The sequence below is a fragment of the Microbacterium thalli genome (assembly GCF_028737325.1).
Classification (GTDB): domain Bacteria; phylum Actinomycetota; class Actinomycetes; order Actinomycetales; family Microbacteriaceae; genus Microbacterium; species Microbacterium thalli.
On sequence record NZ_JAQZCH010000001.1, the window covers coordinates 354,732 to 1,265,421 of the forward strand.

Below are 910,690 nucleotides of genomic sequence, written 5' to 3' on the forward strand. Positions count from 1 at the left end.
CCGTGACCGCACCGATCGACCTCGACGGCACCGCCGTCTCCGTCATCGGCGACGCCAACAGCGACACCACCACCGGCGGCAACACCGGCAACACCGGCGGCACCACCGGCGCCCCGACCACCGACGGCACCGACGGAATCGGATCCGGCACCCAGGTCATCGCACCCGTGACCGCACCGATCGACCTCGACGGCACCGCCGTCTCCGTCATCGGCGACGCCAACAGCGACACCACCACCGGCAGCAACACCGGCACCACGGGCGGCACCACCGCTCCGGTGACCGGCGGCTCGGGCGGTATCGGCAGCGGCACCCAGATCGTGCTCCCCATCACGGCGCCGATCTCGGTGGGCGGCACGGCCGTCACGGTGATCGGCGACGCCAACACCGGCACCACCCCCGGCACGACGCCCGGCACCACCCCCGGCACGACGCCCGGCACCACCCCCGGCACCACGCCCGGCACCACCCCCGGCACGACGCCCGGCACCACCCCCGGCACCACCCCTGGCACGACGCCCGGCACCACCCCCGGCACGACGCCCGGCACCACCCCGGGAACCAGCACGCCGGGCACCACACCCCGCACCACGCCGACGGTCTCGACGGGTAGCCCCGCAGCGACCGCCGTCCGCAGCGAGGCTGCGAGCGTCGTCGCGGCTCCGGCGGCCGGTTCGACGGCCCGCCCGCTGATGCTCGCCAAGACCGGCGGTGAGCTGCCGGCGGCTCTCGGCCTCGGCGCGCTGACCCTGGTGCTGGCCGGCCTGGTCCTCGTCGGACTGCGCCGCCGCGCCACGGTCTGAACCGAGGAGCATCACCAACCGGAACAGCGGATGCCGCAGGCCGTCGGGTCTGCGGCATCCGCTCCGGCCTGCGCGAGGGCAGAAACGACGGATGCCGCGAACCCGAAGGTCCGCGGCATCCGTACTCGTGCGCCAGGTATTACTTGGCGGCGACCACCTGCAGGGTGATCACGGCGGTGAGGTCGTCACGCAGGCGAATGGTCGCCTCGTGCTCGCCCACGGCCTTGATCGGCGCGGTGATGTGGATCTTGCGCTTGTCGAGCTCGCCCAGACCAGCGGTCTTGACGGCGTCAGCCACGTCGGCGGGCTTGACCGCACCGAACAGACGGCCTTCGGCGCCGGCCTTGACCGACAGCTTGACCTTGTTCGACTCGAGGTTGTTCTTGAGGGCCACGGCCTCTTCGTGATCGTGGATCGCGCGGGCGTCACGGGCGGCGCGGATGGACGCCACCTGCTTCTCGCCACCGCGGGTCCAGGCCACAGCGAAGCCCTGGGGGATGAGGTAGTTACGGGCGTACCCGTTCTTGACCTCGATGACGTCACCGGCGCTTCCGAGCCCGGCGACCTCGTTCGTGAGAATCAGCTTTGCCATGTCGGTGCTCCTTACCGGCCAGCGCCGGCGTAAGGCAGGAGCGCCATTTCGCGCGCGTTCTTGATCGCCTTGGCGATCAGACGCTGCTCCTGCACCGAGACACCGGTGATACGACGGGCGCGGATCTTCCCACGCTCCGAGATGAACTTGCGGAGCGTCGAAACGTCCTTGTAGTCGATGACGCCGACGCGGATCGCCTTCGCGGGGGCCGCGTTCTTCGCACCCTTCCGCGGCTTGCGGCGGTCGCCGGTTGCCTTTCCAGCCATTGTTTTTCCTTACGAGAGTGATGATCGGATGCCGCTGCGGGCAGCACCCGGAATCCGATTCAGAACGGGGTGTCGTCGCCGTAGGAGGCGCCGCTGGTTCCCGGTGCGCTCCATGCATCCGGTGCGGAGGACCCCGGGGTCGCCCACGGCTCTTCCTGCACCTGCTGCTGCGGGCGCGACTGCTGACCGCCGCCGAAGTTTCCGCCACCGCCACCGCCGCCGGATGCCGCGCGCGTGACCTGTGCGGTCGCGTAGCGCAGCGAGGGGCCGATCTCGTCGACCTCCAGCTCGATCGCGGTGCGGTTCTGGCCCTCACGGTCCTGGTAGGAGCGCTGACGCAGGCGGCCGGTCGCGACGACCCGCATGCCCTTGGTCAGCGACCCCGCCACGTGCTCGGCGAATTCGCGCCACACGGACGCGCGGAGGAACAGCGCTTCGCCGTCCTTCCACTCGTTCGCCTGGCGGTCGAAGGTGCGAGGAGTCGAGGCGATCGTGAAGTTCGCCACCGGCAGGCCGTTCTGCGTGTAACGCAGCTCGGGGTCTGCCGTGAGGTTGCCCACGACGGTGATGACGGTCTCGCCGGCCATGTGCCTTAGGCCTTCGCAGCCTTAGCGGGGGCAGCAGCCTTGCGGGCGGCCTTCGCCTCGGAGCGCGCCTTCTCGGCGGCGACCTGTGCGATGGCCTCCTCGGCGCGCAGGACCTTGGTGCGCATGATCGACTCGCTCAGCTTCAGCTGGCGGTCGAGCTCCTGCGTGGTCTCGCTCGTCGCGGTGAAGTTGACGACGGCGTAGATGCCTTCGTTCTTCTTCTGGATCTCGTACGCCAGGCGGCGGCGGCCCCAGATGTCGACGTTCTCGATGGTTCCGCCGTCATTCGTGATGACCTTGAGGAACTTGTCAAGGTTGGGAGCAACCTGACGCTCATCGATCTCGGGCTGGAGAATCACCATGAGCTCGTACTGGTACGTGTGCGTCACTGACCCACCTCCTTCGGACTAGAACGGCTCCCGGGCATTTCCCGGAAGCAGGAGGGTGTGTAGCACGTGCCCGACCGAGGTCGGACAACCACAACAGCCTACCTGATCGCGCGTCCCCCCGCCGACGCGTCACCGATAGCGTGGGCGCATGGAGTGGACGGCGGACGTCTCGGTCGGCGATTGGCTGCGCGAACGGGTCGACGACCCCTGGCGGGGGACGTTTCATGACGTGGTGCCGCGGGGCTTCGAGGCGTACGCGCGGATCCTGCATCCGGCATCCGTCCAGTCCCGTCCGAACGGCGCCCCGCTTCCGCCCTCCGATGAGTGGGTCGGGATGACATGGCAGCAATCGCAGCGGTTGGTGGCGGACCTCGTCACCCATCCCGCCACATGGGCGGAGACCGCCGCCGCGTTCGGGACGACGCTCCACCCGCTCGCCCAGTGGGACGCGCTTGTGCGCTCGCCCGAGTTCGGCTCGAACCAGATGACCTCGCCCGACGGCCGCTGGTTCACGGCTCCGGTGGCGGGCGAACTCGACCCGCAGCTGCTGCCCTCCCTCGTCCGCCTGCTCACCGCGCACACATCGGCGCCGGATGACGTGGTCGCTGGCCTGTGGGAGGGCCGGGGCGGTCTGCTCGGTCATCTCGGACGGCATCCCTCGCGGACCTTCTTCCAGGCAGGCGACCCCGCGGACGCCGACCTGGCTCGACACAACCTCATGCTCGGGTCGTCGTTCTCCGACCGTTTCAACAGCGTGTTCCGCAAGCCCAGCTGGCAGGAGGGCATCCTCTCCCGCGAGATCTCCGAGGGCCCCCGGCTCGCTCTACCCGAACGCGCCTTCGTCCTCTTCCGCGGCCGTGCCGCCGAGTTCACCGTCGACGATTGGCAGACGCGGATGCCGTGGCGCGACCGACCCGCCGAGGCGATGGGCTTCGAGCCGGGGGCGCAGAGCCCGAGTCTGTTCTGGCCGGCGGATCGCGCCTGGGTGATGGTCTCGGAGGTCGACTTCGACTCGACGATCGTCGGCGGGTCGCGCGAGCTGATCGATGCGATCTGCCGCTCCCCCGACCTCGAAGCCCTGCGCCTGCCGGCCGACGCGTCCCTGTCGTGGGGCGCGGACGAGGTGAACCGGTGAGCGTCCCCTTCGATCCCCGCCCCCTGCACGAGCCGGTCTCGCCCGCAACCGCCCGCGCGTTCCGCACGCACCTCGCCGAGACCGGGCGCCTTCCGGGTGGGTCGGGCACCGCCGGGGTCATCATCGCGATCGTCGTGGTGGGCTTCGTCGTGCTCGTCTTCGGCGGCATCCTCACCACGGTCATCGGCGGCCTCGTCCTCGCGGCCGGGACGCGGTCGGGCACCGGCGCTGCACTGTCGTTGACGACGGTCATCCCCCTCGTCATCCTCGTCGCACTCGCCACCCTCATCCCGTTCTTCGTCCGTCGTCAGCGCGCGGCGCAAGCGGCCGTCTGGTACCGGCTCGACCGCTTCGCGCGAGCCAACGGCATGACCTTCGAGCCTCAGCGCCCGCAGCCCCCGCTGCCGGGCATGATCTTCGCGCAGGGCTCGAGCCGGATGGCATCGAACCTCGTCCGCGGCGACCGGCCGCGGTTCGTCGAGTTCGGGAACTACCGCTACACGACCGGGTCGGGCAAGAACCAGCAGACGCACACGTGGGGGTACGTCGCGGTGCACCTGTCGACGCCCCTGCCGCACATCGTGCTGGATGCCGTCGGCAACAACGGCCTGTTCGGCTCGAACCTGCCGGTGGCCTTCGACCGCGACCAGCACCTGAGCCTCGAGGGCGACTTCGACCGCTACTTCCGCCTGTACTGCCCGCGCGGCTACGAACGCGATGCCCTGTACCTGTTCACGCCCGACATCATGGCGCGCTTCGTCGACAACGCCGCCGCACTCGACGTCGAGATCGTCGACGACTGGCTCTTCTTCTACGGCAAGCGCGACTTCTCGACCCTCGACCCTGCGACCTGGTCATGGCTGTTCGGTGCGGTCGGGGCGATGATCGACAAACTCGCGCAGTGGGAGCGCTGGCGCGACGACCGACTCGCGGCGCCGGCTGTGACAGCTCCACCCGCGGCGAGCGCGGCATCCGCTCTGCCGGTTTCACCTCCGCCGGGTCTGCTGCGCCCCCCGGCGGGCGTGGCCGTGCCGGGTCAGCGCTTGAAGAAGACGGTGCCGTGGGTCGCGGTGATCATCGTCCTGGCGGTGGTCGCCGTCGGCGCGGTCGGGCCGGTGATCGCCTTCATCGGCGGAGTGCTCTCAGCCACGCGCTGAGGAAGCACCGGCGAGGTATGCGGAACGTATCGACGGACGCATACGGCACCGCAACAGCGACATCCCTTGACTGATGATCGCGCTTCACCCCGAAGCGCCCATCGAAGGGATTCCCCGTGCTCGGTACTCGAACCACCCGTTCATTCCTCGCCCTGGCCGCCGCGGCCGTGCTCGCGACGTCGCTCGCGGCGTGCTCGCCCGCCGCCGCGCCGAACACCGGCGCGGACCGCAACGCGTCCACCGGACAGGGGGGCGGAAGCTCGTCCGTGTCGGCGGAACGCGACGCGTACGACCTCGAGCTCGCGCAGTGCCTGCGCGACAGGGGTCTCGACGTGAAGGACCCGCAGCCGGGTCAGGGCATCCAAGAGAACAGCACCGAGGTCCGCAACGCCGTACCGGCCTGCATGGACGAAATCGGACAGCCGCCGGTCGCCGAGGGGTACGACGAGGCGGAGGTGCTCGAGGTCTGGCTCGCCGAGGCGACGTGCTTCCGTGAGCTCGGATACGACGTCGAAGAACCGGCGCTGGGTAAGGCGTACACGGTTCCCGCGGACGCCTCCGAGGCCGAGGTCGCCGAGTGCATCTCGGTGACGCCGTGACCGGCGGTCGACGGCCGTCGAGGGCCGCGCGCGGAATGATCGCCGCCGGCGCGGCGGTGGTCCTCGCCGCCGGCACCACCGGCTGGGCGGTGTGGTCGAACGCGCAGCTGCAGCCCGATGCGGCGACCACCCCCGCGCAGACGACGGTCGAGGTGGTCTCGGGCGACATGGTCGCCGAGACCCTCGCATCCGGGAAGCTGCAGTACTCCTTCACCCTCCCGGTGATCGCCGGCACGGGGGGCACCGTCACCGAGGTGCCCCCCGTCGGGGCGACGGTCGCCGCCGGCGGCATCCTGTATCGCATCGACACGCGTCCGGTGATCCTGATGCGCGGTGCCGCGCCCGCCTGGCGCGACTTCTCGGCCGACATGACGCGCGGCGAGGATGTCCGGCAGCTCGAGGCCAACCTGAAGGGCTTCGGCTTCTTCGCGGGCGAGCCCGACGACCGGTTCGCCCGTGACACCTCCGCCGCAGTCCGGGCGTGGCAGAAGTCCCTCGGCGTCGAGCAGACGGGCACCGTCAGCCGATCGACGCTGCTGTTCTCCGACCGTGACCTGCGGGTGTCCGCCCTCGACACGCGCGTGGGAGCGCAGGTCGGCGAGGGCACACCGCTCTACTCCGCGACCGGCACAGAGCAGACGGTGCTGCTCAACATGAAGTCCACCGATCGCGGCCTGGCCGTTCCGGGCACGACCGTCACCGTCGCCCTCCCCACCGGCACGGATGTCGAGGGTGTCGTGGGCACGGTCGACGACCCGGTCGAGCAGCCAGCGGCAGACGGGACGGGCACGAGTGTCGTCATCCCCGTCCGCATCGATCTGCTGTCCCAGGAGGCTCTCGGCGGACTCGCGCTGTCGACCGTCACGGTCCGGTTCGCCAGCATGCTGCAAGAGGACGCCCTGACCGTTCCGATCAATGCGCTCCTCCCCCTCGACGACGACACCTTCGCGGTCGAGTTGCCGGGCCGGGCAGCGGACGGCGGGCGGGCGCTGGTCCCGGTGACGGTCGGCGCGTTCGCGTCGGGAAACGTCGCGATCAGCGGCGACGGCATCGAGGTCGGCACCGACGTCGTGGTTCCGCGGCGATGACGGCTCTTCTGCGCCTCGATGAGGTCACCCGCGCGTACGGGACGCCGCCCATCGCCGCGCTCGCGGGCGTCAGCCTGCGGATCGACGCCGGCGAGTTCGTCGCGATCGTCGGGGCGAGCGGTTCGGGCAAGTCGACACTGATGAACATCATCGGCACCCTCGACCGCCCGACCTCCGGCAGCGTGCACGTCGGCGGCGTCGACACCGCGACGCTCGCCGACGCGGACCTCTCCGCCCTGCGCGCTCGGCTCATCGGTTTCGTCTTCCAGCAGTTCCACTTGCGCGAAGGGGTCACCGCGACCGACAACGTCGCCGACGGACTGCTGTACACCGGCATCCCGCGGGCCGAGCGGCGCCGTCGGGCGGAGGAGGCGCTGAGCCGGGTGGGTCTCGCCCACCGCCGCTCGCACCTGCCCAACCAGATGTCCGGCGGTGAGCGTCAACGCGTCGCGATCGCCCGCGCCGTCGTGGGCGACCCACCGATCCTGCTCGCGGACGAACCGACGGGCAACCTCGACTCACGCTCGGGCTCGGGGATCGTCGACCTGCTCCACGAGCTCAACGCCGCCGGGACGAGCATCGTCGTGATCACCCACGACCCGGGCCTGGCTGCACGACTTCCCCGCCGTATCGCCATCGGCGACGGCCTCCTCCGATCCGACTCAGGAGTACCCGCATGACCGTGCCGTCCTCGTCCCGCTCACGCCTGCGCGCCGCCGATCTCGTGCGCCTGGGGTCCGAGGGCATCCGTTCGAAGCCGCTCCGCGCCGTGCTGTCGGCGCTCGGCATTGCGATCGGCGTCGCCGCGATGGTCGCTGTGCTCGGCATCTCGGCCTCCAGCCAGGCGCGGCTGAACGCGAGCCTGGCCGAGCTCGGGACGAACCTCCTCACGACCACGAGCGAGCCTCCTGCGGTGGGCGATCCCGTCCCGCTTCCGGTCAACGCGGATGCCCGCCTCGCGCGCCTCCCGGGCATCGAGACGGTCAGCTCGCTCGCCACGCTCGCCGACGTCCACGTGTACCGCAGCTCGCTGATCGACCCGGCACGCACCGGCGGACTCCTGGTCGCCGCCGCCGGTCCCGAACTGCCCGGCGTCGTGGCGGCCGACCTGGCGAGCGGACGGTGGTTCGATCCGGTGACGGCCGCCTTCCCCACCACGGTCCTCGGGGCCACGGCGGCCGAGCGCCTGGGTATCACCGAACCGGGCGGCCTCGTCTGGCTGGGCGGCGTGAACACCACGGTGATCGGCATCCTCGACCCCGTCGCGCTCGCCCCGGAGATCGACATCACGGCGCTCGTCGGGATGCCGCTGGCGTATCGGTCGCTCGACTTCTCGGGCGAACCGACGACGCTCTATCAACGGGTCGACGACGAGGCGATCGCGAGCATCCGGCCGCGCATCGCCCGCGTCATCCATCCCGACGCCCCCAGCACGGTCGCCGTCTCGCGCCCCTCCGATGCCCTCGCCGCCGTGAACGCGGTCGACGACGCGTTCACGGGGATGCTCCTCGGCCTCGGCGGGATCGCGCTGCTGGTGGGCGCCATCGGCGTCGCGAACACCATGGTGATCTCGGTCATCGAACGCCGGCGCGAGATCGGACTCCGCCGCGCGCTCGGCGCGACGCGGCGGCACATCCGTCTGCAGTTCCTCACCGAGGCGCTCGTGCTCTCGGCCCTCGGCGGCGGCGCAGGTGCGGTCATCGGATTCGCCGTGACCACCCTCGTCGCGACGATCAACGGGTGGCCCACCGTACTTCTCGTGGCGGTCCCGATCGTCGGCGTCGCGTCGACGCTGGTGGTCGGCGCCGTGGCCGGCCTCTACCCCGCCGTCCGAGCCGCGCGGACACCGCCCCATGCCGCCCTCAGCAGCTGACAGGATGCGGCGTCCGTCAGCGCAGGAGCCGGCTCACGCCTCGTTGCACGACGCCGGTCAGGAACATGACGAAGAGGGCGAGGTATCCGATCGCGGGCACGGCGATCGCAATGACGAGGGCGAGCGCGAACAGCACGATCATCGACACGTCGATCGACATGCCGACGCGCAGATCGGCGCGCGCCGACGAGTGCAGCTCGGGGCGCCGCAGGAGATGGATGCGGGTGGCCAGCAGGATTCCGGTGGTGGCGATGAGACTGCCGATGTAGATCGCCTTCTGCAGCGGGTCGTCGTCGACCTGGCCGGTGAGCGCGGTGACGACCGGCATCCACACGATCGTGAGCATCCACCCCACGGTGATCCAGAACAGGGCGGCGGAGACGCGCATGACGGAGACGAACAGCCGGTGGTGCAGCATCCAGAACATCGCGATGAGCACGAAGCTGATCAAGAAGCTCTGCAGCTGATCACGCTCGGCGATGAGCCACTCCGCCGTCGTGTGGTTTCGCGCAGCACTGTCGTTGACGCTGTCCATCAGGGGGAGAATGAGCAGCGTCATCGCGATCGCGACGACGGCATCGACGAAGGCCTTGGTCCGCTCGGCCTTCAGCCCCGGGGCTGCCGAGGCAGTGCCGGCGTCCTCACTCATGCCGAGGATGCTAGCGGGTGGTCGTCGCGCCCGACACACGCGAGGAGCGCATCAGTGAAGCTGCACATCGAGACGACGGGGTCCGGCCCGAAGCGCATCGCATTCGTTCACGGTCTCGGCAACGACGGAACGGTGTGGAACGACCTGATCCGATGCGCCGCCACGTCGGGCGCGTACACCCTCGTCACGGTCGACCTGCGGGGCCATGGCCGCTCGGACCGGGCCTCGTCGTACCGGCTCGACGACTTTGCCGACGACCTGGTCGAGTCGCTGCCCACGGGGCTCGACGGCATCGTGTCGCATTCGCTGGGCGGAGCCGTCGTGGTCCGGGCCATCGACCGCCTCGTCCCGGCGAGCGCGGTGTATCTCGACCCGGGTTTCAAGCTCGCGCTCCCCGACGCGGGTCTCGGCGGCTTCCTCGTGCGTCGCGTCCGCTGGTCGATCCCGGTGTTCGCGGCAGCGGCGCGGCGGGGCGTGCGCACTCCCGCGCTGACGCCGGAGCGCGCCGCGATCGAGCGTGCCTCGCAGGCACGGTGGGACCGGAGAATGGCGCTGTCGGTCCTGCAGGATGTCGCGACGCACCCGTACCTGGTGCCGGTGCCGGTGCCGCGGTCGACGGTCGTCCTGTCGGGCGATGCGCCCTACGTCGTTCCGGATCCTCTGCCCGCGGCCCTGGAAGCCGCCGGGTGGCGCGTGATCCACGAGAACTCCGTCGGGCACGCGATGTTCCTCGAGAACCCCGAACTCGTCTGGCGGCTCATCGAGCCGACCCTCTGACGCCGGCAGTCAGCGCCGCGCGCGGCGCAGCACGTAGCCTTCCGCCTGCTTCGACTCGTGCGCGACGCGGACGCCGTAGCGGTAGGCGAGTTTGCCGCCGAGCCACCCCGACAGACTGAGAACCAGCAGGCTCACCGCACTGAAGATGACACCGGCGATCGGGATGTCGTCGGTCGAGGTGCGCAGGAAGAGCTGGAACAGATAGGCACCGCACACGACGAAATTCAGGCCCATGTGGATGGTCGCGGTGCTCGAGGACCGCGTCCGATCGGGGATGCGCATGTAGTCGAGGATGCCGAGGCCGATCGCGAGCACGCTGCCGATCAGGCCGATACCGATCAGCACACGCGATCCGACGGCGTACGGCGTCGGATCGGCGACGATCAGGCCGATGATGTCGAACACGAAGCTCGCGATCCACGCCCCGATCGGAATGGTCACCGCGATCGGGTGGAAGGGGTGTCCGTACGGACCCGCCAGCGGGGTGAGCGGCCGCTTGTCCGGTCGCGTCTCCTGGTCGGTCATCGTGTCTCCTTCGCCTGTCGTCGTGTCATTCGTGCGCAGCTGCGTGAGCTCAGGGCAGCGGCTCGAGGCCCTCGGCCTGAGTGGTCTCGGTCGCGACGCGTACGCCGTAGGTGTGCGCGAGCTTGCCACCGAGCCATCCCGACACCGAGAGCAGCGCGAGCCCGATGAAGCTGGCGATCATCGCCAGCGTGGGAACGACGTCGGTGTCGAGGCGCAGCACCAGGCTTCCGGTGTAGATGGCCATCGCGATGAAGTTGATCACCATGTGCGTCGACCCGGTCGCACGCGCCGCGGTCCCCTTCGGGATCGAGCTCCAGTCGATGAGGCCGAGGATGGCCGCCACCACGGCGCCGAGCAGACCGACGGCGATCAGGATGCGCGCGCCGAGGGCGAAGGCGGAGCCATCGTCTGCGGTGAGGAACAGCACGTCGAACACCGACGCCGACACCCACGCCCCGATGGGCAGGATGATCGCGATCGCGTGGAATGGATGTCCGTAGGGTCCCGCGATCAGCGACCGGGGGTATTTGGCCTTCGTGAGCGGCGCAGTCGCGTCCATGGCGTCTCCTCTCGTCCGACTCTTGACCGTAGGCGCGACCGGGGGGCCGGGCAGTAGCGGCTTGACAAGGTCGGCGCGGCCTGGATCGTGATACCGATCACTCGTCTCCGCGCAGGCTCCGCTCCACCGCCTCGACGAGCGAGCGGAACCGCGGCGACTCGGCGAGGTCGTCGAGCAGCACCGCCTTCCGGTTCGCATCCGCGAGGGGCACCTGCCAGTTCGGATACTCGTCATCCGTCCCCGGCTGGTTCTGCACCCGCTTCTCCCCCACCGCATCGACGAGCGAGACCCCGAGCAGGCGCGACGGCGAGGCGGCGAGGAACACATGCAACGCCTCGACGACCTGCTGCTCGCTCGCGTCGTCGTCGATCAGGCCCTGCGACCGCAGCACGCCGAGCATGCGGTCGCGCTCCGCCTCGAAGTCGGCCCACTCGTCCTCGACGGAGCGGGTGAGCAGCTGGAGACGCGCCCGCAGCGCGACGTGCTCGCCGTCGAGGTAGCCGGCCGTCGGCGGCAGATCGTGCGTGTTGACGGTCGCGAGCACGTCGGTGCGGTACTTCTCGGGCGGTAGCGGACCGCCGTCCTCGTCGCGCTCGAACCACAGCACGGACGTGCCGAGGATGCCGCGTTCGCCCAGGTAGTCGCGCACCCACGGCTCGACGAGCCCGAGGTCTTCGCCGATGATCACCGCTCCCGCGCGCTGCGCCTCGAGAGCCAGGACCCCGATCATCGCCTCGTGGTCGTACCGCACGTAGGTGCCCTCGCCCGGGCCGCTGCCCTCGGGGATCCACCACAGCCGGAAGAAGCCCAGGATGTGGTCGATGCGCAGGGCCCCGGCGTGGCGCAGCAGGCTGCGCACCATGTCGCGCAGCGGCGCGTACGCCGTTTCGGCGAGCGCGCTCGGTAGCCAGGGCGGCTGGTTCCACGCCTGACCCTGCTGGTTGTACATGTCGGGCGGTGCGCCAACGATGACGCCGGGAGCGTAGAGGGCACGCATCGACCAGGCATCCGACCCCTCGGTCGACACACCGACGGCGAGGTCGTGCATGATCCCGATCCGCATGCCGGCGGACGAGGCCGCCTGCGCGGCATCCGCGAGCTGATCGTCGACGTTCCACTGCAGCCAGCTGTGGAACGCGATCCGGTCGGCGAGGCGCTCCCGTAGCTCGGTGACTGCCGGGTCGTCGATCGCCGTGCCGGCGGGCAGCGGCTCGTTGCCGGCGGCCTCGTGCTCGCGCAGGGCGCACCAGAGCGCGAAGTCGGCGAGTGCGCGACCCTCACGACGAACGAACGCGTCGAAGCCGGTCCGCCTCGCGGGCGAGGGCTCGACCGCGAAGAGCATCTCCAGAACCTCGTGCTTGGCGGTCCACACCCGGTCGCGGTCCAGACGCGCCGCGTCGGAGTTGGATGCCGCCGCCTCAGCGTGCAGCTCATCGAAGCGGGTCCGCTGGGCGTCGGAGAGGTATGCCGCCTCGGGAATGAGCTCGGGGCGCACGTACAACGGCGCGAGGAATCGGCGCGACGAGGGCAGGTAGGGCGAGGGCTCGATCGGCTCGGTGACCTCGGCGGCGTGCACGGGGTTGATGAGCAGGTAGTCGGCGCCGGACTCCCCCGCGATGGCGGCGAGGTCAGCGAGGTCAGCGAAATCCCCGAGCCCCCACGACCGATGGGAGCGCACCGAGTACAGCTGGGCCATGAGCCCCCAGGAGCGCTCGCCCTCCCCCGCCGGCGGCAGGGTGAGTCGCCGCGGGGTGACGATCAAGGCGCCGGTCTCGATGATGTCGTCGGTGGCGCCCGACTGCCGCGCGTTGACGGTATGCCAGCCCAGAGGCAGGTCGGCCGGCAGTGGCACCCGAACGCGCCAGCGCGTCGCGCCGTCGATCGAGCGGGCGACGGGCTGCTGCGCGGGGATGGCGATCGGGCGGATCGAGCCGTCCTCGAGCACGACGACGACCTCGACGTCGTGACCGTCCGCGACGTGCAGGTCGAGCTCGCCCGATCCCGCGCGCACCACGGTCGACGGCGGCACCAGGCGGCGCCACGGCGCGGCTTCGGCGTCGCTCAGCGCCGCGTCCACGCTCGCGTCGTCATCGCCGACGGCGACACCCATCGCCGCCAACAGGGCGCGCAGAGTCGCCGCGGGGACGGTGACCTGCTGACCGAAGAAAGAGTCGTACTCCGTCGCGATGCCGTACGCCCGCGCGAGCGCCGTGAGCGCGGAGGAGGGGACGTCGTCGATCCCGTCGGTGCTGTCAGTCATGGCGAGAACCTCTGTCGTCGGTGCGTCGGGCGGTCATGATCCGGTGACCCGTTCGAACAGGCCGGGGTAGCTCAGGACGAAGCCGTCCCCGTCGACGGTGAGGGTGCGGCGGAATCCCCCATCGGCCGATTCGTAGCAATATGCCCGCGGACCGACACGCGTGTAGCGCTGGGCCGCGAGCCGCACGTCGAGCTCGGGTACCGCCACCCACGCCACCTGGATCTCGGCGCGACCGCCGACCGGCAGACCGAGTCGGCGGATGGGCAGCGTGTTGGTCGCGGGGGTCGCGACGATGTCGATGTCGGTGGCGTCCGCGAGGTCGGGTCGCGCGACGCCGTCGACGCGCCACCCCTGCGGCGTGCGTTCGATCGCGACCTCGCGTTCGCCCGCCGTGATCGCCGCGTGATCGAACACGCCGTTCTCGTCGAGCCGCAGCGCATACCGGCACGGATGATCGCCGCCCTCGACCTCGCCGACGATGCGGATGCCGTCATCGGAATGTTCGACCGTGCACCGTTCGATGGACTCCGTCGCGCCCACGCTCGTCCACGAGATACGTGCGGTCCTCATGCGCTGCCTCCCTCGAAATCGGGGGTTGCGGCGGCGACGGGTCATCGCGATGTTTCACGTGCAACATCCCCGCCGCCATCCTGTCAGCGGGCAGCGGACAGGGGAACGCCCATCGTGGGGGGTTGCCGAGCGCCCTGCGGCGTGCGACCATGCCCGCCGCGTCTCAGGAGCGCGAAGCCCACCAGTCGCGCAGCCGCTGCTCCGCGGCATCCGGTCCGATCATGCCCTCGTCGAGCCGGATGTCGAGCAGGAACCGGTACGCCTCGCCCACCTCGCGTCCCGGACCGATGCCCAGGATCTCCTGGATGCGGTTGCCGTCGAGCTCCGGCCGCATGGCGCCGAGCTCTTCGGCCGCGGCGAGCTCGTCGATGCGGCGCTCGATGTCGTCGTAGGCGGTCTTGAGGCGTGCAGCCTTGCGCTTGTTCCGCGTCGTGACGTCGGCGCGAGTGAGGATGTGCAGCCGCTCGAGCTCGTCGCCGGCGTCGCGGACATAGCGGCGCACCGCGGAATCGGTCCAGGCGCCCTCGGAGTAGCCGAAGAACCGCAGGTGCAGCTCGACCAACCGGCTGACCGACGAGATCGTGTCGGAATCGAACCGCAGCGCCTGCAGGCGCTTACGGCTCATCCGCGCGCCCTTGATGTCGTGGTGGTAGAAGCTCACGCCGCCGCCAGGCTCGAGCTTGCGCGTCGCGGGCTTGCCGATGTCGTGCAGCAGGGCGGCCAGGCGCAGCACGACGTCGGGCTCGGCGCCGGGATGCCGCTCGTGCTCGAGGTCGATCGCCTGACGCAGCACCGTCAGCGAGTGCTCGTAGACGTCCTTGTGGTGGTGGTGCTCGTCGATCTCGAGGCGCAAGGCCGGCACCTCGGGCAGCACGAGCTCCATGAGTCCGGTCTCGACCAGCCGACGGATGCCGCGATCGGGGTCGTCCGCGCGCAGCAGCTTGACGAGCTCGCCCTGCACGCGCTCGGGGCTGACGATCGCCAGGGTGTCGCGCAGGTCGGCCATCGCGCGCTCGGTCGCCGGCTCGACCGTGAAGCCCAGCTGCGACGCGAAGCGGGCGGCGCGCAGCATCCGCAACGGGTCGTCGCCGAAGCTCACGCCGGGGTCGCTCGGGGTGCGCAGCGTCCGGGCGACGAGATCCTCGACGCCTCCCATCGGGTCGACCAGCGCGGGGCCGGGCACGCGCAGCGCCATCGCGTTGACGGTGAAGTCGCGCCGAGCGAGATCCTGGTCGAGCGTGTCGCCGAACTCGACCGTCGGCTTGCGCGTCACGCCGTCGTAGCTGTCGGCGCGGTAGGTCGTGATCTCGACCTGCTCGCCCCGCACCTTCGCTCCGATGGTCCCGAAAACGCGGCCGATGTCCCACGTCGCCGTGGCGAGGGGCTCGACGACGCGGAGGATGTCGTCGGGCCGGGCATCGGTCGTGAAGTCCAGGTCGTTGGTCGCCCGCCCCAACAGCGCGTCGCGCACGGGTCCGCCGACGATCGCGAGCTCGAAGCCCGCCGCGGCGAAGGCGTCGGCGAGCGCCGACACGACGGGGGATGCCGCCAGGGCGCCCAGGCGCGCGACACCCTCGGCCATGTTCAGCATGCCTCCGAGCCTACCGGCGACGCGCCGGCAGCCCGAGCCGGTCGCAGCCCGCGGTCCGGTCAGTCGGCGAAGCCGAGGAACCCCGTGAACACCAGCTCGCGCACGCGCGGCAACAGGTCGGCGCGCAGCGCGGCGGCATCCACCTCGAGCAGATCGGCGATCGCCGCGACGAGCACGCCGACGGGCAGGTCGCCGTCGCACGCGCCGACGAGTGCAGCCAGAGCCGGGTCGACGTCGAGCACGCGCGCGAAGCCGGCGCCCTGGCGCAGCTCGATGACCTGGGGTGCCTCGGCGCCGGGCATGTGGTGGCGAGCCTCGGTGACATCCGCCGCGACGCGGAGCACGGCGGCATCCACGTCGGCGTCGGTCATCGGTGCCAGACGGCTCCAGGCGGCGAGCGCGTCGTCCAGGTGCGGGCCGAGGGCGCCCGAGACGCTCCCCGTCACGCGTTCGAACCGCGCCAGCGTCGGGATGACGTGCGCGCGCTGCAGCGTGACGTACCCGAAGCCGACCGCCGTCACGCCACGGGCGGCGAAGTCGTCGAGCCAGGCCTGCACCAGCGGTGCGTACGCGGGAGAGCCCGGCGCCGTGCCCCCGTCGCGCACCCACAGCTCGGCGTACGCGAGCGGGTCGAGCTGCTCGCGCTCGATCACCCAGGCGTCGAGCGGCACCGGCGACGCCGACACCCACGAGCGGACGCGGTCGAGCCCGTCCTCGCCGTCGCGGTACTCCCAGTTGCCGAGCAGCTGGGCCGTGCCGCCGGGGGCGAGCACCGCGCCTACTCCGCGGATGAACGCGGCGACGAGGTCGTCGCCCGCCATACCGCCGTCGCGATACTCGTAGGCGGGCACTCCTTCCGTGCGCGGCGTGATGACGAACGGGGGGTTCGAGACGACGCGGTCGAACTCCTCGCCGGCGACCGGGTCGAAAAGACTGCCGGCGCGCGTCTCGATGCCATCGACGTCGTTGAGCAGCGCGTTCAGTCGGGTGAAGGCGAGAGCGCGCTGCGACACGTCCGTCGCCACGACGACATCCGCCGCGCGACGGGCCCGCAGGGCCTGGATGCCGCAGCCCGTGCCGATGTCGAGCACACGGGCCGCCGGGGTCGTCAGCTGCAGCCCGGCGAGCGTGAGCGAGGCGCCGCCGACGCCCAGCACGTGCCCCGTCGGCAGCGGACCGCCCACGGCCGCCTCGTCGAGGTCGCTGGCGATCCACCAGTGCCCCTCCCCCGCGGCATCCGCGATGTCCTGCGGGCGCACGAGCGCATCGGGCACGATCAGGCCGCCATCGAGGTGGGCGAGGCCCAGGTCGACGAGCCCGTCGACGCCGAGCGTCGGCAGCGCCGCCTCCGCCGCGGTGCGCGGGGTCGGTGTCCCGAGGAACAGCAGTCCCGCCAGCACGGCGAGCGGATCGGTGCGGCCCGCAAGCGCCCGATGGGCCGGTTCGGTCAGCCCGTGACCCACCGCGCGGTCGACCATCCCACCCCACAGCTCGCGCACGGCGTCGGCGCGGTAGCCGGCGGCATCCAGATCGGCTCGGAGCGCCGCGCAGCGGCCGGGGTCGGGATTCAGGGTCACCCGACCATTCAACCCCGTCGCAAGACCTCGATGTCCCGCGAATAGCCCGCGGGTGCGGCCCGCCTCGGATGACGCACAGCAGGGCCCCCCTAGACTCTGTGCGACCCTGCGGTGGGTATCGCACCGGGTCGAGATTCCGCCATGACCGTGATTCCGCCTGCCCCCGCCCGCGCCCGTCGCGGCCGTCGTGGTGCGCGCGCCCTCGGCTGGGTCGCCGCACTCGCGATCGCCGTGGGCCCGCTGCTGGCTCCGACAGCGGTCTTCGCCGACGAGTCGCCGACGCCGACGCCGACGTCCACGCCCGCGGGAACCGCGACCCTCACCGCCGCCCCGGCCGGGGCGGGGCTCGTCGTGACCGGATCGGATGCCGCCTTCTCGGTCACTCAGCGCAACGACAGCGCCCGGCCCGTCGCCGCCGGCGCCGTCACGGTATCGCTCTCGCGCAGCCCGCTGACCTCGCAGCGGGCCGTCGACGAGTGGCTGCGGCCCGCCGACGCCGCGCTCGAGGCGCCGCAGCCGACCCTCGACGAGGTCGCCCGCGCCGACGTTCCCGAGCTCGCCCCCGGCGCCGAGCAGAGCACGACCGTGACGGTGTCGGCACCCGAGAACGACCTCGCCGGGCTCGCGCCGGGCGTCTACCCCGTGTCGGTCTCGGGTCCCGGCGGCCGCTCGCGCACCGTCATCACCGTGCCGCGTCCGGATGCCGCCCCACGTGCCACCGCCGTGATCGTGCCGATCACCGCCGGACCCCGCACCACCGGCATCATCCCCTCGAGCGAGCTCGCCGAGCTGACGGCCGAGGAGGGAGCGCTGACCGCGGCGCTCGAGGCCGTGACCGGTACCTCGGCGATCCTCGCCGTCGACCCCGCCATCACCGCCTCGATCCGTGTCCTCGGGTCTTCGGCCCCGGCCACGGCGACGACCTGGCTCACCGAGCTGACCGAGCTGCCCAACGAGCGGTTCGCGCTGCAGTTCGGTGACGCCGACCTCGCGACGCAGGTGCACGCCGGCCTGCCCGCTCCGCTGCAGCCCACGACGCTCGAGCCCTACGCCGACATCGACGACTTCGCGGCATCCGGCCCCTCGGCCTCGGCCACGATCCCCGACCTCGCCGAGCTCACCGCCGTCGGCACCGCCGACAACACCGTCGCGCCCGTCCTCTGGCCAGCCAGCGGGACCGCGGGTGCCGATGTCGTCGGAGCCCTCGACGCCCAGGCCGAGGCGGATCCGGCGGGCGGGGATGCCGCTGCCCTGACGCTCGTGCCGTCCGACACCGTCGCGGGCGCGCCGGGAGCCCCGCGCGCCGTCGCGGGCGACGCCGATCTTCTCGTCTACGACGCCGCCTCGTCGTCCGAGCTCGCCCGCGCCGCGGCATCCGACGACACGGCGACGCGGGCCGCGGCGATTGCGGGAGCCACGGCGAAGATGACACTCGCCGGTGACGGCCCCCTCGTCACGGCGGTCGACCGTCCCCAAGCCGCCAGCCGCGCGAGTCTGCGTGCCGCGATCACGGCGGTTTCGGCACTGCCCGGGGCGACCCCGGCGTCGCTCACCGAGCTCATCGCCGCCGCGCCCGCCGCCGTTCAGGTCGCCGAGATCGCGGCATCCGACGACCGCGTGGCGGCGCTGCAGCGCTTCCTCGCCGACGAGGACCGGCTGGCGACCTTCGCGACGGCCCTCGTCGAGCCCGTGCAGCTCACCGCCCGCGAGCGCACGTCGATCCTGCAGTTGCTGGGCAATGCGTGGCTCGCCGACGCCGCGGCCTGGCAGACCGCTGTCGCCGCGCACGAGCAGGCGACGGCCGACACCTTCGACGCCGTCGGCATCGCCAACCCGGGCACCATCAACTTCCTGGCCACGAGCGCCCCCATCTCGGTGACGGTGCGCAACGACCTCCCCTGGCCCGTGTCTGTCGTGCTGTTCGCCGAGACCGGCGACCCCCGCCTCATCGTGCAGGAATCGACGCTCGTCGAGGCCGGTGCGCGTCAGAACACCCGCGTCGACGTTCCCGTCGAGGCCCGGGTCGGCAGCGGCGAGACCGCGCTGGACCTGCAGCTGCGCAGCGCCTCGGCCGTGCCGATCGGGTCGCCCGAGACGATCGCGCTCACGGTCCGCGCCGAATGGGAGTCTGTCGGCATCACCGCGGTCATCGCGATCGTCGTGCTGCTGTTCGCCGGCGGCGTCGTGCGAACGGTGCTCAAGCTGCGCCGACGCCGTGACGGTGGCGACGAGACCACGAAACAGGAGAACGAGTGAGCGGTATCGGCCGAGCCGGAGCAGTCGTCGCCGCGGGAACCCTCACCTCCCGCATCACCGGACTCGTCCGCAACATCGTGCTGGCGGCTGCGCTCCCGGTCATCGCCACCAGCGCGACCGGCGGTGCGGCCGACGCGTTCGCGATCGCCAACCAGTTGCCGAACAACATCTACGCGATCATCTCCTCCGGGCTGTTGGCCGGCGTGATCGTCCCGCAGATCATCCAGGCCGCGAAGCACCGCGACGGCGGCAGCGCGTTCGTGTCGAAGCTGCTCACGCTCGGCATCACCGCTTTGTTCATCACGACGGTCATCGCCGTCGTCGCGGCGCCGCTGCTGGTCGTCGCGTTCGGCTCGCGGCTGGGACCCGAGGCATCCGCCCTGACCCTCGCCTTCGCCTACTGGTGCCTGCCCCAGCTGCTCTTCTACGGCATGTACGCGCTCCTCGGCGAGATCCTCAACGCGCGCGGGGTGTTCGGACCGTTCGCATGGTCGCCGATCGTGAACAACATCGTGTCGATCGTCGGCTTCGTGGTCTTCATCTGGCTCTTCGGCGTTCAAGAAGACGTGGTCGGCTGGACGCCCACGATGGTCGCCGTCATCGCCGGCACCGCCACGGCGGGCATCGTGGCCCAGGCGGGCGTCCTGCTGCTGTTCTGGCGCCGCGCCGGCCTGCACGTCCGTCCCGACTTCCGGTGGCGGGGCATCGGCCTGCGTCACATCGGACGCCTCGCGGGCTGGACGTTCCTCATGGTCGTCGTCGGCCAGCTCGCCGGCCTCGTCCAGACGACACTCGTCAGCGCTGCATCCAGCGCCGGCGCCTCGGTGGCCGCGATGTCGTACGCGTGGCTGGTGTTCATGCTGCCTTTCTCGGTCATCGTGCTGTCGATCGGAACGCCCTACTTCACCCGACTGAGCGAGCACGTGGCCACCGGGCGCCCGGACGCGCTGCGCGCCGACCTGGATGCCGCGACGCGAACTATCGGGATCTTCATGGTCGGCGCGCTTGCGGCGATCGTCGCGGCGATCCTGCCGATCTCGCGTGTCTTCACCACCGGTCCGCAGACAGCGGCGACCTTCGCCTGGGTGCTCGCTGCCTACCTCGTCGCCCTGCTGCCCCTGTCGTTCCAGTTCGTGCTCCAGCGCACGTTCTACGCCCACCAGGACACCCGCACGCCCTTCATCTTCACGCTGGTGCAGGCGGTCCTGGTCGCCGCGACAGCCGTCACCGCGTACCTCGTCCTGCCCGTCGAATACCTCGCCGTCGGCATCGCGCTGGGGCAGTCGCTCGCGAACGTCGTGCAGCTGGTGCTCGCGGTCGTGCTGCTGCGGCGCAAGATCGGCCCCCTCGGCCTCGGCGGCGCCGTGCGCGGCGTCCTGCGCTTCATGGTCGCCGGCATACCGGCCTGCGCCGCAGGGTGGGGCGTCTCGCTGCTCCTCGCCCGCGTGTGGGGCTGGACGATCGAAACGGTCGCCGCGGCTCTCCTCGGCGGGGCGATCATCGGTCTCGCGACCCTCGTCGTCTACGTTCTCCTCCTCGCCGCCCTGCGCGCCCCCGAGCTCGGCACCGCGGTCCGCGCGGTGCGGCGCATTCTCGGCCGCTGACCTCGGCCCGTGGGAATGCCCCGCGGCTAGCATGGGTTGGACGTGTCGGGGTCTCCGCGACGCGGATTCCAGACCCTAGAAAGGGATGTCGACGTGCGACAGGTCATCATCATCGGTTCCGGTCCGGCCGGCTACACCGCCGCGATCTACGCGGCCCGGGCCAACCTGAAGCCGCTCCTCATCGCGAGCTCCGTCGAGGCCGGCGGTGAGCTCATGAACACCACCGAGGTGGAGAACTTCCCCGGGTTCCCCGAAGGCATCATGGGCCCCGACCTCATGACGAAGATGCAGGAGCAGGCCGAGAAGTTCGGCACCGAGGTCCTTTACGACGACGTCGTCGAGCTCGACATCGCCGGCCCCGTCAAGAAGGTCACCCTTGGCAGCGGCGCCACGCACGAAGCCGACAGCCTGGTCTTCGCGACCGGCTCCGCTCCCCGCAAGATCGGCATCGAGGGCGAGAGCCGCCTGTCGGGCCGCGGTGTGTCGTACTGCGCCACCTGCGACGGGTTCTTCTTCCGCGAGCGCACGATCGCCGTCGTCGGCGGTGGCGACTCGGCCATGGAGGAGGCGACGTTCCTCACGAAGTTCGCGTCGAAGGTCTACGTGATCCACCGCCGCGACGAGCTGCGCGCGTCGAAGATCATGCAGAACCGCGCGATGAACAACGACAAGATCGAGTTCGTCTGGAACAGCGAGGTCGCCGACATCCTGGGTGAGGATGCGGTCACCGGCGTCGTCCTGCGCGACACCGTCGACGGATCGACGCGTGAGCTCGCGCTCGACGGCATCTTCGTCGCGATCGGTTATGACCCGCGCACGCACCTGGTGCACGGCGCGCTCGACCTGACCGAGCACGGCACCGTCTGGGTCGACGGCCGCTCGTCGCGCACCTCGGTGCCCGGTGTCTTCGCCGCCGGTGACGTGATCGACCCGACGTACCGCCAGGCGGTCACGGCCGCCGGCAGCGGCACCGTCGCTGCGTTGGATGTCGAGCACTACCTCGCCGCTCTCGGCGAAGGTTCCGAGCCGGCGCCCGACGCCTCGCCCCTGCTCGGGCGCCCCGACGAGGGCCTCGAGTCGCTCGTCGCCGAGACCGAGACGGCCGGCGGCGTCGCCTGAGCGGCGCACGGAACAATTCCCCCGCCCGCGTCGTTGACGTAGGCGACACCCTTTCGAAGGAGATCCACATGACCGCCAAGGCCACGACCGAGAGCACCTGGCAGCAGGACGTTCTCGACGCAGACGGACCCGTCCTCGTCGACTTCTGGGCTGCGTGGTGCGGTCCGTGTCGCATGGTCGGTCCGATCCTCGACGAGATCGCGACCGAGCACCCCGAGAAGATCACGGTGCTGAAGCTCAACGTCGACGAGAACCCCAACCTCGCCATGCAGTACCAGATCACGTCGATCCCGGCGATGAAGGTCTTCAACAAGGGCGAGGTCGAGAAGACGATCATCGGCGCGAAGCCGAAGTTCGCTCTCGAGCAGGACCTCGCCAGCTACATCGGCTGACACAGACATCGGGAAGACCCGGTCGGATTTCACATCCGATCGGGTCTTTTCTGTTGCTCCGGAGCGATATCAGGACGCGTCGGCGCGCGTGGCGGCATCCCACCGGCGGTGCGGCTCGCTGCCCAGGAGGCGCCACACCGCACGCGTGAGCTCGGGGTGATCCATGGCGATCTGACGCAGCACCCGGTAGTTGCGCGCGTTGCTGGGTCGACCGCCGCCGTACGCCGCGATGTTCTCGGCGCGCAGCATCAGCACGACGAGCTCGTCGACGGAGGGAAGCTCCTCCATGAACTCCCAGGGGTCCTCCCCCGCACGCAGCCGCTCTTCGACGAGAACCGAGAGCTCATCAGCCGCCTCCGCACGCAGCAGTTCGACGCTGGCGCGCCTCGGGGTCGGTTCCTCACTCACCGAACAAGCCTACGTCGCACCGCCGACAGCGGCTCAGCGTGCGCCGTACGCGTCCTCACCGAGTTCGGCGAGGATGCGGTTGAGGTCCTGGATCGTCGCGAAGTCGACGACGATCTGCCCCTTGCGCGCGCCGAGCGAGATCTTCACCTTCGTGTCGAGACGGTCTCCGAGGCGTCCCGCGACGTCGTCGAGGTGCGCACGCACTCCCCCGGGCTTCGGAGCCGGCGTCCGCGTTCCTGCGGCCTCGATGGTCTTGGCGGCGGCCTCCGCCGCACGGACGGAGAGATCCTCGTTGACAATCTTGTCGGCGAGGCGCTGCATGCCTTCCGGACTCTCGACCGAGAGGATGGCGCGAGCGTGACCCGCGCTCAGCACACCGGCTGCGACGCGCTGCTGCACGGGCATCGGCAGGCGCAGCAGACGGATCGTGTTGCTGATCTGCGGTCGTGACCGACCGATACGCGTCGCGAGCTCCTCCTGCGTGATCCCGAAGTCCTCGAGCAGCTGCTGGTAGGCCGATGCCTCTTCGAGCGGGTTCAGCTGCGAACGGTGGAGGTTCTCGAGCAGGGCGTCGCGCAGCAGGTTCTCGTCGGAGGTGTCACGCAAGACCGCGGGGATCGTCGCGAGGCCGGCCTCACGGGCGGCGCGTGTACGCCGCTCGCCCATGATCAGCTCGTACTTGCCGTCCTCGTTCGTCCGCACGACAACGGGCTGCAGCACGCCGAACTCCCGCACGCTGTGTACGAGCTCTGCAAGGTCGTCGTTATCGAAGTGCGTGCGCGGCTGGCGCGGGTTGGGAACGATATCGTTCGGGTCGACCTGAATGAGGGCCGTTCCGGGGATGGAGACGAGCTCAGCGGCCTCCGGCTCGGGCGCGGACGACCCGGTCGTGTCGTCGGCGACCGCTGCAGACTTGGCTCCCGGGAAGAACACGTCGACGGGACGGGCCTCCGACTGGTCCGACGTGGGAATGAGTGCGCCGATACCTCGGCCGAGTCCCGTGCGCTTCGCCATCAGGCTTCTCCCTTGTTCTCGTGCGTCGCCGCGGAGGCGCGCTGTGCGATCTCGACGGCTGCCTCGCGGTACGCGACCGCGCCGGCCGACTGACCATCGTATGCGATCACCGTCTGGCCGAAACTCGGCGCTTCCGACACCCGGACCGAGCGCGGGATGACGGTCCGCAGCACTTCCCGCGGGAAATGCTGCCGCACCTCGTCCGCGACCTGCTGTGCGAGGCGCGTGCGGCCGTCGTACATCGTGAGCAGGATCGTCGACAGGTGGAGGCGCTCGTTCAGGTGCTTCTGGATCATGGAGACACTGCCGAGCAGCTGGCTGAGGCCCTCGAGCGCGTAGTACTCGCACTGAATCGGGATGAGCAGCTCGTGGGCAGCCGTGAAAGCGTTGATCGTCAGCAATCCGAGCGACGGCGGGCAGTCGATCAGAACGAAGTCGATCCGATCCGTTGCTGACGCCAGGTACTCCTCGACCGCGGTGCGCAGGCGATGCTCGCGTGCGACCTGCGACACGAGCTCGATCTCGGCGCCCGCGAGGTGGATGGTGCTCGGCGCACACAAGAGATTCGGTGACTCCGGACTGACCTGCACGATGTCAGCGAGAGGGAACTGGTCGATCAGGACGTCATAGACGCTCGGCACGTCCGCGCTATGGGGAACCCCGAGCGCCGTCGATGCGTTGCCCTGCGGATCCAGATCGATGACCAGGACGCGGGCGCCCAGCGATGCCAGGGACGCGGCGAGATTGACGGTTGTCGTCGTCTTGCCGACGCCACCCTTCTGATTCGAGACCGTGAGTACCCGCGGTTCGCCGGTGAAGTCGATGCGCACGGTGTCGAGCGCGCGGCGCCGCGAGGAGAGGTCGGCGATCTCGCGCGCCAGTGGTGAATCGAACGTCAGCGACGCTCGTCCCGATTCGGACTCTGCCATTCGTTCAACTCCTCGATGTCGATCTCAACTGTACGGAAGGGTGCCGACGTCCGTTTCACGTGAAACACGCACGGGGACCTGCGACGGTGTTTCACGTGAAACGGGAGCACCTCGGCCCATGTTTCACGTGAAACGTCAGCGAACCCGTGCGCGGATGACTCGGGTCGGCTCGGGGATGACGCCCTCGCCGACGACCTGCACCGACACGTCACTCAGGCGGAAACGACGGATTGCCTTCTCCGCGGCATCGATTTCCGCCTGAGCATTAGCGCCCTTGAGCAGGATGACCTCGCCCCCGTCGCGAACGAGCGGGGCCGTGAGAGGGATCAGCGTGCGGAAGGCACTGACAGCGCGCGCGGTGACCGCGTCGAGCGTGGGACCGCGGTTCCATTCCTCGGCGCGCGTCCGGACCACCTCGACATTGTCGAGACCGAGAGAGTCGACCTGCTCCGTCAACCACGTGACGCGACGCTCCATCGTCTCGATCAGCACCCACTCGACGTCGGGGCGAGCGATAGCCAAGACGAGGCCGGGCAGGCCAGCGCCCGAACCGACGTCGCCCACCCGTCCATCGAAAAGCGGAGCGGCGGCGGCGCAATTGAGGATGTGACGCGACCAGAGGCGAGGCAGTTCGAGAGGCCCGATCAGACCGCGTTCCTCGCCATGCTGGGCGAGTGCGTCCGTGTACTGGCGCGCAAGGTCTGCGCGAGCCCCGAAGACGGCGTCGACGACGCCGTCGGGTTCCGCCTCGACGAGAGGCGTTTCACGTGAAACATCAGCCATGGCGGATGACCGTGTGACGGTCTGCGCCTTCGCCGTAAGACTCTGAGATCACGCCACGCTCTGCGGCGATGTCGTGGACCAGCTTGCGCTCGTAGCTCGACATCGCCGGCAGCGATGCCTGCGACGCTCCCTCTGCGAGCCGCGACACCGCGCGGTCCACGAGGCTCTCCAGCTCGCGACGGCGAGCATCGCGCGAACCGCCGATGTCGAGGATGAGGCGGGAGAAACGACCCGTCTTCGTCTGGACGGCGATCCGCGTCAGCTCCTGGACCGCCTGGACGACATCCGGCTCCGCCAGCACCCGCAGAGCACGAGCCTCGTCGGCCTCGACCGAGACGTATGCACGGCCCGCGCGAACGTCGAGGTTGAGGTCTCCGTCGATGTCCGCGATGTCGAGGAGCCCTTCGAGGTAGTCCGCGGCGATGTCGCCCTCACGCTCGAGCTCTTCGACGGTCGCTTCCGTGCGCTCGACGGCCGGGGATTCGGTGGGGTTGCTCATGGTGTCCTCGGGATGATCGAGTCGGTTGCCGTCAAGGGGTCGCGGGTCAGCCCTGCGACCCACCCTTGTTGTTGGACTGCTTCTTCGCGCGCTGCTTGCCCATGGGCTGCTGACGCTTCGGCTGAGCCGCGCGGGCACGCTCGGCCTCTTCGACCAGGCGCTGCTGCTCGGCCTGGTACTTCTCCATCGTGATGACGCGACCCTTGGCGTCGAGCGCCTTGCCCTTGCGTGCCAGGCGCTCCTCGCGTGCCTTCGCCGCCTCGGACCCGGGGGTCGGAAGGTTGCGGATGACGATGAACTGCTGCGCCATGGTCCAGATGTTCGAGGTGAACCAGTACATGACGACACCGAGCGGGAAGAAGACACCCGAGAAGATGAACGCCAGCGGCAGGACGTAGAGCATGATCTTCTGCATCTGATACGCCTGGCCGGTCTTGGCCTCGGGCGACAGGTTCTTCGAGATGATCTGCAGCTGCGTGATGAACTGCGACGCGATCATGAGCACGACGAGGATCACCAGGATGATGACGGTCGCCGTCTGACCGAGATTGATCGCCTCGATCATGTTGGTGTGCAGGGGCGCGACGTCGAACAGCTGCGCGTCGTAGAACTGTTTCGTCAGCTCGGTGTTGAGCAGGCCCACGCCGCCCACGCCCCATTCGGCGTGCTTCTTGACGTCGCTGAGCGTGTAGAACATGCCCAGGAGGATCGGCATCTGCACCAGCAACGGCAGACAGCTCGACACCGGCGTCGTCCCGTGCTTCTTGTACAGCGCCATCGTCTCGCGGCTCATCGCCTCACGCGAGAGCTGATCGCGCTTACCGCGGTACTTCTCCTGGATCTTGCGCATGTCGGGCGCGAGCTCCATCATCTTGCGCTGGCTCTTGATCTGCCGCACGAACAGCGGGATCAGCGCCGAGCGCACCACGATGACCAGGCCGATGATCGACAGCACCCAGGTGGCACCGGCGGCAGCCGGCATGCCCACGGCGGTGAGGACCCAGTGCCAGAAGACCAGGATCGCCTCGACGAGGAACTTGAACGGCCACATGATCGTGCTGAAGAAGTCAGCACCGCCGGGAGGAGGAGTCGTCGGGGTCGGCACGACGGGAGTCGGCGTGGCGAGGAAGAGATCCAGCACGGGATCAGTCCTTTCTCGGCGGCACGACGAAGCCGTGCCTGGTCAGGGTGTGGCGGAAGTCCCGGTGAGCGGGGACGTCGTCGACGCCTCCGGCGGCCCACGGGTGGCAACGGGCGAGGCGCGCCGCTGCAAGAGCGGAGCCCTTCACGAGGCCGTGCTGCTGCACGGCGCCGACGGCATAGGCCGAGCAGCTCGGGTAGTACTTGCAGACATCGCCGTACAGCGGCGATACGACCGATCGATAGGCGTGCAACACCGCGATCCCGGCATTCCGGGGCATGAGCGGCACGGATCGGACGAAGGATGCCGCCGTGATGCGGCCCTCGCCGGTGGACGCGATGGGCAACGTGGACCAGCTCATGATGCTGCTCGTCGCCGAAGACACCGCGTCACCTCGTCGCGCAGTTGGGAGAAGTCCGATCCGGCGGCCGAGGGCAGCGCGCGGATCACGATGTCCGAGCCGTCGCGCAGTTCGGGCAGAGCCTGCGCGCACACGGCTTTCAGCCGCCGGCGCACGCTATTGCGCACGACGGCTGATCCGACTTGCTTGCTGACGATGAAACCGAACCGAGGCGATCTGTTCGTCCCGGTGGAGACCACGTAGGTCACGGTATGCGCTGCGGCACACCGAGCACCCCCGCGGACGACGGCCTTGTAATCCGCCCCGCGCGTGATCCGGTTTCCGCGCGCCAGCACTGAAGAGGCTGTATCAGGCCGACAGCTCGGTGCGGCCCTTGCCGCGGCGTGCCGACAGGATGGCGCGGCCGGCGCGGGTGCGCATGCGGGCGCGGAAGCCGTGCTTCTTGGCGCGGCGGCGGTTGTTGGGCTGGAACGTGCGCTTGCTCATGAGGATCACTCCGGATCGGCGGTCACCCGAACACTTGCAGACCGGGGACACTGGGTACAGGACTGCCCGTGCGGGCATAAGTCAACCGGCTAAGGCTACGTCGTGATCCCTGGTAATTCAAACCGGCGCCTCGGGAACCGGTAATTATCCACCGCTGTGCACAGGCGCTGGCGACGACACGCGGGCCGGAACTACAGTGGATTTTGCGCTGTCGTGGCGGCATGACTAGCGTGTCACGGTCAGTTATCCACAACTATCCCCAGTTATGGGCCCGAAGCTGTGGACAAGTATCGATCACCGCGGGAGAAGACGTGGCTCAGCATGACCTCCCGGACGTCCCGGTATGGACGGCGGTCCTCGACCTCCTCGCTGATGACGACCGGGTGACCCCGCAGATGCAGGGCTTCCTCAGCCTCGCGGTCGCGCAGGGAGTCATGGGCGGCACGCTCTACCTCGACGTCCCGAACGACCTGACCGCTGCGCAGCTGAACAAGCGCCTGCGCCAGCCGATCATGGAGGCGCTCGCGCACGTCCACGTCGAGCCCGGCGCATCGAGCTATCGCGTCGTGGTCAATCCCGAGCTCGCCGATGCGCATCTCACGGCGCCGATCCCGGTGCAGTCGGCATCGGCACCCGCGCCGCTGCGCCCCGCCGGCGAGGAGTACGTCGAGACCCCGGTCTCCACGTCGCGCCACGACACCCGCCTGAACCCCAAGTACACGTTCGACAACTTCGTCATCGGGCAGTCCAATCGTTTCGCGCATGCCGCGGCCGTCGCCGTGGCCGAAGCGCCCGCCAAGGCTTACAACCCGCTCTTCATCTACGGCGACTCGGGTCTCGGGAAGACGCACCTCCTCCACGCCATCGGCGACTACGCGCTGAACCTCTACACGGGGATCCGCGTCCGGTACGTCTCGAGCGAGGAGTTCACGAACGACTTCATCAACTCGATCGCCAACAACCGCGGATCCGCCTTCCAGGCGCGCTACCGCGAGGTCGACATCCTGCTCATCGACGACATCCAGTTCCTGCAGGGTCGCGCCGAGACACAGGAGGCGTTCTTCCACACGTTCAACACGCTGCACGACCACGACAAGCAGGTCGTGATCACCAGCGACGTGCCCCCGCGTCACCTCACCGGGTTCGAAGACCGCATGCGCAGCCGCTTCGAGTGGGGTCTGATCACCGACGTCCAGGCGCCCGACCTCGAGACGCGCATCGCGATCCTGCGTAAGAAGGCGCAGTCCGAGCGACTGCTCGTGCCCGACGACGTGCTCGAGTACATCGCGACGAAGGTGTCGAGCAACATCCGCGAGCTCGAGGGGGCGCTCATCCGCGTCTCGGCGTTCGCGAGCCTCAACCGCTCGAACCTCGACATCTCGCTCGCCCAGACGGTTCTGCGCGACATCGTCGACCAGGATGACGCGAACGTCATCTCCCCCACCGACATCATCACCGCGACGGCGCAGTACTTCCGCCTGTCGGTCGACGACCTGTACGGTTCGAGCCGCTCGCAGGCCGTCGCGACCGCACGCCAGATCGCGATGTACCTGTGTCGTGAGCGCACGAGTCTGTCGCTGCCGAAGATCGGTCAGCTGTTCGGCAACCGCGATCACACGACGGTGATGTACGCCTACAAGAAGATCAGCGAGCTCATGAAGGAGCGCCGCTCGATCTACAACCAGGTCTCCGAGATCACCGCACAGCTCGGTCGCCGCTGACGCCACGCCGGGGCGTCACGCTCGGCTTGACACTCCGCAGCGGAGGTCTCATCATGCGGTTCTTCACAGTGTGGAAAACCTGTGGATAACTCGGATTCGTCGTCGAACAGATGTGAACGAATCACATCCGCTCTGTGGAATCCCGTCCGACGGACGCGTCTGGGTGCCCATCCCGTTCCCGCATCCATCCGCAGCCGGCTCACAAGTTACAAGCGTGTGGTTCCCGTCTCCTGACAGCGATCCACCGACTTATCCACAGTTTCCACAGCGGAGATGAAGAAGACAGAGATATCTAGAGAGAAATGGGATTCGATCACCTCGACGGCGAGGGACCCCGGTCGAACCCCGCTTCGGGAACCGCTGCACGTGGGCACTAGCATGGGAGAGCTTTCAACCTCGACAAGGGAGCACCAGTGAAGTTCCAGGTCAATCGCGACGTCTTCAGCGAGGCTGTGTCGTTCGTCGTGAAGCTCCTTCCGCAGCGGAATCCTCAGCCGATCCTCGCGGGTGTGCTGATCGAAGCCACCGACGCGGGTCTCTCGCTGTCGGCTTTCGACTACGAAGCGTCTGCTCGCACGACGATCGAAGCGACGATCGACGACCCGGGCACGATCCTCGTGCACGGACGTCTGCTGTCCGAGATCGCCAGCCGACTGCCGAATGCTCCGATCCAGATCGCGGTCGACGATGACGGCATCGTGCTCACGTGCGGCTCCGCGCGCTTCACGCTCGCGTCCATGCCGGTGCAGGAATACCCCGCGATCCCCGAGGTCACCGGTGATTCCGGTGTCGTTCCCGCCGACGACTTCGCGACCGCCATCGCCCAGGTCGCCTTCGCCGCCTCTCGCGATGACGTCACCCCCGTGCTCACCGGTGTGCAGCTTGAGGTGACGGGCACGCAGCTCAGCCTGGTCGCGACCGACCGCTACCGCGTGGCTCTCCGCGACATCCCGTTCGACAGCGGCATCGCTGCCGACGAGAACACCACGACGGCGCTGGTTCCCGCCCGCACGTTGACCGAGGTCGGCAAGACGTTCGCCCACTCGGGTGACATCACCGTGTCGTTCTCCGGCTCCGGTGACCGCGAGATCATCGCCTTCACCGCCGGCAACAAGACGGTCACGTCGCTGCTCATCAAGGGCAACTTCCCGCCCGTGCGGCGCCTGTTCCCCGAAGCGACCGACCACCACGCGGTCGTCAACACCGGTGAGCTGATCGAGGCCGTGCGCCGTGTCGCGCTCGTGCTCGACCGCTCGGCGCCGCTGCGTTTCACGTTCGGAGCCGACGGCGTCTCGATGGATGCATCCGGTACCGAGCAGGCGCGCGCGACGGAATCGGTCGACGCGACCCTGACCGGCGACGAGGTCGTCATCGGGCTGAACCCGCAGTACCTGCTCGAGGCGCTCGCGGCCGTCAAGAGCGAGTTCACGCGCGTGACCTTCACCTCGAGCGAGAACGCGAACAAGCTCAGCCCGATCCTCATCACCCCGCAGACCTCGGGCGGCGTCGAGTCGTTCAAGTACCTGCTGCAGCCCAACCTCCTCCTGCGCTGATCCTCTGCGCCGGGACGTCGCCGGCGCCGGGCATGTCAGGACCGAGAACTAGGGTGATCCGATGATCGTGGAGCAGCTGAGCCTGGTGGACTTCCGCAACTATGCGGCTGCCGAGCTCACCCTCGCTCCCGGAGCGAACGTGTTCGTCGGGCGCAACGGCCAGGGCAAGACGAATCTGGCCGAAGCGATCGGGTACTTCGCGACCCTGGGATCGCACCGGGTATCGCAGGATGCGCCGATGGTGCGCGACGGCGCGGATGCCGCCTTCGTGCGGGCGCGGCTCGCGCACCGCGAACGCCGGGTGCAGCTCGAGGCGCAGCTCAACCGCTCGGGATCCAACAAAGCGCGGGTCAACGGCTCCCCCGTCCGCACCGCGGAACTCCCCCGCTACGCGCAGGTCGTGCTGTTCGCGCCCGAAGACCTGCAGATCGTCCGCGGCGACCCCTCCGCTCGGCGCCGATTCGCCGACCAGCTGCTCATCCAGCGGGCGCCGCGCCTCGCCGGCGTGCTCGCCGACTACGACCGGGTCCTCAAGCAGCGCAACGCTCTGCTCAAGTCCGCGCGTTCCCGGGGTGTCCGTGGCGACTCTCTGTCGACCCTCGATGTCTGGGACGACAAACTCGTGACCCTGGGCACCGACGTCATCCGGGCGCGGCTGCGCCTCGCCGCCGAACTCGCGCGGCCCCTCGCCACCGCCTACACCGCGATCGCCGGTGCCGATCATCGGCCGCAACTGCAGTGGGCGCTGTCGGTCGGCGGCTCCGATCCCGAAGAGGACGACTCCCCCGCCGAGGCGGCGGTGGCGGATGCCGCAGCCATCGAGCAGCTCTTCCGCGCCGCCCTCGCGGAGCGGCGCACCGCCGAGCTCGATCGCGGCATCACGCTCGTCGGACCGCACCGCGACGACCTCGTGCTGCGCATCCGCGACCTGCCGGTGAAGGGCTACGCGTCGCACGGTGAATCGTGGTCGGTCGCGCTGTCGTTGCGGCTCGCGTCCGCCGAGCTCCTGCGGGCCGAGTCGACGCTGGGTGATCCCATCGTCATCCTCGACGACGTCTTCGCCGAGCTCGACGCTGACCGGCGTGCGCGGCTCGCGGGCATCGTCGCCGACTACCAGCAGGTGATCGTCACGGCCGCGGTCGCCGAAGACGTGCCGGTGGAGCTGCGCGCGCGCACTGTCCGCGTTGAGGCCGGCACCCTCCATGAGGTCGACGATGCCGAATCCTGACCAGCTGCCCGAGACGATCGCCACGTATCTGCGGCTCCGCGGGCTCGAGCCGTCCGGCCGGTGGAAGAAGCGCCGGCGCACCCGGACCGACGACGACGAGAACCAGCCCTTCACCTCGGGGCGCGACCCGAAGGGTCTCGGCGACGTGATCGCCGACCTCACGCGGCAGGCCGGGTGGGATGCGCAGCTCTCGCGAGAGGACCTGGTGCTGCGTTGGGCCGAGGTCGCCGGCGAGGAGACCGCGCGGCACGCCTCTCCCGTCGCCCTGTCGGACGGCGTGCTCACCGTGCAATGCGACTCGACGGCGTGGGCGAAGAACCTCCACCTCATGCGCGCCGCGATCACGACGCAGCTGGTGAGAGCGTTCCCGCAATCGGGCGTCGAGACGGTCCGTTTCGTGGGGCCGGACGTCCCCTCCTGGAAATGGGGTCCCAGAGCCGTTCCAGGGCGGGGCCCTCGCGATACCTACGGTTGAGCCACGTCCCCAGTCGTCGAATCCGCGTTTCGTTCGCCATACGGGCGCTGAGCGCCGCGGGGCGAGAGCAAAACCGGTAGACTGGGCGGGACCGACCGAACCGATGTGGAGCGCTCGAAACCTATGACGTCTCAGAATTCCGACAGCGTTCCCGAAGACCCCGAGATCCCCGCCGAGGCGGCCGCCGAGACCTCCTCGAAGGTCACGAACGAGTACGGCGCTGATGCCATTCAGGTGCTCGAAGGTCTCGAGGCGGTCCGGAAGCGTCCGGGAATGTACATCGGATCCACGGGCGAGCGCGGCCTGCACCACCTCGTCTACGAGATCGTCGACAACGCGGTCGACGAAGCCCTGGCCGGCTACTGCGACACGATTCACGTGACGATCCTCGAAGACGGCGGCCTTCGGGTGGTCGACAACGGCCGCGGCATCCCGGTGGACCCGCATGCCTCGGACCCGACCAAGTCCACGGTCGAGGTCGTCCTCACGGTGCTGCACGCCGGCGGCAAGTTCGGCGGAGGCGGGTACGCCGTGTCCGGCGGTCTGCACGGCGTGGGATCCTCGGTCGTCAACGCGCTGTCGACGCGGTTCGACGTCGAGATCAAGCGTCAGGGATCGGTCTGGCGTCAGACGTTCGCCGACGGCGGCAAGCCGCAGGCTTCCCTCGCGAAGGGCGAGGACAGTGAAGAGACGGGGACGACGGTCACCTTCTGGCCCGACGGCGACATCTTCGAGACCGTCTCGTTCGACTACGACACCCTTCGCACCCGTTTCCAGCAGACGGCGTTCCTCAACAAGGGGCTGCGCATCACGCTGACCGACGAGCGTGCCGAAGCAGCTGTCGTCGTCGACCTCGACGAAGGCGGCTCGGAGTCGCAGCAGCGTCACGACGACTTCCTCTACGAGCGCGGCCTCGTCGACTACGTCGAGTACCTCAACAAGCTGCGAAAGACCGAAGTGGTCAACGACGAGATCATCGAGATCGAGTCCGAAGACACGGTCCGCCACATCTCGCTCGAGCTCGCGATGCAGTGGACGACGAGCTACACCGAGAACGTGTTCACCTTCGCCAACACGATCAACACCCACGAGGGTGGAACGCACGAAGAAGGCTTCCGCGCCGCTCTGACGACGAAGGTCAACGCTTACGCGCGCGAGAAGGGCCTGCTCAAAGAGAAGGACGACAACCTCACCGGCGACGACATCCGTGAAGGCCTGACGGCGGTCATCTCGGTCAAGCTCTCCGAGCCGCAGTTCGAGGGGCAGACCAAGACGAAGCTCGGGAACACCGAGGCGAAGGCCTTCGTCCAGAAGATCGTGGGCGACCAGCTCACCGACTGGCTCGACCGCAATCCCGCCCAGGCCAAGCGCGTCATCATGAAGGCCGTGGATGCCGCGTCCGCGCGTCTCGCGGCGCGCAAGGCGCGCGAGACCGCACGCCGCAAGAGCGTGTTCGAGTCGGCCTCGATGCCCGACAAGCTGAAGGACTGCACGAGCAAAGACCCGTCGATCTCGGAGATCTTCCTCGTCGAGGGAGACTCGGCCGGTGGTTCGGCGGTGCGCGGCCGCGACCCCGAGACGCAGGCGATCCTGTCGCTGCGCGGCAAGGTGCTCAACGTCGAGAAGGCACGGCTCGACCGTGCCCTCGGCAACAACGAGATCCAGGCGATCATCTCGGCCTTCGGCACGGGCATCGGCGAGGACTTCTCGGTCGAGAAGGCGCGGTACCACAAGATCGTGCTGATGGCCGACGCCGACGTCGACGGCCAGCACATCACGACGCTGCTGCTGACGCTGCTCTTCCGCTACATGCGCGGGCTGATCGAGGCGGGCTTCGTCTACCTCGCGATGCCGCCCCTGTACCGCCTGAAGTGGACCAACGCCGAGCACGAGTACGTCTTCAGCGACAAGGAGCGCGATGCGCTGCTGGCCGACGGGCTCGCGAACGGCAAGCGGATCCCCAAGGAGTCCGGCATCCAGCGCTACAAGGGTCTCGGTGAGATGAACCCGAAGGAGCTGTGGGAGACGACGATGGACCACAGCACCCGCACACTTCGCCAGGTGACGATCGACGACGCTGCGGCGGCCGACGAGATCTTCTCGGTGCTCATGGGCGAGGACGTCGAGTCCCGCCGCACCTTCATCCAGCGCAACGCCAAGGACGTCCGCTTCCTCGACATCTGATCGAGAGAGCGACATCGAGAAACTGAGAACGCATGTCTGACGAAGAACGTCCCGACCTCACGCCTGCCCACAACCACGGCAACATCGACCAGGTCGACCTCCAGGTCGAGATGCAGCGCAGCTACCTCGACTACGCGATGAGCGTGATCGTCGGGCGTGCGCTGCCTCGTGTCGAGGACGGGCTCAAGCCCGTGCACCGCCGCGTGATCTACGGCATGTACGACGGCGGTTACCGTCCCGACAAGAGCTACTCGAAGTGCGCCCGCGTCGTCGGCGAGGTGATGGGTCAGTACCACCCGCACGGTGACAGCGCGATCTACGACGCGCTCGTGCGTCTCGTCCAGCCGTGGTCGCTGCGCTACCCGCTCGCCGACGGTCAGGGCAACTTCGGCTCGCCCGGCAACCAGGGCGCCGCGGCCCCCCGGTACACCGAGACGAAGATGGCGCAGCTGGCCATGGAGATGGTCCGCGACATCGACGAGGACACCGTCGACTTCGAGGACAACTACGACGGCAAGACGCAGGAGCCGGTCGTCCTGCCCGCGCGCTTCCCGAACCTGCTCGTCAACGGCTCGGTCGGCATCGCCGTCGGCATGGCGACGAACATCCCGCCGCACAACCTGCGTGAAGTCGCCGAAGGCGCGCTGTGGTCGCTCGAGAACCCGGATGCCTCGCGCGAAGAGCTGCTCGAGGCGCTCATGTCGCGCATCCACGGCCCCGACTTCCCCACCGGTGCGCAGATCCTCGGCACCAAGGGCATCCGCGAGGCCTACCGCACGGGCCGCGGCTCGATCACGATGCGCGCCGTCATCGAGGTCGAAGAGATCCAGGGCCGCAACTGCCTCGTGATCACGGAGCTGCCCTACCAGGTCAACCCCGACAACGTCGCGCTCAAGATCCGCGACCTCGCCCGCGACGGCAAGATCACCGGCATCGCCGACATCCGCGACGAGACGAGCGACCGCACCGGTCAGCGCCTCGTGATCGTGCTCAAGCGCGACGCCGTCGCGAAGGTCGTGCTGAACAACCTGTACAAGCACACGCAGCTGCAGGAGAACTTCGGCGCCAACATGCTGGCGATCGTCGACGGCGTGCCGCGCACGCTCCCCCTCGACGGCTTCATCTCGTACTGGATCGAACACCAGATCGAGGTCATCGTCCGTCGCACGCGCTACCGGCTCAACGAGGCCGAGAAGCGCATGCACATCCTGCGCGGCTACCTCAAGGCGCTCGACGCCCTCGACGAGGTCATCGCGCTGATCCGCCGCTCCCCGACGGTCGACGAAGCGCGCGAGGGCCTGAAGAGCCTGCTCGACATCGACGACATCCAGGCGGACGCGATCCTGTCGATGCAGCTGCGCCGCCTGGCCGCACTGGAGCGTCAGAAGATCATCGACGAGGCGACCGAGCTCGAGCTCAAGATCGCCGACCTCAACGACATCCTCGCCACCCCGAGTCGGCAGCGCACGATCATCGCCGAGGAGCTGACGGCGATCGTCGACAAGTACGGCGACGAGCGTCGTACCCACATCCTGCACGGCTTCGACGGCGACATGTCGATGGAAGACCTCATCCCCGAAGAGGAGATGGTCGTCACTGTCACGCGCGAGGGCTACATCAAGCGCACGCGCAGCGACAACTACCGCTCGCAGCACCGCGGCGGCAAGGGCATCAAGGGCGCTCAGCTGCGCGCCGACGACGTCGTCGAGCACTTCTTCGTCACGACGACCCACCACTGGCTGCTGTTCTTCACCACCAAGGGGCGCGTCTACCGTTCCAAGGCGTACGAACTGCCCGAGGCCGGCCGCGATGCCAAGGGCCAGCACGTCGCCAACCTGCTCGCGCTGCAGCCGGGCGAGGAGATCGCGCAGATCCTCGACATCCGCGACTACTCCGCCGCGCAGTACCTGGTGCTCGCGACCCGTGACGGCAAGATCAAGAAGACGGCGCTGTCGGAGTACGACACCAACCGCCAGGGCGGCGTCATCGCGATCCGCCTGCGCGGTCAGGAGGAAGAGACCGGCGGCGACGAGCTGGTCAGCGCCCTCCTGGTCGACGAGGGCGACGACATCCTCCTCATCACCCGCAAGGGGATGTCGCTGCGCTTCTCGGCCACCGACGACGCGCTGCGTCCGATGGGCCGATCGACCGAGGGCGTGAAGGGCATCTCGTTCCGCGAGGACGACAGCCTGCTCTCGGCATCGGTGGCGCGCGGCGAAGGTTACGTGTTCGTCGTCACCGACGGCGGCTACGCCAAGCGCACCGCTGTCGACCAGTACCGCACGCAGAGCCGAGGCGGCTTGGGCATCAAGGTGGCCAAGCTGAACGACGATCGGGGCGTCCTCGCGGGCGGCTTGATCGTGTCGGAGAGCGACGAGGTCCTCGTGGTTCTTGCCAGCGGCAAGGTGGTACGCTCCTCCGTGGCCGAGGTCCCGGCCAAGGGTCGCGACACCATGGGCGTCGTTTTCGCCCGGCCCGGTGACGACGACCGGATCCTCGCGATCGCCCGGAACGGCGAGCGAGGCCTGACCGAAGAAGCGGCATCCGAGGATGCCTCCGCCGAGGATGCACCCCCGTCCGCGGAAACCGAAGAGAGTAGTTCTGACGCATGAGCACGGTCGCCGACAAACTCGCGAAGAAGTCCACGAGCAAGACCAGTGCCAAGCAGGTGCGCCTGCGCCTGGTGTACGTCGACTTCTGGTCCGCGGTGAAGCTGTCGTTCCTGGCGGCGGTGGCGTTGGCGATCGTCACGGTGGTGGCGACGTTCCTCGTCTACATGGTGCTGAGCACGACCGGTCTGATCGACCGGGTCGATGAGCTGTTCGTCGCGTTCTCGAACGGCGACTTCTCGATCAAGCAGTTCCTGAACCTGCCGCAGGTCATGGCGTTCTCGGCCATCGTGGCCATCCTGAACCTCATTGTCATCACCGTGCTCGGTGCCGTCGTCGCCGGCATCTACAACGTGATGGTGAAGGTCACGGGCGGTCTGCTGGTCGGATTCACCTCCAATTAGTGAAATCCCGGTTCGTCCGGTAAAGTCTTGGAGGTTGCCGACGCAGGAATGCGTCGGAACGGGGCTATAGCTCAGGCGGTTAGAGCGCTTCACTGATAATGAAGAGGTCCCAGGTTCAAGTCCTGGTAGCCCCACCCCGAACCCCCACGGGGCCTTAGCTCAGCTGGTAGAGCGCCTGCTTTGCAAGCAGGATGTCAGGAGTTCGAATCTCCTAGGCTCCACAAACATCGAACGCCGGAATCCTTGCGATTCCGGCGTTTCGTCGTCTACGGCCAGGTGGCCAGCCGGCGGGGGAGTCAGCGCGGGCGCTGCTCGGTGATATCCGCCACCGTCGCGCCGTAAGCCGCGATGAGGGCGTCTGCGTCGACGAAGAGGCTGTATCCGTGCGCACCGGCGCCCATGGCGATACGGCGACCCACGATCGACGCGTCGGCGAAGACGGGCCAGTCGGTCGTGCTGCCGATCGGCACGATCGTGCCGCGCTCGTATCCGGTCGCGGCGAGGGCGAGCTCGGGCTCGGGCAGCCGCAGCTTGTTCACGCCCACGACCGCTCGGAGCTTGGGCCACGAGATGACGCGGTCTCCGGGGACGAGCGCGAACAGGTAGGTGTCGTCACTGCGCTTGACGACGAGCGTCTTGACGATGTCGTCGGGCTCGAGGCCCAGCAGCGCGGCCGCCTCGTCGAGGCTGCCGGCGTCGGGACGCGCACGCACGACGACATCGAGCCCACGCTCGGCCGCTGCGAGGCGGACGCGAGACGTGGGCTCGATGTCGTCGGTCATTCGATTCAGGCGTCGGGAGCGCGCAGCGGGTCGTCCGCCACCCACAGCTCGTCGTCGGCACGAAGCGTCTGCCAGGCGGCGTAGAGCACACCGGCGGCGGCTGCGACACCGAGGACGAGCGCGATGACGCCGCCGGCGCCGCGCTTCTTCTTGGGCTCGGGAAGGGCGGCACGCGACTGGAACGTCTTGGTCGCCTTCTTGCCGTACTTCGCGGCGTTCTTCTTGACCGAGGACAGGTCGAGGTTCACACCGCGCCCGTGCGCGATGCGCTCACGGGTGTCGTTGGCGGCGTCCCAGACGGAGAGTGCTCCGCCGACGACGGCACCGGCCGCCGGGATCAGCGCGCCGTTGTACACCTTGCGCGTCGCGCGGACGCTCTTGTCGACGTACGGCGCGGCGTACTGCGCGTACGAGTGCTGCACAGCCGGCTGGACGTGCTCGCGGCTGTAGTTGCCGAGCTGGTTGCCGGCTTCACGAGCGACCTTGGCGGCCTCGCCAACCAGGACCTGCTGCGACTCCCACAGGGTGTTCGCCTGCTTCTGGAGCTTGCGGAGTTGCTTCTTGCGCTTGCGGCTGAGGCTCACGTGGGCCCTCCCTGCATCGTGGGACGTTTTCCCTCATCTTGCCAGAGAGCGCCCACGCCAGCAGGGCATTGACAGGTGCGAGAATGGCAGACATGCCTCAGCACACTGCAGTAGCGACGATTCACACCAATCACGGCGACATCGTCGTCAACCTCTTCGGCGATCAGGCGCCTCGCACGGTGAAGAACTTCACCGGTCTCGCCGACGGCTCCGGCGAGTGGACCGACCCCGCCACGGGCAAGCCCGGCCAGGGCCCGCTGTACACGGACGTCATCTTCCACCGCATCATCCCGAACTTCATGATCCAGGGCGGCGACCCGCTCGGTCAGGGCATCGGCGGCCCGGGCTACAATTTCGACGACGAGATCAGCCCCGAGCTCGACTTCCAGAAGCCCTACATCCTCGCCATGGCCAACGCCGGTCTGCGTCGCAACGCGATCACGGGCAAGGCCGAGGGCACCAACGGCTCGCAGTTCTTCATCACCACCGACCCCACCCCGTGGCTGCAGGGCAAGCACACGATCTTCGGCGAGGTCGCGGATGACGCGTCGCGCCAGGTCGTCGACGCGATCGCCGCGGTGAAGACCGGTGCCGGCGACCGCCCGATCGAGCCCGTCGTCATGTCGTCGATCGACGTCACCGCGGTCTGAGCGGTTCGTGAGCGCGTCCGAGCTTCGGAGCAACCCCGACAACTTCTGCTACCGGCATCCCGATCGGCAGAGCTTCGTGCTCTGCCAGCGCTGCTTGCGCACGATCTGCGCGGAATGCCAGACGCCGATGCCCGTCGGGGTGATCTGCCCCGAGTGCCTGCGTGAGCAGCAGAAGAGCTCGGGCGCGCCACGACCCCGGCGCGCACCCCGTGTCCTGCGTGCGGTGCGCGCCGATGACTCCCGGCCCCTGGTGACCTACGGCATCATCGGCCTGACGTTCTTCGTGTTCGTCATCACGCTCATCCCGGGAGTCGGGCTGATGGCGCGGCAGGCACTCGCGCTCATCCCCCCGTTGCTCTACCCGTCGTTCACCGGATCGTTCGAGCCGTGGCGACTGTTCACGGTGCTGCTCGTCCACAGTGGCTTTTGGCACGTCGCCCTCAACATGCTGGCCCTCTGGATGCTCGGGCGCAGCCTCGAGCCGATGCTCGGCCGGCTGCGCTTCCTCTGGCTCTACCTGTTGAGCGGGCTCGGCGGTTCGGTCGCCGTCGTGCTGCTCGGGTTCACGACGCCGGTCGTCGGCGCCTCGGGAGCGATCTTCGGGCTCTTCGGCGCATTGCTCGTGATCGGTCGCCATATCGGCGCGAACATCACCGGAATCGCGGTGGTCCTGGGGATCAACCTCGTCCTGACGTTCCTCCCCCTGCTGACCGGGGCCCTCGGGGGAGCGGCGATTCCCCAGGTGTCGTGGCAGGCCCACATCGGGGGCCTGATCGTCGGCGTCCTCGTCGGAACGATCTACGCGCGCACGCGCGCCATCCGCAAGCAGAGGCTGCAGTCGCTGCTGCTCGGGGCGACGGCCGTGGGTCTGATCGCGCTGCTCGCGGTGCCGCTGGCGATCTACGGCTGAAAGTTATCCACAGGTCTATCCCCAGGTGGGGATGGAATCACACCGGTGTAACTCACCTGTGGACAGAGTGGTCTCAGCGCCAGCGCGTCGTCATGAGGAACCCGATGAACGCGATGCCGAAGCCGATCACGAGGTTCCAGCCGCCGATACCGGGCACGGGCAGCGTGGAGTTGCTGAGGTAGAACACGAGCACCCACACGAGTCCGATGAGCATCAGTCCCAGCATGATCGGCTTGAACCAGACCGGGTTAGGTGCGTCATCTGCGGGGCGTCGCTCCACGGTCGGGTCGTCGTGGTCGCTCGAAGATGCCATGGAATGAATCCTAACTGTCAGCCGCGCGATAACCTGGGCGGCTAAACTTCCCGATCGTGGAGACCGAACCGCACACGCGCCGCTCGCGACGCCCCGCGCGACCACGACCGTCGCGCCCGCGTCGACGCACGAGCGTCGTCGGCGTGCTGGGGGAGTTGCTCCTGACTGCCGGCGTCGTGATGTTGCTGTTCGTCAGCTGGCAGATGTGGTTCGGTGACATGATCATCAGCTCGCAGAAGCAGGCCGAGGCCTCCGCTCTGGCGCAGCAGTGGGCGGATGCCGCCCAGTCGGCGCCTCCGTCCGAAACTCCCGAACCGGCCGAGACCTCCGAGGCTCCCGCCGAACCCGCACCGCCCGTCGTTCCCGTGCTCGACGAGCCCGGCCACGGCGCCGAGTTCGGGATCATGTACATCCCGCGCTTCGGTCCGGACTGGCAGTTCAAGATCGCGAGCGGCACGGCGAAGAAGTCGATCCTGGATGCCGGTTACATCGGCCACTACGAGGGATCTGCGATGCCGGGCGCAGAAGGCAACATGGCCGTCGCGGCGCACCGGTGGACGTCGGGCGCTCCGTTCGATCCCGTCGATCGTCTGGTCATCGGCGACGCCGTCGTCATCCAGACCCAGGACGGCTGGTACACCTATCGCTTCCGCAACGTCGAGTACGTGCAGGACACCGCCATCGAGGTCCTCAACCCCGTGCCGCAGCAGGTCGACCTCGCCGCGAACGGCCGGTACCTCACTCTCACGAGCTGCGCGCCGAAGCTGAACATGCTCGAGCGCATCATCTCGTACGCGGTGTTCGAGGAGTTCACGCCGACCAGCGCCGGTCCGCCGGCATCCCTCTCCCAAGGAGCGCCTGCCTGATGTATGCCGCACTCTGGCGCGTCTTGCCCGGTCCGTGGTGGATCCGCGTGATCATCCTGCTGATCCTCGCCGCCGCCATCGTCTATGCGCTGTTCTTCTACGTCTTTCCCGAGATCGCGCCTCTCTTCGCACCCGCCGAGGAGTCGACGGTCGGGTGACGCGCGTCCTCGTCGTCGACAATCACGACAGCTTCGTCCACACCCTCGTCGGCTATCTGCACGAGCTCGGCGCGACGACGGCGCTGGTCGAGGCCGACGCCGTGACCGATCCGGCCGGGTCGATCGTCGGGTTCGACGGTGTTCTCGTCTCGCCGGGACCCGGAACGCCCGAGGATGCCGGTGCCTCGATCCCGATCGTCGCGGCCGCGGCATCCGCGCGCACGCCGGTGCTGGGGGTGTGCCTCGGTCATCAGGCGATCGCGGTCGCGTTCGGCGGCCGTGTGGGGGAGGCCCCGGAGCTCATGCACGGGATGACCTCGGACGTGCTGCACGACGCGTCGGCGCTGTACCGGGGGATGCGGCATCCGTTCGTCGCCGGCCGGTATCACTCGCTCGCGGTGGATGACGGGCACCTGCCGGACGAGCTCGCGGTGACCGCGCGCACACCCGAGGGCACCGTGATGGGGATCGCCCACCGCTCGCTGCCGATCCAGGGCGTGCAGTTCCACCCCGAGTCGGTCCTCACCGAGGGTGGTTACCGGCTGCTCGGCAACTGGCTCGCCTCGATCGGACTCGACGGAGCCGACCGCGCGGGCGCGGGTCTGCAACCGCACCGCGCGTACGCGCCGCGCTGACAGCCGAAAGACCGCAGCGCGGCGACGATCAGGCGCCGGTGCAGACGGTGAGGGCGACCGTCGATCCGATCGGCACCTCGCCCGGCGTCAGCGACTGAGCGGCGACCGTCTGGCCGCCGGGGGTTGCGGGGCAGGCCGGGTCTTCGACGACCTCGGGGATCAGCTGAAGCGCCTCCTGCTGCAGCTCGCGCTGTGCGGCCTCGACGGTGTAGCCGGTGAGGTCGACGAGTGTGACGGTGCCGCTCGCGACGACGAGGTTCACCGTGCTGCCCATCGCCAGCTCGGAGCCGGCGGGGGCTGAGGCCTCGATCACGGTTCCGGCACCCAGGGTCGGATGGTTGCGCGATCGTACGGAACCCAGCTGCAGTCCGGCATTGGTCAGCGCCGCGGTGGCCTCGTCGCGGGAGAGGTTCTCGAGCGTGGGGACGACCGCCATCTCCTGGCCGGTCGAGACGTACACGGTGACGCGCTGACCGGGCGAGACGGTCGTTCCTTCGCCGGGCTCGGTGCCGATGACGTCACCCGCGGGAACGGTGCCGTCGCTGCGGTCCGAGCGCACCGGCGTCAGCTCGGCCTCGGTCAACAGGTTCTCGGCAAGATCCCACGACTTGCCCGAGACCTCGGGCACCACGCGCGAGGTCGGGGGGACGGTCTGCGTCGGCTGGAACGCCAGCACCCAGATCAGCACCGCGATCAGCAGGGCGGCGAGCACGGCGACACCCGCCCAGATCCAGCTCACCGGGGGACCGGACTGCGTCCGGCGCATCGAGGTGTCGGTGCTCAGCTGACGCAGAGAGCGGGCGGTCTCGGCGGCGTTACGCGGATCGGGTCCGTAGAGCTCGCTGCTGAGCGCGCCCATCTGCCGCTTCGACGGCTGCTTGCCGCCGATCGCCTGCTGCAGAGCGGTGCGGAACTCGGTCGCATCCTGGAACCGCTGGAACGGGCTCTTCGCGAGCGCGCGCAGCACGATGGCATCGAGCGCGCGGGGCACGTCTTCGACAACCTCGGACGGCGGGAGCGGCGCTTCGCTGACGTGCTGGTACGCCACGGCGACCGGCGTCTCGCCGCGGAACGGCGCGCGACCGGTCAACAGCTCGTAGAGGACGACGCCCGCCGAGTACAGGTCGGCGCGGGCGTCCACCGGCTCGCCTTTGGCCTGCTCGGGCGAGAAGTACGCGGCAGTGCCGATGATCGCGGTCGTCTCGGCGACCGTCGATGACGAGTCCGACACCGCGCGGGCGATGCCGAAATCCATGACCTTCACGGCGTCGCCGTCGGTGACCATGACGTTGCCCGGCTTGATGTCGCGGTGCACGACGCCGGCGCGGTGCGAGTACTCGAGCGCCTCGAGGATGCCGTCGACGTAGCGCACCGCGTCGGCCTCCGTCAGCGGGCCGGCGTCGATCATGTCCTTCAGCAGACGGCCGGACACCAGCTCCATGACGATGTAGGGCACGGAGTGCCGGCTGCCGTCCGGGTCGGTCTCGACGTCCTCGCCCGCGTCGAAGACCCGCACGATCGAGGGGTGCGACATGCGCGACGCCGACTGTGCTTCGAGGCGGAACCGGGTGCGGAAAGCCGGGTCGTCGGCCAGTTCCCGCTTGAGGATCTTGATCGCGACCTCGCGGCCGAGCGTCAGGTCGTATCCCCGGTAGACGCTGGCCATGCCGCCGCGGCCGATCGGCTCGTCGACGCGGTAGCGCTCTGACAGCACACGTTGCTCTGCCGACACGTCACTCCCTGCGTTCGATGGTTTCTCCGATGGTGGCCGCATGATGCTCGCGGTGGTCAGCCTTCGTTGTCGTCGTCGCCACCACTGTTGCCGCCGCCGTTACCGCCGCCGTTGCCGTTCCCGGTCGACGGCGCGGGCTGGATGGTGGCCGCAGCCTCGGACGATGCGGGTGAGGTACGGTCGCCGCCCTCGCCGGAGCACGTCACGGTGTACGTGACCGACACGACGCCGGAGTCGCCGACTCGCAGGGTGGCGGGGCGCTGGTTGGCGCTGAAGCTCGCGGTGGACTGCGAGTTGGCTTCGAACAGGCCGCCGCTGGCGGTGAGCGTGTACGAGGATGCGGTCAGCCCGGCCGGGCAGGTGAATCCCGGCCACATGACCTGCACCGTCGATCCGGCCGTGACGCTCGACACAGTCTGGCCGTTCGACTGGATCATCGGCGCCGCCGGGCTGTCGAGGGGGCTCAGGTCGGAGTACGCGGTGAGGGTCACCGTGTCGCCGGGCTGCACGTTGCCGAGCGGCACGACGCTGTAGACGCGGCCCACCTCGTCCTCGTTCGACGCGGGGTCGCCGGGGGAGCAGGTGACGTTCTCGAGACCGGCCTGCTCGGCCACCGCGAGGGCGTCCTCGCAGGTGCGTCCGGTCAGACCCAGACCGTCGATGTTGATCGACGAGGGAGTCGACGGTGTCGGTTCGCTCGACGGGGTGTCGACCGGGGTCGACGGTGCCGACGGTGAGGGCGTCGTCGGCGCGGGCGCGGGGGTGTCGTCGCCGCTCAGCAGCGCGAACAGCGTGCTGCCCAGCACGATCACCAGCAGCGCGATGAGCGCGACCAGCGGCCAGGTCCAGCGGCTGCGCTTGCGCTTGCGCGCGTCGGTCGGCTCGCCCTCGGCGGCTGCGGGGTCGGCATCGAGCAGCGACGTCGTCCCGAGGCCGGCCGCGCCGAGGCCGGCTGCCGCGGCGCCCGCGGGCATCAGCAGGGTGGCGGTGTCGCCGCCACCCGAGGTCAGCAGCTGCGTGACATCGCTCGTGCCGGCGCCGGCGAAGACGGCGGGAACGGCCGCGTGCGCGGCGGCGAGGTCGCCACGGCGCAGCGCGGACGCGGCACGGGCGACGGCGCTCGCGGAGGCCGGACGGTCTTCGGGCTTCTTCGCGATCATCGCGAGGATGAGCTTCTGCACCGGGTCCGAGACCGTCGCGGGCAGCGGCGGGGGCTGCTCGTTGATCTGCGCCATGGCGATCGCGACCTGCGACTCGCCCGTGAACGGCCGCTTTCCGGCGACGGACTCGTACGCGACGATTCCGAGCGAGTAGATGTCGGTCGCGGGGGATGCCGCGTGCCCCGACGCCTGCTCGGGCGAGAGGTACTGGACGGTTCCCATGACCTGACCGGTGGCCGTCAGCGGTACCTGGTCGGCGATGCGTGCGATGCCGAAGTCGGTGATCTTCACACGGCCGTCGGGCGTGATGAGCAGGTTTCCGGGCTTGATGTCGCGGTGGACGAGCCCGGCCGCGTGCGCGGCCTGCAACGCCGAGGCCGTCTGAGCCACGATGTCGAGCGTCTTGTCGGACGACAGGGCACCGTCGCGCTCGAGGATCGTCGACAGCGCCTCGCCCGGGACGAGCTCCATGACGAGGAAGGCGCTGCCGTTCTCCTCGCCGTAGTCGAAGACGCTGGCGATGCCCTCGTGGTTCACGAGTGCCGCGTGCCGGGCCTCGGCGCGGAAGCGCTCGAGGAACCCGGGGTCGCCCATGTACTCGTCTTTGAGGATCTTGATCGCGACGGTGCGGCCGATGACGTGGTCAGTGGCTTCCCACACCTCGCCCATACCGCCGATCGCGATCCGCGAATCCAGTTCGTAACGCCCGCCGAAGCTCACGCCTTGCATCGGTCTCATCTGTTCAGCACCGCCTCGATAACCTTCTTCGCAATGGGGGCTGCGATCCCGCTGCTCGTTCCGGCCTGCCCCTGGCCGCCCCCGTTCTCGACCATCACCGTGACGGCGATCTGGGGGTCGTCCGCCGGCGCGAAACCGGTGAACCACAACGTGTACGGATCGCCTGGACCGTGCTCCGCAGTGCCCGTCTTACCGGCGACATCGACGCCGTCTATTCTTGCACCGCTCGCTGCACCGTCACGGACATTGGCGACCATGAGGGTGCGCATCTGCTCGGCGACATCCTCGGTCACGGCCCGGCCGAACTCGCTCGGTCCGAACGTCTCCTGCACCGTGAGATCGGGCGCGACGACGGAGTCGAGCAGCTGCGGCTTCATGACCATGCCGCCGTTGGCAATGCCCGCCGATACCTGGTTGATCGCCAGTGGCGTGGCCGTGACGTCACCCTGACCGAAGCCCGACAGTGCCGTGCGAGCATCGTTCAGGCCGCGCGGGTAGTCGGACGCCGACACCGGCAGCGGCATCTCCATCTCGGCGTTGAACCCGAACTTCTCGGCCTCGGCTCGGATCGCGTCGTCGCCGAGCTCGACGGCCAGCTCGGCCATCGGGATGTTGCAACTGAGCCGCAGGGCGGTCGCGAGGGTGACCGTCTCACCGGGGCCGCACGTGCCCAGGTCGAAGTTGTGCAACGTGTTGCTCGTCCCGGGGATCGTCCACGTCGCGGGGTTCGGGAACGTCGACTCGGGCGTGTAGTTGCCCGACGACAGCGCGGCCGAGGCCACGACGAGCTTGAACGTCGAGCCGGGCGGGTTCAGGTCGCCGCCGATCGCGCGGTTGAACAGGGGCTTCAGCGGATCCGCGGCGAGCTCGTCGTACGCGGCGTTCACGCTGGCGGAGTCGTGCGAGGCGAGCAGGTTCGTGTCGAAGCTCGGACTCGACACCATCGCGAGGATGCGGCCGGTCGACGGCTCGCTCGCGATGACCGCGCCCTCGTAGCCCTGCAGGGCGTCGTAGGCCGCCCGCTGGATGGTCGGGTCGACCGTGAGCAGCACGTTCGACCCGCGTGCCGGCGCACCCGAGATGATCTGTTCGAGCCGGGCGAGGAACTGGGTGTCGTCGGTGCCCGACAGCGACTGGTTCATGATCTGCTCGATGCCCGACGACGACACCAGCACCGGGTTGATCCAGCCCGTAATGGGCGCCCACATCGCGGCATCCGTGTACTGGCGCTGCCACGAGTAGATGTCATCACTGGGGACGGATGCCGCCACGACCGAGCCGCCCGCGATGATCGAGCCGCGCTGCACCTCGAACGAGTCGTAGAGCGTGCGCCGGTTACCGGGGTTCTCGTTCAGGGTCTGCGCCTGAACCACCTGGATCCAACTGGTCGAGACGAAGAGGGCGAGGAACATCGCGAGCATCACGAAGCTCAGGCGTCGCAGTTCCTTGGTCATCCGATCACCACCCGGGGTCGAGAGCGCACCGCGTCCGAGATACGCAGCAGCAGCGCGACGATGATCCAGTTCGCCACGAGCGACGAACCGCCCGCCGCGAGGAAGGGAGTCGTGAGTCCGGTCAGCGGGATGACGCGGGTCACGCCGCCGACCATGATGAACACCTGCAGGGCGATCGTGAACGACAGGCCCGTCGCGAGCAGCTTGCCGAAGTCGTCCTGGCCGGCGAGACCGATGCGGACACCCCGGCTGGTGAAGACCATGTACAGGCACAGCAGCGCGAAGACACCGATGAGCCCGATCTCTTCGCCGAGGCTGGGGAAGATGTAGTCGCTCTGCGACAGCGGGGTCATCCACGGGCGGCCCTGGCCGAGGCCCGTGCCCATGAAGCCGCCCTTGGCCAGGCCGTAGAGGCCGTTGACGAGCTGGAAACTGCCGCCGGCGGCGTCGATGTTGGCCGGATCGAACGGGTTGAGCCAGTTCTGGAAGCGTCCCTTGACGTACGGCAGGACCTGCGAGGCGATCGCGCCGCCGGCCACCACGAGGGTCAGACCGATCATCACCCAGCTGGTCTTGCCCGTCGCGACGTAGAGCATCGCGATGAACATGCCGAAGATGAGCGTGCCGGTGCCGAGGTCGCGCTGCAGGACGATGATGGCCAGCGACACGCCCCAGATGACGAGCACCGGGCCCAGTTCGCGGGCCCGCGGCCACGTGATGCCGAGGAAGCGCGTACCGACCGACGCGAGCGATTCGCGGGTGCGCACGAGGTAGCCGGCGAAGAAGATCGCGAGGGCGAGCTTGGCGAGCTCACCGGGCTGGAACGACACGATGCCACCGATCGAGACCCAGACGTCGGCACCCGCCTCGACGCCGAGCCCGGGGACGAACGGCAGCAGCAGCAGGCCGATGCCGACGAAACCGAAGATGTAGGTGTACCGGAACAGCACGCGGTAGTTGCGCAGGCCGATGACGACCGCGAGAGCGGCCGCGAGCGCGATCGCGCACCAGACGAGCTGACGGACGGCGAGCATGTCCCAGCCCTGCGACGTGCCCTCGAGGTCGATGCGGTAGATCATCGCAATGCCGACGCCCGACAGGAGGGTCGCGATGGGGACGACGAAGGGGTCGGCGTCGCGGGCGCGCAGGCGCAGCACGAGGTGGATCGCGAGCGCCAGGATGTCGAGCGCCGAGCAGTAGATCAGGAACGATGAGTCGATCGCGCCCTTCGTACCGAGCTGCACGAGCGCCAGCGCGGAGGCGTTGATGAGGAACGCGAACAGCAGCAGGCCGAGCTCTCGGTTGCGCTGCGTCTGCGGCACACGCAGTTTGCGCAGCGCCTTGATGACCGAGGTGTCGGCCGCGACGGGAGCACTGGTCATGAGCCGCTTCCTCCGTCCACGCGTAGGTTCTCGACGATGGCGCGGGCGTCGGCGAGCGAATCGGCCGCGATGGTCTGCTGCACCGCCTGCAGCTGGTACGCCGGCAGGTCGTCGAGAGCGATCCCGGTGTCCTCCTCCGGCGATGACAGCGAGATGGGGCCGATGCTCGGCGGGATGCCGCGGTAGATGACGACCGTGTCGGCGTCGACCCCGACGAAGTAGCGGGTCTGCGTCCAGCTGTACGCCGCGAACAGCACGATGCCGATCGCGGCGAGGATCACGACGAAGCCGCCGAACCAGGTCGCACGACGGCGCCGCGCCCGGCGGCGATCCTCCTCGATGAGCTCCTCGAGGAACTCGGCGGCGGGCTCGAAGTGCGTGGGCTCGTTCGCCGCCTGGCGCGCCGGGTGCAGCCAGCTGCGCGGCTGCGGGCGGGCGGCAGGCACCTCGATGCCCAGCGGGTGCGAGGCCGATCCGACGACGGTCGGGGGACCACTGAAGAGCGGGTGCTGGCCGCCCACGTCGACGATGACGATCGTGACGTTGTCGGGGGCGCCGCCGTCGAGCGCCTGCTTCAGCAGGGAGTCGGCGGTGCGGCCGGGGGCCCAGCCCTGGCTCAGGGCCTTGGCGGTGTGGGTGTCGTCGACGACGCCCGAGAGTCCGTCGGAGCACAGCAGCCAGCGGTCGCCGGGCTGCGTCGGCATGATGAACGTGTCGATCTCGGGATCGGGGTCCATGTCGCCGAGCACGCGCATGAGCACCGAGCGCCGCGGGTGGTAGCGCGCCTCTTCGGGGGTGATGCGGCCCGAGTCGACCAGTCGCTGCACGAACGTGTGGTCGGTGGTGATCTGGGTCAGCGTGTCGTCGCGGTACAGGTACAGGCGCGAGTCGCCGATGTGGGCGATGACGGCGTACTCGTCGACCATCACCAGCGCGCTGACGGTCGTTCCCATCCCGGCCAGCTCGGGGCGCACCTTCACGGTGCTGATGAGCTCCGCGGCGGTGTCGGCGAGGGCGTCGCGCAGGGCCGCTTCGGCCTCGGTCGTCGTCGAGAAGGCGTGATCGAGGCTCTCGAGCCGGCGCACCGCCAGGCTCGACGCCACGTCGCCGCCCGCGTGACCGCCCATGCCGTCGGCGACGACGAAGAGGTTCGAGCCGCAGAAGCCCGAGTCCTGGTTGTTGGAGCGGACCTTCCCGGTATGCGAGATGGCAGCGCTGGAACCCTGGAAGACCATAGAGGCGGACTACTTCCGCAGTTCGAACGTCGTCGCGCCGACCTTGATCGGCGCACCCACGATCACGGGCACCGGCGATGCCACGCGCGTGCCGTCGTGCCACGTGCCGTTGGTCGAGTCGAGGTCCTGGATCATCCACTGGTTGCCCCACAGCACGAGGCGCGCGTGGTGGCTCGACGTGTAGTCGTCGCGGATGACGAGGCCCGACTCGCTCGAGCGTCCGATCGTCAGCGGCTCGGAGCCCAGCGGCAGCTCGAGTCCGGCCTTCGGCCCGCTCGTGATGACGATGCGCGAGACTGCATCGGTCGTGGCCTTGCCGCCCGCGACGGCGGGCCGGCCGACCGCGCCGACGGCTGCGGTCGCGGCATCCGGTCCGGACGTGGGGGCACGCGTGACCGAGGGAGCGGCGGGTGCGGCGCCGGCGGCGGCCGGCTCGGGGAGCTTGCGCACCTTCACCCCGAACAGGTCGGCGCGCAGCGAGTAGACGACGGCGAAGACGAAGAACCACAGCAGGACGAGGAAGCCGATCTGCAGCAGCAGCAGGGTGAGTGGACTCATCGTGCACCCCCTCGCGTGTCGAACATGCGGGTCGCGTCGTCGGCCGACATGCGGGGACGAGCGGGCGCCTGCGCCTGGGGCACCACGTGGAAGACGATGTCGGTACGACCGATGCGCACGACGCCGTCGACGGGGAGTGCCGCTTCGCCCACGCGCGAGCCGTTGAGCTGCGTGCCGTTGGTCGAGCCGAGGTCGCGGACCATCGCGCGCTCGCCGTCCCACAGGATCTCGACGTGCTTGCGGCTGGTGCCGGCATCGGGGATGGTGATGTCGGCGTCGCTGCCGCGGCCGATGACGGTACGCGAGGCGACGAGGGGATGCCGCTGCCCGTCGATCTCGAGCACGGCCTGCCACGACACGCGGGCGCCGGCATCCGAGTTCGAGTCGACTCGGACCGTGCCGGTGGACAGTTGCGGGTCGGAGATGAGGGCGATGCTCACGGCGCCGGAGAACGAGTAGCCCTGAGCCTTCGCGTGCTTCTCGACGAGCGTCCGCAGCTCATCGGTCAGAGCGCTGCCGAGAGCGTCCATCCGCTCGGCGTCGCCGGGGGCCAGACGAACCGTGAGCGCGTTCGGCACCAGGATGCGGTCGCGGCTGACGACGGCGGCCTTCTTGTCGAGTTCGCTGCGGAGCGCGGATGCGATCTCCACCGGCTGGACACCGCTGCGGAAGGTCTTGGCGAATGCGCCGTTGACGGCACGTTCGAGACCCTTCTCGAAGCTGTCAAGTAGTCCCACGGGGCTCCTCAGGCAGGCGGATGGTGGCTTCATCGTAGTCAGGCAGGCTGAACGCTCGTCGCATTCGGGCGCGGTTCGGGCCCCCCTGAGGCCAGGATCGTGGACTTTCGCGGCCGAAAAGTCGTGATATCCTCGGGAAGTTGGGTTCGTGGAAACACGTTCTCGCGCGAGTGGCGGAATAGGCAGACGCGCTGGCTTCAGGTGCCAGTGCCCGAAAGGGCGTGGGGGTTCAACTCCCCCCTCGCGCACAGCAGGCCCTCTCACTTCGGTGAGGGGGCCTTTTGCGTTCCCGGATGCCGTTGGGCACCGCGCATCCCGTCGAGGTCGAGTCACCTCCGGGTCGCGCGCCGCCGCTTGACTCGTCCATGGTGCGCACTCATACTCCATCTAGTGAACTCTTAGTTCGCCAGACGTACCCCACTCAATGGAGAGAAGTTATGGGCTTGGCAGTTTGGGCGTTGATCGCCTACATCGGCGTGATCGTCGTCTGGAGCGTCGTGGTGAAACGCGGCATCGGCGAGGCGATGATCGTCGGCTTCGTCGTGGTCTGCGCCTTCGGTGGTCCGCAGTTCCTCGAGATGGTCTCGGTGGGCCTGCAGGCGGCATTCGACCAGGAGATCGTGTTCGCGGCCCTCGCCTTCACGTTCATCGGGTTCCTGTTGGCCTCGACGGGCGTGATCGACCGACAGGTCGACATCCTCAATTCCCTGCTCGGTCGCCTGCGGGGCGGAGCGGGCTACGTGGCGACGGTCGGGTCGGCCCTCTTCGGCGCGGTCGCTCACTCGGGCTCGGCGAACGCCGCGACCATGGGCTCCGTCGCGATCCCCTGGATGAAGCGCTCGAACTGGCCGCCGCACGTGGCGGCGACGGTCGTGGCGGGCAACGCCGGCAACGGCACGGTGATCCCGCCGAGCGCGTCGTTCTTCATCCTCATCGGCACCGCGACCGTGGCGCCCTTCGTCGTGCTCGACGAGCTGCTGCTGGCGATGTTCGCCGCGGCCGGTTGGTGCGTGCTGTGGCGCCTCATCGTGATCTTCGTCTTCGTGCGTCGACACAAGATCGGTCGCGTCGACGCAGCCGACATCCTTCCTTTCGGCCGTTCGTTCCGCAGCGGCTGGACGTCGCTGCTGGTCTTCCTCGGCATCCTCATCCCCGTTCTGGTCACCCTGGGACCCTCGGGCGAGGCGATCGGCGGCGTGATCGGCGCGGACGCGATGGAGGCCATCAGCCTCATCGTGTGGATGCCGGTGCTGCTGCTGATCTTCGCGGTGGTCCTCGGCTGGCGCCGCCTGCCGCGGGGTGGACGCGCGTGGTACGCGTTCGTGGCGAAGACGGCCCCGCGCTACCGCGACATCGGTGCGACGCTCGTTTTCGCCTTCGCCGGGGGAGCGGTGCTCACCGAGCTCGGGCTCGCTGACCAGCTCTCGGCGGTGCTCAACGGTCTGAACGCCTCGCCCGTGGTGATGTCGATCATCGTCGCCGTCATGGTCGTGCTCGTCGCCGGTCCCCTGAGCTCGACCGCCACGATTGCGACGATCGGCGGCATCGGCTTCAGCGTGCTGATGGTGTCGGGCGTGGACCCGATCCTCGCCGCCTGCGTCGTGCTCGTCGCCGCGTCGACCGAGGGCGCCTCGCCTCCCGGCGCGTCGGCCATCTATATCGCGACGGGCATCGCCCAGGTGAACCCGGTGAAGACGTTCGTGCCGCTCGTCGTCTGGTACGTGCTCCCCATCCTCGCGATCGCCGCGCTCATCGGTCCGGGCTGGCTGCCCGTCCCCCACTGACCTTCCGCCGACACCCAAGAAGCCGACACCCAAGAAGAGGACACACGACATGTCGGAAGAGACTTCCCCCGCCGATTCCGGACACGGTCCCGTGCGCCGCCGCGCGATCACGATCATGACGCCGGTCTTCGTCGGTCTGCTCGTCGCGATGCTGGTGCTGGGCACCACCCTCGTGCTGCTGCAGATCGCCGGCCTGCTCATCGTCAATCCGGGCGTCATCATCGGTACCGCCGAGGCACTGAGCCCGTGGGCCTTCGGCGTCGGCGGCGCGCTCGGGATCTGGACGCTGTTGCTGTCGTACGCCCATGGCTGGAAGCCGGCCGACTGAGGTCGGCCGCCCGAACGAAAGACACCCCTGATGACCACTTCCCCTGCTCCCGTCGACGCCGCCGTCATCGCCGGCCTGGCCGCGCTGCCCGTGGCGAACGTCGGCGACGCGATGGACCGACTCGGCGTCGTCGACTCCGGCATCCACGCGATGTGGGCCGGCGCCGCGCTCGCCGGCCCCGCCTTCACGGTCGAGGTCGCCGGCGGCGACAACGCCGGCATCCACGCCGCGATCGCGGCGATTCCTGCCGGTGCGATCCTCGTCGTCAACGGTCACGGCGTGACCGATCGCGCCCTCATCGGCGAGCTCATCGCCGAGCGGCTGCGGAAGGTCGGGTGCGCCGGCATCGTCATCGACGGTGCGATGCGCGACATCGGCGATCTCGAAGAGCTGCGGTTCCCGGCCTTCGCGCGTGCGAGCAGCCCCGCTGGACCGTACAAGCACGGGCCGTTCCGGCTCGGGGTGCCGATCGCACTGGGCGGCGTCGTCGTCCAGCCCGGCGACATCATCATCGGCGACCGTGACGGGCTCGCGGTGGTTCCAGCGTCGGATGCCGCGGAGGTGCTGATCCGTGCCGAGCAGAAGAACCGCGACGAGACCGACACCCGTCGCCGGATCCTCGAGTCTTGAGCGATCCGACAGACTGGGTGGATGAGCACGGCTCGCGATGAATCACAGCCCACGGTGCGCAGCGTCGAACGCGCGCTCGACCTGCTCGAAATCCTGGAACGCGACGGCGGGGCGTTGCGCCTGGTCGACCTCAGCCGGGGCACCGGCCTCTCGTCGGCCACGGTCCTGCGGCTGCTCGCGGTGCTGCAGCGGCGCGGACTCGTCTCGGCTCAGAACGGCGAGTATCGACTCGGGGTGGCCTCGCTCGGAATGGCCCACGGCTACCTGTCGTCCGATCCGCTCAGCAACCGGGCGCGACCGCACCTGCAGCAGCTCGCCGACACGACGAAGCTCACGACCTCTCTCTACGTGCGCACCGGCGCGGAGCGCATCCTCGCCGTCCGCGTCGACGGCGCCGAACCGTTCCGGTACCAGCTGCCGCTCGGTCGTCGCCTGCCCATGCACCTCGGCGCCGGCAAAGCGATCCTCGCGTTCCTCCCGGACGACGACATGGCCGGCATCCTCGAGCAGGTCGGTGAGTCCCGCACCGCCGACGGCCGTGTCGTGGGCGCGGAGCAGCTCGCGGCCGAGCTCGACGGCATCCGGTCCCGCGGGTTCCATGTGTCCGTCGCTGAGCGTGATGTCGCCGTCGCGGCGGTCAGCGTGCCCGTCCGCGCTGCGAACGACGAGGTGGTCGCTTCGCTCTCGGCGTCGGGACCGGCAGAATCCACCGACCCCGCGATCCTGGAGCGCTGGGTCCCCGAACTCCGACGAGCCGCGGCGGCCGTCGGCCGATAGCGCGAGTCCCGGCTCGCGTGCTCTGAAGGAGACGACATGCGAGTAGTGGGACTGATCGGACTCGGCGAGGCCGGATCTCTGTATGCGGCGGGCGCCGTCGCGGCGGGCTACGAAGTGCGGGGTTTCGACCCGGCGCCCACGCCGACGCCGGACGGTGTCGTGCGTGACGCCTCGCTCGACGACCTCGTTGCCGCCAGCGACCTCGTGATCGTCCTCACCGGAGCGGTGCTCAGCCTGCGTATCGCGCAGCAGGCGGCGGCGCACATCCGCCGAGATGCGATCTACGCCGACTTCACCACCGCCTCACCCGAGGTCATGGTCGAGGTCGCGAACCTCATCGAGAGCGTCGGCGCGCGGTTCGCGGACGTCGCCATCCTCGGTCCGGTGCCGACGAAGGGCGCCGCGACCGAGACGATCGTCAGCGGCTCGGCCGCGACCGAGGTGGCCGAGGTGCTGGAGCGTTTCGGCGCCGATGTCGAACGCATCGACGGGGGCGCCGGTGAGGCGACATCCCGCAAACTGCTCCGCAGCGTGCTGATGAAAAGCCTCGCCGCAATCGTCATGGAGGCTCTCGCCGCGGGTCGGGCGGCGGGCTGCGAGCCCTGGGTGCGCGCTCAGATCGCCGCGCAGCTGTCGGGCGACGCCGAGGCGAAGATGGATCGCTACGAGTCGGGCAGCCGCAAGCACGCCGTGCGTCGCGCGCACGAGATGGAGTCCGTCGTGGACTACCTGGGTACGCTCGGCGTCGAGTCGGAGATGTCGGAGGCCGCCGCCGCGGTGCTCACCCGGCTGGGGCGAGCGCAGCAGGCCTGACGGCGCGTGCCGTCGGTCACCAACGGAGGTGGCGGGCGGCGATGTCGACGACGCGATCGGCGGCGTCGTCGGGATGGATGCCGGGGGCAGCGGGTATCCGCCCGGCGCGCACGGCGTTCGCGAGGCGCTGCACGCTGTTGCGCTTGACGGCGCCGGGCTCGTCCTCGAGCACGATGCGCACCGCCTCCTCGGCGCGATGGACGTCGGCGAGCACGGCCGACATGCGGTCGATGAGGTCGGCGGCAGCGGCATCCTGCAGGAGCGGGGGAGTCGTTCCGGGTGCGCCGTGCCCCGGCGCGAGCCCGAGCGCGCCGTCGACGACGAGCGCGAGGGCGGCGGCTGAGACGGTGAGGCCCTCGCTCGAGGGATGGGCGACCGCGCGCAGGTCGAGAGCGATGTCGAGCACGCGGTTGCGGACGCTTTCGTCGACCGAGCGCAGCAGGGGCGGGGGCACGACGCTCGACTCGCCGCACAAGCGCATGAGGGCGATGCGCGGGTCGATGCCGCCGGCGATGCGTGCACGGTACCGGTCGACGGCCCCCGATGCGTCGACCTCATCGCCGGAACGCCGGTCGACCAGATCCGCTGTCTGCGACACCTCGGCCAACGGACCGCGCAGCTCGACCGTGACGGTGGCCGAGGCGGGATCGCTCGCGCCCTCGACCGGCAGCGCGAAGGGGCCGCGGTATGTCGGCAGGCGGTGTTCCGGCAGGTATCCGGTCAGCTCGGCGCGGGCCCATGACCGGAGCTCGGGTGAGCCGAGATCCTGCGCGAGGGTCTGCACAAGACGCAGCAGGTCGGGGGTCGACACCGTTCGCGAGGAGGCGCCGGACACGACGTCATCGAGCATGTCCATGTGAGAAGTATGCGCCCGTGTCGCGGCGGGACCGTGTCAGATGCCGTCGAGTGTGGGCGGCAGCGCGAAGACGAGCTCCTCGATCTCGGTGCCGCGCGCGGGGGCGAAGGCCGGCCCGTGCTCGATCTCGCTGAAACCGGTGCTGCGCAGCACCTCGACGGCGGCGGTGTTGTCGGCGGCGACGCGGGCGTAGAGCGGTCGTTCGGCCTCGTGGGCGATGAGCAGACGCAGCGCGGCGGAGGCGACGCGGCGTTCGCGGGCGTTGCGCGCGATCCACACCGTGACCTCTCGGTCGTCGTCGACGGTGAACGCGGCCGCGATGCCCGCGAAGCCGCCGTCGTCGGTCACGACGCGCAGGTTGACGCGATCGTCGGAGCGGTGGCGCTCGAGCCACGCGTCGAACGCCGCCCGGTCGGACGGGTCATCCGCGGTGAAGGCCGCCTGGGTGACGGCATCCGGGTCTTGCAGCATCTCGAAGACGGCGTCGGCGTCGGCATCCTCGAACGGGCGCAGGTCTACGTGGCTCACACCGGCACGGTACCCAAATGAAATGCGTCTCATCTGCGGGTATCGGTCGCGACCGAAGATCAGTACAGTTGACCCCGTCACGCACTGCGTGACGTATCCGGGGGGATCCGTCGACGCCCGGGCGCTGCATTTCTGGCACGCAGCCCGGGCGTCGTATGGGGAGCCGACCGCTGATCAGCCGTTCGGCAGCAGCAGCGCTCGCAGCTGATCGATGTCGTCCGCGACGCCGATGGATCCGTCGGCCTCGTCGGGCGTGCTGAAGCCCCACGACACGAAGATGACGGGCACGTCGTGCTCGGCGGCGCCCTCGACGTCGTGATGCCGGTCGCCGATGAGGACGGGCCGCGACAGGTCGACGCCGTCGGCCGTCAGGCGGCGCAGCGCCTCGCCGACGACATCCGCCTTCGAGCTCAGCGTCTTCTCGTCACTGGTGGCGCCGACGATCTCGCGCAGGCGCGGCGCGAGGGCGAAGTGCTCCATGAGCGCGCGCACCTGCACCTCGGGCTTCGAGCTCGCCGTCGACTGCGGCACACCGGACTCGTCGAGCTCGACGATCAGGTTGGCGACACCGGGATACAGCCGTGCGCCGGTGGTGTAACCATCGGCCTTGCCGAGCACGCGGTAGAACGACACCGCCTCGGTGGCTTTCTCGGGCGTCATCCCGAGGTTGTTCTGGAACGATTCGTGCATGGGCGGCCCGATCCAGTCGATGAGCTGGTCGTGCGTGGGCGCCGGGTAGCCGAAGTGCTCGAGCGTCACAGTGAGGCGGCGGAGGATGCCCTCGGAGGCGTCGACGACGGTGCCGTCGATGTCCCACAGGACGCAGGAGAACGGCGATCGGGTCATGCTTCCACCCTATGGGCCGCTTCACACGCGCCCGATCGCGAGCGGTCGGGGAATGTCTGACCGCCCGTGAGCGCTCACCTCTGGCATGACGACTTCGAGCACGTCCCCCGCCCAGTCCTCCGGAATCTTCCGCATCGGCGGCGATCTCGAGGTGAACCGCCTCGGCTACGGCACGATGCAGCTCACCGGCCCCGGTGTCTGGGGTCCGCCGAAGGACCACGACGAAGCGATCCGCGTTCTCAAGCGCGCGGTCGAGCTCGGCGTGAACTTCTTCGACACCGCCGACTCCTACGGTCCGTACGTGGCCGAGGAGCTCCTCAAAGAAGCACTCCACCCGTATGGCGACGACGTCGTCATCGCGACCAAGGCCGGTCTGACGCGTACCGGGCCCAACGCATGGCCGCCGGTCGGTCGACCCGAGTACCTGCGCCAGCAGGCCGAGATGAGCCTGCGCCGGCTCGGTCTCGAGCGCATCGATCTGTTCCAGCTGCACCGCATCGACCCGAAGGTGCCGCTCGAAGACCAGGTCGGTGAACTGAAGAAGCTGCAGGATGAGGGCAAGATCCGCCACATCGGCCTGTCCGAGGTCACGGTGGACGAGGTCACGGCCGCGCAGCAGATCGCGACGATCGTGACGGTGCAGAACCTCTACAACCTGCAGAAGCGGGATGCCGAGGAGCTGCTGGACTGGTCCGAGGAGCAGGGCATCGGCTTCATCCCCTGGTTCCCCCTCGCCACGGGCGGCCTGACCGGATCGGACTCGCCGCTGAGCGAGGTCGCCGAGCGCAAGCAGGCCACCCCGGCGCAGATCGCTCTCGCCTGGCTGCTCAAGCGCTCGCCGGTCATGCTGCCCATCCCCGGTACCTCGAGCGTCGCGCACCTCGAAGACAACCTGCAGGGCGCCACGATCGAGCTCACCGACGACGAGTTCGCCGAGCTGTCGAAGCTCGGCAGCTGACGGTGCGGGCGCGCCGTGTCAGAACAGGCGCGGCGCGCCCGACTCGATGCCTTTCATGGCGTCGTAGTCGAGCGTGACGCAGCGGATGCCGCGGTCTGCCGCGAGCACCTTCGCCTGCGGCTTGATCTCCTGCGCCGCGAAGACGCCCGTGACGGGAGCGAGGTGCGGGTCGCGCCCCAGCAGCTCGAGGTAACGGGTCAACTGCTCGACACCGTCGATGTCGCCGCGCCGTTTCACCTCGACGGCGATGGTGCCTCCGGCCGGATCGCGCAGCAGCAGGTCGACGGGCCCGATCGCGGTCGGGAATTCGCGGCGAACGAGGGTCAGGTCGTCGCCGATGACCTCAACCTGCTCGGCGAGCAGGCGCTGCAGGTCGGCCTCGACGCCGTCCTTGACGAGGCCGGGGTCGACGCCCAGTTCGTGCGACGAGTCATGCAGCACCTCGTAAAGGCGCACGACGAGCGTGTCGCCGCTCTTGGCGTGGACGACGCGCCACTGCTCGACGACCTGCTCTTCGACATCCGGATCGTCCTCGGGCGTCTCGACCGTCAGCGAGCAGGGCGGGCTCATCCAGTTCAGCGGCTTGTACGACCCGCCGTCGGAGTGCACGAGCAGGCTGCCGTCGCCCTTGTGCACCAGCAGCCGGGTCGCCAGCGGAAGGTGAGCATTGAGGCGCCCCGTGTATTGGACGGAGCAGCGGGCGATGACCAGACGCACCCGACGAGCCTACGCGGTCGGCGGGTGATCAGTGGCGGCCGGCGCCGACCTTCGAGCCCGGCAGCGGCTTGGCGGCGGACGAGGCGAGACCGGATGCCGCAACGAGGGCGACCAGGATGAACAGCGTGTTCAGCAGGCCGATGTGGTCGCTGATGAAGCCCAGCACGGGCGGGCCGCAGAGGAACGCGACGTAGCCGATCGTGGCGGCAGCGCTCACGCGGGCCGCGGCTCGCGCGGGGTCGTCGGCCGCTGCCGACATGCCGAGCGGGAAGCCCAGCGATGCGCCGATGCCCCACAGCGCTGCGCCCACGAAGACGAGCGGCAGGGTGGGGGCGAGGATGAACAGCAGGATGCCGGCCGTCGCGGCCACGGCGAGCACGCGCAGCGTCGCGACGCGGCCGAAGCGGTCGACGAGCGGTCCACCGAAGACGCGCACCACGGTCATCGACACGCTGAAGACGGTGAGGGCCGCGGCGCCGAGCGCGGCCGTGCCGCCCTCGTGCTCGACGACACCGAGCGCGAGCCAGTCGTTCGCGCCACCCTCGGCGAAGGCCATGCCGAGCATGATGATGCCGAGCGTGTAGGTGCGCGGCTCGCGCCAAGCCGACAGCGACACCGCGAGGCGCGCGCGCCAGCCGGGCTGTGCACCGTCCGTGCCGGCGTCGTCCGCCCCCTCGCGCGCCGTGACGGCATCGACGACGTCACGCCGCGGAACGTTCGCGATCGCGACGATGGCCAGCACCACGATGAGGGAAGCCATCGCGACGGCGTGGATCGCGACGCCGATCCGCAAGAGGGCGGCGATCGCGCCGAGCCCCGCGCCGATGACGGTGCCGAAGCTGAAGAAGGCGTGGAACAGCGGCAGGATCGTCTTGCCCGACAGGGTCTCGATGTGCGCGCCGTCGACGTTCATCATCACGTCGAGGCATCCGTTCCCGAACCCGAACAACGCCAACCCGACGATGAGCATGGCGTAGGAGTGGAAGAACCCGCTGCCCAGCCCGAGGATCGCCAGGCCGATCGACAGGGTCACGAGCATGGCGAACATCCCGCTGCGGGTACCGAAGCGCGCGATCACCACCGAGCTCGTCGACAGGCCGATGATCGACGCGATCCCCATGGCCAGCAGCGCCAGCCCGATCTCCCGGTTCTCGATGCCGAGATCGGCTTTGATCGAGGGCACGCGCGCGGCCCACGTCGCGATGCTCAGGCCGCTCGCGGCGAAGATCGCGAACACGGCGTTGCGCCAGCGCACGGTTGCGGGACGGGAGATCGCTTCAGTCACCGCCTCAGGCTACCGAATCGATTCGACCTCGCAGAAGAGAAGGGTACGATCGGCCCGTGAACGCACGCCGGCCCACCATCAGCGACGTGGCCCGCACGGCCGGCGTTGCGCCCTCGACGGCGTCGGTGGTGTTCAGCGGGAAGACGCCGGTGAGCGAGGCCACCCGCGCGAAGGTGCTGGCGGCAGCGAACGAGCTCGGCTACCTCGGCCCCGACCCGCGCGCGGCCTCGTTGCGGCGCGGCCGCAGCGGCATCGTGGGCGTCGTGAGCGGCGGACGTTTGGGCAGCGTGTTCGGCGACCCCGTCATGCGCATCACGATGGATGCGCTCGCCGATGCGGTCGCCCCCATCGGTGCCGGACTGCTGCTGCTGCGCGAGGGCAGCGTGGTCGCCGGCGGTCCGACGCTGATGACCGCCCCGATCGATGCGGCGGTGCTGATCGGATGCAGCGGTCTGCTGCGCGAGCATCTGGCGGGTGTGCGCGGCCGCGGCATCCCGGTCGTCGTGATCGAGGGCGACGGTGGCGCTGATGTGCCGCGCATCGCGCTCGACAACCGCGAGGCCCAGCGCCTCGCCGCCGAACATGTGCGCGACCTCGGTCACACCCGCGTCGTCGCGGTGACGATGCCGTTCCGGTGGGGCTCGGATCCCGGGTGGCTCTCGCCGGACGACGAGCGGGCGACGTCTGTCGATGTCGTCGCGGATCGCCTGGCCGGGTTCCGCGACGTGTTCCCCGACGCGGCCGCGTACGCCGCGGTCGACAGCTCGATCGATGCCGGCGCCGCGGTCGGCCGCGCCCTGTTCGGGGGGGACGGTCCGCGACCGACGGCGGTTGTCGCGCAGAGCGACCTGCTCGCCGTCGGTGTGCTCCGGGCGGCCGAGGAAGCCGGGCTGCGGGTACCCGAGGACGTCAGCATCACAGGGTTCGACGGGATCGTCGTCGACGGTCTCGCACCGTACGAGTTGACGACCCTGGTGCAGCCGGCGTGGGAGAAGGGACGTGCCGCGGGGGAGACCGTCGTGGCGCTCCTGGAGGGCGACACGCCCGACTCGCAGTGGTTCACGAGTACGTTCCGCCGGGGGAACACAACGGCATCCGTCGCCTCGGACTCCTGACATCCCGGCCTTCGGGGCCGATCGTGTCGGTAGGATGGATGACACGACCCCCCATGCTTCGAGGAGGCCTTTTTGCTGATCTTCCTCGGTGCGTTCGCGGTTCTGCCGCTGGTTCTGCCGTGGTTGGTCAAGCGGATCGGTGCTCGCGCCTTCTCTGTCGCAGCCCTTCTGTCCATCGCGGCCTTCATCGATGCGGCCCTGCGCGCGCCCGTCGTTCTCAGCGGCGGTATTCCGTTCGAGTCATACGCGTGGATCCCGCGGCTCGACATCGCGCTCTCGATGCGGATGGACACGCTCGCGTGGATCATGACGCTCATCGTCACCGGCGTCGGTGCGCTCGTGATGATCTACTGCCGCTGGTACTTCGACGGCAAGAAGGTCGGCGTCGGCCAGTTCGCCGCAGTGCTGCTGGCGTTCGCCGGCGCGATGTACGGCCTCGTGCTCACCGACGACATCGTCGTGCTCGTGATGTTCTGGGAGGTCACGAGCGTCCTGTCTTACCTGCTGATCGGCTTCTACAACGGCCGCGGCGCGAGCCGGCGCGCGGCTCTGCAGGCCCTGCTCGTCACGACGCTCGGCGGCCTCGTCATGCTGATCGGCGTCGTGATGCTCGTGGTCCTCTACGGCACGACGAGCCTCAGCACGATCGTCAGCGCGCCCGCCCCGCAGGGCGTCCTGCTCAACATCGCGATCGTGCTCATGCTGGTCGGCGCCCTGAGCAAATCGGCGATCTTCCCCTTCCACTTCTGGCTGCCCGGTGCCATGGCGGCGCCGACACCGGTGAGCGCCTACCTGCACGCCGCCGCGATGGTGAAGGCGGGCATCTACCTGATCGCGCGGCTGGCCCCCGCCTTCGCGCACGAAGAGCCGTGGCGCCCCATCGTGATCGGACTCGGCGTCTTCACGATGCTTCTCGGCGGCCTGCAGGCCCTGCGCGAGAACGACCTCAAGCGCATCCTCGCCTTCGGCACCGTCAGCCAGCTCGGCATGCTGACCGTCGTCCTCGGCTACGGAGAGCGCAACTCGGCGCTCGCCGGCCTGGCCCTGCTCGTCGGTCACGCCCTCTTCAAGTCGTCGCTCTTCCTCGTCGTCGGTGTCATCGACCGGCAGCTGTCCACCCGCGACATCCGTGAACTGTCGGGCGTCGGCCGGCAAGCCCCGACCCTCGCGGTGTTCTCGATCATCGCGATCGGCTCGATGGTCGGCCTCGCGCCCACGATCGGCTTCGTCGCGAAAGAGGCGGCACTGTCGTCGCTGCTCGAGGCCGGCACCGACCCGGTCGCGCTCGCTCCGCTCATCGGCATCGTCCTGGGCTCGCTGCTGACGACGGCGTACGGCGCCCGGTTCGTCTGGGGCGCGTTCTGGACGAAGAAGGATGCCGCCGGTGCGGCCGTCGAGCGCACGCCGTGGCCCGACCCGCCGATCGGTTTCCTCGCCGCGCCGGTGCTGCTGAGCGGGCTGACGGTCGTCGGCGGCTTCGGGGCGCCCCTGCTCGACACCGCCCTGAGCGGCTACGCCGACACCATGCCCGAAGTCGCCGGTTCGAGCGGCTACGAGTATCACCTGGCGCTCTGGCACGGCCTCGAGCCGGCCCTGTTCCTGTCGGTCGGCAGCATCCTCGCCGGTCTCGCGCTCTTCTGGGTCGTCGGTCGTCGAGACGGAACGCAGCGCCGCTGGCTGCCGTTCACCGCGGTCGATGCGTACAACGGCACGATCCGTGCGATCGTGCGGACCGCCGTGTGGGTCACCTCGCTGACGCAGCGCGGTTCGCTGCCGGTGTACGTCGGCACGATCTTCGTCGTCTTCGTCGCCGCCGAGGGCACCGCGCTCATCGCGCACACCGGGTGGCAGGCCGACCTGGCCGGCTGGCACACCCCGATGCAGATCCTCGTCGCGCCGGTCATGATCATCGCCGGAATCATCGCGGTGCGTGCGCGCAAGCGCTACACCGGGGTCGTGCTCGTCTCGGTGACCGGTCTCGGCATGGTCGCGCTGTTCGCCTCGGCCGGAGCGCCCGACCTCGCGCTCACGCAGATCCTCGTGGAGACCGTCACTCTCATCGCGTTCGCGCTGGTGCTGCGCCGCATCCCCGCACGCATGGGCGACCACAACGCCTCGGTTTGGCCCATCGGACGCGCCCTGCTCGGCATCGGCGTGGGCGTCACCATGGCGCTGATCGCCGTCGTTGCGACGGGTGCACGCGTCGCCGAGCCGATCTCGATCGCCTTCCCCGACCTGGCGTACGAGATCGGGCACGGCAAGAACGTCGTCAACGTCACGCTCGTCGACCTGCGCGGGTGGGACACGATGGGCGAGCTGTCGGTGCTGATCCTCGCCGCGACGGGCGTCGCCTCGCTCGTGTTCGTCACCCACCGCTCCGACACTCTGTCGCGTGCCATCTCGTCGCTGCCGACGGGAGCGCTGCGCACGCGGCGGCCGCTCGTCGAGACGGCTGAGGGGCCTCGGCCGCGCGCCGGTTCGGGCTCATCGCGTCAGGCGTGGCTCGTCGGCGGGCAGAAGCTGCGGCCCGAGACCCGGTCGATCATGCTGGAGGTCATCGTCCGCATCCTCTTCCACACGATCATCGTCGTGTCGATCTACCTGCTGTTCGCCGGCCACAACCTGCCCGGCGGTGGCTTCGCGGGCGGCCTCGTCGCCGGCATGGCGCTGGTCATGCGCTACGTCGCCGGTGGTCCGTACGAGCTCGGCGCCGCGGCTCCGACCGATGCGGGACGCCTGCTCGGCGTGGGGATGACGCTGGCGGTCGCCACCGCGATCGTGCCGCTGTTCTTCGGGGCGCCGGCGCTGACGAGCACCTTCTGGGAGGCGGAGCTGCCCATCCTCGGCCATGTCGAGTTCGTCACCTCGACGATCTTCGACGTGGGCGTGTACCTCGTGGTCATCGGTCTCGTGCTCGATGTCCTGCGGTCGCTCGGTGCCGAGGTCGACCGTCAGCGCAAGGAGCGAGAGGAGCTCGCCCGATGAACGTCTCGCTCACCCTGATCATCATCATGGCCGTGCTCTTCGCCGCGGGCGTCTACGCGATGCTCGAGCGCAGCCTGACGCGCGTGCTGATCGGCTTCCTGCTGCTCGGCAACGCCGCGAACCTGTTCCTGCTCGTCGTCATGGGCGCACCCGGAGTCGCCCCGTTCTACGGATCGGCCGAGGATGCCGCCGACTACAGCGACCCGCTGCCGCAGGCACTGACGCTCACCGCCATCGTCATCACCTTCGCGGTGTCGGCGTTCCTGCTGGCGCTGATCTACCGGTCCTGGCAGCTCGGTCAAGCCGACACGGTCGAGGACGACGAGGCCGACCTGGCCGTGCGCGGTCGCGGCGCCGTGGACGAGGAGGCGATGGAGCAGGAGATCACCGACGAGGACGACGACGCCACGACCGACTTCGTCGGCGACCTGACCTCGCCCATCACCGTGCTGCAGTCGCGCGACTTCGACGCGCTGCGTGACGACGCGCCCACCGATCGCCCCGGAGGAGACCGATGAGCGCCCTGGTTCCCCTTCTCGTCACGCTGCCGCTGCTCGGCGCGGCCGTCGCACTGATCTTCGGTCGGCGTCGCCGCATCCAGGTCGGCATCTCGATCGTCACGCTCACCGCCACTCTCGTGATCGCTGCGGTGCTGCTGAGCGCGATCAACGGGACGGGCGTACCCATCGCCGTGTCGGTGGGCGGGTGGCCGATCCCGTTCGGCATCGTGCTCTACGTCGACCGACTCGCCGCTCTGCTCGTCGTGGTGTCGAGCGTGGTGCTGCTCGCGGTCCTGTTGTTCTCGGTCGGACAGGGCGCGGCGGACGGCGACGACGAGACGCCGGTGTCGATCTTCCACCCGTCGTACCTGATCCTCTCGGCGGGCATCTTCAACGCCTTCATCGCGGGCGATCTGTTCAACCTGTACGTCGGGTTCGAAATCCTGCTCGTCGCGTCGTACGTGCTCATCACGCTCGGCTCGACCGAGTCGCGCATCCGCACCGGCGTCGTCTACATCGTCGTGTCGCTGGTGTCGTCGATCCTGTTCCTCTCGGCGATCGCCGCCATCTACGGCGCCCTCGGCACCGTGAACATGGTGCAGCTGTCGCAGCGGATGACCGAGCTGCCGCAAGAGACGCAGCTCGTGCTGCACCTCATGCTGCTGCTGGCCTTCAGCATCAAGGCGGCCGTGTTCCCGCTGTCGTTCTGGCTGCCCGACTCGTACCCGACCGCTCCGGCCCCCGTGACGGCGGTGTTCGCGGGCCTGCTGACGAAGGTCGGCGTCTACGCGATCATCCGCACCGAGACCGAGATCTTCCAGGACAACGACGTCAACACGCTGCTGCTGATCGTCGCGCTCGCGACGATGATCGTCGGCGTGCTCGGTGCCGTCGCGCAGGCAGAGCTCAAACGGATCCTGTCGTTCACGCTCGTCAGCCATATCGGCTACATGATCTTCGGGCTGGCCGTGGCCACACCGGCATCGGTCGGGGCGACGATCTACTACATCGTCCACCACATCGTCGTGCAGACGACGCTGTTCCTCGCGGTCGGTCTCGTGGAACGCCGGGCCGGGTCGACCTCGATACTCAAGGTGCGCGGGCTCATGCGTGCCGCACCACTGCTGGCCGTGCTGTACTTCATCCCCGCGATCAACCTCGGCGGGCTGCCGCCCTTCTCGGGCTTCATCGGCAAGTACGCGCTGTTCGACGCCGCGGCCGCTGAGGGCACGCCGCTCATGTACGCGCTGATCGTGGCCGGCATCGTGACCTCGCTGCTCACCCTGTACGCGCTCATGCGGGCCTGGAACCTGGCGTTCTGGCGCGAGAAGGAGGAAGCGGGTGAGGGCGAGAGCGAGACGGATGCCCGCATCGCCTACCTCGGCGACGCGGAGGGTGCGGATGTGCAGACCGAGAAGCGCGTCATCCCGCGCATCATGACCACCGCGACGGCGGGGATGGTCGCCGTCACGGTCGCCCTCACCGTGTTCGCCGGACCGCTGTACGAGCTGTGCGCCGACATCGGTGAATCGCTGCTGCAGCCGGTCACCATCTCGCAGCTCGAGCAGGAGGTGCAGTGATGATGCGTGAGCGTAGGCGCGCCGCCAAGCGCAACGCCGCCACCGCGTTGTGGCGTCAGCTGCCGTTCTTCGTCTGGCTCGTGGCGCTGTGGATGCTGCTGTGGGGTCAGTTCACGGTGCTCGCCGCCCTCACCGGCATCGTCGTCGCCCTGTTCGTCACGCGCATCTTCCGGCTGCCGCCCGTCGAGCTCTCGGGGCGCGTGAACATCTGGTGGGGCGTGGTGTTCTTCCTCGAGTTCCTGCTCTCGCTCGTGAAGGGCTCGCTCCTCGTCGCGTGGCAGGTCGTCGACCCGCGGCGCCAGCCGGGAGCCGCGATCATCGCGGTGCCGCTGCGCACCGACGACGACCTGATCATGACGCACGTCGCGGTGACGGCATCCCTCATCCCGGGATCGCTGATCGTCGACATCGATCGCGATCGCCGCATCCTGTACGTCCACGCGATCGGCGTGCGCAACCAGGAGCAGCTCGATCACCAGCGCCGGTCCATCCAGCACTGGGAGGAGCGGATCGTGCGCGCCGTGGGCTCGAAGGAGCAGGCGCACCAGTTGTCGGACCTGCGGAGGGGGCGCTCATGACCTGGCTCATCGTCGTGATCTCGGTCGTCTTCGCCGTCTCGGCGCTGCTGACCCTGTGGCGAATCATCACCGGCCCGTCGATCCTCGACCGCGCCGTGGCCTCGGACGTTCTGCTCACGCTCGTGATCTGCGCGCTCGGTGCCGAGATGGCGATCAACCACCACACGCGTACGCTGCCGGTTCTGCTGATCGTCGCGGCCGTCGGGGTCTTCGGGTCGATCTCGATCGCCCGCTTCGTCGCACGGAAGGACAACGTCGACCGATGAGCATCACCGACGTCATCGCCCTCGTGCTCGTGCTGATCGGCGCCCTGCTGTGTCTGACTGCCGCGATCGGGCTGCTGCGTTTCCGCGATGTGCCGACCCGGCTGCATGCCGCCACCAAGCCGCAGGTGCTCGGCTTCATCCTCATCTGCATCGCCGTGGGCGTCTCGCTGCAGTCGTGGCCGGTCGTCGCGTTCCTCGTACCGGTCGCGCTCATCCAGCTCGCGACCGCGCCGCTGTCGGCTCACATGGTCGGGCGCCAGGCGTACCGCAACAAGACGCTCGACAGCGACTCGCTGTTCGTCGACGAGCTCGCCGACGCACCCGCACCCAGCGACACCCGCGACTGAGGCCGCGAACCGCGAGGAAGGAGGACTCGATGATGTGTCGCTCTGATCTGAGACGCCCGGCGCGAACAGCAGTCCTGGCCGCGTTCATCGCTCTCATGGGGATATCCCTCGGCGCATGCGCGTCGATGACTCCGGGCGCGGATGCCGCCGACGCGAGCTCGATCGCCGAGCGGGCGCGCGCTGTCGGCGTCGCGCCCGACCTCGTGTACACCACCGAGGTGGACGGATACGAGCTCGCACCGCAGTCGGTCGGACCGGGGGCGGCGGATGGGATGTCCGCCACCTGGTTCAACAGCACCACGGGCGCGATGCTGACCATCCGAACCGACCGCGGTGAACTCACGGAAGCGTCGTGTGCTGCGACGCCCCTCGGGGACGCTCCCGATGACGCGGTGACGTGCACCAACGAGGACGGCGTCTGGCATCGTCACGGCGGCGACATCCATGAGTACGTCGCCGTGCGCGACGGTGCGCTGATCCGGGTGACGGGCGCGAACGCAGCTCTGCCGGGGGACCTGCTGCAGGCCGCGGAGAACGTTCACGTGCCGACGGATGCCGAACTCGACGCGCTCTTCGCCGACGTGCCTGAGACGCCGGCCGAACCGGTCGAGCGCGGAGACCTCCCCGAGAACGGCGACGGCGCACCGATCGATCCGGTCGGCCCGGGCGGCTGACGTGCGGCCCGTGCCGGTGCGGATCGGTGCACCTCGGGGCCGGGGTGGGATGCTGGCCGCATGAGCCTTTCGCATCGCGACGAATGGAACGCCCGGCCGGGCGGCTTCCGCCGGTTCGAGAGAACCGTTCCCGTGGGCTCGGGCGACGCCGTATGGCAGCGGGCGCGAGCCGATCTGCTGGCCTGGCGGATCAAGACGCGCAGCGGATTCCGCGTGGTGCCGGACCGGTCGGCGGCAGTCGGGGGACGGCACTGGCTCGAGGTCGGGTGGGGCCCGTTCACGCTCCGCGAGCCGGTCGAGGTCGTCGCGTTCGTGCGGACGCGCTATCTCAGTGCCCTCCGGCGTGACGATCACCCACGGGAAGCGGTGAGCCCTCATGCGCTATGACGCTGTCGTCTTCGACCTTCTGACCGCGCTCGTCGACTCGTGGAGTCTGTGGGACTCCGCCGCAGGAAGCCAGGAGCAGGGGCGTCGCTGGCGCGGTCGCTACCTCCAGCTCACCTACGGCGCCGAGACGTACCGGCCCTACGAAGATCTCGTGATGGAGGCGGCTCAACTCGAAGACGTTGCGGCGGACAGTGTCGAGACTCTGGTGCGCCGTCGGGATTCGCTGAGCGCATGGCCCGAAGCGCCCGCAGTCCTTCGACGGTTGCAGGGAAAGGTCAGGACGGCGGTCGTGACCAACTGTTCGGAGGAGCTGGGCATGCGCGCCGCCATATCGTTGCGACACGAGTTCGACGTGTTCGTCACGTCGGAGCGAGCCGGCTATTACAAGCCCAGGCCTGAGCCGTACCGACTCGCCCTATCTGAACTGGGTATAGCGCCGGAACGGACGCTGTTCGTCGCGGGATCTCGCTACGACATCCCGGGTGCCGGGGGAGTGGGTATGCCGGTTTGGTGGCACAACCGCATCGGGATGGATCGAGGAGATCTTCCGGCACCGCTCTTCGAAAGCAGCACGCTCGAATCCCTCCCGGCCGCCGCCCTGAGCTGATCGCAGGCGCTGACCGACGCTCGGCGCGGGATCACTAGTTGTGGTTCACTAGTACCGTGTCACGCATACAGGCCCGACAGGACGCTCAGCTCACTCGCGCTGCGCTTCCTCTGCTTGTGCTGCACCTCATCCAACGGCGCGAGTCGTATGGCTATGAGCTGGTCGAGCGCCTGAACGCGCTCGGGCTCGAGGCAACCACCGGGCTCGTCTACCCCGTGCTCAACCGTCTCGAGCGAGACGCACTCGTCTCCACCTCCTCTCGGCCGTCCCCCAGCGGCCCGCCGCGAAAGTACTTCTCCCTCACCGACGCGGGCGTCGCGGCGCTGGCCATCGCGATGTCGCAGTGGCAACAAATGGCCAGTGCTGTATCCGGAACACTCGAGTCCGCAGAGGAATGACCATGCCACACGCAGCTGTCGCGACACGTCCGCTCGGTATGCGGGAATCGATGTACTTGGCGCGTCTGGACTGGCATCTCGAAGGCGCCGTCTCCGCGGCCGAACGCAGGCGCATCCTTCGGTCGCTCCGTGAAGAAATCGCCGCCGACCCGAGACCCGCGGAAGTCGTGCTCGCTGATCTCGGCTCGCCGCGCGCCTTGGCTCTCCGTTATGGCGAGGGCGAAAGGCCGCGCCCGCTCTGGCAGATCGGGATACTCACCGCAGCAGCAGCGCTCCTGGCGTATTGGGTGCTGTTCGGCGCGTTCACCGGGGGAATGCTCGCCGCGGTCGACAGCGCCGCGCCGATGAGAGCCGACGCGACCTTCCTCTTCGTGCCTGTCATGGCCTTCTCGGACGACGAAGGCATCGGCATCGGATGGTCCGGCGGCTGGGAATGGCTCATCGTGCCATTCGTCATCGTCACCCTCGCGCTGTTGCTCGGTGCGCGCGTTTGGCGGCTCTTCCGTCGGGATTCGAACCCGATGCCCTGACCACGGTTACGCCGGTATCGACTCCGGTTCAGTACACGCGGTTGCGCACGAGCTCGAGCGCGGCGGCTTCGTACCAGCTGCCGGCGGCCGGACCGCCGTTGCAGACGCCATCGCTCTCGCCGGGGCGCTTGATCCACAGCAGCGCGTCGAGGGCGGTGCCGTCGGTGATCGCACGCGGCGTGGTGCCGAGGCCCACGTTGCTGGGGTTGCACCAGTCGCCCTGCCAGCCGCGACCGTTGCGCGACGTGTCGATGACGTAGCGCGGGCCGCCGCCCAGCAGCATCCGCACGCGTTCGGCGTAGTCGCGCTCGACCGCGGTGGGCGAGAAGTTCGACACGTTGGTCGCGAAGCCTCGCGCCTCGAGCACGCCGGCCTCGTACAGCCGCTGCGCCATCGTCTCGGGCGGGATCCAGTTGCCGTTGCCCGCGTCGATGTAGGCGGGGATGCCGGCGGCGGTGAGTGCCCGCACGGCGTCGCGGATGTACGTGGTGCGGGCTCCCTGGCCCTCGCATTCGCCGAGCATCGAGAGCGCGTCGGGCTCGACGATGACGGCGGATGCCGTTCCGCGCAGCGTCTCGGCGATGAGCCGGGTCCACGGTCCGTACCGTTCCGGAGTCAGACCGCCCTGCGAATGTGCGGTGCAGTCGCGCGCCGGGATGGCGTACAGGACGAAGGTCGCGACGCGGTTCTGCTGCGCCGCCGCCTGCGTCTCGGCGCGGAGCACGCGCACGAGGTCGGCGTCGCTGTACCACTCGCCGAGCCAGGTCGCTGTGGGGGTCTGCGCGATGACGTCGAACGAGGCGGCGACGTCGAAGCGCCCCTGGGCGCGCGCGTCGGCCGCGGCCTGGGCCGCCGCGGAGTAGGTCGGCAGAGCGGCGCCGCGCGCGAGCGGGTTCGGCGCGGCCGCGGTTGCCGCCGCGGGTGCCGCGCCCGCGGCATCGGGGACGGCGTCCTCGGCCCCGGCGGCCGCGCCGGTGGCATGGACGAGCCCGAGGGCGACGGCCAGGGAGACGATGGCCGCAACGGCAGGCGGCATCCGGAGACTGCGTGGCATGGGGGATCCTCGCTCGAGACGTGACCCGAGGATACAAGGCGCTCCCGCGAAACAGGCGGGAATTACCCGATCAGGCTCGGTTGCAGGTCGCGCAGCGTCCGGGCGTGCGTCATCCGGATCACGCCGATCGCCGCCAGCGCCAGTGCGCCGAGCATCCAGGCGAACAGCACCGCGAGGTCGAGGCTCACCCGCCCGAGGTCGCCGCCGTACATCCACTGGCGCATGCCGTCGACGACGTATCCCATCGGCAGCACGTGATGCAGGGCGGCGAGCGGTGCCGGCAGCGTCTGCCACGGGAACGTACCGCCGGCGGTGACGAGCTGCACGACCATCAGCACGAGACCGAGGAACTGCCCCACCGATCCGAGCCAGACGTTGAGAGCGAGGATGATCGCGGCGTACGTGAACGATGCGGTCAGCAGCATCCCGAGGGTTCCGGCGGGGCTCGAGAAACGGAACCCCAGTGCGAGCGAGAGCACACCGAAGAGCACGACCATTCCGACGCTGCCGAGCAGGGCGGGGGTGAGCCATCCGGCGACGGTGACGCGGACGGGGGAGCGCAGCGCCGTCACCGCTCGCCGTGAGATCGGCTTGACGATGAGGAAGAGCGCGTAGATGCCGATCCAGCCCGCGAGGGCGGCGAAGAAGGGCGCGAGTCCTGCGCCGTAGTCGCCGGCGCTGGCGAGGTTGCCCGAGTCGACCGACACCGGGTCGGAGATCGTCGCGGCCTGCTGGTCGCGCAGGTCGGCCGATGCGTCGGGCAGCTGCGCGACGCCCGCCTCGAGCCCGTCGCGCAACGTGACCAGACCGGCGTTGAGTGTGCCGAGCCCCGACGCGAGCTCGTGCGCGCCGCCGTCGAGCTGTGCGGCACCGGTGGCGGCGTCGCCCGTCGCCGCGGCGAGCTGCCCGGCACCCTGCGAGACGGATGCCGCGCCGTCGGCGGCCTGCGATGCTCCGGACGACAGCTGGTTCGCGCCCGCGCTGACCTGTGCCGCACCGGCGGCGAGCCGGTCGACCTGGGCGACAGCGTCGTCGACGCGGGCGGCGCCGGTCTGCAGCCGCTCGCCGATCGGGTCGAGCCGGCTGAGCACGTCGGCGATCTGCGTCTGGTCGAGGCCGCGCTCGCCGAGCACGCGAGCGATGTCGTCGCGCACCTGCGGCAGCTGACCGATCGCCTCGTCGACGGCGCTGCCCGCGCGGTCGGCGTAGCTCGCGATCTGCGCCGTGCCGTCGGACACCTGGGCGGCGCCGGTCGCGAGGTCGGCCGACCCGTCGGCGACCGCGCGCGTGCCGGTCGCGAGCTGGGCCGAGCCGTCGGCGAGGGTCGCGGCACCGTCGCGCAGCTGCGTCGCGCCGGCCGCGAGCTGCGCGGTGCCGTCGGCGAGCGTGGTCGCACCGGTGGTGGCCTGGTCGGCGCCGTCGACGAGCTGCGTCGCGCCGTCGGCGGCGGTGACGAGCTGGCCGCGGATGTCCGAGATGCCGGTGAGCAGCCGCGACGCGGCTTCGCGGCCCACCAGCTGCGCCACCGAGGTGCGGATGCGCTCGACTGCTTGCGAGCCGATGGATGAGGCGAGGTAGTTGTTGGCGTCGTTCGTCGCCAGTGCGAGGGTGGCCTGGTGCGGGCTCGAGCCGGCGGCACTGGTGAGCGCGGCCGAGAAATCGGCGGGCAGGGTCACCGAGAAGTCGACGTCGCCGGTGCGCAGCGCTTCGCGCGCCTCGGCGGCATCCATCCGCTGCCACGCGAACGAGCCGTCCTCGATCAGCTGATCGGCGACCTGCGAGCCGTAGTCGACGGTGTCGCCGCCGTCCGGCTGCGCACCCGCGTCGAGGTCGACCAATGCGACCGGGATCTCGGCGAACTTGCCGTACGGGTCCTGGTTGGCCCACAGGTACAGGCCGCCGTACAGCACGGGCACGAGCATCAGTGCGATGAGGGCGACCACCGACATCCGGGTCGCCGTCAGGCGGCGCAGTTCGGCGGAGATGAGGGCGGGGATCTTCAACGGACGGCCTTCGGACGGGGACCGCGCAGACGGATGCCGCTGGGGTGCGGCCGTCGACGCGGCGAGGAGGGTTCTGCGGAGTCGGCGAGCAGGCTCGCGGCGGCCTGGCCGGCGATCACGAGCACGGCGTACCCGCGGCCCGCGAACTCGTGCGCGAGCTGCCACCACGCGCGGGGATCGCCGCCGTGCCGGTCGGGCGAGACGAGCACGAGGCCCTCGATGCCGGGCCGCAGTACGGCGAGCTCGAGCATCAGCCGCACGCGGTCGGTCGCGGGGACGTCGCCGATCGGGACGCGCGCGAGCCCTCGCAGGTCGTGCTCGTCGAGCCAGCGGCGGGCCGACAGCGGGTCGGCGAGACGGCCGGCGAACATCAGCTCCTCGCCGACCATCCCCGCGGTCGACACGTTCGGCGGCGGGTCGCTGACGTCGGGGGCGTCGATCAGCGCGGTGCGGCGTCGCAGTGCGCGCGAGGCCCGCGCCCCGTCGAGACGGACCGTGCCGGCGTCGGCGCGCATGCGTCCGCTCGCGATCAGACCGAGCACGGTGGGGCGCTGCTCGGTCTCGGCGATCGCGAGCGTCGCGCGGCCGGAGCGGTAGACGAGGCTGGTCGCGGGAAGGGCGAGGTCGCGACGACCCTTGGCGACGTCGGTCAGCTCGACGCGCATCAGGCCTCGGCCACGACGTCGGGGTGTGCCGCGATGACGGTCTCGGCCTCGCGCCACGACAGGCCCGCGATCGACAGCACCGAGCGCACGACGAGCGACCGGGCCTCGGGAGATGAGGCATCGAGGCGCACGAGGACGGTGCGCGCGGTCTCTTCGATCAGTCGCGCGAGGGTCGGTGCCGCGACATCCGTGCGCAGGGTGCCGTCGTCCTGGCCGCGGCTGACGAGGCTCATGAGCGCGCGGCGCAGGGGCGCGAGGGCGGCGGCCGACTCCTCGACGTGCCGCTCATCGAGCGCGATGGCTGCGGCGACCTGCACATGGGATGCCTCACCCCACAGGCGTCCGGTGAGACGGGCGAGCACGACCGGGGCAGGGCCCGACGCGAGGTCGAGGTCGTCGGCGATGGCGTTGAAGCGCTGCGCGCCCGACGCGATCAGCTCGCGCAGCAGGGCGTCGCGGTCGTCGAAGTGCCCGTAGAGGGCGCGGCGGCTCAGGCCTGCGGCGCGGGCGATGGCATCGACCGAGGCGCCCGGGTCGACGGCGAGCGTGCGCGCGGCGGCCACGAGCAGGCCGGCGCGGTTGGCGGCGGCATCCTTTCGTGGGCGGCGCACGGGAACGGTGTCAGTCACCCGACGATGATACGAACATGCACACTATTGTGCAAGTTTCGCGATCGGCGCCGGGATGGCATGCGAATGAGCGATTGGAAAACGAGCGGTCAGCCCCTAGGCTATCCATTTGTAAGTACAAAGTCGGAGCCCGGCGGAGATCGTCGCTCGTTCCGTCCTGTCCGATCGAAGAGGATCGCCCCCGACATGAGTCCCCCCGCTGTCCCCGCACCGCTCGACGTCCTCGCCATCGGCCGCGCGGGCGTGGATCTCTATCCGCTGCAGGACGGCGTCGGGCTGGAGGACGTGTCCACCTTCGGCAAGTATCTCGGGGGCTCCGCGGCCAATGTCGCGGTGGCCGCGGCGCGCTACGGCCGCAGCGCCGCGCTCATCAGCCGCACGGGTGCCGACCCGTTCGGGCGCTACGTCAGCCGCGAGCTGCAGCGTCTCGGGGTGTCCGACCGCTTCGTCGGGGTCGTCGCGCACCTGAACACCCCGGTCACCTTCTGCGAGATCTTCCCGCCCGACCACTTCCCGCTCTACTTCTACCGCGATCCGATCGCGCCCGACCTCGTGATCGCCCCCGACGAGCTCGACCTCGACGCGGTGCGCAATGCCCGCCTCTACTGGTCCACCGTCACCGGCCTCAGTCGCGAGCCGAGTCGCTCCGCCCACTTCGCGGCGTGGCGGGCTCGCGGACGGCGGCCGCTGACGGTGCTCGACCTGGACTACCGGCCCATGTTCTGGGGCGGAGCGGACGAGGCCCGCGCGCAGGTCTCGCTCGCGCTCGACCATGTGACCGTCGCGGTCGGCAATGGCGAGGAGTGCGAGATCGCGGTCGGCGAGACCGACCCCGACCGCGCCGCCGACGCTCTTCTGGACCGCGGTGTCGAGCTGGCGATCGTGAAGCAGGGGCCGAAGGGCGTGCTCGCGAAGACCCGCGACACGCGCGTCGAGGTGGCGCCGTTCGCCGTGGACGTCGTCAACGGCCTGGGGGCGGGCGACGCGTTCGGCGGTGCGCTGTGCCACGGCCTGCTCGCCGGGTGGGACCTCGAGCAGACGGTGCGGTGGGCGAACGCCGCCGGCGCGATCGTCGCCGGCCGGCGGGAGTGCTCCACCGCCATGCCCGACGCCGCAGAGGTCGAGCGGCTCGTAGCCGAGGCGGCGGCGCATGTTTGACCTCGACGAGCTGCGCCGCATCCGCGCGGAAGAACCCGGTCGCGTCGTGCAGGCGATGCGCGCCCGGTCGCGGCGGTCGCTGCTCGACGGCGACGGGCGGCTGTTCATCGTCGCGGCCGATCACCCGGCACGCGGTGCGCTCGGCGTCGGGGGACGCAAGACCGCCATGGCGAGCCGCGTCGAGCTGCTCGAACGTCTCGTCGTGGCGCTGGGGCGACCCGGCGTCGACGGTGTGCTCGGCACCCCCGACGTCATCGAGGACCTGGCCCTGCTGGGCGCGCTCGACGGCAAGATCGTCGTCGGGTCGATGAACCGCGGCGGGCTGCAGGGCGCGGCCTTCGAGATGGACGACCGCTTCACCGCGTACGACGTGCCGGGTCTGGCCCGCGACGGGATCGACCTCGGCAAGCTCCTCGTGCGCATCAACCTCGACGATCCGGCGACGGCGCCGACGCTCGAGGCCAGCGCCGCCGCGGTGACCGCGGCCGCCCATGCGCGCATCCCGATCATGCTCGAGCCGTTCATGAGCTACCGCGAGGGGGGCCGGGTCTGCAGCGACCTGACCGCCGACGCGGTGATCAAATCGGTCGCCATCGCCACCGGACTCGGCAACACGTCGGCGTACAGCTGGCTGAAGCTGCCCGTCGTCCCCGAGATGGAACGGGTCGCCGAGGCATCCACGCTGCCCACCCTGCTGCTCGGGGGAGACCCGGCCACCGGTCAGGACGAGACGTTCGCGTCCTGGCAGGACGCTCTCGCGCTGCCGGGCATGCGCGGACTCGTGGTCGGACGCACGCTGCTCTACCCGAACGACGACGACGTCGTCGCCGCCGTCGACATCGCCGCGGGGCTCGTCCACCAGGGCGCCGTCGTGCAGCATCCGTGAAGACTTCGAAGGAGAGACCATGACGACCACGACCGAGACGGTGGACACCAGCGCCACCGACGCCCACCCCGACACCCTCGACGTCGTCCCCCACTGGATCGCCGGCGCCGCCGTCCGCGGGTCGTCGACGCGCACCGCAGAGGTCTTCGACCCGGCGCGCGGCGCGGTGACCAAGCGCGTCGCGTTGGCCGACGACGCCGACGTCGCCGCGGCGGTCGCTGCGGCGACCGCCGCCTTCCCCGCCTGGCGCGATCTGTCGCTCGCTCGCCGACAGGCGGTCATGTTCCGCTTCCGTGAGCTGCTCGACGCCCGCAAGGGCGAGCTCGCCGAGATCATCACCTCCGAGCACGGGAAGGTGCTGTCGGACGCGCTCGGCGAGATCAGCCGGGGCCAGGAGGTCGTCGAGTTCGCCACCGGGCTCGCCCACCACCTCAAGGGCGAGTTCTCCGAGAACGTGTCGACCGGCGTCGACGTCTACTCGCTGCGGCAGCCCCTCGGCGTCGTCGGCGTGATCTCGCCGTTCAACTTCCCCGCGATGGTGCCGATGTGGTTCTTCCCGATCGCCATCGCGGCGGGGAACACCGTCGTACTCAAGCCGAGCGAGAAGGACCCGTCGGCGGCGGTCTGGATCGGCGAGCTCTTCCGCGAGGCGGGCCTGCCCGACGGCGTGTTCAACGTGCTGCAGGGCGACAAGGTCGCCGTCGACGGGCTGCTCGAGCACCCCGAGGTCCGGTCGATCTCGTTCGTCGGGTCGACCCCGATCGCCCAATACATCTACGAGACCGCGGCGAAGCACGGCAAGCGCGTGCAAGCCCTCGGCGGGGCGAAGAACCACATGCTGGTGCTGCCCGACGCCGATCTCGACCTCGTCGCCGACTCGGCCGTCAACGCCGGCTTCGGGTCGGCGGGCGAGCGGTGCATGGCGATCTCGGTCGTGGTCGCCGTGGAGCCCGTGGCCGACGCCCTCATCGCCCGGGTGGCGCAGCGCATCGCCGGCCTCACCATCGGCGACGGTCGCCGCTCGTGCGACATGGGGCCGCTGGTGACGAGACAGCACCGCGACAAGGTCGCCTCGTACATCGACATCGCTCTCGCCGACGGCGCGGATGTGGTGGTCGACGGCCGCGACGTGCGCCCCGACGGCGACCCGGACGGCTTCTGGCTCGGCCCGACCCTCATCGACCGGGTGCCCACCTCGTCTCGCGTGTACACCGAGGAGATCTTCGGTCCGGTGCTCTCGGTCGTCCGCGTGGCGTCGTATGAGGAGGGCGTCGCCCTGATCAACGCGGGCGAGTTCGGCAACGGCACCGCGATCTTCACCAACGACGGCGGAGCCGCGCGGCGGTTCCAGAACGAGGTGCAGGTCGGCATGATCGGTGTCAACGTGCCGATCCCGGTGCCGGTCGCGACCTTCTCGTTCGGCGGGTGGGGCCACTCGCTGTTCGGCGACACGAAGGCGCACGGCGCCGAGGGAGTGAAGTTCTTCACGCAGCAGAAGGCCGTCACCGCCCGTTGGCTCGACCCCAGCCACGGCGGCGTCGACCTGGGCTTCCCCCAGAACTGACCGACGAGGACCTCTCGAGATGACGACGAACGCGTGGCTGTTCCCCCGAGGCACCCTGGCCGAGGGGCCGTGGCAGAGCGTCGTCGGCGACGCCGTGCCCGGTTGGGCGCACACGGGCCTGCGGGTGGCCGAGCTCGACGGTGAACTCCAGCTGCCGGCGGGCCCGGTCGAGCGCATGGTCGTGCCTCTCGCGGGCTCGTTCGCGGTCAGCGCGGGCGCCGACCGGTGGCAGCTCGCGGGGCGGGCCTCCGTCTTCGATGGGCCGACCGACGCGTGCTACGTCGGCGTCGGCACGCCGCTCCGCATCGCCGGGACGGGACGCGTCGCCATCGCCGAGGCGCCGGCGACCGCATCGCTGCCGGGCTCCTACCTGAGCCGGGATGACGTCGCGGTCGAGATCCGCGGCGCCGGCCGGTCGACGCGCCAGGTGCACAACTTCGGGGTTCCGGGGGTGGCCGCCGCGCTCGCCGCGCAGAAGCTCATCGTGTGCGAGGTCATCACCCCCGCCGAGAACTGGTCGTCGTATCCGCCGCACAAGCACGACGTGCAGACCGCGCACGAGAGCGAGCTCGAGGAGATCTACTACTTCGAGTCCGCTGCGGCACGCGGTGCGGACGCCCCCGCCGGCGTGCGTCCGTTCGGCATGTTCGCGGCCTACGCGTCGGACGTGCGACCCATCGACACATCCGCCCGCGTCGAGACCGGCGACATCGCCCTCGTGCCCTACGGCTACCACGGGCCCGCCGTGGCCGCCCCCGGCTACGACCTCTACTACCTCAACGTCATGGCGGGGCCGGGCACCGAACGCGCCTGGCGCATCACCGACGACCCCGCCCACGCGTGGGTCCGCTCGTCGTGGGACGCCCAGGCCCCCGACACCCGCCTGCCGTATCCGGCCAAGGAGACCTCCGCATGATCCCCGACCCTGCCACCTCGCCGTCCGGCACCCCGCGCACGCAGAGGATGACGGTCGCGCAAGCGCTCATGACCTTCCTCGCGAACCAATGGACCGTCGACGGCGACATCCGGGAGCGCACCATCGCGGGGACGTTCGGCATCTTCGGCCACGGCAACGTCGCCGGCATCGGGCAGGCGCTCCTGCAGCTGCAGACCGAGCAGCCGGGCCTCATGCCCTACCACCAGGCGCGCAACGAGCAGGCGATGGTGCACCAGGCCGTCGGCTACGCCCGGATGCACCGACGCCGCGCCACGTTCGCCGCGGCCGCTTCGGTGGGTCCCGGCGCCGCCAACATGCTCACCGGGGCCGCCCTCGCGACCGCGAACCGGCTGCCCGTGCTGCTGCTGCCGGCCGACACCTTCGCGACGCGGGTCGCCGATCCGGTCCTCCAGCAGCTCGAGCACCCGCATGACACGGGCCTGCAGGTCACCGACGCCTTCCGGCCGGTCTCGCGTTTCTTCGACCGCGTGCAACGACCCGAGCAGCTCTTCTCGATCGCCCTCGCCGCCATGCGCGTGCTGACCGACCCCGCCGAGACGGGTGCGGTGACCATCGCGCTGCCCGAGGACGTGCAGGCCGAGGCGATCGACGTCCCCGTCGAGTTCCTGCAGCCGCGCGAGTGGCACGTGCGTCGGCCGCTGCCCGAACCCGAAGAGCTCGCGCGGGCGGTCGCCGCGATCCGCGGCGCGCAGTCGCCGTTCATCGTGGCCGGGGGAGGCGTGCTCTATTCCGGCGCGGAGCGATCGCTCCGCAGGCTCGTCGAGCAGACCGGCATCCCCGTCGGGGCGACCCAGGCGGGCGTCGGCTCCCTCGTCTGGGACCACCCGCGGTACCTCGGCGGTGTGGGTGCGACCGGGTCGACGGCATCGAACCGCATCGCGGCCGAGGCCGACGTCGTCATCGGCATCGGCACGCGGTACAGCGACTTCACCACGGCGAGCCGCAGCGCGTTCCAGAACGCGGGCGTGCGCTTCGTCAACATCAACGTCGCCGCCTTCGATGCGTACAAGCACGGCAGTCAGCTGCCGGTCGTGGCCGACGCGCGTCGCACCCTCGACGCTCTCGCCGACGCTCTCGCGGGCTATACCGTCGAAGCGGAGTACGCGGACCGCATCGCGACGGAGAAGGCTGCGTGGGATGCCGTCGTCGAGACCGCACTCGCGCCCACGGGAGCACCGCTGCTCGGCCAGGCCGAGATCATCGGCGCGGTGAACGCCGCGAGCGACCCCACGGATGTCCTCGTGCAGGCGGCAGGGTCGCTGCCGGGCGATCTGCACAAGCTGTGGCGGGTGCGCGACGCGCTCGGCTATCACGTCGAGTACGCCTTCTCGACGATGGGCTACGAGATCGCCGGCGGCCTGGGCGTGCGACGCGGCGCCCCCGACCGCGACGTGCTGGTCATGGTCGGGGACGGTTCGTACCTGATGCTGCACACCGAGCTCGTCACCGCGGTGGCGGAAGGGCTCAAGATCATCGTCATCCTGGTGCAGAACCACGGGTACGCCTCGATCGGACACCTGTCCGAGACGGTGGGCTCGGACCGGTTCGGAACGGCCTATCGCATGGCCGATGCGTCGGCGCCCGACACCGCCGCCGCGCCGTACGTGCCGATCGATCTCGCCGCGAATGCGCGGTCGTACGGTGTCGACGTCATCGAGGTGGCCCCCGGTCCCGATGCGGCCGCGGAGCTGGATGCCGCTGTGCGTGCGGCGAAGGCGTCGTCGACCACGACGCTGATCCATGTCGACGCCGACCCACTGCGCTACGCGCCCGACGGCGACGGCTGGTGGGACGTGCCGGTCGCCGCGCACGCGACCCTCGAGTCGACCGTCCGCGCCCGCGCCGAATACGAGCTCGCGCGCCGCCGGCAGCGGCCGCTTCTGGGCTGAGCGCCGCCGCTCCGGCTGCCGCGGGTCGGGGTCAGCGCGACCCCGACCCGCGCCGGTTCACGGCTTCGAGCGCGATTCGCCGGAGATGATGGACCGCAGCACCTCGAGGGGGAGCTTGGGCACCCGGTTCTCGAAGGCGAGACCGTTCGCCTCCTGCATCGTGTCGGTGATCTGGGTGTAGCAGAAGCCCGAGAGCACGGTGCTGTCGAGCAGTGCGCCGAACAGTCCGCGCAGGTGGGCCTCGAGCTCTTCCGTCGTCGCGCTCGTCGAGTAGCCCCACGCGGGCGCCGACGCCTGCGCCTCGTACTTGATGCCGCCGAACTCGCTCACCATGACGGGGAGGTTGACCGTGTCGGCCTCGCCTTCGGCCATCATCATCCGATGCGAGGGTCCGTAGCCCGCGAAGAGCGTCGCGAGCGCCGCGTGGTCGGCGTAGCGCTGCGCGAAGGTCTCCGGGTCGCCGTCGTAGTCATGGACCGTGAGGATGTCGGACTGGGTGTGCTCCCATCCGTCGTTGGAGACCACGGGGCGGGTGGGGTCGAGCGCGCGGGTGAGGTCGGCGATCCCGCGCGAGAAGGCACGCTGTGGGGCGTCCGTGAGGATGTCGCGCACGCCCCAGCTCTCGTTGAGGGGAACCCACGTCACGATCGAGGGGTGCGAGCGATCCCGGCGTACGAGCTCCACCCATTCACGCGTGAGGTCGGTCATCGCGCTGGGGGTGAACTCGTAGGCGGCCGGCGCCTCGCCCCACAGCAGCAGACCCAGCCGGTCGGCCCAGTAGAGGAAGCGGGGGTCCTCGGCCTTCTGGTGGATGCGGGCGGCGTTGAAGCCCATGTCCTTGATCAGCTGGACCTCCGCGCGCAGCGCGTCCGCGCTGGGTGCGGCGAGGTGCGACTCGGGCCAGAACCCCTGCTCGAGCACCGACCGGACGAAGTACGGCCGGTCGTTGAGCAGGAAGCGACCGGCGGCGGTGCCGACGGTGCGCAGGCCGAGGTACGACGCGACGGCGTCGACGGAGTCGCCGTCGGTCACCGTGACGACGGCGTCGATCAGGCGGGGGTTCTCGGGGGTCCAGGTGAGGTTCTCGTAGTGCTGACCGTTGCGCTGGTCGCGCAGGGGGATGTCGATGATCGGAGCGCCCGAGGCGGGCCAGGCCGCGGAAACGTGTCCGAGCGGCGCGCCCTCGTAGCTCAACCGCACGTCGATGCGGGCGTCGTCGCCGAGCGGCCGGTTGCAGAGCACCTCGAGGACGACGCTGTCGGTGCCACGGGTGGTACGCCACGCGAGTTCAGTGACGTGGGTCGCCGGCACCTGCTCGATCCAGACCGGCTGCCAGATGCCGGTCGTGCGGTGGTACCAGATCGAATGCGGCTCGGTGAGCCATTCCTGCTTGCCGCGCGGCTGCCCGATGTCGAGCGGGCGATCGATCGCGCGGACCACCACGAGGTCGTCGCCGCCCTCGGCGAGGTAGTCGGTGATGTCGGCCGTGAACGGCGAGTGACCGCCGGCGTGGGTCGCGACCATGCTGCCGTTCACCCACACGGTCGCCGCGTAGTCGACGGCGCCGAACTGGAGCAGGATGCGCGCATCGGCGTCGTCCCGCGCGACCTCGGCCGCGGAGAGCGTGCGGGCGTACCAGACGACGGGGTGGTACGACGTGTCGCCGATGCCGGACAGCGGCGACTCCGGCGGGTAGGGCACGACGATCCGCTGGGCGAAGTCGCCGGTGCGGAACCACCCCTCCCGGGCGCCGACCTCGGAGTCGTCGTAGGCGCAGCGCCACTCGCCGTCGAGGCTGCGCCAGTCCGTGCGGCGCAGCTGCGGGCGCGGGTACGTGCCCGCGAGGTCGGATGCGAACGCTGTCAGTGGTTCCATGCGGAACACTGTGGCTTAGTTTTTCCAGCGCTGCAAATCAGCTCGCCGTGCTGCCCCGGACGACGAGATCGAAGCCGACGAGTTCATGCCGACCGGGCTGGTCGGCGCCGTCCATGCGCTCGCGCAGCATGCGGAACGCCGTGCGGGTCAACGCCGCCTTGTCGGGGCGCACCGTCGTCAGACCCGGGCTGGTGAACTGCGACATGAGGATGTCGTCCCACCCGACCACGCCGACGTCGTCGGGAACGATCCGACCCGACCGCGCCAACGCCTTCATCGCGCCGATCGCCGCGAGGTCGTCGAAGCACACGAGTCCGTCGAAGCGTCGGCCCGCCTCGAGCGCGTCGATGACGGCCGCCTCGGCGGCGAAGGCGCCGAAGCCGGCCATCGGGATGAGGAGGTCGTCGTCGCGGTGAGCGCCGAACTCCTCGAGCGCCGAGACGTAGCCCTGCGCTCGCAGCCCGGCGGTGGCGTGTCCGCCCGCGGGCACGTGGCCCAGGAAGGCGATGCGGGTGCGCCCGGAATGCAGCAGGTGGAAGGTCGCGGCGCGCGCGGCGGCGATGTTGTCGACCATCACGTGATCGACCGTGGGCGGCGCGGCGATCTCGCCGAGCAGGACGAGGGGGGTCGAGCCGCGGAGGTGCTCGATGGCCTCGGCGTCGAGCACCGTCGGCTGGAAGATGAGTCCATCGATCAGCCCCTGCTCGCGGCCGCGCAGCACCGCCCGTTCGTCGTCGAGGCTGCCCGCGGTCTGTTCGATGAGCAGGCGGTAGTCGAACCCTCCGATCTCGGTCGAGACGACGGCGGCCAGTTCGGCGAAGTACGGCGTCTCGATCGCCGGGAGCGCGAACGCGATCATGCCCGTCCTGCCGGTGGCCAGGCGGCGCGCGAGGCTGTGCGGCACGTAGCCGAGCTCGTCGATGGCGGCCTGCACGCGGGCCCGGGTGGACGGCCGGACGTGCTGATACTCGCGCACGACGTTCGACACCGTCTTGATGGAGACGCCGGCGAGAGCCGCCACGTCCTGGAGAGTCGCCGACATGGGATTCCTCACCGATCGACGAGGGTCATCTCGAAGCCGTACAGATCGGGCCGGTAGCAGTGGTGCCCGTACTCGACGGCGGCACCGTCGGCGTCGTAGGCGGTGCGGTCCATCGTGAGCACGGGGGCGCCCCGCCCGATGTCGAGCAGCAGGCCCTCGTCGACGCTCGCCCGCCGCGCGCCGATCCGCTGGCGCGCGACCCGCAGCGTCACGCCGCGCTCTCGCAGTTCGGAGTACAGGCCCACCTCTGCGAGCCTCTCGGCCGTGATGTCGGCGAACGCCTCGGGCAGATAGTTCTCGAGCACCGCGATCGGCACGGCATCCGCGTATCGCACCCGGCGGATCTTGAGGACGCGCGAGGCGGGATCGACGCCCAGCTGGGTGGCGATCTCGGAGCCGACGCGGGCGAAGGTGACATCGAGGACGCGCGTCGAAGGGACGCGCCCCGACCGCTCGAGGTCGTCGTGGAGGCTCGTCAGATCGATCTGCCGCGCGACCGAGCCGTGCACGACCTGCGTGCCGACGCCGCGACGACGCACGAGCAGGCCCTTGTCGACGAGTTCCTGGATGGCCCGCCGCACCGTCGGGCGCGAGAGCGACAGGCGTTCGCTCATGGACACCTCGTTCTCGAGGCGGGCACCCGGGACGAGGGCTCCGGACGCGATCGCGCCCTCGAGGCCGCGAGAAAGTCGGATCCACAGCGGGGAGGCCTGTGTCGAGGGGTGCAGCAGCTGTTCGGCCGGCAGGACGACCGGCTGTTCCCCCTCGAGCATGCGTCCCACTCCTCGCCGACCTGACAAATCTCTCCTATGTCATGTTAATACAAAATCGCCGGGAATGATTGACGAGCCCGTTTTGAATGTCCTAACATTCAGAACGGATGACCCGACAGATCGGCAAAGCAGCCGACGGGGTGAGTCCAGGAGAGGCATCGCAATGAAGCGCAAGTATGTCATCGCTGCGTTCACGGCCACCGTGGTCACCGCGGCGGGACTCACCGGCTGCTCCGCCGGAGAAAGCACGGGCGGTGACGGTACCGACGGTCCCGTGACGATCACCATCCTGGAGAGCAAGCAGACCAACATCGACGCGATCTCGAAGGAGATCCCGGGCTTCGAAGCGGCGATGAAGGAGCAGGGCAAGGACATCACGGTCGAGTTGATCCCCGACCTCCTCACCGACGAGCAGCTGAAGACCAAGCTCACGCAGCAGCTCATCGCGGGTCAGGCGCCCGACGTCCTCGACATCGGCGAGAACATGGCCATCGCATGGTCGTCCGCCGGCTACCTCGCGCCGCTCGACGAGTACCTCGAGGACTGGGATGGCTGGAGCCACTACTACCCGGCCGTCAAAGAGGCCATGACCCGCCAGGACGGTCAGATCTACAGCCTGCCCTCGGGTGCCGGCGTGCTGAACCTGTTCTACCGCAAGGACATCCTCGAGCAGGTCGGCGTCGACACCTCGCAGCCCGAGACGTGGGATGACCTCATCGGTCGCCTCGAGCAGGTCAAGGAAGCGACGGGCGACACCCCGATCGTCATCCCGGCCGGCACGGCGTGGGGCGGCGGCACGTGGGGCGAGGGCTTCCAGCCCCTGCTCGGCGGCACCGACACGGGCTACTACGACAGCGAGACCGCGACCTGGGACCTCGAGAGCCCCGGATGGCTCGCGGTGTTCGAGCTCTACGCCGACCTCGTCGAGAAGGGTCTGATGCCGGTTCAGGACCTGCAGAACCCGAACCCGTGGGAGCCGACGAAGTACGTGAAGTTCCCCGAGGGCGACATCCAGGTTGCCGCGCAGGGCACGTGGGGCTGGAAGTTCGACTGGGGCCCCGACGGCGCGACGCCGATCGAGGGTCTGACCGAGAAGGTGTCGACCTGGCAGTGGCCGGGTCTGCGTGACGGCGACGAGCCTTACGGCTGGAGCAGCACCGGTGGCGGCTACGCCATCTCGGAGGACTCCGAGCACAAGGAAGCCGCGTTCGAGTTCATCAAGTACCTCTCGAGCGGCAAGCCCCTCGCCGAGCAGCTCGTGGCGTCGGGTGCCGCATCGGCTCGCGATGACCTCGACGACGTGGCGCCGTACTCCGGTGAGCCGCAGCTGCTGCAGGCCGGCGAGGATCTGTCCAACAGCGTGTTCGTCGTGACCGGCGACGGCGCGGACCAGATCAGCCAGGCGGTCGCCACCGCCACCGAGCTCATCCTCAGCGGCTCGGCCGACGGGCAGCAGGCCTACGAGGCGTTCGTGAAGGATGCCACCGAGTTGCTCGGACCCTCCCTGGTGAAGGAATGACGTCGATCGCCGACGTTCCCGCCGCGGTGCAGACGGCCGTCCGGCCGCCTGCGCCGCGGCGCCGGCGTGCCCGGACCGGACCGCTGGTCCTGCTGCTGCTCGGCCCCTCGGCCGTGCTCATCTTCCTGTTCATCGTGCTGCCGGCCGTCTACGGCATCTGGCTGAGCCTCACGAACACGCAGTTGACCGGCTTCGCCGCGCGAGACCCGAAGTTCGTCGGGCTCGACAACTACACGTACCTGCTCGCGAGCAGCGACTTCCTCAGCTCGCTCGGGCAGACCGGCACCTTCCTGTTCTGGTCGGCGATCGTGGGGCAGACCGTGCTCGGCATGGTCGCGGCGGTCCTGCTCAGCCGGCCGTGGATCCGCGGCAAGGGCTTCTTCGGCGCCGCCCTGCTCATGCCGATGGTCGTGCCCGAGGTCGTCGCCTCGCTCACCTGGGCGAGCGTGCTGGCCACGAGCACCGAGGGCACGCTGAACCGGCTGACCGGCCTGTTCGGCGCTGAGCCGACGGCCTGGCTGCAGAGCGCGCCGATGCTCGCCATCATCCTCGTGAACATCTGGCGCGGGCTCGCTTTCGCCATGATCATGTTCCAGGCCGCTCTCGAGGACGTGCCGGCCGAGCTGATCGAGGCCGCGCGGGTGGACGGCGCGAGCGCCCTGCAGGTGTTCCGCCACGTCACGCTGCCGCTCATCCGCGGCCCGGTGTTCCTCTACCTGCTCCTGACGACCATCAGCACCGTCGGTGTGTTCGGACTCGTCTACTTCCTGACGCGCGGCGGCCCCGGCGGGCAGACCCGCCTGGCCGCGATCTACATCTACGAGCGGGCGCTGCAGTTCTCGCAGATCGGCATCGGCAGCGCCGCGTCGATCATCCTGCTCATCATCGTGGTCGTGCTGGGCCTGACCTACGTCCGCCTGGCGAAGATCGAGGTATGACATGACCGTCGTCCAGAGCCGCCCCGCGGCATCCGCCCCGCCCGTGCTGGTCGCGCGCCGGCGCCATCTGCGGCCCGTCGACCTCGCCCAGCGGGTCATCGGCTACGCGCTGATCGTGCTGCTCGCCCTCTTCTGCCTCGTCCCGTTCGCCTGGGTCGTGTTCAGCTCCGTCGACGCGAACGCCGGCGCGACCGTGCAGCTGCCCACCTTCTCGTTCGAGAACTTCGTGCGCTTCTTCACCGCCTCGGGCACGCCGCTGCTGCTGATGAACAGCCTCATCATCGCCATCGCGTCCACCGCGCTGAACCTGGTGCTCGGGATCGCGGGCGGCTACGCGCTCTCGCGGTTCGCGTTCCGCGGGCGACGCTTCTTCATGTTCAGCATCCTGCTGATCCGCGTCATCCCGGCGCCGGCGACGATCGTCGCGCTGTACCTGATCATGGTCAACCTCGGACTCGCGAACACCTTGCACGGGCTGATCATCGTCCAGGCGGTGAGCGGCCTGCCGGTCACGCTGTGGCTGATGAAGGGCACGATCGACGCCGTTCCGATCGAGCTCGAAGAGGCCGCGTGGACCGACGGCAACACGCGCCTGCAGGCGGCGCGGCGCATCGTGCTGCCGCTCATCGGACCGGGGCTCGGCGCCGCGGCGATGCTGATGTTCATGGGATCGTGGGGCGACTTCCTGACCCCGCTCGTGCTGTTGCAGGACCAGGACCTCTACCCGCTCGCCATCGGCCTGTTCCGGGCGTTCAGCGAGCGGAACGTGGTCGACTGGGGCCTGCTCGCGGCCAGTGCGGTCGTCTACGTGCTGCCTCCCGCCGTGCTCTACATGCTCGTGCGCAAGAACCTGCTGAAGTCGAGCCTCGGTGGAGCGTTGAAGGGATGACGGGGATGCCTGATCAGGAACGGCTGCCCGTGGTCGTCGTCGGTGCCGGCGCGATGGGCGGCGAGTGGCTGCGGATGCTGGCGCGCTCGCCGCACGCCGAGACGGTCGGTGTCGTCGACCTCGACGTCGACCTGGCGCGGGCGACCGTCGCGGGGATCGGCCTCGATGTCGTCGTCGGGTCGTCGCTCAGCGAGGTCGCGGCGGCGTCGGGCGCCCGGGCGGTGATCAATGTGACCGTGCCGCAGGCGCACCGTGTCGTGAACGAAGAGGCGATGCGCGCCGGGTACCCGGTGCTCTGCGAGAAGCCGCTGGCCCCGACCGTCGCCGAGGCGCTGCGCCAGGTGGCGCTGGCCGACCTGACCGGGCAACTGCTCATGGTGAGCCAGTCGCGGCGCTACTTCGACCACCTGGCCGCGTTCCGCGGCGTGGCCGGCGACCTCGGCCCGCTCGGCGTCGTGCACGCGCAGTTCTTCCACGAGGACCACGAGCCGGGCTTCCGCGAGCAGATGGCCCATCCGCTGCTGGTCGACATGTCGGTGCATCACTTCGACATGCTGCGCTACCTCACCGACGACGAGCCGATCAGCGTGCGCTGCGACTCGTGGAACCCGTCATGGAGCTGGTTCGCCGGCCACGCGGCGGCCACCGCCACGTTCGAGCTGAGCTCCGGTGCGCGGTTCGTCTATCAGGGCAGCCGGGCGACCCCGGGACTGCAGACCTCGTGGAACGGCGACTGGCACGTCTACGCCGAGCGGGGCGCGGCGCACTGGGACGGCGACGACGTCGTCGAATCCGACGCCGCCGGTGCCGCCGTCGAGGTGACGCCGGCGAGTGAGGGCATCGAGGGCTCACTCGAGGAGTTCGTCGCGTCGCTGCGCTCGGGTGCGACCCCGCAGAACGAGGTGCGGACGAACGTCCTCACCCTCGCCATGGTCGAAGGGGCGATCCGCAGCAGCGAACGCGGCGGCGAGAAGGTCGTTCTCGCCGAGCTGCTGGAGGAGTCGCTCGCCCAGGCGATCGCCGACGAGCAGCGCGCCGACATCCGCGAGCTGCTGCTCTCGTGGTCCAGCGCCGCCGACGGCATCACCACACCCGCCTGGGGATCGTCCCGGGCAGCGATCGCGTCAGGAGGCGCCCGATGACCACGTCCGCCACACCGAAGAAAGCCATCCGCGTCGTCGTCTGGGGTGAGAATCGCCACGAGCAGATCAACGAGGTTGTCCGCGGGATCTACCCCGAGGGGATGCACAGCACGATCGCGGGCGGCATCACCGCGCTGCTGGGCGACGAGGTCACCGTGACCACCCGCGTGCTCGACGACGCCGAGCACGGCATGACCGAGGACCTGCTCGCCGAGACCGACGTGCTGCTGTGGTGGGGGCACACCGCGCACGAGGAGGTGACCGACGAGGTCGTCGACCGCATCCAGAAGCACGTGCTCGAGGGCATGGGCATCATCGTGCTGCATTCGGGCCACCACTCGAAGATCTTCCGTCGCCTCATGGGGACGACGTGCAGCCTGCGCTGGCGCAACGACGGCAGCGACCGCGAGCTCGTGTGGACGGTCTCGCCGCGGCATCCGATCGCTGAGGGCGTGCCGCAGCCGCTCGTCATCCCGGGGCAGGAGATGTACGGCGAGTTCTTCGACATCCCCGAACCCGACGAACTGATCTTCATCAGCAGCTTCTCGGGCGGCGAGGTGTTCCGCAGCGGCATCACCTACCGCCGCGGGTACGGCAAGGTGTTCTACTTCAGCCCCGGCGACGAGATCTATCCCGTCTACCACCACCCCGATGTGCAGCGCGTGATCGCGAACGGCGTGAAGTGGGCGCACTCGGAGCGCGAGCGCGAGTCGTACCTCGTGACGCCGATGTACCTTCCCGGCCAGTTCGACCGTCCCGTGCTGGGATCGCCCGACGGCCTCGTCGACTACTACACGCGCGAGCTCATCGAGCCGCGAGAGAACGCGGAATGACGCAGGAGCAGAATCCGAACGGGCGCGTACGGCTCGACGCCGAGACCCTCGCGATGCAGCGGGTGCGTCGATTCACCCGCTTCCGCATCGCACCCGCGGTCTATCGCGAGGCGCGGCCGGTCGACATCACGGCGTGGCAGGTGAACGGCGAGCCCGTGCCGTTCGCGACGGCGGTGGAGCAGGAGTTCGCGCCGGTCTTGTTGGGCACTCCGTGGGGGCGGCCGTGGGACACCGTGTGGTTCGACGTGCGCGGGGAGGTGCCCGCGGAGTGGCCGGTCGACGAGACCGAGCTGCTCGTCGACCTGGGTTTCGTCGACGAGCAGCCGGGCTTCCAGGCCGAAGCGACGGCCTACCGTCCGGACGGCACCATCGTGAAGGCGATCGAGCCTCGGAACGCGTGGGTCCCCCTCGCTCAGCCGGGCCCGTTCCGGCTGCTGCTCGAGGCGGCGGCGAACCCGACGATCCAGGTGCCCTACGAGTACGAACCGACGACGCTCGGCGATCCCGCGACCGCCGGCGACGAGGCGCACTACCGGGTCGTCCGACTCGAGGTCGCCCGCCGCGATGTGGTCGTGTGGGAGCTGCTGCAGGACGTCCTGGCCCTCGACGGCCTCGTCGCCACGCTGCCCCCCGACACCGCTCGCCGCGCCGACATCGTGCACGCGCTGGAGCGCATGGTCGACCTCATGGACCCCGACGACATCTCGGGCACGGCGCAGCGCGGCCGCGACGCCCTCGCACCCGCCCTCGCGATGACCGCGCCGGGCAGCGCGCTGCGGGTGACGGCGGTCGGCCACGCGCACATCGACTCGGCCTGGCTCTGGCCGACGCGCGAGACCGTGCGCAAGGTCGCCCGCACCTTCGCGAACGTCGTCGATCTCATCGAACGCGACCCCGACTTCGTCTTCGCGGCATCGTCGGCCCAGCAGTACCTGTGGCTCAAGGAGAGCCAGCCCGAGCTGTTCGAGCGGGTGCGCGCTGCGGTGGCGGCGGGACGCTTCCGTCCCGTCGGCGGCATGTGGGTCGAGTCCGACACGAACATGCCGAGCGGCGAAGCGCTCGTGCGTCAGTTCGTGCAGGGCAAGACGTTCTTCCGTGACGAGTTCGGCGTCGACAGCGAGGAGGTGTGGCTGCCGGACTCGTTCGGGTACAGCGCCGCCCTGCCGCAGATCGCCCGCGCCGCGGGAGCGCGCTACTTCGTGACGCAGAAGCCCTCGTGGAACGAGACCAACCGCATCCCGTACTCGACCTTCCACTGGGAGGGCATCGACGGGTCGCGCCTGTTCACCCACCTCCCCCCGGCCGAGACCTACAACTCCGACCTCGGCGCCGACGACCTGGCCCGCACCGAGCGCGTCTTCAGCGAGAAGGGTGCCGCCCGCGAGGTGCTGGGGCTGTTCGGCTGGGGCGACGGCGGGGGCGGACCTACACGAGAGATGCTCGCGCAGGCCGCGCGCAAGCGCGACCTCGAAGGGTCGCCGCGCGTGGCGCTCGGCGACCCGCACTCGTTCTTCGTGGCGGCCGAGGCCGAGCTGGCCGCGCCGCCCGTGTGGGTCGGCGAGATGTATCTCGAGCTGCACCGCGGCACGCTGGTGTCGCAGCAGAAGACGAAACGGGGCAACCGTCACAGCGAAGCCCTGCTGCGCCAGGCCGAGCTGTGGGCGGCGACCGCTGCCGTCCTGCGCGGTGTGGACTACCCTGCGGCCCGGTTGCAGGAGGCATGGCGCACGGTGCTGCTGCTGCAGTTCCACGACATCCTTCCGGGCACGTCCATCGCGTGGGTGCATCAGGAGGCGGAGGCCTCGTACGCTCGCGTCGCCGCGGTGCTCGAGGACATCATCGCTGCCTCGCTCGCCGCGCTGGCGGGCGAGGGCGAGACCCCGCTGAGCGCGAACGCCGGTCCCTACGCGCAGGGCGGTGTCGCCGCGATGTCGATCGGGCCGGCCCTCGAGCCGCGTGTCGCCGTGCCCGCGAGCCGCGACGACGTGTTCGTCCTGGAGGACGACGCTCTGCGCGTCGTCGTCGACCGTCGCGGGGCATTCGTCTCGGTCCGCGACCTCGTGGCCGACCGCGAGGTGCTTCCCGACGGGATGCCGGGCGGCGTGCTGCACGTGCTGCGAGACACCCCGCGCGAGTGGGATGCCTGGGACATCAACGAGGAGGACCAGCGGTCGGGGCGCGCGCTGCTCGAGCCCGTCTCGGTGCGCATGGACGGCGACGCCGTCGCGATCCGGCACGAGTTCGGAGCCTCGTCGATCGAGGTGCGGATCCGCGTCCGCGCCGGGCGGGTCGACCTCGCGTTCGACATCGACTGGCACGAATCGCAGAAGCTGCTCAAGCTGCTCTTCCCGCTCGACCTGCGGGCCGACCGTGCGGCGTCGGAGATCCAGTTCGGGCACCTGCACCGCGCGATCCACCGCAACACGTCGTGGGATTCGGCGCGCTTCGAGACCGTCGCACACCGATGGGTGCAGGTCGGCGAGCCCTCGTGGGGCGTCGCGATCGCGAACGACGTCGTCTACGGCCACGACATCCGGACGCTCCACGCGCCCTCGGGGCAGCCCATGGTGATGGCGCGCTTGTCGCTGCTGCGAGCCCCGAAGTACCCCGATCCCGGGGCGGACCAGGGGCATCACACCTTCACGGTGTGCCTGCGCCCCGGCGGCATCCCGGAAGCGGTCGTCGACGGCTATCGGCAGAGCCTGCCGCCGCGGGTGACGCGCGGCACCGCGGTGCCGTCGATGATCGCGGTGTCCCATCCGGCCGTCGTCGTCGAAGCGGTGAAGCTCGCCGAGGACGGCAGCGGCGACCTCGTGGTGCGGCTGTACGAGGCGCACGGCGACCGTGCCACCGCGGCCCTGACCACGACGATCGAGTGGGATGCAGTCGAGACCACCGACCTGCTCGAGCGACCGGTGTCGAGCACAGCCATGTCCTCCGTGTCCGCTCGTGCGGTCGACCTCGTGCTGCGGCCCTTCGAGCTGGTGACGCTGCGCTTCCGGTCGCCGCGTCCCGTCGCGTGACGGGGGCGGGGATGAGCGACACGGATCACTACCTGCACGACATCGGGCCGGGGCGGGGACTCCGCCGCGCGCCGCGGTCGTGGCTGCACTCGGATGCCCCGACGCTGACGCTCGCCGGAGACTGGCGGTTCCGCCTGCTCGCGGGAGCCCCGGGCGTTCCCGGCAGCGCCGCGGTGCTCCCCGCGGGTGAGGCGCCCGATGCGATGTCGGCGCCCGACTACGACGACGCCGGATGGGACCTCCTTCCGGTGCCGAGCCACTGGGTGCTCCACGGCGGCGGCCGGTGCGGCACGCCGCTGTACACGAATGTCTCGCTGCCGTTCCCGCAGGACCCGCCGTTCGCTCCCGACGAGAACCCGACCGGCGACCACCGCCGCGTGTTCTCGCTGCCCGCGCATTGGCTCGACGCCGATGCGTACGAGGCCGTCGTGCTGCGCTTCGACGGGGTCGAGTCGCGCTACCGCGTGTGGATCAACGGCGCCGAGATCGGTGTCGGCACCGGGTCGCGGCTGGCGCAGGAGTTCGACGTCACCGCCGCGGTGCGCGCGGGCGAGAACACCATCGCCGTCCGCGTGCACCAGTGGTCGGCCTCCACGTACGTCGAGGACCAGGACCAGTGGTGGCTGCCCGGGATCTTCCGCGATGTCACGCTGCAGGCCAGACCCGTCGGCGGCATCGAGGACGTGTGGGTCCGCGCCGGGTTCGACCACTTCACCGGTCGCGGCACGCTCGACACCGAGCTGGTCGCATCTGCGGCGTCGTTCCCGGTACGGCTCGAGGTTCCCGACCTGGGGGTCTCGGTCGAGTGGGAGCGAGCATCGGATGTCGCCGCGATCGCGGTCGCCGTCGTCGAGCCGTGGACGGCCGAGAGCCCCCGGCTCTACGACGCGACGGTCACCAGCGCCGGCGGGGCCGAGCGGATTTCGCTGCGCGTGGGATTCCGCACCGTCGAGATCGTCGGTGACCGGTTCCTGGTGAACGGGCGCCGGGTCGTCCTGCACGGGATGAACCGGCACGACACGCATCCGGATCTCGGGCGGGGATTCGACGAGGAGTTCGTCCGGCGCGACTTCGAGCTGATGAAGCGTCACAACGTCAACGCCATCCGCACCGCCCACTATCCGCCGCACCCCCGGGTGCTCGATCTGGCCGACGAGTACGGGCTGTGGGTCATGCTCGAGTGCGACATCGAGACGCACCTGTTCCATCACGGCGTCGACATGTTCTCGTCGGGCGTCGACGAGTGGCGCGACAACCCCAGTGAAGACCCGCGGTGGCGCGCCACCTTCCTCGATCGCATCCAGCGCACGGTCGAGCGCGACAAGAACCACCCGAGCATCGTCATGTGGTCGCTGGGCAACGAGTCGGGCACCGGGGCGAACCTCGCGGCCATGTCGGCGTGGGTGCACGAGCGCGACCCCGAACGCCCGGTGCACTATGAGGGTGATCGCGCCGGCGCGTACACCGACGTCTACTCGCGGATGTATCCCTCGATCGCCGAGGTGACCGCTATCGGCAGCGACTCGACGGCGCTGCTCCTGGATGCCTCGGGCGCCGAGTCCGCGCGGCTGCGCACCAAGCCGTTCGTGCTGTGCGAGTACGTGCACGCGATGGGCAACGGCCCGGGCGGGATCGACCGCTACGAGGAGCTCGTCGACGCCTATCCGCGGCTGCACGGCGGCTTCGTCTGGGAATGGCGCGATCACGGCATCCGCACCGCCACGGCGGACGGCGTCGAGTTCTTCGGCTACGGCGGCGACTTCGGCGAGACGGCGCCGCACGACGCGCATTCCTGCATGGACGGCATGGTCCTCTCGGACGGCGCCCCCACCCCGGGGCTGGTCGAGTTCGCTGCGGTGACCGCTCCGCTGCGCTTCACCGCCCGGGCCAGCGCAGACGGTGTCGTCGTCGAGGTGCGCAACGCCCGCCACTCGGCGCACACGGGTGATCTCGCCTTCCCCTGGCGGGTCGAACGCGACGGCATCGAGATCCTCTCGGGATCGCTGGAGGTCACCGCGGCCGACGGTGGGCCGGTGCCCGCCGGCGCATCCGTCATCGCGCGGCTGCCCCTCGCGGTCGACTCCCTCGCGGCCGGGGGCGGTGAGGTGTGGTTCACGGTCTCGGCGGCGCTCGCCGCCGGCACGTCGTGGGCGGCGGCGGGGCATGTCGTGGCGGCGCACCAGATCCCGCTCGTGACGCCGCGCCCAGCGGCATCCGGCCGGCGGCGAACCCGCCCCGAGGGCGACCCGGACCGCGCGCTCGACCCGGCCGAGACCTTCGAGCTCGGGCCCGCGCGGTTCACGGACGGGCGACTGGCCGCGCTGGCGGAAGCATCGGTGGCGGGTCCGCGCTTGGAGCTGTGGCGCGCACCGACCGACAACGACGCGGGATCCCACCTGGGCAGCTACGACGTCAGCGATCCGATGGTCGGACGCGGGCTCGGCGTGCCGGGTCCGTCGTACGCGGCGCTCTGGCGCGCGGCCGGCCTCGACCGGCTGCGGCATCGCACGCTCGAGGTCCGCCGCACCCGCTCGACCTTCCGGCGCCGGACCCGATGGGGTGCCGCCGACGCGCGGGAGGCGATGGTGCTCGACGAGCGGTGGGAGGCCGGCGAGGACGGCGTGACCCTGCGCATCGACATCCTCCCCACCACGGGGTGGGACCTCGTGCTGCCGAGGATCGGGGTGCGGTTCGATCTGGCCCCCGACGTCGACGAAGCGGAGTGGTTCGGCACCGGCCCCGGTGAGTCGTACCCGGACTCGCGGCACGGTGCGCTCGTCGGGCGGTATCGGGCGCGCACCGCGGACCTGACGTTCCCGTACGCCCGCCCGCAGGAGAGCGGTCACCGGGCCGCGGTGCGCCGGCTCGAGCTCGCCTCGGCGGGGGAGCGCTGGCTGCGGATCGACGCCGACGCGGATGGTGCCGGGCGCCGCCCGGGCTTCACCCTGGCGCGTCATACGGCGCAGCAGGTCGACGCAGCGTCGCATCAGCACGAGCTGCCGCCCTCGGAGGCGACGTACCTGTATCTGGATGCCGGGCAGAACGGCCTCGGGTCGCGGGCCTGCGGTCCCGACGTCTGGCCCGACGAGCTGCTTCGAGCCGAGGCGCGATCGCTCGTCTTCCACCTCACGGCCCTCTAGCCCCACCCGCGCGGAGGCCACCCGACCCAGGAGAACTCATGCCCGACAGTGCGCCGATTCCGGTTCCCGTGCCCACCGATGCCTACCTGCACCTGGCTGCGGGCGGCGTCAGCGTCGTCCTCGATGCGACGCAGGGGCGGCTGCCCGCGATCGTCCACTGGGGCGCCGGCCTCGGGTCGCTGAGCGAGGCCGAGGTGCAGGCTCTGGCCCTCGCCGCGGTCGAGCCGACGCCGGGCAACGTGGTCGATCAGCCGGTGCGCGTCGCGATCCTTCCCGAGCATCACGCCGGCTGGGAGGGCAAGCCGGGCGTCGTCGGGCATCGCGACGGCGCCGACTGGTCGCCGCGCTTTGCCGTGGACACCGTCGCCGTCCGCGGGGCTGCGGCGGAGGCGACGCGGGTAGACGGGCGCCTCGTCGAGACGGGTGCCGCCGTCGTCACCGTCGCGGCGACCGATGCGATCGCCGGCCTGCACGTGCTGCTCGAGATCGAGCTGCTGGACAGCGGCCTGCTGCGCGCCCGTGCGACACTGCGCAACGTCGGCCCGGGCGTGTACTCCGTCGGCGACGTCACGCTCGCGCTGCCGATTCCGGTGCGCGCGCGCGAGATCCTCGATTTCAGCGGGCGGTGGAGCCGCGAGCGCGTGCCGCAGCGCCGCGACCTCGTCGTGGGCATCCACGAGCGCGAGGGGCGCAAGGGCCGGACCGGGCCCGACGCGGCGACCGTGCTGAGCGTCGGCACACCCGGGTTCGGGTTCCAGTCGGGCGAAGTGTGGGGTGTGCACGTCGGCTTCAGCGGCAACCACCGCCACTACGCCGAGCAGTTGTCGGCCGGAGCCCAGGTCATCGGAGGCGGCGAGCTGCTGCTGCCCGGAGAGGTGCGCCTCGCCGAGGAGGAGACCTACCGGTCGCCGTGGCTCTACGGCGCCTACGGCGACGGGCTCGACGACCAGGCGCACCGCTTCCACCGCTTCCTGCGCAGCCGCGACACGCACCCAGCCACGCCGCGGCCGGTCACGCTCAACGTGTGGGAGGCGGTCTACTTCGACCACGACGCCGACCGACTCATCGACCTCGCCGAGCGCGCCGCGGCGCTGGGTGTCGAGCGCTACGTCCTCGACGACGGCTGGTTCACGGGACGTCGCGACGATCACCGCGGGCTCGGGGATTGGACCGTCGACCTGGGTGTCTGGCCGGGCGGGCTGCACAAGCTCGTCGACCGGGTGACGTCGCTCGGGATGCAGTTCGGCCTGTGGTTCGAGCCCGAGATGGTCAACGAGGACAGTGACCTCGCGCGCGAGCATCCGGAGTGGATCATGCAGACCGGGGGCCGACTGCCGGTCCGTGGCCGCGACCAGCAGGTGCTCAATCTCGGCATCCCGGATGCCTACCGGTTCGTGCTCGATGCGATGACCGCCGTCCTCACCGAGTACGACGTCTCCTACATCAAATGGGATCACAACCGCGATCTCATCGACGCGGGCACCGCGCCCGGCGGTGAGGCGGGCGTGCATGCGCAGACCCTCGCCGCCTACCGGCTCATGGATGAGCTGAAACGTCGTTTCCCCGGCATCGAGATCGAGTCGTGCTCGTCGGGCGGCGCCCGGGTCGACCTCGGCGTCATCGAGCGCACCGACCGCGTGTGGGTGAGCGACTGCATCGACCCGCTCGAACGGCAGCAGATGATGCGGTGGACGATGCAGCTCATGCCGGCCGAGCTGTTGGGTTCGCACATCGGCTCGGCGGTGAACCACACGACCGGTCGCGCGCACGCCCTGTCGTTCCGAGCGGGCACCGCCGTGTTCGGCCATTTCGGCATCGAGTGGGACCTCACTCAGGCCACCGCGCAAGAGAACGCCGACCTCGTCGAGTGGATCCGGTTCTACAAGGAGCACCGCGCTCTTCTGCATGCGGGCGACATGATGCGGGCCGACGAGATCGATCCGGCCTTCCAGGTCTCCGGCGCCATCGCAGCGGACCGGTCGGCCGCGCTGATCTTCGTCGCCTTCCTGACGCGCCCGACGGTGTCGCCGCGCGGTCGGTTCACGGTGCCGGGCCTCGACCCAGACAAGCGGTACCGCGTCGCTCCCGTGACCGTCGGCACCGCCGACCCCGGACGAGCCGACCCGCCCTGGTACGCCGACGGCGCGGGCGTCGTCCTGAGCGGCCGGATGCTGGCCACGGCGGGACTGCATCTGCCGGGTTCGTTCCCCGAACGGGTCGTGCTGCTGACGGTCACCGAGCAGCCTGCCCGCTGACCGGTGGGGTCGGTCCGACGCTGTCCCGGAGGGATTCCTCGGTGAACCTCGCGGTGATCTTGCGCTGATCTTCAGGAACGTCCGCTCTTCGCCGATCGACGGCGGCGCGGATGGTGGACAGTCCTCGCGGTTTGCTCACGCGGCACCGGCGGATTCGTTGTGGGAGCGGTCTCAAGCTTGAACCATCACGACGAGCAGCCCGAAAGATCGGCAGCCGGCGCAGAGACAACTCCCCACCGCTGCGGCCCCGAGCCGCGAAAGGACCACATCATGAAGAAGATCGTCAAGGCCACCATCGCCGCCGCCGCCGGCGCCACGCTCCTCCTCGGCGGTGCGGGCACGTTCGCCACGTGGAACGCGTCGGCGACCACGCAGGGCACGAGCATCTCCTCCGGAAACCTCGTCGTCGAGGACTCGGGCGCCGCCGGCGTGTGGACGGCCAACGGCTCGAGCACGCCGATCTCGCTCGCCGGCTACACCATCGCCCCGGGCGACACCCTGACCTACACGAAGACGATGTCGATCGCCGCAGAGGGCGACAACATCTCGGCGACCCTGGGTCTCACCCCGGCCTCGATCGCCGCCGCCGACGCGACGGACGCGAACGACCAGGCCCTCGCCAGCTACCTCAGCGCGAACGCCGTCCTCACCGCGACCGGCACGGGCATCACCGGCGCCGGCCCGACCTTCACCGTGACCCCCGGTGCCGCGGGCATCGCGCAGGACGTCACCGTCTCGGTCACCATCACGTTCCCCTACGGCGACACCGCCGGCGGCAACAACGCCGCCATGTCGGGAATGGTCAACCTCAGCGACCTCACCGTCACGCTGACGCAGAAGACCGCCTGACCCCGAACACCCGACCCGCGAGGATCCTCCGATGTCCGCACCCACGCGTCGCTCCGCGCGTCTCGAGAAGCAGGCCCGCCGCCGTTCCACGCCGGCTCGACTGCTCCTCGGGGCGGCGGCAGCCGCGGGCGCGGTCATCCTGGGGGTCCTCGCGGGAGGCGGCACCTTCGCGGTCTGGAACTCAGCCGCATCCGCCGCCTCGGCCGCGACGCTCCGCGCCGGATCGTCGAGCCTGACCGTGACGCCGCTCACGCTGGCGGCGACCGGTCTCTACCCGGGGCGCACCGTATTCGCGCCGAGCACCGTGCGCAACAGCGGCACCACCCCCCTCGCACTCACCCTCGACACCGTGACCGGCCCGCGGACGGCCACCCCCTTCACCGCGGCGGTCGTCGTCTCGGTCGGCACGGCGAGCTCGGCGGCCGACTGCACCGCCGGTCGCCTGACCTCCGCCGTCTCGACGAACGTCGGCGCGACGCCCCGCGCCGGCCTGGCGGCCACCGTCGCCCCGGGCGCGACCGCCATCGTCTGCGTCGGGCTCGGGCTGCCGACGAACGCCCCCGCCGCTGCCGCCGGCGGAGCCGCGTCTCCCGTGACGCTCGCCATCTCCGGAACGCAGGTGCGGCCGTGATGCGTCGCCGCTCGATCGCCGCGATCGCCGCGGTGACGACCGTATTGCTGCTGGCCGGCGGCGGGACCGCCGCCGCCTTCTGGAACGCCACCGCGTCGGTCTCGGCGACCGCCTCGTCGACCACGGTCGCCACGGCCCTGGCGCAGAGCGGCGAGCTCAACACGACCTACCGGTACGGCGGCAGCACCTCGACGACCGCGACCGGCGCGCTCACCATCACCAACAACGGCGGCGCCCCGCTCACGTACACGCTCGCGAATCAGGTCACCGGCAGCGCGACCCTCGCGCAGAAGACGGCGCTGATCCTGTGGACCGGGACGTGCGGGGCGACGATCCCGGCGAGCGGCGCCGTGTTCACCACGCTCGCCGACCGCGCGCCGGCTCTGCCCGCCGCGGCCCGTTCGCTCGCGCCGGGGGCGAGTGTGACGGTCTGCGTGGCGACGCGCATCAGCGGAACGGATGCCGCCAGCACCAACGCAGCGCTGCAGGGTCAGAGCGTGACCAGCGCCTTCGCGGTCACCGGCGCGGTCGGCACGAGCTGGACCGCGACCGCGAGCACCGCCGCCATCACCCAGAACGTCTACCGGCTCGAAGCGGCGACGAACGTGACCTGCACGGACGGTTACCGCTCCGCGGTGCTCAGCTGGAGCGCACCGGCGAACCGGCCCGCCGGTGCCGCGGTGGCCTACCGCGTGTACGACACGGCGACCGGTGCCACCGTCGCGTCGGTCTCGAGCTCCAACGCCACCGCGTCGGTCACGCTCGACGGCTACAGCTTCGGCCGCAACGGCACGTACACCCTCGCGATCGAGGCCAAGGACAGCACCTCCGGCACGACCGCGCCCGCCAGCACGGCGATCCCGGTGCTGCGGACCACCAAGCTCCTCTTCTTCCCGAGTCTGGAATGCGCATGACCACCGCAACGACCCCCGCTCTGGACACGGGCACCGTGTCGACGGCCTCTCGGCGCGTGCGACGCGTCGCCGCCGCCCGCGCCGCCACCGGCGAGAGCCTGCTGCATTACCTCGCGGTCTCGCTCAGCGCCGCCCTGCTCGTGCTGATCCTCGCCATCGCGGCCGCGGTCATCGGTGTCCCTGCCCTCGTCGGCGGCACCGCGATGACCGTGCTCACGCAGTCGATGGAACCGAACCTGCCCCCGGGCACCCTGGTCGTCATCCGCCCCACTCCGGTCGACGAGATCGAGGTGGGCGATGTCATCACCTACCAGATCCGCTCCGGCGAGGCCGCGGTCGTCAGCCACCGGGTCATCTCGAAGACGTATGCCGACGGCGAGCTCACCTTCCTCACGAAGGGCGACAACAACGACGCCGCCGACCCCGACCCCGTGCAGCCGCTGCAGATCCGCGGCACCCTCTGGTACGCCCTTCCGCTGCTCGGCTGGGTCAACAACGTGCTCAACGGCGCCAATCGCCCGATCGTGATCGGGGTCGCCGCGGGCGCCCTGTTCGTGTACGCGGCGGGCATGGTGTTCGCGGCCGGTCGCGATCGCCGTCGAACGTCCGCCTCGACGGATGCCGCCTCGACGGATATCGCTCCCTCGGACGTCGCTCCCTCGGATGTCGCTGCGTCCTGATCGACGCGCCACGAGCGGCCGATCGGGTGGGCTAGGCTAGGCAAGCCTTACCTGGGTCCGGCGCCTGCACTTCTCGCCGCGCGATCGTCCGGGAGGCCGCACCCACCGAAACCGGAGACCTCCATGTTCCCTCGTCGCACCGCGGCTGCCGCCGCGACGACCCTCGTCGCCGCCCTCGCTCTCACCGCCTGCGGCGGCACCGGCTCACCGAGCGGCTCGTCCACTCCCGAAGGTGAAGCCGGCAGCGCCGGATACCCCATCGTCATCGAGCACGCGCTCGGCACGACCACGATCCCCGAGAAGCCCGAGCGCGTGGCGACGGTCCAGTGGGCGAACCACGAGGTTCCGCTGGCGCTCGGCGTCGTCCCCGTCGGCATGGCCGCCGCGAACTTCGGCGATGACGACGGCAACGGCCTGCTGCCCTGGGTCGAGGACAAGCTCGAGGAGCTCGGCGGCGAGACCCCCGTGCTCTTCGACGAGACCGACGGCATCGACTTCGAGGCCGTCGCCAGCACCGAGCCCGACGTCATCCTCGCCGCCTACTCGGGCCTCACGCAGGAGGACTACGACACGCTGAGCGAGATCGCTCCCGTCGTGGCCTACCCGGAGTCGGCGTGGGCCACCTCGTGGCGCGACGTGATCGAGTTCAACGCCATGGGCATGGGCATGGCGGAGGAGGGCGAAGAGCTCGTCTCGACGCTCGAGGACGAGATCGAGGCCGCCGCGTCGAAGCACCCCGAGCTCGCCGGCACGTCGGCGATGTTCATGACGCACGTCGACCCGTCCGACCTCAGCACGGTGAACTTCTACACCTCGCACGACACGCGTGCCGCGTTCTTCGAGGACCTCGGCCTGTCGACGCCCACGAGCGTCGAGGAGGCGTCGAGTGACAGCGAGAAGTTCTCGGGCAGCGTGAGCTCGGAGCAGGTCGACGTGTTCGCCGACGTCGACATCATCGTCACGTACGGCGACGAGGAGCTCGTCCGCACGCTCGAGGGCGACCCGCTGCTGTCGCAGATGCCCGCCGTCGCGAACGGCGCGATCGTCTCGCTCGACGGCGCCGGCCCGCTCGGCACCGCGGCGAACCCCACGCCGCTGTCGATCTCGTACATCCTCGACGAGTACCTCGCTCTGCTCGCGGAGGCCGCTGGAAAGTCCCAGTGACACCAGTTCTTCCTGCCGGTTCGGGCGTCGCCGTCGTGCGGCGCCCGAACCGCGTTCGCGCCGCCTGGCTGATCGCGCTCGTCGCCGTGACCGTCGGGCTGTGCGGGCTGTCGTTCGCCGTCGGCTCGCGCACGGTGCCGTGGGACGAGATCGTCGCCGCGCTCGGCGGCGCCCAAGAGAACCTCGACCAGGCGGCGGTCGGCCAGCGCATTCCCCGCACCGCGCTCGCGCTGCTCGTCGGCGCTGCGCTCGGTGTCGCCGGTGGCGTGATGCAGGGCGTCACGCGCAATCCCCTCGCCGATCCCGGCATCCTCGGCGTCAACATGGGTGCCTCGCTCGCGATCGTCATCGGGATCGCCTGGTTCGGCCTCGCCTCGGCGAGCGGATACATCTGGGTCGCCATCCTCGGCGCCGGGATCGCGGCGGCCTTCGTCTACGCCGTCGGCTCCCTCGGCCGCGGGGGAGCGACCCCCCTCAAGCTCGCCCTCGCCGGCGCGGCGACCTCGGCCGCCCTGGTGTCGTTCGTCACCGCCATCTACCTGCCGCGCGGCGACATCGCCGACAACGTGCGCTCGTGGCTCATCGGCGGTGTGGGCGGCGCGACGTGGCCGTCGGTGTCGCTCGTCGTGCCCTTCCTGCTCGTCGGCTTCGCGGTCAGTCTGCTCTCGGCCCGCAGCCTCAACACCCTGGCGCTCGGCGACGACCTCGCCGCGGGCCTCGGCGAGCGGGTGGCCGTCGCGCGAGCCGTCGCCGCACTCGGCGCCGTCCTGCTCTGCGGCGCTGCGACCGCCATCGCCGGACCCATCGCGTTCGTCGGCCTCCTCGTGCCGCATGCCTGTCGCCTGCTGGTCGGCGTCGACCATCGCTGGCTGCTGCCCTTCTCCGCCGTCGCCGGCGCCGCACTCGTCGTCGCCTCGGATGTCGTCGGCCGGGTCGTCGCGCGTCCCGCCGAGATCGACGTGGGCATCATCACCGCGCTCGTGGGTGGGCCGTTCTTCGTCGCGATCGTCCGTCGCCAGAAGGTGAAGTCGCTGTGACCGCCGTATCCGCCGAAACCCCCGTCGCCGTCGTCGCAGACCTGCGGCGTCGGCGCGGCCGTCGTCGTCGCGCCGTCATCGTCGGCCTCGCGATCGCGGTCGTGGCCGCGCTCGCGCTGAACGTCATGGTCGGTCAGACCTTCTCCTCACCGGCCGAGGTGATGGCGGTCGTCCTCGGACAGGATGCCGGGGGCGCCACCTTCACGATCGGGCGGCTGCGTCTGCCGCGCGCGCTGCTCGGCGCCATCGTCGGCCTCAGCTTCGGGCTCGCCGGCGTCGCCTTCCAGACCATGCTGCGCAATCCGCTCGCGAGCCCCGACATCATCGGCATCAGCGCCGGGTCGAGCGCGGCAGCCGCGTTCGCGATCGTCATGCTGGGCCTCAGCGGGCTCGCCGTCTCGGTTTTCGCCATCGTGGCGGGGCTCGTCGTCGCGCTGCTGATCTACCTGCTGTCGTCGCGATCGGGATCGGCCGGCACCCGCCTCATCCTGATCGGCATCGGCTTCGCCGCGATGCTCGACGCGCTGACGCAGTACGTGCTCTCGCAGGCCGGTCAGTGGGACCTGCAAGAGGCGCTCCGCTGGCTGAACGGCAGCCTGAACGGCGCCACCTGGAGCGACGTCGTCACGGCCGGCGCCGCGCTTCTCGTGCTGGCCCCGCTGCTGCTCTCCCGCTCGCGTGACCTCGCGGCACTGCAGCTCGGCGACGACACCGCCGCGGCCATCGGCACGCGTGTCGCGCGTACGAGACTGATCGTCGTGGTCGCCGCGGTCAGCCTCATCGCCTTCGCCACCGCGACGACGGGACCCATCGCGTTCGTCGCGTTCCTCGCCGGACCGATCGCGGCGCGCGTCATCGGCCCGCGCGGCTCGCTCCTGGTGCCGAGCGCCCTGATCGGTGCGCTGCTCGTACTGGTGGCCGACTTCGTGGGTCAGTACGCCCTCGGCATCCGCTACCCCGTCGGCATCGTGACCGGCGTGCTCGGCGCGCCGTACCTGCTGTACCTCATCATCCGCACCAATCGCGCCGGAGGTTCCCTGTGACCGACGATCACACCCTGCTCGCCGAGGATCTGACCGTCGGCTACGGCGACCGCACCATCATCGAGGGTCTCAGCCTGCGCATCCCGTCGGGTCGCATCACCGCCATCGTCGGACCGAACGCGTGCGGCAAGTCCACGCTGCTGCGCTCGATGTCGCGTCTGCTGACGCCCCGGGCCGGACACGTCCTGCTCGACGGCGCCGCCGTACACCGGATGCCGGCGAAGGAGCTCGCCCGCACGCTCGGGCTGTTGCCCCAGTCGCCGACGGCACCCGAGGGCATCACCGTCTCCGACCTCGTCGGGCGCGGACGCAACCCGCATCACGGCATCTTCTCGCGGTGGACGACGGCCGACGACGAGGCGGTGGCCGAGGCGCTCGCCGCGACCGAGACCCTCGAGCTCGCCGACCGCGCGGTCGACGAGCTGTCGGGCGGGCAGCGGCAGCGCGTGTGGATCGCTATGGCGCTGGCGCAGCGCACCGATCTGCTGCTGCTCGACGAGCCGACGACGTTCCTCGACGTGAGCCACCAGATCGAGGTGCTCGACCTGCTCACCGACCTCAACCGGAACCGCGGCGTCACCGTCGTCATGGTGCTGCACGACCTCAACCTCGCGGCCCGCTACGCCGACCACCTCGTCGCCATGCGCGAGGGCAGCATCGTCACCGCCGGGCCGGCCGAGCAGGTGCTCACCGCTGAGACGGTCGAAGCGGTGTTCGGCATCCGCAACGAGGTGATCACCGATCCGCGGTCCGGCAAGCCGCTGATGCTGCCCCTCGGGCGGTACCACGTCGACACGGCCTGACGCGCACGCGGCCGGGCGGGGGATCGCTCGCCGCGGTGGCCGATCATCGGGCCTCCGGCGCCGATCGCGAAGAACGCCGTCGAACGAGCAACGCGCCGGAGCCGACAGCTGCCAGGCCCGCGAGCGCGATCGCCGCCGTGCGTCCCGGCGTCGCGCCGGACGGCGGAAGAGCGTCCACCACCGCCGGGTGCGGCACGATCGTGCCGGCCGGGGGATCGTCCGGGGACCAGGGCGCGGCCGTCAGACGGATGGATGCCTCGCCGGACAGGTCCTGGATGCGATCGCGCTCGTCTCGGCGGACGACGCCGGAGATGTCGATGCTGGAACCCGGATCGACGCGACCGACCGAGATGGTCTCGTCGAGACCGGCGACCGACCGGGGGCCGGCCACGATGTCGCTGTCCCGTCGCACCTCGAGAGTCGGTGTCTCGGTCGCATCCGTCGTCCGTGTCGACAGGGTCGCGTAGACCGTCAGCTCGCGCTCGGCGTGGTTCGTGAGCCGGGTCGTCCACGCGGTCTCTTCGCCCGGCGCGGGCATCATGGCCGAGATGCGGTCGGGGTCGGCGCTCATGCCCGATGCGGGCGACTCGACGGGCACCGCGACGGGAACGTGATACCCGCCTGGGTCCGCGTCGGTGCTCTCGCGTAGCTCGAGGGCCTCGTGCAGCGGCTCGGGCCACGAGGCGACCGCCGCCGCGATGAGCGCGACGAGCGCGAGGTGCCCGAGGTCGCGGCCCCGCGGTCGAGCGTGCGCGGCTCGCGGACGCGTCGTCGTGCCGGCGCCCGCAACGGCGACGGCGACGAGGCCGAAGGTGAGCGATCCGGCGCTCAGCTCGTCCCGCGCCTCGTGCTCGACTCTCGCGCAGGTCGCACAGAGCGCACGGTGCCGGCGGTACTCGCGAAGCTGGCGGGTGCCCGCCGTGCCGACGATCACGCGAGCGAGGACGTCGGAGGACACCCCGCAGGACAGGTCGCTCAACTCGATGAAGCACCGGATGTACCCCACCTGCAGGTGACTGCGGGCGCGGTGCGCGATGGTCGACACGTGCGAGGCGGTCAACCCGAGTTCGCTGCCGACCTCGCGTGCGGGTCGGCGATCGATCAGCACCGCGATCGCGACACGGCGGGTCGTCTCGTCGAGCGAGTCGAGCGCGCGGCGGGCGAGGTCGATCGAGCCGTCGAGGGCGAACGGGGCTTCCGGGTCGACGGGGACCCGCTCGAGCACATCATCGGGCACGGCGGTGGTCCGCCGGCTGTCTCGGTGGTGACGATCGACCATGTTCCGCACGGTCGTGAACAGGTACGCGCGCAGGTTGTCGATCTCCGCGATGCGCGGCGACCCCAGGGTGGCGACGACGAGGAACGCCTCGGCCACGGCGTCGCCCGCGGCCTCGGGATCGGCGCCGCGGGCGATGGCGAAGCGGCGCAGTGAATCGGCGTCGTTCGCGTAGACGCCCGCCAGGCGCTCGGCGGCGGTCTTCGTCAGACGGTCATGCCAATTGTGGCGAACGGTGTGATCGATTGCCATATAGCTACTCAAACACATGACGCCGCGCTTCGACACCCGGTCGCAGACGCGCGTCAGACCATGCCCCGAACGAAAGAACTGGTTATGACTGCAACCGAATCCACTCGTGGCTCCAAGCGTTTCCTCGTCGCCGGAGGTTCCCTCCTGGCGGTCGCGGGCATGCTCACGGCAGCCGCTTTCACCGACTTCGCCAACCTGAACCTGGGCGGTGACTCGGGTATCGGCGGTGACAACACGCGCTTCAACATCCAGGTGGTGGGCACCGACCCCGAGACGAACGAGCCGATCCCCGGCACCTGGCAGGAGGCCAACACGGCCGAGGGTGTGGCGATCGCGGTTCCGGGCGCCGACCTCATCACCCCCGGCGACACCGTCTCGGTCGAGATCCCGTTCCGCAACGAGAGCCCCGCCCTGGGTGCTGACCTCGCCTTCACGCTGCAGGACCGCGCCGGCTTCGTCTCCGACGCCGAGTTCGCGCAGGCCGTGCGTTACACGATCGCGCTCGACGGCACCGAGATCGTCGCGAACGCCACGCAGGAGGCCGTGGCCGACCTCGACCTCGGCGTCTACGCCGCGGGCGAGGAAGGCGTGCTCTCGGTGAGCATCACGCTGCCCGACCAGGGGTCGGTCGAGGCGAACAACGCCCTCCAGGGCAAGACCACGTACGTGCAGGCGCACTTCGACGCCAGCTCGGTCCAGCCCTGACCCCTGCCCGGGGGTGCGGTTCACCGCACCCCCGGGTTCCCCGACCCGAGATGGAACGAGACCGATGATCCCCCACCGCAGCGCTCGCCTCAGGCTCAGCCTCGCCGCCGGTGCCCTCCTCAGCGTCGGCGCGCTCTTCACCGCCGCCACCTTCACCGACGCCGCCGACGTGCACGTCTTCCTCGACGGCTCGCAGAACACGTTCGAGATCCGAACCGCCGGCTCCGTCCGCGACGGGTGGGTACCCTCCGAGGACCAGTGGCAGCCCGGCCGCCCCGCCCCGTACGAGATCGCCCTCGAGGAGGGAACGGTGCTCGCTCCCGGCGGCTCGATCTCGCTTCGTATCGCCGCTCAGAACGCGAGCCCGCGCCTCGCCGGCACCCTGTCGCTGTCGATCGTCGATCCCGACCCTCGCGGCGACGAGATCGATCCCGACACCGGCCGCTTCGTCGAGCTCTTCGACCAGCTGCAGTTCACGGTGCGCGACGGCGACCGCACCCTCATGGACCGCGTGCCCGCGCCCGAGCTGACGACCTACACGTGGGACGACGCGTTCGAAGCGGGCGAGCACCGCCTGCTCGACGTGCGCATCGATCTGCCCGACACCGTGGACAACCGCTGGCGAGGCGCCGGCACCGGCGTCCAGTTCCAGTTCGAAGGAGAGAACCGATGAGGCGCACGATACGCGTGGCCGAGCCGGTGAAGCTCGTGCTGGCCGGGGGCCTCGCGCTCGGTCTTCTCGTCGGCGCGACGAGCGCAGCTTTCAGTGATCAGGCCGACGTGTCGTTCGCCCCCATCGGCGCAACCTACGATCTCGGCTTCGTCGCCGCCGACGGGTCGGTCGCACAAGGCAATCCGGAGCCGTGGCCCATCGACACGGGCGAGATCGGCCCCATCCCCCGGATCGGCGAGGGCGATCCCGCCCGAGTGGAGGTGAAAGTCAAGAACGCGGGCACGGTGGATGCCGGCGACGTCACGTTCTCGCTCGCCTCGCTGCTCCCGCCGGTCCCCGACGGCGACGGTGTCGTGCGCGACGCGCTCGACGTCACGCTCGCATCGATCTGGGTCGACGGCGTCGAGGTCGCGACGCGCGTTCCGGCGGCCGAAGCGGTCGCCACGATTCCCGACTGGCCCGCGGGCGGCATCCGCACGGTCGTCGTCGAGCTCGTGTATCTCGATCAGATCCCCAGCCCGTACTACTACGGCCGCGATGTGCTTCTCGGCCTCACCGCGACGGGAGCGGCCTGACGCCCCGGCCATCATCCCCGACCCGTCCCTCGACCCAAGGAGCTGGAATGACGCACTCCGTCAGAACGCGACGCCGTGCTCGGTACGGCGCGCTCGCCGCACTCGGGGCACTCGCGGTCTCCGCGGCCGTCGCGGCGCCCGCGCCCACCGAGGCCCGCTACACGGATACGGCCACCGCGGCCGCCGAGACCTACACGATGCCCGCGTCGTACCAGGCGGTGTCGAGCCAGTTCACCTCGACCTCGGCGGCACTCTCGGACGGGTGGGTCTGGGTCTGGGGCTTCAAGGGCCAGGGAATGGGGGGCAACGGCGTGCAGAACGACAACGATCGTTCCCCTCAGCCCGTACACGGCCTCAACAACGTCGTGAAGGTCGTCGGCGCGTCGGACATCAGCGAGACGCCCGGAACCTTCGGCGCGCTGACGGCCGACGGCGAGGTGTACACCTGGGGCCTGAACAAGCTCGGGCGCCTCGGCATCGGCACGACGTCGGGGAACAACGACTTCCGGGCGACGCCGCAGAAGGTCGAGTTCCCCGATGACGAGAAGGTCATCGACCTGGGGTCCATGCGCGCGACGATGGCGGCTCTCACCGAGAGCGGCAAGGTCTACACGTGGGGCTCGGGTCAGTACGGCCAGGCCGGCAACGGGTCCACCGTCGAGAACCGCGGGCCGCACTCGCCGTACCTCGTGATCGACAACGTGCACTCCATGCACGTCGGCCAGCGCCTCACCTGGGTCATCACGCGAGAGAACCGCGTCTTCTGGTGGGGCCGCGCCGTGTCCGGTGAGGCCGGCAACGGCACGACCGCGACCGTGAACAATCCGAACCCCTTGGAGCTGCCGCAACTGAACGCGCTCGTCGAGGGCTGCGAGGGCCCCGCCGTGCCGGTGCATTCGCCGGAAGACACCTGCTCCGTCGTCGAGATCACATCGTCGCGGCAGGCGGGCGCCGCTCTGACGCGCGACGGCGTGGTGCACACGTTCGGGCAGACCGCGAACGGTCAGATTGGCCGCATCGCGACGGCGCAGACACGCGTCCAGGTGCATCCGATCAACATCGACGAACCCGTCGCGCGCCTGTCCGCCGGCAACTACCACTTCACCGCGCTCACGAAGTCCGGTGGGGTATGGGGCTGGGGAAGCAACGCCAGCTGGGCTGCCACCGGGAACATCCGACCCGACGGCAGCACGGGTCAGGGCACGACCAACGCCACGACCCCGGTCCGCCTGCCACTCACCGACATCGTGATGATCGGCGGCTCGCGCGACACGAGCTACGCGACCCAGTCCGACTCCGTCCTGATCGGATGGGGTGATGGGCGCCAGGGTGCGATCCCGGGGAACGAGACGAACAGGCGCACGTTCACGCCGCTCGCCCTGCCCGGCATCCGTGTGGAGGTGACCGAGTGAACATCCGCAAGGTGACGGCGGCACTGTGGGCGACGGTCGTCGCGAGCGGTCTCGTCGCGGCCTCCGCCACGCCGGCGGTCGCCACCCAGGAGCTCATCGAGGCGACGCCCGCGACGACGACGATCGTCGCTCCCGCCCCCGGCCATTCCCAGGACTGGCAGGTGGACGTCCGGAACACCACGACGCAGACGCTGCCGGTGGTGCTGACGATCGAAGGGGACTCCGCGCAGCTGTTCGGCGGCTCGCATCCGATCCACGTCGAGATCGTCGACGACTCCGGCGAGGTGGTGGTGTCCGGCGCCGCACCTTCCGTGCTCGGTGCGACGGTCGAGCTCGACGCGCTCGGCGCGCACGAGGAGCGTCGATACACCGCCCGCGTGGCGCTTCCGCGCAGCGCCGGCAACGAATACCAGGGCGCGAGCGGCACGCTCGACCTGAGCTTCGTCGCCTCGGCTGAGGCGACGACTCCCGAGACCGGCCCGAGCCCCGACGACGCTCTCGCCCACACCGGTGGCTCCGGGACGACGCTGGCTCTCATCGCGGCGACCGCGCTCGGCATGCTCACGCTCGGCGCCGTGCTGGCTGCACGCCGACGGAAGGAACACGCATGACTCAGACACGACACGCCTTGCGCGCACAGCGTGCTCGGCGACGAAGCACCCGGGGCGCCGCTCTGAGGCTCGCGGCGGCGGCCGGCATGCTCGCCTTCGGCGCGATCTCGATCAGCGCAGCCGCGCTCGCCGACTCGGCGACGCTGGGGCTCGGCGCGAACGGCATCGGATTCGAGGGCCGGTTCGCGATCGGAACGGTCTCGCTCGACGGCACCGTCGAGCAGGTCATCGCGGACGGCCCCGCGGAGCGGCCGATCCCCGAAGCGGCACTGCTGGTCCCGGGTGGTTCGATCTCGATCGAGATCCCGGTGTTCAACAACACCGAGCGCCTCGCAGCCGACACGACGGTGACGGTGGTCGCCGCTGGAGGAGACGGCGCCGTGGCGGACGTCCCCAACATCACGCCCTACCTGCGCTTCACCGCCGTCGACCCGGCCGGGAACGAGGTGTTCTCGGGAGCCACATGGGACGAGGCGACGGGCTCGCTCGGGGTGCTCGCGCCGCGCGGCGATCTGCCCCTCACCGACGGCGACGCGTTCGCGCCGGGCGCCGAGGGCAGCGCGCAGACCGTGGTGCTGACGATCGACTATCTCGATGAGCCGGGCACGGAGGAGCTCAACGGCGGCCTGTCCGCTCTCTCCGTCCGGTTCGACGCGACGTCGGTGAGGCCGTGACCACTCGGCGCGCTTCGCGTCGGCCCAGTGTCGCCGATCGTTCGGCGCCGCTGGGCTGGCGCGTCTTCGGGATGCTGCGATCCGGCATCCTCTCGCTGGCAGCGGTCATCGGCGCCGTGTGCATCGTCGCGTTCGTCGCCGCGCTCGCCTTCAACGTCCGTCCCGTCGCCGTGATCTCCGGGTCGATGGAGCCGCAGATCCCGGTCGGGGCGATGGTGTTCACCCGCACCGTGCCGGCGGGCGATGTCTCGCCCGGCGACATCGTCACCGTGCAGCGTCCGCGCAACCTCGGCCTTGTGACCCACCGGCTCGTCTCATCGGTGGAGCGCGAGCCGGGGGTCTACGAGTTCGTGCTGCGCGGTGACGCGAACGACACCGACGATCCCCAGCCGTACGCCGTCTCGACGGTCGGGCAGTACGTCCTCCACGTGCCCCTGCTGGGGTACCTCACGATCGGTCTGCAGAGCTCGAGCGGGCTGTTCATCGCGGGCGGCATCGCGCTCGTGCTCGTCGCCCTGTTCCTCCTCGACCCGGCGCGGCTTCGGGGCTCCGCGCAGACGCGTGAGACGGAGGAGGAGTCCGCCTAGCGCGGCAACCCGCCTCACGCCGTCGACCCGCCGCATCCGAGGAGTTCGGGCGCGGCGGGTCGATGCGTTGAGCGGAGAGTGCGCGCGATCAGTCGGCGCCGAAGTCGAACGAGGCCGACTCGCCGGCGGCATCCACCGCTTCGGCCAGGGCCGGGTCGAGCTGCGCGTTCTCGGTGATCTCCGCCGCCCCGCCGCGCTCGAGGTCGCCGACGAGCTCGGCGGTGGGGCCGCCGATGAGGCCGAGTCCCGCGTAGTGCTCGAGGCGGGCGCGCGAGTCGGCGATGTCGAGGTTGCGCATCGTCAGCTGTCCGATGCGGTCGGTGGGGCCGAAGGCGGAGTCGCCGACACGTTCCATCGAGAGCTTCTCGGGCGAGTACGACAGGTTGCGGCTCTCGGTGTTCAGGATCGTGTAGTCCTCACCGCGGCGCAGGCGTAGCGTGACCGTGCCGCTGATGGCGGAGCCGACCCAGCGCTGGATCGACTCGCGCAGCATGAACGACTGCGGCTCGAGCCAGCGGCCCTCGTACATGAGGCGACCCAGGCGGCGGCCCTGCTCGTGGTACGTCGCGAGGGTGTCTTCGTTGAGGATGCCGTTGACGAGGCGCTCGTACGCGATGAACAGCAGTGCCATGCCCGGGGCCTCGTAGATGCCGCGGCTCTTGGCCTCGATGATCCGGTTCTCGATCTGGTCGCTCATGCCCAGGCCGTGGCGACCGCCGATGGCGTTCGCCTGCATCACGAGCTCGACGATGTCGGAGTACTCGACGCCGTTGACGGCGACCGGACGACCGGCCTCGAAGGTGACCGAGACGTCCTCGGGCTCGATCTCGACCGCGGGGTCCCAGAAGCGCACACCCATGATCGGTTCGACGATCTCGAGTGAGACGTCGAGGTGCTCGAGGGTCTTGGCCTCGTGCGTCGCACCCCAGATGTTCGCATCGGTCGAGTAGGCCTTCTCAACGGAGTCCCGGTAGGGGAAGCCGTGCGCGACGAGCCATTCGCTCATCTCGGTGCGGCCACCCAGCTCGGTGACGAAGTCGGCGTCGAGCCACGGCTTGTAGATGCGCAGCGACGGGTTCGCGAGCAGGCCGTAACGGTAGAACCGCTCGATGTCGTTGCCCTTGTAGGTGGAGCCGTCGCCCCAGATGTCGACGCCGTCCTCCTTCATCGCGCGGACGAGCATCGTGCCGGTGACGGCGCGGCCGATCGGCGTCGTGTTGAAGTAGGTGCGGCCGCCCGAGCGGATGTGGAACGCACCGCAGGCGAGGGCGACCAGGCCCTCTTCGACCATCATCGGCTTGCAGTCGATCAGGCGCGACCCCTCGGCGCCGTACTGGAGGGCGCGGCCCGGGATCGACGCGATGTCGTCTTCGTCGTACTGGCCGAGGTCGCCGGTGTAGGTGAAGGGCACGGCACCCTTGTCGCGCATCCACGCGACCGCGACGGAGGTGTCGAGACCCCCCGAGAAGGCGATGCCGACGCGCTCGCCGACGGGCAGGGACTGGAGGACCTTCGACATGCGCTCAATCATACGGAGCGGGGGAGGCCGCCGAAGCCGCGGTCTCGCGCCGCGGCGGGCTCAGCCGAGCGAGACGCCGGTGATGGTGACGGCTGTCGCGGGAGCGCCGTCGCCGGCGCCGCTGTCGGTTCCCGCAGCGGCCACCTCGCGCACGACGGCGAGGCCGGCCTCGTCGAGCTGTCCGAACACGGTGTACGACGGGGGCAGCGGGGTGTCCTCGTAGACGAGGAAGAACTGCGAGCCGTTGGTGTCGGGACCGGCGTTCGCCATGGCGACAGTGCCCGCAGGGTAGGTCTCGCTGCCGTCGAGCTCATCGGCGTAGCGGTAACCGGGGCCGCCGCGGCCGGTGCCCGAGGGATCGCCGCACTGCAGCACGAAGATGCCCTCGGTCGTGAGCCGGTGGCACGGGGCGTCGTCGTAGTAGCCCTGCTCGGCGAGCGAGACGAAGCTGCCCACGGTGCACGGGGTGCGGTCGGCGGTCAGGGTCATCGGGATGTCGCCCGCCGACGTCTGCAGCACCGCCGCGACGTCACCCGAGACCTCGGCCTCGGCGGGAGGCGCGGTCACCTCGCGGACGCCACCGGCGGCCTCGACGTACGCGCAGGCGCCGTCGGGAACGGCATCCGCCGTCGGCATCGTGTCGGGAGCCTCGGATGCCGGTGACGACGAGCACCCGGCCAGGGCGAGAGCCGACAGGACGAGCAGAGTTGCTCCGAAACGCGCGCGCATGCCATGAGCCTAAGCGGGCGCAGCGACGGTCCCTGTCCGCAACGCCCCCGAGGTGGCACGATCGGATCGTGACGCCCGGTCGCGGGCGCGGGAAGGGGGCGGCGATGGCCGAGAAGACGAGTCGTGGCGCAGGGTTCTCCGACGAGGAGAAGGCCGCGATGAAGCAGCGCGCCGACGAGCTGCGCGCGACGAAGGGGCTGAAGGGCGCGGCGAAGCTCGCAAAGGAGCTCGAGGCCTGCGTCACGACGATCGACGAGCTCGACGGCATCGACGGCGAGGTGGCCCGGATGACGCATCGCATCGTCTCGGAAGAAGCGCCCGATCTCGCGCCGAAGACCTTCTACGGCTTCCCGGCGTACGCCCGCGATGGCAAGGTCGTCATCTTCGTGCAGCCGAAGTCGAAGTTCGACACCCGCTACCCGACGCTGAACTTCGACGAGACGGCGACCCTCGACGACGGCTCGATGTGGCCGACGTCGTTCGCGATCGTCGAGGTCACTCCCGAGGTCGAGGCTCGCGTGCGCGAGCTCGTGCGCAGCGCCGTCGACTGAGCCGCCCGATCAGGCGAGCAGGTTCTCGGCACGCACCGTGAGGGCGATCGCGACGAGCGTGGAGAGCAGGCCCGCCGCGAGCAGCAGCCCCGGGTGAGCGAGACCGATCACGATCTGCCGGGTGCGCGGCGCCTCCGAGAGGAAGCGCTCGGGGATGCGGTGGCGCGTCGGCACCGCCGACCAGCCGCGCAGCCGGGCCAGGTAGCCCGCGTACCGGACGATCAGCACGCAGTAGAGCAGCACGGTCACCGGCGGCACGATCATCGCGAAGAGCCGGGCGGCCAGCACCCACGCCGTCTCGATGTCGGTCCCGCTCTCGTCGGTCAGCTGCACGGCGATCGCGCCGCCGATGACGACCGACCCGAGCCAGAAGATGAACGCGCTGAACAGGGCGAGGAAGCGCGCGAAGAAGTGGGTCAGGATCGACGGCTCGTACTCGAGGTGCGAGCGCGGCGTCTGCGACAGCACCGCGAACGTCGCTACCAGCGGAGGAAGAGCCGCCGTCAGCGCGAGCGAGGCTCGCAGCCACCCCGGCCCACCCGCGAGGTCGCAGACCACGAGGAGCGCGACGACGCCCGCCATCCACGCCAGCCCGAGCGCGGTCGGGTGCGACGTGAGGAAGTGGGGATGATGCGGTTCGAGCCGCGCGCCCGCACCCTCGACGAATCGCCGGCCCCGATCGTTGGTCATCGAGGCCAGCGTAGGCATGTTCGGCGCAGCGCGATACTGAAGCATCCGGGACTCGCGGGGGAGCGTATGTCGAGAGCGAAGGCGTGGATCGCGATATCGATCGTGGCCGTCGCGGCCATCGTCGTGCTGATTCTCGTCGCCGCGCTGCGCTACTCGGCGGCGCCCGTCTACCCGGCGCTTCCGGCACCGGACTACGCGCTGCAGGAAGCGATCGCGTACGGGGGCGTCGTCGCCGTGGGCGCGGTGGGGGTCTTCGCGGGCCTCGTGGCGCAGCGTGATGATGAGCGGCGGACCCGCGTCGTGGTCATCGGCATCGCGGGCGTCGTCGCGCTCTGCGTCGTGGCGGTCGTTGCGGCGCTTGTCGTTCCCGCCGCGTAGGGCGGCGCGGGTAGCGGAGCGGTCGGGATGCCGCGGCGCGATGCCGACGAGGCTCGTCTGTCACTGCGAGGCGGCTGACCCCACTATTCTCAACCGAGTAGGGATCCTTTGGGGGGAACAGTGGAGTTTCAGGACCGTCTTTCAGCGCTCGCCGCGAAGGTCGTCAACCAGGCCGCGGTTATCGGTACGGAGGAAGCGACCAAGAACGCCTTCGTCATGCCTTTCATCTCGACGATTTTGGGCTACGACGTTTTCGACCCGCTCGAAGTGGTGCCCGAGTTCACCGCGGACGTCGGGATCAAGCGAGGCGAGAAGGTCGACTACGCCATCATGCGTGACGGCGAGGTGCAGATCCTGATCGAGTGCAAGGCTTCGACGGGCGCGCCGAAGATCGAGCATGCCTCGCAGCTGTTTCGATACTTCTCGACGACGAACGCGCGTATTGCCGCATTGACGAACGGCGTGATCTGGCAGTTCTTCACTGACCTCGATGCGCCGAATCGAATGGACGCGAAGCCGTTCCTGGTGCTGGATCTCCTCGACATCGACGAGACCCTCATCCCTGAGGTTCAGAAGCTCAGCAAGGACAGCTTCGATCTGGAGTCGATCATCAGCGCCGCTGAGGAGCTGAAGTATGTCGGTGCGCTCAAGCGGGAGATCGCGTCGCAATTCCGGGAGCCGAGTGATGAGTGGATCAAGTTCTTCACTCAGCGCGTATACGACGGCGCCTACACGGCGCGCGTCCGCGAACAGTTCACGACGCTCGTCACGAAGGCCTCGCGCCAGTTCCTGACCGAGAGCGTGAACGACCGGCTCAAGACCGCGCTGGGTGCCAACATCGCTGTGCGACCTGTGGCTGAAGCTATCGTGCCCATTTCGAGCGAAGCCGAAGTGGAGAAGGACCTCGAGCGTGATACCGAGATTGAAACAACGCTGGAGGAGCTCGAGGGCTATCAGATCGTGAAGGCCATTGCCTGCGGGGAGATCAAGCCGCAGCGCGTGACTCACCGGGATGCGAAAAGCTACTTCGCGGTGCTTCTCGACGACAACAACCGAAAGCCGATCGCTCGGCTCCATTTCAACTCTCGACAGAAGTACCTCGGTCTGTTGGATGAGAACAAGGTCGAGACTCGCCATGCGCTCGAGGGGCTGGACGAGATCTATGAGCACGCGGACGCTATCCGAGAAGCTGTGGTGCGATACCGGTAGCGCGGTTCGGCGCAGCGCGGGGGACCGGTGCCGCGGCGCGATGCTGGAGGAGTACCCTGGCCGGGTGAGTACCGTCCGTCTGCCGATGCCCTCCGGGCGTGAGGGGGTCTCCGGCGCGCACAGCGCCGGCGGCACAGGCGCGGCATCCTTCGTCCTTCTCGCCGGTTGATCCGGCGCGCGCCACGTCGACTCGTGTCCGTGGTGTGCCTCTCCCGGTCCCGGGCGGTGTCGACCGTCCCGGGATGATTCGCTCGCGCTGCTCGCGTCGCGGCCTCGTCGCCGCGCCGATGCCGCGCGTGCACGCGTACTCAGACAGGACTTCCCATGTTCGCTCTCACCGACAAGACCATCCGCGCCTCTTTCATCAACGTGTCGCTCCGCGAGCGGAACTCGCTCGTCGTACCCGCCGACCTCGCCGAGGTCGACTGGAGCGCTCGCGACTACTACGGCTGGCGCGACCCCAAGACGCCGCTGCTCGGCTTCATCGTCGCCGAGCTCGACGGTGCGGCCGTCGGGCTGCAGTTGCGCCAAGCGGAGCAGCCGACCCGGTCGCGACCGCAGTGCTCCTGGTGCTGCGACGTGACGCTGCCGAACGACGTCGTGCTCTTCTCCGCACGCCGCGCGGGAAAGGCCGGCCGTGCGGGTGACACCGTCGGCACGCTGCTGTGCGCCCGGTTCGAGTGCTCGCGCAACGTGCGCCGGCTCGACCCGCCGCCCTACCTCGGCTTCGACGCGGGCGCCGCACGCGACCGGCGCATCGACGTCCTGCGCACCCACGTCGACGGATTCTTCCGCGACCTGCGCGACGGCGTCTGACGTCGGCGGGCGGCACCGCTCCTCGCGACCGAGGGGTGGTGCCGCCCGAGTCGCTGCTTGACGCGGCGACGTCAGGCGACGCGCGATTCGGTGATCGGCGCGGCGTCCGGGGTGTGGTCGCGCGCGCGGCGCCGCGTCACCCAGACGCAGAACGCCCCCACCGCGACGAACACGATCGCGATCCCGACGATGTACGCGATGACCAGGGGCCATCCGCCGGGAAGGTTCGCGTTGAGGAACGGGTACGGGTACCAGAACGGCTCGCCCGTCACCGCGTTCGACACGAGCGGCCCCCGGATCAGCGTGTAGGCGATCCAGAACAGCGGGAACGACAGGATGACGCCGACCGTGCGCCACGGCAGCGCTCGCCGTCTCGGCCCGACCAGCAGGTCGAGAAGCAGGACGATCGGAGCGATCGTGTGCATGATCTCGTTCGACCAGGGGACGGGCTCGGACCCCTGGGGCAGGGTGATGCCGCGCAGCAGTGCGTTGTAGACGATGCCGGTGATCGCCATGTAGGTCGTAGCGCACGCCAGGGCGGTGGAGAGGCCGCGGGACGCTCGTGCCCGCGCCGGGTCCATCAGAGTCGCGACGGCCGCCCACGCCAGGACGGCGGCGGCGATCAGGTTCGAGAGGATCGTGAAGAAGCTGAAGTAGTTCGCCACCACGCGAGCGACGTCGCCGCCCGCCTCGACCGTGCGCGTCACTGACACGGCCAGCTGCACGCCGACCGCGGCGACGATGGCGACGGCGGTGACGAGGCGGAGGAGCGACCAGATCGTCGCGGCGGGGCGAGAGTTCACGAGGGCACGATACGGCGGGTGCCCTCGGATGAACGAATGTGGCGCCGTCGTTTCGGGCATGGATTCCGCGTCGGCGATGTTGTGTGTGCGGGTATGTTCGCGCGAGCCGTCGCGGACTGCCGGAGAGGACCACCCATGACCATGACGATCGAGGACGTGCGCGACAACGCCGCCTGGCACTCGCTGACCGGCGCACACGCGCACCTCGCCATCGGCGACGACCTCGTTCGGCGCTACCCCGACGACGTCGCCGGCTTCGTCGGGGTCCGCACCTGGGACGACCCGGCCGTGTGGGACTCCCTCGTGCAGGTGGTGGGCTCCGGCGGCGAGTTCAGCATCAGCCTGAGCTCCGGCGCGCCCGAGCCCGAGCTTCCGGCCGGATGGTCCGAGACGTTCCGCGGCGCCGGCGTGCAGCTCGTCGAGACCGATCGTTTGCGCCCGCGTCCCGACGACGAAGCGGTCGTCCTGGGTGCGGCGGATGTGCCCGACATGCTTGCCCTCGTCGAGCGAAACCGGCCCGGGCCCTTCCGCCCGCGCACGCATCTGCTCGGCCGGTACATCGGCATCCGCCGGGGAGACCGCCTCATCGCTATGGCGGGTGAAAGGCTGAAGCCCGGCGGTTGGACCGAGATCAGCGCCGTCGCGACCGATCCCGAGTACCGCCGACAGGGCATCGCCTCGCGCCTCGTGCTCGATGTCGCGTTCCACATCCAGCAGCGGGGCGGCCTCGCGCTCATGCATGCTGCGGCCTCGAACGTGAACGCGATCGCCGGTTACGAGAAGCTCGGATTCGAGCTGCGCCGCACGACGAACTTCGTCGGGGTGCGCATCCCCTGAGGGCGGTGGTGAGAGCGGTGTGACCGATGCGATTCCTGCACTTCGGCGGGTTTCAATGAGTTGTCCCCAGGGGTACATATCTTCGAAAGTGATGTCGGAGGTGTGCGGCATCATAGACATATGGCAACGACGGGCGGCGACGACGAGGTGGGATTGAGTCCCCACGCCGGTGCGCTCGGTGCGTTCGCCGAGGCGCTGGATGCTGCGCACACGGGGGATGTCGCGCTCGTTCGGGCATTGGCTGAGGTGGGGCGGTCGGCGTTGCGCGTCGCACACGTCGAAGGTGTGCGGGGCATGGCGTCCGACATGGAGCTGCGGTCTGTCGCGGCCGAGGCCGCGGGGCTTGCCGGTCGGTCGGACCGGCGGTTGCAGCACGACATCGACCACGCGATGACGATCGTCGACGACTACCCGGCGGTGTTCGCGGCATGGGAGACCCGGCGGATCACCCGTGATCACGTGGAGGTGATCGTCAAGGCCGGGAGCGTGGTGCCGGCGGAGGTTCGACCCGCGTTCGAGGAAGCCGCGATCGCCGTGTGCGAGCGGGACATCGCGGTGCGCGTGCGAGAGCCGCTGAGAGCGTTGGCGGAGCGGATGCACCCGCGGGAGTTCACCGACCGCCACCGGGACGCCGCCGCGGGCCGGTGTGTTCGGGTGCTCCCGGGGGCGGACGGGATGTCGGACCTGATCGCGACACTGCCCGCCGTGATCGCCGCGGGGATGCTCGACCGGCTCACGCAGATGGGCCAGTCCGTGAAGGACGCCCAAGCAGCGGGAACGGATGCCGCGGGGGCTGACACCGCGCGGACGGATGCTGCGGGGGCTGGCACCGGGAACGCAACCGAGCCCGACGCCCGCACGATGGATCAGCTCCGCGCCGACGCGCTCGCTGACCTCGTGCTCGGCGGCGCTCCGGCGGTGGATCCGACGTACGGCACCGACGCGCCAGGCCCCCTGGGAGCGATCCGTGCGCGGGTGCAGGTCGTCGTCACCGCAGACACCCTCACCGGAACCGACTCCGGGCCCGCCGAAGCCGTCGGCACCGGACTCATCGACGCCGACACCGCCCGCGAACTCGCCGGGCAGACGTCAGTGTGGGCCCGGCTGTTCATCGACCCGATCACCCGCACTCCAGTCGAAACCGACACCTACCGGCCCACCGCCTCGATGCGACGTCTCCTCCAAGCCCGCGACCAGCACTGCCGGTTCCCCGGATGCCGTCGCGCTGCGATCCGCTGCGAACTCGACCACACCATCGACCACGCCCTCGGCGGGCACACCCACATCTACAACCTCGCCCACCTGTGCCAACGACACCACTCGATGAAGCAATTCACCAACTGGAACGTCACACAACTCGGAGGCGGGGTCCTCGAATGGACCTCACCGAGCGGCCGGACCTACCGCGAAGACGTACCCATCCCCGCCGTCTGCTTCACACCCGAACCCGGCCCACCGCCGGGAGCGGGAACGGGCGACCCGTTCGACGACCCGCCACCCTTCTGACCTTCCGGGCCAACTGTTCGGGTTGGCCCGGAACATCCGGTCGTCGTCGTCGTCGTCGCCGGCCAGAGTCGGCCAGCTCAAGCGCCCTGATGCGCGCAGAGCCACTGCCGCCCGCGACGCTCGCCGCCACCCGGCCGCGCTTCTCGCTCGCCGCCGCCCGGCGCGCTTCTCGCTCGCGCTACGCCGCACCGGCAGACGCCCGGCTCACGAGGCCCCCTCGGCCCACGGGCCGCGCGATGTTACGCCGTATCTCCGCTCATGTCGGCGTGTGAGGAGACGCCGCGACGGCGGCATCCGATGCCCCTTACTGTCGGGCGATCGCCGGGAACCACCCACCCGCCGATCCCACCGCACCGACCGAGGAGATTCGCATGACCGACACCGTCCCGCGCGTCGACCGAGACCCGCGCGCCGAACGAAGCCTCCCGGCAGAACCCGCACCCACCGCAGCAGGCCCAACCGGAAGCCGACGCGTCGACTTCAGCGACATCCCGGTCGTCCGCACCAAGCACTGGTTCCGGTGGGCGATCGCCGCCATCGTCGTGTTCGTCCTCGCGCAGTTCCTGTGGTCGCTCGTCACGAACGAGAACTACGAGTGGGACTACTTCGCGCACTACTTCTTGTCCGAGCCGGTGCTGCAGGGCCTCGGGCTGACGCTCGTCTACACCGCGGTCTCGGCGACCCTGGGCTTCCTGTTCGGCACCCTCCTCGCGCTCGCCCGGCTGGCGAAGTCACCGCTGCTGAATGCCGCCGCCTGGAGCTTCATCTGGTTCTTCCGCTCCGTCCCCCTCGTCGTGCAACTGGTGGTCTGGTACAACCTCGGCTACCTCTACCCGACGCTCGGACTCGGCACTCCCTTCACGACGGACTTCTGGATCGTCGAGTTCCCCACGGTCCAGCTCATCAGCGCCTTCGCCGCGGGCGTGCTCGGGCTGAGCCTGCACCAGGCGGCGTACTCGGCCGAGATCATCCGCGGCGGGCTGCTGTCGGTCGATCAGGGTCAGCTCGAAGCCGCCGCCGCGCTCGGCATCCCGCCACGTCGCCGCCTCAGCCGCATCGTGCTGCCGCAGGCGATGCGCTCGATCATCCCCAACGCGACCAACGAGGTCATCGGACTCGTCAAGGGCACCTCGGTCCTCTTCGTCATCGCCGTCCCCGAGCTCTTCTACGCGGTGCAGGTCATCTACAACCGCAACAGCCGCGTCATCCCGCTGCTGCTGGTCGCGGTGGTCTGGTACACGATCATCACGACCATCCTCAGCGTCCTGCAGTACTACATCGAGCGCCACTACGCCCGCGGGTCGGTGCGCGTGCTGCCGCCCACTCCGCTGCAGCGGGCCCGGCACGCGATCGCTCGGCAATGGGCCCGCCTCGGCGACGAACCGACGCCCCCTCCCGCCCTCGCGGGAGCAGACGCGCCGCCGGTCGACCGGGCGACGCGCCACGCAGCCCCCGGCGACAGTCGATTCACCTCGGGAGGAGAGTCATGACCACCACGGATGTCGCCACCCGCGGCCTCGTCGAGATCCACAACGTCCACAAGAGCTACGGCGGCATCGAGGTGCTCGGCGGCATCGACCTGACCGTGCAGCCGGGCGAGGTCGTCGCGATCCTCGGCGCGAGCGGGTCGGGCAAGTCGACGCTGCTGCGCACGATCAACCACCTCGAGACCGTCGATCGCGGATCGGTAACCGTCGACGGCGAGCTGATCGGGTACGAGCAGCGCGGCGGCAAGCTGTACGAGCTGCGCGAGAAGGACGTGCTGGCACGGCGCACGCAGATCGGGATCGTCTTCCAGAACTTCAACCTGTTCCCGCACCTGACCGCGCTCGAGAACGTCACCGAGGCCCCCATCGCCCTCGGCCGCCTCTCGAAAGAGGATGCTCGCGACCTCGGGCGCCGTCTGCTGCACCGCGTCGGGCTCGCCGACAAGGCGGGGCACTATCCCCGGCAGTTGTCGGGCGGGCAGCAGCAGCGCGTCGCGATCGCCCGCGCCCTCGCCCTCACGCCGAAGGTGATCCTCTTCGACGAGCCCACGAGCGCGCTCGACCCCGAACTGGTGGGCGAGGTGCTCGACGTCATCCGCGACCTCGCCCAGCTGGGCACGACGCTGATCATCGTCACCCACGAGATCGGCTTCGCCCGCGAGGTCGCCGACCGCGTCGTCTTCCTCGACGGCGGCCGGATCATCGAGCAGGGTCCGCCCCGCGAGGTGCTCGTCGCGCCGCGGCATCCGCGCGTCCAGGAGTTCCTCGCCAAGGTGCTCGCCTGACCTCCCCTCCCATCCGTCACCCCACTTTCCACCCGAGACAAGGACCCACACCATGGCAATCAGCAAGAAGCAGGGCGTCGCCGCCGGCATCGGCGTCGTGGCCGTCGCCGCGATCGTCGGCGGCATCGTCGCGGCGGTCAGCCTGAACCGACCCGCCGAGGCCGAGGCCGCCGCGCCGGCCACGACCGAGGCGAACGTCACCACCGATGACATCCGGTGGGTGCACCTCGACGAACCCGTCGCCGAAGCCGTCGCCGCCCTCGAGGCGAGCGGCTTCACCCCGGTCGAGGACGGCAAGCTCACCGTCGCCCACTCGGCCTACCTGCCGCCGCTGGGCTACATCCCCGAGGGCGAGACCGAGGCGGCCGGCACCGAGCCGAACATCGGCTCGCTCATCGCCGAAGCACTCGGCCTCGAGTACAACCCCGTCGTCGTCGCGTGGGCCGACTGGCCGCTCGGCATCCAGTCGGGCAAGTACGACCTCATCACCTCGAACGTCACCGTCACCGAAGAGCGCAAAGAGCTCTACGACTTCGCGAGCTACCGCGAAGACCTGCTCGGCTTCTCCGTCCAGGCCGACAGCGACATCGAGAAGATCGAGGAAGCCGCTGACATCTCGGGGCTGAAGATCGTCGTCGGCTCGGGCACCAACCAGGAGCAGGTCCTGCTCGCTTGGAACGAGGAGCTCGAAGCCGCGGGGAAGGCCCCCGCCGAGCTGCAGTACTACGACGACAACGCCGCCGCCGTCCTCGCGCTGCAGTCTGGCCGCGTCGACGCCACGTTCGGCCCCAACGCCACCTCGGCCTGGTCGGCGCGCGAGACCGGAGACACCAAGCTCGTCGGCCTCGTGCCGGGCGGCTGGCCGCAGACGGCGAACATCGCCGCCGCGACGGCGAAGGGCAACGGCCTCATCGAGCCCGTCCACATCGCGCTGAACGCGCTGATCGAGGGCGGCCAGTACGACGAGGTTCTCCAGACCTGGGGCCTCGAGACCGAAGGCATCGACGCCAGCGAGATCAACCCGCCGGGACTCCCGCGGTCCTGACCGCGCGCACCACGACCACGGCTGAGGGGTAGCGTCGGACGGTGACCACGATCGCGACGACCGTCACCATCCGCCTCGTTCGCACCGAAGAGTACGAGCGAGCCGGAGAGGTGACGGTGCGGGCTTACGCCCACGACTACGGCGACCTGTCCGACGGCTACCTCTCCTCCCTGAGCGACGTCGCCGCCCGCGTCCGCCGCGGCGACGTGTGGGTGGCGGTCGACCCCGACGGTGCCCTCCTCGGTACCGTCTGGGTGTCGCGCCCGAACCGCGCGCTCGCCGATGTCGCCCGACCCGGCGAGACCGACTTCCGGCAGCTTGCGGTCGCGCCCGAGGCCCGCGGACGCGGTATCGGCGAAGCGCTCACCCGCCACGTGCTCGACCTCGCCCGCGAGCGCGGCTCGCACCGGGTCGTCATGAACAGCGGTCCCGAGATGACCGGCGCCCACGCCCTGTACCGCAAGCTCGGCTTCCACCGCCTCACCGAACGCGAGGGCAGCATCGAGGTCGAGCCCGGGCGCGTCATCGACCTGCTCGCCTTCGGCTACGACGTCGCACCCGCACCCGCGCCGGCCCCCGCGGCCGCCACCACCGCCCGGCCGACCTGGTCCTTCGAGCACGTCGCCTACGACGACCCCCGCGCCGCCGCCCTGCGCACCGAGATGGACCGCGAGATCGGTCCCCGGTACGCCGACCGCTTCGAGCAGGTCGACCCCGACGAAGCGGAACGCTCGGCCCGCGCGTTCGCCGTCGACCCGGCATCCATCGTCGCGACGGTGCTCGTGATGGATGCCGCCGGCGAACCGGTCGCGCACGGCGCGCTGCGAGACCTCGCGCACGACGGCATCCGCGACCTCGAGATCAAGCGCGTGTACGTGCACCCACGCGCTCGCGGCGTCGGTGCCAGCCGGGCGCTGCTCGACGAGCTCGAGCGCCTGGCTCGTGAGCGCGGGGCGGGCCGGGTGATCCTCCAGACCGGCGACCGGCAGCAGGATGCCGTCGCCCTGTACGAGAAGCTCGGCTACACCCCGATCGCGATCTACGAGCCCTACACCGCGTACGCCTTCTCGCACTGTCTCGAGAAGCACCTCTGACCGCGGATTTCCATCCGTTGCCGCCTCGGCACCGAACACATTAAGCACGGTAGGAGTGATCTGCCGATCGAGAGGCGACAGCAATGGCCAAGACAACCGCACCCGAGAAGCGCGACCGTTCGCGCAAGCGGGGCATCTGGTGGCTGTGGAGCGCCCTCGCCGGCATCGTCAGCGCCGCGGCGTTCCTCGCCGTCGCCGAGCTCATCGCCCTGATCGTCGCCCGGGAGAGCAGCCCGATCCTCGCGGTCGGCGCGTTCGTCATCGACATCGTCCCGCAGCCGCTGAAGGAGTTCGCGATCGCGACCTTCGGCGCCGCCGACAAGATCGTTCTGCTCGGCAGCCTCGGCCTCGCCGTGCTCGTGGCCGCGGCGATCGCCGGCATCCTGCAGTTCTTCGCGCGACCGTTCGGCCTCGTCGTGATCGCGCTCGCCGGCGTGCTGTCGACCGCCGCGATCGTCACCCGCGCCGGAGCCAGCCCGCTCGCTTTCGTGCCCCCCGTCATCGGGACCCTCGTCGGTGCCGCTGTGCTGGTGCTGCTCATCACGCGCCTGCGTCGCTGGGCCGACGGCACGGCGCCGGCTGGGGAGCACGGACGACCGGATGCCGTGGCGCCCGCTGCTCCCGCGCAGCGCGGCGTCGGACGCCGCTCCTTCCTCCTGACCACGGCCGGCGTCGGCGCCGCCGCCGTCATCGTCGGCATCGGGTCGCGCCTGCTCAACGCCACGACCGGGTCGATCGACGCCCTCCGCCGCGAGCTGCGCCTGCCCGAGCCCCGCTCGACCGTCACCATCCCCGCGGGCGCCGAGCTCGACGTCGAGGGCATTTCACCGCTCATCACGCCGAACGCCGACTTCTACCGCGTCGACACCGCCCTCACCGTGCCGTCGGTCGACCCGACGACCTGGCGGCTCGTCATCGACGGCATGGTCGACCAGCGCGTCGAGTTGAGCTTCGACGACCTCGTCGGCATGGGCCTCGACGAGTACGCCGTCACCCTCACGTGCGTCTCGAACGAGGTCGGCGGCGGTCTCGTGGGCAACGCGATCTGGCAGGGCGTCCCGATCCGCGACATCCTGCGCATGGCGGGGCCGAAGTCCGGCGCCGACATGGTGCTCTCGCGCAGCGTCGACGGCTACACCGCCTCGACGCCGCTCGATGCGCTGACCGACGAGTCGCGCGACGCGATCTTCGCGGTGGCCATGAACGGCGAGCCGCTGCCGCTCGAGCACGGCTTCCCGGTGCGGATGGTCGTGCCCGGGCTCTACGGCTACGTCTCGGCGACGAAGTGGGTCACGGAACTGAAGGTCACGACCTTCGAGGCCGACGAGGCCTACTGGACGCCGCGTGGCTACGCCGCCGAGGCCCCCATCAAGTTCTCGTCGCGGATCGACACGCCGCGCACCGGCACCCCGGTCGCGGCTGGCACCGTCGCGGTCGCCGGTATGGCGTGGGCTCAGACCGTCGGCATCGAACGGGTCGAGGTGCGCATCGACGACGGCGACTGGCAGGCCGCCACGCTGTCGACCCCGATCAACTCCGACACCTGGGTGCAGTGGGTGCTCGAGTGGCAGGCCGAGGCCGGCACGCACTACGTCGAGGTCCGCGCGGTCAACAAGAACGGCGACACGCAGGTCGAGGAGCGCGCGGCCATCGCCCCCGACGGTTCGAGCGGCTGGCAGCGCGTCCTGGTGACCGTCAGCGCCTGACCCTCACCGCCCGACCGTCAGCGCCTGACCCTCACCGCCCGACCGTCAGCGCGGGGATCGCGGCGAGGACGGCGCCGGCCGTGCGGTCGGTCTGCCGCAGCGACAGGGCGTTCGCGTGCGGCCGGGTGAACGCACCGCCCTCCGTCAGCGAGGTGAACGGACCGAGCGCGAAGAGGGATGCCGCTGGCACACCGTCGCGCGACAGGATGCGTCCGTCGTCGTCGGTGTGCACGCGACCCAGCGATCCCGTGAAGTCCGCGTCTGCGACGCGCAGCTCCGCGCCGTGTCGTGTCGCCAGGTCGCGCAGCGCCGGGTTGTCGCTGACAGCGGCCCCCGAGCCGGGCAGCCACGCGTCGACGAGGGCGCGCGCCACCGTCTCTCCGGGCACCCGCGGGCTCGCGGCGACGAAGCCGCGGCCGGGGGCGACGGCCACCGTCGTATCGGGCCCGAGGAAGCGGACGACGCCGGCATCGGCCAGCGCCAGCAGCTCCTCGAGCCGATGCGCCGGCGGGCCGCTGGCGACGTAGCTGAAGAAGGTGTGCCATCGCACCGGCAGCGAGACCGCTCGCGAGCGCGCGTTCCACCGCTCCGTCGGGATCTCCGCGAGCGCGAGGAACGACAGCAGTGCCGCGAAGAAGACGCCTTGCGCGGCGCTGCGTTCCGGGGCGGTCCGCAGGTGCAGGTCGGTGGCGATGTGATCGCACACGGCGCGATGCGCGTCATCGCCCCTCGAGAAGGTCCGGCCCGCCAGTGGCCGATCCAGCGAGGCGATGTCGAACCGGTCGAGCGGGTCCGGCACGACAGCCGCGATCGCGTCGAGCAGGGCGGGGTCGTCCCACGCGTGGGCCTGCAGCACCGCGCGGAACGCCGGCCAGTCGCCGGCGACGCGATCGGGATGCGCGGTGAACAGCTCGCGGTAATGCCCGTGCAGCAGCTCGCCGGCGATCAGCGGCCAGATGTCGGTGTCGAAGTCGACCTGCTGCGGCCGGGCGAGCAGCGTCGCGATGCGACCCGCCGTCAGCACCTCGCGCTGCGGTGGCGCGCCCTGGATCGCCGACGACACCTTCGAGCGGTAGGGGACGCCGCGCCGCGATCCCAGGTGCAGGCGGGGCTCCCGCCCCGACGCGACATAGCGCAGGCGCTCGCCGTCGCGCGTGAACCGGCCGCCCCGTCCCTGCGTCAGCAGCACGACGAGGTCGATCGCCGCGAGGCCCATACCGCGGACGATGACGTCGTCGCCGGCGGTGAGACCCGACAGGTCGGCGTCCGCGGTGAACGCGGGCGGCACGTAGACCAGCCGCTCACGCCGCGCCGCCGCGATGAGGTCGGCCGTCGCGGCATCCGGTTCGCGTCCGTTGTGTCCGACCGCGTAGACGATGACGTCGCCGCGCAGCTCCAGCCCGCTCGCCAGCGCGACGGTGTCGGGCTCGCGCACGCCGACGACGGTGTCGGCCCGCCAGCGCACGGTGACCCCCGGCGGTGCCTGCGCCACCGTTCGCGCGAAGAACCAGGCGAGGTACTGGCTGTGCAGGCGGCGGGTCGGAAAGCTGTCGCCCCGCAGCCCCCGCGCCTCGGCGGCCACGACCTCGTCGTCGATCTCGGCGTCGGGCCCGACGGTGCCGAGCCGGCCGTCGCGCCACAGCTCCGCCCATTCGATGAGCGACGGCCCCGGGCGGATCGGGCCCGCGATCGTGCAGCTGTCATCGGTGAAGACCGTGACGTCCCGCGCCATCGAGTTGAGCTTCAGCAAGGGCGACTGGGCCCGCCGCCAGATGCGTCCCCCGCCCGGGGGATGCGGGTCGATCAGCTCGACGTGCAAGCGTGGCGCACCGACATCCCGGGCATCGCCACCGCCCGCCTCCGCACCGAAGCGCGCGATGATGCGCTCGAGCAGCATGATGGCCCGCGGGCCGGCGCCGATGAGCACGACCCGTCGGGCGTTCACGCGCGCGCCCCGGTCACCGCGCCGCGGCGTCGGGCAGCAGCGCACGCGCCGGTGCCGGCAGCCCGAGCAGATCGCGCAGCGTCGCGCCCTCGTCGTAGCTGCGCCGGTACGAGCCGCGCTCCTGCAGCAGCGGCACGACCCGCGTCGCGAAGTCGTCGAGACCGTGCGGCGTGAGGTGGCCGACCACCGTGAAACCGTCGGTCGCGCGCTCCTGCACGTACCGGTCGATCTCGCTCGCGATGTGCTCGGGCGTTCCGACGAACGTGTGCTTCGCGGTCAGCCGGATCACGAGCTCGCGGATGCTCAGCCCTTCGGCCTGCGACAGCTCGCGCAACGACGCGATGCGCGCCTGCACCGCGGCATGTCGGTTCGCCCAGCCCCGCGCCGTCTCGGCGCCGGTGTCGGGTTCGACGTCGGGCAGCGGCCCGTCGGGGTCGTAGCCGCTGAGGTCGCGGCCCCACACCTGCTCGAGGTAGGTGAGGGCCTGCTCGGGGCGCACCTGCTGCAACGCGATCTCGCGCGAACGCTCGCGCGCCTCGGCATCCGTGTCGCCAAGCACGAAGGTGGCGGCGGGCAGGATCTTCAACGAGTCCTCGTCGCGGCCCCACGCCGCGAGCCGGCCCTTGACGTCGTCGTAGAACACCCGCGCCGCCGCGAAGTCCTGGTGCAGCGAGAAGATGACCTCGGCGTGCTCCGCCCCGAAGTCCCGACCGTCGGCGGAGTCGCCGGCCTGCACGATCACCGGGCGCCCCTGCGGCGACCGCGGCACGTCGAACAGTGCGTCGACGTCGAACTGCGCGCCGGCGTGACGGATGCGGCGTGGCAGTGCCTCGTCCTCGTCCCACGAGTCCCAGAGCTTCTTCGACAGCGCCGCGAACTCCTTCGCCCGCTCGTAGCGGTCGGCATGGGCGAGGAAGCCGCCGCGCCGGAAGTTCGCCCCGTGGAACGCGTCCGAGCTGGTCACCGCGTTCCACCCGGCGCGGCCACCGGAGAGGTGGTCGAGGGTCGCGAGCTGACGGGCGAGCTCGTACGGCTCGTTGAAGGTCGTGCTGAGCGTGCCGACGAGGCCGACGTGGTCGGTCACCGCGCTCAGCGCGGCCAGCACGGCGAGCGTGTTCGGGCGGCCCAGCACGTCGAGCTCCTGCACGCGCCCCTTGTGCTCGCGCAGCCGCAGCCCCTCGGCGAGGAAGACGTAGTCGAAGAAGCCGCGCTCGGCGGTGCGGGCGAAGTACTCGAAGGCGGCGAAGTCGATCTGACTGCCCGAGGCGGCGTCGGTCCACACCGTCGTGCTGTTGACGCCGGGGAAGTGGGCGGCCAGGTGGATCTGGCGGGGCGAGCGGCTCACGGGGCGACCTTCTCTCGTGCCGAAGCGGGGCGGTGATCTCGGGCCGGGCTGCCGGCGTAGCGGCTCGGCGGACGCGGCAGCCCGAGCCGGCCGCGCAGGGTGGCGGCGTCGTCGTCGCGCAGCACCCGTGTGGCGCGCAGCAGCGGCGCGAGGCGGTCGGCGATCGCGACGACGTCGTCGGGCTGGCGCGCCGGCCGCAGCCGCACACCGTCGACGCCCGTCTCGGCCAGGGCGCGGATGTGATCGGCGACCTCGGTCGGCGTGCCCGCGACGACGGCGGCATCCGATCGGAACGCGCCCCCGTCCAACTCGTCGAGTCGGGCGAGCGCATCCCGGGCGCGTCCGGGAACGTCGTCGATCAGCACGACGAGATCCGCGAACACGCGCAGACGCTCGGCGGACCGCCGCAGCTCCGCCGCTGCACCGTCGAGCTCGGCGAGGATGCCGGTGGCCGCGGCGGGGCCGTGCGGCGTGACGAACACGACATCGGCGTGCTCGGCCGCCAGGCGATAGGGCGTGCTCTCGTGGGCGAGCACCGCGACGATCGGGCGGCCCTGCGGGGAGCGCGGAACGATCGAGGCGCCCGTGATCGAGAAGAACTCGCCCGCGACGTCGACGTTGTGGATGCGGTCGGCGTCGACGAAGCGCCCGGTCGCGGCATCCCGGATGATCGCGTCGTCCTGCCACGAGTCCCAGAGCCGGCCCAGGGCGTCGGCGACCTCGCCCGCCTCGCGGAACCCGGCGTCGGCGTCGAGCTCGTCGCGGCGCCCGAAGTTCGCGCGCTCCGCCGCCGACCCGCCGACGACGAGACGCACGCCGGCGCGGCCCCGGCTGGCGAAGTCGACCGTCTGGATGCCGGTGGCGACGTGGAACGGCTCGGTATGGGTCGTCGTGACCGTGGGGATGAGGCCGATGCGGTGCGTCAGCGGCGCGAGCGCCGAGGCGAGCAGCACCGCGTCGAGGCGACCGCGCACGCGACCGGGGGTCGGGTCGTCGGGATCCTCGAAGCGATCGGTGAGGGCCAGGGCGTCCTCGATCGTCGCGAACACCACTCCGGCGCGGTCGAGCGCCCGGATCTGATCGGCCCACGGTTTCGGCGTGACGAGATCGCGGGGCCGAACCCCCGCTGCGCGCCCGGCGGCGGGATGCCAGCCGGCCCGCTCGAGGGCGACGGCGAGATGGATGCGGTGCGACATGCCCCCACTGTCGACCGCTGCCGACGAGCGGACCAAGGCCGCACGTCACGCGGCGACACCTGTCGTAACGGGGCTTCGTTCAGGACCGCTTCGGTCAGACGGGGGAGACCACCCGGTAGCGGGTGGCGACGGCGCCCGACCGGAACGGCGTCCGCGTGACCTCCGTCAGGGTGATCGGCCGCGCCAGCCCCGCGAGCAGCATCGGCCCGTGCCCCGCGATGATCGGGTGCACGAGGAACTCGAACTCGTCGACCAGGCCCATCTCGGCGAGGGCGGTGGGAAGCGCCACCCCGCCCACCCACAGGCCGTTGCCGGGCTCGCGCTTGAGTCGTTCGACCGTCCCGCGCAGATCGTCGCGCACGAGCTCGGCGTTCCAGTCCACCGTCTCGAGCGTGCGCGACACGACGTACTTCTTCGCCCGGTCGATGCTCTCGGCGAAGGCGATCTCACCCGCATCCATCCATTCCGGCCAGGCACCGGTCGCGGGCCGGCGCCACGCGGACTCCATCATCTCGTAGGTCACCCGGCCGAGCAGCAGCGCGTCCGCGTCCGCCATCTGCGCGGCCCAGAACCGCATCGACTCCTCGTCGGGCGGCAGCCCTTCGGCGTGGTCGCAGCACCCGTCGAGGGTCACGTTGATCGCGTACCGCAGCGGTCTCATGGCGTCACCGCGACCCGTCCGGCGCCGGGGTGACCGGCACCACCTCGGGCAGCTCCGTCACCGGGACGAGGACGATGTCCTGCACCTTCCAGTCCAGCTCGACGCAGCCGGCGCGCGCCGCCTCGAGGCGCTCGAGGGTCAGCTCGTCGTCGCCGGTCGGGACGATGAACGCCTCGATATGGAAGACGTGCCCCTCGTCGCGCACCCGGCTGCCCACGGACGAGACCCATGGCAGGCCGGCGAGATAGGCGTCGACCCGACCGGCGAGCGGGTGCGGCTGCGCGTCGTCGAACGTCGTGGCGCGGGCATCCATGAGGTCGACGATCGCGGCACGCAGGTTCTTCAGGCCGTCGCGCAGGATGCTCGACGCGATGAACAATGCGGCAGCGGCATCCAGCCACCAGATGCCCAGGCCGATGCCGGTCACACCGACGATCGAGCCGACGGCCGTCATCCAGTCGGCCTTGTTCATGTCGGCGTCGGCGTACAGCACCTTGTTGTGCAGCTCGCGCGCGAGGCGGATCTTCGCGTGCCCGAGCAGCACCGGCGGTACGGCCGTCAGCGCCATGACGCCGATCATGAGCCAGCCGAGCCAGATCGACGCCCCGAACAGCTCGACCGTGCCGATCGTGGGGTGCTCGCCGCTGAACAGCCCGATCGCCGAGTCGACGATGAGATAGGTGCCCATCGTCGTCAGCGCGACGGCGGCGACGAGATGGCCGACCCCGACCGACCGGTGATAGCCGTACGGATGCTGGAGCGTCGGCGACTTCCGGTTGACGCGGATCGCGATGAGGAACGCCAGCGGCGGGATGAACGACAGCAGGTCCTCGATCCACGCGGCCTTCATCGCCTGCGAGTTGCCGAGAACGAGGAAGACGAGGAGGACGGTGACGGCGAGGAAGCCGATCGTCAGCCACTCGAGCCGCACGGCCCGCCGCAGCGCCGCGACCTGACGGTCGGGCAGCGTCGCCCGCCCGAAGGTGACCTGTTCCGGGCTCACAGTGCGCCCGCCTTCGCACGCTCCGACAGGAAGGTCTCGAGTCGCGAGAGGAAGGCGTTCTCGCCGAGCGGCACGAGCATGACGAGCTTGAGCGTTGAACCGTCCTGTGCCGTGACCTCGGCATACGGCCGCGTCATCCCGGCCTTGTTCGTCCACGGCGTCTGGTCGGTCAGCCCGCCCGCGATGAGGTCGAGCCCCCCGTTCTCGAGCTCGCGCACGAGCGCTTCCTCCGACCCGATCGTCCACTCCACGTCCGCATCGAGCGAGTCCGCGAACGCGCGGATCGCATCCGCCTCGCTGCCGCTGGGCTCGTCGTCGCTGACGTCCATCAGCCGGCCGTTCGGAGTGACTCCGGCGCGCAGGGTGCCGCCGGTGACGGCATCCAGCGTCCCCGACGGATCGGCGGGGATGGCCGCGCCGCATCCCGCGAGCGACAGGGACGTCAGGGTGACCAGCGTCACGACGGCGACGCGCATCCGTGCGGACAGGCGCATGCGGCTCCTCTTCGGTCGGGTGATGCGGACGGCCCAGAATGTACTCCGCCGCCCCGCCCCGCGGCAGGGGGGTTGCGTCGGAGGCCTATCGATAGGATGGGGTGCAATCCCTCCTCGACAGAAAGGGAGATCCGCATGCCGGGAATCGTCATCGTCGGCGTCCAGTGGGGCGACGAGGGCAAGGGCAAGGCCACCGACCTGCTCGGTGATCGCACCGATTGGGTCGTCAAGTTCAACGGCGGCAACAACGCCGGGCACACCGTCGTCATCGGCAACGAGAAGTACGCCCTGCACCTGCTGCCCAGCGGCATCCTGTCGCCCGGCGTCAACGCCGTCATCGGCAACGGCGTCGTCGTCGACCTCGAGGTCCTCTTCGCCGAGCTCGAAGCGCTCTCGGCGCGCGGCCTCGACATCTCGCGCCTCAAGGTGAGCGCGAACGCCCACCTCATCACGCAGTACCACCGCACGCTCGACAAGGTCAGCGAGCGGTTCCTCGGCAAGCGGCAGATCGGCACGACCGGCCGCGGCATCGGTCCGGCCTACGCCGACAAGATCAACCGCGTCGGCATCCGCGTGCAGGACCTGTTCGACGAGAACATCCTGCGGCAGAAGGTCGAGGGCGCCCTCGATCAGAAGAACCACCTGCTGGTGAAGGTCTTCAACCGCCGGTCGATCACCGCCGACGAGATCGTCGACGACCTGCTCTCGTACGCCGAGCGCCTGCGCCCGATGGTGTGCGACACCGGTCTGCTGCTGAACGACGCCCTCGACGCGGGCGACGTCGTCGTCTTCGAGGGTGGCCAGGCCACGATGCTCGACGTCGACCACGGCACGTACCCGTTCGTGACCTCGTCGTCGGCGACGGCGGGCGGCGCGGCCACCGGTTCCGGCGTCGGCCCGAACCGTCTCGACCGCATCGTCGGCATCGTCAAGGCCTACACGACGCGTGTGGGCTCGGGTCCGTTCCCCACCGAGCTGTTCGACGAGAACGGCGACTTCCTGCGCTCGCGCGGGTTCGAGTTCGGCACCACGACCGGCCGCCCGCGCCGCGTCGGCTGGTACGACGCCCCGATCACGCGGTACGCGACGCGCATCAACGGCATCACCGACCTCGTGCTCACCAAGCTCGACATCCTCACCGGACTCGACCAGATCCCTGTCTGCGTCGCCTACGACGTCGACGGCGAGCGGTTCGACGAGGTGCCGGTCAACCAGTCGGACTTCCACCACGCCAAGCCGATCCTCGAGTACTTCCCCGGCTGGAAGCAGGACATCTCGACGGCGCGGACCTTCGACGACCTGCCGATCGAGGCGCAGGACTACGTCCTCGCCCTGGAAGAGATGAGCGGCACGCGCATCTCGGTGATCGGCGTCGGTCCCTCGCGCGACGCGGTGATCGTCCGCCACGACCTCGTCGACTGACGTGCGGCTGCTGCTGGGCGGCTACACCGCCGACATGGGCGGCGAGGCGCGCGGCATCGGCCTCATCCACGCGGACGACCCCGACGCGGCGACCGCTGGTGGCCAGCTCGCGCTGCGCCCCGAAGTGGTCGCCGCGTCGTCGCCGTCGTGGGTGGCGCGGCATCCGACGCTCGACGTCATCTACGCGGCGCTCGAGTACCGCGGCGTCGTGCAGGCCTACCGGCGCACCGGTCCCGACGCGTGGACGCCGCTCGGTGCCGCTGTGCCCGCGGGCGAGGCGGTGTGCCACGTCGCCGTCGCCCCCGACGGCGGATCGCTCGTGGCGAGCTGCTGGAGCGACGGCCGCGTCGTCCGGATGAGGCTGGATGCCGCGGGCGCGATCTCGGCGCCGGTCATCGCGCCCGCCGCGATCGACCCGTACGGACCGGATGCCGCCGACCCGGCCGTCGCCGCGGCATCCGCCTCCGCCGGCGACATCGACCTCGCCGCGGCGGCCCGCGCCCTGCGCGAGGCCGCCGGTCCCGAGTTCGCGCACCTCGTGCCCGGCTACGACGAGCCGGTGCCGGCAGCGCCCCCGACGCAGAGCGACGCCGATCCCACGACACGTCCCTCGCGGGCCCACCAGGCGCGCTACCTGCCCCGCGGCCTCATCGTCACGACCGACATGGGCCTCGACCTCGTCCGGTTCTGGCGCGACTCCGCCGCGGGGCTGCGTCCGGTGCAGGAGGTTGCCCTCCCGCTCGGCAGCGGCCCGCGCCACACGCTGTGGCATCCGAGCGGCCACCTGTACGTGCTGACCGAGCTGTCACGAGAAGTGTTCGTGCTGGGCGCCGACCGCGAGGGGACGTGGCGGATGCTGTCCGCGACCCCGCTCGCGGGCGTCCTCGCCGACGACACCGCCGCCGAGATCGCCATGACCCCGGACGGCGAGACCGTCTACGCCGGCGTCCGCGGCAGCGACACGCTCGGCGTGCTGCGGGTGCGCGACGCCGGTGACCGGCTGCAGCAGCTCGCGCTCGTCGACGCCGGCGTCCGGTGGCCGCGTCACCACGTCGTCGTCCGCGACACCCTGCTCGTAGCGGGGCAGCTGTCGGACGAGGTCGTCTCGATGACGCGCGATCCGCGCACCGGGGTGCCGGGGCGACCGCGCCACCGGGTCACGGCGCCGAGCCCGACCTGCGTGCTTCCGCTGCCCTGACGCTGCCCTGACGCTGCTCTCGCGCAAGAGCGCCAGACGCCGGATCGTCAGACGCCGCGCTTCTTCGCATCCTGTCGCGGGATGATGATCTGGTTGACGATCAGCAGGATCGACGCGGTGACCGGGATGGCCACGAGCGCACCGAGCAGCCCGAGAAGCGTGCCGCCGACCAGCGCACCGATCACGACGAGCGAGCCCGGCACCGCCACGGTGCGGTTCATGACCCGCGGTGTCAGCAGGTATGCCTCGATCTGCATGTAGACGAGGTACACCCCCGCGAAGACGATCGCGGTGACGGGAGCCGTCGGGTCGGTGAGGAACGTCACGACCGTCGCACCGACCCAGAACAGCACCGATCCGACGAGGGGGATGAGCGTGATGGCGAACGCGAGCACCGCCAGCAGGGCGGCGAACGGGACGCCGAGGATCGTCAGCAGGATGAAGGCGAAGATCGCGTTCATGGCCGCGAGGACGACCATCCCGGCGAGGTAGCCACCGACCGACTCGGTGATCTGGCGCGTCATCTCGGCGACGGTCTCGCGCGAGCGCGCGGGCGAGAGGCGCACGAGGGCGTTCTTCATCTTGGGCAGCGACGCCAGGAAGTACAGGCTCAGCACGAGCACGATGATCCCGCCCGAGATCGCGGTGACGACGTTGACGCCCACCTGCAGCAGGCCCCCGCCGATGGCGGCGATGTTCGAGGGGTTGGTGACGAAGCTCTGGATCTCGTCGAAGACGTCGCTCAGGCTGTCGCCGAACGTGCTCTCGAGCCAGAGGACCGCCTCGCTGCGCAGGATGTCGTCGACGATCGACGGCACATCGCGGACGAACTGCTCGACCTGCCGGACGACCGGCGGAAGCACGATCCACAGCATCCCGGCGATCACCGCCGCGAGCGCCGCGAACGTGACGACGATGCCCCACGCGCGCTTGATGCCGCGCCGCACGAGGAAGCGCACGAGCGGGTCGAGCGCGAGCGCGACGAACAGCGCGATCGCGATGTAGATGAGCACCGTCGACAGGCTCGAGATCGCCAGACCCAGGACGATCGCGGTGAGCGCCCCGAGCGTCAGGAAGAACCCGGCGGCGAAGGGCCGGGCCAGGCCACCCCACACGGGTCGGTCGCGTGTCGCGAGCGCGGTCTCGGTCGATGCCGACGACTCGGCCGCGCCGATGCTGCTGATGCGAGGCTTCGTCATGGTCACACTCTAGGACGCGTGACCGGATGCAGCCGGGCCCGCGTCACCGAGTGGGTGACGCCCCGACGCGGGCGGTAGGGTCGGCGGGGAAGGAGCCGCCATGACCGACGCCACGACCGAACTCCAGCGCCTGCGCGCGAGCATCGACAACATCGACGCCGCGCTCGTCTTCATGCTGGCCGAGCGCTTCCGCTGCACGAAGCAGGTCGGCGAGCTGAAGGCCGCGCACGGGATGCCGGCATCCGACCCCGGCCGCGAGGAAAGGCAGATCGCCCGCCTGCGCCGCCTTGCCGAAGAGGCCGACCTCGACCCCGAGTTCGCGCAGAAGTGGTTCGGCTTCGTGGTGGCGGAGGTCATCCGCCACCACCGCATCGCCGCCGAGGACGCGTCGGACTGAGGCTCCGCGCTCAGGGCGTCGCGCGCCGCAGCACCGGGAACGACACCGCGGCGAGCAGGGCCGAGAGGGCGATGACCCCGGCCGTCAGACCTGTCGGCCCGGCATCCGCAATCCTCGTGAACACGACCTCCCAGGCATCGAGGCTGCCGATCAGCCACATCGCTACGACGCCGAGAGCGACGATCCCCAGCGAGACGATGGTGAGTACGGCGGTGCCGAAGCGCTTGTACACCGTCGCGCCGGCGAATCCCACGAGGAAGAACAGCATCGACAGGCCGAGGTAGAACAGCCCCGCCACGAGCGGCCCGGCCGCCCAGAGCCAGTCGAGCCGGAAGAAGTAGCCGTTCATGCCCCAGCCTCCCGTCGCGTCCTCGATCAGACCGCCCAGGACGAACACGATCGCCATCGCAGCGGAAGTGACCAACGCCACCAGCAACGTGCCCGCGAAGAACTCGCGTCGCGACACGCTCATCGCCTGCGAGAACGGGAACGTGAACGTCAGGGCCTGAGCCCCGATGACGGCGAAGTACCACAGCGGAGCTTGCGCGCCGCCGCCGTACATCGGAGTGTCATCCGGGACCCCCGAGCTGCGCAGGATCGCATACACGGCGAGGTTGATCACGAGTGCACCGCCGAGCACGAGCGCCGGCACCCAGACGAAGGTCTGCTTGTTGACGAGCTGCATGCGGGCGACATTGAACGTACGGTTCATCGCCGGACTCCTTCCGAGGATGCCGCGGGGCTCGCGGCGGACTGCTGGGTGAGGCGGACGACGAGCTGCTGCAGCGAGACCGCCGAGGTTTCCAGGCCCGCGGTCTGCAGTGCGGCTCGGTCGGCGGGGCTGAGAGCCCCCAGGACGGTGACGCTCGCGACACGTCCCAGGCCCTCGCGGTGCAGGACCTCGCGGCCCGTGACGAAGGCGTCGACCGCGGCGGCATCCCCCACGATCGTCGTGGCGCGGTCGCGGACGGCATCGGTGTCGTCATCGAGGAGGATCGCTCCGCGATCGATGAGGATGACGCGTTCGATGAGGTTCGCGACCTCGTCGATGAGGTGGCTCGACAGCACCACTGTGCGCGGGTGCTCGGCGTAGTCGGCGAGCAACCGGTCGTAGAAGATCTGACGAGCGGTGGCGTCCAAGCCGAGGTAGGGCTCGTCGAAGAACGTGAGTTCGGCCCGTGAGGCGAGCCCGATGATGACGCCGACCATCGACAGCTGGCCGCGCGACAGCTTCTTGATCGTCCGCTTCATCGGCAGCTGGAACTGATCGACGAGCTCGTCGGCGAGGTCTTGATCCCACCGCGGGAAGAACAGCCGCGCCATGCGCAGTGCGTGGCGCGGGGTCGCGTCATCGGGGTACTTCTGGCTTTCGCGCACGAAGCACATGCGGCTGAGCACCGCCGGATTCTCGAAGGGGTCCTGCCCGAAGACACGCACGCGCCCGCTCGTGGCGAAGTTCTGCGCGGTCAGGATCGACATGAGCGTCGTCTTGCCGGCGCCGTTGCGGCCGAGGAGACCGTAGATCGTGTTCTCGGCAAGGGTCAGGTTCACCCCGTCGAGGGCGAGGGTGTCGCGGTAGCGCTTGGTGAGATCGCTCACCTCGATGACGGTCATCGGTCGTTCCTCTCGGTCGTCGGGCCTGTCGTGGGCGCGCTGTCGCTGCGGCCGTCGCGGGCTGCGGCCGCCCGGTCGCGGACGAGCTGCGCGAGCTCGTCGGGGGTCAAGCCGAGGGTGCGGGCCTCGGCGAGAAGGGGTTGGATGAAGCGGTCGGCGAAGGCGGCGCGACGTTCGGCCCGGAGCTGATGGCGCGCGCCTTCGGCGACGAACATGCCGATGCCGCGGCGCTTCACGAGTACGCCCTTGTCGACGAGCATGGTGATTCCCTTCGCGGCAGTCGCCGGGTTGATGCGGTAGAACGCGGCCAGTTCGTTCGTCGACGGCGCGCGGGTGTCTTCCGCGAGGCTGCCGTCGACGATGGAGTCCTCGACTCGCTCGGCGATCTGCAGGAAGAGGGGCTTCCCTTCGTCGATCACGATGCGTCTCGGGTCTGTCGGTTAGTCACTCAAGTAATGAACCACAGAAGAGGGGCTGGCGTCAAGACGTGGTGCCCAAACGCGCGCGTGATACCGGAATGGCCGGTCGAGGGGCAAATCGCTGACCGATTTGCACGGCTCCAGCGAACGTGAAACGTTGGATGAGGCCCATGATGGGCCGACCCGACCAGTCCGCGGTCGCTGGTGGTGGCCTCCCTCGGCCGCCAGACCGGTGAGCGTATGGTCGGCGGCCCGTGCCCGTGGATCCGACATCCACCCGCCGTGGCGCTGTCGTGAGACGTGCGCCGGGAGGTCGCCACCCGGGCGTGACCGATGCAGCCCTGCACCGGCTGCCGAGGTGACCAGTGACCATTCCGCCTGCTCCGGGGGAGACGACAGCAGTCCCCGCGCTCGAGGCGAAGAACCTGTACAAGGTCTTCGGCCGCAACCCCAAGTCCGTCGTCGAGAAGCTCCGCCGCGGCGCTCAGCGCAGCGAGATCCCCGACGCCGGCACCGCCGCCGTCATCGACGCGTCCTTCACCGTCCAGCCCGGCGAGATCTTCGTGATCATGGGCCTGTCGGGCTCGGGCAAGTCGACGCTCATCCGCATGCTCAACGGGCTGCACGACGCGACCGCCGGCTCCATCACGGTGAAGGGCGACTCGATCACCGACGTCGCTCCCGCGCGGCTGCGCACCATCCGCCGCGAACGCATCGCGATGGTGTTCCAGCACTTCGCCCTGCTGCCGCACCGTACCGTCGCCGCGAACGTCGCCTATCCGCTCGAACTGCGCGGCGTGAGCAAGAGCGAGCGGCTCGCGAAGGCCGAGGAGATCCTCGCGCTCGTCGGCCTGCAGGGCTGGGGCGACAAGCTGCCCTCGGCGCTCTCGGGCGGGATGCAGCAGCGCGTCGGCATCGCCCGCGCGCTCGCCGCCGACAGCGACATCCTGCTGATGGACGAGGCGTTCAGCGCGCTCGACCCGCTCATCCGCCGCGAGATGCAGGAACAGTTGCTCGAACTGCAGCAGAAGCTGCAGAAGACGATCATCTTCATCACGCACGACCTCAACGAGGCGATGTTCCTCGGCGATCGCATCGCCGTCATGCGAGACGGACGTATCGTTCAGATCGGCACCCCCGAAGACATCCTCACCGACCCGGCGAACGACTACGTCGAGCAGTTCGTGCAGGATGTCGACCGGGCACGCGTGCTCACCGCCGCCAACGTCATGGAGCGCCCGCGACCTGTCGTGGCCGAATCGGCCGGGCCGCGCGTCGCCCTCAAGCAGATGCGCGACGCGTTCATGTCGGCCGCCTACGTCGTGGGGCGCGACCGCACGCTGCTCGGCGTCGTCACCGACCGCGATGCCGTCAAGCTCGTGCGTCGTGGCGAATCGTCGCTCGGCTCCATCATCAAGACCGCGCCGCAGACGGTGCGTCAGGACGAGGTGCTGATGAACCTGTTCGTGCCCGCCGTCGAGTCGCCGCTGCCGCTGGCCGTGACCGACGACGACGGCCGCCTCGTCGGCGTCATCCCGCGTATCACCCTGCTCGCCGCGCTCGGTCCCGGACCCGGCGCGACCGAGGAGATCACGATCCCGCTGCAGCCCATGCCGCAGGCCACGATCGACCAGGTTCTGGCCGAGGCGTCCGCCGTCGATGCGCGCGCCAACGAGAACGAGGGGGTGCGCTGATGGACGGGTTCCGCATCCCGCTCGGCGAATGGGCCGAGGTGGCCGTCGCCGCGATCCGCGACAACCTCTCGTGGCTGCTGCGCGGCATCTCCGAGGCGGTCGGCTGGCTCGTCGGTTCGCTCGCCGACCTGCTGCTGAACGCCCCCATCGTGCTGGTCATCATCGTGGCGGCGCTGCTGGGCTGGGCGCTGCGCTCGTGGAAGTTCGCCCTCGGCACCGCGATCTCGTTCGCGGTCATCCTCGGGGTCGGCCAGTGGGTCACGGCGATGCAGACGCTCGCCCTCGTGCTCATCGCGACGGTCATCGCCGTCGTCGTCGCGGTGCCGCTCGGCATCCTCGCCGCCCGAAGCGACCGCTTCAGCGCGATCCTCAAGCCGGTGCTCGACCTCATGCAGGCGATGCCGGGCTTCGTCTACCTGATCCCCGCGATCGTGTTCTTCAGCATCGGGTTCGTGCCCGGGCTCGTCGCGACCGTCATCTTCGCGCTGCCCCCGGGCGTCCGACTCACCGAGCTCGGCATCCGCGGCGTCGACGCCGAGACGGTCGAGGCTGGGCACGCGTTCGGTGCGACGCCCGGACAGATCCTGCGCGGCGTGCAGCTGCCGCTGGCGATGCCCACGATCATGACCGGCGTCAACCAGGTCATCATGCTCGCCCTGTCGATGGCCGTCATCGCCGGTATCGCCGGCGCCCCCGGCCTGGGCAAGGAGATCGTGCAGGCCATGTCGACGGTGAACATCGGCACCGGCGTCGAGGCGGGCCTGAGCGTCGTCATCCTCGCGATCTACCTTGACCGCCTCACGTCGGCGCTCGGCGACCTGCGCGGGCAGCGGTCCTCGCTGCTCGGCCTCGTGGGCCGTCGTCGTGCCGCCGCCACCCGGCGCGCACTCGTCCCTGCGGCCTGACCGCCGCGGCATCCCTGCACCCATACGGAACGTACGACGTCATACGGAAGGCACACCATGAACAAGCGACACCTCACCGGAATCGTGGCGCTCGGCGCCGCGGCATCCCTCGTCCTCACCGGCTGCGCGAGCGGCAACCAGGCCGACGGCGGCTCGCAGGAGGACGGCGGCGGCGACGGCGGCGGCACGATCACGCTCGGCTACCTGCCCTCGTGGACGGATGGCCTGAGCACGGCGTACCTGCTCGAGGACCAGCTCGAGAAGCTCGGCTACGACGTCGAGATGCAGGAGCTCACCGAGGCCGGCCCGCTCTACGCCGGTCTCGCGCAGGGCGACGTCGACATCTACCCGTCGGCGTGGCCCGAGCTCACGCACGCCACCTACATGGAGACCTACGGCGAGCAGATCGACGACCTGGGCGCGTACTACGACAACGCCAAGCTCACGATCGCCGTGCCCGAGTACGTCGACATCACCTCGATCGACGAGCTCGCCGCGAACGCCGACCGGTTCGACGGCAAGATCTACGGCATCGAGCCGGGCGCCGGTCTGACCTCGCAGACGCAGACCTCGATGATGCCGGAGTACGGCCTCGACGGCACGTACGAGCTCGTCACCTCGTCGACCGCGGCGATGCTCACCGAGCTCGACACCGCCATCGCCGCCGAGCGCGACATCGTCGTGACCTCGTGGCGGCCGTTCTGGGCCAATGAGCGCTACGGCCTGAAGGACCTCGAAGACCCGCGCGGCGCCATGGGCGAGGCCGAAGCGCTGCACTTCCTCGCCACCGCCGGCTTCGCCGACGAGCACCCCGAGGCCGCCGAGCTGATCGGTCAGATCGTCCTCGACGACGAGCAGTACGCCGCCCTCGAGGACATGGTCGTCAACCAGTACGGCGAGGGCAGGGAAGCCGAGGCGATCAAGGCTTGGCTGGCCGAGTACGGCACGCAGGTCGACGGTCTGCAGGTCGACTGACCGCGCTCAGGATGCCGCGGGCGGCGCTGTCGGCGGAAGCTGCAGCGCCGCCCGCTGCGCGAGGCGGTCCATCGCGGCATCCGACACCGCGATGAGTCCGTCGAGCTCTGCGCGCACCCGCTCGTAGGCTGTGCGCCGCTCGGCCGGGGTCGCGGCGTCGTCGACGGCGACATTGAGCAGCTGCTTCGCGGTGTCGAGGCGGCGGCGCTCGACCTCGCTGAACGAGTGGTCGCGCTGCCGACGGGCGTCGCGCTCGGCGAGGTCGAACGCGACCTCGGCATCGGTCACGGCGTCGCGGTAGGCGGCGAGGTCGCTCGCGGTGACCCGGGCGTCGGCGGACGGCGGACGCAGACCGTCGGCGATCTTCTTCGCCCGCAGGAATGCCGCGGTCAGCGGCTGCCGCCCGTCGCTCATGGCGGGGAAGGCGATGAGCTTGGCGACATCGAGCTCGTACTCGAGCCAGCGGTGCGTCAGGTCGTCGTGCGCGGCGAACAGCCGCTCGATTCGCGTGCGCACCGACGCATCCGCATCATCGGCGTCCGTGGCCGAGGGGGATGCCGAGCCGGACGCCGTTGAGCCGTCGCGTGCCGTGAGGTCGCCAACCGTCGGGCGGACGACGATGCCCTTCGCCTCGGCCTTCGCGCGGATGATCTCGAGTCGGCGCTCGTGACGGCGCTTCGCGGAGCGCTCGATGGCCTTCGCGACACCACCGGCGGCCGGACCCACGAAGAAGATCAGCCACCAGTACGCGGTCGCGAAGTCCCACAGGCCACCCCAGAACTCACCCACGCGCTCATGCTATCGGCGCGCGACGGTCGGATCAGCCCCGGTCGCCGCGCCGTTCATCGCGGCGTTCGTCGCGCCGGTCGCGGTCGCGGCGGACCCGGTTCCACATCTCGCTCGATCGCGCGATCGCGCGCTGCGCGTTGTCGAGCAGATCCTGCGCGACCTCAGCCCAATCGTTCGAGCGCTCGTCCGGCTCGGGGATCTCGCGGGGAGTGCCCCGGCGCGCGGCGCGCTCCGCGGCGTCGAAGGCGTGGGTCGCACGACGGACGGCTTCGCGGTACGCGCTGTAGTCGGCAGGAGCCATCCGCACGTCACGGGCGGACGGTCGCAACCACGAGGCCTGCTGATACTCGCGCAGGAACAGCTCGAGCGGGGGCCAGCGGGCGTCGGACATCATCGGGAAGCCGATCGCCTTGGCGGCATCCGTCTCGTAGTCGATCCACCGCGCCGTGAGCTCGTCGTGCTCGGCCATGAGCCGAGCGAGCGGCATCTGCTCGATCGCGCCGCGCGGCGTCGGCATCGTGGCGCGCGCCGCCTGCACGCCCGCGCGTCGGGCTTTCAGATCCGCGACGGCGGCCCGCGCCTGACGCTCGGCGAGCTGCAGCCGACGGCGCGCCTCGGGCACGGCTCCCGCCGTCGCGCGCGGCGTGGACTTCTCGGCCTGCGCGCGCAGCAGCTCGGCGCGCGCGACCTTGAGCTGCGCGCGCGACTGCGTGACCGCCTCTTGTGCTCGGCGCACATCCAGCAGTGCGGCGTCGAGCTCGAGCCGCCGCTGACCGGGGCGCACGCGGCGCAGGCCGGCCCACCCGAGGGCGCTCGCCCCGGCACCAGCCGGCGCGATCCACCACCACTCGGTCACGAGCACGAGGATCGGATCCACCCCCTCAGCCTACGCATCGCGCCGGCTCGCGTCTCGGGCCGGCGGGTGTATCAGCCGAACAGCAGGGCGAACACGGTCGAGCCGCCGCCGACGAGAATGAGCGAGACGATCGCGACCCACGCCGTCACGCGCATACGACGCGAACGCCCCCGGGCGAACCCGGCGTACTCGTCGTCCTCACCCGGTGGCGTCAGGTCGCGGCCGCTCATGCGGTCGGCACCTCGTCGACGATCGCGCCGAACGCGGCGGGCAGCGTCGCGCGCGACGTGGAGCGGATCTCGGCGACCGGCACCGAGAACAGGCCCTGCACGTCGAGCACCGACTCGACGCCCTCGGCTGCATCCGTCACACCGATCCGGAGTACGGGGTAGTCGCGTCCCTCGCAGAGGCCGCGGAACTTCACGTCCTCCTCGCGGGGCACCGAGACGATGACGCGGCCCGTCGACTCGCTGAACAGCGCGGTCGCGGCGTCGACCCCGTCGCGCTCGACGATCTCGCTCAGCCACACGCGGGCGCCGACGCCGAAGCGCGTCGTCGCCTCGGCGAGGGCCTGGCCCAGGCCGCCGGTCGACAGGTCGTGCGCGGCCGAGATGAGGCCCTCGCGCGACGCGGCCTGGATGAGGCCGGCGAGGCGCTTCTCGGCGGCGAGATCGACCTTCGGCGGGCGGCCGCCGAGGTGGCCGTGCACGGTGTCGGCCCAGGCCGAGCCGTCGAGCTCCTCGTCGGTGGTGCCGAGCAGGTAGATGTTCTCGCCGGCATCCTGCCAGCCCGACGGGATGCGGCGGGCGACGTCGTCGACGATGCCGAGCACACCCACCACGGGGGTGGGGAAGATCGGCTGGTCGCCGGTCTGGTTGTAGAACGAGACGTTGCCGCCCGTGACGGGGACGCCGAGTTCGAGGCACGCGTCCGACAGGCCGTCGACGGCCTGGCCGAACTGCCACATGACCTCGGGATTCTCGGGGCTGCCGAAGTTGAGGCAGTCGGTCACCGCGGTGGGCACGGCGCCGGTGACGGCGACGTTGCGGTACGCCTCGGCGAGGGCGAGCTGCGCGCCCGCGTACGGGTCGAGCTGGCAGTAGCGGCCGTTGCAGTCGGTCGCGATCGCGAAGCCCAGGCCCGACTCCTCGTCGACGCGGATCATGCCGGCGTCGTCGGGGAAGCTCAGCGCGGTGTTGCCGAGCACGTAGTAGTCGTACTGGTTCGTGATCCAGCTGGTGTCGGCGAGGTTCGGGCTCGCGACGAGCTGCAGGAACTGCTCGCGCAGCGTCTCGGCGTCGTTCGCGCGGGGAAGGGATGCCGCCGAGTCGGCCTGCAGCCCGTCGATCCACGTCGGGTACGCGACGGGGCGGTCGTAGACGGGTCCATCGACGGCGACGGTCGAGGGGTCGACGTCGACGATCTGCTCGCCGTGCCAGAAGATCTGCAGGCGGCCGTCACCGGTGACCTCACCGAGGACACTCGTCTCGACATCCCACTTGCCGACGACCGCGAGGAACGCGTCGAGCTTCTCAGGAGCCACGATCGCCATCATGCGCTCCTGGCTCTCGCTCATGAGGATCTCCTCGGGCGTGAGCGAGGGGTCGCGCAGCAGCACGTTCTCGAGGTCGACGCGCATGCCCGAGCCGCCGTTGGCGGCGAGCTCGCTCGTCGCACATGAGATGCCGGCGGCGCCGAGGTCCTGGATCGCTTCGACGAGCTCGCCCGCGTAGAGCTCGAGGCAGCACTCGATGAGCACCTTCTCGGCGAACGGGTCGCCGACCTGCACCGCGGGGCGCTTGGTGGGTCCGCCGTCGGCGAAGGTGTCGGAGGCGAGGATCGACGCGCCGCCGATGCCGTCGCCACCGGTGCGGGCGCCGAAGAGCACGACCTTGTTGCCGGCGCCGGTGGCGTTGGCGAGCTTGATGTCCTCGTGCCGCATGACGCCCACCGCGAGGGCGTTCACGAGCGGGTTGCCCTGGTACACCGAGTCGAAGACGGTCTCGCCGCCGATGTTCGGCAGGCCGAGGCAGTTGCCGTAGAACGAGATGCCGCTGACGACACCGTGCACGACGCGGGCGGTGTCGGGGTGGTCGATGGCGCCGAAGCGCAGCTGGTCCATGACCGCGACGGGGCGCGCGCCCATCGAGATGATGTCGCGGACGATGCCGCCGACGCCGGTCGCGGCACCCTGGAACGGCTCGATGTAGCTCGGGTGGTTATGCGACTCGACCTTGAAGGTCACCGCCCAGCCCTCGCCGACGTCGACGACGCCCGCGTTCTGACCCATGCCCACCATGAGGCGGGTCTTCATCTCGTCCGAGACCTTCTGGCCGAAGCGGCGCAGGTAGTTCTTGCTCGACTTGTAGGAGCAGTGCTCGCTCCACATCACCGAGTACATCGCCAGCTCGCCCGAGGTGGGGCGGCGGCCGAGGATCTCGCGGATCTTCGCGTACTCGTCGGGCTTGAGGCCCAGGGCGCCGTAGGGCTGATCACGCTCCGGAGTAGCGGTGGCGTTCTCGACGGTATCTGCGACAGGGGTGCTCACGCGGCTGGACTCCAGGACTCGGGATGCCGGACGCGATCAGTCTAGTTGGCGCCGCCCCGCCCCCCGCTCCCTTCCGCCCCGGCCGGTCGGGCAACCGCCGAGAGAGGCCGGCGTGAGGATCGGGGGCGGGGGTGCATGGGAAGCGTGAGGGGCTCTCGCCGGGCGGGACGGGCGGGCGTAGACCTGAGCGCATGACCTTGACCTCGATCCTCCCGACGCTTCGGCGCAGCATCCCCAGCCCGCTCTCGCGCGACGCCTGGCCCGCGCGCACCGTGCCGACGTGCGACGACATCGTCGTCGGCGGCATCTCCGTGACCCGGTACGTCGCGCTCTGCGGGCTGCCCGCCGTCATGACGGCGCCCGCGGTGATCCCCCTCTCGGGCGGGATGCCGTCGACGACGGCCTCGACGACGGTGCTGATCCTCGAGGTCAGCGTCGCGCGCCCCGCCGACGAGGTCCCCGCGCTCGTGCTGGCCGCCGCGCTCGACGATGCCGTGCACCCCGTGTGGAGTGAGGCCCGACTGCTGGCCCGCGTCTCGAGCGCGCCCGACCACCGTTTCGCGGTCTGCGGCGATGACGGCACGCGTCTTCCCGGCGTGGCGCTCGTGCTGCCGGCGGACGTGCGACCGGGCGACCTCGTCGCGGTGCCCTGCCCCGGCGCCGTCGGCGTCGGCGACATCCGTCCGCGCCCCGCCGCTGCGCCGGCCGATGCTCGCCCCGACGCCGAGCGGATCGCGTGATGGTGTTCGCGACGGTGCTGTGGGCGAGCCGCTGCGCCCGTTACGAGGCGATGATCGCGTCGGCGCAAGCCGCCGACGACGAGGCCCGCGCGACGGCCACCGATCCCGCTGCGCCGATGCCGGTACGGGGAGCCCGGTCGTGAGCGAGGCGATCACGAGCCGGTTCGACGCCGGGCTGCTGGTCGACGGCGACGCCGTCGCGCCCTGGCTCGACGCACGCGGCGGTCTCGACGGCTGTGCCCCGCGCACGCTCGTGCACGGCATGGACCTGCGCGGCCGTCGCACCCCGGCGGCGCTGCGATCCCTGGTCCGCCAGCGGATGACCGGGCTGCGCGTCACGCTGCTGGCGGGCTCGCGCATCCGGCGGGCGCTCGCGCTCGCGATCGTCGACGACGACGCCGTGCAGGACCGGGTGTGCCCCGGCTTCGCCGGCGCCGCCGAGTCGATGCACCGGCGCCTGGAGATGATGCGCGGCGGCCCGCTCGCCCTCGCGGTGATGGTCGTCCCCGCGTCGGCGCCCGGCGGTGCCGTGCGGCGGTGCATCGAGACGGGGGCGCCGCAGCTGCCCGACGGTGCCGCGGTCGTGACGTGGGACGAGGCCGACGGATGGGGCCTGCGCGCGGCGGTCGCGCTTCAGCTCGTCTGACCCGCTCGCCGCCGGCGGCTCAGGGCGACTCGGCGGGCGGGGTCGGGGTGCGCGACGGGGTGGGGGACGGGGCGGGCGTGTCGTAGGCGCCGAAGAGGCCGGTGCCGTGTTCGACGAGCGTGTCGTAGGCCTCGCCGTAGGTCGCCGGCAGGCGCGTGCCCGGAGCGAACCGCGCCGCGAGCAGACCGAGCAGTCCGCGCGCAGGCGGTGTCAACGGCCGTTTGTGGTGCTTCTCATCGGCGGACTTTCCCGCCCCCTTCTCGGGGTTCGGCGGGGCGTAGAGCGACTGCGGCTGCGGCCAGGCGTACGGCTGGCGCGGCGAATCGAGGTTCACGGCGTTGAAGATCGGGTTCGCAGTGTCGTCCCGCGCGGTGAGCGGCCGCAAGCCGTGCAACCGGCAGAGGGTGTTCGTTATCGACCCGTGGTGCATCTCGTCGTGGACGACGGTCCCGGCCGCCGTGTAGGCGCTGACGACGATCGCCGGCACGCGCAGACCCAGCCGGTCGAAGGTGAAGCCCATCTCGCCGGGCCCGCTCGCGTCGGGCGGCGTCGCGGCCGGCGGTGCCACGTGGTCGAACGTGCCGCCGTGCTCGTCGAAGGTGATGACGAGTGCCGTGTTCATCGCGTTCGACCCGGATGCCGTCGCACTCGTGCGGATCGCGTCGTACACGTCCTGCGCCAGCCGGTCGCCGGCGCGAACGTCCGAGTCCGCGCTGTTGGCGATGTGGATGCGACTGCCGTCCGGCAGCTCGAGCTCACCGTCGCGGGTGGCACCCCACGGCGGGTGCATGTCGTTGTGGTTGAACACCATGCGCGGCTCGATGAACGCGTAGTCGGGAAGGTTGCCGTCAGCGGCATCCTGGAAGAACTGGTCCATCACGCGGAAGTTCGTCTTCCAGTACCGCTCGAGCACCGGCGCGTGCAGCATCCCGGTGAGCGACACGAGCTGCGTCGCGTCGTAGTAGACGCGCCAGGTGAGGCCCGCTTCTTCGAGTCGGTTGAAGATCGTCGGCGCGGGCGGGGCGTCGATCCACTTGTCGTAGCCGCCCCCGGCCTGATTGACGACGAAGCCGTGCGAGGTCGACGCGTGGAAGAAGCTGCGGTTGCAGAACGTCTGCGACGGCACGCCCGCGAACCAGCGGTCGTAGACGGCGAACTCGCGCGCGAGGGTCGAGACCACCGGCAGCATCTCGGGCGAGAACCCGCCCATGACGGTCGCATACTCCTCGACGGCCGGCTCGCGCTTCTTCGCCGCGCGATAGTTCACGATGTAGTCCCGCACGAAGCCGTCGTTGCCCGGGCGGGCGCCCGCGGCCGGTGCGTTGTACGGCGGCTGCAGCCCGTTCCGGTCGATGTCGGCGTTCCCGGGCGGATCGATCGTGCCGAACAGCTGCGTGTTGACGTGCGGGTAGGTCTCACCGGGGTCGGGCTGCGGCTGCTGCATGATGTGGTCGGTGGCGCCGGTGTAGACGTGCGCGGGCACCACCGTGCCGTCGGGGGCGGCGTTGGCGTAGTCGCCCTGCAACACCCCGTCGAACTCGGCGGCGGACTTCTCGTCGGCGGAGTAGAGGTGGCCGAGCAGGTTGTCGAAGCTGCGGTTCTCGAACATGAGCACCACGACGTGATCGAAGCCCGGCACGCGACGAGCCGCGAGCGGGGCGAACTCGGGCGGATGCGCGGTGACCGCCGCGGTCACCGCTGCGCCGGCGGCCCCGCCCACCGCGATGCCGGCGGCGCCGAGGCCCGCGCGTCGCAGGAAGTCGCGCCGTGACGGCTTACGGCGGGCCCACGCGGCATCCGAGTCCTCGTCCGGAGCGCTCGACGGAGGCGACTCGGCCATACGGTGCCGCCTTCCGCGTCGATCGGTGTTGCTGGCGATCATAGGCCCGCGCCGACGCGTCTGGTCAGTCCCCGGTCAGTCCTCGGCGTGCAGTGCGGCGTCGGCGGCGGTGCGCCGCCACGACAGGAACCGCACCGTCAGCCCCGCCCGGGTCGGCGCGCAACAGAACGGACCGGCCGAGACGGATGCCGCCGGGTCGAGCGGCGCGACCCGCACCAAGCGCCAGTCCTCGTCGTCCACGCGCGCGCGAATGGTCACCGCGTCGCCCGAGCGGCTTGCCCGCACCGTCACGACGCGGCCGGTCCACCCGGGAACGGGCGAGAGGGACCAGTCCGACATCCCGCGGGTGACGACGGCGCCGAGGCTCTCCGCGCCGTCGCTGCGTTCGACGCCCGCCTTGATCCAGGTCTCGTCGTCGACGCGCAGGAAGACGCCGGCCTGGTCGAACTGCGCCGCGAGATCGAGCCGGAACGCGACCTCGACGGCGGTCTCGGGCGGCATCGGCGCCAGGAGCGCGTGCTCGTCGTCGTGCACGAATCCGTACGAGGTCACGCGCCAGGCGTCGCTGCCCTCGCGTGCGGTGACGAGCAGGTCGGCGCCGTCGGCTTCGACCCGCTCGGGCTCGTTCGTCCACGACCCGCTCGACCAGGCGATCTCTTCCGCGCGTTCCGTCATGTGCTCATGCTGTCAGCTGCGCGAGCAACTCCGCGCGATCGGTCGTCCCGGCGAACTCGACGATGCGCCCGTTCGCGACCCGGTAGAAGCCGAACTCCGCGATGTTGACGTGCCGGCGCGTGGGACGCACGCCGCGGAACGCCCCGGTGTGCGTCCCGCTCGTGCGCAGGTGGGCGGCGACGCGGTCGTCTTCGACGACGAGCTGGATGCGGCGCACCTGCCAGTCGGCGAAACCGTCGAGCAGCTCGACGACGTCGGCCATCCAGGCATCCGCGCCGCCCGGAAGGTGCGCTCGCCGCACGTCGGGGTCGATGAACGAGCGGATGGCGCCGAGGTCGTGGCGGTTGCAGGCGTCGATGTACTCGCCGAACCACTCCCGCAACTCCCACGGCTCCATCCGCCCATTATCGGCGGCGTGGCGCGGCTGGGCTCAGCGCGCGGCCGTCGTGTTCTCGTAAGCCCGCATCGCCGCGTCCTGCGCGTCGGCGAGGGCCTCCTCGGCTGTCTTGTCGCCGAGCAGGGCCGCAGTGACGGCGTTGTTCAGCTCGTTCTGGATGTCCTGACCGGCCGGCGATGAGCCGAACGACGTGCCGTACTCGACGACGTCGTAGTACGTCGCGACGACCTGGTCGAAGCCGGCGTTGCCGGACGGGGTGACCCACTTCTCGCGGATCTCCTGGTCGGGCTGGGGAGAGCCGGTGAACAGCCCGGTGTTGATGCCGCCCTCGGCCGTACGGGTCGCGGCGCGGGCCTCGCCCGCCGCGTTCCACGCCTCGCCGCTGGTGAGCTCGGACACCCAAGCGCAGGCTGCCGCCGGGTTCTTCGCGTTCATCGGGATGACGAAGGCCTGACCGCCCGAGACCGAGAACGGCTCGCCCTCGCTGTCGCGGAAGGGCACCGCCTCGATGTCGATCTGGTCCATGTAGGGAGAGAGCACGTTGGGATACCACTGGGCGTTGACCTGAGCGCCGACCTGGTTCGAGACGAACTGGTTCGCGTCGCCGAACGTGTCGAACGCGTCGGTGAAGCTCTTCACCTGGGCGAAGCCGCCCTGGGCGTCGTTGATCCGCTGCAGCAGCTCCATGCCCGCGAGGTTGCTCGGGTCATCGAGCGTCGGCACGCCCTCGTCGTCGGTCAGCTGACCGCCCGAGCCGAGGATCCACAGGGCGGACTGCCCCGTCGAGACCGGGTCGAGCCCCAGGCGGGTGGGGACGCCGCCCGACTCCTGGTACATCTTCTCGATCGCTGCGACGAGGACGTCGGGCTTCGAGGTGTCGATCTCATCGGCGGTCACGCCCGCCTCGTTCATCACGGTCTTGTTCAGGATGATCGCCGGCGGCTGGTAGAACTGCGGCGCGCCCCAGACCTGGTCGTCGAACTCGACGTCCTCGACGACGGACTCGTACCAGCGCTCGTCCGGGTCGACCCCCTGCGCCTCGAAACAGTCGTCCAGCGGCATGATCAGGTTCTGCGCCGCGTACTGGGTGACGTACCGGCGGTCCATCTGGACGACGTCGGGCACGTCTCCGCTCGCGATGCGGGTGGTGAACTTCTGCGAGTCGAACGCCGTCGCGTCCAGCTCGACCTCGACGTCGGACAGCTGCTGCTCGGCGTAGTCGAGGCGGGCGGTGCCGACGTCGTCGGCGTTCTCGAAGCCCCACGCCGCGAGCGTGCCGCTGGGGGTCGCGCCGAAGTCGACGTCGGCGGCGGGATCGGCGTCGCCGCCGCTGCATCCCGAAAGGACGACGGCCGATGCCGCGGCCACCGCGGCGGCCGCGATCAGTCGATTGCGCATGTGTTCCTCCTGTCGTCGTCCGCGCGGTCCGCGCGGGTCATCCCTTGCGTCCCTGCGTCGCCACACCTTCGATGAAGTAGCGCTGGCCGAACGCGAAGAGGATGAGCATGGGCAGCGTGACGAGCAGCGAGGCCACCATCACGTACTGGTAGTCGCCCTGGCCGCCGGCTGTGGGGCTGTACTTCGTCATCGCGTAGGCGATGCCGAGGGGCGCGGTGAACTCGTCGACCGTGCCGGCGTTGAGGTAGATCAGCGCCGCCTGCAGGTTGTTCCAGCTGGCCTGGAACTCGAACAGGAACACGATGACAAACGAGGGCACCGACAGTGGCATCGCGATGCGCCAGAACAGCCCCCAGGCGCTCGCCCCGTCGATGCGCGCCGCCTCGAACAGCTCGCGGGGCAGGCCCAGGAAGAACTGCCGCTGCAAGAAGATGTAGAACGCCGAGCCGAAGAGGTTGGCCCCCCACAGCGGCACCCACGTGCCGAGCAGACCGGTCTCTTTCCAGATCAGGTAGACGGGGATCATCGTCACCGCCCCGGGCAGCATCATCGTGGCCAGCACCAGCCCGAACAGCAGCTTGCGTCCCGGGAACGAGAAGTAGGCGAAGCCGAAGGCGACGATGGAGCTCGAGATCGACACCGCCGTCGCCGCCAGCAGGGCGATCGCGACGCTGTTGAACATCCAGCTCAGCAGCGGCAGCTGGTTCCAGACCTCGACGTAGTTCTCGGGGACGAACGTCTGCGGGATGAGGCGGTTGTCGAACACCTCGCCGCGGGGCTTGAAGCTCGCCGCGAGCAGCCACGCGAACGGGTACAGGAACAGCAGCGCGAACCCGGTCGAGATGGCGGCGAGGGTGACGCGACCGGCGACGGTCTTCGGTGTGCCGATGCGTCGTCGCCGTTGAGGGGCGGGCTGGGTCTCGGGCAGGACCGTCGCCGCAAGTTCGGGCGTCGGACGTCCCACGCCGGGGGTCTGTTGCGAGATGGCCATCAGCGGTCCCCCTCGTAGTAGACGAAGCGGTTCCCGAACTTCACCTGGATGACGGTGACGGCCATGATGATGACGAACAGCAGCCACGCCATCGCGGCGGCGAACCCGAAGTTGAACTGGCGGAACGCTTGCTGGAAGAGGTAGATCGCGTAGAACAGCGACGCTTCGGGCGATGAGTTGCTCTGATCGCGCCAGAACAGCAGGTACGCCTGGTCGAAGACCTGGAACGCGGCGATCGAGAGCACGATGACGTTGAAGAACATGGCGCCCGAGATCATCGGCAGCGTGATGGAGAAGAACTTCCGGATCGGGCCCGCGCCGTCGAGCGAGGCGACCTCGTACAGCTCGACGGGCACGTTCTTGAGCGCGGCGAGGAAGATCACCATCGTGCCGCTCACGGTCCACAGCGCCATGATGACGATGCTGGGCTTCACCCAGTCGGGGTCGACGAGCCATTGCGGCCCCGGGATGCCGATGGCGGCGAGGCCCTGGTTGATCGCGCCGGAGTTGCCGTTGAGCAGCAGGAAGAACACGGCCGCCGTCGCCACGGCGGGCGTCATCTTCGGCAGGTAGTACAGCGTGCGGAAGACGCCGGCGCCCCGGCCCATCCGGTTCAGCAGCAGCGCGAGCACGAGGGCGAAGGCGATCTCGAGCGGCACGGCCATGACCGCGTAGAACAGCGTGTTGGCCAGCGAGACGCCCACCCGCGGGTCTTCGAAGAGGCGGGCGTAGTTGTCGAACCCGATCGGCCGCGCCGAGTTCGTCGCGAGGTTGTAGCTGCTGAACGAGATGTACAGGCTGTAGACCATCGCCCCGACGGTGAACACCAGGAAGCCGATGATCCACGGCGTCAGGAAGAGGTAGCCCGCGAGAGCCTCGCGCTTGTTGTACTTCTGTCGCGCCCGGCGCTGGGGCGAAGCGCGGACTGCCGTCGGCCGCGCAGGGGTCGTGCTGGCTATGTCGTCCTCCGGATGCCTCGAGACGGGCGAATCGCTCGCGCGATCCTTCTCGGAAGCTAGGACGGGGTGGCGGCGCTTCCTAGAGCCTTGACACCGGTGCGACTCTCGGGCATGTGCTCGGCGAGGAAGGCGACCGACTTCGTCTGCAGGAACGCGCACAGCGCCGAGAGCATCGCCAGCTCGGTCGACAGCTCGAGCGCGCGGCCCGCGGCGAGGGTGACGTCCAGCTCGCGGGCCTCGAAGGTCACCGCCCAGTGCGTCGAGCCGATGGGCTCGGGCTGCAGATAGGTCACGGTTCCGGCGTTGATGAGGTCGAGGCCGATGAGGCCGGTGTCGTGGCCGTCGCTGCCGTCCTGCGGCATGACCCGCAGCCGGTCGCTGAGGGGGTAGCCGAGCTCGGCGAACTCGACCAGCCAGGCCTCCAGGGTTTCCTTCGTCCGAAACGGCATGCGCTCCTCCAGATGGCCGCGGCGAGGCGCCCTCGCGTGATGACCAGCGATCATTATGGCGCGGCCGTCACGACGCGACGAGCCGATATCCCATTCCCGCTTCCGTGAGCAGGTGCTCGGGGTGCGCCGGGTCGGCCTCGAGTTTCTTGCGCAGCTGCGAGACGTACAGGCGCAGGTAGCCGGTGTCGTTGACCTGCTCGGTGCCCCACAGCTCCTTGAGCAGGTCGTGCCGCGTCACGAGGGCGCCGGGGCTGCGCGCGAGGAAGTCCAGCATCCGCCACTCGGTGGGGGTCAGATGCACGCGCTCGCCGGCGCGCGTGACGGTTTTCGCGGCCCGGTCGATCTCGACGTCGCCGAGCCGGACGAGGGGCACGGATGCCGCACCGCCGGTGCGCCGGGTCAGCGCGCGCAATCGCGCGAGCAGCTCGTCGATCTGGAAGGGCTTCGTGACGTAGTCGTCGGCCCCGGCGTCGAGGGCGGTCACCTTGTCGGCCGACCCGGTGCGGCCCGACACGACGATGATCGGGACGTCGCTCCACCCGCGGACGGCCTCGATGACGGCGACGCCGTCGAGGCGCGGCATCCCGAGGTCGAGGACGATCACGTCGGGGTGCTCGGAGGCGGCCGAGGCGATCGCGGCGGCGCCGTCGGCGGCCGTGACGACGTCGTAGCCGTGGGCACCGAGCGTGATGCGCAGGGCGCGGACGAGCTGGGGGTCGTCGTCGGCCAGGAGGATCTTCACGCGTCGATCCTCTCCCCTCGGCGGGCCGGCGGCGCCGCGGTCGGCAGCTCGACGACCATCGTGAGTCCGCCACCGGGCGTCTGTTCGGGGGTCAGCGTGCCCTGCATGCCCTCGGTGAACCCCTTCGACAGGGCCAGTCCGAGCCCGAGGCCCGTCGTGTTGTCGGCGTCGCCGAGACGTTGGAACGGCGCGAAGACATCGGCGTGACGCTCGACCGGGATGCCGGGGCCGTGGTCGATGACGCGGATCTGCGCGCGTCCGCCGAGGGCGCTCGTCGCGATGCGCACAGCACCGCCGGCAGGGGCGTGCCGGTGCGCGTTGGCGAGCACGTTGACGACGACGCGCTGGAGCAGCACGGGGTCGGCGACGATCGGGGGCAGGTCTTCGTCGAGCGCGAGTTCGACGTCGCCGGGACCGAGCGCCAGCTCGTCGACGGCGGCGAGGACGACGTCGGCGGCATCCACCGGGCGCAGCGCGACGGCGAGGGCGCCGGCCTCGATGCGGCTGACGTCGAGCAGATCGGTCACGAGCGTCGTCAGCGCGTCGAGGCTCTCGCCGGCGGTGTCGAGCAGCTCCGCCCGGTCGGCCTCGCTCAGGGCCGGGCCGGCGGCGCGCAGCCCGCCCAGCGCCGCGACGGCCGCGGCCAGCGGGCGGCGCAGGTCGTGGCTGGCGGCCGAGAGCAGCGCGCTGCGCACGCGGTCGGTCTCGGCCAGCACCGTCGCCGTGCGCGCCGACTGCTGCAGATCGACCTGTTCGAGCGACGCCGCGAGCTGCGCCACGACGACGTCGAGCAGGCGGCGCTCCGACCCGCCCAGCTCGCCGCCGTGCAGCTCGAGCACGGCCCGGTCCGACACGGGCACGCGCAGGTGCCGGTCGTCGCGCACCGGCTCGCCGTCGGCGGCGAGCACGGCTCCGTCGGTCGCGACGAGTCGGGCTCCCGACATCCCGAAGGCTTCGCGCGCCCGCGACACGAGCGCCGGGATCGACCCGTCGCCGCGCAGCACGCTGCCGGCCACGGCGGCGAGGAGCTCGGCCTCGGCGGTCGCGCGGCGGGCGGCCCGGGTGCCCTTCGCCGCCTGATCGACGATGACGCTGACGAGCAGCGCGATCACGACGTACAGTACGAGCGCCCACGCGTGCAGGGGGTCCGAGATCGTGACGGTGAACAGCGGCGCGACGAAGAAGAAGTCGAGGGTCACGCCCGACATCACGGCCGCGAAGACCGCGGGCCACAGTCCGCCCACGAGCGCGACGACGACGACGAGCAGCTGATATGCCAGCACGTCGCTCGTGATCGATTCGGGGCTGCGCAGCGCGACCAGCAGCCAGGTCAGCAGCGGCCCGCCGGTCAGGGCCACGACGAAACCCAGGACGCGGCGACGTACGCTCAACGCCCCGCCGGCGATGCGCGGCAGGGCGAAGCGTCCGCCCGCGGCGGCGTGGGTGACGACGTGCACGTCGATGTCGCCGGACTCGCGGATGACCGTCGCGCCGATCCCGGGACCGGTGAGGGCGGCGGCCAGGCGGCCACGACGGCTGACGCCGACGACGAGCTGCGACGCGTTGACCGAGCGCGCGAACTCGACGAGCGCGGCCGGGATGTCGTCGCCGACCACCTGGTGGTAGGTGCCCCCGAGCGACTCGACGAGAGCGCGCTGATCGGCCAGAGCCGCGGGATCGGCCGTCCGCAGCCCGTCCTGCCCCGAGACGTGGACGGCCAACAGCTCGCCGCCCGCCGACCGATCGACGATGCGTGCCCCGCGGCGGATCAACGTCTCGCCCTCGGGACCGCCGGTGAGGGCGACCACGACGCGCTCGCGCGCCTGCCACGTGCCCCGGATGCCGTGCTCGGCGCGGTAGTCCTTGAGGGCGCTGTCGACCTCGTCGGCCAGCCACAGCAGCGCGAGTTCGCGCAGCGCCGTGAGGTTGCCGAGGCGGAAGTAATTCGACAGCGCGGCGTCGATGCGCTCGGCGGGGTACACGAGGCCGGCGGCGAGCCGGTCGCGCAGCGACGGCGGCGCGAGGTCGACCAGCTCGATCGGATCGGCCGAGCGCACGACGGCATCCGGCACCGTCTCGCGCTGCGCGATACCCGTGATCTGCTCGACGACGTCTCCGAGCGACTCGATGTGCTGCACATTGACGGTCGTGATGACGTCGATGCCCGCGTCGCGCAGCTCTTCGACGTCCTGCCAGCGCTTGTCGTTTCGCGACCCGCCGACGTTGGTGTGGGCGAGCTCGTCGACGAGGGCGACCCGCGGCGCCCGCGCGAGCACCGCCTCGAGGTCCATCTCGTCGAGCGCGACCCCCCGATGCTCGATGCGGCGCCGCGGGATCAGGGGGAGACCCACGGTCAACGCCGCGGTGGCGGCGCGCCCGTGGGTCTCGACCACGGCGATGACGACGTCGACGCCGGCATCCTGCAGCCGGCGGCCCTCTTCGAGCATCTCGTAGGTCTTGCCGACGCCCGGGGCCGCGCCCAGCAGCACCCGGAGCTTCCCGCGCTTCACGGGATCACCCTAGTTCCCGCCCGCGTCCGGAGCGACGCCATCGAGAGCGAGGTTCAGCTCGACGACGTTCACCCGCGGCTCGCCGAGGAACCCCAGGTCTCGTCCCGCCGTGTGCGCGGCGACGAGCTCGCGCACCTCGGCCTCCGGCAGGCCGCGCTCGGCGGCGACGCGAGCCACCTGCAGTTCGGCGTAGGCGGGCGAGATGTGCGGGTCGAGGCCCGAGCCCGACGCGGTCACGGCATCGGCCGGCACCGCGTCGACCGCGACACCCTCGAGCGCGGCGACGGCTTCGCGCCGCTCCGCGACCGCGGCGACGAGGTCGGCGTTGTTCGGGCCCAGGTTCGAGCCGCTCGAGGCTGCCGCGTCGTAGCCGTCGCCGGCGGCCGAGGGACGGGACTGGAAGTACTGCGGCAGGGCCGCGCCGTCGGCATCCGTGAAGGACTGCCCGATGAGCGCCGAGCCGACGACCTCGCCGTCGGCGTCGCGCAGCAGCGAGCCGTTCGCCTGCGCGGGCATTGCGAGCCCGACCGCGGTGATGACGAGCGTGTAGCCGAGCCCGAGGACGAGGGTGAAGACGAGCATCGCGCGGACGGCGACCCCGGTCGTGCGGACGGCGGTGCGTGCGGTGGACATGACGTGACTCCAGACGCGGGCTCAGAAGCCCGGGATGACGCTGACGACGAGGTCGATCAGCTTGATGCCGAGGAACGGGGCGACGACGCCGCCCACCCCGTACACGACGAGGTTGCGGCTGAGGATCGACGACGCGCTCGCCGCCCGGTACTTCACGCCCCGCAGGGCGAGGGGGATGAGCACGACGATGACGATCGCGTTGAAGACGATCGCGCTCGTGACGGCCGAGGCCGGCGACGACAGCTGCATGATGTTCAGGGCCGCGAGGCCCGGGAACACGCCCATGAACATCGCCGGGATGATCGCGAAGTACTTGGCGATGTCGTTGGCGAGCGAGAACGTCGTCAGCGCGCCGCGGGTGATGAGCAGCTGCTTGCCGATGCGCACGATGTCGATGAGCTTGGTCGGGTCGGAGTCGAGGTCGACCATGTTGCCGGCCTCCTTCGCGGCCGACGTGCCGGTGTTCATCGCGACGCCGACATCGGCCTGGGCCAGCGCCGGGGCGTCGTTCGTGCCGTCGCCGGTCATCGCGACGAGGTGTCCGCCCTCCTGCTCCTTGCGGATCAGCGCGAGCTTGTCTTCGGGGGTCGCCTCGGCGAGGTAGTCGTCGACGCCCGCCTCCTTCGCGATGGCCGCGGCGGTCAGCGGGTTGTCGCCCGTGATCATGACGGTGCGGATGCCCATCGAGCGCAGCTCCGCGAAGCGCTCGCGCAGCCCGTCCTTGACGACATCCTTCAGGTGGATGACGCCGAGCAGCCGGCCCGTCCCGTCCGCGTCGAGCGTCGCGACGGCGAGGGGCGTCCCACCCGACTGCGCGATCTCGTCGGCGATGCGCGACAGCTCGGCGCGCGGGTCACCGGCCGCGGACGGCCCCGACGTCTCGAGCCACGCGAGCACCGACCCCGCGGCGCCCTTGCGCACCTGCGTGCCGTCCGGCAGGTCGACGCCGCTCATGCGGGTCTGTGCCGTGAACGCCACGGCGACGGCGTCGCGCGGCAGCTCCGCGACGATGTGCTGCGTCGCGGCGAGTTCGACCACCGAGGTGCCCTCGGGCGTCGGGTCGGACAGGGACGACAGGGATGCCGCGCGCGCAAGCTCCGCGCCCTCGACACCGGGCATCGCGACGAACTCCGAGGCGCGGCGGTTGCCGTAGGTGATGGTGCCGGTCTTGTCGAGCAGGAGCGTCGTGACGTCTCCCGCTGCCTCGACGGCGCGGCCCGACATCGCCAGGACGTTGCGCTGCACGAGGCGGTCCATGCCCGCGATGCCGATCGCCGAGAGCAGGGCCCCGATCGTCGTGGGGATGAGGCAGACGAGCAAGGCGACCAGCACCGGGATGCTCACGGGCGACGCGGCGTACGAGGCGATCGGGTTCATCGCGAGCACGACGACGACGAACACGATCGACAGGCTCGCCAGCAGGATGTTCAGCGCGATCTCGTTGGGCGTTCGCTGCCGGGCGGCGCCCTCGACGAGGGCGATCATCCGGTCGACGAACGTCTCGCCGGGCTTCGAGGTGATCTTCACGACGATGCGGTCCGACAGCACGCGGGTGCCGCCCGTGACGGCGCTGCGGTCGCCGCCGGACTCGCGAACGACGGGAGCCGACTCGCCCGTGATGGCCGACTCGTCGACCGTCGCGATGCCGTGCACGATGTCGCCGTCGCCGGGGATCAGCTCGCCCGTCTCGACCACGACGACGTCGCCCAGGCGAAGATCCGCCGACGGGACGTCCTGCGTCGCGGTCGTTCGCGCTGCGGCATCCTGTCGCTCGTCGTACGCGGTCACCCGGCGGGCGGTCGTCGTCGTGCGGGTCTGGCGCAGCGTCGCCGCCTGCGCCTTGCCGCGTCCCTCGGCGACCGATTCGGCCACGTTCGCGAAGAACACCGTCAGCCAGAGCCAGACGGCGATGCCCCACGTGAAGCCGGTCGGCACAGCCGTGCCGCCCGAGGCTTCGGGGCCGCCGAGGAACGGCTCCGCGATCGCGATCGCGGTGGTCAGCGCGGCGCCGACCCAGACGAGGAACATGACGGGGTTGCGCCACTGCGCGGCCGGGTTCAGCTTGCGCGCGGCACCGGGAAGCGCCGCGACGAGCTGCTCGGCGCTGAAGGCCCGCCGGTTGCGGGGCGCACCCGAGGCCGGCGACGGTTCCGTCGACGCGGGGCGGGAATCGGTCAGGGAGACAGACATCAGGAGAGTCCTTCGGCGAGAGGTCCGAGGGTGAGGACCGGGAAGTAGGTGAGCGCGGTGATGATGACGACCACGCCGGCGAGCAGGCCCGCGAACTGCGGGCGGTGCGTCGGCAGGGTGCCGGCGCTCGAGGGCACCTTGTCCTGCGCGGCGAGGGACCCGGCCAGGGCGAGCACGAGCACGATCGGGATGAAGCGGCCGAGCAGCATCGCGACACCCAGGGCCGTGTTGAACCACGGGGTGTTGGCGGTGATGCCCGCGAAGGCCGAGCCGTTGTTGTTGGCCGCCGAGGTGAACGCGTAGAGCACTTCGCTCAGGCCGTGGACGCCGGGGTTCCAGATCGAGGTGCCCTCGACGTCCTCGCGGACGGCGGGGATCGCGAAGCTCAGCGCCGTGCCCGCGAGCACGAGCGTCGGGGTCACGAGGATGTACAGGCTCGCGAGCTTGATCTCGCGCGGGCCGATCTTCTTGCCGAGGTACTCGGGCGTCCGGCCGATGAGCAGGCCGCCGACGAACACCGCGATGACCGCGAGCACCAGCATCCCGTACAGGCCCGAGCCGACGCCGCCCGGGGCGATCTCGCCGAGCATCATGTTGAGCATCGGCAGCATGCCGCCCAGCGGCGTGTAGCTGTCGAGCATCGAGTTCACCGCGCCCGTCGAGGTGAGGGTGGAGGTCGCGTTGAACAGCGCCGACGCGGCGATGCCGAAGCGCGCTTCCTTGCCCTCCATCGCCGCACCGGCGAGCTGCGTGGCCGTGCCGCCGCCGGCGACCTCGGCCCACGTGCCGAGCGCCAGCGACGCGACGAACAGTCCCGCCATGACCGCGACGATCGCGTAGCCCTGTCGGTCGTCGCCGACGATGCGGCCGAACGCCCGCGGCATGGCGAACGGGATGACCAGCATCAGGAAGACCTCGAAGAGGTTCGTCCACGGCGTGGGGTTCTCGAACGGGTGCGCCGAGTTCGCGTTGAAGAACCCGCCGCCGTTCGTGCCGAGCAGCTTGATGGCCTCCTGGCTCGCCACCGGGCCGCCGGGGATCGACTGCGTCGCGCCGGCGACGGTCTGCACGTCGGCGAACCCGGCGACGTTCTGGACGACGCCGCCCGCGAGCAGCACGACGGCCGCGATGACCGCCATCGGCAGCAGGATGCGGGTGAGCCCGCGGACGAGGTCGACCCAGAAGTTGCCGATGGTGCCCGAGCGGCGGTACGCGAAACCGCGCACCAGGGCGATCGCGACGGCCATGCCGACGGCGGCCGAGACGAAATTCTGCACGGCGAGGCCGGCGAACTGCACCGTGTAGCCGAGCGTGACGTCAGGCGAGTACGACTGCCAGTTCGTGTTGGCCACGAACGAGATGGCGGTGTTGAACGAGAGGTGCTCGCTCGGCGCGGGCAGCCCGAGGCTGAACGGCAGCAGCGGCTGGACGCGCTGCAGCGCGTAGACGAGCACGACGCCCACGAGCGAGAACAGCAGCACGCCGCGGGCGTACGCCTGCCAGGTCTGCTCGGCCCGCGGGTCGACCCCGATCAGGCGGTAGGTGCCGCGCTCGAGGGCGAGGTCGCGCGGCGACGTGTAGACGCGGGCGATGTAGTCGCCGAGCGGGCGGTACAGCAGGACGAGGATGAGGGCGAGGGTCGCGATCTGAAGCGATGCGAACCCGATCTGCGCGGCATCCACGTCAGAACCGCTCGGGACGCACGAGAGCGACGACGAGGTAGACGATGGCGCCGATCGCGAGCCCGGCCGCCAGGAGGGAGAAGAACATCACAGCTTCTCGACCCCCCGGGCGACGAGGCCGACGACGGCGAAGAGCGCGAGGATCGCGGCGAGGTAGATGACATCGAGCACGAGATCCGATGCAACACCCGGCCGGACGCCGCGGCCGCGATCCTCACGCTATCCATACGCCCCCGCCGTCGCTCCTCACGCACCCCTCACGGTCGGGCGCGGGGCGACGGCCGGCGCCGGCTCAGCCGAGGGGCGAGGCCTCGTCGTCGATGACGCCGATGCCGACGGCGTGGTGGCTCGGCTCCTCGTCCTTCTTCTCGGGTGCTTTGGGCTCTTCGCCCGGCTCCTTCGCGACGCTGGGCTCCTGGAGCTCCTCGGTCGACGGGTTCTCCTCGGGGGAGTGCTGAGCGCCCTCGTCGGTGTGCTCGGCTTCGTTGTCGTGGTGATCGGTCATGTCGTTCTCCCTTCCGCGTCCAGCCTGCGCCCGCGCGGGCCGCGGTGTCACCGGCTTGACGTAGGGTCGCGGGATGGATCCGAAAGCGCGCCTCGACGAGCGTGCGCGCGAGCTCACGGCGTTGCTCGCGCGGCTGAGCGCCGACGACGACAGCCTGCGCCACGACCGCGCGGATGCCACCGCCGACGACGAGCACGACCCCGAGGGGTCGACGCTGTCGGGCGAGTGGCAGCGGGTCGAGGCGCTGCAGCGCGGTGCGCGCGCCGAGCTCGCCGAGGTCGAGGCCTCGCTCGCCCGCGTCGCCGCCGGCACCTATGGCGTGTGCGAGAGCTGCGGCCGCGGCATCCCGGTCGAGCGCCTCGAGGTGCGGCCCCACGCGACGATGTGCGTCGACTGCGCCTCCCGCTGAGCCGGAGCGCTGAGCTGCACGGGGGCCGGAGCGCCGATGCCGGTCGGACTGTTGACACCGCCCGCTCGCGGTCCTAACGTACAACCAAATGGTTGCACGAAATGATCCCCGGCCGAGTGAGCGGAGCGAGCTGAGCGATGACGACATCGACCGCCTGTTCCACGCCCTCGCGACCGCGACGCGGCGCGACATCCTGCGGCGCACGATCGAGCGCGAGCAGTCGGTGTCGGCCCTCGCGGTCGACTACGACATGTCGTTCGCGGCGGTGCAGAAGCATGTCGGCGTGCTCGAGACCGCCGGCCTCATCGTCAAGCGGGCCGAGGGGCGCGAGCGCCTCGTGCGCGCGGATCCGGCGATGATCGCCCGCGCCCGGGCCCTGCTCGCCCGCTACGAAGACCTCTGGCGGGCCCGCGTCGACCGCCTCGACGCGCTGCTCGCCGAGCCCGAAGACTGACCTGACCCCACCCACCTCGCCGTATTCGTTCGAAGGAGAATCCGATGCCCGTCACCGACATCACCACCGATGCCGAGAACCTCACCATGACCCTCGTCGCCGACGTCGCCGCGCCCGTCGACCGGCTGTGGCGCGCGTTCACGCAGCCGGCGCAGCTCGAGCGCTTCTGGGGCCCTCCGGGCTGGCCGGCGACGTTCACCCGCTTCGACTTCGTCGCCGGCGGCCGCGCCCAGTACGCCATGACAAGCCCGCAGGGCGAGAAGTCGCGCGGCACGTGGGAGTTCATCGCGATCGACGAAGGCCGCAGCTTCGAGGTGCTCGACGCGTTCGCCGACGAGAACGGCGACCCGATGGAGCAGTTCCCCGCGATGCGGATGATCTTCTCGTTCGACGAGACCGACGCCGGCTCGCGCCTGACGAACGTGACCTACTTCACGTCGGCCGAGGGTCTCGAGCAGGTCATCGCGATGGGTGCGATCGAGGGCTCGCGCCTGGCGATGGGACAGCTGGATGCCGTCGTGCAAGACCTGCGCTCGTTCGCGCAGGGCCGCGGCACGAGCACCGAGCTGCTCGACGACACGCACGTGCGCATCACCCGGCTGATCGACGGCCCGCGCGACCTCGTCTGGCGGGCGCACCATGAGACCGAGCTGCTGAAGAAGTGGATGCTCGGCCCCGACGGCTGGTCGATGACGGTCGCCGAGCCCGCCACCGAGGTGGGTGCCAGCTACCGCTACGGGTGGGAGCAGGACGGCGCCCCCGAGACGGCGTTCGGTTTCGAGGGCGAGTTGCTCCAGCTCGACGCGCCTCGACGCGAGGTCACCACCGAGCGGATGTCGGGCACCGAAGGCCCCGCCACGATCAACGACCTGCAGCTGTACGAAGAGGACGGCGCCACGCTCCTGACGCTGCTGATCGAGTACCCCGACAAGGACACCCGCGACATGATCCTCGCCACCGGGATGGCCGACGGCATGGAGGCCTCGTACGCGCGTCTCGAATCGGCGGTGGTCGGCGCCTGACGCCGCGCTCACCGTCGGCACCCGCGCGGGCCGCCGCGCTGCCAGGATGATCTGGTGACCGAACCCGTGCGCGCACTGCAGAACCATCCCGGCGACGTGGAGTTCCCGGTGCGCGCGAGATGGCGGTACGCGCGGGTGCTCGAGGCGCGGCGCAAGGCCGACCCCAAAGCTCGGGGGCGCCGCGCTCTGCCGGTCACGGCGATCGCGGCGCCCGTCGGCATCCTGGGGTTCGTCCTGTCGTACGTCTGGGCCGGGACGGCGGACTTCGGCGTGAACCTGTTCGGGTTCTTCCTCGGGATGTGCCTCGGGCTGCTGATCGCATCGATCGTCCTGGCCGTCCGCGACGCCGGCGCGCCGCGGCGGGCCCAGCTGCAGTACCTCGCGCTCGCCGGACGACCGGCCCTCACGCCCCACCAGCAGCAGATGCTCGCCCTCGACGCGGCCAGCGACTTCGGCATGCGGGGCTGGAACTCGTCGCTCGCGTTCACCCCCACCTTCGCCGAGCTGCCGCCGGACCTGCGCGCCCGCCACCGTGAAGGCGCTGAGGGCTCGCCCTGGTTCGTGCTGCCGCTGCCGGCGATGCCGCAGCTGCGCGCCGCGCTCGACGAGCAGTTCAAGATCGTGTCGCGGTCCGACGCCGAGCTGCTCGTCGCCGACACCCTGGCCCGGGGGCTGCTGTCGACCCGCTTCGCGGAGGTCGCCGGCAGCGACGCGGCCGAGCACATGATGTCGCGCATCGCGGCGCTCACCGATCTGCCGGTCTTCGATATCCACGACCTCGCCCGCGGCGGCGACGAGCGAGCACCGCGGCTGCTGCTCGCCGCCGACATCGAGCGGGCGATCGGCGGCGTGCGCTACGCGTTCGTCGCCGGATACCTGAGCGCCGACGAGGCGTGGGCGCTGCTCGAACCGCTCGCGGCGCGCGCATTCGCCACCTACCGCAGCCGGGACGAGTACTGGCGCGACGTCGTCATCGCGACGGCGTTCCGCACCGACTCGCTCGAAGCCGTGCAGCGCCAGCGCGAGACGATCGCCGAGCTGCAGCGATCGACCTGGCCCGCGGCATCCGTTGCGTGGCCGTCGGCCTGGTGAGCCGCGCGGGGGAGCCGGTCAGGCGCGGGCGAGCCCGTCCTCGAGAGCGACCCACGCGAGCATCGCGCACTTGACGCGGGCCGAAAACTTCGACACCCCCGACAGGGCCGCGGCGTCGCCGAACGTCTCCTCGTCGAGGGGGATGGTGCCGCGTGAGCGCAGCGCCTCGCGGAAGCCCTCGATCAGAGCGATCGCGTCGGCGCGCGACATCCCCTCGCCCTCGACCTCTTCGGCCACGAGCGTGGCCAGCATCGACGCGGATGCCTGCGAGATCGAGCAGCCCGTGCCCTCCCACGAGACCTCGGTGATGCGATCGCCGTCGACGGCGACCCGCAGCGTGATCTCATCGCCGCACACGGGGTTCTTCTGGTGCGAGTCCGCGTGCGCGGCGTCGCCCACCTCGTGCAGCGGGTTGCCGACCGGGTGCTTGGAGTGATCGAGGATGAGCTCCTGGTACAGCGAGTCCAGCCCGGTCATGCGTTCGCTCCTTCGAGCTCATCGGTGACGCCGAAGTACCCGCGGATGCCGCGCACCGCGTCGAGGAACAGATCGACGTCATCCTCGGTGTTGTACAGCGCGGTGGATGCGCGGACGGATGCCGTGATCCCGAACTGCCGGTGCAGCGGGGCGGCGCAGTGGTGGCCGACGCGCACCGCGATGCCCTGCGCGTCGAGGAACTGGCCGGCGTCGTGGGCGTGCACCCCGGCGACGTCGAACGACCACAGGCCGACGCGCTCGACGCCGGGCGCATCGCCCAGCAGACGGACGCCGGGGATGTCGCGGAGCCCGGCGCCCATGCGCTCGGCGAGGGCCGTCTCGTGGGCGTGGATGTTCTCGAGCCCGACGCCTTGGAGGTAGCGCACGGCGGCCGCGAGACCGATCGCGGGGCCGACGGGCTGCGTGCCGGCCTCGAACTTCTGGGGAGCCGGCAGGTACTCGGCGTGGTCGAGCGTCACGGTGGTGATCATCGATCCGCCGGTGAGGAACGGCGGCAGTGCCTCGAGCACATTGGCCCGGCCGTACAGCCCGCCGATCGCGTAGGGGCCGAGCATCTTGTGCCCGCTGAACACGGCGAGGTCGACGCCCAGGGCGGGCAGGTCGAGCGGCAGGTGCGGCGCCGACTGGCACGCGTCGAGCACGGTCACCGCCCCGACCGCCTGAGCAAGAGCGACGATCTCGGCGACCGGGTTGACGATGCCGAGCACGTTCGAGACGTGCGAGAAGGCCACGAGACGTGTGCGCTCACCGATGACGGATGCCGCGGCATCCAGGTCGAGCGTGCCGTCGACCCGCGCCGGGATGTGGCGCAGCACTGCGCCGGTGCGGGCCGCGAGCTCCTGCCACGGGATGAGGTTGGCGTGGTGCTCGATGGCGGTGGTGACGATCTCGTCGCCGGGCGCGAGGGCGAACCGCGCCGAGGCCGGCGCGCCCCGGCCGAGGGTGGCGTTGCCGATCGCATAGGCGACGAGGTTGAGGCCGGCGGTGGCGCCGCTGGTCCAGACGAGCTGCTCGGGCGGTGCGCCGACGAACCCGGCGACGGCGGCGCGGGCGTCCTCGAAGAGGTCGGTGGCCTCGGCCGCGAGGGTGTGCGCGCCGCGATGCACGGCGGAGTTCGCGTGGGTGAGGAAGTCGCGTTCGGCGTCGAGCACGGCCGTGGGCTTCTGGCTCGTCGCCGCCGAGTCGAGGTACACCAGCCGGTGCCCGTTGACCTGCTCCGCGAGGATGGGGAAGTCGGCGCGCAGGCTCACCGCATCGAGCGGGCTGATGCGCGCGGTACCGCCGGCGTTCGGGGCGCCGGTGGGGTCAGGGGAAGTCACCCCTCTAGGCTACGCCCGCGCCGCCCGCCCGGCTCGGGCCCCCGGACCGCGGCGGGGTGGGGGTGGGGTGCGGTGACTCCCGGCAGGGTGGTCAGCGCTCGTCGGGCGACTCGGTGTGGGCGACGAGGCCGTAGGTCGTCGAGGCCCGGCCGGCGCGGTCGTCACCGGGCAGCGGGCGGGACCGTCGGCCGTAGACGATCTCGGACGAGTCGAGCAGCCACGGCACGAGGGTGATCTGCACGCCGTGCACCATCATCAGCTGTTGAGCGATGCGGCGGGCGCGGCGGTTGTGCAGGAACGTCTCCCACCAGTGGCCGACGATGTACTGCGGCAGGTACACCGTCACGACCGACGAGCCGTGCTTCTCACGGTACGCGCGGATGAACGCGGCGAGGGGCGAGGCGTACTGCCGGTACGGCGACTCGATGATCACGAGCGGCACCGGCATCCGGTGCACCTCCCAGTCGGTCTGTACCTCCTGTGCCGACTCCTTCGACACGGCCACGTGCACGGCGATCGTCTTGTCGTGCTTGGCCGACAGGGCGTAGTCGATGGCCTTCGCGACGGGCTTCTGCAGCCGGTTCACCAGGACGAGGGCGACGTCGCCGCTCGAGCCGTAGTGCACGTCGTCGTCCATCTCGATCTCGTGCTCGACGTCGCGGTAGTAGCGGCTGACTCCCACCATGAGGAACGCGAGGATCGGGATGGCGATGAAGACCAGCCACGCGCCGTGGGTGAACTTGGTCACGGTGACGATGATGAGCACCGCGACGGTGAACGTCGCCCCGATGCCGTTGATGATGAGACCACGGCGTGCTTCGGTGCGCTCCTCCGCGGCTTTGGGATGCAGCAGCCGCAGCTCTCGGCGCCAGTGCTTGACCATGCCGACCTGGCCCAGCGAGAACGAGACGAACACGCCGATGATGTACAGCTGGATGAGCGTGGTGAGGTCGGCCTGGAAGACCACGAGCACGAGGATCGCGGCGAGGCCGAGGATGATCATGCCGTTCGAGAAGACGAGCCGGTCGCCGCGGGTGTTCAGCGACTTGGGTGCGTAGCCGTCGCGGGCCAGCACCGCGCCGAGCAGGGGGAAGCCGTTGAAGGCGGTGTTGGCCGCCAGCAGCAGCACGCACGCGGTCGCGGCCTGGATGACGAAGAAGGGGATCGAGCCCATGCCGAAGGTCGCGGCGGCGATCTGCGCCATGAGGCTCGGCTGCGGCTGGTTGACGCAGTCGAAGCCGATGAGCGCGCACGGGTTCTCGGCGTAGTGGACGCCGGCGATCAGCCCGAGGGCGGTGAGGCCCGAGAACAGCAGGATCGCGATGGTGCCCATCATGACGAGGGTCTTCTGCGCGTTCGCGACCTTCGGCGCGCGGAATGCGGGCACGCCGTTCGACACGGCCTCGACCCCAGTGAGGGCCGAGCATCCGCTCGAGAACGCGCGCAGGATGAGCAGGATCAGGGCGACCTGGCTGAGGCTCTCGGCCTCGATCGCGTACTGCGCGCTCGAGGCGACGGGCGCGTCGCCGAGCACGACCCGCACCAGACCGGTGACGATCATGACGGCGACCGAGCCGATGAACACGTAGGTGGGCACGGCGAACGCCGACGACGCCTCGCGTACGCCGCGCAGGTTCACCACGATGATCAGCACGACGAAGCCGACCGCCAGCTCGACGCGCCACGGGTCGAGCTGCGGCAGCGCCGAGATGATGTTGTCGACGCCCGATGCGACCGAGACGGCGACGGTGAGGATGTAGTCGACCAGCAGGGCGGCCGCGACCACCACGCCGGCCTTCTCGCCGAGGTTCGTGCGTGCGACCTCGTAGTCGCCGCCGCCCGACGGGTAGGCCTTGATGAGCTGTCGGTAGCTGAGCACCACGACCACGAGCAGTGCGACGACGGCGATCGCGACGCCCGGGCTGAAGGCCAGCATCGCGGTGCCACCGATCGCGAGGATCATCAGCAGCTCCTGCGGCGCGTATGCGACCGACGACAGCGCGTCGGAGGCGAAGATCGGCAGGGCGCGGCGCTTGGGGAGGAGCTGGTCGTCGAGCTTCTCGGAATCCAGCGGGTCGCCGATGAGGATGCGCTTCGCGATGGGCGTCGTCTCGCCGCCGGGCTCGCGACTGTCAGTGGTCACGGCGGGCGACACTACGCCTGCCGTGGCACCCTGCGCAATCTCGCCGCGCCGGTCGTCACCGGAGCGTTGCCGACCCGCCGCCTGCGCGCCGCTGTGCGTTGCCGCGGGTCAGAGCCAGGAGTACGGGCGATACGTGATTTCGGTGACTTCGGTTGCGGCCTCATCGGTGTTGGCGAAGACGCTGTACGTGTAGTCCTCCGTCGACCCTTCTTCCGGCCACGGGCTGGTGCGCCCGATGTCGAATGCGAAGTGCAGGCCGTCGCCGTGCTCCCGCAGATCCGATTCCTGCTCCGGGCCGGTCGCGCGGACGGAATCGACGTCCATGCCGATAGCGAGCCCGAACTCGGGCCGCAGCGCGACACCGGAGACCTCGTTCGCGCGGAGGCTCGCCCACGACGGGATGCCGAAAGAATCACGCGGCACGCGCTCGTCGGCGACGATCATGTCGTAGAGGGTGAAGCCGGCCCAGTCGTACATCGTGTAGTCGGGGAAGTGGCTCCCATCGCCCGGGTGGACGCCGAGCTCCGGCTCCTCGCCGAAGGCCGCGGCCAGCGCGGCGACAGCGGGTTCGACCTCGTCGCGCCAGCGGAACTCGAGCAGCGTCGATCCGTCGTCGGCGACGATCGTGAACCCGGTCGCGGCCATGACGACCTCAGCCGCCTGCGGCTGGACATCTGTCGGCGTCGAGGTCGGAGTAGGTGCCGGTGTCGGTGTTGCCGTCGGCGTCGCCGATGCCGACGCGGTCGGGCTCAGTGACGACGGCGCGGCCGTGGGCTGCACGCCACGTTGCATCAGCAGGAACACCACGAGCGCGGCGATCAGCAGCACCCCCGCCACGATGCCGAGGATGATGAGGGGTCGGCGAGAAGTCGCGGTGGTCACGCGCTCATCCTGGCAGTCGCCCGCCGCCGCGGGAGGGCGGATCCCCTCCCGGGATGCAACGAATTCGTCACGACCAACGGGCGGATGCCGCACCGCGGCGGCGCCGGTGCGGTGTCAGCCGGCGCGGAAGGTGTAGGTGACCGAGACGCGCGTCCCTTCGACCGTCACGGATGCGCCGAAGCGGCGCTGGCCGTCCTGGTAGAAGGTGTTGCGGTCGGAGCCGAACACGAACCGCCCGCCCTGTCCGGAATCGGGTCCGAGCGCGGCGACCTCGTCGGCCGACATGTCGAGCTCGACCCCGAAGTCGTCGGTGACCGGCACGTCGATGTCGGAGTCGAACGACACGAAGGTGGGGGCGGGTACCTCGGAGCGAGGGCGGTTGCTCTCGTTGAGGAACACGTCGTAGAGCCGGAAGCCCTCCCAGACGTAGATGTTGTACGCGTAGTTCTCGGCGTCGCCGTTCTGGAAGTCCTCGGTGGGCGCCTGGCCGAACAGCTCCGTGAGCGCCGCGATCGCCGGACCCGCGTCATCCGCCCAGACGTGCGTGAAGATCGTCGTGCCGGCGGCATCCGTGATCGTGAAGCCGTCGGCGGTCACGGACAGGCCGGATGTCGCCGCCTCGGCCGTCTCGGACGGCGACGGTGCCTGCGGGGCTCCGGTCTGCTGCGGGATGGCCTGCGTCGCGGGCGCGGTGGGCACCGGGTCGGCCGTGGGCTCCTGCTGCGACTGCGTCAGATAGATCACGAGCACGACGATGACGGCGACGACCAGCGCGGCCGCGATCGCCGACAGGATGACGAGCGTGCGACGGTCGCCGCCCTCGTTGTCGCGCGGTGCGCGCGGTGGGCGGGGCTCGCGGGGCTCGTCGGGCCAGTCGGCCATGACCGGCGCGGCCTTCGTGCGGGGCTCGCGCGGCGGTCGGGGCTGGCGCTCCGGCTTCTCGCGCTTCTCGCGGGGCGGCTTCTCGCGCTTCTCGCGCTTGGCCCGTTCCGGCTTCTGCGGCGGCTCGTACGGCTCGAAATCGGCGAAGGGGTCGTTGGGGTCGCTCATGCGAGGAACTCCTGGGCTGCCACGACGAGGTTCTCGACGCCGCGTTCGATCGTGGGGTGCATGACCGGGGCGAAGAAGGGCGAGTGGTTGGTGGGGATGTCGCGTTCGACGGTGCCGCCGGCGACGGCATCCGCGAACTTCTGAGGGTCGACGCCTCCCCAGAACCAGAACACCAGCGGCACGCCGGCCTCGCGGGCGAACCACGAGACGTCCTCGCTGCCGGTGAACATGCCGGGGTCGACGACGCTGCCCTCGCCGAAGGTGCGCTCGAACGCGCGGGTCAGGCGCGCCGTGGCCGTGTGGTCGTTGATGGTCGGGGGGAGCGTGTGGTCGACGCTGATCGTCGGCTCGGTCTCGGCGCCGGATGCGGCGGCCTCGGCCCGGACGATGCGCTCGACCTTCGACATGACGCGTTCGCGCGCCGCGTCGTCGGGGTAGCGCAGGCTCAGCTCGAGCTTCGCCTCGGCCGGGATGATGTTGTTCTTCAGCCCCGCGTGGATCGAGCCGACGGTGACGACGGCGACGTCGCGGGGGTCGACCTCGCGCGAGACGACGGTCTGCAGGCGCATGACGGTCGCCGCGGCCATGACGACGGGGTCGATCGTCGAGTGGGGGCGCGACCCGTGACCGCCGCGGCCGTGAAGGACGACGGTCAGTCCGTCCGAGGCGGCCATCTGCGTGCCGGGGCGCACGCCGATGACGCCGGCGGGCAGCGGCGTGACGTGCTGACCGAGGACGATGTCGGGCTTCGGGAAGCGGTCGAGCACGCCGTCGGCGATCATCGCCTGCGAGCCGGCGCCGTACTCCTCGGCCGGCTGGAACACCGCGACGACGGTGCCGGACCACTTGTCGCGGATCGCGATGAGGCGCTCGATCGCGCCGAGCAGCGCCGTGACGTGCATGTCGTGACCGCACGCGTGCATGACGGGCACATCGTTGCCGGCGGGGTCAACGCCGCGCGCCGTCGAGGCGTAGTCCAGGCCGGTCTGCTCGGGGACGGGCAGGCCGTCCATGTCGGCGCGCAGCCACACGACGGGTCCGTCGCCGTTCTCGATCGCCGTGACGACGCCGGTGCGGCCGACGCCCTCTTCGTAGCTGAGGCCCAGCTCGCTGAGCTTGGCGGCGATGACCGCGGCGGTCCGCGTCTCCTGGAACGACAGCTCGGGATGCCGGTGCAGGTCGGTGTAGAGCGCGTCGAGGTCCAAAGCCATGTCGTCGAGCCTACGGGAGGGTCCCGGTGCGGTGCCTGGACGGGTATCAGGTGCGGGCGGCGGGCGGGGCGGTGCTGGTGCGCTCCACGAGCGCGAACTCGAGCCCCGCCGGCGGTTCGGGCGCCTCCGCCAGGATGCCGAGCATGGCAGACGCCACCCGTTCGCCCTGGCGGCCCGGGAACTGGTCGATCGTCGTGAGCCCGAAGAAGCCGCCGAGGTCGTGGCCGTCGACGCCCACGACCGACAGGTCGTCGGGCACGCGCAGGCCGAGCTCGCGCGCGGCGAGGATCGCGCCGATGGCCATCTCGTCGGATGCCGCGAAGATGGCGGTCGGCCGGGTGGCGGCATCCGTCAGCAGATGCGTCGCCGCCTCGTGGCCCCCGGCCATCGTGAAGTCGGCGGCGGCGAAGCGGTCGGTGGGCAGCGCCAGGCCGGCGTCGGCGAGGGCGGCCTCGAAGCCGTGGCGGCGCCGCGAGGGGATGTGGAAATCGCCCTCGAACTGGGGGCGCAGACCGATGTGGGCGATGTCGCGGTGGCCGAGGCCGAGCAGATGCTCGGTGGCCCGCCGCGCGACGGCGATCTCGTCGACGGTGAGCGAGGGCAGGCCTTCGAGCTGCCCGCCCATCGCGATCACCGGCAGGTCGAGTCCGCGCAACTGAGCGATCTCGTCGCGCGCGAGGGCCATCGACACCGCGATCACCCCGTCGACGCGCTGCCGGCGCAGCGAGGTCTCGAACACGCGGCGGCGCTCGTCTGCGTCCGAGGTCAGCGCGTACAGCGCGACGTCGTAGTCGAAGCGCTGCAGGGTCGCCGCGAGGCCGGTGAGCACGCGCGAGAAGAACCAGCGGTCGAGCATCGGCACCAGCACCCCGATGTTGCGGGTGCGCCCCGACGCCAGGCTCGACGCCGCCGACGACACGACGTAGCCGAGGTCCGAGGCCGCCCGCAGCACGCGCTCGCGCGTGGTGGGCGACACCGGACCCCGGCCGCTGAGGGTGCGGGAGACGGTCGCCGTCGAGACCTCCGCGCGTCGCGCGACGTCGTCGATGCCGACCATGCTCCCGCCCCTTTCGCTTCGTCCCGGACTCGGCCGGGTCGAGCGGTCAGTCCGCGAGGATCCAGACCGCCGTGTCGATCGGGAGCTCGGCCCCGTCGAGGGGACCGCTCGAGATCAGGATCTCACCCTCGGGCAGGGCGACTGCGTCCGACCCGGTGTTCGCCACGACGAGGACGCCGCCGTTGCGGAACGCGACGACGTCGTCGCCGAGCTGCAGGTCGACCCACGTGAGCGAGCCGGCGCCGAGATCGTGACGGCGACGTGCGGCGAGCAGCTCGCGGTACAGCGACAGCGTCGAGGACGGGTCGTCGATCTGCGCCGAGCGAGCCAGGTCTGCCCACTCCTCGGGCTGCGGCAGCCACGAGGCGCCCGTGGTGCTGAAGCCGTAGGCGGGGGCGCCGGACTCCCACGGGATCGGCACGCGGCAGCCGTCGCGGCCGTAGCGCTCGCCCTCGGTGCGGAACCAGGTCGGATCCTGCCGCGCGGCGTCGGGCAGGTGCACGACCTCGGGAAGCCCGAGCTCCTCGCCCTGGTACACGTAGGCCGAGCCGGGCAGCGCCAGCATGAGGGTCGTGGCGGCGCGGGCGCGGGACAGGCCCACGACGGCATCCGGCTGTCCGGGGGAGTTCGGGCCGAGGCCGTGACCCTGGGGGTTCTCGGCGGTCAGCGCCAGACGCGACGCGTGACGCACGACGTCGTGGTTCGACAGCACCCAGGTCGCCGGTGCGCCGACGGCGGGGAAGGCCCGCAGCGACTCCGAGATCACCTCGGTGAGGTGGTCGGCGTCCCATTCGGTCTGCAGGTAGGGGAAGTTGAAGGCCTGGTGCATCTCGTCCTGGCGCACCCAGAGGGCCGTCTCGTCGACGGTCGGCAGCCACGCTTCGGCGCAGAGGGCGCGGTCGCCCTCGTACTCGGCGAGGATGCGGTTCCACCGGCGGTAGATGTCGTGCACGCCCTCCTGGCCCCAGTAGGGGACGTCGTCGCTGTCGCCGCCCATCGAGCCGGCGTCCTCGGCCGGGATGAAGTCCGGCAGGCCGTCCGACTTCACGAGACCGTGCGCCACGTCGACGCGGAAGCCGTCGACGCCGCGGTCGAGCCAGAAGCGGAGGATGCGCTCGAACTCGTCGCCCACCTCGGGGTTCGACCAGTCGAAGTCCGGCTGGGTCGAGTCGAACAGGTGCAGATACCACTGGCCGGGCGTGCCGTCCGGGTTGGTCGTGCGGGTCCAGGCGGGGCCGCCGAAGACCGACTCCCAGTTGTTGGGGGCTTCGTCGCCGTTCTCGCCGCGGCCGTCGCGGAAGATGTAGCGTGCGCGCTCGGGGCTGCCGGGCTCGGCGGCGAGGGCCTGCTGGAACCACACGTGCTGGTCGGACGAGTGGTTCGGGACAAGGTCGACGATGACCCGGATGCCGCGGTCGTGCGCCTCGGTCAGCATGGTGTCGAAGTCGGCAAGGGTGCCGAACAGCGGGTCGACGTCGCAGTAGTCGGCGACGTCGTAGCCGGCGTCCTTCTGCGGCGACCGGAAGAACGGGCTGAGCCACACGGCGTCGACGCCGAGGGTCGCCAGCGCGCTCAGGCGCGAGGTGATGCCGGCGAGGTCGCCGATGCCGTCGCCCGACGCGTCGGCGAAGGAGCGGGGGTAGATCTGATAGATCACCGCGGTGCGCCACCATTCGGCGCCGGGGCGGGAGATCCCGATCGGAGAGAGGGTGGATGCCACGGTGTCCACGGGTGAGGAGGTCATGCGCGTCAGCATAATGCAAGCGCTTGCAGTCGCGCGAACGATCCGAACCTTCGAGCGCCGTCTAGGGTGGTTCGGTGACCTCCGACCCCCTCGAGCACGCCGAGTCGCTCATCGCGCTCATCCCGGACTTCCCCGAACCGGGCATCCTCTTCCGCGACATCTCGCCGCTGCTGGCCGACGCCGCCGCGCTGCACACCGTGATCGAGGCGATCGTGGCGCCCTTCGCCCGCGAGTTCGACGTCGTCGCCGGCGTCGAAGCGCGCGGATTCCTCATCGCCGGAGCCGTGGCCGCGGCCAGCGGTGTCGGCATGGTGCCGATCCGCAAGGCCGGCAAGCTGCCGCGCCCGGCGGCATCCATCTCGTACGACCTCGAGTACGGTCAGGCGACCATCGAGATGGCCGACGACCTGCCCCGCGGCACCCGCGTGCTGCTCGTCGACGATGTGCTCGCGACCGGCGGCACGCTGCGCGCGGCGCAGCGCCTGCTCGAGGGCCTCGGCCACCGCACCGTCGGAACCGCCGTGCTCATGGAGCTGTCCGACCTCGGCGGACAGGACGTCTGCGGGCCGGTGCACACCATCTTCCGCGTCTGACGCCGCGCGCGCAGCGCATCCCCGCGACCACCGCGCCGTCTATCATCGGTGCCGTGGGAGCCGATCGCGCCGAGGCCGACCTGCCCGCGTCGATCGGGCGGCGACTCCGGGCGTTGCGAGCCCGGACGGGACGATCGCTCGCGTCCGTCGCGCGTGAGTTGGGCATCTCGTCCAGCGCGTTGTCGCAGATCGAGACCGGCGCCATGCAGCCCTCGGTGCATCGGCTCGTCGAGCTGGTAGGCGTGCTGGGCGCGCCGGTGTCGGCCATCTTCGACGACCACGCGGTCGCGGCCTCTCCCGACCCGGGCACCGCGGGCGACCTCGCCGAGCCCGTGCCCGGCGTCTTCGTCGCGCGCAGCGGGACCGAGACCACCGCGCACCTCGGGCAGGGGGTGACCTACCGCCGGCTGACCCCGGTGCCCATCCCCGGCGTCGAGCACTTCGAGTCGACCTATCCGCCGGGCGCGAGCTCGAGCGCCGACGGCGGGCTGCTCGTGCACGCCGGCTACGAGAGCGGCCGAGTGGTCAGCGGGACTCTCACCTTCGAGTTCGCCGACGGCGAGGTCGAGCTCGGTCCGGGCGAGTCGTTGTCGTTCGCGGCATCCCGTCCGCACCGCGTCGCCAACCGCACCGACCGCGTGGCCGTCGCGACGTGGCTCACGGTCGTGGGCGCCACCGCTCCCGCCGACTGACCGGCGGGCATCTTCACGCCGTCGTTACACGGCAGAAACCAGCCCGCACGCGTTAAGCCATAGCTTCATGTGTCAGCACCACCTCACCCAGGCTCCACCTCGCCGGGGCTTCGCGCCCCTCCCTGGAAGGCACGCACATGACTGCTCCCGACAACACCCTCGCGCCTGCCGCGACGGCCCCGCATGACCTCCTCGCCGTCGCCGGTGATCCCGGAGGAGGAGGCAACGTCCGGCCCGGCTACGACCCGCGCCTGGCGAACGAGGACCTCGCACCGCTGCGCACGCAGAAGTGGACCTGGTACAACATCTTCGCCTTCTGGATGTCGGACGTGCACTCGGTCGGCGGCTACGTGACCGCCGGCTCGCTCTTCGCCCTCGGCATCGCCGCCTGGCAGGTGCTGGTCGCGCTCGTCGTCGGCATCGTCATCGTGCAGGTGTTCGCGAACCTCGTCGCCAAGCCGAGCCAGAAGACGGGCGTGCCCTACCCGGTCGTCAACCGCGCGATCTTCGGGGTGCGGGGCGCGAACATCCCCGCCGTCATCCGCGGCATCATCGCGATCGCCTGGTACGGCGTGCAGACCTTCCTGGCGGCCCAGTCCCTCAACATCGTCTTCCTCAAGTTCATCCCGGGGTCGGCGGCGCTGCTCGACGTCAGCTTCCTCGGGCTGTCGGCTCTGGGCTGGATCTCGTTCGCGATCCTCTGGGTGGCGCAGGTCGCGCTGTTCTGGAACGGCATGGAGGTCATCCGCCGCTTCATCGACTTCGCCGGACCCGCCGTCTACGTCGTCATGATCGTGCTCGCGATCTACCTCGTCAGCCAGGCCGGCTGGGAGAACATCGACCTCAACCTCTCCGACCCCACCGCCGCGCCGAACGACTTCTGGGGAACGCTCGGGCTCATGGCGATGGCCGTCGGCATCGTCGTGGCGTACTTCGCCGGACCCATGCTGAACTTCGGCGACTTCGCCCGCTACGGCCGCTCGTTCGGCGAGGTCAAGAAGGGCAACTTCTGGGGCCTGCCGATCAACTTCCTGTTCTTCTCGATCCTGACCGTCCTCACCGCTGCGGCCACGCTGCCGGTCTTCGGCGAGCTGATCCTCGACCCCATTCACACGGTCGAGGCCATCGACACCCCCTTCGCCATCCTGCTCGGCGGCCTCACCTTCGTCACTGCGACGGTGGGCATCAACATCGTGGCGAACTTCATCGCGCCGGCCTTCGACTTCTCCAACGTCGCCCCGCAGAAGATCTCGTGGCGCATGGGCGGCATGATCGCGGCGGTCGGGTCGGTGTTCCTCATGCCCTGGAACTGGTACTCGGATGCCACCGCCATCCACTACTCGCTCGGCATCCTGGCCGCGCTGATCGGACCGCTGTTCGGACTGCTCGTCGCCGGGTACTACGTCGCCGCGAAGCAGCGCATCAAGACCGACGACATGTTCACGATGTCGGAGAAGGGCGCCTACTGGTACCGCAACGGCTACAACCCCAACGCGATGAAGACGCTGCTGGTCGCCGGCATCCCGACCATCCTCATCGCGATCCTGCCCAAGACCTTCGCCGACGCGGGCCTGTTCGACGTGTCGTGGATCGGCAACTTCACCTGGTTCATCGGCTGCGCGCTCGGTTTCCTCGCGTTCGTGGTGTTCGAGCGGCGCGACCCGCAGGTGCCGACCTTCGCAGGCGAGACCGAGGGCATCTCGGACGGCACCGCGCCTGAGTCGGCACCCGCCGCGGCGGAGACCGTCGCGTGAAGATCACCCTGATCAACCCCAACACCTCCCGGGCGATGACGGCGAAGATCGCCGCAGCCGCCCGGGAGGTCGCGGGCCCCGGTGTCGAGATCGCCGCGGTGTGCCCCGAGACCGGGCCGGCGGCGATCGAGAGCCACGTCGACGAAGCCTTCGCCGCGGTCGCGATCGTGCGCCTCATCGAGGACGACATCGCGGCGGGCGGCAGCGACGCCTACGTCATCGCCTGCTTCGGCGACCCCGGCGTCGACGCCGCCCGCGAGCTCGTCGACGTGCCGGTCATCGGAATCGCCGAGGCGGCCATGCACGTCGCGACGCTGTCGGGGCGGCACTTCGCCGTCGTGACGACACTCAGCCGAACGCTGGGTCGCGCCCGCGATCTGCTGGCGCGCTACGGGATGGGGCGGGCGTGCGTCTCGCTCGTCGGGTCGGGCATCCCCGTCCTCGAGCTCGAAGACACCGCGTCGACGTCGTACGAGCGGATCGCCGCGCTCGCCGCGGACGAGGTGACCGCGGGTGCCGACGTCATCGTGCTCGGATGCGCGGGCATGACCGACCTGTGCCACGCGCTGACGGCGCGGGTGGGTGTGCCGGTCATCGACGGCGTCGGTGCGGCGGTCGGCCTGGCCGCGACGATGGTGCGGATGCGGGTGGGCACGAGTAAGCGCGACGAGTACGCCCCGCCGCCGCGGGCCGCCGTCGCGGTGTGAGCTCGTGTCGCGATCGGCGCGGTGTCACACGAGTGTTACATCGGGGAAACCCTCGCGGCGGCGTTAAGCCATAGCTTGATATATGTCCCTGCGCACCGCCGAGCGGTGTCGCTCGCCCCGAGCCGGGAGTTCTCGTGACCGCATCCCCTCCGTCGCGCTTCGTCGTGCGCGCACCGCGCGCCTTCGATGGGAGCGGGTTCGTGCCCGCCGCCGTCGTCGTCGATGAGGGGCGCATCGTCGACATCCTGGCCGTCGACGCGCCCATCGCCGGTGCCGCGGAGGTGGCGATCGCCGACGACGCGGTGCTGCTGCCGGGACTGGTCGACTCGCACGTGCACATCAACGAGCCCGGCCGCACGGAATGGGAAGGGTTCCGTTCGGCGACGCTCGCCGCCGCGGCGGGCGGCATCACCACGCTCGTCGACATGCCGCTGAACTCGGTGCCGCCGACCACCACCGTGCCGGCGCTCGAGGTCAAGCGCGCGGCGGCCGCGGCATCCGCCTTCGTCGATGTCGGCTTCTGGGGCGGTGCCGTCCCCGAGAACCTCGGACGGCTCGGACCGCTGCACGAGGCGGGCGTGTACGGCTTCAAGTGCTTCTTGGCACCGTCGGGCGTCGACGAGTTCGGCCACCTCGACCGCGCGCAGCTGCGAGCCGCGATGGACGAGGTCGCCGCCCTCGGCTCGCGATTGATCGTGCACGCCGAAGACCCCGCCCTGCTCGGCGCCGACGGGGCGCTCGGGCGTGGCTACGAGGCCTTCCTCGCGTCGCGGCCCGCAGCGAGCGAGGCATCCGCGATCGACGCCGTCATCGCCGCCGCGCGGGCCAGCGGCGCACGCGCGCACATCCTGCACCTGAGCGACGCGCGCTCGCTGCCCGCGATCCGCGCCGCGCGCGCGGACGGCGTCGCCCTGACCGTCGAGACCTGCCCCCACTACCTCACGCTCATCGCCGAGGACATCCCCGACGGCGCCGCCGAGTTCAAGTGCTGCCCGCCGATCCGCGAGGCCTCGAACCGCGACCTGCTCTGGCAGGGCGTGGTCGACGGGACGATCGACGCGATCGTCAGCGACCACTCGCCCTCGACGGTCGATCTCAAGCGCGCCGGCGACGGTGACTTCGGCCTCGCCTGGGGCGGGATCGCGGGACTGCAGGTGGGGCTGTCGGCGGTGTGGACCGAGGCGCACGCGCGCGGCATCCCGCTCGAGACGATCCTGCCGCTGTTCACGACCGGGCCGGCCGCCGTCGCGGGCCTGAGCGGGGTCGGCCGCATCGAGGTCGGCGCGCCGGCGCACCTCGCGGTGTTCGCGCCCGACGACGCGCTGCGCATCGACGCCGCCGCGCTGCGCCACCGCAATCCGATCTCGGCCTACGACGGACGGATGCTGCGGGGGCGCGTCCGTCGCACGTGGCTGCGCGGTCGCAGCGTCTTCGACTCCACCCTCGGCGGCGCCGGCGAGGCTCCTGCGACGCGCGGAGCGCCGGGCGGACGGCTGCGTTCGCGCACCGATGGGCTCATCGGAGCGATGGGAGACCCGCGATGACCGGCGCCGTGACCGGTGACCCGAACGGCATCCCCGCCGACCTGCGGGCGGCCTTCGACGCGTACGAGCGCGCGCTCGCCGACAACGACCTCGACGCGCTCGGCGCGGCATTCGCACCCGGACCCGACACGCTGCGCGGCGACGGCGCGGGCCTGCTGGTCGGTCACGATGCGATCAGCGCGTTCCGGGGCATCCGCGGCGGCGTGCCGGCCCGCTCGATCGAGAGCATCGAGTACCGGCCGCTCGCACCCGACACGGCCCTGCTGGTGTCGGTGTCGCGGTTCCACCGGGGCGGCCGCGGCCTGCAGACCCAGGTGTGGCAGCGCATCGACGGGCGGTGGCTGATCACCGCGGCGCACGTCACGCCGCGCCCGGCGCCGTTCGACCGCGCGATCTGGCGTACCGTCGGCGACCCGTTGTACCAGGGCGCGTGGGAGGGGCCGCTGGCGGGCCTGACGGTCGCGGTGAAAGACCTCTTCGCGATCAAGGGGTACCGGATCGGTGCGGGCAACCCCGCCTTCCTCGCCGACGCCCGCCCCGAGACGACGACGGCCCCGGCGGTCGGTGACCTGCTGCGCGGTGGCGCCTCGCTGCGCGGCATCGCCCGCACCGACGAGTTCGCGTACTCCGTCGCCGGCGACAACGCCCACTACGGCACCCCGCCGAACGTCACGGTTCCGGGAGCACTGCCCGGCGGGTCGTCGAGCGGACCGGCATCCGCCGTCGCCGCCGGTCAGGCCGACATCGGCCTCGCGACCGACACGGCCGGATCGGTCCGCGTTCCGGCGTCCTACCAGGGGCTCTGGGGGCTGCGCACGACCCACGACCTCGTGCCGCGACAGGGGATGCTGCCGCTCGCGCAGAGCTTCGACACCGTGGGGTGGCTCACCCGCGACGGCGCCACGCTGCAGCGCGTCGCCCAGTGGTGCCTGAGCTTCGACGGCTCGGACAGCACCGAGCAGCCCCTCGGGGCGTCCGAGGCCGACCTGCCGTGGCGCTTCGTGATCCCCGACGAGGTCGTGGCCGCGGCCGACGCCGGCACCCGCGCCGCGTTCCTCGAGCTGACGTCGCGGCTCGAGGACGCGGCTGGGCCGCCCGCGCTCGAGCGCGCGAGCATCGGCGACCTCGACGACTACCTCGAGGCGTTCCGGACCGTGCAGGGCGCGGAGGCCTGGCGCAACAACGGCGCCTGGCTCTCGGCTCACCCCGACGCCACGGGCGCGGCTGTCGCGGCGCGGTTCCGCGGCGCCGCTGCGGTGACGCCCGCCGACGAGGCCGACGCCCGCGCGGCGCTCGCACCGCTGGCGGAACGCTTGCACGCCCTCGTCGCGGACGCGGTGCTGCTGCTGCCGACCGTGCCCGGACCCGCGCCGGCCGTCACGACCGACCCCGACCGGATGGATGCCGTCCGCCGCGACACCCTGCGGATGACCACGCCCGCCGCCGTCGCGGGCCTGCCAGCGATCTCGGTGCCGCTCCTGACCGTCCCGTCCCCGCACGGTGCCGCGCCCGTCGGAGTGAGCCTCGTCTCGCGCGCCGGCACCGACCTCGCCCTCGTGCGCCTCGCGCGCCGCCTCGCCACGTTCCTCGACCCCCGGATGGACCCCCGATGACCGCTTCGACCGTGCAGATCCCCGGCCCGATCGACCCGCCCGCGCGCCTGCTCATGGGCCCCGGCCCCATCTCGGCCTACCCGAGCGTCCTTCGTGCGATGTCGGCGCCGCTCGTCGGCCAGTACGACCCGTTCATGACCCGCACCATGACCGAGACGCAGCAGCTGTACCGCGCGGTGTGGAACACCGCGAACGACGCGACCGTGCTCGTCGACGGCACCAGCCGAGCCGGCATCGAGGCCGCGATCGTGTCGCTCGTGCGCCCGGGGGACCGCGTGCTCGTGCCCGTCTTCGGCCGCTTCGGTTTGTTGCTGGCCGAGATCGCCGAGCGAGCGCAGGCCGAGGTGCACACGATCGAGACCGCGTGGGGCCAGGTGTTCACCCCGGCGGCGATCGAAGAGGCGATCGTCCGCGTGCGGCCGACGCTGCTCGCGCTCGTGCAGGGCGACACCTCGACCACTATGAACCAGCCGCTCGACGAGATCGGCGCGATCTGCGCGAAGCACGGCGTGCTGTTCTACACCGACGCCACGGCATCCCTCGGCGGCAACGCCTTCGAGGCCGACGCATGGGGACTGGATGCCGCGACCGCCGGCCTGCAGAAGTGCCTGGGCGGCCCGAGCGGTTCGGCGCCGATCACGCTCAGCGACCGCGCTGTCGAGGTCATCCGTTCGCGTCGGCGCATCGAGGCGGGCATCCGCGAGGAGGGCGACCCGGATGCGCCCGACTTCGTGCGCTCGAACTACTTCGACCTCGGGATGATCCTCGACTACTGGGGCCCGCGCCGCCTCAACCACCACACCGAGGCGACCTCGATGCTCTACGGGGCGCGCGAGTGCGCGCGCGTGCTGCTGCTCGAGGGCCGTGACGCGGTCATCGCGCGGCATGAACGGGCGGGCCGGGCGATGCTCGCGGGCGTGCGAGCGCTCGGGCTGTCCGTCTTCGGCGACGTCGCGCACAAGATGAACAACGTCGTCGCGGTCGAGATCCCCGAGGGCGTTCCCGGTGACGAGGCGCGCGCCGCGCTCCTGACGGATTTCGGCATCGAGATCGGCACCTCGTTCGGTCCCCTGCACGGCCGCGTGTGGCGCATCGGCACGATGGGCTACAACGCCCGGCAGGACGCCGTGCTCACGACCCTCGCGGCGCTCGAAGCGGTGCTGCGGCGATACCGCGTCGCCCTGCCGGTCGCGGGCGGGGTCGACGCGGCCGCCGACGTCTACCGGGCAGGCTGAGCCGTGGCATCCGCTCTGCTGACGACCGCGCCCGACCGCATCGGCGCCGCCGCCCGCCGCGTCATGGCGCGCTGCGACGAGCTCGCCCGCATCAGCGCCGCCCCCGACCGCATCGAGCGGGTGTACCTCTCACCCGAGCACGCGCGGGTGAACCGGCTCGCGGCGGAGTGGATGCGCGAGGCGGGCATGGCGACCCGGCAGGATGCCGCGGGCAACCAGATCGGCCGGCTCGACACCGGCCGCGACGATGCGGCGCTCATGATCGGGTCGCACCTCGACACGGTCTCGGACGCGGGGCGGTTCGACGGCATCATCGGCGTGCTCATGGGGATCGAGGTCGTGCGGCTGCTGCGCGAGCCCGACGCGGCGGGGTGGCGCTCGCCGCTGCCGTTCGCGATCGAGGTCGCGGCGTTCTGGGACGAAGAGGGCACGCGCTTCGGCAAGGCGCTGCTGGGCTCGTCGGCGGTGGGCGGCGTCTGGGATGACGCGTGGTGGGGGCTGACCGATGCCGAGGGCACCACGGTGCGGCAGGCGTTCGTCGAGTTCGGCCTCGACCCCGGGCGCATCGCCGAGGCGGCCCGCCGGCCGGACGAGCTGATCGGTTACCTCGAGGCGCACATCGAGCAGGGGCCCGAGCTGCACCGGCGCGGTGAATCGCTCGCCGTGGTGTCGTCGATCGCCTCGGCGCGGCGATTCCTGCTCACAGTCGAGGGCGAGGCCCGCCACGCGGGCGGCACTCCCTACGACATGCGCCGCGATGCGCTGCTGGGCGCCTCGGAGGCGGCGCTCGCCGTCGAGCGCGTCTGCCGGGCCGAGCACCACATCATCGGAACCGTCGGCCAGTTCGAGGCGTTCCCCGGCGGCGTCAACATCGTCCCCGGCGAGGTGCAGTTCTCACTCGACCTGCGGGGCGAGTTCGACGGAGAGCGCGACCGGGTGTGGGGGGCCCTCACGGCCGAGCTCGACGTGATCATGGGGCGGCGCGGTCTGCGCTGGCAGCACCGCGAGATCCACAACGCCCCCGCCGTCGCGTGCGCACCGCTGCTGCAGGACGTCGTGCGCGCCGGCATCGGTGCGACGACGACGCACACCCGCGACGAGGCTCCGGTGATCTTCAGCCGCGCCGGGCACGACGGCATGGCGCTGGGCGGACTCACCGACATCGGGATGCTGTTCCTGCGCAACCCCGACGGCATCAGCCACCACCCCGACGAGGCGGTGTCGGCCGATGACGTGGCGCGCGGCATCCGTGCCCTCGCCGAGTCGGTGCTGCACCTGGCCGCCGACCGCCGCGCCTGAGCGCATCCGAGCGCCGCGGTCGGCCGCGGGTCAGGGCTCGACGATGTTGACCGGCTCCTCGCCCGCCGCGAGCCGCTCGATCTGGGTGCGCACCAGCTTCGCGATACGCGGGCGCATGGCGTCGGCCGCGCCGCCCACGTGCGGCACGATCAGGGCGCCGGGGGCCGACCACAGCGGGTGATCGGCGGGCAGCGGCTCGGGGTCGACGACGTCGAGCGCGGCGCGCAGACGCTCCGACTGCAGCTCGGCGACGAGCGCGTCGGTGTCGAGCACCGTTCCGCGACCGACGTTGACCACGAGTGCGCCGTCGGGCAGCAGAGCCAGCTGCTCGGCGCCGATGAGGCCGCGCGTGGGCTCACCGCCGGGCAGGGTGATCATCAGGATGTCGGTGCGCGGCAGCAGCTCGGCGAGCTCGTCGATGCCGTGGATGTGCTCGCCGTCCTCGTCGCGGGCCCGCGAGGCGACGGGCACGATCGTCGTCTCGAACGGCGCGAGGCGCGCGGCCACGGCCTTCCCGACGCCGCCGTAACCGAGCACCAGCACGGTGCTGTCCGCGACGCTCCGGCTGAACTGGGGCGCCCAGCGTGCGTGCTCCTGGTTGCGGACGTAGTCGGCGAGGTCGCGCTGCGCCGCGATGGTCAGGCCGACGGCGATCTCGGCCGTCGCGGCCTCGTGCACCCCCGACGCGTTCGCGAGGCGCGCGCCCTCGGGAAGGTAGGCGCCCATGCCCTCGTAGCCGATCGACTGGCTCTGCAGAACGTCGACGCGCACGCCCTCGAGCGCGGCGAGCAGGCGCTTGCCCGACATGTACGGCGGGACGACGAGGTCGAATGCGTCGCGCGGCGCGGGGGAGCGCAGATCCCAGACGACCAGGTCGACGCCGGCGGGCAGGTCGCCGAGGTCGGACGCGAGTTCGTCGGTGGGCACGCTGACGACGACGGCACGGGGGGATTCGCTCATGCCCCCCACGCTACCGATCCGGGCTCAGACGCGGGCGAGGACCGCCGCGACCGCCGAGGTGAAGAACGTCAGGCCGTCGGTGCCCGAGCGCATCGCCGACGGCGTCTGCGGGCCGAAGCCCGGCTCGACGGCGTGCTCGGGGTGCGGCATGAGGCCGACGACATTGCCGCGCTCGTTGGTCAGGCCGGCGATGTCGTCGAGCGAGCCGTTGGGGTTCACGCCGCGGTAGCGGAACGCGACGAGCCCGTCGCCCTCGATCTGCTTGAGCGTCTCGGCCGAGCACGTGAAGCCGCCGTCGGCGTTCTTCAGCGGGATGACGATCTCCTGGCCGGCTTCGAAGCCGTGGGTCCACGCGGTGTCGGCGTTCTCGACGACCAGGCCCTGGTCGCGTCGGATGAACTGCTGGTGCGCGTTGCGGATGAGACCGCCCGGCAGCAGGTGCGCTTCGACGAGCATCTGGAAACCGTTGCAGATGCCGAGGATGGGCATGCCCTTCGCAGCGGCATCCTTCACCTCGGACATGATCGGCGCGAGGGCCGCGATCGCGCCGGCGCGCAGGTAGTCGCCGTAGCTGAAGCCGCCGGGCAGCACGAGCGCGTCGACACCGTCGAGGTCGTGCGAACCGTGCCAAAGGGCGACGGGCTCGCCGCCGGCGAGGCGGACGGCGCGCTGCGCGTCGCGATCGTCGAGCGAACCGGGGAAGGTGATGACGCCGATGCGCGCGGTCACTCGACGACCTCGATGTTCACGACATCCTCGATCACCGAGTTCGAGAGGATCTCGTCGGCGATGCGACGGGCGGCGTCGAGCGTCGCGTCGTCGGCCCGGTCGACCGTGAGCTCGAACCGCTTGCCGATGCGGACATCCGAGAAGCCCGCCACGCCGAGGCGGGTGAGGGCGCCCGAGACGGCCTTGCCCTGCGGATCCAGCAGCTCGGCCTTGGGCATGACGTCGACGACGATGGTGGGCATTGCTCGCTCCGGAGGTCGCGGGATGGGTGCGCGACCAGTCTACGGGCGGGACGGCCCGCGCCGCGCGGCATCCGATCCGCCACGGACGGCAGGTTCTGTGACCCGATCGTGATCGAAAACGTGGGAGCGCTCTCTTGTGCCTCTGAGAACGCTCCCGTATGGTCATGGTCAATCGGTGAGAGCGCTCCCAGAGTCGGGTGCGCAGCGCCGCGCACCAGATACCGCAATCACGAAGGAGTGACACGTGAATTCACGCGCCCTGCGGCGGATCGGCCTCGTGGCCGGCGTCGCAACCACCTCCGCTCTCGTCCTCGCCGGCTGCTCCGGCGGCGGCGGCGACGCAGCCTCCGGTGGTGACGAGAACACCCTGACCCTCGCCACGTTCAACGACTTCGGGTACACCGACGAGCTGCTGGCGGAGTTCACCGAGGAGACCGGCATCAAGGTCGTCCACAACAAGGCCGCGACGTCGAACGACGCGCGGACCAACTTCTTCCAGAAGCTCGGCAAGACCGGTCTGGCCGACGTCGAGGGCGTCGAGGTCGACTGGTTCCCCGAGATGATGCAGTACTCCGACCTCGTCGCCCCCGTGCCCGAGGACCTGCAGGGCCGCTGGCTCGACTGGAAGGAGAAGGCGGCAACCGACGCCGAGGGCAACCTCGTCGCCTACGGCACCGACGTCGGACCCCAGGCCATCTGCTACCGCGGCGACCTGTTCGAGGCGGCCGGCCTGCCCACCGCCCGTGAAGACGTCGCAGCGCTGTTCCCGACGTGGGACGCCTTCTTCCAGGTCGGCAGCGACTACGTCGAGAAGACGGGCAAGCCGTTCATCGACTCGGCCAACTCGGTGCTGCAGGGCGTCGTGAACCAGCTCGAGATCGCCTACGAAGAGCCGGACGGCACCGTCGTGGCGACCGAGAACCCCGACATCCGCGCGGCGTACGACACCGTCGTCGACAAGGCCATCCCGATCGCGGCCTACCCGGGTCAGTGGACCGAGGACTGGTACGCGTCGATGGCCAGCGGTGAGTTCGCCGCCATGCTGTGCCCGCCGTGGATGCACGGCATCATCGAGGGCGAAGCGCCCGACATCGCCGGCTGGGACATCGCCAACGCGTTCCCCGAGGGCGGCGGCAACTGGGGCGGCTCGTACCTCGTCGTGCCGGCCAACGGCAAGAACGTCGAGAACGCACAGAAGCTCGCCGACTGGCTGACCTCGCCCGAGACGCAGATCAAGGCGTTCAACAACGCGGGCACCTTCCCGAGCCAGCCCGAGGCGCAGTCCAGCGCCGACCTGACCGGCTTCGTGAGCCCCTACTTCAACGACGCGCCGACCGGCGAGATCGGCATCGACCGCGCCAACGCGATCACTGTCACCACCTTCAAGGGACCGAAGTACTTCCAGTACCACGACGCTCTCGGCAACGCGATCACCCGCGTCTTCGACGGCATCGAGGACAAGGAGACCAGCTGGGACACCTGGGTCAACGAGGTCGGAAGCTTCTGACCTGACTCGTCGGGGCGCGTCGCATGCGGCGCGCCCCGGCACATCCTTCCTCTCGACCCCCGCGAAGGACGACCGTGACCACGACACAGCCGCGCCCCACCACGCGCGCACCCCGCCCCGACGACGGCATCCGTCAGCCTCGCGTGATCTCGTTCTCGCAGAAGCTGAGCAAGTGGGATCTCCGCTTCTCGCCGTACCTTTACATCTCGCCGTTCTTCATCATGTTCGCGATCGTCGGGCTCTTCCCGATCGCCTACACCGCGGTGATCTCGTTCATGGACTGGGACCTCATCCGCAATGAGGGCGAGTTCATCGGATTCGACCAGTACATCTGGATCCTGTCGCAGCCGCACTTCTGGACGGCGCTGCGCAACACCTTCAGCATTTTCCTGCTCTCGAGCGTGCCTCAGCTGGTGCTGGCGGTCTTCATCGCCGCCGTCCTCGACCGCAACATCCGCGCGAAGACGTTCTGGCGTATGGCCGTGCTGGTGCCCTACGTCGTCGCGCCGATCGCCGTGGGCCTCATCTTCAACGCGATGTTCGCCGACCAGTCCGGCTTCATCAACGGCATCCTGCAGGCCATCGGCATCGGCGCCATCCCGTGGCACGTCGAGCCGTTCTGGAGTCACGTCGCCATCGCGACGATGGTCAACTACCGCTGGATGGGCTACAACACACTGATCCTGCTCGCGGCCATGCAGGCCGTGAACCGCGACTTCTACGAAGCGGCGACCGTCGACGGCGCCGGTCCGATCCGGCAGTTCTTCTCGATCACGCTGCCGTCGCTCAAGCCCACGCTCATCTTCGTCATCATCACCGCGACCATCGGCGGTCTGCAGATCTTCGACGAGCCGCGCGTGTTCGACCAGGCCGGTCGCGGCGGCTCGGCGCAGCAGTGGCTCACCATCACGCTGTATCTGTACGACGTCGGCTGGGGCCAGTGGAACTTCGGTCGCGCCGCGGCGATGGCGTGGATCCTCTTCATCATCATTCTTCTCATCGGCCTGCTGAACCTCCTCATCACCCGCACGCTCGTGCGTGATGAAGGACTCCGCCGCGAGCTCAGCAAACGGCAGCAACGCCAGCAGGCGAAAGAGGCGCAACGCGCGCTGAAGGAGACGCAGGCATGAGCACCATCGGCACCACCCCCACGCCCCTCGCCACCGTCGAAGAGGGCATCCCGAACGCCGCGGCCCGCCGCCGTGGGGCGCGCACCCGCCGCATCCGCGGCAGCCGTCCCGGGTTCTGGACCTACGCGATCCTCGGGGCGGTCTTCCTCTCGGCGGCCTTCCCGCTGTACTGGTCGTTCGTCATCGGCTCGGGCGACTCGACGACGCTGCGGAAGCCTTTCCCGTGGATCCCCGGCGGCAACTTCCTCGAGAACGCGGCGTCGGTCATCAGCAACCCCGCGGTGAACTTCTGGCCTGCGCTGTGGAACTCCATCTACAGCTCGTTCCTCATCGCCGCGGCCGTCGTGGTCACCTCCACGCTCGCCGGCTGGGCCTTCGCGAAGCTCCGCTTCCACGGCGGCCCCGCCCTGCTCGTCTTCGTCGTGGCGACGATGGCGGTGCCGCAGCAGCTGGGCGTCGTGCCGCTGTACATCCTGTTCTCCGACCTCGGCTGGACGGGGCAGATCGGCGCGATCATCATCCCTGCCCTCACGAGCGCCTTCGGTGTCTTCTGGATGACGCAGTACCTGCGTCAGGCGGTGCCCGACGAGCTCATCGAGGCCGCCCGTGTCGACGGGGCATCGATGATCCGGACGTTCTGGACGGTCGGGATGACGGCGGCACGACCGGCTGCCGCGATGCTCTTCCTGTTCACGTTCGTCGGGGCCTGGAACAACTTCTTCTGGCCGTTCATCGTGCTGGACCGGCAGAACCCGACCCTCCCGGTGGCACTGTCGCTGCTGCAGTCGAACTACTTCGTCGACTACTCGGTCGTGCTCGCCGGCGTGATCCTCGCGACCATCCCGCTCCTGCTGCTGTTCATCTTCGCGGGCAAGCAGCTGGTCAGTGGCATCATGGCCGGGGCGGTGAAGGGATGACCCTCCACCTGGACAGTTCCGAGCAGGAGACCATGAACCCTTCCCGCGCCTTCCCGACCGGCTTCCTCTTCGGAGCCGCGACGGCCGCCTATCAGATCGAGGGCGCCGCCTTCGAAGACGGCCGCACCGCATCGATCTGGGACGCGTTCGCCCGCGTGCCCGGAGCGGTCATCAACGCCGACAACGGCGACGTCGCCTGCGACCACTACCACCGCTACCGCGACGACGTCGCTCTGATGAAGGACCTCGGGCTCGACACCTACCGGTTCTCCACCTCCTGGTCGCGCGTGCGGCCCGACGGCGGCCCGCTCAACCCGAAGGGCGTCGACTTCTACGAGCGCCTCGTCGACGAGCTGCTGGGCGCGGGCATCATCCCGTGGCTGACGCTGTACCACTGGGACCTGCCCCAGGCGATCGAGGAGCGCGGCGGCTGGACCCTGCGCGAGACGGCCGACCGGTTCGCCGAGTACGCGCTCGACATGCATGACGCGCTGGGCGACCGGGTGCACCACTGGACCACGCTGAACGAGCCCTGGTGCTCGTCGTTCCTCAGCTACACCGCCGGCATCCACGCCCCCGGCCGGTTCGACATCGGCGACGGCATGCTCGCGGCGCACCACCTGCTGCTCGGACACGGTCAGGCCGTGCGTGAGCTGCGTCAGCGCGATGCGTCGCTGTCGCTGGGCATCACGCTGAACCTCACGGTGGCCGAGCCGGCCGATCCGACCGACGCCGCCGATCGCGACGCCGCGCGCCGCATCGACGGTCAGTTCAACCGCTGGTTCCTCGACCCGATCTTCCGCGCCGCCTACCCGGCGGACGTGGTGGCCGACATCGAGAAGGTGGATGCCGCCGCGGTCGCGCGCTGGCGCGAGGCGGTGCGGCCCGGCGACGAGGCGGTCATCGCCCAGCCGCTCGATGCGCTCGGCGTGAACTACTACCACGGCGAGTTCGTCGGCGGTCAGCCCGACCCGAACCCGCCGACCCCGGGAGACGCGCCCACCGACCGCGAGACCGGCAGCCCGTGGCCCGCCGGGGACGACATCTACTGGCACGAGCGCGGCCTGCCCCGCACGTCGATGCACTGGGAGGTGCAGCCGGCCGGGCTCACCGAGTTGCTCGGACGCGTGTGGACCGAGTACGCGCAGCCGGTGGGGACCGTGCTGTACGTGACCGAGAACGGCGCCGCGTACGACGACGAGCTCGTGGTCGTCGACGGTGAGAAGAGCGTCCCCGATGCCGAGCGCACCGAGTTCCTGCGGGCGCACCTGGGTGCCGTCCTCGACGCCCGGGATGCCGGTGTCGACGTGCGGGGCTACTTCTACTGGTCGCTGCTCGACAACTTCGAGTGGGCCTGGGGTTATGAGAAGCGATTCGGCATCGTCCGCGTCGATTACCACACCCAGGAACGCACGCTGAAAGACAGCGCGAAGGAGTATCGTCGGGTCATCGCAGAACGTGCGATCGACGTCCCCGCCGGCGGGGATGTCGCCCGGACCGCCGTCCCGAGGTAGCCCACGCTGTGATCTCCGATCAGAACCGGGCGGCCGCGACCATCGAAGAGGTCGCGGCCGTCGCCGGTGTATCCCGCTCCACCGTCTCGCGGGTCGTGAACGGCTCGACGGCGGTGAGCTCCGGCGCCCTCGAAGCGGTGCGGCGCGCGATCGAGGAGCTCAACTACGTGCCCAACCGCGCGGCACGATCGCTCGCGAGCCGCTCGACGATGGCGATCGCCCTCGTCGTGCCGGAAGACACCACACGGCTGTTCGGCGACCCGTTCTTCGCCTCGGTCGTGTCGGGCATCAACGCCCGCATCAGTCGGTCGAACTACGTGCTGAACCTGATCATGGCCAGCGCCGACCCCGGCGACAAGACGGCGCAGTACGTCCGCAGCGGCGCCGTCGACGGAGCCATCGTCGTCTCGCACCACACGAGTGACACCTTCATCGATCGCATCGCCGCCGCCGTGCCCGTCGTCTACGGCGGCCGTCCGGTGCGCACGCGCGGCGGCGACTACTACGTCGACGTCGACAACGTCGCCGGCGCGCGCGACGCGACCGCCCACCTCGTGCAGCGCGGATGCCGGCACATCGGCGCCATCCTCGGACCGCCGTCGATGCCCGCGGGCGTCGACCGCGCCGAGGGGTACCGGCTCGCGATCGCCGACGCCGGGCTGAGCCCCGCCCCCGTCGCACGCGGCGACTTCACGACGGAGTCGGGCGCCGTCGCGATGCGCGAGATCCTGGCGACGGAAGAGCCCCTCGACGCGCTGTTCGTCGCAAGCGACCTCATGGCGCGCGGCGCCATGCAGGTGCTCGGGGCCGAAGGCATCCGGGTTCCCGATGATGTCGCCGTCGTGGGCTTCGACGACTCGCCGATCGCCCTGACCACCGACCCGCAGCTGACGACGATGCGGCAGCCCTCGTTCGCCCAGGGTGAAAGCATGGCGGACGTCCTGATCGCGCGCCTCGCCGGCCAATCTCCCCCCGAGGTGACCATCCTCGACACCGAGCTCATCATCCGCGGCTCGGCCTGACGCGCCTTCGGGTGCTGCACCGGAGGGGACTCCGGTGGAGAGGAAACCTCGATCCCATGCCCCATCGGCTCCTGTGGACGCCCCTCAGCGCCGGGCAGACCTTTCTGCGTCTGCAGCTCCCGTTCCTGTGCGGAGTGCTGTTCTTCGCGGTCGCCCTCGCTCTCGAAGTCCCGGCACTGCGCGAGTCATCCGTGCTCTGGCTCGGCGTCGCCGTCACGCTGCTCGCCTCGACGCTGTTCCTCTTCCCCCGCCGCCGGTGGCTCTCGACGGGGTGGGTCGTCATCGTGCCGTTGCTCGACATCGTCGGCATCGCCGCCGTCCGCGCGGCCCTCGTGCCCTACCTGCCCACGATCGGGATGCTGTGCCTGTTCCCCTTCGCGTGGATCGCGTACCGGTTCCGCTGGCCCGGGCTCGTGGTGGTGTTCGTCAGCGGCATCCTCATCGCCGCCCTGCCGTTCGCCCTCGGCGGGCAGCCGATCGCGAGCCTCCTCGCCTTCATCAACGTGTCGGCGCTGCCGCTCATCGCGACCGGCATCTCCGTCGGCATCCACATGGGCGCGGTGAGCTTCCGGCGCGGGCGGGAGCGGGTCGAGGACGCCGGCCGCGCGCAGCAGGCGCTGCTCGAGAAGTCGCAGGACGACGAGCTGCTGCTGCGCTCGATCCTCGACACGGTCACCGGGGCGGTCGCGTTCTACAACGCCAAGAACGAGCTCGCCCTGGCCAACAGTGCCGCCGAGCAGATGGTCGACGTCGTCGGGTTCCGGTTGGACGCGCCGCCCTACGCAGGGCCGAACGTGCTCATGGCCGATCGCAAGACCACGATCCCGCTCGAGGAGCAGATCATCCCGCGCGCGCTGCGCGGCGAGGTCATCGCGAGCCACCTCGAATGGCTCGGCAAGCCAGGCAATCAGATCGCCATCCTGGCTTCGACGCGCCGCGTCCATCGTGCGGACGGGATGCTGGTGGGCACCGTGATCGCGGCGTACGACGTGACCGAGCTCGCCGACGCCATCGAGATCCGCGAGGAGTTCCTCACGACCGTCTCGCATGAGCTGCGCACGCCGCTGACCTCGATCATCGGGTTCACCGACGAGATCATCGACACCCTCGGCGATCGCGCGGGCGAGCTCGGCGTCGCGACCTACCTCGAGACCGTCTCACGCAACGCCGACCTGCTGCTCGACCGTGTCAGCGAGCTGCTGACGGCGGCTGACCGCAACATCGAGGTCGTCGCCGAGCCGACCGAGGTGACGACCCTGCTCGACCACGTGGTCGAGCCGCTGCGGCTGTCGGCGCAGCGGGCGGGCGTCGCGCTCGAGGTCGAGGCGCCGGCCGAGCTCACCGCAGTCATCGACCCCGCCCGCATCACACAGGCGGTCGAGAACCTGCTGACCAACGCGATCAAGTTCACCGGCCGCGGCGGGACCGTCACCGTCCGTGCCGAGCGGGATGCCGCCGGCGACATCCACATCGCGGTCGCGGACTCCGGCATCGGGATGACCGCCGACGAACGGCGCCGGGTCTTCGACCGCTTCTACCGCGCGCAGGCCGTGCGCCGGAACGCGATTCAAGGCATCGGCGTCGGCCTGTCGATCGTCAAGGCGATCGTCGACGCGCACCGCGGACGGGTGACGGTCGACAGCGAGCTCGGCGTCGGCACGACCATCACCCTGTCGCTGCCCGCCGGCGCGGGACGAGGCGACTGAGCGCTCGTCCCGCGCCGCAGGCGCGCTGCTACTGCGGGTCGCCGCCGAGCTGACCCACCGCGGGGATGGGGCCGCCGTCGTCGGCGCCGGTGCGGCGCAGACGGGCGATCGCGTTGCCGGCGTGGTAGATCACCAGCGCCGCCACGGTGCCGAGCACGATGGCTCCGAACTGCAGCGAGCCGAGGTTCAGTGCGAACCCGGCGATCGCGATGACGAACGACACCGCGACGGTGTACTGGTTCACCGGACGCGAGAAGTCGACCCGGTTGTCGACCCAGATCTTGATGCCGATGACGCCGATGAGGCCGTACAGGGCGGTCGTCACGCCGCCGAGGACCCCCGCGGGGATGGTGTTGAACACCGCGCCGACCTTCGGCGAGAAGGCGAGGAGGATCGCGACGAGGCCCGCGACCCAGTACGCCGCCGTCGAGTACACGCGGGTGGCGGCCATGACGCCGATGTTCTCGCCGTAGGTGGTCGTGCCCGACCCGCCGAAGCCGCCCGCGAGCGTCGTGGCGACGCCGTCGGCGATGAGGGCGCGGCCGGTGTGCTTGTTCAGCGACGGGTCCTCGGTCATCGTGGCGACGCCGCGGACGTGTCCGACGTTCTCGGCGATGAGCACGAGCACGACGGGCAGGAACATCGGCACGATCGACCAGGCCGCGGCATCCCCGATCGCGACGAGGTGGAAGTCGGGAAGCCCGAACCACGGCGCGGCGTCGACCGCGGCGAACTCGACCTGACCCGTCACCGCGGCGACGACGTACCCGACGATGACGCCGAGGAAGATCGAGATGCGGCCGAGGAACCCGCGGAACAGCACGCTGAAGAGGATGACCGCGCACAGGGTCACCGTGGCGACCTCGGGCTGCAGCTGGAAGTTGCCCCACGCGGCCGGTGCGAGGTTGAAGCCGATGAGCGCGACGATGGCGCCGGCGACGACCGGCGGCATGAGCTTCTCGATCCAGCCGGTGCCGAACGCCTGCACGATGAAGCCCACCGCGGCCAGCAGAACACCGGCGACCGCGACGCCCAGCAGGGCCTGGGTGATCTGCTCGGGCGTCTCGAGCCGGTTGCCGCCGTTGAGCGCGGTGATCGGTGCGATGAACGCGAACGACGAACCGAGGTAGCTGGGCAGCTTGTTCCGGGTGATCAGCAGGAACACGAGCGTGCCGAGGCCCGAGAACAGCAGCGTCGTCGACACCGGGAAGCCCGTGATGATCGGGACGAGGAAGGTGGCGCCGAACATCGCGACGACGTGCTGCGCGCCGATCGCGATGGTGCCGGGCCAGTTCAGCCGTTCGTCGGGCTTGACGACGGCACCGCGCGCGACGGTGCGACCGTCGCCGTGGAGGGACCAGATGGGCATGGGACTCCTCGGGAACAGGGATTCGGGATGGAGCGCGAGAGCGGCCCCACCTTACCTGTGAGCTCCCTGGACGCCCCGGTCGGCGCTCCGGAGGAAACCCAACCGTAACGCCGGGTCAGCCCGCGAGCGTGTCGAGCAGCTCGCGGTACTTCGCCGCCGTGCGCGCGACGATCTCGGCGGGCAGCGCCGGGGGAGCGCCGGTCTTGTCCCATGCGGCGGCGAGCCAGTCGCGCACGATCTGCTTGTCGTAGCTCGCCATCCGCTCGTCAGGGGTCGAGCCGGTGCGCCACGCTGCAGCATCCCAGTACCGCGACGAGTCGCTCGTGAGCACCTCGTCGGCGAGGGTCAGGACGCCGTCGGCGTCGAGCCCGAACTCGAACTTGGTGTCGGCGAGGATGAGGCCCTTCCGCTCCGCGAGCGCGGCGGCGCGCGTGTAGATCTCGAGCGAGGTGTCGCGCAGCGCTGCGGCCGTGTCGGCGCCGACGATCTCGACCGTCCGCTCGAACGAGATGTTCTCGTCGTGCTCGCCCAGCGGCGCCTTGTACGCCGGTGTGAAGATCGGCTCGGGCAGACGGTCGCCGTTCTCGAGCCCCGAGGGCAGCGGGATGCCGCACACCGTGCCGTCCGCGCGGTACTCCGCCCAGCCCGATCCGGTCAGGTAGCCGCGTACCACGCACTCGATCGGCTGCATGTCGAGTTCGCGCACCACCATCGCGCGCGCGGCGACGTCGGCGGGAGGCGCTTCGCCGCCGGCGAGGTGGTTGGGGATGACGCGGCCGCCGTCCCGGCCCGCGAGCTGCGCGAACCACCAGAGGCTGAGGCGGGTGAGCAGGTCCCCCTTGCCCGGGATGCCGGGCTCGAGCACGTGGTCGAAGGCGCTGACGCGGTCGCTCGCGACGACCAGCATCCGGCCGTCCCCCGCAGCGGCCTCGTCGGCGGGCCGGTAAAGGTCGCGGACCTTGCCGGAGTAGACGTGCTTCCAGCCGGGCAGATCGAGGGCGCTCACCCGGCCATTATCCCGGAGAGGCCGAAGCTCCTCGCGCGCGCGAGGTCGGTGCCGGTACCGTGTGGCGCAAGCGCTGCGAGTCGTGGCGGGAGCGGGGGGACCGTGACGGCACCATCTGACGGACCGACGGTCCGAACGCGCCGGCTGCGGCGACTCGCGGTGGTGATGATCGCCGCAAGTCTCGTGCTGCTCCTCGTGACGATCGTGCTCGTGGCGATCGCGCCCGACCTCGAGCGTTTCGCTTCGCCGGTGCGGCTCGCCCTGAGCATGTTCATCGTCTGGGCGGCACTCACCTGGCGGTTCGCCGACCCGGCCTTCGATGGTCGCCGCGACGGCGGCTCGACCCCCGCAACGAACGACCTCGGCGAGCGCGACGACGCTGTGCGCCGAGCAGCCGATCGCGCCGCGCGTGCCCGCGTGATCGTGTCGAGCATCATCGTGCTCGTCGGCGTCGGCGTATTCGCGGTCGGCGTCTTCGCGGTCGGAACAGGCATCTCGCCCGCAGGCGAACCCGCGTGGCTGGGGTCGGTCCTGCTGTACGCGGGAGCGATCGCCTGCAGTGCCGGCGTCGCGGGCGCCGCGGTCTTCGGGGTCGACCGCGCAGGGGACTGAACGCTCCTCGCTGGAGGGCCGGGAAAAACCCCGTATAGTCCACATGGACTAATCGCGAAGGGGGTGCGCCGTGTCGGATGCCGTCGACCGGCTCACCCCGCTGGGGCTGATGCTCCTCGCCCTGCTGCGCGAGGACGACATGCACGCGTACGAGATGATCCGCCTGCTGCGCGACCGCAAGGCCGACCGTCTCGTCGCTCTGACCCACGGCACGATCTACCACACGGTCGCGCGCCTGGGCCGTCAGGGTCTCATCGTCGAGACGGGCACGGATCGGGCGGGCAACCGTCCCGAGCGCACGACGTACGCGCTGACGGATGCCGGTGCCGCCGCGCTCGTCGCCTGGATCCGCCGCGAGCTGCCCGCGATCGACCGGCCGGAACGGTTCCGCGTCGCACTCACCGAGGCCCACAACCTCGATCGGGCCGATGTGCTCGCGCTGCTCGCCGAGCGGCGCGCCGCGCTCGCGGCATCCCTCGAGGCGCATCGCACGGCTCGGGCACGCGCGATCGAGCACGGCTCGTATCCCCAGTTCCTCATCGAGGTCCACCGCGAGACGGCGCTGCTCGCCGCGGATGTGGCCTGGCTCGACGAAGCGGTCGAGGACATCCGTCACCCCGAGAACGTGTGGGGGGTCGCCGACCTGCCCGCCACCGACCGCTACCTGGCACAGAGAGAAGCCGCACGCTCATGAGCGAGAACACCACTACCGTCCGCGCCCCCGAAGGCGCGACGCCGACCGCCAATCCGTGGCCCGCCCTGTGGGCGCTGGTCATCGGGTTCTTCATGATCCTCGTCGACACGACGATCGTCTCGGTCGCGAACCCCGCGATCAAGGCGGCGCTCGACCCGGCGACCGCCAACCTCGACAACGTGGTGTGGGTGACGTCGTCGTATCTGCTCGCCTACGCGGTGCCGCTGCTGGTCACCGGCCGCCTCGGCGACCGCTTCGGCCCGAAGAACATCTACCTGATCGGCCTCGCGATCTTCACGGTCGCCTCGGTCGCGTGCGGCCTGTCGGGGTCGCTCGCCGCGCTGATCGTGGCTCGCGCCGTGCAGGGTCTGGGTGCGGCGATGATGACGCCGCAGACGATGGCCGTCATCACGCGGACCTTCCCGGCCGAGCGCCGCGGCGCCGCCATGGGGCTGTGGGGCGCGACCGCCGGTGTCGCCACGCTCGTCGGACCGCTCGCGGGCGGTCTGCTCGTCGACGGCTTCGGGTGGGAGTGGATCTTCTTCGTCAACATCCCGGTCGGCATCGTGGCGTTCGTCCTCGCGTGGCGTCTCGTGCCCCAGCTCGAGACGCACCCGCACCGCTTCGACATCGTCGGCGTCATCCTCAGCGCGGTCGCGCTGTTCCTCATCGTGTTCGGCCTGCAGGAGGGCGAGCACTACGACTGGGCGCCCGGGATCTGGCTCATGATCGCGGCCGGCCTGGTGGTGCTCGGGGTCTTCATCTGGACGCAGTCCCGCACCAAGAGCGAGCCGCTCGTGCCGCTCGAGCTCTTCCGCGACCGCAACTTCGCGATCTCGAACCTCGCGATCGCCGCCGTCGGCTTCACCGTGACGAGCATGGCGCTGCCGATGGCGTTCTTCACGCAGCTCGCGCGCGGCCTCACCCCGACCCAGTCGGCGCTGCTGCTCGTGCCGATGGCGATCCTCTCGGGTGCGCTCGCGCCGGTGGCCGGCCGCATCCTCGACCGCGTCGACCCGCGTCTGCTGCTCGTGCCCGGGCTCGGTCTCATGGTCGTGGGACTGGGCGGCTACGCGCTGCTGATGAACACCGAGGCGCCCGTGCTGCTGCTCCTCATCCCCGCCGCCATCATCGGCGTCGCCAACGCCGGCATGTGGGGGCCGCTCGCCACGACGGCGACGCGGAACCTGCCGCCGCGTCAGGCCGGCGCCGGATCGGGCATCTACAACACGACCCGCACCGTCGGTTCGGTCGTCGGCTCCTCCGCCATCGCCGCCTTCATGCAGTCGCGCCTGGAAGCGAACCTCCCGGGAGCGGGGGATGCCGCCGGCGGCGGGTTCGGCGAGGAGGCCATGCCGCCCGCGGTCGCGGAAGGCTTCTCGTCGGCCATGGCGCAGGCGATGCTGCTGCCGGCCGTCGTCATCGCCGCCGCCGCGATCGTCGTCGTGTTCCTGAAGCGTCCCGCTCACCTCGGCCGGCGCTGAGTCCGTCGCACCCCCGGCCGGTGCTCGTGCCGCGGCCTACTCGGCGACGCGGGCGGCGATGTCGGTGCGGTGGTGCGAGCCGGGGAGCGTGATCTCGGCCAGGGCGCGATAGGCGCGGTCGCGGGCCTCGGCGAAGTCGGTGCCGCGCGCGACGACGTTCAGCACGCGGCCGCCCGTGGCGACGAGCCCGTCGACCGTCTCGGTGGTCGCGGCGTGCGCGAGGTGCGCACCCGTGACGGATGCCGCCGCGTCGAGCCCCGCGAGCTGCCGGCCGGTCACCGGGTTCTCGGGGTAGCCCTCGCTCGCGAGCACGACGGTGACGGCCGCGTCGCTCGAGAAGGTCGGGTCGGGCTCGGACTCGAGGCGACCGCTCGCGGCGGCCATCAGCAGCTCCGACAGCGGCGAGGTGAGCCGCGCGAGCACCACCTGCGTCTCGGGGTCGCCGAAGCGGGCGTTGAACTCGATGACCTTGATGCCCGAGTCGGTGAGGATGAGGCCCGCATAGAGCAGGCCGATGAAGGGGGTGCCCTCCGCATCGAGGTGGCGGATGACGGGCTCCGCGACGGTGCGCGTGACCTCCGCGACGAACTCCGCCTCGCTCCCGAAGCGATCGGCGAGCCACGGCAGCGGCGAGTACGCCCCCATGCCCCCCGTGTTCGGACCGGCATCGCCGTCGTAGGCGCGCTTGTAGTCCTGCGCGGGGCTGAGGGCGCGAACGGTGTCGCCGTCCGAGACGAAGAAGAGCGAGACTTCGGGGCCGGCGAGGAACTCCTCGATGAGCACCGGACCGCTCGGCAGATAGGTGTCGGCGTGGGCGAGTGCCGCCTCGCGGTCGTCGGTGACGATGACGCCCTTGCCCGCGGCGAGGCCGTCGGCCTTGACCACGTGCGGCGCACCGAGCTCGTCGAGCGCCGTCTCGACCTCGGCGCGGTTCCGGGCGCGCACCGCACGGCCGGTGGGCACGCCCGCCTCGTCCATGACGCGCTTGGCGAAGGCCTTCGAGCCCTCGAGCTGGGCGGCGGTCTTTCCGGGGCCGAAGACGGGGATGCCGCGCTCGCGCAGCGCGTCGGCGACACCCGCGATGAGCGGTGCTTCGGGCCCGACGATGACGAGGTCGATGTTCGCGCTGCCGGCGAACTCGGTGACCGCGACGGGGTCGTTGGGGTCGAGGTCCGCGACCAGTTCGGCGTCTCGGGCGATGCCGGCGTTGCCGGGCGCCGCGAGCAGCTCGTGGCCTGCTCCTTCCGCGGCGAGAGCGAGCAGGATGGCGTGCTCGCGCGCGCCCGAGCCGAGGACCAGGATCTTCACCCGGCCAGCCTACCGACCGCGTTAGCGTAGGACCCATGGCCCGCAGCATCCTCACCGCCGACGGCCGCGCCGCCCTGGCCGCGGTCGCGACCGCTCATGACGCGGGCGAGAAGCCGGCGCGCACCGACCTCGCGACGGCCGTGCGGTATCTCTTGCAGCTGCTCGTCGAGAAGGCGCCGGGCAACGCGGTCGAGATGCGCGTGCCGCCGTTCGGTGCCGTGCAGGTCGTCGAGGGTCCGCGCCACACGCGGGGGACCCCGCCGAACGTGGTCGAGACCGACCCGCTGACCTGGATCGATCTCGCCACCGGCGTGCTGGCCTGGACGGATGCCGCGTCGGCGGGCCGCCTGACCGCGTCCGGCACCCGCGCCGACCTCATCGCGCTGCTGCCGCTGCGTCCCTGATACCTCGCAGGCCCACGGCTGGAGCCTGAGCGTTGCGACGCTAGGGTAGGTTAGGCTGACCTTATCTGGTCGCTCTCATCTCGACCCCAGGAGTCCCCGTGCGCTCTGCCGTCCGTCGACGCGGGGGCGTTGCGACGCTCGTCGCCGTCGCCGTCGCCGCTGCCGCGATCACCGTCCTGCCCGTCCAGGCGATCGACGCGGAGGCCGCCGTGCCCGACGCTGCTGGGTGCACGATCACCGACGCGACCGTCACCTGGGGGTTCAAGGAGTCGTTCCGCTCGTACATCTCGGGTTCGATCGCGAAGGGCGCATGGGAGCCGTTCGGCGGCGTCGGCTACGAGACGCCCGTCTTCACGTGGACCGGCGGTGCCGGCAGCTTCGACCCGGGCAGCGGCACCGGGACGATCGCCTTCCCGGGCGGCATCCGGTTCTCGGGGCACGGCGGCCTGCTCGACACGACGGTGCAGAACGCGACGGTCGAGATCGCGCCGGGGTCGGGGCGTGTGCTCGTCGACCTCGTCGGGGTGTCGATGGACAGCGCCCTGGCGGGAGACCGCACGGCGGTGACGAGCCCCCGGGTGCCGCTCGTGACGCTCGATCTCGCCGGGATGTCGGTCGATGCCGCCGACGGCGGCGGCATGATCACCCTGACGGCCACGGATGCCGCGACGGCCATCACCGCGGAGGGGTTCGAGGCGTTCGGCAACTACGAGACCGGAACGCCGTTCGACCCGCTGACCTTCACCGCATCCGGCAGCTGCGCGGCGCCGACCGTTACGGCCACGCCCGCCGCCCCGACCGGATCCCCAGCGACGGCGGAGACGCCCGCCCCGCGGGGGCAGGAATCGTCCGGCGGCGGCTCGCCCGCTCCCGTCATCGCGGCGGTCGCGGTGGCCCTCGTCGCGGTCGTCGGTGGGACCACCGCCGCCGTCGTGGCCACGCGCCGTGCCCGCGAGGGGTCGCGCTCCGCGGGCGGACCTGACGCGTGACGGGTGTGAAGACCGGCGGCATCGACCGGCGCCGTGTCGTCCCGCCGGCGCTCGTCGCGCTCGTCGCGCTCGTGCTGGCCGCGTGCACCCCGGTCGCGGAGCCGATGGGCGACGTCGGCGTCGCCGCCGACCGGGCGCCGCTGACCGCGCTCGTCCCGGACGCCGATCCTCGCGCTGTCCAGGGCCCGTCGACCGCCGTCTTGGGCGATGCCGCGGTCGAGCCGGTCGACGAGTCGCCGACGCAGAGCCTGCCGACGACGGTGGTCTCGCGCGATCTCACCGGCGCGCTCCCCGTCACGGTGACGGACACCTCGCGGGTCGTCGCGATGGACTTGTCAGGTTCGCTCGCAGCGACCGTCTGGGGCCTCGGCTTCGGCGAACGGCTGGTCGGACGCGACGTGTCGACGACGTTCCCGGGAGCGGCCGACCTGCCCGTCGTCACCGGCGAGGGACATACCGTCAACGCGGAGGCCATCATCGCCCTCGCCCCGACGCTCGTCATCACCGACGGCAGCATCGGGCCTGCCGATGTGGTGCAGCAGCTCCGCGACGTCGGCATCACGGTCGTCTTCGTCGAGCGCGCGTCTTCGTTCGAGGGAGCCGCCGAGCTGGCGCGCGAGGTCGGGGCGACGTTCGGTGCGCCCGCGGCGGGGGACCGCCTGGCCGAACGCATCGCGTCGGATGTCGAGCGCACGCGCGGCGAGATCGCGACCCTCGCTCCGACCGATCCGGACGATCGCCTGCGGATGGCGTTCCTGTATCTGCGCGGGTCGGCGGGGGTGTACTACTTGTTCGGCTCCGAATCGGGCGCCGACGACCTGATCGCGGGACTCGGCGGCAGGGATGTCGCCGCCGAGCTCGGATGGACGGGGATGCAGCCCCTGACCGACGAGGCGATGGTCGCCGCCGATCCCGATCTGATCCTCGTGATGAGCGACGGGCTCGCCTCGGTGGGCGGCGTGGACGGCCTGCTCGAGGACAAACCGGCGATCGCGCTCACGGCGGCGGGGCAGCACCGGCGGTTCGTCGACATGGCCGACGGGCAGATCCTCTCGTTCGGTCCGCGCAGCGCCGCCGTGCTCGACGCCCTCGCGCGCGCGGTCTATGCGCCCGAGACGCAGCCGTGACCACCGTCTCCACCCCGCCGCCCGCATCGGCACCGGCGGAGCCCGCTCGGGCGGGAGCCCTCCGAGCACACCGTCACCGAGCGGTGACGGTGACGGTGGCCGCACTGCTGCTCGCCGTGGGTGTCGTGCTGTCGGCGGGTCTGGGTCAGCTCCCCGTCGGTGCCGGGGCGGTGCTCGGATCGCTGCTGCGCGCCGTCGGCGTCCCGAACGAGGCGGCTCCCACCGACATGCTGGTCGAGCAGACCCTGTGGCAGATCCGGTTCCCGCGGGTGGCGATGTCGCTGCTCGTCGGTGCGCTTCTGGCTGTCGCGGGGGCCGTCATGCAGGCGATCTTCGCCAACCCGCTCGCGGAGCCGGGAGTCGTCGGGGTCTCGTCGGGCGCCGCGGTGGGCGCTGCTACCGCGATCACCGCGGGCGTCACGCTGCTCGGGCCGTGGTCGGTCGCTGCCTGCGCGTTCGTCGGCGGTCTCGTCGCAACCCTCGTGGTCTATGCCGCGGCGCGCGCGCACGGGCGTACCGAGGCGATCACGCTGCTGTTGACCGGCATCGCCGTCAACGCCTTCGCCGGCGCCGCGCTCGCGTTGCTGATGTTCGTCGGCGACACGGCCTCGCGCGAGCAGATCGTGTTCTGGCAGTTGGGTTCGATGAACGGATCGCGCTGGCCCGAGGTCGGTGTCGTCGCGCTGGTCGGAGCGATCGGACTCATCGTCGCGATCGCGCTGTCACCCCGCTACGACCTGCTGGCCCTCGGCGACCGCACGGCCGCTCACCTCGGGGTGCGGGTCGAAGCGCTGCGCGTCGTCTCGATCGTGGTGGTCGCGCTGCTCACCGGTGTCGCCGTCGCCTTCGTCGGGATCATCGCCTTCGTCGGACTCGTCGTGCCGCACGTCGTCCGGATGCTGCTGGGCCCCGCCCACCGCGCGCTGATCGTCGTATCGGCGCTTGGCGGCGCCGTGGTGCTGGTCTACGCGGACCTGCTCGCGCGGACGGTGGTCGTATCGGCTGATCCGCCCATCGGCATCCTCACGTCGCTCGTGGGCGGGCCCTTCTTCTTCTGGCTCATCCGTCGCACGCGCCGCCGGACGGGGGGCTGGGCATGACGAGCATCGCCTTCGAGGTTCAGGGCGTCGGGCTGCGGCTGGGGGGCGCGACGATCCTCCGAGACGTCTCCCTCGAGGTCCACTACGGCCGGCTGCTCGCGCTCGTCGGTCCGAACGGTGCCGGGAAGTCCAGCCTGCTGTCGCTTCTGACCCGCGATCAGTCGCCCACGACCGGGCGCATCATGTTCGACGCTCGGCCCCTGTCAGCGTGGTCGCCGCGTGAGCTGGCGCGGCGCCGGGCGGTGCTGCTGCAGGCGAATCAGGTCGCCTTCCCGTTCACGGGAGCGCAGGTCGTGGGAATGGGGCGGTCGCCCTGGATCGGGACGCCGCAGGCTGCGGACGACGGGTCCCGCATCGCTGCGGCGGTCGCGCAGGCGGATGTCGCGCACCTGTTGCACCGCGCCTATCCGTCGATGTCCGGAGGTGAGCAGGCCCGCGTGTCGCTCGCCCGTGTGCTGGCACAGGATGCGCCGGTGGTCCTGCTGGACGAGCCCACGGCGGCGCTCGATCTTCGTCACCAAGAGGACGTCCTGCGTGTCGCCCGTCGGCTCGCCGCAGCGGGACGCGCGGTAGTGGTCGTCCTACACGACCTCTCGTTGGCAGCCGCCTATGCCGACGAGGTCGCGATGATCGACGGCGGCGCCATCGTCGCTCATGGCGATGCGCCTTCCGTGCTGACCGCCCAACGGATCGGTGCCGTGTACCGGACGGCGGTCCGCGTGTTCGACGATCCCGAGAGCGGCCGACCCGTAGTCATCCCCCGGCGTGGACCGCTCTCAGACACTTCACATATCTGACTTAGGTGAGGCTAAGCTAACCAGGTCTCGCGCTTCCGGCGCGGCTGGCATCAGATTCCTGGAGGGGTTCCGCATGTTGAGAACGAGAAGAGCGGCCGCGCGGCGGGCGCTCGCGAGCACGCTGGCCGGTGCGCTCGTCGCTATGGCTGCCGTCGTGGGCGTCGCCACACCGGCGGTGGCAGCCGGATCGACGCTGGTTGCGTCGTCGACCGCCGTGCCCGGCGAAGCCGTGACGGTCGCCGTCACCGGCGCGGGGTTCGAGAATGCGCCGGTGTTCCCGGGGCAGCCCTTCCGGTCGGTGTACGTCGGTTTCGTCGAGGCGGGCAGCTTCGACGCCGACCAGAGCACGACGCCGGCACTCTCGCTGCGGGTCTCGGACTCCGGGACCGTGTCGGGGGAGCTGACCGTGCCGGCGGCGACCCTCGACCGGTCGCGTTCCTACGAGGTGATCGCGTGGCCGACCCGGTCCTTCCCCTCGGCAGCGAACGTCCTTGCTCGGACGTCGGTCGCGATCGATTGGGACGCGTTGTTCCCGCGCGTCGCGGAGCAGACGGTGACGTCGCTGACGGTGTCGCCGGCGGGGGAGAGCGTCGACGCTCAGCCGCTGACGTTGAGCGCCGCCGTGTCGCCGGCCGCGGACGGCACGGTGACGTTCACCGACGGGCAGACGGCGCTCGGGACGACGGCCGTGGCGGGCGGGATCGCGTCGCTGACCACGAGCACGCTTGCTGTTGGCGACCACCAGCTCTCGGCCTCGTTCACCCCCGCCGACCCGAGCGCGTACATCGCGTCGACGTCGGCGGCGGTCAATCACACCGTCGCACCGCGTCCGGCGACGCCCGAGCCGCCCCGGATCCCGACGCTGACGCTGTCGAAGTCCGCGGGCCTCGACCCGGCCGGTGAGGAGATCGCCGTCACCGGAACCGGCTACGACCCGTCGAAGCCGATCTATCTCACGACCTGCACCGACCGGCCTCTGACCGATGTCGACTTCGCCTTCATCGCAGCGGGGTGCACCGCCGGCGCGAAAGTCGTGACGTCGAGCCCGACGACCCCCACGATGGTGACGTTCGCCCCCGACGGGTCGTTCGAGACCACCCTGACCGTCGCACCGAAGGGCGACACGACGGCGGTCTACACGATCGCCGATCGCCGGGCCATGGCCGACCGTTCTCAGGACGCCAAGGCCTCGGTGTCGTTCGCGGCAGCCCCGGTCGATCCGGCACCCGCCCCGACACTCACGGTCACTCCCGACACGGATGTCGACCCCAGCGGTGCCACGCTGACGGTCGAGGGCCAGAACTACGAGAAGACCGCGGGCTTCGCCCTCCGCTTCGGGTGGGCGAACGACACGTGGAAGCCGTCTGCGGGCGGGGCCGACATCGACCGTCGGTCGGTCGTGTCCACCCGGGTCTCATCGGCACCCGCGGCCGACGCCAACGTGCAGTGGCGCGAGAACGCCGACGGCACGGTCGACTTCTCGTGGACCGTTGAGGTGAGTAAGACCGTCGCCGACCAGGCGCGACCGTCGGCCGACCACCGGCTCGGCGTGTTCACGTTCGGCAACGCCGCGACCGACGGCATCCAGCCGGCGAACGAGCTCTTCGTGCCGGTGACGTGGTCAGCGGTCGTCCCGCAGCCCGAGCCGCAGCCGACGACGGAGCCGAGGATCACGGTGACCCCGAACGCCGACCTCGACCCCGCGGTCGAGAACACGCTGGTCGTGTCGGGCACCGGCTACCGCGGTGACAGTGCCGTCAACGGCGTCTACGTGGGCTTCGGCGAGACGTCGGTATGGGCGGGCACGGGGCCGTTGCCATCCGACGGCTGGATCACCCTGTCGTGGGTGCGCCCGGAGGCGATCGTCGACGGTGCCTTCACGACCGAGCTGACGATTCCCGCCGGAGCGACCGGCCCGAGCGCGAATTACCACGTCGTGACGTCGGCGGCGCACGAGCTGTCGATCATCGACCGCTCGCTCGACGCCTTCGCCGAGGTGACGGTGGCGCAGCCCTCGCGTCCGTTCGTGGCGTTCCCCGGCGGCGCCTCCGCCGCGCAGGGTGGAACGATCGACATCGCGGGCGGCGGCTTCGCCGCGGGCGACATCGTGACCGCGATCGCACGCTCCGAGCCCGTCACGATCGGCACAGCCACGGCGGACGCGGCGGGTCGCGTGTCGTGGTCGTGGATGGTGCCGACCGGTTTCGCGGCGGGGGCGCACACTCTCGAGCTGAGCGTGGGCGGCACCGTCGTGGCATCCGCCGGCTTCACCGTCACGGCGGCCGTCGTCACTCCGGCGATCGAGACCGTACCGATGCCGTCGTGCGTCGCCCGGTCGGTGTCGGGGGCGACGATCCAGTGGGGCGTGAAGGAGTCGTACCGGTCGTACATCACCGGGCCGATCGCGCGCGGCGAGATCTCGGGCGGGTGGGGGTCGGGATCCGGCGCTTACAGCCCCGAGAACGACCGCGGGCGGGTGAGCTTCGGCGGTGCCGTCCACTACACCGGCCACGGCGGGCTGCTCGACATGACGCTGTCGAACCCGCGCGTCCAGGTGACCGGCGCGAACACCGCATCGCTCATCGTCAACGTGCAATCGAAGGGGTACAACGGTTCGTCTGACGTGAACGCGAACGGCGTCGTGTTCGCGGCCCTGTCGCTGCCCGCAGCCACAGAGACCGCGAACCGGGTGAGCTGGGATGGCGCCGCCGCGACGCTGACCGCCGCCGGCGCCGAGGCCTTCGGCGGCTTCTACGCCGCGGGTGAAGCGCTTGACCCGGTGAGCTTCGCCTTCCCGCTGGGTGCCGAGGTGCCGTGCGACGCATCCACCGACGCGACGCTCGCAGCCACCGGCGGTGACGCGCCCCTCGACCTGATGTGGGTCGGAGCCGGGATGCTGCTGATCGGTGCGCTCGCCGTCTCGATCGCCCGTCGGCGGCTGATGGCGTGACGAAACCCCCGGGAGGCGCCGCATACGGTGCCTCCCGGGACGTCGCACCGCCCGGGCCACCCCGGGCGGTGCGACAATAGGGGTATGGCTGAGGAGATCACCGAACGGGTCGAGTCGGCGCGTGTGCGCCGCGTGCCCAAGTACAGCGTCTTCCTCCTGCTCGGCGCGGCCGTCGGCATCATCGCCGCCCTGGCACTCACCTTCGGCGTCTCGGACGGCGGGGTCAGCACCAGCACGGGCCTCGAGTACTCGGTCGGTCAGGTGTTCGGCTTCATCGCGCTCGGCGCGATCCCCGTGGGGATGGCTCTGGGCGGGGTCGTTGCGCTCATCCTCGATCGGTCGGCGCGGCGTCGCTCGCGCGAGGTGCGCATCGTCCACGAGCGCGTGCGCTCCACCGACGACGCCTGAGACGCTGCCCGAGCTGCGGCATCCGGCTGCGGGCTCGCGTCAGGCGATCTCGGCGATGATCGGGGCGATCGCGGCGTCGAAGGCGGCGATGTCGCTGCGCAGCCCGTCGGTGACGGCGATGGTGAGCGATCCGATCCACCACACGCCCCGCTGGCTGAGCGGCAGGACCTGCACGTTGAGCTCGAACGAGTGGGCGCGCCGTCCGATGCGGCGCTCGTGCTGGGCGAGCGCTCCCGCATAGGCGCGATACGCGACGGCGCCCGCCGACTCGCTGCGCGCGGCGTAGCGAGCTTGCACATCACGGGCGAAGGTGACGGCGCGCGGGGCGTGCGGGCGCATCTCGCGCTCGAGCAGGTCGAACCCCTCGGTCGGCAGGGCGACCAGCGTGTCGAAGCCTGCGACGAGGTCGAGGGGAACCGGCGAGGGATGCGCGAGCGGCTCGACCGTCATCGCGAAGTAGGCGCGCCACTGCCGCTCGAGCTCGTGCTGCTCGTCCGCCGACCGGGCGGGCGGCGTTGCGTCGATGCCGCGCAGGTGAGGCAGCTCGTCGGGCGATCGGACGCCGAGCGCCTGCCGCAGGTAGAGCGCGACGACGGTCGGTGCCGAGGCATCCTCTCGCACCACCCACTCCGGAGCGCCCGCCGCATTCATGGCGCCCAGTTTAGATCCGCCGGTGACGCAGACGGCCGGTGCCGGCAGCGCACGCGACGCGCTCGGCACCGGCCGTCGAGGGTCACACGAACTCGATCGTGGCCTGTGCGTTGTTCAGCACGATGACCGGCGTGATCGGGTTGTATCCGGCCGAACGGATCGCCGCGGCGTCGAACCGCAGCAGCGGGCGGCCGGCGTGGACCCGCTCGCCCTGCTGCACGAGCGGCTGGAACCCCGAGCCCTTCATGTCGACCGTGTCGATGCCGACGTGGATGAGCAGCTCGGTGCCGTCATCGAGGGTCACGCCGATCGCGTGGCCGGTGGGGAACACCGTCGTGACCGTGCCCTCGGCGGGAGCGACGACGGTGTCGCCGCTCGGCTCGATCGCCACGCCGGGGCCCATCGTCCCCTGCGCGAAGACCGGGTCGGGCACGGCCGACAGCGGCAGCACCGCGCCGGCGACCGGCTGCGTCAGGCGGAGCACGGTGGCGGTGGCGGTGCCCCCGGCTGCGTGGGGCGTCTCGGTGCGTGCCTCACTGCCGGCGGGCGCACTGCGCGTGACGCTGCGGCCGGCGAGGACATCATCCATCGCGTCCTTGACGAACTGCACGTTGAGTCCATAGACGACCTGCACGGACTTCGCGCCCGAGATCACCGTCCCGGCGGCGCCCGCCCGCTTGAGGGCGGCGTCGTCGACGCGGGCCGTGTCGGCCACCTCGAGGCGGAGACGGGTGGCGCAGTTGTCGAGCTGGACGATGTTCTCCTTGCCGCCGAGGCCCGCGACGAAACGCTCCGCCGTGTCGGCGTAGTCGCCGCGGGGTGCGGTGCCCGACGACGCGTCGAGCGACTCATCGTCGTCCTCGCGTCCCGGCGTCTTGAGGCGGAACTTCAGGATGAGGAAGCGGAACACGATGAAGTACACCGCGAACCAGAAGATGCCCATGACCGGGATCATCCAGGGGTTCTGCGCGAGCGGGTTCATCCACCCGAGGACGAGGTCGATGAAGCCGGCCGAGAACCCGAAGCCCATCCGCGTCGGAAGCAGCGCCGCGATGAAGACCGAGATGCCGGTGAAGACGGCGTGCACGAGGTACAGCCAGGGCGCGAGGAACATGAACGCGAACTCGAGGGGCTCGGTGACGCCGACGAAGAAGGATGCGAAGGCGGCGGAGAGCAGGATGCCGGATGCCATCTTCTTGCGCTTGGTCTTGGCGGTGACGTACATCGCGAGGGCGGCGCCGGGGAGGCCGAACATCATGATCGGGAAGAACCCGGTCATGTACTGGCCGGTCGTTCCGAAGACACCGTCACCGCCCGAGCCGGCGAGGAAGTTGTTGAGGTCGTTGATGCCGGCGACGTCGAACCAGAACACCGAGTTCAGCGCGTGGTGCAGGCCGAGGGGGATGAGCAGGCGGTTGAGGAACCCGTAGATGCCGGCACCCACGGGGCCGAGCGTCGAGATCCATTCGCCGAAGATCACGAGACCGGTGTAGACGACGGGCCAGACGAAGAACAGGACGGCGGCGACGACCAGGGAAACGCCCGCCGTCACGATCGCCACCGAGCGCTTGCCCGAGAAGAACGACAGGGCGTCGGGCAGCTTGACGTCCTTGAAGCGGTTATACGCCCAGGCGCCGATGAGGCCGCAGATGATGCCGATGAAGACGTTCTGCACCTTGCCGAACGCAGGGTCGACCTCGGCGACATCCTCGACGCCGAGGAAGCCGGTGACGGTCGTCGGGCTGAGAAGCGTCGTGATCGTGAGCCACGAGACGAGACCGGCCAGCGCGGAGGTGCCGTCGGACTTATTGGCCATGCCGATCGAGATGCCGATCGCGAACAGCAGCGCCATATTGTCGATGAGCGCGCCGCCGGCGGCGGCGAGGAACGTCGAGACCAGGTTGCTGCCGGCCACCGACGTGATCCAGTAGCTGATGCCGACCAGGATGGCGGCGACGGGCAGGACGGCGACGGGCAGCATGATCGACCTGCCGAGTCGTTGGAAGAATTTCACGGGTCACTCCGATGTGCGCGGGGTCGGGACGTTCCACAGTATTGTTTAAGAACGTTTCCGAATTATTTCTCGGGAACTGTACTCGATGGGAGAGCGGATGGCCATGACGACGTCGGCAGCAAGCGCATCGACGCGCTCGCGCGGTCGCCGCATCCGCCCCGAAGACGCCCGCAGCAACAACCGTCGTCTCGTGCTGCAGGCGCTGTACCGACAGGACGGGCTCTCGCGCGCCGACCTCGCCCGCGCCACCGGCCTGTCGCAGGTCACGATCTCGGACCTCGTCGGCGACCTCGTGCAGGACGACCTCGTCGTCGAGCGCGGGGCCGGGCGGCGCAGTGGACCGGGTGCCCCCTCCCGCGCTCTCGCCCTCGCACGCAGCGCGCGCAACGTCGTCGCCGTGTCGATCTCGAGCGGCGACACGTTCGAGGGTGTGGTCGTCGACCTCGCCGGCGCGGTGCTCGTCCGCGAGGTCGTCGAACGGCGCGGCGCGACCGGTGATGAGGCCGTGGCCCTGCTCGGCGACCTCGTCGAGCGCCTGGTGGCCCGCGCCGAGGCGCCCGTGCTGGGCGTAGGCGTGTCGACCCCGGGCATCGTCGATGGCGCCGGTGTCGTGCGCGAGTCGTCGCACCTGGCCTGGACGGATGTCGCCCTGCGCGACATCCTGCACGAGCGCACCTCGCTTCCGATCGCGGTTGCGAACGGCCTCAACGCGGCGGGTATCGGCGAGCTCAGCCACGGGCAGGTCGATCACGATCTGCTGCTCGTCCGCATCGGTGCCGGTGTGGGGGCGGCGGCGATCATCGACGGCTCCGTCGTGCACGGCCGCAATTGGACCGCGGGCGAGCTCGGCCACGTCGTCGTGACCGAGGGCTCCGGTCCCGTCTGCGCGTGCGGACGGACCGGATGCCTCGAGGCCTGGATCTCGGTGCCGAAGCTCGAGGCCCGCGTCGCTGCGGCGTCCGACGCCGACGCCGCGGCCGACCGCCGGCGCGAGGCCGGGCGTTGCCTGGGCATCGCGCTCGCGCCGCTCATCGCCACGCTCGGACTGACCGACGTCGTGCTGAGCGGTCCGGCGGCGCTGCTCGACGGCGTGCTCATCGACGCCGCGCGCGAGGCGATCGGCGCCCGGGTGCTGCCGATCGTCTTCGACGACCTGATCCTGCGCCGCGCCGAGGGCGACGGCGACCTGCGGTTGCGCGGCGCCGCGGCCCTCGTGCTGTCCGAGACCCTCGGTCTCACCTGAACGAATCAACCGGTCCGACCCGAAAGGCAACGCCATGGCAGAAGTGATCATCGTCCGCGACGAGCAGGAGGCCGGCCGCCTGGTGGGCGATGCGATCGTCGACCTCGTCAGCGCCCGCCCCGACGCGGTGCTGGGCCTGGCCACCGGATCGACCCCGCTCGCGGTGTACCGGCACCTCGCCGAGCGGGTGCGCGGCGACGGCATCGACGTCTCGCGCGTGCGCGGCTTCGCGCTCGACGAGTACGTGGGCCTGCCCGCCGGTCACCCCGAGAGCTACCGCCGGGTCATCGAGCGCGAGGTCGTCGAGCCGCTGGGGCTGACCCCCGCGAACATCCGCGTGCCGCGCGGCGAGCTCGACGGCATCGAGACCGCCGGCGAGGAGTACGAGGCCGCGATCCGCGAGGCGGGCGGCGTCGACCTGCAGATCCTCGGCATCGGCCGCACCGGGCACATCGGCTTCAACGAGCCGGGCAGCTCGCTCGCCTCGTCGACCCGGGTGAAGACCCTCGCAGAAGAGACCCGCGCCGACAACGCACGGTTCTTCGACTCGCCCGACGAGGTGCCGATGCACTGCATCACCCAGGGCATCGGCACGATCCTGCGCGCCCGACACCTCGTGCTGCTCGCGTTCGGCGAGGCCAAGGCCGCCGCGGTCGCTGCCGCGGTGGAGGGCCCCGTGAGCACCTCGGCTCCCGGGTCGGCGGTGCAGCTGCATCCGCACGTCACGGTCGTCGTCGACGAGGCCGCCGCGGCGTCGCTCGCTGAGGCCCCGTACTACCGCCACGCGTGGGCGAACAAGCCGGCCTGGCAGGGGATCTGATCGCGTCGGGACGGCCGGCATCCGCCGGGCGGCACTCGGGCCCCGCGCGTGCCGGTACTGTGGATGCCGTGGCCTCGAGTCCCACTGATCCCTATACCCAAGCCGGTGTCGACACGGCGGCGGGAGACCTCGCCGTCGAACTGATGAAGTCGGCCGTCCGTCGCACCCACGGTGCCGAAGTGCTCGGAGGGGTCGGCGGCTTCGCCGGACTCTTCGACGCCACCGCGCTGCTGGGCTACACCAAGCCGCTGTTGGCGACCTCGACCGATGGCGTCGGCACGAAGGTCGCGATCGCGCAGGCGATCGACAAGCACGACACGATCGGGCAGGACCTGGTCGGGATGGTCGTCGACGACATCGTCGTGGTGGGCGCCAAGCCCCTGTTCATGACGGACTACATCGCGTGCGGCAAGGTCGTGCCCGAGCGCATCGCCGACATCGTCCGCGGCATCGCCGACGGCTGCTCCGCCACGGGGACGGCCCTCGTCGGCGGCGAGACCGCCGAGCACCCCGGTCTTCTGGGCGTGAACGACTACGACGTCGCGGGCGCCGCGACCGGCGTCGTCGAGTCCGCGCAGGTGCTCGGCGCCGAGCGGGTCCGGGATGGCGACGTCGTGCTCGCGCTCGCCTCGAGCGGCCCGCACTCCAACGGGTACTCGCTGATCCGTCACATCATCTCTGGTGCGGGCATCGGCTACGGCGACCACGCCGCCGACTTCGGTCGCACGTGGGGCGAGCAGCTGCTCGAGCCCACGCGCCTCTACACCTCACCGCTGCTGCGCCTCATCGGGCAGCTCGGCGACGGCATCCGCTCCCTCAGCCACGTCACGGGAGGCGGCATCGCGGCGAACCTCGCGCGCGTGCTTCCTCGCGGCAGCTGGGTCGACGTCGACCGCTCGACCTGGTCGCCCTCGCCGGTGTTCCGTGTCCTCGCCGACCTGGGCGGGCTCGACGTGCAGCGCACCGAGGGCACGTGGAACCTGGGCGTCGGCTTCTTCGCCGTCGTGGCCCCCGAGGCCGTGGATGCCGCGATCGCCGCGCTCACCGCCGACGGCATCGACACGTGGCAGACGGGCGTCGTCTCGACCGGTCCCCGTCCCGACGGCGACTACGAGCAGGGCGCGAAGGGCGTGGACGGCGGAGCCGTGCGCCTGGTCGGCGGATACCGCGAAGCAGGAGCGAAGTAACACCACATGTGCGGAATCGTCGGCATCGTCGGGCAGTCCCCGGCGAACCAGGAGATCTACGACGCCCTTCTGCTGCTGCAGCACCGCGGCCAGGATTCGACGGGCATCGCGACCGCCGAGCGGAACGGCGTCTTCCACATCTTCAAGGCGAGCGGGCAGGTCCGCGAGGCCGTCCGCACGCGTGACATGCGCGCGTTGCTCGGCAACATCGGGCTCGGTCACGTGCGCTACGCGACGAAGGGCACCGCGTCGAGCGAAGAAGAGGCGCAGCCCTTCTACGTCAACGCGCCGTACGGCATCGTTCTCGTCCACAACGGCAACCTCACCAACACCCGCGAGCTGACCGACGAGCTGTTCCGCAACGATCGCCGGCACCTGAACACCAGCTCCGACACCGAGCTGCTGGTGAACGTCCTCGCGAACGAGTTGCAGACCACGATTTCCGGCCTCGCGCTCGACCCCGACCAGGTGTTCCAGGCCGTCGAGCGGGTGCACGAGCGCGTCGAGGGCTCGTACGCGGCGATCGCCCTCATCGCGGGGCACGGGCTGTTGGCGTTCCGCGACCCGTTCGGCATCCGCCCCCTCATCCTCGGCACCCGCCGGGCCGAGAACGGTCGCGACGAGTGGACGGTCGCGTCCGAGTCGCTCGTGCTCGAGAACGGCGGCTTCGAGGTCGTCCGCGACGTCGAACCCGGCGAGGCGGTGTTCATCGACGCCGACGGCACGCTGCACGCGCGCCAGTGCGCCGCGCAGACGCAGCTCGCGCCGTGCTCGTTCGAGTACGTCTACCTCGCGCGGCCCGACTCGATCATGAACGGCATCTCGGTCTACGAGGCGCGCCTGCGCATGGGTGAGCGCCTGGCCGACACGATCGCGAAGTACACCCCGCAGGACGCCATCGACGTCGTCATGCCGATCCCCGACTCGTCGCGCCCCGCTGCGATGCAGGTCGCCCGCAAGCTCGGTATCGAGTACCGCGAGGGCTTCTACAAGAACCGTTACGTCGGCCGGACGTTCATCATGCCCGGGCAGGCGGTGCGCAAGAAGAGCGTGCGGCAGAAGCTCAACGCGATGTCGAGCGAGTTCAAGGGCAAGAACGTCCTGCTCATCGACGACTCGATCGTGCGCGGCACGACCTCGAAAGAGATCATCCAGATGGCGCGGGATGCCGGTGCCAAGAGCGTCACGTTCGCCTCGGCGGCCCCGCCGGTGCGCTACCCGCACGTCTACGGCATCAACATGCCCTCGCGTCACGAGCTCATCGCGCACGGTCGCACGATCCCCGAGATCGCGCGCGAGCTGGGCTGCGACTACCTCGTCTACCAGGAGATCGACGACCTCAAGGCCGCGATCGTCGAGGGCACGGGCATCACCGACCTCGACATGAGCTGCTTCGACGGCCGCTACGTCACCGGCACCGTGTCGGACGAGTATCTGAGCTGGGTCGAGGGCACCCAGCAGTCGTGAGTGCTCTCTGGCGCGGGCGTGCGCTCGCGTTCCTCGGCGTCGTGCTCGTGGCGTTCTCGCTGCGGTCGGCGGTCGCGTCGCTGTCGCCGATCCTCGCCGAGATCGACGCCGACATCGGGGTGCCGTCGTGGGTCGCCGGTCTGATCGGCGCCGCGCCACCGGTGTGCTTCGCCGTCTTCGGGGTGGTCACTCCCGTGCTCGAGCGACGGTTCGGTCTGCAGCGTCTCGCCGTCGCGGCGATGGTCATCGCCGCGACGGCGCTGCTCGGACGTGCCCTCGCCCCGGAAGCGGGCACGCTGCTGGCGGCCACCACCGTGCTGTTCGCGGCGATCAGCATCGGCAACGTCGTGCTGCCGCCCCTGATCAAGACGTACTTCCCCGACCGTGTGGGAACGATGACGTCGATCTACTCGACGATGCTCGCGATCGCGGCCTTCGTGCCGCCGCTGGTCGCGGTGCCCATCGCCGACACCGCCGGCTGGCGACTGTCGCTCGGCTTGTGGTCGGTCTTCGCGGTGATGGCGATCGTGCCCTGGGTCGCGACGCTGCGGCGGTCGCGCCGCGCCGCGGCTGCGGATGCCGCGGATGCCGTCGAGCCCCCGCCCCCACCACGCGTGCTCGGCCGGCTCTTCCGGCTGCCGCTGGCGTGGGCGATCGCCGTGACGTTCGCCGTGTCGGCCTCGAGCGTCTACGCGTCGTTCGCGTGGCTGCCCATCATCCTCGTCGACCTCGCCGGGGTGTCGCACTCCGAGGCGGGCGCGTTGCTCGCCCTGTTCGGTGCGATGGGACTGCCCTGGTCGATCCTCGTGCCCCTGGTCATCACGCGCTGGCGGCGCCTTGGCGTCATCTACGCGGTCGCCGCGACGGCGGGACTCGTGGCCGTCGCGGGGCTGCTGTTCGCGCCGAGCGCTGCGGTCGTGCTCTGGGTCGTGCTGCTCGGTACGCCTCAGATGCTGTTCCCCGCCGCGCTGGTGTTCATGCAGCTGAAGACCCGGACGCACGAAGGCGCGGTCGCGCTCAGCGGATTCGCCCAGAGCGTCGGCTATGCCGTCGCCGCGGTCTTCCCCATCTCGTTCGCTCTGCTGTCGGAAGCGACGGGGGACTGGACGGGGCCGCTGATCATGATCGGCGTGCTGATGCTCGCCGCGATCCCCGCAGGGGTCGTCGTCACCCGCTCGCGAACGATCGAAGACGAGTGGGAGCAGCGCCGCGGCGCATGGTGATGAACCCGGTCAGGCCTTCTCGTCCTCGTACTCGTCGGAGTACTGGTCAGCCCACTTGTCGACGTACTGATCGTCGTCCGAGTGCCCAAGCTCCTTCTCGAGCGAGGAGAAGTTGACATTGTAGGTGTCGTACTTCAGCTCACGTGCGATCTTGGTGTGCTTCGCCTTTTGACGGCCACGCCCCATGCGAGACCCCCTCATTTCTGAGTCACGGGCTGTTTAGCGACGCCCGGAGCATTTCACGATCCGGCGCAGCGCCGGGGAAGAGTAGCATCAAGAATAACACGGTGGCCACCTGCCCTCGCGGCCTGACCGCCGAGACAGGGGGCGATCATGGTCGAACAGCACTCCGTCCGAGACGAGAGCCGGCTTCCTTCCACGCCGGTCATCGCCGGCGTCATCCCCGGGCAGTCGCCGCGCGTCCTCATCGAGGCGGCACGATACGCCGGAATGCTCGGTGTCGGGCTCGTGATCGTGCACGTCGACGTGACGCGATTCGTCACGTACGAGGATCCCGACGGCTACGTCCATACGGCGCCGATCGACCTCGGTGCGGTTTCGAGCGCGGCGCAACTCGAGCAGATCCGCACCGCGGCCGCCGAGGCTCTCGCCGCGTCGACGGTCGACTGGGTCGTTCATCAACTGGTGGGCGACCCGGCGCTCGCGATCAAGCACCTCGCCGACCGCCTGGACGCCAAGCTGCTCGTGGTGGGAACGCGTCGTCGCGGCATCGGCGAGTCGATCCGCGAGTTCTTCACCGGCTCCGTCGCCGCGCGTCTGGCACACCGGCAGCAGCGGCCGATCCTGGTCGTGCCGCAGGGACAGCAGGCCGCGGACGACGAAGACCTCTGGCCCGAGCCCTGAGGCATCGGACCAGAGGCCTGAACGGACTCAACCGCGCAGCGCGCGCAGCAGGTCCTGTCGTGCGCCGTCCAGCGTCGCGACCAGGTCGTCGATGACGGATGCGGCGATGTCGCCGTCCCGCGCGACGTGCGAGCGCAGGTCGGCCTTGACGTTCACGCGGAACTCCGCGATCGCGGCATCCGCTCGCTGCGCCTGCGCGCGTGCCTGTGCGCGGGGGCTCTCGGGCTGAGGCGCGCGCTTCGCGGACTCGCGGTCGGCGTTGGCGGCCGCGGCGAGGTCGGCCTGCAGGCTCTTCATCGCTGCACGGACGCTGCCGCGCACCTCGTCGGCGATGAGGCGGACGCTGTCGGCGAGGCCGGCCTCGATGCCGTCGAGGTCGTGCCGGCGGGCGTCGAGCTGCTCGCGTCCCGCGTCGGTGATCTCGTAGACGGTCTTGCGACCGTCGACGGTCTTGGTCACGAGGCCTTCATCCTCGAGCTTGGCGAGGCGCGGGTAGATGGTTCCGGCGCTGGGCGAGTACGTGCCGCCGGTGCGGTCGGAGAGCGCCTGCATGAGGTCGTAGCCGTGGCGGGGCGACTCATCGAGCAGGGACAGCAGGTACAGGCGAAGATCGCCGTGGGAGAAGACGGGACTCATGGCGGTCACTCCTGGCTGCGGTGCTGGTCGTCGCCGAGGGGCGGCGCGACGGTGTCGGGTGCGGATTCGCTCTGCGGCGCGGATTCGGTCTGCGGCGCCGCGGCGAGGCTGTCGGTCTCGTCGTCGGCGCTGACCGCGGTGCCGCCGGCGACGGGTCGGCGCAGAACGGTGAGGTCGCCCGAGACGGAGTTGGTGCGGACGTCGACGAACGTGCCGCTGAGCTCGCCGCTCGATCCGGCGAAGCTCGTGAGCGGGCCCGTGCCCTGCCCCGATCGGACGATGCCGTCGACGAGGACGCGTCCACTGACGCTGCGCACCTGGTAGTTGGCGGGCAGTCCCTCGTCGAGGCGAACGGTGGCGTCGCCGCTGACCGTGTGCAGCGAGATGGACTGGATAGGGCCGGTCGAGTCGACGAGCATCGCGCCGGAGACGGTGTCGATGCTGGCGGCGCGCAGCGCACCGGTGGCCGCGACGTCACCCGAGACGGAGTTGGCGCTGAGAGCCCCGCGCAGCTCGCGGATCTGCACGTCGCCCGACACGGCGTTGGCGCTGACGTCGCCCGTGATGCCGTCGACGATGATGTCGCCCGAGACGGTGTTGACGCGCGCGTCTGCTTCGAGGCCCGAGACGAGGGCGCTGGCGCTGACGACGCCGAGCGTCAGGTCGGTGCCGCGCGGTACGGCCACGCTGATCTCGGCTTTGGGGCCGACGGAGCCGAAATTGCGGAAGACCTGGAGGAAGTTGTCCCAGCGCAGCTGCGGGTGATCGATCTCGATCGTGTCGCCCGTCGCCTCGATGCGCAGATCCTTGCCGGTGACCGAGTGCACCTCGATCCGTACGCCCGGCTCGTCATGGGCCACGATGTCGATCTGGCCACCGACCATGCTGACCTTGAGCTTGCGGATGTCGTCGACGTCGATGACCCGGGTCTCAGCCGGGTGGACGATCCACTTCTGGAGTGTCATGGCGTTCCCTCTGTTCGGCGACCTCGGTCGCAGTCGATACGCGATATATCGCGTTAGCAGGACCATAACACGATATATCGCGTCTGTCACCATGCGTCCGGAAAAGCAGAACGCCCCCACCCGGAGGGTGGAGGCGTTCTATCGACGCGACGGTCAGACGCGCTTGTTTCCGCTGATTACTCGGAAGAGGAACGCGATGAGTGCGATCACACCCACGATCAGAGCGACCCAGAGCAGCCAGCTGAGGGCGCTGTTGAGGCCGCTGACGATCGCGAGCACGATCGCCACCACGATGATGATCACCAGGAAGATGTTCATGGGGGCTCCTTGTCTGTCTCCCAATACCCGTCCCGACTGCGAGACGTTCGCGCCGGTGAGCGCTGACAGTCACATTAGAGAAAGCCGTGTGTGCGCCGCGAGGGCTTGACTCCGGATTTCCGGCGATGGTATTCGCCCAGGCGTGAGGCTGGGTGCAGACTGCTCGATCAGAACGGCGGGATGTCGTTCGGAGGCGGCTCGGTCATCGGTCGGCCCGACGTCGGCGGATCCGTCGCGGGGGTGAACGCGACGAGTGGCGGTGGTGCGTCTTCGCGGTAGATCCTCCCGGTGGGGGAGGTCCACACAAGGAGTCCTCCCCCGAGCTTGCCGAGGGCGCGGTCGATGTGGTCCGCGCGGGTCAGATCCGCGAAGTGCGGGTGCTCGCTGCGGCAGGCCGACTCGCCCAGCAATCCGCCACGAGCGCGGCCAGCACGGCGGCATCCGCGTCGCTGCCGAATCCCGCACTCGAAGACATGTTCGAATATTGCCACGAACCTCCGACATCGCCCATCGACGCGCACGGTGCGCAGACCGACGCGGCTACGCGCGCGCGGGAACCGTGTCAAGCACCTGCGCCGGCTCTGGTCGCGCTCGTAATCTCGGCTCCACGACGAAGGGAGACAGCCATGCCGCAGGGACGTGGATCCAACAGTCTGAAAGACCCGGAGCTCTACGAAGAGCTGCGCGAGGACGGCGCTTCGAAAGAGAAGGCCGCCCGCATCTCGAACGCGGCCGCCCGTGACGGGCGCAAGGCTGTGGGACATCGCGGCGGCACGTCCGGCGACTACGAGGACTGGACCGTCGACGAGCTCAAGAAGCGCGCGAAAGAACTCGGCATCTCCGGCTACTCGGGCAAGAAGAAGGCGCAGCTCATCTCGATGCTGCGCGATCACTGAGGTGCCCCGGCTCGTCCGAGTCCGCCCCGGCGTCGATCCCGGCATCCGCCGTATCCGCTCGGGAAAGGGCTTCCGTTACACCGACGCCGCCGGCGGCGCGATCGGCCGCCGCGATCTGGCGCGCATCCGCACCATCGTGATCCCGCCTGCGTGGCAGGACGTCTGGATCAGCGAGAACCCGCAGGGTCATGTCCAGGTCGTGGGCACCGACGACGCCGGCCGGCGGCAGTACATCTACCATCCCGACTGGACGCGCAGCCGCGACAAGGGCAAGTACGCGCGGGCGATGGAGCTCGCCGAGGCGCTGCCCCGCGCCCGCTCGCGCGCGACGACGTCGCTGCGGCGCGCGGAGCTCGACCGTGAGCGCGTGCTGGCCGCCGCGTTCCGCATGCTCGACCGGTCGGCGCTGCGCATCGGTTCGCAGCGCTACCTGCTGCAGCACGGCAGTCGCGGGCTCACCACGCTCCGCCGCCGTGACGCTTCCGTGGCCGAGAGCATCGTCAACCTCGCCTTCTCGGGCAAGAGCGGTCAGCGCCAAGCGCTCGAGATCTCCGACCCCGACCTCGCCGCCGCCATCCTGATGCTGATCGAGGGTCGCCCGGCGTCGCCGCTGCTCGCGTGGCAGCGCGAGCGCCGTCGGGTGCCGCTGACGCCCAACGAGGTCAACGCCTACGTCCGAGCCCTCACCGGCGGGCCGTTCACGGCGAAGGACTTCCGGACGCTGCGCGGCACGGTCGTCGCGGCGGACGCCCTCGCCCGCATCGGCATCGCCGAGACCGCGCGCGCCATCCACCAGGCCGAGGTCGAGGCCGTGCGCGCCGCCGCGACCGCGCTCGGCAACACGCCCTCGGTCGCCCGCAGCTCGTACATCGACCCGCGGGTCTTCGAGCGCTACCGATCGGGGATGCTGCTGGACACGAACGTGTCGCCCGAGTCGGCGATCCGGTCGCTCGTCCTCGGCTGAGCCGGCCGCCCCGCTCGCGGTGTGGCGGCGCGGCCTCGACGAGCCGCGGCACTACCGTGGCGACGTGGTCGGCCGCGCACGGATATCGCCGCTGACGCTCCTGCTCGTGATGGTCGGGGGCGCGGCGGGCGTCGCTGTGCGCGCCGCGCTGACCGTCCCGTTCGTCGGGTGGATGCATCCGCTCGTCGTGCCGTCTCTCACGCTGGGATGCAACCTCGTCGGCTCCTTCCTCCTCGGCGTCGTCATCGGTCGCTGGGGCGATGCGCACCCGCGGCGACGCGCCTTCGTGGGCACCGGAGTGCTCGGTGGCTTCACGACCTACAGTGCGTTCGCAGTCCAGTCGATCGAGGTCGCCACCAATGCCCCCGTCGTGGGTCTCGTGCTCATGGCCGTCTCGCTGATCGGTGGTCTGCTCGCCGCGGCGCTCGGTCTGTCGGCGGGTTCCCGAACGGGCGCGGCGCGGTGAACGGGATGAACGTGGGGATGATGATCGCCCTCGTCGTCGCGGGCGGCGTCGGCGCCGGCATCCGTTACGTCATCGACGTCGTCCTCACGCGGGGACGGAGCGACGCCTTCCCGATCGGGATCATCGTCGTGAACGTCACCGGATCGGCGCTCCTCGGGTTGCTCACCGGCCTCGGCACGGTGATCGGTGCCGACGTGCTGGCGGTGCTCGGCATCGGTCTGCTCGGCGGATACACGACCTTCAGCACCGTCTCGGTCGAGACGGTGCGGCTCGCGCGCCGGGGTCGTCGCGACTGGGCCGTCGTCAACCTGTTCGGCACCCTCGCGGCAGCCGTCGTGGCGGCGGCGATCGGGATGACCGTCGGTGGTCTCTTCCCCCGCTGACCCATAGCCGGGCGTGGGATACTGGGCGTCGATACAGTCCTGTATCGACGAGCGCTCTGCGCCCGACCTGCACCGCACCGACATCCGCGCCGTTTCCGGCGCTCCGAGGGATCCTGTGTCGAAACTCGCCGTCCTGAGCCTGAAGAACCGTGCGCTCATCGCGCTGATCACGATCGTCGCCGCCGTGTTCGGCGGGCTCGCGCTCACGAACCTGAAGCAGGAGCTCATCCCGTCGATCGAGCTGCCGCAGCTGTCGGTCGTCACGACCTACCCCGGCGCCTCGCCCGAGGTCGTGAACACCGACGTCTCGACGCCGATCGAGACCGCCATCCAAGGCATCCCCGGGCTGGAGTCGACGACCGCGACCAGCTCGACCAACGCGTCGATCATCCAGGCGTCCTTCACCTACGGCACCGACCTCGCCACCGCCGAGCAGAAGATCCTGCAGGCCGTCAACCGCATTCAGAGCCAGCTGCCCGACGGCGTCACCCCCAGTGTGCTGAGCTTCTCGCTCGACGACCTGCCCGTCATCCAGCTCGCCGTCACGGGCTACGACGACGAGGAGTCGGTGCAGGCGCGCCTCGAGAGCACCGTCATCCCCGACCTCGAGGACGTCGACGGCGTCAACGCCGCGCAGGTGGTCGGCGGACGTGCCGAGCGCATCACCATCACCCCCGATCAGGCGGCCCTCGCCGGAGCCGGCTTCAGCCAGCAGGCGATCCGCGACGCGCTCGAGCAGAACGGCGTGCTCTTCCCCGGTGGCGAGATCACCGAAGGCGACCAGTCGCTCACGGTGCAGACGGGCGCGAAGATCGCGTCGGTCGAGGAGCTGTCGGCGCTGCCGCTCGTGCCGACGGATGCCGCGCAGCTGACCGGTGGTCTCACGACGATCGGCGACGTCGCGACCGTCGCGCAAGAGCCGGCGCCCATCACCTCGATCTCGCGCGTCGATGGTGAGCCGGCGCTGACCATCGCGGTCACGAAGCTTCCCGCGGCGAACACGGTCGACGTCTCGCGCGGCGTGCTCGCCGCGCTCCCGGCCCTCGAGGACGACCTCGGCGGCGACGCGCAGTTCACGGTCGTGTTCGACCAGGCGCCGTTCATCGAGGAGTCGATCGCGGCCCTCGCGCAGGAGGGTCTGCTCGGCCTCGTGTTCGCCGTGCTGGTCATCCTCGTGTTCCTGCTGTCGGTGCGCTCGACGATCGTCACGGCGATCTCGATCCCGACGAGCGTGCTCATCACGTTCGTCGGCATCCAGGCGTTCGGCTATTCGCTCAACATCCTGACCCTCGGTGCGCTGACCATCGCGATCGGGCGCGTCGTCGACGACTCGATCGTCGTCATCGAGAACATCAAGCGCCACTACGTCGAGGGAGCCGACAAGCTCGCGGCGATCACCCTCGCGGTGCGCGAGGTGGCGGCGGCGATCACGGCGTCGACCATCACCACCGTCGCGGTGTTCCTTCCCATCGCCTTCGTCGGCGACCTCACCGGGGAGCTGTTCCGCCCGTTCGCGCTGACGGTGGCCATCGCCATGTCCGCGTCGCTGTTCGTCTCGCTGACGATCGTGCCCGTGCTGGCGTACTGGTTCCTGCGCCCCGGCAAGCCCGTCCTCGGCGCCGACGGCCAGCGGATCGACCCCGAGCACCCCGATGCCCCGCCGTCTCGCCTGCAGAAGGCGTACCTGCCCGTGCTGCGCTGGACGCTGCGCCACTCGGTCGTCACGCTGCTCGTGGCCGTGCTCGTCCTCGCCGGCACGATTCTCGCGGTGCCGCTCATGAAGACGAACTTCCTCGGCGACTCGGGGCAGAACACGTTCACGATGACCCAGTCGCTCGGACCGGCCGCGTCGCTCGAGGCCGAGGATGCCGCAGCCCAGCGCGTCGAGGACGCCATCACCGACCTCGACGGCATCGACGCGGTGCAGGTGTCGATCGGATCGTCCGGTTCACAGTTGCGCGACGCCTTCTCGGGCGGCGGTGGCGGTATCACCTACTCGATCACCACCGACAGTTCGGCCGACCAGCTCGAGGTGCGCGACCGCGTTCAGCGGGCCGTCGCCGATCTCGACGACGTCGGCGAGATCCAGATCTCGGCAGCCGGCGGCGGGTTCGGCTCGAGCGACATCGAGGTGGACGTCACGGCGGCCGACCAGGAGTTGCTGCGCGAGGCCACCGACGCGGTCGTCTCGTCGCTGCAGGACGCCGACGGTGTCAGCCAGGTCGCCTCGAACCTGTCGGCCTCGCTGCCCTTCATCGCCGTGACCGTCGACCGCGAGGCGGCGGCATCCCGCGGCCTGTCGGAGGTCGCCGTCGGCGGCATCGTCTCGGGCACGATGCAGCCCCAGTCGATCGGCACGGTCGAGATCGACGACACGTCGCTGACGGTGTACCTCGCCGCCTCGCAGGAGCCGGCCACGATCGACGAGCTGCGTCAGCTGACGATCCCCACCGCCGGCGGCGCGATCCCGCTGCAGGACATCGCCACGGTCGAGCAGAGCGAAGGCCCGACCTCGATCACGACGCAGCGCGGTCAGCGCACCGCGACCGTCACCGTGACGCCCGCGGGCGACGACCTCAACGCCGCCTCGGCCGCCGTCGCCGATGCCCTCGACACGGTTGATCTGCCGCAGGGGGCGGATGCCGAGATCGGCGGCGTCCTGACGCAGCAGCAGGATGCCTTCGCGCAGCTCGGTCTCGCGGCGCTCGCGGCCATCCTGATCGTCTACATCGTGATGGTCGCGACCTTCAAGTCGCTGCGGCAGCCGCTGCTGCTGCTGGTCTCGGTGCCGTTCGCGGCGACCGGCGCCATCCTGCTGCAGATCGCCACCGGCATCCCGCTCGGGGTGGCGTCGCTCATCGGTGTGCTCATGCTCATCGGCATCGTGGTGACGAACGCGATCGTCCTCATCGATCTCGTGAACCAGTACCGCGAGAAGGGGCTGTCGGCGCACGACGCGACGATCGCCGGTGGTTCGCGACGCCTGCGCCCGATCCTGATGACGGCGCTCGCGACGATCTTCGCGCTCACGCCCATGGCGCTCGGCATCACGGGGCACGGCGGGTTCATCTCGCAGCCGCTCGCGATCGTCGTCATCGGTGGACTCATCTCGTCGACCGTGCTGACCCTGCTCGTGCTGCCGACGCTGTACAACCTCGTCGAGGGCGCCCGCGAGCGCCGGGCGGCTCGTCGCGGAAACGCGGCGGGCGCGGTCTCGGACGAGCACGAGGACGCCGGATACCCCGCCGCCGCGGCACCGATGACCCGTCGCGAGCGGCGTCTCGCCGAAGCGGCCTCGGCCGAGCCGACGCACCTCGTCGTGCCGGCCGGTGGATCGCTGGATGCGCCGAGCCACCTCGTCATCCCCGTCGAAGCGGACGAGTCGGCGGGCGACCCCGGCCGTGACGCCGGCGCCGGCACGACGCGCGGCGCTCGCCCGAGCCGTTCGGTGCCCGGGGCATCGCGCGGACCCCGCCGGCGCCGCCTGGCCTGATCCGCTCCGGCGGGGCGCCGTGCCGGGCGGCCCCGCCAGGGCGTTTCTCAGGCGGATGCCGTATCGTTGGCGGGTCGGCTCGGGACAACGCGTGATCGCGACAGGTTTTGTGAGTCCTGGGGGCCGATGGTGAGCGCCGATCGGCGCGCATGAACACCATGTGAATGGCCCCGGCCGACGGATGTCCGGGTATGCCCGCGTGCGCGGGCGCTGTTCTCGTGCCGAGAACCCGAAGGACACACCCATGCCCAAGAACAAGAAGCCGGCTGGCGGTCGAGCTCAGAACTTCGAGCCCCGCTTCGGCAAGAAGACCCCGTACCAGGACGCCAAGCGCCGCCCCGGCCAGTCCTCCGCCGGCACGGCCGGCAGCAAGAGCCCCTCGCACCGCGGCTACCGGCCCGAGTCGGACGAGGCGCCCCGCAAGAACCGGTGGAGCGCGCAGGAGCGCGCCGGGCGCGACGAAGCCCGCGGCATCCGTTCGCAGGCCCGCGACGTCCGCGGCGGCCGCGACGACCGCGCCCCGCGCGACGACCGCCGGTCGGATGCCGCCGGTGGGCGCCGCCCGTACGAGGCGCAGCCCCGCGGTGACCGCCGCACCTTCGGCGACGCGCGTCCGTCGTACCGTGACGACCGTCCGCGCCGTGATGACCGCCCGAATCGGGATGACCGCCCCCGTCGTGACTTCGGTGACCGTCCGAACCGTGACGACCGTCCGGCTCGTTCGTTCGATGACCGTCCGCGTCGTGACTTCGGTGATCGTCCGAATCGGGATGACCGTCCCCGTCGTGACTTCGGCGATCGTCCGAACCGAGACGACCGTCCGGCTCGTTCGTTCGACGACCGTCCGCGTCGTGACTTCGGTGATCGTCCGAACCGGGATGACCGTCCGCGTCGTGACTTCAGCGACCGTCCGAACCGCGACGACCGTCCCCGTCGTGACTTCAGCGACCGTCCGCGTCGCGACGACCGTCCGGCTCGCGATGACCGCCCGGCTCGTTCGTTCGACGACCGCCCGCGTCGCGACTTCAGCGACCGTCCGAACCGCGACGACCGTCCCCGTCGCGACTTCAGCGACCGTCCGCGTCGCGACGACCGTCCGGCCCGCGACGACCGACCGGCTCGTTCGTTCGACGATCGTCCCCGTCGCGACGACCGCCCTCGCCGCACCGACGGCCCGAGCCGCTCGAACTGGGCGGCCGAGACCGCTGCGAAGGCCCACCAGGACCACGTCGACACCGTGCACGAGCGCCTGCAGGCCGAAGCCGTCGACGCCGCGACGGTAGCCCAGGCATCGTTCGGCGACCTCGGACTCGGCGAGAACATCGTGCGTCAGCTCGAGGCGCTCGGTGCGGCATCCCCGTTCCCGATCCAGGCTGCGACGATCCCGCCGATCCTCGAGGGCAAGGACGTGCTCGCCCGCGGCCGCACCGGCTCGGGCAAGACGATCGCTTTCGGCGCCCCGCTGGTCGAGTCGATCCTGCGCTCGCAGGCGGGCAAGCGCCGCGAGTTCGGCCGTTCGCCCAAGGCGCTGATCCTGGCGCCGACCCGCGAGCTCGCGCTTCAGATCGACCGTACGGTGCAGGCCATCGCGCGGAGCGTCGGCCTGTTCACGACGCAGATCTACGGCGGCGTGCCGCAGGCGCGTCAGGTCGGTGCGCTGAAGAAGGGCGTCGACATCATCATCGGCACCCCCGGCCGCATCGAGGACCTGCAGAACCAGGGCAAGCTCGACCTGTCCGAGGTGCAGATCGTCGTGCTCGACGAGGCCGACCACATGAGCGAGCTCGGGTTCCTCGAGCCGATGCAGCGCATCCTCCGTCTCGTTCAGGACGGCGCGCAGAAGCTGCTCTTCTCGGCGACCCTCGACCGTGAGGTCGCCGCGCTCGTCGACGAGTTCCTCGTCGAGCCGGCCGTCTACGAGGTCGCCGGCGAGAGCCAGGACACCTCGACGATCGACCACCGCGTGCTGGTGCTCGACCACCGCGACAAGGCGGAGATCCTGAACTCCCTCGTCGATCGCGACGGCAAGACGCTCGTCTTCTCGCGGACCCGCGCGTACGCCGAGATGCTCGCCGAGCAGTTCGACGATGTCGGCATCCCCGCCGTCGCCCTCCACGGTGACCTCAATCAGGCCAAGCGCACGCGCAACCTGCAGCGCCTGACCGATGGCAAGGTGCGGGTGCTCGTGGCGACGGATGTCGCAGCCCGCGGCATCCACGTCGACGACATCGACCTGGTCGTCCAGGCGGACGCGCCGGATGAGTACAAGACGTACCTGCACCGCTCGGGCCGCACCGGTCGCGCCGGCCGCACCGGCACGGTGGTCACGCTGGTGACCCGCCAGCGCCGCCGCCGCATGACCGAGATGCTCGAGCGCGCCGAGATCGACGCACCGTTCGAGGACGTGCGCCCCGGCGACGACCTGCTCGAGGAGCTCTCGGGCCGTCAGCAGTCGAACGTCGACGCCTGACCTGAGCCGCCACGACAGCCCGCGAGCCCCCCGGCTCGCGGGCTGTCGTCGTTGTGCACGAGACTGGGGCGGTGGCCGGTTTCCATCACGTCGAGATCTGGGTCGCGGAGCTCGAGTCCGCCCTGACGGAGTGGGGGTGGCTGCTTCGCGAACTCGGCTTCGAACGCGACAGCGCATGGTCCACCGGCGAGACGTGGAGCGCCGGCGGTGCATACCTGGCGCTGACGACCTCGCCGAACCTCAGCCCGGGGCTGCACGATCGCCGCGCGCCCGGCGTCAACCACCTCGCCTTCAGTGCGGGCACTGCCGACCGGGTCGACCGCGTCATGGCAGAAGCCCCGGACCACGGATGGACGCCGCTGTACCACGAGCGCTATCCCCACGCGGGAGGCCCGAATCATTACGCGGGCTGGCTCGAGAGCAGCGCCGGGTTCAAGGCCGAGGTCGTCGCCGACGGATCGTGAATGCGGCGCCAGCCGCGACGCATCAGAACAGCGTCGGGACGGATGCCGCGGCGGCGCGGCCACGCGACGTCGTGACGACCGGCCCGGGGCGGAAGCGCCGGGTGCTGGGCTGCGCTTCCTCTTCTTCGAGACCGCCCCGCAGGCGGAGACGCGCGAGCAGCGGCCGAACGCGCGCCGACAGCATGCGGCGGTAGCCCTGCGGCGCCTGCACCGCGGCGCCGGGGTAGAGGCCGCGATACGCGGGAACCAGGTCGGGGCGTTCGCGCGCGAGCCATTGCTGGAACCATGGCTTCACGCCGGGTCGCAGATGCATGGCGCCGTATACGACACGTGCCGCACCGGCATCCGCGATCTGCGTCAGAGCGGTGTCGAGCACCTCGACCGAATCGGTGAGGTGGGGCACGATCGGCATCAGGAACACGGTGACTCGGAAGCCCGCCGCGCTCGCGGCGCGCACGGTTTCGAGCCGCGCGGCGAAGGTGGGCGCTCCGGGCTCGAGCAGGTGCCGCAGCGGCTCGTCGAGCACCGCGATCGACATCGCCAGATCGATGGGCACGGATGCCGCGGCCTCGCGCAGCAGCGGCAGATCGCGGCGCAGCAGCGTGCCCTTCGTGAGGATCGAGAACGGTGTGCCGCTTTCGGCCAGCGCCGTGATGATGTCGGGCATGAGCCGGTATCGGCCCTCGGCGCGCTGGTACGGATCGGTGTTCGTGCCCAGCGCCACCTGCTCGCGCGCCCAGCCGGGCTTCGCCAGCTCGCGGCGGAGCACCTCGGCGACGTTGAGCTTGACGACGATCTGCGAGTCGAAGTCGGCGCCGGCATCGAGGTCGAGATACTCGTGCGTGCCGCGGGCGAAGCAGTAGACGCACGCGTGCGTGCAGCCACGGTAGGGGTTCACGGTCCAGTCGAAGGGCATCGCCGAGGGGCCGGGAACCCGATTGAGCGCGGATCGCGCCATCACCTCGTGGAACGTGACCCCGGCGAACTCGGGGGTCGTGACCGACCGCACCAGACCCGTCAACGTCTCGAGGCCGGGAAGGGCCGCGGCATCCGTCGCTCCCACCTGCTGCCCTTGCCAACGCATGGAGAGATTCGAACAGAGATTCGAACGGTTGTCAACCGGAGGGCCGCGGCTCCCCGGAACCGCGCACGTCGCACGGCAGAATGGGCGTGTGGCGCACCTGACTCACCCCGAGACGCGTCGCTCGCGACGGGAGCGGGCGACGGCCGCGGCGCCGTTGCCGACGCGTCGCGAGCTGCGCGAGCGGACGCAGGCGCCCCCCGCCGCGCGCGGTCGTCGACACCCGCCGTCGGTGTACCTGCGTCGTCGCCTGATCGTGGGTGGCGCGGCCGTGCTCGTCGTCGCGGGCATGGTCTCGGGCGCAACGGGTATCGCGTCGCTCGTGTCGGGATCTCCGCCCGCGGCCGGCGGATCGGCCGCCGTCGCGAGCGGCGAAGCCGCCGCCGAGATGCCGCGTGCGACCGTGCTGCCGGCACCGGCTCAGACCGCGATTCCCCTCGGCGCCGACGGTGCCGAGGCCGAAGCCGCTCCGGGCGGCGGGGGAGCGGTGTGCGATGACCCCGCCTTCCGCGAAGCGCTCGACTCCGGCTCGGACTCCGAGGCCATCGCCGCCGCGGGCGGCCCGGAAGCGTTCCGTTCGGCGATCTCGTCGGGCACGGCGCCCTGCGTCGACCTGCGTGCGGCCGACCGAACGTGGGTCCTGGTCAACAAGGCCAACGCTCTCGATCCGATCGACTACTGGCCCGAGCCGCAGGCGCGTGCCGAGGGGGTCGAGCGCACCAGCGGAGGCCACATGCGCGCCGACGTCGCCGCGGCACTGTCGCAGCTGGTCTCGGCCGCTCGCGACGAGGGGGCGGGCGAGATCGGTGTCAACAGCGGGTTCCGCTCGTACGACCTGCAGGTCGCGACGTACCGCAACTACGTCGGCAAGCTCGGCCAGAGCAACGCGGACCTCACCAGTGCACGACCCGGGCACAGCGAGCACCAGACCGGCCTCGCGGTCGACGTCGTCGCCTGCGACGACGGCTGCGGCACGATCGAGGGGTTCGGCGGCACCCCGCAGTCGGACTGGGTCGCCGCCAATGCCCACCGGTTCGGCTTCATCGTCCGCTACGGCGACGGCGACACGGCGACCACCGGCTACGAGTACGAGCCGTGGCACCTCCGTTACATCGGTCCTGAGCTCGCGGGGGCCTACGCGTCGGGCGGATTCCGCAGCCTCGAAGACTTCTTCGGGATGCCGCCCGCGCCGGACTACGCCGACTGATCCAGCTCGCCGCGCGAGAGCCGTCCGTACCGCGTGCTGGTCAGCGGCGGGTGAGGTTGCCGTCGGCCCATTCGCCGAGCTGGCTGAGGATCGGCACGAGGCGCGAACCGGCATCCGTCAGGGCATAGGTGACCGCGACGGGCGGGCCGGGCTCGACCCGGCGCACCACCAGCCCCACCTCGGAGAGTTCGGTGAGACGGTCGGAGAGCACGGCATCGCTGATGCCGGCAACCGCGCGACGGAGGCCGACGAACGAGAGCTCGCCCTGCCCGAGCACATCGACGATCATCCCGTTCCAGCGCTTGCCGAGGACCGAGAACGCGTGCGACACCGCGGCGTCGCAGCGTCGCGCGTCGTGGATGTCGGACATGCCTCCATCGTACGTGTGCTAGCGTTCCCGAAGCCGCTTTGTTTTTCATAGCCCCTCTGATCGGAGAAGCGAATGACCCTGTTCCGCCTGGATGCCAGCATCCTCCCCGCCACCTCTGCCAGCCGCGAGCTCGGTGACCTCGTCGAGGCCGAATGGCTCGCCGCTCATCCCGCGAGCACCGTCGTGCGCCGCGATATCGCCGCCGATCCGGTTCCCGCGACGGCCTGGCGCGATGCCGTGACGGCGGGCTTCACCCCCGCCGAGCAGCACAGCGACGGCCAGCGCAGCGCGATCGCCCTGCGGCAGCAGCTGGCCGACGAGCTCATCGACGCCGACGCCCTGCTCTTCACCATCCCGCTCTACAACTATGGTGTCTCGCAGCACGTCAAGACCTGGTTCGACCTCGCCTACACCGACCCGCGCATCGACCCGCAGGGCACGGCTCTGCGTGGCAAGCCGGCGACGCTGGTCACGGTCCTCGGCGGCAACTACGAGCCCGGCAGCCCCAAGGAAGGGTGGGACCACTCCACCGGCTGGCTCCGCCGCGTCTTCGAGGACGTGTGGGGACTCGACCTGACGGTGGTCCACCGGCCCTTCACCCTGGTCGGGGTCAACCCCGCACTCGACGCCTTCACCGAGGCGGCCGCCGAGCTGCGTGCGAACGCCGAGCAGGCAGCGGTCAGCGCGGGGCGCACGCTCGCGGCATCCCGTACGGCCTGATCGCCACCGGACCGGCTCAGGCCGTCCACGGGAACAGAGCGATCAGGATCGCGCCCGACACGAGCCAGAACGCCACGACGAACACGACATCGCGGCGACGGAACGGCACGAGGTGCCGCTCGGTGCGGTCGGGGTGCGCACCGAAGGCGCGGGAGTCCATGGCGAGTGCGACGCGCTCGGCGTGACGGATCGCACCGGCGAGCAGCGGCACGACGTACCCGCTCCCGCGGGCCATCGCCGCGAACGGTCCGCGGCCGCCGTGTGCGCCGCGGACCCGGTGCGCCTGCCGGATCAGGTCGAGCTCGTACCGGAATCGCGGCACGAACCGGAAGGCCGCGAGTGCCGTGTACCCGACGCGGTACGGCACACGCAGCTGCTGAACGCTGGCTCGCACGAGGTCGGGGCCGGTCGTGGTGAGCCCGGCGATGAACGCCAGCGCGGCGATCGCCCCGAGCCGCAGCCCGGTGGCCGCGCCGATCTGCAGCGCGCCGGCGTACAGCGTCCAGTCGCCGATCTGCAGCACCGCCGGGGTGCCCGACACCCGCGCCGCATCGACCCACAGCGACATGCCGGCGGTGAGGAGGGCTGCGCCGGCGGGCAGAGCGAGAAGGAGCAGCAGCGCCGACCGGGCGGTCCAGCGCGCGCCGACGATGAGCACGGCGTAGGCGAGCGCGAGCATCACGAGGGGGGTCGTGAGGTCGCGCGCGAAGACCAGCGCGAGCATCGCCGGCACCGGAGCGGCGAGCTTGGCGAGGGGGTTCAGTCGGTACAGGAAGCGGCGCGACGGCGGGGCCGGGGCGTACGGGTCGACGACCACGGCGGTCACGGCGGCCCGCCGGGCAGGTCGGACAACCGGGCGATTCCCGACAGCTCGGGCAGGGCATCGAGGTCGTGCAGGGCACGCTTGAGCGGCGGCATCCGCAGCGCCGCGGAGCGCAACAGCTGCTCGTCGCCGAGGATCTCGGACGCGGCCCCGTCGGCGACGATGCGCCCCGCGCCGACGACGACGCAGCGGTCGGCGTACTCGCTCACGAGCTGCATGTCGTGGGTGACGACGAGGATCGTCGTCCCTGCGGCGTTGAGGTCGCGCAGCAGGTGCAGCAGCTCGTCGGCGCGCGCCCGGTCCTGCCCGAACGTCGGTTCGTCGAGGGCGAGGATCGGTGCTCCCGCGATGAGCGCGGTGCCGACAGACAGGCGGCGCTTCTGCCCACCCGAGAGCAGGAACGGATGCCGCTGCGCGTGAGCGGCGAGACCGAAGCGCTGCAGCATCCCGTCGACCCGATCGTGCACCTCGTCGTCGGACAGGCGCTGACGGCGCAGGCCGTGGGCGAGCTCGTCGAAGACCGTCGGGGCGACGAACTGGTGCTCGGGGTTCTGGAACACGAAGCCGATGCGGCGGGCCAGGGCGCGGGCGTCGGCGCGGCGGGGGTCGAGCCCGCTGACGTCGATGCGTCCGCGGGGGGCCGGGACGATCCCGGCGATCGCTTGGATGAGGCTGGTCTTGCCGGCGCCGTTGGCTCCGACGATCGCGACGAACTCGCCCGCGTCGACCACGAGATCGACGTCGTGCAGCACGGTCGCGCGGCCTCGCCGCAGCGTGAGACCCCGCACCGTCACCGCGGTCGTGTCCGGCCGCGTCGGCGCCGGGGCGTGCGTCGGGGCTGGGGCGTGCGCCGGAGAATGTCGCGAAGCTCGGACGTGATGAGCGGATGTCTCCGACGATGGCGCCCCCGTCCGATCCTCGTCCCGGGATGCCGCTGCCTCGAGGCCCGCACGCAGCTCTTCCGGTGTGAGCGGAAGCGGGTCGAGGCCGTACCCGGCTGCGCGCAGCCGCAGAGCCGCGAGCGTCGCGACCGGCAGCCATACGCCGGTCTCGTGCAGTTCGGCCGCGCGCTCGCGGAGGACAGTATCGGCGGGTCCGTCGGCGATCGTGCGCCCGTCGTGGTCGAGCGCCACCACCCGGTCGGTGAAGCGGATCGCGGCGTCGAGGTTGTGCTCGACGAGCAGGATCGCCCGGTCGCCGGCCGCCGCGATCTCGGCGAGGGCGGCGTAGACGTCCTCGATGCCCTCGGGGTCGAGGTTGGCGGTCGGTTCGTCGAGCACGAGCAGCGGCGCGTCGATCGCGAGCGCGCAGGCGATCGCCAGGCGCTGGCGACCCCCACCCGACAGGCGGTCGGGATTCTCGTGCCGCCGCTCCCACAGGCCCATGCGTCGCAGCGCCCGCTCGGACCGCGCGAGCACCTCGTCGACCGGCAGCCGCAGGTTCTCGGGACCGAAGGCGACTTCGTCGAGCAGGGTGCCCGTCACGAGCTGCGCATCGGGATCCTGGAAGACCATGCCGACGCGTGTGCTCAGCCGCGGGATCGGCGTCACCGCGGCGTCATCGCCCGAGACGCGCACCGAGCCCTCGACCGTTGCGGGGATGGCCTGGGGGATCAGCCCGTTCGTCGTCAGGGCCACGGTCGACTTGCCCGAACCGCTGGGACCGAGCAGGAGAACCACCTCGCCCGGCGAGATCGTGAACGTCGCCCCGCGCGTCGCCGCGGCATCCGAGCCCTCGTAGGTCACCGCGAGCTCGCCCACGGCGAGCAGGGGCGGGGGCGTGTGTGCGACGACGGGCGTTCCCGCCGTGGCCGCCCCGGATGCGGCGGAAGTCACGGGCGTCCTCGGATCGGATCGGGCCGTTCCAGCTTAGCGGAGCCTAACTTCGCCGGTCCGGGTCGGGGCTGTCGCCCGGTGTGCCTAGGCTCGAGCGCATGGGCGAGGCCGCGGGAGTTCAGGTGATCGTGCAGCACAGCGACGGGCGCGTGCTGCTGCAGTTGCGTGACGACAAGCCGGAGATCCCCTACCCGAACACCTGGTGCATCCCGGGCGGGATGCGCGACGCGGGCGAGGGGGCGCGAGAGTGCGCGGCGCGTGAGCTGCGGGAGGAGCTGGGACTCACCGTCGCCCCCGAGGCTCTCGAGCTGGTCGGGGCGGAGACCCGTTCCTACGGCCATGAGACGACCTTCGCGCTGCACCGCGACGTCGACCCCGCCGAGATCGATCTCACGGAGGGGCAGGCCATCGCGCTGTTCTCCCGCAGCGAGGTCGCCGCGATGCCGCTCGGCTACGACGACAACGCGGTGCTGGAGTCGTATTTCCGGCGGCAGCAACCCCGCGGCACCCGGGGGCGCTGAGTCTCCGTCATTCGCGACACCTCACGGGATGGTTTCGAGACGACCGTTGGTGGTCAGGTGGGAGCAGCGTGGCGTGACGTTCCGCGGTCGTTTGGCCCGTGGCGCACTGTGGAAGCGGCACCGCCGATACCCCCATGGCACCGGCCAGGTCGACCAGCCGCCGTGTCGCGTCAGTGCGTGGCGCGGCGGTATCGAATGTGGGTTGCCAGTGGGGAGTGCAGTGCCTCGACGGGCTCGAACCCGAAGGCGCCGACCCCGTCGAAGAGGCGTTCGCCGGCTCCGAGGAGAACCGGGGCGATATCGAGGACCAGCTCGTCGATGACGTCGGCCGCGAGTGCTTGGCGGACGGTGGATGCTCCGCCAGCGATGTCGACGCCCCTGCCGTCGGCGGCGGCGAGGGCCTGCGCGTAGGCGGCGTCGAAACCCTCGGCCACGAAGTGGAAGATCGTGCCGCCGGCCATCTCGATCGGCTTGTGCGGGTAGTGCGTAAGCACGAAAACGGGCGCGTGGTACGGCGGCTCGGCGCCCCACCACCCTCGCCAAGGCTCGTCCCACTCCCCGCGGACAGGCCCGAACATGTTGCGTCCCATCACATAGGCGCCGCGGGGACGCATGAGCCAAGAGTGAGCGATGCGGTCGGCGTCGTTCGCCCGCGGATCGCCCATGTGCCAGGGATGCAGCTCCTGGCCCCGGACGCCGAGGCCGTCGTCGCGGCTTTGCTCGGGGCCGGCGACGTACCCGTCGAGTGACATGGACATGTGGCAGGTGGTGTCGGTCATCGTGTTGTCCATGTTCCTGGTCATGATGCGGCAGCAGTGACGTACGCATCGAGGCCCGCGAGGGTCTGGTTCCCGCCCTCGACGGCGTGATACTTCTCGGCCGCCTCGTCGCGCAGGGCTTTCCTGGGGAACAGAGTGCGCAACTCCACCCGCGTCGCCGCGCCGTCGGTCGTGAACGACAGGACGGTCGTGAAGGCGTTCGGATCTCCTTCGTGTTCACCGTGCAGCAGCGTGATGCGCTCAGGACGGGCGATTTCCTCCCAGACGATCCATTCGGGGTATTCGACGCCGTCAGGGCCCCGCATGGTGAACTCCCACACCCCGCCGACCGCGAAGACGAACGATCGCGTCGTGGTCGTGAACCCCTCCGGTCCCCACCACTGCGAGAGGTGCCGCACCTCGGTGAAGGCTTCGAACACCCGCTCACGCGGGGCGGCGATCACACGAGCGACCACGATCTCGCGGTCGCTCGTATCGGTCATTGCTCCTCCTCCGTGAGCCCACTGGCAGGCCGCGCATCGTCCCCGACGAGCCGCCGCACGTACGCGTCCAGGCGGCCGAGGCTCTCGTTCCAGAACTCTTCGAAGCCGCCGGTCCACTCGTGGACCGGCCGAAGCCCTCTCGCATCCAGGCCGTACACCCGCTGCTTGCCGGCCGTGCGGTGACGCACCAGCCCGACCTCGCGCAGCACCCGCAGGTGCTTCGAAGTGCCGGGCTGGGTCAGCCCGAGCTCCCGAGCCACCTCCCCTGCGGGACGGTCGCCGGTACGCAGGAGCGTCAGAATCTCACGCCGCTGCGGTTCCGCGATCGCATTGAAGACGTCCGATGTCGTCGCTGCACGGGCCATGCCACGCATCATATACCCATATAAGCAAGTGAGGTGGGGATCGGCCTGACTGAGGGGCTGACGGTGGGTCACGAGCCAGTCGAGATAGCAATCGCTGCAAGAGATCTACGGTGTGTTTCGAAGCGTCGTCCGGTCAGGCGCTCGACCAACTTCGTTCAAGACCGGCTCATCAGCCGCGAGCGAGGCCGTGGCACGATCGTGCTGCCCTCAGACCTCTATCGGCGGCATGCGCGGCGCGCCGGTGGGCTGAGCCATCGGCGCCCGGCGGGAGGAGACGCGCGGCACCCGGGGGCGCTGAGTCTCCGTCAGCGGCGCGCGACGCCGGCGCGACGCAGGCCGACGCCGACGCCCAGCCCGATGGCGGTCCACACGACCGGGCCGAGCACCGCGAGGGCGAGGTAGACGATCTGCGCCCACAGCGGCAGAGCGCCGAGGTCTGCGATGAAGAACACCGCCATCGCGACGACCACGCCGATCACGACCGCTGAGACGAAGAAGCGCCACGGCGCCCACGAGCGATAGCGCACGAGCGCGGCGACGCCCTCTTGCAGCGCGCCGAACAGCAGAGCCGTGCCGAGGAAGCGGAAAGTGTAGGGCGGCGCGACGGCCGATGACGCCAGCGCGGCGATCAGGTGCGAGACGAGGGCGACCCAGGGCAGGCGCAGGGTCTCTTGCGCGATGATGCCGGGCAGCACGTGCACGCCGAGCACGAACCCGTACAGAATCGGCACGGCCGCGACGACGGGGGCGGCCAGCCAGCCTTCGATGCCGCCCACCAGACCCGTGGCGACGCCGATCGCCGCACAGACGAGCAGAACGCGCGTCGAGAGACGGGATGCCGGGGCCACCCGACCAGCCTATGGGACCGCGTCCGCGCCGCCTCCGCGGTGCGTCCCGGGAAAAATCGCTGCGTATCCGGACCTGAATGCCGGCTCAGGGTTCCCTGTGGGCGACCTGTGAGCTACGGTTTCCTCACCGTGCGCCGATGACGCCGCGCGGGCTGCTCATCCATCCCCCCACTGGAGCGCACATGGTTCGCACCACCCTGCGGACAGTCGCGGCCGTTTCCCTGGCCGCCCTGTTCACGAGCTCTGCCGCAACGGCATCCTTCGCTGTCACGGGAGAGGGGGTGAACATCCCGGTTCCGGTCACGAGCGAGAACGGACGCTACATCGTCCTGCTCGACGAGGCCCCCGTCGCCACTTACGACGGCGGTGAGGCCGGACTCGCACCGACAAAGCCCGACGAGGGCGAACGTCTCGACGCGCAGTCGCGCGCGGTCACCGACTACTCCGGCTTCCTCGAGCAGCGTCAAGAGGAGGTCGCGCAGGAGGTCGGTGCGCAGCCCGACGCCACGTACCAGACCACCCTCAACGGCTTCTCGGCGCAGCTGACCCAGGAACAGGCGGGCAAGCTCGCCTCGACCAAGGGCGTGCTCGGCGTCTTCCCCGATGAGGTGCGTCACGTCGACGCCGTGCCCTCGACGGAGTTCCTCGGTCTCGAGGGAGCGGGCGGAGTCTGGGATGACGTCGGCGGCATCGATGCGGCCGGCGAAGGCGTCGTCGTGGGTGTCGTCGACACCGGCATCGCGCCCGAGAACCCGTCGTTCGCGGGAGAGGAACTCGGCACCGGGGCCGGCGACCAGCCGTACCGCGACGGCGACGACGTCGTCTTCACGCGGGCGGATGGCGGCGAGTTCCGCAGCACCGTCGTCGACCAGGGCGCCGGCACGAAGGATGCCTGGGACCCGTCGCTGCTGAACACGAAGCTCATCGCCGCGCACTACTTCGGCGACGGCGCCGCCGCGAACGGATTCTCGTTCGACGCCGACTACCTCTCGCCGCGTGACGGCGACGGCCACGGCTCGCACACCGCGAGCACCGCCGCCGGCAACAACGGCGTCGAGGCGAGCGTCGAGGGCGTCGACTTCGGTTCGATCTCGGGCGTCGCCCCCGCCGCGAAGGTCGCCTCGTACAAGGCGTGCTTCGTGGGTCCCGACCCGCTGGTCACGACCGACGACATCTGCGCGCTGAGCGACCTGCTGAGCGCCATCGACCAGGCGGTGGCCGACGGCGTCGATGTCATCAACTACTCCATCGGCGGCGGCTCGGCCACGACCGTGCTCGCGCCCGAGGACATCTCGTTCTTCAACGCCGCAGCCGCGGGTGTCTTCGTGGCCACGAGCGCCGGCAACTCGGGACCCGATCCCGTCACGGCCGACCACGCGTCGCCCTGGTACGCCACGGTCGCGGCATCCACCATCCCGACGTGGGAGGGCACCGTCCGGCTGGGCGAAGAGACCGACACCGCTGCGGCCCAGTTCGCGGGTACCTCGGTGTCGGTCGGGTTCGGCGAGACCCTCACGGGTCCGTCGGTGTTCGCCGGTGACGCCGGTCTCGCCGGCGCCGAGACGCCCAACCTCTGCCTGCTCGGCTCGCTCGACCCGGCCGAGGTCACGGGCAAGATCGTGGTCTGCGACCGCGGCTCTAACGCGCGCACCGAGAAGTCGCAGGCCGTCGCGGAGGCCGGCGGTATCGGCATGATCCTCACCAACGTCACGCCGGCGTCGCTCGACAACGACTTCCACAGCGTCCCCACCGTGCACGTCCCCGACACAGCCCGCGCCGCCGTGCTGTCGTACGTGCAGGGCGGTGCCGACCGCGTCGTCACCTTGATCGGCGAGAACGTCACCGGCATCGAGACCCCCGTGCCCCAGGTGGCCGGCTTCTCGAGCCGCGGCCCGATGCTCGCCGACGGCAGCGACGTCATCAAGCCCGACATCACCGCTCCCGGCGTCGCGATCCTCGCGGCCACCGAGAACGGCGTCGACGAGGACCCGACCTTCGGCATCCTCTCCGGCACCTCCATGTCGTCGCCGCACGTCGCCGGCCTCGCCGCCCTCTACCTCGGCGAGCGGCCGCAGGCGACCCCGGCCGAGGTGAAGTCGGCGATGATGACCACCGCCTACGACACCGTCGACGCGTCCGGCGACCCCGTCACCGATCCCTTCACCCAGGGCGCCGGTCACACCGATCCGACGAAGTACTTCGAGCCGGGGCTGCTGTACCTGAACGGACCGGCCGACTGGGCCGCGTACCTGCAGGGGCTCGGCCTGCGCGACTTCGGCGTCGACCCGATCGACCCCAGCGACCTGAACCTGCCGTCCATCGGCATCGGTGCGCTGGGTGCCCCGCAGACGGTCACCCGCACCATCACGGCCACCACGGCCGGCACCTACGAGGCGCAGGCGTCCGTCCCGGGCGTCGACGTGCAGGTGTCGCCGTCGTCGGTGACGCTGGCGGCGGGCGAATCGGCCACGGTCGAGATCACTCTCGCCCGCACCGACGCGCCGATGAGCGCGTGGGCCACCGGCTTCCTCACCTGGACCGGCGGCGTCAACGAGGTCCGCTCGCCCATCGCGGTGTTCCCGGTCCCCGTCGACGCGCCCGCCACGGTACAGGGAACCGGCACCACCGGCAGTGTCGACGTCACCGTCGCCCCGTCGCTGACGGGCGAGCTCGACCTCGGACTGTCGGGCCTGGTCGCGCAGGAGCTGCGCGTGAGTCCGGACTTCCCCGAGGTGCCCGGTCACTCCGGTGACCAGGACTCGTTCTCCGACGAGGGCGAAGCCGGCTTCAACAGGTACGAGGTCGTCGAGGTGCCCGAGGGCACCGAGTACGCCCGGTTCGCGGTCGAGACCGCCGCGACCGAGACCACCGACCTCGACATGACGGTGTATCGCGTGGTCAGCCCCGACGACTGGCGCTACTACGAGCAGTGGTCGTCGGCCACGGCATCCGCCAACGAGTCGGTCTCGCTCACCACCCCGACCGCCGGCACTTACCTGGTCAAGGTCAACCGGTACTCGTTCAGCGAGCCGTTCACCTACGACCTGACCACGGCTGTCGTCGCCGCGGGCGCCTCGGCCGGAGAGTTCACGGCCACGCCGAACCCGCTGCCGACGGTGCAGGGCGAGGACGCGACGTACACCCTGTCGTGGGCCGGACTAGAGCCGGAGAAGACCTACCTCGGCGTCGTCCGCTACGGCGACTCGTCCATCCGGACGATCGTCGAGGTCGAGTCGGGTCAGGGCGCCCCGGTCGCGGTCGTCGCCCCCGAGGTCACCGGCACGGCGAAGGTCGGCAGCACGCTGAAGGCCACCGCCGGCGAGTGGGACCCCGCCGAGGTCTCGGTCGCCTACCAGTGGCTGCGCGGCGGCCAGCCCATCGAGGGCGCCACGTCGGCGACCTACAAAGTGACGCGCGCCGACGTCGGTGCGGCCCTGTCGGTGCGGGTGACCGCGACCGCCGAGGGGAACCCGCAGGCCGGCGTCGCGGTGTCGAACGAGGTGTTCGTGAAGTTCGCCTCGGCCACGACCGTGTCGCTCAACCGGTACGTCGGCACGGCCTCGCAGCCGTACGTCGTGTCGGTGCGGGTCACCCCGAACGGCGGCGCTGCGGCGACGGGCACCGTCGACGTGTGGGTGAACTCCACCCGCTACAGTGCCGAGGTCGTCGACGGCACGGCGCGGATCGAGCTGCCGCGTCAGTCGCGCGGGCTCAAGGTCGTCGTCGCGACCTACAGCGGCAGCGACACCGTCGAAGGATCGCTCGGCCTGAGCGGCTTCCTGGTGCTCTGGTGATCATCGGCTGATCGCGGATCGCGCTGAGACGGGGCGCTCGGACTTCGGTCCGGGCGCCCCGTCGTCGTCGACGCCGATGTCACCCGCAGTCGGTATCGTGTCCCTCACCCGTCGACCGGAGCCACCATGACCGACACCACGCCCTCCGTCCTGTTCGTCTGCGTCCACAACGCCGGACGCTCGCAGATGGCCGCGGGATTCCTCCGCGACATCGCGGGCGACCGCATCGAGGTCCGCTCCGCCGGATCCATGCCCGCCGAGCAGATCAACCCCGTCGCCGTCGCGGCGATGGCCGAGGTCGGCATCGACATCACGGCGGAACAGCCCAAGGTCCTCACGACCGAGGCGGTGCAGGCATCCGACGTCGTCATCACGATGGGATGCGGCGACGCCTGCCCCTTCTTCCCCGGCAAGCGTTACGAGGACTGGAAGCTCGACGACCCCGCCGGGCAGGGCATCGACGCGGTGCGTCCGATCCGCGACGACATCCGCGCGCGCATCGAACAGCTCGTCACCGAGCTCGTCTGACCGACGCCGGCTAGAGCCGCCGGCGCCGCGGGGTGAGCCGCACGTGCGGCAGCGGTGGTGCGGGAATGCGCTCGTCACCGTGCCCGGGCACGTGCCCGAACCGGTCGGATGCCGCTTCCCACGCCTCGCGGGCGGCCTCGATCTCGGCGTTGTCGCGGCCGACGAAGTTCCACCACATCACGATCTCGTCGCCGAACGGCTCGCCGCCCAGCAGGAACAGCGTCGTCTCTTCCGAGGCCGACAGTCGGATGCCGCTGCGCCCGTCACCGAGATAGAGCAGAGCGCCCGGGGCGACGGCATCCGTGTCCACCCGGACCGAGCCGAAGACCGGGACGATCGCGTACTCCCACGCGGCCTCGAGCGGCAGGTCGACGATCGCTCCCGCGGGCAGCCGGATCTCGGCGCCCACGATCGGGGTGTGCACGGTGGCGGGCGAGACCGCGCCGGCCAGCTGGCCGACGACGACCGTCGCCTGCGCGCCGGCACCGAGATCGAGCACCGGCAGATCGTCGTGACGCTCGAAGTCGGCGGGTCCGTGGCGCCGATCCTCGGGGAGGGCGACCCACAGCTGCAGCGCATCGAGGGGGATGGGATCGTCGCCCACCGAGTACTCCGAGTGCGCGATCCCCGCGCCGCTGGTCATGATGTTGAGCGCGCCGCGCTCGATCACGACATCGCTGCCGAGCGTGTCACGATGGTGCACCTCGCCGGCGAGAGGCCAGGTCACCGTCTGCAGGCCGATGTGCGGATGGGGCTCGACCCGCATCCGCGTGCGCTGCGGTCCGAACCGGTCGAGGAAGCACCACGCGCCCACGAGCGGCAGATCGCGCTGGGGGAGGAAGCGGTGCACCGACATGGCGCGCACACCGCCCAGCGGCACCTCCCGCGCCTCGAGCAGCACCCGACGCGGACCCGGGGCCGCCGCCCCGGGGTCCTCGTCGACGGGCGCCGTCTCGGCGTCGAAGCGGGTCACGCCGACGGCTGCGCCGAGGCCGCGTCGGCGGCATCCTCGTCGCGCCAGTCGACGCGGAGTCCGGCGACCTCGTTCTCGCGAAGGAACTTGACGATGAACGGGCACTCCGGCACGACGGTCTCGCCGCGGCGGGCGACGTCGGCGAGCGCTTCAGCGGCGAGGGCCTTGCCGAGGCCGCGTCCGCCGAAGGCCTTGTCGACGACGGTGTGGTCGAACACCAGGCGGCCCTGGTCGTCGCGCTCGAAGGCGGCGAAGCCGGCGGCCACATCACCGACGTGGAGGTCGTAGCGGTTCTTCTCGTCGTTGCGGATCACGGTGGTGGCGTCGTCAGTCATGGTGATCTCCTCTCGATCCCTTCCAACGTAAGGCCGGTCGAGACCATTACGACCGAATACCGCGAATGCCGGGGGTTGCATGCCTAAGCTGGGAGAACGCAATGAAGCGCCTTCCCCCAGGAGATCCGATGCCTCGATCCGCGTCCGACGTCGCCACCGATCCGCAACTGCCCCCGGTCGCCGTCTCCGACGAGCAGCACCGCGCCGCATCCCGCTGGACCCCGCTGAAGGTGATCATCTGGATCGCCATCGCCCTGCTGGGCGGTGTGGCCTGGGTCATGCTCGCGGTCGTGCGGGGCGAGACGGTCAACGCCATCTGGTTCGTGTTCGCCGCCGTCTGCACCTACCTCATCGGGTATCGGTTCTACTCGAAGGTCATCGAGCGGCATCTGCTGCGACCCGACGACCGCCGCGCCACCCCGGCCGAGGTCAAGCAGGACGGCAAGGACTACGTCCCCACGGACCGGCGGGTGCTCTACGGCCACCACTTCGCGGCGATCGCGGGGGCGGGCCCTCTCGTCGGCCCGGTGCTGGCGGCGCAGATGGGCTACCTGCCCGGCACGATCTGGATCATCGTCGGCGTCGTGCTCGCCGGAGCGGTGCAGGACTACACGGTGCTGTTCTTCTCGATGCGACGCGGCGGCCGCACCATCGGACAGATGGCCCGGCAAGAGCTCGGCCGCATCGGCGGAACCGCCGCCATCGTGGCATCCCTGCTGATCATGCTCATCATCGTGGCGATCCTGGCGCTCGTCGTCGTCAACGCCCTCGGTGAGAGCCCGTGGGGCGTGTTCTCGGTCGCCATGACGATCCCCATCGCCCTGTTCATGGGCGTCTACCTGCGCTACCTGCGACCGGGCAAGGTGACCGAGGTCTCGATCATCGGGTTCGTGCTGCTCATGGGCGCGATCATCGCGGGCGGCTGGGTCGCCGACACGTCGTGGGGCCAGGAGATCTTCCACCTCGACCGCACCGTCATCGCGATCGGCATCATCATCTACGGCTTCATCGCCGCGGTGCTTCCGGTGTGGCTGCTGCTGGCGCCCCGCGACTACCTGTCGACGTTCATGAAGATCGGCGTCATCGTCATGCTCGCTGGGGCCATCGTGCTCGTCCGCCCCGAGATCTCGGTGCCGGCGGTCTCGATCTTCGGCGAGAACGGGCTGGGGCCGGTGTTCGCCGGTCCGCTGTTCCCGTTCCTGTTCGTCACCATCGCGTGCGGCGCACTGTCGGGCTTCCACGCGCTCATCGCGTCGGGAACGACGCCGAAGCTCGTCGAGAAGGAGCGGCAGACGCGCTTCATCGGCTACGGCGGCATGCTCATGGAGTCGTTCGTCGCGATCATGGCCCTCGTCGCCGCGATCTCGATCGACCAGGGCATCTACTTCGCGATGAACGCCCCCACCGCCGCCACCGGCGGCACGGTCGAGGGAGCCGTCGCCTTCGTGAACTCCCTCGGGCTGACCGGGGTCAACCTGACCCCCGAGATGCTCATCACCACCGCGGCCGACGTCGGCGAGGAGTCCGTCGTCTCGCGCACCGGCGGTGCCCCTACGCTCGCGCTGGGCCTGGCGCACATCATGCAGCAGGCGCTCGGCGGGCAGGCGCTCATGTCGTTCTGGTACCACTTCGCGATCATGTTCGAGGCGCTGTTCATCCTCACCGCCGTCGACGCCGGCACCCGGGTCGCCCGCTTCATGCTGCAGGACTCCATCGGCGCGTGGGTGCCGAAGTTCCGCGACGTGTCGTGGCGACCTGGCGTGTGGATCACGACGGCCATCATGGTCGCCGGCTGGGGCGCGATCCTGATCCTCGGTGTCACCGACCCGCTCGGCGGCATCAACACGTTCTTCCCGCTGTTCGGCATCGCCAACCAGCTGCTCGCCGCCATCGCGCTCGCCGTCGTCCTCGCGATCGTCGCCAAGCGGGGCCGGTCGTACGTGAAGTGGCTGTGGATCGTCGCGGTGCCGCTGGCGTTCACCGCGGTGGTCACGATCACGGCGTCGGCGTACAAGATCTTCTCCCCGGTGCCCGCCATCGGGTACTGGGCCAACCACTTCCGCTACCGCGACGCGCTGGCCTCCGGCGACGACAGCCTCGGCCCGGTCGAGACCGTCGAGGCGGTCATCCGCAACACCGGCGTCCAGGGCACGCTGTCGATCGTGTTCGTCGTGCTCGCGATCGTCGTCATCGTCGCGGCGGTGGTCGTGACCGTCCGGGCCATCGCGGACGGCGGCGGCGCCGACTCGGAAGACCCGGCGGTGCCCTCTCGCCGCTTCGCCCCGGCCGGCCTCATCCCCACCGCCCCCGAGCGCGAGCTCGAGAAGGAGTGGGAGCCGCTGCTGGCCGAGGAGCGGGCCGCGACCGCCCGGCGCGGACACTGAGCCATGGCGCCCGCGCACAACTCCTCAGGATCGGAGCATCCGGTGGCTGAAACAGGCGAACCGGGGCCGAATCGCTCCGGATTCGCGGAGGTGTGCGCGGGCGCGGGTCGGTCCGCGGTTCGCGTCGCGGCGGGAATCCGGTGGTACGTGACCTCGCTGATGGGTGACAACGCCTACGCGACCTACCTCGCGCACCAGCGCCGCACGCACCCCGACGCGCCGCCGCTGTCGGAGCGGCAGTTCTGGCGCCAGCGCATGGACGACCAGGACCGCAACCCGGGTGCGCGCTGCTGCTGACCCGGCGACGATGGACGGGTGAACAGCACCCCGACCCGTCCGCATCCGGTCCGTCGTCGCGCCGGCGTGGCCGGCCTCGCCGCGGTGCTCGCGCTCGCGGCGGGGTGCGCGCCCGAACCGCGGCCGGAGCTGTCGCCGTCGCCCGCTGCGACGACGCCGTCTCCGACCCCGACCGCCGCCGCGACCCCGACCGCCGGTGACCTCCCGCTCGACGCCTGCGTCGGCCAGGTGCTGATGGTCGGCACTCCCGTCGACGAGATCTCGCCCGACGCGGCGGCGGCCATCCGCGACCGCGGCGTCGGCGGACTGTTCCTGCACGGGCGTTCGACCGCCGGCGTCGAGGCCACGGCCGCGCTCGTCGCGCAATTCCGGGACCTCGCGCCCGACGGCTCGCCGCGGCTGTGGGTCGCGACCGACCAGGAGGGCGGCGAGGTGCAGGTGCTGCGCGGGCCCGGCTTCGACGAGATGCCCTTCGCGATCCGGCAGGCCGACCTCGGCCCCGACGGGCTGCGCGCGGCCGCCACGACCTGGGGCAGTCAGCTGGCCGCCGCCGGCATCGACGTCAACCTCGCACCCGTCGCCGACATCGTCACGAGCGCCGAGTCGCGGCTCGACAACCCGCCCATCGGCGCCCTCGGACGCCAGTACGGCTACGACGAGCAGGCGGTCGCGGCCGGCGCCGGCGCGTTCGCCGAGGGGATGCGGGCATCCGGGGTCCTGCCGACGTTCAAGCATTTCCCGGGCCTGGGCCGCGTCGACGCCAACACCGACTACACCGCCGAGGTGCTCGACACCGTCGTGTCGGCCGACTCGCCCGACATCGCCGTGTACCGCGCGCTGACGGCATCCGGCCCGTCGCTCGTCATGGTCGGCACGGCCCGGTACCAGGGCATCGACCCCGACCACCCGGCCGCGTTCTCGTCGGCGGTGCTCGATCTGCTGCGCGAGCGCGTCGGGTTCGATGGCGTCGTCATCACCGACGACCTGTCGGCCGCGGCCGCCGCCGAGATCGTCGCGCCGGGCGACCGCGCCGTCGAGGCGATCGCGGCGGGCGTCGACGTCGTGCTCGCCTCGGCCGACCCCACCGTGCTGCCGGCGATGTACGACGCGGTCGCCGCACGAGCCGCGTCCGATCCGGCGTTCGCCGAGCGGGTGCGCGAATCGTGCGGCCGGGTGCTCGAGGCGAAGGATGCCGGGGCAACCGCCACCGCGCCCGGGTAAGGCAGACTCGAGGGATGACCGCCGCGCCGCTGCTCGACCTCATCGGGCCGGAGCCCTCGGACGACGCGATCTACGACGCGTTCACGGAATGGGCCGGCGGGCGCGGGTTGACCCTGTACCCGGCGCAGGACGAGGCCGTCATCGAGCTGGTCTCGGGCGCCAACGTCGTGCTGGCCACTCCGACCGGCACGGGCAAGTCGCTCGTCGCGGTCGCCGCGCACGCGGCATCCGTTTCTCGCGGGGGACGCACCTATTACACGGCGCCGATCAAGGCCCTCGTGAGCGAGAAGTTCTTCGCGCTCGTCGAGATCTTCGGGGCCGAGCGCGTCGGCATGGTCACGGGGGACTCGTCGGTCAATCCCGATGCGCCGATCATCTGCTGCACCGCCGAGATCCTCGCGAACCTCGCGTTGCGCCAGGGCGCCGACGCGGACGTGGACCAGGTCGTCATGGACGAGTTCCACTTCTACGGCGACCCCGATCGCGGCTGGGCCTGGCAGGTGCCGTTGCTGCTGCTGCCGCGGGCGCAGTTCCTGCTCATGTCGGCGACCCTCGGCGACGTGACCGACCTCGCCGACGACCTCTCGCGTCGCACCGGGCGCCGCACCGCGCTGGTGACGGGCGTGGAGCGTCCGGTGCCGCTGCACTTCTCGTACGAGCGGCGCCCCGTCCACGACGTGCTCGAGCGGCTGCTCGAAGAGCGCGAGACGCCGGTCTACATCGTGCACTTCTCGCAGGCCGCGGCGATCGAGCGGGCGCAGGCGCTGTCGAGCGTGAAGATCACCACGCGCGAGCAGCGCGACGCCATCGCCGACGCCATCGGGGCCTTCCGCTTCACGACCGGCTTCGGCAAGACCCTGTCGCGCCTCGTGCGGGCGGGCATCGGCGTCCACCACGCCGGCATGCTGCCGCGCTATCGGCGCCTCGTCGAGACGCTCGCTCAGCGCGGGCTGCTCAAGGTCATCTGCGGCACCGACACCCTCGGGGTCGGCATCAACGTGCCCATCCGCACGGTCGTGATCACGGCGCTGTCGAAGTACGACGGAACCCGGATGCGGCAGCTCACCGCCCGCGAGTTCCACCAGGTCGCCGGTCGCGCGGGCCGCGCCGGGTTCGACCCGCACGGCAACGTCGTCGTCATGGCGCCGGAGTGGGAGATCGAGAACGCCGTCGCCCTCGCCAAGGCCGGCGACGACCCCGCCAAGCGGAAGAAGATCGTGCGCAAGAAGGCGCCGACGGGCGTCGTGAACTGGGGCGAGGGCTCGTTCGAGCGCCTCGTCGACGCGCAGCCCGAGCCGCTGACCCCGCAGTTGCAGCTCACCGCCGCGATGCTGCTCAACGTCATCGGCCGCGGCGGGGACGTCTTCGGCAACGTCCGTTCGCTCGTCTTCGACAACCACGAACCCCGCGCTCGCCGGTACGCCCTCGCCCGCCGGGCCCTCGCGATCTTCCGCACGCTGGTCGCGGCCGGCATCGTCGAGGTCGTGCGCCCCGAGTCGACGATCCGGCTGACCGTCGACCTGCAGCCGAACTTCGCGCTCAACCAGCCGCTGTCGCCGTTCGCGCTCGCGGCGATCGAGCTGCTGTCTCCGGATGACGCCGAGACGGGCACCGGTCACTACGCGCTCGACGTCGTGAGCGTGATCGAGGCGACGCTCGACGACCCGCGCGCGATCCTGTCGCAGCAGGAGTACAATGCCCGCGGCGAGGCGGTCGGCGCGATGAAGCGCGACGGCATCGAGTACGACGAGCGGATGGCGCTGCTCGAGGAGATCACCTGGCCGAAGCCCCTCGCCGACCTGCTCGCCCAGGCGTTCGAGACCTTCGCATCGAGCCAGCCCTGGGTGCGCGACTTCGAGCTGTCGCCGAAGTCGGTCGTGCGCGACATGTTCGAGCGGGCGATGTCGTTCAGCGAGTTCGTGTCGTTCTACCAGCTCGGCCGCAGCGAAGGCCTCGTGCTGCGCTACCTCAGCGACGCGTACCGCGCGATCCGCCAGACCGTGCCCGCCGAGGCCCGCACCGACGACCTCATGGACCTCATCGAGTGGCTCGGCGAGCTCGTGCGACAGGTCGACTCGAGCCTCGTCGACGAGTGGGAGTCGCTGGCCCACCCGACCGACGACCCCGATGCGCCGGTGGTGCCGCCGGCCCCGCCGTCGGTGCTGACCAATCGTCGCGCATTCACGGTGCTCGTGCGCAACGAGCTGTTTCGCCGCGTCCACCTCGCGGCGCTGCAGGACGACGAGGCGCTCGAAGTCCTCGATCCCGATGTCGACTGGCCTGGCGTGCTCGATCGCTACTACGACGACCACGACGAGGTCCTCACCGGCGGCGCAGCGCGCTCGCCGTCGCTGTGCGTCATCGACGAGTCGGCCGCGCGCGACGGCGTCTGGCGCGTCGAGCAGATCATCGACGATCCCGCCGGCGACCACGACTGGCGCATCCGCGCGGAGGTCGACCTCGAGGCATCCGTCGAGGCCGGCACGGCCGTCGTGCGCGTGACCGAGGTCGTCCGCCTCTAGCCCCGAGAGGCGGCGGATGTCGGTGGGGCGGGCCACACTGAGGACGTGACGACACACCTGGCCTTCCTGCGCGCGATCAACCTCGGCGCGACGCGCGTCTTCCCGAAGGACGACATCCGCCGGGTGACCGAGGCCGCGGGGTTCGAGAACGTGCAGACCCACATCAACACCGGCAACATCCGCTTCGACACCCGCATGCGCTCGCGGCCCCGGATCGAGCAGACGCTCGAGCGCGCGTTCGCCGCCGACCGGGGCTTCGACGTTCCGGCGATCACGTTCCGCGCCGACGAGTTCGCCGCGCTCGCCGCCGATGCGATCGCCCTCGACGATGAGAACCCGGGGCTCGCGCGTCACTACGTGTACCTGCTCAAGAACGAACTCGACGCCGACACCGTCGCCCACGTCGAGGCCCGCCGGTCGGATGCCGGGCGCATGGTGGTGCGCGGACGCGCCGCGCATGCCCTGCTGCTCCCCGGCTATCAGGACGGAGCGGTCGACCCGCTCGATGCCGCGAAGCTGCTCGGGGTGGCCACCAACCGCAACCTCACCGTGGTGCGCGCCCTCGCCGAGAAGTGGTGCTGACGCCGCACTCTGTGGGGCAGGCTCCGAGTCAGAGGGTAACCAGCTCGTGAACGCGGTCGATTGCGCGTCGGAGGCTGTCCGAATTCTGAGCGGCTGCCGCAACATCCCAATACAGCGACGCGAATTCGTTGATTCGACTTACGTACAGCGGGCCGACCTCGCCGTTCGTCGTGACCATGTCGGATCGGATCGCCCTCGAACGCGACCTAGCAACAATATGAAGAAGAGTGCGCTTGGCGTGGGGTAGATCTTCTGGCGACAAGGGCACGAGCGTTTGTGACACCTTGAAGTACTGCGCAAAACCGGATCGGTCAGCGAGCAACCACGCCTCCGACATGGACTTTGCTATTCGTAAAGAGAATCGCGAAGAAATCTCAGGGATATCTCGCAATAGATTCGCCCTAAGATGCACTGGGCAGTGCGCGTCCGAGTCGCGGAAAACCACCCACGGTGTCGTTCCAGATGCTCCATGGTACTTCGGTATGAGCGGGTCTAGGCGACTGTGCCCTCCCGCTGCCCTCACGATGTTCGGTATGCCGCCGGACGCTCGAATCACGGCCTTCGCCATTTCCCTGTCCGACTCGCCTTCCACCGCGATATTGATCATTTACGCCCCCGGCCCACCGCGATCAGGCCAGCCAAATCTTGCGGCGCGATCAGGCCGTCGACGATGTCAGACGTAGGCAGGTCGGCCGCCAATTCGTCTGATACCTCCGGAATACTCGACAGAACATGGGCTGATGTACCGTCCCCCGTCACGCGAAGAACGAGGATCTCGCTGGGACGGACGCCTTCATCGTCCAGAATCTCCGGGGCGTGTGTCGAGAGGACGACCTGCAGCCCGCGGTCGCGCTGCACCGTCGCGAGCACCGTCGGTAGGGTCTTAACGATCGAGGAGTTTAGTGAGAGCTCCGGCTCTTCAAGCAGAAGTACCCCTCCATTTGCAGGCGCACTGACCAGAGTCCACAGTAGCCCGATGAGCCTCAGTGTGCCGTCTGAGAAGTCGGCCTCACTCTGACGCGCGGGCTTGTCTCTCCAGTTGTTATATCCCGCGATGAGATGTGGTCTTCCGGCCGTATCTACCTCCAAGCGAAGTGACTGGAATTCAGGTACGGCCGACTGGAGAGCAGTTTCCATGCGCCGGAACCACGCGGCCCGTGTATTGGTAGGAACAGCGTTCATTTGCGCGATAAAGTCGGCACCGAAGGGGTCGCCCGCAGAGGCGGAAATCCGGCTAGGGTCCCGAATGATCTGCGGCACCAAATGGAAGTACTGGACTTTCGCGAAATAGTCCGCGAGGACGCGAAACTTCTGATTAGAACCGATCTGCTCGAGGTGCGTCTGCGTGAGTCGGACAGGGTCCTGTTCATCCTGTCGGTCCGGGCGTCGTAGGACTTGCTGACCGTTCTTCGTCACAAGTTCTTCGTCGACAATTGGCCGGTTCAGGCCGCCCTTCTCGCCGCGAATCGCGAGCCGATAACGCCATTGATCTTCACCGTCGCTTAGTGACACGTCGAGAATGAGGCGACCGCCCTGGTGGGTCCGGGCGAAGAGGCTGCGAACCTTGCTCAGGCCGCCGCGTCTCTCCATGGCGGAAGCGAGCCCGCCTCCTGCGCCCGCGATGTCCCCCAAGAAGCGAAACAGATCGAGGAGGTTTGACTTACCAGATGCGTTCGGTCCGACAATGAAGAGCCGACTTTCGACGTCGAACTCAAGGGACTTGAAGTTTCGCCAGTTGCTCGCATCAACGCGCGTGATTCTCATCTGCCATGCCTTCGCTATCGGTGACGCCTCTTCCTCCCGTAAACAGTAGTGTTGTCGCGCTCTCGTCACCACGATGGTCGACCCGCTCGATGCCGCGAAGCTGCTCGGGGTGGCCACCAACCGCAACCTCACCGTGGTGCGCGCCCTCGCCGAGAAGTGGTGCTGACGCCGCACTCTGTGAATCGCGGGCCCCGGCTGTCGGATGCCGCGGCTATCGTGAACGGGTGAGTCGAGAGCAGCAGTCCTGGGATGCCGATCCCTACGCCGACCTCGACTGGAACCCCGACGAGTTCGCGCCGCCCGAAGACCTCGACGCGCCACCGCCGCCGGAGTTCGACGGGTACGGCGCCGCCGTGGCGCGCGCCACCCGCGATCGCGCTGCCGCCGCGCCCACCGGCACCGGCCGGTCGCCGGCTCCCGCGGCGCCCCGGCGTGCCGTGCCGGCCGCGGCACCGGCATCCGTCCTCTCGCTCGAGCGTCGCGACTTCACCGGGGCCGACCCGCGTGCCGTGCTCAAAGAGGTCTTCGGCTACGACGACTTCCGCGGCGACCAGGGCGACATCGTGTCGCACGTGGTCGGCGGCGGGGATGCCGTCGTGCTCATGCCCACCGGCGGCGGCAAGTCCATCACCTACCAGGTCCCCGCCCTCGTGCGCCCGGGTACGGGCCTGGTCGTCAGCCCGCTCATCGCGCTGATGCACGACCAGGTCGACGCCCTCATCGCCAACGGCGTGCGCGCGGCCTACCTCAACTCGACCCAGTCGCCCGGTGAGCGCGCCGGGGTCGAACAGGCCTACCTCGACGGCGAGCTCGACCTGCTGTACGTCGCCCCCGAGCGGTTGAGCGTGCCGCAGACGACGCAGCTGCTGCAGCGCGGCACGCTCAGCGTCATCGCGATCGACGAGGCCCACTGCGTCTCGCAGTGGGGCCACGACTTCCGTCCCGACTACCTCTCGCTCGGCGACCTCGACGAGCGGTTCCCCGGCGTCCCGCGCATGGCGCTGACGGCGACCGCCACCCGCGCGACGCACCAGGAGCTCACCGAGCGCCTGCGGCTGCCGCAGGCGCGGCACTTCGTCGCGAGCTTCGACCGCCCGAACATCCAGTACCGCATCGAGCCCAAGGTCGATCCGCGGCGCCAGCTCGTCACCTTCATCCGCTCGATGCCCGAGGGCTCGGCGGGCATTGTCTACGCCCTCAGCCGTAAGTCGGTCGAGCAGACGGCCGACTACCTCGCGGCGCAGGGCCTCGGCGCCCTGCCCTACCACGCGGGTCTGCCGGCCGAGATGCGGGCGAAGCACCAGTCGCGGTTCCTGCGCGAGGACGGCGTGGTCATGGTCGCCACGATCGCGTTCGGCATGGGCATCGACAAGCCGGACGTGCGCTTCGTTGCCCACATCGACCTGCCGAAGTCCGTCGAGGGCTACTACCAGGAGACCGGTCGTGCCGGTCGCGACGGCGAGGCCTCGATCGCGTGGATGGCGTACGGGCTCGGCGACGTGGTGCAGCAGCGGCGCCTCATCGACCAGAGCCCGGGCGACCGCACGTTCAAGATGCGGATGGGTCAGCACCTCGACGCGATGCTCGCCCTCTGCGAGACGGTCGCCTGCCGCCGCCAGAACCTGCTCGGCTACTTCGGCCAGGAGTCCGAGCCGTGCGGCAACTGCGACACCTGCCTGACACCGCCCGACACGTGGGACGGGCTCGTGCCCGCCCAGAAGCTGCTGTCGACGATCGTGCGGCTGCAGCGCGAGCGCAACCAGTCGTTCGGCGCCGGGCACCTCGTCGACATCCTGCGCGGCGCCTCGACCGAGCGGATCCGGCAGCAGCGTCACGACGAGCTGGCGACCTACGGCCTCGGCTCCGACCTGTCCGACCAGGACTGGCGCAGCGTCGTCCGACAGTTGCTGGCCCGCGGCATCCTCGTCGCCCGCGGTGAATACGGCGTGCTCGCCGTCGGCGAGGCGGGCGCGGCCGTGCTGCGCGGCGAAGCGGGGGTGCCCCTGCGCCGCGACGTGCTCGGGCGCGGCTCGAACAGCGGCGGGTCGCGCGTGCGCAAGTCGGCCGCGGTCGAACAGGTCGCCGAGGGTGATCGCGACCTGTTCGAGGCGCTGCGTGCCTGGCGCGCCGAGCAAGCACGCGAGCAGGGCGTTCCGGCCTACATCGTCTTCGGCGACGCCACGCTGCGAGCGCTGGCCGATCGGCGCCCGCGGAGCGCCGCCGACCTCGAGGGCATCACGGGCATCGGCGCCAAGAAGCGCGAGGCCTACGGCGACGCGGTGCTCGCCGTCGTGGCATCCCACTGACGACGAACACCGCGCTCTGCCGGCATCCCGCCGCGGCTACTTGATCGAGCCGCGCATCACGCCGGAGATCACCCAGCGCTGCGAGAAGATGTAGATGATCAGCAGCGGCGCCATCGCCATGAGGTACGAGGCGAAGGCCACGGTGTAGTCCGTGTTGTACTGCCCCTGGAACACGTACTGCGCGAGCGACAGCGTGCGGTCCGAGGGTGAGGTCAGCACGACCAGCGGCATGATGAAGTCGTTCCACGCCCAGACGCACGTCAGGATGCCGACCGTGGCGTTCATCGGCATGAGCAGCGGGAAGACGATCTGCCGGAACACGCGCCACGTCGAAGCGCCGTCCATCCGCGCCGCCTCTTCGAGCTCGATCGGGATCGAGCGGATGAACGCGGTGTAGATGAAGATGTTCAGGCTCAGGCCGTAGATCGTGTAGAGGATGATCATGCCGCCGGGGTTGTCGAGCCCGAGCAGCGAGGTCTGCTTCACGAGCGGCAGCATGATGATCGGGAACGGCACGAACAGCGCAGCCAGCAGGTAGTAGAACACGCCCTTGAAGAACGGGCGGTGCAGGTTGCGCGCCAGCGCGTAGGCGACCAGCGAGCTCGTGAACAGCGTGAACACGACCGAGCCGACCGTGATGATCGCGGTGTTCAGCAGCGCCTGGGGGAAGTCGGTGCGTTCCCACGCGACGGCGAAGTTGCCCCCGTTGATCGGCCACGGCAGCTCGAACCCGGTGCCGTCGGCGAGCTGCGCCGGCGTCTTCAGGGCGACCGCGACGGCGAGGTACAGCGGGATGATGACGGTGAGCGAGCACACCGCGATGAGCGCGGTCGCCCACCAGTTGGTGGGGCGGGTGTCGCCGGGGTCGCCGCCGCCGCGACGACGACGGGGGACGACGACGGCGGTCGTGGCGGGGCCGGCCTCGACCGGGGTGGAGGTGGAGCTGGACATCAGAAGTCGGCCTCTCTGCGCTGAAGGACCCGGAATTGGAGCAGCGAAACGATCGTGATGACGATGAAGAAGATCACGGCGTTGGCGGTCTGGTAGGCGAACTCGCCGCCCGTGAAGCCTCCGCGGAAGATCAGCATCGTCACCGACTCGGTCGAGGTTCCCGGGCCGCCGTTGGTGAGGGCGATGATCGGGTCGAACACCTGGAGGAAGCCCTTCAGGCTGAGCACGACGTTGATGGTGAAGAAGGCGCTGATCAGGGGGAAGGTGATCGAGCGGAACTGACGGGCCGGGGTCGCGCCGTCGATGGATGCCGCCTCGTAGATGTCGGCGGGGATGGTCTGCAGACCCGCGAGGTAGATGATGATCGAGAAGGCGCAGGCCTGCCAGACCGCGAGCACGACGATCGCCGTCCACGCCCAGTCCGGGTTGGTCAGGATGTTGTCGCGGAACAGCGGGATACCCGAGAGGATCTTCGGCAGCGAGTTCGAGAACAAGAACTGGAACACGTAGCCCACGACCAGCACGGCGAGGATGTACGGCACGAAGTACACCCCGCGCCAGAAGTTCCGTGCCCGGATTTTCGCGTTGAGCCCCAGGGCGATCGCGAGCGAGATGGCGTTGGTGAGCACCGTGGCCACGATCGCGAACAGGAACGAGAAGGTGTAGGCCTGCAGGACGCGGTCGTCTCGGAAGATGTTGACGTAGTTCGCCATGCCGACGAAGTCCCACGTGCCGTAACCGGCATAGTTCGTGAAACTGAAGAACACGCCGATGATCACCGGCAGGGTGTGGAACGCGGCGAACGCGATGACGGCAGGCCAGACGAACCAGTAGTAGGCGCGGGGTGCGAGTTTCGATCGCGAGCGCGGGGCGGGGGCGACGGTGGTGGCCATCTCAGTCCTCCTCGGCCGGGGTGATGGTGCGGGCGGCGACCTTGCGCCACTCGTTGTCGAGGGTGCGCAGGGCTCCGTCGACGTCACCGTCGTAGAGGAACTGCTGCACGATGCCCGTCAGCGGTATGGCCGTCGGCACCTGGTGGTCGATGAAGCCGGTGATCCGCCCACTGTCGAAGTACGGCGCGATGGACTCGAGGGCGGGGTCGTCGCCCAGCTCGGCGCCGACGACCGACGGCACCATGGTCTGGGATGCCGCGAAGCGCTCGATCACGTCGGGCCGGAAGAGGAACTCGATGAAGCGCAGTGCCTCTTCCTTGCGCGGGGTGTCGCGGGCCATCGTCACCGTCACGTCCACGCCCGACACGAGCATCCGGTCGTCGGGGTTCTCGGGCACCGGGTAGGGGAAGATCGCCGCGTCGATGTCGGGGTTCACGGCCTTGACCGGGCTGAGCGCCCAGATGCCCTGCAGCATCATCGCCGCGCCGCCCCGCGCGAACAGCGCCGTGCTGTCGTCGTAGGAGGCGCCGCGGTAGCCCTCCTGCGAGTATGCGAACAGCTGCGACTGACGCTCCATGGTCTCGGGCAGCTGCTGCGCGAACGAGGCCGGAGCGTCGGGGCCGACGTTCTCGCCCGCTGACCGCATCGCGTCGAAGAAGCCGTCCTGGGTGGCGTACGCCCCGATGCCGTTCCACGACGGCATGGCCGTCCAGTTCTCGGCGAGCGAGGTGGCGAAGGGCGGGATGCCGCGTTCGACGAGCGTGTCGCACAGCGCGATGAGTTCGTCCCACGTCTCGGGCACCTCGAGGCCCTGCTCGGCGAAGAGGGCGCGGTTGTAGATGATCCCGTTGGCGTTGTTGACGTAGCCGAGGCTGTTGACCTCGCCCGGGGCGTTGCCGAGCTGCTCGAGGATGTCCTGCACGCCGGGGTTGATCGTCTCGAGCACCGGCTCGTCCGAGAAGTCGTAGAACACCCCGGCTTCGGCGAGCTTGCCGAAGTTGCCGTTGCCGTTGAGCGTGATGACATCGGGCGTGCGGTTCTTCACGAGCAGCGTCCGGATCAGCGTCTCGGCATCGGCGACCTGGTTCTGGACGACTCGGATGTCGGGGTTCTCGGCCTCGAACTGCGCGATGATCTCGGTGAAGTCCTCGAGGGCTTCTCCCTTGAACTGGAAGAAGTCGATCGTCGTCACCCCGTCGCCGGGGTTCGCGGCGCATCCGCCGGCTCCGATCATCAGGGCGGCGAGCCCGACGACGGCGGCGGCGGTGCGGATGGTTCGTCTTCTCATGGGGCGCGCCTCCTTGCGCTGGGGGGATGGGGGGATCAGACCGCGGAGATCTCGACGACGACGGCCTGCTGCGGGTTCTGCACCGGCGGGCGCACGCCCGTCACGGCGAGCTGGCGTCCGGTGAGCACCGTGTCGTGGTGGGCCCAGTCCAGCGGCGACTGCGCCGGGGTCTGCACGAGGCCGCCGGGGGTGACCAGCCGGATGCGGTACTCCGTCGCGTCGTCGAGACCGGGCAGTCGCACGCGGCCGGCGGGTGACGAGATGAGCGTCTGCGTCTGGGCGATGGTGAAGAACGCCGTGTTCCGGTCGGCGCCGACGACGCCGCGGACGTCGAGCCCGGGATCGGTGAGGTCGACGTTGACGAGGCGGCCGGTCGCGACGAGGGGGCGCACGCGCTGAGCGAGGGCCACCCATTCCGCCACCGCGATCGCGTCGGCATCCGAGATCGTGGTGACGTCCCATTCGATGCCGAAGTGTCCGAACAGGGCGACGGCGCCGCTCAACGCGAGCGACACGGTGCGCCCCGTGGAGTGCACGTGGGGCGTGGTCAGGTGCATGCCCATCATCTCGGGGGGCACCACGAGGGCGGTGTAGCGCTGGATCTCCAGGCGCTCGATGGGGTCGAGGCAGTCGCTGGTCCAGATGCGGTCGGTGCGGTCGAGGATGCCCAGGTCGGTGCGCGCGCCACCCGATGCGCAGCTCTCGATCTCGAGGCCCGGGTGGGCCGCCTTGAGCTCGTCGATCAGTCGGTACACGGCGAGCGTGTGCGCGTGCACCTGGCGCGCGCCTCCCGGACCGGATGCCGCGTCGACGAGGTCGCGGTTGTGATCCCACTTGATGTACGCGATGGGGTACTCGGCGAGGATCGCGTGGATGCGCTCGGAGATGTAGGCGTAGGCGCCCGGGTGTGCGAGGTTGAGCACCTGCTGCTGGCGGGCCGAGGGCGGCAGCTCGGCGCGTCCGCGGAACAGCCATTCCGGATGCTGCCGCGCGAGGTCGCTGTCGGGGTTGACCATCTCGGGCTCGAACCACAGGCCGAACTCCATGCCGCGGGCGACGACGTGGTCGGCGAGGGGATGCAGGCCCTGGGGCCACACGGTGTCGTCGACGTACCAGTCGCCGAGCCCGGCGGTGTCGTCGCGCCGCAGTCGGAACCAGCCGTCGTCGAGCACGTACCGCTCGACGCCGAGCCCGGCGGCCCGGTCGGCGAGCGCCATGAGCTTCTCGAGCGAGTGGTCGAAGTAGACCGCCTCCCACGTGTTCAGCGTCACGGGGCGCGGACGCTGCGGATGCTGCGGGCGGGCTCGCATGCCGGTGTGGAAGCGCGCCGCGAGCTCGTCGAGCCCGTCGCCCCACGAGCCGAGGAGCTCGGGCGAGGCGATCTCCTCGCCCGGGGCGAGGACGATCTCGCCGGGGCCGTAGAGCTCGCCTCCGGCGAGGAGGACGTCGCCGGTCGTGGTGCGGACCGCCGACAGGCGCTGGTTGCCGCTCCAGGCGACGTGGGCGCCGTGCACGCGCCCGCTCTCGAAGCCGAAGCCGGGGCGTCCGGCGGCCAGGAGCAGCGTGGCGTCGGCGCCGGGACGGCCGCGCCGACTCTCGCGCACGTGCGATCCGAAGGTCAGATCGTGGCGCTGCGCGGAGCGCTCGCGCAGGTGTCGCCCCGTCGTGTCGAGGATCTCGGCGGCATCCCACGGCACCGGCAGCATCGCCTGCAGCGTCTGGACCGTGTACGGGGTCGAGCCGGTGTTGCGCAGGGTGAGGCGGCTGCGCAGCAGGCCGCCGGCGCCGACGACGAGGTCGACGCGCAGGGCCAGCCCGGCCTCGTCGTCGGCCAGGTCGACGCGCAACGCGTCCGTGGAGACGACGGTGTCGCGTGCGGTGAACAGGGCGCTCGCGCCCTCGCCGTCGCGGTGTCCCTCCACCGCGGGGGTCTCGAGCCAGCCGGATGCCTCGGTCGGGGCGAGGGTCAGTCGGGCCGTCGTGTCGAGACCGCCCGAGACGCGCTGCTGCCGCGCCGCGATCGCGAGCGACTGCAGCGTGCGCTCCGAGGCGGTGCCGAGGTCCTCGCCCCAGTGCACGATCGCGGGGTGCGGCTGCGCCGCCAGGTCGACCACGACGCTCGTGCCGTCGCGGCGCAGATGGACGACGTCGCCGGCCGGTGCCGTCGTGGCGGTCGGGGCGTGAAGGACATCGTTGTCAGAGTCGAGCATGGGGTTAGTTCTACCATGAAAATAAAGAACCGCCCAGCGTGGTCATGGGACCGAAGTTCCCGCCAGTCAGCCCGGGCATTTGTGCCAGACTGGAACGAACTCGACAAGGAGTCACGATGAGCGACAACGAAGCCGCCCTGGCCCGCGCCGTCCTCATCCACGGTCCGCTGTCGCGACGCGAGCTCACGACGCGCCTCGGCCTGTCGCCGGCGAGCCTGACCCGGCTCGCCAAGCCGCTGCTCGACAGCGGCCTGCTCGTCGAGCTCGACGACGTCGCCGACGGCTCGATCGGCCGACCGTCGCGCCCGCTCGACATCGCGCCCAACTCGGGCAGCTTCATCGGTATGAAGCTCACCGGCGACGGCCTGTACGCCGTGCGCACCGACATCCGTGCCGACCTCCTCGCCGAACACGAGCGCCCCATCCCCGATCGTGATCCGGATGCCGTCGTCGGCGAGGTCATCGCGGCCGTCGCGGCGCTCGGTGCCGAGGGGCTCGTCGGTGTCGGTCTCGGGCTCGGCGGGAACGTCCACGACGGCGTCGTCCGCCACGCGCCGTTCCTCGGCTGGGGCGAGGTCGATCTCGGTCCGCGTCTGGAGCGGACGATCGGCGTGCCCGTCACGGTCGAGAACGACCTCGTCGCCCTCGCCGAGGCCGAGCGGTGGTTCGGTGCCGGTCGCGGCCTGCCGGGGTTCATCACGATCACGATCGGTGCGGGCGTCGGCTACGGCCTCGTCGTCGGCGGTGAGGTCGTGCGCACGCCCGACGCCATCGTCGGCACCGGCGGGCATCTGCCGCTCGACCCCTACGGCCCGCTGTGCTCCGAGGGGCACCGCGGGTGTTCGCAGGCGATGCTCTCCTCGGGGTCGATCGCGGCCCAGGTGTCTGCCGCGCTCGGCCGCCCCGTCGACTACGCCGAGACCCTGCGGCTCGCCGGTGCCGGAGAGCCCGCGGCTCGCGCCGTGGTCGCCGGCGCCGGGAGCGCTCTCGGCCGGATGATCGCGCTCGCGGCGAACCTCTCGCTGCAGGCGGACGTCGTCCTCGCGGGCGAGGGCATCGGGCTGTTCGCGCTGGCCGAGACCGAGATCCGCGATGCGATCCGCGCGGGGCGGTCCGCGGATGCCGTCGACATCGGGATCCACGTCGACGAGACGGGGTTCCGGGCGTGGGCGCGGGGTGCGGCGGCGGTGGCGATCCAGTCCGCGATGGCGCGGATGCAGGGCGCGCGCTGACCGCAGGGGCGAGCCCGGATGTCGCCGTCGCACAACGCGAGTCGCCGACGTGCCGGCATCCGCTTGTGCTGATCGGACAACGCGCTTGGCGACGCGTTGTGGAAGTTCTACCGTGAGAAGTACTCCGATCCTTCCGACGTCGAAAGGCACGTGATGACCGACGCCGCTGTTCGCCCCCAGAAGCCCGCAACCGCAGACCGCACCCCCGCCGGGGGAGCGCCTACCGCGCCCCGAACCGCCGACGAGGCGCGCGAAGCGCGCATCGACATCGACGCGGTCACCGACATGCTGCTCGGCACCTGGGCGCACACGCGCCGCGAAGCGCGCGAGATGATCAAGGACCCCGTGTTCTGGCAGATCCCCGGCGAGCCGATGGCCGAGCACCGCGAGCGCGTCATGGCGCAGCTGCACCTGCTCGCCGAGCGCGGCGCCGCGGGACGCGGCTACCCGAAGGAGTACGGCGGCGGCGGCGACAACGGCGCGAACCTCGCCGGCTTCCAGGAGCTCGTGCTCGCCGATCCGAGCCTGCAGATCAAGTCGGGCGTGCAGTGGGGACTGTTCGGTTCGGCGATCCACCAGCTCGGCACGAAGCCCCACCACGACGCGTGGCTGCGCGACGCGATGGAGATGCGCCTGCCGGGCGCCTTCGCCATGACCGAGACCGGGCACGGATCGGATGTCGCCGCCATCGGCACCACCGCGACGTACGACCCCGAGACCGAGGAGTTCGTCATCCACACGCCCTTCCGTGGCGCATGGAAGGACTACCTGGGCAACGCCGCGGTGCACGGTAAGGCGGCGACCCTGTTCGCCCAACTCATCACGGGCGGCGTCAACTACGGGGTGCACTGCTTCTTCGTGCCGCTGCGGGACGACGACGGGGCCTTCCTGCCCGGCATCGGCGGCGAGGACGACGGGGTCAAGGGTGGCCTGAACGGCATCGACAACGGCCGGCTGCACTTCGACCACGTGCGCATCCCGCGCACCAACCTGCTCAACCGCTACGGCGACGTCGCGCCCGACGGCACGTACTCGTCCGACATCCCGAGCCCGGGGCGCCGCTTCTTCACGATGCTCGGCGCACTCGTGCAGGGTCGCGTCTCGCTCGACGGCTCGGCCACGACCGCGTCCGCCCTGTCGGAATACATCGCCGTGACCTACGCCAACCAGCGGCGGCAGTTCGACTCGGGCGCCGGCACCGACGAGGTGACCCTGCTCGACTACGGCCGGCACCAGCGCCGCCTGCTGCCGCGCATCGCGCAGACCTACGCGCAGTACTTCGCGCACGACGAGCTGCTGCGGGCCTTCGACGGAGTGTTCTCGGGACGCACCGACACCCCCGAGGGGCGCGAGAACCTCGAGACGCTCGCGGCCGCGCTCAAACCGCTGTCGACCTGGAACGCCCTCGACACCATCCAGGAGTGCCGCGAGGCCTGCGGCGGCCAGGGCTTCCTCGCCGAGAACCGGATGGTCGGCCTGCACCACGACCTCGATGTCTACGCGACGTTCGAGGGCGACAACAACGTGCTGCTGCAGCTGGTCGGCAAGCGGCTGCTGAGCGACTACGCCAAGCGGTTCAAGGGCGCCGACACCGCCGCCCTCGCGAAGTTCGCCGCCGTCTCGACGGCGGGGCGCGTGTTCCACGGTGCCGGCCTGCGCCAGCTCGGCCAGTCGGTCGCCGACTTCGGGCTGACCGCGCGCTCGGTCGAGCTGGGCCTGCGGGCCGAGCAGCAGCACGAGCTGCTCACCGGCCGCGTCGAGCAGATGGTCGCCGACATCGCCGCAGCGCTGCGTCCGGCCGCGAAGATGTCGCAGGCCGAAGCGGCCGCGGTGTTCAACACGCACCAGTCCGAGCTGATCGAGGCCGCCCGGGCCCACGGCGAGCTGCTGCAGTGGGAGGCCTTCGCCGAGGGCATCAAGCGCGTCGAAGACGACGGCACGCGCCAGGTGCTCGTCTGGCTGCGCGACCTGTTCGGCCTGACCCTCATCGAGCGGCACCTCGCGTGGTACCTCATCAACGGTCGCCTGTCGGCGCAGCGCGCCACGGCCGTCAGCCGCTACATCGACCGGCTCTGCGCGCGGCTGCGCCCGCACGCTCAAGATCTCGTCGACGCGTTCGGGTTCGCGCCCGAGCACGTGCGCGCCCCGATCGCCTCAGGTGTCGAGACGCAGCGGCAGGACGAAGCGCGGGCCTACTACGCCGACCTCGCGGCATCCGGTTCGGCCCCCGTGCCCGAGAAGTCGGCGACGAAGCGCGAGAAGTGACGCACGCTGCCCCGGCGGATGCCCGCCGGGGCAGCGCTGTGCGTTGTCGGCGGGCCTCGCTAGCCTGACCTCATGGCGCACGACCTGATCATCGGACCCGATGGCCTCGCGCGCTGCGGCTGGATCGGCGACGACGCCGAGTACCGGCGCTATCACGACGAGGAGTGGGGTCGCCCCTTGCACGGCGACCGCGCGCTGTTCGAGAAGATGAGCCTCGAGGGGTTCCAGGCCGGTCTCAGCTGGATCACCATCCTGCGCAAGCGCCCCCGCTTCCGCGAGGTGTTCGCCGAGTTCGTCCCCGCGCGGGTGGCCGCCTTCGGCCCGGGCGACGTCGAGACGCTGATGCAGGATGCCGGCATCATCCGCAATCGCAACAAGATCGAGGCGACGATCGGCAACGCCCGCCTGCTGCTCGACACTCCGGAGGGCGAGCTCGATCGCCTCATGTGGTCGTTCGCGCCGTCGGGCCCGCGCACCCGGCCCGCCACGCTGGCCGATGTGCCGGCGGTCACGGCGGAGTCGGCGGCGATGAGCGCGGCCTTGCGGAAGCGCGGCTTCCGCTTCGTCGGGCCGACGACGATGTACGCGCTCATGCAGTCCGCCGGCATGGTGGACGACCATCTCGCCGGCTGCCATCGAGCCGCGACGCCCGCCGCCGCCGTGCGGCACGACACAACCGACAGCTGAAGGGGGAGAGCATGTCCGCAGCACCCGAAGGGCACGTGGCCGATTCGCACGAGGTGATCCGCGTGCGGGGCGCTCGCGAGAACAACCTCACGGGCGTCGATGTCGACATCCCCAAACGCCGTCTCACGGTGTTCACCGGCGTCAGCGGATCCGGCAAGTCGTCGCTGGTCTTCGGCACCATCGCGGCCGAGTCGCGCCGCCTCATCAACGAGACCTACCCCACCTTCGTGCAGCAGTTCATGCCGCAGCTCGGGCGCCCAGAGGTCGACGCGCTCGAGAACATCAGCCCCGCGATCATCGTCGACCAGGAGCGGATGGGGGCCAACGCCCGGTCGACGGTCGGAACGGCGACCGATGTGCACGCGATGCTGCGCATCCTCTTCAGCCGGCTCGGGCACCCGTTCGTCGGCTCGCCCCAGGCGTTCTCGTTCAACGTCCCGTCGGTGTCGGGCTCGGGAGCGGTCACCGTCGCCGTGGGAGCCGACGCGGGGCGCGAGGAGCGACGCTCGTTCCAGATCACCGGCGGGATGTGCCCGCGGTGCGAGGGCCTCGGCGAGGTCAGCGACATCGACCTCGACGAGCTCTTCGATCGCAGCAAGTCGCTCGCCGAGGGGGCGATCACGATCCCGGGCTACAACGTCGACGGGTGGATGGTCCGCGGGTTCACCGAGTCGGGCTTCCTCGACCCCGACAAGCCGATCGCCCGGTACACCGAGCAGGAGGTGCAGGACTTCCTCTACCGCGAGCCGACGAAGGTACGCATTCAGAGCATGAACATGACCTACGAGGGGCTCGTCCCGAAGGTCACGAAGTCGATGCTGCAGAAGGACCGCGACAGCTTGCAGCCGCACGTGCGCGCGTTCGTCGACCGCGCCGTGAAATTCATGCCGTGCCCGGAATGCGACGGCACCCGCTTGAACGCCGGAGCCCGTTCGTCGCTTATCGGCGGCGTGAGCATCGCCGATGCGGCGGCGATGCAGATCACCGACCTGGCCGTCTGGCTCGATGAGGTCGACGACCCGTCGGTCGCTCCGCTGCTGGCGGGCCTGCGCCACACCGTGCGATCGTTCATCGACATCGGTCTGGGGTACCTGTCGCTCGATCGCTCCTCGGGCACCCTGTCGGGCGGCGAGGCGCAGCGCACGAAGATGATCCGGCACCTGGGGTCGAGCCTGACCGACGTCACCTACGTCTTCGACGAACCGACCGCGGGGCTGCATCCGCACGACATCCAACGGATGAACGCGCTGCTGCGCGGTCTGCGCGACAAGGGCAACACGGTGCTGGTGGTCGAGCACAAGCCCGAGGTCATCGCGATCGCCGACCACGTGATCGATTTGGGTCCCGGCGCCGGCCGCCACGGCGGGCGGCTGGAGTTCAGCGGGGATGTCGCCGGCCTGCGGGCCTCCGGCACCCTGACGGGCCGCCACCTCGACCATCGCGCGGCGGTGAAGCCGTCGGTCCGCAGCGCCACGGGCACGGTGGAGATCCGCGGGGCGTCGCAGCACAACCTGCGCGACGTCGACGTCGACATCCCCCTCGGCGTGCTGACGGTGGTGACGGGTGTGGCCGGTTCGGGCAAATCGTCGCTCATCCACGGCAACCTCAGCGGTCGCGACGGGGTCGTCGTCGTCGACCAGTCGCCCATCAAGGGCAACCGCCGCAGCAGCCCCGCGACCTACACCGGTCTGCTCGACACCATCCGCTCGGCGTTCGCGAAGGCGAACGGCGTGAAGCCCGCGTTGTTCAGCGCCAACTCGCAGGGCGCCTGCCCCGCGTGCTCGGGGCTCGGGGTGATCGTCACCAAGCTCGGCATCTCGGCGTCGGTCGAGACCGTCTGCGACCTCTGCGAGGGCACCGGGTTCAACGACGAGGTGCTCGCCTACACCCTCGACGGACGCAACATCGCCGAGGTGCTCGCCTTCAGCGCCGCCGAGGCCGCCGATTTCTTCACCCGCGGGCCGGCCCATGCCACCCTTGCGCGACTCATCGACGTCGGGCTCGGCTACATCACCCTCGGACAGGCGCTCAACACCCTCTCGGGAGGCGAGCGACAGCGGCTCAAGCTCGCGATCTCGATGGCGGGCAGCGGCGCGATCTACGTGCTCGACGAGCCGACCACCGGACTGCACCTGGCCGATGTCGACAATCTGCTCGCGCTGCTCGACCGGCTCGTCGATGCGGGCAACTCGGTCGTGGTCATCGAGCATCATCAGGCGGTCATGGCCCACGCCGACTGGATCATCGACGTCGGGCCGGGGGCGGGGCGCGAGGGCGGCACGGTCGTGTTCACGGGGCCGCCGAGCGACCTCGTCGCCAGCGGTGACACCCTCACCGCGCAGCACCTGCGCCAGTACCTCGGGCGCTGATCCGCGCGGGCGCGACATGCACAGACGAGCAGTCGGTGCACATGGGGAGAACTCCCCATGCCAACGGACAAAAATGGCACCTCTCCTGGCATAAGGTGGTCGCAGTCCAACCAGCGCCCGGTTCCTCGTCCGGTGCGATGACCGACGCCTGCGGGGGGAGCCGAGACCGATGAAGTCGACCGCCTGGCTTCGAGCGCGTCCTCGTACCCTCGTCTCCGCCGGCATCGTCACGATCGCCGCCCTGACGATCGGCACGCTCGCCGTCGCCTACGAGGGCGAGCCGACGACCGAGGTCGACTTGCACGACGGCGGCGTCTGGGTCACGAAGCAGTCGAGCCTGCTCGTCGGCCACTACAACAACGAGTCGCGGGTGCTCGACGGCAGCCTGCGCACGACCGCCGCCGACTACGACGTCCTGCAGGCGGGCGCGCGGGTCATCGTCGTCGACGCCGACGGATCGGCCATGTCGGCCGTCGACCCCGCGAAGGTCGTGCTCTCGGGTACCGCCGAGGTGCAGCCGGGCGCCGAGATCGCCCTCGGCTCCGACACCGTCTCCGTACTCGATGCCGCGGGCGACCTGCGCACCGTGCAGTTCGCCGGTGTCAACGGCTTCAGCTTCGAGGGCAACGAGCCCATCGCCGAGCTCGGCGAGAACGCCACCGCCACGGTCGGCACCGACGGCACGGTGTACGCCGCGTCCGCCGAGGGAGCCTCGCTATACGCGTACGCGCCGATCGGCGACGGAACGGTCGCCCAGACCGCCGAACGCCGGCTCGACGGCATCCAGGCGGAGCACGCCCTGACGATCACGTCGCTCGGACGCACGCCGTACGTGCTCGACGAGGAGACCTCCGTCCTCTACGGCGGCGACGGTTCACAGACGACGCTGCCAGCGGATGCCGTGCTGCAGCGTCCCTCGAACGGTGCCGACGCCCTGACCGTCAGCACGCCGACCGCGCTGCTGAAGGTGAGCCCCGGCGGCGCGATCGCGACGGTCGAAGCCGGCGGCGAAGGCGTCGCGGCGGTGCCGGTCTCGGTGGGCGGCTGCTCGTACGGCGCATGGTCGGGCTCGGGCATGTTCGTGCGCGACTGCGTCGACGACGCCGACGACGTCGTGCAGCAGATCGAGGGCATCGACCCCGCGGCCCGGCTCGAGTTCCGCGTCAACCGCGACGTCGTCGTGCTCAACGACGTGTTCGGCGGCGCCGCCTGGCTCGCGAGCGAGAACATGCAGCGCGTCGACAACTGGACCGACATCACCCCGCCGGAGGGCACGGGCGACGAGGAGCAGGAGACGACGGAGGAGACCGTCGAGACCGCCCTGCCCGAGCGCACCGACCAGAACACCCCGCCCATCGCGGTCGACGACGCGTTCGGCGTCCGCCCGGGGCGGACGACCGTGCTGCCGGTGCTCTTCAACGACACCGACGCCGATGGCGACGTGCTCGTCGCCGAGGCGAACAACGACCCGGCGTTCGGCGAGATCTCGCAGATCCAGAACGGCGGGGCGCTGCAGATCGCCGTGCCCGAGGACGCCTCCGGGACGACGTCGTTCGCCTATACCGCGACCGACGGCCGCGGCGGCGAGGCTTCGGCGACGGTGAGTCTGACCGTCCGTGACGACGACGAGAACTCGCCTCCGGTGCAGCAGCGCGTCACCCCCGTCACTGTCGAGGCCGGCGGCACGGCGTCGTACAACGTGCTGACGGAGTGGATCGACCCGGACGGCGACGACATCTTCCTCAAGTCGGTGCAGGTCGACGGCGGCGACGAGGCCGACTTCACCTCGGACGGCCAGGTGACCTACCGCGCCATCGGCGCCGTGCAGGGCCGGAAGGACGTCCCGGTCGTCGTCTCGGACGGCACCGACGACGGAGCGGGCGTGCTGCGCATCGACGTCCGCCCGCCCGGAACGACGCTGCCCGTCACGAACGCCGACCACGTCGTGACCCGCGTGGGTCAGGCCGTGACGGTCTCGCCGCTCGCCAACGACACCAGCGCCGGGCGCGAGCCGCTGCGGCTGACCCGCGTCGACGAGGTCGAGGGCGCGACCATCCAGCCCGACTTCACGGAGCAGACGTTCACGTTCACCTCGGACGCCGTCAACACCTACTACGTCGACTACCTCGTCTCGGCGGGGCCGAACAGCGTTCCCGGGCTCGTCCGCGTCGACGTCCTGCCCGCCGCCGACACGAGCCTGCCGCCGGTCGCCGTCCGCGACGTCGCGCTGCTGCCCACCGGCGGCGACGTGCTCGTGAACGTCCTGGGCAACGACACCGATCCCGCCGGCGGCATCCTCGTCGTCCAGTCGGTGACGGCCGAAGCAGGCAGCGGCGTCAACGCCGCCGTCCTCGGGCACGAGACGGTCCGCATCACCGACCAGGGGTCGCTCAGCCAGCAGGCACGCGTGTCGTACACGATCTCGAACGGCGAGCAGTCGGCGAGCGGCGAGATCGTCGTCATCCCGATCCCCGCCCCCGACCGGCTGCGGCCGCCCGTGGTCAACAACGACACCGCGGTCGTCCGCGCGGGGGATGTCGTCACGATCGACGTCCTCGCGAACGACTCGCACCCCAACGGCGACACCCTGCACGTCGCGCCCGATCTGGTGCCGCCGCTGATCGACGAAGCCGACGGTCAGGTCTTCGTGTCGGAGGACAAGCTGCGGTTCCGCGCGGGTGCCGAGGCGAAGACGGTCAACGCCACGTACGAGGCGGTCGACAGCTCCGGCCAGCGCGCCGGCGCCTACGTCACGATCCAGATCCTGCCGCGCCAGGACGACGCCAACGCCGCACCGCGTCCGCGCGACCTGACGGCGCGCACCCTCAGCGGATCGAAGGTCACCATCCCGGTGCCGCTCGACGGCATCGACGAGGACGGCGACTCCGTCGAGCTCATCGGCATCGCCAGCTCGCCGGGCAAGGGCCGCATCGTCGAGACCGGCTCGAACACCTTCGTCTACGAGGCGTTCGACACGAGCGTCGGGTCCGACTCGTTCACGTATCGCGTCCGCGATCGCCTGGGCAAAGAGGGCACCGCCCGCATCCAGGTCGGCATCGCGCCGCCCGAGGCGACGAACCAGGCGCCCTACGCCGTGAAGGACTCGGTCGTCATGCGTCCGGGGCGTCAGGTGGCGCTCTCGGTGCTTGAGAACGATTCCGACCCCGACGGCGACCAGTTCGGGTTCGCCGCGGACGCGCTCGAGATCCCCGACGTCGACGGGCTCGACGCCGAGGTGTCGGGCGAGCAGATCATCATCACGTCTCCCGACGTGCCGATGAACACCAGCATCCAGTACACGATCGAGGACGCGCGGGGCCTCACCGCGACCGCCCCGGTGCAGATCACCGTCGAAGAGGACGTACCGCTGCAGCGGCCGATCGCCCGCGACGATCGGGTACGGGCCGAGGACGTCGACGAGAACGGCGTGGCCGAGGTCCCCGTGCTCGACAACGACGACGACCCCGACGGCACGCGCGCGGCACTCGGTGTGACGCTCGGCGAGGGCGGCGAGAACGCGACCCTGCGCGCCAACGGCACCGTCTCGGTGCAGCTGACCGATCAGCGCCAGCTCATCACCTACTTCATCACCGACGAGGACGGGCTGACCGCCGCGGCGTTCATCCACGTCCCCTCGCTGAACGAGCTGCCCCCCAGCCTCATCACGACCGAGGGCCTCGTCGTGCAGAGCGGCGAGACCGTCGAGCTGCCGCTCGTCGAGTACGTCAAGGCCTCCGGTGGCCGCGACGTCGTCGTGACCGAGGCCGAGAAGGTCACGGCCGCCCACGCCGACGGAGCCTCGCTCGTCAAGGACGAGCGCACGCTGGTCTACACCTCGGCGGCCGACTACTTCGGCCAGGACGCGCTGACCTTCGAGGTCACCGACGGCACGGGTCCCGACGATCCCGAGGGCCGCAAGGCGACGCTGATGATCCCCATCACCGTCACGCCGCCCGACAACCGTCCGCCGACGATGATCGGCGCCGAGATGCAGGTCGCCCAGGGCGAGGACGCCCAGACGCTCGACCTCCGCGCGCTCGCGACCGATCCCGACCCCGACGACGCCGACGCGCTGCGCTTCGCCCTCGTGGGCTCCGCTCCCGACGGGCTGACCGCCGGCGTGGACGGCTCCGTGCTGTCGGTCTCGGCCGACTCCGATCTCGCCAAGGGCACGACGCTGCCGGTCCGCGTCAGCGTCACCGACGGCGAGACCGAGCCCGTCGAGGCCGCGATCACCGTGACCGTCACCGCCTCGTCGCGGCCGCTCGCCACGGCGAACGACGACGTCATCGACCAGGCCGACCAAGGCGCGACCGTCTCGGTGCCCGTGCTCGACAACGACGTCAACCCCTTCCCCGGTGAGCCGCTGACCGTCGTCGGCGCGTTCACCGAGACATCGGGAGCCAACGCGGTCGTCGCGGGCAACAGCGTCCAGGTGACCAGTCGCGACGACTTCGTCGGGACGCTCGTCGTGCGCTACCGGATCGCGGATGCCACGGGCGACCCCGACCGCGAGGTGGAAGGCCACATCCGCATCACGGTGCAGGGCCGCCCCGACGCCCCGGGCAAGCCGACGGTCACGAGTGTCGAGAGCCGAACCGTCGTGATGTCGTGGTCGCCGCCGATCGACAACGGCGCGTCCATCACCGGCTACAGCGTGCGTTCGACCTCGGGCGGCTACGCGAAGGAGTGCCGTTCGACGACGTGCACGCTCGACGGCCTGACGAACAACGTCGAGTACAACTTCGTCGTCACCGCGACCAACCGCGTCGGCGAGTCGGACCCGTCGCTGCCGTCCGAGACCGCTCGGCCCGACCAGCGGCCCGAGACGCCGAACCCGCCGAACCTGGCGTTCGGCGACCGCAGCCTCGACGTGTCATGGGCGGTGCCGCGCACCGAGGGCTCGCCGGTCGAGAGCTACAGCCTGCAGATCTCGCCCGCTCCGCCCTCGGGCGTCGCGGAGAAGACCGGCGTGACCGGCACCTCCATCACGTGGGACGGGCTGCAGAACGGCATCTCGTACCAGGTGCGCGTCCGCGCCCACAACCGTGCCCCCGAGCCGTCGAGCTGGAGCGTGTGGTCGCAGTCGATGGTCCCGGCGGGCCGTCCCGATGCTCCCGCCGCGCCGACGACGCAGCGCATCGATTCGGTCGGGGCGCGCTCGCAGATGCAGGTCAACTGGGCCAAGCCCAATGACAACGGCGACGCGGTCGCCGGCTACCAGCTGCAGGTGCGCCGCGGCGGCGCCGTCGTCAACACCATCGACGTGCCGGCCGGGCAGACGAGCCAGGCGGTGACGGTCGACACCTCCACCACCGACTACACGTTCATCGTGCGCGCGCAGAACAAGGCGGGCTGGGGTGACTGGAGTGGGGCCTCGGCGCCACGCCGCGCCTTCACGCCGCCGGGCGCTCCGACCGGCGTCGCGGCCGCGGAAGGCGACAACCGCGTCACCGTGTCGTGGGCGGCGGGTCCGCTCAACGGCGCGAACCCCGGCGAGGTCGCGTACCAGTACTCCGTCAACAACGGCGGCTGGCGCTCGGACTGGGTGTCGGGCGGCAACGGCGGTTCGGGAACGATCGGCAACGGACAGGTCAACAACAACGGCGCCTACTCCGTCCGCGTCCGCGCCGTCGCGACGGCCGACGGCTCGCGCTACGAGGGCGAGCCCTCGGGGGCGTCGAACCAGGTCGCGCCGTACGGTCAGATCGGCAACCCCTCCGCCAACGCGACGCGCGACGGCAACCGGGTGACGCTGTCGTGGAGCTCGCCGGCACGGAACGGCCGCGACATCACCACCGAGATCCGGGTCAACGGCGGCGGCTGGCAGCGCGTGGCTGCGCAGGGCTCGAACTCGCAGGGCGATGTGGGCTACAGCAACACGCAGACGATCGAGGTCCGCACGTCGGCCGCCGGCAGCAACACGACCTCGGCATCCGCGTCCGTCCGCACCCCCGACGCCCCGCCGCCCCCGAAGCCGCGCGCGTACCTGACCAAGGGGTCACCGGTCGGCGGTTGCGTCAACGGGTGCTACTACTTCGTCATCAACACCGAGAACTTCCCGGCGGGCAGCTACCAGGTCGACTGCATCAGCAACGGCCGGGCGTTCAACGACTACAAGGGGCCGTTCCGCCTCGAGGCGAAGGGCGCGACGCAGATCACCTGCCACCTCGGCGCCGACGGTAACGAAGCCTGGGCCACCATCCGCGGCTGGGGCGACACCGAGCACACGCGCTGGTAGCGAGCTCCCGGCATCCGACGCACCGACACATCACGAGGAACGAGAACGAACGAATGAGCATGACACCCGAGCAGGCAGCGTGGTTCCGCGACACCTTCGCGCGCCTGATCGACAACGTCGACGCGGCCCTGCTCGGCAAGCGCGAGGTCGTGGCGCTCGTGCTGTCGGCGATGCTCGCCGAGGGCCACGTGCTGCTCGAGGACGCCCCCGGAACGGGCAAGACCAGCCTCGCGAAGGCGATCGCGGCGAGCGTGCAGGGCACGTCGAGCCGCATCCAGTTCACTCCAGACCTGCTGCCCTCCGACGTGACCGGCGTGACGATCTACGACCAGCAGAACAAGCGCTTCGAGTTCCACCGCGGGCCCGTGTTCGCGTCGATCGTGCTCGCCGACGAGATCAACCGCGCGTCGCCGAAGACCCAGTCCGCGCTCCTGGAGGTCATGGAGGAGTCGCGGATCACCGTCGACGGCGTGGCGCACGAGGTGGGCCGCCCGTTCCTCGTGATCGCGACGCAGAACCCGATCGAGCAGGCCGGTACCTACAAGCTGCCCGAGGCGCAGCTCGACCGCTTCATGATCAAGACCTCGATCGGCTATCCCACCCTCGCGGTGTCGGAGCGCATCCTCGTCGGCGCCGTCGACCGCAACCCGTCGGCGAGCCTGAAGCCCGTCATCACGACGCGAGCCGTGGGCGAGATGGCCGACCTCGCGGCCACCGTGCACATCGATCCCGTCGTCGCCCGCTATGCCGCTCAGCTGGTGGAAGCCACCCGCGAGGCGTCGGCCACGCGGCTGGGCGTCTCGGTGCGCGGGGCCATGGCGATGATCCGCATCGCCAAGGTCTACGCCGCCGCCCAGGGACGCCACTATGTCGTGCCCGACGACATCAAGCTGCTCGCGGTGCCTGTCTGGGCCCACCGGCTCGTGCTCGATCCCGAAGCCGAGTTCACCGGCACGACGCCCGAGACGATCATGACCAACGCCCTCGCGGATGTCGAGGCGCCGCTCGCGCGGGCAGACGCCTGATGACCACACCCCCGGCCGCTCCGACCTCGGCGCGCCGTGCGCTGCGCGGCCTGCGTCGGGGCGGCAGCGGCGGCGGTGACGTCGAGACCGGGACCGTCGGCTCGACGACGCGCGACGCCGATGCGACCGTTCGGGTCGGGGCGACCACCCCCGCCGCGGAGGCGGCGCCCGTCAACGCCGAGACGCCCTCGCGTGCCGTCCTGGTGCGCGAGCGGCTCGAATCGTGGTGGGGCGTCGCGCGACGTCGCATCAACGCGGTCACGCGCACGATCCGGCCGCTCGGGTGGGTGCTGCTGACGGCGACCGCTCTGCTGTGGATCGTCGCGGTCAGCTTCGGGTGGCAGGAGATGATCATCGCCGCCGTCATCCTGACCGCGATCATCGTGATCAGCGTGCCGTTCCTGTTCGGCGGCACCGCCTATGACGTCGACCTCGACCTCACCCGCACGCACGTCGTCGTCGGTGAGCGCGCGATCGGCGGGCTGACGCTCGTCAACGGCACCGCACGGTCGATCCTGCCCTCGCGCGTCGTGCTGCCGGTCGGCTCGGGGCGCGGCGAGTTCGATGTGCCGCGGCTCGCACCGCAGGCCGTTCACGAGGAGCTCTTCGCCATCCCCACCACCGCGCGCGGCGTCCTCGCCGTCGGACCGGTCAGCGTGCTGCGCGGAGACCCCCTCGGCCTGTTCGAGCGCAGCAGCGACCGGCGTCAGGCGGTCGATCTCTACGTTCACCCGCGCACCACACCGCTCGAGGGGCTCTCGCTCGGCCGTCTGCGCGACCTCGAAGGCCTGCCCTCGACGCAGCTCGCGAGCGACGACGTGTCATTCCACGCCCTGCGCGAGTACCAGCCGGGCGACGATCTGCGCCACGTGCACTGGAAGTCGACCGCGCGCGTCGGCGACCTCATGATGCGCCAGTACGAGGAGACCCGCCGGTCGCACTTCGTCCTCGGGCTGTCGACGTACGCCGGTGACTACCGCGACCCCGACGAGTTCGAGCTCGCCATCTCGGCGGCCGGGTCGCTCGGGCTGCGGGCGCTGCGCGACTCGCGCATGCTCGAGGCTCGGACGCAGCGGGGTCCGCTGCGCACCCAGGGTCCGCGTCGCCTGCTCGACAACCTCGCGGCGCTGACCCACTCGCGTCAGCGCGACGGCGGCATCGTCGCGCTCGCCGGCACGATCGCCGCCACCTCGTACGACGTCGCGATCGTCGTGCTCTTCTGCGGTTCGGGCGTCGACCCCGCCGAGCTCAAGCTCGCGTGCTCGCGCCTGCCGAAGGGCGTGCGCGCCCTCGCGGTCGTCGCGGACGCCGCCGTCGAGTCGCCGGTGCTGCGCCGCGTCGGCGATGCCGATGTCATCTCGATCAGCGCCCTCGACCAGCTGCCGCCCGCCATCCGGAAGGTGCTCTCGTGATGTCGCCCGCCACGCGGCGCCTCGTGCTCGACCTCGTCGCCGTCGTCCTGCTGCTCGCGGTGCCGGTCCTCGGCTTCGGCCCGAGCTTCGACGGCGCGGGTCACCTGCTCGCCGGGTTCGGCGCGATCGTCCTCGGCGTCGGGATCGCGTGGCTGTGCGCGCGCCGCCGCTGGGGCGTGCTGCCGACGGCGGGGCTGACGGTCGCGGCGTACTTCCTGTTCGGCGGTGCCCTGGCCCTGCCGCACACCGCGCTCTTCGGCGTCATCCCGACTCTCGACACCTGGACGCAGCTCGCGCTCGGCGCCGTGCAGTCGTGGAAGCGTCTGCTCACAACCGTCGCCCCGGTCTCTCCCGGCGACGGCCACCTCATCGTGCCGTTCCTGCTGACGCTCGTCGCCGCGGTGCTCACCGCCTCGCTGGCCCTGCGACTGCGTCAGGCGGGGTGGGCGCTCATCCCCGTCACCGCCTTCCTCATCGGCCAGATCCTGCTCGGGATGACCGAGCCGGCGGTTCCGCTGCTGCAGGGCATCGTGTTCGCCGTCGTCGCGGCGGTCTGGCTCGCGCTGCGCCAGGCGTGGGATCCGGGTCGGGCCGCCGTCCGCATCGAGGCGACGGCGGTGTCGGATGCCGCGACGGTGCGCCACTCGCGCGTGCGTCGGCTCGTGTCGGGTGCCGCGGTCGTGGCGGTCGCCGTCGGCGTCGGTGTGGCCACCGCCGCCGTGGCGAGCCCGCCGAGCACGCGTTACGTGCTGCGCGACATCGTCATCCCGCCGTTCGACGTCAAGCAGTACGCGAGTCCGTTGCAGGCGTTCCGCGGTCTCGTCCGCGACGACGCCGAGACCCCGCTGTTCACCGTCGAGGGGCTGCCCGAGGACGGCCGGATCCGCCTGGCCACCATGGATGCCTACAACGGCATGGTCGTGAACGTCTCGGACGAGGGAGCGGGCTCGTCGAGCTCGTTCACCCCGCTGCGATCGAACATGTCGCCCGACGCCGAGGGCACGCGGGCGCAGCTGCGGTTCGAGATCGACGAGTTGGGCGGCGTCTGGCTGCCGGATGCCGGTGCCGTGCGCTCCATCGAGTTCTCGGGCGACCGTGCCGACGATCTGCGCCGCACCGCTCATTACAACGACGCCACCGGGACGGCGGCCGTGACGGCCGGCCTCGCTCCGGGGGTCACGTACACCGTCGACACCGTGTTCCCCTTCGTGCCGAGCGATGAGGCGCTCGCCGACGCGGAGTTCGCTCCCGTGAAGATGCCGCAGCAGGACGGCATCCCCGAGGGCCTCTCGCAGCTCGCGACCGACGCCGTCGGCGACGCCGACACCCCGATCAAGCAGGCGCGGGCGCTGCAGACCTGGCTCGCGACCGACGGCTACTTCAGCCACGGGCTCGAGGACGATCCGTATTCGCCGTCGGGCCACGGCGCGGCACGCATCATGAGCTTCTTCGGCGGCGACGAGATCATCGGCGACGACGAGCAGTACGCCGTGGCGATGGCGCTGCTGTCGTCGCAGCTGGGCATCCCCGCCCGCGTCGTCATGGGATGGCACCCCGACGAAGGCGAGGCGGGCGGTGAGTTCGTCGCCACCGGCGACAACGTCCACGCCTGGGTCGAGATCGCCTTCGACGGGTTCGGATGGGTGCCGTTCGACCCGACGCCCGACGAGGACAACGAGCCGAACGAGCAGACCACCACCCCGCGCGCCAACCCCAAGCCGCAGGTGCTGCAGCCGCCGCCGCCCGCGCAGGAGCCGGCCGAGCTGCCGCCGGCGATCGCGAACGACCGCGACCAGGAAGAGGAGGACGACGCCGGTTTCGACTGGATCGGCGCCATCCTGATCCCCGCCGGCATCGGCATCGGCATCCTGGCCGTGCTGTTCGCGCCCTTCGTCATCATGGGCGCGATCAAAACGGCGCGCCGGACCAAGCGCCGCAACGCCGAGCGCCGAGCCGACCGCATCTCGGGTGGGTGGGACGAGCTGGTCGATCGCGCGGTCGACCTCAACGCTCCCGTCGCTTCCGGCGCGACCCGGACCGAGAGTGCCGCGGTCGTCGCGACGACGATGGCGCGACCCGAGGTGACCGATCTGGCCGGCTCGGCGGACGCACGGGTGTTCGGTCCCGGCGAGCCGACCGACGCGGACGTCGAGGCGTTCTGGGACGAGGTCGACGCTATCGTCGTGGGCATGAGCGGACAGGTCTCGGTGTGGCGCCGGCTGCGTGCACGCCTGAGCCTGCGCTCGCTGCGCCGCCGTCGGATGCCGCGGGGCGGTGCCGCGTGACCGGGATGATCTTCGACACCGCGCCACTCGCCGGCGTGCCCGAGATCCGCTCGGGCGTGCGGGCGCTGCTGACGTGGGATGACGGCCGCCGGATGGCCGTCTATGCGCGGACCGTCTTCGGGCGCGACCCCTCGCGGGCCGCCGGCGCCGAGGTGGTCGTGCTGCGCGACGAGACCCTCACGCTGTCGCGGACGCACTTCGAGCTCGTCCCCCTGGAGGCTGGGGGCCTCGCCGTGATCGACCGCGCGTCGATGAACGGCATCGTCGTCGTGCGCGCCGACGCCGCCGTGCCGGTCGTGCCGGGCGAGCGGACGGTGCTGCGCAGCGGCGACCGGCTGGAGCTGGGCGATCGGTGGCTCACCGTCGAGGTCGTGCGGTGACGGGGGTCGCGGTGCAGATCGGACACGGGGCGGCGACACACGCGGGACTGCGCGGTCGCGCCAACGAGGACGCGTACCTGGCCGCGGCGCCGGTGTTCGTCGTCGCCGACGGCATGGGCGGACACGAGGCGGGAGCACGCGCGAGCGCCGCCGTCATCGCGCAGTTCCAGGCGTTCGTCGGGGCGGCGAGCGTGTCGAACACCGAGGTCCGTGACGCCATCACCCGCGCACGCGCGGCGGTGGGCGCACTCGCGTCGGGGCAGCGCGCCGCGGGCACGACCCTCACCGGCGTCGTGCTGACCCGCGTCGGCGACGCCGGTTATTGGCTCGCCCTGAACATCGGCGACTCGCGCACCTACCGATGGGCGCGCGGCCGGCTCGAGCAGATCAGCATCGACCACTCCGTCGTGCAGGAGCTGGTGGACTCGGGACAGATGGATGCCGTCACCGCGGCCCGCCATGTGCGACGCAACGAGATCACGCGCGCCATCGGCGCCGGCAGCACGGGCGAGGCGGACTTCTGGATGCTGCCCGCCGAGAGCGGCGATCGCATCCTCGTCTGCTCCGACGGCCTGTCGACCGAGCTCGACGACGAGCGCATCGCCCGCATCCTCGGCGAGGAGCACGACCCGCAGAAGGCGGCGACCCGTCTCGTGCACGAGGCGCTGCTGGCCGGCGGGCGGGACAACGTCACCGTCATCGTCGTGGATGCCGACGGCGACGGGGACGACGGAGACGTCTACGACACGGTGCCGGCGGGCGGTCGCTCGAGCGACGACGCCGACATCGATACCCGACCGCGTGCGGTCGCAGGGGGGAGAGCCTGATGGCCGAGGTCCGCTACGTTCCCGCAACGGGGGCGGAGCCCTGGCGTGTGGCGGCGGCACCCGGTGCCCTCGTCGCGCTGCCGCCGAACGTGTCGATCCCGACGATCGACGCCGTCTGGCGTCGGCTGGGGGAGCGCGGCATCGGCGCGGTCATCGAGGCTCTCACGGGTGCGTTCGGCACCTCGCTCGCGGCGATCCCGGACTTCGTCCTCGTCATCGTCGAGGGCGACGGTCTGCGAGTCGCCGTCCGCGGTCCGATCGAGCTGGTCGTCGAGACCGAGGCGGGCCCGGTGTCGGTGTCGGGGACCGGAGTGTCGACCTGGGCCGAGCGCCTCGTCCCCACCGCGCAACGCGCATCGGCGCTGTTCGTCGGCGCCGCTGACGAGGCCGCGTCGCTGCCGCTCGTCGACGGGGTCGTCCCTGCCGACGCGGTGAGCCTCGACGTCAGCGGTGCACGTGCGGGCTTCCGCGCACCCGCCGTCGCGGTCGCGGCCGCGCCGGTCGCCCCCGAGCCCGAGCCCGCGCCCGAGCCCCAGCCGGAGCCCGCCCCGCAGCCCGAGCCCGTCGCCGAGCCCGAGCCCGTCGCGCAGCCCGACCCCGACCCCGAGCCCGAGCCGGACTCGGAGACCGTGGCGCCGGACGCCGAGGCGGCGGCATCCGAGGATCAGGTCATGATCTGGGGCGAGACCATCGTGCGGCCGACGGCCGCGCCCGTGATCGAGCCTCCCGACGAGGCGACCCTCGTCTCGGGCGGCACCCCCGTCGCGGGTGACCACGACGGCGAGACGATCGCCGTCGCCGACATCCGCAGTGCCCGACGCGGCGAGTCGCCCGTGTACGAGTCGACCGAGATCGTGCCGGCACGGCGCATCGCCCGCGGGCGGATCCGCATCTCGGACGGTCAGGTCGTCGAGCTCGACAACACCGTGATCGTGGGGCGGCGACCGCGCTCGTCGCGCTCGACCGGTGACACCCTGCCCACGCTCGTCGCCGTCGACAGCCCCGATCAGGACATCTCGCGCAACCACGTCGAGATCCGCGCCGAGGGCGAGCACGTGCTGGTCGTCGACCTCGACACGACGAACGGCTCCGTGCTCATGCGTGGCGGGAACGACCCGGTGCGCCTGCACCCGAGCGAGCCCACCATGGTGGTCACGGGTGACGTGCTCGACATCGGCGACGGCGTGACGATCACCTTCGAGGACCTGCCGTGAGCGCGAAACGGCCCCCCGCCCCACCGCCCCAGCTGCCTGGCTTCACCTACCTCGAGCTGCTGGGGTCGGGCGGGTTCGCCGACGTCTACCTGTACGAGCAGCACCTGCCCCGCCGCAAGGTCGCGGTCAAGGTCCTCTTGCCCGATCGGATGGCCGGGGGCTCGGTCGAGCAGTTCACCGCCGAGGCGAACGTCATGGCGATGCTCTCGACGCACCCCGCGATCGTCACGATCTACCAGGCGGGACTCGCCGACGACCAGCGCCCCTATCTGGTCATGGAGAACTGCCCGCGCCCGAACCTGCAGGTGCGCTATCGCGCCGCGACGTTCTCGGTGGCCGAGGCGCTGCGCGTGGGCATCCAGGTGGCGGCGGCCGTCGAGACGGCCCACCGCGCCGGCATCCTGCACCGCGACATCAAGCCGGCCAACATCCTCGTCACCGAGTACAACCGCCCGGCCCTGACCGACTTCGGCATCGCGACGACGACCGACGGTGCCGACGAGACCGCGGGCATGTCGATCCCGTGGTCGCCGCCCGAGGCGTTCGGTGACCGCCCCGACTCCGGCGTGCGGTCGGACGTGTACGCGCTCGGCGCCACGATCTACACGCTGCTCGCCGGCCGCTCGCCCTTCGAGGAGCCCGGTGGGCGCAACACCGCCGCCGACCTCATCCACCGCATCGAGACGATGCCGGTCGCCCCGCTCGAGCGAGCCGACGTGCCGGCCTCGCTCGAGCAGGCGCTCGTGCGTGCGCTGGCCAAGAGTCCGTCGGCCCGCTTCGACAGTGCCGTCTCGTTCGCGCGGGCGCTGCAGCGCGTGCAGATCGAGCTGGCGCACTCCGTCACGCCGATCGACATCCTCGACGACTCGCCCGAGGCCGAAGACGACGAGGATGCCGACGGCGAGCTCACGCGCGTTCGCGGCATCGTCAGCATCGAGCCCACGACCGCGCCCCCGGCCGGCTCCACGCGTCGCAAGGACCGCGCGGATGCCGTCTCGCCGTTCGCCCCCTCGGCGCCCCCGGTCACCTCGGCCGACGCGGACCACACCGTCCTGCGGCCGTCGGCGGGAGAGCGCGATGCCACGGTGCGCCGGCCCCGGACGCTCGACGCGGCGCCGGAGCAGACGGTGCAGCGACGACAGCCCGCCGCGACGTCTGCGGCCCCCGCGGGCCACGAGTCCGACGAGACTTCCGGAACGCCTGTCGGCGCATCGACGGGTGGTGCCGACCCCGCGCAGCGGCCCCGGTCGCGGTCGTGGCTGTGGATCAGCCTCGGTGCGGTCGCGGCGGTGCTCGTGGTCGCGGTGGTCGTCGTCGCGAGCATGCTGCAGCCGCCCGCGACAGCGGAGCCCGAGAACTCGCCGGCGCCGACGAGTGCACCGCAGGACCCGCTCGCCGGCTTCGTGCCGCGCGTCGGAGACCTCGCGGGTGCGACATCCGGTGATCAGGTCACGTTCACGTGGACGAATCCGGATCCCATCGAGGGCGACACCTACCTCTGGTACCCGGTGACGCTCGACGGGGCCGGAGCCCCGCAGCGCGTCGAGGCCGAGACCATAGCCGTTCCCGCCGATCCGTCGGGCCGCACGTGCATCGAGGTGCAGCTGGTGCGCTCGAACGGCGGGGCAGGCGACGCGGTTCGCGGCTGCACCCCCTGACCCTGGCGTCGGGTCAATCGTCGGCGCGCTTCTCCTCGCCGCGCTTGCGGGCCTCTTCCTCTGCCTTCCGCTGCTCCTGGTCGCGCTTCTCGGCCTCGGCCTCGGCTTTCTTCGCGGCTTCCTCGGCGGCTTTCGCCGCGTTCTTCGCGGCTTCCTCCGCCGCTTTAGCGGCCTCTTCCGCGGCCTTGCGGTCCGCCTCCGACACCTCGCCCCCGCCTCCGCTCGAATCCTCGACCGGTGCCGCGGGGGCCTCGTCGGCGGGCTCCTCGACGACGGTCGCCGGCTGCGGCGTCTCCACGGGCGCGGGCTCGGGCGCGGGGGACTGCTCGGTGTCGGCAGGAGTCGTGGGCGGCGCCTCGGGGCCGGCCGTGCCCGCCAGCCACGCACCGGTGACCGCCGTGGCCGCGAGGGCAGCCGCGGCGAGTCCGCCGATCAGCCCGACGCGGCGACGGGACCGCCGCCGTTCGTCGGTCTCGTCCATCGCCATCGTGGTCGCCGCGCCGGCGGCTCCCCCGCCCGCGGCGCCCGCTACGGCCACGGCGCCCGCGGCGGCCGGGGCACCCGCAGCCGGCATCACGCGGGTCTGCGTCGCGGTCGGGGTGGGCGCCGCCGCGACCGCTGCGGGAAGGGGCGGCAGCGCGGGCGTCGCCGGACGGCGGACGAGATCGGATGCCGCCGCGTAGACGTCGGCGGCGCTCGGTCGCTCTTCCGGGCGCATCGCGGTCATCCGCGTGAGCAGCGCCGCCCAGTCCGCGCCGAGCGCGTCGGGGATCTCGGGGGCGACCGACAGGCGGGCGAGAGCCTCGCCGAAGCCTTCGGCGTGAGGGAAGGCGCGCCCACCGGTGAGCGATTCGAGCAGCACGAGGCCGAGCGCGTAGATGTCGGCGGGCGGTGCGGGCGGAGCGTTGGTCAGCTGCTCGGGTGCGAGGTAGGCCGCCGTGCCGATGACCGTTCCGGGCTGCGTGAGCCGGGCGGCATCCACCAGCACCGAGATCCCGAAGTCGGCGAGCTTGGCTCCCGAGCGGCTGCCGGGAAGCGACGTCTGCGACAGGAGCACGTTCGACGGCTTGATGTCGCGGTGCACGATGCCGGCGCCGTGCACGACGTGCAGTGCCTCGGCCAGGTCGGCCGCGAGCGCGGCGACGTCGGCGGGCGGCAGGGGGCCGGCGGCGATCCGGGCGGCGAGGGTCGGGCCGTCGACGAACTCCATGACGAGGTACTCGGCGCGCCCCGGCGACAGCTGCGCGTCGTAGAGGGTGACGAGCGCCGGATGGTTCAGTGAGGCGAGCACGGTCATCTCGCTGCGGGCACGGTTCGACGTCGCGCCCTCCATCTCGGGGCGGAGCAGCTTGATCGCGACGGTGCGGCCGAGGAGCACGTCCTCGGCGCGGTACACCCGCGCCATGCCGCCCTGGCCGACGCAGTCACCCAGCCGGTAGCGGCCGTCGAGCATCGCCTCCGTGGGCGGAGGGTCGTTCGTCACCATGGCCTCCTCCTGCGGGCGCGCCCTCGGGACGGACGCGGCCACCTCCCACGGTAGGGATCGGCCGGTGCACAGCCAGGGTCTTGACACCCGGCCGGGAGCGTGAGGGCGGCCGATCAGGTCGGCACGCCGGCGAGCGCGGCGTCGATGCGTGCCACGAGGGCGGCCGGTGCCGACACGGCGGCGAGCTCGTCGCGCAGGCGGCGGCCGGGTACCCAGCGGATGTAGGCGTCGAACTCGGTCGCCATCTCGGGGGAATGCACCGCGATCGTCCGCGACACCGCGGCGCAGGCGCCGGGGGCGTCGGCGATGACGGCGAGGTCGGTGTCGACGCCGATCTCGGGGGACCGGCGCAGCGCAACCGTCACCTCCCACGTGTGGTCGCCGGCGCCGACCTCGAAGGGTGCGCGGTCGCCGAGATCCACCCACGCCGTCACGCCGTGCGGAACCTGCGCTCGCACGCGCAGACGGTCGGGGGCAGCCGCATCCCGGTGCCACTCCACGCCGGCGCGACCGCGGGGTGTGTCGTGCGCGACGCGCGCGTGCTGAAGCGACGAGATGAACCACGGCTGTATCCGCAGCCGCGACCAGCCCGGTGCGTCGCAGGCGAGCCCCCCGACGCGGCGGTGCAGCACGTCGCCGACCGATCCGAGTGCGTAATGGTTGAACGACGTCATCCCCGACGGATGCAGTGTGCCGTCGGGGCGGATGCCGTCCCACCGCTCCCACACGGTCGTCGCCCCCTGCGACAGCGGGTACAGCCAGGAGGGACACATCGTCTGCAGCAGGAGCTGCTCGGCGGCGCCCTCCTGTCTGCCCGACAGCAGGGCGTCGAGCACGAGCGGCGTTCCCAGGAACCCCGTGGCCATGCGATACCCGCCGGCTCGCAGGAGGAACGCCAGGCGTTCGGCGGCGGCGGGCCGCAGCGCGGCGGGAAGCAGGTCGAACTCCAGGGCGAGGGCGTAGGCGGTGGGCGCATCGGAGGCGAGGCGGCCGCGCGGTGTGACGTACGTCGCGACGAAGGCATCCCGGACGTCGTCGGCGAGGACGGCGTACCGGGTCGCGGCGTCGCCGTCGCCCGCGCGGTCGAGCGCGTCCGAGACGAGTCGGGCGGATCGCGCGAAGTACGCCGTGGCGACGAGGCCGGGGTCGGTCTTCGCCTTGTCCGGACGTGCGACCGTGGGGTCCAGCCAGTCGCCGTACTGGAATCCCCGCTCCCACAGGCGGTCCGGCCCGGCGGCATCCGAGACGGCGTCGACCCAGGCGCGCATCGGACCGATCATCCGCGCGAGGAGCGTCCGGTCACCGAACCGTTCGTGGAGCACCGTGGGGATGACGGTGATGGCGTCGCCCCAGCCCGCCGCCATCGTCTCGCCGAGGCTGCCGAGTGTCTGCGGCACGACAGTGGGCACGCGGCCGCCCCGCGACGCCTGCTCGGCGACGACGTCGGTGAGCCACGACGCGAAGAACGCGTCCGTGTCGAAGAGCGACGCCGCGGTCGGTGCGAACACCTGCGCGTCGCCCGTCCACCCCAGCCGCTCGTCGCGCTGCGGACAGTCGGTCGGCAGCGACAGGGCGTTGCCGGCGAAGCTCCACACGATGTTCTCGTGGAGCCGATTGAGGCGCTCGTCGGAGCAGGAGAACCACCCGGTGCGCGTCAGGTCGGTGTGGAGCACGACGGCGGCGAAATCGGTCGGATCCAGCTCGCCCGGGTAGCCGGTCACCTCGACGTAGCGGAAACCGTGGAAGGTGAACCGCGGCTCGCACACGGTGTCGCCCGCTCCGTCGAGGACGAAGGTGTCGGTCGCGGCGGCGGCGCGCAACGGGCGGGTGTTCACACGCCCCGCGTCGATCACCTCGGCGTGGCGCAGCACGATGCGGGTGCCGGCCGGACCCGAGACGCGGAATCGCACCCGCCCGACGAGGTTCTGGCCGAAGTCGAGCAGGACGCGGTCCGGGTCGGCGCTGTCGGGGACGGCGACGACGGGGAGGGAGCGGATGCGGCGCACCGGCTCGATGTCGATGGGCACCGGGTCTCTGTCGGGCCGGGCCAGCGCCGGGGCCTCCCAGGCCGCATCGTCGAACGCCTGCGTCTCCCAGCCGGACGGGTGCCGCCGGAGATCGACCTCCTCTCCGGCGTAGATACCGCTCGAGACGAGCTCGCCGTCGCCGAAGAGTCGCCAGCGCTCGTCGCCGCTGATGTCCTCGATGCGGCCGTCCTCGTGACGCAGGCGCAGCAGTGGCGCGATCCCCGGCTGATCGCCGTAGAAGCGTTCTGCGGTCTCGCCGAACCCGTAGGTCTCGGTGTACCAGCCGCCCGCGACCTCGACCGCGAGCGTATTCACCTCGCCGGGGCGAAGAAGGGCCGAGACATCGGTCAGCTGGAGCGGGAGCCGGTGCTGATACGCGGTCCAGCCGGGGTGCAGCACGCCGTCGTCGACGTCGGCGCCGTTCAGGCGTGCGTGATAGACACCGTGCGCGGCCACGTGCAATTCCGCCGAGGTCACCGTGGCCGCGACCGCGAACGCGCGACGCGCGAGGAACGGCTGGGCCGCGCGCGTCGGGCGGGCAAGACCCAGAAAGGAGGCGGTCCACGGCTCGTCGGTGAAGCGTGCGCGGATCTCGTGAGCCTCCGACCACGCACTCGCCGAGCCGTCGACACCGACGACCCGAACCTCGAGCGTCCGCACGTCGCCCGGCTGCAGCGGGGGGAACGGCCACTCCTCGAGGACACCGTAGGGATTCGCCGCCGCGACCGTGATGCGGTCGAGTCGGAGCTCGGCGCGCGCTGCTTTCCACGCGGCGGGCGCTTCGACGAGCCACGACACGGGGGGCCGCGCTGAGGCGGCGAGCGAGATGTCTCGCCGCCGCCCCACGCGCAGGCCGACGACGCGCGGCTCGTGTGCGATGGTCACGACCGCCGGGCCGTACGGCGCATGACGAGCAGCCCGCCCGCGGTGACCGACGCGGCGATCGCGGCGCCGAGCCAGGTCAGCAGCGACGATCCTCCGGTGCTCGCGAGCGCACGCGCGTCGCCGGTCCCAGCCGCCGTAGCGCTGCTCACCGTGCCGCCGCCCGTGGCGGTGCCGGGAGCCGACGATCCGCTGCCGCCCGCAACGCCGGGCTCGGTGGGTTCGATCGGCGGTTCGACGACCGGCGTCGGGGCGAGCAGCCGCACGGCGGTGAACTGCCCGGAGTCCTTCTCGCCCGCGATGCCGCCACCCCAGGAGAGGAAGCCGGCGCGGCCCGCGCCGTCGGCCTCGTTGACGATCGCCGCACTGCTCAGCAGCGACGTCGTGGGGTCGACGCCCCGCAGCAGGTTCCACGGGATCGCCGTCTCGTAGACCGTGCGGCCCGTGTCGTCGTCGCGCGAGATCGCCACCGGAGCGCCCGGGACGGGGCCGGCGCCCGCGTCGACGGAGAGCCAGCGGTACAGCTGCGGGCCCGCGCTCGTGAGCGCCATGCCGAACTCGTGCCACGTCGTCGCGGCACCCGGTGCGCCGCCCGCGACGGTGAACTGGATGGAGTCGCCCTGCCAGATGTTCGCGCCCTGCGCCGGCTGATCGTGCACGTCGTCGGCGACATCGGCCGAGAGGTACAGGTACTCCTCGTCCCAGGTGAGCCACGCTCGTGCGGATTGGTCGGCGTCGTCGGCGTCCCCGTTCGCGGCGAACGCGATCGGGGCGACGCCGCCGAGATCATCGATCGTTCCGTCGACGGTGATCGTGCGGTGCGTCGCCGGCTGGACGGATGCCGCATCCACCGGCGCGACCCGACCCGAGGCCGTCAACGTCGAACCGTCGACGACGGCCGTCGCGGTGAACGCCGCGGGTTCGGTCAGCTCGTCCAGCGGTACGTCGATGACGACATCCGCGTCCGCGTCGATGGTCGTCGGGGCGGAGAGCTGTGCGCTCGTCGCCCCCACGATGTACGACAGCGAGGTGAGCGCCCGGGGCGTCGCCGAGGCGTTCGCGACGCGCACGCGGAGGACGGAGGCGCCGTCCGCGGTGAGAGCCTGTGCCGCCTGAAGCGTCACGGGTTCGCGCACCGTCGTCGTGGCGCGGAGGGTTCCGGCATAACGGTCGCCCTCGAACACGCGCGCGCTCGTCTCGTACGCCCCCGCTGTCGCCGCGGCCGGCACGGTCACCGAGGTGCTCGCCGTCGCGCCGGGTTCGGTCGTCTGCGCCGCTTCAGTGCCGTCCGGCAGGACGAGACGCCACGCGGAGGCGGCATCCGGGCGACCCTGGACGGTCCAGGTCCCGGCCATCGGCGAACCCGCGACGGCGGGATCGAGCGTCAGCGCGGCCGCGGTCTGCCCGATCGCCGTCACGTCGCCGTGCACGTAGAGCGGCTCGGTGCCCACGTGCGCCAGCACCGGAGCGCCGGACCCGCCGCTGACCGTCTCTGCGGCGCCGAACATCGTCGTGATCTCGGCGGAGCCGGCGACCTCGAGCGAGATCGTCCGGGCGGCGTCCGACCAGAAGACGTGCAGCGGACCGGCGGCCGTGTCGAACCGGAGATGGCGCAGGCCCGGCAGCGGGTCGTCGCGCCCGGCGAAGGTCGCCGAGGCGAGGGCGTCGCCCGCGACGGCATACGCGGCGAACGACGGCTTCGGCGTGAAGGCCCCCAGCGCGTCGTCGGGGTGATGCAGCAGGCCGAAGTTCTCTTCCGTCTCGGCGTCTACGACCCCGTCGTTGACGAGGTCGTAGACGTAGTACCGTTCGGCGTCGTGGGCTGCGGCGATCACGGCCGATTTCGCGATGTCGGCCGCTTGCTGACGCTCCGGCACGGCGCGTGCATTGGTGCCGGTGGGCCAGCCGTGCTCCGTGATCCACAGGGGCAGCGACTCGCCGTCGTTGTATCGACGCACGAGCGCATCGATACGGGTGAGCGTCTCATCGAGCGCGTCGGCTCCCACCGGGTAGCTGTAGGGGTGCAGCACGATGCCGTCGAGGTGCTCGAGCGCGCCGAGCTGGAACGTCCGCTCGAGCCAGTCGGTGTTCAGGTTCGCCACCGCGGGGCCGATGACGGGCAGGCCCGGCGCGGCGGCTGCGATGGCGGGCGACGCGGCGGCGAGGAGGGCGACGTAGTGCTCGGGCGAGACGTTGGTGTTCCCGCCGAGTCCGAGATCCCACTCGTTCCACACCTCGATGCCCGTCGACATGTCGCCGAACTCCGCCGCCATCGCCGCGGCGTAATCGGCGTAGGCGGCGACCGCGTCGGGGCTCACGGGGCCGTTGCCGGCGTCGTACAGCGGGTTGCCGTACCCGGCGAGCAGGAGCGGGCGAATGCCCTGTGCGCGTGCCGAGTCGAGGAACTCCGCCCGGGCCCGCGACCAGTCGTAGACCCCCGGCTGCGTCTCGACCTCGCTCCAGTAGATCTCGTCGCGCAGCTGGGCGAACCCGCCCGCGGTCAGCGCCTGCATCGACGCCGGGTCCCAGGACTGCCCGTAATGCGTGGCTGCGCCGAATCGGCCGGTCGCCGAGGCGGCGGCATCCGTGTCGGGGAGGATCGCGAAGGTCGTCGCCGCGCTCGTCCGCCCGTCGCCGGTCGCGGTCACCTCGAGGCGGTACCAGCCGGTGTCGGTCACGTTCGGCGAGAGGGTGCCGTCGGACGGCTCGGAGCCGTCGTCGACGACCTCGCCCCAGCCGTCGACGACGCGCCACGTGATGGCCGCGGCCGACGTCTCGTACCGGATCGACACGGCGTCGCCGTCGTGGAAGAGATTGCCCCACGCCTGCGACGTGATCGAGAGCTCGGGCGCGGCGGCGGATGCCGGTGCGGCGAGGGCCCCGCCCAGGGCGAGGGCGAGGGCCGTTCCCGCCGCGGTGCGTCGGGGGAGAGAGCGGAGGGGGGTGAGGGGATGGTTCGGCACGCGGTGCTCCTCATCGAGTGATCGCGGATGACGGACGGTCAGGGAAATCGTTTGTCCAGCGGGCAGTCTGACCGCGAGGCGTCGGGTCTGTCAACAGGGAACGTGCAGGGACGCCGGATCTTCCGCGAGCTGAGCGACTCGTGAGAATCGGTTTTGACGCGCATGGTCGAAGGGTGCTAGACATCGGGGAGCAATCGTTTTTCCTGCTTGCCCTTCACCACAAGGAGTTTCAATGACGAAACGTTTCCGTTCCGTCGCGGCGGCGATCGCCGTCGGCGGACTGTCCGTCGCCGCCCTCGCGGGCTGCAGCAGCGACGCGTCCGCGCCCGCCGACGGCACCGTCGCGATCGAGGTCGGCGACCGCCCGACCGCCGACCGCCCGGAGGACCGCGCCTACTTCGACGAGCGTGTTGCCGCGTTCGAGAAGGCGAACCCCGACATCGACCTGCAGCCCGTCGAGACGGGCTACGACGCCTCGACGTTCCAGGCCCTCGCCGCCGGCGGCAGCCTGCCCGACGTCATGAGCGTCCCGCTCACCGAGCCGCAGGGCCTCATCAAGCGCAACCAGGCGGCGGACATCACCGACGCGCTGGAAAGCGAAGGCCTGCTCGAGGCGCTGAACCCGACGATCCTCGCGCTGACGAAGAACAGCGAGGACCGCGTCTTCGCGATCCCGACCAACGCGTACTCGTTCGGGCTCGTCTACAACCGCGACCTCTTCGCCCAGGCCGGCCTCGACCCCGAGAACCCGCCGACGACGTGGGACGAGGTGCGGGCCGCGGCGAAGAAGATCAGCGACGCGACCGACGCCGCCGGCTTCTCGATGCTGACGACGGCCAACACCGGTGGCTGGCAGTTCACGGGCATGACGTACTCGTTCGGCGGGACGGTCGAGAACGAGGACGGCTCGAAGGCCACCTTCGACGACACCCCGTCGGCCGATGCCCTCGAACTGCTGCAGGCGATGCGGTGGGACGACGGCACGTTGCCCGAGAACACGCTCTACGACGTCCAGTCGCAGGGCCAGGACTTCGCGGCGGGGAAGATCGGCATGATCCTCGGCGCGAGCGATTCGTACTACAACGTCGTCCAGAACCTCAAGCTGCCGGCCGAGCAGTTCGGCATCGGCGGGATGCCGCAGTCCGACGGCGTGCAGGGCACGCTGAGCGGCGGCACGGTGCAGATCGTCAACCCGAACGCGAGCGACGAGGAGAAGGCCGCCGCCGTGAAGTGGGTGGAGTTCTTCTACCTCGAGCGCTTCCTCGACCAGGACACCGCCGTCGACGACGCCCGCGCCTCGAACGAGGCGGGCTCGGTCACCGGCCTGCCCGGACTGCCCGTCGTGAACGCCGAGCAGTACGCCGAGTACTTCACGTGGATCGCCGACTACATCAACGTCCCGAGCGAGAACTTCACCCCCTACCTCGAGGCATCGGCGGACATCCCGATCGTGCCCGAACCGGTGAACAACGCCCAGGAGGTGTACGGCGCCCTCGACACCGTCATCCAGACGGTGCTCACCGACAAGGGCGCCGACATCCCGGCTCTCCTCTCCACCGCTCAGAGCGACGTCCAGTCCCGCCTGAGCCGCTGACCCGACGGGGTGGGTCGGCGGAAGCCGGCCCACCCCCGACCGGAGGACCCCATGACCGACGTGAGACAGCGGACCCGGGCGACGACGCCCGCCCCCGCATCCCCCGAGCCTGCCGCGCCGCGGCGGCGAGGCCGCTGGCGGCCGGGCCTGACCGCACTCGCGATCGCCGCGCCCGCGATCATCGTCTTCCTCTACTTCTCGTGGGGGCCGATCGCCAGCTCGCTCGCGATGAGCGTGCAGCGCGTCGTCATCGGCGGCGAGAGCACTTTCGTCGGATGGGAGAACTTCGCCTACGTCCTCGCCGATCCCGGCCTGCCGCAGGCGACGCTGAACACCCTCTACTACACCGGTCTCGCGGTGCTGTTCGGCTTCCCCGTGCCGCTGGCGCTCGCCGTCTTCATCTCCGAGATGCGATCGCGCAGCTGGTACTTCAGTGCTCTGGCATACCTGCCGGTCATGGTGCCCCCGGTCGTGGCGATCCTGCTGTGGAAGTTCTTCTACGCGCCCGACGCCGACGGCCTGTTCAACACGGTGCTCGGATGGGTCGGCATCGGACCGCTGCCGTGGCTGAACTCGACGGCGACGGCCATGCCGTCCATCGTCCTCGAGACCACGTGGGCCGGCGCGGGCACGGCGATCATCATCTACATCGCCGCCCTCACCAGCATCCCCTCGGAGCTGTACGAAGCGGCCGAGCTCGACGGCGCCGGCATCTGGCGCCGCGTGTGGCACGTCACCCTGCCGCAGATGCGCGGGATCATCGCGACGATGCTGCTGCTGCAGATCATCGGCACGATGCAGATCTTCACCGAGCCGTTCCTCTTCACCGGCGGCGGACCGCAGGGAGCGACCAAGACGCTGCTCATGACGATCTACGACTACGCCTTCGTCCGGGTCGACTACGGTGCGGCCACCGCGCTGAGCGTGCTGCTCGCCGGGTCGCTCGGCCTGCTGTCGCTGCTCTATTTCCGCCTGACACGACGCTGGAGCCGAGCATGAGCGCACTTCTCCCGAGCCGGCGCGGCCCCGTCGCCCCCGAGCCGCTCTCGCGCACGAACATCTCCGACAGCGACCGTCGTCGCCCCTCCGTGCGAGTGTGGCTCGGCATCGGTCAGACCGTGGTGCTGGCGGCTCTGCTCGTCGCCGGGCTCGGCCCGCTGGTGTGGCTCGCGCTCGCCGCGGTGTCGCCCACGCAGGACCTCATCCGCGGCCCGTTCTCGTTCTTCTCCAGCGGCGTCGTGCAGTGGGAGAACCTCGCGATCGCGTGGGAGCGCGGCCGGATCGGCCACTACCTGACCAACACCGCCATCCTCGCGGCGGGGTCCGTCGTGGTGACGCTGGTCGTCTCGACCACCGCCGCGTTCGTCATCACGGTGCTGCGGCCGCGGTGGGGCAAGATCCTCTCGGGCGCGATCCTCGCCACCTTGTTCATCCCGTCGATCGTCTCGCTCGTGCCGCTCTACCTGACGGTCCGTGAGCTGCCGGTGGTGGGGGTCTCGCTGATCAACACCTGGTGGGCGGTGTGGCTGCCCGCGGGTGCGACCGCCTTCAACGTGCTCATCATCGCCCGTTTCCTCGAGGCGATCCCCGCCGATCTCTACGAGGCGGCGCGCATCGACGGCGCCGGCCCCCTCCGCATCCTGTGGAGCATCGTCCTGCCCCTGTCGCGCCCGATCCTCGGGGTCGTGGGGCTGCTGACCGTCGTGGCGTCGTGGAAGGACTACCTGTGGCCCCTCCTCGTGCTGCCCGACCCCGACAAGCAGCCGGTGTCGGTGGCTCTGCCCCGACTGGCCGATCAGACGGAGTTGAGCGTGCAGATGGCCGCGCTCTTCCTCTCCCTCCTCATCCCGGTGGCGCTGTTCCTGATCTTCCAGCGGCAGTTCCTGCGCGGCGCGAGCATGGCGGGCGGGGTCAAGGGATGAGCCGCATCCTCGTCACGGGCGCCGACGGCGAGATCGGCCGCGCCGTCAGCGAATCGCTTGTCGCGGCGGGACACCGGGTGACGGCACTGTCTCTCGCCATCGCGGCGGACCATCCTGCCGACCGGCGCATCATCGGCGATGCCACCTCGCGCGACGACGTGGCGGAGGCCATGCGCGAGGTCGACGCCGTCGCGCACTTCGCCGCCATCCCGCATCCGAGCCTCGGCACGCCGTACGACGTCTTCCGGGTCAACACCGCGGCGACCTTCAACGTGCTCACTCGCGCTGCCGAGACGGGGGTGCGACGCGCGGTAATCGCCAGCAGCATCAACGCGATCGGCTATCCGAACAATCCCCACGACACCTTCCCGCCGTCGTTCCCTCTCGACGCCGCGACGCCCCCCGACATCGCCGACGCCTATTCGCTGTCCAAGCTCGCCGACGAGGCGACGGCCCGGTACGCGCACCGCCGGTACGGCATCGACGTCGTCGCGCTGCGGTTCCCGCTGGTGAAATGGCCGCACGTCCTGCGCGAGGTCGCCGACGAGGTCCGCGCGGATCCCGCGCGGATGGCCCGCGAGGGCTGGGCCTACCTGACGATGACCGACGCGGTGCGCGCCGTCGAGCTGGCGCTGTGGACGGATGCCGCGGGGGCCGCGGTCGTGCCACTGAGCGCCCGCGACACCCTGCTCGACGAGCCCACGGCCGAGTTGCTGCGTCGCTTCGCGCCCGCCGTCGAACCGCCGATCGGCGTCGAGGGGCATCACGCTCTCGTCGACCTGACGACGGCGCGCACGGTGCTCGGTTTCGAGCCTCGCGAGTCGATCCACGACGGCACCGCGACCCCCTACCCGGCACTCGTGAGGAGCGACCGATGACCGCCGCAGCGCGCACGACTTTCGACCAGCCCTGGATCCCGCGCGAGAAGGTGCGCATCACGGACGTGCGGGCCATCGTGACGGCACCCGAGGGCATCCCGCTCGTCGTGGTCCGCGTCGACACCGATCAGGACGGCCTCTGGGGGTACGGCTGCGCCACCTTCACGCAGCGGTGGCAGGCCGTGGTGGCCTTCCTCGACCACCTGCGTCCGCTGCTCGTCGGCCGGTACCCCGGCGACATCGAGGATCTGCTGCGGCTGGTGCGGTTCACCGGGTACTGGCGCGAGGGGCCGGTCGGCAACAACGCCCTGTCGGGAATCGACATGGCGTTGTGGGACATCGCCGGGAAGCGCGCCGGGATGCCGGTGTACGAACTGTTCGGCGGACGGGTGCGCGCGGCTGCCGACACCTACCTGCACGCCGAGGGGGCCGATCTCGACGAGACCACGGCGCATGCGCGCGAGCTCATGGCGGCTGGTCTGCGCCACGTGCGCATCCAAACGGGCCAGCAGGGGATCGGCCACTACGGCGCTCCGCCGGCGATGGGTTCGTTCGCGTGGGCGAAGAATCCCGCGGGTTGGCGCGTCGAGGACTACCTCGTCCGCACCCCGCAGCTGTTCGCCCACGTGCGCGACGCTCTGGGCGATGGGGTCGAGCTGCTGCACGACGTGCACTCGCGCCTGACTCCGGCGACGGCGGTGGCGCTGGCGCGCTCGCTGGAGCCCTACCGCCCCTTCTTCCTCGAGGATGTGCTCGCGCCCGAGCACTGGCACCGGCTCGCCGAGGTGCGGGCGGCGTCGCCGGTACCCCTCGCCGTCGGCGAGCTCGCGACGTCGTTCACCGACGCCGCGCGGCTGATTCGCGATCACCACGTCGACTTCATCCGCAGTCACCTCTCGGATGTCGGCGGGGTCAGCGCCGCCCGGCGGCTCGCCGTCCTCGCCGATGTCGAGGGTGTGCGCACCGCGTGGCATTCGCCCGGAGACGCGTCGCCGTTCGCGGTCGCCGCGGCTGTCGCGCTGGACGTGACCTCGCCGGCCTTCGGCATCCAGGAGGGGCACGTCTACAACGACGAGACCCACGAGGTCTTCCCCGGGATGATCGACATCGTCGACGGGTGGCTGACCCCCAACGACGCCCCGGGATGGGGCATCGACCTCGACGAAGCGGCGGCCGCCCGGTTCCCCGCCGGGATCTCCGGGCACGACGCCTGGGCGGCGGGCGTCCGCGCGCCCGACGGCGCTCTCATCGCCCCCTGACCGCCCCGCTCCCGAACCTTCGACCCCTCGAACCCGAAAGAGATCCATGACCACGTGGTCGATCGCGCCCTCGGGGCGCTGGCTGCTGAATGGCGGCGAACCGACGTTCCTTCTGGCCGATACCGTCTGGGCGGCTTTCGGCGGGCCCACCGAGAACGAATGGCTCGACCACCTCGAGCTGCGACGTCGACAGGGGTTCAACGCGTTGCTCATCAGCGTGCTGCCCATCGAGCACGACCGTTCGACCGGCACGCGCTCGCCGTACGCGCTGCGCGACGGTGCCGTCGACTTCGGCGCCGGCGACCCCGACTACTGGACCGTCGCCGAGCGGATGCTCGCGCAGGCTCGCGAGCGCGGCTTCACGCCGATGCTCGTGCTGCTGTGGAACAACTTCGTGCCCGGCACGTGGGGCTCGCGCCTGACGCCCGACCACGTCCTGAGCGCGGAGCAGACCGACACCTACGTCCGTGAGACCGTGGCGCGGTTCCGGCGGTTCGATCCGATCTGGATCGTCTCGGGCGATGACGACCTCGACGACGAGACGGCGCTCGAGCGGTACAGCTCGGTGGCGGCGCTGTTGCGCGAGGTCGCGCCCGAACAGCTCGTCACCTGGCACGACACTCCGACCGCGCGGATGCCGCAGCCCCTGGCCGACGGCGGACTCGTCGATGTCCACGCGCTCCAGTCGGGCCACAACGAGGCCTGGGAGACTCTGCCGGCGGACCTCACCCGCTACTACAGTGCGCTCGAGGTCGCGCGACCGATCATGAACCTCGAGCCCTGCTACGAGGGCCTCGGGCGGTTCCGCGGCGCCGCACGCCACTCGGCGGCCGACGTCCGTCGCGCCAGCTGGACCGGCGTGGTGTCGGGGGCGGCCGCGGGCCTCGGCTACGGCGCGCACGGCGTCTGGTCGTGGCATCGCCGAGGCGAGGGGTTCTCAGCCGAAGACGTGCACGGGGCGCCGTTCCCGTTCTCGGTTGCGGCGGCGTTCCCCGGAGCCGAGGACGTCGCCTACCTACGCCGGGTCGTCGACGGTGAACGGCTGTGGGGCCTCGACGCGGCACCCGACCTGCTCGGGTCCGAGCCGTCCGGTGCGGTCGCCGGTCGCACCGCCGACGGAGCGATCGCGGTGTACGCGCCGACGCCCTTCGCGCTCACCCTCGCGATCCCGGATGCCGACGGGCTCGAGGTGAACGTGCACGACCTGGCGGCCCGACGGCCCGACGCCGCCCGCTGGAGCCCGGTCGACGGCGGCATCCGGCTCGAGCAGTCGGAGTTCACCGGCGACGCGCTGTTCGTGCTGCGGCGCGCCGGCAGCGAGGGCGACCGATGAGCGGGCGGATCGTGACGTTCGGCGAGGCACTCGCCACCACCGAGGTCGACGACACCGGCGTTCTCGGCCCGGCGTCGGTCGCCGGCGCAGAACTCAACACCGCGGTCGGGCTCGCCCGGCTCGGACACGACGTGACCTGGGCGTCGCGGCTCGGCGACGACGCGTTCGCCGGGCTCGTGCGCGAGACCCTCCGCGCGGAGGGAATCGACGACCGCTTCGTCGTGCCCGCCCCGGGGGAGCAGACCGGCCTGATCGTGAAGCAGCGCCGCGAGGGCGACGACATCCGCTCCGAGCACTACCGCGCCACGAGCGCGGCCAGCCGCCTGCGCTCGGACGGCCTTTCCGCCGCGATGCTCGAGGGGGCCGCCTGGTTGCACGCGACGTGCATCACGCCGGCCCTGGGCGCGGGGCCGAAGGGCCTGTTCGAGAACGTTCTCCACGAAGCGTCGATGCGCGGCATCCCGATCTCGCTCGACGCCAATCACCGGCCGCAGTTGATGACGGAGGACGAGCTGCGCGCGGTCATCGACGACTGGCTCGACGTGGTCGACACGTTCTTCTGCAACGAGGACGAGGCCCGCGTGCTGACGGGCACGACGTCGACGGATGCCGCGATCGGCGCGCTCGCCCGCCGCGGTCCGCGCGTCGTCGTGGTCAAGCTCGGCGGGCGCGGGGCGATGGCGGGTGATGCCGGCGGGCGACGCTTCACACCCGCGTCGGTCGTCGCCCCGCCCACGCATCCGGTGGGTGCGGGCGACGCCTTCGCTGCGGCGTGGATCTCGTGCACGCTCCGGGGCTACACGGTCGACGCGGCCCTGCCGGTGTCGGCGTGGTGCGCGGCCCGGGTCGTGGCCGACCCCCGCGATCACGGCGGGTTCCCGCGGCGCGCCGAGCTCGATGCGTTCGAGGCGGCGCAGCGCGAGCAGACGGAGGCCGGGCGATGACCGTCGACGTGCGCGCCGCACTCGGCGCCGCCGCCGTCGTCGCCGTGCTGCGGGCGCCGTCGGAGTCCGAGCTGCGCCGGCAGGTCGAGTTCGCGCAGCGCGCCGAGCTGCCGGTGCTCGAGATCACCGCGACCACGCCGGGGTGGGACCGCGTGCTCGCCGAGCTGGCCGCCGACTCGACCTTCACCCACGTCCTGCTCGGGGCAGGCACCATCACGACCGCGGCTCAGGCCGACGTCGCCCGGGGCGCCGGTGCGCGCTTCGTCGTGTCGCCGACGGTCGTCGACGCCGACGTGCGAGCGGCCGCCGGTGACGTCCCCTTCATCGCCGGCGGGTTCACCCCGACCGAGCTTCGTGCGGCCGCCGGTACGAGCGGGATGGCGAAGCTCTTCCCCGCGGCGAGCGGCGGGATCGGGCATCTGCGCGCCGTCCGCGATGTCCTGCCGGAGGTCGCGATCATGCCGACCGGCGGGATCGGGGTCGCCGACGCCGCCGACTGGATCGCCGCCGGCGCCGTTGCGGTCGGGATCGGAGGCGGGCTGTTCCGCGAACCGGTCGACCGCGTGCGGGGCCTGGTCGCATCGCTCCGGCGGCCGGTGTGAGGCGGGCGCGCATCGGGTCGGACGACCTCGCCCTGGTCGTCGAGGCCGACGGCGCCCGCATCGCCTCGCTGACGCATCTGCCGACCGGTCGCGAGCTGCTGGCCTCGACCCCGTGGGCGGACGACCCCGCCGACGGCTTCGTGATGGCGGATTCGAGCGCGCAGTGGCATCGCGCCTATCGCGGCGGTTGGCACCTGTTGCTGCCGCGAGCGGGCGACAGCCCGGCGGCCGTGTCGCCGCCGCAGCCCTTCCACGGTGAGGCAGCGTGGCGCACGTGGCGACTCGCGAGCAGCGGCGACACCTGCCGAGCCTCGGTCGCCCTGCGCACCCTTCCGCTCGCGATCGAGCGGCGGATGTCGGTGCACGCGAACACGCTCGTGATCGAGACCGAGGTGCGGAACCACGGCCCCGCGCCGGTCGAGGTGGGGTGGGCGGAGCACCCGGCGTTCGCGGGCGACCTGTTCCGCGAGGGCTCGATCGTGCGCAGCGGCGACCGGGACCTCGGCCTCGGCGCCGCGCCGGCGGCATCCTTCTGCGACATCGCCGCCCCAGCCGGCGCGGTCACGATCGCCGCGCCCCACGCCGGCATCGAGATCACGGTGACCTGGGACGCGGCCATGCACCCGCGCCTGTACGTGTGGCAGGAGCAGCGCGGCTCGTCGGGCTTTCCCTGGTGGGGCGCCATGGATGCTGTCGGCCTCGAGCCCGCGTCCGACCCCTACGGCACGCCGGTGGACGCGCTCGGCAGCCTCGCCGTCGGGGCGGGGGAGAGCCTCGTGTCGGTGGTGTCGCTCCGCGTCGACCGACGGCGCGCCGTCTCGCCGGAGGCGACGTCATAGACTCGTAGCGAGATGGCGAGAAAAGCGATTTCCCTCCGTGACGTTGCGGCAGTCGCCGGCGTCTCGGTGTCGACGGTGTCGAAGGTGCTGCGCGGTCAGGGCAAGGCCTCCGACGCGACGCGCCAGCGCATCTTCGAGGCGGCGGAACGCCTCGACTTCCAGCCCAACGCCCTCGGGCAGTTCCTCGTGCAGGGGCGGAGCGCCACGGTCGGGGTCCTCACGATGAACGCCCCGGGCGCGTTCACGATGCCGGTCCTCACGGGCGCCACGACGACCCTCGGCACCCGCGACCTGTCGGTGCTCGTGACTGACTCGCACCTGGACCGCACCGTGCTGGCGGCCACCGTCCGCAAGCTGCGGGCGCGCAGCATCGACGGCCTTCTGGTCGTCGGTGACGGCTCCGGTTCGGAGATCCGGTCGGTGACCGCCGGTTTCCCCGCCCCGGTCGTCTACGTCTACGGCATCTCGGATGACGCGGCGGACGCCTCGTTCGTACATGACGGCTATGCGGCCGGCCAGCGGGCGGGCGAGCACCTTCTCGCCTCCGGCCGCCGCCGTATCGCCCACATCACCGCGTCGGCCGACGACCACTCGGCGCGGGATCGCGCGGACGGCCTCGGCGCCGCACTCGCCGCCGCCGGGCTCGAGCTCGCACCCGGGCTCGTGCTGCGCGGCGACTGGTCGCGGGGGTGGGGGCGCGCGGCGGCCGAGCGCCTGCTCGCGTCGGGTGAGGCCTTCGACGCGGTGTGCTGCGGCAACGACACCATCGCCCGTGCGGTCATCGCGACGCTGTCCGAGGCCGGCATCCGCGTTCCGGTGGACGTCGCGATCACCGGCATGGACAACCTCTCCGGCCTCACCGGCCAGGACGACCAGAGCCTGACCACGATCGACTTCCGTCTCAGCGACCTCGGGGCGCGCGCGGCGGCGCACCTCGCCGACGTCATCGAGGGTCAAGCGTACGAACCGGGCCTGCACCGCCTCGCGGGTGATCTCGTCGCCGGCGATTCGACCGCGACGGGCTGAGCGGGGTTCAGCCTCGGCGCGAGCCGAGCACCTTCACGATGACCGACCGTCGCCGCAGCTCGGCGATCGTGCGGGTCTCCTCGTCGGCGTCGCGGCCGAGGGCGTGGACGTCCGAGACGACGACGACGTCACCCGCGGTCAGGTGGCCGAACAGGCGGGACAGCCGCTCCTGCCAGCTCTCGCCGGTCTCGGGCGCGGGATGGCGGAACCCCTCGATCGGAACGCCGAACTGCGCGAGCGCGTCACGCTGCGCGACGATGCTCGGCATGTCATCCCGCGACACGACGAGGCCGACCAGGCGCGCGCCGGCCGGACGGGCCGCCCACCACGCGGGGCTGGGCTGCAGTGCGGCGAAGCTGTCGGGCAGCTCGTCGGTGGCCGCGTCGGGCAGGGCGATCGTGCGCGTCTCGGCGTAGTCGGCCGCGGGGCGCGTCGTGCGGTCGTCGTCGGTCGGGGTGCTCACCCTCTCATTGTCGCCGACGCGAGAACGGTTTTCACCACGTCGTCGCGTCAGAGATCATTCCGGCGCATCTCGAGGCTCACCTGCTGCGCGTCCAACCGGCGCTGCGACTCCCGCAGCACCTCGGACGAGAAGGCGCCCTCACTCGCGAGCTCGAGCAGTCGCGCGCGCATCGTCGTGATGACCAGCAGCTGCAGCTCGCGCGCCTGGGCGCCGGCATCCTCGTCCGCCCCCTGCTCGAGCCGCCGTCGCGCGATCGTGAGCGTCCGGTCGTCCCACGTGCCGCCGTGCTCGAGCGCGAGGGTGGGGTCGGCGAGTCGTTCGGCTGCCGCCGAGCGCAGGGCCTCGTCGAGCGCCTCGTGCTCTTCGCGCAGCAGCGTCGTGTCGTCACCCGCGCTCGGGATGCGCAGCAGCCGGACGAGGCCGGGCAGCGTCAGCCCCTGCAGCAGCAGGCTGATCACCGCGACGAGGAAGGCGGTGAGGATGAGCAGCTCGCGGTCGGGGGTGTCGCGCGGCAGCGTCTGGGCGGCGGCGAGGGTGACGACGCCGCGCATACCGGCCCACACGATGATGGTGCCGTGCTTCCACCCCAGTGGCGACGCCTCGTAATAGTCGAGGTCGTGGAACGCGCGGGTGAGCCGACTGCGCATGCTGTGCAGGCGACGACGCGCCGCGCCGGGGTGCCCGGTGCGCTCGCCGAATCCGGCCGGCAGGTTGTCGAGCCGGTCGGAGATGAGCTCGAGGCGTTCGCGCTGGCGGGTGCGGGCGCGGCGCCCCTGCGCGAAGATGAGCGCCGCGACGTACGCGGCGCGGATGACGAGCAGGATCGCCAGGGAGGCCAGCGCGAGCAGCACCGCCGTGCCGGGACCGTTCTGCTGCTCGGTGTTGTCGTCGAGGATGCCGCGCAGCTCGAGGCCCATGATGAGGAACACGCCGCCCTCGAGCATGAGCTCGACGGTGCGCCAGTTGATCTCGTCCGACACGCGCTGCTCCGCGGTGAAGCGTCGTGCCGCGCCCTGGCCCGTCGTGATGCCCGCGGCCACCGCGGCCACCAGTCCCGATCCGCCGAGGTGCTCGGTGGGCAGGTACGCGACGAAGGGCACGACGAAGCCCAGAGCGGTCGCCGCGACGGTGTTCATGCGCGCGCGGATGCGCAGGTTGAGCAGCCCCACGACCACGCCGACGGCGACGGCCGCGACGATGCCCCACACGAACGTCCCGACGGTGTCGGCGAACGCGAAGCCGCCGGCGACGGCGGCGATGGCGCTGCGCAGCAGCACGAGCGCCGTCGCGTCGTTGATGAGGCTCTCGCCCTCGAGGATCGTCACGACGCGGGGCGAGATGCCCAGGCGCTTGACGATGGAGGTCGCGACCGCATCGCTCGGGCTGAGCACCGCGCCGAGCGCGACGGCGAGGGGGAAACCGACCTGAGGCAGGACGAGCGTGAGGAACCCGCCGATCGCGAGCGCGCTGACGACGACCAGCGCGACGGCGAGCCCGGAGATCGAGGGGAGGTCGCGACGGAACTCGACCGCCGGAAGGCGGACCGCCGCGGCGTAGAGCAGGGGAGGCAGCACGCCGACGAGGATGAGCTCGGGGTCGACCTCGAACGGCCCGAGGATCGGCAGCCACGACGCCGCGAGACCGACCGCCACGAGGATGAGCGGCCCCGCGACGCCCAGCTTCTGAGACAGCGACGTCGAGAACGCGATGACGACGACGCCGAGGATCAGTCCGGTGAGCAGCTCCATCCGGGCGCGACCTCAGAGGATGCCGAGGGCCTGCACGGCCTCGCGCTCGTCGACGAGCTCGGCGACCGAGGCATCCAGGCGCGACCGGCCCCGGTCGTCGAGGTCGAGCCCGGGGACGACCCGGTACCCCGACCCGTTGCTCGTGACGGGGAACGAGCACACCAGCCCCGCGGGCACGCCGTACTCGCCGCGCGAGACCACGGCCGCCGAGGTCCGGCGTCCGCCCGTGCCCAGAACCTCATCGCGGACGTGTCGGAGCGCGGCGTTGGCAGCCGAGGCGGCCGATGACGCACCGCGCACCGCGATGATCTCGGCGCCACGCTTGGCCACGCGCGGCACGAACTCGTCGTCGAGCCACCGCTGTGCGGCATCCGTCCCGCCGAGACGTTCGGCGAGTACCTCGAATGCGGGCCGGCCCCCGACGCTCGCCGAGGCGACGTCGGGGAACTGCGTCGCGGAGTGGTTGCCCCAGATCACGACGCCCTCGATGTCGGTCACCGGCACCTCGAGCCGGGCGGCGAGCTGGGCGACGGCGCGCTCGTGGTCGAGCCGGGTCATCGCGCTGAAGCGGTCGGCCGGCACGCCCTCGGCGGCCGAGGCGGCGATGAGCGCGTTCGTGTTGGCGGGGTTGCCCACCACGAGAACCCGGACATCGGATGCCGCGGCGGCGGCGATCGCGGCGCCCTGTGGGCCGAAGATGCCCGCGTTGGCGGCGAGCAGGTCGCCCCGCTCCATGCCCGCGGTCCGCGGCCGCGCGCCCACGAGCATCGCGATCTCGGCTCCCGCGAAGCCCGTGCGGGCGTCGTCGGTGACGTCGACCGAGCGCAGCAGCGGGAAGGCGCCGTCCTGCAGCTCGAGGGCCGTGCCCTCGGCGGCGCGTACGCCGGCCGGGATCTCGAGCAGGCGCAGACGGATGGGACGGTCGGGGCCGAGCATCTCGCCGGCGGCGATGCGGAACAGCAGCGCGTAGCCGATCTGGCCGGCGGCGCCCGTGACGGTGACGGTGGTGGCGTCCATGTGCCGAGCCTATTCCCGTCGTTCATCCGGGAGTTTCCGCGAAGACGTTACATTCGGTCGGAACTCGACTCCCTCGACCGCAAGGACGGCCATGACGATCTCCCGCCCCGAACTCAGCGTGCTGGCGCGCATCCGCTCGTCCGCGTCGCTGCTCGGTCCGAGCGAGGCGAAGGTCGCCGCGCTCATCGTCGAACGCGCCGACGAGGTCGTCGAATGGTCGACGGCGGAGCTGGCGCAGGCCGCGGGCACGTCGACGGCGACCGTCATCCGCGCCTGCCAGAGTCTGGGCTTCCGCGGCTTCCAGCATCTGCGTCTCGAGCTCGCGCGGTCGGCGCCGATGAAGGCCCGTGACGGCGACGACGTCGCCTCGGGTGCCTTCGACGACGCCGTCGAAGCGGTGCGGCTCGCGCAAGAGAGCGTCAGCCCGGCGAGCGTCGGCGCGACGGTCGAGCTGCTGCGCGAGGCGCGGCGGGTCGTGCTCGTGAGCAACGGATTCTCGGGACCGCCCCTGCAGGACTTCGCGATGCGCCTGAGCACCCTCGGTCGGGCGGTCGAGGCCCCGATCGACCCGCTGGCGCAGCAGTTCGCCGTCGCCTCGCTGGGCGAACACGACCTGTGCTTCGCCCTCAGCTATTCGGGGGCCAACGTGCAGACCCTCCGCGCCGCCGCGGCCGCCCGCGACCGGGGCGCATCGGTGGCAGCGGTCACGAGCTTCGCCCGGTCGCCGCTCGGGCGGCTGGCGAACGTGGTCGTCGCGACGGGGCCGGCCGCGGCCGCGCATGACGTCGATCCCTTCCTCGCGCGCATCGGGCACACGGTCGTCCTCCACGCGCTGCATTCCGCTCTCGCCGACGGCATCACGCCGACGGATGCCGCCGGCATGCGCCACGTCGTGGCGGACGCCATCGCCGAGGAGTAGCCCCGACCGTTCACTTCGCCGTCAGCGGCGCGTCACCGGCGTGCCAGCATCCCGTGACGTCGAACGGCTGTAATCGCGTTCCGTGAGTGATGTAACGAACGTAACGAACGCCGGGTCCGATGCTCGCGATTGACATCGACGGGCTGTTCAACGTCCGCGCGACGCGGGCCCGCGCACCGTGGCTCGTCCGCTCCGGAGCGCCGGAGGCACTGACCGACGCGGGGGCAGCCGCCTTGGCCGAGCTGGGCGTCTCGGTCATCCTCGACCTGCGCGAACCCTCGGAGCACGGGCCCGTGCGCCACGGCATCCCGGTCCGTTCGGTGCCGCTCTACGGCACGGAGCCGCCGGCCACGGGCGGGCTCGAGGCGATCTACGAGCACCTGCTGCGCGAGCGCGGCCACGCGCTGGCCCGAGCCGTCGGCGTCGTGGCCGAGGCCGACGGTGCGGCGCTGGTGCACTGCACCGCGGGCAAGGACCGCACGGGACTGGTCGTCGCGCTCGCGCGGCGCGCTGCCGGCGCGACGGCGGACGAGATCGTCGCCGACTACGTCCTGTCGGCACCGCACGTGCGTCCCATCCGCGCGGCGCACGCCGAGCTCATCGCCCAGGGGCTGCCGGGGGCCGACCGCGCGGGCGTCCTGCGTCTGCACCTCGAGAGCCCGCCCGAGGCGATCGCCCACGCTCTGGCGGTCATCGACGAGCTCGGCGGCGCCGAGCGATACCTCCGCGACCACGGGCTGCGCGACGAGCAGATGACGGCCCTGCGGCGCAAGAACGGCGGTGCGGCATGAGCCGCGCGACCGGGCGACTCACCGTCCTGCACCTGAGCGACGTGCACGCCACCGTCGACGGCCGCCTCTACGACGCGGTCGACGGCATCGAGCGCCTGTGCATGGTCGGCGCCTACGTCCGCGACGCGGGCATCACGCCCGAGGCCATCGTGGTGACCGGTGACCTCGTCCAGCGCGGTCACGCTGCGGCCTACCCCGCCCTGCGCGACGCGCTCGCGCAGCTGGCCGAGGTCACGGGCGTTCCCGTGCTGACGGCGCTCGGCAACCACGACGAGCCCGCCGCCGCGCACATCCTGCGGGGCCACGGGCAATCGCATCACCGGGTCGAGCTCGTCGACGAGCTGCGCTTCGTGCTGCTCGACAGCTCGACCGGCGAGCTGGGCGACGCGCAGCGCGCCTGGCTCGGCGAGGTCCTGCGCACCCCGCACGGCGCCGGCACCGTCATCGCGATGCACCACGCCCCGCTCGGCTCGCCGCTGCCGACGCTCGCCCGCGCGGGATTGCGCGACGCCGACGCCTTCCTCGACGCGATCGCCGGCTCGGACGTGCGTGCCGTGCTGGCGGGGCACTTCCACCATCCGCTGTCGGCCACGCTGCGCGGCATCCCGATCTCGGTCGGCCCCTCGCTCGCCTACCACCAGGTCATGGACGCCGGACCCGACCGGGTCAGCGGACACGACCTCGCGATGTTCTCGCTCGTGCACCTGCTGCCCGACGGCGTCACCGTCACGAACGTCGGCCTCGACTCTCCCGCCCCGATCTTCTCCTCCCTCCTCACCCGATGACACCCGATAGGACCCCCATGTCACGCATGCGCTCCACCGTTCCCCTCGCTCTCCTCGGCGTCGCCGCGATCGCCCTCGCGGGCTGCTCGTCGAGCACGGCCCCGGCCGCCACGGCCGAGCCCGCCGCCGGTGCGCTCGAGCCCGCCACGATCACGCTCTACACGTCCGAGCCGCAGGAGAAGGCCGACGAGCTCGTCGCCGCCTTCGGCGAGGTCCACCCCGAGATCACCGTCGAGGTGTTCCGCGCCGGCACCGGCGACCTGACCACGCGCGTCGCGACCGAGCGCGAGTCCGGCGGCATCCAGGCCGACGTGTTCCTCGCCGCGGACGCCGGCACGTTCGAGGGCTATGCGGCCGAGGGCCTGCTGCTCGAGTACACCCCGGCCGACGTCGAGGCGCTGAACCCCGACGTCGTCGACGCCGAGGGCTTCTACACGGGCACCCGCATCATCCCGACCATCATCGCCTACAACACCGGCATCATCACCGAGGCGCCCGAGTCGTGGCAGGCGCTGACCGACGCCGCCTACGCCGACCAGATCGTCATGCCCAACCCCGATGTGTCGGGAGCGGCCGCGTACAACGCGGCGGTGTGGCTCGACGACGAGCAGCTGGGCGAGGAGTGGATGACGGCGCTCGCCGAGAACAACCCCGTGATCGCCGACAGCAACGGCCCGGTGTCGCAGGCGGTCGCGACGGGCGCGCAGCCGGTGGGCATCGTCGTCGACTACCTCGTGCGCGAACTCGCTGAGCAGGGCTCGCCCATCGCGGTGTCGTACCCGAGCGAGGGCGTGCCGTACGTGTCGCAGCCCGTCGGCATCTTCGCCGACACCGAGCAGGCCGAGGCCGCGCAGGCGTTCGTCGACTTCCTCGTCAGCGAAGAGGGTCAGAAGCTGGCCGTCGAGCAGTCCTACCTGCCGGTGCGGTCGGACGTCGGCACGCCCGAGGGCGCCCCGGCGATGGACGAGATCACGATCCTCTCGCCCGACCTCGAGACGATCCGCAGCACTCAGGATGCCGCCGTCGAGACGTTCCGGTCGCTGTTCCTTCGATGACCTCGACTTCTCTCCTCCCCGCGGGCTCGGTCACCCGAGCCCGCGGGGCGGTCCGCCGGCGCGCCGACGGCGTCGACGCGCTGGTCGTCGCGCTGTGGGCCGCCTGCGGCGGGCTCATCCTGCTGCCGATCGGAGCGCTGCTCGTGCTGGCGAGCCGCGGCGACCAGCTGGGGGTGCTGCTGCAGGCGGACGTGCTGCAGGCGGGGGCGAACAGCCTGTTCTCGGCCACGGTGTCGGCGGTCGCGGCCGTCGTCATCGGCACGACCTTCGCGGTGCTGCTCGATCGCACCGACTTCCCCGGCCGCACGGCGCTGCGACTGCTCGCCCTGAGCCCGCTGCTCATGCCGCCCTTCGTCGGCGCCATCGCCTGGCTCGGGATCGCGGGCCCGACCAGTCCGCTGAACCTGTGGTGGCGGAGCGCGTTCGGCAGCCCCTTGTGGTCGATCTACGGCGCCGACGGGGTCATCCTGCTGCTGACCGTCCACAGCTATCCCATCGCGATGCTCATCGTCTCGGCCGCGCTGCGCCGGATCCCCACCGACCTCGAGCAGGCCGCCCGCATCAGCGGTGCGGGACCGGCCCGTGCGCTGACCTCTGTCACGGTGCCGCTGCTGCGGCCGGCGCTCGTGTCGTCGTTCGTGCTCATCGCGGTCGGCAACCTCGCCGACTTCGGCATCCCGTCGATCATCGGCCTGCCCGAGCGGTTCGTCACCCTCGCCACCCTCGTCTACCGCTATCTGCAGTCGGGCACCGTCGATGATCCGCTCGCGGTGGTCGCGACGATCGGCGTCGTCCTGCTGGCGCTCGCCCTGCTGGCCCTCGTCGCCGACGCGCTCCTGGCGCGGCGCGGGTGGGAGCTCGACTCGTCGAACGCGGTGTCCGAGCGCACGCCGCTCGGACGCGCCCGCGTCGGTGCGGGCGTCGTGACGTGGGCGGTCGTGCTCGTCATCACGGTGCTGCCCCTGCTCGCGCTGCTCACGCAGACGCTGCTGCGGGCACCGGGGGTGCCGCTGACGTGGGAGAACCTCACCCTCGACCACCTCGTCCGCGCCCTGACGACGCCGAGTGCGCTCGCCGGTGCCGCGAACTCGATCATGCTCGCCTCACTCGCGGCGGTGATCTGCGGCGTGCTGGGCCTCGGCATCGGTGTGGTCGTCGCCCGCGCGGGCGGCCGCGTGTCGCGGGCGCTCGGCGCCGTCGCGATGGTGCCGCAGGCCATCCCCGGGATCGTGATCGCCGTCGCGTGGCTCATCCTGGCTCCCGCGCTCGGCCTGTTCAACACCCCGTGGCTGATCCTCGTCGCCTACGTCACCTCGTTCACCGCCCTCGTCGTGCAGGCGGTCGCCGCGCCCCTGTCGGCGACGCCCACGAGCGCCGAGGAGGCGGCGCGGGTCGCCGGTGCCGGACGCCTGCGCGCGCTCGTCGACATCTCCGCCCGCATGGCGACGCCCGCCGCGGTCGCCGGAGCCGTCATCGTCGCCGTGACGGCCGTGCGCGAGCTGACGCTGTCGGTGCTGCTGCTGTCGCCGGGGTCGCAGACGCTCGGCGTCGCCATCTTCAACTTCCAGCAGGCCGGCGCGTTCAGCACGGCATCCGCGTGGTCGCTCATCGTCGCCCTCGTCGGTCTCGCCGTCATCGGCATCGCGACCCGGCGCCCCGTCTAAGCAGAAAGGCCGTCATGGCATCCGTCACCCTCGAGAGCGTCTCGCTGCGCTACCGCAACGGCACGCTCGGCCTCGCCGACATCGACCTCGACATCGCGGACGGTGAGTTCATCGCGCTCGTCGGCCCCTCGGGCTCGGGCAAGACCACCCTGCTGCGCAGCGTCGCGGGGTTCCTCACGCCCACCGCCGGCCGCATCCTCATCGGCGACCGTCAGCTCGCGGGCGGGTCGGTCTCGGTGCCGCCGGAGCGGCGCGAGCTCGGGATGGTCTTCCAGCAGCACGCGGTCTGGCCCCACTGGAACGTCGCGCGCAACGTCGAGTACCCGTTGCGACGGGCGCGGGTGTCGCGCCTCGAACGGCAGCGGCGCGTCGCCGAGGCGCTCGAACTGGTCGGGCTCGCGGGGTACGAGCGGCGTGACCCCGCGACCCTCTCGGGCGGACAGCGGCAGCGGGTCGCACTGGCTCGCGCGCTCGTCGGGCGCCCCCGGGTGCTGCTGCTCGACGAGGCGCTGTCGGCGCTCGACGAGCCGCTGCGCGACCGTCTGCGGCTCGAGCTGCACACCCTTACGCGCGAGCTCGGGCTCACCGTCATCCACGTGACGCACGACCGGTCCGAGGCGCTCGCGCTCGCCGACCGCGTCGCGGTCCTCGACGCCGGCCGCATCCGGCAGATCGCGGCGCCGCAGACGCTGCTCGAGCGACCCGGCAGCCCGTTCGTCGCGCGGTTCCTCTCCGACGCGACGCTCGTCGACGGGCACGTCGCGGCGGGACGCTTCCGTGCGACCGACCACCCGCTCGCCCTGCCGTGCGACCTGTCGCTGCCGGACGGCAGCGCCGCGACAGCAGCCATCCTGCCCGCCGCGGTGCGGATCGTGCCCGGGGATGACGCGACCGTCCGCTCGACGCTGTTCACCCCCGAGGGGAGCGACGTGGTCGTGGCCTGGCACGGCATGACGCTGCGCGTGCGCACCCACGGGATGCGGCCGCAGGTCGGCGATCGCGTCGCGGTCGAGGTCGCGCACGCCGTGTTCTACCCGCACGATGCCGCCGTCGCCACCGCAGCCCCTACCGCGCCGCCCGTCGCGACGCCGGCATGACCCTCGCCCTCGTGCGGCACGGCCGCACCCCGTGGAACCTCGAGCGGCGGATGCAGGGGCGCTCCGACATCGCCCTCGACGACGTCGGACGCAGCCAAGCGGATGCCGCCGGGCGCGTGCTCGCCGCCGCCGTCTGGACCCGCATCGTCTCCTCGCCGCTGCGCCGAGCCGTCGACACGGCCGACATCATCGGCGCGCACCTGCCCGACGCTCGCCGCGACATCGAGCCCGACCTGGTCGAGCGGCATTACGGGGCCGCGGAGGGCCTCGCCGTGGCGGAGGTGCGCCACCGCTGGCCCGACGAGGACTATCCGGCGGCGGAATCGGTCGCGCAGACGCAGGAGCGCGGCATCCGGGCCGTGCGCGCCGTGCACGACGCGGGCGGAAGCGCGATCGTCGTCGCCCACGGGACGCTCCTCCGGCTGACGATCGAGGGGCTGACGGGTCAGCGGTGCCCACGCATCCTCAACGGCGAGGTCGTCCTGCTCGAGCACGAGGGCGACCGATTCCGCGCCCGCCGGCTCGTCGAATGAACCGGCGGGCAGCGGCGCCGGATCGTGCACCCCGCGTGCAGCGTGCCAGCCGTGGCAGTACCGTGAAACGCATGACCGACCCCGATCGCGCCTCTGTTCGCGGAGCCGCACGGTGAGCGTGCCGGCCGCGCTGGCCGACATCCTGTATCCCGAGATCGAGCCGTACGAGACGGGCTTCCTGCTGGCCGGCGACGGGCAGCGGGTGTTCTGGGAGCAGTCCGGCAACCCCGACGGCAAGCCGGTCGTGTTCCTGCACGGCGGTCCCGGCGGCGGCACGGCGCCATGGCATCGGCGCTTCTTCGACCCCGAGGCGTACCGCATCATCCTGTTCGACCAGCGCGGATGCGGACGCTCGACCCCGCACGCGAGCGATCCCGCGGCCGAGCTGCGCTTCAACACGACGTGGCACCTCGTCGCCGACCTCGAGCTGCTGCGCCGCAACTTCGGCATCGCTCGCTGGCAGGTCTTCGGCGGATCGTGGGGCTCGACCCTCGCGCTGGCCTACGCCCAGTCGCATCCCGAGGTCGTGTCCGAGCTCGTGCTGCGCGGCATCTTCACGCTGCGCCGGCACGAGTTGGAGTGGTTCTACGAGGGCGGGGCGGCGGCGCTGTTCCCCGACCTGTGGGAGGACTACCTTGCGCCGGTGCCCGTCATCGAGCGCAGTCGCATGATCGAGGCGTATCACCGGCTGCTCACCGATCCCGACCCCGCCGTGCACGTCCCGGCGGCGCAGGCGTGGACGCGCTGGGAGGCGTCGACCGTGACGCTGCGACCCGACCCCGAGCTCGTCGACGCCATGACCGCATCGGAGTCGGCCACTGCCTTCGCCCGCATCGAGAACCACTACTTCCTCCACGGCGGGTGGCTGCGCGAGGGGCAGTTGATCGCGGATGCCGCGGCCGGCGCGCTCCGCGGCATCCCCGGGGTCATCGTGCAGGGGCGCTACGACGCGTGCACGCCGCCGATGACGGCGTGGGATCTGCACCGGGCCTGGCCCGACGCGGAGTTCGTGATGGTCGACGACGCGGGTCACTCCGCCGCCGAGCCCGGCATCGCCGCCGCCCTCGTCGCCGCGACGGATCGCTTCGCGGCATCCTGAGCTGTCCGGCCGCCCCGCCGAGCACGCACGGTCGCCGCGAGCGCGCACGCTCAGCGGTGGGTCATCGCCGAGCGGGTGCGTGCTCGGCGCGGGCCGCGGCGGCGGGCCAGTGCACCGACACCGCGAGGCGGCGCTGCGCGATGGTGTCGAGGGGTGCGTCGAGCAGGGGGATGAGCGCGGCCATGGCCTCGCGGCCGAGCTCGTCGCCGTCGACATCGATCGCCGGGACGTCGTCGGCGCCGATCGCCTGGGCGACGAGGCGCTCCGCACTGACGAGGATGTCGCCGGGCGAGGCGACGCCGCGCGACCGCAGCGCGAACACGAGGCCCAGGCCGATCGACGTCGCGTAGGGCACGACCGCCGTCGCACCGCTGTCGATGACGGCATCGGCGGTCGCGACACCCGCGGCGAACGTCGAGGGGAGGGGGCCGAGGGTCGTCAGCGTCACGCGGTCGCCCACCGCCGCCGCGATGGCCGCGGTGCGCTGCCGGTCCTGCCAGGATCCCTCCGGTCCGCCCAGGTAGGCGATGCCGCGGTGGCCGGCGTCGGCGAGACGGCCGGCGAGATCGGCGAAGGCGGTCGCGGTGTCGGCGACGATCGAGGGCATCCCGTCGATCTCGCGGTCGACGAGCACGGTCGGGCCGAAGGCGCCGACGGCCCGCACGATGTCGTCGGGCCCACGCGGCGCCACGAGCACGCAGCCGTCGACCTGCCGCACGAGACGCTCGAGCTCGATCAGCCCGTCGGCATCGTCGAGACGGTGGACGGCGACCGTCAGCTGCAGGTCTGACTCCCGCGCCCGCGCCTGCGCGCCGGCGATGATCGGGGTGAAGAAGGCGTTGTCGAGCGTCGGCACCACGAGCGCGACGATGCCGCTGCGGCCCCGGGCGAGGTGGCTGGCGGCCCGGTTGGGGATGAAGCCGAGCTGCTCGGCGGCCGCGCGCACGCGCGCGACGGTGTCGGGTGCGACGAGGTCGGGCCGGCTGAGAGCCCGTGAGGCGGTGGACTTCGACACACCCGCGTGGGCGGCGACATCGGCCAGGGTCGTCACCGCACTCCCTCCGGGCGTCCGCGAGCCGCGCGATCGCGGTCGGTCGGCTCATCCTACTGATCCGAAGCAACCGGTTGCGCCCGGCAGACGACGTCGTTTTACACGTTGTTTACACGATTGGTCGACGGTGCCGTCCCGCGGGTCCTACGGTAGGAGCAACCGGTTGCACAACCGGTTGCGCCCCCGCACCTCCCGCTTGAACGGAGTTCGCTCGTGGTCTCACGCCGCACCGGATTGCTCGCCCTGCCCGGGCTGGCGCTCCTGCTGGCGGGGTTCCTGATCCCCTCGATCGCGATGCTCTTCGCGCCTCCCGGGGTCGCTCCGCTCGACATCCTCGACCGGCTCGGACGTATGCTGACCGACCCGTTCGATCTCGCGATCATCGGCCGCACCGTCGGTCTCGGGCTGATCGTGACCGTCGTCTGCATCGTCCTCGGCTTTCCGATCGCCTACCTGCTGGCACGCTCGACCTCGCGGTGGGCCGGCGTCCTGCTGGCGCTCGCGATCTTCCCGCTGCTGCTGAGCAACGTCGTCCGCACGTTCGGGTGGCTCGTGCTGCTGGGCTCCAACGGCGCGATCGGACAGCTGCTGACCGGGCTCGGGCTCGTCGACCGCGCGCCGCAGCTGCTGTACACGGAGCTCGCGATCGTGCTCGGTCTCACGCAGCTGTTCCTGCCGCTGGCGATCATCTCGTGCTACTCCGCCGTCGCCCAGGTCGATCCCGGGCTGGATGACGCCGCGCGCGGCCTCGGCGCGAGCCGCACCCGCACGTTCTGGGGGATCGTCGTGCCGCTGTCGGCGCCCGGCATGGTCGTCGCTGCGACGCTCGTCTTCGCCGGCAGCGTCACCGCCTACACGACGCCGTACCTGCTCGGCGGGTCGAGCCAGCGGATGCTGTCGACCCAGCTGTACTCGTACTCGAGCGTCACGATCGACTGGGCTGCCGCGAGTGCGACCGCGATCATCATGACGGTGCTCGTGTTCGCCGTGTCGGGTCTGTCGGCCGTCGTCGGACGACGGGGGGCCACCTCGTGAAGACGAGTCGCCCGGTCGCGGCATCCCTCGCCGTCGCCGGCTACGTCATCATGATCGTCCCGATCCTGTTCGTCGTCGCGACGGCGTTCACGGGTGGTCGCACGCTGCGCTTCCCGCCCGAGGGCTTCTCGCTGCGGTGGTTCGAGGCGGCGCTGAACTACGACCCGTTCATCAGCGCGCTGCTGTCGAGCCTGCAGCTCGCGCTGATCGCGACCGTGCTCGCGCTGCTGATCGGTGTGCCCGTGACGCTCGCGATCCACCGCGGCAAGCTGCCCGGCAAGGGACTGGTCGAAGGACTGTTCCTCTCGCCGCTCATCGTGCCCGAGCTCGTCGTCGGCCTCGCGCTGTATCAGCAGCTCATGATCGGCCTGCGCCTCGACAACTTCCCGGTGCTGCTCATCGGCCACACCGTGCTGATGCTGCCGTACGCCGTGCGCGTCACCGGGGCCTCGCTCGCGCTGGCCGACCCGGGCATCGAAGAGGCGGCGCGCGGACTCGGCGCCTCGCCGCTGCGGGCCTTCTTCACCGTGACGCTGCCGCTGCTGCGACCGGGCATCTTCTCGGCCGGTCTGCTGAGCTTCGTCACGTCGTTCAACAACGTGCCGTTGTCGCTGCTGCTGCAGAGCCGCGACTTCCGCACCCTCCCCGTCACGATGCTCGACTACGTCCAGCAGAGCTACGACCCCATGGTCGCCGCCACCAGCACCATCATCCTGGCGGGCACCGTCGTCATCGCCGTCATCGCCGAGCGCACCGTCGGCTTCGCCCGCATCTTCGGAGGAATCAACCGATGACCACCGCAGCAGAGTTCGTCGGGGTGACCCAGCGCTTCGGCGACTTCACCGCCGTCGACGACATCGACCTGGCCATCCCGTCGGGGCAGCTGACAACCCTGCTCGGGCCCAGCGGCTGCGGCAAGACGACGTCGCTGCGCATGCTCGCCGGCTACACGCAGCCGACGTCGGGGCGCATCATGATCGCCGGCACCGACGCCACGCGCACGCCGCCCGAGCGGCGGGGCCTGGGCATGGTGTTCCAGTCCTACGCGCTGTTCCCGCACATGACCGTCGCCGAGAACGTCGGCTACGGCCTGAAGCTGCGCAAGGTCGCCGCGCCCGAGCGTCGCCGTCGCGTCGACGAGGCGCTCGACCTCGTCGGCCTCGGTCACCTCGCGGCGAGCCGGCCCAAGAAGCTCTCGGGCGGCCAGCAGCAGCGCGTGGCCCTCGCGCGTGCCATCGCGATCCGCCCGACGCTGCTGCTGCTCGACGAGCCGCTGTCGAACCTCGACGCGCGCCTGCGCGTGCAGATGCGCGCCGAGATCCGCCGCATCCAGTCCGAGACCGGCCTGACGGTCGTGCTCGTCACGCACGACCAGGACGAAGCGCTCGAGATGTCCGACAACATGGTGCTCATGCGCGACGGTCGCATCATGCAGGAGGGCGCGCCCTCCGCGGTGTTCACGGCCCCCGCCAACCGCTTCGTCGCGGAGTTCCTCGGCTACGAGAACTTCGTCACCGCGCCCGACGGCGCGCTGACGACCGTCCGGCCCGAGCACCTCGTCATCGGCGCCGCACCCGGCGCCGCGGGCCTGACCCTCGACGGCGTCGTGACGGATGTCGCCTACCGCGGCGTCGACCGGCACGTCACCGTCGAGACCACGGATGCCGCCGGCGAGACCGTCCGCCTGATCGCCGATGTCCGCGACGAGGCCGTGCTCGCCCGGCCCGGCGACCGCGTCACGGTCTCGGCCCCGCAGGCACGTCTCATCCGCCTCGCCGCCTGACCCGCACCCCCGCACCCACCCGCAGCACCAGCACCGCCCGCACGACCCGTACCCGCCGCGGCCTCGCCGCAGCCCGAGAGGACCCCGCATGATCCGCACCCGCACCAGCCGCCTGCTCGCGGCATCGTCCGCCCTCGCCGCCACGGCGCTCGTCGTCACCGGCTGCTCGGGCGCCGCCGACGACGAGTCCGGCTCGGCCGACTCCATCGTCGTGAGCGCCTTCCCCTTCGGCGTCGAGGAGTTCCAGGAGGCGATCGTCGATCCCTTCACCGAGAAGACCGGCATCCGCGTCGAGATCGAGACGGGCTCCAACGCCGACCGCCTGTCGCAGCTGCAGCTCGCCGGCGGCGACGCGGGCATCGACGTCATGCTGATCTCCGACACCTTCGCGGCATCCGGCCAGGAGCAGGACCTCTTCCAGGACTTCGACGAGTCCGACGTCCCGAACCTCGCGTCCATCGCCGAGTTCGCGGTCGAGGAGGGTTACAACGGCCCGGCCTACAGCTACCAGCTCAACGGCACGCTCTACAGCACCGACGACCTCACCGCCGAGCAGGCCGCCGACTGGTCGCTGTACGCCGACCCCGCCTACAGCGGGCACCTCGCGTTCCCCGACATCGCGGTCACCGCGGGCCAGCTCGCCGTCTCGGGCGTGGCCGCGACCTTCGGCGACGGACCCTACGACATCGACACCGCTTACCAGACCATCGGCGAGTGGGCGCCCGGCATCCTGCAGTTCTACACCTCGTCGACCGAGGTCACGAACCTGCTGACGCAGGGCGAGATCGTCGCCGCCGACGCCCTCAGCGGCTTCGCGACGAACCTCGTCGCCTCGGGTGAGCCGGTCGCCTGGACCGCCCCGGTCGAGGGCCGGTACATGGCCACCAACCGCGCCATGATCCCCAGCGGCGCCGAGAACGTCGAGGGCGCCTACGCGTTCATCGACTACCTGCTCTCGGTCGAGGCGCAGACCGCCTCCGCCGAGATCGTCGGCGACCTGCCCGTCGCGCTCGACGCGACCGTTCCCGCCGAGATCACCGAGGTCGTCGGCGACATCGCGGCCGACCCCATCGCGGCCGGTTACGAGACGCTCGACCCCGCCGAGATCGTCCCGAACCGCGCCCAGTGGGTGGAGCGCTTCGCGCGCGAGGTCTCCTCGCGCTGACCCAGACCGCCCGGCCGTCGAACCCCCCTTCGGCGGCCGGGCCTTTCCCTTTCCGCCTCGACGCACGAACGGCACCATGACCCTCGCACCGCCCCTTCCCGCCGCGTACCTCCAGCGTCTGCCGAAGGCCGACCTGCACTGCCACCTCATCGGCACCGTGCGGGCGTCGACCTTCGCCGAGCTGGCCCGGCGCGAGTCGCTCGCGCTGCCCGCCGACCCCGAGCGCATCTTCGCCGACATCAACTCGCTGCCGCCCGACCCCGCGCTGTACCGCAACACCCGCATCCCGGTGCCCCAGGAGCGGGCCGCCGACGAGCCCGAGGTGTCGTACTCGCTGTTCCAGGTGTCGAACTGGGTCGTCGAGGTGCTGCGGGATGCCGACGACCTGACGCGCATCGTCTACGAGGCGTTCGAGGACGCCCACCGCACGAGCGGCACGCGCCACCTCGAGCTGTTCTTCGACGCCCTGCCGCCGCACCTCGAGTTACTCGGATACCGCGGCGCGGTCGAGGCCTACGCCGAAGGCATCCGGATGGCCGAGCGCGACTTCGGTATGACCGGACTGATGATCCAGGGCATCGACCGCAGCCGTAGCGGCGAGGAGGCGCTCGAGGTCGTGCGCCGCGTCGTCGACAACCCGCATGCGTACGTCGGGGGCATCGGTCTCGACAATCTCGAGACGGCCGGTCCGCCCGAGCGCTTCGCCGACGCCTACCGCCTGGCGGGAGAGGCCGGGCTCGGTCGCACGGCGCACTCGTCCGAGCACGCGCCCACCGCGGTCAACACGATCACCTGCCTCGACGTTCTCGGCTGCGACCGCATCGACCACGGCTACTACGTGCTCGAGGATGACGCCGTCGTGGCCCGCATGCGCGACGAGCAGGTGTCGTTCACGGTCGCTTCCACGACGTCGCGGCGCTCGTGGCGTCCGTGGCGGCGCGCGTCGATCGCCGCGATGCTGGAGGCCGGGCTCAACGTCATCCCGTGCTCCGACGACCCGGGGATGTTCCCCACCACCCTCGCTTCCGAGTACGGCATCGTCTCGGAGCAGATCGGGGCGACGCACGCGCAGATCCGGCGCATGGCGGTCGCCTCGTTCGAGGCGTCCTGGCTGCCCGCCGAGCTCCGCGCCCAGCGCGTGGCCGAGGTGACCCGAGAGCTGGATGCTCTCGACGCGGAGTTCTCGCTCGTCGCGGACTGACCCCCGGACAGCACAAAGGTGGCGCGCCCGCCGGGAATCCTCGTGAGGTTCCCGGCGCACGCGCCACCTTTTCGTGTCGGGGGGCTCAGCGACCCGAGCGGCGACCGGCGCTGTTCGGGCGCACGACCGAGCCCACCGTCAGCTTGCCGCCGGACGCGGCGCCGTTCGAGGTTGCGCGGCGACCGGTGCGACGCGGGTTGCCCGCGGGCGCGGCATCCCGGCTCTCGCGGGCCGGGCGCTCGGCGGGCTGACCACCGCGTGCCGACTGCTGGCCGCGGCTCTGCTGACCGCCCTGGCCGCCGGTGCGCGCGGCCTGACCGTCGCGACCGCCGGCTGCGCCCTGGCCCTGACCGCGTCCACCGCGTCCACGACCGCCGGAGCGACCGCCGCCGGTCGACGCGCCACCCTCGCGGGCATCGCGCGCGGCGCGCTTGCGCTGGGCGTTCGCACCCTGGCTCGTGCCACGCGGAGCGGCCTCGACCGGCGCGGGGGTGACGTAGGGCGCCACCGTGCCGACGAGGGCCGCGACGGCGGGCGAGGTGGCCGTCACGCTCTGCGGCGTGACCGTGATGGCGGCCTTGCGCAGCAGATCCTTGACGTCGCGCTCCTGGCCCGGCAGCACCAGGGTGACCACGGCGCCCTCGGCGCCGGCACGGGCGGTGCGGCCCGAGCGGTGCAGGTACGCCTTGTGCTCCATGGGCGGGTCGACGTGCACGACCAGCTCGACGTCGTCGACGTGCACACCGCGGGCGGCGACGTCGGTCGCGACGAGCACCTTCGCCGAGCCCGACGAGAACGCGGCGAGGTTGCGGTCGCGCTGCGGCTGCGACAGGTTGCCGTGCAGGTCGACCGAGGGGATGCCCTGCGCGGTCAGCTGCTTGGCGAGCTTCTTCGCGGCGTGCTTGGTGCGCGTGAAGAGGATGCGGCGGCCCATGCCCGAGGCGAGGGCGGTGACGACATCCTTCTTCTCGTCGGCGCCGGCCAGGTGGAACAGGTGGTGCGTCATCGCGGCGACGGGGGAGTGCGCCTCGTCGACGGAGTGCAGCACCTCGTTCTGCAGGAAGCGCTTGACGAGCTTGTCCACGCCGTTGTCGAGGGTCGCGCTGAACAGCATCCGCTGTCCGTCGCGCGGCGTCTTGTCGAGGATGCGGGTGACGGCCGGCAGGAAGCCGAGGTCGGCCATGTGGTCGGCCTCGTCGATGACGGTGATCTCGACGGCGTCGAGGGTGAGGTGACGCTGCTGCAGCAGGTCTTCGAGGCGGCCCGGGCAGGCCACGACGATGTCGACGCCGGCGTTCAGCGCCTGCACCTGACGGTTCTGGTTGACGCCGCCGAAGATCGTGGTCGTCTTCATGCCGTACGCGGCAGCGAGCGGCTCGAGGGTCGCGTTGATCTGCGTCGCGAGCTCACGCGTGGGAGCGAGGACGAGACCCAGGATGCGGGTGGCGCGGCGCGACCCGCCGGCGAGCTCGCCCCCGAGGCGCGCGGCCATGGGGATCGAGAAGGCCAGGGTCTTGCCCGAGCCGGTCTTGCCGCGGCCGAGCACGTCGCGCCCGGCGAGGGTGTCGGGAAGCGTGTCGACCTGGATCGGGAAGGCGGTCGTCTTGCCGTCCTTCGCGAGGGCCTCGACGAGAGGAGCGGGCACGCCGAGCGTGCGGAAAGTGGTGTCAGTCATGGGGAGCGTTCTCCGGGCACACGTCGGCGCCCTGATCGGTGGCCCGGATGCGGGTGCGCATGCGGGTTCGCCGTACGAAAGTGTCCGCGGGGTCGTGACCCGATGAGCGGAAGGCGTTCTACGACGCGTGCGGCACGAGTGCGCCGCAGGAACCACCAGTCTATCAGGGCCGGTCGATCAGCCCGCCCGGCCCGGAGAACGGTCAGATGAGCGAGAGCTCGCGCAGCTTGGCCGCGACGTCGTCGTTGCTCGGCTCGACGTGGTGCGTCGCGTCGGGGTAGACCACGACCGGAATCTGCGTGCGGCCGGAGATGTCGCGCGCGACGTCGGCGGCGGCGGGGTCGGCCTCGAGGTCGACGTAGGTGTAGGTGACGCCGAGCTCGTCGAGCTGCGCCTTCGTGCGGCGGCAGTCGCGGCACCAGGCGGCGCCGAACATCGTGATGGTGTCGGAGGGAACGCTCATCCCTCCAGCGTACGACCGCTCAGTACTCGATGGCGCGGGCCCGCTCGCGTGTGGGTTCGAGCACGGGGGTGACGCGCTGCTTCTTGGGCGCGTAGACGACGAGGGCGTGGAAGACGAACCGCACGACGAAGGCCGCGACGAGGGTCAGCCCCGCCGCGATGACGCTGGGGATGTGGGCGTTCTCCACCAGCACCCACAGCACGGGGATGCGGATGATCGCCTCGGCGTTGTTGAACGTGAAGGATTTGAGGAACCGCTGCGTCATCGAGCCGGACTCGGAGCGCATGTCCGAGAAGACGAGGTACTCCAGCAGCAGGAAGTTGCTGATGATGGTGATCTCGCTGGCGATGATCGACGCCGGCAGGTAGTCCATGCCGAGGCGGATGAGGCCCCACATGATCACGAGGTTCGCGATCGCGCCGACCCCGCCGACGAGGGCGAACGCCGACATGCGGCCGAAGCGGAGCATGAGCAGCTGCGTGAGGAACCGGATGCCCTGCGTGAAGGTGGCCTTCGATGCTCCGGCGTACCGCGGCGCGAACGCGAACGGCACTTCCGAGACGCGCAGGTGGCGGCGGGCGAGGATCTCGAGCAGGATCTTGAAGCCGCGCGGACGCAACGCATCGATGTCGATCGCGTCGCGGTCGACGAGGAAAAAGCCGGTCATCGGGTCGCTGCATTCGCCGAGCTTGCGCGGGAACATCGACTTCGTCAGCAGCGTCGAGGCGCGCGACACGGTCGTGCGGGTCGCGTCGGCGAGGCCCTTCGAGTCGCCGCCGGCGATGTACCGCGAGGCCACCACGACGTCGACGTCGCCGCGGTCGGCGCGGGCGAGCAGGCGCGGGATGTCCTCGGGCGGGTGCTGCAGGTCGCCGTCCATGACGAGGCACCACGAGGATGCCGCTGCCTTCATGCCCTCGACGACCGCGCCACCGAGCCCGGCGACGGGGGCGTCGCGGTGGATGAGGCGCACCGGGAAGTCGGTGTGAGCCGCGGCCCGCTCGATGATCTGCGGGGTGTCGTCGGTCGAGTCGTCGACGAAGACGACCTCGATCATTCGATCGTCGACCGCGTCGCCGATGCGCCGAAGCAGCTCCACGACGTTCGGACCTTCGTTGAAGGTCGGGACGACGATCGTCAGATCCATATGCGCTCGCGATTCCGAGAGGACGGGGGAATTCACACAGTACTGAGGATTGTTATGGGGACAACCGGTTGAACTTTCGGAAATGCCCTGAGATTCACCCGATGGCCTTCCGCAGGTCATCTACGGTCATCCCGTAGTTGATCCGGACGGTCGGAAGCGCGAGCTTGTCGGTGCCGATCGCGACGTAGCCCGGCTCGATCGTGCGGGCCATCTCGAAGCCGGCATCCGCCACCGCCTGCTTCGCGGCGTCGTCGTGATGCCCGAAGGGGTAGGCGATGACCTCCTTCGTGCCGCCGAGAACGCCCGCCGACGTCTCGAGGTCGGCGACGATCTCGTCGTGCGACCAGTTGACGATGCGGCCCTGACCGTCGGCCCCGGCGGTGTGCATGTCGTGGGTGTGCGAGCGCTTGAGGACGTACGGCGTCAGCTCGGGACCGGCTCCGTTGACCGTGATGACGAAGGATGTCGTCATCACGCGGTACTTCTCGACCAGCGGCACCGCCAGCTCGAGCCACGTGGGGTCGGCGTCGTCGTCGGTGATGATCACCGAGCGATCGGGCAGGAACAGGCGCCCGTCGATGAACGCGCTGAGCTCGGCCCACGTCGGCAGGTAGAACTGCTGCTCCGCGATGTACGCGAGGTGCGCCTCCCAGTCGCCGACGAACGCGTAGTTGCCACGGAGCCACCCCGACTCGCCCTCGGGCTTCGTCGTGAACTGGTGGTACATCAGGATCGGCACCCGCGTCGCGGCGGCCGCATTCGCATCGGGGGCCATCCACGCGGCGTGCACCGTGCGTTCGCGTGCGTCGCAGGCGACGGCATCCGCGCCGTTCAGGCGTCCGGGGATCGACAGGGCCGCGGCGTCGTCGGTGGTGGCGTACCACCCGGCGAAGACCTGGCCGTCGCGGGCGGGGATCGGCAGCGCCGTGTACAGCTGGCCCTGCGTCTCGAGGACGGGCGGGATGTCGACGCCGTCGCCCGCGAACGAGACGGCGCAGGTGTTCGGGTCGGTCGAGCCGGCGAGCAGCTGCTGCGCCGGGGTGAGCGGTGTCGGCGAGGGGGTCGGGGTGCCCGTCGGCGTGGAACCGGATGCCGCGGAGCGCTCGGCCGCATCGGCCCGGAGCATCGCGTCGACCGCGAACCAGCCCGCGACGGCGCCGACCGCGGTCACGGCGGCGATCGCGACCCCGATGCCCACCGCCCGTCGCGTGCGGCGCCGCTGCGCGTTCGTGCGACGTGTTGCGGCCATCGTTCCCCCTGTTGCGTGGCGGTGTTCTCGTCGAATCCTAGGGCGACGGGCGGTGCTAGCCCCGCGCGTCTGTGGACGACAAGCCCCTTCGCTCCGCGTGCTCGATCGGGTAGTCCTGGAGCATGAGCTCTCTCGCCCCGCCCGAACCCGCGGGGCGCGTGCGCGTCGGTATCTCGGGGTGGCGCTACGCCGGATGGCGTGGCGATTTCTATCCGCGGGGACTCGCGCAGCGGCGCGAGCTGGAATACGTCGGGCAGCGGATGACGACGGCGGAACTGAACGGATCGTTCTACTCGCTGCAGCGCCCATCGAGCTATCAGCGGTGGCGCAGCGAGGTGCCGGAGTCGTTCGTCTTCGCCGTGAAGGGCTCGCGCTATGTGACGCACATGCTGCGGCTGCGCGGCGTCGAGACGGCGCTGGCGAACTTCTTCGCCTCGGGGGTGCTCGCGCTCGGTCCGCAGCTCGGGCCGGTGCTGTGGCAACTGCCCGAGCGCGAGGAGTTCGACCCCGACGTGCTCGAGGAGTTCCTTGCGGTGCTGCCGAGAACGATGAGCGAGGCGCTCGCCCTCGCCGAGCGCCATGACGCGCGGCTCGACGGTCGCGCGTGGCTGCAGATCGACGACGACCGCCCGATCCATCACGCCCTCGAACCGAGGTCGGCCGGCTTCGGAACGGATGCCGCTGTCGCGCTGCTCCGCGCCCGCGACACCGCGCTCGTCGTCGCCGGCACCGCCGGGCGCTTCCCGCGGTTCGACGAGGTCACGACCGGCGACCACGTGTACGTGCGGCTGCACGGGGCGACCGACCTGTATGCCAGCGGATACACCGACGCTGAGCTCGACGAATGGGCCGACCGCATCCGCGGCTGGGCCGACGGCACGGCGGCATCCGATGGTCGTCCGCGTGACGTGTGGGTCTACTTCGACAACGACGCCCGCGGACGCGCGCCGCACGATGCCGTCGCGCTGGCTGCGCGATTCGGTGGGGTGGGGGAGCGGTGAGTGCGAATCCGGTGCCGTGGGCGTGCCCCACGTGCGGTGATCCGCTGCGATTCGAGATCCTCGACGACGAGGCGTTCATCGTCGCGTGGTCGTGCCTGAACTGCGGACTCGTCCGGGTCACCGAGCCGACATAGCGCCCGGCGCTCCTGGCGCGGCGTGGGGAGTTCCCTCGCGCGCACGCCTCGGTGACACTGGTTCCATGTCGAGAGCGAGCATGCGATGCGCGTCCGCGTCGCTGCTCATGATCACCGCCGTCGCCGCCGCGACCGCGTGCACGCCGCCGCCCGATCCGGACGAGACGCGCAGCGTGGTGATGGTCAGCAGCGCAGCGGTCACGTCCGTGATCGACGGCGACACCCTCGTCGTGAGGACCGTCGACGGCCCGGAGCGGCTTCGGATCATCGGCGTCGACACCCCGGAGATCGGTCGCGACGGCGCCGCCGACGAATGCTACGCGCAGGAAGCGCGTGCGTTCGTCGACGAGGCTCTCTCGGGCCGCATCGTGCAGATCTATCCGGACTCAACCCAGGACGACGTCGACCGGTACGGGCGCCTGCTCCGACACGTCCAGATCGACGGGCGCCAGGTGGCCGAGATGGTCATCGCGGCGGGCGCGGGCGTCGAGTACACCTACGACGCGGCCTACGCCGGTCAGGAAGCGCACCTGGCGGCGCAGGATGATGCGCGCGAACACCGGCGCGGGCTCTGGGGTGCGTGCGGAGGTCGAGGATGACCGGCCGGCGTGACGCGAGCCATCGTCCCCGCGGTGACGGGATGACCTTCCGCACTCTCGCCGGCATCGTGTTCGGCGTGCTGATGGGCCTCATCCTCGCGGGGTGCGCGGGAGAGGACCGGCTGACGCTCGACGATGCCCGCGCGATGACCGACGGCGTGATGCGCGCGATCGCGGACGAGGTTCCGGGCGGCGTCGTCGAGGACGTGTCCGCCGACTCGCCCTACCTCCGGTGCGGCAACGGCTATACCTATAGCGCCCGATGGGCCGTGACCCCCGATGAGGCCTTCCGCGGAGAGGACTTCGTTCGCGATCTCCCGGGTCGGCTGGGTGAGGATTTCGTCATCGACGAGGAGGTCGTGGACGTGTCGTATCCCGCGGTCGCGTTGAACCACGCCAGCGGCATCATCCTCGACGTCATCATCGCGGACGTCGATGGCAGGGAAGTCGTTGATGTCTACGCCATCGCTCCGTGCGCGTCGGGCGAACTGCCCGAGTAGGGCGGTGGCTCAGTCGAGGATCGCGGTGGCCTCCACCTCGACCCGGACGTCGGGCTCGAAGAGATAGTCCACTCCGATGAGTGACGCGGGCGGCAGGGGAACGGGGAGCCCGATCTCTGCGGCCACCTCATGAACGCCGGCCATGAAGGCGTCGATCTGGTCGGGGCTCCAGCCGGTCACGTAGAAGGTCAAGCGGATGACGTCGGCGAATGAGGCATCCGCGCTGGTCAGGCCGGCATGAGTGTTGCGTAAGGCCTGGGCGACCTGACCGGCGAGGTCGCCGGGGGATGTCGGTGCGCCGTCGGCGTCGCGCGCGATCTGACCGGCGACGTGGACATGACGGGAACCCGAGCCCACGGCGACGTGGTGGTACGGGACGGGCTGCATCAAGGTCTCGGGGGAGAACAAGCGAACGGTCATGGTGACTCCTGTCATCAGGTTGGCGGTATCCCATGACTACCTGGTGGTCCGCGGTACCTTCAACGAGACTGGGTAGCGTGACCGATACCGCCACCCATAGCGACGACCGTTTCGACATCGCCGCGCCGCATCGCGAACTGCTCGACCAGGTGCTCGACAAGTGGTCACTCGCGGTGCTGAACGAGCTGTGCGCGCAGCCGGCGCGGTTCAGTGCGTTGCGGCGTGCCATCCCCGCGGTCACCCAGAAGTCGCTCACCGCGACGCTTCGCCGACTCGAGCGCAACGGGATCGTCGAACGCGTCGTTCTGGGAACCCGGCCGGTAGCGGTCGAGTACCGCATCACCGCGCTCGGCAAGACGCTACGCCCGCCCGTCGACATCATCCTCAACTGGATCGAGGCGTACCTGCCGAGCATCGAGGACGCCCGGCGGCGCTTCGACGAGGCGATGGACGGGCCGTCCTCGACGCAGGAGTATGAGGCCGGGGAGCGGATGGCGTGAGCGAAGACGACTTCGGGCGTCGACCGGCCGCTCTCCCCGAGGGTGCGCACCGCGCACGGCCCGCACTGGCTCGTTGGACTCGTGCGACGGCCGCCATCGCCTGCGTCGTTGCCGGCGCGGTGCTCGTTATTCGGGGACTGGCGGCGGGCGACACCCTGTGGCTCTGGCTCGGCGTCGGGTTGCTGGTCCTCGGAACCAGCGGTGTGTTCGCCGCGATGTGGATGTTCCGCCGCGGGCTCTGACGGTCAGGCCCGGATGCCGCCGACCACGTCGTGAGCCGGCGGGCTACTCGTCATGCTTGCCGAACGTGGTCGGGTCGACGGGTCGCTTCGCTTTCGGGAGGCGTTCGACCACCAGCAGGTACGAGTCGGTGACGAGGTCTTCGACGAGTTCCGCATCGATCGACGGCCCGCTGCGGACGGTGATCCAGTGCTTCTTGTTCATGTGATAGCCCGGGGAGATCTCGGGTAGCGCCTCGCAGAGCATCTGGCCGTCCGCGGGGTCCACTTTGACGGTGGTGAGCGGTTCGCCTCGCAGCGCGGTCTGGAGCAGGAACACTTTGCCTCCGACCTTCCAGACGTCCCACTCGGGGCCGAAGGGGTAGGAGAGCTCGGCCCCGGGAAGAGTCCCGGCCCGGGCCGCGGCGACCTGGTGCAGCTGCTCGCCGTCCACCGTCATGCCTCCGATTCCTTCGTATCTGGTGACGACGCGAGCGCGGGAAACTCGGCGAACGGCTCGTCGCCGTGAGGCGCCAGTTCGAGATAGCTGAGCTGCCCTCGGTCGACGAAGAGCAGGAGCGTCGCGCCGGGGATCTCGGCGCTCAGCACGGTTCGGACCTCGATGTCCCTGGAGGGCGAAGCGTCGCCGATCAGCTGGATGGACGGGCAGGTGCCGCAGCTGCAGGCTTCGCCCGCCTTCGCCCTGGTGAGGCGCTCGCGCAGGTGGTCCCGCTCGTCGGTCCCGAGCGCCGGGTCGCCCGGCAACGGGTCACCGTTGTCGATGAGGAACGTCGCCACCGAACGTTCGCGCTGCGTGAGCTCTCTCCCCATGGCGCCACGGTACAGCGATGCGCGGCGGCTAGAGTCGCGTCATGACACGAGGGCAGCGCGCCGCCGGTATCGCATTCGCCTCGCTGATCGCGGTCGCCGGCCTGATCCTGCTCATCTTCGTTCCTTCCGGCGAAGGCCCCGATCGGGGACTCTTCGGCGCGCTCGACGCAGAGGGGAAGATGCTCGGCCTGCTCGCGTTCCTGTCGTCCCTGGTCATGATCGGCGTCTTCGCCTTCTCCCGCCGCGGCAACCGGTCATAGCGTGTCGACCGGTGCGCCAGGGCGGGGGCCCGTCTCATGGAGATGACGCTCAGTGACGGTGAATGGGCGCAACGGGCCGACACCTGGGGCGTCGTGGTTCTCAGCGTCATCGTGGCCGTGCTCTTTCCCGTCGTGACGTGGCGGAAATCGGCGCAGGAGGACCTCCTCCGAGAGAAGGTGCTGCACTCGCCACGCGGTGGCGTTCTGACCGGGGTGAGCGTGCTCAGCGCGGTGCTGGTCGTCGCCGGCGCGCCTTTCGTCTTCCTCGCCACCCGATACGCCTTCGTGTGGGTGGCGGTCGCGCTGGTCGCGAGCGCGCTTCTGTCCGTCCTCATCTACGCGGTGCGGTACGTCCGGGTGCGACGGCTGATGGAGCGGGAGATCGCTCGGGAGCAAGCTCTACCGACGGCCGACCGGGAACCCTGATCTCACCAGGGCAAAGCAAAACCCCCGCCATGTAGAAGCTAGGCGAGGGTTTCTGGGCTGATTGTAATGATCAGCCGTGTGGCTCCGACGGGCGTCGATCCCGTGACCTCACGATTTTCAGTCGTGCGCTCTACCAACTGAGCTACAGAGCCGCATGGCGTCATGGAAGCCATGTCCTAGACGAAAGGCCCTCTGGAAACCAAAGGGCCCGTCGCTTTAGAGCGACCCTGACGGGACTTGAACCCGCGACCTCCGCCGTGACAGGGCGGCACGCTAACCAACTGCGCTACAGGGCCATGCTTATTAAGTTGTGGGAGTGACCCCAACGGGATTCGAACCCGTGCTACCGCCGTGAAAGGGCGGCGTCCTAGGCCGCTAAACGATGGGGCCGAGCGAACCCAGACCCGGGAGTCAAACGTTCACGCTTACCGAGGAGTAAGCATATGCGATCCCCGGCGGATGTGCGAATCGAGCGCGTGGCGTCCGGCTCCCGGGCGTGTCGGCGGGGCAGGATGAGGCTGTCATCGCTCCGGTCGCCGGCATATCTGCCGCCGGTGACTTCGTCTGCGCTTCTCGCTTGGGACGTGTGTTGCTACTGTGACCAGAGTTGCCCACGCGATATGGAGGATCACCCGCGTGAGATACGAAAGCCTCGAATCCCCCGAAGACTGCGGTTGCGCCCCGACGCCCGCAGAGAGCAAGAAGCTGTCTCAGCTGATCTCGCGCCGCAGTGCGCTCGGTCTCGGCGCTGTCGGCTTCGTCGCCGCGACCGCGTTCCTGTCGCCCGGCATCCCCGCCGCCCTCGCCATCGAGGGCTACCCCTCGTGGGAGGACGTGCAGCGGGCTAAGGCGAACGAGCAGGCCAAGGGCGCGGAGATCGCCCGCATCGAGAAGCTCATCGCTGATCTGACCGCCGACGTCGCGTACAAGCAGGCCGAGGCCGAGCGTCTCGGCCAGGAGTACGCGCAGGCGCAGGCGGACTTCGAGGATGCCGCGTACCGAGCCGACGCGTTGCAGGCCGAGGCCGACGCGCAGGCGGCCGTCGCGCTCGAGTCGGCCCGCCGCGCGGGCAAGCTCGCCGCGCAGCTGTATCGCAACGGCGGCGACGACACGAGCCTGCGGCTGTTCTTCTCCGACTCGGCAGCCAGCGCCGACGACCTGCTCGCGCGTCTGGGCACCATGGACAAGCTCCTGCAGGCCAACCGCGGCGTCTACACCGACGCCGTCGCCGCGCGCGAGACCGCGCAGAGCCTCAGCGACCAGGCCGGCGTGGCCCGCGACGAGCGCGACCGCCTGCAGAAGGAAGCTGCGCAGAAGATGGCTGCCGCACAGGATGCCGCTGCCGCTGCGCAGGCCGCCCTCGAAGAGCAGACCGCCAACATGGCCACCCTCGAGGCGCAGCTCGCCGCGCTGAAGGACGAGACCGCGACCACCGTCGCCGGTTACCAGGCCGGCGTCGAGGAGCAGCGTCGCCGCGACGAGGAGCGTCGTCGCCGCGAGCGCGAAGAGGCCGCCCGACGCGCAGCCGAGGAAGAGGCTCGCCGCCAGGCGGCAGCAGCCGCGGCCGCAGCGGCCGCCGCCAACAACAACGGCGGCGGTGGCGGCGGCGGTGGCGGCGGCGGCGGCGGTGGTGGTGGCGGCGGAGCCGGCCAGGTGCAGCCGTCCGGCTGGGTGCGTCCCGGTCCCGGGTACATCTCGTCGTGGTTCGGCAACCGCGGCACCATCTGCTCGAACGGCTACTGCACGTCGGGACACCGCGGCATCGACTTCGCCGGCGGCTGCAGCGCCCCCATCTACGCGGCAGCAGCGGGACGCGTCGTCTTCGCGGCGTACAGCGGCAGCTGGGGCAACTACATCAAGGTCGACCACGGCGGCGGGATCGTCTCGGCCTACGCGCACATCCAGAACGGCGGCTACAACGTCAGCAACGGCCAGTGGGTCTCGGCCGGACAGGTCATCGCCTACGCCGGCAACACCGGCGTCTCGCAGGGCTGCCACCTGCATTTCGAGATCTACCAGGGCGGCGTTCGCATCGACCCGGCGCCGTTCCTGCGCAATCGCGGCGTCTCGGTCTGATCCCGGCGCCGAGCGCGAACGAGAAGAGGGGCGGATGTCGCGACATCCGCCCCTCTTCTCGTCTGTACGTCAGAGCGTGGTGGGCGCTTCGCCCTCACCCTGCGTCTTGGTCTGGCCCTCGTGCTCCTCGAAGCGCTCGAACGCCTCGGACACCAGGCGCTCGGCCTCGGCGGCGCCGGCCCACTCGTCGACCTTGACCCACTTGTTGGGCTCGAGGTCCTTGTAGTGCTCGAAGAAGTGGCCGATCTCGTTCTTGGTCCAGTCGTCGATGTCGCCGACATCCTGGATGTGCGCCCAGCGCGGGTCCTTCGCCAGGACCGCGACGACCTTGTCGTCGCCGCCGGCCTCGTCGCTCATCTTGAGCACGGCGACGGGGCGGACCTTCGCCAGCACGCCGGGGTAGAGGTCGCGGTCGAGCAGCACGAGCACGTCGAGCGGGTCGCCGTCTTCGCCGAGGGTGTTCTCGAAGAAGCCGTAGTTGCTGGGGTAGCCCATGGGCGTGAACAGCACGCGGTCGAGGAACACACGGCCCGTGCCGTGGTCGACTTCGTACTTCACGCGGCTGCCGCGGGGGATCTCGATGACGGCGTCGTACGCGCCCATACCTGTGCTCCTTCGATAAGACGGTGGGATGCCGCGACCAGCCTACTGGCGCAGACGTGTCGTGCCGTATACAGGCTGAGCGTGGGTGTCGCCGCCCCGGACGAGCCGCGCGAGGCCCTCAGCCTGCCGACGGCACAGCCGCGCCCGGATACCGTGGGCGCGTGCCGTCGCTGAACCCCGCCATCGCCGAGATCCGTCGCGCTGTCCGCGCCGCGCTGACCGGGCTGCCCGACGGCAGCACCGTTCTCGTCGCGCTGTCGGGCGGCGCCGACTCGCTCGCCCTGGCCGCGGCGACGGCGTTCGAGGCTCCCAAGCTCGGGCTGCGCGCGGCCTCGGTCACGGTCGACCACGGGCTGCAGGCCGGCTCGGACGAGGTCGCCCGCGCAGCCGCCCGCACCGCGGCGACGCTCGGGCTCGACCCGCTCGTCGTCCGGGTCGAGGTCCGCGCCGCCGGTGGGCCCGAGGCCGCGGCGCGCGAGGCCCGCTACGGCGCGCTGCGCGATGCGGCGCGGGATGCCGGTGCCGCGGCGGTGCTGCTCGGCCACACCCTCGACGATCAGGCCGAGTCGGTGCTGCTCGGTCTCGCGCGCGGCGCGGGCGCGACGAGCCTCGCGGGCATGGCGCCCGAGCGTATCGACGACGTGTCGGGCGTGCGCTGGCTGCGGCCCCTGCTCGAGGTCCGCCGAGCGACGACGGCCGCGGCGTGCGCCGCGGCGGGGCTCGAGCCGTGGCTCGATCCCCACAACACCGACGACCGCTTCCGCCGGGTGCGGGTGCGGGAGCGCGTGCTGCCGGTGCTCGAGGCCGAGCTGGGGCCCGGGGTGGCGGAGGCCCTGGCGCGCACCGCCGAGCAGCTGCGCGAGGACGCCCGGGCGTTCGACGACATGATTGCCGAGACGATCGAGGACATCGTCGAGCCGGCCGAGGCGGGCATCGCGATCTCGGTCGCGGCGCTCGCGGCGAACCCGCCGGCCCTGCGGCATCGCCTCATCCGCCATGTGGTGCGCAGCGAGTTCCACGAGAGCCTGACGCGCGTGCAGACCCTCGAGGTCGCCCGGCTGGTCACCGACTACACCGGTCAGGGCCCGATCGACCTGCCCGGATGCCGCGCCCGACGCGTCGGCCGGCTCATCGAGTTCTCGGCGGGTGCGGGCGACGCCTAAACTCGTCGCATGCGTGCCGCCGAGATCGCCGACCAGCTCACCGACGTCCTCGTCACCGAGGAGGAGATCCAGGCCAAGCTCGTCGAGCTCGCCGCCCGGGTCGAGGCGGATTACGAGGGCAAGGACCTCATCCTCATCGGCGTCCTCAAGGGCGCGGTCATGGTCATGGCCGACTTCGCCCGCGCGCTCAAGCGCGACATCACGATGGACTGGATGGCGGTGTCGTCGTACGGCGCGAGCACGAAGTCGAGCGGTGTCGTGCAGATCCGGAAGGACCTCGACACCGATCTGCACGGCAAGCACGTGCTCATCGTCGAGGACATCATCGACTCCGGCCTGACCCTCAGCTGGCTGCTCGAGAACTTCGAGTCGCGCGGCGCCGAGTCGCTCGAGGTGCTCGCCCTGCTGCGCAAGCCCGAGGCGGCCAAGGTCGAGATCGACTGCCGGTACGTCGGTTTCGACATCCCGAACGACTTCGTCGTGGGCTACGGCCTCGACTACGCCGAGCGCTACCGCAACCTGCGGGATGTCGCCGTGCTCGCGCCGCACGTCTACAGCTGACGCCCCGCGGGCGTCCGGTACGCCCAAAACGAACGCACAGATCGCGCATAGTCCGCGCGGGGTAGCCTGATCGGACCATGGACGTCAAGAAAGTCACGCGCAACCCGCTGATGTACGTGTTGCTCATCGGCGCGCTGCTGCTGATCGGCTTCATGCTGATCTCCAGCCTCACCGGCGCGAAGCAGATCACGACCCAGCAGGGCCTCGAGCTGCTCAGCGGCGACACCGTCACCGAGGTGCAGACCACCGACGGTGATCAGCGGGTGGATCTGACCCTCTCCGAGCCCTTCGAGGGCTCGACGCAGGTGCAGTTCTACTACACCTCCGCGCGTGCCGACGCCGTCGTCGACGCGATCGACGCGGCCAACCCGTCCGACGGGTTCAACGACGTCGTGCCCCGCCCGACCTGGGTGGACGGCTTCCTCTCGCTCATGCTGCCGCTGGTGCTGCTGGGTCTGCTGTTCTGGTTCCTCATGTCGAGTGCGCAGGGCGGCGGCAGCCGCGTCATGCAGTTCGGCAAGTCCAAGGCGAAGCTCGTCACGAAGGAGACCCCGACGGTCACCTTCGGCGACGTCGCCGGCTCGGACGAGGCGATCGAGGAGATGCAGGAGATCAAGGACTTCCTGAAGGATCCGACCAAGTTCCAGGCGGTCGGCGCCCGCATCCCGAAGGGCGTGCTGCTGTACGGCCCTCCCGGAACCGGTAAGACGCTCCTCGCGCGCGCCGTCGCGGGCGAGGCCGGTGTGCCCTTCTACTCGATCTCGGGCTCGGACTTCGTCGAGATGTTCGTCGGCGTCGGTGCGAGCCGTGTGCGCGACCTCTTCAAGGAGGCCAAGGAGAACGCCCCGGCGATCATCTTCATCGACGAGATCGACGCCGTCGGTCGCCACCGCGGCGCCGGCATGGGCGGCGGCCACGACGAGCGGGAGCAGACGCTCAACCAGATGCTCGTCGAGATGGACGGCTTCGACCCCAAGGTCTCGGTGCTCGTCATCGCCGCCACCAACCGTCCCGACATCCTCGACCCCGCCCTGCTGCGTCCGGGCCGCTTCGACCGCCAGATCGGCGTCGACGCCCCCGACCTCAAGGGCCGGCAGAAGATCCTCGAGGTGCACGGGCGCGGCAAGCCGCTCTCGCCCTCGGTCGACCTCGCGGTCATCGCGCGCAAGACGCCGGGCTTCACCGGTGCCGACCTGGCCAACGTCCTCAACGAGGCCGCGCTGCTGACCGCACGCTCGAACGCGCAGCTGATCGACATGCGCGCGCTCGACGAGGCGATCGACCGCGTCATCGCCGGTCCGCAGCGTCGCACCCGCGTCATGAAGGACAAGGAGAAGCTCATCACGGCGTACCACGAGGGCGGCCACGCCCTCGCCGCCGCAGCGATGAACCACTCCGACCCCGTGACGAAGGTGACGATCCTGCCGCGCGGCAAGGCGCTCGGCTACACGATGGTGCTGCCCCTCGAGGACAAGTACTCCGTCACCCGCAACGAGCTGCAGGATCAGCTGACCTACGCCATGGGTGGCCGCGTCGCCGAAGAGGTCGTGTTCCACGACCCCACGACCGGCGCCTCGAACGACATCGAGAAGGCCACCGGCATCGCCCGCAAGATGGTCACCGAGTACGGCATGACCACCGAGGTCGGTCCCGTCAAGCTGGGCTCGTCGTCGGGCGAGGTGTTCATGGGCCGCGACATGGGTCACGGCCGTGACTTCTCGGAGCGGATCGCCGAGCGCGTCGACGCCGAGGTGCGACTGCTGATCGAGCAGGCGCACAACGAGGCCTACGAGGTGATCAACGCGAACCGCGACGTGCTCGACAAGCTCGCGCTCGCCCTCCTCGAAGAGGAGACCCTCGACCACCTGCAGCTCGCCGAGATCTTCAAGGACATCAAGAAGCTCCCGCCGCGCGCGCAGTGGCTCTCGAGCCAGGACCGCCCGGTCTCGAACCTGCCCCCGATCGACGTCCCCAAGCGTCGCGAAGAGGCGGGGCTGGCCGCGTCGACCGTCGCCGAGACCGAGGCCGCCGCGTCCGCCGAGCGCTCGTCGCAGCGCCGCCCCTCCGGGCAGGCGCGACCCGCGACCGCGTAGGGTCGGGGCGTGGCCGTCGATCGCGAACGTGTCGCCGCCCTCGTGCGCGACCTGCTCGAGGCGATCGGGGAGGATCCCGACCGTCCGGGGCTGAAGCAGACCCCGCAGCGGGTGGCGGACGCCTACACCGAGTTCTTCGCGGGCGTGGGGGCCGACCCCGCGGAACCGCTCGCGCACACGATCTCCGTGGCGCGCGGGCCGGCGCCCGACACGCTGCCCTCCGGGGCGGTCATGGTGCGCGGCATCCGGTTCCGATCGTTCTGCGAGCACCACCTTCTGCCGTTCGCCGGTCACGCGCACATCGCGTATCTGCCGGGCGAGCAGGTCGTGGGTCTTGGCGCGCTGCCGCGGGTGGTCGACATCCTGGCGGCGCGGCCGCAGGTGCAGGAGCGCCTGGGCGAGCAGATCGCCGACACGATCGCCGGTGCACTCGACGCGCGCGGTGTGCTGGTCGTGCTCGACGCGGAGCACGAGTGCGTCACGATGCGCGGCGGCCGGCAGCCGGATGCCACGACGGTGACCGTCGCCGCCCGCGGGGCCTACGCCGAGCCGGCCGAACGGGCCGAGCTGATCGCGCTGATCTCGGGCGGCGCCGCGTGACCGCGATCATGGGGATCCTCAACGTCACGCCCGACTCGTTCAGCGACGGTGGGCGCTTCATCGACGTGGATGTCGCCGTCGGGCACGGCCTCGCGCTGCGCGAGGCGGGCGCCGACGTCATCGACATCGGCGGGGAGTCCACCCGCCCGGGTGCGCAGCGCGTCGCCGCAGACGTCGAACAGGCGCGCGTCCTGCCGGTGATCGAGGCGCTGGCCGCGCGCGGCCTCGTCGTGAGCGTCGACACGATGAACGCCGGCACCGCCGCCGCGGCCGTCGCCGCGGGGGCCCGCATCGTCAACGACGTCTCGGGCGGCCTGGCCGACGACGGCATGTTCGCAGCCGTCGCGCCGACCGACGCCGACATCGTCATCGGGCACTGGCGCGGACACTCCGCCGACATGTACGCCACGGCGCGGTACGACGACGTGGTCGGCGAGGTCGTCGCCGAGCTGCAGCAGCGGATCGCGACCGCCGCGGCCGCCGGCATCGCGCCGTCGCGCATCGTGCTGGATCCGGGCATCGGTTTCGGCAAGCGGGGTGAACAGAACTGGGGCGTGCTGCGTCACCTGGACCGCATCGTCGGTCTGGGCAAGCGCGTCCTCGTCGGCACCAGCCGCAAGGGCTTCCTCGCCGACGCGCTCGGAGCCGACCCGGACCAGGCCCGACGGGATGCCGCGACGGCCGTCACCAGCGCCCTGGCCGCCGAGGCCGGCGCCTGGGGCGTGCGCGTGCACGACGTCGCCGCGACGCGCGACGCGCTGGCCGTGCGGCGGGCGTGGCGGGAGGGCGTATGAGCGATCGCATCACGGTGACCGGCATCCGGTCGATCGGCTATCACGGGGTCTACGAGCACGAGCGGCGCGAGGGGCAGGAGTTCGTCGCCGACGTCGAGCTCGAGCTGTCGCTGGCCGACGCGGCAGCGAGCGACGACGTGGCCGACACCGTCCACTACGGCGAGCTGTCCGAGCGCGTGGCGGCGATCCTGGCGGGAGACCCCGCCGACCTGCTCGAGACCGTCGCGGACCGCATCGTTCGAGCAGCGCTGGCGTTCGATCGCGTCGACGCCGTCACCGTGACGGTGCACAAGCCGCAGGCGCCGATCCCGGTGCCGTTCGGTGACGTCAGCGTCACCCTCACCCGTCGACGGGAGCACCGATGAACCGCCGCCTCGCTCAGGACTCACCGGCCGCGCGCCCCACCGCCGCGGCTCCGGGCCGTCGTGCGGTCGTCGCCCTCGGCGCCAACCTCGGTGACCGGGCCGAGACGATCGCAGCGGCGATCGACGAGCTCGACCGACTGCCGCTGACCCGGCTGATCCGCGCCGCCGAGCCGATCGAGACGGTCGCGCTCACCCTCGAGGGCCCGGATGCCGCCGCCCCGGCGTACCTGAACACGGTGGCGATCGTCGAGACACGGCTCGCACCCAGCGTGCTGCTGACGTATCTGCACGCCATCGAGGAGCGCCACGGCCGCGCGCCCCGATCGCCGGAGCAGCCGCGGTGGCAGGATCGCCCGCTCGACCTCGATCTCATCGTGCACGGCGACGTCGTGAGCGATGCGCCCGAGCTCACGCTGCCCCACCCGCGGGCGGCGGAGCGCGACTTCGTCCTGGGGCCGTGGCTCGCCGTCGACCCCGACGCCGAGCTGCCCGGCCGAGGACGCGTCGAGACACTGCTGGCCGCGCTGCGCGCCGACGCGGAGGCGGCGCCGTGAGACGCACCTCGCCGCTGACGCTCGTCGCCGCCGCCGTCCTCGGCGTCGCGGCGGGCTTCCTCGTCGATCAGCTGCTGACGGGGTCGGGGCGACCGACCTTCACGCCGTCGATCATGCTTCCGGTCCTGTTCGTTCTGCTCGGCGTCGCGAACATCGTGCTGGCCCTGCCGATCCGGCGCGCCACCCGCGGGCTCGCGCCGCGCGTCGACCCCTTCCGCGCCGTGCGGGTGGCGATGCTCGCGAAAGCGTCGAGCATCGTCGGCGCCCTCGTCGGCGGCATCGGCGTCGGCCTGCTGCTGTTCCTCTTCACACGTCCGGTGCCTCCCTCAGTAGGCTCGTCGGCAGCGGTCACCGCCGCGATCGTCGGGGCCGTCGTGCTCGTCGTGGCGAGCATGATCGCAGAGCAGCTCTGCACGATTCAGAAGGACGACGATGACGAACAGCCCGGACCACCCGAGCCCGACGCCACTCCCTCCCACCACTGAGGCCACCGCCTCGGCGCCGATCGAGCAGGCCCTCGACGCCGGCACCTACGACCGCATCCGCGAGCCGCGCAGCGAGAACCGCCTCGCCCTCGAGCGCGGCGTCTGGCACCAGATCTCGCGCAAGTACCTGATCGTGCAGCTGATCGGCAGCGGCTTCTGGCTCGCGGTCGTCGTCGCGGGCGTGCTCGCCCTGGTCCTGCTGTGGGAACAGACGTGGGCGCTGATCCCCGGCGGCATCCTCATCGTGCTCATCGTCGCCGGTATGGCGATCCTGCCGCGCCAGGTGCGCTCGATCGGCTATCAGCTGCGTGAGGACGACCTGGTCTTCCGGCGCGGCATCCTGTGGCAGCGCATGGTGGCGGTGCCCTACGGCCGGATGCAGCTGGTCGACATCACCCACGGTCCGATGGACCGCGGCTTCGGCATCGCCCAGCTGAAGTTCGTGACCGCCGCGGCCGCGACGGGCGTCGTGATCCCCGGGCTCACGCAGCAGGCGGCCGATGCGTTGCGCGACCACCTGATGTCGGTCGCCGAGTCGCGCCGGACCGGCCTGTGAGCACGGCGGACGCTCCCGGCTCCGGTGCTCCCGTGCCCGAACCGGATGCCGCGCCGTCGGCGCCTGACGCCGTGTCGGCCCCGCCCGCCGAGCTCGTGCGCTCGCCGCTCAGCGACGGCGAATGGCACCGCCTGCATCCGCTCACGCCGCTGCTGCGCGGGGGGCTCGCGCTGCTGGTCGTGCTGGGCATCGTGGTCGCGAACATGCGCGACCGCCTGATCGGCATCTTCGTACCCGCGTTCGGCCCCGGCGGCGCGACCGAGGAGTGGGAGGAGTACGAGGCCGCGGGCGACCCGATCGGGTGGGTGCTCGCCAACAACCTCATCCTCATCGCACTGCTCGTGACCGTGGGGGCGCTCGCTCTCATCGTCGGGGGCTTCTACCTGTCGTGGCGCTTCCACACCTTCCGCATCACCGAGGACGACGTCGAGGTGCGCAGCGGCATCCTCTCGCGTACGCAGCGACGGGCGCCGCTGGACCGCGTGCAGGGCGTGAACCTCACGCGACCCGCTGTCGCCCGTCTGCTCGGAGCCGCCAAGCTCGAGATCGTCGGCGCGGGAGCGGACGCGAACGTCAAGCTCGAGTACCTCTCGACCAGCAACGCCGAGACGATCCGCGCCGACATCCTGCGGCTGGCGTCGGGGCAGCGCCTGGCCGAAGCCCGTGCCGCCGCGGCCGCGAACGCCGCCCGATCCGGAGTGACCGACACGGTCGCGCGCGGCCTCACCGGCCTCATCGAGGGCGATGACGCCGACGCCGCCGAGCCTGCGTCGGTCGTCCGCATCCCGCCCGGCCGCCTCGTCGGATCGCAGCTGGCCAGCTGGGGCACGGTCGTCATCCTCGCCGGTGCCACGGCGCTCACGATCGCTGTCGCGCAGAGCGTGTTCTGGGTGATCTTCGCCTACCTGCCGGCGCTGCTGGGCCTCGGTGCGTACTGGGTGCGCACGATCGTCCGCTCGCTGCGCTACTCGATCGCCCCCACCCGCGACGGCGTGCGCGTGACGTTCGGACTGCTCACGACCGTCTCGGAGATCCTGCCGCCCGGCCGCATCCACGCCATCGAGGTGACGCAGCCCATCTTCTGGCGGGCGTTCGGCTGGTGGGGGGTGCGGATCAACCGGATGACGGGACGCAGCGCGACCGACACCACGACCGACCAGTTCACGACGGTGTTGCCCGTGGGCACGCTCGCCGACGTCGACCGGGTGCTCGGACTCATCCTGCCGGCGGTCGCCGAGGCCGATCGCGCGGCGATCATCCGCGACGGCATCCTCGGCGATCGCTCTCGCGATCGCTACGTCACGACGCCCCGACGCGCGCGCATCCTGCGTCCGCTGTCCTGGCGTCGCAACGGCCTCGCGGTCGGAACCGATCTGCTGCTCCTGCGGCGCGGCCTGCTCTGGCGCCGGCTCGCGATGGTGCCCCTGGCTCGCCTGCAGTCGATCGGGCTGCAGCAGGGGCCGCTCGACCGTGCGCTGCGCGTCGCGACGCTCCGAGCGCACACCGTCGCCGGTCCCGTCGTGGCCTCGGTCACGGGTATCGACCGCGACGACGCGATCGCCGCGTTCGAGCGCGTCGCCGCCGTCGCCGTCTCGGCGGCTGCGACCGACCGAACGCACCGCTGGGCTGCGTCCGACGGGGTCGTCGAGGCCGGCATCCCCGCCGTGAGCGCGAACGTCCCCCCGCCACCTCCGTCGTCCTACGCTCCGCCGGCCGGGGTCGTCCCGCCGCCGCCGTACGTCCCGCCCGTCCCGCCGCCGTCGCCGTACGCCGCCCCGGGTGCGGTGACGCCGCCCCCGCCGTACGTGCCGCCCGTCGCGTCCCCGGAGGAGGAACGATGACCGCCAGCTCACGACTCGGCGTCGGCATCGTCGGCGCCGGCCGGGTCGGTCCCGTCATCGGCGCCGCGCTCGCGGGCGTCGGCCACGCCATCACCGGCATCACCGCGGGATCCGACCGCGAACGGGTCGACGCGGTGCTGCCGGGTGTGCCGGTGCTCGACACCGACGAGGTCGTCCGTCGCAGCGAGCTCGTCGTGCTCGCTGTCCCGCACGACGATCTCGAGCCCCTGGTCGCCGGGCTCGCGGAGCTCGGGGCGTGGCAGGTCGGGCAGCTGGTCCTGCACACCGACCCGGTGCACGGGCTCGCGGTGCTGGCCCCCGCGGCGGCGCGGGGAGCGATCCCGCTCGCGGTGCACCCGGCCATCACCTTCACCGGCTCGACGCTCGACCTGCGTGCCCTGACCGGCGCCTACGCCGCCGTCACCGCGCCCGCGCCCGTGCTGCCGATCGCCCAGGCCCTCGCCGTCGAGCTCGGCTGCGAGCCGGTGGTCGTCGCCGACGCGGATCGACCCGCCTACGGCGAGGCGATCGCGACCGCGACGCAGTTCGCCGACTCGATCGTGCAGCAGTCGGCCGCCCTGCTCGACCAAGCGGGCGTGCCGGCGCCCGGACGCTTCCTCTCGACGCTCGTGCACTCCACGGTCGAACGGGCGCTGACGGCCGCGGGCCGCGGGGTCACGGCCGACGAGGAGCTGCGATGAGCTGTCGGCGGGGTGCACGGCATCCCGGGAAGGCCCCGCGCCCGTGAGCGACGTCGAGCTCGCCCGCATCCCCGCCGGCGAGCTGCGCACCGCGCGCGGAGCCCGGCCCGTGCCGATCCCGGCGTTCGAGATCGGCGTCTACCCCGTCACCGAGGAGCAGCTCGGCGAGGTGCTGGGCGTCACGGCATCCCATCCGCGCCGGCCCGCCGTGAACCTGTCGTGGCTGCGGGCGGTGCGGTTCTGCAACGCGCTGTCGGAGTGGGAGGGCACGGATGCCGCCTACTCCGTCGACGGCGACGAGGTGCGGTGGCACGTCGACTCCGACGGCTTCCGCCTGCCGACCGAGCGGGAGTGGGAGTACGCCTGCCGCGCCGGTTCGGCGTCGGCGCACTACGGACCCCTCGCCGAGGTGGCCTGGACCGCGTCGGACGGTCTGTCGTCGCCGCAGCCGGTGGGCGGCAAGCACCCGAACCTGTTCGGGCTGTTCGACACGCTCGGCAACGTCTCGGAGTGGTGCTGGGACCTGTTCGACCCGGATCGACGGGCTCGCGATCGCGCCTTCCGTGGTGGCGGCTTCGCCGACGACGCCGGTCACGCCCGCGCGTCCGCCCGCCGCGGAGCCGCGCCGACGAGCCGGTTCGACGACGTCGGGCTCCGCGTGGCGCGGGGCGCGTTCGACGCCGTCGCCGAGGTGCCGTGCGCCGACGCGTCCGATCTCGTGTGACCGCCGCGCCTCGGTAGACTTGCGGTCGAATCCCGAGGAGTTTTCTGCCATGAGCGATGCCACGAGCGACGCGCCCGTGTCCACCACCGACGACGCCGACGAGGTCATCGAGCAGAAGGCGGTCCGCCTGGCCAAGCGCGAGCGCCTGCTCGCCGAGCGGACGGATGCCGCCGGCGGCGCCTACCCGGTCGGCGTCGCGGTCTCCGACACGATCCCCGCGCTGCGCGAGCGGTACGCCGACCTCGAGGCGGGTGCCGAGACCGGCGTGACCGCGTCGGTCGCCGGTCGCGTCGTGTTCAGCCGCAACACCGGCAAGCTGTGCTTCGCCGCGCTGCAGTCGGGCGACGGCAGCCGCATCCAGGCGATGGTGTCACTGGCGGAGGTGGGCGAGGAGTCGCTGCAGGCGTGGAAGGACCTCGTCGACCTCGGCGATCACGTCTCGGTCACCGGTCAGGTCATCTCGAGCCGACGCGGCGAGCTGTCGATCATGGTGTCCGGCTGGCAGATCGCGTCGAAGGCTCTGCTGCCGCTGCCGAACCTGCACTCCGAGCTCAGCGAGGAGAGCCGCGTCCGCTCGCGCTTCCTCGACCTCATCGTGCGCGACACGGCGCGCGAGACGGTCGTCGCGCGTGCCCAGGTCAACGCATCGCTGCGGCGCACGTTCGAGCAGCACGGCTTCCTCGAGGTCGAGACCCCGATGCTGCAGGTGCAGCACGGCGGTGCGGCGGCCCGGCCGTTCGTGACGCACTCGAACGCCTTCGACACCGAGCTGTACCTGCGCATCGCGCCGGAGCTGTTCCTCAAGCGCGCCGTCGTCGGCGGCATCGACCGCGTGTTCGAGATCAACCGCAACTTCCGCAACGAGGGCGCCGACTCGACCCACAGCCCCGAGTTCGCGATGCTCGAGGCCTACCAGGCGTACAGCGACTACAACGGCATCGCCGACCTGACGCAGGAGCTCATCCAGAACGCGGCCGTGGCCGTCGCCGGATCGACGACCGTGACGTGGGCCGACGGCACCGAGTTCGACCTCGGCGGGCAGTGGGACCGCATCTCGATGTACGACTCGCTGTCCGAGGCGGCCGGCCGCACGATCACGCCCGAGACCGCGCTCGACGAGCTGCAGGCGCTCGCCGCCGAGGTGGGCGTCGTCGTGCCCGAGAAGGTCGCGACGCACGGCAAGCTCGTCGAGGAGCTGTGGGAGCACTTCGTCAAGGGCGGTCTCGAGCGGCCGACGTTCGTCATGGACTTCCCCGTCGACACGAGCCCCCTCGTGCGCGAGCACCGCTCGATCGCGGGAGTCGTGGAGAAGTGGGACCTGTACGTGCGCGGTTTCGAGCTCGCCACCGGCTACTCCGAGCTCGTCGATCCCGTCATCCAGCGCGAGCGCTTCGTCGAGCAGGCCAAGCTCGCCGCGCGCGGCGACGACGAGGCGATGCGGGTCGACGAGGAGTTCCTGCGCGCTCTCGAGCACGGGATGCCGCCCACCGGCGGCATGGGCATGGGCATCGATCGCCTGCTCATGGCGATCACCGGTCTCGGCATCCGCGAGACGATCCTCTTCCCGCTCGTGAAGTGACGGGGCGGGGGCGGTAGCCCCCAGCCCCGCCGACTCTCCTCCCCGGCCGGGGGCCGCTCTCGCGGTGTGCACAATCGGGCCGGAGTCCGCTCGGCCTGCCGCCACCGCCGAGCAGGGTGGTCGCCATGACCACGACTGTTCGCGCGGCGGGCGCCGCACACTTCCTGTCCCTCGTCCCTCACCTGCTGGGGTTCCGGCCCCGCGGCAGCCTCGTCGTCGTGCCGTTCGCGGGCCGGCGCAGCCTCGGCGCGATGCGTGTGGACCTGCCCACCGGAGACCTCGACGACCTCGACCGTGCCGCGGCGACGATCGTCGGCATGGTGTGCCGCATCCCCGATGCGGACGGGCTGACCGCGATCGTCTACTCGCCGGACTCGGTCGCCGACGGGCTGCCCGGAGTGGCGGTGCTCGCCGCCGTCAGTCGCGCGGCCGACGTGTGCGGGCTGCGCGTGGCCGATCTCCTCAGCGTCGGCGCGGACGGATGGGGCTCGCACCTCGACGCCGACTGCCCGGCCGGAGGTCGCCCGTTGCAGGAGATCGACGACGCCGCAGGGGGTGCGGGGGCACCCCCTGAATCCGGGCCGGTGCTCGAACACCACACGGCGGGGGCGGAGCTGCCGCGGCGGAGCGCCGCCGAGCGCCGGGTCGTCGGGGGTGCGCTGCGCGCGCTCGAGACGGCGCTGGCCGTGGTCTGCGGCATCCCGAGCGTCGGGCGCGGCTCGGCGCGCGACGGGGCCGTGGACGCCGACGCCCTCGCCGCGGCGTGCGAGCTGGACGACCCGCCGCGCCTGTTCGAGTCCTCGCTCGCGCTCGACCCCGCCGCGCTCGACCCGGCGCGGGCGGCGCTGCTGACCTGGTGCCTCGCGCGGCCGGCGCTGCGCGACGTCGCCCTCGTGCAGTGGGCGACCGACGCCGGCGGCGGTGCCGCGGCGCTCGAGGCCCAGCGGCGGTGGGAGGAGGGCGAGGACTACCCGGAGCGCCTCGGTCGCATCATGTGGGGCGACGGCGACGGGCCCGACCCCGAACGGCTGCAGCGTGCGCTCGCGGTCGTGCGCCAGGTCGCCGCCCTCGCGCCGCGGCGCCTGCGCCCGGGCCCGCTCGCGCTGTGCGCGTGGCTCTCGTGGGCGCTCGGCCGTTCGTCGCATGCGGCGTCGTACGCCGAGCGCGCGCTCGAGATCGATGCCGACCACGGGCTCGCCGAGATCATGCTGTCGTTCGTGCAGGTGGGGCACCTGCCCGACTGGGCGTTCCGTCAGCGGGGGCACGTACGATAGGAGGCATGGACGAATACGTGGGCGCGGTCATCTGGTCGCTGCTGCCGACCCTCGTGGTGTCGGTGCTGTTCGTCTTCGTGCTCCGCAGCATCCTGCGGATGGACCGCACCGAGCGTCGGGTGTACGCCAAGATCGAGGCCGAGGAGCGCGCCGCGCGGGGCTTGACGGCACCGGCATCCGAGCGTCCCTCCAGCTGATCCGAGGGGAGCAGCGGTCGCGCCCGATACGCTGATCCCGACGAGAGCGGAGGGTGACGTGACGATCGAGTTCACCGCGTTCGAGTTCCCCGGCTGGTGGCTGTTCCTCGTCTTCGTCGCCGACCTGATCGTCCGCATCACCGCGATCATCGTCGTCCCCCGCAATCGGCGACCCACCGCCGCCATGGCCTGGCTGCTCGCGATCTACTTCATGCCGTTCGTGGGGGTCTTCCTCTTCCTGCTGATCGGCAACCCGCGACTGCCGCGCAAACGGCGGCGGATGCAGCGCGAGATCAACCAGTACATCCGCGAGACGAGCGAGGGGCTCGACTTCGGCACGCTGCGACCGGACGCGCCCGCGTGGTTCACCTCCGTCGTCACGCTCAACCGCAACCTCGGCGCCATGCCGCTGGCCGGCGACAACGGCGCCGAGCTCATCTCGGATTACGAGGAGAGCATCCGGCGGATGGCCGACGAGGTGCTGCGGGCCGAGCAGTACGTGCACGTGGAGTTCTACATCCTGCAGTCCGACAAGACCACCGAGGTCTTCTTCGCCGCCCTCGAAGAGGTCGCCTCGCGCGGAGTCAAAGTGCGCGTGCTGCTGGACTACTGGGCCAACCGGGGCAAGCCGTTCTATCGCACGACGATCAAGCGGCTGACGGCGATGGGCGCGGACTGGCACCACATGCTGCCCGTCCAGCCCCTGCGCGGCAAGTACCAGCGGCCCGACCTCCGCAATCACCGCAAGCTCATCGTCATCGACGGCAAGGTGGCCTTCACGGGGTCGCAGAACATGACCGATTCCACCTACAACCTGCGCAAGAACATCAAGCGGGGTCTGCACTGGGTCGACCTCATGGTGCGCGTGCAGGGTCCGGTCGTGGCGAGCATCGACGCGGTGTTCCTCTCGGACTGGTACAGCGAGACCGGCTCCACACCGTCCGAGGACGTCGGGCTCTTCGAGGTCGAGACCGGCCCGGGCGATCTCGACTGCCAGATCGTGCCGTCAGGGCCGGGCTTCGAGTTCCAGAACAACCTCAAGCTGTTCACGGCGCTGCTGTTCGCCGCGCAGAAACGCGTTGTCATCGTCAGTCCCTACTTCGTCCCCGACGAGGGTCTGCTGCTGGCCGTGCAGACGGCGTGCCAGCGCGGGCTGCAGGTCGAGCTGTTCGTCTCGGAAGAGGGCGACCAGGCGATGGTGTACCACGCGCAGCGCAGCTACTACGAGGCGCTGCTGCGGGCGGGCGTGAAGATCTACCTCTACCGCAAGCCCTACATCCTGCACACGAAGAGCCTCACGATCGACGACGATGTCGCCATCATCGGTTCGAGCAACATGGACATGCGCTCGTTCGGTCTGAACCTCGAGATCTCGATGCTCGTGCGCGGTGAAGAGTTCATCGAGCAGATGCGCCGCGTCGAAGGCGACTACCGCTCGCTCTCGCGCGAGCTGACCCTCGAAGAGTGGATGAAGCAGCCGTTGCGCTCGACGGTGCTCGACAACCTCGCGCGTCTGACCTCCGCGTTGCAGTGACCTCCGCGTTGCCGTGATCGCTGCGTTGCCGTGATTGCTGGGGCGCGTGATACATCTGAGACGAACGCGCTGCTCGCGACACTCTTATAACAGCGACGGAAGGATGACTCCCATGACGACACGAACCACGACGGCGACCGGCCTGCTGCTGCTCGCCGCCCTCGCGCTCGCCGGCTGCGCCACCTCTCCCGGCGCCGGCGACACCTCCGGCACGCCCGACGCCCCCGCGACCGAGAGTGCCGCTCCCGGTGGCGACGCCGAGCTGGATGCCGCCTGGCTCGACGGCGGCCGCGCCATCGGCATCGTGACGTGGGGCAGCTCGTCCTGCCAGCCCATCGCCGGCGAGGCGACGGCGTCGGGCCAGACGGTGACCGTCGAGATCACCGATCAGGGCGACGCCTGCACCCGCGACTATGTGCCGCGCGCCTCGTTCATGCCGCTGCCCGAGGGCGTCGACCCGTCGCAGGACGTCGAGGTCGTCGTCACCGGCACCTTCGCCGGTGACACCAACTTGGACGGCATCCCCGGGGCCACGCCGCCGGCCGCCGGTGAGTCGGCCGAAATGATGCCGTCGGCCGGGTGGTTCGACGACGGCGGTCTCGTCCTGCTGACCTACGGCTCGTCGAGCTGCCCGCCGATGTTCGAGACGGTCGAGCTCGGCGCCGCCGGCGAAGTGCGGGCGGTCGAGGCCGCGGCCGCCGCCGACCAGGTGTGCACGATGGACTACGCGCCCCGCCTCAGCGTGCTCGGTGTCGGCGAGGTCTCGGACGACGACCGGCCCGGCGAGCTCGTGCTCGTGTCGGCGACCGGCGATGAGCAGCGCATCGCGATCACCGGCTGATCGCCCCTTCGACAGGAACACGGATGCCGGCGAGCTGAGCGCTCGCCGGCATCCGTGTTCCTCGTTGTCTAGAGCGACCCGAGCTGCGCCAACACGAAGGTCCAGATGCTGATGAACGCCAGCATGCCCAGGCTGTAGAAGATCGACGCGCGCAGGATCTCGCTCTCGCGACCCGACAGGCCGACGGCGCCGGCGGCGATCGCGATCGACTGCGGCGAGATGACCTTCGCCGCCGCGCCGCCAGCGGTGTTGGCTCCGACGAACAGGGTCGGGTCGACGCCGATGCGCTCGGCGGTCGTGGCCTGCAGCTGACCGAACAGGGTGTTGTTGTTGACCACGGACCCGGTGAGGAAGACGCCGATCCACCCGATGACCGGGGCGAACAGCGGGAACAGCGGGCCGGCGCCGGCGAGCGCGGTGCCGATGGTGGCCGAGCCGCCCGAGAGGTTGGCGATGTTGGCCAGGACGAGGATCAGCGCGATCAGCAGCAGCGCCCGCCACAGTTCGCGCACCGTCTGCACGAACTGTTCGCGCAGCATCCGGCCCGTGAGCGCCTTCGTCGTCGCGAAGGTCACCAGCACAGCCAGCAGGATCGCCGTGCCGGTGGCGTTGATGGGGGTCCAGCTCCACGTGGTCTGGGCGACGACGCCGCCGGCGGACGTGACCTGCCCGAAGACGCCGGGGATCGGGACGTTGACGACGGCCCAGCTCAGCGCGCCGCCGGGGAGGAACAGCGCCTTGAAGGCGGGGATGCTCCACACGAACACCAGCGCGGTGAGGATGTAGAACGGGCTCCACGCCGCGATGACCTCGCGCGCCGTGTGACGCTGCTCGACCGGTGCGCTCGCGCCGTTCTCGCGGAAGATGCGGCGCGGCTGCCACACCAGGCGCAGCCCGGCCAGGGCGAGCATGCCCAGCAGGCCCGGGACGATGGCCGCGAGCTCAGGTCCGAGGAACGTCAGCACCGCGGCCTGGCTGCCGCTGAAGACGACCGTCAGCACCACCGTCGCCGGCCACGTCTCGCGCAGCCCGCGCCACCCGTCGAGGATCATCACCAGCAGGAAGGGGATGAGCAGCGTCAGCGGCTGCAGGATGAGCACGAGCACCCGCGACAGGTCCATCACGTCGAGGCCGCTCACCTGCGCGCCGACGATGACGGGGATGCCGATCGCGCCGTAGGCGCCGGCCGCGAGGTTCGCGACGAGGCTGAGCATGGCCGCCTTGACCGGCTTGAAGCCGAGCTGCACCAGCATCGCCGCGCAGATGGCGATGGGCACGCCGAACCCGGCCGCACCCTCGAGGAAGGCGCCGAACGCGAAGCTGATCAGCAGCACCTGCAGGCGCTGGTCGGGCGACACCAGCGCGATCGAGGAGCGGATGACGGCGAACCGGCCGCTCGCGACGGCGATCTTGTAGAGCCAGACCGCCATCACGATGATGTACGCGATCGGCCAGATCGCGCTCAGCAGCCCGAACATGCTGGCGCCCGCGATGGCGGGAGCCGGCATGCCGAAGACGAGGAGCGCGACCGCTACCTCTGCGACGACCGCGATGCCCGCCGCGAGGATGCCCGAGAGCTTCAGGGCCACGAGGCACACGAGGAAGATGACGATCGGCACCGCGGCGACGAGAGCCGACAGCCACAGGGTGCCGAGGGGGTCGATGGTCTGAGTCCACATGATCGTGCCTTTCAGCTGCGCACGGCGCCGATGACCCCGCGAAGGGCATCGGCGGAAGCGCGCAGCTGCATCCGTTCGTTCTCGGACATGGGGGTGTTGGGGATGGGGACGGCGCCCGACGCGCTGACGACCGACGGCACCGACAGAGCGACGCCGTCGACCCCCGCGAAGCCGTCGAGCACGGTGCTGACGGGCAGGACGGCGTGCTGGTCCTGCAGGATCGCCTCGACGATGCGTGCCGACGACAGGCCGATCGCGTAGTTGGTCGCGCCCTTGCCGCGGATCACCGTGTAGGCGGCATCCCGGACCTCCGCGGCGATGTGGTCGAGCTCCTCCAGCGTCATGCGCGGGTGGCCCGGCCGCTCCCACTCGAGGATCGGCACGGTGCCGATCGTCGCGCTCGACCACAGCGGGAACTCGGTGTCGCCGTGCTCACCCACGATGTAGGCGTGCACGCTGCTGGTCGAGACGCCGGCGCGCTGCGCGAGCTTCCAGCGCAGGCGCGAGGTGTCGAGCACGGTGCCCGAGGAGAAGATGCGCTGCCGCGGCAGCCCGGCCGCCTCGGCGGCGACGACGGTGAGCACGTCGCAGGGGTTCGTCACGATGACGTAGACCGCGTCGGGGGCGACCTCGAGCAGCCGCGGCACCATGCCGCGGATGATGCCGGCGTTGACACCGGCCAGCTCGGTGCGGGTCTGCCCGGGCTCCTGCTTCGCACCCGCCGTGATGACCACGACGTGCGAACCGGCGGCCACCGAGATGTCGGTGCTGCCCACGATGTCGCTCGCACCGATGAACTGCGAGCCGTGGGCGAGGTCGAGGGCTTCGGCCTCGACGCGCTCGGCGGCGATGTCGTACAGGGCGACATGTCGGGCAGAGCCGCGGATGAGCGAGGCGTAGGCCACGCTGGCTCCCACGGCGCCGGCTCCGACAACGGTCAGTTTCGAGTTCTCGATCACGTTCACGACACCAGCTTAGGTGTGGTCAGACCACATGGCACAGAGCTGCCGCCCGGTTTTTTCCCGAGGCATTCTTCCGGCCCGCCGGAAGGCCCGCGCGGTCACCTCATCGTGTCGAGGATGCCCGTCAGATCGTCGAACGTCGTCCGCGGATTGAGGATCGCGAAACGCGCGTTCGTGCGGCCGGCGTGACTGCTCGGGGTGACGAACGCGTGCTGGCGCTCGAGCAGGTCGGACGACCAGCGCGCGTAGTCGGAGCGTTCCCAGCCGACCCGTTCGAACACCACGACGCCGAGCTGCGGGCGGCGCACGAGGGTCAGCTCGGGGCGCCGATCGATCTCGTCGGCGATGCGCTCGGCGAGCTCGATCGAGCGGGTGATCGCCGCGCGGTAGACGTCGGTGCCGTAGGTCGCCAGCGAGAACCACAGCGGCAGGCCGCGCGGGCGGCGGGTGAGGTGCACCGCGTAGTCGGACGGGCTCCAGTCGCCGGTCTCGGTGAGCGTGTCGAGGTACTCGGCGTGCTGCGTGTGGGCGCGGCGGCCGAGCTCGGGGTCGCGGTAGATCAGCGCGCAGGCGTCGAAGGGAGCGAACAGCCACTTATGCGGGTCGACGATCACCGAGTCGGCATGCTCGACCCCCGCGAAGCGGTGTCGCGCGGCCGGCGAGAGCATCGCGGCGAGGCCGTACGCCCCGTCGACGTGCAACCAGACGCCGTGCTCGCGCGTCACGGCGGCGACCGAGGCGACGTCGTCGACGATGCCAAAGTTCGTCGACCCGGCTGTCGCGACGACCGCGAACACGCTGTCGCCGTGCTCCTCGAGCGCTGCGCGTACGGCGTCGCCGCGCAGCATCCCGTCGTCGGCCACGGGGACGGCGACGACCTCGACGTCCATGACGCGCGCCGCCGAGGCGATCGACGAGTGCGCCTCGGCGCTGCACACGACGCGCCACCGGTCGGGACGGATGCCGCGTTCGCGAGCGGTCTCGCGTGCGGCGACGAGCGCCGACAGGTTGCCGAGGGTGCCGCCCTGGACGAACACCCCACCGGCGCTCGCCGGCAGCCCGAACTCGTCGGCGAGCCAGCGCAGCACCTCGTTCTCGGCGTGCACGGCGCCCGCGCCCTCGAGCCACGAACCGCCGTACAGCGCGCTCGCCGAGACGACGACGTCGAACGCCGCGGCGGCCTTCGAAGGCGCGCTCGGGATGAACGACAGGTATCGCGGGTCGTCGGTCGAGATGCACGAGGGCGCCAGGATGTGCTCGAACACGCCGAGGGCCTTGCGGGCGCCGATGCCGCGCTCGTCGATCGTGCGGCCGGTCAGGCGCCGCAGCTCGGCGGGCGGCAGCGGCTTGTCGAGCGGATTGTCCTCCGCGAGCAGGCGTTCGCGCGAGTAGTCGAGGACGAGGTCGACGATGGCTCGGGTCTCGTCGGTGACGTCGTGCATGCGGGCCGGGAAGCGCTCGGTCATGGGTCCTCCTGGGTCCGAGGGTAGTTCGTGGGATGCGGTCAGGTCAGGGGTGGGGTGCGCGGCGGCGCGACACGGCGCGGTGCCAGCGCCTCGATGGCCGCGCCGAGGCGCAGCAGCGCGGTGTCGTCGTAGGCGCGGCCGGCGATGGTCAGGCCCACCGGCATCCGGATGTCGTCGAGCAGGCCCATCGGCACGGTCACGGTCGGGATGCCGAGATGGCGGATCGCGAGGTTGCCGTTGGCGATCCAAGCGCCGTTGCGCCAGCCGATGTCGGCCGAGGCAGGATTGACGTCCATGTCGGCGGGGGCGACGTCGGCGACCGCCGGGAAGACGACGGCGTCGAGGCCGGCGGCATCCATCCACTCCTCGAGGTCGATCCGGCGGGTGTGCTCGAGTCCGCGCAGCCCACCCTCGAGGTGCGGGATGTCGTGCAGCTCGGTGTCCGGGTGGGCGGCGACCCACGCCGGGTAGAGGGCGATGTCGTCGTCGAAGCCGGTGTAGCGGTCGGGCAGGGCGCCCGCGGGGTGCGGGAAGATCCGCGCACCGTCCACGTCGGCCAGGGAGGGGAACGCGGGGTCGCCGTTGGCGCGCAGGAAGTCGTCCCAGGCCCACGCCGACAGGTCGACGATCTCGCGGCGCAGGTAGTCGGGGCTCACGCGTCCGTTGGTCGCGATCGAGCCGGCGCCGGGGCGATCGTTCTCATAGCGCGAGACGACGGGGAAGTCGGTCTCGACCACCTCGGCTCCCGCGGCCTCGAGCTCGGCACGCAGCGACCGCCACAGCGCGAGCACGGTCGGTCGGGTGTCGATGCGCTGCCCGGTGGGGCCGCCGATGCCGGGCGCGGCGCCCGTGCCGGCGTCGGGATCCGTGCCGATGTACATGCGGGGGATGCCGAGGCGACGGCCGGCCAGTGCGCCCCGGGCGGCCGTGCGGTCGGCGACGGCGAGGTCGCCGTAGCGCTCCGGCCGGACCGCCGAGGCAGGGGGGAGCTCGACCCACGGCTGCGCTCGCCAGAAGTCGCCGCGCGGGTCGGGGTCGTCGGCCACGACGGCGTCGAGCACGGCGAGGAGGTCGGCCATCGTGCGGGTGTGCGGCACGACGACATCCATCGTCGGGACGAGCGGCCAGTTGCCGCGGACGGAGATGACCCCGCGCGAGGGCGTGTAGGCGCAGAGCGCATTGTGCGAAGCGGGACCGCGGCCGCTCGACCAGGTCTCTTCGCCCAGGCCGAACGCCGCGAAGCTGGCCGCCGTCGCGGTGCCCGATCCGTTCGACGACCCCGACGCGAACGGCGCGGTCAGGTAGTCGGGGTTGTAGGGGCTCTCGGCGCGCCCGTACAGGCCGCGCTGCATGCCGCCGTTGGCCATCGGCGGCATGTTGGTCAGGCCGAGGCAGATCGCACCGGACGCCCGCAGCCGCTCGATCGTGAAGGCGTCGCGCTGCGCGACGAGGTCGGCGAAGGCCGGGCTGCCGGCGGCGGCGGTGAGGCCGCGGACGAGGTAGCTGTCCTTCGCCGTGTACGGGATGCCGTCGAGCGGGCCGAGGGATTCGCCGCGGGCTCGGCGGGCGTCGGATGCCGCGGCTTCGGCCCGCGCCTCGGGGTTGCGCACCACGACCGCGGCGAGGGCGGTGGGGGTGCCGGGCCCGTCGTAGGCGTCGATGCGCGCGAGGTACGCCTCGACGAGTCCGACCGCGGTCGCCTCCCCGCTCGCGAGCGCCGCGCCCAGCTCGCTGATCGTCGCCTCGGTGACCTCGATCACGATCGTCCCTCCGCTTGTCCGACGCGGGGGAGTGCCGGCTGCTGCTGCGTGATGCAGTGGATGCCGCCGCCGCGGGCGAACAGCGGACGCGCGTCGACCGTCACGACGCGCCGGCCCGGGTAGGCGTCGGCGAGGATGCCGCGCGCCCGGTCGTCCGCGCGCGCGTCGCCGAAGCCGCACGCGATGACTCCGCCGTTGACGACGAGGTGGTTGACGTAGCTGTAGTCGACGAAACCCTCGGCGTCGCGCAGCTGCGCCGGAGCGGGCAGGTCGATGATCTCGAGGCGCCGGCCGGCGGCATCCTCCGCGTGTGCGAGCTCGGCGCGAAGCTCGGGGATGACCGCGTGGTCGGGGTGCGCGGGGTCGGGCTGCGCGTGCAGCAGCACGCGTCCGGGGCTCGGGAACGTCGCGACGATGTCGATGTGGCCGTTGGTGCCGAACTCGTCGTAGTCGCGGGTGAGTCCGCGCGACAGCCAGATCGCGCGTGTCGCCCCGAGGGTCCGGAGCATCTCGGCCTCGACGCGGGCCCGATCCGCGAAGGGATTGCGCCGCGGGTCGAGCTGCACGGTCTCGGTGAGCAGCACCGTGCCCTCACCGTCGACATGGATGCCGCCGCCCTCGTTCACCAGCACGGAGCTGACGAGCTCGGCGCCGACGTGGGCCGCGATGGTGCGGGCGTGCTCGGCCGAGAGCTGCCACTCGGCCCACGCCGGGGCGCCCCAGCCGTTGAAGATCCAGTCGACGGCACCGAGGTGGCCGGGGCGCTCGTCGTCGACGACGAACGTCGGACCGTGGTCGCGCATCCAGAATTCGTCGACTGGAGCCTCGATGCGGGTGACCCCGTCGCCGAGCATGTCGTGGGCGCGGGCCGTCTCGCTCGGGTCGACGAGCATCGACACGGGCTCGAACTCGGCGACGGCGTGCGCGACCGCGGTCCACGCGGCGTAGCCCTCGGCGCGTTCCGACTCGGTCTCGCCGAGGGTGACGCCCGCGCGCGGGAAGGCCATCCAGGTACGTTCATGCAGCGCGGTCTCGGCCGGCATCCTCCACGCCATTGCGGTCCCTCCGGGAAGTTGATCGCTTGATCAATTTCTCGGAAGCGTACAGACTGACGGTCATGGCGTCAAAGGATCCGGCGGTACGCACTCGCCTGAGCGGGTCGGAACGGCGCGCCCAGATCGCCCGTGCTGCCGAGGCGCTCGCCCGCCGTCAGGGACTCGACGCCGTCACGCTGCGGGCCGTGGCCGCCGAGGTCGGGGTCGGCTCGGCGCTCGTCGCCCACCATGCGCCGAGCATGGAGGATGTCGTCGCCGACGCGTTCGAGGCAATCGTCGCCGCAGAGCTCGCGGACCTCGAGCGGCTGCGCGACCGGCACGCCGACCCGGTCGTGGTCGTCCGCGAACTGCTCGGCACGCTGCTCGACGGAACGCGGTCGGATGTCACGCTCATCTGGGTGCAATCGTGGGCGCTCGGTGGCCGAAACGAGGCGCTCGCCGCGCGGGTGCGCGCGCAGATGGACGCGTGGACGGACTTCCTCGAGGGCATCGTGCGGGCCGGCACCGCCGCGGGGCGGTTCCGGGTGGACGATCCCGGTGCCGTCGCCGCTCAGCTGCTCGGCATGATCGACGGCCTCAACGCCCACGCCCTCGTGTCATGGCGCGACGCCGCCGGGCGCATCCGCCTGATGTCGACGGCCGTCGAGGCCATGCTCGGGCTCGAACCGAACGAGCTCGGCGGCTGAGCGCGCCGCCGCCCCGGGCCGCCCCGGCCTCGCACAGCCATCGCGCTTTCTCAAGCTCCTCGGACCACGGCCGGCGCGGCCCTACGGTGAGAGCACACGCACGCGGGAGGATCGCCGATGACATACCGAGCACTCGTTCTAACCGGGTCGGGGCGGTACGCCGACCCGTGGCATCCGTTCGCCGAGGTGGGCGCCGAGGTCGCCGACATCCTGCGACACCGGGGGTGGGATGTCGCGGTCTCGGACGACGTCGACCAGGGCATGGCCAATCTCGACGGCTACGACCTCGTCGCGGTCTGCGCGGGAGACCCGTGGCGGGAGGGTTCCCGCGGAGCCCCGCCGGCAGCGGTCGCGGGTTTCGCCGCCGCGCTCGAGCGCGGCATCGGCGTGCTCGCGATGCATTCCGCGGTGTCGTCGTTGCGCGACTATCCCGAGTGGGCGTCGGCGCTCGGCGCGATCTGGCTGCCCGAGCTGTCGTACCATCCCGAGGCCGGCGAGATGACGGTCCAGGTCGAGCCCGATGCGGTGCCCGCCGAGGTGCCGGTCACCTTCCACACGCACGACGAGCGCTACTGCGCGCTGCAGCGTCTGGGCCACCGCACCGTCGTCGCCTGGCATGAGGGCGACGGCGCGAAGGAGGCCGCGGCCTGGGTGCGCGAGTTCGGCGGCGGCCGCATCGCGGTCGATGTCCTCGGGCACGATGCGCGCGCCCTCGAGACCTCCGGCCATCGCTCGCTGATCGCGGCCCTCGCGGCCTGGGCGGTCGGGTCGAGCTGACGCCCGCCGGCGCTCAGCGCCGTCTCAGCCCAGCGCCGTCTCTCAGCCCAGGGCGGCGCGATAGCGCTCGACGACGACCGCGGCGACGGCGTCGTCGGGAGCCAGGGGCGGCGTCACGACGTCGGCCCCGCCCGCCGCGATCACGCCGGCGAAGTGCCCCGGCGCGAGTACGTAGCTGGCCGCGAACACGCGCGTCGCCCCGGCCGCGCGCGCCGCGGTGACGGCCTCGGCGATACGGGTGCCCGCGCCCGCGGCGAAGCCCGCGGTCACGGGCCGGCCGAGACGAGCCGCGAGCAGGTCGGCCATCGCCGCGACATCCACGGCCGCCGCCGGGTCGGACGATCCCGCCGCCGCCAGCACGACCGCGTCGGTTGCCGCCGCGCCCAGCCCCGCGGCGGACAGCCGGTCGGCGAGCACCTCCGCGAGCAACGGATGCGGTCCCAGCGCCGGCGTCGCGACGCACGGCCCGGGGGCGGCCGCGACAGCCCGGGCGATGTCGACCCGGGTGTGGAACCCCGTCGACAGCAGCACCGGGACGACCACGGATGCCGCCCCCGCGGGTACTCCCGCCACGACGGTGTCGATCTCAGGCTTCTGGACGTCGACGAACGCCTCGTCCACACGGACGTCGGGCAGCATCTCGCGGACGCGGCCGACCAGCGCGGAGATCGCCGCGCGTCCCTCGGGCGAGCTGGTGCCGTGTGAGCAGGCGATGAGGATCGGGTTCACGGCATCCCTCCGGTGAGTGCGACGTCGAGGCGATAGCCGCGCTTGACCACGGTGCGGATGAGCGCTGCCGACCCGAGCGCGTCGCGCGTGCGTGCGATCGCGACATCGACCGCGTGGTCACCGGCCGCCGAGCGGGGCAGGACGCGCTGCAGCTCGGCGCGACTGACGACGCCGCCGGCCGCGGCGAAAAGCGCATCGAGGATGAGCATCGACGTCGGTGAGAGGGGGATCGCCCGGCCGTCCAGCACGGCGGCTGCGCTGCGGAGCTCGAGTCGGCCCGCGGGCGTGGGAAGCGACGGGGCGTGACCGCCGCCGAAGTGGGTGACGACCGCGCGGACCAGCGAGCCGAGACGGCCCCGATCGGCGATGAGCGGCTCGGCTCCGGCGTCGCGGATCGGCGCCGCCGTGATCGGCCCGACCGCCGCGAGCAGCAGCCGGCGACGGTCCGCGCGCCGCAGGATGTCGTCGAGGGCGGCCTCGCGCCGGGCGGTGGCCATCCATTCCGCGGCGCCGGGGGCCGAGGTGAACAGGACGGCGTCGACCTCGCCCCGCGCCGTCGCGATGACCGACCGCGCGACCTGCGCCGGGTCGGGCGGCGGACCCCAGCGGTACACGGTGAGGCTGATCACCTCGGCGCCTGCCTCGGTGAACAGCTCGTCGAGCCCGTCCGCGCCCGAGCCGTGGTGCTGCACGGCGACGCGGCGCCCCCGCACCCCTTCGGCCAGCAGGAACTCGCCCAGCTCGCCCGAGGTCTCGGACTCGGCCACCCAGTCGGCGATGAGCCCCGCCTGCTGGATCGCGCCCCGCGCCTTGGGACCGCGAGCGACGATCTGCGCCCCGCGGAACGCGGCGTGGAGGTCGTCGAGCAGGCCCGCCTCGTCGGCGGCTTCCATCCAGCCGCGGAAGCCCACGCCCGTCGTGACCACCACGACGTCGGGCGGCCGCGCGATCAGCGCCCGGGTCGCCGACATCAGCGCCTCGTCGTCGATGTGGGGGACGATGCTGAGTGCGGGGGCATGGCGCACGGTCGCGCCGTGGCGTTCCAGCGCCGTCGCGAGCTCGGTCGATCGCCGGTCGACGGCGATGACGACGGTGCAGCCGCCGAGGGCGGCCGAGAGCGCGGGACGGACGGACTGGTTCACCGGGTGACGCGCTCCCGATCCGTCGCGGCGGTCAGCAGCAGGTCGGCGCGCGCCACCTCGCCGATCACGATGACCGCCGGGTTGGCGACGCCGGCGGTCGCGGCATCCCGCTCCACCTCGGCGAGCGTCGAGTGCGTCGTGCGCTGCTGCGGGGTGTGCCCGCGCTCGACGATCGCGACGGGGCGTGTGCCGGGGGCCCCGGCGTCGCGGGCGGCGGCGACGATGCGCGGCAGTGCCGCCACGCCCATGAGGACGACCGTCGTGATGGTGTCGTCGCCGAGCGCCGCCCGCGTCGACGGCGACACGGCGCCCTGGCCGTTCGCCACGTGAATGCCCGCCGAGACTCCGCGGTGCGTGACCGGGATGCCGGCGGCCTGCGGCACCGAGACGACGCTCGTCAGCCCCGGCACGACCTCGACGGCGACGCCGGCGGCGTGGCAGGCGGCCACCTCTTCGCCGCCTCGGCCGAACACGAACGGGTCGCCGCCCTTGAGGCGGACCACCCGCTTGCCGGCGCGGGCATGAGCGACGAGCAGTGCGTTGATCTCGTCCTGCGTCACCGGATGGTGTCCGGGGCGCTTGCCCACGTCGATGACCTCGACGTCGGGTTCGAGCTCGTGCAGCACGTCCGTCGGACCGAGGCGATCGGCCACGACGACATCCGCTTCGGCGAGCAGGCGACGTCCGCGCACCGTCATGAGGTCGGCCGGCCCGGGGCCGCCGCCCACGAGGTCGACACGACCGCCGCCCCGGCGGCGGCGTCGCAGCGGGAGCGTTCCGGCGCGCAGCGCGGCGGCGATCGCGTCGCGCAGGCGCACGGCCCGGCGCGGATCGACGCCGGCGTCCGAGGCGACGCCGACGACGATGTCGCCGCTGCGCGTCTCGGCCGTCAGCCGCGCCGAGCCGTGCGCGCCGTCGGAGGTGTTGACGCAGAACACCCGTCGGCTCCCGCACCACGCGGCAACGGCGGTATCGACCCGCGGGTCGCCGGTCGCGGAGTGCACGAGCCAGGCGCCCGCGACGTCGTCGGGCCCCACCCGGCGGGCATGCCACGTGAGCCCGTGCGCGTCGACGGCGCGGCGCATCTCGTCACCGAGCTCGGGCGAGACGACGTGGATGTCGGCGCCCTCGTCGACGAAGCGGCCGACGCGGCGGGCCGCCACAGCGCCGCCGCCGACGAAGAGCACACGGCGGCCGGTGAGCGACAGCCCGAGCATGGTGGTCATGCGGCACCTCCGTCGCGGACGAAGACCGTGCCGGCGTCGACGGCCACCGGCCACACCGGCAGCGCGATCGGCGGCTTGCCCTGCGTCTCGAGGCAGGCCCCCGTCCGCAGATCGAAGACCTGCTTGTACATCGGCGAGGCGACGGTCGGGGCGTCGCCCCGGGTGCCGACGATGCCGCGCGACATGACGTTGGCGCCGCTGTACGGATCGAGGTTGGATGTCGCGTGCACGCGGCCGTCGTGGAGCAGGAAGAGGGCGATCTGCCGGTCGCCGAGCAGCGCGGCACGGCCGCGCTCGACCTCGAGGTCGGTCATGCGGCACACGGGGGTCCACGCGGATCCGCGCGTGCGCGCCGTCGTCTGGTCGATCAAGGTCATCGCCGCACCTCCAGGGTCGTGCCCGCGATGAGCACCCGGTCGTCCGCGCGCTCGTCGGCCGTCGCCGGGCGCGGCTGCCCGCGCTCGACGGTGTAGACCAGCGACGGATCGGGCGTCGTGGGGGCGTTGACGAACGACGCGAAGCGGCGCAGCTTGTCGGGATCGGCGAGGGTCGCCGCCCACTCGTCCTCGTAGGCGTCGATGTGGCGTGCCATGGCGGCATCCAGGTCGGCGCAGATGCCGAGCGCGTCGTCGAAGATGACGGCGCGCAGGCCGTCGATGCCGCCCTCGAGGTCTTCGAACCACGGCGCCGTGCGCTGCAGCCGGTCGGCCGTCGAGATGTAGTACATGAGGAAGCGGTCGATCGCGGTGAGCAGGGCGTCGTCGTCGAGGTTCTCGGCCAGCAGCACCGCGTGCCGCGGGGTGAAGCCGCCGTTGCCGCCGACGTAGACGTTCCAGCCGGTCTCGGTCGCGATGACGCCGACGTCCTTGCCGCGGGCCTCGGCGCACTCGCGGGCGCATCCCGAGACGCCGAGCTTGAACTTGTGCGGCGCGCGCAGCCCCCGGTACCGCAGCTCGAGGCGCACCGCCATGCCGACGGAGTCCTGCACCCCGTAGCGGCACCACGTCGACCCGACGCACGACTTCACCGTGCGCAGCGACTTGCCGTACGCGTGTCCCGACTCGAAGCCGGCGTCGACCAGGCGCCCCCAGATCGCCGGCAGCTGTTCGAGGCGGGCGCCGAACAGGTCGATGCGCTGCCCGCCGGTGATCTTCGTGTACAGGTTGAAGTCCTGCGCGACCTGCGCGATCACGAGCAGTTTCGCCGGGGTGATCTCGCCGCCCGGGATGCGGGGGACGACGGAGTAGCTGCCGTCCTTCTGCATGTTCGCCATGACGTGGTCGTTGGTGTCCTGCAGGGTGGCGTTCTCGCCGTCGAGCACGTGGCGGCCGGTGAGCGTCGAGAGGATGCTCGCGAGCGCGGGCTTGCAGATGTCGCAGCCGCGACCCGTGCCGAAGCGTTCGATCACCCCGCTGAAGGTCGTCAGGCCCGAGACCCGCACGGCGTCGAAGAGCTGTCGGCGCGACAGGTCGAAGTGTTCGCACAGCGCGTTGCTGACCGTCGCCCCCGACTTCGCCAGCTCGGCACCGACGAGCTTCTTGATCATCGGCACGCACGACCCGCACGCCGCGCCCGCCTTCGTGCAGGCCTTCACCGCGGCGACATCCGTGCATCCCTCATCGTGGACGGCCGAACGGATGCCGCCGGCGGTGACGCTGTTGCACGAGCAGACGAGCGCCGCGTCGGGCAACTCTCCGGTGGGTGCGGTGACCCCGCCGTCGGGCAGCAGGTAGACGGCCGGGTCGCCGCCGAGCGCGCCGCCGACGAGCGGACGCAGCGACCCGTACGCCGAGGCGTCGCCGACGAGGATGCCGCCGAGCAGCGTCTTCGCGTCGTCCGAGAGCACGAGCTTCTTGTAGACCCCCGCGACGGGGTCGGCGTAGACGACGTCGAGCGCGCCGGGCGTCTCGGCGAACGCGTCGCCGAAGCTCGCGACATCCACCCCCGACAGCTTGAGCTTGGTCGACACGTCGAAGCCGCCGAAGGTGGCCTCGCGCCCGAGCAGACGTGTTGCGGCGACCTCGGCCATCGCGTAGCCCGGGGCGACGAGCCCGACGCATTGCCCGGCGAAGCTCGCGACCTCACCGATCGCGAGGATGCGGGCATCCGAGGTGTCGCACCGGTCGTCGATGACGACGCCGCCGCGAGGGTCGACGGTCAGGCCCGCGTCCCGGGCGAGCTCGTCGCGCGGCCGGACGCCGACGGTGAAGACCACGACGTCGGTGTGCTCCCACGAGCCGTCACGGAACTCGAGGCCCACGACCTGCCCGCTGCGATCGGCGTCGAGCCGCGTGGTCAGCGACGACGTCCGCACCCCGATGCCGCGAGCGGTGATCAGGCGCCGCAGCGCGTCGCCGGCCGGCAGATCGAGCTGCGCCGACATCAGCCTGTCGGAGGACTGCACGACGGTGCAGTCGACGTCGAGTCCCTGGAGCGCCCCGGCGGCCTCGAGCCCGAGCAGGCCGCCGCCGATGACGGTGCCGGTGAGCCGGCGGCCCAGTTGGGCCGAGCGTCGCTGCACGAACGCTTCGAGGGCCTCGACGTCGTCCAGGGTGCGGTAGACGAAGCAGCCCTCGTGGTCGTAGCCGTCGACCGCGAGCCGCGCCGCGTACGAGCCGGTGGCGAGCACGAGGCGGTCGTAGCCGATGCGCTCGCCCGTGTCGGTCATCACCTCGGCGGCGTCGCGGTCGATGCGGGTGACGGTGCGGCCCCGCAGAAAGCGCACGCGCTCGTCGTCGAGGGGTGACCGGTCGAGCTCGAGGTCTTCGGCGCCGGCCCCGGCGAAGAACGAGGTGAGGCCCACGCGGTCGTACGGGTGGCGGGGCTCGTCACCGATGACCGTGACCCGCCACGTGTCGCCCGCCCGGCTGAGCAGACTCTCGATGAAGCGGTGGGCGACCATGCCCGCTCCGACCACCACGACGTGCGCGGGACGGGTGGGGCTCATGTCGTGACCGTACGCGCGGGAGGTTGCCACCGCGTCAGGGGCGTGTTTCGCGTTGTTTACGGAGCGGGCCACGGGTCACACCCGGGAGGTCTCGGGCTCGACGGCGGAGACGGCGGCGGTGGCAGTGGCGGCATCGGCCGGCGTCGGGATCGTGAGGGCGCGGCCCCGCTTCGAGGCGCGGACGCGTCGCGGCGAGGCGGTCCGGCCGTAGGTGAGGTACAGCGGGATCGCGACGAAGACGAGACCGCCGACGAGGTTGCCGAGCACGGTGGGGATCTCGTTCCAGATCAGGTAGTCCATGATCGTGAAGTCGCCGCCGAGCAGCAGGCCCGAGGGGAACAGGAACATGTTCACGATCGAGTGCTCGAAGCCCATGAAGAAGAAGAGCATGATCGGCATCCACATCGCGACGACCTTGCCGATGACGTCCTTCGAGATCATCGCCAGCACGACGCCGGTGGCGACCATCCAGTTGCACAGCACGCCGCGGATGAAGAGGGTCAGCATGCCCGCCGCGCCGTGATCGGCGTAGCCCACCGTGCGCCCCTCGCCGATGTGGCCGATGGCCTCGCCGACCTCGTTCGGCGGTGTGGAGAACCCGTACGTGACGACGACCGCCATGAGGACGGCGACGGTGAACGCCCCGATGAAGTTGCCGACGAACACCAGTCCCCAGTTGCGCAGGATGCCGCCGAGCGTCACCCCCGGCCGGCGGTCGAACCACGCGAGCGGTGCGAGCACGAAGACCCCGGTCAACAGGTCGTAGCCGAGCAGATACAGCATGATGAAGCCGATCGGGAAGAGCACCGCGCCCAGCAGCGGGCTGCCGGTCGTCACCGAGACGGTGATGGCGAACGCGGCGGCGATCGTCAGCACTGCGCCGCCCATGATCGATCGGACGAGGGTGTCGCGGGTCGAGAGCATGACCTTCGACGCGCCCGCATCGATGACGGTCTGGACGAGTTCGGTGGGCTTGACGTAGGACATGGCGTCCTCCTTCGGTCGAGAGCCGGTGGGTATGGTGCTCGACGCTAGAGGCGGGGTGTTTCCCCGTCGGTCTCGCTGTTCGTCCGTTCCGTTACCTCTTTCTCACTTCGCACCATCGCCGGTTGTGAGATCGGCCGCCCGCCGCGGTGGGGCAGAGTAGCGGTGTGCCCGTCGTCTCCGCCCTGTACCGCTACCCCGTCAAAGGCTTCACGCCCGAGGAACGCGACGACCTCGTCGTCCAGGCCGACGGCCGCATCGCCGGCGACCGCGTGCTCGCGTTTCGCTTCGCCGATGCCGTGGAGCCCGAGGATGCCGATGGCCTCGAGTCGTGGCCGAAGAGCCGGGGCCTCGCGCTCATGGATTTCCCGGCGCTGGCTCGCGTCGCGCTGACCTTCGACCATGACGAGCGCCGACTGCGGCTGAGCGTCGACGGCAGCGTGCTGGCCGAGGCGGGCCTCGACGACGCCGGTCGGCGCGAGCTCGAGGACGCGATCACCGCGTTCGTGCAGGAGTCGGGCGACGCGCGACGCCTCGACCGCGAGGGCGTGCTGCCGCTGCGACTCGTCGGCGACGGCGCGACCTCGCGCTTCCAGGACCGCGCCCGCGGCTACGTCTCACTCCACGGGGAGGCGTCGGTCGCGGAGGTGGATGCCGCGGTGCCCGCCCCCGTCGACAGTCGCCGGTTCCGCTCGAACATCGTCATCGCGGGTGTCCCACCCTGGGACGAGCTGGCCTGGCGCGGCCGCATCCGGATCGGCGAGGTCGCCTTCGACGTGCAGAAACCCATCGGGCGATGCGCCGCGATCCTGGCGAACCCCGACACGGGCGAGCGCGACGCCCGGTTGCTCCGCGTGCTGACGACCGAGTTCGACCAGGCCGAGCCGACCCTGGGCATCCTGCTGCTGCCCGCGGCCGGCGGGGGAGTGGTGCGGGTGGGCGACGAGGTCGTTCTCGAGGGCTGAGCCGGGCCGGTGCGCTGCGGCGCCGAGGCGCCGACGTCCTCAGCGCCGTGCTCGATAACTAGGGGGCGGATGGTTGTTGGGTTGAGTGTGTGGGGGCATTCAGAGTGGCGAGGAGTTGTAGCTTCTCGTGGGAGTCGGTTCCGGGTGGCGCACTGTAGGGGAGCATGAGGAGGCCTGGCGCGCTGGTGATTTGCAGTCCCTCGTAGGAGAGGGTGAGGTCTCCCACGTCGGGGTGGTGGAGTCTTTTGGTACCGGTGCGGTGTTCGCGGACGTTGTGTGCTGCCCATAGGGTGCGGAAGACGTCGCTGCGGGTCGAGAGTTCGCCGACGAGGTTGCTGAGGGATCGATCGTTTGGGGCGCGTCCGGCTTCGCTTCGGAGCAGGGCGACTGTTTGCGCTGCTGCGTCGTCCCAGTCGAGGTAGAAGTCGTGCGAGCGGGGGTCGAGGAACACGAAGCGGCCGAAGTTGGGGTTGGCGGGCTGGTCGTAGAGGACGGAGTAGAGGGCCCGACCGAGGGGGTTCGCGGTGATGACGTCGCCGCGTCCGTTCTGGACGAGCACGGCAACGTCTTTCATCGCGTCGATCATCTGTTGCACGCTTGCGGACACCTGACCGGCCTTCGCGGGCCGGCGTCGTCCGGCCCCGACGGTCGCTGTTGACGCGCGGACGAGGTCGAGGAGGTGGGCATGTTCGGCGTCGTCGAGTTGCAGTGCGCGGCTGATGCCGTCCAAGACGGCATCGGATACCCCGGCGGCGTTGCCGCGTTCGAGGCGGACGTAGTACTCGACACTGATGCCGGCGATGAGGGCGACCTCTTCCCGGCGCAGCCCGTCGACGCGGCGGCGGCCACCGAAGAGGGGGAGCCCGGCTTGCTCGGGGGTGAGCCGGGCGCGGCGAGTCATCAGAAACTCGCGGAGCTCGGAGTGGGTGTCCATGGAATCGAAGGTAGGCGAGGAGGCTGCCGTTAGGGGGGTACTGGTGTTAACCGGATAGGTGGGGACTCCCTGGCATCTCGTGGTCGGCGCACGCTGGAATCACCGACACGAAAGGGGTCACCACATGAGTGACAGCAAGGTCTACTTCATCACCGGCGCCGCGCGAGGTATGGGCGTTGATCTGGTCAACGGCGCTCTGGCCGCGGGGCATTCCGTCGTCGCTACCGCCCGCGACGCCGCCAAGGTCACCGACGTCTTCGGGAGCCACGAGAACCTTCTTCCGGTCGCCCTGGACATCACCGACGAGGATGCAGCTCAGGCCGCTGTCGCCGCGGCCGTCGACCGGTTCGGACGCATCGACGTTCTCATCAACAACGCGGGCTTGTTCTACGCGGGGTACTTCGAAGAGATCAGCCCGGCGCAGTTCCGTCAGCAGATGGAAGTGAACTTCTTCGGCCCGCTCAACGTCACCCGTGCCGTGCTGCCGGTCATGCGAAGCCAGCGCAGCGGCCAGGTCGTGTCCTTCAGCTCGACCGCTGGCCTGGTGGGTCAGGAGTTCGTCGCTGCGTACAACGCGTCCAAGTTCGCCCTCGAGGGGTGGATGGAAGCACTGCGATACGACCTCGAACCGCTCGGCATCAGCACGACGATCGTCGAGCCCGGATTCTTCCGTACGGAGCTGCTCGTCGAAGGCGCGTCGACGCTGTGGCCAGAGCTGTCCATCCCGGACTACGCCGAGCGCACCGCCGCGACCATCGAAGCCTGGAAGGGCATGAACGGTAAGCAGGGCGGCGACCCCGCCAAGCTCGCCGCAGCTTTGGTGTCTCTTGTCGACTCCGAGCAGCCGCCCCTGCGGTGGGTGGCCGGCGCCGACGCCGTGCAGACCGGCGTCGACAAGGCAAACCTCCTCATCGAGCAGGTCGAGGCGCACCGGGAGCTCTCCTCGTCGCTCGCGCACGACGATGCCTGAGCACATCAACTTCCCCCTCGAGGGGCAGTCAGCGACCGTCATCGCTGACCTCGACCCGATCCGACACTGGCACACGTGCGCGCGCGACGCGTCTCGCACACACCCCGACCCGACTACCGAACAGGACTCAATATGAAGCTCACCGGAGCCGTCGCGATCGTCACCGGCGCCAGCAGCGGCATCGGCCGTGCCACCGCGCTCGACCTCGCCCGCCAGGGCGCGTCCGTCGCGCTCGTCGCGCGACGCCAGGACCGTCTCGACGCCCTCGTGTCCGAGATCAACGAGATCGGCGGCACCGCTCTCGCGGTCCCCACCGACATCGCCGACCGTGCACAAGCGTTCGCCGCCGTTGCGGCGACCGTCGAGCGTTTCGGTCGTCTCGACATGCTGATCAACAACGCCGGACTCATGATCCTTGGCCGCGTGCAGGACGCCGACATTGACGACTGGGACCGAATGATCGCAATCAACCAGCAGGGTCTGATGGCGATGACCAAGGCCGCGCTCCCACACCTCCTCGACGCGGCGCGCGGTGACCGCCAGGTCGCGGACATCGTGAATGTGTCGTCGGTCGCAGGGCGCATGACGTTCCCCACCGCGGGGCCGTACAGCCTGACCAAGTTCGGGGTGAACGGGTTCACCGAGGCCCTACGCCAGGAACTGGCCGGGCAAAAGGTACGCGTGGGCGTCCTGGAGCCGGGCAAAGTCGACACCGAGCTCGACTCCCACAACAACGACGAAATCCTCGCCCACATCGAGGAGAACTTCGGCGGGTTCCGCATGCTCGACCCGCAGGACATCGCCGACGGCATCACCTTCATGGTCACCCGTCCCGCACACGCCGCGATCGCTGAGCTGTGGGCGATGCCTCCGCGCAGGCCTGACCAGGAAGGAGATCACCATGCAGAATCAGCTACTCGCGGGCAAGACAGCGATCGTCACCTGAGGAAGCAAGGGCATCGGTAAGGCCATCGCTCAGCTCTTCGCTGACGAGGGCGCCGCAGTCGTGCTCACCGTTCAGGGGCCGAGAGGCTCTCGACGAGACCGTTGAAAGCATCCGAACCGCCGGCGGCACCGCGATCGGGGTCGTCGCAGACTCCAGTGACCCGGCAGCACCCGCGCGCGTGTTCGCAGCGGCTACCGAGCAGTTCGGCCGTGTCGACATTCTGGTGAACAACGCCGGCTTTGAGACATGACATCCATTGAGGACGTGACGGACGAGCACTTCTCGCAGGTCATGGAGATCAACCTCGCCGGGGTGTTCCGCTAATGCCGCGAGGCGGTGCAGCACTTCATCCCGAAGAACGCCGGCGTCATCGTCAACGTCTCACCCGTGCACGGCGAAAAGCCCGTGCTCCGGCTGGCGTGCAGCACGCGGCCGATCGACCAGGCCTACGCCGCGCTCTACCTCGCCAGCGACATGAGCCGAGCGGTCACCGGCCACATCCTGCAGGTCGGCAACGGCGGCTGGCTCTAGCCAAATCACGAATGAAGGCCGCCGCCGGGTGATCGCGTGATGAGCATGGCCGCGCGGCGGCAGCATTCTCACCTTGCAGTCGCGGTGGCCCAGCCTGCTCTCAGGATGTGCGGCATGAGGGATGTGGATGCGCCGTCAGCCATCGCAGCACCTCTGGTCCAGCTGATAGCCAGGGCCATGAGGAAAAGATCTCGACCGCGTACGTCGGCACGCGCGAGTCCCTCGTCCTGTGCGCGGGCGAGGAATCGATCAGTTTCGACGACATACCCCTCACATGTGGAGGTCAGGGGGGACGGGATCTCGCCCAGCGCGGCGCGGAGCGGTTCTGGGAGTCCGTCGAAGGCGCTTGCCCATTCGATCAGGGCGTCGAGCCACTGTGCCAGCGCATCGCCCGCATCGCTGGTGCTGCGGGTGATGGCGTCCCGGCGCACGCCGATCTCGTCATCCCGTGCCGTGAGGAGTGCAGCGAGGAGTGCTTCTTTCGAGTGGAAGTGGCGGTAGAGAGTGCCAGGGCCGACGCCTGCTTCCTTGGCGATGGCGTCGAGTGAACCGGAGATGCCGTGCTCGGCGAAGTGACCGCGGGCGATGTCCAGGATGTGCTGACGGTTGCGCAGACCATCGGAGCGGGGGGCGCGCGTTCGCGAGGTCACCGTCATGACAGCACACTCCTAGGGTTATCCGGAGAAAATCTCCGTTAAGGTTAAGTGGAGAGATCCTCCTGTATCTCTCCACTCTCCCACGACACGAAGGGTCAATCGTGAAGATCGGCATCATCGGAGCAGGCAACATCGGGCGGATCCTCGCGGAGCGACTCGCGCGCGAGGGTCACGACGTCTCGATCGCGAACTCGCGGGCCCCCGAGACGGTCGACGCGGCCGCCCTGAGCACAGGGGCGAGGGCGGTGTGGGCTGCTGATGCGACGAGGGAAGCGGATGTGGTGATCGTCTCCGTGAACTACGGTCAGCTGCCGAACGTGGCGGCTTTGGTGTCCGGCGCACCGGAGAACGCCGTGATCATCGACACGTCGAACTATTTCCCTCTCCGTGACGGCAAGGTCGAGGGTTTCGAGGATGGTCAAGTCGAGAGCGAGTGGGTTCAGAAGCTTTATGGTCGTCCGATCGTGAAGGCCTGGAACAACATCACCACGGCATCGTTCCGCGATAAGGCGTACGCAACGGATCCGGCGACCCGGATCGGCCTGCCTGTCGCCGCAGACGACGACGCGCAGCGCGCCGTCGGGATGCGCCTGGTCGAAGAGACGGGGTTCGATGCGTATGACGCTGGTGTGATCGCCGACTCATGGCGTCAGCAGCCAGGTAGCCCTGTGTATACCAACGACCTCACGGCAGGTGAGCTTCCGGCTGCGCTCGCCCGCGCTCGGCAGGACCGCTCCGCAGTGCGGCGGGACCTGATGATGAAGGTCTACCTGGAACGCATCGACGCGGACGGCAAGGAGCCCGACCCGGAGCGTCAGCTCGCCCTGACCCGCGCCATCTTCTAACAACGCGAATGGAGAGCGAAACGATGAAGCGGTGGCAAGCAGAGAAGTTCGGTGAAGTGGCGGACGTACTTCGCCTCGAAGACGTGGAACTTCCCGAGCCCGGGCCGGGTGAAGCGCGCGTCAGAGTACTCGCCGCGAGCCTTGCGCTCCCGGACCTGATGATGGTGCACGGGGACTACCCGTTCGTACCCGAGCCGCCCGTAGCCCCGGGGCAGGAAGTCGTCGGGATCGTCGACGCAGCCGGTGACGAATTCCCGCTCCCCGTCGGAACGCGGATCGTGGGCAACGCGCGGGCGGATATCGCGATCGGCGGGTTCGCCGAGTACACACTCGTTCCAGGGTGGAGCGCGATGCCGGTCATCGACGGGTTGACGGATGAGCAGGCTGCAGGGTTCCCGGGCTCGTTCCATGTCGCGCACATCGGTCTCGAGCACCGCGCCCACCTGCAGAAAGGCGAGACGCTGTTGGTTCTCGGTGGCGCCGGTCGCACCGGGTCGGCGGCGATCCAGATCGGCAAGGCCATGGGCGCGACGGTGATTGCGACAGCGCGCTCGGATGCGAAGGCTCGATTCAGTCGCGAGCAGGGAGCCGATTACATCGTCGACCTCGAAGCGACCAACGCGATCGACGAGATCGAGCGCATCACGGGCGGTCGGGGAGTGGACGTCGTCTACGACACCGTCGGAGGGGCGGCTGCGACCGAAGCGGCGAAGACACTCGCGCGAGGTGCACGGTTCCTCATCGTCGGTTTCGCGAGCGGGGAGCCCGCACACGTCGACGTACATGAGCTGCTGATGCGGGACTACTCGGTGATCGGCGTCCTATCAACATTCCGCGACGACGAGGAGAAGAACGCCACCGTAGACGCTCTCGCGGCGATGCTCGCGGATAAGCGGATCACCCCACCCGTCACCGCCGTTTACGCGTTCGAACAGGTGCCGGAAGCACTCGCTGAACGAGCTGCAGGCGCAACAGGACAAACGGTGATCACGCTCCAATAGTGCACAACCAGGTGACAGCGAGACGGCGCCCGACCATTGCCGACTGTTCCGGAAAGGACCCCTCATGACCACGTCTAGCAGCGTGTCCCTCCCGCTGATCGTTGTCATCGGCGGTGGGACAGGTATGGGTCGGGACATCGCGCACGACCAGGTCACCCTGGGCCGGGACGTCCTCATCGTCGGCCGTCGGGCTGAGTCGCTGGAGGAGGTTGCTCGATCCTCGAGTGCACCCCAGCGCGTGTTCACCGTCGTCGCGGATGCGTCCACGGCTGATGGTGCGGCCGCTATATCTGACGCGGTCGGTGATCGACGCGTGCAGGGCATCGTCGCCGCCGCCGGGGGACAGGGGGGCTTCAAACAGCCGGGACAGGCTCCCGAAGACCTGGATGACGCCTGGTCCACGGCGCTGCGAGTGAACCTCTTCACCGCCGTGCTTCCCGTGGAAACGCTGCTCCCAAAAATGCTCGATAACGAAGGACGGGTCGTTCTCATCGGCTCAACAGCCGGCATTGAGGGTGCGGGCGGCCCCTACGCGACAGCAAAGGCCGCTCTCGCGGGATACGGCCGCGAGCTCGCCCGTCGCGTTGGTGAGCGAGGCATCACCTCCAACACCATCGCACCCGGGTTCGTCGACAACACCGAGTTCTTCGAAAGCGGAGGCTTCGGAGACAGCTCCACCATGACCGATGCAGCGGCAGCCCGGACTCTTATCGGCCGTGTCGGTCGACCACGGGACGTGACCGCAAGCGTGCGGTGGCTGCTCAGCAAAGACGGAGGGTGGATCACCGGGCAGGTGATCGCGGTAGACGGCGGAACCGTGATGGTGCAGTGACCTCACGCTGAGCGATCTCGGCCTCGTGTGACGCTTCAAGACCCCGAACAAGCGCCGTGAAACGATCGACTTTGGAACGAGTTTTGTCGGGTGGCTGTCGACGTCGCCACGCCGTACCGAAACGCTGTTCCGAAACCACTCATCGCTCACAACGGGTCGAAGAAACGAGACGTAGTTCCTCACGGGGTGCTGGTTCCGCGCCCGAGCGCGACGCAGTCCTGCGGCGAATCGTCTCCTCCGCCTGAGTGCCCCGGTTCGGACGGCAACACCACGAATGCGAAAGGGACGCGACCGATGGCCGCGTCCCTTTCGCATTGGAGGGGCTGACGGGAATCGAACCCGCGCTATCTGCTTGGGAAGCAGATGTTCTGCCATTGAACTACAGCCCCATGCACCCGCAGGTGCTCGGTCAGCTTACCCCACGGGTGCTGGGCCGCCGGAAGCAGGACCACCGGGACCGGACGCGGCCGGACCACCCGGTGCCGGCGGCGCCTGCGGGTAGGGCGGGGCAGCCGGTCGGGCACCGGTGCCGTATCCGGGCGGGAACGGCTGGCCGCCCTCGCGCATCGCGAGCAGCATCCCGTTCTTCACCGCCGTGCGCATCAGCAGGTAGCTCACCCACAGGATGAGCGCGATCGTGCCGAGGTAGAGGGCGATGCCGAGCACGACGAAGCCGATGCCGAAGGCCGCTGCGGGGCCCGAGTAGTCGTTGTACATGGCCCGCACACTATCGCTCGGCCGCCCCGCGCACGACCCTGCTCACCGTTCGATCGCGACCTCGACGATCCGGCGGTCGGCGGCGGTGACGGTGTGCACGTCGCCCGCGATCTCCATCGCAGCCTCGGTCTCGCGCTCTGCGCAGGACGGTCCGACCCACAGCTCCACGGCGCCGGGCTCGACGATCCGCGTGCCCTGACGCCCGGTGAACGCCAGGCGCGCGGTGGGCACATCGAACGCGACGGTCGCCTCGGCGCCGGCATCCAGGTCGACGCGGGCGAAGCCGAGCAGCTGCGCGACGGGGCGCGTGACACTGGCGTGCACGTCGCGGGCGTAGAGCTGCACAACGTCGGTGCCCGCGCGCTCGCCGATGTTCCGCACCCGGACGCGCGCCGTGAACGACCCACCCGACGTCACCGAGCCTGTGACCGTCAGGCCCTCGCGGGCGAAGGATGTGTAGGTCAGTCCGTGCCCGAACGGGAGGGCCGGGGTGCTGTCGGCACTGGTGATCTCGGTGGGGCCGCCGAGGATCGGATGCAGGTAGCTGTAGGGCTGCGCGCCGGCGGAACGGGGAAGCGACACCGGCAGGTGCCCCGACGGCGAGACCTCGCCGGTCAGGATCGCCGCGATCGCGGATCCGCCCTCTTCGCCGGGGAAGAACGCCTGCAGTGCCGCGGCCGCCGCGCCGTCGCCCGACAGGGCCCAGTCGATCGCGTACGGGCGACCGGTCAGCATCACGAGCACGACGGGGGTTCCGGTCGCGATGAGGCGTTCGACGAGCTCGCGCTGCACACCCGGCAGCTCGAGCGACGCGACGTCGTTGCCCTCGCCGACGGTGCCGCGTCCGAACAGACCCGCGCGGTCGCCGACCACGACGATCGCGACCTCCGCATCACCCGCGGCGGCCTCGGCCTCGGCGAAGCCCGAGCGGTCGTCGCCCTCGGCGTCGCAACCGCGCACGACCGTGACATCGGCGTCGGGCAGAGCCGCCGAGACGGATGCCGCGAGCGTGGGAATCTCGAAGCCCATCGGCACCCCGGGGTGGTGGGCGAGCACGTGGTTGGCGAACGAGTAGCAGCCCATGAGGGCCTCGGCGCTGTCGGCGTTCGGGCCGATCACCGCGATGCGGCGCGGCGCCCCGAGCGGCAGCACACCGTCGTTGCTCAGGAGGACGACGGACTCCTCGGCGAGTCGGCGAGCGACCGCGCGGTGCGCGGGAGAGTCGAGGTCGACGCTCGTCGGCGGCGCCTCGAACGTCTCGTCGAGCAGGCCGAGTTCTTCCTTCTGCGTCAGCACCCGGCGCACCGCGCGATCGATCAGCGCCTCGTCGACGAGGCCCGCGCGCACCCGATCCGCAAGGGGAGCCGCGAACGCGTCGCCCGTGGGCAGTTCGACGTCGATGCCGGCCGCGAGCGCGAGCTCGGCCGCTTCGCCGCGATCGCGGGCGACCGCGTGCATCGTGTGCAGGAAGGCGACCGAGAAGTAGTCCGACACGACCGTGCCGTCGAAGCCCCATGCGTCGCGCAGGATGTCGGTGAGGTAGGCGGGGGTCGCACCGACCGGCATCCCGTCGATCTCGGCGTACGAGTTCATGACCGACCGCACCCCGCCGTCGCGCACCGCCATCTCGAACGGCGGCAGGAAGATGTCGGCGATCTCGCGCGGCCCCGCGTGCACGGGGGCGTGGTTGCGTCCCGACTGCGAGCCGGAGTAGCCCACGAAGTGCTTGAGCGTCGCGTGGACGCCCGTGCTCTGCAGTCCGCGGACGTACGCCGTGCCGAGCACGCCGACGACGTAGGGGTCTTCGGCGATGCACTCGTCGACGCGTCCCCATCGCGGGTCGCGGATGACGTCGAGCACGGGTGCGAGCCCCTGATGGATTCCGAGTTCGCGCATCGAGGCGCCGATGAGCGCGCCCATCTCTTCGACGAGTTCGGGGTCGAACGACGCGCCCCAAGCCAGCGGCGTGGGGAAGGTCGCCGCCTGCCACGCTGCGAGTCCGGTGAGGCACTCCTCGTGCACGAGCGCAGGGATGCCCAGGCGCGTCTCGCGGACGAGTCGGCGCTGCTCGTCCCACAGCCACGCGGCGCGCTCGATCGGGTCGACCGGGCGCGTGCCGTAGACCCGGGTGAGCTGCCCGAGGCCGTGCACGGTGGCATCGGCGTACGCGGTCGACGAGGCCATCTCGCCGGCCATCGGCGCGACGACCTCGTCGCCCTGGTCGACCCAGAAGCCCACGAGCTGGGCGAGCTTCTCGTCGAGAGTCATCCGCGCGATCAGGTCGGTGACGCGCGTCGAGACGGGGATATCGGTCAGAGTCACGGTCGGTGCTTTCTGTGGTGGGGTCAGCCCTTGACGGCGCCGGTGAGACCGCCGACGATGCGGCGCTCGAACAGGCTGAAGAACGCCAGGGCAGGGAGCATCGACAACGACGTGAAGGCGAGGACCTTCGCGGTGTCGACGGAGTACTGCGACGAGAACGCCTGCACGCCGAGGGGCAGGGTGAACGTCGCCTCGTTGTTGAGGATGAACAGGGGCAGAAGGTAGCTGTTCCAGCTCGCGATGAACGCCAGGATGCCGACGGTGATGACACCCGGGATCGACAGGGGCAGCACCATCCGCCAGAAGAACGACAGCCGGCCGCATCCGTCGATGAACGCCGCCTCTTGGATCTCATCCGGGATGGCGCGCAGGAACGGCACCAGGATGATGATCGTCATCGGCAGTGCGAACGCGATCTGGGGCAGGATGACGCCCGCGAGCGAGTTCATCAGCCCCAGGTCGCGGATGACGATGTACAGCGGCGTGATCGCGACCGTGATGGGGAACATCAGACCCGACGCGAAGACCGCGTACAGCACCCCGCGTCCGCGGAAGCGGTAACGGGCGATGACGTAGCTCGCCATGAGGCCGAGGACGACCGCACCCGCGGTGGTCGACAGGGCGGCGATCGTGGAGTTGAGCACCTGCTGCCAGAACTGCGAGCCGGTGAGAACCGCGAGGTAGTTCTCGATGTCCCACGGCGACGGCCAGCCGGCGGGATCGACCGTGATCTGCGCGTTGCTGCGGAACCCGCCGATGATGATGTACAGCACCGGCGCGAGCATCAGGCCGATCGTCACGAGAGAGACGAAATAGACCAGCGGGCTGCCCCAGGGCAGGCGCTCCTTGCGCCGGCCCCGACGGCCGACGGGTGCGGGCGCGACGATCGCGCGCGTGGCGGGAGAGGTGAGGGCGGTCATCGTTCCCGCTTCCCTTCGGTGATGGCCCCCGCCGTGTCACGACGCAGCACGTAGCGCTGGTAGATGATGGCGACGACGAGCGAGATGAGGAAGATCACGACGGCGACGGCGTTGCCGTACCCGTAGCTGCCGGCGTTGCGGCCGTTGACGACCATGTAGGTGGCCATCGTCGAGGTGCCGGCCGTCGAGGCGACGTACTGGCCCCAGATGATGTACACGAGGTCGAACAGCTGCAGCGCCCCGATGATCGACAGGAACGCCCAGATGCGCAGAGTGGGCGCGAGCAGCGGCAGGGTGATGCGCCAGTGCGTTTGCCAGTACCCGGCGCCGTCGAGCGCGGCGGCCTCGTAGAGCTCCTCGGGGATGCCCTGCAGTCCGGCGAGGAAGAGGATGACGGCGAAGCCGACGTACTTCCACGTGAGGATGCCCATGAGGGTCCAGATGGCGATGGACGGGTCGGCGATCCAGTCGCGCGTGAGGGCGCCGAGACCCAGCTGCTCGAGGGCGCCGTTGAGCGCGCCCTGCGTCTGCAGCATGAGGCCGAATCCGGTGCCGACGACGACCTCGGCGATGACGTACGGCACGAAGATGAGCACCCGGATCAGCGACTGGCCGCGCATCCGGCGGTTCAGCAGCAGCGCCAGGAGCACGGCGACCGGGCCCTGCAGCACGAGTGAGGCGATCACGATGATGGCGTTGTGGCTGAGCGCCTCGACGAAGGTCGGGTCGGTGAAGATCGTGATGTAGTTCTGCAGCCCGACGAACTCGGTGGGCGGGCCGTAGCCCTGCCAGCGGAAGAACCCGTAGTACGCCGCCATGACGACGGGGAAGATGACGAACCCGACGAACATCACCAGCGCGGGGCCGACGAGCACCGCGATCTCGAGGCGTCCCGACCAGCCCAGGCCTCGGCGGCGCCGGGAGGGCGGGGACGTCGTGGTGACGCCCCCGCCCCGGCCCGCGAGATCCGAGCCGGTGGCGGTGTGCGCCACGGCTGTCTCGCTGATCGACATGGTCTCGGTCAGCCCTTCTTGGCCGCGTCGGAGACCGACTGGATCATCTGCTCGGGCGAGCTCTTGCCCGCGAGCAGATCGACCACCGCGACGTTCAGCGCGTTGCCGACGTTCTGGCCGAGCACGGTGTCGAGCCACTGCGACACGAACGGCGCCTTGTTGTAGGCGGCGAGGACGTCCTGCAGGTACTCCTCCTCGACTGCGCCCTGGGCGACCGAGTTGACCGGCGGTGCGTTGAACGCCTTGTAGTAGGCCTCCTGCTGCTCGGAAGTGGCGAGGAAGTTGAGGAAGTCGGCGCACTCCTTCGGGGCCTTCGCCGAGCACGAGTAGCCGTCGACGCCGCCCATGATCGACCCGGGCTCGCCGGCGCCGCCGGACAGCTCGGGGAAGGGGAACCAGGCGAGGTCGGGCAGCGGCTGCTCGTCGGGCGTCAGCGACGCGATGACACCCGGGTTCCAGGCGCCCATGAGCTCCATGCCCGCCTGGTGGTTGGCGATGAGGCCGGCGCTGCTGCCGGCGCCCTGCTGTGCCGACGTGGTGAGGTAGCCCTCGTTGAACGGCTGCGACTCGGCGAAGTCGGCGAGGTCCTCGGCGGACTTCAGCCAGCACTCGTCGCTGAAGTCCTTCGAGTCGCCGGTCGCCTCGATGGTCTCGGCGCTGCACTCGCGCAGGGCGAAGTTGTAGAACCAGTGCGCCGCCGGCCAGGCATCCTTCGCGCCCAGCGCGATGGGGGCGATGCCCGCGTCCTTGAGCTGCCCGACCGCGGCCTCGAGGTCTTCGATCGTCGTCGGGGTCTCGCTGATGCCGGCCTGCGTGAACAGGTCGGAGCTGTACCAGAAGCCGCTGGGGAGCACCGCGAGCGGCATCGCCCACACCTTGTCCTGGTACGTCTCGGCCTTGAACGACCCCTCGGAGATCTCCTCCTTGGCGGTGTCGCCGATGAGGTCGGTGAGGTCCATCAGCTGGCCGGCTTGCACCATCGCGGCCATCTTGCCGCCGCCGCGCTGCAGGAAGACGTCGGGCGGATCGCCCGCGTTGAGCGCGGTCTGGAGCTTGCCGTCCATGTCCTCGTTCTGGACGGACTGCATCGTGATCTTGACGTTCTCGTTCTCGGCCTCGAACGCGGCGATCGCGTCCTTCCAGAACTCCTGGCCGGGGCCGGTCGTGGAGTTCTGCCAGAGGGTCATCTCGACGGTGCCGTCGGCGCTGCCGCCGTCGCCGCCGCTGCTGCAGGAGGTGAGGGCGAGGGCGCCCACCGCCATGATCGCCGCCGTGACGGCGGCCTTGCGGCCGACCGTGGTCATGCGTGCCATGTGATTCCTTCTCTCTTCGTTGAGTGGACATCTGCTGGTGAGCGCGGCCGCGGAAGTGATCGGGATCACGGAGCGACGGTGCTCGGTGTCGTCGGACTCGCTGGTGCTGTCGGACACCGAAAGTTTCCGCGGACAACAAAGCGGTGTCAAACGTTTTCGAAAACGGTTTCCACTGGCATAGAGTGCGTCCATGACGCGGAGCCGCCGCCCGACCATTCACGACGTCGCCGCGCGCGCCGGCGTCTCGGTCTCGACCGTGTCGAAAGCCGTCAACGGGCGGTATGGGGTCGCGACGGCGACCGTGGATGCCGTCATGGCCGCCGTCGCCGACCTCGGCTACGAGTCGAGCCTCATCGCGAGCAGCATGCGATCGCGCACGACCGGCGTGATCGGCGTGCTCGTGGCGGACTTCGAGCCGTTCAGCGCCGAGATCCTCAAGGGCGTCGGCGACGCGTTGCGCGACACCAGCTACGACCTGCTGGCCTATTCGGGCTCGCGCGGTGACGAGGAAGGGTGGGAGCGGCGGTCGCTGTCGCGCCTGAGCGGCACCCTCATCGACGGAGCGATCATGGTGACCCCCACGGTCGTGAAGGCCGGCGCCGACGTCCCCCTCGTCGCGATCGATCCGCACACGGGCCCCGCCGACGTCCCGACCGTCGAAAGCGACAGCTACGGCGGGGCGCGCGAGGCGACCGCCTACCTCGTGGCGCTCGGCCACACCCGCATCGGCTACATCGCGGGACGGGCCGACCTGCGGTCGTCGATCGCGCGGGATGCCGGCTACCGCCGCGCCCTCGCCGACGCCGGCATCCCGTTCGACCCCCGGTTCGTCGGCGCGGGCCGCTACCGCGAGGCGACCGTGCGGGAGGTCGCGATCGACATGCTCTCGGCTCCCGACCGCCCGACGGCCGTGTTCGCGGCGAACGACGTCTCGGCGATCGCGATCGTCCAGGTCGCGGCGGAGCTCGGGCTCGCGGTGCCCGGCGACCTGTCGATCGTCGGATTCGACGACATCCCCGAGGCGACCCGGCTGCCGACGGCCCTGACCACCGTGCGCCAGCCCATGGGGCGTCTCGGCGCGGCCGCCGTCGAGCTCTTGCTGACCCTCATGCGCGGCGAGACGCCCGCGACGACCCATGTGCTGCTGCCGACGAAGCTCGTGCCGCGGCAGACGACCGCGCCGCCGCAGCGCGGACTCGAGGCGGCGCGGGCCTAGGCTGTCAGCGTGCTGCTGAGTGATCGCGACATCCGTGCCGGAATCGATCAGGGACGCATCGGTCTCGACCCGTGGGACCCCTCGATGGTGCAGCCCTCGAGCGTCGACGTGCGTTTGGATCGCTACTTCCGGCTGTTCGACAACCACAAGTACCCCTTCATCGACCCGGCGCAGGACCAGCCCGAGCTCACGCGCCTCATCGAGGTCGACCCGGACGAGCCGTTCATCCTGCATCCGGGAGAGTTCGCGCTCGGCTCGACCTTCGAGCAGGTGCGCCTCGCCGACGACGTCGCGGCGCGGCTCGAGGGCAAGTCGTCGCTCGGGCGCCTCGGTCTCATCACCCATTCGACGGCGGGGTTCATCGACCCCGGGTTCTCGGGCCATGTGACCCTCGAGCTCGCGAACGTCGCGACACTGCCGATCAAGCTGTGGCCGGGCATGAAGATCGGGCAGCTCTGCTTCTTCCAGCTGACCTCGGCCAGCGAGAACCCATACGGCTCGGGCCCCTACGGCAACCGCTACCAGGGGCAGCGGGGACCGACGGCATCCCGCTCGTTCCAGAACTTCCACCGCACCGACGTCGGCACCATCGACGCCGGCTCGCGCGGCGCCTGAGACGACGAGACCCCCGACCGACGGCGGATGCCGCGGGCCGAGGGCCTCGAGGGTGTGATCAGGCGGCGTCGCGACCGGCGCGGAACCCGGCGGTGAAACCGCGCTCGAAGGCGCGCTCTCCCCGGTGACGCGGGTGCTCGCCGTCGTGTTCGTGATGCGCGCCCGCGGCGCGGTGCCCGCCGCGGTGCTCGCCGCGGTGGTGGCCGCCGCAGCGGGCGCCGAAACCGGCCCCAAAGCCGCGGTGTCCGCGCGGCCCGAAGCGGCGGGGCGCGGACTCGTCCCATCCGAGCTCGCGGGCGATGGTCTGCAGTGTGGCGAGGGTCGTGGCCAGATCCGCTTCGGGGACGGCGTCGCTCACGCGGGCGTGCACGGCGTCGACGAGGGCCTGGATGCGCTCGCGCTCGGTGCGCCCCCGGTCGCTGACGCGCCACTGTCCGTCGGCCTCCTCGACCCAGCCGCGAGCAGCGAGGGCGCGGATGCGCTTGCCGCCCTGCTGCACCCGTTCAGCGAGAGCGGGGGCGTCGAGCGTTCCGGCGACGACGTTGAGCACAGCCCAGTCGCGGCGGTCGAGGCCTTCGGGTGCCAGTGCTCGGTCGAGCTCCGCCGCGAGGGCCGAACCGGCGGCGCGGGCCCAGAAGGCGAGCGTGCGGTGACGGGCGGCGGCATCCTGTGTGGTCTGTTCGGTGGTCATGGTGTCCCTTCCGTGAGCCGGTCGGTCCGGCTCCAATGTATGTCTGTGTGCATGCATATGCACTATGACATGGGAATGAATGCATGTCAAGCAACATGTATCCTCAACTCATGCCCGCCCCGGACGACGCCGAGATCGACGCCATCGCCGACGCCCTCGCCCGCCTGCGGGCCCTGCGCCGCCCCGGAGGACCCGGCGCCGGGCGGCCGATCGACCCCGGCCATGCGCATGCCCACGGCCACGGGCCGTGGGGCCGTGGGCATCGACGCCACGACGGACCCGACGCGGGGGATGGGCCGCGCGGGGGGATGGGGCGGATGGCGGGTCTCGCGCGACTGCGCATGCTCGAAGCGCTCGAGGCCGCGTCGCGTCCGCTCAGCGTCGGCGAGATCGGCGAAGCGATCGGCGTCGACCAACCGCGCGCGTCGCGTCTGGTGCAGCAGGCCGCCGAACTCGAGCTCGTGCAGCGCGAGGCCGATCCGGACGACGCGCGGCGAACCCGCATCGCGCTGACCGACGCCGGTCGGCGCTTCGCCCAGGGCGTGCGCACGGAACGGCGGGCGGCGCTCGGCGGAGCGCTCACGGTGTTCAGCGACACCGAGCGGGCCGAGCTCGCGCGCCTGCTGGGCAAGCTCGCCGACGCATGGCCCCGCGACTGAACGCGGCGCGGCGCCGCATAACCCGCGCCGGACGTGGGGGCAAGCGCGGCGCCGGGCTTGGCCGGACGGCATCCGTTTGCGACCCTTGACCGGTGACTCCCGAGAATCAGCCCTCCGCCGCCGAACGGATCGCCTCCGTGACGACGGGCCGGACGATCGCGCCCTGGGTGTTCTGGCCCGCCGCGGTCGTCATCGTCGGCTTCAGCGCCTTCGCCATCGTCTTCCCCGAGACAGCCGAGACGTTCTTCGGCGCCATCCAGACATCGATCGTCGACTCGTTCAACTGGTACTACGTCCTCATCGCCGCCTTCTTCGTGGGCTTCGCCCTCTTCGTCGGCTTCAGCCGCTTCGGCGACATCAAGCTCGGCCGCGACGACGACGAGCCCGAGTTCTCGACCGTCTCGTGGTTCTCGCTGCTGTTCGCGGCGGGCATGGGCATCGGCCTCGTCTTCTACGGCGTGAGCGAGCCGCTCAGCCACTTCGTCGACCCGCGTCCGGGCGTCACCGGCACCGAGCAGCAGCTCGCGCAGGGCGCGCTGACGCAGACCTACCTGCACTGGGGCGTGCACGCCTGGGCGATGTACGTCGTCGTCGGCCTCGCCCTCGCCTATGCGATCCACCGCCGTCGCCGCCCGATCTCCATCCGCTGGGCACTCGAGCCGCTGCTCGGCAACCGTGTCCGCGGTGCCGCGGGCAACGTCATCGACGCGGTCGCCCTCGTCGGTACCCTCTTCGGCGTCGCGACCTCGCTCGGCCTCGGCGTCATGCAGATGGGATCGGGGCTCGAGTTCGTCGGCTTCCCCGAGATGAACGATCTGACCCTCATCGGCCTGATCGCGATCATCTCGGTCTTCGTGCTCTTCTCGGTGCTCTCGGGTGTGACCAAGGGCATGAAGTGGCTGTCGAACTTCAACCTGATCCTCGCGGGGCTGCTGCTGGTGTTCCTCCTCTTCGTCGGCCCGACGCAGTTCCTGCTGCGCGAGTGGGTCCAGTCGATCGGTGCGTACATCCAGGACTTCGTGGGGCTGTCCTTCACCGTCAGCGCTCTGCAGGGCACGGCGGGCGAGGAGTGGCAGGCGGCCTGGACCTCGTTCTACTGGGGCTGGTGGATCTCGTGGGCCCCCTTCGTCGGCATCTTCATCGCCCGCGTGAGCAAGGGCCGCACCGTGCGGCAGTTCGTCGCCGGCGTGCTGCTGGTGCCGACGCTCATCGGCATCCTGTGGTTCGCCGTCCTGGGCGGATCCGCGCTGTACCGCGAACTGCAGCAGCCCGGCTCGATGCTCGCGCCCGACGGCACCGTCGACCTGCAGGGTGCGCTGTTCCAGCTGCTCGAGTCGCTTCCCGCCGGCGGTGTGCTGACCATCGGCGCCATCGTGCTCATCGCCGTGTTCTTCATCACCTCCGCCGACTCCGGCGCGCTCGTGATGGGCATGATCGCAACGGGAGGCAACCCCGAGCCGCCGCGCTGGGTACGCACGTTCTTCGTCGTGACGACGGCCACGCTCGCGAGCGCGCTGCTGATCGCCGGCGGGCTGCAGGCGCTGCAGACAGCCGCGATCCTCATCGCCCTGCCGTTCTCGATCGTGATGCTCCTGATGTGCTGGTCGACGGTCCTCGCCTTCCAGCGCGAGCGGCGGGCGTACGCCCGCGCCGAGCGTGCGCAGTTCATCGAGCGCATCGGCGATCACTACGGTCTCGAGGTCGAGGAGCCGAACGAGCGCGGGGTGCGCTTCCCCTGGATCGGCGGCAGACGCTCCTGACCACCGGGGCGGGGGAGCGCTCGCGCCCGCCTAGGCTGGACGGATGCCTCCGGTCTCCTCCGCCCGCCTGATCGATGTTCCCGCCGAAACGCTCTACCGCCTGCTGTGGCTGCGCGTAGCGGTGTTCGTCGTCGAGCAGCGCGCGGCGTATCCCGAGCTGGACGGACGCGACGTCGAACCCGACACCGAGCTGTTCTGGGTCGAGGAGGACGGCGAGGTCGTCGCGACCCTGCGGCTGCTGCGCGACAGCGATGCGGCCCGCATCGGTCGGGTCGCGACCGCCGAGGCGGCCCGCGGACGCGGTCTCTCGGCGCAGCTGATGCGCGCCGCCGTCGAGCGCGCCGAGGAGCGCTGGCCCGGCATCGCGATCGACCTCGACGCGCAGAAGCACCTCGCACCGTGGTATGCCCGCTTCGGGTTCGAGATCAGCGGCCCGGAGTTCGCGGAAGACGACATCCCGCACGTGCCCATGCGGCGCACCGCCGCCTGATCGGCTCGACGCTCAGCGGATGCCGGCCTGCTTCGGCAGGCGGACGAACAGCAGGAGCACGAGGCCGAGGGTCAGCACGACCGCGATGCCGAGCACGCCCCAGATGATCGCGCCGAACCACGCGATGAACAGTGCCCACATCAGGGGAGACAGGAAGCTGGACACCCGGCCGGTCGTGGCGTAGAGGCCGAAGATCTCGCCCTGCATGCCGGGTGGGGTGACCCGCGCCAGCAGGGAGCGGCTCGCCGCCTGCGCCGGCCCGACGCACGCCGAGAGCACGAGGCCGGCGACCCAGAACACGATCGAGCCGGCGTCCTGCAGGACGAACAGCAGCACGGCGACGGCGATGAGCCCCGAGAGGGTGGCGACGATCACCGACCGGGCGCCGAAGCGGTCGTCGAACCGGCCGGCCACGATCGTCGATGCTCCCGCGACGAGATTGGCGGCGATGCCGAAGATCATGACCTCGGTCGCCGAGAAGCCGAACGCGCGCGCGGCGAGGACGCCGCCGAAGGCGAAGACCCCCGCGAGGCCGTCGCGGTACACGGCGCTCGCGAGCAGGAACCAGAACGTGGGCCGCTGCGTGCGGTACAGCCGTGCGATGTCCTTCACGAGGTGCACGTAGCCGGCGAAGAAGCCGACCTTCGTCGCGCCGGCGGGTGCGGGGCTCTCGGGGACGTTGACGAGGAAGGGGATCGCGAACACGAGCGTCCACACGCCGCAGCCGACCGCGATGAGGCGGTAGGCGAGGCCGCCACTGGTGTCCATCCCGAACCAGTCGACGAACGTGAGCGCGACGACGATCGCGAGCGCGATGATGCCACCGATGTAGCCGAGGCCCCAGCCGAGGCCGCTGACGCGACCGATGGTGCGCGGGGTGGAGACCTCGACGAGCATCGCGTTGTAGTTGACGCCGGCGATCTCGGACACGACCGCTCCGAGCGAGAGCACGATGGCGCCGTACCAGAAGTAGGCGGGGTCGGCGAAGGTGAAGAAGAGCGCGAACTGCAGCAGCGCGAGCACGACGGTGAAGACGCCGAGCCAGCGCTTCTTGCGTCCCGAGCGGTCGGCCGTCTGCCCGAGCACGGGCGCGAGCAGCAGGATGAGGATGCCGGCGGCGGTCGAGGCGATGCCGTACCCGCTGGCCAGGTCGGCCAGGGCCGCCTCTTTGACGGGGTCGCTGTCGGCCAACGCGGCGATGTCGGCGGGGAGGAACCAGTCCGACACGAGGAACAGCGACGCGAAGACGAAGGTCAGGATGACCGAGTTGAAGGGCTGCGTCGCCCAGTCCCAGAGCGCCCACGAGATGACGGCACGGCGGGGCACCGGGCGCTCGGCGTCCTCGCGCTCGCGCAGGCCGGCGATGCGGCCCAGCGCCTGGGTGTCGGCGGTGGTCGGCGGTGCCGGCACACCCGGGGTGGTCGCCCGCGGTGCGCCGTCGCCGGATGGGTTCGTCTCGGGTGACATGCGGGGCACGCTAGGGCCTCTCCGTGAACAACGGGTGCCGCCCGTCCCGGCCGTCGCTTCGTCGCGACGGGGTCAGCGTATCCGCCGTGAGGCGATGTGCGCCCGAACGCTGCGCCGCGCGCGCGTTCAGTCGCTCTGGCGGGCGAATCGGTAGCCGATCCCGCGCACGGTCTCGACCCACCGGCCCGAACGACCGTCGTCGCCGAGCTTGCGGCGCAGGTTCATCATGTGCACCTCGACGGCGTGCAGGTCGTGCGCGCTGACGTGCTCGCCGGCGGCTCCGTTCTGGCGTCGCAGCATGAGCGCGATCCTCGACTTCTCGATGACATCGCCGGGGCGCTGCATCAGCGCCTGCAGCACGTCGAACTCGGAGCGGGTCAGATCCAGCAGCTCGCCGTCCAGTTCGACGCGCCGCGCCGCCGGGTTCAGTCGCAGTGCGCCGGCCTCGAGCCACGCGGGCGCCGACGGCTCGTCCGACCGGATGCCGCGGGGGCGGCGCATCAGCGCGTCGATGCGTGCCCGCAGCTCGTAGGGGCGCCACGGCTTGACGATGTAGTCGTCGGCGCCGCTGCGGAAACCCTCGACGGTGGCGGTCTCGTCGCCCACCGCGCTGATGATGAGGATGTAGCCGTCGTGGAACGACCGGATGCGGCGCACGGCCTCGAAGCCGTCGATTCCGCCGAGCATGACGTCCACGGTGGTGAGTTCGGGGCGGAGCAGCCGCACGGCGTCGACCGCGGGCGCCCCGTCGCTGAAGGCGTGCACGTCGAACCCGTGCTGCTCGAGCGTCTGGGTCAACAGGTGGCGCAGGTCGTCGTCGTCCTCGATGACGACCGCGATGCGCCTCATGGCCGTGCCTCGGCGCGCGGGAATGATCGACGACCAGCCGCGGCGGGCTCGAGGTCGTCGAGAGGCGAGTTCGGGTTCACGCTTCTTGACATGGGTGGCCTCAGCATATTTTCCGAGGCTGAGAGTATTACCAGATGACAGCCTGGAAAACCTCAGGTTTCACTCAAATGCTCATCACGTGCCGGCTGGCGGCGAAAGTTGACAGCGGTGGGCTCAAGTTCGTTTGACAGCCATATCGGGCCGGAGTATCCTTGAGTCATCGCGGCTCAGGTTAGGCCGCCGCAGACTTCAGATCCACCGAACCGAAAGCAAAGGAGACAGCTCATGGCACGTGCAGTGGGTATCGACCTGGGAACGACGAACTCCGTCGTCGCCGTCCTCGAGGGCGGCGAGCCCAAGGTCATCGCCAACGCCGAAGGGCTCCGGACGACCCCCTCGGTCGTCGCATTCACGAAGGACGGCGAGGTGCTCGTCGGCGAGACCGCCAAGCGCCAGGCCGTCACCAACGTCGACCGCACGCTGACCTCGGTCAAGCGGCACATGGGCACCGACTGGAAGACCCAGGCGATCGACGGCAAGGCCTACACGCCGCAGGAGATCTCGGCGCGCATCCTCCAGAAGCTCAAGCGCGACGCCGAGCAGTACCTCGGCGACACGGTGACCGACGCCGTCATCACCGTTCCCGCGTACTTCAACGACGCCGAGCGTCAGGCCACCAAGGAGGCCGGCGAGATCTCGGGCCTCAACGTCCTGCGCATCATCAACGAGCCCACCGCCGCCGCACTCGCGTACGGCCTCGACAAGGGCAAGGAAGACGAGCTCATCCTCGTCTTCGACCTCGGTGGCGGCACGTTCGACGTCTCGCTGCTCGAGGTGGGCAAGGACGACGACTTCTCCACGATCCAGGTGCGCTCGACCGCCGGCGACAACCGCCTCGGCGGCGACGACTGGGACCAGCGGGTCGTGGAGTACCTCATCAAGCAGTTCAAGGACACGACCGGTGTCGACGTCTCGGGCGACAAGATCGCCCTGCAGCGCCTCAAGGAGGCCGCTGAGCAGGCGAAGAAGGAGCTCTCGAGCTCGCAGTCGACCTCGATCAACCTGCCCTACCTCTCGCTGACCGACTCCGGCCCCGTCTCGCTGTCCGAGACGCTGTCGCGCGCGAAGTTCGAGGACCTCACCAAGGACCTGCTCGACCGCACCAAGAAGCCGTTCGAGGACGTCATCCGCGAAGCCGGCATCAAGGTCGCCGACATCGACCACGTCGTCCTCGTCGGTGGCTCGACCCGCATGCCCGCGGTGTCGGAGCTCGTCAAGAAGGAAGCCGGCAAGGAGCCCAACAAGGGCGTGAACCCGGACGAGGTCGTCGCCGTCGGCGCCGCGCTGCAGGCCGGTGTCCTCAAGGGCGAGCGCAAGGACGTCCTCCTCATCGATGTCACCCCCCTGAGCCTCGGCATCGAGACCAAGGGCGGCATCATGACGAAGCTCATCGAGCGCAACACCGCCATCCCGACCAAGCGCAGCGAGACCTTCACGACCGCCGACGACAACCAGCCGTCGGTCGCCATCCAGGTCTTCCAGGGCGAGCGCGACTTCACCCGCGACAACAAGCCGCTGGGCACGTTCGAGCTCACCGGCATCGCGCCGGCGCCCCGCGGAATCCCGCAGGTCGAGGTGACCTTCGACATCGACGCGAACGGCATCGTCCACGTCTCGGCGAAGGACAAGGGCACCGGCAAGGAGCAGTCGATGACGATCACGGGCGGCTCGTCGCTGCCCAAGGACGACATCGAGCGCATGGTCCGCGAGGCCGAGGAGCACGCGGCGGAGGACAAGAAGCGCCGCGAGGCCGCCGAGGTCCGCAACCAGGCCGAGACCCTGTCGTACTCGATCGAGAAGCTCATCGCCGACAACGCCGACAAGCTGCCCGAAGACGTCAAGACCGAGGTCCAGGGCGACGTCGACGCGCTGAAGACCGCTCTGGCGGCGGATGACGACGACGCCGTCAAGACGGCGTTCGACAAGCTCAACGCGTCGCAGGGCAAGCTCGGCGAGGCGATCTACGCGCAGGGTCAGGCCGACCAGGCGCAGAGCGCTCCGACCGACGCCCCCACCGGCGACGCCGGCAGCACCGCATCCGATGAGGATGTCGTGGACGCCGAGGTCGTCGACGACGAGGACGAGAAGAAGTAACCATGACCAATAAGGACTTCGAAGAGCCCAACGGCAACGACGAGGTCCTCGGCGAGGAGGGGTCGGAGGCGCGAGTCTCCGGCCCTGACGCGCAAGAGGACACCACCACCGAGGCGCCGGCCGACGACGAGCTGACGATCGACGACATCCTCGGTGCGACCCAGTCCGACGAGGCGGCGGTGGCCGAGGCGCCGGCTGAGGAGCACGACCTGCTCCTCGACCTCAAGCGGGTGCAGGCCGAGTACGCCAACTACCGTCGGCGCACGGAAGAGCAGCGCGACGTCGAGATCGAGCGTGCGAAGGGTTCGGTGGCCAAGGGGCTGCTGCCCGTGCTCGACGACCTCGACCGGGCCGGCAAGCACGGCGACCTCGTCGAGGGGTCGCCGCTGGCCGCCATCGCCGAGAAGCTGCGCGGCGTCGTCACGCGGCTGGGCGTCGAGACCTACGGCGCGGCCGGCGAGGCGTTCGACCCGCAGCAGCACGAGGCCATCTTCCAGGCGCCCACTCCCGGCACCACCGAGCCGACGATCCTCGAGGTCGTCGAGGTCGGCTACCGCCTCGGGAGCATCGAGCTGCGTCCGGCGAAGGTCGTCGTCGCCGTGCCGGCCGAATAGGAGGCATCCATATGGCCAGTCAGGACTGGTTCGACAAGGACTTCTACAAGGTGCTGGGCGTCGCGAAGGACGTCTCGGACACCGACCTCAAGAAGACCTACCGTAAGCTCGCGCGCACCTACCACCCCGACTCGACGCAGGGCGACCCCGCGGCCGAGGCGAAGTTCAAGGAGATCAGCGAGGCCTACTCGGTGCTTTCCGACAAGGAACAGCGCGCCGAGTACGACCAGATCCGGGCGATGGGGGCGGGCAACGCCCGCTTCACCGCCGGTGGCCAGGGCGCCGGCGGGTTCGAGGACGTGTTCAGCGCGTTCAACCAGGGCGCCCGTGGCGGCGCCGGCGCGCGCGGGGCGGACTTCGACGACATCTTCGCGATGTTCAACCAGCAGTCCGGACGCTCGGGACGCTTCGGCACGGGCGGCTTCGGCCGCTCGACCGGCGGGTTCCAGGGCTTCGGCGGGCCGCAGCGCGGCGCCGACGTCACCGCGCGCACGACGCTCGACTTCGCCACGGCGGTGCGCGGCGACACCGTCACCCTGCAGGGCGAGGACGGCAAGCCGTTCAAGGTGAAGGTGCCGGCCGGCGTCGCAGACGGCCAGAAGATCCGGCTCCGCGGCCGCGGGCGTCCCTCGCCCGACGGCGGGGAGGCGGGCGACATCGTGGTGTCGGTCACCGTGCGTCCGCACCCGGTTTTCACCCGCGACGGGCTGAACCTGCGCGTCGTCGTGCCGGTGACCTTCACCGAGGCGGCGCTGGGCGCCACGATCGAGGTGCCCACCCTCGGCGGAGACCCCGTCAAGCTGCGCGTGGCACCGGGCACTCCCTCGGGCCGCGTGCTGCGCGTGAAGGGCCGCGGTGTGAGCACGGCGAAAGGCACCGGCGATCTGCTCGCCGAGGTGCAGGTCGCTGTGCCCGCGCACCTCGACGAAGACGCCCGAGCCGCGCTCGAGCGGTTCGCCGAGCTCGAACCGAAAGAGAACCCCCGCGCCGACCTGATGAGCAAGGCGCGGAGCTGACCCGATGCTCCGGCTCGCTGCATCCGGACTCTCCGAGAGCGCAGCGGGCCGGGGCACCCGCATCCGACCTTCGCGGAGGTGAGATTCCATGAGCGACGACGCCATCGACGAGGACGCGCCGATCTTCGCGATCGCCGCGGCCGCCGAGCTCGCCGGCATGCACGCGCAGACGCTGCGCCAATACGACCGGCTCGGACTCGTGGTGCCCGGGCGCACGCAGGGCGGGTCGCGGCGGTACTCGCTGCGGCACATCCGGCAGTTGCGCGAGGTCGCGCGGATGTCGGCCGAGGGCATCAGCCTGCCGGCCATCACCCGCATCCTCGAGCTCGAGAACGAGGTGGCGAGGCTGCGCCGTGAGAAGCGCGAGCTCGAGCAGCGGCTGCGCGACGAGCTGCAGCAGCGCCCCGGCGCCCGCGTCTTCGCCGCCGGCGCGACGGGCGCGGTCGTCACCCTGCGCCACGGGGCCCGTGTGCGCCGCGCCACCGAGATCGTGCTCTACCGGCGCCCGGCCGACCCGGCGCCCGCCGACGAGACGCGCACGACACCCCCGCGGTGAGCGCCCGACGATAGCCTGACGGCGTGAGACACAAGTCCGTGCCGCAGACCGATCCCGTTCCCGGTGTGACCCCTGCCGCGCCCGCCGGCCTGACGCCGATGCTCCGCATCCTCGTCGGACTCGCCGCCGCCGTCATCGTGCTCGCGGGGCTGTACGCGGCGCGCGAGATCGCGGGACCGCTGCTGCTGGGCGCGGTCATCGTGATCATCTGCCACCCCGTGCGTCGCCCGCTCGAGCGGCGCGGCTGGCCGCGTTGGGCCGCGACCACGGCGGTCATCGCGGTGGCCTACCTGATCCTCGCTGCGCTCGCCGCGATGCTCGCCTACGCGGGCGTGCAGTTCACCCGCCTCGTCACCGACTCGGCGCCGCAGCTGCGCGCCACCGCCGACGCCGTGCTCGACTGGCTGCAGGCGATCGGCTTCGAACAGCAGGTGGCCGACGCGGCGGCATCCGTGCTGCAGCCGGGCACTCTCGCGTCGTTCGCGACGTCGCTCGGGTCGAGTGTGCTGTCGGTGCTGACGGCGTTCTTCTTCGTGCTGGCCTACGTCATCTTCATGGCCGCCGACGGCGCCCGGTACACGCGAGCCGAGGCGACGTTCGGTGAGCGCGCCCGCCCGACCATGCAGCGCTTCCGCTCGTTCAACCACGGCGTGCGCACCTACTACGTCGTCAACGCGAGCTTCGGCGCCGTCGTCGCGATCATCGACGGGTTGGCTCTCTGGGCGCTGCAGGTGCCGGCGCCGGTGGTGTGGGCCGTCCTCGCGTTCGTGACCAACTTCGTTCCGAACATCGGGTTCATCCTCGGCCTCGTGCCGCCCGCGCTCCTCGCCCTCGTGGTCGGCGGGTGGCCGCTCATGCTGATCGTCATCGCGATCTACTGCGTGGTCAACGTCACGCTGCAGGTGATGATCCAGCCGAAGTTCGTCAGCGACGCCGTCGACCTGAGCCTCACCCTGAGCTTCTTCTCGGTCATCTTCTGGACGTTCGTCATCGGCCCGCTCGGCGCGATCCTGTCGATCCCGCTGACGCTGCTGGTCCGAGCCCTCGTGCTCGAGTCCGATCCCGGAGCGGGATGGATGCGGTGGCTGTCGGGCGACCGGCAGGCCGTGCCGCGATTCGCCGAGCCTGAGCCCGATCCCCTGCCGGTCGCGCCGGGTCAGGCCGGCGGCAGGCGCAGGGTGTTCGGCTTCTCGCCGATCGTGAGGTCGTCGACCACGCGCAGCGACCGCGCGAGGTGATCGAGCTCGTCGAGCACCGTTCCGACACGCTCGCGGTCGCTGCAGACGGCTGAGAGGGTCACGAGGTGCGTGCCGGTGTCCCACGTGTACGACACGAACGGCGGCGTACGCGGGTCGGGCGGCAGCGTCATGACGAGCTTCTCTCCGGAGCCGAGGTAGGGCGAGCGGAAGTCCTCGGTGTCGTCGTACTCCATCGGCATCATCGCGCGTGCGGTGCGCAGCTGCGGGGTCGCCTCCTGCACCTGCGCGAGGACGACGAGCAGTTCGGGGTCGGCCTTCCACATCCACGCGCGCACGCGGCCGTTCGCCCGGCGCATGAGCATCGGCACCGCCTGGCTGGCCGCCCACGCCGCGAACCGGCCGCCGGGACGCGGGGCGCCGCCGATGGCGGCGTTCGCCTGGCCGAGCAGCATCCCGATCGCGCGCTTGCGGGCACGGCGCCCGGAGAAGCCGAACGATTCGGTCACGGGCACCCAGCGGGCGGGGTCGGCATCGGCTTCGAGACGGGCCATGCCCCCAGCCTAGGGATGCCGCCTGGGCGTCCGCCGCTCGGCAACCGGTTTTGCTCTCTCCCGGCGGTGCCTCCGAGGGCCGCATCGGGCCCTCGGGTAAGCTCGGGCGCGCCGCGACGGCCACAGCCGCCGGCACGCCGCCGTACAGATTGGGCCTGACCCGTGACCGAATCCACGACGACCGAGGGTGCTCCCGCCGCCAGCTCGCGCGCGCCCCTGACCATCGTGATGGGCGCCGACACCTTCGCCCCCGACGTCAACGGCGCCGCCCGCTTCGCCGAACGCCTCTCGGCCGGGCTCGCCGCGCGCGGACACCGCGTCCACATCGTCACGCCGAGCGTGAAGCACTCGCAGTCGGGCACCTTCACCGAGAACATCGAGGGCGTCGACCTCACCGTCCACCGGCTGCCGGGCTGGCGCTGGTACCCGCACGACTGGCTGCGCTTCGTGCTGCCGTGGCGCTCGAAGCATTACGCCCGTCGCGTGCTCGACGAGGTCAAGCCCGACGTTGTCCACAGCCAGTCGCACATCGTGATCGGCCGCGGTCTCACGCGCGAAGCCCGTAAGCGCGGCATCCCCGTCATCGCGACGAACCATGTCATGGCCGAGAACGTCATCGACTTCACGACCCTGCCGCCGTTCCTCGACAAGATCATCATCAAGCTCTGCTGGGATGACGCCCGGCGCACCTTCGAGATGTCGCGCGCCGTGACGACGCCCACGCGCAAGGCCGCGGAGTTCCTCGAGAACACGATCGACATCTCCGGCGTCATCCCCATCAGCTGCGGCATCGACAAGCGCAACTACACGCCCGACCTCACGCCGCGCGAGCACCGCCGCATCCTCTTCGTCGGTCGCCTCACGACCGAGAAGCACGTCGAGGTCACCCTGCAGGCGGTCGCCCGGCTCGCGCCGGAGCTCGACGTGCACTTCGACATCGTCGGCGGAGGCGACCAGCGCCGGAACCTCGAGCAGACGGCGCAGCAGCTCGGCATCACCGACCGTGTGACCTTCCACGGCCGCACCGATGAGGCGGAGCTGCGGGCGGCCTACACGCGCGCCGACGTCTTCGCCATCGCGTCGATCGCCGAGCTGCAGTCCATCGCGACGATGGAGGCCATGGCGTCGGGACTGCCGGTGGTCGCCGCGAACGCCGTCGCGCTGCCGCACCTCGTGCAGTCCGGCGTCAACGGGTACCTGTTCGAGCCGGGCGACATCGACGATCTGACCGACAAGCTCCGTCGCGTCCTGACCGCATCACCCGACGAGTACCTGCGGATGCAGCAGGCTTCGCTCGACGGCGTCGAGATCCACGACATCGAGCGCACCCTCGACACGTTCGAGAAGCTCTACCGCGGCGAGCCGCTCGGCGCCTGACGATGCGCCTGTTCTTCGACGCGCGTTACATCCGCACCGACTTCCACGACGGCATCAGCCGGTTCTCGCACGAGCTCGCGCACGCCGTGTTCGCCGCTGCGCCGGCCGTGGGGGCCGAGGTCACCTTCATCGTGCACGACCCGGCGCAGGTCGCCTTCCTGCCCGCGGGAGCCCCGCACGTCACGCTGCACGCGCCGACCTCGGTGCTCGAGCCCGTGGCCGCGCTGCGCCTGAACCGGCACCGCCCCGACGTCGTGTACTCGCCGATGCAGACCATCGGTGCCCTCGGTCGCCGATTCGCGCTGATCCTCACGCTGCACGACACGATCTACTACCGGCACCGCACGCCCCCGCGCGACCTGCCGTGGTTCGTGCGCCTGGGCTGGCGCCTGTTCCACCTGTCGTACGCGCCGCAGCGCGCGACCCTCAACGCGGCCGACGTCGTCGCGACGGTCAGCGAGACGAGCAAGCGGCAGTTCGCCGCGGTGCGCCTGACCAAGCGCGAGGTCGTCGTGCTGCCCAACGCGCCACAGCGCCTGGCCGACCTGATGCCCGCAGGCGCGATGCCGGGCGCCGCCCAGCCGCGCAACATCGTCTACATGGGCTCGTTCATGCCGTACAAGAACGTCGAGACGCTCGTGCGCGCGATGCAGTGGCTGCCCGGGCGCACGCTGCACCTGCTCAGCCGGATCTCGCCGTCCCGTCGGGCCGAGCTCGAGAGCCTCGCACCGGACGATGCGCACATCGTCTTCCACGGGGGAGTGACGGATGCCGAGTACGCGGCGCTCCTCGCCGACGCGGGGGTGCTCGCGACGCTGAGCCTCGACGAGGGGTATGGCCTGCCGATCGCCGAAGCGCTCGCGCTGGGCGTGCCGGCGGTGGTCAGCGACATGGAGATCTTCCACGAGGTCGGCGGCGGCGGAGCGCGTTACGTGCCCGCGCGCGATGCGCGGGCGTTCGCCGCGGCGGTCGAGGCCCTCGACGACGACGAGACGCGCGCGCGGACCGTCGCCGCGGGACGCGCGCACATCTCGCGGTTCACGTGGGAGGAGTCCGCGGCGCGACTGCTCGCGGCGTCGCGACGCGCGATCGAGCTGCGCTCGCGCTGACGCGAACGCCCGCGCGCCACAGTGCCGGGCAGGCGGGAGCGATCGGTCGGAACGGCGCGGTAGCCGTCTCGGGCGGTGACGACGAGCGTTCCGATCGCCGCGATGGATGCGGCGAGGAGGAGGACGGCGAGAAGCGGTTCAGCGATCATGGCGGAAACGCTACGATGGTCGTCATCCTGCCGCAGCTGGCAGTCGTGCCATCGTCCGAAGGAAATCTGCCATGCATACGATCGCCTGCGTCGTCCAGAACGGATTCGCCCCCTTCGAGTTCGGGCTCGCGTGCGAAGCGTTCGGGCTCGATCGCAGCGACGAGGGGATCCGCAACTTCGACTTCCGCATCGTCACCCCCGACCCGGGGGTCGTCGAGGCCAACCTGCCGTTCTCGATCAACGTCGACGCCGACCTCTCGTTCGCCGACGAGGCCGACCTCGTCGTCATCACGCCGATCCCGCGCGAGCAGTGGGATGCCGTCGACGAGCGTGTCACGGCGGTCGTGCGGCGCGCGGTGGCTCGGGGTGCGTGGGTGCTGACCGTCTGCAGCGGGGCGTTCGTCGTCGCGGCATCCGGCGTGCTCGACGGCAAGCGTGCGACGACGCACTGGCGCTACGCCGAGACGATGGCGCGGATGTACCCCGAGATCGACGTCGACCCCGACGTGCTGTACGTGCAGTCGGGTCGCATCATCACGTCGGCCGGCACGGCGGCGGGGCTCGACGCGTGCCTGCACCTGCTGCGCCTCGAGCTGGGCGCCGAGGCGGCGAACACGATCGCGCGCCGGATGGTCGTGCCGCCGCTGCGCGACGGCGGGCAGGCGCAGTTCATCGCGCGGCCGCTGCCGGAGGCGGCATCCCTGTCGCTCGCGCCCATCACCGACTGGATGATCGAGAATCTCGACCTCGACCTGTCGGTCGACCTGCTGGCCTCGCGTGCCCACATGTCGCCGCGCACCTTCGCCCGGCGCTTCAAGGCCGACTACGGCACGACGCCGGCGGCATGGCTCGGGCGCCAGCGCATCCTGCGTGCTCAGCGCCTGCTCGAGCAGACCGATCTCGGCCTCGAGCAGGTGGCCGCCGACAGCGGGTTCGGGTCGGCGTCGGTTCTGCGGCAGAACTTCGCCCGTGCGCTCGGCCTCAGCCCGTCGGCGTACCGGGCGCGTTTCGCCTGCACGCCCGAGGCGGTCGCCGCCGCCGGCGCTGACCTTCCCGACGGTGCGCGGCTCGTGGAGCCCGTAGCGTCCTGAGGGCGTCGGTGCTAAACTTGAGTCAGCAAGGCTCAAGTTTAAGCCGAGAGATTTCAGGAGAACCATGAACGCCACTCAGCAGCCGGGACAGGAGGACGCGCAGAGCGCCCTCGAACAGTTCGGCATCAACCTCACCGACCGTGCCCGCCAGGGCAAGCTCGACCCCGTCATCGGTCGCGACAGCGAGATCCGGCGGGTCAGCCAGGTGCTCACGCGGCGCACCAAGAACAACCCCGTCCTCATCGGCGAGCCCGGCGTCGGCAAGACCGCCGTCGTCGAGGGGCTCGCGCAGCGCATCGTCGCGGGCGACGTCGCCGAGAGCCTCAAGAACAAGGAGCTCGTCTCGCTCGACATCTCGGCCCTCGTGGCCGGCGCGATGTACCGCGGGCAGTTCGAGGAGCGCCTCAAGAGCGTCCTCAAAGAGATCACCGAGTCCGACGGGCGCGTCATCACCTTCATCGACGAGCTGCACGTGCTCATGGGCGCGGGTGGCGGCGAAGGGTCGGTTGCGGCCTCGAACATGCTCAAGCCGATGCTGGCCCGCGGCGAGCTGCGCCTCATCGGCGCGACCACGCTCGACGAGTACCGCGAGTTCATCGAGAAGGATGCCGCGCTCGAACGCCGCTTCCAGCAGGTCTACGTCGGCGAGCCGAGCGTCGAAGACACGATCGCGATCCTGCGTGGTCTCAAGGAGCGCTACGAGGCCCACCACAAGGTGGCCATCGCCGACGGTGCCCTCGTGGCGGCGGCATCCCTGTCGAACCGCTACATCCCCTCGCGTCAGCTGCCCGACAAGGCCATCGACCTGATCGACGAGGCCGCCTCGCGCCTGCGCATGGAGATCGACTCGGCACCCCTCGAGATCGACGAGCTGCGTCGTCACGTCGACCGGCTCAAGCTCGAAGAGCTGGCGCTGAAGAAAGAGAAGGATGCCGCGTCGCGCGAGCGCCTCGAGACGCTGCGGGCGACCCTGAAGGACGAGCAGCAGAAGCTCGACGACCTGCAGGCGCGCTGGGAGCGCGAGCGTGCCTCGCTCAACCGTGTCGGCGACCTGAAGACGCGCCTCGATGCCGCCCGGGTCGAGGCCGAGCGCGCGCAGCGCGAGGGCAACCTCGAGAAGGCGTCGCGTTTGCTCTACGCCGAGATCCCCGCCCTCGAGCGCGAGGTCGTCGAGGCCGAGCGCGCCGAGACGGCCGTCGACGGTCCCGGGCGCATGGTCAACGAGCAGGTCACCGACGAAGACATCGCCGCCGTGATCGCCGCGTGGACCGGCATCCCCGTCGGGCGTCTGCTGCAGGGCGAGACCGAGAAGCTCGTGCGGCTCGAGTCCGAGCTCGGCAAGCGCCTGATCGGGCAGAAGGTCGCGGTGAAGGCGGTCGCCGACGCCGTGCGTCGCTCGCGCGCCGGCATCAGTGATCCGAACCGTCCGACCGGCTCGTTCCTCTTCCTCGGGCCCACGGGCGTGGGAAAGACCGAGCTGGCCAAGGCCCTCGCCGAGTTCCTCTTCGACGACGAGCACGCCATGGTGCGCATCGACATGTCGGAGTACGGCGAGAAGCACTCGGTGTCGCGGCTCGTCGGCGCCCCTCCCGGGTACATCGGCTACGAGCAGGGCGGTCAGCTGACCGAGGCCGTGCGGCGGCGCCCGTACTCGGTCGTGCTGCTCGACGAGGTCGAGAAGGCGCACCCCGAGGTCTTCGACGTGCTGCTGCAGGTCATGGACGACGGTCGCCTCACCGACGGCCAGGGCCGGACGGTCGACTTCCGCAACGTCATCCTGATCCTGACGTCGAACCTCGGTTCGCCGATCCTCATCGACCCGACCCTCAGCCGCGAGCAGAAGCGCGAACAGGTGCAGATCCTGCTGCGGCAGGCGTTCCGGCCCGAGTTCCTCAACCGGCTCGACGACACCGTCATGTTCGAGGCGCTCACTCAGGACGACCTCGCGCAGATCGTCGAGCTGTCGGTCGACGCCCTGCAGCGCCGGCTCAAGGACCGCCGCCTCTCGCTCGCCGTCACCCCCGACGCCCGCGCGTGGCTGGCCGAGCGCGGGGTACGACCCCGTGTTCGGAGCGCGACCGCTGCGCCGCCTCATCCAGTCCGAGATCCAGGACCGCCTCGCCATGGCGATCCTCTCGGGCGGGGTCCACGACGGAGACGTCGTGCGGGTGGATGTCGCCGCCGACGGCTCGTCCCTCGTGCTCACCAGCGCCGGCCCGGTGTCCGAGCCGGCGGCATCCGCGGGGTCGGACGACGAGGTCATCGAGGCCGAGCTGCTCGACGACTGATCGACCGCCCGTTGCCGTCCGCTCCACGCCGGAACCGATCGCCCCGGGCGCAAGCCCCGCGGGGCGATCGGTTCCGGCGTGGAAGCATAGGGGGCATGCGCACCGTTCGGGCCCTGTGGGGCGCCTCTCATCCCGGCCCGGCGCTCGTCGTCACGGCGCTCTCGCTCGCGCTCGGCCTCGCCGCGGGCCTCGAGCCGTGGCGCGTGGTCGTGCTCGTGGCGGCGGTGCTGTTCGGTCAGCTGTCGATCGGCATCTCCAACGACGCCATCGACCGCGAGCGCGACCGCGCCGTGGGCCGCCGCGACAAGCCGCTCGTGCGCGACGAGGTGTCGAACCGCACGGCGTGGACCGCGGCGATCGGCTCGGTCGTCGTCGCGCTCGCGCTGTCGGTGCCCCTCGGGTGGGGCATGCTGCTCGCGCACGTCATCACGATCGGGGCGGGCTGGGCCTACAACGTGGGGCTGAAGGGCACGGCGGCGTCGATCGTCCCGTTCATCGTGAGCTTCGGCCTCTTCCCCTCGCTCGCGACGCTCTCCGCTCCCGAGCCGGAGCTCGCCGCCCCGTTCGCAGCGCTGGCCGGAGCCGCGCTCGGCTCGGCCGTGCACCTGACCAACGTGCTGCCCGACCTCGACGACGACCGGGCCACCGGCATCCGCGGTCTGCCGCACCGGCTCGGCACGACGGCGTCGGTGCTCGTCGCGGTGGCGGGCGTCGTCGTCGCGGCCCTCGCTGTCGTGGTCGGCGGCGGCGCGGACGGTGTGCTGCCGTGGCTCTTCTTCGCGGCCGTGGTCGCCCTGGCGGTCGCCGTCGTCGTGCGGATGCGGCTGCGCGGGCCCGATCGCACGGGCTTCCGCCTCGTCATGGCGGCCGCCCTGCTGCTCGCGGTGCAGCTCGTGGTCACGGCGGGCGTGCTCGCGGCCTGATCCGCGGCGCTGCCCCGGTGCTGCCCCGGTTCTGCGTCACCGGGCTGCGGTGTCACCGGGCTGCGGCGTCCAGTCCCATCGCGTAGGCGTGCGGGACGAGCGATCCCGTCGCGGCGAGAGCGGTGCCGAGCGTGCGTCCGCGCAGGGCATGCGTCGTGGCGCTCACGGGACGGCCGAGGCGCATGTTGACGGCCGCCATACGCCCCGCCGTGCGCGCCGACCGCAGGCGGTCACGCTCCCAGCGGGCGAGCCCCGTCGCGGGTTCGACTCCCGTGCGGGTCCACTCGGCGAGCAGGGGAGCCAGGGTGAGTGCATCCAGCAGCCCGAGGTTCATTCCCTGTCCGCCGATGGGGCTGATCTCGTGCGCGCTGTCGCCGATGACGACGAGGCGGCCCCGGCGCATCGCGGGTGCGAGCACGCGGCGCACGCGGAAGCCGGTCGCGCTCGTGAGCGTCTCGGCGGCGTCGGCCTCGCCGCGCTCGCGCAGGGCGGTGCGCAGCCGCGCGAGCCGCGCCGCGGGGGCGTCGAGGTCCGCATCGTCGGGGGACCCGGCTGCCGCCGTGGCCGTGTCCCAGGCGACGAATCGCCGACGGCTGTCCGGCAGCGGGAACGACTCGAGCACGCCCGCGGCGGCCAGGTGCACGACGGCCGTCTCGGCGTCGGGGCGCTCGGGCACGTCGGCGTCGCTCATGAGGTACCGGTCGGGGTAGCTCGTGCGACGCACCGCGTCCGGCCGGAAGACGAGGTCGCGGGCCCCGACCCCGGCGGCGAGCACGACGATCGGGGCGCGCAGCTCGTCGTCGCCGCGCGCGCCGGTGACCCGCACGCGCACATCCGCATCGGCGACGCGGACCGCGGTGACGGCGGTTCCGCGCCGAGGCGCGGGCGCACCGACGGCCAGCGCCGCCTCGGTGCGCGCCTGCGGCAGCGTCGCGACGTACGGATGCCGCACCGACAGGCGGTCGAACCGCACGACCCCCAGCAGCGTGCCGTCGCTGCGCGCCTCGCCTCGCGACACCCGCACGGCGTCTGCGAGGATGCGGTCGGTCGCGCCGCCCGCCTCGAGCGCGGCGAGGACCGGCGCGTGCAGCCCGATCGCTCGCGAGCCGTCGCCGGCGTGCGGTCGTCGTTCGACGATCTCGACGTCGACGCCGCGGCGCGCGAGCTCGGCGGCGAGCGTGGTGCCCACCGGTCCCGCGCCGATGACGAGAACCTCAGGCACGACCGGAGCCCACGGCGAGCAGTCGGAAGGGCGCCGGGCGCACGACGTGCCACGTGCCGTGGCGCGCGAGTGACAGCCGCAGCTCGGGCGCCCGGTAGCTGCGCCGGATCGACCGCAGCCCGTCGGTTCGCAGGAACGTGCCGCGCTGCAACGGAAGGATGCCGGCGGCGTACAGTGCGTAGGCGGTGCGCCCGCGCTCGATGTCGGCATGCAGCACGATGCCGCTCGACAGCGCGAGCGAGTCGGCGAGGAAGGCGCGCAGCTCGGGCTCGGCGAGGTGGTGCAGCACGTGATTGGAGATGACGGCGTCGAAGCGCTCGCCGGAAGCACGAAGCGCGCTGGAGTCGGTGCTGCGGAACTCGAGGCCGGGTCGGGAACGCTCGCGGGCGACCTCGAGTGCGCGCGGGTCGGGGTCGATGCCGACCCACTCCACGCGCAGGCCGTCGCGCTCGGCGAGGTGAGCGAGGCGAGCGGTGACGTCGCCCCCGCCCGACCCGATGTCGAGCACGCGCGCCGGGCGGTCGAGACGCCCGAGGGCGGGTCGCAGGTGCCGTCGCCAGACGGTGCCCCAGCCGCTGACGGCGCGGTTGACCGTGTCGAAGCGCCGCAGCGTCGCCGCGAGCGCGACCGGGTCGCACTCCGGGTCGTCCATCAGCTCGCGCAGGTCGACGTCGCGGTGCCTCAGGTCCACGACGCGACGGGCTCGGTCAGGGCGGCATCCTGGTGCGCGGCCGCGGGGTTCAGGACGCCAGCGGTCAGCAGCGCGGCCTCCATCGTCAGCCCGGGGCCGAACGCGATCGTCGCGATCGTCTCGCCGTCGCGCAGGTCGTCGCCCCGCAGCAGCGACTGCAGGATGAACAGGATCGTCGCGCTCGACATGTTGCCGTAGTCGCGCAGCACCGCGCGGGACGCCGCGAGCGCCTCGGCGGGCAACCCGAGGCCCGCCTCGACGCGGTCGACGACGGCGCGGCCGCCCGGGTGCACGGCCCACGTGTCGACCGACGCTCCGCCGAGGAACCCGTCGACGGCATCCCGGATCTCGCGGCCGATGATGCGGGGCACCTCGGCCGAGAGCACCATCTCGAAGCCGGCGTCGCCGATGGTCCACGTCATGTCGCGTTCGCCGTCGTCGGTGACCGCGGTGGCGAACCGTTCGAGGTCGAGCCAGCGCTTGCCACGGCGGGCCGGGTCGCCGCTGATGACCGCGGCGGCCGCGCCGTCGGCGAACAGCGACGCCGCGAGGATCTGGTCGGGATCGTCGGCGACGCGGAAGTGCAGCGTGCACAGCTCGGCGCAGACGACGAGCACGACCGCCTCGGGCTGCGCCGCGCACATGCGGGCCGCGGCGCGCAGGGCCGGCACGGCGGCGGCGCATCCGATGAAGCCGAGGTGGTAGCGCTCGACGCTCGTGGGCAGACCGAGATCGCGTACCAGGCGGTAGTCGGGCCCGGGGGCGAACATGCCGGTGCACGAGACGGTGATCACATGCGTGACGTCGGCGGGATCGACGGATGCCGCCGCGAGCGCCTCTCGTGCCGCGTCGGCGAATAGCGCGGGGGCGGTGGCGATGTAGGTGTCGTTGCGGGCGCCCGTCGGCGGCGAGAGCAGGAGCCCCGCGTCGTCGATGACCGGCAGGCGACCGGCGGCCGGTGCCGCGTCGGCGGGGTCGGCCGCGCCGCGACCCTCGAGGGCGTCGGCCAGCTCGGTCAGCACGGTATGGCGGGTCTCGATGGCGGAGGCGTCGAACGCGGCGCGGACGAGGCGTTGCGAGAGTCGACTGATGCCGGGCTGCGACGCGAACAGGTCGCGCACGGCGTCCTGGGGCAGCACGGCCGGCGGCACGGCCGTGCCGATCGACAGAATTCGGGCGGTCATGCTTGACGATAACCGGCGGCGGGGGTGTCGGGCGCCGCCCTGTCGCTTGACCCGGGCGTCGTCTATGGTGCGGACACGGCGGCGCCCCGCCGGCGCGGGGGCTCGGCGGGGCGCCGCGTGAGCCAGGGCTCAGTCGTCGACGAGCACCGACTCGGCGACCGGACGACGCGTGCGCGGCGACAGCTCGCGCTCGCGCACGGCGGCGGGGGCGGCATCCACGTCGCCGAGATCGCCGACGGCCATGACGGTGACCGGTACGAGCGGTGCCTCGATGCCGAGCTGCTCGGCGAGGACGGCGGGGTCGAAGCCGGTCATCTGGTGCGTGTACAGACCGTCGGCGTGGGCCTGCACGGTGAAGTGCGCGGCGGCCTGCCCGAGGTCGTAGAGGGCGGTGGGGACGGGCTTGCCGTCGACCTCAGTCTGCGCGACGAAGACGACGAGGGCACCGGCGGGGCCGGCCCAGGCCTTGTTGAAGTCGACGAGGGCCGAGACGACCTTCTCGTGCGTCGCGGTGCCGCGACGGGCGACGACGAAGCGCCACGGCTGCGCGTTGAACGCCGAGGGAGCCCAGCGCGCCGCCTCGAGGGCGCTCGCGAGGGCGTCGTCGTCGACGGGCGCGACGTCGTCGTACAGGCGCGTGCTCCAGCGGGCGGCGAGGATGTCGAGGATGGGGGCGTCGGTCTCGGCGACGCGCTCTTCAACGAGGGACATGGGATTCTCCGGTTCGTTCGGCGGACAGCGGCGGACACCATCGTCCCGTCACCGGAACGACGCGGCATCCGTCCTCATTCCCGCCGCGGATGCCCTTGCGCGCACGACCGGGTGGCGTCAGCCTGTCGGCATGAGCGCATTCACCACCGATCGGGCCTTCAGCGGGTTCAGCGTCGACGATCTCGACGCCGCCCGCTCGTTCTACGCCGACACGCTGGGCCTCGACGTCGAGACCAATGCGATGGGCTTCCTCGAGATCCGGCTGGCCTCGGGCGGCGGCATCCTCGTGTACGGCAAGCCCGACCACACCCCGGCGAGCTTCACGGTCCTGAACTTCCCCGTCGACGACATCGACGCCGCCGTCGACGAGCTGCGCGAGCGCGGCGTCGAGACGAAGATCTACCCCGACGACCTCTTCTCCTCCGACGACCGGGGCATCGTGCGGGGCGGGGGACGGGGGCCGGACATCGCGTGGTTCCGCGACCCCGCCGGCAACGTCATCGCGGTGCTGCAGGCCTGACGCGCACGACGGCGGCGCCCGGCGCAGCATCCGCATCGGGATGTCGCACCGGGCGCCGCCTTTTCGCGACGAGCCGCGGGCTCAGCGACGCAGCGCCTCGCCGAGCTTCACGCGGGCGCCCATGCGCAGCAGCGAGTTCTCGTAGATCTTCGCGCCCACGAGGATCGCGCCGACGCAGGTCACCAGGAGGATCGCGAGCGAGAGCAGCGGCTCCCACCACAGCGCGTCGCCGAGGAACAGGCGCATCGGCATGCCGACGGGCGCCGAGAAGGGCACGTACGACATGATCCCGAGGATCAGCGGGTTGTCCCACGCGAAGATCACGAGGAAGTACGGCGCCATGATCAGCAGAAGCAACGGCGTCGTGGTGGCGCCGATGTCCTCCTGACGCGAGACCATCGCGGCAGCCGCGGCGAACAGCGCCGCCAGCAGCACGAACCCGAAGAGGAAGAACACCGCGAACCAGGCGATCGGGGCGCCGATGCCGGTCAGCAGCTCGGTCTGATCGGTCACCGTGAGGCCGACCACCGCCACCGCCGCGAGGATGAGGATCTGCCCCATCGCCAGCACCGTGTTGCCGATCACCTTGCCCGCGAGCAGTGCCCGCACCGGCACGGCCGAGATCAGCAGCTCCACGACGCGGGTCTGCTTCTCTTCGACCACCGACTGGGCGATCGTCGCCCCGAAGATCTGCGCCGAGACGAAGAACACCGCGCCGAAACCGATCGCGACGATGTACCCGAGGAAGCCCGCGTCACCGGACGGGTCGAGCAGTTCGACGGGCGGCAGCTGCGCGAGCGAGAGCAGGATCGTGTTCGACACCGATGTGTCGCCGATGACGACGAAGCCCACCGGTGAGGCGCTGTCGGCGACGATCGCGGCGTCGACGTCACCGTCGCGCACCGCCGACTCGGCCGCGCTGCGATCGGCGACCTCCTGCAGCTGCAACCCGGGGGTGCCCTCGACGTAGGTCGCGGCGTCGGCGCTCACCGCGACGGGGGCGCCGGTGTCGTTGCCCGCCGAGAAGCCGCCCCAGACGACGAGGGCGAGGGCGCCGAGGAAGAGGATGACGAACGAGATGACGAACGACTTGCTGCGCAGCTTCGAGCCGATCTCGCGCTCGGCGACGAGCCAGGTGCTCTGGGCGAATGACGGGGATGCGACGCTCACGGGGCGACCTCCTGGATGACTTCGGTGAAGATCTGGGCGAGGGAGGGATGCCGCGGCGTGAAACTCGCCACGTCCCCCTGCTCGACGGCGCGGCGCAGGATGCGCTGCGCGGTCTCGTCGGCGTCGACGTCGAACAGTGCGTAGCCGCCGTCGAACTCGATCACCTCGACGCCGGGCTCGGTGCGCAGCCAGCCGGCGTCGCCCGTCGAGACGAGCTCGTACCGGTGCCCCTGGTGCTGCTGGCGCAGCCCCTCGCGGGTGCCGGCGGCGCGGATCGTTCCGCCGGCGATGATGACGAGGTCGTCGCACAGGCGCTCGACGACATCGAGCTGGTGCGACGAGAACAGCACTCCGACACCGCTGGCGGCGCGCGTCTGCAGCACGCCGGCGACGACGTCGACCGCGATCGGGTCGAGGCCCGAGAAGGGCTCGTCGAGGATGAGCACCTCCGGGTCGTGCACGAGCGCCGCGGCGATCTGCGCGCGCTGCTGGTTGCCGAGCGACAGGGTCTCGATCGAGTCGTTCAGGCGCTCGCCGAGGCCGAGCTCTTCGAGCAGCGATCGCGCACGCGAGGTGGCATCCGCCTTCGAGAAGCCGTGCAGGCGTGCGAGGTAGACGATCTGCTCGAGGACCTTCATCTTCGGGTAGAGGCCGCGCTCTTCGGGCATGTAGCCGAAGCGGCGCCGGTCCGCCGCGGTGAGGGGGGCTCCGTCGAGGGACACGCCGCCGGCATCCGCCGAGAGCACGCCCAGCATGATCCGCATCGTGGTGGTCTTGCCGGCGCCGTTGCCGCCGACGAACCCCGTCAGGCGTCCGTCGGGCACCCGGAACCCCACATCGTCGAGCACGCGGTGCGTGCCGTAGCTCTTGGTGATGCCGCTCAGTTCGAGCATTCCGCCTCCTTGTTGGATGCTCCAACGCTAAGGATCGGGGCGTGGCCGGCACCTCCCCCCTGCGGCGGATCCTCGCGGGCCGCCGCCCGCCGCGCGGGGGAGGCCCCGGGGGCGAGAGCCGCGCGCGGGCGGAGCGCGCTATCGGGCGCCGCGCGTGTACGTGATGACCGGATGCCCGCGCCGCTCGTCCCATGAGACCTCGGCCTCGACGTCGTACACGCTCGAGATCAGCTCGGCGGTCAGGACGTCGCGCGGGGGGCCGCCGGCCACGACGCGTCCCCGCTCGAGCACCAGCAGGCTGTCGCAGTACATCGCGGCGAGGTTCAGGTCGTGGATGGCGACGACGGTCGTCACCGGCAGGGCGCACACGAGGTCGAGCAGCTCGAGCTGGTGCCGGATGTCGAGGTGGTTGGTCGGCTCGTCCAGCAGCAGCTCCCGCGGCTCCTGCGCGAGGGCGCGGGCGATCTGCGCGCGCTGCCGCTCGCCGCCCGAGAGCGTGTGCCACAGGCGCTCGGCATGCTCGGTCAGCCCGACGTGGGCGAGTGCGCGGTCGACCGCGATCCCGTCCGCGGCGGGATCGCCGCCGAACGTGCCGCGGTGCGGGATGCGGCCGAGCCGGGCGACATCGCGGACGGTGATGTCGACCTCGGTGTCGGCGTGCTGACTGACGGACGCGATCGTGCGCGCGGCTCGCCGCCGCCCCACCCGGGCGAGGTCTTCGCCGTCGAGCGTGACCAATCCGGCCGTCGGGCGGACGAGCCCGTGCAGCACCCGCAGAAGCGAGGACTTGCCCGATCCGTTCGGTCCGAGCAGCCCGAGGGTCCGACCGGGCTCGGGCTGGACCGTGACCCCGTCGACGACGAGCGACCCGCCGCGCGACCACGAGACCTCGCGTGCGTGGAGAGTCATGAGCGCCGCCTCCGTCGCCCCAGCAGGGCCATGAAGACGGGCACACCGACCAGCGCCGTCCCCACCCCGACGGGCAGCGGCGTCGGAGAGAAGACGACGCGCGAACCGGCATCCACCCACACCATGAAGAGGGCGCCGATGATGGCCGTCGCGGGGATCAGTCGGTGGTGCCGCGATCCGACGACCAGGCGGGCGGCGTGGGGCAGGACGAGTCCGACGAAGCCGATGGCGCCCGCGACGCTGACGAGCGTCGCGGTGATGAGCGCCGTCGCCAGCAGCAGAACCGTGCGCGTCGCGCGGACGTTCACCCCGAGCGAGGCGGCGACCTCGTCGCCGAAGGCGAACGCGTCGAGGGCGTGCGCGTAGCGCAGGCACACGAGCGACCCGAGAGCCACGACGATCGCGCACAGCTGGACGTCGTCCCAGCGCACCCCCTCGAGCGACCCGAGCAGCCAGAACATCACGCCGCGGGTCTCGTCGGAGTCGGCGAAGGCGAAGACGATGAGCGAGGTCAGGGCCGAGAACAGCTGGGTGCTCGCGACGCCGGCGAGCACGACCCGATCGTTGCCGCCGCCCGACAGGCGTGCCAGGAGCAGCACGAGTCCGAAGGCGAGCAGCGCACCGATGAAGGCGCCGCCCGAGAGCCCCAGCGCAGCGCCGCCGAGCCCGAGGATGCCGATCGCGACGGCACCGGTCGAGGCGCCCGACGAGATGCCGAGGATGAACGGGTCCGCGAGCGGATTGCGCAGCAGCGACTGCATGATGACGCCGCAGAGTCCGAGTCCCGCGCCGCACGCCGCGGCGACCAGCGCCCGCGGCAGGCGTTCCTCCCACACGATGGCGTCCTTCGCGACGCGGACGGGGATGTCGGTGAGCCCGAGGTGATTCGTGACGATGTCGCGGACGTTGACGAGCAGGATCTCCGCCGGGCCCAGCGTGATGGCCGCGCCCACCGAGACGAGCAGCAGCAGGATGCCGGCCGCGAGCAGGCCCGTGGTCGCGAGAACGCGTGTCGAGCGCCGGCTCACTGCTCGTCGCGATGCGCTCGCCACCACGCCTCGATCTTCTCCAGGCCGTCGACGAACCGGATGGACGGGTTCAGCTCCGCGCCGTGCAGGGCGATGTAGCGCTCGTTCTGCACGGCGCTCATCGTCCGGGTCAGCGGATCGGACTCGAGGAAGGCGATCTTGTCGTCGAGGCGATCGCCGGGGAAGCGGTCGCGCTGCAGGTCGCCGAGCACCAGGACGTCGGGATCGCGGGCCACGAGGTTCTCCCACGTCGTCGCGGGCCAGTCGTCGGCGAGGTCGGAGAAGACGTTGGCGAACCCCGTCGTCGACGCCAGCAGTGCCGCCGAACCCCGACCGCCGCCGACGTACGGCGTCTTGGTGTCGGCGAACCAGAACGCGACGCTCGCCCCCGCGGCATCCATCTCGTCGGTGGCGGCCGTCGCACGCGCCCGCAGGTCGGCGATCAGCGCGTCGGCGCGGTCTGAGACGTCGAAGATCTCGCCGAGATCGGCGATCTCGTCGTACAGGGCGTCGATCGTGAGGGGCGTCGAGCGCGTGCCGCCGCCGTTGACGCTCTCGCCGTTGTCGCAGTCGGTGGGGGAGAGGTAGCTGGGGATGCCGGTCTCGGCGAAGCGGCCGCGTTCGGCGACGCCTCCGGACGCGAAGTGCCGCCCGAACGAGGCTGTGACGAAGTCCGGGTCCGCGCCCAGGACGACCTCGTAGGTGGGCGCGTTGTCGGCCAGGCGAGGCACCTCCGCGTTGGCGTCGGCGAGTGCGGGCAGGATCGGGTCGGTCCACGACGCCGTGCCGACGATCCGGTCGGCCAGCCCCAACGACAGCAGGATCTCGGTCGAGTTCTGATCCAGCGACACCACGCGCTGCGGCGCGCTCTCGATCGTGACCTCGGCGCCGCAGTTGTCGAGCACGAGCGGATAGACGGTCGTTCCGGCGCCGGGCTGTGCGGCTGCGGCCTGGTCGACGGCTTCGGAGGCCCCGCAGGCGGAGAGGGCGAGAGCGATCGCGGGTACGAGGACGAGGCTGAGGGCGACGCGAGGGCGCATGACGGTCTCCGGGGGAAGCGGGGCGGGCTGACGGGAACGGCGCGGCGATGGTGCGACCAAGCAAGGATAGCCTTACCTGCATCGCGCGATCGACGCTCAGCGTTCATCCCGCGGCTAGGTGGGCGACCTATGATGCGCGGGTGACGTCTGTACCGGCCGCCCCCCGCCGAGCGACGCGCCGCGAGCGGCTCGCTGCGTTCGGCCGCACCCGACGCGGCGTCGTGACCGGCTTCGTCGCCCTTCACGTCGCTTACATCCTCGCCCTCCTGCCCCTCATCGTCACCGGTGGTACGGAGGGCGATCTGCCGCTGTACCGCCTGTGGGCGCAGGACGCGGTGCAGGGAACCTGGCCCATCATCGACTTCCCCTGGGTGTACCCGGCCGGCGCGCTCATCCCCATCGTCGCCGCGATCGCCCTCGGCCCGTACCTCTACCAGCTCGTGTGGCTGCTCATGATGGCGGCGGCGAACTGGCTCGCTCTCGCCGCGATCGCCGGGCCCCGCCTGCAGCGGCGGAAGGCATACCCCGCCGCCTGGTACTGGCTGCTCAGCGTCTTCCTGCTCGCGCCCGTCTCGATGCTGCGGCTCGAGGGCGTGGCCGCACCGCTCGCGATCGCGGGCCTCATCTGGGTCTCGCGCCGACCGATCGTCGCGGGCGCACTCATCGCGCTCGCCACCTGGATCAAGGTGTGGCCCGCCGCGATCGCCGCCGCCGTCGTCGCCGTGTGCCGCGGGCGTTGGTGGGTCGCTTTGGGCGGACTCGGTGCCAGCGCTGTCATCATGATCGCGGTCGTCGCCGCCGGGGGGGCGTCGAACCTCTTCAGCTTCCTCACGATCCAGGGCCAACGCGCGCCGCAGCTCGAGGCGCCCGTCGCCACCCCGTGGGTGTGGGCGACGATCTGGGAGATGCCGGGCGCCCGCATCCGCCAGAACTACGAACTCGCGACGCGCGAGGTCATCGGCCACGGGGCCATGGCCGGTGGCGAGATCGTGGGATGGCTGATGATCATCGCCTTCGTCGCGATCGCGCTGCTGCTCATCCGAGCGCGGATGACCTGGGTCCGCGGCGCGGCGCGCACCGACCTCGCCGAGGGTCAGCTGGTCGTCCTGGGTGCGTTCGCGTTGACCTCGGCCCTCATCGTCTTCAACAAGGTCGGTTCGCCGCAGTACATGCTGTGGCTTGCGCCCATCGTCACCGTCGGGCTGCTCATCGACCCGCAGCGGTGGCGTACGCCCGCCATCTGGATGGCCGTGACGAGCTTCTTGACCACGCTGGTCTTCCCGATCTTCTACATGCCGCTCGTGCGGGCCGACCCGTTCGCCGCGAGCCTGCTGCTGGCGCGCAACGTGCTGCTGGTGGCGCTGTTCGTGTGGAGCGTGCAGGCGCTGTGGCGGCTGGCGCGCATGCGCCCCGCCGATGCGGCGCTGCCGGTCGTGCCGGCGACGCGTTCGTCGCGTTCACCCGTCTCCGACCCCGCCTGAACCTCCGCCCCGCGGGTCAGGCCAGGCCGTTGCGGTGCGCGAAGACGACCGCTGCGACGCGGTCGCGTGCGCCGAGCTTGATGAGGATGTTCGACACGTGCGTCTTGACCGTCGCGTCGCCGATGAAGAGTTCGCGCGCGATCTCCGCGTTGCTCAGCGCGCGGGCGAGCAGGCGCAGCACCTCGGCCTCGCGCTCGGTGAGTCCGTGATCCGCCGGTGACGGCGCGGGCGGCGGGACGGATGCCGTCGGCGCCGGCTCGTCGCTCACCACCGCGAACCGCTCGATCACACGTCGCGTCACCTCGGGGGCGAGCAGGGCGTCGCCGGCGGCGGCGACCCGCACCGCGGCCGTGAGCTCTTCGGGGCCGGCGTTCTTGAGAAGGAAGCCGCTCGCGCCGGCCTGCAGCGCCTGGAACAGGTAGTCGTCGCGGTCGAAGGTCGTCACCACGACGACGGCGCTGGTGTTGCCGTCGTCGGCGACGATGCGACGCGTGGCCTCGAGGCCGTCGATCCCCGGCATCTGCACGTCCATGAACACCACGTCGGGGCGCAGACGGGCGACCGCGTCGAGCGCCTGAGCGCCGTCGGCGGCCTCGCCGATCACGACGATGTCGCCCGTGGCCTCGAGGATCATGCGGAATCCCGCCCGCATCACGGCGTGGTCGTCGACGAGCAGCACCGTCAGCGGTGCCGCGCCGCTCACGCGAGCACCCCGCTGTCGCGCGCGGTGTCGTCGGCGTGATGCCCGTCGACCGCGGGGGTCGGCGCCCCGGCGGGGACGCGCGCCCGCACGAGGAAGCCGCCGCGGGGCCGGGGCGCCGCTTCGAGCCAGCCGCCCGACGCGGCGGCGCGCTCGCGCATCCCCACGAGCCCGAGCCCCGGGGTGCCGCCGTAGCGCACGCGCCCCTCGTTGCCCACCTCGAGCTCGATCTCGTCGTCGTCGAAGCGCAGCCGCACGTCGGCGCGGGCCTCGGGTCCGCCGTGGCGACGAGCGTTCGTGAGCGCCTCTTGGGCGATGCGGTACAGGTTCACCTGTGCGACGTCGGATGCCGCGACCGGCGTGCCCACGACGGCGAAGGTCGTCGGCATCCCGTTCTCGTTCGCGTACCGGACGAGCTCGCCGATGGCGTCGAGCCGCAGGGTCGAGGCGCCGGGGGCGGCGGCATCCGTCGTCCGCAGGGTCTCGAGCAGCTGCCGCAGCTCCACCAGCGACGACCGGGCGGACTCCTCGACACCCGCGAGCGCTCGCCGTGCCGCCTCGGGGTCGCGATCGAGCACCGTGCGCGCAGCGCCCGCCTGCACCCCCATCGCCGAGACGTGGTGCGCGACGACGTCATGCAGCTCGCGCGCGATCCGCACCCGGTCGAGGGCCACCGCCTGAGCCGCCGTCAGCTCGCGCTCGCGCTCGAGCTCGCGGGTTCGCTGCTCGAGCATCTCGCGACTGCGGGCGCTGGCGTAGGCGCGCTCGCCGAATGCGAACGCTCCCGCGAAGAACACGACGTTGAAGAGGAACTGCAGCATCATCATCGCCGCGACGGGCGACAACAGCGAGTACTCCGCCGCCGTCTGCTCGCCCTCCGCCCCGGAGGCTTGGAACATCGAGACCATCAGCCAGACGAACATCCCGATGATGACGATCACGCGCACCACCATGGCGCGACGGCGGTCGGCGACCCACGCTCCGACGGAGTACATCGCGATGAACAGGGCGATGCTGCCGACGTACAGCTCGGGGATCAGTGCCGACATCCCGACGAAGTAGACGATGGCCACGACGATGAGCGTGACCTCCGGCATCCGGCGGCGCACGGCCAGGGGAACCGTGAGGGCGACGGAGTAGAGCAGTCCCCAGCTCAGATGCGGGGTGTCTTCGCCGAACACGCCCGCGACCTGCCCGAGCCACGTGCTGAGGATCGCGCCGACGAGCAGCGCCCCGGCGAGCCAGAGGTCGTTGCGCAGCTGTTCGCGCGTCGGTGCGGTGCGGCCGTCGGGAGCGGGGGAGAGCGCGGGCATGCTCTCCACGCTACGGGGCCGGTCGCCGGGCGACATCCCCCGTCCGGGGGAGCGGCGACCGCCGGCGGGTGGTCAGAAGATCATCGGCCGGTCGTCGTCTTCGGTCGCGTCGACGTCGAGGTCGACGACGACCGGGACGTGGTCGCTCGGCGCCTCGCCCTTGCGCTGGTCGCGGTGGATCGCGGCACCGGTCACCGCGTCGGCGAAGGCGCGAGACCCCAGGATGAAGTCGATGCGCAGGCCCTCGTTGCGGGGGAACCGCAGCTGCTTGTAGTCCCAGTACGTGAAGCCGGTCGGCACGAGCGGACGCACCGTGTCGGAGAGTCCTGCGTCGAGCAGCGCCTGGAAGGCGGCGCGCTCGGGCGGTGAGACGTGGGTCGTCACGCCCTCGACGAGCGTCGGGTCGCCGACATCCTCGGGCGTCGGGCAGATGTTGAAGTCGCCGGTGAGCGCGAGCGGCAGGTCGGGGTCGGCGGCGAGCGTGTCGCGCGTGTACTGCTCGAGGGCCTGCAGCCAATGCAGCTTGTAGACGTAGTGCGGGTCGTCGAGCGAGCGGCCGTTCGGGACGTACAGGCTCCACACGCGGACACCGCCGACGGTCGCGGCGATCGCCCGCGCCTCCTGCGGCGCGTCCGAGCCCTCGTGGCCCTTGAGGAATCCGGGCATGCCGGGGAAGCCGATCTGCACGTCTTCGAGGGGCTCGCGGCTGGCGATCGCGACACCGTTCCACTGATTGAGCCCGTGCAGCTCGACGTGGTAGCCGGCGGCCTCGAACTGCTCGAGCGGGAACTGCTCGGGCTTGCACTTGATCTCCTGCATCGCCAGGACGTCGACGTCCTCGTTCACGGCGAAGCCGACGATGCGGTCGACGCGAGCACGGATCGAGTTCACGTTCCAGGTGGCAAGACGCATGCCCCCAGCCTATTCGCCGGCTCGGACCTCGCCCGGCGTGCGGCATCCGGATACCGTCGGGGGATGGCCACGCGACTGCTGCTGCTCGCCGACACCCACATCCCCGGCCGGGCCCGGGTCCTGCCCGACGCCGTGCTCGCGGCAGCGGACGCCGCCGATCTGATCGTCCACGCGGGCGACTGGGTCTCGGCTGCCGTCCTCGACGAGCTCGAGCGCCACGGCGAGGTGATCGGCGTCTGGGGCAACAACGACGGCGACGACCTGCGCGCGCGGCTGCCCGAGGTGGCGCGTCGGCGCATCGAGGAGGTCGATGTCGCGGTGGTCCACGAGACCGGTGCCTCGACCGGGCGCGAGAAGCGGATGGATGCCGCCTACCCCGACGACGACGTGCTGGTGTTCGGTCACAGCCACATCCCCTGGGACACGACGACCCCGCGGGGACTGCGCCTGCTCAACCCCGGCTCGCCGACCGATCGGCGCCGGCAGCCGCACAAGACCTTCCTGACGCTGACCGTCGACGGCGCAGAGCTGCGTGATGTCGAGCTGGTGGTGGTCTGAGGCATCCGGATGCCGCCGGTGCGGCTCGTAGACTCGGACGCATGACCGTCGCAGGCACGCCCGAGCTCGAAGCCGACCGCCAGGACCTCATCCGGCTGATCCAGGACGAGGCGGTGTTCCACGGCGACTTCACCCTCTCGAGCGGCAAGAAGGCGACGTACTACGTCGACATGCGCCGGCTGACCCTCGACCACCGCGCCGCGCCCGCGATCGGCCGCATCATGCTCGATCTCATCGGCGACATCGACGGCGTCGTCGCCGTCGGCGGCCTGACCCTCGGCGCGGACCCCATCGCCAACGCCGTCATGCACGAGTCGGTCCGAGCCGGCCGGGCGCTCGACGCGTTCGTCGTGCGCAAGGAGCCGAAGGACCACGGCCGCGGCCGTCAGATCGAGGGCGCGGATGTCGCCGGCAAGCGCGTCGTCGTCGTCGAAGACACCTCGACGACGGGGCAGTCCGCCCTCAAGGCCGTCGAGGCGCTGCGGCGCGAAGGCGCCGAGCCGGTCGCCGTCGCCGTCATCGTCGACCGCAAGACCGGTGCCCAGGCCGCCGTCGAGGCCGAGGGCCTGCAGTGGCTCGCCGCGATCGACCTCGACGACCTCGGCCTCCAGCCCCAGTAAGCCCGGGCCTCGGGCGGTGCGGTGCCCGGGTGAGCGGCATCCGCCCCGGCCGCGCGCGCCCGGCCCCCGCTTCGCCTGTCACGTCCCCAGCCCATCCCACCCCCATCCCGCGGAATAGGGTGGGGGCGGGGCGGGGTTGCCCTTCGGTATGAGCCTGTACGAGCCCGCCGTCTTCGGCGCCCTGAACCTCTCGAACCGCGTCGTGATGGCGCCGCTGACGCGGACGCGCGCCGACGCGGATGGGGTGCCGACCGACGTGATGGTCGAGCACTACCGGCAGCGCGCCGGCCAGGGGCTGATCGTGACCGAGGGCACGTGGCCCGTCGCTGAGGCGAAGTCGTATCCGGGTCAGCCGGGCATCGAGACGGACGAGCAGGTCGCGGGATGGCGCCGCATCGCCGACGCCGTGCACGCGGCAGGCGGCACCGTCGTCATGCAGCTCATGCACGGCGGACGCGTCTCGCACCCCGACATCACCGGCGCCGACCGTGTCGTCGGTCCCAGCGCCCTCGCCGCCCCCGGCCAGACCCGCACGCCGAAGGGCAAGGCCGACCTGCCCGTTGCGCACGCGCTGACCGCCGACGAGATCCCCGTCGTCATCGAGCAGTTCGTCCAGGCTGCGCGCAACGCGATCGCGGCCGGGCTCGACGGCGTCGAGGTGCACGGCGCCAATGGCTACCTCGTGCACGAGTTCCTCTCGCCGGTCTCGAACATCCGCGACGACGCGTACGGCGGTTCGCCCGAAAACCGCGCCCGGTTCGCGGTCGAGGTGACGCAGGCCGTCGCCGCGGCCGTCGGTGCCGAGCGCACCGGCATCCGGCTGTCGCCCCAGCACAACATCCAGGGCGTGCTCGAGCACGACGACGCCGACGTCCGCGCGACGTACACGGCTGTGGCCGAGGGGCTGGCCGCGCTCGACCTCGCCTTCGTCGACGTGCTCAGCGCCGACCCGACCGGTGACCTCGTGCAGCACATCCGCCGCACCGCCGGCGCACCGTTCATCCTCAACTCGGGGTTCGGCTCGCCGACGACCCGCGAAGAGGCCGAGACGCTCGTCACGGCGGACTGGACGGATGCCGTCGCCGTCGGCCGACCCGTCATCGCGAACCCCGATCTGGCTCGGCGGTGGGAGCTCCGGGCAGAGCTCAACGAGCCGCGCCCCGAGCTGTTCTACGGTTCGACGGCCGAGGGGTACACCGACTACCCGTCGCTCGACGACGTGCGGGCCGGCGTCGCCTGACGCCGCGCTCCGGCTGGTCCCCGACGCCGCCGGGCGCGGGGATCAGCCCTGGAAGACGGGCAGCTGCGAGGCCAGGCCCAGCAGCAGCCCGAAGAAGGTCAGCAGGATGATGCCGCGCCGGGTCGACCCGCGATTGGTGCCGTCGTCGCCGATGCGCTGATTGCGCACGAAGATGACGAGGGCGATCAGCAGCACGGCGAGGCCGGTCAGGGCCAGGACGATGGACATCAGTCATCTCCTCCGCGCTTGCGCCGCACGAACTGCACGACGACGACCACGAGGCTCGTCGTGAGCATGAGAGCGACGCTGATCAGCAGCAGGTTCTGCTCGAACTCGTTCACGCGGCGCCCTCCGTTCGCGCGGCCATCACAGGATCCCCGGGTCTTCGGTCTCGTACGGCTCGGCGTCGAGCAGGTCGGCGACGGAGTCGAGGATCTCATCGGGACGGAAGGGGTACCGCGCGATCTCGGCGTCATCGGCGATGCCGGTGCGCACGAGCACGGTGTGCAGTCCCGCCTCGATGCCCGCGACGACGTCGGTGTCCATCCGGTCGCCGATCATGCCGGTGTTCTCGGAGTGCGCGCCGATGCGGTTCATCGCGGATCGGAACATCATCGGGTTGGGCTTGCCGACGACGTAGGGGGCCTTGCCCGTCGCGTGCGAGATGAGCGCCGCGAACGATCCGGTGGCCGGTACGACGCCTTCGGGTGTGGGCCCGGTGGCGTCTGGGTTGGTGATGATGAACCGCGCGCCGGCGTTGATGAACCGGATCGCCTTCGTGATGGCGTCGAAGGAGTAGTTGCGCGTCTCGCCGACGACGACGTAGTCGGGGTCGGTCTCGGTCATGATGTAGCCCGCCTCATGCAGGGCGGTCGTCAGGCCCGCCTCGCCGATGACGAATGCCGAGCCTCCCGGATGCTGCGAGCGCAGAAACTCGGCCGTGGCGAGCGCCGAGGTCCAGATGCGTTCCTCGGGAACTTCGAGGCCCGACCGGGCCAGGCGTGCGCTGAGGTCGCGCGGCGTGAAGAAGGGGTTGTTGGTGAGCACGAGGAACGGCGTCCCCGTCTCGCGCCACTGCGCGAGCAGCTCCGCGGCTCCCGGGATGGGGTGGTTCTCGTGGACGAGAACGCCGTCCATGTCGGTGAGCCAGCACTCGATATCGGCGCGTGTCCGCATGGCCCCAGCCTAGCCGTGGCGATCGGGCCGTAGTCTTCACTCGTGGCCCGCGATGACTGGAATCCCCGCATGCTGCCTGATCTGTCGGGCAAGCGCTACCTGGTCACGGGTTCCAACGCCGGCCTGGGCTATTTCGCCTCGCTGCAGTTGGCGGCGGCGGGGGCGCACGTGGTCATGACCGGCCGCAGTCCGCAGCGCCTCGCGACGGCGCGCGCGTCGGTCGCGCGGGCCCTCGGCCACGACGCGGGCACGGTCGAGACGCTGCTGCTCGACACCAGCAACCTCGGCTCGGTGCGTGCCGCCGCGGCCACCGCGCGCGGGCGCAAGCCGCTGCACGGGCTGCTGCTGAACGCCGGGGTGGTGCATCCGCCGCGCCACCGTGAGACCACGTACGACGGGCACGAGGTGGTCTTCGCGACGAACGTGCTCGGGCACTACGCGCTCGCGGGCGAGCTGCTCATCGCGCTCGCCGCGGGCCGCGGGCGCATGGTGTGGGTCGGCTCGGTGTCGACGTCGATCTGGAAGTACGACCCGACCGACATCGAGCTCGAGGAGAACTACTCGCCCTGGCGCGCGTACGTGCAGTCGAAGGTCGCTACAACGGCGCTCGGGCTCGAAGCCGACGATCGGCTGCGTGCGGCCAGCGTGCCGGTCGCGAGTCTCGTGGCCCATCCCGGCTACTCGACCAGTGGACGCACCCGCGGCATCGCCGGCATCAACGAGCCGTCGCGGATGACGCGCTTCACCGACAACCTGCAGGTCGCGGTCACGCAGTCCAAGGAACGCGGGGCCTGGGCGCTCGTGCGTGCGCTCGTCGACCCCGAGGCCGAGGGCGGCGAGTTCTACGGTCCGACGGGCGTCCTGCGGGGCGAGCCGCGGCGCGCCACCCCGGCCGCCGTCACGCGCGATCCCGAGGTCGCCGCGCGCCTGTGGTCGTACTGCGAGCAGACCACACGCGCGCCCTGGCCCTACCTCAAGGCGAGTCGCACGCGCGCGAAGGGCTGACGCCGGCCGCGGTTCAGGCGGTCACCCAGATCGCGGACGCGGCGCCCGGCGGCAGCACGACCGATCCGCCGCCGTCGACCTGGACGGTGTCACGACCGCTGACGGTCAGGGCGTGGCCGACGTCGACGCCGCGCTCCTCGAGGGCGCGCAGCAGCGCCGGGTCGCGGTCGCTCACCCGCAGGATGCGCCCCGTGTGACCGAGGGTCGCGTCGGCGAGGAGCACGAACGGCTCGCGGTGCACGTCGCCGGCGGCATCCGGGATGGCGTCGCCGTGCGGGTCGAAGCGGGGGTCGCCGAGGCGTTCGGCGATGCCGGCGAGCAGCCGGTCGCTGATGGTGTGCTCGAGCACTTCGGCCTCGTCGTGCACCTCGTCCCACGCGTAGCCGAACTCGCGCACCAGCCACGTCTCGATCAGGCGGTGCCGACGGATGATGGATGCCGCCCGCAGGCGGCCCGCTTCGGTGAGCGCGACGGGGCCGTACGGGCGGTGCGCGACGAGGTCCTGCGCCGCGAGCTTGCGCACCATCTCGGTCACCGTCGAGGGCGCGAGCCCGAGGGTCGACGCGAGCTGCGACGGGGTGATGGGTGCCGGCTGCCACTCGGTGTGGTGGTAGATCGTCTTCAGGTAGTCGTCGACGGCGGGGGAGGGCACACTCCAGAATATCCGGCGCCCGCGGCGGGTCGGAGGTGCCGGGATAGCCTGTCTCGGTGACCCGCCCCGATGCCGCCGAGCCCGCCGCCGCAGACGATGCCGCCGAGCCCCAGCTGCCGGTGGGCGTGGGGCCGTGGCCGGGCGGCCCCGAGGCGTGGCCGGACGACGCGCGCTTCGACCCGGTGCTGCTCGCGGAGGGCGACCGGCGCAACGTCGTCGACCGGTACCGCTACTGGCGCCTCGAGGCGATCGTCGCCGACCTCGACGAGCACCGGCATGCGTTCCACGTCGCGATCGAGAACTGGCAGCACGACATGAACATCGGGTCGATCGTCCGCAGCGCCAACGCGTTCGGGGCGGCGGAGGTCCACATCATCGGGCGCCGGCGCTGGAACCGCCGCGGCGCGATGGTGACCGACCGCTACCAGCACGTGCGCCACCACGAGGATGTCGCCGGCTTCGCCGCCTGGGCCCGCGAGGCCGGGATGCCGATCGTGGCGGTCGACAACGTGCCGGGGTCGGTGCCCGTCGATCGGGCCGACCTGCCCGAGCGCGCCGTGCTGCTCTTCGGCCAGGAGGGGCCGGGCCTCTCGCCCGAGGCGGTCGCGGCGGCATCCGTCGTCGTCGAGATCACGCAGTACGGCTCGACGCGCTCGATCAACGCCTCGGCGGCAGGAGCGGTCGTCATGTACGAATGGTGCCGCCGATGGGCGCGCTGACGGGCAGGCCGCGGCGTCAGCGCGACGGGTCGGCGTCCGGCGCGACGGCGTAGACGAACAGACCCGACGCGCTCGAGGTCAGCTCGACGGTCGCGTCGGCCGGGACGTCCGCGATGGTGTGGGGCTCGGCCCGAGCGTCGACCGCCGCGCACGTGATCTCGCCGCGTTCGACGTCGGTACCTGCCGCCGTCACCGCGTACGACAGCTCCGCGCCCGAGCCGCTGACGCACGCGATCGTCACGACAGCGGGCGCCTGATCGGCGGGCACGGTGATGATCGGCTCATTGCCGGGGGCGAGCACGCCGGCCTCGCGCTGCGTCCAGGCGGCGCCGCCCAGGGCGTTCTCGGGGATGACGGCGTCGGCCCACACGACGGCGTCGTCGAGGGTGGGCTCGGGCAGCGAGCGGGGGTCGGCGGACCGCGTGGGGACCTCGATCGGAGGGGTACTTCCGGAGCAGCCGGAAGCCAGCATCCCCACCACGAGGACCGCGACGGTCGCGGCGGCTGCGGAGGTGAGCTTCGGCATGACGCCACGCTAGGGGCGCAGGCTGTGGTTCGGGCGAGAATGCGGTTTCGACTCGCTCACAGTCGTGCGCATCGCGGACCGCCGGTCCGCCGTGCGCACGCGGTCAGACCGCGATCGACAGCCAGGTGCCGCGGCGCACCCGCCACCCCAGCGTGAGCAGCCGGGCCACCATGTAGACGCCGAAGAACGAGACGGCCAGCCACGCCAGGCCACCCGCGCCGACCGGGTGCAGGGCGCCGACGAGCACGAGCGCCGGCACGAAGGGGACGAGGTTGAGACCGCCCGCGATGGCCAGGTAGCGCGCATCGCCGGCACCCATCAGCACACCGTCGAGCACGAAGACGATGCCGCAGATCGGCTGGGCGACCGCCAGCACGAGCAGGGCGGGCTGCACGAGCGCGGCGACGGCCGGGTCGCCGGTGAAGACGAACCCGATAACCCCGGATGCCGCGGCGATCGCGACACCCACGATGACGCCGAACCACGCGCCCCAGGCGACCGTGCGCCCGACCACGCGCCGGACGAACGCTTCGTCGCCGGCGCCCAGGCCCCGGCCGATGAGCGCCTGCGCGGCGATCGCCAACGCGTCGAGGGCGAACGCGGCGGTCGAGAAGATCGTGAAGGCCACCTGCCAGCCCGCCAGCTCGCTCGTGCCGAGGCCCGTCGCGACCGCGACGGTGGCCAGCAGCGCGACGCGCAGCGACACCGTCCGCAGGAAGAGCCAGCCGCCCAGGCGGGCGGACCCGCGCATTCCGTCGGCGCTCGGGCGCAGCGACGCGGCGTGCCGGCGGGCGAGCCGCCCCACGACGACGGCGTAGGCGCCGACCATGCCCCACTGCGCGACGACGGTGCCGAGGGCCGAGCCGCCGATGCCCCAGCCGAACCCGTAGATGAACAGCACGTTCAGCAGCGCGTTCGCGCCGAAGCCGAGACCGGCGATCCACAGGGGCGTCACGGTGTCCTGCATCCCGCGCAGCAGTCCGGTGGCGGCGAAGACGATGAGCATCGCCGGCAGGCCCCACATCGACAGGCGCAGGTAGGTCTCGGCGTCGGTCGACACCGCCTCACCGGCGCCGAACATGCCGACCAGCAGCGGCGTCGCCGCCGATCCCGCCACGGCGAGCACCGCGCCCAACCCGAGCGCGAGCCACAGTCCGTCGATACCCGCGGTCACGGCGCTCGAGGAGTCGCCCGCACCGAAGCGCCGCGCGACGGCCGGCGTGGTTGCGTACGCCAGGAACACCATGAGGCCGACGATCGTCTGCAGCACCGCCCCGGCGATGCCGAGGGCCGCGAGCGGCACGACACCCAGGTGCCCGATGAGGGCGGCGTCGACGATGAGGAACATCGGCTCGGCGATCAGCGCGCCGAGCGCGGGAACGGCCAGCCGCAGGATCTCGCGGTTGAGCGTCCGGGCCATGCCACGAGCCTAGGGCGCGGCATCCCCTGGCACGGTCACACGTCCCGTGTCGAGCGCGCGGGCAGGCGCCGCGGGATTGGCTACGGTGGATGATCCGGAAGCGGACGGAGGGAATCGGATGCGGCTGCTCCAGCGCCTGGCGATCGCGCGCCTGCACGCGCGCCTGCCCGCCTGGGTCCGCATCGCGGTCGCCATCGTCGCGGTGGTCCTCGGCATCGTCATCGTCATCCGTCCCACGACCGCGCTCGACGTGCTGGCCTGGCTCATCGGCGGCGGCATGGTGCTGACCGGGCTGCTCGAGCTCACCGGACGCGAGGGCGAGGTGCGGCGCCCGCGCTGGCGCACCGTCGCCGGTGTCGCGTGGCTCGTCGGCGGCGGCATCGTGCTGCTCGCGCCGGGACTGACGGTGCGCGTCGTGGCGGTCGTCGTCGGCGTGCTGCTGCTCGCCAACGGCATCCTCGGCGTCGCCTCGGTCTTCGCCCGGGGGCGCTCGTGGGACGCGCGGATCGCCGACGGCGCCTTCGGCGTCTCGGGCGTGATCTTCGGCGCCCTCGCGCTGTTCTGGCCCGACATCACCCTGCTCGTCGTGGCGGTCGTGTTCGGGGCGCGCCTCATCATGAGCGGTGTCGTCGACCTCTGGACGCGGCTGCGCCGTCGCCACGACGATCGCGCGGCGGAGCAGGCGGGGCAGACGGGTCCGCCGAAGCGCCGCTGGGGGCGGACGGTCATCGCGATCGCGTCCGTCGCGCTCGCCGTCACCACCACGATCGCGACGGCACCCCTGCGCGACGGATCGACGGTCGTCGACGACTTCTACGCCGCGCCGCGCGATATCCCCGACGCCCCCGGGCAACTCGTGCGTGCCGAGCCGTTCACCGGGGGCATCCCGGCCTCGGCGCAGGGCTGGCGCATCCTCTACACGACCACGGGCGTCGACGGCCGGGTGCGCGTCGCGAGCGCGATCGTCGCCGTGCCCCGAGAGGGCGCGGGGCGCTGGCCGGTCATCAACTGGAACCACGGCACGACCGGCTTCGCGGCGCACTGCGCGCCGTCGCTGCAGCCGCGCGGGCTCTGGGCGGGCGCGTTCTACATGCTGCCGCGCGCGATCAAAGAGGGCTGGGCCGTCGTCGGCACCGACTACATCGGCCTGGGGACGGAAGGACCGCACCCGTACCTGATCGGCCCCCCGAGCGCGCACGCCTCGCTGGATGCCGTCCGCGCGGCCCGGCAGCTCGAGGAAGCGGACCTGGGCGCGCGGAGCGTCGTGTGGGGGCACTCGCAGGGCGGCGGTGCGGCCCTGTGGGCGGGGTCGCTGGCACGCGAGTACGCACCCGACGTGTGGGTGCAGGGCGTCGCCGCGCTGGCGCCGGCCAGCGACCCGGCGGCGCTCGTGCAGGGCATCTCGAGCGTGACCGGCGGCAGCATCTTCGCCTCGTACGCGTTCGCCTCGTTCTCGCAGATCTATCCCGAGATCGAGTACCGCGACTACGTGCGCCCGGGGGCCGAGACGGCCCTGCGCCAGATGTCCGATCGCTGCCTGTCCGATCCGACGATCGTGCTCTCGGTGGCGGCCGCGCTCGGCATGAGCCGCGATCCGGCGCTGTTCTCGCGCTCGCCGGCATCCGGTGCCCTCGGACGACACCTGCGCGAGAACACCGCCCCGTTGCACTCGACCGCGCCCGTGCTGCTCGCGCACGGCGGCGCCGACAGCGTGATCCCCGTAGCGGCGCAGGCCGACTTCGTCGACCGCATGTGCGCGGCCGGTCAGGACGTCGATTTCCGCACCTACGCGGGCTACGAGCACGCGGGGGTGATCGAGCGGCCCTCGCCGCTGATCGATGAGCTGTTCGACTGGACGCGCGACCGATTCGCGGGCGTTCCGGTAGCCGACGGGTGTACCACCACCGAACGCTGAACGTGCTCCGAAGTTGAGGTCGGCGGGTCGGCCTAGCATGGGTCACATGACCGACCCCGCCCTTCCTTCCGGCATCGACATCGCCGAGCTCAGCACCGAGATCCGCCCCCAGGACGACCTCTTCCGCCATGTCAACGGCAGCTGGCTCGAGCGCACCGAGATCCCCGATGACAAGGCCCGCTGGGGGGCGTTCCACCTGATCGCCGAGCAGGCCGAGAGCGACGTCCGCGCCATCATCGACGAGGCGACGACGGCCGAGCCGGGCACGGTCGAGCGCAAGATCGGCGACCTGTTCACGAGCTTCATGGACACCGCCCGCATCGACGAGCTGGGCGCGGCGCCGCTGGGCCCGCAGCTCGCCCGCGTCGACGCCGTCGACTCGATTCCGGCGCTGCTGCGCACCGTCGGCGAGCTCGAGCGCGAGGGCATCGGCGGGATGATCGGCACCTTCATCGAGCCCGACCCCGGCAACCCCGAGCGCTACGTGGTGTTCTTCGTGCAGGGCGGCCTGTCGCTGCCCGACGAGAGCTACTACCGGCTCGAGAGCTTCGCCGCGACGCGCGAGGCGTTCGGCGGGTACGCCGAGCGCATGCTCGCGCTGGCGGGGGTCGCGGGCGCCGCCGAGCAGGCGCAGCGCATCGCCGGCCTCGAGACCGAGCTGGCGGGCCACCACTGGGACAACGTCCGCAACCGCGACGCCGTGGCCACCTACAACCTGCACGCGTGGGACGACGTCCAGGCCCTCACCGGCGTCGACCTCGACCCGTGGCTCACCGGCCTCGCCCCGCGCCACCGCGACGGCTTCGCCGAGATCAACGTCAACCAGCCGAGCTTCCTCACCGGCCTCGGGTCGCTGCTCGTCGACGACCGGCTCGAGGACTGGAAGGCCTGGCTGCGTCTGCAGGTCGTGCGCGCGTCGGCCCCCTTCCTCCCCGACGCCTTCGTCGCCGAGAACTTCGCGTTCTACGGCACCCAGCTCACCGGCGTGCCCGTCAACCGCGAGCGGTGGAAGCGCGGCGTGAGCATCGTCCAGGCGGCCCTGGGCGAGGCGGTCGGCCGCATCTACGTCGAGCGTCACTTCCCGCCGCGGGCGAAGGACGAGATGGACGCCCTGGTGGCGAACCTCATCGAGGCGTACCGGCAGTCCATCTCGGGCCTCGAGTGGATGACGCCGGCCACCCGCGAGCGCGCGCTCGAGAAGCTCGCCGCGTTCACCCCGAAGATCGGCTACCCCGAGCGCTGGAAGGACTACTCGGCGCTCGAGATCGACCCGACCGACCTGCTCGGCAACGTGCTGCGCTCGACCGAGTGGGAGTACGAGCGCCAGCTCGCGAAGCTGGGTCAGCCGATCGACCGCGACGAGTGGTACATGACGCCGCAGACCGTGAACGCGTACTACAACCCGCTGATGAACGAGATCGTGTTCCCCGCGGCCATCCTGCAGCTGCCGTTCTTCTCGTCCGACCGCGACGCCGCAGCCAACTACGGCGGCATCGGCGCCGTGATCGGTCACGAGATCGGACATGGCTTCGACGACCAGGGCAGCGCATACGACGGCACCGGCGCGCTCAACGACTGGTGGACCGACGCCGACCGCGCCGCGTTCGAGCAGCGCACCGCGGCCCTCATCGAGCAGTACAACGCGTTGGTGCCCCGCGGGCTGTCCGACGAGAACACCGTCAACGGAGCCCTGACGATCGGCGAGAACATCGGCGATCTGGGCGGGCTGGGCATCGCGCTGAAGGCCTACCGGCTGCACCTCGAGGCGACGATGTCGGCGGACGAGCTGGCGGCCGAGCCCGACGGCCCCGTCATCGACGGCTACACCGGCGTGCAGCGTCTGCTGCTGAGCTGGGGCCAGATCTGGCAGCAGAAGGGCCGGGATGCCGAGACCATCCGCCTGCTGACGATCGATCCGCACGCGCCGAACGAGTTCCGCTGCAACCAGATCGTTCGCAACATCGATGCGTTCTACGACGCCTTCGACGTCACCGAGAGCGATGAGCTCTGGCTGGCGCCCGAGCGTCGCGTCACGATCTGGTGACCACCCGACCCGAACCGCCGAGAACGACTCCGACGGAGACGACGAGATGACCGTGGACGGAACCGAGTCCTCCGGGACCGCCCGATCGCGGGCGGAGCGGCGCACGGACACGCCACCGCTCCGCCGCTCGGCGGCACGGCGGCGGGGGTTCACCTCGACCGAGAAGGCCCTCGATGCGCTCGCGGCGTCCGGTGCGCGCGTCTCGGTGCGCGTGAGCGACCTCGATCGCGGCACCCCGGTGCTCTCGGGTGACGACTTCGTCACGCTGCCGGTGGCGGGGCTGGGCATCGTCCCGCTGCTGATCGAGGTGGCGGCGCGCTTCGAGGCGGGCGGGCTCGACCCTCTCGAGATCGTCGAGCGGTCGGCGATGCCCGGCGTCGCGGTGGCCGGGGTCTGGCGGCACCTCGCCGCACCCGCTCTGCCGCTCGGCGACCTCGCGGTGCTGGCCGCGGCGACGGGCGACGCCCTCGCCGCCAATGCCCTGCTCGACCGCGTCGGGCTCGATGCGGTGCGTGCGCGTCTGGGCAGCCTCGGGATGCCGCGGACCGCGCTGCTCGACCGGTTCCGCGACGACCGCGGGCCCGACGATGCGCCGCACTACGCGCTCGGCACGGCGCGCGAGTTCGCGTCGATGTTCGCGGCCCTCGTCAACACCGACATCGTCTCGCCCGGTGTGAGCGCGCAGGTCAGCGAGTGGCTGAGCCTGAACCACGACCTGTCGCTCGTCGGGTCGGTGACCGGGCTCGACCCCTTCGCGCACGACGACGACAAGCACGAGCTGCTGTTCGTGAACAAGACGGGCCGAGCCGACGGCATCCGCGCCGAGGCGGGAGTGCTCGCCGGGCCCCGCGCCGGTCTCGCCTACGCCCTGATCGTGGAGTTCGACGATGCGTCGATGAGCCACCGTCTGCGCGCGCACGAGGCCTACCGCGCGTTCGGGCTCGACCTCATGGAGTACGTCTTCTGACCCGATCGCCGCGATCGGATCGAACCGCCGTCAGAAGACGATCGTGTGGTTGCCGTGACGGATGACGCGGTCCTCCGCGTGCCACAGCACCGCGCGTGAGAGCACCTGACGCTCGACGTCCGCGCCGCGGCGGGCGAGCTCGGCCACCGTGTCGGCGTGGGTGACGCGGATGGTGTCCTGCTCGATGATCGGACCCTCGTCGAGGTCGGTCGTGACGTAGTGGCTCGTCGCGCCGATGAGCTTCACGCCGCGCTGCTTGGCCTTCTTATACGGCTCGGCGCCGATGAAGGCCGGCAGGAACGAGTGGTGGATGTTGATCACGGGCACGCCGAGCTTCTCGAGGAAGTCCGACGAGAGGATCTGCATGTAGCGGGCCAGCACCACGAAGTCGACGTTGCCGACGAGCAGCTTGAGGATCTCGGCCTCGGACGCCGACTTGTCGGGCCCGGGCGTCGACGGCACATGGAAGAACGGGACGTTGAACGAGCGGACGTCCTCGGCCGAGGTGGTGTGGTTCGACACGACCATGGGCACCGACACGGGCAGGTCGCCCCGGCGGTGGCGCCACAGCAGGTCGAGCAGGCAGTGGTCCTGCTTCGACGACAGGATCGCCATGCGCTTGGGCACCGACTGGTCGGTCAGCGACCACTGCAGGTCGAAGCCCGCGAGAGTCTCGGCGATCTCGGCCTCGATGGCGGGCCGGTCGACGGCGAAGTTCGGGCGGTGGAACACCACCCGGCAGAAGTACGCGCCGCCCGTGGGGTCGTCGGAGTACTGGTCGAAGGCGACGATGTTGCCGCCGACGCGAGTGACCATCGCCGAGAGCGCCGCGATGATGCCCGGCTGGTCCTGACCGTGGACGATGAGGCAGGCGTGGGCGGGGTGCAGCGCGGTCGACGAATCGGTCATGCTTCGATTCTGCCCTGTCGCCGCACCCCGTTCGGCACGTGCGTCAGTCGACGTCGAGATAGTCCTCGATCACGAACGCCGCCTCGCCCGCGTGCGTCGCGGGGAACAGATGCCCGCCGCCGTCGAGGGTCACGAGGCTGACGAGACCCGGCGCGGCCGCCTGCAGCCGTTCGCCGTTGGCCGGGGGCAGCACCTCGTCGGCGCCGCCCTGGATGAGCATCACCGGCACGGTCGGCGCGAGGGCCGTCCATTCCTCGGGCGACGCGGCGGCCGCGGCGGCGGCCTGGAGGGGCTCGAGGTCGGTGCGCGGCTCGTCGCCCTCGGCGCCGAGCAGCAGGACGCCGTCGACCCGGTCGGTGTGGTCGGTCGAGACGGTGCGCGCGACGGCGCCGCCGAACGCGTGGCCGCCGACCCAGGCGTCGCCGAGGCCGACATGGTCCATGACGTCGACGACGTCCTGCGCGAGATCGTGCAGCGTGACGCCGTCGGTCCGGCCCGTGCGGTAGCCGACGCGGAGGATGCGGAAGTCCTCCTCGGCGAGCACGTGCGCCAGGGTGCCGAGCGCCGCGATGTTGCTGCGCCCCGGGATCAGCACGAGCACCGGCTCGCTGCCGGCATCCTCGACGTAGGGGATGGCGCGGCCCTCGGGCTCGAAGATCTGCGGCTGTGTCTCGGTCATGACTCCCTCTCGCGCTTGGGTGCGACCATTCACGCTAGCCGAATCGAGCGGCGGGTCAGGCGCGGGCGGCAGCGATCCGGGCCCCCTCGCCGAGGGCGGCGAGCTTCGCCCATGCGATGTCGGGATGGATGCGGCCACCCAAGCCGCAGTCGGTCGAGGCGATGACCCGGTCGCGGCCGACGATCGCGGCGAACCGTTCGATGCGCTGCGCGACGAGCTCGGGGTGCTCGACGACGTTGGTCGCATGGCTGACGACGCCCGGGACCAGCACGAGGTCGCTCGGCACCGCGGCATCCGCCCAGACGCCGGACTCGTGCTCGTGCCGGACGTTGCCGGCCTCGAACGAGATCGACCCCACGTTCGCCCCGAGCACGACCGGCAGGATGTCGGCGAGCGGGATGTCGGTCGTGTGGGGTCCGTGCCACGAGCCCCAGCACAGGTGCAGGCGCACGAGCTCCTTCGGCAGCCCGGCGATGGCGTGGTTGATCGCCTCGACCCGCAGCCGCGTGAACGCCTGGTAGTCGGAGACCGAGGGCTCCGGGTTGATCTGATCGAAGTTCTCGGCCAGCGACGGGTCGTCGAGCTGCACGATGAGCCCCGCGTCGGTGATCGCCCGGTACTCCTCGCGCAGCGCGTCGGCCCACGCGAAGATGTGCTCTTCGTCGGTGGCGTAGTACTCGTTGCGCACGCGTGAGGCCGAGCCCGGCGCGATCGCGGTGAGGAAGCCCTGCTCGCCCGCGCGCAGCGTCGCCTTCAGGTTCGCGATGTCGGATGCCACGGCGTCGTGTCCGCGGTAGCGGATCGGCCCCGTCGTGGTGGGGAAGGCTGTGGCGGTGGCGCCGGAGTCGACCGCTTCGGCGTAGACGGCGGGGAACAGCTGCCGGTCGCGGCGGTCGAGGAACGACGTCAGCCGGATGCGGCCGGGCTCGGACCGCACGGGTGGCTCGGTGAAGGCGTTGACCTCGGTCAGCGACAGGCCCGCGGCGCGCTGGAACGAGTACGACCACCACGCGCCGTAGTCGACGGCGTTCGACATCGCCTTGCCGAACTCGCCGTCGCCGACCTGTGTGATGCCGGCCGTGCGCTGGCGGGTCACGACGTCGGCGACCGCCTCGGCGGTGAGCTCGTCGAACTCGGGGGTCGACTGCAGCGTGAAGCCGTCGTCGGCGAAGGTCCGGGCGCGGTTCGCGTCGATGAGCGCGGGCGTCCGGGGCAGGCTGCCGGCGGTGGTCGTCTGGATCTCGGTCACGCGGGTCACCAGATCGTGCCGCCGCCGATCGAGATGCCGCCCCATGTCAGCAGCACGAAGATCGCGGCGAACACCACCGGTGCGATGCCCCTGCCGCTGCGGGCGAGGCCCTTCAGCAGGGCGATGACCACGAGCACCGCGGCCACGAGCGAGAGCCCGCCGCCCAGGATGAGCCCGATGAACAACGGGATCGGCATGAGGATCAGTCCGAGGAGCGCGACCCAGAAGGCGGCCCAGGCGGTGGGGTTCGAGCGGCGTTCGACGTGAGAGGACATGCAGCCATCCTCTCGCGCGGGGCCGGGTCAGCGCACCCCGCGCATGAGCCGGAGCACCGGCTTCGCCGAGAACGCCAGCCCCACGCCCACCGCGATCGCGATGATGCCGAGGACGGTGAAGTACGGCGCCTCGTCGGCGGGGTCGTAGAACGTCGCCGCTTGACCGGCGACGGCCGTGCCCAGCGCGACCGAGAGGAAGAAGAGCGCGACCATCTGCGTCGTGAACCGCCGCGGGGCGAGCTTCGTCGCCGCCGACAGTCCGACCGGCGAGAGGAACAGCTCGGCGATCGTGAAGACGAGCAGGATGCCGATGATGGCCACGAGCGGCGTCCCGTTCGCGCCCGTGCCGGCGAAGGGCAGGAACAGCAGGAAGGCCGCGCCCATCACGATCGCGCCGATCGCGAACTTCACCGGCGTGGAGGGCTGACGCCGGCCGAGCCGCGTCCAGGCGGCGGCGAAGACGCCCGAGAGCAGGATGATGAACACCGGGTTGATGGACTGCACCCACGACACCGGCATCTCCCAGCCGAACAGATCGCGGTTGAGTCGCTCGGCGGAGTAGATCGTCACGACGGTGAACTGCTGCTGGTACAGCGACCAGAACGCGACCGAGGTCAGGAACAGCGGAACGAAGCCCCAGACGCGGCTGCGCTCCTCGGCGGTGATCACGGGGCTGCGCAGGATGACGATGAAGTAGGCGACCGCCGCCACGACCGTGGCCGCGATGACGATCACGGCGAGGTTGTCGGCGCGGATGACACCGGTCAGCGCGAGCACCGCGATGAGGGCCGCACCGGCGCCCGCGACGATCCACACCAGCGGCATCCGCTTCTTCGGCAACGGGTTCGGGACGCGTCGCGCGGCGTCGGGGAGGTGGCGGCGACCGATCGAGTACTGCACGAGACCGGCGGCCATGCCCACCGCCGCGAGCCCGAAGCCCCAGTGGAACCCGAGCGTCGTCTGCAGCAGACCGGTGAGGAGCGGGCCGGCGAAGCCGCCGAGGTTGATGCCGAGATAGAAGAGCGAGAAGCCGCTGTCGCGGCGGACGTCGTCGGCGGCGTACAGGGTGCCGACGACGCTCGTCGCGGTCGCTTTCAGGCCGCCCGAGCCGAGCGCCACGAGCACCAGCCCGACGCCCAGCCCCACGAAGCCGGGCAGCAGCGCCAGGGCGATGTGACCGGCCATGATGACGAAGGCGCTCGCGAAGAGCACGCGTTCCGAGCCGTACAACCGGTCGGCCAGCCAGGCGCCGAGCACCGTCGCGAGGTAGACGGAGCCGCCGTACGCGCCGACGATGCCGGTCGCGATCCCCCGATCGATGGCCAGTCCGCCGTCCGCGACGGTGTAGTACATGTAGATCAGCAGGATGCCCTGCATGCCGTAGAAGCTGAACCGTTCCCACAACTCGACCCCGAAGATGTGGGTCAGGGCCCAGGGCTGGCCGAAGAAGCGGGTGTCCTTCTCGGGGGTGCGTTCGACGGATGCGGTGGAGGCTGCGTCCTCGTGACTCATGATTAGCGAGACTACGCCTGCCGCGGACGCCGGGCCGTGTCGGGCCGTCGTTGCCGCCGACGGCGGCGGCGTAGGGTGGGCTCATGAGCGAGAGCGTTCCCCCGATCGAAGCCGATGTGCCCGCCGGGATCGACATCCGCCCCCTCGAGACCGTCGCCGACATCTTCGCCGGCGCCGCCGTGCTGCGCGAGGTGTGGGGTGGGGACCGCGACTCGGTGCCCACGAACCTCATGCGCGCCCTGGCCTACTCGGGCAACTACGTGGTCGGGCTGTTCGACGGCGACCGGGTCGTCGGCGCGTCGGTGGCGTTCTTCGCCGAGCCCGGTGCGCGGTCGATGCACTCGCACGTGACGGGCGTGCTTCCGGAGTACCAGCAGCAGGGACTCGGGCGTGTGCTCAAGCAGCACCAGCGCGCGTGGGCGTTCGCCCGCGAGGTCGGCACCATCACGTGGACGTTCGACCCGCTGTTCGCGCGCAACGCGCACTTCAACCTGCAGGTGCTCGGCGCCCGCATCAGCGACTACCTCGTCGACCAGTACGGGCTCATGGACGACGGCCTGAACCGCGGCGAGGTCACCGACCGGCTCATGGTGACGTGGCCGCTGGCCGCGCCGCCGCAGCAGAAGCCCGCGGACGACCGCGTCGTCGCGACGATCGCCGTGCCCGCCGACATCCATGCGTTGCGCGCATCATCGCCGGCCGAGGCCGATGCGTGGCGCGACCGCGTGCGCGCGCAGTTCCTCGAGCACCTGGCGGCCGGACTCGTCGTCGGTGGTTTCGACGACGAGCGCGGCTACCTGCTCGTGAGCCCCTGACGGGTCACTCGGAACCGGCGTCGCGCCAGGCGTCCGACTCGAGGTGCGACCCCGCCTGAGGTCCCATCTGCAGCATCCCGCCGTCGACGACCCAGGTGGCGCCGGTGACGTACGACGAGGCCGGGGAGGCCAGGAACGCCACGACCGACGCGATCTCCTCGGGCTTGCCCGGGCGCGGGATCGGGATGCCGGGGCGGTGGGTCTGCTCGGCGTCCTCGCCCTCCATGTCGTTGATGGGGGTCGCGATCTCTCCGGGGGCGACGGAGTTGACGGTGATGTCACGGGGCCCGAGCTCCTGCGCCATCGTCTTCACGAGGCCCTCGAGGCCGTGCTTCGAGGCGACATAGGCGGCCGAGCCGACGCGCGGCTGCGAGCCGTGCACGCTCGTCACGGCGATGATCCGTCCGCCCTCGCCCGCGTCGGCCATGAGCTTGGCCGCCGTCTGCATGCCGAGGAACGCCCCGTCGAGGTTGAGGGCGACGACGGTGCGCCACCCGTCGAGGTCGAGGTCGAGCACCGGCCCGCCCGTGCCGCCGCCGGCATTGTTGACGAAGACGTCGAGGCCGCCGAGCTCCGCGGCGAGGTGCTCGATGACCCCGGGGACCTTCTCGAACTCGGTCGCGTCGAACTGGGCGACGACGGCCTTGCGGCCCCGCGCGCGAACGCCCTCCGCCGTCTCGTTGGCGCCGTCCTCGTCCGAATGCCAGGTGACACCGACATCCATGCCGGCGTCGGCGAGGGCGAGGGCGGTGGCGCGGCCGATCCCCGAGTCGGAGGCGGTAACGATGGCACGGCGGGGAGTGAACGTCATGCGTCGACGCTACGAACCGCGCCGCCCGCCGCGCACCCGGTTGACAACCCGCCACGTCGCGCCGTAACTCCTCAAATCCGGGCGACCGCACACGATGACGCCCCGCCATTCCGGGAGAGGTGAGGCGGGGCGTCGTCGATCGTGAAGAGTGAGCGCAGAGTCACTCCGTTGCGGCGGGCGGCGCGGTGGTGGCGTCGTCCTCGCGCAGGCCTTGGGCCATGCCGCGGCCGGTGGCCTGCCCCTGGATGATCTGGCGCAGGTCGATCCCGGTCGTGGCCTGCACGGCGTCGAAGGTGGCGCGCATGCTCGAGGCGCTTTCGGAGGCGATGTGGCTGGATGCGCCGTCGCCGCCGAGCACCGTGATGGAGCCGACCTTATCGAAGCCGCGGGCGAACTCGGTCATGAGCGGCACGAGTGCCTCGATGGCGCGCTGGGCGAGCAGCGCCTCCTGGTTCTGCGCGATGGCGGCGGCCTCGGCCTTGATCGCGCCGGCGCGAGCCTCACCGGCCAGGCGCACGGCATCGGCCTCGGCCTGCGCGCGCAGGCGCGTGGCCTCGGCCTCTTGCGCGGCGATCTGGGCGCGAGCCTCAGCAGCCTTGACCTCGGCGTACGCCGCGGCATCGGCCGAGCGCTGGCGCTCGTACAGCGACGCATCGGCGACCTTCTTCACGTCGGCGTCGAGCTGCGCCTGGCGGTTCTCGGCGCCCTGCAGCAGCACGTCCTGCTCGCGCTGGGCGCGGGCGAGGGCCTCGGCCTGCTCGGCTTCGGCGCGTGCGCGTCCGACCTCGGCGGAGGCCGCGGCGGAGTTCTTGTCGTACGCGGTCTGCTCGATGAGGTTCGCCTCGTCGGTGGCGAGCTGACGCGCCTTGACCTCGCGGGCGGCGTTGATGCGGGCGACCTCGGCCTCGCGGCGCACGCGCTCGACCTCGGTCGCACCGAGGGCGTCGATGTAGCCGTTCTTGTCGGTGATGCCCTGGATCTGGAACGAGTCGAGGATGAGGCCCTGCGCCAGCAGGTCGCTCTTGATGCCCTCGGCGATCTGGTCCGACAGCTTCTGCCGGTCCTTCATGAGCTGCTCGACGGTCAGCGTCGCGACGACACCGCGGAGCGCGCCCTCGAGCTGCTCGGTCGTGAACTGCTCGATCGCGCCGTCCTGCGAGAGGAAGCGCTCGGCTGCCCGGCGCACGAACTCGGGGTCGGAGCCGATCTTCACGAGGGCCACGCCGGCGACCGAGACGGTGACGCCGTTGGATGCCTGTGCTGTGGGCTCCATCTTGATCTGGCGTGCGCGCAGCGAGATCATCTCGGCGCGCTGCGTCAGCGGGTTCACGAGAGCGCCGCCGCCGGTGATGATCGAGATGCGCGAGGAGTCGCCCGCCGCGTTCTTCTGGCTGCGTCCGACGACGACGAGCGCCTGGTCGGCCTTGGCGACCTTGTACCAGGCCCGCACCATGATCAGCAGGAAGATCAGGAGGATGACGACGGCGACCACGGCGATGCCGCCGATCACGAGCGCACCTCCGGCGAAGAGAGCTTCCATGCTGACCTTTCCCGTGCGTAACGATGTGTCCTTCGACCGTATCGGGGTCGGCCCGCGCGGCGCGACTAGAATCGGGGATGCCGTCGCCTGCGGCATCCGCGCCGATCGGTGCATCCCGAAAACGACCATTTGGAGCCACCTGTGGCCGAGCAGTCCCGCCTCGACAAAGTCATCGCCCTCGCCCGCCACCGCGGGTTCGTCTTCCAGGCGGGGGAGATCTACGGCGGCTCGCGCTCCGCATGGGACTACGGCCCCCTGGGCACCGAGCTCAAGGAGAACATCCGGCGCCAGTGGTGGCAGACCTTCGTCCGCGGCCGCGGCGACATGGTCGGCCTCGACTCGTCGATCATCCTGCCCAAGCGCGTGTGGGAGGCGTCGGGTCACGTCGCGACCTTCACCGACCCGCTGGTCGAGTGCCTGCAGTGCCACAAGCGCTTCCGCGAGGACACCCTCATCGAGGACTTCGAGGCGCGCAAGGGTCGCGCGGCCGAGAACGGCCTCGCCGACGTCCCGTGCCCGAACTGCGGCACCAAGGGGCAGTACACCGAGCCCAAGTCGTTCTCGGGCCTCGTGAAGACCTACCTCGGTGTCGTCGACGACGAGTCGGGCCTGCACTTCCTGCGCCCCGAGACCGCGCAGGGCATCTTCGTCAACTTCTCGAACGTGTTGACGGCGAGCCGCAAGAAGCCGCCGTTCGGCATCGGTCAGGTCGGCAAGGCCTTCCGCAACGAGATCACACCCGGCAACTTCATCTTCCGCACGCGCGAGTTCGAGCAGATGGAGATCGAGTTCTTCACGCCGCCCGCCGAGGCGCAGGAGTGGTTCGAGCACTGGGTCGAGGCCTGCTGGAACTGGTTCATCGATCTCGGCGTGAAGGCCGACAACATGCGGCGCTTCGACGTGCCCGAGGACGACCGCGCGCACTACTCCGCCGGCACGATCGACGTCGAGTACCGCTTCGGCTTCCCCGGCAAGGAGTGGGGCGAGCTCATGGGCGTCGCCAACCGCACCGATTACGACCTCGGCAGCCACACCGAGGCCTCGGGCCAGTCGCTGACGTACTTCGACCAGGCATCCGGCGAGAAGTACATCCCGTACGTCATCGAGCCCTCGTTCGGTCTGACCCGCGCCATGATGGCGTTCCTCGTCGACGCGTACGACGAGGAGGAGGTGCCGAACGCGAAGGGCGGCGTCGACACCCGCACGGTGCTGCGCCTCGACCCGCGTCTGGCCCCGGTCAAGGCCGCGGTGCTGCCGCTCAGCCGCAACGAGCGCCTGTCGCCGCTGGCCCGCGAGGTCGCCGACACCCTGCGCGGCCGGGGCTGGAACGTCGACTTCGACGACGCCGGTGCGATCGGGCGCCGCTACCGCCGCCAGGACGAGGTCGGCACGCCGTTCTGCGTCACGGTCGACTTCGACTCGCTCGACGATCGTGCCGTGACGGTGCGCGACCGCGACACGATGGCCCAGGAGCGCATCGGCCTCGACGCGCTCGAGGGCTACCTCGCCGAGCGCCTGCGCGGCGCCTGACGCGCAGCCGCTGCATCCCGGTCCTTCGATCGGAGAATCACACGAACCTCGGAGCCATCCCGCGATGGACTCCGAGGTTCGTGCTTTTCTCCGACGTTCTCCGCGGGGCTCAGGACGACGAGGAACTCTTCGCCGCGGCCTTCGCGGCGCGTTTGTATTCGCGCACCTTCGTCAGCGACTCGGGCGAGACGATGTCGGCGACCGAACGGAACGAGCCCTCATCGCCGTAGGAGCCGGCGGCCTCGCGCCAGCCGGCGCCGGTGAAGCCGTACTGCTTGCCGAGCAGAGCGAGGAAGATCTTGGCCTTCTGCGCGCCGAACCCCGGCAACGCCATGAGGCGCTTCAGGACGGTCGGGCCGTCCGGGTCGCCCGAGGTCCAGATCGCGGCGGCGTCACCGCCCCACTCGTCGACGATCGTCTGGCAGAGGGTCTGCACGCGACCGGCCATCGAGCCCGGGAAGCGGTGCACCGCGGGCGTCTGCCGGAACACCTCGACGAACCCGTCGGGGTCGTACCCGGCGATGGTGGCCGCGTCGACCGAGCCCGCGCGCTCGCGGATCTTCAGCGGACCCGAGAACGCCGTCTCCATCGCGATCTGCTGGTCCAGCAGCATCCCGATCAGCAGCGCGAGCGGGTTCTCGGTCAGCAGCTGATCGGCGGCGGTGTCGTCGGTGATGTGCAGGCTCATGCTCTCCATGTTCTCATCGGCGACGCGGCAGGATGGGGGGATGAGCGATCTCGTGACGCACGCCCACGACACCCGCGTCGTCGTGGTCGGCGGCGGCATGGCCGGCATCGTCGCGGCGCTGGAATGCGCGCGGCTCGGTCTGCGCGTCACGCTGTTCGAGGCGGCGCCCCACCTGGGCGGCTCGCTCGACCGCGTGACACTGGGTGATGCGACGGTGGATGCCGCGGCCGACGGCATCCCCGCTTCCGCGTCGACCCTCGCGGGGCTCATCGACGAGGTCGGTCTGGCGGACGAGCTCGAGACCGCACGCGACGATGAGCTGTGGCTCGCCGCGGGACCGGACGGGGCGGCGCCGGCCCCGGCCGAGACGGTGCTCGGCATCCCCGCCAACCCGTGGGCCGAGGACGTCCGGCGGCACATCGAGACGCGCGGGGCGTGGCGGGCCTACGTCGACCGCCTGCGGCCGCCGTTGACCGTGGGGCGCCGACGGAGCCTCGGTGAGCTCGTGTCGTCGCGCATGGGGGAGCGGGTGCGCGACCGGCTCGTGGCGCCGTACATGCTCGCGGTGCACGGGGTGGCGCCCGAGCACATCGACATCGACGTCGCGGCCCCGTCGCTGAACCCGGCGCTCACCCGCACCGGCTCGCTCAGCGGTGCCGTCGCCCAGACCCGCCGCGCGGGCGCCCCGCAGCGTCGAGCGCCGCGGGGTGGGTTGTTCCGCCTCGTCGACGGCCTGGCCGGACGCTTGCACGACTATGACGTCGACGTCCGTGTCGGCACCGCCGTCGCCGCCATCGAGCGTGACGGTGCGCAGTGGCTCGTCCGCCCGGCCGGCACCGGGGGCGCGGGGGATGCCGTCGAGTCCGTCACGGCGGATGCGCTGATCATCGCTGTCGACGAAGACACCGCCCGTAGCCTGCTCGCAGCCCACGTCGAGCTGCCCCCGAACGTGCAGCCGCAGCCGGCTCCGCTCGATGTGGCGATGCTGCGCATCGCGGGTGTCGCGCTGCCCGACCGGGGCTCGCTCGTCATCGGCCCGGGGCCGGACCCGGTCGCGGTGCGGCCGATCTCGCGCACGTGGCCCGGGATCGGGAAGGCGCTCGCGGCGGACGAGCACATCCTGCGCGTGACGCTGCCGCACACCGCCGCGCCCGACGCCGAGGTCATCGAGGCGGCCCGCGCCGCGGCATCCGACCTGTGCGGCGTGCCGATCCCGGCCGAAGCCGTCCGTTCCGCCGCACGTGCGAGCTACCGCCGCGCCGCCCCGGGGTCGCTGCTCGGGCACGAGGCCGCGGTCGAGGCCATCCGGGCCCGGGCGCGAACCGTGCCGGGACTGGCGCTCGTCGGCGGCTGGCTCTCGGGGAACAGCCTGGAACGGGTCGCCGCCGATGCCGTCACCGAGGCGGATGCCGCCCGGCGCGCGGCCCTGTGGGGCGGAACGGATCCGGCATGATAGCCCCCCGCCGACCGTTTCGGGAGTGGATACCTCGCGCGGCATACGGCGATAGCCTGAGACCACCCAGCAACGTCGAACGTGAGGAGACCCCATGAAGGGCAAGATTGGCATCGCCGTCGGACTCGCCGCGGGTTACGTGCTCGGCGCGCGCGCCGGGCGTGAGCGCTACGAGCAGATCAAGGCGAAGGCCCAGGACGTCTGGGAACTCGAGCCGGTTCAGAAGCAGGTCGGAAAGGTCACCGAGCTCGGCAAGTCCGCCGCGCTGTCGGTGCCGAGCGTCGTCTGGGACAGCGCGAAGAAGGTGGCTCAGGCCGCCGGCAAGAAGGGCTCGGCGGGCGAGAAGCTCGACGCGGCCGTCGCCGAGGGTGAGAACGCCGCGAGCGACGTGCGCAAGGCCGCCGAGCGCGATGCGCGCAAGGTCGCCGACGCGAGCGCCGTGGCGGACAGCTGAGATGAGCACACCCCGCGGATTCCGCGATCGCGCCGACGACAGCCTGTTCACCCTCATCGGTGACGTCCCGGAGCTCGTCCGCAACCTCGTCGTCGCCGAGATCGACTCGGCGAAGACGTGGGCGAAGAAGACGGGGAAGGATGCCGGTCTCGGCGGTGTCTGGTTCATCGTCGCGCTGTTCTTCCTGTTCTGGACGATCCCGGCCATCGGGGCGTTCGCGATCATCGGTCTCTCGTCGTGGCTGCCCGCATGGGCCTCGTCGCTGATCGTGATCGGGATCCTGCTCGTGGTCGCCGTCGTGTTCGCGTTCCTCGGGCTGCTGCGCTTCAAGCGCCTGAGCTCGCGTCAGACCCCCGCGCAGGCGATCTCCACCGACGCCAAGATCGTGAAGGAAGTGGCCGATGAGTTCTGAGCTCCCCGACACCGCCGTGCCCCTGGGCATCACCGACCCGGTTCAGAAGGCCCGGGCCGAGCTGAAGGCGGCGCTGGCCGCTATCGAGCACAAGGCGAACCTGCCCAAGCGTGCGGTCATCGCGACCGACCGCGCCTCGCGTGAGGCCCGCGCCTACGCGCGTCGCAACCCCACCGGTGCCGCTGCCGCGGCCGTCGGCGTCGCGGTCACCGTGGGTGCCGTCGTGTGGGGCGTCGCCCGCCTCATCGCCCGCTGACCCCGCGGCATCCGCTCGGACTCCGGCCCTCGATCGTCACGACGAGACCGGATCGATACGCTGCCTCGAGCATGCCCCCGCAAGGGCGGGGGTATGCTCGGAAAACGAGGCAGCGGCAATGGAGCGGATGCTGCCGATGTTGCGTACCTGGATTGCACCATCCGGGTGCCCGAATCGCGCGTCGGCCGCTCTTCCGGGGGCGGCGGCGCCTCATGAGAGCCACGAAATGGACCCCGAGCCCCGAAACGCAGAGTCTCACAAGCCGCTGCGCGGCTGGCGGGTGCTCGTGCCTCGCGGCGGGCCCTGGGGCGACCAGGTCGCCGCTCTGCTGCGTACGCACGGGGCGACACCGGTCATCGCCCCGCTGGTGAACTTCGCGCCGACCACCGAGGTCACCGAGCTCGACGCCGCGCTGGCAGACCTCGCGGCGGGCGCGTTCGACTGGATCACCCTGACCAGCGCGACGACCGTCGACGTGCTCTACGCCTACCGGGCCGAGATCCCCGCGCACACCCGTGTCGCGGCCGTCGGTGAAACGACCGCCGCCGCGCTGACCGCCGTCGGCTATCGCGTCGACCTCGTACCCGACGAAGACGACTCCGCCGCGGGCCTCGCCGAGCAGATCATCGCGATCGAGTCGTCGCCCACCCGCGTGCTCGCGCTGCGGAGCGAGACCGCCAAGCCGGTCCTGACCCGCATGCTCGTCGAGGCCGGCCACGAGGTGCGCAGCGTCGTCGCGTACCGGACCGTCGGGGTCCCGGTCACCGAGCGGATCGCGGCGGATGTCGCGAGCGGCCGCATCAACGCCGTCCTGGTCACGAGCGGGTCGGTGGCCGAGCAGGTCAGCGAGCAGTTCCCCGACCTGCCGGCGGGCACGCTCATCGCCGCGATCGGTCCGCGCACGGCCCGCGACGCCCGCAAGCTCGGCCTGACCGTCGACGTCGTCGCCGCCGAGACGACGGTGACGTCGCTGCTCGAGGCGATCTCGCGGCAGCCTGCTCCGACCGGCGACCTTTCCGCCTGACCGTGCACCGATCGTTGTCGGTCTGTGAGCAAACCGGCAGGCGTCGCCTGGCAGACTGAGGTCATGGTGACCCTGCTGCTCGACTCCGCGCAGCTCGAAGTCGTCCTCTCGGCGACCGAACGGGCCGCGGCATTCCGCCAGAGGAATGTCCAGGTGGCGCGCGAGCACATCACGAAGGTCCAGCTCACCGACGACGCGTGGTCGTGGCTGCGCGGCGTTCCGCGTCCCGGTCTGCTCGTTCCCGGAGTCATCGCTTCGGGGTCGTTCGAGTCCGCCGGGGGCGTCGACTTCGTCCTCGTGCGCCGTCGGCGGCCATCGGTCGTCGTCGATCTCGACGGCGACGCCGAATTCCAGCGTCTCGTCCTCACCACCCGCCACGGACTGGCGCTCGTGCAGGCGCTGCGCCTCGACGTCGAAGACGAGCCCGCCGACGTGGCGGACCTCGTCGCCCCCTGATCCGGCGGCGTCAGACGACGTCGCGCCGCCACGACGCGGCGTAGCCGATCAGCGCGAAGACGAGCGCGTAGCCGGCCAGGACGAGGCCGCCGGCCCACCAGTCGAGCGGCTGGTCGGCGCCGCCGCCCATGATCGCGTAGATGCTGTCGCCCGCAAGGGCGTCGGATGCCGCACCGGGCAGGAAGCGCGCGACATCCGCCAGTCCGTCGACGAGGCCCGCTCCCAGGCGGGCGATCGGCTCGACGAACTGGGTGAAGGCGAGGATGCCGACCACGGCGGCGATCTGGTTGCGGATGAGCGTCCCCAGACCGATGCCGACGAGCACCCAGAGCACGAGCGCGAGGACCATGCGTGCCAGCAGCGCCCACGTCTCGGCACTGCCGAGCTGGGGGTCGATGCCGAAGACGGCGAGGACGCCGCCACCGGCGACGACGGTCGAGCCGACGGCGGCGACCGCGAAGACGAGGCCCATGACGATGCCGGCGACCATCTTCGCCGACAGGGCGACCCCGCGCCGGGGCGTGGCGAGGAAGGTCGGGGTGAGGGTCTTGTGCCGGTACTCGCCGGTCACGAGCAGCGTGCCGACGATGAGCGGGAAGACGTAGCCCATCGCGGTGGCGAGCCCGTAGATCAGTCGCGGGATCCGCTCGCCGAGGCCGGTCGGCAGCGTCGAGGCACCCCCGAGCGTGCCGGTCTCGCCCGCCGCGATGACCGCCGCCATCCCGCCGGCGGTGCTGCCGATGTAGAGCACGAGGACGATGACGAGGATCCACCAGACCGACGTCGAGAACTGCTTGGTGAGCTCTGACCGGGTCGCGTTCAGAAGGTTCATCGGGCGCCCTCCTCGTCGGCGGTGGGCAGGGCTCCGCCCGCGGCCGAGGGGTGCACGCGCGCCCCGTTGACCAGGTCGAGGAAGACCTCCTCGAAGGCCGGTCCCTTGCGCTGCAACGACGTCAGCGCGATGCCCGCGTCCGCCGCGATGCGGCCCACCGTCGGAGCGTCCGCGCCCCGGACGGCCAGGCCGGTGCGGCGCTCGTCGGTCTCGAAGCCGGCCGCCGTCAGCGCCGAGCGCAGCGCGGGGCGATCGTCGGCGTCGACGACGGTCGCGATCTCGTCCTGCGGCACGACGCTCTCGATGCCGCCCTGGTAGACCAGGCGCCCTCGCGTGATGATCATGAGGGCGTCGACCGATTGCTGGACCTCGGCCAGCAGGTGCGACGACACCAGCACCGTGCGTCCCTCGGCGGCGAGGTCGCGCAGGAACCGGCGGATCCACCGGATGCCCTCGGGGTCCAGGCCGTTCGTCGGCTCGTCGAGCACGAGCACGCCGGGGTCGCCGAGCAGCGCGTAGGCCAGCCCCAGGCGCTGCCGCATACCGAGCGAGAAGCCGCCGACGCGACGGCCCGCGACGTCGGCGAGACCGACGGTGCCGAGTGCGTCTTCGACGCGCGCCGTCGGGATGCCGGCCGCGCGGGCGTAGACGCGCAGGTGGGCCGCCGCCGACCGTCCGGGGTGGAAGCTCGACGCCTCGAGCACCGCGCCCACGGTCTGCAGCGGGTGCTTCAGCTCGCGATAGCGTCGACCGCCGATGGTCGCCGAGCCGGATGTCGCCGAGACCAGGCCCAACAGGATGCGCAGCGTCGTCGTCTTGCCGGCGCCGTTGGGGCCGAGAAACCCGGTCACCATGCCCGGCTCGACTCGGGCCGTCAGACCGTCGACCGCGGCGACGGGGCCGAAACGCTTCGTCACCTCGGAGAATTCCAGAACCTGTCCGCTCGACATCGCGCCCCCTTTCGCCGGATGGTATTGCGACCATCCTGCCCGAGGGGGCGCGCCGCACGCGAACTCCCGCCCGTCGGCTACCGGTTGCAGCAGCCCGCGGCGGGCGAGGGGCGCGGGTAGCGTGACGAGGGTGACCGACGCCGCTGCATCCGCTCCGCGCGTCCGAGTCCGCGTCGATCGCGCGCTCGGACACCTGACCCTCGACCGCCCGCGCGCGATCAACGCGCTCGACCTCGGGATGATCGAGGACCTGGCCGCGGCGCTCGACGCGTGGGAGCACGATCCCGGTGTCGACGCCGTGCTGCTCGACGGCGCCGGTGAGCGGGGCTTCTGCGCCGGCGGCGACGTGCGCGGGCTGCACGACCAGATCGCCGGCGGCGACATCGCGGCGGCGGCGCGCTTCTTCCGTGCCGAGTACGCGCTCAACGCGCGCATCAGCGCGTACCCCAAGCCGGTGATCGTCTTCGCCGACGGGGTGACGATGGGCGGCGGCATCGGTCTGACGGGGCACGCGGCGGTGCGGGTGGTCACGGAGCGCTCGCGGCTGGCCATGCCCGAGACGCGCATCGGCTTCACCCCCGATGTCGGCGGCAGCCTGCTGCTCGCTCGCGCTCCGGGACGCCTGGGGGAGTACCTCGCCCTCACCGGCGGCACGATGGATGCCGCTGACGCGATCTCCGCGGGCTTCGCCGATCATCTCGTGCCCGCCGACCGGCTCGGCGATCTGCACGAGGCCCTCGTCAGCCGCGCCGACCCGCAGACGGCGACGGAGCTGGTGCTCCTGTTCGACGAGACGGCGGGGCCGTCACCGCTCGAGGCGGACCGTCCCTGGATCGACGATGCCTTCGCCGCCGACACGGTGGACGGGATCGTCGAACGGCTGCGCCGGCGCCCCGAGTCGCGGGCCCGCGAGACGGCGGACGAGCTCGACGCGCTTCCGCCGACGGCGCTCGCCGTCACCCTCGCCTCGGTCCGCGCTGCGCGGCAGCATCCCGAGCTGCGATCGGTATTGGCGCGGGAGTACGGACTCGTGCTGTGGTTCGCGCGGACGCAGCCCGATCTCGTCGAGGGCATCCGCGCGCGCCTGGTCGACAAGGACAACGCGCCGCGGTGGTCGCCCGCCGCGCGATCGGACCTCGCCGACGACATCCTCGACCGCGCGTTCGGCTTCGAGCCGCAGCCGGCCCTGTGGAGTGACTGAGACGCGCGTCACCGCGGGGTCCGGCTGCGCGCAGCCGTAATAGTCTCGGGATGCTGTGCGCCCACGCCCGAACGGTGCGTGCGGGCGTGAGGAGGGTTCGTGTTCGACAGTCCGCTGTCCGCATCGGCGTACGAAGTGCTCGGGGTCGCGCACGACGTCGACGATGACGACCTGCGCCGCGCGTACCGGTTGCGCCTGCGTGAGACGCATCCCGACACCGGCGGCGACGCGGCCCGGTTCGTCCAGGTGCAGCGCGCGTGGGACCTCGTCGGCTCGCCCGAGGCCCGCGCCGTCTACGACCGCGGTCACGGCTTCACCGATGCGCCGTCGTTCTCGCCCGACGCTCCGGGCTGGCGTCCGCCGCAACGGGCCGCCGACACCCGGCCCCGCGCACGCTCGTTCGGCCAGCCGGGCGGATGGCGCCGCGAACGCTACCTCACTCTCATCCGGGAATGGGTGGGACGCGGGGCGCCGGTCGACGACCCCTACGACCCCGCGCTCGTGCGCACCGCGCCGCATGAGATCCGCCGGTTGCTCGCCGATGCGCTGGCCGAAGAGGCGACGGCGCGCATCGTGGCGGACCTGGGCATGGGCTACACCGTGTGGCACGACGTCGCGGCCGATCCGCGCGACCCCGAGGCGAAGCTCGACCACGTGGTGCTCGGGCCGTCGGGGTTGTACGCCCTGCTGTCGGAGGACTTCGGCAGCGCCGTACGGACGCGACGGGGCGAGATCATCGGCGAGGGGGTCGGCGCTCCCGTCGCCACCCTCGTGCAGCGGGCGCGCGCGCTGGGCCGCTCGGCGCGGGTGAAGTTCAGCGGCGCGATCGTCGTGCTGCCCGACGACGACGTGGCGCAGGCGATCGAGGAGCTCGGCCGCGTCCGGGGGCTCGTCGTCGCGGTCGTCGGACGCTCGGCACTGTCGACCGTGCTGCGGCGCGGGGTCGCGGGCGCGCGCGAGATCGGCGGAAACGAGCTCTTCGACGTCCGCACCCGCTTGCAGCAGACGGTGCGTTTCGTCTGACCCGCTCGGGGTCGGTCAGTCGGTGAGGCCCCACAGCTGAAGCGGGTGGCTGAGGCGCCACCACGCATCCGGGTCGGGGATGTCGGATGCCAGCTGCAGCGCCGTCGTCGCCGAACCGAGCGGCCCCGTCAGCACGAGCTCGCCGACGGCGTCCCCCGCGGCGCGGGCATCGCCGAGATCGATCTCGGGCGTGGCTTGGGCGGCCTGGGCGTTCCACAGGGCCACCCGCACGTCCGCGTCGGTGACGATGTCGGCCGAGGCGCCCCACACCGTCGTGACGGTGCCCGCCAGCGTGCCGGCGGCGAGACTCGGCGACGCGGCGACCTCGGCGAGGGTGCGATCGAGCATCGCGGCGGTGGCGGAGTGGCGGGTCTCGTCGTCGGGCTGCCCGAGCGCGGCCGCGTAGGCCCGGATCGTCGTGCCGTCGAACGTGGCTTCCTGCGCGGCGACGAGGTTGAACGAGCCGAAGAGGCTGCCGGTCTTGATCCCGACGACCGCGGGGTTCGCCAGCAGTGCATTGGTGTTCTCGACCAGGCCGGCGCCCGGCAGGTCGACCGAGCGCTGCCCGACGATCTCGGCGATCACGGGATTCGCCATCGCGGCGCGGCCGAGGGCGATGACGGATGCCGGATCGGCGATGTTGTCGGAATCGATCCCGCTCGGATCGACCACGGTGATGCCGCTGAGCCCGTGCTCGTCGAGCCAGGCGTTCGCCGCGCGGGCGTACACCTCGTCGTTGGGCCACAATTCGGACACGAGGCGGTCGGCGTAGTTGTTCGCCGAGCCGATCAGCACACCCTGCAGCAGCTGGTACTGCGTGAGGACGCCGTCGACGGGGACGTCGAGGGCGGATTGGTCGTCGGCGAGGTAGGCGCGGTACTCGCGTCGATCGGCGGTGGTGAACGTGAACTCGGGGCCCCGCTCGCCGGCGCCGAGGGGCTGCTGGTCGAGGACGACCAGGGCGGTCACCAGCTTCGTGATGCTCGCGATGGACGCCGCGTCGCCGCTGGACGCGGCGGTGGCGCCGAGTCCCTCCACCGCCGTCGCGCCGGCGCCGTCGGCGGGCCAGGCGGGCTGCGCGGCCGCGGCGGCGGGTGCCGCGACGAGGGCGGGGAGCACGGTGGGGGCGACGGCGTCGAGCGGCCACAGCAGCGTCGACGCCGCGTAGCCGCCGACGATGAGCGCCGGGATGCCCAGAGCCGGCACGGCCGCGCCGGCGCCCAGGCGCAAGCGGCGAGGACGGTCGGCCAACAGGTCGGCGTGAGCGATCGCGTACGGACCGGCCGAGGCCGCGAGGTCCTGGCGCGGGCTGCGGCCGGCGACGGCATCCTCATCCACCCAGGCCAGCGCGATGCGGCCCGGCTTGTCAGCGGCATCCCGTCGGGCGCGACGCGTCGTCGCGGACGCGTCGCCAGAACTCACCCGCCCAACGTACAACGCCGCCGCGACGTATACTTCATCGACAACCACGGGAGTCCGGTGAGCCGGGCTGAGAGGAAGCGATCCACGCTTCGACCGTCGAACCTGATCCGGATCATGCCGGCGCAGGGAGGAGAGAACATGCACACTGCTGCGTCCACGACCGAGACCGCAGACCGTCGCCCCGCCGCACCGGGGCGCTTCCGCTGGCGCGTCGTCGACATCGTCATCGCGAGCGTCATCGGCGTCGCCTGCGCGGCCGTCTTCCTGCTGTGGAACGTCGGCTACGAGGGCCCGTCCGCGCTGCTCTCGCCGCTGCTGCCGGGCGTGCAGGGACTGCTCGCCGGCCCGTGGCTCATCGCGGGCGTGCTCGGCGCGCTCATCATCCGCAAGCCCGGCGCGGCGATCTACACCGAGCTGCTGGCCGCCGTCATCTCGGCGCTCGTCGGAAACCAGTGGGGTCCGCTGACGATCGTGTCGGGCATCGTCCAGGGTCTCGGCGCCGAGCTGATCTTCCTGCTCTTCCTCTACGGTGCGTGGCGGCTGCCGGTCGCGATGCTCGCCGGCGCCGGCGCCGGATTGGCCTGCGGCATCAACGACCGCGTGCTGTGGTACCCGGGCGCCGACACGCTCTTCACCTCGGTCTACATCGCCTCGACGACGATCTCGGGGGCGGTCATCGCGGGTCTCGGTGCGTGGCTCATCACGCGGGCCCTCGCTCGGACGGGTGCCCTCAGCCGCTTCGCCGCCGGGCGAGAAGCAGCGACGCGCGTCTGACGGTGGCGGCGACCGGATCGCCGCGGCCCGCGACGATCGAGGCGCGCGGGTGGGGCTGGCGCTACGCCACCCGACGCGCGTGGGCGCTGCGCGACACCTCGTTCCGCATCGAGGCGGGCGAGCGGGTGCTGCTGCTCGGGGCGTCGGGCTCGGGCAAGTCGACCCTGCTGCAGGGCATGGCGGGCGTGCTCGGGGGTGCGGACGAGGGCGAGCAGCACGGGCAGCTCCTCGTCGACGGCGACGCCGCTACCGCGACGCGCGGCCGAACAGGCCTGGTGCTGCAGGACCCCGACAGTCAGACCATCCTGGCGCGCGTCGGTGACGACATCGCCTTCGGCTGCGAGAACCTCGGCGTTCCCCGACCCGAGATCTGGGCGCGTGTGCGCGAGGCGCGCGACGCGGTCGGGCTCGACGTGCCGCTCGACCGCTCGACCTCGGCCCTCTCGGGCGGGCAGAAGCAGCGCCTGGCCCTCGCGGGCGTCGTGGCGATGCGGCCCGGCGCCGTGCTGCTCGACGAGCCGACGGCGAACCTCGACCCCGCGGGAGTCGTGGATGTCCGGGATGCCGTCGCCCGCGCGCTCGACGCGACGGGGGCGACGCTCGTCGTGATCGAGCACCGCATCGAGGCCTGGCTGCCGCTGGTGACCCGGGTGATCGTGGTGGGCGCGGGCGGCGTCGTCGCCGACGGCGATCCGCGCACGGTCCTGGAGCAGCGCGGGCCGGAGCTCGCCGCGGCGGGCGTGTGGGTACCCGGCATCCGACCGCCGTTCCCGCCGCTGCCGCCCGCCGTCGGCGATACCGCGACCCGCCGTGACGCCCTGGTGTCGGGGGAACGGCTCGTGGTGGGCCGGGTGGCCGGCGCGCCGGTGGCGGGTCCGCTCGATGTCGAGGTGCGTCGCGGCGAGGTGCTCGGCATCGTCGGCGCGAACGGCGCCGGCAAGTCGACCCTCGGACTCACGCTGGCCGGGCTCATCCCCGCGCTCGGCGGAGCGGTGCGCGCTGCGCCCGCGCTCGCGGAGGGGGCGGCGCTCACGCCGCGGGCGCGGCGACGCGCCCGGCGCGGGGCGAACGCGGCGGCTTCTCCGGACGATCCCGCCACCTGGACCTCGACGGCGCTGCTGACGCGCATCGGCACTGTGCTGCAAGAGCCCGAGCATCAGATCCTGCGGCCGACCGTGCGCGAGGAGCTCGAAGTGGGACCGCGCGCGCTCGGCCTCGCCGAGGCGGAGATCGCCAGCCGCGTCGACGAGCTGCTCGAGCGGCTGCGCCTCGCGGCGCTGGCACCGGCGAACCCCTACACGCTCTCGGGCGGTGAGAAGCGTCGGCTGACAGTGGCCGCCACCCTGGCCGCCCGACCGCGCGTGGTCGTGCTCGACGAACCCACTTACGGGCAGGACGCCCGCACCTGGAGCGAACTCGTCGCGATCATCGCGGCGCTGCGCGACGGCATCGATGACCGCGGTCCCCTGGGGGTGGCCGCCATCACGCACGATGGGGCCGTGCTCGAGGCGCTCGCGGCGCGGCGCTTCGAGCTGCGGACGCCCGCCCCGCCGACGGAGACGTGGAAATGAGCGCGGGTGCGACCGCCGACGCGACGCTGGTCGAGCACCGCCGGGGCGTGGCCGGCCTCAACGCCGTCGCGAAGCTCGTCGCGGCGCTGCTGATCGCGCTGCCTCTCGTCGTCACGATCGACCCGGTCTCGGCGGGGGTGGCCCTCGTGCTCGAGCTGCCGCTGCTGCTGGCCGCGGGACTCGGGTGGCGCCGGTTCTGGGTGCGCACATCTCCGCTGTGGCTCGCGGCGCCGGCGGCCGCGGTGACGATCGCGCTGTACGGGCAACGCAGCGGCGACGAGGTGTTCTCGTGGCTGTTCGTGCACGTGAGCGAGGGCTCGCTCCTGCTCGGGCTGGCGACCCTGCTGCGTGTTCTCGCGATCGGGCTGCCCGCCGTCGTGCTGTTCGTCACGGTCGACCCGACCGACCTCGCGGACGGTCTCGCCCAGATTGTGCGCCTGCCGGCGCGCTTCGTCATCGGCGGGCTGGCGGGGATGCGGATGCTGGGGCTGCTGGCCGACGACTGGCGCGCGCTGTCGTTGGCGCGGCGGGCGCGGGGCGTGGCCGACGCGGGACGGATCCGCCGGGCCGCGGGCATGGCGTTCGCCCTATTCGTGCTCGCGATCCGCCGCGGATCGGCGCTCGCCACGGCGATGGAGGCGCGGGCCTTCGGAGCGTCGACCGCACGCACGTGGGCGCGGGCGTCCCGCCTGACCCGCGCCGACCTGCTGCTCATGGCGGCGGGGCTGGCCATCTCGCTCACGGCGCTGGCCGTCGCGGTCGCGGTCGGCGCGTTCCACCCGATCTTCGGCCCGGCCTAGACCGGGCCGTCAGAGCGAGCCGACGGTGGTCTCGGCCACCCGTCTCGCGAGCGACTCCTCGACGACGAGCTCGGTGATCAGGCCCGCTGCGAGCGCGCCGCGGAGCGCATCGAGCTTCGACAGGCTCGAGACGGCGCAGAGGCGGCGGGGGATGCGCCGGATGGACTCGAGCGACGGACCGCTCGAGCGGGCGTTCAGCTCGATCCCCGTCGCGGATCCGTCGAGGCGGTAGAACACGGTCGCGCAATCGCCGACGACGCCGTCGCGCAGCAGCCCGCGGAGGTCGTCACCGGTGAGGTACCCGCCGGCGTAGACGTGCGAGGGGACGTCCGCCTGCGGCGAGCCGAGACCGAACACGAACACCTGTACGCGCGACTGCGCGTCGAGCACGCGACGGATCGACCGCTCCCGCCACAGCAGTTGCTTGGTGAGCGGGTCGTCGAAGAGGGCGGGAACCGGGAACTGCTGCACGTCCGTGCCGAAGGCCTGGCCGAACCGTTCGAGGATCGCCCCCGAGTAGGAGATGCCCGAGGTCGACTCGTTGGCGGCCCCGTTCATCTGCACGATCTGCGAGTCGTGCAGGCGCTTGGTCGGCAGATGCCGGGCGATCGCCGACACCGTCGCGCCCCATGCGATGCCGATGCTGGCGTCGGGGTCCAGGGTCGAGGCGAGCACGTGCGCGGCGGTGCGCGCTGTCCGCTCCAGACGCTCGGCATCGGTCGAGCGCGGCGGCGTGCTCACGACGTGCACCGAGATGCCGAAGCGCTCCGACAAGCGCCGGGCGACGACCGAGTTGGCCTCCTGCGGCGAATGCACCGTGATTTCGACGAGCCCGATGTCGCGCGCGTGCGAGAGCAGTCGCGACACCGACGAGCGCGAGAGCGTCATCTCGGCCGCGATCTGATCCATCGTCTGGTCCTGCACGTAGTACAGCTGCGCGGCGTGCAGGGCGTCGCGGGTACGGGCATCGGCCTCGGCGTCGGCGCTCATCCGTCTCCGTCCTGCACGATCGTGCACCAGGCCGCGGGTTCCGCACGTTTGTTCACAACGGTTGCGCATCCGTGCGGCGGCATCCCAGTGTAGAAGAGACCGCTGGGAAGAGGGACACGATGACCGAGTCGACGACGACCACCCGACCGAACATCCAGGCGCTGCGCGATCGCCCGCACGCGGAGGTGCTGATCATCGGCGGCGGGATCAACGGCATCGCGACGTACCGCGATCTGGCGCTGCAGGGGGTCGACGTGGCCCTCGTCGAGCGCGGCGACTACGTCAGTGGAGCCTCGTCGGCGTCGAGCCACATGATCCACGGAGGCGTGCGCTACCTCGAGAACGGCGAGTTCCGCCTCGTCAAGGAATCGGTGACCGAGCGCAATCGCCTCGTGCGCAACGCTCCGCACTTCGTCAAGCCGCTGCCGACGACCATCCCGATCCACCGGACGTTCTCGGGGATCCTCGCGGCTCCCTTCCGGCTGCTCGTCACGCACGGCCGCGGCAAGCCCCGCGAGCGCGGCGCGCTGCTGATCAAGCTCGGCCTCATCATGTACGACACCTTCTCGCGCGACGGCGGCGCCGTGCCGCGTCACAGCTTCCGCGGGCGTCGGGCGTCGCGTCAGGAGTTCCCCGAGCTGGACGAGCGCTTCCGCTACACCGCCACCTACTTCGACGCCTCGATGCACGACCCCGAGCGCATCGCGCTCGACGTGCTGCGCGACGGCGGCCGCGAGGAGTCCGCGCGCGCGGCGAACTACGCCCCGGTCGTGGGCGCGGACGGCTCCGCGGTCATCATCCGCGACGACGTCACCGGCGAGGAGTTCCCCTTCACCGCCGACGTCGTGATCAACACCAGCGGGCCCTGGACCGACGTCACCAACACCGCCCTCGGCGCACCCTCCCGCTTCATGGGCGGCACGAAGGGCTCGCACATCGTCCTTGACAACCCGGCGTTGCTCGCGGCGACCCGGGGCAACGAGATCTTCTTCGAGGCGGCCGACGGCCGGATCGTGCTGATCTACCCGCTCAAGGGCCGCGTCATGGTCGGCACCACCGACATCGACGCCGACCCCGCGCAGGCGACGGTCTGCACCGATGACGAGATCGACTACTTCTTCGATCTGATCGCGCAGGTCTTCCCCGACCTGTCGGTCGATCGCTCGCAGATCGTCTACACCTTCTCGGGCATCCGCCCGCTGCCGCGTCACGACGACCTTGCCCCCGGCTTCGTGTCGCGCGACTACCGCATCGAGCGGGGAGACCTCGGCGGCGTTCCGGTGCTCAGCCTCGTCGGCGGCAAGTGGACGACCTTCCGGGCGCTCGCCGAACACCTGTCGACCGACGTGCTGAACCTGCTCAAGCGGCCGCGCCGGGTCGACACGACCGACCTCGCGATCGGAGGCGGCGCGGGGTACCCGCGCAGCGACGCCGAACGGTCCGCGTGGCTCGACGCCCACCGGGGCGCCCACTCGCGCGCGGTCGCCGACCAGATGCTGGAGCGCTACGGCACGTACGCCGCCGAGGTGCTCGCCGCACTTCCGGTGGCGCAGCAGTCGCTCCCGCACGCTCCCGGCTACTCCGTCGAGGAGATCGCGTTCCTCGCCGAGCGCGAGGAGGTCGTGTCGCTGCTCGACCTGCTGTTGCGACGGACCCACATCGCCTTCGTCGGCGGCGTGACGACCGAGACCCTCACCGAGGTCGCCGAGGCCGCCGCGCCCGTGCTCGGGTGGGATCGCGACGCCGTCGAGACCCAGGTCCACGATGCGGCGACCACGCTCCTGACCCGGCACCGCATCGACGTCGCCACGTCGTCGCTCGCTCCCACGGGAGCGTGACGGCGGCCGACCACAGCCCCGGCGCGGCCTGACGCCGGCATCCGTTCAGGCCACTTCTCATCGCGACGCGTCGTCGCGCGCGTGATCCTGCAGAAAGGTCAGTGTTGACATGCAAGACATCAACCTCGGGCTCTACTTCGTGTCAGAGCTCGTCGGGACGGCGTTGCTGCTGCTGCTCGGCGGCGGCGTGGTGGCGAACGTCATCCTCGCGAAGTCGAAGGGCTTCGGCGGCGGCACCCTGATGATCAACTGGGGGTGGGGCCTCGCGGTGTTCGCGGGTGTGCTGGTCTCGTCGTACTCGGGGGCGCAGCTGAACCCCGCCGTCTCGATCGGCCTGCTCGTGGCCGCCAAGATCGGCTTCGCGCAGTTCCTCGTCGCGATCGCCGCCCAGTTCGTGGGTGCCTTCATCGGCGCGGTGCTGTGCTGGCTGGTGTACCGCGACCACTTCGACGCGGAGCCCGACCCGGGCGCGAAGCTGGGCGTGTTCGCGACCGGTCCCGCGATCCGTTCGTACGGCTCGAACCTCGTGACCGAGGTCATCGCGACGTTCGTGCTGGTGTTCGTCATCTTCGCCTTCGCCGACTACGGCGACATCGAGATCGGCACGCCGGGTGCCCTCGGCCCGCTCACCGCCGTGCCCGTGGCACTGCTCGTGGTCGGCATCGGCGCCTCGCTGGGCGGGCCCACGGGATACGCGATCAACCCGGCCCGCGACCTCGGTCCGCGCATCGCGCACGCGGTGCTGCCCATCAAGGGCAAGGGCTCGAGCGACTGGTCGTACGCCTGGGTCCCCGTCGTCGGACCCTTCATCGGCGGTACGCTCGCGGCACTCGCTGCTCCCGTCCTGCTCAACCTCGCCTGAACCGAACCCCGAACAGACAAGGACGTCACTCATGACCGACTACATCATCGCCCTCGACCAGGGCACGACCTCCAGCCGCGCGATCATCTTCGACAAGAAGGGCTCGATCATCTCGGTCGGCCAGAAGGAGCACGAGCAGATCATGCCGCGCGCCGGCTGGGTCGAGCACGACCCGATCGAGATCCGCGACAACATGCGCGAGGTCATCGGTATCGCGCTCGGTCGCGCCAACCTGACGCGTCACGACATCGCCGCGATCGGTATCACGAACCAGCGCGAGACCGCCGTCGTGTGGGACAAGAACACCGGCATCCCGATCTACAACGCCATCGTGTGGCAGGACACCCGCACCCAGTCGATCGTCGACCGGCTCGCGGGCGACGCCGGCGTCGAGCGGTACAAGGACATCGTCGGGCTGCCGCTGGCGACCTACTTCTCGGGCACGAAGATCGTCTGGATCCTCGAGAACGTCGAGGGCGCGCGCGAGAAGGCGGAGGCCGGCGACCTCATCTTCGGCACGACCGACACCTGGGTGCTGTGGAACCTCACCGGCGGGCCCTCGGGTGGCGTCCACGCGACCGACGTCACGAACGCCTCGCGGACGCTCTTCATGGACCTCCACACGCTCGAGTGGCGCGACGACATCCTGGCCGACTTCGGTGTGCCGCGCTCGATGATGCCCGAGATCCGCTCTTCCAGCGAGGTCTACGGCGAGGCCCGCGACACCTCGCTGCTGCGCGAGACCCCGATCGCCGGCATCCTCGGTGACCAGCAGGCCGCCACGTTCGGCCAGGCGGCGTTCGACGCCGGCGAGAGCAAGAACACCTACGGCACCGGCAACTTCCTGATCTTCCAGACCGGCACCGAGATCGTGAAGTCCGAGAACGGGCTGCTCACGACCGTCGGCTACAAGCTCGGCGACGGGCCGACCCACTACGCCCTCGAAGGGTCGATCGCCGTCACGGGATCGCTCATCCAGTGGCTGCGCGACCAGCTCGGCATCATCAGCACCGCCCCCGAGGTCGAGCAGCTGGCACTGTCGGTCGAGGACAACGGCGGCGTGTACTTCGTGCCGGCGTTCTCGGGCCTGTACGCGCCGTACTGGCGTCCCGACGCGCGCGGCGCGATCGTCGGTCTCACGCGCTACGCCAACCGTGGCCACCTCTCCCGGGCTGCGCTCGAGGCGACGGCGTTCCAGACCCGCGAGGTGCTGGATGCCGTCAACGCCGACTCGGGCGTGGACCTGGCGGAGCTGAAGGTCGACGGCGGCATGATCGCCAACGACACGCTCATGCAGTTCCAGGCCGACATCCTGGGCGTCCCCGTCGTTCGCCCGGTCGTCGCCGAGACGACCGCGTTGGGTGCCGCCTACGCCGCCGGCCTCGCCGTCGGGTTCTGGAGCGACCTCGACGAGCTCCGGGCCAACTGGCAGGAGGACAAGCGCTGGACGCCGAACGACGACGTCGAGGAGCGCGAGCGCCAGCTGCGGCTGTGGAAGAAGGCCGTGACGAAGTCGATGGACTGGGTCGACGAGGACGTCCGCTGACACCAGGCGCCTGACACCCGGCGCCTGACACCCGGCCCCTGAGTCCTGCGGGACTCGGGGGCCGCTGTCGTCAGAGGTCGCGGGCGAAGCAGACCGAGCGCGGCATCGTCTCGACGTAGGGCTCGTAGACCGGGATGCGGGTGAAGCCGAGGGACGAATAGAGCGCGATCGACTCGGGCTGCTGCAGGCCGGTCTGCAGGATGACGCGCCGGGCGCCGTCGTCGCGCGCGGCATCGAGGGCCGCGGCCATGAGGCCGCGCGCGATGCCGAGGCCGCGGAACGCGGTCACCACGACGAGGCGCTTGATCTCCCACTGGTCGCCGAGCCGCCGCACGATGACGTGGCCCGCGGGTGTGTCGCCGGCGAGGGCGATGAGCGTCGCGACGATCTGCTCGGCGTGCGTCGCGAGGGCCCGGGCGCGGGCGCGGCGTCGTTCCTCGGGCTCGTCGCCGTGGAAACCGTCATAGCGAGCGCCGAGGTCGGCGTCGAGCTCGCGCCGCATCGCCCGTGCCCGCTCGTCGTTGTACGGCACGCTCTCGATGCGCCAGGTCAGGTCTCGTTCCACAGCGATCGATAGTAGGCCAGTCGCTCCCGGTCGGGCGCGACCCCGTAGGCGTCCACGAGCGCGTCCTCCCACCCGGGGCCGTAGTTCCACTCGGTGCTCATCGACGCGACCGCGATATCGGCCCACCGGTCGGCGACGCCGAGCGCGCCGAGGTCGACGTGGGCGATCCACCGGCCGTCGTCACCGATGAGGGTGTTGGGGCAGCACGCGTCGCCATGACAGACGACGAGCATGTCGGGCTCGGGGTCGCGCTGCTGGGCGACGGGCACCACGATGCCCCGCTCCGCCGCCGTCCGGAGGCGACGCTCGACGCTCCAGTCGAACGGGCAGCCGTCGACGGGCAATGCGTCGTGGAAGGCGCGCAGACCTTCCCCCACGGCGCGCACGGCGGTCGCGGGGTCGGCGAGCCAGCGGGGGTCGACCGCCGAGAGCCCCGGCACGGTGCGGGTCACGAGCCACTCGACGTCGTCGTGGGCGCCGGCCTCGAGCACCTCGGGCACCGGGGTGAAGGCCGCCGCCCACCGCAGGCGCTCGGCCTCGGCGACCATCGTGGTCTCGGCGTTCCGCGGACCGACCTTGAGCACGCGGCCGTCGTCGGCGCGGAACGTGACGCCCCCGATGGCGTTGCGCCACAGCGGTGCGAGGCTCGCGCCGCCGGCGAGGCGTTCGAGGCGCTCGCCGATGTCGGGGCGGACGGGGGCGTCGAAGTCGGGCGGGGGGAGCAGCACGCGACCATCCTGCCGCTTCCGGTCCCACCGCCGGCACACGCTCGGCGCGCGGTCGTTCTAGGGTGGAGGGGCGAGTTCGAGGGAGAACACATGCAGATCGCGGGAACATCCGCCCTCGTCACGGGCGGCGCCAGCGGATTGGGCGCTGCGACGGTGCGGCGCCTCGCGGCCCGGGGCGCGCGCGTCACGATCGTCGACCTGCCCGGCTCTGACGGGGCCGCCGTCGCCGCAGAAGTGGGTGGTATCTTCGCCGCCGCCGATGTCACCGACGCCGCCGAGGTCGCTGCGGCCGTCGACCTCGCCGCCGCGGAAGCACCGCTGCGCATCGTGGTCGGCTCCGCGGGGATCGCGCCGCCGGCGAAGGTGCTCGACCGCGACGGCGATCCCACACCGCTCGCCGACTTCGAGCGAGTGATCCGCGTCAACCTCGTCGGCACCTATGCCGTGCTCGCGCAGGCGGCCGCGGCGATGGCGCGGACCGAGCCCATGGCGTCGGGAGCCCGCGGAGTCATCGTCAACACCGCATCCGTCGCGGCCTTCGACGGCCAGATCGGCCAGCCCGCCTACGCCGCGTCGAAGGGCGCGGTGCACGCGATGACCCTGCCGATCGCGCGCGAGCTCGCACGCCACGGCATCCGCGTGTGCACGATCGCGCCGGGGATCATGCACACGCCGATGATGGCCGGACTCCCGGATGCCGCGCAGCAGTCGCTCGCGCAGCAGGTGCCCTACCCGCCGCGTCTGGGGGCGCCCGACGAGTTCGCGGACCTGGCCGTCCACATCGTCGAGAACGACTACCTCAACGGTGAGACCATCCGCCTCGACGGAGCGATCCGGATGGCGCCCCGATGACGCCGCGCCGCACGAGCGCCCCGCCGCCCGCCGCCCGACCCCCACGAGGAGACCGATGAGCGACACCGTCCTGCTGAGCCGCGAGGGAGCGCTCGCCCGCATCACGCTGAACCGGCCCGCCTCGCTGAACGCCGTCGACGCCGAGATGGCTGAGCGGTGGCGGGAGGTCGCGACCGAGGTGGCGGCCGACGAGACGATCGGAGCCGTCATCCTCGACGCGGCCGGGCGGGCCTTCTGCGCCGGCGGCGACGTCGTGTCGATGTCGACCTCGGGTCTGGGCGGAGGCGAGGTCACCGCGATGGCGCGGGTGATCACCGACGGCATCGCGGCGCTGACCGCGAGCGCGGTGCCGATCGTCGCGGCGGTGCAGGGCGCCGTCGCCGGCGGCGGGCTCGGCATCATGCTCGTCGCCGACTACATCGTGGCCGCACCGTCGGCGGTGTTCGTCAGCAAGTACGCCAACATCGGCCTCACGCCCGATCTGGGCGTATCGACGCTGCTTCCCGCCGCCGTGGGTCAGCGCCGCGCGCTGCAGCTGCTGCTGCACGACACCGGCCTCGACGCCGAGACCGCCCGCGAGTGGGGCCTCGTGACCGAGGTCGACCCTGATCCCGCCGCGCGCGCGACGGCGATCGCCGCGTCCTGGCTCGACGGCGCGACCGCCGCCTTCGGCCAGGCCAAGCGCCTGGTGCGCGCCGGCGGGCAGCGCTCGTTCGCCGACAGCCTCGAGGACGAGGCCCGCACCATCGGCGGACGTTTCGACACCGACGAGGCACGCGTGCGCATCGACGCGTTCGCCGCCGCATCCACCCGCCGTCCCCGCCCCGAGGAGAAGCCGTGACCGACCCCCAGCCGCTCGCCGGCAAGACCCTGCTGATGTCGGGAGGAAGCCGCGGCATCGGTCTCGCGATCGCGCTGCGCGCCGCCCGAGACGGCGCCAACATCGCCCTGGTGGCCAAGACCGATCAGCCGCATCCGAAACTCGAGGGCACGGTGCACACCGCCGCAGCCGCCATCGAGGAAGCGGGCGGGCGGGCGCTGCCGATCGTCGGCGATGTGCGCGACGAGGACTCCATCACCGAGGCCGTGCTGAAGACCCAGGGTGAGTTCGGCGGCATCGACATCGTCGTCAACAACGCCTCGGCGATCGACCTGTCCGGCACGCTCGAGCTCGGGACCAAGCGGTTCGATCTGATGCAGGCGGTCAACGTGCGCGGGACGTTCCTGCTGTCGCGGGCGGCGCTGCCGATCCTGCGCGAAGCCGCCAACCCGCACATCCTCTCGCTGTCGCCGCCGCTGAACCTGTCGCCGCGGTGGCTCGGCGCGCACACGGGGTACACGCTCGCGAAGTACGGCATGACGATGGCGACGCTCGGAATCGCCGCCGAGTTCGCCGCGGACGGCATCGCGGCCAACACGCTGTGGCCGCGCACGACGATCGCGACCGCGGCGGTGCAGTACTCGCTCGGCGGCGAACGGATGATGGCCGTCAGCCGCACCCCTGAGATCTACGCCGACGGCGCGTACGCGGTGCTCACGCAGCCCGCGCGGACGTACACGGGGCAGACGCTCATCGTCGAGGACGTGCTCGAGGCCGCGGGTGTCACCGACTTCTCGGGATACGCCGCGGTCCCCGGCACGCCCGACGATGCGCTCTATCCCGACGTGTTCCTCGACTGAGCCCGCGCGCCGGTGCGTGAGGCCGGCTCACGCGTTGAGGTCGACGCGCGTTCCGATACCGCGCCGGGTCGCCGCCTCGAGCAGGACGGCGGCCACCGCGACATCCTGCGCGCCGATGCCGACGGAGTCGAACAGCGTGATCTCGTCGGGTGTCGAGCGTCCGCGCACGCGGCCGGTGAGCACCTCGCCGAGCGTTCCGACGACGTCGCCGAGGGTGAGAGCGCCCTCGGCGACCGCGAGCAGCAGGTCGCCCGACTTCGTCTCGGCCGTCGCGCGGTCGTCGACCCAGACGGACGAGCGCGCCAGGGCGGCGCCGTCGACCTCGCGCTCGTCGGGACGCGGACGCGCGCCGACGACGTTGAGGTGCTGCCCGGCCCGCAGCCACGCGCCCGCGAGGACCGGATCGACCGACGGTGTGAGGGTGCAGACGACATCCGCCGCCTCGACGACCGTCCGGGGATCGGATGCCGCGACGATCTCGCCCGTCCAGTCTCCGTCCCGCGTGAGATCGGCGGCGAAACGTGCGACGGTCTCGGCGGAGCGCGACCACACGACGAGGCGGTCGAACGGGCGGACGTCGCGCAGCTGGCGCACGTGCTCGCGGGCCAGCGCACCGGCTCCGAGCAGCCCGAGCGTGCGACTGTCGTCGCGGGCGAGGGCACGCGTGGCGACGGCGCTCGCCGCGGCGGTGCGAACCCGGGTGGGGACGCGGCCGTGCAGCAGCGCCACCGGCGCGCCGTCGGTCCGATCGACCACGAGGATCATCGACCGCTGCGTGGGCAGGTCGCGTGCGGCGTTGTCGGGCACGTCGGCGAGCAGCTTGACCCCGGCCAGGCCCGTCGCATCCGAGGCGGCCGCCATGAGGATGTACCGCCCGGAGTCGCCGGGAGTGGCCATGGACGTGGGAGCGGGCTGATGCGCGCCGCCGTCGGCGATCTCGGCGAAGGCGCGTGCCACCGCCTCGAGGGTGGCGCCCCGATCGACGAGCGATTCCAGCTCGGAGGCGCCGAGCAGCAGGGTCACGCGGCGACCTCGCCGGTGAGCTCGAGCCCGTCGGCGACGACGACGCCGCGATAGAGCACGGTGCGGTCGGGGGAGCGGTCCATGACCGCCGCCGTCACCGTGTCGCCGGCGACGAGCACGAGGTCGGCGGGGTCGCCGACGGCCAGGCCGGGCCGGTCGGTCGCGCCCGCGAGCCCGGCGGCGCGGCCCATGACGGCGCGGCCGCCGACGGTCGCGATGGCGACGCAGTGCTCGATGTCCTCGTCGCGGCGGAACCCGTTCGTGAACGCCAGCTGCCACGTGCGGTCGAGCATGTCGGTGTTGCCGTAGGGCGACCAGTAGTCGCGCTGCCCGTCCTGACCGAGCCCGAGCCGGATGCCGTACTCGGCGAGCATCAGGGTCGGCAGCGGCGTCGGCGGTGCGATCGTGGCCATCGAGATGTCGAGCTCGCGCAGCTCGTCGAGGAGCGGACGCAGCTGCGCGTCAGGCAGCCGGCCGAGCCCGTAGCCGTGCGAGATCGTCACGCGGCCCTGCATCCCGAGCGCGCGCGTGCGCTCGATGATCAGCTCGGTCGAGAAGCGGGCGAGCTGATCGGGCTCGTGCAGGTGGATATCGACGGGCGCGGCGTGCTTCTCGGCGATGCCGAACACGATGTCGAGGTGACGCACCGGGTCGCGGTCGAGAGCGCAGGGGTCGATGCCGCCGACGACATCGGCGCCCCGGGCCATCGCCTCGTCCAGGACGTCGGCCGAGCCCGCCTCGCGCAGCAGACCCGCCTGCGGGAAGGCGATGATCTCGACGTCGCACCGCCCGGCGTTGGCCTCACGGGCGGCCAGCACGGCGTCGAGGCGTTCGTGCCCGGCATCCGTGTCGACCTGGGCGTAGGTGCGCACCGCGGTGGTGCCGCGAGCGATGGCGCGTTCGAGCGTCGTCGCCACGCGCTCGCCGATCGAAGCCTCGGCGTGCCGCCAGTTGCGGCGGTCGTTGAGCATCATGTCCCACACGCCCGGCGAGCCCGTGTGGGGGCGGAAGGGCAGCCCGACCCGCGTGGAGTCGAGGTGCACGTGCACGTCGGCGAACGAGGGCAGCAGGATGCGGTCGCGCCCGTCGACGACAGTCGCCGACGCGGCGTCGGCGGTGCCGGGGGCGGCGACGCCGGTGATGACGCCGCCGTCCACGGTCACGTCGGCCGGTGCCCCGCCCCAGGGGCGGATGCGGGTGAGGAGGGTGCGGGTCATTCGAAGCTCGTCTCGGTGAAGTCGTACAGGCCGTCGGCGCGCGGGGTCCACTGCAGCGACGACCCGGCGGCGAAGTTGTTGGCCGGGACGTACAGCGGGACGAAGTAGACCTGCGTGTTGCTGTAGTCGAGCAGCTCGGCGAAGAGGTCTTCGCGCTCGGTGCCCTCGACGCCGCGCTGGCGTTCGGCGAGCTGCGTCGTCATCGGGTCCTGGGCGTAGTTGTTGTTGCCGGCCGGCTCGTAGAAGTCGGTCAGGGGCAGGTCGCCGTCGAGCGTGGAGGGAGCCCACGTGTTCAGGTAGATGCCCTGCATCTCTTTGCCGCGGACCTTGAGGGTGTGGCTCTGCTGGTCGGCGCCGCGCATCTCGACGGCGATGCCGACGGTCTCGAGGTAGCCCTGGATGCTTTGAGCGACCTCGCTCGAGAGCGGGATGCGGCCGTCGGTGGCGTAGTCGAACGGGATCGGCGTGCCGTCGTAGCCCGCCTCGGCGAGCAGGGCGCGGGCAGCCTCGGGGTCGTACTCGATCGCCTCGACGTCGTCGGTGTAGCCCTCGACCGCGGGGGCGAGCATCGCCTTCGCCGGTTCGGCGAGGCCGGCCAGCAGCGACTCGACGATCGCGTCGGTGTCGATCGCGTGGCCGATCGCCTCGCGGATGCGGACGTCCTGCAGGGCTCCCGCCGTCGAATTGGCGCCGAGGAAGACGACGCCGTTCGACAGCGCCGAGAACACCTGCGCGTTGCCGGCCGACTCGATGCTCGACACCTGCGTGGGTCCGATCTGTGCGACGTCGAGGTCGCCCGAGAGCACGCCGCTCGCGCGCGACTCGGCCGACGACACCGGCTGCAGCGAGATGGTCTCGATCGCGGGCGCCTCGCCCCAGTAGTCCTCGTTGCGGACGAGGTCGTAGGTGACGCCCGGGGTGATGCGCTCGAACACGTACGGGCCCGAGCCGATCGGCTCGCGAGCATAGGCGTCGGGGCCCATCTCCTGATAGGTGTCGGCGGGCACGATCGAGATGAGCGACGTGTTGCGGGGGAAAGCCGAGAACGGCTGCTTGAGCACGAACCGCACCGTCAGGTCGTCGACCTTCTCGACGCGCTCGACCGACGAGAGGTAGGCGTAGTTCTCGCCCGTCGGGTCGCCGAGGATCGTCTCGTACGAGAAGACGACGTCGTCGGCGGTGATCTCCTCGCCGTTGCTCGCGGTCACGTCGGGCTGCAGGGTGAACTCCCACTGGGTGAGGTCGGCGTTCGCGGACCACTCCGTCGCGAGCTTGGGCTCCATCTCGCCCTCGGCGGTGATCTTCACGAGCTGGTCATGGGTGTGGAAGAACACCGACAGCACCACGAGAGCGCCCGAGCGGATCGGGTCCATCGAGGTCGGATCGGTCGGCAGCGCCGCCGTGATGGCGGTCTGCGCCGAGCCCGAGCCCGAGGCCGAACCGGACGGCTCGTCGAAGCCTCCGGCGCAGCCGGCGAGTACGAGCGCTCCGAGGGTCAGGAGCGAGCCGCCGGCGAGAGCCCGGCGAGAAGCGGAACGGGTCATGTGAGTGCCTTTCGAGCGGTGAGTCGGGGAATGGCGTCGAGCAGGGTGCGGGTGTAGGGATGCTGCGGAGCGGTGAACACGTCTTCGGTGCGGCCCTCCTCGACGATGCGTCCGCCCTGCATCACGACGACGCGGTCGGCGATGCCGCGCACCACGCCGAGGTCGTGCGAGACGAACAGGTACGCGAGGCGGTGCTCGCGCTGCAGGTCGCGCAAGAGGTCGAGGACCTGGGCCTGGATCGACACGTCGAGGGCGGAGACGGGCTCGTCGAGCAGCACGAGCGCCGGGTCGAGGGCGAGGGCGCGGGCGATGCCGACGCGCTGCCGCTGCCCGCCCGAGAGGCGCCGCGGCAGGCGCTCGTCGAATGATGCGTCGAGGCCCACTCCCGCGAGCAGCTCGCGGACGCGAGCGGGGGAGTGGGCGCGCCGCACGCGCAGGGGCTCGGCCACGGAACCGGCGACGCTCAGCCGCGGATCGAGGGCGGAGGACGGGTCTTGGAAGACGATCTGCGCGCGGGCGCGTTCGGCCGCCGAGCGTCCCGAGATCGCCGGCGCGGCCGTCTGCCCGGCGATCGAGATGCTGCCGGATGCCGCCGGAGTCAGCCCGAGAATGGCCCGCAGGAGCGAGGACTTGCCGCAGCCGGACTCGCCGACGACGGCGAGCGTCTCGCCCGCTCGGACCTGCAGCGAGACGCCGTCGACGGCCCGCACGGCCTCGCGGCGCCGGCCGGGGTATTCCACGACGAGGTCGGTGACCGCGAGGGCGACCTCCGCCGTCTCCTCCGGACGCGCCGCTCGGCTCGGCGGCTCGTGGGCCGACGGGATCGCTGCGAGCAGCCGCTGCGTGTACTCCTCGGTCGGCGCCGACAGCACGCCGGCGGTGATGCCCCGCTCGACGATGCGCCCCGCCCGCATGACCGCGATGTCGTCGGTGTGCTCGCCGACGAGGCCGAGGTCATGGGTGATGAGCGCCAGCGCCGACCCGGTGCGCTCGCGGACCTCGTCGAGCAGGGCCATCACCTGCGCCTGCACGGTGACATCGAGCGCTGTGGTCGGCTCGTCGGCGATGAGCAGCAGGGGATCGTGGGCGATCGCCATCGCGATCATCGCGCGCTGCCGCATCCCACCCGACCACTGGTGCGGGCGCGAGGCGGCGCGCTCGGCGGCATCGCGGACGCCGACCGACGCGAGCAGCTCCACCGCGCGTCGCCGGGCGCCGGCACGGCCGAGGCCGGGGGCGTGGACGCGGACCGCGTCGGCCACCTGGGCACCGACCGCGCGCAGCGGATTGAGCGACGACATCGGGTCCTGGAAGATCATCGCCGCCACCCGGCCCCGCGTCGAGCGCAGCTCGCGGTCGCTGAGTGCGGTGACATCGCGCCCGTCGAGGCGGATGCGCCCGCCCGCGATCCGCACGCCGTCGGGCAGCAGTCCCATCGTGGCGAGCATCGTGAGGCTCTTGCCCGACCCGGACTCGCCGACGATGCCGAGAGCGCGCCCCCGAGCGACCTCGAGCGACACCCCCGAGACGAGCGGACGGATGCCGCCGGGCGTCACGGCCTCGAGCGAGAGGTCGTCGATCGTGAGAACTGCGGTCATCGCCGGCCTCCCTTGCGCAGCAGGGCGCCGCGCGCCTCTGCGGTGAACTGCTGACTGACGAACTGCGCACCGGCGACGGCGAGGAACATCACGAGCCCCGGCAGGATGACGAGCCAGGGATCGGTCGCGAGGTACTTCTGGCCGTCGAAGATCATCGCGCCCCAGCTGGGCGTGGGCGGCTGCACGCCGAGGCCGAGGTACTCGAGCGAGGCCTCGATGAGCACGATCGTCGCGATGTCCGTCGCGGCGATGATCAGGGTGTGCGGCCACACGTTCGGCACCACGTGCCGGGTGATGGTCCAGAACGTGTCGGCCCCCTGCGTGAGCGGCGCCACGACGAAGTCCTGCCGGCGGAGCGCTGCGGCGATGTTGCGGGTGACGCGGGCGTAGCCCACCCACCACGTGCACCCCACGACGAGGATCGTCAGGCCCGCGCTGGGTGAGACGACGGCGCAGATGGCGATGAGCAGGAGCACCACCGGCATCGCGAGCACGGTGTTCGACACGACCGTGAGCCCGGCCTCGAGCCGGCCGCCGAAGTACCCCGAGACGATGCCGACGGTGGTGCCGATGACGGCGTTGAGGGCGACGATGGCGAGGGTGATCCCGAGGGTCACCGACGAGGCCAGGGCGACGCGGCTGAGCAGGTCGCGCCCCAGCGGATCGGTGCCGAGCGGATGTGCGGCATCGGTGAAGGGCGGCAGCAGCGCACGCGAGAGGTCCTGACCCATCGGGTCGAAGCCCGGCAGGATCGGGCGGAGAGCCGCGAGTGCGATCACCGCGCCGACCATGGCGAACCCGACAACGGCCGAGGGCCGCAGCTGCAGGCGCGGAGCGCGGGCGGTCGCTGCAGCGTCGGTGGGCGCACCGGTGACGGGTGCGGGAGCGACGGGCGTGAGGGTCATGAGTGAGCCGTCCGGGTGTCGATGCGGGAGACGAGGACGTCGACGAGCGTGTTCACGAGCACGAACATCACGGCGACGAAGAGCAGGCCGGCCTGCACGATGGGGAAGTCGCGTTGGCTCACCGCGTCGGTGAGCAGGCTGCCGAGGCCCGGCCAGGCGAACACGACCTCCACCACGACGGTGCCGCCGAGCAGCCCGCCCAGGTTCAGCCCGGCCATCCCCAGCACCGGGGCCAGCGCGTTCGGCAGCATCTGGGTGAGCAGGATGGCGGCGCGGCTGCGGCCCTGCGCGAAGGCGGTGCGGACGTAGTCCTGCTCAGCCTGCTCGCTCAAAGCGGCATCCAGCAGCCGCAGGTACATCACGAACTGCCCGGTCGCCAGCGTGATGACCGGCAGCACGAGGCTCGCGGGACTCGTGCGGCCCAGGGAGGGCAGCACCCCGAGCAGCACCGAGAAGACCAGCACCAGCAGCAGCGCGAAGAAGAAGTCGGGTACGGACTGGCGGATTGCTCCGCTCCAGCCCACGATCGCCCGCAGCAGGCGACTGCCCGTCAGCTGGATCGCGAGGGCCGCGACGAGGGCGAGGGCGAAGCCGACGACGAAGGCCCAGAACGCCAGCTCGACGGTCGCGGGCACCCGCTCGAGGACGAGCCCGAGCGCCGATTCGTGCCGCCGGTACGAGTCGCCGAAGTCGCCGACGAAGAGCCCGCCGAGGAAGTCGAGGTACTGCAGCACGATGGGCCGGTCGAATCCGAGGCTGGCGTTGAGGGCGTCCACCTCGGCGGCGGAGGCGTTGTCGGGTAGGAGCAGGGCCCCGGGTGCGCCGGTGAGTCGGCCGAGGACGAAGCCGACGGTCACCACCAAGAAGATCGTGGCGACGGCGAGCCCGAGGCGGCGGAGGAGGAAGGGGAGCACGAGCCAGACGCTATGGCACGCCTCCGGCCGGATCCGGACGCGTAACGAACACGCAACACAACCCTTACGCCCGTGTCATTTTGGCGTACCGAATGGCGACGAACCGAAATAAACAAGGCGTAGAAGCCCCATCTGGGATACCAAACCGTGGTGCGCCCCTTCCTCGACGAACCTGCCAGGATGGTCGGGTGGACGACGAGACGGATGCCGCGGGCCGGCGCATCGCGCACGCCCTGCGGGAGCGGATCATCACCGGCGACATCGCGATGGGCGACAAACTCGGTGAGCGTGACGTCGCCGAGCAGCTCGGGGTCTCACGGGTGCCGGTGCGCGAGGCGCTGCAGCTGCTCGAGTCCGAGGGCTTCGTCTCGTCGTCTCATCGCCGCGCGGCCATCGTCCACACCTTCACGCTCGACGACGCGGTCGAGCTGTTCGACATGCGCATGCAGCTCGAGCCGTTCGCGGCATCCCTCGCCGCACGGCGCGCCGCCGCAGGGGCTGACACGACCCACCTGGTGGCGGCGTTGGAGGTCGCACACGTCGTCCACGACGACGACGCGCCCGCGTCGACGCGCAACTCCGACCTGCACGAGGAGATCTTCGCGCTCGCCGCGCACCGCCTGCTGCTGCGGATGAGCGGGTTGCTGACGGGCCGCACCCGCTGGCTGTTCCGGCTGACGCCGGAGCGCGACACGCAGGGGCGATGGGACGAGCACGACGAGATCGTCGAGGCGATCCTGGGCGGGCATGCCGACCTGGCGTTCGCCCTGGCCGCATCCCACGTCGAGCGCGGTCGCGTCGAGTCCCTGCCCCGGCTCGCGGACCGGCTGCCCGCGCAACCGGTGCCCCGCCGCCGCCGCGGCTCGACGCCGGCCTGACGCCGGGCAGACGCGGACTCAGCCGAGCTGCTTGCGCAGGAACACCTGGAACGTGCCGTCGTCGTGCGGCACGCGCTCGGACTCGACGTAGCCCTCGCGCTCGTACAGGCGCAGGTTGGCCTCGCTGAGGGAACCGGTGAACAGCTCCGCCTCGCGTGCTCCCGCCGTGCGGCCGCGCTCTTCGACGGCAGCGAGCAGGGCGGTGCCGATCCCGGCGCCCTGCTGGTCGGGAGCGATCGCGATGCGTCCGATCAGCAGCAGGTCGCCGTCGACGCGTGCGCGGACCGAGCCGACGATGCGGCCGTCCGTCAGCGCGACGCAGCCGAGGTTGTCCTCGAGCTCGGCGCGCAGCTCGTCGAGCGTCTGGGTCAGCGGCGGCATGTCGGCCGCGTCGTAGATGAGCGCCTCCGAGACGAAAGCGGCGCGCTGCAGGGTGAGCACCTCGCCGGCATCATCGGGGACGATGGGACGGATGCTGCGCCCGTCGGTCTCCGCCGACATCAGGCGGCCGTCCGGGGGTCGATGAGCCCGTGGCGGGCGAACGCGTTCCAGATGCCGTCGTCGAGCACGCCCGTCGTGACCTCGCCGGCGATCCGCTGCAGGGCGGGGTCGGCTTCGGCCATCGCGATGGCGGTGCCGCACACCTCGAACATCTCGACGTCGTTCCAGCTGTCGCCGATGCCGACCGCGTCGGATGCGTCACGTCCCAGGTGCGCGAGGACGGCCGCGATCCCGGTGCCCTTGTTCGTGCCGCGCATGCCGACTTCGCCGTTCGACCCCGTCGGCAGCGGCATGCTGCCGGGGATGACGTGGAAGTCGTCGCCGAGCGCCCGCTGGGTCTTCTCGACGGCGTCGGGGTCGGCGCTGACGAAGACCGCCTTGGCGATGCGGTCGAGGTCGGCCTCTTCGACGGGCGTGAAGCTCGGCGCGGCGACGACGTCCTCGGCGAGGGCGACGGTGGACTGGTCGTCCTCGTGTCGACGGCGCCGTTCCGCGATGAAGTCGGCGATGAACGAGCGCACGCCCGCGCTGGCGTAGACGCCCGCGTGCGACTGGATGAAGTAGCGCGTGCCCTGCTCGTCGAAGTACGACATGACGCGTTCGACGGCGGCCCGCGGCATCGTCTCGGCGAGGACGGTCTCGTCGCCGACGACGGCGAGCGCACCCCCGTTCGAGATCGCTCCGTCGAAGCCGATGTCGAGCACGCGGGGGTGGATGTCGCCGGCGGCGCGGCCCGTGCACAGGTAGACGAGGTGCCCGCGGTCGCGCGCGGCGCGTACCGCGGAGACCGTCGAGGGGGCGATCGTCTCGCCGTGCGCGAGGATGGTGCCGTCGACGTCGAGGAAGATGATGCGAGATTCCGACGTCACCCCTCCAGCGTAATGCGGCGTCGCATGGGCAGACGGTGAACGGTCGCGGTCGCACCGCCACTTAGAGTGACGACATGCTCGACCTGCGCACCGCTCTGGTCACCGGCCCGGTCGTGCTCGACGGGGGTCTGGGCACCACGCTCGAGGCGGCGGGACACGACGTCACGGGCGAGCTGTGGTCGGCGCGGGTGCTGGCCGAGACGCCCGCCGCCGTCCGGTCCGCGCACGCGCGTTACGCCGCCGCCGGCGCCGAGGTGCTCACGACGGGTTCGTACCAGATCGGGTTCGACAATCTCGCCGCCGCCGGCTTCGACGCCGCGCAGACGCGTCGCCTGCTGCACCTGTCGGTGCGCGTCGCCCGCGAGGGTGCGGCCGAGGCCGGGCGGGACGCCTGGGTGGCGGCATCCGTGGGTCCGTACGGTGCCACCCGCGCGGACGGCAGCGAGTACACCGGCGACGACGGCCTGTCGGTCGCCGAGCTCGAGCGCTGGCACCGGCGGCGGCTCGAGGCGATCGTCGACGCCGAGCCGGACGTCCTGGCCATCGAGACGATCGCCTCGCCCGCCGAGGCCGAGGCGGTGATGCGGGCGATCGACGGCATCGGCATCCCGTCGTGGGTCGCCCTGTCGGCGGCGAGCCGTGCGTTCGACGCGGCGTCACTGCGCGAGACCCTGGCCGCGAGCGCGCGCATCGCGGGGGTGATCGCCGTCGGTGTCAACTGCTGCCCGCCCGAGACCGTCGCGTCCGCGCTCGCCGATCCGGTGGCCGTGCCCTTCGTCGTGTACCCCAACAGCGGCGAGACGTGGGATGCCGCGGCGCGGACGTGGTCGGGAGAGCCGGGCCTGCCGCTCATCGGCCTCGACGGCTGGCTCGCCGCCGGCGCGCGACTCATCGGCGGCTGCTGCCGCACGACGCCCGACGACACCGCGGCACTCGCCGCGCGCCTCCACGCCCGGCGCTGAGTCGTCGCTCATCGGGCCGTCGTTCGCGCGGTCAGATCAGGCCGTGGCGGACGAACGCGTGGTGGATGCCGTCGTCGTCGATGGCGGTCGTGACCTCGTCGGCGAGGGCCTGCACGGCGGGGTCGGCGTTGCCCATCGCGATCGAGGTGCCGCACACCTCGAACATCTCGGCGTCGTTCCAGTTGTCGCCGATGCCGATCGCGTCGACCGGGTCGACCCCGAGATGAGCAAGCACCTCGAGGATCGCGGCGCCCTTGTTGACCCCGCGCGGCGCGACCTCGCCCGAGCTCCCTTCCGGAAGCGGGATCGTCCCCGAGACGACGGCGAAGTCGGGTGCGAGTTCGGCGAGCAGGTCGGCGACGGCCTGCGCGTCGTCGCCGAGGATGACGGCCTTGGCGACCTCGGCGTCGGAGAAGTGGATGTCGTCGTCGAAGGTCTTCATGCCGACGCTGAAGAACTCGAGCTCGTCCGGGTCGAGCCCGGCGGCGCGCGCCCGCTCCGTGTGCAGGAGGCGGTCGCGCTCGAGCCGGTCGGCGAGCACCGCCGGCAACCCGGGGCTGGCGAAGAGGCGGTCGTACGACTGGAAGTACCAGTGGATGCCACGGGCCTCGAACTCCTGGGCGAGTCGGGCGATCTCGGACGCCGACATCAGGCGCGAGACGATGAGCTCGTCGCCGACGTTCGCGAAGGCGCCGCCGTTGGTGACGGCACCGTCGAAGCCGATGTCGAGGATGGGGCCGCGCAGCTCGGCCATGCCGCGTCCGGTGCTGAGGAGGACGAGGTGGCCGTTCTCTCGGGCGCGGCGCACCGCCGCGACCGCGCTCGGGGGCAGGCGGGTGCCGTCCTGCAGCAGAGTGCCGTCGACGTCGAGGAAGACGGCGCGGCGGCGGACGGGGGACGGGGTCATGGCTATCCTCTCGGGGCGAAGAGAAGGGCGCGGCCGCGGGCCAGAAGGAGGGCCCCGCGACCGCGCCCGGTCGGGTGAGGCGGGCGGATGCCGCGCCGTCGGGTCAGCGGGTCAGCGCGACTCCGTTGGTCCGAATGACCTCGGCGTACCAGCCGAAGGACTTCTTCTCGAAGCGCTCGAGCGTGCCCGATCCGTCATCGTTGCGGTCGACGTAGATGAAGCCGTAGCGCTTGCTCAGCTGCGCCGTCGAGGCGCTGACGAGGTCGATGCAGCCCCAGGGCGTGTAGCCCATGACCTCGACGCCGTCGGCGATGGCCTCACCGACCTGCACGAGGTGGTCGTTGAGGTACGCGATGCGGTAGTCGTCGATGACGGTCTTGACGCCGTCGACCTCGACGAGCTGGTCCTTCGCGCCCAGGCCGTTCTCGACGATGAACAGCGGCTTCTGCCACCGGTCCCAGAACTGGTTGAGCACGAGCCGCAGGCCGATCGGGTCGATCTGCCAGCCCCACTCGCTCGCTTCGAGCGTGGGGTTCGGCACGCCGCCCATGATGTTGCCCTCGCCCGTGGCCTTCTTCGCGGGGTCGGCGGTCGCGGCGACCGACATGTAGTAGCTGAACGACACGAAGTCGACCGTGTTGGTCAGGTCGTCGCGGTCCTCGTCGGTGATGTCGAGCTCGATGCCCTTCTCGCTCAACGTCCGCAGGAAGTACCCGGGGTAGACGCCGCGCGTGTGGACGTCGCCGTAGACGAGGTTCGAGTGGTCGAACGCCATGACCTCGAGGGCGTCGGCGGGCGACGGGCTCAGCGGGTACACGGGCATCGACAGCACCATGCAGCCGACCTGCGCGTTCGGGGCGACCTCGCGGGCGATGCGGGTCGCGCGGGCGGACGCGACGAGCTCGTGGTGCATGGCCTGGTACAGCTGCTGCTCGCTCAGCTGCTCCTTCGGGGTGTTGATGCCGCCCGACATGAAGGGGGCGTGCAGCAGCGAGTTGATCTCGTTGAAGGTGAGCCAGTACTTCACCCGTGCGCCATAGCGCTCGAACAGGGTGCGCGCGTAGTTCTCGTAGAAGCCGATGAGCCGGCGGTCGGTCCAGCCGTCGTACGTCTCGGCCAGGTGCAGCGGCGTCTCGTAGTGCGAGATCGTCACGAGGGGCTCGATGCCGTGCTTCTCGAGCTCGTCGAGCACGCGGTCGTAGAAGGCGAGGCCCTCTTCGTTGGGCTCGGTCTCGTCGCCCTGCGGGAATATGCGGCTCCAGGCGATCGAGAAGCGGAAGGTCGTGAAGCCCATCTTGGCGAAGAGCGCGATGTCCTCGGCGTAGCGGTGGTAGAAGTCGATGCCGACCAGCTTGAGGTTGTCGGGAGTCGGCTCGGCGGTGCGCGCGCCCACGATGCCCCGGGGCATGACGTCCTGGACCGACAGCCCCTTGCCGCCTTCGTCGTAGGCGCCCTCGAGCTGGTTCGCGGCGGTCGCGCCGCCCCAGAGGAATCCGTCGGGGAAGGTGATGCTGCTCATATCTCTCTCGTTTCGTATCGCGATTCGGAAGGGCGGGGGCGCGGTCGGGTCCGCGCCCCCACCGGGGGGATGCGGGTTACGCGGTCAGCGTCGACTCGACCGAGACCGCCGTGAACAGCGGCTCGCCGTGTCCGATCGGACCGCTCGCGCGGCTCGCCAGGCCCGGGTACAGCTCGCCGTTGGTGACGATCACCGGCGTGGTGAGGTCGTAGCCGGCACGCTCGATCGCGTCGCCGTCGAACTCGACGAGCAGGTCGCCGGCCTTGACCTCCTGGCCGGTGGTGACCTTGACGTCGAAGTGCGCACCGGCGAGCTTGACCGTGTCGATGCCGATGTGGATCAGCACCTCGGCGCCGTCGGCGTGACGGAGGCCGATCGCGTGACCGGTTGGGAACGCCGCGGCCACGACCGCGTCGAAGGGGGCGTAGACGGCACCCGAACGCGGCTTGATCGCGACACCGTCACCGAGGCTGCCCTCGGCGAAGGCCGCATCGGGGGTCTCGCTGAGCGGCACGACCGTGCCGTCGACGGGGCTGAGCACGACGACGTCGTTGCCGGATACGGCGGGGGCGGCCGCCGGCGCGGCATCCTCTTCCGGCTCCGTGAAGCCGACGATCGCGGTGAGCAGGAACGGGATGGCGATCGCGGCGGCGAGGCCGATGATCAGCATGACCATGTTGCCGTTGCCGAACAGAGCCGGCAGGGCGAGGCCCGAGGGCACGACGAACGCGGTCGAGAAGACGCCGCCCATGGCGATGATCGCGCCACCGATCACGCCGCCCACGATGCCGAAGGCGAAGGGGCGCTTGAGGGGCAGGTTGATGCCGTAGATGGCGGGCTCGGTGATGCCGGCGAGGAAGCCCGACAGGGTTGCGGGCGCGGCGAGCGACTTGAGGTTCTTGTTGCGGGCGCGCACCCACACGCCGGCGACGGCGGCGGCCTGCGCGAGGACGGCGGCGAAGACCGGACCGATGAGGAGGATCTGACCGGTGGTCTGGTACTCCAGCGTGAACAGCGGCACGAGGCCCCAGTGCAGACCGAAGATGACGAAGACCTGCCAGAACCCGCCCATGATGGCGCCACCGGCCCACGGAGCGTTCTCGAACACCCAGCCGATGCCGTTGCCCAGCGCGCCGCTGAGGATGGCCGAGATCGGGCCGATGACGACGAAGACAATCGGGACCGCGAGGAGCACGACGATCATGGGCGTCACGAAGCGGCGGACGGCGCCGGGCAGCTTCGCGTAGAGGAACTTCTCGGCGTGGCTCTGCAGCCAGACGATCACGATGATCGGGATGACGCTCGAGACGTAGGTGACCATCGTGAAGGGGATGCCGAAGAACGTCAGGCCCTCGACGCCGACGAGCGGCGTGATGGTGGGGTAGAGCAGGGCGGCGGCGATCGCGAACGCGGTGAACTCGTTCGCCTTGAAGTAACGCGCGGCGGTGAAGGCCAGCGCCATCGGCAGGAAGTTGATGAGACCGTCCGACAGGGCGTTGAGCACCGCGTAGGTGGAGTTGTCGGTGCCGATCCAGCCGAACGTGACCGCCGCGGCGAGGAACGCCTTCAGCAGGCCGGTACCGGCCAGGGCCCACAGCAGCGGCGTGAAGATCGCCGAGATCATCGAGATGAAGCGGTTGAAGAGGTTGCCCTTCGGGGCGTCGTCGGCGTTGTCGTCGCCGCCCGCGCCCAGCTTCGTCATCTTGCCGATCTCGGCGTAGACGTCGGGCACGTCGTTGCCGATGACGACCTGGTACTGGCCGCCCGCCTGAGCGACGGTGACGACGCCGGGCACGGCCTTGACGGCGGCGCTGTCGGCGCGGGACTCGTCCTTCAGCACGAAGCGCAGTCGGGTTGCGCAGTGCACGAGGGAACGAACGTTCTCCTCGCCGCCGACGCCCTGGAGGACGCCGGCCGCGGTCTTCGAGTAATCCATCGGGACTGCTCGCTTTCTGCCGCAGCATCGCGGCTCTCGGGTTGAGGAGCCCCCGCATCCCTGTTTCCGGGCAACAAAAAAACCTGAACTCGTTCACCGCCGATTCGGCGATGTGAGTTCAGGTTTTGCCCGCTGCCGCGGTAACAATCCGGAGACTTCTGCAGGGCAGCGACGCCCTGCGCGAGTCACGGTACCACGGGTGGTTCGTTCTCGCCACCGCCGTGGGTGCCACCGCTGTTCGCGCCCACCTGCGAGGCGAGTCGCTCGACGTGCACGATGACGTACAGCAGCTCTTCGTCCGTCAGCTCGGACTCCGTCGCGGCACGGACGTAGGCCTTGACCTCTTCGGCGATGGCGTACGAGCGCGGGTAGCTGTGCTTGGCGAACTCGAAGAACGAGGTGTCGGCGCTGCGCAGCATGCTCTTGGACACCAGTCGCTGCAGCAGGAACTGGATGTGCAGGATGAAGCGGGCGTAGTCGGGGCTGTCGACGTCGAGCTTCACGCCGAGTCCGTTCTCGACCGTGAGGACGACGTGCTGCAGTCTGCGGAACAGCAGCGCGGCGGTGCCGTTGGGCTCGTCGCGGGTCGCGTTGAGCAGGTGCATGGTGAGGAACACGGCCTCTTCGGTCGGCAGCTCGCGTCCGAGCGACTCCGAGATCGCGGCGGCCATGCGCTGCGCCGCCGAGAATTCGTGCGGGTGCAGCACCCGCAGCTCGGGCATGTTCGTCACCGGGATGCGGATGCCGTTGTCGAGGCGTTCCAGCACGAACTGGATGTGGTCGATGACGGCCATCGTGAAGAACCGGTCGAGGTGGTGGCCGAGGCGGCGCTCGGCCTCGTCGACCGCGCGGGTGACGGCCTCGATGATCGGGTACGGCACGTCGGTGAGCAGCTGCCGTTCGCGGTCGCCCTGGTCACCGGCATCCAGGATGAACGTCTTCTCGACCTTGTCGGGGTCGAGGCTGTCGGACGGCTTCAGCTGGAAGCCCAGGCCCCGGCCCATGAGCACGCGTTCCCGACCGTGCTCGTCGATGGTGATGACGACGTTGTTGTTCAACACCTTGTGCACGACGGTTCCGCGCGCGGGCGGGGCGACGTCGTCGAGAGCCATGGCTGCATTCTAAGAGTCGCCGCCGAGGGCGTTGCCCAGAGACCGCGCGGTGCTCGCGCGCTGTCGCCGCGCAGACGCAGCGGACCACGCGTGCAGCCTCGGGGCTGAGGGACTGCCTGTTCCCCTACGGTGCGGGCAGAACGGATCCGTACTGCAGTGGCAACCCGGCGTGCTCGCGCAAGGTTCGCCCCTCGTACGCGTCGTGGAAGATTCCCCTTTCGCGCAACAGCGGCACCGCCTCATCGACGAAGGCGTCGATCTGAGTGCTGAAGTCGTCGAAGTTCAGCATGAAGCCATCCGCCGCGCCTCCTTCGAACCACGCCTGCAGGTGGTCGGCGACCTGCTCGGCGGTTCCGACCACCGTGGGCGAGGGGTCGAAGATCGCGTGCGCGAGGATGTCGCGCGGCGACCACCCCGCGTGTGCGAGTTCGACGGCTCGGGCCGACCGTGCGTCGCGCGGGTGGGCGCGCACGGCGGCGAGCTGCGCCGGGGTGAGCGGCTCATCGGGCTGGCTCAGTCCGATCTGCAGACCGAGGTACGCACTCAGGCGCGCCAGGGGCCCATCGATCGCCAGGTGGGCATCGAGCGCGAGGCGCATGTCGAGTGCTTCACGCTCGGATGCGCCGACCGTGAAGCCTGCAAAAGCAATGAACCTGACCTCCTCGGGGTTGCGCCCTGCCTGTGTGACTGCCCGTCGCACCATCTCGCGCTGCGAGCGACCTTCTTCGATGCTCGACGGCATTCCGATCACCACGTCCGCGTACATGCCAGCAGCCTGAAGACCGAGTCCGCTGCTCAGGGGCATCACGATGACCGGCTGCCCCTGGTCGGACGGCGGCACGGGTAGCGGTCCGCGCGATCCCACCCGCGAGCCGTACAGGTCGACGGGCTGCACGTGCGCCGGGTCGGCGAACATGCCGTTCGGATCGGGCTGCCCCGCCTCGAGGCCCCAACTGCCCCATAGCCTCTGAACGATCTGCATCGTTTCGTGCAGCCGCTCGTACTTGTTCTCGCGCGCTGGGGCTTGTTGTCCGAAGTTGGCGAAGGCTTCAGGTTCGTAACTCGGTACCGCGTTCCAGCCCACCCGGCCGTGGCTATACACATCGAGGGCTTTGAGCTGACGGGCCAGCAGATACGGCTCGGTGAAGGACGTCGACACGGTCGCGACCAGGCCGAGGCGCTGTGTCGCCCGAGACACGGCCGACAGGGTGATGATCGGGTCGAGGTTGAAGATCGGATTGGCGGTGGCGAGATCGTCTCGCAGGAACAGCCGGTCGGCGATGAACATGAATTGCAGCGTGCCCCGCTCCGCCGCCTGCGCGTAGGTCGCCGTGAGCTCGATGTCGGTGTATGCCTGGGGATCGACGTGGGGCATCCGCCAGGTGGCGGGGTGCGTGCCGAAATTGTTCGTCAACGCTACGCCGAGGATCATCTGCTTCTCCGTCACGAGTTCACTCCCCTCCTTCACCGAAGACGCGTGGGTCGAGCCCGTATTGCGCGGGGACCCCGAGGTTCTCGCGCAGGGTCGACCCGATGTAGTCGTCGGGGTAGACGCCCCGCTGCCGCAGCAGTGGAACCACCTGGTCGACGAAGGCGTCGACGCCGTCCGCGAAGATGTCCGGCGACAGCCAGAATCCGTCTGCGGCGCCCGCCTCGAACCACGTCTGCAGATGATCGGCGTGGAGTTCGGGCGGGCCCACGACGGTCGGGTGAAAGTCGATGACACCGTGGGCGAGGATGTCGCGCACCGACCATCCCTGACGCGCGACGTCGAGGGCGATGCCCGAGCGCGGGTCGTGTGAGGGCCGCGCTGCGGCCAGCTGCTCGGCGGAGATCGGATCGTCGAGGCGGCTGCGGTCGATCTTCACACCGAGCATGCTCGCCAGGTGCGGGATCTGCATGCCGATGTCCGCTCCGATGATCTCGAGGCGCCGATCGAGTCCCTCGCGAACGCTCGGCGCGACGGTGGCGATGAGGCCGGCGAAGAACTTGATGTCGTCGGGGTCGCGTCCGGCGTCCCTCGCCGCGTTCCTGACCATCTGACGCTGGGCGCGTGCTTCTTCGATGGTCCACACCTCGGCGATGAATCCGCTCGCATACCGTCCCGCGAGCGAGAGCAGGTGGGGACTCGGACCGCCGGACGAGAAGATGACCGGCTGACCCTGCTCCGACGGGGGGATCGCGAGTGGTCCACGGGAGGCGACGTACGTGCCCTGCATGTTGATCGGCTGGAGTTTGGAGCTGTCGAGGTAACGGCCCGTTGCCTGGTCTTTGACCCAGGCATCCTCCTCCCAGCTGCCCCACAGGGCCTGCACGATCTGGAGCGATTCGTGTGCGCGCTGGTAGCGCTCCGATCGCTCGGCCACGGGCCTGCCGTAGTTGGCAGCGACGGCGGGGTCGCTCGTGGTGACGGCGTTCCATCCGGCGCGGCCGTGGCTGACGACATCGAGCGCCTTGAACTGCCGCGCGAGGTTGAACGGTTCCTGGAACGAGGTCGATCCGGTCGCCACGAAACCGATCCGCGAGGTGGCCCTCGCGATCGCGGTGAGGGCGATCATCGGGTCGATGATGTTGCGCACGCCCTGCTGGCCGATGTCAGCCCGCGCCGCCGGGAAGTCGGGGATGAAGAGGAAGGCGAAGCCGCCACGCTCGGCCGCTTGAGCGGAGTGCACGTTGGCGTCGATGTCGGCGTAGGCGGCGGCGTCGACGTGGGGTGCGCGCCAGGCGTTGCGCAGCGAGCCGGAGCCGTCGTGGAGCGCCAGACCGAGGATCATTTTGTTGCCAGTCATCGAGAGAGTCCTTCCGGACGGGTCAGCGGGCGAGGCGGTGGACACCGCTCCCGAAGTAGACGAGGGGATGCTGCCGGGTGTCGCGATCGAGCTCGAGAACCCGTAGCAGCGTCAGGGTGTGGTCGCCGGCGTCGACCTCGGCGTCGAGCTCGACGGTGAGGCGGGCCAACGCGCCGGTCACGAACGCGGCACCCGACGCGACGGTCATCCCGAGGTTCGCGAATCGCTGGTCGGCGGGGCGTCGCAGTTCGTCCAGCACCTGCGCCTGCTCCTCGCCCAGGATGCTCACACCCCAGCGGGGAGCTCGACGTAGTACCGGCCAGCTGGTCGATGTATGCGCGAATGAGACCGACACCAGAGGCGGATCGAGCGAGACCGACGTGAACGAGTTGGCCGATAGGCCGACGATCCGCCCATCGACCTCGGCTGCGACGAGGGCGATGCCGGTAGGGAAGCCGGCCAGGACGTGGCGCATCGCCTGCGTTACAGGAGGTGATGGGGGAGCGAGACGGGGCACGACACCATTGTGAAACCTTCACACCGTGTCAATGTCAAGTTAAGCTCGCGGGATGAAGATCGGCGAACTCGCTGCGAAGACCGGCGTGGCGACACGGATGCTCCGCTACTACGAGGAACAGGGCCTCATCGCGCCCCGCCGGTTGCCGAACGGGTATCGCGATTATGACGACTACCTCGTCGACCGGGTCAAGAAGATCAGAGGCCTCGTGGAATCCGGTGTTCCCACCCGCATCATCGGCGACATCCTCCCGTGCCTGAACCAGTCGCCGCAGATCGTCGTGCGCGACGCCGACCCCGAACTGCGGGCGATGCTGGTAGATCAGCGCGATGCGATGAACGAGCGCATCGCCGCACTCGAGCAGAATCGCGACGCCCTTACCCGATACATCGCCGCCATGGACCACAGCTACGATCCGACGTCCCACGGAGGGCCGACGCATCAGGCTGACTCGGCGCCAGCCGCAACGGCCGCTTAGCGCGGAAGCGAACAGCGCTGCCAACGCGGACGAGGCGGCCCGGCTCGCTGTTGCCCGAGCGAACCCGGCGAGCGCGCAGGTGGGGCCGGTACCCTGAAACCCATGACTGAGTCCATTCCCGCGCGCCCGACCAACACCGCCGTGCGTCGCACGGGACCCGGCCGTTCCGAGGCCGGCCGTCAGGTGCGTCCGGCGACCGAGGGGTGGTCGCAGCAGAAGGACGAGACCGGTCGCCCGCTGCTGCAGTTCGCGAGCCCCAAGCGCGGCAAGCCGCCCGTGCACCTCGCCGACCTCACGCCCGAGCAGCGCGTCGAGAAGGTGAAGGAGCTCGGGATGCCGGGCTTCCGCGCCAAGCAGCTCGAGAAGCATTACTTCACCCACTACACCTCGGATGCCGCCGAGATGACCGACCTGCCCGCGGCGGGCCGCGACGAGCTCGTGGCGGGGATGCTGCCGCCGCTGCTGACCGAGGTGCGACGCCTCGAGACCGACCGCGGCGACACCATCAAGTTCTTGTGGAAGCTGCATGACGGCGCGCTGGTCGAGTCGGTGCTCATGCGGTACACCGGACGCATCACCCTGTGCGTGTCGAGCCAGGCCGGCTGCGGCATGAACTGCCCGTTCTGCGCCACCGGTCAGGCGGGCCTGACCCGCAACATGTCGGCGGCCGAGATCATCGAGCAGGTGGTCCGGGCGAACCGGCTCATCGCCGACGGCGGACTCGGCGACCCGCGCAAGGTCGGCCACGAGGGCGAGCGCGTCACGAACATCGTGTTCATGGGCATGGGCGAGCCGCTGGCGAACTACGCGCGGGTCATGCAGGCGGTGCGCGTCATGGTCGACAAGCAGCACGGCATCGGCATGAGCGCGCGCGGCATCACCGTCTCGACCGTGGGCCTCGTGCCGGCGATCCAGAAGCTCACGAAGGAGGACATCCCCGTCACCTTCGCCCTCTCACTGCACGCGCCCGACGACCAGCTGCGCGACGAGCTCATCCCCGTCAACTCGCGGTGGAAGGTCGACGAGGCGCTCGACGCCGCGAAGGCCTACTTCGACCAGACCGGCCGCCGCGTCTCCATCGAGTACGCGCTCATCAAGGACATGAACGACCACGCCTGGCGCGCGGACCTGCTGGCCGAGAAGCTCAACGCCCGCGGTCGCGGCTGGGTGCATGTCAACCCGATCCCGCTGAACCCGACGCCGGGTTCGATCTGGACCTCGTCCGACCCCGAGGTGCAGGACGAGTTCGTGCGACGGCTCAACGAAGCCGGCATCCCGACGACCCTGCGCGACACGCGCGGCAAGGAGATCGACGGGGCGTGCGGTCAGCTCGTCGCCACCGAGGACGACCAGCGCGCCGCCGACACCGTGCCCGTCGACGGAGTGCCCGTCGACGGAGTGCCCGTCGACTGACGGACGCACCGCTTCGTCATCGAGCGCAACCCCCGCCGCGGTCCCGTCGGCGCGGGGTAGCGTTCTGCCATGGTTGAGTATCGCTACCTCGGCAACAGTGGATTCAAAGTCTCGGAGATCACGTACGGCAACTGGGTGACGCATGCGTCGCAGGTGGAGAACGACGCCGCCATCGCGACCGTCCACAAGGCGCTGGACCTCGGCATCACCTCGTTCGACACCGCGGACGCCTACGCCAACACGGCGGCGGAGGTCGTGCTCGGTGAGGCGCTGAAGGGTCAGCCCCGCGAGACGCTCGAGATCTTCACCAAGGTGTACTGGCCGACCGGCCGCAAGGGGCCGAACGACCAGGGTCTCTCGCGCAAGCACATCTTCGACAGCATCAACGGGTCGCTCCGCCGTCTCGGCGTCGACTACGTCGACCTGTACCAGGCGCACCGCTACGACTACGAGACGCCGCTGGAAGAGACGATGCAGGCCTTCGCCGACATCGTCCGTCAGGGCAAGGCGCTCTACATCGGTGTCAGCGAGTGGACGGCCGAGCAGCTTCGCGAGGGCCACGCGCTCGCCACGAAGCTCGGCTTCCAGCTCGTGTCGAACCAGCCGCAGTACTCGGCTCTCTGGCGCGTCATCGAGGGCAAGGTCATCCCCGCCTCGCAGGAGCTCGGCATCTCGCAGATCGTGTGGTCGCCGCTCGCTCAGGGCGTGCTGACGGGCAAGTATCAGCCCGGACAGCCCGTGCCCGAGGGCTCGCGCGCCACCGACGAGAAGAGCGGCGCGAACTTCATCAAGCGCTTCCTGAACGACGACGTGCTCACCGCCGTCCAGAAGCTGGGGCCCATCGCCGACGAGGCGGGCCTCACCGTCGCGCAGCTCTCGCTCGCGTGGGTGCTGCACAACGAGAACATCGCGGCGGCGCTCGTCGGCGCTTCGCGTCCCGAGCAGCTGGAGGACACCGTGAAGGCCTCGGGTGTGAAGCTCGAGCAGTCGGCGTACGACGCGATCAACGACGCCCTCGGCGGCGTCGCGGTGACCGACCCGGCCGAGACCGACACGGTCTCGCCGAAGACCCGCCCGGCCTGATCGTGGCGGTGACGAGCGCCGGCATCCTGCCCTACCGCATCGCTGCGGACGGCACGGTGTCGGCGCTCGTCGCACACATGGGCGGACCCTACTGGTCCACGAAGGACGAGGGAGCCTGGTCGATCGTCAAGGGTGAGTACGACCCCGACGGCGAGGCGGCGCTGGATGCCGCGCGGCGCGAGTTCCGTGAAGAGCTCGGCCTCGAGCCGCCCGACGGCGAGTACGCCGAGCTCGGCACCTTCTCGTACGCGTCGGGCAAGCGCATCACCGTGTTCGTCGTCGATGGCGCGGAGTTCGACGTCTCGGATGCGGTGTTCGGCGAGTTCGAGATGGAGTGGCCGCCGCGCTCCGGGCGCATCGCATCCTTCCCGGAGGTCGACCGCGTCGAGTGGGTCGAGGTGGGGCGCGCACGCGAGCTGCTCGTGAAGGGACAGCGACCGGCCCTCGATCGGCTCGACGAACTCGTGCGAGCGAGCGGCAGGTAGTCGAGGGTGACGCAGCATCGCATCCTTCCCGCCGACCGGTGGGAGCCGTTCTCCGACGAGCATCTGGCGCGAGTCGTCCCCGTCGCCACGGATCGGATCATCCGGGCCTCCGCCGCCACCGACTTCACGCCGCGGCAGGCGGAGATGGTCATCTTCGACGCGTGCGGGATGAGCGAAGACGGCGTACGCATCTGGCATGCTGCCCGCCGGCTGGGTGAATCAGCGAATGCGCGCGCCCGCTCGTCGGCTCGGGCTCGCTTCGGCGGTCGAACGTCGAGCATCGGCTGGATCGGATGGGTGCTCGTGCTCTCCGCCCTCGCGGGCGGCATCACCTTCGCCGTCGCCCTGCAGACGAAGGACGCGGTGCTCACCGCCGTGTTCTCCGCGGCGACGGCAATGGCGGTGCTGGTGGCGGCCGTCGGTGCGCGAGGACGGCCGCTGGATCGCGCGCTGTGGCGGCCGCAGGCTTTCGCCCTGGGCGGCACCGCCATCGCCGTCGCGATCGTCGGTAGCGGTGCACCCGCCTTCGCGATGGCCGTGCTGTCTGGTGCACCGATCATCGTCGTCACCTCGATGGTCGCCGGCATGATCATCCGGCGTGCCAGGCCGCAGCAGGCCCGTGAGGTGGATGACAGTCTGACCGCCGCTTACCGGGCGATCATCCACGACCTCCCGGGCCACGTGGAGCAACTCCGCCGGGAGACCTCCGCCGCGCTGCCGCCGGAGCGAGCACGATTCGTCGAACGCGCCCGCGCCGCCGTCTTCGAACGGGTGCTGGCCGACGATCGCGTACCCGAACGGTCGCGGAGGAGGCTCGCGCGACACGCAGACGGGCACCCCGCGGGAGGGTTGATCATCGCGGATTTCGCCGATCCGCTCACCTGGATGCCGGCGACGCTCGCGCGGTCGGCGTGCACCACCGACGATCCGCGGCATGCCGACAACCGGGACGGCTGACCGGTCCCGCCGTCCCGCGTCAGCGCTTCTTTCTCGGCGCCTCCGAGACGTCGAGCTTGTCGTGCAGCCCGCCCAACGACGACCATGCGCTCGCCGTGCCCTTCGCGGCGTGCTCGGCGCCACGGACGGCTCGTTCGTCGGCCCACTCGTTGAGCACGTGACCACGGTGTCCGCGGACGTGCTCGAGGATGACGTCGGGCAGGCCGCGGGCCCGGCGGGCGTCGCGGGCGGCGATGAGCTGTTCGAGGATGTCGCGGTTCTTCGTCGGTGCGCCGGTGGAGGTCTTCCAGCCGCGACGGCGATGGCCGTCCATCCACGATGCATACGTGTCGATGGCGTACTTGGAGTCGGCCTGCACGACGAGCTCGCGGACGTCGGGGTGATCCTCGATCGCCTTGAGCAGCCCGAGAAGCTCGCCGATGTTGTTCGTGCCCTGCGGGATCGCTCCGGCGGCCCAGTGGCCGTCCTCGCCGACCCAGGCCCAGCCGGTCGGTCCGGGATTGCCCTTGCAAGCGCCGTCGGTGGCCACGGTGTATCGGTCGGAACTCACTCGGGCAAGGGTACCCGGGGCCTCGCGGCTTGCGGTTTCTGTATACGTTGAGATCGGATTCGCTTGTGTCCGACCCGTTCGCGCGGCTCTGTGTATACAATCGCTGCATGGTGGCCGAGGGTGGAGCACGGGCGGGAGAGCGCGCGTACGCCGCTCTGCTGACCGAGATCCAGAACGGCGACCTCGCTCCGGGGGCTGTGCTCGCCGAGGTCGAGCAGGCGACCCGACTGGGCGTGAGCCGCACGCCGCTGCGCGAAGCTCTGCGACGACTCGCGGCCGACGGCCTCGTACGACAGGCGTCTCCTCGCGTGACCGTGGTCGCCGACATCGATCGCGACGACATCCGGTCGCTGTTCGAGGTGCGGCGTGCGCTCGAGGAGACCGCCGCACGGCTCGCGGCATCCCGGGGTGACGCCGCGCTGTTCGCCGAGCTCGCCGCGGCGTTCGAGCGCACCGCACGAGACGACGCACCCGCGGCGGGGGACTCCGACGCGTACTACGCGCTCATCGCTCGCTTCGACGCGGCGCTCGACGGCGCGGCCGGCAACGCATATCTGACGTCGGCGCTGACGAAGGTGCGCGCCCATCTCGTGCGAGTACGCCGCCTCGCCCGCGACAACCCGGCGCGGCTCGCGGCATCGATCGACGAGCACCGACTCATCGCGAGCGCGATCGCCGCCCGCGACGCCGACCTCGCCGCACACGCCACCCACGTCCACCTGCACAACGCCCTGACCAGCATCCTCGACTCCCTGGAGGCATCCGCATGACCGTCAGCCATCACGTCCGGGTCCACCGCAGCGACGAAGAGCTCGCGCGCGAGGATCAGCTCGCGTGGAAGATCGCGGAGGTCGCCGTCGACCCCGTCGCGGTCGAGCCCGACGTTGTCGACATGATCGTCAACCGCATCATCGACAACGCCGCCGTCGCCGCGGCATCCCTCACGCGGGCGCCCGTCAGCTCGGCTCGCGCTCAGGCGCTCGACCACCCGGTCTCGCGCGGCGGCGCCGGGGCGAGCGTCTTCGGCGTGACCGACCTCACGAGCCCCGAGTGGGCCGCGTGGGCGAACGGCGTCGCGGTGCGCGAGCTGGACTACCACGACACCTTCCTCGCCGCGGACTACTCGCATCCCGGCGACAACATCCCCCCGATCCTCGCGGTCGCCCAGCACGTCGGGATCGACGGCGCGGCGCTCGTGCGGGGCCTCGCGACCGGGTACGAGATCCAGATCGACCTCGTGCGCGCGATCTGCCTGCACAAGCACAAGATCGACCACGTCGCCCACCTCGGGCCGTCGGCCGCCGCCGGCATCGGCACGCTGCTCGGCCTCGACGCGGCCACGATCTACCAGGCGGTCGGGCAGGCGCTGCACACGACGACCGCGACCCGCCAGTCGCGCAAGGGCGAGATCTCGACCTGGAAGGCGCACGCCCCCGCCTTCGCGGGAAAGCTCGCCGTCGAAGCCGTCGACCGGGCCCTGCGCGGCGAGACGAGCCCGAACCCGATCTACGAGGGCGAGGACGGCGTCATCGCGTGGCTGCTCGACGGACCGGATGCCGCCTACGCGGTACCCCTGCCGGCGCGGGGCGAGCCCAAGCGCGGCATCCTCGACTCGTACACGAAGGAGCACTCGGCGGAGTACCAGGCGCAGGCGTGGATCGACCTCGCGCGCAAGCTGCACGGCGCGCATCCCGAGCTGCTCGACCCCGCGAACGTCGAGAGCGTCGTGCTGCACACAAGCCACCACACGCACTACGTCATCGGCTCGGGTGCGAACGACCCGCAGAAGTACGACCCGACCGCATCGCGCGAGACGCTCGACCACTCGATCCCGTACATCTTCGCGGTCGCGCTGCAGGACGGCGGCTGGCACCACGTCGACTCGTACACGCCCGAGCGTGCGGCCCGCCCCGACACCGTGGCGCTGTGGCAGAGAATCACGACGGCCGAGGATGCCGAATGGACGCGGCGCTACCACTCGGAGGACCCGGCCGAGAAGGCGTTCGGCGGACGCGTCGAGATCCGCCTGACCGATGGTTCGACGATCGTCGACGAGATCGCCGTCGCCGACGCTCACCCGCTCGGTGCTCGTCCGTTCGCGCGCGAGGACTACATCCGCAAGTTCCGGATCCTCGCCGAGCCCGTGCTCGACCCGGCCGAGATCGAACGGTTCCTCGACCTCGCGCAGCGGCTGCCCGAACTCACCGCAGACGAGGTGCGCGAGCTGAACATCGTGGCGCGCGACGGCGTGATCGCCGCCGCCCCGAACCCGCGAGGGCTGTTCTGATGCTGTATTCGCAGACCACCCCCGCCGACAAACGGCGCGTCTTGCGCGAGCGCCTCGCCGCGGGCGAGACCCTGCGATTCCCCGGGGCGTTCAACCCGCTCTCGGCCCGCCTGATCGAGCAGCACGGCTTCGACGGGGTGTACGTCTCGGGCGCCGTCATCGCCGCCGACCTCGGCCTGCCCGACGTGGGCCTGACGACCCTGAGCGAGGTCGCCGGGCGCGGGCAGCAGATCGCGCGGATGACCGAGCTGCCGGCGATCATCGACGCCGACACCGGGTTCGGCGAGCCGATGAACGTCGCCCGCACGATCCAGACCCTCGAAGACGCCGGGCTCGCCGGCTGCCACATCGAGGACCAGGTCAACCCCAAGCGGTGCGGCCACCTCGATGGCAAGAGCGTCGTCGACGAGAGCACCGCGGTCGGCCGCATCCGAGCGGCCGTCGATGCGCGGCGCGACGCGAACTTCCTGATCATGGCGCGCACCGACATCCGGGCGATCGACGGGATGGATGCCGCGGTCGACCGAGCCCGCGCCCTGGTCGATGCCGGTGCGGACGCGATCTTCCCCGAGGCGATGCGCGACCTCGCCGAGTTCGAGGCGATGGCGGCGGCCGTCGACGTGCCGATCCTCGCGAACATGACCGAGTTCGGGAAGTCGGAGCTGTTCACGGTCGACCAGCTGCGCGACGCCGGGGTACGCATCGTCATCTGGCCGGTGTCGCTGCTGCGGATCGCGATGGGCGCGGCGGGTCGCGCGCTCGACGAGCTGACCGCCGCCGGCAGCCTGGCTGGCAAGGTCGACGAGATGCAGCATCGCGCCGACCTCTACGACCTGGTGGACTACGAGGGCTACGCCCGGTTCGACTCGTCGGTCTTCGACTTCACGCTGTCGACTCGCCAGAATGAGTCGATCGACCGGGGCTAGACCCGCTGATTCTGGCTACTCGACGGAGAGGGAACAGAACATGACCGAGCACGACGTCCGAAAGGGGCTCGTGGGGGTCGTCGCCGACGTCACCGCGATCTCGAAGGTGAACCCCGAGACGAACTCGCTGCTGTACCGGGGCTATCCCGTGCAGCAGCTCGCGGCGACGCAGCCGTTCGACGCGGTCGCGCACCTGCTGTGGCACGGCGACCTGCCCACACCGTCGCAGCTGGCGGCGCAGCGCGAACGTGCCCGTCCGCACCGTGCCCTGCCGGCGGAGCTGCGCGAGGCGATCGATCGGCTGCCGCTCGACGCGCACCCGATGGACGAGGTCCGCACGGCGGTGAGCGTGCTCGGTGCGCTCGACACCGCCGGTGCGGCATCCGTGCTCGACGCCGTCGGGACGCCGGAGCAGAACCTCGACCGCAGCCTGCGCCTGTCGGCCGTGCTGCCGGCGATCGTGGCGTACGGGCAGCGGCGCCGGCGGGGGCTCGAGCCGGTCGAACCGCGCGACGACCTCGACGACGCGGCGAACTTCCTGTGGATGACGTTCGGCGACGAGCCGCATCCCGTCGTGGCGGACGCGTTCAACCGGTCGCTCATCCTTTACGCCGAGCACTCGTTCAACGCCTCGACCTTCACGAGCCGCGTGATCGCCTCGACCCTCAGCGACCTGTACTCGGCGGTCGTAGGGGCGATCGGAGCCCTGAAGGGTCCGCTGCACGGCGGCGCCAACGAGGCGGTCATGCACGTCTTCGACGAAATCGGCGACGTCGCGAACGTCGTCCCCTGGCTTGACCGGGCACTGGCCGACAAGCGCAAGATCATGGGGTTCGGGCACCGCGTCTACAAGCGCGGCGACTCGCGCGTGCCGACGATGAAGGCCGCCCTCGACACGCTGGTGGCGCACTACGACCGGCCGGATGTCGGTGACCTGTACGACACGCTCGAGCGCGAGTTCACGCAGCGCAAGGGCATCTATCCGAACCTCGACTATCCGTCGGGCCCCGCGTACAACCTCATGGGCTTCGACACCGTCACCTTCACGCCGCTGTTCGTCGCGGCGCGGGTGGTTGGCTGGACCGCGCACATCATGGAGCAGTACGCCGCGAACGCGCTCATCCGCCCGCTGTCGGCTTACGACGGTCCGGACGAGCGACACGTTCCGGGCTACGTTCCCGAAGCGGCGGAGGCCGCGACGGCCGAGCGCCCGGAGGAAGCCGCGGGCTGAGCCGGCCGAGCGCGGGCGTACCGACACCGGAACGCGCCGAAACGCGGATCGACCCGCCGCCCCCGAATGCTCGGGGTGCGGCGGGTCGATCGGTCGTGCGGGTCAGGCGGTACGGGTCAGGCGGTACGGCGGCGGCGCGCGGCGATCAGGATGCCGCCGGCGACGAGCGCCAGGACGCCCGCCACGACGAACCCGATCGGGACGGCTCCACCGGTGACGGCGATCGTACCCGCCGGTGCGGCGGCCGTGATCGTCACGCCGACCTCGATCGGGGCGAGCGAGCCCGACGTCACGACGAGGCGGTGGGCACCGACCTCGAAGTCGCGCGGGATCGCGATCGAGAACGCCGTGCGGCCCGAGGCGTCGGCCGCCGGGATGCCGCTGACGACGATCGGCTCGCTGAACAGCGTGGCCTCGATCCGCTGGCCGGGCTCGAGGCCCGTCACCGTCACCGCGAGGGTTCCGCCCTGCGGCACCGAGCTCGCGCCGAGCTCGACGGTCGCCCACGGCTGGGCGGGCTCGCCGTCGCCGTCGCCGGGCTGGCCGGGCTCTCCGTCACCGGGCTCTCCGTCACCGGGCTCGGTGGGCTCTCCGTCACCGGGCGCGCCGGGGCCGGGGAAGCCGGGCTGCTCGACCGGCGGCTGCTCGCCCGCGACGTAGGCGCGGTTCGCCGGTGCCGGTGAGACCGGACCGACGGCGGCGAAGAACTCCACGGTCGCCTGCAGGTCGACCTGGCCCGAGTCCGCCGTTCCGGTGCCCTTCGCGAAGGTGCCGAAGTTGTCGCCGCCGCCCGCGAGGAACGAGTTGGTGACGACGCGGATCTTCGTCGTGGTGTCGTCGAGCGCGAGCTGCTCGCCATTCAGCTGCATCGAGCGGATGTGCGAGCCCTTCCCGTCCGGGTCGTACTCGAAGGTGAAGCCCTTCGACACGCCCATCGCGAGCTTGGGGCGTGACGCGCCGGCCGGCTGCCACTGCTCCTCGAGAACCTGCTTGATCTGCGCCGGGGTCAGCTCGAGCGTCACGAGCGTGTTGGCGAACGGCTGGACGTTGGCGACCTCACGGTACGACACAGCACCGTTGTCGTCGCCGAACAGCAGGTCGGCGCGCAGGCCGCCCGGGTTCATGAACGCCACCTGGGCGTCGCGCCCACCGTAGGCGGGGTTCTGCGACGTCGCCCACAGGTAGACGTCGGCGACGGTGTTGCCGAGCGTCGAGTGCACGCCGCGGTCCTCCGAGCCCGACGCGGTCTTGCCGCGCAGGATGTCGGCGGTGATCGAGCCGACCTGTACGCGACCCTTCTCGTCGGCGACGCGCACCGCGTTCGCGACGACCTGGGCCGTCTCGGTGTCGGGGTACGCGATGTACTGGCCGATCGTCGCGTCGTAGAGCGACACCGTGCTCGGGGTGATCGACTCGAGCTCGCCCGCGTCGGTCAGCTCGATGTCGAGCGAGCCGAGCGTCGTGCCGTACTGGTGCGCCTGCAGCACCGGTCGTCCGCCGATCTCGCAGGCGTACTTCTGGTGCGTGTGCGCCGAGACGATCGCGTCGATGTTCGACGAGGCGCCGCGGACGAGGTCGCCGAAGTCGCCGGCCTCGGTGGCGATGGCCGCGCAGTCGGAGCCCGCGGATCCCTCGTGCGCGAGCAGCACCACGATGTCGGCGCCGTCGGCGACGGCATCGGCTGCGGCGTCGTTGGCCGAGGCGACCTGGTCGCGGAACTCGATGCCCGCGATGCCCTGCGGGCTGACCATGCCGGCGGTCTGCTCGGTCACGGTGCCGACGAACGCGATCTGCGTGCCGTCGACGTCCTTGATCGTGTACGGCTTGAGCGCGTGCTCGTCGGTGCCCTTCCGGAACACGTTCGCGCCGAGCGCGAAGTCGCTGAAGGCACCGGCATCCGTGTCGCCCTCGAACCGGGGGATGACGCGGCCGGTCAGGTCGTCGAACCCGCGGTCGAACTCGTGGTTGCCGACGGCGCTGACGTCGAGGCCGGCGGTCTTCAGCGCGTCGATCGTGGGGGTGTCCTGGTCGATGAACGACTCGAACGCCGAGGCGCCGATGTTGTCGCCCGCCGAGACGAGCAGGGTGTTCGGGTTCTGCTGGCGGAACGTGTCCACCGCGCCGGCGAGTACCGCGGCGCCGGCGACGCCGCTCGTCTCCTGCACGAGGCGGCCGTGGAAGTCGTTGATCGTCAGCACGCGGATGTCGGGCTGCGCGACGGGGGCGCCGCCGATCAGCTGCTCGATGCTGTACAGCGTCGTCGTTCCCGACACCTCGTTGCCGACCGCGAGCAGCGGCTGGCCGGTGGGGGAGCGGTGCGCCGCGATGAACTGGAGGCCCTCGGGACCGAGGTCGCCCGCGGCGGGAGAGTCGGCGGGGGCGCCGAAGTCGCGGTTGTTGACGTACGTGACGTAGGTCGCTGCCCGCGGTTCGGTGATGTCGTAGACGATGACGCCGCCGACGCGCTCGAAGCCGATGAAGGCATACGTGCGGCCGCCGACCGTGCCGATCGACAGGTTCTCGGGCTCGGGGCCCTTGTCGTCGCTGCGGCCCTCGAGGTTCGCCTCGGTGTGGTTCGAGTTGAAGTACTCGGGCGCGACGCGCGCGAGGATCTGCTCGAACTGGTCGCCGGAGTCGAACACGAGCGAGCCGTCGGTGCCCCAGATCGAGAATGAGCGGCCGCCGAAGGAGTACAGCTCCTCGTAGCAGGTGCCGTCGGCGCGCAGACCGTTCGCGGTCGAGACGTTGAGGCGTCCGAGTGCTGCATCGCCGAGCTGCGCCGCGAGGGGGGAGTCGGCGCAGACGGCCGGAAGCCCCTTCTTGCCGAGGTCCTTCACACGCGCGGGCTCGGCGTAGTCGCCCCACTCGCGGGCATCGCCCTCGTTCGCGGTGACGAGATAGGTGGTGGCCTTGCCGCCCGCGGTGGCCGAGTACGACTGCAGACCATCGGGCATGGAGATGCCCTTCAGGCCGGCGTAGGTGGCGATGTTGATCGCACCGTCTTTGTCGCTCGCGTCGAGGCCGTTACCGGCTGCGCCGTGATCCTTGAACGTGAGCGGGAGGATCTTGGTGACCTCGGCCTTGGCGAGGTCGACGACGGCGATCGCGTTCGCCTCCTGCAGGGCCGCGTAGGCGGTCGTGCCGTCGACGGTGATGTACTCCGGCTCGAGGTTGCGGCTCACCCGGTTGGCGGTCAGCGGCTTGTCGCCCTGGTTCGGGGCGGCGACATCGGGGCCGAAGACGCGCACGTCAGCGGGAAGCGGTGCCTTGGCGCCGCCCGCCTCGAACGCGCCGAACCCGGCGATGCGGACGGCGGTCTGGGCGGGTGCGGACACCGTCTTCGGCAGCGCGACGACGCCGATCGAGCCCTCGGGGTCGGTCGAGAAGTCGTCGGCGGGCTCGCCCTCGTTCGCGACGACCGCGTAGGCGCCGTCCTTCGAGATCGTGACCATGTCGGGCAGGGCGCCGACGGTGACCGAGCCGAGGCGGGCGGATGCCGCGTCGTCGGCGTTCGCGTCGAAGAACACGAGAGACCCGTTCGCGGTCTTGTCCTCGGCCTCGAACGCGACGACGCCGAGACCGTCGTCGCGGATGGCGAGGGAGTTGGCGGTGCCGGCATCCGCGATGGTGAACAGCTCGACGGGAGCCGTCGGGTCGCTGTTGTCGAGCACGCTGACCGAGCCGGCCAGCGCGTTGACGACGTAGAGGCGGTCGCGGTACGACTGCACGATCTCGGCGGCGGACTCGTCGAAGACGCCGGTCTCGTGCGAGCCGATCGGCGTGAGCGCGAGCGACGCGTTCGGGGCGGAGTCGCGGATGGGGTCGGGGACGACCGCGGCGGATGCCGCCGTCAACGGCGTGAGCGCGAGGGTGCAGGTCAGTGCGGCGGTGGCGACGGCCGCGAGCATGCGAGGAACCGTGCGGTTCCGGGCAGGCGAAGGCATAGGTGTCCTCTGGTCGGGTGAACGGGTGCGGGGTCGTGCCTATCGCGCGGACGTGTCCGGAACGTGAATGACCGGCAACCGATCGGGGACGGCCGGAGAGGCGCGTGGCACGATGAGGGCATGAGCGAGTACACGACGATCGTCACCGAGACGCGGGGCCGCGTCGGCTGGATCACCCTGAACCGTCCGGAGGCGCTCAACGCCCTCAACGCGACGCTGGCGGCGGAGCTGGCGCTGGCGGCGGTCGCCTTCGACCGCGATGAGGCGATCGGCGCGATCGTGGTCACCGGGTCGGAGCGGGCATTCGCCGCGGGTGCCGACATCAAGGAGATGGCGGGTAAGAGCGCACGCGACATGTCGGTCGACAACCCGTTCGCTCCGCTCGAGGACTTCGCCCGGGTGCGGACTCCCGTCATCGCCGCCGTCGCCGGTTACGCGCTGGGCGGTGGATGCGAGCTCGCCATGATGTGCGACATCATCCTCGCCGCCGACACGGCCGTTTTCGGGCAGCCCGAGATCGACCTGGGTGTCATCCCCGGTATCGGCGGCACGCAGCGGCTCGCGCGCGCGATCGGCTACTACAAGGCGGCCGAGCTCGTGCTGACCGGACGTCGGATGCCGGCGGATGAGGCCGAGCGTGCGGGGCTCGTCTCGCGTGTGGTGCCCGCTGCTCAGCTGCTCGACGAGGCCGGCGCGGTCGCGGAGCGGATCGCCTCGCGGTCGCTGCCGGTCGCGTACGCGGCGAAGCAGGCGCTGCGCGCATCGCAGGAGACGACCGCCGCCGAGGGACTGCGCCTGGAGCGGACGATCTTCGCGTCGCTGTTCGCCCTCGACGACCAGGCGGAGGGGATGTCGGCCTTCGCCGAGAAGCGCGCGCCGGAGTTCCGCCACCGCTGACCGACCGCGATGTGTTCAGCCGTTCGCAAGGGCACGTCGGGCACCCCGCGCAAAAGGCGGGTCAGAAGGGTGGCGGTTCGTCGGGACCGGTGTCGACGCTTGCTGGCGGTGGTGGATCCGCTGCGGGTGTGAAGCAGACGGCGGGGATCGGTACGTCTTCGCGGTAGATCCGTCCGCCCGGTGAGGTCCATTCGAGGATCCCGCCTCCGAGTTGTGTGACGTTCCAGTTGGTGAATTGCTTCATCGAGTGGTGTCGTTGGCACAGGTGGGCGAGGTTGTAGATGTGGGTGCGCCCACCCAACGCGTGGTCGATGGTGTGGTCGAGTTCGCAGCGGATCGCAGCGCGGCGGCATCCCGGGAACCGGCAGTGTTGATCCCTCGCCTGTAGCAGCCGTCGCATGGATGCGGTGGGCCGGTAGGTGTCGGTTTCGACCGGGGTGCGGGTGACCGGGTCGATGAACAGCCGGTCCCACGAAGTCGTCTGCCCGGCGAGTTGACGGGCGGTGTCGGCGTCGATGAGTCCGGTGCCGACGGCTTCGGCGGGCCCGGAGTCGGTGCCGGTGAGGGTGTTCGCGGTGACGACGACCTGCACCCGCGCACGGATCGCACCGAGCGGACCCGGGGCGTCGGTGCCATAGGTCGGATCGACCACGGGAGCGCCACCGAGCACGAGGTCAGCGAGAGCATCGGCGCGGAGCTGATCCATCGTGCGGGCGTCGGGCTCGGTTGCGTCCCCCGCACCCGCCGCTGCGGCATCCGTTCCCGCTGCTCGGGCGTCCTTCACGGACTGGCCCATCTGCGTGAGCCGGTCGAGCATCCCCGCGGCGATCACCGTGGGCAAGGTCGCGATCAGGTCCGACATCCCGTCCGCCCCCGGGAGCACCCGAACACACCGGCCCGCGGCAGCGTCCCGGTGCCGGTCGGTGAACTCCCGCGGGTGCATCCGCTCCGCCAACGCTCTCAGCGGCTCGCGCACGCGCACCGCAATGTCCCGCTGACAGATGTCGACCGCCGCTTCCTCGAACGCGCCTCGAATCTCCGCGGGCACCACCATCCCGGCCTTCACGACCACCTCTACGTGATCCCGCGTGATCCGCCGGGCCTCCCAGGCCGCGAACACCGCCGGATAGTCGTCGACGATCGTCATCGCGTGGTCGATGTCGTGCTGCAACCGCCGATCCGACCGACCCGCCAAACCTGCCGCCTCCGCCGCGACCGATCGCAACTCCATGTCGGACGCCATACCCCGCACGCCGCCGATGTGTGCGACGCGCAACGCCGACCGCCCCACGTCCGCCAGCGCTCGCGTTGTCGCGATCTCGCCGGCATGCAACGCGTCGAGCGCGGCCGAGTACGCACCGAGCGCACCGGCGTGGGGACTCAGTCCCACCCCGCCGCTACCGCTCGTCGTTGCCATATGTCCATGATCGCGCGGACCACGGACATCGAACGCCGAGCGGCCAACGATTGTGGACAGGTCACCCCACCCGCCCACCGGGGGAGGAAACGGTCAGACGGTCAGACCTGAAACCGCGACTCAGCGGACGAAGCGGACTTCCGTCAGCGTCTCGCCCAGGAACGGCTCGGTGTGCGTCGCGCCGTCGAGGGTGAAGCCGTTGCGCTCGTAGAAGCGGTGCGCGCGGGGATTGTCCTCGGCGACCCAGAGGTACACGCCCTCGTCCTTCTCGATCGCGGCGTCGAAGAGCCGCTGACCGATGCCCGTGCCGTGCCAGGCGTCGAGCAGGTAGATGAAGTAAAGCTCACGGGTGCGCGGTGCATCGCGGTCGCGTGCGGGGCCGGAGCCGACGAAGCCGACGATCTCGCCGCGGACGAGCGCCGCGTGCATCCGGAAGTCCTCGCCCTGCGCGGCCCAGTGGGTCCACAGTTCGGCCAGTCGACGGGGCGAGACGCTCTGCAGTGCGGCGGTGCTGATGAGGTGGTCGTAGGTCTCGTGCCAGCAGGTGGCGTGCACCCGCCCGAGGGCTTCGGCGTCGACATCCCGCACCGGACGGACGACGATGTCGGTCTGCAGTTCGGCTTCCATGGCCAGACTCTACGCTCGGCCGACGGCGTCGGGAAATCCGCTCTCGGCGTCACGGACGGCCTGCTAGGGTCATTCCCCGACACGGGGTGCCCGCATCCGCGAGCTGAGATCAGACCCGTCGAACCTGCTCCAGTGCAATGCTGGCGAAGGGATGTCGAAATGCGCGATGTCGTGCCCACCGTCCGCGGCCCCGAGGATGCGCTGGCAGCGCTCCGGGATGCCGCTCCGCTCACCCACTGCGTGACGAACGCCGTCGTCACCGGTTTCACCGCGAACGTGCTGCTCGCCCTCGGGGCGAGTCCCGCGATGGTCGACATCGAGGGCGAAGCCGGCCTGTTCGCGGGCGTCGCCGACGGAGTGCTCGTGAACCTCGGGACCCCGAACCCGCAGCAGCAGGCGAGCGCCCGCGAGATCGTCGGGGCGACCCGGCGCTGGGTGCTCGACCCCGTCGCGGTCGGTGTGCTGCCGGTGCGCACCGCCCTCGCGGCGGAGCTGGTCGCGGCGGGCCCGGCCGTCATCCGCGGCAACGCCTCCGAGATCGCCGCGGTCGCCGGGCGCGGCGTCGGCGGTCGCGGTGTCGACAGCACCGACGACCCCGAGACGGTGCACGCCGCCGCCGCCGAGCTGGCGCAGCGCACGGGCGCGGTCGTCGCGGTGTCGGGCGCCGTCGACCTCGTCACCGACGGTGTGCGCACCGTCCGCGTGCCGGGCGGCGACCCGTTGCTCACGCGGGTGACCGGCGGCGGGTGTTCGCTGGGAGCGACGATCGCCGCCTTCCTCGGCGTCGTCGAGCCGTTCTCGGCTGCCGTCGCGGGGTCGCTCGTGCACAAGCGGGCGGCGGAGGTCGCGGCATCCGTCTCGTCGGGTCCGGGATCGTTCGCGGTGGCCTTCCTCGACGCTCTCGCGGGTCTGCGGCCGAGCGACCTCGACGCGGCACGCCTGACCACTGCCGGAGACGCGCGGTGACCCGCGGGGTCGACCTCGCGCTCCACCTCGTCACGGACGACCGCCTGCCGATCGACGCGCTGCCGTCGGTCGTGGACGCGGCCGTCGCGGGCGGGGTCACGGTCGTGCAGCTGCGCGACAAGCGGGTCGGCGCCGCTGAGCTCATCCGCCGCGCGGGGCTGCTGTCGGACGTCATCGCGGGGCGCGTGCCGCTGCTCATCGACGATCGCGTCGACGTGGCCCTCGCCGCGCGCGACGCGGGAGCGCGCATCGACGGTGTTCACCTCGGACAGTCCGACATCCCGCCGCTCACCGCGCGGCGTCTGCTCGGCGCGGACGCGGTCGTCGGGTGGACCGCGCACACCCCTGCCCACCTGCGCGCGGCGGCGGCCCTGCCGGCGGGGACCCTCGACTACCTGGGCGTCGGGGTGATCCGGCCCACGGCGACGAAGGCGGACCATCCGCCCGCCCTCGGCGTCGCGGGATTCGCCGAGCTCGCCGATGCGGCATCGCTGCCGTGCGTCGCGATCGGCGGCGTGCGCCCGGAGGATGTGGGGCCGTTGCGTCGCGCGGGTGCCGCGGGGGTCGCGGTCGTGTCGGCGATCTGCGCGGCCGCCGATCCCGGGGCCGCCGCACGGTCGTTCGCTCATGCCGTCGACGCGGAGGGCGGGCGGTGACCCCGGGATCGGCGGACCCCCGTCCGCCGCGGGTGCTCAGCATCGCGGGCACCGATCCCACGGGCGGTGCCGGAATCCAAGCCGACCTGAAGACGATCGCGGCGTTCGGGGGATACGGCATGGCCGTCGTGACCGCACTCGTCGCGCAGAACACGCTCGGCGTGCGCTCGGTGCATCCCTCACCGGCCGCGTTCCTGCGCGACCAACTCGAGGCCGTCGGCGACGACGTGCAGATCGACGCGATCAAGATCGGGATGCTGCATTCGCAGCGGCTCATCGCGGTGGTCGACGACTGGCTGGGCCAGCGCACGGGTGACGTCGTGATCCTCGACCCGGTCATGGTCGCGACCAGCGGCGACCGCTTGCTCGACGCCGCCGCGGAGGACGCCGTTCGCGCGCTCTGCCGGCGGGCCGACCTGGTGACGCCGAACCTCCCCGAGCTGGCGGTTCTCGTCGATGAGCCCGTTGCGACGTCGTGGGGCGCGGCGGTGGCGCAGGCCCGGCGGCTAGCCGAGGCTTCGGGCGCTCGCGTGCTCCTGAAGGGGGGACACCTCGCCGGAGATGCCTGCCCCGACGCCCTCGTCTCAGCGGCCGGCGTCGTCGCGCAGATCGACGGCGCGCGCGTGGCCTCGACGAACACCCACGGCACCGGCTGCTCGCTGTCGTCGGCGATGGCCACGCTCCGCGCCGCCGGGTGGGAGTGGACCGCTGCCCTCGCCCGCGCGAAGGCCTGGCTCACCGGAGCCATCGCCGCCGGCGCCGCGCTCGAGGTGGGACGCGGCAACGGCCCGATCGACCATCTGCACGAGCTGCGGCCCGCGCTCGACCATCTGCACGAGCTGCGGCCCGCGCTCGACCATCTGCACGAGCTGCGGCCCGCGTTCGACCTCCGTCCCGCGGTGACGACCGAAGCCGCCGCGGCCCCGTCGACCTGGACCGAGCGGGCCTGGACGGATGCCGCACCGGTGCGCGCCGCGGTCGACGCGTGCGCTCTCGTCGACGGTCTGCGGACCGGCGACCTCGACGCGCGATGGTTCGCGTGGTACCTCGCGCAGGACGCGCTGTATCTCGGTGAGTACGCCCGGGTGCTCGCGCGCGCCAGCGCGCTCGCGCCGCGGGCGGAGGAACAGGTGTTCTGGGCGGAGGCAGCGGCATCAGCCATCGCCGTCGAGGCCGAGCTGCACCGATCGCACGTGGACGAGACCGCGCCGGATGCCGCACCCACGACCCTCGCGTACACCGACCACCTGCATGCGGCGTCGGTCCGAGGCTCGTACGGCGAGCTCGTCGCGGCGCTGCTGCCCTGCTTCTGGCTGTATGCCGACCTCGGCGAGCGGTTCGCGGACGCCAACCACGACGCGCACCCGTACCGGGATTGGCTCGCGACGTACGCGGACCCCGCGTTCGCCGCCTCGACGCGGCGAGCGATCGCGGTGGTCGACCATGCCGCGAGCGAAGCGTCGCCCACTGAGCGGGAGCGGATGCGCGTGGCCTTCGCGCGGTCGATGGGGCACGAGCTCGCGTTCTTCGAGGCGCCCGTCCGCGCCGCCGATGCCCACGACGATGCCGACGCGGGGGGAGTCCGCGCACGGGGCCTAGTCTGAGCACATGCCGAAGGACCGACCCGGCCGAGCCACCATGAAGGATGTCGCCGCGCTGGCGGGGGTCTCGGCGAAGACGGTCTCGAACGTCCTGACCGGCAGTGCCGTGGTGCGCCCCGAGACGCAGGAGCGCGTCGAGGCCGCGATGCGCGAGCTCGACTTCGTGCCCAACCTCAGCGCGCGGGGGCTGCGCAACGGGCGCTCGGGCGTCATCGCGATCGCCCTGCCGGACCTCGCCACCGCGTTCTCGGCCGAGACACTGCACCACCTCGTCGACGCGGCGCACCAGCGGGGCTACGCGGTGCAGGTGGAAGAGACGGCGCTCGCACCGGAACGCGAGCGCGACCTGGTCTCGCGGGCGCGAGCGCACCTCGTCGACGGACTGGTGCTCAACCCGATCCGCATCGAGGACAGCGTCATCGACCGGGACGAGGGGCTGCCGCCGATCGTGCTGATCGGCGAGGTCGAGCAGCACGTCACCGACCGGGTGCTCATCGACAGCCCCGGCGGTGCGCGCGACGCCGTGGCGCACCTCATCGGGCGCGGGGCGCGCCGCATCGCGGCGATCGGCGGAGACGAGCAGACCGAGCGCGCGACCGCGACGAGCCGCCTGCGGCTGGCGGGGATGCGCGCGGCGATCGCCGAGGCCGGTCTCGACCACGATCCGCGTCGCGAGATCAACGTCCTGCCGTGGAACATGGAGGCCGGCGCCTCGGGGGTGCGGACGCTTCTCGAGCGCGGCGTCGGCTTCGATGCGCTGCTGTGCTTCACCGATTCGATCGCGGTGGGAGCCCTGCACGCGCTCGCCGCCGCCGGCATCCGCGTGCCCGAGGAGGTGCTCGTGTGCGGCTTCGACGACATCGAGCAGGCGCGGTACACCAGCCCCGAGCTCTCGACCGTCTCGTTCGACCGCAGCGAGCTGGCCCGCGCCACGATCGCGCTGCTCGAGGAGCGGATGACGGCTCCGGGGGCACCGGTGCGCGCCGTGGCGATCCCGCATCGCGTCGTCGCCCGGGCGAGCACCGGAGCGCGGCCTGCCGGGGTGCGCGGGCGCTGAGCCCCCTGCACGGGACCCCTCTTGCGGCAGCCATTACATCGATGTAAAAGTAGACAAGTCCCTGTACGTCACGAAGGAGTGACCGATGGCCCCACCACTCGAACTCAGCAGACGCCGGTTCCTGACCGGTGCTGCAGCCCTCGCCGGCACCGCGTTCCTCGCCTCGTGCGCCGGTCTGCCCGGCGGCTCGAACGCCCGCACCCTGCAGTTCTGGCACCTGCTGTCGGGCGCCGACGGCGTCACGATGTCGGGACTGCTCGACGGGGTGAACGCTGCGCAGTCCGACTACCGCGTGCGCCCGACCGTCCTGGCCTGGGGTGAGCCCTACTATACGAAGCTCGCGATGGCCGCGGCGGGCGGTCGCGCCCCCGACGTCTCGATCATGCATGCCTCGCGCGTGGTCGGGTACGCCCCGGGCGGTCTGCTCGACACGTGGGACACGGGGCGGCTCGCCGACCTCGGGGTCGACAGCAGCACGTTCACCGACGCGATCTGGCGCAAGGGCTTCATCGGCGACGACCTGTACAGCGTCGCCCTCGACGCGCATCCGTTCATCCTCATGTACAACACCGAGATCTGCGACGCGGCGGGCGTGCTCGACAGCGACGGCAAGCTGAAGCCGGTGACCTCGCCCGAGGAGTTCCTCGAGATGGCGCGAGCGGTCGCCGCCGTCTCGGAGTCGCACGGCCTGTCGTACGGCTACCTCGGCGACGGCGCGCAGATGTGGCGCCTGTTCTACACCCTCTATACGCAGCACGGTCTCGAGATGGGCCTGCCGCAAGGCGGTCCGGCCGAGATCGACGAGGATGCCGCGCTCGCCTCGCTCGGCTTCATGCAGCAGCTCCTCGATGATGAGATCGCTTCGCGCAGCGCCGACTACCAGAGCGCGATCGCCGAATTCGCCACCGGCCGCAGCGGTCTCTTCCTCACCGGCGTGTGGGAGCTGCGCTCGATGCAGCAGCAGGACCTGCCGATCGACGCCACGATCATCCCGACGCTCTTCGGCACGCCGTCGGTGTACGCCGACTCGCACTCGTTCACCCTGCCGCACCAGAGCGTCCCCGACGAGACCACGCGCGATCTCGTCTACCGCTTCGTCGCCGACATCCTGAAGGGCTCGTTCGACTGGGCCGAGGCCGGCCACATCCCCGCCTACCTGCCCGTCACGCAGTCGGCGGCGTACGCCGATCTGCTGCCGCAGGCGAACTACGCCGAGGCGGCCGAACTCGTCCGCTACGACCCGCCCGCCTGGTTCACCGGCTCGGGCTCGCGGTTCCAGGCCGACTTCGGCGCCGCCGTGCAGAACGTCCTGCTGCGCGGAGCCGATCCCGCCGAGGCGATCACCCGCTTCCGCGCGCGCATCGATCAGCAGCTGCGCACCCCGAACCCCGCTGACCCGGAAGGAGCGGGAGCATGACCCTCGACACCGGATCCGGTCGCGCCGGCATCACCGACAGCGCTGCGACGCGCACGATCGTCACCGGTCGCCGCGGTGGCGCCTCGCGTCGGCACGTCGGCGATCGCGGCGAGCAGCGCATCGCGTGGCTGTTCCTCGCTCCGTTCCTCCTCGCTTTCGCGCTCTTCCTCGTCTGGCCGCTGCTGCACGGGCTGTACCTGAGCTTCACCGACCAGTCGCTGACCGGCGCCGGCGGCTCGTTCGTCGGCATCACGAACTACATCGAGGCGCTCGGCGACCCCGTGATGTGGCGTTCGCTCGGCAACACGGCCTGGTTCACGGTGCTCTCGACGGTGCCGCTCGTCCTGCTCGCGCTCATCATGGCGCTGCTCGTGCAGCGCGGGCTGCCCGGACAGTGGCTGTGGCGCCTGTCGTTCTTCATGCCGTACCTGCTGGCCTCCACGGTCATCTCGCAGATCTGGGTGTGGATCTTCAACCCGCAGATCGGCGCTGCCAACGGCATCCTCGAGGCGTTCGGGCTCGAACCGATTGCCTGGCTGCAGAACCCCGACACCAACATGCTCGCGATCGTCATCGCGACGGTCTGGTGGACGGTCGGCTTCAACTTCCTGCTGTACCTCGCGGCTCTCCAGAACATCCCCGAGACGCAGTACGAGGCGGCATCCATCGACGGGGCGGGGGAGTGGCGCAAGCTCTTCTCGATCACGATCCCGCAGCTCGGGCCGATCACGGTGCTGATCGTCATCCTGCAGGTGCTGGCGTCGCTGAAGCTGTTCGACCAGGCGTACCAGATGCTCGGCGGCATCGCGAGCGAGACCACCCGCTCGATCGTCCAATACATCTACGAGTCCGGCTTCGTCGGGTACCGCTTCGGCTACTCCGCCGCCATCTCGTACGTCTTCTTCGCGGTGATCGTCATCATCGGCGTCATCCAAGCCCTCGTCACGCGTCGCCGGAAGGAGCACTCATGAGCGCCACGACCACCGCCACCCGCTCCGTCGTCGCGCCCGGGGTCGCTCCCGACTCCCGCGCCCGCAAGCCCGGACAGCATCGCTTCAGCGCGCTGAACATCGTCGCCTTCATCGCGCTGGCCCTCATGGCGATCGGGTGGCTGCTGCCGTTCCTCTGGGCCCTCGCGACGGCCTTCAAGACCGAGACGGATGCCGCGTCGGGCGCGGGCGGCTGGGTCGGCGAGAGCGGACCGACGACCGAGGCCTTCACCTCGATCCTGTCGCAGGGCAACGTCTGGATCTGGGCGGGCAACAGCCTGTGGACCTCGGCCGCGATCACCCTCATCACGCTCGCGATCTCGGCCGTCGCCGCCTACGCGTTCTCGCGCCTCGAGTTCCGCGGCAAGAAGCTGCTGTACGGCGCGGTCATCGCGTCGATCGTCATCCCGCCGCAGGTGCTGATCATCCCGCTGTTCTACGAGATGCTCGCCTTCAACCTCGTCGACACCCCGTGGGGTCTGATCCTGCCGCAGGTGGTGGCGCCGGCGATGGTGTTCATCCTGAAGAAGTTCTTCGACCAGGTGCCGATCGAGCTCGAGGATGCCGCCCGCGTCGACGGTGCCGGACGCTTCCGGGTGTTCTGGTCGATCGTGCTGCCGCTGTCGCGTCCGATCCTCGGCGCCGTGGCGATCTTCGTCTTCATCACCGCGTGGAACAACTTCCTCTGGCCGTTCCTCATCATCAACGACACCACGCTCATGACCCTGCCGGTCGGTCTCCAGACCGTCATCAGCGCCTACGGCGTGCAGTACGCCCAGGTCATGGCCCAGGCCGTGCTGGCCTCCCTGCCGCTGATCATCGTGTTCCTGATCTTCCAGAAGCAGATCGTCCGCGGCGTCGCGACGACCGGCTTCGGCGGTCAGTGACCGGCGCGCCCGACCCTCATCCCCGAAAGAACAGGAGCATCATGCCCCGCGCCCGTATCGTCCTCGATCGTGACTTCACCGTGGCCGAGGTGCCGCGCCGTCTCTTCGGCTCGTTCGTCGAGCACATGGGCCGCTGCGTCTACACCGGCATCTTCGAGCCCGGTCACCCGCAGGCGGACGAACGCGGTTTCCGCCGCGACGTCCTCGCCCTCGTGAAGGAGCTCGGCGCGAGCGTCATCCGGTATCCCGGCGGCAACTTCGTCTCGGGCTACAACTGGGAGGACGGCGTCGGTCCCGTCGCCGATCGCCCGCACCGCCTCGACGGCGCGTGGCACACGGTCGAGACGAACGCTTTCGGCCTGCACGAGTTCGTCGACTGGGCGCGCGAGGCCGAGGTCGAGGTCATGGAGGCGGTCAATCTCGGCACGCGCGGTGTCGATGAGGCGCGCGCTCTCGTCGAGTACGCCAACCACGCCGGCGGGACGTACTGGTCGGACCTGCGTCGCCGCAACGGTGCCGCCGCGCCCTTCGACATCCGCCTCTGGTGCCTGGGCAACGAGCTCGACGGGCCGTGGCAGATCGGTCACAAGACGGCGCACGAGTACGGCCGCCTCGCGCAGGAGACGGCGAAGGCGATGCGCCTGGTCGACCCCGACATCGAGCTCGTTGCGGTCGGGTCGTCGAACCGGCAGATGCCGACCTTCGGCACGTGGGAGCACACGGTGCTCACCCACGCCTATGACGAGGTCGACTACATCTCGATGCACGCCTATTACCAGGAGGACAACGGCGATGCGGCATCCTTCCTGGCCGAGGCCGTCGACATGGACGCCTTCATCGACGGCGTCGTCTCGACGATCGACGCGGTCAAGGCCGCGGGCAAGCACCGCAAGCAGGTCGACATCTCGTTCGACGAGTGGAACGTCTGGTACCAGCGCGGCCTCGACACCGAGGACCAGCCGCACATCGTGTCGGCGTCGAAGGAGTGGCGTGCCCACCCGCGGCTGATCGAGGACACCTACAACGTCACCGACGCCGTCGTGGTCGGGACGTTCCTGCACAGCCTGCTGCGGCACGGCGACCGCGTGCGCATCGCCAACCAGGCGCAGCTGGTCAACGTGATCGCCCCGATCCGGTCGGAGGAGGGCGGGCCCGCGTGGCGGCAGTCGATCTTCTGGCCGTTCGCCCGCATGTCGCAGCTCGCGCAGGGTCGCGTCCTGCGCCTCGCCGTCGACTCCGATCAGACGCCGACCGCGAAGTTCGGCGATGTGGATGTCGTCGACGCCGCCGCGACGTGGGACGAGGCCTCCGGCCGAGTCGCGCTCTTCGTGGCCAACCGGTCGCTCGAGTCCGAGACCGAGGTCTCGCTCGAGCTGCGGGGTCTGGGCGCGTCGTCGATCGTCTCGGCCGAGGTGCTGACGGTGCCCGAGGGCGGCGACCGCCGGGCGGCGAACACCGAACAGGACCAGGACGCGGTGGGGCTCGTGCCGCTGCGGGGCGCGGGCCTCGACGAGGGCGTGCTGCGCGCGACGCTGCCGCCGCTGTCGTGGTCGGTGATCGTGCTGGACACCGCTCGGGCCTGAGCGGCCGCGCCGCGGCATCCCGCGCTCCTGCGTCGCCACTGCCGCCTGCGTCTCCGTCCCCCGCTCGCCCGCCGGCACGAGCGGGGGACGCGCGTTTGTGGGACGGGTACAACGGATGCCGCGGCGGGTGCGGGTGATCCGCTAGCGTCGGCCCTCGTGAACGTGTGGCTGCGAACCCTGCTGACGATCTGGCGAGCGCGGGCGCAGGTGCGCCGCCGGGGCCTGCAGCCCCCGATGACGGTCGGGCGGGTGCGGCTGCGCACGCTGCCCACCGACATCGACCTGCTCGGACACATGAACAACGGGCGGTACGCGTCGCTGTTCGATCTCGGCCGGTTCGACCTGCTCATCCGCACCGGCATCCTGCAGATCTTCCAGGAGAAGGGCTGGTACGGCGTCGTCGCCAGCAGCACCATCACGTTCCGCAAGTCGCTGAACCTGTGGCAGCGCTTCACGATCGAGACGCGGTTGCACGGGCACGACGACAAGTCGGTGTACATGGTGCACCGGGCGGTCGTGAAGGGCGAGGTCTACGCCGAGATGCTCGTCCGCTCGCGCTTCCTGCGCCGAAGCGGCGGCATCGTCCCGCTCGACGAGCTGTTCGCGGCCCTGGGGCGCCCCGACGACCTCCCCGAGCTCGAGCCCTGGATGATCGAGTGGGCGACGGCGACGGCGCTGCCGTCCACCCGCGCCGAAGCGCCCAGCGTCTGGGAGTGACACCCGCGCCGGCGATTCCGCGGCGGCCCGCACCGGAGCGCCGTGACCCCCGGACGGGGCCCGCGACATAGGCTGACGGCATGTCCGACACCGCTGCGTCCGGCACCACCCCGCCGGGCTTCCCTTCCGATGACGACCGCGCCGATCAGGCCATCGCCCTGGCGCAGCAGTGGGTGCACACAGCGGCCGATTATCCGGCGGATGCCGCGGCGCAACGACTCGCCGGCGTGCTGCGCGACCCGAACGGACTGCCCTTCACGATCGGCTTCGTCGACGGGGTCATGCGCCCCGAGAGCGTGACGGCGGCAGCGACCCGCCTCCACCACGTCGCTCCCCTCGTGCCCGAGTTCCTGCCCTGGTATTTGCGTGGTGCGGTGCGCATCGGGGGAGCGGTCGCCCCGGTGCTGCCGACCCCCGTCGTCCCCATCGCCCGCACGGCGCTGCGCGAGATGGTCGGACACCTCGTCGTCGACGCCCGCCCGCACAAGCTCGGGCCCGCGATCGCGCGCATCCGCGAGTCCGGCGCGCGGCTCAACCTCAACCTGCTCGGCGAGGCGGTGCTCGGCGAGGGCGAGGCGCAGCGACGCCTCGAGGGCATCCACGAGCTCATCCGGCGCCCCGACGTCGACTACGTCTCGGTCAAGGTGTCGGCGATCATCAGCCGCATCTCGATGTGGGCTTTCGACGAGGTCGTCGCCGACGTCGTCGAGCGCCTGCTGCCGCTGTACCTCAGCGCCGCGCAGGACGGCACCTTCATTAACCTCGACATGGAGGAGTACCGCGACCTCGATCTGACGATCGCGGTGTTCACCCGTCTGCTCGAGGACGAGCGGCTGCGGGGCCTCGAGGCCGGCATCGTGCTGCAGGCGTACCTGCCCGACGCCGTCGACGCGCTCGACGAGCTGACGGCGTGGGCGCAGACCCGCGTGGCCGCCGGCGGCGCCCGTATCAAGGTGCGCCTGGTCAAGGGCGCCAACCTCGCGATGGAGCGGGTGGATGCCGCTGTCCACGGCTGGCCGCTGGCGACCCACGCGAGCAAGCTCGACGCCGACGCGATGTACCTGCGCTGCCTCGACCGGGCGCTGCAGCCCGAGCGGACGCGAGCCGTGCGTCTCGGCGTCGCGGGCCACAACCTCTTCGACATCGCTTACGCGTGGCTGCTCGCCGGCGACCGCGACGTGCGCGACGACATGGAGATCGAGATGCTCCTCGGTATGGCGCAGGGCCAGGTCGCGGCGGTGACGCGCGACGTGGGGCACGTGCTGCTGTACGTGCCGGTGGTCCGACCCGACGAGTTCGACGTCGCGATCAGCTACCTCGTGCGGCGCCTGGAGGAGAACGCCTCGAGCGAGAACTTCCTGTCGGCCGCGTTCGACCTCGCGACCGACCCGAGCCTGTTCGAGCGCGAACGCGACCGGTTCGTCGCGTCGCTCGCCCGATCGGTCGATCCCGCGCTGCCGAGCGGTCCGAACCGCACGCAGGACCGCACCCTGCCGGTGCGCGGTCTGTCGGCGCAGCGGATCACGCGCGACCCCGCCGCCGACGACGCGGCGAACCTGACGCAGGCGGTGCTCGGCATCGCCGACGCGGCCGACACCACCGCCGACGACACGAGCGCCGTCGGTGCGCACGACGACGTCCTGTTCGGGGGCGAGCGCTTCGTCGAGACGGCCGTGTACGCCCCGCGCGAGTCGCGTCGAGCGCCCGCGCTCGGCGCCCCCGGATTCGCGAACACGCCCGACTCCGACCCCGCCCTCGCGGTGAACCGGGCGTGGGCGCGCGGCATCCTCGCCCGGGTCGCGGACAGCACGGCCGGAGACGACACCCTCGCCGCGGCGCGCGTCGACGACGCCGATCGGCTCGACGGGATCGTCGGGGGCGTTCGCGCTGCGGCATCCGCGTGGGGACGACTGCCGGCGGCCGACCGCAGCGCTGTGCTGCTCGCCGCCGCGCGCGCCCTCGAGGCGCGCCGGGCCGAGCTGATCGAGGTCGCCGCGTCCGAGACCGGCAAGGTGCTCGCCGAGGCCGACGTCGAGGTGAGCGAGGCGATCGACTTCGCCGCCTACTACGCCGCGACGGCGCGCGAACTGGATCGCGTCAGCGGAGCGGTGTTCGTTCCGGCCGCGGTGACCGTCGTCGCCCCACCGTGGAACTTCCCCGTCGCGATCCCCGCGGGCGGCGTGCTGGCGGCGCTCGCCGCGGGATCGGGTGTGGTCTTCAAGCCCGCTCCGCAGGCCCGCCGCTGCGCCGCTGTCGTCGCGGAGGCGCTGTGGGACGCCGGGGTGCCGCGCGACCTGCTCGCGCTCGTCGACATCGACGAAGGCGACCTCGGCCGCCAGCTGATCACGCACGCCGACGTCGACCGCGTGATCCTCACCGGGTCATGGGAGACCGCGGCGCTGTTCCGCTCGTGGCGCCCCGAGCTGCCGCTGCTGGCCGAGACGAGCGGCAAGAACGCCATCATCGTCACGCCCTCTGCCGACCTCGACCTCGCGGCAGCCGACCTCATCAAGAGCGCGTTCGGGCATGCCGGGCAGAAGTGCTCGGCGGCCTCGCTCGCGATCCTCGTGGGTTCGGTCGGCCGCTCCAAGCGCTTCGCCCGGCAGCTCGTCGACGCGACGCGCTCGCTGCGCGTCGGCCCACCGACCGACCCGCGCAGCGAGGTCGGCCCGGTCATCGAGCCGCCGCAGGGCAAGCTCGCGTGGGCCCTGACCACGCTCGACGACGGCGAGCGCTGGCTCGTCGAGCCGCGTGAGCTCGACTTCGGCCCCGAGACGGCGGGGCGCTTCTCGTCGCCCGGCGTGCGGGTGGGCGTCAGCGCGGGCTCGCGCATGCACCTCGAGGAGTTCTTCGGTCCCGTGCTCGGCGTCATGCACGCGCGCACGCTCGACGAGGCCATCGAGATGCAGAACGCGGTGGCCTACGGCTTGACCGCGGGCCTGCACACGCAGGACGCCGATGAGCTCGCGACGTGGCTCGACCGCGTGCAGGCGGGCAACCTGTACGTCAACCGCGGCATCACGGGAGCCATCGTCCAGCGCCAGCCCTTCGGGGGATGGAAGCGCTCGTCGGTCGGTGCCGGCACGAAGGCCGGCGGCCCGAACTACCTCATCGGCCTCGGGTCGTGGCGCGCCTCGACCGGCGCGGCATCGAGCACGTTGCACCTGCGGGGGCTGGACTCGCGCATCACGACGCTCATCGAATCGGCGCAACCCACCCTCGACTACGAATCGTTCGAGTGGCTGCGCCGGGGGGCGCTGTCGGACGCCGTCGCGTGGGACCGCGAGTTCGGTCAGGTCCGCGATGTGTCAGGCCTCGGCGTCGAGCGCAACCTCTTCCGGTACCGCCCGGTCGACGTCGCCATCCGGGCGGGATCGGATGCCGCCTGGCAGGCGGTGCTCCGCGTCATCGTCGCGGGCGTGCGCGCCGGGTCGCACGTCACGCTCAGCACGCCGGTGGGTCTGCCCGCCGCGGTGCGCCGGGCCCTCGGCGAGGTCGAGATCCCGGTGTCGGTCGAGACCGACGGCGAGTGGCTGCAACGTATCGCCGTCGCGGAGCAGCGGCCCGGCCGCATCCGTCTGGTGGGTTCCGCCGAGTCGGTCGCCGAGATCCGCGCCTCCGTCGCGGCAGCGACGGCGGGTGACCCCGATGTCGCGGTGTACGCCGACGAGGTCACGACCGCGGGCCGCGTCGAGCTGCTGCCCTTCGTGCACGAGCAGTCCATCACGATCACGGCGCACCGTTTCGGCAACCCCGACGATTGGTCCGAAGCGGTCATCTGACCCGGGTGGGTAGCGTGGCGGAATGACTGACACTGCTGCGCGCTCGCTGATCCTCGACCGGATGGCCATCGAACGGGAGACCCTCGTCGGGGCGCTCTTCGTCGCGCTCGGCGCCGTCGGCCTCGCCGTGGTGCTCGTCGCCGTCGCGTTCTCACCCGGGCTCAGCCTGCCCGTGATGCTCGGCGCCGGTGTGGGGATCGTCTTCCTCGTGCACGGCATCCTGCGCCGCGCCAGCGCTGCTCGCGCCGACGCCGCCTTGCGTGCCGTTGCCGCGGAGCGTCCGTCCGCCTGAGGCGGATCACCTCGGAATCCGCTCTCTTCTTGCCCTCCGCATACCCTAGGGGGGTATAGTATCCAGCGTGAACGGATACGACGCCAACAAGGACGACCTGCAGAAGCGGCTGCGGCGCATCGAGGGCCAGGTGCGCGGCATCGCCCGCATGGTCGACGAAGACAAGTACTGCATCGACATCCTGACCCAGGTGTCGGCGGCGACGAAGGCCCTCGAGACCGTCGCTCTCTCACTGCTCGGCGACCACCTCAGCCATTGCGTCGCCGAAGCCAGCGCCGAGGGCGGCGCCGTCGCCGACCAGAAGATCCGCGAGGCGAACGCGGCGATCGCGCGCCTCGTCCGTTCCTGACCGACCCCCCACGACTCCGAGGAGACATGATGACCGAGCGCAACGACCTGGGACTGACCGCGACCGGCGCGAGCGGAGGCGGCTGTTCCTGCTGCAGCCCCTCGTCCACGTCCGGTGCTGCCGCGACGCCGTCCGCCGTGACCGCCGAGGTGATGGTGTCGGGCATGACCTGCTCGCACTGCGTCGCGAGCGTGACCGAAGAGCTCGGCGAGGTGCCCGGCGTCGAGGGCATCGACGTCGACCTGAACGCCGGCGGGCTCTCGCGCGTGACGATCCGCAGCGCCGAGCCCATCGACGACGCGGCCATCACCGCCGCGATCGAAGAGGCCGGATACGCCCGCGAGGACGTCCGCTCATGAGCGCCGTCGACGTCGAGCTCGACATCGCGGGCATGACGTGCGCGTCGTGCGCGACCCGCATCGAACGCAAGCTCAACAAGCTGCCCGGCGTCGAGGCGACGGTCAACTACGCGACCGAGAAGGCGCACGTGCGCAGCGACGGCACCGACGCCGACCAGCTCATCGCTGCCGTCGAGGCCGCGGGATACCAGGCCGCCGTGCCCGCGCCGCCCGCCGCTTCTGATGACGCCGCGGCACCGGCATCCGACGACGGCGTCGCGGCGCTGCGCCGGCGACTGCTCGTGAGCACCGCGCTGGCGCTGCCGGTCGCGGTCCTGTCGATGATCCCGGCGCTGCAGTTCGAGTACTGGCAGTGGCTCGCGCTGACCCTCACCGCGCCCGTCGCCGTCTGGGGCGCGTGGCCGTTCCACCGCGCCGCGGCCGTCAACGCGCGCCACGGCGCCGCGACGATGGACACCCTCATCAGCCTGGGCGTCATCGCGGCCTTCGGGTGGTCGCTGTACGCGCTGTTCTTCGGCGGGGCGGGCATGCCCGGCATGACGATGACCTTCACGCTCATCGGAACCCCGCGCGCGGGCGGACACGAGATCTACCTCGAGGTCGCCGCCCTCGTCACCGTCTTCCTCCTGGCCGGACGGTACGCCGAGGCGCGGGCGAGGAAGTCCTCGAGCGAGGCGCTGCGCGCACTGCTCGAAATGGGCGCCAAGGATGCCGTTCAGCTCGTCGATGGGCGGGAGCGCCGCGTGCCGGTGAGCCAGCTCGCCGTGGGAGACACCGTCGTCGTCCGCCCCGGCGAGAAGATCCCCTCCGACGGCATCGTGGTGGCGGGAGTGTCGGCTGTCGACGCCAGCATGCTCACCGGCGAGTCCGCACCCGTCGACGTCGCCGAAGGCTCGCGGGTCGTGGGCGCCACCGTCAACGCCGGTGGCCGGCTCGTCGTCGAGATCACCCGCGTGGGCGCCGAGACCGAGCTGGCCCGGATGCAGCGGCTGCTCGCCGAGGCGCAGTCGGGCAAAGCCGATGTGCAACGCCTCGCCGACCGGGTCTCGGCAGTGTTCGTGCCGATCGTCATCGGTTTGGCGATCGTGGCGTTCGTCGGATGGACTCTCGCCGGCGGATCGGTCGAGCTCGCCTTCACCGCCGCCGTCGCGACGCTCATCATCGCCTGCCCGTGCGCCCTCGGGCTGGCCACGCCCACGGCGCTCCTCGTCGGCACCGGCCGCGGGTCGCAGCTGGGCATCCTCATCCGCGGGCCGCAGGTGCTGGAGCAGACCCGTCGCGTCGACACCATCGTGCTCGACAAGACCGGAACCGTGACGTCCGGGGCGATGAGCATCACCGAGGTCCATCCCGCCGCCGGCGTCACGCGCGACGACGTGCTGTCGACCGCCGCGGCGGTCGAGGCGGCATCCGAGCACCCCGTCGCCCGTGCGGTGGCCGCGGCCGTGCCGTCGGGGACGGCCGAGGTGGACGCGTTCGCCTCGCACGCGGGCTACGGCGTGCAGGGCGTCGTCGACGGGTCCGCGGTCGTCTGCGGCCGGCCGTCGTGGCTGCGAGAGCAGTGGAGCGTGCCGATCCCACCCGACACGGCGGCCCTGCTCGCCGAGCTCGAGACGCGGGGCACCGTCGTGGCGGTCGCGCGCGACGGCAGCTACGCGGGGGCCATCGTCGTCGCCGACACGATCAAACCCACGAGCGCCGAAGCGGTCGCGCGGTTCCGGGCGCTCGGTCTCGAGCCGGTGCTGCTCACCGGCGACAACGCCGTCACGGCGCGTCGCGTCGCCGACGAGGTCGGCATCGCGACGGTGCACGCCGGCGTCAGCCCGGCCGAGAAGCTCGATGTCGTCCGAGGGCTGCATGCCGAGGGGCGCGTCGTGGCGATGGTCGGCGACGGCGTCAACGACGCTGCAGCGCTGGCCGCGGCCGATCTCGGGCTCGCGATGGGCGGGGGCACGGATGCCGCGATCGCGGCCAGTGACATCACGATCGTCTCGGGCGACCTGCGGGTCGTCGCCGACGCCATCCGGCTCGCCCGCCGCACCCTCGGGACGATCAAGGGCAACCTGTTCTGGGCCTTCGCCTACAACGTCGCCGCGATCCCGCTCGCGATGGCAGGACTGCTGAACCCGCTGCTGGCCGCCGCCGCCATGGCCCTGTCGTCGGCGTTCGTCGTGACGAACAGCCTGCGGCTGCGCGGATTCCGTCCCGGCGCCTGAGCCTGCCCGGGCGAACGGGCCGTCTTCGTGTGAATCAGGCGTCGATTCCGACCGACCGCGACAACCGCTCGCGCTCGTCGCCCGAGAGCTCGAGGTCGGCGGCGCGGGCGCTGTCGATGATCGACTCGGCCCGGCGGGCGCCGGGAATCGGGATGACGGTGTCGCCGAGACCCAGCTCCCACGCGAGCACGACCTGCTGCGGGCTGACGTCGTGGTCGCGCGCGACCTCGCCGAACACCGCGAACCGGTCGCCCACGGCGCGCGCCGCGCCGCCGGTGCCGCCGAGCGGGCTCCACGGGAGGAAGGCGATGCCGTGGTCGGCGCAGTAGCGCAGCTCGTCATAACTGCCGGGGTGGCGCGGCGAGAACTCGTTCTGCACGCTCGCGAGGCCGCCGTCGCCGAGGATCTGCTGCGCGATCTCGATCTCCTCGACGCTCGCGTTCGAGATGCCGACCGAGCGGACCTTGCCCTCGTCCTGCAACGTCTTGAAGCTCTCGATGACGTCGCCGTAGACGAGCCAGCGGTCGGGACGGTGGTACTGGTACAAGTCGATCACGTCGACGCGCAGCGCGCGGAGCGACGCTTCGACGGCGCGGCGCAGGTAGTCGAGCGAGCCGTCGCGTCCCCATTTCTCGCCCTCGCTGCGGGTGATTCCGCCCTTGGTCGCGACGACGATCTGCGACCGGTCGCCGCCCCACGTGGCGAGGGCCTCGGCGATGATCTCCTCGTTGTGCCCCATCGAGTCCCAGCTGGGAGCGTAGATGTCGGCGGTGTCGAGCAGTGTCACGCCCGCGTCGAGCGCGGCGTGGACGGTGGCCACGGCGTCGGCGCGATCGGGGATCTGCTTGTCGTTGTTCATCGACATCGGCATGCCGCCGAGCCCGATGGCCGAGACGGTGAATGGTCCGAGGGTGCGCTGCTGCATGAGTCTCCTTCGACGGTTCTCGGTGGTTCGGTCCCAGCCTCTCAGGCCGGGCGGCCGGCGGGCATGGTCTTGCGCAATGCGGACGGCGGTGCTGGGGGTGACCCAGAAGAAACCGCGGAGCGCGATGGGAGAATGGTGCCTCTCCACGCCCGACCCGACGACCGCCCGAGGAGACCGCATGACGATCGCCGACCACGACCCCCGTTCCGCCACCGATCGGACGATGGAGCAGGCGCGCCGGCATCAGGCGGGCGCGGCTCCCGCGCTGCCGGTCGTCGTCGCGACGGCCGAGGGTGCGTGGGTGACCGACATCGAGGGTCGGCGATACCTCGACCTGTCGTCGTCAACGGGTGCGCTGACCTTCGGGCACCGGCATCCGGCCCTCGTCGCGGTCGCCGCCGACCAGCTGACCCGCAGCACCGTCACGAGCGCCGCGGTCCACGACGATCGGCGGGCCGAGTTCGCCGCCGCCCTCGCCGAGCTCGCGGGCGGCGAGCTGGTGCTGCCGGTCACCACGAGCGACGAGGCGATCGGCGTCGCGCTGGCGGCGGCGTCACGCGGCGGGAGCGCCGCCGGTGGACCCGCGTCGGTCGTCGTGGCCGCCGGCTCGCATGAGCGACTCGTCGCCGCGGGCGCCCGCACGGTGCCGTTCGGCGACGGCGGGGCGCTTACGGATGCCGTCGACAGCACGACCACCGCCGTCGTCCTCGAGCCGGTCGGCGCGGGGGTCATCGCCGCCCCGGCCGGGTACCTCGCCGCGGCGCGTGAGCTGTGCACCGAGCGCGGGGCGACGCTGATCATCGACGAGACGCGGTCGGGCCTCGGCCGCTCGGGTGCGACCTTCGCGATGGGCCCGAGCGACGGGGTGCCCGACATCCGGGTGCTCGGGCCCGCCCTCGGCGGCGGCATCGTGCCGAGCGCGGCGGTGGTCGGAACGCGGAAGCTGCTGGGGGACGTGGCGGTGGCGGCATCCGGTTCCGTGCTCGCTGCGGCGATCGGCCGGCGCGTCGTCGAGCTGCTCGGCACGGGCGAGATCCAGGCGCGGGCGGCCGCTCTCGCCGAACACCTCCGCGGACGCCTCGCGGCGCTGCCGGGCAGTGGCGTCGCGGCGGTGCGGACCGCCGGTGTGCAGGCGGGCATCGACATCGAGCCGGCGGCGGGCGGCGCGGCCGACGTCGCGCGGCGATTGGTCGCCCGCGGCGTGCTCGTCGAGGTCGCAGGGCCGGAGACCATCGTGCTCGCGCCGCCGTTGGTGATCCGCGCGACCGAGCTGGACTGGGCGATCGAACAGCTGCGGGTCGTGCTCGCGAACTGAGCCGGCGTAGCGCACCGAGCGGGCCCGCGTCGACACGAAGCGGGGAAACATCGCCGCAACACGCCCCCGATTAGGCTCGCACCCATGGGTGACCTGTTCGACGGATACGGCTCGACGCTGACGCCGCGCAAGACGGTGTCGGGCGTTCCGGCGTTCGACGAGATGTTCGAGGTGTCGGGCACCCTGCCCGCCCCCGGCAGCTCCCGCGCCGCCTACCGCGAGCTGTACCAGGCCCTCGCGCAGATGACGCAGGAGGAGCTGCGCGGACGCACCGAGTCGCTCGCCAGCTCATACCTCGCCCAGGGCGTCACCTTCGACTTCGCCGGCGAAGAGCGCCCCTTTCCGCTGGATGCCGTCCCCCGGGTGATCGACTACGACGAGTGGTCGCATGTCGAGTCGGGTGTCACGCAGCGCGTGCGCGCGCTCGAAGCGTTCCTCGACGACGCGTACGGGCACCAGTTCTGCGTGCGCGACGGGGTGCTGCCGGCCAAGCTCATCGCCTCGTCGCAGTACTACTACCGTCAGGCCGCCGGCATCCGCTCGGCCAACGGCGTGCGGATCCAGGTCTCGGGCATCGACCTCATCCGCGACGAGCACGGCGAGATGCGGGTGCTCGAAGACAACGTCCGCGTTCCGTCGGGCGTCAGCTACGTCATCTCGAACCGCCGCGTCATGGCGCAGACCCTGCCCGAGCTGTTCGTCTCGATGCGCGTGCGGCCCGTCGGCGACTACCCGAACAAGCTGCTGCAGGCGCTGCGGGCGTCGGCTCCTCCCGGGGTGGACGAGCCGAACGTCGTCGTCCTGACCCCGGGCGTGTACAACTCCGCGTACTTCGAGCACACGCTGCTGGCCCGCCTCATGGGCGTCGAGCTCGTCGAGGGCCGCGACCTGGTGTGCTCGGGCGGCAAGGTGTTCATGCGCACGACGCGGGGACCGCAGCGCGTCGACGTCATCTACCGCCGGGTCGACGACGATTTCCTCGACCCGCTGCAGTTCCGCGCCGACTCGATGCTCGGTGCCCCCGGCCTCATGCTGGCAGCGCGCCTGGGCAACGTCACGATCGCGAACGCGGTGGGCAACGGCGTCGCCGACGACAAGCTGCTCTACACCTACGTGCCCGACCTCATCCGCTACTACCTGGCCGAGGAGCCCATCCTCAAGAACGTCGACACCTGGCGCCTCGAGGATCCCGACGCGCTCGAAGAGGTGCTCGACCGTCTCGACGAACTCGTCGTGAAGCCGGTCGACGGGTCGGGCGGCAAAGGCCTGGTCGTGGGACCGGATGCCTCACCCGCCGAGCTCGAGCAGCTGCGCCGCAAGCTCCTCGCCGACCCGCGCGGCTGGATCGCGCAGCCGGTCGTCATGCTCTCGACCATCCCCACCCTCGTCGAGGACGGGATGCGCCCCCGCCACGCCGACCTGCGGCCCTTCGCCGTCAACAACGGCGACGAGGTGTGGGTGCTGCCGGGCGGTCTCACCCGCGTCGCGCTGCCGGAGGGGCAGCTCGTGGTCAACTCGAGCCAGGGCGGCGGTTCGAAGGACACCTGGATCGTCGGCGGCGACGCGCCGCGCACGGTCGAGTACGCGCAGGGGAACCTCGCCGGCCTCGTCGCCGATCAGGCGTCGACGCAGGCGATCCCGATCATCTACGACGAGCAGGACCAGCCGGCCCATTCGCCGCAGGACCTGCCCAGCGGCCTCAGCGAGCAGCAGGAACAGCAGCAGCAGACCGGGGGTGCGACGTGCTGAGCCGCATCGCCGAGAGCCTGTTCTGGATCGGGCGGTACATCGAGCGCAGCGACGGCACCGCCCGCATCCTCGACGTCCACCTGCAGCTGCTGCTGGAGGATCCGTGGATCGACGAGGACACCGCGTGCCGCTCGCTCCTGTCGGTCATGGGCTCGCCTCCGCCCGAGGGGCGGAGCGCCGTGACGCGCCAGGACGTGCTGACGCGGCTCGCCGTCGACCGCACGAACCCGTCGAGCATCGCCTACTCGCTGCAGTCGGCCCGCGAGAACGCCCGGCGGGCGCGCGAGATCGTCTCGACCGAGCTGTGGGAGACCCTCAACACCACCTACTCCCGGATGCCGCGGCGGTTGAACGCCGAGAAGGTGCACGAGTTCTTCCACTGGGTGCGCGAGCGCGCGGCGCTCGCCGTCGGGGTGACCGACTCGTCGACCAGCCGCGACGAGGCGTGGCAGTTCTTCACGCTCGGGCGTTCCATCGAGCGCACCGACATGACCGCACGCCTGCTCGCGACGCGCTCGCTGACGGAGGAGTCGGGCCCGTCGTGGACGACCATCCTCCGCTCGTGCGGCGCCTACGAGGCGTACCTGCGCACCTACCGCGGCATGCCGAGCGCCCACAACGCCGCCGAGTTCCTCCTGCTCGACCGGCTCTTCCCGCGCTCGATCATCCACTCGATCCAGCGCGCCGAGGAGTGCATGAGCGCGATCGACCCCGTCGCCGACCGCGTGGGGCACTCCAACGCGGTGCTGCGCGCACTCGGCCGCATCCGCAACGACCTCGAGTACCGGCCGCTCGGTGAGATCCTGTCGGAGCTGCCGGAGCACATGGACAACGTGCAGAAGGTCACGCGCGAGGCGTCCGAGGCGATCCGCAGCCGCTTCTTCCCCACGGCGGCGGAACCGAACTGGATCGGAGAGACCTCGTGAAGCGTCTGCGCATCGAGCACGCGACCGGATTCACCTATCCCGGCGACGTCGCCGCGTCGTACAACGAGGCACGGATGCTCCCGAGCTCGACCGACAGTCAGTTCGTGCTCAGCTCGCAGCTCGACATCGACCCGACGACGGCCGTCAACCACTACATCGACTACTTCGGCACGCGTGTCGCCGCTTTCGATGTGCTCGCCGCGCACCGGTCGCTGTCGATCACGGCGAGGTCGCTCGTCGAGGTGCGCCCGCGCCCGATCGAGCATCGGTCGTTCTCGTGGGACGAGCTGTCGGCCGAGTCCGAACGCTCCATCCACACCGTCGAGCAGCTCGGTCAGACCCCGCGCACCGCACCGCACCCCGAGGTCGCCCAGCTCGCTCGCGAGATCGCCGACGGGCACGACGCGCCCGGCCCGGCGGCACACGCCATCGCCATCGCGATCGGTGACGCGGTCGAGTACATGCCCGGTGTGACCGGGGTGCACTCGACGGCGGCCGAAGCGTGGCCTGCGCGGCAGGGCGTGTGCCAGGACATCGCGCACATCACCCTCGGTGCCCTGCGGAGCGTCGGCATCCCGGCCCGGTACGTGTCGGGCTACCTGCATCCGGATCCCGAGGCAGCCGTCGGCGTGCCGGTGACGGGGGAGTCGCACGCCTGGATCGAGTGGTTCGCCGGCGACTGGCAGGGCTTCGACCCCACGAACAACATCGAGATCAGCGACCGCCACGTGCTCGTGGGGCGTGGTCGCGACTACAACGACGTGCCCCCGCTGCGCGGCGTCTTCGCCGGGCCGTACAAGAGCGCGCTGCACGTCGCCGTCACGATCACGCGCGAGGCGTAGCGCTGCGCCCATGCGACAACGGCCGGTCCCCTGAGGGAACCGGCCGTTGTCGCGGCGCCTCTCAGGCGGGCGGGTCACCCGGGTCGAGGGTCTTCAGCATGTCCTCTTCGGCGGCGTTGTCGGCGGTGAGCTGATCCTCGGTCGTCGGGTCGCCGCCCGTCGGGGCGTCGTCGGTGATCGACTGCTCGGCGCTGGTGTCGTCGTCGTGCCGGTCGCCCGTGGGCTCGTCGGACGGGATCGCGGTGTCGCCGGCGTCGCCGGTCGGGGTGTCGTGGCTGCTCATGGCCGCGACGTTACGCCCGCCCGCGCCGGGCGCCGCACCCCTTGACACCGCATCGGCGGGGGGAAGGCGGGCCCGATCAGGCGCGGGGCTCGTAGCGACGGGGTTCGTGGGTGCGGGCGACGAGGTCGCGCAGCGCCTCGAGCGAACCCGACACGAAACCCGCCGCGCGGGCCTGGACGAGCACGTTGCCCAACGCCGTCGCCTCGACCGGCCCCGCGAGTACGGGCATCCCGGCGCGGTCCGCGGTCCGCTGGCAGAGCAGCTCGTTCAGGGCGCCGCCGCCGACGATGTGGATCGTGCGGACGTCGACGCGGCCCAGGCGCGCCGCATCGGCGACGGCATCGGCGAACGCCTGGGCGAGCGACTCGACGATGGAGCGGGTGTACTCCGCGCGGGTGCGCGGCGACGCGACGTCGTGCTCGGCGAACCACGCGTCGATGCGCGGGGTCATGTCGCCCGGGGCCAGGAACCGCGGGTCGTTGACGTCGAACACGACGCCCTCGGCCTCGCGGGCGGCATCGAGCAGCGTCGGCAGGTCGATGCGATGCCCCTCGCGGCGCTCCCACTGTCGCACCGCCTCGCTCAGCACCCACAGGCCCATGACGTTACGCAGCAGCCGCACACGCCCGTCGACGCCGCCTTCGTTCGTGAAGTTCGCCTCGAGGGCGGCACGGGTGAGCACGAGGTGATCGACCTCGACCCCGACGAGTCCCCACGTTCCGCACGAGATGTAGGCCGCGGCATCCGCGTGCATCGGCACTGCGACGACCGCCGAGGCGGTGTCGTGCGAGCCGACCGCCGTCACCGGCGTGCCCGCCGCAGCGCCGATCGAGGCGGCGACGTCATCGCGCAGCGGTGCCAGCGTCTCGCCCGGGGCGATGAGGGGAGCGAGGATGCCGCGGGGGATGCCGAGCGCCGAGACGAGGCCGTCGTCCCACGCCGCCTGCAGCACGCGGAGCAGTCCCGTCGTCGAGGCGTTGGTCTGCTCGGCCCGCGCCGCGCCGGTCAGCCAGTAGCCGATGAGGTCGGGCACGAGCAGCGCGGTGTCGGCGAAGGCGAGCGTCGCGGCGTCCTCGGCGGCCAACTGGTACAGCGAGTTGAACGGCAGGAACTGCAGCCCGTTGCGCTCGAAGAGCTCCGCGTGCGGGAAGCGCGCGTGCACGCTCGCCACCCCCCGGGCCGTGCGCTCGTCGCGGTAGTGGAAGGGCTCGCCGAGCAGGCGTCCGCCGCGCAGCAGCCCGTAGTCGACGGCCCACGAGTCGACGCCGATCGACGCGATGCCGGGGGTCGACCGGAACGCTTCGCGCAGGCCATCGAGCACGGCGCCGTACATCCCCACGAGGTTCCAGTGCAGGCCGTCGCCGGCGAAGACGGGCTCGTTGGCGAACCGCGCGACCGTCGTCGTCTCGAGCCGGTCGGGCCCGACCCGCCCCACGATCACCCGCCCGCTCGTGGCCCCGAGGTCGACCGCCGCGACCGCCCCCGAGCGGGTCATGCGCGGCATCCCTCTGCCGAATGCACGGCCGCGTGCCGAGTGCGCGGGATCTCGACGCGTGGATGGGGTGCACTCGGCGCGAAGCCGCGCACTCGGCACCCGGTCATCGGAGGAAGGCGGCGGCGACGCCGGAGTCGACCGGGATGTGCAGGCCGGTCGTGCGCGAGAGCTCGGGGCCGGTGAGCACGTAGACCGCGTCGGCGACGTTCTCGGGCACGACCTCGCGCTTGAGGATCGTGCGGTTGGCGTAGAACTGGCCGAGGTCCTCTTCCTTGACGCCGTAGGTCGCGGCGCGATTGGCGCCCCAGCCGGCGGCGAAGATGCCCGAACCGCGGACGACGCCGTCAGGGTTGATGCCGTTGACCCGCACGCCGTGCTCGCCGAGCTCGACCGCGAGCAGTCGCACCTGGTGGGCCTGGTCGGCCTTCGTCGCCGAGTACGCGATGTTGTTCGGGCCGGCGAAGACGGAGTTCTTCGACGAGATGTAGATGACGTCGCCGCCCATTCGCTGTTCGATGAGCGCCTTCGCGGCGGCCTTGGAGACGAGGAACGAGCCCTTGGCCATGACGTCGTGCTGCAGGTCCCAGTCCTTCTCGGTGGTCTCGAGCAGCGGCTTCGACAGTGAGAGCCCGGCGTTGTTGACCACGAGGTCGATGCCGCCGAACGCGAGCAGGGTCGCGTCGATCGCGGCCTGCACGCCGTCCGCGTCGGCGACGTTGGCTGCGACGCCGATCGCGACATCCGTGCCGCCCAGCTCGGCGGCTGCGGCCTGCGCTTTCTCGAGGTCGAGGTCGGCGACGACGACGCACGCGCCCTCGGCGGCGAGCCGGGTGGCGATGGCCTTGCCGATGCCGGATGCCGCGCCCGTGACGAACGCGATGCGTCCTTGGTGGGTCTTGGGCTTCGGCATGCGCTGCAGCTTGGCCTCTTCGAGCGCCCAGTACTCGATGCGGAACTTCTCGGCGTCCGAGATCGGCGCGTAGGACGAGAGGGCCTCGGCACCGCGCATGACGTTGATCGCGTTGACGTAGAACTCACCCGCCACGCGGGCGGTCTGCTTGTTCGCGCCGTACGAGAACATGCCCACACCCGGCACCAGCACGATGAGCGGGTCGGCACCGCGGATCGCGGGCGAGTCCGCGTCGGCGTGGGCGTCGTAGTAGGCCTGGTAGTCGGCGCGGTACGCCGCGTGCAGTTCGTGCAGCCGCGCGATCTGGTCCTCGACGGATGCCGTCGCCGGGACGTCGAGGATGAGCGGCTTGACCTTCGTGCGCAGGAAGTGGTCGGGGCAGCTCGTGCCGAGTTCGGCCAGAGCGGGGGCCTTCTCGGATGCCAGGAAGTCGAGCACGACGTCCGCGTCGGTGTAGTGGCCGACCATCGGCTTGTCGGTCGAGGCGATGCCGCGGATCGTCGGGGCCAGGGCCGCGGCGCGGGCGCGACGCTCCGCCTCAGGCAGCGCCACGAACCCGGGACGCTCGCCGCCGAACGGGTCGGCCGTGCCGTGCTCGTCGATGTAGGCCTGCGCGGTCTCGATGATCCAGAGGCTGTTGGCCTCTGCTTCCTCCGAGGTGTCGCCCCACGCCGTGATGCCGTGCCCGCCGAGGATGCAGCCGATCGCCTCAGGGTTCTTCGCCTTGATCTCGGCGATGTCGAGCCCCAGCTGGAAGCCCGGGCGCCGCCACGGCACCCACACGACCTTCGCGCCGAAGATGGCCGCCGTCAGCTGCTCGCCGTCGGCGGCGGTCGCGATCGCGATGCCGGCGTCGGGGTGCAGGTGGTCGACGTGCGCGGCATCCACCAGGCCGTGCATCGCGGTGTCGATCGAGGGAGCGGCGCCACCCTTGCCGTGCAGGCAGTAATCGAACGCGGCGACCACCTCGTCCTCGCGCTCGACCCCGGGGTACACGTTCACCAGGGCGCGCATCCGGTCGAGGCGGAGCACGGCCAGGCCCTGCTCGGTGAGCGTGCCGAGGTCGCCGCCCGAGCCCTTGACCCACAACAGCTCGACGGGCTCACCGGTGACGGGGTCGGTGTCGGTGCCCTTGGCAGAGGTGTTGCCTCCGGCGTAGTTGGTGTTCCGCGGGTCGGAGCCCAGGCGATTGCTGCGCGCGATGAGGTCGGCGGCTGCGGGGGAGGTCATGGCGTTCCTTCGGGACGGGGACGGGTCAGGATGCGGACAGCTCGGCGAGGCGCCGAGCGATGCGGTCGATCGAGGCGGCGGCTGCCGACAGCTCGGGGCGGTTGAGGTGGCCGTGGTCGGTTCCGGGCTCGACGACGAGGTCGACCGAGCGCCTCGCCGTGCGCAGCGTGGCGGCGAAGACCTCCGCCGAGACGCTGAGCTCGTCGATCTCGCTCGTCACGATGAACGTCGGCGGGAACGCGGCGAGCTCGTCGACGCTCGCGAGGCCGGGCACGGCGGCGACCGGCGCGCCGACGACCGGACGGCCGAGGTAGTTCTCGTACATCGCGCGGACGACATCGGGCCCGAACCGGTCGAACTCCGGGTGGGCGTCGAGCGCGGCCCGCAGGCTCAAGCCCGGGGCCGGCTGCACCGCGAGCAGCGTGGGGTAGGCGAGCACGACGAGCGCGGGGGCGGGGTCGCCGGAGCCCAGCAGTCGCAGCGTCGCGCCCGCGGCGAGGTTCGCCCCGGCACTCGCGCCGCCGATCGCCAGGCGCGACACCCCGAGCCGCTCGGCGTTCTCACCGGCCCAGCGCCAGGCGCGCAGGACGTCGTCGGATGCCGCGGGGAACCGGTGCTCGCTGCGGTCGGGGCCCGCGTCGTCGGCGCCGTCCCACCCCGCGGGGATCGGGGCGAGGCGGTAGTCGACCGAGACGACGGTGGTGCCCCGGGCGGCGAGACCGCGGGCGACGGCATCCGCTTCGGGCATGTCGAGGTCGCCGTACGCGAACCCGCCGCCGTGCATCCAGACGAGCCCGGTGCCGGTCGGTCCGGTGCCGGGGTAGACGCGCACGAGTCCCTCCGCGGCGCTGTACGGGGTTGTCTCGCTCATCGCTGCGCCCCGACCTCGGCTGCGGTCGGGACGTGCCGGCCGTAGCGCTCGAGCTCGATGTCCTCGAGCGACTTGCCTTCGGTCTTCGGCGCCCAGATCGTGCCGATCAGCAGCGCTGCGACGAGCAGGCCGAGGATGATCACCCCGAGCCCGGCCAGGCCGAGCCCCGAGAGGAGCACGGGGAAGACCAGACTCAGCAGTCCGACCATGACCCGCGCGAGCATGAAGAGCACGCCCTGTGCGCTCGCGCGGTAACGGGTCGCGAACAGCTCCGCGGTCCAGAGGCCGTAGAAGGCCTGGGCGCCGACGCCGGCCGAGATGCCCCAGGCGACCGCGAAGAAGAGCAGCGAGAAGAGGCCCGGAGGTGCATAGATCAGCACGGCCCACGCGACGACGCCGAGCGCCGCGCCGCCGAGGTAGAGCCACTTCCGCCGGACGCGGTCGCCGTAACGCATGAACCCGAAGAAGGTCGCGGCGGCGGTCAGGCTCCAGACGAGCACCTGCAGCAGGTTCTGCTGCACCGGATCGTGCAGGCCGGCGGCGTCGTAGACGCGCGGCTGGAAGATGCCGGCCTGACCGGCGACGGTGTTCCACAGGCCGTAGACGCCGATGAGGAAGGCGAGCGCGCCCCAGTTCTTCGGCTCCTTGAGAAGGCCCACGATCCCCGAGAAGAACGAGGGACGCTCTCCCGCCGCGATCGCGGTCTCGCGTTCGCTCTTCCAGCGCCGCGATTCGGGCAGGCCACGCCGAACCCACCAGGTGACGGCGGCGATGACGAACAGGTGGAAGAAGATCAGACGCGAGCCGAGCAGGCCCAGCGGGCCGACGATGACCGCGAGCAGGAACCCGACCGCGGGGCCGATGGACCAGGCGAGCTGCGCCGTGCCCACGTGCGCGGCGCGGTGCTCGCTCGGCGCCTCTTCGGCGATGTAGGTCCACGAGGCCGGAACGCCCGCACCGACCGCGATGCCCATGAGGATGACCCCGACGAGCAGGACGGCGAGATTCGGGGCGAACGTGACCGCCAGCGCACCGATCATGAAGACGATCAGGTCGTAGGTGTAGATGAACTTCCGGCCCAGGCGGTCGCACAGCGGTCCGCCGATCGCCGCGCCGATCGCGGCGCCGAAGGCGTTGGCCGACAGGGCGGCGACGATGCCGACGACGCCGTCGTCGAAGCCGAAGGCCTCTTGCCAGAGCGTCAGACTCGTGGCGAGCGCGATGATCGCACCGGCCTCGATGTAGTTCGACATGGCGACCGCGATAGTCGCCTTCCACGCGCTCAGCGGGCGACGGGTGCGGGTCGTGCTCATGCGCCCCACCCGGCCTGCGTGCCGCCGACCCGGTCGGCCTCGATCTTCTCCTGATACCCGGATGCCGCATACGCGGCCATCGGGTCGGCGGGAAGCCCTCGCGACTCGCGCCACTCGGCGAGGGCGGGACGCACGTCGGTGTAGAACGCGTCCATGAACACCGCCTGCGCGCCGAGGACGTCGTTCGCGCGCTGGGCGGCGGCGAGGGCGTCGCGGTCGAGGAGGAGTGCCCGGGCCGTCATCTCCTGGACGTTGAGCACCGAGCGGATCTGCCCGGGGATCTTCGCCTCGATGTTGTGGCACTGGTCGAGCATGAACACGACGTCGGGGTTGTCGAAGCCGCCGCCGCGCAGCACCTCGACGAGAATGCGGAACAGCTGGAACGGGTCGGCGGCACCGACGATGAGGTCGTCGTCGGCGTAGAAGCGCGAGTTGAAGTCGAACGAGCCGAGCTTGCCGAGGCGCAGCAGCTGCATGACGATGAACTCGATGTTGGTACCGGGGGCGTGGTGGCCCGTGTCGAGGCACACCATCGCGCGCTCGCCGAGGGCGGCGACCTGCACGTAGCTCGTCCCCCAGTCGGGAACGTCGGTGTGGTAGAACGACGGCTCGAAGAACTTGTACTCGAGCACCAGGCGCTGCTCGCCCGTGAGGCGGGCGTAGATCTGCTGCAGCGAGTCGGCGAGGCGGTCCTGGCGGTCGCGCATGTCGTTCTGACCGGGGTAGTTCGACCCCTCGGCGAGCCACACCTTGAGGTCGCGCGAGCCGGTGGCATCCATCACGTCGATGCACTCGAGGTGGTGGTCGATGGCCTTGCGGCGAATCGCGTCGTCCTCGTGGGTCAGCGCGCCGAACTTGTAGTCCTCGTCCTGGAAGGTGTTCGAGTTGATCGTGCCGAGCGCGACGCCCAGGTCTTCGGCGTGGCGGCGCAGCGCGGCGTAGTCGTCGACCTTGTCCCACGGGATGTGCAGCGCGACCGAGGGGGCGAGGCCCGTCACACGGTTGACCTCGGCCGCATCCGCGATCTTCTCGAACGGGTCGCGCGGGGTGCCGGCGGTGGGGAAGACGCGGAAGCGCGTGCCGGAGTTGCCGAACGCCCAGCTGGGCAGCTCGATGCCCTGTCGTTCGAGCAGGGCGAAATCGTCGGGGGAGAGTGCGGTCACGATGCGTCGTCGCTTTCGTCGTCGAGGGCGGGGGAGGTGCCGGCGTCGCCGGGAGGGGAGGTCGCGGCGACCAGCTGGTCGTCCAGGTGGAAGATCTCGGTCAGGGGCGTCGCGGCCTGATCGGGTCGGCCGGCGAGGCCGACGAAGAAGCGCGCCATCTCGGCCTCCCAGCGGGCGGCGACGGGTGAGGCGGCGAGGTAGGCCTGGGCCGCAGCGTCGTCGTCCACCTCGTAGTAGCCGATCAGGCGGCCGCCGTCGGCGAGGAAGAGCGAGTAGTTGCGCCGCCCGGACGCGGCGATCTCGGCGAGCATGTCGGGCCAGACCGGCGTGTGTCGGGCAACGTACTCGTCGAGCAGGTCGGGGTTGATCTGCAGCGAGAAGCAGACCCGGTGGGCGGCTGCGCTCATCATCGAGGCTCCTGATCGGTGCCGACGATGTTGTCGGCGGAATGAATCGTTTCACACAGCGTAGGGGGTCTCGCGGGTCGGCGCAACCGGCAAGCGCTTACCGATTCCCGCGCGATCGAGAGGGCAGCGCGCTACGGTGGAGCGCATGGCAGTGAGCGTGCGGGATGTCGCGGTGGCGGCATCCGTGTCGGTGGGGACCGTGTCGAACGTCCTCAACAACCCGGCGCGCGTGTCGCCCGACATGGTCGCGCGAGTGCAGCAGGCCATCGCCGACCTCGGCTTCGTCCGCAACGACGCCGCCCGCCAGCTGCGCGCGGGCCGCAGCCGGTCGATCGGGCTCGTCGTGCTCGACATCGGCAACCCCTTCTTCGCCGAGGTCGCCCGCGGCGCCGAGGCTCGGGCGGCGGAGAGCGGCATGGCCGTGCTGCTCAGCACCAGCGACGAGAAGCCCGAGCGCGAAGCGGCGCACCTCGACCTCTTCCGCGAGCAGCGCGTGAACGGTGTCCTCGTCACACCGGCCGGCGACGACCTGACCCGCCTCGACACGCTGCGTGCGGCAGGCGTTCCGGTCGTGCTCGTGGACCGCGAGGTCGACGACGCGGCATTCGCCTCCGTGTCGGTCGACGATGTCGAAGGCGGATACCTCGCCGTCGCTCACCTGCTCGCACGGGGACGCCGTCGCATCGCATTCGTGCGCGGCCCGGCGTCGATCCGGCAGGTCGCGGACCGTCTCGAGGGTGCGCGGCGGGCGGTGGCCGAGGTGCCCGGGGCGACGCTCGAGGAGGTGCCGGTGCCCGCGCTGTCGGTGCTGCACGGGCGCTCCGCCGGCGAGCACCTGCGCGAGCGCACCGGTGCCGACCGGGTGGATGCCGTGTTCGCGGCGAACGACCTGCTCGCCGTCGGCGTGCTGCAGGCGTTCTCGGTGCTCGGGCGCGTCCGCGTTCCCGGCGAGGTCGCCCTCATCGGCTATGACGACATCGACTTCGCCGCCGCCACGGTCGTGCCGCTCAGCTCGATCCGGCAGCCGGCGCACGAGATCGGCTACCGCGCCGTCGACCTGCTGCTGCGCGGGCTCGACGATCCCGCGGGCACGTACGACCGGCAGGTGCGATTCCGCCCCGAACTCGTGGCGCGGGACTCGACCATCGGCTGACGTGCCGCCGTCCGGATGAGAGAACCCTCATCGGGCGCGCGGGCTCTGGCACCTAGGCTCATCCCCATCGCAGGAAAGCGTATTCCGATGGGATTGATTCGATGAAGAACACATTCCGGTCCACCCTGCTCGCCGGCCTCACCGCCGCGACACTCGCCGCAGGCGGCGTCATCGTCGCGCCGGCCGCGAGCGCCGAGCCGTCGATGGCGGCCTCATCCGAGGCGCCGACGCCACGGCTCGAGGCGCTCGACCGCGGCCTGGTGGCAGCCGCGACGAGCGAGGGCGTCTTCCTCAGCTGGCGCCTGCTCGCGGGCGAGGCCAGCGGCGCCGGTGAGACAGGGCTGACGGGCACCGACTTCGTCGTCTACCGCGACGGCGCGGCGATCGCCACCGTCACCGACAGCACGAACTATCGCGACGGCGGCGGCACCGCGGCATCCGTCTACCGCGTCGCGGCGGTGACCGCGGGCATCGAGGCCGCCCCGAGCGGTGAGGCCATCGCGGCGCAGGACGGTCTGCTCGACATCCCCCTGCAGCGGCCGGCCGACGGCGTGACCCCCGCCGGCGAGGCCTACACCTACGCTGCGAACGACGTCTCGGTGGGCGATGTCGACGGCGACGGCCGCTACGAGCTCATCGTGAAGTGGGACCCTTCGAACGCGAAGGACGTCTCGCAGGTCGGGTACACCGGCAGTGTCTTCGTCGACACGTACACCCTCGACGGCCGGTTGCTGAACCGTCTCGACCTCGGCGTCAACATCCGCGCGGGGGCGCACTACACGCAGTTCCTCGTGTCGGACTTCGATGGCGACGGCCGGTCCGAGACCATCCTCAAGACGGCGCCCGGCACGAAGTCGATCACGTACGCCGAGGACGGCTCGGTGGCCGAGGAGCGCTACATCACGATGCCCGCGGACGACGTCGCCGCCGGCGTCTCGCACGACGACGACTACCGCATGAGCCCGGGCGACTACTACGAGCACGTCGTCGAGATGTTCCGCGGCTGGGCGACGCGGGACGAGGTGGTCTCGGGCCAGTGGCCCGCCACCCTCGAGCAGGCCTTCGGCATCGAGCCGCGCTACGACTATCCGCTGTCGGAGGCCGATGCGCGCGCGCTCGCCGACCACTTCATCGACGTCTACGCCCCCTCCCGCAGCGGGCGCAACGCGCTGCGGAACTTCGCCGGCTTCATCCTCGAGGGGCCCGAGTACCTGACCGTCTTCGACGGTCAAAGCGGCGCCGAGCTGCAGACTGTGCGGTACGAGCCCGGACGTGGCGACGACGGCCTGCTGTGGGGCGACTACGCCATGGCCCGGATCGAGCCGGGCAACCGGGTCGACCGTTTCCTCGCCGGAGTCGCCTACCTCGACGGCGAACGTCCCTCCGCCGTCTTCGCCCGCGGTTATTACACCCGCACGACGATCGCGACCTACGACTGGGACGGCGAGAACCTCGCGCAACGCTGGCTCGTCGACAGCGGCCACGCGCCGATGAGCAACCCGTTCAACGACGGTCCGCACGGTGTCGACGGCACCGATCCGGTGTACGGCGGCATCACGACCCAGGGCTTCCACAGCATGTCGGCGGCGGATGTCGACGGCGACGGACGCCACGAGATCGTCTACGGCTCGGCGACCATCGACGACGACGGCGGCCTCCTGTACAGCTCCGTCGCCGAGATGCCCGCCGGCTCCGCGACGCCCGGGGCGACGGCGCGGCTCGGCCACGGCGACGCGATGCACGTGACCGACATCGACCCCGACCGTGCCGGCCTCGAGATCTTCACCGTCCACGAGGGCGGCGCTTACGCCCCCTACGGCAGTGCACTGCGCGACGCCGCCACCGGCGAGGTCATCTTCGGCGCCTACTCCGGACGCGACACCGGCCGCGGCATGATCGGCGACGTGCGTTCCGACGTCCGCGGCATGGAGGTGTGGTCGAGCATGCCCGGCGGCACGGAGGCATCCGGGCTGCTCAGTGCCCGCGGCGAGGTGCTGGCGGCGGCGACTCCCGGCACCAACCAGTCCATCCGCTGGGCGGGTGATCTCACGACGCAGATCGTCAACGGCAGCGGCACCGCCACGCCGACGATCGACGACGCCGCGCGGGGCACCGTGCTCACGGCATCCGGGACGCTGACGAACAACGGCACGAAGGGCAACCCCGGCCTCGTCGCCGACGTGCTCGGTGACTGGCGCGAAGAGCTGATCGTCCGTACCGCGGACTCGTCTGCGCTGCGGCTGTACCTGTCGACCGAGGTCACCGGGTACAAGCTCTACACGCTCATGCACGACCCGCAGTACCGCGCCGAAGTCGCCCGCCAGCAGACGGCCTACAACCAGCCGAGCTACACCGGGTTCGCCCTCGGGTCCGACATGGACTTCGCCGGGGTGCCGCTGCGTCCCGCCCCGGCCCCGGTCGCGGCGCCCGGCATCGGCGTCGACTCCGCCGGCGTGAACGTGACGTGGAAGGCGACGGATGCCGGCGCCCCGGTGGCCGGTTACACCGTCACGCTTCGCTCGGGCACCGGCGAGACGATCGTGCAGCAGGTCGGTGCCGAGGCGCGGACCGCGCGCTTCGCGCGCGTGCCCGAAGGAGCGTGGGCGGCCAGCGTGTCGGCGACGGGACAGTACGGCGCGGCAGCGGATTCGCGGCCGTCGGCGACGGCCACGGTGCGCGCCGGGCAGCCGGTGCCGCTGCGGGTCAGCGCCCGGTCGCAGTGCGTGAACGGCTCGGTGCAGGTCGCCGTCCACGCCGCCAACCAGGCGGACGGGCCGATCGACGTGCGGCTGGCAGCCGTCGGCGGGGAGCACGCCCAGCAGAAGGTCGCAGCCGGCGCCGCGGCCTACCAGCTGTTCGACTCGCGCCGCGACTCGCTCGTGCCGGGAAACGCGAAGGTCACCGCGTACCGCTGGGTCGACGGCGTCGGCTACCACGCCACCTACGACGCGCCCTACCTCGCCCGGCTCTGCTGACGCCGGGGCGGGGGTGGCCGGGCTGGCGGTAACTCCTCAAGATCGGCGTGCAGGTGGGGCCGTAGGGCGCCGCGGTGGCCGAATCGGCCCGAGTCTGAGGAGTTGGCGCCGGCTCCTCGCTGAGCCCGACCGCCGGACCCGCCACCCGGTCGGGCGGGTCAGCGCCGGCGGGTGTCGGCGGACGGATCGGGGAGGGGGATGGCGGTGGTGCCGGCGACCTCGTCGCTGAACTCCTCCGGCGCGACGACCGAGATCGGCCGCGTCTCGTCGAGCGCGAGGGCGAAGCGCCGCGAGCTTGAGCGGTGCACGCGCCCCGAGACGAGCATCCAGGTCACGCCGACGGCGAAGGCGAGGAACGCGGCGATCGCGCCGACCCCGATGGCGGCGCGCGGACCGAACTGGTCGGCCACCCATCCGACGATCGGGGCGCCGACCGGTGTGCCGCCCATGAGGATCGCCATGTACAGCGCGAGCACGCGGCCGCGCAGCGCCGGGTCGGTCGTGGTCTGCACGTAACCGTTGGCGGTGGTCAGCGTCGTCACGACGGCGAACCCGGTGAACATCAGCGTGAGGGCGTACAGCCAGTACGTCGGCATGAACGCCGAGACGGCGGCGGCCACGGCGAACAGGCCGGCTCCGAAGATGACGACGCGGATGCGGGCGCGGTCGCGTCGCGCCGCCATGAGCGCACCGGCGAGGGAGCCGATCGCGAGGATCGAGCTGAGCAGGCCGTAGCCGTCGGCGTCGCGCCCGAACTCGATGGCCATCGTCGAGGCGAAGATGGGGAAGTTCATGCCGAACGCGCCGAGCAGGAAGACCATCGCGAACGCGACCATCAGATCGGGCCGCCCGCGAACGTAGCGGAACCCGTCGGCCAGACGCGCCGCGCCGGGCGACTGCACGCGGGGGATGAGCTCGCCGGGTCGGATGAGGAGCAGCGCCACGATCATCGCGAGGAAGGTCGCGGCGTTGATGAAGAAGACCCACCCGGTGCCGACGGCGACGATGACGATGCCCGCGACGGCCGGTCCGATCATGCGGGCGCCGTTGAAGGATGCCGCGTTGAGCGCCACCGCGTTGGCGGCGATCTCACGCGCGACGATGTCGGACACGAACGCCTGCCGCGCCGGGTTGTCGAACGCCGAGATCAGGCCGAGCCCGAAGGCGAAGGCGTACATCAGGGGCAGCGTCATGACGCCCTGGAGCAGCAGGGTGCCGATGACGAGCCCCACCAGCAGCAGCGCGGTCTGCGTGACCATGAGCAGCCGTCGTCGGTCGAAGCGGTCGGCGACCCACCCGGTGACGCCGACCAGCAGCAGCGGCGGAGCGAACTGCAGGGCCATCGTGACGCCCATGGCGCCGGCGTCGTTGTCGGTCAGCCCCGTGAGCACGACCCAGCTGAGGGCCGTCGCCTGCATCCACGCACCCACGTTCGACACGAGCGCGCCGATGAACCACACGCGGTAGTTGAAGACCGAGAACGACCGGAACATCGCGGAGCTCATCGGTCTGCCATCCCCTGCATGATCGCGGCGGCCGCGGCGAGCGTCTCGCGCTCGGCCGGAGTCAGGTCTTCGAGTGCGTGCTCGAGCCACGAGTCGCGGCGACGGGTCGTCTCGACGACGACCGACCGGCCCTCGTCCGACAGGGCGATGTTGACCTTGCGTCGGTCGACGCCGTCGGGCGTGCGCGTGAGGTACCCGAGCTCTTCGAGGAAGTTCACGGTGCGGTTCATCGACGGCGCCGACACGCGCTCACGGTCGGCGAGCTCGCCGAGGGTGTGGGGTCCGTGCACGTGGAGGTTGGCCAGCACGGCGAACTGCCCGTCGCTCATCGAGTCGATCGCGCGCTGAGCGCGCAGGCGCCGGGCGAGGCGGAAGGTCGCCATCCGCAGGTCGGTCGCCTCGTGCGCGAGGTCGACGGTGGACGTGGGCGCGGAAGAGGGGGGAGGAATGCTCATCTGTGATCATTAGCTTAGCTCATTAGTCTTGCTAAAGGTCTGGGTGAGCCGGATCGCGCACCGTAGAATCTCGGCATGCCCGAGTTCACCGACGCGCGGGGGATCGCGATCGTCTACGACGTCCACCCGGCGGCCGGCGCGGCCCGGGGTGTCGTCCAGCTGCTGCACGGCGTCGGCGAGCACGCCGGGCGCTACGGCGAGGTCATCGCCGTGCTCACGGCAGCGGGGTTCACCGTCTACGCCGACGACCACCGGGGACACGGCCGCACCGGCATCCGGCAGCACGGTGACCCGCGAAAGCTGGGTCGTCTCGGTCCGGGTGGGCTGCGCGCCGCGCGCGACGCCTGCGCGCAGCTGACGGGGATCATCGAGCGCGAGAACCCGGGTCTGCCGATCGTGCTGCTCGGGCACTCGTGGGGCTCGTTCCTCGCGCAGATGCTGTTCGACGCGCGGCCCGAGGCCTACGCCGCGGTCGTGCTCGTCGGCTCGGCCTTGCGCTGGCCGGGGTCCCTCAACTCCGGAGCCCTCAACAAGCCGTGGAAGGCGCCCGACGCCAACGGGGTCGAGTGGCTCAGCAGCGACCCGGAGGTGCAGCGGGGGTTCCTCGACGACCCGTTGACGACGACCACGCCGTTGCTGCGTCTGTTCGGTCCGGTCGACGCCGTTCGGCTGCTCGGTCGGCCGCGGCGCGATCTGGGTGTCGACGTCCCCCTGTTGCTCCTCGTCGGGCGAGACGACACCGTGGGCGGACCGCGCAGCGTGCACCGGCTCGCGCACGCCTATCGCACCCGCTCCGGCCTCACCGACGTCACCACCCTGGTGTACCCGGGTGCTCGTCACGAGATCTTCCAGGAAGCGGTGCGCGGCGACGTCCACGCGCATCTGCGGGCGTGGCTCGACGCCCGCATCCCGCCCGTCTGAGCCGGGACGACCCGGCGCCTCGCGCTGCCGAGTCCGGCTCAGCCCGCGGCGCCGCGCCGGATCGCGGTGACGAGCGGCCGCGACGCGAGCAGGGCGAGCGCCACGGCTCCGAACCCGGCGGTGAAAGTCAGCGCGATGACGAGCACCGACAGGGGGGCGACCACGAGGCTCAGCCCGACGATCGGCAGGGCGAGAACCGCTCCGACCGCTGCGCCGCCGGCGGCCGCCCAGCGCAGCGGCAGCATCACGGTGATGCGGCGCGCCCGCGCGAGGTCGGCCGGTGGCATGCCGAGTCGGTCGAGGCCGACGATGAGATCGCGGTCGTCGAGCACCGACGCCGCCTGGCTCACCCCGACCGACGCCGCCAGGAGCAGGAACCCGCCGCCCAGCGTCACGAGCACGCCCGTACGGATGTCGGCGAACAGCGTCATGCCCGGCTCGGCCTCGGCGAGATCGGCGATCGCGATACCGCTGCCGCCGACGACCGCGATGAACGAGATCATCGCGATGCTCGAGACGCGTCGCCACGCCGTCGCGGCATGCGCGGCGAGCTCACGACCCGCGATGAGTTGCGGTGCGGAACGGGCCCGGCGCGCGAGCGAGCGTCCGCGCGCCGCCACGATCGGCGCTCCGATGAGGTTCACGAGGGCGAGGGCGCCGGCGAACAGAGCCAGCAGCAGGCCGAGCGCGGCCGCGGGGGCCAGCAGTGCCGCGACGCTGCTGAACTGCGCGACCACGACGCTGACGACGACGATCCCGATGCCGGCGGTGACCAGCACCGCCGTGCGCCGCGGGGGCGCCTGCGTGCGTCGGCGCACGCCGAGCGGAGTCAGCCGGACGCGGCGCAGACTCGCGACGGCGCTCAGCGTCGCGATGAGCGTGACCCCGACGACGGCCGCGGCGACGATGGGCCAGCCGGCCCAGACGGCGGCGGCCCCGACCGGACCGCCGAAGAACGGCAGCATCCCGATGAGCGGCAGGACGGCCGCGTAGACCGCGGCCCCGACGAGGGCCCCGGCCAGCGCGACGACGGATGCCTCGCCGACGGCCATCGCGGACACCTCGGTGTTGGTCGCGCCGAGCAGGCGCAGCGTCGACAGACGGTCGTTGCGCCTGCGGCTCGACAGTCGCGCCGCCGCGGCACCCAGCGTTGCCGTCGGGATCGCGAGCAGGAGCAGCGCCAGCACGCTGAGCACGCCGTACATGAACGCCGCGTCGCCGGTACGGGGATCGGTGAGGAACATCCGGGTGCCGCCCGCGACGGTGAGCAGCAGCGTCGTCGTGACGGCGAAGGCGGTGAGCGGTAACAGGATCGCCGACGAGCCCTGCCGGCTCGGTCGCGACAGCAGCATCGTCAGGGAGGTCAGACGCCGGATGCCGCCACTCGCCGCACCGGTAGTCGTGAGGGGTGCGGGCGGCGCCGCGGTGCCCACGAACGCGCTCATCGCGTCACCGCCACGGTGGACGCCACGGTGCTCGCTCCGGCGCTGGCCGCACCGGTGGTCTGCGGGCCGTCGACGATCCGCCCGTCGCGCATCCGCAGCACGCGGTCGCACCGCCGGGCGACCTCGGCGTCGTGCGTGACGACCACGAGGCTGCGTCCCTGGCCCGTCGTCGCGTGGAGGAGGGCGTCGAGCACCTCGGACGACGTCGTCGAATCCAGCGCGCCGGTCGGCTCGTCGGCGAACACGACCGGCGCGCCCGTGACCTGCGCGCGGGCGATCGCGACCCGCTGGGCCTGGCCGCCCGACAGCTCGCCGATCCGCCGATTCTCCATGCCCGACAGTCCGAGTGCGCCGAGCCAGGCGGCCGCGTGCGCCTCGGCCGCGGCCCGCGCCGTACCCACGAGCAGCAGCGGCAGGGCGGCGTTCTCGACGGCGGTCAGCTCGGGCAGCAGCAGGTGGTCCTGGAATACGAAGCCGAGGCGACGGCGGCGAACGGCCGAGCGCGCCGCATCCGGCATCCCCACCAACTCCTCGGGGCCGCTGCCCGGAACCGTCAGGCGCACCGAGCCCGCGTCGGGCGAGATGATCGCGGCGAGGCAGTGCAGCAGGGTCGTCTTGCCCGACCCCGAGGCGCCCATGATGGCGACGGCCTCGCCCGCCGCGACGGTGAGGTCGACGCGGTCGAGGGCCGTCAGCGATCCGTAGCGCTTCACGAGCCCGTGGGCCTCGAGGACAGGAGCGGAAGAAAGCGGAGTGGTCATGTCATCCACTCTTCTCGGGACGGGTGCCGGTGTCGTCCGCCGCCGGGTGTAGCGGCATCCGTCGTCCGGACGATTCCGGGGCGTCCTGTGGTGCCGGTGCGGGGCCGCGGCGCGCCCGCCGGTCCTAGGCTGGAGCCATGCACGGCGAATACAAGGTGCCCGGTGGGAAACTGGTCGTCGTCGACCTCGAGGTGCGGGACGGCCGGATCGCCGACTTCCACCTGGCGGGCGACTTCTTCCTCGAGCCGGATGACGCGCTCGCCGACATCGACGCGGCCGTCACCGGGCTGCCGGAGGAGTCGGATGTCGCGGCGATTGCCGCCGCCGTCCGCTCGGCCCTCCCCGAGGGGGCGCAACTGCTGGGCTTCACGCCCGAGTCCGTCGGCACCGCCGTCCGCCGCGCCATGATCACGGCGCCGGGCTGGCGTGAGTTCGACTGGGAGGTCGTGCACGACCGGGCCGTGTCGCCGGGCATGAACCTCGCGCTCGACGAGGTGCTCACCACTCGGGTCGGCGACGGTCGACGCAACCCGACCCTGCGCATCTGGGAGTGGAACGAATCGGCCGTCGTGATCGGATCGTTCCAGTCATACCGCAACGAGGTCGACCCCGACGGTGCCGCGAAACACGGTTTCGATGTCGTCCGACGCATCTCGGGCGGCGGCGCGATGCTCATGGCCGCGAACTCGATCGTGACGTATTCGCTGTACGTACCGGCATCCCTTGTCGCGGGCCTCACTTTCGCCGACTCGTACGCCTTCCTCGACGACTGGGTGCTCGAGGCGCTGCGTTCGCTCGGCATCGACGCGACCTACCAGCCGCTCAACGACATCGCCTCGCCCTCGGGCAAGATCGGCGGCGCAGCACAGAAGCGTCTCGCCAACGGCGGGGTGCTCCACCACGCCACCCTGTCGTACGACATGGACGGTCAGGTCCTCACCGAGGTGCTGCGCATCGGCCGCGAGAAGCTCAGCGACAAGGGCACCGTCTCGGCCGCCAAGCGCGTCGACCCGCTGCGGAGCCAGACGGGTCTGCCGCGCGACGCGATCATCGAGCGATTCATCGAGGTGTTCTCGAAGCGCTACGGCGCCGTGCCCGGAGCGATCTCCGACGAGGAGTACGCCGAGGCCGAGGCCCTCGTCGAGTCGAAGTTCGCGACGGACGCCTGGCTCAAGCGCGTTCCCTGAGCCGCCCGGCCGTCAGCGGCGGCGCGCCGCCGTGGCCGAGGCCTCGCGCATCGTCGTCTCCTTCCCCAGAAGCTCGCGCACCTGGTCGACGATGATGTCGGGCTGCTCCGCCGGCACCAGGTGCCCGCTCCGCTCCGCGACGACGAGTCGGCTGTCGGTCGACAGCGTGAGCATGCGGCGCTGCCCGTCCTGCCAGATGCGTTCGAGCTGCTGGCCGGTCGCGTCGTCGATGCCGGCGGCGGCGTAGTCCTGCGGCAGACCCCGCGCGATGATGCGCACCGGCAGCGCTCCCAGGTCCTGACCTCGGAGCGCCTCCTCGGTCGGGCCGATGAGGTCGGCCTCCTCCCGCTGGGTGGCGAAGTAGGTGGGCGACGCGGTGACGTCGAGGAACTCGCGTCGCTGACCTGCGGGGACCAGGCCGTCCAAGAGCACGCTCTGCCCGAGCCGCAGCACGCCGGTCGCCTTGAGTATCGTCGGGATCCAGGTCGGCAGGGCCGCCGTTCCCGCGCCGCCCGGAACCAGGTCGGCTGTGCGGCGGGCGTCGTCCTCCGGGCGGGCGTCGACCAGCACGAGTCCCGCGACATCGTCGGGGTGCTGCCGGGCGAACTCGCGCGCGTAGAGCCCGCCGAGGCTGTGTCCGACGAGGATGTAGGGCTTCGGCGCCCCGGTCTTCTCGAGCGCGGTATGCAGCTCCGCGACGATGGCGTCGGCCGTACGCGGAGTACCGGCCGGCTCGCTCCAGGCGGTGCCCGCTCGGTCGTACCGGATGACGGTGGTGTCGTCCGCGAGCGCTGCGGCAACAGCTTCCCACCCGGAGGCGACCTCGCCGCTGCCGGCCTCGAGCACGACGGTGGGCCCGCCCTCGCCTGCGCGGACGACGTGCAGGCCATGACCGCCCACGTCGACGAGCTCGCCCGGCATCGGGTGCGCTGCACGCCCCGCCATGGCCTGCGAATGCTCGATCGTGGCCGATGCGCCGAGGACGACGACGACGAGAACGAGCAGCGTCGTCAGGAGTCGACGCCGCCGACGTCGTTTTGTTAGTACGGGTGTAGTCACAAAATGAGACGGTAACACGGCGGCGCCCGCCCGCGGCGCCGGAGAGCTGCGGGCCTACGCGATGCGGCGAACCTGGACCGTGATGCGGTCGGCGCCCGGATGCTGAACGCGCAGCGTGTCGGCGACGGCACGCGCGACATCCGGCGTGCGAGCCGTGACGCTGACGGTGACGGCCGCGGCGGCGGTCATCCCGTCGGCATCCGTCGAGACGAACACACCGTCCACCGGGGGCACGGTGTCGATGCGCAGAGCGCTGCTCGCGGCGCCGAGGGCTCGGGTCAGCGGCGGGCGGGGGTCGTGCACGGCGCGGACGCCGGGGATCTCAGCGAGGGGACGCGGGGCGGTCGGTTCGGCGACGGGCTCGGGCGCGATCATGCGGTGTCCTTGGGCGGGAAGGGACGGTGGAGATCTTCGACGGTGACGTCGACGGCGGTCACGTTGAGCTCGGTGTGCTGTGCGAGCGCCTCCGAGACGGCGCGGCGCACGGCGCCGGCGGCCGCGGGCAGCGACTCGCCCCACGCGACCGAGGCGGTGATGTCGATCTCGATGGGGGCATAGGGGACTTCGACGTCGCCGACGATTCTCGAGTGGCCGATGTAGACGCCCTCGATGGCGTCGCCGCTCGCGCGGATCAGCGCCTGCACTGCGCCCTCGGTCACCGACATCGACACGCGCGGGTCTGGGTGCGACAGGGGGATCGACCGGCCGGCGCGCAGTTCGGCGCGCACCGCGGTCATGACGCCGTGGAACCAGTTCTCGGCCGGTTCGGGCAGCTCGGCGGCGTCGGCGGCGATGAGCTCGCGCGAGAGGCGCCCGGCCCGCGACAGCGCGTCGAGGGCGTTGAGGCATTCCGGACAGGTCTCGATCTCAGGATCGCGCGGCGAGCGTCCGCTCTCGAGATAGTCGCTGATCTCGTCGATCGTCTTGCCGCAGTCGAGCACCACCGGGTCCGCAGACATCAGCGCCACCCCGCCATCTGGATCGTGATGCTCGCGCGAGCGCGGGAGAGGTTTCCGCGGACGGTGCTGACAGGGAGCTTCATCTCTTCTGCGATCTCTGTATAGCTGAGTGACCCGACTTCTCGGAGCAGCCAGCAGCGGCGTTGGGCTTCCGGCAGCGCATCGAGTGCAAGGGAGAGCGCTTGCAGCTGTGCGTTGCGGATCGCGGCCGCCTCAGGAAGGAGACTCGGATCCGCGGCTCTGTCGAACCCGTCCAGTGTGTCATGCGCGGGTTTTTTTCTCAGGTGCGCGTACGCCTCGCGGCTCGCCACCCGCATGAGCCACGCCTTCACCGCGTTCGGATCGTTCAGGGTCGACAGCTGGCGCCAAGCAGTGAGGAATGCCTCCTGTACGACGTCGTCCGTCTCGGACAGGGTGCCGACGATGCGGTAGACGAACGCCCGCACGATCCTCGTGTGCCGATGCAGCAGGGCCTCGAACGCCTCGACGTCACCGTCGGCCGCACGGGCAGCGAGGATGCCGTCGGGCGCCGCGCGCAGGTCGCCGTCGGCCACGTCGTGCTCCCGCATCGTCCCCCCAAGACTCGCTCGGAACTTTTTTGTGACGAATCCGAACCGTTCGCCCTCTCATCTGTAGAGCGAACGTAACGCTCACCGAATGACGAGCCGAGAGCTTGCATCGGACAACGCAGACAGATAAGGAAACGTCATGGCTGAGGACCAGAAGAACACCGCCCCCGCTGTCGAGACCCCGAAGTCGCCGGCCGCGGCGCCGCAGGCTTCGCGCGTGGACCGCACGTTCTCGTCGTCGCGCGTCCCGACCGACACGGATGCCGCGGGCAAGACCACCATCGCCGACGGTGTCGTGGCCAAGGTCGCCGGCATCGCCGCCCGCGAGGTCGCCGGTGTCTACGCGCTCGGCGGCGGCGGAGCCCGCGCCTTCGGCGCGATCCGCGACGCCGTCAACGCCACCGACCTGTCGCAGGGCGTCAAGGTCGAGGTCGGCGAGACGCAGGCCGCCGCCGACCTGACGATCGTCGTCGAGTACCCGGCGCCGATCCAGGAGGTCGCCGACAACGTGCGCGCCGCCGTCGCCGGTGCCATCAGCCGTCTGGTCGGCCTCGAGGTCGTCGAGGTCAACGTCGAGGTCAACGACGTCCACATCGCCGGCGCTGACGACGACGACACGCAGTCCGAGTCGCGCGTCGCATGAACGCCACCGTCTCGGGTGCGCTGATCGGTGCCATCCTCGCCGCCGCCGCCCTGCTGTTCGGCTTCTGGGGATTCCTCCTCGTGGCCCTCTTCATGGCCACCGGCGCGGCGGTGGGTCGCATCGCGTCCGGCAAGCTCGACGTGCGCGGGCTGGCCGACGTGCTGACAGGTCGGCGCACCTCGTCATGACCGTCGCAGAGGCCGTCCGTTCCGGTGGCGGCGTCACCGCCGCCGCCGGCGGGACGCCCGGAGTCCCCGGGCGGGTCGATGTGCGTGAGCGCGTGGTGCGGAAGGTCTCGGAACAGATCGCATCCCGGGTCATCGGAGTCGGCGTGGCGCGCGTGTCGGTCACGGCATCCGATTACCGGGATGGGGTGGCCGTCCGCATCCAGGCGCCGCTGCCCGTCCCGACGCTCGACGACACCGACGCGGTGCGAGCCGCCGGCGCCGTCGTCGACACCGTTCGCGAGGTGCAGCGCCGGGTACAGGAGGAGCTCAGCGGTGTGCTGGGCAAGCCGGTCACCCGCGTCGACATCACCGTGAACGGTGCCACCACCCCCGTGAAGAGGAGAGTCCGATGAGCAGTCCCGTGCTGCGCCGCGTCGTGCGGCGCGAGACGCACTCGCCGCGCACCGTCGCGATGATCGTCGCCGTCGTCCTCGTGATCCTCGCGCTCGTATACGTCGGCGTCGAGATCGTGCTGAGCCTCGCCGCCCAGCCGGCGCTGCTGCTCGGGCCCGCCGCCGCCCTCGGGGCGATCGCGGGTCTGCCGACACAAATGCCCGCGGGTGCGAGCATCGCGATCGGCGCCGTCATCGCGGTGCTCGGGCTGATCCTGGTCGTGCTGGCGATCGCTCCCGGGCGGTTGTCGAAGCACCAGCTCGTCGTGGGAGAGAACGCCGTCGTCGCCGACAACGGCGTGATCGCCTCGGCGATCGCGCAGCGGGTGACCGACGACACGGGTCTGCCGCGCGACCAGGTGCGCGTGGGCGTCGGCCATCGTTCGGTCGACGTCACTCTCACGCCCGCGGTCGGAGTCCCCGTCGACGAGGGGAGTGTCCGCAGGGTGGCCGACGCGGAGCTCTCGTCGTACCGGCTCGCCTCGAAGCTGCGCACGGCCGTGCGCATCGACCGGCCCCGTGACCAGGAGGAGAACGCATGAACAACACCAACCGTGCCGTCAACCGCACGGTCCTCCTGCTCCTCGGCCTCGTGCTGATCGTCGTCGGCGGCGGGATCGTCGCCGGTGCCGTCTGGCCCGCGGCCGCCGACGCCTGGACCTCGGTGGGGACCGGAGTCGAGGACTGGACGAAGCAGGCGTGGGACGCGACTGCGATCGCGGGGACGAACCTCGCGTGGCTGGCCATCGGGCTGCTCGCCGCTCTGGCGCTGCTCGTCGTGCTGCTGATCGTGCTCATCGTGCGCAGCATCCACGGCCGGCGCCGGACGGCGCTGCGGGCGACGGGAGCTGAAAGCGACCTGGGCCGCATCACGATCACGGAGGGGTTCGCCGCCGACGCGCTGAAGAACGCGCTCGCCGATCGCGACGAGATCCTGACCGCCCGCGTCACCGCCAACGACATCAAGCGCGAACCCGTGCTGCACGTCAGCGTCACGCCCCGGCAGAACACCTCGCCGCTGCACGTGGCCGAGACCGTCGGCCGACTCGTCGACAACCTCGGCATCCTCACCGGCCAGCAGCTGGTGGCGTACATCTCCATCCACACCGGCCTGCGGGCGAAGCTGGCGCAGGACCAGCGACGCCTGTCCTGAACGAACACCTCCCCGCCCCATCCCGGGGCACACCTCTGAGAGAAAGGAGCCCGACATGGGCCTCGACGACAAGATCAAGAACGCCGCACAGGACATCGCCGGCAAGGCGAAGGAAGCCATCGGCAACGCGACCGACAACGACAAGCTCGCCGCAGAGGGCCGGGCCGATCAGGTCAAGGCCGACGCGAAGAAGACGGGCGAAGACGTCAAGGACGCCTTCAAGTAAGCCTTCGGACCGACGCACGAGGGGGGATGCCGCGACGGCATCCCCCCTCTTCTCGTGCGCCGACCGGCGAGTCGGAGTCAGCCGTCGCGGCGGGCGCCCGCGGACGGGGTGACCGGGAAGATCGTCGGTGCCGTGAAGCCCGCGTCGGCGAAGGCCTGCTCCACGGCCCGGGTGACCGTCTCGACGGCATCCGTCTCGACGAGCGCGATCGCCGCGCCGCCGAAACCACCGCCGGTCATCCGGGCCCCGATGGCGCCCGCGGCCACCGCGGTGTCGGCGGCGAGATCGAGCTCGGGGACCGAGATCTCGAAGTCGTCGCGCATCGAGGCGTGCGAGGCGTCCAGCAGCAATCCGATCGCCCGCGGACCCTCGTCGCGCAGGGTGCGGACGGTGTCGAGCACGCGCTGGTTCTCGGTCACGATGTGGCGCACGCGCCGGAACGTGACGTCGTCGAGCAACTCGGCGGCACGGTCGAGGTCGCCGACCGACAGGTCGCGCAGCATCGGGACACCCATGACGCGCGCGCCCTCCTCGCACGACGCGCGGCGCTCGCCGTAGCCACCGGTCGAGTGCGCGTGCTTGACGTTGGTGTCCATGACCAGCAGCGACAAGCCCGCGGCGGCGAAGCCGAGCTCGACCTCGTCGGTCTCGAGCGAGCGGCAGTCGAGGAACGTCGCGGCATCCGGCTCGCCGAGCATCGACGCCATCTGGTCCATGATGCCGGTGGGGGCACCGACGGCCTCGTTCTCGGCGCGACGGCCGACCTGCGCGAGCGCGACGCGGTCGAACCCGAGGTTCCACAGCTCGTTCAGGGCTGAGGCAGTGGCGCCCTCGATCGCCGCGGACGACGACAGTCCCGCGCCCACCGGCACGTTCGACGCGAACGCGAGATCCGCGCCGGTCAGCGTCGTCGGGTCTGCGCCGGCGGCCTGGATCAGCGCCCAGGCGACGCCGAGCGGGTACGTGGACCACTCGGGCACGGCATGCTGCCCGTCCACGGTCGGGAACAGGGCATCGAGGTCGGCGATCGCGACCTCGACCGGCACGGCGTCGAACGTCGAGATGACGCGCAGCCGGCCGTCGTCGCGGGTCGCCAGCGCCACGTGCGTGCGGTGGGGCGTCGCGAACGGGAACACGAAGCCGTCGTTGTAGTCGGTGTGCTCGCCGATGAGGTTGACGCGGCCCGGCGCCGACCACTCGCTGGTCGCGGTGCTGCCGAGCGAGGTCAGGAGGTCACGCGCCTCGGTACGCGGATCGGTGTCGGTCACAGGGTCACTCCTTCTACGGCCTCGCGGATGCGTGCGGCCGCGGTCTCGGGCGGGATGTCGCCGATCCAGGCGCCCATGGCGGCCTCGGACCCGGCGAGGAACTTCAGCTTGTCGGCGGCGCGGCGGGGGCTCGTGAGCTGCAGGTGCAGGCGGGCCGAGTCGCGGGCGTGCCGCACCGGTGCCTGGTGCCACGCCGCGATGTAGGGCGTGGGCGTCTCGTACAGCGCGTCGATGCCGCGCAGCAGCCGCAGGTACAGCGGAGCGAGCTCGTCGCGCTCGGCCTCGTTCGTCTCGGCGAAGTCGGCGACGTGGCGGTGGGGGAGCAGGTGCACCTCGATCGGCCAGCGCGCCGCGAACGGCACGAATGCCGTCCAGTGCTCGCCGCGGAGCACGACGCGCGGGCCCGCCTGCTCGAACTCGAGGATTCGCTGGAACAGGTCGGGCGCGGTGCGGTCGATCGAATCCAGCAGACGTGTCGTGCGCGGCGTGATGTACGGGTAAGCGTAGATCTGCCCGTGCGGGTGCGGCAGCGTGACGCCGATGGCCTCGCCCCGGTTCTCGAACGGGAACACCTGCTCGATGCCGGGCAATGCCGAGAGGGCGGCGGTGCGGTCGGCCCACGCCTCGATCACGGTACGGGCGCGCGTCACCGTCTGCGTGCCGAACGACCCGGCGTGCTCGGGCGAGAAGCAGACGACCTCGGTACGTCCGACGCTGGTGCGCGTACGCCCCAGCCCGAGGTGCGCGAGGTCCTCGATGCCCCGCGGAGGATCGGATGCCGCGGGCACGCCGCCGAACGCCTCGGCGAGGGCGGGGCCGAACGACGGCGACTTGTTCTCGAAGACCGCGACGTCGTAGCGCGACGGGATCTCGGAGGGATTGGTCGGGGTCTGCGGGGCGAGCGGGTCGAGCTCCGCCGGCGGAAGGAAAGCGCGGTTCTGACGAGAGGCCGCGATCGAGATCCAGTCGCCGGTCAGGACGTCCTGCCGCATCGAGGCGGTCTCGGGACGCGGGTCGAGCGTGCGGGCGTCGATGCCGCGCTCGGGGCCGAGCGTCGTCTCGGGATCGTCGTAGTAGATGAGCTCGCGGCCGTCGTCGAGCCGGGTCGAGCGCTTGACGACGCCCGCGCCGAGCGGCACGGCGGAGGGGCTGATCATGTTCACGATAACACGCTACATTCCGCCCGTGATATCGTCAACACACCCGACGGAAGGACCGGCATGCGGGTGTCGATGGCCCAGGTGGCGGCCCATGCAGGCGTCTCGGCGCAGACCGTGTCGCGCGTGGCCAACCGCAGCCCACGCGTCGACCCCGAGACGAGGGCTCGCGTCGAGGCATCCATGGCGGCGCTCGGCTACCGCATGCATCGCGCCGCCCGCGCCCTGCGCACGGGCCAGACCCGCACGATCGGGCTCGTCGTGTCGACCCTCGCGTCGGTCGGCAACTCGCGCATGCTGCAGGCGATCGCCGACGCCGCGGGTGAGCGCGACTACGCCCTCGCCGTCGTGACGGTCACCGGTGCGCGTGGCATCGAGGAGGCCTTCGCGCAGCTGCGCGATCAGGGTGTCGACGGGGCGATCGTGCTCAACGAGGCGACCCGGCTGGCGCGCGACACCGCGCCGCCCGCCGACCTGCGCCTCGTCGTCGTCGACTCGCCGCCGGACGACCGCTTCGCCATCGTGCAGACCGACCACGCGGGAGGTGCCCGCCAGGCGACGCAGCACCTGCTCGAGGCGGGGCACCCGACGGTGCACCACCTCGCGGGGCCCGCGGCGTCGTTCGCGGCGCGCGAGCGCGAGCGCGGGTGGCGCGAGGCGCTGACCGACGCGGATGTCGCCGTGCCCGAGGTCGTGCGCGGCGACTGGACCTCACGCGGCGGTCACGCGGCGGGGGCGGCGCTCGGGGCTGCCACGGCGGTGTTCGCCGCCAACGACCAGATGGCGCTCGGCCTGCTGCGCGCCTTCAGCGACGCCGGTCGCGCCGTGCCGGACGACGTTGCGGTGGTCGGCTTCGACGACGTCGTGGATGCCGCGGAGTTCCGGCCGCCGCTGACGACTGTTCGCCAGGACTTCGACGCCCTCGGCGCCCGTGCCGTCGCCGCGCTGGTCGAGGTCATCGAGAGGGGAGCCTCGACGCCGCTGCAGACGGTGCCGACCGAGCTCGTCGTGCGGGCGAGCTCGACGCGCGCCTGAGCCGCCGCGACCGGCGTCCGCACGGAACCCGTGGGTGGGTCAGACGGATGCCGCGCGGCGGGCCTCCCAGCCGGTGCGCACCATCTCGTCGACCGAGTAGCGGTTGGCCCATTCGAGATCGCGGGCGGCGAGCTCACCGGTGGCCACGATGCGGTCGGGGTCGCCGGGGCGGCGGGGGCCGATCTTGGGCGTGAAGTCGATGCCGGTGACGCGAGCCATCGCGTCCATGATCTCGCGGACCGAGAGGCCGTTCTGCGACCCGAGGTTGTAAGCCGGCTCGACGCTCTCGCCCGCCGCAAGCCGCTGGGCGGCGACGACGTGAGCTGCGGCGATGTCGGCGACGTGGACGTAGTCGCGCACGTTCGTGCCGTCGTCGGTGGCGTAGTCGTCGCCGTTGATCTGCGGGGTTTCGCCGGCGATCAGCTTCTCGAACACGATGGGGAAGAGGTTGTGCGGGCTCGTGTCGTACACGGACGGGTCACCCGAACCGACGACGTTGAAGTAGCGCAGCGAGGTGTGGCGCAGCGGTGCCGCGGCGTCGGCCGTCGCGACCGCCTGGTCGCGCAGCAGCCACTCGCCGATGAGCTTCGACTCGCCGTAGGGCGAGGCGGGACGCTTGGGCAGGTCCTCCGTGACGAGCGGCACGTCGGGGGTGCCGTAGACGGCAGCGCTCGATGAGAAGACGATCTTGTCGACGCCGGCGGTCTGCATCGCCTCGAGCACGACCCGCGTGCCCTCGACGTTCTGCGCGTAGGTGTGCAGCGGACGGGTCACCGAGACACCGGCGTACTTGTAGCCGGCGACGTGGATGACGCCCTCGACGCCGTGCTCGCGCAGCGCGCCCTCGACGAGCGGACGGTCGAGGATCGAGCCGCGGACGAACGGCACCCCTTCGGGGACGAACCCGGCGTGCCCGCTCGACAGGTCGTCGAGGACGACGGGGTCGAGACCCGCCGCGGCGAGGGCGCGCACGACATGCGCGCCGATGTATCCAGCACCACCGGTGACCATCCAGCTCATGACATCCATCCTGCCCGATCGCGGCGATGCTGCCTCACGGTCACTCTTCGCGGTGCCCGAGGTCGGGCTCGGCGACGAACGCGGCGACGGGCTCGATGACGTGCTCGAGCTCGACGACGACGATCTCGTTCGCCCCGGCGCGCGTCGCGGGAGCCGGCACGTACAGCGTGCGCTGCGGTCCGTTGCGCCAGTACCGGCCGAGGAAGAACCCGTTCACGAACGCGTAGCCCTTGCTCCAGGCATCCGTGTCGAGGAAGAGGTCGGTGGGCTCGTCGAGGTCGAACGTGCCCGCGAGCCCGATGCGGCCCGCCGTCGGCTGCTCGGACCCGTCGGGGATGCCGGCGGCGACGGTGGCGAGGTCGACGGCTTGCGCCGACCAGCCGCTCAACTCGTGGCCGCCCAGGGTCACCGGTCCGACGACCCCCTTCGCTTCTCCCAGACGGATCTCGTAGTTCACGCGCCCCTGGTCCTCGACGAGCACCGTCAGCAGTGATCCACGGGGGATCGGCAGCGACCGCTCGTGCAGGGCGCGTTGCAGACGGCCGATCGGCGCGCCGTCGACGGCGATCCAGGCGAGGTCGCGGACCTCGGTGAACGACAGCACGGCCGTACCCGCGTCGCCGAACGCTTCGGCGGGAAGGGGGATGTCGTAGCGCACGAGGGGGCCGAGCTGCCCGAGGTCTTCGAAGGTCGGGGGAGTGGACCCGCCCGCGCGCTCAGCACCGGCCTCGGTCGACGTCGGCAGCCAGTCACCGGTGCCCCGCAGCGGGACCGACAGCGCCGGAGCCACCGGTCGAGCGGACGGCACCTCGTCGGGGACGGGCGCGTACCGGGCGATGACCTCGCGGAACGCGTGGTACTTCTCGGTCGGGTGGCCCGACTCGTCGAGCGGGGCGTCGTAGTCGTACGAGGTGATGATGGGGGCGTAGCGCCCCTTGTCGTTCGCGCCGTTGGTGGTGCCGAAGTTCGACCCGCCGTGCAGCATGTAGATGTTCACCGACGCGCCGGCGGCGAGCAGGGCGTCGAGCTCGGTGGCCGAGGCCGCGGCATCCGTGGTGTGGTGCACGCCGCCCCACCAGTCGAACCAGCCGTCCCAGAACTCCGAGCACATGAGCGGCCCGGTCGGCTGGTGCTCGCGCAGGGTCGCGAGGCGCTCGGTCGCGCGCGAGCCGAACGATCCGGTCGCGTGCAGGTCAGGCAGAGTGCCGGCCGCGAGCATGTGCGGCTCGGGCTGGTCGACCGTGGTCAGCGGCACGGTGATGTCGCACGCGCGGGTGAGCTCGGTGAGCGTGCGGAGGTAGTCGTGGTCCGACCCGTAGGCGCCGTACTCGTTCTCGATCTGCACGAGCACGACGTTGCCGCCGCGGTCGATCTGACGCGGCGCCACGATCTCGTAGACCCGGCGCAGATAGGTGCTGACCGCTTCGACGTACTGCGGCTCGGACCGGCGCAGCCCGATACCGGGGGTGCTGGTGAGCCAGACCGGCAGGCCGCCGTTGTGCCACTCGGCGCAGATGTACGGGCCGGGGCGGACGATCGCGTGCATGCCCTCGGCCGCGATGAGGTCGAGGAAGCGCCCGAGGTCGTTCCAGCCCGTGGCATCCCACTCGCCGCGCACCGGCTCGTGCGCGTTCCAGGCGACGTAGGTCTCGATCGTGTTGAGCCCCATGAGGCGGGCCTTGCGGATGCGATCGGCCCAGTGGTCCGGGTGGATGCGGAAGTAATGCAGCGCCCCGGCGATCACGCGGTGCGGACGGCCGTCGAGCAGGAAGTCGGTGTCGCCGATGGCGAAGGTCGTCACGATGTCTCTCGATTCGTTCCGGGTGCCAGGCGCACGCTCACGCGCGCCCAGGAGATGGGGGGAAGGGTCACGGTCAGGGTGCGCCCGCGCACGGCGACCGGGAGGGATGTGGGCGCGACCGGCTGGTCGGCGGCGGAGTTGACGGTGTGACGATCGCCACCGTCGGGGACGGTGAGCACCACTGCATCGGCGTCGACGGCGTCGCGGTCGAGCTCGACGCTCACGGCCGTCGACGCGTCGAGGCCGCGATGCACGACGAACAGCGTCAGTGCGTCGCCGTCCGCCGTCGCCACCGTGTCGACGGCGGGCACGGCGCCGTACTGCGACGTCTCGACGGCAGGCGCGTCGACGGCGGGCACGACGACCCGACCGGATGCCGCGGCCGCGGTCAACTGGAAGGGGAAGAAGGTGGTCTGCCGCCAGGCCGCGCCGCCCGGCTCGGTTCGGATGGGGGCGATGACGTTCACGAGCTGCGCGAGGTTCGCCATCGACACGCGATCGGCGCGGCGGAGCATCGTGATGAGCAGGGAGCCCACGACGACGGCATCCGTGACGGTGTAGTCGTCCTCGATGAGGCGCGGCGCGATGGGCCAGTCGCCGGTGAACACGGCGGGCTTGTCGACCTCGTTCCATCGGGTCTGGTTCCACACGTTCCACTCGTCGACGCTGATGCCGATGGGGTTCTCGATGCCGCGCTCGGCGCGGACCTCGTCGATGATGCCGGCGACCTCCGACAGGTAGCGGTCGAGTCCGACCCCCGACGCGAGGAAGCTCGCGGGATCGCCCGGCTTCTCCTCGTAGTAGGCGTGGACCGAGATGTGGTCGACGAGTCCGGCGGTGTGGCGCAGCACGGTGCGCTCCCACTCGCCGAAGGAGGGCATCTCGTGGTTCGAGCTGCCGGCGGCGACCAGTTCGACATCCGGGTCGACGAATCGCATGAGGCGAGCCGTCTCGGCCGCGAGGCGTCCGTACTCGTCGGCGGTCTTGTGGCCGATCTGCCAGGGGCCGTCCATCTCGTTGCCGAGGCACCACAGACGGATGCCGAACGGCTCGGCGCGTCCGTTACGCCGCCGCTGCTCGCTGAGCGTGGTGCCGCCGGCGTGGTTGGTGTACTCCAGCAGTTCGGCGGCCTCGGCGACGCCGCGCGTGCCGAGATTGACCGCCTCCATGACCTCGAGGCCCGCCTGTTCGGCCCACGCCGCGAACTCGTGCAGCCCCACCTGGTTGGTCTCGGTGCTGTGCCATGCCGCGTCGAGGCGCACGGGGCGCTCGTCGCGCGGGCCGATGCCGTCCTCCCACCGATAGCCCGAGACGAAGTTCCCGCCCGGGTAGCGCACGACCGTGGCGCCGAGTTCGCGCACGAGCTCGAGCACGTCGCCGCGGAACCCCGCCGCATCGGCCGTGGGGTGGCCGGGCTCGAAGATGCCGTCGTAGACGCAGCGGCCCATGTGCTCGACGAAGGTGCCGAAGATGCGCCGGGGCACCTCGGGTCCGGGCGCGGCGGTGGCGACGGTGATGCGGGTGGGGGAGGTCATGCGGTGTTCTCCTGAGACATGGCGAGGGGCGGGCCGGATCGAAGCTCGATGCGACCCGCCCCCGCCGGATATCACTGGTTGACGGTGAAGCCCTGGTCGTTGCCGTACTGGACGAGCTGCTCCTGCCAGGTGGCGAGGCCCTCGTTCAGGTCGGACTTCGACGCGTAGGACTGGCCCACGGTGTCACCGAAGATGCTGTTGGCGTAGACCTGGAAGGGCAGGTACTGCCAGTCGGGACGCACGTCCTTCGCGGCCTGCACGAGCACCTCGTTGATCTTCTGGCCGCCGAAGTACTCGGCCTCCTGACCGAGGAACTCGTCCGACTCCAGCTGCGCGGTCGTCGACGGGAACCCGCCGCTCTCGGCGAAGATCGTCAGGCTCTCCTCGTCGTTGTTGAGCCACTTGAGGAACGCGGCCGCGAGTGCGGGGTTCTCGCTCTGGCTCGTCACGGCCTGGCCGCCGCCGCCGTTCTCAGCGGAGACGGGCGTGCCGTCGTAGGTCGGCATCGGCGCGACGCGCCAGTCGCCCGCGGCGTCGGGCACCGACGACACGAGGTTGCCCGGCATCCAGGCGCCGATGATGAGCGTCGCGATCGACCCGTCGCCCAGGCCCGAGAACCACTCGTCGCTCCAGCTCGACGTGCTCGCGAGCAGGTCTTCCTCGACGAGGGTGTTCCAGGTGTCGGCCCACTTCTTCGAGCCCTCGTCGGCGAGGTCGATCGTGACGTTCGTGCCCTCGGCGGTGAAGGGCTGGCCGCCGGCCTGCCAGATCATGCTCGTGGCGAAGCCCGCGTCACCGGTGTCGTTGGTGATCTTCTTCGACGGGTCGGCCGCGGTCAGCTGACGAGCGGCCTCGATGTACTCGTCCCACGTCGTCGGGACGGCGATGCCGTACTGGTCGAAGACGGTCTTGTTGTAGAACAGCGCCATGGGGCCCGAGTCCTGCGGCAGGCCGTAGATCTTGCCGTCGAAGTCGACGGAGTTCCACGTCGAGGCGGTGTAGTCGTCCTCGAGGTCGCCGAAGCCGTACGGTGCCAGGTCGAGCAGGCCCTCGGTCAGCGCGAACTGCGGGAAGGCGTAGTACTCGATCTGCACGACATCCGGGGCGCCCGAACCCGCCTTGAGCGCGTTCTGCAGCTTCGTGTACTCCTCGGTGTTCGTGCCGGCGTTGACGACGTTCACCGTCACCTCGGGGTACTTCGCCATGAAGGCCTCGGCCTGGGCCTCAGCCGAGGGTGTCCACGACCAGTAGGTGATCTCGCCGCCGGCCTCGAGCGCTGCCTCGAGGTCGTCGGGGTTGCCGCCGCCGGCCGCGGGGCCGCCCGACGAGCAGGCGGCGAGGACGAGGCCGGTGGCCGCGGTCAGAGCGATGACGGATGCGGCGCGACGCAGCGCCGATCCCTTGCGCATCGGTGTCATGGGAGTTCCTTCACTTCGTTGTTGTGGATGGGGACGGGCGCCCCGGGGTGCGGGAGGGACGGGCGGGTGGTCGTCGCTACTGCTTGACGCTGCCGGCGCTGAGGCCGGACTGCCAGAAGCGCTGCAGCAGCAGGAACGCGACGACGATGGGGATGATCGACAGCAGCGAACCGGTGATCACCAGGTTGTAGATCGGCTGCGCGGCGGCACCGGTCGCCTGGGCGTTCCATTGGTTCAGGCCGACGGTGAGCGGGTACCACGCGGGGTCGCTCAGCATGATGAGCGGCAGGAAGTAGTTGTTCCACGTCGCCACGACCGCGAAAAGCAGCACCGTGACGATGCCGGGCATGAGCAGCTTGGTCGAGATGGTGAAGAACGTGCGCATCTCGCTCGCGCCGTCCATGCGCGCCGCCTCGAGCAGTTCGGTCGGCACCGCGTCGCTCGCGAACACCCACATCAGGTAGAGGCCGAAGGGGCTGATGAGCGAGGGGATGATGATCGCCCACGGGGTGTTCGTCAGACCCAGCTGGCTGAACATCAGGAAGGTCGGCACCGCGAGCGCCGTGCCCGGCACCGCGACGGCCCCGATGATGACGGCGAACACGGCCTTGCGCCCGCGGAAGTTGTACTTGGCCAGCCCGTAGCCGGCCATCGTCGCGAGCACGGTCGCGCCACCGGCGCCGACGACGACGTAGAGCAAGGTGTTGCCGAGCCACCGGACGAAGATGCCGTCACGGTAGGTGAAGGTCTCGACGATGTTGTTCCACAGGTTGAAGCTGTCGCCGAACCAGAGGCCGAACGTCGTGAAGAGGTCGCCTTGCGTCTTGGTGGCGTTGATGAGCAGCCAGAACAGCGGCAGCAGCGTGTAGAGGATGAACAGGCTCATCACGATGGTGAGCACGAGAGACTTCCGCCGCGCGAACGGCGTGCTGCGGGCGAGGGCGGGGGCGGTCATCGCATCTCCTGTCGTGATCCGCGCAGCTGGACGACGTAGGCGATGAGCGCCGTGATCACGCCCATGATGATCGCGACGGTGGCGGCGTAGTTGTACTGCTGGCCTGCGAACGACAGGTTGTACGCGTACATGTTCGGCGTGAAGAACGTGGTGATGGTGTTCGGCGCGAGCGGCTTGAGGATGTTCGGCTCGTTGAAGAGCTGGAAGCTTCCGATGATCGAGAAGATCGTCGCGATGACGATCGATCCGCGCAGCGCAGGGATCTTGATCGACAGGATCGTCCGCCAGGCGCCGGCGCCGTCGAGGGATGCCGCCTCGTACAGCTCACCCGGGATGGTCTTGAGCGACGAGTAGAAGATCAGCATGTTGTACCCGACGAACTGCCACGTCACGATGTTGCCGATCGACACCATCATCCATTCGGGCAGGAAGGGTCGCAGGACCTGCGCGCCGAGCAGGTCGTTGATGTTGCCCGCGAGGCCGAACTGGTCGCCGTAGATGTAGCCCCACATGAGCACGGCCACGACGGCCGGGACGGCGTAGGGCAAGAAGATCACGATGCGGTAGAAGCCCGCCGCGTGCAAGCGAGCGCTGTCGATCGCGAGCGCGGCGCCGAGCGCCAGGATGAGCATGATCGGCACCTGGACGAGCAGGAACAGCAGCACCCGCACGAAGCCGTCCCACAGCTTGGGGTCGGTGAACGCGGTCGCGTAGTTCTCGATGCCGACGAAGGCGTTGCCGCCGACGATCTGCTCGCGGAAGAAGCTGAGGTACAGCGCGTAGGCGAGCGGCGCGAGGAAGACGAGAGCGAACACGATCGCGAACGGCCCGACGAAGAACCATCCCTGCTGCTCGACGCTGGTCCGTCGCCGCTTCCGTGCGGTGCGCACGGCGGGAGGGGGTGCCGTTGTGGTCGTCATCGTCCAGTGCCTCTTCTGTGATGCATGCGTCGCGGCGGCGAGCGCGGATGTTGACGTAAACATAACTCCCTGCGCGCTAGCATGTCAACGTCAACATCGGGAAGGATCCGGAGATGGGCGAATCAGAGCCGGCCACGCGCGTCGATGCGCGTCCCCGTCGCCGGGAAGTCTCGATGGCCGACGTGGCGGCGATGGCCGGCGTGTCGGGGCAGACCGTCTCGCGCGTGGCCAACGGTCGGACGAACGTCGATCCCGAGACGCGAGCTCGTGTGCGCGCGGCGATGGATCGCCTCGGCTACCGGCCCAACAGTGCGGCCCGGGCGCTGCGGTCGGGTCGCTTCCGCAGCATCGGCGTCATCATGTTCTCGCTGTCGAGCTACGGCAATACCCGCACGCTCGATGCGGTCGCCTCGGTCGCGGCCGATGCCGGGTATTCGCTGACGGTCATCACCGTCCAATCTGCGACGCAGTCCGACGTCTCGGGCGCATTCCTGCGCCTGGCCGAGCACGCCGTCGACGGTGTCGTCATCCTCATCGAGACGCATCGCCTGGGTGAGACCGAACTGGCGTTGCCGACCGGGTTGCCGGTCGTCGTCGTCGACTCCAGTGCCGACTACCCCTACCCGGTCGTCGACAACGATCAGGCGTTGGGGGCGCGCCTGGCGACCGAGCATCTGCTCGACCTCGGGCACGAGACCGTGTGGCACATCTCCGGTCCGCGCGAGTCGTTCGCCGCCGAGCGTCGCCGCGTCGCCTGGCACGACACTCTCGTGGCGCGCGGTGCCGGTGTGCCCGACGTGCTGGTCGGCGACTGGACGGCGGAGTCGGGGTACGACTTGGGCCGGACGCTCGTCACCGACGAGAGCGTGACGGCCGTCTTCGCGTCCAACGACCGTATGGCACTGGGCCTGCTGCGTGCCCTGCACGAGACGGGCCGTGCCGTGCCGGCCGACGTCAGCGTCGTGGGCTACGACGACGCTCCCGAGTCGGCGAACTTCTGGCCGCCGCTCACGACGGTGCGGCAGCACTTCACCCGGGTCGGCGAAGCGGCGGTGCGAGCGCTGCTGACGGAGATCGACGGCGGCCCGGTGCCGGCCGAGCGCACCCTCGTTCCGACCGAGCTCGTCGTGCGCACGAGCTCCGGCCCGCGGTCCTGACGCGGCGTCGGTCGCCGCGACTCTCGGGGGCGGACCGCGCATCTCGCCATTGCCTCGGGTGATGTCGTTCGCCTAGGCTCGGTGTTGACGTCAACATGTTGACGTCAACATCACCCCCTCGAGGTCGCACCGACGCGACCGGATCGGAATGACGATGAAGTCAGCTCGACTGTTGTCGATGACCTGCGCGGTGACGCTCGCCGCGGGCGGTCTGACCGCTGCAGCCTCGGTAGCGCCGCCGGCTGCCCAGGCCGCCGCGTCCACCGCGGTGCGCATCACCCCCAACCCGGCGACCGCCTCGGAGCAGCCCTTCGAGGGGTGGGGGACCAGCCTCGTCTGGTTCGCGAACGCGACCGGCGGCTACCCGGCCGATGTCCGTCAGGACCTCTACGACGCCGTCTTCGGCGAACAGGGGCTCAACCTCAACATCGCCCGCTACAACATCGGCGGCGGCAACGCCTCCGACGTCCCGCCCTACCTCCGTCCCGGCGGTGCTGTCCCCGGCTTCTGGAACCCCGACCTCGAAGCGACCGACGCGGAGGGCGAGATCACGTCGAACCTCGCCGACCGCGACCGCTACAAGGCGGCGTGGAACCCCGACGATCCGAACGCCTACGACTTCTCGCAGGACGCCGCCCAGCGCTGGTGGATCGACGCGCTGAAGAACAAGGTCACCCACTGGGAGGCGTTCAGCAACTCACCGCCCTACTTCCTCACCCAGAGCGGGTACGTCTCGGGCGGCATCAACAACGCCACGAGCGAGCAGCTCGCGCCCGCCGACATGGAGAAGTTCGCCGGCTACCTCGTCACCGTCGTCGACGAGCTCGAGAAGCAGCACGGAATCTCGTTCGACACGATCGACCCGTTCAACGAGCCCAACACGAACTACTGGTCGACCCGCATCCCGGAGGGCGCGACCTGGCCGACGGGCGGACGCCAAGAGGGCGCACACATCGGGCCGCAGGCGCAGGACGCCATGGTGAAAGCCCTCGCGGAACGCCTCGCTCAGCCGGGTACCGACACCGACGCCTTCATCTCGGCAATGGACGAGACGAACCCCGGCATCTTCGCGACCAACTGGAACACGTGGTCGGCGCAGGCCAAGACCCTCGTCGATCAGCTCAACGTTCACACGTACGGCACCGGCGGTCGTCAGGTCGTGCGCGACATCGCCAAGGCTGCCGACAAGCCGCTCTGGATGAGCGAGGTCGAGGGCAACTGGACCGACCAGAGCAAGGGGTTCGTCACCGACGACATCCAGAACGGCCTCGGCATGGCGCAGCACATCGTGGGCGACCTGCGCGAGCTCGAACCTGACGCCTGGGTGTTCTGGCAGCCGGTGGAGGACCTCTACAACATGGAGAAGGTCGAGAAGCTCAACTGGGGCAGCGTCTTCATCGACTTCGACTGCAACGCGCAGGGGCAGTCCGAGCGACGCCTGGCCGACGGCGATGCCGACCCCTCGTGCAAGGTGCTGACGAACGAGAAGTTCAACACCGTGCGCAACTTCACGCACTACATCACCCCCGGCGACCGGCTCATCGCGACCGATGACGCGCAGTCCACCGCGGCGATCGACGCCGACGGCGAGGGTGCGACGGTCGTGCACGTCAACGCCGAGGCGGCCGAGCGCACCGTCGAGATCGACCTGAGCGACTTCGGCTCGGTGGCCCCCGGTGCGACCGTGACGCCCATCGTCACAACCCAGTCGACCGCGGACGAGCCGTCGGTCAACGCGCTCCGGCGCGGTGAGCCGGTGGCTGTGGATGCGGCATCCCGGACCGCAACCCTCACCATCCCGGCCCAGTCGGTCGTGACGTTCGTCATCGAGGGAGTCTCGGGGGTCTCGCCGGATGCCGCGGCGTTCCGCGACGGGCAGACGGTGCAGCTCACGGGGCTGCAGAGCGGCCTCGCCCTCGATGGCAGCTCGACCCTCGCCGTCCGGTCCGCTGCGACGACGCCCGACGAGGCGCGTGCGCAGTCGTGGACGGTGCGCACGATCGACGGCGAAGGCACCAACCGCCATCGTTTCACCCTGCAGAACGGTTCGGGAGCGTTCCTCGCCTCGCGGGGCGCGAGCACCGCGCTCGTGACGGCGGATCCGGCGGCAGCCGCTGCGGATCCCGCGCTGCAATGGATGTCGTCGACGACCGACGGCACGTACTACTCGGTGCTGAACGTGGCTGCCGAACGCGTGCTCGATGTCAACGGCGGCGGCACCACGTCCGGCGCGGCAGTGGGCCTGTGGACCTCGAACGGCGGCGGGAATCAGCAGTGGCGCATCGCCGGCACGAGCATCACGGGCGCCGAGCCCGTCACGGTCGCGACCGCGGTGGGCGTCGCCCCGACGCTGCCCGACACGGTCGACATCCGCTACACGGGCGGAACGCTGCGCTCCGCCGCGGTGACCTGGCAGCTCGAGGGGGTCGACTTCTCGCGGGCCGGCACCGTGCAGGTCACCGGAACGGGCACCGACCTGTTCGGCACCTCGTTCGAAGCCACGGCGACCGTCGAAGTCGGCGCCTACGCGGCGACGCGGCCGGCATCCATCACCGTCCCGGCGGCGAGCGCGCTCGACACCGTCGCGAACCAGGCCGACGGCACGGTGCAGGCCGAGCTGCGTCCGTCAGGGGCGGGCTTCGCGGTTCCGGTGACCTGGGCGTGGGAGGGCCTCACGGACGCATCGTTCGCCGAGCCCGGAATCATCGCGGTGCCCGGCGTCGCGACCGGTCCGAGCGGCGAGCAGCTGGACGCGCAGCTGACGGTCATCGTCACCGCGGCCGCCGAGCGCAACGTGGCTCCCGAGAGCCGGCCCAGCGCGACCTTCACCGAGAGTGCGCAGTACGACGTGCGCAACACGACCAACGGCAGCACGACCGACAAGGGCTGGTCGAACTGGCGCTCGGGGACGAAGAACCCGCAGGACACCCTGACCTACGCGCTCGCCGACACCGAGACGCTCACACGCGTCGGGGTGCAGTTCTACCGTGACGGCGGAGCGCTGAGCTGGCCGGCGACCGTGCGGATCGATCACCGCGTCAGCGACGGCGCCTGGGTCGAGGGCGAGCTCGTGACGGTGCCCGACTCCGCGGACGGTGCGCCGCGGATCGACGTGCCGGTCACCGGTGCCGCCGACGAGGTACGCGTGGTCATGACCGCGCGCCCCGAGACGCACATGATCGTCTCGGAGGTCGAGATCTTCGCGGCGGCGGCTGCGCCGGCGGGGATCGCCGACCTCGCCCGACTGACGGTGGGCGATGAGCCCGTCGCCGGGTTCGCGGCGGACACCCTCGATTACACCGTCACCTCGACCGGCACGGTCTGGCCGACGCTGCACGCGCTCGCGGTCGATCAAGATGCGACGGTGGTCGTGACCCAGCCGGGTGACGGCGCCGCTGCCGATGGCGCGCGGGCGGCGGCCGGGGTCGGGACCGTGCAGGTCACGGCTCCCGACGGCGCTTCGCGCACCTACACCGTGACGGTGAACCGGGCCGTGGCGGTGACCGAACCGACCGTGTCGGGCGAGCCGCGCGTGGGGTCCACCCTGCGGGCGACGGTGACGACCGACCCCGCCGACGCCACCCGGACGTTCCAGTGGCTGCGCGACGGCGCCGCGATCGAGGGCGCGACCGCCGACGTCTATGCGCTGACGGCCGCCGACGCCGGCCGGGAGATCTCGGTCGAGGTGACCGTGACGGCTGCGGGCTTCGCCGCGGGCGGTGCCCGATCCGCCGCGATCGTGCCCACGGCACCGATCGTCGACCCGGGGACGGGCGGCGGCTCCGGGGGCGGCACGGGCGGGGGCTCGGGCGCACCGGGCGCGGGTCCGGGTGGCAGCGGATCCGGAAGCGGCTCGCCCGCCGGTTCGGCCGCGAACGGAACAGACGGGTCGGGCTCGAATGGTCGCGGCCTCGCCTCGACCGGGCAGGACGGCGGGGGTGTCGCCGCCGCCACGATCGGGGCGCTCGTTCTGCTCCTGCTCGGCGCGGGGGCGCTCACGCTGCGCCGTCGTCGTTCGCACGCCTGAGCGAACCGACCACCGAGGCCGTGCCGATCGACGCGAACGATCGACACGGCCTCGGCCGTTCATCAAGCGAGGCGGAGCCAGGGGCCGCGCAGGCGTACCGACGCACGAAGGGCCGTCGTCGCGGCATCCGCCCGGCGGGCCTCCGCGGCGGCGGCGAGCGCGACCGTCGACTCCGGGGCGAGCGCGAGCACCTCGACCACGATGTCGTCGCCCGCGCTGACACCGCCGACGCCGACGCCGACGCCGACGCCGACACCGACGTCGCGCAGCGACACCGACCACCGCGTGCCGTCCCAGAACCGGTCGTCGACGATCACGCCGTCGATGAGCGTTCGGCCGACGTCGCCCGCCCAGTCGAGGTCGAGCACGGCGTCGGTGTCGGGGTCGAGCGCCTCGGCTGGCAGCCGCAGCCGGTACCGGGCGGAGCGTTCACGGATCGTGGCGTCCGCCGGTGCGCGGTGACGCGGTCCACCGAACCCGTAGTCCGGCTCCGGCGCGGCCGCGGAACGCTCGAGCTCCATCGGCACGGCGAGGGAACGCCCGGCGGCGGCGACGGCGGCGGCGGTCGTCGTCGCTGCCGGTGACAGCGTCACCCAGGTCCGGGTCGCGGGGTCGTAGCGCCGTGCCGACGCGGCGGCGCGGAGCTGCGCGCCGGCGGCATCCCACGCCAGCTCGCCGTCGGTGAGCCACAGCTCGGGCGCGCTGCCGGGCCGGATCCACAGATCGGTCGCCTCGGCGGCGGGCAGCACCAGCACGTCGAGCCCGTCGGCGTCGACCGGGTCGTACCCGGCGTCGACGGTGCGGACGCCCCCGCGATCGGTCGCGAACTCGACGGGGATGCCGTCGTCCTCGAGCAGCACGAGGGTCGGCCGGGCGGAGCCGGCGTCCAGCACGGTGACGAGCGATGCGGTCGCCCACGCGATGCGGGTTCCCGCGACCGCGAGGCCGACGGGCCACCGCGCGAGCGTGCCCGCCGGTACGGTGATCGGCTGCGACGGGAACACCGTCTCGGCCCCGCCCTGCACGACGCGCAGCTGCACGCCCTCGACGTCGCGCACGGGGTCGAACCGCTGGTGGTGCGACACGACGACGATGCCCTCGTGGTCGTTCGAGCGCAGCGCCCACCGCAGCGTGGCGCGGTCATCGAGCGACGGCGGGCGATCGTCGGGCAGCGACGAGGTCATGCCGGCGAGCCGATCGCCAAACGCGGCGAGGAAGGCGTGCTGCGCACGCAGCAGCGGCGCGGTGTCGGCGAGGTCGCCGGACTGCCCGATCGGGGCGTGGAAGTCGTAGCCGATCTCGGGCAGGTCGTTGGGGTACCCGGTGGCGATGCTCTCCTGCAGGCCGGGGCCGGGGTTCCGTCCGCCCGCGAACATGTAGTAGCCCTGCCAGGCCGACCCGTTGCCGATCTTCACGTGCGCGAGAGCGGCCACGTCGCGGCCGCTGAGGACGGGTCGGCGGTGGTAGGCGGTGGCCATCCCGCCGCCGAGCTCGCACGTCGCCGGCGGGAACCCGTGCAGATCGGCGGTGCCGCTGGCGGCCGCGAAGCCCTGGCTGGCCCGCACGTCCGCGCCGACGCCGGGGTCGTCCCAATCGTGCGAGGGGAAGTAGTGGGCGCGGAACGTCGGGTCCCACGCGGCGCCGGGATCGACCCAGAAGCCGTCGGCGTAACCGCCGAACAGCGGCAGCACCTCGCCGTCGGGCAGCTCGGCACCACCCCACGCGGTCGCCGTCCACAGCGGAGCCGACATGCCGGCCTCGCGGGCGAGACGTTTGAGCGTCACGATGTGCTCGGGGCGGTCGTAGAGCTCGTTCTCGAGCTGGATGCCGATCACCGGGCCCCCGGGATGCGCGCGCCCGTCGAGCGCTCGGGCGAGCTGGCCGAACCACTCGCGCACGAGCTCGAGATAGGCGGGGTCGTCGCTGCGATGTTCGACGGGGGCCGCCTGCACCCAGTCGGGGAAGCCGCCGTTGCGCGACTCGCCGTGCGCCCAGGGACCGATCCGCAGCACGAGGTCGAGCCCGGCGGCCGCGGCGGCGTCGACGAAGGCCGCGACGTCGAGGTGATCGTCGAAACGGGGACGGCCGCGTTCGGCGACGTGGTGGTTCCAGAACACATAGGTGGCCACGACGGTGACGCCGGCGGCCCGCAGCTGCTGCATCCGTTCGTCCCACCGAGCGCGCGGCAGTCGGCTGTAGTGCACCTCGCCCGAGACCGGAACCCAGCCCCGGCCGTCGCGGAACAGGGCCCGGTCGGTCACCGAGATGCCGGCACCCCGCTCGTGCGGTGCCGGCAGTGCGGCGGGCGTCTCGGGCGTCGGCCAGTCGCGGTGGGTCACGCCGAGCAGGGCGGTCACGCCGAGAGGGGAGGTCACGCCGAGAGGGGAGGTCACAGTGCTCCGATGATCGCGTTGTCGAGCTCGTCGACATCGACGCCGGGGCGCTGGGCGCGGTTGGTCAGCAGCACCCATGCGATACCGGCGCCCGGGTGGATCCAGAACTCGGTGCCGGCCCAGCCGCCGTGCCCGTAGACGTCGCGGTCGATGAGGCCGGGTGCGCGGGTGCGCAGGTTCCACGCGAAGCCCCAGTCCTGACCGCGCTCGGCCGGGTAGGGCTCGAGCCGCGGGATGTCGCCGGTGAGCGGGCGCAGCATCATCGCGAGCGTGGCGGGCGTGAGGATGCCGTCACGTGCGCCCCCGTGGATGCGCAGCAGCTCGCTGCCGATGGCGAGCAGGTCGTGGGCCCGCCCGGCGAGGCCCGCGCCGGGATTGCGCTGCGCCGCGAACGCCGCCATGTCGACGCCGGCATCCGCGGCGTCGACGACGGGCACCGTGTCGTCGAGGTCGATGCCGAGCGTGTCGGCTCCGAGGGGGGACGCCCAGGCGGCGACGTCGTCGTGCCACGTGCGCCGCGTCGCGTCTTCGACCAGCGCGGCGACACCCTCGAACGCGATGGTCGAGTAGCGCGATGCCGTGCCCGCCGCGAAGTCCCGGCCGCGGGTCAGCAGTTCGGTGCGCAGGGGTCCGCGCGTATCGAGCGGGGGCTCGGCGATGCCGCTCGTGTGACTGACGAGGTGCGACAGCCGCACGATGTCGTCGCGCGCGGCGCCGAAGGTCGGCAGCGCACGGGTGAGCGGTGTCTGCGGCGTCAGCTCGCCCCGCTGGATGCTGCGCGCGGCCGAGATGCCCACGAGCGGCTTCGTGATGGAGAAGAGGGCGTACCGGTCGTCGAGATCGGCGGCGACGGCATCGAGGGCGAGGATGCCGCCCGCGTCGGCCACCCCTACGACGGCGGAGGGCAGGCGGCCGTCGCCGACCTGACGGCGGGCCCAGTCGAAAGCGGCGTCGAACGTCGGGTTCATCGCGCCAGCCTAGGCGAGCCCTCGGGCGCGAACCGCAGCCCCAGACCCACGTGCTCGGTCTCGTGCAGCAACCCGTGCGCGATCGTCACCGGCGAGGGATCGCGCAGGGCGCCGAGCGCGCCGAAGCCGGCATCCTCGACGTCCTCGACCCAGGGCTCGGCGACGGTGTCGGGGAGCGTCAGGGCGATCTGTCCCGACAGCTCGGGCAGCAAATGCGGATGCAGCTGCGCGCCGTGCTCGACCGCGAGGTCGGCGATGCGCCGCAGCGGCGTGATGCCGCCCACGCGGACGACGTTCGGCTGCACGATCTGCGCCGCGCCGCTGCGCAGCACCTCGGCGAAGCGGTACGCGGTGTGCAGGTTCTCGCCCACCGCGATCGGGATGCGCTCGCCGGCCGCGAGGCGCCGGGCGAGCTCCGCGTGCCCCGCGACGTCATCGGCGCGCAGGGGCTCTTCGATCCACGCGGGTGCGACCTCCGCGAGCGCCGCGAGCGACCGGGTCGCACGGTCGAGGTCCCATCGCTGGTTGGCGTCGATCATGAGCCCGCGGTCGGGGCCGAGCACCTCGCGCACCGCGACGAGGCGGTCGAGGTCTTCGGCGACGTCGGGCTTGCCGACCTTGACCTTCACGGCGGGATACCCCGCGTCGACCCACCGCCGCACCTGAGCCACGAGCTCGTCGAGCGGGTAGTGCAGGTTCACGCCGCTGCCATAGACGCGAGCGGTCGCCCGCCGCTGCCCGAGCAGACGCGAGACCGGCGCGCCCGCCGCGCGGGCGGCCGCATCCCAGATCGCCAGGTCGAGTCCCGCCAGGGCGATCGTCGTCACTCCGCCGCCGCCGGCCTCGTGCAGGTGTTCCCACAGGCCCTGCCAGGCGGCGCCCGGCTCGGCCGAACGCCCCACGGCCGCGGGCGCGATGTCGTGCTGCAGCAGGGCGAGCGCCGCCTCGGCGCCGATCTGCGGCGTCCACGACAAGCCCCATCCTTCGGCGCCGTCGCTGCGGCGCAGGTGGGTCTCGATCACGGCGACCGAGGTGACCTCCGGCGCCCACGGGCGCGTCAGCGGCACGCGCAGCAGGCGGCACGCGAGCGATGCGATCGTCGTCACAGCAGGGCGCGTCCCGCATCGAGGATGTCGGCGAGGCGCCGCTCCTGAGCGGGCGTGGGGTCGACGAGCGGCGCGCGCACCCCGCCGACCGGGACGCCCTGCAGGCGCAGGCCCGCCTTGATGAGCGACACCCCGAAGCCGGGGGTCTCGTCGCGCAGGTTCACGAGCGGGGTGTAGAACGCGTCGAGCAGGGCGAGGCGGGCGGCGTCATCGCCGGTCGTCGAGGCGCGGTAGAAAGCGGTGGCGATCTCGGGCGCCATGGCGAACGCCGCCGATGAGTAGAGGTCCACCCCGATGCCGCGGAAGGCTGCCTGGGTCAGCTCGGCGGTGAGCAGTCCGTTGAAGAAGGCGAAGTCGTCGCGCCCGGCCTCGGCGACGGCACGGACGATGAGCTGCGTCGTGCCGATGTCGCCCACGCCGTCCTTGAAACCGATGACCCGCGGGTTCCGCGCCAGCTGCCGCATCGCGTCGGGCGTGTAGCGGGCGTTCGCGCGGTGGTAGACGATGACGGGCAGATCGGATGCCGCCACGACGGCCTCGACGTAGGCGAGGAGGCCCGCGGTCGGCGTGCCGACGAGGTAGGGCGGAAGCACCAGCAGGGCGTCGGCTCCCGCATCGGCGGCGCCCCGCGCGACCTCGAGCGCGTGACCGAGCGGACCGCCCGTTCCGGCGACGACGGGGACGCGGCCGGCGACGCGATCCACGGCGGTGCGGACCACCGCGGTGGCCTCGCCCGCCGACAGTGCGTGGAACTCACCCGTGCCGCAGGCGGGGAAGACGCCGCCCGCGCCGTGCGCGACGCCGGCGTCGACGTGCGCGGCGAGCAGGGCGTGGTCGATCGAGCCGCCCTCGCCGAACGGGGTGACGGGGAAGAAGAGGATGCCGTCGAATCTCATGCCGGCACGTCCTTTCGCTGATCGGTGGAGGCGTCGTCGCGCAGCTCGGTGCGCCAGCTGTGCTGCGGCGCCCAGTCGAGCAGACGGTGCGCCTTCGCGTTCGAGAAAGCGGGGGTCGTGCCGGTGAGGACGGCGGCGACGTCGGCGGTACCGGGATGGAACCGCGGGATGAGCTCCGCGAGCGGACGGCGGGCCAGCGCGTCGTCCGCGCCGACGAAGAAGGTCTCGGCGTTGGGGATGCCGGGCATCGCCGACAGAAGGGCCTCGACGAACGACGCCACATCGCGCGCGTCGACGTAGTTGAACAGCGCGGGAGCGGCGAGGGCGGGATCGTCGAGACGCTCCCGCACCGTGTTGCCCTGCTGCGTCGGCGCGCCCGCCCACTCCTCGGGAGCGATGACGTAGCAGGGGCGGAAGGCCGCGAGACGGATGCGGTCGCCGCTCTGCCGCCGCAGCATGTGCATCGTCTGCTCGACGACGAGCTTCGACAGGGCGTAGGCGTTCCACGGCAGCGGTGGGGTGGCTTCGTCGAGCGGGAAGCGGTCGGGCACCCAGCCGTGCGGTGCGCCGTAGCCGAGGACGGTCGGGCTCGAGGCCGCGATGACGCGGGGGATGCCGGCGGCGACGGCGCCGCCGAGAACCGAGACGGCCAGGGCGCTGTTGGTGCGTATGATGACGTCCTCGGGGGCGCTGAACGGCACCGCGATCGCCGCGAGGTGGATGACCGCGTCCGCGCGCTGGGCGCGCAGCGCGGCCGCCGTCTGCTCGGCGTCGAGCAGGTCGATCGCGACCTGGTCCGCGCCGCGCAGCTCGGCCGCGGCCGAGGTGGCGCGGTCGAACGAGACCACGTGGTGGCCCGCGGCCACGAGTCCGGCGACGAGGCTGCGGCCGAGCCGTCCGCCGCCGCCGGTCACGACGATGCGGGTCACGACTCGAGCAGGCGGATGCCGAGGTCCGAGGTCAGCACGGGGACTCCCGAGGCGAGCGAGAGGTTGCCGGCGATGCCCACCGCGATCGAGCGGACGCCGTCGGCCCACCCCGCGGGCCGCCCGAGCGGGTCGTCACCGGGACCGACGAAAACATCGGCCAGCAGCAGCTCGTCGCCGCCGCCGTGCCCGCCGTTCCCGCCGTCGATCTCGACCTCGACGGCATCCTCCCAGTGGCGCTGCACGAGCAGGCGTTCGCCCTGCGGGCGGAGCGAACGCGCCCCCGTGTCGGCCACGGCGGACGGATCGAGGACGGGATGCAGGCCTTCGTCGGCGAGCACCGCGCCGCGCTCGACGACGTCGAGTTCCGCACGCCCCTCGGTGCCGTTGACCGCCACGCGGTACCCCTCCCAGGGGGCGTGGGCGTTGAGCGAGTACGACAGGGTCGCGCCCGAGGCGTAATCGACGACCAGCGCGAGGTTGTCCTCGATCGTGATGCCCTCACCGAACACGTCGCGGTCGCGCAGATACCCGTCGTGGGACTCGGCGTCGAGGTACAGCGACCGCAGCCGCTCGTCGTCGCGCAGGTCGAGCTCGAACGGGTCGTGGTCTCCGTCGTGGGTTCCGCGTGCCGGGCGCTCGCCGAGCCGTCTCGCGCGAGCATTCTCGGCACCGTAGAAGCGCAGACCGCCCGAGGCGAAGACGCGCGTCGGCGCGTCGCGCAGCCACCAGTTGACCAGGTCGAAGTGGTGACTGGCCTTGTGGACGAGCAGGCCGCCCGAGTGCTGCTTCTCGCGGTGCCAGCGACGGAAGTAGTCGGCGCCGTGCTTCGTGTCGAGCATCCACGAGAAGTCGATCGAGGTGACCCGACCGATGCGCCCTTCCTGGATCACCTGTCGCAACGCGCTGTTGCGGGGGGAGTAGCGGTAGTTGAAGGTGAGGACGACAGAGCGGCCGGTGCGTGCGACGGCGTCTTCGATCGCGGCGGCGCTCGGGGCATCGATCGTCAGCGGCTTCTCGACCACGACGTCGACGCCGGCGTCGAGGGCGCGGACGATGAGCGGGGCGTGCAGGTCGTCGCGCGCCGTGATGACGACGCGGTCCACGCGCTCGGCCGCGAGCATGCGCTCGAGGTCGTCGGGAGCCCACAGCGTCGGGGCCGGGTGGCCGACCTCGACGAGCCGGTCGCGGTGCAGCGCGGCGCGCACGGGATTCGGCTCGCAGATGGCGACGAGCTCGGCCCGGTCGGCATGCGGGCCGGCGATCGCCTCGACGTAGAGCTGGGCGCGGTGTCCCGCTCCGACGAGGGCGTAGCGCGTGCGGGTCATGGGCTCTCCTTCGTGCCGACGCCTGCCGGCATGGCGAGTGGAAAGCGCTCTCCGGCGACGCGGGTGTCACGCTAGCACGGGCTCGCCCGGCGGCGCGAGAGTCCGCCGGCCCCGGTTGACCGGCTTGCGGGAAAGCGGTTACCGTCGAGGGGAAACGCTCGCCATCGTGGTCGAGCGCCCATCGACCGGGAGGCCCCGTGACCGTCCCCCTGCGCGCCGCCATCATCGGCACCGGCGCCATCGCCCACGCCCACGCCGAGGCCATCGCGGCGCTCGCCCCGCGCATCGAGCTCGCGGCGGTCGTCGATGTCGACGTCGATCGGGCTCGCGCCTTCGCCGACCGGTTCGGCGCCGCCGCGGTCCACGGCGACGTCGACGGCCTGCTCGCCGAGCGCCCCGACCTCGTCCACATCTGCACGCCGCCGCAGACCCATGTGCCCCTCGCGATCCGGGCGCTGCGCGCCGGCATCCCGGTACTCGTCGAGAAGCCGACCGCGCTGAGTCTCGCCGAGATGGACGAACTCGTCACGGTTGCACGCGAGACGGGCGTGCCCGCGCTCACCGTCTTTCAGCACCGGTTCGGCGACGCGGCGCAGCGGCTCATGCGGCTGCGCGACGAAGGCGTGCTCGGACGGCCGCTCGTCGCCGTGTGCGAGACCCTCTGGTATCGCTCGGCCGACTACTTCGACCTGCCCTGGCGGGGTCGGTGGGACGTCGAGGGCGGCGGACCGACGATGGGCCACGGCATCCACCAGTTCGATCTGCTGCTCGCCGTGCTCGGGTCGTGGCGGCGGGTGTCGGCCGTCGCGGCGCGGCAAGCGCTGCCCACCGACACCGAGGACGTGTCGATGGCGCTCGTCGAATTCGACAGCGGCGCTCTGGCCAGCGTGACGAACTCGATCGTCTCGCCGCGCGAGGTCTCGCGCCTGCGGTTCGACTTCGAGCACGCCACCGTCGAGGTCGAGCATCTCTACGGGTACACCGACGCCGACTGGACTCTCACTCCCGCCCCCGGGCACGAGCATCTGGCCGAGCGGTGGTCCGCGGAATCCTCGGCTGCCGATGCCGCTGCGACGAGCAGCCACACGTCGCAGCTGGGAGCGATCCTCGACGCCTTCGCGACGGGCCGCGAGCCCGGGGTCGCCGCCGACGATGCGCGCCGCACGCTGGAGTTCGCCGCCGCCACCTACGCGTCGGCGTTCCGGGGGATGCCGGTGCGAGCCGGCGAGATCACCGCCGACGACCCGTTCTACCGTTCGATGGACGGCGGCGCGGTACCGTGGCCCGCGGTGAAGGGAGCGACGGCATGACGCTCGAGATCGTCCACGAGGTCGGGACGGCGCTCACGGTGCGCGACGCGGATGTCGAACTGTTCCGGTACACCTACGTGCCGGACTCGCCGCAGCTCGAGTCGCCGAAGCCCTACCTGCATCCGCTGCGGACGCGCGCCGGCCGGCTCGTGAGCCTGTTCCGCCCCTGGGACCATGTCTGGCACAAGGGCATCGCGTGGTCGCTGCCGATGGTGGGCGACGAGAACTTCTGGGGCGGGCCGACGTACGTGCGCGGCCGGTTCTACGTCCAGCTCGACAACGACGGCACGCAGCGCCACCGCGACCTCGCGCGGCTGGGCGTCGAGGCCGACGGCGCCGACGACGTCGCGCGGGTGAGCCATGATCTCGAATGGATCGCGCAGAGCGGGCAGCGGATGTTCACCGAGCACCGCGCACTCACGGCACGCATCGTCGACGAGACCTGCTGGGCGCTCACTTTCGAGACCGCGATGACCAACGTCACCGACGCGTCCGTCGCGATCGGCTCGCCCACGACCCGAGGCCGCGAGAACGCCGGATACGGCGGCCTGTTCTGGCGCGGGCCCCGCTCGTTCACCGGCGGCGTGCTCGTCACGAGTGCCGGCACCGGCACGGGAACCGATGTGCGGGGGCAGCGTCACGAGTGGATGGGCTTCGCCGGCCAGCACGACGACGTCGATGCATCGTCGCTCATCGTCATGGTCGATGCCGCCGAGAACCCGCACCATCCGCCGCAGTGGTTCGCGCGCTCCGAGGAGTTCGCCTGCCTGAACCCGGCCCCCTTCTTCAGCGAAGAGGTCGTCGTCGCCCCGGGTGAGACGGTGCGGTTCCGTTACGGCGTCGGGATCGCGGACGCCGATGCGGATGCCGCCGGGGGAGTGGCCGACGCCGTCCGCGACGTGCTGGCGCGGCCCGGAGCGCCGGGTGGGGTCGCCGGATGATCTCGCCTTCGAGCTTTCCGGGCGGCACCTCGGTCACCGATCTCGCCGTCTACACGGATGCCGCCCCCGACGGCATCTGCGGCGGGACACCGCACACGCACCTGACTTCGACGGAGGCGTACGTCGTCACCGGCGGTACCGGCGAGCTGCAGACGATCGACGCCGCCGGCTTCCGTCGCACGCCGCTGGCCGCCGGAGCCGTCGTGTGGTTCACGCCCGGCACCATCCATCGCGCCGTGAACCACGGCGGCCTCGCCGTCGTCGTGATCATGAGCAACGCGGGCCTCCCCGAGGCCGGCGACGCCGTCATGACCTTCCCCACCGACGTGCTCGCCGACCACGCGCGCTACGCCGAGGCCGCCCGCATCCCGCCCGACGCCGACGAGAGCGAGCTCGGCGCCGCAGCCTCGCGGCGCCGAGACCTCGCCGTCGCGGGGTTCACTGCTCTGCGCGAGCGGATGGACGCCGGTGACGCGTCCGCGCTGACCGAGTTCCATCGGGCGGCGGCGCGCATCGCGTCCGCGCGCGCCTCGGGCTGGAGCGACATCGTCCGCGCCCGCCCGCTGAGCTCGGCGGAGCGTGCGCTCGACGCCGCCCGAGCCGTCGCCGCCGGCGAGAGCGCCCACCTCGCGGACGCCGCGGTGCACGTCGCCGAACCCGGCGCCGGCCCGCGCGCGTTCGGGATGTGCGGACGGCTGCGCACCTACGACGTGGCCGACTGAGCGGCATCCGTTCGGCGCGAGGTCGGGGTCAGCGGCCGAGCCCGACGCGGTCGACCTTGCGGTGGAAGCGCATCCCGGCGAGTCCGCCGAGGATGGCTCCGACGAGGGTGACGACGGCCGCGCCGAGCGCCGTGAGGACCCCGGTCAGGGTCGCCGTCTCCGGGGTGACGGGGATGCGCGGGAAGCCCTGCAGATTGCTGAGGATGTCCCACTGCGATCCGGCGATCGCGGTGATGACGGCGACGATGATCGCGATCGCGATCGCCCAGATCCAGACCGCGATCCCCTGCTTGGCGCCGCTGAAGCGAGCCATCCGTCCCGCGACATAGCCGCCGGCGAAGTAGGCCACGAGAAGGACGAGTCCGATGACGATCGCGCTGACGACCGTGACCGCGGTGCTGTTGTCCGCGGCGGCGTCGGCAGCCTCGTCCGGCGTGGCACCACCGCTGAACCCGATGGCTGCGCCGACGGCGGCGACCAGGGCGGTGAGGAGGACGGTGCATCCCATCGCGGTCAGCCAGCCGAAGAACGCAGATCCGAACTTGAATCCCCCGAACTCGGCCTTCTCGCGTTCGTGGACCTCGTGTCGCACCGTGGCGGCCGTGTCGGCGCGAGCTGTCGCGCCGACGGCGTCGGGGTGGGATGCCGGCGCGCCCGGCTCGCGATGCTCGGGGGTGCTGTTGCTGCTCATGGCGCCACGGTAGGGCGATGACGTCCGCGCGTCGGAGGCCGTTGTCGCCTCGGTCGAATGGGCGTATCGTCTTCGGCTTCCGCACGGGCTATGGTGCGCGAGACATTGCGTGGCTAGCATGGAACGGTGGCCAGGAAACCGCTTTCCCGCCCGCTCGACCTGATCGACGGTGCTCATCCCGCGCGATCCGTCCTGCGGCTCCTCGCCCGGCGCCCGGGCCGGATGGCGCTCGCCGTGCTCGCCTTCACGTTCAAAGAGATCCCGCTGTGGTTCCTGCCCGTGATCACCGCCGCGATCATCGACATCGTGGCCGACGGCGGCGACGTCAGCGCGGTCGTCGGCTGGTTCATCCTCGCCGCGGCGCTCCTGCTGCAGAACTATCCCAATCACATCCTCTACACGCGCAGCTTCATGACGGTGGTCCGCGACACCGGCGCCGACCTGCGCAACGCGCTCGCCGCCCGCCTGCAGAGCCTGTCGATCGGCTACCACTCGCGCGTGAGCTCGTCGATCGTGCAGACCAAGGTCGTGCGCGACGTCGAGAACGTCGAGCTCATGCTGCAGCAGGTGACCCATCCGCTGCTGTCGGCGACGATGGTCATGATCGGAGCCATCGCGATGACCGCGATCGCGGTGCCGCAGTTCCTGCCGGTCTACGCGCTCGCGGTGCCCATCGCGATCGGCATCCGCTACGGCATGCGCAACCGGTCGCGCCAGCGCAACGAGGTCTTCCGGCGCGAGGTCGAGGTGTTCTCCGCCCGCGTGGGCGAGATGGCATCGCTCATCCCGGTGACGCGCGCGCACGGCCTCGAAGAGACCGCCGTCACGCGGGTGAGCACGGGCGCCGAGGGCGTGCGGCGGGCCGGCCTGCACCTCGACATGCTGAATGGCCACGTCGCCTCGATCTCGTGGGTCGCGATGCAGTTGCTCGGGGTCGGGTGCCTCGTGCTGGCGGCGGTGTTCTCGCTCACCGGCATCTTGCCGATCTCGCCGGGCGAGGTCGTGCTGCTGTCGACCTACTTCACATTGCTCACGCAGGGCCTCACCCAGCTGCTGATGCTCATCCCGGTGGGAGCGCGCGGGCTCGAGTCGGTCCGCTCGATCGCCGAGGTGATGCAGGAGCCCGACCTCGAGCAGAACGAGGGCAAGCGGCGGGTGGATGCCGTGCACGGCGACATCCGGCTCGAGCGGGCCAGCCATCGCTACGCGGGCGCCGACGAGGACGCCCTGCACGAGATCGATCTGCACATCCCGGCGGGGCGCACCTTCGCTTTCGTCGGCTCGTCGGGGTCGGGCAAGTCGACGCTGCTGAATCTCGTGCTGGGGTTCGTTCGCCCGACGGCAGGGCGCCTCACGATCGACGGCGCGGACGTGCAGGAGCTCGACCTGCGCTCGGTGCGCCGGGCGGTCTCGGTCGTGCCGCAGGAGTCGGTGCTGTTCGAGGGCACGATTCGCGAGAACATCGCGTACGGGCTGCCCGAGGTGACGGACGCCCGCATCGAGCAAGCGCTGCGCGACGCCAACGCCTGGCAGTTCGTGCGCGAGCAGCCCCACGGGTGGGACACCGTCGTGGGCGAGCGGGGCGCTCGGCTGTCGGGCGGGCAGCGGCAGCGTCTCGCGATTGCGCGGGCTCTCGTGCGCGACCCGCGCATCCTGCTGCTCGACGAGGCGACGTCGGCGCTGGATCCCGAGTCGGAGGAACTCGTCAAAGAGGCTCTCGGCCGGCTCATGCGCGGTCGGACGACGCTCGTCGTGGCTCACCGGCTCTCGACGGTCCGGCAGGCCGACCGTATCGTCGTGCTCGAACGCGGCAGCATCGTCGAGCAGGGGACGCACGACGACCTCCTCGCCGCGGGCGGGCGCTACGCGCACCTGCACGCCACGCAGGCCGGCCTCCCGAGCTGACCGGATAGCGCTTTCCGACATCGGGTCATAGGCTGGATCCCGACCGATCCGAAGGGGGATCCGCCATGCCCGCATCGCTGCGCTGCGCACTCGTCGGCACCGGCGCGGTGGCGAACCTGCACGCCCGCGCCGTGGCCGCTCATCCGCGTGCCGAACTCGTCGCCGTGACCGATCTCGACCCCGCCGCCGCGCGGGCGTTCGCCGAGCGGCACGGGGCACCCGCCGTGCACGACGACCTCGACGGCCTGCTGCGCGTGCAGACGCCCGACGTCGTACTCATCTGCACGCCGCCGGCCGTTCACCGCGAGCAGGCGATCGCCGCCCTCGCTGCCGGCGCTCATGTCGTCGTCGAGAAGCCCCCGGCGCCGTCGCTCGACGAGCTCGATGACATGCGCGCGGCGGCCACCGCGGCCGCCCGCCACCTCGCCGTCGTGTTCCAGCAGCGCACCGGCACCGCCGCCGCCCATGTGCGATCGCTGCTGTCGTCGGGCGCGCTCGGGCGTCCGCTGCTCGCCACCTGCCAGACCCTCTGGTACCGCGATGCCGCCTACTTCGCGGTGCCGTGGCGTGGCCGGTGGGAGACCGAGGGCGGCGGCACGACGCTGGGCCACGGCATCCATCAGCTCGATCTGCTGGCCTACCTGCTGGGGGAGTGGCAGACGGTGCAGGCGCGCCTGTGGCGACTCGACCGCGAGACCGAGACGGAGGATGCCTCGACCGCGACGGTGCTGTTCGCCTCGGGCGTCGTCGCGCAGGTCACCACGAGCGCCGTGTCGCCGCGCGAGACGAGCTCGATCCGCATCGACACGCAGAAGGCGACCGTGACCGTCGACCACCTGTACGGCCACGGCCACGAGAACTGGCGCATCACCCCGGCCCCGGGCTTCGAGGGCGAGGCGCGCGACTGGGCGCTTCCCGAGCGCGAGGAGCGCAGCGATCACGGGCCGCTGCTGCGCGACGTCTTCGACGCGATCCTCGACGGGCGGCCCCTGCCCGAGACGGCGGCAGACCCCGCCCGTTCGCTCGAGCTGGTCGCGGCCGTCTACGCCTCGGCCGCCGCGGACGGGGCGGCCGTGACGCCGGCCGATCTCGCCTCGCATCCCACGCACCGCCGCGGCTTCGCCAGTCCCGTCACCGACCTCCGCAGCGGACGATGAGCCTCGCGGTCGCAGAGCATCCGCGAGAGCTGTACCGCGACCCCATCTATGACGGGGCGACCGACCCGGTCGTCGTGATCGATGCCGACGGATGCTGGTGGATGTTCTACACCCAGCGTCGCGCGACGCATCCCGACCCCGGTCCGGGGGTGGCGTGGGTGCACGGATCGCGCATCGGGGTGGCGCGTTCCCGGGACGGCCGGCGATGGAGCTACGCCGGCACCCTCGAGCCCGACGCGGTCGGATTGCAGCTGGCGCCGGACGGCCCGGCGCGCGAGGTCGATCGCACCCACTGGGCGCCGGAGGTCGTCTTCGACGGTGCCCGCTGGCGGATGTACCTCACCGAGATCGACGGGATCCCGGACCGATGGCCCGGCTATGCGCGAGCGATCGTCGAGTACGTCTCTGACGACCTCACCTCGTGGCGCCGGGTGGGCCGGCTCGACCTGCCGACCGACCGAGCCATCGACGCGGCGGTGACCCGGACCCCGGACGGCCGATGGCGCCTCTGGTACAAGGACGAGGGGGCGGACTCGGTGACCATGAGCGCCGTCTCGGACGACCTGAGCGACTGGCGGCACGAGGGCGTGGCGATCGGCGGTCGCCCGCACGAGGGCCCGGCCGTATTCGAGCTGGGCGGCCAGTGGTGGATGATCGTCGACGAGTGGCGCGGCATGGGGGTGCACGTCTCGGACGACGCGGTCACCTGGCGCCGGCAGGGCGGCCCCGACGAGGTCGTCCTCGGTGCCGGGTCGGTCCCCGGGCGGGGGTTCGGCCATCACGGCGCCCCGGTTCGCGACGGCGGGACGCTCTGGTACTACTTCTTCGCCCAGCCCGCGACGACTCCGGACGACGGCGCCGACGGCGCGGGTGCGGCCGAGATCGACGCGCGCCGCTGCGCCGTGTACCGGGTGCGCTTGCGTGTCGACGGCGGGCGCCTGGTATGCGAGGCTGAACCGGCAGACTGAGACCGGTAACAGTCCCGAGATCACGGGATGGAATCGGATGCTGCGGCATCCTTGCGAAACGTTTCACGGCGTAGTACGGTTGCCGGCAAGCGCTTTCCCGACGCGGGGCGGCGCAGACCTGCACACACGGACAATGGACGTTCGCGCGCACCGAGACGACGACGTTCGGCAGAGAGGACAATGATGTTCAGCAGAAAGCGGGCACTGGCCGGAGTCGCGATCGCGACCGGCGCGGCTCTAGCCCTGGCGGGGTGCGCCGGTGGCGACACCCCCGCCGCGGACGCGACGTTCGACCCTGATGAGAAGGTCACGCTCGACCTGGCCTTCTGGGGCAACGACGTCCGCGCGGAGCTCTACAACGAGGCGATCGCGGCATTCAACGAGGAATACCCGAACATCACCGTCAACCCGACCTTCCTGACGTTCCCCGAGTTCTGGGAGAAGCGTCAGACCGAGGCCGCCGGCGGCGGCCTTCCCGACGTGATGCAGTTCGACTACTCGTACCTGCGTCAGTACTCCGAGAACGGTCTGCTGCTCGACCTCGAGCCCTACCTCGGCGGCATCATCGAGACCGACCCGCTGCCGCAGAACATCCTCGACATCGGCGTCGTGAACGACAAGACGTACGGCATCGCGACCTCGACCAACGCGTGGGGCCTGTTCACCAACCCCGTCCTGCTCGAGCAGGCGGGCGTCGAGGAGTTCCCCGGCGGCACGTGGGAGGACTACGACGCCTGGATGCAGTCGGTCACCGAAGGGTCCGGCGGGGCGTTCTGGGGCGGCGGCGACTGGACCGGTCGCATCCAGAACTTCGAGCTGCAGCTGCGCGCCGAAGGGGGCAACCTGTTCACCGAGGACGGCGAGCCCGGCTTCGACGAGGAGCAGCTGAAGGACTTCTGGGAGCAGGGCGCGGACATTCGCGAGAACGGCACGGTCATCCCGCAGGCCCGCGTCGAGGAGCTCGCGCCCAAGGGCGGCTTCGACTCGGCGCTGACGGCGTCCGAGCTGACGTGGGACAACTTCGGCGGCGGCTACCTGGGCGGCCTCGGCGAGGGCTACACCGAGCTCGGCCTCGTCGAGCCCCCCGTCACCGAGGAGGGCGCGAAGGACCTGTACCTCAAGCCCTCGATGCTGCACACCATCTCCGAGAGCACCGAGCACCCGGAGGCCGCCGCAACGCTCGTGAACTTCCTCGTGAACTCGCCGCAGTCGGGTGAGATCTTCGGCACGAACCGCGGCCTGCCGGCATCCGAGACCGCCCTCGAGGCGGCCGACCTCGATCCGCTGAGCCAGCAGGTCAAGGACTACGAAGAGGGCATCGCCGACCGCCTCGGTGACGCACCGCCGGTGCCGGTCGTCGGCTACGGCACGATCGAGGAGGAGTTCCGCCAGATCGGCCTCGAGCTCGTCTACGGCACGATCACCGTCGACGACGCCGTCGATCGCTTCTTCTCCGAGATGGACATCGTCCTCAACGGTTGACGCACCGCCTCCGGGCCGGCCGCGCGACGCGCCGGCCCGGAGGACTCCACTCTCTTCCCTCACTCCCCGGGAGCATCGTGAGCACAACAGCCACACGGGTGATCGTCACCAAGCAGTCCCCGCGGCGCGGGCTCGTCCGCCGCAGCCGTCCCGAGCACCTCGACCGCCCCGGTGCCCGCAAGCGCGCGATGCGCGAGAACGCCACCGGCTATGCGTTCCTGCTGCCGTGGCTGGTGGGCTTCTTCGGTCTCACCCTCGTCCCGATGGTGTACTCGCTGTACCTGTCGTTCACGAGCTACAACATCTTCTCGCCGCCCAAGTGGATCGGTCTCGACAACTACGTCCGGCTGTTCACGAACGACCCGAGCTTCATGCAGTCGGCGCAGATCACCCTCGTCTACGTGCTGGTCGGCACCCCGATCGCCCTCGTCGCCTCCCTTCTCATCGCGATGCTGCTGAACTACCGCGACAAGGGCGCCGCGTTCTTCCGCTCGGCCTTCTACGCCCCGTCGCTCATCGGCGCCTCGGTGTCGGTCGCGATCGTCTGGCGGGCGATGTTCGCCACAGACGGTCCTGTCGACGGCGGTCTCAGCTTCCTCGGCATCGAGCTGGGCGGCTGGATCGGCAACCCGTCGCTCATCCTGCCGATGATGATCCTGCTCGCCGTCTGGCAGTTCGGCGCGACGATGGTCATCTTCCTCGCCGGCCTCAAGCAGATCCCGAAGGAGCTGTACGAGGCGGCCGAGATGGACGGCGCCGGAGCAATCCAGCGCTTCCGCGCCGTGACGCTGCCGATGCTGTCGCCGGTCATCTTCTTCAACCTGCTGCTCGGCCTGATCGGGGCATTCCAGGTCTTCGCTTCGGCGTACATCATCTCCAACGGCAGCGGCGGTCCGGCCGGCATGACGAACTTCATCACGGTCTACCTCTACAAGACCGGCTTCTCGGACGGACGCATGGGCTACGCCGCGGCGATCGCGTGGGTACTGCTCGTCGTCGTCGCCATCATCGCCCTCATCCTCTTCCGCACCCAGAAGTCGTGGGTGCACTACTCGGGAGACAACCGATGACCACGACACCCACCTCGCCGCTCGCCAGCGAAGCGATGTTCGCCGTTCAGCAGACCACGCCGATGCCGCCCTCGCGGCGGAAGATCAAGCGCAAGACCTGGCAGACCATCGTCTGGTTCGTCGTGCTCATCGTGATCACCGCCGTCGTGCTCTACCCGTTGGTCTGGCTGCTGTTCTCGACCTTCAAGCCGAACAGCGAGTTCGGCCAGAACATGGGGCTGCTGCCCAACGCCCCGACCATCGACAACTACGTCAAGGTCATGGAGGGCATCGCGGGCGTGCCGATGTGGCGCTTCTTCGCGAACTCGCTGCTGATCGCCGGCGTCTCGGTCATCGGCACGGTGATGTCGTCGGCGCTCGCGGCCTACGCCTTCGCCCGTCTGCAGTTCAAGGGTCTCGGCATCCTGTTCGCGGCGATGATCGGAACGCTGCTGCTGCCGTTCCACGTCGTGATCATCCCGCAGTACATCCTGTTCAACAATCTCGGGATGGTCGACACGTACTGGCCGCTGCTGCTGCCGAAGTTCCTCGCGACCGAGGCGTTCTTCGTCTTCCTGATGGTGCAGTTCATCCGTCAGATGCCGCGTGACATGGATGAGGCGGCCAAGATCGACGGCGCCGGTCACCCGCGCATCTTCTGGTCGATCATCCTGCCGCTCATCAAACCGGCGCTCATCACCTGCGCGATCTTCAGCTTCATCTGGGCGTGGAACGACTTCCTCGGTCCGCTGCTGTACCTCACGAGCCCCGAGAACTACCCGCTGCCGATCGCCCTGCGGCTCTACAACGACCAGACGTCGTCGAGCGACTACGGCGCGACGGTGACCGCCTCGTTCATCGCTCTCGTACCGATCCTGCTGTTCTTCATCGTCTTCCAGAAGTTCCTGGTCGACGGCGTGGCCACGCAGGGCCTGAAGGGCTAGCGATGTCGATCGAGCAGCGTCCGCGCACGCGGCGCGAGGAGCGGGCGGCGGACCGCGCCGATCGCACCGGCAGCGGTCCGACGCGTGACGGGCGGCCGGTGCTGCGGCATCCCGGAGCCGCGGGGGCGTTCGCGCTCCTCGGCGAGGTGCTGCTGACCGGCATCCTGGTCGCCGTCGTCTCGCTGCCGGTGATCACGTTGCCGATCGCGCTGGCTGCCGGCATCCGTCATCTGCGTCGCTACGTCGCGGCGGAAGACTCGCGGGTCGCGCTCTTCTGGGAGGATGTCCGCGCGGGCATCCTCCCCGGCATCGTCGTGGGGGTCGTGGCTCTCGTCGCGACGCTCGTGCTGCTGCTCGACATCGACCTGGCCCGCTCGGGTTTCCTGCCCGGCGCCGCGGTCGTCGAAGGCGTGGGCTGGGTCGGGCTCGCGGTGCTCGCCGCGGCGGTCCTGCTGGCGGCCGGCACCTGGACTCCGACGGTCGGATGGCGCGCGGCGGTCCGCGCGATTCCGGATGCCGCCCGCCGCGACGTCGTCGGCGTGCTGTATCTCATCGCCACCGCGGCGTTCGTCGTCGTGGTGACGTGGGCGCTGCCGCCGCTGTTCATCGCGGGCATCGGGTGCGCCGCGCTCGCCGTGGTCGCCATCCCCGCCCGGCCGCGTCGCTGAGCACGTCGCCGCCTTCCTTCTCCGCAGACCCGTCCCCCCGGGCTCTCACCCGACGAAAGGACCCTCATGAAGGCGAACCGTCTTCTCGCATCGATCGGCATCGTCGCCGTCGGTGCGCTCGCCCTGAGCGGATGCGGCGGCGCGCAGGCGCCGGCGGCCGCGGAATTCGATCCCGACGAGAAAGTCACGCTGACCTACGCGTTCTGGGGCAACGACGACCGCGCTCAGCGCTATGACCAGCTGATCGCGGCGTTCAACGAGGAATACCCGAACATCGCGGTCAACGTCAGCTTCACCGACTTCCCGAGCTACTGGGAGAAGCGGCAGACCGAGGCGGCGGGCGGCGGTCTGCCCGACGTCTTCCAGTTCTCCGACAGCTACCTGCGCCAGTACGGCCAGTCCGGGCACCTGCTCGACCTCGCCGAGGTGGCCGATCAGATCGACATGACCACGTTCGACGACGGTCTGCTCGGCACCGGCGCGCTCGACGGCACGCAGTACTCGTTGCCGACCGGGTACAGCCTGTGGGCGAACTTCGTCAACGACGATCTGGTCGCGCAGGCCGGGGTGGAGACGCCGGAAGGCGGAACCGACGTCGCCGCGTTCGACGAGTGGATGGCCGAGGTCACCGACGGAACCGGCGGCGCGGTATACGGCGGGACCGACCACACCCAGCGCATCCAGGGCTTCGAACTCGCCCTGCGCGCCGAGGGCGGCAACCTGTTCACCGAGGACGGCGAGCTCGGGTTCACGAAGGACCAGCTGCGTGATTTCTGGGAGAGCGGGGCGGAGCTGCGCGACGGGGTCACCGTGCCGCAGCAGCGACTCGAGGAGCTCTCGCCCAAGTCGGGCTTCGGCGCCGCGCTGACGGCCAGCGAGATGAGCTGGAGCAACTTCCTCGGCGGCTACCTCGCCGACTCGGGCGCCTCGTCGATCTCGATCATCGCGCCTCCGACCGCCAAGGAGGGGTCGAAGGACCTCTACCGGCAGGCCGGCCTGCAGGTCGCCATCTCGGCGAAGACCGAGCACCCGCAGGCCGCAGCGCTGTTCCTCGACTTCGTCGTGAACTCCGAGGCGGCCGGCGAGATCTTCGGCACGACGCTCGGATTCCCGGCGTCGACCTCCAAGCTCGCCGGTGCCACGCTCGAGGGCGCCGACAAGCAGGTCGCCGACTACATCGAGGCTGCGGAGGACCGCATCGGCGACGCACCGCCCGTTCCCGTCGCCGGATACGGCACCCTCGAGCAGACGTTCTGGGAGCTCGGCAAGTCGCTCGGCCTCGGCGCCACGTCGGTGGACCAGGCTGTGGATCAGTTCTTCTCCGAAGCCGAGGTCGTCCTCGGCTGACCGTCCCGGGGATGCCGCGCGCGGGCGTGCGGCATCCCCACCCCCACCTCGAGGAAAGCCATGACGTCAACGAACGCCGCCATCGACCCCCGCTTCGAGATCGCCCGGATCGACCGCCGAATCTTCGGCGGGTTCGTCGAGCACCTCGGCCGTCACATCTACGACGGCATCCACGAGCCCGCCCACCCCACGGCCGACGCGGACGGCTTCCGTGCCGACGTCGTCGAGCTGGTGCGCGAGCTCGGGGTGTCGACGATCCGCTATCCCGGCGGCAACTTCGTCTCGGGCTACCGCTGGGAGGACGGCGTGGGCCCGGCCGAGCAGCGGCCGCGCCGCCTCGACCTCGCCTGGCACTCGACCGAGACCAACGAGGTCGGCCTGCACGAGTTCGCGCGGTGGCTGGAGCTCGTGGGCAGCGACCTCATGCTCGCGGTCAACCTCGGTACCCGCGGCACGCAGGAGGCGATCGACCTGCTCGAGTACGTGAACGCCGACGCCGACACGGCATGGACGCGCCAGCGCATCGCCAACGGCCGCGCCGAGCCGTTCGACGTGCGCATGTGGTGCCTCGGCAACGAGATGGACGGGCCGTGGCAGCTCGGCCACCGCAACGCCGATGACTACGGCAAGCTCGCCTCGCGCACGGCGAAGGCGATGCGGATGCTCGACCCGGGCGTCGAACTCGTCGTGTGCGGATCATCCGGCAGCGGCATGCCGACCTTCGGGTCGTGGGAGCGGACCGTCCTCGAGCACACGTTCGACGACGTCGACTTCATCTCGTGCCACTCGTACTACCAGGAGCGCTTCGGCGACGCGCAGGAGTTCCTGGCCTCGGGCGTGGACATGTCGCGGTTCATCGCCTCGGTGGTCGCGATCGCCGATGCGGTCGCGGCGACCAAGAAGAGCGACAAGCGGATCATGATCTCCTTCGACGAGTGGAACGTCTGGTACCTCCACAACGACGAGGGCGGGCAGGACGACAAGCCCGTCGAGCCGGGCTGGCCCGTCGCCCCGCGACTGCTGGAGGACCAGTACCACGCACTCGACGCCGTCGTCTTCGGCGACCTGCTCGTGACGCTGCTGCAGCACAGCGACCGGGTGCGCTCCGCCTCGCTCGCCCAGCTCGTGAACGTCATCGCGCCGATCATGACCGAGCCCGGCGGACCGGCGTGGCGGCAGACCACCTTCTTCCCGTTCTCGCTGACGTCGCGGCTCGCCGGCGACCGCGCGATCTCTGTCGCCGTCGAATCCGGGACGTTCGAGAGCGAGCGGTTCGGGACCGTCGCGAACGTCAACGCCGTCGCGACCCTCGGCGATGACGGCGCGGCGCTGTTCGTGGTGAACCGCTCGACGACCGCCGGCGAGGAGCTGCGCATCGACGTCTCGGCGCTGGGCGACGCGCTCGGTCGGGCGCTCTCGATCACCGAGTCGCACCTGCTGCACGACGACGACCGCTACGCGGCGAACACGCTCGCCGACCCCGAGCGGGTCGGTGTGACGCCCCTGGCAGGCGCCGCGATCGACGGCGGCATCCTGTCGTTCACGCTGCCGCCGATCTCGTGGGCGGCTGTGCGGCTCGGCTGACCCGCCGCGCGACCTCACCCCTCGGCTGCGCGGCTTGCGCGGAGCCGTCACCCCCCTCTACAGTGTGGGAAAGCGCTTACCACTCCCACCGTGAGCGAACCATTCGAAGGACGAACCGTGTCAGAGACGACCATCCTCAGCCCCGCGCCGGAGACGGCGACCGCCCCGCAGGTCCGTGAGATCGGCATCATCATGAACGGCGTCTCGGGCCGCATGGGGTACCGCCAGCACCTCGTGCGCTCGATCCTCGCGATCCGCGACCAGGGCGGCATCGAGCTGCCCGACGGCACGAAGGTGACCGTCAAGCCGCTCCTGGTCGGTCGCAGCGAGGCGAAGCTCGCCGACCTCGCCGCCAAGCACGACATCGAGGACTACACGACCGACCTCGACGCCGCGCTCGCCGACCCCCGCTGGGAGATCTACGCCGACTTCCTCGTGACGAAGGCCCGCGCCTCGGCGCTGCGCAAGGCGATCGCGGCGGGCAAGACGGTCTACACCGAGAAGCCCACCGCCGAGTCGGTCGACGAGGCGCTCGAGCTGGCGAAGCTCGCCGCCGAGGCCGGCGTCAAGACCGGCGTCGTCCACGACAAGCTCTACCTCCCCGGGCTGCAGAAGCTCAAGCGCCTCATCGACTCGGGGTTCTTCGGCCGCATCCTGTCGGTGCGCGGCGAGTTTGGCTACTGGGTCTTCGAGGGCGACTGGCAGCCGGCGCAGCGTCCCTCGTGGAACTACCGTGCCGAGGACGGCGGCGGCATCATCGTCGACATGTTCCCGCACTGGAACTACGTGCTCGAGAACCTCTTCGGCACCGTCGAGACGGTCTACGCGCAGGCCGCCGTGCACATCGCCGACCGCTGGGACGAGAAGGGCGAGCACTACACGGCGACCGCCGAGGATGCCGCGTACGGCGTGTTCGAGCTCGACGGCGGCCCCGAGCACGGACCGATCGTCGCGCAGATCAACTCGTCGTGGACCGTGCGCGTCAACCGCGACGAACTCGTCGAGTTCCACGTCGACGGCACCCACGGCTCGGCGGTCGTCGGCCTGTTCGGCGCGAAGATTCAGCCGCGCAACGCCACCCCCAAGCCGGTCTGGAACCCCGATCTCGAGGACGACCACGACTACGACGCCGACTGGCAGAGCGTCCCCACCAACGACGTGTTCCTCAACGGGTTCCGTCAGCAGTGGGAGGAGTTCCTCACCTCGTACGTCACCGACACCCCCTACGAGTTCGACCTGCTCGCCGGGGCCCGCGGGGTGCAGCTGGCCGAGGCCGGTCTGCAGTCGAGCCGCGAGGGCCGCAAGGTCGCGCTGCCGGTCCTCAGCATCGACTGAGCCGCGTCATGACCGAGCTCACCCTCCTCGGCGCCGACGGCGCCGTCACCTTCGTTCCCCTCAGCGACGCGCCCGGTTTCGCTCGGCCCGCGACGCCGCTGCGCAGCCGTGTCGCCTACGCTGCGGCGCACGTCGTGCCGGTCGTCTCGGCCGACAACACCCCCGGCCAGCCGGCGCAGATCGATTGGGACGCGACCCTGGGGTTTCGCCGGTCGGTCTACTCGTGGGGCCTCGGCGTCGCCGACGCGATGGACACCGCGCAGCGGAACATGGGGCTGGATGCCGCCGCGACCCGCGAGCTCATCGCCCGCTCGGCGGAGGTCGCGCGCGAGGAGGGCGGCTCGGTCGTCGTCGGCGTCAACACCGACCACGTCGACGACGAGCACATCGCGCTCGACCGGGTGATCGACGCCTTCAAGAGCCAGCTCGCCTACACCGAGGACCAGGGCGCTGGACCGGTTCTCATGGCGTCGCGGCACCTCGCGCGGGCGGCGGCGTCGGCCGACGACTACCGACGCGTCTACCGGGAGGTGCTCGCGGCGGCATCCGGTCCGGTCGTGCTGCATTGGCTCGGCACGGCGTTCGACCCCGCGCTCGCGGGCTACTTCGGGTCGTCCGACTGGCGGGCGGCATCCGACGTGCTCCTCGAGATCATCGGCGAGAACACCGACAAGGTCGCGGGCGTGAAGATGAGCCTGCTCGACGCGGCGTCCGAGGTCTCGGTGCGCGAGCGCCTGCCCGAGGGCGTGCGCATGTTCACCGGCGACGACTTCAACTACGTCGGCCTCATCGGCGGTGCCGATGTGCCCGAGGCGTCTCAGCCCGAACGCGACCCCGCCTCGGCGCGGCAGCACTCCGACGCGCTGCTCGGCGCGTTCGCGGCGCTCACTCCGGTCGCGTCGGCCGCGATCCAGGCGCTGGATGCGGGCGACGCCGACCGGTACCTTGCGATCCTCGGGCCCACCGAGGAGCTCAGCCGGCAGATCTTCGCGGCGCCGACCTTCTACTACAAGACCGGCGTCGCCTTCCTGTCGTGGCTGAACGGGCACCAGGCCGCGTTCCAGATGGTGGGCGGACTGCACTCGGCGCGCAGCCTGCCGCACCTCTCTCGCATCGTCGAGCTGGCGAACGCCGCGCGCGCACTCGAGCAGCCGGAGCTGGCCGCCGATCGCTGGCACGCCCTGCTGCGCGTGAACGGGGTCGAGGCGTGAGCGTCGACGCCCGCCTGTCGATCAACCAGGCCACGATCAAGCACGCCGACCTCGCTACGGCGCTGCACGTCACGGCGCAGGCGGGCGTCGAGGCGATCGGGCTGTGGCGCGAGCCGGTCAACGAGGTCGGTCTCACGACGGCCGCCGCGATGCTCGCCGACTCGGGCCTGCGGTTCACCACGCATTGCCGAGCGGGCTTCTTCACGATGCCCGAGGGGCCGGCTCGCCGCGCCTCGCTCGACGACAACCGCGTCGCGATCGACGAGACGGCGACCCTCGCGGCCGCGGGAGCGGCCGGATCGACCGCCGTCCTCGTGCTCGTCGCCGGCGGGCTGGCGGAGGGGTCGCGCGACCTCGTCGGCGCCCGCGAGCGCGTGCGCGATGCGATCGGCGAGCTCGCACCGTACGCGCAGGCGGCGGGCGTCACGCTGGCCATCGAGCCGCTGCATCCGATGTTCGCCTCGGACCGGTGCGTCGTCTCGACGCTGGAGCAGGCGCTCGACATCGCGGCGGACTTCGCCCCCGACGTCGTCGGGGCGGCGGTCGACACGTTCCACATCTTCTGGGACCCCGACGTCCTGCCCGCCATCGAGCGCGCCGGACGCGAGGGCCGCATCGCGACCTACCAGGTGTGCGACTGGAAGACGCCGCTGCCGGCCGACGTGCTGCTCAGCCGCCACTATCCCGGCGACGGCGTCATCGACTTCGCCGCGCTCACCCGGGCCGTCGCGGCCACGGGCTACGACCGCGACATCGAAGTCGAGATCTTCAACGCCGACATCTGGGCCGACGATCCCGCCGCCGTCGTCGCCCGCACCGCCGCCGCCTTCGGTGACGCCGTCGCTCCGCACCTCGCCGGCGCGCGAGCGGCCACGGCATAGACTCGGCTCGTGGGACAGACGGGGATGTCGCCGCGTGGCGCGGCCACGCTGCACGACGTGGCGCGAGAGGCGGGGGTGTCGCTCGCGACCGCCTCGCGGGCGCTCAACGGCTCGACCCGCAAGGTCGCCGACGCCTACCGCGAGCGGGTCGAGCAGGCCGCGGCGCGGCTCGGCTACACCGCGAACCTGTCGGCGCAGGCGACCGCCCGGGGCACCTCGGCGATCGTGGCCCTGCTGGTCGCCGACATCGCCGACCCCTACTTCGGTCAGCTGGCGGCCGGCGTCGCACGCGGCGCCGACGAGGCCGGCCTCGTCGTGACCGTCGCGATCACCGAGCGCGACCCGGCGCGGGAGCTGCGTCTGGTGCGCGCCCTGCGGGGGCAGCGACCGCGCGGCATCATCCTCGCCGCGTCGCGGACCTCGCGCGAGATGTCCGACGAGCTGACCGCCGAGCTCGACCTCATCGCCGCGGCCGGCGGCACGGTCGTCGCTCTCGGCGCCGGGGCACCCTCCGTCCGCAGCGTCACGATCGACAACCACGGCGGCGCGCGCGAGCTCGGCGCCGCCCTCGCCGCGCGCGGGTACCGCGCGGCCGTCGTCCTCGCGGCGGCCGAGGGCGTCGTCACGAGCGACGACCGCCTCGCCGGCTTCACCGAGGGGTTCACCGCCGGGGGCGGCGCTGAGCCCCGCGTCTACCGGGGCGGGTTCAGCCGCGAGTCCGGCACGGAATCGATGGCGGCTGCCCTGGCCGACGGCGTCGAGCCCGGCACGGTGGTCTTCGGCATCAGCGACGTCGTCGCCATCGGTGCGCTCACCGCGGTGCGCGCGGCCGGTCGCGAACCGGGCGCCGACATCGCTCTCGCCGGCTTCGACGACATCCCCACGGGCCGTGACGTCACGCCGCCGCTCACGACCGTGCGCGTTCCGCTGCTCGAGGTCGGTCAGCGCGCGCTGCGGGCCGCGATCGACGCGCCGGGCGACACCGATGACGCGTCGCTGCCGCTCGAGGTGCTCGTGCGCGAGAGCACGCCCGCGCGCGGGTGACGGCCGTGACGCGCGTCGTCGTCGCGATCGACAGTCTCAAGGGGTCGCTCTCGGCTGCCGCGGCGGCCCGCGCCCTCGCGGCGGGGTGGACGGCCGCCGAGCCCGCGGCGCGGATCGACCTGCGCCCCATGGCCGACGGCGGCGAGGGGACGCTCGACGCGTTCGCCGCGGCGGTGCCGGGCGCCCGTCGGATGCCGGTGACGGTCACGGGCCCGCACGGCGAGCCTGTCGCGGCGTCGTGGCTGTGGCTTCCGTCGCCCGACGACGAACGCGGCACGGGCGTCGTCGAGCTCGCGTCGACGTCGGGCATCGAGTTGCTCGGCGACGTTCGGCGCGGCCTCGACGCCGACACGACCGGCTTCGGGCAGGCGATCGCCGCGGCGCTCGACGCCGGCGTCTCGCGGGTCGTCCTCGGCATCGGATCGAGCGCCTCGACCGACGGCGGCGTCGGCATGCTGCGGGCGCTGGGCGCACGGTTCGCCGACCGACACGGTGCCGACATCGTCCCCGGCGCCCGCGGCCTCGCCGATCTCGCGACCGCCGACCTCGCGGAGCTGCGTCCGCTGCCCCCCGGCGGCGCCGTCGTGCTCACCGACGTGTCGAACCCGTTGCTGGGTGCCCGCGGCGCCGCGGCGGTCTTCGGACCGCAGAAGGGCCTGGATGCCGCCGGGGTCGCCGCCGCCGAACGGGCGCTGGCCGGTCTGTCGCGGGCCGTGCCGCGGGGCGATGTCCTCGCGTCGACCGACGGGGCGGGAGCGGCCGGCGGCACCGGATTCGGGCTGCTCGCCTGGGGTGCCGGTCTCACACCCGGTGCCCGCGAAGTCGCGACGCTCATCGGTCTCGCGGATGCCGTCGCGGCGGCGGATCTGGTCATCACCGGCGAGGGCTCGTTCGACGGGCAGTCCGCTGCGGGCAAAGTGCCCGCGTTCGTCGCCGAGCTCGCCGCGCACGCCGGGGTGCCCGCCGCCCTCGTCGCCGGCAGGATCGCGCCGGATGCCGAGACGGCGGCGTTCGCGGCATCCGTCTCGCTCACCGACCTCGCCGGGTCGTCGGATGCGTCGTTCGCCGACCCCGCCCGCTGGCTGCGCGCAGCGGGGGCCGCCCTCGCCGCAACCGTTTCCGCAGGCGGAGCCGACCGGCCGACCGGTCGCGGCACGGGAGCCGGAGCGTGACGCCGGTGCGGTGGGCGATCCTCGGCCCCGGGCAGATCGCCGAGAGCTTCGCCGCCGGGCTGCACGCGACACGGTCGGGTTCGCTCGCGGCCGTCGGCAGCTCGGACCCCGCTCGGGCCCGAGCCTTCGCCGATCGCTACGGCGCCGAGCACGCGGGCGGGTACGACGATGTCATCGGCCACCCGGGCATCGACGCGGTGTACGTCTCGACCGTCCACCCGGCGCACCGCGCCCTGGTCGAGGCGGCGCTGCGGGCCGGCCGTGCGGTGCTGTGCGAGAAGCCGCTGACGACCAGCGAGGCCGAGACACGGCAGCTGTTCGCGGTCGCGGCGGACGCGGGCGTGCCCCTCGTCGAGGCGTACAAGAACCGGTTCTCGCCGTTCGCGCGGATGCTCGACGACATCGTCGCGACCGGCGAGATCGGCGCCGCGCGGCGCTTGAGCGCATCGTTCGGGTTCCGCGCCGAGGAGCGGACCGGGCGGCTCTTCGATCCCGCGCTGGCCGGGGGAGCGCTGCTCGATGTCGGCGGCTACCCGCTCTCGCTCGCCGTGCAGGTCGCTGCCGCGGCGGGGATCGCCCCCGACGAGCTGCGCATCGCCGAGGCGCGGGGAGACATCGGCCCGACGGGCGTCGACGAGCACGCCACCGCCGTCGTGGCCGCGGGTGACTTCGAGGCCCACATCGAGACCTCGATCCGCGCGGCGCTGCCACGATCGGCGAAGCTGATCGGCTCGTCGGGAACGCTGCGGCTGCCCGACGCGTGGGGCTCGCGCACCGCCTCGGCCGAGCACCTGCTCATCGAGACCGGCGGGGGCCCGCAGACGCGCATCGCCGCGGTGGTGCATCCGTTCGCAGCCGAGGCGGACGCCGTCGCCGCGCTGCTCGCAGGCGGTCGGGTGGAGGCCGACGAGATGCCCGGGTCGCACAGCGTCGCGGTGGCGCGGCTGCTCGACGACTGGGCGGCGGCGCTGCACCGGGGCTGAGCCCCGGGCGGCCCCCTCATCGGGTCTCGACGAAGCCGGTCAGGGCTGGACGATGACCTTGCCCGTGATGCCGCTCTCGGCGGCCTCGGCGTGCAGGGCGGGCAGCTCGTCGAGACGGATGCGCCGCGTGACCTCGACGGTCAGTGCGCCCTCGTCGACGAGCCGGACCAGCTCGGCGAGCCGGTCGCGGTGACGGCGGACGAACACCGTCGCCGCGCGGACGCCTCGTGCCTCGTCGCCGGGGGTGGCCATGAAGGCCGTCGTGCTGACGACCGCGCCGCCGTCGACCACGGCCGAGACGTAGGTCTCGAACAGCTCCGGCTCGATCGGCGCGAGGTTCAGCAGCACGTCGACCGGACCGTCGAGCGCGGCGAGCACGTCGCCCGCGGTGTGGTCGATGATCTGATCGGCGCCCGCGGCGCGGACGTCGGCGATGCTGCGGGGGCTCGCGGTGGCGATGACGTGGATGCCGCCGCGCTTCGCGAGCTGGACGGCGTACGTGCCGACGACGCCGCCGGCGCCCACGATCAACACTCGTTGACCCGACTCGAGGCGACCGTCGTCGAAGAGGGCCTGCCATGCGGTCAGCGCCACGGAGGGCAGGCCGGCGGCATCGGCGAGGGGGATGCTGGTCGGCGCGGCGACCACGACGTCGGCGGGAGCAAGTACGTACTCCGCCGCCCCGCCGTCGCGCTCCATGGGAAGGAACGCGATCACGGTGTCGTCCACGGCGAGGTCGGTCACGCCGGCGCCGACGGCGTCGATGTGACCCGAGACGTCGTACCCGGGCACGTGGGGGAGCTCGACAGGGATGGGGAGGAAGCCGCCGCGCATTCCGCCGTCCGCGGCGTTGTACGCCGACGCCGCGACGCGGATGCGGACCTGGCCGGCACCCGGCTCGGGGCGGACGATGTCGACGATCTTGAGGACGTCGGGGCCACCGGTCTGAGAGAACTGCACTGCCTTCATGATGTGATCCTTCGCGCTAAGTGCTTCGAATTCGAAGCGATAACCCGAACGTAGCACTGCTTCGAATGTGAAGCAACAGATAGGATCGAGATCATGACGAACGCGCCACGCTCCCTGACGCCGACGCAGCTCGCGGCCTACCTCGCCTTCACTGAAGTGGGCAGTCTGCTGCGTCCCGCCGTCGAGGCGCAGCTGAAGGATGCCGGTGGTCTGAGCTACGTGCAGTTCCAGCTGTTGGCGCGCGTGAACGACGCTCCGGGCGGCACCCTGCGGATGACCGACCTCGCCGACGGCGTGGTCTACAGCCGCAGCGGGCTCACCTACCAGGCCACGCTGCTCGAGCAGCGCGGATACGTGACGCGGTCACCCTCGCCGGAGGACGAGCGCAGCACCGTGGTCGCCCTGACGAGCGGCGGGCGCGACGTACTCGCCGCCGTGTTCCCGGGGCACATCGAGACGGTGCACCGCCTGCTCTTCGCGCCGCTGTCGGACGCAGATGCCGCCGACCTCGCGCGCATCCTCGGCAACGTGACCGCGCACCTGCGCTCGGCGCCGCCGCGTTCGGCATCCCGGCGTCGCTGACCACCGCACCCCTGCGAGCGCACGGCTTCGCCGCGAGCGCACGACCTGCCCACGCTCGAAGGTCGTGCACGCGGCGCTCAGCCGTGCATTGGGCGTGTGATGCGAGGACGCCGAGCGGGGATCAGCCGCCGAGGGCTGCGGAGACGACGGCGCGGGCCTCCGCCTGCACCTCGGCGAGGTGCTCGGGGCCGCGCAGGCTCTCCGCGTACAGCTTGTAGACGTCCTCGGTGCCCGAGGGGCGCGCGGCGAACCAGGCGTGCTCGGTCTGCACCTTCAGGCCGCCGATCGCGGCACCGTTGCCCGGTGCGTGCGACAGCTTCGCCGTGATCGGCTCGCCGGCGAGCTCGGTCGCGGTCACCGCGTCGCCCGACAGCTTGCCGAGGGCGGCCTTCTGCTCGGGCGTCGCGGGGGCGTCGACGCGCTGGTACGCGGACGAACCGAACTGCGCCTCGAGCTCGGCGTAGCGCTGCGACGGCGTCTTGCCGGTGACGGCGAGGATCTCGGCCGCGAGCAGGCAGAGCAGGATGCCGTCCTTGTCGGTGGTCCACACCGTGCCGTCCGTGCGCAGGAACGACGCCCCCGCCGACTCCTCGCCGCCGAACGCCACCGAGCCGTCGAGCAGGCCGGGCACGAACCACTTGAACCCGACGGGCACCTCGAGCAGCGTGCGCCCGAGAGACTCGGCGACGCGGTCGATGATCATCGACGAGACCAGGGTCTTGCCGACAGCGGCATCCGCCGGCCAGCCGGGCCGGTTCGAGAACAGGTAGTCGATCACGACGGCGAGGTAGTGGTTGGGGTTCATGAGCCCGGCGTCGGGTGTGACGATGCCGTGACGGTCGGCGTCGGCGTCGTTGCCGGTGAGGATGTCGTACTCGTCGCGGCGGGCCACGAGCGCGGCCATCGCCGAGGGAGACGACGGATCCATGCGGATCTTCTCGTCCCAGTCGAGCGTCATGAACTTCCAGGTGGGGTCGACCTCGGGGTTCACGACCGTCAGGTCGAGGCCGTAGACCTCGGCGATGAGGGCCCAGTACTCGACTGAGGCGCCACCGAGCGGGTCGGCGCCGATGCGGACGCCCGCGCCGCGGATGGCATCGATGTCGATGATCGTCGCGAGATCGCGCACATAGGCGTCGCGGAAGTCGTACTGGCCGAGGCCATCGAGGTCGATGTCGGCGTGACGGGTCCGCTGCACGTCCGCCAGCCCCGAAGCGATCAGTTCGTTGGCGCGATCGGCGATCCACGAGGTGGCGTCGGTGTCGGCCGGGCCGCCGTGCGGGGGGTTGTACTTGAAGCCGCCGTCGCGCGGCGGGTTGTGCGACGGCGTGACGACGATGCCGTCCGCGCGGCCCGCGTCAGCGGCATCCCGGTCCCGGTTGTAGGTGAGAATCGCGTGGCTGAGCGCGGGCGTCGGCACCCACGAGTCGCGGGCGTCGACGCGGACATCGACGCCGTTGGCGACGAGTACCTCGATGGCGCTGCGCTCGGCGGGCAGCGACAGGCCGTGCGTGTCGCGGCCGAGGAAGAGCGGCCCCTCGATGCCCTGGCTGCGGCGGTAGTCGACGATCGCCTGCGTCGTGGCGAGGATGTGGTCCTCGTTGAAGCTCGTCGCCAGCGACGACCCCCGGTGACCGCTCGTGCCGAACGCGACGCGCTGCGCCGGCACCGACGCGTCGGGCTTGCGGTCGTAGTAGGCGGCGATCAGTTCATCGATGTCGATGAGGTCGGATGCTTCGGCGGGCTGTCCTGCGCGGCTCATGGTGCTTAGTCTGCCTGCTCAACGGCCGATCCGCTGGTCGATCGCGCCGAGTTCGCACCGACCTCACGGCCGTGATACCGGCGGATCCCCTCCCGGCGGGCACGGTGAGCCGGTCGCAGTAGGCTGACTCACCGTGAGCATCGCTTCGGAGGCATCCGGTTCCCCGCGCCGCACCTACAGCTATCTGGGCCCGGCGGGAACCTTCACCGAGGCCGCGCTCGCGCAGGTTCCCGAGGCTCGGGAGCAGATCTGGCGCCCCGTGCGCAATGTCGGCGAGGCGCTGACCGACGTCGTCGAGGGCCGCTCGGATGCCGCGATGATCGCCATCGAGAACTCGGTCGACGGCGGGGTGTCGACCGCGCAGGACGCGCTGGCGACCATGCCGGGGCTGCGGATCATCGGCGAGTACCTCGTGCCGGTGAACTTCGTGCTCGTCGCCCGGCCGGGCGGCCGCCTCGAGGACGTCTCGACCGTCGCCGCGCATCCGGTCGCCTACGCGCAGTGCCTCGGCTGGCTGCTGAAGACGCTGCCCGAGCACGCGCACCTGCCCGCGGCCAGCAACGTCGCCGCGGCGGTCGGCCTGATCGACGGGGTGAGTGACGCGGACGCGGCCATCGCGCCGCCCGGCATCCTCGAGCACCACGACCTCGAGCTGCTCGCGTCTGACATCGGCGACAACCAGCACGCGGTGACGCGGTTCGTGCTCGTCAGTCGCACCGTCGCGCCGGCGCCGCCGACCGGAGCCGATAAGACCTCGCTCATCGCCGAGCTCCCCGACGACCGCCCCGGCGCGCTGCTCGAGCTGCTCGAGCAGTTCTCGACGCGCGGCATCAACCTCTCGCTGATCGAGTCGCGGCCCATCGGCGACGCCCTCGGGCGGTACCGCTTCGTCATCGACGCGGAAGGCCACATCGCCGACGAGCGGATGGCCGACGCGCTCATGGGCCTGCGCCGCTTCAGCCCCAAGGTGCTGTTCCTCGGGTCGTACCCGCGGGCCGACCGCGCGATCGTCCGCTACCCCGAGCGCTACTCCGACGACGTCTTCGTCGAGGCGCGCGACTGGCTGCGCGCACTTCTCTCCGGCGAACCCGAGGCCTGACCCCCCGGCCCTGAGTCGGCGCCGTCGAGCGGTGCGGGCGTCAGGCGGCGAGGAGCTCGAGCGTGCGGATGCGGCTGGGAGCGGCATCCGGGTGCTCACCGTCGTACGCGGCGGCGACGGGCGAGATCATGACCTCGTCCACGCCATGCTGCGCCGCGAAGGCCGTCAGGGCGGACTGCGCGGCGGGTCCGGTGCCGACGAACCAGCGCGAGCGCAGGGCGTCGAGCAGGGGAGCGGCGAGGTGGTCGGACGCCTCGGCGGCAGCGGCCTCTTCGACGGTCTCAAGGGCCACGAGCGGACGGTTGCCGCGCAGACGCGCCATCATGCGGGCCTGCGGCAGCATGAGCGCCTCGGCTTCGGCGTCGCTGTCGGCCACGACGGCGTTGGCGGTGAGGAAGGTCCGCGGCGCCGCGAGGGTCTCGGACGGGCGGAACTGGTCGCGGTACAGCCCGATCGCGCGATCGAGACCCTCGCCCGAGAAGTGGTTGGCGAAGACGTAGGGCAGGCCCAGCGCCGCGGCGAGCTGCGCGGAGTAATCGCTCGATCCGAGCAGCCAGACGTCGGGGGTCGAGGTGGCGGAGGGCGTCGCATGGACGTCGTAGGTGCCGCCCGAGGTGAACCGCACCGTCGCGCCGTCGCCCGAGACGAGCGCGAGGATGTCGCGGATGTTGTCGGGGAAGCGGTCGACGTCGCTCGTCGTGCCCGACTGGCGCAGCAGCTGAGTGATGACCGGGTCGCTCCCGGGAGCGCGTCCGATGCCGAGGTCGACGCGTCCCGGGGCGATGGCCTCGAGCGCGGCGAACTGTTCGGCGACGACGAGCGGCGAGTGGTTGGGCAGCATGACTCCGCCTGAGCCGACCCGGATGCGCGAGGTGCGTGACGCCGCGGCGGCGATGAGCACGGGCGGCGTCGTCGAGGCGACGGCCGGCATGTTGTGGTGCTCGGCGAACCAGTAGCGGCGGTAGCCCAGCTCGTCGGCGCGCTGCGCGACCGTCAGCGACGCGGAGATCGCCTGGGCGCTGGTCTGCCCGGTGTGCACCGGCACCAGGTCGAGCACGGACAGGGCGGGGCGGGCTGCATCAGTCATATCGCTGGGGGCAACCTCGCGCCGGGTGCGGCTATTCCCGGGCGGCATTCGGTCTCGTGGCGGTGCGGCTGCGCAGCTCAGCGGGCGCGCTTGACGTGCTCGTACGCCGCGAGGGCCTCGCGCCGGGTGGCGGCGAGGTCGACGATGGGCTCGCGCGCGGCGCTGTCGGGCGCCCACTGGCCGATGTACAGCCCGTTCGGGTCGAACCGCTCGGCCTGGCGCTCGGGGTTGAAGATGCGGAAGTATGGCGACGCGTCCGCTCCCGAGCCGGCCACCCACTGCCAGTTGAACGCGTTGCTCGCGCCGTCCGCGTCGACGAGGGTGTCCCAGAACCACTGCTCGCCGAGGCGCCAGTCGATGAGCAGGTTCTTCGTCAGGAAGGATGCCGTCACCATCCGCACCCGGTTGTGCATGTAGCCGGTGTGCCAGAGTTCGCGCATGCCGGCATCGACGAGGGGGATCCCGGTCTCGCCGCGTTCCCACGCGGTGAGGTGCTCGGGCCGGAGCGGCGGCCACGGGAAGGCGTCGAAGCCGCTCCGCCAGTTCTTGGTCGCCAGGTCGGGGAAGTGGAAGAGCGTGTGCCAGGCGAACTCCCGCCAGCCCAGCTCGGACAGGAACCGCGACGCGGACGTCGCCTCGGCGCCGGTCCCGCCGCCGGTCTCGACGCCCGCGTGCCAGACCGTGTTGGGGCTGAGCTCGCCCCACCGCAGCCTCGGCGACAGCAGCGACGTGGCGCCCGCGCTGGGCTCGTCGCGCGCGGCGTCGTACGAGCCGAGGTCGTCGTCGAGAAAGGTGCGCAGCCGCGCGCGGGCTGCCGCTTCGCCGGGCTCCCACCGCTCGCGCAGACCGCCGGCCCAGTCGGGCGTCGTCGGCAGCAGCTCCCAGTCGGCGAGGTCGTCCCCCGCGGGCGGCGACGGCAGGCCGGCGATGTCGGTCGGCGCGGGCAGCGGCTGACGCGGAGCGGGCAGGTTGCGCGCGGCGCGCCAGAACGGCGTGAACACCGAGAACGGCGTGCCGCTGCCGGTCGTGACCGTCCACGGCTCGAACAGCAGCGAGGAGGCGAACGAGCGCACCTCGAGCCCGTCGGCGCGCAGCCCTTCTTTCAGCGCGGCGTCGATCGCGCGCTCGGCCCCGCCGTAGCGGCGGTTCCAGTAGACCGCGCCGGCATCGGCATCCGACACGACGGAACGGACGACGGATGCCGCCGGCCCGCGCCGCAGCACCAGGTGTGATCCCCGCTCGCGCAGGTCGGCCGCGAGCGCCGTCAGCGAATGGTGCAGCCACCACCGGGCCGCACCCCCGAGCGGGCGGATGCCCTCGGACTCGTCGTCGAGGACGTAGAGCCCCACGACGGGTTCGCCGCGGTCGATCGCCGCCAGCAGCGCGGGGTGGTCGGCGAGGCGCAGGTCGTCGCGGAACCAGACGATCGACGGGGAACTCATCCCGTCATCCTGGCTCGCGCGTCGTTCCGGGCGGGACCGGTTGACACCCGCGGGCGGACGTGCCCGCCGCGGCGGGTGCGGGTCAGTCCTCGGGCAGCGTGTGGCCGGTCGGGACGGCGATGATGAGGCCACCGGCCTCGACCCGGGTCTGCACGTGCGTGGCCTCACCGAACTCGTCGCCGTCGAGCTGGACGGGGTGCGGCTCCTGCGGGGCGAGGGCGACGCCCCGTCCGCGGGAGTAGACGACGGCGCTGTCCTTCGTGCGCAGGGAGAGTACACGACGGCCGGCGCGGAACTTCCGCAGGAAGCTGTTGTCCCAGGCCACGCGACGCCACACCAGCAGCCAGCCGAAGAAGCCCTTCGGCTGCATGATGACGACGTCGAGCTGGCCGTCCGTGACGGATGCCTCGGGGATCAGGGCGATGCCCGCCTGCAGCGACCCGCAATTGGCGAACAGCACGCTCTGCACGCGAGCCGCGTGCATGCGGTGTCCGACGAGCTGGTAGACGACGCGGAACGGCTTGGCCTTGACGAGCGAGCGCGTGGCTCCGTCGACGTAGGCGACCCAGCCGACCGACTTCTTCAGCTGCGGGTTGGTGTTGGCGATCATCGCGGCGTCGAGCCCCATGCCGCCCATGACGACGAACGCGTGCTCCTCGATCTCGCCGCCCTCGCGCGTCAGGCGCGCGAAGCCGACGTCGATCGCGGTGCGGTCGCCCGAGAAGGCGGCCTCGATCATGGTCTCGGGCTCGCTGAGCGGCAGGCCCAGGTTGCGGGCGAGCAGGTTGCCGGTACCGCTGGGCACGATCGCGAGCGGGATGCCGCTGCCGCTCATCTCACCCGACACCGCGCGCACCGTGCCGTCGCCGCCGGCGACGAGCACGACGTTCGCGCCCGCCTCGAGCGCCTGCCGGGTCACGTCGTCGCCGAGGTCGTCGACCGTCGTCTCGTAGAAGAGGGGTTCCTCCCAGCCGGCTGCTTCGGCGGCGCGGAGCACCTGGTCGCGCAGCTCGTCGCCGTCGACCTTGATCGGGTTGTAGACGAGCGCCGCCTTCGGGCTGGGCTTCTCGTCGCCCCCGGCCATGGGCTCGGTCTCGCCCTCGGGGCCGACACGGCGGGCCTCACCGGTCTCGCCGTCGGTGGTGTCGGGGGCGACATCCTCCGGCTCGCGGATGACGTCGTCGGGGGCGGCCGCCGTCACGGGGTCGGGGCTGCCCGCGTGGCGCGGCTCGGGGGTGTCGCCCGCGGGATCGTCGGAGCGCTCTCGCAGGGAGGTGTCGTCGGATTCGGTCGCCATGGCTACACCCTAGGGCCGTCGTCGGCGGCACACGGGCCCCCTTGCGCATCGGCGCGGGGCGGGTCGCTTCCCGCCGGGCACCGGCGGTCTCGCCCCGCGCGACCCTAGACTTGACGGGTGATCGACCTCGCACTTCTCCGTGAACAGCCCGACCTGGTCCGACGCTCACAGGTGAAGCGCGGCGAATCGGCCGACACCGTCGACGCCGCCCTCGCCGCCGACCGCGACCGCCGCGAGGCCCTCACCGCCTTCGAGCGGCTGCGCGCCGAGCAGAACGCCCACGGCAAGAAGGTCGCGCAGGCGCCGAAGGACGAGAAGGCCGCCCTGGTGGCCGAGGCCAAGCAGCTCAGCGAGCAGGTCAAGCAGGCCCAGCACGCCGTGACCGCCGCCGAGGAGGCGGCCGAGGCCGCTCTCGCCCGCATCGAGAACATCGTCATCGACGACGTTCCCGCCGGCGGCGAGGCGGACTTCGTCACGCTGCGCACGCACGGCGAGCCGCCGACGTTCGATTTCGAGCCGCTCGACCACCTCGCCCTCGGCGAGAAGCTCGGCGCGATCGACATGGAGCGCGGCACGAAGGTCGCCGGCAGCCGCTTCTACTTCCTCAGCGGCATCGGCGCGCGTCTGGAGATCGCGCTCATGATGCTCGGTCTCGACCGGGCGCTCGCCGCCGGGTTCACCCCGCTGATCCCGCCGACGCTCGTGCGCCCCGAGGTCATGCGCGGCACCGGCTTCCTCGGGCAGCACGCCGCCGAGGTGTACCACCTCGAAGAGGACGACGCGTACCTCGTCGGCACGAGCGAGGTGCCCCTCGCCGGCTACCACATGGACGAGATCCTCGACCTCGAGCGCGGCGCGAAGCGCTACGCCGGCTGGTCGACGTGCTACCGCCGCGAGGCCGGGTCGTACGGCAAGGACACCCGCGGCATCATCCGGGTGCACCAGTTCAACAAGCTCGAGATGTTCGTCTACACGACGCCCGGTGACGCCGAGGCCGAGCACCTGCGCCTCGTCGCGATGCAGGAGCGGATGCTGCAGGACCTCGGGCTGTCGTACCGCGTGATCGACGTCGCGGCCGGCGACCTCGGGTCGAGCGCCGCCCGCAAGTACGACATCGAGGCGTGGGTGCCCACGCAGGGCGCGTACCGCGAGCTCACCTCGACCTCGAACTGCACGACGTACCAGGCTCGTCGCCTCGACATCCGCCATCGCCCCGACGGCGGCAAGACCGAGCCGGTCGCGACGCTCAACGGCACGCTCGCCACGACGCGCTGGATCGTCGCGCTGCTCGAGACGCATCAGCGCGAGGACGGCTCGGTCGTGATCCCCGAGGCGCTGCGGCCCTACCTCGGCGGCCTCGAGATCGCGGAGCCGGTCGCATGACCGCCGCAGCGGACGGCGGCGCGGCGGGCGCACCGGATGCCGTGACGGAGCAGGCGCCCGATGCCCTGCCCGAGGCCGGGGACATCGAGGTCGTCGAGCAGGGCGATGCCGCCGAGATCATCGAGGACGTCGCCGAGGGTATGCCGGCCGCTGCCGGTGCGACCCGGCTGCTGATCGTGCTCGACATCGACGGCACCGTGCTGCTCGAGGACGAGACCCTCAGCCCCGGCGTGGTCGAGGCGGTCGCCGACGCGCACGCGGCCGGCCACGAGGTCATGCTCGCGACGGGGCGCTCGTGGGAAGGCACGCACGGCATCCTCGACGCCCTGGCCCTCGCTCCCGATTACGTCGTGTGCTCGAACGGTGCCGTCATCCTCAAGCGCACCGATGACGCCTTCGCCGACGCCCTCGCGTACGAGCGCTTCTACATCGAGACCTTCGACCCCACCGAAGTGCTGACCCTGCTGCGCGAGCACCTGCCCGATGCGCGCTACATGGTCGAGCTGCCCGACGGCGGGCGGCTCTATACCGAAGAGCTGCACGACTGGAACCTGCACGACGCCGACAAGGTGCCCTTCGAGCAGCTGTCGGCGCAGCAGGTGTGCCGCGTCGTCGTCGTCTCGCCGGACGAGACCGACGCGGACTTCGTCGAGCTGGTCGAGCGGATCGGGCTCAACGAGGTGTCGTACGCGGTGGGCTGGTCGGCGTGGCTCGACATCGCCCCCCAGGGCGTCGACAAGTCGACCGCGCTCGAGCGCGTGCGCAGCTGGCTGGGCATCGCTCCCGCCGACGTGCTCGTGATGGGCGACGGACGCAACGACGTGGGCATGTTCCGCTGGGCGCGCGAGCACGGCGGCCGCGCCATCGCGATGGCGCAGGGTCCGGCCGAGGTGCTGGCCGAGGCATCCGAGACCACCGTGTCGGTGCAGGAGGGCGGCGTCGCCGCCATCCTCCGCGCGCTCTGAGTCGCCGGCCCGGCCGCTAGGATCGAAGCTCAGCGGTTCACGCCGCTGGGAGGGTTGTCCGAGCGGCCGAAGGACCCAGTCTTGAAAACTGGTGGGCAGCAATGTCCCGTGGGTTCGAATCCCACACCCTCCGCCATTCTCAGGGGTACTCGATATACCCGCCGTCGATCCACTGCAGGCACAGCCCGCTGTCGCCGGCGGTTCGCGCGTTGTCCGTCCAGTCGTCGGAGCCGTACGGCAGGTCCCAGCTCTCCCGATCCTGCTGCAGCAGATCGAGTTGCGCTGCGGCCTGCTCTCGATCGGTGGGGAAGAGCTTCCAGGCGGAGTCGATGACCGCACATCCCCAGACGCGGCGCACGACTTGTTCACCCGTCATCGCCGTGCCCCCTGTGGCGTAGTCTTCCGGCACGCGCTCCGGCCAGTCGTATCCCTCGGGCAGTGACAGCGTCCACTCCCGGATCGCCTTTTCGTAGCTTGCTTGGCGGGGCGTTTCCGTGGGAGGGGTCGTCGCCGCAGACGAGGGAGTCGGTGCGTCGTGGTCGCCATCGACGCCGACGGGGGAACATCCGGTCAGCACGAAGGAGCCGAGGAGAGCGACCGCAGCGAACTCCGCGAGCGGAGAGTGCGACCGCCGCCGCCCCGAGGTCACAGCAGGCCCCGTGCGGCGAGCTCGGCGCGCAGGGCGGGCGCGATGTGCTCGGCGTAGGCGACCGTGAGGTGCGTGCGGTCGTAACGGGTCGGGATGTCACCGGCGAAGGCCGGGCACACGAGCTCCCAGCAGGTGAAGGGCAGCGAGCTGACGGCGTGATTGCCCGAGGCGGCGGCGATGCGTTCGGCGGCGGCCTCCATCTGGCCCCACGTGCTCGAGACGGCGGAAGCGCACGCGTAGGGCGACCCCGCAGGCGAGTAGCAACGGCCCAGGTCGGCACCCTCGGGCGGGGGCGCGAGGTGCACGATGCGTCCCGGCAGACCGTAGCCGGCGGCCTCGGCCTCTTGCGCCGCGAGCAGGGCATCGGCCGACAGATCCGTGCCGTCGGGGGTGTGACCCAGCGTGTACGCGTTCGACATGACGACGAGGCTCGGCGCGTCGGCGAGGATCATCGCCCGGACGTCGGCCTTGCGCTGCGGGCACGCCGCCATGATGCCGGCGCCGTCGTTCTGGACGGCGACATCGGTGAAGCGGCATCCGTACAGTCCGACGGTGGTGACGCGGATGCCGCCGGCGCTGGCATCGGCGAGGGCGCGGAACGCCGGGGCGTAGGCCATGGCCGTGGAGTCTCCGACGAGGTAGATGTGCACGGGGGCATCGGCGCTGCCGGTGCTGCAGCCCGCGGCGGTGGGCGCGGTGTCGGGGGAGAAGCAGTCGCGAACCGGGTTGCTCGTGGACGACCGGGTCATGACCTCGTCGAGCGAGGGCCGCAGGTCGGGCCACTGCGTCGCGGTGGCCGCGGCCGCGAGCTCGCTCTGCAGTGCGGCGATCGGGTCGGCGCCCGAGACCTCTCCGGCGCCCGCGGAGTCGGGCGGGGCGAGGGCGATCGGGGGAGCGGTGAGGCTGCCGAACGACGTCTGCACGACGAGCACCGTCACGAGCGCCGCCATGCCCAGCGCCGAGGCGGCCAGCAGCGCGGGCGGACCGAACCGGGCCCGCCATGCCGACCACGGTGACGCTGCGTCGGCGGGAGCGGACCCGGTCTCCGGAGAGGGCTCGGGTGCGGCCGGTGGCCGGGGCGCGACGCGGGTGGCGGTCAGGGCCGCCGCAGCGCCGAGGGCCGGCGCAGCGGCATCCGCCGTCGGGCTCGACAGCTGCTGCGGACGCGGCATGCCGGGGTAGTACCGCGTTCCCGGCGTCCATCCGGCGGGGCGGCTGCTGAGCGCCACGGGCCGGGTCGGGACCGGTGCCGGAGCCGTAGCCGCGGGCGTCGCCGTAGCCGCGGGCGTCGCTGCCGGCGGCGCCGCGGGGCGGCCCGCCCGTCCGAGCGGCAGGTGCCGGAACGGCTGCTCGACGAGGTGGTACGACGCGACGGCGAGGATGCCGGTGATGCCGAGCACGAGCCACGTCGCCACGTCGCCCGCGGGAAGCAGCACGGCCGCGAAGACGATCACGGGGAAGTGCCAGAGGTACAGCGAGAACGACACGTCGCCGACGACGACGCTCACCGGGTTGGTCAGCGGGAACAGGTGCCGGTGGCGCGGGTCGCCCGGAACGCCGCCGGCGAGGACGAGGGCCGTCGCAGCGACGGGCAGGGCTGCCCACGGTGCCGGGAAGCCGGCCGCCTCGGGGTCGATGAGCGCGAACGCGACGAGGAGTCCGGCAAGACCGAGCCAGCTCATCGCCGCTCCGAGCCCGACCGGCAGGCGTCGGATCATCGGCACCGCGGCCGCGAGGACGGCGCCGGCGGCGAGCTCCCACGCGCGCGTGAACGTCGAGAAGTACGCGGTCACCGGCGCGGCGTCGCTCTGCAGCAGCGCCCAGCCGAACGAGGCCGCCAGCACGGCGACGGCTGCGGCCCCGACGACCACCGCCGTCCGTGCGGAACGCCGGGCAGCCGGGGGCATCACGGCCACGGCGATGAGCAGCAGCAGCGGCCAGACGACGTAGAACTGCTCCTCGACCGCCAGAGACCAGAAGTGCTGCAGGGGCGAGACCGCATCGTCGGCGTGGAAGTAGTCGGTGCCGAGGGCCGCGAAGTGCACATTCGCCGCGAAACCCGCCGACCACAGGGCATCGACCAGGGTCTGCTCGGCCCGGGCCCGGGAGAACACGGCGAACGCCGTCGCCGCGGTGGCGACGAGCACGATGAGGGCGGCGGGCAGGATGCGGCGCGCGCGCCGGCCGAAGAAGGCACCGATCCGGATGCCGCCGGTGATGCGGATCTCGCGCAGCAGCGCGCCCGTGATGAGGAAGCCCGAGGCGACGAAGAACACGTCGACGCCGACGAATCCGCCGCGCGGCCACCCGATCGTGTGCGCGCCGATCACCGCGAGGACGGCGAGGGCGCGCAGTCCCTGAATGTCGTGTCGCGGCAGCGGATGAGGCGAGGTCGAGGTGTTCACATACCGATCCGGAAGGCCGTCCCCGAGTGTAGTGGGAGCGATTCCATCGCCGCGAGCATGAACGGAGCGGTTCGTCGCCGCGTGCGCAACCCCCGTGTGCCCGCGCGTGCGATGAGTTTCGCTCGGCGGATGAGCCCCTTCCGCCCCGCCCCCATCGCCACCGTCATCGGTTCGGGACTGCGTTCGGTGTTCGGTGCGATGCTGCTCGTGCGACGTCCGCGGCCGATCCATCCCCGCGGGCGGATGCTGGCGGGCACGGTGCGCTGGGTCGGCGAGCCGCGTCGCACCGGCATCGACTGGATCGACACGCCGCCGCCGTCGGGCGAGGCGCCGGTGACCGCGCGGGTCTCGCGCTCCGTGGGCCTGCCCGAGGCCCTGCCCGACATCTTCGGCCTCGCCCTGCGCGTGCAGACCGGCGGCAGCGCAGACGGCCCCGGCCAGGCGGGAAGCCCTGCGCAGGGCACCGCCGACATCGAGTTCGCCTCGACCGGTCGAGCCTTCCCGCTGCGCTTCGCGCTGCTGCCGGTGCGGCGGGCGGAGCGCGCGCGGTACGGCATCCTTCTTCCCTATCGCGGTCGCCGCGGACCCGTGCTGCTGTCGGCGAAGACGCTCGACGGCAGCCCGACGGATGCCGCCTGGCGGCTGGTGCTCGCCGCGGCGACGCCGCTCGGCCGGTGGCAGCCTTTCGCTCTGATCCGGCTGCAGCCGCTGTCCGAGCAGACCCCGCAGCCGCGGTTCGACGCCGGAACGCGCGTGTTGCCCGGCGCGCGGATGTACCCGTGGGTGCGGGCCGTGCGGCAGCCCTCGTACGACCTCGTGCAGCGCGAGTCGGCGGTCGCGTCGACCACGACCCCGCCGCCGTCGTCGTAAGCCTCCCCCTTCCATAACGCCGCCGCCGTCGCAAGCGGCATGCGCCGAGCGGGCGGGCGAGGTGGACTGAGTCCGTGCAGTCAGACGAGATCGCCCGTGTCGCCCGTGATGCCTTCGGTATCGAAGAGCTGCGCCCGCAGCAGCTCGACGCGATCGAAGCGGCGATCGCCGGTCGCGACGTGCTCGTGGTGTGGGCCACGGGAGCGGGCAAGTCGGCGGTGTACCAGGTCGCCGCGGCGATGCGCCCCGGATTGACCGCGATCGTCTCGCCGCTCATCGCGCTGCAAGAGGATCAGCTCGCCCGCATCGACGCGGCGCCCGACGCCCCCGACGGTGTGGTTCTCAATTCGTCGCGCAGTGCCCGGGACCAGCGCGAGGGGTGGGATGCCATCCGGTCGGGGGAGGCGTCGTACGTCCTGCTCGCGCCCGAGCAGCTTGCCAAGGACGACGTCGTCGAGCAGCTCGTCGAGGTCGGTGTCTCGTTGCTCGTCATCGACGAAGCGCACTGCATCGCTGCGTGGGGTCATGACTTCCGCCCCGACTACCTGCTGCTCGGTGAGGTCGCCGAGCGACTCGGCCGCCCACCGGTCATGGCGCTGACGGCGACGGCCACGAGTCCCGTGCGCACCGAGATCATCGAGCGCCTCGCCATGAGCGACCCCGCGATCCTCGTCGGCGACGTCGACCGCCCGAACATCGAGCTGGGCGTGCGGCGTCACACGGGCGAGAACGACAAGCGCGACGCGGTCATCGCGCAGGTCACCGAGCTGCCGCATCCGGGTCTGCTCTACACCGCGACGCGACGAGCGACCGAGGAGTACGCCGACGCGCTCGCCGATCGGGGACTGCGCGCCGTGGCGTACCACGCCGGTCTTCCGGCCAAGGAGCGCACCCGCGTGCACGAGGCATTCCACAACGGCGACGTCGATGTCGTCGTCGCGACCTCCGCGTTCGGGATGGGTATCGACAAGGCCGACGTCCGTTTCGTCGTGCACGCCGACGTGCCCGACTCGATCGACGCCTACTACCAGGAGCTCGGGCGCGCCGGGCGCGACGGCGAGCCGGCCACGGCGACGCTGCACTATCGCCCCGAGGATCTGTCGCTGCGCCGGTTCTTCGCGGCGTCCGCGCCGAAGCGCGGCGAGCTGAAGCGCCTCGTCTCGGCCGTGACGGGAGGTACCCGCCGACGCGCCGACCTCGCCGAGGCCGCCGACCTGTCGCCGCGCCGCGTCACCGCGCTGCTGACGGTGCTCGTCGACGCGGGAGCGATCCGGACCGGCCGGACCGGGGTGGCGCTGCGGCGGGGGATGACCGTCGAACGCGCCGTGGACGCGGCGCTGGAGCGGACGGAGGAACGCGAGCGCATCGACCACTCGCGCATCGAGATGCTCCGCAACTACGCCGAGACCCGGCGATGCCGTCGCGCGACGCTGCTCGGCTACTTCGGCCAGGACTACGTCGAGCCGTGCGGCAACTGCGACACGTGCGCCGCGAGAGCCGCCGGATCCGGGGACGATGAGGATGCCGCCGCCGACGCGCCGTTCTCGGTCGACGAGATCGTGCGGCACCAAAAGTGGGGAGAGGGCACCGTGATGGCCGTCGAGCCCGATCGCATCACGGTCTTCTTCGAGAGCCAGGGCTACAAGGTGCTGTCGACCGATCTCGTCGCCGAGCGGGGGCTGCTCACCGCCACCTGAGCCGGGCGCTGGCGGCGCTCACGGAGTTTCCAGCCATCCGTCCCTATGATGAGTCGGTCACTGGGGAGTGCCCCGTCCGCGACGGTGGTCGTCGCGGCATCCGCGAGCACCCCTTGCCGGCCCGTCGAGAGGACACCCGTGAGCGCACGTTCCGATGCGAAGGCACCGCGCCGTCGTCGTCCTGTCGCGCGGCACGGAGAACTCCGCTCGCCGAACCCGCTCATGCAGCTGCTGGCCATCCTCGGCGTGGCCGTCGCCGTCGTCGCCATCAGCGGTGTCGCCGTCGGCGCCTTCGCGGTGTGGGACGCCGCACGCTCCGTCTCGGACAACAGCGTCGCGCTCGAAGGCGACGACGCCGGGCAGCTCCCGCCCACCATCGGCGAGATCGAGGGCGGCGTGAACATGCTCGTCGTCGGTACCGACTCGTGCGAAGGGCAGGACCTCGAGCTCTTCCCCCGGTGCGGCATCGACGACGACGGGCTCGAGCGCAACGACGTGACGATGCTCGTCCACATCAGCGACGAGCCGCGGCGCGTGACCGTCGTGTCGTTCCCCCGCGACATGGTCGTGCCGATCCCGTCCTGCCCGGACGGCGAGGGCGGCCGCCACGCGGCGATGAGTGCGCAGATGATCAACGTCTCGTACGGTTACGGCGGTCTGCCGTGCAGCGTGCTGACGGTCGAAGAGCTGACGGGCATCGACATCCAGTTCGCCGCGGCCATCCGCTGGACCGGAGTCATCAACATGTCCGACGCCATCGGCGGCGTCGACGTGTGCGTCTCGGAAGACATCAGCGACCGGCACACCGGCCTGAACCTCACCGCCGGCAACCACACCCTGCAGGGTGCCGAAGCGCTGCAGTTCCTGCGCATCCGCCACGGCATCGGCGACGGGTCCGACCTCGCGCGCATCTCGAACCAGCAGCAGTTCATGAGCTCGATGGTGCGCAAGCTCCAGTCGGATGCCGTCCTGGCCAATCCCCAGGCGCTCTTCAGCATCGCCACGACCGCGGTGCAGCAGGTCAACAGTCAGCAGCTGGTGCTCAGTGAATCGCTGGCCAACCCCACCCGCATGGTGCAGATCGCGATGGCGGTCAAGGATGTGCCGTTCTCGGACATCAACTTCCTGCAGTACCCGACCTCGTACGCATCCGACGGTCTGCGGGTGCTGCCCAACACGGCATCCGCCGACATGCTCTTCGAGGCGCTCGCCGAGAACCGGCCGATCCAACTGACGGGAGACGCGAGCCAGGGCTACGGTGTCGAGGTGGTCGGCGAGGCCGAGCAGCCCGCCGCCCCCGCGCCCACCGATACGGCCGCGCCCGCGCCGGAGGGTGAGACGCCCGACCCGGCCGCGACGGAGCCGCCCGCGACGCCGTCGGAGGCTGTCGAGCTGCCGAGCGACATCGCCGGCTCCAGCGCCGCGCAGGTGACCTGCACCGTCGCGGAGCGGTGAGCGCTCGCCCTCGATTGGGAGCCGACGAGCCAGCGGGTTATGATTGCCGGGTGCATCCGCGCCGTCTCGCGTCGGATGCCGTGGAGACGTCGCATAGTCAGGCCTAGTGCACCACCCTGCTAAGGTGGAGTCCCCGTAAGGGGACCGAGGGTTCAAATCCCTCCGTCTCCGCTCTCAGATCTAGGCTCTAAACCCGCGGAATTCCGCGGGTTTTCTGCTCTCCGGCCGAGGTGCCGAAACAGCTTCTGCCACGTTTCTGCCACGAAACGTGACCGATGTCCTGAGACGTGACATTGAGACGAGCCACATACGTCCGGCTTCAATCAGTTACCTACGGCGTGGAATCTGTGCTGGCCCGCGAACCATAGCCCCGTGCTGCGTGAACGACGATAGGTGCCAACAAAGCCGATCGGCTTCACGTACACGTCTATCCGCCAACTGCGTTCGCCGGGGATCTTCGGGAGCTGCTCTCCGGCCAGCACAAGATTCGCGTACCAACCATTGATGGTCTCGTTGACGTAAGTGCCGCTGCGGGACTTGAGGTCGAGATTGGACACTCCGGGGAGCTGAGTCCGTGCGCCTGGTCGGTCCGACAGTGACGGCGCGGCGATGTGATATCCGGTGCCGAGGTGGAACGGATCACTTCCCCCGGTCCAGGGCTCATGCTTCCCGGCGGCGTCCAGTCGACGGACCCACTCAGACTCAAGACGCAGTGGGGACCCGTCCAACCGCCGAGCCCAAGGCGCAAGCGTGTTCGAAGACAACAGGTCCGCCGGCATGCTTGATAGCCACGCGAGGAACCCGAGGAGAGTTCCGTCCCGCTCCCAGGTGTCGCGAATCAGCAGTAGTCGATCGTCCTCAACCGGTAGCCGTGCGTATACCACCACAGCAGACCCTTGTCCGGTCTCGTCCACCCGAACGAATAGGTGAGGAACGAGAACAGCGAGGCGTAGTAACCAATCTGATGTTCAAACCGGCCCTCGTCGTCCGGCACTGTGTCCGGTGCCGCGGGCATTGGAGCCCCCGACCAACTCGCAGTCAGTGCCCGGTAAGGCAGTGGGACGGCCCAGACCCAGGCGTGCTGTCCCCCTTCGTGCTCCACCAGGTCGAGCGATGGGTTCGGAATGCGCACGCGGTGCACACGTCGGTGCGGGGTCTCCAAGTCATTCCTCGTTTCGGGGAGTCGCAGGGTACTTCAGTCTCCATGCCCGATCATCTATCGGTTGCCACTTTGGTGCGGACACTCGCGTCGTGAGGTCAATGGCTAGGCGGTCCATGATCCAGCCGAACTCGAGGCGGCTAATGAGCGAAGGAGGGAGCGACTCGTAGCCGTGGGTTGCTCCCGCGAAGGCAAGGGCGACCGACGCTACAGACCGCCCGTTCGCCGCGGGAGAGCAGAAGTCGAGTATGCCTTCCGCGCCATCATGGTCGTCGAACGATGTGGCGACATATATGCCGCCAACCAACGCGCCGAGGGCATCGCCGTCTCTCGCCAGGTGCGTGAGGTTGCTGCGGCTCCGCGGAGCCCTCGATCCGCGATCGATCGCGTCTCCGATTGCCGCACGTGGAAAGTTGCTCGTGCTGGTGAGGCCCCAAATCGAGTCGGCTGATCTCGCGGCGTGGTGAAGAGTTGAAGACAGTGGTGCATTGGATCGGAGCAAGTGGGCGATGAGGAACGTCGAAACGGTCGCGCTCCCCGTAACCCACGGGTGTGAATGCGTCTGCCCGGCGAACATCCCTGCGTACGCGGCTACCTTGTCCGGTCCGCTGCGTACGAAGCCGCTGGCTCCGGCTAGTGCTGCGTACGGCAGCCCCTTGATCAGTCCTCGCGAGCTGGGCTCCCGAGTCGAATTGCCCGTGGTCGACGCCATCATCATTGAGGGCGAAGATCCGTGAGCGGTACGGATCTCAGGCGTGTCCATGAGCCAGCCGCGAGCGGGGCGACCGTCGACGATCGGCAAGGGCTCCCACCCCGCCTCCCCGGAACGTGCACCCCTGAGCAGCGCCCATCGCTGGTATGCGCGCATCACCTCTTCGTTCTGAGATTGAATTGCCCAGTCGTAGGCAGTGAAGTTTCGTAGCAGGCCCTCGACGGTCCATGCGGCAAGCTCCGTTGCAGCCCCAGCGCGGAGTTGGCTGCCGTTGTCTCGAACTCCGCCGCCACTACTCATCGAGTCTCCCAGTGCGATGCCGAGCATCAGGCCTCGAACTTTGCTCACCCAGGTTGGTAGCGATACCTCGCCGTCGCCGGGAGGCGATACCTGGGGTACTCGGTTAGTTGCGGTCGCCGGTACTTCAACCGGTCTTTCTGCCGGAAGTCGCCGACGTTGTCCGGCAGGCTGCGGCGGCCTTGGTGCAACGGCGTTGCTGACCAGTTGTTCGACCGTCGCAGTCGTGTCCGGGAGGCTCAGTTGACCGCTGCTCGTGTGAAGAACTCCGGATTCATCGACGAGCACGAGTGGCTGTCCGTGCTTCAAGCCCACCCACATTGGTTCATGCCAGTACTCGGGCCGATTGGTCGCGACGCCTTCGTCGTACTGTGCCTCAAGGAGCGCCAGGTACTCGATCATCGACTGTTGCGCTGTGCCGAACCGACGCTCGATCGACGTCACTGAGAGTGGATCGTCGTCATCCCCGACGAATCGCGCCGGACGGACCAGCCAGTCCTTCCCGAGGCCTACCAGCACCGCGAGAGCATGATACGCCGCGCTCTTGGGGGTGAGTGCTTCTCTGCTGTCGACCGGGCCCCAGATCGTGGACCAATCCCCGTTGGGCGCGAAGGCTTCATCCCAGCTCACGGGAGTTATGCCCTTAGGGTTGACGAAGGTTGCCCCATCAGGGCTGTCGAAGTGGAGCGCGGGACCCGTCGGCCCGTCGTGCACAACGAGGTGGGGTGTTTGGTGGGGGTAAGTGACCCAACTGATGGTCAGCCATGGTCGGGAGCGGACGTGATGCGCGCCGCACACCCATGATCGTCGGTATGCATCATGTTCGTCGGGTTCATCGTTCAGCATGCGGTCCTCTGCGAGCGATAGGTGGGCAGGGGCTGGGGAAGGTGGGTGGCACTTCGGACAAGCGCCGACTCTGTACCACCACTTGCGCTCGGGGTGTTGCGTCCATTCCCAGCCACAGCGGTCGTGGGTGTCGTCGAGAAGTTCCCTGCGCACGCAACTGACAATGTGGGCGGTATACGGTGGGTCGGATTCGGCGAACGCATCCAGGTCCTTCGGCGCGACAGTGACGTAGTCGCCCGTGACTGCATCTTCGAGAACGAGGCTCCCGCTCTCAAGAATCGTGACGAACTCCTGAGCGATCACATCGATTTGGATCAGGTAGGTGCGGCCCCGCGGCGCGCTCATCGGGCGTTCGCCAGACTCTTGTGCTCGTGGAGAACATCATTGGGGTCGCGCCGGACGGCCGCGATCACTGCGTACCTCACGTGTCCCAGACCCATGGCCGTCCCATCTCTACGCGTAGAGCCTAGAAGGGGCCAACGACAGTTGCCTCTCGCCTCGCTCGAGCCGATGGACTCGGCAGTGATACGTCTGGCAGGACTCGCGAGTCCGGTCTAGCGGCGACGTCGGGCGATCTCGGTCCGTGACGGACTCGGATCAACTCATGAGCTCGCGAATGTTCTGCTCATATCGAGCCGCGTCTGCGAGGTGTTCGTCCGTGACGGAGATCATGACGGGAGTGTCGTCTCTTGACAGCGGCGCGACGGTGGGGCTGGACGATCCTCGGGTCGTCAGGGAGGCGAGCGTCGTCACTGTCACATAGTCGTCGTCGAGTTTGACGACAAGCGCATGTTTCATGCCCGGCGGCACGGCCGCAGGGAGCGTGCCCCGGACCCAGTGCGTCTGCTGCAGTTGTGCGGCCACGCGACCACTGTATGGCTACGCCAGGCCACGGTCAGACCCCATCGATCTGGTCGAGTAGCCGATCCAGCCCATCGTCAAAGAGGTCCGCGTACCTGTCGAGCGTCATCGCGGCGGACGCGTGGCCGAGCATCCGCTGCACGGACTTCACGTTGCCGCCGGCGTTCACCGCGATCGACGCAGCGGTGTGGCGCAGGTCGTGCAGCACCATCGTCTCGACACCCGCGGTCTTGAGTGCCGTCTTCCACCAGGACTTCGAGCCCGCCGACGAGCGCACGCGTCGCATGTACTCGCCAGTCGGCCCCGGGAACACGAGATCGCTCTTGCGGCGTCCCGTCATCTCCGCACGCAGCGCCTCGACCACGATCGCGGGCAGCGGGACGAGGCGGGTGCTGGCGTCCGTCTTCGGCGTGCTCAGGTGGATCTCGCCATGCACTTCGACGGCCGACCGGTGCACGGTGATCCGTCGCTTCTCGAGGTCAACGTCGGCGACCTTCAGCGCTACAGCCTCGCCCCAGCGCAGTCCGCAGTACCCCAGCGTCAGCACGAGCGGCCGATGCGAGCCACTGGCATCAGCCACACGCCGCAGCTCTTCCTGCGTCAAGTAGCGGCGGATGCGTCGGGTTCGGCGGCGTGGCAGCGAGTCGACGCCGGTGGCAGGGTTTCGGCCGAGTCGCCCGTCCTTGACTGCCTGCTTCAGGATGCCGTTGAGCACCCCGTACGCGCGGTGCACGATCGACGGAGAACGGTCGATCTCGCTCAACCACGCGGCGATATCACCGTTGACCACGCGGCGCAGCGGCACGCGCTCCCAGCGCGGAGCGACGTGGAGTCGCCAGCTCGTCTCGAGCGGCTTGTACGCCGACGGCTTGAGCGTGCGCTTCTTGATATCGAGCCACGCCGGCGCCAAGGAGCCGACGGTAACCGTCGACTTGCGGGGGTCGGTCCAGTCGCCGGTTATCAGCTTCGACTTCTCCGTCGTCAGCCACGCCTCGGCCTCTGCCTTCGTCAGGAAACCGCGCTTCTCGACGATGCGATTGCTGGGCGAGACGTACCGGGCACGCCAGAGCGTGCCGTGTTTGACCGAGTCGTAGGAGTAGACGTTTCGGGTCGTGCGCTTAGGCATCGTCCGTTCGACGCGGGCGGCCCTGCGTATAGTTCATGCCCTTGAGCCGGCCGGCGGCGCGCGCCTTCGCGATCCAGTCGGATGCCGTGCGGTGCGGCACATCGAGTTCCACCTGCACCGCCTTCGTCGGCGGCAGGTCCGCGAGCGCTGCGGCGCCGTAGAGGATCTCGATCACCTCCATGCGCTCGTCCTTCATCCCGCGCTTGACGACAGCGGATGCCATCCACTGCGGGATGATCCGGCCCTCGCCGGCGGTCAGGTCTGCGACCGTCGTCCACTCGCCGCCGTCCGAGCCATCCATGCGCACCGCGATGCAATGCGGGACGGCGGCTTGCACGATCGCCTGCGCGGCGATGTGACGCAGCGCGCGTCGATCGAAGTCCGGCCGTATCGCCCGGCTGACGAGCGTCATGACGACGTACTGACCTTCGTCGGGCGAGTAGTGCGCCTCGAGGGTCGTTTCGATCCCGGTTTCGTCGTTCGTCGTGGTTGCAACGAACGCGCGAGCAATGCGCAACGCCGACCCGACGGGTTCCGTCGCGGCATCCGCTGACATGGGTGTGCCATCGAGAGTGGTCACGTCGATTCTCACCTCCTCATTTTGCATTACCTCGAACGCACATCGCAGAACCTCTTGACAGAGCATACTCCTTAGTTGTGTACTCATGTCAAACACGGTTCCAACAACGCAGCGGAGGTGCGCCGTGGCAATGAAGATCGAAACGACTCCCGTCGACCTGAAACACAAGTACCTGAGCCCGCAGATGCTGGCCGACCAGCTGCCGGGCATCTCGACCGGCACGCTCGCGATGTGGCGACATGAGGGCAAGGGCCCGCGCTATCGCAAGCTCGGCCGCATTGTGCTCTACGCCGTCGACGAGGTCGACGAGTGGGTCGAAGCCGCCATGCGCGAAGGCACGATCGATGGCTACTGATCTGATGCCGGATGCCGCGCCGCGGGCCGTCACTGTGTACACGACCGGCCCCGCGTGCGTGCAGTGCATGCTCACGGAGAGCCTCTTGGCGGACCTCGACATCCCGTTCGTCGAATGCGACATCACCCGCAACGAGAACAGCGCCGCCCGCGACTATGTTGTCGGCGACCTCGGATACACCCGCGCGCCGGTCGTGGTCGTCGACGAGCACGACCACTGGTCAGGGTTCCAGCCGGACGAGTTGAAGAGGATCGCGGCCAGGTTCGCGAGCAGGTCATGAACGCGAGACCTGATCCGAGTGCAGGGGAGAGTCTCGGGGAAGCGGGGGAGCGCATTCGGTCCGCCGCTCCGATCCTTGGCGACCGCGCAACCGACGATGACTGCCGCATCCGACGAGCGATGATCGACGAGGCTCTGGCCGTCCGCGGCATCCATCCCGGTGCGCACGAGTGGCACACTGCCCTACTCGTCGACGGGCATGTGGCCGGCGTCTGGGTGAACTCGGTCGAGGAGGCTGAGCTCGAGCTCACGGTCTGGTGGGGCACGCGATGCCATTGGGTCACCGTCGATCCGCAGTGCCTGCTCTTCCACGAGTACTTCCCGAAGGGCAAGCGGTCCGCGGCCGAAGCCGAGCGGCGCTTCCCGCTCGCGCCGCCTCGCGCGTTGCGCGACCGCTTCGCTCCCGCTGATTCGCTGCTCGACGGCATTTGGCCCCCATCGGCATCCACGACGTCGGTCGCGAGGTGATCACCTTGATCGACGACGATGCTGAGCGGCTCCAGCGAGCGAACGAGGACCTTCGCCTTCAGATCGCGCATGCTCGCGCTGCGGTCTACGAGAGGGAGAAGCAACGTAAGGAAAGGCGTCGTGAGTACGCGCGCGAATACTACGCGGCACATCGCGACGAGTACCTCGACTATCAGCGGCAGTACCGCGCGGAGCAACGCGAGAAGGACCCTGAGGCGTATCGGGCGGGTAAGCGTGAGCGTAACCAGCGCTGGCGTGATTCGCACAAGGACCAGGTCAACGCGCGACTGCGCGACAAGTACCGCGACAACGCCGAGAAGCACCGGGAGCGGCGACGTGAGTACTACGCGGCGCATGCCGAGGAACAGCGTGCGCGCCGCCGCGAGTACTACGCCCGCAACAAGGAGAAGCAGAAGGCCTCCCACCGCGCGTGGCGCGACCGCGAAAAACGGCGCCGAGCAGTCGGCCTGCCGACGCAGCGTCTCCATCGCGTACCTCGCGACGAGCGCAAAGCGAACCGCGTCGCGGCCCACGCCTTCTTCTCACGAACCTGGACCGAGGAGGAACTCATGACCATGATGGAGATCTTCGCGACGCCGCCGGAACTGCTGGCGGCGTGGAAGAGAGACTGTCTCAAAGCGCGCGCGACCTACGCGCTGGCTGAGCAGCAAGAGGAGCTCGCGCGCCTGCAGAAGGAACTGAGCCGTGTGGCACCCGGCCCTAAGCCGAAGCCGCGCATGACGCCGCAGGAAATCGAAGAGGCGCGAATGGATGCCATCGCGAAGCAGATCAGCGAGCGCCTCCGCCACCACGAAGAACCGCGCCGAGTCCATCATCTGGACCCCGCAGCCCCGCATCCGATGCTGCGTCACCCCGACACGAGAGAACTGAACCGATGAGCGTCATCGACAGGAGCCGCGCCGAGAAGGTGCTCTACCGCACCGCCATCAGCGCGTTCATGTACTACCCCGACAAGGCTGACAACGAGCCCGGTTACGACGTCGAGGAGGACGTTGCGTGGTGCGCCGCGCCACTGGAGCGTCGGCTGCCGTCGCCGGATGTCGAGATGTTCCGTGGGATCATCCGGATGCTGATCACCGAGCCGCTCGCAGACCGCCGACCTCTGATTCAGAAGCTCGCCGAGCTATCGGGGGAGTAGGTGGCGGATCCGTCCTGGCGGCCGATCGTAGCGACCTCCGGCGCGCTCCGTTCCGGCCCTGCGGCATATCCTCCCTCGCTGCGCTCAGTCCGGTAATCCTCGGACTCGGCACTGCGCGCGCCTCCGGTCGCGTTGTGAGCCACTACCAGGACGGTCTGAGAAGCGCGGGCGATGCGCCCTGATGTGAGTCAGCGCGAGACGCCGCCGCGCTCGGGGCCGACAGGAACGACGACCGGTGCGGCGAGATCAACGACCTCCTCGAGCGGTTGCGAACGCTGCAGGTCGCCCAGTCTCGCTACCGTCTTCTGCTCGATCGCGCTGATGAACTTGCCGTCGCTGGGCGCGTACAGCTCGGGGATAACCTCGCGGAGAGCGACGTCGTGCAGCTCGACGAGGAGCTCAGTGACAGCGCGGGGGAGGTCTCGGCGCGTCATCGCGAAGTCGGTCGCGTGGTGAAGCTCGCTGAGCCACTGCGTTGCGTCGAACCGACTCAGACGGGCGGACTGCGCGCCTTCGAGGGCTGCCGCGGCACCGCGGAACACCTCGTCACCGTCAGCTCGGCGCGCGTCGAACACCACGTCGCCGTTGCGGCCGATCACCGTCAACTGGTCGACGGCCGACGAGCCTTCTGCCTCTACCGCGAGATCGCGGGTCGCCTCGAACGCGCGGTCATGAGCTTCTCGGCTGACGAGCCGCGCAAGGTTGCCGGCACGGACGTTGCTCAAGTAGAGGGATGCCACGGAGAGAAGGCTCTCGGCTCTCCGCGATGCGACGATCGCGACGCGCGTCTGAAACCCCGCGGCCGCGAACCGCGCAGCCGTTCCTACAGCGGCTGTTGGATTTTGAAACGCTCCCTCGAGCAGCAGTGAACGCTGATTCTCGCGGGCGTAACGGATGCAGTCGCGCATCCATGCCGCTGTTGCTCGGGTGACGGCGTCGAGTGACTCAGGTGCGCTGGCGACGGAAAGCGCAGCGAACCGCGGGTGAAATGCGCGCAGATCATCGGCGCCCACAACGGCTGGCGCTTGACCGTGTTCTACGATCAGCGTCCGGATCGCCCTCTGACGTGCGGTCCCAGGCTGGCCAGCCAGCAGGGTGAGAGATGGTGACTCTTCAGCGTGAGTCGAGCTCTGAAAAACCAGAGGAAGGACGTCGCGCGCCAGTATCGCGTCGCGCTCACTCGGTTCGAGCTCCCAGCTGGTCAAGGCGTCAGCTCCGTAATTCGAACGGCGATTCGGTCAGCGAGCGAATTCACGGCCGCGCGGTCGTGTCCATCCACGTCGAGGATGTCTCGCTGGAGCTGCTGAAGCTCGGACAACGCAGCTGCCGAGGGCCCAGAGCGTTCGATGGAGGACTGCAGAAGAAGGCTCGTCAGCAACGTCGCGGACTCGCGCATCGCTTCGTAAGCGACAGCGTCATTGACGCGCCATGCCGATATCCGAGCCACGCGGCCTCCCTCCCTCATCGTATCTGCGAGGGTGTCCGCGGCGGGGGCACGTAACAGCTGGCGCCGACGGCATAGCCGCGTCGGGCTGCGCGGATATGGTGGAGTCACTGGGTTCTGGAGGGTACTGCGGAGATGCGGACTGATTCGCCACTGTGGCGTGTCATGGGCGACGCTGCCCAGGCGCAGGAAGCCGAGGCACTCGACAAGATCCGCCAGCTTCTGCCCGACGATGGAATCGCCCGCGGATGGGCGAACATCACCTTCACCGACAACCACGGGCGGCTCAACGAGGTCGATGCTCTCCTGCTGACTCGCAACGGTCTCTTCGTCGTTGAACTCAAGGGGTGGCACGGCGAGATCACCGGCGATCAGCGCATGTGGCGCCTCGGGAACCGCACCGAGAAAAACCCTCGGCTGCTGGCTAACGACAAGGCGAAGCGCCTCCGCTCTGTCCTATCCGACCTGGCTCGCACCGCAAACCTCCCCAGCAACGTAGTGCCGTACGTCGACGAGGCGGTCGTGATGCACGGGCGTCGATCAAAGATCCGGCTCGACCGGTTCGGCGCTGAATCGGTCTGGGCATTGGACGGATCCGAGGTCCAGGGACTTGCTCCCGACCGCGCATTCTCGTCGTTGCTCGCGCAACAGCCCACCCGCGAACCAATCGATCTCCCACGCGCCAGACAGATCGACGCGCTGATGGATGCCGCGGGGCTGATGCCGCGACCCCGCCAGCGCATGATCGGACATTACCCTCTCGACTCGAGCGAGCCGCTCGGTGAGGGGCCAGGCTGGCAGGACTTCCTCGTCAACCATCCCGACGGTGTCACGAAGCGGCGCATCCGCCTCTTCCCTTACCCGAAGGGCGCGGATCGCGAGACCCGCGCCGCGGTCGACCTGCGGGCACGCCGCGAGTTCCGCCTCACCGACGGCATCGTGCATTCCGGGATCATCGCCCCGCTCGACCTCCTTACGCCCGAGGAGGGCCCAGCGCTCCTCTTCCCCTACGATCCCGACGAACTGAGCCTCGAGGACTACCTCTCGCAGCACGTCGATGACCTCACCTTCGAGGCGCGCGAGCGCATCGTGCAAGACCTGACCGAACTCGTCCGTTTCGCGCACGGCCAGCGGCTCACTCATCGGGCCCTGTCGCCCGTGAGCGTGCGGGTTACCGACACGGGTGACGACTCGGTCACTGTGCGGATCCGGGATTGGGATCTCGCGCGGCGTCGAGACTCGGAGACCTCCACGGCGACTGTTGTGTCGAGGGGGATCACCGATCTCGTCGGCGTCGTGGATTCCGAGGCGCTCCTCTACCTCGCGCCTGAAACGCTTCGGAACGCGACCCCCGCGTCGGCGCAGACGCTCGACGTGTACGGCACCGGAGCTGTCGCCTTCACGGTGCTGACCGGAAAGCCGCCTGCGGCGAACCTGCCTGCGCTCGAATCACTCGTAGCTTCGGACGCGACAGGGCTCGATCCCCGGTCAGTGATGCCGGAGATCTCGGACCGTCTCGCTGGCGTCATTGCGCAAGCCACCGCGTTCGACGAGATGGAACGCACCCTGGACATCGCAGATTTCCAGGTGGCGTTCGAGGACGCGCGTCGCGAGACGCACGACGATGAGCCGATCGTCGCGCAGACGGATCCACTCGACGCATCGGTGGGGGAGATCATTGGTGGCCGCTTCGAAATCGCGCGCCGCCGCGGTTCGGGGTCAACGGGCGTGGCTCTCGAAGTGCTCGATTACGAGGCTGGTCGTGAGGGCGACATCCTCAAGCTCGCGAAAGACGACGCAGCCGCCGCACGCCTGCAAATCGAAGCATCGGTGCTGGATCGGCTGGACCACCCCCGCATCGTGAAGCGCTTGGACGGGCCTCTGCCCGTCGGCACGCGCCAGGGCCTCCTGATGACGGATGCCGGCACCGAGACGCTGTCGGACCGCATCCGTCTCGAGGGTCGCGCCACGATCGAGCAGCTCGAGCGTTACGGTGCAGACCTCTTCGAGGCGGTGGCGCATCTCGAGCAGCGAGGGGTGTTCCATCGCGATATCAAGCCGTCGAACCTCGCCGTCAAGCCCGACCCCGGCACCCGCAAGCCGCGCTTGACTCTGTTCGATTTTTCCCTCGCGGAAGAGCCGCTCGCGAACATCAAGTCGGGATCGCGGCCTTACCTCGATCCGTACCTCGGCGTGAGTGTGCGGCGGCAGTTCGACTCGGCCGCTGAACGCTTCGCGGTTGCGGTGACGCTCTTCGAACTCGCCACCGGAGACCCGGTTTGGTGGCCGTCCGGGGATGCGCCTGCGAACGCGACGGATGCGCCGGTCGTGCAGCCGAGCATGTTCGACACGGGTGTCACTGAAGGCCTCGTCGCGTTCTTCCGCACAGCGCTCGCGCCGGACGCTACCGAGCGGCATCCATCGCTCGACGCCATGCGCGCGGCGTGGGCAGCCGCTCTCGCCGGGGCGACCATTGACGACGCCATCGCAGAGGCGAACGATGCGAAGGCGGATGCCGCGTCCGTCGACACCCCGCTGACCGACGCCGGCCTCAGCGCACGTGCGCTCTCGGTTGTGGCTCGGGTCAACGCGACAACCGTCGGCGAGCTACTCGGCGTACCGCCGATGGTCATCAATCAGATCCGCGGCAGTGGCGAGCAGGTCCGTCGCGAGATCAGCGCGCGTATCCGACAGTGGCGTGAGCGTCTCGCGCACACGACCACGACGACCGAGGTTCCCGCGACAGGTGGACGCCGTGCCGTCGAGAACTTCCTCAGCGGCATCTCGCCCAAACCCGGGGAGTCGCCCGAGGAGCGCTTCAGACGGTTGCGCAAGGGTGGAACGCTCAAGACGGCGGCCGACGATGTGTCCCGGTGGCTGCGGGACTTCGAGAGCATCGCGACTGTCGAAGAGCTCTCGGCCAAGCTCCTACGCGAGTATGGGTCGTCCATTGACGATGAGCAGCAGCGGACGAAGGTTGCGACCGCCGTTGTGCAGGCGATCCTCGAACTCGATGCTCGGTACCGCGATCCGAAGTTCGTTTTCCAGCGGGCGGCTGACCGCACCCGAATCATCGTCGCCTACGCCCCTGAAGATGGCTCGGGCATGACGTTCGACGACGCAGAGGCGCACCTCGAGGCAATCCTTCACCGGGCATCGATCATCGATGAGCTCCTCGATGCGGATGACGTCGTACCTGCTGCACGCGTCCGTGAGGCGCTGCGGACCGACGAGGAGAAGCCGCTGAGGTTGAGCGATGCTCGCATCGCGCAGCTCGCGATCGGTCTCTCCGCACGAGGTCGGCAGTCGTCGATGGGTGAGGCGTATCGAGTGGACTTGTCGCCCGCGAGGGCGGTGGAGCATGCCCTCCGTTCAGCCGCGACGCGCGAGGTGGCAGAGGTCACCATCGAACAGCGTGTGCGCGCTCGGTTCCCCGCCGTTGACAGCATCCCATCGCGACCTGCGCTCGACGTCGCGGTGAGAGCCGCGATGCCGTATCTCGAATGGCGCAGCGATCTCCGCAAGTACGCGATGCGCGCTGCGGACACGAACTCGGCGACCGCGACCGCGTCCTCGACGACGTGGGGACGCGCCACCGGGGACGACGCTGTGGTGGCTCGACTGCAGGCGTCGCTGCGAGAACGAAGTGCACTGGCTCTTGTGTTGACTCGGCGGAGACCGACGTCGCTCGTGACGACGATGCTCGCCCACGCCTACGACACGCGTGTCATCGATCTTGCAGACCTTGCATTGGATGCACTGCGTGAGACCGCCGCCGACAAGAACATCCAGTGGAATGTCGTGCTTGATGCAGATCGGCCGGATGCCGGCGGCACCGCCCAGCGAAACCTGCAGCAGCTGGCTCGCCTCGCGATCGTTCCTCGATGGAATGAGCTGATGGAATCGCCACAGCCGCTTGTGCTCACCAACGCGGCGGTGTTCGGTCGGCTTGGCCTCGTCGATCTGATCGCGTCGGTGATGGACATGTCGACCTCGCGCGCCGCGGCCCGTTGGTTCGTCCTTCCGCGTCCACTCACGGGTAGCACCCCCGATCTGGACGGCGTGCCGATGCCGTTCGGTGCGGATGGTTGGCTGGAGCTTGCCGTCGATGCCCTGCAGTTGGGCGACAGCGAGTCGGCGGCTCCCCTCTCAGCTGCGACCACCGCTCTCACCAGAAAGGCCAGCGTCTCGTGATCGACTCCGCTGCTCTGCTCGCTGACCTCAAGCGCGAACTCAAGACGTTGGAGGCGGACCTGCGGGTGCGCGCAGAAGATCCTGAATCCCCTTGGGGTTCGCGGCTCAGGGATGAATACGGGCGTGCTCAGGCGCGGGAGCGAACGGGGCTCGCGTGGATCGATTGGCGCGACGGGCAAGTGGCGCAGGCGGGTGTCGCATGGATCATTGCGACGGTGTTCATCCGTTTCTGCGAAGACAACGGATTGCTTGCCGGGGCGACGCGTGACGGGCGCTCGGTGGCTCAGCCTTGGATCGCTGGGCCTGGCGATGGGCTGGAGCGCGCGGTGGAGAACGAGGCCGCTTTTTACGCGGCGGCGCCAACCATGACCTCGCGAGACTGGCTGCAGCAAGCGTTCGGCACACTCGCCGACCTGCCGGCTGGCGCCCCGCTCGTCGACCGGAAACACTCGGCCGTCTGGCACGCCGAGATCTCGGCGACCGCAGCAGATGGGCTGCGCGACTTCTTCCGCCGCACGACACCCGGTGGGGAGCTGGTGCACGACTTCAGCGACCCGCAGCTGGGCACGCGATTCCTCGGCGACCTATACCAGGACCTCTCCGATTACGCGAAGAAGACATTCGCCCTGCTGCAGACGCCAGACTTCGTCGAGGAGTTCATCCTCGATCTCACGCTCACACCTGCAATTCAGGAGTTCGGTCTCACCGGTCTCAAGGTGATTGACCCCGCGTGCGGCTCAGGACACTTCTTGCTCGGTGCGTTTGAACGGCTGATGGCGGACTGGAGCGCATCCGCGCCAGGCCTGGACCGGGGAGACCGCGCTCAGCGCGCGCTTGACTCGATCCACGGGGTCGACCTCAACCCGTTTGCCATCGCGATCGCGCGCTTCCGCCTCACGGTCGCGGCGATCAAGGCGGCGGGGATCACCACTCTGGTCGCCGCGCCCGCGTTCCGCTATCACCTCGCCATCGGTGACTCCCTGCTCGGTGGACAGAGCCCGGAAGCGAAGCTCGACATGGGCGACGGCGAGTACTTCGCCTATCAGGCCGAAGACCTCCAGGAGCACGCGAACATCCTCGCGCCGGGGCAGTACCACGTGGTCGTCGCGAACCCGCCGTATATCCAGCCGCCGGACGCGCGGCTGCGCGACACGTATCGTGCTCTCTACAGCACCTGCCACGGAAAGTACGCGCTCTCAGTTCCGTTCATGGAGCTGCTCTTCCGCCTCGCGAAGCAACCAGATGCGGCCAGCGGCGCCGGACATGTCGGGCAGATCACGTCGAACTCGTTCATGAAGCGAGAGTTCGGCAAGAAGCTCATCGAGCAGTTCCTGTCGGGCAAATACACCGGCACGACTCGCCCCTCCTATGTCGACCTCAGTCATATCATCGACACTTCAGGCGCCTACATTCCAGGTCACGGGACGCCGACTGTCATTCTCGTGGGCCGGCCGCGCAGGCCGCAAACCGACAAGGTTAGTGCAGTGCTCGGTGTGCGTGGAGAGCCGGGGCAGCCTGCGGTGCCGTCGCAGGGCTTGGTATGGACGGACATTGTCGCTCACGTGGATCAGCCGGGATACAACGGCCAATATGTCACCGTGTTGGACGCTCCGCGAGCGACGTATGCGAGCTTTCCTTGGTCGCTGTCCGGAGGTGGGGCCGGCGAACTTAGGGCACAGCTCGAGGCAGCGGGCGCGACGCGCCTTGGGACAATCCCATTCCGGATCGGTGTTTTCGGGGTGCTTGGTGCGGACGAGGCATTTATTACACGATCGGATGAGGTGCGTCGCGTTGGCGAGCCGAATTCGTTCCGCCCGCTGGTAGTGGGCGACGCGGTGCGAGACTGGTCAATTGGACAGACGGAGCCGACATTCTTTCCCTACAACGCGCAGCACATACTGCAGCCTCTGGAGGACTTTCCCAAACAGGCGAGGTCGATGTGGAGAGTGCGAACTGAGCTGGGCAACCGCGCTACATTCACGCGAGGAACATACTTCTCGGACGGTCGCCCGTGGTACGCGTGGCACCAGATTCCCCAGGACATAGGTGCATCTGGCTGGACCATCACTTTCGCGTTCGTCGCGACGCACAACCACTTCATCTTGGACCGAGGTGGCAAAGTCTTCAACCGTTCAGCGCCGGTGATCAAGCTTCCAGCGGACGCCACCGAGGACGATCACTTCGACCTGCTCGGCGTGCTGAACTCCTCTACCGCCTGCTTCTGGCTCAAGCAGGTCAGTTATCCCAAGGGCGGAGATCCGATGGGCACGGGCGGAGCGCGCGTCAGCCTTGAGCCCTGGAGTGATCGCTACGAGTTCACGGCCACCAAGCTTGAGGAGTTTCCGCTTCCGCCGGTCTCAACGCGGGAGATCGCTAAGCGATTGGACACACAGGCGAGCCAACAACGGGCTGACTCTCCGCGAGCGACTCTCGCGGGCAGCGCGCGGGACATTCGCCGGGCGCTTGATGAAGCACGGACTCGCTGGGGCGAGGCTCAGCGGGCGCTAGTGTCGCTTCAGGAGGAGCTTGATTGGCAAACCTATGTCGCCTACGGTCTCGCCGATCAGGCGCTGGCTCCGGCATTTGATCAACTGGTGCCGATTGATGCGAACGAGCGCGTGATGGAGGTTGGACTAGCACGAGAGGTTGTTCCAGGGTGGGAGAACACTAAGTGGTTCCAACGTCACGGTCGCGCCGCCAATCTTGCTGGGCCGAATTCGGAGTGGCCACCTGCTTATCGCGAACTATGGTTCAGTCGTTACTCGGCGATTCAGAGCAACCCCTCACTTCGAATGCTGGAGCGCCCTGAGTACAAACGGCGATGGGCCGGACCCTCGTGGGATGAACTTCAGGCGAGTGCGGTGAAGGACGCGCTACTGGATCGGTTGGAGTCGCCCGAGCTGTGGCGCGACGGCGCGGGCCGACCGCTGGCAAGGTCCGCAGCTCAAGTCGCCGACGACCTCCGCCGCGACGAGCGAGTACGCGAGCTGCTGACGATTCACACCGGCTCACCCGACTTCGATCTGACGGCCGAGATTGGCAAGCTCCTTTCGAACGAGGCAGTCCCGCCGTTCGCGCCCCTGCGCTACAAGCCCGCGGGGATTGAGAAGTTTCGAGCATGGGAACGCACGTGGGATCTGCAGCGCGCAGAAGACCGGGGCGAGCGGGTCGACGTTCCGGTGCCTCCCAAGTACGGCCAGGCTGACTTCCTGAAGTCGACATACTGGACGGCACGAGGAAAGCTCGACGTGCCGAAGGAGCGGTTCCTCTCGTTCCCTGGGGCTCGACTTCCAGATGACGCAACCGAGCTCTACGGGTGGGCAGGGTGGGACCACTCAGAGCGAGGGCAGGCCATTGCACGTCTCGCCAATGAGTTGTCGCGTGCGGGCGCGCCGGAAGACCAGGTGGTTCCGCTCCTCGGCGGGTTGATCGAACTGCAGCCGTGGCTCGACCAGTGGTACAGCGGCATCGACGAGCGGTCGGGCGTCAGCCCGGCATCCGCCGTGTCGGCTGCCACCACCGCCCTGCTTGGACGCCTCGGTATTGGGGTCGACACCGTTCTCGCCTGGCGCCCGGCGCCCGCGACTCGTGGAAGGAAGAAGGCATGACCTTCACCCTCAACTCGCCGCTCCGTGACCTCATCGACCTGCCAGAACGAGTCGAGGCGGCGGACTTCGTCATCAAGCTGGACGAAGGCGTTGCACGGCACGAGCAAACGATTCGTGACTACGTCGTGACCAACGCGATCGCTGACGCCGTCGGTGAAGGGCTCGACCTCGTCGCTGGCTCACTCAGCCGACAGTCGTCGCGGGGGGCGTTCCTCGATGGATCGTTCGGTGCGGGTAAGTCGCACTACATGGCGGTTCTGCATCTGCTGTTGTCGGGGCACATTCCGGCGCGGCAGATCCCGGGGCTAGAGGCTGTTGTTGCGGCGCGGCAGGACATCCTTGAGCGGCGCCTGCTCGTTGTGGATTACAACCTTCTCGGAGCAAAGTCCTTCGAAGACGCTCTGTTCGGTGGGTACCTTGCGGCGATCGCATCGAAGCACCCCGAAGCGGCCTCTCCGATCCTGCACGTGAGCGACGGACTGCTCGCCGATGCGCACACCCTGCGCGAACGCATGGGGGACGACGCGTTCTTCGGCGGACTCGGCGGCGGGGATGCGGCATGGGGTGACCTCGGTACCGCGTGGGATGCCGTGAGCTTCGAGGCCGCAGCTAACGCCGGACCCGGCAATGACGACCGCGACCGCCTCGTTGGAGATCTCGTCTCGGCCTACTTCTCGGCATCCGTCCGTTCCGGCGAGTGGCTTCCGATGTCGGACGGGCTACAGGCCCTGACCGCGCACGCCAAGAGTCTTGGATATCAGGGACTCGTCTTCCTCATCGACGAGATCGTGCTCTGGCTCGGTCAGCACCTCGCCGACCAAGCGTGGGTTCAGAACGAGATCGAAAAGGTCGTGCAGCTCGCCGAGAATGCTGCGGCTAACCTGCCGATTCCGATCACCTCCTTCCTCGCTCGGCAGCGCGACCTGCGTGACTTCCTCGGGACGCACGTCGCTGGGGCTCAGCGCGTCGCTCAAGGGCAACTCTTCGCTTACTGGGAAGACCGCTTCGACAAGATTCGATTGCAGGCGGCTGACCTCCCCAAGATTGTCAAGCAGCGTCTGCTGCGACCTGTCGATCGTGAGGCCGAGCTCACCCTCGGCACAGCTCTCGCCGAAGTTCGACGGGACTACGCGGCCTGGGGATACCTGCTCTCCGACGACGCGAACTCCGACGAGAAGGACTTCGCTGACGTCTATCCGTTCAGCCCCGCGCTGGTCGACACGATGGTTGCCCTGTCGACGCTGATGCAGCGCGAGCGCACCGCGCTGAAGCTGATGGCCGAGTTGCTCGCTGAAGGTCGCGACGACCTTCGGGTGCGTGATGTGATCCCGGTCGGTGACCTGTATGCACCCATCGTGTTGGGCGGGTCACAGCCTCTCAGCGAGGAGATGAAGCGCCACTTCGCCGTCTCCGCGAAGTTCTATCGAGAGAAGATGCGCCCGTACCTCTTGCGCAAGCATTCCCTCAGCGAAGCGCAGGCGGCAGATCTCGATCGCGACCACCCGTTCGCGACCGAGGACAGGCTGGCGAAGACGGTGCTCATCGCAGCTCTCGCACCGCAAGCGAAGTCTCTGTCGAACCTCACGGCCGCGAAGTTGGCGGCGCTCAACTGGGGCACGATCTCCGCCTTCATCCCCGGCGACGAGGCGGGCCAGGTGCTGGCGACCGTGCGACAGTGGGCGACCGAGTTCGGTGAGATCAGCATCGGCGACGGCCACGACCCCATCATCACCGCCACGCTGAGCGGCGTTGATTATGACTCGATCCTGGAACGCGTGAGCACGGAAGACAATCTCCAGACGAGGCGAGAGCTGGTGCGCCGTCTCATTACCGACGAGTTGGGGCTGCCCGCGGCATCCGTCAGCCTCGTCGGACTGCCCCTCAACCACGTCTGGCGTGGCCAGAAGCGCGCTGTGACGGTCAAGTTCGGCAACGTCCGCGACGAAGCCGAGGTGCTAGATAGTGATCTGATCCATAGCGACGAGCAGTGGCGAGTGGTCATCGACTTCCCCTACGACAGCGGAAACTACTCGCCTGCCTACGATGTCGTCCGACTGCAGAAACTGCGCGATCAGGGGCGGACCGCGAACACAATCGCATGGATCCCGAACTTCCTCTCCGAAGTACGCCAGGACGACCTGGGCAAGCTCGTGCTCCTTGACTACCTGCTCACCGGCACCAGGTTCGATGCCAACTCTGACCACCTCCCGCTCGCCGACCGCGGCCCGGCGAGACAGACGCTGGAGACAAGGCAGCGCACCCTTCGTGACGGGCTGACGACAGCTTTGCGTCAGGCATACGGGGTCAATACGCCCGACGAGGGCAATGTCGACGCCGAACTCGCCGGCAACCAGATCTTCTCGCCGCTTGTCGAGGGGCTCACCATCGCACCGCCGCCCACGGGCACGCTCCTCACCGGGCTGAAGCATGCGCTCGACACCGCCTGGAAGCATGAGTTCCCGAACCACCCCGACCTCGGCATCGAAGAGGTCACGCTTCGCCGCCTGAGTGACGCGATGGACCTCGTGACGGGAACGATCGAGGCCGGCGGTCGTCGTCAAGGACTCGGTGCCGCTGAACAGAAGCTCGCGCGAGACATCGTCGCGCCGCTACGCCTCGGCGCGTTGAACGAGAACGTCATGGTGGTCGATGCCGCGCACTTCGGGTGGAACTCGGACTTCGCCCGTTGGGAGGGCGAGCTGGGGACAGGGATCACCGTCGGATCGCTGCGTGCGAAGCTCAGCGACTGGGGAATGACCGCGGCGATGGAGAACGCCGTACTGCTCACCTGGGCTGCACTGGGGAACTGGGAGTTCGTCGGTGTAGGACAGCCGTCATTGCAGTCTCTGCCTGACGGTGCCGCAGTGCGTAAGGCGAATCTCCCCGACAGCGGTGACTGGGAACTCGCGAAGACTCGAGCCGGTCGAATCTTCGGCGTTGCTCCCGAGACAAATCTGACGCCGCGCGCGGTCGCTCGATTCGGCGGCGCCATCAAGGCCGCCCTCGAGACGAGTGCAGTCGCCGACCTCGTTGCCCAGCTCGACGAGCATGGCGACGTGCTGGGCATTGAAGCATCTGTAGAAGTCGGCCGTGCAGCGACCGCCCGACGTCTCAACGATCTGGTGGCAACCACGCGGCAAGCGGCGAACGACAAGTCACGCATCGAGGCGCTCGCTACATTCGACCTGCCAGACGAGCTCAGCGCTTTCGGGCGCACGTATGCAACGGCGGAACGGCTGGCGCGCGAGCTTCGCACACTCGACTGGCCGATCATCGCTGCGGCGCAGACGCGCGCCGACACCTCATTCGATGCTGCGCTCGCGGAGTTGCGTAGCGCAGCGGCCGTCGATGAGTCGGTCGTTCCGCTCGAGCCGCGCTTGAAGGACGTCGCGATGCGCGCGCGAGCCCTTGTGGTGCAGCCGATGCCGGGTCCCACTGCGCCCCCGGTGGTCACGCCGACGCCGGTTAAGCCGGTGCCCATCGACACGGACCCTGGTGTCTCCACTGCAAGCGAGACCTCGGGGACACGCCACGCGCCGCTGACAGACCTCGACAGGGTTCTGGCTGAGCTCCGAGCGGAAATCGGCGACAAGGCGGGGCCCGGTGCCGAAGTGACCATCACCTGGCGAATCGACTGATCCGTGGGCGCTCCGACCGTCTCAGAAGCAGCTCTGCGCCAGCACGTTGACGCCTGGCTGTCGTCCGCACGTCGCCAATCGCGGACGCTGGTTGTGCGTGCCCAACCGACCTGGTCGGGGCCGCCCACGATGACGGTGCGCGACACGTCGGTGAAAGTCGTTGAAGGGGTCTCGGGTCTTGCGGCTTTGGACTCGATGCGCGCCGCCGCCCCGGACGAGGTCGTCGTGATTCTGACGGCGCTCACCGAGCGCGAGCTCGGGTCTGCAGTGATGCTCGACGCGCATCGTCAACGGGTGAGTGAGCTCGACGAGTGGAGCATGGTTCCCGGGCTGTTCAGTGTGCGGGATCAGGTTGTGCCCCGCCATGTCAGCGACCTCGGATTATGGATGCCGAGCCTGCTGCTGTCTGTTCGTCCCGAACGCGGGTACCCTCCCGCTCCCGGCGCCACGCTGACGCCAGACCACGCGGTGAAGTCCCTCATTATGGCGATCCTCGGACTCGGGCGTCTCGACGACCTCGACCTCGTCACCTGTCTGGCTCCGCTCGACGATCTCGGCGTGCGTGCACGCCTCCGGGCCCTCGATCCGGAAGTGAGGGACTCGCTCGTACTCGCCGTGTTCACGCACATCGGCCCGGACTTCGCGCTGGCGCTTCGCGCGGCGCTCGCCGGGGGGCACGTGTCGGTCGCAGCTATCGGGCTGGTCTGCGGTGAGTTGTGGGCGTCTGGCACTAAGACGCGGGACCCATCGACGATTGCGGCGCGCGCGCGAATCGAGTCCTACATCGGAACCGGGGCCTCGCCTGACGCGGCGCAAAGGTTCGGCGACGCCTCACGCAGACTAATGCGCCGGCTCATCGACGATGTTCATGGGCGCGAGATCCTCGATCAGGCGGAAGCCCTGTGTGTCGAGATCGACTGGGCCGATGGAGCCGCGGCATCCGACTACCTTCTCTCGGGTCTGCGCGCTCGCGTCGTCGCCCTCGGTCAGGCGATCGAGATGGCCGTGGACGTTCAGGGGACCGGCGAAGCAGCGAGCGTCGAGCACGCATTCGCAGCAGTCAAGATGCACCACGCCGCTTCGACCATCTCCCGTCCGCTGCAGACGGCGGCGATGGCGGTGCGCCTCGTGAGGTGGCTGAGCACGCAGCGTTCGGCTCCCGCGAACTTCCTTGATGCCCTGATTCGCTACTCGTCAGATGGTGCATGGGTCGAGCGCGCGCTGGGCGACATCTGGGATGGTGACAACGATGCGAGGCTCGCGCACGCGTACGGGCGACTCGCGAATGCGGTGCAGAGTGCGCGACAAGCGCAGGACCAGGATGCAGCCCGGTTGCTTACGGGAGGCATCGCCGTAGATTCGTCCGTGCCCGGTGCGGAGTCGCTTCTCACGCATACGGTCGTGCCGCTGAGCGGACTGGCTCCGGTGCTCCTGATCGTGCTCGACGGGATGAGTTTCGCGACCGCGACCGAGCTGGCAGACGAGTTCGCCGATCGTGGCTGGACGGAACTCGTCCGACGCGACACTCTGCGACGCGGATCGGCGGTTGCGGTGTTGCCGACGATCACCGAGTACTCCCGCACGTCGTTGTTCGCGGGGGAGCTGCTCGCAGGAAACCAGCAGACCGAGAAGGCCCGATTCTCGGCTAAGGTCGGCGGAGTCGCGTTCCACAAGGACGACCTTCGGTCTGACGCAGGTCACGCGCTCCCATCCGCAGTCACGACCGCGATCGCGGATCTCGACCGCAGGATCGTCGGTGTCGTCCTCAACACCATCGACGACGCACTCGCGACCGCCGAGGTCGACGCACTCCGGTGGCACGTGAACCAGATATCGAACTTGCCGGCGCTGCTTGACGTGGCACGCGAGGCGGGCCGGGTCATCATCCTCACCTCCGACCATGGACACGTGGTCGAGCGGGGGAGCGCACTGCGCAGTGCGCCCGGTGCCGCAGCCCGCTTCCGCGATCCTTCGACGGGTCCGGCGCAGTCCGACGAGGTGTTCGTGAGCGGTCCTCGCGTACTTGCGCCCGGGGGTGCAATGGTCCTCGCGGTTTCCGATGGCGTGCGGTTCGCAGCGAAGCGCGCGGGGTATCACGGGGGCGCGGCACTCGCAGAGATCGCTATCCCGGTCATCGTCGCTCAGCCCAGGGGAGCTACAGCGCCGGATGGCTGGGTGGAGGCGCCTCCGCAGGAACCCGTGTGGTGGAACGAGCCCGTGCGTGCCGACCCCGACACGCCGGTTGTGGCCGCGGCGCCGGCGAAGCGGCGGGTTCGCGCAGTTGTAGCAGACACGCCAGCTTTGTTCGAGGACATCCCGGCCGAGACTCCGATTGCCGCGCCGGTCGTGCCAGTCGATGAGCAACTCGTGCGGAGCGAGACGTACCGCGAACGGCAGGCGCGGGCGAGTCGCCATCCGATCGACGACCAGACGGTTCGCGCGATCGTGGCATCCCTCGTCGCGGGCGCAGGGCGTGCGCACCGTGACACCGTTGCAGTCGCGGCCGGCGTTGCAGCGTCCTCGCTCCCCGGGGTGCTCGCCTCGTTGAGGCGATTGCTCAATGTTGATGGGTATGCGGTGGTCGATCTCGACCCGGACCAGGTCACGGTGACCCTCGACGAGACCTTGCTCCGCGAGCAGTTCGAGCTCGGAGGTCGGCCGTGAGTGGGGTGAGCGCGCGGCGGCGGCGCGAGATCATCGATGCGCTGCGGCGGGGGACGGTGCCTCAGCGAGGTCTGGACGTGATGGCAGTGGGGCTCTATCGCTTCGAATCCGCTCTTGTCGACGAGCTGGATGGGGTCGGCGAGGGCGGTGCCGTGTTCAAGGCAGTGCGCGGTGAATACGGCGCCGGAAAGACGTTCTTCGCCCGATGGTTGATCGAGACCGCCAAGCAGCGAGGGTTCGCCACGGCCGAAGTGCAGATCTCGGAGACCGAGACGCCCCTGCACAAGCTCGAGACCATCTTTCGGCGAGTCACGGAGAACCTCGCGACGGAGTCGACCGCGCCGAGCGCTTTCCGCGAGGTGATCGATGAGTGGTTGCGCGTTCTCGAAGAGGACGCCGTCGACGCCGGAGCGAACGCCGCCGATCGCGATGCGCTTGCCGAGCGGACGCAGCAATTGCTGGAACAGCGTCTGTCGGTCGTCTCGCGGACAGCGCCGGCCTTCGCTGCTGCTCTTCGCGCGTACCACGCGGCTACTGTTCGAGGAGATGTCGAGACGGCTGACGGACTGATCGCGTGGCTCGGTGGACAGCCCCACGTGTCGGCCGCCATCCGTCGCGGAGCCGGCATCCGCGGGGACCTCGACCACTTCGGTGCGTTCGGCTTCATGCAAGGCCTGCTGGCCGTGCTGCGTGACGCCGACTATCGAGGGCTCGTTCTCGTCCTCGACGAAGTCGAGACGCTGCAGCGCGTGCGCAGTGACATGCGAGAGAAGTCGCTCAATGCGCTGCGGCAACTCCTCGACGAGGTGGACGCCGGCCGATTCCCGGGTCTCTACGTTCTGATCACTGGAACGCCGGCGTTCTTCGACGGCACGCAGGGAGTGCAGCGGCTACCTCCTCTGGCGGCTCGGATCGGTGTCGACTTCAGCGGGGACCCTCGATGGGACAATCCCCGGGCGCCCCAGGTGCGGTTGCTCGGATTCCAGCGCGAGAGCCTCATGGAGCTCGGAGACCGGGTTCGGGATATCTATGCGAGTGGCAGTCCAGCCGTCGACCGGATCGATGACCTGGTGACCGACGAGTACCTGGCGGGGCTCGCGGACACCATCGCCGGGCGTCTCGGCGGCAAGGTCGGCGTCGCGCCTCGGCTCTACCTGCGAAAACTGGTGGACACCCTGGACAAGGTCGAGCAGTTCCCCGACTTTGTACCGCCCGCGGCGGCGGGGGTCGTCGTTGCCGACGGTGAGCTCAATGCGGATGAGCGGGCCGCGGTCGGTGGGATCGACAGCATCCACCTCGATGTCTGAGAACGCAGAACTCACGGGAGCGCTCGAGTACCACGTTGCGAACACACTCGGGTGGTATGACCTTCGACCTTTGCAGAAGGCATCGATCGAGCCTGTGCGATCGGGCGCGGACTGCCTGCTCATCGCGCCCACGGCAGGCGGGAAAACCGAAGCGGCGACCTTCCCCGTCCTGTCGAGGATGGTTGACGAGGAGTGGCAGGGGCTCAGTGTCATCTACGTCGCGCCGCTCAAGGCTCTGCTGAATAACCTGCTGCCTCGACTCGAGCAGTACACCGCTTGGCTCGGGCGACGAGTGGCGCTCTGGCACGGGGACGTGGGTGACGGCGAGCGTCGTCGGATTCTGAGCGATCCACCCGACATCCTGCTCACAACACCGGAGTCGCTCGAGGCGATGCTCGTCTCGCGGCGCGTGGAGCACCACCTATTCTTCCGCTCCGTGCGCGCGCTCATCGCCGATGAGGTGCATGCTTTCGCAGCATCCGACCGCGGATGGCACCTTGTCGCGGTGCTCGAGCGACTCCAACGCCTGTGCGGACAGCGCATTCAACGGATCGGGCTCTCGGCGACCCTAGGAAATCCGGACGACGTGCTTCGGTGGTTGCAGGGATCGAACGTGGATGCGGGAGCGCCGGCTCGCGTGGTGGTCGGTGAAGGCGGCCTGCCAGTCGAGCCCGACGTCACGCTCGACTTCGTGGGCTCGGTGGACAATGCGGCCACTGTGCTGTCGCAGATGTTCCTCGGGGAGAAGCGACTCGTGTTCTGTGAGTCACGCTCGCAGGCTGAGGAACTCGCGTTCGCGTTGCGGAGCAACAGTGTCGAGACCTACGTATCGCACTCGTCATTGTCAGTCGACGAACGCCGTCGCAGCGAGCGTGCGTTCGCGGAGGGCCGAGACTGTGTGATCGTTGCGACCTCGACCCTTGAACTCGGCATCGACATCGGCGACCTCGACCGGATGATCCAGCTGGACTCGCCAAGGTCGGTTTCGTCCTTCCTCCAGCGGCTCGGGCGAACCGGGCGGCGTGCCGGGTCGGTACGGAATGCGCTCTTCCTCGCGACCGACAACGACACGCTCCTCCGCGCGGCCGGGATGCTGCACCTGTGGGGGACTGGGTTCGTCGAGCCGGTCGTGCCTCCGCCGTCCCCTCGGCACATCGCCGCTCAGCAACTGTTGGCGCTCGCACTACAAGAGGGGCGGTTTGCGCGGGCGTCGTGGCACGAGTGGTGGGCGGGGTCGCACGTCATGGACGGTGCCGACGAAGTGCTCGACTACCTCGTCGAGCAAGAGTTTCTCGCGGCAGATGGACCGTGGCTGTTCATCGGTCCGCGTGCCGAGAAGGAGTTCGGGCGACGACACTTCCTCGAACTCCTGTCGACGTTCATCGCAGACCTTGAGATGAAAGTGATCGAAGGACGCCGCGAGATCGGATCGATCGCGCCGCTGTCTCTCACCACGCAGGTGATCGAAGGCAGGAAGCCGCTGCTGCTCGCTGGTCGAGCCTGGATCGTCGAATCCATCGACTGGGACCGTCACGTGATCGTTGTGCGGGAGGACCTCGCGAAGGGCCGCGTGCGGTGGGGATCTGAGCCGATGCCCGAGTCGTTCGAGATGGTTCGTGCGCGTCGCGATGTGCTGCTGGGGGCGGATCCTTCAGTACGTCTGTCACAGCGCGCTGTGGCGCGGCTCGCAGAGATTCGGACGCTTCGGCGGGATCAGGTCGTCGACGACGGGCTGGTGCTGGAACGCGGTGACAAGTCAACGGTGCTCTGGGCGTTCGGTGGCTTGAAGGCACACGCGACGCTACTCGCCGCGCTTCCGGGGGAGGTGGCGGATTCGGCAACCGCGGACAACGAGACGATCAGGTTCAACTTCCCGTTGAAAGTCGATCTCCTCGATGGGCTGAGTATCGACGGCGTGCTGCCCGAAATCGCTCCGCGAGCCGTCGATGGGCTGAAGTTCTCGGTCGCGCTGCCGGATGAGATTGCCATGTCAACTGTCGCATCAAGATATGTGGACGATACGGGAGCGCTAACGACCACTCAGTCGGTGATCGTCGAGCGCCGACGAGATTAGCGCGCTTCAACTGGGTCGTAGTCCGGCAGTGCTACGTTGAGACGCCAACGTGCCGCTCTGGGGAGATGGGGATGAAACTCAAGAAGCTGAATCGCAGCCTTGCGAAGGCGCTGGTTCGCGATGAGAGTGACTACTCAATCGCAAAGATGGTTGAGCCGCTGATAAGCAACAAGGCACTGCTCGCATTCTTCGTGCCTGTCGCGCTGATTACGGTCCTCCAGATCCTGCAGCCCTTCCTCGTCGACGAAAGCGCTAGGGAGATCGGATTCGCGATCATCGGCTGGGCGTTCGCGCTGTGGTACGTCCTTGCCTTTCTCGTTGTAACCGGACTCGTGGCTCGGTGGTTTTTTCTTCACCGGGCTGCGGCGAAAGAGATCGTCGTCCTCGCGGAAGTTTCGCGTCGTCTAGGGTCAGCGCTCGTTCGAAGCCACCGCAGTGACCCCTCGTACTTCGAGATCGTTAGCTGGGACGAAAACATCAAGGTCGACAAGCGCGGAAATGCTGTGATCGACAGGATTGTGTGTGTGAAGGCCGGCGCGCGTCCTGTGAGCATCCTGTGGTCTGCCTGCATCTCCTTTGGACCGCAAGTGCTCCCCGAGCAAGTCGGAATCCAGGCATTCCGCAAGACAAGTCGCGGTGAGAGTCCCTTGAGCTTCGACCCTACGTGGGATGACACGGGCGGGAAGCTGCGCAGCGACATCCACATTTACCCCACCGATGATCTGCAGTCGGGCGAAGAGCTCACGATTCGGCTCCAGTGGAAGTGGCCACTCTACGCGTCTCAAACGCTCGCGAAAGGCGAACTGGAGCCCTTCCGATATGACTTCAACCGTCCTTGCCACGCATTCAGAGTGCGGGTGGCGGTGCCGTCCGCCCGGCGACTTGAAGCGATATTCAAGGAAGGCGGAGGGCAATCAGTGGACGTGACATATGGCAAGTCCACCGTTGAGATAAGCGTCAGCGGATCGGGGCCGATCAAGAGCCTGAGTGGCCACGTGGCTCCAGTAAAGAAGTGAGGGGCGGGGTGCAGTGCACTCCGCCCCTCCTGAGTCGTAGGTCTTACATGTCGCCGCCGCCGAGAGTCATCTCGCTCCCCTCCCTCATGCGAAGCGTCTTGCGTCGAATCCCCGATCCTACCAGACTCGGTTGTCGGACAGTCTATGGTCGGCGGGCCCGACTCCGAGGATTGCGCGTCGTGTCTCATCCACTTGGGGAGCGTAGGAGAGTCTCGACAACCACACCGCTTCGGGCGACTTGAACTGGAAGCAGATGGGTGACCCGGTTGTCTCTCGCGCGAGTCCCTACATTTCGATGATGTCGCGACTGAACCTATGAAAAACCACAAGCTCAATACAAGCTCAATGCACGCAGGCACTTTCTGTGGAACTAGTACCGAGTTATACATATTGCGGCTAGACTCAGCCCATGCGCGGCGGCCTGGAGCGCTGGAAACGGGGTGTCGGATCGCAAGGGGTTCGACAGGCGCTGGCCTACGCGTTCCAAGGATCGTGTGACTCTCACCTTCGGTCTACCGTCGGCGCTGAGGCGCTCGCCGCCTATAGCGCGGCTGGCGCCGCGGGTGTTGTGCGCTTCACAGTCGAGGGCGGCAACATCACTGCCGACACGCTTGACGAACTGCGGCTCCGTCGTTGGGTCGATGGTCGCGACCCCGAGACGGACGAACGTCGCGGACGCGATCTGACATCCCCCGACGCAGACCTGATTCTCGACGGCACGATCAACGCCCCGAAGTCGTACAGCATCGCGGCCATGCTTAACGCAGACCTCGCAACCGAGTTTGAGGCGCTCCAAGATCGACTCCGCGACCGCATCATCACGACGTGGCAGCGCGAACTGAACGCGCGCCGGGGTGCGGGTGGGCGCATCCGAGAATCGCTCAGTCGCGTTGAGGTCGTCGAACTCCAACACCGCCGATCGCGTGCGCTCGATCCCCACATCCATCGTCACCTGTGGCTCAACGTGAAGGTCCTCGGCGAAGACAGCAAGTGGTCGAACGTTGACTCCCGAGTGGCCATGAAGATGCAGACCGTCATCAACGCCGAGGGGGAGCTCGCTGCGCGCACCGATCCCCAGTGGATCGACGCGCTGGCCCGGCACGGCTTCACCCTTGACGTCGGCGGGGAGATCGCGGAGCTCGCGCACGCCGTCCGCCCGCTCTCCCGTCGTTCGACGCAGATTGAGGCGAACCGTGCGGTGCTCCTTGCCTCCTGGCGCAGCGACCACCCCGGCATCGAGCCGAGCCCCGACGAGTTGCGTCGCATCGACCGCCTGGCGTGGGCAAGAGCACGGCCGAACAAGCCGGGCGACGTCGACGAAGCAGCCTGGGAGCAACTCATCGCCGACGAGCTTGCGGCGATCGACCCCGGCATGCTGCGCGACCGGGACGCCGTGTCGGCGGAGAGGATGCCGATCGACGAGCTCGACCGGGATCTGCTGGCCGCTCAAGCCGTCGTGGAAGCGGACGCCCGTTCAGCCTGCTGCGGCGGACGGTTCAGTCTGCTCGATGTCAGAGCCGGCGCGACGCGGGCTGTCGCGGCATCCGGCGTCGTCGCTCCGCGAGAGCAGCTGCAACCGGTCATCGACGACGTCATCGTTCGCGCGCTCGCGCAGACGGTTGACCTGCTCGAGGACGAGCTCGATCGACCTGCGCATATCAAGGGGTACATGGCCGCGAGCACCGCGGCGGCGAAGATCGAGCTCGCTGCTCGTTTCGATGAGCTCGCCATCGGTGGCGCTTCGGCGGGTCAGGCGGAGGTCTTGACCGCCGCCTATGCGGTCCTGCAGAACGGAATCCAGCTCGAGCGGCGCCAGGTCGAGGCTGCGGCAGCGATCGCCGGCACCGACCGGTTGGTCTCGATCACAGGGCCCGCGGGAGCGGGCAAGACGACGATGCTGCGGGTAGCGAAGGCGGCGCTCGCTCATCGCGGACGCCGTATGGTCGTCGTCGCTCCCACCAAGAAGGCGGCGTCCGTTGCCGGCCGCGAGATCGGCACATCGGCATCCAGCCTGCACGCGCTGCTCGGCGACCACGGGTTCAGGTGGGGGCGTGACCTCGCGGGTGCGGAGATCTGGACGCGGCTGACGATTGGAGAGATCGACTCCGCAACCGGCGTCGCCTACGCGGGGCCCTCGCGGTACCGGCTCGTTCCCGGCGATCGAGTGGTCGTCGACGAGGCCGGCATGGTCGACCTCCACGCAGCGAATGCTCTCGCGACAATCGCCGCAGAATCGGGCGCCGGCATCGCGATGGTCGGAGATCACATGCAAGCGCGTCCCGTCGGGCATTCGGGGGCGATGGCCACGATGACGCGGCGTGCGACGGCCGTGGTGGAGCTGACAGCAGTCCACCGCTTCACGGATCCCGATTACGCCGCGCTCACACTCCGGATGCGAGAGCCTGCGTCGAAGGATGCCGCGGTTGCCGTGGCGACCGAGCTCGCCGAACGAGGGCTCATTCACCGCGTAGTCGACCACGTCCAAGCGCGCGACGTGATGGTGGAGTCCTACTTCCGTTGGGCGTCCGGCCAGCGGCGCATGGCTCTCGTAACCAGCACGAACGAAGAGGCGGATGCCATCAACGAGGCCATCCAGCAACGGCGAGTTGATCGCGGCGACCTGACCCTTGATCGGATCGCGGTCGGCCAGGACGAGCAGCGGCTGCTCGAAGGTGACGTCGTCCAGACTCGTCGCAACGACCGTGCGACCGGTGTGGAGAACCGCGCGGTCTGGACTGTTCACCGCATCACCCCAGCGGGCCTTGAGCTACGCAGCGTCAACGATGCGATCGTTACCCACGTCGTGAGTCACGAGTACGCGGCCGAGCACGTGCATCTCGCGTATGCGTCGACCGTGCACGGCATCCAGGGTGAGACGACGGACGCCTCCATCGTCGGGCCGGGCGTCGACGCATCCGGGCTGTACGTCGGGATGACCCGCGGACACGCGCACAACGAGGCGATCGCCATCGCGCGAACGGATGCCGTGGCCAAGGAGCAGATCGCGGAGAGCCTGATGCGCGGCATCCCCGAGGTCAGCATCGACGACTCGGTCCGCGCGGCGCGGAGCGAGCTCGGCAGGGCGGCACGTCCGCCCGCAGACGTCGTCACTGAAGAGCTTGCCGAGCTTAACGATTGGATGCGGCGGACGAGAGGGAAGCTCCTCGAGCTAGACAGAGACATCAGCGCGGCGGATGCCGAAACGCACGGACGCCCGTCGCTGATGCGCGACGGCTCACTGCTCGTGGACAAGCGCGTGGCCCTCAACGCCGAGTATGGCCGCGCGTCCGATCGATACGAGAATCTCTCACGTCAGTATCGAGCGCCGGCGCCCCGGACTGGCCGCCGGAACGCGGCAGACGAAGCCGCACCGCTCGTGCACCCCGAGGCGACCGGCCATCTCCGGATGCGCTAGTACGGCAACGTCGGTGCCCACCGATATGGTCCAGTCATGGTGTCCTACGCAGACCTGACCGACCCGAGAGCTGTCGAAGCCGCGCTCGAAGAGTTCGATCGACTCGGGCGATGGACATTCCTGGAGAAGTACGGCTTCGGCGAAGCGAGAGACTACTTCCTCGTCACGGACACTGGCCGTTACGACTCCAAGGCGATCTTCGCCGCCGCGTACGAGGCGCAGCACGGTGTACCGGTGTCCAACAGCGATATCAGCGGCGGCAAGAACGGCGCGGCGAAGCGCCTTCAAGAGCTGGGGTTCGTCGTGGAGGGTCTTGACGACGAACGAGGCCGGCGGACCTTCACTACTTTCGACGCGGCTCTTCGTGAGTTTCGGATCCCGATGGAGAATCTCCCTCGCATCCGAGAGCACCTCGCACGGTTTGAGTTCCGTGAGGCCTATATCCCTCGAAGCGGCAGCTACATCGCGATGGTCCCTGCAGGTGGCGGCCTCGTTCACTACGTCAACCGTGGTTCGATCTACTTCCGGCATGAGGACGGGAGAGGGGAGCTGATCGAGTTGCCCATCAATCAGCTCGGCCGTAGCGGGTTTTCGCGCAACGCGGCAGCTCGCAAACCCGCTGAAGTCTGCACCGAATGCTGGCTGGAACTCCCGGCGAGCGGCGTCTGTCCCAACTACTGATCGCCGGCGGGCGCCCCTCCGAGGCGCCTCAGGGTGCTCCACGGATAGGATCGCGACAAGCTCAGATGATTGCGGAGAGTGCAAGTGATCAAGTCCCTCAGCAACGACGCTGTCCACGCGTTGCTCAGCCCCGAGAACAACGTCGTCTACACCGTTCCGAAGTATCAGAGGGAGTATTCCTGGGGCCGGGATCAGTGGGATGAGCTCGTCGACGACCTCCTCGATCATGCCGATGTCGATGGACACTTTCTCGGCACCATAATCTGCGTCAACAACACGGCGAACACAACCAGCGAGTCGGTCCTCGAGGTCATTGATGGGCAGCAGCGGCTCACAACGATCTCGCTGATGCTCGCTGCGGTTCACTCGCTGCTTCAGGAATACCGTGGCGACCTCAGCGACGACGACGCAGTCGATCTGGTCAATCTCCGCCGGATGCTGATCTTGCGTGAGCCGGTGCGTGCGCGACTGCGCCCGCAAACGCAGAACGACAATGCCGAGGATTTCCTTCACGTTCTCGCCGAAGCGGGCCTCGGGGTTGCGGACCCTAAGCCTCGATGGGCCGGCGTTCGGCGTGTCAAGAAGGCCTACGCACACTTCCGCTCACGGATCACTTCACGTGCGGCCGAGACACAGTCATCTATCGCTGCGACCGCGCTCGATCTGCTCGGACGGGTCAAGCGTGCGAACATCGTGAAGCTCGAGGTTGCTACCCACGCGGATGCCTTCACTCTCTTCGAGTCGCTGAACAACCGCGGCATGCCGCTGACTCCGATCGACCTCATCAAGAACACGCTGCTGGGTCGAGCGGATCACCGCAGCGACGTTTCGCTTGATGGCGCCTATGCGCGCTGGCGCGAGTGGCTCGCGATTCTCGGGGACGATTACGGGACTCAGGAGCGGTTCTTCCGCTACTTTTACAACGCAATGAAGGACGAGTTCGACATCGGGTTGCAGGGCGTCCCCGTGGCCACTCGCACGAACCTCATCAAGATTTACGAGACGCTTATCGACCGTGACGTCGTCAAGCTCCTCGACGACGTCACGGTGGGGGTCGAGGCCTTCGGGCAGCTGATCGGATCCGGGGCGCCGGACGGACGAACGAGACTGGCACGCGCCTTCCAACGACTGCGCCGAGCGCAGGGCGTGCCGGCGCACGTCTTGCTTCTCTACCTCGTCATTCAGAGGAAGGAGATCAACCTCGGAGAGGACGAACTCGTCGACATCGTTGATCTCCTCACGGCGTTCTTCGTCCGACGCAACCTGACGGGGACGCCGGCGACGTACGGTTTAGTCCGTCTGTTCATGGACCTGGTCGGACGGTTGCGCGCGAGCCCGACGCAAGACCGCAAGCAACTGATCTTGGACGCACTCACCGCGGTGTCGGAGAGCGACGAGGGGTTCCACCGAGTTCTCTCAGGACCCGTTTACGAGGTCAACGCCGACGTCGTGCGCTTTATCCTCGCCTCACTCGCAGAACGACGCATGACTGCCGAGACCGAACAAGATCTGTGGCATCGCATCGAGACTAAGGGCAAGCCCGTCTACCGGTGGTCAATCGAGCACATCCTGCCGCAGGGAGAAAACCTGCCGCCCGGTTGGGTCTCCATGCTGGGCGGGCCCGCGGCCGCCACCGAGGCGCGCGAACGGTTTGCACACCATCTCGGCAACTTGACCATTACCGGGTTCAATAGCTCCCTCGGTAACCGTAGCTTCATCGAGAAGCGTGATCGGGTGGACTCGAACGGCAACCCGATCGGATATCGGAACGGCTTGAGCCTCAATGCTGATCTCGCCGTTCGCGACTCCTGGGGAGTCGACGCGATCTCCGCGCGCACTGAGCAGCTCGCCGGTGAAGCGATGGCGGCATTCCCGCTTGCCTACCGGAGGTAATTGACTCGATCGGGGTGTCCAGCACGCGAGAGCGGCGCGGGAGTACGATGACTCTCACGCCGCTCTCCTGTTGCGATGGGTCAGCGAGCAACCCCGACGCCGGTGGTCGAGACCGGCTGGGCTACTGGCCCCGTGGCGGATCTGTCCGCGGCGGGGCCGTTAGCTTTTGGGGCGCGGTCGACGGAGACGGTCGCGAACTTGAGCGACGCTCCGATGTTGTCGGCGACGATGTCGCGCGTCTCTCGGGTGTTGCCCGTCTCCTTGTCGGTGTAGGTGCCGAACCGCAGGTCGCCGGCGACGATCACGCTGTCGCCCTTGCGCAGCGAGTTCGCGACGTTCCGCGACTGCTGGTTGAACACGACGACGCGGTGGAACACCGTGCCGGCGTCCTCCCATCGGTTCGTCGTCTCGTTGAGGCGGCGATCGTTGACGGCGATCGTGAAGCGGGCATACTCGTTGCCCGACTCGCTCGCGCCGTGCTCGGGGTCACCGGTGAGGTTGCCCTCGATGGTGACCGGGATTCTGGTGGTCATGCTTTCTCCTTCCGATCAGAGACGCCGAGGCGCCTCACTCGGCGTGGGCCCGGCTGGTCCACGCCTCCCATTCCTGCTCGTCGACGACGTCCGTCCACGAGCGAGGCTTGTAGCGGCTGTGTCCACGCGAGCACCCGCCGGCGTACGCCCGACGCAGGCGAGGCAACGCGAGGGTGAGACGCTCGTGCCAGCCGATCGGGCCGAATCCCGAATCGGACGGGTGGAACGCCACCGTGTGCGCGGTGTGGAGCGCGGAGAGCTCCTCGACGAGGTCGCCGTGCTTGAACCAGCACGCCGGCACCACCGACTCCGAGATCTGGTACCGCACCGTGAACCACTCGACCCAGTCGCGCAGCACGATCCATGCCGTCCGTGCGTCGGCATCCGTCAGCGAGCGCCACTTCACGATGTGTGCGCCGATGGGAGCGGACGACCCGGACCTGTCGGGCGGATTGAGTTCGGTCAGGTCGGCCGCGAGAGCATCGTCGAGATCCTCCGGCTCTTGTTCGTACGTCACGTCCCTGCTCCTTTCGCGTGAGTGAGTGTGCGACGCAGGGCGTCGAGGGCGAGCTCGGATGCCACGCGCCGGGTCCGATGCCGTGACAGCACGGCATCCCGGTCGATGAGTCGATGAAGTAGCTCATGGCAGTACGGATGCAGGGGGATGAGATCGCCGTCCAGCTCATGGGCGACCCAGCGGCCGTCTTCGAGCCGCTGGACGCCGGCGTAGTCGAGATGGTGCAGCTCGAGGTCTCGCTTGTTCGCTGGAATGCCACATGCCGCGCACGCGAGCGGGTGCGGTTTCATCGCCGCGTGGGTGAACCACGCGTCGCGTCGCGCGAACCATGCCCGCGAACGGAGAAAGGTCGACCGATAGGCGTTCGCGTGGAGCGGGGTGCGGCGATTGCTCACTCCTCGCTCACCGCCTCTGCGGACTTGACGGGTGCTGCGGCTGGCTCGGGTGCCGCCGGTGCTCGGTGCGCATCCTCGAAGGTGCTCCGCTGCTCCTGCTCCGTCTCGCGCTTGCCGAGTTGGATTGCGCGGGCGTCGCGACGTTCGTCCCATCCGGCGAGGTCGAGGAGCACGCTCCGGCGGTTGCGGTACGCGAGCAGGCCGGCGGTCGGTGGCAGTCGGCGGATCTCGTCGACCGACATGAGGGGTCGCCGCTCGTGCTGCTCGCTGGTCGAGTGGCCGGCGTCGCGCGTCGACCACGACCGTTGTTCGCGACGGGTGTCGCGGGTGCCGAGGAGCGACTCGATGTCGCGCAGGTGGTCGACGTGGCTCGCTCCGCCGAGCAGCACCTTGGCCGTCGCGGCGGCCCAGATCGTGTCGGCCTCCGCCCGCGACCATGATGTCTCGGCTTGCGAGAGAGCCTGCAGCACGATGAACGTGCAGATGCCGCGACCGCCGCCATCGGCCATGATCCGTGGCAGGCTGCCCCACCGGAACATGTTGGCGATCTCGTCGAGGATCAGTCCGAGCGGATGCGTGAGCCGTGCACCTGGCAGGGCGAGTGCGCGCTTGCGGGCGACCTCAACGATGTCGTCGAGGACGGCGCCGAGCCATCCACCCATCGCGGCCGCGCCGGACGACGAACCGATCAGGTAGAGCGTGTTCGCCGCGTCGAGGAAGCTCATCGGGTCGAGCGCCGGGTCCCCCGGGCGGGGAGAGAGCGCGTCGCGGATCTGGGGCACGGCGAGTGGAGCGACGGCACCGCTGACCCCGAACCAGATGGACGAGACGAGCTTCTCGTCGCCGGCGATGGTGGCATCGAGGCTGTCGCCCCAGCCCGGCGCGCCGTCGGCTTTGAGGATCTCGACCGCGTCCCGCGTCTGCGCCGGGCTCGTGCCCCAGTCGTAGAGCTCTGCGATGGACATGCCGCCGACGGCGGCCGCGTGGAGGAGTCGTCCGAGGACGACGCCGGACGCTTGTGCCCATTCGCCGTTCGTCGTCGAGGAGCCGAGCGCGGTGCCGGTGATGATCGCGCTGCCGCGCTGCATCGCGACCAGCGGGTCTTCGCATCCGGCGATCGGCGAGATGCGGAGCGGATGCCGGACGCCGGACAGTCCCTGCGGGTCGAACACATGGACGTCGCCGCGGGCCTGCCGCATCCGCATGGTCGCCGTGAGGTTGTCGTTCGTCGTCGAGGTCGTGATGAGAGGACCCGACCAGTCGAGGATCGCCGAGATCAGGATCCGGTAGCCCTTGCCCGAGCGGGGCGGGCCTTCGAGCGCGACGGAGTCTTCGATGGAGACGTACACGTCGCGTCCGCGTGCCGTGCCGACTCTCCACCCGACGTCTGTCGCCTGCGGGCGAGCGAGATCAGGGCGCAGCTGCGCCGCTCGACGCAGCACGGCCTTAGCGGAGAGATGGTCGCGGATCTCACTCGAGGTCGCGAATCCCGGCCTGGTGCGCAGGTCGGCAAGGAAGGCGCGGTCGGACTCCCGGTAGCGACGCACGGCGACCAGAATCCAGACGGCCGCGGCGACGATCAGGACGACGGCTGCGGCATCCACGATGCGGATCGCCGCGACCGGCATCGCGCATTGCGCTGGTGCCGCGTACGCAGAGGCATCGCCGGTGATCGCGAGGCCGAGCCCGGCGAACAGGTGCTCGGGAATCGGTCGCGCGCCGCAGGCGATCTGAGTGACGAGCTCGGCGAGGAAGCCGAACGCGAACGACAGGATCACCGCAGCCGCGATGAGGATCGCGATCGCCTTGCCGAGCATCCCCTGGTTCATGATCGGTACCTACAGCGCTTCGGCAACGGCTGCGGCGGTTGCGAGCCAGGCGTCGCGCGTACGTCTCCGCAACGCGTCGAATCGGAGCGGTCCGGCCTTGAGGGCGGGATCGAACGGAATCATCTGCACAGCGCGCACGTGATCCCGGAATCCGTCCGCGATGCGGAACGCGGCAGCGGCTGAGGGCTCCGACTGGGTCACGACGACGACCGCCCGGTCGGCGAGGAGGCTGGATCGCTCGTCGCGTCCGCGGAGTGCGTCGAGCAGTAAGGCGGCGGACTCTGCGGACTCGGGTGTCGCGAGCGTCGGAATGACGAGCTGGTACGAGTTGTCGACCATGCGCAGCCAGCGCTCGGCCGATTCGTCGTTCCCCGAATCGAAGAGGACGAGGCGGTAGAACCGTGCCGCGACCTGCATCAGCAGGTCGAACTCGGCCGATGCGATGCGCTGATCGGTCGCGAGCAGCTCCGGGTTCGAGCGAAGCACGTCGTAGCGGTCCGAGGCTTGGTGGTGCACGAAGCGAGTGATGTCGGAGATCCCGGCGCCGAGTGCGAGCAGGCGGGATGCCTCGGGCAGCAGGTCGCGCAACGTTGTGTCGTAGAGGCCTTGCTCGGTGCGCCACCCGAGCGTTCCACGGGTGTCGTTGTTGTCCCACGCGAGCACATTGCCGCCGCCCTCGCGGGCGTAGACCGCCGAGAGCATCGCGGTGGTCATGGTCTTGCCGACGCCGCCTTTGCCGTTTGCGATCGCAATCGTGCGGCATCCGGCCCACTGCCTCGACACGACGGACGTCCACTCTGTGCGCTGACGCTCGGCCGCCGAGGGCTTGATTGTGATCCCCAACCGCTGCGCGAATCGTCGCCAACCACCCGCGCCTGTGGTGAGACCGGATGCCGGTGCGAGGAAGGAGGGGCGAGCGGGCGGCTCCGCAGCCGCCGTGTCGGGGGTGTCCGGCGCGGTCGGCTGCGGAGCTTCTTCGCTCACCTCCTCTCCATACGTCGTTGTCGGGGTGGTCGCGGTGGCGACCGGTTCCGCGGGCTCGAGGGGTGTGAGGTGCCCGTCCGGCGCGACGAGTAGGCGGTGGTCGCCTCGATCGCCCGAGGTGATCAGTTCGACGGTCGCTCCCGTGCGCTTGGCTTCGTCAGTCGCGCGTCTGACGATCGCGTGCCGCACGTCTTCGTCGGGGGCTGCGGGGATCGACTCCGCATGACCGTCCAGCGTGACGAAAGTCACGTGTGCGCCGCTCACCGTCGCGTACGCGCGGGGGTAGGTGATGATCGTGCTCATGCTCACTGCTCCTCGGTGTTCTCGCGAGGTCCGGCAGTGAGCCAGCCCTCGATCCCGGTGTCGATCTCACGTGTTTCCGGCCACAGCGTGTCGAGCGTCGCCGCGTCGATCGCGCGGACGTCGGTCTCTTCGCGGTCCGCCGGGGCCAACGCATCGTCGGTTGCGAACAACTCGTACTCCCACTCGGTCGACGTCGCGAAGCAGTCGACGAGGTAGGAGTATTGACCGACGTACGCGAGGAATTCGCCCTTGCGCAGATGCCGAGCCATCTCGACGTGCGGCGCCGGCAGGTTGAGTCGCGCGCGAAGCGCCGCTTGCTCCTGGCTGTTCACACGGAAGATGAACTTGTTCTCGATGTCGCCGACGATCGAGTACGCGAGTGACCGCTCGAGCGATCCTTCGTCGCCGACGGCGTCGAGGTCGCCCATCTTGTGCAGGATGACGATGTTGCTGATGCCGTAGTGGCGCGAAAGCTTCAGCCACTGCTGGAACATCTGCAGCGACGAGAGCGACGTCATGTCGCGCCAGCCCTCCTCGCGGACGACGTAGCGCGTGCGATGCGCGGCGCGGTCGGAGATCACGGCCTGGATCCACGCCGTCGAGCACACCTGCGTGAGCTGCGCGGCAAGATCGCCGCGCGCGAAGAGCTCGGACGTGTCGGTGACGACGATCGGCGCTTCCTGGTCGAACTCCACGGTGGACTCGTCTTCGAAGAGGCCTGACAGGTCTCCCTCGACAAGCCGGCGCAGCACGAACCGCGGCTGAATCGCGCCCTCGGCGGCGTGGAACGCGGCATCCGTCTCACCCGCGATCTCGCCGAGCTCCTCGAACACTCCGCGCAACGTCGGGTGGTCGTCCGTGCGGAGAATGCAGCGGTCAAGCGCATCGAGTAGGGCTGCGTGCTCGACCGCCGACAGACGTGCGCCGAGAGTCATCTCGATGAGCGCGATCAGCGTGCCGATGCGCCGCTGCTTCACCATCTGCTCGTGCTGCTCGTCCGTCGCGCCCGTTCGTCGCGGACCGCGGTCGAGCGGGTTCAGCCGCGTGCCTGTGCCTCCGCCGAGTCGGATCACCCGACCGCCGGGAATCGCCTCGGCCACCGCCACCCACTCGCCCTTGGGATCGGAGGGGACAACCACCTGATGCCCGAACGCGATCGACCTCGTCACGAGCGTCTTCACGGTCGCGGACTTGCCACCGCGGTACGCACCCAACACGAGGATGTTCGTCGAGAAGGTGCCTCGCTCGGACGAGTCGACGTACGCCTCCCACGGCGAGAAGTGCCACAACGCGTCGGCGTTGAGGTCGACGCCGAGGATCGGCCCGCGATGACCGAGCCCAGAATCGGCGACGAACGGGTAGATGCCCGCGATGTGCTGCGACGTCGCCTGGTGCGGTGGGATCCACGCCTTCGCGAGGTTCCAGTAGCCGCCGCGCACCAGCCCCGGCCCAAACGGCCCCGGAACAGCGGCTTCAGGTAGCCCGCGATCGCGTCGGGACGTCCGCGTGGGCTTCTGGTCCTGTCGAGTGCGGTTGATCTCGCGCTGCAGATCGCGCTTCTCGCGCCGACTGAGCTCGACGGGAGTGAAGGATGCCGCGTGCCTGACCATCACTTCATTCCCATCCCGATCGGCAGCGCGTTGACCATGAGCGCCTCGGCCTGCTGGCAGTAGAGAACCTGCGCCTCCATGCCCGCGCGCGAGAGCGCGTTGCGCATCCCGGCGATGGCCTGGTCGAGGCGTTCCTCATCGGGCGCGGTGACGGTGAGGTAGGCGCCGTACTGGAACTCGCCGTGGCCGCGTGCGATCTCCTGCTCGCGCTGCTCGAGGGCGCGCCAGTCCGCGGCATCCGCGGCCGATCCGTCGGCGCCGCGCTTCGCCCGCAGCGACTCGTTGCCCCGCCACACCTTCTTCTCATCGCGGATGCGCTTGAGCGCCTTCCCTACGGGCACCGGGGTGAGGACGATCGAGAAGATGTGCGTGATCGCTTCGCCGGTGTGCGGATGCCGCGCGAACACGACAGGGGAGAGGAACCCGACGGGTGAGTCGGACCGTGGCCACTCGTGCACCCACATCGTCGTGTGCACGCCCGAATCGGTGACGACGATGCCGTTGCGCCCCTTCGGTTCCTCGAGGTACATCGGCCCGACGGCCACGGGATCGACGCCGGCGACGGCCTCCGGCCGGTTCTGGACAGTGGAAGCGAACTCCGGATCGAAGGCGAGCCGCCCGAGCGCGGCGACGTCTCGTGGGGAGAGCCAGCGACGGACCGTGATCTTCGCGGACGTCAGGGCGTCCGCGAGATTCCCCGCTTCGATCTGCGCGAGCGTGACGATCGCCTCCTTCCCGCCGCCGAGCGCTTTGAGCTGGCCGCCGAGAACGACGAGGTCGAGGGTGAGGACGATGTAGTTGCGGTGGGCGACTTCGAACCGTTCGGACAGGTCCATCACGTCCTGGTAATTGTGCGCGACGGGGGAGTCGGCGCTCAGGTTCTGGACTCGGTGTACGGTGTCGTAGTGCTCTCGGGCGGCGCGGATCGTCGTCGGCAGTGTGCGCTCTTGCAGCGTGACCCGCTTCACGCCCGGGCGTTGCGTAAACGGGCCGAGCACGCGGTCGAACTGCTCCGCGAGGTCGAACCGTTCCGGCAGGTCGTGCATGAGGAACCCCTGCACTTCGAGCTCCGCGATCACGGATACCGATCGGTCTTGCGGGTTGTAGGCTGCCGCGACGTTGTTGACGTCCCAGAGTTGGATCGAGGCGCGCGTGCCGGGCAGGTTGAGCGTGCCGGTCAGCCGTGGTCGCTCAGGGCGGAACTTCTCCGTCGTGGCGCCGGTCGCGTGGCGGACCTGCTTCATGAGCCACAGTCCCGCCATCCTCGGCGTCGACATCCCGCGGATCGTCGTCAGCGCGGTGATGCCGAACGCGAGGTAGATCGGAGCGCCGTAGAGGAGCCCCAGCGGGCCGAAGCGGTTCACGAAGATGAGCAGCGCGACTGCGGCGGTCGTGATGAACGTGAGCTGCCACGGATCCATGCCCATGACGACGCCCTGTCGCGAGCGGCGAGGCAGGCGGACGGGACGCGCGTACTCGGTGGACTCGGTCATGAAGAACTCCGATCAGGCTTGGCGACGGATGTGGATTGGGGAGAGCGGGGTGGGGATGCCGCGGGCTGTGGCGTCGGCGTCTGGGCGGTGCCGGGCGTCGTGGGCGGGTGGGGAGCGGTCGGTTGCGGGGAGCGCGTGGTGGCGGCTTGCGCTCGAGCCGGTGCCGAGCCACCTTGCGCTGCCACGCCTGTCGTTTCGGGGGCCGTGGCCGGCTTCGAGGTCGGTGACGTCGAGCCGGGACGAGAGTTCGAGGAGTGCATGCCCGAGGGGAGCGATCCGAGCCGTGTCGGGATCCGCGCGGCCGAGCGCGCCGCGCCCGCGGCCATGCGTCCGCCGTGCGAGCCAAGTCGCGAACCGATGCCGTCTGCGGCGACGGCCCCCGCGAAGCTGAACAGCCCGAAGATCGCGAAGGGCGCAAACGCGACGAGCACGAGCCCGACGATGAGGGGCCACGACTGCGGGTTCCAGATCGTCTTCACGGATGCCAGGCCGTTGATGATCAGCGTGACGAAGCCGATCGTGAGCGGGCCGGTCAGCAGTAGCACGAAGATCGCGGACACGTAGCGGACCACCCACTGGGGTCCGATCCCGCGCACGGGGAACAGCATCCAGGCGACCGGACCCACCATGATGAGGGCGGCGAGCACGATGTTGCGGAAGGCGAAGACGAGCATCAGCAGCAGCATTCCGAGCATGAGCAGGAGGTGGATGAGGAAGGCGAAGAAGTAGTTCGCTTGGCCGCCGGCCCACATCACCGACTGCAACGTCGAGTACAGGCCGTCGCGGCCGTCCTGCGCCATGATGTACCAGGTCATGTCGTCGACGGCGTTGAGTAGGTGCCCGGTGAACCACAGCGAGATCGGCACCGCGGGGACCGCTATGAACGATCGCACGAGCGCACCGACGAGTTCTTCTCTGTCGCCGGACACGACGGCCGCGGCGATCGCCCACACCATCGCGCCGAAGGTGACCACGAGGATCGCCCACTGCCAGAAGGACCACTGGTCGACGGCGGCCGTCCACAGCAACGTGGACGTGTCGAAGCGCATGTTGTCGGCGACGAGGAACATCATGCCGGTGGCGGCGAGGGCCATGCCCCGCCCGGCATTCTCGAACGTGACGCACACGGCGTCGCCCAAGCTGCAGCCGTACTTGACGATGAGAGCGCGACCGCCGTCAGCCTGAATTGCCTGCACGTGGCCTTCGTAGGTCGTGCAGACGGTCGTCCGCGCTCCGTCGATCGAGACGCCCACAAAGCACTGCTGTGCGGTGACGTTGTTCGGGTCGTTCGGCGTGCAGGTGACCTGATCGCTTGCGCGTTGACAGTCGACGTCGAAGGCCGGCGCCGACCACGGCTCGCCGCTCACGGCATCCATCGGGACGATCCGCGCGGCGTCCGTTTCGACGGCGTGCGCGCCGGAGCCCGACCCGAGGATGAGCAGCAGCCCGACCACGAAGCCGATCCGGAGAGCGCGCGTGATGTTCATCAGAATCCGAAGTCGAAGTTCACGAACCACGCGAAGAGGCCGGATGCCGCACCGAGCACGGCCGCGGCGATGAAGATCCAGAGGATGTTCTCGCCGGCCCACGTGCGCACGCGATCGGACGCGAGGCCGCGGAACGCGAGCGCTGCGCCGGCGATGATGAGCATGATCAGCACGACGAGCATCGCCCCCGCGAGGATGTACGACGCGATGACTTGGAAGCCCTGGAAGAACGGGGCGGAGAAGTCCGGTTGGATGTCGGGAACATCGACATCCGTCGGCACGGTGTGAATGGACATGATCGTTCTCCTTCGTTGACTACTTCAGGGGGAGGCCGAGGTTGGCCATGAATGGTTCGGGGTCGATGCGCACGCCGGAGTCGCGGACCTCGAAGTGCAGGTGACAGCCGCTCGACCGGCCGGTCGAGCCTTCGGCGCCGAGTGGCGTGCCGGCGGACACCTCGTCGCCGACGCCTACGCGGAGCGACTCCCACTGCATGTGTCCGTAGATGGTGAGCAGGCCGCCGCGGTGGTCGATGACGACGGCGTTGCCGTAGTCGAAGTACGCGCCGGCGACCGTCACGCGGCCCGGTCCGGCTGCGAAGACGGTCGCACCGCAGGGCTGGTCCATGTCGTAACCGCGGTGGTCAGACTTGCAGTAGCTGCACCCCTCAACTGGGTGATAACCGAACCCGCGTCCCTTCGAATAGTCACCCGCGAGCGGGTAGCCCCACTCTCCGCTGACCGCAGGAAGCTCCGTATCCTTCACGGGTTCGTTCGCCGTCGCGCTGGCGCCGGAGATCGCGAACGGGATTGCGATGAGCGGCGTGAGGATGAACCCCGTGCCGAGCAGGAAGACGAGGAGCGCCCCTACCAGGATCTTCCGACCAGTCCTCGTGTTGAGGGCTGCGGCGGCGATCACCGGGGCTTCCATGTCAGGGCTCCAACGGCTCCGTGAAGTAGCGGACGACCTTGCAGTCTCCTGACCGCTGGTCGGTGTCGGGGGTGGGTACCGATGCCGCGCCGCACAGCACCTGCACGCTCACGCGCACGTGGTCGTCGTACGAGGTCTCGCCGCCGGATCCGTCGGACCGGGTGAAGCTCAGCGTGACATCGGCGGTGCCGATGGACATGTCGCCGGACTCGTCGTCTGTCACCGGGACGTCGGTGACGTCACTGGTGACGACGGCGACAACGCGGCCGTCTTCGCCCGCGAGCGAGTCCCATTCGTCTTGCGGGAAAACGACGCCTTGCCGCAGCTCGGTCTGCGAGTCGGTCATCGCGGCGATCTGGTCAGCCTCGTTGGTGAACCGGGTATCGGGCGTGAACCACGTGTCGAGGTAGTCGAGCCACTCCTCGCGCGTGCTCTTGGTCGTGTCGAAGGTGGATGCCGCCGCAAGCGCCGCGCGAATGTATGTGTCGGCATCAGTGGTGATCGGTTCGGGCGTCCATCCGCGGTCGGCGGCGGTCGGGTCGACGACCGTGCCAGTGGGTTCGGGATCCGGCGCGACAGGCGGCGTGGGGTCCGCGGAGGCAGTGCCTCCGATGGCCTCCGATGGTGTCGGCGTCGGCCGCGCGATCAGCGCGCTCACGATGATCGCGACGATTCCGGCGAGTAGCACGAGGCCGCCGATGATCGCCCACGCGACTCCGCGGCGTCCCGAACTCTGGCTCATCATCACCGGTCAGGCCTCCTGATCTTTCAGGACGGCCACCGGGCACGGGTGGAAGGGCTCGCGCGTCGGTCGCCGTGTCGGCATCCTAAGCACGTCGACGGGCGCGCGATAGCGCCTTTTGTCGAGGATGTGGATAACCGACGAGGAATCGATGCACGTGGAGGAGGGGATGGTTTGGGGTCGCACTGAGGTGCCGTTGACGCCGTTGATCCGGTCGCGACCCGCGCGCCGCGCGAACTGCGCCGTGCCGCGCATGGTGCGCTTCGTGGCTGCGGAAGTTCGCCGACTGGACATGCCCACACGGTATAGCAGTGTGCACGAAAAGTAAACAACTAAATTGTGTGCTTTGCTGGACTTCGAGTTGAGCGTTGCGCGAGACTTAGAGCATGCCTCGTCTCGCGCAACCAGCGGGCTCGGAAGATGCCCAGGATCCGATCGGTCTTCTCGGCAACCTCGTCAAGGCGGCGATCCTCCGTTACCTGCGCTCGAACCCCGACGTCACGGTCGGTCCGATCTGCGATGCGCTGGATCTTGGCCCGACGACGGTGCAGCCGCGGCTGAACGAGCTCGAGGCTGCCGGCCTCGTCATCGCCGACCCGCCGATGGTGCCGGGGGAGTCGCGGAAGGGTGTTTGGGTCAAATACAGCGCGGACAACGAGGCGATCACTGACCTGTACCTGCGCCTGGGGCTGGCGATCGGGGAGTTCTGATCAGTCGCGTGTCTGACGCCCGGAGTATGCCTGAGGCATACGCAAGGGGGTGGTCGCAGTGGACGGTTGGATGTGGGCGGTGCTCGTCATCGCGACGGCATCGATGGTCGGCCTCGTGTGGTGGAAGCGGCGCGCTCGCCACGTGTATGTGATCGACCACGTGAAGCTCGAGATGCACCCGGCGTATGTCGTCGAGGACCGCGTGGTCGAGCAGGTCTGGCGTGCGGCGATCTCGATGACGAACACGTCGCGGCTGCCGCGGTCGCTGCCGGTGCTCGCGGAGCGGGCGACAGCGCGGGCGGGCAGATGCGTCTTCCTCGCCAACGTGTACCTCGATGCGGACGTCCGCGAACTGAATCCGCGAGCTGTTGCCCTCGCGTGGATTGAGTTCGTGCTCCCTGGGGGTGTGTCGCCGCGCGCTATCGATACCGAGATCCTTGCTGGCGACCGGCGTCCTCGCCCGCTCCGCTTGCTGGCACGCCTGACACGGCAGCGTGCGCAAATGGTCGGAACGTTGCGGTCTCCGCTTACGCTCCTCGAGCACCGATAACGAGGATGGGAGCGTGTCGCGAGGGGGCCAGCATGTCTGGACCCGCGGGTAGCTTGAGCGCGTGATTGAAGACCTCGCCTCGCCGCCCAACTTTGCGCGCCGCCCATCTGCGGGGGTGTCTCGGTGATGCCCCCGGACGCGCGAAATGGATGGATCCCGTTGCCGCCTGGTTGGGTCTACCGTGCCCCCAGGGTCGTCACGCGTGGCGCGCACGACGACGGTTTCGCTTGGTTCCCGGTTCCCGATCCGAATGGATACGACGGGATCGGGTTGGCTCTGATGGACAAGATCGAGGGTGCGCGCGAGTTCTGGATGTGGACAGATGACTCAGAGGAGAGGGCAGCGCGCGTCGTTCGACTCGGCTACCGGCGATATGTCGTAGAACTCCACGGCACGGATGGTTGCTTCGTCGTCGAGGAAGTGGCGCGCACGAAGGACGAGCAGGTGGTGACCGACGAAGAACGGGATGTGCTCGGTCAGACCGCGGTGTCCCCAGCGAGAACACTCACGTCATCAGTTGTGGCGGAGAGCTGCGCGCGCATGTGGATCAACCACGGCCTCGTGCACGACGGATACGTCCTTGGTCGATGGTCGGAAGAGTGCCCGCCTCAGGGCTGATAAAGCCGACACATCAGGAGAGCGATCTCTCGGCCGCTTGGCCGCGTGCACTGTGAAGGGCGGCGGCGTCAATGATTCAAGGCCAGATTTGGGCGGCTTCGCATCACGCTGTGGCGCCTGGCGATATCGTGATCTCACTCCCCAAAGTGGAGAGTGCCGCTCTGCGACGAGGAGAACACCCCATGGCCGCATCGCCTCCGGCAGGCTGGTACCCGCAGGTAGATGGGACGCAGCGGTACTGGGACGGCCTCGCATGGACGCACCACGTGAGCCCGTCCGCGGGTGGCGCGGAAACGCGTACCGACGCCGCACCCGCCAACCGGGAGCAGGCGAGCCGGCGGATGCCGACCATGAGTCGAGAGCAGATCGCGCACGACTTGGCAATCGCCTACCTGAATAATCGGTACGGCCCGGAGGTCACTGGGGAGTTCTCTGTCACTGCCGATCAGGATTGGTCTGGCGACTCTCCTCGCGTGACCGACGTGACGGGATCAGGTGAGGTACGGACCGAGAACCTTCCTCGGGTCGACAAGATCCGCATGGACCGCGTCGAGGTTAGGACCGGCGAGCGAGGGTTCTTCGGACTCGGCCCTGAGAAGGTGAGCACAGTCGAAGTCGATTCGGGTGAGTTCGAGGTCGACCCCGTCTTCAAGAACATGATCAGGGACTACTTCGAGGCCTACTTCCGGTTCGTGGAGCTCCTGGAGCGCTCGGCGTAGCCGCCCGACCGCGGCGGCAGTTCCAACGATCGTGGCGTGGCCCGCGAATAGGACGGGCTTGGACAGATCACGCGGCCGCCGCGGGGAACACCATGAGCGAACCATCGCGATGGCGTTCGATCTCGATAGCCACGTCGGCGGGAACTGTTGGCATGTCGACGTCGGCTCCAAGCGCCCGGAGGCGATATGCGGCACCGAGGAGTTTGTCGACCTCGCGCGGTGTGAAGGCAGGGATGCGGAAGCCCCCGTGGCGCTTCAGCTCGAGTGTCGCTAGGCGCACGAGGACCGACTTGATGTCGTATTCGAGTTCGTCCACTCGCCGCTCGTCCGCTTGAAGCGTCCCGAGGAAGCTTCGGAATGGATTCGTGGAGCCCTCAAGTTGGGCGTGTTCGACGGCCTGTAGAACGAGTACGCGGCGCTTCAGTGCAATCGCGAGTCGCGCGAGTCCGAGGTGCGCACGAAACAACCCACCGACGTCGGTGATGCCTGGGAAGACCTTCTCCAAGTCCGGGAGTTCGACCGGTCCATCGGGGAGCTTTTCCATCCCCTCCTGCCACTTGGCGAGTCGTCGCTTCGTGCGCTCGACGGCAGTGCTGATTGCATACGACGCCGAGTCGAGTCCCAGCGACAGGCCGATCTTGCCTTGATCGAGGAGGATCGACGTCGCCTTGTCGATCGCGTCGCGGCAACCGTCGAGGTCGCTGCGTTCCTTCTCCAATGCGTCCTCGTGCAGTTGTTCCAGCAACTCGGTGATGTTCTCGATTGCCTGCTGGCGTTGGTGATCGGCATATGCGCTTACGCCGACTGCAACTGCCATCAGGACGAGCGGCGCGGCAACGGTCAGCGCGCTTGCGCTGGCAACCGCAGCGCCGGCCGTCGCCGCCGATCCGGTGGTGGCGCCCGCTGTAGTCGCGGCCTTCCCTGCAACCGGAACGAAGGTCGCCTTGGCAACGATGCCGCTGGAGTCGCGCAACGCGCTGTAGATCCCGTCTGTAGCCGCCTTGGAGGCCATCGGCTTCACAAGGCCCTGCCCGAACTGGGCTGCGACCTTGGCTGGAACAACCATTCGGTACAGCACTTCCCCAGACGTACCCACGTCGACACTCTTCGGCAGCGACTTCGCGGTCTGGGCAACAAACTGCGAGAGCTGCTGAGCGAGAGGGCTGGCCGCGTGAAGCGAGATGCCTCCGGTCGGATCGCGTCGCACGGCGAGCGGGTGTGCTTCCAGCGTCGCGATCGGTGCATCCGCAAGCGCTGCTAGGGCTGTGCGAAGCTCCCCAAGCCTCGCCGGCGTCATGCCGTCAGGATCGAGAAGATCCGGTACTCGCACGTCCTCGGTTCCAATCGCCCAAATTGGCACGACCTGGTTGTCGTCAGCAGTCACGTTCGGATCCTCCCAATCCCCAACAGTATGCGCCGCTCGTGACATGGGAGATGTTTGCCTCCAATCCTCGTGGTCACTCGCGACTCCGTCGTGAGCGCTCAGTATGCTCGCCTCATGTCCAAAGCCTCTCCACTCCGAACCGACGTCCTCGCGACTAGCGAGGTGTTCAACCCGGGCCAGTTCCCTCGTCACACATATAGTCCGCGGGCGACCGAAGAGAGTGCAGTCAACAGCTGGTGGGTTGACCGTGGCAAGATCCTCGTCGTCAACGGCCCCTCGAAAACCGGCAAGACGGTGCTGGTGCAGAAGCTGCTTGGGCAACACAATCCGATATGGATTGATGGTCACGGGCTCACCTCCACCAGCGTGATGTGGGCGCGCATCGCTGACCAGCTGGGTCTCTTCACCGGTGTGGAGCGATCCACGGCCCAGGCCGAACAGATTGGCGCGACTGTCGCCTCGCAGGTGGGGCTGTCCGGGACGAATGTGTCTGCTGGCGCGACAGTCGAAGAGTCCTCGGCACACGACGTTAGGTTTACCGTCGAGCGGCCGATCGAACTCGTCGTGCGCGAAGCTCTACTGGGCACCGAACGACCCCTGGTTATCGATGACATCCACTTCGTCGCGCGCGATACGCAGGAGGAGATCATCAAGGCCCTGAAGCCGCTCGTGTTCGGTTCTCAAACGGCGGCGGGTCGTCGAGTCGTCTTCATCTCGATTGGGAACCGCGTCATCAACGTGCTCACCAGCCTGGATGACATGCGCGGCCGGATGCTTCCGCTAGCTGTTGACTACTGGAATACAGACGAGCTGACGCGCATTGCGCGTGACGGGTTCGTGAAGCTGCGCGTCGTTGATGCAGACAACACCCTCGCGACGAGGCTTGCAGAGCAGAGCTTCGGTAGTCCTCAATTTCAATTAATGCAGCAACTGTGTAGAGAACTCGTCTCCGGGCCCCCGAACGATATCTCGAGTGAGCTCGCCGAAGTGAGAGAGCTCGACGCGCCCAGTGATTGGAAGGAGTTCTTCGAAGGGCAGTTGCTTGATGACATCAAAGGCTGGGTTACGAAGCTCGCCAAGGGTCCCGAGACGCGTGGAAGCGACCGAAAGCTCGTCCCGCTTAAGTCGGGACAATCTGTTGATGGGTACCAACTGATTCTTCGCGCCGTAGCTAGTACCGGGCCCAAGCTCGAGTTGACGAAGGACGAGCTTCGCTCCGCGATAGGTTCGATCGTCGCGATCGACCCACCTCCGAAGACCGTCCCAACCGCGACTATCAAGAACATGTCCCTCATCGCTGCTACCAAGCTATTGGAGAAGCTTCCGTCGCTCCAGGCACTGCAAGCGGAGATCGAAGCGGGAATGGACCCGTACGCTCGCGCAGATCTTCAACCTGTACTTGAGTACAGAGACTCGGGCGCTACCTCGGTGTTCACGATCACGGATCCGTTCTTTGCCTACTATCTGGCCTGGGGGATCGAGGGGTTGCTCGCCGAGATCAACGCGCCCACGCCGACGGCGACCACGAGAAGCGCTGAGGAGGCAAAGGTAGAAGCAGAAGAGTGGGGCGACCTTGGCTAGCGTCCGAGCCGCGAATCGGGGAGCGACGCAGGAGTACAGTGACTCCCACGCCGCTCCCCTGTTGCGATGGATTACCGAGTGATCCCGACGCCGGTGGACGCCGAGGCGAACAGTCTCACGCCTATGCAGGCCCGCGTGCTCGGGCTACTCAGCCACGGGCCGGTGCGCGTGGCCGACCTCGACATCGAGAAGATGGCCCTCACCGGTCTCGTCGACCGCGCCGAGGCCAAGGGCCCTCATGGCTCGCGAAGCCGTCCCCGGCAACCGGCGCTCCATCAATGTGATCGCGACCGAAGCTGGACAATTGGCATCCGCCGCGTTCTGCGCTCAGCCATATGCGGCGCTGGAGGCCGTGGTGGAGGCCGTGCCAGCCTCTGAGCCCGGCGCTGTCCGCGCTGGTTTAGTCGCGCGGGTTAGCGCCAGCGCGAGAGGGTCCGCCCTCAGCTGAGCCCTAGTGCAGTGCGAAATCGCTGCCACGTTTCTGCCACGAATCGAACCGAACCGACCTGATCGAAGCGGTAGTCTGCGACATCAGAACCCGCGGAATCACGCGGTTTCAGTTGACCTCGATTGTCATCGGCGCGATTTCAAATCCCTCCGTCTCCGCCACCGCAGAAGCCCCCGGAACCGCAGAGAATGCGGCTCGCGGGGGCTTCGACGTTCGCGTCGAACCTGCCGTGCGAAGGCTTACGACATCCGGCCGAAGGTGGCGTCGATGTCTGCCATCTCCATCGCGGCCGTCGCCTCGATCAGTTCGCGCAGGTCGGCGTCGGCGCCGGGCGAGAACTCCTCGAACCGCTCCGGAGCAATCGTCATGGGTGCACCCGCGGGCGCCTGCTCGCTGGCGTCGAGCAGCGTCCCGTCGTTCGAGGGAGAGGCGCCCTGGAAGATCTTGCCCGCTTCGGACTGATTGCCGAGGTCGAACGAGTACTGCTTGCTCTGCAGGCCGAGGTCGACCAGACGCTTCACCTCGGGGAACTGCTCGGCGTTGGTCTTCGGGATCGGCAGCGACGTGCGCCAGTTCACCCCCAGGGTCTCGAGCGCCTTCGCATAGGCGTTCTCGTGAGCCTGGTCGCGCACGATCAGATACGAGATCGTGCTGCGAGCCATCTTGTTGTCGGTCATCTCGTACAGGCGGCACTTCTGCAGGCGTCCGGTGGACTCGAGCATGAGGTTGTACAGCAGGTCGAGGACGAGGTTGCCGGAGTTGTAGACGTAGCTTCCCGACCACGGGTTGCCGGCCGCGTCCACGGGCAGGGCGCCTTGAGCGCCGACGAGGTAGTGGTGGATGTTGCTGTGGTCCATCGCGATGCTCAGCGGCGTCGCGCCGCCGGCGCCGGGCTGGTCGACCGGATCCTTCTCCTTGCCCTTGTAGGCCGGGGAGCCGTCGAGCAGGCGCGCGATGGTCGTTCCGATCAGCTCGACGTGGCTGATCTCTTCGGTGCCGATGCCCTGGATGAGGTCCTTGTACGCCTTTCCGGACGGGCCGCGGAAATTGATGCTCTGGAAGAGGTACTGCATCATGGTGCGCATCTCGCCGAACTGCCCGCCGAGCCCCTCCTGCAGCGCGTTGGCGGCGGCCGGATCCGGCTCGTCCTGAGCGATCTCATTGATGAATTCCTGAACGTGGAAGTACATGTTTCCTCCTCGGGGGTCGTCCGCACAGCTTTCGCGCACGTGCGCCGTTCACCTACCCCCTCGATCAGAACGCCCTCGCCCGGTACCCTGCTCGGTCCGCCCACCCGTGCGCGGGTGGCTAGCGTGAGGAGCATGGACACCCCCTACGTGCGGATCGACGTCGACGTGCTCGCGCGCAACATCGATCGGATGGCCGCCGCCGTGCACGAGCGCGGCCTCGCGCTGCGTCCCCACGCGAAGACGCACAAGATCCCGCGCATCGCGCGGATGCAACTCGACGCCGGCGCCGTGGGGCTCACCGTCGCGACGATCGGCGAGGCCGAAGTGTTCGTCGCCGAGGGCGCGACCGACGTGTTCATCGCGTATCCGCTGTGGCTGACGCCCGACCGCGCCGCGCGACTGGAACGGCTCGTGCAGTCGGCGCGCGTGTCGTTCGGCGTGGACTCCGTCGAGTCTGCCACCCATGCGGCGAGGACCCTCGGCGCCGCGGCTCCTCGGCTCGAGGTGCTCGTCGAGGTCGACAGCGGGCACCATCGCAGCGGCGCGGCGCCGGAGGACGCGGCATCCGTCGCCGAAGCGGCGCGCGCGGGCGGCCTGCGGGTGGCCGGGGTCTTCACGTTCCCGGGGCACAGTTATGCGCCCGGGGCTCCCGAGCAGGCGGCGCTGCAGGAACGCGAGGCGCTGCGCACCGCCGCCGCGGGGCTCGAAGCCGCCGGTCTCGTGGTCGAGCGCCGCAGCGGAGGATCGACCCCGAGCGTGCTGGCGACCGCTGCGGATGGCGCGACCGAGGTGCGGCCGGGCGTCTACGTGTTCGGCGACGCCCAGCAGCTCGCGCTGGGGCGCTGCGACCCGGACGACATCGCCCTCACCGTCGTGGCGACCGTCGTCAGTCGGCATCCCGGTCCGGACGGCGCGACACATCTCGTGCTCGACGCGGGCAGCAAGGTGCTCGGCAGCGACCGTCCTGCCTGGACTCCGGGCTTCGGGTGTATCGCGGGCCGGCCGGGCGCCGTGATCGTGGCGCTCTCCGAGCACCACGCGACGGTGTCGTGGCCCGCCGATGAGCCGGCGCCCGCGCGGGGGAGCCTGCTCGACGTGATCCCGAACCACGTGTGTCTCGTGCTCAATCGTCGTCGACGAGGTCGTCGCGGTCACGGCATCCGGCAGCGAGCGGTGGCCCGTCGCGGCGCGCGGCAAGAACTCCTGACGCCGGTGCGTGCGTCGGTCAGCGAGCGGGCGGTGCAGCGGTCGAGGACCGCACGATCAGCTGCGAGTTGAGCGTCACGGTCTCGGGGGCGGTCCCGCCCGTGAGCGCCTGCAGCAGCAGGTCGACCGCGAGCGCGCCGCAGCGGTCGATGGGCATGCGAACGGTGGTGAGGCCGGGCGTCACGGCGCCGGCGAGGTCGATGTCGTCGATCCCCACGATGCTGATGTCGTCGGGGCACCGGATCCCGAGCTCCGACATACCGGCCTCAACGCCGAGGGCGACGAGATCGTTGTACGCGACGACGGCCGTCGCGCCGCTCGCCGAGGCGGGGGCGGCCGCCGCACGACCGCCCTGAATCGAGGCGGCATGGTGACTGAGGTGGGTCAGACGGATGCCGTGGCGTTGGCACGCCCGCGCGATGGCGTCGGCGCGTCGGACGTCGGCCCACGACCCGCGGGGGCCCGAGGCGTACGCGATGTGCTCGTGGCCGAGGGCGGCGAGGTGCTCGACCGCTTGGGTCGGTCCGTGCTCGGTGTCCATGAGCACGCTGGGCAACGGTTCGATGAGGCGGTTCACGACGACGCACGGGGTGTTGCCGACGAGATCGAGCACATCGGCGTCGGGCAGGCGCGGCGAGCACAGCAGCATCCCGTCGAGCTCGCGGGCCCGCTCGATCTGCTCGCGTTCGCGGCGGGGGTCCTCGTCGGCGTCGAACACGACGGTGCGGTGCCGGCCGTGCCACGCCTGGCCCTGGATCGCCTTGAGGGTCGTCGCGTACACGGGGTTCGCGACGTCGGGGAAGACGACGCCGATCGTGCGGCGCGCGGTGCTCGCCTGGGGATTGGCGTAGCCGAGCTCGCCGGCCGCGACGAGCACACGCTCGCGGGTGGCGGCGGCCAGGCGGTCGGGTTCGCCGAAGGCGCGCGACGCCGTCGCGACGGACACTCCGGCCCGTCGAGCCACGTCGGTCAAAGTCGCTGCCACCGTCGTCCCGTCCTTTCTCGTCCTCCCATGATCCTGCATCCCGACGATGTAAGAGGTTGACAATGTTGTACAAACACCGCACGATGGTTGCATGACGATCATCGCCGATCTCCCGACGCCTCGCGTCGGCGCCCGCGAGAGCTCCCGCGCATGACGGGCGGCACCGCCCGGCTGGGCCGCAGCGCGCACGGCGACATCGCCGTGCGTCCCGCCCCGCGCGCCGCCGGCATCCTGCACCTCGGGCTCGGCAGCTTCCACCGTGCGCACCAGGCCGTCTACACCGCTGCCGCGATGGACGCGCAGGGCGGCGACTGGGGCATCGTCGGGGTCGCCTCGCGCTCGCGCGGCATCGTCGAGGCCATGCGCGGGCAGGACCTGCTCTACGCGGTCGCGACGATCGCGCCGGGCTCGACGGCGCTGAGCGTTCCGGGTGTGCACACCGACGCGTACGTCGCGGCGGATGACCCCGAGCGCGTCGTGGCGGACCTCGCCGACCCCCGCATCCGCATCGCCACGCTCACCGTGACCGAGCACGGTTACAGCTACTCGCCCGCCACGCAGCACCTCGACACCGACGACGCGGTCGTCCGCGCCGACCTCGGCGGCGCCTTCCCGCGCTCGACGATCGGTCAGCTCGCCCGCGGGCTGCAGCGTCGCGCGGGCAGCGGGGGAGCACCGATCGCGATCCTCAGCTGCGACAATCTCGCATCGAACGGCTCGCACACGCAGAAGCTCGTGCGCGAGTTCCTCGCGGCGCTGCCGGCGTCCGAGGGCGCCGAGGCGCTGGCCTACCTCGACGAGGCCGTGACGTTCCCCTCGAGCATGGTCGATCGCATCGTCCCGGCCACGACCGCCGGGTTGCGTGACGAGGTGAGCGCGCTGCTGGGCGTGCGCGACGACATCCCGGTTCCCGCGGAGCCGTTCACGATGTGGGCGATCGAGGATCGTTTCGCCGGCGGGCGTCCCGCGTGGGAGGCCGGCGGTGCCGTCTTCACCGACGAAGTGGGTCGCTACGAGCAGCTGAAGGTGCGACTGCTCAACGGTACGCATTCGCTCATCGCCTATCTCGGCGCGCTGTCGGGCTCGGCGACGATCCCCGAGGCCATCGCCTCGGCCGGCATCGAGGCCGCGGCGCGAGCGGTGCTGCGCGACGAGTACGAGCCGTCGGTCGACGTTCCTGCCGCCGTCGACGTCCGCGACTACGAACGGCAGCTCTTCGAGCGCTGGGGCAACAGTGCCCTCGGGCACCGCACCACGCAGGTCGGGTCGGACGGTTCGGTCAAGCTCGGCCAGCGGATCCCCGAGCCGGCGCTGCAGGCGCTCGATGCCGGTCGTATGCCGCACCTCATCGCCCTGACCGTCGCGGGCTACCTCTCCTGCATCGCGCCGCTGCCGGGAGTCGACCCCGGCGAGCACGCGCGCGCCATGACCGACCCCGCGCGAGACGGGCTCGCCGCCCTTGCCGCCTCAGCGCGCGACGGGCGCGAGCTCGCGCAGCGCGTCGTCGGCGACCGCCGCCTGTTCGGTGAGCGCCTGGCCGCGCGCGAGGCGTTCATCGACCGTGTGGGCGAGCTCGTCGACACGATCGCGCGCCACGGGGTCGCCGCCGCCATCGATGATTGCGTCGGCGCATCGTCCGCCGCATCCGACACCACGACGAAGGAGCACCGAGCATGAAGGCTCTCGCGATCCACTCCCGTGAAGATCTCCGCTGGGAGGAGCGCACCGTGCCCGAACCGGGCGCCGGCGAGGTACGACTGCGGGTCTGCTTCGTGGGCATCTGCGGTTCGGATCTGCACTACTACTTCCACGGCGCCAACGGCGAGTACACCATCCGCGAACCCCTGACCCCCGGGCACGAGCTGTCGGGCGTCGTCGACCTCGACCCGTCCGGCCGGCTCGTCCCGGGAACGCCCGTCACGGTGCACCCGGCTCGATTCGGCCCGGAGACGCGCGGGCTGGAGGCGCACCCGCACCTGCGCGCCGGCGGCGACTACCTCGGCAGCGCGGCAGCCGATCCGCACCGTCAGGGCGGGGCTGCGGAGTACCTGATCGTCGAGGAGCACATGGTGCGCGTGCTGCCCGAGGGCTTGCCCCTCGAGCGTGCGGCGCTCGCCGAGCCGCTCGCGGTCGCGCTTCATGCCGTCGGACGCGCGGGCGAGGTCGCGGGCAAGCGGGTGCTCGTCATCGGCGCGGGACCCATCGGGCTTCTCGTCGCGGCGGCCGCCCACCACGCCGGTGCTGCTGTCGTGGCCGCGAGCGATGTGCGCCCCGAGCCGCTCGAGCGGGCCCGATCGCTCGGCGCGAGCGAGTTCTTGCTCGTCGGCACCGACACCATCGACGACGAGTCGTTCGACGTCGTCTTCGAGTGCTCCGGCGTCGCGCCGGCTCTCACCCAGGCGGTCCGCGCCGCCCGGCGAGCCGGCACCGTCGTGCAGGTCGGCATGCTCGCCAACGCCGAGATCGGCGTGAACCTCGCGCCGATGCTCGCCAAGGAGCTGACGCTGCGCGGAGCCTTCCGCTTCTCGACCGAGATCGACGACGCGATCGAGATGCTCGCGGCATCCGATGCCCTCGACTCGGTCATCACGCACGTGATCCCGGCATCCGACGCCGTGGACGCGCTCACGGTGGCTCGCGATTCCTCCGCTTCGGCGAAGGTGCTGCTCTCCCTCTAGCGATACCGCGGCATCGTCCGTCGGCAGAGCGCCCGCCCGACCGCCGCATCCGATACCCCCTCCACAGGTCCGAAGGAGTACCTCACCATGTCAGACGCCACCACGACGGCTTCGGCCGCCGATCCCACAGCGAAGAGGTCGGTGCGCGACCTCGTCCGCGCCGCCATCTCGGGCTGGCTCGGCACCGCGCTCGAGTTCATGGACTACCAGCTGTACTCGCTGGCAGCCGCGCTCGTGTTCGCCGACCTGTTCTTCTCGTCCGAGAACCCCGCCGTGGCCGTCGTCGCCGCGATGGCGACGTACGGCGTGGGCTACGTGGCCCGCCCGGTCGGCGCGTTCTTCTTCGCCCGCCTCGGCGACAAGACCGGCCGCACCAAGGTGCTCTTCTACACGATCCTGCTCATGGGGCTTGCGACGACGCTCATCGGCTTCCTGCCGACGTACGACCAGGTGGGCATCCTCGCGCCGATCCTGCTGGTGCTGCTGCGCATCGCGCAGGGCTTCGGCGCGGGCGCTGAGATCTCGGGCGCCGGCGTCATGCTCGCGGAGTACGCCCCGGCCAAGCGCCGCGGCATCATCGCGTCGCTCGTCGCGCTCGGCACGAACTGCGGCACGCTGCTCGCCTCGGGCATCTGGGCGATCCTGCTCGTCACGTTCAGCGAGGACGAGGTCATCGACTGGGCCTGGCGCATCCCCTTCGTCGCCAGCGCGGTCATCATGCTCTTCGCGATCTGGGTGCGCTTCAACCTCAAGGAGACCCCGGTCTTCGAGGAGCGTGACGACGTCGTCGACGGCAAGGCCCTCTCGAAGGCCGAGGCCCTGCAGCTCGCCACCGAGACCGGCGACGTCCGCACGCTCGAGGCCATGCAGCGCAAGCCCTGGAAGGCCTTCTCGATCGCCCTGCTGCTGCGCTTCGGTCAGGCCGGCAACTCGGGCATGATCCAGACGTACCTCATCAGCTACATCACCGTCGTGCTGCTGCTCGACCGCTCCATCGGCGTCAATGCCGTGATCGTCTCGTCGCTCGTGGCCTTCGTCACCGTGCCGCTCTCGGGTTGGCTCGGCGACCGTTTCGGCCGCAAGCGCATGTACATGGTGTGGGCGATCATCGCACTCATCGTCATCGTCCCGACGATGCTCATGATCAGCAGCAAGGACACGGTGCAGGTCTTCGTCGGCTACGTCGTGCTCCACAACCTCGCCGTGATGAGCTTCGCCTCGCTCGAGAATCTCACGCTTCCCGAGATCTTCGGCGCCCGCAACCGGTACACCTACACCGCCATGGCACGCGAGATCGCGGCGATCGTGGCCACCGGCGCCGGCCCCGTCATCGCGGCGGCCTGGGTCTCGGCCGTCACCGGTTCGTTCGTCCCGATCATCATCATGCTGGTGTTCTTCACGCTCTGCGCGCTCGTGGCGTCGATCTGGATGCCCGAGGTCGCGGGGCGCGATCTGACAGACCCGCGCGACGCGATCTGACCGAACCGATTCCGATCCGGGATGCGGCGGCTCGATCCGCCGCATCCCGCACCTCCCCAGGAGCTTCGCATGACCATCGAACTCGTCGACGTGAGCGTCACCAGTCCGGGACGCAACTTCGTCACCCTCAAGATCACCACGAGCGACGGCGTCGTGGGGTGGGGCGACGCGACCCTGAACGGTCGCGAGCTCTCCGTCGCGTCGTACCTGCGCGATCACCTCGCCTCGACCCTCATCGGCCGCGACGAGGATCGCATCGAGGACACCTGGCAGTACCTCTACCGCGCGCCCTACTGGCGCCGGGGACCGGTGACGATGGCCGCGATCGCGGCGGTCGACATGGCGCTGTGGGACATCAAGGCCAAGAAGGCCGGGATGCCGCTGTACCAGCTGCTCGGCGGGGCGAGCCGCGACGCCCTGCGGGTGTACGTGCACGCGTCGGGGGCGGACTACGCGTCGCTGCACGACGCCGTCACCGCCTACGTCGAGAGCGGGGTCACGGCGGTGCGGGTGCAGACCGGCATCCCGGGCCTCGGCCAGATCTACGGCGTCGCGACCAACAAGCCCGGCGCGAAGTACGACTACGAGCCCGCGAAGCGGGCGGCGGACGGGTCGGCGGCGACCCGTCCCGTCGAGGAGAGCTGGGACACCCGCAAGTACCTCGCGCACATGCCCGGGGTCTTCGCCCGGCTGCGCGAGGACTTCGGCACCGATCTGCGCATCCTGCACGACGGCCACCACCGGATGTCGCCCATCGAGGCGGCCCGGTTCGCGAAGGACATCGAGCCGTACGACCTCTTCTGGCTCGAGGACTGCACCCCCGGCGAGGACCAGAGCGCCTTGCGGCTCGTGCGTCAGCACTCCACGACGCCGCTGGCGATCGGCGAGGTGTTCAACACCGTGCACGACTATCAGACCCTCATCACCGAGCGCCTGATCGACTACGTGCGCTCGGCGGTCACCCACACCGGCGGCATCACCTCGATGAAGAAGCTGCTCGACTTCGCGGCCGTGTACGGCATCAAGTCGGGCATCCACGGCCCCACCGACATCTCTCCCGTCGGCATGGCGGCGGCGCTGCACCTGGGCCTGGCGATCCACAACTTCGGGATCCAGGAGTACATGCCGCACAGCGACACGACCCTCGAGGTCTTCCGCACCTCGTACACGTACGACCGCGGCTTCCTGCATCCCGGCGACGCGCCGGGCCTCGGCGTCGAGCTCGACGAGGACGCCGCCGGTGCCTTCGAGTACACGAAGGCCTACCTGCCGGTGAACCGGCTGACGGATGGGACGATGCATGACTGGTGAGACCGCGGCCTCCCGGCCCGCCCTGCCGACGCTCACGCGCGACGGACGCCTCGTCGTCGTGGCTCGCGCGCAGCGGGCCGAGGACTACGACCGGGTGCTCGACGTGCTGGTGGATGCCGGCGTGCGCAGCGTCGAGGTGACGCTGACGACTCCCGGCACCTTCGAGCGGCTTCCCGCCCTCATCGAGCGCTATCGCGGCACCGCCGACATCGGGGTCGGGACGGTCACGAGCACCGATCAGCTGCAGCGGGCGATCGACGCCGGTGCACCCTACGTCGTGACCCCCGTCACCTCGGCGGAGCTCGTCGAGACGGCTGTCGCCGCGGGCCTGCCGATCGTCCCGGGCGGCCTCACACCGACCGAGCTCTTCGCGTCGTGGTCGCGCGGCGCCGCCGCTGTGAAGGTCTTCCCCGCGGGTCAGGTCAGCGCCGGATACGCGAAGGACCTGCGCGGTCCCTTCCCCGACATCCGAGTGGTGCCCTCGGGGGGCGTCGATCTCGACGGTGCGCGTGCGTGGCTCGAGGCGGGCGCCGTCGCGGTGAGCGTCGGCGGACCGCTGCTCGGCGACGCCTTCGCCGGCGGTGATCTGGGCGCGCTGCGCGAGCGGACCGTGCGCTTCGTCGAGGTGTGCGCCGGAGGGCCGGCATCGTGAGCGTCCTCGCCGAGCGCGGAGCGGTCGATCGGGCCGCCGCGGGGCACGCCGTCGTGACGCTCGGCGAGACGATGGCCCTCGCCCGCGCGACCGAGGCAGGCTCGCTTCGTCACGTCGGCTCGCTCGCGCTGGGCGTGGGCGGAGCCGAGTCCAACGTCGCGATCGCGCTGCGGCGGCTCGGCGTTGCCGCCGGATGGGCGGGCCGGGTGGGCGATGACCCGCTCGGGCAACGCGTGGTGCGCGAGCTGCGCGCCGAGGGCGTCGACGTGCTCGCGACGGTCGACCCCGCGGCGGCGACCGGCCTGATGCTCAAGGAGCGGCCGACCGCCGCGACGACGGCCGTGTACTACTACCGTGCCGGGTCGGCCGGGTCGCGGCTGCATCCCGACGACATGCCGCGGGGGTGGATCGAGGATGCCGCGCTGCTGCACGTCACCGGCATCACCGCGCTCATCTCGCCGTCGGCTCGCGACGCGGTGCACGCAGCGATCCAGCGTGCGCGAGCGGCCGGGGTGCCGGTCAGCTTCGACATCAACTACCGCTCGGCACTGGCGCCCCCGCCCGTCGCGGCGCCCGTGCTGCGCGAGCTCGCGGAGGCCGCCGACCTCGTCTTCGGCGGCGAGGACGAACTCGAGCTCATCGGGGGAACGGACGCCGACGCAGCGGCGACGGCGTTGCTGGCCGGGGGCGTGGCCGAGGTAATCGTCAAGCGCGGAGCCGTGGGAGCGACCGCACGGGTCGGCGCCGACACCGTCGACGCGCCGGGCTTCCGCATCGACCCCGTCGACACGGTCGGTGCGGGCGACGCTTTCGTCGCCGGATACCTCAGCTCGCGGCTCGCCGGCGACGACCCGGCGACGGCACTGCACCGCGGCAACACGTGCGGGGCGATCGCATGCCTGACGCCGGGCGACTGGGAGGCGGCGCCCACCCTGCGCGAGATCGAGCGCTTCCACCGCGCCGGAGGCGATCCGGTTCAGCGGTGAGCCGCCCGCGGCCCCGGTCGGCCCACCGCCTGCGAGGATGACTCCATGACAGCGCGACGCATCCTCCTGGTGGGCTCCGGCAAGGTCGGCTCGAGCCTGGGCGAGCGTCTCGTCGCCGCCGGAGACGAGGTCGTCGCGATCCGCCGCAGCGCCGGCGGCATCCGTCCCGCCTTCACCCCCATCGTCGCGGACCTGTCGCGGCCCCTGGATGCCGCGCTGCCGAGCGTCGACGCGATGGTGATGACGCTGCCGCCCGGCGATGACCCGCGCTTCTACCGCACGGCGCTCGAACGGCTCGCCGCGGCGCTGCCCGCCGTTCCGGCGCGCACGGTGTTCGTGTCGTCGACGCGCGTGTTCGAGGGGTGGGACGCCGAGCGTCCGCTCGACGAGACCGACGAGCCGCGCCCGACGAGCGAGCGGGGCGAGCAGCTGGTCGACGGCGAGCGCGCCGCGGTCGAGCTGTTCGATGCGGTGGTCGTGCGTCCGGCCGGCATCTACGGCCCGGGCCGTGAGCGGCTGATCCGTCAGGTGCTCGCCGGCGAGCCGGTCGATCACGACCGCCGTACCAACCGCATCCACGAGGCCGATCTCGTGCGGGCGCTCGAGACGCTGCTGCGGGCCGAGGATCCGCCTGCGCTGCTGCACGGCGTCGATCGACGTCCGGCGACCCTGGGTGAGGTCGTCGCCTTCATCGCGCAGCGGCTGGGTGTCGCGGCGCCGCCCCGCGCCGAGGTCGATCCCGATGCGCGGCGCGGCACGATCCTCGACGGCGCGCGTCTGGCCGCTCTGGTTCCCGAGCTGGAGTTCCCCACGTTCGTCGAGGGCTACGGCCGCGTGATCGCCGACCGCGCCTGAGCCCTCAGCCGGATGCCGGGTGCAGCAGCTCGTCGAGCAGCAGGCGCATCGCTGCGACGGGATCGGTGTCGTCGGTGAGCCACCGGATCTGGATGCCCTCCCACCCGCTGATGACGAGCCCGGCGAGCGCCCGTGCGTCGGCGTCGGTGCGGAGGCGTCCGCGGTCGCGGTCGTCGGCGATCGCGACGGTGTAGGTCTCGGTCACGGCGCGGTAGCGCTCGAGCAGCCACGCGTGGGCCTCGTGGTCGGGGTGCGTGGCCTCGGCCGAGACGATCGAAAACATGCGCACGAGCTCGCGTCGCGCGAGGTTGCGCTCGACGATCGCCAGGACGCTGGGGATGAAGCCGTCGCGCGCGGACCGCGCCGAGAAGTCGGTGTCGGCGGCGTCCTCCTGTTCGAGCACCGCCGCCAGCAGCGACACCTTCGTGGGGAAGTGGTGCATGACCGTCGTCAGCCCGAGGTCGAGCTGCTTCGCGATCTGCCGCAGCGAGCCGCCCCGGTAGCCGTGGGTGCCGAAGACGAGGGTCGCCGTCGCGATGATCTCGGCGCGGCGGGCGGCGCTCTTCGCGTACGGGCCGCGGGGGAGCGGCGCGGCGTCGGGGGGCATGCCCCGAGCGTAGAGCACAAGAAACCGTGCACTTGCACGTTTTTGGGGCTACGCTGGCATCATGGCAACCGACGACAGGACGTATCGCTGGGTCAAGGACGGCTCGCTGGGGGCGGGGCGCATGCGCTACGGCGCCGACTACAACCCCGAGCAGTGGCCGCGAGAGGTGTGGGACGAGGACGTCCGGCTCATGCGCGAGGCGGGCGTGAACATCGTCTCGCTCGGCATCTTCTCGTGGGCTCTCCTCGAGCCGCGCCCCGGTGAGTGGGACTTCGGCTGGCTCGACGAGGTCATGGACCTGCTGCACGCGAACGGCATCGACGTCGACCTCGCGACGGCCACGGCCTCACCGCCGCCGTGGCTCGCCAAGCGGCATCCCGAGATCCTGCCGCAGACCATCGACGGCACGACGCTGTGGCCGGGATCGCGCCAGCACTGGCGGCCGACGTCGCCGGTGTTCCGCGAGCACGCGCTGCGTCTGACCCGAGCGCTCGCCGAGCGGTACGCCGATCACCCGGCGCTGGTCGCGTGGCACATCTCGAACGAGCTGGGATGCCACAACCTCTACGACTTCTCGGATGACGCCGCTCGCGCCTTCCGGCTCTGGCTGCAGGAGCGCTACGGAACCCTCGACGCGCTCAACGCTGCGTGGGGCACGGCCTTCTGGTCGCAGCACTACGAGGAGTGGGACGAGATCCTGCCGCCGCGCACCGCGCCGACGCAGCGCAACCCCGGACAGCAGCTCGACTTCGAGCGCTTCTCGTCGGATGCCGTGCGCGACCACCTGCGGGCCGAGAACGCCGTACTGGCCGAGGTCACCCCCGACGTCCCGCGGACGACGAACTTCATGGTCGCGCAGAACGTCCGCGACATCGACTACGCCAGCTGGCTCGATGACGTCGACTTCGTCTCGAACGACCACTACCTGCGACCCGGCGAGCTCGGACGCGACGACCTGTCCTTCTGGGCGAACCTCACCGGCAACCTCGCGGGCGGCCGGCCCTGGTTCCTCATGGAGCACGCCACGAGCGCGGTGAACTGGCGCGCGGTGAACCCGCCCAAGCGGCCGGGCGAGCTCGTCCGCGACGCCTTGACCCACGTCGCGCACGGCGCCGACGCCGTCTGCTACTTCCAGTGGCGTCAGTCTCGCGCCGGCGGCGAGCGCTACCACTCGGGCATGGTTCCCCACGCCGGGTCGGACAGTCGTGTGTTCCGCGATGTCGTCGCCCTCGGCGCGCAGCTGCAGACCCTCGCCCCGGTGACGGGTACCCGTCGCGAGCGGGCCCGCGTCGGGCTCGTCTTCGACTACGAGTCGTGGTGGGTCAGCGGACGCGACTCGCACCCCTCCGAGGCGCCGTCCTACGACGGCGAGACGCTCGCGTGGTACCGGGCGCTGCTCGATGTCGGCGTGCGCGCCGACGTGGTTCCGGTCGCGGCATCCTTCGACGGCTATGACGTGATCGTCGCGCCGATGCTGCACGTCGTGCCGGACGCCCTGCGCGAGCGGCTGCGGGCGTTCGTCGCCGGCGGCGGTCATTTGGTGACCACCTACTTCTCCGGCGTCGTCGACGAGCACGATCGCGTGTGGCTCGGCGGCTACCCGGGCGCCCTGCGCGATGTGCTGGGCATCGCGATCGAGGAGTTCGTGCCGATGCTCGCCGGCGAGACGGTCACGCTGGCCTCGGGCGCCGTCGTGCGGGACTGGTCGGAGCGGATCGCGCGGGTCGAGGAGGACGTCGAGATCCTCGACACGTACCGCGACGGCGACCTCGCCGGCGCCCCCGCCGTCACCCGTCGGCGTGGCGGCAGCGGCAGCGCGACGTACGTCTCGGCGGCGGTGGGCCGCGAGGGCGCGCGGGCGCTGCTGCAGCGCCTCGCTCACGACGTCGACGCGCTCGCGGGCGACGTCCGCGCGAGCGACGGGGCGCTCGAGGTCATCGTGCGCGCCGACGAGCGCGGGCGCTACACCTTCCTGGCGAACCGGACCGACGACGCCGTGACGGTGGCGTCGGCCGGTGAGCTGATCGCGGGGGCTGCGACCTCCGACGGCGCGACGACGACGATCGAGCCGCGCGGGGTCGCCGTCATCGCCGAGGGTACGTCGGCCGCATCCTAAGGCGAACCGGCCCGTCCGGCCCGCGTCGAGGCTCGCCTCGCGTGGGCCGGACGGCTGTCAAGAGCCTCGCGCGGGCAGGGTCGCCGGCGGAACATGGCCGGCGACGAAAGGACCGTGATGACCTCCGACATCCTCACCACCGACGCCCCGTTGCGCGTCGTCGCCCTCAACTGCTCGCTCAAGCCGGGATCGGCCGAATCGAGCACACAGCTGCTGCTCGACCAGGTGCTCGATGCCCTCGCCGAGCACGGCGCCAGCGGCACGCAGGTGCGCATCGCCGACGTGAACGTGGCGCCGGGGGTCGAGACCGACATGGGCGACGGCGATGAGTGGCCGTCGGTGCGCGAACAGATCCTCGCCGCCGACATCCTCGTCCTGGGCACCCCGATCTGGGTCGGCCACGCCTCGAGCCTCGCCCAGCGCGTGATCGAGCGCCTCGACGCCGAGCTGTCCGAGACCGACGACGCGGGACGCCCGATCATGTTCGACCGGGTGGCGGTCGTGGCCGTCGTCGGCAACGAGGACGGCGCGCACAAGGCGACGGCCGATCTGTTCCAGGGGCTCAACGACGTGGGCTTCACGATCCCCGCGCAGGGGGGCACGTACTGGAACGGCGAGGCGATGCAGGCGGTCGACTACAAGGACCTCGACGAGACACCCGAGAGCGTCGCCTCGACGACCGCGACCCTTGCTCGCAACGCCGCCCACCTCGCACGCGTCCTGCGCGCGGCGCGGTACCCCGCCGAGTAGGTCAGCCCCACCCGCCGAGGTAGGCGGCGACATCGGGCTCGTCCGCGAGAGGACGGATGCCGGGTGCCGCCGCCTGCGCGCGGGGAAACAGGTCATCGCGCCCCCAGCGTTCCTCGCGTGCGCGGGCTCGCGTCGCCGTCAGCCGCACGAGCGGCTCGCCCTCGGCGCCGAGCAGGGTGAGCGACCCCAGCTGCTCGGTGTCGAGCCGGTCGATCGCCGCGGCGAGATCCTCGCCGTCGACGCGGACGGGCCGCAACAGCTCGATCGACACGCGCACGCGGTCGAACGCGGCGTCGCTCGGGGCGTCGGCGGCTCCGCGACCGGTAGCGCTCTCCGCCGGCCAGGCCGCGGCGTTGGCGGCGGGCAGCGCGGCCAACGCACTGTCGAGGCTCACGAAACGCTGGCCCGCGGTCGCGTCGGGCGGCGGCGCCACGGCGATGTCGACGCGACCGGAGCGCAGCCCCCGCCCCGCCGAGCCCGCGACGGGGATGAGGTCGGCGAGACGGATCGCCTCGGCGTTGCGATGGGCGAGGGCGCCGTCGTCCCGGCCGGCGGCATCCGGTCCGTCGTGCCAGGCGATCGCCGCCGGCACGTGGGCGAGTACCGCTCCCTGCAGCCAGGCGCGGTAGGTCCACTCCCAGTCCTCGCCGCCGTACGCGGTGAACGACTCGTCGAAGCCGCCGGTCGCATCGAACATCGTGCGCGAGCACGCGATGACGGCGCCGATGACGTGGCGGTAGCTGCGGTCGTCCGCGTGCAGCAGGTCGCCGCTGCGCCGGTACGCGTCGGTCAGCCAGGCGGGCTCGGGAAGCGCGCGCTCGGCGGCGGATTCGGCGAGGCGGTCGACGTCGACGTCGCGCAGGTCGGCGTGTCGGCGGCGGCCCACCGTGACGCAGTCGGGTGCGAGCGCGGGGAGCCGCGTCAGCTCGCGCACGAAGGCGGGCTCGGGCGCCGTGTCGGCGTCGAGGAAGACCAGCACGTCGCCGCGGGCGCGGCGCGCGCCGAGGTTGCGGACGGCGGCGAGGCGGAAGCCGTCGTCGGCCTGCCGCACGAGCTCGACCCCGTCCGGCACCGCGGGCGGCTCGGGGGAGCCGTCGTCGGCGACGATGATCTGCAGCCGGTCGTCCGGATGATCCTGGCGGCGCAGCGCCGCGAGCGTGCGAGCGAGCTCGTCGGGCTGCCGGTAGTGGGCGACGATCACCGAGACGAGCGAGGGCTCGGGCGGCCAGACGTCCGCGAGCGTGTCCCAGCGGTTGCCCGGCAGCGGCACGCCGGAGGGCGCCGCCGGTGCGGCCGGGCTCACGCCGAGCCCTCGTCCCACCACGCGCGGTACGCGTCGGCGGCGTCGTCGAGCGTCGGGGCGAGCGACCGACCGCCGGTCAGCCACGTCGACGCGGGGTGCTCCCACGCGTCGGCGAGCCGGGCGGCGAGTTCGTCGGAGCGGAACAGCGTCCAGGTGTCGGGGCGCAGCCCGTCCATCTCGACGCTGTACCGCGATCGCACGACGAGCGGCCGGCGGCCCGCCTCGATCCAGTCGAGCATCGACCGCGACGCCGACACGTGCTCGTGCGCCGCGACCGGGATGCCGGGCGCGCGCAGACTCGCGGCGAAGATCGCGTCGTCGAGGAAGCCCGAGATCTCGAAGTCGGCGCCGAGCTCGGTCGCGCGTGCGCGCAGCGCGGCCACGTCGCCGTCGTGACCCGGCGAAGCCGCGCCGAGCGCCCGCACGACGGCGCGACCCACGGGGCGTCCCGCGGCGCGGAGCGCGGCCACGGCCTCAGCGGCGGCGCGCAGCGCGACATCGTGCCCCTTGCCGGGGTAGACGAAGCCGGCGATGAGGACGATCAGGTCGGTCGGCGCCGCGGCCGCGGCATCCGGGTGCGGCGCGGCGGCGCGGGTGCCGAGCGGGATGACGCGGGGCTCGGGCACGTCGCCGAGGTGCTCGCTCACCAGCATCCGCTCGTGCGCGCTGTTGACGGCGACCCCCTCGGCGGCGGCGAAGAAGCGGCGGTACGCGGCGACGCGACGGGCGTACCCGGTGCCGTCGGACTCCTGCGGCAGGTCGTGGAGCGTCACCGTCAGCCGGCACGTCGCGGCGAGCTGCTCGAGGGCGTCAGCGGCATCCTCGAGGCTCGGGCCGAGCAGCCGATCGGTGGCGTGCAGGTGCACGCGCTCGCCGGGGCGCACCGCGGCCAGCGCGCCGGGCAGGTCGGCGACCCGGACGATGCGCGTCGCCGCCTCACGGCGCGCCACCGCCGTCGCGACATCGGCGCCGTAGTCGGTGACGCCGTGTCCGGGCGGGCCCCAGACGAGACAGAGGGGCGGGGCTTCGGCAGGCATCGGGTCATCGTTACCGGTCGCGCTCACTTCGGTCAAGTGAGCGCGACCGGGCGCGCGCTCCGCTAGCGTCCGAACGGTGCGCCTCATTCGGCGCCATCGAAAGACGAGGAGAACCGTGACGATCGAGACCGCCAGCGCGCTCGGGGCCGAGGATCCCGGTGCGTCCGCCGTCCGGGTCGTCGGGGTTCCCGCGAGCCATCCGTACGTGCGGCGCGTGACGGAGGCCGCGGGCGTCGAGCTGCTGCCCGACCCGCCGGTGCCGGGCGCCGCCGAGGGCGTGTGGTGGCCGCCTGTCGCGCTCGATCCCGCTTGGATCCGGGCGAACGCGGCGTGCGCCGACGTCCTGCACGTGCACTTCGGCACGGAGTCGTTTCCCGCCGGCCACCTCACCGCGTGCGTCGACGCGGCGCGCGAGGCCGGCTGGCCGGTCGTCTTCACCGTTCACGATCTGACCCACCCGCAGCTGACCGACCAGCAGCCCTACCGTGCCCAGCTCGACGAGCTGGTGCCGCGAGCCGACGCGATCGTGACCCTGACGCCCGGAGCCGCCGCCGAGGTGCGCGAGCGGTGGGGGCGTGAGGCGATCGTCCTGCCGCATCCCGCGATCCTCGGTGAGGGCGAGACACCGCCGGTGGTCGCGCTCAGCGAAGACCTGCGCGTCGGCATGCACCTGAAGGACCTCCGCCCCGGCACCGACGGCCCTACCAGCGCCCGCGCGCTCGTGGCCGCCGTGGCCCGGCTGCGCGAATCGGGGCGCTCGGTGGTCGCCGAGATCCGGATGCACCGCACCGTGCGCGACGAGGCCGCCCGCGACGAGGTGCGCGCCGCCGTCGCCGGGCATCCTTTCGTCGTGCTCGTCGAGCAGGGCCGATTGCCGGATGCCGCGCTGAACACCGCGCTCGCCGGCCTCGACGTCTGCGTGCTGCCGTACCGCTTCGGCAGCCATTCGGGCTGGCTCGAGCTGTGCTGGGACCTCGGCGTCCCCATCGCCGTACCGGCGACCGGGCACTTCGGCGACCAGCACGACGATGACTCCACCGCGGCGTTCGAGCCGGGCGACGCCGACAGCCTCGCTGCCGCGCTGACGACCCTGCTCTCGCGGCACGAGGCCGTGGCCCGCCCCGGGTCGCTCGCTCGAGCCGAGCTCGTCGACGAACGCCGACGCCTGCGCCGCGCGCAGGACGCGCGGACGGCATCCGCCCACGCCGACATGTACCGCCGGCTCCGCAGCGAGCGTGCCTCGTGATCGGGCGGTCCCTGCGCATCGCGGTCATCGCGCCGCTGCGGTTCCCCATCCGGCTGCCGCACGCCGGCGGACTCGAGGCCGCCGTGTGGTCGGAGGTCGAGGCGCTGCGCGCGCGCGGGCACGACGTGACGGTCGTCGCGGTCACGGGGTCGCAACACGTCGAGCCCGGCAGCGTGTTCGAGATGCCCGAACTCGGCTGGGACGCCGACGCCGTCCGCACCGATAAGACCTACCCGCCGGCGTACGAGACGCTCAGCGTCCCGCGGCTGCGCCGGGCGCTCGAGGCGATCAGCACGCACGCCGAGGCGTTCGACGTCATCTCGAACCATTGCCTGCACGCCCTTCCGCTGCAGCTCGCGCCGCAGCTCGGGGTGCCGATGCTCACCACGTTGCACACCCCGGTCGACGAGGCGTTCGTTCGCGCGCACCGGCAGGCGGGCGGCCGGGGCAGCCTCTTCGTCTCGGTCAGCGAGCACACGCGCCGCGAGTGGCAGCACGCGGGCGTGCCGTCGGCGCTGCTGGCCAACGGCGTGGATCCGTCCGTGTGGGTCCCGGGTCCGGGCGGCGACGACCTCGTCTGGTTCGGCCGCATCGTTCCCGAGAAGGCCCCGCACCTCGCCGTCGCGGTGGCTCGGGCGCTGGGCCGGCGCCTCACCATCGCGGGCCGCGTGGGCGACCGCGCCTACGCCGACGATGTGCTGCGGCCCCTGCTCGGTGACGACGTCACGTTCGTGGGCGAGCTCGAGCCGGCGGCGCTGGCCGACCTCGTCGGTCGTTCCGCCGTCGCCCTCGCGACGCCCGCCTGGGCCGAACCCTTCGGGCTGGTCGGCCCGGAGGCCCTCATGTGCGGCACGCCGGTCGTCGGCTTCGCCGTGGGCGGGGTGCCCGAGATCGCCGCCGCGAGCGTGGGGATGCAGCTCGTTCCCGCCGGTGACGTCGTGGCCATGGCCGGTGCCGTCGAGGCCCTGCTGCCCGACGCCCGCGACGCGCGGTTCCGGGCAGCCGTCCGAGCTCGCGCGGTCGAGCGGTTCTCGCTCGATGCCCGCACCGCCGCGCTCGAGGAGATCTTCGCCTCGCTCAGCGACACGGCGGAGCCGGCCGAGCTGCCCGCATGACGCAGCGGATCGGCTGGTACGTCCACCACCACGGACGCGGACACCTCACGCGCATGCTCGTCATCGCGCGCCACCTCGGCCGGGAGATCGATTGCTTCAGCTCGCTGGCGCCGCCCGACGACCTGCCGCCCGGTGTCACGTGGACGGTGCTGCCGCGCGACGACGACCCCGCGCCGAAGCTGCCGCAGGACGACCCGACGGTCGGCGGCATCCTGCACTGGGCGCCGCTGCGCCACGAAGGCCACCGTTCCCGCCTCGCGGCGATGGCTGCCGCCGTGGCGACGGGACGCATCGGCGCTTTCGTCGTGGACGTCTCGGTCGAGGTGACGCTGTTCCTGCGCCTGCTCGGGGTGCCCGTGATCGCGATCACCCAGCCGGGCGAACGCGTCGACGAGCCGCACCGCCTCGGCTCCGCGGCGGCGACCCGGATCGTGGCGCCGTGGCCGCGCGAGCTGTACGCGCCGGCGCACCTGACGGCCCTCGGTGACCGCGTCGCCTTCGTCGGCGGCATCAGCCGGTTCGCCGATCGGACCCCCGACCCTCGGCGGCGCACGGACGCGGTCGTCCTGCTCGGTGGTGGCGGCGGCACCGCCGTGTCGGCCGACGACGTGGCCGCGGCGGAGCGGGCGACCGGACGGCCGTGGATCCTGCTCGGGGCCGGATCCGGACAGTGGCGGGCGGACCCGTTCGAGGCGATCTCGACCGCGGACGTCGTCGTGTCGTGGTGCGGGCAGAACGCCGTCGCGGATCTCGCAGCGGCGGAGGCCCGCGCGATCGTCATCCCGCAGGATCGTCCGTTCGACGAGCAGGCGGCCACGGCCGCGGCGCTCGGCCGCAGCGGTCTCGCCGTCGCCCTCGAGCGGTGGCCGCAGGCGGACCGCTGGCCCGAACTGCTCGACCGTGCTCGCGCGCTGCAGCCGGACTGGGATGCCTGGCGGGTGCGGGATGCCGCGCAGCGAGCTGCCCGCGAGATCGAGGCGGTGATCGCGCCGTGAGCGGCGCCGCCGTCATCACGTTGTGCTCCGCGCCGCGCCTGGAGCATCTGCGCAATCAGCTGCGCGCGACCGCGGGGGTGCCGCGCATCGTCGTGTGGATCGGCGATGACGAGCCGCCCGAGCTCGACGCCGAAGCGGTCGTGCGCGTGCCGCCCGGCGCCTCGGGGCTCCGCCTCGCCGCGGCCCGCAACGCGGGGGCGCGCGAGGCCACCGCGCGGGGTGCGACGCTGCTGATCTTCCTCGACGCCGACTGCGTCCCCGCGCCCGGGCTCGTCGACGCCTACCGTGCGGCGGCGGACCGCAGCCCCGACGCGGTGCTGTGCGGTCCCGTCACGTATCTGCCGCCCGGTGCCGCGCTCGACGACGCCGCGTTGCGCGCGGCGACGGCCCCGCACGCGGCACGACCCGCGCCGTCGCCGGGCGAGCTCCGCCGGGCCACGGCGGCGGAGTACCCGCTGTTCTGGTCGCTGTCTTTCGCGCTCGCCCCCGCGGTGTGGCGCGAGGCCGGCGGCTTCGACGAGGTGTTCGAGGGGTACGGCGGCGAAGACACCGACTTCGCGTTCTCGCTGCGCGCCCGCGGCATCCCGCTCGTGTGGGTCGGCGGCGCTGACGCCTATCACCAGTACCACGAGACCTCGTCGCCGCCCTGGCGGCATCTCGACGACATCCTGCGCAACGGGGCGCTGTTCGCCGAGAAGTGGGGCGAGTGGCCGATGGGCGGTTGGCTGGCCGCGTTCGCCGAGGCCGGAGCCATCGAGCGTGTGCCCGGCGGCTGGCGGCGCGTGCCGGCCTGATCAGGCAGGCGATCGCGCCGGCGCCGGGACGAGGAGTTCGCCCGCGGCGTCGATGAGGTCCCGCGCGACCGGGTCGGGCGCGAAGTCGGCCATCTGCGCCCGGGCGCGCTCGGCGAGCGTGTGCGCCCAGCTGGGGTGACGCAGCGCGACGGTGATCGCGGCCGCCAGGCGTTCGGGATCGGCGGCCGGAACGCTCTGGCAGTCCTGCCCGTCCGTGCAGAAGTCGTCGAACCCGCTGCCGGAGGTCACCACCAGCGGCGTGCCGATCGCCTTGACCTCGAGCGCGACGTTGCCGAAGCCCTCCCACCGCGAGGGGCAGATCGCGACGTCGGCCCGATCGATGGCGCCGTAGAGCTCGTCGCCGCCGACGTGACCGAGCCAGGTGACCCGGTCTCGCGCCGTCGGCGGCAGCAGCTCGCGCAGCGCGTCACGGGTGGGCTCGAAGCGTGCATCGCCGCTCGCGCCGGCGAAGACGAGTCGCGCCTCGGGAAGCTCGGCGTGCACGCGGACGAACGCGGCGACGGCATCCTCGACGCCCTTGCGTCGTTCGGAGCGGCCCAGGAACAGGACGACGGGCGCGCCGTCGTCCGGCCACGCCGCGGGCGGAGCAGCGACGAGGGCCGCGGCGGCGACCGCCTCGACATCGATGCAGTTGCGAACGATGCGAGCGGGTGGCAGCCCCGGGTAGAGAGCCGCGGTGCGTTCGAGCATCGCCGCCGAGATCGCGACGACACCCGCCGAGCGCTGCAGCTGACGGCGTTCGGCCTTCATCTGCACCATCCGCGACACCCGTGTGTCGACGGGCAGGTCGCGCAGCGACAGCCCCGACACGTCGTCGGCGAGGCGGGCGCTCGTGGCGAGGTTGGTCAGCAGGGGAGCGCCGGGCGGCAGTGCGGCGCCCAGGCCCGCCCACTCGGGAGCGAAGACGACGTCGTACCCACGTCGCCGGTACGTGCGGCGGAGCCGCCGGGCCCGCGCGCCGATGGCCTGCGGCCGGTGACGCGTCGGCATGGTCGCGCGGTCGACGAGGCGCACGCCTCCGGTGACGTCGGCGGCGACGAGCTCGTCTTCGGCGAGCACGGCGAGGTCGACCGCGATGCCCTGGCGCACGAGCGCCGGGAGGAGGGCCGCGTAGTGCCGACCGATGCCGCCGGTGTAGGCGGTGAGCCCGTCGTACTCGGTCGTCGCCACGAGCCAGTGTGGCGGCCCGTCATCGTTTCGAGGTGTTCCCATCGCGGCGTCGCCTCCTTCGCGTCCGCCACAGGGTGACCCATCCGACCCCCGGTGCGGACGGGACTTGACTCCGCGCCGGGGGGATGGCTAGCGCGTTCGGCGCACGAGGGCGCGGGCCCGGCGCGCGACGGTCCGCGCCCGGCGGAGCACGGCCCGCGCCGCGCGTCGTGCCTCGCGCAGCAGGGGACCTGTCCGGCGCTGCAGACGCCGTCGGCGCTGCGCCGTTCGCAGCACCGACGCCCATCGTCTGCGGATGCGGTCGGCGCTGTACTCCTCCGCCGTGGCGCGAGCGCGAGCGCGCATCGCGGCGCGGCGCTCCGGCGACAGGCGGGCGGCGGCGCGGATGGCCTCCGCGAGCGCGTCGACGTCGCCGTCGGGGACGAGCCAGCCGTTCTCGCCGTCGCGGATGAGATCGGCCGGGCCGTAGGCGATGTCGTAGGCGATGGGCAGGCAGCCGGCGGCCATCGCCTCGACGAGCACGAGCCCGAACGCCTCCGACCGGCTCGTTAGCAGCAGCACGCTCGCTGCCGCGAGGGCGCCGGCGGGGTCGTCGGTGTGACCGTGGAACCGGATCGCGGGGTCGCCCGACGCTCGTGCGGCGAGCTCGTCGGCGCGCGAGCCCGTGCCGTAGACGTCGAGGGTCACCGCCGGGCCCGCTTCGCCATGCAGCTTCCGGGCCGCGTCGACGGCGTCGCCGACACGCTTGATGGGCTCGAGCCGCGCGATCACGACGGCCGAGGTGCGATCGGCCTCCGCGGGCAGCACGGCCGCGGGCACGGGCGCGACCGGGTGGGCGACCGTGGTCAGCAGCGGACGCGAACCGACGAGGGCGCGCACGTCGCGACGCTGGGCGTCGGTGGCGAAGGCCACGGCGTCGAAGTCGTCGAGGCGCGAGAAGACCGGCTGCCGCGAGGCGCGCACCGACCCCGGCGTCGGGCCGCGGTGCGAGCCGTGGATGACGTGCACCATCGTCACGCGGGGACGGCGGTAGTCCGCAGCGAAGGGCGCGACGGTCTTGCTGTCGACGATGATGAAGGCCTCGTCGTCGCGGACGAGGCTGTCGAGCCAGTCGCTGTAGAGGTCGTACCGGCGGCGCCAGGACCGCACCGGCGCCCCCGTCGTGTCGCACGCGACGAGCAGGCGTCCGCCGCCGGGCGGCCGACGCTCCGCGACGGCGATCGAGCCGTCGGCGCGCAGGTGGTCGATGTCGACGGGGCGGCCGTCGTCGCCGAGCCGGACCCGGCGCACCGCGACCCCGCCGACCTCGTCCGTGATGACGCCGTCGACGCCGTCGCGCAGGGCCTCGGGGACGGCACGTGCGTTCGACGAGGGCGGGATGTCGCCGGCGCGGACCCCGTCGTAGAGGTTCCGCACCCGCACGCCGACGGCGGCGAGCTCGGCGAACTCCGGACCGAGCGGGACGGGGCGGGGGTCGAGGGTGAGGACATCGACGGGAGTCCCCGCCTCGGCGAACATCCGGCTGCGCTCCAGCAGCGCCGTCGTCATGCCGCCGTACGGGGTCGCGATGCCCCAGGTGAGGGCGAAGTGGCGTCCGGCGGGAAGGTCGTGAGCGGTCATCGCGTCACCGCGGTCCCGGTCGCACCGACACGTCGGGCACGAGCGCGTCCCGCGGCAGGTCGAGTGCGGCCAGGACGGTCGTGGCCACCGACTCGGGGTCGATGAACGCGGCGGGGTCGTAGGCGCGTCCCTCCTGCCGGTGCACCTCTTCCTGCATCGGCGTGGCCGTGCGCCCGGGGTACACGGTCGTCACCCGCACGCCGTGGGTGGCCTCTTCGCCGCGCAGCGCATCGGCGAGGGCTTTGAGCCCGTGCTTCGAGGCGGCGTAGGCGCTCCAGTCGGGATGGGCGGTCAGCCCGGCGCCGGAGTTGACGAAGAGCACCTGCCCGCGCGCCGCGCGCACGGCGGGCAGGGTGAGCCGGGTCAGCTCGGCGGCGGCGACCAGGTTGACGGTGAGCTGGTCGATCCACGCGCTCGGGCGCAGCTTGCCGACGGGCCCGAGCTCGACGATGCCCGCACCGTGGATCACCGTGTCGATCGCGCCGGGCAGGTCCGCCGCCGCCAGCGCGTCGGCGAGGGAGTCCGGATGCCGCAGGTCAGCGGCCACGCCGTGCGAGCCGGGGAGCAGTGCCGCGAGCTCGTCGGCCCGGGCGCGGCTGCGTCCGACGAGGATCAGGCGGTCGCCGCGGCCGGCGAGGCGGCGGGCGATCGCCAGGCCGATGCCCGACCCTGCTCCGGTGATGAGGTGCGTCTGCGTCATACGTCCATCGTCCCATCCGGGCGGCGTCGTCCCGGTGCGCGTTTGCACGGCCGGCGGGAACGTGCGACGATCGTGGCGGACATGTGACTGGTCATGCAGGCAGGATCCGAACGTACGTGCATCGCACGGCGGTCGGGTCCTTTTTTTATTGCCTGCGGCCGGCGCCGGAGCGGAGTCGCTCCGGCGGCACCGTCCGGGATTCCACAGGAGGAAAACGAATGACCACCACGAAGGATGCCGCCGGCGCGATCCTCGAGCACGTCGGCGGACCGGGCAACGTCGCGGCGCTGCAGCACTGCTCGACGCGGCTCCGGTTCAACCTCGTCGACGACGCGCGCGCCGACGAGGCGGCGTTGCAGGCCGTGCCCGGTGTCATCGGTGTCGTGCGCGGACCCCAGACGCAGATCATCGTCGGCTCGAAGGTCGGCGACTACTTCTCTGAGATCGAGAAGCTGCGCGGCGGACGCGCCGCAGCCCGCTCGGCGGGGCAGCCGCGACCCACGCTCACATGGAAGCGCGCCGGCTCGACGATCATGGACTTCGTCGTGGCGGTGTTCACCCCGATCATCCCCGCCATCGCCGGTGCCGGCATCTTCAAGTCGTTCCTCATCCTGGCCTCGGCGCTGGGATGGATGCAGACGACCGATCCCAGCTACCAGGTGCTCTCGACCATCCCCGACGCCGTCTTCTTCTTCCTGCCGTTGCTGGTGACCTACACGGCGGCGAAGAAGCTGGGGGTGAACATCCCGCTCGCGCTCGGCATCGTCGCCCTGCTCGTGTTCCCGGCGTTCTCGGGACTGCTGACGCAGGAGGGAGGCGTCGCGCTCTTCGGGCTCACGGTGCCCGCGATCGCCTACAACGCTCAGGTGTTCCCCCCGATCCTCGCCGTGCTGCTGCTGTGGCCGGTCGAGAAGCTGGCCACGAAGGTCACCCCCGGTCCCATCCGCACCTTCTTCGTGCCGCTGCTGTGCTTCATCGTCGTCTCGCCCGTCATGATCTTCCTGCTGGGCCCCCTCGGCTACGGCCTGGGATCGCTGCTGACCGGCGCGATGCTCTGGCTCTACGGCACCCTCGGCTGGGTCGCCATCGCGCTCATGGCGGTCGTGCTGCCGTTCATCATCTCGGTCGGCATGCACAAGGCGTTCATCCCGCCGACCATCGCGACCGTCGCGCAGCAGGGACGCGATCCCTTCTATCTCGTGGCCTCGCTCGCCCACAACATCGCCGAGTCCGGGTCGAGCTTCGCCGTCGCCATCCGCACGCGGAACAAGACCCTGCGCGGCACCGCGATCTCGTCGGGCGTGTCGGCCTTCTTCGGCATCACCGAGCCGGCGCTGTACGGTGTGACGCTGCAGAATCGGCGCGCGCTCTTCGCTGTCCTCGCGGGATCGCTGACCGGCGGCATCTATCTCGGCATCGCCGCGGTGGGCGCGTTCGCGCTGGTGAGCCCCGGCGCCGCGAGCATCTCGATGTTCATCGACGTGGCGAACCCGTGGAACCTCATCCACGCCGTCATCGGCGCACTCGTGGCCTTCGCGACCGCCTTCGTCGTGGCCCTGGTGATCTGGAAGGACTCCGACTCGGGCACCATCCGGGCCCTGGAAGGCCAGGCCGGCGGCGTGGTGACCGCCCCGACGGCGACGGACGCCGACGGCCGGGTGGTCGCGCCGATCGCGGGCGAGGTGGTCGCGCTCGACCGCGTCGACGATCCGGTGTTCGGCGGCGGCATCCTCGGCGCCGGCGTTGCGATCCAGCCCAGCACCGGCTCGGTGTACGCGCCGATCTCGGGCGTCGTCTCGAGCCTGCTGCCGTCGAAGCACGCGTTCGGGATCACCGGTGACGACGGCGTCGAGGTGCTCGTCCACGTCGGGCTCGACACGGTCAAGCTCGACGGCGCGCCCTTCGTCGCCCATGTCGCCCAGGGCGACCGGGTCGAGCGCGGCCAGCTCATGCTCGAGGCCGACCTCGAGGCGATCCGCCGCGCCGGCTTCGACACCATCACGCCGATCGTCGTGCTCAACGGCGACGCGTTCGAGGTGGCCGACGCACTCACCGGCCCCGTCGAACCCGGCACCGGAATCTTCACCGTACGCACCAAGGAGGCCGCTCGTGGCACTGTCTGATTCGTTCCTGTGGGGCGGCGCACTCGCCGCCAACCAAGCCGAGGGCGCCTGGCGCGCGGGCGGGCGCGGCCCGGCGGTGTCGGATATCGCCACGTACCGGCCGAACGTCGATCCCCGCGAGTATGCGATCCACCACGCCCACACGGTCGAGAGCATCACGGCGGCGATGGCCGACGACGACGAGACGTACTACCCCAAGCGTCGCGGCATCGACTTCTATCACCGCTACCGCGAAGACCTGGCGCTGTTCGCCGAGATGGGCTTCACCGTGCTGCGCGTGTCGATCGCCTGGACGCGGCTGTACCCGACGGGGGAGGAGACCGAGCCCAACGAAGCGGGCATCGCGTTCTACCTCGACCTGTTCACCGAGATGCGGCGGCTGGGCATCGAGCCTCTCGTCACGCTGTCGCACTACGACCCCCCGCTCGCGCTCGCGCTGAAGCGCAACGGCTGGGTCGACCGCGGCACGATCGCCCTGTTCGAGCGCTTCGCTCGCACGTGCTTCGAGCGCTTCGGCCACCTCGTGAAGCTGTGGCTGTCGTTCAATGAGATCGACGGCATCGTGCGGCATCCGCTCACCTCGGGCGGCATCATCGAGGAGACCGTCGAGGGCAGCGTGCTGCAGGCGTGCTACACCGCGCTCCACCACCAGTTCGTGGCGTCGGCGTCGGTGACGCGGATGCTGCACGAGCTGTGGCCCGAGTCGCAGATGGGCTGCATGCTGACGATGCTCAAGACGTACCCGCTGACATGCCATCCCGACGACATCGCGGCCACGCAGGCGAAGGACCGGCTGCTGTACCTCTGCACCGACGTCCAGGCCGGCGGCGCCTACCCGCGCCTCGCACTCAACGCCCTCGCCCGCCAGGGCGTCGAGATCCCGTTCGCGGCCGGCGACGCCGAGCTGCTGCGTGAGCACCCCGTCGACTTCGTCTCGCTGTCGTATTACATGACGCTCGCCGAGTCGGTCGACCCGGACGCCGAGCGTACGCCCGGCAACACCGTCCTGGGGGTGAAGAACCCCTATCTGCCGTCGAGCGAGTGGGGCTGGCAGATCGACCCCGTGGGTCTGCGCATCTCGCTCATCGACCTGTACGACCGCTACGGCAAGCCGTTGTTCATCGTCGAGAACGGGCTGGGGATGCGCGACGAGGTGACCGCGGACGGCCGCATCCACGACCCGTACCGCATCGACTACTTCCGTGCGCACTTCCGGGAGATGATCCGCGCCGTCGACGAAGGCGTGGAACTGATGGGGTACACCAGCTGGGCGCCCATCGACATCATCAGCGCATCGTCGTCTCAGATTTCGAAGAGGTACGGTTTCATTCACGTCGACCTCGACGACCTGGGCCAAGGCAGCGGTGAGCGTCGGCGCAAGGATTCGTTCTGGTGGTACCAGCGGGTGATCGCAACGAACGGCGCAGACCTCGGGTGACCTCACTGCTCCACGAGCGTGAGGCCGGGTCGATGAGGACAGGCATGCAGATCATCAAGAAGGTGCTCAACTCGAGCGTCGTGCTCGTCGAGGACGAGCGCGGCGTCGAGCGCGTGCTGTTGGGCAAGGGCATCGGTTTCGGCGCCAAGCCCGGCGGAGTCGTCGACGAGGGCGCGACGGACCGGGTGTTCGTCGCGCTCGACGACGCCGACCAGCGCAACCTCGTCGAGCTGCTCGCGCAGATCCCCGGCGAGTTCGTCGAGCTCACCCGCGAGATCGTCCGCGACGCCGTCGCGGCCGGTCTCGACCTCGACGCGCACATCTACCTGACCCTCACCGACCACCTCCACTTCGCGGTCGAGCGGCATCGCCGCGGGCTCGTCGTGGTGAACCGGCTGGCGTGGGAGCTGCGCACCGTCTACCCCGACGAGTACGCGGTCGGCCAGCGGGGTGTCGAATTGCTGCGCACGCGCATGCGGGTCGAGGTGCCCGACGAAGAGGCCGCCAACATCGCGTTCCACCTCGCGAACGCCGCGAACGGGCGCGCGGGTGCCGACACGATGCACGTCGTGCGGCTGATCTCGGCGGCGACGACCATCGTCACCAACACCACCGGCATCGTCTTCTCCGACGACCTGCACTCGTCGCGCTTCCTCGTGCATCTGCAGTTCTTCGCCGAGCGCGTGTTCGCGGGGCGCATGCTCGACACCGACGACGGATTCCTCTTCGAGAGCATGGGCCAGCGGCATCCGCGCGCCCTGTCGACCGCCGAGCGCGTGCGCGCCCTCGTGCGCGCGCAGCATGACATCGAGGTCTCCGACGAGGAGGTCGCCTACCTCGCGCTGCACATCGCCCGCGCCGTTCCCGGTTGACCCGCGTCAGTAGCCGGCGCGGGCGGTGCGGTCGGCCTCGGGCACCCAGGACGCCGCGAGCGCCTCGGAGCCGCGGGCGAGCAGCGCGACGTCGGCGCCGACGAGCAGGAAGTCCGCACCGGCCGCGGCGTAGTCGCGGGCGACCGCCGGGTCGAAGGCGTTGACGCCGACGGCGGTGCCCGCGGACCGCGCCACGGCGAAGACGCGTCGGACGGCGGCGACGACGTCGGGATGCGTCTGCTGGCCGAGCAGCCCCATCGACGCGGCGAGGTCGCTGGGGCCGACGAACACCCCGTCGACACCCTCGACCGCCGCGATCCCCGCCGCCGCCTCGACCCCGGCCCCCGTCTCGATCTGCACGATGAGCGAGACGTGCTGCTCGGCGTCGGCCAGGTAGTCGTCGACGCGGTTCCAGCGCGCCGAGCGCGCGAGCGCCGACCCCACACCGCGGATGCCGCGCGGCGGGTAGCGCACCGCCCGCACCGCGGCCTCGGCCTCGGCGACCGACGACACCATCGGCACGAGGATGGTCTGAGCGCCCAGGTCGAGCACCTGCTTGATGACGACGGGATCGGCCGTCGGCACCCGCACGACCGTCGTGACCGGGGATGCCGCCGCGGCCTGCAGCTGCGCGAGCACCGACTCCACGCCGTTCGGGGAGTGCTCCATGTCGATGAGGATCCAGTCGAGACCGGCGCCCGCGCAGATCTCGGCGACGAGCGGCGACCCGGAGCACACCCACATGCCCGCGAGCGGTCGGTCCGCGCGCGCGAGCGCCTCGCGAAGCGTCGGGGTCAGACGAAACGGCATGCGATCACTCCCATCGGGCCATAGTCGCAGCGCACCTCATCGCCGCGCGAGACCCACATCGGCCGCGTGAACGAGCCGGCGAGGATGAGCTCGCCCGCCTCGAGCCGCGCGCCGTGCTGCGCGACCTTGTTGGCGAGCCAGGCGACCCCCGTCGCGGGGTGACCGAGCACCCCGGCTGCGACACCGGTCTCTTCGATCTCGCCGTTGCGCGAGAGCAGCGCCGGCACCCACCGCAGGTCGATCTCGTCGGGGCGGCGGCGCTCGGTGCCGAGCACCATCGCCCCGTAGGCGGCGTTGTCGGCGATCGTGTCGACGATCGTCCGGCCCTCGAGCTCGATGTGCGAGTTCAGCACCTCGAGCGCGGGGACGGCGTAGTCGATCGCGGCGAGCGCGTCCGCGAGCGTGCAGGCGGGGCCGGCGAGCGGCCGGGCGAGCGCGAAGGCGAGCTCGACCTCGACGCGGACGTTCGAGAACCGCGCGGTGGGGATCTCCGCGCCCGAGTCGAAGACGGTGTCGTCGAACATGACGCCGTAGTCGGGCTCGGTGATGCCGGTGGCCTGCTGCATGGCGCGCGAGGTCAGCCCGATCTTGCGGCCGACCAGCCGCCGGCCCCCGGCGATCATCCGGTCGCGCCACACGCCCTGGATCGCGTACGAGTCCTCGACGGTGGCGTCCGGGTAGCGCGCCGTGATGCGCGGGATGACGCCGTGCGTGCGATCGGCCTCGGCCAGTTCGCCCGCGATCGCGGCGATGTCGTCGGGGGAGAGCATGTCCGGTCCTCTCAGAGCTGGTGGCCGAGCTTGTACTCGCCCGGGCGGTCCGCGGTGCGCTCGTCACCCTCCGGGCGGGTGTACGAGAACCCGTCGGCGCCGATCGTGACCGCCATCTCGGAGTCGTCCGTGCGGGCGCGCAGCGGCTGCGGGTTGCCGTCGAGGTCGAGGACGGGGGATGCCTCGGTGTACCAGGACGGCACGACGGGGTTCCCCCACCAGTCCCGGCGCTGGTTGTCGTGGACGTCCCACGTGATGACGGGGTTGTCGGGGTCGCCGGTGTAGTAGTCCTGCGTGTAGATCTCGACGCGGTGGCCGTCGGGGTCGCGCAGGTAGAGGTAGAACGCGTTCGAGACGCCGTGGCGCCCGGGGCCGCGCTCGATCGCGTCGGAGCGGCGGAGGGCGCCGAGCTTGTCGCAGATCGCGAGGATGTTGTGCTTCTCGTGCGTCGCGAAGGCCACGTGGTGCATGCGGGGGCCGTCGCCGCCGGTCATCGCAGTGTCGTGGACGGTGGGCTTGCGCCGCATCCATGCCGCGTAGACGGTGCCCGCCTCGTCCTGGATGTCCTCGGTCACGCGGAACCCCAGCGCCTGCATGAAGCTCACGGCGCGCGGAACATCGGGGGTGACCTGGTTGAAGTGGTCGAGTCGCACCAGCTCGCCGGGGGTGAGCAGGTCGTAGCGCCACGAGAGGCGCTCGACGTGCTCGGTCTGGAAGAAGAACTCGTACGGGAAGCCGAGCGGGTCCTCGACGCGCACCGCGTCGCCGATGCCTTTCACGAAGCCGCCCGGGCGGCGCTCGACGCGGCACCCGAGCTCGCTGTAGAACGCCACGGCGCGGTCGAGGTCGTCGGCCGAGCGCACGCGGTACGAGAACGCCGCGACGGCGGCGACCGGTCCCTGGCGGAGGACGAGGTTGTGGTGGATGAACTCCTCGGTCGAGCGCAGGTAGATCGCCTCGCCGTCCTCCTCGGTGACGTAGAGCCCGAGGACGTCGACGTAGAACTCGCGCGACGCGGCGAGGTCGGTGACCACGAGCTCCATGTACGCGCAGCGCAGGATGTCGGGGGCCGGCGCGGTAGGCGTCGGGATCGGGTCGGCGCAGGTGATCGGGGCCTCGGGGCTCACGAAGAAGCCCGACGAGGTGCGGGTCATCCGGTCGCGGTGGGTCATGACAGCGTCCTTGCTCTCGATGTGGGGGCGGGGGTGCGGCGGGTCAGCTCTTGCCGAAGGTGGGGTTGTGGACCGCCCCGAGGGTGATGTGCACCGCCTGCTGGTGCGTGTAGAAGTCGATCGACCGGTAGCCGCCTTCGTGGCCCAGGCCCGACGCCTTGACGCCGCCGAAGGGCGTGCGCAGGTCGCGCATGTTGTTCGAGTTGAGCCAGACCATCCCGGCCTCCACCGCCTGCGAGAAGTTGTGGGCCCGCTTCAGGTCGTTGGTCCACACATAGGCGGCGAGGCCGTACCGGGTGTCGTTCGCGAGGGCGAGCGCCTCGGCATCCGTGTCGAACGGGGTGATCGACACGACCGGGCCGAAGATCTCCTCCTGGAAGATCCGCGCGGTCGGGGCCACGTCGGCGAACACCGTCGGGGCGACGAAGGTCCCGCTCTCGAACCCGGCGGGGCGGCCGCCGCCGGCGACGAGTCGCCCTTCGCTCTTGCCGAGCTCGATGTAGCCCATGACCTTGTCGAAGTGCTCGGGGTGCACGAGTGCGCCGACCTCCGTGGCCGGGTCGTGGGGGTAGCCCACTTTCACGCGCTGCGCTTGCGCGGCGTAGCGCTCGACGAACTCGTCGTAGACGGAACGCTCGACGAGGATGCGGCTGCCGGCGGTGCACCGCTCGCCGTTGAGTGAGAACACGCCGAAGATCGTCGCGTCGATCGCGGCGTCGAGGTCGGCGTCGGCGAAGACGACCGCGGGGCTCTTGCCCCCGAGCTCCATCGACAGCCCCTTGAGGTGCGGCGCGGCGTTGGCGAAGATCAGCTGCCCCGTCGAGCTCTCGCCCGTGAACGAGATGAGGGGCACGTCGGGGTGCTTCACGAGCGCATCGCCCGCGGCTTCGCCCAGGCCGTTGACGAGGTTGAACACCCCCGCGGGCAGCCCCGCCTCGTCGAAGATGCCGGCCCACAGCGACGCCGACAGCGGCGTGAACTCGGCGGGCTTGAGCACGACCGTGTTGCCCGTTGCGAGCGCGGGGGCGAGCTTCCACGACTCGAGCATGAACGGGGTGTTCCACGGGGTGATGAGCCCCGCGACCCCGATGGGCTTGCGGTTGACGTAGTTGATCTGCCGGCCGGGAACCTTGTAGGTGTCGTCGGCCTGCGCGACGATCAGGTCGGCGAAGAACCGGAAGTTCTCGGCGGCCCGCCGCGCCTGGCCGAGAGCCTGCGTGATCGGCAGACCCGAGTCGAACGACTCGAGCTCGGCGAGTCGGGCGTCGCGCGACTCGACGAGGTCGGCGATGCGGTGCAGCACGCGCGAACGCTCGCGCGGCAGCATCCGCGGCCACGGTCCGTCGGTGAAGGCGCGTCGTGCGGCGGCGACGGCGGCGTCGATGTCGGCCTTCGCGCCGGCGGCCGCCTGCAGGTAGACGCGGCCCGTGACCGGGTCGAGGACGTCGAAGGTGGCGCCGTCGACCGAGTCGACGAGCGTGCCGTCGATGTAGTGACGGATGCCGTCGGGCAGATCGGTCGGCGTGTGGGGGGCGGTCAGCGTCGAATCGGTCATCTCGTGCGTCCTTGCAACGGGGGCGGTCAGAAGTTGGGCAGGCCGAGCGCCTGGTCGGGGTGCTCGTGGGTCATGTAGGCGTCGAGGGTCGCCGAGCGGTGACGTCGCGCGGCGTGCTCGATCTCGGTGAGCGGGGCGCCGCGTTCGATCAGCGCGAGGACGTGCTCGTGCTCGCGCACCGACTCCTGGGCGCGACCCGGAACGAAGCTGAAGGTCGAGTCGCGCAGGTGACCCAGTCGCGCCCACTCGGCCTGCACGAGCTCGAGCAGCCGAGGGTTCGCGCAGCGCTCGAACAGCACCGCGTGGAACTCCTGGTTCAGCCGCGTGAACGAGCGCGGGTCGAAGTGGTCGAGCGACTCGGTCATCAGCTCGTTGATCTCGCGCGCCCGTCGGATGTCTTCGACCTCGAGCGCCCGCGCGGCGAGGGCGGTGGCCGCGCCCTCGAGGATCGACAGGGCCTGCATGCTGTACCGGTACTGCGAGTCGTCGACCATGGCGACGCGGGCGCCGATGTTCCGCTCGAACGTCACGAGCCCCTCGGCCTCGAGCTGCCGGATCGCCTCGCGCACCGGGACCACGCTCATGTCGAGCTCGCCGGCGATCGTGCCGAGCACGAGGCGGTAGCCCGGGGTGAACTCCTGCTCGGCGATGCGCTCGCGGATCCAGTGATAAGCGCGCTGCGACTTGCTGCGCGTGTCGGCGGCGGGCGTGGTCATACGCCGCGCTCGCCGTCGTAACGGGCACGCCAGCTCGCGTCCATCGGGAACAGTCCGTCGACGGACGCGCCCTCGGCGACGCGATCGGCGATCCAGGCGTCCTCGCGCTCCTGCGCCAGGGCGGCGTCGGCGACCTCTTCGACCAGGGTGGGCGGGATGACGATGACGCCGTCCGCGTCGCCGACGATCACGTCGCCCGGTTGCACGGTCGTGCCGCCGCACGCGATCGTGCCGCCCGCTTCCCAGGGGACGTGGCGACGGCCGAGCACCGCGGGGTGCGCGCCGGCCGTGTAGACGGGAAGGCCGACCGCGGCGACGGCCGCCGCATCGCGCACGCCGCCGTCGGTCACGACACCGGCCGCTCCGCGTGCGTGGGCGCGCAGCGCGAGGATGTCGCCGAGGGTGCCCGATCCGGTCTCGCCGCGCGCCTCGATGACGATGACCTCGCCCGCGGCGACGCTGTCGAAGGCTCGCTTCTGGGCGTTGAATCCGCCGCCGTGCTGCGCGAAGAGGTCTTCACGCAGCGGGACGAACCTTAGCGTCGCCGCGGTCCCGACGAGCTTGCGGCCCGGGTGGATCGCGCGTACGCCGTCGATCGTGACGTTGTCGAGGCCGCGCTTGCGCATCTGCTGCGAGAGCGCGGCGACGGGAACCTGTTCGAGCTTCGCCCGCAGGTCGGGCGAGAGGCGGGGTGCCGCAGCAGCGGGCTCCGCGTCGGGCAGCCCCGCCGCGGCCCGCGAGCCCCACGCCTCCGCGCGCTGGGCGTCGTCGGCGGCGGGCAGCGAGCCGAGCGCCGGGTCGAAGCCGTCCCCGGGCCCGGCCGCGACGGTCGTGACGAGGCGCCCCGACGTCGCGCCGGTGTCGAGCGCGTCGACCTCGACCTCGACGACGTCGCCGGGGACGATGACCGACGAGCCGGCGGGTGTGCCCGTGAGGATGACGTCGCCCGTCTCGAGGGTCAGGTGCTGCGAGAGGTCCGCGACGATCTGCGCGAGGGGGAACAACAGGTCGGCGGTCGTGCCCTCCTGCGCGAGGTCGCCGTTGACCCACGTGCGCACGCGCAGCCGGTGCGGGTCGACGGAACGGGCGTCGATGAGCTCCGGGCCCAGCGGGGTGAAGCCGTCGCCGCTCTTGGACCGCGCATTCGATCCCTTGTCGGCGGCGCGCAGGTCGTAGACGCCGAGGTCGTTCGCCGCGGTGACGGCCGCGACGTGACTCCAGGCCTCGGCGATCGGGACGCGCCGGGCATCCGCGCCGATCACGAGTGCGATCTCGCCCTCGAACGCGAGCAGCTCGGTGCCCACGGGGCGCTCGACGACGCCGCCCGACGCGGCGACGGAGCTCGACGCCTTGAGGAAGTACGAGGGCGCAGCCGGCGTGCGGCCGCGCTGGGCCGCCCGGGATGCGTAGCTCAGGTGGACCGCGATGATCTTGCCCGGGCGCATGCCGGGGCGGTCGGAGCGTCCTCGCTCTTGTGTCATATTCGAAATCGTATATGATCGGCGCCAGCAGAACAACGTCTGCAGACAACGTCGTCGACATTCCGGGAGCACGAAGATGAGCACCCCCACACCCGCATCCCGCCGCGCCCCGCGTAGCGGATTCACCCCGACCGGCACCATCGCAACGACCGCTGACCGTCGCCGCGTCGTGTTCGCCACCGTCGTCGGAACCACCGTCGAGTGGTACGACTTCTTCATCTACGCCACGGCCGTCGGCCTGGTGTTCGGCCAGCTCTTCTTCGCGCCCCTCGGCACGAACAGCGCCCTCATCGGCTTCGCCACCGTCGGCGTGAGCTTCCTCTTCCGCCCCCTCGGCGCCTTCCTCGCCGGTCACCTCGGCGACCGACTCGGGCGCAAGCTCGTGCTGATGTGGACGCTGATCCTGATGGGGGTCGCCACGGCGCTGATCGGGCTGCTGCCGACCTACGAGACCATCGGGCTCGCCGCGCCCGTGCTGCTCGTGCTGCTGCGCATCCTCCAGGGCATCTCCGCCGGCGGCGAGTGGGGCGGCGCGGTGCTGATGGCCGTCGAGCATGCGCCGAAGACGCGGCGCGGCGCCTTCGGCGCATCGCCTCAGATCGGCGTGCCGCTCGGCCTGCTGCTCGCCTCGGGGGTCATGGCCCTCATGGCGATGATCGCCCCCGGCGACGCCTTCCTCGCCTGGGGATGGCGCGTGCCGTTCCTGCTGAGCGTCGTGCTCATCCTCGTGGGCTGGTACGTGCGCCGCCGCGTCGAAGAGAGCCCCGTCTTCACCGAGCTCGCCGAGCGGCGCGAGAAGGCGCACATGCCGATCGTGCAGCTGTTCCGCAAGCACGCCGCGCTCGTCATCATCGCCGCGTTCGTCTTCGCCGGGAACAACGCCGTCGGCTACATGACGACCGGCGGGTACATCCAGAACTACGCCACGAACCCCGACGGCCCGCTCGGGTTCGACCGTGAGCCGGTGCTGTGGGCGGTCGCGGGCTCGGCGGTCACCTGGCTGATCTCGACGCTCGTCGCCGGCTTCCTCTCCGACCGCATCGGCCGCCGCACGACCTACATCGCGGGCTGGATCCTCCAACTCGCAGGCGTGTTCGCGCTCTTCCCGCTCGTCAACTCGGGCAGCATCGGTCTGCTCTTCCTCGGGCTCGCCATCCTCACGATCGGCCTGGGCCTCACCTACGGACCGCAGGCCGCCCTCTACGCCGAACTGTTCCCGGCGTCCATCCGGTTCTCGGGGGTGTCGATCTCGTACGCGATCGGTGCGATCCTCGGCGGGGCGTTCGCGCCGACCATCGCCACGGCGCTCGTGCAGGCGACGGGGACGACCATGTCGGTGACCTGGTACCTCGCGGGTATGACGGTGCTGGGCCTCATCGCGACGCTGCTGCTGCGCGACCGCAGCGGCATCCCGCTCGACCCCGACCACGAGGCCGAGCAGTCGGTGAGCCCCATCGTCGGCGCCGGTCGCCGCTGACCGGACGCGGACGAGGAGAGCGACGATGCAGTTCCATCACCACGGCTACGTCTCGGGTGATCCGCGCGTGCAGCCCGCCGCCGGGCGGGGCGTCGACCGTCCCGCCGAGCTGCCCGACGAGACCGACGTCCTCGTGGTCGGCTCCGGGCCGGCGGGGATGCTGCTCGCGGCGCAGCTGTCGCAGTTCCCCGACGTCGACGTGCGCCTGATCGAACGGCGCGAGGGGCGTCTCGAGCTGGGCCAGGCCGACGGCATCCAGCCGCGCAGCGTCGAGACGTTCCAGGCGTTCGGGTTCGCCGAGCGCATCATGGCCGAGGCCTACAACATCGCCTACATGAACTTCTGGGGGCCCGACCCCGACGACCCCAGCCGCATCGTGCGGACGGCGCGGACCGAGGACTACGCGCTGCGCATGAGCGAGTTCCCCCACCTCATCGTCAACCAGGCGCGTGTGCTCGATTACTTCGCCGAGGCGGCCGCCCAGGGGCCGGGGCGAGTCGCCCCGGACTACGGCGTGGAGTTCCTCGGGCTGACGGTCGACGACGACGGCGAACGGCCCGTCGCGGTGCGCGTGCGGCACGTCGCCGGCACGCGGGCGGGGGAGGAGCGCACGATCCGGGCGAAGTACGTCGCGGGGTGCGACGGTGCGCGCAGTCGTGTGCGCGATGCGATCGGCCGGGTCCACGTCGGCGCGGCGTCGGCGCACGCGTGGGGTGTCATGGACGTTCTCGTGAACACCGACTTCCCCGACTGGCGGATCAAGTGCGCCATCACCTCGGCCGCCGGCAACATCCTGCACATCCCTCGCGAGGGCGGCTACCTCAGCCGCATGTACATCGATCTCGGCGAGGTGGCCCCCGACGACGACCACCGCGTGCGTCAGACGCCGATCGACGAGATCATCCGGCGCGCCAACGCCATCCTGCATCCGTACGCGATCGACGTGAAGGAGGTCGCCTGGCACAGCGTCTACGAGGTCGGTCACCGCGTCACCGACGGGTTCGACGACGTGCCCGCGGGGGTCGAGCGCGACCCGCGCGTGTTCCTGACCGGAGACGCCTGCCACACTCACAGTGCCAAGGCGGGGCAGGGGATGAACGTCTCGATGCAGGACGGCTTCAACCTCGGCTGGAAGCTCGGCCAGGTGATCACGGGGCTCGCGCCGGCGTCGCTGCTGGCGACCTACAGTGCCGAGCGCCGCCCGGTGGCGCAGCAGCTGATCGACTTCGACCGCGAGTGGTCCGCGCTCATGGCGCGGAAGCCGGCGGAGATCACCGACCCGCAGGACCTCGCGACCCACTACCTCGCGACGGCGGAGTTCCCCTCGGGGTTCCGCACGCGGTACGCCGCATCCGCGATCGTCGGCGGCGACCGCCACCAGGAGCTCGCCGCCGGGTTCCCGCTCGGCATGCGCTTCGCCTCGGTCCCGGTGGTGCGGGTCGCCGATGGCAACGTCGTCCACCTCGGGCACCACGCGCGCGCCGACGGGCGGTGGCGGATCTACGCGTTCGCCGACGCCCCGCCCGCCGGGGAAGCGTCGGCCCTCTCCGGCTTCGCGGACTGGCTCGCCTCGGACTCCTCCCCGGTGGCGCGGCACACCCCCGCCGGCGCCGACGTCGATGCGCTGTTCGACGTCAAGGTCGTCTATCAGCAGCGGTACGACGAGGTCGACCTTCCACGTGTGCCCGCGATCTTCCGGCCGTGCACGGGCCCGCTCGGATTGACGGACGAAGAAAAGGTGTTCGCGGCGGCCCCGAGCGCCTGGCACGACGTCGACATCTTCGACGAGCGCGGGCTCGCGCGCAGCGGGGTGGTCGTGGTCGTCCGGCCGGACCAGTACGTCGCGGCGGTCGTGCCGCTGTCGGCGACCGATGAGCTCGCGGCGTTCTTCGCAGGCGCCCTGCTCTCCCGTTAGGAGTTCACGCGCAGGATCTCCTCCTGGTACGGGGCGCGGATCGCCGCCGACACCCGCAGGTCGAGCAGCAGGAACGGCCGGTCGTCGGCGGGGCGCTCGCGCCACCGGGCGAGGGCGTCGAGATCGTCGAGGGTGCGTACGACGACGCCCTCGCCCCCGACCGCCCGCGCCAACGCGGCGAAGTCGACCTCGGGGATGAGCATGGGAGCCGGTGCGAGCCCCTGTGCCCCGTACAGGTGCACCTCGGCGCCGTACGCCCGGTCGTTCCAGACGACCGCGAGCCCGCGGCCCCCGGCGACGCGGACGGCCGACTCGAGGTCGGCGACGGCCATGAGGCCTCCGCCGTCGCCGGTGGTGAGCACGATCGTCGCGTCGGGCCGGGCGGTCGCCGCGCCCGGCACCGACGGGAAGCCGAGCCCGATGGACTGATAGGCGGTGCCGATCATCATCATCCGGTCGGGCGAGGCCACGGGCCAGTACATGTTCGCCCAGCCGATGAAGTGGCCGCCGTCCGAGACGACCACACGGTCGTCCGGCAGCAGCTCGGCGAGGCGCCGGGCGGCAGAGCGGGGATCGAGCCGGCCGTCGAGCGCGAGCTCGTCGCCATGGTCGTAGGCGCGCAGGGCCGCGACGTCGAGGGTCTCGCGCCACCGGCTCGAGCCCGCGTCGAGTGCCGTCAGCTCGTCGACGAGGGCGCGGGCGGCGATGCCGGCGTCGGCGCGCACGTAGTGCCCGACATGGGGATGCGTCGCGGTGGAGGCCACATCGATCTGCGCCACCGTCGTGCCGGGGGCGAAGAGGGCGCCGAACCGCATCGTGAACTGGTTGAGCGAGGCGCCGAACACCACGACGACGTCTGCCGTGCGGACGACGTCCATCGCCGCCTCGGCCCCGAAGCCCCCGGTCACGCCGAGGTCGAACTCCTGTCGGGGGAACACACCCCGCCCCAGCGCGGTCGTCGCGGTGACGGCTCCCGTGGCATCCGCGAGGGCGCCCAGGGCGGGGCCCGCATCTGCGAGCCAGGCGCCGCGTCCGGCGATCAGCAGCGGCCGCTCCGCGCGCGCGAGGGCGTGGGCGATCCGGTGAAGGGTTCCCGCCGCGAACGGCGACGCGGGCGCGAGGGCACGGGGGAGGCGCGGTTCGGTGATCTCGGGCAGTGCGCCGGCCTCGGCCTTGGCGACGTCGTAGGGGATCGCGAGGACCACCGGCGACGAGAAAGCGAGGGCATGCTCGATCGCGATGACGGTGGTGGCCACGGCATCCGTCCGTCCGACCGTGTAGGTGCGCACCCCGACCGCCGACGCGAGGGCGATCTGGTCCACGTCCCACGGGCGCGGCCCCGACGTGGGCGCGTCGCCGACGACGAGTACGAGCGGCGAGCGGGCCTGCGCGGCTTCGGCCAGTGCGGTGAGGGTGTTGGTGAACCCGGCCCCGTAGGTCGCTGTCGCCGCGGCCAGCCCGCCGCCGGCGCGGTGGTGGGCGTCGGCCGCGACCACACCGCCGGCCTCGTGGCGCAGAGCCGTGAAGGTGACGTCGGCCGATCGCTCGAGCGCGTCGAGCAGATGGGCGTTGCCGTTGCCCATCACCCCGAAGACGTGCGAGACATGACGGGAGAGAGCGGAAGCGACGTGCGCGGACACGGACGGCATGTGATGCCTTTCGAGACGTAACGGGATCGAGGCCGTATGTGTCTCGCGTGCGATGCCGCTTCGTGCCCATTTTTCGAGCACCGACGACAACGCCGCCGTCGGACGTTCCGATTATAGGAACGTCACGACGGCGGCGTGAAGAGGATGCGGGTTACGCGGGCACCTTGAGGCGGGGGACACCGCCGGTGACCGGGCGAAGCTCGCGCTGCGGTGCCTCGGGGATCTCCTCGTCGAGAGCCACGATGAGACCGGCGGAGGACGTCGCGGCGTTCGCCATGTCACGAACGGCCTGCGGGTTGAGCACCTCCATGTCGGCGGTGTCGAACACGAAGCGCAGCGGAATCGAGGGCTGCAGCCAGATGGAGGAACGGCTCTCGTCGTTCGTCCAGGACATCATGAAGCTCTCGTTGCGTCGCAGCTTCGTGGCGATGACCACCTTGAGGTGCGCGAGCAGGCGGTCGGGGATCTCGATGCGGGTGTCGGAGTTTCCGTAGTGGAGCTGTCCCATGCTGTCCTCCTGAGATCGTCTTTCGGGGGGCGGGAGCGTGTTTGATCCCTCGGTAAGTATCTAGTCAGACAAGACACTTTCTGTCAATTCGTAGTTCTATGTATCTCGGGCGCTGTGAAAGAAAGAATCTGTCATGCCCGCCTAGTGTCCTATGATGGCGACGCAAGGAGGTGGCAGCCGATGCCTCAGAACGTCGTTCGCCATGAAGGACTTCATCTGTATGCCGATCAGCCGCGAGAAGAAGTCGGTCGCACGCTGAGCGACGCCGTACTGCGTCTGCGTCGCGCCGAGCAGGTGCAGGCGGGCCTCGCCGTGCGCGCTTCGGAGCTCTCGGCGATCGACCTGACCGCGCTGCGATACCTCGTCCAGGGGCACCGCGACGGGCGCGACCTCGGCCCCAAGGACCTCATCGTCATGCTCGCGACCTCGAGCGCGACGGTGACGAACGTCGTCGAGCGCCTCGCGTCGAAGGGGTATGTCGAGCGGGTGCAGCATCCGAGCGACCGTCGCGCGCACTACCTCGTGCCGACCGAGGCCGCCGTCGCCCGCGTCGACGAAGCCTTCGCCGCCCACCACCGCGCCATCGTCACCGTCATCGATGAGCTCGACGAAGAGCGGGCAGCGATCGCCGCGGAGGTCATCGGCCTCATCGCCGCCGCTCTCGACGAGGTCGCCGCGCGCGCGGGCTGACCGCGCGTCGCCGCTCGTCTCCGGTCAGCGGACGAACGAAACGGGGCCGGTTCCACACCCTCGGGTGGGAGCCGGCCCCGTTTCGTGCGTCAGCTGTCTTCGCCCTCGGCCTGCGACGGGTGGCCCGGCATCTCTTCGGGGGCTTCGCCCGTGTCGGGGTGTTCGGGATCGGCGCCCTCGGCCTGGCTGGGCTTCGCATCGTCTCGTGACATCGACGGTCTCCTTTCGATGAGCTCGTCCTGCTTGGCTATCACGCTTGCCGCACCCCCGCCATCCCCTGGTCCCGGCGCAGACGTCGTGCTTACGGTCGGGCCATGTCCGACTCATCTGATCTTTCGACCGACGAAGGCAAGCGACGCGAGGAGCTGCTGCGCGCAGGAGGCTCGACCGAGGCCGACGCCGCGCCCCGCATTCAGACCAGCGAGCACGACGGTGTCACGCGCATCGACATCGCCGACACGGCCGCGGTGCGCCCCGGCCCCGGCCCGGGCACGCCCGAAGCCGACGGCATCGAGACGGAGGACGGACGATGAAGGCGCTGACCTGGCAGGGCCGTCGCAACGTCTCGGTCGAGACGGTGCCCGATCCCGAGATCCTCGAGCCGACCGACGCGATCGTGAAGATCACCTCGACCGCGATCTGCGGCTCCGATCTGCACCTCTACGAGATCTTCGGTCCGTTCATCGACAGCGGCGACGTGCTCGGACACGAACCCATGGGCGTTGTCGTCGAGGTGGGCTCGGCGGTGACGAACCTCGCCGTCGGCGACCGCATCGTCGTGCCCTTCAACATCTCGTGCGGGCACTGCTTCATGTGTCGGCGCGGCCTGCAGTCGCAGTGCGAGACGACGCAGGTGACCGAGTACGGCAGCGGCGCCTCGCTGTTCGGCTACACGAAGCTCTACGGGCAGGTGCCGGGCGGCCAGGCCGAGTACCTGCGGGTGCCGCTGGCCGACTACAACCACATCCGCGTGGGCTCCGACCTGCCCGACGACCGGTACCTGTTCCTCAGCGACATCCTTCCCACCGCCTGGCAGGGCGTCGAGTACGCCGACGTGCCCGAGGGCGGCACGCTCGCGGTCATGGGTCTCGGACCCGTGGGGCAGTTCGTCGCCCGCGTCGGCGTGCACCGCGGCTACCGCGTGCTCGCGGTCGATCCGGTGGCGGAGCGCCGTGAGATGGCCGAGCGACACGGAGTCGACGTCTTCGACCTCACCGACTCGGTGGTCGACGAGCTGCGCGATCTCACCGAGGGCCGCGGCGCGGATGCCGTCGTGGATGCCGTCGGCATGGAGGCGCACGGAAACCCCGGGGTCGCGGCGGTGCACAAGGCCGTGGGCCTGCTGCCCGACGGTCTGGCGCAGAAGGTCATGGAGACCGGCGGGCTCGACCGGCTGGCCGCGCTCCACGCCTCGATCGACGTCGTGCGTCGCGGCGGCACCGTGTCGCTCAGCGGCGTCTACGCCGGCGAGGCCGACATGATGCCGATGAAGACGATGTTCGACAAGCAGCTGAGCCTGCGGATGGGTCAGTGCAACGTCAAGCGCTGGATCGACGACCTGCTGCCACTCGTCGAAGACCCCGCCGACCCCCTCGGCGTCATGGATCTGACGACGCACCGTGCGCCCCTCGCCGACGCGCCGGGGTTGTACGAGACGTTCCAGAAGAAGCAGGACGGCTGCATCAAGGTGGTGCTGCAGCCGTGACGATGGCCGAACGAGGAGGTTGCCATGGCGCGTAGCGTTCGGGTCATGAACTGCGCACCCGAGGATGTCTTCGCGGTGCTGGGCGACGGGTGGCTCTTCCCCGCCTGGGTCGTCGGCGCCTCGCGGATGCGCGACGTCGCCGACACCTGGCCGCGGGAGGGCTCCCGCCTGCACCACTCGTTCGGCGTCTGGCCGTTCGTCATCGACGACACCACGTCGGTGCTCGAGTTCGATCCGCCGCGGCGCATGGTGCTGCAGGCGCGGGGCTGGCCGATCGGCGAGGCGCGCGTCACACTCGACGTGAAACCGCGTGGTGAGGGGTGCGTCGTGCGCCTGCAGGAGTTCGCGGCCGAAGGCCCCGGGTCGTTCATCCCGCAGCCGCTGCTCGACCCGGCCCTCATGGTGCGCAACGCCGAGACGCTGCGCCGGTTGGCGCACCTGGCGGAGGGTGGCGCGGGACGGTGAGGACCGAGTACGACGCCGTCATCGTCGGCTCGGGTCCCAACGGTCTCGCGGCGGCTGTCACCCTCGCCCGATCGGGGCTGTCGGTCGCGGTGTTCGAGGCCGAGGACCACTTCGGCGGCGGGGCCGCGACGGGCGAGATCACCCTGCCGGGCTACCTCCACGATCTGTGTTCGGCGGTGCATCCCCTCGCGTTCGAGTCGGCGTTCTTCCGCGAGTTCGGGCTGCGGCGCCGCGTCGAGTTCGTCGTGCCCGAGGTGTCGTACGCGCACCCCCTCGACGACCGGGCGGTGCTGGCGCATCGCGACCTCGATCGCACGGCCGAGGGCCTCGGCGCCGACGGGCGTGCGTACGCCCGGCTCATGGCGCCGCTCGTCGACCGCGTCCGCGGCATCGCCGACTTCACCGGGAACTCGCTGCTGCGCGTGCCCGCCGATCCGATCGCGACGGCCTGGTTCGGGCTGCGCACGCTCGAGCAGGGGACGCCGGCGTGGCGGATGCGGTTCCGCGAGCAGGCCGCTCCGGCACTGATCACGGGCGTGGCGGCGCACACCATCCTCGGTCTGCCGAGCCTCGCCGCCGCCGGCGGCGGCCTCACGCTCGCGACCTACGGTCACGCGCAGGGCTGGCCGATCCCCGTCGGCGGCAGCGGTGCCATCGTCGCCGCTCTCGTCGACGACATCCGCGCCCACGGCGGCGAGCTGTTCGCGGGTCGCCGCATCCGCTCGCTCGACGAACTGCCGGCCGCACGCGCCGTGCTGCTCGACGTGACACCGCAGGCGCTCATCGAGATGTCCGAAGACCGGATGCCGCCGCGCTACCGCCGTCGTCTCGAGCGCTTTCGCTACGGCGACGCCGTGGCGAAGGTCGACTTCGCGCTGTCGGCTCCCGTGCCCTGGCGCGACCCGGAGATCGCCCGCAGCGGCACCGTCCACGTCGGCGGCACACGCGCCGAGATCGCGGCATCCGAGAACGCCGTCCGGGCCGGACAGCTGCCCGAGGCGCCTTACGTGCTGGTCGCCCAGCCATCGCTGTTCGACGGCAGTCGGGCGCCGGGCGACCATCACACGCTCTGGGCCTACACCCACGTGCCCGCCGGCAGCGACGTCGATCGCACCGAGACGATCGTCCGGCAGATCGAGCGCTTCGCCCCGGGCTTCCGCGACACGATCCTCGCCACCCGGTCCGAGACGGCGCAGCAGGTCGCCGCGCGCAACCTCAACTACCCCGATGGTGACATCTCGGCGGGGGTGCCTGCCCTGGATCAGCTGATCGCGCGACCGGTGCTCGCCCGCGACCCGTGGCGCACGCCGATGGACGGCGTCTACCTGTGCTCGTCGTCGACGAGTCCCGGGCCGGGGGTCCACGGGCTCGGCGGCTGGTGGGCCGCCCTCAGCGCGCTGCGCCACGAGTTCGGCGTCCGCGCGCGGCCGGACCTCTCGGCGCGGCTGTAGCGGGACGGGGTGGCGCACGTCAAGCGTGCGGAGTGAGGTTCGCCGCGCCTTCTACAGTGGACGAGTCGTCGCTGCTCGCGGGAGGTCTCAGCGTGTCCGATCCGTCCGATTCCGACTCCGTCGCGCGTGCCGTCGAGCGGCTGCGTCTCGCCGAGGCCAGTCTGGCGCGCCGCCGGCAGACCGACTGCGGCCCCAGCGAGACCGCCCGCGCGGCGATGCGGCTCGTCTACGACAGCGCGGACGCGGGCAAGCGGGTCACGCCGACCGATATCGCGGCGTCGCTCGGCATCTCGACGCCCACGGCCACCACGATCCTCAAGCGCCTGCACGACGGCGGGCTGGTCTCGTTCGAGCGGAATCCGGACGACGGCCGCAGCAAGTACGTCGTCCCGACCGACCGGACCGTGGACGCCGAGGGTATCGACCCGCTCGCGGACCGCGTGCGCGCGCTGACGCGCGATCTCGACGCCGACACGGCGGCGACGGTGTCGGCCTTGCTCGACGCCATCACCGACGCGGTCGACGGAGAGTGTCGCTGACGCTCAGGCTTCGGACGCGCCGGCGGGCTCGGGGACGACGCGAAGACCGTTCGCGCCGCCCGCTTCGATCATCAGCGTCTCGACCCAGTTGCGGTTGATCGTCGGGGGCCGGCTGCCGCTGAACTGGAACATCATCGGCACTGCCGGGTGCACCCACACCGAGAAGAGGCCGTTATCGGACGAACGATGGAACATGAACGGCTCATTGCGGCGCAGCTTGTTCATGAACACCACGCGCAGGTGTGCCAGCAAGCGGTCTTCGATGTCGAACGTCCGCCCCTGGCTGCCATAAACGAGTAGACCCACGGACGCGAGGCTACGCGGGGGGTCGAGGCTCATTAATTCCGGTTAGTTAGAGGAACTAGTTAGCAGCGGATGATGCCGTAGACGTCCGCGGCCGCCGTGTCAAGGAGGTAGGCCGCGGACGGCCGGTGCACGACACTCGGATGACCACGAGGGGAGTCGCCATGGTGCTGGATATGTCGCCGATCGCGCGGAAGCCGAGTGCGGTCCGCCTGGCCACGTCCGATGCGCTGCGTCAGCTGCCCCCGCGCCGCCCGGAACCCGCCCGCGTCGAGGGTGATGTCCGCTGGGAGCTCGTCGACGTCGACCGGTACGAGGTCCGCGAGGGCGAGGTCGTCCTCGGTTACGTCGATGTCGTCGGCGCCGTCTTCGTGGCGCTGAGCGGGCCGTGGTACTCGGCTGCTGTCGAGTTGCGCCAGACGCTGCGGTTCGACGAGGCGATCCAGACGCTGCGCTCGACGCGCCGTCACTGACCTGCGGGCTCCGGCCCACGGGGGCTCACCTGCGGGCGGCGCTCCGCGGCCGGACGGGTGCCTCCGTAGGCTGGAGACCATGATCCGCATCGCGACCATCGGCACCAGTGTCATCACCGAATCGTTCATCGGCGCGGCGACGCGCACCTCGGGCATCGAGGTCGCAGCCGTCACCTCGCGCGACATCGGCCGGGCTCGCGCGTACGCCGACCGGGTAGGAGTCCCGGGGGCCTTCGGCGATCTCGCGTCGATGCTCGCCGACCCCGCGATCGATGCCGTCTACGTCGGCTCGCCGAACTCGGTGCACCGCGACCAGGTCGCCGCCGCGATCGACGCCGGCAAGCACGTGCTCGTCGAGAAGCCCGCCGTCTCGTCCGCCGCGGAGTGGGACGACCTCGTCGCTCGTGCCCGCGCCGCCGAGGTCGTGCTGATCGAGGCGATGCGCACCGCCTACGATCCGGGGCTTGCCGCCGTACAGGAGCTCGTCCCCTCGCTCGGCACGCTTCGTCGTGCCTCGTTCCACTACTCCAAGCGGTCCTCGCGCTACGGTGCCGTGCTGGCGGGGGAGGTCCCGAACATCTTCGACCCCGCCATGGGCGGTGGCGCCCTCGCCGACCTCGGGGTCTACGGGCTGCACGCCGCGATCCTGCTGTTCGGCGAGCCGGCGCGGGTCGAGGCCGCCGTGACGCCGATCCGCACCGGCGTCGAGGGTGCCGGCATCGCGCTGCTCGACTACGCCGGTCTCGTGGTCGATGTCGCGTACTCGAAGATCACGACGTCGACGCGTCCGAGCAAGATCCAGGGTGAGGACGCCACCCTCGTCATCGACCACCTCGCGAGCCCGCGTCACCTCACGCGCGTCGACACCGACGGCAACGTGACGGAGCGCGTCATCGACGGGCCGGTCGACGTGCTCGACGGTGAGGTCGCGCGTTTCGTCGAGCTCGTCTCGGGCGGGGCATCGCCCGAGGTCGACCAGGAGCGGACGGCGGCGACGCTGCGCACGATCGAGCGCGCCCGGGCCGCCGCGCGCTGACGCCGACACCGCGGCGCCCAGGCACTTCGCCGTCGGCCTGTCAAGGGCCTGGGGTTCTCACGCGCGCCGTCGCAGGCTCGGAGCATGCAACACGCAGGGCTGCGCTGGGATGAGATCGCCGACGGTGCGTGGCGCGTCTGCGACCCGGCCCGCTCGGCATCCGACGCCGAGGCTGTCATCGCCTACGTCGAGCGCGGCGGGGACGGGGCGTTCGAGGTCGTCTGGCTGTGCGGCACCGCCGGCACGCAGACCTTCGTATCCCTCGACGACGCCGAGCGTGCGGTCGCCGCGCGCTACGCCGCCTCGCGCCGCGATGGGTCGCCCCTGTCGACCAAGCCGGTGCCGATCGCGCACCGTCCGCCGCTGTCGACGACGTGACCTGACCGGACGCGACGGGTCAGCCGCGCGGCATCCGGCTCAGGAGCAGATCGACGGCAGCCGTCGCACTCGCGTCGATGACCTCTTCGGGATCGCCGTCGTACTGCAGCAGCACGTGGCCGGTGCCGCGCTCGTCGCTCCATCCCAGGTAGACGGTGCCGGGAGCGTGACCGTCCTGAGCGTCGGGGCCGCCGACGCCGGTGACCGAGACGGCGATGTCGGCGCCGACCAGCTCGCGCGTGGCCGACGCCATCTGCTCGGCGCACTCCGCGGAGCACGGATCGACGCCTTCGCGCAGGCCGAGGACGCGCTGTTTCGTCGCCACGCGATACGCCACGACGCCGCCGGCGAACCAGTCGCTGGCGCCTTCGGCGGCGCCGATTCTCGCGGCGAGGTTCCCCGAGGTCAGTGACTCGGCCACGGCCACCACGGTGTCGGTGGCCTGGGCCCGCTGGGCAAGTACGTCGATGTCGGTCATTCGTCCTCCTGGTGGGCGACCCTAGGCGCGGCCCGACGGCCTCGCCACCGGGATTGCCCGCGACCGGACGCGGTGATACAGCGGCCGTGCCCCCGAGCACCGCAACAGTACGGTGGAGGGATGGACGAGCACCGGGCCGGGCCGCGGCGCAGCGAGCACGCCCGCCTCGCGGTGCTCACCGCGGCGGCCGAGCTGCTCGCCGAACGCGGCTACGAGCACCTGACGATCGAGGCGATCGCCCGCCGTGCCGGGGTCGGCAAGCAGACGATCTACCGGTGGTGGTCGTCGCGGGCGGGGATCCTCGCCGAGGCGCTGCTCGAGGGGCTGATCTTCCGGCACGAGCTCGCCGTACGCGACACTGGCGACCTCCGGCACGACCTGTCCGAGTGGATGACGCGGGTGGCCGAGGTGCTCGGCGCGCCGGAGGGACGCGTGCTGTTCCGGTCGCTGCTCGCCGCAGCGACGGAGGATGCTGCGGTGGGCGAGCTGATGCACCGACAGCTCAGCGCAGACGGCGGGGTGCGTGCGCGCGTCGTGGCGCACGCCGACCCGCGGCTGCCGGCCGATGAGATCGGCGACGCCATCGCGGGCTGGCTCGTGCTGCGTGCGTTGACCGGAACCGCCTCGAGCCCCGAGGCCATTCGGGCGCTCGTCGGCACTCTCGTGCCGGGTTAGGCTTGACGAGACGCAGCGTCTCGTCAAGGCGCACCGCCCCGAAGGAGAACTCCGATGGCCGAGCTGCTGTACCGCCTGAGCAAGGGAGCGGCGCGGCGCGCCTGGCTCGTCATCGTCGCGTGGATCGCCGTGCTGGGTGTGGCCGGGGGAGCCTTCGCGCTCGGCTTCGGCGGGTTGTCGTCGAGCTTCGACATCCCGGGCACGGCCTCGTCGAAGGTCACCGACGAGCTCGCCGACGAATTGCCCGACTTCGCGGGCGCGTCGGGCACCGTCGTCTTCCACGCCGAGGACGGCGCGCTCACCGACGACCAGCGCCGCGCGATCTCCGACCTCGTGGCCACGGCGACCGACCTGCCGGATGTCGCGACGGTCAACGATCCGTTCATCTCCGAGCAGCAGCGCCAGGGTCAGGCGCAGCAGGTGGCCGACGGCCGCGCGCAGATCGACGCGGCCCGCGCGCAGCTCGACGCCGGTCAGGCGCAGCTCGACGAGGGCCGGGCGCAGCTCGAGGCGGGTCAGGCCCAGCTCGACGCCGCACGCGCCCAGGCCGCGGGTGCGCCGCCCGTGGTGCAAGCCCAGCTCGACGCGCAGCAGGCGCAGCTCGACGCCGGTCTCGCCGAGCTCGAGGCGCAGCAGGCGCAGCTGGATGCCGGTCGTACCGAGCTCGAAACGCAGTCCGAGACCGCGCAGCTCGGCGCGCGTCTGCTCGAGCTCGCCGACGGCATCGCGCTCGTGTCGGAGGACGGGGCGACCGCGACCGTCAACGTCGCCTTCACCGAGCCCCGCCTCGAACTGGCCGAGGCGTCGAAGCAGGCGGTCGTCGAGCACTTCACCGCAGAGCCGATCGACGGTGTCGAGGTCGGTTTCTCGACGGAGATCTCGCAGGGCGTGCCGAAGATCCTCGGCATCGGCGAGGCCGTCGGTGTGGCCGTCGCCGCGATCGTCCTGCTGGTCATGCTCGGCAGCCTCATCGCGGCGGCGCTGCCGCTCGTGACGGCGCTGGTCGGCGTGGGCGTCGGCGTGCTCGGCGTCCTGTCGCTCTCGGGCGTCGTGCCGATGGCCTCGGTGACGCCCGTCCTCGGTGTCATGCTCGGTCTCGCGGTCGGCATCGACTACGCGCTGTTCGTGCTCAACCGGCACCGCAAGCAGCTGCTGCGCGGCATCGACCTGCACGAGTCGATCGGCCTGGCCGGCGGCACGGCCGGCAACGCGGTCGTCTTCGCCGGCTCGACGGTCGTCGTGGCGCTGCTGGCGCTCAACATCACCGGCATCCCGTTCCTCGGCCTGATGGGAACGGCCGGCGCGGTGTGCGTCGCCATCGCGGTGCTGATCGCCATCACGCTGCTGCCCGCCCTGCTCGGCCTGCTGGGCACGCGGGTGCTCGGCCGGCGCGCTCGCGCCCGCATCGGTCAGGCGGATGCCGTCACGACCCCGACGCGCGCCATGCCGACGTGGCGCGCCGTGACGACCGCGGTCGTGTCGGTCGGGCTGCTGCTCGTCCTCGCCGTCCCTGCGCTGTCGATGCGCGTCGGGCTGCCCGACGGCGCATCTGAGCCCGAGGGGTCGTACGGTCAGCGTGCGTTCGAGCTCACCGAGGACGCCTTCGGTGCCGGGGCGAACTCACCGCTGCTGGTCACGGCCAGCCTGCCGAGCGGCCTCGACGAGACCGAGCGGCTGCGCGCGCAGGTGGCGGTGGCCGAGGCGATCAGCGAGCGCGAGCACGTCAGTGCCGTCGCGCCGATCGCGGTGTCGGACAGCGGCGCGATCGCCGCCTTCCAGGTCATCCCCACGGAGGGGCCGAGCAGCGTCGCCACCGAGGACCTCGTGCGCGATCTGCGCTCCCTGCCGCCGGTCGACGGCGAGTACGCCCTCGGCGTCGCCGGTCAGGCCGCCATCAACATCGACATCTCCGAGGGACTCGTCGGCATCCTGCCGATCTACCTCGCCGTCGTGGTCGGGCTGTCGCTGATCATCATGATCGTCGTGTTCCGCTCGCTCGTGGTGCCGCTGATCGCGACCGGCGGCTTCATCCTGTCGCTGTTCGCCACGTACGGCGCGGTCGTCGCGGTGTTCCAGTGGGGCTGGGGCGCCGAGCTGATCGGACTGCACACGACGGGGCCGATCCTGAACTTCCTGCCGGTCATCCTCGTCGGCATCCTGTTCGGGCTCGCGATGGACTACCAGCTGTTCCTCGCGTCCGGCATGCGCGAGGCGTACGTCCACGGGTCGGACGCCCGCCTGGCGGTGATGCAGGGCTTCCGCGCCGGTCGGTCGGTCGTGATCGCGGCGGCGCTGATCATGGTGTCGGTGTTCGGCGGGTTCATCTTCGCCGAGGCGACGATCATCCGCTCGATGGGCTTCGGTCTCGCCTTCGGCATCCTCGTCGACGCCCTGGTCGTCCGGATGCTGCTGATGCCGGCGCTCATGCACCTGATCGGTCGCGGCGCGTGGTGGCTGCCGCGCTGGCTCGACCGCATCCTGCCCGATGTCGACGTCGAGGGCGCCAAGCTCGAGCGCACCCACCCGCACGTCTGAGTGCGGCGGCCGGGGCCGGTCAGAACGCGTCGAGGTCGGTGCGCAGGCCTCGGCCGGTGTACTCCGACCGCAGGATGCCGCGCCGGCGCAGCACCGGGACGAGCTCGTCGAGTGCGCGGTGCAGGGTGACGGGGTGCAGGTCGCCCGAGAAGATCAGTCCGTCGTTGTCGGCGTCGTCACCCAGCGCCTGGATGACGTCGGCGATCTCCTCGGCCGTGCCGACCGTCCCGCCGGCGCCGTCGGTCACGCGACCCAGCCGGGCCTTGCCGGCGAGGATGTCGCGCAGCGGTGCCTCCGAGAAGTCGCCGTAGCGCCCGAGCAGACCCCGGATCGTGCCTTTCGAGACGTGGTCGCCGAAGATCGCCGGATCGAGCGCGCGGTCGAGGTCGAGCGAGGTCAGGTCGGTCTCGAGGTCGCTCGACCACGCCTCGGCGACCTCGCGTAACGTGCCCTCGTCGGGATGGCGTGAGGCCGCGACGAGGCGATCGGCCTCGTCGGTCGAGCTCGCCACGATCGGCTTGAACACGAAGAAGGTCTTGATCGCGTCGGCGTCGCGTCCCGCGGCCAGGGCCGCCTCGCGCACGCGGGTGCGGTAGGCGCGGATGCTCGCGGGGTCGAGGTTCGACAGGGCGAGCTGGATCTCGGAGTTCGCACCGGCGAATCCGATGCCGCGCGGCGATCCGCCCGGCGAGGCGACGATCGGGTCGCCGGACGGTAGCGGCTCGGCGTTGAGCGGACCGTCGAACGAGAAGTACTCGCCGCGATGCTGCACGGCGCGGATCTTCGACCCGTCCGCGTAGATCTGCGTCTCGGGGTCGGCGATGAGGGCTCCCTCGTCCCAACTGTGCCACAGCAGCCGCAGCGCGTCGAGCCATTCCTGGGCCCGGTCGTACGCGGCGTCGTGGCCCAGGCGCTCGGTGCCGAAGTGATGCGCGGAGCCGACGTCGGTCACGACGTTGAGCCCCAGCCGGCTGCCGCTGAGGTGCTGCAGCGACGCGAACTGGCGCGCCGCGAGGTAGGGCGGCCACGCGGCCGGGTTCACCGTGGGGATGACGCCCAGGTGCTGCGTCGCGGCGAACAGGTACGGGGCGAGCGTCCACGGGTCGTGCTTCGGGCCGCCGTAGGCCTTGCGCACGCGCAGGTTCAGCGTCTCGGGGGTGATGCCGATCGAGAGGGCGTCCTCGATCAGGACGAAGTCGAATCCTGCGCGCTCCAGTTCGCGCGCCGACTGCTGGTACAGATCGGGGCGCTGCCAGGCCCAGTCCCAGCGCTGGTAGGGACGAGCCCAGCCGTGCGGACCGAATCCGCGTGAGAGGAACCACCCGAAGTGCTGCGTCCGCGTCATGCCGGCACCGCCTCGAGTTCGCGCGCGGGCACGGCTGCGGCAGCAGCGGCGAGGCCGCGGTCCAGGTCGGCGATGAGGTCGGCGGCGTCCTCGAGCCCGATCGACAGACGCAGCAGTCCCGGGCCGATGCCGATGCGCTCGAGCTCGTCGTCGGCGCGCTGCGCGTGCGTCGTCGAGGCGGGATGCAGCACCAGCGAGCGCACGTCGCCGAGGTGCGTCATCGGGGTGAACAGGCGCACCGCATCGGTGAAGGCCGCGGCGGCGGCGCGGCCGCCGGCCAGGGTGAACGAGAACAGCGCCCCTCGGCCGTGCGGCAGTAGTCGGACGGCGAGGTCGTGGTCGGGGTGCGAGGGCAGACCGCTGTAGTCCACGCCGACGACCTCGGGGCGTCGCTCGAGCCACGCGGCCAGCTGCGCGGCCGTCCCGGACTGGCGCTCCACCCGCAGCGACAGCGTCTCGATGCCCTGCAGCAGCAGGAAGGCGTTGAGTGGCGAAGGCGCAGGACCGAAACGCATCGCGACGCGACGGGCGGCGCTCAGGAAGGCCCGCTCACCGGAGCGTTCGACGAACGTGCGGCCGTCGGGGCCGCGCTCGCCGGCGATCTGGCGGAACCGTCCGGGCACCGCGTCCCAGCGGAAGCGCCCCCCGTCGACGACCACGCCGCCGAGTGCCGTGCCGTGGCCGGCGAGGAACTTCGACGCGGAGTGCACGACGATGTCGGCGCCCAGCTCGAGCGGCCGCAGCAGGTACGGCGTCGCGAGCGTCGAGTCGACGATCAGGGGGATGCCGTGGCGGTGCGCGATCGCCGCGACGGCGGGCACGTCGAGCACGCCGCCCCGCGGGTTCGCGATGGACTCGGCGACGAGGGCGCGCGTGTGCGGCCCGATCGCCGCCTCCCACGCGCCGGGGTCGCGGGGATCGGCCACGAAGTCGGTCGTGATGCCGAGCCGGCCGAGGTCGGAGCGCAGCAGTTCGCGTGTGCCCTCGTAGATGCCCGACGCCGCGACCACGTGGTCGCCCGCTTCGAGGATCGTCAGCAGCGCCGTCGTGGTCGCCGCCTGGCCGCTGCCGACCAGCAGCGCGCCGATGCCGCCCTCGAGATCGGCGATCCGGCGTTCCGCGGCCGCGGCTGTCGGGTTGCCGACGCGCGTGTAGCTGTACCCCGTGTCGGGGTCGGCGAAGCGCGCCTCGCCGTCGCCGAGGTCGTCGAACTCGAAGCCCGCGGTCAGATAGATGGGCGTCGCGCGGGCGCCGTGGGCGTCGAAGCCGCGAGCGCCGGCATGCAGCTGACGTGTCGCGAAGGCCAGGGGCGCGTCGGAGGTCTCGGGTGCGGACATGGCCGAAACTGTACGGCTCGCTCCGCGCGGCGCGGGGTGCCGTCGTCACGAAGGGTCACGCGGGCCGCGCCCGGCGGCATCCGTGTGTCGTCGTGTGTGCTCGCGTTTCCGCGTGTTTCGGTAGGGGAGGACACCCGCGCAGGCGCTGATGACCATGGGAGCATGTCCCCCCTGGTGAGCGTCGACGACCTCGCCGCCGAGCTGGCGGCGGGCGTGCCGGTGCGTCTGCTCGACGTGCGCTGGCGCCTCGATCGCGCCGAGGGGCGTCCCGACTACCTCGCGGGGCACCTGCCGGGCGCGGTGTACGTCGACCTCGAGCGCGAGCTCGCGCGCCCCGGTCGGCCCGAGCAGGGGCGGCATCCGTTGCCGGCGCGCGACGACCTCGAAGCCGCGGCCCGTCGCTGGGGCGTGCAGCCGGGGGATCGGCTCGTCGCCTACGACGACAACGACGGGGTCGCCGCCGCGCGGGCGTGGTGGCTGCTGCGTCGCCACGGCCTCGACGTCCGCGTGCTCGACGGCGGCTTCCGCGCGTGGATCGCCTCGGGCAGGCGGCTCGAGCGCAGCGACCGGGCCGCTGCCGGCGGGCACATCCGGCTGGGCGAGGCCCGCGGCGGGTGGGCCGACATCGACGACGCGGCGGTGGCCCCGCGGCACGGCGTGCTGCTCGACGTCCGCGCGCCGCAGCACTACCGCGGCCAGGCGGCCGGGCTCGATCCCGTGGCGGGGCACATCCCGGGCGCGGTCAACCTGCCGACCGTCACCCACATCGCCCCGGACGGGCTGCTCCGCGGCCCCGACGAGATCCGCGCTGCGCTCGCGACCGTGGGCATCGCGCACGACACCGACGTCGTCCTCACATGCAGCTCGGGCATCGCCTCAGCGCATACCGCTCTCGCGTTCGCCGTCGCGGGCTATCCGCGGGTGCGGGTGTTCGCCGGCTCGTGGAGCCAATGGTCGCGGGACCGGGGCCGCCCCGTCGCGACGGGATCGGCCCCGGCGGCGGCGATCGGGGTGGTCTGAGCGGTCGCTCAGGCCTCGATGGCGGACCGCTCGCTGAGGCGGTGCCAGGTGCGGTTGTGGTAGACGAGGGCGTCGCCGTGGCCACCGGGCTCGACGTCGCGCTCGACGTGCGACTGCAGGGCGTGCCCGGCGATGACGATCGACCCGCCCGCGTCCATGCGCGAGACGACGGCGCAGCGCACCCAGGCGCGCACGCCCCGGTATACGGGCTCGCCGGTGGTCAGCCGCGACCAGGCCGTCGTGTCGGCGAAGCGGTCGACGCCGCTCGTGGCACCGAGCTTCGCGAGCGGCAGGTCGTCGGCGTCGAGGAGGTGCACGACGACCGTCTCGGCGTTCGACAGCACCGCCGATGCCGACGACTGCGCCGAGACCGAGAAGACGAGCAGGGGCGGGTCGGCGCTCACCGAGGACACCGACGTCGCCGTGAGGGCGACGGGACCGTCGCCGGCGTCGGCGGTGATGACCGCGACCCCGCCCGGGTGTCCGCGGAACAGGGTCTTGAACTCGTCGGCGGACAGCGAAGCGCCCAGGTGACGAGAAGGGTGCTCTGCGGAGGGGTCGAGGTTCGGCTGCGACATGATCACGACGTTAGTAACCCGCGGGGGCCGTCACATGTTCCGTGACCGATCGAGACGGTCGATGACGGCATGTGACGGCCGTCGGATGCCGGAGCCCCGGCGTCACGCGCCGACGCGTCGCGTCGCGGCATCCAGTCCCTGCGACAGGTCCGCGATCAGGTCGTCGACGGTCTCGATGCCGATCGACAGGCGCACGAGGCCGTCGCCGATGCCGAGGCGTGCGCGCTCGTCGGCGGGGAACGACACGTGCGTCGTCGTGGCCGGATGCAGCGCCATCGAGCGGACGTCGCCGATGTTGGTCATGCGGCTGAACACCTGCAGGGCGTCCATGAACGCCTCGGCGGCGTCGCGACCGCCCCGGACCGTGAACGCGAAGACCGAACCGGCGTGGCCGCCGAACCGGTCCCGCGCGATGTCGTGGAAGGGGTTGTCGGGCAACCCGGCGAAGTCGACGCTCTCGACGGCGGGATGCGCGTCGAGCCAGGCCGCGACGGCGGCGGCGTTCGCGAGGTGGCGCTCCATCCGCAACGACAGTGTCTCGATGCCCTGCTGCAGCAGGAACGAGTTCACCGGCGACAGGGCCGCGCCCAGGTCGTTGACGATCCCGAACCGCAGATACGCCTCGAGCGCGCGCTCGCCGTACGCCTCGACGTACGAGGGCTTGCCGGCCGTCCCGGCCTCGGTGAGCCCCGGGTACGCGCGCGATGAGCCGACCCAGTCGAAGCGTCCGCCGTCGACGATCGCGCCCGAGAGGGCGGCCCCGTGACCGGAGAGGAACTTCGTCGACGAGTGGATGACGACGTCGGCGCCGAGCTCGAGCGGACGGATGAGGTACGGGGTCGCGACGGTGTTGTCGACGATCAACGGGATGCCGTGGCGGCGCGCGATCCGCGAGACGGCGACGACATCGACGAGGTCGTTCTTCGGGTTCGGGATGGTCTCGATGAAGATGGCCTTCGTGGCGGGACCGATCGCGGCGTCCCACGCGGCCTCGTCGCGGGCGTCGCGCACGTAGTCGCTCGCGACCCCCAGGCGCGCGAAGGTGCGGTCGAAGAGGATGCGCGTGCCGCTGTAGATGCTGGCGGTCGAGACGATGCGCTCGCCCGCGCCCGCGAGACCCAGCAGCACCGCGGTGATCGCGGCCTGCCCCGAGCCGACGACGATGGCGCCGCTGCCGCCTTCGAGCGAGGCGATGCGCCGCTCGGCGACCTGATGCGTCGGGTTGAGGTTGCGCGAGTACAGCTGGCCGTCGTCGGCTCCGGTGAAGCGTGCCTCGGCCTGCGCGAAGGAGTCGAAGCGGTAGGCGGCGGTGAGGTACACCGGCGTGATCCGGGCGCCGTGCCCCGGCTCGGCGGTCTCGCCCGCGTGCACCTGTCGCGTGTCGAAGCCGAACCCGTGCCAGTCGTAGCGCGGCGGCAGGATCTCGTGCGTCGGATCGTCGAGCGGCGGGGTCACCCCCTCAGGCTAGGGCGCCGCCGGTGCGGCATCCGATCGGGGCGTCACACGGCGACAAACGCCGTGCTCGACACCCGCCGCCGCGTCGCTTAGGGTGGTCGCGTGCGAACCTGTCGCTGTTGCCGCTGAGTGCCCGCCCCGGGCACCCCTCCGACGACCCCCGACAGCACCGCGCCTCTGAGCGCGCGGACATCCTGAGGACACCCTCGTGCGTTACGCAGACAACATCGCCGAACTCGTCGGCAACACACCGCTCGTCCGCCTGAACCGGGTGACCGGCGACATCGCGGCGACCGTGCTGGCGAAGATCGAGTACTTCAACCCCGGCAGCTCGGCGAAGGACCGCATCGCGTCGCGCATCATCGACGCCGCCGAACGCGACGGCCTGCTGCGCCCCGGCGGGACGATCGTTGAGCCCACGAGCGGCAACACCGGCGTCGGGCTCGCCCTCGTGGCGCAGCAGCGCGGCTACCGCATGGTGTTCGTCGTGCCCGACAAGTTCGCCGGCGAGAAGGTCGCGGTGCTCCGGGCGTACGGCGCCGAGGTCGTCATGACGCCGACGAGCGTCCCGCCCGACCACCCGGACTCGTACTACAGCGTCTCGGACCGGCTGGCGCGGGAGATCCCCGGCGCGTTCAAGCCGAACCAGTTCGCGAACACGAACGGCCCCCGCGCGCACTACGAGACGACGGGGCCCGAGATCTGGCGCGACACCGACGGCCGGGTGACCCACTTCGTCGCGGGCGTCGGCACCGGCGGCACCGTCACCGGCACCGGGCGCTACCTTCGCGAGACCTCGAACGGTGCGGTCACCATCGTCGGAGCCGACCCCGAGGGATCGATCTACAGCGGCGACGTCGCGCCCTACCTCGTCGAGGGCGTCGGCGAGGACTTCTGGCCCGGCACCTTCGACCCCACCGTCGTCGACCGGTACGAGCGCGTCGGCGACCGCGAGTCCTTCGCGATGACGCGGCGGCTCGCGCGCGAAGAGGGGCTGTTCGTCGGCGGATCGTCGGGCATGGCCGTCGTCGCGGCGCTGCGCACGGCTCGGGGGCTCGGCCCCGATGACGTCGTCGTCGTGCTGCTGCCCGACCACGGACGCGGCTACCTGTCGAAGATCTTCGACGACGACTGGATGCGGGCGCGGGGCTTCGCCGACCTCCTGCCCGATCAGCCCACGACCCACACATCCGGCACCGACCCGACCGGCACCGACCTGACCGGCACCGCCCCGACCCTCACCGACCCGACCGTCACCGACCCGAGGAACGACGCATGAGCACCCACGAAGCGGCCCACGGACTCGCGAGCCTCGCCGTCCACGCCGGCCAGCAGTTCGACCCCACCACCGGCGCCGTCATCCCGCCGGTCCACTTCTCGACGACGTTCGCTCAGGACGGCATCGGCGGTCTGCGCGGCGGGTACGAATACGGTCGTTCCGGCAACCCGACCCGCACGGCGCTGCAGCAGCAGCTCGCGGCGCTCGAGGGCGGGGCGCACGGCTTCTCGTTCGCGTCCGGGCTCGCCGCCGAGGACGTGCTGCTGCGTGCGGCGCTGCAGCCCGGCGACGAGGTGCTGCTCGGCAACGACGTCTACGGCGGGACGCACCGGCTGATCGCCCGCGTGCTCGCACCGTGGGGCATCGGGCTCCGCGTCGTCGACATGAGCGACCTCGACGCCGTGCGTGCAGCGGTGCGCGAGCGCGCGCCGAAGGTGCTGTGGGTCGAGACCCCGTCGAACCCGCTGCTGCGCATCACCGACATCGCCGGGCTCGCCGCGATCGGCCACGAGGCGGGGTCGCTCGTCGTCGTCGACAACACCTTCGCCACGCCGGCCCTGCAGCGACCGCTCGCCCTCGGCGCCGACGTCGTGGTGCACTCCACGACGAAGTACCTCGGCGGACACTCCGACGTGGTCGGCGGTGCGCTGATCCTCGACGACGAGGCGCTGGCCGAGCAAATCGGGTTCCTGCAGTACGCCGCCGGCGCGGTGTCGGGGCCGATGGACGCGTGGCTGACGACGCGCGGCATCAAGACGCTCGATGTGCGCATGCAGCGCCACAGCGAGAACGCCGGCGCCATCGCGTCCTTCCTCGAGGGACACGACCGCGTCGCCCGGGTGTACTACCCGGGCCTGGCGTCGCACCCGGGGCACGAGCTCGCGGCACGGCAGATGACGCGCTTCGGCGGCATGCTCTCGCTCGCGCTGGAGTCGGGCGAGGCCGCGCGTCGCTTCGCCGAGTCGACGCGGCTGTTCCAGCTCGCGGAGTCGCTCGGCGGCGTCGAGTCGCTCGTGAACTACCCCGATGCCATGACCCACGCTTCGGTGCGGGGCACGGAGGCGGCCGTGCCCGTCGAGGTGGTGCGGCTGTCGGTGGGCATCGAGGACGTCGACGACCTGCTCGCCGACGTGGAGCAGGCGCTGCGCTGACGCCGGTTGCGCCTCGCCCCGCCCCCGCCGGTTCAGCCGCGACGGAAGAGGCGTCGGCGCCGGGGCGGATCGGAGGAGGAATCGGATGCCGCTGCTCGGGCGGCATCCGCTCGTCTCGCCCGCCACGCGGCGACCTCGGCCTCGACGTCGCGGGTCGGGGTCACGACCGGCGGGCCCCCGAGTAGCTGACGGCGCGCCTCGATCACGCGTCGGTTGAAGTCCGAGACGTACTCGCGCACGTCCTCTTCGCGGCTCAACGCGTCGGCACGGGCATCGAACTCGACGTGCTCGGTGCGCAGCATGAGTGCGGGCGGCCCGAGGCCCGTGAGCTGTTCGGTGCGGATCTTGCGCCGGATCCACCAGTCGGGGTCGTGCTCGTCGCCGAGGCCCTCGATCGGCTTGCCGGCTCCGGGCAGGTCGTCGAAGTCGCCGCGGCGGATCGCCTGCTGGATGGACGTCTCGATGTAGGCGGCGCGCTCGCGCGGACCGGGCGGGGTGGCGGGGGCATCGTCGCTCATGTCGTTCTCCTCCTCCAGCCTAGGGTCGGCCGAGAGCGGCGGCGCCGGCGCGCGACGGGAGAGAATGGAGCAATGCCTGCCGCCGATCCTGCCGCCGATCCCGTCCCGCAGTCGTGGTGGCGGCGCGAGGCGGGCGAGCTCGGGCGCAGCCTGACCCGGTTCGGCCCGGCGCCCGGACCGCGTTGGCATCTCGGGCTGCAGGCGGCGACGGCGATGGCGGTGCCCGTGGTCGCGCTGTCGGCGATCGGTTACGAGAGCATCGGCCTGCTCGCCGCGACGGGCGCGTTCGCCACGCTCTACGGCGGTCGTTTCACGCCGCGCGAGCGGATCGTGGTCGTCCCGATCGTCGCCGCCCTGCTGGGGGCGTGCGCGGCCGCGGGGGTGCTCGCCGCCGTCCTCGGTCCCGTCGTGGTCGCCGCGGGCCTCGTGGTGGTCGCCGTTGCGGCATCCGCGCTCGTCTTCGGGCTCTCCGTGGGGCCGCCCGGGCCCTTGTTCCCGGTTCTCATCTATGGGCTCTCGGCACACGTGACGGCACCGACCGCGTCGCACCGCGGCCTCGATCCCGGGCTCTACCTCGCGGTGCTCGCGGCCTCGCTCGCGTTCGCGTGGGTCGTGACGGCGATCCCCGCGCTGCGATCGAAGCATCGCCGCACGCCGCCGCGCCCGCTGTCGGCGCTCTTTCCGCGCGCCCACCGCGAAACCGAGGCTCGCACGCTCGTCGTGCGGGCGGCCGCCGTGGCGATCGTCGGCACCGCGGCGTCGCTCGTCGTCGATCCCGAGCGGGCGTACTGGATCGTGGGGGCGGGGATCGCCGTGCTGGGCGTGAGCACGAGCCGTCGGGTGGCGCTCTCGCGCGGCATCCATCGGGCCCTCGGGACCGCTGTCGGTGCGGGCGTGTACCTCGCGATCGCGTTCGTCCCGCTGCCGGGGATCGTGCTGGGTGTGGTCCTCGGGGCGCTGCAGTTCGTCGTCGAGCTCGTCGTCGTGCGGCATTACGCGCTCGCGCTGCTGTTCATCACCCCGCTCGTGCTGCTCATCCTGGGCGCGGCGGGCGGGAGCGGGCCCGAGCTCGCGATTGAGCGCGTCGTCGACACCGCCGTCGGTGCGGCGCTCGGGACGCTCAGCAGCCTGATCGTCGTCCGGGGCAGAACGCCGCGCGCCGCCGCATGAGCGATCGGGCATACCGGGTATGTATATACTCGCAAACTGCATACCCGGTAGGCGGAAGGACATCATGTCGGTGCGACTGAGCCTGCTGGCGATCCTCGACCAAGGCCCGTGCTACGGGTATCAGCTGCGGTCGGAGTTCGACCGTCGCACCGGCTCGACGTGGCCGCTCAACGTGGGCCAGATCTACAACACGCTCGACCGGCTCGAGCGCGACGGGCTCGTCGAGAAGGGCGCGGTCGACGAGCAGGGTCACGTGTACTGGCAGATCACGGATGCCGGTCGCGCCGAGGTGTCGTCGTGGCTGCGTTCGCCCGTCGAGCGTCCGTCGGGTACGCGTGACGAGCTGGCCATCAAGCTCGCGGTGGCCGCGACGCTGCCCGGAGTCGATGTCGCCGGAGTGATCCAGGAGCAGCGCCGCGCCTCGCTCGCTCAGGCGGCGGAGCTGCGCGCCGCGGTCTACCCGGGCCCGGATGCCGACGGGCCCGAGCAGCTCGCATGGTCGCTCGTCACCGACTCGATGATCTTCGCCGTCGAGGCCGAACTGCGGTGGCTCGAGCACGTCGAGCAGAGGCTGGGGCAGCGCCCCGAGCGCACCCTGGGGCTCGAGCTGTCGACCGTCCGGCCCAAGCGCGGCCGGCCCGCTCGCCGCGCCGCCTGAGCGCCCTTCTCAGGCGACTGCCAGGAAACCGCCGCGATCCGCACGAGGATGCGGATCGCGGCGCGGGCATCCGGGGCGTTCGACCCGATCGCGTCGAAGTCGTCCAATCCGCATCCGGGGGTCGTCCCGGATAGCCCCCCGTGCCGCAACTCTGCGGGACGTGATGGAAGGAAGAGACATGCGTACGAACCTGAAGCGAGCAGCATTCTTCGGCACGGCAGGCCTCGGCGTCGCCGCGATCGCCACCGCCGGATTCGCTCTGCCCGCGTCGGCCGACGACAGCACGTCCGTCGACTCGTCCACCACCGACACGAACACCTCGACCGATGTGTCGTCGTCGTTCGACGCGCTGTCGACGTTCATCGACGGCGTGCTCGACGCGAACGGCAACGCGGTCGGCGAGAACGCCGCCATCGGCAACCTCGGTCTCGACGGCGGCCTCGTCAACGGCCCGCTCATCAGCGACGTCGGCAACGGCGCGCTCCTGTCGGGCAACGACACCCCGATCGCCTCGGGCAACGAGACCAACGCCCCGATCGGCTCGGGCAACGACACCGCCGTGGACGCCCCGATCGGCTCGGGCAACGAGGTCGGCAACGGCAGCGGCAACGGCAACGAGGTCGGCTCGGGCAACGAGACCGGCAACGGAAACGAGACCGGAAACGGCAACGAGGCGGGCACCGGCAACCAGGCCGACACCGACCTCGGCAACGGCACCGACGTGGGCACGGGCGACGTCAGCACCGGCGACCTCACGAGCGGCATCGAGAACACCGTCGACAACACGGTCGACAACCTCGTCGGCGACGTCTCGTCCGACGTCGACGACCTCGTGGGCGGCATCCTCGGCGACCGCTGATCCACGGCGCGGCGGGCGCATCCCGGCCGCCGCACCCATCCGCACGGGCGGCATCGACCACGGTCGGTGCCGCCCGTCGGCGCGCCGGGGGCGTGAGCCCGCCCGCTAGCCTGGCGGCATGAGCGAAGAGGCGCCCGGTCGGCTGCGCGTGGGCGTGCGGGATGTCGCCGCTGCGGCCGGCGTGTCGACGCAGACGGTCTCGCGCGTGCTCAACGACCACCCCCACATCCGGCCCGAGACCCGCGACCGCGTCGTGGCCGCGATGGCCGAGCTCGGCTACCGCGTCAACAACGCCGCGCGCAGCCTCGGAACGGCGACGACGCGCACCATCGGCGTCCTCGCCTCCGACATCGACCTCTTCGGCCCGGCCGCAGGCATCGCCGCGCTCGAACGCGCGGCTCGGTCGGCGGGGCGGTGGACCGCGACGGCCTACGCGGACGGCGTCGACGCCGCGAGCGTCGCGGAGGCCGCCGAGCACCTGCTCGCGCAGGGGGTGGACGGCATCGTCCTCGTCGCCCCCCACACCACGGCGATCGAAGCGCTCGACCTCGCGCGATCGGGGGTGCCGATCGTGTCGCTTCCGGGGGACGCGTCGGCGCCCGCGCAGCGGCAGGCCGAGGGCGCCGCGCTCGCCGTCGACCACCTCGTCGAGCTCGGACACCGCCGCATCGGGCAGGTCTCGGGTCCGTCGGAATGGCTCGAGGCGATCGCGCGCGACCGCGGCGCGGCCGACGCGCTCGCGCGTCACGACCTGACCGCGGCGGGCCGATGGGCGGGGGACTGGTCCGCTGGGTCGGGCGCGGCTCTCGCGGCCCCGATCGCCGACGCGCTGCGCGGCACCGATCCGCCGACGGCGTTCGTCGTCGCGAACGATCAGATGGCCCTCGGGTTGATCTCGGGGCTCGACGCCCTCGGGGTGTCGGTGCCGCGCGACGTGAGCGTCGTCGGATTCGACGACCACCCGGATGCCGCCTTCTACCGGCCGGCGCTGACGACGGTGCGTCTCGACATCGCCGGCGAGGCGCGACGCTGCGTCGCCGTGCTGCTGGGCGAGCCGCACCCGGCCGCGCCCGAGCCGCCGCGCCTCGTCGTGCGCGCGTCCACCCGGTCGCGCTGAGTCGGCGCCCGGCGCGCTTGCGCACCGGGCTGGTGCCGGTGGTGGTGCCCGCGCTCTGTTACCGGTAACATGATCGCACCGCGGCTCGACCAATGGAGGCATCCGTGACCAACAGCGCCACTCGCGACGACATCGTCGCCGGTCGCACCAGTCTGGGCATCGAGTTCGGCTCGACCCGCATTAAGGCATGCCTGGTCGGGCCCGACCCCACCGATGTCATCGCGACGGGGTCTCACGCGTGGGAGAACCGCTTCGAGGATCGGCGCTGGACGTACGCGCTCGATGACGTGTGGTCGGGGGTGCAGGCCGCCTACGCCGACCTCGTCGCGAACGTGCGCGCCGCCCACGGCGTCACTCCCGAGACCTTCGGTGCGATCGGCGTGTCGGCCATGATGCACGGCTACCTCGCGTTCGACGCGTCCGACGAGCTGCTCGTGCCGTTCCGCACGTGGCGCAACACGAGCACGGGTCCGGCCGCGGCCGAGCTCAGCGCGCTGCTCGGCATCAACATCCCGCTGCGCTGGTCCATCGCTCATCTGCACCAGGCGGTGCTCGACGACGAGCCGCACGTCGCCGACATCCGATTCGTCACGACCCTCGCCGGCTACGTCCACGGACGCCTGACGGGCGAGAAGGTGCTCGGCGTCGGCGACGCGTCGGGCATGTTCCCCATCGACCCCGCGACCCGCGACTACGACCAGCGCCGCGTCGACCTCTTCGACGCACACGCGGCGGGCCGGCTGCCCGCCGACCTGCGCTCGCTGCTGCCCGCGGTGCGCGTCGCGGGACAGGCAGCCGGGTCGTTGACGCCCGCGGGTGCGGCCTTGCTCGATCCGTCCGGCGCCCTGCGCCCCGGCGTTCCGTTCTGCCCGCCCGAGGGCGATGCCGGCACCGGCATGGTGGCGACGGCTGCGGTCGCGCCGCGCACCGGCAACGTCAGCGCCGGCACGAGCATCTTCGCGATGGTGGTGCTCGAGCGCCCGCTGCAGAGCATGCACCACGAGATCGACGTCGTCACCACCCCCGCGGGCGACCTCGTCGCGATGGTGCACTGCAACAACGGAGCCAGCGAGCTCGCCGCGTGGGCGGGCATGTTCGAGCGATTCGCCGCCGCCGCCGGCTTCCCGCTCGAGCCCGACGCCGTCTACGAGGCGCTCTTCCGCGAGGCGCTCGCCGGCGAGGCGGACGCGGGCGGGCTGCTCGCGTACAACCACCTCGCCGGAGAGCCGATCGCGGGAACCGACGAGGGGCGCCCGCTGTTCGTGCGCACCCCCGACAGCCGATTCACGCTGGGCAACGCGATCCGCGCGCAGCTGTACGGCGTGTTCGGCACGCTCGCCCTCGGCATGCGCGTGCTCGACGCCGAGGGTGTCGCGCTCGACCGGATGTTCGCGCACGGCGGGATGTTCCGCACCGCCGGCGTCGCGCAGCGGTTCCTCGCCGCAGCACTCGCCGCCCCCGTCGCCGTCGGCGAGACCGCCTCGGAGGGCGGAGCCTGGGGCATCGCCGTCCTCGCCGCCTACCTCGACCACAGCGCGGATCTCGACCTCGACACCTACCTGCAGCAGCGCGTGTTCGCCGCGGCATCCATCGACGTCGCCGAACCCGACGACGCGGATGCCGCCGGCTTCGCCGCCTACCTCGACCGATACGACGCCGGCCTCGCGATCGAACGCGCCGCCGTCGCCGCCCTCTCGTAACCCGGAAGAAGAAACGATGACCCTCTCCACCTCGCTCGAGCAGTACACCGTCTGGTTCGTCACCGGCAGCCAGAACCTCTACGGCGAAGAGACCCTGCGCCAGGTCGCCGAGCAGTCCCAGCAGGTCGTCGCCGGCCTCGCCGGGCTGCCGGTCCGCGTCGAGTGGAAGCCGGTGCTCAAGGACTCCGAGTCGATCCGCCGCCTGGCGCTCGACGCCAACGCCGATGACTCGGTCATCGGCGTCATCGCGTGGATGCACACCTTCAGCCCCGCGAAGATGTGGATCACCGGGCTCGATGCGCTGCGCAAGCCCCTGCTGCACCTGCACACGCAGGCGAACGTCGAGCTGCCCTGGGCCGACATCGACTTCGACTTCATGAACCTCAATCAGGCCGCCCACGGCGACCGCGAGTTCGGCTACATCCAGACGCGTCTCGGGGTTCCCCGCAAGACCGTCGTGGGGCACGTGTCGAACCCAGCCGTGGTGCAGCAGATCGATGACTGGGAGCGGGCGGCCGCGGGCTGGCAGGCCGTCCGCACCCTCAAACTCGCCCGCTTCGGCGACAACATGCGCTACGTCGCGGTCACCGAGGGCGACAAGACCGAGGCCGAGCTGCAGTTCGGCGTCCAGGTCAACACGTGGGGTGTGAACGAGCTGGCGGATGCCGTCGCCGCGGCCACCGACGACCAGATCGACGCCCTCGTGGCGGAGTACCTCGAGGCGTACGACGTCGCCGACGAACTCCGGCCGGGGGGCGAGCGCCACGCGTCGCTGCGCGACGGCGCCGCGATCGAGGTCGGTCTCCGGTCGTTCCTCGAGGCGGGCGGCTTCGGTGCCTTCACCACCTCGTTCGAAGACCTCGGCGCGCTGACCCAGCTGCCCGGTCTCGCGGTGCAGCGGCTCATGGCCGAGGGCTACGGCTTCGGTGCGGAGGGCGACTGGAAGACGGCCATCCTCGTCCGGGTCGCCAACGTCATGGGAGCGGGCCTCCCCGGCGGCGCGAGCCTCATGGAGGACTACACCTACGACCTGGTGCCCGGCTCCGAGCGCATCCTCGGGGCCCACATGCTCGAGGTCTCGCCGTCGCTCACGACCGCGAAGCCGCGCCTCGAGATCCACCCGCTCGGCATCGGCGGCAAGGACGACCCGGTGCGACTCGTCTTCACGGCCGACCCCGGACCGGCGCTCGTGGTCGCCCTCAGCGACATGCGCGACCGCTTCCGCCTGACGGCCAACGTCGTCGAGAACGTCGATGCCCCCGATCTGCCCAAGCTGCCCGTCGGCCGTGCCATCTGGAAGCCGGCGCCGGACTTCGCGACCTCGGCCGCGTGCTGGCTCGCCGCGGGCGCCGCGCACCACACGGTGATGACGACGGCCGTCGGCATCGAGGTCTTCCGCGACTTCGCCGAGATCGCCGGCACCGAGCTCGTCGTCATCGACGAGGACACGACGGTGCGAGGATTCCAGAAGGAGCTCCGCTGGAACCAGGCGTACTACCGCCTGGCGCGCGGCCTCTGAGCTTCACCCACTGAACCGAGAGGGGACGCCCGTGGCGGCATCCGGAACGTCGTACGTGCTGCGCGCGGGCGAGGCAGAGGCGATCATCGCCAGCGTGGGCGCGTCGCTGCGCTCGTATCGGGTCGACGGGCGCGACCTCGTCGTGCCCTACGGCGAGGACGAGGTGCGGCCCGGCTACCGCGGGGCGACGCTCGCGCCGTGGCCGAACCGCGTCGTCGACGGCGAGTACGAGGTGGCGGGCACTCGCTACAAGCTGGCGCTCACCGAGCCGCAGCGTCACCACGCGCTGCACGGCCTGGTCGCGTGGCTCGACTTCGACGCGGTGGTCGTGGCCGCCGACCACGTGACCCTCGCGGCGACCGTGGTCGCGCAGACCGCCTACCCGTGGACGCTGCGCGTCGAGACGACCTACCGTCTGGGTGCCGACGGACTGACGCAGACGGTGCGGGCGACGAACGAGAGCGCGGATGCCGCTCCCTTCGGCACGGGGCCGCACCCCTACCTCGTGGCGGGGGCGTCGCCGCTGGACGAATGGACGCTCGAGCTGCCCGCCGACCGCGTGCTCGAGGTCACCCCCGATCGGCTGGCGCCGATCGCGCTGGCCGATGTCGCGGGGTCGGAGCGGTTCGACTTCCGCGAGCCGCGGACGCTCGGCGCGGTCGAGATCGACCACGCGTTCACGGACGTGTCACGGTCGGCCTCCGGCGAGGCGACGGTGCGGGTGACCGACCCCGCCGGGACCGGCGTGGCGATCTCGTGGGGTGAGGCGTGCGCCTGGGTGCAGGTGCACACCGCCGACCTGCCGGGCGGGCCGGCGCAGCCGGGGCACCGCGCGGGGCTCGCGGTCGAGCCGATGACGTGCGCGCCGGATGCGTTCAACGCCAGCCGGTACGACTACGACGCGGGGCTGATCTTCATCCAGCCGGGAGCCTCGTCCGAGGCATCCTGGCGGATCAGCGCCCTCTAGTCGCGCGGAGCCGCAGCAGAGCCGCGGCGGGGCCGAGCGCGGGCGTCAGTGCCCGTGCTCGGTCGAGAAGAGCGGGTGATCCGAGTGGTCGGGCGCGGCGCGTCCGGCCTCGGTGGCGCCCAGGGCGGGTGTGACGAGCCCGGCGACGATGACGCAGCCGGCGATCATGCCGAGGACGCTCGTGCGCGGGGAGACACGATCGGCTGGATCGGGCGTGGTGGATCGAGCGACGTCATCCGAAGCGGAGCGCGCTCGGCGGACGACGAACGCCGACGCGATGCCGTAGGCGAGATGGAGCAGGACGGCGACACCGACGGCGTGCACACTGATGCGCAGCGGGTCGACCGCGAGAGCGAGACCCGAAGCGACGGTGCCGATGACGGCGATCGCCATGCCGGTGCGCGGAGCGACGAGACGGCCGCGGGTCAGGGCGGCGACGCCCCATCCCAGGGCGGCCGCCCCGACGACCGCCGCGAGGACACCGACGCCGCGGTCAGCGACGCCGGTGCCCTGCGTGATCATGCCCGCGCCCACGCCGAGCTGAAGCAGGCCAGCCCCCCACGCGGCGAGCGTGGGCCAGGAGCGGGTGAGCGCGGAGGTGTTCATCAGGCGACGGCGTGGCGACGGTTGTCGACGGCGCGGTCGGTGCCGAGGCCGACACCCAGCAGCACGAGGGCGCTGGCGAGGTGCAGGAAGTGGTCGGCGGTGTTCAGGGCCAGCACGTTAGCGGCGCTGTCCTGGATGAAGAAGCCGACGATGCCGAGCAGCAGGTAAGCGGCGCCGACGGTGATGTTGACGCTCTTCGCGGCGCGGACGCCCGAGAGGCCACCGATGAGCAGCGCGGCACCGATCAGGAGGTGCGCGATGTTGTGCAGCGGGTTGACCTCGAAGATGCCGAGCAGCAGGCCACCCTCGGTGGCGATGAAGTCGACGCCGGCGGTGACGGTGAAGCCGAGCAGTCCGACCAGGATGTAGACGGCGCCGAAGATGATGGCGACGAGGCGATTCGGTGATGTACGCATGAGGATTCCCTCCCATTGGGCGACGGGTGTCGCGGTGCTGCGGTTGTTCGGTGGAGATCGCAGATCGGTTTGCCCTGCGGCATCCGGTCTGAGGTGTTCCGTTCGGTCACTCACCCCGGAGGCTACGGTCAGCGAGTTCACGGCTCACAGGCGTTGTGGCCTGAAGCTGACCGTGGTATGCGAAGTCACCCTGCTGCGCTGAAGGGCCGCCCCATAGGATTGAGGGGAGGTGAGGAGGGGCAGCGGTGGCCAGCCGTCAAGCGCGCATCAAGAGCTCGGAGATCGTCGCCGAAGGGCTCTACATCGCCTCTGCCGCGACGCGTCTGGCGTTGAAGAACGCGATCCTGGTGCACATCCTCGCCGAGGGCCAGGACTTCGACGCCGATCACTTCCTCGACGACGCCCGTCGCGCGCTGATCGCGCTCGCCGAAGAAGCTGAAGCCGACGCCGAGCGCACGCATCGCGAGCGCAAGGCGGCGAGTGGGCGATACAGCGACTCGGGCGGCACGCACGACTACCGCAGCCGCGACGTGGCGAACCTGCGTCGGCGACGGCGGCAGTCGCTGCGCATCGCGAAGGAGCTGCGCGAGCGCGCCGACGACGAGACGGAGCTGCGCAAGCTGATCGCCGATGCCCGGGAAGCGGCGTGGGCCGAGGTCGCGGGCAACATCGACCGCACACTGCGCATCGAGGCGGCACGTCCCGATCTCGAGCCGGATTACGACCGGATGCGGACGGCCCGCATGCAGGCGCTGCGGATGGTCGATCTGCCGCGTCTGCGGTCGCAGCGACGCGGGGCGCAGCAGCGAACGCGCGCCGAAAGGGCCCCCGAAACGGATGCCGTCGACGTGATCGATTGAGTGGTCGCGGCCTCGATTCGCGCTTCCTGCAGGAGTGGGCTATTCTTGACGACGGCCCACGAGAGATCGCAGGCCATGCGCCCGTAGCTCAATGGATAGAGCATCTGACTACGGATCAGAAGGTTAGGGGTTCGAGTCCCTTCGGGCGCACACTGTGTTGAGACAGTGAAAAGAAGCCTCCGCTCTGCGGGGGCTTCTTTGTTTTCCCGTGGAGGTCGGCTCGGCCGTCCCGTAGCGTGACGATGTGACCGAACGAACCTGGGCCGGAACGCACACCTTCGCCGCCGAAGCGGTGCTCGAGCCGTCGACCATCGCCGAGGCGCAAGAGCTCGTCGCGGGGCATCGCCGCGTCCGCTCGCTGGGAACGCGGCACTCCTTCAACGATCTCGCTGACACCGACGGGGTGCTGCTCGCGCTCACCGCGATCGAACCGGTGATCGCGATCGACGAGGCGGCGGGAGCCGTCACCGTCGGCGCCGGCACGCGCTACGCCGTCGTCGCGCGTCATCTCGCCGATCGGGGCTGGGCGCTGCACAATATGGGGTCGCTGCCGCACATCTCGGTCGGCGGAGCGACGGCGACGTCGACGCACGGATCGGGCGACCGCAACGGCTCGCTCGCGACGGCCGTACGGGCGCTGGAGTTCATCGCGCCCGACGGCTCGCTGCGGCGCGTCGCGGTGGGTGATCCCGACTTCGCGGGAAGCGTCGTGCACCTCGGCGCGCTCGGACCCGTCACGCGGGTCACGCTCGCGATCGAGCCGAGCTACCGCGTGCGCCAGGACACCTACGTCGGTCTCGCCTGGGACGACCTCTTCGGGCGATTCGGCGAGCTGACGGCATCCGGGTACAGCGTCAGCGTGTTCACGCGCTGGAACACGCCCGACGTCGGCGAGGTCTGGGTCAAGGAGCGCCTCGACGACGCGTCCGCGCCCGAGATGGCGCCGACGGTCCTCGGTGCCCGGCGGGTGTCGGAGAAGGCCGATTCGCCCGCGGCGGACGGGCTCGACAACACCACCGAGCAGGGCGGTGTGCCCGGGGAATGGTGCGAGCGGCTGCCGCACTTCCGGATCGACGCGACGCCGTCGAACGGTGACGAGATCCAGACCGAGTACTGGGTCGCGCGCGAGGTCGCCGTCGACGCGATCGCGGCGGTGCGGGCGATCGCCGATCGCGTGGAGCCGGCGCTGCTCGTGAGCGAGCTGCGCACGGTGGCCGCCGATGAGCTGTGGCTGTCGCCGGGCTACGGCCGCGACAGCGTCTGCATCCACTTCACCTGGAAGAATGAGCCGGATGCCGTCGCCACCGCGATCCGGCACGTCGAGCGGGCCCTCGCGCCATTCGATCCCCGGCCGCACTGGGGCAAGGTCTTCACGATGCCGGTGGGGGACTCGCTGCCGCGCCTCGACGCGTTCCGAGACCTCGTCGCACGCGTGGACCCCGACCGGAAGTTCGGGGGCCCGTACCTCGAGCGTGTGCTGGGGATCTGAGCGCGGCTCAGGTGAAGGGCCGCGCCGCCTCGATGATGCGCGCGACGTCGACGGCGGTGCGCGTCCACGGTGAGATGCGCCCGTCGTAGCGCGGCGGCACGCTCTCAACGACGCGCGCCAGGGCCCTCTCGGCATCGTCCACCACCGTCGCGGCGTCGGGGTCGCCGATGGGCTGCGCGACGGCGCGAGCGGTCGCGCGCACCGCGTCGGCGAGCTGCGCGCGGCGGGCACCGTCTTCGTCGCCGCGGGGGAGCGCGGGGATGCCGCCGGCGAGCTCGAGCGTCTGGCGCACGGTGTTCTCGAGGGCGCGCATGCGACGGTCGTTCTCCTCCTCGATGCCGCGGCGGCGTCGAGCGAGGGGGTGCGCCTTGCGGCTGCGCGCGGCCTCGCGGACGTCTGCCGAGACGGCGTCGAGGATCTCGGTGAGATAGCGCTGTCCGTCGGGGTCGGGCTCCGATCCGTCGGCGATGGCCGTCGCCAGCATGTCGAGCCGGTCGGCGACGGCATCCCGCAGCTGCGACAGTCGCAGGGACGCACGCCGCAGATACAGCGGCGGGACGATCGCGAGGTTGACGACGACCCCGACGACGACGCCGAACGCCATGGTGACGAGGTACGACACCGAGAATCCGCCGGCATCGTTCGCCCCGAGGAGCAGCACGAACAGCGCCGCGATCGCGATCCAGTCGCGACCGGTGCCGAGGGCGCGGATGCCGCCGATCGCGACCCCCACCGCGACGACGATCGCGACGCCGACGATGCGCGGGCTCGGGCCCGTGACGAGCCACAGGCCGCCCAGTCCGATCGCGATGCCGATCGCGAGTCCGGCGACGGCCTGCACGCCGGCCTTCGCCGAGTCGGCGATCGTCGGGTACATGCTCACCAGCACGCCGAGCGGGGCGTAGTAGGAGTACTCATCGTGCGCGAAGGGCACGAGCGGGGCGAGGTACCAGGCGATCGCTGCGGCGAACGCCGCTTTCGCCGCCAGCAGCAGGCGCGACACGGCGAAGGCTTCGCCGCCGGCGGTGCGCGCCGCGGCAGCGAGGGAGGCGGCTCGGGGGTGCGGTACGTGGTTCATCCCGGGAGACGATAGGCGTCGAGCAGGCGACAGGCACAGCCCTTGACGCGGGCACTCGCCGGGTTCCGGGTGCGCGACGTAGCCTGGGACGGTGAGCGCATACGTTTCGGCGTTCGAGCTGTTCTCCATCGGAGTAGGACCCTCGAGCTCCCACACTGTCGGACCGCTGCGCGCGGCCCGCGCCTTCGTCGAACGCCTGAGCGCGTCCGGTCGCCTCGATGCCGTGGCGCGGGTGACGTGCGTGCTCTACGGCTCGCTCGGCGCGACCGGCATCGGCCACGGCACCCCCGACGCGGTCGTGGCGGGTCTGCAGGGGCACGCGCCCGAGACCGTCGACCCGGATGCCGTGCGCGCGGCCTGGTCGGGATGGGTCGACGGCGCACCGCTCCTGCTGGGCGGACGCCACGCGGTCGCGTTCTCGCGCGCGGACGTCTCGTTCGAGCCCCGCACCCGGCTGCCCGAGCATCCGAATGCCATGACGCTCACGGCGTGGGACGGCATCGGGGCGCCCGTGGCGCGTGAGACGTACTTCTCGGTCGGCGGAGGTTTCATCCGGCGGGAGGGCGAGGTCGAGGGTGAGGGGCATCGCGCGGTCTCGTGGCCGTTCGCGTTCGGCAGCGCGGCCGAGCTGCTCGAACTGTGCGAGCGCGAACAGGTGTCGATCGCAGGGCTCGCGCGCCGCAACGAAGAGGCGCTGCGGCCCGAGGTCGAGGTGGCGGCGGGCCTCGATCGGATCTGGGACGCGATGGCGGGATGCATCGACGCCGGGCTGCACGCCGACGGCACGCTTCCGGGGATGTTGCGCGTTCGGCGGCGAGCGGGCGCGATGCGCGAGCAGCTGGATGCCGCCGAGTCGGCGGGCGGGCGCGAGCTTCCCGGTGAGTGGCTCGGGGCTTTCGCGCTCGCGGTCAACGAGGAGAACGCCTCGGGCGGACGCGTCGTCACGGCCCCTACGAACGGTGCCGCGGGCATCCTCCCGGCGGTCGCGATGTACTGGTGGCGGTTCGCGGCGGAGTCGATGCTCGCGCCGGAGGATCTCGACCGCCGGCGCGGCATCCGTCGGTTCCTGCTCACGGCGACGGCGCTCGGCTCGCTGTTCAAGGCGAACGCGTCGATCTCCGGCGCCGAGGGCGGGTGCCAGGCCGAGGTCGGCTCGGCGTGCGCCATGGCTGCGGGCGGGTTGACGGCCGTCATGGGTGGTGACAACGCTCAGATCGAGAACGCCGCCGAGATCGCGATGGAGCATCACCTCGGCCTCACGTGCGACCCCGTCGGAGGGCTCGTGCAGATCCCGTGCATCGAGCGGAACGCGATCGCGGCTTCGACGGCGGTGACGGCGGCGCGGCTCGCGCTGCGCGGCGATGGGCGCCATTACGTGTCGCTGGATGCCGTCGTCGAGACGATGCGGCAGACCGGGATCGACATGTCGCACAAGTACAAGGAGACGAGCGAGGGCGGCCTCGCGGTCAACGTCGTCGAGTGCTGAATCCCGGTGCCGGGTGGGGCTGTTCGCCGTGCGAGAACCGTTGGCACTCTCAGGGGTCGAGTGCTAATCTGGATGCAGTTGAGCCGTAAGGGCTCAACTTTCGAGATCTCAACACAGACATTCAGAGAAGGGAAGAACCGATGGCTACGTACGACCCGTTCCGCGACCTCGACCGCATCGCCTCGAACCTCTTCGACGCGCGCCGCGGCCCGCGCCGCATGCCGATGGACCTCTACCGCGATGGCGACCACTACGTCATGACGGCCGACCTGCCGGGCATCGACCCGGGCTCGGTCGACATCGACGTCGATGGACAGCTGCTGACGATCCGCGCCGAGCGCACGCTCGCGAACGGCGACGGGGTGAAGTGGATCACCCGCGAGCGTGAGGCGGCGAGCTTCCTGCGCCAGCTGAACCTCGGTCAGGGCGTCGACACCGAGGGTATCGCCGCGACCTACAACAACGGCGTGCTCACCGTGACGATCCCCGTCAGCGAGAAGGCCAAGCCGCGCAAGGTCGCCGTCACGACCGACGCCGCCGCTCCGGTGGTTCCGATCGAGAACTGACCGCGACGCGCGGCGGTCGGCTCGTCGGCTTCGCAGCGCGAGCGAACGTTCGACGGTGGCCGCAGCTCCTTCCCGGGGCTGCGGCCACCGTCGTTTCCGGACGCGCTCGTGTCGTTGCCGTCGGGGCGCGTGTCGAGTCGTCGCGATGCGTCCATGCGTTCCCGACCGCACGCCGGCGTGTCCCGTCCGGCGGGTCGGTCAGAAGGGTGGCGGCTCGTCGAACGGGTCGCCCGTTCCCGCGCCCGGCGGTGGGCCGGGTTCGGGTGTGAAGCAGACGGCGGGGATCGGTACGTCTTCGCGGTAGGTCCGGCCGCTCGGTGAGGTCCATTCGAGGACCCCGCCTCCGAGTTGTGTGACGTTCCAGTTGGTGAATTGCTTCATCGAGTGGTGTCGTTGGCACAGGTGGGCGAGGTTGTAGATGTGGGTGTGCCCGCCGAGGGCGTGGTCGATGGTGTGGTCGAGTTCGCAGCGGATCGCAGCGCGACGGCATCCGGGGAACCGGCAGTGCTGGTCGCGGGCTTGGAGGAGACGTCGCATCGAGGCGGTGGGCCGGTAGGTGTCGGTTTCGACGGGGGTGCGGGTGATGGGGTCGATGAACAGCCGGTCCCACGAACTGGTTTGGCCGGCGAGTTCGCGGGCGGTGTCGGCGTCGATGAGCCCGGTCCCGACGGCTTCGGCCGGACCGGAGTCGGTTTCGGTGAGGGTGTTCGCGGTGACGACGACCTGCACCCGCGCACGGATCGCACCGAGCGGGCCGGGTGCGTCGGTGCCGTACGTCGGGTCGACGACCGGGGCGCCACCGAGCACCAGGTCGGCGAGCGCGTCGGCGCGGAGCTGATCCATCGTGCGGGCGTCGGGCTCGCTTGCGTTCCCGGTGTCAGCCCCCGCAGCATCCGTCCGCGCGGTCGCGGCCCCGGTTGCGCCCGCCTCGCCGAACGCTACCCCCGCTGCTCGGGCATCCTTCACGGACTGGCCCATCTGCGTGAGCCGGTCGAGCATCCCCGCGGCGATCACGGTGGGCAGTGTCGCGATCAGGTCCGACATCCCGTCCGCCCCAGGAAGCACCCGAACGCACCGGCTGGCGGCGGCGTCCCGGTGGCGCTGGGTGAACTCCCGCGGGTGCATCCGCTCCGCCAACGCTCTCAGCGAACGCGGGTCGAACCTCCGCCGGCACCACCATCCCGGCCTTCACGACCACCTCTACGTGATCCCGCGTGATCCGCCGGGCCTCCCATGCCGCGAACACCGCCGGGTAGTCGTCGACGATCGTCATCGCGTGGTCGATGTCGTGCTGCAACCGCCGATCCGACCGCCCCGCGAGCCCCGCGGCCTCCGCAGCGACAGACCGCAACTCCATGTCCGATGCCATACCCCGCACCCCACCGACGTGTGCGACGCGCAACGCCGACCGCCCCACCTCAGCCAATGCCCGAACGAGCGCGACATCCCCCGTGTGCGCAGCATCCAATGCCTCGGCGAACGCACCGAGCGCACCGGCGTGGGGACTCAGTCCCACCGCGCCGCCACCGCTCGTCGTTGCCATATGTCCATGATCGCGCGAACCACCGACATCCGGACCGTCGCCGGGGGTCTTCATGCAGAACTCGTCGCCCGCCGCCGGTGGGGAGGACACCCCGTCAGGACATGCGGCGCAGTTTCGCTGTGAGCTGTTCGAGCTGCTCGAGCTCTTCGGTGCTCAGCACCGACATGCGCTCCGCGATCGACCGCCCGTGCGCGGCAGCCAGGCGGCGGAAGGCCGCCACGCCCTCGGGTGTCGCGGTGATCATCGCGCCGCGGCCGTCGGTGGGATCGCCGCACTTCGTGATCAGGCCGCGCGCGACCATGCGGTCGACGAGACGCGAGACGCTCGGCTGGCTGATGAGCATGTTCGCCGTGACGTCGCGCAGCCGTGCGCGGTTGCCGGGTCCGCGCGTGACCGTCAGGAGCACGTCGTACTCCGCCTGGCTGAGCTCGTCGCTGGCGAAATCGTTGCTGATGTCGTCGAAGATCTCGTGCTGAGCGCGGAAGAGGCTCTCCCACGCGGCCACGGCACGACGACGATCGTTCATGGCCACAACTTTAACGCCCGCCTAAGCTGGGCGGCATGATGCGGCGCACGCGAAGGGTGCTCGCGAGCGCCACGGTGGTCCTGGTGACGAGCCTGCTGGCGGTGGCTGTGCCCACGGCGGCATCCGCGGCTCCGCCGGTGACGGCATCGGTCGCGAGCGATACGTCCGGCGACCTCGATGCCTTCGTCTTCGACTCGCTGACGGTCGACTACTTCCTCGAGCGCGATGCCGACGGCACGGCGCGCATGCGGGTGGTCGAGCGGTTCGTGGCCGACTTCCCCGAGACGGACCAGAACCGCGGGATGCGCCGCCTGATCCCGGAGTCGTACAACGGTCAGCCGCTCCATCCGGCGCTCGTCTCGGTGACCGACGAGAACGGAGATCCGCGTCCCGTCGAGACCGACAGCGACGACGGCACGCTCGGCATCCTCACGAGGGGCTCGGACTACCTGCACGGCCTCAACACGTTCGTCTTCACCTACGACCTCGAGAACGTCGTGTGGGACTTCGACGACACGGGGCTCGAGTTCTACTGGGACGTCAACGGCACGGATTGGGCACAGCCCTTCCGCGAGGTCACCGCGACCCTGCACCTCGCCCCGCCGCTCGTGGGCAGTCTGTCGGGGAGCCAGTCCTGCTACGTCGGCGCATCCGGCGAGACGCGCCGCTGCGTCGACCTGTCAGTGTCAGCGGACGGCGCCACCGTCTCGGCGTCGGACCGTGAGCTGGCCCCGCACGAGACCCTGACCCTCGCCGTCGGGTTCGACGCCGGCACGTTCGAGATCTTCGACACCGCGTATTTCTCGTCGCCGTTCGGGTGGTTGCAGGTGGGCTCTCTCGCGGCGTTGGCGGGGGCGACGGGATGGGCGTTGCGCAACCGTCGGCGCTCGCTCGGTGACGAGGGCGGGCGGCCGACGATCATCGCCGAATACGAGCCTCCGCGAGAGATCGACGCGCTCGAGTCGGCCGTCCTGCTGGGCAAGACGTCCGCGGCGATCCCTGCCGAGGTGCTCGAACAGGCGATCGTCGGTTCCATCCGCATCCTCGACGGCGAGCCCGGACGATGGGGGACGAGCAAGCTCCGCGCGGAGCTCGTCGACCCCGACCGCGCCGACGAGAACGGACGGATGCTGCTGCGCGCACTCTTCCCGCAGCTGCAGCCGGGCGACGTCTACAGCTTCGGCTCGTCCGATACGCGCTTGTCGTCCACGGCGCAGGGCATCCTGAAGTCCGCGGGCGAGCGCCTGACCGCGCTCGGGATGTACCGTCCGGTGCGATCCGGCACCCGGGGGTGGCCGATCGCGGTCTGGGCGGTCGCCGCGGGGCTCACGATCCTCTTCGGGATCCTCGCGCTGCTCGGCTTCGTGCATCCGGCGGTCCCGATCATCGGCATCGCCCTGGCGGCATCGTCGTTCTTCGTGGTGCTCATCGCCATGGCCCGCGTCCCGCTCTCGGCGACCGGCGCCGAGGCGCGCGACCATCTGCGCGGCGTGGAGCAGTTCATCTGTTGGGCGGAGGCCGACCGCATCCGGGTCCTGCAGTCCCCGTCCGGGGCCGAGCGCGTCGCGATCGACACCGACGACCCGCGCCAGATGCTGCGCCTGTACGAGCGGCTGCTTCCGTACGCCGTCGTGTTCGGGCAGGAGAAGCAGTGGGCGCAGCACCTGACCGTGCTGTACGCCGCCGCCGGTGTCACCGCGCCGGTCTGGTACGCCGGGACGGGAGCGTTCGATGCGTCGTCGTTCGCCGCCGGCATCGGAACGCTGTCGTCGAGCGCCGCATCGTCGTCATCGACCTCGGGTGGCTCGAGCGGTGGCGGCGCCGCGGGCGGCGGCGGAGGCGGAGGCGGGGGAGGCGGGGCCTGATCGGCACAGCGCTCGGACGCAGTTGAGGGTCCGACCGAGAGGCATTTCGGTCGGACCCTCGTCCCTTTGCACCAAGAGTTTCCTGCAATCACATGCCGGTCGCTGCCACAGCAAAACAGCTACCGTGCGAGCACTCTATAACGACGAGATAACGACGAGCAAGGGTTTTCCGTTATCTCTTCGTGATCAACGTTGTCCTCAGGTGGCGCTCACGTCGTCACCGTCCGCGAGCAGGTCTCGCACGCCGACCATCACCAGGGCGAGGGAGTCGTCGAAGAACGACGTCCACGTCGTGAGGGAGGGCGGTGGCGCCTCCGCGGCGCTCACACGGGCGACGATCTCGCGGGCCAGCGGCGAATCGGGGTCGTCTACGCCGAGCGCTGCCGCACCGGCGGCCGCGGCCGCACCGCCGAGGATGAGGTTCGAGATGGTGGTCGCCGCCACCGCCCGGTGGCGCTCAGAAGCCCCGGTCGACGCCAGCGCGGCGAGGATCCGCGCCGACAGCGCGACCGCGTTGGGGCCGAGGAGGGGGCGGGATGCCGCGAACCCCGCGACCCAGCTGTGTCGCACGAACGCCGCGTACATCGAGCGCGCGGTGCGGGTGATCGCGCTCTCCCAGTCGTCCCCGCCGGCGTCATCGGCTGCCGCATCGGCGAGCACGCGGTCGACGGCGAGGTCGACGAGGTCTTCCCGCCGGTCGACGTACCAGTACAGGCTCGTCGCGTGCACGCCGAGCGCGCCGGCCAGGCGGCGCATCGTGAGGGCGTCGGCGCCCTCCGTGTCGAGCAGTCGGACGGCGGCATCGACGATGGACTCCCGCGTCAGCGACGATCCCGTCCGTTTCTCGCGCGGAGCGCGCAGGAAGATGTTGTCGAGCGGGGTGCGCGCAGAGCCGTCGGAGTCGCTGCTCGTCTCGCGGTCGCGGTGCCGTGCCATCGGCACAGCTTACGAGGGATAACCGGAAACAACCGGAAGGGTGAACGGAAAACCTACGCCGTTGGAATATGTCCTACAGTGTAGGAGTTACGCTCGCCATCATGACAATCTCGACATCCTCCGGCGCGGTCCGTCCCGTCGGCGTCCGCTCTCGAACCGCGCTCCCCGCTCGCGGTCTCGCCGCATTCCTGCTGGTCGCCTTCGGCTGGTCCTGGGGCACCTGGTGGCTCGGACCCCTCGTCGCCGACGCCGGCGACCCGGGCGTCCTCATGGCACTCGTCATCGTCGGCGGGTTCGGCCCCGCGATCGCGGCGGTCGGGGTGAGCGCCGTCACCGGAGGAGGGGCGGAGATCGCCCGGCTGCTCCGGCGGTTCGACCCGCGCCGGCACGGCGGCGTCCGGCCGTATCTGTGGGCCGTCATCGTGTTCGCGGCCCTTCTCCTGACCGTGCCCGCAGCTGCCGCCCTCGGCGCGAGCGTCGATGCTGACGGGCTCGCCGGCGCATTCGTCTCGCTGCCCGGGATGATCCTGCTCGTCGCGTTCGCCGGAGGCGGCAACGAGGAGCTCGGCTGGCGGGGCTTCGTCCTTCCTCGCCTGCAGCAGGCGCTGTCACCACTGGCAGCGAGCGTGGTGCTGGGCCTCATCTGGGCGATCTGGCACGCCCCCCTGTGGTCGCTTCCCGGCACGTCGCAGTCGAACCTGTCGTTCCCCGTCTACACGGTGCTGGTGATCGCGATCTCGGTCGTGCTGACCCACGTGTTCAACGCGTCGTCCGGGGGCCTCATCCCCGTCGTCGCCGTCCACACCTCCGTGAACGTCGCCGCCGGAGTCGCCGCCCAAGCCCTCGGCGAGAGCCGCGACCTCGATCAGACGCTCGTCATGGTCGCGCTCGCGCTCGCCGTGCTCGTCTTCACCCGGGGGCGCCTGCGCTTCCCCCGTGCCGCATCGATCTCGACACCGTCAGGAGAACATCATGAGCACCGCTGAGAACGCCACCGCGGCATCCGTCCCCGCCGCGCGCCCCACCCTCCCGCCGGATGCGATCCGTCTGGAAGGGGTGTCGAAGGCGTACGGATCGGGTGATCACACCGTGCGCGCCGCCGACGGCATCGACCTGACGTTCCCCCGCGGCAGCTGGACCGCGATCATGGGCCCGTCCGGGTCCGGCAAATCGACGCTGCTCCACATCGCCGCGGGACTCGAGCAGGCGGATGCCGGTCGGGTGCTCCTGGGCGAGACCGATCTGACCCCGCTGCGCGACGACGAGCTCACCGCGCTGCGACGGTCCCGCATCGGCTTCGTCTTCCAGAGCTTCAACCTGGTGTCGGCGCTCACGGCGGAGCAGAACGTCGCACTGCCGCTGCGTCTGGCGGGACGAGGCCCCTCTCGTGATGCCGTGCGCGCCGCGCTGGCGGACGTCGGTCTCGCCGACCGGGCCCGGCACAAGCCCCGCCAGCTCTCCGGCGGCCAGCAGCAACGCGTCGCCCTGGCCCGAGCGATGGTGACGTCGCCCGAGGTGCTGTTCGCCGATGAACCGACCGGCGCGCTCGACACGACCGCGGCCCGGTCGGTGCTCGATCTGCTGCGGGCGATGGCCGACAACGGACAGACGATCATCATGGTCACGCACGACCCCGCGGCGGCCGCACGCGCCGACTCGGTGATCTTCCTGCGCGACGGCCGTGTCGTCGACCGGCTCGCGTCACCCGACGTCGCGCAGGTCGCTCGACGTCTCGTCGCCGAGGAGGCCTGAGATGGGCGGCATCAGTCTCGCGACCCTTCGCGAGCGGTGGAGCCTGTTCGTGGGCGCCGGCCTGTCGACCGCCCTGGGCGTGGCGCTCGTCCACTCATCGTTGCTTCTCCTCATCACGGCCGCGTCCGCCGCGCCGCCCGCCGACGCATCCGGCGTGGCGGCGACGACGCACGCGGCCTCGACGATCGTGGCCGTGACCGTTCTCGCTGTGACCGTGGCGTTCGCGGCCTTCCTCGCGTTCTTCATCATCGGAACGACGTTCGCCTTCACCGTCGACCAGCGTTCTCGAGACATCGCGCTGCTGCGGCTCATGGGCGCCGAGCGGCGTCAGGTCCGACGCCTCCTGGTCGGCGAGTCGGTCGTGCTCGGAGTCGTGGCGAGCGTCGTGGGGATGCCGCTGGGCGCCGCACTGATGGCGATCCATGCCCGCGTGCTCGAGGCCCTTCGCTTCGTTCCGCCCGGTTTCACGGGGCAGGGGCAGGGATGGATCGTCGGCGTGGATCTGGGCGTCGGTATCGGTCTCGCCGTCAGCGGCGTCCTGCTCGCGGCGCGCCGTGCCAGCGGCATCCCTCCGCTCGCGGCGCTGCGAGACGGCGAGGCGGCGGTCACCGTCATGACGCGGACGCGGTGGTTCCTGGCCGCGCTCTTCGTCGCGGCGGCGGTCGTTCTGCTCGTTCTGGTCCCGGTGACCGGCGCCGCCGGCGGCCAGGCCCTGGCGATGAACGTGTCGATCGTGGCCGCGATCGGGCTGACGGCGGCCGCGCCGGTGCTCGTCCCCGTCTTCGCTGGTCTGCTCCCCGGGCGCGCGGGAGGTATCGCGGGACTGCTCGCCGGCGCCTCGCTGAGCGACAACGTGCGCCGGAGTGCGTCGACGGCCGCGCCCCTCGTCATCCTCGTCGGCATCCTCGTCGGTCAGTCGGTCTCCCTCGTCTCGTTCGGAGCGGCCGGGGCGGCGCAGGAACGGCGCGACACCGTCGCGGACCTGGTCGTGGAGTCGCCCGTGCTCAGCGCCGCCGAACAGCGTCGTCTGCGCCAGGTGGCCGGCGTCGTGAGCGTGTCGACCGAGGTGACCGTGCCCGCCGAGATCACGACCGGTGAGGGTGAGATGGCGTTCACCGAGGTCGGAACCCTGCGCGTCATCGAGCCGGACGACTACGCCATCGCCCACCCCTCGCGCCCCGCGCTCGGCGAGTTGAGCGAGACGAGCGCCGCTGCCGGGCCGGCGTCGATCGGACTCTCGGCCGGCGATCGCGTCGGCGTGCGGTGGGGCGAGACGACGCTCCCGCCCCTCGAGATCATCGCCCGCATGCCCGAGACCCTGGCACCGGGAGCGACCCTGCTCGTCGCGGCCGATGCCATCCCGGCTGAGGCCATGAGCGGGGCGACGGCGGTGAGCTTCGTCTCCGTGGACTCACCGGCCGAGATGGGGCCGGTCGCCGATGCGCTCGCCGCCTTCGGCTCCGTCTCGGACGTCGAGGCGTGGAGCCAGCGGGCCGCGACGACCGGCGTGCGGACCGCGGAGTCGATCCTGCTCGTCGTGCTCGGGCTGGGGGTGCTCTACTCGATCATCGGCGTCATCAACTCGATCGTCATCGCGGCGGGGGCGCGCCGGCGCGAGTTCGCCGTCGCGCGGGCCACCGGACTGACACGCGCACAGGTCGTGCGCACGACGATGCTCGAGTCGGCGTCGGTGACCACGGCCGGCCTCCTCCTGGGCCTGCTGGCCGCCGCCGGCACGGTCGTCGCGACCGCGATCCTCACCTCCTCGGTCACGGGATCGGCGACGCTCGTCGTCCCCGGGGCGCTCATCGCGACCACGGTCGTCGGAGCCTACGTCGTCACGGGGGCGACCACGGCGGTCACGACGATGCGGGCCACCGCGACGCCACCGGTCATGCAGCTACGATCGCGAGAATGAGGCAGGAATGATCGACGAGCGGCACGTACGCGTCCCCTGCCGGACGCATCGACACGAAGGACCGATGGAATGACCCCCGAACCAGCCGTCACCGCCCCGCTCCGCGCTGATCGGCCTGTGCTGCCCGTGGCCGCCTGGGAGCCGACGAGGCAGACGCTGCACATGTGGCTGCAGATCGTCGGCAAGACGCGGATGACCAACGCTGCGCCGCTGAACCACTACTGGCACGTCACGCTGCTGCCGTCGTCGCGGGGCCTGACGACCGGCGTCGTTCCGGCGCCCACCGGGCCGTTCGAGATCGAGTTCGACTTCTGTGATCACGTCCTCCACCTGCGTACGAGCGAGGGACAGCACCGGGCCATCGCCCTCGAGAGCATGACGGTCGCGGACTTCTATACGCGGTTCGTGGCGGCGGCGTCCGAGATCGGCATCCCCGTGGACATCCACGCCGCCCCGAACGAAGTCGACCCGGCCATTCCCTTCGCCGACGACGTCGAGCACGCCACCTACGTCGGCGAGCACGCCACGGCGTTCTGGCGACAGCTCATCGATGCCCACACCGAGTTGCAGCACCACCGCGCCGGCTTCACCGGCAAGTCGAGCCCCGTGCACTTCTTCTGGGGCGCGCTCGATCTGGCCGTGACGCGGTTCTCGGGCCGCGATGCGCCGACCCACCCCGGCGGGGTGCCGAACTGCCCGGACTACGTCATGGCCGAGAGCTACCGCGCCGAGCTGAGCAGCGCGGGCTTCTGGCCGGGCGGGGGCGCCGAAGGCGCGTACTACGCGTACGCCTATCCCGCCCCCGACGGGTACCGCGAGGCGCCCGTGCCCGAGGGAGCGCGCTACGACGATGCCCTGGGCGAGTTCCTCCTCCCGTACGAGGTCGTGCGCGCGGCCGCCGACCCGCACGCCCTCGTGCAGGACTTCCTCGACGCGACGTTCCGCGCCGCGCGGCATCCGGGTGACGGGTGGGGGAGCGGTGTCGCGGGATGACGCCGTGAGCCCTGGTCGGGACCGCGGCCCCGGTCCTTTCGTCGTGACGCTCGTCGTCGATCTGCCGATCGCGAAGCCGGACGCGCTCGACGTCATCGCGTTCGTCTCGGATGGGGCGATCGAGAACGCGGGCACGGCGCATCCGCGGGTGGGGCTGGGGCGCGGCACATGGGCCGAGGTGCAGATCCCGAAGTTCGCCGACCCGCCGCCGCTCGCGGTCGACGTCTGGTCGGAGGAGTCGTGGGATGCCGCCGCGACCGAGGCGGCGCGCCTCGCGGACGCTCTGCGCCGCGTGGGCTGGACCGTGCGCGGTCCGCGCGCCGACGAGGTCTGACGCGCCTCAGCCCGCGACGGCGAACAGGCCCGCGATCCCGACGCCGTAGAGGACGAGCACGGTCAGCGAGTCGACCCCCATCCCGACGACTTTCGTCGCGGGCCGGAAGATCAGCCCGACGATGTAGACGAGCGTGAGCAGCGCGGCCAGGGCGGTGAGGTAGATGTCGGCGCCGTTCGCCTGCGGCAGCACCGCCTGGCCCGAGATCAGCGTCGCGACGAAGAACAGCACCGGTAGGAAGGCGTTGCCGCCGAAGATGTCGCTCATCGCGAGGTTGTCGTCGCCCTGGCGGATGGCTTGCAGACCCGTCGAGATCTCAGGAAGCGCGGTCGCGAGGGCGAGGATGGTCGCTCCGAACAGCACGCCCGACAGACCGATCTCGTCGGCGATCGCGTCGCCGGCTCGCTCGAGCACGACGCCCGCCCCGAGCGTCGCGAGGGCGGAGACGACGAAGACGGCGACCACCGCAGCCGTCGACATCGTGTGGTGCGGCGGACGCGGCTTCGCGCGGCGGTGCCCGGCGGTGTGCGGGGTGCCGTCCGGCGCCGCGCCGTTCGCGTGCCAGGGCAGGTGATGACCGGCGCGCTGCACCAGGAAGAGCCCCGCGAGCCAGAGCGCCGCGATGAGGACGACGTCGGGGCTCAACCGCGCGATGATCAGGTCGCCGGGCAGCTGGCTGCCGGCCATGACCACGGCCAGCACGGCGACGACGACGATCGCCTCGAGCACCAGCACGAGCGACGCCGCCCGGTTCGTGAGCGGTCGCACGCCTCGTCCGCGTTTACCGAAGGCGTCCAGGATGACCAGGACGACCGCCTGCAAGGCGATCCCACCGAGGATGTTGCCGACGGCCACCTCGAGGTTGCCCGAGATGGCCGCGCTCACGGTGATGGCGATCTCGGGCAGGTTGGTCGCGACGGCGAGGATGATGAGCCCCCCGAACGCGCTGCCGATGTGCCAGCGCGCGTCGAGGACGTCCGTGGTCTTCGACAGCTGGATGCCGGCGATCCACACCACCGCGGCCGCGGCGGCGAAGATCAGAAGGAGGACCCCGAACGGGAGGGCGGACATCGGGTCAGCGCAGCCAACTGGTGCGCCCGAAGCGCTCCCACCGCTCGACGACGCGCACGTCGCCGTCCGTCGACGGCTCGAGCACGGTCGTGCCGCCGATGAATACCCGCTCGACGCGCGAATCGACGGCGAGCGGGTCGCCCGACCAGATGACGATGTCGCCGTCGCGGCCCGGCTCGAGCGCACCGACGCGCGCGTCGAGGCGCAGGATCGACGCGGGGTTCGTCGTGAGCGCTTCGAGTGCGACGGTCGCGGGCAACCCCTCGCGGACCGCGAGGATCGCCTGCAGCCGGATCTGATCGATCGGTACGACGGGATGGTCGGTCGTGATGGCCACCGTGACGCCCGCTGCGGCGATGAGGGCGAGGGCGCCGATCGCGCGGTCGCGCAGCTCGACCTTCGAGCGCGAGGTCAGCATCGGTCCGAAGATGACGGGGATGTCCTTCTCGGCGAGCACATCGGCGATCTTGTGCCCCTCCGTGCCGTGGTTGACGACCAGCCGGTAGCCGAACTCCTCGGCCAGACGAATCGCCGTGACGATGTCGTCGTGGCGGTGGCTGTGCTGGTCCCACAGCAGGGTGCCGTCGAGCACCTGGGCGAGCGTCTCTTTGCCGAGGTCGCGTTCGAACGGCTCGCCCTTCGCGGCGGCGGCATCCCGTTTCGCGACGTAGTTCTGCGCGGCGACGAACGCGTCGCGCAGAACGGACGCGACACCCAGGCGCGTCGAGGGGGTCTGCTTCTTGTCGCCGTAGACCCGCTTGGGGTTCTCGCCGAGCGCGGACTTGACCGAGACGTTCTCGGCGATGATCTGCTCGTCGACGGTCCGACCGCCCCACGTCTTGATCGCGACGGTACGACCGCCGATGGGGTTGCCCGACCCGGGCTTAATGACGACCGACGTGACGCCGCCGCGCAGCGCGTCGCGGAAGCCGACCTCGTCGATGTCGATGCCGTCGAGCGCGCGGAAGCGGGCACCGTTCGGATCGGTCATCTCGTTGGTGTCGTTGCCCGACCAGCCCTCGCCGTCCTCGTGGACCCCGAGGTGTCCGTGCGCCTCGACGAAGCCGGGCAGCACCCAGTGCCCGCTGGCGTCGACGACCTCGGCGCCGTCCGGGATCACGGTGTCGCTGCCGCCGACGGCGGTGATGACACCGTCCTCGACGATCACGGTGCCGCCCTCGATGACGGGCGCGGACACGGGGACGATGCGGCCGTTGACGACGGCGAGGATGCGGGCCATGTTCTCGACCCTACGTGGGTCGCGCCGCGTCGAGGCCCGGGCGTCGAAACGCCCGGCCGCCCGCATCCGCGAGAGCGGACGGGGCGGCCGGGCGTTCGAGATCAGCGGGCCGGAGCCGGATCAGTACCAGCCGACCGACTGCGAGTGACCCCACGCACCGCACGGCGAGCCGTAGCGGCCGGAGATGTAGCCGAGGCCCCAACGCACCTGCGTGACGGCGCTGGTCTGCCAGTCGCCACCGGCCGACGCCATCTTGCTGCCGGGGAGCGCCTGCGGGATGCCGAAGGCACCACTGCCGCTGTTGTAGGCCTGGTAGTTCCAGCCCGACTCCTTGTTCCACAGCGAGACGAGGCACGAGAACTGGTCCTGGCCCCAGCCGAAGTCGCCGAGCATGCTGCTCGCGGCCTGCTGTGCGGCGCCGGGGGAGTTGTCGCCGGTCGAGGCGACGGCGCTGCCGGATGCCGCGGGGGCGGACGAACGTGCACTGCTCGAGCTCGACGGGGCGGCTGCGGCAGCTTCGGCCTCGGCCTGAGCAGCGGCCTCCGCCTCGGCGCGGGCGGCGGCTTCGGCAGCGGCGGCCTCTTCCGCGGCGATGCGCGCGGCCTCTTCCTCAGCGGCCTTCTGCGCCTTCGCGGCGTCGAGGCGACCGCGCAGGTCGGCGGTCTCCGCCTGGACGTCGTCGGTGGCCTCGGTGAGCTTGTCGGTGAGGTCGGGCAGGAGCAGCGTCGGGATGACGTCGGCATCCTGCAGGCCGGCGATGCGCTCGCGCAGCTGCGCGGTATCGACGGTCGTGTCGCCCGCGACGGGCAGCGCGGCAGCAGAGACGTCGGCGGTCACGGTGGCCGCGTCGAGCACGGAAGCCTCCGCGGCGGCGACGGCATCGCTCGTCGCCTGCTCGATCGCGCTCAGGGGCTGCGCGGGCGAGGCCACGGCGGCGGTCACGAGCGCGGCGCGCTGCATGACGGGCGCGGACGAGGCGGCGATGGGGACCGTCGCGGATGCCGTCGTGCCGACCATCGCGGTGACACCGAGCGCGACGCCCAGGGTCAGGGCGGCGGGGCGGATGGCACGGCGTGCGTTGCGGGGCGTACGCCGCAGGTCGCGGCGGGTGGGCTGGCTCGACGAAGAAGTCATACGAACAGGGGCAGTCCTTCGATGTTGCGGGCGCCGTGGAACAACGGCGGGCGTCGCGGGCAGACGCACAAAACTCCCCGAGTCTGCGGGGTCAGTCTGGACAAGTCCCGGGCGTCACCTGGACGTAACCTGGGAGCCGACGCGCCCCGCACCCGCTGCGGGGGAGGTTAACCTGGCCCAGAACGCGGGCGTCCGAGGGTCGCCCGGAACGCTGCGCCGAGGAGGATCCATGGCCGAGATCGAGAGCTTCACGCTGGACCACACCGCCGTGATCGCACCGTACGTGCGCCGCATCGGCGTCGAACACGGCCCCGGCGGCGGCACCATCACGAACTTCGATGTGCGCCTTGTGCAGCCCAACGCGGGTGAGATTCCCACCGCAGGCATCCACACGATCGAGCACATGCTCGCCGGCCTGCTGCGCGACCGCATCGACGGCGTCATCGACATCTCGCCGTTCGGCTGCCGCACCGGGTTCCACCTGCTGATGTGGGGCGAGCCGGAGATCGCCGACGTCGTCGCCGCGCTGACGGGCAGCCTGCGGTTCATCGCCGAGGAAGCTGTCGAGGCCGACATCCCCGGCGTCTCCGCTCTCGAATGCGGCAACTACCGCGATCACTCGCTGCATTCGGCCCGTGAATGGTCGCGGACGGTGCTCGATCAGGGCATCAGCCTCGACGCGTTCGCCCGCGTCGGCGTCTGAGCCGCGCCGACCCGACGTGACCTCTCTTCGGCAGCAGCGCGCGATCCGCGCGACGGCTGCGGCGTCGCTTGCGACGTTCGTGGCGCTGCTGTCGCACGTGGCAGCCGGAGGTGCGCCGCCCGCGCTGCTCGGGGTCGCCGTTCCCTGGGCGCTCTCGCTGCTGGTCTGTCTGAGCCTCGCAGGACGCCGCCTCTCCGCGATGCGCCTCGGCGCGGCCGTCACCGCAGCCCAGGCGCTCTTCCACCTCCTCTTCACACTCGGTGTCGTGCCGCTCGCCGCTGCGGCGTCCTCATCCGCCGCGACGCTCGACGCTCACGCGGGCCATATGCCGGCGGCGGCATCCTTCGCGTCGCCGGGCGTCTCCGTGACGATCGTCCCCGATGCCGCGATGCTCGCCGCCCACGTCGGTGCTGCCGTGGCGACCACCGCGCTGCTGCATCGCGGAGAACTCCTGCTCGTCGGGCTCGGGGTGCTGGCGCGACGGATCGGGCTGCGGCTGCGCGTCGCTGACTGCGATGTCGTGCTGCCCGTCGTCTCGCCGCCGCGTCGTCCGGTCGTCGTGCGGATCCGTCCGCCGCGACCGCGTCCGCTCATCGCGTCGCCGGCCCGCCGCGGCCCACCCGCTCTCCTCGCTCTCTGACGCCCCGGCGCCCGTCGGGGCGTTCCGTCGTGCGTGCGTCACGCCCGCCGGCATCCCGACGACCGAGGAGTTCCCATGTCCATCACCGATGAGCGCCCGACGGGCGACGCCGCCCCCGATCCCGCCGGCGACGCGGCCGGCGCGCCACCCCGCGAGCACCTTCCGCCGCGGCGGACGCGTCCGTGGCTCGTGCCGCTGCTGCTGCGCATCCACTTCTACGCCGGCATCCTCGTCGGACCGTTCATCCTCATCGCGGCCGTCAGCGGCGCGCTGTACGTGCTCACCCCGGCGGTCGAGCGCGTCGTCTACGCGCACGAGCTGCGCGCGCCCGTCTCGCAGACGTCGCTGTCACTCGGCGAACAGGTGCGCATCGCCGCGGGGCACATCGGAGACGCCGCCGCGCTCGTCGCGGTGCGGCCGGCGCCCGAGCCCGGCGATACGACGCGCGTGATGTTCGCACAGGAGGGCCTCGGCGCCAGCGAGACGCGCGCCGTGTTCATCGACCCGGGAACCGGTGAGATCCGCGGCGATCACACGGTCTACGGCACGAGCGGCGCGCTGCCGTTGCGCACATGGGTCGATCAGCTGCACCGCAGCCTCAACCTCGGTGAGCCGGGACGTCTGTACAGCGAACTGGCGGCGTCGTGGCTGGGCGTCGTGGTGCTCGCGGGGCTGGGGCTGTGGATCGCCCGACTGCGCACGACCCGCGCGAAGCGCGATCTGGTCCGGCCGCGCCGCGGCGCGACGGGGTACCGGCGTCTCTTCGGCTGGCACGCGTCGCTCGGTGTGTGGCTCGTGCTCGGCGCCGTGTTCTTATCGGCGTCCGGCATCACCTGGTCGACCTACGGCGGCGCGAACGTCTCGAGCCTGCGCGCAGCACTGTCGTGGCAGGCCCCGGCACTCGAGACCACGCTCGGCGGCAGCGCTGGCGCGGCGGACCCGCACGCCTATCACGGCGTCGTCACGGCCCCGAGTGCTGCGGTCGCACCCGAGACGTTCGACGCGGTGCTCGCGGTGGCGCGCACCGAGAACGTCGACGTCGGAGCCGTCGAGATCCGGCCGCCCTCGGCCGCCGGGCAGGCCTGGGTCGTGCAGGAGATCCAGCGCAGCTTCCCGACCCAGGTCGATGCGGTGTCGATCGACGGCGAGAGCCTCGCGGTCGTGGATCGCGTCGACTTCGCCGACTACCCCGTGATGGCGAAGCTGGCGCGCTGGGCTGTCGACCTCCACATGGGAACGATGTTCGGGCTCGTCAATCAGATCGTGCTGTTCGTCGTCGCCTCGGGCATCGCCGCGATGGTGGTGCTCGGGTACGCGATGTGGTGGAAGCGCCGACCGACGCGGGATGCCGCTCGGGGCGCAGGATCGGCGCCGGCCGAAGCACTGCCGCGTGCGCCGCTGTGGGGGATCGCCCTCGTCGTCGCGGTCGCCATCGGTATCGGGTTTCTCCTGCCGCTGCTCGGCATCACGCTCGCGCTCTTCGTGATCGGCGATGCCGTCGTGCAGGCCGTGCGCCTGCGCCCGCGCGATGCGGCGCCAGACGCTCGAACACGGTAGCATTGTGGTCAGACCACATCGGCGATGGGCTCGTTCTCGGTGAATTCCCAGAGTAAAGTCGTCGTCGAGTACTTCGGCCACGAACCCGGGGAACAGGAGATCACCATGGCGACCAGCCCCGCCGAGAAGATCGTCGACGCAGTCGGCGGTCCAGAGAACATCGAGAGTCTGACGCACTGCGCGACGCGACTGCGATTCCAACTGCGCGATTCTTCGAACGTCGATCAGTCGACCGTCGAAGCGATCCCCGGCGTCATGGGCGCCGTGCCGCAGGCCGGGAATCGCTATCAGGTCGTCATCGGCGGTGCCGTGCAGAACGTCTACAACGACATCAATGCGCTGCCCGCGATGAGCGGAGCCGGCGGCGGTGCAGTCGACGAGGACGACGTCGATTCGGTCAAGGCGCGCGAGCGCGCGAAGGGCCCGCGCGGCAAGGTCGCCTGGCTCGACTCGCTGTTCGAGTTCCTCTCCGACTCGTTCCGACCGATCCTCGGCGCGCTACTCGGCGCCTCGCTCTTCATCACCTTCATGGCGCTGATGGCGACGCTCGGTGTCATCCCCGCCTGGAACGCCCCCGGCGTGACGCTCGAGCCCTCGTGGCAGTTCGTCAACCTGATGTGGCAGTGCGTCTTCATCTTCCTGCCGCTGATGGTGGCGTACAACGCCGCGAAGAAGGTCGGAGCCGACCCGTGGGTCGGCTTCGCGATCATGGCCGTCGTGATGCTGCCGGGCTTCACCGGCCTCGCGGACCAGGAGGGCGCTCGCCAGCTGACCTTCCTCGGCTCAGACATCACCACGATCCCGGTGTTCGGTCTGCCGCTGACGATCTTCAGCTACGACTCGCAGGTGTTCCCGCCGCTGCTCATGGCGGGTGTGCTCGGCCTCCTCTGGAAGGGCCTGCGCAAGGTCATCCCGGAGAACGTCCAGCTGATCTTCGTCCCGTTCATCGCGATGCTGATCATGATCCCGCTCACCGCGTTCCTGATCGGCCCCATCGGCGTCTACGCCGGTGCCGCGCTGGCCAACCTGCTGAGCTCGATCAACGCGTTCTCGCCGTTCATCTTCGCGATCGTCATCCCGCTGGCCTACCCCTTCATGGTGCCCCTCGGCCTGCACTGGCCGATCAACGCGATCATGCTGCTGAACATCCAGACCCTCGGCTACGACTTCATCCAGGGCCCCATGGGCGCGTGGAACTTCGCGTGCTTCGGTGCGACCGCCGGTGTGCTCTGGATCGCGTGGCGCGCCCGTGACAAGCAGATGCGTCAGACCGCGACGGGCGCTCTGGCGGCCGGTCTGCTCGGTGGTATCTCCGAGCCGTCGCTGTACGGCATCCATCTTCGGTACAAGCGCATCTACCCGCGCATGCTGGTCGGCTGCCTCGTCGGCGGTCTCATCATCGGCATCGGCGGCGGCGTGACGACCCAGGCGTTCGTCTTCACCTCGCTGCTGACGATCCCGGCCTTCGACTCGGTGATCCTCTACGGCATCGCCGTGCTGTCGTCGTTCGTCGTGGCGATGGTGCTCGTCGTCATCAGCGACTACCGCACCCCCGAGCAGCGCGCCGAGTTCGAGGCTCAGCGCGACAAGGAGGAAGCGAAGCTGCAGGCTGCCGGCGCTCCGGCGGCGGCTGCCGCGTCCGCCGCTGCCGCAGGCTCGGCGACCGAGGCTCCCGCGGCGACGTCGCGTGGTACCGCGACCGCGACGCTCGAGAAGCCCGGCGCGACCGACGAGGTCTCCACGGCGATCGAGATCGCCTCGCCCCTCGACGGCACCGCGGTGGCGTTGTCGGAGGTCCCCGACCCCGTCTTCGGCGGCGGCGTCATGGGCCCCGGTGTCGCGATCGAGCCGACCGGAAACACCGTGGTCTCGCCCGGTGCCGGCACGGTCGCCGCGGCACAGCCCACCGGTCACGCGTTCGGGCTCCAGCTCGACAACGGCGTGGAACTGCTGATCCACGTCGGCATCGACACCGTCAACCTGAAGGGCGAGGGCTTCGAGGTCCACGTCAAGGCCGGAGACCGCGTCGAGCAGGGCACCCCGCTCGTGACCTTCGACCGCTCGGTCATCGAGAAGGCGGGCTACCCGCTGATCACCCCGGTGATCGTCCTGAACGGCGACGCGTTCGCGACGGTCGACCCCGTGGGTCTCGGTGCCACCACCGCGGGCTCGCCCCTGCTGGTCGTCGAGAAGTAACCCGCTGACGCCGACGCGCCGGCGCCCGCCCCCGGGGATCTCGGGGCGACGGGCCCGGCGCGTCGGCGTTTCCGTGCGCGCGGAGGCCGACCGCGTCAGTCGCGTCGGCGCAGCAGCAGGATGCCGTCCGTGCGGTGCGCCGGTTCGGCGTCGGCGGTCGCAGCGGTCGCGCGTTCGCGGACCTCCTCGAGTTCGACCTCCCACACCTGCGGGTCGGGCTCGAGCGCCGCACGCTCCTCGGCCGGGGTCGCGAACGGCGGGTGGTCGTGACCGGCGGGCGGGGTGCCCAGGTGCGAGACGACGAGCAGCCGGCCGCCGGGTGCGACGTGCCGCATCGCCGCCCGCAGCAGGGTGATCCGCGAGAACTCCGGGTCCCACGAGTGCAGGAAGCTCGTCGTGACCAGGTCGAACGTGCCGAGGTCGGCGTCGTCGATCTCGCCGGCGATGAAGGTTGCGTCGAGCCGCGCGTTCCGGGCGGCGTCGCGCGCGCGACCGATCGCCGTGGCCGAGAGGTCGACGCCCGTGACCGTCCACCCGCGGGCCGCGAGCCACAGCGCGTCGCCGCCCTCGCCGCATCCGAGGTCGAGGGCGGTTCCGGCGCGCAGGGCCCCGCGCGCCTCGAGCTCGGCGATGACGGCCGAGGTCGTCTCGTTGACATGCCCCGACCAGACGCGATCGGTCTCGGCGTACCGGGCCTCCCAGTCGGCGGCGTGACCGCGGCGACGTTCGACCGCGGCAGCGGCGTCGGCTGCGACGAGGGTGCCGTTCGCGGCGGCCCCGGCCATCGAACCGGCCCCCATCGACAGGGGGACGTTGCCCATCGGCGTGACGACGTTGCCCGCGGCGAACACGCGCGGGTGACTCGTCGCACCCGCCGCGTCGACGGCGATGAAGGAGCCGACCGGTCCCTCCGCCCGAGCCAGGGCAAGGTCGGCGAGGAAGTCGTCGTGGGGCTCGAGGGTGCCGCCGGTGAAAACGGCGTCGACCACGGTCCTCTCGCCGTCGGCGGTCACGACGGTCATCGCGGCATCGATCGCGGCGCCGTCGCCCGTGATCTCGACGACGGGCGCGGACACGATCCGGATACCGCGCGCGTGCAGGCGCTCGCGCACCTCGTCGGCCGGGTCGCCGAGGTTCGCCGTGAAGGCGACGACCTCGGGACTCCACTGCCGCACGAGCTCGATCTGGTGCAGGCTCAGCGGCGAGGTCGCGAGCACGCCGATGCGGCGGTCGCGCACCTCCCAGCCGTGGCAGTAGGGGCAGTGCAGCACCGTGCGTCCCCAGCGCTCGGCGAGGCCCGGGATCGGTGCCAGACGGTCCGTGACGCCGGTCGCCGCGATGAGTGCACGCGTGGTGATCCTCGCCCCGTCCGCGAGGAAGACCTCGAGGCCGCCGTCGACCTCGGCGACACGGTCGACGTGCGCCGTGCGGAACGCGATGCCGTACGCCTCGGCCTCCTCCCGCCCCCGACGACGCAGTTCGGCGGGCGAGACGCCGTCGAACCCGACGACGGCGTGCATGTGTTCGGCGAAGCGGTTGCGGGGGGTCTCGGAGTCGAGGACGAGCGTGCGGCGCCGGGCGCGCCCGAGCATCTGCGCGGCGCTCAGGCCCGCGGGCCCGGCTCCGACGATGACGACGTCTTGATCGAAGTTGTGCATGGAAACAGCATCCGTGTCGGCGTGCCGTTGTAGCAAACGGATTTGCGGAAATGGCAAGATGGAACCATGACAGGAATCGAGCAGATCGGCCCGCGCCTGCGTGTAGCGCGGCAGGAGCGCGGTCTCACCCTCGACGAGCTCGCGACGCGCGCCGGGATGTCGGCGAGCACGCTCTCGCGGCTCGAAGCAGGCAAGCGTCAGGCGAGCCTCGAGCTGCTGCTGCCCCTCACCCGGCAACTCGGCATCCGCATCGACGACCTCGTGCCGGACGAGAGCCCCGACCCGCGGGTGCGCCGACCGTCGGTGACGCGTCACGGACACATCGTGGCGCCGCTCACGCGCGAGAGCTCGCCCGTGCAGACCTACAAGGTGACCTTTCCACCGATGGATGCGGCACCCACCCCGCGGGTGCACGACGGATTCGAATGGTTCTACGTGCTGAGCGGGAGGGTGCGGCTGATCCTCGGTGAGCAGGAGCTCGAGCTCGGCGCGGGCGAGGCGGCGGAGTTCGACACCCGCGTGCCCCACTCCATCAGCGCCGTCGGCTCGCGCCCGGCCGAGCTCATCAGCATCTTCAACGCCGCGGGCGAGCGGATGCACACGCGCGTCGCCGCCGACTGATCCCTCCCGCCCGTCGACTCACCGGAAGGGCGGATGCCGGAGCTCCGACATCCGCCCTTCGTGGCGACTCGACGAGACCGGTCAGGCCCGGCGGTGAGCCTGGTAGTAGGCGAGGAGGGACCGCGTCGAGGCATCCTGTGCCGCGAGCGCGTCGTCGTCGCCCTCGATCGCCGGAGCGATCTGCAGCGCGAGCTGCTTGCCCAGCTCGACGCCCCACTGGTCGAAGGAGTTGATGCCCCAGATCGTGCCCTGCGTGAACGTGATGTGCTCGTACAGGGCGATCAGCTCGCCCAGCACCTGGGGGGTGAGCGCCGGAGCGAAGATCGACGTCGTGGGCCGGTTGCCGGGGAAGGTCCGCGCGGCGACGAGCGCCCCGGTGGTGCCCTCCGCCTCGACCTCGGCGGAGCTCTTGCCGAACGCGAGCGCCTTGGTCTGGGCGAGGAAGTTCGCCAGGAACAGGCCGTGCACGTCGCGGCCGCCGTCGGTGAGCGGGTAGGCCGGGTTGACGAAGGCGATGAAGTCGGCGGGGATCAGGCGCGTGCCCTGGTGGATGAGCTGGTAGAACGCGTGCTGGCCGTTCGTGCCGGGCTCGCCCCAGAAAACCTCGCCCGTGTCGGAGGTGACGGGGGTACCGTCCCAGCGCACGGACTTGCCGTTGGACTCCATCGTGAGCTGCTGCAGGTACGCCGCGAAGCGGTGCAGCTGCTGCGCGTAGGGGAGGACGGCGTGCGTCTGCGCGCCGAGGAAGTTGGTGTACCAGACGTTCAGCAGGCCCATGAGCACCGGCACGTTCTGCGCGAGCGGGGTCGACGCGACGTGCTCGTCGACGGCGTGGAAGCCCGCCAGCAGCTCGCGGAACGCGTCGGGTCCGAGCTCGATGGCCAGCGACAGGCCGATCGCGGAGTCGACCGAGTAGCGGCCCCCGACCCAGTCCCAGAAGCCGAACGCGTTCGCGGGGTCGATGCCGAACGCCTCGACCTTGTCGAGAGCCGTCGAGACGGCGACGAAGTGGTGCGCGACGGCATCCGTCTTCTTGGCCTCGCTGTCGTCGATCGCGCCGGCCGCCTGCAGGCCGGCCCACAGCCAGTCGCGTGCGAGGCGGGCGTTGGTGAGGGTCTCGAGCGTGGTGAAGGTCTTCGACGCGACGATGAACAGCGTCGTCTCGGGGTCGAGGTCGGTGGTCTTGTTCGCGATGTCGAACGGGTCGATGTTCGAGACGAACCGCGCCTGGATGCCGGCGGTGGCGTAGGGACGCAGCGCCTCCGAGATCATGACCGGCCCGAGGTCGGACCCGCCGATGCCGATGTTCACGACGTGGGTGACCTTCTTGCCGGTGACACCGGTCCATTCGCCGGAGCGCACGCGATCGGCGAAAGCCGACATCTTGTCGAGCACCTGCTGTACGTCGTCGTCGATCTGCTGGCCGTCGACCACGAGGGCCGGCGACGCGCCGGCCGGGCGGCGCAGTGCGGTGTGGAGCACGGCGCGGTCCTCGGTGGTGTTGATGTGCTCGCCGGCGAGCATCGCGGCGTAGCGCTCGGCGACGCCCGTCTGCTCGGCCAGGCGCACGAGGGCGGCGACGATCTCATCGGTGACGAGGTTCTTCGACAGATCGACGTGCAGGTCGGCCAGCGGCAGGCTGAGGCGCTCGACGCGACCGGGGTCGCTGTCGAACCAGCCGCGGAGGTCGGGGGTGAAGCCGTTCTTCAGCGACTCGAGGTCGGCCCAGGCGGCGGTGGAGGTGGCATCGATGGGAGCAGCGGTCACGCTCTCACGCTAGCCGCGGAGCCGTGTTCTCGTCCACGCGACGCGTCGGAGAAACCCGCGAGGGGTGCTCGGTCGGCGGACTCGGTCGACGCGTCCGCGATGTGCCCGTCGACGAGGCGGCAGACAGCGTCGACGGTGCCCAACTCGGCGAGGTCGTGCGTCACGACGATCACGGCGACGCCCGCGCGCGCCACGGTCGACAGAGCGGATGCCGCCGCCTCACGCGACGCCGCGTCGAGACCGCTCATCGGCTCGTCGAGCAGCAGCAGGTCGGCGTCCTGCGCGAGGGCCTGCGCCAGGTAGGCGCGCTGACGCTGCCCGCCCGAGAGCACGCCGAGCGGGCGGCGGGCGAGGGCGGTGAGGCCGACGGTCTCGATGGCCTCGGCGACGCGGGCGCGGTCGCTGCGGCGCAGCGGCAGGAAGGGCCCGCGCTCCCGCCACCGCCCCATCGTGACGAGGTCGGTGACGGTCAGCGGCAGTCGCGCGCCGTCGTTCGTCGACTGCGGCACGAGCCCGACGCGGGTGCCGGCGGGCCGTCGCACCGTCCCCGAGGTCGGGGCGAGCAGCCCGGCCGAGACGGCGAGCAGCGTCGACTTGCCCGAGCCGTTGGCGCCGACGACGGCGAGGATCTCGCCGCGGGCGGCATCCAGGTCCACGCCCCGCAACGCCTCATGCCCGTCGAACGAGACGCGGATGTCGTGCAGCTCGAGCACGCGCTGATGCGGGGTGACGGTCGGGGCGGAAGAAGGCATCCTCCGATTATTGCAAATGAAAACGGTTCTCAACATCATGTACAGTCGTCGATCGTGTCCCTCCTGCTCGATCCGTTCTCTGTCGCGTTCGTCCAGCGCGCCCTGCTCGGCGGCGCCCTCGTGGCGATCATCTGCGGCATCGTCGGCACATGGGTCGTCCTGCGCGGCATGGCGTTCCTCGGCGAGGCGATGGCGCACGGCATGCTCCCCGGCGTCGCGGTGGCGACCCTCACCGGCTTCCCGCCGATGGCCGGAGCGGCCCTGAGCGCGGCCGTCATGTCGGTCGGCGTGGGAGCGCTGCAACGACGCGGTCGGCTCTCGGCTGACACCAGCATCGGCCTGCTGTTCGTGGCGAGTCTGTCGCTCGGCGTCATCGTGATCTCCGCCTCGCGCAGCTTCGCCACCGACGCCTCCGCCATCCTCTTCGGCGAGATCCTCGCCATCGGCACAGGCGATCTCGCGGCTCTCGCCGTCGCCCTGGTCGTCACCGTCGTCGTCGCCACGCTCGGTCACCGGTCGTTCGTCGCGCTCACCGTCGACCCGCGGCAGGCCCAGCTGCTCGGCCTGCGGCCGCGGGCGGCCCATTTCGTCCTGGTCGCGCTCGTGACCCTCGCCGTCGTCTCGGCCTATCAGGCCGTCGGATCGCTCCTGGTGGTGGGGATGCTGCTCGGCCCCGCCGTCGCCGCCGGCAGGTGGACCCGCCGCATCGTGCCCACGATGGCGCTCGCCGCCGTGATCGGCACCGTGTCGGTCGCCGTCGGGCTGCTGCTGTCGTGGCATCTCGCGACCGCCGCCGGCGCGACCGTCGCCTTCACCGCGATCTGCTCGGGCGCCGTCTCGACCGGCCTGCATGCGTTCGTCGCGGCCGTGCGCCGCCGCGTCGCCCCCGTCTCCGTCATCCCGAACACCCCGGAAAGGACCGCATGACCCCCCGTGCCCCTCTCGCCCTCATCGCCGCAACCGCCGGTGCCCTGCTGCTGGCCGGATGCCAGGCCACCCCGTCCGGCGACGCCGCGCCCGAGCCCGACGCGACGGCGCTCGGTGACGGACACGGAGCGATCGCCGGTGCCCGCGAGCTGGCCGAGCCCGCCCTGCACCTGACGAGCATCGCCGCGGACGGCACCGTCCACCACCTCGACCTGATCGATGAGGATTCCGAGACGCTCGGCGAGATCGCCCCGGCCGACACCCTCGACAGCGAGGGGCGGTTCCTCCTCGCCGGTCGCGCCGGCGAGGTGTCGATCGTCGACAGCGGTGTGTGGACGTGGAACCACATCGACCACTTCCACTACTACGAGGCGCCCGCGCGCCTGCTCGGCGAACTCACCGGCCCCGGTACGCCGCGCACGGTGACGAGCGACCTCGGTGCCGGCGTGTACTTCGACGGCGGAGAGAGCGGCGGTGAGGCCGTGCTGCTCGACTTCGAGGCGTTGAAGCAGGGCGAGATCGTCGAAAGCTTCCGGCTCGACCTCGACGCGCCGGGCGCGTTCGTCGTCCCGGTGCCGCGGGGTGCGCTCATCGCCGACCCGACCGCCGGCGAGCTGCGCTACGTCGACACTGCGGGCGACGAGCAGCAGACGGTGCCCTGCGCGGAGCCGTCCGGATCGATCGCGACGAACGTGGGCGTGGTCGTCGGTTGTGCCGACGGCGCTGTGCTCGCCGTCAGCGACGCCGAGGGCACCGCGTTCGAGCGCATCGCCTACCCGGCCGGCGCGCCGGCGCGCGCGCTGACGTTCTCCGCTCGCGAGGGTCGTCCGACCGTCGCCGGACGCACCGACGGGTCGCACTTCTGGCTGCTCGATACCCGCAACCGCACGTGGACGGTCCACGACGCCGGCGAACCGATCGTCCGCGTCACGGCGGTCGACGACGCCGACGAGACCGTCGTGGCGCTCGCCGCCGACGGCTCCATCCTCGTCCTCTCGGGCGCCACCGGCGACGTCATCGCCCGCAGCGCCCCTCTCGTGGCGGCCTCGCTCGCCGACCCGGCCCTCGCCGACGGCGTCGACCTGGTCGCCGACCAGCGCCGCACCTACCTCAACGGCCCGGCCGAGCGGACGCTGTTCGAGCTCGATCCCGCCGACGGCGCACGGGTGGCCCGCACCTTCACGACCGAGCACGCGCCGGTTCTGTTCACGGAGACGGGCCGATGAGGCGCGCAGCATCCGCCGTCGCCGTCCTCGTCGCGGGCGTGCTGTCGCTCGCCGCGTGCGGCGGTCCCGGCGATGACCGACCGACCGTCGTGGTGACGACGAACATCCTCGGCGACATCGTCGAGACGCTCGCGGGGGACGAGCTCGAGGTCGTCACCTTCATGCCCCGTGACGCCGATCCGCACTCGTTCGAGCTGTCGGCGCGGGATGCCGCCACGATGCGCGCCGCCGACCTCGTGGTCTCGAACGGGCTCGGCCTCGAAGAGGGGGTGCAGCACCACGTCGACGCATCCGCCTCGGACGGCGTCGCCCAGTTCGTCGCCGGCGACCACGTCGAGGAGCTCGGATACCTCGACTCCGACGCCGTCGATCCGCACTTCTGGACCGACCCCACGCAGACCGTGCGGGTCGTCGAGGCGCTCGCGCCCGTCCTCGCGGAGCTCGCCGGTGACGACGCGGGCGCGGTGACGGATGCCGCGACCGCCTATCTCGACGAGCTCGCCGCCGTCGATGCGGAGTTCACCGCCGGACTGGGGGCGATCCCCGCCGAGCATCGCGCGCTCGTGACGAACCATCACGTGTTCGGCTACCTGGCGCGTCGGTACGACGTCCGCATCCTCGGCGCCGCGGTCCCCGGCGGCACGACACTCGCCGCGCCCAGCGCCTCGGACCTGCAGGAGCTCGTCGACGCGATCGACGCGGCGGGCGTGCGGACGATCTTCGCTGACTCGTCGCAGCCCGACCGGCTCATGCGCGTCCTCGCCGACGAGGCGGGACGCGACGTGGACGTGGTCCCGCTGCTCACCGAATCCCTCGCTCCCGCCGGCCAGCCCGGCGACACCTACCTCGACATGATGCGCGAGAACCTGCAACGCATCTCCGACGGCCTCACCCGATGAGGCGATTCCCTGGAAAGGAACAACACCCCATGAAGAGAACCCTGCAGATCGGTGCCCTCGTCGGCGCCGCAGCCCTGGTGCTGGCGGGATGCTCGTCGTCGCCCGCGCCGGCATCGAGCCCGTCCGCGGAGGCCGCCACGGCCGCCGACGGCCCCCGTGTCGCGCTCGGCTACGAGGGCGGCGTGCTCGTGCTCGGCGGCGAAGAGCTCGACGTCCTCGGCGACTTCCCGTCCGAGGACTTCATCCGCCTGAACTCTGCCGGTGACGGCCGCCACGTGATGGTGACGACGTCGGAGGGCTTCCAGCTCCTCGACGTCCAGAAGCCCGAGCTGACGGACCTGCTCGTGCCTGCCGCGACGGCCGGTCACGTCGTCGTCCACGGCGGCACGACGGTGCTCTACGACGACGCGACGAGCGACACGACGATCTTCGAGACGGCCGAACTTGCCGCCCTCGACGGCTCGCTGCCCGACGCGGAGGTGCTGCCGGGCGTCGAGGCGCACCACGGGGTCTCGGTCGAGCTCGAGGACGGCACGCTGCTGACCACGGTCGGCGGCGAGAGCGGGCGCACCGGCATCCGCGTCCTCGATGCCGAACGCAACGAGGTCGCCGCCAACGCCGAGTGCCCCGGGGTGCACGGTGAAGGCACCGCCGAGGGTGAGCGCGTCGTCTTCGGCTGCGAGAACGGCGTCCTCATCTACGCCGACGGCGAGATCACCAAGGTGAGCTCGCCCGACGCCTACGGACGCATCGGCAACGCCTACGTCGCCGAGAACAGCCCGCTCGTCGTGATGGACTACAAGGACGACCCCGACGCCGAGGGCTACCTGCTGCGCAACATCGCCCTCGTCGACACCGAGGCCGAGACCCTGACGAAAGTCGCGCTGCCCGAGGGCGTGGAGTACACGTTCCGGGGCGTCGCGCGCGGCCCCGCCGGCGAAGCCGTGCTCATCGGCACCGACGGTTCGCTGCACTGGATCGACCCCGCCACCGGTGAGGTCACGAAGTCGCTGCCCGTCATCGACGCGTGGGAGGGTCCGGCCGAGTGGCAGGCGCCGCACCCCGCCGTCAAGGTCGCGGGCGACATCGCGTATGTGACCGACCCGGCCAACAGTGCGCTCGTCGCCGTCGACCTGGCCGCGGGCGAGGTCGTGCAGACCGTCGAGCTGCCGCAGGTCCCGAACGAGATCGCCGCGGTCTCCTGATCGCCGGAGGCCGCCGCATCCGTGCTCATGATCCCCAGGAACGGGGATGACGGGCCGGATGCGGCGGCCTCGCCGTTTCCGCCGGTCGCGCCCTCGCATCGCCGGCGTCGGAGCCGGCGGATAGCCTGATGCCGTGCCGGCCGTCACGACCCCCCAGCGGACGTACCGCTATCTGCGGCTGACCCTCGCCGGCGCCCCGGTCGCCCTGCTGCTGGCGGTCGTGTTCGCGATGCCGGACGCCGGGGTGCTGCCCACGGTCAGCCACTACTTCTACACCCCCGCCCGCACGGTCTTCTCGGCCGCGCTGATCGCCGCCGCGGCCTGTCTCCTCGCCCTCTCGGGCCGCGGCCCCGCGCGTGTGCTGCTCGACCTCGCCGCCCTGCTCGCGCCGCTCGTCGCGATCGTTCCGACCCCGGTCGAGCCGGGCGAGGTCCCGGGTCTTGCCGTCGACTGCGCCGCGCCGTGCGTGCCGTCGCCCGTCGCCGACGACCTCGGCAACGCCCTGCTCACCTATCTCGTCGTCGCCGCGCTCGTCGTCGTCACCGGGGTGATCCTCGGGCTGCGCGGCGACGTGGCGCTGCGCGCCGCGGCCCCGACGCTCGCCACCGCGATCGCGGTGATCGTCGCGGTCTCCTCGCTGTGGGCACTGGCTCCCGCCGTCCTCTTCGCCTCGGTGCACCTGGTCGCGGCCGTCGCCTTCTTCGCGCTGATCGCGGCGGTCGCCCTGGTCGAGGCGGTGCGCCCCGACCCGGAGCATCCGCCGCGACCGTCGCTGCGTCGCGCCTACCTCGTCATCGCCGTGGTCCTTCCCGTCGACCTGATCGCGACGCTCGCGCTCGGCACGGTCGCCGAGGCGCCGGTCGTGTTCATCGGCGAGGTGGTCGCTCTGCTGCTGTTCGTCGCGTTCTGGCTGCTGCAGACGGTGCAGAAGTGGTCGTCGCCCGATCCGTCGCTGCGAGGCTGAGGGCGGTCCCGACCGGTCTTCTGCGTGTCGGCGTCGGGGTCTACTCTTCGCTGCATGACCGGTGAACCGCTCAGCGCGACGGAGCGATCGCGCATGCGTGCCTTCTTCCAGGTGCTCGGCAACACCCTCGTGGCGAACGTGACCTCGAGCTTCCTGTGGTTCGCCCTGACATTCTGGGCCTATCTCGAGACCGAGAACGTGCTCGCGACCTCGATCATCGGCGGCTCCTACATGCTGTTGGTCGCCGTCTTCGGCGTCGTGTTCGGCGCGCTCGTCGACCACATGAAGAAGAAGGCGGTGATGGTGCTCTCGAGCGTCATCACGCTCGCGACGTACCTGGGGGCGGGCGCGGTGTACCTGGCGTTCCCCGAGTCGCAGCTGATCGATTGGGGCCGGCCCTGGTTCTGGTGCTTCGCCGGGCTCATCCTCGTCGGCGGTGTCGTCGAGAACCTCCGCAACATCGCGCTCTCGACGACCGTCACCCTGCTCGTCCCGAGCGACCGTCGTGACCGGGCGAACGGACTCGTCGGCACCGTGCAGGGCGTGGCGTTCATGGTGACGAGCGTGTTCTCCGGCCTTTCCGTCGGACTGCTGGGCATGGGATGGACCGTGGTCATCGCCGTCGCCGCGACGGCGGTCGCCCTGACCCACCTGCTGTTCGTGACCATTCCCGAGCGCGGGGTCGTGCCGGCGGGCGAGACGGCGACGCCCGCGCTGACCTTCCGCGGCGCCATCCCCGCCGTCCGGCGGGTGCCCGGTCTTCTCGCCCTCATCCTGTTCACCACCATCAACAACCTCGTGGGCGGGGTGTTCATGGCGCTCATGGACCCCTACGGGCTGACGCTCTTCAGCGTCGAGATCTGGGGCGTCGTCTTGGCGGTCACCGGGACCGGCTTCATCGTCGGCGGCGCGCTCGTCGCGGCCCGCGGTCTCGGCCGCAATCCGGTGCGCACGCTGCTGCTGGTCAACGTCGGTGTCGCGGTGCTCGGCATGACCTTCGCGATCCGCGAGTGGTGGTGGCTCTATGCGCTCGGGATCTTCGTCTTCATGATGATCATGCCGATCGCCGAAGCGGCCGAGCAGACCATCATCCAGCGCGTGGTGCCCTTCCACACGCAGGGACGCGTGTTCGGATTCGCGGCGTCGGTCGAGTCCGCGGCATCGCCGATCTCGGCGTACTTGATCGGCCCCATCGCGCAGTTCGGCCTCATCCCGTTCATGCGCACCGACGCCGGCGAGCGGAGTTTCGGCTGGCTGCTCGGCGGGGGAGAGGCCCGCGGCATCGCCCTCGCGTTCGTCGCGGCGAGCGCCGTGCTGCTGGTGCTGGTGCTCGTCGCGTTCGCGTCACCGCAGTACCGCCGCCTCTCCCGTGCCTATGCGGAGGCGACCCCGCCCGAGCCGGAGGGCGACGATCACGATGGGCCCCGGCAGACGCGAGAAGGGCCGGCCGACTCAGAATCGTCGACCGGCCCTGTCATCCCTTGCACCAGAGATCACACCGCGCAGTTGGGGGGAACTGCGTGAAACGAAGTTATAACGGACAGATAACGCGCCGCAATCGGAACGGGCTTCTCATCGGACCCGCATAGGGATCTTCCAGCATCAGCCCGACCTCAGCCGACCGCGGGACGCAGGCTCACCGAGCCCGCCGACACCCGCACGTCGACGCGGTGGGGTGAGGTCGCGTCCTCCGTCAGCCCGTTCGTGAAGTTCCCGGCATCCCGTCGCGTGTCGACGGCGTAGCTTCCGCGCGGCAGCGTGAGGTCCACGGCGCCGGCCTCGGCATCGACGGTGACGGATGCCGGCGGGGTGCCGGTGAGCGAGCCCGTCACACGCCCCGCGCTGAGGGAGACCGTGGCTGCCGTCACGCCGTCGAGCTCGATCGAGGCCCGGCCGGCCGAGACGTTCGTGTCGAGCGTCGTCGCCGAGCCGACCGCGTCGAGCGAGCCCGCGTCGACGCGCAGGGCGAGCGCCCCGAAATCACCCTCGACGCGCAGCTGGCCCGCGTCGACCCGCAGCTCGGCGTCGACGCCGGCGAGCTCGGCGGGCAGGACGAGGGTCGCCCGCGAGATGTCGCCCCATGTGTTCCAGCCGTTCCACCAGTCGCGTTCCGAATCGACGACGAGGATGTCGCCGTCGCGGGCCAGCTGCCACGCGTCCGCGCCCCGCACGCCGGTGACCGTCAGCGTCGCCTCGTCGACGTCGCCGAATGAGATCTCGACGTCCGCGGCGGAGGTGTCCACCGCGAGTGCGGTCACCCCGCCGGTCTCCGCCGTCGCCGTGGAGGTCTCGACGGAGCCGCTCGAGACGGTGGAGAGGACGCCGGTGCCCATCGCGCCGAGGATGAGGGCTCCGCCGGCGACCGCCGTGAGGATCGCGATCGCGCGCGCGCCGGAGGCGGGAGCGGGCTGCTGTCCGCCGGGCCGCGGCGGCTCAGCCGGCGGGGTGGGCGGTGTCGTCGGCGGGGTGAGTGTCGTGCTCATCGCACTGCTCCGTTCTGCGGCTGCGAGCCGCCGTGTTCGAGGTGGACGAGCGCGGCGAGCACACGGCGGTTGCCGTGCTCGTCCTGCTCGAGGCCGAGCTTTTGGAAGAGCGAGGTGATGTACTTCTCCACGCTCGCTTCGCTGAGGAACATCGCTGCGGCGATCGCCTGGTTGCTGCGGCCCTCCGCGATGAGCGCGAGCACGGTGCGCTCGCGCTCGGTCAGCCGGCTGAGGCGCTCGTCGCGGGAACGCCGCGTCAGCAGCTGCGCGACGACCTCGGGGTCGAGGACGGTCGCGCCCTCGCCGATGCGCTCGACGGTGGCGACGAACTCGGCGACGTCGGCGACCCGGTCCTTCAGCAGGTATCCAAGCGCCGCCCCGTGCGAGGTGATGAGCTCGCTGGCATAGCGCTCCTCGACGTACTGGCTGAGCACGAGGATCGGCAGCTCGGGGTTCTCGGCGCGCAAGGCGAGCGCGGCGCGGATGCCCTCGTCGGTGAAGGTGGGGGGCAGTCGCACGTCGAGGATGCACAGGTCGGGACGACTGTCGGCGACGATCGCGCCCAGTCCGTCGGCGTGGGCGACCGCGGCGACGATGTCGTGGCCGGAGTCGGCCAGCAGACGAACGAGGCCCTCGCGCAGCAGCGCCGAGTCTTCGCAGATCAGGATGCGCACGGGACGCTCACCTCCAGCGACGTCGGGCCGCCGGCGGGGCTGTCGAGGCGTGTCGTGCCCCCCGCAGCGGTGATGCGGTTGATGATGCCGTCGAGTCCGCCGCCGGCGATGACGCGAGCCCCGCCGACGCCGTTGTCCTCGACGCGCGCCCACAGGGTGTGGTCATCGCGGTGGCGGACCACGACACGGCAGTCGGCGGCGCGCGAGTGTTTGGCCGCGTTGGTCAGCGACTCGGCGATCGCGAAGTAGACCGCGGCCTCGGTCGTGCGGCTGCAGCGTTCGTCGACGCGGACGTCGAGACTCACCGGCACGTGCGACCGGGCGGCGAGGGCCGACAGTGCGGCATCCAGCCCCCGGTCGTCCAGCACCGAGGCATGGATGCCGCGGGCGAGCTGGCGCAGCTCGGTGATCGCGGCCTTCGTCGAGGTGTGCGCCTCGGCGAGCAGCTGCTTGGCGGCATCCGGGTCGTCGTCGATCTTCTGCTGCGCGAGCCCCAGCGTCATGCCCACCGAGACCAGGCGCGGCTGGACGCCGTCGTGCAGGTCGCGCTCGATGCGGGTGCGCTCGACCTCGCTGGCGCGGACGGCTCCCTCGCGCTGGACACCGGCGGTGCGCGCGGCTTCGGCCAGCTGCGCCTCGCGGGACGGGACGAGCACGGCCCGCACGAGGATGCCGTGCAGCAGGGCGATGCCCACGAGGAGGGCGGCCGAGATGACCGCGGTCAGGGCGCCGACGAGCACCGTCGCCTCGACGGGCACGCGCACCCACGTGTTCGCGATCGTCACGGGGCCGTTGGCGTAGAGCGGGGCGAACAGCAGCGCGATGCCCGCGGCGAGGAACGAGAAGAGCGTGAGGGCGATGAGGCCGAGCACGGTAGAGATCGCCGCGTGGGCGACGCCGCGCCACATCCGGCCGTCGACGAACTGCAGCCAGACGGTGCGCAGCCAGCCGCCGAAGCCCGGTCGGCCGCTGCTACGCAGGGGCAGCGCCGGCAGACCGAGGTCGTAGAGACCGTCGACGCGGGCGTACTCGAGCCATCCCAGCAGCCAGAGGCCGTAGACGAAACCGACCAGCAGCGGCAGGCCGATGCCGAGCACGGGTACGAGCCCGATGCCGGTCGTCATGAGGGTCAGCAGCACGGTGAACGCCGCGATGCCGGCGAACCCGACGGCGACGAGTTGGGCCAAAGCGGCGAGCGGGCGCAGCACGCGCACGCCGCGTGATGGCGGGGCTGGAGTATCGACAGCGGTGGTCATGCCTCCACGCTAGGACCGACGCCGGTCGGCCACAGGCGAGCGGGCCGGAGACTCGCATTCGGGTTAACCCCCGGCCGGACGAGGAGGTGGCGTCGAGCGGCGTCGGCGAGGATGGGACGATGACCTCCCCCGACATCCGCCTGATCGCCGTCGACATGGACGGAACGCTCCTCGACGCGTCGGGACGCATCCCCGACGGGCTCTGGCGCCTGCTACCGCGGCTGCGGGAACGGGGTATCGCCTTCGCGCCGGCGAGCGGCCGTCAGCTCGCGACCCTGCAGCAACAGTTCGCCTCGGCTCCCGGGGAGCTCGACTACATCGCCGAGAACGGCGCGTACGTGATGCGGGACGGCGTCGAGGTCAGTTCGGATGCCGTCGCCCCCGAGTTCGCGGCGACCGTCATCGACCGGGTGCGCCGCCTCGACCGCCTCGACCTCGGCCTCGTCGTGTGCGGCAAGCGCTCGGCGTACATCGAGCGCGCCGACGACGCCTTCCACGCCGAGGCCGACAAGTACTACGCGAAGCTGGAGATCGTCGAGGATCTGACCGTCGTCGACGATCAGATCCTCAAGCTCGCGATCTTCGACTTCGCGATCGCCGAGCACTCCGTCGCCCCCGAGATGCTGGACCTGCGGCGAACGCACCAGGTCGTGGTCTCGGGGCAGCACTGGGTCGACATCATGAACAGCGGCGTGAACAAGGGGCGCGCCCTCGGGCGGTTGCAGGAGGCGATGGGCATCGGACCCGAGCAGACCATGGCCTTCGGCGACTACCTCAACGACCTCGAGCTGCTGCAGCAGGCCCACTGGTCGTATGCGATGGCCGAGGCGCACCCCGACGTCGCCGCGGTCGCGCGCTACCGGGCGCCCTCGCACACCGAGGCCGGTGTGCTGACGGTGATCGAGGAGTTCCTCGCCCGCTGAAAGCGGGCGCAACCCCTCTCCGACCCCGACCCGACGGGCGTAGCGTGTGCGCATGGTCACGATTCCCACGGTCACGCTCAACGACGGCACCGACTTCCCCGAGCTCGGGCTCGGCACCTACAACCTCCGCGGTCCCGAGGGCGTCGACGCGATGGTCGCGGCCGTCGAGTCCGGCTACCGGCTGCTCGACTCGGCGGTCAACTACGAGAACGAGACCGAGGTCGGCGAGGCGGTGCGGCGCAGCGGCATCCGGGACCAGCTGATCATCACCACGAAGGTGCCCGGCCGCGATCACGGGTTCGATGAGACGATCCGCAGCGCCGAGGGGTCGCTGGCGCGGTTGGGCGTCGAGCGTATCGACCTGTACCTCATCCACTGGCCGAATCCCGCGCACGGCAAGTACGTCGACACCTACCGGGCCATGCTCGCGCTGCGCGACGAGGGCCAGGTCGGGTCGGTGGGCGTCTCGAACTTCACCGAGCCGATGCTCGCGCGCCTGATCGACGAGACCGGGGTCGCTCCGGCCGTGAACCAGGTCGAGATGCACCCCTACTTCCCCCAGGCCGGCCTGCGGGCCTTCCACGCCGCGAACGGCATCCGCACCGAGAGCTGGAGCCCGCTCGCCCGACGCAGCGAGCTGTTGGCCGAGCCCGTGATCGCCGACATCGCCGCGGCCCACGGGGCGACCGGCACGCAGGTGGTGCTGCGTTGGCACACGATGCTGTCGTCGACGCCGATCCCCAAGTCCGCCGATCCCGTCCGCCAGCGCCGGAACGCCGACGTGTTCGACATCCTGCTCACCGGTGACGAGATCGCCGCCATCTCGGCGCTCGAGCGCGGCCGCCTGTGGGACGGCGACCCCGACACGCACGAGGAGATGTGATCCGAGCGGAAGATAGCGTGGAGGCATGACGACGACGCCGTTCGCCTCCCTCGACGACTACTTCGCTCTTCCCCGCATCGACGCGGACGTGACCTCGCCCGACGGGTCGCGCGTCGTGCTCACGGTCGCGACCCTCACGAAGGACCGCACCGCGTACGAGCGTTCGCTGTGGGTCGTCCCCGCGGACGGCACCGGGACGCCGCGGCGCCTCACCCGCTCGACCACGGGGGAATCGGGAGCGGTGTTCACCTCGAGCGGCGATCTGCTGTTCGTCTCGGGCCGCCCCGACAACGACGCCGCCGACGACACCCCGGCGCAACTGTGGCTGCTGCCCGCAACCGGTGGCGAGGCCCGGCCGGTGACGCGCCTGGCCGGGGGAGTGGCGGCGGTCACGACCGCGCCGGACTCCGACCGCATCGTCGTCGCGTCGTCGCTGCTGCCCGAGGCCACGACGATCGAGGCCGATGCCCGGCTGCGCGCGGAGCGGAAGAAGCGGAAGGTCAGCGCGATCATCCACGACACCTACCCCGTGCGGTACTGGGACCACGATCTCGGCCCGCACGAGCCGGTGCTGCTCTCGCTCGACCTGCACGAGCTCGCCGAGTCACCCGCGGTCGTCGCGACCGCAGACGAGGCGGTCGCGACGGGGGAGCCGGATGCCGCCGACGAGCCGTACCCGGCCGGTCTGCCGCGTCCCCGCATCCTGGTGCGCGGGCGGGCGGCATCCGCGTCGGGCATGGCGCTCGTTCCCGACGGCGCGACGCTCGTCGTCGCGCTGCGCGAGCCGCAGGGCCGTGATGCCCGCTTCCGTCTCGTCGCCGTCGATACCGGCACGGGCGAGCAGCGCATCGTGCGCGACGAGGTCGACGTCGACCTCGAGATGCCCGTCGTCAGCCACGACGGCGCCCGCATCGCCTACGTCCGCACCGAGAAGTCGACCCCCGCCGGCCCGGCCGACCAGGAGCTGTGGGTCAGCGCCCTCGACGGCTCCGACGCGCGACGCCTCGCCGACGGCTGGGACCGCTGGCCCAGCAGCATCCGTTTCGCCGAGGACGACGCCGCGCTCATCGTGACGGCCGACCACGACGGACGCGGGCCGGTGTTCCGCGTGCCGGTGGACGGGGGAGCGGTCGAGCAGCTCACGAGCGACGACTTCGCGTACACGCACGTCGAGACGATCTCCGGGTCGAGCGATCTGACCGCGCTGCGCTCGAACTGGATGACGCCGCCGCATCCGGTGCGCGTCTCCGCGTCGAATGTGACGCCCCTCGCGAGCCCCGCGCCGCTGCCGCCCACCGCGGCTGACATGGTCGAGGTCGAGACCACCGCCGGCGACGGCGCACGGGTGCGCGGCTGGCTGGTGCTGCCCGACGGAGCGGATGCCGCCACCCCCGCCCCGCTGCTGCTGTGGGTGCACGGCGGACCCGTGAACAGCTGGAACGCGTGGAGTTGGCGGTGGAGCCCGCAGCTCGCCGCCGCCCGCGGCTACGCCGTGCTGCTGCCCGATCCCGCCCTGTCGACCGGGTACGGCCTCGACTTCATCGCGCGGGGCTGGAACGCCTGGGGCGGCGCGCCCTACACCGACCTCATGGCGCTCACGGACGCCGTCGTCGCGCGCGACGACATCGACGAGAGCCGCACAGCGGCGATGGGCGGATCGTTCGGCGGTTACATGGCGAACTGGATCGCCGGGCACACCGACCGTTTCGACGCGATCGTGACCCACGCCAGCCTCTGGGCGTTCGACCAGTTCAGCGGCACGACCGACTTCGCGCCGTACTGGCAGAGCATCTTCACGCCCGAGGGGGCGGCCGAGAACTCGCCGCATCGCTTCGTCCGCGACATCCGCACGCCGATGCTGGTCATCCACGGCGACCGCGACTACCGGGTGCCGATCGGCGAGGGCCTGCGCCTGTGGGCCGACCTCAACGAGCACCACGCGGCGGCCGACGGCACCAGCCCCCACCGGTTCCTGTACTACCCCGACGAGAACCACTGGATCCTCTCGCCGCAGAACGCGCGTGTCTGGTACGAGACGGTGTTCGCCTTCCTCGAGCAGAACCTGCCGGCGGGCTCCTAGCTGTTCGCTCACCTGACGGAAGCAGCCCCTTTCCCGCGTGGGAGGGGCTGTTCCTGTCGGGGGGAGCCGTGTTGCGGGGCTGCCGGCATCGAGCAGGGGGTTGCGGACGGGTCGCCTAGGAAGGTTAGGCTTACCTATGTCGGGTGCTGTCGCACCGGCATCCGCTCGATCCGCACCGCACCAGGAGATGCATCACCGTGACCCATTCGTTCGCCCGCACCCGTCGACCCGCCCTCGTCTCGATCGCCCTCGTCGCCGCCCTCGGGCTGGCCGGATGCGCGTCGAACGCGAGCCCCGCCGCGGAGCAGACCACCCCGGCACCCACGACGGTCACGGTGACCGACAACCACGGCGAGATCGAGGTGCCGGTCGCACCCGAGCGCGTCGTCGCCCTCGACAACACCACCTTCCAGACGCTGAGCGACTGGGACATCGACCTCGTGGCCGCGCCCAAGCCGCTGATGTACGACCTCTGGCCCAATCTCTCGGGCGGCGAGGACGTGCTCGACGTCGGCCTGCACCGCGAGCCCGACCTCGAGGCCGTCATCGCGGCTCAGCCCGACCTCATCGTCGGCGGGTACCGGTTCCGCGACATCTACGACGACCTGACGGCCATCCAGCCCGCGACCATCGAGACGAGCCCGCGCGACGGCGAGGAGCAGATCGCCGAGCTCAAGCGGCAGGTCGAGATCCTGGGGCAGGTCTTCGACCGCGAAGAGGATGCTGCCGCGCTGGCCGACGCGCTCGACCAGGCCGTCGCCGACGCGAAGGGCGCGTACAACGGCACCGACACCGTCGTGGGCCTCATCACCTCGGGCGGCAAGATCGCCTTCGCGGCGCCCGGCGAGGGTCGAGGCGTGGGGGCTGTGTTCCCCACGCTCGGCCTGGTGCCCGGCATCGACCGCGGCGCGGAGAACGCGTCGCATGGCGACGACATCAGCGTCGAGGCCATCGCCGCCGCCAACCCCGAGTGGCTCATCGTGCTCGACCGTGACGCGATGTTCGGCGAAGACGGTTACGTCGCGGCGAAGGAGCTGGTCGAGGGCTCCGAGGCGCTGAAGAACGTCCCCGCCGTGCAGAAGGGCCAGGTCGTGTACCTCGACCCGAGCTTCTACCTCGACGAGGGCATCCAGGCCTACACCCAGCTGTACAGCGACATCGCGACGGCATTCGCCGCCGCCGAGTGATCACCCGCGGTGCCCCGGCTGATGCGGCCGGGGCACCGCGTCACGTCATGACGACTCTCACCGCTCCTCCTCGCCCGAGACAGCGCCTCGCGCTTCCGGCGGCAACGCTCGGCGTCGCCGCTCTCGTCGTGTGCTCGCTCTTCGTCGGCGTCTACGACCTGCGCGCCGGCGACCTCGGCGCCGAGATGCTCTGGATCACCCGCGTTCCCCGCACCGTCGCCCTCGCGCTGGCGGGATGCGCAATGGCCGTCTCCGGCCTGGTGATGCAGCTGCTCACCCAGAACCGGTTCGTCGAGCCCACCACCACCGGCACGACCGAGTGGGCCGCGCTGGGGCTGCTCGTCGCGGTGCTGCTGATGCCCGAGTCGCCGCTCATCGTACGGATGACGTTCGCGAGTGTCGCCGCGTTCGCGGGCACGCTGGTGTTCCTCGCGATCCTCCGCCGCATCCGACTGCGCTCGTCGCTGATCGTGCCGCTCATCGGCATCATGCTCGGCGCCGTCGTGTCCTCGTTCACGACCTACCTGGCGGTCAGCACGAACGCGCTCCAGATGCTCGGCACCTGGTTCCTGGGCAGCTTCACCTCGGTCGTGCGCGGCCGCTACGAGGTGCTGTGGATCGTGGGAATCGTCGTCGTCCTCGTCGCCCTCTTCGCCGACCGTCTCACCGCCGCGAGCCTCGGGCAGGACGTCGCCACGACCCTCGGCGTCGACTACGACCGCGTGCTGCTGCTCGGCACCGCGCTGGTGGCCGTCGCGACGGGCGTCACCACGGTCGTCGTGGGCTTCCTGCCGTTCCTCGGCCTCATCGTCCCGAACCTCGTCTCGATGTGGCGCGGTGACAACCTGCGCGCCAACCTGCCGTGGGTATGCCTCGGGGGCGTGGCGATCATCGTCGTGTGCGACATCGTCGGTCGCGTCATCCGGATGCCGTTCGAGGTTCCCGTCTCGATGATCCTGGGCGTGCTCGGAGCCGCCGTGTTCATCGCCCTCCTCCTCCGGCAGCGTGCCCATGGCTGACGTCGTCGCCGCGGCGCCGGCATCGACGGCGGTCGCCACGCGCGCCCCGCGGGTCTGGCTGCGGTTCGTCGTCCTCGCGGTCGTGGTGGCGGCGGCCGCGCTGATGCTGCTCACCTGGAACATCCCGCTCGATCCGGCGCAGCGGGGGTACTGGCTCGCGGTCGAATTGCGCCTGACGAGCGTCGCGACCGTGGCGATCGTCGCATGCTGCCAGGCCGTGGCGACCGTGCTGTTCCACACGGCGACCGGCAACCGCATCCTCACCCCGTCGATCATGGGTTTCGACGCCCTCTACGTCGTGATGCAGACGGCCCTGGTGTTCTTCTTCGGGGGAGCGGCGCTGTCGGCGACCGACGGTCTGGCGAAGGTCGCCCTGCAGAGCGCCCTGATGGTCGGCTTCGCGACGCTGCTGTACGGCTGGCTCTTCGCCGGCAGACGCGGAAATCTGCACATCATGCTGCTGATCGGCATCGTGCTCGGGGTGGGGTTCGGCTCGCTCGCGAGCGTCATGCAGCGTCTGCTGACGCCGAGCGACTTCGATCTGCTCTCGGCGCGACTGTTCGGCAATCTGAGCAACTCGAACCCCGAGTACCTACCGTGGGCGGCGGGGATCGTCGCCGTCGTGCTCGCGATCGTCTGGCAGCGGCGACGCCGGCTCGATGTGCTGACGCTCGGACGCGGGACGGCGACAAACCTCGGACTCGCGTACAAGCGCGAGGTCACGGTGCTGCTCGTCCTCGTCGCGGTGCTCATCTCGGTCTCGACCACCCTCGTCGGACCGCTCACGTTCCTCGGCTTCATCGTCGCGACCCTGGCCTATCAGCTCGCGGGGTCGTCGCGCCATGCGGTCATCCTGCCGTTCGCGGGGCTGCTGGGCATGGCGACCCTGCTCGTCGGCTCCTTCGTGATGCGGCACGTGTTCTACGCGGCCGGCATGCTCACGGTGATCATCGAGTTCGCGGGCGGCCTGTTCTTCATCGTCTACCTGCTGCGAAAGGGCTCGCTGTGATCACGCTCACCGACGTCACCAAGACCTACGGCGGACTGCGCGTACTCGGACCCGTCGACCTGCACATCCCCGCGGGCGGCGTCACGGCGCTCGTCGGCCCGAACGGCGCGGGCAAGTCGACGCTGCTGACGATCGTCGGGCGCTTGACGGAGCCGACCACGGGAACCGTCACCGTGGGCGGGCTCGATGTCGCCCGCACCCCGAGCCGCGACCTCGCGCGGGTCGTGTCGATCCTGCGGCAGGAGAATCACTTCGTCACCCGGCTCACGGTGCGCGACCTCGTCGGCTTCGGCCGGTTCCCGCATTCGGGCGGGCGCCTCACCGACCTCGACCGGCGACACGTCGACGAGGCGCTGCGCTTCCTCGACCTCGAGGACCTCTCGCACCGCTACCTCGATCAGCTCTCGGGCGGTCAGCGTCAGCGCGCCTACGTCGCGATGGTCCTCGCGCAGGACACCGAGTGCATCCTGCTCGACGAGCCGCTGAACAACCTCGACATGAAGCACGCCGTGGCGATGATGCGTCAGCTGCGGAGGGCGGCGGACGAGCTGGGCAAGACCGTCGTCGTGGTCATCCACGACATCAACTTCGCCGCTGCCTACGCCGACCGCATCGTCGCGCTGACGGGCGGCACCGTCGCGTGCGCGGGCACACCGGCCGAGATCATGCGGTCGGACGTGCTCGAGCCGGTGTTCGAGACGCCCATCGAGATCCGCGATGGGGGCGCCTATCCGCTCGCGGTGTACTTCCGATGACCGCCGAGACCTTCAGGGAAGCCGCGGGGTCAGAGCCGGGCGCCGTCGTCGTCGCGGTCGTAGACGCCGTCGTTGCGGCCGCGCCGTGACTCGTAGGCGATGAGCCATCCGACCGAGATCGCGGCGGCGAGGACCAGCCCGAGCCAGACGTTGTCCATCACGAGGCCGAAGAGGATGCCGAGCGCGAACACCAGCGCCGCGCCCAGCGCCCAGTAGGTGTGTCCTCGCTGCCAGCCGCGTGTCGCCATGCGAGCCAGCCTAAGCGGAACAGCCGTCGGGGTCAGCCTCGATCATCGGTCGCGATGATCCTCGGGATGCAGCCGCGGACCGCGGCGGGGCTCGAAGACCCCGCCGGCGTAGATGAGACGGATGACGCGTTGCCGGTGTCCGCGCCAGGGTTCGAGCAGCTCGAGCATTCCGTCGTCGTCGACCCGTCGCCCGGTCAGGGCGTAGCCGACGGTGTGGCACAGGTGGTAATCGCCGACGCTGACCGCGTCGGGGTCGCCGAACGCCCGGATGCGGGTCTCGGCCGACGTCCATGGGCCGATCCCGGGCAGCGAGGTCAGGATGCGCTCCCGATCGTCACCGTCCGCAGCGGCCGCGACGGCTCGCTCGATCGAAGCGCGCCGCCGGGCCGAAGCGACGACGGTACGCGACTGGGGCGGCTCGAGCCCCGCGCGGTGCCAGGCCCAGCTCGGGATCAGGTGCCACTCGGCCGGAGGCGCGAACATCGGCCGCGGCGTCGGCCCCGGAGCGCGCTCGCCGTACCACGCGACGATCGCACGCCACGCGCCGAAGGCCTGCAGGCCGGTGACCTTCTGCTCGAAGATGGCGCTCGCCAGATCGTCGAACACGAGGTCCGTCGCGCCCAGACGCAGCCCGGGGTTGCGGTCGTGGATGTCGGCGATCAGAGGATGCCGCGACCCGTCGAAATCCGCGGGCTCGTCGTCGGCGCCGCAGAGGCGGGGGAGTTGATCCAGTGCCCATGAGCCGCCGGGACCCCAAGCGGCCGCACGGACCCGGGAGCGTCCGATGCGCAGCGCGAGGGTCGCGATTCCCTGGGGAGTGCGGCTCACGCGCCACAGTACGTCGCCCACGATCGTCATCGTCGGATCATGGGCGCCGTGCTGCTGATCGCGCACCGCGCGCAGTGCATCGATCGGCACGGCGGGACGGTACTCCGTCTCGAGTGGGCGCTCCATGGTCGGACGGGGGTCGCGCGGCTCGGGTGCGCGACGGCGCGGCATCCGTCCCGTCGTGACCGCGCTCATGCCGACACCCTACGTCGGAACCTCCGACATCCGGCGGGCGCGGGCGTCAGAAGCGGTCGGGCGACGGCGTGCCGTGTCCGTAGCGGATGACGACGTCGGCGTGGCGGTCGAAGCGGTAGCCGACACCGCGCACCGTGCGGACGATGTCTTCGTAGCGGCCGAGCTTGGCCCGCAGCCGGCGGACGTGGACGTCGATCGTGCGCTCGCCGGGGGCCTCTTCGTCGCCGCCGTTGTTCCACAGCGAGTCGACGAGCTCGGAACGCTCGATCGTGCGGCCCTCGCGCAGCACGAGGTACTGCAGCAGCTCGAACTCCTTGAAGGTGAACGCTGCGGACTCGCCGTCGATGAAGACGCGCTTGCGCGAGATGTCGACCGTGACGCCGCCGGGGACGTGGTCGTCGGCGGGCTCGTCCTGCTTGGTGCGCGCGACGGCGCTGGGCTCGTGGAGCGCCAGACGCACGACGTCGACGTCGCGTCCGCCGGCCCCGGTCGGCGCGAGCGCGACGGTCGCGTAGGTCTCGGCGTGCGGTGCGAGCTCGCCGAGCGTGCGACGCAGCGCCTCGACGAGCGTCGACAGCGACACACCGTCGACGGCGGCCTTGGCCTCGTCGATGCCGACGTACAGGGCGAAACCGCGCGGGGCGGTGGATCCGGCGGGTGCGACGGCCGGTGCGGCGGGGGCTGCCGGAGCGGTGTCGACGGCGCGGAGGTGACGAGCGGGGGCGACGGAGGTCAGGAGAGCGGTGTTCGACATGAGAGGTTCGTCCTCGGAACGTGAACCCGGGCCTGCGGCCGGTGAGCGGGTTCGGATGTGCGTTGCGTGCGGCCCAGCGGGGGCCGGTGATCGAGCATCCGGATGCGGCGTTGTGGGCCGTTGCGCCGGAGCTCGGGGATCCGCGGCCGCGTTCAGAAGCGGCGGAGGATCAGGCGGGGTACACCTGTCAGCGGCACATTCGGCAACACATGACAGCACGCTGCGACATCATCATGATGTCAGCGGTTCCGTTCGCCTCCCGGGCGGACAGAGTGCGTGCAAAGTCAGTCATGGGGTCGATTATGACGATGCGTGTCCGCGTGTGTCAAACACACCGGCGGTCGACGTTCTTCGATGACGAAAAGTGACAGAACGCGCGCCTGCGTGATCGCTCCGAGATCGACGGCCCGCACGCCTCGCGGGTGAGCGCCGGGCGTAGCGTGGGCTCATGAGCGATCTGACCTTCACCCATGAGAAGGATGCCTCCCGCTACGCGTTGCACCGGGGTGACGACCTCGTCAGCGTGCTCGATTATCGCGACGACGGGCGCACCGTGGCACTGACGCGCGCGTACACGATCCCCACGTTCCGCGGCCACGGTTACGCCGGCGAGGTCGTCGCGCGGGCGGTCGCCGAGCTCGAGGCCGCGGGGGACCGGACGGTCAGCCCGGTCTGCTGGTACGTGGCGGACTGGTTCGCGGCGAACCCCGATCGTGCCGGCATCCTGCAACGCCGGGAGTCGTGACCGGGCCGGATGACACATCGTCTCGTGCGCGTCAAGACGGTGCGACCCGGCGGACGGCGGCCCGAGACTGGTTCCCCGACCGATGGAGACTGACATGAACCGCGATCTACCCGAAGGCGTCGTCGATCCCGATGGCGCCGGTGCGACGTCGCTGGCAGCGAGCGAGGCGAAGGACGACGCCGTGCGCGACGCCGACACCCCCGCGGACGCCGCTCCGACCCCCGACGGCGACACTCCCGACGGCTTCGTCGAGAGTGCGGAGATCCAGCAGGGTCTCGACCCCGATCTGGTGACCGACGAGCAGGCGGAGGACGAGCGATGAGCGGCGAAGCCGACGAGATCGACACGAGCGTCTCGGACTCCGCGACGCAGGACGCACCTGAGACGGGCCGCGGTGGCACCCGGTCGACGACCTCGGGCACCGAAGGCGACGTGACCCCGCCCAAGGAGGACACGCCGGTCTCGGCGACGGGGGAGCAGGACGGCCCCGCGCTCGCGATGCACACCACCGACGACGGCGAGCGGCTCGACGGGCTGAAGGCGCAGCTGCGGGCCGACCTCACCGGTCAGAGCCCCGCGGTCGTCGAGAAGGGTGTGCGACAGCGGCTCGATCAGGTCGGCTTGCATCTGGATGACGCTGAGGTCGCGCGGATCATCGACGACCTCACCACCGGCGCCTGACGGGGCTGTTGCGCGGCACGGTGCCCGCCTAGGGTGCTGGCATGTGCCGCAACATCGTGCCGCTCAACAACCTCGACCCGGCCGCGACCGACGAGGAGTGTCGCGATGCGGCGCTGCAGTTCGTGCGCAAGATCGCAGGGACGACGAAACCTTCGCGCGTCAATGAGGAGGCCTTCGCGAACGCGGTCGCCGATATCGCCGTGGCCACCCGCGTGCTCGTCGATGCGCTCGTGACCTCGGCGCCGCCGAAACGCCGCGAGGATGAGGCCGCGAAGCGCCAGGCGCGTTCGGCCGACCGGTACGAGGCTATCCGTCGATACCAGGACGAGAAGCGCGCGGCGCGGGCGATGCCCTGAGGGCGGGGCCGCTCAGGTCGACGTTCCCACGTTCGGCCGGGCGCCCTCGTGCGTTCCCGCCTCGGAAGGTGTGCGCAGTCGATGGCGTCGCTCGATGGCCTGGCCCGCGTAGCTCGCGGCGACGATCAGGACCGCGCCGCACAGCCCGAGCGCCCCGATCGGTTCGCCCGCGATGACGACGCCGATGAGCAGCGCCCACACCGGCTCCGTGCCCATCAGGATGCTCGCCCGTGAGGCCGAGGTGCGCCGCACCGCCCACAACTGCACGACGAAGGCGAACACCGAGCAGAAGAGCCCGAGGAAGAGGACGTTCGCCCAGCCGGCCGGGCTGAGCCGCGCCGCAGCGCCGGGCAGGTCGGGGCCGGCCGCGGCGGCGAACACCGCAGCGCAGACGATCAGCTGCACGAGCACCACGCCGAGCGAGCTCTCAGCCCGCCCACGCGTGAGGTGCGCGCTCGCGGTGACGTGCAGCGCGCGGACGACCGCGGCGGCGATGACGAGGCCATCGCCGACCGCGGGTGCGCGCAGGCCGCCGTCGGAGACGAGGAGCGCGACGCCGACGACGGCCGCGACCGCAGCGACGAAGTAGGACCGGGGCAGCCAGGACCGCAGTGCGAGACCTTCCAGGACGGGAGTCATGACCAGGGCGAGGCTGATGAGCAGTCCCGCGTTGGTCGCCGACGTCAGGCGCACGCCCCACGTCTCGAGCCCGATGACGGCGGCCTGCGAGCAGCCCAGCGCGACGGCGATGGCCAGGCCGCGCCCCCGGGGAAGGCGCTCCCGTCGCGCAAGACAGAGGAGCGCCGTCGCCGCCGCGGCGATGAGGAAGCGGAGGGCGATCGCGGCGGGGACCCCGGTCTGCTCGGCGAGGTCCTTGGCGGCGAGGAAGCTCGCCCCCCAGACCAGAGCGACGCACAGCAGGAGGGCGTCGACGACGAGATCCGAGCGGAAGCGAGAAAGCATGACGCTAGTCTTCGGAGGATGAATACGGAAGAGCAACGGGCACTTCCTTGATCGACGTTTAAGGACAGCTTATGGATCCCGCCCGCCTTCGGCTGCTGCGCGAACTCGGCGACCGGGGCAGCGTCGCCGCCGTCGCCGCAGCGATGCACGTGAGCGCGTCCGCCGTCTCGCAGCAGCTCGCCGCGCTCCAGGCGGCCGTGGCGGTCCCTCTCACCGTCAAGCAGGGGCGTCGGCTGGTGCTCACCGACGCGGGAGAAGCGCTCGCCGCCGCGGCGTCGCGCGTGGAGCAGGCCCTCGCTGACGCGCACGACGCCGTGTCGGTGTACCTCGGCAAGGACGAACAGCCGGTGCGCGTCTCCGCCTTCCACAGCGCCGGCCTGGCCTTCTTCGCGCCGCTCCTCGCCCTCCTCGGGGGGACCCCGCGGGTGTCGCTCGTCGACGCCGACGTCGCGCAGGACGAGTTCGCCGGCCTCACCGCCGACCACGATCTCGTCATCGCCCACCGTCTCGCCCACGATCCGGAATGGCCGACGCGGCGGCTGGTGGTCACCCCGCTCCTCGTCGAGCCGCTCGATGTCGCCCTGCCGGCAGGCCACCCCCTCGCGGCGGCCCCGGACATCCGCCCCGAGCAGCTGCGGGACGAGCGGTGGATCTCGACGCACGAGAACTTCCCCCTCGCCGGGGTGCTCGCCCATCTCGGCGCGTTGATCGGCCAGCGCCCCCGCATCGAGCACCGCATCAATGAGTTCTCGGTCGCCGCCCAAGTCGTGCGCGCCGGTGCCGCTCTCGCCGTGATGCCCCGTACGACCGCCGCACCCCTCGCGGTGGACGGCATGGTGCTGCGTCCGATCGTCGGCGCCCCGTTCGCGCGGCACGTCGACGTCCTCGCCCGTCCGGACGCGATCGCGCGCGGCGCTGTCCGCGCCGTCCTGGCGGCACTTCGGGAGGTCACCTCCGACGCGACGGAGCGCAAGCCCGACCCTCGTCCGCGCCGACGGGCATAGCCTGGCATCGATGAGCGACACGGCCAGCATCCCGCTGTCGGTGCACCAGCGGTGGCGGGCCTTCTGGGTCTGCGTGGCCGTGGCGGCACTGACGATCCTCGACCTGACGAAGGTCAACGTCGCGCTCCCCTCCATCGAGCAGGCGTTCGGCGCCGGCTCGACGGAGCTGCAGTTGATCGTCTCCGGATACGTTCTGACTTTCGGCCTGACGCTCGTGCCGGCCGGACGCATCGGCGATCAGCGTTCCCGTCGGGCGCTGTTCCTGATCGGGTTGACGCTGTTCGCGATCACGAGCATCGTGTGCGCGCTCGCCCCCGACACCTCGACGCTGCTGGCGGCGCGCCTCGTGCAGGGCGTCGCCGCCGGCATCCAGATGCCGCAGGTGATCGGCCTCGCGCAGGAGATGTTCCAGGGCGCCGAACGCGGTCGCGCCTTCGGTCTGTTCGGCGCGACGATCGGCATCTCCACCGCGTTCGGCCCGACGCTCGGCGGACTCATGATCGCTCTGGGCGGCGCGGAAGACGGGTGGCGCTACATCTTCTGGATGAACGTCCCGCTCACGATCGCGGTGCTCGCGGGCGTGATCTGGCTCCTGCCGAAGACCCGCGAGTCCCGACCGACGCGGTTGCAGCTCGACCCCGTCGGCCTGCTGCTGTTCGGGGTGGTCATCGTCGCCCTGATGGCACCCTTCCTCATGACGACCGGGTCTCCCGACGACAACCCGCAGCGGTGGTGGCTGCTCGTGGCGTTCGGCGTCTTCGCGGCGGCGTTCGTGTGGTGGGAGCGGAGGTACGCGGCATCCGGCAAGCACCCGCTGGTCCCGCTCAGCCTGTTCTCGATCTCGTCCTACCGCAACGGCACGCTGATCCAGGCGGTCTACTTCATGGCGCTGCCGGCGATGTTCCTGTTGACGACGCTGTTCCTGCAGCTGGGGGTCGGCCTGGCGCCGGTCTTCGCCGGGATGGTGTCGATCGGGTTCGCGGTGGCCAGCGCGGCGGCGTCGTACGTCGGCGGCCGCGTGGTCACTCGCATCGGGCGGCCCCTCGTGGTGTGGGGACTGGCGATCATGCTCGCGGCCGTCGTCGCGCTCGCCCTCGTCGCCTTCTTCGTGCCGCCGGGCATCGTCGAGTTCGCGATGGCGGCGGTGCTGACCGTCGGCGGCTTCGGCGGCGGACTCGTGATCTCGCCGAACCAGACGCTCACGCTCGCGGAGATCCCCGTCAAGCAGGGCGGACTCGCCGGTTCGGTGGGACAGCTGGTGCAGCGCATCGGCACGGCCGTCGGCACCGCGGTGGCGCTGTCGCTGTTCTACTCGACGGTGTACCGCGAAGAGGGCAGCGGGGCGGCCACGCTCGAGGTCTACCACGACGCCTATGCGTTCGGGATGATGTCAGTCGGGCTGTTCCTCTCGGTCGCGCTCGTGCTCGGGGTCGTCGACCTCGCGTCCCGCCGGCGTCGTGCGCGACAGGCCTGACTCTCGGCCTTCCCCGCGGGGCGCGCGAGGGATGTCGGAGGCCTCTCCTACCCTCGTTCGTATGCGGATCCTGCACACCTCCGACTGGCACATCGGGCGGACCTTCCACGGTCACTCCACGCTCGATGCGCTGCGCGGCGTGCTCGAGGCGCTCACCGACCAGGTGCGCGATCACGACGTCGACGTCGTGATCGTCGCGGGCGACGTCTTCGACTCGGCCGCCCCGGCGGCAGGCTGTTACGCCCTGCTGACCGACACGCTGGGCGGCCTCGCCGACGCCGGCGCGCAGGTCATCGTCACGAGCGGCAACCACGACTCGGCGGCCCGCTTGGGCTTCCAGGCGGGGCTGCTGCGCGACGGCATCCACGTGCTGACCGACCCGGCAGCCGTGGGCACGCCGATCACGATCCCGGATGCCGCGGGCCCGGTGCACTTCTACGGCATCCCGTATCTCGAGCCGGCCCTGCTGCGTCACCTCTGGCCCGAGGCGCGTTCGCAGGCTGCGGTGCTCGACCGGGCGATGGGGCGCGTCCGCGACGACCTCGCGCGGCGCGGCGGGCGCTCCGTCGCGGTCGCGCACTGCTTCGCCGCCGGTGTCGAACCGACCCCGCACCTCGAGCGCGACATCCAGCAGGGCGGTCTCGACGTCGTGCCGCTGCAGACGTTCGCGGGCGTGGACTACATGGCGCTCGGGCACATCCACGGGCGGCAGCAGCTCGCTCCGCACGTTCGGTATGCGGGCGCTCCGATGCACTACAGCTTCGGCGAGGGCGACAAGCCCCGCGGATCGTGGCTCATCCAGCTCGACGCGGACGGCTTCGCGGGTGCCGAGTGGCTCGAGCTGCCCGTGCCGCGGCGCGTGGTCACGCTGCGCGCGCCGCTGGCCGAGATCCTCGACGATCCCCGTCATGCCGAGCATGAGGACGCGTGGGTCTGCGTCGAGTACACCGACGCCCTGCCCGAGCGCGATCCGATGCGGCGCCTGCAGGCCCGCTTCCCCTACTGCGCGAAGGTCGTGCACCTGCCCGCCGAGACGGGGGAGCGCGACAGCCGAACGTACGTCGAACGGGTCCGCGCGGCCCGTAGCGACGCCGAGCTCGTCGAGGCGTTCCTCGTCCACGTCCGTGACGGCGCGGGTGCCGATGATCGCGAGCGCGAACTGCTCGGCGAGGTGCTCGACGAGCGGGTGCGCGTCGAGGCGCTCGCGTGAAGCTGCACCGGCTCGAGCTCACCGGCTTCGGACCGTTCCGCGAACGCCAGGCCGTCGACTTCGACGCGTTCGAGCGCGACGGTGTCTTCTTGATCTCGGGACGCACCGGCGCGGGCAAGTCCAGCATCCTCGACGGCGTGAGCTTCGCGCTGTACGGGTCGGTGCCGCGTTACGAGAACGGCGAGCGCCGGCTCCGCAGCGACCACAGCTTCCTCGGTGACCCCACCGAGGTTCGGCTCGAGTTCACCGTCGGCGACCGCCGCTGGCGCGTCACGCGGGCGCCCGACTACGAGCGGCCCGCGAAGCGTGGCGACAAGCTGACGACCGAACCTGCGCGCGCCGAGCTCGATGAGCTCGTCGGGGACGTGTGGGTGGGTCGTGCCGCGAAGCCCCGTGAGGTCGCGCTGCTGCTCGACGAGGTCCTGGGGCTGAACGCGCAGCAGTTCCAGCAGGTCATCCTGCTCGCCCAGAACAAGTTCTCGCGCTTCCTGCTGGCGAAGAACGACGAGCGCCAGCAGCTGCTGCGCACCCTCTTCGGCACGCGCAGGTTCGAGCAGTACAAGGACGACCTCGAGCAGCGTCGTCGCGTCGCCCAGCGCGAGCTCGAGGCGGCCGGCGATCAGACGCGCACCCTGCTCGACCTCGCCGAGGCCGCGGCGACAGGCGACGCGGGGGGCGACGACAGCGCGCCGCCCTCTCTGGATGTGGCCGCGCGCCGTGACGCGACGGCGCGGGCGCATCAGCGGGCCGCCTACCGGGTCGAGCAGACCGCCGAGCTGCAGCAGCAGGCCGACGCCGCCCACGCCCGCGCCGCCGCGGCCCACGCCGAGCTCGTCGAGCGAGCGCGCACCCTCGACGACCTCACCGCCGCCCGCGCTCGACTCGCCCGGCTGGACGACGAGGCGCCGCAGATGGCCCAGCTCGCACACCGCGTGCAGCGCGCCCGCGCCGCTGAGACGCTGCGGGCGACGCTCGAGACAGCCGAGCGCGCGAGCGAGGCTCTCGACGCCCTCCGCGGTGCTGCTGCGGCCGCCGACGCGCTGTGGATCGACGCGGGCGGCGATGCCGCCGGTGACCTCGCGACGATCATCGACGACCTCACGGGCGAGATCGCACGCTGCTCGGATGCCGCCGAGCGCGAGCATGAGCTCAGCGAGGCGGCCGCCCGCGCCGCAGCGCTCGACGAGACGACGAGCCGCCTCGCCGCCGAGTCCTCGGCCCTCGACGAACAGCTGGCTCGAGTGCCCGCCGAGCGCGAGCGCATCGACGACGAGCTCGCGACGGTGTCGGCGCAGGGGGCACGCGTCGATGACCTGCGGCTGCGTCGTGACGAGCTCCGAGAGCAGAGCGCGGCCGCCCGCGACGCCGCTGTGCTCGACGACGAGGCCGCGGCCGCCGAGGCCGGCTACGTCGAGGCCAGCGAACGGGCCGAGCGCGCCGCCGCGTCGGTGACGAACCTGCTCCGGCGGCGCTTCGCGGGGCGGGCCGGTGAGCTGGCGAGCGGCCTCGTCGAGGGCGAGCCCTGCCCCGTGTGCGGCGGCACCGAGCATCCGCACCCCGCCCCCGCCGCGGACGACCCCGTCGGCGACGACGACCTCGCCGCCGCCGAGGCCGACCGCGACGCGGCTCTGCAGGCTGCGCGCGACGCCGGCGACCGCGCGCGGCGTCTCCGCCTCGACCACGCGGCGGCGGTGGCGCGTGCCGCTGGCCGTTCGGCCGACGACCTCGCGGCTGTGCTCGTCGAGGTCGACGAAGCCCTCGCGATCGCGCAGCGATCCGCGCAGCGCGCGCGGGAACTCGTCGAGCGCCGAACCGCCCTCGACGAGCTGGATGCCGCGGTGAACGCCGAGCGCGAGCGGTTGCACGCCGCAATGACTGATGCCCGCGAGCAGACCGCCGTGCTCGCCGCGACCATCTCGCGTCTCGAAGCCGAGCTCGTGGCCGCGCGGGGCGGTTTCGCCAGCGTCGATGAGCGTCTCGCAGCCGCCACGTCGCGTCGTGATCTCGCCGTCAGCGTTCGCGAGGCCCGCGCGGCGGTCGCCGAGCGCGAGCGCGCGGCGACCGCCGCGCGGGTCGACCTCGACGCACGGGTGGCGGCATCCGAGTTCGCCGACGTCGACGCGGTTCGGGCGGCGCTCGTGCCCGCCGCCGAGCTCGCGGGGCTCGAGAAGCGCCGGTCGGAGTACGACGCCGACCTGGCGGCGACGCGGGCCCGTCTGCTCGAGCTCGAGCTGGCGGCCGCCGGGATCGGCGATGAGCGGCCCGACCTCGACGCATCCGCAGCCGAGGTGCTGCGCGCCGACACTGCGCGGGCGACCGCGATCGCCGCTCACCGCGACGCGGTCAACGCCGCCGACCGGCTCGGTGATCTGCTGGACCGGATCGACGCCGCGTTCGCCGCCGTCGCCGAGCAGGCCGACGCCACCGCGACGGTCACCCGGCTCGCCGACACCGTCGCGGGTCGGGCGCCGAACACCCGCAAGATGGACCTCGAGACCTTCGTGCTCGCGGCCGAGCTCGAAGAGATCGTGGCGGCGGCGAACCTGCGGCTGCGCGACATGTCGTCGGGGCGGTACACCCTGCACCACAGCGACGCCCTGCAGGCACGCGGGGCCGCGTCGGGGCTGTCGCTCGAGGTGCTCGACGCGCACACGGGCCGGCTTCGCTCACCACAGTCGCTGTCGGGGGGCGAGACGTTCCTCGCGTCGCTCGCGCTCGCGCTGGGGCTGGCCGAAGTGGTCACCAGCCGTGCCGGCGGCATCCGGCTCGACACGCTCTTCGTAGACGAAGGCTTCGGCTCCCTCGACCCCGAGACGCTCGATCTCGCGATGCGGACCCTCGACGAGCTGCGCTCCGGCGGTCGCACGGTGGGCGTCATCAGCCACGTCGAGGGCATGAAAGAGCAGCTCGCCGCACAGATCGTGGTCGAGGCCACGCGCGAGGGGCCGAGCATCATCCGCCAGGATGCGCGCAGCGCCGACGGCTAGAATGGTCTCGTGAGGACTTTCTGGACCGTCGTCGGAGTGATCGCCGCGATCGCCATCGCCTGGGTGGTCGTCGACGTCGTGCTGCGCCTCGCGGTGTTCGCCGTCAAGCTCGGCCTCGTCGCCGTGGTGGCGCTGGTCGTCTACCTGCTGCTGCGCCGTCTTTTCGTGCGGCGCGGCGATCAGACGCCGTAGTCCTCGCGGACCCGGGCGTAGAGGGCGGCACTGCACGCCGCGACCGCGTCATCCCACCCCGTCGTCGCGCCGTCCTGAGCGTCGTCCGAGACGGCCTTGAGGACGCGGATCGGGATGCCGAAACGCTGAGCGACCCAGATGTAGACGAAGGTCTCCATGTCGACCAGCTGTGCGCCGAGCGACTGGATGAGCGCGACGGCCTCGGCGTCATCGACGAAGACGTCGCCCGTCGCGATCGTCACCCCGTCGGCTCCGGTCTCAACCCGTTCGGGCATGGACAGGTGCCGGCCGCGCACCCCGGCGAGGTCGAACACGTCGTGCTGCACGGCGGCGCCCACCTCGTAGATGCCCGGACCGACCGCTCCCGCTACGGCACCCGCGGTCCCGACCACGACGACCTCGTCGTAGGGCGTGCGGTCGAGCGCGCGCGTGAGCTCGTACGCGGCGAGCAGCTTGCCGGGACCGGTCAGCAGGATGTCGAAACCCGGGATCTCCGCGGGGAAACCGACCAGCTCGTCGCGGTGAGCGACGACGAGGAGACGCCGCACGGGTCAGGCCCCGCCGCGCGCGAGGATCCCGAGGATGCCCGAGATCAAGAGGTAGGCGCCGATGCCGCCGACCACCACCCAGATGGCGATGCGGGCCGAGGTCGGGCGCTTGTCGTCACCGTTGTCGAAGCTCATTCCGCCAGCCTAGGCGAGCCCGGGGTGGCCCCGCCGCCGGCGGGTTAAGCCCGGGCGGGGGTGGCCGAGCGCCAACCGAGGCTGAGTAGACTCCCGAGCGAGGTCAGACCATCGACAGGCGGGAGCTGGCAGCATGCAGACAGTACTTCTCGACACCCCGGCGGGCATCACCGCTCGGCTGGGCTGGGACCCGGCGATCACGGTGCACCACCGGCGCCGGATGATCGCCCGCGAGCTGGTCGCCGCGCAGCTCGGATGCGAGGAGAAGGACGTGCTCGTCGAACGCGAGTCACCACGCGGGTTCGGCTATCACACGCGCCTCATCGCCTCGCGGAAGGGCGTCGACGTGCCGCTGGCGATCACGACGGCGAGCTACCGCGCCGCGACGGTCGTGGCCGTGAGCGATCCGGGGCTGCCGATCGGCATCGACATCCGCGACAGCAACCCCGAGCCGGCCGATCTGACGAGGATGCGCAAGCACTCCCGGCTGTTCTCGACGGGCAACACCCTCGACCTCATCGATCACTGGGTACACGTGCAGGCGGTGCTCGAGGCCGACGGCCGAGGCGTGCGGGTCGCGCCCGAGCAGGTGCGGCTCGATGCCGGTCGTCAGCGCGGCTGGATCCCCGACCGCAACATGAAGTACACGCTCGTGGACGTCTCGCGCGACGGCTGGCTGATCACGCTCGCCTACGGCACGCTGCCGACCGCCTGAGCCGTCAGTCGACGAGGTCCGGGAGTGCCGCGCGCAGGTCGGCGAGCCACGTCGCGGCGTTGCCGTCCGAAGGCGCACGCCAGTCACCGCGGGGTGACAGCGATCCCGCGGCGGCGACCTTCGGCCCGTTGGGCAGCGCGCTGCGCTTGAACTGCGCGAACCCGAAGAACCGCTTCAGGAACACCTGCAGCCAATGGGCGATCTCGGGCAGGTCGTACGCGTAGCGACTGTCGCGCGGGAATCCGACGGGCCAGTCGCCGGCATCCGCATCCGACCAGGCGTGCTGCGCGAGGAAGGCGATCTTCGACGGACGGAACCCGTACCGCAGGATGTGGTGCAGCGCGAAGTCGTGCAGCGCGTACGGGCCGATCGTCGACTCGGTCGACTGCACCTTGCCGTCCTCGCCGGCGGGGACCAGCTCGGGGCTGATCTCGGTGTCCAGCACGGACTGCAGCACCGCGACCGCCTCGTCGGACAGGTCGGTACCCGTCCCTTCGCGGTGGGCGATCACCCAGCGGATGAGGTGCTGCATGAGCGTCTTGGGCACGCCGACATTCACGGCGTAGTGGCTCATGTGGTCGCCGACGCCGTACGTCGCCCACCCCAGTGCGAGCTCCGAGAGATCGGAGGTGCCGATGACGATGCCGTTCAGCCGATTGGCGAGCCGGAACAGGAAGTCCGTCCGCACGCCCGCCTGGACGTTCTCGAACGTGACGTCGTAGACCGGCTCGCCCGAGGCGAACGGGTGCCCGATGCCGCGGAGCAGCTCGTTCGCGGCCGGGCGGATGTCGATCGTCTCGATCGTGGCGCCGATGGCCTCGGCCAGGGCGACGGCGTTCGACTTCGTGTGGTCGCTCGTGGCGAAGCCGGGCATCGTGTAGGCGAGGATGTCGCTGCGGGGGCGCCCCATCCGGTCCATCGCGCGCGCGACCACCAGCAGCGCGTGCGTCGAGTCCAGGCCGCCCGACACCCCGATCACGGGCCGTGGGCCGCCGATCGCCCGCATGCGCTGCTCAAGGCCCGACACCTGGATGTTGAACGCCTCGTAGCAGTCCTGGTCGAGGCGGGCGGGGTCGTCGGGCACGAAGGGGAAGCGGTCGAGGACGCGTCGCAGGCCGATGTCCTCCGCCGGAGGGTTGAGGAACGTCTCGATCGTGAGGAAGTCGCTGCCCGTCGTGCGGCGGTTGTCGTCGAACGTGCCCTGGCGGTAGCGGTCCTGGCGCACGCGGTCGAGATCGACGTCGGCGACACTTCGGCGCGGGCCGTCGGGAAAGCGTTCGGTCTCGGCCAGCAGCGAACCACCCTCGTAGATCATCGTCTGCCCGTCCCACGACACGTCGTTCGTGGACTCGCCGAGGCCGGCGGCGGCGTACGCATAGACGGCGAGGCAGCGCAGCGACTGCGACTGCACGAGCGCGCGGCGGTCGTCGGCGCGGCCGATCGTGATGGGCGAGCCCGACAGGTTCAACAGCACCGTCGCCCCCGCCAGCGCTGCCCGCGACGACGGCGGAACCGGGACCCACATGTCCTCGCAGATCTCGGCGTGCAGCACGAGGCCGGGCACGTCGCGCACGTCGAAGAGCAGGTTGGTTCCGAAGACGCTCTCGAGCGACCCGATGCGGATGCTCTCGCCGTCCCACTCCTCGCCCGCGGCGTACCAGCGCCGTTCGTAGAACTCCCGGTAGGTGGGCAGGTGCGCCTTCGGCGCGACGCCGAGGATCTCGCCCCGGTGGATGACGACGGCGCAGTTGTAGAGCCGGCTGCGGTGGCGCAGCGGCGCGCCCACGACCAGCACGGGCATGAGATCGACGGATGCCGCGACGATGCGCTCGATCGCCGCCTCGACGGCATCCAGGAGGGAGTCCTGCAGCACGAGGTCCTCGATGGCGTACCCGGTCAGGCACAGTTCGGGGAACAGGGCGACCGCGACCGATTCGGCATCGCACGCGCGCGCTTCGGCGAGCACGGCCTCGGCGTTGGTCGCGGGGTCGGCGATCGCCACGGGGACGGTGCACGCGGCGACGCGGGCGAAACCGTGGGCGTAGGCGCTGGCGAAGGGGAGCGACGTGTTCACCCGGCCCAGTCTGGCACCGGCGCAGGCGGTGTCGCACCCCGCGGTTAGGGTCATTGAACGGAAGGGGATCATGCGATACATCGAGGACGAAGGCCGGATCGTCTGGAGCGCGAGCGACCTGAAGGCGGCTGCCGAATGCGAGTTCGCGTGGCTGCGGGCGATCGACGCGAAGCTCGGGCGGACGGCGGCGGTCGACGACCCCGTCGATCTCACCCTCGAGCGCGCCGGGCGCCTGGGCGACCAGCACGAGCGGCGCGTCCTCGCCGCCTATCAACGGGATCTCCCCGGTGCCGTCGCGGTCATCCCCGAGACGCGCTCGTCGGATGCCGCCGGGCTGGCGGCGGCCGTCGCGCAGACGCGAGCCGCTCTCGCCTCCGACGCCCGGGTGGTCTATCAGGCCGCCTTCGCCGACACCGACTTCGTCGGGTTCGCCGACTTCCTCGTCCGCGACGCCGACGACCGGTGGATCGTCCAGGACACCAAGCTCGCCCGCCACGCACGCGTGACCGCGCTGATGCAGCTCGAGGCCTACGCCGTCCAGCTCGACCGCGCGGGCGTCGCCGTGGCCGACGAGGTCGAGCTGCTCCTCGGCGACGGCACGGTCTCACGCCACGCGCGTGCCGACATCGCGCCGGTCTTCGCGTTGCGCCGGCAGCGGCTGCGGGCGCTCATCGACGACCGCGACGTCGCCGCCGGCGCCGCGGGCCTGCCGCTGGCGTGGGGAGACGATCGCGGCGAGCTGCGCGTCCTCGCCTGCGGACGCTGCGCCACCTGCGACCTCGAGGTCGTGGCCTCGCGCGACCTGCTGCTGGTGGCCGGCATGCGACCGCTCCAGCGCGAGCGCCTGCGCGCCGCCGGCATCGCGACGATCGACGAGCTCGCGGCGGCGCGCGAGGCGCCGCCGCGCATGTCCTGGGACACCTTCGCAGGTCTGCGGACGCAGGCGCGCCTGCAGCTCGACAGTCCCGCCGGCGGCGTCTCGACCGAGGCCGCCCCCGCCGCCGAGGCCGGCGCTGCGGCATCCGCGGCGCTCCCGCCGGTGCCCACGTTCGAGGTCGTCTTCCCCAAGGCGCTCGGGGCGCTGCCGCGTCCGGACCGCGGCGACATGTTCTTCGACTTCGAGGGCGACCCCCTCTACACCGAGGGCGCGTCGCGCCAGTGGGGCATCGACTACCTGTTCGGGTGGGTCGACCTCGACGAGCAGTACTCCGCGCTGTGGGCGCATACGTTCGACGACGAGAAGCGCGCGTTCGAGACGTTCCTGCAGGTGGTCGCCGCGCAGCGCGCGACGCACCCCGGCATGCACATCTACCACTACGCGCCCTACGAGCCCACGCATCTGCTGGCGATGGCCGCCCGCTACGGCGTGGGCGAGGCCGAGGTCGACCGGCTGCTGCGCGACGGCGTGTTCGTCGACCTCTACCCGATCGTGCGCCGGGCGCTGCGCGTGGGATCCCGGTCGTACTCGATCAAGAAGCTCGAACCGCTCTACATGGGAGAGCATGTGCGCACGAGCGACGTCCAGAAGGGCGACGACTCGATCGTGCGGTACGTCGAGGCGCGTGCGCTCGCCGATGCGGGGGAGTCGGATGCCGCCGCCGTGATCCTCGCCGACCTCGCCGACTACAACCGCTACGACTGCGTCTCGACGCTGCGGCTGCGCGACTGGCTCGTCGACCGCGCTCGCGAGGCGCAGCTGCGCCCCTCGGCCGACGTCGAGCCGGAGGAACGCTCGTACGAACCGTCGCCTCGGGCGGTGACCCTCGGTCGGCTGGCGCAGGCCCGCGCCGACGACGACCCGGCCGGCGACGAGGCTCCCGCCGCGCTCGCGCTGCGGCTGGGTGCCGCTGCGATCGATTACTACCCGCGCGAGGGCAAGTCGTTCTGGGCCACGCACTTCCTGCGACTGCGTGAGCCGCTGTCGATGTGGGAGGACACGCGCGACGTCATCGCCGTGGCCGCCGACCGCAGCCGGGTCGTCGAAGACTGGAACCGGCCCGAGGGAGCCCGCAGCGACCGACGTCTGCTCGAGCTGCGCGGCGAGGTGGCCCCGGGCACGCGACTGTCGGTCGACTCGTCCCCGTTCGCGCTGTACGAGACACCGGCGCCGTTCCCGACCGAGCCGCGCCCGCGATTCATCCACGCCGATCGGCGGGTGCGCGTGGTCGAGGTCCTCGACGATGGGGCGATCGTCGAAGAGCTCGCCGCCGGCGGGTTCACCTGGTCGGAGCTCCCGATCGCCCTCACCCCGGTGGCCCCGCCGCCCGCCGGCAGTCAGCAGGCGGCCATCGACGCCTGGGCCGATGCGGTCATCGAAGCCGCGCCCGGACTGCCCGCCGACCCGGCGACCGACCTGTTGCTGCGTCGCCCGCCGCGGACGCACGCGGGAGCGCTGGTCCGGGGCAGCGGCGACGACGTGTCCGACATCGCGCGCACCATCCTCGACCTCGACCGCAGCTACCTCGCGGTGCAGGGCCCGCCCGGCACCGGCAAGACCTACGTCGGCTCGCACGTCGTCGCGCGGCTCGTGCTCGAACGCGGCTACCGCGTCGGCGTCGTGGCGCAGTCGCACGCCGTCGTCGAGAACATGCTCGACCGGATCGCCGCGGCCGGCGTCCCGCGGGCGCAGATCGCCAAGGCTGTCAAGGGCCAGGCGCGCGGTGACGAGACGTTCACCGTCATCCCCAAGAACGGCGTCGCCGACTTCGTCGGCGCGCAGTCGGCCGGGTTCGTCGTCGGCGGCACCGCGTGGGACCTCACCCATGCCGGTCGCATCCCGCGCGGCAGCCTCGACCTGCTGGTGATCGACGAGGCGGGTCAGTTCTCGCTCGCCTCGACCATCGCGGTGTCCGTGGCCGCCTCACGGCTGCTCCTGTTGGGCGACCCGCAGCAGTTGCCCCAGGTCAGCCAGGGCACCCATCCCGAGCCGGTCGACACGTCGGCGCTGGGGTGGATCATGGACGGCGCGCACGTGATCCCCGAGGATCGCGGCTTCTTCCTCGCGCGAACGCGCCGGATGCGTCCGGAGGTCGCCGAGCCGGTGTCGGTGCTCTCCTACGACGGCAAGCTCGCCGCGCACCCCACGACCGCCGGACGCACGCTCGAGGGCGTCCCGGCGGGAATGACTGCCATGCCGCTCGGACACCGCCGAAACGCGACCGCCTCACCGGAGGAGGCCGAGGTCGTCGTCGGGCTGGTCCGCGACCTCGTCGGCCGAGCCTGGACGGCCGACCCCGACGTCGGGTCCCGTCCGCTCGAGCAGCGCGACATCATCGTCGTGACGCCCTACAACGCGCAGCAGGTGATGGTCGAAGAGGCGCTCGTCGCCGCCGGCTTCCCCGAGGTGCCGGTGGGCACCGTCGACCGGTTCCAGGGGCAGGAGGCCGCCGTCGCGATCGTGTCGCTCGCGGCATCCTCGGGTCGTGACGCCCCGCGCGGGCTGGAGTTCCTGCTGCTGCAGAACCGGCTCAACGTCGCCGTCTCGCGCGCACAGCACACGGCGTACGTGGTCTATGGCACCGGCATCCTGGATGACCTGCCGCGCACCCCCGACGGGGTGGCTCGGTTGAGCGCGTTCGCCCGGCTCGTCGGGGTCGCCTGACGGGCCGGTGGCAGGCCGGCGGATGCCGCCCGCGGGATCAGTCGACGGTGCCGTACAGGCGGTCGCCGGCGTCGCCGAGGCCCGGGACGATGTACCCGCGCTCGTCGAGGCGCTCGTCGAGCGACCCGAGCACGAGGGTCACATCGCGGTCGCCGACCTGCTTCTCGATCGCCGCCACGCCCTCGGGGGCGCCGAGGATGCAGATCGCGGTCACGTCCTGCGCGCCCCGCTGGAAGATGAAGTCGATCGCGGCGCCGAGCGAGCCACCGGTCGCGAGCATCGGGTCGAGCACGAAGCACTGGCGGTCGCTCAGGTCTTCCGGCAGCCGCTCGGCGTACGTCGTCGGCTCGAAGGTGACCTCGTTGCGTGCCATGCCCAGGAAACCGACCTCGGCGGTCGGGAGCAGCTTGGTCATGCCCTCGAGCATGCCGAGTCCCGCGCGCAGGATCGGGACCACGAGCGGCCGCGGGCGCGCGATCGCCAGGCCGGTCGTGGTGGTGACGGGGGTCTCGATCTCGACCCGCTCGGTGCGCACGTTGCGCGTGGCCTCGTAGGCCAGCAGGGTGACGAGCTCCTCGGTGAGCTGGCGGAACACCGGCGACGGGGTGTTCTTGTCGCGCAGCACCGACAGCTTGTGGGTGATCAGGGGGTGGTCGGCGACGTGAACACGCATGTGATGATCCTATGCGGCCGTCCCGCGATGCCTCGGCCTACGCTGGAGCGGTGACCCTGCCGGCCCGACCCGACGACGACCGCGTCATGGCGCGCGCGCTCGAGCTCGCGGCCGCTGCGGCGAACGCCGGCGACATCCCGGTCGGGGCGGTCGTGACGGATGCCGCGGGCGCGGTGATCGGCGAGGGGCGCAACCTGCGCGAGGCGACGAGCGATCCCACAGCGCACGCGGAAGTGGTCGCGCTGCGGGCAGCCGCGGCCGCGACCGGCTCGTGGAACCTCACCGGCTGCACCCTGACGGTCACGCTCGAGCCCTGCCTCATGTGCGCCGGAGCCGTGCTGCAGTCCCACGTCTCGCGACTGGTGTTCGGTGCGTGGGACGACAAGGCCGGGGCCGCCGGCTCGCAGTACGACGTGGTCCGCGATCGCCGGCTTCCCGTGCGTGCCGAGGTGGTCGCCGGCATCCGGGCCGACGAGGCGTCGGCGCTGCTGCGGCGGTTCTTCGCCGCGCACCGCTGAGCCCGGTCCGTCGAGCCTGCTCCGCTGAGCCCCGTCCGTCGAGGCTGATCAGTCCCAGGAGCTGAGGATGATCGCCTCGGTCGGCGGCGCCGGCGAGATCGGGGTGCCGAGGTAGCCGATCGTCGACAGGATGGCCGTGCGCACCTTGCCGGGCCGCTCGAGGTGCACGGCGTGGCCGACGCCCTCGATGACGACCTCGGTGACCTGACCGCCCGCGGCGCGGTAGCGCTCGAGCACGCTGCGGGTCTGCGCGACCATCTGCTGCGCGGGTGCCGCTTCGACGCCGGGCCAGCCGGGCAACGCGCCGATCTCGCCGAGGTGGCCGGTGTCGGCGAACGACCCGTCGGCGACGATGACGTCCGCGCCGCCGCGCACCCACAGGATCGGGGGCGCGTCGTACGGGGCCCCGAGCTCGGCGATGCCCGAGACGTCGAAGTTGCCCGGCGCGAGCGCGTTCTGCACGCCGAGACGTCCCGCGGCGAACCCGGGCCAGTGCGGGCTGGTGACGCTGTCGCCGGGGTAGTTCCCCTCGGCGGTCGAGGTCGAGAGCATCGCCTCGATCCACGTGTCCTCGTTCTCGGACTCGTAGTCGGGAGAGACGAAGGTGGTCCGGAACATGCGACGCGGCGATCCCTCATCGTCGCCGGCGTCGCGCGCCGTCAGCCGCTCGACGAGCGCGGTGCTGACCGCCCCGCCGCCGCAGCCGGCGTCGTCATCGGTGAGACGCGCGCCGTCGGGCCGGGTGCCGCCGAAACCGTAGGGCGAGATCGGCGACAGCAGGCTGAGCGAGAGCACGCGATGGTCGAGCGCGTACTGCATCGCCACGGCGGCGCCCAGGCCCCATCCGACGACGTGCACGGCGTCGAGATCGAGCTGCTCGATCGTGGCCCGGACGTCGTCCGAGAAATCGCGAACACCCCGTGTCGCGTCGACGGGCAGATGCTCCGTTCCGCCGAAGCCGCGCAGATCGATCGCGATCGGCCGGACGTCGCTGGGCAGGTCCTCCATGATCTCCTGCCAGAACAAGCTGGAGCCGGGAGCCGCATGCAGCAGCACGAGGGTCCGGTCGGCGGGGGTGGCCGGATCGTCGGCCGCGCGCTCGAGGATGTTCACCGCCAGGCGCGACGTCTCGATGATGCGTGGTGTGATGCCGTCGAAGAGGGGCATGGCGGGATCCTTCGCTCTGCGCGGCGAGCGCTTCCGCGCCCGCGGACGCTTCGACTCTACCGCGCGGCCTTCCCGTCCGCTGGGAAACGGCCGGACTTAAGATGGCCGCATGCCGGATGCCGTCGCCCTGCCCCCCATCGCCATCCTCGGAGCCGGTTCGATGGGCGGTGCGATCCTGTCGGGGCTGGTCGCATCGGGCGCCGCGGCGGGCGGAGTGACGGTCACCAACCGCTCGCCCGAGAAGGCCGCGGAGCTCGCCGACCTCACCGGCGTGACGAGCATCGCGCTCGCCGACCGGCCCTCCGGAAACACGGATGCCGCCGCCGCGGCCGACATCGTCCTCGTCGGCGTCAAGCCGGCCATGGTGCCCGACCTGCTGCGCGAGATCGCCCCTGCACTGCGTCCGGGCACCGTCGTCGTCAGCCTCGCGGCGGGCGTGACGATCGACACTTTCGCGAGCATCCTCGGCGCCGAGCAGCCGGTGATCCGTTCGATGCCGAACACCCCCGCCGTCGTCGGCAAGGCGGTCACCGGGCTGGCCGCCGGCCCCGCGGCATCCGCTGCTGACATGGCCGTGGTGCGCGCCCTGTTCGAGACATGCGGCGTGGTCGTCGAGGTGCCCGAGGACCAGATCGACGCGCTGTCGACGATCTCGGGCTCGGGGCCGGCGTACGTCTTCCTGCTCATCGAGATGCTGACCCGGGCCGCCGTCGGTCAGGGCTTCGGCGAGTCCGCGGCGCGGGTGATGGCCGAGCAGACCTTCATCGGCGCGGCAGCGCTGCTGGACGCGACGGGCGAGGACCCCGCGGAGCTGCGCCGCCGCGTCACGAGCCCCAAAGGCACGACGGAGCGTGCGATCGCGGTGCTGCAGGACGCCCACCTCGACGAGGTCTTCGCCCGCGCGACCGACGCCGCCCTCGCCCGTGCCCGCGAGCTCGCCGCGGGCTCCTGACCCACCGACCCCCGAAGGGGTCGCACCACGGCGCGGGGTCAGCGGTCCAGGGAGGCGAAGCGCTCGATGTCGGAGTTGGTGCCCGAGACGATGATCAGGTCGTGGTTGGTCACGACGGTGTTGGCCTCGGCGTAGCGGAACGGCTTGCCCGGGCTCTTCACACCCACGACGGTGACGTGGTACTTCGTGCGCACGCCGGACTCGTTGAGTCCGACGCCGCGGATGAACTTCGGCGGGTACATCTTCGCGAGCACGAAGTCGTCGTCGAAGCGGATGAAGTCGAGCATGCGGCCGCTCACGAGGTGCGCGACGCGCTCGCCGGCTTCCCGCTCGGGATACACGACGTGGTTCGCGCCGACGCGGGCCAGGATCTTGCCGTGCGACTGCGACACCGCTTTCGCCCAGATCTGCGGCACCTTCAGGTCGACGAGGTTCGCGGTGATGAGCACGGACGCCTCGATCGAGGAACCGACCGCGACGACCGCCACCTGGAAGTCCTGGGCGCCGATCTGCTTGAGGGCGTCGAGGTTGCGGGCGTCGGCCTGGACGGCGTGGGTCACGCGCTCGGACCACTTCTGCACCAGCTCGAGGCTGTCGTCGATGGCGAGCACCTCGCGGTCGAGACGATCGAGCTCGCCGGCGCAGGCGGCGCCGAAGCGCCCCAGCCCGATGACCAGGACGGGCGCGTCGCTTCGGATCTGCTCAACCAACGATCGGCCTTTCGACGGGGAGGGCGTACAACTGTGAACGGGATGTCGCAGCCACCGCCGCAGCGAGAGTCACTGTACCAACGCGGCCCATGAACATCACGAGGGCCATCACGTAGACCGCGGGGTCCGGCAGCTCGGCGGTCAGGCCCGTCGAGAGCCCCACCGTCGCGAAGCCGGAGATGACGTCGAAGAGCACGAGGTCGACCGGAGCCTTGGTGATCTGGGCGATCGTGACGGTTCCGAGCGCCACGATCGTCGCGCTCCACGCCACGACCGACAGGGCGACGCGCTGCACGTCGCTCGGGATGCGGCGGCCGAACGCCTCGACGGACGGGCGCCCCTTGGCCTCGGACCACACGGCCAGCGCGAGCACGGCGAGCGTGGTGACCTTGATGCCGCCGGCGGTCGAGGCCGACCCGCCGCCGACGAACATGAGCATCGAGCCGACGATGAGCGACGACCCGTGCATCTCGCCGATGTCGATGACCGAGAACCCGCCCGATCGCGTCATGGCGGAGAGGAAGAACGCTTGGAACGTCGTGTCCCAGGCCTCCATCGACCCGAACGTCGCGGGGTTGTCGTACTCGAGCAGCAGGAAGACGCCGGCGCCGACGAAGAACAGCACGATCGTCGTGATGATCGTGAGCTTGGCGTGCAGCGACCAGGCGCGGACATGGAAGTGGTGCCGCCAGAGCGTGAAGATGACGGGGAAGCCGATGGAACCGAGGAACACCCCGGCCATGAGCACCGTGAGCATGACGTAGTCCTGCGCGAACGGCAGCAGACCCTCGGCGTTGGGGGAGAAGCCGGTGTTCGTGAAGGCCATCGCCGCGTAGTACGGCGCCTCCCAGAGGGCCGTCAGCGGGTCCACTCCGCCGATGAGCAGCGAGGGGTACAGCAGGATCGCCAGACCCGCCTCGATCACCAGGGTCGAGAGGGCGACGGTGCGCAGCAGTGAACCGACTTCGCCCAGCCGCACCGCCTGGCCCTCGGCGACCGGACCGCCGTGGGCGCGCAGGGGGTTCGTATCGCCCGCCGCGATGAGCTTGGCCCGCAGGCCCAGGCGCTTGGAGATGACCAGGCCGAGGATCGAGGCGAGGGTCAGCACGCCCATCGCGCCGACGTTGACGCCGATGTAGATGAGGACGTGGCCGAAGGGCGACCAGTGCGTCGCCATGTCGACCGTCGCGAGACCGGCGACGCAGATCGTCGACACCGCCGTGAACAGCGCGTCGGCGAACGGCGTGGCGACGTGATCCGCGGATGCCGCCGGCAGCGAGAACAGCGTCGTGAAGACGAGGATCAGCGTCGAGAAGATCAGCACGGCGAACCGCGAAGGCGAGGCCGTGGCCAGATCGCGTCCGGCGTCCCACGCCTCACGGCCGAACGCCCTGAGGCGAGTCAGGACGATCGCGCCGACGGACTGCTCCGCCATGCGTGTCCTCCCCACGATCAGCGCTTGCTTCGGGCGCCGCCGTAGCTCGGTGCCGATGTCATGGTACTCGGGCGTGCGCGCCGACTAACCTGAAGGCATGGCGGACATCTTCGACGTGATCGCCGACGGTACCCGTCGGGACATCCTGCGTCTCCTCCTCGATCGCGATTCCGACCCCCGCGTCTCGGGGACGAGCGTCTCGCAGATCGTCAATGAGCTGCGCGTGAGCCAGCCGACGATCTCGAAGCACCTGAAGGTGCTGCGCGAAGCGGGGCTCGTCACGGTGCGCGAGGAAGGGCAGCACCGCTACTACAGCCTGTCGCCCGAGCCGCTCGACGTCGTCGACGACTGGCTCGTGCCTTTCCTCACGGCCGAGCCCTACGACGCCGACCCGCCCGTGGCGCTGCCCGAGCCCGCGGCGGCCGCCGCCGAACTGGTCGGCCGCGCTGCGGCATCCGCCAAGCACGCCGTCACGAGCGTGTTCGGCAAGCGACCCGCGCGCTGAGGGGGATCCGCCACCGGCGAATCACACCGGTCACATCGGTTTACAGGCGTCACAGCCGACCCCTAGAGTGTTCGCACTGGGGGAAAGGATGACGATGGCCGAGCTGCCCGATGTGCGCTTTCTGACTGTCGCGGAGGTGGCCGAGATCATGCGGGTGTCGAAGATGACGGTCTATCGTCTCGTCCACGCGGGCGAACTCCCCGCCGTGCGGTTCGGGCGCAGCTACCGCGTGCCCGAATCCGCCGTGCGCGACGCGGTGCAACGGCCGATCTCCGACGTCGGCTAGACTGATCCGAGGCATTTTTCGCGAGATGCCTGTTCCCGGGCGCACACGAGATGCGTCCAGACCCTGACATAGTGAGGTTTTCCGTGGGTTCTGTCATCAAGAAGCGCCGCAAGCGCATGGCGAAGAAGAAGCACCGCAAGCTGCTTCGCAAGACTCGCCACCAGCGCCGTAACAAGAAGTAAGTCGCGGCGACGTCACTGAGCGCCCCATTCGGCTTCGGCCGAGGGGCGCTTCGTGCTTTGCGCCGTCCTAGGCTGGACGTGGAGGAATCAGCATGAAATCCATCACCATCGACGACCTGCGCGCCGGCCGCGACGCGCCCCTCATCGACGTCCGCGAGGATCACGAGTTCGCCTCGGGGCGCGTCCCCGGAGCGATCAGCATCCCGATGTCGCAGTTGGGTGAGCGCCTGAGCGAGCTGCCCGACGTCGCATTCGACGTCATCTGCCAGGCTGGCGGCCGTTCGGCTCAGGTCGTCACGGCCCTCGAGGCCCGCGGCTACGACGCGACGAACGTCGAAGGCGGCACGGGTGAGTGGGCCGGGCGCGGCTTCGAGCTCGAGCGCTGAGCATCCCGCGCGCCCGATGACCACGCTGACGCTCATCTCGAAGCCCGACTGCCACCTCTGCGACGTCGCACGCGAGATCGTCGACACGGTGGTGGCCGATCTGCCCGGCGACATCGAGGTCGAGGTCGCAGAGAGGTCGATCCTCGATGACCCGTCGCTCTTCGAGCAGTGGTGGGAGAAGATCCCCGTCGTGCTGATCGACGACCGCCTTCACGCGCACTGGCGCGTGTCCGCCGACCGGCTGCGCGCCGCCCTGACCGAGGAAACACCGACCGAGGAGTCCGCATGACCATCCGCCACGTCGTCGCTTGGAAGCTCGCGGCCGAAGACGCGCAGACCCGCGCTGAGCACGCCGCTGAGGTCACGCGCCGCATCCGGGGCCTCGTCGGAGTCGTCCCCTCGCTCCGCTCGCTGAGCATCGGGCCGAACATGGCGTACGCCGATGTCAACGGCGATGTCGCCCTGGTCGCCGACTTCGACGACCTCGCCGGGCTCGAGGAATACCAGGTGCACCCGGCTCACCAGGAGGTCGTCGGCTACGTGCGCGGCGTCGTGGCGAGCCGCATCTCGGTCGACTTCGAGGTCTGACCCCGAGGCGGCGCCCCGGCGCTCAGGTCTGCGGGCGCACCGCCACGGGCTGATCGACGAACGAGACGTGGACGCTCTCGCCGTACTCGAGGCGCTCGCCCGCGGCATGCTGAGCTCGCAGGAGCACGCCATCCGCCGTTCGCACCAGCGTGCGGCGGTAGCTGCCCAAGAACGTGCTCTCCTCGACGACGGCACCAACGCTCCGAGCCCCGACTGCCGCCTCGTCGTTCGCGGTCGTGGCGCGCTGCAGGCGCACGTTCTCAGGTCGCACGAGAACATCCACGTCGCCGTCCGGGCCGTCGCCGGTGACGCGCAGCTCGACGTTCCACACCGACACCCGGTCGCCGTGGCGCCGGCCGGGCACCGGGCTGCTGATGCCGACGAACGCGGCGACGTGCGGCGTCTCGGGTCGCAGGTAGAGGTCCTCCGGTGAGCCGACCTGCTCGATGCGCCCCGCGTTCATCACCGCGATACGGTCGGACACCGCCAGCGCTTCTTCCTGATCGTGCGTGACGAAGAGGGTCGTCATGCCGAGCCGCAGCTGGATGCGGCGGATCTCGTCGCGCAGCTGCACCCGGACCTTGGCATCGAGGGCCGACAGTGGCTCGTCCAGGAGCAGCACGCGCGGCTGGGTCACGAGAGCGCGAGCCAGCGCGACCCGCTGCTGCTGTCCGCCCGAGAGCTGATGCGGGAACCGGTCGCCGAGGTGCCCGAGTCCGACGAGGTCGAGCGCGTCGCCCGCGCGCCTGGCGGCATCCCTCCCGCCCACGCCGCGGCGGCGCAGTCCGAAGGCGGCATTGTCGCGGACCCGCAGGTGCGGGAAGAGCGAGTAGGACTGGAAGACCATGCCGAGGTCGCGCTTGTTGGTCGGGACGGCCGAGAGATCGCGGCCACCCACGACCACGGAGCCGGCTGTCGCACGTTCGAGTCCGGCCAGCACGCGCAGCGCGGTCGTCTTTCCGCAGCCCGACGGGCCCAGAAGCGATACGAACTCGCCCGGCGCGACGTCGAGATCGACACCGTGCAACACGCGCGTGGTGCCGTAGTCCTTCACGATGCCACGGAACTCGACTCGCGTGCCTTCGTCGGCGCCGGAGATGAGGGGGTTGTCGGCGGTGCGCGGCAGCGGGTGCAGGAGTGGGTCGGTCGAGGTCACGGAGCGTTCCTTCCAGAGCCGACCCGTCCGATGCGCCCGATGACGAGCAGCAGCACGAACGCGAAGGCGAGAGCGAGCAGGGTGAAGATGGCGGCCGCCCATGCATCCTGGCGGTTGACGACGACGAGCCCGGTCTGAAGCACGGGGCGATTGAGCAGCGAAGCGATCGTGAACTCGCCGAGCACGACGGCGACCGAGATGAGGGATGCGGCGAGCAGCCCGGGCCGCAGGTTCGGGGCGACGACCCGGATCAGGATGGTCGGCCATGCGGCCCCGAGCGTGCGGGCCGCCTCGGTGAGCGTTCGGAGATCGACGGCGTCGATCGAGGCCTGGATCGATCGGTACGCGAAGGGCAGGACCAGGACGCCGTAGGCGAAGGCGAGTGTCCACGCCCCCGTGCCCACGGCGCGCCCGATGGTCAGGTAGATGGGGGCGAGCCCGACGACGAGGACGATGGCGGGGATCGCGATCGGGAGCAGCGCGAGGAACTCGAAACCCCGGCGCAGGTTCGGGAATCGCAACGCGACGAGCACCATCGTGGGTGCGAACAGGAACAGCACGATGGCGACGGTCACGACCGCGAGCACGAGCGAGTTGCCGAGCCCCGTCCATACCGGTGCATACCGCGCAGCGTTCGTAGGATCCGCGATGGCGAGCCAGCGATCGATCGAGTAGCCGCCGTCCGGCGTCGCGAGCGTGAACAGCAGCGTCGCGGCGAAAGGCACGGCGAAGACCACACCGACGATGAGGCCGACCGCCCACCGGGCGACGGGAGAGGGGGCCAGCACGTCTTTCACCGCTGCCACCTCGCGGCCCGCCGCTGGATGAGCGTGTATGCGCCCATCACGACCGAGACGACGACGATCATGCCGAACGCGAGCGCGCCGGCGAGGTTCTCGCGTCCGAGTACGGTCTCGCTCGTGAGCGCCGCGCGGATCTGAAGGGGGACGATCTGCGAGCCCTGGCTCGCCAGCGCCGCCGCCGTCGCGTAGGAGGAGAACGCGTTCGCGAACAGGAGGAGGAAGCTGGCCAGGAACGAGGGCGCCAGCACGGGGAAGCCGACGTGCAGCCAGAAGCCGGCGGGGGTGCCGCCGAGCGTCTGGTGCGCCTCGCCCCAGCTCGGTCTGAGCGCGGAGAGCGCGGGCATGAAGGTGATGATCATGAGGGGCACCTGGAAGACGATGTAGGCGGGGATGAGCCCCGGCAGTGCGTAGATCCACGCGCCGTCCGCGTAGAGATCGATGCCCAGCACCTCGGCGAGGAACCGGGTCACGATGCCCTGCGTCCCGATGGCGGCGATCATGACGAAAGCCAGCATCACCCCGCCGAACTGCGCGAGCACACCGGATGCCGCATCAACGGTCGTGCGGACGAGGCCCCCGTCGCGCAGACCGAGCATCGCCCAGCACACGAGAGCCCCGACGGCGGCGCCGATCCCTGCGGTCAGCAGCGACACCCAGCCCGAGTTGACGAAGGTGGCGACGATGATCGGGTCGGTGAGCGCGGCGACATTGTCGAGCGTGAGCGCGCCGTCGCCGTCGAACAGGCCCGTCGCCAGCGCGAGGGCGGTCGGGAGCGCCAGGAACAGCGCGATGTACGCGGCGAACGGCAGCAGGCCCAGCCATGACCAGTCGGGGTGAACAGCGCCCCGACCGGTCATGGCGGAATCGCCCGGCGCGATGTGCGGAGCCGGGACGTGAGTCACTGGACCGCCGCGGCCCACTTCTCACCGAGCAGTGTGCCGGCGGCGGTGGACTGCTCCTCGGTCGGCACGACGGTCTCGGCGGGGGCTTCGGGGAGCTTCGCCGCGAGCGCCTCGTCGAGCGTTCCTGCAGCCAGCATCGCCTGCATGCGCGCGGGACGAGCACCACCGGCGAGCCAGAGGTTCTGCACCTCGTCGCTGTAGAGGAACTCCTGCCACAGGCGCGCGGCCGCCGGGTTCGGTGCATCACGGTTGATCGCCTGGTTGTAGTAGCCGGCGTAGCCGGTTCCGGGGAAGACGACGGTCTTCCACGTCGGGACGCTCTCGGCGTGCGTCGCGTTGAGGTAGTCCCAGTCGAAGACGACCGGCGTCTCGCCGCTCGCGACCGTGGCGCTGGTGACGTCGAGCTTGAGCATGTTGCCGGCGGCGTTCAGATCGCCGAAGAAGTCGATGCCCGGCTGGAAGTCGTCGAGCTCGCCGCCGGACTGGACGGTGGCCAGACCCACCGCCGCGAAGGCGGCGCCCGCCTGGGTGGGGTCTCCGTTGATGGCGACCGCTCCGCGGTATTCGGCACCGAGGAGGTCCTCGAGTCCTGCGGGCTCGGGGAAACGCGCGGAGTCGTAGCCGACCGACATGTAGCCGCCGTAGTCACCGACGAACAGGCCGGTCGCCTCCTTCAGGGCGTCAGGGATGTCGTCCCACGTCTGCACCTGGTACGGCGCGAAGCGATCGGTGTTCTGGAGGGCGACGGCGAGGCCGAGATCGAAGACGTCGGGCGCCGTGTCGAGACCTTCGTTCGTCTCGGCCGCTTGAATCTCTTCGGCGCTCGAGACGTCGGGGGACTGCTCATTGACAGTGATCTCGGGGTAGCGCTCGGTGAACAGGTCGATGATCTCGCCATAGTTCGCCCAGTCTCGCGGCAGCGCGATGACGTTGAGTTGGCCCTCGGCCTTCGCCGCAGCTTCGAGGTCGGCGAGCGTGCCGAAGTCCGCCAAGCTGGTGGCCGCGGCGGCGTCGGACGAACCGGCGTCGGTGGCCTCGGAGGTGCCGCCGCATGCAGCGAGAACGAGGGCGGATGCGGTCGCGAGGGCGACGGCGGCGCCGGTGCGGCGCAGGATGGTGCGGGACATGGGTTCCTTTCGGGTGGCCCCCGACCGCGCGCACGGGCAGCGCCGGAAGCGGGGGAGCGGAAGGAACCTATGGGCGCCACGTGTCGCACCGGCCCTCGCAGGGTGAACGCGCGGTGACCGTTCCCCGACCTATCGGTGCGCGGGAGCGGCGCCCCGGCCTCGCCTCAGTCGCGGCGTTCCGGTGGCTCGCCGACGGTCACGACCGGGATGGCGTTGGTGAAGGTGCTCGCGCGGCGTTCGGCCTCGGCGCTGCCGGTGAACAAGCCGTCGTTGGTGGGCGTCGGGTCGTGCGTGGTGCGGTGGTCATCGCCGGAGCCGGAGGTTGCGGCATCCGTCATCATGACACGCTGCACCGGAACCGCCTGCGGCATGGTCCGCTGCACCCACATGACCATCGCCTCGCGCACGAGGCAGCGCAGGTCGAACAGCGTGGGGGCGTCCTTGGCGGTGACCAGGATGCGCACGCGCACGTAGCCGGCGACCGCGTCGGTCACCTGCAGCACCGAGGTGCGCCGGTCCCACAGGTCGGTCTGCTCGAGCACGTCGCGCAGGTGCGCGCGCATCGCGGTGGGCGAGACGTTCCAGTCGAGGTCCATCTCGACGGCGCCGAGCAGCTCCGAACCGCGCCGCGTCCAATTCTCGAACGGCGTCGTGGTGAAGTACGTGCACGGCAGCACGAGGCGACGGTCGTCCCAGAGGTCGAGCACGACGTAGCTGAGGGTGATCTCGCCGACCCGGCCCCACTCGCCGTCGGCGACGACGACGTCGTCGACGCGGAGGGCGTCGCTGAAGACGATCTGCAGCCCCGCGAAAACGTTGGCGAGCACCGACTGCGCGGCGAGACCGGCGACCACCGACGCGATGCCCGCCGAGGCCAGGACGCTCGCGCCGACGGCCCGCACCGAGTCGAACGTCAGCAGCACCGCCCCGATGCCGATAACGATGATGATCGCGACGGCGAGACGGCGGACGATCAGCATCTGCGTGCGGATGCGGCGGGCGACCCGGTTGTCGGGCACGTCGATGCGATAGCGCCCGAGCGCGACGTCGGTGACGACGAGGACGAGGGAGGCGAGCAGCCAGGCGCTCGCGGCGATGATGGCGATCGTCAGGATCTGCCCGAGCACCGACCGCCACAGCTCATCGGGGAACGCGGTTTGCACGGCCGCCCACAGGACGATGGCGACGAGCAGCGAACGGAACGGCGTGCGCGAGCGGCGGCCGAGCACCTCGGGCCAGCGCTGCCGTCGCGCGGCGATGCGCAGCGCGATGTGAGCGACCACCGCGATCACAGCCGCGACCGCGAGCCCCACCAGCACGGCGATGCCGAATTCCATCCAGCCGTCCCACATACGTCTTGCTCCTCTCGTCAGCGGAGAAGCCACGATACGGGCGCCGACCGGCGGTGCCTGAACGCTTGCCGGGTGTGCGGGGTGGTGTGTTACGGGGCCAGACGCGTGGGGCCTCGGAAGAGGTAGGTGACCTCGCGGATCGACGACTCACCGAGCAGCAGCATCAGCACGCGGGCCAGCCCCATGCCGAAACCGCCGTGCGGCGGGGCGCCGTACCGGAAGAAGTCGAGGTAGAAGTCGAGGTGCTCGGGCTCGAGGCCCTTCTCCTTGGCCTGCTCGATGAGGACGTCGACGCGGTGCTCGCGCTGCGCGCCCGTGGTGATCTCGACGCCGTTGAAGAGCAGGTCGTACGACTTCGTCAGCCCGGTCTGCTCGTCGCGCATGTGGTAGAACGCACGGATCTCGGGGTGGTAGTCGGTGATGAAGACGAACTGGTGACCGTGCTGCTCGCGCACGTGCGCCGAGATCTGACGCTCGCCCTCGGGGTCGAGGTCGCCGTCGGTGCGGGGGATGTCGTAGCCGCGGGCCGCGACGATCTCACGGGCCTCGGCGAGCGGGATGCGCGGGAACGGCACGGCGGGCACCTCGACCTCGACGCCGAACAGCTCGGCGATCTCGGCGCCGTGCTTGTCTTTGACCGCCTGGAAGGCGAACTGCAGCAGCTCTTCCTGCATGGCCGCGACATCCTCGTGGGAGTCGATCCACGAGATCTCCGCGTCGATCGAGGTGAACTCGGTCGCGTGGCGCGAAGTGAAGGAGGGGTCCGCGCGGAAGACGTCGCCGATCTCGAAGATCTTGCCGAAGCCGGCGGACTGCGCCATCTGCTTGAAGAACTGCGGGCTCTGCGCGAGGTAGGCCGTCTTGTCCTCGAAGTAGGGCACCTCGAACAGCTCGGCGGCGGACTCGGATGCCGAGGCCATGAGCTTCGGCGAGTGGATCTCGATGTAGTCGCGTTCGATCCAGTACGTGCGCATCGCGTGCTCGAGCGTCGTCTGCACGCGGAAGATGAGGTTGTTGCGGCGCTGGCGCAGGTCGAGGAAGCGCCAGTCCATGCGCTTGTCGAGGCCGGAGTCGGCCGCGATCGGCGTCTCGGGCAGGGCGGCCGCGGCGATGTCGAGGTCGCCGATCTTGATCTCGACGCCGCCGAGCTTGACGCGCTCGTCGTGCTTGAGCTGCCCGGTGACGGTGAGGAAGGTGCCCGTCGACAGGTTCGAGATGAGGTCGGTGAGCGCGAGCGCGGCGGCATCCTGCTCGCTGCCGTCCTCGGCGGGACGGGTGGCCGGGTTCACCAGCTGCACCGCGCCCGTCTCGTCGCGCAGGATGACGAACTGCACCTTCTTCTGATCGCGGACGGTCTCGACCCATCCGGAGACCGACACGGGGCCGTCGGGGAGGGCCTGCAGCTGCTGGACGAGAACGCGTTCACTCACGAGGGGAGAGTCTACGCGTCCAGCCATCTGTGACGTGGCGGCCCTAGGCTGTGCCCGGGGCCCGGTCGGGCGACCGTTCACCGAGCGCGAGGGCACCGATGACCGACTTGATCCTGGCCGCGTCCGCCGAGCAGGGCGGCTCGTGGCTGACGACGCTGGCCGACTGGACGGTGTCGCTGATGGACACCATCGGTCCCGCGGGCGCGGCGATCGCGGTCGGCATGGACAACCTCTTCCCGCCGATCCCCAGTGAGGTCGTCCTCCCGATGGCGGGTCTCGCGGCATCGCGGGGCTCGTTCACCCTGCCGGAGGCGATCCTCTGGACGACGTTCGGATCGGTTGCCGGCGCCTACATCCTGTACTTCCTCGGCCGCTGGCTGGGAGCGGACCGCCTGCGCCGCATCGCCGACCGGATGCCGCTGGTCAAGGGCGACGATGTCGTGCGTTCGGTCCACTGGTTCGAGAAGCACGGCTCGATCGCCGTCTTCTTCGGTCGCATGGTGCCGCTGTTCCGCAGCCTCATCTCGATCCCGGCGGGCGTCTCGCGCATGCACTGGTGGAAGTTCGGGCTGCTGACGACGGCGGGCAGCCTGATCTGGAACTCGATCTTCGTCATGGCGGGCTTCCTGCTGGGCGAGAACTGGCACATCGTCGAGCAGTACGCCGAGATCTTCCAGATGGTCGTGATCGTCGTCATCGTGGTCGCGGTGGCCTGGTTCGTGTTCGTGCGCGTACGCGCGCTGCTGCGCGAGCGCCGCGACGGCGGGGCCGAGCGCTCAGGGTCCGCATAGGGGCAGGCGCCGTAGACTGGAGACCGTGCCTGCAGCTCGCCTCCATCTCGTGCGCCACGGGGAGGTCCACAACCCCGGACGTGTGCTCTACGGCCGGCTTCCCGGCTTCGGACTGAGCGAGGACGGTCGCCGCATGGCGCGCGCCGCAGCGGAGCACGTGCACTCACTCGGCAGGCCCGTCACCGGCGTCGTCTCGTCGCCGTTGCAGCGCACGCGCGAGTCGTCCGAGCCCTTCACGGAGATCTTCGGGCTCGAGCCCGCGTTGGACGAACGCGTCATCGAGCCGCACAACGTCTTCGAGGGACGTCGGATGAAGCACGCCCTCGTCAACCCGTTCAACTGGCGGCATCTGCGCACGCCCGCGACGCCGAGCTGGGGCGAGCCGTACCTCGACATCGTCGCGCGCATGGATGCCGCGATGCGCGACCTCTGGCACGCGACCGGCTCCGGTGACGCGGTGATCGTGTCGCACCAGCTGCCGATCTGGATCACGCACCTCGCGATCGCGGGCGAGCCGCTGCGCCACGACCCGCGCCGCCGCCGGTGCGCCCTCTCGAGCGTGACGAGCTTCGAGCTCGACGGGCACGTCTGGCGCGAGGTCGCGTACGCCGAGCCCGCCTCGACCGCGGGCGCCGTCGATGTAGGAGCCGTCTGATGAAGCGCCGTCTGCTGGCCGCCGTCCTCGCCGTCGGGCTCGCCGCGGGCCTGGCAGCCTGCACGAGCCCGAACGACGACCTCGCCGGCCAGTACCGCGAGGGCGACAACAAGGGATTCATCTCGGGCGACGGCACCGTCACCGAGATTGCCGTAGCCGACCGTGGCGAGCCGCTCGAGTTCACCGGCACCGCCGTCGACGGCTCGGCGATCTCGAGCGCGGATTACGCGGGCCGGGTGCTCGTGCTGAACTTCTGGTACGCCCAGTGCGGCCCGTGCCGCGCCGAGGCACCGCTGCTCGAGCAGGTCTACACCGACACCCAGGCGGTCGGCGCGGACTTCCTCGGCATCAACATCTACGACGGTCCCGAGCAGGCCGGCTCGTTCGAGCAGACCTACGGCATCACCTACCCGTCGCTGCTCATGCAGGGCGACGGCGACCTCAAGCTCGCGCTCGCGGCATCCGCGTCGGTGCAGGCCGCGCCGACGACCCTCGTGCTCGACACCGAGGGACGCGTGTCGGCCCGCATCGTCGGACAGCTGCGCGATGCCGGCATCCTGCGCACGCTCGTCGAGGACGCAGCGTCCGCGGGGGTGTCGTGAACCCCGGCGAGATCGTCTTCGGGGGAGCGCTGTGGCTGGCCGTCCCGATCGCGGTGCTGGCGGGGCTGGTCTCGTTCCTCTCGCCGTGCGTGCTGCCGTTGGTGCCCGGGTACCTCGGCTTCCTCGGCAGCGCGGTCACGCCGCGCGAGCCCGCATCGGCCGCCGTCAGGCGTGAACAGTCGGTCGCGGACGCGGCATCCGACTCCGACGGATCGGTGCGCGTCGCCGTCGACACGTCGGCGCCGGCCGGCCCCGGTCGCGGCCGGCTGCTGCTCGGTGTCGGGCTGTTCATCGCGGGCTTCACCGTCGTGTTCCTCGCGATGGGTGTCTTCGCCGGCACGATCGGGCGCGTCTTCTTCGAGTACCAGGACGTCATCACGCGCGTCCTGGGCGCCGTCGTCATTGTGCTCGGTCTCGTCTTCGTCGGCCTGTTCGGTTTCGCCCAGCGCATCTACCGGCCCCAGCTGCGCCAGAACCTCGGGATCGCCGGCGCGCCGCTGCTCGGCATCGCGATGGGCATCGGCTGGGCGCCGTGCATCGGACCGACCCTCGCCGCGATCCTCTCGATCGCCCTCAGCCAAGCCGATCCTGCGCGCGCCGGCATCCTCGCCGTGGCGTACTCGCTGGGGCTCGGCATCCCCTTCGTCCTCCTCGCGCTGGGTGCGAGCTGGGCGACCCGCTCGGTGGCGTTCGTCCGTCGGCACATCCGCGTCGTCAACATCGCCGGAGGCGCGTTGCTCGTCGTCCTCGGCGTGCTGATGGTCACGGGTGTGTGGACCGCCATCATGTCCGTCTTCCAAGGAGTGGTGGCCGGTGTCCCGACCTTCCTCTGATCACGCCGACCCCTCGGCGCCGCTGCGACCGGGCGACCACTCGGACGCCCCCGGCGACGGGGCCGCCGACGGCGACCGCGCCATCGTGCAGCCGCAGCTCGGGGTCGTCGGCTGGCTACGGTGGGGCTGGCGACAGCTCACCAGCATGCGCACGGCGCTCGTGCTGCTGCTCCTGCTCGCCATCGCCGCGATCCCCGGATCGATCGTGCCGCAGCGCGGCGCCGATCCCAACGGCGTCACGCAGTGGCGGGCCGACAACCCCGACCTGTACCCGGTTCTCGACGCGCTGCAGATGTTCGACGTGTACACGTCGGTCTGGTTCTCGGCGATCTACATCCTGCTGTTCGTCTCGCTCATCGGCTGCGTCATCCCGCGCACGAAGCACCACTGGCAGGCCCTGAAATCCCGCCCGCCGCGGACGCCCGCGCGCCTGTCGCGCCTGGCCGATCACCGTTCCGTCGGCGTGCGACTGGCCGGCGACGAGGATGCCGCAGCTGCCGCCTCTGCCGCGATCGACGACGCCCAGCGGCAGCTGCGCAAGTCGGGGTACCGCGTCGAGCGCTACGACACCGGGGGAGCGGCATCCGTCTCGGCCGAGCGCGGCTACCTGCGTGAGACCGGCAACCTCGTCTTCCACGGCGCGCTCGTGGGCGTGCTGCTGTCGGTCGGCATCGGCGGCGGCATGACCTACACCGGGCAGACCGTCATCGTCGAGGGCGACACCTTCGTCAACTCGCTGGGGCTCGGCTACACCTCGTTCAACCCGGGGCGCTTCGTCGACACCGACCAGATGCCGCCGTACTCGCTGACGCTCGACCGTTTCGACGTGTCGTACGGCGAGTTTACCGGCGAGCCCGGGCACGGCATGGCGGGCGACTTCCGGGCGCACCTGACCGTCGCCGAGCCCGACCGTGACCCCCGCGAGGGTGAGGTGCGCGTCAACCACCCGTACGAGATCGAGGGCGACCGCATCTATCTGATGGGCAACGGCTACGCGCCGACGATCACCGTGCGCAATGCCGCGGGCGACGTCGTCTTCAGCGAGGACGTCCCCTTCCTGCCGCAGGACAACAACATGACCTCGCAGGGCGTCGTGAAGGTCGCCGACGGGATGCCGGAGCAGCTGGGCCTGGTCGGCTTCTTCTACCCGACCGCGGCGACGCTCGCCTCGGGTGCGATCGGCTCCGCGTACGGCAACCTGAACAACCCGCTCGTGACCTTCTGGGTCTACCAGGGCGACCTCGGCATCGATGACGGCACCCCGCGTTCGGTGTACACCCTCGATCCGACCGGCATGGAGCAGATCGCCGGCGGCGACTCGGGCCTGTCGTCGCTCGAGCTCGAGCCGGGCCAGACCGTCGACCTGCCGAACGGCCTGGGGACCGTGACGTTCGAGGACGGACGCGCTGCCGGAGCCGAAGAGGCCGTGAAGCGTTACGTCTCGCTGTCGATCCACCGTGATGTGGGCGCACCGTTCGTGCTGGTGTTCGCCATCCTCGCGACACTCGGCCTGCTCGCGGGACTCTTCGTGCCGCGACGCCGGCTGTGGGTCAAGGCCACCCTGACCGACGGCGCCCTGCGCCTGGAGTACGCGGGCCTAGCGCGCGGCGAGGACCCCGCGATCGCACAGGCCGTCGCCGACCTGGCACGCGGCCACCTCGCCGCCCTCGACCGCGACGAGGTCGAGCTGCCGCCCGAAGCCGAGCGCCCCCGCCGGCCCCGCCCCGCCCGCGCGCAAGCGCCCGACGTAAACTGAGGATCATGCCCGAAGACCTGTCGCTGGATGCCGTTTCGGTGCTGCTCGTGTGGACGGCCGTGGCCGTCTACGCGTTGGCCTTCATCGCGTACGCCGTCGACCTGGCTCGCCGGTCCGACCTCGCGCTGAAGGCGAAGGACGCCGCGCCGGCGACGGTCGCCGCCCCCGCCCCCGCCCTCGTCGGTGCGGGAGCGCCGACGATCCGCGAGATCCGCGCCGCCGAGGCCGAGGCCGAGCTCGCGCTCAACGCCCGTCCGGCCGAGCGCCCGCGGCTGCTGTGGGCCCGCATCGGCACCACCCTGACCTGGCTCGGGTTCCTGCTGCACGTCGCCGCCACGGTGCTGCGCGGCATCGCGGCCGAGCGCGTGCCGTGGTCGAACATGTACGAGTTCGCCATGACGGGTACCGTGCTCGTCGTCGCGGTGTACCTCGTCGTGCTCTTCCGCTACGACCTGCGCTTCCTCGGAACGTTCATCACCGGCCTGGTCGTGGTGCTGCTGGGTGGCGCCGCGACGAGCTTCTACGTCGTCGTGGTGCCCCTGGCCGACCCGCTGAAGTCGGTATGGCTCGTCATCCACGTCTTCGTCGCCTCGCTCGCGTCGGCCTTCCTCGCGCTGGCGTTCGCCCTGTCGGTCGTGCAGCTGATGCAGGCGCGGCGCGAGGCGCGGGCGATCGCTCGGGTGGGCGCCGAGGCCGACGGAGCGGCATCCGTGTCGCGCGGCCGCGACGGGGCGCGCTTCCTGCGCACGCTGCCCAGCGCCGACTCCCTCGAGTCGCTCGCCTACCGCTTCGCGATCATCGGCTTCATCTTCTGGACCTTCACGCTCATCGCCGGCGCCATCTGGGCCAACGACGCCTGGGGCCGCTACTGGGGCTTCGACACGAAGGAAGTCTGGACCTTCGTCATCTGGGTCCTGTACGCCGGGTACATCCACGCGCGCGCGACCCGCGGCTGGCGCGGCAACCGCAGCGCCTGGCTGTCGATCGTCGGTTTCTCGGCGGTGCTGTTCAACTTCATCATCGTCAACCAGTTCTTCAAGGGCCTGCACGCCTACAGCGGCCTGAGCTGACCCGACCCGAGCGAGCCGCTCCGCCAGGGAGTGGGGTTTCGCTTGGCGCCTGCTGCCCCTTTGATTCGCGCGAGGGGGCGGATGCTGCCAGGTGAAAGTCGCTGCGGCGGGGAGCGGGGCCCCACTTGGCACCTGCTGCTCGTTCCCCACGCGCGAAGCGGCGATACCTGCCAGCCGAAGCCCCGGCCCCCGCCTCCAGCGAGAGACCGAGCCCCCGTGTCAGGCGGTGGCGGGGCGGCGCAGCAGGGCGCGCACCGAGGTGGTGCGGGCGCGGGCGGTGACGAGCACCGTGACGATCAGCGACAGCATCAGCCACACGATCAGCCCGCCGACGGCTGCCCCCGCCCCGTCGGTCGAGGTGAGCACGGCGAGCAGGCCCTGGTACGCGGATGCCGTGGGGAGCAGGCTCGCGATCTGCGACAGCACTCCGGGAACCGTCGACACGACACCGGTCGCCACGGCCAGCACGGCGACCCCCGCCGCCACCCAGCGACCCGCGCCGCCGAGGACGGCCACGAGTGCCTGGTTGATCGCCGCGAAGGCGACGCCGGCGAGGGCGGACAGACCCGCGAAGGCCGCCCAGGTCCACGGGTCGTACGAGGCCGCGAGTTGCACGACGACGGCGACGAGGACGCCCTGCACGAGCCCGATGACCGCAGCCGGCGCGAAGGCGCGCAGCGCCAGCAGGAACGAGGGTCGGCGCGAGGTCAGGGCTGCACGCGGCACCGCCTGCAGGGCGATGAACGACGCGATGGCGCCGAGCCAGAGGGCGAGGCCGGTGAGCAGCGGGATCGCCGAGGCGCCGAAGAGCTCGGACCCCAGACCCTCCGCCTCGACGGGCGCCGCGACGACGCTCGCGAGGTCCGTGGCCTGCTGATCGGTGTACGACGGGATCTGCTCGACCGCGGTGCCCAGGCCGTCCGCGAGGGTCCGCGAGCCCCCGGCGAGGTCCGCCGTGCCGGTGCGCAGTTCGCCCGTGCCGTCGGCCAGTTCCCGGATGCCGCTGGCGAGCGACTCGGTGCCGGTGGCCAGCTGTCCGGCGCCGTCGGCGAGCTGCGTCGCGCCGTCCGCGAGCGCGGCGGCTCCCGCCGCCGACTGATCCGCACCGTCCGCGACCTGGCCCACGCCGCCTGCGAGGGCGTCGGCGTTGTCGGCGATCGTCCGCAGCTGGCCGGCGATCTGCTGGGGTGCCTGCGCAGCGAACTGGTCGAGTCCACCCGAGGTGTACCCGGCGCCGGTTGCGGCCGTGACCGCGGAGGTAGCGGCCGTGCCCAGGTCGCCGGCGGCGGTGCCGAGGCTCGTGCAGAACGCCGGGCTCGCGCCGCTCGCGATGCAGGTCGCCGCGAGCTGTCCGATCGTCTGGGCGGCCGCCCCCGTCTGTCGTGCCGCGTCGGCGGAAGTTGTCGCGGCGCCCTGGGCCAGGCGGGTCAGCTCGGCAGGAACGAGCCCCCCTTGCTCGATCTGCGCAGCGCCGTCGCGCACGCCGGCGGCGAGCTGCTGCGCTCCGGTCGCCGCGTCGCGGGCGCCGCTGCCGAGTGCGCCGAGGCCGGTCGCGAGCTGTCCGGCGCCGTCGGCGAGGTCGGCGGCGCCCGAGCTGAGCGCACCGGCGCCCGCGGGCAGCTGTGCCGCGCCGTCGGCGGCGGCCTGGGCGCCGTCATCCAGCTGCGCCACGCCGTCGGCGAGCTGTGCTGTGCCGTCGGCGAGATCCCCGGCGCCGCCGGCGGCCTCGCCGAGCTGGTCGCCGAGGGTCGTGAAGCCGAGGAAGACGTTCTCGAGGTACACCGTCGACAGCTGCGACCCCGTGAGCGAGGTCGCCGCCTCGGTGATCTGCGCGACGATGGCGTCGTCGACGACGAGGCTGTCGGGAGCCGTCTCGACGCGGATCGTCGCCTTCTCGGGCGTGCCGCCCGGCGCCGTGGATGTCGCGGCCGACGAGAACCCGCTCGGGATCGTCACGACGGCGTCGTAGGTGCCGTCGGCGAGGCCCGCGGCGGCGTCGTCATCGTTCGAGATGACCCAGGCCAGGTTGCTCGGCACATCGTCGGAGCCTTCGACCAGGCCGGCGGTGAGCTGGCGGCCCAACGGGGCGAGCTGGCCGTTGATCTCGACCGGTTCGTCGTTGTTCACGATCGCCGCGCTCATGTTGTCGAGCCGCTCGACGGGGTTGTACAGGGCGGCGACGAGCACGCCGCCCACGAGCACCGGGAGCAGGATGACCCCCAGGATCGTGAGCCACGTAATGGGCTTGCGCGTCCGTGCGCGCTCGATGGGCAGAGTCATGACGAGATCACCTCGGAGATCGGGTGCGACGGATCGGCCTCGGGCGCGGCGGGCACCCGTCCGGTCAGGGGGAGGGAGTGCGGAGCCGAGCGGCGAGCGTCGGCGAGGATGTCGAGCACGGCGTGCTCGCGGCGGGCAACGGCGACGACGGTGAGCGCTCCGGCTCCGGCGTGGAGTTCGTCGAGCTCGGATGCCGCATCGCGCAGCACCGCGGCGGCCTGGTCGCGGTCACCGCCGGTCAGGCTGTCGAGCCCGTCGACGACGACGATCCGCGTCCCGCCCGCGACGGCGGCGCGCAGCTCGCCGACCGGGTCGGCCGCGCCGTCGAGCAGCGCCAGGCCCACGTGGGCGCGCACCCAGGCGGCACGTTCGGGCAGCAGGTGACCGCCGACGCGGAGTCGGCCGTCGTCGATGCGGAGCCGCCCCGACACCGCGAGCGCGAAGGCGCGGCCGACGCGGGGGTCGGCGTGCGTCGCGACGAGCGACTCGCCGGGCTCGATGCGGAAGGTCGCCGCCGAGAGGATCGATGCCGTCGCGTCGTGGTCGGCGTGCACGATGACGTCCTCGCCGACGAGGGCGGCGGATGTGTTGCGCTCCGGCCAGTCGCGCAGCGACAGCTCGCGCTCGACCGCTTCGCCCTCGATGTCGAAGTGGGGGAGGATGCGGTCGAGCCAGCGCGGCATCCACCATGCCTTCTCGCCGAGCAGGGCCATGACGGCCGGCACCAGCGTCATCCGGATGAGGAACGCGTCGACGGCGATGCCGACGGCCAACCCGAGCGCGATCGGCTTGATCGACGAGTCGCCCTCGGGGACGAACGCCGCGAAGACGGCGAACATGATGACGGCGGCGGCGGTCACGACGCGAGCCGACGAGGTGAAGCCCGAGCGCACGGCGCCGACGGCGGTGAGGCGATCGGCGCGGCCGCCGCGCGCACGGCGACCGTGAACGTAGTCCTCGCGCATCCGCGAGACGAGGAAGACCTCGTAGTCCATCGCCAGTCCGAACAGCACGCCCATGAGGATGATCGGCATGAAGCTGATGACCGGTCCCTCGCGGGTGACGTGGAGCAGGTCGGCGAACCAGCCCCACTCGAACACCGCCGCGACGGCGCCGAAGGCCGCCAGCACCGAGAGCAGGTAGCCCAGCGCCGCCTTGATCGGCACCCAGATGGAGCGGAAGACGATCGTCAGGAGGATGAGCGAGAGTCCGACGACGAAGATGCCGAAGGGCAGCAGCGCCTCGCCGAGACGGTCGGAGATGTCGATGCCGACGGCGGTGAAGCCGGTGACCTTGAGGTCGACGCCGTACTCGTCGAGCAGGCGGTCGTGCTGCGCGCGCAGCTCGCGTACGAGGTCGGCGGTCTCGGGCGAGTCGGGGGCCGTCTCGGGGACGATCTGGACGAGGCCGGTGTCGGCGGTCTCGTTGGGCGTCGCGAGCGCGACCTCCTTGACGCCCGGGATCTGCGCGATGTCGTCGCCGATGTCCTGCATCAGGGTCAGCGGGTCGGTCGAGGTGACGATCGTCCCGGTCATGATCAGCGGGCCGTTCGCCCCCGGACCGAAGTGCTCGGCGGTGAGGTCGTAGGCCTGGCGCGCCTCGCTGGACGGCGGCTGCACACCTGCATTGGGCAGGGCGAGGGTCAGGCTCGCGGCCGGGATCGCGACGACGCCGAGTCCGGCGACGACGGCGATGGTCGTGATGAGCGGATGCCGCGTGACCCCGCGCACCCAGCGCTCGGAGAACGACCGGCGGGGCCGGGCGGCGGCGCGACGCGGACGCCGCGGGCGGCGCCGCCATCCCGCGACGCGCGGACCGACGAAGCCGAGGAGGGCCGGGGTGAGCGTGACGGCGACGACCACCGCGATCGCAACGGCGACCGCCGCGGCGATGCCCATGGTCGTGAGGAACGGGATGCCGGCGAAGCCGAGGCCGATGAGGGCGATGAGCACCGTGATGCCGGCGAAGGCGACCGACGACCCCGCCGTGCCGGTCGAGCGGGCCGCGGACTCCTCGGGGTCCATGCCGGCGCGCACCTGGTCCTGGTGCCGGGCGGCGATGAAGAGCGAGTAGTCGATGCCGACCGCGAGGCCGAGCATCACCGACAGCAGCGGCGTGGTCGCCGAGACCGATGCGAACTGCGTCGCGACGAAGATCAGGGCGGTCGCGAGGGCGACGCCGATGAGGGCGCTCACCAGGGGGAACCACGACACCGCGAACGAGCGGAAGGTGACGATGAGCACGAACAGCGCGATGAGGACGCCGACGACTTCGACGATCGACAGGGCGGGGATGGACGTCGAGAACAGGTCGCCGCCGAGGGCGATCTGCGTACCGGCGGGAAGCTCGTCGCGCAGGTCGTCCGACACGGCGGTGAGCGCGTCCTTCGTCTCCGCACTGATGGCCGTCGCCTCGCCGTCGAACTGCACGCGCACGATCGCGGCCCGGTCGTCCTCCGAGATGAGACCCGAGACCGTCTCGTCGAACGGGTCGGTGACGGCCAGCACGTCGTCGCCCAGGTCGCCGAAGTCGCTCACGGCGCCGGCGATGGCATCCGAGAACGGCTGTTCGCGCACGCTGTCGTCCTCGGGCGCCACGATCACCAGCTGTGCGCTGGTGCCGCTGGCCTGTGGGAACGTGCGGTTCAGCAGCTCCAACCCCTCCTGCGCCTCGGTACCGGGGATGGTGAAGGAGTTGTCGGTGCCCTTGTTGAGCAGCAGCGCGCCGCCGCCGGCGATCACGAGGATGAGCAGCCATGACACGAGCACGCGCCAGGGGTGCCGGAACGACCAGCGTCCGAGGGTGAAGAGGAGGGTGGACACGGGCGCTCCTGATCGTGCGATTCGTCGGTGGATATTCGATACAGCGCTGTATCCGATACACCAATGTATCCTAGGTTCATCGCTCGGCGGCCTGGCTGTACGAACGATGTGAACACGAGGAGCACCATGCACGCGGACGAACGCCCGGCCACCCGCAGTCGTGAGAACACCCGCGCCCGGCTGCTCGACGCGGCGGCCGAAGTGTTCGCCGAGGTCGGTCTCGACGCGGCCTCGGTCGAGGCGGTGTGCGAGCGCGCCGGCTTCACCCGCGGGGCGTTCTACTCCAACTTCGCTTCGAAGGACGAGCTCTTCCTCGCCCTCGTCGAGCGCTCGTCGAGCGAGAAGCTCGATCGCGTCGCCGACCGTGTGCGCTCCCTCGACCGCACCGTGGCGCCCGACCCGTCCTCCCTCGTGCCCGAGGTCGTCGGCGTCTCGCTGGCCGGCATGGAGCCCCGGCTCGTGTCGGAGCTGCGAGCCCAGGCGATCCGCGACGAGCGCATGGCGGCGGCCTACCTGCAGCTGCAGGACGGCATCGTCGAGCGGGTGCGACGCATCATCGAGGACATCCGCGGCGTCTACGAGCTGCGGTTCCGCATCCCGACGGCCGAAGTCGCACGCCTCATGGTCGACCTCGCCGACGCGACATGCGAGCGCGCCGCGATCGAGCGTGTCGGCGAACCCGAGATCACGCGCCAGCTGCACGAGCGCATCGAGCTGCTCGCGACGGCGCTGATCACCGAGTAGCCGCGCCGATCAGCGCGCCGAGGCGAGGATGCCGTGGCAGCGCTCGAGTCGCTCGAGCCACCACCGTCGCCGCTCGGGTGACGCGGTCACGGCGGCGATCGCGTCGGGATCGCCGATCGGCCGCGCCGTCGACAGCATCCCCGAGGCGGGGCGCAGCGCCGGCACCGCGACATCCGCCGTGAAGAGCGACGCCGTGCCGAGGCCGCAGTCGTAGTCGAGCTCGGGCAGGCTGGCGGCGAGGGCGACGCCCATCGACAGCCCGATGCTCGTGTCGAGGGCGCTCGAGACGACGGCGGGAAGCCCGGCCTCGGCGACGACCGCGAGCGCGCGGCGCACACCGCCCAGCGGCTGCGCTTTGATGACCAGCAGGTCGGCGGCGCCGGCGCGCGCGACCGCGAGCGGGTCGTCGGCCTTGCGGACGCTCTCGTCGGCGGCGATCGGGATGCCCATGTAGCGCACGCGCCGGCGCAGCTCCGCCAGCTCCTCGACGCTCGCGCAGGGCTGCTCGGCGTATTCGAGGTCGAACTCGGCCAACGCGTGCAGCGCGTGCTCGGCCTCGTCGAGGTTCCACCCGCCGTTGGCGTCGATGCGCACGCGCCCCTCGGGGCCCATCGCCTCGCGCACGGCCCGCACGCGCGCGACGTCATCGGCGAGGACCTGTCCGCGTTCGGCGACCTTCACCTTCGCCGTGCGGCACCCGTCGAACCGCGCGAGCACGTCGGCGACGCGATCTGCGGCGACGGGCGGCACGGTCGCGTTCACCGGCACCCGGTCGCGACGCGGCTGCGGGCGCGGCATCCATCCGTCCTCGATGGCGGCCGCGAGCCACACGGATGCCTCGGCGTCGTCGTACTCGGTGAAGGGCGAGAACTCCGTCCAGCCGGCGGGGCCCTCGATGAGCATCGCCTCGCGCACGTCGACTCCGCGGAAGCGCGTCGCCAGCGGCAGCGCGACCACGTGCGCCCGCTCGGCGATCTCGGCTGGCGACGGCAGGGGGAGGGGGTGGGCGTCCACACGCTCATCCTGCCACCGCCGCATAGGCTGGCGGCATGGTCTCGGAACTCTTCGATCCCGCGGAATGGTCGCTCGCCCCCGGTGCGGAGGGGTACACCGACATCACCGCGCACGTCTCGAACGACGGTCGTATCGCGCGCATCGCGTTCGACCGCCCCGAGGTGCGCAACGCCTTCCGCCCGCACACCGTCGACGAGCTCTACCGCGCCCTCGACACGGCCCGCCAGGATCCCCGCATCGGCGTCGTGCTGCTGACGGGCAACGGGCCGAGCGCGAAGGACGGCGGCTGGGCGTTCTGCTCGGGCGGCGACCAGCGCATCCGCGGACGCGACGGCTACAAGTACAGCGACGACGAGACCGCCGTGGCCGACCCCGCCCGCGCGGGCCGGCTGCACATCCTCGAGGTGCAGCGACTCATCCGGTTCATGCCGAAGGTCGTCATCGCGGTCATCCCGGGATGGGCGGCCGGCGGCGGACATTCGCTCCACATCGTGTGCGACCTCTCGATCGCCTCGGCCGAGCACGGCCGGTTCAAGCAGACCGATGCCGACGTCGGCTCGTTCGATGCGGGCTACGGCTCGGCGTACATGGCGCGCCAAGTCGGCCAGAAGGTCGCGCGCGAGGTGTTCTTCCTCGCCGAGGAGTACTCGGCGCAGCGGGCCTACGAGATGGGCGCGGTCAACCGGGTCGTCCCGCACGCCGAGCTCGAGCGCGAGGCGATCGCGATGGCACGCACCATCCTCGGCAAGTCGCCCACGGCCATCCGCATGCTGAAGTTCGCCTTCAACGCGATCGACGACGGCATGGTCGGCCAGCAGGTGTTCGCGGGCGAGGCCACGCGCCTGGCCTACGGCACGGACGAGGCGGTCGAGGGGCGCGACGCGTTCCTGCAGAAGCGCGACCCCGACTGGTCGCCGTACCCGTACCACTTCTGACGTGCCCGCCCTCGAGCCCGTGAGCGCCGAGCCGCGCGACGTGCTGCGCGCGCTGCGCCGCACGCTCGACGGCGCCGGCCCCGCTCTCGCCCTCGGCTCGCCTTCGGACCTCGACCCGACGGTCGAGGCTCCGCCGGGGACGGCGGCGGTCGTGACGACCTCGGGGTCGACCGGTGTGCCCAAGAGCGTCGTGCTCAGCCGGTCGGCGCTCATCGCCAGCGCCACCGCGACGGCGGAACGCATCGGCGAGGGGCGCTGGTTGCTCGCCCTCGCCCCGTCGTACGTCGCCGGTCTGCAGGTGCTCGTGCGCGGCCTGCTCAGCGGACACGAGCCGGCGGTCCTCTCGGGGTCGTTCTCGCCGGCCGCGTTCGCCGCGGTGACCGCGTCGCTGCACTCGAGCATCGGCGGCGAACGCGTGCCCGTCTACACCTCGCTCGTCCCCGCCCAGGTGTCCGACCTGCTCGACGCAGCCGAGACGGATGCCGCCGTCGCCGCGTCCCTGCGCGCGTTCGAGGCCATCCTCGTCGGCGGGCAGGCGCTGCCGGCGGCGCTGCGCGAGCGTGCCGAGGACGCCGGCGCCCGCATCGTGCGCACCTACGGCTCGACCGAGACCAGCGGCGGCTGCGTCTACGACGGCATCCCGCTGCCCGGCGTCTCGGCGCGGATCGTGGCCGGCGAGGTGCAGCTGAGCGGACCGACGCTCGCCGACGGCTACCTCGGTGAGCCGCAGCGGACGGCCGAGGTCTTCGTCGTCGACGACGGGCGGCGGTGGTACCGCACCGGCGACGCGGGCGAGCTTCACGAGGGGACTCTGCGCGTCACCGGGCGCATCGACAACGTCATCGTCTCGGGCGGCGTCAACGTCTCGCTCGACCGGGTCGAGTCCGCGGTGCGGGAGCTGCCCGGTCTCGGTGCGGCGGTGGTCGTCCCCGTCGGCGACGACCGGTGGGGTGAGGCATCCGTCGTGGTCGTCGCGCGCAACGCGCTCGCCGCTGTCGGCGTCGACGAGGATGCCGCCCTCGCGGCCGTCCGCGCGACGGTCGCCGAGCGCATCGGCAAGCCCGCCCGGCCGACGCGCGTCGTCGCGATCGACCGGATGCCGCTGCTCATCAGCGGCAAGCCCGACCGCGCGGCCGTGCGTCGCGCGCTCGCGATCTAGGATGAACCCTCGTGGCTCGCTCGTCTCGCTCCCCGAAAACATCCCGCCCGGCGCCGCGCGGCGGCAACCCCGCCAAGCGCGGTCTCGTCGCCGCCCCGCCGCCGCGCACGGCGACGGCGCGTGACTGGATCGGCGCCGCGCGCCTGCGCACCCTTCCGCTGGCCGTGACGCCGGTGCTGATCGGCACGGGCGCCGCGATGCTCGTGGACCGTCAGCTGCACGGGGTGATCGCGCTGTGCTGCCTCGTGGTCGCCGTCGCGTTGCAGATCGGCGTCAACTACGCCAACGACTACAGCGACGGCATCCGCGGCACGGACGATGTCCGGGTGGGGCCCGCCCGCCTGACCGGTGGTCGCCTCGCACGGCCGCGCACCGTCCTCGCGGTCGCCCTCGGGTTCTTCGCGCTCGCCGCCATCGCGGGCGTCGCGATCATCGTGCGCACGGGGCACTGGTGGATGCTGCTGGTGGGCGCCCTCTGCGTCGTCGCGGCGTGGTTCTACACCGGCGGCAAACGTCCCTACGGCTACGCCGGCCTCGGCGAGCTGTTCGTCTTCGTCTTCTTCGGCCTCGTCGCCACGGTCGGGACGACGTTCGTCCAGGCCGGTTCGGTGCCGCAGGAGAGCTGGTTCGGCGCGGTCGGCGCGGGCCTGCTCGCCTGCGCGGTGCTGCTGGCGAACAACCTGCGCGACATCGACCAGGACCGCGTCGCGGGCAAGCGAACGCTGACGGTCCTCATCGGCCGGACGGCCACGCGCATCGTGTTCACCGTCTTCGTGCTGGCCCCGTTCGCGATCGCCGTCCTGCTCGCGCTCGTGTACCCCATCGCGTGGCTCAGCCTGTTCGCGCTGCTGCCGGCGCTCTCGGCGATCCTCATCGTGTGGACCTACCGGCAGCCCCGTGAGCTCGTCGTCGCCCTCGCGCTGACCTCGCTCACCTCGGTGGCGTACGGCGCGTTCCTGTTCTGGGCCTTCGTCGGCTGAGTCAGGACGCGGCGTCTTCGGCCTCAGCGTCGGCGACTTCGCCGGAACGGCGGCGCGTGCGACGATCGGCCAGGCTCGTGGCGACGTCGTCGAGCGGGCGGCGCAGGAAGATCATCGACAGGCTGAGACCGATCAGCGCGGCAAAGATCGCCGACAGCCAGTAGTACTCGCGCATGACGGGGAAGAGCATCATCAGGCCGAACGGCACCAAGAAGGCGAGCAGCCGCAGAATCGAGTAGACGACGGCCGATCGGGTGTTCATCCCTCCAGTCTACGTGCGCGTTCCGAGCCGCAGCCCGGGTCCCGCAGGCCGCGGGGCGCCTAGGATGAGAGGATGGCGCGGCTCCTGCTCATCGGTGTGCTTCTGGCACTCGCCTTCTGGGTGTACACCATCGTCGACTGCGCCCTGCAGGACCCCACCCGCCATCGCGGTGTGAGCAAGCCGGTGTGGATCCTCATCGTGATCCTGCTGCCCGTGTTGGGCGGCATCCTGTGGTTCGCCGTCGGCCGCGCGCGCCGCGCTGCGACCCCGACGCGCCGCGCACCCGACGACGATCCCGACTTCCTCGGCCGGATCGGCTCGGTCCGCGACCAGGACGAGCGCATCCGCCGCCTCGAAGAGGAGCTCGCGGCGCTCGATTCCGAGGCCGACGACCCGCGCGACACCCCGCCCGCGCCGTCGGCGAGCGACGACGACGCCGAGGGGCCGACCGGCTCCCGCGGCCCGCGCGCCTGAGATGAGCGGCTCGGACGGCCCGGCCGAGGCCGGACGCGCGCCCGCGACCGATGCGGCCGCCGCGCTGCTCGGCGCCCTCGTGTCGCGCGGCGTGCGCCACGTCGTCCTCAGCCCGGGGTCGCGGTCGCAGGCGCTGGCTCTCGTCGCGGCCGAGCTCGAGCGCCGGGGTGTGATCCGTCTGCACGTGCGCATCGACGAACGCGTCGCCGGGTTCACGGCGCTCGGCATCGGCCGGGAGACCCGTGTTCCGGCCGCGGTGATCTGCACCTCGGGCACCGCCGTGGCGAACCTGATGCCCGCGGTGCTCGAAGCGCACCACTCCGGTGTGCCGCTCCTGCTGCTGACCGCTGACCGTCCGCCCGAGCTGCGCGGAATCGGCGCGAACCAGGCGACGCGCCAGCCCGGGATGTTCTCGGGCTTCGTGCGGCTCGAGCTCGACGTGACCACCCCCGCGGACATCGACCCCGACGGCAGCGGCGCCGAGGCGGCGGACCTGCGGGCCCTCGCCGCTCACGCCGTGACCGCCGCGCGAGGGTCGCTCGCGCGTCCGGCCGGCCCGGTGCACCTGAACCTGCCGTACCGCAACCCGCTCTCGGGTGAACTGCCGCCGTGGCTGGCGGGCGTGGCCGACGCCGCCGACCCCGACGGAGCGGTCGACGCGCCCGACGACTTCGCCTCGGGCGCGCACTACCAGGGCGGTGGCGGCATCGGCGAGGCCGAGGACCCGCCCATCGACGATGAGCCGGTGGCGCTGCCGCGCGGACCGCGGACGATCGTCGTCGCCGGAGCCGACGCCGGACCGGACGCCGAGGAGACCGCGCATCGCGGCGGCTGGCCGCTCATCGCCGAGATCGTCAGCGGGGCCAGGTTCGGCCGCAACCTCGTGCACGGGTACCGCTCCGTGCTCGGCGACCCCGAGCTGGCCGACGCCATCGAGCGGGTCGTCGTGTTCGGGCATCCCACCCTCAGCCGCGAGGTCGCGGCGCTGCTGTCGCGCCGCGACGTCGATGTGATCGCGGTGACCGGCCCGGGTGAGGCGCTGAACCTCAACGGCGAGACGACCCCGGCCCCCGCGGTCACGGTCGCCGACGGTGAGCCCGATCGGGCGTGGCTGGGGGCATGGATGCGGGCTTCGCGCGCGGCATCCGTCGATCTCAGCCCCGCTGCGCCCGACCTCGACGGGCTGGCGTCGGCCGTCCCGCAGGAGCGACTCGGTGCGATCTCGGCCGAGGTCGCGGTGCTGCGGGCTCCCGTCGACCGTGCGTCGCTCGTCGACGCGGTCTGGCGCGCGACCTGGCCGCACGACCGTCTCGTGTTCGCCTCGTCGCGACTCGTGCGCGTGGCCGACAGCGTGCTCGGCGGTAAGAAGGTGCCCGTGCACGCCAACCGCGGACTCGCCGGCATCGACGGCATCGTCGCGACGGGCATCGGTGTCGCGCTCGCGAGTCAGGACGGCAGCGGAGCCGGAGTCACGCGTGTGCTCGCGGGCGACCTGTCGTTGCTCCACGACGTCGGTTCGCTGCTGCTGCCGGGGGCCGAGGACGAGCCACGCATCCAGGTGATCGTGGGCAACGACGGCGGCGGCACGATCTTCGACGGGCTCGAGGTGGCCGACACCGCGCCGCGCGAGGCCGCCGACCGGGTGCTGTTCACGCCACACGAGACACGGCTCGAGCAGCTCGCCCTGGCCTACGGGTGGGAGTACCGGCGGGTGACGACGCGCTCGGCGCTCGATCAGGCGCTGACCGCGCCCGTCGGCGGACGGCAGCTCATCGAGGTGCCGCTGACCCGCTGACCCGCACGCGCGGGCAGGTGTCACGCGAGGGCGTCGACGATCGGGCGGAACTTCACCCGGGTCTCGAGCATCTCCGACTCGGGGTCGCTCGCGTTGACGATCCCGGCGCCCGCGTACGCGGTGAACGGGATGGGGGAGGTCGCGTCGCGGTCGCTGAGGTGGAACTGCGCGCACCGGAGCGCGATGGCCCATTCGCCGTCGCCGTTCGCGTCGATCCAACCGACGGGACCGGCGTAGCGGCCGCGATCGAAGGGCTCGAGCCGTCGGATGACGTCGAGGGCCGCCGTCGTGGGTGTGCCGGCGACGGCGGCGGTGGGGTGCAGTGCGGCGACGAGATCGAGCGCGGAGGCCGCGGCGTCGAGGCGGCCTTCGACGTCGGTGGCGAGGTGCCAGACGTTCGGCAGCTTGAGCATGAACGGCTGCTCGCCGGCCACGAGCGACGACGTCGACGGCCGCAGCGCCTCGAGCACGCTGCGCACTGCGTAGCCGTGCTCGTCGAGGTCCTTCGAGCTGGTGGCGAGGCGGAGGGATGCCGCCGTGTCGGCGTCGGCGTCCGCGCCGCGGGCGATCGTGCCGGCGAGCACGCGCGCCGTGACGGTGCCGCCCGAGACCGTCACGAGCGTCTCGGGGCTCGCCCCGATGAGCCCGTCGACGGCGAAGCTCCAGGTGTCGGGGTAGCCCGAGCCGAGCGCTCGCACGAGTCGGCGCAGGTCGGCGTCGGCGGGAACCGTCCCCGCGAGATCGCGGGCGAGCACGACCTTGCCGACCTCGCCCGCGGCGATCGCGTCGATGCCGGCGCGCACGGCGCGCTCGTACCCGTCGGGGGTCAGCGCTCCCGGTCCGACCGTGGCGGACCAGTGCGGCCCGTATCCGACGACATCGGGCAGCTCGGCGCGGGGCGTCTCGGGCTCCGCGATGATGGCGGTGACCCACGAGCGCGAGCCGCGCCGCCCGACGATGACGCGGGGGACCGAGAAGCTGACCGGCGCCGACCCGGGGCGCCGGCGTGCGTCGGGTCGCGGGTCGAACGGCAGCGCGCCGAAGGCGACGAGTCCGCTGCCCGGCAGTCCGACCGGGTCGTCGATGTCGGCCGCCTCGACCACCTCGCGCCACCAGCGCGCGATGTCGCGGGCACCGCCGCCACCGGCTGCGGCAGAGAACGTCAGCGCACGTCCGCGCGCGGCGAGAGCGTCGCCTCGACGCGACCAGACGAGGGGGTCGTGCGGGTCGGCGTAGGCGAGGACGTCGTCGATCGCATCGACCTCGCGGGTGACCACGCGCAGCCGGACGGCGGGCGCAGAATCGTTCACCAGACCAGCCTAGACTCGGCGGGTGATGCTCCGCCCCGCGCCCGGAACCCCGGTGACCTTCCGTTGGCGCAAGTGGAACGGCGGAACCCACTGGGTGCACGCCTGCGTCTACCTCGGCAACGACGAGCACGGCGAATGGTTCGGTCAGCGGCCGGGAGACCGCAGCAGTCGGCCCGGGCGCGACTTCGTCGCCGAGCACGCGTGCGTCATGCTGCTGCCGCCGTCGGGGGACTGGGTGCTGACGATGAACGCCCCGCCGCATCCGACCCGCGTCTACATCGACCTTGCGTGGGACGCCCGCTGGGATGAGGGCGGCGACCCGACCGGAATCGACATGGACCTCGACGTCGTCGATTCGGCGACCCGCGGCATCTGGATCGACGATCGCGACGAGTGGGACGAGCACCGCGTGGCCTTCGGCTATCCCGCCGACATCGTGGCGCGTCTGGAGGCACGTGCGGTCGAGCTCGAGGCGGAGGTCACCGCGCACCGCGCGCCCTTCGACGACGCGTCGGTGCAGCGGTGGCTGGGCGTCCTCGCGCAGCTTCCCGCGCCTAGACTCGATCCGTGAGCAGCGAGCCCAACCGCGCCGATCTCGGCAAGGACCCGTCCCGTGTGAGCGGCATGTTCGATCAGGTCGCCGGCGCGTACGACCGCACCAACGACATCCTCAGCCTGGGCCAGGACCGGCTGTGGCGGATCGCCGCAACGCGGGCCATCGCGCCGAAGCGCGGGGAGCGCATCCTCGACCTCGCCGCCGGCACGGGCGCGAGCTCGGTGTCGCTCGCACGCAGCGGAGCCGAGGTCGTGGCCGCGGATTTCTCGCCCGGCATGATCGCCGAGGGCGTTCGCCGCTACGGCGCTGAGTCGCCCGGGGGCGGCATCCCGAATCTGTCGTTCGTCGAGGCGGACGCGACCCAGCTGCCGTTCGCCGACGCCGAGTTCGACGTCGTGACGATCTCGTTCGGGCTGCGCAACGTCAACGACCCGCGCCGGGCGCTGGCCGAGATGCTGCGCGTGACCAAGCCGGGCGGCCGCCTGCTCATCAGCGAGTTCTCGCACCCGCGCTCCCGCGCCTTCGCCGGGCTCTACCGGTTCTACAACGACCGGGTGCTGCCGGTGGTCGCGCGCTTCGTGAGCTCGAACGCCGAGGCGTACGACTACCTCAACGAGTCGATCCGCGACTGGCCCGACCAGCGCACGCTCGCAGCATGGATCGGCGAAGCCGGATGGACGGATGTCGCCCACCGCGACCTCTCGTTCGGGATCGTGGCGCTGCACCGCGCTGTCAAGCCCGCTACCTGAACCGACCGCGGCGGATCGGTGCCCTCGGGCGGCCGGTAGGCTGGCCTCGTGACATCGAGCCCCTCCGCGCCGCGGCTGGCGAAGCACCTCGGCATGACCGAGCGCATCTTCGCCGGTCCCCGGACCCGCAAGCTGCTCGCGACGGTCGAAGCGGGCCTCGTGCGCGTCGAGGAACGCCTCGGCGACGAGCTCACCGTCAGCGACGCGCTGGTCGACGCGAAGACCCGTTATCTCTACGAGGCGGGCGGCAAGCGGCTGCGTCCGATGCTCGCGCTGCTCACCGCCCAGCTCGGCGACGGCGCGACCGATGACGTCCTCGCGGGCGCGGCGGCGCTCGAGCTGACGCACCTCGGCTCGCTCTACCACGACGACGTCATGGACGGCGCCGACAAGCGTCGCGGGGTGCCCAGCGCCCACGCGGTGTGGGGCAACAACGTCGCGATCCTGACCGGAGATCTGCTCTTCTCGCGGGCGAGCCAGCTGATGGCGCGCATCGGCGAGCGGGCGATCCGGCTGCAGGCCGACACGTTCGAGCGACTCGTCCTCGGTCAGATGCACGAGACCATCGGCGCGCAGCCCGGTGACGATCCGGTGGACTTCTACATCCAGGTGCTCGCCGACAAGACCGGCTCGCTCATCGCCGCGGCGGCGCAGGTGGGCGTGCTGTTCTCGAACGGTCCGGAGGAGCTCGCCGAGCCGCTGCTGACCTTCGGCGAGAAGGCCGGCGTCGCCTTCCAGCTGCTCGATGACGTCATCGATCTCTCCGCAGACCCCGAGGCGACCGGCAAGGTCCCCGGCACCGATCTGCGCGCCGGCGTCCCGACGATGCCGTACCTGCTCCTCACGCGGGCGAGCGACGACGCGTCGCGTGCCCTGGCCCAGACCATCGACGACGGCGTCTCGGCGATCGCCGAAGGCGCGGACCCCGCAATCCTCGACGAGCCGCTGGCGCGCCTGCGCGACCATGACGTCACCGCCCAGACCCGACGGCTCGCCGAGCAGTGGGCCGACGACGCCGTCGCCGCGCTCGAGCCGCTCCCCGCCGGAGCCGTGCGCGACGCTCTGACCCGGTTCGCCGAGGTCGTCGTCGACCGCGCCAGCTGATCTGCCCCGCTGCGTCCGCGTACGGGCGCGACCAGGAACGAGGAACACCTATGACCAAGCTCAGGCTGGCCATCGTCGGCGCCGGACCCGCCGGCATCTACGCCGCGGATCTGCTGTTGAAGGCCGAGCGCAAGTTCGACGTCTCGATCGACCTGTTCGACCACCTGCCGGCGCCTTACGGCCTCGTCCGTTACGGCGTCGCCCCGGACCACCCGCGCATCAAGGGGATCATCAACGCCCTGCGCGATGTGATCGACAGCGGTCAGATCCGGATGTTCGGCAACGTGCGCTTCGGGGAGGACATCGCCCTCGACGATCTCAAGCACCACTACAACGCCGTCATCTTCGCCACCGGCGCGATCCGCGACGCCGATCTCGACATCCCCGGCATCGACGCCGAAGGCTCGTACGGCGCGGCCGACTTCGTCAGCTGGTACGACGGGCACCCCGACTTCCCGCGCGAGTGGCCGCTGGATGCGGCATCCGTCGGCGTCATCGGCAACGGCAACGTCGCGCTCGATGTCGCCCGCGTGCTGGCCAAGCACGCCGACGACCTGCTCGTCACCGAGATCCCCGACAACGTCTACCAGGGGCTGCGTGCGTCGGCTGTGACCGATGTGCACGTCTTCGGTCGCCGGGGTCCGGCGCAGGTGAAGTTCACCCCGCTCGAACTGCGCGAGCTCGGTGAGCTGCGCGACGTCGACCTCGTCGTCTACGACGAGGACTTCGACTACGACGAGGGCTCGAAGGCCGCCATCGCCTCGAACAAGCAGGTCATGGTCATCGACCGCGTGCTGCAGTCGTGGCGTCAGCGTCTGAGCGCCAACGGTGCCGGAGGCGAGGCATCGCGCCGACTGCACCTGCATTTCTATGCCAAGCCGGTCGAGGTCAAGACGGATGCCGCCGGGCGGGTGGCCGCGCTGGTCTACGAGCGGACGCGACCGGACGGCGAGGGCGGTGTCGAGGGCACCGGCGAGCTGCGCGAGGTCGAGCTGCAGGGCCTGTACCGCGCCGTCGGCTACTTCGGTTCGCCGCTGCCGGGGGTCCCCTTCGACGCGACCCACGGAGTGATCCCGAACCAGGAGGGCCAGGTGCTGCACGAGGACTCGAACGAGCGCGTGCCCGGGGTCTACGCGACCGGCTGGATCAAGCGCGGACCCGTCGGGCTCATCGGCCACACGAAGTCCGACGCGATGGAGACCGTCCGCCACGTCATCAACGACCAGGGGTCGTGGTGGCAGCCCGCCGACCCGTCGGAGCAGGGCGTCATCGACCTGCTGACGCAGCGTGGCGTGGCCTGGACCGACCTCGACGGATGGCACCGCCTCGACCAGCACGAGATCGCACTGGGTGCTCCGGCCGAGCGCGCTCGCGTGAAGGTCGTGGACCGCGACGAGATGGTCGCCATTTCGCGCGGCGAGTGACGTTTGACACCGTACAATCTGTGAGACGGCAGACGTCTGCCGCACGACGGAGACGATCCACCGATGCCCTTCCGCAGCAAGCAGACTCTCGACGCATGGATCGACGAGTTCCAGCAGTTCGGTTACTCCCTCGCGGTGAAGGTCATCCCGCAGGACGGCAGCCTCGGCCGTGACACCGGCCTCGTGGGCATCACGATGATGAACGCGCAGACCGTGACCTACATCGAGCCCGACGTGCCCGGTGGCAACAAGTGGCGCATCACCTTCGAGCCGCGTGAGACCGAGCTGCGCCTGGACGCCGGCGGGGCACTGCGACTGTCGACCGAGCTCGCGATGGTGTCGGCGCTGTGCGCCTTCCTCGAGACGAAGTCCAACGCCTTCTTCGGCGACGACCTCTCGGAGGAATCGGACGCCGTCTCGGCCCGCTGACCTCGCCCCCGCGTTCCGCGGCTGGGCGACCACACCGGATTCCCGCTCGGGCTGCGAGACTGACGGCATGGAGCGGCGCGACGAGGTGACGTGGGAGCCCGATCTGCTCGGGCCCGGGTTCGAGCGGGCGACCCTTCCGCTCGGCACCGACGACGAGGGAGATGTCGTCGCGACGATCGTGCGGTCGATGCCGCATCCCGGGCTGCGGCTGTTCGGCCCGTGGCGCGACGTCGACGTGCTCTACGTCCACGGCTGGTCGGACTACTTCTTCCAGGCCGACCTCGCGCGACTGTTCACCGACCGCGGCGCCCGCTTCCACGCCCTCGATCTGCGCAAGTACGGGCGCAGCATCCGCCCCGGGCAGGCACGCGGATACGTCACGTCGCTCGACGTGTACGACGAGGACATCGCGGCCGCTCTCGCGGTGATGGACACCGAACGTCAGGGGAGACGCCTCGTGCTGCTCGGGCACAGCACCGGTGGGTTGATCCTCACGCTGTGGGCCGCGCGGCACCCGGGACGTGCGGCCGCCGTCATCCTGAACAGTCCGTGGCTCGAGTTCCAGCTGGGGCCGGTGGGACGGCAAGCGGTCGCGCCGCTGGTCGAGGTGCGTGCGCGGTTCGACCCGCGCGGCGCGCATCCCGCCGTCGACTTCGGCTTCTATACCGCCGCCCAGCGAAGGCTCGGCACTCTGCCGCAGGCCCCGGACGGCTGGCGCCCGGCCCGGGGGTTCCCGACCCATCCGGCGTGGCTCGCCGCGATCATCGCCGGCCATGCCCGCATCGCCGCGGGCGTCGACGTAGGATGCCCGACCCTCGTGCTGCTCTCGGCGCGGTCGACCTCACCGCTGCGCTGGAACGACGCGATGACCTCGACCGACTCGGTGCTCGTCGTCGACGACATCGCCCGCGCCGCGACACGCATCGCCGCGACCGTCACGATCGCGCGGATCGACGGCGCGATCCACGACGTGTTCCTCTCGGCCGAGCCCGCACGCGCCCAGGCGGGCGCCGCGCTGGTGTCGTTTCTCGCCGGGCTCGAGCGCGGCCGGGGGATTACCGGTAGTTGACGAACTGCAGGTCGACGTCGAGGTCGGCGGCCTTCAGCATCCGCTGCACTTCCTGCAGGTCGTCGCGCGACTTCGACTGCACGCGCAGCTCGTCGCCCTGGATCTGCGACTTGATCGACTTGGGACCCTCGTCGCGGATCATCTTGCTGATCTTCTTGGCATCCTCCGACGAGATGCCCTCTTTCAGCGTCGAGACGATGCGGTACTCGCGGCCCGAGGCGGTCGGCTCACCCGAGTCGAGGCTCTTCAGCGAGATGCCGCGCTTGATCAGCTTCGTCTGGAAGACGTCGAGCACTGCCTTCGCGCGCTCCTCGGAGTTCGCCTTGATGAGGATCGACTCGCCCGACCAGTCGATAGACGCGTCGGTGCCCTTGAAGTCGTACCGCTGCTCGACCTCCTTGCGGGCCTGATTGAGCGCGTTGTCGGCCTCTTGGCGATCGATCTTGCTGACGATGTCGAACGAGGAATCTGCCATGCCGAGAGTCTAACCGCGCGGCCCCCGAGCCGCCGGGTCGGGAGCGTCGGAGCCCGACGTCGGAGCGCTTCGTAGACTGGAATCCATGCAGGCACTGACCGAGGACCAGGTCCGCTCCACCTTCGTCAACGCCGTTCCCGACGAGGTGCGGCAGCTCGCTCTCCCTCACGACTTCCCGATCGTCGAGTGGGACCATCTCGACTTCCTCGCCTGGCCCGACCCGCGCACGCGCGGACGCGCGTATGTCGTGGCCGAGCTCGACGGCGCACCGACGGGTGTCGTGCTGCGCCGGGCCGACGGACGCAGCGCAGCGCGCGCGGCGATGTGCAACATCTGCCACACGATGCAGCCCGGCGATCAGGTGGCGTTGTTCACCGCACGCAAGGCGGGGGATGCCGGCGACCGCGGCGATGCGGTCGGCACGTACCTCTGCGCCGACCTCGGCTGCCACGAGAACGTGCGGATCGCGGCTCCGCTCGCGCCGAGCGAGATGCGCGCGAGCGTCGACCGCCGCATCGACGGCACGCGGCACCGCGCGCTCGCCTTCGTCGAGCGGATCGTGAGCGACGAGGCCTGACGCAGCGGCATCCGGTTCGCCCGAACGGTGGTTCGGAGCACGGCTTCACCGGGGGTAATATGGGTTCTCGCGCCTCTGGTCGACTGGATAAGCCGGGCAGGTGCGCACTGGCGAGTTACCCAAGCGGCCAAAGGGATCTGACTGTAAATCAGACTGCATTGCATTCGGGGGTTCGAATCCCTCACTCGCCACTTCTGGAGAAGGGCCCCCGTTTCAGCGGGGGCCCTTCTCGTTCGTGGCGACGGGCTCGGAATCCGCGGGCGACTTTCATCCGAATGGATGAAGCGGCCAGGTCAGATCCGGTTGCGTGCTCCCCAGAGCGCGAGCTGGGTGCGGTCGGCGAGGTCGAGCTTCTTGAGCGCGGAGTGCAGCTGCGACCGGACGGTGTGCACCGAGACCTGGAGCGTCTCGGCGATGCCCTCGTTGCTCGTGACGCCCCCGGCGAGCACGGAGATGACGCGGCGTTCGGCGGACGTCAGCAGGGCGCTGCCTTCGGGGTCGGCGGGGACGCCGCCTCGGCGTACGAACTCGCGCAGGAGCGGGGCGGTCACGCGCGAGGACACGAGTGCTTCGCCGCGCGCGGCGGCGTAGATGGCGCCGACGAGCTGGTCGGAGTCGTGGCTCTTGAGCAGGTATCCGACGGCGCCGGAGTCGAGCGCTTCGCTGACGTAGCCGTCGACGGCATAGCTGGTCATGACGATGACGGCTATCGGGCGGTGCCCGTCGTCGGGGCGGGCCAGCACGCGCGTCGCAGCCAAGCCCGACATCTGCGGCATCTGGATGTCCATCAGGACGACGTCGGCTCGTTCGGCTCGGGCCACGTGGACGGCGTCGATTCCGTTGGACACCTCGCCGGCGACGAGGATGCCGGGGGCCCCCTCGAGCTGCAGGCGCAGGCCGCGGCGGACGGCACGATTGTCGTCGGCGATCAGAACGCGGATGCGCTCGGCCGGACGATTCATGCCGTTCTCCCTCTCAGGCGATCGGGTCGATCGGGATCGTGATCCGCACGTCCCATCCGCCGGTCGGCGTCGGCCCTGCGAACAGTGTGCCCCGCAGCAGCTCCACGCGCTCGCGCATGCCCCGCAGTCCCCAGCCGAGGTCGAGCCCCGGAACGGGGGCCGTATCGCGTCGGGGCGCCTCGTTGCCGATCCGCACCACGAGATCGTCCGGACCAGCCGACACCGTGACGGTCACGGGAGCGCCGGGCGCGTGCTTGGCCGCGTTGGTGAGCGCTTCCTGAAGCGCACGGTAGGCGGTGGTCGAGACGACGGCGGGCAGGTCGGTGACGGGACCGGATGCGTCGAACGACACCGGCATGCCACGCTGCGACCAGAACTCCACCAGCTCCGCCGCGCGGCGCAGATCACGTGTGGTCTCCGTGGGGGCGGCGGCGTCTGCGTGCAGGTCGCTCAGCGCACCGGAAAGGCTCGCCGCAGCGAACCGGCCCTCGTTGCGCACCTCTCCGACCAACCGGATCGCCTCTTCGGGGCGCGCCGGGGCGAGCGAGATCGCCGCATCGGCGAGCGTCACGAGGCCGGCGAGGTGCTGGCCGGCGACATCGTGCAGTTCCTGCGCGATGCGCGCGCGCTCACGTTCCCGTGCGTCGACCACCCGTGCGTCGTGCTCCTGGCGGGCGAGTTCCGCCTGCTCGCGGGCAAGTGTGACCCGTCGCACCTGCGCTCCCCACCAGATGCCGAGAGCCGTGGCCCCGAGCACGGGGGCGGTGAAGCCGAAGAACTGGTTCACGGTGTAGTTCACCGCCTCGCCGATCTCGCCGATGTAGAACGCGGCCCAGACCACGAGGGTCCCCATGGCGACCACGACGACCAGCACGCCGCAGACGATCGCCGCGGTCGGGGAGACGCGGCTCGCCAGCAGGAACTGCGCGAGCGCGACCACGAGATACATGCCCACGAGCCAGTTCGGGATCGCGAATGCGATGAGCAACACGAGGTACACGGCGACGGTCGCGGCGACGGCCGTCCGCGGCCACCGGTCGCTGAGCAGCAGCGCGCCGGCTTGCGCGACGCATCCCGCCGTGAGAGCCGCGAACAGCAGCGGCAGCGGGAAATCCCAAGGCCAGTCGGTGAAGCCGCCGATCAAGGCCGTGATGGGCGTCGCGAGCACCTGCAGCGTCGTCATCACCGAGACGATCACGGCGAAGATGGCCGCCGCACGGCGGGTGCGGAAGAAGGTCCGCGTGGCGGACGCATCGAACCCGACGCCGGGCTCTCGAGGTGGCTTCACCTCAGCATCCTCTCAGCAGCCGTGGCCTCCCACGGACGAGACGCGGGCAACGACCCCACGCGGGTCGAGAGCGCGTGCCAGGATGAGAGCACCCACGCGGAAGGAACACCGTCGATGACTCAGCCCATCACGTCTCCGGAGTCGAACAAGCTGCTGCGCGCCGCGATCTGGGTGGCGATCGGAGCGCTGATCGCCGCGGCGATCGTCTGCGTCGTGTGGGTGCTCATCGGCTCCGGCACCGGCATCGTCGCGCGCGCCTTCCTCACCGTGCTGCTGCTCGCGGGCTTCGCCGGCATCGCGATCCTCGAATCGCACCTCGCCGCGCGGCGCCCTGCCTGGTTCTCGCTCACGAGCATGGTCGCCTGGGTCGTCGTGCTGCTCGTCGGGGCTGTCATGATCTGGCTGCCGCGCCCGGTCGAGGACTTCGGATGGGGCTACGAACGGTTCCTGCGATTCCTGCTGATCGTGCTCATTCTGCAGTTGGCACTGCTGCACCTGCGGCTGTTCACCAAGGCGTATGCGCGCAACCCGACCACGTTCCTCTCGATCGTCACGTACGTCACGATCGCCTTCGTCGCGATCGTCGCCGTGATGCTCATCGTCCCGCTGATCGTCGAGGACCACTTCACCTTCCTGCCGATCTATTGGCGGGTCGTCGTGGCGCTGACGATCCTCGCGGCCGTGGGAACCGCGCTCGTGCCGCTGGTCAACGCGCTGCTGATGCCGCGTTCCCGCAAGCCCGTCGCGCCCGCGTGGCCGACCTACGCGGACGGGCGCACGCCCCTCCCGGTGCTTCCGGACGGCTCGCCCGACTGGCAGGCGTACTACACCGGGCGCCCGAGCTACCCCCACGGGTATGCGCCTCCGCAGCTCCATGCTTCCTCGCAGCCGGCGGCGCAGGGTTACCAGGGATACCCGCCGCCCCCGCCCCTTCCGAACCAGCCCACGGCGCCACGCTGACGCATCTGCCCCCGGGCCGGGGGCGCACCCCGTAGCGTTGAGGCATGGTGGATGCCCGAGAGCTCGCAGACCTGGCCATCGACATCGCGCGCGAGGCCGGTGAGCTCGCGCGTCGTCGACGCGGCGAGGGTGTCGCGATCGCGGCCACGAAGTCGGCGCTCGCCGACATCGTCACGGAAGCCGACCGCGAGGTCGAACTGCTGATCCGCGACCGTATCGCCACCGCGCGGCCCGACGACGGCTTCCTCGGCGAGGAGTCCGGCGCTGAGCGGGGTGCGAGCGGGCTGACGTGGGTCGTCGACCCGATCGACGGCACCGTGAACTACGCCTACGGCATCCCGCACTACGCCGTGAGCATCGCTGTCGTCGAGGGCGAACCCGACCCGCAGACCTGGGAAGCCCTCGTCGGAGTCGTGTACGCGCCGGCCGTCGACGAGCTGTTCCACGCGCGCGCGGGAGAGGGCGCCTGGCTCGCCGAGACGCGCCTGCAGGTGTCGGAGCCGACGGATGCCGGTGCGCTGCTGGCCACCGGTTTCGGATACGACCCCGCCACGCACGCCGGCGATCTGGCGCGGCTCGGGCGCATCATGCCGGTTGCCCGCGACATCCGTCGCGCCGGAGCGGCGTCGCTCGACCTCGCCTATGTCGCCGCCGGACGACTCGATGGGTACGTCGAGCGCGGTCTGCAGCCCTGGGACCACGCCGCGGGCGCGCTGCTCGTGCGCGAAGCCGGCGGTGACGTGACGGGCATGCCGGGGGAGCGCCCCGGGCGGACGATGACCATCGCCGCGTCGCCCGCGCTCCACAGCCGCCTGGCGGAGCGGCTTTTCCACGAATCCTGACGCGTAGATCGCATTCTCAGCCGCGACTCGTTAGTGTTTACCTGTTCGTTATCTTCGTCACCCGAGCGAAGCGAGACGAACGCCACCCGGTTTGTATCCGTCGCGCTACCCGCGCGCGCTATTTCCGAGAGCCTGCGATTTGACTTCTGAGACCGCTCCCACCGAGGCCGCGACTTCGCGTCCCTCGACCGGGGAACCCTCCCTCGGAGCGCCCGACGGCCTCACCCGTGCGCAGTGGCGCCGGCTGCGAGCCGAGGCCGAGCTGGCCGCGAAGGTCGCCGCCGCGCCCGCATCGGACGTCGCGAACACCGCGTCCGTCGAGCCCGAGCCCGACCTTGCTGCTCCCGCCGCTGACGCGGTCGACGAGGAACTCGTCCTGACGGTCGTCGACACCGACGCCCACGCGGGCCCCCAGCTCGTGACCCCGTCGCGGCGCCGCCGCGAACGCGCGCAGGAGCCCGAGACCACGTCGTCCCCCGGCGAGTCCTTCGGCCCCGCCGCGGTCGAGCCCGATGAGCCGAGCGCCGGGGTCGAATCCGATATCCCGCCGGCCGCTCCGCTGCCCGATGACCGCGTCGTCGATGAGTTCGAGTTCGCCGCGCGGCTGTTCTCCTTCACCGCGCAGACGCCCGTCCAGGTCGCCGCCGAGGCGATCGTCGAGCAGGAGGCGCGCGAGGTCGCGACCCCGCGCCGGCGACTGCGCAACGTCGGCAAGCGCATGGCGGCGGCCTCCGTCTCGATGACCGCTGTCGCCGCCGTGGGCCTGCTCTCGGTCGGCCTGACCAGCCCCGCCGCCGTGGTCTTCGCATCCGGAGACACCGGCCGCGACATCACGGCCGAGACGGCTCGTCCCGCCGCGAGCGTCGAGCCCGAAGAGATCCAGGCTTTCGTGTCCTCCTCGGCCACAGGCGTGACCTTCGACCGCAGCGACGCCTTCGATGTCACCTCGGTGTCGGAGATCGCCGCCGACTCCGGCGTGACGAACTTCGCGGGCACCTGGGTCAACGATCCGAACGCCGAGATCCAGTGGCCCTTCCCGGTCGGCGTCCCGATCTCGGCCGCCTTCGGGTCGGTGTCGTACCTGTCGGAGTTCTCGCGCCCGCACCGCGGCGTCGACCTGACCCCGGGTGCTGGTGCCGACATCCATGCCGTCGCCGGCGGAACCGTGCGCATCGCCACCGAGGCCGGCGGCGACTACGGCGTGACCGTCGTCATCGACCACACCATCAACGGCGAGCTCGTCTCGACCCGGTACGGGCACATGCAGTACGGCTCGCTCAACGTGAAGGTCGGCGAGACCATCGAGCCCGGTGAGGTCATCGGCAAGGTCGGCAGCACCGGCAAGTCGACCGGCGCGCACCTGCACCTCGAGGTGCTGCTGGGTGGCACCACGCAGGTGGATCCGATCGCCTGGCTGCAGGAGCACGCCGGCAGCTGACCTGATTCGTTCCGAGGTCGCCGAGATGGTATCCTCTTCTAGTTGCCCGCTTGCGGGTGGCACGCCCCGATAGCTCAGTGGCAGAGCACTTCCATGGTAAGGAAGGGGTCGTCAGTTCAATCCTGACTCGGGGCTCGCAGCATCTCTCGGCTCACGCCGGATGCCGTGTGGCGGGGTAGCTCAGTTGGTGAGAGCGCACGACTCATAATCGTGAGGTCGCGGGTTCAAGCCCCGCTCCCGCTACAGAAACAAACCCCCGGTTCTGCCGGGGGTTTGTCGTTTTCGGAATGCGTCGCGGACAGCGAGGCGCCCGGGGCCCCTCCAGAGCCCCGGGCGCATGTCGGGCACGAGACGAGGACAATCGCTCGCGGCCGCGGGTCGAGCAGGCCCGCCCTGCTCCCCAGCAGCGCTGGTACGCACCCGACGCGATCATTGTGCCGCCGGTGGCATAACGCGCCGTCGACGGTCCTCGCGAGCAATGCGAGCAGAAAGAGCCTGATCAGAAGGCGCTTCCGAGGCTCGAGAATGACTCACCGGTGGCCGTCGAGCCGCAAACAGGCACCCCGATTTCATCCGAACGGATGACGCCGCGGCGCGGCATCCGCGGTGGCTCCACAACCAGAACGCCCCGCCATCCGAGGATGCGGGGCGTTCTGCGATCCGGGGGAGATCGTCGACTGCTGACATCGACGCTACGGCCTTTCGACACCCCCGTCGAGTCGGTACTTCGGGGGACAAAACAGCCGACCGGGCCGGATCGCGGCGGCGTCAGCGGCGGTGGAACGGACACCGCGCGCCCTCGTCGGCGCGCCGCACGACCCCTCCCGAAGCGGGTTTCGTGGGGAGCCGACGCCGGTTCACCTCGAGGCCCTCGTCGAGGATCGTGACACCCGGGTGGCTGAGTGCAGCGATCGCCGCCGCGAGGCCCGCGATCGCGAGCTTCTCGCCGGGGCAGCGGTGTCCGGTGGCGGGATCGGCGCCGCCGTGCGGGATGAACGCGGGGAGCGCCTCGTAGTCGTCGATGCCGACGAAGCGCTCGGGATCGAACGAGTCCGCCCGCTCCCAGGACACGTCGTCGGTGTTCGTCCCGAGGATGTCGAGCACGACGCGCCCGCCGGCGGCGACGCTCTGGCCATCGAGCTCGATGTCGGCCACGGCCCGTCCCGGCAGCATCGGGACGAACGGGGCCGTCCGGCGGATCTCCTGGGCGAACGCCACGGCGAGCGGGCCGTCGATGAGCGTTCCGCGCTCACGGGTCTCGGTCGCGATGCGCTCACGCCACTCGGGTCGGTCGTGCAGCTCCTTCGCCGCGAACGCGACGAAACGCGCGACGGCGATCATCGGGCGCATACTGTTCTGCAGTTCGATGCCGGCCAGGCGTGCCGACAGCAGCACGCCGCCGCGATCGCGGTGCCACGCCCACTCCTTCAGTGCGGTGCCCTCGGCTGGGTCGAGGTCGCCGTCGCGGACGGCTTCGACGAGGTGCTGGGCATGCCGGTCCGACCAGCTGCGGTTCAGCCAGGCGAGGGCGTACTCGGGGGAGTAGGGCACGCCGAAGCCGTCGACGATCTGCGCCAGGCGCCCCGCCCATCGCGTCTTGGCGGCTGCGGTGCCGGGCAGCCCCGCCCAGCGCATGATGGCTCGGCCGAACGCGCCGACGGCCGCGTCGTACGCCGACCTCTCGCCTCCCGAGATCCACGCGTCGAGCTCGACGCGCCACTCGTGCTCGAGCAGCGGACGCAGGCGCTCGACCTGCGCGTCCTCGTACGCGACGTCGAGGAACGTCGCCTTGCGATGACGGTGCTCGTCGCCGTCGAGGCTGTGCACCGAGCCGTGGCCGAACAGGGTCTCCTGCACGATGCCAGGCATCGCGCCGTGCCGGCGGATGCGGCTCTCGTCGTAGAACAGCTCCACGCCCTCCGCCCCTCGGACGAAGATCGTCGGGTCGCCGAGAAGGCCCATCGGCGCCGATCGTGCCCCCGCGCGCACGCGCTTCCAGATGCGTTCACCGAAGCCGTAGCCGCGCAACAGGATCTGAGGCGAGTCGTCTCGCAACGTGCGGGCGGCAGCGGTGATCGATGACGTCATGCCCTCCACGGTCGCACGCGGGGGCGGTCGGTCCGAGGGGGAGGCGGATCGCCGCGCCGTGTGCTAGCTGTTGCCGGCGGGGTCGAGGGCACCGGCATCCCATCGTCGCGCGGCGCGCTTGAGGGCGATCGACTCCACGAGCAGCACCCCGCCGACGACGGCGGCGCCCAGCGCGACGAGAAGCAGCGCGGGCACGAGATCGGGGCCGGGAGCCTGGATGCTGCCGCCCTCCTGCCACGGCCAGAGCGCGCGGAGGGAACCGATCATCAGGCCCGTCATCGTCGCGAGCACGACGCGGCGGCGGTGCGTCAGCAGCCACTGCAGCACCGAGACGAAGAGGCCGAGACCGACCATCGCCCCCAGGATGAAGACGCCGAGGTACGCGAGGTCACGCTCGTTGACGGCGGCCAGGGTCGGCGCGTACATCCCGACCGCCAGCAGCACGAACGATCCTGAGACGCCGGGGACGACCAGAGCGCAGACGGCGAACGCGGCCGCGAGCGCGACCACGGGCAGCGGCGGCTCGAGCGGATCGACCTGCGGCAGGCTGGTCAGCGCGAGACCTGCGATCGCGCCGAGTGCGGCCACACCGTATTCGCGGGGGCGCCACCGGCCGCCGACCATGCGGATGGGCACGACGAGCGATGCGAGGATGAGGCCGGCGAACAGGGCCCGCGATGCGACCGGCTCGGCCTCGATGAGCGGGGCCAGCACAGCCGAGGCGACGAGCACGGCGGTGATCATCCCGATGCCCACCGGCAGCACGACCGACCAGCGGACGGCGCTCAATTCGCGACGCGCCCGCGCGAATCCGCGCCCCCGCACACCGTCGACGACCGTCGCGGCGACGCCTCGCGCGAGGTGCCCTGCCGAGTCGATGAGGGTCTCGTAGACACCGACGATCAACGCGACGGTGCCCCCGCTCACCCCCGGGATGATCTCGACGGTGCCGATGAGGGCGCCGCGACCGGTGTCGAGCAGCATGCGGGCGAAAGGCACGGGGGACCTCCGGGTGGAGCGAACGGAGTCCTTCACGCTACCGACCTCCACCCGGGTGAACCCCGAGAGCCGCACCGGCACCTCGCGATACCTCGCGTCTCGAGCACTCGCAAGTGGCTCGACGGAATCGGCGACGCGGCTGAGGGTGGAGTCATGTCCAACGCATTCAACGACGACCTGGCCCGCCCCACCGCAGCCGAGGATGCCGGCATCCAGCCGCTGCGCGATGGCGATGCGACCAGCGAGGGCGACCCGTCGCTCGACCCGGCCCAGCAGGAGTGGGACCGCACCGACGCGATCGATGAGGCGCTCGACGCGGGCGTCGACCCGGCCGAGCTCGACGTCGCCACCGCGACCGGCGACGACCCCGCGCACCTCGCCGACGACACCGACGAGATCCCCGCCGACGACCAGCCCTCGAGCGGTCTGCAGCCCGAGTCGCAGGGTGACGACCCCATCGTCGCCGAGCTCGGCGAGGACGGCGAGGGCGACCTGTCCGACGTGGATCTGTGACCGCCGGCATCGAGTCGTATGCACCGATCGGCGACGGACGCACCGTCGCCCTGATCGGACTCGACGGCAGCATCGACTGGCTGCCGTTGCCCGAGCTGACGAACACGCCGATCTTCGCGCGTCTGCTCGATCGCGACACCGGCGGCTGCCTCGAGCTCGCCCCGGTCGACGCATTCGAGACGACGCGCCGCTACGTGCCCGACACCAACGTCCTCGAGACGACGTTCACCACCGCTGCCGGATCGGTGCGCGTCACCGACGCAATGGTGTCGGGGGTGGCCGGACGGATGCCGTGGGCCGAGCTCGCCCGCCGCATCGACGGTCTCGACGGCGAGGTCGAGATGGCGTGGCGCATCCATCCGGGCACGTCGCTGACCACGGCGGCGCCCTGGATCGAGCGCACCCAGCACGGTGATGTCGTCCGCAGCGGCAAGACGGCGCTCGTGGTCGTCGGCTTCGACCACGGCCCGAACGAGCCGGACCCGGATGGCACGCGCGGGCCGCGCCTGACGGGAGCGTTCACGACGCAGCCCGACTCGCGCCACCTCATCGCGCTCGCCGCGACGCATGACGAGCCGCTGCACCTGCCCGACCCGCACAAGGTCGACATCGGTATCGACCGCACGATCGACAACTGGCGCCACTGGTCGGAGGTCTTCTCGTACGAGGGACCCTGGGCCGAACGCATCCAGCGCAGCGCACTCGCGCTGAAACTGCTGATCTTCAGCCCGACCGGAGCGATCGCGGCCGCAGCGACGACCTCGTTGCCCGAGAACCCCGCGGGCGGCAAGAACTGGGACTACCGGTTCGCCTGGGTCCGCGACCTCGCCTATACCGCTCACGCCCTCGTCCGTTTCGGTCTGCGCGAAGAGACCCACGCCGCGCTGTCGTGGATGCTGCGGACGATCCGCGAGCACGGCCCCGAGCTGCACGTCATGTACACGCTCGACGGGGCGCTCGTCCCGGATGCGCGCGAGTATCCCGTGCCGGGATGGGGCCGCATCCCTCCCGTGGTGACCGGGAACCCCGCGCGGCAGCAGCTGCAGCTGGGCGTCTACGGCGACCTGATGGCGATCTGCCGGACGTATGTCGACGCCGGCAACGTCCTCGACATCGGCACGGGGCGGATGCTCGCCGGGCTCGCCGACCGCACGTGCGATCTGTGGCGCAACCCCGACTCGGGCATGTGGGAGCTGCCGGAGGAGCGGCACTACACGTCGTCGAAGATGGGCTGCTGGAAGGCGCTCGACGACGCGGTCGCGCTCGCCGAGTCCGGGGCCATCCCCGGCAGCGCCGAGCGCTGGAAGGCCGAGCGTGAACGCATCCGGCTCTGGATTGACGAGAACTGCTGGTCCGACGAACGCGCCGCGTACGTGTTCTACCCCGGCACCGACGAGCTCGATGCGTCCGTGCTGCTGCACGCTCCCACCGGCTTCGACCGCGGCGAGCGGATGTCGTCGACGATCGACGCCCTCACCGCCGATCTCGGCGCGGGCCCGCTGCTCTACCGCTACAGCGGGGTCGACCGCGAAGAGAAGACGTTCGTGGCGTGCGCGTTCTGGCGTGCCGAGGCTCTCGCATGCGTCGGACGCCACGACGAGGCGCTCGACCTCGTCGACCAGCTCGTCGGGATGGCCAACGACGTGGGCATCTACGCCGAGATGATCGACGCCGATGACGGCACCGCCTGGGGCAACACCCCGCAGGCGCTGAGCCACCTCGCGTTCATCGCGACGGTGCTGACCATCCGCGACGTCGTCCCCGAGGAGGCCCTTCGTGACAGATGAGAACGTGAGCGTGTTCCGCGACACGCGCGCCGTGCTGGTCGAGAGCATCTGGTGGGACGAGCGCACCGACGAAGTGGTGTGGGTCGACATCACGGCCGGCCTGCTGCACCGCGGTCGCCTCGACGGCGCCGTGGACGGCAGCGACGACCGGGTCGTCGAGCTGCCGCCGCCCGTCTCCGCCGTGCAACCCGCCCCGGGAGGCGGCTACGTGGCGGCGCTGAAGGACAGCATCGTGCTGCTGGACGACGGCGGCCGCATCGAGCGCGAGCTCGCGTCGCTGCGCCACCGCCACGACGGCATGCGGCTGAACGAGGGCAAGGTCGATCCCTTCGGCCGGTTCATCGTCGGGGGGATGGAGCTGACCGCCGACGACGCCGATGCCACCGTGTGGTCGGTCGGCATCGACGGCGACGTGCGCGTCCTCGGCGGCGGATTCGGTGTCGCGAACGGCATGGAGTGGTCGGACGATGCGCGGATGATGTACGTCACCGACACCGCCACGACCACGGTCTACCGCGGTTCGTACGGTCCCGACGGCGAGCTGGGCGAGCTCGAGCCGTTCCTCGTCGGCCGTCCGAGCGACGGGCTCTCGCGTGCGAGCGACGGATCGTTCGTGTCGGCCTTCTACGGCGAAGGCTCGATCGGACGATGGGATGCCGCCGGCGACCTGATCGGCGAGATCGCGCTGCCCGTGCCGAACCTCACCTCCGTCGCCTTCGTCGGACCGGAGCACGACATCCTCCTCGTCGGCTCGGCGCGCGAGAACCTGACCGAGGAGCAGCTGCAGCAGCATCCGCTCTCGGGTGGGATCTTCCGGCTCTCGCTCGGCGTCGCCGGACGCGGCGTCCACACTTTCGGCTCATCGTCCACCGACTGAGCCGCACCACCACCCCCAGGAAGACCAACGGAAGGAGACACCATGTCCCGCGATCAGTACACCTTCGTCAACCCCGCCGAGCTTTACTCGGACATCGAGCCCGAGAAGCAGCACATGGCGGAGCCCGGACTCGACGCCGACCTCACGCCGAAGGCCGACCTCGGTGAGGAGAGCTACCGCGGCAGCGGCCGGCTCACGGGGCGCAAGGCCCTCATCACCGGCGGCGACTCGGGCATCGGCGCGGCCACGGCCATTGCGTTCGCTCGCGAGGGCGCCGATGTCGCCATCTCGTACCTGCCTCAGGAGGAGGAGGACGCCCAGCGCATCGCCGGCATCCTGAAGGAAGCGGGCGTCACCGTCGCCCAGCTGCCGGGTGACCTGCGCGATCCCGAGTACTGCCGGTCGCTCGTGGCCGACACCGTCTCGGCGCTCGGCGGCATCGACATCCTCGTCAACAACGGCGGCAAGCAGATCTTCCAGGAGACGCTCGCCGACCTCACGGACGAGCAGTTCGACGACACGTTCAAGACGAACGTCTACGCCATGTTCTGGATCACCAAGGCCGCGCTGCCGCACCTGCCCGCGGGCGCGTCGATCATCAACACGACGTCGATCCAGGCCTACTCGCCGTCCGAGACGCTCGTGGACTACGCCTCGACGAAGGCCACGATCAACACCTTCACTAAGGCTCTCGCGCAGCAGCTGGCGCCGCAGGGCATCCGCGTCAACGCGGTCGCTCCCGGCCCCATCTGGACGCCGCTCCAGCCGAGCGACGGACAGCCGCAGGAGAAGATCGAGAGCTTCGGCGAGGAGACGCCGCTCGGACGCATGGGTCAGCCCGCGGAGCTCGCGCCCGCGTACGTGTTCCTCGCGTCGGCGGAGTCGAGCTACGTCGCCGGTGAGACGCTCAACGTCAACGGCGGCATGCCCACGCCCTGACGGCGACCCGCGCCCCCGGAGTCGCGCTTGCGCTCCGGGGGCGTTGCCCGGCCCTATTGATTGTGCACAACCTAATTGTGTACAGTCGAAGTATGGAACCCACGCAGCACATGGTGTGCTTCTCGCTGTACGCCGCGTCGCGTGCGACGACGAAGGCGTATGCCGCGCTGCTCGAACCGCACGGGCTGACCTATCCGCAGTACCTCGTGCTCGTGCTGCTGTGGAGCCGCGACGGCCGCAGCGTGCGCGACCTCGGCGATGCGCTCGACCTCGACTCGGGCACGCTGTCGCCGCTGCTGCGACGCATGGGCCGCGACGGTCTCGTCGAACGGACACGCACCGCCGACGACGAGCGCGTCGTCACCGTGTCGCTCACCGACCGCGGACGGCAGCTGCGCGCCGACCTCGCGCACGTGCCGGCGTGCATCGCGTCGGGCATGGGCATCACGCCCGACGGCGCGCGCGAGCTGATCACCGCCCTCACCCATCTCGCCGACGGCATGCGCGACACCGCCGCCGACGCGCGGACGGCACCCGCCGCCCGGACCACCCCCGAGAAGAAGAAGGAGCACGCATGAGCGCCCTTTACACCGCCGAAGCCCTGTCGACCGGAGCCGGCCGCAACGGCCACGTCCGCAGCACCGACGGCCGCGTCGACCTCGACATGGCCATCCCGAAGGAGATGGGCGGATCGGGCAACGGATCGAACCCCGAGCAGCTGTTCGCGGCAGGATACGCCGCCTGCTTCCACTCCGCGCTGCAGATGGTCGCGCGCACCGAGAAGGTCGACGTCACCGACTCCGCCGTCGGCGGCCAGGTGCAGATCCACCCCACGGATGCCGGCGGCTTCACCCTCTCGGTCGTCCTCGAGGTCGTCCTGCCGGGCGTCGAGCGCGACGTCGCGCAGAAGCTGGCGGATGCCGCCCACCAGGTGTGCCCGTACTCGAACGCCACCCGCGGCAACATCCCCGTCGAGATCACGGTCTCCGAGGACTGATCCCCGCGTCCCCGCGCCGCGCGCTCAGATGCGCACGACGCGGGGACGCTGACGCACCTCGCGGTGCAGCCGCTCCATCTTCGCGTCGAGCTCGGACGCCGTCTGCGCGGCATCCTTGAGCTCCGTGAGCAGTTCGGCCGGGACGTTCGAGGCGAACTTGTAGTAGATCTTGTGCTCGAGGCTCGCCCAGAAGTCCATCGCGATGGTGCGGAACTGGACCTCGACCGGAACCATCAGCCGGCCGGTGGAGAGGAAGACGGGCACCTGCACGATCGCGTGCAGACTCTTGTAGCCGTTGGGCTTCGGCTCGGCGATGTAGTCCTTCACAAGCACGACCTCGACGTCGTCCTGCGCGGTGAGCAGGTCGAACAGGCGATAGGCGTCCTGCGTGAAGCTGCACGTCACCCGCACGCCGGCGATATCGGTGATGCTGTCGCGGATCGCGGCGAACTCGGGCTCGACGCCCTTGCGCACCACCTTCTCGACGATGCTGTCGGGGGACTTCAGCCGGCTCGAGAGGTGCTCGATCGGGTTGTAGTCGTGCAGCTGCTGGAACTCGTCGCGCAGGATCTGCAGCTTGGTCTCGATCTCCTGCATCCCGAATCGGTACTCGAGCAGGAACTGCTGGAACTCGTCCCGGAGGCTGCGCAGCTCCTGCGGGGAGAAGTTCTGCAGCCCGTCGGTGACGGAGAGCGGGGGAACGGCGCTGCCGGTCGTCATGAGTCCGACGGTAGCGACATCGGGTCAGCGCCCGCTGTGAGCACGCTCGCCGTTCGCCGGGGGCGCAACCTCGACCCGGCGGATGTCGGGACCCGGCGTTACCATGAACCGTCCCGACCCGCCTCGCCCAGGGAGAACCATGCTCGGCAAGCTCCTGATCCGCTATCTGCGCACCTATCGGCTGCTGCTCCTGGGCGTGCTGGTGTTCCAGTTCGGCTCGGCGATGGCCTCCCTCTACCTGCCGCGCCTCAACGCCGACATCATCGACAACGGCGTCGCCCAGGGCGACACGGCCTACATCTGGTCGCGCGGCGCGATCATGCTGCTCATCGCCCTCGGCCAGATCATCGCCGCCGTCATCGCGACGCTGTGCGCCGCACGTGCCGCGATGGCCGCGGGCCGCGACATCCGCCGCGACGTCTTCGAGAAGGTGAGCGGTTTCTCCGAGCGCGAGGTCTCACGGTTCGGGCCGGGCACCCTCATCACGCGCAACACCAACGACGTCCAGCAGGTTCAGATGCTCGCCATGATGGGTGCGACGATGCTCGTCACCGCTCCCATGCTCGCCATCGGCGGCGTCATCATGGCGTTGCAGCAGGACGTCGGACTCAGCTGGCTGATCGGCGTCTCGGTGCCGCTCCTGCTCGTGGTCGCCGGCATCATCATCAGCCGGATGGTGCCGTTGTTCCGGCAGTTCCAGACGCGTCTCGACAACGTCAACCGCATCATGCGCGAACAGCTGACCGGCGTCCGCGTCGTCCGCGCCTTCGTGCGCGAGCGGATCGAAGAGGAGCGCTTCCGCGGCGCCAACACCGACATCATGATCGTCGGGCGCAAGGTCGGCTCGCTGTTCGTCCTGATGTTCCCGCTCGCGATGCTCGTGCTGAACGTCACCGTGGTCGGGGTCATCTGGTTCGGCGGCATCCAGGTCGATCAGGGCAACGTGCAGATCGGCACCCTCTTCGCCTTCATGCAGTACGTCGGCCAGATCCTCATGGGCGTCCTCATGGCCACCTTCATGACGATCATGATCCCGCGGGCCGCCGTGTCGGCCGATCGCATCGGCGAGGTGCTGGCGTCGCACGACGCGCTCGAGCGCCCCGCCGACCCGGTGCGGACGTTCACCGAACCCGGCGCGATCGTCTTCGACGACGTCTCGTTCACCTATCCCGGAGCGGACTCCGCCGTGCTCGAGGGCATCTCGTTCCGCGCGGCGCCGGGCGAGACGGTCGCCGTCGTCGGCTCGACCGGCTCGGGCAAGACGACGCTCGTGTCGCTCATCCCGCGGTTGTTCGATGTCACGGGCGGCTCGGTCCGAGTGGCCGGCGTCGACGTGCGGCAGGCCGACCTCGACGAGCTCTGGGCGGGCATCGGCTACGTCCCGCAACGGGCCTTCCTGTTCACGGGGACGGTCGCGTCGAACCTGCGCTTCGGGCGTGAGGACGCCACCGACGATGAGCTGTGGCGTGCCCTCGAGATCGCGCAGGCCCGCGATTTCGTCGCCGAGATGGAGGGCGGGCTCGACGCCCGGATCGCCCAGGGCGGCACGAATGTCTCGGGTGGTCAGCGGCAGCGGCTCGCGATCGCACGCGCGATCGTCCGGCGCCCCGACGTCCTCGTCTTCGACGACTCCTTCTCGGCCCTCGACCTCACCACCGACGCCCGCCTGCGCGAGGCGCTGTGGCGCGAGCTGCCCGACGTCACCAAGGTCGTCGTCGCGCAGCGCATCTCGACGGTGACCGGCGCCGACCGCATCCTCGTCCTCGACGACGGCAGGATGGCCGGGCTCGGCACGCATGCCGAGCTGTTGGAGTCCAATGACACGTATCGCGAGATCGTGCAGTCGCAGCTGGGGGTGGACGCATGAGCGCGACGGAGCAGAACCTGACCGACGACGAGCGGCTCGAGCTCGAGCTCGCCGAGCAGGCGCGACAGAACTCGGGCGACTGGGACAGCGTCGCGCCGGGCAAGGCAGAGAAGTTCGGACCGAGCTTCCTGCGCATGATCGGGCTGTTGCGCCCCTACGCCGCGGTTTTCGCCCTGATGACGGTGCTCGGTGCGCTCGGCGTGCTGCTCGCAGTCCTCGCGCCGCGGGTTCTCGGCGACGCGACGAACCTCATCTTCGAAGGCGTCGTGTCGGCCAACCTCGGCGAGCAGTTCCCGGCCGGCACCAGCCAGGAAGACGTGGTCGCGGCCCTCAACGCCGCCGGTCAGACCGACATCGCCAACCTCGTCGGCGCGATGGAGAACTTCCAGGTCGGCGCCGGGGTCGACTTCGACCGCCTCAAGTGGGTCGTCGTGACCGTCTTGGCGATCTACGTCGGCTCGGCCGTGCTCACGTGGCTGCAGGGCTTCGTCATCAACATCATCATGGTCCGCACGATGTGGCGTCTGCGCGAGTCGGTCGAGGCCAAGATCAACCGGCTGCCGCTGTCGTACTTCGACCGGGTGCAGCGCGGTGAGCTGATCTCGCGGGTGACCAACGACATCGACAACATCACCCAGACGATGCAGCAGTCGCTCTCGACGGCGCTCACGAGCGTGCTGACCGTGTTCGGCGTGCTATTCATGATGTTCTCCATCTCGTGGCAGCTCGCGCTCGTCGCCCTCGTTTCGCTGCCCCTGATGGCGGTGATCTTCGGCGTCATCGGACCGCGCTCGCAGAAGGCGTTCGCCACCCAGTGGCGCAAGGTGGGCCGGCTCAATGCGCGCGTCGAGGAGTCCTTCTCGGGTCACGCGCTCGTGCGGGTCTACGGCCGGGAGCGCGACGCGCGCGAGAAGTTCGAGGCCGAGAACGACGAGTTGTTCGAAGCAGCCTTCAAGGCGCAGTTCCTGTCGGGCCTGATCATGCCCGGGATGATGTTCATCGGAAACCTGTCGTATGTCGGCATCGCCGTCCTCGGCGGTCTGATGGTGGCCTCCGGTCAGCTCCGCCTCGGCGATGTGCAGGCCTTCATCCAGTACTCGCAGCAGTTCACCCAGCCGCTGTCGGAGCTCGGCGGCATGGCGGCAGTCGTGCAGTCGGGCACCGCCTCGGCCGAGCGGGTGTTCGAACTGCTCGATGAGGACGAGCAGGATCCCGACGACCCCGAGGTGCGGGCGGCATCCGGTGGACGCGGCGTCATCGAGTTCGACCACGTGCGCTTCGCCTACTCGCCCGACAAGCCGCTGATCCGCGATCTGTCGTTCCGCGTCGAGCCCGGGCAGACGGTGGCCATCGTCGGACCGACGGGCGCAGGCAAGACCACGCTCGTCAATCTCCTGATGCGCTTCTACGAGCTCGACGGCGGACGCATCCTGCTCGATGGTCAGGACATCTCCGAGCTCTCGCGCGACGATGTCCGTTCGCGCACCGGCATGGTGCTGCAGGACCCGTGGCTGTTCGCCGGCACCATCCGCGAGAACATTCGCTACGGACGCGAGAGCGCGACCGACCAGGAGATCATGGATGCCGCCGTCGCGACGCGCGTCGACCGTTTCGTGCACTCGCTGCCCGACGGCTACGACACCGTGCTCGACGAGGACGCGGCCAACGTCTCGGCGGGGGAGAAGCAGCTCATCACGATCGCCCGTGCGTTCGTCGCGCAGCCGGCCGTGCTGATCCTCGACGAAGCGACAAGCTCGGTCGACACCCGTACCGAGCTCTTGCTGCAGCAGGCGATGTCGGCGCTGCGCGAGGGGCGCACCTCGTTCGTCATCGCGCACCGGCTGTCGACGATCCGCGATGCCGACCTCATCCTGGTCATGGAGCACGGTGACATCGTCGAGAAGGGCTCGCACGACGAGCTGATCGCCGCGCAAGGCGCGTACTGGCGGCTCTACCGGTCGCAATTCGAACGCGCCGCGTCCGAGGCGGAGAGCCCGGTCGACGCCGTGACGGGACCAGCCGACGCGAACCCGACCGACGGATAGGGTGAGGGGGCGGCAGGCCGCCCGATGTGGAATGAGGCAGAGATGAGCAGTTCGACGCCCCCCGGCTGGTACGACGACGGTCACGGCGCACTCCGGTGGTGGGACGGCGAGCAGTGGACCGAGCACACCCACGCGCTGCCGCAGCCCGACGAGACGCGGTCGCCGACCGAGGCCTCGTCCGAGCCCGCGGTCGAGTCCCCGTTCTCGACCGAGTCCCCGTTCTCGACCGAGTCTTCCCTCGCCGAGAGCCAGCAGGCCGCCGCGTCTCCCGACACCGCGACGCCGACCGATGCCCTGCCTCCCGTGCCGCCCGCGCCCGCAGGCCCCGCGCCCGTCTTCGAGGCGGACGCGTCCGCGCAGCCGTTCACCGGGTCGGTTCCGCCGCATCCCGGACCGGTGCCCCCGCACCCCGGGGCCGTGCCGTCGTACGCCGGCGCGATCCCGGCGCAGCCCGGTGCCGCGGATGCGCCGCCGCGGAAGTCGAAGCTGTGGATCCTGTTCGTCGTGCTCGGCGCTGTTCTGCTCGGGCTCATCATCCTCGCCGCCGTCTTCATCCCGCGTTTCGTCGCCGATCTGCTCGACCCCTCGGGCGGACGCCCGGAAGGCGGCGTCGCTCAGGACGCGGACGTGCGTGCCGCCGAGCAGGTGGTCGAGGACTACGACGACGCGTGGGACGACATCGACTGCACGGCCTATAAGGCGACGCTCACGCCCGCCTATCTCACGGCCTACGGCTACGCCGACTGCGCCGAGTTCGATCAGGCCGCGACGGTGTTCAACGAGTCCGTCGACGACTACGAGGTGAACGTCATCTCGAGCTCGCGTGAAGGCGACACCATCTACGTCGAGACGGTCGAGAGCTTCGTGCAGGTGCTCGACGAGGCAGGTCTGCCGCTCGAGAACCCCGTGCCCGGCAGCTTCTCCTACTCGTACACGCTGGTGTCGGACGGGTCCGGCTGGCTCATCGACGACTTCGTCGAGTCGCAGCCGTGATGGCCGGCGACAAGGCGCGGCGCAGCCCGCGGTTCTACTTGGCGTGCGTCGGTGTCGGCCTCGCCGCGGGTCTGCTCTCGGGGCTCTTCGGCGTCGGCGGCGGCACCGTCATCGTGCCGCTGCTGGTCCTCCTGCTCGGCTTCGATCAGCGCCTGGCTGCCGGCACGTCCCTCGCGGCGATCGTGCCGACGGCCTCGGTCGGCGTCATCTCGTACGCCGTCACCGGTTCGGTCGCGTGGATCCCGGCGATCATCCTCGCGGTGGGTGCCGTCATCGGTGCGCAGATCGGAAGCTGGCTGCTCGCGAAGATCCCGCAGAACGCGCTTCGCTGGGGCTTCGTCGGCTTCTTGGTCGTCGTCGTCGTGATGCTCTTCATCGTCGTCCCGTCGCGCGACGCGGTGCTCGAGCTCACCTGGCTGACCGGTCTCGGTCTCGGCGGGCTCGGACTGTTCACCGGGGTCATGGCCGGGCTCCTCGGCGTCGGCGGCGGCGTGATCGTCGTGCCTGCGCTGATGTTCCTCTTCGGTACGAGCGACCTCATCGCGAAGGGCACGTCGCTGCTGATGATGATCCCGACCGCCCTGTCGGGGACGATCGGCAACGTGCGTCGGCGCAACGTCGACCTGTTGGCCGCGGTCGTCGTGGGACTCGCGGCATGCACGACCACCGCGCTCGGCGCCTGGATCGCGACGCTGCTGAACCCGATGGTCGCGAACATCCTCTTCGCAGCGTTCCTGACCTTCATCGCGGCGCAGATGGCCTGGCGGGCGATCGCGGTCCATCGCACGCGTCGTTCCGCCGCTCGCGAGCCCCGGGCCGCGCAGGGCCGCCGGTAGAATCGGAGCGTGTCCGTCAATCCCGATCTGGTCGAGCGCGCCTTCGCGCCGACCGCTCCCTACCTCGTCGGTCGCGAGAAGGTGCGCGAGTTCGCGCGCGCGGTCTTCGCGACCGACCCGCAGCACACCGACCCCGAGGCCGCTCGCGCCCTCGGCTACGCAGACGTCGTCGCGCCGCCGACCTTCGCGATGGTCATCCAGGACCTCACGCTGCAGCAGCTGCTCGGTGAGCCCGACTCCGGCATCGCGCTCGAACGTACCGTCCATGCGGAGCAGCGCTTCCGGTACAGCCGGCCGATCGTCGCGGGCGACGAGCTGACCGCGCAGTTGACGGTCACCGGCATCCGCGCGTTCGGTAAGGGAGCGATGGTCACGAGCGAGGCCGAGATCCTCGACGCGGATGCCGCCCACGTGGTCACCGCCATCTCCGTCCTGCTCGTGGGAGGGGAGGACGCATGAGCGTGCTCGAAGTCGGAACGGTCGTCGCCGAGCGCACGGTCGAGCTCAGCCGGGAGTCTCTCGTGCGCTACGCGGGGGCCTCGGGGGATTTCAACCCCATCCACTACCGCGATGACGTCGCCGCACGCGTCGAACTGCCCGGCGTCCTCGCCCACGGCATGCTCACCATGGGGCTCGCGGTCGAGACGATCGTCGAATGGCTGGGCGACAGCGGGCGGATCGTCGAATACGGGGTGCGCTTCACGCGGCCGGTCGTCGTCGACGCCGAGCACGGCGCGACCCTGACCGTCACGGCGACCGTCGGTGCCGTCGACACCGAGACCGCCCGCATCGACCTCACGGTGAAGCACGGCGCCACCGTCGTGCTCGGCAAGGCGCAGGTGCGCGTGCGGACGGCTGCCTGATCGTGGCGGAGGTCTCACCGCGGCCGCTGGCCGAACTCACGACGCTGCGTGCGGGTGCGGTTCCGGCGCGCATGGTCGAAGCGCACACGACCGACGAGCTCGTCGGTGTGCTGCGCGAGCTGTGGGCCGACGGTGAGCCCTGGCTCGTGGTCGGCGGCGGGTCGAACCTGCTCGTCGGCGACGAGCCGTTCGACGGAACCGTCGTCGTCGTGCGCACGACCGGCATCGACGAGCTGCCCTCGCCGAACCCCGGTCACACGCGCCTGCGCGTGCAGGCGGGCCACTCCTGGGACGATCTCGTCGAGTATGCGGTGGCGTCGGGTCTGAGCGGGATCGCCGCGATGTCCGGCATCCCGGGCACCGCCGGTGCTGCGCCCGTGCAGAACATCGGCGCGTACGGCCAGGAGGTCGTGCAGACGCTGGTCGAGGTCGAGCTGCTCGACGAGGCCACCGGTGAGGTGAGCGTCGTGCCGGCATCCGATCTCGGCCTCGGCTTCCGCACCTCGGTGCTCAAGCAGCACCACGGGTCGGTCGCTGCGCGGCCCGCGGTGATCCTCTCCATCACGCTCGAGCTCGCGCAGGTCGGGCACGGCGAGTTCGCCATCCGCGGCCCGCAGCTGCGCGGAGCGCTGGGGCTCGACCCCGACGCGACCGTCTCGCTGCGCTGGGTGCGCGAGACCGTGCTGGCGGTGCGTGCGAGCAAGGGCATGGTCCTCGACGACGCCGACCCCGACACCTGGAGTGCGGGATCGTTCTTCCAGAACGCTGTCGTCACGGCTGCGTTCGCGCGGAGCCTGCCGCCCGAGTGCCCCCGGTGGCCCGTCGCTCCCGACCCTGTCGCCGACCGCGTCATCCCGTTGAACGAGTACTACGGCGTCGCCCCGGCGGATGAGATCGCGGAACCGCATGTGAAGGTCAGCGCTGCCTGGCTCATCGAGCACGCCGGCATCGGCAAGGGCTTCGCTCTGCCCGGCTCGCGTGCCGGACTGTCGACCAAGCACGCGCTTGCGCTGACGAACCGCGGTGGCGCGAGTGCCGAGCAGCTCGCCGCGCTCGCCCGTTTCGTGCAGCAGCGCGTGCAGTCGGAGTTCGGGCTCATCCTGCAGCCCGAGCCCGTCCTCGTCGGCGTCGAACTCTAACCCCCGCCCCGCCCCGCCCCGCCCCGCGCCCACCCGGGGCGAGAACGGGAACAGGAGGGGAGGGTCAGGAGAAGAGACGCTGGAGGCGGTGGATGCCTTCGAGCAGCTGGTCGTCGCCGAGCGCGTACGACAGGCGCAGGTAGCCCGACGGCCCGAACGCCTCGCCGGGTACGACGGCGACCTCGGCCTGGTCGAGGATGAGGTCGGCTAGTTCGAGCGACGTCGTCACCTCCGTGCCGCCCCAGCTGCGGCCGAGCAGGCCGGTGACGTCGGGGTACACGTAGAACGCACCGAGCGGGGTGGGGACCGTCACGCCGGGGATCTTGCCGAGCTCCTCGACGATCAGGCGGCGCCGACGGTCGAAGGCGAGCCGCATCTGCTCGGCCTCGTCCTGCGGGCCGGTGATCGCCGCGAGCGCCGCGCGCTGCGCGACGTTGTTGACGTTCGAGCTGAGGTGCGACTGCAGGTTGCCGGCGAGCTTCATGGCGTCGGCCGGGCCGATCATCCAGCCCACGCGCCATCCAGTCATCGCGTAGGTCTTCGCGACGCCGTTGACGAGGATCGTCTGACCGGCGAGCTCGGGCACCGCCTCGACGATCGAGACCGCGCGGGCGCCGTCGTAGACGAGGTTCTGGTAGATCTCGTCGCTGATCACCCAGATGCCGTGCTCGAGGGCCCACTGTCCGATCGCGGCGGTCTCTTCCGGCGTGTAGACGGCGCCGGTCGGGTTCGACGGCGAGACGAAGACGAGCACCGTCGTGCGCTCGGTGCGCGCGGCCTCGAGCTGCTCGACGGTCACCTTGTACTCCTGGTCGGCACCGGCGAAGACCTCGACCGGGATGCCGTCCGCGAGGGCGATCGCCTCGGGGTAGGTGGTCCAGTAGGGCGCGGGCAGCAGCACCTCGTCGCCGGGGTTCACGACGGTCTGGAACCCCTGGTAGACCGCCTGCTTGCCGCCGTTCGTGACGATCACCTGCGACGGCTTCACCTCGAGGCCCGAGTCGCGCAGCGTCTTCGCCGCGATCGCCTCACGCAGCACGGGGAGCCCGGCGGCGGGCGTGTAGCGGTAGTTGGACGGGTCGGCGAGGGCGTGCTGCGCGGCATCCACGATGAACTGCGGTGTCGAGAAGTCGGGCTCGCCCGCCGCGTACGAGATGACGGGGCGGCCGGCCGCCTGCAGGGCCTTCGCCTTGGCGTCGACCTTGAGGGTCGCGGACTCGGCGATGGCGGAGAGCTTGCGGGAGAGCGGTGCGCGTTCGGTCACCCTCCGAGCGTAGCGGCGGCGTCCACCGAATGGTGGATGCCCCCTCGCCCGGACGGCCGCTGTCGCGCGCGGTCCGGAGCGGGCACGGTGGAGTCATGACCACGAGAACGCCCGCCCCGACCGTCGTGCGCGGCTTGACCAAGAGATACGGCGATGTCACAGCCGTCGACGACGTGAGCTTCGAGGTGCCCGCGGGCGGTGTCTTCGCCTTCCTCGGCACCAACGGAGCCGGTAAGTCGACGACGATCGGCGCCCTGACGACGGTGATTGAGCCGGATGAGGGCGCGCTCACCGTCGCTGGACACGATGTGCGGACCGCCGGAGACGCGGTGCGCCGGGCGATCGGGGTCGTCTTCCAGGACTCGCTGCTCGACGAGGCGTTGACGGTGCGCGAGAACCTGACCGTGCGTGCGCGGCCCTACCTCGGCACGGCGGGCGCGATCCGCGAGCGCATCGAGCGGCTGGCGGGAATCATCGACCTGGGAGAGTTCATCGATCGGCGTTACGGCCGGCTGTCGGGCGGCCAGCGCCGCCGAGCCGACATCGCCCGCGCGCTGCTGCACGATCCCGAGATCGTCTTCCTCGACGAGCCGACGACGGGGCTCGACCCGGCGAGTCGTCAGATGGTCTGGCGCACGATCCAAGAGTTGCGGGAGCGATCGGGACTGACGGTGTTCCTCACGACGCACTACCTCGAAGAGACCGAACAGGCCGATCGCGTCTGCATCATCGAGCGCGGCCGCCTGGTGGCCGAAGGGACGCCCGCCGAGCTGCGGGCCCGCTACAGCTCGAGCGTCCTGTCGCTCGTGACGGCCGCGGGGGACGAGCGCATCGCCGTCGCCGATGCCGCCGAAGCCCGCCGCATCCTCGCCGATCGCGGCGACGCGGTGCTCGACTTCGAGTTCCGGCACGGCCGCATGGACGACGTGTTCCTCGCGCTCACCGGGCGCCCCGCCGACGAGGCGGGTGCGCGATGAGGACGGTGCAGGCGTACGTCGGACGCAACCTCCGGCTCTTCTACCGCGACCCGCTCGGGGTGTTCTTCTCCCTCACCGGCGCGCTGGTGGTGTTCCTGCTGTATGCCCTGTTCCTCGGGCAGATGCAGGTCGACTCGCTCGCGCAGGCGCCCGGGCTCGATGCCGACGCGGCCCGGGACTTCGTGGACTCGTGGATGTTCGCGGGGGTTGTGGCGGTCGCTGCCGTCACGACGCCGCTGGGCGCGCTGTCGACGTTCGTGGAGGATGCCGCGACGGGCCGGTTCCGCGACTTCCTGGTGTCACCGGTGCGCCGGACGCAGCTCGTGCTCGGTTACCTCGGCTCGGCCTTCGTCATCGGTCTGCTGACGACCCTGATCGTGCTCGTCGTCGCGCTGGTCTACCTCGCTCTGACCGGGCGCGCGTTACCTGATGCGGGCCAGATCGCCCGCATCGTGGGCTGGACAGCGCTGTCGGTGGCGGCGTACACGGCCCTGTGGGCGTTCGTCGTGTCGTTCCTGCGGACCACCGGGGCGTACTCGGGGCTGTCGACGCTCGTGGGGACGCTCACCGGCTTCGTCGCCGGTGCGTACATCCCCGTCGGGGCCTTCCCGGACGCGGTGCGCGACGCGGTCGGCGTGCTTCCCTTCGCGCAGTCGGCGATGCTCGTGCGACGCGAGTTCGCCCTCGATCCGCTCGAAGAACTGGCGGGCTCGTCGCCGGCGGCGGTCGAGGAGCTGAGTCGCATGTACGGCATCGAGCTGCAGGTCGCCGGCGGTGTCGTACCGGTCTGGGTCGCGGTGGTCGTGCTCGCCGTCGTCGCCGTCGCGTTCACGGTGCTCGCGGCAGCCCGCATCCGATCTCGCATCCGGTGACGGCAGGATGGGGGTCATGATCCGGCGGAAGTGGGTGGACGTCGCGGTGGGCGCCGTCACGGTGCTCGGCCTCATCATCGTCGCGCTCGCCGACACGGGTGCGCGGCTGCCGTGGGCGTTGGCGGGCCTGGGGCTGCTGCTGGTGGCGTACGTCGCGGGCCGCCCCGGGATCGGACGGGAACGCCCGGCGCGGTTCATCGGCTTCCTGATCCTGGCCATCGCGGCGGTCGTCGTCATGACGGCCGCGGAGCCGTCGCTCGCGACGATGCAGGTGATCGTTTACCCGCTCGTGTGGATCCTCGGTCCGAGCCGGCGCTGGGGGGTGGCCGGCTCGGTCGCTGTCGGGGTGGCCGTGCTCGCGGGGTACACCGCGGGCCTCGGCTTCACCGCCGACGTCGTGCGCGAAGCCGCGCTGGTGGCGGCGCTGTCGGTCGCCTTCTCGGTCGCGATGGGCTGGTGGATCAGCGCGATCGCGGCTTACGGCGACGAGCGCAGCCGGCTCCTGACCGAGCTCACGAGGGCGCAGGAGCAGGTCGAGGCGCTCAGCCGCGACGCGGGGGCGGCGCACGAGCGCGAGCGCCTCGCCCGCGAGATCCATGACACGCTCGCTCAGACGCTCGCGGGCCTCGTGATCCTCGCGGAGCAGGCCCGGCGGCGCGCGCACAGCGGAGACGCCTCCGCCGCCGCCTCGACCCTCGAACACCTCGAGGCGGTGGCCCGCGACGCGCTCGACGAGACCCGGGCCATCGTCGCGCGGACCGCCGCCGTGCCCGGCGATCAGGCGCTCGAGGCGGCCGTCGAGCGCCTCGTGGAGCGTTTCCGCATCGACACGGGCCTGCAGATCGCCTTGACGGTGGAGGAGACGGGCGAGTCGCTCGAGCGCGATGCGCAGGTCGTGATCCTCCGCTGCCTGCAGGAGGGCCTCGCGAACGTGCGGAAGCATGCGGCTGCCGCACATGTCACGGTCGCCGTCGACCGCGATACCGAGGGCGGCGTGCGCTTGACGATCCGCGACGACGGCCGGGGCTTCGACACGGCGTCGCCGCGGCTCGGCTACGGTCTCGACGGCATGACCGAGCGGGTCGCGCTCGCCGGCGGCACCGTCGCCGTCACCTCGACCGCGGGCGCGGGTACCGCCCTGACGATGACTCTGCCGGCGACGGCCCGACGCATCGGGAGTGCGACATGATCCGCCTGCTCATCGCCGACGACCATCCCGTGGTGCGGGCGGGGCTGGCCGGTCTGCTCTCCGACGAGCCCGGCTTCGAGGTCGTCGGCGAGGCCGCGGACGGCGCCGAGGCGACTGCGCTCGCCGCCGAGCTGCAGCCCGATGTGGTGCTGATGGACCTGCGGATGCCGCACGTCGACGGCGTCGCCGCGACGTCGCGCATCGTCGCGTCGCGGGGGGACGCCGCGGCGCCGCGCGTGCTCATCCTCACCACGTACGAGAGCGACGACCAGATCCTCGCCGCCATCGAGGCCGGCGCGAGCGGTTACCTGCTCAAGGCCGCGCCGCGCGAGGAGATCGTCGCGGGCATCCGCTCGGTCGCGGCCGGACAGTCCGCCCTGTCGCCGTCCGTCGCGGTGCGCCTGGTGGAACGGATGCGGCACCCCGAGCCGGCGGCATCCGCTCTCACTCCGCGCGAAGTCGATGTGCTGCGGCTCGTGGCGGCCGGGCACGCCAACAAGCGGATCGCGGTGGAACTCGGCATCGGCGAGTCGACCGTCAAGACCCACCTGCTGCGCATCTACGAGAAGCTCGGTGTCGACACCCGCACACGCGCCGTGACCCTGGCCCTCGAACGCGGCGTGCTGGGCGGGGGATCGACGGGGCGCTGACCGGCGGCCGACCGCTCAGCCCGCGGCGTTCCAGCGCACCCGGTCGGGCTCCGCGTCCAGGGCAGCCAGCAGCGCGGCGGCATCCGTCACGGGGAAGGTCGTGACCAGACGAACGCCCGCGGAGTCGCTGCCCGCGGAGTCGCTGCCCGCGGAATCGCTGCCCTCGGAGTCGCTGCCCTCGGAATCGTTGCCCGCGACATGGTCGCTCGCGTCGGTGCGGGCGTAGACCAGGGCCGCCGGTCCGCGCGCGGCTGACAGCGCGACGCGGAACGTGCCGGCTCGCTCGTCGCGGCGCACCGGGGCGGTGTCGAGCAGCGCGAGGGCGGCGGCCGTGACTCGCGTGAGCAGAGACGGCCCGGGTCGCCACGGCAGGAACGCATCGTCGTCGAGCCCGAAGGCGGCGGCGAGGTCGGCGCCGAGCCATCGCTCGCGTTTGAGGCCGTACGGGGTGGGGGTCGTCGACAGCAGGTAGCCGTAGACGTGCAGCAGGCCGGCATTGCCGATCGGCCAGTCCGCCGTGAGTCCGGCTTCCCGGTGCAGGCGCTCGAAGACGCCCCGTGAGAGCACCGGTGCGCCGACGTTCTCGTCGACGATGGTCGACCGTGCCCAGAGCGCGAACAGACCGGATGCCGCGTCGGCGGCGATCGCCCGGGGCAGCCACGGGACGGCGGCCCAGGCGGACTCGAGGTCGCCCGCGCTCGCCGCTGCGGAGGCCTCGTCGAGGCGACGGATGCCGTTCACTCGGCGTTCATCGGCTGTGGGATCTGTGTCCATACGGTCACCTCACGATGGACGAAGCGTCCACTCAGAAAGCCCGACTCGTGCCGAACTCTCCTCTCATCATCTTCGATTTCGACGGAACCGTCGCGCTCGGCGACGGCCCCGTGCTCGCCTATGCGCGAGCCGCCGCCGCCTCCGCCGACGAGCCGGAACGGTTTCTGGCCCGCGTCGACGCGGGCCTCCGGCCGGTCGCTGCGGCCGCCGCCGCGCAGCCGATCGACGCTTACGACGTCATCCGGGTCGCCGCCGTGGAGGCCGGGGTCGCGCCCGACGCGCTCTCGCGCGCCTACCTGTCGAGCCGTGCTCTGCTCGGCTCGGCGGAGGCTCCCGTCGAGGCGCCCGTCGGACTCGCGGCGGTGGCCGCCGCGCTCGCGGCCGAATGCGTGCTCGTCACCAACGCGCCCGCCATCCGCATCGCCGAGACGCTCACGGCCCTCGGCCTGGGCGACGCCTTCACCCGGATCGTGACCGACGCGGGCAAGCCCGCCGGCCTCGACCGCCTGCTCGACGAGCCGGGGGTAGCCGGTCGCCGCGTGCTGGCCGTCGGCGACATCTGGCGCAACGACCTCGAGCCGGCGCACCGCCGCGGGCACGACACCGCGCTCGTGGGCCTGTGGCCCGACCCCGCTGCGACGCCCACGTTCCGCGCCGCGACCCTCACCGACCTGCTCCCGCGCATCGAGGCGTGGGCGGCGGCATCCGTCTCCTGATCCCGAACACCCTCTCTCACACCTCTCACCCGAAGGACATCACCATGCGCACCACCCGCCTCTTCGCGGCCGCCGCCGTCACGGCCGTCGCCGCGATCGCCCTCGCCGGCTGCGCCGGCTCTCCCGCCGCCGGCGACACCCCCGCCGCTGCGGAGGACCCGAACTCGCTCGTGCTCGCACTCGTGCCCTCGCAGGACCAGAACGGCCTCGTCGAGACGGCCACGCCGCTGACGGACTACCTCACCGACGAGCTCGGCATCGAGGTCACCGGAGTCGTCTCGAAGGACTACCAGGCCGCGGTCGAGGCGATGGGCGCCGGCCAGGCGCAGATCGGTTTCCTGCCCTCGCTGCAGCTGTGGCAGGCCAACGACATGTACGACGCCGAGGTGGTGCTGCAGACCGAGCGCAACGGCAACATCAGCTACCCCGCGCAGTTCATGACCAACAACCCCGACAAGTACTGCGACGACGCCCCCGTCGAACGCGACGGGATGCTGTTCTGCAACGGCGCGGACGCCATGACCGGTCCGGCCGGCCTCGACTCGATCACGAAGGTCGAGGGCGCGAAGGTCGCCGTCCTCGGCCCCGGCTCGCCCGCGGGCTACATCTACCCGATCCTCGCGCTGCAGGAGGCGGGGCTCGACACCGACAGCGACATCGAGCAGCTGCCCGTGACCGCCAACGACGCCTCCGTGCTCGCCGTCTACAACGGCGACGCCGAGGTCGGGTTCAGCTTCTGGGACGCCCGCACGATCGTGCAGAAGGACACCCCGGATGTCGGTCAAAAGGTCGTCGTGTTCGCGATGACCGAAGAGATCCCCAACGACGGCGTCGCCCTCAGCGCCGACCTGTCGCCCGAGCTGCGCGAGCGCATCGCGACCGCGCTCGAGGACTTCTCGAACACCCCCGAGGGCTCGGAGGTGCTGCAGAGCATCTACTCGATCACCAAGCTCGCTCCCGCCGACGCCGACTCGCTCGACGTCGTGGCGCGCGCGGCACAGGCTCTCGGACTGCAGTGATCGAGGCCACCGCAGGCGATGCCGGGGCTGCGGCCCCGGCATCGCCGTCCTCGATCCGGCTGCGCGACGTCACGGTGCGCTATCCGAACGGCACCCTGGGGCTGCGCGGTGTCTCGCTCGACATCCCCGCCGGCGAGATGGTGGCGGTGGTCGGGCTCTCGGGCTCCGGCAAGTCCACACTCATCCGCACCATCAACGGGCTCGTCCCCATCACCTCCGGCTCGCTCATGGTCGGCGACGTGCGGGTCGACGCCGCCCGCGGCCGAGAGCTGCGCCGTCTGCGCGGCGACATCGGCATGGTGTTCCAGGGCTTCAACCTCGCCGGACGCACGAGCGTCATGAACAACGTGCTCGTCGGCAGGCTGGCGCACACGCCGGTGTGGCGCACCCTCGTCGGCGCCTATCGCGCAGACGACCGGCGTCTCGCCTGCGAAGCGCTCGACCGCGTCGGCATGCTGGCGCGCGTCTGGGACCGCGCCTCGGCGCTGTCGGGCGGTCAGCAGCAGCGTGTCGCGATCGCCCGCGCTCTCGCGCAGCAGCCGCGCATCGTCCTCGCCGACGAGCCCGTCGCGAGCCTCGACCCGCCGACCGCGCACGGCGTGATGAAGGACCTGCAGCGCGTCAACCTCGACCTCGGCATCACGGTGCTGGTCAACCTGCACCTGCTGGATCTCGCACGCACCTACGGGGTGCGCCTCATCGGGATGCGCGGGGGAGAGGTCGTCTACGACGGGACGGCGGCGGATGCCACCGACGCCGACTTCGCGGGCATCTACGGCCGGTCGCTGACGGCCGAGGACCGGCTCGACGCGTGAGCGGCACGAGCTCGGTGGCCCCGAACAGCCTCGTGGTGCCGACGCGTCCGCCCGGCCGCGCCGTGCCCTGGATCGTCGCGGCGGTCGTGGCGGCCATCACCGTCGTGACCTGCCTGCCGGGCATCGGGGTCGGCCTCGACCTCTCGGGCATCGTCCGCAACTGGCAGCACGGCGCCGACAAGGTCCTCGGTCTGCTGCAGCCCGACTGGTCGTTCTTCCCGCGGACGGTGGCGCCGCTGCTCGAGACGTTGCAGATGGCCGTCATCGGCACCGTCGTCGGCGCCGCGCTGTCGCTTCCGCTCAGCCTCTGGGCCGCGCGCCCGACCAACCCGAACCGGTGGGCCCGTGGTGCCGTGCGCACCGCGCTGAACATCGTGCGCAGCGTTCCGGATCTGCTGTCGGCGGCGATCCTCGTCGCCATGGTGGGTGTCGGGGCGCTGCCCGGCATCCTCGCCCTCGTCGTGTTCAACGTCGGCATCGTCGTCAAGCTCGTCTCGGAGTCGATCGACGCCATGGACACCGGCCCCCTCGAAGCGGGGCGCGCGGCCGGGGGGACGCAGCTGCAGATCAACCGCACGCTCGCGCTGCCCGACACCTGGCCCGCCTACGCGGCGCAGACCCTCTACGTGCTCGAGCTCAACGTGCGCGCCTCGACCGTGCTCGGGCTCGTCGGTGCCGGCGGCATGGGACTCATCATCGACGCGGTCCGCACCTTCTACCGGTACGACCAGCTGTCGCTCATCATCCTCGAGATCCTCGTCGTCGTGCTCGTCATCGACGCCGCGAGTTCCGCTCTCCGTCGGAGGCTCACGTGACCGCTCCCGTCCTCGCGCACCCGCCCCGGACCCCCGTCCTCGTGGCGCCCCCGCGCCCGCGCCGCCTCGGCCGCTGGGCGATCGGCGCGGCGGTGACCGTCGTGGTCGTCCTCGCGTTCTGGTCGGTCGACATCACGTGGACGCGCCTGGCCGACCTGCCGTCCGAACTGGTGCGGTACGGCTGGCTCATGTTCTCGTCGCCGACGTGGGAGAAGCTGCCCGACGCCCTGTGGCAGACCTGGCAGAGCGTGCAGATGGCATGGGTGGGCACCGTCCTCGGCATCCTCATCGCCACGCCGCTCAGTCTCGTCGCCGCCCGCGGTTTCGGCCCCGCGTGGCTGCGGGCCCTGCTGCGCTTCGTGTTCTCGACGATCCGCGCGGTGCCCGAGATCATCTTCGCCATCATCATCCTCTCGATGACGGGACTGACGCCGCTCACGGGAGCCCTCGCGCTCGCGATCAACGGCGTCGGCACGCTCGGCAAGTGGGGCTACGAAGCCGTCGAGGCCGTGCCGCCGGGCCCGATCGAGGCCGCCCGCTCGGCCGGCGGCAGTCCCGCGCAGGTGCTGCGATGGGGCGTATGGCCGCAGGCGACGCCGGTGTTCCTGTCGTTCTGGCTGTACCGCTTCGAGATCAACGTGCGGTCATCGGCTGTGCTGGGACTCATCGGCGTGGGCGGGATCGGCGACATGCTCACGACGTACACCCAGTACCGTGAGTGGTCGACGGTGGGGATGCTGCTGATCGTGGTCATCGCCGTGACGATGGCGATCGACGGCGTCTCGGGCCGCATCCGCCGACGGATCATGGAGGGCGCACGTGTCCGGTAACGCCCCGCCCACCGTTCGCATCCAGGCGTTGCGTAACAGCATGCAGCCGACCGAGCGACGCGTCGCCGACGCGATCCTCGACGCACCCGACGAGGTCGTCGAGCTGACGGCCCAGCAGCTCGCCGACCGGGCCGGCGTCGCGCGGTCGTCGGTCGTGCGCGCCTGCCAGACGTTCGGCTTCCGCGGCTACCCGCAGCTGCGGGTCGCGCTCGCCGCTGAGCTCGGCTCGGGCGCTCCGGCCGTCACCGATCACGGGGGCGGTGTGCTCGGACGTCTGCGGACGGCGATCGACCGGGCCGCCGCGGCGCTGCCGGCGTCGACGAGCCTGCTCGACGCCGAGGGGCTCGAGCGGGCCCGCGACGCCGTCGTCGGTGCCGGTCGGCTGCTCGTCGTCGCCAACGGGCTCTCGTCGCCGATCGCGAGCGATCTCGCGATGCGGCTGACGGCGGCGGGCCGACCGGCGGAAGTCATCGCTGACGCGATCGCGCAGCAGATCTCGGCGCGCCAGCTCGGAGCGCGCGACGTGTGCGTCGTCGTCAGCGGCTCGGGCGCGAACGAGGCGAGCCTGCGCGCCGCGTCGGCGGCAGCCCGCGGGGGAGCGGCGGTCATCGCGATCACCTCGTTCGCGGCATCGCCGCTGGTCGACCTCGCGACGCACGCGCTGGTGATCGCACCCGCCGGCACGAGCTTCCGCGACGAGCTCGAGCACACCTCGCGCGCGGCACATGCGCTGTTCGTCGAGGCGTTCGTCGACGAGGTGGCGTCGCGGATGCCGGATGCCGGTGGCGCGGTGCGCGCGCAGGTGCTCGAGATCCTCTCCGACAACCTCGGCGAGGCCGCGCTCGACCGCTGAGCGATCAGCCCGACAGGCGCAGAGCTGCCCACACCGCGGCGCGGTCGGGGAACGACGACAGGTCGCGCCCGAGCAGCCGCTGCGCGAGCGCGATCCGTGCGCGGATGGTGTGCCGGTGCAGGCCGAGAGCGCGGGCCGTCGCCTCGTGCGCGCCGTCGTGCTCGAGCCAGGTCGTCAGGGTCGCGGTCAGCGCGGTGCCGTGGCGGGCGTCGTGGCTGCGCAGGCGCTCGAGCTCCGCGCCCGCTCGCGCTCGCGCGGCCGGCGTCGCGAGATCGCCGAGCAGGTCGCCGGGGGCGTCGGCGATGTCGGTCGCGGCGCCAAGACGGCCCCGGTCACGGGCCAGGCGCGCCCGCTCGCGCGCGGTGGCGAGGTCGGCGTCGGTCGCCGCGTCGGCGACGCCGAGGCGCCAGGTCAGGCGCTCGGCGACGTCGTCGAGCAGGGGGCGGTCGGATGCCGCTGCCACGAGCAGCACGCCGTCGTCGTCGCGGCCGTAGAACAGGCGGCCGTTCGTGGCGAGCTGGTCGAGCAGCTCGCGGGCGCCCGTGGGGGCGGCGCTGTCGGCCAGCGCGACGACGTACGGCGCGGACGGGTGGCCGCCCCACGCATCCACGGCAACGTCGCGGACGAGCTCGGGGCGGCCCCCGACGAGGAGGTCGACGAGCGCCGCCCGCAGCCGGCTCCACGCACCCGCCGTCATCCGCCGTTGCTCGAGCGCGAGCCCCGTCGTCCCGACCACGGCGGTCACGACGGCGCGCGCCTCCTGGTCGAGGTCGACGCCCGCCGTGGCGAGGACGCCGCGGCGCCCGCCGGACCCCAGGGTCTGCAGGGTCACCGCGGTGCCGTGCAGTCGCATCGCGGCGCCGGTGCCGCCGCCGCGTCGGAGCAGAGCGGCGGCTTCGGCGTCGACGGCCTCGCGCAGCCGGGAGTTCGCGCCGACGTCGGCCGCGCCGTGCGCGTGCGACAGTGCGCCCGACGCGTCGTACAGCCCGACCCAGGCGCCGAGCTGACGGGCGAGCTCGGCCAGGGTCGCGTCGAAGCCGTCGGGTCGCAGCGCGGCGAGGGCGAGGGCGCGCTGCGCGTCGAGCGCCCAGCTGCGACGGGCGTAGGCCTGGGCCGCGATCGCCTCGGCGGCGGCTCGCGCCACGGCGATGAAGGGGGTCCGATAGGGCACCTCGAACAGCGGGATGCCGGCGCGCTCGCACGCGGCGCGCAACGATTCGGGGATGCCGTCGCGCACGACCTCGGTGCCGAAGCCCAGGCCGCGGACGCCTCGGGCCCGCAGCCGCGTGACGTAGTCCTCGGCGCCGCTGCTCTCGCCGTCGGCGCCGCCGTCGAGGAAACCGTCGACGAACTGAGTGCCCGTCGTCAGCAGCACGACGTCCTCCGACAGGAACGGGGTGGGGTCGGCGAGGTCCGAGCTGTGGACCCAGCGCACGCCGGCGTCGAGCGCCGCATCATCGGCAGCGGTCGCCAGGTGCAGCTCGAGCTCGCGCCGGGCGAGCAGTGCCCGCAGGGTCGGCGCGGGCGCGGGCTGTGAGACGGCGGACATCGGCATCCTGTACGTGCGGGCGATAAGAGGTGCGCTCACTGTACACGGCGGCGAGTGCGGCCACGGCGGCACGCGTCCTACTGTCGCGGGATGAGCACCATGACCTCGACGCCGACCATCCCCCTCGGCGGCCCGACCCTCCCGCAGGAGCGTCGCGTCGTCACCGCGATCCCGGGGCCGCGCTCCGAGGAGCTGCTGGCGCGCAAGGCGGCGGCGGTGCCCGCGGGCGTCGGGCACACCGCGCCGATCCACGCGGTGGCCGCCGGCGGCGGCGTCGTGGTCGATGCGGACGGCAACTCGCTCATCGACCTCGGGTCGGGCATCGCCGTCACCTCGGTCGGCAACGCGCATCCCGCCGTCGTCGCTGCCGTGCAGGCCCAGGTCGCGCAGTTCACCCACACCTGTTTCATGGTCTCGCCCTACGAGTCCTACGTCGCCGTCGCGGAGGCCCTGAACCGGCTCGCCCCCGGCGACCACGAGAAGAAGACGGCGCTGTTCAACTCCGGCGCCGAAGCGGTCGAGAACGCGGTGAAGATCGCGCGCAAGGCGACGGGACGCTCCGCGGTCGTCGCCTTCGATCACGGCTACCACGGACGCACCAACCTGACGATGGCGCTGACGGCGAAGTCGATGCCCTACAAGAGCGGCTTCGGCCCGTTCGCGCCCGAGGTCTACCGGGCGCCGATGTCGTATCCGTTCCGCGACGGCCTCTCGGGTGCCGATGCCGCGGCCCGGTCGATCTCGCTGATCGAGAAGCAGATCGGCGCCGACAACCTCGCCGCGGTCATCATCGAGCCGATCCAGGGCGAGGGCGGTTTCATCGTCCCCGCCGACGGGTTCCTGCCGGCGCTGGCCGACTGGTGCCGCGAGCACGGCGTCGTCTTCATCGCCGACGAGGTGCAGACCGGGTTCGCCCGCACCGGCGCGATGTTCGCCAGCGAGCACTTCGGCATCGTCCCCGACCTCATCACGACCGCCAAGGGCATCGCCGCCGGCCTGCCGCTCGCCGCCGTCACCGGGCGCGCCGAGATCATGGATGCGTCGCACCCGGGCGGGCTGGGCGGCACGTACGGGGGCAACCCCGTCGCCTGCGCGGCTGCGCTCGCCGCGATCGACGCGTTCGAGAACGACGGGCTCATCGAACGCGCGCGGCAGCTCGGCGAACACCTCACCACGCGCCTCGAGGCGCTCCGTGCGGCCGACCCGCGCGTCGGCGAGGTGCGCGGACTCGGCGCCATGATCGCGGCCGAGTTCGTCGACCCCGAGACGGGCGCGCCGGATGCCGCCCTGACCGCGGCCGTCGCGAAGGCGTGCATCGCGCAGGGTGTGATCGTGCTCACGTGCGGCACCTACGGCAACGTCATCCGCTTCCTGCCGCCGCTGGCGATCTCGGACGAGCTGCTCGACGACGGGCTCGACGTCGTGGCGGCCGCCCTCGCGGCGGCCTGATCGGGCCCGGCCCCGCACCTCACGCATCGGAACGAAGGAGTCGCAATGACTGAGATCACCCGCGCCGTCGCGATCGTCGGAGCCGGCGCCGCCGGCCTGACCGCGGCGAACGACCTGCGCAAGGCCGGCCTGTCGGTCGTCGTGCTCGAGGCGCGCGAGCGCGTCGGAGGCCGGCTGTGGACCGAGGAGATCGACGGCGCGATGCTCGAGCTCGGCGGGCAGTGGGTTTCACCCGACCAGCACGCGCTCATCGAGACGCTGGCCGACCTCGGGCTCGAGACCTACGAGCGCTATCGCGACGGCGACAGCGTGTACGTCGGTCCCGATGGCGAGGCGCGGCGGTTCCGGGGCGAGATGTTCCCCGTGGCGCCCGAGACCGAGCGCGTCATCGACGAGATCACCGAGCGTCTGGACGCCATGGTCGCCGAGATCGACCCCGACCGGCCGTGGGCGCACGAGCGCGCCGCCGAGTGGGACACCATCTCGTGGGATGCCTGGCTGCGTCAGCAGACCGATGACGACGAGGCGGTGCGCAACCTCGCCTTCGCCACCGGATCGGCGATGCTGACCAAGCCGACGCACTCGTTCTCGCTACTGCAGTCGCTGCTGATGGCCGCCTCGGCGGGGTCGTACTCGAACCTCGTCGACGCCGACTTCATCCTCGACAAGCGCGTGGTCGGCGGTCTGCAGCGGGTGCCCCTGCGGCTGGCCGAGCGCCTGGGCGATGACGTGCTGCTGAACCAGCCGGTGCGGACGATCGAGTACTCGGATGCCGGCGCCGTCCTGCGCACCGACGAGCTCACCGTCCGCGCACGGCGCGTCGTGCTCGCCGTGGCGCCCGTGCTCTACAACCGCATCACCTTCGTGCCCCCGCTGCCGCGGCTCAAGCACCAGATGCACCAGCACCTCTCGATGGGGTTCGTCATCAAGGTGCACGCCGTCTACGACCGCCCGTTCTGGCGCGAGCAGGGGCTCTCGGGCACGGCGTTCAGCCCGTACGAGGTGTCGCACGAGGCGTACGACAACACCAACCACGGTGACGAGCGCGGCACGCTCGTGGCGTTCGTGTCGGACCGTACCGCCGACGACCTCTTCCGCCTGTCGGCCGACGAGCGCCGCGAGCGGATCCTCGAGTCGCTCTCGCACTACTACGGCCCCGAGGCGAAGCAGCCGGTCGTCTACTACGAGAGCGACTGGGGCAGCGAGGAGTGGACCCGCGGCGCGTACGCGGCGAGCTTCGACCTCGGCGGTCTCACCCGCTACGGTGCCGAGCAGCTCGAACTGGTCGATCCGCTGCATGTCGCCTGCAGCGACCTTGCGGGCCTGGGCTACCAGCACGTCGACGGCGCGATCCGCATGGGGCACCGCGTCGCTGACGAGATCCTCGCGGCGGACCGGGCATGAGCGCTCCCCTCGGCGGTGGCGACCGCATCGTCGTCGGCTACACGGCGACCAAGGCCGGCCGTGACGCGGTCGCCTTCGCGAGCCGCCTGGCCGCGGCATCCGGTTCGGCTCTGCACCTCGTGCTCGTTCTGCCCGCGCAGAAGCCGGGGATCGTGCCGCCCGACGCCGGGTACGAGCGCCTCGTGCGCGAGCAGGCGGCCGGGTGGTTGCGGGAGGGCGCCGCGACGGTGCCCGAGGAGATCCCGCACCGCGCCCACGTCCGGTACGGCGAGTCGGTCGCGGCCGGCCTCGTCGACACGGCGGACGAGCTCGGTGCATCGCTGATCGTGGTCGGCGGCGCCGACGGCGGCCACCGCGGGCGCCATCGCCTCGGCACGACCGCGACCGAGCTGGTGCATTCCTCCGATGTTCCGGTGGCTCTCGTCCCGCGCGGCGCGCGGCGCATCACGCTCGAGACCGGGATCACGCGCCTGACCGCGGCGGTGGGGGAGCGCGAGGGAACGGAGCTGCTGGTCGAGGAGACCATCCGGCTGGCCGCGGCGACGGGCGTTCCGGTGCGGCTGCTCTCGCTCGTCGCGCTCGACCTGCCCGCCGGCCTCGACACCGGCGCCATCCGAACGGTCAGCGACACCCACGCGCAGGAGGTGCTGGGCGAGGTGCGATCGGCTCTTCCCGCCGACGCCGACGTGACGGCGGTCGTCGCGGCCGGCGACGGGATCGAGGATGCCGCCGGGCAGCTCGAGTGGGAGGCCGGCGAGATCGTCCTCGTCGGTTCCAGTCGTCTGGCGCAGCCGCGCCGGCTGTTCCTCGGCTCGACGGCGGCCCGGATGCTGCGCGTCGTGACCGCCCCCATGATCGTGGTGCCCCGCACCCGCAGCGAGCGCGAAGGAGCGAGCGCATGACCAGAGCTGAGGCATCCCAGGTACCCGCGGGTGACCCGGTCACCGGAGGCATCTCCCGCAAGGGGCTGAGCGTCGGGACGGTGGGCCTGCTGGGGGCCGTCGTCATCGGTATCTCGTCGATCGCGCCGGCCTACACGTTCACGGCGGCCGTCGGACCGACGGCATCCGTCGTGGGGCTGCAGGTGCCGGCGATCGTGCTCGTCGGCTTCATCCCGATGCTGCTCGTGGCGTTCGGCTACCGGGAACTCAACAACCGCATGCCCGACTCGGGAACGAGCTTCACGTGGGCGACCCGGGCGTTCGGCCCGTGGGTGGGGTGGATGGCGGGGTGGGGCCTGGTCGCGGCGACCATCCTCGTGCTGTCGAACCTCGCCGGCGTCGCCGTGGACTTCCTGTTCCTGCTGATCGCCCAGATGACCGGGCAGGAGGCGATCGCCGACCTCGCCGCCGTCACCTGGATCAACGTCCTCGTGTGCGTGCTGTTCGTCGCGGCGGCGACCTTCGTGTCGTACCGCGACCTGCAGACGACGCAGAAGCTGCAGTACGGCCTCGTCGCCTTCCAGGTGGTCGTGCTCGTGCTCTTCGCCGGCGCCGCGATCGTCGAGACCGTGTCGGGGAACGCATTCGATGCGACATCCTTCGACTGGTCGTGGTTCAACCCGTTCGCCGTGCCGTCGTTCAGCGCGTTCGCGGCGGGCCTGTCGCTGTCGATCTTCATCTTCTGGGGGTGGGACGTCACCCTCACGATGAACGAGGAGGCGAAGGACCCGCAGCGCACGCCTGGGCGTGCGGCGACGATCACGGTCGTCATGATCGTGGCGCTCTACCTGCTGCTCGCGATCGCGATGATCATGTTCGCCGGTGTCGGCACCGGCGAGCTGGGACTCGGCAACGAGGACATCCAGGAGAACGTCTTCTTCCACCTGTCGGGTCCGGTCCTCGGGCCGCTGGCCTTCCTCGTGTCGCTCGCGGTGCTGACCAGCTCGGCGTCGTCGCTGCAGTCGACGATCGTGGGCCCGGCGCGCACCTTGCTGGCGATGGGTCACTACGGTGCGCTGCCCGAGCAGTTCGCCAAGGTCAGCCCGCGGTTCTTCACCCCCGGCTACGCGACCGTCGTCTCGGCGGTCGCCGCCTCGGCCTTCTACGTCGTGATGCGCATCGTCAGCGAGAACATCCTCTGGGACACGATCCTCGCCCTCGGCATGATGATCTGCTTCTACTACGGGCTGACGGCATTCGCCTGCGTCTGGTACTTCCGCCGGCAGTGGTTCGATTCGGTGCGCAACGTGTTCTTCACGTTCCTGTTCCCGCTGATCGGCGGTGCCATCCTCGCCGTGCTGTTCGTGACGACGCTGATCGACACGATGGACCCGGCGTACGGCAGTGGCTCGCAGATCGGTGGCATCGGGCTCGTGTTCATCCTCGGGGTGGGCGTCATCCTCATCGGCGTCGCCGTGATGGTGTGGCAGGCCGTGAGGCGTCCGGCATTCTTCCGGGGAGAGACGCTGACGAAGGACGCGCCGGTGAGCCGGCGCCGGAGAGGAGTGACGCGATGACGCACGAGGACGAGACCCGGCTGCTGGCGGGGCTGCAGCGCGGCCTGTTCATCGGCGGCGAATGGGTGGAAGCCGAGGGCGGCGCGACCTTCGCCGTCACCGACCCGGCGACGGGGCGCACGCTCGTCGAGATCGCCGATGCGTCGCCCGCCGACGGCATCCGCGCCCTCGACGCCGCCGTGGCCGCCCAGGACGCGTGGGCGGCGACGTCGCCGCGCACCCGCAGCGACATCCTGCGACGCGCGTTCGACCTCGTGCAGGAGCGCCGCGAGGACCTTGCGCTGCTCATGACCCTCGAGATGGGCAAGCCCTTGGCCGAGGCGCGGGGCGAGGTGACCTATGGTGGCGAGTTCCTGCGGTGGTTCAGCGAAGAGGCGGTGCGCATCTCCGGGCGCTACGGGCTCAACCCGGAAGGCACGGGGCGGATGATCGTCTCGCAGCGGCCGGTGGGTCCGTCGTTCTTCATCACGCCGTGGAACTTCCCGTTGGCGATGGCCACGCGCAAGATCGCGCCGGCGCTCGCGGCCGGGTGCACGGTCGTGGTGAAGCCGGCGGCCCTCACGCCGCTGACCACGGTGCTGTTCGTGCAGCTGCTCGAAGAGGCCGGGCTGCCGAAGGGCGTCGTCAACGTCGTCAACGCGACGCGTTCGAGCGAGGTGGCCGCGCCGATCATCGCCGACCCGCGGCTGCGGAAGCTGTCGTTCACGGGGTCGACCCCGGTCGGTCGCAAGCTCATCGAGCAGGCCGCCGAGGGTGTGCTGCGGGTCTCGATGGAGCTCGGCGGCAACGCGCCGTTCGTCGTGTTCGACGATGCGGATCTCGACAAGGCCGTGGACGGCGCGATGCTGGCGAAGTTCCGCAACATCGGACAGGCCTGCACCGCGGCGAACCGCTTCATCGTGCACGAGTCGATCGCCGACGCGTTCGCGGACCGGCTCACCGAGCGCGTCGCCGCGATGAAGATCGGCCGCGGCACCGAGGACGGTGTGCAGATCGGGCCGCTCATCGACGACCGTGCCGTCGCGAAGACGCGTGAGCTCGTCGACGACGCCGTCTCGCGTGGCGCGACCCTGCGGACCGGCGGGTCGGCGATCGAGGGCGAGGGCAGCTTCTTCGAGCCGACCGTCGTCACCGAGGTCGTCGCCGGCAGCGACATCCTGCGCCAGGAGATCTTCGGGCCGGTGCTCGCCATCGCCACGTTCTCGGACGAGGACGAGGCCGTCCGGCTCGCGAACGACACGGAGTACGGGCTCGTCTCGTACGTCTTCACGCAGGACCTGGCGCGCGGACACCGGATGATCGACCGGCTCGAGACCGGCATGATGGGCCTCAACGTCGGGGTCGTCTCGAACGCCGCGGCGCCGTTCGGCGGTGTGAAGCAGTCCGGTGTCGGACGTGAGGGAGGCCTCGAGGGCATCCACGAGTACCTCTCGACCAAGTACACCCTGATCCCGGCCGACTGAACGAAGACGAGCGTCGACGTCGACGAACGTCGAAGAAGGAGAACCGATGAGCACGTATGCCGTGACCAACCCCGCGACGGGCGAAACGCTCGCGACCTACGACCCCGCGACCGACGAGGACGTCCAGCAGGCGCTCGGCGTCGCGCACGCGGCGTACCGCGATTGGGCCCGGGTCGTCGCCCCCGCGGAGCGCGCTGAGCGCCTGCGCCGCGTGGCCGACCTGCACCGCGAACGCCGCGACGAGCTGGCCGCGATCATCGTGCGCGAGATGGGCAAGCCGCTCGCGGCCGCGGAGGGCGAGGTCGACTTCGCCGCCGACATCACCGCGTACTACGCCGACCACGTCGACCAGATCACCGGTGACACCCCCATCCCGATCGAGGGCGAGGGCGAAGCGGTGATCCGGCGCTCCCCGTTGGGCGTGCTGCTCGGCATCATGCCGTGGAACTTTCCGTACTACCAGGTGGCGCGGTTCGCCGCTCCGAACATCGCGGTGGGCAACACGATCCTGCTCAAGCACGCGCCGCAGTGCCCCGAGTCGGCGGCGGCGATCGCCGACATCTATCGGGATGCCGGCTTCCCGGAGGGCGTCTACACGAACCTCTACATCAGCAACGAGCAGGCCGCCGACGTCATCGCCGACCCGCGGGTGCAGGGCGTGTCGGTGACCGGGTCGGAGCGTGCCGGATCGGCCGTGGCCGAGGTCGCCGGCCGTCACTTGAAGAAGGTGGCGCTCGAGCTGGGCGGGTCCGACCCGTTCATCCTGCTGTCGACGGATGACCTGGACGCCGCGGTGTCGGCCGCCGCGGAAGCGCGCCTCGACAACGTCGGGCAGTCCTGCAACGGTGCGAAGCGCTTCATCGTCGTCGACGGGCTCTATGACGCCTTCGTCGAGAAGTTCGCGGCGGCGCTCGCCGAGGCGAAGGTCGGCGACCCGTTCGCCGAGGACACCGTGCTCGGACCGCTGTCGTCGCTCGCGGCCGCGGAACGTCTCGCCGAGCAGGTGGACCGCGCCGTGAGCCAGGGCGCGACGGTGGTCACGGGCGGCCAGCGCGACGGCGCCTTCTATCCGGGCACCGTGCTCACGGGCGTGACGCCCGACATGGACGCCTACCGCGAGGAGTTCTTCGGTCCCGTCGGCGTCGTCTATCGCGTCGCCGACGAGGCTGAGGCGATCGAGCTCGCGAACGACACCCCGTTCGGGCTGGGTTCGTACGTCTTCACGACGGATGCCGCGCAGGCGGCCCGGGTCGCGGATGCCATCGAGGCCGGCATGGTCTACATCAACGTCGTCCTCGCGGATGAGGCGGGCCTGCCGTTCGGCGGAGTCAAGCGCAGTGGCACGTCGCGGGAGCTCGGACTGCTCGCGGCGGACGAATTCGTCAATAAGAAACTCATCCGCACCGGGGCCTGACGCCGCGGGGGCCTGACTCGGTGGGGGCCCGACTGGGCGGGGGCCTGCCTCGGCGGGGCCCGCCTCTGCGGGGGCCCGACTTGGCGGGGCCCGCCCGACTCGGTGAGAGCCGGACGGCCCCGGAGCTGAATAACCGACTCATACTTCCGGGGGCGCGTCGGCGATCCTGCGCCCGTGCCGTGCCGTGCCGTGCCGTGCCGTGCCGTGCCGTGCCGTGCCGTGCCGTGCCGTGCCGTGCCGTGCCGTGCCCGTCCCTCGGAAGGGCGCCGCGGAGACGCGCGCGTGCGTCTAGGCGCGCGCGTGCGGTCTAGAAGGGTGGCTGAGACGCGGGCGGCGCGTTCGGCGGGGGTGCCGGCGCTGTCCCGGGCGGCGCTGTCCCGGGCGGTGCTGTGCTCGGGATGCCCGGTGTGAAGCAGACGGCTGGGATGGGTACGTCTTCGCGGTAGGTCCGTCCGCCCGGTGAGGTCCATTCGAGGACGCCACCGCCGAGTTGTGTGACGTTCCAGTCGGTGAATTGCTTCATCGAGTGGTGTCTCTGGCAGAGGTGGGCGAGGTTGTAGATGTGCGTGTGGCCGCCCAACGCGTGGTCGACGGTGTGATCGATCTCACAGCGGATCGCGGCGCGTCGGCATCCGGGGAACCGGCAGTGCTGATCCCTTGCTTGAAGCAGGCGTCGCATGGATGCGGTGGGCCGGTAGGTGTCGGTTTCGACCGGGGTGCGGGTGATCGGGTCGATGTACAGCCGGTCCCATGAAGTTGTCTGCCCGGCGAGTTCGCGGGCGGTGTCGGCGTCGATGAGTCCGGTGCCGACGGCTTCGGCGGGACCGTGGTCGGTTCCGGTGAGGGTGTCTGCAGTGACGACGACCTGCACCCGCGCACGGATCGCGCCGAGAGGGCCAGGTGCGTCGGTGCCGTAGGTCGGATCCACTGCCGGAGCGCCACTGAGCACCAGGTCGGCAAGCGCGTCCGCGCGGAGCTGATCCATCGTGCGGGCGTCAGGCTCGGTTGCGTCCCCAGTGCCAGCCCCCGCAGCACCCGCACCCGCCGCTGCGGCATCCACCCCCGCCGCTCGGGCATCCTTCACGGACTGGCCCATCTGCGTGAGCCGGTCCAACATCCCCGCGACGATCACGGTGGGCAGGGTCGCGATCAGGTCCGACATCCCGTCCGCCCCCGGAAGCACCCGAACACACCGGCCCGCGGCGGCGTCCCGGTGCCGGTCGGTGAACTCCCGCGGGTGCATCCGCTCCGCCAACGCTCTCAGCGGCTCGCGCACGCGCACCGCAATGTCGCGCTGACAGATGTCGATCGCCGCTTCCTCGAACGCGGGTCGAACCTCCGCCGGCACCACCATCCCGGCCTTCACGACCACCTCTACGTGATCGCGGGTGATCCGCCGGGTCTCCCAGGCCGCGAACACCGCCGGGTAGTCGTCGACGATCGTCATCGCGTGGTCGATGTCGTGCTGCAACCGCCGATCCGACCGCCCCGCGAGCCCCGCGGCCTCCGCAGCGACAGACCGCAACTCCATGTCCGATGCCATACCCCGCACCCCACCGACGTGTGCGACGCGCAACGCCGACCGCCCCACCTCAGCCAATGCCCGAACGAGCGCGACATCCCCCGTGTGCGCAGCATCCAGCGCCTCGGCGAACGCACCGAGCGCACCGGCGTGAGGACTCAATCCCACCGCGCCGCCACCGCTCGTCGTTGCCATATGTCCATGATCGCGCGAACCACCGACATCCGAACGGCCCTCACGCGCCCTCGGGGACACATCGCGACATTGCGCCGGTGGGGAGGGGTCGACCGCCGTCGTTCGCGACCGTCGTGCGCATGACGTACACTGGGAGGAGCAGTCGAAATCTGCATTCTTTCGCTGTGCCCGAGCAACTGTGACGGTATGGCATATGAAAGAGTGCGGGTCGACCTCGGGATCCTCGGATCTCTAGGGCGGTAGCTCAATTGGCAGAGCAGCGGTCTCCAAAACCGCAGGTTGCAGGTTCGATTCCTGTCCGCCCTGCGCGTCGGCGTCAGCCGGCTCACGGAAGGTATCAGGTGGGTTCGATGGTCCAAGAGGGTGGCGAAGTCGTCGCCGCAGGTGGCGCGCCCCGCGAGAAGAAGCCCAACATCTTCGCGCGGATCATCATCTTCATCCGCCAGGTGTTCGCCGAACTCCGCAAGGTCGTCACCCCGACCCGCCAGGAGCTCGTGAAGTTCACGGCTGTGGTCCTCGGGTTCGTCGTCGTCATGATGGCGCTGGTGTACGGCCTCGACGTCCTGTTCGTCTGGATCACGACCGTCGTCTTCGGCGTCCCGCGCTGATCGACGGGCCCGGCCCGCACGACCCGCGAATGCCTGCCGCGCAGGCATCCCGACAATCGATGGAAGAGAACGCAGTGTCAGAACGCATCCCCGACGACGTCGACTGGGCCACGGCCGCCGAGCAGTCCAGCGAGGACGATGAGGCCCAGGAGGGCAACGTGCTCGCGGGCCAGGAGCGCTCCTCCGACGCCGCTGAGCACGCCGCCGTCCACGTGGTGGACGACGAGGCTGACGAGGACGACCTCGACCTCGACGGCATCGAGATCGACGACCCCGAGGCCGACGCCGTCGTCAACGACGCGCTCGAGATCGACGAGACCTCCGAGGCCGAAGCCGCCGCCGAGGTGCTGACCGACTCGCTGGAGGAAGAGCGTGCCGAGCAGGCCGCCGAGGCCGCCGACGAGGTCGAGCCGTACGACGGCCCCGAGCCCGACGTCGAGGTCTCGGATGAGACCGTCGATTACCTCTCCGAGTTCGAGGCTGCCGCCGGTATCGAGATCACGGTGGGCGAGGACGAGGACCCCTACGAGGCATTCCGCTCCGAGCTGCGCATGCTCCCGGGCAAGTGGTACGTCATCCACTCCTACGCCGGGTTCGAGCGCAAGGTGAAGGCCAACATCGAGCAGCGCAAGTCGACGCTCGAGGTCGAGGAAGACATCTACCAGGTCGAGGTCCCCATGGAGGACGTCGTCGAGATCAAGAACGGTCAGCGCAAGATGGTCACGCGCGTCCGGATCCCCGGCTACGTGCTCGTGCGTATGGAGCTGACCGAAGACACCTGGTCGGTCGTTCGCCACACGCCCGGTGTCACGGGCTTCGTGGGCAACGCCCACAACCCCACGCCGCTGCGTTTCGACGAGGCGTTCAACATGCTCAAGTCGCTCGTCGAGGTCAAGGAAGCCGCTCCGGCCAAGGCGGGTGCCGCCAAGGGCGTCGCCGCTCCGGTCCGCAGCGTCGTCACCGAGGTCGACTTCGAGGTCGGCGAGACGATCACGATCAAGGAAGGCTCGTTCGCCGGCCTCCCCGGTTCGATCAGCGAGATCAAGCCCGAGAGCGGCAAGCTCACGGTGCTCGTGTCGCTCTTCGAGCGCGAGACCCCCGTCGAGCTCTCGTTCGACCAGGTCACCAAGCAGTAACGCGACCCGCGTCGCGCAACGCCCCTCGGTTCGCCGGGGGGCGTTGCGCCGTTCCCGGGTGGCGACGATCCGGAGGCACACCGTCCCGGGCGCGACCGCTTCGGATGCGGTAAGCTTGGGGGGTTTGCGGGCGCTTGCGCGCTCGCGGAACGCACCGCCGCTCGGAGAGGCCGAGCGTGCGGGAGAGGGATGCCGCCCGGCATCCGCTCGACGAAAGGAAAACGAATGGCACCGAAGAAGAAGGTGACCGGCCTGATCAAGCTTCAGATCAAGGCTGGAGCCGCCAACCCGGCGCCGCCGATCGGCCCCGCGCTCGGTCAGCATGGCGTCAACATCATGGAGTTCTGCAAGGCGTACAACGCCGCGACCGAGTCGCAGCGCGGCAACGTCATCCCCGTGGAGATCACCGTCTACGAGGACCGCAGCTTCACCTTCATCCTGAAGACCCCGCCCGCCGCGGAGCTCATCAAGAAGGCCGCCGGCGTCGCCAAGGGCTCGCCGACGCCCCACACGACCAAGGTCGCGAAGCTCACCAAGGACCAGGTCCGTGAGATCGCCGAGGCCAAGATGCCCGACCTGAACGCCAACGACATCGAGGCCGCCTCGCTGATCATCGCTGGCACCGCCCGTTCCATGGGCATCACGGTCGAGAGCTGAGGGGGAGACGACAATGGCTAAGTCCAAGGTTTACGAAGCAGCCGCGGCGAAGATCGACCGCGACAAGTTCTACAGCTCCACCGAGGCGGTTGCCCTCGCGAAGGACACCGGTTCGAAGAAGTTCGACTCGACCGTCGAGGTCGCGCTGAAGCTCGCCGTCGACCCGCGCAAGGCGGACCAGATGGTCCGTGGCACGGTCATCCTGCCGCACGGCACGGGTAAGACCGCGCGTGTCATCGTCTTCGCGACGGGCCCCGCGGCCGAGGCAGCCATCGCTGCCGGCGCCGACGAGGTCGGTGGCGCCGAGCTCATCGAGAAGGTCGCCGGCGGCTGGACGTCGTTCGACTCCGCCGTCTCGACCCCCGAGCTCATGGGCCAGGTCGGTCGTCTGGGTAAGGTCCTGGGTCCCCGTGGCCTCATGCCGAACCCCAAGACCGGCACCGTGACCCCCAACCCGGCCAAGGCCGTCGAGGAGATCAAGGGCGGAAAGATCGAGTTCCGTGTCGACAAGCACGCCAACGTGCACTTCGTCGTCGGCAAGGCCTCGTTCTCGGCCGAGCAGCTCGAGGAGAACTTCAACGCGGCGGTCGAAGAGATCGTCCGCCTGAAGCCCTCCAGCGCGAAGGGCCGTTACATCCAGAAGGGTGCCGTGTCGACCACGTTCGGCCCCGGCATCCCGCTGGACGTCAACGCGCTCGTCTGATCGCAGCTTCTGCGAACGGGGTTCCGCCTTCGGGTGGGGCCCCGTTCGTCGTCTCCGGCGCCGTGATGCCCGCCCGCCGGGCCACCGTGCGCGATAACGTCGGGACATGACGCGCGACCTCTGCCACGTCCTCGGCATCGACGTCCCCATCGTGCTGGGCCCGTTCGGCGGCCTGTCGTCGCCCGAGCTCACCGCACTCGTCAGCGAGGCCGGGGGCCTCGGCTCGTTCGGACTGTACGGCTACGACGGCGTGCGCATCCGTGAGACGGCCGCGCAACTGCGGCAGCGGACCACGCGGCCGTTCGCGATGAACATCTGGCTGCCGCTCGGCGACGAGGTCACGCCGAGCGAGATCGACATCGCACCCGTGCGCGCCGCCCTGAGGCCCCTGTACGAAGCGGCCGGCGCTGCCCTGCCCGACGCCCCAGCGCGGTTCGTCCCCCCGCTCGACGAGCAGCTCGCGGCGGTCTGGGATGCCGCGCCCGCGGTGCTCAGCGTCGTCTACGGCGTCCCCGCGCCCGACGTGGTCGCCGAGGCGCACCGCCGCGGCATCCGGGTGATCGGCACGGCGACGTCCGTCGCCGAGGCGGTGGCGCTCGCGGCAGGGGGAGTGGATGCCGTCGTTGCGAGCGGTGCGGAAGCCGCCGGGCACCGGGTCTCGTTCCTCGCGGCACCCGAGCGCTCGCTCGTCGGCACGTTCGCCCTCGTCCCGCAGGCGGTCGACGCCGTCGACGTGCCCGTCATCGCCGCCGGTGGCATCGCGGATCGGCGTGGGGTCGCGGCGGCCTTCGCGCTCGGGGCCGCCGGAGTCCAGGTCGGCACCGCGTTCCTGCGCACGCGGCAGTCGGCTGCCTCGGCGGGGCACCGGCACGCGATCGCCGGCGCGCGCGACACCGGCACGGTGCTGACGCGGGCGATGAGCGGCCGGTTGGCGCGCGGCATCCCGAATCGAGCGGTGCGTGACATCGAGACAGCCGGCGTCATCGCGCCCTTCCCGGCGCAGAACTGGCTCACCGGGGTGTTCCGGGCGGCGGCGGGCGGCGACCCCGAGCTGTCGTCGCTGTGGGCCGGTCAGGCCGCGGCGCTGGCCACACGCGAGGATGCCGCCGACGTATTCGCGGAGCTCGCTGCCGGTATTCCGGGCTGAGCGACCGGGCGCGGGTCAGGCGGTCTCACGCACCTCGAAAGCTGACGCGCCCGTGGGCTCGGTCTCGGTGACGCGGGAGCGGTCGACGCGCGCACCGGGCGGCCCCTGCGTCATCCACGCGAGGACCTCGTCGACGGCAGCATCCGGTCCTTCGAGCACTGCCTCGACCGAGCCGTCGGCGCGATTGCGTACCCAGCCGGAAACGCGCGCGTCCCTAGCTGCGGCGCGCAGCGAGTAGCGGTAGCCGACGCCCTGGACGCGGCCGTCGACGATCACGTGGACGCTTCGCATGAGCCCATCCTGCCTCACGGCCAGACGAGGCTCACCGCGATCGCGATCATCACGACGGCCACGATCGCGTCGAGCACACGCCAGGCGCGCGGCGTCGCGAGCACCCGGCTGAGCAGGCGCGCCCCGAACGCGAGCGAGAAGAACCAGACCACGCTGGCGGTCACCGCCCCGACGGCGAACCAGCCGCGATCGGCGCCGTGGGTGGCGGCGATGCTGCCGAGGAGGAAGACCGTGTCGAGGTAGACGTGCGGGTTGAGCCACGTCAAGGCCAGACACGTCAGCGCCACGCTCACGCGGCGCGCGGATCGACCGCCTGCGGCCGGCGCCCGGGCGTCGAGGACCTCGCCGCTCGGCCGCCACGCCCGGCGCGCGGCGAGCAGGCCGTAGCCGAGGAGGAACGCTGCGCCCGCCCAGCGCACGACGGGCACCAGCCACGGCACGCTCTGCAGGACGAGCCCGAGCCCGGCCACACCGGCCACGATCAGCACAGCGTCCGAGACCGCGCAGATGACCGCGACCAGCAGGACGTGCTCACGGCGGATGCCCTGGCGCAGGACGAACAGGTTCTGCGCGCCGATCGCGACGATGAGCGACAGGCCGAGGCCGAAGCCGGCGAGCGAAGCAGTGAGCATGTCTCGACGGTAGGCACGCCAGCAGGTACAGTCCAGTTCATGATTCTTCATCCCCGTAAGCGCGGCTGAAGATGCGCGTACCTGTCGAACTGGTCGAGACGCTCGTCGCCGCGCTCGACGAGGGCAGTCTGGATGCCGCCGCGCGCCGACTTCACGTGACCCCGTCCGCCGTCAGCCAACGCATCCGCGCGCTGGAACGGATCGCGGGACAGGTGCTCCTCGTGCGGTCGAAGCCGGTACGAGCCACGGAGGCGGCGCACGCGTTCGTCCGGTACGCCCGCCAGCTCGCGCTGCTCGAGCAGGACGCGCTCGCAGACATCGCCCCCTCCGTGGCCACCGTGCCCCTCGCGGTCAACGCCGACTCGCTCGCCACCTGGTTCCTGCCGCCCCTCGCCCGCCTCTCCGCAGCGCACGAGGTGGTCTTCGACCTGCACCGCGACGACCAGGACTTCACCGCCGAACTGCTCGAGAGCGGCACGGTCATGGGCGCGGTGACCTCGCGCGAAGACCCCATCGCCGGATGCGGTGTCAGCACCCTCGGGGCCCTGCGTTACGAAGCCGTCGCGGCTCCCGGGTTCACCCGACGCTGGTTCGCCGCCGGCACGGATGCCGCTGCCCTCGCCGTCGCGCCCGTCGTCGACTTCGACCGCCGCGACGATCTGCAGACCCGCTGGCTGCGCGAGTCGGGCATCGACCCGTCGCTGCCGCCGCGCCACCGGGTGCCGGCATCGCAGGACTTCGCCACCGCGGTGCTGCTCGGCCTGGGCTGGGCCTTGCTGCCCACGCTGCAGTCGGCGCCGCACATCGACGCCGGAGACCTCGTCCGGCTCGGGGGAGCGGATGTCGTCGTGCCGTTGTTCTGGCAGCAGTGGAACCTGCGCTCACCGCTGCTGGATGCCGTCGCCGACGAGGTCGTCGCCGAGGCCCACCGCGTGCTCGAACCGGAAGAGGTCAGGCGTCGCCGATCGTGAGGACGACCTTGCCGCGGGCGTGACCGCGTTCGACCTCTGCGTGCGCAGCCGCGGCGTCGCCGAGATCGTGGACGCTGTCGACGAAGACCTGGATGGCTCCCGAGTCGAGCAGGCGAGCGAGCGTCGCGAGCACCGTGCCGTCGGGGATGACCTTGTACCCCGTGGCGCGGACGCCCGCGGCGGCGGCCGCCTCGGCGTAGCCGGGCCACGCGCCCGTCGGCACCATGACGTAGAGCCCGCCCGGGCGCAGCACGTCGAGGGAGCGCGAGCCGGTGTCGTCGTCGACGTTGCCCACCAGGTCGATGACGACGTCCATCTCACCCACGACGTCCTCGAAGCGTGTCGTGGCGTAGTCGATCGTCACGGCGGCGCCGAGTTCGCGCAGCCACGGCAGATTGCGTTCGGAGCCGGTGGTCGTCACCTGGGCGCCGAAGTACGCGGCCAGCTGCACGGCGAAGTGCCCGACGCCGCCCGAGCCGGCGTGGATCAGCATCCGCTGGCCCTCGTGCGCATGGGCGGTCTCGACGACCAGTCCCCAGGCCGTCAGTGCGGCGAGCGGAACGCCCGCTGCCTCGGCGTGGGAGAGGCTCGTCGGCTTGCGGGCGACCGACATCGAGGGCACGACCGCGTACTCGGCGTAGCTGCCGCCCGAGCGCGGGAACGGCAGCATGCCGAACACCTCGGTGCCGGGCTGCAGCTCGTGGGTCTCGTAGGGGCTCGTGACGACGACGCCGCTGAAGTCGAAGCCGAGCGTGCTCGGCCACTGGTCGATCAGTCCGGCGACGCCGCGTCCGGCGCGTGTCTTGGCATCGATCGGGTTGACCCCGGCGGCCATGATCCGCACGAGCACCTCGCTCAGCGCGGGCTTCGGCACCGCGACGTCGGCGAGGCGCATCACGTCGGGTGCTCCCGGCTCGTCGAAGACGACGGCGCGCATGCTGGCCGGCGGCGGCTCGGGAGCCGCGACCGGGTGGGGGGATGTCGCTGTGCGCAGCGGCCGGAATCTCATCCGTCGCTCCTTCCTCACACCGCCGTCGTCGGCGGCGGTGATGCTCGGTCGACCTCAGTCAATCGTGACATTGTCTCGACCGTGTTACGGAGCGGTCACCGCGGGGAGAAGCTCACTCGGGCGCTTCGGCCGCCGACAGGGCGTGCAGCAGTCGCGTGAGCTCGCGGATGTCGTCGACCTGCCACGACTCGAGGGCCGCGAGCAACGAGTTCTCGCGCGGGGCGCGCACGGCACGCAGCCGCTCGAGCCCGTCGGGCGTCGGCGAGAGCAGGCTCGACCGCCCGTCTGCGGGGTCGGGCGTGCGGCGGACCAGGCCGAGCTCCTCGAGCTCGCGCACCGCCCGGCTGATCTGCCCCTTGTCGGAGTGCAGCGCCTCGGCGAGGGCGGAGAGGGTGCTCTCGCCGCGACGCGCGATGGTCGTGAACACCTTGTACGAGCCCGGCATCAGGCCGGGGCTGAGGCGGTTCGCGTTCTCGGTGAAGAGCCGCCGCACGTGCGTGAAGAGCTCGCCGAACTCCGTCTCGAGCGCGCGGACGGCGGTGGTGCGCTCATCGGTGTCGGGGGAGCCGCCGGCCCCGACGGGGCCCGAGGCGAGGTCGCCCCGGGCGCCGTCGGAGGAAGGCGTGGTCGTCATCCCGATCACCCTATCGAGCCGAGCGGGAGCCGTCGGCCGGCTCGTCGGCCCGAGTGGGGACGGTGCCGGTGGCGGTGAGCGAGTTCATGCCCTCGGTCACGGAGACCGTCGCGAAGTCTGCCTCCGACGCCTGCAGGCGCTCGCTCGTGGTCATCGTGGTGAGCGGCTTGTTCGGCAGGAACACGATCGCCAGCAGGCTGAGCACGGCGAACGGCACTGCGATGAGGAACGACCGCGAGATGCCGGTCGCGTAGATGTCCTCGAACACGACCCGCAGGGCCTCGGGCATCGCCGAGACCTGCGGCAGGGTGCCCGACTGCAGCTGCGCCGCCCAGGTCTGCGCCTGGTCGCCGAGGGAGAGCAGAGCCGCCTGGATGTCGGCGGTGCGGTCGCTCACGAGGGTGGTCACCTGCGATGCCAGGGCGGCGCCCATGACCGAGACGCCGATGGTTCCACCGAGGCTGCGGAAGAAGGTCACGCCGGAGCTCGCGACGCCGATCTCCTCCGGACGCGATGTGTTCTGGACCACCAGCACGAGGTTCTGCATCGTCATGCCGATGCCGGCGCCGAGCATCGCCATGTAGATCGACACGAGTGTGAAGTCGGTGTCGTAGTGGATGGTCGACAGCAGGCTCGCGCCGCCGATCAGCAGAACGGCGCCGACGATGAGGAACGACTTCCAGCGGCCGGTGCGGGTGATGAGCGCGCCGACGCCGATCGACGCCACGAGCAGTCCGGCGATCATCGGGATGGTCATGAGGCCGGCCTCGGTCGGCGTTGCACCGCGCGCGAGCTGCATGTACTGGCTGAGGAAGACCGACGCGCCGAACATGGCGATGCCGGTGGCGATCGACGCGATGACCGACAGCGTGAAGGTCAGGTTGCGGAAGAGCGTCAGGGGCACGAGGGGCTCGCGCACCCTGAGCTCGGTGACGACGAACAGGATGGCGCCGATGACGGCGCCGCCCACCATGAGCAGCGTCTCGATGCTCATCCACTCGAACGAGTCGCCGGCGAGCGTCACCCAGATCAGCAGCAGTGACACCGAGGCGGACAGCAGCACGATGCCGAGGTAGTCGATGCGCGTCTGCTTGCGGGGGTGCGCGGGGATGTGGAGCGTCTGCTGCACCATCACGAGCGCGGCCACGGCGACGGGCAGTGCGACGAAGAAGTTCCAACGCCAACCCCACGCGTCGGTGATGACGCCGCCGAGCAGCGGGCCGCCGATGGTGGCGACGGCCATCACGGCGCCGAAGAGGCCCATGTAACGACCGCGTTCACGCGGGCTGATGATGTCGGCCATGAGCACCTGGCTGAGGGCGGCGAGACCGCCGGCGCCGATGCCCTGAACGGCGCGGAACGCGATGAGCATCTCGGGGGTCTGCGAGAAGCCGGCGGCGGCGGTCGCCAGCACGAAGATGACGATAGCCAGCTGGTACAGGACCTTGCGGTTGGTCAGGTCGGCGAGCTTGCCCCAGATCGGGGTCGAGATCGCCGTCGTCAGCAGGGTCGCCGTGACGACCCAGGTGAAGGCGGTCTGCGTGCCCTCGAGGTCGTGGATGATGACCGGCAGCGACGTCGAGACGACGGTCGAGGCCAGCATCGACACGAACATGCCGAGGAGCAGACCCGACAGGGCCTCGAGCACGCCGCGACGCGACATGGTCTTCCCCTCGTGGTGAGCGGATGCGGAAGCGGACATGGGTCCTCCTGGAATTCAGACGGACGCGGCGGCGCTGGCGCGGGATCGTCGTGGGACGGATTCTTCGATTGCCGATGACGGCGTAACTGGTTGATCTGAGTCAACCGTTGAGATTGGTCAACTATATGGTCAATCGTTGAGCTGCGTCAACTATTCCCGCGGTCGCGCGTCGCCCGTCAGGATGGAGGCATGTTCAGCGTGGAGATGCTTCCCGACGACGACATCGACGCGGCCGTGCGCGGCGATTGGCAGCGGCTCATCGACGCCGGACTGCCGAGCGCGGGGCGGCATCCGTCTGAGACGAATCGACCGCACGTGACCGTCGCCGTGCGCGATGACCTGCCGGATGACGCCGTCAGCCGCCTCACCGCGCTCGGCACGGAGTTACCCGCGGCGTGCCGACTCGGGGGAGCGGTGGTCTTCCCGGCACGCGACCGCTTCGTGCTGGCTCGCCCCATCGTGATGACGGCCGCCTTGATGCGCTTCCACGCGGAGGTCGTCGGCCTCATCGGGGCACCGCCCGAGGACTACGCGGTTACGGCGCAGGACCGCTGGACGCCGCACGTCACGCTCGCGCGCCGGATGACGGCGGAACAGGTCGGGCAGGCACTGGCGGTCGTCGGTGCGGCATCCCTCGACGGACGGTTCTCGGGCCTGCGCCTCTGGGATGCCGAGCAGAAGCTCGTCACCGTGCTGCGGTGACCGTGCCGTCCGGACGGACGATCGGGGTGGTCAGTCCGCGAGGGCGAGCGCGCGGAACGGCTCGCGCGGCGGTGCGGCCGGGACGCGCGGCGCTTCGGCGGCGCGGCGCTGCATCGTGCGGCGGTACAGCTCGTCGATGAGGTCGGTCGCGAGGTTCACGAGCGAGCGGATCTCGCGCTCGTCGCGGTCGACCCATGCGCAGCGCGGCTCGTCGCCGATGGGGACGAAGTCGTCGTGCTGCTCCCACACCACAAGCGTGCGCTCGGCGCCGAGGACGTGTTGCTGCCACCACACCTGACGCAGGTAGGTGCGGGGGATCGAGCGCCAGCTCTTGTTCGTGGTCTTGATCTCGGCCAGGACGACGCGGCCTTCGGAGTCGAGGCCGACGCCGTCGGGCGTGGCGAGGTGCCGCTTCTCGACGACGGCGTGGAAGAGCGCCGACGAGGGCTGGATGCCGTGTGTCGCGGCGACCCAGGCGGCGATCTCCGGCTCGCGGCGGCGACCGTGGTCGGTGTAGGCGTTGCCGGAGAACCCGGAGCCCATGAGCTTGGCGTCGGCGGCGCGAGCGATCGCCTTCGGGCTCGTCAGCGCCGCGACATCCGTCGCCGTGATGCCCCGCGAGCGAGCCCGGATCCACGCCACGCGGTCGCGCGAGTCCGCGACGATGCGAGCGGCGAGTTCGGATGACACGCCCTCGACCTTAACCCGGGTCGACGTCACTCGCGGCGTTGCGCTCGGCGTGCCCCGCCCCTCGCATTGACGCCGAGTGCACGGCATCCCATCGAGTGCACGACATCGGTGCGTGGGTGTCTCGTGCATCCGGCGGCAAGCCGTGCGCTCGGTGGCGCTCAGCGGGGAGGGTGAAGGTTGAGAGCGCTGAGGTGGGCGGCGAGGGTTGCGGGGGAGGTGACGTGACGGGCCTCCCAGCGCACGAGGCGGCGTCCGGTCGTGCCCCGGATCCAGTCTTCGCGGCGCTTCTCGTCGAGGATCACGTGTTCTACGGAGCGTGCGGAACGGAGCTCCGTGTCGAGGTACTTGCCGGCGCCGTCGCACTCGCCCCAGGCGTCGGCGTCGTCGAGGCCGAAGTCGACGCGGTACCAGCCCGCGCCGCGCGGGCCCGCGATCGGCACCTGCAGACGGACCGACCGGAAGCCGAGCTGGTGCAACCGGAACCGGCTCACGCTCTCGAGGGTCGACTCCGACCGGCCGTCGGCGAAGCCCGCGACCCACCGGGCTCGCCTGATCCCGCGCGCCGCCTCCGCTCCGGCGATCCGAGTCGCCATGCCCCTCCGCCAGTCGTCGGGGCCGCGGCCCGTGCGGTCGCACCAGATCCGTTCCGCTCGGTCGGCCATGACGAGCGCGGCTTCGGGCGCCATCGTGCGCGCGACGTCGAAGACCGTCCGGGCGAGGGAGGTGCAGCGGATGCCGTTCACCTCGACGACGTCGTGCGCGTCGAGAGGAGTGCAGTGGCGGAACACATCGGGGCCGCTGGAGATCCGGGCGCCCGGCGCCGTCGTCAGGTGGACGCGCGCCGGTCGGACGCGATAGAGATCGAGACCGTGCAGAACCGCGGCGGACTCATGGGAGACCACCGCGCGGCCCCGCACCTCGCGCGCCACCGCCATCACATGGAGCAGATGTGCGTCCTCGGCGTAGAGCTCGTCGAACGCGGCGCGGTCGACGTACCAGCCGCGTCGCACATGCACCCGGATGCCGTCGTGGACAGAACGGTCGATCGAGCGCTCACTCTCACCCGCCTCGAGCAGGTCCCGTCGGCGGTGCAGGAGTGCCCGTACCTCGTCCGGTCCTCGTCGTCTGCGCATCCCGCCCACCCTCCGCCCGCCCGACTCCCGCCTGCCCCCACCCCTTCGCTTCTGTGAATCACAGCGCGTCGCGCTCACCTGTGCAGAGCTCGCGATCGGCGCCGAGTGAACGAGCACGCGCCGACTGCACGAGAAGGGTGCGTAGCGCTGCCGTGCATTGGGTGGGATGCCGTGCACTCGGTGGACAGTCGAGGGGGATTTGGGGGACGAGGGATATGGGGGTACGCTGGGGCCAAGCCAAAGACCGCTGGTCATTGCTGAGCGCGCAAGCGCACACGTGATCGAAGCTCTGCACTGCAGGGGCCCGCGCAGGTGACACTGAACTTCTCCTTCGGGAACCGAGCTCCGTGCCTCTGCGCCGGAGCTTTTGTCATGTCTGAGCTGGTCGAGGCCGGCGCTCCGCCACCGCGGACCGTCAGGCACACATCAAGGAGTGACCATGGTGCAGAAGGACGCATCGGTCGCCGAGCTCACGAAGTCATTCGAGGACTCGACTGCCGTTCTGCTGACCGAGTACCGCGGTCTGACGGTGGCCCAGCTCAAGCAGCTGCGCAACAACATCCGTCAGGACGCGAACTACGCCGTGGTGAAGAACACGCTGACCAAGATCGCTGCGAACAACGCGGGGATCACGTCGCTCGACGAGGACCTCAAGGGCCCCTCGGCTGTGGCGTTCGTGCACGGCGACTTCGTCGCCACTGCCAAGGCTCTGCGTGACTTCGCCAAGGCCAACCCGCTCCTCGTCATCAAGGGCGGCATCTTCGAGGGCAACGCCCTCACCGCCGACGAGGTCGACAAGTACGCCTCGCTCGAGAGCCGCGAGGTTCTGCTGGCCAAGGCCGCGGGCATGATGAAGGCGACGATGGGCAAGGCTGCCGCCACCATCGACGCGCTTCGCGAAAAGCTGGAGACCGCCGACGCCGCGTGAGCGACAGGCGAGCTCTTACACCAACCCCATCTATCTAGGAGATACATCATGGCGAAGCTTTCCACCGAGGAGCTGCTTGAGCAGTTCGCCGGCCTGACCCTCGTCGAGCTCAGCGACTTCGTGAAGGCGTTCGAGGAGAAGTTCGACGTCACCGCTGCTGCCCCCGTCGCCGTTGCCGGCGCTGCTGGTGGCGCTGGTGCCGCTGAGGCCGAGGAGGAGAAGGACTCGTTCGACGTCATCCTCGAGGCTGCCGGCGACAAGAAGATCCAGGTCATCAAGACGGTCCGCGAGCTCACCTCGCTGGGCCTCGGCGAGGCCAAGGCTGTCGTCGACGGTGCTCCCAAGGCCGTCCTCGAGGGCGCGAACAAGGAGACCGCCGAGAAGGCGAAGGCCGCTCTCGAAGAGGCCGGCGCGACGGTCACCCTCAAGTAATTCCCCGCTCTCACTCGAGAGCAGCACGATGGCCCCGGATGCAGCATCCGGGGCCATCGTCGTATCCGGCGTCAGTTCCGACGCGAGAGCGGGGAGTCGCGCACCGCGACGGAGCTGTGTCCGGTCACGCTCGCCGTCGTCCCGCGAACGACCATCCGCGGCTTGACGCGCAGGGTCACCGTGTCGGCATCGGGGTCGTCGATGTGACGGAGGAGGAGCTCGACGGCAGCCCGACCCTGCTCATGCGGAACCTGCCGCAGCGTCGTCAGAGCGAACATCTCGGCGTTGACGTGGTCGTCGATGCCCACGACGCTCAGCGACGAGGGCACCAGGATGCCGAGACGTCGGGCCGCGATGATCGCCCCGATCGCGACCTCGTCGCACGCGGCCACGATTCCGGTCGGTCGTGCGGACGCGTCGCTGAGCAGGTCGACGGCCGCGGCGTACCCGGCCGGCATCGACAGCTCCGCGGGCACGCGCAAGATCTCGGTGGCGAGGCCGGCCCGCCGCATCTCGGATTCATAGCCCGCGTAACGCTCGGATTCCACGTGCGGCCAGCGCGTCTCGTCGGTGCCGCCGAGGAAGGCGATGCGTCGATGGCCGAGCTCGACGAGGTGGGCCGTCGCCAGGGCAGTCGCGTGAGCGTCGTCGAGAGTGACGACGCTCGTGGCCCCTTCGGTGCCGATCACGCTGACGACGGGCTTGCCCAGGGCCAGCAGGGCATCGAGCTCGCTCTCGGCTGGTTCGAGTCCGACAGCGATGACGCCGTCGAAGCGCCGGCGGGCCAGATAGTCCTCGAACACGCGGCGGCGTGTGCTCGTGCCCGGGCGTGCGTCGTACAGCGTGAGGTCGAGGCCGTGCTCGAGCAGCGCGGCCTGGATGCCCTCGAGCACCTCGCCGAAGAACCACCGGCTGACGTGCGGCATGACGACGCCGATCGTCTGGGTGCGCCCGGTCGCCAGGCTCATCGCGGAGGAGTGCGCGACGTACGACAGCTCGCGAGCGGCAGCGGCCACGCGCTCCCGGGTCTCGTCGGAGACATAACCGCGGCCGGTCAGGGCCCGACTCGCCGTCGCTTTCGACACCCCGGCGCGGGTGGCGACGTCGGCGATGGTGCTCATGGGACCTCCTCGTCCACTCGGGGAAGACCTGCCGGGTTCTCCACGGGAAGCGTAGCGTTTTCGGCGGCATCCAGGAACCGGTTCCACGTCGATTTCGTGTGAGCGCTCCCACGGGAGCGCTCAGACCTCACCGGATGGTTGTCATCTCGTGATAATCCAGCGGTTGTGTCCGTCTCTCGCGGCCAGTAGGTTGTCCTGGAATCGGTTCCCCAATGGATGCGGACAAGGCTCCTCTGGGTGGACGATGATCCCGATAGAGGAGAAGTACATGGCATTGTCACAGCGATACCGCCTTCTTGCCCCCGTCGCTCTGATGGGCGCGGCAGCACTGGTGCTGGCCGGATGCGCCGAAGGCGGCGCCGAAGGCGAAGGCGGCGGCGAGGGGAAGACGACCGTCCGCATCTCGGGCGGCATCACCGGCGGTGAGGCCGACGCGCTGAACGAATCGTTCGCTCAGTTCACGGAAGACACCGGCATCGCCGTCGAGTACACCGGCGACAAGGCGTTCGAGGGCAACATCGTCACCAAGGTGACCGGTGGCGACGCCCCCGACATCGCCATCGTCCCGCAGCCCGGTCTGCTCAAGACGCTCGTCGAGACCGGCAAGGTGCTGCCCGCACCGGAGGCCGTCGAGACCGCCGTCGACGAGAACTGGTCGCCCGACTGGAAGCAGTACGGCACCTTCGACGACACCTTCTACGCGGCTCCGATGCTCGCGAACCTGAAGGGGTACGTCTGGTACTCGCCGAAGCAGTTCGCGGAGTGGGGTGTCGAGGTCCCCAAGACGTGGGACGAGATGATCTCCCTCACCGACACCATCGTTCAGACGACCGGCGGCCCCGCCTGGTGCGCGGGCTTCGCGTCCGACGCCGCGTCGGGCTGGCCGGGCACCGACTGGATCGAGGACCTCGTCCTGCGCCAGTCCGGCCCCGAGGTCTACGACCAGTGGGTTGCCGGCGAGGTGAAGTTCACCGACCCCGAGATCAAGGAAGCGTTCGACGCCGTCGGCGAGATCCTGCTGAACCCGGAGTACGTCAACGCCGGCTACGGCGACGTCAAGAGCATCAACGCGACGGCGTTCGGTGACGTGGCTGCGGCCGTGGCGAGCGGCGACTGCGCCCTGACCCACCAGGCATCGTTCCTGTCGGCGAACTTCCTCGACGTCCAGACCGCCGAGGGTGAGACTCCCGTGGTCGCACCCGACGGTGACGTCTACGCGTTCCTGACCCCCGGCTACACCGAGGGCGAGCTCCAGATCGAGGGCGGCGGCGAGTTCGTCGCGGCGTTCTCGGACGACGAGTCGACGCAGCAGGTGCTCGAGTTCATGGCCTCGCCCGAGTTCGCCGACGCACGCGTCGAGCTGGGTGGCGTCATCTCGGCCAACAAGAACGCCGACCCCTCCCTCGCCTCGAGCGAGTTCCTGCAGGAAGCCATGACGACGCTGCAGGACGAGACCACCGTCTTCCGCTTCGACGCATCCGACCTGATGCCGTCCACGGTGGGCCAGGGATCGTTCTGGAAGGGCATGGTCGACTGGATCGACGGCAAGGACACCGAGACGGTCCTGTCCGACATCCAGGCCGGTTACGAGAACTGATCGTCGCCTGACGATCGGTTGAGCCGAGCGGGGTCGGGCTGTACAAGCCCGGCCCCGCTCCTCCCGTCCGTACTGCTCGGGTACGCCGCTGTACTCAGAAGGGGATCCACATGTCGCAGACGACAGTCGACAGGCCCGTCGACCACGAAACTCCCACCACCGTCCATGCCGCGGACCCGAAAGGCCGATCGATCACCCGGATCGTCGTCGCCGCCGGGTTCGCCCTGATCGCCGCCATCCTGCTGCTGCTGATCTTCACCGGATCCAGCGAGGAGTCGTCGCGCATCACGATCGGCTTCTCGCTCAACAGCTTCTTCCTGTGGCTCGGCGCGATGAACCCGCTCGTCCAGATCCCGGTCATCCTCGCGGTGTTCGGGCTCGTTGTCGGCATCATCCTCGTCCTGATCGAGTACGCGCCGCGCCCGGGCCGCGGGTACTTCATCATGCGGCTGGTCGCCTGCCTCGTGATCCCCGTGCTCGCGTTCCTGCTGCTGCGCCCCTACGCCAACGCCGTCCTGTACGTCGTCGCGATCGCGCTGCTCGTGGGCGCGCTGCTCTTCTTTGCCGACTTCCGTTCGCGGCAGGGCGCGGGATACCTGTTCCAGCTAATCCTGTTCATGGCACCCGCCAGCATCATGCTCGCGCTCGGACTCATCTACCCGGCCATCGCCACGATCTTCAAGTCGTTCTACGACAAGTCGGGTCAGGAGTTCGTCGGCCTCGAGAACTACTTCTGGGTCTTCACGAACCCGACCGGCACGGCCTCGGTCGTCAACACGATCCTGTGGGCGGTGCTCGCACCCACGATCTCGGTCGCCATCGGACTGGCGTACGCCGTGTTCATCGACCGGGCACGCGGCGAGAAGGTGCTGAAGGTCCTGGTCTTCATGCCGGTCGCGATCTCGTTCGTGGGCGCCGGCATCATCTGGAAGTTCATGTACGACGCCCGACAGGGCGAGCAGGTCGGTCTGCTCAACGCGATCGTCACCGCGTTCGGCGGCGACCCCGTGCAGTGGCTCGCGATCAAGCCGGTCATCAACACCCTCATGCTCCTGGTGGTCTTCATCTGGACGCAGACGGGCTTCGCCATGGTGATCCTCTCGGCCGCCATCAAGGCCGTTCCGACCGAGCAGCTCGAAGCGGCTCAGCTCGACGGTACGAACGCCTGGCAGCGCTTCCGCAACGTCACGGTGCCCGGCATCCGGTCGTCGCTCATCGTCGTCCTCACGACCATCACGATCGCGTCGCTGAAGGTGTACGACATCGTCGCCGTCATGACGGGCGGTCGTGATGAGACGACCGTGCTCGGTTTCGAGATGGTCAACCAGCAGCAGCGGTTCCAGAGCTACGGCCACTCGTCCGCGCTCGCCGTGGTGCTGTTCCTGTTCGTCCTGCCGCTGATCATCTACAACGCCCGATCGCTGGCCAAGCAGAGGGAGATCCGCTGATGACCGTTGCAGCCCCGGCCGCGCCCGTCGACACCCGCACCAAGCGCCAGGTGGCGCGCGACACCCGCCGCAACGAGGCGATCGCCCACAAGAAGCTGACGTCGAAGGGCGCGACCATCGCGGCCGTCATCATCGCCATCTTCTGGACGATCCCGACCTTCGGCCTGTTCGTGACGTCCTTCCGTCCCGGTGCGGACACCCAGTCGACGGGTTGGTGGACCGTCTTCACCAACCCGAAGTTCACCCTCGACAACTACGCCGAAGCGTTCACCGCGGGCGGCACGTCGACGACCCTCGCCTCGGCGTTCGTCAATTCGCTCGCGATCACGATCCCCGCGACGGTCTTCCCGATCGTCATGGCGGCGCTGGCTGCCTACGCGTTCGCCTGGATCGACTTCAAGGGACGCAGCGCGCTGTTCATCTTCGTGTTCGCGCTCCAGATCGTGCCGCTGCAGATGGCCCTCGTGCCGCTGCTGAGCCTCTTCTCGGAGGGCCTGACGCTCGGCGATGTCCCGATCTTCCCCGGGTTCGGCCTGAACGAGGTGCAGTACAGCTTCGCTCGCGTGTGGATCGCGCACGCGATCTTCGCGCTGCCGCTGGCGACGTTCATGCTGCACAACTTCATCGCCGAGATCCCGGGTGAGATCATCGAGGCCGCGCGCGTGGACGGCGCCGGACACGGCCAGGTGTTCTTCCGGATCATCATCCCGCTCGCGGCGCCCGCGATCGCGTCGTTCGGCATCTTCCAGTTCCTCTGGGTCTGGAACGACCTGCTCGTGGCGACGATCTTCGCCTCGCCGGGAGCGCTGCCGATCACGCAGGCGCTGAACTCGCTGTCGGGCACGTGGGGCAACCGCTGGTTCCTGCAGTCGGCGGGAACCTTCATCTCGATCATCGTGCCGTTGATCGTGTTCTTCGCGCTGCAGCGCTTCTTCGTCCGCGGCCTGCTGGCGGGCGCGACCAAGGGCTGAACCCGAGGAACGGATGCCGCTGGGGTGCGGGGGCTGTCAGCCTCCGCACCCCAGTCGCGTCTGGACCGAGCGCATGAGGTCGATCTCGGCGCTCTGGGTCTGGACGATGCCGCCCGCGACCTGGACGGCACGCGGGTCGCTGCCGAGATCGACGAGAGCCTCGGCCATCGGGACCGCGCCCTCGTGGTGGCGGATCATGAGCTCGAGGAAGAGGCAGTCCGCCGCCGTGCCGGTCGCGGCGTCGAGCTCGGCGAGCTGAGCGGGCGTGGCCATCCCCATCTCGGTGGTCAGCTCGTCGTCGGACAGCGGCTGGGCCGCGGTGCCGTGCGCGTGCTCCGGGACGCTCTGCATCCACTGCATGAGGGGCGCCGACGAACGCTGCGGGAGCCCCCACCGCACGAGCCAGTCGTAGAACTCGCCGCGTTGACCCGCCTGGGCCGTCGCGATGTCGAACGAGAGGGTGCGGATGCCCTCATCGTCCGTCTTGCGATAGATGGTCATCGCCATCTCGATCGCCTGGGTGTGATGCACCTGCATGTCGCGGGCGAAACCCGCCTCGGGCGACGACTCGCCCGGCACCGGGGCGGACGTGCCGAAGGCCGTGAACCGACCCACCGCGAACGCCGCGCCGGCGACGGCCAGCACGATCAGCAGGACGCCCCACCAGCGCAGGCCGGCGGGCGAGCGGTCCGTCACGCCTTGCCGGGCCCGTCGAGCGCGCCGGAGCAGATGGCGTTGGGCTCGGGAGCGTTCTGGCTGCGCCAGTACTCCGTGAAGAACTCCTCGATGCGCTCGTCGTCGGCCGAGTCGACCTTCAGCTGCGCGTTCCAGGCGCTGACGGCGATGGGGGTGTCCATGCCGGGGTACGGCGAGAGCAGCGCGTACGTGCTGGGCATGTAGCCCTGCAGCTTCTCGACCTCGGCCTCCGAGACGACCTCGGGGTCGTACGTGATCCAGATCGCGCCGTGCTCGAGCGAGTGCACCGCGTTCTCGTTCGCCTGCGGCTCGGTGTAGACGCCGCAGTTGAGCCAGATGGGGTTGTGCTCGCCACCGGCGGGCGGGGTCTGCTCGTACGTGACCGCGCCCTCGACGTGGGTGGTCACGTGCTCGAAGGTCTCGACGCCGTCGATCTCTCGTCCGGTGCTGTTGCCGGCCTCGTACGTCACCGGCTTCGGGGCGAAGATGACGGATGCCGCGATGAGGCCGATGATCGCGATGGCAGCGGTCGAGCCGACCACCCACCACACGAGCTTGCTGCGACGACGCTGAGCGAGCTGCTTCTGGTAGTCGGCGAGCTTGGCCTGCTTCTGCTGCTCGCGCTGCTGCTTGACGGTCAGGTTGATCTTGGCCTGGGCGGCAGGATTGCCGCTCGTACGCTTGTCGGCGGACGGAGTCATGCTGTGACCTCGGTTCGGGGGCAAGGGGGAGCGCGGGGCAGCGCGTCCTCAGAGTATGCGCGTGAATGGTGAATCGGCTGAGAGGCGGGTACATCGAGTAACCGGCAAGGAGTTACGATTGCAGGTCGCTCTCTCCACGCTATTGCCTCGAAACGAAGAAGACGTGCCCGAAACTCACTCGAATCCCCCCGCTGCGTCCCCGACTCCCACCGGCTCCGTCCCCACCCCGACCGGATCCCTCCGCACCCCGACCGGAATGGTCCGCACCCCGATCGGCGCGATCCGCACCGCGACCGGTTCGCTTCGCACCGCGACCGGCGCGATCCGCACGCTCGGCTCGAACCCCGCGACGGCGCCGATCATGCTCCACCCCGGCGACGCGATCCCCACCGCGCGCCGCGTGGTCTACATCATCCTGTTGGGGGCGCTCACCGCCCTCGGCCCGTTCACGATCGACCTCTACCTGCCGGCGTTCCCGGCGCTCGAGGCCGACTTCGAGACCAGCGCCGCCGCGATCCAGCTCACCCTGACGGGCACGATGGTCGGTTTCGCGCTCGGGCAGCTCGTCGTCGGTCCGCTGAGCGACAAGCTCGGGCGCCGCGTGCCCCTGCTCTGCGTCACCGCGCTGCACGTGCTCGCGAGCACCGCCGCCGCGATCGCGCCCACCCTCGAGCTGCTGAGCGCCGCTCGGGTGTTCATGGGCATCGGCGCCGCCGCCGGTGGCGTCGTCGCGATGGCCATCGTGCGCGACCTGTTCGGCGGACGCCGCCTCGTGGTGATGCTGAGCCGGCTCGCGCTGGTGTCGGGCGTCGCTCCCGTCGCGGCTCCGCTCGTCGGCTCGGGGCTGCTCACCGTCATGCCGTGGCGCGGCATCTTCGTGGTGCTCGCCGCCTACGGCGCCGTGATGCTCATCGCCTCGCTGTTCCTCGTTCCCGAGACGCTCCCGAAGGCCCGCCGCCGCGACAACGGGTCGGCCACGGTGTGGCAGCGGTACCGCAGCGTGCTCAGCGACCGCATCTTCATCGGCGTGCTGATCATCGGCGGCATGACCTTCAGCGGACTCTTCTCGTACCTGTCGTCGTCGTCGTTCCTGTTCCAGCAGACCTACGGCTTCGACCCCCAGCAGTACGGCGTCCTTTTCGCGATCAACTCGCTGGGCGTCGTCCTCGGCGTGCAGACCGCGTCGCGCCTCGCCGCGCGCTTCGGCCCGCAGTGGGTCATGGCGGTGTCGACGACGGTTCTCGTCATCGCCGGTGCGAGCATCATCGTCACCGACCAGCTCGGGCTGGGGCTGTGGGGCACGGTCGTGCCGCTGTTCTTCTTCATCACGGCGTGCGGCTTCACCTTCCCGTGCGTGCAGGTGCTGGCACTGGACCGCCACGGACGTGCCGCGGGCACGGCGGCATCCCTCATCGGGGCGGTCAACTTCGGTGTCGCCGGGTTCATCTCGCCGCTCGCGGCATGGATCTCGGGCGACGCCGGCATCACCGCCACGTCGATGGCCTCGGTCATGGCGGCCTGCGCCGTGGTCGCCGTGCTCTCGCTGTGGCTGGTCGTCCGGCCGCGGACGGTTCCGCAGCTCTCTCCCTGATCGGCGCGCTCCGCGCAAGGGGAGACCGGGAATCGGTCGACGTCGGCACAATGGATCGATGGATGCCGCACCATCGACCCCGCCAGCGACCGATCTCCGCCGGCTCTGGCCCCGCCGCGCCATCAGCGGCAGCGTGCTGCTGGTGGGTGGCGTGCTGCTCGGCTGGTGGCTGTTCACGCAGCTGGGCCAGCCGTTCGACATCGACCGTTGGTGGAACGAGTGGCTGCCGGCCGACCCCGGGCCGGTGGGCCTGGTCTTCGGGCTGGTGATGAACCGCATCGGCGGCACGTGGGTCGGGGTGTTCGCGATCCCGATCGCCACCGCGATCGCCCTCGTGCTGCTGCGCCGGCCGTGGGCCGCGGGGTATTTCGTCGTGGCATCCGCCGTGAGCGCCCTTGCCGTGCAGCTGATCAAGGGGCTCGTCGATCGCTCGCGTCCCGAGGACATCCTCGTCACGACCGACGCCGGTTCGTACCCGTCCGGGCATACGGCCAATGCCGCCACGATCGCCGTCGTCGCGGTCATCCTGTTCCCGCGGGTGTGGGTGCTGGTGGCGGGCGTCGTGTGGACCCTGCTGATGGGGCTCAGCCGCACCGTCGTGCACGCGCACTGGGCATCCGACACCGTCGGCGGCATGCTGATCGGTGCCGGAGTCGCCCTGATCGTCGCGGCCATGTTCACCGAGCAGCTCGAGCGCGAGCGAACTGCCCTGCTCCGGCGGCGGAGCTAGGCTCGCCCGCATGAGCGCCGCGTTCGACGACCCGACCGTTCCGCCCGACGCCGCGGTGGCCGCCGCCGAGCTGGCCCGGCTGCGCGCCGAAGCGGATGCCGCCGAGGCGGCGCTCGTGGCCGCGCGTGCCCGCGCCGCGCTGGCGGCGGCCGAGGCGGCGGCCGCTCGGGCGCCCTCCGGATCGGCCGCGAGTACGGCACCCGCCGAACCGGCTGCGGAGGCGGCCGCGACGGCCGCGGGGCCGACCGCTCCGCTCGATGCGGCCGAGGTCGACGTGATCCGGCAGGGGTACGCGTTCACGGGCCCGGCCCTCGAGCTCGGTGCGCTGCTCAACGGCGACCCGGTGCCCACCGTGCCGGTGCGGATCCCTCTGGCCATGACCAATCGCCACGGCCTCGTCGCGGGGGCCACGGGCACCGGCAAGACCCGTACGCTGCAGGTGCTCGTCGAGCAGCTCGCCGCCCACGGGGTGCCGGTGTTCGCCGCCGACATCAAGGGCGACCTGTCGGGTGTGGCGGCACCGGGGGAGCCGAGCGACAAGCTCCTCGCCCGCACGAGCGCGATCGGTCAGGAATGGGCGCCGCGCTCGTTCGCGACCGAGTTCCTCGCGCTCGGCGGACGGGGCACGGGCACGCCGGTCCGAGCGACGGTGTCGGGCTTCGGGCCGCTGCTGCTCAGCCGCGTCCTCGGTCTGAACGCGACGCAGGAGTCGAGCCTCGGCCTCGTCTTCCACTACGCCGACAGCAACGGCCTCGCCCTCGTCGACCTCTCCGACCTGCGCGCGGTGCTGACCTACCTCGTCAGCAACGACGGCAAGGCTGAACTCACCGAACTGGGCGGCCTGTCGAAGGCGACGGTCGGCGTCATCCTGCGCGAGCTCATCGTCTTCGCCGATTCCGGCGCGGACGTGTTCTTCGGCGAGCCGGAGTTCGACGTCCGCGACCTGATGCGTGTCGCCGAATCGGGCGAGGGGGTCATCAGCCTGCTCGAGGTCCCCGGCGTCGCCGACCGGCCGGTGCTGTACTCGACCTTCCTCATGTACCTGCTCGCGGAGCTGTTCGAGCTGCTGCCCGAAGTGGGCGATGTCGACAAGCCCGAGCTGGTCTTCTTCTTCGACGAAGCCCATCTGCTCTTCCGCGACGCCTCGACGGACTTCGTCGCCGCCGTCGTGCAGACCGTCCGCCTCATCCGCTCGAAGGGCGTCGGCGTCTTCTTCGTCACGCAGACGCCGAAGGACGTGCCGGCTGACATCCTCGCGCAGCTGGGTTCGCGCGTGCAGCACGCCCTGCGGGCGTTCACCCCCGACGACGCCAAGGCCCTGCGGGCGAGCGTCGGCACCTATCCGCGGTCGGGCTACGACCTCGAGCGCGTGCTGCAGGAACTCGGCACGGGCGAGGCGATCGTCACCGTCATGAACGAGCGAGGCGCTCCGACGCCCGTCGCGTGGACCCGCTTGCGAGCACCGCTGGCCTCGATGGCGCCCGCGCCCGCGGCGGCTGTCGACGCCGTGCTGTCCGCGTCGGAACTGCGACCGCGCTACACCGAGGCGATCGACCGCGAGTCGGCTCGCGAGATCCTCACGGCCCGTCTGAACACCGCGCAGGCCGCCCTGGATGCGGCCGAGGCCGAAGCCGCACGCCGCACGGCGGAACAGGATGCCGCGAAGCTGCGCGCGAAGGCCGACGCGGCGTATGCGAAGCAGCTCGCCGCCATCCGCAAGCAGGCGGCCGCCGACGAGGCGAAGGAGCGCCGCGAGCACGAGCGGTTGCTGCGCAGCTTGACGACGAACACGCGATCGCGCCGCCGGACGCCCGCCGAGCAGATCCTGGGCTCGCGCGCCGGCCAGGATCTGCTCACCGGCGTCATCCGCGGCATCTTCGGCACCGGGCGGCGGTGAGCCGCCGCCCCGTCACGGTCTGATGATGTCCAGCGGCATGGTCGACGTGTCGATGCGCGGGTCGTCGTCCTGACGCGCGACGATCGCTTCGGCCTCGGCCCGCGATTCCACGGTCGGCATCGAGCCGAGCAGGGGGCGTTGCGCGGTCTCGCGCATCGAGAAGAGTGCGACCGCGGCGAGTGCGGAGAAGAACATGATGTAGAAGGCGGGCATGTAGGGGTTGCCCGTCCACTCGATCAGCGCCTGGCTGAAGAGGGGTGTCGTCCCGCCGAACAGCGACACGGCGAGGTTGTAGGCGATCCCCATGGCGCCGAACCGGGTCGCCGTGGGGAAGAGGGCGGGCAGCGCGCTCGCCGAGATCGCCACGAACAGCGCCACGGGGACGGCGATGATGCCGAGCGCGATGAACACCGCCCACAGCTCGCCGATCTGCATGATCGCGAACGCCGGCACCGTCAGCACGAGCGAGGCGACGATCGCGCACGCGTAGATGCGCCGGCGGCCGAAGCGGTCGCTCAGCCGGCCCACGAAGGGGAGGGTGGCGGACATCACCACGAGCACCGGCACGGTCGCGACGGCGGCCGACAGGTTCGACAGCCCGACCTCGGTCTCGAGGTAGGTGGGCATGTAACTCGTCAGCGCGTACCCCGCGGTGTTCGTCGCCGCGACGATCGCGACGGCGATCAGGATCGTGCGCCAGTGGTGGCGGATGATGCCGCCGATGCCGTGGCGCGCGAACGGGTCGTCGGCGCCGTCGATCGCGGCCGACGAGCTCTCCTGCTCGAAGGCGGGCGTCTCGGGGATGCGCAGGCGGAACCAGATCGCGACGATCCCGAGCGGGATGGCCACGAGGAACGGGATGCGCCAGCCGCCGTCGACCATCGCGTCGGGCCCCCACAGGCTCTCGGTGATGACGGTGGTCAGCGCCACGACCGTCGCACCGGCTGCGAAGCCGACGTACGAGCCGACATCCAGCCACGAGGCCCAGAAGCCGCGGGAGCGATCGGGGGAGAACTCCGTGACGTACGTCGAGGCGCCCGCGTACTCGCCGCCGGTCGAGAAGCCCTGCACCATCTTGAGCAGGTAGAGCGGAACGACGGCCCAGATGCCGATCTGCGCCGAGGTGGGCAGCAGGCCGATGAGGGCCGTCGCGGTCGCCATCATCGCCATCGTGAGGAACAAGACCTTCTGGCGCCCGATCCGGTCGCCCAGGGGGCCGAGCACGATCCCGCCGAGGGGGCGCACGAGGAACGACACGGCGAAGCCCAGGAGGGTCACCAGCAGGCCCCACGGGTCGGGGATGTCTTCGGCGAAGACGACGGTCAAGGTGACGGCGAGGTAGCCGTAGATGCCGAAGTCGAACCACTCCATGAAGTTGCCGACCACGGTTCCCGAGATCGCGGTGCGGACCTTCGTGCGCTCGACGACGATGACGTCGTCGACCTCGAGGCGTCGGCGGACGGGGCGCTTCGTGCGCATGCGTGACATGTTCGGTTCTCCTCCGGCAGCGCCGCCGGCTCGGGTCGCCAGACGACTGTCCTTCGCTCACGGGAGCGTAGACCCCGGTGGGGGCCGGCACGCAATTCGCCGGCCCGGCTTGCGATCCGTCGGCCCGCCGCCTATGGCATGCCGAGGCGGCGGCGCAGACACCGGACCGCCGACCGCCCGAGCGACGTGTGTCAAGTCGTGTCGGCAGGCGGATGCCGCGCCGTAGCGTCGGACCATGAGCGAGCTGACCGCACCCACCGGACGCGAACCCGATCTCCAGGCCCAGCCCCGGGCCGACGGCTCGGCGCCGCGCGCCCTCGTCCTCGGGGCGACGGGATACATCGGCGGACGCCTCGTTCCGCGCCTCGTCGCGGCGGGGTACCGGGTGCGCGTCCTCGCGCGGGTGCCGGAGCGCGTCGCGAGCTTCCCCTGGGGCGCCGACGTCGAGGTCGTGGCCGGGTCGGCCGAGGACCCCGATGCCGTCGCGACGGCCGTCGACGATGTCGATGTGCTCTTCTACCTCATCCATTCGATGGGCGCCGGCGCCGGGTTCGAGGCGGCCGACGAGCGGGCCGCTCGCACCGTCGCGCAGGCCGCCGCCGCGGCATCCGTCCGCCGCATCGTCTACCTCGGGGGCCTGCACCCCGCCGACGGCGAGCTGTCGCCGCACCTGCGCTCACGCGTGGAGGTCGGGGAGATCCTGCTCGCCTCGGGGGTGCCGACGTTGGTGCTGCAGGCCGGCGTCGTGATCGGCTCGGGGTCGGCGTCGTTCGAGATGGTGCGGCACCTCACCGACGTGCTGCCTTACATGCCCGCCCCGCGGTGGGTGCGCAACCGCATCCAGCCGATCGCGGTGCGCGACGTGCTGCACTACCTGCTGGGCGCGGCGCGGGTGGATCCCGAGCTCAACCGTGCCGTCGACATCGGCGGACCCGACGTGCTGCGCTACGGCCAGATGATGAACGGGTACGCGCTCGAAGCGGGGCTGCGCCAGCGCGCGATCGCCGCGCTGCCGGTGCTCACCCCGGGGCTCGCGTCGCACTGGGTCAACCTCGTCACGCCGGTGCCGCGCGCCATCGCACGTCCGCTGATCGCCTCGTTGCAGAACGAGTGCGTCATGGACGACCACGACATCGACGCGATCATCCCGCAGCCCGAGGGCGGACTGACCCCGTACCGCCGATCCGTCCAGCTCGCGCTGGGGCGCGTCGACGCCGACGAGGTCGAGACGAGCTGGCAGGACGCCGACGTGCTCGGCGCGCCGAGCGACCCGCTGCCGAGCGACCCGGAATGGGCGGGCCGCACGGTGTTCACCGACGAGCGCAGCGCGGACACGACGGCTTCGCCGGAACGCCTGTGGGCGGTGATCGCGGGTATCGGCGGCACGAACGGCTGGTACTCGGCGCGGGCGCTGTGGGAGATCCGCGGCTGGATGGACCGCCTCGTCGGCGGCATCGGGCTCGCGCGCGGCCGGCGCAGTCGGGGGACGGTGCGCGTCGGCGACGCGATCGACTTCTGGCGCGTCGAGGCGGTCGAGGAGGGCCGGCTGCTGCGGCTGCGCGCCGAGATGCGGGTTCCCGGTGAAGCGTGGCTCGAGCTGAAGGCCGTGCCGCGTGAGGGTGGAGCGCGCTACGAGCAGCGCGCCGTCTTCTTCCCGCGCGGGCTCGCGGGGCGGCTGTATTGGCTGGGCGTGCTGCCCTTCCACGGCCTCATCTTCACCGCCATGGCCACCCGCATCACCGAGATGGCCGAGGGGCGCGCGCCGACGGCGACGGCGGATGCCGTGGGCGACCGGTCGCCGCGCGATGTGGCCACGGCCGCATCGCCGGACTCTATGGTGAACTCATGAGTCACCGCGCCGTCGTCGTCACCGTCTCGGATCGTTCCGCGCGGGGTGAGCGCGACGACACCGCCGGTCCGATCGCCGTCGAGGCGCTGCGCGCGGCGGGCTTCGACTGCGAGGCGCCGACGGTCGTCGCCGACGGCGCCGCCGTCGTCGCGCAGACCCTGCGCGCGGCCATCGACGCGGGTGCACGCCTGATCGTCACGACCGGCGGCACCGGCGTGTCACCGCGGGACGAGACCCCGGAGGGCACCGCGGAGGTCGTCGAGCGGGCGCTGCCGGGCATCGCCGAAGAGCTGCGCCGCCGCGGCGTCACCGAGACGCCGACGGCCGTGCTGTCCCGGGGCATCGCGGGCGTCGCCGGCGCGACGCTGATCGTGAACCTGCCCGGGTCGCCGCGCGCGGTGGCATCCGGGATCGGGCTGGTCGTCGAGGTCGCCGGGCACGTCATCGCGCAGCTCGAGGGGCGTGACCACCGATGACCGGGGTACGCATCGCCCGCATCACGGCGGAGCCGCTCGACGTGGCCGCGCACCTCGCGGCCGTCGAGTCGCCGGCCGTCGGCGCCGTGACGAGCTTCGTCGGAACGGTCCGCGATCATGATCCGGATGCCGCCGGCGCGGTCGCCGAGCTGAACTACGAGGCCCACCCCGACGCCGAGCCGGCGCTGCGGCGCATCGCCGAGGCCGTCCTGGGCGAGCGCGACGGAGCCGTCGCCGTGAGCCACCGCGTCGGCCGCCTCGCCGTGGGCGACGCCGCCGTCGTCATCGCCGTCGGCACCGCGCATCGCGGCGACGCGTTCGAGGTGTGCCGTGACCTCATCGAGACGATCAAGCGTGAGCTGCCGATCTGGAAGCAGCAGATCGAGAGCGACGGAACCACCGCCTGGAAGGGCATCGGCGGCTGATCCCGCCTCGGGGTCACCCGCCGGCGAAGGGCGGCAGCACGTCGACGACGACGTCGCGGTCGAGGGTCGCGTCGTCGTCGACCCGTGAGCCGTCGACCAGCACGGCGCATCGCGACAGGATCGAGCCGAGCGCGGGTCGCTCCGCCGCCAGGGCGGCGCGCAGGGCGCCCAGCGTCGTCTCGTCGCGCGTCTCTTCCGCCGCGCCCGCGCGCTCGGCGGCCGCGGCGAAGTAGCGGACGCGCGCCATCAGCGTGCCTCGTCGGGACGGAGCCAGTCGCCGCTGCGTCCCCCGGACTTCGCGACGATCCGCACCGCGTCGATGGCCGTGGCCTTATCGAGGCCCTTCACCATGTCGACGACGGCGAGGCCGGCGACCGAGACCGCCGTCAGGGCTTCCATCTCGACGCCCGTGCGGTCGGCCGTGCGCACCGTCGCCTCGATCTCGACGCCCGCGTCGGTGATCGCGAGGTCGACGACGACGCCGTGCACGCCGATCACGTGCGCCAGCGGCAGCAGTTCCGGCGTGCGCTTGGCGGCCTGGATGCCGGCGATGCGGGCCACCGCGAGCACGTCGCCCTTCGGCACGGCGCCGTCGCGCAGGGTCGCGACGACCGCGGGGCTGCATCGGACGAGACCACGCGCGGTCGCGGAGCGCACCGTCGGCTCTTTCGCGGTGACGTCGACCATCCGGGCGTGGCCGGCGTCGTCGAGGTGCGTGAAGGTCATGTGCTCATCCTTCCAGCAGCAGGACATCGACGAGGTCGCCCGGCGAGACCTCCGACACTTCGGCGGGGACGATCGCGTAGGCCTCGGCGCGCGAGAGCCCGCCGGCCAGGTGAGAGCCCGAGCCGCCCGCGGTCGCCGGCCCGACGGTCCACCGGGCGGGGTCGCTGCGGTCGATCGCCGCGGGCAGGTACTGCCGGCGTCCGGGCGGAGTGCGCCAAGCGGTGCCGGCGGGCAGCCGCAGCGCCGGTCGCTGCAGCTCCGAGCGCCCCTGCAGCGCGAGCAGCGCCGGGCGGACGAACACCTCGAACGAGACGGCGGCGCTGACCGGATTGCCCGGCAGTCCGAAGACCATCGTGCCCGAGGGCAGGACGCCGAACGCCTGGGGCTTCCCCGGCTGCATGGCCACGCGCGAGAAGCGCAGCGCGTTGCCGAGCTCGGTCTTGACCACTTCGTAGGCGCCCGCGCTGACGCCGCCCGAGGTGATCAACACGTCGGCCCGGTCGTCGCCCGCGGCGGTCCGCTCGAGCACGTGGCGCAGTCCCGGTCCGTCGTCGTCGACGCGCTCGCGCGCCACGACCGTGCCGCCGGCTGCTCGCACGAGCGCTGCGAGCAGCAGCCCGTTCGATTCGGGGATCTGCCCGTGCGTGCGCGGCGCGCCCGGCTCGACCAGCTCGCTGCCGGTCGACACGATCGCCACCCGCGGCCGTTCCGACACCGTGAGGCGGGGGACGTCGGCGGCCGCCGCGGCGGCGAGCTGCAGGGCACCGAGCAGAGCGCCCGGCTCGAGCACGCGGTCGCCGGGTCGCAGGTCGTCGTGGGCGCGACGGACGAAGGCGCCCGGGCGCGCGGGGGCGCGCAGGACGCGGACGACCCGCAGGGAGTCCTCGAGTCCGCCGGCGGTGTCTTCGAACGGCACGATGGCGTCGGCGTCGGTCGGGACGGGAGCGCCGGTCATGATGCGGGCGGCCTGTCCCGCACGCAGCGGCGGGTCGTCCGATCCGCCGGCGGGCAGATCGGCGACGACGGTCAGCTCGACCGGGCGCGCGTCGGACGCGCCGCTCACATCGTCGAAGCGCACCGCGAAGCCGTCCATCGCGGAGTTGTCGAAGGCCGGGATGCCGCCGAGCGCGAGCGCCGGGTCACGCAGCGTCATCCCGTCGGCGTCGGCGAGGTCGACGGTGCGGGCGGGCAGGGGGCGGACGGCCGCGAAGACATCGGCGAGCTGCTCCTCGACCGAACGCAGGCCGTCGCCGAGCGATCCGCTCATCGGGGCCACGCTGCCAGACCGCCGCTGAGCACGACGGTATCGACGCCCCGAGCGCGCAGCGCATCGGCGGCCCGGTGCGCCCGCACCCCGCGGGCGCAGACCACGACGGCGCGGTCGCCCGAGAAGCGCTCGGGGTGCTCGAGCAGGTCGCCGAGGGGGATGAGGACGGCGCCGGCGAGCGAGCCGGCGGCCGTCTCGGACGGCTCGCGCACGTCGATGACCGTCGCCCCCGCCGCCTGGGCGGCGAAGAGGCCGTCGAGATCGATCTCGGACGCCGGCGCGGGGGCGGGCACCGAGGATGCGGCCGTGGCACGTGCCGGACGCAGCGGCACCTCGCGCTGCGTCGCCGTCAGGGCGTCGATCAGGACGACCCGCCCGAGCAGGGGAGCGCCGATGCCCGTGATGAGCTTGATCGCCTCGGTCGCGAGCATGCCGCCGACCGTGAGGCACAGCGACCCCAGCACCCCTACCTCGGCGCACGTGGGTGGCTCGCCGGCGCTGCCGGGCGGGTAGAGGTCGGCCAGGCGGACGGCATCCGTCCCCGCCGGGGGACGCGACCAGAACACCGTGACCTGCGCGTGGAACTCCTGGATGACGCCCCACACCAACGGCACACCGCGCTCGTCGCAGGCGGCGGCCACCGCCGTCCGGGTGGCGAACGTGTCGGTGCCGTCGATCACGAGGTCGCACCCGGTCAGGAGGTCGGCCGCGGTGCCCGCATCCAGGCGCTCGCGCCGGATGTCCACCCGGATGTCGGGGGCGAGCGCGCGCGCCGCCCGCGCGGCCGACGTCGCCTTGGGCGCACCGACATCCTCGGCGCGGTGGATCACCTGGCGCTGCAGGTTCGAGAACTCGACGACGTCGTCGTCGATGACGGTGAGGCGACCGACGCCCGCGGCGGCCAGGCCGAGGATGACCGGCGACCCGAGTCCGCCCGCCCCGACGACGGCGACATGCGCCCCGGCGAGCCGGCGCTGCCCCTCGTCGCCGAGGCCGGCTAAGACGCTGTGGCGCGCGGTGCGCTCGCGTTCGCGCTCCGAGAGCGGTGCGGCGGGGGCGACGAGGGGCGGGAGAGCCATGGCATCAGGCTAGACGCGGCCGACCCTGGGCGGCGCGGGATCACCGAAATACCCGACGGCCGCCGCGGATGCGGCGATATCCGCCCGGAGGTACCGCAGCTGCGGGTATGTTCGGCTGCGTGACCGACTATCGCATCTCCGAGGCGGCGCGCCTGCTGGGCGTCAGCGACGACACCGTGCGTCGCTGGACCGAGAGCAGCTCGCTGCCGACGACCGACGGCAGCCCGCGGCGCATCCCCGGCGACGCACTCGCCGCCCACGCGGTCGCGCTGGCGGACGCGGCATCCGATCCGCTCGATCAGCTCTCGAGCGCGCGGAACCGGTTCGTCGGGCTCGTCACCCGAGTTCAGATCGACGGGCTCATGGCGCAGGTCGACGTGCAGTCGGGGCCGCATCGGGTCGTGTCGCTGATGTCGGCCGAGGCCGCCCGTGAGCTCGCTCTCGAACCCGGATCGCTCGCCGTCGCCGTCGTCAAGGCGACGACGGTCGTCATCGAGACGCCGAAGGAATGAGCGCGAGGATGCGGCGGCGTGTCGGGATCACCGCGGGACTCACCGGGCTCGCACTGGTTCTCGCCGGCTGCGGCGGCCCGGGCGGTGGCACCCCGGGAACGGATGCCGTCGCCGGGCAGGTCACGGTGTTCGCCGCGGCGTCGCTGAGCGGCGCGTTCGATGAGATCGCAGCGGACGTCGAGGCGGCGCATCCGGGCGTCGAGATCGAGCCCATCCGCTACGACGGCTCGTCGACGCTCGCGACGCAGCTCATCGAGGGAGCGCGCGCCGATGTCTTCGCGTCGGCGGACGAGGCGAACCTGCAGCGAGTCGTCGACGCCGGGCTAGCCGCGTCGCCGCGCGTGTTCGCGACCAACCGATTGACCCTCGTCGTCCCGACCGGGAACCCCGGCGACGTGACCGGGCTCGCCGACCTCGCCGACCCCGACCTCGCCGTGGTGCTGTGCGCCGCCGAGGTGCCGTGCGGCGCAGCATCCGGGCAGCTGGCGCGGGCCGCCGGGGTGACACCGCGCGTCGACAGCTACGAGCAGAACGTCACGGCGGTGCTGACGAAGATCGCCACGGGCGAGGCCGATGCGGGACTGGTGTACGTGACGGATGCCGCCCGCTCGGACGATGTCGAGACGGTGGCGACTGTCGGCGCCGATGATGTCGTCAACCGGTACCCGATCGTGGCGCTCGCGGAGGCCCGCACGCCGGCGGCCGCCGCCTTCGTCGACCACGTCCTCTCGCCCGCCGGCCGCGCGGTGCTCGAGCGGTGGGGATTCGGCGCACCGTGAGCACCGTCGATACCGGGAGCACCGTCAGCACCGCGAGCCCCGACGACGCGACGCCCGGCCGGCGGCGCTCGACCAGGGCGACCGGCTCGGCCTTCCTGCCGCGCGTCCTGCTGCTGCCGGCGGCGCTCGCCGTCGCGCTGCTGGTCATTCCGCTCATCGCGCTGATCGGGCGGCTCGACCCGGCGACGCTGTGGGCCGATGTGACCTCGCCCGCGGCGATGTCGGCGCTCGTGCTCTCGCTGCAGACCGCGACGATCGCGACCGCGGCGTGCGCCGTCCTGGGGATCCCGCTCGCACTCGTCATCGCCCGAGCGGGAGCGCGGACGGCCGCGGTGCTGCGCGCCATCGTGACGGTTCCCCTCGTGCTGCCCCCGATGGTCGGAGGCGTCGCGCTGCTGTTCCTCTTCGGCCGCAACGGCTGGCTCGGGGCCGCGCTCGAGACGGTCGGCGTCCGCATCCCCTTCACGACCGCCGCGGTGATCCTCGCCCAGACGTTCGTCGCCCTGCCCTTCCTCGTGCTCGCGCTCGAGGGGGCGCTCCGTGCCACGGGGGTACGGTACGAGCAGGCGGCCGCCGCGCTGGGCGCCGGTCGCTGGCGGATCCTCTGGCGCATCACGCTGCCGCTCGCCGGGCCGGGACTCGTCGCCGGCGTCGTGCTGTGCTTCGCGCGGGCACTCGGCGAATTCGGCGCGACCGCGTTGTTCGCGGGCAATGCGCCGGGCGTCACGCAGACCATGCCGCTCGCGATCTACACGGCATTCAACGGTGCGGGCGTCTCGCAGGGCACCGCCGTCGCGCTCTCGCTGCTGCTGCTCGTGACCGCGGTCGCGGTGCTGCTGCTCGTGCGTGGCTGGCGTCCCGGGAGCACCCGGTGACGGCCGCGCTCGCCGCCGACATCCGCGTGCGGCGCCGCGGCCTGACGGTGGCTGCAGCCCTCACCGCGGCGCCCGGCGAGATCGTCGCCGTGATGGGGCCGAGCGGCGCGGGCAAGACGACCGTGCTCGAGGCGATCGCGGGGCTGACACCGCTCGACGCCGGCTCGGTCCGCATCGGCGACGAGGTCGTCTCGGCGCCCGGGCGGCAGGTCGCGCCGCAACGACGCGGCACCGTGCTGCTGCGGCAGGACCCGTGCCTGTTCCCCCACCTCAGCGCGCGCGACAACGTCGCGTTCGGCCTGCGCTCGCGCGGAGAGACGGCGCGGCGCTCGCGTGCCGTCGCAGAGGACTGGCTCGCGCGCGTCGGGCTCGCGGGGGCGGAGGAGCGGGCTCCGCGCGAACTGTCGGGCGGACAGCAGCAGCGCGTCGCCCTGGCGCGGGCCCTCGCTGCCGAACCCCGGGTGGTGCTGCTGGACGAACCCCTGACGGCCCTCGACCCCGCGACGGCCGCGACCCTGCGGACGGTGCTCGCCGATCAGCTGCGCGCGGCGGGGACGACCGCCCTGCTCGTCACGCACGACGCCCTCGACGCCGCCGCGGCGGCGGACCGCCTCGTGCTGCTGGAGGAGGGGCGGGTGTCGCAGGCCGGCGACGTGCGCTCGGTGCTGCGCGCGCCCGCGACGCCCTTCGGCGCGGCCATCGCCGGACTCAACCGCGTGGTCGGCCGTGTCGACGGTGGCGTCTGGCGGGCGGGCGCCCTGCGCATCGCCGAGCGGGCGGATGCCGGTGATGCGTCCATCGCGCTGTTCCGCCCCGGCGCCGTCGGCCTCGCCGCCGGGGACGGCGGAATCGGCCGCCTCGCCGACGCTCTCACCTGGGAGGCGACGGTCGATCGCCTCGAGCCCACGGTCGGCGGTGTGCGGGTGTTCGTCGCGGACCCCGCGCTCGCCGTCGACGTCAGTGTCGAGCACGCGGCGGAGCTGCGCCCCGGCCGGCCCGTGGTGCTCGAGCTCGCGGCATCCGACATCACCTGGGCCTGATACGCCGCACGGCCGGTCGCTGCGGTGGCACGATGTGGGGATGCTCCATCTGCGCCGCGTGCGGCCCGGCGACGTCGCCGCGCTCTCCGACATCTGCCTGCGTACCGCCGACCACGGCGCCGACGCGACGGGCGTGCTCGATGACGACGAGATCTGGGGCGCGGTGTTCGCGGTGCCGTACGCGCAGCGGCATCCCGAGTTCGCCTTCGTCGTCGCGGGCGACGACGAGCAGCCGCACGGGTACGTCGTCGCCACCCCCGACACCGACGACTTCGAGGCGTGGTTCCGCGACGTCTGGTGGCCGCGGTTCGCCGATCGCTGGCCCGAGCCGGCGGCCGACGACACCTCGCGCCGGGCGGGAATCCTGCGCTACGCCTTCGGCCGACGTCCCGGCGCCGAGCCGCACGCGCGTCGCTACCCGGCGCATCTGCACATCGACCTGCTGCCGTCGGCTCAGGGGCAGGGGTGGGGGAGGCGGCTGATCGAGCGCGAGTTCGACGAGCTGCGGGCCGCGGGCGTCTCCGGACTGCATCTGGGCACGTCGGCCCAGAACACGGGCGCGCTCGCCTTCTACGATCGGCTCGGCTTCGAGCGCCTGCCCTCGGGACCGGGCTCGCAGGACTTCGGCATCGAATTCACCGTCCGCTGAAGCGCGATCGGTTCGGCCGGTCGGGCGCGCTCAGCCGGTGACGACCCGGCCGTCGGCGATCCGCACCGTGCGGTCGACGAGCTCGGCGGGCACCCGCACGTGCGAGATCAGCACCACGGCCCGCTCGCCGTCCACCGCGGCGAGCATGTCGTGCAGGAGCGCGTCGGATGCCGCGGGGTCGACCCCCGCCGTCGGCTCGTCGAGCACGAGCACGGGGAAGCCGTGCAGCAGGGCGCGCGCCAGGGCGATGCGTTGCGCCTGGCCGCCCGAGACGAGCGAGCCGTGCTCGCCCACGCGCGCATCGAGCCCTCCGCGTTCGCGGAGCCACGGGCCCAGGCCGACGCGGTCGAGCACCGCCTCGAGCTCGGCATCGGTGGCGGTGTCGCGCGCGAAGAGCAGGTTCTGACGGATGTCTTCGTCGAAGAGCATCGGCTGCTGTTCGCACAGGCCGACCGTCCGGCGGACGTCGTCGGGGGCGAGGTCGCGAACGTCGGTGCGGCCGATGCGGTAGCTGCCGTCGACCTCGAGGAACCGCACCAGCGCGTGCGCGAGCGTGGATTTGCCCGCGCCGCTCGACCCGACCACGAGCACCCGTTCGCCGGGGCGGACGTCGAGGTCGACGTCCGCGAGCGCGGGACGGGTGGCGCCGGGCCATGACACCGAGACGCCGCGCAGGTGCAGACCGTCGCCGAGGGCGGGCGCGGTTCCCGTGGGGGAGAGATCGCTCGAGACGAGTCCGGCGGGGATGTCGCTCGGCACCGTGTCGGCGATGCGCTCAGCCGAGGCGCGCACCTGGCGCCACGACGCCGCCGCGAGCGGCACCGTCGTGAAGACCTCGAACACCGCCATCGGCACCAGCACCGCGACCGCGAGCCACGGGCCGCCGAGCGTCGCGACGTCGGGCGCCGTCACCGCGACGGCGAGGATCGAGGCGGCTCCGGCGGCCAGTGACACGATCGCCGTGCTGCCGGCCTGTGCGCCGGCGCGGCGCACGACGGCGCGCCGCAGTTCGCGGTCGGCGGCCTCGATGCGCTCGCGGCTCGTGGACTCGGCGCCGAAGGCGAGCAGCACGTCGAGGCTGCCGAGGTGGTCGGCGACCGCGTCGGCCAGGCGTGCGCGCAGCGGCGCGATGGTGCGCTCGGCCCGGGCGCCGGCGAGCCAGCCCCACCCGGTCGCCGCCGTCGCCGCGAGAGCGAGGCAGCCGAGCAGCGTCAGCGCTGCCGGCCATGACACCGACGCGACGAAGATCACCGACGCCAGCGCGACGGTCGCCGAGGCCACGAGGGGCTCGACGACGCGCAACGGCAGGTTCTGCAGATCGTCGACGTCGTCGACGAGCGCCGACAGCGCGGAGCCGCGCCGTACACGGCCCAGGCCGTCGGGGGCCAGGGGGATCAGCCGGCGGACGAGGTCGGTACGGGTCGCCGCGAGCTGCCGCAGCGCCGCGTCGTGCGACGTCAGGCGCTCGAGGTAGCGGAACACGGCGCGGGCGATCGCGAAGGCGCGCACGCCCACGACGGCGGCCATGACGTACATGACGGCGGGCTGCTCGCTCGCGCGGACGATGAGCCACGCGCTGCAGGCGAGCAGAGCCACCGCTGCGGCCTCGGTCGCGAAACCGGTCGCCAGGGCGGGCCAGAACTTCCGGGCCGGGGGCAGCGCGCCGTGCAGCACCTCTCGTGTGGTCGTCACGCCGTCACCTCCTGTGCCGCGCGGACGGTCACCATCGCGTCGGCGATCACGCCGGCCGAGGCTCGGTGCGAGATGAGCAGCACGGTCGCGCCGTCGTCGGCCAGCCGGCGCAGGCTCTGCCAGAGTTCCGCCTCGGTCTCGGCGTCGAGCGCGGCGCTGGGCTCATCGAGGGCGATGACGGATGCCGCGCCGCTGAGGTGCCGGTAGAGAGCGCGCGCGACGGCGATGCGCTGGGCCTGCCCGCCCGACAGGCCGGAGCCCCGGACGCCGAGCTCGAGACCCGGGTCGATGTCGCCCGCGCCGGCGAGCTTCTGCGCCCGGCGGAGCAGGCGGCGTCCGTGCTCCGACGAGACGGTGTCGGCGGGCGAGCCGAGCGTGACGTTCTCGGCGACCGTGCCGGCGATGAGTCCGGGCTCCTGACCGGCCCATGCCAGCCACGTCGACGCCGGGCGCGGGGGAGCGCCGTCGACGGACAGCTCGCCCTCGAAGTCCGCCACCCCACGCAACGCGGCGAAGACGCTCGACTTGCCGGAACCGCTCGGGCCGGCGAGCAGCGTGACGGTTCCCGGCTCGGCGGTGAACGTCACGGGCTCCAGCAGCAGGTCGCCCCGCCGCACCCGTAGGTCGGTCGCGCGGACGGTGCCGCCCGGCGCGGCATCCTGCGTCGCGGGAGAGACGTCGGCCGCGGCCCGGTCAGATGCGTCCGCGGGTCGGGCGCGCGCGGCATCCAGGACGTCGAAGACGTCGTCGGTGGCGGCGACCCCTTCGGCGGCGGCGTGGAACTGCACACCGACCTGACGCAGCGGCAAGTAGGCCTCGGGTGCGAGGAGCAGCACGAACAGGCCGACAGCCAGGCCGAGCGAGCCGTCGATGAGGCGGAAGCCGATGGAGACGGCCACGATGGCGACGGAGATCGAGGCGAGGAACTCGAGCGCGAAGCCCGACAGGAACGACACCCGCAGCACCCGCATCGTCTCGACCCGGTAGGTCTCGGTGACGCGCTCGATCGACGTCGCGGCGCGGTGCTGGCGGCCGAAGACGGTGAGGGTCGACAGGCCGCGGACGGTGTCGGCGAAGCGCGCCGCGAGCTGGCGCAGCGTCTGCCACTGCGCGCGCTGCACCGCCCGGGTGGCCAGACCGATGAGCACCATGAACAGCGGGATGAGCGGCATCGTCAGCAGCACCGTGAGACCCGAGACCCAGTCGCTCCACCAGATGACGGCGATGAGCACGGGCGTCGCGATCGCGGTGAGGACGAGTTGCGGCAGGTACCGACCGAAGTAGGCGTCGAGTGCGTCGAGGCCGCGCCCGGCGGTGACGGCCAGCTGGGCCGAGTTGCGGGTCGCGAGCCACCCCGGACCCAGACGGCCGACGGCGGTGGTGAGCGCCGTGCGCAGCTCGCTCCGCACCCGCGCGGCCGCCCGTGCCGACAGCGCTTCGCGCAGCCACAGCAGCCCGGCGCGCGCGGCCACGACCCCGCCGAGGGCGGCGAGCACGCCGGACAGCTCGGCGGCGGGCATCCCGTCGACCGCTCCGACGATCGCGCGGGTGAGGAGCCACGCGAACGCGACCACGACGACCGTCTGGCCCAGTCCGATGGCCGCGATCACGACGAAGAACACGCGCGACGTGCGCGCGTACCGCAGCAGGCGCGGATCGACGGGCCGGCCGCTCGCGCGCGCGGGTTCGTCGCGCTGGTCCATGCTCACCCTTCGATCCTGCCTTACCGCGATGACCGGCCGACCCGGCCCGCGGCGTCAGTGGGCGACGAGCTCGGCCTCTTCGATGCGTGCCCGGGTGACCCGCTTGCGGAACACCCAGTACGTCCAGCCCTGGTACAGCAGGACCAGGGGCAGGAAGATCACCGCGGCCCACGTCATGATCGACAGGGTGTAGTCGGTCGACGAGGCGTTCTCGATCGTGAGGTGGAAGGCCGGGTCGGTCGACGACGGCATGACGTTCGGGAAGAGCGACAGCCACAGGGTCAGCACCGCGAACATCACGGTTCCGGCGCCGGCCGCGAACGCCCAGCCCTCGCGGCCCCGGGCATTCGCCAGGATCGCGGTGATGAGCATCAGCGCAGCCACCACGGCCGCGACCACGACCAGCGGAAGCAGGGGGGCCTGGGCGCCCATCGCCGAGAGCACGGTCCAGGCGAGGAAGAACGCCGCGGCGACGAGCGTCAGCAGCCCGGACTTCGTGGCCAGCCGGCGGGCCTGTTCACGCACGTCTCCGTCGGTCTTGAGGGCGACGAAGTACACGCCGTGGGTGAAGAAGAGCAGCAGCGTCACGACGCCGCCGAGGAGTCCGTAGGGGTTGAGCAGCGTCAGCAGTGTGCCGGTGAACTCCTTGTCGGCGTCGATCGGTACACCCTGGACGATGTTCGCGACCGCGACGCCCCACAAGAAGGCCGGCAGCGCCGACCCCCACACGATCATCAGGTCGAAGCGTTTGCGCCATGTGGGATCGTCGCGCTGGTGGCGGTACTCGAACGACACCCCACGCAGGATCAGCGCGATGAGGATGATCAGCAGGGGCAGGTAGAACCCGCTGAAGAGGGTTGCGTACCACTCCGGGAAGGCGGCGAACAGGCACGCGCCCGCCACGATCACCCAGGTCTCGTTGAGGTCCCACACCGGCCCGATCGTGTTGATGATCTGCCGGCGCGAGACGTTGTCCTTGCCGAGGAAGGGCAATGACATGCCGACGCCGAAGTCGAAGCCGTCGA

Annotated in this window: 845 protein-coding genes, 14 tRNA genes, 4 pseudogenes and 2 riboswitches (1 of these 865 running past the window's edge); of the genes and pseudogenes, 516 read left to right on the plus strand and 347 right to left on the minus strand. The window is 70.9% G+C overall.

What is annotated here, in order from left to right:
* Positions 1–803, plus strand: a pseudogene (locus PUW82_RS01880) (hypothetical protein); the annotation flags it as partial.
* Between the two features lie 139 nt (positions 804–942).
* Here PUW82_RS01880 and rplI read toward each other — a convergent pair.
* The 4 genes from rplI to rpsF are packed head-to-tail and all read right to left on the minus strand — an operon-like array spanning position 943 to position 2,610.
* A complete protein-coding gene (gene rplI, locus PUW82_RS01885) occupies positions 943–1,395 on the minus strand; it encodes a 50S ribosomal protein L9 (RefSeq protein WP_274220648.1) in 453 nt (150 codons plus the stop codon).
* An 11-nt stretch (positions 1,396–1,406) separates the two neighbouring features.
* Positions 1,407–1,661, minus strand: a complete 255-nt coding sequence (rpsR, locus tag PUW82_RS01890; RefSeq protein WP_023953545.1) for a 30S ribosomal protein S18 — start codon at positions 1,659–1,661, stop codon at positions 1,407–1,409.
* Positions 1,662–1,720: 59 nt separating this feature from the next.
* Positions 1,721–2,248 (minus strand): single-stranded DNA-binding protein, encoded by a 528-nt coding sequence (locus PUW82_RS01895; protein ID WP_274220649.1) that lies wholly within the window; start codon positions 2,246–2,248, stop codon positions 1,721–1,723.
* A 5-nt stretch (positions 2,249–2,253) separates the two neighbouring features.
* A complete protein-coding gene (gene rpsF, locus PUW82_RS01900; protein WP_210007747.1) occupies positions 2,254–2,610 on the minus strand; it encodes a 30S ribosomal protein S6 in 357 nt (118 codons plus the stop codon).
* A 175-nt stretch (positions 2,611–2,785) separates the two neighbouring features.
* Between rpsF and PUW82_RS01905 the strand changes: the two genes are divergently transcribed.
* The 6 genes from PUW82_RS01905 (at position 2,786) to PUW82_RS01930 (ending at position 8,489) form a co-directional block, all read left to right on the plus strand.
* Positions 2,786–3,772, plus strand: coding sequence for a hypothetical protein (locus PUW82_RS01905; protein WP_274220651.1), 987 nt, complete (start codon positions 2,786–2,788; stop codon positions 3,770–3,772).
* Positions 3,769–4,929: a hypothetical protein gene (locus PUW82_RS01910; protein ID WP_274220652.1), complete on the plus strand. Its 1,161-nt coding sequence runs from the start codon at positions 3,769–3,771 to the stop codon at positions 4,927–4,929. Before PUW82_RS01905 ends, PUW82_RS01910 begins: the two co-directional genes overlap by 4 nt.
* 116 nt (positions 4,930–5,045) lie before the next feature.
* Positions 5,046–5,528, plus strand: a complete 483-nt coding sequence (locus tag PUW82_RS01915) for a hypothetical protein (protein ID WP_274220653.1) — start codon at positions 5,046–5,048, stop codon at positions 5,526–5,528.
* 35 nt (positions 5,529–5,563) lie between these two features.
* Positions 5,564–6,616 (plus strand): peptidoglycan-binding protein, encoded by a 1,053-nt coding sequence (locus tag PUW82_RS01920; RefSeq protein ID WP_274220654.1) that lies wholly within the window; start codon positions 5,564–5,566, stop codon positions 6,614–6,616.
* Positions 6,613–7,296 carry an ABC transporter ATP-binding protein gene (locus tag PUW82_RS01925; RefSeq protein WP_274220655.1) on the plus strand — a complete coding sequence of 228 codons (684 nt, stop codon included), beginning with the start codon at positions 6,613–6,615 and terminating at the stop codon, positions 7,294–7,296. Before PUW82_RS01920 ends, PUW82_RS01925 begins: the two co-directional genes overlap by 4 nt.
* Entirely contained in the window at positions 7,293–8,489 is a 1,197-nt protein-coding gene (locus PUW82_RS01930; protein ID WP_274220656.1) for an ABC transporter permease, read from the plus strand. The genes PUW82_RS01925 and PUW82_RS01930 overlap by 4 nt, the downstream gene beginning before the upstream one ends.
* Positions 8,490–8,505: 16 nt before the next feature.
* On the opposite strand, the gene PUW82_RS01935 is transcribed toward PUW82_RS01930, so the two are convergent.
* Positions 8,506–9,138: a TMEM175 family protein gene (locus tag PUW82_RS01935; protein ID WP_274220657.1), complete on the minus strand. Its 633-nt coding sequence runs from the start codon at positions 9,136–9,138 to the stop codon at positions 8,506–8,508.
* A gap of 54 nt (positions 9,139–9,192) precedes the next feature.
* On the opposite strand from PUW82_RS01935, the gene PUW82_RS01940 reads away from it, so the two are divergent.
* Positions 9,193–9,915: an alpha/beta fold hydrolase gene (locus PUW82_RS01940; protein ID WP_274220658.1), complete on the plus strand. Its 723-nt coding sequence runs from the start codon at positions 9,193–9,195 to the stop codon at positions 9,913–9,915.
* Positions 9,916–9,924: 9 nt separating this feature from the next.
* Here PUW82_RS01940 and PUW82_RS01945 read toward each other — a convergent pair whose 3' ends face one another.
* The 6 genes from PUW82_RS01945 to PUW82_RS01970 all read right to left on the minus strand — a co-directional run bounded on the left by PUW82_RS01945 (position 9,925) and on the right by PUW82_RS01970 (position 16,997).
* The gene (locus tag PUW82_RS01945; protein ID WP_274220659.1) at positions 9,925–10,440 is read right to left on the minus strand and encodes a DUF2231 domain-containing protein; all 516 of its coding nucleotides are present in this window, start codon (positions 10,438–10,440) and stop codon (positions 9,925–9,927) included.
* A gap of 49 nt (positions 10,441–10,489) precedes the next feature.
* Positions 10,490–10,999, minus strand: coding sequence for a DUF2231 domain-containing protein (locus tag PUW82_RS01950; protein WP_274220660.1), 510 nt, complete (start codon positions 10,997–10,999; stop codon positions 10,490–10,492).
* Between the two features lie 97 nt (positions 11,000–11,096).
* Positions 11,097–13,259, minus strand: coding sequence for a 4-alpha-glucanotransferase (malQ, locus tag PUW82_RS01955; protein WP_274220661.1), 2,163 nt, complete (start codon positions 13,257–13,259; stop codon positions 11,097–11,099).
* A gap of 33 nt (positions 13,260–13,292) precedes the next feature.
* The gene (locus PUW82_RS01960; RefSeq protein WP_274220662.1) at positions 13,293–13,829 is read right to left on the minus strand and encodes a putative glycolipid-binding domain-containing protein; all 537 of its coding nucleotides are present in this window, start codon (positions 13,827–13,829) and stop codon (positions 13,293–13,295) included.
* A gap of 163 nt (positions 13,830–13,992) precedes the next feature.
* Positions 13,993–15,420 carry a CCA tRNA nucleotidyltransferase gene (locus PUW82_RS01965; protein WP_274220663.1) on the minus strand — a complete coding sequence of 476 codons (1,428 nt, stop codon included), beginning with the start codon at positions 15,418–15,420 and terminating at the stop codon, positions 13,993–13,995.
* 59 nt (positions 15,421–15,479) lie between these two features.
* Positions 15,480–16,997, minus strand: coding sequence for a DUF7059 domain-containing protein (locus PUW82_RS01970; RefSeq protein ID WP_274220664.1), 1,518 nt, complete (start codon positions 16,995–16,997; stop codon positions 15,480–15,482).
* Between the two features lie 141 nt (positions 16,998–17,138).
* On the opposite strand from PUW82_RS01970, the gene PUW82_RS01975 reads away from it, so the two are divergent.
* The 4 genes from PUW82_RS01975 (at position 17,139) to trxA (ending at position 22,368) form a co-directional block, all read left to right on the plus strand.
* Positions 17,139–19,253: a DUF6049 family protein gene (locus PUW82_RS01975; protein ID WP_274220665.1), complete on the plus strand. Its 2,115-nt coding sequence runs from the start codon at positions 17,139–17,141 to the stop codon at positions 19,251–19,253.
* Entirely contained in the window at positions 19,250–20,857 is a 1,608-nt protein-coding gene (gene murJ / locus PUW82_RS01980) for a murein biosynthesis integral membrane protein MurJ (RefSeq protein ID WP_274220666.1), read from the plus strand. The genes PUW82_RS01975 and murJ overlap by 4 nt, the downstream gene beginning before the upstream one ends.
* Positions 20,858–20,950: 93 nt before the next feature.
* Positions 20,951–21,976 (plus strand): thioredoxin-disulfide reductase, encoded by a 1,026-nt coding sequence (gene trxB, locus PUW82_RS01985; RefSeq protein WP_274220667.1) that lies wholly within the window; start codon positions 20,951–20,953, stop codon positions 21,974–21,976.
* A gap of 68 nt (positions 21,977–22,044) precedes the next feature.
* Complete coding sequence (gene trxA, locus PUW82_RS01990; protein WP_023953450.1) at positions 22,045–22,368, plus strand: thioredoxin; 324 nt, start codon at positions 22,045–22,047, stop codon at positions 22,366–22,368.
* Between the two features lie 69 nt (positions 22,369–22,437).
* Here the strand turns inward: trxA and PUW82_RS01995 are convergent, their stop codons facing one another.
* The 9 genes from PUW82_RS01995 to rpmH form a co-directional block, all read right to left on the minus strand.
* A complete protein-coding gene (locus tag PUW82_RS01995) occupies positions 22,438–22,776 on the minus strand; it encodes a tryptophan synthase subunit alpha (protein WP_274220668.1) in 339 nt (112 codons plus the stop codon).
* Between the two features lie 33 nt (positions 22,777–22,809).
* The gene (locus tag PUW82_RS02000; protein WP_274220669.1) at positions 22,810–23,790 is read right to left on the minus strand and encodes a ParB/RepB/Spo0J family partition protein; all 981 of its coding nucleotides are present in this window, start codon (positions 23,788–23,790) and stop codon (positions 22,810–22,812) included.
* Positions 23,790–24,719: a ParA family protein gene (locus tag PUW82_RS02005; RefSeq protein WP_274220670.1), complete on the minus strand. Its 930-nt coding sequence runs from the start codon at positions 24,717–24,719 to the stop codon at positions 23,790–23,792. Before PUW82_RS02005 ends, PUW82_RS02000 begins: the two co-directional genes overlap by 1 nt.
* 135 nt (positions 24,720–24,854) lie before the next feature.
* Entirely contained in the window at positions 24,855–25,502 is a 648-nt protein-coding gene (rsmG, locus tag PUW82_RS02010) for a 16S rRNA (guanine(527)-N(7))-methyltransferase RsmG (RefSeq protein WP_274220671.1), read from the minus strand.
* Positions 25,495–26,001, minus strand: coding sequence for a Jag family protein (locus PUW82_RS02015; RefSeq protein WP_274220672.1), 507 nt, complete (start codon positions 25,999–26,001; stop codon positions 25,495–25,497). The genes rsmG and PUW82_RS02015 overlap by 8 nt, the downstream gene beginning before the upstream one ends.
* Before the next feature lie 46 nt (positions 26,002–26,047).
* Positions 26,048–27,139 carry a membrane protein insertase YidC gene (gene yidC, locus PUW82_RS02020; RefSeq protein WP_274221727.1) on the minus strand — a complete coding sequence of 364 codons (1,092 nt, stop codon included), beginning with the start codon at positions 27,137–27,139 and terminating at the stop codon, positions 26,048–26,050.
* Between the two features lie 7 nt (positions 27,140–27,146).
* Positions 27,147–27,503 carry a membrane protein insertion efficiency factor YidD gene (yidD, locus tag PUW82_RS02025; protein ID WP_274220673.1) on the minus strand — a complete coding sequence of 119 codons (357 nt, stop codon included), beginning with the start codon at positions 27,501–27,503 and terminating at the stop codon, positions 27,147–27,149.
* Positions 27,500–27,838, minus strand: coding sequence for a ribonuclease P protein component (gene rnpA / locus PUW82_RS02030; protein WP_274220674.1), 339 nt, complete (start codon positions 27,836–27,838; stop codon positions 27,500–27,502). Before rnpA ends, yidD begins: the two co-directional genes overlap by 4 nt.
* Before the next feature lie 13 nt (positions 27,839–27,851).
* Entirely contained in the window at positions 27,852–27,989 is a 138-nt protein-coding gene (gene rpmH, locus PUW82_RS02035; protein ID WP_036304730.1) for a 50S ribosomal protein L34, read from the minus strand.
* 434 nt (positions 27,990–28,423) lie between these two features.
* Between rpmH and dnaA the strand changes: the two genes are divergently transcribed.
* From dnaA to PUW82_RS02080, 9 genes are all read left to right on the plus strand, one after another.
* The gene (dnaA, locus tag PUW82_RS02040; protein WP_372445486.1) at positions 28,424–29,710 is read left to right on the plus strand and encodes a chromosomal replication initiator protein DnaA; all 1,287 of its coding nucleotides are present in this window, start codon (positions 28,424–28,426) and stop codon (positions 29,708–29,710) included.
* A 413-nt stretch (positions 29,711–30,123) separates the two neighbouring features.
* A complete protein-coding gene (dnaN, locus tag PUW82_RS02045) occupies positions 30,124–31,263 on the plus strand; it encodes a DNA polymerase III subunit beta (protein WP_274220675.1) in 1,140 nt (379 codons plus the stop codon).
* 61 nt (positions 31,264–31,324) lie between these two features.
* The gene (gene recF / locus PUW82_RS02050) at positions 31,325–32,491 is read left to right on the plus strand and encodes a DNA replication/repair protein RecF (RefSeq protein WP_274220676.1); all 1,167 of its coding nucleotides are present in this window, start codon (positions 31,325–31,327) and stop codon (positions 32,489–32,491) included.
* Positions 32,478–32,966 (plus strand): DciA family protein, encoded by a 489-nt coding sequence (locus PUW82_RS02055; RefSeq protein WP_210006570.1) that lies wholly within the window; start codon positions 32,478–32,480, stop codon positions 32,964–32,966. The genes recF and PUW82_RS02055 overlap by 14 nt, the downstream gene beginning before the upstream one ends.
* 123 nt (positions 32,967–33,089) lie before the next feature.
* The gene (gyrB, locus tag PUW82_RS02060) at positions 33,090–35,150 is read left to right on the plus strand and encodes a DNA topoisomerase (ATP-hydrolyzing) subunit B (protein WP_274220677.1); all 2,061 of its coding nucleotides are present in this window, start codon (positions 33,090–33,092) and stop codon (positions 35,148–35,150) included.
* A gap of 32 nt (positions 35,151–35,182) precedes the next feature.
* On the plus strand, positions 35,183–37,762 hold the full coding sequence (gene gyrA, locus PUW82_RS02065) for a DNA gyrase subunit A (protein ID WP_274220678.1): 2,580 nt from the start codon (positions 35,183–35,185) through the stop codon (positions 37,760–37,762).
* Positions 37,759–38,163 carry a DUF3566 domain-containing protein gene (locus PUW82_RS02070; RefSeq protein ID WP_274220679.1) on the plus strand — a complete coding sequence of 135 codons (405 nt, stop codon included), beginning with the start codon at positions 37,759–37,761 and terminating at the stop codon, positions 38,161–38,163. The genes gyrA and PUW82_RS02070 overlap by 4 nt, the downstream gene beginning before the upstream one ends.
* Before the next feature lie 60 nt (positions 38,164–38,223).
* Positions 38,224–38,297: transfer RNA gene (locus PUW82_RS02075), tRNA-Ile, on the plus strand.
* 14 nt (positions 38,298–38,311) lie between these two features.
* A tRNA-Ala gene (locus PUW82_RS02080) sits at positions 38,312–38,384 on the plus strand.
* 75 nt (positions 38,385–38,459) lie between these two features.
* On the opposite strand, the gene PUW82_RS02085 is transcribed toward PUW82_RS02080, so the two are convergent.
* Positions 38,460–38,945: an aminoacyl-tRNA deacylase gene (locus PUW82_RS02085; protein ID WP_274220680.1), complete on the minus strand. Its 486-nt coding sequence runs from the start codon at positions 38,943–38,945 to the stop codon at positions 38,460–38,462.
* A 5-nt stretch (positions 38,946–38,950) separates the two neighbouring features.
* A complete protein-coding gene (locus tag PUW82_RS02090) occupies positions 38,951–39,529 on the minus strand; it encodes a DNA helicase (RefSeq protein ID WP_274220681.1) in 579 nt (192 codons plus the stop codon).
* 92 nt (positions 39,530–39,621) lie between these two features.
* Between PUW82_RS02090 and PUW82_RS02095 the strand changes: the two genes are divergently transcribed.
* Both PUW82_RS02095 and PUW82_RS02100 read left to right on the plus strand, forming a co-directional pair.
* Positions 39,622–40,179 (plus strand): peptidylprolyl isomerase, encoded by a 558-nt coding sequence (locus PUW82_RS02095; RefSeq protein WP_274220682.1) that lies wholly within the window; start codon positions 39,622–39,624, stop codon positions 40,177–40,179.
* Positions 40,180–40,186: 7 nt separating this feature from the next.
* Positions 40,187–41,089: a rhomboid family intramembrane serine protease gene (locus PUW82_RS02100; protein WP_274220683.1), complete on the plus strand. Its 903-nt coding sequence runs from the start codon at positions 40,187–40,189 to the stop codon at positions 41,087–41,089.
* A gap of 73 nt (positions 41,090–41,162) precedes the next feature.
* Here the strand turns inward: PUW82_RS02100 and PUW82_RS02105 are convergent, their stop codons facing one another.
* Positions 41,163–41,402 (minus strand): cell division protein CrgA, encoded by a 240-nt coding sequence (locus tag PUW82_RS02105; RefSeq protein ID WP_210006578.1) that lies wholly within the window; start codon positions 41,400–41,402, stop codon positions 41,163–41,165.
* A gap of 56 nt (positions 41,403–41,458) precedes the next feature.
* On the opposite strand from PUW82_RS02105, the gene PUW82_RS02110 reads away from it, so the two are divergent.
* From PUW82_RS02110 to PUW82_RS02120, 3 genes are read left to right on the plus strand one after another with little or no spacing between them, the layout of a single operon-like run.
* Positions 41,459–42,268: a class E sortase gene (locus tag PUW82_RS02110; protein ID WP_274220684.1), complete on the plus strand. Its 810-nt coding sequence runs from the start codon at positions 41,459–41,461 to the stop codon at positions 42,266–42,268.
* A complete protein-coding gene (locus PUW82_RS02115) occupies positions 42,268–42,426 on the plus strand; it encodes a hypothetical protein (RefSeq protein WP_274220685.1) in 159 nt (52 codons plus the stop codon). Before PUW82_RS02110 ends, PUW82_RS02115 begins: the two co-directional genes overlap by 1 nt.
* Complete coding sequence (locus PUW82_RS02120; RefSeq protein ID WP_274220686.1) at positions 42,423–43,061, plus strand: anthranilate synthase component II; 639 nt, start codon at positions 42,423–42,425, stop codon at positions 43,059–43,061. Before PUW82_RS02115 ends, PUW82_RS02120 begins: the two co-directional genes overlap by 4 nt.
* A gap of 28 nt (positions 43,062–43,089) precedes the next feature.
* Here PUW82_RS02120 and pknB read toward each other — a convergent pair whose 3' ends face one another.
* From pknB to PUW82_RS02155, 7 genes are read right to left on the minus strand one after another with little or no spacing between them, the layout of a single operon-like run.
* The gene (gene pknB / locus PUW82_RS02125) at positions 43,090–44,793 is read right to left on the minus strand and encodes a Stk1 family PASTA domain-containing Ser/Thr kinase (protein WP_274220687.1); all 1,704 of its coding nucleotides are present in this window, start codon (positions 44,791–44,793) and stop codon (positions 43,090–43,092) included.
* Between the two features lie 56 nt (positions 44,794–44,849).
* Complete coding sequence (locus PUW82_RS02130; protein WP_274220688.1) at positions 44,850–46,691, minus strand: protein kinase domain-containing protein; 1,842 nt, start codon at positions 46,689–46,691, stop codon at positions 44,850–44,852.
* Positions 46,688–48,145 (minus strand): peptidoglycan D,D-transpeptidase FtsI family protein, encoded by a 1,458-nt coding sequence (locus tag PUW82_RS02135; protein ID WP_274220689.1) that lies wholly within the window; start codon positions 48,143–48,145, stop codon positions 46,688–46,690. Before PUW82_RS02135 ends, PUW82_RS02130 begins: the two co-directional genes overlap by 4 nt.
* On the minus strand, positions 48,142–49,527 hold the full coding sequence (locus PUW82_RS02140) for an FtsW/RodA/SpoVE family cell cycle protein (RefSeq protein ID WP_274220690.1): 1,386 nt from the start codon (positions 49,525–49,527) through the stop codon (positions 48,142–48,144). Before PUW82_RS02140 ends, PUW82_RS02135 begins: the two co-directional genes overlap by 4 nt.
* Entirely contained in the window at positions 49,524–50,762 is a 1,239-nt protein-coding gene (locus tag PUW82_RS02145; RefSeq protein WP_274220691.1) for a PP2C family protein-serine/threonine phosphatase, read from the minus strand. Before PUW82_RS02145 ends, PUW82_RS02140 begins: the two co-directional genes overlap by 4 nt.
* Positions 50,763–50,771: 9 nt before the next feature.
* Complete coding sequence (locus PUW82_RS02150) at positions 50,772–51,320, minus strand: FHA domain-containing protein FhaB/FipA (RefSeq protein WP_274220692.1); 549 nt, start codon at positions 51,318–51,320, stop codon at positions 50,772–50,774.
* The gene (locus tag PUW82_RS02155) at positions 51,317–52,057 is read right to left on the minus strand and encodes an FHA domain-containing protein (protein ID WP_274220693.1); all 741 of its coding nucleotides are present in this window, start codon (positions 52,055–52,057) and stop codon (positions 51,317–51,319) included. Before PUW82_RS02155 ends, PUW82_RS02150 begins: the two co-directional genes overlap by 4 nt.
* Positions 52,058–52,221: 164 nt before the next feature.
* On the opposite strand from PUW82_RS02155, the gene PUW82_RS02160 reads away from it, so the two are divergent.
* The 6 genes from PUW82_RS02160 (at position 52,222) to PUW82_RS02185 (ending at position 56,389) form a co-directional block, all read left to right on the plus strand.
* Positions 52,222–52,305 (plus strand) — tRNA-Leu (locus tag PUW82_RS02160).
* 189 nt (positions 52,306–52,494) lie between these two features.
* Positions 52,495–53,841 (plus strand): TRAP transporter large permease subunit, encoded by a 1,347-nt coding sequence (locus PUW82_RS02165; RefSeq protein ID WP_274220694.1) that lies wholly within the window; start codon positions 52,495–52,497, stop codon positions 53,839–53,841.
* Positions 53,842–53,890: 49 nt separating this feature from the next.
* On the plus strand, positions 53,891–54,169 hold the full coding sequence (locus PUW82_RS02170) for a hypothetical protein (protein ID WP_274220695.1): 279 nt from the start codon (positions 53,891–53,893) through the stop codon (positions 54,167–54,169).
* 30 nt (positions 54,170–54,199) lie between these two features.
* Positions 54,200–54,799, plus strand: a complete 600-nt coding sequence (locus tag PUW82_RS02175; protein WP_274220696.1) for an RraA family protein — start codon at positions 54,200–54,202, stop codon at positions 54,797–54,799.
* Positions 54,800–54,820: 21 nt separating this feature from the next.
* On the plus strand, positions 54,821–55,576 hold the full coding sequence (locus PUW82_RS02180; RefSeq protein ID WP_274220697.1) for an IclR family transcriptional regulator: 756 nt from the start codon (positions 54,821–54,823) through the stop codon (positions 55,574–55,576).
* A gap of 36 nt (positions 55,577–55,612) precedes the next feature.
* Positions 55,613–56,389, plus strand: coding sequence for a DUF1932 domain-containing protein (locus PUW82_RS02185; RefSeq protein ID WP_274220698.1), 777 nt, complete (start codon positions 55,613–55,615; stop codon positions 56,387–56,389).
* Between the two features lie 16 nt (positions 56,390–56,405).
* Here the strand turns inward: PUW82_RS02185 and PUW82_RS02190 are convergent, their stop codons facing one another.
* The 3 genes from PUW82_RS02190 to PUW82_RS02200 form a co-directional block, all read right to left on the minus strand.
* Positions 56,406–57,245: an AbiTii domain-containing protein gene (locus PUW82_RS02190; RefSeq protein ID WP_274220699.1), complete on the minus strand. Its 840-nt coding sequence runs from the start codon at positions 57,243–57,245 to the stop codon at positions 56,406–56,408.
* Positions 57,246–57,281: 36 nt separating this feature from the next.
* Positions 57,282–57,773: a GNAT family N-acetyltransferase gene (locus PUW82_RS02195; RefSeq protein ID WP_274220700.1), complete on the minus strand. Its 492-nt coding sequence runs from the start codon at positions 57,771–57,773 to the stop codon at positions 57,282–57,284.
* 174 nt (positions 57,774–57,947) lie between these two features.
* Positions 57,948–58,619, minus strand: coding sequence for an HAD hydrolase-like protein (locus PUW82_RS02200; protein WP_274220701.1), 672 nt, complete (start codon positions 58,617–58,619; stop codon positions 57,948–57,950).
* 85 nt (positions 58,620–58,704) lie between these two features.
* Here PUW82_RS02200 and PUW82_RS02205 point away from each other — a divergent pair, with 85 nt between their 5' ends.
* A complete protein-coding gene (locus tag PUW82_RS02205) occupies positions 58,705–59,577 on the plus strand; it encodes an aldo/keto reductase (protein ID WP_274220702.1) in 873 nt (290 codons plus the stop codon).
* A gap of 18 nt (positions 59,578–59,595) precedes the next feature.
* On the opposite strand, the gene nucS is transcribed toward PUW82_RS02205, so the two are convergent.
* The gene (gene nucS, locus PUW82_RS02210) at positions 59,596–60,294 is read right to left on the minus strand and encodes an endonuclease NucS (protein ID WP_274220703.1); all 699 of its coding nucleotides are present in this window, start codon (positions 60,292–60,294) and stop codon (positions 59,596–59,598) included.
* A gap of 28 nt (positions 60,295–60,322) precedes the next feature.
* Positions 60,323–61,579, minus strand: coding sequence for an MFS transporter (locus PUW82_RS02215; protein WP_274220704.1), 1,257 nt, complete (start codon positions 61,577–61,579; stop codon positions 60,323–60,325).
* Positions 61,580–61,635: 56 nt separating this feature from the next.
* Here PUW82_RS02215 and PUW82_RS02220 point away from each other — a divergent pair, with 56 nt between their 5' ends.
* The 12 genes from PUW82_RS02220 (at position 61,636) to PUW82_RS02275 (ending at position 71,546) form a co-directional block, all read left to right on the plus strand.
* Complete coding sequence (locus PUW82_RS02220; RefSeq protein ID WP_274220705.1) at positions 61,636–62,694, plus strand: LacI family DNA-binding transcriptional regulator; 1,059 nt, start codon at positions 61,636–61,638, stop codon at positions 62,692–62,694.
* Positions 62,695–62,766: 72 nt separating this feature from the next.
* Positions 62,767–65,679: a Na+/H+ antiporter subunit A gene (locus PUW82_RS02225; RefSeq protein ID WP_274220706.1), complete on the plus strand. Its 2,913-nt coding sequence runs from the start codon at positions 62,767–62,769 to the stop codon at positions 65,677–65,679.
* A complete protein-coding gene (locus PUW82_RS02230; protein ID WP_274220707.1) occupies positions 65,676–66,197 on the plus strand; it encodes a Na(+)/H(+) antiporter subunit C in 522 nt (173 codons plus the stop codon). Before PUW82_RS02225 ends, PUW82_RS02230 begins: the two co-directional genes overlap by 4 nt.
* Positions 66,194–67,759 (plus strand): Na+/H+ antiporter subunit D, encoded by a 1,566-nt coding sequence (locus PUW82_RS02235; RefSeq protein WP_274220708.1) that lies wholly within the window; start codon positions 66,194–66,196, stop codon positions 67,757–67,759. The genes PUW82_RS02230 and PUW82_RS02235 overlap by 4 nt, the downstream gene beginning before the upstream one ends.
* Complete coding sequence (locus PUW82_RS02240) at positions 67,759–68,337, plus strand: Na+/H+ antiporter subunit E (protein ID WP_420792706.1); 579 nt, start codon at positions 67,759–67,761, stop codon at positions 68,335–68,337. Before PUW82_RS02235 ends, PUW82_RS02240 begins: the two co-directional genes overlap by 1 nt.
* Positions 68,334–68,603, plus strand: coding sequence for an MrpF/PhaF family protein (locus PUW82_RS02245; RefSeq protein WP_274220710.1), 270 nt, complete (start codon positions 68,334–68,336; stop codon positions 68,601–68,603). Before PUW82_RS02240 ends, PUW82_RS02245 begins: the two co-directional genes overlap by 4 nt.
* A complete protein-coding gene (gene mnhG / locus PUW82_RS02250) occupies positions 68,600–68,950 on the plus strand; it encodes a monovalent cation/H(+) antiporter subunit G (RefSeq protein ID WP_274220711.1) in 351 nt (116 codons plus the stop codon). Before PUW82_RS02245 ends, mnhG begins: the two co-directional genes overlap by 4 nt.
* Before the next feature lie 125 nt (positions 68,951–69,075).
* Positions 69,076–69,624, plus strand: coding sequence for a hypothetical protein (locus tag PUW82_RS02255; RefSeq protein WP_274220712.1), 549 nt, complete (start codon positions 69,076–69,078; stop codon positions 69,622–69,624).
* 60 nt (positions 69,625–69,684) lie between these two features.
* Entirely contained in the window at positions 69,685–70,011 is a 327-nt protein-coding gene (locus tag PUW82_RS02260; protein WP_274220713.1) for a DUF1990 family protein, read from the plus strand.
* The gene (locus PUW82_RS02265; protein ID WP_274220714.1) at positions 70,001–70,618 is read left to right on the plus strand and encodes an HAD family hydrolase; all 618 of its coding nucleotides are present in this window, start codon (positions 70,001–70,003) and stop codon (positions 70,616–70,618) included. Before PUW82_RS02260 ends, PUW82_RS02265 begins: the two co-directional genes overlap by 11 nt.
* A gap of 56 nt (positions 70,619–70,674) precedes the next feature.
* On the plus strand, positions 70,675–71,016 hold the full coding sequence (locus PUW82_RS02270) for a PadR family transcriptional regulator (protein ID WP_274220715.1): 342 nt from the start codon (positions 70,675–70,677) through the stop codon (positions 71,014–71,016).
* A gap of 50 nt (positions 71,017–71,066) precedes the next feature.
* Positions 71,067–71,546, plus strand: a complete 480-nt coding sequence (locus PUW82_RS02275) for a hypothetical protein (RefSeq protein WP_274220716.1) — start codon at positions 71,067–71,069, stop codon at positions 71,544–71,546.
* A gap of 28 nt (positions 71,547–71,574) precedes the next feature.
* Here PUW82_RS02275 and PUW82_RS02280 read toward each other — a convergent pair whose 3' ends face one another.
* From PUW82_RS02280 to PUW82_RS02295, 4 genes are all read right to left on the minus strand, one after another.
* The gene (locus PUW82_RS02280; protein ID WP_274220717.1) at positions 71,575–72,600 is read right to left on the minus strand and encodes a glycoside hydrolase family 6 protein; all 1,026 of its coding nucleotides are present in this window, start codon (positions 72,598–72,600) and stop codon (positions 71,575–71,577) included.
* A gap of 62 nt (positions 72,601–72,662) precedes the next feature.
* The gene (locus PUW82_RS02285; RefSeq protein WP_274220718.1) at positions 72,663–74,603 is read right to left on the minus strand and encodes a YhgE/Pip domain-containing protein; all 1,941 of its coding nucleotides are present in this window, start codon (positions 74,601–74,603) and stop codon (positions 72,663–72,665) included.
* On the minus strand, positions 74,600–75,268 hold the full coding sequence (locus PUW82_RS02290) for a hypothetical protein (protein WP_274220719.1): 669 nt from the start codon (positions 75,266–75,268) through the stop codon (positions 74,600–74,602). Before PUW82_RS02290 ends, PUW82_RS02285 begins: the two co-directional genes overlap by 4 nt.
* Complete coding sequence (locus PUW82_RS02295; protein ID WP_274220720.1) at positions 75,268–75,897, minus strand: TetR/AcrR family transcriptional regulator; 630 nt, start codon at positions 75,895–75,897, stop codon at positions 75,268–75,270. Before PUW82_RS02295 ends, PUW82_RS02290 begins: the two co-directional genes overlap by 1 nt.
* A 186-nt stretch (positions 75,898–76,083) precedes the next feature.
* Between PUW82_RS02295 and iolC the strand changes: the two genes are divergently transcribed.
* The 5 genes from iolC to iolD are packed head-to-tail and all read left to right on the plus strand — an operon-like array spanning position 76,084 to position 82,352.
* Positions 76,084–77,055: a 5-dehydro-2-deoxygluconokinase gene (gene iolC, locus PUW82_RS02300; protein WP_274220721.1), complete on the plus strand. Its 972-nt coding sequence runs from the start codon at positions 76,084–76,086 to the stop codon at positions 77,053–77,055.
* Positions 77,048–77,941, plus strand: a complete 894-nt coding sequence (locus tag PUW82_RS02305) for a Cgl0159 family (beta/alpha)8-fold protein (RefSeq protein ID WP_274220722.1) — start codon at positions 77,048–77,050, stop codon at positions 77,939–77,941. The genes iolC and PUW82_RS02305 overlap by 8 nt, the downstream gene beginning before the upstream one ends.
* 19 nt (positions 77,942–77,960) lie before the next feature.
* Positions 77,961–79,505 (plus strand): CoA-acylating methylmalonate-semialdehyde dehydrogenase, encoded by a 1,545-nt coding sequence (locus PUW82_RS02310; RefSeq protein WP_274220723.1) that lies wholly within the window; start codon positions 77,961–77,963, stop codon positions 79,503–79,505.
* A gap of 19 nt (positions 79,506–79,524) precedes the next feature.
* Complete coding sequence (iolB, locus tag PUW82_RS02315; protein WP_274220724.1) at positions 79,525–80,421, plus strand: 5-deoxy-glucuronate isomerase; 897 nt, start codon at positions 79,525–79,527, stop codon at positions 80,419–80,421.
* Positions 80,418–82,352, plus strand: a complete 1,935-nt coding sequence (gene iolD / locus PUW82_RS02320; protein WP_274220725.1) for a 3D-(3,5/4)-trihydroxycyclohexane-1,2-dione acylhydrolase (decyclizing) — start codon at positions 80,418–80,420, stop codon at positions 82,350–82,352. Before iolB ends, iolD begins: the two co-directional genes overlap by 4 nt.
* Before the next feature lie 57 nt (positions 82,353–82,409).
* Here the strand turns inward: iolD and PUW82_RS02325 are convergent, their stop codons facing one another.
* From PUW82_RS02325 to PUW82_RS02335, 3 genes are read right to left on the minus strand one after another with little or no spacing between them, the layout of a single operon-like run.
* Positions 82,410–84,227 carry a glycoside hydrolase family 2 protein gene (locus PUW82_RS02325; RefSeq protein WP_274220726.1) on the minus strand — a complete coding sequence of 606 codons (1,818 nt, stop codon included), beginning with the start codon at positions 84,225–84,227 and terminating at the stop codon, positions 82,410–82,412.
* Between the two features lie 37 nt (positions 84,228–84,264).
* Positions 84,265–85,269, minus strand: coding sequence for a LacI family DNA-binding transcriptional regulator (locus PUW82_RS02330; protein WP_274220727.1), 1,005 nt, complete (start codon positions 85,267–85,269; stop codon positions 84,265–84,267).
* Positions 85,270–85,277: 8 nt separating this feature from the next.
* A complete protein-coding gene (locus PUW82_RS02335) occupies positions 85,278–86,042 on the minus strand; it encodes a GntR family transcriptional regulator (RefSeq protein ID WP_274220728.1) in 765 nt (254 codons plus the stop codon).
* A gap of 163 nt (positions 86,043–86,205) precedes the next feature.
* On the opposite strand from PUW82_RS02335, the gene PUW82_RS02340 reads away from it, so the two are divergent.
* The 16 genes from PUW82_RS02340 to PUW82_RS02415 all read left to right on the plus strand — a co-directional run bounded on the left by PUW82_RS02340 (position 86,206) and on the right by PUW82_RS02415 (position 106,902).
* Positions 86,206–87,561: an ABC transporter substrate-binding protein gene (locus tag PUW82_RS02340; RefSeq protein WP_274220729.1), complete on the plus strand. Its 1,356-nt coding sequence runs from the start codon at positions 86,206–86,208 to the stop codon at positions 87,559–87,561.
* On the plus strand, positions 87,558–88,499 hold the full coding sequence (locus tag PUW82_RS02345) for a carbohydrate ABC transporter permease (protein ID WP_274220730.1): 942 nt from the start codon (positions 87,558–87,560) through the stop codon (positions 88,497–88,499). The genes PUW82_RS02340 and PUW82_RS02345 overlap by 4 nt, the downstream gene beginning before the upstream one ends.
* A gap of 1 nt (position 88,500) precedes the next feature.
* Positions 88,501–89,388 carry a carbohydrate ABC transporter permease gene (locus PUW82_RS02350; RefSeq protein WP_274220731.1) on the plus strand — a complete coding sequence of 296 codons (888 nt, stop codon included), beginning with the start codon at positions 88,501–88,503 and terminating at the stop codon, positions 89,386–89,388.
* Positions 89,389–89,393: 5 nt separating this feature from the next.
* Positions 89,394–90,530 (plus strand): Gfo/Idh/MocA family protein, encoded by a 1,137-nt coding sequence (locus PUW82_RS02355; RefSeq protein WP_274220732.1) that lies wholly within the window; start codon positions 89,394–89,396, stop codon positions 90,528–90,530.
* The gene (locus tag PUW82_RS02360) at positions 90,527–91,363 is read left to right on the plus strand and encodes a ThuA domain-containing protein (protein ID WP_274220733.1); all 837 of its coding nucleotides are present in this window, start codon (positions 90,527–90,529) and stop codon (positions 91,361–91,363) included. The genes PUW82_RS02355 and PUW82_RS02360 overlap by 4 nt, the downstream gene beginning before the upstream one ends.
* On the plus strand, positions 91,360–94,386 hold the full coding sequence (locus PUW82_RS02365) for an alpha-mannosidase (protein WP_274220734.1): 3,027 nt from the start codon (positions 91,360–91,362) through the stop codon (positions 94,384–94,386). The genes PUW82_RS02360 and PUW82_RS02365 overlap by 4 nt, the downstream gene beginning before the upstream one ends.
* A gap of 11 nt (positions 94,387–94,397) precedes the next feature.
* On the plus strand, positions 94,398–97,526 hold the full coding sequence (locus PUW82_RS02370; protein ID WP_274220735.1) for a glycoside hydrolase family 2 TIM barrel-domain containing protein: 3,129 nt from the start codon (positions 94,398–94,400) through the stop codon (positions 97,524–97,526).
* A 38-nt stretch (positions 97,527–97,564) separates the two neighbouring features.
* Positions 97,565–99,781, plus strand: coding sequence for an alpha-galactosidase (locus PUW82_RS02375; protein ID WP_274220736.1), 2,217 nt, complete (start codon positions 97,565–97,567; stop codon positions 99,779–99,781).
* A 270-nt stretch (positions 99,782–100,051) separates the two neighbouring features.
* Positions 100,052–100,630 (plus strand): alternate-type signal peptide domain-containing protein, encoded by a 579-nt coding sequence (locus PUW82_RS02380; protein WP_274220737.1) that lies wholly within the window; start codon positions 100,052–100,054, stop codon positions 100,628–100,630.
* A 31-nt stretch (positions 100,631–100,661) separates the two neighbouring features.
* Positions 100,662–101,261 (plus strand): hypothetical protein, encoded by a 600-nt coding sequence (locus PUW82_RS02385; RefSeq protein WP_274220738.1) that lies wholly within the window; start codon positions 100,662–100,664, stop codon positions 101,259–101,261.
* Complete coding sequence (locus PUW82_RS02390) at positions 101,258–102,175, plus strand: hypothetical protein (RefSeq protein WP_274220739.1); 918 nt, start codon at positions 101,258–101,260, stop codon at positions 102,173–102,175. Before PUW82_RS02385 ends, PUW82_RS02390 begins: the two co-directional genes overlap by 4 nt.
* Positions 102,172–102,855, plus strand: coding sequence for a signal peptidase I (locus PUW82_RS02395; RefSeq protein ID WP_274220740.1), 684 nt, complete (start codon positions 102,172–102,174; stop codon positions 102,853–102,855). The genes PUW82_RS02390 and PUW82_RS02395 overlap by 4 nt, the downstream gene beginning before the upstream one ends.
* A gap of 123 nt (positions 102,856–102,978) precedes the next feature.
* Entirely contained in the window at positions 102,979–104,019 is a 1,041-nt protein-coding gene (locus tag PUW82_RS02400) for an iron-siderophore ABC transporter substrate-binding protein (RefSeq protein ID WP_274220741.1), read from the plus strand.
* Positions 104,016–105,056, plus strand: coding sequence for a FecCD family ABC transporter permease (locus tag PUW82_RS02405; protein ID WP_274220742.1), 1,041 nt, complete (start codon positions 104,016–104,018; stop codon positions 105,054–105,056). The genes PUW82_RS02400 and PUW82_RS02405 overlap by 4 nt, the downstream gene beginning before the upstream one ends.
* Complete coding sequence (locus PUW82_RS02410; protein ID WP_274220743.1) at positions 105,053–106,099, plus strand: FecCD family ABC transporter permease; 1,047 nt, start codon at positions 105,053–105,055, stop codon at positions 106,097–106,099. Before PUW82_RS02405 ends, PUW82_RS02410 begins: the two co-directional genes overlap by 4 nt.
* Positions 106,096–106,902: an ABC transporter ATP-binding protein gene (locus tag PUW82_RS02415; RefSeq protein WP_274220744.1), complete on the plus strand. Its 807-nt coding sequence runs from the start codon at positions 106,096–106,098 to the stop codon at positions 106,900–106,902. Before PUW82_RS02410 ends, PUW82_RS02415 begins: the two co-directional genes overlap by 4 nt.
* Before the next feature lie 43 nt (positions 106,903–106,945).
* On the opposite strand, the gene PUW82_RS02420 is transcribed toward PUW82_RS02415, so the two are convergent.
* Positions 106,946–108,430 (minus strand): RNA polymerase sigma factor, encoded by a 1,485-nt coding sequence (locus tag PUW82_RS02420; protein WP_274220745.1) that lies wholly within the window; start codon positions 108,428–108,430, stop codon positions 106,946–106,948.
* A gap of 84 nt (positions 108,431–108,514) precedes the next feature.
* Between PUW82_RS02420 and PUW82_RS02425 the strand changes: the two genes are divergently transcribed.
* From PUW82_RS02425 to PUW82_RS02455, 7 genes are all read left to right on the plus strand, one after another.
* Complete coding sequence (locus PUW82_RS02425; RefSeq protein ID WP_274220746.1) at positions 108,515–109,135, plus strand: hypothetical protein; 621 nt, start codon at positions 108,515–108,517, stop codon at positions 109,133–109,135.
* Between the two features lie 64 nt (positions 109,136–109,199).
* A complete protein-coding gene (locus PUW82_RS02430; protein ID WP_274220747.1) occupies positions 109,200–109,808 on the plus strand; it encodes a hypothetical protein in 609 nt (202 codons plus the stop codon).
* Complete coding sequence (locus PUW82_RS02435; protein ID WP_274220748.1) at positions 109,805–110,383, plus strand: SipW-dependent-type signal peptide-containing protein; 579 nt, start codon at positions 109,805–109,807, stop codon at positions 110,381–110,383. The genes PUW82_RS02430 and PUW82_RS02435 overlap by 4 nt, the downstream gene beginning before the upstream one ends.
* A gap of 47 nt (positions 110,384–110,430) precedes the next feature.
* Positions 110,431–111,795 carry an RCC1 domain-containing protein gene (locus PUW82_RS02440; RefSeq protein ID WP_274220749.1) on the plus strand — a complete coding sequence of 455 codons (1,365 nt, stop codon included), beginning with the start codon at positions 110,431–110,433 and terminating at the stop codon, positions 111,793–111,795.
* A complete protein-coding gene (locus PUW82_RS02445; protein ID WP_274220750.1) occupies positions 111,792–112,406 on the plus strand; it encodes an LPXTG cell wall anchor domain-containing protein in 615 nt (204 codons plus the stop codon). The genes PUW82_RS02440 and PUW82_RS02445 overlap by 4 nt, the downstream gene beginning before the upstream one ends.
* A complete protein-coding gene (locus PUW82_RS02450; protein WP_274220751.1) occupies positions 112,403–113,080 on the plus strand; it encodes a hypothetical protein in 678 nt (225 codons plus the stop codon). The genes PUW82_RS02445 and PUW82_RS02450 overlap by 4 nt, the downstream gene beginning before the upstream one ends.
* On the plus strand, positions 113,077–113,667 hold the full coding sequence (locus PUW82_RS02455) for a signal peptidase I (protein ID WP_274220752.1): 591 nt from the start codon (positions 113,077–113,079) through the stop codon (positions 113,665–113,667). The genes PUW82_RS02450 and PUW82_RS02455 overlap by 4 nt, the downstream gene beginning before the upstream one ends.
* Before the next feature lie 88 nt (positions 113,668–113,755).
* On the opposite strand, the gene argG is transcribed toward PUW82_RS02455, so the two are convergent.
* Positions 113,756–115,186: an argininosuccinate synthase gene (gene argG, locus PUW82_RS02460; protein WP_274220753.1), complete on the minus strand. Its 1,431-nt coding sequence runs from the start codon at positions 115,184–115,186 to the stop codon at positions 113,756–113,758.
* A 60-nt stretch (positions 115,187–115,246) separates the two neighbouring features.
* Positions 115,247–115,915: a peptidylprolyl isomerase gene (locus PUW82_RS02465; RefSeq protein WP_274220754.1), complete on the minus strand. Its 669-nt coding sequence runs from the start codon at positions 115,913–115,915 to the stop codon at positions 115,247–115,249.
* A gap of 104 nt (positions 115,916–116,019) precedes the next feature.
* Between PUW82_RS02465 and PUW82_RS02470 the strand changes: the two genes are divergently transcribed.
* Positions 116,020–116,466, plus strand: coding sequence for a hypothetical protein (locus PUW82_RS02470; protein ID WP_274220755.1), 447 nt, complete (start codon positions 116,020–116,022; stop codon positions 116,464–116,466).
* Positions 116,467–116,475: 9 nt separating this feature from the next.
* On the opposite strand, the gene PUW82_RS02475 is transcribed toward PUW82_RS02470, so the two are convergent.
* Positions 116,476–117,156, minus strand: coding sequence for a hypothetical protein (locus tag PUW82_RS02475; RefSeq protein WP_274220756.1), 681 nt, complete (start codon positions 117,154–117,156; stop codon positions 116,476–116,478).
* Between the two features lie 66 nt (positions 117,157–117,222).
* Between PUW82_RS02475 and PUW82_RS02480 the strand changes: the two genes are divergently transcribed.
* From PUW82_RS02480 to PUW82_RS02490, 3 genes are all read left to right on the plus strand, one after another.
* The gene (locus tag PUW82_RS02480) at positions 117,223–117,534 is read left to right on the plus strand and encodes a hypothetical protein (RefSeq protein ID WP_274220757.1); all 312 of its coding nucleotides are present in this window, start codon (positions 117,223–117,225) and stop codon (positions 117,532–117,534) included.
* 120 nt (positions 117,535–117,654) lie between these two features.
* Positions 117,655–118,743, plus strand: coding sequence for a type I restriction endonuclease (locus tag PUW82_RS02485; protein WP_274220758.1), 1,089 nt, complete (start codon positions 117,655–117,657; stop codon positions 118,741–118,743).
* Between the two features lie 324 nt (positions 118,744–119,067).
* Positions 119,068–119,559, plus strand: a complete 492-nt coding sequence (locus PUW82_RS02490; RefSeq protein WP_274220759.1) for an FBP domain-containing protein — start codon at positions 119,068–119,070, stop codon at positions 119,557–119,559.
* A gap of 71 nt (positions 119,560–119,630) precedes the next feature.
* Here PUW82_RS02490 and PUW82_RS02495 read toward each other — a convergent pair whose 3' ends face one another.
* The gene (locus tag PUW82_RS02495) at positions 119,631–120,362 is read right to left on the minus strand and encodes a Pr6Pr family membrane protein (RefSeq protein ID WP_274220760.1); all 732 of its coding nucleotides are present in this window, start codon (positions 120,360–120,362) and stop codon (positions 119,631–119,633) included.
* Between the two features lie 135 nt (positions 120,363–120,497).
* Between PUW82_RS02495 and PUW82_RS02500 the strand changes: the two genes are divergently transcribed.
* From PUW82_RS02500 to PUW82_RS02530, 7 genes are all read left to right on the plus strand, one after another.
* Complete coding sequence (locus PUW82_RS02500; protein WP_274220761.1) at positions 120,498–121,199, plus strand: GNAT family N-acetyltransferase; 702 nt, start codon at positions 120,498–120,500, stop codon at positions 121,197–121,199.
* Positions 121,200–121,319: 120 nt separating this feature from the next.
* Positions 121,320–122,705: an HNH endonuclease gene (locus tag PUW82_RS02505; protein ID WP_274220762.1), complete on the plus strand. Its 1,386-nt coding sequence runs from the start codon at positions 121,320–121,322 to the stop codon at positions 122,703–122,705.
* Between the two features lie 371 nt (positions 122,706–123,076).
* A complete protein-coding gene (locus PUW82_RS02510) occupies positions 123,077–124,195 on the plus strand; it encodes an amino acid ABC transporter permease (RefSeq protein ID WP_274220763.1) in 1,119 nt (372 codons plus the stop codon).
* Entirely contained in the window at positions 124,192–124,977 is a 786-nt protein-coding gene (locus PUW82_RS02515; RefSeq protein WP_274220764.1) for an amino acid ABC transporter ATP-binding protein, read from the plus strand. Before PUW82_RS02510 ends, PUW82_RS02515 begins: the two co-directional genes overlap by 4 nt.
* A gap of 52 nt (positions 124,978–125,029) precedes the next feature.
* The gene (locus PUW82_RS02520; protein ID WP_274220765.1) at positions 125,030–126,022 is read left to right on the plus strand and encodes an ABC transporter substrate-binding protein; all 993 of its coding nucleotides are present in this window, start codon (positions 125,030–125,032) and stop codon (positions 126,020–126,022) included.
* 41 nt (positions 126,023–126,063) lie between these two features.
* Complete coding sequence (locus PUW82_RS02525) at positions 126,064–127,116, plus strand: GNAT family N-acetyltransferase (protein WP_274220766.1); 1,053 nt, start codon at positions 126,064–126,066, stop codon at positions 127,114–127,116.
* Positions 127,117–127,199: 83 nt separating this feature from the next.
* Positions 127,200–128,822 carry a molybdopterin-dependent oxidoreductase gene (locus tag PUW82_RS02530; protein WP_274220767.1) on the plus strand — a complete coding sequence of 541 codons (1,623 nt, stop codon included), beginning with the start codon at positions 127,200–127,202 and terminating at the stop codon, positions 128,820–128,822.
* Positions 128,823–128,853: 31 nt separating this feature from the next.
* Here PUW82_RS02530 and PUW82_RS02535 read toward each other — a convergent pair whose 3' ends face one another.
* From PUW82_RS02535 to PUW82_RS02560, 6 genes are all read right to left on the minus strand, one after another.
* Complete coding sequence (locus tag PUW82_RS02535; RefSeq protein WP_274220768.1) at positions 128,854–130,767, minus strand: FAD/NAD(P)-binding protein; 1,914 nt, start codon at positions 130,765–130,767, stop codon at positions 128,854–128,856.
* Positions 130,768–130,780: 13 nt separating this feature from the next.
* On the minus strand, positions 130,781–132,112 hold the full coding sequence (locus PUW82_RS02540) for an NtaA/DmoA family FMN-dependent monooxygenase (protein WP_274220769.1): 1,332 nt from the start codon (positions 132,110–132,112) through the stop codon (positions 130,781–130,783).
* Positions 132,109–133,308, minus strand: coding sequence for an LLM class flavin-dependent oxidoreductase (locus PUW82_RS02545; protein ID WP_274220770.1), 1,200 nt, complete (start codon positions 133,306–133,308; stop codon positions 132,109–132,111). The genes PUW82_RS02540 and PUW82_RS02545 overlap by 4 nt, the downstream gene beginning before the upstream one ends.
* 94 nt (positions 133,309–133,402) lie before the next feature.
* A complete protein-coding gene (locus PUW82_RS02550; protein WP_274220771.1) occupies positions 133,403–133,969 on the minus strand; it encodes a dihydrofolate reductase family protein in 567 nt (188 codons plus the stop codon).
* Between the two features lie 4 nt (positions 133,970–133,973).
* Positions 133,974–134,972 carry a cation diffusion facilitator family transporter gene (locus PUW82_RS02555; protein WP_274220772.1) on the minus strand — a complete coding sequence of 333 codons (999 nt, stop codon included), beginning with the start codon at positions 134,970–134,972 and terminating at the stop codon, positions 133,974–133,976.
* Positions 134,969–135,466, minus strand: a complete 498-nt coding sequence (locus PUW82_RS02560) for a transporter substrate-binding domain-containing protein (RefSeq protein ID WP_274220773.1) — start codon at positions 135,464–135,466, stop codon at positions 134,969–134,971. Before PUW82_RS02560 ends, PUW82_RS02555 begins: the two co-directional genes overlap by 4 nt.
* Before the next feature lie 135 nt (positions 135,467–135,601).
* Here PUW82_RS02560 and PUW82_RS02565 point away from each other — a divergent pair, with 135 nt between their 5' ends.
* Positions 135,602–136,888 carry an adenylosuccinate synthase gene (locus tag PUW82_RS02565; RefSeq protein WP_274220774.1) on the plus strand — a complete coding sequence of 429 codons (1,287 nt, stop codon included), beginning with the start codon at positions 135,602–135,604 and terminating at the stop codon, positions 136,886–136,888.
* A 1-nt stretch (position 136,889) separates the two neighbouring features.
* Positions 136,890–138,086: a lactonase family protein gene (locus PUW82_RS02570; protein WP_274220775.1), complete on the plus strand. Its 1,197-nt coding sequence runs from the start codon at positions 136,890–136,892 to the stop codon at positions 138,084–138,086.
* A 47-nt stretch (positions 138,087–138,133) separates the two neighbouring features.
* Here the strand turns inward: PUW82_RS02570 and PUW82_RS02575 are convergent, their stop codons facing one another.
* Positions 138,134–139,285 carry an AI-2E family transporter gene (locus tag PUW82_RS02575; RefSeq protein ID WP_274220776.1) on the minus strand — a complete coding sequence of 384 codons (1,152 nt, stop codon included), beginning with the start codon at positions 139,283–139,285 and terminating at the stop codon, positions 138,134–138,136.
* Positions 139,286–139,385: 100 nt separating this feature from the next.
* Here PUW82_RS02575 and PUW82_RS02580 point away from each other — a divergent pair, with 100 nt between their 5' ends.
* On the plus strand, positions 139,386–139,682 hold the full coding sequence (locus PUW82_RS02580) for a chorismate mutase (RefSeq protein ID WP_274220777.1): 297 nt from the start codon (positions 139,386–139,388) through the stop codon (positions 139,680–139,682).
* Between the two features lie 10 nt (positions 139,683–139,692).
* Here the strand turns inward: PUW82_RS02580 and PUW82_RS02585 are convergent, their stop codons facing one another.
* Genes PUW82_RS02585 through PUW82_RS02595 form a run of 3 tightly spaced genes read right to left on the minus strand, consistent with a single transcriptional unit; the run spans position 139,693 to position 141,715 of the window.
* Positions 139,693–140,394 carry a hypothetical protein gene (locus PUW82_RS02585; RefSeq protein ID WP_274220778.1) on the minus strand — a complete coding sequence of 234 codons (702 nt, stop codon included), beginning with the start codon at positions 140,392–140,394 and terminating at the stop codon, positions 139,693–139,695.
* A complete protein-coding gene (locus PUW82_RS02590) occupies positions 140,391–141,296 on the minus strand; it encodes an ABC transporter ATP-binding protein (RefSeq protein WP_274220779.1) in 906 nt (301 codons plus the stop codon). The genes PUW82_RS02585 and PUW82_RS02590 overlap by 4 nt, the downstream gene beginning before the upstream one ends.
* Positions 141,293–141,715, minus strand: a complete 423-nt coding sequence (locus tag PUW82_RS02595; RefSeq protein WP_274220780.1) for a GntR family transcriptional regulator — start codon at positions 141,713–141,715, stop codon at positions 141,293–141,295. The genes PUW82_RS02590 and PUW82_RS02595 overlap by 4 nt, the downstream gene beginning before the upstream one ends.
* A 365-nt stretch (positions 141,716–142,080) precedes the next feature.
* On the opposite strand from PUW82_RS02595, the gene PUW82_RS02600 reads away from it, so the two are divergent.
* Genes PUW82_RS02600 through PUW82_RS02610 form a run of 3 tightly spaced genes read left to right on the plus strand, consistent with a single transcriptional unit; the run spans position 142,081 to position 145,289 of the window.
* Positions 142,081–143,409, plus strand: a complete 1,329-nt coding sequence (locus PUW82_RS02600; RefSeq protein ID WP_274220781.1) for a quaternary amine ABC transporter ATP-binding protein — start codon at positions 142,081–142,083, stop codon at positions 143,407–143,409.
* The gene (locus PUW82_RS02605; RefSeq protein ID WP_274220782.1) at positions 143,409–144,314 is read left to right on the plus strand and encodes an ABC transporter permease; all 906 of its coding nucleotides are present in this window, start codon (positions 143,409–143,411) and stop codon (positions 144,312–144,314) included. Before PUW82_RS02600 ends, PUW82_RS02605 begins: the two co-directional genes overlap by 1 nt.
* A 57-nt stretch (positions 144,315–144,371) precedes the next feature.
* The gene (locus PUW82_RS02610) at positions 144,372–145,289 is read left to right on the plus strand and encodes a glycine betaine ABC transporter substrate-binding protein (protein WP_274220783.1); all 918 of its coding nucleotides are present in this window, start codon (positions 144,372–144,374) and stop codon (positions 145,287–145,289) included.
* Between the two features lie 6 nt (positions 145,290–145,295).
* On the opposite strand, the gene PUW82_RS02615 is transcribed toward PUW82_RS02610, so the two are convergent.
* The 4 genes from PUW82_RS02615 to purL are packed head-to-tail and all read right to left on the minus strand — an operon-like array spanning position 145,296 to position 149,482.
* Entirely contained in the window at positions 145,296–146,078 is a 783-nt protein-coding gene (locus tag PUW82_RS02615) for a hypothetical protein (protein ID WP_274220784.1), read from the minus strand.
* Positions 146,079–146,109: 31 nt separating this feature from the next.
* Complete coding sequence (locus PUW82_RS02620; RefSeq protein WP_274220785.1) at positions 146,110–146,955, minus strand: efflux RND transporter periplasmic adaptor subunit; 846 nt, start codon at positions 146,953–146,955, stop codon at positions 146,110–146,112.
* Positions 146,956–147,005: 50 nt separating this feature from the next.
* Positions 147,006–147,164, minus strand: coding sequence for a hypothetical protein (locus PUW82_RS02625; protein WP_162815495.1), 159 nt, complete (start codon positions 147,162–147,164; stop codon positions 147,006–147,008).
* Positions 147,161–149,482 carry a phosphoribosylformylglycinamidine synthase subunit PurL gene (gene purL / locus PUW82_RS02630; RefSeq protein WP_274220786.1) on the minus strand — a complete coding sequence of 774 codons (2,322 nt, stop codon included), beginning with the start codon at positions 149,480–149,482 and terminating at the stop codon, positions 147,161–147,163. The genes PUW82_RS02625 and purL overlap by 4 nt, the downstream gene beginning before the upstream one ends.
* 191 nt (positions 149,483–149,673) lie before the next feature.
* Between purL and PUW82_RS02635 the strand changes: the two genes are divergently transcribed.
* From PUW82_RS02635 to PUW82_RS02645, 3 genes are read left to right on the plus strand one after another with little or no spacing between them, the layout of a single operon-like run.
* Positions 149,674–150,222 (plus strand): hypothetical protein, encoded by a 549-nt coding sequence (locus tag PUW82_RS02635; RefSeq protein ID WP_274220787.1) that lies wholly within the window; start codon positions 149,674–149,676, stop codon positions 150,220–150,222.
* Positions 150,222–150,365, plus strand: a complete 144-nt coding sequence (locus PUW82_RS02640) for a hypothetical protein (RefSeq protein ID WP_274220788.1) — start codon at positions 150,222–150,224, stop codon at positions 150,363–150,365. Before PUW82_RS02635 ends, PUW82_RS02640 begins: the two co-directional genes overlap by 1 nt.
* Positions 150,362–150,868 (plus strand): hypothetical protein, encoded by a 507-nt coding sequence (locus tag PUW82_RS02645; RefSeq protein ID WP_274220789.1) that lies wholly within the window; start codon positions 150,362–150,364, stop codon positions 150,866–150,868. Before PUW82_RS02640 ends, PUW82_RS02645 begins: the two co-directional genes overlap by 4 nt.
* 19 nt (positions 150,869–150,887) lie before the next feature.
* Here PUW82_RS02645 and PUW82_RS02650 read toward each other — a convergent pair whose 3' ends face one another.
* The 14 genes from PUW82_RS02650 to PUW82_RS02715 form a co-directional block, all read right to left on the minus strand.
* Complete coding sequence (locus tag PUW82_RS02650; RefSeq protein WP_274220790.1) at positions 150,888–152,708, minus strand: alkaline phosphatase family protein; 1,821 nt, start codon at positions 152,706–152,708, stop codon at positions 150,888–150,890.
* 75 nt (positions 152,709–152,783) lie between these two features.
* The gene (locus PUW82_RS02655; RefSeq protein WP_274220791.1) at positions 152,784–153,383 is read right to left on the minus strand and encodes a DUF1349 domain-containing protein; all 600 of its coding nucleotides are present in this window, start codon (positions 153,381–153,383) and stop codon (positions 152,784–152,786) included.
* Positions 153,384–153,387: 4 nt separating this feature from the next.
* A complete protein-coding gene (locus PUW82_RS02660; protein WP_274220792.1) occupies positions 153,388–153,780 on the minus strand; it encodes an ester cyclase in 393 nt (130 codons plus the stop codon).
* A 33-nt stretch (positions 153,781–153,813) separates the two neighbouring features.
* Complete coding sequence (locus PUW82_RS02665) at positions 153,814–155,178, minus strand: ABC transporter substrate-binding protein (RefSeq protein WP_274220793.1); 1,365 nt, start codon at positions 155,176–155,178, stop codon at positions 153,814–153,816.
* A gap of 37 nt (positions 155,179–155,215) precedes the next feature.
* Positions 155,216–156,169, minus strand: coding sequence for a carbohydrate ABC transporter permease (locus PUW82_RS02670; protein WP_274220794.1), 954 nt, complete (start codon positions 156,167–156,169; stop codon positions 155,216–155,218).
* The gene (locus PUW82_RS02675; RefSeq protein WP_420792731.1) at positions 156,169–157,128 is read right to left on the minus strand and encodes a carbohydrate ABC transporter permease; all 960 of its coding nucleotides are present in this window, start codon (positions 157,126–157,128) and stop codon (positions 156,169–156,171) included. Before PUW82_RS02675 ends, PUW82_RS02670 begins: the two co-directional genes overlap by 1 nt.
* Before the next feature lie 56 nt (positions 157,129–157,184).
* Complete coding sequence (locus PUW82_RS02680) at positions 157,185–157,577, minus strand: hypothetical protein (RefSeq protein WP_274220795.1); 393 nt, start codon at positions 157,575–157,577, stop codon at positions 157,185–157,187.
* A 67-nt stretch (positions 157,578–157,644) separates the two neighbouring features.
* On the minus strand, positions 157,645–158,319 hold the full coding sequence (locus PUW82_RS02685; protein ID WP_274220796.1) for a response regulator: 675 nt from the start codon (positions 158,317–158,319) through the stop codon (positions 157,645–157,647).
* Positions 158,316–160,829 (minus strand): ATP-binding protein, encoded by a 2,514-nt coding sequence (locus tag PUW82_RS02690; RefSeq protein ID WP_274220797.1) that lies wholly within the window; start codon positions 160,827–160,829, stop codon positions 158,316–158,318. The genes PUW82_RS02685 and PUW82_RS02690 overlap by 4 nt, the downstream gene beginning before the upstream one ends.
* Positions 160,830–160,838: 9 nt before the next feature.
* Entirely contained in the window at positions 160,839–161,462 is a 624-nt protein-coding gene (kdpC, locus tag PUW82_RS02695) for a potassium-transporting ATPase subunit KdpC (protein WP_274220798.1), read from the minus strand.
* A gap of 21 nt (positions 161,463–161,483) precedes the next feature.
* Complete coding sequence (kdpB, locus tag PUW82_RS02700) at positions 161,484–163,652, minus strand: potassium-transporting ATPase subunit KdpB (RefSeq protein ID WP_274220799.1); 2,169 nt, start codon at positions 163,650–163,652, stop codon at positions 161,484–161,486.
* Complete coding sequence (kdpA, locus tag PUW82_RS02705) at positions 163,652–165,334, minus strand: potassium-transporting ATPase subunit KdpA (protein WP_274220800.1); 1,683 nt, start codon at positions 165,332–165,334, stop codon at positions 163,652–163,654. The genes kdpB and kdpA overlap by 1 nt, the downstream gene beginning before the upstream one ends.
* Before the next feature lies 1 nt (position 165,335).
* On the minus strand, positions 165,336–165,422 hold the full coding sequence (locus PUW82_RS02710; RefSeq protein ID WP_301672709.1) for a potassium-transporting ATPase subunit F: 87 nt from the start codon (positions 165,420–165,422) through the stop codon (positions 165,336–165,338).
* Positions 165,423–165,626: 204 nt separating this feature from the next.
* A complete protein-coding gene (locus tag PUW82_RS02715; RefSeq protein ID WP_274220802.1) occupies positions 165,627–165,839 on the minus strand; it encodes a hypothetical protein in 213 nt (70 codons plus the stop codon).
* Positions 165,840–165,912: 73 nt separating this feature from the next.
* Here PUW82_RS02715 and PUW82_RS02720 point away from each other — a divergent pair, with 73 nt between their 5' ends.
* From PUW82_RS02720 to PUW82_RS02735, 4 genes are all read left to right on the plus strand, one after another.
* Positions 165,913–166,248 (plus strand): TraR/DksA family transcriptional regulator, encoded by a 336-nt coding sequence (locus PUW82_RS02720; RefSeq protein ID WP_274220803.1) that lies wholly within the window; start codon positions 165,913–165,915, stop codon positions 166,246–166,248.
* 88 nt (positions 166,249–166,336) lie between these two features.
* The gene (locus tag PUW82_RS02725) at positions 166,337–166,702 is read left to right on the plus strand and encodes an ArsR/SmtB family transcription factor (protein WP_274220804.1); all 366 of its coding nucleotides are present in this window, start codon (positions 166,337–166,339) and stop codon (positions 166,700–166,702) included.
* 44 nt (positions 166,703–166,746) lie between these two features.
* Positions 166,747–167,724 (plus strand): SRPBCC family protein, encoded by a 978-nt coding sequence (locus PUW82_RS02730; protein ID WP_274220805.1) that lies wholly within the window; start codon positions 166,747–166,749, stop codon positions 167,722–167,724.
* A 54-nt stretch (positions 167,725–167,778) separates the two neighbouring features.
* Complete coding sequence (locus PUW82_RS02735; protein ID WP_274220806.1) at positions 167,779–168,816, plus strand: DUF1266 domain-containing protein; 1,038 nt, start codon at positions 167,779–167,781, stop codon at positions 168,814–168,816.
* 18 nt (positions 168,817–168,834) lie between these two features.
* Here PUW82_RS02735 and sufU read toward each other — a convergent pair whose 3' ends face one another.
* The 8 genes from sufU to PUW82_RS02775 form a co-directional block, all read right to left on the minus strand.
* On the minus strand, positions 168,835–169,293 hold the full coding sequence (gene sufU, locus PUW82_RS02740) for a Fe-S cluster assembly sulfur transfer protein SufU (RefSeq protein WP_274220807.1): 459 nt from the start codon (positions 169,291–169,293) through the stop codon (positions 168,835–168,837).
* Entirely contained in the window at positions 169,290–170,633 is a 1,344-nt protein-coding gene (locus tag PUW82_RS02745) for a SufS family cysteine desulfurase (protein WP_420792707.1), read from the minus strand. Before PUW82_RS02745 ends, sufU begins: the two co-directional genes overlap by 4 nt.
* 91 nt (positions 170,634–170,724) lie before the next feature.
* Entirely contained in the window at positions 170,725–172,788 is a 2,064-nt protein-coding gene (locus tag PUW82_RS02750) for an APC family permease (protein ID WP_274220808.1), read from the minus strand.
* 96 nt (positions 172,789–172,884) lie between these two features.
* Entirely contained in the window at positions 172,885–173,658 is a 774-nt protein-coding gene (locus PUW82_RS02755; protein ID WP_274220809.1) for a hypothetical protein, read from the minus strand.
* Positions 173,659–173,772: 114 nt separating this feature from the next.
* Positions 173,773–174,708: a hypothetical protein gene (locus tag PUW82_RS02760; protein WP_274220810.1), complete on the minus strand. Its 936-nt coding sequence runs from the start codon at positions 174,706–174,708 to the stop codon at positions 173,773–173,775.
* A complete protein-coding gene (locus PUW82_RS02765; RefSeq protein WP_274220811.1) occupies positions 174,705–175,919 on the minus strand; it encodes an amidohydrolase in 1,215 nt (404 codons plus the stop codon). Before PUW82_RS02765 ends, PUW82_RS02760 begins: the two co-directional genes overlap by 4 nt.
* 46 nt (positions 175,920–175,965) lie before the next feature.
* On the minus strand, positions 175,966–176,976 hold the full coding sequence (locus tag PUW82_RS02770; RefSeq protein WP_274220812.1) for a LacI family DNA-binding transcriptional regulator: 1,011 nt from the start codon (positions 176,974–176,976) through the stop codon (positions 175,966–175,968).
* Between the two features lie 46 nt (positions 176,977–177,022).
* The gene (locus PUW82_RS02775) at positions 177,023–178,720 is read right to left on the minus strand and encodes a glycoside hydrolase family 13 protein (protein WP_274220813.1); all 1,698 of its coding nucleotides are present in this window, start codon (positions 178,718–178,720) and stop codon (positions 177,023–177,025) included.
* Between the two features lie 74 nt (positions 178,721–178,794).
* Between PUW82_RS02775 and PUW82_RS02780 the strand changes: the two genes are divergently transcribed.
* From PUW82_RS02780 to PUW82_RS02815, 8 genes are all read left to right on the plus strand, one after another.
* Positions 178,795–179,313: an adenine phosphoribosyltransferase gene (locus tag PUW82_RS02780; RefSeq protein ID WP_274220814.1), complete on the plus strand. Its 519-nt coding sequence runs from the start codon at positions 178,795–178,797 to the stop codon at positions 179,311–179,313.
* Between the two features lie 53 nt (positions 179,314–179,366).
* Positions 179,367–180,005, plus strand: a complete 639-nt coding sequence (locus PUW82_RS02785) for a helix-turn-helix domain-containing protein (protein ID WP_274220815.1) — start codon at positions 179,367–179,369, stop codon at positions 180,003–180,005.
* A gap of 137 nt (positions 180,006–180,142) precedes the next feature.
* On the plus strand, positions 180,143–181,759 hold the full coding sequence (locus PUW82_RS02790) for an NCS1 family nucleobase:cation symporter-1 (RefSeq protein WP_274220816.1): 1,617 nt from the start codon (positions 180,143–180,145) through the stop codon (positions 181,757–181,759).
* Positions 181,756–182,466 carry an aspartate/glutamate racemase family protein gene (locus tag PUW82_RS02795; RefSeq protein ID WP_274220817.1) on the plus strand — a complete coding sequence of 237 codons (711 nt, stop codon included), beginning with the start codon at positions 181,756–181,758 and terminating at the stop codon, positions 182,464–182,466. The genes PUW82_RS02790 and PUW82_RS02795 overlap by 4 nt, the downstream gene beginning before the upstream one ends.
* A gap of 134 nt (positions 182,467–182,600) precedes the next feature.
* Positions 182,601–184,010: an allantoinase AllB gene (gene allB / locus PUW82_RS02800; RefSeq protein ID WP_274220818.1), complete on the plus strand. Its 1,410-nt coding sequence runs from the start codon at positions 182,601–182,603 to the stop codon at positions 184,008–184,010.
* Complete coding sequence (locus tag PUW82_RS02805; protein WP_274220819.1) at positions 184,007–185,623, plus strand: AtzH-like domain-containing protein; 1,617 nt, start codon at positions 184,007–184,009, stop codon at positions 185,621–185,623. The genes allB and PUW82_RS02805 overlap by 4 nt, the downstream gene beginning before the upstream one ends.
* Positions 185,620–186,858, plus strand: a complete 1,239-nt coding sequence (locus tag PUW82_RS02810) for a pyridoxal-phosphate-dependent aminotransferase family protein (protein WP_274220820.1) — start codon at positions 185,620–185,622, stop codon at positions 186,856–186,858. The genes PUW82_RS02805 and PUW82_RS02810 overlap by 4 nt, the downstream gene beginning before the upstream one ends.
* Before the next feature lie 3 nt (positions 186,859–186,861).
* Complete coding sequence (locus PUW82_RS02815) at positions 186,862–188,157, plus strand: allantoate amidohydrolase (protein WP_274220821.1); 1,296 nt, start codon at positions 186,862–186,864, stop codon at positions 188,155–188,157.
* A 30-nt stretch (positions 188,158–188,187) separates the two neighbouring features.
* On the opposite strand, the gene PUW82_RS02820 is transcribed toward PUW82_RS02815, so the two are convergent.
* From PUW82_RS02820 to purS, 3 genes are read right to left on the minus strand one after another with little or no spacing between them, the layout of a single operon-like run.
* Complete coding sequence (locus tag PUW82_RS02820; RefSeq protein WP_274220822.1) at positions 188,188–189,117, minus strand: 2-hydroxyacid dehydrogenase; 930 nt, start codon at positions 189,115–189,117, stop codon at positions 188,188–188,190.
* Between the two features lie 24 nt (positions 189,118–189,141).
* The gene (gene purQ / locus PUW82_RS02825) at positions 189,142–189,846 is read right to left on the minus strand and encodes a phosphoribosylformylglycinamidine synthase subunit PurQ (protein ID WP_274220823.1); all 705 of its coding nucleotides are present in this window, start codon (positions 189,844–189,846) and stop codon (positions 189,142–189,144) included.
* Positions 189,843–190,088 carry a phosphoribosylformylglycinamidine synthase subunit PurS gene (gene purS, locus PUW82_RS02830; RefSeq protein WP_274220824.1) on the minus strand — a complete coding sequence of 82 codons (246 nt, stop codon included), beginning with the start codon at positions 190,086–190,088 and terminating at the stop codon, positions 189,843–189,845. The genes purQ and purS overlap by 4 nt, the downstream gene beginning before the upstream one ends.
* 244 nt (positions 190,089–190,332) lie before the next feature.
* Between purS and PUW82_RS02835 the strand changes: the two genes are divergently transcribed.
* The 6 genes from PUW82_RS02835 (at position 190,333) to PUW82_RS02860 (ending at position 197,884) form a co-directional block, all read left to right on the plus strand.
* Entirely contained in the window at positions 190,333–191,595 is a 1,263-nt protein-coding gene (locus PUW82_RS02835) for an ABC transporter substrate-binding protein (RefSeq protein ID WP_274220825.1), read from the plus strand.
* A gap of 74 nt (positions 191,596–191,669) precedes the next feature.
* Positions 191,670–192,725: a carbohydrate ABC transporter permease gene (locus tag PUW82_RS02840; RefSeq protein WP_274220826.1), complete on the plus strand. Its 1,056-nt coding sequence runs from the start codon at positions 191,670–191,672 to the stop codon at positions 192,723–192,725.
* Positions 192,722–193,642, plus strand: a complete 921-nt coding sequence (locus PUW82_RS02845; RefSeq protein WP_274220827.1) for a carbohydrate ABC transporter permease — start codon at positions 192,722–192,724, stop codon at positions 193,640–193,642. Before PUW82_RS02840 ends, PUW82_RS02845 begins: the two co-directional genes overlap by 4 nt.
* Positions 193,643–193,674: 32 nt before the next feature.
* Entirely contained in the window at positions 193,675–195,156 is a 1,482-nt protein-coding gene (locus PUW82_RS02850; RefSeq protein WP_274220828.1) for a GH1 family beta-glucosidase, read from the plus strand.
* A gap of 8 nt (positions 195,157–195,164) precedes the next feature.
* Positions 195,165–196,178, plus strand: coding sequence for a LacI family DNA-binding transcriptional regulator (locus PUW82_RS02855; protein WP_274220829.1), 1,014 nt, complete (start codon positions 195,165–195,167; stop codon positions 196,176–196,178).
* A gap of 56 nt (positions 196,179–196,234) precedes the next feature.
* Complete coding sequence (locus PUW82_RS02860; RefSeq protein ID WP_274220830.1) at positions 196,235–197,884, plus strand: ATP-binding protein; 1,650 nt, start codon at positions 196,235–196,237, stop codon at positions 197,882–197,884.
* A 28-nt stretch (positions 197,885–197,912) separates the two neighbouring features.
* On the opposite strand, the gene PUW82_RS02865 is transcribed toward PUW82_RS02860, so the two are convergent.
* Positions 197,913–199,253 (minus strand): uracil-xanthine permease family protein, encoded by a 1,341-nt coding sequence (locus PUW82_RS02865; RefSeq protein WP_274220831.1) that lies wholly within the window; start codon positions 199,251–199,253, stop codon positions 197,913–197,915.
* 115 nt (positions 199,254–199,368) lie between these two features.
* Complete coding sequence (locus PUW82_RS02870; RefSeq protein WP_274220832.1) at positions 199,369–200,259, minus strand: phosphoribosylaminoimidazolesuccinocarboxamide synthase; 891 nt, start codon at positions 200,257–200,259, stop codon at positions 199,369–199,371.
* A 102-nt stretch (positions 200,260–200,361) separates the two neighbouring features.
* Between PUW82_RS02870 and PUW82_RS02875 the strand changes: the two genes are divergently transcribed.
* The 3 genes from PUW82_RS02875 (at position 200,362) to PUW82_RS02885 (ending at position 203,049) form a co-directional block, all read left to right on the plus strand.
* Complete coding sequence (locus PUW82_RS02875; protein WP_274220833.1) at positions 200,362–200,871, plus strand: hypothetical protein; 510 nt, start codon at positions 200,362–200,364, stop codon at positions 200,869–200,871.
* A 70-nt stretch (positions 200,872–200,941) separates the two neighbouring features.
* Positions 200,942–201,565 carry a PadR family transcriptional regulator gene (locus tag PUW82_RS02880; protein WP_274220834.1) on the plus strand — a complete coding sequence of 208 codons (624 nt, stop codon included), beginning with the start codon at positions 200,942–200,944 and terminating at the stop codon, positions 201,563–201,565.
* Positions 201,562–203,049 carry a DHA2 family efflux MFS transporter permease subunit gene (locus PUW82_RS02885; RefSeq protein ID WP_274220835.1) on the plus strand — a complete coding sequence of 496 codons (1,488 nt, stop codon included), beginning with the start codon at positions 201,562–201,564 and terminating at the stop codon, positions 203,047–203,049. Before PUW82_RS02880 ends, PUW82_RS02885 begins: the two co-directional genes overlap by 4 nt.
* Before the next feature lie 36 nt (positions 203,050–203,085).
* Here the strand turns inward: PUW82_RS02885 and purD are convergent, their stop codons facing one another.
* Positions 203,086–204,357 carry a phosphoribosylamine--glycine ligase gene (gene purD / locus PUW82_RS02890; protein WP_274220836.1) on the minus strand — a complete coding sequence of 424 codons (1,272 nt, stop codon included), beginning with the start codon at positions 204,355–204,357 and terminating at the stop codon, positions 203,086–203,088.
* Positions 204,358–204,392: 35 nt separating this feature from the next.
* Here purD and PUW82_RS02895 point away from each other — a divergent pair, with 35 nt between their 5' ends.
* The 7 genes from PUW82_RS02895 to PUW82_RS02925 all read left to right on the plus strand — a co-directional run bounded on the left by PUW82_RS02895 (position 204,393) and on the right by PUW82_RS02925 (position 212,132).
* Entirely contained in the window at positions 204,393–204,761 is a 369-nt protein-coding gene (locus tag PUW82_RS02895) for a sterol carrier family protein (RefSeq protein WP_274220837.1), read from the plus strand.
* A gap of 98 nt (positions 204,762–204,859) precedes the next feature.
* Entirely contained in the window at positions 204,860–205,750 is an 891-nt protein-coding gene (locus PUW82_RS02900; RefSeq protein ID WP_274220838.1) for an HtaA domain-containing protein, read from the plus strand.
* Entirely contained in the window at positions 205,747–206,877 is a 1,131-nt protein-coding gene (locus tag PUW82_RS02905; protein ID WP_274220839.1) for a heme/hemin ABC transporter substrate-binding protein, read from the plus strand. Before PUW82_RS02900 ends, PUW82_RS02905 begins: the two co-directional genes overlap by 4 nt.
* A gap of 83 nt (positions 206,878–206,960) precedes the next feature.
* Complete coding sequence (locus PUW82_RS02910) at positions 206,961–207,977, plus strand: FecCD family ABC transporter permease (protein WP_274221731.1); 1,017 nt, start codon at positions 206,961–206,963, stop codon at positions 207,975–207,977.
* Entirely contained in the window at positions 207,974–208,774 is an 801-nt protein-coding gene (locus PUW82_RS02915) for a heme ABC transporter ATP-binding protein (RefSeq protein WP_274220840.1), read from the plus strand. The genes PUW82_RS02910 and PUW82_RS02915 overlap by 4 nt, the downstream gene beginning before the upstream one ends.
* 73 nt (positions 208,775–208,847) lie before the next feature.
* The gene (locus tag PUW82_RS02920; protein WP_274220841.1) at positions 208,848–211,724 is read left to right on the plus strand and encodes an HtaA domain-containing protein; all 2,877 of its coding nucleotides are present in this window, start codon (positions 208,848–208,850) and stop codon (positions 211,722–211,724) included.
* Between the two features lie 84 nt (positions 211,725–211,808).
* On the plus strand, positions 211,809–212,132 hold the full coding sequence (locus PUW82_RS02925; RefSeq protein WP_274220842.1) for a potassium transporter Trk: 324 nt from the start codon (positions 211,809–211,811) through the stop codon (positions 212,130–212,132).
* Between the two features lie 39 nt (positions 212,133–212,171).
* On the opposite strand, the gene PUW82_RS02930 is transcribed toward PUW82_RS02925, so the two are convergent.
* Complete coding sequence (locus tag PUW82_RS02930; RefSeq protein WP_274220843.1) at positions 212,172–212,783, minus strand: zinc-binding alcohol dehydrogenase; 612 nt, start codon at positions 212,781–212,783, stop codon at positions 212,172–212,174.
* An 82-nt stretch (positions 212,784–212,865) separates the two neighbouring features.
* Complete coding sequence (gene nagE / locus PUW82_RS02935) at positions 212,866–214,797, minus strand: N-acetylglucosamine-specific PTS transporter subunit IIBC (protein ID WP_274220844.1); 1,932 nt, start codon at positions 214,795–214,797, stop codon at positions 212,866–212,868.
* 103 nt (positions 214,798–214,900) lie between these two features.
* Here nagE and PUW82_RS02940 point away from each other — a divergent pair, with 103 nt between their 5' ends.
* From PUW82_RS02940 to PUW82_RS02960, 5 genes are all read left to right on the plus strand, one after another.
* Positions 214,901–216,040 carry an ROK family transcriptional regulator gene (locus tag PUW82_RS02940; protein ID WP_274220845.1) on the plus strand — a complete coding sequence of 380 codons (1,140 nt, stop codon included), beginning with the start codon at positions 214,901–214,903 and terminating at the stop codon, positions 216,038–216,040.
* A gap of 34 nt (positions 216,041–216,074) precedes the next feature.
* Positions 216,075–216,860, plus strand: coding sequence for a glucosamine-6-phosphate deaminase (gene nagB, locus PUW82_RS02945; protein ID WP_274220846.1), 786 nt, complete (start codon positions 216,075–216,077; stop codon positions 216,858–216,860).
* Positions 216,861–216,928: 68 nt separating this feature from the next.
* Complete coding sequence (purM, locus tag PUW82_RS02950) at positions 216,929–218,047, plus strand: phosphoribosylformylglycinamidine cyclo-ligase (RefSeq protein WP_274220847.1); 1,119 nt, start codon at positions 216,929–216,931, stop codon at positions 218,045–218,047.
* Positions 218,048–218,053: 6 nt separating this feature from the next.
* Entirely contained in the window at positions 218,054–219,514 is a 1,461-nt protein-coding gene (purF, locus tag PUW82_RS02955; RefSeq protein WP_274220848.1) for an amidophosphoribosyltransferase, read from the plus strand.
* The gene (locus PUW82_RS02960) at positions 219,511–220,737 is read left to right on the plus strand and encodes an MFS transporter (RefSeq protein ID WP_274220849.1); all 1,227 of its coding nucleotides are present in this window, start codon (positions 219,511–219,513) and stop codon (positions 220,735–220,737) included. Before purF ends, PUW82_RS02960 begins: the two co-directional genes overlap by 4 nt.
* 9 nt (positions 220,738–220,746) lie before the next feature.
* Here the strand turns inward: PUW82_RS02960 and PUW82_RS02965 are convergent, their stop codons facing one another.
* Positions 220,747–220,923 carry a DUF3073 family protein gene (locus PUW82_RS02965; RefSeq protein ID WP_091501735.1) on the minus strand — a complete coding sequence of 59 codons (177 nt, stop codon included), beginning with the start codon at positions 220,921–220,923 and terminating at the stop codon, positions 220,747–220,749.
* A 147-nt stretch (positions 220,924–221,070) separates the two neighbouring features.
* Between PUW82_RS02965 and PUW82_RS02970 the strand changes: the two genes are divergently transcribed.
* Positions 221,071–221,601, plus strand: a complete 531-nt coding sequence (locus PUW82_RS02970) for a universal stress protein (protein ID WP_274220850.1) — start codon at positions 221,071–221,073, stop codon at positions 221,599–221,601.
* A gap of 27 nt (positions 221,602–221,628) precedes the next feature.
* On the opposite strand, the gene PUW82_RS02975 is transcribed toward PUW82_RS02970, so the two are convergent.
* The 3 genes from PUW82_RS02975 to PUW82_RS02985 all read right to left on the minus strand — a co-directional run bounded on the left by PUW82_RS02975 (position 221,629) and on the right by PUW82_RS02985 (position 223,520).
* On the minus strand, positions 221,629–222,237 hold the full coding sequence (locus PUW82_RS02975) for a PadR family transcriptional regulator (RefSeq protein ID WP_274220851.1): 609 nt from the start codon (positions 222,235–222,237) through the stop codon (positions 221,629–221,631).
* Positions 222,238–222,242: 5 nt separating this feature from the next.
* The gene (locus PUW82_RS02980; protein WP_274220852.1) at positions 222,243–223,202 is read right to left on the minus strand and encodes a DUF4097 family beta strand repeat-containing protein; all 960 of its coding nucleotides are present in this window, start codon (positions 223,200–223,202) and stop codon (positions 222,243–222,245) included.
* Between the two features lie 153 nt (positions 223,203–223,355).
* Positions 223,356–223,520, minus strand: a complete 165-nt coding sequence (locus PUW82_RS02985; protein ID WP_210006707.1) for a hypothetical protein — start codon at positions 223,518–223,520, stop codon at positions 223,356–223,358.
* A gap of 626 nt (positions 223,521–224,146) precedes the next feature.
* On the opposite strand from PUW82_RS02985, the gene PUW82_RS02990 reads away from it, so the two are divergent.
* The 7 genes from PUW82_RS02990 (at position 224,147) to PUW82_RS03020 (ending at position 232,656) form a co-directional block, all read left to right on the plus strand.
* Positions 224,147–224,416 (plus strand): DUF7218 family protein, encoded by a 270-nt coding sequence (locus PUW82_RS02990; RefSeq protein WP_274220853.1) that lies wholly within the window; start codon positions 224,147–224,149, stop codon positions 224,414–224,416.
* A gap of 1 nt (position 224,417) precedes the next feature.
* Positions 224,418–225,380 (plus strand): DNA topoisomerase IB, encoded by a 963-nt coding sequence (locus tag PUW82_RS02995; protein ID WP_274220854.1) that lies wholly within the window; start codon positions 224,418–224,420, stop codon positions 225,378–225,380.
* 64 nt (positions 225,381–225,444) lie between these two features.
* The gene (locus PUW82_RS03000) at positions 225,445–225,846 is read left to right on the plus strand and encodes a fluoride efflux transporter FluC (RefSeq protein ID WP_274220855.1); all 402 of its coding nucleotides are present in this window, start codon (positions 225,445–225,447) and stop codon (positions 225,844–225,846) included.
* Between the two features lie 17 nt (positions 225,847–225,863).
* Positions 225,864–226,229 (plus strand): fluoride efflux transporter FluC, encoded by a 366-nt coding sequence (locus PUW82_RS03005; protein WP_337994537.1) that lies wholly within the window; start codon positions 225,864–225,866, stop codon positions 226,227–226,229.
* Positions 226,230–226,344: 115 nt separating this feature from the next.
* Positions 226,345–229,722 (plus strand): efflux RND transporter permease subunit, encoded by a 3,378-nt coding sequence (locus PUW82_RS03010; RefSeq protein ID WP_274220857.1) that lies wholly within the window; start codon positions 226,345–226,347, stop codon positions 229,720–229,722.
* 244 nt (positions 229,723–229,966) lie between these two features.
* Entirely contained in the window at positions 229,967–232,192 is a 2,226-nt protein-coding gene (locus PUW82_RS03015; protein WP_274220858.1) for a DEAD/DEAH box helicase, read from the plus strand.
* Positions 232,193–232,263: 71 nt separating this feature from the next.
* Positions 232,264–232,656: a VOC family protein gene (locus tag PUW82_RS03020; protein WP_274220859.1), complete on the plus strand. Its 393-nt coding sequence runs from the start codon at positions 232,264–232,266 to the stop codon at positions 232,654–232,656.
* 22 nt (positions 232,657–232,678) lie between these two features.
* Here the strand turns inward: PUW82_RS03020 and PUW82_RS03025 are convergent, their stop codons facing one another.
* Positions 232,679–233,740 carry an Rv2578c family radical SAM protein gene (locus PUW82_RS03025; RefSeq protein ID WP_274220860.1) on the minus strand — a complete coding sequence of 354 codons (1,062 nt, stop codon included), beginning with the start codon at positions 233,738–233,740 and terminating at the stop codon, positions 232,679–232,681.
* Between the two features lie 88 nt (positions 233,741–233,828).
* Between PUW82_RS03025 and PUW82_RS03030 the strand changes: the two genes are divergently transcribed.
* Positions 233,829–234,944 (plus strand): M15 family metallopeptidase, encoded by a 1,116-nt coding sequence (locus PUW82_RS03030; RefSeq protein WP_274220861.1) that lies wholly within the window; start codon positions 233,829–233,831, stop codon positions 234,942–234,944.
* 40 nt (positions 234,945–234,984) lie between these two features.
* On the opposite strand, the gene PUW82_RS03035 is transcribed toward PUW82_RS03030, so the two are convergent.
* Positions 234,985–235,314, minus strand: coding sequence for a winged helix-turn-helix transcriptional regulator (locus PUW82_RS03035; protein ID WP_274220862.1), 330 nt, complete (start codon positions 235,312–235,314; stop codon positions 234,985–234,987).
* 72 nt (positions 235,315–235,386) lie between these two features.
* Between PUW82_RS03035 and PUW82_RS03040 the strand changes: the two genes are divergently transcribed.
* Positions 235,387–236,034: an FMN-dependent NADH-azoreductase gene (locus PUW82_RS03040; protein ID WP_274220863.1), complete on the plus strand. Its 648-nt coding sequence runs from the start codon at positions 235,387–235,389 to the stop codon at positions 236,032–236,034.
* A gap of 16 nt (positions 236,035–236,050) precedes the next feature.
* Here the strand turns inward: PUW82_RS03040 and PUW82_RS03045 are convergent, their stop codons facing one another.
* The gene (locus tag PUW82_RS03045) at positions 236,051–236,860 is read right to left on the minus strand and encodes an energy-coupling factor transporter transmembrane component T (RefSeq protein ID WP_274220864.1); all 810 of its coding nucleotides are present in this window, start codon (positions 236,858–236,860) and stop codon (positions 236,051–236,053) included.
* The gene (locus PUW82_RS03050) at positions 236,857–238,692 is read right to left on the minus strand and encodes an ABC transporter ATP-binding protein (RefSeq protein ID WP_274220865.1); all 1,836 of its coding nucleotides are present in this window, start codon (positions 238,690–238,692) and stop codon (positions 236,857–236,859) included. The genes PUW82_RS03045 and PUW82_RS03050 overlap by 4 nt, the downstream gene beginning before the upstream one ends.
* A gap of 98 nt (positions 238,693–238,790) precedes the next feature.
* Between PUW82_RS03050 and PUW82_RS03055 the strand changes: the two genes are divergently transcribed.
* Complete coding sequence (locus tag PUW82_RS03055; protein WP_274220866.1) at positions 238,791–239,213, plus strand: NUDIX hydrolase; 423 nt, start codon at positions 238,791–238,793, stop codon at positions 239,211–239,213.
* 170 nt (positions 239,214–239,383) lie between these two features.
* On the opposite strand, the gene PUW82_RS03060 is transcribed toward PUW82_RS03055, so the two are convergent.
* From PUW82_RS03060 to PUW82_RS03075, 4 genes are all read right to left on the minus strand, one after another.
* Positions 239,384–239,992 carry a dihydrofolate reductase family protein gene (locus PUW82_RS03060; RefSeq protein ID WP_274220867.1) on the minus strand — a complete coding sequence of 203 codons (609 nt, stop codon included), beginning with the start codon at positions 239,990–239,992 and terminating at the stop codon, positions 239,384–239,386.
* A 20-nt stretch (positions 239,993–240,012) separates the two neighbouring features.
* Complete coding sequence (locus PUW82_RS03065) at positions 240,013–240,474, minus strand: SRPBCC domain-containing protein (RefSeq protein ID WP_274220868.1); 462 nt, start codon at positions 240,472–240,474, stop codon at positions 240,013–240,015.
* A complete protein-coding gene (locus tag PUW82_RS03070) occupies positions 240,471–240,839 on the minus strand; it encodes an ArsR/SmtB family transcription factor (RefSeq protein WP_274220869.1) in 369 nt (122 codons plus the stop codon). Before PUW82_RS03070 ends, PUW82_RS03065 begins: the two co-directional genes overlap by 4 nt.
* 305 nt (positions 240,840–241,144) lie before the next feature.
* Positions 241,145–241,687 (minus strand): ECF transporter S component, encoded by a 543-nt coding sequence (locus PUW82_RS03075; RefSeq protein WP_274220870.1) that lies wholly within the window; start codon positions 241,685–241,687, stop codon positions 241,145–241,147.
* A gap of 182 nt (positions 241,688–241,869) precedes the next feature.
* On the opposite strand from PUW82_RS03075, the gene PUW82_RS03080 reads away from it, so the two are divergent.
* Together PUW82_RS03080 and PUW82_RS03085 are read left to right on the plus strand one after the other, a co-directional pair.
* Positions 241,870–245,481: a S8 family serine peptidase gene (locus tag PUW82_RS03080; RefSeq protein ID WP_274220871.1), complete on the plus strand. Its 3,612-nt coding sequence runs from the start codon at positions 241,870–241,872 to the stop codon at positions 245,479–245,481.
* Positions 245,482–245,607: 126 nt separating this feature from the next.
* Positions 245,608–246,009, plus strand: coding sequence for an arsenate reductase ArsC (locus tag PUW82_RS03085; RefSeq protein WP_274220872.1), 402 nt, complete (start codon positions 245,608–245,610; stop codon positions 246,007–246,009).
* Positions 246,010–246,019: 10 nt separating this feature from the next.
* On the opposite strand, the gene PUW82_RS03090 is transcribed toward PUW82_RS03085, so the two are convergent.
* Together PUW82_RS03090 and PUW82_RS03095 are read right to left on the minus strand one after the other, a co-directional pair.
* Positions 246,020–246,982, minus strand: a complete 963-nt coding sequence (locus tag PUW82_RS03090) for a pirin family protein (RefSeq protein ID WP_274220873.1) — start codon at positions 246,980–246,982, stop codon at positions 246,020–246,022.
* Positions 246,979–247,317 (minus strand): GNAT family N-acetyltransferase, encoded by a 339-nt coding sequence (locus tag PUW82_RS03095; RefSeq protein WP_274220874.1) that lies wholly within the window; start codon positions 247,315–247,317, stop codon positions 246,979–246,981. Before PUW82_RS03095 ends, PUW82_RS03090 begins: the two co-directional genes overlap by 4 nt.
* Positions 247,318–247,445: 128 nt before the next feature.
* On the opposite strand from PUW82_RS03095, the gene PUW82_RS03100 reads away from it, so the two are divergent.
* Genes PUW82_RS03100 through PUW82_RS03120 form a run of 5 tightly spaced genes read left to right on the plus strand, consistent with a single transcriptional unit; the run spans position 247,446 to position 254,323 of the window.
* Complete coding sequence (locus tag PUW82_RS03100) at positions 247,446–249,701, plus strand: carbon starvation CstA family protein (protein ID WP_274220875.1); 2,256 nt, start codon at positions 247,446–247,448, stop codon at positions 249,699–249,701.
* A 3-nt stretch (positions 249,702–249,704) separates the two neighbouring features.
* The gene (locus PUW82_RS03105) at positions 249,705–249,998 is read left to right on the plus strand and encodes a YbdD/YjiX family protein (protein ID WP_420792708.1); all 294 of its coding nucleotides are present in this window, start codon (positions 249,705–249,707) and stop codon (positions 249,996–249,998) included.
* Positions 249,999–250,016: 18 nt separating this feature from the next.
* Positions 250,017–251,219, plus strand: a complete 1,203-nt coding sequence (locus tag PUW82_RS03110) for a glycoside hydrolase family 3 N-terminal domain-containing protein (RefSeq protein WP_274220876.1) — start codon at positions 250,017–250,019, stop codon at positions 251,217–251,219.
* Positions 251,220–251,233: 14 nt separating this feature from the next.
* A complete protein-coding gene (locus PUW82_RS03115) occupies positions 251,234–253,741 on the plus strand; it encodes a DEAD/DEAH box helicase (protein WP_274220877.1) in 2,508 nt (835 codons plus the stop codon).
* Positions 253,742–253,786: 45 nt separating this feature from the next.
* On the plus strand, positions 253,787–254,323 hold the full coding sequence (locus PUW82_RS03120) for a DUF1697 domain-containing protein (protein ID WP_274220878.1): 537 nt from the start codon (positions 253,787–253,789) through the stop codon (positions 254,321–254,323).
* Between the two features lie 603 nt (positions 254,324–254,926).
* On the opposite strand, the gene PUW82_RS03125 is transcribed toward PUW82_RS03120, so the two are convergent.
* The gene (locus PUW82_RS03125) at positions 254,927–256,087 is read right to left on the minus strand and encodes an AAA family ATPase (protein WP_274220879.1); all 1,161 of its coding nucleotides are present in this window, start codon (positions 256,085–256,087) and stop codon (positions 254,927–254,929) included.
* 224 nt (positions 256,088–256,311) lie between these two features.
* Here PUW82_RS03125 and recQ point away from each other — a divergent pair, with 224 nt between their 5' ends.
* Positions 256,312–258,393, plus strand: a complete 2,082-nt coding sequence (recQ, locus tag PUW82_RS03130; RefSeq protein ID WP_274220880.1) for a DNA helicase RecQ — start codon at positions 256,312–256,314, stop codon at positions 258,391–258,393.
* Positions 258,394–258,429: 36 nt separating this feature from the next.
* Here the strand turns inward: recQ and PUW82_RS03135 are convergent, their stop codons facing one another.
* From PUW82_RS03135 to PUW82_RS03150, 4 genes are read right to left on the minus strand one after another with little or no spacing between them, the layout of a single operon-like run.
* Positions 258,430–259,344: a carbohydrate ABC transporter permease gene (locus PUW82_RS03135; RefSeq protein WP_274220881.1), complete on the minus strand. Its 915-nt coding sequence runs from the start codon at positions 259,342–259,344 to the stop codon at positions 258,430–258,432.
* Positions 259,344–260,237, minus strand: coding sequence for a carbohydrate ABC transporter permease (locus PUW82_RS03140; RefSeq protein WP_274220882.1), 894 nt, complete (start codon positions 260,235–260,237; stop codon positions 259,344–259,346). Before PUW82_RS03140 ends, PUW82_RS03135 begins: the two co-directional genes overlap by 1 nt.
* A gap of 1 nt (position 260,238) precedes the next feature.
* Positions 260,239–261,525 (minus strand): ABC transporter substrate-binding protein, encoded by a 1,287-nt coding sequence (locus PUW82_RS03145; protein WP_274220883.1) that lies wholly within the window; start codon positions 261,523–261,525, stop codon positions 260,239–260,241.
* Positions 261,526–261,560: 35 nt separating this feature from the next.
* Positions 261,561–263,735, minus strand: coding sequence for an alpha-galactosidase (locus PUW82_RS03150; protein WP_274220884.1), 2,175 nt, complete (start codon positions 263,733–263,735; stop codon positions 261,561–261,563).
* Positions 263,736–263,851: 116 nt separating this feature from the next.
* Between PUW82_RS03150 and PUW82_RS03155 the strand changes: the two genes are divergently transcribed.
* From PUW82_RS03155 to PUW82_RS03210, 12 genes are all read left to right on the plus strand, one after another.
* Complete coding sequence (locus PUW82_RS03155; protein WP_274220885.1) at positions 263,852–264,967, plus strand: ROK family transcriptional regulator; 1,116 nt, start codon at positions 263,852–263,854, stop codon at positions 264,965–264,967.
* A gap of 153 nt (positions 264,968–265,120) precedes the next feature.
* Entirely contained in the window at positions 265,121–267,232 is a 2,112-nt protein-coding gene (locus PUW82_RS03160; RefSeq protein WP_274220886.1) for an acyl-CoA dehydrogenase family protein, read from the plus strand.
* A gap of 72 nt (positions 267,233–267,304) precedes the next feature.
* A complete protein-coding gene (locus tag PUW82_RS03165; RefSeq protein ID WP_274220887.1) occupies positions 267,305–267,919 on the plus strand; it encodes a DNA-3-methyladenine glycosylase I in 615 nt (204 codons plus the stop codon).
* A gap of 11 nt (positions 267,920–267,930) precedes the next feature.
* Entirely contained in the window at positions 267,931–270,288 is a 2,358-nt protein-coding gene (locus PUW82_RS03170) for an ATP-binding cassette domain-containing protein (RefSeq protein WP_274220888.1), read from the plus strand.
* A 169-nt stretch (positions 270,289–270,457) separates the two neighbouring features.
* Entirely contained in the window at positions 270,458–276,529 is a 6,072-nt protein-coding gene (locus PUW82_RS03175) for an Ig-like domain-containing protein (RefSeq protein ID WP_274220889.1), read from the plus strand.
* Positions 276,530–276,582: 53 nt separating this feature from the next.
* A complete protein-coding gene (locus PUW82_RS03180) occupies positions 276,583–277,554 on the plus strand; it encodes an AAA family ATPase (protein WP_274220890.1) in 972 nt (323 codons plus the stop codon).
* Positions 277,554–278,966 (plus strand): DUF58 domain-containing protein, encoded by a 1,413-nt coding sequence (locus PUW82_RS03185; RefSeq protein WP_274220891.1) that lies wholly within the window; start codon positions 277,554–277,556, stop codon positions 278,964–278,966. The genes PUW82_RS03180 and PUW82_RS03185 overlap by 1 nt, the downstream gene beginning before the upstream one ends.
* Positions 278,966–281,251: a transglutaminase-like domain-containing protein gene (locus tag PUW82_RS03190; RefSeq protein WP_274221733.1), complete on the plus strand. Its 2,286-nt coding sequence runs from the start codon at positions 278,966–278,968 to the stop codon at positions 281,249–281,251. Before PUW82_RS03185 ends, PUW82_RS03190 begins: the two co-directional genes overlap by 1 nt.
* A gap of 5 nt (positions 281,252–281,256) precedes the next feature.
* Positions 281,257–281,631 (plus strand): FHA domain-containing protein, encoded by a 375-nt coding sequence (locus tag PUW82_RS03195; protein ID WP_274221734.1) that lies wholly within the window; start codon positions 281,257–281,259, stop codon positions 281,629–281,631.
* The gene (locus tag PUW82_RS03200) at positions 281,628–282,458 is read left to right on the plus strand and encodes a PP2C family protein-serine/threonine phosphatase (protein ID WP_274220892.1); all 831 of its coding nucleotides are present in this window, start codon (positions 281,628–281,630) and stop codon (positions 282,456–282,458) included. Before PUW82_RS03195 ends, PUW82_RS03200 begins: the two co-directional genes overlap by 4 nt.
* Positions 282,458–283,672 carry an FHA domain-containing protein gene (locus tag PUW82_RS03205; protein ID WP_274220893.1) on the plus strand — a complete coding sequence of 405 codons (1,215 nt, stop codon included), beginning with the start codon at positions 282,458–282,460 and terminating at the stop codon, positions 283,670–283,672. The genes PUW82_RS03200 and PUW82_RS03205 overlap by 1 nt, the downstream gene beginning before the upstream one ends.
* Positions 283,669–285,330, plus strand: coding sequence for a serine/threonine-protein kinase (locus PUW82_RS03210; protein ID WP_274220894.1), 1,662 nt, complete (start codon positions 283,669–283,671; stop codon positions 285,328–285,330). The genes PUW82_RS03205 and PUW82_RS03210 overlap by 4 nt, the downstream gene beginning before the upstream one ends.
* A 13-nt stretch (positions 285,331–285,343) precedes the next feature.
* Here the strand turns inward: PUW82_RS03210 and PUW82_RS03215 are convergent, their stop codons facing one another.
* The 3 genes from PUW82_RS03215 to PUW82_RS03225 form a co-directional block, all read right to left on the minus strand.
* Positions 285,344–286,816: a serine/threonine-protein kinase gene (locus PUW82_RS03215; RefSeq protein ID WP_420792709.1), complete on the minus strand. Its 1,473-nt coding sequence runs from the start codon at positions 286,814–286,816 to the stop codon at positions 285,344–285,346.
* Positions 286,817–286,929: 113 nt separating this feature from the next.
* Positions 286,930–289,728 carry an alpha-L-rhamnosidase gene (locus PUW82_RS03220; RefSeq protein ID WP_274220896.1) on the minus strand — a complete coding sequence of 933 codons (2,799 nt, stop codon included), beginning with the start codon at positions 289,726–289,728 and terminating at the stop codon, positions 286,930–286,932.
* Positions 289,725–292,688, minus strand: a complete 2,964-nt coding sequence (locus PUW82_RS03225) for a sugar-binding protein (RefSeq protein ID WP_274220897.1) — start codon at positions 292,686–292,688, stop codon at positions 289,725–289,727. The genes PUW82_RS03220 and PUW82_RS03225 overlap by 4 nt, the downstream gene beginning before the upstream one ends.
* Positions 292,689–292,920: 232 nt before the next feature.
* Between PUW82_RS03225 and PUW82_RS03230 the strand changes: the two genes are divergently transcribed.
* From PUW82_RS03230 to PUW82_RS03275, 10 genes are read left to right on the plus strand one after another with little or no spacing between them, the layout of a single operon-like run.
* Entirely contained in the window at positions 292,921–294,282 is a 1,362-nt protein-coding gene (locus PUW82_RS03230) for an extracellular solute-binding protein (protein ID WP_274220898.1), read from the plus strand.
* A gap of 51 nt (positions 294,283–294,333) precedes the next feature.
* On the plus strand, positions 294,334–295,281 hold the full coding sequence (locus PUW82_RS03235) for a carbohydrate ABC transporter permease (RefSeq protein ID WP_274220899.1): 948 nt from the start codon (positions 294,334–294,336) through the stop codon (positions 295,279–295,281).
* The gene (locus PUW82_RS03240; RefSeq protein ID WP_274220900.1) at positions 295,278–296,204 is read left to right on the plus strand and encodes a carbohydrate ABC transporter permease; all 927 of its coding nucleotides are present in this window, start codon (positions 295,278–295,280) and stop codon (positions 296,202–296,204) included. The genes PUW82_RS03235 and PUW82_RS03240 overlap by 4 nt, the downstream gene beginning before the upstream one ends.
* On the plus strand, positions 296,201–297,082 hold the full coding sequence (locus PUW82_RS03245; protein ID WP_274220901.1) for an NAD-dependent epimerase/dehydratase family protein: 882 nt from the start codon (positions 296,201–296,203) through the stop codon (positions 297,080–297,082). Before PUW82_RS03240 ends, PUW82_RS03245 begins: the two co-directional genes overlap by 4 nt.
* Positions 297,079–298,341 carry an enolase C-terminal domain-like protein gene (locus PUW82_RS03250; protein WP_274220902.1) on the plus strand — a complete coding sequence of 421 codons (1,263 nt, stop codon included), beginning with the start codon at positions 297,079–297,081 and terminating at the stop codon, positions 298,339–298,341. Before PUW82_RS03245 ends, PUW82_RS03250 begins: the two co-directional genes overlap by 4 nt.
* Positions 298,342–298,387: 46 nt before the next feature.
* A complete protein-coding gene (locus PUW82_RS03255) occupies positions 298,388–299,674 on the plus strand; it encodes an apiosidase-like domain-containing protein (protein ID WP_274220903.1) in 1,287 nt (428 codons plus the stop codon).
* Positions 299,671–300,618: a sugar kinase gene (locus PUW82_RS03260; protein ID WP_274220904.1), complete on the plus strand. Its 948-nt coding sequence runs from the start codon at positions 299,671–299,673 to the stop codon at positions 300,616–300,618. The genes PUW82_RS03255 and PUW82_RS03260 overlap by 4 nt, the downstream gene beginning before the upstream one ends.
* Positions 300,615–301,220 (plus strand): bifunctional 4-hydroxy-2-oxoglutarate aldolase/2-dehydro-3-deoxy-phosphogluconate aldolase, encoded by a 606-nt coding sequence (locus tag PUW82_RS03265; RefSeq protein ID WP_274220905.1) that lies wholly within the window; start codon positions 300,615–300,617, stop codon positions 301,218–301,220. Before PUW82_RS03260 ends, PUW82_RS03265 begins: the two co-directional genes overlap by 4 nt.
* A complete protein-coding gene (locus tag PUW82_RS03270) occupies positions 301,217–302,059 on the plus strand; it encodes an aldose epimerase family protein (protein ID WP_274220906.1) in 843 nt (280 codons plus the stop codon). Before PUW82_RS03265 ends, PUW82_RS03270 begins: the two co-directional genes overlap by 4 nt.
* A gap of 12 nt (positions 302,060–302,071) precedes the next feature.
* Positions 302,072–303,085 carry a LacI family DNA-binding transcriptional regulator gene (locus PUW82_RS03275; protein ID WP_274220907.1) on the plus strand — a complete coding sequence of 338 codons (1,014 nt, stop codon included), beginning with the start codon at positions 302,072–302,074 and terminating at the stop codon, positions 303,083–303,085.
* Positions 303,086–303,092: 7 nt separating this feature from the next.
* On the opposite strand, the gene PUW82_RS03280 is transcribed toward PUW82_RS03275, so the two are convergent.
* The 3 genes from PUW82_RS03280 to PUW82_RS03290 are packed head-to-tail and all read right to left on the minus strand — an operon-like array spanning position 303,093 to position 306,313.
* Positions 303,093–303,548 (minus strand): recombinase family protein, encoded by a 456-nt coding sequence (locus tag PUW82_RS03280; protein ID WP_274220908.1) that lies wholly within the window; start codon positions 303,546–303,548, stop codon positions 303,093–303,095.
* A gap of 47 nt (positions 303,549–303,595) precedes the next feature.
* Positions 303,596–305,296 (minus strand): cation:proton antiporter, encoded by a 1,701-nt coding sequence (locus PUW82_RS03285; RefSeq protein WP_274220909.1) that lies wholly within the window; start codon positions 305,294–305,296, stop codon positions 303,596–303,598.
* Positions 305,297–305,308: 12 nt separating this feature from the next.
* Positions 305,309–306,313 carry a malate dehydrogenase gene (locus PUW82_RS03290; RefSeq protein WP_274220910.1) on the minus strand — a complete coding sequence of 335 codons (1,005 nt, stop codon included), beginning with the start codon at positions 306,311–306,313 and terminating at the stop codon, positions 305,309–305,311.
* A 91-nt stretch (positions 306,314–306,404) separates the two neighbouring features.
* Between PUW82_RS03290 and PUW82_RS03295 the strand changes: the two genes are divergently transcribed.
* The 8 genes from PUW82_RS03295 to pip all read left to right on the plus strand — a co-directional run bounded on the left by PUW82_RS03295 (position 306,405) and on the right by pip (position 314,256).
* On the plus strand, positions 306,405–307,232 hold the full coding sequence (locus PUW82_RS03295) for a MurR/RpiR family transcriptional regulator (RefSeq protein WP_274220911.1): 828 nt from the start codon (positions 306,405–306,407) through the stop codon (positions 307,230–307,232).
* A gap of 119 nt (positions 307,233–307,351) precedes the next feature.
* Positions 307,352–308,023: a tyrosine-protein phosphatase gene (locus PUW82_RS03300; protein WP_274220912.1), complete on the plus strand. Its 672-nt coding sequence runs from the start codon at positions 307,352–307,354 to the stop codon at positions 308,021–308,023.
* Positions 308,020–308,808 (plus strand): metallophosphoesterase family protein, encoded by a 789-nt coding sequence (locus PUW82_RS03305; protein WP_274220913.1) that lies wholly within the window; start codon positions 308,020–308,022, stop codon positions 308,806–308,808. The genes PUW82_RS03300 and PUW82_RS03305 overlap by 4 nt, the downstream gene beginning before the upstream one ends.
* 17 nt (positions 308,809–308,825) lie before the next feature.
* Complete coding sequence (locus PUW82_RS03310; RefSeq protein WP_274220914.1) at positions 308,826–309,863, plus strand: ABC transporter substrate-binding protein; 1,038 nt, start codon at positions 308,826–308,828, stop codon at positions 309,861–309,863.
* Complete coding sequence (locus PUW82_RS03315; RefSeq protein ID WP_274220915.1) at positions 309,860–311,527, plus strand: ABC transporter permease; 1,668 nt, start codon at positions 309,860–309,862, stop codon at positions 311,525–311,527. Before PUW82_RS03310 ends, PUW82_RS03315 begins: the two co-directional genes overlap by 4 nt.
* Before the next feature lie 14 nt (positions 311,528–311,541).
* Complete coding sequence (locus PUW82_RS03320) at positions 311,542–312,624, plus strand: ABC transporter ATP-binding protein (RefSeq protein WP_274220916.1); 1,083 nt, start codon at positions 311,542–311,544, stop codon at positions 312,622–312,624.
* Positions 312,621–313,157 carry a histidine phosphatase family protein gene (locus PUW82_RS03325; protein ID WP_274220917.1) on the plus strand — a complete coding sequence of 179 codons (537 nt, stop codon included), beginning with the start codon at positions 312,621–312,623 and terminating at the stop codon, positions 313,155–313,157. The genes PUW82_RS03320 and PUW82_RS03325 overlap by 4 nt, the downstream gene beginning before the upstream one ends.
* 112 nt (positions 313,158–313,269) lie before the next feature.
* Positions 313,270–314,256 (plus strand): prolyl aminopeptidase, encoded by a 987-nt coding sequence (gene pip, locus PUW82_RS03330; RefSeq protein ID WP_274220918.1) that lies wholly within the window; start codon positions 313,270–313,272, stop codon positions 314,254–314,256.
* A 61-nt stretch (positions 314,257–314,317) separates the two neighbouring features.
* On the opposite strand, the gene PUW82_RS03335 is transcribed toward pip, so the two are convergent.
* Positions 314,318–315,307 carry a LacI family DNA-binding transcriptional regulator gene (locus PUW82_RS03335; protein WP_274220919.1) on the minus strand — a complete coding sequence of 330 codons (990 nt, stop codon included), beginning with the start codon at positions 315,305–315,307 and terminating at the stop codon, positions 314,318–314,320.
* Positions 315,308–315,520: 213 nt separating this feature from the next.
* Between PUW82_RS03335 and PUW82_RS03340 the strand changes: the two genes are divergently transcribed.
* From PUW82_RS03340 to PUW82_RS03360, 5 genes are all read left to right on the plus strand, one after another.
* On the plus strand, positions 315,521–316,342 hold the full coding sequence (locus PUW82_RS03340) for an ABC transporter permease (protein ID WP_274220920.1): 822 nt from the start codon (positions 315,521–315,523) through the stop codon (positions 316,340–316,342).
* Positions 316,339–317,136 (plus strand): ABC transporter permease, encoded by a 798-nt coding sequence (locus PUW82_RS03345; RefSeq protein ID WP_274220921.1) that lies wholly within the window; start codon positions 316,339–316,341, stop codon positions 317,134–317,136. Before PUW82_RS03340 ends, PUW82_RS03345 begins: the two co-directional genes overlap by 4 nt.
* Positions 317,133–318,125, plus strand: a complete 993-nt coding sequence (locus PUW82_RS03350; RefSeq protein WP_274220922.1) for an ABC transporter ATP-binding protein — start codon at positions 317,133–317,135, stop codon at positions 318,123–318,125. The genes PUW82_RS03345 and PUW82_RS03350 overlap by 4 nt, the downstream gene beginning before the upstream one ends.
* Positions 318,126–318,213: 88 nt before the next feature.
* The gene (locus tag PUW82_RS03355; protein WP_274220923.1) at positions 318,214–319,290 is read left to right on the plus strand and encodes an extracellular solute-binding protein; all 1,077 of its coding nucleotides are present in this window, start codon (positions 318,214–318,216) and stop codon (positions 319,288–319,290) included.
* Between the two features lie 76 nt (positions 319,291–319,366).
* Entirely contained in the window at positions 319,367–320,491 is a 1,125-nt protein-coding gene (locus PUW82_RS03360) for an adenosine deaminase family protein (protein ID WP_274220924.1), read from the plus strand.
* An 85-nt stretch (positions 320,492–320,576) separates the two neighbouring features.
* Here PUW82_RS03360 and PUW82_RS03365 read toward each other — a convergent pair whose 3' ends face one another.
* The 4 genes from PUW82_RS03365 to PUW82_RS03380 all read right to left on the minus strand — a co-directional run bounded on the left by PUW82_RS03365 (position 320,577) and on the right by PUW82_RS03380 (position 325,025).
* Positions 320,577–322,166: a DEAD/DEAH box helicase gene (locus PUW82_RS03365; protein WP_274220925.1), complete on the minus strand. Its 1,590-nt coding sequence runs from the start codon at positions 322,164–322,166 to the stop codon at positions 320,577–320,579.
* Between the two features lie 202 nt (positions 322,167–322,368).
* Positions 322,369–322,629, minus strand: a complete 261-nt coding sequence (locus PUW82_RS03370) for a glutaredoxin family protein (RefSeq protein WP_274220926.1) — start codon at positions 322,627–322,629, stop codon at positions 322,369–322,371.
* Positions 322,630–322,648: 19 nt separating this feature from the next.
* Positions 322,649–323,776: a glycosyltransferase gene (locus PUW82_RS03375; RefSeq protein ID WP_274220927.1), complete on the minus strand. Its 1,128-nt coding sequence runs from the start codon at positions 323,774–323,776 to the stop codon at positions 322,649–322,651.
* 94 nt (positions 323,777–323,870) lie between these two features.
* Positions 323,871–325,025 (minus strand): polysaccharide deacetylase family protein, encoded by a 1,155-nt coding sequence (locus PUW82_RS03380; protein ID WP_274220928.1) that lies wholly within the window; start codon positions 325,023–325,025, stop codon positions 323,871–323,873.
* Positions 325,026–325,147: 122 nt separating this feature from the next.
* Here PUW82_RS03380 and PUW82_RS03385 point away from each other — a divergent pair, with 122 nt between their 5' ends.
* The 4 genes from PUW82_RS03385 (at position 325,148) to PUW82_RS03400 (ending at position 327,259) form a co-directional block, all read left to right on the plus strand.
* Positions 325,148–326,026: a DUF72 domain-containing protein gene (locus tag PUW82_RS03385; protein ID WP_274220929.1), complete on the plus strand. Its 879-nt coding sequence runs from the start codon at positions 325,148–325,150 to the stop codon at positions 326,024–326,026.
* Positions 326,023–326,160 (plus strand): hypothetical protein, encoded by a 138-nt coding sequence (locus tag PUW82_RS03390; protein ID WP_274220930.1) that lies wholly within the window; start codon positions 326,023–326,025, stop codon positions 326,158–326,160. Before PUW82_RS03385 ends, PUW82_RS03390 begins: the two co-directional genes overlap by 4 nt.
* A 65-nt stretch (positions 326,161–326,225) precedes the next feature.
* Entirely contained in the window at positions 326,226–326,759 is a 534-nt protein-coding gene (locus PUW82_RS03395; protein ID WP_274220931.1) for a thermonuclease family protein, read from the plus strand.
* A gap of 41 nt (positions 326,760–326,800) precedes the next feature.
* Positions 326,801–327,259 carry a hypothetical protein gene (locus PUW82_RS03400; RefSeq protein WP_274220932.1) on the plus strand — a complete coding sequence of 153 codons (459 nt, stop codon included), beginning with the start codon at positions 326,801–326,803 and terminating at the stop codon, positions 327,257–327,259.
* Between the two features lie 9 nt (positions 327,260–327,268).
* Here PUW82_RS03400 and PUW82_RS03405 read toward each other — a convergent pair whose 3' ends face one another.
* A complete protein-coding gene (locus tag PUW82_RS03405) occupies positions 327,269–327,679 on the minus strand; it encodes a RidA family protein (RefSeq protein WP_274220933.1) in 411 nt (136 codons plus the stop codon).
* A 77-nt stretch (positions 327,680–327,756) separates the two neighbouring features.
* Here PUW82_RS03405 and PUW82_RS03410 point away from each other — a divergent pair, with 77 nt between their 5' ends.
* On the plus strand, positions 327,757–328,179 hold the full coding sequence (locus PUW82_RS03410; protein WP_274220934.1) for a winged helix-turn-helix transcriptional regulator: 423 nt from the start codon (positions 327,757–327,759) through the stop codon (positions 328,177–328,179).
* Complete coding sequence (locus PUW82_RS03415; protein ID WP_274220935.1) at positions 328,176–328,421, plus strand: hypothetical protein; 246 nt, start codon at positions 328,176–328,178, stop codon at positions 328,419–328,421. The genes PUW82_RS03410 and PUW82_RS03415 overlap by 4 nt, the downstream gene beginning before the upstream one ends.
* A gap of 43 nt (positions 328,422–328,464) precedes the next feature.
* Here PUW82_RS03415 and PUW82_RS03420 read toward each other — a convergent pair whose 3' ends face one another.
* A complete protein-coding gene (locus PUW82_RS03420) occupies positions 328,465–328,857 on the minus strand; it encodes an MmcQ/YjbR family DNA-binding protein (protein ID WP_337994538.1) in 393 nt (130 codons plus the stop codon).
* A complete protein-coding gene (locus tag PUW82_RS03425; RefSeq protein WP_274220936.1) occupies positions 328,854–329,195 on the minus strand; it encodes a hypothetical protein in 342 nt (113 codons plus the stop codon). The genes PUW82_RS03420 and PUW82_RS03425 overlap by 4 nt, the downstream gene beginning before the upstream one ends.
* Positions 329,196–329,269: 74 nt before the next feature.
* Here PUW82_RS03425 and PUW82_RS03430 point away from each other — a divergent pair, with 74 nt between their 5' ends.
* Positions 329,270–329,488, plus strand: a complete 219-nt coding sequence (locus PUW82_RS03430; RefSeq protein ID WP_274220937.1) for a hypothetical protein — start codon at positions 329,270–329,272, stop codon at positions 329,486–329,488.
* A gap of 42 nt (positions 329,489–329,530) precedes the next feature.
* Positions 329,531–329,914 (plus strand): hypothetical protein, encoded by a 384-nt coding sequence (locus PUW82_RS03435; protein WP_274220938.1) that lies wholly within the window; start codon positions 329,531–329,533, stop codon positions 329,912–329,914.
* Between the two features lie 79 nt (positions 329,915–329,993).
* Here the strand turns inward: PUW82_RS03435 and PUW82_RS03440 are convergent.
* From PUW82_RS03440 to PUW82_RS03450, 3 genes are all read right to left on the minus strand, one after another.
* Positions 329,994–330,066, minus strand: a tRNA-Phe gene (locus PUW82_RS03440).
* Positions 330,067–330,136: 70 nt separating this feature from the next.
* A tRNA-Asp gene (locus tag PUW82_RS03445) sits at positions 330,137–330,210 on the minus strand.
* A 21-nt stretch (positions 330,211–330,231) separates the two neighbouring features.
* A tRNA-Glu gene (locus PUW82_RS03450) sits at positions 330,232–330,304 on the minus strand.
* Between the two features lie 246 nt (positions 330,305–330,550).
* On the opposite strand from PUW82_RS03450, the gene PUW82_RS03455 reads away from it, so the two are divergent.
* Complete coding sequence (locus PUW82_RS03455) at positions 330,551–331,990, plus strand: M23 family metallopeptidase (protein WP_274220939.1); 1,440 nt, start codon at positions 330,551–330,553, stop codon at positions 331,988–331,990.
* 69 nt (positions 331,991–332,059) lie between these two features.
* Here PUW82_RS03455 and PUW82_RS03460 read toward each other — a convergent pair whose 3' ends face one another.
* Positions 332,060–332,593, minus strand: coding sequence for an inorganic diphosphatase (locus PUW82_RS03460; protein WP_274220940.1), 534 nt, complete (start codon positions 332,591–332,593; stop codon positions 332,060–332,062).
* Between the two features lie 161 nt (positions 332,594–332,754).
* Here PUW82_RS03460 and tilS point away from each other — a divergent pair, with 161 nt between their 5' ends.
* The 17 genes from tilS (at position 332,755) to PUW82_RS03545 (ending at position 348,455) form a co-directional block, all read left to right on the plus strand.
* Positions 332,755–333,756, plus strand: a complete 1,002-nt coding sequence (gene tilS, locus PUW82_RS03465; RefSeq protein WP_274220941.1) for a tRNA lysidine(34) synthetase TilS — start codon at positions 332,755–332,757, stop codon at positions 333,754–333,756.
* Between the two features lie 9 nt (positions 333,757–333,765).
* Positions 333,766–334,317, plus strand: a complete 552-nt coding sequence (hpt, locus tag PUW82_RS03470) for a hypoxanthine phosphoribosyltransferase (protein WP_210006773.1) — start codon at positions 333,766–333,768, stop codon at positions 334,315–334,317.
* Between the two features lie 77 nt (positions 334,318–334,394).
* Positions 334,395–336,410, plus strand: coding sequence for an ATP-dependent zinc metalloprotease FtsH (gene ftsH, locus PUW82_RS03475; RefSeq protein ID WP_274220942.1), 2,016 nt, complete (start codon positions 334,395–334,397; stop codon positions 336,408–336,410).
* A 9-nt stretch (positions 336,411–336,419) separates the two neighbouring features.
* Complete coding sequence (gene folE / locus PUW82_RS03480) at positions 336,420–337,010, plus strand: GTP cyclohydrolase I (RefSeq protein WP_274220943.1); 591 nt, start codon at positions 336,420–336,422, stop codon at positions 337,008–337,010.
* Positions 337,007–337,804 (plus strand): dihydropteroate synthase, encoded by a 798-nt coding sequence (gene folP / locus PUW82_RS03485; RefSeq protein ID WP_274220944.1) that lies wholly within the window; start codon positions 337,007–337,009, stop codon positions 337,802–337,804. Before folE ends, folP begins: the two co-directional genes overlap by 4 nt.
* On the plus strand, positions 337,801–338,169 hold the full coding sequence (folB, locus tag PUW82_RS03490) for a dihydroneopterin aldolase (protein WP_274220945.1): 369 nt from the start codon (positions 337,801–337,803) through the stop codon (positions 338,167–338,169). The genes folP and folB overlap by 4 nt, the downstream gene beginning before the upstream one ends.
* Positions 338,166–338,723 (plus strand): 2-amino-4-hydroxy-6-hydroxymethyldihydropteridine diphosphokinase, encoded by a 558-nt coding sequence (gene folK, locus PUW82_RS03495; RefSeq protein WP_274220946.1) that lies wholly within the window; start codon positions 338,166–338,168, stop codon positions 338,721–338,723. The genes folB and folK overlap by 4 nt, the downstream gene beginning before the upstream one ends.
* Entirely contained in the window at positions 338,720–339,208 is a 489-nt protein-coding gene (locus PUW82_RS03500) for a DUF3180 domain-containing protein (RefSeq protein WP_274220947.1), read from the plus strand. The genes folK and PUW82_RS03500 overlap by 4 nt, the downstream gene beginning before the upstream one ends.
* On the plus strand, positions 339,156–339,764 hold the full coding sequence (locus PUW82_RS03505; protein WP_274220948.1) for a PH domain-containing protein: 609 nt from the start codon (positions 339,156–339,158) through the stop codon (positions 339,762–339,764). The genes PUW82_RS03500 and PUW82_RS03505 overlap by 53 nt, the downstream gene beginning before the upstream one ends.
* Positions 339,761–341,605 (plus strand): PH domain-containing protein, encoded by a 1,845-nt coding sequence (locus PUW82_RS03510; RefSeq protein WP_337994539.1) that lies wholly within the window; start codon positions 339,761–339,763, stop codon positions 341,603–341,605. The genes PUW82_RS03505 and PUW82_RS03510 overlap by 4 nt, the downstream gene beginning before the upstream one ends.
* The gene (locus PUW82_RS03515; protein WP_274220949.1) at positions 341,602–342,306 is read left to right on the plus strand and encodes a Rossmann-like and DUF2520 domain-containing protein; all 705 of its coding nucleotides are present in this window, start codon (positions 341,602–341,604) and stop codon (positions 342,304–342,306) included. The genes PUW82_RS03510 and PUW82_RS03515 overlap by 4 nt, the downstream gene beginning before the upstream one ends.
* Before the next feature lie 43 nt (positions 342,307–342,349).
* Entirely contained in the window at positions 342,350–343,030 is a 681-nt protein-coding gene (locus PUW82_RS03520; RefSeq protein ID WP_274220950.1) for a formylglycine-generating enzyme family protein, read from the plus strand.
* Positions 343,031–343,079: 49 nt separating this feature from the next.
* Positions 343,080–344,609 carry a lysine--tRNA ligase gene (gene lysS, locus PUW82_RS03525; protein WP_274220951.1) on the plus strand — a complete coding sequence of 510 codons (1,530 nt, stop codon included), beginning with the start codon at positions 343,080–343,082 and terminating at the stop codon, positions 344,607–344,609.
* 125 nt (positions 344,610–344,734) lie between these two features.
* A complete protein-coding gene (locus tag PUW82_RS03530; RefSeq protein WP_274220952.1) occupies positions 344,735–345,883 on the plus strand; it encodes a DUF4192 family protein in 1,149 nt (382 codons plus the stop codon).
* A gap of 5 nt (positions 345,884–345,888) precedes the next feature.
* Positions 345,889–346,080, plus strand: a complete 192-nt coding sequence (locus PUW82_RS03535) for a hypothetical protein (RefSeq protein WP_274220953.1) — start codon at positions 345,889–345,891, stop codon at positions 346,078–346,080.
* A gap of 64 nt (positions 346,081–346,144) precedes the next feature.
* Positions 346,145–347,614, plus strand: a complete 1,470-nt coding sequence (gene cls, locus PUW82_RS03540) for a cardiolipin synthase (RefSeq protein WP_274221737.1) — start codon at positions 346,145–346,147, stop codon at positions 347,612–347,614.
* A 112-nt stretch (positions 347,615–347,726) separates the two neighbouring features.
* On the plus strand, positions 347,727–348,455 hold the full coding sequence (locus tag PUW82_RS03545; RefSeq protein ID WP_274220954.1) for a hypothetical protein: 729 nt from the start codon (positions 347,727–347,729) through the stop codon (positions 348,453–348,455).
* Positions 348,456–348,523: 68 nt separating this feature from the next.
* Here the strand turns inward: PUW82_RS03545 and PUW82_RS03550 are convergent, their stop codons facing one another.
* From PUW82_RS03550 to PUW82_RS03570, 5 genes are all read right to left on the minus strand, one after another.
* On the minus strand, positions 348,524–350,134 hold the full coding sequence (locus PUW82_RS03550) for an L-lactate permease (protein WP_274220955.1): 1,611 nt from the start codon (positions 350,132–350,134) through the stop codon (positions 348,524–348,526).
* Between the two features lie 11 nt (positions 350,135–350,145).
* Positions 350,146–351,099 carry an L-lactate dehydrogenase gene (locus PUW82_RS03555; protein WP_274220956.1) on the minus strand — a complete coding sequence of 318 codons (954 nt, stop codon included), beginning with the start codon at positions 351,097–351,099 and terminating at the stop codon, positions 350,146–350,148.
* Positions 351,100–351,194: 95 nt separating this feature from the next.
* Positions 351,195–352,562, minus strand: coding sequence for a pyridoxal phosphate-dependent decarboxylase family protein (locus PUW82_RS03560; protein WP_274220957.1), 1,368 nt, complete (start codon positions 352,560–352,562; stop codon positions 351,195–351,197).
* A 38-nt stretch (positions 352,563–352,600) separates the two neighbouring features.
* Positions 352,601–354,322 (minus strand): amidase, encoded by a 1,722-nt coding sequence (locus PUW82_RS03565; RefSeq protein ID WP_274220958.1) that lies wholly within the window; start codon positions 354,320–354,322, stop codon positions 352,601–352,603.
* Positions 354,319–355,377, minus strand: coding sequence for an agmatine deiminase family protein (locus tag PUW82_RS03570; protein ID WP_274220959.1), 1,059 nt, complete (start codon positions 355,375–355,377; stop codon positions 354,319–354,321). Before PUW82_RS03570 ends, PUW82_RS03565 begins: the two co-directional genes overlap by 4 nt.
* 62 nt (positions 355,378–355,439) lie before the next feature.
* Between PUW82_RS03570 and PUW82_RS03575 the strand changes: the two genes are divergently transcribed.
* Positions 355,440–356,063: a TetR/AcrR family transcriptional regulator gene (locus PUW82_RS03575; RefSeq protein ID WP_274220960.1), complete on the plus strand. Its 624-nt coding sequence runs from the start codon at positions 355,440–355,442 to the stop codon at positions 356,061–356,063.
* A 117-nt stretch (positions 356,064–356,180) separates the two neighbouring features.
* Complete coding sequence (locus tag PUW82_RS03580; protein WP_274220961.1) at positions 356,181–356,840, plus strand: ThuA domain-containing protein; 660 nt, start codon at positions 356,181–356,183, stop codon at positions 356,838–356,840.
* 42 nt (positions 356,841–356,882) lie between these two features.
* Here PUW82_RS03580 and PUW82_RS03585 read toward each other — a convergent pair whose 3' ends face one another.
* From PUW82_RS03585 to PUW82_RS03610, 6 genes are all read right to left on the minus strand, one after another.
* Positions 356,883–357,569: a sirohydrochlorin chelatase gene (locus PUW82_RS03585; protein ID WP_274220962.1), complete on the minus strand. Its 687-nt coding sequence runs from the start codon at positions 357,567–357,569 to the stop codon at positions 356,883–356,885.
* A complete protein-coding gene (locus PUW82_RS03590) occupies positions 357,566–358,711 on the minus strand; it encodes a uroporphyrinogen-III synthase (protein WP_274220963.1) in 1,146 nt (381 codons plus the stop codon). The genes PUW82_RS03585 and PUW82_RS03590 overlap by 4 nt, the downstream gene beginning before the upstream one ends.
* The gene (gene cobA, locus PUW82_RS03595; RefSeq protein ID WP_274220964.1) at positions 358,708–359,937 is read right to left on the minus strand and encodes a uroporphyrinogen-III C-methyltransferase; all 1,230 of its coding nucleotides are present in this window, start codon (positions 359,935–359,937) and stop codon (positions 358,708–358,710) included. The genes PUW82_RS03590 and cobA overlap by 4 nt, the downstream gene beginning before the upstream one ends.
* Complete coding sequence (nirD, locus tag PUW82_RS03600) at positions 359,934–360,314, minus strand: nitrite reductase small subunit NirD (RefSeq protein ID WP_274220965.1); 381 nt, start codon at positions 360,312–360,314, stop codon at positions 359,934–359,936. The genes cobA and nirD overlap by 4 nt, the downstream gene beginning before the upstream one ends.
* A complete protein-coding gene (nirB, locus tag PUW82_RS03605; protein WP_274220966.1) occupies positions 360,311–362,884 on the minus strand; it encodes a nitrite reductase large subunit NirB in 2,574 nt (857 codons plus the stop codon). The genes nirD and nirB overlap by 4 nt, the downstream gene beginning before the upstream one ends.
* A gap of 75 nt (positions 362,885–362,959) precedes the next feature.
* A complete protein-coding gene (locus tag PUW82_RS03610) occupies positions 362,960–363,871 on the minus strand; it encodes a formate/nitrite transporter family protein (protein ID WP_274220967.1) in 912 nt (303 codons plus the stop codon).
* A gap of 164 nt (positions 363,872–364,035) precedes the next feature.
* Here PUW82_RS03610 and PUW82_RS03615 point away from each other — a divergent pair, with 164 nt between their 5' ends.
* The gene (locus tag PUW82_RS03615) at positions 364,036–364,833 is read left to right on the plus strand and encodes an MOSC domain-containing protein (protein ID WP_274220968.1); all 798 of its coding nucleotides are present in this window, start codon (positions 364,036–364,038) and stop codon (positions 364,831–364,833) included.
* A gap of 58 nt (positions 364,834–364,891) precedes the next feature.
* Here PUW82_RS03615 and PUW82_RS03620 read toward each other — a convergent pair whose 3' ends face one another.
* On the minus strand, positions 364,892–365,767 hold the full coding sequence (locus tag PUW82_RS03620; RefSeq protein ID WP_274220969.1) for a helix-turn-helix domain-containing protein: 876 nt from the start codon (positions 365,765–365,767) through the stop codon (positions 364,892–364,894).
* 124 nt (positions 365,768–365,891) lie between these two features.
* Here PUW82_RS03620 and PUW82_RS03625 point away from each other — a divergent pair, with 124 nt between their 5' ends.
* From PUW82_RS03625 to PUW82_RS03635, 4 genes are all read left to right on the plus strand, one after another.
* On the plus strand, positions 365,892–366,737 hold the full coding sequence (locus PUW82_RS03625; protein WP_274220970.1) for an SDR family NAD(P)-dependent oxidoreductase: 846 nt from the start codon (positions 365,892–365,894) through the stop codon (positions 366,735–366,737).
* A gap of 132 nt (positions 366,738–366,869) precedes the next feature.
* Positions 366,870–367,703 carry an SDR family oxidoreductase gene (locus PUW82_RS03630; RefSeq protein ID WP_274220971.1) on the plus strand — a complete coding sequence of 278 codons (834 nt, stop codon included), beginning with the start codon at positions 366,870–366,872 and terminating at the stop codon, positions 367,701–367,703.
* A 113-nt stretch (positions 367,704–367,816) separates the two neighbouring features.
* Positions 367,817–367,933: an SDR family NAD(P)-dependent oxidoreductase gene (locus PUW82_RS15115; RefSeq protein ID WP_420792732.1), complete on the plus strand. Its 117-nt coding sequence runs from the start codon at positions 367,817–367,819 to the stop codon at positions 367,931–367,933.
* A gap of 86 nt (positions 367,934–368,019) precedes the next feature.
* Positions 368,020–368,214: a hypothetical protein gene (locus tag PUW82_RS03635; protein WP_274220972.1), complete on the plus strand. Its 195-nt coding sequence runs from the start codon at positions 368,020–368,022 to the stop codon at positions 368,212–368,214.
* A 68-nt stretch (positions 368,215–368,282) separates the two neighbouring features.
* Here the strand turns inward: PUW82_RS03635 and PUW82_RS03640 are convergent, their stop codons facing one another.
* Positions 368,283–368,870, minus strand: coding sequence for a TetR/AcrR family transcriptional regulator (locus PUW82_RS03640; RefSeq protein WP_274220973.1), 588 nt, complete (start codon positions 368,868–368,870; stop codon positions 368,283–368,285).
* Between the two features lie 101 nt (positions 368,871–368,971).
* On the opposite strand from PUW82_RS03640, the gene PUW82_RS03645 reads away from it, so the two are divergent.
* The 3 genes from PUW82_RS03645 to PUW82_RS03655 all read left to right on the plus strand — a co-directional run bounded on the left by PUW82_RS03645 (position 368,972) and on the right by PUW82_RS03655 (position 371,548).
* A complete protein-coding gene (locus tag PUW82_RS03645) occupies positions 368,972–369,715 on the plus strand; it encodes an NADPH-dependent F420 reductase (protein ID WP_420792710.1) in 744 nt (247 codons plus the stop codon).
* Positions 369,716–369,798: 83 nt separating this feature from the next.
* Positions 369,799–370,716: an NADPH:quinone oxidoreductase family protein gene (locus PUW82_RS03650; RefSeq protein ID WP_274220974.1), complete on the plus strand. Its 918-nt coding sequence runs from the start codon at positions 369,799–369,801 to the stop codon at positions 370,714–370,716.
* Between the two features lie 64 nt (positions 370,717–370,780).
* Entirely contained in the window at positions 370,781–371,548 is a 768-nt protein-coding gene (locus tag PUW82_RS03655; RefSeq protein ID WP_274220975.1) for an SDR family NAD(P)-dependent oxidoreductase, read from the plus strand.
* 315 nt (positions 371,549–371,863) lie between these two features.
* Here the strand turns inward: PUW82_RS03655 and PUW82_RS03660 are convergent.
* The 6 genes from PUW82_RS03660 to PUW82_RS03685 form a co-directional block, all read right to left on the minus strand.
* A tRNA-Gly gene (locus PUW82_RS03660) sits at positions 371,864–371,937 on the minus strand.
* Between the two features lie 25 nt (positions 371,938–371,962).
* Positions 371,963–372,265, minus strand: a complete 303-nt coding sequence (locus tag PUW82_RS03665; RefSeq protein WP_274220976.1) for a hypothetical protein — start codon at positions 372,263–372,265, stop codon at positions 371,963–371,965.
* Between the two features lie 42 nt (positions 372,266–372,307).
* Positions 372,308–374,533, minus strand: coding sequence for a beta-xylosidase/alpha-l-arabinosidase (locus PUW82_RS03670; RefSeq protein WP_274221739.1), 2,226 nt, complete (start codon positions 374,531–374,533; stop codon positions 372,308–372,310).
* Between the two features lie 77 nt (positions 374,534–374,610).
* The gene (locus PUW82_RS03675; RefSeq protein WP_274220977.1) at positions 374,611–375,507 is read right to left on the minus strand and encodes a carbohydrate ABC transporter permease; all 897 of its coding nucleotides are present in this window, start codon (positions 375,505–375,507) and stop codon (positions 374,611–374,613) included.
* Positions 375,504–376,520, minus strand: a complete 1,017-nt coding sequence (locus tag PUW82_RS03680; protein WP_274220978.1) for a carbohydrate ABC transporter permease — start codon at positions 376,518–376,520, stop codon at positions 375,504–375,506. The genes PUW82_RS03675 and PUW82_RS03680 overlap by 4 nt, the downstream gene beginning before the upstream one ends.
* A gap of 8 nt (positions 376,521–376,528) precedes the next feature.
* A complete protein-coding gene (locus PUW82_RS03685) occupies positions 376,529–377,833 on the minus strand; it encodes an ABC transporter substrate-binding protein (protein WP_420792711.1) in 1,305 nt (434 codons plus the stop codon).
* Between the two features lie 190 nt (positions 377,834–378,023).
* Here PUW82_RS03685 and PUW82_RS03690 point away from each other — a divergent pair, with 190 nt between their 5' ends.
* A complete protein-coding gene (locus PUW82_RS03690; protein WP_274220979.1) occupies positions 378,024–379,049 on the plus strand; it encodes a LacI family DNA-binding transcriptional regulator in 1,026 nt (341 codons plus the stop codon).
* Between the two features lie 9 nt (positions 379,050–379,058).
* Positions 379,059–379,664, plus strand: a complete 606-nt coding sequence (gene dcd / locus PUW82_RS03695) for a dCTP deaminase (protein WP_210006806.1) — start codon at positions 379,059–379,061, stop codon at positions 379,662–379,664.
* A 58-nt stretch (positions 379,665–379,722) separates the two neighbouring features.
* Here dcd and PUW82_RS03700 read toward each other — a convergent pair whose 3' ends face one another.
* Positions 379,723–380,355, minus strand: a complete 633-nt coding sequence (locus PUW82_RS03700) for a winged helix DNA-binding protein (RefSeq protein ID WP_274220980.1) — start codon at positions 380,353–380,355, stop codon at positions 379,723–379,725.
* Positions 380,356–380,465: 110 nt separating this feature from the next.
* Here PUW82_RS03700 and PUW82_RS03705 point away from each other — a divergent pair, with 110 nt between their 5' ends.
* The 3 genes from PUW82_RS03705 to PUW82_RS03715 all read left to right on the plus strand — a co-directional run bounded on the left by PUW82_RS03705 (position 380,466) and on the right by PUW82_RS03715 (position 383,264).
* Positions 380,466–381,014 (plus strand): MarR family winged helix-turn-helix transcriptional regulator, encoded by a 549-nt coding sequence (locus PUW82_RS03705; protein WP_274220981.1) that lies wholly within the window; start codon positions 380,466–380,468, stop codon positions 381,012–381,014.
* 92 nt (positions 381,015–381,106) lie between these two features.
* Entirely contained in the window at positions 381,107–382,774 is a 1,668-nt protein-coding gene (locus PUW82_RS03710) for a BCCT family transporter (protein WP_420792712.1), read from the plus strand.
* Positions 382,775–382,817: 43 nt separating this feature from the next.
* Positions 382,818–383,264 (plus strand): GNAT family N-acetyltransferase, encoded by a 447-nt coding sequence (locus PUW82_RS03715; RefSeq protein ID WP_274220982.1) that lies wholly within the window; start codon positions 382,818–382,820, stop codon positions 383,262–383,264.
* 12 nt (positions 383,265–383,276) lie between these two features.
* On the opposite strand, the gene PUW82_RS03720 is transcribed toward PUW82_RS03715, so the two are convergent.
* Positions 383,277–384,731, minus strand: coding sequence for an MFS transporter (locus tag PUW82_RS03720; protein WP_274220983.1), 1,455 nt, complete (start codon positions 384,729–384,731; stop codon positions 383,277–383,279).
* 126 nt (positions 384,732–384,857) lie between these two features.
* Positions 384,858–385,580, minus strand: a complete 723-nt coding sequence (locus PUW82_RS03725) for a response regulator transcription factor (protein WP_274220984.1) — start codon at positions 385,578–385,580, stop codon at positions 384,858–384,860.
* Between the two features lie 324 nt (positions 385,581–385,904).
* Here PUW82_RS03725 and dnaK point away from each other — a divergent pair, with 324 nt between their 5' ends.
* The 5 genes from dnaK (at position 385,905) to PUW82_RS03750 (ending at position 391,197) form a co-directional block, all read left to right on the plus strand.
* Positions 385,905–387,773: a molecular chaperone DnaK gene (dnaK, locus tag PUW82_RS03730; RefSeq protein WP_274220985.1), complete on the plus strand. Its 1,869-nt coding sequence runs from the start codon at positions 385,905–385,907 to the stop codon at positions 387,771–387,773.
* 2 nt (positions 387,774–387,775) lie between these two features.
* Positions 387,776–388,387, plus strand: a complete 612-nt coding sequence (locus tag PUW82_RS03735) for a nucleotide exchange factor GrpE (RefSeq protein ID WP_274220986.1) — start codon at positions 387,776–387,778, stop codon at positions 388,385–388,387.
* 11 nt (positions 388,388–388,398) lie between these two features.
* Positions 388,399–389,403, plus strand: coding sequence for a DnaJ C-terminal domain-containing protein (locus tag PUW82_RS03740; RefSeq protein WP_274220987.1), 1,005 nt, complete (start codon positions 388,399–388,401; stop codon positions 389,401–389,403).
* Between the two features lie 88 nt (positions 389,404–389,491).
* Positions 389,492–389,959 (plus strand): heat shock protein transcriptional repressor HspR, encoded by a 468-nt coding sequence (locus PUW82_RS03745; RefSeq protein ID WP_274220988.1) that lies wholly within the window; start codon positions 389,492–389,494, stop codon positions 389,957–389,959.
* 23 nt (positions 389,960–389,982) lie between these two features.
* The gene (locus PUW82_RS03750) at positions 389,983–391,197 is read left to right on the plus strand and encodes an AI-2E family transporter (RefSeq protein ID WP_274220989.1); all 1,215 of its coding nucleotides are present in this window, start codon (positions 389,983–389,985) and stop codon (positions 391,195–391,197) included.
* Here PUW82_RS03750 and PUW82_RS03755 read toward each other — a convergent pair.
* Entirely contained in the window at positions 391,116–391,709 is a 594-nt protein-coding gene (locus PUW82_RS03755; protein WP_274220990.1) for a hypothetical protein, read from the minus strand. The two genes, PUW82_RS03750 and PUW82_RS03755, sit on opposite strands and share 82 nt — an antisense overlap.
* A gap of 228 nt (positions 391,710–391,937) precedes the next feature.
* Between PUW82_RS03755 and PUW82_RS03760 the strand changes: the two genes are divergently transcribed.
* The 5 genes and pseudogenes from PUW82_RS03760 to PUW82_RS03780 all read left to right on the plus strand — a co-directional run.
* Positions 391,938–393,086 carry a glycosyltransferase gene (locus PUW82_RS03760; RefSeq protein WP_420792733.1) on the plus strand — a complete coding sequence of 383 codons (1,149 nt, stop codon included), beginning with the start codon at positions 391,938–391,940 and terminating at the stop codon, positions 393,084–393,086.
* Positions 393,087–393,088: 2 nt separating this feature from the next.
* Positions 393,089–394,195 carry a glycosyltransferase gene (locus tag PUW82_RS03765; protein ID WP_274220992.1) on the plus strand — a complete coding sequence of 369 codons (1,107 nt, stop codon included), beginning with the start codon at positions 393,089–393,091 and terminating at the stop codon, positions 394,193–394,195.
* Between the two features lie 220 nt (positions 394,196–394,415).
* On the plus strand, positions 394,416–395,435 hold the full coding sequence (locus PUW82_RS03770) for a helix-turn-helix domain-containing protein (RefSeq protein ID WP_274220993.1): 1,020 nt from the start codon (positions 394,416–394,418) through the stop codon (positions 395,433–395,435).
* A gap of 64 nt (positions 395,436–395,499) precedes the next feature.
* A pseudogene (locus tag PUW82_RS03775) lies at positions 395,500–397,723 on the plus strand (ATP-dependent Clp protease ATP-binding subunit).
* 155 nt (positions 397,724–397,878) lie between these two features.
* Positions 397,879–398,646, plus strand: a pseudogene (locus PUW82_RS03780) (UbiA family prenyltransferase); the annotation flags it as partial.
* 52 nt (positions 398,647–398,698) lie between these two features.
* On the opposite strand, the gene PUW82_RS03785 reads toward PUW82_RS03780, so the two are convergent.
* From PUW82_RS03785 to PUW82_RS03800, 4 genes are all read right to left on the minus strand, one after another.
* Positions 398,699–399,868, minus strand: a complete 1,170-nt coding sequence (locus PUW82_RS03785) for an FAD-dependent oxidoreductase (protein ID WP_274220995.1) — start codon at positions 399,866–399,868, stop codon at positions 398,699–398,701.
* Positions 399,861–400,559: a methyltransferase domain-containing protein gene (locus PUW82_RS03790; protein WP_274220996.1), complete on the minus strand. Its 699-nt coding sequence runs from the start codon at positions 400,557–400,559 to the stop codon at positions 399,861–399,863. Before PUW82_RS03790 ends, PUW82_RS03785 begins: the two co-directional genes overlap by 8 nt.
* The gene (locus PUW82_RS03795) at positions 400,550–401,743 is read right to left on the minus strand and encodes a type III polyketide synthase (RefSeq protein WP_274220997.1); all 1,194 of its coding nucleotides are present in this window, start codon (positions 401,741–401,743) and stop codon (positions 400,550–400,552) included. The genes PUW82_RS03790 and PUW82_RS03795 overlap by 10 nt, the downstream gene beginning before the upstream one ends.
* Positions 401,744–401,872: 129 nt before the next feature.
* Positions 401,873–402,454: a nitroreductase family protein gene (locus PUW82_RS03800; protein WP_274220998.1), complete on the minus strand. Its 582-nt coding sequence runs from the start codon at positions 402,452–402,454 to the stop codon at positions 401,873–401,875.
* A 130-nt stretch (positions 402,455–402,584) separates the two neighbouring features.
* Here PUW82_RS03800 and PUW82_RS03805 point away from each other — a divergent pair, with 130 nt between their 5' ends.
* Positions 402,585–402,974: a VOC family protein gene (locus tag PUW82_RS03805; protein WP_274220999.1), complete on the plus strand. Its 390-nt coding sequence runs from the start codon at positions 402,585–402,587 to the stop codon at positions 402,972–402,974.
* A gap of 81 nt (positions 402,975–403,055) precedes the next feature.
* Here PUW82_RS03805 and PUW82_RS03810 read toward each other — a convergent pair whose 3' ends face one another.
* From PUW82_RS03810 to PUW82_RS03830, 5 genes are all read right to left on the minus strand, one after another.
* Positions 403,056–404,144, minus strand: coding sequence for an ABC transporter permease (locus PUW82_RS03810; RefSeq protein WP_274221000.1), 1,089 nt, complete (start codon positions 404,142–404,144; stop codon positions 403,056–403,058).
* Positions 404,141–405,037, minus strand: a complete 897-nt coding sequence (locus PUW82_RS03815; protein WP_274221001.1) for an ABC transporter ATP-binding protein — start codon at positions 405,035–405,037, stop codon at positions 404,141–404,143. The genes PUW82_RS03810 and PUW82_RS03815 overlap by 4 nt, the downstream gene beginning before the upstream one ends.
* A gap of 138 nt (positions 405,038–405,175) precedes the next feature.
* The gene (locus PUW82_RS03820; RefSeq protein WP_274221002.1) at positions 405,176–405,946 is read right to left on the minus strand and encodes an ABC transporter ATP-binding protein; all 771 of its coding nucleotides are present in this window, start codon (positions 405,944–405,946) and stop codon (positions 405,176–405,178) included.
* Positions 405,943–407,001, minus strand: a complete 1,059-nt coding sequence (locus PUW82_RS03825; RefSeq protein WP_420792713.1) for a FecCD family ABC transporter permease — start codon at positions 406,999–407,001, stop codon at positions 405,943–405,945. Before PUW82_RS03825 ends, PUW82_RS03820 begins: the two co-directional genes overlap by 4 nt.
* Positions 406,971–408,014, minus strand: a complete 1,044-nt coding sequence (locus PUW82_RS03830; protein WP_274221003.1) for an ABC transporter substrate-binding protein — start codon at positions 408,012–408,014, stop codon at positions 406,971–406,973. The genes PUW82_RS03825 and PUW82_RS03830 overlap by 31 nt, the downstream gene beginning before the upstream one ends.
* Before the next feature lie 140 nt (positions 408,015–408,154).
* On the opposite strand from PUW82_RS03830, the gene PUW82_RS03835 reads away from it, so the two are divergent.
* Entirely contained in the window at positions 408,155–409,495 is a 1,341-nt protein-coding gene (locus PUW82_RS03835) for a glycosyltransferase family protein (protein WP_274221004.1), read from the plus strand.
* Between the two features lie 16 nt (positions 409,496–409,511).
* Here the strand turns inward: PUW82_RS03835 and PUW82_RS03840 are convergent, their stop codons facing one another.
* The 3 genes from PUW82_RS03840 to PUW82_RS03850 form a co-directional block, all read right to left on the minus strand.
* Positions 409,512–410,147, minus strand: coding sequence for a response regulator (locus tag PUW82_RS03840; RefSeq protein ID WP_420792734.1), 636 nt, complete (start codon positions 410,145–410,147; stop codon positions 409,512–409,514).
* A gap of 47 nt (positions 410,148–410,194) precedes the next feature.
* Positions 410,195–411,508, minus strand: a complete 1,314-nt coding sequence (locus PUW82_RS03845) for a sensor histidine kinase (RefSeq protein ID WP_274221006.1) — start codon at positions 411,506–411,508, stop codon at positions 410,195–410,197.
* Positions 411,509–411,580: 72 nt separating this feature from the next.
* Positions 411,581–412,420: an exodeoxyribonuclease III gene (locus tag PUW82_RS03850; RefSeq protein WP_274221007.1), complete on the minus strand. Its 840-nt coding sequence runs from the start codon at positions 412,418–412,420 to the stop codon at positions 411,581–411,583.
* A 63-nt stretch (positions 412,421–412,483) separates the two neighbouring features.
* Here PUW82_RS03850 and PUW82_RS03855 point away from each other — a divergent pair, with 63 nt between their 5' ends.
* The 3 genes from PUW82_RS03855 (at position 412,484) to PUW82_RS03865 (ending at position 414,838) form a co-directional block, all read left to right on the plus strand.
* Positions 412,484–412,978, plus strand: a complete 495-nt coding sequence (locus PUW82_RS03855; protein WP_274221008.1) for a metallophosphoesterase family protein — start codon at positions 412,484–412,486, stop codon at positions 412,976–412,978.
* A 41-nt stretch (positions 412,979–413,019) separates the two neighbouring features.
* A complete protein-coding gene (gene pyrE / locus PUW82_RS03860) occupies positions 413,020–413,598 on the plus strand; it encodes an orotate phosphoribosyltransferase (RefSeq protein WP_274221009.1) in 579 nt (192 codons plus the stop codon).
* Positions 413,599–413,746: 148 nt separating this feature from the next.
* The gene (locus tag PUW82_RS03865; protein WP_274221010.1) at positions 413,747–414,838 is read left to right on the plus strand and encodes an alkene reductase; all 1,092 of its coding nucleotides are present in this window, start codon (positions 413,747–413,749) and stop codon (positions 414,836–414,838) included.
* Positions 414,839–414,880: 42 nt separating this feature from the next.
* Here PUW82_RS03865 and PUW82_RS03870 read toward each other — a convergent pair whose 3' ends face one another.
* Both PUW82_RS03870 and PUW82_RS03875 read right to left on the minus strand, forming a co-directional pair.
* Positions 414,881–415,066 carry a hypothetical protein gene (locus PUW82_RS03870; protein WP_274221011.1) on the minus strand — a complete coding sequence of 62 codons (186 nt, stop codon included), beginning with the start codon at positions 415,064–415,066 and terminating at the stop codon, positions 414,881–414,883.
* Positions 415,067–415,204: 138 nt separating this feature from the next.
* Positions 415,205–416,014 carry an HAD-IIA family hydrolase gene (locus tag PUW82_RS03875; protein WP_274221012.1) on the minus strand — a complete coding sequence of 270 codons (810 nt, stop codon included), beginning with the start codon at positions 416,012–416,014 and terminating at the stop codon, positions 415,205–415,207.
* Between the two features lie 42 nt (positions 416,015–416,056).
* Here PUW82_RS03875 and PUW82_RS03880 point away from each other — a divergent pair, with 42 nt between their 5' ends.
* Positions 416,057–417,019, plus strand: a complete 963-nt coding sequence (locus tag PUW82_RS03880; protein WP_274221013.1) for an SDR family NAD(P)-dependent oxidoreductase — start codon at positions 416,057–416,059, stop codon at positions 417,017–417,019.
* Between the two features lie 13 nt (positions 417,020–417,032).
* On the opposite strand, the gene PUW82_RS03885 is transcribed toward PUW82_RS03880, so the two are convergent.
* Positions 417,033–417,671, minus strand: coding sequence for a metal-dependent transcriptional regulator (locus PUW82_RS03885; RefSeq protein WP_274221014.1), 639 nt, complete (start codon positions 417,669–417,671; stop codon positions 417,033–417,035).
* A 56-nt stretch (positions 417,672–417,727) separates the two neighbouring features.
* On the opposite strand from PUW82_RS03885, the gene PUW82_RS03890 reads away from it, so the two are divergent.
* Positions 417,728–418,390, plus strand: a complete 663-nt coding sequence (locus PUW82_RS03890; RefSeq protein ID WP_274221015.1) for a TrmH family RNA methyltransferase — start codon at positions 417,728–417,730, stop codon at positions 418,388–418,390.
* A 16-nt stretch (positions 418,391–418,406) separates the two neighbouring features.
* Here the strand turns inward: PUW82_RS03890 and PUW82_RS03895 are convergent, their stop codons facing one another.
* Together PUW82_RS03895 and PUW82_RS03900 are read right to left on the minus strand one after the other, a co-directional pair.
* Positions 418,407–418,916 carry a hypothetical protein gene (locus tag PUW82_RS03895; protein ID WP_274221016.1) on the minus strand — a complete coding sequence of 170 codons (510 nt, stop codon included), beginning with the start codon at positions 418,914–418,916 and terminating at the stop codon, positions 418,407–418,409.
* 103 nt (positions 418,917–419,019) lie between these two features.
* On the minus strand, positions 419,020–420,336 hold the full coding sequence (locus tag PUW82_RS03900; protein WP_274221017.1) for an MATE family efflux transporter: 1,317 nt from the start codon (positions 420,334–420,336) through the stop codon (positions 419,020–419,022).
* Positions 420,337–420,454: 118 nt separating this feature from the next.
* Here PUW82_RS03900 and PUW82_RS03905 point away from each other — a divergent pair, with 118 nt between their 5' ends.
* From PUW82_RS03905 to PUW82_RS03915, 3 genes are read left to right on the plus strand one after another with little or no spacing between them, the layout of a single operon-like run.
* A complete protein-coding gene (locus PUW82_RS03905) occupies positions 420,455–422,251 on the plus strand; it encodes an alpha/beta fold hydrolase (RefSeq protein WP_274221018.1) in 1,797 nt (598 codons plus the stop codon).
* Positions 422,252–422,297: 46 nt separating this feature from the next.
* Complete coding sequence (locus PUW82_RS03910) at positions 422,298–424,295, plus strand: M13 family metallopeptidase (RefSeq protein ID WP_274221019.1); 1,998 nt, start codon at positions 422,298–422,300, stop codon at positions 424,293–424,295.
* Positions 424,296–424,347: 52 nt separating this feature from the next.
* Entirely contained in the window at positions 424,348–425,262 is a 915-nt protein-coding gene (locus PUW82_RS03915; RefSeq protein ID WP_274221020.1) for a serine hydrolase, read from the plus strand.
* Between the two features lie 30 nt (positions 425,263–425,292).
* Here the strand turns inward: PUW82_RS03915 and purU are convergent, their stop codons facing one another.
* Genes purU through PUW82_RS03940 form a run of 5 tightly spaced genes read right to left on the minus strand, consistent with a single transcriptional unit; the run spans position 425,293 to position 429,886 of the window.
* On the minus strand, positions 425,293–426,171 hold the full coding sequence (gene purU, locus PUW82_RS03920) for a formyltetrahydrofolate deformylase (RefSeq protein ID WP_274221021.1): 879 nt from the start codon (positions 426,169–426,171) through the stop codon (positions 425,293–425,295).
* Positions 426,172–426,214: 43 nt separating this feature from the next.
* Positions 426,215–426,850, minus strand: a complete 636-nt coding sequence (locus tag PUW82_RS03925) for an alpha/beta fold hydrolase (RefSeq protein WP_274221022.1) — start codon at positions 426,848–426,850, stop codon at positions 426,215–426,217.
* A gap of 55 nt (positions 426,851–426,905) precedes the next feature.
* Positions 426,906–428,144 carry a cobalamin-independent methionine synthase II family protein gene (locus tag PUW82_RS03930; protein WP_420792714.1) on the minus strand — a complete coding sequence of 413 codons (1,239 nt, stop codon included), beginning with the start codon at positions 428,142–428,144 and terminating at the stop codon, positions 426,906–426,908.
* Positions 428,105–428,374, minus strand: coding sequence for a hypothetical protein (locus tag PUW82_RS03935; protein WP_274221023.1), 270 nt, complete (start codon positions 428,372–428,374; stop codon positions 428,105–428,107). Before PUW82_RS03935 ends, PUW82_RS03930 begins: the two co-directional genes overlap by 40 nt.
* A 27-nt stretch (positions 428,375–428,401) precedes the next feature.
* Complete coding sequence (locus tag PUW82_RS03940) at positions 428,402–429,886, minus strand: peptide MFS transporter (RefSeq protein ID WP_274221024.1); 1,485 nt, start codon at positions 429,884–429,886, stop codon at positions 428,402–428,404.
* Positions 429,887–429,969: 83 nt separating this feature from the next.
* Here PUW82_RS03940 and PUW82_RS03945 point away from each other — a divergent pair, with 83 nt between their 5' ends.
* Positions 429,970–430,701, plus strand: a complete 732-nt coding sequence (locus tag PUW82_RS03945; protein ID WP_274221025.1) for a GNAT family N-acetyltransferase — start codon at positions 429,970–429,972, stop codon at positions 430,699–430,701.
* Between the two features lie 4 nt (positions 430,702–430,705).
* Here the strand turns inward: PUW82_RS03945 and PUW82_RS03950 are convergent, their stop codons facing one another.
* Both PUW82_RS03950 and PUW82_RS03955 read right to left on the minus strand, forming a co-directional pair.
* The gene (locus tag PUW82_RS03950) at positions 430,706–431,512 is read right to left on the minus strand and encodes an SDR family oxidoreductase (protein WP_274221026.1); all 807 of its coding nucleotides are present in this window, start codon (positions 431,510–431,512) and stop codon (positions 430,706–430,708) included.
* 160 nt (positions 431,513–431,672) lie between these two features.
* Positions 431,673–433,052 (minus strand): SPFH domain-containing protein, encoded by a 1,380-nt coding sequence (locus PUW82_RS03955; protein WP_274221027.1) that lies wholly within the window; start codon positions 433,050–433,052, stop codon positions 431,673–431,675.
* Between the two features lie 141 nt (positions 433,053–433,193).
* Here PUW82_RS03955 and PUW82_RS03960 point away from each other — a divergent pair, with 141 nt between their 5' ends.
* A complete protein-coding gene (locus tag PUW82_RS03960) occupies positions 433,194–434,582 on the plus strand; it encodes a glycine--tRNA ligase (RefSeq protein WP_210006861.1) in 1,389 nt (462 codons plus the stop codon).
* Between the two features lie 109 nt (positions 434,583–434,691).
* Here PUW82_RS03960 and PUW82_RS03965 read toward each other — a convergent pair whose 3' ends face one another.
* Positions 434,692–435,270, minus strand: coding sequence for an HhH-GPD-type base excision DNA repair protein (locus PUW82_RS03965; protein ID WP_274221028.1), 579 nt, complete (start codon positions 435,268–435,270; stop codon positions 434,692–434,694).
* A 40-nt stretch (positions 435,271–435,310) separates the two neighbouring features.
* Here PUW82_RS03965 and PUW82_RS03970 point away from each other — a divergent pair, with 40 nt between their 5' ends.
* The 6 genes from PUW82_RS03970 (at position 435,311) to PUW82_RS03995 (ending at position 439,325) form a co-directional block, all read left to right on the plus strand.
* Positions 435,311–436,723, plus strand: a complete 1,413-nt coding sequence (locus PUW82_RS03970; RefSeq protein WP_274221029.1) for a protoporphyrinogen/coproporphyrinogen oxidase — start codon at positions 435,311–435,313, stop codon at positions 436,721–436,723.
* A 94-nt stretch (positions 436,724–436,817) separates the two neighbouring features.
* A complete protein-coding gene (locus tag PUW82_RS03975) occupies positions 436,818–437,177 on the plus strand; it encodes a hypothetical protein (protein ID WP_274221030.1) in 360 nt (119 codons plus the stop codon).
* 1 nt (position 437,178) lies between these two features.
* Entirely contained in the window at positions 437,179–437,589 is a 411-nt protein-coding gene (locus PUW82_RS03980; RefSeq protein WP_274221031.1) for a phage holin family protein, read from the plus strand.
* Complete coding sequence (locus PUW82_RS03985; RefSeq protein ID WP_274221032.1) at positions 437,579–437,845, plus strand: hypothetical protein; 267 nt, start codon at positions 437,579–437,581, stop codon at positions 437,843–437,845. Before PUW82_RS03980 ends, PUW82_RS03985 begins: the two co-directional genes overlap by 11 nt.
* A gap of 226 nt (positions 437,846–438,071) precedes the next feature.
* Complete coding sequence (locus tag PUW82_RS03990; protein ID WP_274221033.1) at positions 438,072–438,869, plus strand: uroporphyrinogen-III synthase; 798 nt, start codon at positions 438,072–438,074, stop codon at positions 438,867–438,869.
* 63 nt (positions 438,870–438,932) lie between these two features.
* Positions 438,933–439,325 carry a hypothetical protein gene (locus tag PUW82_RS03995; RefSeq protein WP_274221034.1) on the plus strand — a complete coding sequence of 131 codons (393 nt, stop codon included), beginning with the start codon at positions 438,933–438,935 and terminating at the stop codon, positions 439,323–439,325.
* 10 nt (positions 439,326–439,335) lie between these two features.
* Here the strand turns inward: PUW82_RS03995 and PUW82_RS04000 are convergent, their stop codons facing one another.
* Together PUW82_RS04000 and PUW82_RS04005 are read right to left on the minus strand one after the other, a co-directional pair.
* Entirely contained in the window at positions 439,336–440,157 is an 822-nt protein-coding gene (locus PUW82_RS04000; protein ID WP_274221035.1) for an ABC-2 transporter permease, read from the minus strand.
* Positions 440,154–441,107, minus strand: a complete 954-nt coding sequence (locus tag PUW82_RS04005; RefSeq protein ID WP_274221036.1) for an ATP-binding cassette domain-containing protein — start codon at positions 441,105–441,107, stop codon at positions 440,154–440,156. The genes PUW82_RS04000 and PUW82_RS04005 overlap by 4 nt, the downstream gene beginning before the upstream one ends.
* A gap of 130 nt (positions 441,108–441,237) precedes the next feature.
* Here PUW82_RS04005 and PUW82_RS04010 point away from each other — a divergent pair, with 130 nt between their 5' ends.
* Both PUW82_RS04010 and PUW82_RS04015 read left to right on the plus strand, forming a co-directional pair.
* Complete coding sequence (locus tag PUW82_RS04010; protein WP_274221037.1) at positions 441,238–442,308, plus strand: enoyl-CoA hydratase/isomerase family protein; 1,071 nt, start codon at positions 441,238–441,240, stop codon at positions 442,306–442,308.
* Between the two features lie 99 nt (positions 442,309–442,407).
* Positions 442,408–443,331 (plus strand): DnaJ domain-containing protein, encoded by a 924-nt coding sequence (locus PUW82_RS04015; RefSeq protein ID WP_274221038.1) that lies wholly within the window; start codon positions 442,408–442,410, stop codon positions 443,329–443,331.
* A 15-nt stretch (positions 443,332–443,346) separates the two neighbouring features.
* On the opposite strand, the gene PUW82_RS04020 is transcribed toward PUW82_RS04015, so the two are convergent.
* The gene (locus PUW82_RS04020; RefSeq protein ID WP_274221039.1) at positions 443,347–444,753 is read right to left on the minus strand and encodes a D-alanyl-D-alanine carboxypeptidase family protein; all 1,407 of its coding nucleotides are present in this window, start codon (positions 444,751–444,753) and stop codon (positions 443,347–443,349) included.
* A 36-nt stretch (positions 444,754–444,789) separates the two neighbouring features.
* Positions 444,790–444,899: riboswitch (TPP riboswitch) on the plus strand.
* On the opposite strand from PUW82_RS04020, the gene PUW82_RS04025 reads away from it, so the two are divergent.
* The 3 genes from PUW82_RS04025 to PUW82_RS04035 all read left to right on the plus strand — a co-directional run bounded on the left by PUW82_RS04025 (position 444,892) and on the right by PUW82_RS04035 (position 447,898).
* Positions 444,892–445,527 carry an ECF transporter S component gene (locus PUW82_RS04025; RefSeq protein WP_274221040.1) on the plus strand — a complete coding sequence of 212 codons (636 nt, stop codon included), beginning with the start codon at positions 444,892–444,894 and terminating at the stop codon, positions 445,525–445,527. It overlaps the preceding riboswitch by 8 nt.
* Before the next feature lie 2 nt (positions 445,528–445,529).
* A complete protein-coding gene (locus PUW82_RS04030; protein WP_274221041.1) occupies positions 445,530–447,098 on the plus strand; it encodes an ABC transporter ATP-binding protein in 1,569 nt (522 codons plus the stop codon).
* Positions 447,095–447,898, plus strand: a complete 804-nt coding sequence (locus tag PUW82_RS04035) for an energy-coupling factor transporter transmembrane component T family protein (protein ID WP_274221042.1) — start codon at positions 447,095–447,097, stop codon at positions 447,896–447,898. The genes PUW82_RS04030 and PUW82_RS04035 overlap by 4 nt, the downstream gene beginning before the upstream one ends.
* Positions 447,899–447,907: 9 nt before the next feature.
* Here PUW82_RS04035 and PUW82_RS04040 read toward each other — a convergent pair whose 3' ends face one another.
* The gene (locus PUW82_RS04040) at positions 447,908–448,888 is read right to left on the minus strand and encodes a sugar-binding transcriptional regulator (RefSeq protein ID WP_274221043.1); all 981 of its coding nucleotides are present in this window, start codon (positions 448,886–448,888) and stop codon (positions 447,908–447,910) included.
* Between the two features lie 119 nt (positions 448,889–449,007).
* Between PUW82_RS04040 and PUW82_RS04045 the strand changes: the two genes are divergently transcribed.
* The 3 genes from PUW82_RS04045 (at position 449,008) to glpK (ending at position 453,134) form a co-directional block, all read left to right on the plus strand.
* Positions 449,008–450,726: a glycerol-3-phosphate dehydrogenase/oxidase gene (locus tag PUW82_RS04045; protein WP_274221044.1), complete on the plus strand. Its 1,719-nt coding sequence runs from the start codon at positions 449,008–449,010 to the stop codon at positions 450,724–450,726.
* A 109-nt stretch (positions 450,727–450,835) separates the two neighbouring features.
* Positions 450,836–451,588 carry an MIP/aquaporin family protein gene (locus tag PUW82_RS04050; protein WP_274221045.1) on the plus strand — a complete coding sequence of 251 codons (753 nt, stop codon included), beginning with the start codon at positions 450,836–450,838 and terminating at the stop codon, positions 451,586–451,588.
* A gap of 31 nt (positions 451,589–451,619) precedes the next feature.
* A complete protein-coding gene (gene glpK, locus PUW82_RS04055) occupies positions 451,620–453,134 on the plus strand; it encodes a glycerol kinase GlpK (RefSeq protein ID WP_274221046.1) in 1,515 nt (504 codons plus the stop codon).
* A 70-nt stretch (positions 453,135–453,204) separates the two neighbouring features.
* Here the strand turns inward: glpK and PUW82_RS04060 are convergent, their stop codons facing one another.
* Together PUW82_RS04060 and PUW82_RS04065 are read right to left on the minus strand one after the other, a co-directional pair.
* Complete coding sequence (locus PUW82_RS04060; protein WP_274221047.1) at positions 453,205–453,699, minus strand: GNAT family N-acetyltransferase; 495 nt, start codon at positions 453,697–453,699, stop codon at positions 453,205–453,207.
* Positions 453,684–454,427, minus strand: a complete 744-nt coding sequence (locus PUW82_RS04065; protein ID WP_420792715.1) for a phosphotransferase — start codon at positions 454,425–454,427, stop codon at positions 453,684–453,686. Before PUW82_RS04065 ends, PUW82_RS04060 begins: the two co-directional genes overlap by 16 nt.
* Positions 454,428–454,517: 90 nt before the next feature.
* Between PUW82_RS04065 and PUW82_RS04070 the strand changes: the two genes are divergently transcribed.
* Genes PUW82_RS04070 through PUW82_RS04080 form a run of 3 tightly spaced genes read left to right on the plus strand, consistent with a single transcriptional unit; the run spans position 454,518 to position 456,959 of the window.
* Positions 454,518–455,279, plus strand: a complete 762-nt coding sequence (locus tag PUW82_RS04070; RefSeq protein WP_274221048.1) for an SDR family NAD(P)-dependent oxidoreductase — start codon at positions 454,518–454,520, stop codon at positions 455,277–455,279.
* A 55-nt stretch (positions 455,280–455,334) separates the two neighbouring features.
* Entirely contained in the window at positions 455,335–456,120 is a 786-nt protein-coding gene (locus PUW82_RS04075; protein ID WP_274221049.1) for an enoyl-CoA hydratase/isomerase family protein, read from the plus strand.
* Positions 456,117–456,959: an SDR family oxidoreductase gene (locus PUW82_RS04080; RefSeq protein ID WP_274221050.1), complete on the plus strand. Its 843-nt coding sequence runs from the start codon at positions 456,117–456,119 to the stop codon at positions 456,957–456,959. Before PUW82_RS04075 ends, PUW82_RS04080 begins: the two co-directional genes overlap by 4 nt.
* Before the next feature lie 27 nt (positions 456,960–456,986).
* Here PUW82_RS04080 and PUW82_RS04085 read toward each other — a convergent pair whose 3' ends face one another.
* The 6 genes from PUW82_RS04085 to PUW82_RS04110 are packed head-to-tail and all read right to left on the minus strand — an operon-like array spanning position 456,987 to position 464,160.
* Positions 456,987–457,982, minus strand: coding sequence for an ornithine cyclodeaminase family protein (locus PUW82_RS04085; RefSeq protein WP_274221051.1), 996 nt, complete (start codon positions 457,980–457,982; stop codon positions 456,987–456,989).
* Positions 457,979–459,199: an amidohydrolase family protein gene (locus tag PUW82_RS04090; protein WP_274221052.1), complete on the minus strand. Its 1,221-nt coding sequence runs from the start codon at positions 459,197–459,199 to the stop codon at positions 457,979–457,981. The genes PUW82_RS04085 and PUW82_RS04090 overlap by 4 nt, the downstream gene beginning before the upstream one ends.
* Complete coding sequence (locus PUW82_RS04095) at positions 459,196–460,743, minus strand: ABC transporter substrate-binding protein (RefSeq protein WP_274221053.1); 1,548 nt, start codon at positions 460,741–460,743, stop codon at positions 459,196–459,198. The genes PUW82_RS04090 and PUW82_RS04095 overlap by 4 nt, the downstream gene beginning before the upstream one ends.
* Positions 460,740–462,341 carry a dipeptide ABC transporter ATP-binding protein gene (locus tag PUW82_RS04100; RefSeq protein ID WP_274221054.1) on the minus strand — a complete coding sequence of 534 codons (1,602 nt, stop codon included), beginning with the start codon at positions 462,339–462,341 and terminating at the stop codon, positions 460,740–460,742. The genes PUW82_RS04095 and PUW82_RS04100 overlap by 4 nt, the downstream gene beginning before the upstream one ends.
* Positions 462,338–463,246, minus strand: a complete 909-nt coding sequence (locus PUW82_RS04105; protein ID WP_274221055.1) for an ABC transporter permease — start codon at positions 463,244–463,246, stop codon at positions 462,338–462,340. Before PUW82_RS04105 ends, PUW82_RS04100 begins: the two co-directional genes overlap by 4 nt.
* Entirely contained in the window at positions 463,243–464,160 is a 918-nt protein-coding gene (locus PUW82_RS04110) for an ABC transporter permease (protein ID WP_274221056.1), read from the minus strand. The genes PUW82_RS04105 and PUW82_RS04110 overlap by 4 nt, the downstream gene beginning before the upstream one ends.
* 188 nt (positions 464,161–464,348) lie before the next feature.
* Here PUW82_RS04110 and PUW82_RS04115 point away from each other — a divergent pair, with 188 nt between their 5' ends.
* Positions 464,349–465,038, plus strand: a complete 690-nt coding sequence (locus PUW82_RS04115) for a GntR family transcriptional regulator (protein WP_274221057.1) — start codon at positions 464,349–464,351, stop codon at positions 465,036–465,038.
* Positions 465,039–465,056: 18 nt separating this feature from the next.
* On the opposite strand, the gene PUW82_RS04120 is transcribed toward PUW82_RS04115, so the two are convergent.
* Positions 465,057–465,539, minus strand: a complete 483-nt coding sequence (locus PUW82_RS04120) for a GNAT family N-acetyltransferase (protein WP_274221058.1) — start codon at positions 465,537–465,539, stop codon at positions 465,057–465,059.
* On the minus strand, positions 465,539–466,408 hold the full coding sequence (locus PUW82_RS04125) for a Cof-type HAD-IIB family hydrolase (RefSeq protein ID WP_274221059.1): 870 nt from the start codon (positions 466,406–466,408) through the stop codon (positions 465,539–465,541). Before PUW82_RS04125 ends, PUW82_RS04120 begins: the two co-directional genes overlap by 1 nt.
* 74 nt (positions 466,409–466,482) lie before the next feature.
* Here PUW82_RS04125 and mmuM point away from each other — a divergent pair, with 74 nt between their 5' ends.
* Positions 466,483–467,370, plus strand: coding sequence for a homocysteine S-methyltransferase (gene mmuM, locus PUW82_RS04130; RefSeq protein ID WP_274221060.1), 888 nt, complete (start codon positions 466,483–466,485; stop codon positions 467,368–467,370).
* A gap of 31 nt (positions 467,371–467,401) precedes the next feature.
* On the opposite strand, the gene PUW82_RS04135 is transcribed toward mmuM, so the two are convergent.
* The 7 genes from PUW82_RS04135 to PUW82_RS04165 form a co-directional block, all read right to left on the minus strand.
* A complete protein-coding gene (locus tag PUW82_RS04135) occupies positions 467,402–468,277 on the minus strand; it encodes an HAD family hydrolase (RefSeq protein ID WP_274221061.1) in 876 nt (291 codons plus the stop codon).
* Positions 468,278–468,380: 103 nt separating this feature from the next.
* On the minus strand, positions 468,381–469,796 hold the full coding sequence (locus tag PUW82_RS04140) for a glycoside hydrolase family 1 protein (RefSeq protein ID WP_274221062.1): 1,416 nt from the start codon (positions 469,794–469,796) through the stop codon (positions 468,381–468,383).
* A gap of 76 nt (positions 469,797–469,872) precedes the next feature.
* Entirely contained in the window at positions 469,873–471,732 is a 1,860-nt protein-coding gene (locus PUW82_RS04145; protein ID WP_274221063.1) for a beta-glucoside-specific PTS transporter subunit IIABC, read from the minus strand.
* Positions 471,733–471,917: 185 nt separating this feature from the next.
* Positions 471,918–472,844, minus strand: a complete 927-nt coding sequence (locus PUW82_RS04150) for a PRD domain-containing protein (protein WP_274221064.1) — start codon at positions 472,842–472,844, stop codon at positions 471,918–471,920.
* Between the two features lie 124 nt (positions 472,845–472,968).
* Entirely contained in the window at positions 472,969–474,291 is a 1,323-nt protein-coding gene (locus PUW82_RS04155; protein WP_274221065.1) for an NtaA/DmoA family FMN-dependent monooxygenase, read from the minus strand.
* A 4-nt stretch (positions 474,292–474,295) separates the two neighbouring features.
* The gene (locus PUW82_RS04160; protein WP_274221066.1) at positions 474,296–475,633 is read right to left on the minus strand and encodes an NtaA/DmoA family FMN-dependent monooxygenase; all 1,338 of its coding nucleotides are present in this window, start codon (positions 475,631–475,633) and stop codon (positions 474,296–474,298) included.
* Between the two features lie 22 nt (positions 475,634–475,655).
* A complete protein-coding gene (locus PUW82_RS04165) occupies positions 475,656–476,108 on the minus strand; it encodes a flavin reductase family protein (RefSeq protein ID WP_274221067.1) in 453 nt (150 codons plus the stop codon).
* 94 nt (positions 476,109–476,202) lie between these two features.
* On the opposite strand from PUW82_RS04165, the gene PUW82_RS04170 reads away from it, so the two are divergent.
* The 5 genes from PUW82_RS04170 (at position 476,203) to PUW82_RS04190 (ending at position 480,566) form a co-directional block, all read left to right on the plus strand.
* Positions 476,203–476,628: a MerR family transcriptional regulator gene (locus PUW82_RS04170; protein WP_274221068.1), complete on the plus strand. Its 426-nt coding sequence runs from the start codon at positions 476,203–476,205 to the stop codon at positions 476,626–476,628.
* 102 nt (positions 476,629–476,730) lie between these two features.
* Positions 476,731–478,041 carry a dual-specificity RNA methyltransferase RlmN gene (rlmN, locus tag PUW82_RS04175; protein WP_274221069.1) on the plus strand — a complete coding sequence of 437 codons (1,311 nt, stop codon included), beginning with the start codon at positions 476,731–476,733 and terminating at the stop codon, positions 478,039–478,041.
* 69 nt (positions 478,042–478,110) lie between these two features.
* Positions 478,111–479,124, plus strand: coding sequence for an aldo/keto reductase family protein (locus PUW82_RS04180; RefSeq protein WP_274221070.1), 1,014 nt, complete (start codon positions 478,111–478,113; stop codon positions 479,122–479,124).
* A 2-nt stretch (positions 479,125–479,126) separates the two neighbouring features.
* Positions 479,127–479,609 (plus strand): NUDIX hydrolase, encoded by a 483-nt coding sequence (locus PUW82_RS04185; protein ID WP_274221071.1) that lies wholly within the window; start codon positions 479,127–479,129, stop codon positions 479,607–479,609.
* Positions 479,610–479,615: 6 nt separating this feature from the next.
* On the plus strand, positions 479,616–480,566 hold the full coding sequence (locus PUW82_RS04190; RefSeq protein ID WP_274221072.1) for a hypothetical protein: 951 nt from the start codon (positions 479,616–479,618) through the stop codon (positions 480,564–480,566).
* Positions 480,567–480,585: 19 nt separating this feature from the next.
* Here PUW82_RS04190 and PUW82_RS04195 read toward each other — a convergent pair whose 3' ends face one another.
* The gene (locus PUW82_RS04195; protein WP_274221073.1) at positions 480,586–481,116 is read right to left on the minus strand and encodes a ribonuclease H family protein; all 531 of its coding nucleotides are present in this window, start codon (positions 481,114–481,116) and stop codon (positions 480,586–480,588) included.
* Positions 481,117–481,223: 107 nt separating this feature from the next.
* On the opposite strand from PUW82_RS04195, the gene PUW82_RS04200 reads away from it, so the two are divergent.
* The 4 genes from PUW82_RS04200 to PUW82_RS04215 are packed head-to-tail and all read left to right on the plus strand — an operon-like array spanning position 481,224 to position 485,560.
* Positions 481,224–481,886, plus strand: coding sequence for a GntR family transcriptional regulator (locus PUW82_RS04200; RefSeq protein ID WP_274221074.1), 663 nt, complete (start codon positions 481,224–481,226; stop codon positions 481,884–481,886).
* Complete coding sequence (locus PUW82_RS04205; protein WP_274221075.1) at positions 481,883–483,403, plus strand: MmgE/PrpD family protein; 1,521 nt, start codon at positions 481,883–481,885, stop codon at positions 483,401–483,403. Before PUW82_RS04200 ends, PUW82_RS04205 begins: the two co-directional genes overlap by 4 nt.
* A complete protein-coding gene (prpB, locus tag PUW82_RS04210) occupies positions 483,403–484,329 on the plus strand; it encodes a methylisocitrate lyase (RefSeq protein ID WP_274221076.1) in 927 nt (308 codons plus the stop codon). Before PUW82_RS04205 ends, prpB begins: the two co-directional genes overlap by 1 nt.
* Positions 484,330–484,369: 40 nt before the next feature.
* Positions 484,370–485,560 carry a bifunctional 2-methylcitrate synthase/citrate synthase gene (locus PUW82_RS04215; RefSeq protein WP_274221077.1) on the plus strand — a complete coding sequence of 397 codons (1,191 nt, stop codon included), beginning with the start codon at positions 484,370–484,372 and terminating at the stop codon, positions 485,558–485,560.
* Between the two features lie 116 nt (positions 485,561–485,676).
* On the opposite strand, the gene PUW82_RS04220 is transcribed toward PUW82_RS04215, so the two are convergent.
* Positions 485,677–489,468 carry a choice-of-anchor I family protein gene (locus PUW82_RS04220; RefSeq protein WP_274221078.1) on the minus strand — a complete coding sequence of 1,264 codons (3,792 nt, stop codon included), beginning with the start codon at positions 489,466–489,468 and terminating at the stop codon, positions 485,677–485,679.
* A gap of 156 nt (positions 489,469–489,624) precedes the next feature.
* On the opposite strand from PUW82_RS04220, the gene PUW82_RS04225 reads away from it, so the two are divergent.
* Positions 489,625–490,401: an enoyl-CoA hydratase-related protein gene (locus tag PUW82_RS04225; RefSeq protein ID WP_274221079.1), complete on the plus strand. Its 777-nt coding sequence runs from the start codon at positions 489,625–489,627 to the stop codon at positions 490,399–490,401.
* A 61-nt stretch (positions 490,402–490,462) separates the two neighbouring features.
* Here the strand turns inward: PUW82_RS04225 and PUW82_RS04230 are convergent, their stop codons facing one another.
* Both PUW82_RS04230 and PUW82_RS04235 read right to left on the minus strand, forming a co-directional pair.
* The gene (locus PUW82_RS04230) at positions 490,463–491,818 is read right to left on the minus strand and encodes an HNH endonuclease (RefSeq protein ID WP_274221080.1); all 1,356 of its coding nucleotides are present in this window, start codon (positions 491,816–491,818) and stop codon (positions 490,463–490,465) included.
* A gap of 120 nt (positions 491,819–491,938) precedes the next feature.
* Positions 491,939–492,445 (minus strand): GNAT family N-acetyltransferase, encoded by a 507-nt coding sequence (locus PUW82_RS04235; RefSeq protein ID WP_274221081.1) that lies wholly within the window; start codon positions 492,443–492,445, stop codon positions 491,939–491,941.
* 72 nt (positions 492,446–492,517) lie between these two features.
* A riboswitch (TPP riboswitch) is annotated at positions 492,518–492,614 on the plus strand.
* Between PUW82_RS04235 and thiM the strand changes: the two genes are divergently transcribed.
* From thiM to PUW82_RS04305, 14 genes are all read left to right on the plus strand, one after another.
* On the plus strand, positions 492,605–493,411 hold the full coding sequence (gene thiM, locus PUW82_RS04240; protein ID WP_274221082.1) for a hydroxyethylthiazole kinase: 807 nt from the start codon (positions 492,605–492,607) through the stop codon (positions 493,409–493,411). It overlaps the preceding riboswitch by 10 nt.
* Complete coding sequence (thiE, locus tag PUW82_RS04245; protein WP_274221083.1) at positions 493,408–494,067, plus strand: thiamine phosphate synthase; 660 nt, start codon at positions 493,408–493,410, stop codon at positions 494,065–494,067. The genes thiM and thiE overlap by 4 nt, the downstream gene beginning before the upstream one ends.
* Complete coding sequence (locus tag PUW82_RS04250) at positions 494,064–495,671, plus strand: bifunctional hydroxymethylpyrimidine kinase/phosphomethylpyrimidine kinase (protein WP_274221084.1); 1,608 nt, start codon at positions 494,064–494,066, stop codon at positions 495,669–495,671. Before thiE ends, PUW82_RS04250 begins: the two co-directional genes overlap by 4 nt.
* A 4-nt stretch (positions 495,672–495,675) precedes the next feature.
* Positions 495,676–496,725, plus strand: coding sequence for a LacI family DNA-binding transcriptional regulator (locus PUW82_RS04255; RefSeq protein WP_274221085.1), 1,050 nt, complete (start codon positions 495,676–495,678; stop codon positions 496,723–496,725).
* An 85-nt stretch (positions 496,726–496,810) separates the two neighbouring features.
* Positions 496,811–498,142, plus strand: coding sequence for an extracellular solute-binding protein (locus PUW82_RS04260; RefSeq protein WP_274221086.1), 1,332 nt, complete (start codon positions 496,811–496,813; stop codon positions 498,140–498,142).
* Positions 498,139–499,113, plus strand: coding sequence for a carbohydrate ABC transporter permease (locus PUW82_RS04265; protein WP_274221087.1), 975 nt, complete (start codon positions 498,139–498,141; stop codon positions 499,111–499,113). Before PUW82_RS04260 ends, PUW82_RS04265 begins: the two co-directional genes overlap by 4 nt.
* Positions 499,110–500,018: a carbohydrate ABC transporter permease gene (locus PUW82_RS04270; RefSeq protein WP_274221088.1), complete on the plus strand. Its 909-nt coding sequence runs from the start codon at positions 499,110–499,112 to the stop codon at positions 500,016–500,018. Before PUW82_RS04265 ends, PUW82_RS04270 begins: the two co-directional genes overlap by 4 nt.
* A gap of 41 nt (positions 500,019–500,059) precedes the next feature.
* Entirely contained in the window at positions 500,060–501,601 is a 1,542-nt protein-coding gene (arfA, locus tag PUW82_RS04275; RefSeq protein ID WP_274221089.1) for an arabinosylfuranosidase ArfA, read from the plus strand.
* A gap of 156 nt (positions 501,602–501,757) precedes the next feature.
* Positions 501,758–502,318 carry an acyl-CoA thioesterase gene (locus tag PUW82_RS04280; protein WP_274221090.1) on the plus strand — a complete coding sequence of 187 codons (561 nt, stop codon included), beginning with the start codon at positions 501,758–501,760 and terminating at the stop codon, positions 502,316–502,318.
* A gap of 80 nt (positions 502,319–502,398) precedes the next feature.
* Positions 502,399–506,100 (plus strand): bifunctional proline dehydrogenase/L-glutamate gamma-semialdehyde dehydrogenase, encoded by a 3,702-nt coding sequence (locus PUW82_RS04285; protein ID WP_274221091.1) that lies wholly within the window; start codon positions 502,399–502,401, stop codon positions 506,098–506,100.
* A gap of 22 nt (positions 506,101–506,122) precedes the next feature.
* Positions 506,123–506,392, plus strand: a complete 270-nt coding sequence (locus PUW82_RS04290; protein ID WP_274221092.1) for a hypothetical protein — start codon at positions 506,123–506,125, stop codon at positions 506,390–506,392.
* A gap of 67 nt (positions 506,393–506,459) precedes the next feature.
* Positions 506,460–506,741: a metal-sensitive transcriptional regulator gene (locus tag PUW82_RS04295; RefSeq protein WP_274221093.1), complete on the plus strand. Its 282-nt coding sequence runs from the start codon at positions 506,460–506,462 to the stop codon at positions 506,739–506,741.
* 29 nt (positions 506,742–506,770) lie between these two features.
* Positions 506,771–507,100, plus strand: coding sequence for a heavy-metal-associated domain-containing protein (locus PUW82_RS04300; RefSeq protein ID WP_274221094.1), 330 nt, complete (start codon positions 506,771–506,773; stop codon positions 507,098–507,100).
* Positions 507,097–509,316, plus strand: coding sequence for a heavy metal translocating P-type ATPase (locus PUW82_RS04305; RefSeq protein ID WP_274221095.1), 2,220 nt, complete (start codon positions 507,097–507,099; stop codon positions 509,314–509,316). Before PUW82_RS04300 ends, PUW82_RS04305 begins: the two co-directional genes overlap by 4 nt.
* 34 nt (positions 509,317–509,350) lie before the next feature.
* Here the strand turns inward: PUW82_RS04305 and PUW82_RS04310 are convergent, their stop codons facing one another.
* Positions 509,351–510,241, minus strand: a complete 891-nt coding sequence (locus tag PUW82_RS04310; protein WP_274221096.1) for an aldo/keto reductase — start codon at positions 510,239–510,241, stop codon at positions 509,351–509,353.
* Between the two features lie 178 nt (positions 510,242–510,419).
* Between PUW82_RS04310 and PUW82_RS04315 the strand changes: the two genes are divergently transcribed.
* From PUW82_RS04315 to PUW82_RS04330, 4 genes are all read left to right on the plus strand, one after another.
* Positions 510,420–511,556, plus strand: coding sequence for an aminotransferase class III-fold pyridoxal phosphate-dependent enzyme (locus PUW82_RS04315; RefSeq protein ID WP_274221097.1), 1,137 nt, complete (start codon positions 510,420–510,422; stop codon positions 511,554–511,556).
* Between the two features lie 84 nt (positions 511,557–511,640).
* Positions 511,641–513,305 carry a circularly permuted type 2 ATP-grasp protein gene (locus tag PUW82_RS04320; RefSeq protein ID WP_274221098.1) on the plus strand — a complete coding sequence of 555 codons (1,665 nt, stop codon included), beginning with the start codon at positions 511,641–511,643 and terminating at the stop codon, positions 513,303–513,305.
* Positions 513,299–514,231, plus strand: a complete 933-nt coding sequence (locus PUW82_RS04325; protein WP_274221099.1) for an alpha-E domain-containing protein — start codon at positions 513,299–513,301, stop codon at positions 514,229–514,231. Before PUW82_RS04320 ends, PUW82_RS04325 begins: the two co-directional genes overlap by 7 nt.
* Positions 514,228–515,073, plus strand: coding sequence for a transglutaminase family protein (locus PUW82_RS04330; RefSeq protein ID WP_274221100.1), 846 nt, complete (start codon positions 514,228–514,230; stop codon positions 515,071–515,073). Before PUW82_RS04325 ends, PUW82_RS04330 begins: the two co-directional genes overlap by 4 nt.
* A 61-nt stretch (positions 515,074–515,134) precedes the next feature.
* On the opposite strand, the gene PUW82_RS04335 is transcribed toward PUW82_RS04330, so the two are convergent.
* From PUW82_RS04335 to PUW82_RS04365, 7 genes are all read right to left on the minus strand, one after another.
* On the minus strand, positions 515,135–515,356 hold the full coding sequence (locus PUW82_RS04335; RefSeq protein ID WP_274221101.1) for a hypothetical protein: 222 nt from the start codon (positions 515,354–515,356) through the stop codon (positions 515,135–515,137).
* 76 nt (positions 515,357–515,432) lie between these two features.
* Positions 515,433–516,851 (minus strand): rhamnulokinase, encoded by a 1,419-nt coding sequence (locus PUW82_RS04340; RefSeq protein WP_274221102.1) that lies wholly within the window; start codon positions 516,849–516,851, stop codon positions 515,433–515,435.
* 103 nt (positions 516,852–516,954) lie between these two features.
* A complete protein-coding gene (locus PUW82_RS04345; RefSeq protein WP_274221103.1) occupies positions 516,955–518,991 on the minus strand; it encodes a bifunctional aldolase/short-chain dehydrogenase in 2,037 nt (678 codons plus the stop codon).
* 25 nt (positions 518,992–519,016) lie between these two features.
* Positions 519,017–519,862 carry an alpha/beta hydrolase fold domain-containing protein gene (locus tag PUW82_RS04350; RefSeq protein ID WP_274221104.1) on the minus strand — a complete coding sequence of 282 codons (846 nt, stop codon included), beginning with the start codon at positions 519,860–519,862 and terminating at the stop codon, positions 519,017–519,019.
* Positions 519,859–521,175: an MFS transporter gene (locus PUW82_RS04355; RefSeq protein WP_274221105.1), complete on the minus strand. Its 1,317-nt coding sequence runs from the start codon at positions 521,173–521,175 to the stop codon at positions 519,859–519,861. The genes PUW82_RS04350 and PUW82_RS04355 overlap by 4 nt, the downstream gene beginning before the upstream one ends.
* The gene (gene rhaI, locus PUW82_RS04360) at positions 521,172–522,338 is read right to left on the minus strand and encodes an L-rhamnose isomerase (protein WP_274221106.1); all 1,167 of its coding nucleotides are present in this window, start codon (positions 522,336–522,338) and stop codon (positions 521,172–521,174) included. Before rhaI ends, PUW82_RS04355 begins: the two co-directional genes overlap by 4 nt.
* Positions 522,335–522,748 (minus strand): L-rhamnose mutarotase, encoded by a 414-nt coding sequence (locus tag PUW82_RS04365; protein WP_420792716.1) that lies wholly within the window; start codon positions 522,746–522,748, stop codon positions 522,335–522,337. Before PUW82_RS04365 ends, rhaI begins: the two co-directional genes overlap by 4 nt.
* 142 nt (positions 522,749–522,890) lie before the next feature.
* On the opposite strand from PUW82_RS04365, the gene PUW82_RS04370 reads away from it, so the two are divergent.
* Together PUW82_RS04370 and PUW82_RS04375 are read left to right on the plus strand one after the other, a co-directional pair.
* A complete protein-coding gene (locus PUW82_RS04370; RefSeq protein WP_274221108.1) occupies positions 522,891–523,898 on the plus strand; it encodes a LacI family DNA-binding transcriptional regulator in 1,008 nt (335 codons plus the stop codon).
* 101 nt (positions 523,899–523,999) lie between these two features.
* Entirely contained in the window at positions 524,000–526,873 is a 2,874-nt protein-coding gene (locus tag PUW82_RS04375; protein WP_337994540.1) for a rhamnogalacturonan lyase, read from the plus strand.
* A gap of 158 nt (positions 526,874–527,031) precedes the next feature.
* Here the strand turns inward: PUW82_RS04375 and PUW82_RS04380 are convergent, their stop codons facing one another.
* Positions 527,032–528,378 carry an MFS transporter gene (locus tag PUW82_RS04380; protein WP_274221109.1) on the minus strand — a complete coding sequence of 449 codons (1,347 nt, stop codon included), beginning with the start codon at positions 528,376–528,378 and terminating at the stop codon, positions 527,032–527,034.
* On the minus strand, positions 528,375–528,833 hold the full coding sequence (locus PUW82_RS04385; RefSeq protein ID WP_274221110.1) for a MarR family winged helix-turn-helix transcriptional regulator: 459 nt from the start codon (positions 528,831–528,833) through the stop codon (positions 528,375–528,377). The genes PUW82_RS04380 and PUW82_RS04385 overlap by 4 nt, the downstream gene beginning before the upstream one ends.
* 75 nt (positions 528,834–528,908) lie before the next feature.
* On the opposite strand from PUW82_RS04385, the gene PUW82_RS04390 reads away from it, so the two are divergent.
* Entirely contained in the window at positions 528,909–529,754 is an 846-nt protein-coding gene (locus PUW82_RS04390) for an alpha/beta hydrolase (RefSeq protein ID WP_274221111.1), read from the plus strand.
* A 38-nt stretch (positions 529,755–529,792) separates the two neighbouring features.
* Here PUW82_RS04390 and PUW82_RS04395 read toward each other — a convergent pair whose 3' ends face one another.
* Complete coding sequence (locus tag PUW82_RS04395; RefSeq protein ID WP_274221112.1) at positions 529,793–531,199, minus strand: FtsX-like permease family protein; 1,407 nt, start codon at positions 531,197–531,199, stop codon at positions 529,793–529,795.
* On the minus strand, positions 531,196–531,960 hold the full coding sequence (locus PUW82_RS04400; RefSeq protein WP_274221113.1) for an ABC transporter ATP-binding protein: 765 nt from the start codon (positions 531,958–531,960) through the stop codon (positions 531,196–531,198). The genes PUW82_RS04395 and PUW82_RS04400 overlap by 4 nt, the downstream gene beginning before the upstream one ends.
* 137 nt (positions 531,961–532,097) lie before the next feature.
* On the opposite strand from PUW82_RS04400, the gene lplAB reads away from it, so the two are divergent.
* A complete protein-coding gene (gene lplAB / locus PUW82_RS04405) occupies positions 532,098–533,147 on the plus strand; it encodes a lipoate-protein ligase LplAB (protein ID WP_274221114.1) in 1,050 nt (349 codons plus the stop codon).
* A gap of 12 nt (positions 533,148–533,159) precedes the next feature.
* Here lplAB and PUW82_RS04410 read toward each other — a convergent pair whose 3' ends face one another.
* The 4 genes from PUW82_RS04410 to PUW82_RS04425 are packed head-to-tail and all read right to left on the minus strand — an operon-like array spanning position 533,160 to position 535,719.
* Positions 533,160–534,206 carry an alpha/beta fold hydrolase gene (locus tag PUW82_RS04410; protein WP_274221115.1) on the minus strand — a complete coding sequence of 349 codons (1,047 nt, stop codon included), beginning with the start codon at positions 534,204–534,206 and terminating at the stop codon, positions 533,160–533,162.
* Between the two features lie 54 nt (positions 534,207–534,260).
* Positions 534,261–534,581, minus strand: coding sequence for a hypothetical protein (locus PUW82_RS04415; protein WP_274221116.1), 321 nt, complete (start codon positions 534,579–534,581; stop codon positions 534,261–534,263).
* On the minus strand, positions 534,578–535,165 hold the full coding sequence (locus tag PUW82_RS04420; RefSeq protein WP_274221117.1) for an Asp23/Gls24 family envelope stress response protein: 588 nt from the start codon (positions 535,163–535,165) through the stop codon (positions 534,578–534,580). The genes PUW82_RS04415 and PUW82_RS04420 overlap by 4 nt, the downstream gene beginning before the upstream one ends.
* Complete coding sequence (locus tag PUW82_RS04425) at positions 535,165–535,719, minus strand: RNA polymerase sigma factor (protein WP_274221118.1); 555 nt, start codon at positions 535,717–535,719, stop codon at positions 535,165–535,167. Before PUW82_RS04425 ends, PUW82_RS04420 begins: the two co-directional genes overlap by 1 nt.
* A gap of 154 nt (positions 535,720–535,873) precedes the next feature.
* On the opposite strand from PUW82_RS04425, the gene PUW82_RS04430 reads away from it, so the two are divergent.
* The 6 genes from PUW82_RS04430 to PUW82_RS04455 are packed head-to-tail and all read left to right on the plus strand — an operon-like array spanning position 535,874 to position 538,375.
* A complete protein-coding gene (locus PUW82_RS04430; RefSeq protein ID WP_274221119.1) occupies positions 535,874–536,377 on the plus strand; it encodes an Asp23/Gls24 family envelope stress response protein in 504 nt (167 codons plus the stop codon).
* Complete coding sequence (locus PUW82_RS04435) at positions 536,374–536,565, plus strand: DUF2273 domain-containing protein (RefSeq protein ID WP_274221120.1); 192 nt, start codon at positions 536,374–536,376, stop codon at positions 536,563–536,565. The genes PUW82_RS04430 and PUW82_RS04435 overlap by 4 nt, the downstream gene beginning before the upstream one ends.
* Positions 536,562–536,957: a hypothetical protein gene (locus PUW82_RS04440; protein ID WP_274221121.1), complete on the plus strand. Its 396-nt coding sequence runs from the start codon at positions 536,562–536,564 to the stop codon at positions 536,955–536,957. Before PUW82_RS04435 ends, PUW82_RS04440 begins: the two co-directional genes overlap by 4 nt.
* Complete coding sequence (locus tag PUW82_RS04445) at positions 536,954–537,538, plus strand: DNA/RNA endonuclease G (RefSeq protein ID WP_274221122.1); 585 nt, start codon at positions 536,954–536,956, stop codon at positions 537,536–537,538. The genes PUW82_RS04440 and PUW82_RS04445 overlap by 4 nt, the downstream gene beginning before the upstream one ends.
* Entirely contained in the window at positions 537,535–538,149 is a 615-nt protein-coding gene (locus PUW82_RS04450) for a hypothetical protein (RefSeq protein WP_274221123.1), read from the plus strand. The genes PUW82_RS04445 and PUW82_RS04450 overlap by 4 nt, the downstream gene beginning before the upstream one ends.
* 55 nt (positions 538,150–538,204) lie before the next feature.
* The gene (locus tag PUW82_RS04455) at positions 538,205–538,375 is read left to right on the plus strand and encodes a CsbD family protein (protein WP_274221124.1); all 171 of its coding nucleotides are present in this window, start codon (positions 538,205–538,207) and stop codon (positions 538,373–538,375) included.
* A gap of 77 nt (positions 538,376–538,452) precedes the next feature.
* On the opposite strand, the gene galK is transcribed toward PUW82_RS04455, so the two are convergent.
* Together galK and galT are read right to left on the minus strand one after the other, a co-directional pair.
* Complete coding sequence (gene galK / locus PUW82_RS04460) at positions 538,453–539,643, minus strand: galactokinase (protein WP_420792717.1); 1,191 nt, start codon at positions 539,641–539,643, stop codon at positions 538,453–538,455.
* A complete protein-coding gene (galT, locus tag PUW82_RS04465; RefSeq protein ID WP_274221746.1) occupies positions 539,640–540,800 on the minus strand; it encodes a galactose-1-phosphate uridylyltransferase in 1,161 nt (386 codons plus the stop codon). Before galT ends, galK begins: the two co-directional genes overlap by 4 nt.
* Before the next feature lie 63 nt (positions 540,801–540,863).
* Between galT and PUW82_RS04470 the strand changes: the two genes are divergently transcribed.
* Positions 540,864–541,835, plus strand: coding sequence for a LacI family DNA-binding transcriptional regulator (locus PUW82_RS04470; protein ID WP_274221125.1), 972 nt, complete (start codon positions 540,864–540,866; stop codon positions 541,833–541,835).
* Between the two features lie 39 nt (positions 541,836–541,874).
* On the opposite strand, the gene galE is transcribed toward PUW82_RS04470, so the two are convergent.
* The 6 genes from galE to PUW82_RS04500 all read right to left on the minus strand — a co-directional run bounded on the left by galE (position 541,875) and on the right by PUW82_RS04500 (position 549,484).
* Entirely contained in the window at positions 541,875–542,855 is a 981-nt protein-coding gene (gene galE, locus PUW82_RS04475) for a UDP-glucose 4-epimerase GalE (RefSeq protein WP_274221126.1), read from the minus strand.
* 40 nt (positions 542,856–542,895) lie between these two features.
* Positions 542,896–544,656, minus strand: a complete 1,761-nt coding sequence (locus tag PUW82_RS04480) for a glycoside hydrolase family 35 protein (protein ID WP_274221127.1) — start codon at positions 544,654–544,656, stop codon at positions 542,896–542,898.
* On the minus strand, positions 544,653–546,191 hold the full coding sequence (arfA, locus tag PUW82_RS04485) for an arabinosylfuranosidase ArfA (RefSeq protein WP_274221128.1): 1,539 nt from the start codon (positions 546,189–546,191) through the stop codon (positions 544,653–544,655). Before arfA (PUW82_RS04485) ends, PUW82_RS04480 begins: the two co-directional genes overlap by 4 nt.
* 71 nt (positions 546,192–546,262) lie before the next feature.
* Positions 546,263–547,600 (minus strand): ABC transporter substrate-binding protein, encoded by a 1,338-nt coding sequence (locus PUW82_RS04490; RefSeq protein WP_274221747.1) that lies wholly within the window; start codon positions 547,598–547,600, stop codon positions 546,263–546,265.
* 85 nt (positions 547,601–547,685) lie between these two features.
* On the minus strand, positions 547,686–548,564 hold the full coding sequence (locus PUW82_RS04495) for a carbohydrate ABC transporter permease (RefSeq protein ID WP_274221129.1): 879 nt from the start codon (positions 548,562–548,564) through the stop codon (positions 547,686–547,688).
* Positions 548,561–549,484 (minus strand): carbohydrate ABC transporter permease, encoded by a 924-nt coding sequence (locus tag PUW82_RS04500; RefSeq protein ID WP_274221130.1) that lies wholly within the window; start codon positions 549,482–549,484, stop codon positions 548,561–548,563. Before PUW82_RS04500 ends, PUW82_RS04495 begins: the two co-directional genes overlap by 4 nt.
* Positions 549,485–549,597: 113 nt before the next feature.
* Here PUW82_RS04500 and PUW82_RS04505 point away from each other — a divergent pair, with 113 nt between their 5' ends.
* Together PUW82_RS04505 and PUW82_RS04510 are read left to right on the plus strand one after the other, a co-directional pair.
* Positions 549,598–550,641, plus strand: a complete 1,044-nt coding sequence (locus tag PUW82_RS04505; protein ID WP_274221131.1) for a LacI family DNA-binding transcriptional regulator — start codon at positions 549,598–549,600, stop codon at positions 550,639–550,641.
* A 178-nt stretch (positions 550,642–550,819) separates the two neighbouring features.
* Entirely contained in the window at positions 550,820–554,668 is a 3,849-nt protein-coding gene (locus PUW82_RS04510; protein WP_274221132.1) for an RICIN domain-containing protein, read from the plus strand.
* Between the two features lie 62 nt (positions 554,669–554,730).
* Here the strand turns inward: PUW82_RS04510 and PUW82_RS04515 are convergent, their stop codons facing one another.
* The 6 genes from PUW82_RS04515 to PUW82_RS04540 are packed head-to-tail and all read right to left on the minus strand — an operon-like array spanning position 554,731 to position 562,285.
* Positions 554,731–557,043, minus strand: coding sequence for a beta-galactosidase (locus PUW82_RS04515; RefSeq protein ID WP_274221133.1), 2,313 nt, complete (start codon positions 557,041–557,043; stop codon positions 554,731–554,733).
* A 14-nt stretch (positions 557,044–557,057) separates the two neighbouring features.
* Complete coding sequence (locus tag PUW82_RS04520) at positions 557,058–558,029, minus strand: serine hydrolase domain-containing protein (RefSeq protein ID WP_274221134.1); 972 nt, start codon at positions 558,027–558,029, stop codon at positions 557,058–557,060.
* Positions 558,026–559,135 (minus strand): mandelate racemase/muconate lactonizing enzyme family protein, encoded by a 1,110-nt coding sequence (locus tag PUW82_RS04525; protein WP_274221135.1) that lies wholly within the window; start codon positions 559,133–559,135, stop codon positions 558,026–558,028. The genes PUW82_RS04520 and PUW82_RS04525 overlap by 4 nt, the downstream gene beginning before the upstream one ends.
* A complete protein-coding gene (locus tag PUW82_RS04530; protein WP_274221136.1) occupies positions 559,132–560,031 on the minus strand; it encodes a 5-dehydro-4-deoxyglucarate dehydratase in 900 nt (299 codons plus the stop codon). The genes PUW82_RS04525 and PUW82_RS04530 overlap by 4 nt, the downstream gene beginning before the upstream one ends.
* Positions 560,028–560,960 carry an NAD-dependent epimerase/dehydratase family protein gene (locus PUW82_RS04535; protein ID WP_274221137.1) on the minus strand — a complete coding sequence of 311 codons (933 nt, stop codon included), beginning with the start codon at positions 560,958–560,960 and terminating at the stop codon, positions 560,028–560,030. The genes PUW82_RS04530 and PUW82_RS04535 overlap by 4 nt, the downstream gene beginning before the upstream one ends.
* A complete protein-coding gene (locus tag PUW82_RS04540) occupies positions 560,957–562,285 on the minus strand; it encodes a Gfo/Idh/MocA family protein (RefSeq protein ID WP_274221138.1) in 1,329 nt (442 codons plus the stop codon). The genes PUW82_RS04535 and PUW82_RS04540 overlap by 4 nt, the downstream gene beginning before the upstream one ends.
* Before the next feature lie 197 nt (positions 562,286–562,482).
* On the opposite strand from PUW82_RS04540, the gene PUW82_RS04545 reads away from it, so the two are divergent.
* The 3 genes from PUW82_RS04545 to PUW82_RS04555 are packed head-to-tail and all read left to right on the plus strand — an operon-like array spanning position 562,483 to position 565,258.
* Positions 562,483–563,595 carry a Gfo/Idh/MocA family protein gene (locus tag PUW82_RS04545; RefSeq protein ID WP_274221139.1) on the plus strand — a complete coding sequence of 371 codons (1,113 nt, stop codon included), beginning with the start codon at positions 562,483–562,485 and terminating at the stop codon, positions 563,593–563,595.
* On the plus strand, positions 563,592–564,536 hold the full coding sequence (locus tag PUW82_RS04550) for a DUF6807 domain-containing protein (RefSeq protein ID WP_274221140.1): 945 nt from the start codon (positions 563,592–563,594) through the stop codon (positions 564,534–564,536). Before PUW82_RS04545 ends, PUW82_RS04550 begins: the two co-directional genes overlap by 4 nt.
* Positions 564,533–565,258 (plus strand): cupin domain-containing protein, encoded by a 726-nt coding sequence (locus tag PUW82_RS04555; protein WP_274221141.1) that lies wholly within the window; start codon positions 564,533–564,535, stop codon positions 565,256–565,258. The genes PUW82_RS04550 and PUW82_RS04555 overlap by 4 nt, the downstream gene beginning before the upstream one ends.
* Positions 565,259–565,286: 28 nt before the next feature.
* On the opposite strand, the gene PUW82_RS04560 is transcribed toward PUW82_RS04555, so the two are convergent.
* Positions 565,287–565,949, minus strand: coding sequence for a hypothetical protein (locus PUW82_RS04560; RefSeq protein WP_274221142.1), 663 nt, complete (start codon positions 565,947–565,949; stop codon positions 565,287–565,289).
* Positions 565,950–566,075: 126 nt separating this feature from the next.
* Between PUW82_RS04560 and PUW82_RS04565 the strand changes: the two genes are divergently transcribed.
* The 15 genes from PUW82_RS04565 (at position 566,076) to PUW82_RS04635 (ending at position 583,679) form a co-directional block, all read left to right on the plus strand.
* Positions 566,076–567,854 (plus strand): ABC transporter ATP-binding protein, encoded by a 1,779-nt coding sequence (locus tag PUW82_RS04565; RefSeq protein ID WP_274221143.1) that lies wholly within the window; start codon positions 566,076–566,078, stop codon positions 567,852–567,854.
* Between the two features lie 65 nt (positions 567,855–567,919).
* A complete protein-coding gene (locus PUW82_RS04570) occupies positions 567,920–569,011 on the plus strand; it encodes a Gfo/Idh/MocA family protein (RefSeq protein WP_274221144.1) in 1,092 nt (363 codons plus the stop codon).
* A complete protein-coding gene (locus PUW82_RS04575; protein WP_274221145.1) occupies positions 569,008–569,979 on the plus strand; it encodes a glycoside hydrolase family protein in 972 nt (323 codons plus the stop codon). Before PUW82_RS04570 ends, PUW82_RS04575 begins: the two co-directional genes overlap by 4 nt.
* A gap of 183 nt (positions 569,980–570,162) precedes the next feature.
* On the plus strand, positions 570,163–571,461 hold the full coding sequence (locus PUW82_RS04580; RefSeq protein ID WP_274221146.1) for an ABC transporter substrate-binding protein: 1,299 nt from the start codon (positions 570,163–570,165) through the stop codon (positions 571,459–571,461).
* A gap of 77 nt (positions 571,462–571,538) precedes the next feature.
* The gene (locus tag PUW82_RS04585; protein ID WP_274221147.1) at positions 571,539–572,531 is read left to right on the plus strand and encodes a carbohydrate ABC transporter permease; all 993 of its coding nucleotides are present in this window, start codon (positions 571,539–571,541) and stop codon (positions 572,529–572,531) included.
* Complete coding sequence (locus PUW82_RS04590; protein WP_274221148.1) at positions 572,528–573,454, plus strand: carbohydrate ABC transporter permease; 927 nt, start codon at positions 572,528–572,530, stop codon at positions 573,452–573,454. The genes PUW82_RS04585 and PUW82_RS04590 overlap by 4 nt, the downstream gene beginning before the upstream one ends.
* Before the next feature lie 2 nt (positions 573,455–573,456).
* Positions 573,457–574,122 carry a hypothetical protein gene (locus tag PUW82_RS04595; protein ID WP_274221149.1) on the plus strand — a complete coding sequence of 222 codons (666 nt, stop codon included), beginning with the start codon at positions 573,457–573,459 and terminating at the stop codon, positions 574,120–574,122.
* Between the two features lie 66 nt (positions 574,123–574,188).
* A complete protein-coding gene (locus tag PUW82_RS04600; protein WP_274221150.1) occupies positions 574,189–575,469 on the plus strand; it encodes an ABC transporter substrate-binding protein in 1,281 nt (426 codons plus the stop codon).
* 60 nt (positions 575,470–575,529) lie between these two features.
* Positions 575,530–577,053, plus strand: a complete 1,524-nt coding sequence (arfA, locus tag PUW82_RS04605) for an arabinosylfuranosidase ArfA (protein ID WP_274221151.1) — start codon at positions 575,530–575,532, stop codon at positions 577,051–577,053.
* Between the two features lie 117 nt (positions 577,054–577,170).
* Entirely contained in the window at positions 577,171–578,388 is a 1,218-nt protein-coding gene (locus PUW82_RS04610; RefSeq protein ID WP_274221152.1) for a Gfo/Idh/MocA family protein, read from the plus strand.
* A gap of 8 nt (positions 578,389–578,396) precedes the next feature.
* A complete protein-coding gene (locus tag PUW82_RS04615; RefSeq protein ID WP_274221153.1) occupies positions 578,397–579,599 on the plus strand; it encodes a dihydrodipicolinate synthase family protein in 1,203 nt (400 codons plus the stop codon).
* Complete coding sequence (locus PUW82_RS04620; RefSeq protein ID WP_274221154.1) at positions 579,596–580,480, plus strand: sugar phosphate isomerase/epimerase family protein; 885 nt, start codon at positions 579,596–579,598, stop codon at positions 580,478–580,480. The genes PUW82_RS04615 and PUW82_RS04620 overlap by 4 nt, the downstream gene beginning before the upstream one ends.
* 24 nt (positions 580,481–580,504) lie before the next feature.
* Entirely contained in the window at positions 580,505–581,524 is a 1,020-nt protein-coding gene (locus PUW82_RS04625) for a LacI family DNA-binding transcriptional regulator (RefSeq protein WP_274221748.1), read from the plus strand.
* A gap of 5 nt (positions 581,525–581,529) precedes the next feature.
* Complete coding sequence (locus tag PUW82_RS04630) at positions 581,530–582,696, plus strand: glycerate kinase (protein WP_274221155.1); 1,167 nt, start codon at positions 581,530–581,532, stop codon at positions 582,694–582,696.
* A complete protein-coding gene (locus tag PUW82_RS04635; protein WP_274221156.1) occupies positions 582,693–583,679 on the plus strand; it encodes a Gfo/Idh/MocA family protein in 987 nt (328 codons plus the stop codon). Before PUW82_RS04630 ends, PUW82_RS04635 begins: the two co-directional genes overlap by 4 nt.
* A gap of 39 nt (positions 583,680–583,718) precedes the next feature.
* On the opposite strand, the gene PUW82_RS04640 is transcribed toward PUW82_RS04635, so the two are convergent.
* Complete coding sequence (locus PUW82_RS04640; RefSeq protein ID WP_274221157.1) at positions 583,719–584,648, minus strand: NADP-dependent oxidoreductase; 930 nt, start codon at positions 584,646–584,648, stop codon at positions 583,719–583,721.
* Positions 584,649–584,741: 93 nt separating this feature from the next.
* Between PUW82_RS04640 and PUW82_RS04645 the strand changes: the two genes are divergently transcribed.
* Positions 584,742–585,230, plus strand: coding sequence for a MarR family winged helix-turn-helix transcriptional regulator (locus tag PUW82_RS04645; RefSeq protein ID WP_274221158.1), 489 nt, complete (start codon positions 584,742–584,744; stop codon positions 585,228–585,230).
* A gap of 121 nt (positions 585,231–585,351) precedes the next feature.
* Here PUW82_RS04645 and pgm read toward each other — a convergent pair whose 3' ends face one another.
* Complete coding sequence (gene pgm / locus PUW82_RS04650; RefSeq protein WP_274221159.1) at positions 585,352–586,992, minus strand: phosphoglucomutase (alpha-D-glucose-1,6-bisphosphate-dependent); 1,641 nt, start codon at positions 586,990–586,992, stop codon at positions 585,352–585,354.
* A 133-nt stretch (positions 586,993–587,125) separates the two neighbouring features.
* Between pgm and pheA the strand changes: the two genes are divergently transcribed.
* Complete coding sequence (gene pheA / locus PUW82_RS04655; protein WP_274221160.1) at positions 587,126–588,091, plus strand: prephenate dehydratase; 966 nt, start codon at positions 587,126–587,128, stop codon at positions 588,089–588,091.
* 40 nt (positions 588,092–588,131) lie between these two features.
* Here the strand turns inward: pheA and PUW82_RS04660 are convergent, their stop codons facing one another.
* From PUW82_RS04660 to PUW82_RS04670, 3 genes are all read right to left on the minus strand, one after another.
* The gene (locus tag PUW82_RS04660) at positions 588,132–589,178 is read right to left on the minus strand and encodes an LLM class flavin-dependent oxidoreductase (RefSeq protein ID WP_274221161.1); all 1,047 of its coding nucleotides are present in this window, start codon (positions 589,176–589,178) and stop codon (positions 588,132–588,134) included.
* Between the two features lie 77 nt (positions 589,179–589,255).
* A complete protein-coding gene (locus PUW82_RS04665) occupies positions 589,256–590,620 on the minus strand; it encodes a cryptochrome/photolyase family protein (RefSeq protein WP_274221162.1) in 1,365 nt (454 codons plus the stop codon).
* Between the two features lie 82 nt (positions 590,621–590,702).
* Entirely contained in the window at positions 590,703–591,917 is a 1,215-nt protein-coding gene (locus PUW82_RS04670) for a diacylglycerol/lipid kinase family protein (RefSeq protein WP_420792718.1), read from the minus strand.
* A gap of 117 nt (positions 591,918–592,034) precedes the next feature.
* On the opposite strand from PUW82_RS04670, the gene serS reads away from it, so the two are divergent.
* The 3 genes from serS to PUW82_RS04685 all read left to right on the plus strand — a co-directional run bounded on the left by serS (position 592,035) and on the right by PUW82_RS04685 (position 594,401).
* Entirely contained in the window at positions 592,035–593,300 is a 1,266-nt protein-coding gene (gene serS / locus PUW82_RS04675) for a serine--tRNA ligase (protein WP_274221163.1), read from the plus strand.
* Positions 593,297–594,265, plus strand: coding sequence for an HAD-IIB family hydrolase (locus PUW82_RS04680; protein WP_274221164.1), 969 nt, complete (start codon positions 593,297–593,299; stop codon positions 594,263–594,265). Before serS ends, PUW82_RS04680 begins: the two co-directional genes overlap by 4 nt.
* A 48-nt stretch (positions 594,266–594,313) precedes the next feature.
* Positions 594,314–594,401 (plus strand) — tRNA-Ser (locus tag PUW82_RS04685).
* A gap of 3 nt (positions 594,402–594,404) precedes the next feature.
* Here the strand turns inward: PUW82_RS04685 and PUW82_RS04690 are convergent.
* The gene (locus tag PUW82_RS04690) at positions 594,405–594,641 is read right to left on the minus strand and encodes a hypothetical protein (RefSeq protein WP_274221165.1); all 237 of its coding nucleotides are present in this window, start codon (positions 594,639–594,641) and stop codon (positions 594,405–594,407) included.
* A 269-nt stretch (positions 594,642–594,910) separates the two neighbouring features.
* The gene (locus tag PUW82_RS04695) at positions 594,911–597,319 is read right to left on the minus strand and encodes an acyltransferase family protein (RefSeq protein WP_274221166.1); all 2,409 of its coding nucleotides are present in this window, start codon (positions 597,317–597,319) and stop codon (positions 594,911–594,913) included.
* 129 nt (positions 597,320–597,448) lie between these two features.
* Between PUW82_RS04695 and PUW82_RS04700 the strand changes: the two genes are divergently transcribed.
* From PUW82_RS04700 to PUW82_RS04715, 4 genes are all read left to right on the plus strand, one after another.
* Positions 597,449–598,189, plus strand: a complete 741-nt coding sequence (locus PUW82_RS04700; protein WP_274221167.1) for a hypothetical protein — start codon at positions 597,449–597,451, stop codon at positions 598,187–598,189.
* Between the two features lie 74 nt (positions 598,190–598,263).
* The gene (locus PUW82_RS04705) at positions 598,264–599,886 is read left to right on the plus strand and encodes a RecQ family ATP-dependent DNA helicase (RefSeq protein WP_274221168.1); all 1,623 of its coding nucleotides are present in this window, start codon (positions 598,264–598,266) and stop codon (positions 599,884–599,886) included.
* A 222-nt stretch (positions 599,887–600,108) separates the two neighbouring features.
* Entirely contained in the window at positions 600,109–601,341 is a 1,233-nt protein-coding gene (locus PUW82_RS04710) for an LCP family protein (RefSeq protein WP_274221750.1), read from the plus strand.
* Positions 601,342–601,423: 82 nt separating this feature from the next.
* Positions 601,424–601,512: transfer RNA gene (locus PUW82_RS04715), tRNA-Ser, on the plus strand.
* Positions 601,513–601,664: 152 nt separating this feature from the next.
* On the opposite strand, the gene PUW82_RS04720 is transcribed toward PUW82_RS04715, so the two are convergent.
* The 5 genes from PUW82_RS04720 to PUW82_RS04740 all read right to left on the minus strand — a co-directional run bounded on the left by PUW82_RS04720 (position 601,665) and on the right by PUW82_RS04740 (position 606,922).
* Positions 601,665–601,898 (minus strand): hypothetical protein, encoded by a 234-nt coding sequence (locus PUW82_RS04720; RefSeq protein WP_274221169.1) that lies wholly within the window; start codon positions 601,896–601,898, stop codon positions 601,665–601,667.
* A 606-nt stretch (positions 601,899–602,504) separates the two neighbouring features.
* Complete coding sequence (locus PUW82_RS04725) at positions 602,505–604,700, minus strand: ADP-ribosylglycohydrolase family protein (protein WP_274221170.1); 2,196 nt, start codon at positions 604,698–604,700, stop codon at positions 602,505–602,507.
* A gap of 252 nt (positions 604,701–604,952) precedes the next feature.
* Positions 604,953–605,219, minus strand: a complete 267-nt coding sequence (locus PUW82_RS04730) for a hypothetical protein (protein WP_210007009.1) — start codon at positions 605,217–605,219, stop codon at positions 604,953–604,955.
* Between the two features lie 31 nt (positions 605,220–605,250).
* On the minus strand, positions 605,251–606,342 hold the full coding sequence (locus PUW82_RS04735) for a tyrosine-type recombinase/integrase (protein WP_210007010.1): 1,092 nt from the start codon (positions 606,340–606,342) through the stop codon (positions 605,251–605,253).
* Entirely contained in the window at positions 606,335–606,922 is a 588-nt protein-coding gene (locus tag PUW82_RS04740) for a hypothetical protein (RefSeq protein ID WP_271175071.1), read from the minus strand. The genes PUW82_RS04735 and PUW82_RS04740 overlap by 8 nt, the downstream gene beginning before the upstream one ends.
* A gap of 124 nt (positions 606,923–607,046) precedes the next feature.
* Between PUW82_RS04740 and PUW82_RS04745 the strand changes: the two genes are divergently transcribed.
* The 5 genes from PUW82_RS04745 to PUW82_RS04765 all read left to right on the plus strand — a co-directional run bounded on the left by PUW82_RS04745 (position 607,047) and on the right by PUW82_RS04765 (position 609,183).
* Entirely contained in the window at positions 607,047–607,277 is a 231-nt protein-coding gene (locus tag PUW82_RS04745) for a helix-turn-helix transcriptional regulator (protein WP_210007852.1), read from the plus strand.
* The gene (locus tag PUW82_RS04750) at positions 607,267–607,557 is read left to right on the plus strand and encodes a glutaredoxin domain-containing protein (RefSeq protein ID WP_245338157.1); all 291 of its coding nucleotides are present in this window, start codon (positions 607,267–607,269) and stop codon (positions 607,555–607,557) included. The genes PUW82_RS04745 and PUW82_RS04750 overlap by 11 nt, the downstream gene beginning before the upstream one ends.
* 119 nt (positions 607,558–607,676) lie before the next feature.
* Positions 607,677–608,024, plus strand: coding sequence for a hypothetical protein (locus PUW82_RS04755; protein ID WP_210007011.1), 348 nt, complete (start codon positions 607,677–607,679; stop codon positions 608,022–608,024).
* Between the two features lie 5 nt (positions 608,025–608,029).
* Entirely contained in the window at positions 608,030–608,923 is an 894-nt protein-coding gene (locus PUW82_RS04760; protein ID WP_210007012.1) for a hypothetical protein, read from the plus strand.
* Positions 608,920–609,183: a hypothetical protein gene (locus PUW82_RS04765; RefSeq protein WP_210007013.1), complete on the plus strand. Its 264-nt coding sequence runs from the start codon at positions 608,920–608,922 to the stop codon at positions 609,181–609,183. The genes PUW82_RS04760 and PUW82_RS04765 overlap by 4 nt, the downstream gene beginning before the upstream one ends.
* 188 nt (positions 609,184–609,371) lie before the next feature.
* Here PUW82_RS04765 and PUW82_RS04770 read toward each other — a convergent pair whose 3' ends face one another.
* Positions 609,372–610,388: a zeta toxin family protein gene (locus tag PUW82_RS04770; protein ID WP_210007014.1), complete on the minus strand. Its 1,017-nt coding sequence runs from the start codon at positions 610,386–610,388 to the stop codon at positions 609,372–609,374.
* A 404-nt stretch (positions 610,389–610,792) separates the two neighbouring features.
* Between PUW82_RS04770 and PUW82_RS04775 the strand changes: the two genes are divergently transcribed.
* The 10 genes from PUW82_RS04775 (at position 610,793) to PUW82_RS04820 (ending at position 635,117) form a co-directional block, all read left to right on the plus strand.
* A complete protein-coding gene (locus PUW82_RS04775; RefSeq protein WP_210007015.1) occupies positions 610,793–614,821 on the plus strand; it encodes a protein kinase domain-containing protein in 4,029 nt (1,342 codons plus the stop codon).
* Entirely contained in the window at positions 614,818–618,429 is a 3,612-nt protein-coding gene (pglX, locus tag PUW82_RS04780) for a BREX-2 system adenine-specific DNA-methyltransferase PglX (RefSeq protein ID WP_274221171.1), read from the plus strand. The genes PUW82_RS04775 and pglX overlap by 4 nt, the downstream gene beginning before the upstream one ends.
* Positions 618,426–622,067, plus strand: coding sequence for a DUF6079 family protein (locus PUW82_RS04785; RefSeq protein ID WP_210007017.1), 3,642 nt, complete (start codon positions 618,426–618,428; stop codon positions 622,065–622,067). Before pglX ends, PUW82_RS04785 begins: the two co-directional genes overlap by 4 nt.
* A gap of 3 nt (positions 622,068–622,070) precedes the next feature.
* The gene (pglZ, locus tag PUW82_RS04790) at positions 622,071–624,731 is read left to right on the plus strand and encodes a BREX-2 system phosphatase PglZ (RefSeq protein WP_210007018.1); all 2,661 of its coding nucleotides are present in this window, start codon (positions 622,071–622,073) and stop codon (positions 624,729–624,731) included.
* A 5-nt stretch (positions 624,732–624,736) separates the two neighbouring features.
* Positions 624,737–626,038: a BREX system ATP-binding protein BrxD gene (gene brxD, locus PUW82_RS04795; RefSeq protein ID WP_210007019.1), complete on the plus strand. Its 1,302-nt coding sequence runs from the start codon at positions 624,737–624,739 to the stop codon at positions 626,036–626,038.
* Positions 626,031–628,112: a DEAD/DEAH box helicase gene (locus PUW82_RS04800; protein WP_274221172.1), complete on the plus strand. Its 2,082-nt coding sequence runs from the start codon at positions 626,031–626,033 to the stop codon at positions 628,110–628,112. The genes brxD and PUW82_RS04800 overlap by 8 nt, the downstream gene beginning before the upstream one ends.
* Positions 628,113–628,183: 71 nt before the next feature.
* Positions 628,184–629,128 (plus strand): hypothetical protein, encoded by a 945-nt coding sequence (locus PUW82_RS04805; RefSeq protein WP_210007021.1) that lies wholly within the window; start codon positions 628,184–628,186, stop codon positions 629,126–629,128.
* 568 nt (positions 629,129–629,696) lie between these two features.
* Positions 629,697–632,543 carry an AAA family ATPase gene (locus tag PUW82_RS04810; protein ID WP_271175072.1) on the plus strand — a complete coding sequence of 949 codons (2,847 nt, stop codon included), beginning with the start codon at positions 629,697–629,699 and terminating at the stop codon, positions 632,541–632,543.
* A 36-nt stretch (positions 632,544–632,579) separates the two neighbouring features.
* Positions 632,580–633,224, plus strand: coding sequence for a ScoMcrA-related endonuclease (locus PUW82_RS04815; protein ID WP_274221173.1), 645 nt, complete (start codon positions 632,580–632,582; stop codon positions 633,222–633,224).
* A gap of 84 nt (positions 633,225–633,308) precedes the next feature.
* A complete protein-coding gene (locus PUW82_RS04820; RefSeq protein WP_210007024.1) occupies positions 633,309–635,117 on the plus strand; it encodes a DUF262 domain-containing protein in 1,809 nt (602 codons plus the stop codon).
* Between the two features lie 80 nt (positions 635,118–635,197).
* Here the strand turns inward: PUW82_RS04820 and PUW82_RS04825 are convergent, their stop codons facing one another.
* The 12 genes from PUW82_RS04825 to PUW82_RS04880 all read right to left on the minus strand — a co-directional run bounded on the left by PUW82_RS04825 (position 635,198) and on the right by PUW82_RS04880 (position 646,234).
* A complete protein-coding gene (locus tag PUW82_RS04825; protein ID WP_210007025.1) occupies positions 635,198–635,650 on the minus strand; it encodes a single-stranded DNA-binding protein in 453 nt (150 codons plus the stop codon).
* 34 nt (positions 635,651–635,684) lie between these two features.
* Complete coding sequence (locus PUW82_RS04830) at positions 635,685–636,167, minus strand: hypothetical protein (protein WP_204962922.1); 483 nt, start codon at positions 636,165–636,167, stop codon at positions 635,685–635,687.
* Positions 636,164–636,457 (minus strand): hypothetical protein, encoded by a 294-nt coding sequence (locus PUW82_RS04835; protein ID WP_210007026.1) that lies wholly within the window; start codon positions 636,455–636,457, stop codon positions 636,164–636,166. Before PUW82_RS04835 ends, PUW82_RS04830 begins: the two co-directional genes overlap by 4 nt.
* A 101-nt stretch (positions 636,458–636,558) precedes the next feature.
* Positions 636,559–638,391, minus strand: a complete 1,833-nt coding sequence (locus PUW82_RS04840; protein ID WP_210007027.1) for a type IV secretory system conjugative DNA transfer family protein — start codon at positions 638,389–638,391, stop codon at positions 636,559–636,561.
* 9 nt (positions 638,392–638,400) lie between these two features.
* Positions 638,401–639,678, minus strand: a complete 1,278-nt coding sequence (locus PUW82_RS04845) for a ParA family protein (RefSeq protein WP_210007028.1) — start codon at positions 639,676–639,678, stop codon at positions 638,401–638,403.
* A gap of 2 nt (positions 639,679–639,680) precedes the next feature.
* A complete protein-coding gene (locus PUW82_RS04850; RefSeq protein WP_210007029.1) occupies positions 639,681–641,288 on the minus strand; it encodes a putative type IV secretion/conjugal transfer ATPase in 1,608 nt (535 codons plus the stop codon).
* On the minus strand, positions 641,288–642,781 hold the full coding sequence (locus PUW82_RS04855; protein WP_210007030.1) for an SCO6880 family protein: 1,494 nt from the start codon (positions 642,779–642,781) through the stop codon (positions 641,288–641,290). Before PUW82_RS04855 ends, PUW82_RS04850 begins: the two co-directional genes overlap by 1 nt.
* A complete protein-coding gene (locus tag PUW82_RS04860; protein WP_274221174.1) occupies positions 642,778–644,268 on the minus strand; it encodes a hypothetical protein in 1,491 nt (496 codons plus the stop codon). The genes PUW82_RS04855 and PUW82_RS04860 overlap by 4 nt, the downstream gene beginning before the upstream one ends.
* The gene (locus PUW82_RS04865; protein ID WP_204962929.1) at positions 644,268–644,564 is read right to left on the minus strand and encodes a hypothetical protein; all 297 of its coding nucleotides are present in this window, start codon (positions 644,562–644,564) and stop codon (positions 644,268–644,270) included. Before PUW82_RS04865 ends, PUW82_RS04860 begins: the two co-directional genes overlap by 1 nt.
* Before the next feature lie 19 nt (positions 644,565–644,583).
* Positions 644,584–645,198, minus strand: a complete 615-nt coding sequence (locus PUW82_RS04870) for a M23 family metallopeptidase (protein WP_210007032.1) — start codon at positions 645,196–645,198, stop codon at positions 644,584–644,586.
* Between the two features lies 1 nt (position 645,199).
* Positions 645,200–645,940 (minus strand): hypothetical protein, encoded by a 741-nt coding sequence (locus tag PUW82_RS04875; RefSeq protein ID WP_210007033.1) that lies wholly within the window; start codon positions 645,938–645,940, stop codon positions 645,200–645,202.
* 9 nt (positions 645,941–645,949) lie between these two features.
* Entirely contained in the window at positions 645,950–646,234 is a 285-nt protein-coding gene (locus tag PUW82_RS04880) for a hypothetical protein (RefSeq protein WP_210007034.1), read from the minus strand.
* Positions 646,235–646,326: 92 nt separating this feature from the next.
* On the opposite strand from PUW82_RS04880, the gene PUW82_RS04885 reads away from it, so the two are divergent.
* The 4 genes from PUW82_RS04885 (at position 646,327) to PUW82_RS04900 (ending at position 648,537) form a co-directional block, all read left to right on the plus strand.
* A complete protein-coding gene (locus PUW82_RS04885) occupies positions 646,327–646,650 on the plus strand; it encodes a winged helix-turn-helix domain-containing protein (RefSeq protein ID WP_204962933.1) in 324 nt (107 codons plus the stop codon).
* A gap of 79 nt (positions 646,651–646,729) precedes the next feature.
* Positions 646,730–647,200: a hypothetical protein gene (locus PUW82_RS04890; protein WP_274221175.1), complete on the plus strand. Its 471-nt coding sequence runs from the start codon at positions 646,730–646,732 to the stop codon at positions 647,198–647,200.
* A gap of 279 nt (positions 647,201–647,479) precedes the next feature.
* Positions 647,480–647,818, plus strand: coding sequence for a hypothetical protein (locus PUW82_RS04895; protein ID WP_210007036.1), 339 nt, complete (start codon positions 647,480–647,482; stop codon positions 647,816–647,818).
* A gap of 182 nt (positions 647,819–648,000) precedes the next feature.
* Positions 648,001–648,537 (plus strand): DUF2510 domain-containing protein, encoded by a 537-nt coding sequence (locus PUW82_RS04900; RefSeq protein ID WP_210007037.1) that lies wholly within the window; start codon positions 648,001–648,003, stop codon positions 648,535–648,537.
* A gap of 67 nt (positions 648,538–648,604) precedes the next feature.
* Here the strand turns inward: PUW82_RS04900 and PUW82_RS04905 are convergent, their stop codons facing one another.
* On the minus strand, positions 648,605–649,921 hold the full coding sequence (locus PUW82_RS04905) for a hypothetical protein (RefSeq protein WP_210007038.1): 1,317 nt from the start codon (positions 649,919–649,921) through the stop codon (positions 648,605–648,607).
* Between the two features lie 114 nt (positions 649,922–650,035).
* Between PUW82_RS04905 and PUW82_RS04910 the strand changes: the two genes are divergently transcribed.
* The gene (locus tag PUW82_RS04910; RefSeq protein ID WP_274221176.1) at positions 650,036–651,502 is read left to right on the plus strand and encodes a hypothetical protein; all 1,467 of its coding nucleotides are present in this window, start codon (positions 650,036–650,038) and stop codon (positions 651,500–651,502) included.
* A gap of 687 nt (positions 651,503–652,189) precedes the next feature.
* Here PUW82_RS04910 and PUW82_RS04915 read toward each other — a convergent pair.
* Complete coding sequence (locus PUW82_RS04915; protein ID WP_274221177.1) at positions 652,190–653,140, minus strand: manganese catalase family protein; 951 nt, start codon at positions 653,138–653,140, stop codon at positions 652,190–652,192.
* 132 nt (positions 653,141–653,272) lie between these two features.
* Between PUW82_RS04915 and PUW82_RS04920 the strand changes: the two genes are divergently transcribed.
* Positions 653,273–654,418 (plus strand): alanine racemase, encoded by a 1,146-nt coding sequence (locus PUW82_RS04920; RefSeq protein WP_337994543.1) that lies wholly within the window; start codon positions 653,273–653,275, stop codon positions 654,416–654,418.
* Here the strand turns inward: PUW82_RS04920 and PUW82_RS04925 are convergent.
* Positions 654,366–655,331, minus strand: a complete 966-nt coding sequence (locus tag PUW82_RS04925; protein ID WP_274221178.1) for a LacI family DNA-binding transcriptional regulator — start codon at positions 655,329–655,331, stop codon at positions 654,366–654,368. The two genes, PUW82_RS04920 and PUW82_RS04925, sit on opposite strands and share 53 nt — an antisense overlap.
* A gap of 150 nt (positions 655,332–655,481) precedes the next feature.
* Between PUW82_RS04925 and PUW82_RS04930 the strand changes: the two genes are divergently transcribed.
* The 7 genes from PUW82_RS04930 to PUW82_RS04960 all read left to right on the plus strand — a co-directional run bounded on the left by PUW82_RS04930 (position 655,482) and on the right by PUW82_RS04960 (position 663,292).
* Positions 655,482–657,008: a mannitol dehydrogenase family protein gene (locus PUW82_RS04930; protein ID WP_274221179.1), complete on the plus strand. Its 1,527-nt coding sequence runs from the start codon at positions 655,482–655,484 to the stop codon at positions 657,006–657,008.
* Positions 657,005–658,009 carry an L-idonate 5-dehydrogenase gene (locus PUW82_RS04935; RefSeq protein ID WP_274221180.1) on the plus strand — a complete coding sequence of 335 codons (1,005 nt, stop codon included), beginning with the start codon at positions 657,005–657,007 and terminating at the stop codon, positions 658,007–658,009. Before PUW82_RS04930 ends, PUW82_RS04935 begins: the two co-directional genes overlap by 4 nt.
* Before the next feature lie 87 nt (positions 658,010–658,096).
* Positions 658,097–659,488 carry an MFS transporter gene (locus PUW82_RS04940; protein WP_274221181.1) on the plus strand — a complete coding sequence of 464 codons (1,392 nt, stop codon included), beginning with the start codon at positions 658,097–658,099 and terminating at the stop codon, positions 659,486–659,488.
* Positions 659,489–659,557: 69 nt separating this feature from the next.
* On the plus strand, positions 659,558–660,799 hold the full coding sequence (manD, locus tag PUW82_RS04945) for a D-mannonate dehydratase ManD (protein ID WP_274221182.1): 1,242 nt from the start codon (positions 659,558–659,560) through the stop codon (positions 660,797–660,799).
* Complete coding sequence (locus tag PUW82_RS04950; protein ID WP_274221183.1) at positions 660,789–661,451, plus strand: bifunctional 4-hydroxy-2-oxoglutarate aldolase/2-dehydro-3-deoxy-phosphogluconate aldolase; 663 nt, start codon at positions 660,789–660,791, stop codon at positions 661,449–661,451. The genes manD and PUW82_RS04950 overlap by 11 nt, the downstream gene beginning before the upstream one ends.
* On the plus strand, positions 661,448–662,437 hold the full coding sequence (locus tag PUW82_RS04955; RefSeq protein ID WP_274221184.1) for a sugar kinase: 990 nt from the start codon (positions 661,448–661,450) through the stop codon (positions 662,435–662,437). The genes PUW82_RS04950 and PUW82_RS04955 overlap by 4 nt, the downstream gene beginning before the upstream one ends.
* 45 nt (positions 662,438–662,482) lie before the next feature.
* Complete coding sequence (locus PUW82_RS04960; protein ID WP_274221185.1) at positions 662,483–663,292, plus strand: sugar nucleotide-binding protein; 810 nt, start codon at positions 662,483–662,485, stop codon at positions 663,290–663,292.
* Between the two features lie 4 nt (positions 663,293–663,296).
* On the opposite strand, the gene PUW82_RS04965 is transcribed toward PUW82_RS04960, so the two are convergent.
* Positions 663,297–663,899 (minus strand): TetR/AcrR family transcriptional regulator, encoded by a 603-nt coding sequence (locus PUW82_RS04965; RefSeq protein ID WP_274221186.1) that lies wholly within the window; start codon positions 663,897–663,899, stop codon positions 663,297–663,299.
* Between the two features lie 61 nt (positions 663,900–663,960).
* Here PUW82_RS04965 and PUW82_RS04970 point away from each other — a divergent pair, with 61 nt between their 5' ends.
* Together PUW82_RS04970 and PUW82_RS04975 are read left to right on the plus strand one after the other, a co-directional pair.
* Entirely contained in the window at positions 663,961–666,015 is a 2,055-nt protein-coding gene (locus PUW82_RS04970) for a beta-galactosidase (RefSeq protein ID WP_274221187.1), read from the plus strand.
* 117 nt (positions 666,016–666,132) lie between these two features.
* A complete protein-coding gene (locus PUW82_RS04975) occupies positions 666,133–666,765 on the plus strand; it encodes a flavodoxin family protein (RefSeq protein WP_274221188.1) in 633 nt (210 codons plus the stop codon).
* 1 nt (position 666,766) lies between these two features.
* Here PUW82_RS04975 and PUW82_RS04980 read toward each other — a convergent pair whose 3' ends face one another.
* On the minus strand, positions 666,767–668,068 hold the full coding sequence (locus tag PUW82_RS04980; RefSeq protein WP_274221189.1) for a glycosyltransferase: 1,302 nt from the start codon (positions 668,066–668,068) through the stop codon (positions 666,767–666,769).
* Positions 668,065–669,105, minus strand: a complete 1,041-nt coding sequence (locus PUW82_RS04985; RefSeq protein ID WP_274221190.1) for a hypothetical protein — start codon at positions 669,103–669,105, stop codon at positions 668,065–668,067. The genes PUW82_RS04980 and PUW82_RS04985 overlap by 4 nt, the downstream gene beginning before the upstream one ends.
* A gap of 115 nt (positions 669,106–669,220) precedes the next feature.
* On the opposite strand from PUW82_RS04985, the gene PUW82_RS04990 reads away from it, so the two are divergent.
* Genes PUW82_RS04990 through PUW82_RS05005 form a run of 4 tightly spaced genes read left to right on the plus strand, consistent with a single transcriptional unit; the run spans position 669,221 to position 673,255 of the window.
* Positions 669,221–670,351 (plus strand): glycosyltransferase, encoded by a 1,131-nt coding sequence (locus PUW82_RS04990; protein WP_274221191.1) that lies wholly within the window; start codon positions 669,221–669,223, stop codon positions 670,349–670,351.
* A complete protein-coding gene (locus PUW82_RS04995; RefSeq protein ID WP_274221192.1) occupies positions 670,348–671,466 on the plus strand; it encodes a glycosyltransferase in 1,119 nt (372 codons plus the stop codon). Before PUW82_RS04990 ends, PUW82_RS04995 begins: the two co-directional genes overlap by 4 nt.
* Complete coding sequence (locus PUW82_RS05000) at positions 671,463–672,461, plus strand: glycosyltransferase (RefSeq protein ID WP_274221193.1); 999 nt, start codon at positions 671,463–671,465, stop codon at positions 672,459–672,461. Before PUW82_RS04995 ends, PUW82_RS05000 begins: the two co-directional genes overlap by 4 nt.
* Entirely contained in the window at positions 672,458–673,255 is a 798-nt protein-coding gene (locus PUW82_RS05005; RefSeq protein ID WP_274221194.1) for a glycosyltransferase family 2 protein, read from the plus strand. The genes PUW82_RS05000 and PUW82_RS05005 overlap by 4 nt, the downstream gene beginning before the upstream one ends.
* On the opposite strand, the gene PUW82_RS05010 is transcribed toward PUW82_RS05005, so the two are convergent.
* The 3 genes from PUW82_RS05010 to PUW82_RS05020 form a co-directional block, all read right to left on the minus strand.
* Complete coding sequence (locus PUW82_RS05010; protein WP_274221195.1) at positions 673,256–674,446, minus strand: glycosyltransferase family 4 protein; 1,191 nt, start codon at positions 674,444–674,446, stop codon at positions 673,256–673,258.
* Positions 674,447–674,575: 129 nt separating this feature from the next.
* Positions 674,576–676,066, minus strand: coding sequence for a glycosyltransferase (locus tag PUW82_RS05015; RefSeq protein ID WP_274221196.1), 1,491 nt, complete (start codon positions 676,064–676,066; stop codon positions 674,576–674,578).
* 4 nt (positions 676,067–676,070) lie between these two features.
* Positions 676,071–676,766, minus strand: a complete 696-nt coding sequence (locus tag PUW82_RS05020; protein WP_274221197.1) for an SDR family oxidoreductase — start codon at positions 676,764–676,766, stop codon at positions 676,071–676,073.
* Between the two features lie 218 nt (positions 676,767–676,984).
* Here PUW82_RS05020 and PUW82_RS05025 point away from each other — a divergent pair, with 218 nt between their 5' ends.
* From PUW82_RS05025 to PUW82_RS05035, 3 genes are read left to right on the plus strand one after another with little or no spacing between them, the layout of a single operon-like run.
* Positions 676,985–678,889, plus strand: coding sequence for a glucose PTS transporter subunit IIA (locus PUW82_RS05025; protein WP_274221198.1), 1,905 nt, complete (start codon positions 676,985–676,987; stop codon positions 678,887–678,889).
* Positions 678,876–680,327 (plus strand): glycoside hydrolase family 1 protein, encoded by a 1,452-nt coding sequence (locus PUW82_RS05030; RefSeq protein ID WP_274221199.1) that lies wholly within the window; start codon positions 678,876–678,878, stop codon positions 680,325–680,327. Before PUW82_RS05025 ends, PUW82_RS05030 begins: the two co-directional genes overlap by 14 nt.
* A gap of 44 nt (positions 680,328–680,371) precedes the next feature.
* Positions 680,372–681,199: a PRD domain-containing protein gene (locus tag PUW82_RS05035; RefSeq protein ID WP_274221200.1), complete on the plus strand. Its 828-nt coding sequence runs from the start codon at positions 680,372–680,374 to the stop codon at positions 681,197–681,199.
* Positions 681,200–681,205: 6 nt separating this feature from the next.
* Here PUW82_RS05035 and PUW82_RS05040 read toward each other — a convergent pair whose 3' ends face one another.
* From PUW82_RS05040 to PUW82_RS05065, 6 genes are read right to left on the minus strand one after another with little or no spacing between them, the layout of a single operon-like run.
* On the minus strand, positions 681,206–682,009 hold the full coding sequence (locus tag PUW82_RS05040) for an HpcH/HpaI aldolase family protein (protein ID WP_274221201.1): 804 nt from the start codon (positions 682,007–682,009) through the stop codon (positions 681,206–681,208).
* Positions 681,994–682,779 carry a 2-keto-4-pentenoate hydratase gene (locus PUW82_RS05045; protein ID WP_274221202.1) on the minus strand — a complete coding sequence of 262 codons (786 nt, stop codon included), beginning with the start codon at positions 682,777–682,779 and terminating at the stop codon, positions 681,994–681,996. Before PUW82_RS05045 ends, PUW82_RS05040 begins: the two co-directional genes overlap by 16 nt.
* An 11-nt stretch (positions 682,780–682,790) precedes the next feature.
* Positions 682,791–683,951 carry a 3,4-dihydroxyphenylacetate 2,3-dioxygenase gene (gene hpaD, locus PUW82_RS05050; RefSeq protein ID WP_274221203.1) on the minus strand — a complete coding sequence of 387 codons (1,161 nt, stop codon included), beginning with the start codon at positions 683,949–683,951 and terminating at the stop codon, positions 682,791–682,793.
* 43 nt (positions 683,952–683,994) lie between these two features.
* The gene (gene hpaE, locus PUW82_RS05055) at positions 683,995–685,506 is read right to left on the minus strand and encodes a 5-carboxymethyl-2-hydroxymuconate semialdehyde dehydrogenase (protein WP_274221204.1); all 1,512 of its coding nucleotides are present in this window, start codon (positions 685,504–685,506) and stop codon (positions 683,995–683,997) included.
* Between the two features lie 26 nt (positions 685,507–685,532).
* Positions 685,533–686,222 (minus strand): GntR family transcriptional regulator, encoded by a 690-nt coding sequence (locus PUW82_RS05060; RefSeq protein ID WP_274221205.1) that lies wholly within the window; start codon positions 686,220–686,222, stop codon positions 685,533–685,535.
* Entirely contained in the window at positions 686,219–687,703 is a 1,485-nt protein-coding gene (locus tag PUW82_RS05065; RefSeq protein WP_274221206.1) for a fumarylacetoacetate hydrolase family protein, read from the minus strand. The genes PUW82_RS05060 and PUW82_RS05065 overlap by 4 nt, the downstream gene beginning before the upstream one ends.
* 76 nt (positions 687,704–687,779) lie before the next feature.
* On the opposite strand from PUW82_RS05065, the gene PUW82_RS05070 reads away from it, so the two are divergent.
* A complete protein-coding gene (locus tag PUW82_RS05070) occupies positions 687,780–689,180 on the plus strand; it encodes an MFS transporter (RefSeq protein WP_274221207.1) in 1,401 nt (466 codons plus the stop codon).
* Between the two features lie 25 nt (positions 689,181–689,205).
* On the plus strand, positions 689,206–691,095 hold the full coding sequence (locus PUW82_RS05075; protein WP_274221208.1) for an FAD-dependent monooxygenase: 1,890 nt from the start codon (positions 689,206–689,208) through the stop codon (positions 691,093–691,095).
* Here PUW82_RS05075 and PUW82_RS05080 read toward each other — a convergent pair.
* Both PUW82_RS05080 and PUW82_RS05085 read right to left on the minus strand, forming a co-directional pair.
* Positions 691,092–692,744 (minus strand): thiamine pyrophosphate-binding protein, encoded by a 1,653-nt coding sequence (locus PUW82_RS05080; protein ID WP_274221209.1) that lies wholly within the window; start codon positions 692,742–692,744, stop codon positions 691,092–691,094. The two genes, PUW82_RS05075 and PUW82_RS05080, sit on opposite strands and share 4 nt — an antisense overlap.
* 151 nt (positions 692,745–692,895) lie before the next feature.
* Complete coding sequence (locus PUW82_RS05085) at positions 692,896–693,252, minus strand: DUF7882 family protein (protein WP_274221210.1); 357 nt, start codon at positions 693,250–693,252, stop codon at positions 692,896–692,898.
* Between the two features lie 180 nt (positions 693,253–693,432).
* Between PUW82_RS05085 and PUW82_RS05090 the strand changes: the two genes are divergently transcribed.
* Entirely contained in the window at positions 693,433–693,942 is a 510-nt protein-coding gene (locus PUW82_RS05090) for a MarR family winged helix-turn-helix transcriptional regulator (RefSeq protein WP_274221211.1), read from the plus strand.
* Positions 693,943–694,031: 89 nt separating this feature from the next.
* Here PUW82_RS05090 and PUW82_RS05095 read toward each other — a convergent pair whose 3' ends face one another.
* Positions 694,032–694,154, minus strand: coding sequence for a hypothetical protein (locus PUW82_RS05095; protein ID WP_271175077.1), 123 nt, complete (start codon positions 694,152–694,154; stop codon positions 694,032–694,034).
* 102 nt (positions 694,155–694,256) lie between these two features.
* Between PUW82_RS05095 and PUW82_RS05100 the strand changes: the two genes are divergently transcribed.
* The 5 genes from PUW82_RS05100 to PUW82_RS05120 all read left to right on the plus strand — a co-directional run bounded on the left by PUW82_RS05100 (position 694,257) and on the right by PUW82_RS05120 (position 698,102).
* Positions 694,257–694,475: a multidrug transporter gene (locus PUW82_RS05100; RefSeq protein WP_274221212.1), complete on the plus strand. Its 219-nt coding sequence runs from the start codon at positions 694,257–694,259 to the stop codon at positions 694,473–694,475.
* A complete protein-coding gene (locus PUW82_RS05105) occupies positions 694,472–695,647 on the plus strand; it encodes a zinc-dependent alcohol dehydrogenase (protein ID WP_274221213.1) in 1,176 nt (391 codons plus the stop codon). Before PUW82_RS05100 ends, PUW82_RS05105 begins: the two co-directional genes overlap by 4 nt.
* A 24-nt stretch (positions 695,648–695,671) precedes the next feature.
* Positions 695,672–696,112, plus strand: coding sequence for an SRPBCC family protein (locus PUW82_RS05110; protein WP_274221214.1), 441 nt, complete (start codon positions 695,672–695,674; stop codon positions 696,110–696,112).
* Positions 696,109–697,563 carry a phytoene desaturase family protein gene (locus PUW82_RS05115; protein ID WP_274221215.1) on the plus strand — a complete coding sequence of 485 codons (1,455 nt, stop codon included), beginning with the start codon at positions 696,109–696,111 and terminating at the stop codon, positions 697,561–697,563. The genes PUW82_RS05110 and PUW82_RS05115 overlap by 4 nt, the downstream gene beginning before the upstream one ends.
* A gap of 92 nt (positions 697,564–697,655) precedes the next feature.
* Positions 697,656–698,102, plus strand: coding sequence for a MarR family winged helix-turn-helix transcriptional regulator (locus tag PUW82_RS05120; protein WP_274221216.1), 447 nt, complete (start codon positions 697,656–697,658; stop codon positions 698,100–698,102).
* 3 nt (positions 698,103–698,105) lie between these two features.
* Here PUW82_RS05120 and PUW82_RS05125 read toward each other — a convergent pair whose 3' ends face one another.
* Positions 698,106–698,408 (minus strand): DUF7882 family protein, encoded by a 303-nt coding sequence (locus PUW82_RS05125; protein WP_274221217.1) that lies wholly within the window; start codon positions 698,406–698,408, stop codon positions 698,106–698,108.
* Positions 698,409–698,569: 161 nt separating this feature from the next.
* On the opposite strand from PUW82_RS05125, the gene PUW82_RS05130 reads away from it, so the two are divergent.
* The 3 genes from PUW82_RS05130 to PUW82_RS05140 all read left to right on the plus strand — a co-directional run bounded on the left by PUW82_RS05130 (position 698,570) and on the right by PUW82_RS05140 (position 700,292).
* Positions 698,570–698,878 (plus strand): hypothetical protein, encoded by a 309-nt coding sequence (locus tag PUW82_RS05130; RefSeq protein ID WP_274221218.1) that lies wholly within the window; start codon positions 698,570–698,572, stop codon positions 698,876–698,878.
* A 79-nt stretch (positions 698,879–698,957) separates the two neighbouring features.
* A complete protein-coding gene (locus PUW82_RS05135; RefSeq protein WP_274221219.1) occupies positions 698,958–699,914 on the plus strand; it encodes a Gfo/Idh/MocA family protein in 957 nt (318 codons plus the stop codon).
* Between the two features lie 84 nt (positions 699,915–699,998).
* Positions 699,999–700,292 (plus strand): hypothetical protein, encoded by a 294-nt coding sequence (locus tag PUW82_RS05140; RefSeq protein ID WP_274221220.1) that lies wholly within the window; start codon positions 699,999–700,001, stop codon positions 700,290–700,292.
* Positions 700,293–700,311: 19 nt separating this feature from the next.
* On the opposite strand, the gene PUW82_RS05145 is transcribed toward PUW82_RS05140, so the two are convergent.
* On the minus strand, positions 700,312–700,770 hold the full coding sequence (locus PUW82_RS05145; protein ID WP_274221221.1) for a CinA family protein: 459 nt from the start codon (positions 700,768–700,770) through the stop codon (positions 700,312–700,314).
* Positions 700,771–700,890: 120 nt separating this feature from the next.
* On the opposite strand from PUW82_RS05145, the gene PUW82_RS05150 reads away from it, so the two are divergent.
* A complete protein-coding gene (locus tag PUW82_RS05150; RefSeq protein WP_274221222.1) occupies positions 700,891–701,445 on the plus strand; it encodes a TetR/AcrR family transcriptional regulator in 555 nt (184 codons plus the stop codon).
* A 54-nt stretch (positions 701,446–701,499) separates the two neighbouring features.
* Positions 701,500–703,980, plus strand: a complete 2,481-nt coding sequence (locus PUW82_RS05155) for an MMPL family transporter (RefSeq protein ID WP_274221223.1) — start codon at positions 701,500–701,502, stop codon at positions 703,978–703,980.
* A 19-nt stretch (positions 703,981–703,999) separates the two neighbouring features.
* On the opposite strand, the gene PUW82_RS05160 is transcribed toward PUW82_RS05155, so the two are convergent.
* Both PUW82_RS05160 and PUW82_RS05165 read right to left on the minus strand, forming a co-directional pair.
* On the minus strand, positions 704,000–705,325 hold the full coding sequence (locus PUW82_RS05160; RefSeq protein ID WP_274221224.1) for an LLM class flavin-dependent oxidoreductase: 1,326 nt from the start codon (positions 705,323–705,325) through the stop codon (positions 704,000–704,002).
* The gene (locus PUW82_RS05165) at positions 705,322–706,662 is read right to left on the minus strand and encodes an O-acetylhomoserine aminocarboxypropyltransferase/cysteine synthase family protein (protein WP_274221225.1); all 1,341 of its coding nucleotides are present in this window, start codon (positions 706,660–706,662) and stop codon (positions 705,322–705,324) included. The genes PUW82_RS05160 and PUW82_RS05165 overlap by 4 nt, the downstream gene beginning before the upstream one ends.
* Before the next feature lie 162 nt (positions 706,663–706,824).
* On the opposite strand from PUW82_RS05165, the gene PUW82_RS05170 reads away from it, so the two are divergent.
* Entirely contained in the window at positions 706,825–707,682 is an 858-nt protein-coding gene (locus PUW82_RS05170) for a sulfurtransferase (protein WP_274221226.1), read from the plus strand.
* 8 nt (positions 707,683–707,690) lie between these two features.
* Here the strand turns inward: PUW82_RS05170 and PUW82_RS05175 are convergent, their stop codons facing one another.
* Together PUW82_RS05175 and PUW82_RS05180 are read right to left on the minus strand one after the other, a co-directional pair.
* On the minus strand, positions 707,691–708,260 hold the full coding sequence (locus PUW82_RS05175; RefSeq protein ID WP_274221227.1) for a flavin reductase family protein: 570 nt from the start codon (positions 708,258–708,260) through the stop codon (positions 707,691–707,693).
* A gap of 102 nt (positions 708,261–708,362) precedes the next feature.
* Positions 708,363–709,682, minus strand: a complete 1,320-nt coding sequence (locus tag PUW82_RS05180) for an O-acetylhomoserine aminocarboxypropyltransferase/cysteine synthase family protein (protein ID WP_274221751.1) — start codon at positions 709,680–709,682, stop codon at positions 708,363–708,365.
* A 241-nt stretch (positions 709,683–709,923) separates the two neighbouring features.
* Between PUW82_RS05180 and PUW82_RS05185 the strand changes: the two are divergent.
* Both PUW82_RS05185 and PUW82_RS05190 read left to right on the plus strand, forming a co-directional pair.
* Positions 709,924–710,976: pseudogene (locus PUW82_RS05185) on the plus strand (pyridoxal-phosphate dependent enzyme); the annotation flags it as partial.
* Between the two features lie 14 nt (positions 710,977–710,990).
* Positions 710,991–712,145, plus strand: coding sequence for a cystathionine gamma-synthase (locus PUW82_RS05190; protein WP_274221228.1), 1,155 nt, complete (start codon positions 710,991–710,993; stop codon positions 712,143–712,145).
* Between the two features lie 32 nt (positions 712,146–712,177).
* Here the strand turns inward: PUW82_RS05190 and PUW82_RS05195 are convergent, their stop codons facing one another.
* A complete protein-coding gene (locus tag PUW82_RS05195; RefSeq protein ID WP_420792719.1) occupies positions 712,178–712,663 on the minus strand; it encodes a DnaJ family domain-containing protein in 486 nt (161 codons plus the stop codon).
* A 72-nt stretch (positions 712,664–712,735) separates the two neighbouring features.
* Here PUW82_RS05195 and PUW82_RS05200 point away from each other — a divergent pair, with 72 nt between their 5' ends.
* The 7 genes from PUW82_RS05200 (at position 712,736) to PUW82_RS05230 (ending at position 720,653) form a co-directional block, all read left to right on the plus strand.
* Positions 712,736–713,833 carry an FUSC family protein gene (locus PUW82_RS05200; protein WP_274221229.1) on the plus strand — a complete coding sequence of 366 codons (1,098 nt, stop codon included), beginning with the start codon at positions 712,736–712,738 and terminating at the stop codon, positions 713,831–713,833.
* Positions 713,834–713,897: 64 nt separating this feature from the next.
* Positions 713,898–714,491 carry a PadR family transcriptional regulator gene (locus PUW82_RS05205; protein WP_274221230.1) on the plus strand — a complete coding sequence of 198 codons (594 nt, stop codon included), beginning with the start codon at positions 713,898–713,900 and terminating at the stop codon, positions 714,489–714,491.
* A 178-nt stretch (positions 714,492–714,669) separates the two neighbouring features.
* Positions 714,670–715,350: a hypothetical protein gene (locus PUW82_RS05210; protein ID WP_274221231.1), complete on the plus strand. Its 681-nt coding sequence runs from the start codon at positions 714,670–714,672 to the stop codon at positions 715,348–715,350.
* Positions 715,351–715,468: 118 nt separating this feature from the next.
* Positions 715,469–716,467: a LacI family DNA-binding transcriptional regulator gene (locus tag PUW82_RS05215; RefSeq protein ID WP_274221232.1), complete on the plus strand. Its 999-nt coding sequence runs from the start codon at positions 715,469–715,471 to the stop codon at positions 716,465–716,467.
* Positions 716,468–716,559: 92 nt separating this feature from the next.
* A complete protein-coding gene (locus PUW82_RS05220) occupies positions 716,560–718,167 on the plus strand; it encodes a xylulokinase (protein WP_420792720.1) in 1,608 nt (535 codons plus the stop codon).
* A gap of 16 nt (positions 718,168–718,183) precedes the next feature.
* The gene (gene araA / locus PUW82_RS05225) at positions 718,184–719,686 is read left to right on the plus strand and encodes an L-arabinose isomerase (RefSeq protein WP_274221234.1); all 1,503 of its coding nucleotides are present in this window, start codon (positions 718,184–718,186) and stop codon (positions 719,684–719,686) included.
* Between the two features lie 31 nt (positions 719,687–719,717).
* Positions 719,718–720,653: an aldose 1-epimerase family protein gene (locus PUW82_RS05230; RefSeq protein WP_274221235.1), complete on the plus strand. Its 936-nt coding sequence runs from the start codon at positions 719,718–719,720 to the stop codon at positions 720,651–720,653.
* A gap of 45 nt (positions 720,654–720,698) precedes the next feature.
* Here the strand turns inward: PUW82_RS05230 and PUW82_RS05235 are convergent, their stop codons facing one another.
* Entirely contained in the window at positions 720,699–721,259 is a 561-nt protein-coding gene (locus tag PUW82_RS05235) for a hypothetical protein (RefSeq protein ID WP_274221236.1), read from the minus strand.
* Positions 721,259–721,675: a DUF4383 domain-containing protein gene (locus PUW82_RS05240; protein WP_274221237.1), complete on the minus strand. Its 417-nt coding sequence runs from the start codon at positions 721,673–721,675 to the stop codon at positions 721,259–721,261. The genes PUW82_RS05235 and PUW82_RS05240 overlap by 1 nt, the downstream gene beginning before the upstream one ends.
* A gap of 245 nt (positions 721,676–721,920) precedes the next feature.
* Here PUW82_RS05240 and PUW82_RS05245 point away from each other — a divergent pair, with 245 nt between their 5' ends.
* The 3 genes from PUW82_RS05245 to PUW82_RS05255 all read left to right on the plus strand — a co-directional run bounded on the left by PUW82_RS05245 (position 721,921) and on the right by PUW82_RS05255 (position 724,024).
* Complete coding sequence (locus PUW82_RS05245; RefSeq protein WP_274221238.1) at positions 721,921–722,535, plus strand: asparagine synthase; 615 nt, start codon at positions 721,921–721,923, stop codon at positions 722,533–722,535.
* 77 nt (positions 722,536–722,612) lie between these two features.
* A tRNA-Arg gene (locus PUW82_RS05250) sits at positions 722,613–722,685 on the plus strand.
* A 94-nt stretch (positions 722,686–722,779) separates the two neighbouring features.
* A complete protein-coding gene (locus tag PUW82_RS05255; protein ID WP_274221239.1) occupies positions 722,780–724,024 on the plus strand; it encodes an FAD-binding protein in 1,245 nt (414 codons plus the stop codon).
* Positions 724,025–724,031: 7 nt separating this feature from the next.
* Here PUW82_RS05255 and PUW82_RS05260 read toward each other — a convergent pair whose 3' ends face one another.
* Positions 724,032–725,102 (minus strand): FUSC family protein, encoded by a 1,071-nt coding sequence (locus tag PUW82_RS05260; RefSeq protein ID WP_274221240.1) that lies wholly within the window; start codon positions 725,100–725,102, stop codon positions 724,032–724,034.
* A 91-nt stretch (positions 725,103–725,193) separates the two neighbouring features.
* On the opposite strand from PUW82_RS05260, the gene PUW82_RS05265 reads away from it, so the two are divergent.
* Positions 725,194–726,588, plus strand: a complete 1,395-nt coding sequence (locus tag PUW82_RS05265; RefSeq protein ID WP_274221241.1) for an L-serine ammonia-lyase — start codon at positions 725,194–725,196, stop codon at positions 726,586–726,588.
* Positions 726,589–726,728: 140 nt separating this feature from the next.
* Complete coding sequence (locus PUW82_RS05270) at positions 726,729–727,154, plus strand: Hsp20/alpha crystallin family protein (protein WP_274221242.1); 426 nt, start codon at positions 726,729–726,731, stop codon at positions 727,152–727,154.
* Between the two features lie 198 nt (positions 727,155–727,352).
* Here the strand turns inward: PUW82_RS05270 and PUW82_RS05275 are convergent, their stop codons facing one another.
* Positions 727,353–728,279: an HNH endonuclease gene (locus tag PUW82_RS05275; protein WP_420792721.1), complete on the minus strand. Its 927-nt coding sequence runs from the start codon at positions 728,277–728,279 to the stop codon at positions 727,353–727,355.
* A gap of 512 nt (positions 728,280–728,791) precedes the next feature.
* Positions 728,792–729,223: a MarR family winged helix-turn-helix transcriptional regulator gene (locus PUW82_RS05280; protein ID WP_274221243.1), complete on the minus strand. Its 432-nt coding sequence runs from the start codon at positions 729,221–729,223 to the stop codon at positions 728,792–728,794.
* Between the two features lie 35 nt (positions 729,224–729,258).
* Here PUW82_RS05280 and PUW82_RS05285 point away from each other — a divergent pair, with 35 nt between their 5' ends.
* Positions 729,259–731,088 carry a DUF2207 domain-containing protein gene (locus PUW82_RS05285; protein WP_274221244.1) on the plus strand — a complete coding sequence of 610 codons (1,830 nt, stop codon included), beginning with the start codon at positions 729,259–729,261 and terminating at the stop codon, positions 731,086–731,088.
* Between the two features lie 198 nt (positions 731,089–731,286).
* Here the strand turns inward: PUW82_RS05285 and PUW82_RS05290 are convergent, their stop codons facing one another.
* On the minus strand, positions 731,287–732,024 hold the full coding sequence (locus PUW82_RS05290; protein WP_274221245.1) for a TetR/AcrR family transcriptional regulator: 738 nt from the start codon (positions 732,022–732,024) through the stop codon (positions 731,287–731,289).
* Between the two features lie 101 nt (positions 732,025–732,125).
* Between PUW82_RS05290 and PUW82_RS05295 the strand changes: the two genes are divergently transcribed.
* From PUW82_RS05295 to PUW82_RS05315, 5 genes are all read left to right on the plus strand, one after another.
* Complete coding sequence (locus PUW82_RS05295; RefSeq protein WP_274221246.1) at positions 732,126–733,010, plus strand: CPBP family intramembrane glutamic endopeptidase; 885 nt, start codon at positions 732,126–732,128, stop codon at positions 733,008–733,010.
* Positions 732,997–733,776 (plus strand): ABC transporter ATP-binding protein, encoded by a 780-nt coding sequence (locus PUW82_RS05300; RefSeq protein ID WP_274221247.1) that lies wholly within the window; start codon positions 732,997–732,999, stop codon positions 733,774–733,776. Before PUW82_RS05295 ends, PUW82_RS05300 begins: the two co-directional genes overlap by 14 nt.
* A 1-nt stretch (position 733,777) precedes the next feature.
* Positions 733,778–735,694: an FtsX-like permease family protein gene (locus PUW82_RS05305; protein WP_274221248.1), complete on the plus strand. Its 1,917-nt coding sequence runs from the start codon at positions 733,778–733,780 to the stop codon at positions 735,692–735,694.
* Between the two features lie 69 nt (positions 735,695–735,763).
* Positions 735,764–736,687, plus strand: coding sequence for a DUF5996 family protein (locus tag PUW82_RS05310; protein WP_274221249.1), 924 nt, complete (start codon positions 735,764–735,766; stop codon positions 736,685–736,687).
* A 4-nt stretch (positions 736,688–736,691) separates the two neighbouring features.
* Complete coding sequence (locus PUW82_RS05315) at positions 736,692–737,021, plus strand: hypothetical protein (protein WP_274221250.1); 330 nt, start codon at positions 736,692–736,694, stop codon at positions 737,019–737,021.
* A gap of 6 nt (positions 737,022–737,027) precedes the next feature.
* Here the strand turns inward: PUW82_RS05315 and PUW82_RS05320 are convergent, their stop codons facing one another.
* From PUW82_RS05320 to PUW82_RS05330, 3 genes are all read right to left on the minus strand, one after another.
* Entirely contained in the window at positions 737,028–738,092 is a 1,065-nt protein-coding gene (locus PUW82_RS05320) for a sodium:calcium antiporter (RefSeq protein ID WP_274221251.1), read from the minus strand.
* A 4-nt stretch (positions 738,093–738,096) separates the two neighbouring features.
* Positions 738,097–739,332 (minus strand): amidohydrolase, encoded by a 1,236-nt coding sequence (locus PUW82_RS05325; protein WP_274221252.1) that lies wholly within the window; start codon positions 739,330–739,332, stop codon positions 738,097–738,099.
* A gap of 120 nt (positions 739,333–739,452) precedes the next feature.
* On the minus strand, positions 739,453–740,466 hold the full coding sequence (locus PUW82_RS05330; protein ID WP_274221253.1) for an aggregation-promoting factor C-terminal-like domain-containing protein: 1,014 nt from the start codon (positions 740,464–740,466) through the stop codon (positions 739,453–739,455).
* A gap of 229 nt (positions 740,467–740,695) precedes the next feature.
* Here PUW82_RS05330 and PUW82_RS05335 point away from each other — a divergent pair, with 229 nt between their 5' ends.
* From PUW82_RS05335 to PUW82_RS05350, 4 genes are all read left to right on the plus strand, one after another.
* A complete protein-coding gene (locus PUW82_RS05335; protein WP_274221254.1) occupies positions 740,696–741,169 on the plus strand; it encodes an S-ribosylhomocysteine lyase in 474 nt (157 codons plus the stop codon).
* Positions 741,170–741,185: 16 nt separating this feature from the next.
* Positions 741,186–741,809, plus strand: coding sequence for a hypothetical protein (locus PUW82_RS05340; protein ID WP_274221255.1), 624 nt, complete (start codon positions 741,186–741,188; stop codon positions 741,807–741,809).
* 75 nt (positions 741,810–741,884) lie between these two features.
* Positions 741,885–743,366 carry a PepSY-associated TM helix domain-containing protein gene (locus tag PUW82_RS05345; RefSeq protein ID WP_274221256.1) on the plus strand — a complete coding sequence of 494 codons (1,482 nt, stop codon included), beginning with the start codon at positions 741,885–741,887 and terminating at the stop codon, positions 743,364–743,366.
* Between the two features lie 105 nt (positions 743,367–743,471).
* Positions 743,472–745,562 (plus strand): glucose PTS transporter subunit IIA, encoded by a 2,091-nt coding sequence (locus tag PUW82_RS05350; protein ID WP_274221257.1) that lies wholly within the window; start codon positions 743,472–743,474, stop codon positions 745,560–745,562.
* A gap of 95 nt (positions 745,563–745,657) precedes the next feature.
* On the opposite strand, the gene PUW82_RS05355 is transcribed toward PUW82_RS05350, so the two are convergent.
* Positions 745,658–747,220, minus strand: a complete 1,563-nt coding sequence (locus PUW82_RS05355) for an FAD-dependent oxidoreductase (protein ID WP_274221258.1) — start codon at positions 747,218–747,220, stop codon at positions 745,658–745,660.
* A gap of 66 nt (positions 747,221–747,286) precedes the next feature.
* Here PUW82_RS05355 and PUW82_RS05360 point away from each other — a divergent pair, with 66 nt between their 5' ends.
* A complete protein-coding gene (locus PUW82_RS05360) occupies positions 747,287–747,841 on the plus strand; it encodes a helix-turn-helix domain-containing protein (RefSeq protein WP_274221259.1) in 555 nt (184 codons plus the stop codon).
* A gap of 81 nt (positions 747,842–747,922) precedes the next feature.
* Here PUW82_RS05360 and pgi read toward each other — a convergent pair whose 3' ends face one another.
* On the minus strand, positions 747,923–749,608 hold the full coding sequence (gene pgi, locus PUW82_RS05365) for a glucose-6-phosphate isomerase (RefSeq protein WP_274221260.1): 1,686 nt from the start codon (positions 749,606–749,608) through the stop codon (positions 747,923–747,925).
* Entirely contained in the window at positions 749,605–750,360 is a 756-nt protein-coding gene (aztA, locus tag PUW82_RS05370; RefSeq protein WP_274221261.1) for a zinc ABC transporter ATP-binding protein AztA, read from the minus strand. Before aztA ends, pgi begins: the two co-directional genes overlap by 4 nt.
* 54 nt (positions 750,361–750,414) lie before the next feature.
* Between aztA and aztB the strand changes: the two genes are divergently transcribed.
* From aztB to PUW82_RS05400, 6 genes are all read left to right on the plus strand, one after another.
* Entirely contained in the window at positions 750,415–751,287 is an 873-nt protein-coding gene (aztB, locus tag PUW82_RS05375) for a zinc ABC transporter permease AztB (RefSeq protein WP_274221262.1), read from the plus strand.
* On the plus strand, positions 751,284–752,513 hold the full coding sequence (locus PUW82_RS05380) for a hypothetical protein (RefSeq protein ID WP_274221263.1): 1,230 nt from the start codon (positions 751,284–751,286) through the stop codon (positions 752,511–752,513). The genes aztB and PUW82_RS05380 overlap by 4 nt, the downstream gene beginning before the upstream one ends.
* Positions 752,510–753,412, plus strand: a complete 903-nt coding sequence (locus tag PUW82_RS05385; protein ID WP_274221264.1) for a metal ABC transporter substrate-binding protein — start codon at positions 752,510–752,512, stop codon at positions 753,410–753,412. The genes PUW82_RS05380 and PUW82_RS05385 overlap by 4 nt, the downstream gene beginning before the upstream one ends.
* Positions 753,413–753,441: 29 nt before the next feature.
* Positions 753,442–754,617: a zinc metallochaperone AztD gene (aztD, locus tag PUW82_RS05390; RefSeq protein ID WP_274221265.1), complete on the plus strand. Its 1,176-nt coding sequence runs from the start codon at positions 753,442–753,444 to the stop codon at positions 754,615–754,617.
* 133 nt (positions 754,618–754,750) lie between these two features.
* Positions 754,751–755,581, plus strand: coding sequence for a hypothetical protein (locus PUW82_RS05395; protein ID WP_274221266.1), 831 nt, complete (start codon positions 754,751–754,753; stop codon positions 755,579–755,581).
* Between the two features lie 54 nt (positions 755,582–755,635).
* A complete protein-coding gene (locus tag PUW82_RS05400) occupies positions 755,636–757,105 on the plus strand; it encodes an MFS transporter (protein ID WP_274221267.1) in 1,470 nt (489 codons plus the stop codon).
* An 89-nt stretch (positions 757,106–757,194) separates the two neighbouring features.
* On the opposite strand, the gene PUW82_RS05405 is transcribed toward PUW82_RS05400, so the two are convergent.
* Genes PUW82_RS05405 through PUW82_RS05415 form a run of 3 tightly spaced genes read right to left on the minus strand, consistent with a single transcriptional unit; the run spans position 757,195 to position 759,994 of the window.
* Positions 757,195–758,064, minus strand: a complete 870-nt coding sequence (locus PUW82_RS05405; protein ID WP_274221268.1) for a hypothetical protein — start codon at positions 758,062–758,064, stop codon at positions 757,195–757,197.
* Positions 758,061–758,738 (minus strand): response regulator, encoded by a 678-nt coding sequence (locus PUW82_RS05410; protein WP_274221269.1) that lies wholly within the window; start codon positions 758,736–758,738, stop codon positions 758,061–758,063. The genes PUW82_RS05405 and PUW82_RS05410 overlap by 4 nt, the downstream gene beginning before the upstream one ends.
* Positions 758,726–759,994 carry a sensor histidine kinase gene (locus PUW82_RS05415; protein ID WP_274221270.1) on the minus strand — a complete coding sequence of 423 codons (1,269 nt, stop codon included), beginning with the start codon at positions 759,992–759,994 and terminating at the stop codon, positions 758,726–758,728. The genes PUW82_RS05410 and PUW82_RS05415 overlap by 13 nt, the downstream gene beginning before the upstream one ends.
* A gap of 119 nt (positions 759,995–760,113) precedes the next feature.
* Between PUW82_RS05415 and PUW82_RS05420 the strand changes: the two genes are divergently transcribed.
* The 7 genes from PUW82_RS05420 to PUW82_RS05450 all read left to right on the plus strand — a co-directional run bounded on the left by PUW82_RS05420 (position 760,114) and on the right by PUW82_RS05450 (position 767,850).
* Complete coding sequence (locus PUW82_RS05420; protein ID WP_274221271.1) at positions 760,114–760,917, plus strand: Cof-type HAD-IIB family hydrolase; 804 nt, start codon at positions 760,114–760,116, stop codon at positions 760,915–760,917.
* 52 nt (positions 760,918–760,969) lie between these two features.
* Positions 760,970–761,800, plus strand: a complete 831-nt coding sequence (locus PUW82_RS05425) for an aldo/keto reductase (protein WP_274221272.1) — start codon at positions 760,970–760,972, stop codon at positions 761,798–761,800.
* A gap of 25 nt (positions 761,801–761,825) precedes the next feature.
* Complete coding sequence (locus PUW82_RS05430; protein ID WP_274221273.1) at positions 761,826–763,880, plus strand: S9 family peptidase; 2,055 nt, start codon at positions 761,826–761,828, stop codon at positions 763,878–763,880.
* A gap of 197 nt (positions 763,881–764,077) precedes the next feature.
* Positions 764,078–765,067 (plus strand): siderophore ABC transporter substrate-binding protein, encoded by a 990-nt coding sequence (locus PUW82_RS05435; protein ID WP_274221274.1) that lies wholly within the window; start codon positions 764,078–764,080, stop codon positions 765,065–765,067.
* Between the two features lie 47 nt (positions 765,068–765,114).
* Complete coding sequence (locus PUW82_RS05440) at positions 765,115–766,086, plus strand: ABC transporter permease (protein WP_274221275.1); 972 nt, start codon at positions 765,115–765,117, stop codon at positions 766,084–766,086.
* On the plus strand, positions 766,079–767,095 hold the full coding sequence (locus tag PUW82_RS05445; protein ID WP_274221276.1) for an iron chelate uptake ABC transporter family permease subunit: 1,017 nt from the start codon (positions 766,079–766,081) through the stop codon (positions 767,093–767,095). The genes PUW82_RS05440 and PUW82_RS05445 overlap by 8 nt, the downstream gene beginning before the upstream one ends.
* Positions 767,092–767,850: an iron ABC transporter ATP-binding protein gene (locus PUW82_RS05450; RefSeq protein WP_274221277.1), complete on the plus strand. Its 759-nt coding sequence runs from the start codon at positions 767,092–767,094 to the stop codon at positions 767,848–767,850. The genes PUW82_RS05445 and PUW82_RS05450 overlap by 4 nt, the downstream gene beginning before the upstream one ends.
* Positions 767,851–767,879: 29 nt before the next feature.
* On the opposite strand, the gene PUW82_RS05455 is transcribed toward PUW82_RS05450, so the two are convergent.
* From PUW82_RS05455 to PUW82_RS05465, 3 genes are read right to left on the minus strand one after another with little or no spacing between them, the layout of a single operon-like run.
* On the minus strand, positions 767,880–768,098 hold the full coding sequence (locus tag PUW82_RS05455) for a hypothetical protein (protein WP_274221278.1): 219 nt from the start codon (positions 768,096–768,098) through the stop codon (positions 767,880–767,882).
* Between the two features lie 42 nt (positions 768,099–768,140).
* On the minus strand, positions 768,141–769,121 hold the full coding sequence (locus PUW82_RS05460; protein WP_420792722.1) for a DNA-3-methyladenine glycosylase family protein: 981 nt from the start codon (positions 769,119–769,121) through the stop codon (positions 768,141–768,143).
* Between the two features lie 46 nt (positions 769,122–769,167).
* Positions 769,168–769,875 carry a winged helix-turn-helix domain-containing protein gene (locus PUW82_RS05465; RefSeq protein ID WP_274221279.1) on the minus strand — a complete coding sequence of 236 codons (708 nt, stop codon included), beginning with the start codon at positions 769,873–769,875 and terminating at the stop codon, positions 769,168–769,170.
* A gap of 448 nt (positions 769,876–770,323) precedes the next feature.
* Between PUW82_RS05465 and PUW82_RS05470 the strand changes: the two genes are divergently transcribed.
* The 4 genes from PUW82_RS05470 (at position 770,324) to PUW82_RS05485 (ending at position 771,657) form a co-directional block, all read left to right on the plus strand.
* Complete coding sequence (locus tag PUW82_RS05470) at positions 770,324–770,620, plus strand: GNAT family N-acetyltransferase (RefSeq protein ID WP_274221280.1); 297 nt, start codon at positions 770,324–770,326, stop codon at positions 770,618–770,620.
* 94 nt (positions 770,621–770,714) lie between these two features.
* Positions 770,715–770,942, plus strand: coding sequence for a hypothetical protein (locus PUW82_RS05475; RefSeq protein WP_274221281.1), 228 nt, complete (start codon positions 770,715–770,717; stop codon positions 770,940–770,942).
* A complete protein-coding gene (locus PUW82_RS05480; protein WP_274221282.1) occupies positions 770,939–771,301 on the plus strand; it encodes a hypothetical protein in 363 nt (120 codons plus the stop codon). The genes PUW82_RS05475 and PUW82_RS05480 overlap by 4 nt, the downstream gene beginning before the upstream one ends.
* A 41-nt stretch (positions 771,302–771,342) precedes the next feature.
* Positions 771,343–771,657, plus strand: coding sequence for a DUF2277 domain-containing protein (locus PUW82_RS05485; protein WP_274221283.1), 315 nt, complete (start codon positions 771,343–771,345; stop codon positions 771,655–771,657).
* A gap of 12 nt (positions 771,658–771,669) precedes the next feature.
* Here PUW82_RS05485 and PUW82_RS05490 read toward each other — a convergent pair whose 3' ends face one another.
* The gene (locus PUW82_RS05490; protein ID WP_274221284.1) at positions 771,670–772,620 is read right to left on the minus strand and encodes a DMT family transporter; all 951 of its coding nucleotides are present in this window, start codon (positions 772,618–772,620) and stop codon (positions 771,670–771,672) included.
* Between the two features lie 71 nt (positions 772,621–772,691).
* Between PUW82_RS05490 and PUW82_RS05495 the strand changes: the two genes are divergently transcribed.
* The 5 genes from PUW82_RS05495 (at position 772,692) to PUW82_RS05515 (ending at position 779,487) form a co-directional block, all read left to right on the plus strand.
* On the plus strand, positions 772,692–773,624 hold the full coding sequence (locus tag PUW82_RS05495) for a LysR substrate-binding domain-containing protein (protein ID WP_274221285.1): 933 nt from the start codon (positions 772,692–772,694) through the stop codon (positions 773,622–773,624).
* Between the two features lie 10 nt (positions 773,625–773,634).
* The gene (locus PUW82_RS05500; RefSeq protein WP_274221286.1) at positions 773,635–775,098 is read left to right on the plus strand and encodes an MFS transporter; all 1,464 of its coding nucleotides are present in this window, start codon (positions 773,635–773,637) and stop codon (positions 775,096–775,098) included.
* Positions 775,099–775,159: 61 nt separating this feature from the next.
* Positions 775,160–776,308: an exonuclease SbcCD subunit D gene (locus tag PUW82_RS05505; protein WP_274221287.1), complete on the plus strand. Its 1,149-nt coding sequence runs from the start codon at positions 775,160–775,162 to the stop codon at positions 776,306–776,308.
* Complete coding sequence (locus PUW82_RS05510; protein WP_274221288.1) at positions 776,305–779,295, plus strand: AAA family ATPase; 2,991 nt, start codon at positions 776,305–776,307, stop codon at positions 779,293–779,295. The genes PUW82_RS05505 and PUW82_RS05510 overlap by 4 nt, the downstream gene beginning before the upstream one ends.
* A gap of 9 nt (positions 779,296–779,304) precedes the next feature.
* A complete protein-coding gene (locus PUW82_RS05515) occupies positions 779,305–779,487 on the plus strand; it encodes a hypothetical protein (RefSeq protein WP_274221289.1) in 183 nt (60 codons plus the stop codon).
* Here the strand turns inward: PUW82_RS05515 and PUW82_RS05520 are convergent.
* Positions 779,475–780,035 (minus strand): phosphorylase family protein, encoded by a 561-nt coding sequence (locus PUW82_RS05520; protein WP_274221290.1) that lies wholly within the window; start codon positions 780,033–780,035, stop codon positions 779,475–779,477. The two genes, PUW82_RS05515 and PUW82_RS05520, sit on opposite strands and share 13 nt — an antisense overlap.
* Positions 780,036–780,038: 3 nt before the next feature.
* Positions 780,039–780,170, minus strand: a complete 132-nt coding sequence (locus PUW82_RS05525) for a hypothetical protein (RefSeq protein ID WP_274221291.1) — start codon at positions 780,168–780,170, stop codon at positions 780,039–780,041.
* A 133-nt stretch (positions 780,171–780,303) separates the two neighbouring features.
* On the opposite strand from PUW82_RS05525, the gene PUW82_RS05530 reads away from it, so the two are divergent.
* Positions 780,304–780,885 carry a hypothetical protein gene (locus PUW82_RS05530; protein ID WP_274221292.1) on the plus strand — a complete coding sequence of 194 codons (582 nt, stop codon included), beginning with the start codon at positions 780,304–780,306 and terminating at the stop codon, positions 780,883–780,885.
* A gap of 4 nt (positions 780,886–780,889) precedes the next feature.
* On the opposite strand, the gene PUW82_RS05535 is transcribed toward PUW82_RS05530, so the two are convergent.
* On the minus strand, positions 780,890–782,959 hold the full coding sequence (locus PUW82_RS05535) for an NAD(+) synthase (protein WP_274221293.1): 2,070 nt from the start codon (positions 782,957–782,959) through the stop codon (positions 780,890–780,892).
* Between the two features lie 70 nt (positions 782,960–783,029).
* Between PUW82_RS05535 and PUW82_RS05540 the strand changes: the two genes are divergently transcribed.
* The gene (locus tag PUW82_RS05540) at positions 783,030–786,560 is read left to right on the plus strand and encodes a TM0106 family RecB-like putative nuclease (protein WP_274221294.1); all 3,531 of its coding nucleotides are present in this window, start codon (positions 783,030–783,032) and stop codon (positions 786,558–786,560) included.
* Positions 786,561–786,597: 37 nt separating this feature from the next.
* On the opposite strand, the gene upp is transcribed toward PUW82_RS05540, so the two are convergent.
* The gene (gene upp / locus PUW82_RS05545) at positions 786,598–787,233 is read right to left on the minus strand and encodes a uracil phosphoribosyltransferase (RefSeq protein ID WP_274221295.1); all 636 of its coding nucleotides are present in this window, start codon (positions 787,231–787,233) and stop codon (positions 786,598–786,600) included.
* 50 nt (positions 787,234–787,283) lie between these two features.
* Here upp and PUW82_RS05550 point away from each other — a divergent pair, with 50 nt between their 5' ends.
* Positions 787,284–787,751, plus strand: coding sequence for a nucleoside deaminase (locus PUW82_RS05550; RefSeq protein ID WP_274221296.1), 468 nt, complete (start codon positions 787,284–787,286; stop codon positions 787,749–787,751).
* 48 nt (positions 787,752–787,799) lie between these two features.
* Here the strand turns inward: PUW82_RS05550 and PUW82_RS05555 are convergent, their stop codons facing one another.
* Positions 787,800–788,918 (minus strand): alpha/beta fold hydrolase, encoded by a 1,119-nt coding sequence (locus PUW82_RS05555; RefSeq protein ID WP_274221297.1) that lies wholly within the window; start codon positions 788,916–788,918, stop codon positions 787,800–787,802.
* A gap of 109 nt (positions 788,919–789,027) precedes the next feature.
* Between PUW82_RS05555 and proC the strand changes: the two genes are divergently transcribed.
* Positions 789,028–789,870, plus strand: a complete 843-nt coding sequence (gene proC / locus PUW82_RS05560; protein ID WP_274221298.1) for a pyrroline-5-carboxylate reductase — start codon at positions 789,028–789,030, stop codon at positions 789,868–789,870.
* Between the two features lie 38 nt (positions 789,871–789,908).
* Here proC and PUW82_RS05565 read toward each other — a convergent pair whose 3' ends face one another.
* Positions 789,909–790,580, minus strand: coding sequence for a potassium channel family protein (locus tag PUW82_RS05565; RefSeq protein WP_274221299.1), 672 nt, complete (start codon positions 790,578–790,580; stop codon positions 789,909–789,911).
* Complete coding sequence (locus tag PUW82_RS05570; RefSeq protein ID WP_274221300.1) at positions 790,573–792,015, minus strand: TrkH family potassium uptake protein; 1,443 nt, start codon at positions 792,013–792,015, stop codon at positions 790,573–790,575. Before PUW82_RS05570 ends, PUW82_RS05565 begins: the two co-directional genes overlap by 8 nt.
* A 97-nt stretch (positions 792,016–792,112) precedes the next feature.
* Here PUW82_RS05570 and PUW82_RS05575 point away from each other — a divergent pair, with 97 nt between their 5' ends.
* The 6 genes from PUW82_RS05575 (at position 792,113) to PUW82_RS05600 (ending at position 793,962) form a co-directional block, all read left to right on the plus strand.
* On the plus strand, positions 792,113–792,520 hold the full coding sequence (locus tag PUW82_RS05575; RefSeq protein WP_274221301.1) for an ArsR/SmtB family transcription factor: 408 nt from the start codon (positions 792,113–792,115) through the stop codon (positions 792,518–792,520).
* A 94-nt stretch (positions 792,521–792,614) separates the two neighbouring features.
* Complete coding sequence (locus PUW82_RS05580; protein WP_210007157.1) at positions 792,615–792,806, plus strand: helix-turn-helix domain-containing protein; 192 nt, start codon at positions 792,615–792,617, stop codon at positions 792,804–792,806.
* A gap of 83 nt (positions 792,807–792,889) precedes the next feature.
* A complete protein-coding gene (locus PUW82_RS05585; protein ID WP_003792170.1) occupies positions 792,890–792,988 on the plus strand; it encodes a 30S ribosomal protein bS22 in 99 nt (32 codons plus the stop codon).
* Positions 792,989–793,080: 92 nt separating this feature from the next.
* Positions 793,081–793,374 (plus strand): rhodanese-like domain-containing protein, encoded by a 294-nt coding sequence (locus PUW82_RS05590; protein ID WP_274221302.1) that lies wholly within the window; start codon positions 793,081–793,083, stop codon positions 793,372–793,374.
* A 16-nt stretch (positions 793,375–793,390) separates the two neighbouring features.
* On the plus strand, positions 793,391–793,663 hold the full coding sequence (locus tag PUW82_RS05595) for a glutaredoxin family protein (RefSeq protein ID WP_274221303.1): 273 nt from the start codon (positions 793,391–793,393) through the stop codon (positions 793,661–793,663).
* Entirely contained in the window at positions 793,660–793,962 is a 303-nt protein-coding gene (locus PUW82_RS05600; protein WP_274221304.1) for a Dabb family protein, read from the plus strand. Before PUW82_RS05595 ends, PUW82_RS05600 begins: the two co-directional genes overlap by 4 nt.
* A 22-nt stretch (positions 793,963–793,984) precedes the next feature.
* Here the strand turns inward: PUW82_RS05600 and PUW82_RS05605 are convergent, their stop codons facing one another.
* The 6 genes from PUW82_RS05605 to aspS form a co-directional block, all read right to left on the minus strand.
* Entirely contained in the window at positions 793,985–795,118 is a 1,134-nt protein-coding gene (locus tag PUW82_RS05605) for an ABC transporter ATP-binding protein (RefSeq protein ID WP_274221305.1), read from the minus strand.
* The gene (locus PUW82_RS05610; protein WP_274221306.1) at positions 795,115–795,915 is read right to left on the minus strand and encodes an ABC transporter permease; all 801 of its coding nucleotides are present in this window, start codon (positions 795,913–795,915) and stop codon (positions 795,115–795,117) included. The genes PUW82_RS05605 and PUW82_RS05610 overlap by 4 nt, the downstream gene beginning before the upstream one ends.
* Entirely contained in the window at positions 795,912–796,778 is an 867-nt protein-coding gene (locus PUW82_RS05615) for an ABC transporter permease (protein WP_274221307.1), read from the minus strand. The genes PUW82_RS05610 and PUW82_RS05615 overlap by 4 nt, the downstream gene beginning before the upstream one ends.
* A gap of 41 nt (positions 796,779–796,819) precedes the next feature.
* On the minus strand, positions 796,820–797,950 hold the full coding sequence (locus PUW82_RS05620) for an ABC transporter substrate-binding protein (protein WP_274221308.1): 1,131 nt from the start codon (positions 797,948–797,950) through the stop codon (positions 796,820–796,822).
* 164 nt (positions 797,951–798,114) lie between these two features.
* Positions 798,115–799,287, minus strand: a complete 1,173-nt coding sequence (locus tag PUW82_RS05625) for a mechanosensitive ion channel family protein (RefSeq protein WP_420792723.1) — start codon at positions 799,285–799,287, stop codon at positions 798,115–798,117.
* Between the two features lie 104 nt (positions 799,288–799,391).
* Complete coding sequence (gene aspS, locus PUW82_RS05630) at positions 799,392–800,732, minus strand: aspartate--tRNA(Asn) ligase (protein WP_274221310.1); 1,341 nt, start codon at positions 800,730–800,732, stop codon at positions 799,392–799,394.
* Positions 800,733–800,830: 98 nt separating this feature from the next.
* Here aspS and PUW82_RS05635 point away from each other — a divergent pair, with 98 nt between their 5' ends.
* Genes PUW82_RS05635 through ccsB form a run of 6 tightly spaced genes read left to right on the plus strand, consistent with a single transcriptional unit; the run spans position 800,831 to position 806,439 of the window.
* A complete protein-coding gene (locus tag PUW82_RS05635; protein ID WP_274221311.1) occupies positions 800,831–801,523 on the plus strand; it encodes a DedA family protein in 693 nt (230 codons plus the stop codon).
* A gap of 25 nt (positions 801,524–801,548) precedes the next feature.
* Entirely contained in the window at positions 801,549–802,178 is a 630-nt protein-coding gene (locus PUW82_RS05640) for a histidine phosphatase family protein (RefSeq protein ID WP_274221312.1), read from the plus strand.
* Complete coding sequence (locus PUW82_RS05645) at positions 802,178–802,780, plus strand: TlpA family protein disulfide reductase (protein WP_274221313.1); 603 nt, start codon at positions 802,178–802,180, stop codon at positions 802,778–802,780. The genes PUW82_RS05640 and PUW82_RS05645 overlap by 1 nt, the downstream gene beginning before the upstream one ends.
* Complete coding sequence (locus PUW82_RS05650) at positions 802,777–803,613, plus strand: cytochrome c biogenesis CcdA family protein (protein WP_274221314.1); 837 nt, start codon at positions 802,777–802,779, stop codon at positions 803,611–803,613. The genes PUW82_RS05645 and PUW82_RS05650 overlap by 4 nt, the downstream gene beginning before the upstream one ends.
* The gene (gene resB / locus PUW82_RS05655) at positions 803,594–805,369 is read left to right on the plus strand and encodes a cytochrome c biogenesis protein ResB (protein ID WP_274221315.1); all 1,776 of its coding nucleotides are present in this window, start codon (positions 803,594–803,596) and stop codon (positions 805,367–805,369) included. Before PUW82_RS05650 ends, resB begins: the two co-directional genes overlap by 20 nt.
* A 5-nt stretch (positions 805,370–805,374) precedes the next feature.
* Positions 805,375–806,439, plus strand: a complete 1,065-nt coding sequence (gene ccsB / locus PUW82_RS05660) for a c-type cytochrome biogenesis protein CcsB (protein WP_274221316.1) — start codon at positions 805,375–805,377, stop codon at positions 806,437–806,439.
* A 219-nt stretch (positions 806,440–806,658) separates the two neighbouring features.
* Here the strand turns inward: ccsB and PUW82_RS05665 are convergent, their stop codons facing one another.
* Together PUW82_RS05665 and PUW82_RS05670 are read right to left on the minus strand one after the other, a co-directional pair.
* Positions 806,659–808,719, minus strand: a complete 2,061-nt coding sequence (locus tag PUW82_RS05665) for a YhgE/Pip domain-containing protein (RefSeq protein WP_274221317.1) — start codon at positions 808,717–808,719, stop codon at positions 806,659–806,661.
* The gene (locus tag PUW82_RS05670) at positions 808,716–811,541 is read right to left on the minus strand and encodes an MMPL family transporter (protein WP_274221318.1); all 2,826 of its coding nucleotides are present in this window, start codon (positions 811,539–811,541) and stop codon (positions 808,716–808,718) included. The genes PUW82_RS05665 and PUW82_RS05670 overlap by 4 nt, the downstream gene beginning before the upstream one ends.
* A 126-nt stretch (positions 811,542–811,667) precedes the next feature.
* On the opposite strand from PUW82_RS05670, the gene PUW82_RS05675 reads away from it, so the two are divergent.
* Positions 811,668–812,285, plus strand: a complete 618-nt coding sequence (locus PUW82_RS05675; RefSeq protein WP_274221319.1) for a TetR/AcrR family transcriptional regulator — start codon at positions 811,668–811,670, stop codon at positions 812,283–812,285.
* Between the two features lie 9 nt (positions 812,286–812,294).
* Here PUW82_RS05675 and PUW82_RS05680 read toward each other — a convergent pair whose 3' ends face one another.
* The gene (locus tag PUW82_RS05680) at positions 812,295–813,299 is read right to left on the minus strand and encodes an o-succinylbenzoate synthase (protein WP_274221320.1); all 1,005 of its coding nucleotides are present in this window, start codon (positions 813,297–813,299) and stop codon (positions 812,295–812,297) included.
* A gap of 35 nt (positions 813,300–813,334) precedes the next feature.
* Here PUW82_RS05680 and PUW82_RS05685 point away from each other — a divergent pair, with 35 nt between their 5' ends.
* The 3 genes from PUW82_RS05685 to PUW82_RS05695 are packed head-to-tail and all read left to right on the plus strand — an operon-like array spanning position 813,335 to position 816,373.
* Positions 813,335–814,234, plus strand: coding sequence for a 1,4-dihydroxy-2-naphthoyl-CoA synthase (locus tag PUW82_RS05685; protein WP_274221321.1), 900 nt, complete (start codon positions 813,335–813,337; stop codon positions 814,232–814,234).
* A gap of 1 nt (position 814,235) precedes the next feature.
* Complete coding sequence (locus PUW82_RS05690; protein WP_274221322.1) at positions 814,236–815,393, plus strand: AMP-binding protein; 1,158 nt, start codon at positions 814,236–814,238, stop codon at positions 815,391–815,393.
* 11 nt (positions 815,394–815,404) lie between these two features.
* A complete protein-coding gene (locus PUW82_RS05695) occupies positions 815,405–816,373 on the plus strand; it encodes a 1,4-dihydroxy-2-naphthoate polyprenyltransferase (RefSeq protein WP_274221323.1) in 969 nt (322 codons plus the stop codon).
* A 1-nt stretch (position 816,374) separates the two neighbouring features.
* On the opposite strand, the gene PUW82_RS05700 is transcribed toward PUW82_RS05695, so the two are convergent.
* Positions 816,375–816,635, minus strand: coding sequence for a DUF4229 domain-containing protein (locus PUW82_RS05700; protein WP_274221324.1), 261 nt, complete (start codon positions 816,633–816,635; stop codon positions 816,375–816,377).
* Positions 816,636–816,707: 72 nt separating this feature from the next.
* Between PUW82_RS05700 and PUW82_RS05705 the strand changes: the two genes are divergently transcribed.
* Both PUW82_RS05705 and menD read left to right on the plus strand, forming a co-directional pair.
* Complete coding sequence (locus PUW82_RS05705) at positions 816,708–817,109, plus strand: PLD nuclease N-terminal domain-containing protein (protein WP_274221325.1); 402 nt, start codon at positions 816,708–816,710, stop codon at positions 817,107–817,109.
* A 1-nt stretch (position 817,110) separates the two neighbouring features.
* Complete coding sequence (gene menD, locus PUW82_RS05710; protein ID WP_274221326.1) at positions 817,111–818,904, plus strand: 2-succinyl-5-enolpyruvyl-6-hydroxy-3-cyclohexene-1-carboxylic-acid synthase; 1,794 nt, start codon at positions 817,111–817,113, stop codon at positions 818,902–818,904.
* A 20-nt stretch (positions 818,905–818,924) separates the two neighbouring features.
* Here menD and PUW82_RS05715 read toward each other — a convergent pair whose 3' ends face one another.
* Positions 818,925–820,214 (minus strand): isochorismate synthase, encoded by a 1,290-nt coding sequence (locus PUW82_RS05715; protein WP_274221327.1) that lies wholly within the window; start codon positions 820,212–820,214, stop codon positions 818,925–818,927.
* A gap of 25 nt (positions 820,215–820,239) precedes the next feature.
* Between PUW82_RS05715 and PUW82_RS05720 the strand changes: the two genes are divergently transcribed.
* The 6 genes from PUW82_RS05720 to PUW82_RS05745 all read left to right on the plus strand — a co-directional run bounded on the left by PUW82_RS05720 (position 820,240) and on the right by PUW82_RS05745 (position 825,545).
* Positions 820,240–820,785 carry a DUF402 domain-containing protein gene (locus PUW82_RS05720; RefSeq protein ID WP_337994545.1) on the plus strand — a complete coding sequence of 182 codons (546 nt, stop codon included), beginning with the start codon at positions 820,240–820,242 and terminating at the stop codon, positions 820,783–820,785.
* Positions 820,782–821,519 (plus strand): bifunctional demethylmenaquinone methyltransferase/2-methoxy-6-polyprenyl-1,4-benzoquinol methylase UbiE, encoded by a 738-nt coding sequence (ubiE, locus tag PUW82_RS05725; RefSeq protein WP_274221329.1) that lies wholly within the window; start codon positions 820,782–820,784, stop codon positions 821,517–821,519. The genes PUW82_RS05720 and ubiE overlap by 4 nt, the downstream gene beginning before the upstream one ends.
* Positions 821,520–821,567: 48 nt before the next feature.
* A complete protein-coding gene (locus tag PUW82_RS05730; protein WP_274221330.1) occupies positions 821,568–822,623 on the plus strand; it encodes a polyprenyl synthetase family protein in 1,056 nt (351 codons plus the stop codon).
* 50 nt (positions 822,624–822,673) lie between these two features.
* Positions 822,674–824,047: an FAD-dependent oxidoreductase gene (locus PUW82_RS05735; protein ID WP_274221331.1), complete on the plus strand. Its 1,374-nt coding sequence runs from the start codon at positions 822,674–822,676 to the stop codon at positions 824,045–824,047.
* 63 nt (positions 824,048–824,110) lie between these two features.
* A complete protein-coding gene (locus PUW82_RS05740; RefSeq protein WP_274221332.1) occupies positions 824,111–824,476 on the plus strand; it encodes a hypothetical protein in 366 nt (121 codons plus the stop codon).
* A 67-nt stretch (positions 824,477–824,543) separates the two neighbouring features.
* Positions 824,544–825,545, plus strand: a complete 1,002-nt coding sequence (locus PUW82_RS05745) for an alpha/beta hydrolase (protein ID WP_274221333.1) — start codon at positions 824,544–824,546, stop codon at positions 825,543–825,545.
* Here PUW82_RS05745 and PUW82_RS05750 read toward each other — a convergent pair.
* Entirely contained in the window at positions 825,532–826,020 is a 489-nt protein-coding gene (locus PUW82_RS05750; protein WP_274221334.1) for a YajQ family cyclic di-GMP-binding protein, read from the minus strand. The genes PUW82_RS05745 and PUW82_RS05750 overlap by 14 nt on opposite strands.
* Before the next feature lie 85 nt (positions 826,021–826,105).
* Between PUW82_RS05750 and PUW82_RS05755 the strand changes: the two genes are divergently transcribed.
* Entirely contained in the window at positions 826,106–826,597 is a 492-nt protein-coding gene (locus PUW82_RS05755) for an FBP domain-containing protein (protein ID WP_274221335.1), read from the plus strand.
* Positions 826,598–826,706: 109 nt separating this feature from the next.
* Positions 826,707–826,788: transfer RNA gene (locus PUW82_RS05760), tRNA-Tyr, on the plus strand.
* 102 nt (positions 826,789–826,890) lie between these two features.
* Here PUW82_RS05760 and PUW82_RS05765 read toward each other — a convergent pair.
* Complete coding sequence (locus tag PUW82_RS05765) at positions 826,891–827,559, minus strand: response regulator transcription factor (protein WP_274221336.1); 669 nt, start codon at positions 827,557–827,559, stop codon at positions 826,891–826,893.
* 13 nt (positions 827,560–827,572) lie between these two features.
* On the minus strand, positions 827,573–828,847 hold the full coding sequence (locus PUW82_RS05770; protein WP_274221337.1) for a sensor histidine kinase: 1,275 nt from the start codon (positions 828,845–828,847) through the stop codon (positions 827,573–827,575).
* A 114-nt stretch (positions 828,848–828,961) separates the two neighbouring features.
* Between PUW82_RS05770 and PUW82_RS05775 the strand changes: the two genes are divergently transcribed.
* From PUW82_RS05775 to PUW82_RS05795, 5 genes are all read left to right on the plus strand, one after another.
* Positions 828,962–829,807 carry a hypothetical protein gene (locus tag PUW82_RS05775; protein WP_274221338.1) on the plus strand — a complete coding sequence of 282 codons (846 nt, stop codon included), beginning with the start codon at positions 828,962–828,964 and terminating at the stop codon, positions 829,805–829,807.
* 44 nt (positions 829,808–829,851) lie between these two features.
* Complete coding sequence (locus tag PUW82_RS05780; protein WP_274221339.1) at positions 829,852–830,649, plus strand: inositol monophosphatase family protein; 798 nt, start codon at positions 829,852–829,854, stop codon at positions 830,647–830,649.
* A 139-nt stretch (positions 830,650–830,788) separates the two neighbouring features.
* The gene (locus PUW82_RS05785) at positions 830,789–832,087 is read left to right on the plus strand and encodes a peptidoglycan DD-metalloendopeptidase family protein (RefSeq protein WP_274221340.1); all 1,299 of its coding nucleotides are present in this window, start codon (positions 830,789–830,791) and stop codon (positions 832,085–832,087) included.
* Positions 832,088–832,150: 63 nt separating this feature from the next.
* A tRNA-Thr gene (locus PUW82_RS05790) sits at positions 832,151–832,222 on the plus strand.
* 34 nt (positions 832,223–832,256) lie between these two features.
* Positions 832,257–832,330, plus strand: a tRNA-Met gene (locus tag PUW82_RS05795).
* 525 nt (positions 832,331–832,855) lie between these two features.
* Here the strand turns inward: PUW82_RS05795 and PUW82_RS05800 are convergent.
* The gene (locus PUW82_RS05800) at positions 832,856–834,175 is read right to left on the minus strand and encodes a cytochrome P450 (protein ID WP_274221341.1); all 1,320 of its coding nucleotides are present in this window, start codon (positions 834,173–834,175) and stop codon (positions 832,856–832,858) included.
* A gap of 63 nt (positions 834,176–834,238) precedes the next feature.
* Complete coding sequence (locus PUW82_RS05805; protein WP_274221342.1) at positions 834,239–835,174, minus strand: DUF368 domain-containing protein; 936 nt, start codon at positions 835,172–835,174, stop codon at positions 834,239–834,241.
* A gap of 153 nt (positions 835,175–835,327) precedes the next feature.
* Between PUW82_RS05805 and PUW82_RS05810 the strand changes: the two genes are divergently transcribed.
* The 6 genes from PUW82_RS05810 (at position 835,328) to PUW82_RS05835 (ending at position 840,287) form a co-directional block, all read left to right on the plus strand.
* Positions 835,328–835,687 (plus strand): sugar ABC transporter ATPase, encoded by a 360-nt coding sequence (locus PUW82_RS05810; RefSeq protein ID WP_274221343.1) that lies wholly within the window; start codon positions 835,328–835,330, stop codon positions 835,685–835,687.
* The gene (locus PUW82_RS05815) at positions 835,684–837,474 is read left to right on the plus strand and encodes a glycoside hydrolase family 15 protein (RefSeq protein ID WP_274221344.1); all 1,791 of its coding nucleotides are present in this window, start codon (positions 835,684–835,686) and stop codon (positions 837,472–837,474) included. The genes PUW82_RS05810 and PUW82_RS05815 overlap by 4 nt, the downstream gene beginning before the upstream one ends.
* Entirely contained in the window at positions 837,464–838,351 is an 888-nt protein-coding gene (locus PUW82_RS05820; RefSeq protein WP_274221345.1) for an SMP-30/gluconolactonase/LRE family protein, read from the plus strand. Before PUW82_RS05815 ends, PUW82_RS05820 begins: the two co-directional genes overlap by 11 nt.
* A gap of 42 nt (positions 838,352–838,393) precedes the next feature.
* Positions 838,394–839,290 (plus strand): SDR family oxidoreductase, encoded by an 897-nt coding sequence (locus PUW82_RS05825; RefSeq protein WP_274221346.1) that lies wholly within the window; start codon positions 838,394–838,396, stop codon positions 839,288–839,290.
* Between the two features lie 92 nt (positions 839,291–839,382).
* Positions 839,383–839,868, plus strand: a complete 486-nt coding sequence (locus tag PUW82_RS05830) for a MarR family winged helix-turn-helix transcriptional regulator (RefSeq protein WP_274221347.1) — start codon at positions 839,383–839,385, stop codon at positions 839,866–839,868.
* Positions 839,865–840,287, plus strand: coding sequence for an organic hydroperoxide resistance protein (locus PUW82_RS05835; protein WP_274221348.1), 423 nt, complete (start codon positions 839,865–839,867; stop codon positions 840,285–840,287). The genes PUW82_RS05830 and PUW82_RS05835 overlap by 4 nt, the downstream gene beginning before the upstream one ends.
* 24 nt (positions 840,288–840,311) lie before the next feature.
* On the opposite strand, the gene PUW82_RS05840 is transcribed toward PUW82_RS05835, so the two are convergent.
* On the minus strand, positions 840,312–841,007 hold the full coding sequence (locus tag PUW82_RS05840) for a GTP pyrophosphokinase (RefSeq protein WP_274221349.1): 696 nt from the start codon (positions 841,005–841,007) through the stop codon (positions 840,312–840,314).
* Between the two features lie 139 nt (positions 841,008–841,146).
* Here PUW82_RS05840 and PUW82_RS05845 point away from each other — a divergent pair, with 139 nt between their 5' ends.
* From PUW82_RS05845 to PUW82_RS05875, 7 genes are read left to right on the plus strand one after another with little or no spacing between them, the layout of a single operon-like run.
* Positions 841,147–842,874 carry an ABC transporter ATP-binding protein gene (locus PUW82_RS05845; protein WP_274221350.1) on the plus strand — a complete coding sequence of 576 codons (1,728 nt, stop codon included), beginning with the start codon at positions 841,147–841,149 and terminating at the stop codon, positions 842,872–842,874.
* Positions 842,871–844,919, plus strand: coding sequence for an ABC transporter ATP-binding protein (locus PUW82_RS05850; protein ID WP_274221351.1), 2,049 nt, complete (start codon positions 842,871–842,873; stop codon positions 844,917–844,919). Before PUW82_RS05845 ends, PUW82_RS05850 begins: the two co-directional genes overlap by 4 nt.
* 42 nt (positions 844,920–844,961) lie before the next feature.
* Complete coding sequence (locus tag PUW82_RS05855; RefSeq protein WP_274221352.1) at positions 844,962–845,912, plus strand: DUF2510 domain-containing protein; 951 nt, start codon at positions 844,962–844,964, stop codon at positions 845,910–845,912.
* Positions 845,912–846,748 carry a sulfite exporter TauE/SafE family protein gene (locus tag PUW82_RS05860; protein WP_274221754.1) on the plus strand — a complete coding sequence of 279 codons (837 nt, stop codon included), beginning with the start codon at positions 845,912–845,914 and terminating at the stop codon, positions 846,746–846,748. Before PUW82_RS05855 ends, PUW82_RS05860 begins: the two co-directional genes overlap by 1 nt.
* A 9-nt stretch (positions 846,749–846,757) precedes the next feature.
* A complete protein-coding gene (locus PUW82_RS05865) occupies positions 846,758–847,207 on the plus strand; it encodes an FAS1-like dehydratase domain-containing protein (protein WP_274221353.1) in 450 nt (149 codons plus the stop codon).
* Positions 847,204–847,611, plus strand: a complete 408-nt coding sequence (locus PUW82_RS05870) for a MaoC/PaaZ C-terminal domain-containing protein (RefSeq protein ID WP_274221354.1) — start codon at positions 847,204–847,206, stop codon at positions 847,609–847,611. The genes PUW82_RS05865 and PUW82_RS05870 overlap by 4 nt, the downstream gene beginning before the upstream one ends.
* A gap of 2 nt (positions 847,612–847,613) precedes the next feature.
* The gene (locus PUW82_RS05875) at positions 847,614–848,750 is read left to right on the plus strand and encodes a UDP-N-acetylmuramate dehydrogenase (RefSeq protein ID WP_274221355.1); all 1,137 of its coding nucleotides are present in this window, start codon (positions 847,614–847,616) and stop codon (positions 848,748–848,750) included.
* Between the two features lie 64 nt (positions 848,751–848,814).
* Here the strand turns inward: PUW82_RS05875 and PUW82_RS05880 are convergent, their stop codons facing one another.
* Positions 848,815–850,014 carry a pyridoxal phosphate-dependent aminotransferase gene (locus tag PUW82_RS05880; protein ID WP_274221356.1) on the minus strand — a complete coding sequence of 400 codons (1,200 nt, stop codon included), beginning with the start codon at positions 850,012–850,014 and terminating at the stop codon, positions 848,815–848,817.
* Positions 850,015–850,109: 95 nt separating this feature from the next.
* Between PUW82_RS05880 and PUW82_RS05885 the strand changes: the two genes are divergently transcribed.
* The 4 genes from PUW82_RS05885 to PUW82_RS05900 are packed head-to-tail and all read left to right on the plus strand — an operon-like array spanning position 850,110 to position 853,702.
* Positions 850,110–850,991: an ABC transporter ATP-binding protein gene (locus PUW82_RS05885; RefSeq protein ID WP_274221357.1), complete on the plus strand. Its 882-nt coding sequence runs from the start codon at positions 850,110–850,112 to the stop codon at positions 850,989–850,991.
* On the plus strand, positions 850,988–851,863 hold the full coding sequence (locus PUW82_RS05890) for an ABC transporter permease (RefSeq protein WP_274221358.1): 876 nt from the start codon (positions 850,988–850,990) through the stop codon (positions 851,861–851,863). The genes PUW82_RS05885 and PUW82_RS05890 overlap by 4 nt, the downstream gene beginning before the upstream one ends.
* Before the next feature lie 16 nt (positions 851,864–851,879).
* The gene (locus PUW82_RS05895) at positions 851,880–853,052 is read left to right on the plus strand and encodes a sensor histidine kinase (RefSeq protein ID WP_274221359.1); all 1,173 of its coding nucleotides are present in this window, start codon (positions 851,880–851,882) and stop codon (positions 853,050–853,052) included.
* Positions 853,049–853,702 carry a response regulator gene (locus PUW82_RS05900; protein WP_274221360.1) on the plus strand — a complete coding sequence of 218 codons (654 nt, stop codon included), beginning with the start codon at positions 853,049–853,051 and terminating at the stop codon, positions 853,700–853,702. The genes PUW82_RS05895 and PUW82_RS05900 overlap by 4 nt, the downstream gene beginning before the upstream one ends.
* A 15-nt stretch (positions 853,703–853,717) precedes the next feature.
* On the opposite strand, the gene PUW82_RS05905 is transcribed toward PUW82_RS05900, so the two are convergent.
* Positions 853,718–854,443, minus strand: a complete 726-nt coding sequence (locus tag PUW82_RS05905; protein ID WP_274221361.1) for an amino acid deaminase — start codon at positions 854,441–854,443, stop codon at positions 853,718–853,720.
* Positions 854,444–854,523: 80 nt separating this feature from the next.
* Between PUW82_RS05905 and PUW82_RS05910 the strand changes: the two genes are divergently transcribed.
* Genes PUW82_RS05910 through PUW82_RS05935 form a run of 6 tightly spaced genes read left to right on the plus strand, consistent with a single transcriptional unit; the run spans position 854,524 to position 859,524 of the window.
* Complete coding sequence (locus PUW82_RS05910; RefSeq protein WP_274221362.1) at positions 854,524–855,192, plus strand: HAD family hydrolase; 669 nt, start codon at positions 854,524–854,526, stop codon at positions 855,190–855,192.
* A 44-nt stretch (positions 855,193–855,236) separates the two neighbouring features.
* Positions 855,237–856,211 (plus strand): phosphate/phosphite/phosphonate ABC transporter substrate-binding protein, encoded by a 975-nt coding sequence (locus PUW82_RS05915; protein ID WP_274221363.1) that lies wholly within the window; start codon positions 855,237–855,239, stop codon positions 856,209–856,211.
* Positions 856,208–857,026, plus strand: coding sequence for a phosphonate ABC transporter ATP-binding protein (gene phnC, locus PUW82_RS05920; protein ID WP_274221364.1), 819 nt, complete (start codon positions 856,208–856,210; stop codon positions 857,024–857,026). Before PUW82_RS05915 ends, phnC begins: the two co-directional genes overlap by 4 nt.
* Positions 857,023–857,841 carry a phosphonate ABC transporter, permease protein PhnE gene (phnE, locus tag PUW82_RS05925; RefSeq protein ID WP_274221365.1) on the plus strand — a complete coding sequence of 273 codons (819 nt, stop codon included), beginning with the start codon at positions 857,023–857,025 and terminating at the stop codon, positions 857,839–857,841. The genes phnC and phnE (PUW82_RS05925) overlap by 4 nt, the downstream gene beginning before the upstream one ends.
* The gene (phnE, locus tag PUW82_RS05930; RefSeq protein WP_420792724.1) at positions 857,838–858,671 is read left to right on the plus strand and encodes a phosphonate ABC transporter, permease protein PhnE; all 834 of its coding nucleotides are present in this window, start codon (positions 857,838–857,840) and stop codon (positions 858,669–858,671) included. The genes phnE (PUW82_RS05925) and phnE (PUW82_RS05930) overlap by 4 nt, the downstream gene beginning before the upstream one ends.
* Positions 858,661–859,524, plus strand: coding sequence for a MurR/RpiR family transcriptional regulator (locus PUW82_RS05935; RefSeq protein ID WP_274221366.1), 864 nt, complete (start codon positions 858,661–858,663; stop codon positions 859,522–859,524). The genes phnE (PUW82_RS05930) and PUW82_RS05935 overlap by 11 nt, the downstream gene beginning before the upstream one ends.
* Positions 859,525–859,528: 4 nt before the next feature.
* Here PUW82_RS05935 and PUW82_RS05940 read toward each other — a convergent pair whose 3' ends face one another.
* On the minus strand, positions 859,529–861,073 hold the full coding sequence (locus tag PUW82_RS05940; RefSeq protein ID WP_274221367.1) for a PucR family transcriptional regulator: 1,545 nt from the start codon (positions 861,071–861,073) through the stop codon (positions 859,529–859,531).
* Positions 861,074–861,163: 90 nt separating this feature from the next.
* Here PUW82_RS05940 and gabT point away from each other — a divergent pair, with 90 nt between their 5' ends.
* Genes gabT through PUW82_RS05970 form a run of 6 tightly spaced genes read left to right on the plus strand, consistent with a single transcriptional unit; the run spans position 861,164 to position 869,261 of the window.
* Positions 861,164–862,522 (plus strand): 4-aminobutyrate--2-oxoglutarate transaminase, encoded by a 1,359-nt coding sequence (gabT, locus tag PUW82_RS05945; protein ID WP_274221368.1) that lies wholly within the window; start codon positions 861,164–861,166, stop codon positions 862,520–862,522.
* Positions 862,523–862,567: 45 nt separating this feature from the next.
* Entirely contained in the window at positions 862,568–863,926 is a 1,359-nt protein-coding gene (locus PUW82_RS05950) for a flavin monoamine oxidase family protein (protein WP_274221369.1), read from the plus strand.
* On the plus strand, positions 863,923–864,828 hold the full coding sequence (locus tag PUW82_RS05955; RefSeq protein ID WP_274221370.1) for a universal stress protein: 906 nt from the start codon (positions 863,923–863,925) through the stop codon (positions 864,826–864,828). Before PUW82_RS05950 ends, PUW82_RS05955 begins: the two co-directional genes overlap by 4 nt.
* Positions 864,825–866,384 (plus strand): APC family permease, encoded by a 1,560-nt coding sequence (locus PUW82_RS05960; RefSeq protein WP_274221371.1) that lies wholly within the window; start codon positions 864,825–864,827, stop codon positions 866,382–866,384. Before PUW82_RS05955 ends, PUW82_RS05960 begins: the two co-directional genes overlap by 4 nt.
* On the plus strand, positions 866,381–867,847 hold the full coding sequence (locus PUW82_RS05965; protein WP_274221372.1) for an NAD-dependent succinate-semialdehyde dehydrogenase: 1,467 nt from the start codon (positions 866,381–866,383) through the stop codon (positions 867,845–867,847). Before PUW82_RS05960 ends, PUW82_RS05965 begins: the two co-directional genes overlap by 4 nt.
* A 46-nt stretch (positions 867,848–867,893) precedes the next feature.
* Positions 867,894–869,261 (plus strand): NAD-dependent succinate-semialdehyde dehydrogenase, encoded by a 1,368-nt coding sequence (locus PUW82_RS05970; RefSeq protein WP_274221373.1) that lies wholly within the window; start codon positions 867,894–867,896, stop codon positions 869,259–869,261.
* A 307-nt stretch (positions 869,262–869,568) separates the two neighbouring features.
* On the opposite strand, the gene PUW82_RS05975 is transcribed toward PUW82_RS05970, so the two are convergent.
* Positions 869,569–870,978, minus strand: coding sequence for an HNH endonuclease signature motif containing protein (locus PUW82_RS05975; protein WP_274221374.1), 1,410 nt, complete (start codon positions 870,976–870,978; stop codon positions 869,569–869,571).
* A gap of 233 nt (positions 870,979–871,211) precedes the next feature.
* Here PUW82_RS05975 and PUW82_RS05980 point away from each other — a divergent pair.
* The 6 genes from PUW82_RS05980 (at position 871,212) to PUW82_RS06005 (ending at position 875,229) form a co-directional block, all read left to right on the plus strand.
* Positions 871,212–871,284, plus strand: a tRNA-Trp gene (locus PUW82_RS05980).
* 44 nt (positions 871,285–871,328) lie between these two features.
* Positions 871,329–871,586 (plus strand): preprotein translocase subunit SecE, encoded by a 258-nt coding sequence (secE, locus tag PUW82_RS05985; protein ID WP_274221756.1) that lies wholly within the window; start codon positions 871,329–871,331, stop codon positions 871,584–871,586.
* Positions 871,587–871,660: 74 nt separating this feature from the next.
* Complete coding sequence (gene nusG / locus PUW82_RS05990; RefSeq protein ID WP_274221375.1) at positions 871,661–872,722, plus strand: transcription termination/antitermination protein NusG; 1,062 nt, start codon at positions 871,661–871,663, stop codon at positions 872,720–872,722.
* 225 nt (positions 872,723–872,947) lie between these two features.
* A complete protein-coding gene (rplK, locus tag PUW82_RS05995) occupies positions 872,948–873,379 on the plus strand; it encodes a 50S ribosomal protein L11 (protein WP_091500090.1) in 432 nt (143 codons plus the stop codon).
* Positions 873,380–873,392: 13 nt separating this feature from the next.
* A complete protein-coding gene (gene rplA / locus PUW82_RS06000) occupies positions 873,393–874,082 on the plus strand; it encodes a 50S ribosomal protein L1 (RefSeq protein WP_274221376.1) in 690 nt (229 codons plus the stop codon).
* Positions 874,083–874,188: 106 nt separating this feature from the next.
* Positions 874,189–875,229 (plus strand): NAD(P)H-dependent flavin oxidoreductase, encoded by a 1,041-nt coding sequence (locus PUW82_RS06005; protein WP_274221377.1) that lies wholly within the window; start codon positions 874,189–874,191, stop codon positions 875,227–875,229.
* A 15-nt stretch (positions 875,230–875,244) separates the two neighbouring features.
* Here the strand turns inward: PUW82_RS06005 and PUW82_RS06010 are convergent, their stop codons facing one another.
* Entirely contained in the window at positions 875,245–875,520 is a 276-nt protein-coding gene (locus PUW82_RS06010) for an acylphosphatase (protein ID WP_274221378.1), read from the minus strand.
* Positions 875,521–875,534: 14 nt separating this feature from the next.
* The gene (locus PUW82_RS06015) at positions 875,535–876,152 is read right to left on the minus strand and encodes a LysE/ArgO family amino acid transporter (RefSeq protein ID WP_274221379.1); all 618 of its coding nucleotides are present in this window, start codon (positions 876,150–876,152) and stop codon (positions 875,535–875,537) included.
* 71 nt (positions 876,153–876,223) lie between these two features.
* On the opposite strand from PUW82_RS06015, the gene PUW82_RS06020 reads away from it, so the two are divergent.
* The gene (locus PUW82_RS06020) at positions 876,224–877,123 is read left to right on the plus strand and encodes a LysR family transcriptional regulator ArgP (RefSeq protein WP_274221380.1); all 900 of its coding nucleotides are present in this window, start codon (positions 876,224–876,226) and stop codon (positions 877,121–877,123) included.
* On the opposite strand, the gene PUW82_RS06025 is transcribed toward PUW82_RS06020, so the two are convergent.
* From PUW82_RS06025 to PUW82_RS06035, 3 genes are all read right to left on the minus strand, one after another.
* Complete coding sequence (locus PUW82_RS06025) at positions 877,104–878,132, minus strand: NADP-dependent oxidoreductase (protein WP_274221381.1); 1,029 nt, start codon at positions 878,130–878,132, stop codon at positions 877,104–877,106. The genes PUW82_RS06020 and PUW82_RS06025 overlap by 20 nt on opposite strands.
* 112 nt (positions 878,133–878,244) lie before the next feature.
* Positions 878,245–878,766, minus strand: coding sequence for a MarR family winged helix-turn-helix transcriptional regulator (locus PUW82_RS06030; RefSeq protein WP_274221382.1), 522 nt, complete (start codon positions 878,764–878,766; stop codon positions 878,245–878,247).
* A 10-nt stretch (positions 878,767–878,776) separates the two neighbouring features.
* Positions 878,777–880,468 carry an MDR family MFS transporter gene (locus PUW82_RS06035; RefSeq protein WP_274221383.1) on the minus strand — a complete coding sequence of 564 codons (1,692 nt, stop codon included), beginning with the start codon at positions 880,466–880,468 and terminating at the stop codon, positions 878,777–878,779.
* A 189-nt stretch (positions 880,469–880,657) separates the two neighbouring features.
* On the opposite strand from PUW82_RS06035, the gene PUW82_RS06040 reads away from it, so the two are divergent.
* Positions 880,658–881,170, plus strand: coding sequence for a 2'-5' RNA ligase family protein (locus PUW82_RS06040; protein WP_274221384.1), 513 nt, complete (start codon positions 880,658–880,660; stop codon positions 881,168–881,170).
* Positions 881,171–881,200: 30 nt separating this feature from the next.
* Here the strand turns inward: PUW82_RS06040 and PUW82_RS06045 are convergent, their stop codons facing one another.
* Together PUW82_RS06045 and PUW82_RS06050 are read right to left on the minus strand one after the other, a co-directional pair.
* The gene (locus PUW82_RS06045; RefSeq protein WP_274221385.1) at positions 881,201–881,860 is read right to left on the minus strand and encodes a YqaJ viral recombinase family protein; all 660 of its coding nucleotides are present in this window, start codon (positions 881,858–881,860) and stop codon (positions 881,201–881,203) included.
* Positions 881,861–882,018: 158 nt separating this feature from the next.
* On the minus strand, positions 882,019–882,993 hold the full coding sequence (locus PUW82_RS06050; protein WP_274221386.1) for a hypothetical protein: 975 nt from the start codon (positions 882,991–882,993) through the stop codon (positions 882,019–882,021).
* 439 nt (positions 882,994–883,432) lie between these two features.
* On the opposite strand from PUW82_RS06050, the gene rplJ reads away from it, so the two are divergent.
* On the plus strand, positions 883,433–883,921 hold the full coding sequence (rplJ, locus tag PUW82_RS06055) for a 50S ribosomal protein L10 (RefSeq protein ID WP_274221387.1): 489 nt from the start codon (positions 883,433–883,435) through the stop codon (positions 883,919–883,921).
* 48 nt (positions 883,922–883,969) lie between these two features.
* Positions 883,970–884,353, plus strand: coding sequence for a 50S ribosomal protein L7/L12 (rplL, locus tag PUW82_RS06060; protein WP_094262145.1), 384 nt, complete (start codon positions 883,970–883,972; stop codon positions 884,351–884,353).
* A gap of 71 nt (positions 884,354–884,424) precedes the next feature.
* Here rplL and PUW82_RS06065 read toward each other — a convergent pair whose 3' ends face one another.
* Positions 884,425–885,474 (minus strand): LacI family DNA-binding transcriptional regulator, encoded by a 1,050-nt coding sequence (locus PUW82_RS06065; protein WP_274221388.1) that lies wholly within the window; start codon positions 885,472–885,474, stop codon positions 884,425–884,427.
* 268 nt (positions 885,475–885,742) lie between these two features.
* Here PUW82_RS06065 and PUW82_RS06070 point away from each other — a divergent pair, with 268 nt between their 5' ends.
* From PUW82_RS06070 to PUW82_RS06080, 3 genes are all read left to right on the plus strand, one after another.
* Positions 885,743–887,071: an ABC transporter substrate-binding protein gene (locus PUW82_RS06070; RefSeq protein WP_274221389.1), complete on the plus strand. Its 1,329-nt coding sequence runs from the start codon at positions 885,743–885,745 to the stop codon at positions 887,069–887,071.
* Between the two features lie 110 nt (positions 887,072–887,181).
* Positions 887,182–888,519, plus strand: a complete 1,338-nt coding sequence (locus PUW82_RS06075; protein WP_274221390.1) for a carbohydrate ABC transporter permease — start codon at positions 887,182–887,184, stop codon at positions 888,517–888,519.
* On the plus strand, positions 888,519–889,490 hold the full coding sequence (locus tag PUW82_RS06080) for a carbohydrate ABC transporter permease (RefSeq protein ID WP_274221391.1): 972 nt from the start codon (positions 888,519–888,521) through the stop codon (positions 889,488–889,490). The genes PUW82_RS06075 and PUW82_RS06080 overlap by 1 nt, the downstream gene beginning before the upstream one ends.
* A 36-nt stretch (positions 889,491–889,526) precedes the next feature.
* Here PUW82_RS06080 and PUW82_RS06085 read toward each other — a convergent pair whose 3' ends face one another.
* Positions 889,527–890,186 (minus strand): DUF305 domain-containing protein, encoded by a 660-nt coding sequence (locus tag PUW82_RS06085; protein ID WP_274221392.1) that lies wholly within the window; start codon positions 890,184–890,186, stop codon positions 889,527–889,529.
* Entirely contained in the window at positions 890,183–890,887 is a 705-nt protein-coding gene (locus PUW82_RS06090; protein ID WP_274221393.1) for a thioredoxin-like domain-containing protein, read from the minus strand. Before PUW82_RS06090 ends, PUW82_RS06085 begins: the two co-directional genes overlap by 4 nt.
* 256 nt (positions 890,888–891,143) lie before the next feature.
* Here PUW82_RS06090 and PUW82_RS06095 point away from each other — a divergent pair, with 256 nt between their 5' ends.
* The 3 genes from PUW82_RS06095 to PUW82_RS06105 are packed head-to-tail and all read left to right on the plus strand — an operon-like array spanning position 891,144 to position 895,105.
* Positions 891,144–892,478 carry a multidrug effflux MFS transporter gene (locus tag PUW82_RS06095; RefSeq protein ID WP_274221394.1) on the plus strand — a complete coding sequence of 445 codons (1,335 nt, stop codon included), beginning with the start codon at positions 891,144–891,146 and terminating at the stop codon, positions 892,476–892,478.
* 58 nt (positions 892,479–892,536) lie between these two features.
* Entirely contained in the window at positions 892,537–893,208 is a 672-nt protein-coding gene (locus tag PUW82_RS06100) for a phosphatase PAP2 family protein (protein WP_274221395.1), read from the plus strand.
* Between the two features lie 10 nt (positions 893,209–893,218).
* Complete coding sequence (locus PUW82_RS06105; protein WP_274221396.1) at positions 893,219–895,105, plus strand: helicase HerA-like domain-containing protein; 1,887 nt, start codon at positions 893,219–893,221, stop codon at positions 895,103–895,105.
* Positions 895,106–895,117: 12 nt separating this feature from the next.
* Here PUW82_RS06105 and PUW82_RS06110 read toward each other — a convergent pair whose 3' ends face one another.
* Positions 895,118–896,593: an MFS transporter gene (locus tag PUW82_RS06110; RefSeq protein WP_274221397.1), complete on the minus strand. Its 1,476-nt coding sequence runs from the start codon at positions 896,591–896,593 to the stop codon at positions 895,118–895,120.
* A gap of 235 nt (positions 896,594–896,828) precedes the next feature.
* Here PUW82_RS06110 and PUW82_RS06115 point away from each other — a divergent pair, with 235 nt between their 5' ends.
* Genes PUW82_RS06115 through PUW82_RS06125 form a run of 3 tightly spaced genes read left to right on the plus strand, consistent with a single transcriptional unit; the run spans position 896,829 to position 899,343 of the window.
* On the plus strand, positions 896,829–898,442 hold the full coding sequence (locus PUW82_RS06115) for an SDR family oxidoreductase (RefSeq protein WP_274221398.1): 1,614 nt from the start codon (positions 896,829–896,831) through the stop codon (positions 898,440–898,442).
* Positions 898,439–898,918, plus strand: coding sequence for a MogA/MoaB family molybdenum cofactor biosynthesis protein (locus PUW82_RS06120; RefSeq protein WP_274221399.1), 480 nt, complete (start codon positions 898,439–898,441; stop codon positions 898,916–898,918). The genes PUW82_RS06115 and PUW82_RS06120 overlap by 4 nt, the downstream gene beginning before the upstream one ends.
* On the plus strand, positions 898,915–899,343 hold the full coding sequence (locus tag PUW82_RS06125; RefSeq protein WP_274221400.1) for a molybdenum cofactor biosynthesis protein MoaE: 429 nt from the start codon (positions 898,915–898,917) through the stop codon (positions 899,341–899,343). The genes PUW82_RS06120 and PUW82_RS06125 overlap by 4 nt, the downstream gene beginning before the upstream one ends.
* Before the next feature lie 13 nt (positions 899,344–899,356).
* Here PUW82_RS06125 and PUW82_RS06130 read toward each other — a convergent pair whose 3' ends face one another.
* The 4 genes from PUW82_RS06130 to PUW82_RS06145 are packed head-to-tail and all read right to left on the minus strand — an operon-like array spanning position 899,357 to position 902,415.
* Positions 899,357–899,590, minus strand: a complete 234-nt coding sequence (locus tag PUW82_RS06130; protein WP_274221401.1) for a MoaD/ThiS family protein — start codon at positions 899,588–899,590, stop codon at positions 899,357–899,359.
* Positions 899,590–900,069: a cyclic pyranopterin monophosphate synthase MoaC gene (moaC, locus tag PUW82_RS06135; RefSeq protein ID WP_274221402.1), complete on the minus strand. Its 480-nt coding sequence runs from the start codon at positions 900,067–900,069 to the stop codon at positions 899,590–899,592. Before moaC ends, PUW82_RS06130 begins: the two co-directional genes overlap by 1 nt.
* Before the next feature lie 4 nt (positions 900,070–900,073).
* On the minus strand, positions 900,074–901,336 hold the full coding sequence (locus PUW82_RS06140; RefSeq protein ID WP_274221403.1) for a molybdopterin molybdotransferase MoeA: 1,263 nt from the start codon (positions 901,334–901,336) through the stop codon (positions 900,074–900,076).
* Complete coding sequence (locus tag PUW82_RS06145; RefSeq protein ID WP_274221404.1) at positions 901,333–902,415, minus strand: ThiF family adenylyltransferase; 1,083 nt, start codon at positions 902,413–902,415, stop codon at positions 901,333–901,335. Before PUW82_RS06145 ends, PUW82_RS06140 begins: the two co-directional genes overlap by 4 nt.
* A 119-nt stretch (positions 902,416–902,534) precedes the next feature.
* Between PUW82_RS06145 and PUW82_RS06150 the strand changes: the two genes are divergently transcribed.
* The 5 genes from PUW82_RS06150 to PUW82_RS06170 all read left to right on the plus strand — a co-directional run bounded on the left by PUW82_RS06150 (position 902,535) and on the right by PUW82_RS06170 (position 906,270).
* Positions 902,535–902,927: a TOBE domain-containing protein gene (locus PUW82_RS06150; RefSeq protein WP_274221405.1), complete on the plus strand. Its 393-nt coding sequence runs from the start codon at positions 902,535–902,537 to the stop codon at positions 902,925–902,927.
* A gap of 8 nt (positions 902,928–902,935) precedes the next feature.
* Entirely contained in the window at positions 902,936–903,706 is a 771-nt protein-coding gene (gene modA / locus PUW82_RS06155; RefSeq protein ID WP_274221406.1) for a molybdate ABC transporter substrate-binding protein, read from the plus strand.
* A gap of 95 nt (positions 903,707–903,801) precedes the next feature.
* The gene (locus PUW82_RS06160) at positions 903,802–904,581 is read left to right on the plus strand and encodes an ABC transporter permease (protein WP_274221757.1); all 780 of its coding nucleotides are present in this window, start codon (positions 903,802–903,804) and stop codon (positions 904,579–904,581) included.
* Positions 904,578–905,621, plus strand: a complete 1,044-nt coding sequence (locus tag PUW82_RS06165; RefSeq protein ID WP_274221407.1) for a sulfate/molybdate ABC transporter ATP-binding protein — start codon at positions 904,578–904,580, stop codon at positions 905,619–905,621. Before PUW82_RS06160 ends, PUW82_RS06165 begins: the two co-directional genes overlap by 4 nt.
* A gap of 40 nt (positions 905,622–905,661) precedes the next feature.
* Positions 905,662–906,270 carry a GNAT family N-acetyltransferase gene (locus PUW82_RS06170; RefSeq protein WP_274221408.1) on the plus strand — a complete coding sequence of 203 codons (609 nt, stop codon included), beginning with the start codon at positions 905,662–905,664 and terminating at the stop codon, positions 906,268–906,270.
* A 30-nt stretch (positions 906,271–906,300) separates the two neighbouring features.
* Here PUW82_RS06170 and cydC read toward each other — a convergent pair whose 3' ends face one another.
* The 3 genes in view from cydC to cydB are tightly spaced (at most 54 nt apart) and all read right to left on the minus strand, a layout consistent with a single transcriptional unit that may run on beyond the window.
* Positions 906,301–907,962, minus strand: coding sequence for a thiol reductant ABC exporter subunit CydC (gene cydC / locus PUW82_RS06175; protein WP_274221409.1), 1,662 nt, complete (start codon positions 907,960–907,962; stop codon positions 906,301–906,303).
* Positions 907,959–909,665, minus strand: a complete 1,707-nt coding sequence (gene cydD / locus PUW82_RS06180) for a thiol reductant ABC exporter subunit CydD (RefSeq protein ID WP_274221758.1) — start codon at positions 909,663–909,665, stop codon at positions 907,959–907,961. The genes cydC and cydD overlap by 4 nt, the downstream gene beginning before the upstream one ends.
* A gap of 54 nt (positions 909,666–909,719) precedes the next feature.
* A protein-coding gene (gene cydB, locus PUW82_RS06185) for a cytochrome d ubiquinol oxidase subunit II (RefSeq protein WP_274221410.1) crosses the window boundary here: on the minus strand, positions 909,720–910,690 show its 3' portion. Its footprint extends 61 nt past the window's final position; only the last 971 of its 1,032 coding nucleotides appear in the window; its start codon lies off the right edge, out of view; the stop codon is at positions 909,720–909,722.

Bases quoted from the DNA above. Each gene is read 5' to 3' on its own strand.
- rplI (WP_274220648.1), bottom strand. From the start codon at position 1,395: ATGGCAAAGCTGATTCTCACGAACGAGGTCGCCGGGCTCGGAAGCGCC.
- rpsR (WP_023953545.1), bottom strand. From the start codon at position 1,661: ATGGCTGGAAAGGCAACCGGCGACCGCCGCAAGCCGCGGAAGGGTGCG.
- PUW82_RS01895 (WP_274220649.1), bottom strand. From the start codon at position 2,248: ATGGCCGGCGAGACCGTCATCACCGTCGTGGGCAACCTCACGGCAGAC.
- rpsF (WP_210007747.1), bottom strand. From the start codon at position 2,610: ATGGTGATTCTCCAGCCCGAGATCGATGAGCGTCAGGTTGCTCCCAAC.
- PUW82_RS01905 (WP_274220651.1), top strand. From the start codon at position 2,786: ATGGAGTGGACGGCGGACGTCTCGGTCGGCGATTGGCTGCGCGAACGG.
- PUW82_RS01920 (WP_274220654.1), top strand. From the start codon at position 5,564: ATGATCGCCGCCGGCGCGGCGGTGGTCCTCGCCGCCGGCACCACCGGC.
- PUW82_RS01925 (WP_274220655.1), top strand. From the start codon at position 6,613: ATGACGGCTCTTCTGCGCCTCGATGAGGTCACCCGCGCGTACGGGACG.
- PUW82_RS01930 (WP_274220656.1), top strand. From the start codon at position 7,293: ATGACCGTGCCGTCCTCGTCCCGCTCACGCCTGCGCGCCGCCGATCTC.
- PUW82_RS01935 (WP_274220657.1), bottom strand. From the start codon at position 9,138: ATGAGTGAGGACGCCGGCACTGCCTCGGCAGCCCCGGGGCTGAAGGCC.
- PUW82_RS01945 (WP_274220659.1), bottom strand. From the start codon at position 10,440: ATGACCGACCAGGAGACGCGACCGGACAAGCGGCCGCTCACCCCGCTG.
- PUW82_RS01950 (WP_274220660.1), bottom strand. From the start codon at position 10,999: ATGGACGCGACTGCGCCGCTCACGAAGGCCAAATACCCCCGGTCGCTG.
- malQ (WP_274220661.1), bottom strand. From the start codon at position 13,259: ATGACTGACAGCACCGACGGGATCGACGACGTCCCCTCCTCCGCGCTC.
- PUW82_RS01960 (WP_274220662.1), bottom strand. From the start codon at position 13,829: ATGAGGACCGCACGTATCTCGTGGACGAGCGTGGGCGCGACGGAGTCC.
- PUW82_RS01965 (WP_274220663.1), bottom strand. From the start codon at position 15,420: ATGCTGAACATGGCCGAGGGTGTCGCGCGCCTGGGCGCCCTGGCGGCA.
- PUW82_RS01975 (WP_274220665.1), top strand. From the start codon at position 17,139: ATGACCGTGATTCCGCCTGCCCCCGCCCGCGCCCGTCGCGGCCGTCGT.
- trxA (WP_023953450.1), top strand. From the start codon at position 22,045: ATGACCGCCAAGGCCACGACCGAGAGCACCTGGCAGCAGGACGTTCTC.
- PUW82_RS02000 (WP_274220669.1), bottom strand. From the start codon at position 23,790: ATGGCGAAGCGCACGGGACTCGGCCGAGGTATCGGCGCACTCATTCCC.
- PUW82_RS02005 (WP_274220670.1), bottom strand. From the start codon at position 24,719: ATGGCAGAGTCCGAATCGGGACGAGCGTCGCTGACGTTCGATTCACCA.
- rsmG (WP_274220671.1), bottom strand. From the start codon at position 25,502: ATGGCTGATGTTTCACGTGAAACGCCTCTCGTCGAGGCGGAACCCGAC.
- PUW82_RS02015 (WP_274220672.1), bottom strand. From the start codon at position 26,001: ATGAGCAACCCCACCGAATCCCCGGCCGTCGAGCGCACGGAAGCGACC.
- yidD (WP_274220673.1), bottom strand. From the start codon at position 27,503: ATGAGCTGGTCCACGTTGCCCATCGCGTCCACCGGCGAGGGCCGCATC.
- rpmH (WP_036304730.1), bottom strand. From the start codon at position 27,989: ATGAGCAAGCGCACGTTCCAGCCCAACAACCGCCGCCGCGCCAAGAAG.
- dnaA (WP_372445486.1), top strand. From the start codon at position 28,424: ATGGGCGGCACGCTCTACCTCGACGTCCCGAACGACCTGACCGCTGCG.
- recF (WP_274220676.1), top strand. From the start codon at position 31,325: ATGATCGTGGAGCAGCTGAGCCTGGTGGACTTCCGCAACTATGCGGCT.
- PUW82_RS02055 (WP_210006570.1), top strand. From the start codon at position 32,478: ATGCCGAATCCTGACCAGCTGCCCGAGACGATCGCCACGTATCTGCGG.
- gyrB (WP_274220677.1), top strand. From the start codon at position 33,090: ATGACGTCTCAGAATTCCGACAGCGTTCCCGAAGACCCCGAGATCCCC.
- gyrA (WP_274220678.1), top strand. From the start codon at position 35,183: ATGTCTGACGAAGAACGTCCCGACCTCACGCCTGCCCACAACCACGGC.
- PUW82_RS02070 (WP_274220679.1), top strand. From the start codon at position 37,759: ATGAGCACGGTCGCCGACAAACTCGCGAAGAAGTCCACGAGCAAGACC.
- PUW82_RS02085 (WP_274220680.1), bottom strand. From the start codon at position 38,945: ATGACCGACGACATCGAGCCCACGTCTCGCGTCCGCCTCGCAGCGGCC.
- PUW82_RS02095 (WP_274220682.1), top strand. From the start codon at position 39,622: ATGCCTCAGCACACTGCAGTAGCGACGATTCACACCAATCACGGCGAC.
- PUW82_RS02105 (WP_210006578.1), bottom strand. From the start codon at position 41,402: ATGGCATCTTCGAGCGACCACGACGACCCGACCGTGGAGCGACGCCCC.
- PUW82_RS02115 (WP_274220685.1), top strand. From the start codon at position 42,268: ATGTATGCCGCACTCTGGCGCGTCTTGCCCGGTCCGTGGTGGATCCGC.
- PUW82_RS02130 (WP_274220688.1), bottom strand. From the start codon at position 46,691: ATGAGACCGATGCAAGGCGTGAGCTTCGGCGGGCGTTACGAACTGGAT.
- PUW82_RS02135 (WP_274220689.1), bottom strand. From the start codon at position 48,145: ATGACCAAGGAACTGCGACGCCTGAGCTTCGTGATGCTCGCGATGTTC.
- PUW82_RS02140 (WP_274220690.1), bottom strand. From the start codon at position 49,527: ATGACCAGTGCTCCCGTCGCGGCCGACACCTCGGTCATCAAGGCGCTG.
- PUW82_RS02145 (WP_274220691.1), bottom strand. From the start codon at position 50,762: ATGGTCTTCCAGGGTTCCAGCGCTGCCATCTCGCATACCGGGAAGGTC.
- PUW82_RS02150 (WP_274220692.1), bottom strand. From the start codon at position 51,320: ATGAGTCCACTCACCCTGCTGCTGCTGCAGATCGGCTTCCTCGTCCTG.
- PUW82_RS02165 (WP_274220694.1), top strand. From the start codon at position 52,495: ATGGGCTTGGCAGTTTGGGCGTTGATCGCCTACATCGGCGTGATCGTC.
- PUW82_RS02170 (WP_274220695.1), top strand. From the start codon at position 53,891: ATGTCGGAAGAGACTTCCCCCGCCGATTCCGGACACGGTCCCGTGCGC.
- PUW82_RS02175 (WP_274220696.1), top strand. From the start codon at position 54,200: ATGACCACTTCCCCTGCTCCCGTCGACGCCGCCGTCATCGCCGGCCTG.
- PUW82_RS02180 (WP_274220697.1), top strand. From the start codon at position 54,821: ATGAGCACGGCTCGCGATGAATCACAGCCCACGGTGCGCAGCGTCGAA.
- PUW82_RS02185 (WP_274220698.1), top strand. From the start codon at position 55,613: ATGCGAGTAGTGGGACTGATCGGACTCGGCGAGGCCGGATCTCTGTAT.
- PUW82_RS02190 (WP_274220699.1), bottom strand. From the start codon at position 57,245: ATGGACATGCTCGATGACGTCGTGTCCGGCGCCTCCTCGCGAACGGTG.
- PUW82_RS02200 (WP_274220701.1), bottom strand. From the start codon at position 58,619: ATGACCCGATCGCCGTTCTCCTGCGTCCTGTGGGACATCGACGGCACC.
- PUW82_RS02205 (WP_274220702.1), top strand. From the start codon at position 58,705: ATGACGACTTCGAGCACGTCCCCCGCCCAGTCCTCCGGAATCTTCCGC.
- PUW82_RS02230 (WP_274220707.1), top strand. From the start codon at position 65,676: ATGAACGTCTCGCTCACCCTGATCATCATCATGGCCGTGCTCTTCGCC.
- PUW82_RS02235 (WP_274220708.1), top strand. From the start codon at position 66,194: ATGAGCGCCCTGGTTCCCCTTCTCGTCACGCTGCCGCTGCTCGGCGCG.
- PUW82_RS02240 (WP_420792706.1), top strand. From the start codon at position 67,759: ATGATGCGTGAGCGTAGGCGCGCCGCCAAGCGCAACGCCGCCACCGCG.
- PUW82_RS02245 (WP_274220710.1), top strand. From the start codon at position 68,334: ATGACCTGGCTCATCGTCGTGATCTCGGTCGTCTTCGCCGTCTCGGCG.
- mnhG (WP_274220711.1), top strand. From the start codon at position 68,600: ATGAGCATCACCGACGTCATCGCCCTCGTGCTCGTGCTGATCGGCGCC.
- PUW82_RS02255 (WP_274220712.1), top strand. From the start codon at position 69,076: ATGACTCCGGGCGCGGATGCCGCCGACGCGAGCTCGATCGCCGAGCGG.
- PUW82_RS02260 (WP_274220713.1), top strand. From the start codon at position 69,685: ATGAGCCTTTCGCATCGCGACGAATGGAACGCCCGGCCGGGCGGCTTC.
- PUW82_RS02265 (WP_274220714.1), top strand. From the start codon at position 70,001: ATGCGCTATGACGCTGTCGTCTTCGACCTTCTGACCGCGCTCGTCGAC.
- PUW82_RS02275 (WP_274220716.1), top strand. From the start codon at position 71,067: ATGTACTTGGCGCGTCTGGACTGGCATCTCGAAGGCGCCGTCTCCGCG.
- PUW82_RS02280 (WP_274220717.1), bottom strand. From the start codon at position 72,600: ATGCCACGCAGTCTCCGGATGCCGCCTGCCGTTGCGGCCATCGTCTCC.
- PUW82_RS02290 (WP_274220719.1), bottom strand. From the start codon at position 75,268: ATGCGCGTCGAGCTGACCGACGTCGCCAAGGGTCGTCGCGACCTCGCC.
- iolC (WP_274220721.1), top strand. From the start codon at position 76,084: ATGAGTCCCCCCGCTGTCCCCGCACCGCTCGACGTCCTCGCCATCGGC.
- PUW82_RS02305 (WP_274220722.1), top strand. From the start codon at position 77,048: ATGTTTGACCTCGACGAGCTGCGCCGCATCCGCGCGGAAGAACCCGGT.
- PUW82_RS02310 (WP_274220723.1), top strand. From the start codon at position 77,961: ATGACGACCACGACCGAGACGGTGGACACCAGCGCCACCGACGCCCAC.
- iolB (WP_274220724.1), top strand. From the start codon at position 79,525: ATGACGACGAACGCGTGGCTGTTCCCCCGAGGCACCCTGGCCGAGGGG.
- iolD (WP_274220725.1), top strand. From the start codon at position 80,418: ATGATCCCCGACCCTGCCACCTCGCCGTCCGGCACCCCGCGCACGCAG.
- PUW82_RS02325 (WP_274220726.1), bottom strand. From the start codon at position 84,227: ATGGAACCACTGACAGCGTTCGCATCCGACCTCGCGGGCACGTACCCG.
- PUW82_RS02330 (WP_274220727.1), bottom strand. From the start codon at position 85,269: ATGTCGGCGACTCTCCAGGACGTGGCGGCTCTCGCCGGCGTCTCCATC.
- PUW82_RS02335 (WP_274220728.1), bottom strand. From the start codon at position 86,042: ATGCTCGAGGGGGAACAGCCGGTCGTCCTGCCGGCCGAACAGCTGCTG.
- PUW82_RS02340 (WP_274220729.1), top strand. From the start codon at position 86,206: ATGAAGCGCAAGTATGTCATCGCTGCGTTCACGGCCACCGTGGTCACC.
- PUW82_RS02345 (WP_274220730.1), top strand. From the start codon at position 87,558: ATGACGTCGATCGCCGACGTTCCCGCCGCGGTGCAGACGGCCGTCCGG.
- PUW82_RS02350 (WP_274220731.1), top strand. From the start codon at position 88,501: ATGACCGTCGTCCAGAGCCGCCCCGCGGCATCCGCCCCGCCCGTGCTG.
- PUW82_RS02355 (WP_274220732.1), top strand. From the start codon at position 89,394: ATGCCTGATCAGGAACGGCTGCCCGTGGTCGTCGTCGGTGCCGGCGCG.
- PUW82_RS02360 (WP_274220733.1), top strand. From the start codon at position 90,527: ATGACCACGTCCGCCACACCGAAGAAAGCCATCCGCGTCGTCGTCTGG.
- PUW82_RS02365 (WP_274220734.1), top strand. From the start codon at position 91,360: ATGACGCAGGAGCAGAATCCGAACGGGCGCGTACGGCTCGACGCCGAG.
- PUW82_RS02370 (WP_274220735.1), top strand. From the start codon at position 94,398: ATGAGCGACACGGATCACTACCTGCACGACATCGGGCCGGGGCGGGGA.
- PUW82_RS02375 (WP_274220736.1), top strand. From the start codon at position 97,565: ATGCCCGACAGTGCGCCGATTCCGGTTCCCGTGCCCACCGATGCCTAC.
- PUW82_RS02380 (WP_274220737.1), top strand. From the start codon at position 100,052: ATGAAGAAGATCGTCAAGGCCACCATCGCCGCCGCCGCCGGCGCCACG.
- PUW82_RS02385 (WP_274220738.1), top strand. From the start codon at position 100,662: ATGTCCGCACCCACGCGTCGCTCCGCGCGTCTCGAGAAGCAGGCCCGC.
- PUW82_RS02395 (WP_274220740.1), top strand. From the start codon at position 102,172: ATGACCACCGCAACGACCCCCGCTCTGGACACGGGCACCGTGTCGACG.
- PUW82_RS02400 (WP_274220741.1), top strand. From the start codon at position 102,979: ATGTTCCCTCGTCGCACCGCGGCTGCCGCCGCGACGACCCTCGTCGCC.
- PUW82_RS02420 (WP_274220745.1), bottom strand. From the start codon at position 108,430: ATGGCAATCGATCACACCGTTCGCCACAATTGGCATGACCGTCTGACG.
- PUW82_RS02425 (WP_274220746.1), top strand. From the start codon at position 108,515: ATGACTGCAACCGAATCCACTCGTGGCTCCAAGCGTTTCCTCGTCGCC.
- PUW82_RS02430 (WP_274220747.1), top strand. From the start codon at position 109,200: ATGATCCCCCACCGCAGCGCTCGCCTCAGGCTCAGCCTCGCCGCCGGT.
- PUW82_RS02435 (WP_274220748.1), top strand. From the start codon at position 109,805: ATGAGGCGCACGATACGCGTGGCCGAGCCGGTGAAGCTCGTGCTGGCC.
- PUW82_RS02440 (WP_274220749.1), top strand. From the start codon at position 110,431: ATGACGCACTCCGTCAGAACGCGACGCCGTGCTCGGTACGGCGCGCTC.
- PUW82_RS02450 (WP_274220751.1), top strand. From the start codon at position 112,403: ATGACTCAGACACGACACGCCTTGCGCGCACAGCGTGCTCGGCGACGA.
- argG (WP_274220753.1), bottom strand. From the start codon at position 115,186: ATGTCGAAGGTCCTCCAGTCCCTGCCCGTCGGCGAGCGCGTCGGCATC.
- PUW82_RS02465 (WP_274220754.1), bottom strand. From the start codon at position 115,915: ATGCGCGCGCGTTTCGGAGCAACTCTGCTCGTCCTGTCGGCTCTCGCC.
- PUW82_RS02470 (WP_274220755.1), top strand. From the start codon at position 116,020: ATGGCCGAGAAGACGAGTCGTGGCGCAGGGTTCTCCGACGAGGAGAAG.
- PUW82_RS02475 (WP_274220756.1), bottom strand. From the start codon at position 117,156: ATGACCAACGATCGGGGCCGGCGATTCGTCGAGGGTGCGGGCGCGCGG.
- PUW82_RS02480 (WP_274220757.1), top strand. From the start codon at position 117,223: ATGTCGAGAGCGAAGGCGTGGATCGCGATATCGATCGTGGCCGTCGCG.
- PUW82_RS02490 (WP_274220759.1), top strand. From the start codon at position 119,068: ATGTTCGCTCTCACCGACAAGACCATCCGCGCCTCTTTCATCAACGTG.
- PUW82_RS02500 (WP_274220761.1), top strand. From the start codon at position 120,498: ATGACCATGACGATCGAGGACGTGCGCGACAACGCCGCCTGGCACTCG.
- PUW82_RS02505 (WP_274220762.1), top strand. From the start codon at position 121,320: ATGGCAACGACGGGCGGCGACGACGAGGTGGGATTGAGTCCCCACGCC.
- PUW82_RS02510 (WP_274220763.1), top strand. From the start codon at position 123,077: ATGACCGACACCGTCCCGCGCGTCGACCGAGACCCGCGCGCCGAACGA.
- PUW82_RS02515 (WP_274220764.1), top strand. From the start codon at position 124,192: ATGACCACCACGGATGTCGCCACCCGCGGCCTCGTCGAGATCCACAAC.
- PUW82_RS02520 (WP_274220765.1), top strand. From the start codon at position 125,030: ATGGCAATCAGCAAGAAGCAGGGCGTCGCCGCCGGCATCGGCGTCGTG.
- PUW82_RS02530 (WP_274220767.1), top strand. From the start codon at position 127,200: ATGGCCAAGACAACCGCACCCGAGAAGCGCGACCGTTCGCGCAAGCGG.
- PUW82_RS02545 (WP_274220770.1), bottom strand. From the start codon at position 133,308: ATGTCGCACCGCATCCATCTCGCCGTCGCCCTCGAGCGGGCCGGCTGG.
- PUW82_RS02550 (WP_274220771.1), bottom strand. From the start codon at position 133,969: ATGAGACCGCTGCGGTACGCGATCAACGTGACCCTCGACGGGTGCTGC.
- PUW82_RS02560 (WP_274220773.1), bottom strand. From the start codon at position 135,466: ATGCGCCTGTCCGCACGGATGCGCGTCGCCGTCGTGACGCTGGTCACC.
- PUW82_RS02565 (WP_274220774.1), top strand. From the start codon at position 135,602: ATGCCGGGAATCGTCATCGTCGGCGTCCAGTGGGGCGACGAGGGCAAG.
- PUW82_RS02575 (WP_274220776.1), bottom strand. From the start codon at position 139,285: ATGACGAAGCCTCGCATCAGCAGCATCGGCGCGGCCGAGTCGTCGGCA.
- PUW82_RS02580 (WP_274220777.1), top strand. From the start codon at position 139,386: ATGACCGACGCCACGACCGAACTCCAGCGCCTGCGCGCGAGCATCGAC.
- PUW82_RS02585 (WP_274220778.1), bottom strand. From the start codon at position 140,394: ATGAACCGTACGTTCAATGTCGCCCGCATGCAGCTCGTCAACAAGCAG.
- PUW82_RS02590 (WP_274220779.1), bottom strand. From the start codon at position 141,296: ATGACCGTCATCGAGGTGAGCGATCTCACCAAGCGCTACCGCGACACC.
- PUW82_RS02605 (WP_274220782.1), top strand. From the start codon at position 143,409: ATGGACGGGTTCCGCATCCCGCTCGGCGAATGGGCCGAGGTGGCCGTC.
- PUW82_RS02610 (WP_274220783.1), top strand. From the start codon at position 144,372: ATGAACAAGCGACACCTCACCGGAATCGTGGCGCTCGGCGCCGCGGCA.
- PUW82_RS02625 (WP_162815495.1), bottom strand. From the start codon at position 147,164: ATGAGCGGCCGCGACCTGACGCCACCGGGTGAGGACGACGAGTACGCC.
- PUW82_RS02635 (WP_274220787.1), top strand. From the start codon at position 149,674: ATGACCTTGACCTCGATCCTCCCGACGCTTCGGCGCAGCATCCCCAGC.
- PUW82_RS02640 (WP_274220788.1), top strand. From the start codon at position 150,222: ATGGTGTTCGCGACGGTGCTGTGGGCGAGCCGCTGCGCCCGTTACGAG.
- PUW82_RS02650 (WP_274220790.1), bottom strand. From the start codon at position 152,708: ATGGCCGAGTCGCCTCCGTCGAGCGCTCCGGACGAGGACTCGGATGCC.
- PUW82_RS02655 (WP_274220791.1), bottom strand. From the start codon at position 153,383: ATGACGGAACGCGCGGAAGAGATCGCCTGGTCGAGCGGGTCGTGGACG.
- PUW82_RS02660 (WP_274220792.1), bottom strand. From the start codon at position 153,780: ATGGAGCCGTGGGAGTTGCGGGAGTGGTTCGGCGAGTACATCGACGCC.
- PUW82_RS02665 (WP_274220793.1), bottom strand. From the start codon at position 155,178: ATGCGCAATCGACTGATCGCGGCCGCCGCGGTGGCCGCGGCATCGGCC.
- PUW82_RS02670 (WP_274220794.1), bottom strand. From the start codon at position 156,169: ATGGCCATCTCGCAACAGACCCCCGGCGTGGGACGTCCGACGCCCGAA.
- PUW82_RS02680 (WP_274220795.1), bottom strand. From the start codon at position 157,577: ATGCCGTTTCGGACGAAGGAAACCCTGGAGGCCTGGCTGGTCGAGTTC.
- kdpC (WP_274220798.1), bottom strand. From the start codon at position 161,462: ATGTCCACCGCACGCACCGCCGTCCGCACGACCGGGGTCGCCGTCCGC.
- kdpB (WP_274220799.1), bottom strand. From the start codon at position 163,652: ATGTCTGTCTCCCTGACCGATTCCCGCCCCGCGTCGACGGAACCGTCG.
- PUW82_RS02710 (WP_301672709.1), bottom strand. From the start codon at position 165,422: ATGTTCTTCTCCCTCCTGGCGGCCGGGCTCGCGATCGGCGCCATCGTC.
- PUW82_RS02715 (WP_274220802.1), bottom strand. From the start codon at position 165,839: ATGACCGATCACCACGACAACGAAGCCGAGCACACCGACGAGGGCGCT.
- PUW82_RS02720 (WP_274220803.1), top strand. From the start codon at position 165,913: ATGGATCCGAAAGCGCGCCTCGACGAGCGTGCGCGCGAGCTCACGGCG.
- PUW82_RS02725 (WP_274220804.1), top strand. From the start codon at position 166,337: ATGGTTGCACGAAATGATCCCCGGCCGAGTGAGCGGAGCGAGCTGAGC.
- PUW82_RS02730 (WP_274220805.1), top strand. From the start codon at position 166,747: ATGCCCGTCACCGACATCACCACCGATGCCGAGAACCTCACCATGACC.
- sufU (WP_274220807.1), bottom strand. From the start codon at position 169,293: ATGACCGGGCTGGACTCGCTGTACCAGGAGCTCATCCTCGATCACTCC.
- PUW82_RS02760 (WP_274220810.1), bottom strand. From the start codon at position 174,708: ATGAGCGACCCCAACGACCCCTTCGCCGATTTCGAGCCGTACGAGCCG.
- PUW82_RS02765 (WP_274220811.1), bottom strand. From the start codon at position 175,919: ATGGCTTTGGACCTCGACGCGCTCTACACCGACCTGCACCGGCATCCC.
- PUW82_RS02770 (WP_274220812.1), bottom strand. From the start codon at position 176,976: ATGGTCGGCATCGACGACGTCGCGCGACGCGCGGAGGTCTCGACGGCG.
- PUW82_RS02775 (WP_274220813.1), bottom strand. From the start codon at position 178,720: ATGACCTCCTCACCCGTGGACACCGTGGCATCCACCCTCTCTCCGATC.
- PUW82_RS02790 (WP_274220816.1), top strand. From the start codon at position 180,143: ATGACTGCTCCCGACAACACCCTCGCGCCTGCCGCGACGGCCCCGCAT.
- PUW82_RS02805 (WP_274220819.1), top strand. From the start codon at position 184,007: ATGACCGGCGCCGTGACCGGTGACCCGAACGGCATCCCCGCCGACCTG.
- PUW82_RS02810 (WP_274220820.1), top strand. From the start codon at position 185,620: ATGACCGCTTCGACCGTGCAGATCCCCGGCCCGATCGACCCGCCCGCG.
- PUW82_RS02820 (WP_274220822.1), bottom strand. From the start codon at position 189,117: ATGAGCGAATCCCCCCGTGCCGTCGTCGTCAGCGTGCCCACCGACGAA.
- purS (WP_274220824.1), bottom strand. From the start codon at position 190,088: ATGCCCACCATCGTCGTCGACGTCATGCCCAAGGCCGAGCTGCTGGAT.
- PUW82_RS02845 (WP_274220827.1), top strand. From the start codon at position 192,722: ATGAGCACCATCGGCACCACCCCCACGCCCCTCGCCACCGTCGAAGAG.
- PUW82_RS02850 (WP_274220828.1), top strand. From the start codon at position 193,675: ATGAACCCTTCCCGCGCCTTCCCGACCGGCTTCCTCTTCGGAGCCGCG.
- PUW82_RS02860 (WP_274220830.1), top strand. From the start codon at position 196,235: ATGCCCCATCGGCTCCTGTGGACGCCCCTCAGCGCCGGGCAGACCTTT.
- PUW82_RS02865 (WP_274220831.1), bottom strand. From the start codon at position 199,253: ATGCCCATCTGGTCCCTCCACGGCGACGGTCGCACCGTCGCGCGCGGT.
- PUW82_RS02885 (WP_274220835.1), top strand. From the start codon at position 201,562: ATGAGCGAGAACACCACTACCGTCCGCGCCCCCGAAGGCGCGACGCCG.
- PUW82_RS02895 (WP_274220837.1), top strand. From the start codon at position 204,393: ATGGCCCGCAGCATCCTCACCGCCGACGGCCGCGCCGCCCTGGCCGCG.
- PUW82_RS02915 (WP_274220840.1), top strand. From the start codon at position 207,974: ATGACGAGCATCGCCTTCGAGGTTCAGGGCGTCGGGCTGCGGCTGGGG.
- PUW82_RS02920 (WP_274220841.1), top strand. From the start codon at position 208,848: ATGTTGAGAACGAGAAGAGCGGCCGCGCGGCGGGCGCTCGCGAGCACG.
- PUW82_RS02925 (WP_274220842.1), top strand. From the start codon at position 211,809: ATGGCTGAGGAGATCACCGAACGGGTCGAGTCGGCGCGTGTGCGCCGC.
- PUW82_RS02930 (WP_274220843.1), bottom strand. From the start codon at position 212,783: ATGAATGCGGCGGGCGCTCCGGAGTGGGTGGTGCGAGAGGATGCCTCG.
- PUW82_RS02940 (WP_274220845.1), top strand. From the start codon at position 214,901: ATGACGACGTCGGCAGCAAGCGCATCGACGCGCTCGCGCGGTCGCCGC.
- nagB (WP_274220846.1), top strand. From the start codon at position 216,075: ATGGCAGAAGTGATCATCGTCCGCGACGAGCAGGAGGCCGGCCGCCTG.
- purF (WP_274220848.1), top strand. From the start codon at position 218,054: ATGTGCGGAATCGTCGGCATCGTCGGGCAGTCCCCGGCGAACCAGGAG.
- PUW82_RS02965 (WP_091501735.1), bottom strand. From the start codon at position 220,923: ATGGGGCGTGGCCGTCAAAAGGCGAAGCACACCAAGATCGCACGTGAG.
- PUW82_RS02970 (WP_274220850.1), top strand. From the start codon at position 221,071: ATGGTCGAACAGCACTCCGTCCGAGACGAGAGCCGGCTTCCTTCCACG.
- PUW82_RS02975 (WP_274220851.1), bottom strand. From the start codon at position 222,237: ATGAGTCCCGTCTTCTCCCACGGCGATCTTCGCCTGTACCTGCTGTCC.
- PUW82_RS02980 (WP_274220852.1), bottom strand. From the start codon at position 223,202: ATGACACTCCAGAAGTGGATCGTCCACCCGGCTGAGACCCGGGTCATC.
- PUW82_RS02985 (WP_210006707.1), bottom strand. From the start codon at position 223,520: ATGAACATCTTCCTGGTGATCATCATCGTGGTGGCGATCGTGCTCGCG.
- PUW82_RS02990 (WP_274220853.1), top strand. From the start codon at position 224,147: ATGCCGCAGGGACGTGGATCCAACAGTCTGAAAGACCCGGAGCTCTAC.
- PUW82_RS03005 (WP_337994537.1), top strand. From the start codon at position 225,864: ATGATGATCGCCCTCGTCGTCGCGGGCGGCGTCGGCGCCGGCATCCGT.
- PUW82_RS03015 (WP_274220858.1), top strand. From the start codon at position 229,967: ATGCCCAAGAACAAGAAGCCGGCTGGCGGTCGAGCTCAGAACTTCGAG.
- PUW82_RS03025 (WP_274220860.1), bottom strand. From the start codon at position 233,740: ATGCGTTGGCAAGGGCAGCAGGTGGGAGCGACGGATGCCGCGGCCCTT.
- PUW82_RS03035 (WP_274220862.1), bottom strand. From the start codon at position 235,314: ATGTCCGACATCCACGACGCGCGACGCTGCGACGCCGCGGTGTCGCAC.
- PUW82_RS03040 (WP_274220863.1), top strand. From the start codon at position 235,387: ATGACCCTGTTCCGCCTGGATGCCAGCATCCTCCCCGCCACCTCTGCC.
- PUW82_RS03055 (WP_274220866.1), top strand. From the start codon at position 238,791: ATGGGCGAGGCCGCGGGAGTTCAGGTGATCGTGCAGCACAGCGACGGG.
- PUW82_RS03060 (WP_274220867.1), bottom strand. From the start codon at position 239,992: ATGACCGACACCACCTGCCACATGTCCATGTCACTCGACGGGTACGTC.
- PUW82_RS03065 (WP_274220868.1), bottom strand. From the start codon at position 240,474: ATGACCGATACGAGCGACCGCGAGATCGTGGTCGCTCGTGTGATCGCC.
- PUW82_RS03070 (WP_274220869.1), bottom strand. From the start codon at position 240,839: ATGGCCCGTGCAGCGACGACATCGGACGTCTTCAATGCGATCGCGGAA.
- PUW82_RS03080 (WP_274220871.1), top strand. From the start codon at position 241,870: ATGGTTCGCACCACCCTGCGGACAGTCGCGGCCGTTTCCCTGGCCGCC.
- PUW82_RS03085 (WP_274220872.1), top strand. From the start codon at position 245,608: ATGACCGACACCACGCCCTCCGTCCTGTTCGTCTGCGTCCACAACGCC.
- PUW82_RS03095 (WP_274220874.1), bottom strand. From the start codon at position 247,317: ATGACTGACGACGCCACCACCGTGATCCGCAACGACGAGAAGAACCGC.
- PUW82_RS03100 (WP_274220875.1), top strand. From the start codon at position 247,446: ATGCCTCGATCCGCGTCCGACGTCGCCACCGATCCGCAACTGCCCCCG.
- PUW82_RS03105 (WP_420792708.1), top strand. From the start codon at position 249,705: ATGGCGCCCGCGCACAACTCCTCAGGATCGGAGCATCCGGTGGCTGAA.
- PUW82_RS03115 (WP_274220877.1), top strand. From the start codon at position 251,234: ATGACCGCCGCGCCGCTGCTCGACCTCATCGGGCCGGAGCCCTCGGAC.
- PUW82_RS03125 (WP_274220879.1), bottom strand. From the start codon at position 256,087: ATGAGAATCACGCGCGTTGATGCGAGCAACTGGCGAAACTTCAAGTCC.
- PUW82_RS03135 (WP_274220881.1), bottom strand. From the start codon at position 259,344: ATGTCCAGCTCCACCTCCACCCCGGTCGAGGCCGGCCCCGCCACGACC.
- PUW82_RS03140 (WP_274220882.1), bottom strand. From the start codon at position 260,237: ATGGCCACCACCGTCGCCCCCGCCCCGCGCTCGCGATCGAAACTCGCA.
- PUW82_RS03145 (WP_274220883.1), bottom strand. From the start codon at position 261,525: ATGAGAAGACGAACCATCCGCACCGCCGCCGCCGTCGTCGGGCTCGCC.
- PUW82_RS03150 (WP_274220884.1), bottom strand. From the start codon at position 263,735: ATGCTCGACTCTGACAACGATGTCCTTCACGCCCCGACCGCCACGACG.
- PUW82_RS03155 (WP_274220885.1), top strand. From the start codon at position 263,852: ATGAGCGACAACGAAGCCGCCCTGGCCCGCGCCGTCCTCATCCACGGT.
- PUW82_RS03160 (WP_274220886.1), top strand. From the start codon at position 265,121: ATGACCGACGCCGCTGTTCGCCCCCAGAAGCCCGCAACCGCAGACCGC.
- PUW82_RS03165 (WP_274220887.1), top strand. From the start codon at position 267,305: ATGGCGCACGACCTGATCATCGGACCCGATGGCCTCGCGCGCTGCGGC.
- PUW82_RS03170 (WP_274220888.1), top strand. From the start codon at position 267,931: ATGTCCGCAGCACCCGAAGGGCACGTGGCCGATTCGCACGAGGTGATC.
- PUW82_RS03175 (WP_274220889.1), top strand. From the start codon at position 270,458: ATGAAGTCGACCGCCTGGCTTCGAGCGCGTCCTCGTACCCTCGTCTCC.
- PUW82_RS03180 (WP_274220890.1), top strand. From the start codon at position 276,583: ATGAGCATGACACCCGAGCAGGCAGCGTGGTTCCGCGACACCTTCGCG.
- PUW82_RS03185 (WP_274220891.1), top strand. From the start codon at position 277,554: ATGACCACACCCCCGGCCGCTCCGACCTCGGCGCGCCGTGCGCTGCGC.
- PUW82_RS03190 (WP_274221733.1), top strand. From the start codon at position 278,966: ATGTCGCCCGCCACGCGGCGCCTCGTGCTCGACCTCGTCGCCGTCGTC.
- PUW82_RS03195 (WP_274221734.1), top strand. From the start codon at position 281,257: ATGATCTTCGACACCGCGCCACTCGCCGGCGTGCCCGAGATCCGCTCG.
- PUW82_RS03205 (WP_274220893.1), top strand. From the start codon at position 282,458: ATGGCCGAGGTCCGCTACGTTCCCGCAACGGGGGCGGAGCCCTGGCGT.
- PUW82_RS03215 (WP_420792709.1), bottom strand. From the start codon at position 286,816: ATGGTGACGAACGACCCTCCGCCCACGGAGGCGATGCTCGACGGCCGC.
- PUW82_RS03230 (WP_274220898.1), top strand. From the start codon at position 292,921: ATGACGAAACGTTTCCGTTCCGTCGCGGCGGCGATCGCCGTCGGCGGA.
- PUW82_RS03235 (WP_274220899.1), top strand. From the start codon at position 294,334: ATGACCGACGTGAGACAGCGGACCCGGGCGACGACGCCCGCCCCCGCA.
- PUW82_RS03240 (WP_274220900.1), top strand. From the start codon at position 295,278: ATGAGCGCACTTCTCCCGAGCCGGCGCGGCCCCGTCGCCCCCGAGCCG.
- PUW82_RS03245 (WP_274220901.1), top strand. From the start codon at position 296,201: ATGAGCCGCATCCTCGTCACGGGCGCCGACGGCGAGATCGGCCGCGCC.
- PUW82_RS03250 (WP_274220902.1), top strand. From the start codon at position 297,079: ATGACCGCCGCAGCGCGCACGACTTTCGACCAGCCCTGGATCCCGCGC.
- PUW82_RS03255 (WP_274220903.1), top strand. From the start codon at position 298,388: ATGACCACGTGGTCGATCGCGCCCTCGGGGCGCTGGCTGCTGAATGGC.
- PUW82_RS03260 (WP_274220904.1), top strand. From the start codon at position 299,671: ATGAGCGGGCGGATCGTGACGTTCGGCGAGGCACTCGCCACCACCGAG.
- PUW82_RS03265 (WP_274220905.1), top strand. From the start codon at position 300,615: ATGACCGTCGACGTGCGCGCCGCACTCGGCGCCGCCGCCGTCGTCGCC.
- PUW82_RS03275 (WP_274220907.1), top strand. From the start codon at position 302,072: ATGGCGAGAAAAGCGATTTCCCTCCGTGACGTTGCGGCAGTCGCCGGC.
- PUW82_RS03285 (WP_274220909.1), bottom strand. From the start codon at position 305,296: ATGGAGCTGCTCACCGGACTGATCCTCGGCGTCGTCGTCATCGCGTTC.
- PUW82_RS03290 (WP_274220910.1), bottom strand. From the start codon at position 306,313: ATGGACGCCACCACCGTCACCGTCACGGGCGCCGCCGGCCAGATCGGC.
- PUW82_RS03295 (WP_274220911.1), top strand. From the start codon at position 306,405: ATGACGATCTCCCGCCCCGAACTCAGCGTGCTGGCGCGCATCCGCTCG.
- PUW82_RS03300 (WP_274220912.1), top strand. From the start codon at position 307,352: ATGCTCGCGATTGACATCGACGGGCTGTTCAACGTCCGCGCGACGCGG.
- PUW82_RS03305 (WP_274220913.1), top strand. From the start codon at position 308,020: ATGAGCCGCGCGACCGGGCGACTCACCGTCCTGCACCTGAGCGACGTG.
- PUW82_RS03310 (WP_274220914.1), top strand. From the start codon at position 308,826: ATGTCACGCATGCGCTCCACCGTTCCCCTCGCTCTCCTCGGCGTCGCC.
- PUW82_RS03315 (WP_274220915.1), top strand. From the start codon at position 309,860: ATGACCTCGACTTCTCTCCTCCCCGCGGGCTCGGTCACCCGAGCCCGC.
- PUW82_RS03320 (WP_274220916.1), top strand. From the start codon at position 311,542: ATGGCATCCGTCACCCTCGAGAGCGTCTCGCTGCGCTACCGCAACGGC.
- PUW82_RS03325 (WP_274220917.1), top strand. From the start codon at position 312,621: ATGACCCTCGCCCTCGTGCGGCACGGCCGCACCCCGTGGAACCTCGAG.
- PUW82_RS03350 (WP_274220922.1), top strand. From the start codon at position 317,133: ATGACCACCGCAGCAGAGTTCGTCGGGGTGACCCAGCGCTTCGGCGAC.
- PUW82_RS03355 (WP_274220923.1), top strand. From the start codon at position 318,214: ATGATCCGCACCCGCACCAGCCGCCTGCTCGCGGCATCGTCCGCCCTC.
- PUW82_RS03360 (WP_274220924.1), top strand. From the start codon at position 319,367: ATGACCCTCGCACCGCCCCTTCCCGCCGCGTACCTCCAGCGTCTGCCG.
- PUW82_RS03365 (WP_274220925.1), bottom strand. From the start codon at position 322,166: ATGACTGACACCACTTTCCGCACGCTCGGCGTGCCCGCTCCTCTCGTC.
- PUW82_RS03370 (WP_274220926.1), bottom strand. From the start codon at position 322,629: ATGAGCGTTCCCTCCGACACCATCACGATGTTCGGCGCCGCCTGGTGC.
- PUW82_RS03375 (WP_274220927.1), bottom strand. From the start codon at position 323,776: ATGGATCTGACGATCGTCGTCCCGACCTTCAACGAAGGTCCGAACGTC.
- PUW82_RS03380 (WP_274220928.1), bottom strand. From the start codon at position 325,025: ATGGCCGCAACACGTCGCACGAACGCGCAGCGGCGCCGCACGCGACGG.
- PUW82_RS03385 (WP_274220929.1), top strand. From the start codon at position 325,148: ATGAGCTCTCTCGCCCCGCCCGAACCCGCGGGGCGCGTGCGCGTCGGT.
- PUW82_RS03395 (WP_274220931.1), top strand. From the start codon at position 326,226: ATGTCGAGAGCGAGCATGCGATGCGCGTCCGCGTCGCTGCTCATGATC.
- PUW82_RS03400 (WP_274220932.1), top strand. From the start codon at position 326,801: ATGACCTTCCGCACTCTCGCCGGCATCGTGTTCGGCGTGCTGATGGGC.
- PUW82_RS03405 (WP_274220933.1), bottom strand. From the start codon at position 327,679: ATGACCGTTCGCTTGTTCTCCCCCGAGACCTTGATGCAGCCCGTCCCG.
- PUW82_RS03420 (WP_337994538.1), bottom strand. From the start codon at position 328,857: ATGACGGTGGACGGCGAGCAGCTGCACCAGGTCGCCGCGGCCCGGGCC.
- PUW82_RS03430 (WP_274220937.1), top strand. From the start codon at position 329,270: ATGACACGAGGGCAGCGCGCCGCCGGTATCGCATTCGCCTCGCTGATC.
- PUW82_RS03435 (WP_274220938.1), top strand. From the start codon at position 329,531: ATGACGCTCAGTGACGGTGAATGGGCGCAACGGGCCGACACCTGGGGC.
- PUW82_RS03460 (WP_274220940.1), bottom strand. From the start codon at position 332,593: ATGGGCGCGTACGACGCCGTCATCGAGATCCCCCGCGGCAGCCGCGTG.
- hpt (WP_210006773.1), top strand. From the start codon at position 333,766: ATGCGTGCCGCCGAGATCGCCGACCAGCTCACCGACGTCCTCGTCACC.
- ftsH (WP_274220942.1), top strand. From the start codon at position 334,395: ATGGACGTCAAGAAAGTCACGCGCAACCCGCTGATGTACGTGTTGCTC.
- folB (WP_274220945.1), top strand. From the start codon at position 337,801: ATGAGCGATCGCATCACGGTGACCGGCATCCGGTCGATCGGCTATCAC.
- folK (WP_274220946.1), top strand. From the start codon at position 338,166: ATGAACCGCCGCCTCGCTCAGGACTCACCGGCCGCGCGCCCCACCGCC.
- PUW82_RS03505 (WP_274220948.1), top strand. From the start codon at position 339,156: ATGACGAACAGCCCGGACCACCCGAGCCCGACGCCACTCCCTCCCACC.
- PUW82_RS03515 (WP_274220949.1), top strand. From the start codon at position 341,602: ATGACCGCCAGCTCACGACTCGGCGTCGGCATCGTCGGCGCCGGCCGG.
- lysS (WP_274220951.1), top strand. From the start codon at position 343,080: ATGAGCGATGCCACGAGCGACGCGCCCGTGTCCACCACCGACGACGCC.
- PUW82_RS03530 (WP_274220952.1), top strand. From the start codon at position 344,735: ATGACCACGACTGTTCGCGCGGCGGGCGCCGCACACTTCCTGTCCCTC.
- PUW82_RS03535 (WP_274220953.1), top strand. From the start codon at position 345,889: ATGGACGAATACGTGGGCGCGGTCATCTGGTCGCTGCTGCCGACCCTC.
- PUW82_RS03545 (WP_274220954.1), top strand. From the start codon at position 347,727: ATGACGACACGAACCACGACGGCGACCGGCCTGCTGCTGCTCGCCGCC.
- PUW82_RS03550 (WP_274220955.1), bottom strand. From the start codon at position 350,134: ATGTGGACTCAGACCATCGACCCCCTCGGCACCCTGTGGCTGTCGGCT.
- PUW82_RS03560 (WP_274220957.1), bottom strand. From the start codon at position 352,562: ATGACCGAGCGCTTCCCGGCCCGCATGCACGACGTCACCGACGAGACC.
- PUW82_RS03570 (WP_274220959.1), bottom strand. From the start codon at position 355,377: ATGGCGTGGAGGATGCCGGCCGAGACCGCGCTGCATGAACGTACCTGG.
- PUW82_RS03575 (WP_274220960.1), top strand. From the start codon at position 355,440: ATGGCGTCAAAGGATCCGGCGGTACGCACTCGCCTGAGCGGGTCGGAA.
- PUW82_RS03580 (WP_274220961.1), top strand. From the start codon at position 356,181: ATGACATACCGAGCACTCGTTCTAACCGGGTCGGGGCGGTACGCCGAC.
- cobA (WP_274220964.1), bottom strand. From the start codon at position 359,937: ATGACCACCATGCTCGGGCTGTCGCTCACCGGCCGCCGTGTGCTCTTC.
- nirD (WP_274220965.1), bottom strand. From the start codon at position 360,314: ATGACCTTGATCGACCAGACGACGGCGCGCACGCGCGGATCCGCGTGG.
- nirB (WP_274220966.1), bottom strand. From the start codon at position 362,884: ATGAGCCCCACCCGTCCCGCGCACGTCGTGGTGGTCGGAGCGGGCATG.
- PUW82_RS03610 (WP_274220967.1), bottom strand. From the start codon at position 363,871: ATGTCCTACGTCAAGCCCACCGAACTCGTCCAGACCGTCATCGATGCG.
- PUW82_RS03620 (WP_274220969.1), bottom strand. From the start codon at position 365,767: ATGGACACCCACTCCGAGCTCCGCGAGTTTCTGATGACTCGCCGCGCC.
- PUW82_RS03625 (WP_274220970.1), top strand. From the start codon at position 365,892: ATGAGTGACAGCAAGGTCTACTTCATCACCGGCGCCGCGCGAGGTATG.
- PUW82_RS03630 (WP_274220971.1), top strand. From the start codon at position 366,870: ATGAAGCTCACCGGAGCCGTCGCGATCGTCACCGGCGCCAGCAGCGGC.
- PUW82_RS03640 (WP_274220973.1), bottom strand. From the start codon at position 368,870: ATGACGGTGACCTCGCGAACGCGCGCCCCCCGCTCCGATGGTCTGCGC.
- PUW82_RS03655 (WP_274220975.1), top strand. From the start codon at position 370,781: ATGACCACGTCTAGCAGCGTGTCCCTCCCGCTGATCGTTGTCATCGGC.
- PUW82_RS03665 (WP_274220976.1), bottom strand. From the start codon at position 372,265: ATGTACAACGACTACTCGGGCCCCGCAGCGGCCTTCGGCATCGGCTTC.
- PUW82_RS03670 (WP_274221739.1), bottom strand. From the start codon at position 374,533: ATGACTCTCGACGAGAAGCTCGCCCAGCTCGTGGGCTTCTGGGTCGAC.
- PUW82_RS03675 (WP_274220977.1), bottom strand. From the start codon at position 375,507: ATGACCGCCCTCACCTCTCCCGCCACGCGCGCGATCGTCGCGCCCGCA.
- PUW82_RS03680 (WP_274220978.1), bottom strand. From the start codon at position 376,520: ATGTCGATCAGCGAGACAGCCGTGGCGCACACCGCCACCGGCTCGGAT.
- PUW82_RS03685 (WP_420792711.1), bottom strand. From the start codon at position 377,833: ATGGCACGCATGACCACGGTCGGCCGCAAGGCCGCCGTCACGGCGGCG.
- PUW82_RS03690 (WP_274220979.1), top strand. From the start codon at position 378,024: ATGACGCGGAGCCGCCGCCCGACCATTCACGACGTCGCCGCGCGCGCC.
- PUW82_RS03700 (WP_274220980.1), bottom strand. From the start codon at position 380,355: ATGACCACCGAACAGACCACACAGGATGCCGCCGCCCGTCACCGCACG.
- PUW82_RS03705 (WP_274220981.1), top strand. From the start codon at position 380,466: ATGCCCGCCCCGGACGACGCCGAGATCGACGCCATCGCCGACGCCCTC.
- PUW82_RS03715 (WP_274220982.1), top strand. From the start codon at position 382,818: ATGCCTCCGGTCTCCTCCGCCCGCCTGATCGATGTTCCCGCCGAAACG.
- PUW82_RS03720 (WP_274220983.1), bottom strand. From the start codon at position 384,731: ATGTCACCCGAGACGAACCCATCCGGCGACGGCGCACCGCGGGCGACC.
- PUW82_RS03725 (WP_274220984.1), bottom strand. From the start codon at position 385,580: ATGAGGCGCATCGCGGTCGTCATCGAGGACGACGACGACCTGCGCCAC.
- dnaK (WP_274220985.1), top strand. From the start codon at position 385,905: ATGGCACGTGCAGTGGGTATCGACCTGGGAACGACGAACTCCGTCGTC.
- PUW82_RS03735 (WP_274220986.1), top strand. From the start codon at position 387,776: ATGACCAATAAGGACTTCGAAGAGCCCAACGGCAACGACGAGGTCCTC.
- PUW82_RS03740 (WP_274220987.1), top strand. From the start codon at position 388,399: ATGGCCAGTCAGGACTGGTTCGACAAGGACTTCTACAAGGTGCTGGGC.
- PUW82_RS03745 (WP_274220988.1), top strand. From the start codon at position 389,492: ATGAGCGACGACGCCATCGACGAGGACGCGCCGATCTTCGCGATCGCC.
- PUW82_RS03755 (WP_274220990.1), bottom strand. From the start codon at position 391,709: ATGGCCCGTCTCGAAGCCGATGCCGACCCCGCCCGCTGGGTGCCCGTG.
- PUW82_RS03760 (WP_420792733.1), top strand. From the start codon at position 391,938: ATGGGCGCCGACACCTTCGCCCCCGACGTCAACGGCGCCGCCCGCTTC.
- PUW82_RS03765 (WP_274220992.1), top strand. From the start codon at position 393,089: ATGCGCCTGTTCTTCGACGCGCGTTACATCCGCACCGACTTCCACGAC.
- PUW82_RS03770 (WP_274220993.1), top strand. From the start codon at position 394,416: ATGCATACGATCGCCTGCGTCGTCCAGAACGGATTCGCCCCCTTCGAG.
- PUW82_RS03795 (WP_274220997.1), bottom strand. From the start codon at position 401,743: ATGACCGCCCGAATTCTGTCGATCGGCACGGCCGTGCCGCCGGCCGTG.
- PUW82_RS03800 (WP_274220998.1), bottom strand. From the start codon at position 402,454: ATGTCCCTCGTTGAAGAGCGCGTCGCCGAGACCGACGCCCCCATCCTC.
- PUW82_RS03805 (WP_274220999.1), top strand. From the start codon at position 402,585: ATGAGCGCATTCACCACCGATCGGGCCTTCAGCGGGTTCAGCGTCGAC.
- PUW82_RS03815 (WP_274221001.1), bottom strand. From the start codon at position 405,037: ATGCTCGAACTGAGCGGCATCACCAAGAGCTACGGCACGCACCGCGTG.
- PUW82_RS03820 (WP_274221002.1), bottom strand. From the start codon at position 405,946: ATGACTCTCCACGCACGCGAGGTCTCGTGGTCGCGCGGCGGGTCGCTC.
- PUW82_RS03830 (WP_274221003.1), bottom strand. From the start codon at position 408,014: ATGCGCCCTCGCGTCGCCCTCAGCCTCGTCCTCGTACCCGCGATCGCT.
- PUW82_RS03840 (WP_420792734.1), bottom strand. From the start codon at position 410,147: ATGCGGGCGGGATTCCGCATGATCCTCGAGGCCACGGGCGACATCGTC.
- PUW82_RS03845 (WP_274221006.1), bottom strand. From the start codon at position 411,508: ATGCCCGCGCTCTCCCCCGCTCCCGACGGCCGCACCGCACCGACGCGC.
- PUW82_RS03850 (WP_274221007.1), bottom strand. From the start codon at position 412,420: ATGCGTCTTGCCACCTGGAACGTGAACTCGATCCGTGCTCGCGTCGAC.
- PUW82_RS03855 (WP_274221008.1), top strand. From the start codon at position 412,484: ATGGCCACGCGACTGCTGCTGCTCGCCGACACCCACATCCCCGGCCGG.
- pyrE (WP_274221009.1), top strand. From the start codon at position 413,020: ATGACCGTCGCAGGCACGCCCGAGCTCGAAGCCGACCGCCAGGACCTC.
- PUW82_RS03865 (WP_274221010.1), top strand. From the start codon at position 413,747: ATGAGCCTGTACGAGCCCGCCGTCTTCGGCGCCCTGAACCTCTCGAAC.
- PUW82_RS03870 (WP_274221011.1), bottom strand. From the start codon at position 415,066: ATGTCCATCGTCCTGGCCCTGACCGGCCTCGCCGTGCTGCTGATCGCC.
- PUW82_RS03875 (WP_274221012.1), bottom strand. From the start codon at position 416,014: ATGCGGACACGCGCCGATATCGAGTGCTGGCTCACCGACATGGACGGC.
- PUW82_RS03895 (WP_274221016.1), bottom strand. From the start codon at position 418,916: ATGCCGAAGCTCACCTCCGCAGCCGCCGCGACCGTCGCGGTCCTCGTG.
- PUW82_RS03900 (WP_274221017.1), bottom strand. From the start codon at position 420,336: ATGGCCCGGACGCTCAACCGCGAGATCCTGCGGCTGGCCGTTCCCGCG.
- PUW82_RS03905 (WP_274221018.1), top strand. From the start codon at position 420,455: ATGCGGCTGCTCCAGCGCCTGGCGATCGCGCGCCTGCACGCGCGCCTG.
- PUW82_RS03910 (WP_274221019.1), top strand. From the start codon at position 422,298: ATGACCGACCCCGCCCTTCCTTCCGGCATCGACATCGCCGAGCTCAGC.
- purU (WP_274221021.1), bottom strand. From the start codon at position 426,171: ATGACCGATTCGTCGACCGCGCTGCACCCCGCCCACGCCTGCCTCATC.
- PUW82_RS03925 (WP_274221022.1), bottom strand. From the start codon at position 426,850: ATGACCGAGACACAGCCGCAGATCTTCGAGCCCGAGGGCCGCGCCATC.
- PUW82_RS03930 (WP_420792714.1), bottom strand. From the start codon at position 428,144: ATGGGGCGGCATCTCGATCGGCGGCGGCACGATCTGGTGACCCGCGTG.
- PUW82_RS03935 (WP_274221023.1), bottom strand. From the start codon at position 428,374: ATGTCCTCTCACGTCGAACGCCGCTCGAACCCCACCGCCTGGGCCGCC.
- PUW82_RS03940 (WP_274221024.1), bottom strand. From the start codon at position 429,886: ATGAGTCACGAGGACGCAGCCTCCACCGCATCCGTCGAACGCACCCCC.
- PUW82_RS03945 (WP_274221025.1), top strand. From the start codon at position 429,970: ATGAGCGAGAGCGTTCCCCCGATCGAAGCCGATGTGCCCGCCGGGATC.
- PUW82_RS03950 (WP_274221026.1), bottom strand. From the start codon at position 431,512: ATGACGTTCACTCCCCGCCGTGCCATCGTTACCGCCTCCGACTCGGGG.
- PUW82_RS03955 (WP_274221027.1), bottom strand. From the start codon at position 433,052: ATGGAAGCTCTCTTCGCCGGAGGTGCGCTCGTGATCGGCGGCATCGCC.
- PUW82_RS03965 (WP_274221028.1), bottom strand. From the start codon at position 435,270: ATGAGCCTGCACATCACCGACGACACCGCCGCCGATCAGCTGCTGACC.
- PUW82_RS03970 (WP_274221029.1), top strand. From the start codon at position 435,311: ATGAGCGATCTCGTGACGCACGCCCACGACACCCGCGTCGTCGTGGTC.
- PUW82_RS03975 (WP_274221030.1), top strand. From the start codon at position 436,818: ATGAAGGGCAAGATTGGCATCGCCGTCGGACTCGCCGCGGGTTACGTG.
- PUW82_RS03980 (WP_274221031.1), top strand. From the start codon at position 437,179: ATGAGCACACCCCGCGGATTCCGCGATCGCGCCGACGACAGCCTGTTC.
- PUW82_RS03985 (WP_274221032.1), top strand. From the start codon at position 437,579: ATGAGTTCTGAGCTCCCCGACACCGCCGTGCCCCTGGGCATCACCGAC.
- PUW82_RS03990 (WP_274221033.1), top strand. From the start codon at position 438,072: ATGGACCCCGAGCCCCGAAACGCAGAGTCTCACAAGCCGCTGCGCGGC.
- PUW82_RS03995 (WP_274221034.1), top strand. From the start codon at position 438,933: ATGGTGACCCTGCTGCTCGACTCCGCGCAGCTCGAAGTCGTCCTCTCG.
- PUW82_RS04000 (WP_274221035.1), bottom strand. From the start codon at position 440,157: ATGAACCTTCTGAACGCGACCCGGTCAGAGCTCACCAAGCAGTTCTCG.
- PUW82_RS04005 (WP_274221036.1), bottom strand. From the start codon at position 441,107: ATGTCGAGCGGACAGGTTCTGGAATTCTCCGAGGTGACGAAGCGTTTC.
- PUW82_RS04025 (WP_274221040.1), top strand. From the start codon at position 444,892: ATGCACACTGCTGCGTCCACGACCGAGACCGCAGACCGTCGCCCCGCC.
- PUW82_RS04035 (WP_274221042.1), top strand. From the start codon at position 447,095: ATGAGCGCGGGTGCGACCGCCGACGCGACGCTGGTCGAGCACCGCCGG.
- PUW82_RS04040 (WP_274221043.1), bottom strand. From the start codon at position 448,888: ATGAGCGCCGACGCCGAGGCCGATGCCCGTACCCGCGACGCCCTGCAC.
- PUW82_RS04045 (WP_274221044.1), top strand. From the start codon at position 449,008: ATGACCGAGTCGACGACGACCACCCGACCGAACATCCAGGCGCTGCGC.
- PUW82_RS04050 (WP_274221045.1), top strand. From the start codon at position 450,836: ATGCAAGACATCAACCTCGGGCTCTACTTCGTGTCAGAGCTCGTCGGG.
- glpK (WP_274221046.1), top strand. From the start codon at position 451,620: ATGACCGACTACATCATCGCCCTCGACCAGGGCACGACCTCCAGCCGC.
- PUW82_RS04070 (WP_274221048.1), top strand. From the start codon at position 454,518: ATGCAGATCGCGGGAACATCCGCCCTCGTCACGGGCGGCGCCAGCGGA.
- PUW82_RS04075 (WP_274221049.1), top strand. From the start codon at position 455,335: ATGAGCGACACCGTCCTGCTGAGCCGCGAGGGAGCGCTCGCCCGCATC.
- PUW82_RS04090 (WP_274221052.1), bottom strand. From the start codon at position 459,199: ATGACCCGCACCCTCCTCACCCGCATCCGCCCCTGGGGCGGGGCACCG.
- PUW82_RS04095 (WP_274221053.1), bottom strand. From the start codon at position 460,743: ATGACCCGTTCCGCTTCTCGCCGGGCTCTCGCCGGCGGCTCGCTCCTG.
- PUW82_RS04100 (WP_274221054.1), bottom strand. From the start codon at position 462,341: ATGACCGCAGTTCTCACGATCGACGACCTCTCGCTCGAGGCCGTGACG.
- PUW82_RS04105 (WP_274221055.1), bottom strand. From the start codon at position 463,246: ATGACCCTCACGCCCGTCGCTCCCGCACCCGTCACCGGTGCGCCCACC.
- PUW82_RS04120 (WP_274221058.1), bottom strand. From the start codon at position 465,539: ATGTCGGCGGAGACCGACGGGCGCAGCATCCGTCCCATCGTCCCCGAT.
- mmuM (WP_274221060.1), top strand. From the start codon at position 466,483: ATGCTCGACCTGCGCACCGCTCTGGTCACCGGCCCGGTCGTGCTCGAC.
- PUW82_RS04135 (WP_274221061.1), bottom strand. From the start codon at position 468,277: ATGACCCCGTCCCCCGTCCGCCGCCGCGCCGTCTTCCTCGACGTCGAC.
- PUW82_RS04140 (WP_274221062.1), bottom strand. From the start codon at position 469,796: ATGAGCAGCATCACCTTCCCCGACGGATTCCTCTGGGGCGGCGCGACC.
- PUW82_RS04145 (WP_274221063.1), bottom strand. From the start codon at position 471,732: ATGGATTACTCGAAGACCGCGGCCGGCGTCCTCCAGGGCGTCGGCGGC.
- PUW82_RS04150 (WP_274221064.1), bottom strand. From the start codon at position 472,844: ATGGCTCTCGACGACGTCGCCCCGCCCGCGCGCGGAACCGTCGTGCAC.
- PUW82_RS04160 (WP_274221066.1), bottom strand. From the start codon at position 475,633: ATGACTGGCAACAAAATGATCCTCGGTCTGGCGCTCCACGACGGCTCC.
- PUW82_RS04165 (WP_274221067.1), bottom strand. From the start codon at position 476,108: ATGCGCCACGTCCTGGCCGGCTTCCCTACCGGCATCGCCCTCGTCGCA.
- PUW82_RS04170 (WP_274221068.1), top strand. From the start codon at position 476,203: ATGAAGATCGGCGAACTCGCTGCGAAGACCGGCGTGGCGACACGGATG.
- rlmN (WP_274221069.1), top strand. From the start codon at position 476,731: ATGACTGAGTCCATTCCCGCGCGCCCGACCAACACCGCCGTGCGTCGC.
- PUW82_RS04180 (WP_274221070.1), top strand. From the start codon at position 478,111: ATGGTTGAGTATCGCTACCTCGGCAACAGTGGATTCAAAGTCTCGGAG.
- PUW82_RS04200 (WP_274221074.1), top strand. From the start codon at position 481,224: ATGGTGGCCGAGGGTGGAGCACGGGCGGGAGAGCGCGCGTACGCCGCT.
- PUW82_RS04205 (WP_274221075.1), top strand. From the start codon at position 481,883: ATGACCGTCAGCCATCACGTCCGGGTCCACCGCAGCGACGAAGAGCTC.
- prpB (WP_274221076.1), top strand. From the start codon at position 483,403: ATGCTGTATTCGCAGACCACCCCCGCCGACAAACGGCGCGTCTTGCGC.
- PUW82_RS04215 (WP_274221077.1), top strand. From the start codon at position 484,370: ATGACCGAGCACGACGTCCGAAAGGGGCTCGTGGGGGTCGTCGCCGAC.
- PUW82_RS04220 (WP_274221078.1), bottom strand. From the start codon at position 489,468: ATGCTCGCGGCCGTCGCCACCGCCGCACTGACCTGCACCCTCGCGCTC.
- PUW82_RS04225 (WP_274221079.1), top strand. From the start codon at position 489,625: ATGAGCGAGTACACGACGATCGTCACCGAGACGCGGGGCCGCGTCGGC.
- PUW82_RS04230 (WP_274221080.1), bottom strand. From the start codon at position 491,818: ATGGCAACGACGAGCGGTAGCGGCGGGGTGGGACTGAGTCCCCACGCC.
- PUW82_RS04235 (WP_274221081.1), bottom strand. From the start codon at position 492,445: ATGGAAGCCGAACTGCAGACCGACATCGTCGTCCGTCCGGTGCGGGAT.
- thiM (WP_274221082.1), top strand. From the start codon at position 492,605: ATGCGCGATGTCGTGCCCACCGTCCGCGGCCCCGAGGATGCGCTGGCA.
- PUW82_RS04255 (WP_274221085.1), top strand. From the start codon at position 495,676: ATGCCGAAGGACCGACCCGGCCGAGCCACCATGAAGGATGTCGCCGCG.
- PUW82_RS04260 (WP_274221086.1), top strand. From the start codon at position 496,811: ATGGCCCCACCACTCGAACTCAGCAGACGCCGGTTCCTGACCGGTGCT.
- PUW82_RS04265 (WP_274221087.1), top strand. From the start codon at position 498,139: ATGACCCTCGACACCGGATCCGGTCGCGCCGGCATCACCGACAGCGCT.
- PUW82_RS04270 (WP_274221088.1), top strand. From the start codon at position 499,110: ATGAGCGCCACGACCACCGCCACCCGCTCCGTCGTCGCGCCCGGGGTC.
- arfA (WP_274221089.1), top strand. From the start codon at position 500,060: ATGCCCCGCGCCCGTATCGTCCTCGATCGTGACTTCACCGTGGCCGAG.
- PUW82_RS04285 (WP_274221091.1), top strand. From the start codon at position 502,399: ATGTCCGACACCGCTGCGTCCGGCACCACCCCGCCGGGCTTCCCTTCC.
- PUW82_RS04290 (WP_274221092.1), top strand. From the start codon at position 506,123: ATGACTGACACTGCTGCGCGCTCGCTGATCCTCGACCGGATGGCCATC.
- PUW82_RS04300 (WP_274221094.1), top strand. From the start codon at position 506,771: ATGACCGAGCGCAACGACCTGGGACTGACCGCGACCGGCGCGAGCGGA.
- PUW82_RS04305 (WP_274221095.1), top strand. From the start codon at position 507,097: ATGAGCGCCGTCGACGTCGAGCTCGACATCGCGGGCATGACGTGCGCG.
- PUW82_RS04310 (WP_274221096.1), bottom strand. From the start codon at position 510,241: ATGCAGCAGCGCACCCTCGGACCATTCACCGTCTCGGCCATCGGGCTC.
- PUW82_RS04315 (WP_274221097.1), top strand. From the start codon at position 510,420: ATGACGATCGCCGACCACGACCCCCGTTCCGCCACCGATCGGACGATG.
- PUW82_RS04320 (WP_274221098.1), top strand. From the start codon at position 511,641: ATGGGTGACCTGTTCGACGGATACGGCTCGACGCTGACGCCGCGCAAG.
- PUW82_RS04335 (WP_274221101.1), bottom strand. From the start codon at position 515,356: ATGAGCAGCCACGACACCCCGACCGGCGACGCCGGCGACACCGCGATC.
- PUW82_RS04340 (WP_274221102.1), bottom strand. From the start codon at position 516,851: ATGACCCGCTCGGGGGCGGTCGCGGCGGTCGACCTCGGGGCCACGAGC.
- PUW82_RS04345 (WP_274221103.1), bottom strand. From the start codon at position 518,991: ATGACCTCCCCCGCAGCCGCCGACCTCATCGCGCGCAGCAATCGCCTG.
- PUW82_RS04350 (WP_274221104.1), bottom strand. From the start codon at position 519,862: ATGAGCGAGACAACCCCGTACAGCGCCGCGGAGGGACTCGTGCGCGTC.
- PUW82_RS04355 (WP_274221105.1), bottom strand. From the start codon at position 521,175: ATGAGCACGACCCGCACCCGTCGCCCGCTGAGCGCGTGGAAGGCGACT.
- PUW82_RS04365 (WP_420792716.1), bottom strand. From the start codon at position 522,748: ATGATGAGCGCAGCCGCCCACCGGGTCTGCTTCTCGCTGCAGATCAAC.
- PUW82_RS04370 (WP_274221108.1), top strand. From the start codon at position 522,891: ATGGCAGTGAGCGTGCGGGATGTCGCGGTGGCGGCATCCGTGTCGGTG.
- PUW82_RS04375 (WP_337994540.1), top strand. From the start codon at position 524,000: ATGAAGAACACATTCCGGTCCACCCTGCTCGCCGGCCTCACCGCCGCG.
- PUW82_RS04380 (WP_274221109.1), bottom strand. From the start codon at position 528,378: ATGAGCTCCGCGATGTTCCGGTCGTTCTCGGTCTTCAACTACCGCGTG.
- PUW82_RS04385 (WP_274221110.1), bottom strand. From the start codon at position 528,833: ATGAGCATTCCTCCCCCCTCTTCCGCGCCCACGTCCACCGTCGACCTC.
- PUW82_RS04390 (WP_274221111.1), top strand. From the start codon at position 528,909: ATGCCCGAGTTCACCGACGCGCGGGGGATCGCGATCGTCTACGACGTC.
- PUW82_RS04395 (WP_274221112.1), bottom strand. From the start codon at position 531,199: ATGAGCGCGTTCGTGGGCACCGCGGCGCCGCCCGCACCCCTCACGACT.
- PUW82_RS04400 (WP_274221113.1), bottom strand. From the start codon at position 531,960: ATGACCACTCCGCTTTCTTCCGCTCCTGTCCTCGAGGCCCACGGGCTC.
- lplAB (WP_274221114.1), top strand. From the start codon at position 532,098: ATGCACGGCGAATACAAGGTGCCCGGTGGGAAACTGGTCGTCGTCGAC.
- PUW82_RS04415 (WP_274221116.1), bottom strand. From the start codon at position 534,581: ATGATCGCGCCCGAGCCCGTCGCCGAACCGACCGCCCCGCGTCCCCTC.
- PUW82_RS04420 (WP_274221117.1), bottom strand. From the start codon at position 535,165: ATGTCTGCGGACCCGGTGGTGCTCGACTGCGGCAAGACGATCGACGAG.
- PUW82_RS04430 (WP_274221119.1), top strand. From the start codon at position 535,874: ATGGCTGAGGACCAGAAGAACACCGCCCCCGCTGTCGAGACCCCGAAG.
- PUW82_RS04435 (WP_274221120.1), top strand. From the start codon at position 536,374: ATGAACGCCACCGTCTCGGGTGCGCTGATCGGTGCCATCCTCGCCGCC.
- PUW82_RS04440 (WP_274221121.1), top strand. From the start codon at position 536,562: ATGACCGTCGCAGAGGCCGTCCGTTCCGGTGGCGGCGTCACCGCCGCC.
- PUW82_RS04445 (WP_274221122.1), top strand. From the start codon at position 536,954: ATGAGCAGTCCCGTGCTGCGCCGCGTCGTGCGGCGCGAGACGCACTCG.
- PUW82_RS04450 (WP_274221123.1), top strand. From the start codon at position 537,535: ATGAACAACACCAACCGTGCCGTCAACCGCACGGTCCTCCTGCTCCTC.
- PUW82_RS04455 (WP_274221124.1), top strand. From the start codon at position 538,205: ATGGGCCTCGACGACAAGATCAAGAACGCCGCACAGGACATCGCCGGC.
- galT (WP_274221746.1), bottom strand. From the start codon at position 540,800: ATGATCAGCCCCTCCGCCGTGCCGCTCGGCGCGGGCGTCGTCAAGCGC.
- PUW82_RS04470 (WP_274221125.1), top strand. From the start codon at position 540,864: ATGCGGGTGTCGATGGCCCAGGTGGCGGCCCATGCAGGCGTCTCGGCG.
- galE (WP_274221126.1), bottom strand. From the start codon at position 542,855: ATGAGCTGGATGGTCACCGGTGGTGCTGGATACATCGGCGCGCATGTC.
- arfA (WP_274221128.1), bottom strand. From the start codon at position 546,191: ATGACCTCCCCCACCCGCATCACCGTCGCCACCGCCGCGCCCGGACCC.
- PUW82_RS04490 (WP_274221747.1), bottom strand. From the start codon at position 547,600: ATGCGCAAGGGATCGGCGCTGCGTCGCGCCGCATCCGTCATCGCTCTG.
- PUW82_RS04495 (WP_274221129.1), bottom strand. From the start codon at position 548,564: ATGACCGCCCCCGCCCTCGCCCGCAGCACGCCGTTCGCGCGGCGGAAG.
- PUW82_RS04500 (WP_274221130.1), bottom strand. From the start codon at position 549,484: ATGACGACCACAACGGCACCCCCTCCCGCCGTGCGCACCGCACGGAAG.
- PUW82_RS04505 (WP_274221131.1), top strand. From the start codon at position 549,598: ATGGGCGAATCAGAGCCGGCCACGCGCGTCGATGCGCGTCCCCGTCGC.
- PUW82_RS04510 (WP_274221132.1), top strand. From the start codon at position 550,820: ATGACCTGCGCGGTGACGCTCGCCGCGGGCGGTCTGACCGCTGCAGCC.
- PUW82_RS04520 (WP_274221134.1), bottom strand. From the start codon at position 558,029: ATGAACCCGACGTTCGACGCCGCTTTCGACTGGGCCCGCCGTCAGGTC.
- PUW82_RS04530 (WP_274221136.1), bottom strand. From the start codon at position 560,031: ATGAGATTCGACGGCATCCTCTTCTTCCCCGTCACCCCGTTCGGCGAG.
- PUW82_RS04540 (WP_274221138.1), bottom strand. From the start codon at position 562,285: ATGACCCGCACGCGCTACGCCCTCGTCGGAGCGGGACACCGCGCCCAG.
- PUW82_RS04550 (WP_274221140.1), top strand. From the start codon at position 563,592: ATGACGCTCGAGATCGTCCACGAGGTCGGGACGGCGCTCACGGTGCGC.
- PUW82_RS04555 (WP_274221141.1), top strand. From the start codon at position 564,533: ATGATCTCGCCTTCGAGCTTTCCGGGCGGCACCTCGGTCACCGATCTC.
- PUW82_RS04560 (WP_274221142.1), bottom strand. From the start codon at position 565,949: ATGAGCAGCAACAGCACCCCCGAGCATCGCGAGCCGGGCGCGCCGGCA.
- PUW82_RS04570 (WP_274221144.1), top strand. From the start codon at position 567,920: ATGCCCGCATCGCTGCGCTGCGCACTCGTCGGCACCGGCGCGGTGGCG.
- PUW82_RS04575 (WP_274221145.1), top strand. From the start codon at position 569,008: ATGAGCCTCGCGGTCGCAGAGCATCCGCGAGAGCTGTACCGCGACCCC.
- PUW82_RS04580 (WP_274221146.1), top strand. From the start codon at position 570,163: ATGTTCAGCAGAAAGCGGGCACTGGCCGGAGTCGCGATCGCGACCGGC.
- PUW82_RS04590 (WP_274221148.1), top strand. From the start codon at position 572,528: ATGACCACGACACCCACCTCGCCGCTCGCCAGCGAAGCGATGTTCGCC.
- PUW82_RS04595 (WP_274221149.1), top strand. From the start codon at position 573,457: ATGTCGATCGAGCAGCGTCCGCGCACGCGGCGCGAGGAGCGGGCGGCG.
- PUW82_RS04600 (WP_274221150.1), top strand. From the start codon at position 574,189: ATGAAGGCGAACCGTCTTCTCGCATCGATCGGCATCGTCGCCGTCGGT.
- arfA (WP_274221151.1), top strand. From the start codon at position 575,530: ATGACGTCAACGAACGCCGCCATCGACCCCCGCTTCGAGATCGCCCGG.
- PUW82_RS04615 (WP_274221153.1), top strand. From the start codon at position 578,397: ATGACCGAGCTCACCCTCCTCGGCGCCGACGGCGCCGTCACCTTCGTT.
- PUW82_RS04625 (WP_274221748.1), top strand. From the start codon at position 580,505: ATGTCGCCGCGTGGCGCGGCCACGCTGCACGACGTGGCGCGAGAGGCG.
- PUW82_RS04640 (WP_274221157.1), bottom strand. From the start codon at position 584,648: ATGAAGGCAGTGCAGTTCTCTCAGACCGGTGGCCCCGACGTCCTCAAG.
- PUW82_RS04645 (WP_274221158.1), top strand. From the start codon at position 584,742: ATGACGAACGCGCCACGCTCCCTGACGCCGACGCAGCTCGCGGCCTAC.
- pgm (WP_274221159.1), bottom strand. From the start codon at position 586,992: ATGAGCCGCGCAGGACAGCCCGCCGAAGCATCCGACCTCATCGACATC.
- PUW82_RS04660 (WP_274221161.1), bottom strand. From the start codon at position 589,178: ATGACTGATGCAGCCCGCCCCGCCCTGTCCGTGCTCGACCTGGTGCCG.
- PUW82_RS04665 (WP_274221162.1), bottom strand. From the start codon at position 590,620: ATGAGTTCCCCGTCGATCGTCTGGTTCCGCGACGACCTGCGCCTCGCC.
- PUW82_RS04670 (WP_420792718.1), bottom strand. From the start codon at position 591,917: ATGGCGACCGAATCCGACGACACCTCCCTGCGAGAGCGCTCCGACGAT.
- PUW82_RS04680 (WP_274221164.1), top strand. From the start codon at position 593,297: ATGACCGCCGCAGCGGACGGCGGCGCGGCGGGCGCACCGGATGCCGTG.
- PUW82_RS04690 (WP_274221165.1), bottom strand. From the start codon at position 594,641: ATGACGGGTGAACAAGTCGTGCGCCGCGTCTGGGGATGTGCGGTCATC.
- PUW82_RS04700 (WP_274221167.1), top strand. From the start codon at position 597,449: ATGAGCCCCTTCCGCCCCGCCCCCATCGCCACCGTCATCGGTTCGGGA.
- PUW82_RS04710 (WP_274221750.1), top strand. From the start codon at position 600,109: ATGCAGCTGCTGGCCATCCTCGGCGTGGCCGTCGCCGTCGTCGCCATC.
- PUW82_RS04725 (WP_274221170.1), bottom strand. From the start codon at position 604,700: ATGAGCGCGCCGCGGGGCCGCACCTACCTGATCCAAATCGATGTGATC.
- PUW82_RS04735 (WP_210007010.1), bottom strand. From the start codon at position 606,342: ATGCCTAAGCGCACGACCCGAAACGTCTACTCCTACGACTCGGTCAAA.
- PUW82_RS04750 (WP_245338157.1), top strand. From the start codon at position 607,267: ATGGCTACTGATCTGATGCCGGATGCCGCGCCGCGGGCCGTCACTGTG.
- PUW82_RS04755 (WP_210007011.1), top strand. From the start codon at position 607,677: ATGATCGACGAGGCTCTGGCCGTCCGCGGCATCCATCCCGGTGCGCAC.
- PUW82_RS04765 (WP_210007013.1), top strand. From the start codon at position 608,920: ATGAGCGTCATCGACAGGAGCCGCGCCGAGAAGGTGCTCTACCGCACC.
- PUW82_RS04775 (WP_210007015.1), top strand. From the start codon at position 610,793: ATGGGCGACGCTGCCCAGGCGCAGGAAGCCGAGGCACTCGACAAGATC.
- PUW82_RS04785 (WP_210007017.1), top strand. From the start codon at position 618,426: ATGACCTTCACCCTCAACTCGCCGCTCCGTGACCTCATCGACCTGCCA.
- PUW82_RS04800 (WP_274221172.1), top strand. From the start codon at position 626,031: ATGTCTGAGAACGCAGAACTCACGGGAGCGCTCGAGTACCACGTTGCG.
- PUW82_RS04805 (WP_210007021.1), top strand. From the start codon at position 628,184: ATGAAACTCAAGAAGCTGAATCGCAGCCTTGCGAAGGCGCTGGTTCGC.
- PUW82_RS04815 (WP_274221173.1), top strand. From the start codon at position 632,580: ATGGTGTCCTACGCAGACCTGACCGACCCGAGAGCTGTCGAAGCCGCG.
- PUW82_RS04825 (WP_210007025.1), bottom strand. From the start codon at position 635,650: ATGACCACCAGAATCCCGGTCACCATCGAGGGCAACCTCACCGGTGAC.
- PUW82_RS04835 (WP_210007026.1), bottom strand. From the start codon at position 636,457: ATGAAACCGCACCCGCTCGCGTGCGCGGCATGTGGCATTCCAGCGAAC.
- PUW82_RS04840 (WP_210007027.1), bottom strand. From the start codon at position 638,391: ATGAACCAGGGGATGCTCGGCAAGGCGATCGCGATCCTCATCGCGGCT.
- PUW82_RS04845 (WP_210007028.1), bottom strand. From the start codon at position 639,678: ATGAGCACGATCATCACCTACCCCCGCGCGTACGCGACGGTGAGCGGC.
- PUW82_RS04850 (WP_210007029.1), bottom strand. From the start codon at position 641,288: ATGGTCAGGCACGCGGCATCCTTCACTCCCGTCGAGCTCAGTCGGCGC.
- PUW82_RS04855 (WP_210007030.1), bottom strand. From the start codon at position 642,781: ATGACCGAGTCCACCGAGTACGCGCGTCCCGTCCGCCTGCCTCGCCGC.
- PUW82_RS04860 (WP_274221174.1), bottom strand. From the start codon at position 644,268: ATGAACATCACGCGCGCTCTCCGGATCGGCTTCGTGGTCGGGCTGCTG.
- PUW82_RS04865 (WP_204962929.1), bottom strand. From the start codon at position 644,564: ATGTCCATTCACACCGTGCCGACGGATGTCGATGTTCCCGACATCCAA.
- PUW82_RS04870 (WP_210007032.1), bottom strand. From the start codon at position 645,198: ATGGAAGCCCCGGTGATCGCCGCCGCAGCCCTCAACACGAGGACTGGT.
- PUW82_RS04875 (WP_210007033.1), bottom strand. From the start codon at position 645,940: ATGAGCCAGAGTTCGGGACGCCGCGGAGTCGCGTGGGCGATCATCGGC.
- PUW82_RS04880 (WP_210007034.1), bottom strand. From the start codon at position 646,234: ATGTCCAGTCGGCGAACTTCCGCAGCCACGAAGCGCACCATGCGCGGC.
- PUW82_RS04885 (WP_204962933.1), top strand. From the start codon at position 646,327: ATGCCTCGTCTCGCGCAACCAGCGGGCTCGGAAGATGCCCAGGATCCG.
- PUW82_RS04895 (WP_210007036.1), top strand. From the start codon at position 647,480: ATGGACAAGATCGAGGGTGCGCGCGAGTTCTGGATGTGGACAGATGAC.
- PUW82_RS04900 (WP_210007037.1), top strand. From the start codon at position 648,001: ATGGCCGCATCGCCTCCGGCAGGCTGGTACCCGCAGGTAGATGGGACG.
- PUW82_RS04910 (WP_274221176.1), top strand. From the start codon at position 650,036: ATGTCCAAAGCCTCTCCACTCCGAACCGACGTCCTCGCGACTAGCGAG.
- PUW82_RS04915 (WP_274221177.1), bottom strand. From the start codon at position 653,140: ATGTACTTCCACGTTCAGGAATTCATCAATGAGATCGCTCAGGACGAG.
- PUW82_RS04920 (WP_337994543.1), top strand. From the start codon at position 653,273: ATGGACACCCCCTACGTGCGGATCGACGTCGACGTGCTCGCGCGCAAC.
- PUW82_RS04930 (WP_274221179.1), top strand. From the start codon at position 655,482: ATGACGGGCGGCACCGCCCGGCTGGGCCGCAGCGCGCACGGCGACATC.
- PUW82_RS04935 (WP_274221180.1), top strand. From the start codon at position 657,005: ATGAAGGCTCTCGCGATCCACTCCCGTGAAGATCTCCGCTGGGAGGAG.
- PUW82_RS04940 (WP_274221181.1), top strand. From the start codon at position 658,097: ATGTCAGACGCCACCACGACGGCTTCGGCCGCCGATCCCACAGCGAAG.
- manD (WP_274221182.1), top strand. From the start codon at position 659,558: ATGACCATCGAACTCGTCGACGTGAGCGTCACCAGTCCGGGACGCAAC.
- PUW82_RS04950 (WP_274221183.1), top strand. From the start codon at position 660,789: ATGACTGGTGAGACCGCGGCCTCCCGGCCCGCCCTGCCGACGCTCACG.
- PUW82_RS04960 (WP_274221185.1), top strand. From the start codon at position 662,483: ATGACAGCGCGACGCATCCTCCTGGTGGGCTCCGGCAAGGTCGGCTCG.
- PUW82_RS04965 (WP_274221186.1), bottom strand. From the start codon at position 663,899: ATGCCCCCCGACGCCGCGCCGCTCCCCCGCGGCCCGTACGCGAAGAGC.
- PUW82_RS04970 (WP_274221187.1), top strand. From the start codon at position 663,961: ATGGCAACCGACGACAGGACGTATCGCTGGGTCAAGGACGGCTCGCTG.
- PUW82_RS04975 (WP_274221188.1), top strand. From the start codon at position 666,133: ATGACCTCCGACATCCTCACCACCGACGCCCCGTTGCGCGTCGTCGCC.
- PUW82_RS04985 (WP_274221190.1), bottom strand. From the start codon at position 669,105: ATGCCTGCCGAAGCCCCGCCCCTCTGTCTCGTCTGGGGCCCGCCCGGA.
- PUW82_RS05000 (WP_274221193.1), top strand. From the start codon at position 671,463: ATGACGCAGCGGATCGGCTGGTACGTCCACCACCACGGACGCGGACAC.
- PUW82_RS05015 (WP_274221196.1), bottom strand. From the start codon at position 676,066: ATGACCGCTCACGACCTTCCCGCCGGACGCCACTTCGCCCTCACCTGG.
- PUW82_RS05020 (WP_274221197.1), bottom strand. From the start codon at position 676,766: ATGACGCAGACGCACCTCATCACCGGAGCAGGGTCGGGCATCGGCCTG.
- PUW82_RS05025 (WP_274221198.1), top strand. From the start codon at position 676,985: ATGACCACCACGAAGGATGCCGCCGGCGCGATCCTCGAGCACGTCGGC.
- PUW82_RS05035 (WP_274221200.1), top strand. From the start codon at position 680,372: ATGCAGATCATCAAGAAGGTGCTCAACTCGAGCGTCGTGCTCGTCGAG.
- PUW82_RS05040 (WP_274221201.1), bottom strand. From the start codon at position 682,009: ATGCCGTTTCGTCTGACCCCGACGCTTCGCGAGGCGCTCGCGCGCGCG.
- PUW82_RS05045 (WP_274221202.1), bottom strand. From the start codon at position 682,779: ATGCTCTCCCCCGACGACATCGCCGCGATCGCGGGCGAACTGGCCGAG.
- hpaD (WP_274221203.1), bottom strand. From the start codon at position 683,951: ATGACCCACCGCGACCGGATGACCCGCACCTCGTCGGGCTTCTTCGTG.
- hpaE (WP_274221204.1), bottom strand. From the start codon at position 685,506: ATGACCGATTCGACGCTGACCGCCCCCCACACGCCGACCGATCTGCCC.
- PUW82_RS05060 (WP_274221205.1), bottom strand. From the start codon at position 686,222: ATGACCACGCCCGCCGCCGACACGCGCAGCAAGTCGCAGCGCGCTTAT.
- PUW82_RS05065 (WP_274221206.1), bottom strand. From the start codon at position 687,703: ATGACACAAGAGCGAGGACGCTCCGACCGCCCCGGCATGCGCCCGGGC.
- PUW82_RS05070 (WP_274221207.1), top strand. From the start codon at position 687,780: ATGAGCACCCCCACACCCGCATCCCGCCGCGCCCCGCGTAGCGGATTC.
- PUW82_RS05075 (WP_274221208.1), top strand. From the start codon at position 689,206: ATGCAGTTCCATCACCACGGCTACGTCTCGGGTGATCCGCGCGTGCAG.
- PUW82_RS05080 (WP_274221209.1), bottom strand. From the start codon at position 692,744: ATGCCGTCCGTGTCCGCGCACGTCGCTTCCGCTCTCTCCCGTCATGTC.
- PUW82_RS05085 (WP_274221210.1), bottom strand. From the start codon at position 693,252: ATGGGACAGCTCCACTACGGAAACTCCGACACCCGCATCGAGATCCCC.
- PUW82_RS05090 (WP_274221211.1), top strand. From the start codon at position 693,433: ATGCCTCAGAACGTCGTTCGCCATGAAGGACTTCATCTGTATGCCGAT.
- PUW82_RS05095 (WP_271175077.1), bottom strand. From the start codon at position 694,154: ATGTCACGAGACGATGCGAAGCCCAGCCAGGCCGAGGGCGCCGATCCC.
- PUW82_RS05100 (WP_274221212.1), top strand. From the start codon at position 694,257: ATGTCCGACTCATCTGATCTTTCGACCGACGAAGGCAAGCGACGCGAG.
- PUW82_RS05105 (WP_274221213.1), top strand. From the start codon at position 694,472: ATGAAGGCGCTGACCTGGCAGGGCCGTCGCAACGTCTCGGTCGAGACG.
- PUW82_RS05110 (WP_274221214.1), top strand. From the start codon at position 695,672: ATGGCGCGTAGCGTTCGGGTCATGAACTGCGCACCCGAGGATGTCTTC.
- PUW82_RS05130 (WP_274221218.1), top strand. From the start codon at position 698,570: ATGGTGCTGGATATGTCGCCGATCGCGCGGAAGCCGAGTGCGGTCCGC.
- PUW82_RS05135 (WP_274221219.1), top strand. From the start codon at position 698,958: ATGATCCGCATCGCGACCATCGGCACCAGTGTCATCACCGAATCGTTC.
- PUW82_RS05140 (WP_274221220.1), top strand. From the start codon at position 699,999: ATGCAACACGCAGGGCTGCGCTGGGATGAGATCGCCGACGGTGCGTGG.
- PUW82_RS05145 (WP_274221221.1), bottom strand. From the start codon at position 700,770: ATGACCGACATCGACGTACTTGCCCAGCGGGCCCAGGCCACCGACACC.
- PUW82_RS05150 (WP_274221222.1), top strand. From the start codon at position 700,891: ATGGACGAGCACCGGGCCGGGCCGCGGCGCAGCGAGCACGCCCGCCTC.
- PUW82_RS05155 (WP_274221223.1), top strand. From the start codon at position 701,500: ATGGCCGAGCTGCTGTACCGCCTGAGCAAGGGAGCGGCGCGGCGCGCC.
- PUW82_RS05160 (WP_274221224.1), bottom strand. From the start codon at position 705,325: ATGACGCGGACGCAGCACTTCGGGTGGTTCCTCTCACGCGGATTCGGT.
- PUW82_RS05165 (WP_274221225.1), bottom strand. From the start codon at position 706,662: ATGTCCGCACCCGAGACCTCCGACGCGCCCCTGGCCTTCGCGACACGT.
- PUW82_RS05170 (WP_274221226.1), top strand. From the start codon at position 706,825: ATGTCCCCCCTGGTGAGCGTCGACGACCTCGCCGCCGAGCTGGCGGCG.
- PUW82_RS05175 (WP_274221227.1), bottom strand. From the start codon at position 708,260: ATGTCGCAGCCGAACCTCGACCCCTCCGCAGAGCACCCTTCTCGTCAC.
- PUW82_RS05190 (WP_274221228.1), top strand. From the start codon at position 710,991: ATGAGCACCCACGAAGCGGCCCACGGACTCGCGAGCCTCGCCGTCCAC.
- PUW82_RS05195 (WP_420792719.1), bottom strand. From the start codon at position 712,663: ATGAGCGACGATGCCCCCGCCACCCCGCCCGGTCCGCGCGAGCGCGCC.
- PUW82_RS05200 (WP_274221229.1), top strand. From the start codon at position 712,736: ATGCCTGCCGCCGATCCTGCCGCCGATCCCGTCCCGCAGTCGTGGTGG.
- PUW82_RS05205 (WP_274221230.1), top strand. From the start codon at position 713,898: ATGTCGGTGCGACTGAGCCTGCTGGCGATCCTCGACCAAGGCCCGTGC.
- PUW82_RS05210 (WP_274221231.1), top strand. From the start codon at position 714,670: ATGCGTACGAACCTGAAGCGAGCAGCATTCTTCGGCACGGCAGGCCTC.
- PUW82_RS05215 (WP_274221232.1), top strand. From the start codon at position 715,469: ATGAGCGAAGAGGCGCCCGGTCGGCTGCGCGTGGGCGTGCGGGATGTC.
- PUW82_RS05220 (WP_420792720.1), top strand. From the start codon at position 716,560: ATGGAGGCATCCGTGACCAACAGCGCCACTCGCGACGACATCGTCGCC.
- araA (WP_274221234.1), top strand. From the start codon at position 718,184: ATGACCCTCTCCACCTCGCTCGAGCAGTACACCGTCTGGTTCGTCACC.
- PUW82_RS05235 (WP_274221236.1), bottom strand. From the start codon at position 721,259: ATGAACACCTCCGCGCTCACCCGCTCCTGGCCCACGCTCGCCGCGTGG.
- PUW82_RS05240 (WP_274221237.1), bottom strand. From the start codon at position 721,675: ATGCGTACATCACCGAATCGCCTCGTCGCCATCATCTTCGGCGCCGTC.
- PUW82_RS05260 (WP_274221240.1), bottom strand. From the start codon at position 725,102: ATGAACCACGTACCGCACCCCCGAGCCGCCTCCCTCGCTGCCGCGGCG.
- PUW82_RS05270 (WP_274221242.1), top strand. From the start codon at position 726,729: ATGGCTACGTACGACCCGTTCCGCGACCTCGACCGCATCGCCTCGAAC.
- PUW82_RS05275 (WP_420792721.1), bottom strand. From the start codon at position 728,279: ATGCACCCGCGGGAGTTCACCCAGCGCCACCGGGACGCCGCCGCCAGC.
- PUW82_RS05280 (WP_274221243.1), bottom strand. From the start codon at position 729,223: ATGAACGATCGTCGTCGTGCCGTGGCCGCGTGGGAGAGCCTCTTCCGC.
- PUW82_RS05285 (WP_274221244.1), top strand. From the start codon at position 729,259: ATGATGCGGCGCACGCGAAGGGTGCTCGCGAGCGCCACGGTGGTCCTG.
- PUW82_RS05290 (WP_274221245.1), bottom strand. From the start codon at position 732,024: ATGGCACGGCACCGCGACCGCGAGACGAGCAGCGACTCCGACGGCTCT.
- PUW82_RS05295 (WP_274221246.1), top strand. From the start codon at position 732,126: ATGACAATCTCGACATCCTCCGGCGCGGTCCGTCCCGTCGGCGTCCGC.
- PUW82_RS05300 (WP_274221247.1), top strand. From the start codon at position 732,997: ATGAGCACCGCTGAGAACGCCACCGCGGCATCCGTCCCCGCCGCGCGC.
- PUW82_RS05305 (WP_274221248.1), top strand. From the start codon at position 733,778: ATGGGCGGCATCAGTCTCGCGACCCTTCGCGAGCGGTGGAGCCTGTTC.
- PUW82_RS05310 (WP_274221249.1), top strand. From the start codon at position 735,764: ATGACCCCCGAACCAGCCGTCACCGCCCCGCTCCGCGCTGATCGGCCT.
- PUW82_RS05320 (WP_274221251.1), bottom strand. From the start codon at position 738,092: ATGTCCGCCCTCCCGTTCGGGGTCCTCCTTCTGATCTTCGCCGCCGCG.
- PUW82_RS05325 (WP_274221252.1), bottom strand. From the start codon at position 739,332: ATGGCCCGCATCCTCGCCGTCGTCAACGGCCGCATCGTCCCCGTGTCC.
- PUW82_RS05330 (WP_274221253.1), bottom strand. From the start codon at position 740,466: ATGACTTCTTCGTCGAGCCAGCCCACCCGCCGCGACCTGCGGCGTACG.
- PUW82_RS05335 (WP_274221254.1), top strand. From the start codon at position 740,696: ATGGCCGAGATCGAGAGCTTCACGCTGGACCACACCGCCGTGATCGCA.
- PUW82_RS05345 (WP_274221256.1), top strand. From the start codon at position 741,885: ATGTCCATCACCGATGAGCGCCCGACGGGCGACGCCGCCCCCGATCCC.
- PUW82_RS05350 (WP_274221257.1), top strand. From the start codon at position 743,472: ATGGCGACCAGCCCCGCCGAGAAGATCGTCGACGCAGTCGGCGGTCCA.
- PUW82_RS05355 (WP_274221258.1), bottom strand. From the start codon at position 747,220: ATGCACAACTTCGATCAAGACGTCGTCATCGTCGGAGCCGGGCCCGCG.
- PUW82_RS05360 (WP_274221259.1), top strand. From the start codon at position 747,287: ATGACAGGAATCGAGCAGATCGGCCCGCGCCTGCGTGTAGCGCGGCAG.
- aztA (WP_274221261.1), bottom strand. From the start codon at position 750,360: ATGCCTTCTTCCGCCCCGACCGTCACCCCGCATCAGCGCGTGCTCGAG.
- PUW82_RS05380 (WP_274221263.1), top strand. From the start codon at position 751,284: ATGACCCCCCGTGCCCCTCTCGCCCTCATCGCCGCAACCGCCGGTGCC.
- PUW82_RS05385 (WP_274221264.1), top strand. From the start codon at position 752,510: ATGAGGCGCGCAGCATCCGCCGTCGCCGTCCTCGTCGCGGGCGTGCTG.
- aztD (WP_274221265.1), top strand. From the start codon at position 753,442: ATGAAGAGAACCCTGCAGATCGGTGCCCTCGTCGGCGCCGCAGCCCTG.
- PUW82_RS05400 (WP_274221267.1), top strand. From the start codon at position 755,636: ATGACCGGTGAACCGCTCAGCGCGACGGAGCGATCGCGCATGCGTGCC.
- PUW82_RS05405 (WP_274221268.1), bottom strand. From the start codon at position 758,064: ATGAGCACGACACTCACCCCGCCGACGACACCGCCCACCCCGCCGGCT.
- PUW82_RS05415 (WP_274221270.1), bottom strand. From the start codon at position 759,994: ATGACCACCGCTGTCGATACTCCAGCCCCGCCATCACGCGGCGTGCGC.
- PUW82_RS05420 (WP_274221271.1), top strand. From the start codon at position 760,114: ATGACCTCCCCCGACATCCGCCTGATCGCCGTCGACATGGACGGAACG.
- PUW82_RS05425 (WP_274221272.1), top strand. From the start codon at position 760,970: ATGGTCACGATTCCCACGGTCACGCTCAACGACGGCACCGACTTCCCC.
- PUW82_RS05430 (WP_274221273.1), top strand. From the start codon at position 761,826: ATGACGACGACGCCGTTCGCCTCCCTCGACGACTACTTCGCTCTTCCC.
- PUW82_RS05440 (WP_274221275.1), top strand. From the start codon at position 765,115: ATGACGACTCTCACCGCTCCTCCTCGCCCGAGACAGCGCCTCGCGCTT.
- PUW82_RS05445 (WP_274221276.1), top strand. From the start codon at position 766,079: ATGGCTGACGTCGTCGCCGCGGCGCCGGCATCGACGGCGGTCGCCACG.
- PUW82_RS05455 (WP_274221278.1), bottom strand. From the start codon at position 768,098: ATGGCGACACGCGGCTGGCAGCGAGGACACACCTACTGGGCGCTGGGC.
- PUW82_RS05460 (WP_420792722.1), bottom strand. From the start codon at position 769,121: ATGAGCGCGGTCACGACGGGACGGATGCCGCGCCGTCGCGCACCCGAG.
- PUW82_RS05465 (WP_274221279.1), bottom strand. From the start codon at position 769,875: ATGTCGAACACCGCTCTCCTGACCTCCGTCGCCCCCGCTCGTCACCTC.
- PUW82_RS05470 (WP_274221280.1), top strand. From the start codon at position 770,324: ATGAGCGATCTGACCTTCACCCATGAGAAGGATGCCTCCCGCTACGCG.
- PUW82_RS05475 (WP_274221281.1), top strand. From the start codon at position 770,715: ATGAACCGCGATCTACCCGAAGGCGTCGTCGATCCCGATGGCGCCGGT.
- PUW82_RS05480 (WP_274221282.1), top strand. From the start codon at position 770,939: ATGAGCGGCGAAGCCGACGAGATCGACACGAGCGTCTCGGACTCCGCG.
- PUW82_RS05485 (WP_274221283.1), top strand. From the start codon at position 771,343: ATGTGCCGCAACATCGTGCCGCTCAACAACCTCGACCCGGCCGCGACC.
- PUW82_RS05490 (WP_274221284.1), bottom strand. From the start codon at position 772,620: ATGCTTTCTCGCTTCCGCTCGGATCTCGTCGTCGACGCCCTCCTGCTG.
- PUW82_RS05495 (WP_274221285.1), top strand. From the start codon at position 772,692: ATGGATCCCGCCCGCCTTCGGCTGCTGCGCGAACTCGGCGACCGGGGC.
- PUW82_RS05500 (WP_274221286.1), top strand. From the start codon at position 773,635: ATGAGCGACACGGCCAGCATCCCGCTGTCGGTGCACCAGCGGTGGCGG.
- PUW82_RS05505 (WP_274221287.1), top strand. From the start codon at position 775,160: ATGCGGATCCTGCACACCTCCGACTGGCACATCGGGCGGACCTTCCAC.
- PUW82_RS05525 (WP_274221291.1), bottom strand. From the start codon at position 780,170: ATGAGCTTCGACAACGGTGACGACAAGCGCCCGACCTCGGCCCGCATC.
- PUW82_RS05530 (WP_274221292.1), top strand. From the start codon at position 780,304: ATGCAGACAGTACTTCTCGACACCCCGGCGGGCATCACCGCTCGGCTG.
- PUW82_RS05540 (WP_274221294.1), top strand. From the start codon at position 783,030: ATGCGATACATCGAGGACGAAGGCCGGATCGTCTGGAGCGCGAGCGAC.
- upp (WP_274221295.1), bottom strand. From the start codon at position 787,233: ATGCGTGTTCACGTCGCCGACCACCCCCTGATCACCCACAAGCTGTCG.
- PUW82_RS05555 (WP_274221297.1), bottom strand. From the start codon at position 788,918: ATGCCCCTCTTCGACGGCATCACACCACGCATCATCGAGACGTCGCGC.
- proC (WP_274221298.1), top strand. From the start codon at position 789,028: ATGCCGGATGCCGTCGCCCTGCCCCCCATCGCCATCCTCGGAGCCGGT.
- PUW82_RS05570 (WP_274221300.1), bottom strand. From the start codon at position 792,015: ATGGCGGAGCAGTCCGTCGGCGCGATCGTCCTGACTCGCCTCAGGGCG.
- PUW82_RS05575 (WP_274221301.1), top strand. From the start codon at position 792,113: ATGGCGGACATCTTCGACGTGATCGCCGACGGTACCCGTCGGGACATC.
- PUW82_RS05580 (WP_210007157.1), top strand. From the start codon at position 792,615: ATGGCCGAGCTGCCCGATGTGCGCTTTCTGACTGTCGCGGAGGTGGCC.
- PUW82_RS05590 (WP_274221302.1), top strand. From the start codon at position 793,081: ATGAAATCCATCACCATCGACGACCTGCGCGCCGGCCGCGACGCGCCC.
- PUW82_RS05595 (WP_274221303.1), top strand. From the start codon at position 793,391: ATGACCACGCTGACGCTCATCTCGAAGCCCGACTGCCACCTCTGCGAC.
- PUW82_RS05600 (WP_274221304.1), top strand. From the start codon at position 793,660: ATGACCATCCGCCACGTCGTCGCTTGGAAGCTCGCGGCCGAAGACGCG.
- PUW82_RS05615 (WP_274221307.1), bottom strand. From the start codon at position 796,778: ATGACCGGTCGGGGCGCTGTTCACCCCGACTGGTCATGGCTGGGCCTG.
- PUW82_RS05620 (WP_274221308.1), bottom strand. From the start codon at position 797,950: ATGTCCCGCACCATCCTGCGCCGCACCGGCGCCGCCGTCGCCCTCGCG.
- PUW82_RS05625 (WP_420792723.1), bottom strand. From the start codon at position 799,287: ATGGAATTCGGCATCGCCGTGCTGGTGGGGCTCGCGGTCGCGGCTGTG.
- PUW82_RS05635 (WP_274221311.1), top strand. From the start codon at position 800,831: ATGACCGACTTGATCCTGGCCGCGTCCGCCGAGCAGGGCGGCTCGTGG.
- PUW82_RS05645 (WP_274221313.1), top strand. From the start codon at position 802,178: ATGAAGCGCCGTCTGCTGGCCGCCGTCCTCGCCGTCGGGCTCGCCGCG.
- ccsB (WP_274221316.1), top strand. From the start codon at position 805,375: ATGCCCGAAGACCTGTCGCTGGATGCCGTTTCGGTGCTGCTCGTGTGG.
- PUW82_RS05665 (WP_274221317.1), bottom strand. From the start codon at position 808,719: ATGACTCTGCCCATCGAGCGCGCACGGACGCGCAAGCCCATTACGTGG.
- PUW82_RS05675 (WP_274221319.1), top strand. From the start codon at position 811,668: ATGCACGCGGACGAACGCCCGGCCACCCGCAGTCGTGAGAACACCCGC.
- PUW82_RS05685 (WP_274221321.1), top strand. From the start codon at position 813,335: ATGGTCTCGGAACTCTTCGATCCCGCGGAATGGTCGCTCGCCCCCGGT.
- PUW82_RS05700 (WP_274221324.1), bottom strand. From the start codon at position 816,635: ATGAACACCCGATCGGCCGTCGTCTACTCGATTCTGCGGCTGCTCGCC.
- PUW82_RS05705 (WP_274221325.1), top strand. From the start codon at position 816,708: ATGGCGCGGCTCCTGCTCATCGGTGTGCTTCTGGCACTCGCCTTCTGG.
- menD (WP_274221326.1), top strand. From the start codon at position 817,111: ATGAGCGGCTCGGACGGCCCGGCCGAGGCCGGACGCGCGCCCGCGACC.
- PUW82_RS05720 (WP_337994545.1), top strand. From the start codon at position 820,240: ATGCTCCGCCCCGCGCCCGGAACCCCGGTGACCTTCCGTTGGCGCAAG.
- PUW82_RS05735 (WP_274221331.1), top strand. From the start codon at position 822,674: ATGACCAAGCTCAGGCTGGCCATCGTCGGCGCCGGACCCGCCGGCATC.
- PUW82_RS05740 (WP_274221332.1), top strand. From the start codon at position 824,111: ATGCCCTTCCGCAGCAAGCAGACTCTCGACGCATGGATCGACGAGTTC.
- PUW82_RS05745 (WP_274221333.1), top strand. From the start codon at position 824,544: ATGGAGCGGCGCGACGAGGTGACGTGGGAGCCCGATCTGCTCGGGCCC.
- PUW82_RS05750 (WP_274221334.1), bottom strand. From the start codon at position 826,020: ATGGCAGATTCCTCGTTCGACATCGTCAGCAAGATCGATCGCCAAGAG.
- PUW82_RS05755 (WP_274221335.1), top strand. From the start codon at position 826,106: ATGCAGGCACTGACCGAGGACCAGGTCCGCTCCACCTTCGTCAACGCC.
- PUW82_RS05765 (WP_274221336.1), bottom strand. From the start codon at position 827,559: ATGAATCGTCCGGCCGAGCGCATCCGCGTTCTGATCGCCGACGACAAT.
- PUW82_RS05775 (WP_274221338.1), top strand. From the start codon at position 828,962: ATGACTCAGCCCATCACGTCTCCGGAGTCGAACAAGCTGCTGCGCGCC.
- PUW82_RS05780 (WP_274221339.1), top strand. From the start codon at position 829,852: ATGGTGGATGCCCGAGAGCTCGCAGACCTGGCCATCGACATCGCGCGC.
- PUW82_RS05800 (WP_274221341.1), bottom strand. From the start codon at position 834,175: ATGACGTCATCGATCACCGCTGCCGCCCGCACGTTGCGAGACGACTCG.
- PUW82_RS05810 (WP_274221343.1), top strand. From the start codon at position 835,328: ATGTCCAACGCATTCAACGACGACCTGGCCCGCCCCACCGCAGCCGAG.
- PUW82_RS05825 (WP_274221346.1), top strand. From the start codon at position 838,394: ATGTCCCGCGATCAGTACACCTTCGTCAACCCCGCCGAGCTTTACTCG.
- PUW82_RS05830 (WP_274221347.1), top strand. From the start codon at position 839,383: ATGGAACCCACGCAGCACATGGTGTGCTTCTCGCTGTACGCCGCGTCG.
- PUW82_RS05835 (WP_274221348.1), top strand. From the start codon at position 839,865: ATGAGCGCCCTTTACACCGCCGAAGCCCTGTCGACCGGAGCCGGCCGC.
- PUW82_RS05840 (WP_274221349.1), bottom strand. From the start codon at position 841,007: ATGACGACCGGCAGCGCCGTTCCCCCGCTCTCCGTCACCGACGGGCTG.
- PUW82_RS05845 (WP_274221350.1), top strand. From the start codon at position 841,147: ATGCTCGGCAAGCTCCTGATCCGCTATCTGCGCACCTATCGGCTGCTG.
- PUW82_RS05850 (WP_274221351.1), top strand. From the start codon at position 842,871: ATGAGCGCGACGGAGCAGAACCTGACCGACGACGAGCGGCTCGAGCTC.
- PUW82_RS05855 (WP_274221352.1), top strand. From the start codon at position 844,962: ATGAGCAGTTCGACGCCCCCCGGCTGGTACGACGACGGTCACGGCGCA.
- PUW82_RS05860 (WP_274221754.1), top strand. From the start codon at position 845,912: ATGGCCGGCGACAAGGCGCGGCGCAGCCCGCGGTTCTACTTGGCGTGC.
- PUW82_RS05870 (WP_274221354.1), top strand. From the start codon at position 847,204: ATGAGCGTGCTCGAAGTCGGAACGGTCGTCGCCGAGCGCACGGTCGAG.
- PUW82_RS05885 (WP_274221357.1), top strand. From the start codon at position 850,110: ATGACCACGAGAACGCCCGCCCCGACCGTCGTGCGCGGCTTGACCAAG.
- PUW82_RS05890 (WP_274221358.1), top strand. From the start codon at position 850,988: ATGAGGACGGTGCAGGCGTACGTCGGACGCAACCTCCGGCTCTTCTAC.
- PUW82_RS05895 (WP_274221359.1), top strand. From the start codon at position 851,880: ATGATCCGGCGGAAGTGGGTGGACGTCGCGGTGGGCGCCGTCACGGTG.
- PUW82_RS05900 (WP_274221360.1), top strand. From the start codon at position 853,049: ATGATCCGCCTGCTCATCGCCGACGACCATCCCGTGGTGCGGGCGGGG.
- PUW82_RS05915 (WP_274221363.1), top strand. From the start codon at position 855,237: ATGCGCACCACCCGCCTCTTCGCGGCCGCCGCCGTCACGGCCGTCGCC.
- PUW82_RS05940 (WP_274221367.1), bottom strand. From the start codon at position 861,073: ATGTCCGCCGTCTCACAGCCCGCGCCCGCGCCGACCCTGCGGGCACTG.
- gabT (WP_274221368.1), top strand. From the start codon at position 861,164: ATGAGCACCATGACCTCGACGCCGACCATCCCCCTCGGCGGCCCGACC.
- PUW82_RS05950 (WP_274221369.1), top strand. From the start codon at position 862,568: ATGACTGAGATCACCCGCGCCGTCGCGATCGTCGGAGCCGGCGCCGCC.
- PUW82_RS05955 (WP_274221370.1), top strand. From the start codon at position 863,923: ATGAGCGCTCCCCTCGGCGGTGGCGACCGCATCGTCGTCGGCTACACG.
- PUW82_RS05960 (WP_274221371.1), top strand. From the start codon at position 864,825: ATGACCAGAGCTGAGGCATCCCAGGTACCCGCGGGTGACCCGGTCACC.
- PUW82_RS05965 (WP_274221372.1), top strand. From the start codon at position 866,381: ATGACGCACGAGGACGAGACCCGGCTGCTGGCGGGGCTGCAGCGCGGC.
- PUW82_RS05970 (WP_274221373.1), top strand. From the start codon at position 867,894: ATGAGCACGTATGCCGTGACCAACCCCGCGACGGGCGAAACGCTCGCG.
- PUW82_RS05975 (WP_274221374.1), bottom strand. From the start codon at position 870,978: ATGGCAACGACGAGCGGTGGCGGCGCGGTGGGATTGAGTCCTCACGCC.
- secE (WP_274221756.1), top strand. From the start codon at position 871,329: ATGGTCCAAGAGGGTGGCGAAGTCGTCGCCGCAGGTGGCGCGCCCCGC.
- rplK (WP_091500090.1), top strand. From the start codon at position 872,948: ATGGCACCGAAGAAGAAGGTGACCGGCCTGATCAAGCTTCAGATCAAG.
- rplA (WP_274221376.1), top strand. From the start codon at position 873,393: ATGGCTAAGTCCAAGGTTTACGAAGCAGCCGCGGCGAAGATCGACCGC.
- PUW82_RS06005 (WP_274221377.1), top strand. From the start codon at position 874,189: ATGACGCGCGACCTCTGCCACGTCCTCGGCATCGACGTCCCCATCGTG.
- PUW82_RS06010 (WP_274221378.1), bottom strand. From the start codon at position 875,520: ATGCGAAGCGTCCACGTGATCGTCGACGGCCGCGTCCAGGGCGTCGGC.
- PUW82_RS06015 (WP_274221379.1), bottom strand. From the start codon at position 876,152: ATGCTCACTGCTTCGCTCGCCGGCTTCGGCCTCGGCCTGTCGCTCATC.
- PUW82_RS06020 (WP_274221380.1), top strand. From the start codon at position 876,224: ATGCGCGTACCTGTCGAACTGGTCGAGACGCTCGTCGCCGCGCTCGAC.
- PUW82_RS06025 (WP_274221381.1), bottom strand. From the start codon at position 878,132: ATGAGATTCCGGCCGCTGCGCACAGCGACATCCCCCCACCCGGTCGCG.
- PUW82_RS06030 (WP_274221382.1), bottom strand. From the start codon at position 878,766: ATGACGACCACGCCTTCCTCCGACGGCGCCCGGGGCGACCTCGCCTCG.
- PUW82_RS06035 (WP_274221383.1), bottom strand. From the start codon at position 880,468: ATGTCCGCTTCCGCATCCGCTCACCACGAGGGGAAGACCATGTCGCGT.
- PUW82_RS06040 (WP_274221384.1), top strand. From the start codon at position 880,658: ATGTTCAGCGTGGAGATGCTTCCCGACGACGACATCGACGCGGCCGTG.
- PUW82_RS06050 (WP_274221386.1), bottom strand. From the start codon at position 882,993: ATGCGCAGACGACGAGGACCGGACGAGGTACGGGCACTCCTGCACCGC.
- rplJ (WP_274221387.1), top strand. From the start codon at position 883,433: ATGGTGCAGAAGGACGCATCGGTCGCCGAGCTCACGAAGTCATTCGAG.
- rplL (WP_094262145.1), top strand. From the start codon at position 883,970: ATGGCGAAGCTTTCCACCGAGGAGCTGCTTGAGCAGTTCGCCGGCCTG.
- PUW82_RS06065 (WP_274221388.1), bottom strand. From the start codon at position 885,474: ATGAGCACCATCGCCGACGTCGCCACCCGCGCCGGGGTGTCGAAAGCG.
- PUW82_RS06070 (WP_274221389.1), top strand. From the start codon at position 885,743: ATGGCATTGTCACAGCGATACCGCCTTCTTGCCCCCGTCGCTCTGATG.
- PUW82_RS06075 (WP_274221390.1), top strand. From the start codon at position 887,182: ATGTCGCAGACGACAGTCGACAGGCCCGTCGACCACGAAACTCCCACC.
- PUW82_RS06080 (WP_274221391.1), top strand. From the start codon at position 888,519: ATGACCGTTGCAGCCCCGGCCGCGCCCGTCGACACCCGCACCAAGCGC.
- PUW82_RS06090 (WP_274221393.1), bottom strand. From the start codon at position 890,887: ATGACTCCGTCCGCCGACAAGCGTACGAGCGGCAATCCTGCCGCCCAG.
- PUW82_RS06095 (WP_274221394.1), top strand. From the start codon at position 891,144: ATGGTCCGCACCCCGATCGGCGCGATCCGCACCGCGACCGGTTCGCTT.
- PUW82_RS06100 (WP_274221395.1), top strand. From the start codon at position 892,537: ATGGATGCCGCACCATCGACCCCGCCAGCGACCGATCTCCGCCGGCTC.
- PUW82_RS06105 (WP_274221396.1), top strand. From the start codon at position 893,219: ATGAGCGCCGCGTTCGACGACCCGACCGTTCCGCCCGACGCCGCGGTG.
- PUW82_RS06110 (WP_274221397.1), bottom strand. From the start codon at position 896,593: ATGTCACGCATGCGCACGAAGCGCCCCGTCCGCCGACGCCTCGAGGTC.
- PUW82_RS06115 (WP_274221398.1), top strand. From the start codon at position 896,829: ATGAGCGAGCTGACCGCACCCACCGGACGCGAACCCGATCTCCAGGCC.
- PUW82_RS06120 (WP_274221399.1), top strand. From the start codon at position 898,439: ATGAGTCACCGCGCCGTCGTCGTCACCGTCTCGGATCGTTCCGCGCGG.
- PUW82_RS06125 (WP_274221400.1), top strand. From the start codon at position 898,915: ATGACCGGGGTACGCATCGCCCGCATCACGGCGGAGCCGCTCGACGTG.
- PUW82_RS06130 (WP_274221401.1), bottom strand. From the start codon at position 899,590: ATGGCGCGCGTCCGCTACTTCGCCGCGGCCGCCGAGCGCGCGGGCGCG.
- moaC (WP_274221402.1), bottom strand. From the start codon at position 900,069: ATGACCTTCACGCACCTCGACGACGCCGGCCACGCCCGGATGGTCGAC.
- PUW82_RS06140 (WP_274221403.1), bottom strand. From the start codon at position 901,336: ATGAGCGGATCGCTCGGCGACGGCCTGCGTTCGGTCGAGGAGCAGCTC.
- PUW82_RS06145 (WP_274221404.1), bottom strand. From the start codon at position 902,415: ATGGCTCTCCCGCCCCTCGTCGCCCCCGCCGCACCGCTCTCGGAGCGC.
- modA (WP_274221406.1), top strand. From the start codon at position 902,936: ATGCGGCGGCGTGTCGGGATCACCGCGGGACTCACCGGGCTCGCACTG.
- PUW82_RS06170 (WP_274221408.1), top strand. From the start codon at position 905,662: ATGCTCCATCTGCGCCGCGTGCGGCCCGGCGACGTCGCCGCGCTCTCC.
- cydD (WP_274221758.1), bottom strand. From the start codon at position 909,665: ATGGACCAGCGCGACGAACCCGCGCGCGCGAGCGGCCGGCCCGTCGAT.